The 922746-nt window shown below is 70.3% G+C and carries 781 protein-coding genes, 15 tRNA genes, 1 other RNA gene, 24 pseudogenes and 4 riboswitches (2 of these 825 only partly in view); of the genes and pseudogenes, 437 read left to right on the top strand and 384 right to left on the bottom strand.

Going from position 1 to position 922746, the window contains the following annotated elements; all coding sequences use genetic code 11:
- The 7 genes from LRD69_RS11345 to LRD69_RS11315 all read left to right on the top strand — a co-directional run.
- Nucleotides 1-251, top strand: partial view of a molybdopterin cofactor-binding domain-containing protein gene (locus tag LRD69_RS11345; RefSeq protein WP_277326452.1) — the final stretch only. 2089 nt of this gene lie to the left of the window's left edge; 251 of the gene's 2340 nt are visible here — the last part of the coding sequence; its start codon lies off the left edge, out of view; the stop codon is at nucleotides 249-251.
- Nucleotides 252-349: 98 nt separating this feature from the next.
- Nucleotides 350-895 carry a hypothetical protein gene (locus LRD69_RS11340; protein ID WP_277326451.1) on the top strand — a complete coding sequence of 182 codons (546 nt, stop codon included), beginning with the start codon at nucleotides 350-352 and terminating at the stop codon, nucleotides 893-895.
- 54 nt (nucleotides 896-949) lie between these two features.
- Complete coding sequence (locus LRD69_RS11335) at nucleotides 950-2395, top strand: hypothetical protein (protein WP_277326450.1); 1446 nt, start codon at nucleotides 950-952, stop codon at nucleotides 2393-2395.
- A 27-nt stretch (nucleotides 2396-2422) separates the two neighbouring features.
- Nucleotides 2423-3802: a type VII secretion-associated serine protease mycosin gene (mycP, locus tag LRD69_RS11330; RefSeq protein WP_277326449.1), complete on the top strand. Its 1380-nt coding sequence runs from the start codon at nucleotides 2423-2425 to the stop codon at nucleotides 3800-3802.
- 187 nt (nucleotides 3803-3989) lie between these two features.
- The gene (locus tag LRD69_RS11325; RefSeq protein WP_277326448.1) at nucleotides 3990-4424 is read left to right on the top strand and encodes a hypothetical protein; all 435 of its coding nucleotides are present in this window, start codon (nucleotides 3990-3992) and stop codon (nucleotides 4422-4424) included.
- 14 nt (nucleotides 4425-4438) lie between these two features.
- Entirely contained in the window at nucleotides 4439-6799 is a 2361-nt protein-coding gene (locus LRD69_RS11320; protein WP_277326447.1) for a hypothetical protein, read from the top strand.
- Between the two features lie 39 nt (nucleotides 6800-6838).
- The gene (locus LRD69_RS11315) at nucleotides 6839-7501 is read left to right on the top strand and encodes a hypothetical protein (protein ID WP_277326446.1); all 663 of its coding nucleotides are present in this window, start codon (nucleotides 6839-6841) and stop codon (nucleotides 7499-7501) included.
- Nucleotides 7502-7685: 184 nt separating this feature from the next.
- Here the strand turns inward: LRD69_RS11315 and LRD69_RS11310 are convergent.
- Nucleotides 7686-7757: transfer RNA gene (locus LRD69_RS11310), tRNA-Cys, on the bottom strand.
- 195 nt (nucleotides 7758-7952) lie between these two features.
- Here LRD69_RS11310 and LRD69_RS11305 point away from each other — a divergent pair.
- The 4 genes from LRD69_RS11305 (at nucleotide 7953) to LRD69_RS11290 (ending at nucleotide 13608) form a co-directional block, all read left to right on the top strand.
- Nucleotides 7953-9416, top strand: coding sequence for an MFS transporter (locus tag LRD69_RS11305; protein WP_277326445.1), 1464 nt, complete (start codon nucleotides 7953-7955; stop codon nucleotides 9414-9416).
- A gap of 296 nt (nucleotides 9417-9712) precedes the next feature.
- A complete protein-coding gene (locus LRD69_RS11300; protein WP_277326444.1) occupies nucleotides 9713-11494 on the top strand; it encodes a DEAD/DEAH box helicase in 1782 nt (593 codons plus the stop codon).
- Nucleotides 11495-12044: 550 nt separating this feature from the next.
- The gene (locus LRD69_RS11295; protein WP_277326443.1) at nucleotides 12045-12686 is read left to right on the top strand and encodes a helix-turn-helix domain-containing protein; all 642 of its coding nucleotides are present in this window, start codon (nucleotides 12045-12047) and stop codon (nucleotides 12684-12686) included.
- 133 nt (nucleotides 12687-12819) lie between these two features.
- Nucleotides 12820-13608, top strand: coding sequence for a S16 family serine protease (locus LRD69_RS11290; RefSeq protein WP_277326442.1), 789 nt, complete (start codon nucleotides 12820-12822; stop codon nucleotides 13606-13608).
- Between the two features lie 129 nt (nucleotides 13609-13737).
- Here the strand turns inward: LRD69_RS11290 and LRD69_RS11285 are convergent, their stop codons facing one another.
- Genes LRD69_RS11285 through LRD69_RS11265 form a run of 5 tightly spaced genes read right to left on the bottom strand, consistent with a single transcriptional unit; the run spans nucleotide 13738 to nucleotide 17993 of the window.
- Nucleotides 13738-14745 (bottom strand): glycine betaine ABC transporter substrate-binding protein, encoded by a 1008-nt coding sequence (locus tag LRD69_RS11285; protein WP_277326441.1) that lies wholly within the window; start codon nucleotides 14743-14745, stop codon nucleotides 13738-13740.
- Complete coding sequence (locus tag LRD69_RS11280) at nucleotides 14745-15611, bottom strand: ABC transporter permease (RefSeq protein WP_277326440.1); 867 nt, start codon at nucleotides 15609-15611, stop codon at nucleotides 14745-14747. Before LRD69_RS11280 ends, LRD69_RS11285 begins: the two co-directional genes overlap by 1 nt.
- On the bottom strand, nucleotides 15608-16864 hold the full coding sequence (locus LRD69_RS11275) for a betaine/proline/choline family ABC transporter ATP-binding protein (protein ID WP_277326439.1): 1257 nt from the start codon (nucleotides 16862-16864) through the stop codon (nucleotides 15608-15610). Before LRD69_RS11275 ends, LRD69_RS11280 begins: the two co-directional genes overlap by 4 nt.
- Nucleotides 16857-17504 carry an ABC transporter permease gene (locus LRD69_RS11270; RefSeq protein ID WP_277326438.1) on the bottom strand — a complete coding sequence of 216 codons (648 nt, stop codon included), beginning with the start codon at nucleotides 17502-17504 and terminating at the stop codon, nucleotides 16857-16859. The genes LRD69_RS11275 and LRD69_RS11270 overlap by 8 nt, the downstream gene beginning before the upstream one ends.
- A 15-nt stretch (nucleotides 17505-17519) precedes the next feature.
- Nucleotides 17520-17993, bottom strand: coding sequence for an Lrp/AsnC family transcriptional regulator (locus LRD69_RS11265; RefSeq protein WP_277326437.1), 474 nt, complete (start codon nucleotides 17991-17993; stop codon nucleotides 17520-17522).
- Nucleotides 17994-18114: 121 nt separating this feature from the next.
- On the opposite strand from LRD69_RS11265, the gene hppD reads away from it, so the two are divergent.
- Nucleotides 18115-19260 (top strand): 4-hydroxyphenylpyruvate dioxygenase, encoded by a 1146-nt coding sequence (gene hppD / locus LRD69_RS11260; RefSeq protein WP_277326436.1) that lies wholly within the window; start codon nucleotides 18115-18117, stop codon nucleotides 19258-19260.
- Nucleotides 19261-19330: 70 nt separating this feature from the next.
- On the opposite strand, the gene LRD69_RS11255 is transcribed toward hppD, so the two are convergent.
- Nucleotides 19331-20923, bottom strand: a complete 1593-nt coding sequence (locus LRD69_RS11255) for a tetratricopeptide repeat protein (RefSeq protein WP_277326435.1) — start codon at nucleotides 20921-20923, stop codon at nucleotides 19331-19333.
- Nucleotides 20924-21020: 97 nt separating this feature from the next.
- Here LRD69_RS11255 and LRD69_RS11250 point away from each other — a divergent pair, with 97 nt between their 5' ends.
- Nucleotides 21021-22388 (top strand): FAD-linked oxidase C-terminal domain-containing protein, encoded by a 1368-nt coding sequence (locus LRD69_RS11250; RefSeq protein ID WP_277326434.1) that lies wholly within the window; start codon nucleotides 21021-21023, stop codon nucleotides 22386-22388.
- 20 nt (nucleotides 22389-22408) lie between these two features.
- On the opposite strand, the gene LRD69_RS11245 is transcribed toward LRD69_RS11250, so the two are convergent.
- Nucleotides 22409-22885, bottom strand: coding sequence for an SsgA family sporulation/cell division regulator (locus LRD69_RS11245; RefSeq protein ID WP_277326433.1), 477 nt, complete (start codon nucleotides 22883-22885; stop codon nucleotides 22409-22411).
- A 212-nt stretch (nucleotides 22886-23097) separates the two neighbouring features.
- Between LRD69_RS11245 and LRD69_RS11240 the strand changes: the two genes are divergently transcribed.
- Both LRD69_RS11240 and LRD69_RS11235 read left to right on the top strand, forming a co-directional pair.
- On the top strand, nucleotides 23098-24594 hold the full coding sequence (locus tag LRD69_RS11240) for an RDD family protein (protein ID WP_277326432.1): 1497 nt from the start codon (nucleotides 23098-23100) through the stop codon (nucleotides 24592-24594).
- Nucleotides 24595-24727: 133 nt separating this feature from the next.
- Nucleotides 24728-25459, top strand: coding sequence for an RDD family protein (locus LRD69_RS11235; RefSeq protein ID WP_277326431.1), 732 nt, complete (start codon nucleotides 24728-24730; stop codon nucleotides 25457-25459).
- A gap of 10 nt (nucleotides 25460-25469) precedes the next feature.
- Here the strand turns inward: LRD69_RS11235 and LRD69_RS11230 are convergent, their stop codons facing one another.
- Entirely contained in the window at nucleotides 25470-25805 is a 336-nt protein-coding gene (locus LRD69_RS11230; protein ID WP_277326430.1) for a hypothetical protein, read from the bottom strand.
- 369 nt (nucleotides 25806-26174) lie between these two features.
- Here LRD69_RS11230 and LRD69_RS11225 point away from each other — a divergent pair, with 369 nt between their 5' ends.
- Complete coding sequence (locus LRD69_RS11225; protein WP_277326429.1) at nucleotides 26175-28574, top strand: immune inhibitor A domain-containing protein; 2400 nt, start codon at nucleotides 26175-26177, stop codon at nucleotides 28572-28574.
- Between the two features lie 148 nt (nucleotides 28575-28722).
- Entirely contained in the window at nucleotides 28723-29103 is a 381-nt protein-coding gene (locus tag LRD69_RS11220; protein WP_277329692.1) for a hypothetical protein, read from the top strand.
- Between the two features lie 143 nt (nucleotides 29104-29246).
- Here LRD69_RS11220 and LRD69_RS11215 read toward each other — a convergent pair whose 3' ends face one another.
- Nucleotides 29247-29831: an isochorismatase family protein gene (locus LRD69_RS11215; RefSeq protein ID WP_277326428.1), complete on the bottom strand. Its 585-nt coding sequence runs from the start codon at nucleotides 29829-29831 to the stop codon at nucleotides 29247-29249.
- A 167-nt stretch (nucleotides 29832-29998) separates the two neighbouring features.
- The gene (locus LRD69_RS11210; RefSeq protein ID WP_277326427.1) at nucleotides 29999-31327 is read right to left on the bottom strand and encodes a nicotinate phosphoribosyltransferase; all 1329 of its coding nucleotides are present in this window, start codon (nucleotides 31325-31327) and stop codon (nucleotides 29999-30001) included.
- 79 nt (nucleotides 31328-31406) lie between these two features.
- Here LRD69_RS11210 and clpS point away from each other — a divergent pair, with 79 nt between their 5' ends.
- Nucleotides 31407-31721: an ATP-dependent Clp protease adapter ClpS gene (gene clpS / locus LRD69_RS11205; protein ID WP_277326426.1), complete on the top strand. Its 315-nt coding sequence runs from the start codon at nucleotides 31407-31409 to the stop codon at nucleotides 31719-31721.
- Between the two features lie 71 nt (nucleotides 31722-31792).
- A complete protein-coding gene (locus LRD69_RS11200; RefSeq protein ID WP_277326425.1) occupies nucleotides 31793-32374 on the top strand; it encodes a DUF2017 domain-containing protein in 582 nt (193 codons plus the stop codon).
- A gap of 123 nt (nucleotides 32375-32497) precedes the next feature.
- On the opposite strand, the gene LRD69_RS11195 is transcribed toward LRD69_RS11200, so the two are convergent.
- The 3 genes from LRD69_RS11195 to LRD69_RS11185 form a co-directional block, all read right to left on the bottom strand.
- Nucleotides 32498-33247 (bottom strand): transposase, encoded by a 750-nt coding sequence (locus tag LRD69_RS11195; RefSeq protein ID WP_277326424.1) that lies wholly within the window; start codon nucleotides 33245-33247, stop codon nucleotides 32498-32500.
- Nucleotides 33248-33513: 266 nt separating this feature from the next.
- The gene (locus tag LRD69_RS11190) at nucleotides 33514-35718 is read right to left on the bottom strand and encodes a trypsin-like serine protease (RefSeq protein WP_277326423.1); all 2205 of its coding nucleotides are present in this window, start codon (nucleotides 35716-35718) and stop codon (nucleotides 33514-33516) included.
- A gap of 52 nt (nucleotides 35719-35770) precedes the next feature.
- Nucleotides 35771-36268, bottom strand: coding sequence for a hypothetical protein (locus LRD69_RS11185; protein ID WP_277326422.1), 498 nt, complete (start codon nucleotides 36266-36268; stop codon nucleotides 35771-35773).
- A gap of 722 nt (nucleotides 36269-36990) precedes the next feature.
- Between LRD69_RS11185 and LRD69_RS11180 the strand changes: the two genes are divergently transcribed.
- From LRD69_RS11180 to LRD69_RS11170, 3 genes are all read left to right on the top strand, one after another.
- The gene (locus LRD69_RS11180; protein ID WP_277326421.1) at nucleotides 36991-40548 is read left to right on the top strand and encodes an ALF repeat-containing protein; all 3558 of its coding nucleotides are present in this window, start codon (nucleotides 36991-36993) and stop codon (nucleotides 40546-40548) included.
- On the top strand, nucleotides 40548-40937 hold the full coding sequence (locus LRD69_RS11175; protein WP_277326420.1) for a hypothetical protein: 390 nt from the start codon (nucleotides 40548-40550) through the stop codon (nucleotides 40935-40937). Before LRD69_RS11180 ends, LRD69_RS11175 begins: the two co-directional genes overlap by 1 nt.
- Before the next feature lie 139 nt (nucleotides 40938-41076).
- Entirely contained in the window at nucleotides 41077-42540 is a 1464-nt protein-coding gene (locus tag LRD69_RS11170; RefSeq protein WP_277326419.1) for an NF041680 family putative transposase, read from the top strand.
- Nucleotides 42541-42772: 232 nt separating this feature from the next.
- Here LRD69_RS11170 and LRD69_RS11165 read toward each other — a convergent pair.
- Nucleotides 42773-43237, bottom strand: a pseudogene (locus tag LRD69_RS11165) (transposase family protein); the annotation flags it as partial.
- Here LRD69_RS11165 and LRD69_RS11160 point away from each other — a divergent pair.
- The 6 genes from LRD69_RS11160 (at nucleotide 43151) to LRD69_RS11135 (ending at nucleotide 48468) form a co-directional block, all read left to right on the top strand.
- Nucleotides 43151-43345 carry a hypothetical protein gene (locus tag LRD69_RS11160; protein ID WP_277329923.1) on the top strand — a complete coding sequence of 65 codons (195 nt, stop codon included), beginning with the start codon at nucleotides 43151-43153 and terminating at the stop codon, nucleotides 43343-43345. The pseudogene LRD69_RS11165 and the gene LRD69_RS11160 sit on opposite strands and share 87 nt — an antisense overlap.
- A gap of 1578 nt (nucleotides 43346-44923) precedes the next feature.
- The gene (locus LRD69_RS11155; protein ID WP_277326418.1) at nucleotides 44924-46357 is read left to right on the top strand and encodes an amino acid permease; all 1434 of its coding nucleotides are present in this window, start codon (nucleotides 44924-44926) and stop codon (nucleotides 46355-46357) included.
- Nucleotides 46358-46445: 88 nt separating this feature from the next.
- A complete protein-coding gene (locus tag LRD69_RS11150; RefSeq protein ID WP_277326417.1) occupies nucleotides 46446-46877 on the top strand; it encodes a M67 family metallopeptidase in 432 nt (143 codons plus the stop codon).
- Nucleotides 46878-47014: 137 nt separating this feature from the next.
- Nucleotides 47015-47140, top strand: coding sequence for a putative leader peptide (locus tag LRD69_RS11145; protein ID WP_277329922.1), 126 nt, complete (start codon nucleotides 47015-47017; stop codon nucleotides 47138-47140).
- A 99-nt stretch (nucleotides 47141-47239) separates the two neighbouring features.
- Nucleotides 47240-47518, top strand: a complete 279-nt coding sequence (locus LRD69_RS11140) for a MoaD/ThiS family protein (protein WP_277326415.1) — start codon at nucleotides 47240-47242, stop codon at nucleotides 47516-47518.
- Nucleotides 47518-48468, top strand: coding sequence for a cysteine synthase (locus LRD69_RS11135; RefSeq protein ID WP_277326414.1), 951 nt, complete (start codon nucleotides 47518-47520; stop codon nucleotides 48466-48468). The genes LRD69_RS11140 and LRD69_RS11135 overlap by 1 nt, the downstream gene beginning before the upstream one ends.
- A 124-nt stretch (nucleotides 48469-48592) precedes the next feature.
- Here the strand turns inward: LRD69_RS11135 and LRD69_RS11130 are convergent, their stop codons facing one another.
- On the bottom strand, nucleotides 48593-49072 hold the full coding sequence (locus LRD69_RS11130; protein WP_277326413.1) for a type II toxin-antitoxin system PemK/MazF family toxin: 480 nt from the start codon (nucleotides 49070-49072) through the stop codon (nucleotides 48593-48595).
- A 184-nt stretch (nucleotides 49073-49256) separates the two neighbouring features.
- On the opposite strand from LRD69_RS11130, the gene LRD69_RS11125 reads away from it, so the two are divergent.
- On the top strand, nucleotides 49257-50009 hold the full coding sequence (locus LRD69_RS11125; RefSeq protein WP_277326412.1) for an MBL fold metallo-hydrolase: 753 nt from the start codon (nucleotides 49257-49259) through the stop codon (nucleotides 50007-50009).
- A 71-nt stretch (nucleotides 50010-50080) separates the two neighbouring features.
- Here the strand turns inward: LRD69_RS11125 and LRD69_RS11120 are convergent, their stop codons facing one another.
- Together LRD69_RS11120 and LRD69_RS11115 are read right to left on the bottom strand one after the other, a co-directional pair.
- Entirely contained in the window at nucleotides 50081-51385 is a 1305-nt protein-coding gene (locus tag LRD69_RS11120; RefSeq protein WP_277326411.1) for a PTS transporter subunit EIIC, read from the bottom strand.
- A 261-nt stretch (nucleotides 51386-51646) separates the two neighbouring features.
- A complete protein-coding gene (locus LRD69_RS11115; RefSeq protein ID WP_277326410.1) occupies nucleotides 51647-52957 on the bottom strand; it encodes a PTS transporter subunit EIIC in 1311 nt (436 codons plus the stop codon).
- Between the two features lie 223 nt (nucleotides 52958-53180).
- Here LRD69_RS11115 and LRD69_RS11110 point away from each other — a divergent pair, with 223 nt between their 5' ends.
- From LRD69_RS11110 to rdgB, 4 genes are all read left to right on the top strand, one after another.
- Nucleotides 53181-53414: a PTS glucose/sucrose transporter subunit IIB gene (locus LRD69_RS11110; RefSeq protein ID WP_037692518.1), complete on the top strand. Its 234-nt coding sequence runs from the start codon at nucleotides 53181-53183 to the stop codon at nucleotides 53412-53414.
- Nucleotides 53415-53503: 89 nt separating this feature from the next.
- Nucleotides 53504-54241 carry a ribonuclease PH gene (rph, locus tag LRD69_RS11105; RefSeq protein ID WP_277326409.1) on the top strand — a complete coding sequence of 246 codons (738 nt, stop codon included), beginning with the start codon at nucleotides 53504-53506 and terminating at the stop codon, nucleotides 54239-54241.
- A gap of 102 nt (nucleotides 54242-54343) precedes the next feature.
- The gene (locus LRD69_RS11100; protein WP_277326408.1) at nucleotides 54344-54742 is read left to right on the top strand and encodes a hypothetical protein; all 399 of its coding nucleotides are present in this window, start codon (nucleotides 54344-54346) and stop codon (nucleotides 54740-54742) included.
- Between the two features lie 34 nt (nucleotides 54743-54776).
- On the top strand, nucleotides 54777-55379 hold the full coding sequence (gene rdgB, locus LRD69_RS11095) for an RdgB/HAM1 family non-canonical purine NTP pyrophosphatase (RefSeq protein WP_277326407.1): 603 nt from the start codon (nucleotides 54777-54779) through the stop codon (nucleotides 55377-55379).
- Between the two features lie 60 nt (nucleotides 55380-55439).
- Here the strand turns inward: rdgB and LRD69_RS11090 are convergent.
- A tRNA-Leu gene (locus LRD69_RS11090) sits at nucleotides 55440-55523 on the bottom strand.
- A 67-nt stretch (nucleotides 55524-55590) separates the two neighbouring features.
- Complete coding sequence (gene bcp / locus LRD69_RS11085) at nucleotides 55591-56058, bottom strand: thioredoxin-dependent thiol peroxidase (protein ID WP_277326406.1); 468 nt, start codon at nucleotides 56056-56058, stop codon at nucleotides 55591-55593.
- A 127-nt stretch (nucleotides 56059-56185) separates the two neighbouring features.
- Between bcp and LRD69_RS11080 the strand changes: the two genes are divergently transcribed.
- From LRD69_RS11080 to LRD69_RS11070, 3 genes are all read left to right on the top strand, one after another.
- Nucleotides 56186-56506 carry a DUF3618 domain-containing protein gene (locus LRD69_RS11080; protein ID WP_277326405.1) on the top strand — a complete coding sequence of 107 codons (321 nt, stop codon included), beginning with the start codon at nucleotides 56186-56188 and terminating at the stop codon, nucleotides 56504-56506.
- A gap of 55 nt (nucleotides 56507-56561) precedes the next feature.
- Nucleotides 56562-56900 carry a co-chaperone GroES gene (locus LRD69_RS11075; protein WP_030923137.1) on the top strand — a complete coding sequence of 113 codons (339 nt, stop codon included), beginning with the start codon at nucleotides 56562-56564 and terminating at the stop codon, nucleotides 56898-56900.
- 55 nt (nucleotides 56901-56955) lie between these two features.
- Nucleotides 56956-57022, top strand: a riboswitch (guanidine-III (ykkC-III) riboswitch).
- A 38-nt stretch (nucleotides 57023-57060) separates the two neighbouring features.
- The gene (locus tag LRD69_RS11070; RefSeq protein WP_277326404.1) at nucleotides 57061-57381 is read left to right on the top strand and encodes a multidrug efflux SMR transporter; all 321 of its coding nucleotides are present in this window, start codon (nucleotides 57061-57063) and stop codon (nucleotides 57379-57381) included.
- 26 nt (nucleotides 57382-57407) lie between these two features.
- On the opposite strand, the gene LRD69_RS11065 is transcribed toward LRD69_RS11070, so the two are convergent.
- Nucleotides 57408-59750 (bottom strand): transglycosylase domain-containing protein, encoded by a 2343-nt coding sequence (locus LRD69_RS11065; protein ID WP_277326403.1) that lies wholly within the window; start codon nucleotides 59748-59750, stop codon nucleotides 57408-57410.
- A 191-nt stretch (nucleotides 59751-59941) separates the two neighbouring features.
- On the opposite strand from LRD69_RS11065, the gene LRD69_RS11060 reads away from it, so the two are divergent.
- The 4 genes from LRD69_RS11060 (at nucleotide 59942) to LRD69_RS11045 (ending at nucleotide 63414) form a co-directional block, all read left to right on the top strand.
- Nucleotides 59942-60742: an ABC-2 family transporter protein gene (locus tag LRD69_RS11060; RefSeq protein ID WP_277329691.1), complete on the top strand. Its 801-nt coding sequence runs from the start codon at nucleotides 59942-59944 to the stop codon at nucleotides 60740-60742.
- Nucleotides 60735-61610: an ABC transporter permease gene (locus tag LRD69_RS11055; RefSeq protein ID WP_277326402.1), complete on the top strand. Its 876-nt coding sequence runs from the start codon at nucleotides 60735-60737 to the stop codon at nucleotides 61608-61610. Before LRD69_RS11060 ends, LRD69_RS11055 begins: the two co-directional genes overlap by 8 nt.
- Before the next feature lie 36 nt (nucleotides 61611-61646).
- Nucleotides 61647-62627, top strand: a complete 981-nt coding sequence (locus LRD69_RS11050) for an ATP-binding cassette domain-containing protein (protein WP_277326401.1) — start codon at nucleotides 61647-61649, stop codon at nucleotides 62625-62627.
- A 91-nt stretch (nucleotides 62628-62718) separates the two neighbouring features.
- The gene (locus LRD69_RS11045; RefSeq protein ID WP_277326400.1) at nucleotides 62719-63414 is read left to right on the top strand and encodes a DUF1707 domain-containing protein; all 696 of its coding nucleotides are present in this window, start codon (nucleotides 62719-62721) and stop codon (nucleotides 63412-63414) included.
- Nucleotides 63415-63538: 124 nt separating this feature from the next.
- Here the strand turns inward: LRD69_RS11045 and LRD69_RS11040 are convergent, their stop codons facing one another.
- A complete protein-coding gene (locus LRD69_RS11040; protein WP_277326399.1) occupies nucleotides 63539-64846 on the bottom strand; it encodes an SGNH/GDSL hydrolase family protein in 1308 nt (435 codons plus the stop codon).
- A gap of 151 nt (nucleotides 64847-64997) precedes the next feature.
- On the opposite strand from LRD69_RS11040, the gene LRD69_RS11035 reads away from it, so the two are divergent.
- Nucleotides 64998-66476: a DUF445 domain-containing protein gene (locus LRD69_RS11035; protein ID WP_277326398.1), complete on the top strand. Its 1479-nt coding sequence runs from the start codon at nucleotides 64998-65000 to the stop codon at nucleotides 66474-66476.
- Nucleotides 66477-66704: 228 nt separating this feature from the next.
- On the opposite strand, the gene LRD69_RS11030 is transcribed toward LRD69_RS11035, so the two are convergent.
- Nucleotides 66705-67007 (bottom strand): hypothetical protein, encoded by a 303-nt coding sequence (locus LRD69_RS11030; protein ID WP_277326397.1) that lies wholly within the window; start codon nucleotides 67005-67007, stop codon nucleotides 66705-66707.
- A gap of 188 nt (nucleotides 67008-67195) precedes the next feature.
- On the opposite strand from LRD69_RS11030, the gene LRD69_RS11025 reads away from it, so the two are divergent.
- Both LRD69_RS11025 and LRD69_RS11020 read left to right on the top strand, forming a co-directional pair.
- A complete protein-coding gene (locus LRD69_RS11025; protein ID WP_277326396.1) occupies nucleotides 67196-68698 on the top strand; it encodes an MFS transporter in 1503 nt (500 codons plus the stop codon).
- Nucleotides 68695-69282 carry a TetR/AcrR family transcriptional regulator gene (locus LRD69_RS11020; protein WP_277326395.1) on the top strand — a complete coding sequence of 196 codons (588 nt, stop codon included), beginning with the start codon at nucleotides 68695-68697 and terminating at the stop codon, nucleotides 69280-69282. The genes LRD69_RS11025 and LRD69_RS11020 overlap by 4 nt, the downstream gene beginning before the upstream one ends.
- Before the next feature lie 76 nt (nucleotides 69283-69358).
- Here LRD69_RS11020 and LRD69_RS11015 read toward each other — a convergent pair whose 3' ends face one another.
- Complete coding sequence (locus LRD69_RS11015) at nucleotides 69359-70090, bottom strand: NAD(P)H-binding protein (RefSeq protein ID WP_277326394.1); 732 nt, start codon at nucleotides 70088-70090, stop codon at nucleotides 69359-69361.
- 156 nt (nucleotides 70091-70246) lie between these two features.
- Nucleotides 70247-70684: a cupin domain-containing protein gene (locus tag LRD69_RS11010; protein ID WP_277326393.1), complete on the bottom strand. Its 438-nt coding sequence runs from the start codon at nucleotides 70682-70684 to the stop codon at nucleotides 70247-70249.
- 1346 nt (nucleotides 70685-72030) lie between these two features.
- On the opposite strand from LRD69_RS11010, the gene LRD69_RS11005 reads away from it, so the two are divergent.
- On the top strand, nucleotides 72031-72498 hold the full coding sequence (locus tag LRD69_RS11005; RefSeq protein WP_277329690.1) for a transglycosylase SLT domain-containing protein: 468 nt from the start codon (nucleotides 72031-72033) through the stop codon (nucleotides 72496-72498).
- A gap of 305 nt (nucleotides 72499-72803) precedes the next feature.
- On the opposite strand, the gene LRD69_RS11000 is transcribed toward LRD69_RS11005, so the two are convergent.
- Nucleotides 72804-73496: a VOC family protein gene (locus LRD69_RS11000; RefSeq protein ID WP_277326392.1), complete on the bottom strand. Its 693-nt coding sequence runs from the start codon at nucleotides 73494-73496 to the stop codon at nucleotides 72804-72806.
- A 160-nt stretch (nucleotides 73497-73656) separates the two neighbouring features.
- Here LRD69_RS11000 and LRD69_RS10995 point away from each other — a divergent pair, with 160 nt between their 5' ends.
- Complete coding sequence (locus tag LRD69_RS10995; RefSeq protein ID WP_277326391.1) at nucleotides 73657-74106, top strand: DUF2871 domain-containing protein; 450 nt, start codon at nucleotides 73657-73659, stop codon at nucleotides 74104-74106.
- A 115-nt stretch (nucleotides 74107-74221) separates the two neighbouring features.
- On the opposite strand, the gene LRD69_RS10990 is transcribed toward LRD69_RS10995, so the two are convergent.
- On the bottom strand, nucleotides 74222-75604 hold the full coding sequence (locus LRD69_RS10990) for an amidase family protein (protein WP_277326390.1): 1383 nt from the start codon (nucleotides 75602-75604) through the stop codon (nucleotides 74222-74224).
- A gap of 186 nt (nucleotides 75605-75790) precedes the next feature.
- Nucleotides 75791-79504, bottom strand: a complete 3714-nt coding sequence (locus LRD69_RS10985) for a S8 family serine peptidase (RefSeq protein WP_277326389.1) — start codon at nucleotides 79502-79504, stop codon at nucleotides 75791-75793.
- A 468-nt stretch (nucleotides 79505-79972) separates the two neighbouring features.
- Between LRD69_RS10985 and LRD69_RS10980 the strand changes: the two genes are divergently transcribed.
- Nucleotides 79973-80986: a hypothetical protein gene (locus LRD69_RS10980; RefSeq protein WP_277326387.1), complete on the top strand. Its 1014-nt coding sequence runs from the start codon at nucleotides 79973-79975 to the stop codon at nucleotides 80984-80986.
- A 67-nt stretch (nucleotides 80987-81053) separates the two neighbouring features.
- Here LRD69_RS10980 and LRD69_RS10975 read toward each other — a convergent pair whose 3' ends face one another.
- Both LRD69_RS10975 and LRD69_RS10970 read right to left on the bottom strand, forming a co-directional pair.
- On the bottom strand, nucleotides 81054-82292 hold the full coding sequence (locus tag LRD69_RS10975) for a hypothetical protein (protein ID WP_277326386.1): 1239 nt from the start codon (nucleotides 82290-82292) through the stop codon (nucleotides 81054-81056).
- A gap of 29 nt (nucleotides 82293-82321) precedes the next feature.
- A pseudogene (locus tag LRD69_RS10970) lies at nucleotides 82322-82438 on the bottom strand (LLM class F420-dependent oxidoreductase); the annotation flags it as partial.
- Nucleotides 82439-82651: 213 nt separating this feature from the next.
- On the opposite strand from LRD69_RS10970, the gene LRD69_RS10965 reads away from it, so the two are divergent.
- Nucleotides 82652-84322: a cellulase family glycosylhydrolase gene (locus tag LRD69_RS10965; protein WP_277326385.1), complete on the top strand. Its 1671-nt coding sequence runs from the start codon at nucleotides 82652-82654 to the stop codon at nucleotides 84320-84322.
- Between the two features lie 135 nt (nucleotides 84323-84457).
- On the opposite strand, the gene LRD69_RS10960 is transcribed toward LRD69_RS10965, so the two are convergent.
- From LRD69_RS10960 to LRD69_RS10950, 3 genes are all read right to left on the bottom strand, one after another.
- On the bottom strand, nucleotides 84458-87598 hold the full coding sequence (locus LRD69_RS10960; RefSeq protein WP_277326384.1) for a DUF3427 domain-containing protein: 3141 nt from the start codon (nucleotides 87596-87598) through the stop codon (nucleotides 84458-84460).
- A gap of 238 nt (nucleotides 87599-87836) precedes the next feature.
- Nucleotides 87837-89267 carry a selenium-binding protein SBP56-related protein gene (locus LRD69_RS10955; RefSeq protein ID WP_277326382.1) on the bottom strand — a complete coding sequence of 477 codons (1431 nt, stop codon included), beginning with the start codon at nucleotides 89265-89267 and terminating at the stop codon, nucleotides 87837-87839.
- A gap of 359 nt (nucleotides 89268-89626) precedes the next feature.
- Entirely contained in the window at nucleotides 89627-90625 is a 999-nt protein-coding gene (locus LRD69_RS10950) for an SEC-C domain-containing protein (RefSeq protein ID WP_277326381.1), read from the bottom strand.
- A 108-nt stretch (nucleotides 90626-90733) separates the two neighbouring features.
- Between LRD69_RS10950 and LRD69_RS10945 the strand changes: the two genes are divergently transcribed.
- From LRD69_RS10945 to LRD69_RS10920, 6 genes are all read left to right on the top strand, one after another.
- On the top strand, nucleotides 90734-91498 hold the full coding sequence (locus LRD69_RS10945) for a class E sortase (protein WP_277329689.1): 765 nt from the start codon (nucleotides 90734-90736) through the stop codon (nucleotides 91496-91498).
- A 55-nt stretch (nucleotides 91499-91553) separates the two neighbouring features.
- Nucleotides 91554-91712, top strand: a complete 159-nt coding sequence (locus tag LRD69_RS10940; RefSeq protein WP_078852680.1) for a DUF3311 domain-containing protein — start codon at nucleotides 91554-91556, stop codon at nucleotides 91710-91712.
- Nucleotides 91709-93289: a sodium:solute symporter family protein gene (locus LRD69_RS10935; RefSeq protein WP_277326379.1), complete on the top strand. Its 1581-nt coding sequence runs from the start codon at nucleotides 91709-91711 to the stop codon at nucleotides 93287-93289. The genes LRD69_RS10940 and LRD69_RS10935 overlap by 4 nt, the downstream gene beginning before the upstream one ends.
- 487 nt (nucleotides 93290-93776) lie before the next feature.
- Complete coding sequence (locus LRD69_RS10930; protein ID WP_277326378.1) at nucleotides 93777-94109, top strand: DUF6412 domain-containing protein; 333 nt, start codon at nucleotides 93777-93779, stop codon at nucleotides 94107-94109.
- A gap of 130 nt (nucleotides 94110-94239) precedes the next feature.
- The gene (locus LRD69_RS10925) at nucleotides 94240-95010 is read left to right on the top strand and encodes a YidC/Oxa1 family membrane protein insertase (RefSeq protein ID WP_277326377.1); all 771 of its coding nucleotides are present in this window, start codon (nucleotides 94240-94242) and stop codon (nucleotides 95008-95010) included.
- Nucleotides 95011-95169: 159 nt separating this feature from the next.
- Nucleotides 95170-96030: a fumarylacetoacetate hydrolase family protein gene (locus LRD69_RS10920; RefSeq protein WP_277326376.1), complete on the top strand. Its 861-nt coding sequence runs from the start codon at nucleotides 95170-95172 to the stop codon at nucleotides 96028-96030.
- A gap of 78 nt (nucleotides 96031-96108) precedes the next feature.
- On the opposite strand, the gene LRD69_RS10915 is transcribed toward LRD69_RS10920, so the two are convergent.
- Together LRD69_RS10915 and LRD69_RS10910 are read right to left on the bottom strand one after the other, a co-directional pair.
- Nucleotides 96109-96585 (bottom strand): heme-degrading domain-containing protein, encoded by a 477-nt coding sequence (locus tag LRD69_RS10915; RefSeq protein WP_277326375.1) that lies wholly within the window; start codon nucleotides 96583-96585, stop codon nucleotides 96109-96111.
- A complete protein-coding gene (locus LRD69_RS10910) occupies nucleotides 96582-97697 on the bottom strand; it encodes a Gfo/Idh/MocA family oxidoreductase (RefSeq protein ID WP_277326374.1) in 1116 nt (371 codons plus the stop codon). The genes LRD69_RS10915 and LRD69_RS10910 overlap by 4 nt, the downstream gene beginning before the upstream one ends.
- Nucleotides 97698-97753: 56 nt before the next feature.
- Here LRD69_RS10910 and LRD69_RS10905 point away from each other — a divergent pair, with 56 nt between their 5' ends.
- The 6 genes from LRD69_RS10905 to LRD69_RS10880 all read left to right on the top strand — a co-directional run bounded on the left by LRD69_RS10905 (nucleotide 97754) and on the right by LRD69_RS10880 (nucleotide 104161).
- Nucleotides 97754-98869, top strand: a complete 1116-nt coding sequence (locus tag LRD69_RS10905) for an ROK family transcriptional regulator (protein ID WP_277326373.1) — start codon at nucleotides 97754-97756, stop codon at nucleotides 98867-98869.
- Nucleotides 98870-99128: 259 nt separating this feature from the next.
- Nucleotides 99129-100274: an LPXTG cell wall anchor domain-containing protein gene (locus tag LRD69_RS10900; RefSeq protein WP_277326372.1), complete on the top strand. Its 1146-nt coding sequence runs from the start codon at nucleotides 99129-99131 to the stop codon at nucleotides 100272-100274.
- Nucleotides 100275-100539: 265 nt separating this feature from the next.
- A complete protein-coding gene (locus LRD69_RS10895; protein ID WP_277326371.1) occupies nucleotides 100540-101328 on the top strand; it encodes an HAD-IIA family hydrolase in 789 nt (262 codons plus the stop codon).
- Nucleotides 101329-101466: 138 nt separating this feature from the next.
- A complete protein-coding gene (locus LRD69_RS10890) occupies nucleotides 101467-102054 on the top strand; it encodes a hypothetical protein (protein ID WP_277326370.1) in 588 nt (195 codons plus the stop codon).
- 5 nt (nucleotides 102055-102059) lie between these two features.
- Nucleotides 102060-102830 carry a class F sortase gene (locus LRD69_RS10885; RefSeq protein WP_277326369.1) on the top strand — a complete coding sequence of 257 codons (771 nt, stop codon included), beginning with the start codon at nucleotides 102060-102062 and terminating at the stop codon, nucleotides 102828-102830.
- Between the two features lie 317 nt (nucleotides 102831-103147).
- The gene (locus LRD69_RS10880; protein ID WP_277326368.1) at nucleotides 103148-104161 is read left to right on the top strand and encodes a glycoside hydrolase family 6 protein; all 1014 of its coding nucleotides are present in this window, start codon (nucleotides 103148-103150) and stop codon (nucleotides 104159-104161) included.
- Nucleotides 104162-104236: 75 nt separating this feature from the next.
- Here LRD69_RS10880 and LRD69_RS10875 read toward each other — a convergent pair whose 3' ends face one another.
- The 3 genes from LRD69_RS10875 to LRD69_RS10865 form a co-directional block, all read right to left on the bottom strand.
- Nucleotides 104237-106171 (bottom strand): kelch motif-containing protein, encoded by a 1935-nt coding sequence (locus LRD69_RS10875; RefSeq protein ID WP_277326367.1) that lies wholly within the window; start codon nucleotides 106169-106171, stop codon nucleotides 104237-104239.
- Nucleotides 106168-108096 carry a glycosyltransferase family 2 protein gene (locus tag LRD69_RS10870; RefSeq protein ID WP_277326366.1) on the bottom strand — a complete coding sequence of 643 codons (1929 nt, stop codon included), beginning with the start codon at nucleotides 108094-108096 and terminating at the stop codon, nucleotides 106168-106170. Before LRD69_RS10870 ends, LRD69_RS10875 begins: the two co-directional genes overlap by 4 nt.
- Nucleotides 108097-108637: 541 nt before the next feature.
- Nucleotides 108638-108711, bottom strand: a tRNA-Lys gene (locus tag LRD69_RS10865).
- A gap of 184 nt (nucleotides 108712-108895) precedes the next feature.
- Between LRD69_RS10865 and LRD69_RS10860 the strand changes: the two genes are divergently transcribed.
- From LRD69_RS10860 to LRD69_RS10850, 3 genes are all read left to right on the top strand, one after another.
- On the top strand, nucleotides 108896-110368 hold the full coding sequence (locus tag LRD69_RS10860) for a peptidoglycan-binding protein (protein ID WP_277326365.1): 1473 nt from the start codon (nucleotides 108896-108898) through the stop codon (nucleotides 110366-110368).
- A gap of 85 nt (nucleotides 110369-110453) precedes the next feature.
- Nucleotides 110454-111974 carry an SPFH domain-containing protein gene (locus tag LRD69_RS10855; protein ID WP_277326364.1) on the top strand — a complete coding sequence of 507 codons (1521 nt, stop codon included), beginning with the start codon at nucleotides 110454-110456 and terminating at the stop codon, nucleotides 111972-111974.
- Between the two features lie 158 nt (nucleotides 111975-112132).
- Nucleotides 112133-112723 carry a lytic polysaccharide monooxygenase gene (locus tag LRD69_RS10850; RefSeq protein WP_277326363.1) on the top strand — a complete coding sequence of 197 codons (591 nt, stop codon included), beginning with the start codon at nucleotides 112133-112135 and terminating at the stop codon, nucleotides 112721-112723.
- Between the two features lie 85 nt (nucleotides 112724-112808).
- Here the strand turns inward: LRD69_RS10850 and LRD69_RS10845 are convergent, their stop codons facing one another.
- From LRD69_RS10845 to LRD69_RS10830, 4 genes are all read right to left on the bottom strand, one after another.
- Nucleotides 112809-114320, bottom strand: coding sequence for an MFS transporter (locus LRD69_RS10845; RefSeq protein WP_277326362.1), 1512 nt, complete (start codon nucleotides 114318-114320; stop codon nucleotides 112809-112811).
- Nucleotides 114321-114491: 171 nt separating this feature from the next.
- A tRNA-Lys gene (locus LRD69_RS10840) sits at nucleotides 114492-114565 on the bottom strand.
- A 62-nt stretch (nucleotides 114566-114627) separates the two neighbouring features.
- Nucleotides 114628-115386: an IclR family transcriptional regulator C-terminal domain-containing protein gene (locus LRD69_RS10835; RefSeq protein ID WP_277326361.1), complete on the bottom strand. Its 759-nt coding sequence runs from the start codon at nucleotides 115384-115386 to the stop codon at nucleotides 114628-114630.
- Nucleotides 115387-115699: 313 nt separating this feature from the next.
- Nucleotides 115700-116689, bottom strand: coding sequence for a D-2-hydroxyacid dehydrogenase (locus tag LRD69_RS10830; RefSeq protein ID WP_277326360.1), 990 nt, complete (start codon nucleotides 116687-116689; stop codon nucleotides 115700-115702).
- 164 nt (nucleotides 116690-116853) lie between these two features.
- Here LRD69_RS10830 and LRD69_RS10825 point away from each other — a divergent pair, with 164 nt between their 5' ends.
- The gene (locus LRD69_RS10825; protein WP_277326359.1) at nucleotides 116854-117597 is read left to right on the top strand and encodes a decarboxylase; all 744 of its coding nucleotides are present in this window, start codon (nucleotides 116854-116856) and stop codon (nucleotides 117595-117597) included.
- 102 nt (nucleotides 117598-117699) lie between these two features.
- Nucleotides 117700-118773 (top strand): LLM class flavin-dependent oxidoreductase, encoded by a 1074-nt coding sequence (locus LRD69_RS10820; protein ID WP_277326358.1) that lies wholly within the window; start codon nucleotides 117700-117702, stop codon nucleotides 118771-118773.
- Between the two features lie 125 nt (nucleotides 118774-118898).
- Here the strand turns inward: LRD69_RS10820 and LRD69_RS10815 are convergent, their stop codons facing one another.
- Complete coding sequence (locus LRD69_RS10815; RefSeq protein WP_277326357.1) at nucleotides 118899-120776, bottom strand: EAL domain-containing protein; 1878 nt, start codon at nucleotides 120774-120776, stop codon at nucleotides 118899-118901.
- 435 nt (nucleotides 120777-121211) lie between these two features.
- Here LRD69_RS10815 and LRD69_RS10810 point away from each other — a divergent pair, with 435 nt between their 5' ends.
- The gene (locus LRD69_RS10810) at nucleotides 121212-122426 is read left to right on the top strand and encodes a M6 family metalloprotease domain-containing protein (protein WP_277326356.1); all 1215 of its coding nucleotides are present in this window, start codon (nucleotides 121212-121214) and stop codon (nucleotides 122424-122426) included.
- 65 nt (nucleotides 122427-122491) lie between these two features.
- On the opposite strand, the gene LRD69_RS10805 is transcribed toward LRD69_RS10810, so the two are convergent.
- From LRD69_RS10805 to LRD69_RS10775, 7 genes are all read right to left on the bottom strand, one after another.
- Nucleotides 122492-122565, bottom strand: a tRNA-Lys gene (locus tag LRD69_RS10805).
- Nucleotides 122556-123320, bottom strand: coding sequence for a bifunctional DNA primase/polymerase (locus LRD69_RS10800; RefSeq protein WP_277326355.1), 765 nt, complete (start codon nucleotides 123318-123320; stop codon nucleotides 122556-122558). The genes LRD69_RS10805 and LRD69_RS10800 overlap by 10 nt, the downstream gene beginning before the upstream one ends.
- A gap of 149 nt (nucleotides 123321-123469) precedes the next feature.
- Nucleotides 123470-123811 carry a hypothetical protein gene (locus LRD69_RS10795; protein ID WP_277326354.1) on the bottom strand — a complete coding sequence of 114 codons (342 nt, stop codon included), beginning with the start codon at nucleotides 123809-123811 and terminating at the stop codon, nucleotides 123470-123472.
- 196 nt (nucleotides 123812-124007) lie between these two features.
- On the bottom strand, nucleotides 124008-125342 hold the full coding sequence (locus tag LRD69_RS10790; RefSeq protein ID WP_277326353.1) for an AAA domain-containing protein: 1335 nt from the start codon (nucleotides 125340-125342) through the stop codon (nucleotides 124008-124010).
- Nucleotides 125339-126952: a hypothetical protein gene (locus LRD69_RS10785; protein WP_277326352.1), complete on the bottom strand. Its 1614-nt coding sequence runs from the start codon at nucleotides 126950-126952 to the stop codon at nucleotides 125339-125341. The genes LRD69_RS10790 and LRD69_RS10785 overlap by 4 nt, the downstream gene beginning before the upstream one ends.
- Entirely contained in the window at nucleotides 126943-128004 is a 1062-nt protein-coding gene (locus LRD69_RS10780) for a hypothetical protein (RefSeq protein WP_346771934.1), read from the bottom strand. The genes LRD69_RS10785 and LRD69_RS10780 overlap by 10 nt, the downstream gene beginning before the upstream one ends.
- Nucleotides 128005-128110: 106 nt before the next feature.
- The gene (locus LRD69_RS10775; protein ID WP_277329688.1) at nucleotides 128111-129043 is read right to left on the bottom strand and encodes a phosphatase PAP2 family protein; all 933 of its coding nucleotides are present in this window, start codon (nucleotides 129041-129043) and stop codon (nucleotides 128111-128113) included.
- 271 nt (nucleotides 129044-129314) lie between these two features.
- Between LRD69_RS10775 and LRD69_RS10770 the strand changes: the two genes are divergently transcribed.
- Complete coding sequence (locus LRD69_RS10770) at nucleotides 129315-129911, top strand: histidine phosphatase family protein (RefSeq protein WP_277326350.1); 597 nt, start codon at nucleotides 129315-129317, stop codon at nucleotides 129909-129911.
- 104 nt (nucleotides 129912-130015) lie between these two features.
- On the opposite strand, the gene LRD69_RS10765 is transcribed toward LRD69_RS10770, so the two are convergent.
- Nucleotides 130016-131386, bottom strand: a complete 1371-nt coding sequence (locus LRD69_RS10765) for a tetratricopeptide repeat protein (protein ID WP_277326349.1) — start codon at nucleotides 131384-131386, stop codon at nucleotides 130016-130018.
- Nucleotides 131387-131843: 457 nt separating this feature from the next.
- Between LRD69_RS10765 and LRD69_RS10760 the strand changes: the two genes are divergently transcribed.
- Nucleotides 131844-132179 (top strand): hypothetical protein, encoded by a 336-nt coding sequence (locus LRD69_RS10760; protein ID WP_346771933.1) that lies wholly within the window; start codon nucleotides 131844-131846, stop codon nucleotides 132177-132179.
- Between the two features lie 88 nt (nucleotides 132180-132267).
- Nucleotides 132268-133194 (top strand): fused MFS/spermidine synthase, encoded by a 927-nt coding sequence (locus LRD69_RS10755; RefSeq protein ID WP_277326348.1) that lies wholly within the window; start codon nucleotides 132268-132270, stop codon nucleotides 133192-133194.
- Between the two features lie 11 nt (nucleotides 133195-133205).
- Here LRD69_RS10755 and LRD69_RS10750 read toward each other — a convergent pair whose 3' ends face one another.
- Entirely contained in the window at nucleotides 133206-133745 is a 540-nt protein-coding gene (locus tag LRD69_RS10750) for a hypothetical protein (protein WP_277326347.1), read from the bottom strand.
- A gap of 78 nt (nucleotides 133746-133823) precedes the next feature.
- Between LRD69_RS10750 and LRD69_RS10745 the strand changes: the two genes are divergently transcribed.
- The 10 genes from LRD69_RS10745 to LRD69_RS10700 all read left to right on the top strand — a co-directional run bounded on the left by LRD69_RS10745 (nucleotide 133824) and on the right by LRD69_RS10700 (nucleotide 145392).
- The gene (locus tag LRD69_RS10745) at nucleotides 133824-134528 is read left to right on the top strand and encodes a response regulator transcription factor (RefSeq protein ID WP_277326346.1); all 705 of its coding nucleotides are present in this window, start codon (nucleotides 133824-133826) and stop codon (nucleotides 134526-134528) included.
- Nucleotides 134525-135958, top strand: coding sequence for a HAMP domain-containing sensor histidine kinase (locus LRD69_RS10740; RefSeq protein ID WP_277326345.1), 1434 nt, complete (start codon nucleotides 134525-134527; stop codon nucleotides 135956-135958). Before LRD69_RS10745 ends, LRD69_RS10740 begins: the two co-directional genes overlap by 4 nt.
- A gap of 141 nt (nucleotides 135959-136099) precedes the next feature.
- Entirely contained in the window at nucleotides 136100-137581 is a 1482-nt protein-coding gene (locus tag LRD69_RS10735) for a cellulose binding domain-containing protein (protein WP_277326344.1), read from the top strand.
- Between the two features lie 145 nt (nucleotides 137582-137726).
- Entirely contained in the window at nucleotides 137727-137906 is a 180-nt protein-coding gene (locus LRD69_RS10730) for a hypothetical protein (RefSeq protein ID WP_277326343.1), read from the top strand.
- Nucleotides 137907-138288: 382 nt separating this feature from the next.
- Nucleotides 138289-138543, top strand: coding sequence for a hypothetical protein (locus LRD69_RS10725; protein WP_277326342.1), 255 nt, complete (start codon nucleotides 138289-138291; stop codon nucleotides 138541-138543).
- Nucleotides 138544-139133: 590 nt separating this feature from the next.
- On the top strand, nucleotides 139134-140462 hold the full coding sequence (locus LRD69_RS10720) for an ABC transporter substrate-binding protein (RefSeq protein ID WP_277326341.1): 1329 nt from the start codon (nucleotides 139134-139136) through the stop codon (nucleotides 140460-140462).
- A 113-nt stretch (nucleotides 140463-140575) separates the two neighbouring features.
- Nucleotides 140576-141574: a sugar ABC transporter permease gene (locus tag LRD69_RS10715; RefSeq protein WP_277326340.1), complete on the top strand. Its 999-nt coding sequence runs from the start codon at nucleotides 140576-140578 to the stop codon at nucleotides 141572-141574.
- A 15-nt stretch (nucleotides 141575-141589) separates the two neighbouring features.
- Nucleotides 141590-142507: a carbohydrate ABC transporter permease gene (locus tag LRD69_RS10710; protein ID WP_277326339.1), complete on the top strand. Its 918-nt coding sequence runs from the start codon at nucleotides 141590-141592 to the stop codon at nucleotides 142505-142507.
- Between the two features lie 135 nt (nucleotides 142508-142642).
- Nucleotides 142643-144118 (top strand): GH1 family beta-glucosidase, encoded by a 1476-nt coding sequence (locus tag LRD69_RS10705; protein WP_277326338.1) that lies wholly within the window; start codon nucleotides 142643-142645, stop codon nucleotides 144116-144118.
- Nucleotides 144119-144360: 242 nt separating this feature from the next.
- Complete coding sequence (locus LRD69_RS10700; RefSeq protein ID WP_277326337.1) at nucleotides 144361-145392, top strand: LacI family DNA-binding transcriptional regulator; 1032 nt, start codon at nucleotides 144361-144363, stop codon at nucleotides 145390-145392.
- A 130-nt stretch (nucleotides 145393-145522) separates the two neighbouring features.
- Here the strand turns inward: LRD69_RS10700 and LRD69_RS10695 are convergent.
- From LRD69_RS10695 to LRD69_RS10685, 3 genes are all read right to left on the bottom strand, one after another.
- A tRNA-His gene (locus LRD69_RS10695) sits at nucleotides 145523-145595 on the bottom strand.
- A gap of 125 nt (nucleotides 145596-145720) precedes the next feature.
- Nucleotides 145721-146323 (bottom strand): oligoribonuclease, encoded by a 603-nt coding sequence (gene orn, locus LRD69_RS10690; protein ID WP_277326336.1) that lies wholly within the window; start codon nucleotides 146321-146323, stop codon nucleotides 145721-145723.
- A 10-nt stretch (nucleotides 146324-146333) separates the two neighbouring features.
- Entirely contained in the window at nucleotides 146334-147569 is a 1236-nt protein-coding gene (locus tag LRD69_RS10685) for a helix-turn-helix domain-containing protein (protein WP_277326335.1), read from the bottom strand.
- 850 nt (nucleotides 147570-148419) lie between these two features.
- Between LRD69_RS10685 and LRD69_RS10680 the strand changes: the two genes are divergently transcribed.
- Together LRD69_RS10680 and LRD69_RS10675 are read left to right on the top strand one after the other, a co-directional pair.
- Complete coding sequence (locus LRD69_RS10680; RefSeq protein WP_277326334.1) at nucleotides 148420-148941, top strand: universal stress protein; 522 nt, start codon at nucleotides 148420-148422, stop codon at nucleotides 148939-148941.
- Nucleotides 148942-149131: 190 nt separating this feature from the next.
- Nucleotides 149132-149704 carry an acetate uptake transporter gene (locus tag LRD69_RS10675; RefSeq protein ID WP_277326333.1) on the top strand — a complete coding sequence of 191 codons (573 nt, stop codon included), beginning with the start codon at nucleotides 149132-149134 and terminating at the stop codon, nucleotides 149702-149704.
- A gap of 112 nt (nucleotides 149705-149816) precedes the next feature.
- Here LRD69_RS10675 and glmS read toward each other — a convergent pair whose 3' ends face one another.
- Nucleotides 149817-151646: a glutamine--fructose-6-phosphate transaminase (isomerizing) gene (gene glmS, locus LRD69_RS10670; RefSeq protein WP_277326332.1), complete on the bottom strand. Its 1830-nt coding sequence runs from the start codon at nucleotides 151644-151646 to the stop codon at nucleotides 149817-149819.
- A gap of 44 nt (nucleotides 151647-151690) precedes the next feature.
- On the bottom strand, nucleotides 151691-151966 hold the full coding sequence (locus LRD69_RS10665) for a hypothetical protein (RefSeq protein WP_277326331.1): 276 nt from the start codon (nucleotides 151964-151966) through the stop codon (nucleotides 151691-151693).
- Between the two features lie 319 nt (nucleotides 151967-152285).
- On the opposite strand from LRD69_RS10665, the gene LRD69_RS10660 reads away from it, so the two are divergent.
- Nucleotides 152286-153923, top strand: coding sequence for a beta-N-acetylhexosaminidase (locus LRD69_RS10660; RefSeq protein WP_277326330.1), 1638 nt, complete (start codon nucleotides 152286-152288; stop codon nucleotides 153921-153923).
- Nucleotides 153924-154005: 82 nt separating this feature from the next.
- Here LRD69_RS10660 and LRD69_RS10655 read toward each other — a convergent pair whose 3' ends face one another.
- The 12 genes from LRD69_RS10655 to LRD69_RS10600 all read right to left on the bottom strand — a co-directional run bounded on the left by LRD69_RS10655 (nucleotide 154006) and on the right by LRD69_RS10600 (nucleotide 168197).
- Nucleotides 154006-155781, bottom strand: a complete 1776-nt coding sequence (locus LRD69_RS10655) for an IucA/IucC family siderophore biosynthesis protein (protein ID WP_277326329.1) — start codon at nucleotides 155779-155781, stop codon at nucleotides 154006-154008.
- A complete protein-coding gene (locus LRD69_RS10650) occupies nucleotides 155778-156329 on the bottom strand; it encodes a GNAT family N-acetyltransferase (protein WP_277326328.1) in 552 nt (183 codons plus the stop codon). The genes LRD69_RS10655 and LRD69_RS10650 overlap by 4 nt, the downstream gene beginning before the upstream one ends.
- Complete coding sequence (locus tag LRD69_RS10645; protein ID WP_277326327.1) at nucleotides 156326-157603, bottom strand: lysine N(6)-hydroxylase/L-ornithine N(5)-oxygenase family protein; 1278 nt, start codon at nucleotides 157601-157603, stop codon at nucleotides 156326-156328. Before LRD69_RS10645 ends, LRD69_RS10650 begins: the two co-directional genes overlap by 4 nt.
- On the bottom strand, nucleotides 157587-159035 hold the full coding sequence (locus LRD69_RS10640; protein WP_277326326.1) for an aspartate aminotransferase family protein: 1449 nt from the start codon (nucleotides 159033-159035) through the stop codon (nucleotides 157587-157589). Before LRD69_RS10640 ends, LRD69_RS10645 begins: the two co-directional genes overlap by 17 nt.
- 157 nt (nucleotides 159036-159192) lie before the next feature.
- Nucleotides 159193-160044, bottom strand: coding sequence for a siderophore-interacting protein (locus tag LRD69_RS10635; RefSeq protein ID WP_277326325.1), 852 nt, complete (start codon nucleotides 160042-160044; stop codon nucleotides 159193-159195).
- A 136-nt stretch (nucleotides 160045-160180) separates the two neighbouring features.
- The gene (locus tag LRD69_RS10630; protein ID WP_277326324.1) at nucleotides 160181-161215 is read right to left on the bottom strand and encodes an ABC transporter substrate-binding protein; all 1035 of its coding nucleotides are present in this window, start codon (nucleotides 161213-161215) and stop codon (nucleotides 160181-160183) included.
- Between the two features lie 114 nt (nucleotides 161216-161329).
- Nucleotides 161330-161689, bottom strand: a complete 360-nt coding sequence (locus LRD69_RS10625; RefSeq protein ID WP_277326323.1) for a hypothetical protein — start codon at nucleotides 161687-161689, stop codon at nucleotides 161330-161332.
- On the bottom strand, nucleotides 161686-162327 hold the full coding sequence (locus LRD69_RS10620; protein ID WP_277326322.1) for a GNAT family N-acetyltransferase: 642 nt from the start codon (nucleotides 162325-162327) through the stop codon (nucleotides 161686-161688). Before LRD69_RS10620 ends, LRD69_RS10625 begins: the two co-directional genes overlap by 4 nt.
- 65 nt (nucleotides 162328-162392) lie before the next feature.
- Nucleotides 162393-163553: an acyl-CoA dehydrogenase family protein gene (locus LRD69_RS10615; RefSeq protein ID WP_277326321.1), complete on the bottom strand. Its 1161-nt coding sequence runs from the start codon at nucleotides 163551-163553 to the stop codon at nucleotides 162393-162395.
- A gap of 8 nt (nucleotides 163554-163561) precedes the next feature.
- Nucleotides 163562-164503, bottom strand: a complete 942-nt coding sequence (locus LRD69_RS10610) for a hydroxymethylglutaryl-CoA lyase (RefSeq protein ID WP_277326320.1) — start codon at nucleotides 164501-164503, stop codon at nucleotides 163562-163564.
- Nucleotides 164500-166566: an acetyl/propionyl/methylcrotonyl-CoA carboxylase subunit alpha gene (locus LRD69_RS10605; protein ID WP_277326319.1), complete on the bottom strand. Its 2067-nt coding sequence runs from the start codon at nucleotides 166564-166566 to the stop codon at nucleotides 164500-164502. Before LRD69_RS10605 ends, LRD69_RS10610 begins: the two co-directional genes overlap by 4 nt.
- 8 nt (nucleotides 166567-166574) lie before the next feature.
- Nucleotides 166575-168197 carry a carboxyl transferase domain-containing protein gene (locus tag LRD69_RS10600; RefSeq protein ID WP_277326318.1) on the bottom strand — a complete coding sequence of 541 codons (1623 nt, stop codon included), beginning with the start codon at nucleotides 168195-168197 and terminating at the stop codon, nucleotides 166575-166577.
- A gap of 108 nt (nucleotides 168198-168305) precedes the next feature.
- On the opposite strand from LRD69_RS10600, the gene LRD69_RS10595 reads away from it, so the two are divergent.
- The 5 genes from LRD69_RS10595 to LRD69_RS10575 all read left to right on the top strand — a co-directional run bounded on the left by LRD69_RS10595 (nucleotide 168306) and on the right by LRD69_RS10575 (nucleotide 176529).
- Complete coding sequence (locus LRD69_RS10595; RefSeq protein ID WP_277326317.1) at nucleotides 168306-168914, top strand: TetR/AcrR family transcriptional regulator; 609 nt, start codon at nucleotides 168306-168308, stop codon at nucleotides 168912-168914.
- 531 nt (nucleotides 168915-169445) lie between these two features.
- Entirely contained in the window at nucleotides 169446-170162 is a 717-nt protein-coding gene (locus tag LRD69_RS10590; RefSeq protein WP_277326316.1) for a hypothetical protein, read from the top strand.
- Nucleotides 170163-170609: 447 nt separating this feature from the next.
- Nucleotides 170610-174029 (top strand): hypothetical protein, encoded by a 3420-nt coding sequence (locus LRD69_RS10585; protein ID WP_277326315.1) that lies wholly within the window; start codon nucleotides 170610-170612, stop codon nucleotides 174027-174029.
- Nucleotides 174030-174172: 143 nt separating this feature from the next.
- On the top strand, nucleotides 174173-174952 hold the full coding sequence (locus LRD69_RS10580) for a phosphatase (RefSeq protein ID WP_277326313.1): 780 nt from the start codon (nucleotides 174173-174175) through the stop codon (nucleotides 174950-174952).
- A gap of 374 nt (nucleotides 174953-175326) precedes the next feature.
- Nucleotides 175327-176529, top strand: a complete 1203-nt coding sequence (locus tag LRD69_RS10575; RefSeq protein ID WP_277326312.1) for an IS110 family transposase — start codon at nucleotides 175327-175329, stop codon at nucleotides 176527-176529.
- Between the two features lie 253 nt (nucleotides 176530-176782).
- Here LRD69_RS10575 and LRD69_RS10570 read toward each other — a convergent pair whose 3' ends face one another.
- From LRD69_RS10570 to LRD69_RS10555, 4 genes are all read right to left on the bottom strand, one after another.
- The gene (locus LRD69_RS10570) at nucleotides 176783-177769 is read right to left on the bottom strand and encodes a cation diffusion facilitator family transporter (RefSeq protein ID WP_277326311.1); all 987 of its coding nucleotides are present in this window, start codon (nucleotides 177767-177769) and stop codon (nucleotides 176783-176785) included.
- A 38-nt stretch (nucleotides 177770-177807) separates the two neighbouring features.
- The gene (gene tesB / locus LRD69_RS10565) at nucleotides 177808-178686 is read right to left on the bottom strand and encodes an acyl-CoA thioesterase II (RefSeq protein ID WP_277326310.1); all 879 of its coding nucleotides are present in this window, start codon (nucleotides 178684-178686) and stop codon (nucleotides 177808-177810) included.
- A gap of 18 nt (nucleotides 178687-178704) precedes the next feature.
- Nucleotides 178705-179862 (bottom strand): acyl-CoA dehydrogenase family protein, encoded by a 1158-nt coding sequence (locus LRD69_RS10560; protein WP_277326309.1) that lies wholly within the window; start codon nucleotides 179860-179862, stop codon nucleotides 178705-178707.
- A gap of 283 nt (nucleotides 179863-180145) precedes the next feature.
- Nucleotides 180146-181627 carry a PucR family transcriptional regulator gene (locus LRD69_RS10555; RefSeq protein ID WP_277326308.1) on the bottom strand — a complete coding sequence of 494 codons (1482 nt, stop codon included), beginning with the start codon at nucleotides 181625-181627 and terminating at the stop codon, nucleotides 180146-180148.
- A gap of 133 nt (nucleotides 181628-181760) precedes the next feature.
- Here LRD69_RS10555 and LRD69_RS10550 point away from each other — a divergent pair, with 133 nt between their 5' ends.
- The 6 genes from LRD69_RS10550 (at nucleotide 181761) to LRD69_RS10525 (ending at nucleotide 191545) form a co-directional block, all read left to right on the top strand.
- Nucleotides 181761-183230, top strand: coding sequence for a sodium:solute symporter (locus tag LRD69_RS10550; RefSeq protein WP_277326307.1), 1470 nt, complete (start codon nucleotides 181761-181763; stop codon nucleotides 183228-183230).
- Between the two features lie 145 nt (nucleotides 183231-183375).
- Nucleotides 183376-184353 (top strand): agmatinase, encoded by a 978-nt coding sequence (gene speB / locus LRD69_RS10545; protein WP_277326306.1) that lies wholly within the window; start codon nucleotides 183376-183378, stop codon nucleotides 184351-184353.
- Nucleotides 184350-186035, top strand: coding sequence for a thiamine pyrophosphate-binding protein (locus tag LRD69_RS10540; RefSeq protein ID WP_277326305.1), 1686 nt, complete (start codon nucleotides 184350-184352; stop codon nucleotides 186033-186035). The genes speB and LRD69_RS10540 overlap by 4 nt, the downstream gene beginning before the upstream one ends.
- Before the next feature lie 30 nt (nucleotides 186036-186065).
- On the top strand, nucleotides 186066-186503 hold the full coding sequence (locus tag LRD69_RS10535) for a hypothetical protein (RefSeq protein WP_277326304.1): 438 nt from the start codon (nucleotides 186066-186068) through the stop codon (nucleotides 186501-186503).
- A gap of 142 nt (nucleotides 186504-186645) precedes the next feature.
- On the top strand, nucleotides 186646-187638 hold the full coding sequence (locus LRD69_RS10530) for a serine hydrolase (protein WP_277326303.1): 993 nt from the start codon (nucleotides 186646-186648) through the stop codon (nucleotides 187636-187638).
- Between the two features lie 160 nt (nucleotides 187639-187798).
- Nucleotides 187799-191545, top strand: a complete 3747-nt coding sequence (locus LRD69_RS10525; protein ID WP_277326302.1) for an ABC transporter ATP-binding protein — start codon at nucleotides 187799-187801, stop codon at nucleotides 191543-191545.
- An 18-nt stretch (nucleotides 191546-191563) separates the two neighbouring features.
- Here the strand turns inward: LRD69_RS10525 and LRD69_RS10520 are convergent, their stop codons facing one another.
- Nucleotides 191564-192052, bottom strand: coding sequence for a hypothetical protein (locus LRD69_RS10520; protein ID WP_277326301.1), 489 nt, complete (start codon nucleotides 192050-192052; stop codon nucleotides 191564-191566).
- A 188-nt stretch (nucleotides 192053-192240) separates the two neighbouring features.
- On the opposite strand from LRD69_RS10520, the gene LRD69_RS10515 reads away from it, so the two are divergent.
- Nucleotides 192241-192669 (top strand): hypothetical protein, encoded by a 429-nt coding sequence (locus LRD69_RS10515; RefSeq protein ID WP_277329686.1) that lies wholly within the window; start codon nucleotides 192241-192243, stop codon nucleotides 192667-192669.
- A 104-nt stretch (nucleotides 192670-192773) separates the two neighbouring features.
- Nucleotides 192774-194264 (top strand): S28 family serine protease, encoded by a 1491-nt coding sequence (locus LRD69_RS10510; RefSeq protein WP_277326300.1) that lies wholly within the window; start codon nucleotides 192774-192776, stop codon nucleotides 194262-194264.
- Nucleotides 194265-194375: 111 nt separating this feature from the next.
- On the opposite strand, the gene LRD69_RS10505 is transcribed toward LRD69_RS10510, so the two are convergent.
- Nucleotides 194376-196205 carry a glycoside hydrolase family 3 protein gene (locus tag LRD69_RS10505; RefSeq protein ID WP_277326299.1) on the bottom strand — a complete coding sequence of 610 codons (1830 nt, stop codon included), beginning with the start codon at nucleotides 196203-196205 and terminating at the stop codon, nucleotides 194376-194378.
- A gap of 152 nt (nucleotides 196206-196357) precedes the next feature.
- Nucleotides 196358-197272, bottom strand: a complete 915-nt coding sequence (locus LRD69_RS10500) for a LysR family transcriptional regulator (protein WP_277326298.1) — start codon at nucleotides 197270-197272, stop codon at nucleotides 196358-196360.
- Between the two features lie 100 nt (nucleotides 197273-197372).
- Between LRD69_RS10500 and LRD69_RS10495 the strand changes: the two genes are divergently transcribed.
- The gene (locus LRD69_RS10495) at nucleotides 197373-198281 is read left to right on the top strand and encodes an EamA family transporter (RefSeq protein WP_277326297.1); all 909 of its coding nucleotides are present in this window, start codon (nucleotides 197373-197375) and stop codon (nucleotides 198279-198281) included.
- Nucleotides 198282-198290: 9 nt separating this feature from the next.
- Here LRD69_RS10495 and LRD69_RS10490 read toward each other — a convergent pair whose 3' ends face one another.
- Both LRD69_RS10490 and LRD69_RS10485 read right to left on the bottom strand, forming a co-directional pair.
- Complete coding sequence (locus LRD69_RS10490; protein WP_277326296.1) at nucleotides 198291-199079, bottom strand: sugar phosphate isomerase/epimerase family protein; 789 nt, start codon at nucleotides 199077-199079, stop codon at nucleotides 198291-198293.
- A 279-nt stretch (nucleotides 199080-199358) separates the two neighbouring features.
- Nucleotides 199359-200423, bottom strand: coding sequence for a LacI family DNA-binding transcriptional regulator (locus LRD69_RS10485; protein WP_277326295.1), 1065 nt, complete (start codon nucleotides 200421-200423; stop codon nucleotides 199359-199361).
- Nucleotides 200424-200530: 107 nt separating this feature from the next.
- Between LRD69_RS10485 and LRD69_RS10480 the strand changes: the two genes are divergently transcribed.
- The 3 genes from LRD69_RS10480 to LRD69_RS10470 are packed head-to-tail and all read left to right on the top strand — an operon-like array spanning nucleotide 200531 to nucleotide 203651.
- Entirely contained in the window at nucleotides 200531-201682 is a 1152-nt protein-coding gene (locus LRD69_RS10480) for a Gfo/Idh/MocA family oxidoreductase (protein ID WP_277326294.1), read from the top strand.
- Nucleotides 201679-202824, top strand: coding sequence for a dihydrodipicolinate synthase family protein (locus LRD69_RS10475; protein ID WP_277326293.1), 1146 nt, complete (start codon nucleotides 201679-201681; stop codon nucleotides 202822-202824). The genes LRD69_RS10480 and LRD69_RS10475 overlap by 4 nt, the downstream gene beginning before the upstream one ends.
- Complete coding sequence (locus LRD69_RS10470; RefSeq protein WP_277326292.1) at nucleotides 202821-203651, top strand: sugar phosphate isomerase/epimerase family protein; 831 nt, start codon at nucleotides 202821-202823, stop codon at nucleotides 203649-203651. Before LRD69_RS10475 ends, LRD69_RS10470 begins: the two co-directional genes overlap by 4 nt.
- 188 nt (nucleotides 203652-203839) lie before the next feature.
- Here LRD69_RS10470 and LRD69_RS10465 read toward each other — a convergent pair whose 3' ends face one another.
- Together LRD69_RS10465 and LRD69_RS10460 are read right to left on the bottom strand one after the other, a co-directional pair.
- Nucleotides 203840-204643, bottom strand: coding sequence for a cache domain-containing protein (locus tag LRD69_RS10465; RefSeq protein ID WP_277326291.1), 804 nt, complete (start codon nucleotides 204641-204643; stop codon nucleotides 203840-203842).
- On the bottom strand, nucleotides 204597-205415 hold the full coding sequence (locus tag LRD69_RS10460) for a GntR family transcriptional regulator (RefSeq protein ID WP_277326290.1): 819 nt from the start codon (nucleotides 205413-205415) through the stop codon (nucleotides 204597-204599). The genes LRD69_RS10465 and LRD69_RS10460 overlap by 47 nt, the downstream gene beginning before the upstream one ends.
- A gap of 113 nt (nucleotides 205416-205528) precedes the next feature.
- Between LRD69_RS10460 and LRD69_RS10455 the strand changes: the two genes are divergently transcribed.
- From LRD69_RS10455 to LRD69_RS10435, 5 genes are all read left to right on the top strand, one after another.
- Nucleotides 205529-206566, top strand: coding sequence for an ABC transporter ATP-binding protein (locus LRD69_RS10455; RefSeq protein WP_277326289.1), 1038 nt, complete (start codon nucleotides 205529-205531; stop codon nucleotides 206564-206566).
- A gap of 101 nt (nucleotides 206567-206667) precedes the next feature.
- The gene (locus LRD69_RS10450) at nucleotides 206668-207867 is read left to right on the top strand and encodes an ABC transporter substrate-binding protein (RefSeq protein WP_277326288.1); all 1200 of its coding nucleotides are present in this window, start codon (nucleotides 206668-206670) and stop codon (nucleotides 207865-207867) included.
- Between the two features lie 13 nt (nucleotides 207868-207880).
- Nucleotides 207881-208765, top strand: a complete 885-nt coding sequence (locus LRD69_RS10445) for an ABC transporter permease (protein WP_277326287.1) — start codon at nucleotides 207881-207883, stop codon at nucleotides 208763-208765.
- A 39-nt stretch (nucleotides 208766-208804) separates the two neighbouring features.
- Nucleotides 208805-209620, top strand: a complete 816-nt coding sequence (locus LRD69_RS10440; protein ID WP_277326286.1) for an ABC transporter permease — start codon at nucleotides 208805-208807, stop codon at nucleotides 209618-209620.
- A 142-nt stretch (nucleotides 209621-209762) separates the two neighbouring features.
- Nucleotides 209763-210974, top strand: coding sequence for a cysteine desulfurase-like protein (locus tag LRD69_RS10435; protein WP_277326285.1), 1212 nt, complete (start codon nucleotides 209763-209765; stop codon nucleotides 210972-210974).
- Between the two features lie 38 nt (nucleotides 210975-211012).
- Here the strand turns inward: LRD69_RS10435 and LRD69_RS10430 are convergent, their stop codons facing one another.
- The 4 genes from LRD69_RS10430 to LRD69_RS10415 form a co-directional block, all read right to left on the bottom strand.
- Nucleotides 211013-211348 (bottom strand): hypothetical protein, encoded by a 336-nt coding sequence (locus LRD69_RS10430; protein ID WP_277326284.1) that lies wholly within the window; start codon nucleotides 211346-211348, stop codon nucleotides 211013-211015.
- A 361-nt stretch (nucleotides 211349-211709) separates the two neighbouring features.
- Entirely contained in the window at nucleotides 211710-212165 is a 456-nt protein-coding gene (locus LRD69_RS10425) for a transglycosylase SLT domain-containing protein (RefSeq protein ID WP_277329685.1), read from the bottom strand.
- Nucleotides 212166-212476: 311 nt separating this feature from the next.
- Nucleotides 212477-212773 carry a hypothetical protein gene (locus tag LRD69_RS10420; protein ID WP_277326283.1) on the bottom strand — a complete coding sequence of 99 codons (297 nt, stop codon included), beginning with the start codon at nucleotides 212771-212773 and terminating at the stop codon, nucleotides 212477-212479.
- Between the two features lie 228 nt (nucleotides 212774-213001).
- Nucleotides 213002-213175, bottom strand: a complete 174-nt coding sequence (locus LRD69_RS10415) for a hypothetical protein (RefSeq protein ID WP_277326282.1) — start codon at nucleotides 213173-213175, stop codon at nucleotides 213002-213004.
- A gap of 108 nt (nucleotides 213176-213283) precedes the next feature.
- Here LRD69_RS10415 and LRD69_RS10410 point away from each other — a divergent pair, with 108 nt between their 5' ends.
- Nucleotides 213284-215584: an ATP-dependent RecD-like DNA helicase gene (locus LRD69_RS10410; RefSeq protein WP_277326281.1), complete on the top strand. Its 2301-nt coding sequence runs from the start codon at nucleotides 213284-213286 to the stop codon at nucleotides 215582-215584.
- 129 nt (nucleotides 215585-215713) lie between these two features.
- Nucleotides 215714-217003, top strand: a complete 1290-nt coding sequence (locus LRD69_RS10405) for a citrate synthase (RefSeq protein ID WP_277326280.1) — start codon at nucleotides 215714-215716, stop codon at nucleotides 217001-217003.
- A gap of 558 nt (nucleotides 217004-217561) precedes the next feature.
- Here LRD69_RS10405 and LRD69_RS10400 read toward each other — a convergent pair.
- Both LRD69_RS10400 and LRD69_RS10395 read right to left on the bottom strand, forming a co-directional pair.
- A complete protein-coding gene (locus LRD69_RS10400) occupies nucleotides 217562-219976 on the bottom strand; it encodes a heavy metal translocating P-type ATPase (RefSeq protein WP_277326279.1) in 2415 nt (804 codons plus the stop codon).
- Nucleotides 219977-220121: 145 nt separating this feature from the next.
- On the bottom strand, nucleotides 220122-220430 hold the full coding sequence (locus tag LRD69_RS10395; protein ID WP_277326278.1) for a heavy-metal-associated domain-containing protein: 309 nt from the start codon (nucleotides 220428-220430) through the stop codon (nucleotides 220122-220124).
- Nucleotides 220431-220645: 215 nt separating this feature from the next.
- On the opposite strand from LRD69_RS10395, the gene LRD69_RS10390 reads away from it, so the two are divergent.
- Nucleotides 220646-221683, top strand: coding sequence for a zinc-dependent alcohol dehydrogenase family protein (locus LRD69_RS10390; protein ID WP_277326277.1), 1038 nt, complete (start codon nucleotides 220646-220648; stop codon nucleotides 221681-221683).
- 78 nt (nucleotides 221684-221761) lie between these two features.
- Here LRD69_RS10390 and LRD69_RS10385 read toward each other — a convergent pair whose 3' ends face one another.
- From LRD69_RS10385 to LRD69_RS10375, 3 genes are all read right to left on the bottom strand, one after another.
- Entirely contained in the window at nucleotides 221762-221959 is a 198-nt protein-coding gene (locus tag LRD69_RS10385; protein ID WP_277326276.1) for a MarR family transcriptional regulator, read from the bottom strand.
- 250 nt (nucleotides 221960-222209) lie between these two features.
- Entirely contained in the window at nucleotides 222210-222593 is a 384-nt protein-coding gene (locus LRD69_RS10380; protein ID WP_277326275.1) for a peptidoglycan-binding protein, read from the bottom strand.
- Nucleotides 222594-222679: 86 nt separating this feature from the next.
- The gene (locus LRD69_RS10375) at nucleotides 222680-223630 is read right to left on the bottom strand and encodes a sugar phosphate isomerase/epimerase (protein ID WP_277326274.1); all 951 of its coding nucleotides are present in this window, start codon (nucleotides 223628-223630) and stop codon (nucleotides 222680-222682) included.
- Nucleotides 223631-223764: 134 nt separating this feature from the next.
- Between LRD69_RS10375 and iolC the strand changes: the two genes are divergently transcribed.
- The 16 genes and pseudogenes from iolC to LRD69_RS10295 all read left to right on the top strand — a co-directional run bounded on the left by iolC (nucleotide 223765) and on the right by LRD69_RS10295 (nucleotide 245407).
- Entirely contained in the window at nucleotides 223765-224820 is a 1056-nt protein-coding gene (iolC, locus tag LRD69_RS10370; protein ID WP_277326273.1) for a 5-dehydro-2-deoxygluconokinase, read from the top strand.
- Nucleotides 224817-225704 carry a deoxyribose-phosphate aldolase gene (locus tag LRD69_RS10365; protein ID WP_277326272.1) on the top strand — a complete coding sequence of 296 codons (888 nt, stop codon included), beginning with the start codon at nucleotides 224817-224819 and terminating at the stop codon, nucleotides 225702-225704. The genes iolC and LRD69_RS10365 overlap by 4 nt, the downstream gene beginning before the upstream one ends.
- 30 nt (nucleotides 225705-225734) lie before the next feature.
- A complete protein-coding gene (gene iolB, locus LRD69_RS10360; protein ID WP_277326271.1) occupies nucleotides 225735-226661 on the top strand; it encodes a 5-deoxy-glucuronate isomerase in 927 nt (308 codons plus the stop codon).
- Nucleotides 226658-228538, top strand: a complete 1881-nt coding sequence (gene iolD / locus LRD69_RS10355; protein WP_277326270.1) for a 3D-(3,5/4)-trihydroxycyclohexane-1,2-dione acylhydrolase (decyclizing) — start codon at nucleotides 226658-226660, stop codon at nucleotides 228536-228538. Before iolB ends, iolD begins: the two co-directional genes overlap by 4 nt.
- Before the next feature lie 19 nt (nucleotides 228539-228557).
- Nucleotides 228558-230057, top strand: a complete 1500-nt coding sequence (gene mmsA / locus LRD69_RS10350; protein WP_277326269.1) for a CoA-acylating methylmalonate-semialdehyde dehydrogenase — start codon at nucleotides 228558-228560, stop codon at nucleotides 230055-230057.
- Between the two features lie 180 nt (nucleotides 230058-230237).
- Entirely contained in the window at nucleotides 230238-231074 is an 837-nt protein-coding gene (locus tag LRD69_RS10345) for a maleylpyruvate isomerase family mycothiol-dependent enzyme (protein WP_277326268.1), read from the top strand.
- A 51-nt stretch (nucleotides 231075-231125) separates the two neighbouring features.
- Nucleotides 231126-231272: pseudogene (locus LRD69_RS10340) on the top strand (DUF4291 family protein); the annotation flags it as partial.
- 141 nt (nucleotides 231273-231413) lie between these two features.
- Entirely contained in the window at nucleotides 231414-232307 is an 894-nt protein-coding gene (locus tag LRD69_RS10335) for a phosphotransferase (RefSeq protein WP_277326267.1), read from the top strand.
- Nucleotides 232308-232337: 30 nt separating this feature from the next.
- Nucleotides 232338-232559 (top strand): annotated as a pseudogene (locus LRD69_RS10330) (DUF4291 family protein); the annotation flags it as partial.
- 371 nt (nucleotides 232560-232930) lie between these two features.
- Nucleotides 232931-235351: a SpoIIE family protein phosphatase gene (locus LRD69_RS10325; protein ID WP_277326266.1), complete on the top strand. Its 2421-nt coding sequence runs from the start codon at nucleotides 232931-232933 to the stop codon at nucleotides 235349-235351.
- A gap of 167 nt (nucleotides 235352-235518) precedes the next feature.
- Complete coding sequence (locus LRD69_RS10320; RefSeq protein ID WP_277326265.1) at nucleotides 235519-235971, top strand: SRPBCC domain-containing protein; 453 nt, start codon at nucleotides 235519-235521, stop codon at nucleotides 235969-235971.
- A 224-nt stretch (nucleotides 235972-236195) separates the two neighbouring features.
- Nucleotides 236196-238958 (top strand): alpha/beta fold hydrolase, encoded by a 2763-nt coding sequence (locus tag LRD69_RS10315; protein ID WP_277326264.1) that lies wholly within the window; start codon nucleotides 236196-236198, stop codon nucleotides 238956-238958.
- Entirely contained in the window at nucleotides 238955-239830 is an 876-nt protein-coding gene (locus tag LRD69_RS10310) for an ABC transporter permease (protein WP_277326263.1), read from the top strand. The genes LRD69_RS10315 and LRD69_RS10310 overlap by 4 nt, the downstream gene beginning before the upstream one ends.
- Before the next feature lie 139 nt (nucleotides 239831-239969).
- Nucleotides 239970-241589 carry a von Willebrand factor type A domain-containing protein gene (locus LRD69_RS10305; RefSeq protein WP_277326262.1) on the top strand — a complete coding sequence of 540 codons (1620 nt, stop codon included), beginning with the start codon at nucleotides 239970-239972 and terminating at the stop codon, nucleotides 241587-241589.
- Between the two features lie 103 nt (nucleotides 241590-241692).
- Nucleotides 241693-242151, top strand: coding sequence for a DUF1772 domain-containing protein (locus LRD69_RS10300; protein WP_277326261.1), 459 nt, complete (start codon nucleotides 241693-241695; stop codon nucleotides 242149-242151).
- Nucleotides 242152-242368: 217 nt separating this feature from the next.
- Nucleotides 242369-245407 carry a SpoIIE family protein phosphatase gene (locus tag LRD69_RS10295; RefSeq protein ID WP_277326260.1) on the top strand — a complete coding sequence of 1013 codons (3039 nt, stop codon included), beginning with the start codon at nucleotides 242369-242371 and terminating at the stop codon, nucleotides 245405-245407.
- Nucleotides 245408-245590: 183 nt separating this feature from the next.
- On the opposite strand, the gene LRD69_RS10290 is transcribed toward LRD69_RS10295, so the two are convergent.
- The 4 genes from LRD69_RS10290 to modA all read right to left on the bottom strand — a co-directional run bounded on the left by LRD69_RS10290 (nucleotide 245591) and on the right by modA (nucleotide 248683).
- A complete protein-coding gene (locus LRD69_RS10290; RefSeq protein ID WP_277326259.1) occupies nucleotides 245591-245770 on the bottom strand; it encodes a hypothetical protein in 180 nt (59 codons plus the stop codon).
- 140 nt (nucleotides 245771-245910) lie between these two features.
- Nucleotides 245911-247002 carry an ABC transporter ATP-binding protein gene (locus LRD69_RS10285; protein ID WP_277326258.1) on the bottom strand — a complete coding sequence of 364 codons (1092 nt, stop codon included), beginning with the start codon at nucleotides 247000-247002 and terminating at the stop codon, nucleotides 245911-245913.
- Nucleotides 246999-247856 (bottom strand): molybdate ABC transporter permease subunit, encoded by an 858-nt coding sequence (gene modB / locus LRD69_RS10280; protein ID WP_277326257.1) that lies wholly within the window; start codon nucleotides 247854-247856, stop codon nucleotides 246999-247001. The genes LRD69_RS10285 and modB overlap by 4 nt, the downstream gene beginning before the upstream one ends.
- Nucleotides 247853-248683: a molybdate ABC transporter substrate-binding protein gene (gene modA, locus LRD69_RS10275; RefSeq protein WP_277329684.1), complete on the bottom strand. Its 831-nt coding sequence runs from the start codon at nucleotides 248681-248683 to the stop codon at nucleotides 247853-247855. The genes modB and modA overlap by 4 nt, the downstream gene beginning before the upstream one ends.
- A gap of 304 nt (nucleotides 248684-248987) precedes the next feature.
- Between modA and LRD69_RS10270 the strand changes: the two genes are divergently transcribed.
- Complete coding sequence (locus LRD69_RS10270) at nucleotides 248988-249464, top strand: molybdopterin-dependent oxidoreductase (protein WP_277326256.1); 477 nt, start codon at nucleotides 248988-248990, stop codon at nucleotides 249462-249464.
- 251 nt (nucleotides 249465-249715) lie between these two features.
- On the opposite strand, the gene LRD69_RS10265 is transcribed toward LRD69_RS10270, so the two are convergent.
- Nucleotides 249716-250111 (bottom strand): helix-turn-helix transcriptional regulator, encoded by a 396-nt coding sequence (locus LRD69_RS10265; protein ID WP_277326255.1) that lies wholly within the window; start codon nucleotides 250109-250111, stop codon nucleotides 249716-249718.
- A gap of 389 nt (nucleotides 250112-250500) precedes the next feature.
- On the opposite strand from LRD69_RS10265, the gene LRD69_RS10260 reads away from it, so the two are divergent.
- Complete coding sequence (locus LRD69_RS10260) at nucleotides 250501-250911, top strand: cupin domain-containing protein (RefSeq protein ID WP_277326254.1); 411 nt, start codon at nucleotides 250501-250503, stop codon at nucleotides 250909-250911.
- Nucleotides 250912-251140: 229 nt separating this feature from the next.
- Here the strand turns inward: LRD69_RS10260 and LRD69_RS10255 are convergent.
- Together LRD69_RS10255 and LRD69_RS10250 are read right to left on the bottom strand one after the other, a co-directional pair.
- Nucleotides 251141-251590 (bottom strand): annotated as a pseudogene (locus LRD69_RS10255) (GNAT family N-acetyltransferase); the annotation flags it as partial.
- Nucleotides 251591-252073: 483 nt separating this feature from the next.
- Nucleotides 252074-252146: transfer RNA gene (locus tag LRD69_RS10250), tRNA-Arg, on the bottom strand.
- A 318-nt stretch (nucleotides 252147-252464) separates the two neighbouring features.
- On the opposite strand from LRD69_RS10250, the gene LRD69_RS10245 reads away from it, so the two are divergent.
- The 7 genes from LRD69_RS10245 to LRD69_RS10215 all read left to right on the top strand — a co-directional run bounded on the left by LRD69_RS10245 (nucleotide 252465) and on the right by LRD69_RS10215 (nucleotide 261479).
- Entirely contained in the window at nucleotides 252465-254114 is a 1650-nt protein-coding gene (locus LRD69_RS10245; RefSeq protein WP_277326253.1) for a dynamin family protein, read from the top strand.
- Complete coding sequence (locus LRD69_RS10240) at nucleotides 254111-256132, top strand: GTPase (RefSeq protein ID WP_277326252.1); 2022 nt, start codon at nucleotides 254111-254113, stop codon at nucleotides 256130-256132. The genes LRD69_RS10245 and LRD69_RS10240 overlap by 4 nt, the downstream gene beginning before the upstream one ends.
- A gap of 93 nt (nucleotides 256133-256225) precedes the next feature.
- A complete protein-coding gene (locus LRD69_RS10235; RefSeq protein WP_277326251.1) occupies nucleotides 256226-256804 on the top strand; it encodes a single-stranded DNA-binding protein in 579 nt (192 codons plus the stop codon).
- A gap of 192 nt (nucleotides 256805-256996) precedes the next feature.
- Nucleotides 256997-258481, top strand: a complete 1485-nt coding sequence (locus LRD69_RS10230; protein ID WP_277326250.1) for a Cys-Gln thioester bond-forming surface protein — start codon at nucleotides 256997-256999, stop codon at nucleotides 258479-258481.
- Nucleotides 258482-258697: 216 nt separating this feature from the next.
- Complete coding sequence (gene ettA / locus LRD69_RS10225) at nucleotides 258698-260362, top strand: energy-dependent translational throttle protein EttA (protein WP_277326249.1); 1665 nt, start codon at nucleotides 258698-258700, stop codon at nucleotides 260360-260362.
- A 5-nt stretch (nucleotides 260363-260367) separates the two neighbouring features.
- Nucleotides 260368-260793, top strand: a complete 426-nt coding sequence (locus LRD69_RS10220) for a thioesterase family protein (RefSeq protein ID WP_277326248.1) — start codon at nucleotides 260368-260370, stop codon at nucleotides 260791-260793.
- Complete coding sequence (locus LRD69_RS10215) at nucleotides 260790-261479, top strand: hypothetical protein (RefSeq protein WP_277326247.1); 690 nt, start codon at nucleotides 260790-260792, stop codon at nucleotides 261477-261479. The genes LRD69_RS10220 and LRD69_RS10215 overlap by 4 nt, the downstream gene beginning before the upstream one ends.
- Before the next feature lie 169 nt (nucleotides 261480-261648).
- Here the strand turns inward: LRD69_RS10215 and LRD69_RS10210 are convergent, their stop codons facing one another.
- Nucleotides 261649-262053, bottom strand: coding sequence for a globin (locus LRD69_RS10210; protein ID WP_277326246.1), 405 nt, complete (start codon nucleotides 262051-262053; stop codon nucleotides 261649-261651).
- 109 nt (nucleotides 262054-262162) lie between these two features.
- On the opposite strand from LRD69_RS10210, the gene LRD69_RS10205 reads away from it, so the two are divergent.
- Nucleotides 262163-263149: a methyltransferase domain-containing protein gene (locus tag LRD69_RS10205; RefSeq protein ID WP_277326245.1), complete on the top strand. Its 987-nt coding sequence runs from the start codon at nucleotides 262163-262165 to the stop codon at nucleotides 263147-263149.
- Between the two features lie 9 nt (nucleotides 263150-263158).
- On the opposite strand, the gene LRD69_RS10200 is transcribed toward LRD69_RS10205, so the two are convergent.
- The 14 genes and pseudogenes from LRD69_RS10200 to LRD69_RS10135 form a co-directional block, all read right to left on the bottom strand.
- Nucleotides 263159-264286 (bottom strand): FHA domain-containing protein, encoded by a 1128-nt coding sequence (locus LRD69_RS10200; RefSeq protein ID WP_277326244.1) that lies wholly within the window; start codon nucleotides 264284-264286, stop codon nucleotides 263159-263161.
- A 97-nt stretch (nucleotides 264287-264383) separates the two neighbouring features.
- Nucleotides 264384-265745 carry a VWA domain-containing protein gene (locus LRD69_RS10195; protein ID WP_277326243.1) on the bottom strand — a complete coding sequence of 454 codons (1362 nt, stop codon included), beginning with the start codon at nucleotides 265743-265745 and terminating at the stop codon, nucleotides 264384-264386.
- A gap of 71 nt (nucleotides 265746-265816) precedes the next feature.
- The gene (locus LRD69_RS10190; RefSeq protein WP_277326242.1) at nucleotides 265817-267217 is read right to left on the bottom strand and encodes a protein phosphatase 2C domain-containing protein; all 1401 of its coding nucleotides are present in this window, start codon (nucleotides 267215-267217) and stop codon (nucleotides 265817-265819) included.
- A gap of 2 nt (nucleotides 267218-267219) precedes the next feature.
- Nucleotides 267220-270001: pseudogene (locus LRD69_RS10185) on the bottom strand (tetratricopeptide repeat protein).
- Nucleotides 270002-270068: 67 nt separating this feature from the next.
- Entirely contained in the window at nucleotides 270069-271394 is a 1326-nt protein-coding gene (locus LRD69_RS10180; RefSeq protein WP_277326241.1) for a hypothetical protein, read from the bottom strand.
- A 50-nt stretch (nucleotides 271395-271444) separates the two neighbouring features.
- Nucleotides 271445-272476, bottom strand: coding sequence for a glutamate ABC transporter substrate-binding protein (locus LRD69_RS10175; RefSeq protein ID WP_277326240.1), 1032 nt, complete (start codon nucleotides 272474-272476; stop codon nucleotides 271445-271447).
- 11 nt (nucleotides 272477-272487) lie between these two features.
- Nucleotides 272488-273876 (bottom strand): hypothetical protein, encoded by a 1389-nt coding sequence (locus LRD69_RS10170; RefSeq protein WP_277326239.1) that lies wholly within the window; start codon nucleotides 273874-273876, stop codon nucleotides 272488-272490.
- A gap of 321 nt (nucleotides 273877-274197) precedes the next feature.
- Nucleotides 274198-275181, bottom strand: coding sequence for a BadF/BadG/BcrA/BcrD ATPase family protein (locus tag LRD69_RS10165; RefSeq protein ID WP_277326238.1), 984 nt, complete (start codon nucleotides 275179-275181; stop codon nucleotides 274198-274200).
- On the bottom strand, nucleotides 275172-276437 hold the full coding sequence (locus LRD69_RS10160; protein WP_277326237.1) for a 6-phospho-beta-glucosidase: 1266 nt from the start codon (nucleotides 276435-276437) through the stop codon (nucleotides 275172-275174). Before LRD69_RS10160 ends, LRD69_RS10165 begins: the two co-directional genes overlap by 10 nt.
- A gap of 1 nt (nucleotide 276438) precedes the next feature.
- Entirely contained in the window at nucleotides 276439-277344 is a 906-nt protein-coding gene (locus LRD69_RS10155; protein ID WP_277326236.1) for a carbohydrate ABC transporter permease, read from the bottom strand.
- Nucleotide 277345: 1 nt separating this feature from the next.
- Nucleotides 277346-278287 (bottom strand): sugar ABC transporter permease, encoded by a 942-nt coding sequence (locus LRD69_RS10150; RefSeq protein WP_277326235.1) that lies wholly within the window; start codon nucleotides 278285-278287, stop codon nucleotides 277346-277348.
- A gap of 7 nt (nucleotides 278288-278294) precedes the next feature.
- The gene (locus tag LRD69_RS10145; RefSeq protein WP_277326234.1) at nucleotides 278295-279632 is read right to left on the bottom strand and encodes an ABC transporter substrate-binding protein; all 1338 of its coding nucleotides are present in this window, start codon (nucleotides 279630-279632) and stop codon (nucleotides 278295-278297) included.
- 67 nt (nucleotides 279633-279699) lie between these two features.
- Nucleotides 279700-280935, bottom strand: a complete 1236-nt coding sequence (locus LRD69_RS10140) for an ROK family transcriptional regulator (RefSeq protein ID WP_277326233.1) — start codon at nucleotides 280933-280935, stop codon at nucleotides 279700-279702.
- A 211-nt stretch (nucleotides 280936-281146) separates the two neighbouring features.
- The gene (locus LRD69_RS10135; protein ID WP_277326232.1) at nucleotides 281147-282214 is read right to left on the bottom strand and encodes a mechanosensitive ion channel family protein; all 1068 of its coding nucleotides are present in this window, start codon (nucleotides 282212-282214) and stop codon (nucleotides 281147-281149) included.
- Between the two features lie 366 nt (nucleotides 282215-282580).
- Here LRD69_RS10135 and LRD69_RS10130 point away from each other — a divergent pair, with 366 nt between their 5' ends.
- Complete coding sequence (locus tag LRD69_RS10130; protein ID WP_018552807.1) at nucleotides 282581-283117, top strand: HNH endonuclease; 537 nt, start codon at nucleotides 282581-282583, stop codon at nucleotides 283115-283117.
- 53 nt (nucleotides 283118-283170) lie between these two features.
- On the opposite strand, the gene LRD69_RS10125 is transcribed toward LRD69_RS10130, so the two are convergent.
- From LRD69_RS10125 to LRD69_RS10110, 4 genes are all read right to left on the bottom strand, one after another.
- Nucleotides 283171-284514, bottom strand: coding sequence for an FtsX-like permease family protein (locus LRD69_RS10125; RefSeq protein ID WP_277326231.1), 1344 nt, complete (start codon nucleotides 284512-284514; stop codon nucleotides 283171-283173).
- Nucleotides 284504-285244, bottom strand: a complete 741-nt coding sequence (locus LRD69_RS10120; protein WP_277326230.1) for an ABC transporter ATP-binding protein — start codon at nucleotides 285242-285244, stop codon at nucleotides 284504-284506. The genes LRD69_RS10125 and LRD69_RS10120 overlap by 11 nt, the downstream gene beginning before the upstream one ends.
- Complete coding sequence (locus LRD69_RS10115) at nucleotides 285241-285798, bottom strand: PadR family transcriptional regulator (RefSeq protein WP_277326229.1); 558 nt, start codon at nucleotides 285796-285798, stop codon at nucleotides 285241-285243. The genes LRD69_RS10120 and LRD69_RS10115 overlap by 4 nt, the downstream gene beginning before the upstream one ends.
- 152 nt (nucleotides 285799-285950) lie before the next feature.
- Nucleotides 285951-288947 (bottom strand): beta-N-acetylglucosaminidase domain-containing protein, encoded by a 2997-nt coding sequence (locus tag LRD69_RS10110; RefSeq protein WP_277326228.1) that lies wholly within the window; start codon nucleotides 288945-288947, stop codon nucleotides 285951-285953.
- 310 nt (nucleotides 288948-289257) lie between these two features.
- Here LRD69_RS10110 and LRD69_RS10105 point away from each other — a divergent pair, with 310 nt between their 5' ends.
- From LRD69_RS10105 to alc, 5 genes are all read left to right on the top strand, one after another.
- Nucleotides 289258-289488: a hypothetical protein gene (locus tag LRD69_RS10105; protein ID WP_277326227.1), complete on the top strand. Its 231-nt coding sequence runs from the start codon at nucleotides 289258-289260 to the stop codon at nucleotides 289486-289488.
- Nucleotides 289489-291765: a 4-alpha-glucanotransferase gene (gene malQ, locus LRD69_RS10100; protein WP_277326226.1), complete on the top strand. Its 2277-nt coding sequence runs from the start codon at nucleotides 289489-289491 to the stop codon at nucleotides 291763-291765.
- Between the two features lie 38 nt (nucleotides 291766-291803).
- A complete protein-coding gene (locus tag LRD69_RS10095) occupies nucleotides 291804-292016 on the top strand; it encodes a hypothetical protein (RefSeq protein WP_346771932.1) in 213 nt (70 codons plus the stop codon).
- Nucleotides 292017-292159: 143 nt separating this feature from the next.
- The gene (locus LRD69_RS10090) at nucleotides 292160-293080 is read left to right on the top strand and encodes a LysR family transcriptional regulator (protein WP_277326224.1); all 921 of its coding nucleotides are present in this window, start codon (nucleotides 292160-292162) and stop codon (nucleotides 293078-293080) included.
- Nucleotides 293081-293144: 64 nt separating this feature from the next.
- A complete protein-coding gene (gene alc, locus LRD69_RS10085) occupies nucleotides 293145-294290 on the top strand; it encodes an allantoicase (protein WP_277326223.1) in 1146 nt (381 codons plus the stop codon).
- Between the two features lie 104 nt (nucleotides 294291-294394).
- Here alc and pepN (LRD69_RS10080) read toward each other — a convergent pair whose 3' ends face one another.
- Nucleotides 294395-296971: an aminopeptidase N gene (gene pepN / locus LRD69_RS10080; protein ID WP_277326222.1), complete on the bottom strand. Its 2577-nt coding sequence runs from the start codon at nucleotides 296969-296971 to the stop codon at nucleotides 294395-294397.
- A 104-nt stretch (nucleotides 296972-297075) separates the two neighbouring features.
- Here pepN (LRD69_RS10080) and LRD69_RS10075 point away from each other — a divergent pair, with 104 nt between their 5' ends.
- Together LRD69_RS10075 and LRD69_RS10070 are read left to right on the top strand one after the other, a co-directional pair.
- Nucleotides 297076-297306, top strand: a complete 231-nt coding sequence (locus tag LRD69_RS10075; RefSeq protein ID WP_277326221.1) for a ribbon-helix-helix domain-containing protein — start codon at nucleotides 297076-297078, stop codon at nucleotides 297304-297306.
- A complete protein-coding gene (locus LRD69_RS10070; protein ID WP_277326220.1) occupies nucleotides 297293-297640 on the top strand; it encodes a type II toxin-antitoxin system PemK/MazF family toxin in 348 nt (115 codons plus the stop codon). The genes LRD69_RS10075 and LRD69_RS10070 overlap by 14 nt, the downstream gene beginning before the upstream one ends.
- A 60-nt stretch (nucleotides 297641-297700) precedes the next feature.
- Here LRD69_RS10070 and LRD69_RS10065 read toward each other — a convergent pair whose 3' ends face one another.
- The 4 genes from LRD69_RS10065 to pepN (LRD69_RS10050) all read right to left on the bottom strand — a co-directional run bounded on the left by LRD69_RS10065 (nucleotide 297701) and on the right by pepN (LRD69_RS10050) (nucleotide 306293).
- Nucleotides 297701-298729 carry an aspartate-semialdehyde dehydrogenase gene (locus LRD69_RS10065; RefSeq protein ID WP_277326219.1) on the bottom strand — a complete coding sequence of 343 codons (1029 nt, stop codon included), beginning with the start codon at nucleotides 298727-298729 and terminating at the stop codon, nucleotides 297701-297703.
- A gap of 183 nt (nucleotides 298730-298912) precedes the next feature.
- Nucleotides 298913-302212, bottom strand: a complete 3300-nt coding sequence (locus LRD69_RS10060) for a S8 family serine peptidase (protein WP_277326218.1) — start codon at nucleotides 302210-302212, stop codon at nucleotides 298913-298915.
- A gap of 168 nt (nucleotides 302213-302380) precedes the next feature.
- Nucleotides 302381-303454, bottom strand: a complete 1074-nt coding sequence (locus LRD69_RS10055; RefSeq protein WP_277326217.1) for a hypothetical protein — start codon at nucleotides 303452-303454, stop codon at nucleotides 302381-302383.
- A gap of 220 nt (nucleotides 303455-303674) precedes the next feature.
- Nucleotides 303675-306293, bottom strand: coding sequence for an aminopeptidase N (gene pepN, locus LRD69_RS10050; protein WP_277326216.1), 2619 nt, complete (start codon nucleotides 306291-306293; stop codon nucleotides 303675-303677).
- Between the two features lie 132 nt (nucleotides 306294-306425).
- On the opposite strand from pepN (LRD69_RS10050), the gene LRD69_RS10045 reads away from it, so the two are divergent.
- The 4 genes from LRD69_RS10045 to LRD69_RS10030 all read left to right on the top strand — a co-directional run bounded on the left by LRD69_RS10045 (nucleotide 306426) and on the right by LRD69_RS10030 (nucleotide 310526).
- A complete protein-coding gene (locus LRD69_RS10045; protein ID WP_277326215.1) occupies nucleotides 306426-307076 on the top strand; it encodes a DsbA family protein in 651 nt (216 codons plus the stop codon).
- 126 nt (nucleotides 307077-307202) lie between these two features.
- Nucleotides 307203-307661 (top strand): GNAT family N-acetyltransferase, encoded by a 459-nt coding sequence (locus LRD69_RS10040; protein WP_277326214.1) that lies wholly within the window; start codon nucleotides 307203-307205, stop codon nucleotides 307659-307661.
- A 41-nt stretch (nucleotides 307662-307702) separates the two neighbouring features.
- Nucleotides 307703-309061 carry an MFS transporter gene (locus LRD69_RS10035; protein ID WP_277326213.1) on the top strand — a complete coding sequence of 453 codons (1359 nt, stop codon included), beginning with the start codon at nucleotides 307703-307705 and terminating at the stop codon, nucleotides 309059-309061.
- Nucleotides 309051-310526, top strand: coding sequence for an aminotransferase class V-fold PLP-dependent enzyme (locus LRD69_RS10030; RefSeq protein ID WP_277326212.1), 1476 nt, complete (start codon nucleotides 309051-309053; stop codon nucleotides 310524-310526). The genes LRD69_RS10035 and LRD69_RS10030 overlap by 11 nt, the downstream gene beginning before the upstream one ends.
- Nucleotides 310527-310633: 107 nt before the next feature.
- Here LRD69_RS10030 and LRD69_RS10025 read toward each other — a convergent pair whose 3' ends face one another.
- Nucleotides 310634-311473 (bottom strand): MOSC N-terminal beta barrel domain-containing protein, encoded by an 840-nt coding sequence (locus tag LRD69_RS10025; RefSeq protein WP_277329683.1) that lies wholly within the window; start codon nucleotides 311471-311473, stop codon nucleotides 310634-310636.
- Nucleotides 311474-311765: 292 nt separating this feature from the next.
- Between LRD69_RS10025 and LRD69_RS10020 the strand changes: the two genes are divergently transcribed.
- Nucleotides 311766-312398 carry a histidine phosphatase family protein gene (locus tag LRD69_RS10020; RefSeq protein ID WP_277326211.1) on the top strand — a complete coding sequence of 211 codons (633 nt, stop codon included), beginning with the start codon at nucleotides 311766-311768 and terminating at the stop codon, nucleotides 312396-312398.
- Here the strand turns inward: LRD69_RS10020 and LRD69_RS10015 are convergent.
- Together LRD69_RS10015 and LRD69_RS10010 are read right to left on the bottom strand one after the other, a co-directional pair.
- Entirely contained in the window at nucleotides 312388-313830 is a 1443-nt protein-coding gene (locus LRD69_RS10015) for an amino acid permease (RefSeq protein ID WP_277326210.1), read from the bottom strand. The two genes, LRD69_RS10020 and LRD69_RS10015, sit on opposite strands and share 11 nt — an antisense overlap.
- A gap of 143 nt (nucleotides 313831-313973) precedes the next feature.
- A complete protein-coding gene (locus tag LRD69_RS10010; RefSeq protein ID WP_277326209.1) occupies nucleotides 313974-315377 on the bottom strand; it encodes an amino acid permease in 1404 nt (467 codons plus the stop codon).
- Between the two features lie 275 nt (nucleotides 315378-315652).
- On the opposite strand from LRD69_RS10010, the gene LRD69_RS10005 reads away from it, so the two are divergent.
- A complete protein-coding gene (locus LRD69_RS10005; protein ID WP_277326208.1) occupies nucleotides 315653-316249 on the top strand; it encodes a biotin transporter BioY in 597 nt (198 codons plus the stop codon).
- A 435-nt stretch (nucleotides 316250-316684) separates the two neighbouring features.
- Here LRD69_RS10005 and LRD69_RS10000 read toward each other — a convergent pair whose 3' ends face one another.
- The gene (locus tag LRD69_RS10000) at nucleotides 316685-318148 is read right to left on the bottom strand and encodes an amino acid permease (protein WP_277326207.1); all 1464 of its coding nucleotides are present in this window, start codon (nucleotides 318146-318148) and stop codon (nucleotides 316685-316687) included.
- 317 nt (nucleotides 318149-318465) lie between these two features.
- Here LRD69_RS10000 and LRD69_RS09995 point away from each other — a divergent pair, with 317 nt between their 5' ends.
- From LRD69_RS09995 to LRD69_RS09975, 5 genes are all read left to right on the top strand, one after another.
- Complete coding sequence (locus LRD69_RS09995) at nucleotides 318466-318954, top strand: ribose-5-phosphate isomerase (protein ID WP_277326206.1); 489 nt, start codon at nucleotides 318466-318468, stop codon at nucleotides 318952-318954.
- An 87-nt stretch (nucleotides 318955-319041) separates the two neighbouring features.
- Nucleotides 319042-319851 carry a DNA-formamidopyrimidine glycosylase family protein gene (locus tag LRD69_RS09990; RefSeq protein WP_277326205.1) on the top strand — a complete coding sequence of 270 codons (810 nt, stop codon included), beginning with the start codon at nucleotides 319042-319044 and terminating at the stop codon, nucleotides 319849-319851.
- A gap of 650 nt (nucleotides 319852-320501) precedes the next feature.
- The gene (locus tag LRD69_RS09985) at nucleotides 320502-323801 is read left to right on the top strand and encodes an ABC transporter permease (RefSeq protein ID WP_277326204.1); all 3300 of its coding nucleotides are present in this window, start codon (nucleotides 320502-320504) and stop codon (nucleotides 323799-323801) included.
- On the top strand, nucleotides 323801-326632 hold the full coding sequence (locus LRD69_RS09980; protein ID WP_277326203.1) for a hypothetical protein: 2832 nt from the start codon (nucleotides 323801-323803) through the stop codon (nucleotides 326630-326632). The genes LRD69_RS09985 and LRD69_RS09980 overlap by 1 nt, the downstream gene beginning before the upstream one ends.
- Nucleotides 326629-327549 (top strand): ABC transporter ATP-binding protein, encoded by a 921-nt coding sequence (locus LRD69_RS09975; RefSeq protein ID WP_277326202.1) that lies wholly within the window; start codon nucleotides 326629-326631, stop codon nucleotides 327547-327549. The genes LRD69_RS09980 and LRD69_RS09975 overlap by 4 nt, the downstream gene beginning before the upstream one ends.
- Before the next feature lie 389 nt (nucleotides 327550-327938).
- On the opposite strand, the gene LRD69_RS09970 is transcribed toward LRD69_RS09975, so the two are convergent.
- Complete coding sequence (locus LRD69_RS09970) at nucleotides 327939-329171, bottom strand: GNAT family N-acetyltransferase (RefSeq protein ID WP_277326201.1); 1233 nt, start codon at nucleotides 329169-329171, stop codon at nucleotides 327939-327941.
- Between the two features lie 105 nt (nucleotides 329172-329276).
- On the opposite strand from LRD69_RS09970, the gene LRD69_RS09965 reads away from it, so the two are divergent.
- Together LRD69_RS09965 and LRD69_RS09960 are read left to right on the top strand one after the other, a co-directional pair.
- A complete protein-coding gene (locus LRD69_RS09965; RefSeq protein ID WP_277326200.1) occupies nucleotides 329277-330422 on the top strand; it encodes a PP2C family protein-serine/threonine phosphatase in 1146 nt (381 codons plus the stop codon).
- 42 nt (nucleotides 330423-330464) lie between these two features.
- Nucleotides 330465-330971 carry an HD domain-containing protein gene (locus LRD69_RS09960; protein ID WP_277326199.1) on the top strand — a complete coding sequence of 169 codons (507 nt, stop codon included), beginning with the start codon at nucleotides 330465-330467 and terminating at the stop codon, nucleotides 330969-330971.
- A gap of 25 nt (nucleotides 330972-330996) precedes the next feature.
- Here LRD69_RS09960 and LRD69_RS09955 read toward each other — a convergent pair whose 3' ends face one another.
- Nucleotides 330997-332151, bottom strand: coding sequence for an acyltransferase family protein (locus LRD69_RS09955; protein WP_277326198.1), 1155 nt, complete (start codon nucleotides 332149-332151; stop codon nucleotides 330997-330999).
- A 492-nt stretch (nucleotides 332152-332643) separates the two neighbouring features.
- Between LRD69_RS09955 and LRD69_RS09950 the strand changes: the two genes are divergently transcribed.
- Complete coding sequence (locus LRD69_RS09950) at nucleotides 332644-332838, top strand: hypothetical protein (RefSeq protein WP_277326197.1); 195 nt, start codon at nucleotides 332644-332646, stop codon at nucleotides 332836-332838.
- 101 nt (nucleotides 332839-332939) lie between these two features.
- Here the strand turns inward: LRD69_RS09950 and LRD69_RS09945 are convergent.
- The 4 genes from LRD69_RS09945 to LRD69_RS09930 all read right to left on the bottom strand — a co-directional run bounded on the left by LRD69_RS09945 (nucleotide 332940) and on the right by LRD69_RS09930 (nucleotide 335103).
- Nucleotides 332940-333004, bottom strand: a tRNA-Gly gene (locus LRD69_RS09945).
- A gap of 114 nt (nucleotides 333005-333118) precedes the next feature.
- Nucleotides 333119-333625: a DUF2750 domain-containing protein gene (locus LRD69_RS09940; protein WP_277326196.1), complete on the bottom strand. Its 507-nt coding sequence runs from the start codon at nucleotides 333623-333625 to the stop codon at nucleotides 333119-333121.
- 252 nt (nucleotides 333626-333877) lie between these two features.
- The gene (locus LRD69_RS09935; protein ID WP_277326195.1) at nucleotides 333878-334276 is read right to left on the bottom strand and encodes a hypothetical protein; all 399 of its coding nucleotides are present in this window, start codon (nucleotides 334274-334276) and stop codon (nucleotides 333878-333880) included.
- Between the two features lie 335 nt (nucleotides 334277-334611).
- Nucleotides 334612-335103 (bottom strand): hypothetical protein, encoded by a 492-nt coding sequence (locus LRD69_RS09930; protein WP_277326194.1) that lies wholly within the window; start codon nucleotides 335101-335103, stop codon nucleotides 334612-334614.
- Nucleotides 335104-335641: 538 nt separating this feature from the next.
- Between LRD69_RS09930 and LRD69_RS09925 the strand changes: the two genes are divergently transcribed.
- Entirely contained in the window at nucleotides 335642-335935 is a 294-nt protein-coding gene (locus LRD69_RS09925) for a hypothetical protein (protein WP_277326193.1), read from the top strand.
- Nucleotides 335936-336006: 71 nt separating this feature from the next.
- Here the strand turns inward: LRD69_RS09925 and LRD69_RS09920 are convergent, their stop codons facing one another.
- Entirely contained in the window at nucleotides 336007-336339 is a 333-nt protein-coding gene (locus LRD69_RS09920) for a hypothetical protein (protein ID WP_277326192.1), read from the bottom strand.
- Between the two features lie 95 nt (nucleotides 336340-336434).
- Between LRD69_RS09920 and LRD69_RS09915 the strand changes: the two genes are divergently transcribed.
- Nucleotides 336435-336638, top strand: coding sequence for a hypothetical protein (locus LRD69_RS09915; protein ID WP_277326191.1), 204 nt, complete (start codon nucleotides 336435-336437; stop codon nucleotides 336636-336638).
- Nucleotides 336639-336642: 4 nt separating this feature from the next.
- On the opposite strand, the gene LRD69_RS09910 is transcribed toward LRD69_RS09915, so the two are convergent.
- Both LRD69_RS09910 and LRD69_RS09905 read right to left on the bottom strand, forming a co-directional pair.
- On the bottom strand, nucleotides 336643-337881 hold the full coding sequence (locus LRD69_RS09910; RefSeq protein ID WP_277326190.1) for a helix-turn-helix domain-containing protein: 1239 nt from the start codon (nucleotides 337879-337881) through the stop codon (nucleotides 336643-336645).
- Nucleotides 337874-338197 carry an antibiotic biosynthesis monooxygenase gene (locus tag LRD69_RS09905; protein ID WP_277326189.1) on the bottom strand — a complete coding sequence of 108 codons (324 nt, stop codon included), beginning with the start codon at nucleotides 338195-338197 and terminating at the stop codon, nucleotides 337874-337876. Before LRD69_RS09905 ends, LRD69_RS09910 begins: the two co-directional genes overlap by 8 nt.
- A 194-nt stretch (nucleotides 338198-338391) precedes the next feature.
- Between LRD69_RS09905 and LRD69_RS09900 the strand changes: the two genes are divergently transcribed.
- The 5 genes from LRD69_RS09900 to LRD69_RS09880 all read left to right on the top strand — a co-directional run bounded on the left by LRD69_RS09900 (nucleotide 338392) and on the right by LRD69_RS09880 (nucleotide 341819).
- A complete protein-coding gene (locus LRD69_RS09900) occupies nucleotides 338392-338643 on the top strand; it encodes a hypothetical protein (RefSeq protein WP_277326188.1) in 252 nt (83 codons plus the stop codon).
- 95 nt (nucleotides 338644-338738) lie between these two features.
- Nucleotides 338739-339050, top strand: coding sequence for an XRE family transcriptional regulator (locus LRD69_RS09895; protein WP_277326187.1), 312 nt, complete (start codon nucleotides 338739-338741; stop codon nucleotides 339048-339050).
- A gap of 26 nt (nucleotides 339051-339076) precedes the next feature.
- Nucleotides 339077-340477, top strand: coding sequence for a replication initiator protein RepSA (gene repSA / locus LRD69_RS09890; protein ID WP_277329682.1), 1401 nt, complete (start codon nucleotides 339077-339079; stop codon nucleotides 340475-340477).
- Nucleotides 340478-340479: 2 nt separating this feature from the next.
- Nucleotides 340480-340680: an excisionase family DNA-binding protein gene (locus tag LRD69_RS09885; protein WP_277326186.1), complete on the top strand. Its 201-nt coding sequence runs from the start codon at nucleotides 340480-340482 to the stop codon at nucleotides 340678-340680.
- On the top strand, nucleotides 340680-341819 hold the full coding sequence (locus LRD69_RS09880) for a site-specific integrase (RefSeq protein WP_277326185.1): 1140 nt from the start codon (nucleotides 340680-340682) through the stop codon (nucleotides 341817-341819). The genes LRD69_RS09885 and LRD69_RS09880 overlap by 1 nt, the downstream gene beginning before the upstream one ends.
- A gap of 70 nt (nucleotides 341820-341889) precedes the next feature.
- Here LRD69_RS09880 and LRD69_RS09875 read toward each other — a convergent pair.
- Nucleotides 341890-341963: transfer RNA gene (locus LRD69_RS09875), tRNA-Gly, on the bottom strand.
- Between the two features lie 166 nt (nucleotides 341964-342129).
- Between LRD69_RS09875 and LRD69_RS09870 the strand changes: the two genes are divergently transcribed.
- From LRD69_RS09870 to clpX, 5 genes are all read left to right on the top strand, one after another.
- Nucleotides 342130-342206: transfer RNA gene (locus LRD69_RS09870), tRNA-Pro, on the top strand.
- Nucleotides 342207-342356: 150 nt separating this feature from the next.
- On the top strand, nucleotides 342357-343745 hold the full coding sequence (gene tig / locus LRD69_RS09865; protein WP_277326184.1) for a trigger factor: 1389 nt from the start codon (nucleotides 342357-342359) through the stop codon (nucleotides 343743-343745).
- 264 nt (nucleotides 343746-344009) lie between these two features.
- Entirely contained in the window at nucleotides 344010-344615 is a 606-nt protein-coding gene (locus LRD69_RS09860; protein ID WP_018551584.1) for an ATP-dependent Clp protease proteolytic subunit, read from the top strand.
- 47 nt (nucleotides 344616-344662) lie between these two features.
- Nucleotides 344663-345346: an ATP-dependent Clp protease proteolytic subunit gene (locus tag LRD69_RS09855; RefSeq protein ID WP_277326183.1), complete on the top strand. Its 684-nt coding sequence runs from the start codon at nucleotides 344663-344665 to the stop codon at nucleotides 345344-345346.
- Nucleotides 345347-345503: 157 nt separating this feature from the next.
- Entirely contained in the window at nucleotides 345504-346802 is a 1299-nt protein-coding gene (gene clpX / locus LRD69_RS09850) for an ATP-dependent Clp protease ATP-binding subunit ClpX (protein WP_277326182.1), read from the top strand.
- A gap of 76 nt (nucleotides 346803-346878) precedes the next feature.
- Here the strand turns inward: clpX and LRD69_RS09845 are convergent, their stop codons facing one another.
- On the bottom strand, nucleotides 346879-347904 hold the full coding sequence (locus LRD69_RS09845; RefSeq protein ID WP_277326181.1) for a hypothetical protein: 1026 nt from the start codon (nucleotides 347902-347904) through the stop codon (nucleotides 346879-346881).
- A gap of 138 nt (nucleotides 347905-348042) precedes the next feature.
- Here LRD69_RS09845 and LRD69_RS09840 point away from each other — a divergent pair, with 138 nt between their 5' ends.
- The 20 genes from LRD69_RS09840 (at nucleotide 348043) to LRD69_RS09745 (ending at nucleotide 376613) form a co-directional block, all read left to right on the top strand.
- Complete coding sequence (locus LRD69_RS09840) at nucleotides 348043-350664, top strand: valine--tRNA ligase (RefSeq protein ID WP_277326180.1); 2622 nt, start codon at nucleotides 348043-348045, stop codon at nucleotides 350662-350664.
- A gap of 130 nt (nucleotides 350665-350794) precedes the next feature.
- Nucleotides 350795-352318, top strand: a complete 1524-nt coding sequence (locus LRD69_RS09835) for a folylpolyglutamate synthase/dihydrofolate synthase family protein (protein ID WP_277326179.1) — start codon at nucleotides 350795-350797, stop codon at nucleotides 352316-352318.
- Nucleotides 352319-352322: 4 nt separating this feature from the next.
- On the top strand, nucleotides 352323-352682 hold the full coding sequence (locus LRD69_RS09830) for a DUF4233 domain-containing protein (protein ID WP_277326178.1): 360 nt from the start codon (nucleotides 352323-352325) through the stop codon (nucleotides 352680-352682).
- Between the two features lie 97 nt (nucleotides 352683-352779).
- Nucleotides 352780-353193, top strand: coding sequence for a nucleoside-diphosphate kinase (ndk, locus tag LRD69_RS09825; RefSeq protein WP_277326177.1), 414 nt, complete (start codon nucleotides 352780-352782; stop codon nucleotides 353191-353193).
- 292 nt (nucleotides 353194-353485) lie between these two features.
- Nucleotides 353486-354505 carry a rod shape-determining protein gene (locus LRD69_RS09820; RefSeq protein ID WP_277326176.1) on the top strand — a complete coding sequence of 340 codons (1020 nt, stop codon included), beginning with the start codon at nucleotides 353486-353488 and terminating at the stop codon, nucleotides 354503-354505.
- Nucleotides 354506-354618: 113 nt separating this feature from the next.
- On the top strand, nucleotides 354619-355638 hold the full coding sequence (gene mreC / locus LRD69_RS09815; protein ID WP_277326175.1) for a rod shape-determining protein MreC: 1020 nt from the start codon (nucleotides 354619-354621) through the stop codon (nucleotides 355636-355638).
- A gap of 20 nt (nucleotides 355639-355658) precedes the next feature.
- Entirely contained in the window at nucleotides 355659-356321 is a 663-nt protein-coding gene (gene mreD, locus LRD69_RS09810; protein WP_277326174.1) for a rod shape-determining protein MreD, read from the top strand.
- A 61-nt stretch (nucleotides 356322-356382) separates the two neighbouring features.
- Nucleotides 356383-358545, top strand: a complete 2163-nt coding sequence (mrdA, locus tag LRD69_RS09805) for a penicillin-binding protein 2 (protein ID WP_277326173.1) — start codon at nucleotides 356383-356385, stop codon at nucleotides 358543-358545.
- Nucleotides 358545-359735 carry a rod shape-determining protein RodA gene (gene rodA, locus LRD69_RS09800; protein ID WP_277326172.1) on the top strand — a complete coding sequence of 397 codons (1191 nt, stop codon included), beginning with the start codon at nucleotides 358545-358547 and terminating at the stop codon, nucleotides 359733-359735. The genes mrdA and rodA overlap by 1 nt, the downstream gene beginning before the upstream one ends.
- A gap of 61 nt (nucleotides 359736-359796) precedes the next feature.
- Nucleotides 359797-361323 (top strand): CYTH and CHAD domain-containing protein, encoded by a 1527-nt coding sequence (locus LRD69_RS09795; RefSeq protein ID WP_277326171.1) that lies wholly within the window; start codon nucleotides 359797-359799, stop codon nucleotides 361321-361323.
- Nucleotides 361324-361373: 50 nt separating this feature from the next.
- On the top strand, nucleotides 361374-363299 hold the full coding sequence (locus LRD69_RS09790) for a TIGR03960 family B12-binding radical SAM protein (protein WP_277326170.1): 1926 nt from the start codon (nucleotides 361374-361376) through the stop codon (nucleotides 363297-363299).
- Between the two features lie 86 nt (nucleotides 363300-363385).
- Nucleotides 363386-364615 carry a hypothetical protein gene (locus LRD69_RS09785; RefSeq protein ID WP_277326169.1) on the top strand — a complete coding sequence of 410 codons (1230 nt, stop codon included), beginning with the start codon at nucleotides 363386-363388 and terminating at the stop codon, nucleotides 364613-364615.
- A gap of 123 nt (nucleotides 364616-364738) precedes the next feature.
- On the top strand, nucleotides 364739-365521 hold the full coding sequence (locus tag LRD69_RS09780) for a TIGR03936 family radical SAM-associated protein (protein WP_277326168.1): 783 nt from the start codon (nucleotides 364739-364741) through the stop codon (nucleotides 365519-365521).
- Between the two features lie 232 nt (nucleotides 365522-365753).
- Nucleotides 365754-369764, top strand: a complete 4011-nt coding sequence (locus tag LRD69_RS09775) for an Rne/Rng family ribonuclease (RefSeq protein WP_277326167.1) — start codon at nucleotides 365754-365756, stop codon at nucleotides 369762-369764.
- A gap of 299 nt (nucleotides 369765-370063) precedes the next feature.
- Nucleotides 370064-370816, top strand: coding sequence for a phosphocholine cytidylyltransferase family protein (locus LRD69_RS09770; RefSeq protein WP_277326166.1), 753 nt, complete (start codon nucleotides 370064-370066; stop codon nucleotides 370814-370816).
- Nucleotides 370804-371865 (top strand): iron-containing alcohol dehydrogenase family protein, encoded by a 1062-nt coding sequence (locus LRD69_RS09765; protein WP_277326165.1) that lies wholly within the window; start codon nucleotides 370804-370806, stop codon nucleotides 371863-371865. The genes LRD69_RS09770 and LRD69_RS09765 overlap by 13 nt, the downstream gene beginning before the upstream one ends.
- A 195-nt stretch (nucleotides 371866-372060) precedes the next feature.
- On the top strand, nucleotides 372061-372381 hold the full coding sequence (rplU, locus tag LRD69_RS09760; RefSeq protein WP_030921216.1) for a 50S ribosomal protein L21: 321 nt from the start codon (nucleotides 372061-372063) through the stop codon (nucleotides 372379-372381).
- A gap of 14 nt (nucleotides 372382-372395) precedes the next feature.
- A complete protein-coding gene (gene rpmA, locus LRD69_RS09755; RefSeq protein WP_028813462.1) occupies nucleotides 372396-372653 on the top strand; it encodes a 50S ribosomal protein L27 in 258 nt (85 codons plus the stop codon).
- Nucleotides 372654-372795: 142 nt separating this feature from the next.
- On the top strand, nucleotides 372796-374235 hold the full coding sequence (obgE, locus tag LRD69_RS09750; RefSeq protein WP_277326164.1) for a GTPase ObgE: 1440 nt from the start codon (nucleotides 372796-372798) through the stop codon (nucleotides 374233-374235).
- A 392-nt stretch (nucleotides 374236-374627) separates the two neighbouring features.
- Complete coding sequence (locus tag LRD69_RS09745; protein ID WP_277326163.1) at nucleotides 374628-376613, top strand: glycosyltransferase; 1986 nt, start codon at nucleotides 374628-374630, stop codon at nucleotides 376611-376613.
- A 90-nt stretch (nucleotides 376614-376703) separates the two neighbouring features.
- Here the strand turns inward: LRD69_RS09745 and LRD69_RS09740 are convergent, their stop codons facing one another.
- Complete coding sequence (locus LRD69_RS09740; RefSeq protein WP_277326162.1) at nucleotides 376704-380285, bottom strand: bifunctional glycosyltransferase/CDP-glycerol:glycerophosphate glycerophosphotransferase; 3582 nt, start codon at nucleotides 380283-380285, stop codon at nucleotides 376704-376706.
- 22 nt (nucleotides 380286-380307) lie between these two features.
- Nucleotides 380308-382539 (bottom strand): bifunctional glycosyltransferase/CDP-glycerol:glycerophosphate glycerophosphotransferase, encoded by a 2232-nt coding sequence (locus LRD69_RS09735; RefSeq protein WP_277326161.1) that lies wholly within the window; start codon nucleotides 382537-382539, stop codon nucleotides 380308-380310.
- A gap of 282 nt (nucleotides 382540-382821) precedes the next feature.
- On the opposite strand from LRD69_RS09735, the gene galE reads away from it, so the two are divergent.
- Complete coding sequence (gene galE, locus LRD69_RS09730) at nucleotides 382822-383793, top strand: UDP-glucose 4-epimerase GalE (protein WP_277326160.1); 972 nt, start codon at nucleotides 382822-382824, stop codon at nucleotides 383791-383793.
- A 118-nt stretch (nucleotides 383794-383911) separates the two neighbouring features.
- Here the strand turns inward: galE and LRD69_RS09725 are convergent, their stop codons facing one another.
- Nucleotides 383912-384226, bottom strand: coding sequence for a hypothetical protein (locus tag LRD69_RS09725; RefSeq protein WP_346771904.1), 315 nt, complete (start codon nucleotides 384224-384226; stop codon nucleotides 383912-383914).
- A 119-nt stretch (nucleotides 384227-384345) separates the two neighbouring features.
- On the opposite strand from LRD69_RS09725, the gene LRD69_RS09720 reads away from it, so the two are divergent.
- Genes LRD69_RS09720 through rfbD form a run of 3 tightly spaced genes read left to right on the top strand, consistent with a single transcriptional unit; the run spans nucleotide 384346 to nucleotide 387292 of the window.
- Nucleotides 384346-385416 carry a glucose-1-phosphate thymidylyltransferase gene (locus tag LRD69_RS09720; protein WP_277326159.1) on the top strand — a complete coding sequence of 357 codons (1071 nt, stop codon included), beginning with the start codon at nucleotides 384346-384348 and terminating at the stop codon, nucleotides 385414-385416.
- On the top strand, nucleotides 385413-386399 hold the full coding sequence (gene rfbB / locus LRD69_RS09715) for a dTDP-glucose 4,6-dehydratase (RefSeq protein WP_277326158.1): 987 nt from the start codon (nucleotides 385413-385415) through the stop codon (nucleotides 386397-386399). Before LRD69_RS09720 ends, rfbB begins: the two co-directional genes overlap by 4 nt.
- Entirely contained in the window at nucleotides 386396-387292 is an 897-nt protein-coding gene (gene rfbD / locus LRD69_RS09710) for a dTDP-4-dehydrorhamnose reductase (protein ID WP_277326157.1), read from the top strand. Before rfbB ends, rfbD begins: the two co-directional genes overlap by 4 nt.
- A 66-nt stretch (nucleotides 387293-387358) precedes the next feature.
- Here rfbD and rfbC read toward each other — a convergent pair whose 3' ends face one another.
- Nucleotides 387359-387958, bottom strand: coding sequence for a dTDP-4-dehydrorhamnose 3,5-epimerase (rfbC, locus tag LRD69_RS09705; RefSeq protein ID WP_277326156.1), 600 nt, complete (start codon nucleotides 387956-387958; stop codon nucleotides 387359-387361).
- A 347-nt stretch (nucleotides 387959-388305) separates the two neighbouring features.
- Here rfbC and proB point away from each other — a divergent pair, with 347 nt between their 5' ends.
- From proB to LRD69_RS09680, 5 genes are all read left to right on the top strand, one after another.
- Nucleotides 388306-389412: a glutamate 5-kinase gene (proB, locus tag LRD69_RS09700; protein ID WP_277326155.1), complete on the top strand. Its 1107-nt coding sequence runs from the start codon at nucleotides 388306-388308 to the stop codon at nucleotides 389410-389412.
- 142 nt (nucleotides 389413-389554) lie between these two features.
- Nucleotides 389555-390067 carry a hypothetical protein gene (locus LRD69_RS09695; protein ID WP_277326154.1) on the top strand — a complete coding sequence of 171 codons (513 nt, stop codon included), beginning with the start codon at nucleotides 389555-389557 and terminating at the stop codon, nucleotides 390065-390067.
- A 135-nt stretch (nucleotides 390068-390202) separates the two neighbouring features.
- Nucleotides 390203-391486, top strand: a complete 1284-nt coding sequence (locus tag LRD69_RS09690) for a glutamate-5-semialdehyde dehydrogenase (RefSeq protein ID WP_277326153.1) — start codon at nucleotides 390203-390205, stop codon at nucleotides 391484-391486.
- A gap of 66 nt (nucleotides 391487-391552) precedes the next feature.
- On the top strand, nucleotides 391553-392146 hold the full coding sequence (locus tag LRD69_RS09685) for a hypothetical protein (RefSeq protein ID WP_277326152.1): 594 nt from the start codon (nucleotides 391553-391555) through the stop codon (nucleotides 392144-392146).
- Nucleotides 392147-392373: 227 nt separating this feature from the next.
- Nucleotides 392374-393510, top strand: a complete 1137-nt coding sequence (locus LRD69_RS09680) for a hypothetical protein (RefSeq protein ID WP_277326151.1) — start codon at nucleotides 392374-392376, stop codon at nucleotides 393508-393510.
- On the opposite strand, the gene LRD69_RS09675 is transcribed toward LRD69_RS09680, so the two are convergent.
- Entirely contained in the window at nucleotides 393428-394576 is a 1149-nt protein-coding gene (locus LRD69_RS09675; protein WP_277326150.1) for a M48 family metallopeptidase, read from the bottom strand. The genes LRD69_RS09680 and LRD69_RS09675 overlap by 83 nt on opposite strands.
- 111 nt (nucleotides 394577-394687) lie before the next feature.
- On the opposite strand from LRD69_RS09675, the gene LRD69_RS09670 reads away from it, so the two are divergent.
- From LRD69_RS09670 to LRD69_RS09630, 9 genes are all read left to right on the top strand, one after another.
- Nucleotides 394688-394840, top strand: coding sequence for a hypothetical protein (locus LRD69_RS09670; protein WP_277326149.1), 153 nt, complete (start codon nucleotides 394688-394690; stop codon nucleotides 394838-394840).
- Between the two features lie 84 nt (nucleotides 394841-394924).
- Nucleotides 394925-395089: a hypothetical protein gene (locus LRD69_RS09665; protein ID WP_277326148.1), complete on the top strand. Its 165-nt coding sequence runs from the start codon at nucleotides 394925-394927 to the stop codon at nucleotides 395087-395089.
- Between the two features lie 38 nt (nucleotides 395090-395127).
- Nucleotides 395128-395745, top strand: coding sequence for a nicotinate-nucleotide adenylyltransferase (gene nadD, locus LRD69_RS09660; protein WP_277326147.1), 618 nt, complete (start codon nucleotides 395128-395130; stop codon nucleotides 395743-395745).
- 19 nt (nucleotides 395746-395764) lie between these two features.
- Nucleotides 395765-397441 carry an LCP family protein gene (locus LRD69_RS09655; protein ID WP_277326146.1) on the top strand — a complete coding sequence of 559 codons (1677 nt, stop codon included), beginning with the start codon at nucleotides 395765-395767 and terminating at the stop codon, nucleotides 397439-397441.
- A 116-nt stretch (nucleotides 397442-397557) separates the two neighbouring features.
- Nucleotides 397558-397989, top strand: a complete 432-nt coding sequence (gene rsfS / locus LRD69_RS09650; protein WP_277326145.1) for a ribosome silencing factor — start codon at nucleotides 397558-397560, stop codon at nucleotides 397987-397989.
- Entirely contained in the window at nucleotides 397986-398639 is a 654-nt protein-coding gene (locus LRD69_RS09645; protein ID WP_277329681.1) for a histidine phosphatase family protein, read from the top strand. The genes rsfS and LRD69_RS09645 overlap by 4 nt, the downstream gene beginning before the upstream one ends.
- A gap of 143 nt (nucleotides 398640-398782) precedes the next feature.
- Nucleotides 398783-398855, top strand: a tRNA-Ala gene (locus tag LRD69_RS09640).
- Between the two features lie 300 nt (nucleotides 398856-399155).
- Nucleotides 399156-399389 carry a hypothetical protein gene (locus LRD69_RS09635; RefSeq protein ID WP_015608461.1) on the top strand — a complete coding sequence of 78 codons (234 nt, stop codon included), beginning with the start codon at nucleotides 399156-399158 and terminating at the stop codon, nucleotides 399387-399389.
- 125 nt (nucleotides 399390-399514) lie between these two features.
- A tRNA-Ala gene (locus LRD69_RS09630) sits at nucleotides 399515-399587 on the top strand.
- Between the two features lie 73 nt (nucleotides 399588-399660).
- Here the strand turns inward: LRD69_RS09630 and LRD69_RS09625 are convergent.
- Together LRD69_RS09625 and LRD69_RS09620 are read right to left on the bottom strand one after the other, a co-directional pair.
- On the bottom strand, nucleotides 399661-401238 hold the full coding sequence (locus LRD69_RS09625; protein WP_277326144.1) for an NADH-quinone oxidoreductase subunit NuoF family protein: 1578 nt from the start codon (nucleotides 401236-401238) through the stop codon (nucleotides 399661-399663).
- A complete protein-coding gene (locus LRD69_RS09620) occupies nucleotides 401235-402560 on the bottom strand; it encodes a hypothetical protein (protein WP_277326143.1) in 1326 nt (441 codons plus the stop codon). The genes LRD69_RS09625 and LRD69_RS09620 overlap by 4 nt, the downstream gene beginning before the upstream one ends.
- Nucleotides 402561-402988: 428 nt before the next feature.
- Between LRD69_RS09620 and leuS the strand changes: the two genes are divergently transcribed.
- The 6 genes from leuS to LRD69_RS09590 all read left to right on the top strand — a co-directional run bounded on the left by leuS (nucleotide 402989) and on the right by LRD69_RS09590 (nucleotide 412774).
- Entirely contained in the window at nucleotides 402989-405862 is a 2874-nt protein-coding gene (leuS, locus tag LRD69_RS09615; RefSeq protein ID WP_277326142.1) for a leucine--tRNA ligase, read from the top strand.
- Nucleotides 405863-406012: 150 nt separating this feature from the next.
- Complete coding sequence (locus LRD69_RS09610) at nucleotides 406013-406729, top strand: hypothetical protein (protein WP_277326141.1); 717 nt, start codon at nucleotides 406013-406015, stop codon at nucleotides 406727-406729.
- A 194-nt stretch (nucleotides 406730-406923) separates the two neighbouring features.
- Nucleotides 406924-407769 carry a DegV family protein gene (locus tag LRD69_RS09605; protein WP_277326140.1) on the top strand — a complete coding sequence of 282 codons (846 nt, stop codon included), beginning with the start codon at nucleotides 406924-406926 and terminating at the stop codon, nucleotides 407767-407769.
- Between the two features lie 642 nt (nucleotides 407770-408411).
- Nucleotides 408412-409056, top strand: a complete 645-nt coding sequence (locus LRD69_RS31045) for a ComEA family DNA-binding protein (RefSeq protein ID WP_346771903.1) — start codon at nucleotides 408412-408414, stop codon at nucleotides 409054-409056.
- Nucleotides 409053-411626 (top strand): ComEC/Rec2 family competence protein, encoded by a 2574-nt coding sequence (locus LRD69_RS09595; protein ID WP_277326138.1) that lies wholly within the window; start codon nucleotides 409053-409055, stop codon nucleotides 411624-411626. Before LRD69_RS31045 ends, LRD69_RS09595 begins: the two co-directional genes overlap by 4 nt.
- 263 nt (nucleotides 411627-411889) lie before the next feature.
- Nucleotides 411890-412774, top strand: coding sequence for a YceI family protein (locus LRD69_RS09590; protein ID WP_277326137.1), 885 nt, complete (start codon nucleotides 411890-411892; stop codon nucleotides 412772-412774).
- A 59-nt stretch (nucleotides 412775-412833) separates the two neighbouring features.
- Here the strand turns inward: LRD69_RS09590 and LRD69_RS09585 are convergent, their stop codons facing one another.
- Entirely contained in the window at nucleotides 412834-413079 is a 246-nt protein-coding gene (locus LRD69_RS09585) for a hypothetical protein (protein WP_277326136.1), read from the bottom strand.
- 84 nt (nucleotides 413080-413163) lie between these two features.
- Here LRD69_RS09585 and holA point away from each other — a divergent pair, with 84 nt between their 5' ends.
- A complete protein-coding gene (gene holA / locus LRD69_RS09580) occupies nucleotides 413164-414156 on the top strand; it encodes a DNA polymerase III subunit delta (protein WP_277326135.1) in 993 nt (330 codons plus the stop codon).
- 304 nt (nucleotides 414157-414460) lie between these two features.
- Here the strand turns inward: holA and rpsT are convergent, their stop codons facing one another.
- Nucleotides 414461-414727: a 30S ribosomal protein S20 gene (gene rpsT, locus LRD69_RS09575; protein WP_277326134.1), complete on the bottom strand. Its 267-nt coding sequence runs from the start codon at nucleotides 414725-414727 to the stop codon at nucleotides 414461-414463.
- A 215-nt stretch (nucleotides 414728-414942) separates the two neighbouring features.
- Here rpsT and lepA point away from each other — a divergent pair, with 215 nt between their 5' ends.
- The 4 genes from lepA to hemW all read left to right on the top strand — a co-directional run bounded on the left by lepA (nucleotide 414943) and on the right by hemW (nucleotide 422437).
- Nucleotides 414943-416817 (top strand): translation elongation factor 4, encoded by a 1875-nt coding sequence (lepA, locus tag LRD69_RS09570; protein ID WP_277326133.1) that lies wholly within the window; start codon nucleotides 414943-414945, stop codon nucleotides 416815-416817.
- 305 nt (nucleotides 416818-417122) lie between these two features.
- Complete coding sequence (locus tag LRD69_RS09565) at nucleotides 417123-419012, top strand: AMP-dependent synthetase/ligase (protein WP_277326132.1); 1890 nt, start codon at nucleotides 417123-417125, stop codon at nucleotides 419010-419012.
- 200 nt (nucleotides 419013-419212) lie between these two features.
- Nucleotides 419213-421162 (top strand): ATP-binding SpoIIE family protein phosphatase, encoded by a 1950-nt coding sequence (locus LRD69_RS09560; RefSeq protein ID WP_277326131.1) that lies wholly within the window; start codon nucleotides 419213-419215, stop codon nucleotides 421160-421162.
- A gap of 42 nt (nucleotides 421163-421204) precedes the next feature.
- Nucleotides 421205-422437, top strand: a complete 1233-nt coding sequence (gene hemW, locus LRD69_RS09555; RefSeq protein WP_277326130.1) for a radical SAM family heme chaperone HemW — start codon at nucleotides 421205-421207, stop codon at nucleotides 422435-422437.
- A 201-nt stretch (nucleotides 422438-422638) separates the two neighbouring features.
- On the opposite strand, the gene LRD69_RS09550 is transcribed toward hemW, so the two are convergent.
- Together LRD69_RS09550 and LRD69_RS09545 are read right to left on the bottom strand one after the other, a co-directional pair.
- The gene (locus LRD69_RS09550) at nucleotides 422639-423460 is read right to left on the bottom strand and encodes a DUF3097 domain-containing protein (protein WP_277326129.1); all 822 of its coding nucleotides are present in this window, start codon (nucleotides 423458-423460) and stop codon (nucleotides 422639-422641) included.
- A gap of 25 nt (nucleotides 423461-423485) precedes the next feature.
- Entirely contained in the window at nucleotides 423486-424208 is a 723-nt protein-coding gene (locus tag LRD69_RS09545; protein ID WP_277326128.1) for an MBL fold metallo-hydrolase, read from the bottom strand.
- A 182-nt stretch (nucleotides 424209-424390) separates the two neighbouring features.
- On the opposite strand from LRD69_RS09545, the gene hrcA reads away from it, so the two are divergent.
- From hrcA to LRD69_RS09500, 9 genes and pseudogenes are all read left to right on the top strand, one after another.
- Nucleotides 424391-425407: a heat-inducible transcriptional repressor HrcA gene (hrcA, locus tag LRD69_RS09540; RefSeq protein ID WP_277326127.1), complete on the top strand. Its 1017-nt coding sequence runs from the start codon at nucleotides 424391-424393 to the stop codon at nucleotides 425405-425407.
- The gene (dnaJ, locus tag LRD69_RS09535; protein WP_277326126.1) at nucleotides 425408-426544 is read left to right on the top strand and encodes a molecular chaperone DnaJ; all 1137 of its coding nucleotides are present in this window, start codon (nucleotides 425408-425410) and stop codon (nucleotides 426542-426544) included. It begins immediately after the preceding gene.
- A 156-nt stretch (nucleotides 426545-426700) separates the two neighbouring features.
- The gene (locus LRD69_RS09530) at nucleotides 426701-427774 is read left to right on the top strand and encodes a nitronate monooxygenase (protein ID WP_277326125.1); all 1074 of its coding nucleotides are present in this window, start codon (nucleotides 426701-426703) and stop codon (nucleotides 427772-427774) included.
- Nucleotides 427771-428517 carry a 16S rRNA (uracil(1498)-N(3))-methyltransferase gene (locus LRD69_RS09525; RefSeq protein WP_277326124.1) on the top strand — a complete coding sequence of 249 codons (747 nt, stop codon included), beginning with the start codon at nucleotides 427771-427773 and terminating at the stop codon, nucleotides 428515-428517. Before LRD69_RS09530 ends, LRD69_RS09525 begins: the two co-directional genes overlap by 4 nt.
- Nucleotides 428518-428713: 196 nt before the next feature.
- Nucleotides 428714-429157: a hypothetical protein gene (locus tag LRD69_RS09520; RefSeq protein ID WP_277326123.1), complete on the top strand. Its 444-nt coding sequence runs from the start codon at nucleotides 428714-428716 to the stop codon at nucleotides 429155-429157.
- 80 nt (nucleotides 429158-429237) lie between these two features.
- A pseudogene (locus LRD69_RS09515) lies at nucleotides 429238-432490 on the top strand (S41 family peptidase).
- Nucleotides 432491-432609: 119 nt separating this feature from the next.
- Entirely contained in the window at nucleotides 432610-432969 is a 360-nt protein-coding gene (locus tag LRD69_RS09510; protein WP_277326122.1) for a histidine triad nucleotide-binding protein, read from the top strand.
- A 14-nt stretch (nucleotides 432970-432983) separates the two neighbouring features.
- Nucleotides 432984-433898, top strand: a complete 915-nt coding sequence (locus LRD69_RS09505) for a ribonuclease Z (protein WP_277326121.1) — start codon at nucleotides 432984-432986, stop codon at nucleotides 433896-433898.
- A 29-nt stretch (nucleotides 433899-433927) separates the two neighbouring features.
- On the top strand, nucleotides 433928-434920 hold the full coding sequence (locus LRD69_RS09500) for an adenosine deaminase (protein ID WP_277326120.1): 993 nt from the start codon (nucleotides 433928-433930) through the stop codon (nucleotides 434918-434920).
- Here LRD69_RS09500 and LRD69_RS09495 read toward each other — a convergent pair.
- A complete protein-coding gene (locus LRD69_RS09495; RefSeq protein WP_277326119.1) occupies nucleotides 434884-436242 on the bottom strand; it encodes an MFS transporter in 1359 nt (452 codons plus the stop codon). The genes LRD69_RS09500 and LRD69_RS09495 overlap by 37 nt on opposite strands.
- A 320-nt stretch (nucleotides 436243-436562) precedes the next feature.
- On the opposite strand from LRD69_RS09495, the gene LRD69_RS09490 reads away from it, so the two are divergent.
- The 7 genes from LRD69_RS09490 to era all read left to right on the top strand — a co-directional run bounded on the left by LRD69_RS09490 (nucleotide 436563) and on the right by era (nucleotide 442744).
- The gene (locus LRD69_RS09490; protein WP_277326118.1) at nucleotides 436563-437666 is read left to right on the top strand and encodes a PfkB family carbohydrate kinase; all 1104 of its coding nucleotides are present in this window, start codon (nucleotides 436563-436565) and stop codon (nucleotides 437664-437666) included.
- 199 nt (nucleotides 437667-437865) lie between these two features.
- Entirely contained in the window at nucleotides 437866-438882 is a 1017-nt protein-coding gene (locus LRD69_RS09485) for a PhoH family protein (protein ID WP_277326117.1), read from the top strand.
- Nucleotides 438883-438894: 12 nt separating this feature from the next.
- The gene (gene ybeY, locus LRD69_RS09480) at nucleotides 438895-439392 is read left to right on the top strand and encodes an rRNA maturation RNase YbeY (protein WP_277326116.1); all 498 of its coding nucleotides are present in this window, start codon (nucleotides 438895-438897) and stop codon (nucleotides 439390-439392) included.
- On the top strand, nucleotides 439389-440699 hold the full coding sequence (locus LRD69_RS09475) for a hemolysin family protein (protein WP_277326115.1): 1311 nt from the start codon (nucleotides 439389-439391) through the stop codon (nucleotides 440697-440699). Before ybeY ends, LRD69_RS09475 begins: the two co-directional genes overlap by 4 nt.
- Complete coding sequence (locus LRD69_RS09470; RefSeq protein ID WP_277326114.1) at nucleotides 440696-441049, top strand: MmcQ/YjbR family DNA-binding protein; 354 nt, start codon at nucleotides 440696-440698, stop codon at nucleotides 441047-441049. Before LRD69_RS09475 ends, LRD69_RS09470 begins: the two co-directional genes overlap by 4 nt.
- A gap of 220 nt (nucleotides 441050-441269) precedes the next feature.
- Complete coding sequence (locus tag LRD69_RS09465; RefSeq protein ID WP_277326113.1) at nucleotides 441270-441623, top strand: cytidine deaminase; 354 nt, start codon at nucleotides 441270-441272, stop codon at nucleotides 441621-441623.
- 146 nt (nucleotides 441624-441769) lie between these two features.
- The gene (gene era, locus LRD69_RS09460) at nucleotides 441770-442744 is read left to right on the top strand and encodes a GTPase Era (protein ID WP_277326112.1); all 975 of its coding nucleotides are present in this window, start codon (nucleotides 441770-441772) and stop codon (nucleotides 442742-442744) included.
- A 168-nt stretch (nucleotides 442745-442912) separates the two neighbouring features.
- Here the strand turns inward: era and LRD69_RS09455 are convergent, their stop codons facing one another.
- Complete coding sequence (locus LRD69_RS09455) at nucleotides 442913-443179, bottom strand: protealysin inhibitor emfourin (protein ID WP_277326111.1); 267 nt, start codon at nucleotides 443177-443179, stop codon at nucleotides 442913-442915.
- Nucleotides 443180-443230: 51 nt separating this feature from the next.
- A complete protein-coding gene (locus LRD69_RS09450; RefSeq protein WP_277326110.1) occupies nucleotides 443231-444304 on the bottom strand; it encodes a M4 family metallopeptidase in 1074 nt (357 codons plus the stop codon).
- 293 nt (nucleotides 444305-444597) lie between these two features.
- Here LRD69_RS09450 and leuA point away from each other — a divergent pair, with 293 nt between their 5' ends.
- The 4 genes from leuA (at nucleotide 444598) to LRD69_RS09430 (ending at nucleotide 449325) form a co-directional block, all read left to right on the top strand.
- Nucleotides 444598-446385, top strand: a complete 1788-nt coding sequence (leuA, locus tag LRD69_RS09445) for a 2-isopropylmalate synthase (protein WP_277326109.1) — start codon at nucleotides 444598-444600, stop codon at nucleotides 446383-446385.
- A gap of 181 nt (nucleotides 446386-446566) precedes the next feature.
- Nucleotides 446567-447271, top strand: coding sequence for a TerB family tellurite resistance protein (locus LRD69_RS09440; RefSeq protein ID WP_277326108.1), 705 nt, complete (start codon nucleotides 446567-446569; stop codon nucleotides 447269-447271).
- Nucleotides 447272-447671: 400 nt separating this feature from the next.
- The gene (gene recO / locus LRD69_RS09435; RefSeq protein ID WP_277326107.1) at nucleotides 447672-448418 is read left to right on the top strand and encodes a DNA repair protein RecO; all 747 of its coding nucleotides are present in this window, start codon (nucleotides 447672-447674) and stop codon (nucleotides 448416-448418) included.
- A gap of 79 nt (nucleotides 448419-448497) precedes the next feature.
- Entirely contained in the window at nucleotides 448498-449325 is an 828-nt protein-coding gene (locus LRD69_RS09430; protein WP_277326106.1) for an isoprenyl transferase, read from the top strand.
- Between the two features lie 85 nt (nucleotides 449326-449410).
- On the opposite strand, the gene LRD69_RS09425 is transcribed toward LRD69_RS09430, so the two are convergent.
- The 4 genes from LRD69_RS09425 to LRD69_RS09410 form a co-directional block, all read right to left on the bottom strand.
- Nucleotides 449411-449845 (bottom strand): transcriptional repressor, encoded by a 435-nt coding sequence (locus LRD69_RS09425; protein WP_277326105.1) that lies wholly within the window; start codon nucleotides 449843-449845, stop codon nucleotides 449411-449413.
- 65 nt (nucleotides 449846-449910) lie between these two features.
- Entirely contained in the window at nucleotides 449911-450840 is a 930-nt protein-coding gene (locus LRD69_RS09420) for a metal ABC transporter permease (RefSeq protein WP_277329680.1), read from the bottom strand.
- Complete coding sequence (locus LRD69_RS09415; protein ID WP_277326104.1) at nucleotides 450837-451619, bottom strand: metal ABC transporter ATP-binding protein; 783 nt, start codon at nucleotides 451617-451619, stop codon at nucleotides 450837-450839. The genes LRD69_RS09420 and LRD69_RS09415 overlap by 4 nt, the downstream gene beginning before the upstream one ends.
- A gap of 38 nt (nucleotides 451620-451657) precedes the next feature.
- Entirely contained in the window at nucleotides 451658-452611 is a 954-nt protein-coding gene (locus tag LRD69_RS09410) for a metal ABC transporter substrate-binding protein (RefSeq protein ID WP_277326103.1), read from the bottom strand.
- Nucleotides 452612-452766: 155 nt separating this feature from the next.
- Here LRD69_RS09410 and LRD69_RS09405 point away from each other — a divergent pair, with 155 nt between their 5' ends.
- Together LRD69_RS09405 and LRD69_RS09400 are read left to right on the top strand one after the other, a co-directional pair.
- A complete protein-coding gene (locus LRD69_RS09405) occupies nucleotides 452767-454149 on the top strand; it encodes a glycine--tRNA ligase (protein WP_277326102.1) in 1383 nt (460 codons plus the stop codon).
- A gap of 102 nt (nucleotides 454150-454251) precedes the next feature.
- Nucleotides 454252-454455: a hypothetical protein gene (locus tag LRD69_RS09400; RefSeq protein ID WP_030921017.1), complete on the top strand. Its 204-nt coding sequence runs from the start codon at nucleotides 454252-454254 to the stop codon at nucleotides 454453-454455.
- Nucleotides 454456-454531: 76 nt separating this feature from the next.
- Here LRD69_RS09400 and LRD69_RS09395 read toward each other — a convergent pair whose 3' ends face one another.
- Nucleotides 454532-455116 carry a TetR family transcriptional regulator gene (locus LRD69_RS09395; RefSeq protein WP_277326101.1) on the bottom strand — a complete coding sequence of 195 codons (585 nt, stop codon included), beginning with the start codon at nucleotides 455114-455116 and terminating at the stop codon, nucleotides 454532-454534.
- Between the two features lie 78 nt (nucleotides 455117-455194).
- The gene (locus LRD69_RS09390) at nucleotides 455195-456202 is read right to left on the bottom strand and encodes an aldo/keto reductase (RefSeq protein ID WP_277326100.1); all 1008 of its coding nucleotides are present in this window, start codon (nucleotides 456200-456202) and stop codon (nucleotides 455195-455197) included.
- Between the two features lie 302 nt (nucleotides 456203-456504).
- Here LRD69_RS09390 and LRD69_RS09385 point away from each other — a divergent pair, with 302 nt between their 5' ends.
- Together LRD69_RS09385 and LRD69_RS09380 are read left to right on the top strand one after the other, a co-directional pair.
- On the top strand, nucleotides 456505-456726 hold the full coding sequence (locus tag LRD69_RS09385; protein ID WP_277326099.1) for a DUF6243 family protein: 222 nt from the start codon (nucleotides 456505-456507) through the stop codon (nucleotides 456724-456726).
- A gap of 299 nt (nucleotides 456727-457025) precedes the next feature.
- Nucleotides 457026-457124: pseudogene (locus LRD69_RS09380) on the top strand (XRE family transcriptional regulator); the annotation flags it as partial.
- Between the two features lie 72 nt (nucleotides 457125-457196).
- On the opposite strand, the gene LRD69_RS09375 reads toward LRD69_RS09380, so the two are convergent.
- A complete protein-coding gene (locus tag LRD69_RS09375; protein ID WP_277326098.1) occupies nucleotides 457197-458699 on the bottom strand; it encodes an MFS transporter in 1503 nt (500 codons plus the stop codon).
- Between the two features lie 205 nt (nucleotides 458700-458904).
- Here LRD69_RS09375 and dusB point away from each other — a divergent pair, with 205 nt between their 5' ends.
- From dusB to LRD69_RS09360, 3 genes are all read left to right on the top strand, one after another.
- Complete coding sequence (dusB, locus tag LRD69_RS09370; protein ID WP_277326097.1) at nucleotides 458905-460053, top strand: tRNA dihydrouridine synthase DusB; 1149 nt, start codon at nucleotides 458905-458907, stop codon at nucleotides 460051-460053.
- A 530-nt stretch (nucleotides 460054-460583) separates the two neighbouring features.
- Nucleotides 460584-463415, top strand: coding sequence for a pyruvate, phosphate dikinase (gene ppdK / locus LRD69_RS09365; protein ID WP_277326096.1), 2832 nt, complete (start codon nucleotides 460584-460586; stop codon nucleotides 463413-463415).
- A 336-nt stretch (nucleotides 463416-463751) separates the two neighbouring features.
- Nucleotides 463752-464276 carry a DUF302 domain-containing protein gene (locus LRD69_RS09360; protein WP_277326095.1) on the top strand — a complete coding sequence of 175 codons (525 nt, stop codon included), beginning with the start codon at nucleotides 463752-463754 and terminating at the stop codon, nucleotides 464274-464276.
- A gap of 95 nt (nucleotides 464277-464371) precedes the next feature.
- On the opposite strand, the gene LRD69_RS09355 is transcribed toward LRD69_RS09360, so the two are convergent.
- Entirely contained in the window at nucleotides 464372-464887 is a 516-nt protein-coding gene (locus LRD69_RS09355) for a hypothetical protein (RefSeq protein WP_277326094.1), read from the bottom strand.
- 1175 nt (nucleotides 464888-466062) lie between these two features.
- Between LRD69_RS09355 and LRD69_RS09350 the strand changes: the two genes are divergently transcribed.
- Both LRD69_RS09350 and LRD69_RS09345 read left to right on the top strand, forming a co-directional pair.
- Entirely contained in the window at nucleotides 466063-467172 is a 1110-nt protein-coding gene (locus LRD69_RS09350) for a helix-turn-helix domain-containing protein (RefSeq protein WP_277326093.1), read from the top strand.
- Nucleotides 467173-467324: 152 nt separating this feature from the next.
- The gene (locus LRD69_RS09345; RefSeq protein ID WP_277326092.1) at nucleotides 467325-467735 is read left to right on the top strand and encodes a VOC family protein; all 411 of its coding nucleotides are present in this window, start codon (nucleotides 467325-467327) and stop codon (nucleotides 467733-467735) included.
- A gap of 21 nt (nucleotides 467736-467756) precedes the next feature.
- Here LRD69_RS09345 and LRD69_RS09340 read toward each other — a convergent pair whose 3' ends face one another.
- The 4 genes from LRD69_RS09340 to LRD69_RS09325 all read right to left on the bottom strand — a co-directional run bounded on the left by LRD69_RS09340 (nucleotide 467757) and on the right by LRD69_RS09325 (nucleotide 472949).
- On the bottom strand, nucleotides 467757-468692 hold the full coding sequence (locus tag LRD69_RS09340) for an oxidoreductase (RefSeq protein ID WP_277326091.1): 936 nt from the start codon (nucleotides 468690-468692) through the stop codon (nucleotides 467757-467759).
- An 87-nt stretch (nucleotides 468693-468779) separates the two neighbouring features.
- Nucleotides 468780-469136: a nitrite reductase small subunit NirD gene (gene nirD, locus LRD69_RS09335; RefSeq protein ID WP_277326090.1), complete on the bottom strand. Its 357-nt coding sequence runs from the start codon at nucleotides 469134-469136 to the stop codon at nucleotides 468780-468782.
- On the bottom strand, nucleotides 469133-471721 hold the full coding sequence (gene nirB / locus LRD69_RS09330) for a nitrite reductase large subunit NirB (RefSeq protein WP_277326089.1): 2589 nt from the start codon (nucleotides 471719-471721) through the stop codon (nucleotides 469133-469135). Before nirB ends, nirD begins: the two co-directional genes overlap by 4 nt.
- Nucleotide 471722: 1 nt before the next feature.
- Nucleotides 471723-472949 (bottom strand): FAD-dependent oxidoreductase, encoded by a 1227-nt coding sequence (locus tag LRD69_RS09325; protein WP_277326088.1) that lies wholly within the window; start codon nucleotides 472947-472949, stop codon nucleotides 471723-471725.
- Between the two features lie 193 nt (nucleotides 472950-473142).
- Here LRD69_RS09325 and LRD69_RS09320 point away from each other — a divergent pair, with 193 nt between their 5' ends.
- The gene (locus LRD69_RS09320; protein ID WP_277326087.1) at nucleotides 473143-473928 is read left to right on the top strand and encodes a TSUP family transporter; all 786 of its coding nucleotides are present in this window, start codon (nucleotides 473143-473145) and stop codon (nucleotides 473926-473928) included.
- A 15-nt stretch (nucleotides 473929-473943) separates the two neighbouring features.
- On the opposite strand, the gene LRD69_RS09315 is transcribed toward LRD69_RS09320, so the two are convergent.
- The 3 genes from LRD69_RS09315 to LRD69_RS09305 all read right to left on the bottom strand — a co-directional run bounded on the left by LRD69_RS09315 (nucleotide 473944) and on the right by LRD69_RS09305 (nucleotide 476821).
- Nucleotides 473944-474573, bottom strand: a complete 630-nt coding sequence (locus tag LRD69_RS09315; protein WP_277326086.1) for a class F sortase — start codon at nucleotides 474571-474573, stop codon at nucleotides 473944-473946.
- Nucleotides 474574-474670: 97 nt separating this feature from the next.
- Nucleotides 474671-475633 (bottom strand): hypothetical protein, encoded by a 963-nt coding sequence (locus tag LRD69_RS09310; protein ID WP_277329921.1) that lies wholly within the window; start codon nucleotides 475631-475633, stop codon nucleotides 474671-474673.
- Between the two features lie 387 nt (nucleotides 475634-476020).
- The gene (locus LRD69_RS09305) at nucleotides 476021-476821 is read right to left on the bottom strand and encodes an aminotransferase class IV family protein (protein ID WP_277326085.1); all 801 of its coding nucleotides are present in this window, start codon (nucleotides 476819-476821) and stop codon (nucleotides 476021-476023) included.
- A gap of 84 nt (nucleotides 476822-476905) precedes the next feature.
- Between LRD69_RS09305 and LRD69_RS09300 the strand changes: the two genes are divergently transcribed.
- The gene (locus LRD69_RS09300) at nucleotides 476906-477526 is read left to right on the top strand and encodes an NAD(P)H-dependent oxidoreductase (RefSeq protein WP_277326084.1); all 621 of its coding nucleotides are present in this window, start codon (nucleotides 476906-476908) and stop codon (nucleotides 477524-477526) included.
- A gap of 60 nt (nucleotides 477527-477586) precedes the next feature.
- Here LRD69_RS09300 and LRD69_RS09295 read toward each other — a convergent pair whose 3' ends face one another.
- Nucleotides 477587-479233, bottom strand: a complete 1647-nt coding sequence (locus LRD69_RS09295) for a M4 family metallopeptidase (RefSeq protein WP_277326083.1) — start codon at nucleotides 479231-479233, stop codon at nucleotides 477587-477589.
- Between the two features lie 240 nt (nucleotides 479234-479473).
- Between LRD69_RS09295 and cutA the strand changes: the two genes are divergently transcribed.
- The gene (gene cutA, locus LRD69_RS09290) at nucleotides 479474-479785 is read left to right on the top strand and encodes a divalent-cation tolerance protein CutA (RefSeq protein WP_277329679.1); all 312 of its coding nucleotides are present in this window, start codon (nucleotides 479474-479476) and stop codon (nucleotides 479783-479785) included.
- 2 nt (nucleotides 479786-479787) lie between these two features.
- Complete coding sequence (locus LRD69_RS09285) at nucleotides 479788-480258, top strand: gamma-glutamylcyclotransferase family protein (protein WP_277326082.1); 471 nt, start codon at nucleotides 479788-479790, stop codon at nucleotides 480256-480258.
- Here LRD69_RS09285 and LRD69_RS09280 read toward each other — a convergent pair.
- Nucleotides 480215-482308 (bottom strand): molybdopterin oxidoreductase family protein, encoded by a 2094-nt coding sequence (locus tag LRD69_RS09280; protein ID WP_277326081.1) that lies wholly within the window; start codon nucleotides 482306-482308, stop codon nucleotides 480215-480217. The genes LRD69_RS09285 and LRD69_RS09280 overlap by 44 nt on opposite strands.
- Before the next feature lie 145 nt (nucleotides 482309-482453).
- Complete coding sequence (locus LRD69_RS09275; protein ID WP_277329678.1) at nucleotides 482454-483143, bottom strand: ElyC/SanA/YdcF family protein; 690 nt, start codon at nucleotides 483141-483143, stop codon at nucleotides 482454-482456.
- 537 nt (nucleotides 483144-483680) lie between these two features.
- Between LRD69_RS09275 and LRD69_RS09265 the strand changes: the two genes are divergently transcribed.
- From LRD69_RS09265 to LRD69_RS09240, 6 genes and pseudogenes are all read left to right on the top strand, one after another.
- A complete protein-coding gene (locus tag LRD69_RS09265) occupies nucleotides 483681-484493 on the top strand; it encodes a Cof-type HAD-IIB family hydrolase (protein ID WP_277329677.1) in 813 nt (270 codons plus the stop codon).
- 66 nt (nucleotides 484494-484559) lie between these two features.
- The gene (locus LRD69_RS09260; protein WP_277326079.1) at nucleotides 484560-485492 is read left to right on the top strand and encodes a sirohydrochlorin chelatase; all 933 of its coding nucleotides are present in this window, start codon (nucleotides 484560-484562) and stop codon (nucleotides 485490-485492) included.
- Nucleotides 485493-485528: 36 nt separating this feature from the next.
- Complete coding sequence (locus tag LRD69_RS09255) at nucleotides 485529-486839, top strand: deoxyguanosinetriphosphate triphosphohydrolase (protein WP_277326078.1); 1311 nt, start codon at nucleotides 485529-485531, stop codon at nucleotides 486837-486839.
- Nucleotides 486840-487155: 316 nt separating this feature from the next.
- On the top strand, nucleotides 487156-488415 hold the full coding sequence (locus LRD69_RS09250; RefSeq protein WP_277326077.1) for an FAD-dependent oxidoreductase: 1260 nt from the start codon (nucleotides 487156-487158) through the stop codon (nucleotides 488413-488415).
- 125 nt (nucleotides 488416-488540) lie between these two features.
- Nucleotides 488541-490449, top strand: a pseudogene (dnaG, locus tag LRD69_RS09245) (DNA primase).
- Between the two features lie 106 nt (nucleotides 490450-490555).
- Nucleotides 490556-491791, top strand: a complete 1236-nt coding sequence (locus LRD69_RS09240; protein ID WP_277326076.1) for an RNA polymerase sigma factor — start codon at nucleotides 490556-490558, stop codon at nucleotides 491789-491791.
- Between the two features lie 16 nt (nucleotides 491792-491807).
- On the opposite strand, the gene LRD69_RS09235 is transcribed toward LRD69_RS09240, so the two are convergent.
- The 4 genes from LRD69_RS09235 to LRD69_RS09220 all read right to left on the bottom strand — a co-directional run bounded on the left by LRD69_RS09235 (nucleotide 491808) and on the right by LRD69_RS09220 (nucleotide 497421).
- On the bottom strand, nucleotides 491808-493733 hold the full coding sequence (locus tag LRD69_RS09235; RefSeq protein WP_277326075.1) for an ABC transporter ATP-binding protein: 1926 nt from the start codon (nucleotides 493731-493733) through the stop codon (nucleotides 491808-491810).
- Nucleotides 493733-495466: an ABC transporter ATP-binding protein gene (locus tag LRD69_RS09230; protein WP_277326074.1), complete on the bottom strand. Its 1734-nt coding sequence runs from the start codon at nucleotides 495464-495466 to the stop codon at nucleotides 493733-493735. Before LRD69_RS09230 ends, LRD69_RS09235 begins: the two co-directional genes overlap by 1 nt.
- Nucleotides 495467-495615: 149 nt before the next feature.
- A complete protein-coding gene (locus LRD69_RS09225) occupies nucleotides 495616-497061 on the bottom strand; it encodes an FGGY family carbohydrate kinase (RefSeq protein ID WP_277326073.1) in 1446 nt (481 codons plus the stop codon).
- A gap of 60 nt (nucleotides 497062-497121) precedes the next feature.
- On the bottom strand, nucleotides 497122-497421 hold the full coding sequence (locus LRD69_RS09220; RefSeq protein ID WP_277329676.1) for a YtxH domain-containing protein: 300 nt from the start codon (nucleotides 497419-497421) through the stop codon (nucleotides 497122-497124).
- A 204-nt stretch (nucleotides 497422-497625) separates the two neighbouring features.
- Between LRD69_RS09220 and LRD69_RS09215 the strand changes: the two genes are divergently transcribed.
- The 6 genes from LRD69_RS09215 (at nucleotide 497626) to LRD69_RS09190 (ending at nucleotide 502448) form a co-directional block, all read left to right on the top strand.
- A tRNA-Asn gene (locus tag LRD69_RS09215) sits at nucleotides 497626-497698 on the top strand.
- 5 nt (nucleotides 497699-497703) lie between these two features.
- A tRNA-Asn gene (locus tag LRD69_RS09210) sits at nucleotides 497704-497776 on the top strand.
- Nucleotides 497777-498000: 224 nt separating this feature from the next.
- Nucleotides 498001-498074: transfer RNA gene (locus LRD69_RS09205), tRNA-Ile, on the top strand.
- 710 nt (nucleotides 498075-498784) lie between these two features.
- Entirely contained in the window at nucleotides 498785-498979 is a 195-nt protein-coding gene (locus LRD69_RS09200) for a hypothetical protein (protein WP_277326072.1), read from the top strand.
- A 256-nt stretch (nucleotides 498980-499235) separates the two neighbouring features.
- The gene (locus LRD69_RS09195) at nucleotides 499236-501116 is read left to right on the top strand and encodes an ABC transporter ATP-binding protein (RefSeq protein ID WP_277326071.1); all 1881 of its coding nucleotides are present in this window, start codon (nucleotides 499236-499238) and stop codon (nucleotides 501114-501116) included.
- A gap of 42 nt (nucleotides 501117-501158) precedes the next feature.
- Nucleotides 501159-502448, top strand: a complete 1290-nt coding sequence (locus LRD69_RS09190; protein ID WP_277326070.1) for an MFS transporter — start codon at nucleotides 501159-501161, stop codon at nucleotides 502446-502448.
- Between the two features lie 57 nt (nucleotides 502449-502505).
- Here LRD69_RS09190 and LRD69_RS09185 read toward each other — a convergent pair whose 3' ends face one another.
- The 3 genes from LRD69_RS09185 to LRD69_RS09175 form a co-directional block, all read right to left on the bottom strand.
- On the bottom strand, nucleotides 502506-503306 hold the full coding sequence (locus tag LRD69_RS09185; protein WP_277326069.1) for a VOC family protein: 801 nt from the start codon (nucleotides 503304-503306) through the stop codon (nucleotides 502506-502508).
- Nucleotides 503307-503418: 112 nt separating this feature from the next.
- Nucleotides 503419-504888, bottom strand: coding sequence for an acyl-CoA synthetase (locus LRD69_RS09180; protein ID WP_277326068.1), 1470 nt, complete (start codon nucleotides 504886-504888; stop codon nucleotides 503419-503421).
- A gap of 227 nt (nucleotides 504889-505115) precedes the next feature.
- Nucleotides 505116-506357 carry an MFS transporter gene (locus LRD69_RS09175; RefSeq protein ID WP_277326067.1) on the bottom strand — a complete coding sequence of 414 codons (1242 nt, stop codon included), beginning with the start codon at nucleotides 506355-506357 and terminating at the stop codon, nucleotides 505116-505118.
- Between the two features lie 125 nt (nucleotides 506358-506482).
- On the opposite strand from LRD69_RS09175, the gene LRD69_RS09170 reads away from it, so the two are divergent.
- A complete protein-coding gene (locus LRD69_RS09170; RefSeq protein WP_277326066.1) occupies nucleotides 506483-506914 on the top strand; it encodes an Lrp/AsnC family transcriptional regulator in 432 nt (143 codons plus the stop codon).
- Here LRD69_RS09170 and LRD69_RS09165 read toward each other — a convergent pair.
- The 3 genes from LRD69_RS09165 to LRD69_RS09155 form a co-directional block, all read right to left on the bottom strand.
- Nucleotides 506892-508475, bottom strand: a complete 1584-nt coding sequence (locus LRD69_RS09165) for a GAF domain-containing protein (protein WP_277326065.1) — start codon at nucleotides 508473-508475, stop codon at nucleotides 506892-506894. The genes LRD69_RS09170 and LRD69_RS09165 overlap by 23 nt on opposite strands.
- Nucleotides 508476-508497: 22 nt before the next feature.
- The gene (locus tag LRD69_RS09160) at nucleotides 508498-509535 is read right to left on the bottom strand and encodes a rod shape-determining protein (protein WP_277326064.1); all 1038 of its coding nucleotides are present in this window, start codon (nucleotides 509533-509535) and stop codon (nucleotides 508498-508500) included.
- A gap of 133 nt (nucleotides 509536-509668) precedes the next feature.
- Nucleotides 509669-510232 carry a hypothetical protein gene (locus LRD69_RS09155; protein ID WP_277326063.1) on the bottom strand — a complete coding sequence of 188 codons (564 nt, stop codon included), beginning with the start codon at nucleotides 510230-510232 and terminating at the stop codon, nucleotides 509669-509671.
- 78 nt (nucleotides 510233-510310) lie between these two features.
- On the opposite strand from LRD69_RS09155, the gene LRD69_RS09150 reads away from it, so the two are divergent.
- Nucleotides 510311-511234, top strand: a complete 924-nt coding sequence (locus LRD69_RS09150; protein WP_277326062.1) for a hypothetical protein — start codon at nucleotides 510311-510313, stop codon at nucleotides 511232-511234.
- Between the two features lie 161 nt (nucleotides 511235-511395).
- On the opposite strand, the gene LRD69_RS09145 is transcribed toward LRD69_RS09150, so the two are convergent.
- Complete coding sequence (locus LRD69_RS09145; protein ID WP_277326061.1) at nucleotides 511396-511839, bottom strand: MarR family transcriptional regulator; 444 nt, start codon at nucleotides 511837-511839, stop codon at nucleotides 511396-511398.
- A gap of 169 nt (nucleotides 511840-512008) precedes the next feature.
- Here LRD69_RS09145 and LRD69_RS09140 point away from each other — a divergent pair, with 169 nt between their 5' ends.
- The 4 genes from LRD69_RS09140 (at nucleotide 512009) to LRD69_RS09125 (ending at nucleotide 515097) form a co-directional block, all read left to right on the top strand.
- Nucleotides 512009-513028 carry an NADP-dependent oxidoreductase gene (locus tag LRD69_RS09140; RefSeq protein WP_277326060.1) on the top strand — a complete coding sequence of 340 codons (1020 nt, stop codon included), beginning with the start codon at nucleotides 512009-512011 and terminating at the stop codon, nucleotides 513026-513028.
- Nucleotides 513029-513118: 90 nt separating this feature from the next.
- Nucleotides 513119-513547: an organic hydroperoxide resistance protein gene (locus LRD69_RS09135; RefSeq protein ID WP_277326059.1), complete on the top strand. Its 429-nt coding sequence runs from the start codon at nucleotides 513119-513121 to the stop codon at nucleotides 513545-513547.
- A 119-nt stretch (nucleotides 513548-513666) separates the two neighbouring features.
- Nucleotides 513667-514467: an EI24 domain-containing protein gene (locus LRD69_RS09130; protein WP_277326058.1), complete on the top strand. Its 801-nt coding sequence runs from the start codon at nucleotides 513667-513669 to the stop codon at nucleotides 514465-514467.
- Nucleotides 514468-514488: 21 nt separating this feature from the next.
- Nucleotides 514489-515097 carry a LysE family translocator gene (locus LRD69_RS09125; protein ID WP_277326057.1) on the top strand — a complete coding sequence of 203 codons (609 nt, stop codon included), beginning with the start codon at nucleotides 514489-514491 and terminating at the stop codon, nucleotides 515095-515097.
- 77 nt (nucleotides 515098-515174) lie between these two features.
- Here LRD69_RS09125 and LRD69_RS09120 read toward each other — a convergent pair whose 3' ends face one another.
- Both LRD69_RS09120 and LRD69_RS09115 read right to left on the bottom strand, forming a co-directional pair.
- Complete coding sequence (locus LRD69_RS09120; RefSeq protein ID WP_277326056.1) at nucleotides 515175-516173, bottom strand: aldose epimerase family protein; 999 nt, start codon at nucleotides 516171-516173, stop codon at nucleotides 515175-515177.
- Nucleotides 516174-516203: 30 nt separating this feature from the next.
- Nucleotides 516204-517121: an SGNH/GDSL hydrolase family protein gene (locus LRD69_RS09115; RefSeq protein WP_277326055.1), complete on the bottom strand. Its 918-nt coding sequence runs from the start codon at nucleotides 517119-517121 to the stop codon at nucleotides 516204-516206.
- Between the two features lie 351 nt (nucleotides 517122-517472).
- Here LRD69_RS09115 and LRD69_RS09110 point away from each other — a divergent pair, with 351 nt between their 5' ends.
- Nucleotides 517473-517967, top strand: coding sequence for a DUF3145 domain-containing protein (locus LRD69_RS09110; protein WP_277326054.1), 495 nt, complete (start codon nucleotides 517473-517475; stop codon nucleotides 517965-517967).
- A gap of 88 nt (nucleotides 517968-518055) precedes the next feature.
- Here the strand turns inward: LRD69_RS09110 and fabF are convergent, their stop codons facing one another.
- The 5 genes from fabF to LRD69_RS09085 all read right to left on the bottom strand — a co-directional run bounded on the left by fabF (nucleotide 518056) and on the right by LRD69_RS09085 (nucleotide 522925).
- On the bottom strand, nucleotides 518056-519318 hold the full coding sequence (gene fabF, locus LRD69_RS09105) for a beta-ketoacyl-ACP synthase II (RefSeq protein ID WP_277326053.1): 1263 nt from the start codon (nucleotides 519316-519318) through the stop codon (nucleotides 518056-518058).
- 77 nt (nucleotides 519319-519395) lie between these two features.
- Nucleotides 519396-519644, bottom strand: coding sequence for an acyl carrier protein (locus tag LRD69_RS09100; RefSeq protein ID WP_266986003.1), 249 nt, complete (start codon nucleotides 519642-519644; stop codon nucleotides 519396-519398).
- A 62-nt stretch (nucleotides 519645-519706) separates the two neighbouring features.
- Nucleotides 519707-520708, bottom strand: a complete 1002-nt coding sequence (locus LRD69_RS09095; RefSeq protein WP_277326052.1) for a ketoacyl-ACP synthase III — start codon at nucleotides 520706-520708, stop codon at nucleotides 519707-519709.
- A 13-nt stretch (nucleotides 520709-520721) separates the two neighbouring features.
- Nucleotides 520722-521636 (bottom strand): ACP S-malonyltransferase, encoded by a 915-nt coding sequence (locus LRD69_RS09090; RefSeq protein ID WP_277326051.1) that lies wholly within the window; start codon nucleotides 521634-521636, stop codon nucleotides 520722-520724.
- Between the two features lie 89 nt (nucleotides 521637-521725).
- Nucleotides 521726-522925, bottom strand: coding sequence for a helix-turn-helix domain-containing protein (locus LRD69_RS09085; protein ID WP_277326050.1), 1200 nt, complete (start codon nucleotides 522923-522925; stop codon nucleotides 521726-521728).
- A 127-nt stretch (nucleotides 522926-523052) separates the two neighbouring features.
- Between LRD69_RS09085 and LRD69_RS09080 the strand changes: the two genes are divergently transcribed.
- Nucleotides 523053-523709 (top strand): pirin family protein, encoded by a 657-nt coding sequence (locus LRD69_RS09080; RefSeq protein ID WP_277326049.1) that lies wholly within the window; start codon nucleotides 523053-523055, stop codon nucleotides 523707-523709.
- A gap of 51 nt (nucleotides 523710-523760) precedes the next feature.
- Here the strand turns inward: LRD69_RS09080 and LRD69_RS09075 are convergent, their stop codons facing one another.
- Nucleotides 523761-524585 (bottom strand): serine hydrolase domain-containing protein, encoded by an 825-nt coding sequence (locus LRD69_RS09075; protein ID WP_277326048.1) that lies wholly within the window; start codon nucleotides 524583-524585, stop codon nucleotides 523761-523763.
- 112 nt (nucleotides 524586-524697) lie between these two features.
- Between LRD69_RS09075 and LRD69_RS09070 the strand changes: the two genes are divergently transcribed.
- Both LRD69_RS09070 and LRD69_RS09065 read left to right on the top strand, forming a co-directional pair.
- Complete coding sequence (locus tag LRD69_RS09070; RefSeq protein ID WP_277326047.1) at nucleotides 524698-525159, top strand: MerR family transcriptional regulator; 462 nt, start codon at nucleotides 524698-524700, stop codon at nucleotides 525157-525159.
- Nucleotides 525159-526175, top strand: coding sequence for an aldo/keto reductase (locus LRD69_RS09065; protein WP_277326046.1), 1017 nt, complete (start codon nucleotides 525159-525161; stop codon nucleotides 526173-526175). The genes LRD69_RS09070 and LRD69_RS09065 overlap by 1 nt, the downstream gene beginning before the upstream one ends.
- A gap of 16 nt (nucleotides 526176-526191) precedes the next feature.
- Here the strand turns inward: LRD69_RS09065 and LRD69_RS09060 are convergent, their stop codons facing one another.
- The 3 genes from LRD69_RS09060 to LRD69_RS09050 all read right to left on the bottom strand — a co-directional run bounded on the left by LRD69_RS09060 (nucleotide 526192) and on the right by LRD69_RS09050 (nucleotide 529380).
- Complete coding sequence (locus LRD69_RS09060) at nucleotides 526192-527145, bottom strand: DUF4429 domain-containing protein (protein ID WP_277326045.1); 954 nt, start codon at nucleotides 527143-527145, stop codon at nucleotides 526192-526194.
- A 94-nt stretch (nucleotides 527146-527239) separates the two neighbouring features.
- Nucleotides 527240-528442 carry an alpha/beta hydrolase gene (locus LRD69_RS09055; protein WP_277326044.1) on the bottom strand — a complete coding sequence of 401 codons (1203 nt, stop codon included), beginning with the start codon at nucleotides 528440-528442 and terminating at the stop codon, nucleotides 527240-527242.
- A 236-nt stretch (nucleotides 528443-528678) separates the two neighbouring features.
- Nucleotides 528679-529380: a TetR family transcriptional regulator gene (locus tag LRD69_RS09050; protein ID WP_277326043.1), complete on the bottom strand. Its 702-nt coding sequence runs from the start codon at nucleotides 529378-529380 to the stop codon at nucleotides 528679-528681.
- Between the two features lie 135 nt (nucleotides 529381-529515).
- Here LRD69_RS09050 and LRD69_RS09045 point away from each other — a divergent pair, with 135 nt between their 5' ends.
- Together LRD69_RS09045 and LRD69_RS09040 are read left to right on the top strand one after the other, a co-directional pair.
- Nucleotides 529516-531126, top strand: a complete 1611-nt coding sequence (locus tag LRD69_RS09045) for an MFS transporter (protein WP_277326042.1) — start codon at nucleotides 529516-529518, stop codon at nucleotides 531124-531126.
- A gap of 187 nt (nucleotides 531127-531313) precedes the next feature.
- Nucleotides 531314-531712: a peptidase inhibitor family I36 protein gene (locus tag LRD69_RS09040; protein ID WP_277326041.1), complete on the top strand. Its 399-nt coding sequence runs from the start codon at nucleotides 531314-531316 to the stop codon at nucleotides 531710-531712.
- A gap of 107 nt (nucleotides 531713-531819) precedes the next feature.
- Here the strand turns inward: LRD69_RS09040 and aceE (LRD69_RS09035) are convergent, their stop codons facing one another.
- Nucleotides 531820-534552 carry a pyruvate dehydrogenase (acetyl-transferring), homodimeric type gene (gene aceE / locus LRD69_RS09035; protein WP_277326040.1) on the bottom strand — a complete coding sequence of 911 codons (2733 nt, stop codon included), beginning with the start codon at nucleotides 534550-534552 and terminating at the stop codon, nucleotides 531820-531822.
- Nucleotides 534553-535036: 484 nt separating this feature from the next.
- On the opposite strand from aceE (LRD69_RS09035), the gene LRD69_RS09030 reads away from it, so the two are divergent.
- The 6 genes from LRD69_RS09030 (at nucleotide 535037) to LRD69_RS09005 (ending at nucleotide 539767) form a co-directional block, all read left to right on the top strand.
- A complete protein-coding gene (locus LRD69_RS09030; protein ID WP_030925917.1) occupies nucleotides 535037-535474 on the top strand; it encodes a DUF3052 domain-containing protein in 438 nt (145 codons plus the stop codon).
- Between the two features lie 208 nt (nucleotides 535475-535682).
- Nucleotides 535683-536141: a peroxiredoxin gene (locus tag LRD69_RS09025; RefSeq protein WP_277326039.1), complete on the top strand. Its 459-nt coding sequence runs from the start codon at nucleotides 535683-535685 to the stop codon at nucleotides 536139-536141.
- Nucleotides 536142-536334: 193 nt separating this feature from the next.
- Nucleotides 536335-536910: a TerD family protein gene (locus LRD69_RS09020; protein WP_277326038.1), complete on the top strand. Its 576-nt coding sequence runs from the start codon at nucleotides 536335-536337 to the stop codon at nucleotides 536908-536910.
- Between the two features lie 191 nt (nucleotides 536911-537101).
- Nucleotides 537102-537677, top strand: a complete 576-nt coding sequence (locus LRD69_RS09015) for a TerD family protein (RefSeq protein WP_277326037.1) — start codon at nucleotides 537102-537104, stop codon at nucleotides 537675-537677.
- A gap of 71 nt (nucleotides 537678-537748) precedes the next feature.
- The gene (locus tag LRD69_RS09010) at nucleotides 537749-538891 is read left to right on the top strand and encodes a DUF475 domain-containing protein (RefSeq protein ID WP_277326036.1); all 1143 of its coding nucleotides are present in this window, start codon (nucleotides 537749-537751) and stop codon (nucleotides 538889-538891) included.
- Between the two features lie 141 nt (nucleotides 538892-539032).
- Complete coding sequence (locus tag LRD69_RS09005; RefSeq protein ID WP_277326035.1) at nucleotides 539033-539767, top strand: Tellurium resistance; 735 nt, start codon at nucleotides 539033-539035, stop codon at nucleotides 539765-539767.
- Between the two features lie 85 nt (nucleotides 539768-539852).
- Here LRD69_RS09005 and LRD69_RS09000 read toward each other — a convergent pair whose 3' ends face one another.
- Nucleotides 539853-540743, bottom strand: a complete 891-nt coding sequence (locus LRD69_RS09000) for a TerD family protein (protein WP_277326034.1) — start codon at nucleotides 540741-540743, stop codon at nucleotides 539853-539855.
- Between the two features lie 220 nt (nucleotides 540744-540963).
- Between LRD69_RS09000 and LRD69_RS08995 the strand changes: the two genes are divergently transcribed.
- From LRD69_RS08995 to LRD69_RS08980, 4 genes are all read left to right on the top strand, one after another.
- Nucleotides 540964-542127 carry an HpcH/HpaI aldolase/citrate lyase family protein gene (locus LRD69_RS08995; protein ID WP_277326033.1) on the top strand — a complete coding sequence of 388 codons (1164 nt, stop codon included), beginning with the start codon at nucleotides 540964-540966 and terminating at the stop codon, nucleotides 542125-542127.
- Between the two features lie 10 nt (nucleotides 542128-542137).
- Nucleotides 542138-544669, top strand: coding sequence for a phosphoribosyltransferase (locus tag LRD69_RS08990; protein ID WP_277326032.1), 2532 nt, complete (start codon nucleotides 542138-542140; stop codon nucleotides 544667-544669).
- Complete coding sequence (locus LRD69_RS08985; RefSeq protein WP_277326031.1) at nucleotides 544666-545502, top strand: HAD family hydrolase; 837 nt, start codon at nucleotides 544666-544668, stop codon at nucleotides 545500-545502. Before LRD69_RS08990 ends, LRD69_RS08985 begins: the two co-directional genes overlap by 4 nt.
- Before the next feature lie 61 nt (nucleotides 545503-545563).
- Nucleotides 545564-546223, top strand: a complete 660-nt coding sequence (locus LRD69_RS08980; protein ID WP_277326030.1) for a class I SAM-dependent methyltransferase — start codon at nucleotides 545564-545566, stop codon at nucleotides 546221-546223.
- Between the two features lie 43 nt (nucleotides 546224-546266).
- On the opposite strand, the gene LRD69_RS08975 is transcribed toward LRD69_RS08980, so the two are convergent.
- The 4 genes from LRD69_RS08975 to LRD69_RS08960 form a co-directional block, all read right to left on the bottom strand.
- Nucleotides 546267-546491: a zinc ribbon domain-containing protein gene (locus LRD69_RS08975; protein ID WP_277326029.1), complete on the bottom strand. Its 225-nt coding sequence runs from the start codon at nucleotides 546489-546491 to the stop codon at nucleotides 546267-546269.
- 39 nt (nucleotides 546492-546530) lie between these two features.
- On the bottom strand, nucleotides 546531-547121 hold the full coding sequence (locus LRD69_RS08970) for a DUF4383 domain-containing protein (RefSeq protein WP_277326028.1): 591 nt from the start codon (nucleotides 547119-547121) through the stop codon (nucleotides 546531-546533).
- Between the two features lie 59 nt (nucleotides 547122-547180).
- A complete protein-coding gene (locus LRD69_RS08965; RefSeq protein WP_277326027.1) occupies nucleotides 547181-548548 on the bottom strand; it encodes a hypothetical protein in 1368 nt (455 codons plus the stop codon).
- Between the two features lie 521 nt (nucleotides 548549-549069).
- Complete coding sequence (locus LRD69_RS08960; RefSeq protein WP_277326026.1) at nucleotides 549070-549864, bottom strand: DUF4097 family beta strand repeat-containing protein; 795 nt, start codon at nucleotides 549862-549864, stop codon at nucleotides 549070-549072.
- 303 nt (nucleotides 549865-550167) lie between these two features.
- Between LRD69_RS08960 and LRD69_RS08955 the strand changes: the two genes are divergently transcribed.
- Nucleotides 550168-550659, top strand: coding sequence for a DUF4265 domain-containing protein (locus LRD69_RS08955; protein WP_277326025.1), 492 nt, complete (start codon nucleotides 550168-550170; stop codon nucleotides 550657-550659).
- 254 nt (nucleotides 550660-550913) lie between these two features.
- Nucleotides 550914-551045, top strand: a complete 132-nt coding sequence (locus tag LRD69_RS08950; RefSeq protein WP_277326024.1) for a hypothetical protein — start codon at nucleotides 550914-550916, stop codon at nucleotides 551043-551045.
- A 690-nt stretch (nucleotides 551046-551735) separates the two neighbouring features.
- Here the strand turns inward: LRD69_RS08950 and LRD69_RS08945 are convergent.
- The 4 genes and pseudogenes from LRD69_RS08945 to LRD69_RS08930 form a co-directional block, all read right to left on the bottom strand.
- Complete coding sequence (locus LRD69_RS08945) at nucleotides 551736-551963, bottom strand: hypothetical protein (RefSeq protein WP_277326023.1); 228 nt, start codon at nucleotides 551961-551963, stop codon at nucleotides 551736-551738.
- A 900-nt stretch (nucleotides 551964-552863) separates the two neighbouring features.
- Nucleotides 552864-553223: pseudogene (locus LRD69_RS08940) on the bottom strand (tyrosine-type recombinase/integrase); the annotation flags it as partial.
- A gap of 375 nt (nucleotides 553224-553598) precedes the next feature.
- Entirely contained in the window at nucleotides 553599-554180 is a 582-nt protein-coding gene (locus LRD69_RS08935; protein WP_277326022.1) for a hypothetical protein, read from the bottom strand.
- 271 nt (nucleotides 554181-554451) lie between these two features.
- On the bottom strand, nucleotides 554452-555369 hold the full coding sequence (locus LRD69_RS08930) for a LysR family transcriptional regulator (protein WP_277326021.1): 918 nt from the start codon (nucleotides 555367-555369) through the stop codon (nucleotides 554452-554454).
- A 100-nt stretch (nucleotides 555370-555469) separates the two neighbouring features.
- On the opposite strand from LRD69_RS08930, the gene LRD69_RS08925 reads away from it, so the two are divergent.
- Both LRD69_RS08925 and LRD69_RS08920 read left to right on the top strand, forming a co-directional pair.
- Nucleotides 555470-556513, top strand: coding sequence for an NADP-dependent oxidoreductase (locus tag LRD69_RS08925; protein ID WP_277326020.1), 1044 nt, complete (start codon nucleotides 555470-555472; stop codon nucleotides 556511-556513).
- A gap of 1010 nt (nucleotides 556514-557523) precedes the next feature.
- On the top strand, nucleotides 557524-557742 hold the full coding sequence (locus tag LRD69_RS08920) for a PLD nuclease N-terminal domain-containing protein (protein WP_277326019.1): 219 nt from the start codon (nucleotides 557524-557526) through the stop codon (nucleotides 557740-557742).
- A 28-nt stretch (nucleotides 557743-557770) separates the two neighbouring features.
- Here LRD69_RS08920 and LRD69_RS08915 read toward each other — a convergent pair.
- Nucleotides 557771-557950, bottom strand: a pseudogene (locus tag LRD69_RS08915) (IS5/IS1182 family transposase); the annotation flags it as partial.
- A 138-nt stretch (nucleotides 557951-558088) separates the two neighbouring features.
- On the opposite strand from LRD69_RS08915, the gene LRD69_RS08910 reads away from it, so the two are divergent.
- The 3 genes from LRD69_RS08910 to LRD69_RS08900 all read left to right on the top strand — a co-directional run bounded on the left by LRD69_RS08910 (nucleotide 558089) and on the right by LRD69_RS08900 (nucleotide 559916).
- A complete protein-coding gene (locus tag LRD69_RS08910) occupies nucleotides 558089-558349 on the top strand; it encodes a hypothetical protein (protein WP_277326018.1) in 261 nt (86 codons plus the stop codon).
- Between the two features lie 153 nt (nucleotides 558350-558502).
- Nucleotides 558503-558709, top strand: a complete 207-nt coding sequence (locus LRD69_RS08905; RefSeq protein WP_277329675.1) for a transposase — start codon at nucleotides 558503-558505, stop codon at nucleotides 558707-558709.
- A gap of 253 nt (nucleotides 558710-558962) precedes the next feature.
- Nucleotides 558963-559916, top strand: a complete 954-nt coding sequence (locus LRD69_RS08900) for a DUF5996 family protein (protein ID WP_277326017.1) — start codon at nucleotides 558963-558965, stop codon at nucleotides 559914-559916.
- Nucleotides 559917-560011: 95 nt separating this feature from the next.
- On the opposite strand, the gene LRD69_RS08895 is transcribed toward LRD69_RS08900, so the two are convergent.
- Nucleotides 560012-560260 carry a hypothetical protein gene (locus LRD69_RS08895; RefSeq protein ID WP_277326016.1) on the bottom strand — a complete coding sequence of 83 codons (249 nt, stop codon included), beginning with the start codon at nucleotides 560258-560260 and terminating at the stop codon, nucleotides 560012-560014.
- Between the two features lie 335 nt (nucleotides 560261-560595).
- Between LRD69_RS08895 and LRD69_RS08890 the strand changes: the two genes are divergently transcribed.
- From LRD69_RS08890 to LRD69_RS08875, 4 genes are all read left to right on the top strand, one after another.
- Nucleotides 560596-560823 carry a ferredoxin gene (locus LRD69_RS08890; RefSeq protein ID WP_277326015.1) on the top strand — a complete coding sequence of 76 codons (228 nt, stop codon included), beginning with the start codon at nucleotides 560596-560598 and terminating at the stop codon, nucleotides 560821-560823.
- Nucleotides 560813-562207 carry an FAD-dependent oxidoreductase gene (locus LRD69_RS08885; protein WP_277326014.1) on the top strand — a complete coding sequence of 465 codons (1395 nt, stop codon included), beginning with the start codon at nucleotides 560813-560815 and terminating at the stop codon, nucleotides 562205-562207. The genes LRD69_RS08890 and LRD69_RS08885 overlap by 11 nt, the downstream gene beginning before the upstream one ends.
- 39 nt (nucleotides 562208-562246) lie before the next feature.
- Nucleotides 562247-563455: a cytochrome P450 gene (locus tag LRD69_RS08880; RefSeq protein WP_277326013.1), complete on the top strand. Its 1209-nt coding sequence runs from the start codon at nucleotides 562247-562249 to the stop codon at nucleotides 563453-563455.
- Nucleotides 563456-563633: 178 nt separating this feature from the next.
- Complete coding sequence (locus LRD69_RS08875; RefSeq protein WP_277326012.1) at nucleotides 563634-564116, top strand: cupin domain-containing protein; 483 nt, start codon at nucleotides 563634-563636, stop codon at nucleotides 564114-564116.
- Between the two features lie 132 nt (nucleotides 564117-564248).
- On the opposite strand, the gene LRD69_RS08870 is transcribed toward LRD69_RS08875, so the two are convergent.
- The 3 genes from LRD69_RS08870 to LRD69_RS08860 all read right to left on the bottom strand — a co-directional run bounded on the left by LRD69_RS08870 (nucleotide 564249) and on the right by LRD69_RS08860 (nucleotide 566714).
- Nucleotides 564249-564491 carry a hypothetical protein gene (locus tag LRD69_RS08870; protein WP_277326011.1) on the bottom strand — a complete coding sequence of 81 codons (243 nt, stop codon included), beginning with the start codon at nucleotides 564489-564491 and terminating at the stop codon, nucleotides 564249-564251.
- 96 nt (nucleotides 564492-564587) lie between these two features.
- A complete protein-coding gene (locus tag LRD69_RS08865) occupies nucleotides 564588-565838 on the bottom strand; it encodes a helix-turn-helix transcriptional regulator (RefSeq protein ID WP_277326010.1) in 1251 nt (416 codons plus the stop codon).
- A 615-nt stretch (nucleotides 565839-566453) separates the two neighbouring features.
- Nucleotides 566454-566714, bottom strand: coding sequence for a hypothetical protein (locus LRD69_RS08860; protein ID WP_277326009.1), 261 nt, complete (start codon nucleotides 566712-566714; stop codon nucleotides 566454-566456).
- Here LRD69_RS08860 and LRD69_RS08855 point away from each other — a divergent pair.
- Nucleotides 566713-567783: a zinc-dependent alcohol dehydrogenase family protein gene (locus tag LRD69_RS08855; protein ID WP_277326008.1), complete on the top strand. Its 1071-nt coding sequence runs from the start codon at nucleotides 566713-566715 to the stop codon at nucleotides 567781-567783. The genes LRD69_RS08860 and LRD69_RS08855 overlap by 2 nt on opposite strands.
- A 230-nt stretch (nucleotides 567784-568013) precedes the next feature.
- Here LRD69_RS08855 and LRD69_RS08850 read toward each other — a convergent pair whose 3' ends face one another.
- The gene (locus LRD69_RS08850; RefSeq protein ID WP_277326007.1) at nucleotides 568014-568610 is read right to left on the bottom strand and encodes a TetR/AcrR family transcriptional regulator; all 597 of its coding nucleotides are present in this window, start codon (nucleotides 568608-568610) and stop codon (nucleotides 568014-568016) included.
- Nucleotides 568611-568808: 198 nt separating this feature from the next.
- Here LRD69_RS08850 and LRD69_RS08845 point away from each other — a divergent pair, with 198 nt between their 5' ends.
- Nucleotides 568809-569462, top strand: coding sequence for an ATP-binding protein (locus LRD69_RS08845; protein WP_277326006.1), 654 nt, complete (start codon nucleotides 568809-568811; stop codon nucleotides 569460-569462).
- A gap of 282 nt (nucleotides 569463-569744) precedes the next feature.
- Here the strand turns inward: LRD69_RS08845 and LRD69_RS08840 are convergent, their stop codons facing one another.
- Entirely contained in the window at nucleotides 569745-570587 is an 843-nt protein-coding gene (locus tag LRD69_RS08840) for a YhjD/YihY/BrkB family envelope integrity protein (RefSeq protein ID WP_277326005.1), read from the bottom strand.
- Between the two features lie 272 nt (nucleotides 570588-570859).
- On the opposite strand from LRD69_RS08840, the pseudogene LRD69_RS08835 reads away from it, so the two are divergent.
- Nucleotides 570860-570990 (top strand): annotated as a pseudogene (locus LRD69_RS08835) (DUF4291 family protein); the annotation flags it as partial.
- A gap of 335 nt (nucleotides 570991-571325) precedes the next feature.
- Here the strand turns inward: LRD69_RS08835 and LRD69_RS08830 are convergent.
- Nucleotides 571326-571943 (bottom strand): hypothetical protein, encoded by a 618-nt coding sequence (locus tag LRD69_RS08830; RefSeq protein ID WP_277326004.1) that lies wholly within the window; start codon nucleotides 571941-571943, stop codon nucleotides 571326-571328.
- 1653 nt (nucleotides 571944-573596) lie between these two features.
- On the opposite strand from LRD69_RS08830, the gene LRD69_RS08825 reads away from it, so the two are divergent.
- From LRD69_RS08825 to LRD69_RS08815, 3 genes are all read left to right on the top strand, one after another.
- Nucleotides 573597-574265 (top strand): hypothetical protein, encoded by a 669-nt coding sequence (locus LRD69_RS08825; RefSeq protein WP_277326003.1) that lies wholly within the window; start codon nucleotides 573597-573599, stop codon nucleotides 574263-574265.
- Between the two features lie 463 nt (nucleotides 574266-574728).
- Nucleotides 574729-575259, top strand: coding sequence for an NUDIX hydrolase (locus tag LRD69_RS08820; RefSeq protein ID WP_277326002.1), 531 nt, complete (start codon nucleotides 574729-574731; stop codon nucleotides 575257-575259).
- Nucleotides 575260-575388: 129 nt separating this feature from the next.
- The gene (locus LRD69_RS08815) at nucleotides 575389-575802 is read left to right on the top strand and encodes a nuclear transport factor 2 family protein (protein ID WP_277326001.1); all 414 of its coding nucleotides are present in this window, start codon (nucleotides 575389-575391) and stop codon (nucleotides 575800-575802) included.
- An 86-nt stretch (nucleotides 575803-575888) separates the two neighbouring features.
- Here LRD69_RS08815 and LRD69_RS08810 read toward each other — a convergent pair whose 3' ends face one another.
- Nucleotides 575889-576257 (bottom strand): hypothetical protein, encoded by a 369-nt coding sequence (locus LRD69_RS08810; protein WP_277326000.1) that lies wholly within the window; start codon nucleotides 576255-576257, stop codon nucleotides 575889-575891.
- A 1148-nt stretch (nucleotides 576258-577405) separates the two neighbouring features.
- On the opposite strand from LRD69_RS08810, the gene LRD69_RS08805 reads away from it, so the two are divergent.
- The 4 genes from LRD69_RS08805 (at nucleotide 577406) to LRD69_RS08790 (ending at nucleotide 580812) form a co-directional block, all read left to right on the top strand.
- Complete coding sequence (locus LRD69_RS08805; RefSeq protein ID WP_277325999.1) at nucleotides 577406-577915, top strand: hypothetical protein; 510 nt, start codon at nucleotides 577406-577408, stop codon at nucleotides 577913-577915.
- A 722-nt stretch (nucleotides 577916-578637) separates the two neighbouring features.
- Nucleotides 578638-579093: a hypothetical protein gene (locus LRD69_RS08800; RefSeq protein WP_277325998.1), complete on the top strand. Its 456-nt coding sequence runs from the start codon at nucleotides 578638-578640 to the stop codon at nucleotides 579091-579093.
- Nucleotides 579094-579172: 79 nt separating this feature from the next.
- Entirely contained in the window at nucleotides 579173-580522 is a 1350-nt protein-coding gene (locus tag LRD69_RS08795) for a DUF1254 domain-containing protein (protein ID WP_277325997.1), read from the top strand.
- A gap of 62 nt (nucleotides 580523-580584) precedes the next feature.
- Nucleotides 580585-580812 carry a DUF2277 domain-containing protein gene (locus LRD69_RS08790; RefSeq protein WP_277325996.1) on the top strand — a complete coding sequence of 76 codons (228 nt, stop codon included), beginning with the start codon at nucleotides 580585-580587 and terminating at the stop codon, nucleotides 580810-580812.
- On the opposite strand, the gene LRD69_RS08785 is transcribed toward LRD69_RS08790, so the two are convergent.
- The 3 genes from LRD69_RS08785 to LRD69_RS08775 all read right to left on the bottom strand — a co-directional run bounded on the left by LRD69_RS08785 (nucleotide 580799) and on the right by LRD69_RS08775 (nucleotide 584352).
- Entirely contained in the window at nucleotides 580799-581491 is a 693-nt protein-coding gene (locus LRD69_RS08785) for a VTT domain-containing protein (protein WP_277325995.1), read from the bottom strand. The two genes, LRD69_RS08790 and LRD69_RS08785, sit on opposite strands and share 14 nt — an antisense overlap.
- A gap of 360 nt (nucleotides 581492-581851) precedes the next feature.
- On the bottom strand, nucleotides 581852-583582 hold the full coding sequence (locus LRD69_RS08780; RefSeq protein ID WP_277325994.1) for an alkaline phosphatase D family protein: 1731 nt from the start codon (nucleotides 583580-583582) through the stop codon (nucleotides 581852-581854).
- Between the two features lie 125 nt (nucleotides 583583-583707).
- A complete protein-coding gene (locus tag LRD69_RS08775) occupies nucleotides 583708-584352 on the bottom strand; it encodes an HNH endonuclease family protein (RefSeq protein WP_277325993.1) in 645 nt (214 codons plus the stop codon).
- 220 nt (nucleotides 584353-584572) lie between these two features.
- Between LRD69_RS08775 and LRD69_RS08770 the strand changes: the two genes are divergently transcribed.
- Nucleotides 584573-585307, top strand: coding sequence for an ABC transporter permease (locus LRD69_RS08770; RefSeq protein WP_277325992.1), 735 nt, complete (start codon nucleotides 584573-584575; stop codon nucleotides 585305-585307).
- A gap of 35 nt (nucleotides 585308-585342) precedes the next feature.
- Here the strand turns inward: LRD69_RS08770 and LRD69_RS08765 are convergent, their stop codons facing one another.
- Both LRD69_RS08765 and LRD69_RS08760 read right to left on the bottom strand, forming a co-directional pair.
- Nucleotides 585343-586005 (bottom strand): HAD-IA family hydrolase, encoded by a 663-nt coding sequence (locus tag LRD69_RS08765; RefSeq protein ID WP_277325991.1) that lies wholly within the window; start codon nucleotides 586003-586005, stop codon nucleotides 585343-585345.
- A gap of 151 nt (nucleotides 586006-586156) precedes the next feature.
- Nucleotides 586157-587167 carry a peptidoglycan-binding domain-containing protein gene (locus LRD69_RS08760; RefSeq protein ID WP_277325990.1) on the bottom strand — a complete coding sequence of 337 codons (1011 nt, stop codon included), beginning with the start codon at nucleotides 587165-587167 and terminating at the stop codon, nucleotides 586157-586159.
- A gap of 116 nt (nucleotides 587168-587283) precedes the next feature.
- On the opposite strand from LRD69_RS08760, the pseudogene LRD69_RS08755 reads away from it, so the two are divergent.
- Nucleotides 587284-589332 (top strand): annotated as a pseudogene (locus LRD69_RS08755) (DHA2 family efflux MFS transporter permease subunit); the annotation flags it as partial.
- 48 nt (nucleotides 589333-589380) lie between these two features.
- On the opposite strand, the gene LRD69_RS08750 reads toward LRD69_RS08755, so the two are convergent.
- Together LRD69_RS08750 and LRD69_RS08745 are read right to left on the bottom strand one after the other, a co-directional pair.
- Complete coding sequence (locus LRD69_RS08750) at nucleotides 589381-589857, bottom strand: GNAT family N-acetyltransferase (protein WP_277325989.1); 477 nt, start codon at nucleotides 589855-589857, stop codon at nucleotides 589381-589383.
- A 121-nt stretch (nucleotides 589858-589978) separates the two neighbouring features.
- Complete coding sequence (locus LRD69_RS08745) at nucleotides 589979-591109, bottom strand: DUF2330 domain-containing protein (RefSeq protein WP_277329674.1); 1131 nt, start codon at nucleotides 591107-591109, stop codon at nucleotides 589979-589981.
- A 399-nt stretch (nucleotides 591110-591508) separates the two neighbouring features.
- Here LRD69_RS08745 and LRD69_RS08740 point away from each other — a divergent pair, with 399 nt between their 5' ends.
- Nucleotides 591509-593488, top strand: coding sequence for a phosphatase PAP2 family protein (locus tag LRD69_RS08740; RefSeq protein ID WP_277329673.1), 1980 nt, complete (start codon nucleotides 591509-591511; stop codon nucleotides 593486-593488).
- Nucleotides 593489-593627: 139 nt separating this feature from the next.
- Here the strand turns inward: LRD69_RS08740 and LRD69_RS08735 are convergent, their stop codons facing one another.
- A complete protein-coding gene (locus LRD69_RS08735) occupies nucleotides 593628-594695 on the bottom strand; it encodes an AEC family transporter (RefSeq protein WP_277325988.1) in 1068 nt (355 codons plus the stop codon).
- Between the two features lie 39 nt (nucleotides 594696-594734).
- Nucleotides 594735-596003: a cytochrome P450 gene (locus LRD69_RS08730; RefSeq protein ID WP_277325987.1), complete on the bottom strand. Its 1269-nt coding sequence runs from the start codon at nucleotides 596001-596003 to the stop codon at nucleotides 594735-594737.
- Nucleotides 596004-596284: 281 nt separating this feature from the next.
- Between LRD69_RS08730 and LRD69_RS08725 the strand changes: the two genes are divergently transcribed.
- Nucleotides 596285-597463, top strand: a complete 1179-nt coding sequence (locus LRD69_RS08725; protein ID WP_277325986.1) for a steroid 3-ketoacyl-CoA thiolase — start codon at nucleotides 596285-596287, stop codon at nucleotides 597461-597463.
- Between the two features lie 83 nt (nucleotides 597464-597546).
- On the opposite strand, the gene LRD69_RS08720 is transcribed toward LRD69_RS08725, so the two are convergent.
- The 8 genes from LRD69_RS08720 to LRD69_RS08685 form a co-directional block, all read right to left on the bottom strand.
- Entirely contained in the window at nucleotides 597547-599193 is a 1647-nt protein-coding gene (locus tag LRD69_RS08720) for an IS1182 family transposase (RefSeq protein WP_277325985.1), read from the bottom strand.
- 137 nt (nucleotides 599194-599330) lie between these two features.
- Nucleotides 599331-599747, bottom strand: coding sequence for a transglycosylase SLT domain-containing protein (locus LRD69_RS08715; protein ID WP_277325984.1), 417 nt, complete (start codon nucleotides 599745-599747; stop codon nucleotides 599331-599333).
- 283 nt (nucleotides 599748-600030) lie between these two features.
- Complete coding sequence (locus LRD69_RS08710; RefSeq protein ID WP_277325983.1) at nucleotides 600031-600870, bottom strand: ECF transporter S component; 840 nt, start codon at nucleotides 600868-600870, stop codon at nucleotides 600031-600033.
- On the bottom strand, nucleotides 600867-602576 hold the full coding sequence (locus LRD69_RS08705; protein ID WP_277325982.1) for an ABC transporter ATP-binding protein: 1710 nt from the start codon (nucleotides 602574-602576) through the stop codon (nucleotides 600867-600869). Before LRD69_RS08705 ends, LRD69_RS08710 begins: the two co-directional genes overlap by 4 nt.
- Nucleotides 602573-603724 (bottom strand): energy-coupling factor transporter transmembrane protein EcfT, encoded by a 1152-nt coding sequence (locus tag LRD69_RS08700; RefSeq protein WP_277325981.1) that lies wholly within the window; start codon nucleotides 603722-603724, stop codon nucleotides 602573-602575. Before LRD69_RS08700 ends, LRD69_RS08705 begins: the two co-directional genes overlap by 4 nt.
- Nucleotides 603721-604392 carry an SCO2322 family protein gene (locus LRD69_RS08695; protein WP_277329672.1) on the bottom strand — a complete coding sequence of 224 codons (672 nt, stop codon included), beginning with the start codon at nucleotides 604390-604392 and terminating at the stop codon, nucleotides 603721-603723. Before LRD69_RS08695 ends, LRD69_RS08700 begins: the two co-directional genes overlap by 4 nt.
- Nucleotides 604393-604409: 17 nt before the next feature.
- Nucleotides 604410-605675 carry a prenyltransferase/squalene oxidase repeat-containing protein gene (locus LRD69_RS08690; protein WP_277325980.1) on the bottom strand — a complete coding sequence of 422 codons (1266 nt, stop codon included), beginning with the start codon at nucleotides 605673-605675 and terminating at the stop codon, nucleotides 604410-604412.
- Nucleotides 605676-605805: 130 nt separating this feature from the next.
- Nucleotides 605806-605879: riboswitch (cobalamin riboswitch) on the bottom strand.
- A gap of 164 nt (nucleotides 605880-606043) precedes the next feature.
- Nucleotides 606044-607081: an MBL fold metallo-hydrolase gene (locus LRD69_RS08685; protein WP_277325979.1), complete on the bottom strand. Its 1038-nt coding sequence runs from the start codon at nucleotides 607079-607081 to the stop codon at nucleotides 606044-606046.
- Nucleotides 607082-607312: 231 nt separating this feature from the next.
- Here LRD69_RS08685 and LRD69_RS08680 point away from each other — a divergent pair, with 231 nt between their 5' ends.
- Nucleotides 607313-608794 (top strand): aldehyde dehydrogenase, encoded by a 1482-nt coding sequence (locus LRD69_RS08680; RefSeq protein ID WP_277325978.1) that lies wholly within the window; start codon nucleotides 607313-607315, stop codon nucleotides 608792-608794.
- Complete coding sequence (locus LRD69_RS08675) at nucleotides 608794-609027, top strand: ferredoxin (protein WP_277325977.1); 234 nt, start codon at nucleotides 608794-608796, stop codon at nucleotides 609025-609027. The genes LRD69_RS08680 and LRD69_RS08675 overlap by 1 nt, the downstream gene beginning before the upstream one ends.
- Before the next feature lie 78 nt (nucleotides 609028-609105).
- On the opposite strand, the gene LRD69_RS08670 is transcribed toward LRD69_RS08675, so the two are convergent.
- A complete protein-coding gene (locus LRD69_RS08670) occupies nucleotides 609106-610581 on the bottom strand; it encodes a PHB depolymerase family esterase (RefSeq protein ID WP_277325976.1) in 1476 nt (491 codons plus the stop codon).
- A gap of 244 nt (nucleotides 610582-610825) precedes the next feature.
- Here LRD69_RS08670 and LRD69_RS08665 point away from each other — a divergent pair, with 244 nt between their 5' ends.
- From LRD69_RS08665 to LRD69_RS08655, 3 genes are all read left to right on the top strand, one after another.
- Nucleotides 610826-611812, top strand: a complete 987-nt coding sequence (locus LRD69_RS08665) for an aldo/keto reductase (RefSeq protein ID WP_277325975.1) — start codon at nucleotides 610826-610828, stop codon at nucleotides 611810-611812.
- A gap of 96 nt (nucleotides 611813-611908) precedes the next feature.
- A complete protein-coding gene (locus tag LRD69_RS08660; protein WP_277325974.1) occupies nucleotides 611909-612742 on the top strand; it encodes a 3-hydroxybutyrate dehydrogenase in 834 nt (277 codons plus the stop codon).
- A 45-nt stretch (nucleotides 612743-612787) separates the two neighbouring features.
- A complete protein-coding gene (locus tag LRD69_RS08655; RefSeq protein WP_277325973.1) occupies nucleotides 612788-614764 on the top strand; it encodes a GAF domain-containing protein in 1977 nt (658 codons plus the stop codon).
- Nucleotides 614765-614826: 62 nt separating this feature from the next.
- Here the strand turns inward: LRD69_RS08655 and LRD69_RS08650 are convergent, their stop codons facing one another.
- The 7 genes from LRD69_RS08650 to LRD69_RS08620 all read right to left on the bottom strand — a co-directional run bounded on the left by LRD69_RS08650 (nucleotide 614827) and on the right by LRD69_RS08620 (nucleotide 621324).
- Complete coding sequence (locus LRD69_RS08650) at nucleotides 614827-615732, bottom strand: alpha/beta hydrolase (protein WP_277325972.1); 906 nt, start codon at nucleotides 615730-615732, stop codon at nucleotides 614827-614829.
- Nucleotides 615729-616898, bottom strand: coding sequence for a branched-chain amino acid ABC transporter permease (locus LRD69_RS08645; protein WP_277325971.1), 1170 nt, complete (start codon nucleotides 616896-616898; stop codon nucleotides 615729-615731). The genes LRD69_RS08650 and LRD69_RS08645 overlap by 4 nt, the downstream gene beginning before the upstream one ends.
- Nucleotides 616895-617782, bottom strand: a complete 888-nt coding sequence (locus tag LRD69_RS08640; protein WP_277325970.1) for a branched-chain amino acid ABC transporter permease — start codon at nucleotides 617780-617782, stop codon at nucleotides 616895-616897. The genes LRD69_RS08645 and LRD69_RS08640 overlap by 4 nt, the downstream gene beginning before the upstream one ends.
- Nucleotides 617782-618528 carry an ABC transporter ATP-binding protein gene (locus LRD69_RS08635; RefSeq protein WP_277325969.1) on the bottom strand — a complete coding sequence of 249 codons (747 nt, stop codon included), beginning with the start codon at nucleotides 618526-618528 and terminating at the stop codon, nucleotides 617782-617784. The genes LRD69_RS08640 and LRD69_RS08635 overlap by 1 nt, the downstream gene beginning before the upstream one ends.
- Nucleotides 618525-619316, bottom strand: coding sequence for an ABC transporter ATP-binding protein (locus tag LRD69_RS08630; RefSeq protein ID WP_277325968.1), 792 nt, complete (start codon nucleotides 619314-619316; stop codon nucleotides 618525-618527). The genes LRD69_RS08635 and LRD69_RS08630 overlap by 4 nt, the downstream gene beginning before the upstream one ends.
- A 3-nt stretch (nucleotides 619317-619319) precedes the next feature.
- Nucleotides 619320-620567: a substrate-binding domain-containing protein gene (locus LRD69_RS08625; RefSeq protein ID WP_277325967.1), complete on the bottom strand. Its 1248-nt coding sequence runs from the start codon at nucleotides 620565-620567 to the stop codon at nucleotides 619320-619322.
- 145 nt (nucleotides 620568-620712) lie between these two features.
- Nucleotides 620713-621324 carry a TetR family transcriptional regulator gene (locus LRD69_RS08620; RefSeq protein ID WP_277325966.1) on the bottom strand — a complete coding sequence of 204 codons (612 nt, stop codon included), beginning with the start codon at nucleotides 621322-621324 and terminating at the stop codon, nucleotides 620713-620715.
- Nucleotides 621325-621576: 252 nt separating this feature from the next.
- Between LRD69_RS08620 and LRD69_RS08615 the strand changes: the two genes are divergently transcribed.
- The 3 genes from LRD69_RS08615 (at nucleotide 621577) to LRD69_RS08605 (ending at nucleotide 624818) form a co-directional block, all read left to right on the top strand.
- A complete protein-coding gene (locus tag LRD69_RS08615) occupies nucleotides 621577-622908 on the top strand; it encodes a glycosyltransferase family 4 protein (RefSeq protein ID WP_277325965.1) in 1332 nt (443 codons plus the stop codon).
- 72 nt (nucleotides 622909-622980) lie between these two features.
- Nucleotides 622981-623745, top strand: a complete 765-nt coding sequence (locus LRD69_RS08610) for a class I SAM-dependent methyltransferase (protein ID WP_277325964.1) — start codon at nucleotides 622981-622983, stop codon at nucleotides 623743-623745.
- Nucleotides 623742-624818: a prenyltransferase gene (locus tag LRD69_RS08605; protein WP_277325963.1), complete on the top strand. Its 1077-nt coding sequence runs from the start codon at nucleotides 623742-623744 to the stop codon at nucleotides 624816-624818. The genes LRD69_RS08610 and LRD69_RS08605 overlap by 4 nt, the downstream gene beginning before the upstream one ends.
- Before the next feature lie 25 nt (nucleotides 624819-624843).
- On the opposite strand, the gene LRD69_RS08600 is transcribed toward LRD69_RS08605, so the two are convergent.
- Nucleotides 624844-625137 (bottom strand): hypothetical protein, encoded by a 294-nt coding sequence (locus LRD69_RS08600; RefSeq protein ID WP_277325962.1) that lies wholly within the window; start codon nucleotides 625135-625137, stop codon nucleotides 624844-624846.
- A 153-nt stretch (nucleotides 625138-625290) separates the two neighbouring features.
- Between LRD69_RS08600 and LRD69_RS08595 the strand changes: the two genes are divergently transcribed.
- Both LRD69_RS08595 and LRD69_RS08590 read left to right on the top strand, forming a co-directional pair.
- Complete coding sequence (locus LRD69_RS08595) at nucleotides 625291-625842, top strand: hypothetical protein (RefSeq protein ID WP_277325961.1); 552 nt, start codon at nucleotides 625291-625293, stop codon at nucleotides 625840-625842.
- A 38-nt stretch (nucleotides 625843-625880) separates the two neighbouring features.
- Nucleotides 625881-626657, top strand: coding sequence for a maleylpyruvate isomerase family mycothiol-dependent enzyme (locus LRD69_RS08590; protein ID WP_277325960.1), 777 nt, complete (start codon nucleotides 625881-625883; stop codon nucleotides 626655-626657).
- 9 nt (nucleotides 626658-626666) lie between these two features.
- Here LRD69_RS08590 and LRD69_RS08585 read toward each other — a convergent pair whose 3' ends face one another.
- From LRD69_RS08585 to LRD69_RS08565, 5 genes are all read right to left on the bottom strand, one after another.
- Entirely contained in the window at nucleotides 626667-627680 is a 1014-nt protein-coding gene (locus LRD69_RS08585) for an LLM class F420-dependent oxidoreductase (RefSeq protein WP_277325959.1), read from the bottom strand.
- 111 nt (nucleotides 627681-627791) lie between these two features.
- Nucleotides 627792-628571, bottom strand: a complete 780-nt coding sequence (locus LRD69_RS08580; RefSeq protein ID WP_277325958.1) for a hypothetical protein — start codon at nucleotides 628569-628571, stop codon at nucleotides 627792-627794.
- Between the two features lie 229 nt (nucleotides 628572-628800).
- Complete coding sequence (locus LRD69_RS08575) at nucleotides 628801-629691, bottom strand: N-acetylmuramoyl-L-alanine amidase (RefSeq protein WP_277329671.1); 891 nt, start codon at nucleotides 629689-629691, stop codon at nucleotides 628801-628803.
- Nucleotides 629692-629776: 85 nt separating this feature from the next.
- Nucleotides 629777-630421 carry a class I SAM-dependent methyltransferase gene (locus LRD69_RS08570; RefSeq protein WP_277325957.1) on the bottom strand — a complete coding sequence of 215 codons (645 nt, stop codon included), beginning with the start codon at nucleotides 630419-630421 and terminating at the stop codon, nucleotides 629777-629779.
- Nucleotides 630422-630579: 158 nt separating this feature from the next.
- Nucleotides 630580-632379, bottom strand: a complete 1800-nt coding sequence (locus LRD69_RS08565; protein WP_277325956.1) for an MFS transporter — start codon at nucleotides 632377-632379, stop codon at nucleotides 630580-630582.
- A 248-nt stretch (nucleotides 632380-632627) separates the two neighbouring features.
- Here LRD69_RS08565 and LRD69_RS08560 point away from each other — a divergent pair, with 248 nt between their 5' ends.
- The 3 genes and pseudogenes from LRD69_RS08560 to LRD69_RS08550 all read left to right on the top strand — a co-directional run bounded on the left by LRD69_RS08560 (nucleotide 632628) and on the right by LRD69_RS08550 (nucleotide 636327).
- Entirely contained in the window at nucleotides 632628-634811 is a 2184-nt protein-coding gene (locus LRD69_RS08560) for an acyl-CoA dehydrogenase (protein WP_277325955.1), read from the top strand.
- A 37-nt stretch (nucleotides 634812-634848) separates the two neighbouring features.
- Nucleotides 634849-635052, top strand: a pseudogene (locus tag LRD69_RS08555) (acyl-CoA dehydrogenase); the annotation flags it as partial.
- 72 nt (nucleotides 635053-635124) lie between these two features.
- Complete coding sequence (locus tag LRD69_RS08550) at nucleotides 635125-636327, top strand: lipid-transfer protein (protein WP_277325954.1); 1203 nt, start codon at nucleotides 635125-635127, stop codon at nucleotides 636325-636327.
- A gap of 28 nt (nucleotides 636328-636355) precedes the next feature.
- Here the strand turns inward: LRD69_RS08550 and LRD69_RS08545 are convergent, their stop codons facing one another.
- Genes LRD69_RS08545 through LRD69_RS08530 form a run of 4 tightly spaced genes read right to left on the bottom strand, consistent with a single transcriptional unit; the run spans nucleotide 636356 to nucleotide 639904 of the window.
- The gene (locus LRD69_RS08545; protein ID WP_277329670.1) at nucleotides 636356-636988 is read right to left on the bottom strand and encodes a response regulator transcription factor; all 633 of its coding nucleotides are present in this window, start codon (nucleotides 636986-636988) and stop codon (nucleotides 636356-636358) included.
- Between the two features lie 5 nt (nucleotides 636989-636993).
- On the bottom strand, nucleotides 636994-638232 hold the full coding sequence (locus LRD69_RS08540; protein WP_277325953.1) for a sensor histidine kinase: 1239 nt from the start codon (nucleotides 638230-638232) through the stop codon (nucleotides 636994-636996).
- Between the two features lie 11 nt (nucleotides 638233-638243).
- Complete coding sequence (locus LRD69_RS08535) at nucleotides 638244-638969, bottom strand: ABC transporter permease (RefSeq protein ID WP_277325952.1); 726 nt, start codon at nucleotides 638967-638969, stop codon at nucleotides 638244-638246.
- Nucleotides 638969-639904, bottom strand: coding sequence for an ABC transporter ATP-binding protein (locus LRD69_RS08530; protein WP_277325951.1), 936 nt, complete (start codon nucleotides 639902-639904; stop codon nucleotides 638969-638971). Before LRD69_RS08530 ends, LRD69_RS08535 begins: the two co-directional genes overlap by 1 nt.
- A gap of 284 nt (nucleotides 639905-640188) precedes the next feature.
- Between LRD69_RS08530 and LRD69_RS08525 the strand changes: the two genes are divergently transcribed.
- Genes LRD69_RS08525 through LRD69_RS08515 form a run of 3 tightly spaced genes read left to right on the top strand, consistent with a single transcriptional unit; the run spans nucleotide 640189 to nucleotide 643141 of the window.
- Nucleotides 640189-641043 carry a MaoC/PaaZ C-terminal domain-containing protein gene (locus tag LRD69_RS08525; protein ID WP_277325950.1) on the top strand — a complete coding sequence of 285 codons (855 nt, stop codon included), beginning with the start codon at nucleotides 640189-640191 and terminating at the stop codon, nucleotides 641041-641043.
- Between the two features lie 30 nt (nucleotides 641044-641073).
- The gene (locus LRD69_RS08520; RefSeq protein WP_277325949.1) at nucleotides 641074-642150 is read left to right on the top strand and encodes a Zn-dependent alcohol dehydrogenase; all 1077 of its coding nucleotides are present in this window, start codon (nucleotides 641074-641076) and stop codon (nucleotides 642148-642150) included.
- Between the two features lie 43 nt (nucleotides 642151-642193).
- Nucleotides 642194-643141, top strand: coding sequence for a 3-oxoacyl-ACP reductase (locus LRD69_RS08515; protein ID WP_277325948.1), 948 nt, complete (start codon nucleotides 642194-642196; stop codon nucleotides 643139-643141).
- A gap of 80 nt (nucleotides 643142-643221) precedes the next feature.
- On the opposite strand, the gene LRD69_RS08510 is transcribed toward LRD69_RS08515, so the two are convergent.
- On the bottom strand, nucleotides 643222-643404 hold the full coding sequence (locus LRD69_RS08510; protein ID WP_277325947.1) for a hypothetical protein: 183 nt from the start codon (nucleotides 643402-643404) through the stop codon (nucleotides 643222-643224).
- Nucleotides 643405-643525: 121 nt separating this feature from the next.
- The gene (locus LRD69_RS08505) at nucleotides 643526-644971 is read right to left on the bottom strand and encodes a hypothetical protein (protein ID WP_277325946.1); all 1446 of its coding nucleotides are present in this window, start codon (nucleotides 644969-644971) and stop codon (nucleotides 643526-643528) included.
- 205 nt (nucleotides 644972-645176) lie between these two features.
- On the opposite strand from LRD69_RS08505, the gene LRD69_RS08500 reads away from it, so the two are divergent.
- The 4 genes from LRD69_RS08500 to LRD69_RS08485 all read left to right on the top strand — a co-directional run bounded on the left by LRD69_RS08500 (nucleotide 645177) and on the right by LRD69_RS08485 (nucleotide 649200).
- A complete protein-coding gene (locus tag LRD69_RS08500; RefSeq protein WP_277325945.1) occupies nucleotides 645177-646217 on the top strand; it encodes an iron-siderophore ABC transporter substrate-binding protein in 1041 nt (346 codons plus the stop codon).
- A gap of 147 nt (nucleotides 646218-646364) precedes the next feature.
- A complete protein-coding gene (locus LRD69_RS08495) occupies nucleotides 646365-647210 on the top strand; it encodes a Nif3-like dinuclear metal center hexameric protein (protein ID WP_277325944.1) in 846 nt (281 codons plus the stop codon).
- The gene (locus LRD69_RS08490) at nucleotides 647207-647950 is read left to right on the top strand and encodes a C4-type zinc ribbon domain-containing protein (RefSeq protein WP_277329669.1); all 744 of its coding nucleotides are present in this window, start codon (nucleotides 647207-647209) and stop codon (nucleotides 647948-647950) included. The genes LRD69_RS08495 and LRD69_RS08490 overlap by 4 nt, the downstream gene beginning before the upstream one ends.
- Nucleotides 647950-649200: a bifunctional RNase H/acid phosphatase gene (locus tag LRD69_RS08485; RefSeq protein WP_277325943.1), complete on the top strand. Its 1251-nt coding sequence runs from the start codon at nucleotides 647950-647952 to the stop codon at nucleotides 649198-649200. The genes LRD69_RS08490 and LRD69_RS08485 overlap by 1 nt, the downstream gene beginning before the upstream one ends.
- A gap of 101 nt (nucleotides 649201-649301) precedes the next feature.
- On the opposite strand, the gene eda is transcribed toward LRD69_RS08485, so the two are convergent.
- Nucleotides 649302-649925, bottom strand: a complete 624-nt coding sequence (gene eda / locus LRD69_RS08480; RefSeq protein ID WP_277325942.1) for a bifunctional 4-hydroxy-2-oxoglutarate aldolase/2-dehydro-3-deoxy-phosphogluconate aldolase — start codon at nucleotides 649923-649925, stop codon at nucleotides 649302-649304.
- 74 nt (nucleotides 649926-649999) lie between these two features.
- The gene (gene yaaA / locus LRD69_RS08475) at nucleotides 650000-650800 is read right to left on the bottom strand and encodes a peroxide stress protein YaaA (protein WP_277325941.1); all 801 of its coding nucleotides are present in this window, start codon (nucleotides 650798-650800) and stop codon (nucleotides 650000-650002) included.
- Nucleotides 650801-650991: 191 nt separating this feature from the next.
- Here yaaA and LRD69_RS08470 point away from each other — a divergent pair, with 191 nt between their 5' ends.
- From LRD69_RS08470 to metG, 4 genes are all read left to right on the top strand, one after another.
- Nucleotides 650992-652434 (top strand): RNB domain-containing ribonuclease, encoded by a 1443-nt coding sequence (locus LRD69_RS08470; RefSeq protein WP_277325940.1) that lies wholly within the window; start codon nucleotides 650992-650994, stop codon nucleotides 652432-652434.
- 151 nt (nucleotides 652435-652585) lie between these two features.
- Nucleotides 652586-653176, top strand: coding sequence for a TetR/AcrR family transcriptional regulator (locus LRD69_RS08465; protein ID WP_277325939.1), 591 nt, complete (start codon nucleotides 652586-652588; stop codon nucleotides 653174-653176).
- Nucleotides 653177-653194: 18 nt separating this feature from the next.
- An RNA gene (rnpB, locus tag LRD69_RS08460) (RNase P RNA component class A) lies at nucleotides 653195-653596 on the top strand.
- A 377-nt stretch (nucleotides 653597-653973) separates the two neighbouring features.
- The gene (gene metG, locus LRD69_RS08455) at nucleotides 653974-655698 is read left to right on the top strand and encodes a methionine--tRNA ligase (protein ID WP_277325938.1); all 1725 of its coding nucleotides are present in this window, start codon (nucleotides 653974-653976) and stop codon (nucleotides 655696-655698) included.
- 390 nt (nucleotides 655699-656088) lie between these two features.
- On the opposite strand, the gene LRD69_RS08450 is transcribed toward metG, so the two are convergent.
- From LRD69_RS08450 to LRD69_RS31040, 3 genes are read right to left on the bottom strand one after another with little or no spacing between them, the layout of a single operon-like run.
- Nucleotides 656089-656991, bottom strand: coding sequence for a MauE/DoxX family redox-associated membrane protein (locus LRD69_RS08450; RefSeq protein WP_277325937.1), 903 nt, complete (start codon nucleotides 656989-656991; stop codon nucleotides 656089-656091).
- A gap of 31 nt (nucleotides 656992-657022) precedes the next feature.
- Nucleotides 657023-657637, bottom strand: a complete 615-nt coding sequence (locus tag LRD69_RS08445; RefSeq protein ID WP_277325936.1) for a cell wall protein — start codon at nucleotides 657635-657637, stop codon at nucleotides 657023-657025.
- An 11-nt stretch (nucleotides 657638-657648) separates the two neighbouring features.
- Nucleotides 657649-657852 (bottom strand): RlpA-like double-psi beta-barrel domain-containing protein, encoded by a 204-nt coding sequence (locus LRD69_RS31040; RefSeq protein WP_328889294.1) that lies wholly within the window; start codon nucleotides 657850-657852, stop codon nucleotides 657649-657651.
- On the opposite strand from LRD69_RS31040, the gene LRD69_RS31035 reads away from it, so the two are divergent.
- Nucleotides 657845-658096: a hypothetical protein gene (locus LRD69_RS31035; protein WP_346771902.1), complete on the top strand. Its 252-nt coding sequence runs from the start codon at nucleotides 657845-657847 to the stop codon at nucleotides 658094-658096. The two genes, LRD69_RS31040 and LRD69_RS31035, sit on opposite strands and share 8 nt — an antisense overlap.
- 183 nt (nucleotides 658097-658279) lie before the next feature.
- Here LRD69_RS31035 and LRD69_RS08435 read toward each other — a convergent pair.
- From LRD69_RS08435 to LRD69_RS08415, 5 genes and pseudogenes are all read right to left on the bottom strand, one after another.
- Nucleotides 658280-658921: pseudogene (locus LRD69_RS08435) on the bottom strand (alpha/beta family hydrolase); the annotation flags it as partial.
- A 484-nt stretch (nucleotides 658922-659405) separates the two neighbouring features.
- Nucleotides 659406-660833, bottom strand: coding sequence for an RtcB family protein (locus tag LRD69_RS08430; RefSeq protein WP_346771901.1), 1428 nt, complete (start codon nucleotides 660831-660833; stop codon nucleotides 659406-659408).
- 5 nt (nucleotides 660834-660838) lie between these two features.
- Nucleotides 660839-661822: a CapA family protein gene (locus LRD69_RS08425; RefSeq protein WP_277325934.1), complete on the bottom strand. Its 984-nt coding sequence runs from the start codon at nucleotides 661820-661822 to the stop codon at nucleotides 660839-660841.
- Nucleotides 661823-661847: 25 nt separating this feature from the next.
- On the bottom strand, nucleotides 661848-662255 hold the full coding sequence (locus LRD69_RS08420) for an archease (RefSeq protein ID WP_277325933.1): 408 nt from the start codon (nucleotides 662253-662255) through the stop codon (nucleotides 661848-661850).
- Nucleotides 662256-662587: 332 nt separating this feature from the next.
- Complete coding sequence (locus LRD69_RS08415) at nucleotides 662588-663631, bottom strand: alpha/beta hydrolase (RefSeq protein WP_277325932.1); 1044 nt, start codon at nucleotides 663629-663631, stop codon at nucleotides 662588-662590.
- Nucleotides 663632-663849: 218 nt separating this feature from the next.
- On the opposite strand from LRD69_RS08415, the gene LRD69_RS08410 reads away from it, so the two are divergent.
- Nucleotides 663850-664779 (top strand): LLM class F420-dependent oxidoreductase, encoded by a 930-nt coding sequence (locus tag LRD69_RS08410; protein WP_277325931.1) that lies wholly within the window; start codon nucleotides 663850-663852, stop codon nucleotides 664777-664779.
- A gap of 190 nt (nucleotides 664780-664969) precedes the next feature.
- On the opposite strand, the gene LRD69_RS08405 is transcribed toward LRD69_RS08410, so the two are convergent.
- The gene (locus tag LRD69_RS08405; protein ID WP_277325930.1) at nucleotides 664970-665326 is read right to left on the bottom strand and encodes a hypothetical protein; all 357 of its coding nucleotides are present in this window, start codon (nucleotides 665324-665326) and stop codon (nucleotides 664970-664972) included.
- A 107-nt stretch (nucleotides 665327-665433) separates the two neighbouring features.
- A complete protein-coding gene (locus tag LRD69_RS08400; protein WP_277325929.1) occupies nucleotides 665434-665931 on the bottom strand; it encodes a hypothetical protein in 498 nt (165 codons plus the stop codon).
- Nucleotides 665932-666413: 482 nt separating this feature from the next.
- On the opposite strand from LRD69_RS08400, the gene LRD69_RS08395 reads away from it, so the two are divergent.
- The 5 genes and pseudogenes from LRD69_RS08395 (at nucleotide 666414) to LRD69_RS08375 (ending at nucleotide 674842) form a co-directional block, all read left to right on the top strand.
- Complete coding sequence (locus LRD69_RS08395) at nucleotides 666414-667943, top strand: endo-1,4-beta-xylanase (protein ID WP_277325928.1); 1530 nt, start codon at nucleotides 666414-666416, stop codon at nucleotides 667941-667943.
- Between the two features lie 104 nt (nucleotides 667944-668047).
- The gene (locus LRD69_RS08390) at nucleotides 668048-670792 is read left to right on the top strand and encodes a glycoside hydrolase family 48 protein (RefSeq protein ID WP_277329667.1); all 2745 of its coding nucleotides are present in this window, start codon (nucleotides 668048-668050) and stop codon (nucleotides 670790-670792) included.
- Nucleotides 670793-670887: 95 nt separating this feature from the next.
- Nucleotides 670888-671577: pseudogene (locus tag LRD69_RS08385) on the top strand (hypothetical protein); the annotation flags it as partial.
- 45 nt (nucleotides 671578-671622) lie between these two features.
- A pseudogene (locus LRD69_RS08380) lies at nucleotides 671623-672363 on the top strand (cellulose binding domain-containing protein); the annotation flags it as partial.
- A gap of 361 nt (nucleotides 672364-672724) precedes the next feature.
- Nucleotides 672725-674842 (top strand): glycoside hydrolase family 6 protein, encoded by a 2118-nt coding sequence (locus tag LRD69_RS08375; RefSeq protein WP_277325927.1) that lies wholly within the window; start codon nucleotides 672725-672727, stop codon nucleotides 674840-674842.
- A 157-nt stretch (nucleotides 674843-674999) separates the two neighbouring features.
- Here the strand turns inward: LRD69_RS08375 and LRD69_RS08370 are convergent, their stop codons facing one another.
- The 3 genes from LRD69_RS08370 to LRD69_RS08360 all read right to left on the bottom strand — a co-directional run bounded on the left by LRD69_RS08370 (nucleotide 675000) and on the right by LRD69_RS08360 (nucleotide 678022).
- Nucleotides 675000-675902, bottom strand: a complete 903-nt coding sequence (locus tag LRD69_RS08370; RefSeq protein ID WP_277325926.1) for a glycosyltransferase — start codon at nucleotides 675900-675902, stop codon at nucleotides 675000-675002.
- A 106-nt stretch (nucleotides 675903-676008) separates the two neighbouring features.
- Nucleotides 676009-677163, bottom strand: a complete 1155-nt coding sequence (locus LRD69_RS08365) for a serine hydrolase domain-containing protein (protein WP_277325925.1) — start codon at nucleotides 677161-677163, stop codon at nucleotides 676009-676011.
- 196 nt (nucleotides 677164-677359) lie between these two features.
- Nucleotides 677360-678022: a ScbR family autoregulator-binding transcription factor gene (locus LRD69_RS08360; RefSeq protein ID WP_277325924.1), complete on the bottom strand. Its 663-nt coding sequence runs from the start codon at nucleotides 678020-678022 to the stop codon at nucleotides 677360-677362.
- 128 nt (nucleotides 678023-678150) lie between these two features.
- Here LRD69_RS08360 and LRD69_RS08355 point away from each other — a divergent pair, with 128 nt between their 5' ends.
- Nucleotides 678151-679125: a ScbA/BarX family gamma-butyrolactone biosynthesis protein gene (locus LRD69_RS08355; RefSeq protein WP_277325923.1), complete on the top strand. Its 975-nt coding sequence runs from the start codon at nucleotides 678151-678153 to the stop codon at nucleotides 679123-679125.
- The gene (locus LRD69_RS08350) at nucleotides 679122-680078 is read left to right on the top strand and encodes an NAD-dependent epimerase/dehydratase family protein (protein WP_277325922.1); all 957 of its coding nucleotides are present in this window, start codon (nucleotides 679122-679124) and stop codon (nucleotides 680076-680078) included. Before LRD69_RS08355 ends, LRD69_RS08350 begins: the two co-directional genes overlap by 4 nt.
- Nucleotides 680079-680090: 12 nt before the next feature.
- Here LRD69_RS08350 and LRD69_RS08345 read toward each other — a convergent pair whose 3' ends face one another.
- Both LRD69_RS08345 and LRD69_RS08340 read right to left on the bottom strand, forming a co-directional pair.
- Nucleotides 680091-680969 carry a PhzF family phenazine biosynthesis isomerase gene (locus tag LRD69_RS08345; protein ID WP_277325921.1) on the bottom strand — a complete coding sequence of 293 codons (879 nt, stop codon included), beginning with the start codon at nucleotides 680967-680969 and terminating at the stop codon, nucleotides 680091-680093.
- Nucleotides 680970-681080: 111 nt separating this feature from the next.
- Nucleotides 681081-681854 carry an SDR family oxidoreductase gene (locus LRD69_RS08340; protein ID WP_277325920.1) on the bottom strand — a complete coding sequence of 258 codons (774 nt, stop codon included), beginning with the start codon at nucleotides 681852-681854 and terminating at the stop codon, nucleotides 681081-681083.
- 214 nt (nucleotides 681855-682068) lie between these two features.
- On the opposite strand from LRD69_RS08340, the gene LRD69_RS08335 reads away from it, so the two are divergent.
- Complete coding sequence (locus tag LRD69_RS08335) at nucleotides 682069-683697, top strand: alkaline phosphatase D family protein (protein WP_277325919.1); 1629 nt, start codon at nucleotides 682069-682071, stop codon at nucleotides 683695-683697.
- Nucleotides 683698-683715: 18 nt separating this feature from the next.
- Here the strand turns inward: LRD69_RS08335 and LRD69_RS08330 are convergent, their stop codons facing one another.
- On the bottom strand, nucleotides 683716-684717 hold the full coding sequence (locus tag LRD69_RS08330; RefSeq protein WP_277325918.1) for a Gfo/Idh/MocA family oxidoreductase: 1002 nt from the start codon (nucleotides 684715-684717) through the stop codon (nucleotides 683716-683718).
- A gap of 77 nt (nucleotides 684718-684794) precedes the next feature.
- Between LRD69_RS08330 and LRD69_RS08325 the strand changes: the two genes are divergently transcribed.
- Nucleotides 684795-686102: a multidrug effflux MFS transporter gene (locus LRD69_RS08325; protein ID WP_277329666.1), complete on the top strand. Its 1308-nt coding sequence runs from the start codon at nucleotides 684795-684797 to the stop codon at nucleotides 686100-686102.
- 69 nt (nucleotides 686103-686171) lie between these two features.
- Here the strand turns inward: LRD69_RS08325 and LRD69_RS08320 are convergent, their stop codons facing one another.
- A complete protein-coding gene (locus LRD69_RS08320; protein ID WP_277325917.1) occupies nucleotides 686172-687515 on the bottom strand; it encodes a hypothetical protein in 1344 nt (447 codons plus the stop codon).
- Nucleotides 687516-687708: 193 nt separating this feature from the next.
- On the opposite strand from LRD69_RS08320, the gene LRD69_RS08315 reads away from it, so the two are divergent.
- Nucleotides 687709-688704, top strand: a complete 996-nt coding sequence (locus tag LRD69_RS08315) for a small ribosomal subunit Rsm22 family protein (RefSeq protein WP_277325916.1) — start codon at nucleotides 687709-687711, stop codon at nucleotides 688702-688704.
- Nucleotides 688705-688714: 10 nt separating this feature from the next.
- Here the strand turns inward: LRD69_RS08315 and ddaH are convergent, their stop codons facing one another.
- Nucleotides 688715-689587 (bottom strand): dimethylargininase, encoded by an 873-nt coding sequence (gene ddaH, locus LRD69_RS08310; RefSeq protein WP_346771900.1) that lies wholly within the window; start codon nucleotides 689585-689587, stop codon nucleotides 688715-688717.
- A gap of 343 nt (nucleotides 689588-689930) precedes the next feature.
- Between ddaH and LRD69_RS08305 the strand changes: the two genes are divergently transcribed.
- Nucleotides 689931-690677 (top strand): bifunctional DNA primase/polymerase, encoded by a 747-nt coding sequence (locus tag LRD69_RS08305; RefSeq protein WP_277325915.1) that lies wholly within the window; start codon nucleotides 689931-689933, stop codon nucleotides 690675-690677.
- A 173-nt stretch (nucleotides 690678-690850) separates the two neighbouring features.
- On the opposite strand, the gene LRD69_RS08300 is transcribed toward LRD69_RS08305, so the two are convergent.
- The 4 genes from LRD69_RS08300 to efeO are packed head-to-tail and all read right to left on the bottom strand — an operon-like array spanning nucleotide 690851 to nucleotide 695191.
- The gene (locus tag LRD69_RS08300; RefSeq protein WP_277325914.1) at nucleotides 690851-691786 is read right to left on the bottom strand and encodes a hypothetical protein; all 936 of its coding nucleotides are present in this window, start codon (nucleotides 691784-691786) and stop codon (nucleotides 690851-690853) included.
- Nucleotides 691719-692687 (bottom strand): iron uptake transporter permease EfeU, encoded by a 969-nt coding sequence (gene efeU, locus LRD69_RS08295; RefSeq protein WP_277325913.1) that lies wholly within the window; start codon nucleotides 692685-692687, stop codon nucleotides 691719-691721. The genes LRD69_RS08300 and efeU overlap by 68 nt, the downstream gene beginning before the upstream one ends.
- 33 nt (nucleotides 692688-692720) lie before the next feature.
- The gene (efeB, locus tag LRD69_RS08290; RefSeq protein WP_277325912.1) at nucleotides 692721-694034 is read right to left on the bottom strand and encodes an iron uptake transporter deferrochelatase/peroxidase subunit; all 1314 of its coding nucleotides are present in this window, start codon (nucleotides 694032-694034) and stop codon (nucleotides 692721-692723) included.
- 20 nt (nucleotides 694035-694054) lie between these two features.
- On the bottom strand, nucleotides 694055-695191 hold the full coding sequence (gene efeO, locus LRD69_RS08285) for an iron uptake system protein EfeO (RefSeq protein ID WP_277325911.1): 1137 nt from the start codon (nucleotides 695189-695191) through the stop codon (nucleotides 694055-694057).
- Between the two features lie 262 nt (nucleotides 695192-695453).
- On the opposite strand from efeO, the gene LRD69_RS08280 reads away from it, so the two are divergent.
- On the top strand, nucleotides 695454-696140 hold the full coding sequence (locus LRD69_RS08280) for a PhzF family phenazine biosynthesis protein (RefSeq protein ID WP_277325910.1): 687 nt from the start codon (nucleotides 695454-695456) through the stop codon (nucleotides 696138-696140).
- Between the two features lie 122 nt (nucleotides 696141-696262).
- Here the strand turns inward: LRD69_RS08280 and LRD69_RS08275 are convergent, their stop codons facing one another.
- Together LRD69_RS08275 and map are read right to left on the bottom strand one after the other, a co-directional pair.
- Nucleotides 696263-696925, bottom strand: coding sequence for a biliverdin-producing heme oxygenase (locus tag LRD69_RS08275; RefSeq protein WP_277325909.1), 663 nt, complete (start codon nucleotides 696923-696925; stop codon nucleotides 696263-696265).
- Nucleotides 696926-697129: 204 nt separating this feature from the next.
- The gene (gene map / locus LRD69_RS08270; protein WP_277325908.1) at nucleotides 697130-697987 is read right to left on the bottom strand and encodes a type I methionyl aminopeptidase; all 858 of its coding nucleotides are present in this window, start codon (nucleotides 697985-697987) and stop codon (nucleotides 697130-697132) included.
- A 58-nt stretch (nucleotides 697988-698045) separates the two neighbouring features.
- Between map and LRD69_RS08265 the strand changes: the two genes are divergently transcribed.
- The gene (locus tag LRD69_RS08265; RefSeq protein WP_277325907.1) at nucleotides 698046-698276 is read left to right on the top strand and encodes a hypothetical protein; all 231 of its coding nucleotides are present in this window, start codon (nucleotides 698046-698048) and stop codon (nucleotides 698274-698276) included.
- A gap of 21 nt (nucleotides 698277-698297) precedes the next feature.
- On the opposite strand, the pseudogene LRD69_RS08260 reads toward LRD69_RS08265, so the two are convergent.
- Nucleotides 698298-698459: pseudogene (locus LRD69_RS08260) on the bottom strand (MFS transporter); the annotation flags it as partial.
- A gap of 66 nt (nucleotides 698460-698525) precedes the next feature.
- Nucleotides 698526-699128, bottom strand: a complete 603-nt coding sequence (locus tag LRD69_RS08255; protein ID WP_277325906.1) for a hypothetical protein — start codon at nucleotides 699126-699128, stop codon at nucleotides 698526-698528.
- Between the two features lie 139 nt (nucleotides 699129-699267).
- Here LRD69_RS08255 and npdG point away from each other — a divergent pair, with 139 nt between their 5' ends.
- Both npdG and LRD69_RS08245 read left to right on the top strand, forming a co-directional pair.
- Nucleotides 699268-699978 carry an NADPH-dependent F420 reductase gene (npdG, locus tag LRD69_RS08250; RefSeq protein ID WP_277325905.1) on the top strand — a complete coding sequence of 237 codons (711 nt, stop codon included), beginning with the start codon at nucleotides 699268-699270 and terminating at the stop codon, nucleotides 699976-699978.
- A 99-nt stretch (nucleotides 699979-700077) separates the two neighbouring features.
- Nucleotides 700078-700251: a hypothetical protein gene (locus tag LRD69_RS08245; RefSeq protein WP_277325904.1), complete on the top strand. Its 174-nt coding sequence runs from the start codon at nucleotides 700078-700080 to the stop codon at nucleotides 700249-700251.
- A gap of 120 nt (nucleotides 700252-700371) precedes the next feature.
- Here LRD69_RS08245 and LRD69_RS08240 read toward each other — a convergent pair whose 3' ends face one another.
- On the bottom strand, nucleotides 700372-701169 hold the full coding sequence (locus LRD69_RS08240; protein ID WP_277325903.1) for a site-2 protease family protein: 798 nt from the start codon (nucleotides 701167-701169) through the stop codon (nucleotides 700372-700374).
- Nucleotides 701170-701397: 228 nt separating this feature from the next.
- Between LRD69_RS08240 and LRD69_RS08235 the strand changes: the two genes are divergently transcribed.
- On the top strand, nucleotides 701398-704790 hold the full coding sequence (locus LRD69_RS08235; RefSeq protein ID WP_277325902.1) for a BTAD domain-containing putative transcriptional regulator: 3393 nt from the start codon (nucleotides 701398-701400) through the stop codon (nucleotides 704788-704790).
- Nucleotides 704791-704802: 12 nt separating this feature from the next.
- Here the strand turns inward: LRD69_RS08235 and LRD69_RS08230 are convergent, their stop codons facing one another.
- The 3 genes from LRD69_RS08230 to panB form a co-directional block, all read right to left on the bottom strand.
- Nucleotides 704803-705654: an ABC transporter permease gene (locus LRD69_RS08230; protein WP_093774743.1), complete on the bottom strand. Its 852-nt coding sequence runs from the start codon at nucleotides 705652-705654 to the stop codon at nucleotides 704803-704805.
- Entirely contained in the window at nucleotides 705651-706676 is a 1026-nt protein-coding gene (locus tag LRD69_RS08225; protein WP_277325901.1) for an ATP-binding cassette domain-containing protein, read from the bottom strand. The genes LRD69_RS08230 and LRD69_RS08225 overlap by 4 nt, the downstream gene beginning before the upstream one ends.
- A gap of 245 nt (nucleotides 706677-706921) precedes the next feature.
- Nucleotides 706922-707806 (bottom strand): 3-methyl-2-oxobutanoate hydroxymethyltransferase, encoded by an 885-nt coding sequence (panB, locus tag LRD69_RS08220; RefSeq protein WP_277325900.1) that lies wholly within the window; start codon nucleotides 707804-707806, stop codon nucleotides 706922-706924.
- 157 nt (nucleotides 707807-707963) lie between these two features.
- Between panB and LRD69_RS08215 the strand changes: the two genes are divergently transcribed.
- The 4 genes from LRD69_RS08215 (at nucleotide 707964) to LRD69_RS08200 (ending at nucleotide 712945) form a co-directional block, all read left to right on the top strand.
- Nucleotides 707964-709568 (top strand): DHA2 family efflux MFS transporter permease subunit, encoded by a 1605-nt coding sequence (locus LRD69_RS08215; protein WP_277325899.1) that lies wholly within the window; start codon nucleotides 707964-707966, stop codon nucleotides 709566-709568.
- 165 nt (nucleotides 709569-709733) lie between these two features.
- Entirely contained in the window at nucleotides 709734-710408 is a 675-nt protein-coding gene (locus tag LRD69_RS08210) for a TetR/AcrR family transcriptional regulator (protein ID WP_277325898.1), read from the top strand.
- Between the two features lie 190 nt (nucleotides 710409-710598).
- Nucleotides 710599-711621 carry an endonuclease/exonuclease/phosphatase family protein gene (locus LRD69_RS08205; RefSeq protein ID WP_277325897.1) on the top strand — a complete coding sequence of 341 codons (1023 nt, stop codon included), beginning with the start codon at nucleotides 710599-710601 and terminating at the stop codon, nucleotides 711619-711621.
- Between the two features lie 121 nt (nucleotides 711622-711742).
- Nucleotides 711743-712945: an MFS transporter gene (locus tag LRD69_RS08200; RefSeq protein ID WP_277325896.1), complete on the top strand. Its 1203-nt coding sequence runs from the start codon at nucleotides 711743-711745 to the stop codon at nucleotides 712943-712945.
- Nucleotides 712946-713126: 181 nt separating this feature from the next.
- Here LRD69_RS08200 and LRD69_RS08195 read toward each other — a convergent pair whose 3' ends face one another.
- The 6 genes from LRD69_RS08195 to LRD69_RS08170 form a co-directional block, all read right to left on the bottom strand.
- A complete protein-coding gene (locus LRD69_RS08195; protein WP_277325895.1) occupies nucleotides 713127-714881 on the bottom strand; it encodes an NAD+ synthase in 1755 nt (584 codons plus the stop codon).
- Nucleotides 714882-714980: 99 nt separating this feature from the next.
- The gene (locus tag LRD69_RS08190; protein WP_277325894.1) at nucleotides 714981-716645 is read right to left on the bottom strand and encodes a multicopper oxidase family protein; all 1665 of its coding nucleotides are present in this window, start codon (nucleotides 716643-716645) and stop codon (nucleotides 714981-714983) included.
- Nucleotides 716646-716707: 62 nt separating this feature from the next.
- Nucleotides 716708-717232 carry a hypothetical protein gene (locus tag LRD69_RS08185; protein ID WP_277325893.1) on the bottom strand — a complete coding sequence of 175 codons (525 nt, stop codon included), beginning with the start codon at nucleotides 717230-717232 and terminating at the stop codon, nucleotides 716708-716710.
- Nucleotides 717233-717308: 76 nt separating this feature from the next.
- The gene (locus tag LRD69_RS08180; protein WP_277325892.1) at nucleotides 717309-717734 is read right to left on the bottom strand and encodes a CBS domain-containing protein; all 426 of its coding nucleotides are present in this window, start codon (nucleotides 717732-717734) and stop codon (nucleotides 717309-717311) included.
- A gap of 140 nt (nucleotides 717735-717874) precedes the next feature.
- The gene (locus tag LRD69_RS08175) at nucleotides 717875-718624 is read right to left on the bottom strand and encodes a DUF305 domain-containing protein (RefSeq protein WP_277325891.1); all 750 of its coding nucleotides are present in this window, start codon (nucleotides 718622-718624) and stop codon (nucleotides 717875-717877) included.
- On the bottom strand, nucleotides 718621-719298 hold the full coding sequence (locus tag LRD69_RS08170) for a DUF3105 domain-containing protein (RefSeq protein ID WP_277325890.1): 678 nt from the start codon (nucleotides 719296-719298) through the stop codon (nucleotides 718621-718623). The genes LRD69_RS08175 and LRD69_RS08170 overlap by 4 nt, the downstream gene beginning before the upstream one ends.
- Before the next feature lie 244 nt (nucleotides 719299-719542).
- Between LRD69_RS08170 and glnA (LRD69_RS08165) the strand changes: the two genes are divergently transcribed.
- Nucleotides 719543-720904 (top strand): type I glutamate--ammonia ligase, encoded by a 1362-nt coding sequence (gene glnA / locus LRD69_RS08165; RefSeq protein ID WP_277325889.1) that lies wholly within the window; start codon nucleotides 719543-719545, stop codon nucleotides 720902-720904.
- Between the two features lie 78 nt (nucleotides 720905-720982).
- On the opposite strand, the gene LRD69_RS08160 is transcribed toward glnA (LRD69_RS08165), so the two are convergent.
- The 13 genes from LRD69_RS08160 to LRD69_RS08100 all read right to left on the bottom strand — a co-directional run bounded on the left by LRD69_RS08160 (nucleotide 720983) and on the right by LRD69_RS08100 (nucleotide 733000).
- Nucleotides 720983-722248: a site-specific integrase gene (locus tag LRD69_RS08160; protein WP_277325888.1), complete on the bottom strand. Its 1266-nt coding sequence runs from the start codon at nucleotides 722246-722248 to the stop codon at nucleotides 720983-720985.
- Nucleotides 722249-722320: 72 nt separating this feature from the next.
- Nucleotides 722321-722566 (bottom strand): helix-turn-helix domain-containing protein, encoded by a 246-nt coding sequence (locus LRD69_RS08155; protein ID WP_277325887.1) that lies wholly within the window; start codon nucleotides 722564-722566, stop codon nucleotides 722321-722323.
- A gap of 446 nt (nucleotides 722567-723012) precedes the next feature.
- Nucleotides 723013-724488, bottom strand: coding sequence for an ATP-binding protein (locus LRD69_RS08150; protein ID WP_277325886.1), 1476 nt, complete (start codon nucleotides 724486-724488; stop codon nucleotides 723013-723015).
- Complete coding sequence (locus tag LRD69_RS08145) at nucleotides 724481-725344, bottom strand: bifunctional DNA primase/polymerase (protein ID WP_277325885.1); 864 nt, start codon at nucleotides 725342-725344, stop codon at nucleotides 724481-724483. The genes LRD69_RS08150 and LRD69_RS08145 overlap by 8 nt, the downstream gene beginning before the upstream one ends.
- A gap of 83 nt (nucleotides 725345-725427) precedes the next feature.
- Nucleotides 725428-725601, bottom strand: coding sequence for a hypothetical protein (locus tag LRD69_RS08140; RefSeq protein WP_277325884.1), 174 nt, complete (start codon nucleotides 725599-725601; stop codon nucleotides 725428-725430).
- A 14-nt stretch (nucleotides 725602-725615) separates the two neighbouring features.
- Nucleotides 725616-726035 carry a hypothetical protein gene (locus LRD69_RS08135; RefSeq protein ID WP_277329664.1) on the bottom strand — a complete coding sequence of 140 codons (420 nt, stop codon included), beginning with the start codon at nucleotides 726033-726035 and terminating at the stop codon, nucleotides 725616-725618.
- A gap of 274 nt (nucleotides 726036-726309) precedes the next feature.
- Nucleotides 726310-728397: a hypothetical protein gene (locus LRD69_RS08130; RefSeq protein ID WP_277325883.1), complete on the bottom strand. Its 2088-nt coding sequence runs from the start codon at nucleotides 728395-728397 to the stop codon at nucleotides 726310-726312.
- 2 nt (nucleotides 728398-728399) lie between these two features.
- The gene (locus LRD69_RS08125) at nucleotides 728400-729935 is read right to left on the bottom strand and encodes a hypothetical protein (protein WP_277325882.1); all 1536 of its coding nucleotides are present in this window, start codon (nucleotides 729933-729935) and stop codon (nucleotides 728400-728402) included.
- Entirely contained in the window at nucleotides 729932-730270 is a 339-nt protein-coding gene (locus LRD69_RS08120; RefSeq protein ID WP_277325881.1) for an RRQRL motif-containing zinc-binding protein, read from the bottom strand. Before LRD69_RS08120 ends, LRD69_RS08125 begins: the two co-directional genes overlap by 4 nt.
- Complete coding sequence (locus tag LRD69_RS08115) at nucleotides 730270-731148, bottom strand: hypothetical protein (RefSeq protein ID WP_277325880.1); 879 nt, start codon at nucleotides 731146-731148, stop codon at nucleotides 730270-730272. The genes LRD69_RS08120 and LRD69_RS08115 overlap by 1 nt, the downstream gene beginning before the upstream one ends.
- Nucleotides 731138-731350, bottom strand: a complete 213-nt coding sequence (locus LRD69_RS08110) for a hypothetical protein (RefSeq protein WP_277325879.1) — start codon at nucleotides 731348-731350, stop codon at nucleotides 731138-731140. Before LRD69_RS08110 ends, LRD69_RS08115 begins: the two co-directional genes overlap by 11 nt.
- Nucleotides 731347-731655 carry a hypothetical protein gene (locus LRD69_RS08105; protein WP_277325878.1) on the bottom strand — a complete coding sequence of 103 codons (309 nt, stop codon included), beginning with the start codon at nucleotides 731653-731655 and terminating at the stop codon, nucleotides 731347-731349. Before LRD69_RS08105 ends, LRD69_RS08110 begins: the two co-directional genes overlap by 4 nt.
- A gap of 628 nt (nucleotides 731656-732283) precedes the next feature.
- Nucleotides 732284-733000 carry a GntR family transcriptional regulator gene (locus LRD69_RS08100; RefSeq protein ID WP_277325877.1) on the bottom strand — a complete coding sequence of 239 codons (717 nt, stop codon included), beginning with the start codon at nucleotides 732998-733000 and terminating at the stop codon, nucleotides 732284-732286.
- A 54-nt stretch (nucleotides 733001-733054) separates the two neighbouring features.
- Here LRD69_RS08100 and LRD69_RS08095 point away from each other — a divergent pair, with 54 nt between their 5' ends.
- Both LRD69_RS08095 and LRD69_RS08090 read left to right on the top strand, forming a co-directional pair.
- A complete protein-coding gene (locus LRD69_RS08095) occupies nucleotides 733055-733876 on the top strand; it encodes a class I SAM-dependent methyltransferase (protein ID WP_277325876.1) in 822 nt (273 codons plus the stop codon).
- Nucleotides 733877-734195: 319 nt separating this feature from the next.
- A complete protein-coding gene (locus LRD69_RS08090) occupies nucleotides 734196-735686 on the top strand; it encodes an AAA family ATPase (protein WP_277325875.1) in 1491 nt (496 codons plus the stop codon).
- 97 nt (nucleotides 735687-735783) lie between these two features.
- Here LRD69_RS08090 and LRD69_RS08085 read toward each other — a convergent pair whose 3' ends face one another.
- Entirely contained in the window at nucleotides 735784-736056 is a 273-nt protein-coding gene (locus tag LRD69_RS08085) for a YrhB domain-containing protein (protein WP_277325874.1), read from the bottom strand.
- A 58-nt stretch (nucleotides 736057-736114) separates the two neighbouring features.
- On the opposite strand from LRD69_RS08085, the pseudogene LRD69_RS08080 reads away from it, so the two are divergent.
- A pseudogene (locus LRD69_RS08080) lies at nucleotides 736115-736446 on the top strand (transposase family protein); the annotation flags it as partial.
- A gap of 344 nt (nucleotides 736447-736790) precedes the next feature.
- Nucleotides 736791-737312, top strand: a complete 522-nt coding sequence (locus tag LRD69_RS08075) for a hypothetical protein (protein ID WP_277325873.1) — start codon at nucleotides 736791-736793, stop codon at nucleotides 737310-737312.
- 874 nt (nucleotides 737313-738186) lie between these two features.
- Here the strand turns inward: LRD69_RS08075 and LRD69_RS08070 are convergent.
- From LRD69_RS08070 to LRD69_RS08060, 3 genes are all read right to left on the bottom strand, one after another.
- Entirely contained in the window at nucleotides 738187-739902 is a 1716-nt protein-coding gene (locus LRD69_RS08070; RefSeq protein WP_277325872.1) for a PIN-like domain-containing protein, read from the bottom strand.
- An 829-nt stretch (nucleotides 739903-740731) separates the two neighbouring features.
- Nucleotides 740732-741061: a DUF6233 domain-containing protein gene (locus LRD69_RS08065; RefSeq protein ID WP_277325871.1), complete on the bottom strand. Its 330-nt coding sequence runs from the start codon at nucleotides 741059-741061 to the stop codon at nucleotides 740732-740734.
- A 2-nt stretch (nucleotides 741062-741063) separates the two neighbouring features.
- Nucleotides 741064-741402: a hypothetical protein gene (locus LRD69_RS08060; protein ID WP_277329663.1), complete on the bottom strand. Its 339-nt coding sequence runs from the start codon at nucleotides 741400-741402 to the stop codon at nucleotides 741064-741066.
- Between the two features lie 289 nt (nucleotides 741403-741691).
- On the opposite strand from LRD69_RS08060, the gene LRD69_RS08055 reads away from it, so the two are divergent.
- Nucleotides 741692-742072, top strand: coding sequence for a DUF2750 domain-containing protein (locus LRD69_RS08055; RefSeq protein WP_277325870.1), 381 nt, complete (start codon nucleotides 741692-741694; stop codon nucleotides 742070-742072).
- A gap of 235 nt (nucleotides 742073-742307) precedes the next feature.
- Nucleotides 742308-742637, top strand: coding sequence for a hypothetical protein (locus tag LRD69_RS08050; protein WP_277325869.1), 330 nt, complete (start codon nucleotides 742308-742310; stop codon nucleotides 742635-742637).
- Nucleotides 742638-742681: 44 nt separating this feature from the next.
- Here LRD69_RS08050 and LRD69_RS08045 read toward each other — a convergent pair whose 3' ends face one another.
- A complete protein-coding gene (locus LRD69_RS08045; RefSeq protein WP_277325868.1) occupies nucleotides 742682-742948 on the bottom strand; it encodes a hypothetical protein in 267 nt (88 codons plus the stop codon).
- A 222-nt stretch (nucleotides 742949-743170) separates the two neighbouring features.
- On the bottom strand, nucleotides 743171-743956 hold the full coding sequence (locus tag LRD69_RS08040; RefSeq protein WP_277325867.1) for a hypothetical protein: 786 nt from the start codon (nucleotides 743954-743956) through the stop codon (nucleotides 743171-743173).
- 335 nt (nucleotides 743957-744291) lie between these two features.
- Here LRD69_RS08040 and LRD69_RS08035 point away from each other — a divergent pair, with 335 nt between their 5' ends.
- Complete coding sequence (locus LRD69_RS08035; protein WP_277325866.1) at nucleotides 744292-744573, top strand: hypothetical protein; 282 nt, start codon at nucleotides 744292-744294, stop codon at nucleotides 744571-744573.
- A 253-nt stretch (nucleotides 744574-744826) separates the two neighbouring features.
- Here the strand turns inward: LRD69_RS08035 and LRD69_RS08030 are convergent, their stop codons facing one another.
- Complete coding sequence (locus tag LRD69_RS08030; protein ID WP_277325865.1) at nucleotides 744827-745702, bottom strand: NAD(P)H-binding protein; 876 nt, start codon at nucleotides 745700-745702, stop codon at nucleotides 744827-744829.
- Between the two features lie 93 nt (nucleotides 745703-745795).
- Here LRD69_RS08030 and LRD69_RS08025 point away from each other — a divergent pair, with 93 nt between their 5' ends.
- Nucleotides 745796-746644: a LysR family transcriptional regulator gene (locus LRD69_RS08025; protein WP_277325864.1), complete on the top strand. Its 849-nt coding sequence runs from the start codon at nucleotides 745796-745798 to the stop codon at nucleotides 746642-746644.
- Nucleotides 746645-748599: 1955 nt separating this feature from the next.
- Here LRD69_RS08025 and LRD69_RS08020 read toward each other — a convergent pair.
- On the bottom strand, nucleotides 748600-748803 hold the full coding sequence (locus LRD69_RS08020) for a hypothetical protein (protein ID WP_277325863.1): 204 nt from the start codon (nucleotides 748801-748803) through the stop codon (nucleotides 748600-748602).
- Nucleotides 748804-748812: 9 nt separating this feature from the next.
- A complete protein-coding gene (locus tag LRD69_RS08015) occupies nucleotides 748813-749136 on the bottom strand; it encodes a hypothetical protein (RefSeq protein ID WP_277325862.1) in 324 nt (107 codons plus the stop codon).
- 159 nt (nucleotides 749137-749295) lie between these two features.
- On the opposite strand from LRD69_RS08015, the gene LRD69_RS08010 reads away from it, so the two are divergent.
- Both LRD69_RS08010 and LRD69_RS08005 read left to right on the top strand, forming a co-directional pair.
- On the top strand, nucleotides 749296-749571 hold the full coding sequence (locus tag LRD69_RS08010) for a DUF6233 domain-containing protein (RefSeq protein ID WP_346771931.1): 276 nt from the start codon (nucleotides 749296-749298) through the stop codon (nucleotides 749569-749571).
- Between the two features lie 18 nt (nucleotides 749572-749589).
- Entirely contained in the window at nucleotides 749590-750465 is an 876-nt protein-coding gene (locus LRD69_RS08005) for a hypothetical protein (protein WP_277325860.1), read from the top strand.
- Nucleotides 750466-750587: 122 nt separating this feature from the next.
- Here the strand turns inward: LRD69_RS08005 and LRD69_RS08000 are convergent, their stop codons facing one another.
- Together LRD69_RS08000 and LRD69_RS07995 are read right to left on the bottom strand one after the other, a co-directional pair.
- Nucleotides 750588-750725 carry a hypothetical protein gene (locus tag LRD69_RS08000; protein WP_277325859.1) on the bottom strand — a complete coding sequence of 46 codons (138 nt, stop codon included), beginning with the start codon at nucleotides 750723-750725 and terminating at the stop codon, nucleotides 750588-750590.
- Nucleotides 750726-750881: 156 nt separating this feature from the next.
- On the bottom strand, nucleotides 750882-751547 hold the full coding sequence (locus tag LRD69_RS07995) for a hypothetical protein (RefSeq protein ID WP_277325858.1): 666 nt from the start codon (nucleotides 751545-751547) through the stop codon (nucleotides 750882-750884).
- 229 nt (nucleotides 751548-751776) lie between these two features.
- Here LRD69_RS07995 and LRD69_RS07990 point away from each other — a divergent pair, with 229 nt between their 5' ends.
- Entirely contained in the window at nucleotides 751777-751986 is a 210-nt protein-coding gene (locus tag LRD69_RS07990) for a hypothetical protein (protein ID WP_277325857.1), read from the top strand.
- Nucleotides 751987-751997: 11 nt separating this feature from the next.
- On the opposite strand, the gene LRD69_RS07985 is transcribed toward LRD69_RS07990, so the two are convergent.
- On the bottom strand, nucleotides 751998-752120 hold the full coding sequence (locus LRD69_RS07985) for a hypothetical protein (RefSeq protein WP_277325856.1): 123 nt from the start codon (nucleotides 752118-752120) through the stop codon (nucleotides 751998-752000).
- A 212-nt stretch (nucleotides 752121-752332) separates the two neighbouring features.
- Between LRD69_RS07985 and LRD69_RS07980 the strand changes: the two genes are divergently transcribed.
- Entirely contained in the window at nucleotides 752333-753370 is a 1038-nt protein-coding gene (locus LRD69_RS07980) for a hypothetical protein (protein ID WP_277325855.1), read from the top strand.
- 411 nt (nucleotides 753371-753781) lie between these two features.
- The gene (locus LRD69_RS07975; RefSeq protein WP_277325854.1) at nucleotides 753782-753958 is read left to right on the top strand and encodes a glutamine synthetase; all 177 of its coding nucleotides are present in this window, start codon (nucleotides 753782-753784) and stop codon (nucleotides 753956-753958) included.
- 80 nt (nucleotides 753959-754038) lie between these two features.
- On the opposite strand, the pseudogene LRD69_RS07970 reads toward LRD69_RS07975, so the two are convergent.
- The 3 genes and pseudogenes from LRD69_RS07970 to LRD69_RS07960 form a co-directional block, all read right to left on the bottom strand.
- A pseudogene (locus LRD69_RS07970) lies at nucleotides 754039-754342 on the bottom strand (integrase); the annotation flags it as partial.
- 344 nt (nucleotides 754343-754686) lie between these two features.
- Nucleotides 754687-755022: a hypothetical protein gene (locus LRD69_RS07965; RefSeq protein WP_277325853.1), complete on the bottom strand. Its 336-nt coding sequence runs from the start codon at nucleotides 755020-755022 to the stop codon at nucleotides 754687-754689.
- Between the two features lie 15 nt (nucleotides 755023-755037).
- Nucleotides 755038-758214 (bottom strand): polymorphic toxin-type HINT domain-containing protein, encoded by a 3177-nt coding sequence (locus tag LRD69_RS07960; RefSeq protein WP_277325852.1) that lies wholly within the window; start codon nucleotides 758212-758214, stop codon nucleotides 755038-755040.
- Between LRD69_RS07960 and LRD69_RS07955 the strand changes: the two genes are divergently transcribed.
- The 4 genes from LRD69_RS07955 (at nucleotide 758215) to LRD69_RS07940 (ending at nucleotide 760649) form a co-directional block, all read left to right on the top strand.
- Nucleotides 758215-758388: a hypothetical protein gene (locus LRD69_RS07955; RefSeq protein WP_277325851.1), complete on the top strand. Its 174-nt coding sequence runs from the start codon at nucleotides 758215-758217 to the stop codon at nucleotides 758386-758388.
- Between the two features lie 408 nt (nucleotides 758389-758796).
- Nucleotides 758797-759048, top strand: coding sequence for a DUF6400 family protein (locus tag LRD69_RS07950; RefSeq protein WP_277325850.1), 252 nt, complete (start codon nucleotides 758797-758799; stop codon nucleotides 759046-759048).
- Nucleotides 759032-759277, top strand: coding sequence for a hypothetical protein (locus LRD69_RS07945; protein WP_277325849.1), 246 nt, complete (start codon nucleotides 759032-759034; stop codon nucleotides 759275-759277). Before LRD69_RS07950 ends, LRD69_RS07945 begins: the two co-directional genes overlap by 17 nt.
- 559 nt (nucleotides 759278-759836) lie before the next feature.
- Nucleotides 759837-760649, top strand: a complete 813-nt coding sequence (locus tag LRD69_RS07940) for a putative protein N(5)-glutamine methyltransferase (RefSeq protein WP_277325848.1) — start codon at nucleotides 759837-759839, stop codon at nucleotides 760647-760649.
- A 43-nt stretch (nucleotides 760650-760692) separates the two neighbouring features.
- Here the strand turns inward: LRD69_RS07940 and LRD69_RS07935 are convergent, their stop codons facing one another.
- Nucleotides 760693-761208 (bottom strand): pyridoxamine 5'-phosphate oxidase family protein, encoded by a 516-nt coding sequence (locus LRD69_RS07935; protein WP_277325847.1) that lies wholly within the window; start codon nucleotides 761206-761208, stop codon nucleotides 760693-760695.
- A 136-nt stretch (nucleotides 761209-761344) separates the two neighbouring features.
- On the opposite strand from LRD69_RS07935, the gene LRD69_RS07930 reads away from it, so the two are divergent.
- Nucleotides 761345-764335, top strand: coding sequence for a bifunctional [glutamine synthetase] adenylyltransferase/[glutamine synthetase]-adenylyl-L-tyrosine phosphorylase (locus LRD69_RS07930; RefSeq protein WP_277325846.1), 2991 nt, complete (start codon nucleotides 761345-761347; stop codon nucleotides 764333-764335).
- Nucleotides 764336-764419: 84 nt separating this feature from the next.
- On the opposite strand, the gene LRD69_RS07925 is transcribed toward LRD69_RS07930, so the two are convergent.
- On the bottom strand, nucleotides 764420-765355 hold the full coding sequence (locus LRD69_RS07925) for a phosphatase PAP2 family protein (RefSeq protein ID WP_277325845.1): 936 nt from the start codon (nucleotides 765353-765355) through the stop codon (nucleotides 764420-764422).
- Nucleotides 765356-765429: 74 nt separating this feature from the next.
- A complete protein-coding gene (locus LRD69_RS07920; protein ID WP_277325844.1) occupies nucleotides 765430-766497 on the bottom strand; it encodes a LacI family DNA-binding transcriptional regulator in 1068 nt (355 codons plus the stop codon).
- Nucleotides 766498-766891: 394 nt separating this feature from the next.
- Here LRD69_RS07920 and LRD69_RS07915 point away from each other — a divergent pair, with 394 nt between their 5' ends.
- From LRD69_RS07915 to LRD69_RS07875, 9 genes and pseudogenes are all read left to right on the top strand, one after another.
- Nucleotides 766892-768166 (top strand): extracellular solute-binding protein, encoded by a 1275-nt coding sequence (locus LRD69_RS07915; RefSeq protein WP_277325843.1) that lies wholly within the window; start codon nucleotides 766892-766894, stop codon nucleotides 768164-768166.
- Between the two features lie 20 nt (nucleotides 768167-768186).
- Nucleotides 768187-769200 carry a sugar ABC transporter permease gene (locus LRD69_RS07910; protein WP_277325842.1) on the top strand — a complete coding sequence of 338 codons (1014 nt, stop codon included), beginning with the start codon at nucleotides 768187-768189 and terminating at the stop codon, nucleotides 769198-769200.
- A gap of 71 nt (nucleotides 769201-769271) precedes the next feature.
- Complete coding sequence (locus tag LRD69_RS07905) at nucleotides 769272-770099, top strand: carbohydrate ABC transporter permease (protein ID WP_277329662.1); 828 nt, start codon at nucleotides 769272-769274, stop codon at nucleotides 770097-770099.
- A 103-nt stretch (nucleotides 770100-770202) separates the two neighbouring features.
- The gene (locus LRD69_RS07900) at nucleotides 770203-771879 is read left to right on the top strand and encodes a glycoside hydrolase family 13 protein (RefSeq protein WP_277325841.1); all 1677 of its coding nucleotides are present in this window, start codon (nucleotides 770203-770205) and stop codon (nucleotides 771877-771879) included.
- Nucleotides 771880-772010: 131 nt separating this feature from the next.
- Nucleotides 772011-773009 (top strand): LacI family DNA-binding transcriptional regulator, encoded by a 999-nt coding sequence (locus tag LRD69_RS07895; RefSeq protein WP_277329661.1) that lies wholly within the window; start codon nucleotides 772011-772013, stop codon nucleotides 773007-773009.
- Between the two features lie 413 nt (nucleotides 773010-773422).
- On the top strand, nucleotides 773423-775129 hold the full coding sequence (locus LRD69_RS07890) for a carbohydrate-binding module family 20 domain-containing protein (protein WP_277325840.1): 1707 nt from the start codon (nucleotides 773423-773425) through the stop codon (nucleotides 775127-775129).
- Nucleotides 775130-775532: 403 nt separating this feature from the next.
- Complete coding sequence (gene pulA, locus LRD69_RS07885) at nucleotides 775533-780845, top strand: pullulanase-type alpha-1,6-glucosidase (protein WP_277325839.1); 5313 nt, start codon at nucleotides 775533-775535, stop codon at nucleotides 780843-780845.
- Nucleotides 780846-781080: 235 nt separating this feature from the next.
- Nucleotides 781081-781551 (top strand): annotated as a pseudogene (locus LRD69_RS07880) (regulator); the annotation flags it as partial.
- Between the two features lie 82 nt (nucleotides 781552-781633).
- On the top strand, nucleotides 781634-781984 hold the full coding sequence (locus tag LRD69_RS07875; protein WP_277325838.1) for an isomerase: 351 nt from the start codon (nucleotides 781634-781636) through the stop codon (nucleotides 781982-781984).
- Nucleotides 781985-781996: 12 nt separating this feature from the next.
- Here the strand turns inward: LRD69_RS07875 and LRD69_RS07870 are convergent, their stop codons facing one another.
- The 5 genes from LRD69_RS07870 to LRD69_RS07850 form a co-directional block, all read right to left on the bottom strand.
- Nucleotides 781997-782719, bottom strand: a complete 723-nt coding sequence (locus tag LRD69_RS07870; RefSeq protein ID WP_277325837.1) for a TetR/AcrR family transcriptional regulator — start codon at nucleotides 782717-782719, stop codon at nucleotides 781997-781999.
- Nucleotides 782720-782854: 135 nt separating this feature from the next.
- On the bottom strand, nucleotides 782855-783934 hold the full coding sequence (locus LRD69_RS07865; protein ID WP_277325836.1) for a PDR/VanB family oxidoreductase: 1080 nt from the start codon (nucleotides 783932-783934) through the stop codon (nucleotides 782855-782857).
- A 3-nt stretch (nucleotides 783935-783937) separates the two neighbouring features.
- Nucleotides 783938-784846 carry a metal-dependent hydrolase gene (locus LRD69_RS07860; RefSeq protein WP_277325835.1) on the bottom strand — a complete coding sequence of 303 codons (909 nt, stop codon included), beginning with the start codon at nucleotides 784844-784846 and terminating at the stop codon, nucleotides 783938-783940.
- Between the two features lie 168 nt (nucleotides 784847-785014).
- The gene (locus LRD69_RS07855) at nucleotides 785015-785293 is read right to left on the bottom strand and encodes a hypothetical protein (RefSeq protein ID WP_277325834.1); all 279 of its coding nucleotides are present in this window, start codon (nucleotides 785291-785293) and stop codon (nucleotides 785015-785017) included.
- Between the two features lie 375 nt (nucleotides 785294-785668).
- Nucleotides 785669-787654 (bottom strand): hypothetical protein, encoded by a 1986-nt coding sequence (locus LRD69_RS07850; protein WP_277325833.1) that lies wholly within the window; start codon nucleotides 787652-787654, stop codon nucleotides 785669-785671.
- Nucleotides 787655-787828: 174 nt separating this feature from the next.
- Here LRD69_RS07850 and LRD69_RS07845 point away from each other — a divergent pair, with 174 nt between their 5' ends.
- Nucleotides 787829-788254: a hypothetical protein gene (locus tag LRD69_RS07845; RefSeq protein ID WP_277325832.1), complete on the top strand. Its 426-nt coding sequence runs from the start codon at nucleotides 787829-787831 to the stop codon at nucleotides 788252-788254.
- Between the two features lie 41 nt (nucleotides 788255-788295).
- Here the strand turns inward: LRD69_RS07845 and LRD69_RS07840 are convergent, their stop codons facing one another.
- Both LRD69_RS07840 and LRD69_RS07835 read right to left on the bottom strand, forming a co-directional pair.
- Nucleotides 788296-789804, bottom strand: a complete 1509-nt coding sequence (locus LRD69_RS07840; RefSeq protein ID WP_277329660.1) for a DUF1996 domain-containing protein — start codon at nucleotides 789802-789804, stop codon at nucleotides 788296-788298.
- Nucleotides 789805-789911: 107 nt separating this feature from the next.
- Nucleotides 789912-790217, bottom strand: a complete 306-nt coding sequence (locus tag LRD69_RS07835) for a hypothetical protein (RefSeq protein ID WP_277325831.1) — start codon at nucleotides 790215-790217, stop codon at nucleotides 789912-789914.
- A gap of 142 nt (nucleotides 790218-790359) precedes the next feature.
- Here LRD69_RS07835 and LRD69_RS07830 point away from each other — a divergent pair, with 142 nt between their 5' ends.
- The gene (locus LRD69_RS07830) at nucleotides 790360-792027 is read left to right on the top strand and encodes an alpha-L-fucosidase (RefSeq protein WP_277325830.1); all 1668 of its coding nucleotides are present in this window, start codon (nucleotides 790360-790362) and stop codon (nucleotides 792025-792027) included.
- 22 nt (nucleotides 792028-792049) lie between these two features.
- Here the strand turns inward: LRD69_RS07830 and LRD69_RS07825 are convergent, their stop codons facing one another.
- The gene (locus LRD69_RS07825; protein WP_030926226.1) at nucleotides 792050-792697 is read right to left on the bottom strand and encodes a response regulator transcription factor; all 648 of its coding nucleotides are present in this window, start codon (nucleotides 792695-792697) and stop codon (nucleotides 792050-792052) included.
- On the bottom strand, nucleotides 792682-793950 hold the full coding sequence (locus tag LRD69_RS07820) for a sensor histidine kinase (protein WP_277325829.1): 1269 nt from the start codon (nucleotides 793948-793950) through the stop codon (nucleotides 792682-792684). Before LRD69_RS07820 ends, LRD69_RS07825 begins: the two co-directional genes overlap by 16 nt.
- Nucleotides 793951-794190: 240 nt before the next feature.
- Between LRD69_RS07820 and LRD69_RS07815 the strand changes: the two genes are divergently transcribed.
- Complete coding sequence (locus LRD69_RS07815; protein WP_277325828.1) at nucleotides 794191-796338, top strand: MMPL family transporter; 2148 nt, start codon at nucleotides 794191-794193, stop codon at nucleotides 796336-796338.
- Nucleotides 796339-796408: 70 nt separating this feature from the next.
- On the opposite strand, the gene LRD69_RS07810 is transcribed toward LRD69_RS07815, so the two are convergent.
- Nucleotides 796409-797032, bottom strand: a complete 624-nt coding sequence (locus LRD69_RS07810) for a winged helix-turn-helix domain-containing protein (protein WP_277325827.1) — start codon at nucleotides 797030-797032, stop codon at nucleotides 796409-796411.
- Between the two features lie 402 nt (nucleotides 797033-797434).
- A complete protein-coding gene (gene glnII / locus LRD69_RS07805) occupies nucleotides 797435-798469 on the bottom strand; it encodes a glutamine synthetase (RefSeq protein WP_277325826.1) in 1035 nt (344 codons plus the stop codon).
- 389 nt (nucleotides 798470-798858) lie between these two features.
- Here glnII and LRD69_RS07800 point away from each other — a divergent pair, with 389 nt between their 5' ends.
- Entirely contained in the window at nucleotides 798859-799770 is a 912-nt protein-coding gene (locus LRD69_RS07800; RefSeq protein ID WP_277325825.1) for a Gfo/Idh/MocA family oxidoreductase, read from the top strand.
- A 63-nt stretch (nucleotides 799771-799833) separates the two neighbouring features.
- On the opposite strand, the gene LRD69_RS07795 is transcribed toward LRD69_RS07800, so the two are convergent.
- Together LRD69_RS07795 and LRD69_RS07790 are read right to left on the bottom strand one after the other, a co-directional pair.
- Entirely contained in the window at nucleotides 799834-800487 is a 654-nt protein-coding gene (locus tag LRD69_RS07795) for a hypothetical protein (RefSeq protein ID WP_277325824.1), read from the bottom strand.
- A 124-nt stretch (nucleotides 800488-800611) separates the two neighbouring features.
- Entirely contained in the window at nucleotides 800612-801076 is a 465-nt protein-coding gene (locus LRD69_RS07790) for a MarR family transcriptional regulator (protein WP_277329659.1), read from the bottom strand.
- A 91-nt stretch (nucleotides 801077-801167) separates the two neighbouring features.
- Here LRD69_RS07790 and LRD69_RS07785 point away from each other — a divergent pair, with 91 nt between their 5' ends.
- Entirely contained in the window at nucleotides 801168-802043 is an 876-nt protein-coding gene (locus LRD69_RS07785) for an alpha/beta hydrolase (protein ID WP_277325823.1), read from the top strand.
- Between the two features lie 21 nt (nucleotides 802044-802064).
- Here LRD69_RS07785 and LRD69_RS07780 read toward each other — a convergent pair whose 3' ends face one another.
- Nucleotides 802065-802424 (bottom strand): arsenate reductase family protein, encoded by a 360-nt coding sequence (locus LRD69_RS07780; protein WP_277325822.1) that lies wholly within the window; start codon nucleotides 802422-802424, stop codon nucleotides 802065-802067.
- A 120-nt stretch (nucleotides 802425-802544) separates the two neighbouring features.
- Between LRD69_RS07780 and LRD69_RS07775 the strand changes: the two genes are divergently transcribed.
- Both LRD69_RS07775 and LRD69_RS07770 read left to right on the top strand, forming a co-directional pair.
- Nucleotides 802545-802814, top strand: coding sequence for a hypothetical protein (locus tag LRD69_RS07775; RefSeq protein ID WP_277325821.1), 270 nt, complete (start codon nucleotides 802545-802547; stop codon nucleotides 802812-802814).
- Nucleotides 802815-803009: 195 nt separating this feature from the next.
- A complete protein-coding gene (locus tag LRD69_RS07770) occupies nucleotides 803010-803471 on the top strand; it encodes a hypothetical protein (protein WP_277325820.1) in 462 nt (153 codons plus the stop codon).
- A gap of 102 nt (nucleotides 803472-803573) precedes the next feature.
- Here LRD69_RS07770 and LRD69_RS07765 read toward each other — a convergent pair whose 3' ends face one another.
- The 8 genes and pseudogenes from LRD69_RS07765 to LRD69_RS07730 form a co-directional block, all read right to left on the bottom strand.
- Nucleotides 803574-807359, bottom strand: a complete 3786-nt coding sequence (locus LRD69_RS07765; RefSeq protein WP_277325819.1) for a S8 family serine peptidase — start codon at nucleotides 807357-807359, stop codon at nucleotides 803574-803576.
- 149 nt (nucleotides 807360-807508) lie between these two features.
- A complete protein-coding gene (locus LRD69_RS07760; protein WP_277329658.1) occupies nucleotides 807509-808588 on the bottom strand; it encodes a LuxR C-terminal-related transcriptional regulator in 1080 nt (359 codons plus the stop codon).
- An 85-nt stretch (nucleotides 808589-808673) separates the two neighbouring features.
- Nucleotides 808674-810152 (bottom strand): long-chain fatty acid--CoA ligase, encoded by a 1479-nt coding sequence (locus LRD69_RS07755; RefSeq protein WP_277325818.1) that lies wholly within the window; start codon nucleotides 810150-810152, stop codon nucleotides 808674-808676.
- Nucleotides 810153-810266: 114 nt separating this feature from the next.
- Nucleotides 810267-811976: an aldehyde dehydrogenase family protein gene (locus LRD69_RS07750; RefSeq protein WP_277325817.1), complete on the bottom strand. Its 1710-nt coding sequence runs from the start codon at nucleotides 811974-811976 to the stop codon at nucleotides 810267-810269.
- A 48-nt stretch (nucleotides 811977-812024) separates the two neighbouring features.
- Nucleotides 812025-813323 carry an MFS transporter gene (locus tag LRD69_RS07745; RefSeq protein WP_277325816.1) on the bottom strand — a complete coding sequence of 433 codons (1299 nt, stop codon included), beginning with the start codon at nucleotides 813321-813323 and terminating at the stop codon, nucleotides 812025-812027.
- A 104-nt stretch (nucleotides 813324-813427) separates the two neighbouring features.
- Entirely contained in the window at nucleotides 813428-814351 is a 924-nt protein-coding gene (locus tag LRD69_RS07740; protein ID WP_277325815.1) for a TauD/TfdA family dioxygenase, read from the bottom strand.
- Nucleotides 814352-814467: 116 nt separating this feature from the next.
- On the bottom strand, nucleotides 814468-815070 hold the full coding sequence (locus tag LRD69_RS07735) for a TetR/AcrR family transcriptional regulator (protein WP_277325814.1): 603 nt from the start codon (nucleotides 815068-815070) through the stop codon (nucleotides 814468-814470).
- Nucleotides 815071-815279: 209 nt separating this feature from the next.
- Nucleotides 815280-815576 (bottom strand): annotated as a pseudogene (locus LRD69_RS07730) (MFS transporter); the annotation flags it as partial.
- 3 nt (nucleotides 815577-815579) lie between these two features.
- On the opposite strand from LRD69_RS07730, the pseudogene LRD69_RS07725 reads away from it, so the two are divergent.
- A pseudogene (locus tag LRD69_RS07725) lies at nucleotides 815580-816206 on the top strand (substrate-binding domain-containing protein); the annotation flags it as partial.
- Nucleotides 816207-816400: 194 nt separating this feature from the next.
- Here the strand turns inward: LRD69_RS07725 and glnA (LRD69_RS07720) are convergent.
- Nucleotides 816401-817810 carry a type I glutamate--ammonia ligase gene (glnA, locus tag LRD69_RS07720; RefSeq protein ID WP_277325813.1) on the bottom strand — a complete coding sequence of 470 codons (1410 nt, stop codon included), beginning with the start codon at nucleotides 817808-817810 and terminating at the stop codon, nucleotides 816401-816403.
- 277 nt (nucleotides 817811-818087) lie between these two features.
- On the opposite strand from glnA (LRD69_RS07720), the gene LRD69_RS07715 reads away from it, so the two are divergent.
- On the top strand, nucleotides 818088-818555 hold the full coding sequence (locus tag LRD69_RS07715; RefSeq protein ID WP_277325812.1) for an RDD family protein: 468 nt from the start codon (nucleotides 818088-818090) through the stop codon (nucleotides 818553-818555).
- Between the two features lie 113 nt (nucleotides 818556-818668).
- Here the strand turns inward: LRD69_RS07715 and LRD69_RS07710 are convergent, their stop codons facing one another.
- The 4 genes from LRD69_RS07710 to lipB form a co-directional block, all read right to left on the bottom strand.
- Complete coding sequence (locus tag LRD69_RS07710; RefSeq protein ID WP_277325811.1) at nucleotides 818669-819379, bottom strand: DUF4191 domain-containing protein; 711 nt, start codon at nucleotides 819377-819379, stop codon at nucleotides 818669-818671.
- 19 nt (nucleotides 819380-819398) lie between these two features.
- Entirely contained in the window at nucleotides 819399-819599 is a 201-nt protein-coding gene (locus LRD69_RS07705) for a hypothetical protein (RefSeq protein WP_277325810.1), read from the bottom strand.
- Between the two features lie 303 nt (nucleotides 819600-819902).
- Nucleotides 819903-820868, bottom strand: coding sequence for a lipoyl synthase (gene lipA, locus LRD69_RS07700; RefSeq protein WP_277325809.1), 966 nt, complete (start codon nucleotides 820866-820868; stop codon nucleotides 819903-819905).
- A gap of 203 nt (nucleotides 820869-821071) precedes the next feature.
- Nucleotides 821072-821869, bottom strand: a complete 798-nt coding sequence (gene lipB, locus LRD69_RS07695; RefSeq protein WP_277325808.1) for a lipoyl(octanoyl) transferase LipB — start codon at nucleotides 821867-821869, stop codon at nucleotides 821072-821074.
- A gap of 268 nt (nucleotides 821870-822137) precedes the next feature.
- Between lipB and LRD69_RS07690 the strand changes: the two genes are divergently transcribed.
- The gene (locus LRD69_RS07690; RefSeq protein WP_277325807.1) at nucleotides 822138-823838 is read left to right on the top strand and encodes a regulator; all 1701 of its coding nucleotides are present in this window, start codon (nucleotides 822138-822140) and stop codon (nucleotides 823836-823838) included.
- Between the two features lie 89 nt (nucleotides 823839-823927).
- Here LRD69_RS07690 and LRD69_RS07685 read toward each other — a convergent pair whose 3' ends face one another.
- Together LRD69_RS07685 and LRD69_RS07680 are read right to left on the bottom strand one after the other, a co-directional pair.
- Nucleotides 823928-825253 (bottom strand): NAD(P)/FAD-dependent oxidoreductase, encoded by a 1326-nt coding sequence (locus tag LRD69_RS07685; protein WP_277325806.1) that lies wholly within the window; start codon nucleotides 825251-825253, stop codon nucleotides 823928-823930.
- A 170-nt stretch (nucleotides 825254-825423) separates the two neighbouring features.
- Nucleotides 825424-826323: a TIGR01777 family oxidoreductase gene (locus tag LRD69_RS07680; protein WP_277325805.1), complete on the bottom strand. Its 900-nt coding sequence runs from the start codon at nucleotides 826321-826323 to the stop codon at nucleotides 825424-825426.
- A 118-nt stretch (nucleotides 826324-826441) separates the two neighbouring features.
- Here LRD69_RS07680 and LRD69_RS07675 point away from each other — a divergent pair, with 118 nt between their 5' ends.
- Nucleotides 826442-826960 (top strand): GNAT family N-acetyltransferase, encoded by a 519-nt coding sequence (locus LRD69_RS07675; protein WP_277325804.1) that lies wholly within the window; start codon nucleotides 826442-826444, stop codon nucleotides 826958-826960.
- A 54-nt stretch (nucleotides 826961-827014) separates the two neighbouring features.
- On the opposite strand, the gene LRD69_RS07670 is transcribed toward LRD69_RS07675, so the two are convergent.
- The 8 genes from LRD69_RS07670 to LRD69_RS07635 all read right to left on the bottom strand — a co-directional run bounded on the left by LRD69_RS07670 (nucleotide 827015) and on the right by LRD69_RS07635 (nucleotide 838654).
- Nucleotides 827015-827536 (bottom strand): DUF4240 domain-containing protein, encoded by a 522-nt coding sequence (locus LRD69_RS07670; RefSeq protein ID WP_277329657.1) that lies wholly within the window; start codon nucleotides 827534-827536, stop codon nucleotides 827015-827017.
- Nucleotides 827537-827597: 61 nt separating this feature from the next.
- The gene (locus tag LRD69_RS07665; RefSeq protein ID WP_277325803.1) at nucleotides 827598-828569 is read right to left on the bottom strand and encodes a WYL domain-containing protein; all 972 of its coding nucleotides are present in this window, start codon (nucleotides 828567-828569) and stop codon (nucleotides 827598-827600) included.
- 147 nt (nucleotides 828570-828716) lie between these two features.
- On the bottom strand, nucleotides 828717-831386 hold the full coding sequence (gene aceE, locus LRD69_RS07660) for a pyruvate dehydrogenase (acetyl-transferring), homodimeric type (protein ID WP_277325802.1): 2670 nt from the start codon (nucleotides 831384-831386) through the stop codon (nucleotides 828717-828719).
- A 258-nt stretch (nucleotides 831387-831644) separates the two neighbouring features.
- Complete coding sequence (locus LRD69_RS07655; RefSeq protein WP_277325801.1) at nucleotides 831645-832268, bottom strand: GntR family transcriptional regulator; 624 nt, start codon at nucleotides 832266-832268, stop codon at nucleotides 831645-831647.
- Between the two features lie 153 nt (nucleotides 832269-832421).
- Nucleotides 832422-834203 carry a 2-oxoglutarate dehydrogenase, E2 component, dihydrolipoamide succinyltransferase gene (gene sucB / locus LRD69_RS07650; protein ID WP_277325800.1) on the bottom strand — a complete coding sequence of 594 codons (1782 nt, stop codon included), beginning with the start codon at nucleotides 834201-834203 and terminating at the stop codon, nucleotides 832422-832424.
- A 99-nt stretch (nucleotides 834204-834302) separates the two neighbouring features.
- Nucleotides 834303-835691, bottom strand: a complete 1389-nt coding sequence (gene lpdA, locus LRD69_RS07645; protein WP_267005538.1) for a dihydrolipoyl dehydrogenase — start codon at nucleotides 835689-835691, stop codon at nucleotides 834303-834305.
- Between the two features lie 325 nt (nucleotides 835692-836016).
- Nucleotides 836017-837561 (bottom strand): leucyl aminopeptidase, encoded by a 1545-nt coding sequence (locus tag LRD69_RS07640; RefSeq protein ID WP_277325799.1) that lies wholly within the window; start codon nucleotides 837559-837561, stop codon nucleotides 836017-836019.
- Between the two features lie 313 nt (nucleotides 837562-837874).
- Nucleotides 837875-838654, bottom strand: coding sequence for an adenosylcobinamide-GDP ribazoletransferase (locus LRD69_RS07635; protein ID WP_277325798.1), 780 nt, complete (start codon nucleotides 838652-838654; stop codon nucleotides 837875-837877).
- An 89-nt stretch (nucleotides 838655-838743) separates the two neighbouring features.
- Here LRD69_RS07635 and LRD69_RS07630 point away from each other — a divergent pair, with 89 nt between their 5' ends.
- Nucleotides 838744-839505, top strand: a complete 762-nt coding sequence (locus LRD69_RS07630; protein WP_277325797.1) for a hypothetical protein — start codon at nucleotides 838744-838746, stop codon at nucleotides 839503-839505.
- Here the strand turns inward: LRD69_RS07630 and LRD69_RS07625 are convergent.
- The 5 genes and pseudogenes from LRD69_RS07625 to LRD69_RS07605 all read right to left on the bottom strand — a co-directional run.
- Nucleotides 839451-840185: pseudogene (locus tag LRD69_RS07625) on the bottom strand (hypothetical protein); the annotation flags it as partial. The gene LRD69_RS07630 and the pseudogene LRD69_RS07625 overlap by 55 nt on opposite strands.
- Nucleotides 840182-841963 (bottom strand): phosphatidylglycerol lysyltransferase domain-containing protein, encoded by a 1782-nt coding sequence (locus tag LRD69_RS07620; RefSeq protein WP_277325796.1) that lies wholly within the window; start codon nucleotides 841961-841963, stop codon nucleotides 840182-840184. The pseudogene LRD69_RS07625 and the gene LRD69_RS07620, both read right to left, overlap by 4 nt.
- A gap of 89 nt (nucleotides 841964-842052) precedes the next feature.
- Nucleotides 842053-843207 (bottom strand): nicotinate-nucleotide--dimethylbenzimidazole phosphoribosyltransferase, encoded by a 1155-nt coding sequence (cobT, locus tag LRD69_RS07615; protein WP_277325795.1) that lies wholly within the window; start codon nucleotides 843205-843207, stop codon nucleotides 842053-842055.
- 112 nt (nucleotides 843208-843319) lie between these two features.
- A complete protein-coding gene (locus LRD69_RS07610) occupies nucleotides 843320-844147 on the bottom strand; it encodes a class I SAM-dependent methyltransferase (protein WP_277325794.1) in 828 nt (275 codons plus the stop codon).
- A 33-nt stretch (nucleotides 844148-844180) separates the two neighbouring features.
- Nucleotides 844181-845383 (bottom strand): bifunctional adenosylcobinamide kinase/adenosylcobinamide-phosphate guanylyltransferase, encoded by a 1203-nt coding sequence (locus LRD69_RS07605; protein WP_277325793.1) that lies wholly within the window; start codon nucleotides 845381-845383, stop codon nucleotides 844181-844183.
- Between the two features lie 96 nt (nucleotides 845384-845479).
- On the opposite strand from LRD69_RS07605, the gene LRD69_RS07600 reads away from it, so the two are divergent.
- Nucleotides 845480-845689, top strand: a complete 210-nt coding sequence (locus LRD69_RS07600; RefSeq protein ID WP_267005548.1) for a hypothetical protein — start codon at nucleotides 845480-845482, stop codon at nucleotides 845687-845689.
- Between the two features lie 70 nt (nucleotides 845690-845759).
- Here LRD69_RS07600 and LRD69_RS07595 read toward each other — a convergent pair whose 3' ends face one another.
- From LRD69_RS07595 to LRD69_RS07585, 3 genes are all read right to left on the bottom strand, one after another.
- Nucleotides 845760-846842, bottom strand: a complete 1083-nt coding sequence (locus LRD69_RS07595) for a trypsin-like peptidase domain-containing protein (protein WP_277325792.1) — start codon at nucleotides 846840-846842, stop codon at nucleotides 845760-845762.
- 93 nt (nucleotides 846843-846935) lie between these two features.
- On the bottom strand, nucleotides 846936-847694 hold the full coding sequence (locus tag LRD69_RS07590) for a methyltransferase domain-containing protein (protein ID WP_277329656.1): 759 nt from the start codon (nucleotides 847692-847694) through the stop codon (nucleotides 846936-846938).
- Between the two features lie 83 nt (nucleotides 847695-847777).
- Entirely contained in the window at nucleotides 847778-848377 is a 600-nt protein-coding gene (locus LRD69_RS07585) for a DUF3043 domain-containing protein (RefSeq protein ID WP_277325791.1), read from the bottom strand.
- Nucleotides 848378-848674: 297 nt separating this feature from the next.
- Here LRD69_RS07585 and LRD69_RS07580 point away from each other — a divergent pair, with 297 nt between their 5' ends.
- The 5 genes from LRD69_RS07580 to LRD69_RS07560 all read left to right on the top strand — a co-directional run bounded on the left by LRD69_RS07580 (nucleotide 848675) and on the right by LRD69_RS07560 (nucleotide 855268).
- The gene (locus tag LRD69_RS07580; protein WP_030933623.1) at nucleotides 848675-849457 is read left to right on the top strand and encodes a PspA/IM30 family protein; all 783 of its coding nucleotides are present in this window, start codon (nucleotides 848675-848677) and stop codon (nucleotides 849455-849457) included.
- Between the two features lie 10 nt (nucleotides 849458-849467).
- Complete coding sequence (locus tag LRD69_RS07575) at nucleotides 849468-849746, top strand: hypothetical protein (protein WP_277325790.1); 279 nt, start codon at nucleotides 849468-849470, stop codon at nucleotides 849744-849746.
- Between the two features lie 246 nt (nucleotides 849747-849992).
- Entirely contained in the window at nucleotides 849993-851258 is a 1266-nt protein-coding gene (locus LRD69_RS07570) for a histidine kinase (protein WP_277325789.1), read from the top strand.
- Complete coding sequence (locus LRD69_RS07565; RefSeq protein WP_277325788.1) at nucleotides 851255-851953, top strand: response regulator transcription factor; 699 nt, start codon at nucleotides 851255-851257, stop codon at nucleotides 851951-851953. Before LRD69_RS07570 ends, LRD69_RS07565 begins: the two co-directional genes overlap by 4 nt.
- Nucleotides 851954-852118: 165 nt before the next feature.
- Nucleotides 852119-855268, top strand: a complete 3150-nt coding sequence (locus LRD69_RS07560; protein WP_277325787.1) for an efflux RND transporter permease subunit — start codon at nucleotides 852119-852121, stop codon at nucleotides 855266-855268.
- 103 nt (nucleotides 855269-855371) lie between these two features.
- Here LRD69_RS07560 and nadA read toward each other — a convergent pair whose 3' ends face one another.
- A complete protein-coding gene (nadA, locus tag LRD69_RS07555) occupies nucleotides 855372-856559 on the bottom strand; it encodes a quinolinate synthase NadA (RefSeq protein ID WP_277325786.1) in 1188 nt (395 codons plus the stop codon).
- Between the two features lie 260 nt (nucleotides 856560-856819).
- Between nadA and LRD69_RS07550 the strand changes: the two genes are divergently transcribed.
- Nucleotides 856820-857176, top strand: a complete 357-nt coding sequence (locus LRD69_RS07550) for an iron-sulfur cluster assembly accessory protein (RefSeq protein WP_107018256.1) — start codon at nucleotides 856820-856822, stop codon at nucleotides 857174-857176.
- A gap of 109 nt (nucleotides 857177-857285) precedes the next feature.
- Here LRD69_RS07550 and LRD69_RS07545 read toward each other — a convergent pair whose 3' ends face one another.
- Both LRD69_RS07545 and LRD69_RS07540 read right to left on the bottom strand, forming a co-directional pair.
- A complete protein-coding gene (locus LRD69_RS07545; protein WP_277325785.1) occupies nucleotides 857286-858752 on the bottom strand; it encodes a hypothetical protein in 1467 nt (488 codons plus the stop codon).
- A 155-nt stretch (nucleotides 858753-858907) separates the two neighbouring features.
- On the bottom strand, nucleotides 858908-859105 hold the full coding sequence (locus LRD69_RS07540) for a hypothetical protein (RefSeq protein WP_277325784.1): 198 nt from the start codon (nucleotides 859103-859105) through the stop codon (nucleotides 858908-858910).
- A 158-nt stretch (nucleotides 859106-859263) separates the two neighbouring features.
- Between LRD69_RS07540 and LRD69_RS07535 the strand changes: the two genes are divergently transcribed.
- Nucleotides 859264-860238 carry a carbohydrate kinase family protein gene (locus LRD69_RS07535; RefSeq protein WP_277325783.1) on the top strand — a complete coding sequence of 325 codons (975 nt, stop codon included), beginning with the start codon at nucleotides 859264-859266 and terminating at the stop codon, nucleotides 860236-860238.
- On the opposite strand, the gene LRD69_RS07530 is transcribed toward LRD69_RS07535, so the two are convergent.
- Nucleotides 860239-861618 carry a cysteine desulfurase/sulfurtransferase TusA family protein gene (locus LRD69_RS07530; RefSeq protein WP_277325782.1) on the bottom strand — a complete coding sequence of 460 codons (1380 nt, stop codon included), beginning with the start codon at nucleotides 861616-861618 and terminating at the stop codon, nucleotides 860239-860241.
- Between the two features lie 269 nt (nucleotides 861619-861887).
- Between LRD69_RS07530 and coxB the strand changes: the two genes are divergently transcribed.
- The 4 genes from coxB (at nucleotide 861888) to LRD69_RS07510 (ending at nucleotide 866352) form a co-directional block, all read left to right on the top strand.
- The gene (coxB, locus tag LRD69_RS07525; protein ID WP_277325781.1) at nucleotides 861888-862850 is read left to right on the top strand and encodes a cytochrome c oxidase subunit II; all 963 of its coding nucleotides are present in this window, start codon (nucleotides 861888-861890) and stop codon (nucleotides 862848-862850) included.
- Nucleotides 862847-864583, top strand: a complete 1737-nt coding sequence (gene ctaD, locus LRD69_RS07520) for a cytochrome c oxidase subunit I (protein ID WP_277325780.1) — start codon at nucleotides 862847-862849, stop codon at nucleotides 864581-864583. The genes coxB and ctaD overlap by 4 nt, the downstream gene beginning before the upstream one ends.
- Nucleotides 864580-864978, top strand: a complete 399-nt coding sequence (locus LRD69_RS07515) for a cytochrome c oxidase subunit 4 (RefSeq protein ID WP_030973012.1) — start codon at nucleotides 864580-864582, stop codon at nucleotides 864976-864978. The genes ctaD and LRD69_RS07515 overlap by 4 nt, the downstream gene beginning before the upstream one ends.
- Before the next feature lie 123 nt (nucleotides 864979-865101).
- Complete coding sequence (locus tag LRD69_RS07510; RefSeq protein ID WP_277329655.1) at nucleotides 865102-866352, top strand: Ig-like domain-containing protein; 1251 nt, start codon at nucleotides 865102-865104, stop codon at nucleotides 866350-866352.
- Between the two features lie 84 nt (nucleotides 866353-866436).
- Here the strand turns inward: LRD69_RS07510 and LRD69_RS07505 are convergent, their stop codons facing one another.
- Nucleotides 866437-866838, bottom strand: coding sequence for a hypothetical protein (locus LRD69_RS07505; RefSeq protein ID WP_277325779.1), 402 nt, complete (start codon nucleotides 866836-866838; stop codon nucleotides 866437-866439).
- A 187-nt stretch (nucleotides 866839-867025) separates the two neighbouring features.
- Here LRD69_RS07505 and LRD69_RS07500 point away from each other — a divergent pair, with 187 nt between their 5' ends.
- From LRD69_RS07500 to LRD69_RS07475, 6 genes are all read left to right on the top strand, one after another.
- Complete coding sequence (locus LRD69_RS07500; protein ID WP_277325778.1) at nucleotides 867026-867646, top strand: heme-copper oxidase subunit III; 621 nt, start codon at nucleotides 867026-867028, stop codon at nucleotides 867644-867646.
- Between the two features lie 62 nt (nucleotides 867647-867708).
- Complete coding sequence (locus LRD69_RS07495) at nucleotides 867709-868518, top strand: c-type cytochrome (protein WP_277325777.1); 810 nt, start codon at nucleotides 867709-867711, stop codon at nucleotides 868516-868518.
- Entirely contained in the window at nucleotides 868515-869567 is a 1053-nt protein-coding gene (locus tag LRD69_RS07490; protein WP_277325776.1) for a Rieske 2Fe-2S domain-containing protein, read from the top strand. Before LRD69_RS07495 ends, LRD69_RS07490 begins: the two co-directional genes overlap by 4 nt.
- Nucleotides 869564-871189 (top strand): cytochrome bc complex cytochrome b subunit, encoded by a 1626-nt coding sequence (locus LRD69_RS07485; protein ID WP_277325775.1) that lies wholly within the window; start codon nucleotides 869564-869566, stop codon nucleotides 871187-871189. Before LRD69_RS07490 ends, LRD69_RS07485 begins: the two co-directional genes overlap by 4 nt.
- A 124-nt stretch (nucleotides 871190-871313) precedes the next feature.
- Nucleotides 871314-872378 (top strand): anthranilate phosphoribosyltransferase, encoded by a 1065-nt coding sequence (gene trpD, locus LRD69_RS07480; RefSeq protein ID WP_277325774.1) that lies wholly within the window; start codon nucleotides 871314-871316, stop codon nucleotides 872376-872378.
- Between the two features lie 86 nt (nucleotides 872379-872464).
- Nucleotides 872465-872582: riboswitch (SAM riboswitch) on the top strand.
- 177 nt (nucleotides 872583-872759) lie between these two features.
- Nucleotides 872760-874136, top strand: coding sequence for an aminotransferase class V-fold PLP-dependent enzyme (locus LRD69_RS07475; protein WP_277325773.1), 1377 nt, complete (start codon nucleotides 872760-872762; stop codon nucleotides 874134-874136).
- 90 nt (nucleotides 874137-874226) lie between these two features.
- On the opposite strand, the gene LRD69_RS07470 is transcribed toward LRD69_RS07475, so the two are convergent.
- Complete coding sequence (locus LRD69_RS07470) at nucleotides 874227-874508, bottom strand: Lrp/AsnC ligand binding domain-containing protein (protein ID WP_277325772.1); 282 nt, start codon at nucleotides 874506-874508, stop codon at nucleotides 874227-874229.
- Nucleotides 874505-875254, bottom strand: a complete 750-nt coding sequence (locus LRD69_RS07465; RefSeq protein ID WP_277325771.1) for a rhomboid family intramembrane serine protease — start codon at nucleotides 875252-875254, stop codon at nucleotides 874505-874507. The genes LRD69_RS07470 and LRD69_RS07465 overlap by 4 nt, the downstream gene beginning before the upstream one ends.
- A gap of 164 nt (nucleotides 875255-875418) precedes the next feature.
- Here LRD69_RS07465 and LRD69_RS07460 point away from each other — a divergent pair, with 164 nt between their 5' ends.
- The 5 genes from LRD69_RS07460 (at nucleotide 875419) to LRD69_RS07440 (ending at nucleotide 880923) form a co-directional block, all read left to right on the top strand.
- Complete coding sequence (locus tag LRD69_RS07460) at nucleotides 875419-875661, top strand: hypothetical protein (RefSeq protein WP_277325770.1); 243 nt, start codon at nucleotides 875419-875421, stop codon at nucleotides 875659-875661.
- A gap of 38 nt (nucleotides 875662-875699) precedes the next feature.
- Nucleotides 875700-877061 (top strand): NYN domain-containing protein, encoded by a 1362-nt coding sequence (locus tag LRD69_RS07455; RefSeq protein WP_277325769.1) that lies wholly within the window; start codon nucleotides 875700-875702, stop codon nucleotides 877059-877061.
- Between the two features lie 283 nt (nucleotides 877062-877344).
- Complete coding sequence (locus LRD69_RS07450) at nucleotides 877345-878370, top strand: C40 family peptidase (protein WP_277325768.1); 1026 nt, start codon at nucleotides 877345-877347, stop codon at nucleotides 878368-878370.
- Between the two features lie 241 nt (nucleotides 878371-878611).
- Entirely contained in the window at nucleotides 878612-879643 is a 1032-nt protein-coding gene (locus tag LRD69_RS07445) for a C40 family peptidase (protein WP_277325767.1), read from the top strand.
- Between the two features lie 17 nt (nucleotides 879644-879660).
- Complete coding sequence (locus tag LRD69_RS07440; protein ID WP_277325766.1) at nucleotides 879661-880923, top strand: hypothetical protein; 1263 nt, start codon at nucleotides 879661-879663, stop codon at nucleotides 880921-880923.
- On the opposite strand, the gene LRD69_RS07435 is transcribed toward LRD69_RS07440, so the two are convergent.
- Nucleotides 880880-882178, bottom strand: coding sequence for a glycosyltransferase family 87 protein (locus LRD69_RS07435; RefSeq protein WP_277325765.1), 1299 nt, complete (start codon nucleotides 882176-882178; stop codon nucleotides 880880-880882). The genes LRD69_RS07440 and LRD69_RS07435 overlap by 44 nt on opposite strands.
- A gap of 100 nt (nucleotides 882179-882278) precedes the next feature.
- Between LRD69_RS07435 and LRD69_RS07430 the strand changes: the two genes are divergently transcribed.
- On the top strand, nucleotides 882279-883421 hold the full coding sequence (locus LRD69_RS07430; RefSeq protein WP_277325764.1) for a glycosyltransferase family 4 protein: 1143 nt from the start codon (nucleotides 882279-882281) through the stop codon (nucleotides 883419-883421).
- 81 nt (nucleotides 883422-883502) lie between these two features.
- Here LRD69_RS07430 and LRD69_RS07425 read toward each other — a convergent pair whose 3' ends face one another.
- The gene (locus tag LRD69_RS07425; RefSeq protein ID WP_277325763.1) at nucleotides 883503-885299 is read right to left on the bottom strand and encodes an AMP-dependent synthetase/ligase; all 1797 of its coding nucleotides are present in this window, start codon (nucleotides 885297-885299) and stop codon (nucleotides 883503-883505) included.
- Between the two features lie 279 nt (nucleotides 885300-885578).
- Between LRD69_RS07425 and LRD69_RS07420 the strand changes: the two genes are divergently transcribed.
- From LRD69_RS07420 to LRD69_RS07395, 6 genes are all read left to right on the top strand, one after another.
- Nucleotides 885579-886385, top strand: a complete 807-nt coding sequence (locus LRD69_RS07420; RefSeq protein ID WP_277325762.1) for a metallophosphoesterase — start codon at nucleotides 885579-885581, stop codon at nucleotides 886383-886385.
- A 118-nt stretch (nucleotides 886386-886503) separates the two neighbouring features.
- On the top strand, nucleotides 886504-886953 hold the full coding sequence (locus tag LRD69_RS07415; RefSeq protein ID WP_277325761.1) for an SRPBCC family protein: 450 nt from the start codon (nucleotides 886504-886506) through the stop codon (nucleotides 886951-886953).
- A 4-nt stretch (nucleotides 886954-886957) separates the two neighbouring features.
- Entirely contained in the window at nucleotides 886958-888184 is a 1227-nt protein-coding gene (locus LRD69_RS07410) for an ArsA-related P-loop ATPase (RefSeq protein WP_277325760.1), read from the top strand.
- Nucleotides 888185-888276: 92 nt separating this feature from the next.
- Complete coding sequence (locus LRD69_RS07405; protein ID WP_277325759.1) at nucleotides 888277-888735, top strand: DUF5304 domain-containing protein; 459 nt, start codon at nucleotides 888277-888279, stop codon at nucleotides 888733-888735.
- 75 nt (nucleotides 888736-888810) lie between these two features.
- Nucleotides 888811-889752, top strand: a complete 942-nt coding sequence (locus LRD69_RS07400) for an ROK family glucokinase (protein WP_277325758.1) — start codon at nucleotides 888811-888813, stop codon at nucleotides 889750-889752.
- Nucleotides 889753-889833: 81 nt separating this feature from the next.
- Entirely contained in the window at nucleotides 889834-890607 is a 774-nt protein-coding gene (locus tag LRD69_RS07395; protein WP_277325757.1) for an endonuclease/exonuclease/phosphatase family protein, read from the top strand.
- Nucleotides 890608-890646: 39 nt separating this feature from the next.
- Here the strand turns inward: LRD69_RS07395 and LRD69_RS07390 are convergent, their stop codons facing one another.
- Both LRD69_RS07390 and LRD69_RS07385 read right to left on the bottom strand, forming a co-directional pair.
- Nucleotides 890647-891315: a hypothetical protein gene (locus LRD69_RS07390; protein ID WP_277325756.1), complete on the bottom strand. Its 669-nt coding sequence runs from the start codon at nucleotides 891313-891315 to the stop codon at nucleotides 890647-890649.
- On the bottom strand, nucleotides 891308-892087 hold the full coding sequence (locus LRD69_RS07385) for an alpha/beta fold hydrolase (RefSeq protein ID WP_277325755.1): 780 nt from the start codon (nucleotides 892085-892087) through the stop codon (nucleotides 891308-891310). The genes LRD69_RS07390 and LRD69_RS07385 overlap by 8 nt, the downstream gene beginning before the upstream one ends.
- A 195-nt stretch (nucleotides 892088-892282) precedes the next feature.
- On the opposite strand from LRD69_RS07385, the gene LRD69_RS07380 reads away from it, so the two are divergent.
- From LRD69_RS07380 to LRD69_RS07360, 5 genes are all read left to right on the top strand, one after another.
- Nucleotides 892283-893026: a lysophospholipid acyltransferase family protein gene (locus LRD69_RS07380; protein ID WP_277325754.1), complete on the top strand. Its 744-nt coding sequence runs from the start codon at nucleotides 892283-892285 to the stop codon at nucleotides 893024-893026.
- 52 nt (nucleotides 893027-893078) lie between these two features.
- Entirely contained in the window at nucleotides 893079-894326 is a 1248-nt protein-coding gene (locus LRD69_RS07375; protein WP_277325753.1) for a DUF5931 domain-containing protein, read from the top strand.
- Between the two features lie 20 nt (nucleotides 894327-894346).
- Nucleotides 894347-895051: a response regulator transcription factor gene (locus tag LRD69_RS07370; RefSeq protein WP_277329654.1), complete on the top strand. Its 705-nt coding sequence runs from the start codon at nucleotides 894347-894349 to the stop codon at nucleotides 895049-895051.
- Nucleotides 895052-895208: 157 nt separating this feature from the next.
- Nucleotides 895209-896237: a 6-phosphofructokinase gene (locus LRD69_RS07365; protein ID WP_277325752.1), complete on the top strand. Its 1029-nt coding sequence runs from the start codon at nucleotides 895209-895211 to the stop codon at nucleotides 896235-896237.
- A gap of 67 nt (nucleotides 896238-896304) precedes the next feature.
- Entirely contained in the window at nucleotides 896305-897306 is a 1002-nt protein-coding gene (locus tag LRD69_RS07360; RefSeq protein ID WP_277325751.1) for a 2-hydroxyacid dehydrogenase, read from the top strand.
- Nucleotides 897307-897343: 37 nt separating this feature from the next.
- Here the strand turns inward: LRD69_RS07360 and LRD69_RS07355 are convergent, their stop codons facing one another.
- Both LRD69_RS07355 and LRD69_RS07350 read right to left on the bottom strand, forming a co-directional pair.
- Entirely contained in the window at nucleotides 897344-899212 is a 1869-nt protein-coding gene (locus LRD69_RS07355) for an anthranilate synthase family protein (protein WP_277325750.1), read from the bottom strand.
- A gap of 244 nt (nucleotides 899213-899456) precedes the next feature.
- Nucleotides 899457-902243 (bottom strand): N-acetylmuramoyl-L-alanine amidase, encoded by a 2787-nt coding sequence (locus LRD69_RS07350; protein ID WP_277325749.1) that lies wholly within the window; start codon nucleotides 902241-902243, stop codon nucleotides 899457-899459.
- A 198-nt stretch (nucleotides 902244-902441) separates the two neighbouring features.
- Here LRD69_RS07350 and LRD69_RS07345 point away from each other — a divergent pair, with 198 nt between their 5' ends.
- Complete coding sequence (locus LRD69_RS07345; RefSeq protein WP_277325748.1) at nucleotides 902442-903788, top strand: 3-deoxy-7-phosphoheptulonate synthase class II; 1347 nt, start codon at nucleotides 902442-902444, stop codon at nucleotides 903786-903788.
- A gap of 170 nt (nucleotides 903789-903958) precedes the next feature.
- The gene (locus LRD69_RS07340; protein ID WP_277325747.1) at nucleotides 903959-904288 is read left to right on the top strand and encodes a (2Fe-2S)-binding protein; all 330 of its coding nucleotides are present in this window, start codon (nucleotides 903959-903961) and stop codon (nucleotides 904286-904288) included.
- A gap of 36 nt (nucleotides 904289-904324) precedes the next feature.
- On the opposite strand, the gene bfr is transcribed toward LRD69_RS07340, so the two are convergent.
- On the bottom strand, nucleotides 904325-904804 hold the full coding sequence (bfr, locus tag LRD69_RS07335) for a bacterioferritin (protein ID WP_277325746.1): 480 nt from the start codon (nucleotides 904802-904804) through the stop codon (nucleotides 904325-904327).
- 154 nt (nucleotides 904805-904958) lie between these two features.
- Here bfr and LRD69_RS07330 point away from each other — a divergent pair, with 154 nt between their 5' ends.
- Nucleotides 904959-905591 carry a sulfite oxidase-like oxidoreductase gene (locus LRD69_RS07330; protein WP_277325745.1) on the top strand — a complete coding sequence of 211 codons (633 nt, stop codon included), beginning with the start codon at nucleotides 904959-904961 and terminating at the stop codon, nucleotides 905589-905591.
- A gap of 41 nt (nucleotides 905592-905632) precedes the next feature.
- Here LRD69_RS07330 and LRD69_RS07325 read toward each other — a convergent pair whose 3' ends face one another.
- From LRD69_RS07325 to thiO, 6 genes are all read right to left on the bottom strand, one after another.
- Nucleotides 905633-906055, bottom strand: a complete 423-nt coding sequence (locus LRD69_RS07325; protein WP_277329653.1) for a DUF4396 domain-containing protein — start codon at nucleotides 906053-906055, stop codon at nucleotides 905633-905635.
- Nucleotides 906056-906299: 244 nt separating this feature from the next.
- Nucleotides 906300-907157, bottom strand: a complete 858-nt coding sequence (locus LRD69_RS07320; protein ID WP_277325744.1) for a deoxyribonuclease IV — start codon at nucleotides 907155-907157, stop codon at nucleotides 906300-906302.
- Between the two features lie 7 nt (nucleotides 907158-907164).
- Complete coding sequence (pknB, locus tag LRD69_RS07315; protein ID WP_277325743.1) at nucleotides 907165-909066, bottom strand: Stk1 family PASTA domain-containing Ser/Thr kinase; 1902 nt, start codon at nucleotides 909064-909066, stop codon at nucleotides 907165-907167.
- A gap of 110 nt (nucleotides 909067-909176) precedes the next feature.
- Nucleotides 909177-909971: a thiazole synthase gene (locus LRD69_RS07310; protein WP_277325742.1), complete on the bottom strand. Its 795-nt coding sequence runs from the start codon at nucleotides 909969-909971 to the stop codon at nucleotides 909177-909179.
- 2 nt (nucleotides 909972-909973) lie between these two features.
- Nucleotides 909974-910192 carry a sulfur carrier protein ThiS gene (gene thiS / locus LRD69_RS07305; protein WP_277325741.1) on the bottom strand — a complete coding sequence of 73 codons (219 nt, stop codon included), beginning with the start codon at nucleotides 910190-910192 and terminating at the stop codon, nucleotides 909974-909976.
- The gene (gene thiO, locus LRD69_RS07300; protein WP_277325740.1) at nucleotides 910189-911409 is read right to left on the bottom strand and encodes a glycine oxidase ThiO; all 1221 of its coding nucleotides are present in this window, start codon (nucleotides 911407-911409) and stop codon (nucleotides 910189-910191) included. The genes thiS and thiO overlap by 4 nt, the downstream gene beginning before the upstream one ends.
- Nucleotides 911407-911519: riboswitch (TPP riboswitch) on the bottom strand. (Overlaps the previous gene by 3 nt.)
- 51 nt (nucleotides 911520-911570) lie before the next feature.
- Here thiO and LRD69_RS07295 point away from each other — a divergent pair.
- The 6 genes from LRD69_RS07295 to LRD69_RS07270 all read left to right on the top strand — a co-directional run bounded on the left by LRD69_RS07295 (nucleotide 911571) and on the right by LRD69_RS07270 (nucleotide 916581).
- Entirely contained in the window at nucleotides 911571-911945 is a 375-nt protein-coding gene (locus LRD69_RS07295) for a hypothetical protein (RefSeq protein ID WP_277325739.1), read from the top strand.
- A gap of 28 nt (nucleotides 911946-911973) precedes the next feature.
- Nucleotides 911974-913230, top strand: coding sequence for an FAD-dependent oxidoreductase (locus tag LRD69_RS07290; RefSeq protein ID WP_277325738.1), 1257 nt, complete (start codon nucleotides 911974-911976; stop codon nucleotides 913228-913230).
- 105 nt (nucleotides 913231-913335) lie between these two features.
- Nucleotides 913336-913701, top strand: coding sequence for an Rv2175c family DNA-binding protein (locus tag LRD69_RS07285; RefSeq protein ID WP_093893586.1), 366 nt, complete (start codon nucleotides 913336-913338; stop codon nucleotides 913699-913701).
- 158 nt (nucleotides 913702-913859) lie between these two features.
- A complete protein-coding gene (gene thiE / locus LRD69_RS07280; protein WP_277325737.1) occupies nucleotides 913860-914513 on the top strand; it encodes a thiamine phosphate synthase in 654 nt (217 codons plus the stop codon).
- A gap of 135 nt (nucleotides 914514-914648) precedes the next feature.
- Nucleotides 914649-915566: a methylenetetrahydrofolate reductase [NAD(P)H] gene (metF, locus tag LRD69_RS07275; RefSeq protein WP_277329652.1), complete on the top strand. Its 918-nt coding sequence runs from the start codon at nucleotides 914649-914651 to the stop codon at nucleotides 915564-915566.
- A gap of 52 nt (nucleotides 915567-915618) precedes the next feature.
- Nucleotides 915619-916581, top strand: coding sequence for a hypothetical protein (locus LRD69_RS07270; RefSeq protein ID WP_277325736.1), 963 nt, complete (start codon nucleotides 915619-915621; stop codon nucleotides 916579-916581).
- A 105-nt stretch (nucleotides 916582-916686) separates the two neighbouring features.
- On the opposite strand, the gene LRD69_RS07265 is transcribed toward LRD69_RS07270, so the two are convergent.
- The 5 genes from LRD69_RS07265 to LRD69_RS07245 form a co-directional block, all read right to left on the bottom strand.
- On the bottom strand, nucleotides 916687-918207 hold the full coding sequence (locus LRD69_RS07265; RefSeq protein ID WP_277325735.1) for an NAD(P)/FAD-dependent oxidoreductase: 1521 nt from the start codon (nucleotides 918205-918207) through the stop codon (nucleotides 916687-916689).
- Nucleotides 918208-918238: 31 nt separating this feature from the next.
- Nucleotides 918239-918856, bottom strand: a complete 618-nt coding sequence (locus LRD69_RS07260; RefSeq protein WP_277325734.1) for a DUF4126 domain-containing protein — start codon at nucleotides 918854-918856, stop codon at nucleotides 918239-918241.
- A 364-nt stretch (nucleotides 918857-919220) separates the two neighbouring features.
- The gene (locus LRD69_RS07255) at nucleotides 919221-919832 is read right to left on the bottom strand and encodes a TetR/AcrR family transcriptional regulator (RefSeq protein ID WP_277325733.1); all 612 of its coding nucleotides are present in this window, start codon (nucleotides 919830-919832) and stop codon (nucleotides 919221-919223) included.
- A gap of 29 nt (nucleotides 919833-919861) precedes the next feature.
- Nucleotides 919862-921949 (bottom strand): YhgE/Pip domain-containing protein, encoded by a 2088-nt coding sequence (locus tag LRD69_RS07250; protein WP_277325732.1) that lies wholly within the window; start codon nucleotides 921947-921949, stop codon nucleotides 919862-919864.
- Nucleotides 921921-922746, bottom strand: partial view of an ATP-binding cassette domain-containing protein gene (locus LRD69_RS07245; RefSeq protein ID WP_277325731.1) — the 3' portion only. It continues 65 nt past the right edge of the window; the window shows 826 of its 891 coding nt (coding positions 66-891); the start codon falls outside the window, past its right edge — the gene reads right to left on this strand; the stop codon is at nucleotides 921921-921923. Before LRD69_RS07245 ends, LRD69_RS07250 begins: the two co-directional genes overlap by 29 nt.

Raw genomic sequence — 922746 nt, 5'->3', positions numbered from 1 at the left:
GCGTGATCCGCCACCCGGACCTCACCGGCTACGCCCTGCCGACGGCCCTGGACGCGCCGGAGATTCGCATCGTCAAACTGGTCGAGGAACGAGACGTGGTAGCCCCCTTCGGTGCCAAACCCGTCTCGGCGGTCCCGGTGGTGACGTCCCCCGCAGCGGTGGCCTCGGCCGTACGCGCAGCGACGGGCCGCCCGATAAACCGTCTCCCGATCCGGCCGCAGGCGGCGGTGGCAGCCCCGACCACTGGCTGATTCAACGTTGCACATGCAACCCGAAGATGCGCGCTGTCACCGCTGCTGACTAGAGTGATCCGCAAGGCTGTGGCCAGCTGCATACGGGGGAGGGCGCTGTGCTGCCGAGTGACACCGGGGGATCGACGGCGACGCCGGGACGGCCGTTCGCGTCGGCCGTCGACTTCGCGCAGGACGCGGTCGGTGACCTGGTCACCGAGCTCTCGTCGTTCACGAAGTTCCGCAACCGGATCGACGAACTCCTCGACGACCTCAAGGCATCACCGGCCGACTCCAGGAAGCTCGGTGAGGACCGGGTGACACGCCCTCAGTTCGGCGGCGGTACACAGGGCGAGTGGCACGAGGCCGACGAACTGCACGGTGCGTACGGCACGGTCATCAAGGAGCTGGAGCAACTCTCCAAACTGCTGTCCGACTCCATAGAGGGCATGGGTATCGCCGTACTCGCGTCGCACAAGGGCTACGAGAACCTCGACCTGGACATCCGCGAACGCATGCTCGCGATCAAGAACAACGCGCAGGAACACTACGGCGGCGCGTACGACCCGCTGAAGGCCGGGGCGGAGCAGGGCACCGGCCGGCCCGCGGAGTCGGGCACACCCGCGGATCCGCAGGCGGACACGTCCGGCGCGGACGGCCTCTGATGCCGAGGGCGACCTGCCCTGCACGCGAACGACGGGATAGGGAGGCGCAGCGGCGTGGGCACGAACTTCGATGACATGTCCCATGAGCGGATGCTGCAATGGCTGGACGCGGCCAGGAGCGGGGAGATCCAGGGGGCAGCCGATCGCCTCGCGAGTGCGGCGACGGAGATCCGCAAGATCGCCGAGGATCTGAAGGTCCGCCCCCAGTGGGTCGAGTGGAAGGGTGCGGGCGCCGACGCCTTCCGTACCTGGAGCGCAGATCTGGCCAACTCGACGCTGCGCCTGGGTGATTACAGTGAGGGGGCGTCGCAGTGGCTGGCGAGGGCCTCCGACGCGATCGCCTCGGCCCAGGCCTCGATCCCGCGTACGCACGCGGGCGCCCAGGCCGACCTGGACGCGGCCCTGGCTGCGCGCAACGACCCGGATGCGTCGGCGGTGGCGAAGAGGTCGGCGGAAACGCTGATCGCGACCAACCAGGCGAACCGCGACGAGGCGGCCAGGGAGATGCGGAAGCTGGCGCAGTCGTACGAGTTCTCGTCCTCGCAGATGAACGTGCTGGAGAAACCGGTGTTTCCGCCCCCGCCGGAGGCGATTGCACCACCGAGCCGCGGAAACCGGAACGAAGGAACGACACCTGAATTCGGGAATGGCGCTGCGGCTGCCGGCACCGCATACGGGGCTGGTACGGAGAGACAGGGCGTCGATCCAGGGAAAGACGTGACCGCCCTGCCGGGCAGTCCGGGCGTCTCCGCCCCTTCGGTAACACCTGGCGCGTCGCAGCCTGTCGGCATGGCGATCGATGGAGCCGGCGTACTGACTGATGCCCCGTCGGCACCGGCGACGATCCTGCCTCGCGCTTCGGGCGGGGGCAGCGCAGACGGTGGCTCGACTCCCGCCGTTCCGGTTCTGCCCGGGAGTGGCCCGGTGGCTTCACCCGGTGCCAACACCCTGGGCAGGCCGACAGGCATGGCCCGTCCGTCCGTCCGTCCACCGGTAGGGCGCAGCCCGGGAAGCGGGATCGTCGGCCGACCGTCGCCCGAAGGCGGGATCGTCGGCGGCCGCCCTGTTCCGCAGAGTCCCGGGCGTCCCACGGGAGGTTTGCCTCGGGGCACTGTGGCCGGGGGCGAGGGGATGCGGGGAGGTCGTGCACCGATGGGACATGGTGCGGGCGTGGGTGGTACCGGTGGCGGCCAGAACGGCATCATCGGTGGCCGCCGCCTGGCAGGGGAGCCTGGTGGTGTTGTCGGCGGTCGCGGCCGGCAGGCGGGGGGCACAAGCACTCGCCCATTCACGCCTGGCGGCTCCGGTCTGGTACGGGGCGCCGCGTCGGCAGAGGGGGCCCGCGTCGCCGGCCCGATGGGGCGTGGTGGGGTCTCTCCGGGATCGCGGCCCAGTGATTCCCGTGACGGCGAAGGCGGACAGCGACCGGACTACCTCACTGAGGACGAGGAAACCTGGCAGCAGGGAGCTCGACGCGTCGTTCCTCCAGTCGTTGACTGAACACCAAAGAATTCGGCGGAGAATCGGATGCGTATCAGCGGTCATGCGGGAGTCACTCGTTTTCGAACTGCGGTCTCGGCCGCGTTGGGAGTCCTGCTGCTCGGAGCCGCATCCGCGCCTGCCTATGCAGGTTCCGCACGCTCGGAGCAGTGGTATCTCGATGCGATGAAGGCCGAAGAGATGTGGAGGACGAGCACGGGTGACGGGATCACTGTCGCCATCATCGATACCGGGGTGGATGCGAAAAATCCGGACCTCGTGGGTCAAGTGCTCAAGGGATTGAATCTCGAACACAGGCTTCCAGGAGACGAGTTCGATGACTACAGCGGCCATGGCACGGGGATGGCCGGCCTGATTGCAGGAACAGGCAGGGCGGCTGGAGGGAACGGAGCCTTCGGGCTTGCGCCCAGGGCGAAGATACTTCCCATACGGCTACCGGACGGCGCCAAGGCCGCAAATCAGGCCGCCGCTGATCAAGCGTTCCATCAGGGCGCCTCCAGGGCTGTCCGATATGCCGTTGACCAGGGGGCGAAGGTCGTCAACATCTCCCAGGGTGTGACGACCGGATCGGATGAGCTGACAGCGGCCGTCGCGTACGCGTGGAAGAAGGGCGCGCTCATCTTCGCATCCGCCGGCAACAGCGGAGATGCGGCGAACCTGGTCGAGTACCCGGCCGGCACGCCCGGAGTGGTCGGGGTGGGAGCCATTGGCAAAAACCTGCACAAGACCGAAGAGTCCCAGTACGGACCGCAAGTGGATCTCTCCGCACCCGGTGACGAGATGATTCACGCTTGCGGTGGAGCGACGGGATTCTGTGAATCCCACGGCACCAGCGACGCCACCGCCCTCGCCTCCGCCTCCGCCGCCCTCATCTGGTCCAAGCACCCGGACTGGACGAACAACCAGGTCCTGCGGGTCATGCTCAACACGGCCGGTGGCCCGACCAGTGGAGCCAAGCGCAACGACTACATCGGTTACGGCGTCGTCCGTCCCCGCATCGCATTGAAGACCCCGGGCGACCCCGGCCCCGCCGACGTGTACCCGCTCCCGGATCTCGCGGAGGCCGCCTCGCCGCCTGCCGAGGCTTCCAAGGAGCCGACCGTATCCGCTGGTGCGGCCCGCGAGAAGAAGCCGGCCGCCACGACCCCGGCAGCCGCCGACGGGACCAACAGTGCCACCCTTTGGCTCGGCCTGGGCGTTGGCGCGGCGGCCGTCATCGGTGCGGTAATTGCTGCCCTGACCGTTCGCTCCCGCCGCCGCAAGGCCGGAGCGCCCGAGATGCAGCCCTATGGACCCTCGCACTCGTATCAGCAGCAGCCGTCATATCCGGCTTATGGTTCCCCGCCAGGCGCTCCCGGCCCCAGCTCTCCGTACGGAGGAACTCCCGGGCAGGGGCCGAACGTGTGAGTTCGCATGTGAGTGCCGTCAATGGACCCGCCCGGGTGCCCGACTGAGTTCGGCGAGGGGGGAGTTGCCGGGCCCCTGGGGGCACCTCTCGCCGCGTAGCGGATGAATCCGGCTGGATAGCGTGTGCGGACACGGAAAGCGGGGCCTGGGCCCACCAGTTGCCGGAAAATCGAGTACGGGGGAATGCGTGACGTTCGATGCAGAATGGGCGGCGCTTCGCGCGGAGTCCGCGCAACGGGTCGATATGCGACTCAATGGCGTCGGTGACGGCAAGACGGGGCAAAGCGGTCCGAGTGATCCGGATCTGAGCGTCAACCAAGACGACCTGGGTGCTGTCGGACACGATGCGTACGACTTGCACACCAGGGTGTCGAAGGAGGGGGACCACGCCCGGCCCGCCACTTTCGAGGCGGCCATCGGGCTCAGCAACGGCAATTTTGCCAGCGGATCGGCACTGCTCAAGGTCCACGACCGGTGGAACACGCACCTGAAGACCCTCCTCGATGCCTGCGCACAGATCTCGGATCACCTCAACTACACCAAGGCCGCGCACGCGAAGGACGACGTTCGGATCGGCGGCGATCTGATCTCTGTCTCCAAGCTGAACGAGTACCTGAAGTAACCGCGGGGGAACGCATGCTCACATTCGAGGACATAGTCGATGCACCCGTCGCCAAACTCAAGGCGGCGGCTGACGACTGGTCGGAGATGGTCACCAAGCTGGACCGGCTGGCCGAGGACGCTCATGACGGCATGAAGGCCAAGGCTGACAAGGCTGGATGGGAAGGCGTCAACGCGGGCGTCACCAAGGGGTTCATCAGCAAGACGGCCAAGGAGTTCAAGGACGCCGCAGCCGAGGCCAAGGGCGTCAGGCAGATCCTCGAAGACGCCCACACGGCCATCAAGAAGGCCAAGGACGACCTGATCGGCATCCGCGATGACGAGGGGCCCGCGGCCGGGATCCATGTCGACACCAAGGGGAAGGTCACAGCCCGGTACCCGTTGGAAGAATCCGGTATCTCACCGAACCAGGATCCCGACTACTTCGAACTTCTGGGCCGGCAGAAGAAGACGATCGAGGCATGGCAGAAGAAGATCGACCTCATCGTCGACAACTGCAACGACACCGACGTCGCGTTCAAGAACGCCCTTGAGGCCAACGTCACCGAGGGCCGTGACTTCAGTGCACCGAAGTACACGAACCTGGACCAGGAGGAGGCGGCCCGGGCTGCCGCACTCGCTGCCAAGGGCCGCGACATCACACACACCGAGCTTCAGGCGCTCAACGAACTGCTGCACGACAACAGCAAGTCCCGGGAGTTCTCGAAGGACTTCTACGAGAACCTCGGCCCGAAGAAGTCGCTCGCGTTCTTCGGCCAGTTGTCGACGGACACGTACAAGCACGGCGAGGTCGACAAGGAGCGCCTGAAGGACGTCCAGGACCTTCAGAAGAATCTCGGTCTCAACCTGGCCACTGCCTCGCAGGACAAGAACTTCACGGCTGAGTGGGGACCGGAGCTGCGCAAGCTCGGTACCGAGCGCATCCCCCTCGCCAAGCACGACTACGGTGGCCCGTTCGGCTACCAACTGCTCGGCGGGATCATGCGGTACGGGAACTACGACGCGAAGTTCCTCGACCCGATCGCCGAGCACGTGGCGCAGCTGCACCAGAAGGACCCGAACATGTTCGCCGGCAACAAGATGGTGAACAGCCCGTTCAAGAACCCGTTCAATCCGTCGGGTGTGAACGGCTCGGGCTACGACCCGACCACCTCCATGCTGGAGGCGCTCGGACACAGCCCGGACGCGGCGAAGCACTTCTTCACCGACCCGCCGACCGCGTACAACGAGGACGGCACGATCAACAAGGGCGCGACGGCCGATCTCGGGAAGAAGGACGGCCAGCTCATTGATGACTACCTCGACTTCTTCGGCAACGAGAAGTGGGAGTCCTTCGGCGATGTCGACACGCTCGAGCGGAAGGAGCAGGAGGGGTCACTCGGCTATATGCCGGACGCGCTCGGGCACGCACTGGAGGCGGCGACCCTCGGGTACCCGTACGACAGTCCGGACGCCGGCGTCGTGCGGGACGCGGACAACGCCACTGTCATGCGGGACGTCATGGAGAAGTACGGCTCGGACGCAGGTCTGCTCAAACGGCAGGAGGCGATGGCCGACAGCCTCGGGGTCATGGGCGCCGGGTATATCGACGACATCAACTGGTCCCTCGACAAGAACGACCCGGGCAGCATCTTCGCTCCGGGTAAGAACCCGGGAGGGCATCTCGACTTCTCCGCCGAGAACAGTGACGGCATCAGGGACAACGGAAGAGACGTCGCGCGTCAATTTCTCAGCACCGTGGGCCAGCACCCGGATGCGTACGCCACGGTCTCCAACGCCGAACAGATCTACACCTCCAGCATGCTGGAGCACCAAGTGGATGCGAACGGCGTGCCCAACACCGGTGGTTCGCGGGCGGTGGTGAGCACCGGTGCCGAGGTGCAGGGCATGCTCGACCAGTCCCGCGCGGACCAAGTCGTGGCATCGCACATGAAGATGCAAGAGGACTACGAGAAGGCCGTGGCCGCACGGTCCGGCTGGATCGAGTTCGGGGCCGGTGTGGGGGTCGCCGCAGGGGTCGCATTTCTGCCACCGGTCGCGGCCGCAGGGGCGGCGGCAACGCTCATCACGCTGGGCAGTGATACCGCCGGCGGAGCCGTGGAGCATGTCATCGGTCAGTTCATCGGGGATATCTCGGACCAGTCCGTGGATGAGCACAAGGAAAAGGTCGAGGAACTCACCCGTGAGGAGAAGACCAGGGTGTTCCGTTCCGGCGAGTCCATGGCTGAGGCGCCCATGGAAGGGTTCCTGGAGCGGCATACGACTGCTGCCGATGCCGCATTCCGTCAGGACTTGAAGGAGTCGATGAGGCTTGGATACGCGGTGGGCAACGATCGTGAGGACCAGCAGGGCAATGATCCAGAGACCGGGGACTGAGCGGGGAATGGTGCAGGACGAGGCCCGAAGGTGAGGCGTATGGGAGCGGGGCAGTTGAGGCGGGCACTGTGCATCACCGGCTTGGTGATGGCTGTCGGCGTCGGGGCGACTGGGTGCGGTGGCGAGGAGAAGACGCCGGATTACGTCAGTGCGGAGGAGGTGTGCGATGGCCTGTTCAAAGGCCCTCTGGCGAAGACGATCGAGTCCGTGACGGGGGCGACGTCGTTCGCCTGGACCAATCCGGATGGTATGGACCGGGTTGTCGATGCACTCAAGGCCGGGTACGAGTCCGGTCATCGCTGGGCCGGAGGTGACACGTTGTGCCGACTCTCCCCGGAGGGTGGTGGGAGAACGAGCCGGGCAGGAATTGCATTTTCCATGTATGCGCCGCAAGACGTGGGCGATCTGCGTCTCCCGGCGGGCGGGCGGCTCTACACCATGGGGAAGCAGTCCGAGGCGACTCCCATGTCTGCTTCTCTGTACTTCGAGTGCGTGAGTCCTCAGTTCAAGGGGTCGAAGGAGCGTCCGATGCGCATAATCGGAAACTTTGGCCGACCGAAGGACCGTGAGCAGAACATGCCTGATTCCCGTGAAGTAAATCTCACGGTTATCCATGCCGCGTCCGTTGCCGTGGCAAAGAAGCTGCAGTGCGAGAACAACGGCGGGCTGCCCGAGAAGCCCGTGCTGAAGCCCCGAACCTGACGCGGGCCGGACTGCCGGCAAAACGAACTTCTACCGGTGGCAGGGCCAGGGCACCGGCGAGGGAGTGGGGCGCACGGCACGGGTTCACGGCGGAGGACGCTGTCCGGGACGCCTTGGCCCGCGCCCCGGACAAGGAAAAGCCGCCCGCCCCGGAACTTTCCCGGGGCGGGCGGCTTCGTCTGCGAGGCCGTGACCGGATTCGAACCGGTGTAACTCGAGTTGCAGTCGAGCCCCTGAACCACTCGGGCACACGGCCGTGTGCTTCGTGCGCTTCTTGCCGATGTGACGACCGTAGGGGCGGCGGCGGGGGCGCTCAAGGGTGCGGGCCGCGGTGCAATGCGACTGCCATACCGCGTTCATGCTCGGCACCTCGGTCCTACGACCAAGGGACGAGCGCGCAACCGTCTCACGACAGGGGCCAAAGCGGATCTTGACCCTTACTCTTGGGCTCATGACCCCCCTCGAACCGCGTGACGCCGATGTCTCGCCCCACCCCGTGGACGCCCCCGTCGTCGCCGAGCCCGAAGGGGTGCTCGGGCGGACCTATCGGGCGCTCAGCATCGGCGTCGTCTCCGTCGTGTTCCTCATCGCCTTCGAGGCGACCGCCGTCGGGACCGCGATGCCGGTCGCCGCCCGTGAGCTGCACGGTATTCCGTTGTACGCCTTCGCTTTCTCCGCGTACTTCACGACGAGTCTCTTCGCCATGGTGCTCTCCGGGCAGTGGGCCGACCGGCGCGGGCCGCTGGCGCCGCTCGCCGCCGGGATCGGTGCTTTCGGAGCCGGGCTGCTGCTGTCGGGGACGGCGGGCAGCATGTGGATGTTCATTGCCGGGCGGGCGGTGCAGGGGCTCGGGGGCGGGCTGGTGATCGTGGCGTTGTACGTGGTGGTCAGCCGGGCCTATCCGGAGCGGATCCGGCCGGCGATCATGGCTGCTTTCGCCGCGAGCTGGGTCGTCCCGTCCGTCGTGGGGCCGCTCGCCTCCGGCAGCGTGACCGAGCATCTGGGGTGGCGCTGGGTCTTTGTCGGGATTCCGGTTCTGGTGGTCTTTCCGCTGGCCCTCGCGCTGCCCGCGATCCGGCGCATGGCGTCCGGGCCCGTCGATCCGTCGGCACCCGTCGAACCGTACGACCGCCGGCGCATCGGGCTGGCGCTCGGCATTTCGGTGGGGGCCGGACTGCTGCAGTACGCGGGGCAGGAGCGGAACTGGTGGGCGCTGGTTCCGGCCGCCGCGGGTGTCGCCCTCCTCGTTCCCGCCGTACGGGGGCTGCTGCCTGCGGGCACCGGGCGGGCGGCACGCGGGCTGCCGTCGGTGGTGCTGCTGCGCGGGGTCGCCGCCGGTTCGTTCATCGCCGCCGAGTCCTTCGTACCGCTGATGCTGGTGACGCAGCGCGGGCTGTCCCCGACCATGGCCGGGCTGTCGCTCGCCGCCGGGGGCGGGACCTGGGCGCTCGGTTCGTACGTCCAGGCCCGGCCGCGCCTCGAGCCCCACCGGGAGCGGCTCATGGTCGGCGGCATGGTGCTGGTCGCCGCGGCCATCGCGGGAGCGCCCTCGGTGCTGATCGCGGCGGTACCGGTGTGGACGGTGGCCGTCGCCTGGGCCGTCGGGTGCTTCGGCATGGGCATGGTGATCGCCTCGACGAGCGTGCTGCTGCTGAAGCTGTCGGCGCCGGAGGAGGCGGGGGCCAACTCCGCCGCGCTGCAGATTTCCGACGGGCTCTCGAATGTGCTGCTCCTCGCGGCGGGGGGTGCGGCGTTCGCCGCGCTCGGCGGCGGTGCGGTGGGGGCCGTGCACGAGGCCGTGGAGACCGGGGCGTCCGGGGCGCATCCGGGGGCGTTCGCCGTGGTGTTCCTGCCGATGGCCGGGGTGGCGCTGGTGGGGGCGTGGGTCGCGGGGCGCGTGCGGATCAAGCCCTAAGGGCTGGTCCGGGCATCCGCTGGACGCCGACTTCGATGCGGACGAAGCCGAGCGGTGCGTGCTGGACGCGCGCGCCAGGTGGGTACGGGACATCCCGAGATCGTGGAGCGGCCGCCCGGGTTCGCCGGGTGGACGTTCCCTGTGAAGACGGTCTCAGTGGTCCCGAACCACGGTTCGTTCATACGGGGTTCCAGCCGGGCCCCCGGTAGGGTGGCCCGGTTGTCGTATCGCGCACGAGTCCGTTCCGGCCCGTGCGGACAGCGCCCCACGTACCCGAGAGCCCCGAACCGGAGACCGTGACTACTACCGCCTCCCACCACCTCTCACCCGCCTTTCCCGGCCGCGCCCCCTGGGGCACGGCCGGGAAGCTGCGAGCTTGGCAGCAGGGCGCCATGGAGAAGTACATCCAGGAGCAGCCGCGTGACTTTCTCGCAGTCGCCACGCCCGGCGCAGGGAAGACCACCTTCGCGCTGACCCTCGCGTCATGGCTGCTGCACCACCATGTCGTGCAGCAGATCACCGTCGTCGCGCCGACCGAGCATCTGAAGAAGCAGTGGGCGGAGGCGGCCGCCCGGATAGGGATCAAGCTCGACCCCGAGTACAGCGCGGGGCCCGTGAGCAAGGAGTACCACGGGGTCGCGGTGACGTACGCCGGTGTCGGTGTCCGTCCGATGCTGCACCGCAACCGGTGCGAGCAGCGCAAGACCCTGGTGATCCTCGACGAGATCCACCACGCCGGTGACTCGAAGTCCTGGGGCGAGGCCTGCCAGGAGGCGTTCGACCCGGCGACCCGGCGGCTCGCGCTCACCGGTACGCCGTTCCGGTCCGACACGAACCCGATCCCGTTCGTCGTGTACGAGGAGGGGAACGACGGGATCCGGCGGTCCTCGGCCGACTATACGTACGGGTACGGGAACGCCCTCGCCGACGGCGTCGTCCGCCCCGTGATCTTCCTCAGCTACAGCGGCAACATGCGCTGGCGCACCAAGGCCGGTGACGAGATCGCCGCCCGGCTCGGCGAACCGATGACCAAGGACGCCATCGGGCAGGCCTGGCGGACCGCGCTGTCGCCCACCGGCGACTGGATCCCGAACGTCCTCGCGGCTGCCGACAAGCGGCTGACCGAAGTGCGCAAGGGCATTCCGGACGCGGGCGGGCTCGTCATCGCGACCGACCAGGAGTCGGCCCGCGAGTACGCCAAGATCCTCAAGAGGGTCACCGGCGAGAAGGCGACCGTGGTCCTCTCCGACGAGAAGGCCGCGTCGAAGAAGATCGACAAGTTCAGCGAGGACGACTCGCGCTGGATGGTCGCGGTCCGCATGGTGTCGGAGGGCGTCGACGTGCCGCGCCTCGCGGTCGGTGTGTACGCCACCACCATCTCGACCCCGCTCTTCTTCGCCCAGGCCGTCGGACGTTTCGTGCGGTCGCGCAGGCGCGGCGAGACCGCCTCCGTCTTCGTGCCGACCATCCCGATGCTCCTCGACTTCGCCCACGAGATGGAGGTCGAGCGGGACCACGTCCTCGACAAGCCCAAGAAGGGCAGCGACGAGGAGAACCCGTTCTCCGAGGAGGACAAGCTCCTCGCCGACGCGGAGCGGCTGGAGGACGAGGAGACCGAGGAGCAGCTGCCCTTCGAGGCGCTGGAGTCCGACGCGGTCTTCGACCGGGTGCTGTACGACGGCGCCGAGTTCGGTATGCAGGCACACCCGGGCAGCGAGGAGGAGCAGGACTACCTGGGCATCCCCGGGCTGCTCGAACCCGACCAGGTGCAGCTGCTGCTCCAGAAGCGGCAGACCCGGCAGATCGCGCACAGCAGGCAGAAGCCGGCCGGGGAGGCCGACCTGCTGGAGAAGCCGGCCGAGGCCCGGCCGGTGGTCACGCACAAGCAGCTGCTGGGGCTGCGCAAGCAGCTCAACACGATGGTGTCGGCGTACACGCACCAGAGCGGCAAGCCGCACGGCGTGATCCACACCGAGCTGCGGCGGGTCTGCGGCGGTCCGCCGAGCGCGGAGGCCACGGCCGGGCAGATCCAGCAGCGGATCAAGAAGGTGCAGGAGTGGGCCACGCGGATGGCGTGAGGCCGTGGGGCCCCGGGCCGTGAGGTCCTGAGGGCCGTGGAGTGACGGGTGCCGGCCCGGGACGGGAGTCTCCGTCCCGGGCCGGCGTCGTACGTGCCCGTGGGGATAGGGACCGGCGCCGGAGCGCCGTCCTCCGCGCGGAGACCCGACGATGGGTGCGATCCCGGGCGGTGCGGTGCCGGTGGGCGAAAAAAATTGTGCGACATGCGTTCACGGTGAGTTAACGATGGTTCACTTGCGTGCACGGAGCGTCGCGGAGGCGTCGGCCGACCTGGACGCGCGTAGATCGCCGGGATTCCAGCTGCGCCCCGCTGACCGGCGCTTATGTGCCCGCGGCCGCACCCCGTTTCCGCGAACGCCCGGATTCTGGACGAGGTCTTCCGCTGAGCGGACTGGCTCGCTACTGTCCCAAAAATGTGAACGCCCCGTGGCAGCGCCGCCGCGGAGCGCAGCCGGTGCCTTGGCCGCCGGCGGCCTCTCCGTGCGTCGCCGTGGGACCGGCGTCGCACACGGTGAGGGTGCCGCCACCCACCGAAGAGGAGAGGGCGTCGTGACCGCGGAGACCTCCCAGACGCTCGACAGGGGACTGCGCGTCCTCAAGCTGCTTGCCGATACCGATCACGGGCTGACCGTCACCGAGCTGTCCAACAAACTCGGCGTCAACCGCACGGTGGTCTACCGACTGCTCGCCACCTTGGAGCAACACGCCCTGGTACGACGCGACTTGGGCGGCCGAGCCAGGGTGGGTCTGGGCGTGCTGCGCCTGGGCCGCCAGGTGCATCCGCTCGTACGGGAGGCCGCGCTGCCCGCGCTGCGTTCCCTCGCCGAGGACATCGGGGCCACTGCCCACCTCACTCTGGTCGACGGCACCGACGCACTGGCGGTCGCGGTCGTCGAACCGAGCTGGACCGACTACCACGTGGCCTATCGGGCCGGCTTCCGCCATCCGCTCGACCGCGGCGCGGCGGGCCGGGCGATCCTCGCGGCCCGCGCGAAGCCGGTGGCCGAACCCGCCTTCACCCTCACCCACGGCGAACTCGAAGCGGGTGCGAGCGGCGCGGCGGCGGCGTTGATGGGTGTGACGGGGGTCGAGGGGAGCGTGGGTGTGGTGATGCTCGCGGACGCCGTACCGGAACGGGTCGGCCCGCGGGTCGTCGACGCGGCCCGCGAGGTGGCGGACGCGCTGCGGTAGTGACGGGGGCCGTTCCCGTCCGGTGACCCTTGCGTCCTCGGACGCCGGACGGTCCGGGTCCGGCGTCCACGTGCGCCGTGCGGGCCGGGGGCGGCCGCACCCGCCCTCCGCCCCCGGCGGTTAGATTGGGCGGGTGCTCACTCGCCTCTCGCGCCCCCGCGCCCTCGCCCTCTGCGCCCTGCCCGTCGTCGCGCTGTTCGGGGTCGCCGCCTTCGCACCGCTGCCGTTCACGCTGGCGCAGCCCGGCACGACCGCGAACGTGCTCGGGGACGTCCGCGGCACGCCCGTGATCAGCATCGAGGGCGCGCCGGCCCGGTCCACCAGCGGAGAGCTGCGGATGACGACGATCATCGCGACCGGGCCGACCGCCGATGTCGGGATGGGCGATGTGATCGACAGCTGGTTCCGGACGGACCGTGCGGTGCTGCCGCGCGATTCGGTCTACCCGACCGGCGGCTCCGAGAAGGAGATCGAGAAGCACAACCTCGAGGACATGCGGGAGTCGCAGAACTCCGCCGTCGACGCGGCCATGAAGTACCTCGGCAAGGCCCCCGGCTCGGTGGACGTGACCTTGCGTCTCGCCGATGTGGGCGGGCCCAGTGCCGGCCTGTTCTTCGCACTCGGCATCGTCGACAAGCTCGACGGCGACGGCTCCGGCGGAGATCTCACCGGCGGCCGCACCGTCGCCGGCACCGGCACGATCGAGGCGAACGGCAATGTCGGCGCGGTCGGCGGGGTCTCGCTGAAGACCCAGGCCGCCAAGCGTGACGGGGCGACCGTCTTCCTCGTCCCCAAGGCCGAGTGCAGGGAGGCGGGCGCCGAACTCCCCAAGGGGCTCAAGCTCATCCCCGTCACCACGCTGGCGAATGCGGTGTCCTCGCTGAAGGCACTGGAACAGGGCCACAAGGTCCCGAGCTGCTGACGCCGGAGGCACACGGCCGGACCGCCCGCACCGTCCGACGGCGACGGTGCCGGAGGTGCTCGGCCATGCCGGTGGAGCGTCCGTCTTCGCCCCGGCGGCCGGGCCGCCGCCCCGGACCCCCTGCCGGGCCTATCCGTTCTTGATGAAGCCCTCCCGGATCAGCCAGTCCTTCGCCACCTGGTGCGGGTCCTGGCCGTCCACGTCGACCTTGGCATTCAGCTCCTGCGCGACCCCCGTCGTCAGCCGCTTGCTGAGCGGGTCCAACAGGCCTGCGATCTGCGGGTACTTGTCGAAGGTCGCGGTGTGGACGATGGGCGCCGCGTTGTAGTTGGGGAAGAAGTGCTTGTCGTCCACGAGGACTTCGAGGTCCATCGCCTTGATCCGGCCGTCCGTGGTGAACACCTCGCCCAGCAGGCAGGAGTCGGACTTGGACACCTGCGTGTAGATGATCCCGGCGTCCATCTTCTTGATGTTGCGGGGCGGGATCGACATCCCGTACGCCTTCTCCATGCCGGGAAGCCCGTCGTCGCGCGAGGCGAACTCGTTCTCCACGCAGATCGTCACCGCCGCCGGGTCCATCTTCGACAGCGCCGCGACGTCGGAGAGCGTCCTCAGGTGGTACTGCGCGTTGTTCTTCCTGCTGATGGCCAGCGCGTAGGTGTTGTTGAGGGTGGACTGCGGCAGCCAGGTCACCCCGTTCTTCCGGTCCTCGTCCCGGACCGCCTCCCACTGCTTCAGCGGATCGGTGATCGGCTTCGCATGGCCGAGGTACGTGATCCAGGCGGTGCCCGTGTAGTCGTACATCGCGTCCGCGTCGCCCTTGATGATGGCTTCGCGCGCACTGATCGATCCGGGCAGGTTCGTCCGGTCCAGGACCTCGGCTCCGGCGGCCTTGAAGATCAGGCCGATCATCTGGCCGAGGATGATGTTCTCGCTGAAGTTCTTCGAGGTGACCGTCAACGAAGCGCCGTCCAGCGGCTGTCCCCGGCCGACGGATCCCGGCACGACGTCGTCGACCATCGGCGAACCGCTCTTGAGCCCGCAGCCGGCGAGGGCGGCGGCGAGGGCGGCGGCGAGCGCCAGAGCCGTGACCGAACGGGCCCCGGCCCTCCGTACCGCTGCCTTCCCCGTACGCATCACCGCACCTCCAGCCCGCGAGGCGTCAGCGCGACCTCGACGAGGGAGGCCAGCCAGTCCACCAGCAGCGCGAGCACCACCGTCAGCACGGAGCCGAGCACGAGCACCGGCATCCGCTGCGTCTGGATGCCCGAGGTGATCAGGTCCCCGAGCCCGCCGCCGCCGCCGAACGTCGCCAGGGTCGCCGTACCGACGTTGAGCACCAGCGCCGTCCGAACGCCCGCCAGGATCAGCGGGACGGCGAGCGGGAGTTCGACCTTCGTGAGCGTTCCGATCGCCGACATGCCGATGCCGCGCGAGGCCTCGACCAGGTTCGGTTCGATCGCCTTCAGGCCGGCCACCGTATTCGAGAGCACCGGCAGCACCGCGTAGATCACCATGCCGATGATCGCCGTGTTCGGGCCGATGCCCAGCCAGATCACCAGCAGCGCCAGCAGCCCGATCGCCGGAGTCGCCTGCCCGATGTTGGCGACCGCGGTGACCATCGGGGCCCCCTTGCGGAGCCTGCGCCGGGTGAGTGCGATCCCGAGCGGGATGGCGATGATCAGCACCCAGAAGGTGGAGATCGCGGTCAGTTTGACGTGCTGCCACCAGCGCAGCTGCACATTGCCGCCGGAGAGTGAGTTCTTCGCGATCGAGTCGAGGGGGACGTTGGTGATCCACAGATAGGTGAGGACGAGGATGATGGTCAGCGCGGCCGGCACCAGCACCAGCTTGCGCCAGGTGATCCGGCGCGGTGGTCCCGCGGGCGGCGGGGGTTCCTCCTCCTCGTGGTAGGCATGGCCCCTCACGTCCAGCTCGCCGGGCGGCCGGGTCGGCGGCCGCTGCTCATCGGGCTCGGGGGACAGCACCCGGTTGGGGCTCATGCGCCCGCACCGCCCCCCTGCTCCTGCTCGGTCTGGTGGGCGCGCAGCTCCTCCAGATCGTGCTGGTGCTCCATGGCGGCGAGCCGGTCGGCCTGCAGGAGTTCATGGACGGAGTTCATCAGGGTCTCCATGTCGACGACCCCGATGAACTCGCCGCGCCGCCCGGTCGCCGCGACCCGGCCGCCGCTGTCGGTCAGGACGGCCTCCAGCGCGTCGTGCAGCGTGGCGTCCAGGGTCACCGTGTCGTGGACCAGCTGTCCGGCGCGCGCCAGCGAGCCGCGGGCCCGCATCAGGTCGCCGCGCCGCAGCCACTTGTACGGACGATTCCTGCGGTCCAGCATCAACAGCTCGTTGTGCGGGCCGCTGCGCAGCTTGTTGAAGATCGACTGGAGCGGGTCGTCGACGGTCACCGTCGGAAAATCGGCGATCCCCACATCCCGTACGCGGGTGAGGTTCAGCCGCTTCAGCGCCGCGCCCGCCCCGACGAACCCGGAGACGAAATCGTCCGCCGGGTTGGTGAGGATCGCCTCAGGCGTGTCGAACTGCGCGATGTGCGAACGCTCCCGCAGGACGGCGATCCGGTCACCCAGCTTGATCGCCTCGTCGAAGTCGTGCGTGACGAAGACGATCGTCTTGTGCAGCTCGTGCTGGAGCCTGATCAGCTCGTCCTGGAGATGGTCGCGGGTGATCGGGTCGACGGCGCCGAACGGCTCGTCCATCAAGAGCACGGGCGGATCGGCGGCCAGCGCCCGCGCCACGCCCACCCGCTGCTGTTGCCCGCCGGACAGCTGGCGCGGATAGCGCCCGTGGAACTCCCGCGGATCCAGTCCGACCAGATCGAGCATCTCCTCGACCCGGTCCTTCACCTTCGACTTCGACCAGCCGACCATCCTCGGTACGAGGGCGATGTTCTCGGCGACCGTCATGTGCGGGAAGAGCCCGGACGACTGGATCGCGTATCCGACCTTGCGACGCAGTTTCACCGGGTCGATGTCGGTGACGTCCTCGTCGTTGATCCTGATCCGGCCGGACGTCGGCTCGATCAGCCGGTTGATCATCTTCAGGGTGGTGGACTTCCCGCAGCCGGACGGGCCGACGAAGATCACCGTCTCCCCGGCCCTGATGTCCATCGAGACGTTGTCCACGACCGGGTTCGGACTGCCCGGGTAGCGCTTGGTCAGCTCCTCCAGCTGGATGGTGGCCCCGGAGGTGGCGGCAGGTGTCCCGGCGGCTTCGGCGGCGGTCTCAGACACGGATCCCCCTGGGAATGGTCAGCCGCCCGAGCAGGACGTACGCGGCGTCGAAGAGCAGGGCGAGGATGATGATCCCGAGGGTGCCCGCGAGGACCTGGTTGATCGCGTTGGCGCTGCCCAGCGAGGCGATGCCGCGGAAGATCTCGTTGCCGAGGCCCGGCCCCGATGCGTACGCGGCGATGGCGGCGATGCCCATCAGCATCTGTGTCGACACGCGGATCCCGGTGAGGATCGGCGGCCAGGCGAGCGGCAGTTCCACTCTGCAGAGCCGGGCGATCGGTGACATCCCGATGCCCTTCGCCGCGTCGACGAGGGACGGATCGACGCCGCGCAGCCCGACGATGGAGTTGCGGACGACGGGCAGGAGCCCGTACAGCGTCAGGGTGATCACGGTGGGCGGAACGCCCAGCCCGACGAGCGGGATCAGCAGACCGATCGCGGCGAGGGACGGGATGGTGAGGATCGCCGCCGTCGACGTGATGGCCAGCGAGCCGCCCCAGCTGCTGCGGTAGGTGACGATCCCGATCAGGATGCCGAGAACGGTGGCGATGACCATGCACTGGAAGACGGCACTGACGTGCTGGTACGCGTCGGTGAGCAGCTGCTGGTGCCGGTTGACCAGATACTCCCAGAAGCTCACACGGCACTCCTCGGCTCAGTCGCTGTCCTCCGCGGCCTGCTCGACGAGCGGGATGAAGCGCAGAGGTACGGGGTTCTCCATGACGATCGCCGTGGAGGCGCGGACAATGCCATCAAAACCGACAACCCGGTCGATCACTCGTTGAAGGTCGGCGTTGGAACGGGCGACGAGCCGGCAGAGCATGTCCCCGTGCCCGGTGGTGGTGTGCAGCTCCAGCACTTCCGGAACGCCGCTCAAATGGGCCCGTACGTCGGCGCCTTGGCCCTGCTTGATCTCCAGTGTGGCGAAGGCGGTGACGGGGTAGCCGAGTGCCGCCGGATCGACGTCCGGGCCGAATCCGCGGATGACGCCATTCGACTGAAGCCGGTCGAGCCGTGCCTGTACGGTCCCGCGCGCCACCCCGAGCCGGCGGGACGCCTCCAGCACGCCGATCCGCGGCTCGCGGGCGAGCAGCACGATGAGCCGCCCGTCCAGATGATCGATCGCCACGCGAGTCCCCCTCTGGTCACCCTGTACACATAGCCCGCCCATTCCAGCAGTGCCATGGACAGATTGCCCAGCGAACGCGCGAACTGTTGCGCACCTTGCTGCGCGGAGGGAGCCTTCCTCCATGACTGAGACGCTGCACAGCACCCCCGACACAGCCCGGCAGGCCGATCCCTTCCCGGTCAAGGGAATGGACGCCGTAGTCTTCGCCGTGGGCAACGCCAAGCAGGCCGCGCACTACTACTCGACCGCCTTCGGCATGAAGCTCGTCGCCTATTCCGGGCCGGAGAACGGCAGCCGCGAGACCGCCAGTTATGTGCTGACCAATGGTTCGGCACGCTTTGTCTTCACCTCCGTCATCAAAGCATCCACCGACCACGGCCGCTTCCTCGCCGAACATGTCGCCGAGCACGGCGACGGCGTGGTCGACCTGGCCATCGAGGTCCCGGACGCGCGGGCGGCGTACGCGTACGCCGTCGAGCACGGCGCGCTGGGTCTCACCGAGCCGTACGAGGTCAAGGACGAGAACGGCACGGTCGTGCTGGCCGCGATCGCCACGTACGGCCAGACCCGCCACACCCTTGTCGACCGCACGGGTTACGACGGTCCCTACCTCCCCGGCTTCGACGCCGCCGCCCCGATCGTCGAACCCCCGGCCAAGCGCACCTTCCAGGCCGTCGACCACTGCGTCGGCAATGTGGAGCTCGGCCGGATGAACGAATGGGTCGGCTTCTACAACAAGGTCATGGGCTTCACCAACATGAAGGAGTTCGTGGGCGACGACATCGCCACCGAGTACTCCGCCCTCATGTCGAAGGTCGTCGCCGACGGCACCCTGAAGGTGAAGTTCCCGATCAACGAACCGGCGATCGCGAAGAAGAAGTCGCAGATCGACGAGTACCTGGAGTTCTACGGCGGCGCGGGCGTCCAGCACATCGCCCTCGCCACGAACGACATCGTCGCGTCGGTCCGCGCGATGCGCGCCGCAGGCGTCCAGTTCCTGGACACCCCCGACTCGTACTACGACACCCTCGGCGAGTGGGCCGGCGAGACCCGCGTCCCCGTGGAGACACTGCGCGAGCTGAAGATCCTGGTCGACCGCGACGAGGACGGTTACCTGCTGCAGATCTTCACGAAGCCGGTCCAGGACCGCCCGACGGTCTTCTTCGAAATGATCGAACGCCACGGCTCGATGGGCTTCGGCAAGGGCAACTTCAAGGCACTCTTCGAGGCGATCGAGCGCGAGCAGGAGAAGCGCGGCAACCTCTGAGCCCGAGCGGCTCGTACGCGAGGCGGAGTCTCCGGCCGATCCGGAGACCCCGCCTCGCGTGCTGCCCCCCTCAGCGGCCGCGCGGCGCCTGCGAGGCCGCGGCCGAGGACCCCTTCCGGGGGTTGCCTGCCGGGGACCGGCCCACGTCGTCCATGGCCTCCAGGGCCTGCAGAGCTTTCTGGGCCTTCGGGGCCGACAGCGGGTTGAAGTGGGGGTTGAGGCTCAGGGCCTCTTTCAGATGGCGGCCGGCCGGGCCGTACTTCTTCAGCCCCTGTTCGATCATGCCCAGGTGGTACGCGTACAGCGCCGTCCGGCCGCCCGTGGCCGTCGCCTGCTGTGCGTACCCCAGGGCGCTCCGCGAGTCGCCCGAGCGGTGCAGTGCCCAGGCCAGCGCGTCCGCCACCGCCGCGCTGTGGTGCTGCCGGTTCCACTCCGCCCGCAGCAGCTCCACCGCCGCCGACGCATCGCCGTGGTCGGCCTCGAAGCGGCCGAGGAGGAGCGTGTCGTCGACGCCGTAGCCGTTGTCGCGGGTCAGGGTCTTCTGGAGCCGCCGGTACTGGCCGCGGGAGCCTCCTTCCAGGCCCAGCGACTCGTACAACTCGCCCAGTTCCAGCATGTATTCGGGGCGCGGGAGTTTGGCGAGGGCCGCTTTGTAGTCGTGCTGCGCATCGTCCGTACGGCCCAGGGCCACCAGCGCCCGTGCCCGGCCGGCGAGCGACGGGTGATGGGTGCCGTCGGTCCGCAGGGCGGCGCTGTACTGGGCCACCGCCTCCTCCGGTCTGCCCTGTTCCCAGGCCAGTTCGCCCAGCCGGTACAGGCAGTCCGCCTTCTCGGCGGGTGCGGTGGCCTGGTTCGCCGCACCCTTCGCGGTGGCGAGCGCCTCCGCGCTCCGGCCCTGGTTCCGGTACATCTGCGCGGCCTGCGAGAGCGCAGGAACGCCCGAGCGCAGCGCGCGGAACCGCTCCACCGCCCGGCCTGCCGCGGTGTACTGGCCGAGCCCGTTGTACGCGTCGATCAGGACCGGGTACACCGTCCAGTCCTGCGGCTGCCGGGTCCGTACCGTCTCGCCCCACTTCCGTGCCTCGACGAAGTCGTGCCGCGCGTTGGCGAGCGCCGCCAGCCCCACCCAGGCCGCCGTGTTGCCGCTCTCGCCCGGCTGCACGTCCAGTGAGCGCTGCAGCGCCTGCTCGGCCCGCCGGTAGTACGCCGCGTCCGCGGAACGCCGCCCCCACTCCACGTAAGCCGCGCCGAGCACCGCCCACGAAGGTGCGTCGGACGGATGCGTGCCCACCCAGCCCTTCCGGTCCTCGATCAGCGCCGTCAGATCGGCGAGGGAGGAGGGGGAGCCGGCGGTCGTGGCCGACAGCGCGCGCGAGACCGCTCCGGGTGCGGGCGGCGGCGCGGCCTTCTTGTCGTCGTCCGGCACGGCCACGACCGCACCTGCCACCAGCACGGCGGCAGCGACCATGCCGAAGGCCGCCCTGCGCAGCGTCGTGGACAGCGAGGGCGGCGGCAGTTCCTCCAGCGGTGCCGGCTCCGGGGCGAGCAGGGGTTCGGGACCGGCGGGCGGGGGCGTCTGCGGGGGGTCGTCGCAGGGATCGGATGAGGGGAGCGCGTGATCCTTCTTGGGGGACTCCGGAGGCTGCTGCGGCATGACGTCCATGCCGATCACTCTGCGTCAGTACGAAGATCACACCGCGCCTTGGGAACGCTGCCGCAGACGGGTTCACACCATTGGCCCCGGGTGTCACGCTTGGATCATGGATGATCTTCTTGAACGACTGCGCGCGGGCCTTCCCGCCGAGGCACTGATCACCGATCCGGACGTCACCGCTTCGTACGCCCACGACATGGCGAGCTTCTGCGACGCGGGCGCTCCGGCCGTCGTGGTCCTGCCCCGCACCGTCGAACAGGTCCAGCACGTCATGCGCACGGCGACCGCGCTACGCGTCCCGGTCGTCCCGCAGGGCGCCCGTACCGGACTGTCGGGCGCGGCCAACGCCTCCGACGGCTGCATCGTGCTGTCCCTGGTGAAGATGGACCGGATCCTGGAGATCAACCCGGTCGACCGGATCGCCGTCGTGGAGCCCGGCGTCATCAATGCCGTGCTCTCCCGCGCGGTGAACGAGCACGGGCTGTACTACCCCCCGGACCCGTCCAGCTGGGAGATGTGCACCATCGGCGGCAACATCGGCACCGCGTCCGGCGGGCTGTGCTGCGTGAAGTACGGGGTCACCGCCGAGTACGTACTCGGCCTCAAAGTCGTCCTCGCCGACGGGCGGCTCCTGACGACCGGCCGCCGGACGGCCAAGGGAGTGGCCGGCTACGACCTCACCCGGCTCTTCGTCGGCTCCGAGGGCAGCCTCGGCATCGTCGTCCGTGCCGTGCTCGCCCTGAAGCCGCAGCCGCCGCAGCAGCTCGTCCTGGCCGCCGAATTCCCGTCCGCGGCAGCCGCCTGCGACGCGGTCTGCCGGATCATGGAGCGCGGTCACACCCCATCACTCCTCGAACTGATGGACCGTACGACCGTCCGCGCCGTCAACGCGATGGCCCACATGGGCCTCCCCGAGTCCACCGAGGCGCTGCTGCTCGCCGCCTTCGACACCCCGGACCCCACAGCCGATCTGGACGCCGTCGCCGCACTGTGCACGGCCGCGGGCGCCACCGAGGTGGTCCCCGCGGCCGACGCCGCCGAGTCCGAACTCCTCCTCCAGGCCCGCCGGATGTCGCTCACCGCCCTGGAAGCCGTCAAGTCCGCCACGATGATCGACGACGTGTGCGTACCGCGCTCCCGGCTCGGCGCCATGATCGAGGGAACGGCGGCCATCGCGGAGAAGTACGGCCTCACCATCGGTGTCTGTGCCCACGCCGGCGACGGCAACACCCACCCCGTCGTCTGCTTCGACCACACCGACGCCGACGAATCCCGGCGGGCCCGCGAGTCCTTCGACGAGATCATGGCGCTCGGCCTGGAACTCGGTGGCACCATCACCGGCGAGCACGGCGTCGGTATCCTGAAGAAGGACTGGCTGGCCCGCGAACTCGGCGAGGTGGGCGTCGAGATGCACCGCGGCATCAAGGCGGCGTTCGACCCGCTGGGCCTGCTCAACCCCGGCAAGGTCTTCTGACCTCCGCGGACGGCGAGGCATCAGGCCTCGCCGTCCGTCGGCTCGTCCGACGGCCACAGGTCGCTCATCCACAGGTCGTCGGCCGGCAGCGGCGCGAGCAGTTCGGCGAGACCGGCGTCGATGCCGAGCAGGGCGGACTCGGTTCCGGGCGGCACCAGGCGCAGCGTCCGCTCCGCCCACGCGGCCACGGCGGCGGACGGCACCTCCAGCAGCGCGTTGCCGTCGGGCGAGGTCAGCGCCATGCAGATGACGCTGCGCCGGTCGACCTTGGTCGGCCAGATCCGTACATCCCCGTACCCGCACGGCCGGAACACGCCCTCGACCAGCAGATCGCGGGCGAACGTCCAGTACACGGGGGACTCGGAACCGACGTGAAAGGCGATGTGCACGGCGTACGGATCCTCCGTGCGGTAGGTCAGCCGGGCCGGCACGGGGATGCTGCACTCGGGCGACAGGACCAGCTTCAGCTCCAGTTCGCGTTCCACCAGGGTGTCCATGGGATACGTCCTTTCGGTGCCGGTGAACCGGTCCCCTGACCGGCCCGCACATGGAGAGAGCGCCCTCCCCGCCACCTATTACGCGACTTCCGGAAAAAACTTCACGGCGACCGGAAGGTGCCCCAAACGCCGGGACTGGCCCGGGGGTACGCGGCTGTCTGGTAGATGTGGACCGTTGACCTGAAGCTTCGAAGAGATACGGGACCACGGTGATGAGCGCCCCAACCCCGGCACCCGGTGACGACAGGCCCCGCGAGGGGTATTACCCCGACCCGTCCATTCCCGGATATATCCGGTACTGGAACGGTGCTTCGTGGGTGCCCGGCACCAGCCGTCCTGCGCCACGGCAGGGCGAGTCGGCGCCCGAGGCGCCCGCCGGCGCGGACCCCGCCCCGCAGCCGCGGCCTCAGCCGCGGTCCGAGCAGCCTTCGGCGCCGGCACCGGAACCCGCGCAGGCGTCCGGTCCGACGTACGCACCGGTGGACGAGACCGGTCCGGTCTTCCTCGACGAGGAGCCGTACGACTCCGCCCGCCCCGAACCCTCGTCCGCCTGGCAGGCCGACGCCTCCCGGCAGACCGGCTTCGGCGGCGAACGCGACAGGCGGGTGTCCTGGGGCGGTACCGGGCAGCCCGGTGAGGACCGGGGCGCGGGCGAGCGGGGCGGCGCAGCGGTCCAGGATCCGCGTACGCCGGCGGGGCGTGCCCCCGCCGACCGCGCCCCGGGTGACGACACGCCGGCGGACCGGGTTCCGACGGATCCACGCCGGCCGGCCTCGCCGGACCCCACGGGCGGCGCACTGCCGGGTATGCGGGACGGCGGCGGCCATGCCCCCGAGAACACCGTCGCGATCCGCGCCATGGGCAAGGGCGGCCGGTCGTCCCGGCCCGGCACAGCAGGGCCGGAAGCCGGGGACGGGACGATGTCGGTCCGCGCGGTCGGCTCCGGCGCCACCCCGCAGGCACCCGCGCCTGCCCCGGCCTCCCAGGGGCCGATCGCTCCGGGTCCGGGCGGCGGCGCCTCCTCCTGGGCGCAGCAGGTCCATCAGCTCGCCGCCCCTCAGCAACAGCAGCCGCAGCAGGTCCCGCCCCAGCAGCAGCAACACCAGCCGCAGTTCGGCAGCCCGCAGATGGCTCAGCATGTCCGGCCCGCTCAGCCGGATCAGCCCGTCGTGCCCTGGAAGCCCCCGGTCAACGACCACTTCCAGCAGCTCGCCCAGGCCCAGGCGGCTGCCCGTCCCGCCGGGCTCGGCAAGCGGTTCGCCGCCCGGCTCGTCGACACGGTCGTGCTGGGCGCGCTCGTCGGCGCGGTCGCGTACCCGCTCGTCACCCGGGCGATGGACCACATCGAGCAGAAGATCGACGCGGCGAAGCTGTCCGGGCAGACGGTCACCGTCTGGCTGGTGGACTCCACGACGTCCGTCCTGTTCGGCGGGGTACTCGCCGCGTTCCTGGTGTTCGGCGTGCTGTTGGAGGCGCTGCCGACCGCGAAGTGGGGGCGCACGCTCGGCAAGAAGCTCTGCGGGCTGGAAGTGCGGGACATCGAGTCCCACGACGCACCCGGCTTCGGGGCGGCGCTGCGCCGTTGGCTGGTCTACGGTGTGCTCGGCATCCTGGTGATCGGCGTGTTCGACGTGATGTGGTGTCTGTTCGACCGCCCGTGGCGGCAGTGCTGGCACGACAAGGCCGCCCGCACGTTCGTGGCGGACTGACCGCCGGCCTCCGATGCCCGGCGGGCCCGCAGGACTGACGACCCGTCGGGTGCGGGGCGGCGGCGCCGTGCCCCGTTCCCCCGAACGCACCTGAGCCGTTGCGGGCGCCCTCGGGCCGGGGTGCACTGCCCCCATGAGCAACGATCAGCCGACGCCCGGTCAGCCACCCGAGGACGACCCGTTCCTCAAGAAGCCGCAGGACCCCTCGTCGGGGTCTGGGCAGGGTCCGGGGCAGGGTCCGGGGCACGGGCCGGGCGCAGGTTCGGGGCCGGGGTCGGGATCGCCCTACGACGGCGCTCCGCCGCCCCCGCCACCCCCTCCGCCGCCGTACGATCCCGGAGCCTACGGCGGCGGCCCGTACGGCGGCACGGACCCGCTGGCGGGCATGCCGCCGCTCGCCGAGCCCGGCAAGCGGATTCTGGCCCGGCTGATCGACTTCTTGATCATCTCGATCCCGCTGTATCTGATCTCGTTGCCGTTCGGCGGCGCGGTCGAGGTGTCGAACGGCAACGGCAATGACGACAACGTCGGCGATGTCTTCAACCAGACCTACAGCGGGCACCAGCTGCTCTGGTCGCTGATCGCGCTCGCCGCCTACGTCGTGTACGACACGTACTTCACGCACAAGGACGGCCGCACCATCGGCAAGCGGCTGTTCAAACTCCGGGTCGCGATGCTCAACGACGGCCGGGTGCCGGACACCAGCGCCTCGTTCCTGCGGGCCGTGGTGCTGTGGCTGCCGGCTCTGCTGTGCTGCCCGTGCCTGTGGTGGCTGATCAACATCGTGCTGATGTTCACGGACAAGCCGTACCGGCAGGGACTGCAGGACAAGGCGGCCAAGACGGTGGTGGTCACGGCCGTGTAGCCGGGGCCGGTCAGCGGCGCAGGGAGTGCTCGCCCACGCGCCCGGCCGGGATCCTGGTCCGGTGGACGTCGTCGACGACGACCTCCTCCGCAGATGCACCGGAAGTGGCGGTGGGGACGGCAGGGTTCGTACGAACCCCGGTTGCCGTCCTCGCCGCCTTCCGCGTTTTCGCCCGCAGCGGCGCGGGTACGGTGACGGCCACCAACAGGCCGAGCGCCATCGCCGCCGTGCCTATGACGGCGATGCCGATGCCCGCACTGGTACGGGACAGCAGCAGCATGGCGAGCGTCGAGAAGACGACGGTGACCGATCCATAGGAGAGCTGTGCAGCAGTGGGACGCGGCATGGCGGTATCCGTCCTCGGGGCGTCGGATGGGCAGTCTCTCAACGCGGTCGCACTGTCAGCGACTCTACGACGGTGAATGCCCGGCAGGAACCGCTAGTAAGCGTGACCTAACCCACGGTGCCGGTGCACGGGGGGCGCACTGAGTCATCCGCCGCTCCAAAGGGGGCCTGCGGCGCGCCGTGCGGCTGTCCGGTGGTCGTTCGGATACCGGAATGTGGCTTACACATAATGCACTTGGCCTGTTCAAGTCAAGGTCTGTCTTTTCTCCCGTAACTCCGGTCGAATGTCGTCACTTGTGATGCGTATCCGCGTGCGGCCCCTCCATACTCCCGAGGCTGCAGCCGCGGACGCCGGGGAGGACAGCATCAAGTGACCACTAAGAGACGGGCGTTTCGCGCCACAGCGGTTGTCGTGGCCATGGCCGCGACTGCCGCGACGGCGTCGGCCTTCGCCACCGCCCAGGCCGACGCGAAGTCGTCGGGCGCGGGAAGCTCCATCGTCGACCGCCGCGATCCGGGGTCGGGCAAGGGCAACGCGCACGACCTGGAAGGCCCCTACAGCAAGCAGCAGGACGCGCAGCGTCAGGCCGCCCTGGAGCAGGTCATCGCGGGCGACAAGAAGGTGACGACGCGCGACGGTTCCAAGGTCGTCAAGCTCGACGACAAGAAGTACGTCGAGCTCGGCCGTGAGAAGACGGACAAGATCTTCACGGTTCTGGTCGAGTTCGGCGACCAGGTCGACAACACCACCACGTTCGACCCCGACGGTGACGGCCCCAAGCCGCCCGTCAAGAAGTACGGCGGCACGCCGGGTCCCCTGCACAACACGATAGCCAAGCCGGACCCGGCCAAGGACAACAGCACCGCCTGGCAGGCCGACTACAACCAGGCCCACTTCCAGGACCTCTACTTCGGTGAGGGCGCCGGGAAGAACTCGCTGAAGACGTACTACGAGAAGACGTCCTCCGGGCGCTACTCGGTCGAGGGCGAGGTCTCGGACTGGGTCAAGGTCCCGTACAACGAGGCCCGTTACGGCTCCAACTACTGCGGTTCGTCCAACTGCGCCAACTCCTGGGACATGATCCGGGACGGCGTGAACGCCTGGGCCGCGGACCAGCAGGCCAAGGGTCGTACGCAGGAACAGATCAAGGCGGACCTGGCGCAGTACGACCAGTGGGACCGTTACGACTTCGACAACGACGGCAACTTCAACGAGCCCGACGGTTACATCGACCACTTCCAGATCGTCCACGCCGGTGAGGACGAGTCCGCCGGTGGCGGCTTCGAGGGCGCGAACGCGATCTGGGCGCACCGCTGGTACGCGTACGGCACCAACGCCGGCGCGACCGGCCCGGCCGACAACAAGGCCGGCGGTACCCAGATCGGTGACACCGGCATCTGGGTCGGTGACTACACCGCGCAGCCCGAGAACGGCGGTCTGGGCGTCTTCGCCCACGAGTACGGCCACGACCTCGGTCTGCCGGACCTCTACGACACCACCAACACTGCCGAGAACTCGGTCGGTTTCTGGTCCCTGATGTCGGCAGGCTCCTGGCTCGGCACCGGTAAGAACGCCATCGGTGACATGCCCGGCGACATGACCGCCTGGGACAAGCTGCAGCTTGGCTGGCTCAACTACGCCTCAGCCAAGGCCGCGACGAACTCGGTCCACAAGCTGGGTGTCTCGGAGTACAACACCGACGACAAGCAGGCGCTCGTCGTCACGCTGCCGGACAAGGCCGTCACCACCGCTGTCACGACGCCCGCCGAGGGCTCCAAGCAGTGGTGGAGCGACATGGGTGACAATCTCAACAACACCCTGTCCCGTTCGGTCGACCTGACCGGCAAGTCCACGGCGTCCCTGGACCTTTCGGGCTGGTGGGACATCGAGAAGGACTACGACTACCTCTACACCGAGGTGTCGGAGAACGGCGGCACGAGCTGGACCGCGATCGACGGCACGGCCGACGGCAAGGCGATCCCGCGCGACGCCAGTGACAAGCCGGCCCTGACCGACGTGTCCGGCAAGTACCAGAAGCTCTCGTACTCGCTGAACGCCTACGCGGGCAAGAAGATCGACATCCGGTTCCGCTACACCACCGACGGCGGCGCGGGCGGTGTGGGCTTCGCGGCCGACACCATCGCGGTCAACGCCGACGGCGCGGCGCTCTTCTCGGACAACGCCGAGGGTGACGACAACGGCTGGACGGTCAAGGGCTTCTCGCGGGTCGGCGCGTCGTTCACCAAGGAGTACCCGCAGTACTACCTCGCGGAGAACCGTCAGTACGTCTCGTACGACCAGACCCTCAAGGTCGGCCCGTACAACTTCGGCTTCTCCACGACCCGTCCGGACTGGGTCGAGCACTACCCGTACCAGAACGGTCTGCTGATCTGGCTCTGGGACACCTCCCAGAAGGACAACAACGTCTCCGCCCACCCGGGCAAGGGCCTGATCCTGCCGATCGACGCGCACGCCAAGCCGCTGAAGTGGGCGAACGGCACGGTGATCCGCAACAAGATCCAGCCGTTCGACGCTCCGTTCAGCTGGTGGCCGACCGATGGCTTCACGCTGCACAACGCGGACGTGGCGGTCAAGATCAAGCCGCAGCTGGGTGTCCCGGTCTTCGACGACCACAAGGGCACCTACTGGTACAAGGAGAACGAGACCGGAAGCGTGAAGGTCGCTGACACCAACACCCGGATCACGATCGTCAGCGAGCCGCTCAGCGGCTCGACGATCACGGTCAAGGTCGGCGCTTCGCACCGATAATCTCGCATCACCGCAGGTCAGAAGATGATCGGCCGTCGCCCTCTAGCGGGCGGCGGCCGATCGTGTTTAGGTGCCTCTTGTTCGCATTCTTATTGACACGATGTCTCATGGGGGAGCGCGGAGCATGGCAGGCGGAGGATTCAGCAAGCTGCCGAACGGCAGTGTGGTGGTCGCGATCACGCTGACCGGCCCGGCGGACGGGACGGGCCCGGGTACGCCGGTCCGCGTCCTGGTCCACGCGGCCAACCGGGCCCGTGCCCTGACGCGCCTGCGCAACCTGGGCCTGCGAGCGGTCTACCTCCGTGGCAACGCGGAACCCCCCACACCCGACGAGATCACCGCGGTCCTGCACCACCCGGACGGCCTCCTCTGGCGGGCCAGACCGGAACGGGCCCAGGAACTCTGGCACCCGATAAGAACGCTGCTGGCGCCGCCCCGAAGCGCCGCGCACATCCAGGCCCGCCCAACCCCTGCCCTCCCCGCACACCCAGGCGTCGCACCGGCGACGTCCGGACCGTCCGGCGCCTGAGGACCGGCGGGGGCGGTCACGGCCCGCACATGCGGGCGCCACGCCGGCGCATCCGGCCCGTCGAGGGGTCCGCACGGCCCCGGGGCCGTGGGCGAGCTCGAGGACACAGCTGCCGCCGGACGACCCCGGCGACCATCCCCCGCCTACACCACCGGCTTGCCGGAGAGCTTCACCCCGGCCTCGCGGAGCTCCTCCAGCGCCCGCCCCGTGGTCCCCGCGGCGACACCCGCTGTCAGGTCGAGCAGCACATGCGTCGTGAATCCCTCCCGCACCGCGTCCAGCGCCGTCGCCCGCACACAGTGGTCCGTGGCGATGCCGACCACGTCGACCTCCGTCACGCCGCGGTCCCGCAGCCACCGGGCCAGCCCCACCCCGTTCTCGTCGAGGCCCTGGAAGCCGCTGTACGCCCCCGAGTACGCCCCCTTGTCGAACACGGCGTCGATCGCCCCGGAGGCGACCGCCGGGGCGAAATTCGGGTGGAAGCCCACCCCCTCCGTACCGGCGACACAGTGCGGCGGCCAGGTGCGCTCGAAGTCCGGCTGCGCGGAGAAGTGGTCACCCGCGTCGACATGGTGGTCCCGGGTCGCCACCACATGGCGGTAACCGGCCTGGGCCTCGCCGATCAGGTCGGTGATGGCGGCGGCGACATCGGCGCCCCCCGCCACCGCGAGGCTGCCGCCCTCGCAGAAGTCGTTCTGAACGTCCACGACGATCAACGCGCGATGCATGGCGGGTGTCCTTCGATGGGGGAGCGACGGGGGAGCGGACGAGCGGGGAACGGAAGGAAGCGGAACAGTCACGGAGAGGCTGGAATCGAGCCTAGAGACTGCGCCCGCCTTGCGGGAGGGGGCGCATCGCTGCTATTGGCGTTCACGCCTTCCCTGCCACCCCGCGTTCACACGTACTCCGTGGGAATCACCGGCTCTCCCCTGGACAGTTGCATGGCCGACATCGGCAGCCCCCGGCGCGCGGCGATATGCCGTTCCCGGGCCACGTCCAGCGGCTCGCGGGCGACCACCTCGCCGTCTCTGACCAGCTCGACCAGAAGCTGCCGGTCGGCCAGCTCGTCCGGCACCGGGCCGGTGCCGATCACCTCGGCCTCGGCCACCCCGTCCTCGTCCAGCCGCCGCGCGGCCCACTTGCGGCCTCCCACCGAGGACTTCGCCCCCAGCGACTTCTTCGCCACCGGCTGCAGCGGTTCCGCAGGATCGGCGGAGGTCGCCCGGGCGACCAGCTTGTAGACCATCGAGCAGGTCGGCTGGCCGCTGCCGGTCACGAGCTGCGTGCCCACGCCGTAGGCGTCGACCGGTGCCGCGGCCAGCGACGCGATCGCGTACTCGTCGAGGTCCGACGTCACCACGATCTTGGTCCCCGCGGCCCCCAGCTCGTCGAGCTGCTGCCGCACCCGGTGGGCGACCAGCAGCAGGTCTCCGGAGTCGATCCGCACCGCCCCCAGCTCGGTCCCGGCGACCTCGACCGCCGTACGGACCGCCTCCGCGACGTCGAACGTGTCGACCAGCAGCGTCGTGCCCCGGCCCAGCGAGTCGACCTGTGCCCGGAACGCGTCGCGCTCGCAGTCGTGCAGCAGGGTGAACGCGTGTGCGCTCGTGCCGACCGTCGGGATGTTGTAGCGGAACCCCGCCGCCAGATCGGACGTCGTGTCGAAGCCGCCGATGTACGCGGCACGCGACGACGCCACCGCGGACAGTTCATGGGTGCGGCGTGCACCCATCTCGATCAGCCTGCGCCCGCCCGCGGCCGCCGACATCCGGGACGCCGCCGCGGCGATCGCCGAGTCGTGGTTGAGGATCGAGAGGACGACCGTCTCCAGCAGCACGCATTCGGCGAAGGAGCCCTCGACCCGCAGGATCGGCGAGCCGGGGAAGTACACCTCGCCCTCGGGGTAGCCCCAGATGTCGCCGCTGAAGCGGAAGTCGGCCAGCCAGTCGAGCGTCGGCCCGTCGACGATGTTCCGCTCGCGCAGGAAGGCGAGCATCTCGTCGTCGAAGTGGAAGTTCTCCACCGCGTCCAGTACGCGTCCGATGCCTGCGACGACGCCGTAGCGCCGTCCCTCGGGCAGTCGGCGGGTGAATGCCTCGAAGACCGAGTGCCGGTCGGCGGTTCCGGCCTTCAGCGCGGCCTGCACCATCGTGAGCTCGTACTGGTCGGTGAAGAGCGCGGTCGACGGCACACCGACCCGTCGCCCAAGGTCCGCAGAGTTCATGGCATGGATGCTACCCCTATTTCGTCAGAGTGACGAGATCTCGGGTCCGTTTGTGCGGTGCCCCCTCCCGGGTGGCAGCATGGGGTGCGTGAGCGTCGCCCCCGTAGAGATCGAGCGTCCGGAATCGGCCGAGGAGAACGTCGTCGTTCCCGAGCCCGACGTGCCCTGGGTGACGCTCGTCCACAACGACCCGGTCAACCTCATGAGCTACGTGACCTATGTCTTCCAGGCCTACTTCGGCTACTCGAAGGACAAGGCCCACAAGCTCATGCTCGACGTGCACCACAAGGGCCGCGCCGTCGTCTCCAGCGGCAGTCGTGAGGAGATGGAGCGCGACGTCCAGGCCATGCACGGCTACGGGCTCTGGGCCACCCTCACGCAGGACCGCAACTGACACGCACCCCTGAGCGGCCCGGCCCGCCCACCTGTCCACTGCCCCGCCCGACCCACCATCGGAGAAACCCCATGGCCGGCCACTTCGAGGCCACCCCCGGCGGCGGCGCGGCCGTCGCGCTCGACGAGGTGGAGATCGCGATCCTGCGCTCCCTCGCCGTCCAGTTGCTGGAACTGATCGGCCCGGGCGACGCACCGGCCGAGGGCGAGGACCCGCTCGCGGCCCTCTTCGCCGAAGGGCCCAGCGAACCGCCGACCGACCCGGCCCTGGCCCGGCTCTTCCCGGAGGCCTACGGCGACGACGACAGCGAACTGCGCGCCGCGTCCGCCGAGTTCCGCAGGTTCACCGAGAACGACCTGCGCACCCGCAAGCGCGACGACGCCCTCACCGTCGTACGCACCCTGGACGCGGTCCCGGCCGGCGAGGACGGCGGAACCCTCACGCTCACCGCCGACGAGTGCCGCAACTGGCTCGGCGCTCTCAACGACCTCCGGCTGACCATCGGCACCCGTCTGGAGGTCTCCGACGAGGACGAGGGCGGCGAGGGGTCGCTCTACCGGCTGCCCGACAGCGACCCGCGCAAGCCCATGGTCATGGCCTATCTCTGGCTGGGCGCGCTCCAGGAAACGCTCGTCGAGACCCTGATGCCGTAGTCGGTGCAGAGAGGGCTTGCAGAGAACCCCATCACCGCAGGTCAGAGCCCCGGCACCGAAGCCCCTGAAAACGCTTCCCCGGCTCCCGTAGGCCCCGCATTGCGGGGCCTACAGTGAGCTTCTTCAGCGTTGCCGCTCCAGTGTGAGGATGGCCTTGGCGATTGACGTCATGCGGTTGGGGCTGCAGCGGGACCTGCGGAAGATCCGCCAGGACTTCAGGCGGGCGACGCCGCGTTCGACGGGTGCGCGTGCTGCGGCCAGGGCACGGTTGCGGGTCTTGTCGGTGGGGGTCAGTTCCTGCAGGGGCTTGCGTTTGATGCCCGTGGTCAGCCACGGGCCGGCGCCCTGGTGGGCGAGATCGGCCACGATCGGAACGCCCTGGCGCTCGCAGATCCGGATGATCCGATGGGTGCGGGCAGCGGTCAGATCGTGGGTGCGGCCCGGCAGGGCGGGCGAGAGCCACAGCGGCCGGCCATCGGGATCGGTGACGACCGGCACATTCACGCCGTGGCGGCGGTGCTTGTGGGAGTAGTCGGCCCGGCCGTCGCCGACCCGGTCGCATTCGGCGAGAGTGCCGTCGAGCAGGACGAAGTCGGGTTCGTGATCGCGCAGCGTCTTGAGCAGGCCCGGTGCACGGGCGGCGAGAAGGTCGACGACCGCGCTGGTGCAGGCATGCGCGGTGGACTCGCTGATCCCGAACCCGGCAGCGATCTTCGCCGAAGTGGTGTGTTCGCGCAGGTGCACCAGTGCCACCATCGCGCGCTGTGACGGACGAAGCTTGCAGCGCCGGTCGCCCTCACGGGTGACGATCAACATCGTGACCCATTCCACGAGTGCATGCGGCAGGTCGAGTGCGGCAGGATGGATGACCAACGAGGCCCCCGAGCAACGTGATGGAGACGTCAGACATCTCGATCAACAGCTCGGGGGCCTCGCTCGTTGCGCTTCACGGACCGTCACCCGATCGGTGGCCACATCGAAGAAGCTCATTGATCGCGATGCCTGCGCTGATGGCCGCGAAAGGGGAATCGACCTTGCGTCCGTCGGCAGTTGTGCCGTTGCTGGCCCACGTCCTCGCGGGGCCGCTGGACAGCCGGTGTGACGCCTACCGGTTGGCTGTCCAGCGGCGGACGCCTACATCAGCGGGCTTGCGCGCCGAAGCGGGTGCCGACGTTGGGCAGGCCGCCGGTGCCCGGCTTGTACACGGTCACCGGTGCGACTGTTCCGCCGGTGATGGTGTTGGACATGGGCAGGGCGTACAGGGCGCCGAGGCCGGGTCCGTAGGGCATTCCGACGTAGAGCTTGGTGCCGGTGTAGTGGATGTTGCGGCCCAGGTACTGGTTGGCGCCCGGGGTGCCGGGGATGCCGTCGCCGTCTCCGGCCTCGATCCAGCGGTCGTTGGTGCCGGCCGCTGCGACCAGGGAGAAGGTGTGGATGGCGCCGGCGTTGGCGGTGGTGCCGAGGGCCTCACCGGGGGTGCCGACGGCGAGGCGCATGGTAGCGCTGGTGCTCACGGCACGGGGTGCGGTGTTGACGGCGGTCAGGCTCTCGCCCATGCGGTCGCCGGCTTCGGCGGTGCCGGAGACGTCGTCGTCGGCGGTGCCCTGCCACAGCTGACGCGTCTCGCTCCACGCGCCCGCGGCGGTCACGCGGCCGACCACGACGCGGCCCGCGTCGGCCTTCTGCGTGGCGCCGCCGTCCGTGGACATGGCCTCACCGGGCGAACCGATCGCGAGGATCGACTCGTTGGCGGTGGGCGAGCCCGAGGGGCGGTAGTCGGTCAGGGAGAGCGACCAGGCGAAGTCGTCGTTCGCCTCGGCGCCGCCGGAGACGGTGTCGAGGTCCTGGTCGAGGCCGAACAGCGGCTTGGGGTGACCGTCGGCGTTCAGGGTGTGGCTGAACACCGCGAGGTTGCCTGCGGCGGCGTCGCCACCGATGACCTCATTGGGTGCGCCGATCGCGATGTGGTTGGAGTCGGCGGCCAAAGACGCGCTGAAGCCGTCGTTCGCCTCGGCCGCACCGGGGACGTCGGTCTTGTCCTGGTGGATCGCGACGTTGACGGAGCCGCGCAGGTAGAAGGCCGCACCGGCCTTGGCGATCGTGCCCACCTTCTCGCCGGGCGCCGAGACCACGATGTAGGGCTCGCCCGCGGCGGTGGTGCCGGCCACGACGTTGTCGCCCATCCGGTCGCCCGCCTCGGGCGTGGCGGCCTTGATCTCTCCGTCACCCGCACCCTGCTCGAAGTGGGTGCTCTTCAGCGCGCCGGTGCCCATACCGCCCGGGGCGCCGTACAGGATGTCGAAGAAGCCCGCGTCGGCGGCGGTGCCCACGTCCTCGAGGGTGGTGCCGACGACGAGGTCGGTGTAGCCGTCCTCGTTCCAGTCGACGGTGTCCATGGAGTCGCCGAACGAGTCGCCGGGCTCGGCGCCGCCCGCCACCCAGTCGAGGTCCTGGTTGATCTCGGCGACACCCTTGCCCCCGCCGTACACGATCCGCACCAGACCCGCGGTGGTGTCGGTGCCGACCGTGCCGCTCGGGTCGGCGATCGCGATGTCCTCGAGACCGTCACCGTTGAAGTCCACGATCCGGGTGGCACCGACCTTGCCGTCGATCCAGGACTTGAGGTCGTCGACACGGGAGATGACACCGGCCGTGGAGGTCTGCGCGGGGTCGATGCCGTAGCAACCCCCCTGCGAGGACTGGCTGCTGAGGCCGACGAGCTGGCCGGCGCGTACGACGGGGCCACCTGCGTCGCCCATGCAGGCGGCCGCGCCGTCCTTGCCGGTGACGGTCGCGGAGGTGGCGGCCGCCGAGTCGACGGTGTAGGCGGCGGTGTGCAGCTTGAGCGGTGCCCACTCGGTCTTGTTACGGCCGTAACCGGCGAACTTCAGCTCTTCACCCGCTGCCGGTGCGGACGCGGCGAGCACCACCGGAGTGACGCCTGTGACCGGCCTGTTGAGGCGGGCCAGGACGACATCGCGGTCGGTACGCGGGACGAGTTCGACCACGCGCCGCTCGGCACCCTGGGTGCCGGACAGATCGGAGCGGCCGATGATCGCGGTGGTGCTCTTCTCCGGGGCTCCGGCCGGGACGGCGAGCGAAGCGGCCGGGTCGGCGGCGAAGCAACTCGCCGCGGTCAGCAGCCACTCGGCGTCCACGAGGACGGCGGAGCAGCCGCGGTCGTGCGGGCCGACGGTGATCTGGGCCGTGTAGGCGTAGGTGGTGTCGGAGTCGGCGACAGGCGTGCCGGTGACTGCGGAGGCGGGTGCGGCGCACAGCGCCAGCGGAGCCGCTATCAGGGCTGCGCCGAGCGTGGCCAGGCGGAGACCTCGGGAGTGCTGCATGAGTGGTTTCCTTGCTGCGGGATCCAAGGGGTGAACAGGCGGTCTGACGTTCCTACTTGGAGGTGCGGATCTCGACGAGCATGTGGTCGCGGCCCTCGGGGTCGGCACTCTCGCCGACCGCGGTCCAGGTGTTCTTGGCGACGTCGAAGGACTTCTCCTCCGTGCCGACCGTCATGTCGACCTGGGCGCTCTGGCCGACGCTGCCCTTGACGGCGTACACGGAGGGGATCTCAAGCGTCAGCCAGCCGCTGTTCCCGGTGACCTTGAAGCAGATCTTGTCCTTGCTGCGGGCCCAGACCTCGAGCAGTCCGGTCTCGCTGGCGCAGTCGGCCAGCACGATGTGCCCGTCGCCCCGCTTCAGGACGATGTTCTTCTCGGCGAGGATCTTGTCCGCGTTCGGGTAGTTGTAGTCCTCCACGGCATAGCCGGGTGCCGCGTCGGCCACGGAGTCCGTGTTCCCCGTCGGCTGGCCCGCCGACGAAGTCGTCCACAGCACGGCCGCCAGGCCGGCGGCACACGCCGTCGCAATGATGCGAGTGACGAGTTTCATGTGCACTTCCCTCTTATAGATCAGGTGCCTCATCCCCTTTTTCTATGCATAGCGACGCGTCCCGACCGGGTGCCTCTACGCCGTTTCAGGGAAATGCGAGCAAGTCCTGGATGCAGCCGGGATGACGGCTGCCGATATTTCCGTGCAGGCCATTTCAGCCCACCTGGCGAGGCGTGCGAATTCATCCAGGCGAGCTGAAGCGGCTTTCTGCGGCGCCTCATTCAAGAGCTCAATCCCTCCACATGTCCAACAGGACAAACCGGAAGCGGTCATGCAGGGTTGGCGAATTCGCCCGCCGAAACAGCCAGCCTCGCGAAGGTTGTAGGGATGATCGTGAAGGACCCGTGAAGAATCAGAGGTGTGATCTTCGCGAATGTGTGGGATTTGACGCGCGGATAGAAATTCCATCGAGAGATGTTTGGAGTCGAGACTTCCAATTTGCCGGACGGGTCACGCTTTGTGATCCGTCATGAATGATGGAGCCGATTCCCCGAGAAAACGGAACAATTACCACGGATCAAGCCGTAGACCTGCACCTCGCATTGCTATCCAATTGACGTTTAACTGAATGGGTGTTGGGATCATGCTGCCTCGATGCCCGAACAGCACCTGCGCGCTATTTGCGCATCTGTCTGGGCAACGCGGCGGGCGGGCGGCACCGTGCCGCGCCATCGGGGCGAGTACGGGTCGGATAGACACAGTGAGAGTGGAAGGGAGTCGTGATGTCACAGCAATCACGGCGGGGGTTGAGTAGGCGTCAGACGCTGGCCATTTTCACCGGGGTAGCGGCCGGCAGCGTGCTGTCCACCGGTATGTTCGGGACACGCCCGGCGTACGCGGCGAGCGGTTCGGGTGGCACGCCGGCGGTGCCCGAGGGATCTGGGCTTCCGGATACCGATCGCGGCAAGGTGGTCTGGGCGTACCGATCGGGCCGCCGGGCCGTCCGCACCGCGGCGTCCGCGGCGCTGGCGGGCTCCGCCGCGGACATAACGGAGTTCCTCGATCAGAAGGCACCTGTGGCCTGGGCCGAGGACAACAGGTTCGCCCTCGCGGAGTCCCTGGCCACAGCGGGCTTGGCGACGCGCAACGCCATCGGTGCGGCGTTGTCCAGCGGGGACGCAGCGGTCGAGACCCTCCTCCAGGGCGGTTTCCAGACTGCCGTGGACGAGGATCTCAGGGTGGCCGTGAGTACGGTCCAGGCCCACGGTGCCAAGGCTGTGAAGCGTGATGCATCTGCCGCGCTAGCGGCCGATTCCCCCTTCGCGTTGCGCGCCTTCCTCAGTGACGGGCGGTTCACCGCGCAGGAGGAGGACGATCGTGTGCAGGTGATGACCATCCTCGCCTCAGGGTCACCACAGGTGCGTGAGTACGCGAGTCGGGCCATGGACGACGGGTCGGCCAGGGCCATCCGGTGGTTCCTGGAGACGGGTCAGTACATCGCCCGGGCACGCGACGAGGAATCGGCCACGATCCAGCAGTTGGTCGACCTCGTGGAGAAGGAAGGACGCCGCGCCAGTCTGAAGACCGACGAGGCTGTCGAGCTGTCCGACCAGGCAGTCAGTGCTTCCGAGAAGGCGAAAGCCTCGGCATTGGAGGCCAAGGCTGAGGCCTTGGCCGCCGAGCAGGATGTCACACGCTCAGCCAAGGCGGCAGGGAAGGCCGCGCAGGCGGCCATGGGCGCGGCCGCGGCCGCGTCGACCGCGGTGTCGGCCTCACGGACGGCACAGTCCGCCGCACAGCGTTCGGTGGCTGCCGCCAATGCCGCTGCCGCGGCTGCGGCATCGGCGGGACGCGCTGCGGCGAATGCGTATCGTGCGGCGATCGCCGCTTCCAAGGACAGGGCGATGGCGGGCGCGGCCACCGCGGCGGCAGACGTCGCGCTGAAGCTGGTGAGCTTCGTGCGCACGGTGGCCGCCAAGGCAGACCTCGCGGCCTTGGCTTCCGACGCGGCGCTGCGGGCGGGCGACGCCGCCGCCAGCTCGGCGATCAACGCGGCCGACGCCGCTCGCGCGGCGGCCGACGCGGCCGTGGCCTCCGGAGCTGCCCAGTCCGAGTCCGCTGTTGCGAAGCGGGCCGCCGCCGAAGCGGAAGCCGCCGCGGCCAGGGCGACCCAGGCGGCGGGCAGGGCACGGAACCTGGCCGGGCAGGCGGCCGCCGCTGCCCGCGCGGCGCGTGATGCGGCCAACAGCGCCGCCGATCACGCCGAGAAGGCCGCGGCCGCGGCCAAGGAAGCGGCCGCCCACGCCGGTGAGGCGGTCGACTACGCCAACCGGTCCACGCTGGCTGCCAACGCCGCTGTCGAGGCGGCGAATGCCGCCGCCGCCGCGGTCGTCAAGGCGCGGGATGTCGAAGCGGCGGCCCGCCAGGCCGAGGCCGAGAGTCTGGCCGAGGAGACCAGCGAGGCGATCGAGCAGGCACGGCTCGCGGCGCACACGGAGTTGAACGAGCTCGAACGGTTCAACCGGGAGCGGACCCAGGAAGCACGCCTCTCCGAAGAGCTCCGGGCACTCATCACCTCTGCGGAATCAGCACTGCAGAACGGAACCGTCGAGCAGGCCGCGGCGGCCGGGCGCAAGGCGGCGGTCGGCCTCTTGGAGGGCTCGGGGACCTGGACCCGTCAGGCAGCGGAGTACGCGCTGGCCGGTTCGGATCAGGACGTCGTCAACTGGATCTCGACCGACCGGGTCCTCGCGCTGCAGCAGGACGACGTCGAGAACGTCGCGGCGCTCGCCGCAATGTCGACGGAGGCCGTGGCCACGGCGGCCGCGGCGGCTCTGCAGACCGAAGACCCGGCCAAGATCAAGACATTCCTGGAGACCGGATCGGTCGAGGCAGCCGCCGATGACAACCGGGTCGAGGTGGCCAGGATCCTGGCCAACCCCAGCAGCGGCACGAGGGAGCGAAGCGAGGCATCGGCCGCACTGGACGCGGGGACCGCCGAGGCCGTGCACACCTTCCTGTGGGTCGGCCGCGAGGCGGCCGTACGCGAGGACGACCGGGTGGCCGCGTCCGCGCTCCTCGCAACCGGAGGCCCTTACACCAAGGCGGCGGCGCAGATCGCGCTCGAGGGCGACACCTTCATGCTCCGCCAGTTCATCGCAACCACTCAGCACGACTTCGCGCGGATCGACCACGATCGCGCCACGCACATCAGCGCGGTCCGAGCGTCGATCGCACGCGCGGCCAAGACCGCGGCGAATGCGCAGGAGGACGCGGCCCGCGCCTCCGAGGCTGCCGCCCTCGCACGCCAGGCCGCTGACAAAGCGAAGGAGTGGTCCGACCTCGCCAAGGGTTATGCCGCGGATGCAGAGACGTCTGCACAGGAAGCACGTGACAATGCCGAGGCCGCCGAGACGTCCGCGGCCGAAGCGGCGAAGTCCGCCCAGACCGCGAGCAACGCAGCCGCCGCAGCAGTCAAGGCGAGCAGCGTGGCACGCCAGGCCGCGACGCGAGCAGTGCGGTCCGCAGAGATCGCCGCGCGCTACGCCACAGACGCCGCGATCTCGGCAACGGTAGCTCGCAAGCAGGCAATCGAAGCCGGCAAGGACGCCGTCGCCGCCGCGCAGGCCGCAACCCAGGCCTACATTCTTGTTGCCCAGGCCGCGGTGCGCGAGGCGATCCAGAAGGCGATCGACAATGCGACCGTTCCCATCGGCTCCGGCGGGAACAGCCTTCCGGTCGGAGCCGAGAGCTGTCTGACGCCGTTCGGCAAGCCCATCCCGTCCGGAAACGGCAATAACCCGTTTGAGCTGGGATGGAGCTGGCTTACGGGGGGCGGCGATCGGTCCCAGTGTTTCGGCCCGAACGACGGGTTCACCAGCACCTACCGCGATCATCCCTGGACAAAAGAGGTCATCGACTACTTTGCCGGGCGGGTGCAGTCCGGGAACTACGAGCTGGGCCACACGTACATGTACGACTACAGTCTCGCTGGTTTCCAGGGCCTGAAGTGGCTCAGAGACGCCGGGGCCACGCAACCAACAGACAGGTTCCTGACCGGGTACACCGGAAACTCCGCGTACGCGTTCCTGGGCTCACAGCAGATCCGGATGACCCCCATCCGGAAGAACGCGGACGGCAGCGTGGTGTGGCGGTACACGGCGTACAGCGAGCAGAGCATTGAGTCCGCAACCCGCCCGCCTGTCATCGGGTACCAAGACTGGTACAAGGAGACCGCCGGTAAGGCCATCAATGGTTTGATCGACTGGGTCAGCGGTGACTCAGGGCCAGGGTCGACCATGACCATGGTCATCGAGTTCAACGTGACGCTGGGGCCGTAGTGGGCAAGCTGACGAGTGGACGTTGGTTCGCCGCTGCCCTGGCCGCTTCTGCGGTACTCACCGCAGGCTGCACGGCTCAGGTCGACGCCGAAGATCTGCCCGGCCTGTACCGCAACAAGGAGACCGGCGGCGAGATCCGGCTTGATTCCGACGGCACATTCACCGCCACTGATCTGTCGACGGACGAGCACGCCGACCCCGCCGATTTCCACGGCCAATGGGAGTTCGTCGACAGCTCCGCCAGCGACTTCGTCTACCTGGACATCGATGAGCGTGGCATCGGTGAGGTCTCCGGTGTCCAGCTCTACGCGCGCGGCGGAGGGAAGGTGGCGTTCAGCACTCCGGATGGGTCGTGGTCCCTGGTGCTCACCAAGAGCACGGAGAATTAGCTTGTGTTTTTACCTCGCTCGCGTCGTGTTCGAGCGGTGGTGTGCTCGGCCGATGATCGGGTGAGTGGTGTGCCGTGACGTGAAGGCGGCCGTTCCGGTTCTCGGAGTGCTAACTCCCGGAACAAGAACGGCCGTTGACATGAGTATCGCCAGCTGTCTGTGTGATGTCGAACCCAAGGGCGCACTGGCTCGTTTCCGCCGCGGTTACCACGACTGCCTCTATCGGCGCGCGGACGCGCTCTTCGAGCTGACCGACGCCGTGCTGTGCTCCGGCACTCCGGTGCGCTCGCTGGTGGAACTGGCCCTGGAGCCGGAGTTCCAGCGGAGCCACGGGGCCCTGTACGACGCGGTCAACCAGGGGTGGATGGAGTTCTCCCGCCTGCGCTACCTTGTGGCCACCACGCCCGTGCCCAGGAGCGCCGAGGGGCGCGTCGTGCTGGCCGTGGACGTCACCCCATGGCTGCGGCCCGACGCGGATACCAGCCCGGAGCGCAGGTTCTGCCACGTCAGCGGTTATGGCACGGCCAGTGGCCAGAACATCCCAGGCTGGCCCTACTCCTTCCTGGCCGCTCTCGAGCCCGGCCGCTCCTCATGGACCGCGATCCTCGACGCGCAGCGGGTGGCCCCCGGCGACGATGTCACCGAGCTGACCGCCGACCAGATCCGCGAGGCCCTGGCCCGCCTGATCCGCACCGGCCATCGCCGCGAGGGCGACCCCGATGTACTCGTGGTTCTCGACGCCGGCTACGACGCCACCCGCCTGGCCTGGCTCCTGGCCGACCTGCCCATCGAACTCGTCGTGAGGGTCCGCCGTGACCGGGTGTACTACACCGACCTCGGCGAACCGGTCTACCGCCGCAAGGGCGGACGGCCCGCCCGCCACGGCCGCCGCCTCACCCTGAACGTCGCCCCTGACACCTGGCCCATCCCCGACCAGAACACCGTGAATGACACCCGACGCTACGGTCGAGCCGAAACCCACAGCTGGGACCGCATGCACCAACAACTCCAACGACGAGGACCCTGGGCCCACGACGTCCACCCCGACGAGGAACTCCCCACCCTGCACGGCACCTTGATCCGCCTCACGGTCGCCCGCCTGCCCTCCGGGCGCCGTCCGGACCCGGTATGGCTGTGGGCCTCACGCACCAGCGCTGACGCCACCCACATCGACCGCCTGTGGTCGGCCTACCTGCGACGCTTCGACCTCGAGCACACCTTCCGGCTGTTCAAGCAGACCCTGGGCTGGACCGCCCCTCGCCTCCGCGACCCGCACAGCGCCGATCTGTGGACGTGGCTCGTGATCGCCGCCTACACCCAGCTGAGGCTCGCCCGCCCTCTCGCCGAGGACCACCGCCGCCCCTGGGAACGACCCAAGCCACCACGGCAGTTGTCCCCCGCGCGAGTCCGCCGAGGGTTTCGCCACATCCACCCCCACCTGCCCAACCCCACCGGAGTGCAGAAACCCGGCACAGCAGGCCCCGGACGACCGCCAGGCCACCGGAACACCACCCGTGCAACCCGTCCCGCCGTAGGGGAAGGCCACCAGCACGGCGCGACACCGGAGAGGCATTCCGGCTCGAACACGACGCGAGCGAGGTAAAAACACAAGATTAGAAGCCGTGTCTCAACCGGTCATGGAACGTGTGGGTCGAACAGGGATCCTGGCCGGGTGATCTTCCGGTGATGCGCGCATGAAGGCAGGGCCTCTCGGTAGCTCAGTGGTTGTTGGAGCCAAGAGCTGTTCCAGGAGGCCCTGTTGTCACATGTGTACGCGGTCGCGCCCGTTGACTTCAGCCCGTCCGTCGTGTCGTGCGACTGAGCCTTTTCCAACCTCACGCTGATGCGTGGTGAAGGACGAGGACGGCCTTCACGATGCTGGTGGTGCGGTCGGGACAGCAGCGGAGTTTCCGCCGTAGACGCCAGTACTTGAGCGTGGCCATGGCCTGCTCGCCGACACAGCGGATCTTGGCGTGGGTAGTGTTGTGCCGACGCTGCCGTCGCTTGAATCGACGGCCCCGGAACGGGACGCGAACACACCGGCCTGCACCCTGACAGGCTTTGTCCGCCCAGCACTTGACGTCGGCATCAGCAAGGGCGTCGACGATGCCGTGCGTCCGGGCGGCGGTGAGGTCGTGGGTGGAGCCGGGCAGCGCGGGTGAGGCCCACAGCAGCCTGCCGTGCGGGTCGGTGAGGACCTGGACGTTCATGCCGTGATGCTTGTGCTTCCCGGAGTAGTACGGGCGGTCGGCGGCGACGCGGTCGATCGGCAGCAGCGTGCCGTCCAGGATCACGAACGCCAGAAGGTCTTCGTTCTCGGCTTCGTCCTCTCCCAGAACGCCACCAGCCGCCAGATCTTCCTCGAGAACCACGCCACCGCAGCCCTGGAACACCACATCAACGCATGACCACGCCCAGGCAGGCAGAACCATCGGGCCCACCCATCCGTCCTCACGGAACAAGGCGAACTCATCGTGGTGCGGGCATCCGGCTGTCGATCGTCACCACGACCGGCTCACCCTCCACCGGCAGCGTCCGGCTGAGCACTCCTGCCACCGCGCCGTAGACCTGCGAGGCCATGGCCCAGTCGGCATAGATCTCCAGTTCATCGGCGCCCTCTCCCCGAGACTGGTCTCCGTGACCCGGTAGAGAGACAACAGCACGGCCACCAGGGACCGGCCCGAGAGCACCGCGGCCACCAGACCGTCCTCGCGCTCCTCCAGAGCCGGCGTCCGGAAGTGCGGATGACTGCCGACCTGCGCCGCGACGAACTCCCCGGCGTCCCGGTGACAGACCAGCGTCGCCGACGCGACCCTGCCGGCCCTCATGACCGCCCGGATCCGGCCCGCCGAACTGAAGGGATACGGCTCCTCCACCCGCCCCCTTCCGCCCCGGCACCTCCGGCTCCGCTTCCCGAGCAACAGAGCCGGCCCCATCCGGCACCCCATCGGACAAGGTGCCGACCACGCCCTCCTGTGTCTGCCCGGCAGGTTCCACACCCGCCGGCCCCTCACCCTCCGCAGAAACGACACCGTCCGCCGAAGCCGACTCTCCCGTCGCCGCCTGCTGCGGTCCGGGCAACTGCTCCGAGCCGTCCCCGAGACCTTCGCCGCTCCCGGCAGTCGCCTCAGACGGCGCGTCGTGCAGTCGGTCGACGTCCCGCCGCAGATCGGTCACCGCGTTGACAGCCTCGCTCGCCCGCTTGCCCGCGTCATAGGCACTGGCCCGCGTCTCCAGCCGGGATGCCTCGAGGTCCGCGAGACCACCGTCCCGCAACTCACCGATCCCACTGGCAAGCGCCACCCGCAACTCCCGGTCCAACCCGGACACCCGGCACCAGAACGGACTTCCCTCCCCGCCCGCACACCACCGACACCGCACTCGCACCAGCCCCACCACACACCAGCCGCACCAGAACTCCCCAGGCCAGAGCCCCCATCCCCGGCACACGACGGCCTCCGGCGACAACAGGGGCGACCTCCCTGACCCCTATCCGCTCGGCTGTCAGCGGTCAGTCGGCCTCCACGGCACCTGCCAGGGAAAGTGTCCCCCGAGACACCTCCCAGGCATCAGCCCGAAAGCCCCTGACCAGGGCGTTTGTCACCACCGCCCGGCATCCCCCACTGGGGTTTCCGGCACGGTTTTCGGCAAGCCCCGGTGCAGAGGGGTCCGGCGAGCGCCACCGCCGCCGGGTGTTCGCTCAACGAACGCTCAAATCCGAATAACGATCCCGTCACCTGAACGGCCTTTTTTGCGGCAAACAGAAACCCCTTGTCCGCTTTTTCCTATGGCATGCGCCACATAATGTCCGATGGCTCACCCCTGGGCCCGTGATAAATCTTCACGACCACTCGGGGACGCCACCCCTGTTCCCGAGGGCGCTACAGCCGGCGGACCGCCGGTCGCACTCCATCCATATCCGGGGGGATCAGGACCTGATCCGCAGCCTGCGCGGCGCGGATCAGCGTGGAGAAAGGCGCATCACCATGACATCGGCGAAGGTCGACAAGGGACAAGACGGCCGTCCGGCCGCAACCGACGCGGTCACCTCGGGCGAGGGATACCAGCGGGCCCTCGGCGCCCGTCAGATCCAGATGATCGCGATCGGCGGGGCCATCGGCACCGGCCTCTTCCTCGGCGCGGGCAAGGCCATCGCCAAAGCGGGCCCCAGCCTGATCCTGGCCTATGCCATTGCGGGCCTGGTGATCTTCTTCATCATGCGGGCGCTGGGCGAACTCCTCATGTACCGCCCGGTCTCGGGCTCCTTCTCGGAGTACGCGCGCGAATTCGTCGGGCCCTTCGCGGGCTTTGTCACCGGCTGGACCTACTGGCTCTTCTGGGTCGTCACCGGAATCACCGAAGTCACCGCAGCGGCTCAGTACATGACGTACTGGTTCGACATCGCCCAATGGGTTTCCGCACTGATCTTCACGATCATTCTGTACGGCGTGAACCTGATCTCCGTGAAGCTCTTCGGTGAACTCGAGTTCTGGTTCTCGATGGTCAAGGTCACGGCCATCGTCGGCATGATCCTCATCTGCGCAGGAATTCTCACGCTGGGCTTCTCCGACGCCGGGGACACCGCCAGCGTGACCCACCTCTGGTCCGACGGCGGCTTTTTCCCGCACGGCATCAGCGGCACCCTCATGACCCTGCAGATCGTGATGTTCGCCTTCCTCGCCGTCGAGCTCGTCGGCGTCACCGCGGGCGAGTCCAAGGACCCGAAGACCGTCCTGCCCAAGGCCATCAACACCGTGCCGTGGCGCATCGCCGTCTTCTACGTCGGCGCGCTGATCATGATCCTCTCGGTCGTCCCGTGGACCGAGTTCGAGCCCGGCATCTCCCCGTTCGTCGCCGCCTTCCAGAAGATGGGCCTCGGCATCGGTGCGGGCATCGTCAACTTCGTGGTGCTGACCGCGGCCCTCTCCTCCTGCAACTCCGGCATGTACTCCACCGGACGCATGCTGCGCGACCTCGCGCTCAACGGCCAGGGCCCGCAGTTCTTCACCAAGCTGACCAAGAGCGGCACCCCGCTCGTCGGCACCACCTTCTCCGCCGCGCTCATGCTCGTCGGCGTGTGGATCAACTACCAGTGGCCCGGCGACGCCTTCACCTACGTGGTCTCCTTCGCCACCATCTCCGGCATGTGGGCCTGGATCATGATCCTCGTCTGCCAGATCCGCTACCGCTTCCTGGCCGACCGCGGCGCGCTTCCGCAGTCCGCCTTCCGGGCCCCCGGAGCCCCGTACACCAGCGTCTTCGCGCTCGCCTTCATCGGCATGGTCATCGTCATGATGGCCGTCGACAAGGACGCCAGGATCTCGCTGTACTGCGCCCCGCTCTGGGCCCTGATCCTCGGTGTCTCGTACCTGGTGCTCAAGGCCCGCAACCCCGAGAACAAGGCCTTCGCCAAGAGCTGAGCCGGCACCTCCGGCACCTCTGTCCAGCATGCGGGCCCCCGCGTACCATTCCTCGGAGTCGCGGGGGCCCTCTGCTTATCCTGGCGCCATGCTGACCCTCACCCAGGCGCTGTACGACCAGATCGTCGCTCACTCCCGCGCGGACCACCCCGACGAGGCGTGCGGTGTGGTCGCGGGCCCGGCCGGAACCGGCCGCGCCGAACGCTTCATCCCCATGCTCAACGCCGCCCGCTCGCCCACGTTCTACGAGTTCGACTCCGCGGACCTGCTGAAGCTGTACCGCGAGATGGACGACCGCGACGAGGAGCCGGTGATCGTCTATCACTCGCACACCGCGACCGAGGCCTATCCCTCGCGCACCGACATCACCTACGCCAATGAGCCCGGCGCCCACTACGTGCTCGTCTCCACCGCCGACACCGACGGTGCGGGCCCCTTCCAGTTCCGCTCGTTCCGCATCGTCGACGGCGTGATCACCGAGGAGGACGTCGAGGTCGTCGAGGCGTACGAACCCGCCTGACCGCCCGCCGGCACGGGGGAGGGGCCGCGCCTCCAGGCACCCCTCCCGCCCCGCCGATGTCCACCCGGCGGACGGTCGCCATCCACCAGGTGAGATCACATACCGGCTTCCGGGCCGGGAATCGATACGATGAGCTCATGGTTCCCCTTGACGTGAGCGACAAGACGCCGGGCACGCTGCTCGTGGCGCGGCTGCACGTCGACCTGTGCAGGTTGTCCAGCGCGATCTGTACGAGCCGTCGCCCCGCCGGCCGCACGGCCTGAGCCCGGCCGCGGCCCGCAGCGCCGTCCAGCACGAACCCCTGCGCGGGGCAGAGCCGCGCGCCCCACGCCACCTCTCCGCTTTCGACAGGAGCCCACGCCATGGCCATCGAGGTCCGCATCCCCACCATCCTCCGCACCTACACCGACGGCGCCAAGGCCGTCGAAGGCAACGGAGAGACCCTCGCCGACCTCTTCACGGACCTCGACGGCCGTTACGCCGGCATCCGTGAGCGCATCGTCGACGGCGACCAGCTCCGCCGCTTCGTGAACGTCTACCTCAACGACGAGGACGTCCGCTTCCTCGACGGCATCTCGACCAAGCTCAGCGACGGCGACAACGTCACCATCCTCCCGGCCGTCGCCGGCGGCATGAACTGATGCGGTACGACAGCCCGCTCGCCGCGGTTGGCAACACCCCGCTGGTCCGCCTGCCCCGGCTGTCGCCGTCGGACGACGTCCGCATCTGGGCCAAGCTGGAGGACCGCAACCCCACCGGCTCGATCAAGGACCGCCCCGCGCTCCACATGGTCGAACAGGCGGAGAAGGACGGCCGGTTGACCCCCGGCTGCACCATCCTGGAACCCACCAGCGGCAACACCGGCATCTCGCTCGCCATGGCGGCCAAGCTCAAGGGCTACCGCATCGTCTGCGTCATGCCGGAGAACACCTCACAGGAACGGCGCGACCTGCTGGCCATGTGGGGTGCCGAGATCATCTCCTCCCCGGCGGCCGGCGGCTCCAACACGGCCGTCCGCGTCGCCAAGGAACTGGCCGCCGAGCACCCCGACTGGGTGATGCTCTACCAGTACGGCAACCCGGACAACGCGGGTGCCCACTACGCCACCACCGGCCCGGAGATCCTCGCCGACCTGCCCTCCATCACCCACTTCGTGGCGGGCCTCGGCACCACCGGCACACTGATGGGCGTCGGCCGCTTCCTGCGCGAGCACAAGCCGGACGTCAAGATCGTCGCCGCCGAGCCGCGCTACGACGACCTGGTCTACGGGCTCCGCAACCTCGACGAGGGCTTCGTCCCCGAGCTCTACGACGCCTCGGTCCTCACCACCCGCTTCTCCGTCGGCTCCGCCGACGCCGTCACCCGCACCCGCGAACTCCTCCAGCAGGAGGGAATCTTCGCGGGCGTCTCCACCGGCGCGGCACTCCACGCGGCCATCGGCGTCGGCGCCAAGGCGGTCAAGGCCGGAGAGCCGGCCGACATCGTCTTCGTCGTCGCGGACGGCGGCTGGAAGTACCTGTCGACGGGCGTCTACACGGCCCCGACCACGGAAGCCGCCATCGAGACGCTGCACGGCCAGCTCTGGGCGTAGCCGCCCCGCTGCGTACCGTCCCCGGTCGCCGGGTGGCCCGGAAGTCCGGCCCACCCGGCGACCGGGGACTTTTTCCGTCCGGGGGCAGGAGGAGCCGGCAGCAGCCGGGCGGTACCGGACCCCGTCACCTGGTCCCTCGCACCCGCTCCCACACCGTCGCGTCCACCGCCCCCACACGCCGCCGGAACCCCCGCACCGACACCTCCCGCAGCTCCTCCGTCTCCAGGAAGCTCGCCCGTCCCCGCGCATCGCCCACCGCGCCCGGCGGCAGCGCGATCACTCCCGGCCGATCCTCGCGATGCCTGCTGGTGATCTTCGCGATGCGCGCCGCGTCACCCCGTACCGAGAGCACCAGGCAGGGCCGGTCCTTCGAACCGGGCCTGTCCTCGTACGGGACCTCGGCCCACCAGATCTCGCCCGGCCGCGGTGCCCGCTCCGGCCCGCCCCCAGGTCTCTCCGTCCTCCCCGGCGGGCGCGTGCGGCCACGCGGGCGGCCGCCCGGACGCCGGTTGCTGCCTCCGGCCCGGCCCCGTCCGTCGGCTATCGCCGCAAGGAGAGCAAGCAGTACGACCGCGCCGAACGCCGGCCACCAGGACATGTCCATGCACTCGACCGTACCGGCGCATCAGCCGTCCCGCCCTTCGCACCCGCTTCCATCGAACCGGTGACAGAGCAGGTGAGTTCGCCCACAACGGCAGGCCCTGGAGGAGCGACCGGGTAGGTAGCCCCTTACGCTCAACAAATTGCACGAACCCTCCCCGTTCCCACGTCTCGGAGGTTCACGCTCCATGAAGCTCACCGTCGTCGGCTGCTCCGGCTCGTTCCCGTCCGCGGGTTCGGCATGCTCGAGCTACCTCGTAGAGGCCGACGGCTTCCGGCTGCTCCTCGACATGGGCAACGGCGCCCTCGGCGAGCTGCAGCGCCACATCGGCCTCTACGACCTGGACGCCATCTTCCTCAGCCATCTCCATGCCGATCACTGCATCGACATGTGTGCGTACTTCGTCGTGCGCTACTACCGGCACGACGGCGGACGCCCGGCGCCCATTCCGGTCTACGGCCCCGACGGCACCGAGCAGCGGCTGACGGCCGCGCACGGCGACACCCCGTCCGAACGGGCGATGAGCGAGGTCTTCGACTTCCACACGCTGAAGTCCGGCTCGTTCGACATCGGCCCGTTCTCGGTCCGTACGGAGAAGGTCTGCCACCCCGTCGACACCTTCGGCATCCGCGTCGAGCACGACGGCCGCTCGCTGACGTACTCCAGCGACACCGGGACGTGCGATGCGCTGGACGAATTGGCCGAGGGCACCGATCTGTTGCTCTGCGAAGCGTCGTTCGTCCACGGCAAGGAGGACATTCCGGACCTCCACCTCAACGGCCGTGAAGCGGGTGAGCTCGCCGCGCGCGCGAAGGTGGGCCGGCTCGTCCTGACCCACATCCCACCGTGGACGGACGCGAACCGCAATCTGGCGGACGCCCGTGCGGTCTACGGCGGCCCGGCGGAGCTGGCGGTTCCGGGCGCGGTCTACGAGATCTAGGCCTCTCGCAGGTACGACGGAGCCCCCACCTTCCGCCCGGAAGGTGGGGGCTCCGTCGTCGGTACTCAGGCTTATGCCTTCGTCAGGTCCTCGAACTCCTCCTCGGGCTCACGGCCCGGGGTGGTGAGGTTGAACTTGGTGATCGCGAAGCGGAAGAGCACGTAGTAGATCGCGCCGAAGACCAGGCCGACCGGGATCATCAGCCACGGCTTCGTGGAGATACCCCAGTTGATGAGGACATCGGTGAGGCCCGCCGAGAAGCTGAACCCCATGTGTATGCCCAGCGCCCAGGTGACCGCCATCGATATGGCCGTGAGAACCGCATGGATCGCGTACAGCACCGGCGCGATGAACATGAACGAGAACTCGATCGGCTCGGTCACGCCGGTCACGAACGAGGTCAGCGCGAGCGACATCATCATGCCCATCACGGCCTTGCGGCGCTCGGGGCGAGCGGTGTGCGCGATGGCCAGGGCGGCAGCAGGCAGTCCGAACATCATGATCGGGAAGAAGCCCGTCATGAACATTCCGGCGTTCGGGTCACCGGCGAAGAAGCGCGGAAGATCGCCGTGGAAGACGTCACCTGCGGAGTTCGTGAAGTCGCCGATCTGGAACCAGGCCACCGAGTTCACGAACTGGTGCATGCCGATCGGGATCAGTCCGCGGTTGATCAGGCCGAACAGGCCGGCGCCGCCCGCACCGAGGCCGGTCATCCACTCGCCGAAGTTGGTGATGACGTCGCCGATGGGCTCCCAGCCGAGGACGACCAAGACGCCCAGGAGGGTGCCGACGGCGGCGGTGATGATCGGGACGAGTCGGCGGCCGTTGAAGAAGCCGAGCCAGTCGACCAGCTTGGTGCGGTGGAAACGCTGCCAGAGGACGGCAGTCAGGAGGCCGAGGATGATGCCGCCGAGGACGCCGGGGTTCTGGAAGGTCGCAGCAGATGCGGCCTCGGTGCCCTTCTGCCAGAAACCGCCTCCGAGACCGGTGCCTGTGTATGTGGCGCCCTCGTGACCCGCCTCGATCGGGAACTGGTGGATCACCGCGTAGTAGGTGAGGAAGCCCACAACAGCCGCGAGGGCGGTGGAGCCGTCAGCCTTCTTCGCGAAACCGATCGCTACGCCGATGCAGAAGAGCAGCGGCAACCCGAACGAGCTGTCCAGGATGGCGCCGCCGGCTCCCGCGAAGACCTTCGCGACATCTGCGGGCAGGTGCAGCTTCTCCTGGACGTCCGCCTGGCCGAGGCGGAGCAGGAGCCCCGCGGCCGGCAGTACGGCGATGGGCAGCTGGAGGCTGCGTCCCACCTTCTGCAGGCCCTGGAACAGGCCGGAGCCCCGCTTCTTTGCGGGGGCCGCCGAGGCGGTGGCCGTACTCATCAACTTCCTCCAGTAGGCAAGGCGCCGCCAGGAACAGGGATTTTTTTGGGGGGCGACGACTCTAGAGACGTGACGGGCGTCACGTGGTCTGGACCACTCAGTGGTGTAGACCAGTTTTAGCACGGTGTGGGTTGTATAAGGAACCTGCAAATGTCGACTATTTCGCAGTAGCTCATCGAAACTCGCCGTGACATGACGAAAGGCCCCCGGACCTTGAGGTCCGAGGGCCCTTGCCTGCCGGGCGCAATGCCTGCTCGGGGCCTACTTGACGAGGTCCTTCTCGATCTCCGCCTCCAGTTCGTCGGGCTCGCGCCCGGGTGTCTGCAGGTTGAACCTGGTGATCGCGAATCGGAACAGCACGTAATACACCACTGCGAAGCAGAGCCCGATCGGAATGATCAGCCACGGTTTCGTCGCCAGGCTCCAGTTGATGACGTAGTCGATCAGACCCGCCGAGAAACTGAAGCCGTCCTTCACGCCCAGCGCCCAGCTGACCGCCATCGAGACACCGGTGAGCACCGCGTGGATGGCATACAGAAGCGGGGCGACGAAGAGGAACGAGTACTCGATCGGCTCGGTGATACCCGTCACGAACGACGTCAGACCGACCGAGAGCATCATGCCGCCGACCGCCTTCCGGCGATGCGGCTTGGCGCAGTGGTAGATCGCCAGAGCTGCCGCCGGGAGCGCGAACATCATGATCGGGAAGAAGCCCGTGGTGAACTGCCCGGCCGTCGGGTCCCCGTTCAGGAACCGGTTGATGTCGCCGTGCACGACCGTCCCGTCCGGCTTGGTGAAGTCGCCGAACTGGAACCAGACGAAGGTGTTCAGGAACTGGTGCAGGCCGATGACCAGCAGCGCGCGGTTGGCGACACCGAAGATGCCGGAGCCCAGCCAGTCCAGATCGGTCAGCCACTTGGAGAAGCTGGTCAGGCCGTCGCCGATCGGTGCCCACAGCCAGGCGCACAGGGCCGCGAAGAGCAGTCCGACGAACGCCATGATGATCGGCACGAGCCGGCGGCCGTTGAAGAAGCCCAGCCAGTCGACCAGCTTGACCCGGTGGTACCGCTGCCACAACCAGGCGGACAGCAGGCCCATGACGATGCCCCCGAACACCCCCGGGTTCTGGTACTCGGCGGCCGTCACCTTCGCGTCGCCGGTGACACAGGTGCCGAACCAGGTGCCGCCGTCGGTGAAGGTGGAGCCCGGCGCGCAGTCCACCGGGAAGGCGTGCAGCACCGCGTAATAGACGAGGAAGCCGGTCACCGCCGCGAGCGCCGTCGAACCGTCCGCCTTCTTGGCCATGCCGATCGCGACGCCGACGCAGAACAGCAGGGGCAGGCCCAGACCGGAGTCGAGCAGTGCTCCACCGGCCGCGGCGAAGACCTTCGCGACGTCGTTCCAGCCGAGCCCCTTGTTGCCGAACACATCGTCCTGGCCGAGCCGGTTGAGGATGCCCGCAGCCGGCAGCACCGCGATCGGGAGCTGGAGGCTGCGCCCCATCTTCTGGAGGCCCTGGAAGAGGCCGTTCCACCACCGCTTCCGGGGCAGGGCGACGCTGTCCGAACTCATCGGCGTCCTCCCGGAACAGGCCACGTTTGGCGGTCGGCGCAAACTGGTGTAGACCAGTTGCGTTACGGTGCGGAGCCCGCCCGAAAGGACAGGGCGCCGATGATCGTCATCATTGGTGATGGGCCGACAGCTCGCCCGCGAAGTTGGGCCAACCGTGCGTTACCGTGACGAAACGGACCCACGGTGGGCCGGCACGCGGACGCGAACAGCAGGGAGAAACGACATGGCCAGCAAGGCTGAGAAGATCGTCGCCGGGCTCGGCGGTATCGACAACATCGAAGAAATCGAAGGCTGCATCACCCGCCTCCGCACCGAAGTCATCGACCCGAGCAAGGTCGACGAAGCCGCGCTCAAGGCCGCCGGGGCCCACGGCGTCGTCAAGATGGGCACCGCGATCCAGGTCGTCATCGGCACCGACGCCGACCCCATCGCCGCCGACATCGAAGACATGATGTGACCACCCACTGAGCCCGTCCGGCTCCGCACTCCACAGGCCCCGCTCCCACCCGGACCGGGGCCTGCGGCACAGCCGATAGGCTCGACGCCATGTCTCGTATCGACGGCCGCACCCCCGAACAGCTCCGCCCCGTCACCATCGAACGCGGATGGAGCAAGCACGCCGAGGGCTCAGTCCTCATCTCCTTCGGCGACACCAAGGTCTTCTGCACCGCCTCCGTCACCGAAGGCGTCCCGCGCTGGCGCAAAGGCAGCGGCGAAGGCTGGGTCACCGCCGAATACTCCATGCTGCCCCGCTCCACCAACACCCGCGGCGACCGCGAATCCGTACGCGGCAAGATCGGCGGCCGCACCCACGAGATCAGCCGGCTCATCGGCCGCTCCCTGCGCGCCGTGATCGACTACAAGGCCCTCGGCGAGAACACCATCGTCCTCGACTGCGACGTCCTCCAGGCCGACGGCGGCACCCGCACCGCCGCCATCACCGGCGCGTACGTCGCCCTCGCCGACGCCATTACCTGGGCCCAGGGCAAGAAGCTCATCCGGCACGGCCGCAAGCCGCTCACCGGCACCGTCTCCGCCGTCAGCGTCGGCATCGTCGACGGCACCCCGCTCCTCGACCTCTGCTACGAGGAGGACGTCCGCGCCGAGACCGACATGAACGTCGTCTGCACCGGCGACGGCCGCTTCGTCGAGGTCCAGGGCACCGCCGAGGCCGAACCGTTCGACCGCAAGGAACTGAACGCCCTCCTCGACCTCGCCACCGCCGGCTGCGTCGACCTCACCGCGCACCAGCACCTTGCGCTCGCCCGCACCCTCGGCGAGTAAAGAAGCAACCAAGTACGCAGCACAGCGCGTCGTTACACGTACGGGCGCACGGATCGAACCGTGCGCCCGTCCGTGTATCCGCACCCCGGGAGGAACCGCACCATGGCCGAGGCCACCCGCCACCGCCGCACCACCATCGCGCTGACCCTGACCACCCTCACCCTCGCCCTCACCGCGGCGACCGGCTGCGGCGCCGTCGACAAGGCCCTCGACTGCGTCCGCACCGCCGACGCCATAGCCACCAGCGTCAGCAACCTCCAGCAGGCCGTCTCCAACGCCTCGAACGACCCCACCCAGGCAACCGAAGCCCTCGACCAGATCGACAAGGAACTCGGCAACCTCGGCGACACGACCGACAACGCCGACCTCGGCAAGGCCGTCGACGACCTCCAGACCGGCGTCAAGAACGTCCGCACCGCCATCGACAACGGCGACGCCACCCCCGACATCACCCCGGTCACCGACGCCGCCAAGGAGATCGGCAACGTCTGCACCTCGTAGCACCGGGCCCGGCACGCCCCGCGATAATCGGCACATGACCCGCCTGATCCTCGCCACCCGCAACGCCGGGAAAATCACCGAACTCCACGCGATCCTCGCCGACGCCGGCCTCACCCATGAACTCGTCGGCGCGGACGCATACCCCGAGATCCCCGACGTCAAGGAAACCGGCGTCACCTTCGCCGAGAACGCCCTCCTCAAGGCCCACGCCCTCGCGCAGGCCACCGGCCACCCCGCGATCGCCGACGACTCCGGCCTCTGCGTCGACGTACTCGGCGGCGCCCCCGGCATCTTCTCGGCCCGCTGGTCCGGCACCCACGGCAACGACCGCGCCAACCTGGACCTGCTGCTGGCCCAGCTCTCCGACATCGACGACACCCACCGCGCCGCCCACTTCGCCTGCGCGGCGGCTCTCGCCCTCCCGGACGGCACGGAGCGCGTGGTCGAGGGCCGCCTCCTCGGCACCCTGCGCCACACCCCGTCCGGCACGAACGGCTTCGGCTACGACCCCATCCTCCAGCCGGAGGGCGAGACCCGGACGTGCGCGGAACTGACGCCGGCGGAGAAGAACGCGATCAGCCACCGGGGGAAGGCGTTCCGGGCGCTGGTGCCGGTCGTGCGGGAGCTGGTGGGTTGACGCCTACGGAAACGTAAAACGGCCTGTAAATCGACTCCTTCGATTCACAGGCCGTCTCGGTGCGGCGGAAGGGATTCGAACCCTCAAGCCGTTTCACGGGCCACAGATCCTAAGTCTGCTGTGTCGCCTTTGCACCACCGCCGCTGGCCGCCAACCATGCTACCGGGGCGTGGCCTCGCATCAGCAGGCTACCTGGTCGCGAACTTCCGTATCAGATGCCCAGATCCTTGATGATCTTGGCTACATGGCCGGTCGCCTTGACGTTGTACAGGGCCCGTTCGACCTTGCCCTCCTCGTCGACGACGACCGTGGAGCGGATGACACCCGTCACCGTCTTGCCGTACAGCTTCTTCTCGCCGAATGCCCCGTAGGCCTCGAGCGTCTCCTTGGACGGGTCGCCGACGAGTGTGACCTTGAGGTTCTCCTTCTCGCGGAACTTGGCGAGCTTCTCCGGCTTGTCGGGGGAGACCCCGATGACGTCGTATCCGGCGCCGGCCAGGAGCTCCAGGTTGTCGGTGAAGTCGCAGGCCTGCTTGGTGCAGCCGGGCGTGAGGGCGGCCGGGTAGAAGTAGACGATGACCTTGCGGCCCTTGCGGTCGGCGAGCGAGATGGTGTTGCCGTCGGCGTCGGGCAGGGCGAAGTCCGGGGCGGTGTCGCCGGGCTGGAGTCGCTCGCTCATGGTTCTCCTCAGGGGCGTGTGGCGTGTACGGCACCGAGAGTAATAGGGGTGCCGCCGGGTGCGCGGCCCGTCGAGCTGACAGACTGTCGACGAAGGTTTACCGGACGAGGACCACGGAGGCGGCGCAGTGTCGGATGCCAGGACCCCTGCGCAGATCGAGGCGGACATCATCAGCAGGCGTCAACAGCTTGCGGTGGTGCTCGACGAGATCGGGGTGCGGGTGCACCCGAAGACGATCATCGGTGACGCGAAGGCGAAGGCTGTCGAGGCTGTGGACCGGACCGCCGGGCGGGCGTACGTCGCGGTGAACAGGACGGTGTCCGATGTGAAGGCGCGGTTCGTGTCGGAGGACGGTGCGCCGCGTCTGGAGCGGGTGATTCCGACGGTGTTGCTGGCCGTCGGTGTGGTCGGGCTGGTCACGGTGTCGGTGCGGCGCAAGAAGCGCTGAGAAGGCTGACCCCGGAGGCGTGCGCGGCGGCGTCGGGCAGGTAGGTTTACGGGTCGTGAGCGAGAACACCGACGACAAACTGCCCATTCGCATGCTGCATGACCGCGTGCTGGTCCGGTCCGATACGCCCGAGGGCGAGCGGCGTTCGGGCGGCGGCATTCTGATTCCGGCGACGGCTGCGGTCGGTCGTCGGCTGGCCTGGGCCGTGGTGGTCGCGGTCGGCCAGAACGTGCGGACGGTGGAGCCGGGTGACCGGGTGCTGTACGACCCCGAGGACCGTGCGGAGGTCGAGGTGCGCGGGGTGGCGTACGTACTGATGCGGGAGCGGGATCTGCACGCGGTGGCGGCGGACCGGTTCGAGGGCTCGGTGGATTCGACCGGGTTGTATCTGTAGCTCCCGACACCTGCGATGCAAGGCCTGGTGACCGGCGTCACCAGGCCTTCTGCATGTATTTGCTACGTTGGTGGGACCCCGACGAGACGCGCCGTACCGGGCTTTCGCAAAGACGACGCACCCGTGATGTCCGTGTGTCTGTGGTGTCGGAGGTGCCGTCGTGGCGTGGGTTCTGCTGGTTGTGGCCGGTCTGCTGGAGGTGGGCTGGTCGATCGGGATGAAGTACACCGACGGGTTCACCCGGCTGTGGCCGAGTGTGTTCACGGGGTTCGGGATCGTGGCCAGCATGGTGCTGCTGTCGCAGGCGGCGAAGTCGCTGCCGATCGGTACGGCGTACGGCGTGTGGGTCGGTATCGGTGCGGCGGGGGCGGCGGTGCTCGGCATGGTGGTGCTGCACGAGCCGGTGACGGTCGCCCGGATTTTCTTTGTCTCGCTCCTGCTGGTGGCCGTGGTGGGGCTGAAGGCGACCTCGGGTCACTGAGCCGCGAGGCCGCCGCCGGGTGTTCTTCAGCCGCTGGGCGTCGGGAGCGTGCTGTCCGTACCCCGGGGGAGGAAGTCGTCGATGCCGCTGTTGTCCTCTGTGCCGTGGTCGCCGCGGACGTCGCCGTCTCCGCCGAACGGGGGACCGGTGGGCTCGGTCGCGGGTTCGCTGCCGGCGGGTGGCGTCGGGACGGTGGGCGGGGTGCCGGCCGGGCTGCTCGGCGGTGTGCTGGGCGGTGTCGCGGACGGCGTGCCGGTCTCGGTCGGACCGGTTTCCAGGTCGGTGGGCAGGCGCGGTTCTTCGGCGCCGCGTTGGAGTTCGAGGTCGAAGTCCTGGACGGTGGTGCCCTGCAGTGCGGCGCCGGTGTACTGGGCCCAGGTCTGGGCGGGTGCGCCACCGCCGTTGATGCGGGGCAGACCGAGTGCTCCGTAGAGCGGTGTCTGTACGCCGGTGTCCGGGTCCTGGCCCATGACGGCGATGACGGTGGCGAGGTCGGGGGTGTAGCCGGCGAACCAGGCGGCCTTGTCCTCCTCGGCGGTGCCGGTCTTGCCGGCGGCGGGGCGTCCGGCGCCCTGGGCTGCGGTTCCTGAGCCGTTGTCGACGACGCTCTGCAGGATCGAGGTGGTGGTGTCGGCGGCTTCGCGGCTGACCGCCCGTTCGGTGTTCCGGTGGGGCAGGGCGAGGTCCTCGCCGTTCTTGCTGATGCTGACGACGAGGGTGGACGCGCGGTGCCTGCCGTGGTTGGCGAGGGTGGCGTACGCCCCGGTCATGTCGAGGACGCTGGCGGTGGCGGTGCCGAGCGCGATGGACGGCGTTGCGCTGAGGTCGGGGGTGGTTGCGGGGATGCCGAGGGCGATGGCGGTCCGTTTGACGTTCTCGGGGCCGACGTCCTCGGCCATCTGCGCGTAGACGGCGTTGACGGACTTGTCGGTGGCGGCGCCGACCGTGATCCGCCCGTAGTCGATGTCGTCCTCGTTGGCGGGGGCGTATCCGGTGGGCCCGTCGGGGCCCTGGACCATGCGCTTGTTGGAGCCGTCGTAGATGGTGTACGGGGTGATGCGCCGGCCGTGCCGGGTGGTGGCGTCGTTGACCACGGCGGAGGTGAAGACGAACGGTTTGAAGGTGGAGCCGACCTGGTAGTCGCGGCGGGTGGCGTTGTTGACGTACTGCTTGGTGTAGTCGATGCCGCCGTACAGGGCGACGACCCGGCCGTTGGCGGGGTCGATGGAGGCGCCGCCGGCGCGGACGTTGCGGTCGGCCGTGCGCTCCTTGCTCGTCTGTGACATCACGTTGTCGTTGACGGCTTTGACGAGGGCGTTCTGTTTCTTCTTCTCCAGTGTGGTGGTGATCCGGTAGCCGCCGGTGGCCAGCGTCTTCTCGTCGATGACCTTGTGGGTGGTGAGGTAGTCCTTGACGGCCTGGACGATGTACCCGCGCTGCCCGGAGAGGCCGGTGGAGGTCTTCACCTTGCCGGGCACGGGGAACGTCATGGTGGCGCGCTCGGTCGGGCTGAGCCAGTTCTCCTTGACCATGCCGTCGAGCACGTAGTTCCACCGGGCGACGGCCGCGGCCTTGTTCTCGGGGTGGACGACGACGTCGTAGACGCTGGGGGCGTTGAGGAGGGAGGCGAGGTATGCGCCTTCGGCGGTGGTGATCTCGCCGATGTCCTTGCCGTAGTAGGCCTGGGCGGCGGCCTGGATGCCGTAGGCGTTGCGGCCGAAGTAGCTGGTGTTGAGGTAGCCCTCGAAGATCTGGCTCTTGCTCACTTCCCGGTTGAGCTTGATCGCGATGAAGAACTCCTTGATCTTGCGCAGGACGGTCTGTTCCTGGCCGAGGTAGTAGTTCTTCACGAACTGCTGGGTGATGGTCGAGCCGCCCTGTCTGCCCTTGCCGGTGAGGGTGTTCCAGCCGGCGCGGATCATGGCCTTGATGTCGACGGCGCGCTCGGAGTAGAAGTTGCGGTCCTCGGCGGCGAGGACGGCGTGCTGCACGTGGAGGGGCACCTGGGAGAGGCTGACGTTCTCCCGGTTGATGTCGCCGTCGCGGGCGATGACGGAGCCGTCCTCGTACAGGTAGACGTTGGACTGCGCGGTGGCTGTGGGGTTGGCGGGAGGGATGCCGACGAGTGAGTACCCGGCGATGAAGCCGCCGATCAGGACCAGGGCTACCACCAGGAGCGTGGCGAGTGTGACCCGCCAGGTTGGGACGGCCCGGCGCCAGCCGGTGCGTTTGGGACGGTTTCCGCGCCCCTTTTTCCCTCCGGGCGCGGCCGCGGGGCCTGCGGGGGCGCCGGGGCCGGCAGGCAGGTCTCTCGGGGCCCAGTTCCCGTCTCCGGAGGCTCCGCTCTGCTGCTGTGGCTCGTCGCTCATGTCGGTGAAGACTCCTCGGCCGCGGTCAATTCCCCCATAGTGCACTTTTCTATGGGATAGGCCCTGGATCGACCTCCGGATGGGGGGTCGAAAAGCGGTCGCGGCGGCTGCTCCCGCTGGACTAAGGTCGTGCGCTTTGGTGCCAGACGCCGTGGGGCGTCCGAGTGCGAACGATTGCGGGGGTGGTTGAGGTGCGGCTGTACGCGATGGTTGCGGCGGGCGGTTATCGGCGCTACGCCACCTACCGGATCGCCACGGCGGCCGGAGTGTTCACCAACACCGTCTTCGGCTTCATCCTGGCGTACACCTATACGGCGCTGTGGAACGAGCGGCCGCAGCTCGGCGGTTACGACATGTCCCAGGCGCTCACCTATGTGTGGCTGGGACAGGCGCTGCTCGCCACCTGCGCCATGATGGGCGGCGGTTTCGAGGACGAGCTGATGGAGCGGATCCGTACCGGCGATGTCGCGATCGATCTCTACCGGCCGGTCGATCTCCAAATGTGGTGGCTGGCCGGTGACTTGGGGCGGGCGACGTTTCAGCTGCTGGCGCGCGGCATCGTACCGATGGTGCTGGGCGCGCTGGCCTTCCCGCTGGCGCTGCCCGTGTCGCCGGGGATCTGGCTGGCGTTCCTGGTCTCGGTGACGCTCGGTGTCGTGGTCAGTTTCGCGGTGCGCTACCTGGTGGCGCTGTCCGCCTTCTGGCTGATGGACGGGGCGGGCGCAGCGCAGATCGCCTTCCTGGCAGGGATGTTCTTCTCCGGGATGCTGCTTCCGCTGACGCTGTTCCCGGGTGCGCTGGGCGAAGTGGCGCGGGCGTTGCCGTGGTCGGCGCTGCTGCAGGTGCCGGCCGACGTCTTCCTCGGCAAGCACACGGGGTGGGGGCTGGTGGAGGCGTTCGCGTTCCAGGGCGGGTGGGCGCTGGCGCTGCTGCTGACGGGGCGGCTGGTGCAGTCGGTGGCTACGCGAAGGGTGGTGGTTCAGGGTGGCTGACGTTGCCGAGGCGGCCGAGGCGGTCGACGCCCGGCCCGAGGCGGTGTTCACCGAACGGCCGAGGCTGGTCGAAGGGGTTCGTGCGTACGGGCTGATCGCCTCGATGTGGCTGCGCTCGACGATGACGTACCGCGCCTCGTTCGTCATGACGACGTTCGGGAACTTCGCGGCGACCTTCTTCGACTTCGTCGCGATCATGCTGATGTTCGCGCACGTCGACGAGTTGGGCGGTTACTCGCTGCCGGAGATCGCCCTGCTGTACGGGGCGTCGGGCACCGCGTTCGGGCTGGCCGATCTGGTGCTGGGGTCGATGGACCGGCTGGGCCGCCGGGTCCGGGACGGCACGCTGGACACGCTGCTGGTGCGTCCGGTGCCGGTGCTTGCCCAGGTGGCGGCGGACCGGTTCGCGCTGCGCAGGCTGGGGCGGATCACGCAGGGGCTGCTGGTGCTCGGCTACGCCCTGGTGACGCTGGACATCGCGTGGACACCGATGCGGGTGGCGGTGGTGCCGCTGATGCTGCTGAGCGGGGCGGCGATCTTCGGGGCGGTCTTCGTGGGCGGGGCGGCGTTCCAGTTCTTCGCGCAGGACGCCGCCGAGGTGCAGAGCTCCTTCACGTACGGCGGGAACACGCTCCTCCAGTACCCGCCGACGGTCTTCGCGAAGGATTTGGTGCGCGGGGTGACGTTCGTCGTGCCACTGGCCTTCGTGAACTGGCTGCCCGCGCTGTACGTGCTGGGCAGGCCGTACCCGCTGGGGCTGCCGGAGTGGGTGGCGTTCCTGCCGCCGGTGGTGGCGGGGGTGTGCTGGGTGCTTGCGGGGGCGGCGTGGCGGGCGGGCCTGCGCTCGTACCGGAGCACGGGCAACTGACCGGCGGGGCAAGCGGGACGAGGACGAGGGCGAGACATGGACACGGATACGGACTTCATCGAGCTCGACGGTGTCGAGAAGGTCTTCGACGTACGCCGCAGGACGGGCTTCCTTCGCAGTGAGCGCCGCGAGGTGCGCGCGGTCGACGGAATCAGCTTCCGCGTGGCGCGTGGCGAGATGGTCGGCTACATCGGCCCGAACGGCGCAGGCAAGTCGACCACCATCAAGATGCTGACCGGCATCCTGACCCCGAGCGGCGGCCGGCTGCGGGTCGCGGGCATCGACCCTTCGAGGGAGCGTACGAGGCTGGCCCACCGGATCGGTGTGGTCTTCGGTCAGCGCACCACCCTCTGGTGGGACCTGCCGCTGCGCGACTCGTACCGGCTGGTGCACCGGATGTACCGGATCCCGGACGCCCGCTACCGCCAGAACCTGGACCGGTGTGTCGAACTCCTCGATCTGGGCGATCTGTTGGATGTACCGGTACGGCAGCTCTCGCTGGGGCAGCGGATGCGCGGCGATATCGCGGCGGCGCTGCTGCACGACCCGGAGGTGCTGTATCTGGACGAGCCGACGATCGGCCTCGACGTGGTCTCCAAGGCCAAGGTCCGCGGTTTTCTGCGGGACTTGAACGCCGAGCGGGGTACGACGGTGCTGCTGACCACCCACGATCTGACAGACATCGAGCAGCTCTGCCGGCGGGTGATGGTGATCGATCACGGCCGTCTGATGTACGACGGGGCGCTCGCCGGTCTGCATGAGGTGGGCGAGAGCGAGCGCACCCTGGTCGTCGATCTGGAGCGCGAACTGCCGCCGATCCGGCTGGATTCGGCGCTGTCGGTGCGCACGGTGAAGGTGGAGGGGCCGAGGCAGTGGCTGGCCTTCCCGGCGTCCGGTTCGGCGGCTCCGCTGGTGGCGCGGATCGCCGCGGACTATCCGCTGGTGGACCTGTCCGTGCGCGAGCCGGACATTGAGGCCGTGATCGCGAAGATGTACGCCTCGGCCGACGGTGTGTGACGGCGTGGCGGGCGGCGCGGATCGGGGCTGACGGGGTGCGGGCGGCAGCGGATCGGTGACGTGAACGGGCGTGTTCAATAGGGTGTTTCGCATGACGAGCGAATCTCCGGACATGCGTGCTTCCGATGCCGAGCGTGAACGTATCGCCGAGACCCTGCGCGAGGCGGTGGCCGAGGGCCGGTTGCAGATGGAGGAGTTCGAACAGCGGCTCGAAGCCGCCTACAAGGCCCGTGTGCACAGCGAGTTGGAGCCGCTGGTCCGCGATCTTCCGGTGCCGGGCGCAGCGGTGGCGCCGGTGGGCTCGGGGAACGTGCCTGCGGCCCGGACGGGTTCGCCGGCCGTCGACTGGGCGCAACGTATCGGCGGTCCCGCCACGTCGAGGGGTGCGTTCGCCTTCTGGGGCGGTTTCGGGCGCAAGGGTACGTGGACGGTGGGCCGGACCTTCACCGCGTTCGCGATGTGGGGCGGCGGCGAGATCGATCTGCGCGAGGCCCGTTTCGAGGACCGCGAGGTGGTGATCCGCTGCTTCACGATCATGGGTGGGATGCAGGTGACGGTCCCGCCGGAGCTGGATGTCCAGGTCACCGGCATCGGCATCATGGGCGGCTTCGGTGACCGGGCGACGGGCGAGGGCATCCCCTCGCCGGGCTCGCCGCGGGTGCGGATCACCGGCTTCGCGCTGATGGGCGGGGTCGGTGTGGAGCGCAAGCGGACGAAGGCGCAGAAGCAGCAGCTGAAGGCGCAGGAGCGGTCCCGGCAGCTGAAGAAGGGCCCCGGGGAGGCATAGCCCTGCCCGGCCGCTCAGGCGCGCGGTGCGCCCGGCTGAGCCGCGCAGCGCTGCGCGGCTCAGGACGACGTCGTCGGTGCGGCCGGGCGTCTCCGTTCAGAGGGGCCGCGCCGGACGTCTCCGGTCAGAGCTGGTCGGACATCGCCCTCTCCCGGTACAGGGTCCGCAGATCCACCCGCTGTCCCAGCTGCCGATACCCGTGGTCGTTGAGATGCAGATGGTCGCCGCTGTCGAACCGCGGCAGGAGCCGGCTCGGCCGGTACGGGTCGCGTACCGCCTCGTCGAAGTCGACGACCTCGTCGAAGATGCCGCCCGCCCGGATCAGCGCGTTGACCCGCGTCCGTACGGCCTCCTGCGCGGGCGTCCAGTTGCGTGACCCCTCGTACGGCGTCAGCGTCGCCCCGACGACGTGCAGCCCGCGGGCGTGGGCGCGCTCGGTCAGGTCCGCCAGCGCGTCGGCGATCCGCTGTGGGTCCCGCTGCTGCGGGAACAGCTGCACGTCGTTGATGCCGAGCGCGATGACGACGGTCTTCACTCCGGCGACACCCAGCACATCACGGTCGAAACGCGCGCTCGCCCGCTGTCCGTGGCTCGCCCCGATGCCCCGCCCGTCGAGCAGGATGCGGTTGCCGGCGATGCCCTGGTTGACCACCCCGTACCGGCCGTGCAGCCGGTCGGAGAGCACGTCGGGCCAGCGGCCGTCGGCGTCGAGGGTGGAGCCGCTGCCCGCGCTCAGCGAGTCGCCGATGACGGCGATCGCCCCGGTGGCGGTGTCGTTGCGGACGGCCACGGCGGTGAGATAGCGCCACAGGGTGCTGCGCCAGGTGCCGTGCTCGTCCTCCACGTACGACGTCTGGTGGGTGTTCGGGTGGATGGTGACGGGCCCGGACGCGGTGGGCGCGCGCAGGGTGACGACGAGATCGGCGTCGGCCGCGACGGGAACGACGACGGGATCGCTGACGAACTCCCCGCCTGCCGGGATCGTGACGGACGGCGCGCCGCGGAAGGTGACGGGCCGGGTGTTCACGGTGGCTTTGTCGATGAGCAGCGGGCGTGTACCGAAGAGGTTGGAGAGGGTGATGCGGGCGGCGTCACCGCCGATGCTGGTGTGCACGACGTTACGGATGGTGCGCCGCGTCAGGTCATGGCCGGCGGGCGTGCCCGAGTCCGTGTTCGTGCTGGCGAACGCGTTCGCGTGCGTGTCCACGTCCGTGTCCGCCACGCCGACGGCGGGTGCCCCGGCCCAGGTGCCGATCCAGACACCGCTGGCGTGGGCAGGCGCGACGGGCGAACGGGCGGCCGACGCCGTGCCGACCCCTTTCGGTGCGGAACCGTAGAACAGCACGGCCGTGCCGTAGGCCACGAGCGCGGCGAGCGCGGCGGTTCCCGCCACGAGGGCGACGAGCAGCGCGGTTCCCTGGCTCCTGGGCATGGGCGGCGTGTCTCCTCGTGGTGAAGGGGGCTGATCTCATGATGAGGCAGGGCGCGGGGAACTCAAGATGCCGCCCGGGAGTAGGTCAGGTAAGGACAATGCGTACGGGCACCGGGGGCGATGCGTACGTGTACGCGGACGGGTGGAGCGGATGGAACGGATGGAACGGACCGGACCCGGGGAACACGGCGACGGGGAGCCGGGGCCCGGGGCGGACATGTCGCGTCCGGGCACGGGCCCGGACCCGCTCCTGGAACCGGGCGACGGCCCGCGCCCGGCCTCCGTCGCCGCCCGCACCACCCCCGGCGCATCCACCACATCTGCCGGAACACCCACTCCCGGCACCCGGCGTCCCGCCCCTCTGGCGTCCTTCGCGTACACGGCCGCGGACGAGGAGAAGCGGCGCGGCGTACGCCGTATGAAAACCACGGCCACTGGCCTCCTCCTGCTCGTCGCGCTCGTGTACGTCCTTGCCACCTGGGCGAAGAACGCGGGTGCGGTGGGCTGGCCGGGGTTCGTCGCCGCGGCCGCCGAGGCGGGGATGGTCGGTGCGCTGGCCGACTGGTTTGCCGTCACCGCACTGTTCAAGCGTCCGCTGGGTCTGCCGATCCCGCACACCGCGATCATCCCTACCAAAAAGGACCAGCTCGGAGCCTCATTGGGTTCCTTCGTCGGGGAGAACTTCCTCTCCGCCGATGTCGTACGCGGCCGGATCCACGCTCTGGCCGTCGGTGGCCGGCTCGGTGCCTGGCTGGCGGAGCCGGGTCACGCGGACCGGGTCACCGCCGAGCTGGCGACCGCGCTGCGCGGTGCGCTGACCGTGCTGCGCGACTCCGACGTCCAGGCGGTGGTCGCAGAGGCGATCACCCGGCGGGCGAACGCGGCGGAGGTCGGCCCGGGTCTCGGCAAGATGCTGGAGAAGATCGTCGCGGACGGCGGCCACCGCAGGGTCGTGGACCTGCTCTGCGTGCGGGCGCACGACTGGCTGGTCATGCACGGCGACTCGGTGATGGACGCGGTGCAGGGCGGGGCGCCCGGGTGGACGCCGCGGTTCGTCGACCGGCGCGTGGGGGAGCGGGTCTACAAGGAGCTGCTGCGTTTCGTGACGGAGATGCGGGACATGCCGGGGCATCCGGCGCGCGGTGCGATCGACACGTTCCTGACCGACTTCGCGGCCGACCTGCAGACCGACTCGGACACCCGGGCGCGGGTGGAGCGGCTGAAGACGGAGATCCTGGGGCGCCGCGAGGTCCAGGACGTCATCGCGTCGGCCTGGTCGTCCGTGCGCAGCATGGTCATTGCGGCGGCGGAGGACGAGCAGAGCGAGCTGCGGCTGCGGGCGCGCGCCTCGCTGATGTCGCTGGGGGCTCGGCTGGCGACGGACGGGCGGCTCCAGGCGAAGCTGGAGGGCTGGCTGGAGGACGCGGCGGTGTATGTCGTCACGACGTACCGCACGGAGATCACGTCGCTGATCAGCGACACGGTCGCGAGCTGGGACGCAGACCAGACGTCGAAGAAGATCGAGGCGCACATCGGCCGTGACCTGCAGTTCATCCGGATCAACGGCACGGTGGTGGGTGCGCTGGCCGGGCTGCTGATCTATACCGTGTCGCGGGCGTTCGGCGCGTAGTCACCGGGTGCGGCGGGCGTTCCGTTCTGCGCAAAGCAGGTCAGCCGCGGGCGGGTACAGACCTCGCTGATGCCGTCCGGCGCGTGTGCGCCGGCTCCGGTGAGGGTTCCGGGTGCGTACCCGTCCTGTCGTACGGGTACGCACCCGGCTTACGCGGGGGAGTGCACTTCCATACGGCCCCCGGCGCGGCCGCGTTCAGTGTTCTGCGGGCCTCGCGGGAAAAATTTCTCAGGCGGAGCGGCGGGTGACCGCCCACGACGCGGCGGCGACCGTGCCCGCGACGGTGAAGACGGCCGGCCAGGCGCCGAGCTTCTTCGCCAGCGGGTGCGATCCGGCGAACGCGGCGACGTACGCCGTGGTCAGAGCAGTGGCCGCGCGAGGTCCGGCCTGCCGGTGCCACTCGTACGCGGCGACGGACCCGGCGGCGGCGAGTGCGACTCCGCCCAGCGGCCGCTTCTTGGTCCACCGCGCCATCGCGTATCCGCCGACCAGTCCGCTCGCCGCCACCGCAGCCGCAGGAACCTTCGCCATTGTCGCCACCTTCGCTTTCTCGCTGTCCGGTTCTTCGTATCTTGCCGGACTTCCGAGGCTAACGCGGTGGGCGGACGCCGGATTGCCGGAGGGGGTGCACATGTGTTTACCCTGGGGTGAACGCATGTGCACCCCCTCATGGTTCACCACCCGCACCACCGCCGAACCGAGCACCGTACGGAGCATGCATGTCCGCGGACATATCCGCCCTCGACGGGGCAACCGGGCAGACCCGGACCCCGCACCACCCCCGCTTCGCCGTGGGCGTCCTGGCCTTCTGCGGCGTCGTCGTCGCGGTCATGCAGACGATCGTCGTCCCGCTCCTCCCGCACATCCCGGCCCTCACCGGCGCGACCCCCACCGCCGCGAGCTGGCTGGTCACGGTCACGCTCCTCACCGGGGCCGTCTTCACGCCCGTCCTGGGCCGGGTCGGCGACATGTACGGCAAGCGGCGGGTGCTCGTCGCCTCGCTCGCCGTGCTGGTGGTGGGCTCGGTGCTGTGTGCGGTCAGCTCCCACATCGGCGTACTGATCACCGGCCGGGCCCTCCAGGGTGCCGCGCTCGCCGTCGTACCGCTGGGCATCAGCATCCTGCGCGACGAACTCCCGCCCGAGCGGGTGCTCTCCGCGGTCGCCCTGATGAGTTCGACGCTCGGCATCGGTGCGGCCGTCGGCCTGCCGGTCGCGGCACTCGTCGTGGAGAACTTCGACTGGCACACCATGTTCTGGGTGTCGGGAGCGATCGGCCTCATCGACATCGTGCTGGTGCTCTGCTGCGTACCGGAGTCCCCGCTGCGCACCCGCGGCCGTTTCGACGCCGTCGGCGCGCTGGGGCTGTCCGCGGCCCTGGTCTGCCTGCTGCTCGCGGTGACGCAGGGCGCCGACTGGGGCTGGACGTCGACGCGTACGGTCGGACTGCTCGTCGCGGCCGTGGTGGTGGCGCTGCTCTGGGGTGCGTACGAGCTCCGCGTCACGACGCCCATGGTCGACCTGCGGGTCTCGGCCCGCCCGGCCGTCCTGCTCACCAATGTCGCCGCCCTGCTGATCGGCTTCGCCTTCTACGCGAACTCGCTGGTCACCGCGCAGATGGTGCAGGAGCCGAAGGCGACGGGCTACGGGCTCGGCGCCTCGCTCGTCGTCAGCGGGCTCTGCCTGCTGCCGGGCGGTGTGGCGATGGTGGCGCTCTCGCCGGTGTCGGCGCGGATCTCGGCGACGTACGGGCCGAAGGTCAGCCTGGCGCTGGCGGCGGGGATCATCGCCGTCGGCTATGTGGTGCGGTACTTCACCAGCCACAGCCTGTGGCTGATCATCGCCGGTGCGACGGTCGTCGCCTCGGGCACGGCCATCGCGTACTCGGCGCTGCCCGCGCTGGTGATGCGCGGGGTCCCGGTCGGCGAGACGGGTGCGGCCAACGGTCTCAACACGTTGATGAGGTCGATCGGACAGGCCTTCTGCAGTGCGACGGTGGCGGCGGTCCTCGCCAACATCACGTTCCGGGTGGGCGGCCGGACGGCCCCGACGCTCCACGCCTACCAGGTCGTCTTCCTGATCGCGGCGGGTGCGGCACTGCTGGCGCTGACGGTCACGCTGTTCCTGCCGGGCAGGCGTACGCCCGCTGAGGGTACGGTCGAGGAGAGCCGTGGCGACCGCAGAGGCGGTGCGCGGGCGGTCACGATCGAGGAGGGCGCATGACCGGCAGCCAGGCCACCGTTCCGGCTCCGGCACCCGCCGACCCCGGGACCGGCCGGGACGCGATCCTGCGGGCGGCCCGGCGGGCATTCACCCAGCGCCCGTACGCCGAGGTGACCATCCGGGGGATCGCCGCGGACGCGGGAGTCAGCCCCTCCCTGGTCGTGAAGCACTTCGGCCGCAAGGAAGAACTGTTCAACACCGTCGCCGACTTCGGCCCGGCGGCCGGGGAACTCTTCGACGCCCCCCTGGAGATGCTGGGCCGCCACATGGTGGTGACCCTGGTGCGCCGCCGTCGCGAACAGCAGCTGGACCCGCTCCTGCGCGTCGTGTACTCCCTGGGCAACCAGGACGAACGCTCACTGCTGCGCGATCGCTTCCACGAACAGGTCACCGAGGCACTGAGCGCCCGCCTTCCCGGCAGCGACCGCACCCTGCGCGCCGAGCTGATCGCCGGGCATCTGCTGGGCCTGGGCGCCACGTTGAGCCTGCACCGCGAGGGCGCGGCGTCGCTGGAGACCCCCGAACGCCTCGCCGATCTGTACGCGCCCGCGCTCCAGGCGCTGATCACCGGCGGCGCCGCGTAGGGCCGACCGGCGGGGATGTACGGTCCGTGGCCACTTCACGGAGCCCGGAGCCCTGCACCTGACGGAGCTGCGTCGCTCAGGCCAGATAGTCGGTGTAGTGCGTGGGGGCGATGCGGGCGTTGCCCTTGGCGATGAGGGCGTCGCCCTGGACGGCGGCGAACATGCCGGCGGTGTCGTCGGTGACGACGGTGCGGCCGTCGGGACGGGCGTTCAGGGTGATCCGGCCGAGTTCGTCGAGAGGGAAGACGTCGGGCCCGGCAACGTCGAGGGTGCCGTTCAGAGGGGTGCCGGCAGCGACTTCGGCGACAGTGTCGGAGACGTCCTGGGCAGCGATCGGCTGGATCGGGGTAGTGGGCAGGTGGACGGTGTCGCCCTCAGTGGTCCAGGCCAGGACCGAGTCCATGAAATCCATGAACTGGGTTGCGCGGACGATCGAGTAGGGGATCGGCCCGGCCTTGAGGATGTCTTCCTGGAGAACCTTGGCCCGGTAGTAGTCGAGGTCGGGCACCTGGTCCACGCCGACGATCGACAGGATGACGATGTGGCCCGCCCCGCCCTTCCGGCCGGCGGCCAGGAGATTGTCCATCGAGGTCCGGAAGAACGCCGGGGACGCGTCGTCGAACGTCGGGGAGTTCGTCAGATTGACGACGACGTCGACGCCGGCCACCGCCTCCTCCAGGCCCTGACCGGTGATGACATCGACACCTGTGGACAGCGAGTGCGGCACGGCCTCGTGCCCCGCCGCCCTGAGCTTCTTCACGACCTGCGACCCGATCCGTCCGGTGCCGCCGAGAACTGCGATCTTCATGGGTCACCTTTTCTTCGCTAGATTCTCCGGCAATGGGTCGGCGATTGGTTCTTCGCCGGGCGATTACTCGGTTCCCATGGGGCACTTCCGCGTGCCGGACGGCTCGTCCGTATGCGGGAACCGGCTTCCGGAAACGTGTGGACTGCACCGCCGCGGTCACGCGGGCCGCGGCGCCCGCCGGTCCTTGCGCTGTGCCGGCTCCTCGTCATCGACCAGCGTAAGCATGGGTTGGCCCGGCGCGCACATCATCGTCACGAGGGATCGGCTCCGGGAATCCGTTCGGTTGTTGCCGTCCTGATAGTGGATGACATCGCCGCCCGGCTCCCAAAAGGTTTCCCCGGCCTTGATCACACGTTTCGGCTCACCTTCGAGCTCGAACAGCATCTCGCCCTCCAGCATGGAGCCGAATGCCGGGCCGGAATGCCGGTGCGGAGGGGTTTCCGGGTCGCCCGGGGGGAATTCGACGAGGACGGTCATCACCTCGGCACCCTCCGGGACGTGCGGCGGCTTCGCTGTCTGCAGCACGGTCGGCGCGGTCTTCCACGCTTCGGAGCGTGGTGCCTGCTCCGTGTTCGCCGGCTCGTTGGTCGACATGGTGAAGCCTCCCGTGGTGCGTCGCGGTCGCAACGCGAACCGTTCCCAGGACCGCATGGGCGGACCTCCCACGAACGTGGCGGGGGCGGGCTTGTGACGGTCTCCAGTGTCGAGTGGGCTCGGACGAAGTGCATCTTCTCGGCACCACGGCCTCGCGGTGCGGAGCACGGTTGCGTCGGAGGAGCCGCTGCGCGGACTGCCGGACAGCAGGCGGATCACAGGGGACGTCAACGCGCCTCGTCACACCACCATGCTCGATCCCGGGGCCCGAGATCGCTGAACTTCCCTTTGTCTAAGGGAACATGAGCGCCCTGCGCTGCATCGGCGAAGCGCGCCGGACCTCAGGTTGCCCGGCGCCGACTGCCCCCGCGCGCAACGCCGCCCCGGTACGAGCGCGAGACGGCTCGTGCCGGGGAGGCTACCGGCGGCACAGGAATCAGCCGTTACGACCGGCCGGAGCTTCAGCCGCTCGGAGACGCGGCTGCCGAAGGGGCGGGGAGAAGAAGGAGTCGGCTTCGCAGCCGATGCCGGTGAAGACGGTGGCGGTCCGAAGACGCATGTAGGGCACTCCCTGAGGTGCGGAAGAGCTGGTTCCACCTCAATCGGTCCCGCTGACCTGTGGTTACTACGGAACGTGTTCATTCGTCACCAGGAGCGAACCGTCGAATCGGTTCTGTCGGCGGCCATGTGGGTCACGCCCCGCGGATCGCGCCATGCCGCCGGGTGCCCGGCGCACCCCCATATGCCGGCGCACCCCTATGTAGGGGTCCATGAAGCTGCTGTCGACGGGGGCCGAGGGCTGATCCCATCTCCACGCGTACGACGCGCCTCGCTCGGCCCCGCCGGCGGCCTCCTCCGTCTCGCGCTGGCATACGGCCACTCGCCGCCGAATCGACGCCGATCCGCCGGTGGTGGCACGCGCCGCGTGGTGCCGGCGTGGGCCGCGACCGGACCGTAGTAAATCTGCCGGTGGGCGCCGTCCAGGATTCCGATCGATTTCCCCCGCAATCCGCCCCCTTTCGTCAATACGGAACGCTTTCCCGTTATTACGGTGAGCGAATTGGGTGCCCTCGATATGGCGCAGGTCACATGACCTGCGTCACTCTTGTGCCGCTTTGAGGCATTTGCCGTGTGGGGTGAGCCATATGGCCCGCGTCACTATGAAGCCGAATAGTAGACCCGACAACGCTCGTTCCCCGCGTTGTTCGGCGTCCCCGGATCGTTTCAGGCGCCCGATACTAATCATCCTAGTAGAAGGGGGTCATTGACCCGGGATTCCTTCCTGATTAACAATTCTTGGCATCACCCCCCGACAGAACAGGAATTACCACGTGCAGATCACCGCGATGCCCGCGAAGTTCGCCCGCATGACCCGCACCAAGAAGATCTCGCTGGGCATGGTCGCCGCCGGCGCCGCGGTGATGGCCGGCACTGTCGTCAGCGCCCCGGCCGCCTCGGCCGCCACCCCCGCCCCCGCCCCCGCCCAGTCCAGCGGCGGCAACGTCGACAGCTGGATCAAGCAGTCGCTGGAGATCCTGCACAAGCAGGGCATCCCGGCCACCTACGAGGGCATCCACAAGAACCTGATGCGCGAGTCCTCCGGCAACCCCAACGCCATCAACAACTGGGACTCCAACGCCATGAAGGGCATCCCCTCCAAGGGCCTGATGCAGGTCATCGACCCCACCTTCAAGACCTACCACGTCGCCGGCACCTCGCAGAACATCTACGACCCGGTCGCCAACATCACCGCCTCCGCCAACTACGCGGCCCACCGCTACGGCTCGATCGACAACGTCAACTCGGCCTACTGATCAAGCCCCACGCACACCCCGGTCACCCAGCCGACAGGCACCAAGCCCACGCGTCGGGCCGACCGGACGAGAATCACCGCAGGCCGCGTCCCGCGCGACCGGCCTGCCCACGACAGCCACTCCCGCAGCCACCCACGGCACGCCCCCCGGGCGCACGCCGGACCACGGCTGCGGTCGAGACGGCACACCTGAGGGCCACCGGACGGTGGCCACAAGGGACGACAGGCTCGCCATCCGAGGCGAGCCACTGTCATGTCCGACGTCATCAACGAGCCGTCGTGACCGGCACGTTCACCACGCGTGCCTCAACCGTCCCGGCCCTGCCAGGTGGTCACACAGGCCTCGTTGCCCTCGCCGTCGGCCAACACCCAGAAGGCCGGCGCACGAATCGCGGACACCAGCCGACCTCCGGCAGCCAGCGCGGCCTCGACCCGCCGAGGCGCCTCGTCGTGCGGGACGCAGACATCGAAGTGGATGCGATTACGCTCCCGGCGTGCCTGGTCCATCTGCTGGAACCAGACCGCCGGGCCCTGTCCGACCGGGTCGACGAGCGGATCCTCGGGGCCGTCGGCTCCCGCCTCACCGGTGTAGCCCAACACCGCCTTCCAGAACGGCCGGATCGTCGCGACATCGAGTGCGTCGATCGCGATCTCCAGGAGCTGCACCGACCGCGGTGCGTCCGCGCTGATCTCCGGCTCCGTACGCAGCCCCGCTTCGTGCACAGCTCTGGAGATCCGATGTGCGAGATCGACATCGCAAGTCGTCACCGAAGCATGTTCGAGCGACTGAAGTGTGAGCACGACCCGTCCGGGCCGGATGTCGACGCGAAGATGCTGATCGGCATCGTCACCGCACACCGCCAGCGCGTTCGTCGCCACGTGGACCCCTTGCTTCAGCGACCCGACCGGCACTGATGTTCTGATCGCGCCCAGCAGATAGCGCCATCCCAGGTCGTCGATCGCTTCCGAAGCTTCCGGTCGACTCAGCGTCTGCTCCATGACGACATCCTGGCAGCCCCCTACCGTCGGCGTCGCGTCGGTCGAACGTGCGAAAGGGACTCGAGTATCTGTTCGGTCGAATACCCGTGTCGCACACAGGTGTGGAGTGCTTCAATGGCCCGCGACAGGACGGTATTCGTTCAGCAGGGGGCGAACGAGGATGCGGAAGTCGTACTACGCGGCACACGTCTACATGATCGTGGGTGTGATCTCCGGGCTGTACTACCGGGAGTTCACCAAGGCCAACCATTTCGAAGGCGACACCCAACTGTCCCTGATCCACACCCACTTACTGGCGCTGGGCATGCTGGGCTTTCTCATCGTTCTCGCCCTCGACAAGCAGTTCCAGCTGTCCGGGGCGAAACTCTTCACCTACTTCTTCTGGTTCTACAACGCGGGTATCGCGATCACCGTCGCCATGATGTTCGTTCACGGCACCGAGACGGTTCTCGGAAGCCATGTTCCCGAGGCCGTGCCGTGGATCGCCGGCCTGGGCCATACCCTTCTCACCGTCGGGCTCATCCTGCTGTTCGTTCTGCTCGGCAAACGCCTCAACGAGTCCGCTACGACGGAACCCGCGGAGTCGGAACCCGCGAAGACCTCGGCCTGAACCGGCCTGCGGAGAGAGCGGATCGGTCCCGTCGTCGCCGCCCGAAGCCGATCACCTCAATACCGGGAAGTCATGAGATGCCGCTGGAACGGCGCTGACGGCTGTCCCGTGATCCTTATGGCTTCCTGTTGCCGTCGCTGTGTGCGGCATACCGCGGGGCGTGCCGCGGCCAGGGCCTGACCGCCTCGATCTGCGCGGCCAGCTCCAGCAGCAGCTTCTCGCCGCCGGGTTTGGCCACGAGCTGCACCGCTACGGGCATCGCGTCAGCGTCCACACCCACGGGAACGGCGAGCGCCGGCCAGCCTGCGATGTTCCAGGAGCCGAAGAGCGAGGCCGTGCGGGTGCTGACGGCGGAGGTGCGCAGTCCACCGCGGTCGCCCCAGCGCTCGGCCCGCGGCGCGGGCTGGCTGAGAGCGGGGAGCAGCAGCACGTCGATCTGCCCGAAGAAGCGTTCCGCGGCGGCGCTGCGCCAGCGGTCCCGCCCGTGGGCCCCGTCCAGGTGCACGGCCGCCAATGCCCCGCCGATCGCGGTCAGTCGGCGCGTGCTCCGGTCGAGTCCGGCACGGTCGAGTCCCGCGGCGCTGGCCCGCGCCGACGCGTACCAGGAGCTCAGCGACGCGGGTCCCAGCCATGCCGGGTAGCGCCGCATGTGCCGGGTCACCGTGTGCCCGAGTCCTTGGAGCAGCGTCCCGGTCTCCAGCGCCGCACGGCGGTACCGGGCCGCGATCGGAAAGCCGGGCGAGACCGGCCGTACCGACACGCCGATGTGCAGCGCCCCCACCTCGCCGAGCTTCGCGAAGCCCGGCTCGTCGGCCATCACGGCCAGTCCGAGGGCCGCGTCCTGCACCGTGGTCGCGATGGGGCCGTTCTCGACCAGGTCGAACCAGGTCGGGTCGTCCGGCGCATGCGGTACGACACCGCGTCCCGGCTTGATCCCGATCGTTCCGCAGCAGGCGCAGGGGATCCGGATCGAGCCGAACCCATCGTTGCCGTGCGCCAGCGGTACCAGGCCGGCAGCCACCGCCGCCGCGCTGCCGCCCGAGGAGCCGCCGGGCGTGCGCTGCTCGTTCCAGGGGTTGCGGGCGATCCCGTAGACGCTGTCGGCCATCGGGACAAGACAGAGTTCCGGCACGTTGGTCAGACCGACCACCACGGCGCCCGCCGCCCGCAGCCGTTCGACGATCACGTGATCGCCGGCGCTGCGGTCCGGCGACGTGGCCGCGGATCCGCTACGGGCCTGTTCGCCCGCGACCGCAATGTTGTCCTTGACCGCGACCGGGACCCCCGCGAGCGGCAGGGAAGCACGGTCGGCCCGCCGGTCCACCGCTTCCGCCTCGGCCATCGCCTGTTCCGCCCGCACATGCCGGAACGCGGACAGGTCCGGATCCAGCCGGGCGATGCGGTCGAGGTGCTGGCGGGTGACGTCGGCCGCGGTGGCCCGTCCTCCACGTACGGCGGAAGCGATCTCGACGGCGGTGCGGCCGGTCCACTCAGTCATGGTTGATGAGTCAATCCCTCGCCGCGTGCGCCGCCAACCCCCGCGTAACCGTGTTACCGAACAGTAATCCCGGGTGGGCGTCGACTCCTGGTCGGTCGACAACGCTACAACCGGACGGTCGGCGAACGACGTCGACGGGCGGGACCGCCGGTTGCGGCCCCGCCCGTGCGTGGTGCTGAGGTGACGTCAGCGCAGGCCGAAGGCCCGGGTGATGGTCTGCGAGACGTCATTGCCGGCGCTGTCCCGGGCGGTGACCCGCAGCGTGGCGAAGCCGGCCGACTTGGGCGCGTGCAGGCCCGTCTGCCATCCGGCACCGGAGCGGGTCAGGTCGGCCCGCTGCCAGGTCTTGCCGTCGTCGTAGGAGACCTCGAGGGAGGGCTTGCCGATCGCGGCGGTCGTGCCGGGCAGGTGCGAGGCCGTCACCGTCAGCGTGGCGCGCCGGTCGGCCCGGCCGGCCTTGTCGGTGTCGACCCCGTAGTCGAGCTGGATCAGCGGCACGGCCTCGGCCGCCTCGGCTCCGCTGGCGGCGGAGGTGAAGTTCCACTCCGTCAGGGTGTGCCGGGAGTACGGGTTGGCCCAGGAGCCCCGGTCGTTGTCGAGCACCAGGCGGTAGGGCAGCCGCTCGGGGGCGAGCCCGGTGACCGGCAGCCACTCGTTGTTGCCCCAGTCGAGCTGCCGGTCTCCCTGGTAGAGCGACATCCAGTCCTTGACAGCGAAGTTGCCGCGCGCCTGGCCGACGTGGCCGGAGCCGGAGTCACCCCAGCTGGGCGCGGGGATGTACATCCCGTCGAGGTAGCGCACCGGCTGATAGCCCATCGGACCCATCCGGGGCCGCTGGATCGGTCCGAACCACTGGACCTCCGCGGTCTTCCCGGCCGGGTAGTGCAGGGTGTCGATCGAGTGCTGCATGGTCTCGGAAGCGATGATCGCGTCCTCGACCCAGTCCGCGTCGGCGGTGACCCAGTCGGTGCGCTCGCCCTGGGCGGGGGCCGTCACCGGGTTGGAGACCGCCCAGCCGCGCCAGACGTCGGTGCGGAACTCCATCGCCTTGCCCGGCCGGTAGTTGCGGAACGAGACGTTCACCCGTCCGAGGTCGCGCTGCTCCACCCGCCAGGTCGGGTCCGCGGGGACCGCGCCGGACCAGTGGTGCACCACGTCGTAGAGGTAGTCGGTGGTGGGGTGCGAGGTGACCTTCAGCTTGTCCTCGCCCCGCTGGATCGCGGCGATCAGGTCGGCGCCCTGGTCGGCGTTGAGGGTCGCCACCGTCAGCGGAGCCGGGCTCTCGGGGCTCCAGGTCGTCTCGTCCCAGGGCTGCATGCGACCGATGCCGTCGTTGACGACCAGCAGCACCTGCGCGCCCGCGGCCGCGGCGGCCTCCGCCTGCGCCTGGATCCCGCGCGGGTTGCTGCCCCGCACCACCACGGCCTTGCCCCGCACACTGCGCCGGGCCAGCTCCGCGGCGGAACCGTCACCGGCGTCGACCGCGGTCAGCGTCCGGGTGCCGGCCGGCAGCGGCTTGGCGGCGCGCTTGACGAGCGGGTCGGCGAAGTTCTCCGTCTTCGTGCCCACGGTCAGTGCCGGCTGCTCGAGGCGGAAGCGGGCGCCGAACTCGAACTCGCCGTCGGTGACCTTCTTGCCGGTCGGAAGCGCCCAGATGCTGTCGTAGGAGGGGTCGGGCAGCATGGAGGTCTCGAAGGAGCCGCCGCCGACCCACGTCCGGCGGACGTCCAGCCGCGGCGCGACAAGGGTGCCCTGCTTCGGCACGCGCGCCAGGATCTGACGGGCCTTCCGCCCGTCCAGAGTGACGGTCCGGTCCTGGTCCAGCGTCACGTTGCTGAAACCGAGCAGCGCCATACCCCGCGAGTGGGGCCCGTTGGCGCCCTGCACGTCGGCGATGAGCCATCCGCTGTAGTTTCCGGCGGGCAGCCGCGTGGTGCCGGTGCCGGACCCGTCGAGCTCGACCGCCGTAAGGGTGTGCTCCGCGATGAGGATGGCGTAGCCCGAGAGCGGCTGGCCCAGCCGGTCCTTCGCGACGATGGTCAGGTTCTGCCGCTGCCCCTCCTTGGCGACGCCGATCAGGGTGCGGGCACGGACCACGCCGCCGGCGTCCGTACCGGTGATCATGCCGCTGATCGCCTGGTCGGCCGGCAGCCGGTCCAGGTCCGCGGTCAGGGAGACCGTGGCGGTGTCGTGCGCGGGAATGGTCACCCGGCTGTCGGAGAGGGTGAACAGACCCGCCGGGGCGGCGGAGTCGATCGCCAGGTCCAGAGTGACCGGGGCGTCGCCGGTGTTGGTGTACGTCACCTTCCGGACGTCGGTCTCACCGGGCTTCTGGGGCCACGCGTGGAAGCCGGAGAAGGCGCTCGCGGTCGCGAAGACCGTGCTGTGCACCGCCGCCAGGGCGTCGACCCGGCCGCTGCCCGCCTCGTAGGGGGTGTACGACGGGGTGGCCTTGGCGCTGCTGACGAGCGCCTCCTTCAGCTGCTGGCCGGTCCAGTCGGGGTGGGCGGCGGCCAGCAGCGCGGCGGCGCCCGCGACGTGCGGCGTCGCCATGGACGTGCCGCTCATCGTCGTGTAGTACCCGGAGCCCTCCCCGTACTGGGAGCGGGCCGCCAGGATGTCGACGCCCGGTGCGGTGATCTCGGGCTTGAGCCCGGCGTCGCCGCCGCGGGGGCCGGTGCTGGAGAAGCTGGCGAGGTGGTCCGAGTAGTCCACGGCACCGACGGTCAGCGCGGAGTCGGCGGCACCGGGGCTGCCGATGGACTGCGGGCCTCCGTTGCCCGCCGCGATGACGAACAGCGCGCCGGTCTCACGGCTGAGCTCGTCGACCGCCTGGCTCATCGGATCGGTGGCGTCGCCGCCGCCGCCCAGGCTCATGCTGACGATCTTGGCCTGCTGGTCCCGGGCAGCCCATTCCATGCCCGCGATGATCCAGGACTCCTGGCCGCTGCCGCGGCCGTTGAGCACCTTGCCGATCTCCAGCCGCGCGCCGAAGGAGACGCCCCGCTCCTTTCCGTCGGAGGCGCTGCCGGTGCCGGCGATCGTCGAGGCGGTGTGGGTGCCGTGGCCGTGGTAGTCGGTGATCTCCGGCTCTTCCGGGATGAAGCTGGCGGTGGCGTCGACCTGCCCGGCGAGGTCGGGATGTTCGGTGTCCACACCGGTGTCGAGCACCGCGACCTTGACGTCCTTGCCGGTGTCGCCTTCCGCCCAGACCTTCTGCGCGCCGATCTGGGCGGTCGAGTCGGCCAAGTCGGCCTTCACCTTGCCGTCGAGCCAGACCTTGGCGACACCCCCCGCGAAGGCGGGGTGCGCCGACCGGGCGGCCGAGCCGGATCCGCCGGTGAGCGCGGACCAGAACGCCGGAGCCTGCTTGCGGTTCTGCGCGACGGCCGCGCCCTGGATGCTGTCCAGCCGGCGGACGATGGTCGAGCCAGCCACCTTCGGCTGGGTCCGGGACCTCGCGGCGGCGGCGGTGTAACGGACGATCAGCGGCAGCCGGGAGGTGTGCGCGTCGTCGTAGCCGTCGGCGATCAGCCGGGTCACGTTGAACAGTTGCTTGTCCAGCTTCCCGGTGGTGACGTACGGCAGGACGGCGTCGGGATAGACGTACGTCGAGCCGTCGATGACGGCGCGGTGGAAACCTGTGGTGGTTCCGTTGACGCCTTCGAAGGACCGCACGGCGGTGCCGTCGGCGGCGGTGCCGATCGTCACCTTGTCGCCGGTGATCAGGGTGACGGTGTGCGTGCTGATGCCCCCGGGTGCCTGGTGGGCGGCGGTGGGCTGCACGGGACTGGCCAGGTCCGCGGATATCGCGGCGGTGGCCGGCATGACCCCGAGTGCCAGGGCGGCCACCACGACGAGCGTGATGGGCCCGGACCGGGGGATGGGAACCTTGGGCAAGGCGAACTCCTCAAGCGCTGCCAACAAGACTGGAAGGCCCTGATCCTCTTGCCGACCTTCTGCCTCCTCAAGAGGCCGTTGCTGTCGTTCTTGTGACGTGGCGCACTTGTGTCATCGGAAACGGGACCCCTTCGGGAGCGATGCGGGAGCGCGCGCATCACGGAGTACGGAATCTGAACCGTCGTCCCTGCCTGCTCCGGCGTGGTTCGCTGCTGGCCGTCGTCGCCCTGGCCGCCGGCGGGTCGTCCCCGCCCACGCGGGGATGGTTGACCCACAGCTCGGTCCGGCTCGCCTGACCGGCACCGAGGGTGCGGCTTGAAGTCCCGTTCGCATGGTGGGAGATGGCTGCAGTGCGATACGGTGACGAAATCATCACGCTCTGTGTGTACACGCGCACACAGGGCGGCCCCCGGCGGTGCGCCAACACCAACCGAGGGCCTTCATCACCAGTGGAAGTAGCCACCGGAAATGCTGCGTCATGCTATCGCCCCGTCTCAGCGCTTCACGAAGGCATCGCACGATGTCGTGCGCCATCAGCGTCTGAGCAGTGACGCGAAGATCCTGCTCCTGTACGTCCAAGGCCTGCCTGAAGACACCTCCTGCAAGCCCCTGAGTGAACTCGCCAAGAAGCTGGGAATCAAGGGCCGCGCGTATCAGAAGGCCAAGGAACAGCTGGTCGCGCATGGGTACGTACACGAATGGCGAACTCAGGGCGGCCGAGGCCGCTGGATCACCGAGCAACTGGTCGCGAACACCCCTTTGACGAATGAGCAGGCAGAACACCTGCGAGGGGCGCCGCCCGCCACTCCGCCACCGAGTACGCAGATTCCGACGGTCGGTGAACCGGCAGCCCGGACGGTCGGTGGCTATGAACCGGTGGAAGACCACAGTGATAAGACCACTCCCCACCCACCCTCCGAAGCCGAGCCGACGGCGGGACCCGATCCCGAACCGACGGCGAGGTCAGCAGACGCCCTCCAACTGGCGCGCGCGGAAAGGGTCCTGCTCTCGCTGCGCCACACCCGTCGCGAACTGCACCTGGGACTGCGTGAGGCCCGCGCACTGGCTGTGGAGGCGGTCAAGTGGCTGGAGCGTGGCCTGAGCGAGTCCGACCTGCGACAGGCGCTGCTCGCCGAACGTCCGGAAGGCGGCGTGCGATCGGCGTTCGGCTTCTTGCGCTACCGCCTCATCCAGAAGCTCCCTGCGCACCCGGCCCCGCCATCGCCGCCTCAGCTCCCGGCGGTCGCCGACCTGGTCGTCTGCTCCTCACCCGGTGAGGAACACGTCTTCCGCCCCCTGGGCGACGAGACGGAATGCGCCCCGTGCCGCCAGTCCGCCGCGCACGCGACCTTCTACGGCGCCCGCGCACCGGAGCCCGATCACATCCCGTGGCGCGAACGGTTCGCGGAGATCGAAGTGAATCAGTCACATCCCGGCGGACAGTCAAGAACGAGGACGCCGGAACTGAAGAAGGTGCGCTGACAGTGCCCGTCCCCACGTAGAGCTCCGATATCGAGCGACTTGCGGCGCGGCCGACGTCGTCCCGGGGTTACTCGAGGAGAGAACGCTGGGGCGCGTCGAGCGTCAGACGGATGACGGCCGGCTGCGTCATGCTGTTGTGGCCGACAAGATCGGCTGCCGCGAGGATGGTGTGCGTCCCGGGGATGACGTCTGCCTCCTCCATCGTGAGCCATCGACGCTGCAGGGGTGGAAGGCCGGTCTCCTGCCAACCCTCTGTTTTCGGCGGCGCGTCGATGCGGAAGTACGTGCCCTCCGCGGTCCGGTACGCCCAGGCGCCGAGCAGCATGCCCCCGGTGCCGTCGGGGACGGCCTGGCCGTAGGTCTTGTCCCTGAAGGAGCGCGGCGGTTCGGGCACCGGTTGCCAGCGGGTGCCGCTCCAGTGCAGCAGGATGCGCTCGTCCACCTCCCGGGGCTCCTCGCGGCCCTCATCGCGCCCGTCAACGACCGAGTGCACGCCGAGGGCCCAGGCCTCGCCCGCGGAGTTCGCGCTGATACGCCAGAGGACCGACCCGTTGTCGACCACCTTGGCGTCGTACGGGGCCTGGTAGCGGCGCAGGCGGGTCAGCTGCCAGCCGCTGCCGTCCCAGTGGACCGCCGCGGGCTGCTTGGGCCGGTCGTCGAAGGTCTTGTCCCCGGCGACCCACACATCGTCCGCAGCTCGCGCCTCGATGTCGATGCCGCGGGCCGGCAGCGGTACGGTCCGCCACCGGGTGCCGTCCCACTGCCGAGCGGCGCCCGAGGCGTCGAGTGCCCAGGCGTCGTCCTGCGAGACCACATCGAGGTCCACCGGGGGGAAGTCCAGCGGGACCTGGTGCCAGCGGGCGCCGTCCCAGCGCAACGCCGAGCTGCGCTCCCACGAGCCGCTCGGCATATCGCCGGTCTTCTGCGGCGGCACACCGCCCCACGCGTCCGGGTAGAGCCACACGCTGCGTGGACCCGCAGCGGCAAGCCGCAACCACGGTTGTCCCCGCAGCTGCGCGGGGATCTGCACGGCCGACCACCGGCCGTCGCGCAGCCGCAGCAGGCCCGGCTTCCAACTGTCCGCCGCCCCCCGTTCCTCGGTGACCGCCCATGCCTCGGTGGCCGAGACCGCCGCGAGGTCCGCCATCTGCACGTGGCCGGGCGGGCCCATGTAGTCGATGCTCCAGGCCCCGGCTCGGGGCGGCGGGTGAACGTCGTCCGACATGCCGATCCTGCAGCCGCCGAGCAGCAGCAACAGGGCCGCCGCCGACAGCCACAGCGGACCGCCGGATCTCCTCCGCCGCATCGGCCCCTCCCCTCGCAGAGCCCGGGACCCTACAGGCACTCCACATGCGCGTCGAGTGCCTGCAGCGCCTCCGCCTTCCCCGCGACGGGCAGCTGGACCACGACCTCCCCGAGGCCGAGGCCCGCGTGGTGCACGAGCTTGCCGGGACGTGAGGCGTCCGCGGTGACCTGCAGTCCTTCGGGGCGCGACGGGTGCCCTCGTCGTCCATGTCGCCAGGCGGGGCTCGGACACGCACCGGCCGTTCATGCGCCGGAGCGTGCGCGATGTCTTGACGTGCCCCTGCCATAATGGCTTTATGGGAGCGCTCCCACGTTACTTCTGATGCTCAGGCTTATTGGCGCTCACTCTCTGGAGTCGCAGTGAGAACAACAAGAAGTACGACACGAAGAAGCCCCGCCACCGCCCTCCTGGCCGCACTGGCCACGCTCCTCGGGATCGTCGCTCTCGGCGCCCTCGGCCCGGCCACAGCCCACGCCCAGTCGGCCGGCGCCCTTGCCACCGGCCTCCACATCAGTGACGGCCGCTTACTCGAAGGCAACGGCAACGACTTCGTCATGCGCGGCGTCAACCACGCCCACACCTGGTACCCGGGCGAGACCCAGTCGCTGGCCGACATCAAGACGTTGGGCGCCAACACCGTCCGCGTCGTCCTCTCCGACGGCTACCGCTGGAGCAAGAACAGCCCCGCGGACGTGGCCGGCATCGTCACCCAGTGCAAGGCCAACCGGCTCATCTGCGTACTGGAGGTGCACGACACCACCGGCTACGGCGAGGACGCCGCGGCCGGGACGCTCGACCATGCCGCCGACTACTGGATCAGCCTGAAGGACGTACTCGCCGGCGAAGAGAACTACATCATCATCAACATCGGCAACGAGCCCTGGGGCAACACCAACCCCGAGGGCTGGACCGCGCCCACGATCTCCGCCGTCCAGAAGCTGCGCAGCGCCGGGTTCGAGCACACGATCATGGTGGATGCGCCCAACTGGGGCCAGGACTGGCAAGGGGTCATGCGCGCCAACGCCCAGTCCGTCTACGACGCCGACTCCACCGGCAACCTGATCTTCTCGATCCACATGTACAGCGTCTACAACACCGCCCAGAAGGTCACCGACTACCTGCATGCCTTCGTCGACGCCGGACTGCCCATCCTCATCGGCGAGTTCGGCGGTCCCGCCGACCAGTACGGCGACCCGGACGAGGACACCATGATGGCCACCGCCGAGCAGCTCCGGCTCGGCTACCTGGCATGGTCCTGGAGCGGCAACACCGACCCGATCCTCGACCTGGCGATCGACTTCGACCCCAGCCGGCTCAGCTCCTGGGGCCAGCGCATCTTCAACGGCGCCAACGGCATCGCCCAGACCTCCAGGGAAGCCACCGTCTACGCAGGCGGCAACCCCGGCGACACTCAGGCCCCGTCCACTGCCGGTACCCCGACCGCCTCCGCCGTGGCCGCCACCTCCGTCACCCTCACCTGGACCGCCGCCACCGACAACGTCGGCGTCACCGGCTACGACATCGTCCGGGTCAGAGGGGGCTCCGAGACCACGGTCGCCGCCTCCGCCACCAACACCGCCACCGTGACCGGCCTCACCGCCGACACGGCGTACACCTTCGCCGTCTACGCCCGCGACGCGGCCGGAAACCGTTCTGCCCGCTCGGCCACAGTGAGCGTCACCACCGACAAGGGCGGCAGCACGCCCGGCGTGGGCTGCTCCGTCGGCTACCGCGTTGTCGGCGAGTGGCCCGACGGCTTCCAGGGCGAGATCATCATCCGCAACACCGGCGCCACCACCATCAACGGCTGGACGCTCTCCTTCGCCTTCGCCAACGGCCAGACCGTCACCAACATGTGGGGAGGGGTCCCCACCCAGAACGGCGACACAGTGAGCGTCGCTCCCGCTTCCTACACCACCACCATCCCCGCCAGCGGCTCAGTCACCGTCGGCTTCACCGCCGCCAAGGGCGCTACCAACACCGCCCCGACCGCGTTCTCCCTGAGCGGCACCAACTGCACCACGGCCTGACCCGGCCGTCCCACTGACCGGCGGCGGGCACTCGCCCCCGCCGGTCAGCACGCCGTCCTCGCCGCGAGCACTCCCCACGCTCATCACGACAGCGGGGAGGCCGAGGTCGGACACGGCATGACTCTGCAAGGAGGGTCAGCCTGCGGCAATCGCTGAGTAGGTCCACACATCCGCAGGAATCTCATGTCGGAGCTTCCAGACGATGGCCATGGGCTTGCTGCCCTTGTGCTCCACGTACTCGGCGGGTCCCAGGAGCATCCACGGCTGCGGCCCGCCGATGTCCGTCTTCTTGAAACGGCGGACGAAGAGCAGGACGTGGGTGCCCTTCTCCTTGTGGGTCCGGTACCGAACGCCGGTGGGGGATGACTCCGAGGTCTGGTTCTGGGACTCCCAGTGGAACAGCGACTCGTTCAGCGCGTAGTCCTTGTAACGCGTCTCCGGGGAGAAGTCCTTCTCGTCTTTTTCGAGAGTGATGAGCAGGGCGTCGGTCTGGATGGTCTCGCACCACTTCACGCCTTCGCGGAAGTGCCCAGGCATGAAGCCACCCACGTCGGACTGCCCCAAGGCGGGGAGGATCTCTTCACGGCTGTATGAGGCGTGGACGGTCAGCGGCAGGCTCGCGTGGCTGCCGAGGAGCGCGACGGGCACGTGGTCGGCCTGGTCCAGGACGTGTGCGAGGACCTGGCTGAGCTCGTCACGGAACGCGTGCTGGGGGCGAAGGGTGTCGAAGCCGCCCTGGTAGTCGTTGAAGTCGCCGCCCAACGGCCACAGGGAGAAGAAGAACATCCGGGCGTAGGCCTGGTCCTGGACGCTCAGCTCTTCGTACGTGGGGGCGTCGTCGGCGAGGAGCTTGCTGTATGCGGCGACTCGGAGCGGGTCATCGACGTGGAGGAACGCTGACATGCGCTTGAGTAGCGCTTCTTCGCCCGCTGGCCCGGTCTCGGCGAGGAGCTTGGCGCGGCGGAGCAGCCCCGTCCATGAGTTCCCGTTGCCTCGGTAGAGCTCCTTGAGTTCGCGACCGCTTTCCTTGAGGTAATCGGCGAGCCGTGGCTCGGCGTACGCGGCGACCTCACGGGCGAGCTGAGTGACATTGACGCTGATCTGGCTGCGGATGTTGTCAATGATCAGCTCCTTGGCTTTGGTCTCAAGGATGATCTGGCAGCCAGATGGCAACTGCGGAAAGTCGTGCTCGATGTTGGTGAGCAGACGATTGCGGGTGAGGTTGGTCAGCGCGCGGAACTGTTCCTCGAAGCGGAACTCCTTACGGTGCTGACCGATGAAGTCCAAAACAGTGAGGACGGCCTTGTCCTCGGTCCGGCGCAATCCTCGTCCCAGTTGCTGGAGGAACACGGTGGCACTGGACGTGGGGCGCAAGAGGAGCAGAGTGTCGACATCGGGGATGTCGAGCCCCTCGTTGAACAGGTCGACGGAGAAGATGACTTGGAGCGTTCCGGCCTTGAGTTGTGCAAGGGCGTCTTTGCGCTCATGGCGTGGCGTCTCGCCGGACAACGCGACGGCGTTGAGGCCGGCCCGGCGAAAGAAGTCGGCCATGAAGACTGCGTGGGCCACCGACACGCAGAACCCCAAGGCGCGCATCGTGCCCGGATCGGCAACCTTGTCCCTTACGGCCTGCACGACGAGTCTGGCCCGTGCGTCGTTGCCGGTGAAGAGGTTGCTCAGGGCCGTGGAGTCGTACGATCCCCGCTTCCACGTAATGGCGCTCATGTCGGTGTTGTCGGTGACGCCGAAGTAATGGAACGGGCTGAGCAGGTCGTTTTCGAGAGCTTCCCAGAGGCGCATCTCCGCTGCGATCCGTCCCTCGAAGAACTCGTCCTGGATGTTGAGTCCATCCATGCGTTCCGGGGTGGCGGTGAGCCCCAGGAGTTCCTGCGGTTCGAAGTGATCCAGTATCCGGCGGTAGGTAGGAGACGTGCCGTGGTGGAACTCGTCGATCACGATGACATCAAAGTGTTCCGGTGAAAAGCGGTCCAGTGCACGTGAGTTGAGCGACTGGACGCTGGCAAAGACATGTGTCCATGTGTCGGGGATCTCTCCGCCGACGAAGAGTTCGCCGAAGTTCGCGTCAATCAGCACGTTCTGGTAGACGCGCAGGGACTGTTCCAGGATCTCCTGGCGGTGAGCTACGAAGAGCAAGCGCGGATCGCGTCCCCATGTCTGTCGCAGGCGCTTGTAGTCCAGTGCTGCCATCACGGTCTTGCCGGTGCCCGTCGCCGCTACCAGGAGATTACGGTTCCGGCCGTGGACGGTGCGTTCCACCTGGAGGCGTTCGAGCATGTCGCGCTGGTGCGGATAGGGACGGACCTCAAGTCCCGAGAGCGAGAGGGTTGGAGCACCGTTCCGGTTGGATCCGCCAGCGTGTGACAGGGCATCGTCGAGTCGCTGTGCGTCGATGTCCGGGTCGTACGACTCGAAGGAGCGCTCGCTCCAGTACGCGTCGAAGGTTGCCTCGAACTTGCGCAGGACGGACGGCGTGGCGACGGACGACAGTCGCACGTTCCACTCGAGCCCATCGAGCAGGGCAGCCTTGGAGAGGTTCGAGCTGCCTACGTATGCCGTGTCGAAACCACTGTCGCGGCGGAACAGCCATGCCTTGGCGTGGAGACGGGTTGAGCGGAGTTCGTAATTCACCTTCACCTCGGCACCGAACTCGCGGACCAGGCGATCCAGCGCGCGACGTTCCGTGGCGCCGATGTAGGTCGTCGTCAGTACGCGGATGGGGACACCGCGATCGCGTGCGGAGGCGAGTGACTGCTCAAGGACGCGGAGTCCGTGCCACTTCACGAAGGCGCAGAGCAGATCGACACGGTCCGCTGTGGCCAATTCGGCCCGCAGCTCAAAGCCCAGGCTCGGGTCGTCAGGTGAATTGGTGAGGAGCGCCGTCTCGGAGAGCGGCGTAGCGGGGCGAATCGCGTAGACGCCGGGAGCCTCTTGCTCCGCGACGGCAAGCAGCTGTCTGGGGCCCTCCATGACGAGATCGACCCACTCGGTTGCACCTTCGATGGTATTGAGGGACTCCAGGATGTGGTTGGCGGCGATCACCTGCTCCGCAGGTGAGAGGCCCTGGAGGACCTGCCGCACGACATTCCCGATGTGGCGCGACAGCACGTGGGGTGCAGATTCCGGGCCGACTGTTTCATCGATGGAGCGCCTGCCCGAGGTATCGAGATGTTTCATACGCTCTTCGAGGCGGCGGGTGATCAGTGTCTCGTAGAGCCCAGCGACCGGAGCTGTGTCGCCTGCAAGGTCGTTGGGCATGGCCGAGTCCCCCTCGAATCGTCAGCTGTGCATGCAGTTGTATCAAGCAGCACTGACTGACCAGGACTTCGTCGACCACTTCAGCGAGGTGCGTGATGTCTTGCGCGCATGTGGCTGGGCTTTCGATGCGCTGCACCTTCCGGGTGCGCGGTGCTCTGTCGTCGGGCGGCCGGTTCTTGGACGACGCTCTTCGGAACCGGGGCGGCAGCCGCCTCGGGCGCCGGCGGAGCATGAGCAGTCAGTGGCGGTAGCAGTACGAATCCGAGGAGGCGTCGCCGCCTTGCAAGCGCGTCTGGTGCACGCGCAAGCCGAGGAAGTCCGCGCCGTGCGGGAAGAAGCGGCTGTCGACGGAGAGCCCGCCGTGCGCGGGGTCGGCGTCCAGTTTGATCATCCAGGGGTCGATGCCCGCGGGATAGAGCTGCGCGTCCCAGGCGGAGTACAGGGAGTTCGTCAGGTACACGCGCCGCCCGTCACGGCTGAGTTCGACCATCTGGGCTCCGCCGGTCAGCGGAATGTCCGGCTCGGCGGGAAACGGCTGTCGGCCGACGACGCCGCCAAGACGCACGGACGAGGTCTGCCTCGGATGGAACGGGTCGCTCACGTCGTACTGGAGCAGCTCGCCGGTTCCCCATGCGGATACGTACAGCCACCGGTCGTCCACCGTCAGGTCGATGTCGGTGATGAGTGGGGGCACGGCGCCGAACGGCTGCAGCGCCGGGGGCAGGTCCTCCGTCTGCGCGGGCTCGGCAGGGATGGTGATCACCTTGCGGACCACGAAGTGCTCGCCCTCTCGATTCCACAGCCACACGGACGCCGACAGGTCCTCCACGTCGACCACGGTGTTGGTGAATCCCCACGTCGCCTCGGGGTCGTGCGCGGGACGCAGCTCCAGCACCATCTGGTTCTCATCCCCCAGATCGACGCGTTGCAGGTGCCGTCCGGAGTCCAGCTCCCAGAAGTGCAGTGAGTGGCCGTACTGGCGGCCCAGTAGCAGTTCGGGGACAAGACCGTCCTCGACCATCGAGGGGCTCCCCCACTCGCTGGTCACGGCGATGTTCTGGCGCAGATGCCACCAGACGTCGTAAGCCAACCGCTGCGGTCCGCGGTCGCTCTCCCAGGCGCGCAGCACTTCGAAGCTTTCGTGGTCCAGCAGAGCGACGCCGCCGGGCCCGTCCGCACCGTCCGCGCCGCCCAGGCAGGACAAGAACATTCCGTCGGGGCCGCAGTGGAGTGTGTGCGGACGCGAGTACCCGGCCTTGGCGGCCAACTCCTCGGCCTCGACCGTCCTGACCAGGCGGGGGCGGGCGGGATCGGGGCCGGTGTCGAAGACATGCAGCCGGGAGGAGCGCAGTCCCGGAACGATCAGGTAGCGCCGCGCAGCGTGATGATGACCGGCATGCGCCAGCGCGCTCGAGCAGGCGTTCCAGCCGAAGTGGTGCAGTTCGTTGCCCAGGCCGGGCAGCTCGACGTGGGAGGTCACGCGGCCGTACACGGGAGATTCGGGGTCGGTGCCGACCGTGAACAGCGCGTCCGCGCGCTGTGCGGTCGGGTCGAACCCGACCACATAGGCGAGCACTTCCGGGGGCGCGGCGACCGCGTCCGCCGGAGTGCGGTACAAGGTGGGGTCGCTGTGATCGTCGCGGTCGTGAGCGCGGTCGGTCGTCGTCATGGCTTTTCCGTTCTCCCGAACGGGAGCCTGGATCCGTGGGACTCCCGACAGGCAGCCGGGCTCAGCCGTTCGAGGTCGATGGGCAGACGCCGGACATCGATGCCATGAATTCAGCGTTTCACAGCCCCCGGAGCACTGCCATGGCGGCAGCACGGGCGCGTGGACCGGCCGCAGTGTGCGGCTCGTCTCCGGCACCCCCGTGAGCGGCGGCGCGGAGCGCGGCCGGACCTTCCGGCACGGCCTGCCCACAGCTTCTTGTTTCGTGTGCTGAAAGCCGGCTACAGACGCAGGAGAAGGGCCCCGATCCGGGTGGAGGATTCGGAGGGGCCCTTCAACGGTGTGGTGGCCTTCCCGGGTTGCTACGCGACCCCGTGACACTCCCGATAAGCCCGCCCCGACCCGCACCAGCAAGCCGCGTTGCGGGCCGGCGGCCACGGCACCGCGCGCCCGCGGGCGGCGAGCGTCGTGGCGTACTGGGGGAGGAGGTTCGGGTCGGACGGGGACGCGGCTTCCGAGGCGGCGAAGGCCTCGTACGAGGGGACCGTGCCCGTGACGATGCCCAGGTTCGGGGTGCCCGCGGAGTGCAGGTCGCGGAGGGCGGCTTCCAGGTCGGCGAGGTGGTCGGTGTGGGAGGGGTACTCCGCGCTCAGGGTGGGGTACGCGGCGGTGAGCTCGTTCAGTTCCGGTTCCGTCCAGTGCAGGACCGCCACCGGGAACGGGCGGGAGAGCGCGGTGCGGTAGGTGCCCAGTTCGGCGCGGAGGCGGGTGATCTCGGCCTGGAGCTCGCCCGGGTCGGAGGAGCCCAGTGACCACAGCCGCTTCGGGTCGTGGAGCTCGTCCAGCGGGACCGTGGAGGTGTGGAGCGTGTCGGTCAGTTCGTCCCAGACGTCGTGCTCGACACCCAGCAGGCGGCGTACGCGGTGGCGGCCGGTCAGCAGGGACTGGGTGGCGTACGGGACTTCCTCGCCGGGTGTCAGGAGCAGAGTCAGCGCGGTCGTGAAGTAGTCGTGGGCCGACTCCAGCTCGTCGTGCGATTCCAGGGTCTCGGCCGCGATCTGCCAGGGGCCCGCTTCGAGGGGGCCGGCCGTGCGGATGCCTTCGATGATGGCGCGGGCCTCGGCCTCGTGGCCGTACTCCCAGAGGTTCGAGGCCTTAAGGGCCTTGATCAGGTGCGGGTCGGCGGTGCTCGTGGCGAGGAGTTCGTCGTAGAGGGTGGCGGCGCGGGCGCGTTCGCCGGCGAGTTCCAGGTGGGCTGCGGCCCTCAGGTGCAGCGGTTCCCGGTCGTCGGGGTACTGCGCCGCCGTGCGCAGCAGGCGCTCGGCTTCGGCAATGTGGTCAGCAGGCGTGTCGGGGCGCATGAACCACACCGTACTGCTGTACGGCGGCTGCACGGAGGGTTGTTCCGACCCTGGAGAGTTACGGGTCATGCCCTTATCGTGCGGGCCGTGAGCGAGCGGATACCGGTCATGGTGCAGCGCCGCCGGCGCGGGCGGCGCGTCGCCGCGCGCGGGCTCTGGGCGGGCGCCGAGGCGGTGGTCACGCTCGGTGTGGTGCTGCTGCTCCTCGTCGTCCATCAGCTGTGGTGGACCAACCGGCAGGCCAGGGCCGATGCCCGGCACACCGTGCAGTCCCTGGAGCAGGAGTGGGGGCAGGAGTGGGGCGGGGACCCGGTTGTTCCGTCCGCCCCGGCGCAGGAGGACGCGGATGCGGACGAAGGGAAGGGGGGCGGGCGCTCGCGGGCGGGTGCGGCGCCCGCGACGGCGGCTGCCGCGCCCCGCTGGGACCAGGCCTATGCCGTCCTGCGCATCCCGCGTCTCGGGCTCATCGCCCCCGTCGCCCAGGGCATCAGCAAGAGCGGTGTCCTCGACAAGGGGTACGTCGGGCACTACCCGCGCACCGCGCAGCCCGGCGCCACCGGGAACTTCGCGCTCGCCGGGCATCGCAACACCCACGGCGAACCGTTCCGCTACATCAACCGGCTGCGGCGCGGTGACCGGATCACCGTCGAGACCCGGGAGCACGTCTACACGTACGTCGTCGACAAGACGCTGGCGCAGACCGCCGCCCGGGACAGCGGGGTCGTCGCCGCCGTGCCACGCAGCAATCTGAAGCCCGCCGTCGGGTACAGCGAGCCCGGTTCCTATGTGACGCTGACCACGTGCACGCCCGAATTCACCTCCCGGTACCGCCTGGTCGTCTGGGGGAGGCTGACGGGGGTGCGGGGTCGCTAGTGGCGGGTCACTAAGCTCTTCCGACGTGCTCAGTCGACGTCCGCAGTTGTTGTGGTTGCTGGTTCCCTACGTGCTGTACCTGGGGGCGCTGCCGTTCGTGAACCGGGTCCGTCCCGTCGTCCTCGGACTGCCGTTCCTCTTCGTGTGGCTGCTCGGGGCGACCCTGCTGACACCCGTCGCGGTGTGGCTGACCCGGCGAGGGGACCGCCGGTGAACGCCGCGGTCGCGACCTCCGTCTTCGGGGTCTTCATGGTGGCCACCGTCGTACTCGGGCTCCTGGCCGTGCGAGGCCGCGGGGGCAAGGGCCGTGGCGGGCTCGCCGAGTGGTCCGTCGGCGGGCGCAGTCTCGGGACCGTCTTCATCTGGGTGCTGATGGCCGGTGAGGGCTACACCAGCTTCAGCTATCTCGGGGCTGCCGGCTGGGGCTACAACTACGGGGCGCCCGTGCTCTATGTGGTGGCGTACATGTCCTGCGGCTACGCCGTCGGGTACGTGGTCGGGCCGATGCTCTGGGCGTACGCGCGCCGGCACGGGCTCGTCGGGATCACCGACATGGTCGCGCACCGCTTCGGGCGTCCCTGGCTCGGCGCCCTCGTCGCGGTCCTCGCGACCGTGTTCCTGCTGCCGTACATCCAGCTCCAGATCACCGGCATGGGCGTCGTCGTCTCCACCATCTCGTACGGCGCCATCAGCCTGAACTGGGCCTACTTCGTCGCCTTCGCCGTCACCACCGGATTCGTCGTGGTCAGCGGGCTGCGCGGCAGCGCCTGGGTGTCCGTGCTCAAGGACGTGCTGGTGATCGCCACGCTCGGGTTCCTCGCCTGCTACGTACCCCTGCACTACTTCGACGGGTACGGGCCCTTCCTCGACCGGCTCGTCACCGAGAAGGGCGAGTGGCTGACCTTCCCCGGGCACGGCGGCAGCGGGCTCGGGCAGGCCTGGTTCATCACCACCTCGTTCCTCAACTCCCTCACCGTGGTGATCTTCCCGACCACCGTCGCCGGATACCTCGGTGCGAAGAACGCCGACGTCCTGCGCCGCAACGCGATGTGGCTGCCGGCGTACAACGTGCTGCTCTTCGTCCCGATGCTGCTCGGCATGGCCGCCCTCTTCGTCGTGCCGGGGCTCGTCGGAGCCGAGTCCAACCTCGCGCTCTTCAGGCTCGTCGTGGACTCGCTGCCCGCCTGGGCCGTCGGCATCATCGGGGTGGCGGCCGCGCTGTCGTCGATCGTGCCCATGGCCGTCTTCATGCTCGTCATCGGCACCATGTGGGGACGGAGCGTGCTCTCGCTCGTGCCGCGCTGGCAGCAGCGGCAGAAGGGCGCCGCGCAGACCGTCGTCGTGGTCGCGGGTGCGATCGCGCTTGTGCTGACGTACACCGCGCCGAACACACTGGTGCGGCTCTCTCTCATCTCGTACGAGGGAATGGCGCAGCTGCTTCCCATGGTGCTTCTGGGGCTGATGTGGCGACGGCTGACGCTGCTCGGCGCGATGGCCGGGCTGGTCGTGGGCGTGGGGGTGGTCTGCGGGTTCGTGTTTACCGAGCACGATCCGGTGTGGGGCGTGAACGCGGGCATCGTCGCGCTCGGCGCCAACCTCGCCGTCGCGCTCGCGGTGACGTACGCCGGTCCGCGCGAGCACGACGACCGCCCGGACAGCGATGTGCTCGCGCGCGACGAAGCGGACGTGGTGTACGAAGCGGGGAGGGCCCGAGGCACGGAGGCGGCCGGGGATCCGGAGCTCGTCGGGGCGGGTGCCCGCGAGGCGGGCGGCGGTCCCGTGGAAGGGTGACGCCCACCGTCGCCACCAGGGCCGTCACGACCGGGAGCGGCACCGTTTCGCCGCGTCCGGGCCCGGTGCCGCCGACAACAGCCCCGGCCGTGTGACGAACGCCTCCTCGCCGACAGCGGCAGGGCCCTTCGGCGGGTCATCCGCCCCCTCGGCGTGCGGGGCAGCGAGCACCACCGCGACACGCGCCCGGTGCGGCTCTTCGCCATGCCGCGTGCGGTACGGCGCCGGGGGTACGGCAACGGCCCGGTCCGCGCCCGGGCCGTACCGCCCGGGAACATCGAGATCCGGCCGGGCGACGGGCCCGCCCCGGACCCCGGCCATCCGGTCGGCCGCGCCCTGCTCGCACCGCGCCGATCGGCGCTGGCCGCCGGAGGCCGGGCCGGTTCGACGCCGGGCCCCCTCCCGATGGCATCGTGTATAACGGCTGGAGGGCCGCATGCGCGCACCCGGAAGACCGAGCGACCGAGATGTGAGCGGGGGAGGGCCGATGAGCAGCAGCATGAACCGTCTGCGCGATGGCATCACCCAGCTGCCCCGCCCCGTCGGACTCCTGCTCTTCCTCCTCGTCGAAGTCCTCCTCGCCGAGGGCGGCAGCCTCTCCGCCGCGGTCGCGCTCGCCGCCACTGCTGCCGCCGGCTCCGCACTCGTCGCCTGCTCGGTCATCAGCGCCCGCTGCGCAGCCCCGGTGCCCCGCACCCGGGTCCGTACCGCCATGCGCGACCGCGAGAAACGCACCGCGTTCCTGCCGCAGCGCGACCCCGACGCCAAGGGACGCAGGCGGCCCCGAGCCCCCGGCCGTGCCCTCCTGACGGCCGCGTAGGGACTTCGCCCACCTTCTCCTGCCCGGGTACGCGCGCATTCGCGTACCCGGCGGACCCCGCCCACGCGGGCCGTCATGCCGAGCCAGAACTCTCTTCCCCGGCACGACGAGACCCCCGGAGGGCTCATCCATGTCCGTCTTCATGTCCGCTTTCGCCAGTCTGGTCGGCGCCTTCGCCGATCTGCTCCACCCGCTCTTCCAGGGCGCCGCCACCGCTGCCGCGATCGTCCTCTTCACGGCGCTGGTGCGGCTCGCCGTGCACCCGCTGTCGCGGGCCGCGGCGCGCGGGCAGAAGGCCCGCACCAGGCTCCAGCCGCAGATCGCCGAGTTGCGCAAGAAGCACGGCAAGAACCCCGAGCGCATGCAGAAGGCGCTCATGGAACTGCACAAGGAGGAGAAGGTCTCGCCGCTGTCGGGCTGCCTGCCCAGCCTTCTCCAGATGCCCGCCTTCTTCCTGCTCTACCACCTCTTCTCCAGCCAGAAGATCGGCGGCGACCCCAACGCGCTGCTCAGCCACGAGCTCTTCGGCGCCCCGCTCGGCGAGCGCTGGCACAACGCGCTCGCGCACGGCGGGCTGTTCGGTGCGCAGGGCGTCGTCTATCTCGGTCTCTTCGCGATCGTCGCCGCCGTCGCGACTTTCAACTACCGGCGTACGAAGCGTCAGCTCGCCGCCGCCCCCACCCCTTCCGCCACGGGGCCCGACGGGCAGCCGGTGCCGGGCATGGGCGCGATGACGAAACTGATGCCGCTGATGTCCTTCTTCACGCTGGTCTCGGTCGCGTACGTGCCGCTCGCCGCCGCGCTCTACATCGTCACGAGCACCACCTGGACCGCGGTCGAGCGGACCGTTCTCTACCGCGACATGCCGGCCGCGGGTGCCGCCATGGCCACCGCGGCGTAAGGGGCAGGGCCACCGCCGCGCAATCGGCACCGCGAGCGGGCCGGTCCAGTGTGTGAACAGGGTCTTGCGGAGTGATCCGATGTCTTGGAGGATCGGCCAAGCCTGCGATGGCCGCCACCCATCCGACGGGCCCGATCTCGACCAAGGGGAGACAGACCGTTGAAGCTGCTTCGCGTGGGTACGGCAGGTGCGGAACGACCGGCGCTGCTGGACCAGGACGGCACGCTGCGTGACCTGTCGGGCGTCGTCACCGACATCGACAGCGACCTGCTCGCCGAGGAGCCCGCGCTGGCCCGCGTACGGGCCGCCGCGGCCGCGCCCGGCGAGCTGCCCGTACTCGACGCCGCCGGGCTCCGGGTCGGGCCGCCGCTCGCCCGGATCGGCAAGATCGTGTGCATCGGGCTGAACTACCACGATCACGCCACCGAGACCGGCGCGGCGATACCGGACGAGCCGATCCTCTTCTTCAAGGCCCCGGACACCGTCGTCGGACCCGAGGACACCGTGCTGGTGCCGCGCGGCAGCCGTAAGACCGACTGGGAGGTCGAGCTCGCCGTCGTCATCGGCCGCACCGCCCGCTACCTGGACTCCGCCGAGGAGGCTCTCGGCCACGTCGCCGGGTACGCGGTCGCGCACGACGTCTCCGAGCGCGAGTTCCAGATCGAGCGCGGCGGCACCTGGGACAAGGGCAAGAACTGCGAGACGTTCAACCCGCTGGGGCCCTGGCTGGTGACGGCCGACGAGGTGCCCGACCCGCAGGCGCTGCCGCTGAGGCTCTGGGTCAACGGCGAGCTGAAGCAGGACGGCACGACCGCCGACCAGATCTTCTCGGTGGGCGAGGTCGTGCGCTACCTCAGCCACTTCATGACGCTGTACCCGGGCGATGTCATCAACACCGGCACGCCGGCCGGGGTGGCCCTGGGGCAGCCGGAGCCCAAGCCGTATCTGAAGGCGGGCGACGTCGTCGAGCTCGAGATCGAGGGGCTGGGGCGGCAGCGGCAGGAGCTCAAGGACGCGTAGCCGCCCGGCCACTCTTCTGCTCAAAGATCGGAGGGGTGGGGTGCTGCACCGGCAGCGCCCCACCCCTCCTGCATGCCATCAGACGATCGAGGTGGCGAACCGTTCCAGCGCCTCGACGACCAGTGCGTGGTCGTCCGCCTGCGGCAGACCCGAGACCGTGACCGAGCCGATCACGCCCGCGCCCTCGACCGCGATCGGGAACGAACCGCCGTGCGCGGCATACGTGTCCGGGTCCAGCCGCGAGGAGTCATCGAACGTCGTCCCCTTCGCCCGGAACCGCGTCCCGACCAGGTACGAGCTCTCGCCGTACCGCTCGACCACCTTGCGCTTGCGGTCGATCCACGCGTCGTTGTCCGCGCTGGAACCGGGCAGCGCGGCATGGAACAGCTGCTGGGCACCGCGCCGGATGTCGATCGCGACCGGTGCGTGCCGCTCCCGGGCCATGGAGACGAGCAGGCCGCCGAGCGCGTACGCGTCGTCGTAGCTGAAATGCGGCAGCGTCAGCCGGCGCTCCTGGGCGATGAGCTCGGAGATGGTCGGAGCGGTGGGGTTCATGCGGTCTGCTCCTCGGAAACGGTGGGCAGGGTTACGGTGACGCCTTCGCGGGCCGAGCGGCGGGCGGCCTCCAGGACGTCGAGGGCGGCGGCGGCCTGCAGGGCCGTCACCGGATTGTCACCCTTGCCGCGCACCGCGTCAGCGACCGCCGCGTAGTACGCGGGGTAGTCACCCGGCAGGGTACGGACCGGGGCGCCGCCACCCGTCAGCGGCGACTCGCCCGAACCGATGCGTCCCCACAGCTCCTCGGGCTCCTCGCCCCAGCCGCCGTCGGCGGACGGGCGGAGACCGTCGCGCAGGGCGGCCTCCTGCGGGTCCAGCCCGTGCTTCACATAACCGGCCTTCGAGCCGAGCACCCGGAATCGCGGGCCGAGCTGGGCGGTCGTGGCGCTGACGTACAGATGCGAGCGGACCCCGTTCGCATGGGTGAGCGCGAGGAAGGTGTCGTCGTCGGTGGCGGAGCCGGGCCGACGCGCGTCGGTCTCCGCGTACACCTGCACGGCCGGGCCGAAGAGCATGAGCGCCTGGTCGACGACATGGCTGCCCAGGTCGTACAGCAGCCCGCCGATCTCCTGCGGGTCGCCCGACTCGCGCCAGCCGCCCTTCAGCTGCGGGCGCCACCGCTCGAAACGGGACTCGAAGCGCTGCACGTCACCGAGCTCGCCGTCCGCGATCAGCCGGGCGAGGGTCAGGAAGTCGTTGTCCCAGCGGCGGTTCTGGAACACCGAGAGCAGCAGGCCGCGCTCCTCGGCCAACGCGGCGAGCTCGCGCGCCTCGGCGGCCGTGCCGGCGATCGGCTTGTCCACGACGACCGGCAGGCCGGCCTTGAGCGCGGCCGTCGCGATCGGGACGTGGGTCCTGTTGGGGGAGGCGATCACGATCAGGTCGAGCGCGTCGGGGCCGTCCGCACGGGCCCAGAGCTCGTCCGGCGATGCGGCGAAGGTGACGTCGGGGAACTCGGCGCGGGCCTGCGCCCGCCGCTCCTCGTTCGACGTGACGACCGTGTCGAGGACGAGCCCCTCGGTCGCGGCGATCAGCGGGGCGTGGAAGACGGAGCCCGCCAGGCCGTAGCCGACGAGTCCGACGCGGAGGGGAGTCGTGATGCCAGTCATGCAATCCACTTAAGCAACGCTGTTGCCAAAGTGCAAGCGAGAGGGACAATGGGGCCGTGAACAGGAGTATTGCCGGGGCGAATCTGCCGACACTGCGCAGCCACAACGCGGCGCTCGTGCTGGACCTGCTGCGTGTCGCGGGCGAGCGCGGCATCAGCCGGCTGGAACTGGCGGAACGGACGGGGCTCACGCCGCAGGCCGTCAGCAAGATCACCGCCCGGCTGCGGGCGGAGGGCCTGGCGGCGGAGGCCGGCCATCGCGCGTCCACGGGCGGCAAGCCGCGCACGGTGCTGCGCCTCGTCCCGGACGCGGGGCACGCGGTGGGGCTGCACCTGGACCGCGACGAGCTGACGGCGGTCCTGGTCGACCTGGCGGGAGCGGTCGTCGCGAGCCGCAGGGCGCCGCTGGACTTCGGTGCGCCGGCGGGGGACGTGGTCACGGTGGCGGCGGGCGAGATCGCGGCCCTGCTGGGGGCCGCGGACGGCGCCGGGCCCACGCGCACCGTGCTCGGGACCGGCGTCGCCGTGCCGGGGCCGCTGGATCACCGCGGGGGCGTGCTGCATCGTGTCACCGGGTTTCCGCAGTGGGACGGCTTCCCGCTCCGGGACGCCCTCGCCGCCCGCACCGGCCTGCCCGTCGTCGTCGACAAGGACACCAACGCCGCCGCCCTCGGGCTCGCCCTGCGGGCCGACGGCCCCGGCGACTTCGCGTATCTGCATCTCGGAACCGGGCTGGGCGCCGGGCTGTTCCTCGGCGGGGCGTTGCACCGCGGGCCCCGTACGGGTGCCGGTGAGTTCGGGCATCAGACCGTGGCGCTGGACGGCCCGCTGTGCACCTGCGGCGGGCGCGGCTGCATCGAGGCGCTCTGTCTCGCCGCCGTCGCCGACGGCGATGTCGCGGAGGCCGCGCGGGTGCTCGGGACCGGCGCCGCCAACCTGGTCGGGCTGCTCGACATCGACCGCGTCGTGCTGGGCGGCCGTACCGTCGGCGCCGATCCGGACGCGTACGTACGAGGGGTCCGCTCCGTGATCGAGGAACGCGTCCGGCGTGACGGCACCGGCGCGAGCGTGCCGCTCGTCACCACGGTCGGCGGCGGCAGACCGGTCGCCGAGGGGGCCGCGCAGCTGGTCCTCGCCCCGCTGTTCGGACGGGTCGGCAGCGGCGGCGCCTGAGGGCTGTCCGACGGATCATGGCCGGGGCCGTTGGAGCGATACGGACGTGGGCCGATCGGGGGGCCGGAGTCGGCCGACCGGGCGGTACCCCGGCATGTCGGTGCCGGCGGGTCGCGCGCGCGTGACAGCGTCGCCGCCGACAGCCGGTGACCTCCGGGCACGGGGCGATCCGACCGTTCGCAAGCAGCGAAGGGTGCCCCCTATGTCCGCCCAGCCGTCCCCGGACCTACCGTCCGCACCGCCACCGTCGTCCTCGCCCGTGGCTTCCACCCCACCGGCCCCCGCGCGGCCGCGCCACGGAATCGCCCTCGGGCTGGCCGTCGCGAGTGTGGTCCCCGCCGTCCTCGGCGGCCCGACCGCGGCCGCTGCCGCCACGGTCCCCGCGCTCTCCGTCACCGCCGACCAGCAGCCCGCCTGCGGTTCACCGGATTCGGACGACTTCCCGATCGTGACGCGGATCCACGGCGGCCCGCAGGAGTACACCCCGGGCGGCGGCTACGGCACCTGGCTGCTGGATCTGACCAACACGACCTCCGAGTCGTGCCGGTCCATCCACCCGGTCCTGGTCCTCGTCGACGAGGACCGGAGGCTGACCTCCGACCAGATCCAGCTGGAGTTCTCCGAGCAGGCCCAGCCCGACGTCCAGCACCGCGTCAGCTGGGAGACGACCGACCGCGACGAGCACATCGGAGTCTTCGGCGGCGGTGAGGGGGAGGACGCCTTCGAGGGCTTCACCGTCCCCGCGGGCCGCACGGTCACCGTCCGGGTCCGGATGGCGTTCACCTCCGACACCGGACCCAGCCGGATCACCGCCACGGCCGCGATCGTCCAGCGGCATCGCGCCGTGAGTGCCGACGGCAAGACGAAGCCCGAGGACGACGGGGACTGGGTCGGCGAGTCCGACGACTACGCCTTCAACGTCGTCGAGGACGACGGCGATACCGGGGATATCGGCGATACCGGTGACACGGGTGAGGTCGGTGACACCGGCGACACCTCCGGCACCGGCGAGAGCACCGATGTGGGCGGGGCCGGCGATGTGGCCGGGAGCGGCGACCGGGGGCGGGACACCGCTCCCGACGGAACCGGGGACAGCCCGACCGGAGCAGTCGGCGGCATCGACGGCACTCGTGACACCGATGGCACCGGAGCCATCGGCGGCACCGGTGACACCGATGCCATCGGCGGCGTGGACGGTCTCGGAAACGTCGGTGGCACGCAGAACCCCCCTGCCTCCGGACGGGTCCCGGGCGCCGACCCGGCCCCGCAGGACCTTCCCGAGCTCGCAGAGACCGGCCGGACCTCCACCAACCCCTGGCCCGCGCTGGCCACGGCCGCGGCCCTGCTGCTCGGCGGCGCCGCCCTCCTGGCGTGGTCCAGGCGACTGCGCCGTGCCGCCCGCTGACCCGCGGCGCCGGATCCTCTGCGCCCCACCGGGCCACGCTCCGAAAGCTCAGTCGAACTGGACTGCCTGCACCGGGAGTTGACTGTCGCCTCCCTCCTGCGCGTCACCCACGACCGGGTCGGGGCGCCGACCCTCGCCGGCCGGATCCCGCAATCCGGTACGGGCCACGGGCCCACCAGCGCTTCGGCCTAAAATCGGGGATGTCGGCGCTGCACAACGCGGTGCCGCCGGCGTCCCCGCACACGGCGTACGGCAGGAGTCCCACATGGCAGAGCGCAAGCCGATCACATCCTGGCTCACCGACATGGACGGAGTCCTCATCCACGAAGGCACGCCGATCCCCGGTGCAGACGCCTTCATCAAGCGGTTGCGGGAGTCCGGGCTGCCGTTCCTGGTGCTCACCAACAACTCGATCTACACGGCGCGCGACCTGCACGCGCGGCTGGCACGCATGGGCCTGGACGTGCCGGTGGAGAACATCTGGACCTCCGCCCTGGCCACCGCGAAGTTCCTCGACGACCAGCGGCCCGGCGGCACGGCGTACGTCATCGGCGAGGCCGGACTCACCACCGCGCTGCACGACATCGGGTACGTCCTCACCGACCACGACCCCGACTACGTGGTTCTCGGTGAGACCCGGACGTACTCCTTCGAGGCGCTCACCAAGGCGATCCGGCTGATCAACGGTGGCGCCCGCTTCATCTGCACCAACCCGGACGAGACCGGACCGTCCGCCGAGGGCCCGCTGCCCGCCACCGGTGCCGTTGCCGCGCTGATCACCAAGGCCACCGGCAAGGACCCGTACTTCGCGGGCAAGCCCAACCCGCTGATGATGCGCACCGGGCTGAACGCGATCGGCGCCCACTCCGAGACCAGCGCCATGATCGGTGACCGGATGGACACCGACGTGCTGGCCGGTCTGGAAGCGGGTATGCACACGTTCCTGGTGCTGACCGGTCTGACGGCCCCCGCAGACATAGACCGCTACCCCTTCCGGCCGTCCACGGTCGTCGACTCCATCGCCGATCTGGTCGGCCTCGTCGACGTGGGCTGAACCCGCCCGGCATCCGGCGTAAGGGGTACGGGGAACCGTTCCCGCACCCCTTCCCCGGCACCCCCGCTGACCAGCGCCGCCGTCCCTGCGGATGCGAAAACCCGCCGGACGCGTGAACCTTCCCTAAGGAGGTTCACGATGCGTTCCATACCCCTCACGTTCTGTGGAGCAGCGGTGGTCGCGGCGACCCTGCTGTCCGCCCCGGTCGCACTGGCCGACTCCGACTCCGGATCGGACTCCGGCCGCGACCAGGACTCCGCGTCCCGCGCGACCCTCTCGGTCGATCCCTCCTCCGTCGCCCCCGGGGGTGAAGTGGACCTGCAGTTCGACGGCTGCAAGAGCGACGAGGCCAAAGGGATCTCCGACGCCTTCGAATCCGACGCGAGCTTCTCGCCCGAAGGCAGCGACGGGCTCTTCGCCGAGGCCAAGGTCCGTTCCGATGCCTCCGCCGGCGACTACGACATCTGGGTGACCTGCAACGACGACAAGAGCACCCGGGCGTCCGGCACCGTCACCGTCGTCGACCGTGACGGGACCGCCCCCCTCACGCCGATCGCCCCGGTCGCCGCCGGAGGCGGCGGCACCGCAACCGTCCTCGCCGGCGAAACGGCCGAGCAGTCCGGCCCCGGCACCGTGCACACCGTGATCGGGCTGGTCCTGGCAGCCGTCGCGGCCGTCGCCGTCGCCCTGCGCAGTGCCCGCCGTCGCCGCCCGGTCACGGACTGAGTGAGATGTCCGCCTCGAACCGCCCGGAAGGTAACGGCCGGCTGCTCACCGGTGTGGCCTGGGCCATCCTGCTCCTGGGTCTGTGGCTCTGGGGCCGCGGCCTCGCCGACGGCTCCGGTGCCGGCCCGACCACCGGCGACATCGCCGCGGTCGGGCGCCCACTCGGCGTACCTCTGCCCGCCGCGCACGCCCCGATCAAGGGTGCGGCGCCGGAGCGGGTGGAGATCCCCTCCATCGGCATCAAGGCGCCCGTCGTCGCCCGCGGCCTGACCGCGGCGGGAGCGATCGACCCGCCGTCCTTCGCCTCGCCGAAGGCGGTCGGCTGGTACGACGGCGGCACCCGGCCCGGCGCGGCCGGCACCGCGCTCTTCGTCGGCCACGTCGACACCCAGACCAAACCGGCCGTCTTCTACGGGCTGAGCGCGGCCCGCCCCGGAGCGAAGGTCCGGGTGGTCCGCGCGGACGGGACGGTCGCCGAATTCACCATCGACGACGTCCAGGTCATCACCCGGAAGCGCTTCAACGCCCAGAAGGCGTACGGGCCCCGCAAGGACGGACGGGCCGAGCTGCGGCTGATCACCTGCGGCGGTGCGTTCGACCGTGCGTTGCGGGAGTACACCGCCAATGTGGTCGTCTCGGCCTATCTGACCGGGGAGAAGGCGGCGGACAAGCCCGCCGGGGCCGCAGTCGAGCAGGCCAGGGCCGTGCGCAAGCCGGCCGAGTCCGCCGACAAGGGCCGCGCCCAGGTCCATCAGGCCCGTGCAGGGGCGTCCTGAGCGGGAGCGGAGACGGATACCTGGCCCGGCCGGCCGCCCGTTTTCCCCCCGGGGCGCCGACCGGGCCGGTCCTCGACCGCGGTGCGCGGGCTGCGGGAGAAGCCCGGCGCCGACACGGGAGGCAAGGGGGCGTGTGGGCCACTGGTGACCACTGTAGGACGGTGAATGGTCGTGGCCCAGTCGTTTTTTGACGGTACGTCCAGAACAGGTCACGGGTCTGTCGTCCGCGAACGTCCTCGTACATACGGGCAAGTCGGACACGCGGGGTGTGCCAGGATGGACGCGCCCGGACCTGTCCGGCACTCAAGGGGGAGTGGATGTACGGCAATTGCACCGGCCGGCTGCGTGCGGGAGCGGCGGCCGCGATCGGCGCGACGGTGCTGCTCGCAGGGTGTTCCCCGGCCGGCGGCGACGGGGACGGGAATCGCGCCGAGGCCGGTCGCCGGCCCGCCGGCGGCGACCCGTACTGGGTCAACCCCGACGGGAATGCGGGCCGCCAGGTCGCCGCGTACCTCAAGGACGGCGACGACAGGAACGCCGAACTGATCAGGAGGATCGCCCGGCAGCCGGTCGGCGAGTGGATCGGCCCGGACGACCCCGAGGCCGAGGCCGAAGGCTTCACCGAGGCGGCCGCGAAGGCCGGCCGGGAGGCGCTGCTCGTCCTCTACAACATCCCGCACCGCGACTGCGGCCAGTTCTCGAAGGGCGGCGCCGCCGACGGCAGCGCCTACCGCGCCTGGCTGGAGAAGGTCGCCCGGGGTATCGGCAACCGGCGTGCCACGGTGGTCCTGGAGCCGGACGCGCTGCTGCACCTCGTCGACGGCTGTACCCCGCAGGAGTTCCACGAGGAGCGGTACGACCTCCTGCGGGGCGCCGTCCGGCGATTGAGGCAACTGCCGCACACGCGTGTCTACATGGACGCGGGCAACGCCGGCTGGCACACCCCCGACGCGCTCTTCCGGCCGCTCCGGCGGGCGGGCATCGCCGACGCGGACGGATTCGCCGTCAATGTCTCCAACTTCCAGACCACGGAGGCCAGTACGGACTTCGGCAAGCAGTTGTCGGCGAAGGTCGGCAACAAACCGTTCGTGATCGACACCAGCCGCAACGGCAACGGCCCCTATGGTGGCGGCGATCCGAAGGAGAACTGGTGCAACCCCCCGGGCCGTGCGCTCGGCGAACCGCCGACCACGCGCACGGGTGAGGATCTGGTCGACGCCTATCTCTGGGTCAAGCGGCCGGGAGAGTCGGACGGCGCCTGCAAGGGCGGTCCGAAGGCGGGGGCGTGGTGGCCGGAGTACGCGCTGGAACTGGCCCGCAACACGAAGTAGCGGACGTGCCGCGACGGAGCCCGCCCGGCGAGGGAGACCGAACTCGCCGAGCGGGCCGGATGTGGCTTCAGGGGACTACGGGACCTTCACCCATGTGCCCTCCGACGGCGTCCCCCTCACGTCCGTCACGAACAGCATGTACCAGCCCGACGGCACCAGCGCCCGGTTCCTCGGCACCGTCACCGAGATGCCCCCCGCCGCCTTCTTCAGCCCCAACGCCACCGAACGCTGGTCGGTGTCCGTCACATGTGTCACCGCGCTCGGCCGCATCAGTTTCGCCGACGTGATCGCCGCCCCCTGCGCGGTCGCGAACATCCCCGTACCGCCGCGCGCCAGGCTCTTCGGCCCCGCCGTCAGCTCCGGGCGCGCGTCGCGGTACAGGTACGGCGGCGTGTAGAGCTCGATGCGCTGCTCGAAGACGCCGGGGCGGGTGTCCGCCCGGTCGGCGAAGAGCGAGTCCGAGCCGAAGACCATGACGCGTCCGTCGGGGAGCAGTACGGACCCCGAGTGGTAGTTGCGGCCCACCGCGGGGTCGGCGACCCGCTTGTAGGTGTCCGTCTTCGCGTCATAGAGCCGCGCCTGCAGGATGTTCGAGCCGCCGCGCCCCCGGTAGTCGTCGGAGCCGCCGGTGACCAGCACCGAGTCGTCGGGCAGCAGCGAGGCGCTCGGGTAGCGGGTGCCCTCGGCGAGCGGGGCGCCGTCCCTGAACCTCGGGTCGGGCGCCGACAGGTCGACCAGCCGGGACTTCTCGCTGGACCGCGCCGACTCGCCGACCCCGCCCCCGCCGATGACCATGAACTTCTCGTCCTGGGCGGGAGGCAGCCGTACCGTCGCCGACGTCTCCATCTCGTCGGCGTCGCTCAGTCCGGGGATCTTCTTGAACCGGTTGGTCGCCAGGTCCCAGATGCCGGGGTCGCGGCCGACGTCGGCGGGGCCGTATCCGGCGTTCGAGCCGGAGTAGAAGAGTCTGCCGTCGGGGAGGAGAAAGACCGCGGGGTAGGTGGGAAACCGCCGGACGATGCCGGTGTACCGCCACTTCTTGGTCCTCGGGTCGTAGATCTCGTCCTTGCCGGGCACGATCTGCCCGATCTCGTCGAGCCCGGACAGGGCGAGAACCCTGCCGTCGGCGAGCGTGGTGAGTGTCGGGTACCAGCGTGCCTCGTTCATCGGGTCCACGGCGATGTACTTCTCGGCGACCGGGTCGAACTCGTAGGCCTCGCGGATGCCCTGGAAGTCCTTCTTGTCGAGGGCGAGCTTCTCGGCGATCCCGTACACGTTGCGGGTGTCGGAGCCGGAGAGGCCGGTGATCCGGTAGTTGTCCTGGGCGCCCGTCTCGGACGCCGTGCCGGACTTCTCGGCCTCGACGTAGATCCGGCCGAGCCCGGGGTCGTTGCGCAGGAATGCGCCGGTGCGCTTGTCGAAGACCTTGGTGGCCCGTTGAACCAGCACCGGATCCTTGGAGACGAACGTCCTGCCGTTCTCCCTGCCGGTGAACCGGGTGCCTGCCGGCAGGGTGACCGGCTTGTCCGGGTCCTCGTTGTGGACGATCATCAGGCCGCCGGCCCTGGTGACATCGCCCTCGAGCTTCTCGTACTGCTTCGTGCCGCCGGCTATCAGCAGCTTGCCGTCGGGCAGCTGGGTGTGGCCGGAGCAGAACATGTCCTTGGGCGTGGGGACGTTCGTGAACGTGCCGGCCTTCGGGTCCCAGAGCACGGACCGGAAGCTCTTGGCGTCGAAGTTCTTCTGGTTGTTGCCGGAGCCCGCGACGAGCAGCACCTTGCCGGTGTGCAGCAGCGCGGCATGGATCGTGTTGATCCTGAACTCGGACGGGACGTCCAGGAAATCCCAGTGGCCGTTGGCGGCCTTGTACTCCGGCTTGTCGATCGTGTAGGCGTGGTAGCGCTCGCTGCCGAACCGGTACAGCCACGGCCCGTTCGTTCCCGCGAGCGCCAGAACCACCGCCGTACTGATCGCCATGCGGCGGGCACGGCGGCTTGCACGGTACGTCATCGCTTACGTCCCCCCAGGGCGATCTGCATCGTCTGTTCGTCCAGGACCCGGTCGGGTCTCTCCTGCGGGGCGTGCGCCGGGCGCGGGGCGGGTGCGGCGCACTGCGGCGGCGGTGGTCCGGCGCGCTGCTTCCTCTTCCCCGCGTAAACGGTGTACCGCCAGCCGAGGATCGGCGCCGCAGTGATCAGCAGGGCCAGCGTGGCCCAGGTGAGCATCGCCGGGTGGCTGTGGCCGAGGACGAAGGAGGCGATGAGGGAACCGCCGAAGACCAGCATGAAGAAGAGATGGATGCGGAAGGTGCCGAGCAGCGTGTCCGGGCTGGACGAGTCGCCCTTGGGCGTCACCACGAACGAGCTCCTGCGGCGCAGCACGGCATCCATCAGGGAACGTGCGTAGACCGGGGCGGAGAGCGCGGACATCATCATGCCCGCCAGTCCGCCGGAGCCCTCGGGTTCGTGCGGCGAGACGTTGTGCCGCCGGTTCCAGATGTACAGACCGATCTGGAGCGCCGATGCGTTGCCGTACAGCATCATCCAGACGACGGGGTCGATCTGCACACCCGAGGCGCCCATGCCCAGGAAAAGTGCGCAACTGAAGGCCGCCAGAATCCAGTTCAGGGCGGATATCGGGTAGAAGATGATCATCATCGTGTAGTTGAAGAGCTTGCCGAAGGGCAGCGTCCCGATCCCCCGCCAGTACTGCTTGAGGATCGTCTCGTACGTCCCGCGCGACCAGCGCAGCTGCTGGGTGAAGAAGTCCGTCCACGCGGTCGGACCCTCGCCGACGGCCAGGACGTCCGGGGTGTACACGGAGCGCCAGGTGCGGCCGGTGCGCGGATTGCGGGCGCGGTGCATCTCGAAGCCGGTCGCCATGTCCTCGGTGATCGAGTCGTACAGGCCGCCGATCTGGCGGAGGGCCGATATTCGTACGGCGTTGCTGGTGCCGACGAACATCGGGGCGCCGTAGCGATTGCCCGCGCGCTGGATCAGCGCGTGGAAGAGGAACTGCTGGGATTCGGCGGCCTTCGTGATGAACGTGTCGTAGTTGCCGTAGACCTGCGGGCCGATGACGAAGCCGACGTCCGGGTCGCGGAAGTAGCCGAGCATCCGCTCCAGGTAGTTGGGCAGCGGTACGTGATCGGTGTCGACCGAGGCGAAGAATTCGTAGGCGCTGCCGTGCGCGTCGAGCCAGGCGTTGTAATTGCCGTGCTTGGTTCTCGCGCGGTGAGCGCCCTTGGCCTGGTTCCACTGCGGGACGCCCTTGCGGGAGAAGTGGTGCACCCCGAGCCGGGCACAGACCTCCTTCACCGCCGCGTCGTCGCCCTCGTCGAGCAGCCAGACGTCCATCGGCCCGCGGTGCCGGATGCGAACCGCGGCTTCGAGGGTCTTCGTCACCATCTCCAGGGGCTCCTTGCCCGGGACGAAGGAGGTGAGGAAGGCGACTCTGGTACCGGACTCCGGCACGACCGGGACCGGGTCGCGCGCGACCAGCGTCGCGTGCGCGTTCGACAGGACGTTCATCGTGCGGAAGAGCTCGATCAGGCCGATCGAGACGAGCATGACGATGTCGAGGATCAGCAGCGTGCCGTTCTTGAGGTTCGGGTCGCGCTGCGTCCAGTGCTCGGGCTGCATCAGCCACGCGAACAGGCCGAGCGAGACGAGCGGTGCGGCGCCGAGCAGGAGCGCCGCGCGGATTCTGTGCGGCTCCTGCGAGAGCAGCGAGCGGAACCGGACGGTGTAGGGCTTGTCGGGATCGGGCTGGGTCAGTGGCCCGGCGAGGCGGCTGTAGTGCTCGTAGTCGTAACGCGGCAGCGCCTTCTTCGGATGCCGCCGCCGGGTCCCGGTCCGGAGCCGATGCGGTGACCGCAGCTGTGCGGTCCGGAAAGAGGCGTTGTCCTGCCCGGCGCCAGTCGGCGTCGACGTCATGGGTCATCCCCCTGCACGCATGGTCAGTGCGTGATCGGTCGGTCGTCGCGCCCGCGGCCGATCCCCCTCGGTCGGCCACGGGCGGCATCGTGGCGGGCCACCGGCCCCTGAGGCATGGGACGGCGCCCTTTCCGGTTGCGGGATGCCGTCGTGACATCCGCCCATGAACGGGCCCCACCCCGCCGTACGGCAACCGGAACTCCCCCCGTACTGCCCCCCAACTGCTGGTGCCATCGGGTTGGTTGAAGCCGATGACCCCATGACAGGTTGTATGGCCCAGGTCGTCGCCGCAAGGGTGAAACGGGGCGTTTACCGGTTATATGTACGATTTTGGCGGCTCTTGTGAAGGGGGGCGCACGGAGGTGCGCGAGGGAGCCTTCGGGCTGCTGGGCGAGGGTGTGGAGACGGTCGGGCGGGGGTAGACGCCGGCCCGCCGCGGCCTGCCGATCATGGCCCGTCGGCGCGGTTCATCGACCGCGGGCCGGCTGAGCGCACACGAACAAGGCCCCCTCACGCTCGGTGAGGGGGCCTTGACTTCGCGTGCGCCGCCAGGGACTCGAACCCCGGACCCGCTGATTAAGAGTCAGCTGCTCTAACCAACTGAGCTAGCGGCGCCTGCTGACCTGGAGAACTCTACCGGACTGCCGGGTGTGCTCCTGACCATTTCCCGTCCGTCGCGGCCTGTCGGATGGTCGTTTTTTCACTTCTGTCCGTCAAAATGCACTATGTTAGGAGAGTTGAGACAGGAACACCCGTCCGGATACGCCCAAAGATCTCGACGAGTGAGGAGGGGATTCGCATGACTGTGCCGGTCTTCGAGGAGTACGTGCCCGCCGTCGACTGCGGTTGCGCAGGGTGCGCCGCACAGCGGCGTGCCGCTGCCCAGGCGCTGTCGACGCGGCACGGAGGACATCCCGCGGCCCATGGCGCGCGCCGCGCGCTGGTGGTGGTGACGGCGGCCGGAGTGGTCCTCGGCACCGGCGCCGCCGGAGCGGCGAGCGCGGCGACCGGGCACACCGCCGGGTCCGCCGGGTCCGCCTGGGCGGCCCGGGCGGACCCGGCGGACGAGACGCCGCCGGCCGATCCGGACCCCGGCGATTCGGACCCCGGTGACCCGGACTCTGGAGACCCGGACCCTGGAGACCCGGTCTCCGGCGACTCGGACCCCGGCAGCCCACAGGGTGCCCCCGGCCCGCTGGAGGGGAGCGGATCCCAGGGTCCGCCGTCGTCCACGAGCGGGACGCCGGAGACGCCCAAGACCACGCGGACGGACATCATCAACCGGGCCAAGAAGTGGGTCAGCGCGCAGGTGCCGTACAGCATGACGAAGTACTGGTCGGACGGTTACCGGCAGGACTGCTCCGGATATGTGTCGATGGCCTGGAGCCTGAAGAGCAACGAGTGGACCGGCAGCCTCGCCCAGTTCGGGAACAAGATCGCCCGGGAGGAACTGCAGCCCGGCGACATCCTGCTCTTCCACAACAAGGCCAACCCCACGAACGGCTCGCACGTCACGATCTTCGGCGGCTGGACGGACTACACCCACACCCATTACACGGCGTACGAGCAGACGCCGGCGCACGCACGCAAGCAGACGACGCCCATGGCGTACTGGACCAATTCGGGCAGTTATGTTCCGTACAGCTACAAGGGCCTGTCCGCCACGACCGGCGGCAAGGGCCCCGAGGCGACGCCGACGGCGTTCCCGGGCGCCGCGAAGTTCGGTCCCGGTGCCAGCAACGCGTACGTCACCCAGCTCGGCCGGATGCTCGTGGACCGGGGCGGCAAGCGGTTCTACAAGGTCGGCCCGGGACCGGACTGGGGCGACGCGGACCGGCGCGCGACCCAGGCGTTCCAGAAGGCCCAGGGCTGGTCCGGCGCGGAGGCGGACGGCATCCCCGGCCCGGACACCTGGAGTCTGCTGGTGAACGGAAAGGGAAACGACATCCCCGCAGACGCAAGCGCGAGCGCAAACGGAAGCGGGGGCGGGGGCGGTGAGCCGGGAGGGGGTGAGTCGGGAGGCGCCGGTGCTGCTCCGGTCTTCCCGGGGCGGAGCTATTTCCGGCCGGGTCAGTCCAACAGTCATGTCGCCGAGCTCGGTAGACAGTTGGTGAAGAAGGGATACGGCAAGTACTACGTGTCGGGCCCCGGCCCCCGGTGGACCGAGGCGGACCGGCGCAATGTCGAGGCCTTCCAGCGGGCCCAGGGCTGGCGGGGGGCCGAGGCCGACGGCTACCCCGGGCCGGAGACCTGGCGGCGACTCTTCGCGTGACGGAACGGACATGACGGAGGCGGGAATGCGATCCACGGTGTCGGGCAGCTCCGGAGGCCCGGAGAGCGGGACGGAAGGAGAGCCGGTGAACGACGGTGAGGGTTCGGGGTGCGGCGTGGGCCCGGGTGCGGGCTTGGTGCCGGGCCCGGGGCCGGAGCCGGGCGGCGGTGCGGGAGGGGACTTCCGGACCGGCAGCGAGCCGGGTGCCACCGGCTCGGAATCCGTCGTCGACCTGGTGCTCGACCTGGTCCCGGGTGAGGCGGACGACTCCGCGTTCGGCGCGGCCTCGGCCTCGGTATCCGTCCCGTCGGTCCCGGCTTCGTCCTCCGTCCCGGCGGTCGAGGGTTCGGCTTCTGCCGCATCGGTCCCGGCTTCGTCCTCCGCTCCGGCGGTCGAGGCCGGTCCCGCGCAGCCTTCGGGCCGCCTCCGGGCCGATCGGCCGAGCCCCGACGCCGCACCCTCCATCACGGCCTCCGTCCGGTCCGGGCCGGGGCGGCGGCAGGGCGTCATCGCCAACGAGCACACGACCGCCATCCCCGTACACCTCCTCTTCCGCGACGACCCCGAGGGCGCCGACGCAGCCGAGCTGCCCGCCGGTCTGGCGCAGCGGCCCGGGGGTGAGGAGCAGGTGCCGGGGGTGCGGCGGCCGCCCGGGGCACGCGGCGGGCAGGTGCAGGCGCCCACCCGGCCCGCACCCGCCGGGGATCCCTGTCTGGCCGAGCGACCGGGGCCCGTGCTGCCCGGGTGGCTTGCGCTGCTCGCCGGGCTGGCCGGGAGCGCCGCCGCCGGGGCCGTGTTGTGGTGGGCCGGCGCGCTGCCCCGCGGGGTGCTCGCGCGGGCCGGGATCGGTGCGCGGCCGTACGACGGGATCGGCCTCGGGACGTGGGCGGTGCTCGTGCTGCTGGCGGCCCTGGTGCTCTTCGCGCTCGGCGGTCTGGGCCGCGGGCGGGTCGGGTACGCCTGGGTGGTGACGCTCTTCGGCGACTACCGGGGGAGCGTGCGGCGGACCGGGCTCGTCTGGGTCAGCCCGCTGCTCCTGCGCCGCCGCGTCGACGTACGGCTGCGGCACTGGCGGAGCGAACCGCTGCCCGCGGTGGACGCGAACGGTACGGCGTTGCGCGTCGTCGTCCTCGTCGTGTGGCGGATCAGGGACACCGTGCGGGCGACGCTCGGGGTCGCGAACCACGAGGAGTATCTGCGCGAGCAGGTCGAGTCGGCGATGGCGCGCGTCCTCTCGCAGCTGCCCGCCGACGCCTTCCATGAGGACGCGCACACCCTGCGCAACGCGGAAGCGGTCGGCGACGCGCTGACCCGGATGCTGAAGGCGGACTGCGAGCCGGTGGGCATCGAGGTGTACTCCGCGCAGCCGACCGGTATCGAGTACGCGCCGGAGGTCGCCGCGGCCATGCAGCGCCGCCGGATCGCCGCCATTGACGCCAAACACCGCGACAGCGTGCTGACATCCGTGGTCGACGCGGTGGACGACACGGTCAACCGGCTGACCGCGCGCGGCCTCGTCGAGCTCGACGACTACGAACGGAAGGCACTGGTCAAGGACTTGACGGTGGCCTTCTACACAGGACGCAGTGGCGGCGAAGGCTCCTGACCGCACCGCCGCGCCGTCTTCGTGGGGCCGGAATCCCATTCCCATTGGTCTGGACATGTTCATGCCGTGTCAATAATCTGAGACTTGGTCTAGACCGCACCATTGCGCACGCAGCACAGCTCATGGAACTTCCCCCACGTCCCTGAGGAGCGACAGCAATGCGTAAACGGGCAAGCGCGGCCATAGTGGGCCTGGCGATAGCCGGCGTCTCGATGTTCGCGACGAGCAGCGCCGGCAGCCACGGCTACACCGACAACCCCATCAGCCGCCAGAAGCTCTGCGCCAACGGCACCGTCACCGACTGCGGCGCCATCCAGTGGGAGCCCCAGAGCGTCGAGGCTCCCAAGGGCTTCCCCGCGGCGGGTCCGGCCGACGGCAAGATCTGTTCCGGCGCCCACGACAACTTCGCCGCGCTCGACGACCCGCGCGGCGGAACCTGGCCCGCCACCAAGGTCACCGCGGGCCAGGGCTTCAGCTTCCGCTGGCGGTTCACCGCCCGGCACGCCACGACCGACTTCCGCTACTACATCACCAAGAACGGCTGGGACCCCACCAAGCCGCTCACCAGGGCGGCCCTTGAGTCGCAGCCCTTCATGACCGTGCCGTACGGCGGCCAGCAGCCCCCGGACACGCTGACCCAGCAGGGCACCATCCCCACTCAGAAGACGGGGCGGCACATCATCCTGAGCGTCTGGAACATCGCGGACACCGGGAACGCGTTCTACGCGTGCTCCGACGTCCAGTTCTGACGCCTGACAAGTCGATCGCCGGACAGGCCCGATGTCCGAGCCTGTCCGGCGATCGCGGGCAGGAGAGCGAGGCCGGCGAGCCCGCCTAGTGCGTCGGAGCCAGTTCGTTCCGGCCCTGGCCGCCGCGTCGCAGAAGCGCGATCGCCAGTACCGCCCCTGCCAGCAGAATCAGCGCCCCCGCCACCGACGCGTACTGCATGCTGTGCACGAACGCCTCCCGGCCCGCCGAGATCAGCGACGCGTCCCCGGTGGCCAGCGCCCCCGGCAGGGTCTTGCGGGCGGCCTCCGGTGCGGAGTCCGGCAGGTCCGCTCCGTACACCGCGGTGGCGACCGCCCCCAGCAGCGCCATGCCCATCGCGCCGCCGAACTCCTGGCCGGTCTCCAGCAGTGACGCGGCCGAACCCGCCTTCTCCGGCGGGGCGGTCGCCAGCGCCAGGTCCGAGACGAGCGCCATCACGGTGACGATGCCCGAGCTCATCACGGCCGAGCCGATGAGCAGCAGCCAGAGCGAGTCCGTCCCGGACAGGGCCAGCACGGCGAACCCGGCGGCGGCGATGACGAAGCCGGCGGAGATCACATGCGTGCGGTCGGTCCGCTGGGCGATCGCCGTGGCCGTCGGCGCCGCGGCCCCCACCGCCAGCGACGGGGCGAGGCTCCACAGCGCGGCCTCCGTCGTCGACATGCCGAGCACCGACTGCAGGTACTGCGTGGTGAAGAAGGCGGAGCCCATCATCGCGAAGGCGGCAAGGGAGTTCAGGCCGATCCCGGCGGCGAAGCCCGGTCCGCGGAAGAGCTCCCGGCTGATCATCGCGTCGCCACGGCTGCGCTGCCGGCGGACGAAGGCCCAGCCGATGCCCAGCCCGGCGGCGATCAGCAGGGCGTTGCGGATGTCGAGACCGTGCGCGGCGCTCTCCTTGACGCCGTAGACGACCGGCAGCACGGAGCCCATCGACAGCGGCACGCTCACCAGGTCGAACCGTCCGGGGTCCGGGTCCTTGAACTCCGGGACCAGCACCGGCACCAGGGCCAGCAGCAGCACCATCGCCGGCACATTGATCAGAAAGACCGAGCCCCACCAGAAGTGCTCCAGCATGACCCCGCTGAGGACCGAGCCGAGGGCGATTCCGCCCGCCATGGCGCCGGACCAGATGCCGACCGCGCGGCTGCGCTGCTGTTCGTCGCGGAACATGTTCCGCACGAGCCCCATCGTCGACGGCATCAGCGTCGCGCCGCCGATGCCGAGCAGCGCCCGCGCCGCGATGAGCATCTCGGGGCTGGTGGCGTACGCGGCGCCGACGGAAGCGGCGCCGAAGGCGGCCGCCCCTAGGAGCAGCAGCTTGCGGCGGCCGATCCGGTCGCCGAGCGAGCCCATCGTGATGAGCAGGCCGGCCAGGGCGAAGCCGTACACATCGAAGATCCAGAGCTGCTGGGTGGCGCTGGGGGCGAGGTCCCGGTCGATGGACGGGATGGCGAAGAAGAGGACGGAGACGTCCATCGACACCAGGAGAAGGGGGAGCAGGAGGACCACGAAGGCGGTCCATTCCTTGCGGCCGGCGAGGCCACTGCGGCCAGTGGTGGTGCTCGTCGCGTTCGTCATGACAGGGAATATACGAGCGTATAAAACAGCTGTCTAGTACGCCTGTGTAACACGTTTGTATGAAACCTTGGGCAACCGTGCACGCCGGTGTCGGGCGGGGTGGCGGGAAGGCATGCGGAAACGCACTGGGCGGTCCACGTGTGTACGTGGACCGCCCAGTGCGTTTGTCTGTGCGCCGCCAGGGACTCGAACCCCGGACCCGCTGATTAAGAGTCAGCTGCTCTAACCAACTGAGCTAGCGGCGCCTGCTGACTCGAAAATAATACCTGGTCCCGAGGGGTGCTGATGACGCGTGCCCGCGACGCCTCTAGAGGGCCAGCGAGAGCAGGACCGGAGCGGCCCGCCGGTTCAGGGTGTCCGCCGCCGAGCGCAGCCGGTGTGCGTCCTCGACCGGCAGGGACAGTGCCAGGCAGCCGGCCGAGGAGCCCGCCGTCAGCGGCACGGCAGCGCAGACCGTGCCCACCGCGTACTCCTGGAGGTCGAGCACCGGGACCGTCGCCGGCTGGTTGTCCAGCTTGGAGAAGAGGACCTTCTCGCTGGTGATGGTCCGCGAGGTGAGCCGGGCGATCTTGTGGCGCGAGAGGTGGTCGCGGCGGCCGTCGTGGTCGAGCTGGGTCAGCAGGCACTTGCCGATCGCGCTGGCGTGCGCGGCGGACCGGAAGTCCACCCATTCGTTGACTGCGGGGGTGTGCGGGCCGTCGGCGTACTGGGTGACCCGGATCTCCCCGTCCATGTACCGGCTGATGTACACCGCGGCGCCGACCGAATCGCGCAGCTGGCCCAGGGTGTGCTGGAGCTTCGTCTCCAGCGCCTGCCGGCGGGCGGCGCCGGAGCCGAGCAGGAGGAGCGACGAGCCGATCACGTAGGCGCCGTCGGTGACCTGCTCGACATAACCCTCGCGGCGCAGCATCAGCAGCAGCGGGGCGAGGTGCCCGCCCGGCAGCCCCGTCTCGCGGGAGATCTGGGCGTCCATCACGCCGTTGCCATGCTTGGAGATCGTCTCGAGAACACGAAGGGCGTACTGCACCGAGTGGAACGGCGCGGTCGGTTCGGGCTTCAGCGCCACGGTTTCCCCCTACCGGATTGCGACCGCAAGACCAGGTTGTCACCACAAGCTGTCGCACCACGATAGCTGCCAAAAGCCGTTTGAGGGGGGCCTGTTGGCGACTTGATGAGGCGATCCGGCGCTGTCAGCTGGGGTGCACCCGTGCGGCATATGCCAAAGTCATGAGTAAGCGTTGGAGGGCGAGGTCACAGCGCCGCAACGAGGATCTCGGGCGTACGTTCGAGTCAGGGATCCGGGAAGATTTTTTTCCGGCGGACCGGCCGCAGCCGCCCGCCGGTGCCGGGCGTCGGCTTCCGCAGATCCTTCTCCGGTCTCAACGCGGGGGTGCGCAAGGGGTGTTCGCGCCGTGGAGGACGTCCGGGGACGGCACGTGCCCGAGCCGCTTGTCGACCACGTTCGGCAACGGCTCCCCGGCCGCCCACCGTTCGTACATCTCCACGAACTGCTCGCCCAGCCGGTCGCGCCAGCCGACCGTGTCGCCGCTCATGTGCGGGGACACGATCAGCCCCGGTACGTCCCACAGTGCGCTGCCCGGATCCAGCGGTTCGTCCGTGAACACATCGAGCGCCGCACCCGCGAACCACCGCCTGCGCAGTGCCTCGGCCAGATCCTCCTCGACGACCAACGGCCCGCGCCCCACGTTGATGAAGCGGGCCGACGGCTGCATCAGCCCGAAGAACCGCGCGTCGAACATCCCGCGGGTCCGCTGCGTCAGCGGCGCCGCACAGATCACCCAGTCGGCCAGGGCGGCCAGCCGGTCCAGGTCCTCGGCCCCATGGATGGTGCGCCGCGCCGTGCGCCCCACGAGCGCGACCTCGACCCCCAGCGCGATCAGCAAACGGGTGATCTCCCGCCCGATCGGACCGGCCCCGACGACCACCGCGCGGGTGCCCGCGACCTGCTGCGACTCGCGGTGGTGCCACCGTCGCCGCTGCTGCAGCTCCAGCGTGCCGGGGACGTCCTTCGCGAACGCCAGAACCAGACCCAGCACATACTCGGCGATCGGCCGTTCGAAGACGCCCCGCGCGTTGGTCAGGACGGTGTCGGACCGGGCCAGTTCCGGGCAGAGCAGCCGGTCCACACCGGCGCTCGCCGTATGCACCCAGCGGGGCCGTGGTCCGTCGCCGGGCCAGGCGGCGCGTACCGCGTCAGAGGTGAAATCCCATACCAGCAGGGCGTCGGCGTACGGCAGTTGGCCGGCGAGACCGGCCTCGTCCGTGTACCGGATCCGGGCCCGTCCGGTCAGGGCGCCGAGGCGGGGCGACGGGTCGGCGTCCAGGACGAGCAGGGTGGGGTCGGGCATGAGAGGCGGTCGCTCCGCTGCGTCTGAGATGGGCGGATTGACCACGCTCGCACCCCGGCCCGGCTCCGTCAACGCGAAGGCCGGCGGCTGCTGCCGGGGGGAATACTGGGCAGGGAGGGACAGCAAGGAGCAGTACAGCGGTCCAGCAGTGCAGGAGGGCGAACATGACGACCGTCGGATTCCTCTACCCGGGTCACTTCGCGGAGGACGACTTCCCGCGGATGGAGGTCATCCTCGACACCACCATCAGGCTGGTCGTGAACCGCACCGACCCCGGCGAGGACGACCGTCGCCCGGACACCCTGCGACAGCTGGGCGAACCCGAACGCCTCGCCGCCGGGCTGGAGGAGCTGCGGCGGGCCGGCGTCGAGTCGGTGGTCTGGGCCAGTACCGGCGGGAGCTTCGTGTACGGCTGGGAGGGCGCCCACGGACAGACCACCACCCTGGCCCGGGCGGCAGGGCTGCCCGCCTCCAGCACGTCGCTCGGATTCGTCCAGGCGGTACGGGCGCTGGGCGCCGCCCGCGTCTGCGTCGCCGCGACCTACCCGGAGGAGATCGCCCGGCTCTTCAGCACCTTCCTGGCCACCGCGGGCATCGACGTCGTCGCCACGCACAGCGGCGATGTCACCTCCGCCGCCGAGGCCGCCGCGTGGGGCCCGGACCGGCTGAAGGAGCTCGTGGTCGCCGCGGACCGCCCGGACGCGGATGCGGTACTGCTGCCGGACACCGCCCTGCACACCGCCGCGCACATCCGTGACCTTGAGCAACTTCTCGGCAAACCGGTCCTCACCGCCAATCAGGTGACGGTGTTCGAGGCCCTGCGGCTGGCTCGCCGCCGTACCTGGGCGCCGCAGCTGGGCGCACTCTTCGCCACCCGGGAAGCACCGCCGGCTCCGGTGGAGCAGTGACCGGCCGGAACAGCCGCACGGTACGGCCGTCGGGGAATAAACGGAGACGACCTCCTGTTACGTCCCCCTGGACGTAAGCGCATCACCGGAGAGGCCTTTCACGTGGACAAGAACCGAGGCGACGACATTCGCGGCAAGGCCGAAGGAACCGCCCCCGTGCCGCTCTCGGTGCTCGACCTGGTGAGCGTGGGCCAGGGGCGCACCGCGACCCAGGCGCTCCGCACCAGTGTGGACATCGCGCAACTCGCCGAACGCCGCGGCTACCACCGTTTCTGGGTCGCCGAACACCACTCCATGCCGGGCGTCGCCTCGTCGTCCCCGGCCGTGATCCTGGCCCACCTCACCGCGCACACCGAGCGGATCCGGCTGGGCTCCGGGGGCGTGATGCTGCCCAACCACGCCCCCCTCGTCATCGCCGAACAGTTCGGCACGCTGGAGGCCATGGCCCCCGGCCGCATCGACCTGGGCCTCGGCCGTGCGCCCGGCACGGACGGCGCGACCGCCGCCGCGCTGCGCCGTACCGACCGGCTGAACGAGGGAGCCGACGACTTCCCGCAGCAGCTCGCCGAGCTGACCCGGTTCCTGGACGACGACTTCCCCGACGGCCACCCCTACTCCCGCATCCACGCCGTCCCGGGTCCGGTCCAGGGACCCGCGGGCCGACCGCCGATCTGGCTGCTCGGCTCCTCCGGCTTCAGCGCCCGGCTGGCGGGCGTCCTCGGCCTGCCGTTCGCCTTCGCCCACCACTTCTCCGCACAGAACACCATTCCGGCGCTCGACCTGTACCGGGAGTCGTTCAAGCCGTCCGCGGTGCTCGACGCCCCGTACGCGCTGATCGGCGTGTCGGCCCTGGCCGCGGACGAGGAGCGCGAGGCCCGCCGTCAGGTGCTGACCGGCGCCCTGTCGATGGTCCGTCTGCGCACCGGCCGGCCCGGTCTCATCCCGACGCCGGAGGAGGCGGAGGCGTACTCCTTCAGCCCGATGGAGCGCGAGTTCGTCGACAGCTGGCTCGGCAACGTCATCCACGGCACGGCGGACGAGGTCCGGTCCGGGCTGAACGATCTGGCCAAGCGGACGGGGGCGGACGAGCTGATGATCACGGCCAATGCGCACGGTGGCGGGGCGCGGGTGCGCAGTTACGAGCTGATCGCCGATGCGTACGGGCTGGATGGCTGAGGGCGGTGCGGGCCCGTCCGCGTGACGGGCTCGTCCCCAGGCGTCGGACGGACCGCAAGGCGCCTCGACCGCCGGGCGGGCTGAGGTGTGCCGGGCGTGGCCGGGGTGCGGCCGTAGGGTGCCGGTCAGCCGGCCAGGGGGCTGGTGCCGATCAGTTCCGCGATGCGCTCCGGGGCCACTGCCCGTGAGTACAGCCAGCCCTGCCCCGTGTCGCAGCCGATCCGGCGCAGGCGTTCCGCCTGGCCCGCCGTCTCGACGCACTCCGCGGTGACGGTCAGCCCCAGCCGGTGCGCCAGTTGCACCATCGCCTCGACGATCGTCTCGTCGGCGGGGCTGGGGTGCGCGCCGTCCTCGTAGCGGAACCCCTTGACGAACGAGCCGTCCAGCTTGAGTACGGACACCGGCAATCGGCTCAGGTACGCAAGGTTCGAGTAACCCGTCCCGAAGTCGTCGATGGCGATCCGGACACCCATGTCGCTGAGCTCCCGGAGTGCCTCCAGCGGGCGGCCGGCCGAACCCATCACCGCGGACTCGGTCAGTTCCAGCTGCAGCAGCCCCGGAGCGAGACCGGTCTCGGCGAGGATCTCCGCGACATCGGTCACCAGGTCGGAGTCCCAGACCTGCCGTACGGCCACATTGACGCTGATGAACAGCGGCGGCTCGGTCGGATGGTCCAGCTGCCAGCGCCGGGCCTGGCGGCAGGCCGACTGCAGCACCCACCGGCCGAGCTGGACGATCGAGCCGTCCTCCTCGGCGATCGCGACGAACCGGTTCGGCGAGAGCATGCCGAATTGCGGGTGGTTCCAGCGGACCAGGGCCTCCACCCCGCGGACGACCCCGTCGGCCATGCCGACCAGCGGCTGGTACTCGATGGTGAACTCGCCGCGCTCGACAGCGGGGCGGAGCGTGGACGAGAGCGCCTGCCGCGTCATCCGGTGCGCGTTGCGTTCGGGGTCGAAGAGCGTCCAGCGGGCCTTGCCGTCCGCCTTCGCCCAGTAGAGCGTGGTGTCGGCGGCCTGCATCAGACCGGTTGCCGAGGTGCCGGCCACGGCGCGCTCCACCACCCCGATCGACGCCGATACGGCGAGCCGCTGCCCGGCCAGGTCGAACGGCTTCTGCAGGGCGGTGAGCACCGCGCGGGCGAGATCGGTCAGTTGCTGCGCACCGGCGGATTCCTCGACGAGGATCGCGAACTCGTCTCCGCCGAGGCGCGCCACGAGCGAACCGCCGGTACGGTGCAGGCTCTCCTGCTCGGCGCAGTCGGTGAGCCGGGAAGCGACGGCGGCGAGCAGCCGGTCGCCGACCCGGTGGCCCATCGTGTCGTTGACGGCCTTGAAACCGTCCAGGTCGAGGTAGCAGAGCCCGATCCGGCTCTGCCGCGGCGGGTCTTCGTCCCGGTACGGCGGGGTCTGCAGGGCAGCCGAGAGCCGTTCGAAGAACAGCATCCGGTTGGGGAGCCGGGTCACCGGATCGTGCATCTGGAGATGGTGCAGCCGCTTCTGCAGCTCGCGCCGGTCGCTGACGTCGGCGACGGAGAGCAGCACGGGGGAGCGACCCGGCCCCGGGGCAGGGGCCGCGCCCGCTCCCGCGGCCTCCGGCATCGGGACGACGGTGATCTCGGCCCACAGCGAGCGCCCGTCCGGGTGCTTGAGCCTGCGCGTGCAGCGGAACCGGGAACGCCGCCCGCGCAGCACCTCGCGGTACGCATGCCAGGTGCGGCCGTCCGACGAGACGTCGAGCAGATCCGACGCGGACTGCGCGGCCAGCACGGCGGGGTCGGTGCCGAGCAGCGCGCCGAGGGCGTCGTTGGCGGTGAGGACGAGGCCTTCGTGGTCGACGACGGCCATCGGGAGGCCGGCGGTCAGGAAGACGGCCCGGTAGTCGGCCCGGTACCCGGCCGCACCCGCTGAGGCACGCTCCCTCTGACGCTCCGTGACCGTCGGCCGCACGGTAGGGGGCGCTGTGCCTGCCGCGGGCCTCGGCCCTTCGGAGGTTCCGCTCACCGCTCGCTCCCGCCGTGCAGTTCTGTCCTGAACAGATGTGGTCGGACTGGGCCCGCCGCGCGGAGTGCCGTCGTCGGACCGGAAACCACGCAGGAAAGCGTGGTGAAGCATAGAGGTTGTCATCCGGCCCGTTCCAGCTCCCTGCCCGCTCCTGGCCCCTGGATCGCCCCGCATGGACCATTCGCGTGCCGATCCGGTTTGCCCGCGATTGATTATTTCTGTGCAGCTCTGTTCTCTCCAGTCGATCTAGGGTCGCTCTTGCGTTGCCGCGGTGATCGATTGTGACTGTCCGTGAACAAGTCCCCGGGTTGCGGCTCGCTTACACGGGTGGTGCAGCACAACAGGGCGCATAACGCAAAACCGGCACAAAGTGGGTGATAACCAGCATTCCCGCACCCGGAGGTTGATGTGCCGCGCCAGCGCAGACTCGCCGGGTTGGAGAGGCCGAGTCCGCGTGCCGTCCTGGCCGGAGCGATCGCGCTCCTGTCGCTCGCCGCCATCTCCCTCGTCGCGGGTCCGTCCGTGGCCGCCACGGGTGCGGCCGGCCCGTGCGCCCTGCCCCGGACCGGGGCGCACCACTCGTTGGGTGTGGGCAACTGGAACGACGCCTACCCGCGTCCCGACCATCCTCTCGACGCGGTCATGATCTTCCTGTCCTTCCCGGACGCGCACCCGGTCACCACCCCCGCCGAGCTCGCCGCCGACTACTTCCCTGCCACCACCCGGTTCTTCCGGCGTGCCTCGTACGGGAAGTTCATCCTGCGCCCGCATCCGCAGCCGGACTGGATCCAGATGCCCCGGAGCTCCACCTCGTACGGCATAAAGCGTGACTGGGACGACGGGCGGCGCAGCGAGTACCTGCGCGACGCGATCTCCGTGGCCGACGACCAGGTCGACTTCTCGAAGTACGACATCGTCTATCTCGTCGCCGACCCGGACGCCCCCGGCGTCGACTCCGACGCGACCAAGGTCGTCAACTTCGACAGGCCGCTGCATGCCGACGGCACGGACATCCGGCGCGTCGTCACCGTCTTCGAACAGCACCCTCCGGACCGGAACGTGCTGGCCCACGAGACCGGGCACGTCATCGATCTGCCGGACCTCTACCACCGGCCGGCGGACGGCAAGGGCGACTGGGACACCTACGTCGGCGACTGGGATGTGATGGGCAGCCAGTTCGGTCTCGCGCCGGATCTGTTCGGCTGGCACAAGTGGAAACTGGGCTGGCTGGACCGCGGGCAGGTGGCGTGCATCCAGGAGAACGCGAACATCACCCTGGAGTCGATGGCCGCCGTGCCGGTGCCCGGCGCGTCGATCGGCACGCGGCTCGCGGTGATCAGGACCGGGGAGGACAGTGCGGTGGCGCTGGAGGCCCGCAGCGCCACCGGCAACGACCGGACGACCTGCAGCGAAGGCGTGCTGATCTACCGGGTGCGCAGCGAGACGTCGTCCGGCGACGGACCCGTGCAGGTCATCGACACGCACCCCGACACCGACGCCTGCTGGGACCTGTCGGTCTACCCGCCGCTCGCGGACGCGCCGCTGCGGGTCGGTGAGACGTACTCCATCCCCGGCGAGCACACGAGGATCGAAGTCGCGGACCGGACGCCGTCGGGCGCGTGGACGGTCAGGATCACCACGGGTACCTGAGCCGGGCCCGGGCGATGCCGGAAACGAAGAAGCCCCCCGCTTGCGCGAGGGGCTTCTTCCGTCGGTGCGCCGCCAGGGACTCGAACCCCGGACCCGCTGATTAAGAGTCAGCTGCTCTAACCAACTGAGCTAGCGGCGCCTGCTGACGTCGTAGACATTAGCATCCTGATCGGCGGGAGGAAAAATCGAAATCCGGGCCGACGACATGGGCGCCGAGCGGGCCACCCGCACACAGGCCCAGAGCAGTACGTCGGGGCCCGGCAGCCACGGGTCACGGGTGTCGGGGGCGACCACCCAGCGGGGCCCGGCCGCGGCGGAACCACAGGTCAGGGGTGGGACGGTCACCGCGTCGCCGGTGCCGTGACAGAGCAGTGGCGGGACCCTGTCCGCGGAGCGGTCCGGACCCCGGGACGGCAGGGGGGACCCGCCCACCCGCGGCCCGGGGCGGCTGCCCCACTCCTCCCAGTCGAGCAGGGACGGCAGCCGCTGGGCGGTACCGGGGGCGGCGAACAGCAGCATCCGTCCGCGGTGCGTGGCGACCGGCCCGGAACCGGGCCCGTCGGCCCACAGGTGCTCCAGCATCCGCCGGCCGAAGAGCACGGGGACATTGACCACGTCGAACGCCGTGCCGCACGGCAGTACGCCGGGGGAGCCGGGGTGGGCCGTCCACTGGGCGAGCGTGGAGCGTGGGTAGGCCGTGGCGCCGGCGAGCCAGGCGGCGCCTGCCGCGGTGACCTGTGCGACCCGGTCCCCGGCCTGGTTCTCGTCACGGTGCCCGGTCCGGTCCCGCACGGCGGCGAAGACGTCGACACCGTGGCGGGGGCCGGTGTCCGGTCCCGTGCGGGACCCGGTGCCGGGGTGCAGGGTCGTGTGGTCTGGCAGCCATGCGGTCATGTGCACTGGTCTACCGGGAGTGACGGTCCGGATTCCAGGAGTTGCCGGAAAACGGGACAGGACGGGGCGGAGGGGAGTATCTTGCGCGCGGGCATATGCCAGCGGCTGTCCCCGGAGTCAGCTCCGGGCGGGGACCGGACGCTCCGGCGTCACGGCCTCGCGCCACCCAGCAGGCTCCGGCCGAACTCGACCATCTTCTTCGCGTAGTCCTCGGTCCACTCCGCGCGCTCCGCGATGTCCGCCGTCGTCAGCCGGTCGAACCGGCGCGGATCGGCCAGCTGTGCGGCGGCGATCGCCTGGAACTCGACCGCACGGTCGGTCGCGGCACGAAATGCCAGCGTCAGCTCGGTGGCACGGGCCAGCATCTCCCTCGGGTCGTCCATCGACTCCAGGTCGAAGAAGTGCTCGGGGTCGGCGACCGCCGCCGTCGGCTCGAAGAGCAGGGGCGCGGGGCGCAGCCGCTGCCGCTCGTTCCGCTCGGGTTGTGCCATGTGGTTGTTCCTCCTTCGGTGGGCCCGACGGCCACCCTCCATTGTCCAACGCGCCGCAAGAGCGCTTCCGGGGCGGTGCGCGGGGCCCGTGCGCGGGGGGCGCGCACCGGGACACCCCCCGGCGCGACGCACGCCCCCTCCGGTGGCCTATCGCCCGCACCCCGTGGACGTTACGGACGTCAGGGAACCGGCGGAATCACGGTGCCCATCGCACCCGGTGTTCCGCGAGATGCGACAGCACGGCATGGTTCGCTTCCCAGCCGTCGGGGAATTTCACCGTGACGCCCAACTGGACCGGTTCCGTCGACGGGTGCTCGTCCAGCAGGTCGGCGACACCCTCGCGGCAGACCACGATGCAGGCGTGGCGGTGACGGGAGGCCAGTACGCACAGCCGGCCCGTCTCCAGATGGAACGCCGTGGCGTCCGGACGGCCGGACAGCGGGTGCAGGACCACCGTCACATCGAACTCGCGGCCCTGGAGCCGGTTCGCCGTGTCCACTGCGACGCCCGTCACGCCGAGCTCCGCGAGCGCCGCCCGTACCGCCGCGGCCTGGTCCCGGTGGGCGGTGCCGACCGCGACCCGGTCCGCCGTCACCGCAGCGGGCTCGGGGGAGCGCTCGCTCATGGCCGCGCCGCCCCGGTCCAGCAGCCTGCGGACCACCTGGGCCACCGCCCGCACCGCCTCCGGATCCGTGCGCGGGGTGTGCCGGGCGGGGAGCTCGAGCAGGCCCCAGCCGGACTCTGCGGCCCGGTCCAGCACCCGGTCCGGGGCGGAGCCGTCCGACGCGACGCCGAACGACAGCCGCCGGTCGCCGTGGTCGGTGCCGCTGCGGAACGGGGTGTATGGGTAGAAGGCGTCCGAGACCAGGGGGGCGGCCGAGGCGGGCAGCCGCCACGACACCGGCAGCCGGTGCTGCGGCAGGTGTGGGTTGTGCGCCAGCAGGGTCGAGACCGCGCTCGCCGACGGGTCGTACGACAGCCCCGCCCACTGGTCCGCGCCGACGATCGAGAACGGGTCGAGCTGGCCCGGATCGCCGACGAACAGGGCCCGTTCGAAGAGTCCGGCGACGGCCAGCAGCGCGTCGGAGCGCATCTGGTACGCCTCGTCGACGATCGCGTGCCCCCACGGCTCGACGTTCTTCACATGCGCCCACTTGGCGGCCGTGGAGATGACGACGTCGAGTCCCGCGAGGTCCGCCGCCTTCGCCGACTTCCGTACGTGGGGCAGGTCGTCGAGGGCCTTGTCGTACGGGTCCGCGTCGTTGCTGTGCAACCGGCCGACCGGAAGCCCCGGTTCCTTCTCGGCCAGCCGGACCACCAGGTCGTCGACCTGGGCGTTGGTCTGCGCGACCACCATCAGCGGACGTCCGGCAGCCGCCAGTTCGAGCGCGGCGCGCACCACGAGCGTCGACTTGCCCGCGCCCGGCGGGGAGTCCACCACGATGCCACGGGCCGTGCCGTGCAGAGTGTCGTCGAGGATCGCGGCGGTGGCTCGTCCCGCCGCCGCGCCCGGGTCGAATACGGCAGTCACAGAAGGTCCTCCGCGGTCACGGGGTCGGGCCTCTCGGCGTGCCCGGCGGCGCCCGGCGGGCCGCCGTGCGTCCAGGGCGTGTCCTCCGGGTCCGGCAGCTTCGGGCCGCTGCGCTGATCGTGCTCGAACAGCGTCCACGCGATCCGGTCACCCGGCTCGGGCAGCGAACCGGGGGCCGGCTCCTTGCTCCGGCCCATCCGGTCGGTGATCCGCAGCACGAGCAGGATCTCCTCGGCTGCGGCGGCATCCCCGCCCGCGTACGCCACGAACTCCGCGGTCTGCGGCTTGCCGTCCAGCGAGCGGTACACCTTCGTCCGCTCGCCGAGGTGCGGGCGCTCGGCCGTCCGTACCGTGACCAGCGGGCGCGGTGAGGGCCGCTTCGACTCGCTGTACGCCATCACCACCTCGGTCACCTCCCCGACGAACGCCTCGCCGGCCAGCCGCCGCCCGGCCAGGACCAGCGGATCGTCCAGCGCCTCCTGCGCCTCCAGCTGGGCCTGCGCCGTCTCCCGCGACGCGAGCTTCTGCGCCGCCGTCACCGCGTCGTCCCGGCGCGGCTGCGGCGGCTCCCCGGACCGGACGCGGTCCCGGTGGCCGGTGAACGACCAGCGGTCCCGGGTCCAGCGGTCCTCGGACCTGGCCCCGGGCGGCAACTGCTCCAACAGGTCCAGTCCCCGCCACACCGCGTCCCAGGTCGGCCGCATCACTCCGGCGAGAAGCGATCCGATCTCCCGCTCGGCCGCCGTCAGCGCGGCGAGCCGGGTATCGGCCGCGACTCCGTCCTCGGCGGCCGCGAGTGCTGTACGCGCCCGGTCGTACTTCTCGATCGCCGGGGCGAGCAGCCGGTTGTCGAACGCCGGGTCCGTCGCCGGACCGGCCGGCGGGCACACCAGCCTGCCCTCGCCGTCCCGCTCCAGCTCGGCCCGGAGCGCGGCCTGAGCCCCGGACTCGCTCTTCGGCGGATCGATCCAGGCGAGGAGCGCGCCGAGATGCTGGTCCTCGAGCGAGGACTGACCCGTCGCCCAGTGCCGGTTCAGCAGATCGGTCATGGCCAGGAGCAGCGAGGAACCCGGCACCCGGGCCCGCTCCCCGTAGTGGGTCAGCCAGCGGCCGAGCAGCGGGACACGGGCCGGGGCCGGGTACGGGGTGTCCGGATCGTCCTCGGCGGTGCGCCGGAACCGCATGGAGCGGCCGAGGAGTCGCACGAAGTCGATGCCGGCCCGGCTCGGCACGATCAACTGAGGGGCGTCCGCGCACAGTTCGACCTCGACCTTGACCTTCTTCCCGGTCTCGGGGTCGGTCTCGTTGCGCTCGGCCGGCTCGACCACGTCCGCGTACGACTCGATGTGCGGCAGGACCGCCTCGGCCAGGTCGGCGAGGAAGGCGAACCGCAGATCGCGGTCGCGCGGCTGGGCCACGGTCAGCAGGCGTGGCGCGTCCCGGTCGGTGCCCACGAGGGCGCCGAGCGGGGCGCCCGCCTCACCGGCGGTGGTCAGCGGGACGAGGACGAGCGGCCGGTCGGAGAGACGGCGGTGGCGAACAGTGGCGAGCGGCTGCGCCCGCCCGCTCTCCACGGCCTCGAGCCGGGCCAGGGTACTGATCAGCGACATACGGCGCCGCCCTCCGGAGCCATCGGGCCGGTCGCCCGCTGGTGAGGCAGGGGGCCGGTCGCCCGTGCCGGGGCCACTGAGCAGGCCGCCGGCTCCAGCGCCTCCGCGCGCAGGGCCGCCGCGCGGCGCAGGGCCGCGACCGTCGGGTCCGCCGGGTCGCCCTCCTTGCCCGCGGCCGCGGCCAGCACCGCGGAGACCGTGGTCAGACCGCCGAGCTCGCCCCGCACGCTCCGCCCCAGCGCCTCCACCGCACCGGCCGCGCGCGCCGTGGTCCGGCAGTGGAAGGCCAGTTCGCAGGCGGCCAGGCACTCGGGTGCATACGCCGCCGTCACCGATTCGACCGCGGCCGTCAGCTCCTGCGGCGAACACTGCGGGTCGAAGGTGGTGCCCTCGGGCAGGGCCGCCGCGATGTCCTCGATCCGGGTCAGCCGGGTCAGCTGCCGGCGGGTGACCGCCCGCTGCTTGCGCACGTCCACGACCGACGCCGTCGGCAGGTTGGAGAAGTCCTTCGGGCAGACCAGCAGCACCCGGTGGCCGACCTCCGCGCCGTCCGTGACCGCCGCGATCCGCTCCAGCGCCAGGACGTACACGGCCGCCTGCCGGGCGGCCGCGCCGACCTTCGCCGCGTCCGCCGAACTGTCGATCATGGGGAACGACTTGATCTCCACGACCGTCCACCGGCCGTCGGGGTGCACCACCACCGCGTCCGGCTCCAGATAGGCGGGTGAGCCCGCCACCTCCAGGGCCAGCATCGGATGGTCGAGCAGCGCCCAGCCGCCCGCCCCGGTCGCCTCCCGCAGGGCCAGCGCCGTACGCGCCGCGCGCCCCTCGGGGCCGGCCGCCGTCAGATCCGGCACCCGGACCTCGCGGGGCGTCTCGCTGCCGCCACCGAGCCGCTCGTGCAGCAGACGCATCAGCTCGGTACCGCCGTCGGCCTTGACCTTCGCCTCGAAGGCGTTCCCCCGCATGAACGCGAACTGCGACTGGCCGAACTGCGACTGGCCGAACGCGGCCGGCGAGCCGAGCGCCGTGGCCAGCACCGCCTTGTCCACCCCGGCGCCGTCCAGCAGGGCGCGCCGCCTGCAGCCGGGGTTGGCAGCGAGCGCGGCCAGCGCGCGGGCGTCGAGCGGATGCGGGGCGACGGCCGGACCGCGCAGCTCAGCGAGCCGCTGCCGGAGTGCCGTCGCCGGCTGCGTCGCCCGATGCTGCGGCATCGGCGGAGTCTGCGGAGGAGGTCCGCTGGCCGGGAATTCGCTCACCCGCGGAAGTCTTGCATCCGGCACTGACAATCGGGGACTTCGTGACGGTGGGAGCCGGTGCGAACCGGGCACGCACGCCGGCGACGGCCTGGTCGGCGAGCCGCATCACCGGCCTGGTCAGCAGCGCTCCGGCGCCCATCACGGCAGCGCCCGCGAGCGCGTCGAGGAAGTAGTGGTTGGCCGTGCCCATCACGACGAAGGTGGTGACTATCGGGTAGGCGACACCCGCGGCGCGCACGAGCGGATGCCGCCCGTGGCGCCAGAGGAGGATCCCGCACCACAGCGCCCAGCCGACGTGCAGGCTCGGCATCGCGGCGTACTGGTTGGTCATCCAGCCCATCCCGCGCGGCGCGCTCGCCTCGTTGCCCCACCAGCCGTACGAGCTGTACTGGGCCATCGTGTCCACGAAACCGTGTGTGGCGTGCAGCAGGCGCGGCGGGCACGTCGGCAGCAGTGCGAAGCCGATCAGGCCGAGCAGGGTGGAGGTCATCAGCCAGGTGCGGGCGGCGCGGTACACGGCCGCGCGACGCCGGTAGATCCAGATCAGGACGGCCGGGGTGACCATGTAATGCAGTGAGGCGTACGCGAAATCGGCGGGTATGCCGATGGACGGATGGGCGGTCATCAGCCGGTTGAGCGGATGCTCCGCGTTGAGGAAGAGCGTCTTCTCGAGGTGCAGTATGCGCAACCCGTGGTCGACGGCGGTGGCCACATCGCTGCGGACCAGCAGCCGGCCCGCCGAGTAGATCGCGTACACCACCGCGATCAGCGGCAGCTCGGCCCACCAGCGAGGCCGGTGGCTCGGCGCGGGCGCGGTGCTGGCAAGCGGCATCCGGAAGCTCTCCATCATGTGTTCATGCTGCCGAGGGCGGCCGTTCAACCGTACGGCGCGGATCGACCACGAATTCCCCGGGGGTCCTCTGTGGATGCCCCGGTTCGTGCGGAGATTTCTCCGCGGGTGGATGGACGCCCGTTCGGGCCCGGAGGTTGCCTCCAGGTGACGTGCGCGATGATGGAAGACGGATGACCGTCCCTGCTGTCGTTGTCTCCGGTTCACATCTCAAGACGCACATTTCAAGATCCAAGAATCAGGGAGAGCCGTCATGGCACCGCGAATCCTGCTCGCCCGGCACGGCCAGACGGAATGGTCCGTGAAGGGCAACCACACCGGCAGGACGGACATCCCGCTCCTCGACGCGGGACGCGAGGGCGCCAAGCTCCTGGGTGAGCGGCTGCACCGTAAACCGTGGGCGGACCTGCCGGGCCTGGAGGTCCGCACCAGCCCGCTCGTCCGTGCCAGGGAGACCTGCGACATCGCCGGCTTCGCGGACCGGGCGCAGCCGTGGGACGCGCTCATGGAGTGGGACTACGGGGCGTATGAGGGCATGACCCCGGCCCAGATACAGGCGATCCGGCCGGGCTGGTTCATCTGGCGCGACGGGGTGCCGGAGGGCGAGACACTGTCCGAACTCTCCGCCCGGGCGGACGAGATCGTCGACTGGGCGCGCTCGGCCGACCGTGACGTGCTGGTCTTCGCGCACGGCCACATCCTGCGGGCGCTGGGGGCGCGCTGGCTGGGCGAGGACGTGTCGTTCGCGTCGCGCATCCGGCTGGACCCGACATCGCTGTCGGTGCTGGGGTGGGCGTACGGGGCGCCGGCGCTCGAACGCTGGAACGACACGGGGCACCTGGACCGGTAGACCCGGCCCGTCCGGCGATCGGGGGCGGCCGGGTGCACGGGACCCGGGTGCGGATCGCGTGGGGGAGGCACCCGGAGGGGCGCCCCCACCACCCGCACCGTGGCTCACGCCTCCGCGCCCACCTCCTCGTACCGCTCCAGGAACTCCGCCACCTCCGGTGCCCCCCGCTGGGCCCGCAGCACCTGTGCCGCTCCCGCCAGCATCGCCCGGATCCGGGAGGACCGGACCTGGGACAGCAGGTCCAGTACCTGGTGCCCCGCCGTGGCCGCTTCCGCCGCCGCCCCCGCACGGGCCAGGTCCGTCGTCAGCTCGGCGCGGTACAGCGCCAGGTTCCGGGTGAAATGGGGGTCCTGGAGCCGGGTGGCCCGCCGCGCGTGCCGGGCCGCCCGCGGCCAGTCGCCCAGCGCGGACCAGCACTGTGCCTCCAGCATTTCCAGCTCCGCCTCGCGGAAGAACGTCATCCACTCCGGATCGGCGTCGGACGTCCCGCGGCCGAAGGCCTTGTGCGCCCGCCCCAGGGCCCGTTCGCACCCGCTGCGGTCGCCGAGCCCGGCCCTGCCCCCCGCCTCCCGCAGTGCGAGCAGCGCCAGCAGCCGCGGTGAGCCCAGTGACTCCGCGGCCCGCTGCCCGGCCTCCGCCGCACGCACCGACTCGCGGGGCCGCCCCGTGTCCCGCGCCAGAAACGACGCATTGCAGAAGGCGTGCGCCTCCAGCCCCGCGTCCCCGGCCACCCGCGCGGTGGCGAGCGCCTCCGCGTAGTGCGAGCGGGCGTCCTCGAAGCGCGCCGAGTCGTGGGCCAGCCACCCCACCGAGATGGCCAGCTCGCCGGCCCCGGCGTGCAGCCGGTCGGAGGTGGAGCGGCGGGTGGTGGTCCCCGAATCGAGCAGGGCGTACGCCGCCCGCAGCGGCTGGGCGGCCCGCCGGTAGAGGCCTCCGCCGCCGTGCCGGTCGTCCAGCAGCCGGATCTGCCGTACCGCCTTCTCGACGGCGGTCACCTCGGCCTCGCCCACCCGCCGTTGTACGGGCACGGCTGCGGCGGCGATGGCTGTGGTGCCCAGGCCGAGACCCAGGGATGCGGCCGCCATCGCGGTGGTGCCGCTCGTCATGAATACGCGACGCAGCACGTCGCTCTCCTCGTCGGTGTCGCTGTGGAGCGTGGGGGGTGGGGGGATGTCGGGACGGCCGGGGGTGTCGTCGGCGGCTCTCGCTCCCCGGCCGCGTACGGTCTCGCGCGCCGAGAAGCCCAGGTCCGCCAGGGTCGCCCCGGGGAACATGTGGAGGAAGACCCGTTCGTAGGCGTAGTTGGGGCAGCGGATCTCGCCGGATTCCACGCGTCCGATGTACCGGGCGTCGCAGGCGACCTGCTCGCCGATCTCGCGCGCGGACCTGCGTACCGCGGCAGCGAACTCCCCGGCGGAGCGCGGTCCGCGCAGCTGCCGGAAGGCGAGGTTGGGGACTGCCCCTGTCGACACCATGGCTGGGCCCTCTCTGGTGCAAGCCGGGCGCCTGTTTCCGGTGTCCCGGCGGAGCAAGAACGTACCTGCTGTGACAGGTCGCACACGCAGCGTTTGCCTACAAAACGGATATCTCACCCATGATCTGCCATGAACTGCCACCCTTTGCGGCGGTGCAGCACCGTAGCCCTTGACGTGGGCGGCGCGTTGGTCCATGTGGAGACGGAGTCTGGCTCCATCTGGCGATGAGAGGAGAGGTCCCTTGTTGCACCTCGGCACGGAGTCCGGCTCGCGGACGACTGCGACGACCTGTACGGCGACGACCGAATCCGGGACGACGGGGTCCGAACCCGCCGAGTCCACCGGCCCCGCGGAGCCCGCTGGCCCAGCCGGGCCCACCCCCCCGACCACGCCCGCGGGTCCCGGCGAGCGTGCCGGGGCAGGGCCCCGCACTCCTCTTGCCGAGGGCCCCTGCGACCTGGTGACCGTGCCGGCCCGCCAGGGCCTGGAGGCCGTGGACATCCTGCGCCGCGGCGCGGACCAGGAGGCTGTCGGCCCGGTTCTGCACGACGGCGCCTGCGCCACCCTCGGCTTCCTGGTGCCGCCGGGCACCGCCGAGGCCTGGGACGTGCCGGGCAGTGCCTGTACGCAGACGAACGGCCGCGGGCTGCGGATCCCCGCGGAACCGCCCGTCTCCGGCTCCGGCTGGCTGCTGCCGCCCGCCGACGACGCCCCGGTCACCGACCCGGCCGTGCTGCGCGCCGCACTCGACCAGGCGGCCCGGCTGATCGAGGCGGCCGACAACTGTTGCTGAGCCGATAATGGCCAGGTGGGCGGGTTTCCCCGCCGCTGCCGGTCCTGCACCGGCCCGGGCGATGATCAGTGAGTAGGGACGAGCGCACGTGGCACGTCGAGGTGGATCGAGCGGCGGCGCAGGCGGCCGGAAACGTGCGGAGCGCACGTCGGACCGCGGCTCCGGCCGCATATCCGACCGCAAGCCGGAGAACCTCGCCGAGGCCGTCGACGGCGGCCTCGCCGAGCTGATCCCCGACCGGGAGCGGGCGCACGCCTGGACGCTCACGCTCGACGGCGCCCCGCAGTCCCACGTCGACCTCGACGACCCCTCGTACCTCTCCTTCGCCTACCAGCGACGGATCGGTCACATCGCCGATCTCGCCGCCCCCGCCCAACAGCCCCTGCATGTCGTGCACCTGGGCGGTGGCGCCTTCACTCTCGCCCGTTACATCGCGGCGACCCGGCCCCGCTCCACCCAGCAGATCGTCGAGCTGGACGCGGCGCTCGTCCAACTCGTGCGCCGGGAGCTGCCGTTGGACCCGCAGGCCCGGATCCGGGTCCGCTCCACCGATGCCCGGGCCGGTCTCGCGAAGATCCCGGACGACTGGGCGGATCTCGTCATCGCCGACGTCTTCGGCGGAGCCCGCACGCCCGCCCATCTCACCAGCGCCGAGTTCCTCGCCGACGTACGCAGGGTCCTGAGGCCCACCGGGCAGTACGTGGCCAACCTCGCCGACGGTCCGCCGCTGGCCCATCTGCGCGGCCAGATCGCCACCGCCGCCACCGTCTTCCTGGAGCTGGCACTCGCCGCCGACCCGGCCGTGCTGCGCGGCCGGCGCTTCGGCAACGCCGTGCTGCTCGCCTCGGCGCTACCGCTCAAGGTCGCCGAACTGACCCGCCGGGTCGCCACCGACCCGCACCCCGGACGCGTCGAACACGGCAAGGAGCTCGTCGACTTCACCGGAGGCGCGGCGGCGGTGAGCGATGCGGACGCCCGACCGTCACCCGCGCCGCCGCCCTCCGCTTTCCAGTGACCGGCCGGTGATCAGGCGATCTCGACCATCGGCGGATGGTCGTTCCAGGTGCAGAAGACCGACACCGTCGTCCCGTCGTCGGTGGAGAAGTCCACCCGGATCCAGCTCGGGTTCGTCCAGACCTGCATCGACCAGCCCGGATCCGGGGTCGCCGAGACCAGCTTCGCCGAGTGGGCGTAGAGGTCGAACACGACCCGGCCGCCGTCCGTCGGGTAACTCTTCACCGTGCCGGAAGGCTTGGCCGGGCGCGCGGACGAAGGGCTGCTCACCGGGGTGCGGGAGGCACGCGGGGGCGCGGTCGCGGACGGCTTCGCAGTGGTGCGAGGGGTGCTGCTGGGAGTCGCGGTCGCCGACGGCTGCGGGCGCTTCGTCGAGGACGACAGCGCCTCCGACCCGTTGCGGCCGGAGCGGGCGTTCGCGGAGATGGGCACCGCGCGCGGCGGGTCGTACGCGGTTCCCGCCATCACCGTGTGCACGCCCCACCACGACAGCGTGACCGCCGCCCCGGTGGCGAGCGACCACGCAAGCGCGTGTACGAGTCCTCGTTGCATCCGGCACATCCTGCACCAACGAAGCCCGTGCTGTCCGGAGGAGGACCGAGGGCCGGTCCATGGCGTACGGTGCCGCCCATGCCAAGTGTGCTTGTGGTCGAGGACGACCAGTTCGTACGATCCGCCCTCATCCGGCACCTCACGGAGGCCTCCCATACGGTACGGAGTGTCGGCACCGCGCTCGAAGCACTGCGCGAAGTCGCCCATTTCCGTTTCGACGTGGTCATTCTCGATCTCGGCCTGCCCGATCTCGACGGCGCCGAGGCGCTGAAGATGCTCCGTGGCATCACCGACGTACCCGTGATCGTCGCGACCGCGCGGGACGACGAGAGCGAGATCGTCCGGCTGCTGAACGACGGCGCCGACGACTACCTGACCAAACCGTTCTCGGTGGAGCACCTGTCGGCACGGATGGCCGCCGTCCTGCGCCGCGCGCGCAGCGCAGGGGGCGAGGCGTCGTCGGCGAGCGTCATACAGGTCGGCGGGCTCTCCATAGATCCGCTGCGCCGCCAGGCCGAACTGGACGGCAGCGCGCTCGACCTGACCCGCCGGGAGTTCGATCTGCTGACGTTTCTGGCCGGGCGCCCCGGGGTCGTCGTCCCGCGCAAGGAGCTCCTGGCCGAGGTCTGGCAGCAGTCGTACGGTGACGACCAGACCATCGACGTCCATCTCTCCTGGCTGCGCCGGAAGCTCGGCGAGACGGCGGCCAGGCCGCGCTATCTGCACACCCTGCGCGGCGTCGGCGTGAAACTCCAGCCCCCGGCCCCGGAGCGGCCCGCATGAGATGGGCCCTGGTCAAGGTGTGTCTGGCCGTCACCGCGATGGTCGTCGTCGCCTTCGCCGTACCGCTCGGCCTCGTCGTCAAGGAGATGGCCCGCGACCGCGCCTTCTCCGACGCCGAACGGCAGGCCGCCACGATCGGTCCGACGCTCTCCATCACCACCGACCGCGCCGAACTGGAGACGGCCGTCCTCACCACCGAACCGGGGGCCGCGGGCCGGATGGCCGTCCACATCCCCGCCTCCGCGGAGCCGGACAGCCGGCCGGTCGAGATCGGCACCCGGCGCGCCACCCGCAAGGACCTGGAGACCGTACGCGCCTCGGGGCGTGCCTCGATCAGCGAGGTCGCCGGCGGCTCCGCGCTGCTCCAGCCGACCGCGCTGGGGTCCGGGGGCATCGCCGTCGTCGAGGTGTTCGTGCCCGAGGGCGATGAGTCCAACGGGGTCACCACCGCCTGGCTGACGCTGGCCGGCGTCGGCATCGGGCTGATCGTCGGCTCGGTCGCGGTCGCCGACCGGCTCGGCGTACGGATGGTGCAGCCCGCCCAGCGGCTCGCGAGCGCCGCCCATGACCTGGGGGAGGGGCGGCTGGGGACCAGGGTCCGGGAGGAGGGGCCGACCGAACTGCGCTCCGCCGCCGTCGCGTTCAACTCGATGGCCGACCAGGTCGTCCAGCTCCTCTCCAACGAACGGGAACTGGCCGCCGACCTCTCGCACCGGCTGCGCACCCCGCTCACCGTCCTCCGCCTCAACGCCGCCTCGCTCGGCGAGGGCCCGGCCGCCGAACAGACCCGGGCCGCCGTCGAGCAGCTGGAGCACGAGGTCGACACGATCATCCGTACCGCCCGCGAACAGCGCCCGCAGACCCAGGGGCTGAACGGCGGGCCGGGGGCCGGCTGCGACGCCTCCGAGGTGATCCGGGAGCGGATGGACTTCTGGTCGGCACTCGCCGAGGACGAGGGGCGCGAGGTGCGCCTCGCGGGGGTGGACCGCACGGTACGCATCCCGGTCGCCCGGCCCGAACTGGTCGCCGCGCTCGACGCGTTGCTCGGCAACATCTTCCGGCACACGCCGGAGGGCACCGCCTTCGCCGTCGACGTGCACCACAGCGGCGACGCCGTGATCGTGCTGGTCTCGGACGCGGGCGGCGGCATAGCCGACCCCAAGGCGGCCCTGGCGCGCGGCGGAAGCGGCGGGGGAGGGCCGCAGGGCTCGGTGGGCTCGACGGGACTCGGGCTCGACATCGTCCGCCGGGTCGCGGAGTCCACCGGCGGCGATGTGCGGATCGGGCGGTCGGTGCTCGGCGGCACGGAGGTCCGCGTCTGGATCTGGCTCGACGGCCGCCGGCCCGGGCAGGGCGGGAGAGGCCGGGGCGGGCGCGGCCACCGGGTGGGCCGGCAGCGTCGCCGCCTGCCGTTCACCGGTCGGGCTTAACCCGTACCGATGTGCCCCTTAAGCCAACCCTAAGAACATCAACCCGCGTCCGGATCAGGGCATTTGCCGGTTTCGGTGCCGCTAGCGTGCTGCCGCATCCCCACATCCGTAGGACTCCCGTAGGACAGAGGCAGGCACGCAATGGGCACCAGCACGCACCGGCGCACGGCGAGCACCAGGACCAAGGCGATAGGCGCCGTCGTCGCCGCGGCCGTGATCGGCTCCACGATCTTCGCCCTCACCGGTACCGCCCAGGCTGCCGCGGTCGGAGCTGCGTACACCAGGACCAGCGGCTGGACCGGCGGCTACACCGGGCAGTACGTCGTCACCAACGACACCGACACGGCCCAGTCGGACTGGACACTCGAATTCGACCTGCCCGCCGGCACGGCGATCAGCTCCCTCTGGAACGGCGACCACGCCGTCAGCGGCGGCCACGTCACGGTGAAGCCCGCAGAATGGAACAAGAAGCTGGCCCCCGGCGCGTCGGTCACTGTCGGCTTCGTCACCACCGCGGGCGGCACGGCGGCGGACCCGACCGGCTGTCTCATCAACGGCGCCAAGTGCTCCGTCGACACGGGTGCGACGCCGGAGCCCAGCGGCCGCCCGACGGGGAGCGCGACCCCGACCCCCACGGCCACCCCCACGACCGAGCCCTCACCGACCGCCACGTCGACGACCCCCACGCCCACCCCCACGGCGACCGACGGCGGCGGTGGCGGCACGACGGGCGGAGCGGGCTTCGCCCCGTACGTCGACACCTCGCTCTACCCGGCGTACGACCTGGTCGACACCGCGACCAGGACCGGGGTGAAGGAGTTCAATCTCGCCTTCATCACCTCCGGCGGCAGCTGCACCCCGCTCTGGGGCGGCATCACCGGCCTCGGCGACGACCACGTCGCCTCCCAGATCGGCGCGCTGCGGGCCAAGGGCGGCGACGTCCGGGTCTCCTTCGGCGGTGCGGCCGGCTCGGAACTGGCCCTCAAGTGCACCTCCGCCGCCGACCTCGCCACCGCGTACGGCAAGGTCATCGACGCGTACAAGCTCACCAAGGTCGACTTCGACATCGAGGGCGGCGCGCTGCCCGACACGGCGGCCAACTCCCGCCGCGCCCAGGCGATCGCTCAGCTCCAGAAGTCCCACCCGTCCCTGGACGTCTCCTTCACCCTGCCGGTCATGCCCGAGGGCCTCACCCAGCCGGGTGTGGACCTGATCGCCGACGCGAAGAAGAACGGCGTCAAGGTCGGCGCGGTCAACGTCATGGCGATGGACTACGGGGCCTCGTACAGCGGCGACATGGGCTCGTACGCGATCCAGGCGGCGACCGCGACGCAGGCCCAGATCAAGGGCGTGCTCGGACTGGCGGACGCGGCGGCGTGGAAGGCGGTGGCCGTCACCCCGATGATCGGTGTGAACGACGTCACCACGGAGATCTTCAAGGTCGAGGACGCCACGCAGCTGGTGAAGTTCGCCCAGGAGAAGGGCCTCGGCCGGCTGGCGATGTGGTCGGGCACCCGCGACAAGCAGTGCGCGGGCGGGGCGCAGCCGTACGCGGATGCCTCATGCAGCTCGATCGTCCAGGAGCCGCTCGCCTTCACGAAGGCGTTCGGCGCGTACAAGTAGTCGCTCAGGCCCCACAGACCGCCACCCCCCGCGCGCATCCCGGCCGGCCCCACACCCCCACATCCGGCCGGGGTGCGCCCCCCCATGTGTCGTGCGGGCCCCGCCGCCCCGCCCGGCTCACCGCCGCACGGCCAGGATCGATGCCGTGAGGGCCGAGGTGCCCTGGCTCGCCCCGGCACCGTCCTCCGACCGGCCCGGCCCGGGACTCGGCGCCATTGCCGGACTGCGCTGTCCCGTCGCCGTCGCGTGCCCGACGAAGTCGACGATCTCCGCCTCGATCCCCGCAGCCGCAGCCGCAGCCGCAGCCGCCAGCCGCCAGCCGTGACGGGGGGCCCGGCTCGCCGCGGCCGCCGCCCGGGCCGTCTCCCGCACGGTGAATTCGTCGAGGTAAACGAACCGCGCGGTCGAAGAACGACTGCACGCGCTCACGGCGCGCGAGCCGTACCAGCCCCTCACCCTCACCCGGGCGGGAAGCGTGCACGGCAGGCCCGCGCGAACCCGGCGGATGCGGGGCAGGATGAGCCGTGGGTGCCACGGGCGGGGGACCCGGATCGCCACGCCCGCCGAGCAGGAATGTGAGGAAGTCACGGCAGGCCGCGGCCACGACCCCCTAGTAATCCATCACCACATGTCACATCTTTGGTGGATGACCGGTCATAAGGGTGAAAGCTTCACCTGGGATCGCTACCCCCAAGGAGAACGACGTCGTGAACAAGCCAGTACTCGAGCCTGCGGCTCAGGAGCTCACGCGGGCGACGGTCAACCCGCCCTTCCCCTATGAGCTGGGCCCGCAGGGCCCCGGGAAGGTCCTCGGCGCTCTGCAGGCGACCCCCGTCGAGAAGCCCGGCGTGCGGGAGAAGTGGGTCACGGCGCCGGCCGCGGCCGGTTGGGTACCGGTACGGATCGTCACGACCGTCGATGCCGGGGAGCGCGCTACCGGTCGTCCTCCACGTCCAGGGTGAAGGCCTGCCCCTCGGCGACGCGGGCACCCGGCTGCCTGGTGCCCGCGCGGGCGACTGTCGCCGCCCGGCCACTCCGTGGCGGGCCTCGGCTTCGGAGAAAGAAGGCGGATGGGCCCTCCACCGCCCTCGCCGAGCAATGTCCCGTTCACCTTCCGGTGGGCGGCCGGGAGTGAACCGGGTAGGACCAGGACCGCTCCGTGGGGCGGGCGGAAATGTGGCCCGGTCGCGGCGGCTCGGCGTGGCCGGCCGACCGGGCCGTCCCCAACAAGCCCTTGGCCTGCGGTTTTACGAAGCGGCGCACGTTCCCGGCCGATGCCTGCGGGATATGGCAAGACCTGGGCGGGACACGATCTCGTGACCTGCAGGACACACTCGGGCAACGGAAGCGTCTTCAACTCTTGACACCCACCCCCTCAAGGCAGGAACCTTCCGACATCGATGCATGGGAGCGCTCCCACATCGGGCGGGGTTTTCCCGCTCGAAACGGCACTGCCCGTGTTCTCCCCCTGAACCATTCGGCACCCGCACTCACCAGTGCGTATGCCGCGCAGTCAGAACGCCAGTCACATCCTGGAACAAGGAGTAGTGGAATGCGTATCACCCGCACCGTCGCCGGTCGGAGCCGCAGAGCCGCGGTTCTGGTCACCACGGGCCTGACAGCCTCGGCCCTGTTGCTGACCGGCTGCAGCAGCGATTCGGACTCATCGGACAACACGGGCTCTGATGCGAACGGGAAGATAACGCTGACCGTCGCCGACTTCGGGCAGTTCGGCTACAAGGAAGCCGGCCTCTTCGCCAAGTACCACGAGCTGAACCCGAACATCACGGTCAAGGAAGACGCCACCGCCGACGAGAAGGTCTACTACCCCAAGCTGCTCCAGCAGCTGAACTCGGGCAGCGGCCTGTCGGACGTCCAGGGCCTTGAGGTCGGCCGGATCAAGGAGATCGTCGACACCAAGGCGTCCGCCTTCGTCGACCTCAGCAAGGTGATCAACGTCGACGACTGGGTGTCCTGGAAGGAGAAGCAGGCCACCACGGCAGACGGCGCGGTGATCGGCGCGGGCACCGACATCGGTCCGATGTCGCTCTGTTACAACACCGACCTCTTCAAGAAGGCCGGTCTGCCGACCGACCCCAAGGAGGTCGCCGCCAAGGTTGCCGGCGGCTGGGAGGACTACCTCAAGCTCGGTGAGGAGTACAAGAAGTCCGCCCCCAAGGGCACCTTCTTCATGGACTCCGCGAGCGCGATGTACAACGCCGTGGTGAGCTCCAGCCCGAAGCAGTACTACGACGAGAGCGGCAAGCCGATCTACAAGGAGAGCCCCAGCGTCAAGCAGGGCTGGGACCTTGCGGCCGAGGCGGCGTCGAAGAAGCTGACCCAGGGCCTCGCCCAGTTCAGCCCCCCGTGGAATGCCGCACTGCGCAAGAGCACCATGGCCACCGTGGCCTGCCCCGCGTGGATGGCCGGTCAGATCTCGGTCAACGCCGGTGAAGGCAACAAGGGCAAGTGGAACATCACCACCGCCCCCGGGGCGACCGCCGCCAACTGGGGTGGCTCGTTCCTCGCCGTGCCCAAGTCGGGCAAGCACGTCGACGAGGCCACCAAGCTCGTCAAGTGGCTGACCGCCCCCGAGCAGCAGGCCGCCGTCTTCAAGGCGATCGGCAGCTTCCCGTCCAACAAGCTCGCGTACGACCTGCCGGACGTGAAGACCGCGAAGCTGGCGTACTTCAACGACGCCCCGATCGGTGAGATCTACGCCGGCGAGGCCAAGTCGATCCCCGAGACCGTCCTCGGCCCGAAGGACGGCATCATCAAGGACACCATCTCCACCCAGATCAACAACATGGAGCAGCGCGGCACCAGCCCTGACGACGCGTGGAAGGCTGCGACCAGCTCGATCGACAAGGCGATCGGCTGACCGTCGCCGGTGCGGGCGGCCCCCAGGAGCCGCCCGCACCGGCACGCGTACAGCCCCGCACTCGGGCTCATCGAAGCACGGCAACTCAGCAACGCAGGGAAGGACTCCCGCCCGTGGCCACCTCGACTCCCACCCGGGACGCATACGCTCCGCCACCCGGCGGTTCCCAGCAGCCACCGCAGATCTCCCGTCGGCGGACATGGCGGAGCCGGCTGTGGCGGTTCGACGACAAGGCATCGCCGTACGCCTACATAGCCCCGTTCTTCCTCGTCTTCGGCGCCTTCGGGCTCTATCCGCTGCTGTACACCGGATGGATCGCCCTGCACCGGGTGGAGATGACCGGCCTGGACCAGATGGAGTGGGTCGGCTGGGGCAACTTCGACACGATCCTGCACGACTCCGAATTCTGGACAGCCGTCAGCAACACCTTCCTGATCGGGGTCATGTCGGCGGTTCCGCAGCTGCTGGTCGCGCTCGGCCTGGCCCACCTGCTGAATTACAAGCTGCGCGCCAGCACCTTCTGGCGGACGGTCATCCTCACCCCGTACGCCACCTCCGTGGCCTCCGCTGCCCTGGTCTTCGCCCTGGTCTTCCGGACCGACGGCGGTCTGCTGAACTGGGTGCTGGAGTTCGTCGGCCTCGGCCACACCAACTGGGCCAACGGCCACTGGACGTCCAAGATCGCCATCTCCATCATCGTGATCTGGCGCTGGACGGGCTACAACACGCTGATCTATCTCGCCGCCATGCAGTCCGTGCCGTCCGATCTGTACGAGGCGGCCTCGATCGACGGCGCCTCGCGCTGGCAGCAGTTCCGCAAGGTGACCATCCCCTCGTTGCGGCCCACGATCCTCTTCACGATCGTCATCTCGACCATCGGCTCCATGCAGCTGTTCGGTGAGCCCCTGCTGCTGGAAGGCGGCACTCTCGGAGCCACCGGCGGCAACGAGAATCAGTACGAGACGCTCAGCGTCTACCTCTACAACTACGGCTGGAATCTGGGGCACCTCGGTCCGGCCGCCGCAGTGGCCTGGGCGATGCTCGCCCTCCTGCTGCTCATCGCCGCGGTCAACTGGCTCATCGGCCGCTTCGTACGCAAATCCGCGGTCTGACCGGGAGCGATTTCCATGACCATGACCAGCCCCACCAAAGCCCCGGAACTGGGCATCCCGCAGCCGGTCCACCGGGCGCCGCGGCGCCAGGCCCGCTTCGCGCCGGGCGCGGGCAAGCAGTTGCAGGGCGGCCCGTTCGCCTATATCGCCCTGGCCGTCGTCGGTATCGGCTCGCTCCTGCCGCTCTACTGGACTCTGGTTGCCTCGTCCCACACCCAGGACGAGGTACTGGCCTCCACCCCGCCCTTCCTGCCGGGCGGACGGCTGTTTCACAATCTCGACGCCGCATGGAACCAGGCGCACCTCGGCAAGGCGATCGTCAACAGCATCGTCGTCTCCAGCTGCATCACGGTGGCGACGCTCTTCTTCTGCACCCTGGCCGGCTACGCCTTCGCCAAGATGCGCTTCAAGGGCCGCGGCGCACTGATGGCCGGAGTCATCGCCACGCTCACGATCCCGCCGCAGCTCAGTGTCGTCCCGCTGTTCATGATGATGTCCGACATCGGCTGGGGCGGAAAGCTGGAGTCGGTGATCTTCCCGACGCTGGTGAGCGCGTTCGGTGTCTTCTTCATGCGGCAGTACCTGCTCGAGGCTCTGCCGTACGAGCTCATCGAGGCGGCCAAGCTGGACGGCGCCAACAACTTCCGCATCGTGCGGAGCGTGGTGCTCCCGGTGGCCCGCCCGGCGATGATGGTGCTCGGGATGCTCACCTTCGTACAGGCGTGGAACGACTTCTTCTGGCCCTATCTCGCCCTGAACCAGCAGAAGCCGACGCTTCAGGTGGCCCTCGGCCTGCTGAGCGCCTCCTACACCCCCGACCAGAGCATCGTCATGGCCGGGGCACTGATCAGTACGCTGCCGCTGCTCGTGGTCTTCGTGATCTTCGGCAAGCAGATCGTCGGAGGGATCATGTCCGGCGCCGTCAAGGGCTGACCGACGCGCCCCGGCCTCCGGGTGACGCTCCGTCACCCGGAGGATGCCTCCTCGCGTCCCGGCCGTCCCGTACCACCCCTCCCCCCCTCTCCCTCCGCCTGCCTCTGTTCCGTCCACTCATGGGAGCGCTCCCGCATGACTGCCGTACGACCTGACATCACCCCGAAGCCGGCATCCGAGGCAACGAACTCGCCGACGCTCTTCCCCACGGGCTTCGTCTGGGGTGCGGCCACGGCCGCCTACCAGGTCGAAGGAGCCGCCGCAGAGGGCGGCCGCACCCCTTCCATCTGGGACACCTTCAGCCACACTCCGGGCAAGGTCCTGAACGGCGACACCGGCGATGTCGCCGCCGACCACTACCACCGCTACCGCGACGACGTGGCGCTGATGAAGGAGCTGGGGCTCAAGGCCTACCGCTTCTCCGTCTCCTGGTCGCGGGTGCAGCCCACCGGCCGCGGCCCCGCCGTGGAACGCGGCCTGGACTTCTACCGCAAGCTGGTCGACGAACTGCTCGAGGCGGGCATCACCCCCGTCGCGACCCTCTACCACTGGGACCTTCCCCAGGAACTGGAGGACGCGGGCGGCTGGCCCGAGCGGGCCACCGCCGAACGCTTCGCCGACTACACCGCCATCATGGCCGGCGCCCTCGGCGACCGTATCCCCATGTGGACCACCTTCAACGAGCCGTGGTGCTCGGCCTTCCTCGGTTACGGCTCCGGTGTGCACGCCCCGGGCCGCACCGAACCGTCGGCCACCCTGCGTGCGGCACACCATCTCAACCTCGCCCATGGCCGGGCGATCGAGGTACTGCGCAATCAACTCCCCGCTGGAGCGCAGACCTCGGTCACCCTCAATCTGCACCAGGTCCGTCCACTGACGGACAGCGCCGCCGACGCGGACGCCGCCCGCCGGATCGACGCCGTCGGCAACCGGATCTTCACCGGCCCGATCCTGCGCGGTGCGTACCCCGAGGACCTGATCGCCGACACGTCGCACGTGGTGGACTGGTCGAAGCTGGTGCACGACGGCGACCTGGCCGCGATCTCCCGCCCGATCGACGTACTGGGCGTCAACTACTACACGCCCACGATCGTCTCCACGCCCCAGGAGGGCCAGGGCGACTCCCGCGACGACGGCCACGGCAACAGCGACCACTCCCCGTGGACCGGCTCCGAGCAGGTCGCCTTCCACCTCGCCGAGGGCAAGAAGCGCACCGCGATGAACTGGGCGATCGACCCCAACGGGCTGTACGAGCTGCTCATGGACGTCACCCGCGACCACCCGGGTCTGCCCCTGATGGTCACCGAGAACGGTGCGGCCTTCGAGGACCGTGTCTCGCCCGAGGGCACGGTCGAGGACCCGGAGCGGATCGAGTACCTGCGCGGTCACCTCGGTGCCGTCCAGCGTGCCGTCGCCGACGGCGCGGATGTCCGGGGCTACTTCCTGTGGTCCCTGATGGACAACTTCGAGTGGGGATACGGGTACTCCAAGCGGTTCGGTGCCGTCTACGTCGACTACGAGTCCCAGCGCCGCATCCCCAAGGCGAGCGCCCACTGGTACTCCGATGTGATCCGCCGTCACGCCCTTCCGGCGGCTCCCGATCTCGCCTGAGCGGTAGCCGCAGGCGCACCCGACCGACGACGGAGACCCGGCCCCCGCCGGGTCTCCGTCGTTTCCGCACATCCGTTCCCCCTGGTCACCTGCACCCCTCGTTGTCATCACGTAGAGTGGGAGCGCTCCCATGAGTGGGGCCCGGCACATCCGGTGGGACCGGACGGATGCCGAGGGGTCCAACGGGTGGACTTGGTTTGGTCATCCGACTGTGAGAAGTTGACCGCGAACGGGAGGCAGCCATGGCGGCAGGGCGAGTACGGAGCGGCGGGCGGCCCACGCTCGAAGAGGTTGCGGCGCGGGCCGGAGTCGGGCGTGGCACGGCCTCGAGGGTCATCAACGGCTCGCCGCGGGTCAGTGAGCACACCCGCGAGGCGGTCGAAGCCGCGGTTGCCGAGCTGGGATACGTGCCCAACCGCGCGGCCCGCGCGCTCGCCGCCAACCGTACGGACGCCATCGCCCTCGTCGTGCCCGAGCCCGAGACCCGCTTCTTCGCCGAGCCGTACTTCTCGGACATCGTCCGCGGGGTCGGTGCGGCCCTCGCCGACACCGAGATGCAGTTGCTGCTGACCCTCGTCGGCAGCGACCGCGAACGCAAGCGGCTGGCCCAGTATCTGACCGCCCACCGCGTCGACGGCGTGCTGCTGGTCTCCGTGCACGCCGACGACCCGCTGCCGGACCTGCTGGAGCAGCTCGGCATGCCGGCCGTGATGAGCGGCCGCAGATCCGCCTCCGAAACGCTCGCCGCGGTCGACTCCGACAACTTCGAGGGCGCGCGCAGCGCCGTCGACCACCTGATCTCCCGAGGGCGCCGCACCATCGCCACGATCACCGGGCGCCTCGATGTGTACGGTGCGCAGCGCCGCGTCGACGGCTATCGCAAGGCGGTGGCGGCGGCCGGTCTCGGCCCGGTGGAGCAGCTGATCGTCCCCGGTGACTTCACCGAGGAGGGCGGGGCCCGGGCCATGCGGGAGCTGCTGGCCCGCCGCCCGGACGTGGACGCGGTCTTCGCCGCCTCCGACGTGATGGCCGCGGGCGCCCGTCAGGTGCTGCGGGAGGCCGGCCGGCGGATCCCGGACGATGTGGCGCTCGTCGGCTTCGACGACTCGGCCGTGGCCCGCCACATGGACCCCGCGCTCACCAGCGTGCGCCAGCCGATCGAGGAGATGGGCCGGGCGATGACGCGGCTGCTGCTGCAGGAGATAGCGGGCGAGAACGAGGAACGCCCGCAGATCGTGCTCCCCACCGAACTGATCGTCCGCGATTCGTCCTGACCGTCACCCGGCCCGTCACCTGGCGTCCTGGCCGGGTGACGACCGTCACATGCGGGACTGGTGAGGGAGGCTCAGCCGCGGGGGCATACGAGAAGGACCCCGGTCCGAAGACCGGGGCCCTTCTCTTCAGGGTGAGTAACGGGACTCGAACCCGCGACATCCTGGACCACAACCAGGTGCTCTACCATCTGAGCTATACCCACCGTGTCCGGTCTTTTCTGACCGGCCGAGAAAAAGTGTACAGGGTCCGAGAGGGTGCTCGCGCCCCCGTTGTTCAGCCGCTGATCCCGACCCGCGAAACGTACGTGACCAGCGGCTTCCCGAGGTCCTACGAAGGCGGCTGCGTCAGGCGTGTCGCAATGGCCTTCGCATGCTCCGAGTCGGGCCCGGGCTGCGGCACGAAGATCGCCTCCCGGTAGTACCGCAGTTCCGTGATGGAGTCACGGATGTCCGCGAGCGCCCGGTGGTTGCCGTTCTTCTCCGGGCTGTTGAAGTACGCCCTCGGGTACCAGCGGCGAGCCAGCTCCTTGATCGACGAGACATCGACGATCCGGTAGTGGAGGTAGCTCTCCAGGGCCCCCATGTCGCGGGCCAGGAATCCGCGGTCGGTACCGACCGAGTTTCCGCAGAGCGGGGCCTTGCCCGGCTCCTTCACGTGCTCGCGCACATAGGCCAGGACCTGCGCCTCGGCGTCGACCAGCGTGGTGCCGCCGGCCAGCTCCTCGAGGAGGCCCGAGGCGGTGTGCATCTGGCGCACCACCTCGGGCATCGTCTCCAGGGCCCTGTCCGGCGGGCGGATCACGATGTCGACCCCTTCGCCGAGCACGTTCAACTCCGAGTCGGTGACCAGTGCGGCCACCTCGATGAGTGCGTCTTCCGTCAACGAGAGCCCGGTCATCTCGCAGTCGATCCACACCATGCGATCGTTCATGTGTCCCACCCTACGGGGCGCTGCGCTGCCCCGGCAGGGTCGGGCGTCCTGTGGCGTACACGTCGGACGACGGCTTCCCGTGCTCCGGCTGCCCCGGCCCGACCCCCATGGCGGATGCGGCCGGAGGGCCCGACGGGGTCACCGCCGCACCGGCCCTCCGGCTCGCGGACATGCCCTGTGCGGGCACGGCCGTCTCGACCGCCGTCGCCACCGGATCCAGCCCCCCGGCCTGCGGACGGCGGGCCCGGTAGGCGGCCCGGTACGCGGCGGGGGAGGAGCCCAGCTGGCGCCGGAAGTGTCCGCGCAGCGCCACCGGCGAACGGAAGCCGCAGCGGCCCGCGACCTCGTCGACGGAGTAGTCGGACGTCTCCAGCAGCCGCTGCGCCTGCAGCACCCGCTGGGTGATCAGCCACTGGAGCGGTGCGCTGCCAGTGAGCGAACGGAACCTGCGGTCGAAGGTCCGCCTGCTCATATAGGCGCGCGCGGCCAGCGTCTCCACGTCGAACTGCTCGTGCAGATGCTCCAGCGCCCAGGCCACGACCTCGGCGAGCGGGTCGGAGCCGATTTCCTCTGGTAAAGACCTGTCGAGGTAGCGCTCCTGACCGCCACTGCGCCGCGGCGGCACGACGAGCCGGCGGGCCAGCGCCCCGGCAGCCTCGGTGCCGTGGTCGGTGCGGACTATGTGCAGGCAGAGGTCGATACCGGCCGCCGTCCCCGCGGAGGTGAGCACATCGCCGTCGTCGACGAACAGCTCACGCGGATCGACGTGGACCGACGGATAGCGCTTGGCCAGCGTCGGTGCGTACATCCAGTGCGTGGTCGCCGGGCGGCCGTCCAGCAGGCCGGCGGCGGCGAGCACGAACGCACCGGTGCACAGCCCGACGATGCGGGCCCCCTCCTCATGGGCGCGGCGCAGCGCGTCCAGCGCCTCGGCGGGCGGCGGAGACGTGATCGAACGCCAGGCGGGCACCACGACGGTGCCTGCGCGACTGATCGCCTCCAGCCCGTAGGGCGTGGTGAGTTCGAGCCCGCCCGTGGTCCGCAGCGGTCCGTCCTCCCCGCCGCAGACGAGGAGCCGGTAGCGCGGAACTCCCGCGTCCTGGCGGTCGATTCCGAACACGGAGAGCGGAATGGAGCTCTCGAAGATGGGGCCGCCGCTGAACAGCAGCACAGCGACGACTTCCCGACGTCGTCGTCCGCTGAGCTTCCGTACAGCCTCCGTTGCGGCGGCGGAGTCCTGGCTCATGACGCTAAGCCCCCCTCGGTGTTCGCGTCTTCCTGGTCCTTGCGGCCCTGTCGCTCCTGCACATTTCCCCTCGGTGTTGCACGAGTCCCCAGCCTTCGGCACCCAAGATCGAATCTACTGCGTCCCGCGGTGCCGTCGTGACAAGTTGACCAACCAGGACTATGTCGACAAGGCAACTTGGCGGGAAGCATTCGATCACGAAGGGTTTCACTGACAGGGCGTCCAGGGAAGTGCGCCTCGCGTTCGTGGCCCGTCCCTGTTGGTTGGAAGCGTACCGCCTGGTCTCTTCTTGCCTGCTGGCAAGGGGGTTGATCGGCCAATTCCCCAAGCAGGTGACAGGGGTCAGAAGTTGGCTGAAAACATGCGGTTGCGGATGCTTGAATCCGTCATTCGACCGCCGGACGACCCCGAGGCGGCGACTGTGTCGGCCTGTTCCCGCGGCCGAACCCGCGGGATGGGAGCCGGCGGGCGGCGGCGGGGGAGGGGCGGTGCGGACCCCCGGCGTGCCCGGTGCGTTCCGGTGACTCGGTGGCGCACGGGTGTCACCAACGGTGCCCGCCGTGCCCGCTCACCGAGCGTCGTCGTCCGGTTGCGCCCCCTCGATCCGTCGCGTCGTGGTCGCGGGCGGCTCGGTGTACCGCGCAACCGGCATTGCCATACGGGGCGGCCTCGGGCATGCTCCCTGGGACGTCGCAAGCGCTTTGCGGGGGTCTGGGCAGTGGAGGAGTGGCGCCGTACCCTTAGGGGTAAGGGGTTGGGAAGATGATTCCCGGACACCACGACACCGCCCGCCGAAACACCTTCCCCAAACCGCTCACTCCTCACGAGGACTCTCTTCGCCGAGACACCGATGGCCGGTCACGAAATCCCCGAACCCGCGGACCGCAAGCAGGTAGCCGACCCTCTGTCGGACCAGCAGGCGGCCGAAGAAACACGTCATTCCTGCGATCCCGCCTTCCGGCATGGGGTCGTGGTCGGATTCGACGGCTCCATGTCCAGCGAGCGAGCCCTCGCCTATGCGATCGGGATGGCCCGGAGATCGGGTTCCGGCCTGATCATCGTCCATGTCGCCAACCGGCTGCCGACCACGGTCTGGGCGGGCTGCGAGCCTCCCGTCTTCGTCGATGTGCCCGACCACCGCACCGAGGTCCTCGGACTGGAGCTCGCGTGCGCGGACTACCTCTCCGAGGTGCCGTGGGTGCTCGTCGAGCGCGGCGGTGACATCTGCCACGAGCTGGAGGACGTCGGCCGGGAGTACTCCGCCGACGCGATCGTCGTCGGCTCGACGCACGGCGTCGTCGGCCGGATCTTCGGCTCGGTCGCGGGGCGGCTGGCGAGGCGCGCGCAGCGCCCGGTCGTGGTCATTCCCTAGCGGATCCCCGGCGGGCGTCGTCGCGGGTGCTCGCCGGACCTGACGGTCTCTTTCCGGTGCTTTCCCGACGTGGCGTCAACTCGCCCATGAAAACAGGCAATCTACTCGCCCGTAGAGGTGGATTGTGCGCTTGTGAAGGGTACATAAGGGTCACTGGGAAACAGCACCACTGCCTTGAAGGGAGCCCGCCGTGGACAATGACGTCTCTGCGGGGAACAGCAGCACCTCCACCCTCGGCCATCTCGCCCTGGGACTCACCCTGTTGGCGTTCGGCGTCGGTCACACCGGAGTCATCGACGGTGTGACGGCGGCCGACGCCGTCTCGCTCGCGCTGTATGTCGGCGGTATAGCCCTGTTCGTCGCCGGACTGCTGGAGTTCCGCGCGGGCAGCAGCTTCACCGGCACGGCCTTCGTCGGCCTCGGCGCCTTCTGGTTCACCTGGGGCACCGGTGCCGATGCCCAAGTCTCCGCTCATGCGGCGGGGCTGTTCCTGCTGCTCTGGGCGCTGTTCGCACTGAGTCTGACCCTCGGGGCGGCCGGCGGCGGTCTGCTCACGCAGGGGATGTACGGGCTGCTGTTCCTGGGGCTTCTGCTCCTGGGCGTCGGACAGTTCGCCGGCAGTGACGGGCTCGGCAAGGTCGGCGGCTGGCTGGCCGCGCTCGCCGGTCTCGCCGCCTGGTACGGGGCGACGGCGGCGCTGGCCAAGTGGCCGACGGTGCTGCCGAAGCGTGCTGCCGGCCGAGGCGTGACGGCCACCGGCTGAGGCAGCGACCGGCCGGTGCGACCAGGTCGGCACCGGCCAACGAGAGAGAGCGGCCCCGCACCCATGGTGGCGCGGTGCGGGGCCGCTCTCTGCTGCGTACGGCGGGCGGTGCCTACTCGACCGTGACGGACTTCGCCAGGTTCCGCGGCTTGTCGATGTCGCGGCCCATGGCCAGCGCCGTGTGGTACGCGAAGAGCTGGAGCGGGATACCCATCAGGATCGGGTCCAGCTCGTCCTCGTTCTTCGGCACGACGATGGTGTGGTCGGCCTTCTCCTGCACCTGGTGCGCGACCGCGAGGATCCGGCCGCTGCGGGCCTTGATCTCCTCCATCGCGGCACGGTTCTTCTCCAGCAGGTCGTCGTCGGGCACGATCGCGACCGTCGGCATCGAGGGCTCGATCAGAGCCAGCGGGCCGTGCTTCAGCTCGGACGCCGGGTAGGCCTCGGCGTGGATGTACGAGACCTCCTTGAGCTTCAGCGAGGCCTCACGGGCGACGGGGTAGCCGCGCACCCGGCCGATGAACATCATCGACTTGGCGTCGGCGTACTCGGCGGCCAGCTTCTTGATCTCGTCCTCGTTCTCGAGGATCTCGGTGATCTGGGCGGGCAGCTTGCGCAGGCCCTCGATGATCCGCTTGCCGTCGGCGACCGACAGGTCGCGGATCCGGCCCAGGTGCAGTGCGAGCAGCGCGAATGCGACCACCGTGTTGGTGAAGCACTTGGTGGAGACGACGCAGACCTCGGGACCGGCGTGGACGTACGTACCGCCGTCGGCCTCGCGGGCGATCGCCGAGCCGACCACATTGACCACGCCGAGGACCCGGGCGCCCTTGCGCTTGAGCTCCTGGACAGCGGCCAGCACGTCGTACGTCTCGCCGGACTGGGAGACGGCGACGTACAGGGTGTCGGGGTCGACGACCGGGTTGCGGTAGCGGAACTCGGAGGCGGGTTCGGCGTCCGCGGGGATGCGGGCCAGCTCCTCGATCAGCTGGGCGCCGATCTGGCCCGCGTGGTATGAGGTGCCGCAGCCCAGGATCTTGATCCGGCGGACCCCGCGCGCCTCACGGGCGTCCAGGTTGAGGCCGCCCAGGTGGACGGTGGAGAACCGGTCGTCGATCCGGCCGCGCAGCACCCGGTCGACGGCGTCGGCCTGCTCGGAGATCTCCTTGTGCATGTACGTGTCGTGGCCGCCCATGTCGTACGACTCGGCCTCCCACTCCACGGTGGTCGGCGTGGCCGTCGTGCTGGAGCCCTCGGTGGTGTACGTACGGAAGTCGTCGGCCTTCAGGGTGGCCATCTCGCCGTCGTCGAGGGTGACGACCTGGCGGGTGTGGGCGACCAGCGCGGCGACGTCGGAGGCGACGAACATCTCCTTCTCGCCGATGCCGAGGACGACCGGGGAGCCGTTGCGGGCGACGACGATGCGGTCGCTGAAGTCGGCGTGCATGACGGCGATGCCGTACGTGCCCTCGACCGAGCGCAGGGCCTCGCGGACCTTCTCCTCCAGGGTGTCCGCCTGGGCGCGGGCGATCAGGTGGACCAGCACCTCGGTGTCGGTCTCGGAGAGGAAGACGACGCCGTCGGCGACGAGCTTCGCACGGAGCTCGGAGGCGTTGTCGACGATGCCGTTGTGGACGACGGCGACCTTGTGGTCGGCGTCCAGGTGCGGGTGCGCGTTCTCGTCGCTCGGGGCGCCGTGGGTGGCCCAGCGGGTGTGGGCGATACCGGTGGTGCCGTTGAAGCGCTTGGGGACGCGGGCCTCCAGCTCGCGCACCCGGCCCTTCGCCTTGACCATCTTCAGCGCGGCGGGCTTGCCGGCCGCGGCCTTGCCGGTGATGACGATGCCCGCGGAGTCGTAACCCCGGTACTCCAGCCGCTGCAGCCCTTCCAGCAGCAGCGGAGCCACGTCACGCTTTCCGATGTATCCGACGATTCCGCACATAGAGTCTCTGCCCCTCCATCGACGTACTTGTTGGTGCCCGTTGCTCAGCCGTAGACGATGCGGCGCAGCTGGCGGAGCGAGAGCTCCGGCGGCGCGACCGCACGATGCGGCAGCTCGGCCGCGATCCGCTCGAAGATCTCCGCGTTCACCAGGCCGCCGGACTGCAGCTCGCGGTGGCGGCGGCGGACGAAGTCGTCGGTCGTCTCGTCGAAGTACGCCAGCACGTCGAGGATCACCCGGGCTGCCTCACCACGCTGAAGCGTGGTGGAGCGCACCAGATGATCGATGAGGTCGTCATGCGACGGGCGGCGTTCGAGCACTCGTCGATACTGCGGTGGATGCGGGCTGTGTGCAACAATTCTGCCCGATATCGGGCAGGGATGACCGTGATTGCCTTCTCCGTGGGGAACGAAGCGGCATTGTTTGCTGTTTTTATTACTCGAAGTCACGAATGTGTCACTCAGGTGTAAAGCGCGGTGGACGCCCCCTCGGATGAATCCCCCCGTGCGGCAGATTCCTCGGCGGAGAAACGGGGAAGTGGTCTACACCTTGACCGTGCGGGGGGCGCGCGATACGCATGGCGATGCTCGGTTGCTCAGGAGATCCGCAGGTGTGAACCCGTCGAAAGGGACCCGGCTTGTGAGAGTGCACAAAACACAACGCACCGCCCTTCCCCGCCTTCTCGGCTCGTTGCTGCTCGTCACGGCGGCCGGTATCTCCAGCGCAGGAGCAGTTCCGCAGGGGGCGGCGGCGGCCACCAGTGGCCAGTCCGCCGGTTCACCCCGTCCGCTCGGGCAGATCGTGCCCGCACCCGCCCGGGTGAGGCCGGGCGGATCCCCGTACACCATCACCGCAGGGACGAAGATCCGCGTCGACGACGGCTCTCGCGAGGCCCGGAAGATCGGTGACTATCTGGCGGGCGTGCTGCGCCCCTCAACCGGCTATGCCCTGCCCGTCACCGACCACGACGGCGGTGACGGCATCCGGCTGCGGCTCGGCTCCCACGACGGCGAGCTGGGCGCCGAGGGCTACACGCTGAAGTCCGCTCCCGGGTCCGTCACCATCACCGCACGTGGTCCTGCAGGGCTCTTCCACGGCGTTCAGACGCTGCGTCAGCTGCTCCCGGACCAGGTGGAGATGAACAGCCGTCAGAAGGGCCCGTGGAAGGTCGCGGGCGGCACGGTCACCGACGCGCCGCGCTATGCGTACCGGGGGGCGATGCTCGATGTCTCCCGGCACTTCTTCTCCGTCGCCGAGGTCAAGCGTTACATCGACCAGATCGCGCTCTACAAGATGAACAAGCTCCATCTGCATCTCTCCGACGACCAGGGCTGGCGCATCGCCATAGATTCCTGGCCGCGGCTGGCCACGTACGGAGGGCAGACGGAGGTCGGCGGGGGTACCGGCGGCTACTACACGAAGAGCGACTACAAGGAGATCGTCCGGTACGCGGCCTCGCGCTATCTGGAGGTCGTACCCGAGATCGATCTGCCCGGCCACACGAACGCGGCACTCGCCTCCTACGCCGAGCTGAACTGCGACGGCGTCGCGCCGCCGCCCTACACCGGCACGGACGTCGGTTTCAGCTCGCTGTGCACGCCGAAGGCCGTCACATACGACTTCGTGAACGACGTGGTCCGTGAGCTGGCCGCGCTCACGCCCGGCAGGTACATCCACATCGGCGGCGACGAGGCGCACTCCACCGGCCACGACGACTATGTGGCGTTCATGGACAAGGCACAGGCCATCGTCGGCAAGCACGGCAAGACCGTGGTCGGCTGGCACCAGCTGACCGGGGCCAAGCCGGTCGCGGGCGCGGTCGCCCAGTACTGGGGGTACGACGCGACGGGCGCCGCCGAGCGCAAGCAGGTGGCGGACGCCGCGACGAACGGCACGAAGCTGGTGCTGTCCCCTGCGGACCGGGTCTACCTCGACATGAAGTACGACAGGGACACCGCGCTGGGGCTGGCCTGGGCCGGCTACGTCGAGGTGCAGCGCTCGTACGACTGGAACCCCGGCACCTACCTGGAGGGCGCCCCGGAGAGCTCGATCCTCGGTGTCGAGGCGCCGATCTGGTCGGAGACGCTGACCAACAGCGACGAGGTCGAGCAGATGGCGTTCCCGCGGCTGCCGGGGGTTGCGGAGCTGGGCTGGTCGCCGGCGTCCACGCACGACTGGGACGCGTACAAGGTGCGCCTCGCGGCGCAGGGGCTGAGGTTCTCGGCGCTGGGGATCGATTACTACCGCTCCCCGCAGGTGCCGTGGCCCACGCAGTGAGGTGACCGGGCGTCCGGCCGGCGCCCGCATGCCCGATCGCCGGCCGGGCCCGGATCCTCCGGGCCCGTCCGGCGATCGGAGCCTAGAACCCCGCGATCGGGTTCCTCAGGGTGCCGATCAGCTGCAGTGCTCCCGACGGGTCCGTCAGGTCGACCATCTGCCTGTTGTTGCGCAGCTGCAGCCGGTTCAGGCAGGAGAGTGCGAACTCCTCGGTGAACATGTCGTACTGCTTGAACTTCTCGGCCAGCTGCGGCACCGACTCCTGGTACCCGCAGACGCACGCGGCGACCGTCCGCCAGAAGGTGTCTTCGTCGAGGACCCCCTCGGTGGCGAGTCCGGCGGCCAGGAAGCGGAAGTAGCAGTCGAAGACGTCGGTGAAGACCGACAGCAGCTTCATTTCGTCGGGGACCTCGGCGCGGACCCGTTCGACCTGGGGCGGCAGCACCGCGTCCGGGTCCATGACCGCGATCTCCTCGGCGATGTCCTTGAAGACCGTGCGGGTGACGACTCCGTCCTCGATCACCAGGATGACGTTCTCGCCGTGCGGCATGTACACCAGGTCGTAGGCGTAGAAGCTGTGCAGTACCGGCACCAGATAGGCGTCCAGGTAGCGTCGCAGCCAGTCGGCGGGGGCCAGTCCCGACTCGGCGATCAGCGCGGCCGCGACGGAGCCGCCCTCGTGGTCGGTGTGGACGAGCGAGGCCATCGTCGCGACCCGCTCACCGGCCGCCAGGCCGGGCACGGGGCTCTCCCGCCAGAGCGCGGCGAGCATTTTGAGGTACGGGGAGCCCTTGGCGGTGGCCGCCTCGTACGCGCGGTGGTGGTAGCCGATGGCCGCCCGCTCCCGGATGATCGAGAACCGCGCGGCGCGCAGTACCTCGTCACGCTCGATCAGCCCGGACAGCCAGTCGTTGATCGCGGGCGTCGCCTCCATGTACGCGGCGGACAGCCCGCGCATGAAGCCCATGTTGAGGACGGACAGCGCCGTCTTGACGTAGTGCCGGTCCGGGTTGCTGGTGTTGAAGAACGTACGGATCGACTGCTGGGCGAGATATGTGTCCTCGCCCTCGCCGAGGCAGACCAGGTGGCGCCGGGCGAGCTCGCCGGCGAAGGTGACGGCGAGCTTGTTCCACCACTGCCAGGGGTGGACGGGTATCAGCAGGTAGTCGTCGAGGTCGAGCCCGAGGCCGGCCATCGTCGTCGCGAACCGGGCCCGGGTCTCCTCGCTCAGCTCGCCCTCGATCAGCGTGGAGTAGTCGAGTCCGGCGCCCGCGGTGAAGGTGGCGCGGTCACGGTGGGCGGCGACCCAGACCAGCCGGACCGCGCCCGCAGCCTCGGGGGCGTACGCGCGGTACTCGTCGACGCCGAAGCCGAGCCGTCCGTTGTTGGCGACGAAACAGGGGTGGCCCTCGGTCATGCCCGTCTCGATCGCCTGGAAGCCGGCGGCGACGAGCCCGGCGGAGGTCACCGGCTCCTTGGTCAGTTTGTACGCGGTGCCGGCCAGCGTGGAGGAGATCTCCTCCAGGTAGACCGGCAGGATCTCCGCCGAGAGGCCGAGCGCCTCGCGCAGCTCGATGAAGAACTCCAGTGCGTCCAGGGGGAGTTCGCTGCCGTGCCGGTGACGGGTGACGGAGGCCGCGTCGACCTGCCAGTGGTCGAGCGCGAAGCGCCGGGCGGTGAAGCGGTACTCGGTCGCGGAGTCGTCGCTGCGGACCGTGTAGCGGTCGTCGCCGAGCGGTTCGGGGGTCAGCAGCCGCTCATGGGCGAACTCCGCGAGCCCCTTGCGGATCAGCAGCCGGGTGGCGACGGCCCAGCGCTCGGGGGTGAGGTGCGCGACGGCGTCGGCGGTCGTGGTCATCGGGCGGCTCCTTCGCGACGCGCGGCCTCGAACTGTTCCCGGGTGCAGACGCTGATCAGGGCGTTCTTCTCCGGCTTGGCGATCTCCCGGAGGACCTCGAAGCCGACGGCCTTGTTGAGCGCGTGCACCGCGCTGTTGCGTGCGTCGGGCTCGACGACCACACGGCGTACCGACGGGTCGGCGAACAGCGTCTCCATCACGGTGGTGATGACGGCGCGCGTGAAGCCGTGCAGCGGGGTGTCGGACGGGGCGACCAGGAAGTGCATCCCGATGTCGCCGGGCTCGGCCTCGTACAGGCCCTTGAGCTCGACCTCGGTGGGGTCGTACCGCTCCATCAGGAAGGCGGGCTCCCCGTCGTGCAGGCCCAGGAACGCGTCGTGATGAGGGTGGGCGGCGATCGCCATGTACTCCCGCTCGACGTCCTGGAGTCTGGCGTCGCCCATCAGCCAGAAGGCGGCCTTGGGGTGGGTGACCCAGCTGTGCACGAGTTCGGCGTCGGCGAGCGGGTCGAGGGCGCGGACGGTGAACGTGCCGAGGTCGGTGGTCATACGGCGAACTCCTGGAAGGCGATGGACTTCTCGACCGGGTAGTACTCACGGCCGAGCAGCTCGCCGATGATGTATGCGTTGCGGTAGGCACCCATGCCCAGGTCGGGCGAGGTGATCGAGTGGGTGTGCGTGCCCGCGTTCTGCAGGAAGACGCCGCGCCCGGTGGTGTCGATGGAGTAGTTGCGGGCCACGTCGAAGCGGCCCCGGCTGTCGTGGCGCAGCCGGTCGGTGATCGGCTCCAGGAAGGCCGGCGGGGTGTAGCGGTAGCCGGTGGCGAGGATCAGGCCCTCGGTGCTGAGGGTGTAGTCCTTGCCCTGTTCCTCCTGGCGCAGGCCCAGGGTGTACGTGCCGCTGGACTCCTCGTAACGCACGCTGTTCAGCGCGGAGTTGCTGAGAAGGCGGGTGGGCACGGGGCCGGGCAGGTTCTTCTGGTAGAGCAGATCGAAGATCGCGTCGATAAGCTCCGAGTCGATGCCCTTGAAGAGACCCTTCTGGGTGGACTCCACCCGGTAGCGGGTCTGCTCGGGCAGCGCGTGGAAGTAGTCGATGTACTCCGGGGAGGTCATCTCCAGCGTCAGCTTGGTGTACTCCAGCGGGAAGAACCGCGGCGAGCGCGTCACCCAGTTCAGCCGGTAGCCGTGCCCGTCGATCTCGGAGAGCAGGTCGTAGTAGATCTCCGCCGCGCTCTGCCCGCTGCCGACGATGGTGATGGACTTCTTCGCCTGAAGCGCCGCCTTCCCCTCCAGGTAGCGGGAGTTGTGCAGGAAGTCGCCGCCCAGGCCCTGGCAGGCCTCCGGAATGTAGGGGGGAGTTCCCGTGCCCAGGACCAGGTGCGGGGCGCGGAACACGCCTCCGGCGCGGGTGGTCACGGTGTAGAGAGCGGCGCTCTCGTCGTACGTGACCGACTCGACGGTCTCGTTGAAGCGGATGCTGCCCAGTTTGGCGGCGGCCCAGCGGCAGTAGTCGTTGTACTCGGTCCGCAGCGGGTAGAAGTTCTCCCGGATGTAGAAGGAGTACAGCCGGCCGCGTTCCTTGAGGTAGTTGAGGAACGAGTACGGCGAGGTGGGGTCGGCCATCGTCACCAGGTCCGACATGAACGGCGTCTGGAGGTGGGCGCCTTCGAGGAACATCCCGGAGTGCCATTCGAAGTCCGGCTTGGACTCCAGGAACACACCGTCGAGTTCGTCGACGGGCTCGGCCAGGCAGGCGAGGCCGAGGTTGAACGGGCCGAGGCCGATCCCGATGAAGTCGTGGGGGTCAGGAAGCGCGGTCAAGGGAGTCTCCCAGGTACTGCTCGGCGTGGCCGGCGATCAGATCGAGTACCGCGGCGATGTCCCGCGCGGTCGTTTCAGGGTTGAGCAGGGTGAATTTCAGGTACTGGCGGCCACCGACCTTCGTCCCGGCGACCACCGCCTCACCGGAGGCGAAGAGCGCCTTGCGGGCGTGGAGATTCGCCCGGTCGATCTCGGCGGGCGAGGTGACGACGGCCGGGATGCAGCGGAACACCAGGGTGGACAGCTGCGGCTCGACGACGACGTCGAAGCGCGGGTCGGCGGTGAGCAGCCGCCAGCCCTCGGCGGCCAGGTCGCAGACCTCGTCGAAGAGCTCGCCGACGCCGTCCGCGCCCATGACACGCAGGGTCATCCACAGTTTCAGGGCGTCGAATCTGCGGGTGGTCTGCAGGGACTTGTCGACCTGGTTGGGGATGCGCTCCTCGGCCATCCGCTGCGGGTTGAGGTATTCCGCGTGGTAGGTCGCGTGCCGCAGCGTCGCCCGGTCGCGGACCAGAACGGCAGACGAACTCACCGGCTGGAAGAAGGACTTGTGGTAGTCCACGGTCACCGAGTCGGCGTGCTCGATGCCGTCGAGGAGGTGACGGCGCCCGCGGGAGGCCAGCAGTCCGCAGCCGTACGCGGCGTCGACGTGCATCCAGGTGGAGAACTGCTCGCAGAGCGCGGCGATTTCGGGCAGCGGGTCGATGGAGCCGAAGTCCGTGGTGCCCGCGGTGGCGACGACCGCCATCGGGACGGCGCCCTCGGCGACGCACTGCTCCAGGGCGCGGGCCAGGGCCACGGTCTGCATGCGCTTGTTCTGGTCGACCGGGACGGAGACGACGGAGCCCGGTCCGAGGCCGAGGAGTTTCGCCGACTTCTGGACGCTGAAGTGGCTGCACTCGGAGGTGAAGATGCGCAGCCGGTTGAAGTGCTCGGGGCGGGACTTGGCCTCTTCGCGGGCGAGCAGCAGGGCCTGCAGGTTGGACTGGGTGCCCCCGCTGGTGAAGATGCCGTCGGCCGCCGGTCCGAGTCCGATCCGGGCGGCGGTCCAGTCGATCAGCCGGCGCTCGATGAGCGTGCCGCCCGCGCTCTGGTCCCAGGTGTCCAGCGAGGAGTTGACGGCCGAGAGCACGGCCTCGCCGAGCACGGCGGGGATGACCACGGGGCAGTTGAGGTGGCCCAGGTAGCGGGGGTGGTGGAAGTAGACGGCGTCACGGAGATAGACGCGGTCGAGCTCGTCGAGTGCGGCGGTGGCGTCGCCCAGCGGCCGGTCCAGATCGACCGCGTCGACGACCGGGGACAGTTCGTCGACGGAGATTCCGGTGAACGGCCGCTCGGTGGCGGCGAGTTTGGCTGCGACCCGTTCGACTCCTGCGGTCACGGAGCGACGGTAGTGCTCCGCAGTCGTGTCGTTGAGCAGGTGCGAACGCATGAAGGGGTCCTCCCGGACGCGGGGATCTTCATCGGGCCCTCAGGACAGAAGGAGGGGGCGAGGGCGCGATGCCGAAGTAAGGTTAGCCTAACCTAACTTCGACTCGCGTTGTTCCCTCGCCCCCACGGGACGCAGAAGTTGTCCGGATCACATGCCCTTACGTGTCCTCGGTGGCCGCTTCCGAACGCAGCTGCTCCTCGCTCAGCCCGCGCCGCCAGTAACCGACGAACGTGACCCGCCTGCGGTCGAACTGACGCTCCTGCACCAGATGGCGACGCAGGTCCCTCACGCCCGACGACTCGCCCGCGATCCAGACGTACGGAGTCCCCTCGGGGAGCTCGGCCGCGCGCACCGCGTCGACGGCGGACGGTGCGCCCTCGTCGCGGACGAGCCAGCTGATCCGGGCGCGGGCCGCGGTGTTGAGCGCCTGGCGGTCCTGCGTGTGCGGAACCTCCAGCCAGACCCGGGCCTGCATCCCGGCCGGCAGCCATTCCAAGGCGGCCGATGCGGCGGGCAGCGCCGTCTCGTCGGCCCAGATCAGCACCCAGTCGGTGTCCTGCGGAGGCCGGAAACGGACGGCCGTGTTGTCCTCGACGGCCGGGCCGAGGGCCTTGAGGAGGTCGCCCGGGGCAGCGGCGGCGGCCCAGCGGCAGGCCGGGCCGCCGTCCTCGTGCAGCGCGAAGTCGATATCGATTTCGGTCGAACCGTCGGGGCCGCGACGCTGCGCGCGGACGGTGTACGAGCGCATGACGGCCCGGACGCCCTCGGGCAACGCCCGCCAGGCGGCGAACCATTCGCCGTCCTCATCGACCGGAACGACTGGTTCCCGCTGGCCGGGGTGCGGCAGGAACAGCGACAGGCTCTGATCCCTGCCTCCGGCGGCGAAGCCGTCGAGTCCCGGCCCGCCGAAGGTGATCCGGAGCATCGACGGCCCCAGTCGCCTGGTCCGGACGACCGTCAGGCCGAAGAACCGGAAGGGGGCGACGGGGGGAGCTGCGGCGGTCGTCATACGAGGGCTCCTTCCAGGAACCGGGAAGCGTGGGTGACGCGGCCCGGCCCGGCCGGGAAGATCCCGGCCGGGCCGGGCCGGTACCGGGTTGCTGCGATGTGTGCCGCCGGAGTGCTCCGGCGGCGCTTCCGGTGCGTCAGCCGGCCTTCTTGGCGCTCTCGATGGCCTTCGCGAGGTCCTCGAGGATCGGCGTGCACTTGTCGTACGAGTAGATCGGCTCGGTGGTGCGCGGGATCACCTGGCCGGCCTTCACGGCGGGCAGCTGCGCCCAGGTGGGCTTGGACGTCAGGGTGTCGGGCTGCAGGGCCGACGAGCGGTTGTCCATCATGATGATGTCGGCGTCGTACTTGTCGACGTTCTCCCAGCTCAGCTCCTCGAAGAAGCCTGCGGCGTTGACCTTCGGCTCGACGAACTTCACGCCCAGTTCCTGGAAGTACAGGGTGTCCGCGGACATCTTGGCGAGCGAGACGTAGAAGAGGTCCTGGCTGGCCGAGCCGATCATGACCTTGATGTTCGGCTTCGACTTGGCGGCTGCGCGCAACCGGGCCGCGGCCGTCTCGAAGCGGGCCTTGGCATCGATGACCTTGGCGGCCTTGACGTCGGCGCCGAGGGACGCGGCGAGGTCCTCGTGGCGCTGGATCGCCTTGGGGATCGTGGTCTCGGCGGCCCACAGGGCGACGCTCGGGGCCAGCTTGAGGATCTTGTCCTTGGACTCGTCCGGCACGTACCAGAGGGCGTCCTTCTCCCACATGGCGGTGACGAGCAGCTCCGGGCCGAGCGCGGCGTACTTCTCGACGTTGAACTCGCCCCAGACGTTGCCGAGTATCTCGACCTTGCTGATGTCGAGGTCGCCGGCCTGCACATCGGGCTTGCCGTCCGCGGTCTTCGTCGGGCCGAAGACGCCCTTGACCTCGATGCCGTAGTCGTGGAGCGCTGCGGCGACACCGGTGAAGGCGACGATGTTCTTCGGGGTCGACTTGGCCTCGGCGGTCACGCCGCGGTCGTCCTTGAACGTCCAGGTGCCGGCCTTCGCGGAGCTCGAAGCAGAGCCCGAGCCGGAGCCTTTCGAGTCGCTGTCGCCGCAGGCTGCGAGCACGGCGCCGAGACCGACGGCGCCGCCGGCGGCCAGCAGGCCGCGACGGGAGAGGGAGGTGGTCCGGACCTTGGGCATGGGTGTGTCTGCTTTCGTACGCGCCGGTAGGCGCCCGCTGACGAGTTCGAAGGTAGGTTAGCCTAACCTTCGCAACTGTCCAGAGGGCGCCCTGCCCAACGGCCCGCAGGCCGGCTACCAGACGAGAACTCCGCCGCCCACGTCCCGAGCCCGCCGGGCGGCCGCGGTGATGTTGGCCAGTCGCTCGGCGACATAGCCCTCGCGGTAGCCGCAGTGCGCGTCGAGTGCCGCCGTGTGCGGACGCAGCAGTTCGCACTCGGCGAGGAACTCCTCGATGTCCTCCGGTTCGACATACAGGTCGTAGGAGGCGAGTTCCGGCAGGAACCGGGCCCCGAGCGCCCGGACCCGCTCCGACCCCCACAGGTCGGTCCGGCAGCTCTCGAACCCCGCCATGTCGCCGCCGTCCGGGGGATCGTCGAGCAGGTGCGGGGTGCCGCTCTTCCCCCGCACGAAGGTGTGCACCAGGAGCGTCATCCGCCGAAGTCCTCACGGCACGCGTCGAGTCCCTCGATCCGCACGTCGACCGTGCGATGCGCCTCCCGGCGCTCACGGTCGAACCGCAGCCGCTGCAGGGTGACGGGGGCGCCCCGCAGGGCGGCCACCTGGAGTCCGTCCGGCAGACAGCCGAGCCGACGCGAGACGCCCGGCGAACGCGGGTTGTCGGTCATCGCCGACGACGCCGCGGTCCGGGCACCGAGCCCGGCGAACGCCGGATGCAGCACGGCGGCCCGCATCTCGGTGCCGATGCCCTGTCCTTGGTGCGCCGGCCCCAGCCGCGACCCGGTGTTGACCTCGCCGGTCACCGCGAAGTCCGCGGCCCCCAGGTCCTGCCGCTCGACCAACTTGCCCTCGTGCAGCACGGCGAGGCTGAGTACCCCGTCCCGTGCCGACCAGTTGGCGATGCTGCCCAGCACATGCTGGAACACGCCCCGGCCGCGCTCGTCCGGCGCGCTGTCGGTCCACGGGACGGTGAACGGCAGGCTGTCCGGCGCATGCACCCCGCCGACGGCGACCGATGCGAGATCGTCGAGCAACTCCAGTTCGGGAAGGCGCAGTTCCGGACGGGGTGTCCGGATGCGGAGCCCGTAGAGGGGCCAGTACCGGGGGTCCATGAACAGACTCTGCCGGGGCGGGCGGCACCTCGTCGAATCGATTACGGCCCGCCCGGCTCGAACCGTCAGGCCGGCAGCCCCAGCTCCCGTGCGATCAGTATCCGCTGCACCTCGCTCGTGCCCTCGCCGATCTCCAGGATCTTGGAGTCACGCCACATCCGCGCGACCGGGTACTCGTTCATGAAGCCGTAGCCGCCGTGGATCTGCGTCGCCTCGCGCGCGTTGTCCACGGCCACCGTCGACGAGTACAGCTTCGCGAGCGCCGCCTCCTTCTTGAACGGTTCGCCGTGCACGAGCCTCGATGCCGCGTCCCGCCAGCCGATCCGGGCCATGTGCGCCCGCATCTCCATGTCCGCGATCTTGAACTGGATGGCCTGGTTGGCGCCGATGGGCCGGCCGAACGCGTGCCGCTCCTTGGCGTACTTCACCGACTCGTCCACACAGCCCTGCGCCAGACCCGTGGACAGCGCGGAGATCGCGATCCGTCCCTCGTCCAGGATCCGCAGGAACTGCGCGTACCCGCGGCCCTCCTCGCCCAGCAGGTTCGCCGCCGGGACACGCACGTCGGCGAAGGACAGCTCGCGGGTGTCCGAGGCGTTCCAGCCGACCTTGGAGTACGGGGCGGCGACCGTGAAGCCGGGGGTGCCGGACGGCACGATGATCGACGAGATCAGCGGTGCGCCGTTCTCCTTGTGGCCGGTCACCGCCGTGACCGTGACCAGCGCGGTGATGTCCGTACCGGAGTTGGTGATGAAGCACTTGGACCCGTTGATCACCCACTCGTCGCCGTCGCGTACGGCCGTCGTCCGGGTGCCGCCCGCGTCGGACCCGCAGTCCGGCTCGGTCAGCCCGAACGCGCCGAGCGCCTCGCCCGAGCAGAGCCTGGGCAGCCACTGCCGCTTCTGCTCCTCCGTACCGAAGTGGTAGACCGGCATCGCGCCGAGCGAGACCCCGGCCTCCAGGGTGATCGCCACGGACGAGTCGACCCGGGCCAGCTCCTCCAGGGCGATCCCGAGGGCGAGATAGTCGCCGCCCATGCCCCCGTACTCCTCCGGGAACGGCAGCCCGAACAGGCCCATCCGCCCCATTTCGCGCACGATCTCGTACGGGAACTCATGGCGCTCGTAGAAGTCGCCGATCTTCGGGGCGACCACGTCGTGCGCGAACTCCTCGACGGTGCGGCGCAGTTCCTCGTGTTCGGCGGTCAGCCGATGGTCCAGGGACATGACGGGATTCACTCCTTGTGGGAGAGGGCGCGGACGGTACGGGACGGGCTCGGACGGCCCAGTTGCTCGGCGAGCCACACGCTGGTGGCGGTGAGCGCGTCGAGGTCGACCCCGGTTTCGATGCCGAGGCCGTGGAGCATCCACACGAGGTCTTCGGTGGCGAGATTTCCGGTGGCGCTCTTCGCGTACGGACAGCCGCCGAGGCCGCCCGCGGAGGCGTCCACGGTGGTCACTCCGTGCTGGAGCGCGGCGAGGGTGTTGGCGAGGGCCTGGCCGTACGTGTCGTGGAAGTGCACTCCGATGGTGTTGGTGCGCACGCCCTCCTCGTTCAGCTCGGAGAGCAGGTCCTGCACGTGGCCGGGGGTGGCGACGCCGATGGTGTCGCCGAGGGAGAGCTCGTCGCAGCCGAGGTCCATCAGCGCCTTGGCGACGCGGACGACCTGGTGCACCGGGACCGGACCCTCCCACGGGTCGCCGAAGCACATCGACAGATAGCCGCGGACATGCACCTTGTCGTCCTTGGCGCGGGCCACGACCGGCTCGAACATGGCGAGCGACTCGTCGACCGTGCGGTTGAGATTGCGGGCGGCGAACGTCTCGGTCGCCGACCCGAACACGGCGATCCGGCGGGCACCGAGCGCCAGGGCCCGGTCGAGCCCGCGCTCGTTCGGTACGAGTACGGGCAGCGCGACGCCCTCGAGGTCGGCGAGGCGGGGGAACAGGTCCTCCGCGTCGGCGAGCTGGGGCACCCACTTGGGGTGGACGAAGCTGGTCGCCTCGATGGTGGTCAGACCGGCCGCGGCGAGGCGATGGATGAACTCCGCCTTCACCTCGGTGGGTACGACGGCCTTCTCGTTCTGCAGCCCGTCGCGGGCGCCGACCTCGTGGATGCGTACCCGGGCGGGCAGGTCCGGTGCGGGCACGGTCATGGGCAGACTGCCGCCGGTCATGCTTCCTCCTCGTTCGGAACCACCACGGCCAGTACCTGGTCCATGGCGACCGTGGTGCCGGCCGTGACATCGAGCTCGGTGACGGTCCCGGCGTGCGGGGCGGAGATGACGTGTTCCATCTTCATCGCCTCGACGACGAGCAGACTCTGCCCGGCGACGACCTCGTCGCCGACGGCCACCTTCACGACCGTGACCGTGCCGGGCATGGGTGCGGCGAGGGTGTCGGCACCGGAGCGGCCGGCGCCGGTGAGGGACGCCTCGACGGGGTCGTGATCCTGGACGTGCCAGGTGTCCCCGTCACGGCCCAGCCAGTTCCCCTCCGGGGAGGAGGTGTGGGTGAACGTATGGGTGACACCGGCGAGTTCGAAGGTGAGGCGGTGCGCGGAGACGTCGACGACCCTGGCCGTCTCTCTACCACCGGGCAGGGGGGCCAGCGGACCGCAGGCCCCCGTCGCGGGCGTCGGCGGTGCGCACTCGCCGACATGGCCGAACGTCAGCTCGGTGCCCGCCGGGCAGGTGCGCACGGAGACCTGCACCGGGTCGTGGCCCGGCAGCCGGAAGTGACGGACCGTGCGGGCGGGGGTGCCGCCCAGCCGCCAGCCGTCGGCCGCCGAGAACGGGTCGGCCCAACCGGAGGAATCCCCGGCGGCGGGCTGCCGCAGCAGCGCCGCCGCCGCGTACACCTCCTCCGGCACCCCCTCCGGCACCAGCCCGTCCACCGCACGCTCCACCAGCCCGGTGTCCAGCTCGCCCGCCACCACCGCCGGGTGGGCGAGCAGCCGCCGCAGGAACCCGGCGTTCGTCGGCACGCCCAGGATCACCAGTTCCGACAGCGCGGCGCGCAGCCGCCGCAGCGCCGTGGCCCGGTCGGGTCCGTGGACGATGACCTTCGAGAGCATCGGGTCGTACAGACTGCCGACCTCGACCCCCTCGACGAGACCCGAGTCGGTGCGCACGCCGTGGCCGTTCGGCTCGCGGAGGGAGAGCACCGTGCCGCCGGACGGCAGAAAGCCGCGGGCCGCGTCCTCCGCGCAGATCCGGGCCTCGATCGCATGCCCGGTCAGCGTGACGTCCTGCTGTGCGTAAGGAAGTTGCTCGCCCGAGGCGACCCGCAGCTGCCACTCCACCAGATCGATCCCGGTGATCAGCTCGGTGACCGGGTGCTCGACCTGGAGGCGGGTGTTCATCTCCATGAAGTAGTACGAGGCCGGGTCGTTGCCCGGGACGATGAACTCCACCGTGCCCGCGCCCACATACCCGCAGGAGCGCGCCGCCTGGACGGCCGCCTCGCCCATCGCCGTCCGGGTCTTCTCGTCGAGCAGGACGGACGGCGCCTCCTCGATGATCTTCTGGTGGCGGCGCTGCAGCGAGCACTCGCGCTCACCGAGGTGCACCACGTTCCCGTGCGCATCGGCCAGGACCTGGATCTCGATGTGGCGCGGCCGGTCGACCCACCGCTCGACGAGCAAGGTGTCGTCCCCGAACGATCCCCGGGCCTCGCGACGGGCGGCCGCGATCTCGTCGGCGAGCAGCGCCTCGTCACGCACCAGCCGCATGCCCTTGCCGCCGCCGCCCGCCGAGGGCTTCAGCAGCACCGGCATCCCGATTCCGCGCGCCGCATCCGCCAGCTGCGCGTCGCTGAGCCCGCTGCCGGACGACCCGGGCACGACCGGAACCCCGGCCGCCGCCACGGTCTCCTTGGCCCGGATCTTGTCGCCCATCAACGAGATCGCCGACGCCGGCGGTCCGATGAAGACGAGCCCCGCGTCCGCGCAGGCCTGCGCGAACCCGGCGTTCTCGGCGAGGAACCCGTACCCCGGGTGGACGGCCTGCGCACCGGTGTGGCGGGCCGCGTCCAGCAGCGCGGGCACGTTCAGATAGCTCGCGGCGGCCGGTGCGGGACCGATCCGTACCGCGGTGTCTGCCTCCCGTACATGCCGGGCGTCGGCGTCCGCGTCGCTGAAGACGGCGACGGACCGCACACCCAGCTCGCGCAGCGTCCGGATGACCCGGACCGCGATCTCGCCGCGGTTGGCGACAAGAACGGTGTCGAACATCGTCATCTTTTCCCTCACATCCGGAAGACGCCGAAGCCGGGCGCCGCGTGGTCCTTCTGGGGAAGCGGGGCGTTGGCGCACGCGGTCAGAGCGAGCCCCAGCACCTGCCGGGTCTCCAGCGGGTCGATCACCCCGTCGTCCCAGAGCCGGGCGGTGGCGTAGTACGCGTTGCCCTGGGTCTCGTACTGCTCGCGGATCGGCGCCTTGAAGGCTTCCTCGTCCTCGGTGCTCCAGCCGTCGCCCAGCTGGTCGCGCTTGACCGTCGCCAGCACCGACGCGGCCTGCTCGCCGCCCATGACGGAGATCTTGGCGTTGGGCCACATCCACAGGAACCGCGGCGAATAGGCCCGCCCGCACATGGAGTAGTTGCCCGCCCCGTACGACCCGCCGACCACGACCGTCAGCTTCGGCACGCGGGTGCAGGCGACGGCCGTGACCATCTTGGCGCCGTGCTTGGCGATGCCGCCGGCCTCGTAGTCGCGCCCCACCATGAACCCGGAGATGTTCTGCAGGAAGACGAGCGGAATGCCGCGCTGGTCGCACAGCTCGATGAAGTGCGCACCCTTCTGCGCGGACTCGGAGAACAGGATCCCGTTGTTGGCGACGATGCCGACCGGATGCCCGTGGATCCGGGCGAAGCCCGTCACCAGCGTCGTCCCGTACTCCGCCTTGAACTCCGCGAACCGCGATCCGTCGACGACCCGGGCGATCACTTCCCGTACGTCGTAGGGCGTCCGGGAATCGACCGGCACGGCGCCGTACAGCCCGGCAGGGTCGACCTTCGGCTCCTCCACGGGCTCCACGGACCAGGGCAGCGCGCCGCGCGCGGGCAGCGTCGCCACGATGTTCCGGACGATCCGCAGCGCATGCGCGTCGTCCTCCGCGAGATGGTCGGTGACACCCGACGTGCGGGAGTGGACCTCGCCGCCGCCCAGCTCCTCCGCCGTCACCACCTCACCGGTCGCGGCTTTCACCAGCGGCGGACCACCGAGGAAGATCGTCCCCTGGTTCCGCACGATGACGGCCTCGTCGCTCATTGCGGGGACGTACGCCCCACCGGCCGTGCACGACCCCAGGACGGCCGCGACCTGCGGAATCCCGGCGCCCGACATCCGGGCCTGGTTGTAGAAGATCCGCCCGAAGTGCTCCCGGTCGGGAAAGACCTCGTCCTGCATCGGCAGGAACGCCCCGCCCGAGTCGACCAGATACAGGCACGGCAGCCGGTTCTCCAGCGCCACCTCCTGGGCCCGCAGGTGCTTCTTCACCGTCATGGGGTAGTAGGTGCCGCCCTTGACCGTGGCGTCATTGGCGACGATCACGCACTCGCGGCCACTGACCCGGCCGATCCCGGCGATCACTCCGGCCGCCGGAGCCGCACCCCCGTACAGCCCCTCGGCCGCCAGCGGCGCCAGCTCCAGGAAGGGCGAGCCCGGGTCGAGCAGCGCATCCACCCGGTCCCGGGGCAGGAGCTTGCCGCGCGCCACATGCCGGGCGCGGGCCTTCTCACCCCCGCCCAGCCGCGCCGCGGCCAGCCGCGCCCGCAGCTCGTCGCCGAGTGCGGTGTGCGCCGCCTCATTGGCCAGCCAGCCCTGAGATGCGGGATCCGCCGCACTCGCCAGCACCGGTGCCTGCTGCATCCGTCGAGCCCCCTTGCCCGCTCGGCCGGTCGGCCGAATCGGTTAATGAGCGTTAACACGTTTCCTTCAGGTTAACGCTCGCTAACCCGACTGTCTAGAATCGAATCCATGACCACCAGGACGGACGCCCCGACGCGCCGCGAGCAGATCCTCAAGGAGGCTGCCCGCCTCTTCGCCGAGCGCGGCTTCCACGGTGTGGGCGTCGACGAGATAGGCGCCGCCGTGGGGATCAGCGGCCCCGGGCTCTACCGCCACTTCCCCGGCAAGGACGCGATGCTCGCCGAACTGCTGGTCGGCATCAGTGAGCGCCTCCTGGCCGGCGGCCGACTGCGCGTCACCGAGGACGCGACCTCCGGCGACGGCTCACCGGAGACCCTGCTGGACGCGCTCATCGAGGGCCATATCGACTTCGCCCTCGACGACCGCCCTCTGATCACCCTGCACGACCGCGAGCTGGACCGCCTCCGGGACTCCGACCGCAAGCGGGTGCGCCAGCTGCAGCGCCAGTACGTGGAACTGTGGGTCGAGGTGGTCCGCGCCCTGTACCCCCTGCTCCCCGAGAGTGAGGCCCGCGCCGCCGTCCATGCGGTCTTCGGCCTGCTCAACTCGACCCCGCACCTCGGCCGCCCCGGCGCCCTCCCCGGCCGCACGACCACGGCCGCGCTGCTGCACCGGCTGGCGAGGGGAGCGTTCGAGGCGGCGGGCGAGCGGGTGTGAAGCCCCGGTGGATCCTCGGCTGAGGGCTGCCGGCGCGCGGGCTCGTTCGGGTGCGCGCTGGGTCGGCCGGAGCGGGTCGGGTCGGTCCGACGGCGCCCCGGCGCCGTGCCGGAGCCGGACGCAGCCGCCGTCATCGCCGCCGTGACCACCGCCCCGCCGTAGCCGCCGTTGCGGAGGCCGGCCGGTCCGCCATCGTGGCGGCGTGGGCGTGGGCGTGGGCGTCGGCGAAAGGGGGGAGCTCCCCTGCGTGACCATCCGCGTGCTCGAACCGGCAGATCGCCGCCGACGGGGTGAGCGGGCGTCAGGGAATCGCCCGGAAAGCGTAGCCGCATGGCGGAGGTGCTTGTGATCGTACTTTTTTGATGAGATATCAGATCGGGAAGCGGAGGACGGCGGGTGCCGTGCGTACACCCGGTCGGCCGTCTGGCGTCACACCTTAGCCATGCCCGATATGACAGCTAATAGGCTCATAAGTACGTTCATCCCAGATCGGCTGCCCGGCCGGCGCCTTCTGCACCTGGGAGAAACGATATGAGCACGCGCACCTTCGCCGTGACCGCCGCAGTGGTGGGCGCCGCGGCCCTCGCCGCCACCGGCATCACCTACGCCTCGAACTCGGGATCGGACACGTCCACCCACGCGGCCCGCCCCTCCGTCGAACGGGCCGCCCCGCACGCACCGAAAGCCGCCGCGCCCGCCAAACCGGCCGCCCCTGCCGCGGCTCCCCCCGCCGAAGACAGCGGAAGGGGAAACGACGGGGGCCAGGGCGGCAATGGCGGCGGTGACGACCGGGGCGATGGCGGCGGCTACGGCGGTGACGACGGCGGCTATGGCGGGGGTGGCGGCTACGGCGGCGATGACGGCGGCTATGGCGGGGGTGGCGGCTACGGCGGTGGCGGCGGCTATGGCGGTGGCGGCGGCCGGGGCGGCTATGGCGGGGGCGGTGACGGCGGCTATGGCAGGCGCGGAACCATCCAGTTCAATGACCGTACGTACTCCGCCTACGCGGAGGGCTGCATCACCGCGGCCAGTGGTCTGGGTTCCAGCAGCTTCAGCGTCAGCAACGACAGCTGGAAGACCGTCGAGGTCTTCCGCGGGGCCACCTGTGACAACGGGTCCCCCGTCGCCACCGTCGGTCCCTACAGCACGGGCCACGGCGTCGTGACCGGCTCCGGCAACAGCAGCCTGTTCAACAACGATGGCGTCGTGGGCAGCTTCCTGGTGATCGAAGGCCGCCCCGGGTGGTGACACCGCCTCATGGAGGCCCCGGCCCGTCGGAATCGGGCCGGGGTCTCCGGCATGAGGGACACCGCTCGGCGGCTGCCGGGTTCCCGGCGGCCGCACCTGCGTCCGGCCCGCGACCGTTGCCGCATGGTCCGTTCGTGCGGAGCGGTCAGGCGGAGCGCTCCAGGTGCTGGGTGCGAAGAATCAATTGTGACGTCGGGGCGGACCACGTCGCGGCCGGCCGGATCGTGGCGCACCGGGTCGCGACAGTCGCGATCCGGTGCGGCGCATGAAGCTCGATCCACGGGACGTGGTCCCGGCCGTCGGCATCGGTGGAGGCGACCCACTGCCTGAGCCTTTTCCCGATCTGGTCCGGTGTGATGCGGGTGACGGTTTCGGCTGTGGGTGGTGTGGGCGAGGCGTGCGAAAACCTGTACGAGCCGAGAGGGTGCCCGTACCAGAATGGCAGCCATGTCCATGGAGCCCGCAGATCCTCGCGCAGCCGTCGACCGCCTCTATGCCGGGCTCGACCCGCTCGCTCACCCCGCCCAAATGCGCGCGCTCGCGACGTGGACTCGGACCGCGGCCCAGAACGGCGGCGGCGAGGGGCGGTTTCGTTCGCTGCTCGACGAGTTGGACACACGCGGGGTGCACGGGCGCAGGCTTGCCGTTCGAGCGGCAGCCATCGGAGGGGACACAGAGTTCCTGGAGGCCCGGCTCGCGGACCCCGATGCCATGGTCCGCGGCCACGCGCTGAAGTCCTCCCTCCGGATGCCCATCAATGACACCGCCCTCGAAGCGGCGATGGACGGGGCCCCGCAAGCTGTGCGCCGACAGCTCGCCACCGTCGTCGTGGCCGGTGGGCGGACCGCCCTCGCGGAGCGACTGCTGCCGTCCGTACGGGAACTGTGGGGCGACGAAGAGGCCGCACGGCTGCTGCCGGGGTGCGGTCCCGATGCTGTGGAGCGGCTGCTGCCGGGACTCTTCCTGGCCGTGACCCGCTGGCGGGCCCTCGGCCGCCGCTACCCCGACCTGGTGCTCGACGAGGTCGCGCGCCAGCTCGCCGAACTGCCCGAGCAGTCGCGCGCGCCGTGGTGGTACCGCAACGCGGATGTCTTCGCGGCCACCGCCGAAGCCCGCCCGCTGCGTGTCCTGGACCTGCTGGAAGCGCACTGCCCGGGGCACCTGCCCGGACCCGTGCGCAACAGCCTGGGACATCTGCTGAAGGCCGCGCCGGGACGTACGATCCGTCTGCTCACGGCACCGGAGCGCGTTGTCGGGCCGCCGCGAAGCCCGGTGTCCGGCACGGCCCTGAAGCGTGTCGTCCTGCTCGACCCGCCGGAGCTGATCGACCTCGGCCGAGCCTGGAGTCACATTCCGGAGTCCCTCACGGCGCTGCTCCGCGCGCTGCCGCCGTCCCGGCGCAACGCCTTCTACGACTCCGTCACCACTGGCCAGGACCTCAGCCGCACCAGCCTCAGCGACAGCCTTCTCGACGCGCTGCCCCGCCTGCGCGCGCAGTCCGAGGCGCGGCGGATGACTGCACAGGCCGCCGAACGCGGTGCGCCCTGGGCCACCGTGCTGGCTGCCGTCGCGTATCTGCCCGTTGCCGAGGCCCGACCGCAGCTGCTTGCCGCCACCCGCCGTCCGGCAGCGGAGGACCGGGCACTTGCGTACCCGCTGCTGGTCCGCAACGCAGCCAGATCCCGCGAGGCGGCCGCCGTATCGGAACTGCTCGACGACCTCCAGCGGCTCCGCAACGAGCAGGAGCCTGTCCGGTCGCCTGCCCTCGCCGCACTCGCCGAGACCCCTCCCGGGCTCTTCACCGATGCGGACGCCACCCTGCTCGATCGCATCGCGACCGATGCCATCGAGGCACGTGACAGCTCCGGGCGGACCCGGCAGGCCCTGGGCACACTGGCGCTCGCGCTGCTTCGGGACCACGCGGTGAGCGGCGAACGGCTGCTGTTGGGCTGGGCGTTGTCCACCCTGCAGAAACTCTGCGGGAGCACCGGCGGTGCCGACCTGGGCCGCCTCGACGTCACCCTGCGCCGGGGACAGGAGTTCCAGGTCTTCGAGGCGCTCCGTCCGTGGCTCGAAGCAGGGGCGGACAAGGTCGACCACTCGCTGACCTTCGCCCTGGCCCGCGCCCTCCGGCGCCGCTCCCGCCACATGCCCGAACTCCAGGAACTCCTCTGGCAGGCGATCCAGTTCGGTGACAATGCGACCGTGTCCCGGGCCGTGGATCTCTGGCTCGACGAACCTTCGACCCGGGACGAACGGGCCGTTCAGGTGATGCAGATCGAACCGTCGGCTGCCGTGCTGGACCCCGTACTGCGCGTGCTGACGCGCCGTCGTACGGACCTGCTCGACACCGTCCTCGCCGACTCGCCACCGTACGGGCGCTTCCTGACACCGGGGGCTCGCTGGCTGCCGCCCATCGATGCTGTCCACAACTGGCTGCCCCACCAGCAGGCCGCTGCAGCCCGCCTGCTGAACAGGGCGGCGGGGGATGCCTCCCTGCCCAAGCACGTGAGAGCCGGACACATCCGCACCATGGTTGCCATACCCGAGCTCGGCTTCCGCGCCGTGCGCCGCTACCTCGACTCCCCGGACACCGTCCTCGCCGAGGCCGCCCTCGGGGCACTGGCGTGGGCCGACTGCCCGGCCGAAGCGCTGCCGCTGCTGGTCGCCCATGCTGCGGACGACCGGGCCAGGGTCGCGCTCTACGCGGCCACCCGGGTGACCAGGTTCGTCGCGCCGTCCGAGCTCGAGGCGGCTCTGCGTGCCGCGCTGCTCCGCACCGCCGGAGCAACCGCCCCGGCAGCCAAGGTCACGAGCCGCAAGGAACTCGTACGGCTGGCAGCCTCCCGGCTGCCCGTCGATACCGCCGTCGCGATACTCGCCGAGGTGTATGACCTTCCCGGGCAGCACCGCGACGTGCAGGCGGCTTGTGTGCCCATGGCCGCGGGACTGCTGCACTCGGTAGCGGCTTGGAGCCTGCTGGAACGGGCCGCCGAGGGCCCGCCGGTCACCCAGGCCGCAGTCCTGCGCACCCAGCCGTACCAGCTCCAGGCCGGGGACCGGCCCCGGTATGCGCAACTGGTGGGGCGGGTGTCGGGCAGCGGCGACGCGGAGACCGCCGATGCCGCGACGGCTCTGCTCGTGCGCTGGTCAGCGTGGTACCCCGAGGCCGAACGCCTGCTGTTGGCGGCCGCCGTCGACCTGGACAACCGGTCTTCCTGGCGCGCGGCGGCGGACGGGCTGGTGACGCTGACCGCGGCGGTCGACGGAGCGGGACCACTGCTGGAGGCACTGGCACAGCTCATCGCCGCGGAGACCGAGGCCCTGGCACGCCACATGGACGCAGAGGGAGAGCGGGACCGCCCTGCCCGGCAGCGGATCGGCTACCTGGTCGCGCGGCTCTCGACCGCGGTGGCGAGGGGCGACACAGCGGCGCCCCGCGCTGCGGCTCTGCGTGCATCCGAATTTCTCGGCGCAACAGCCGACTTCCTGCCGCAGAGCGTTCAGCTGTTCGCCGGCGCCCTCGACCTCGACGCGGAACCGGCGCAGTTGCTTGCCGCACTGGACCGCCTGGACGACCTTCATACCGGCCGCCCTCTTCTGGCCGCCCGTACCGCGGAGACCATCCGCAACCGGCTCGGCGCCGCCCGGTGCCCCGGCGACCCGCTCGTGCTGCTGTTCGCGGCCGAGCGGCTGACGGCGAACTCCGGCTGTGCAGGCGGTCTGTTCGCCGTCGCCGTCACCCGGGCGCTGGGCTCCCGCACCGGATGGGCGCCTGAATGGCGCGTCCGCCTCCGGGCCCTGCGGTGTCACCCCCACCCCGACGTGCGCGAGGCGGCGTTGGCGGTGGTCACGGCAGTGGAGTGACGCAGGGACAGCCGCCCCTGCGTCCTCGGTGACGAGGTGCGGCGTCCGCGGATCCCGGGTGTCGCTCCGCGCCGCACCGTCCCCGCCCGTCCGCCGTGCAAGACACTCGGCACACTGCGCACACCTGACGGCACAATGGGTTCATGCCGATACCCAGCCGTGCCGCCCTCGTCGACCACCTCGTCCGTACGCGTATCGCCGGAAATGTCGCCACCCCCCGCGACAACAACCTCTCCCACTACCGCAAGCTCGCCAACGGCGACCGCCACTACTGGCTGGGGCTGGAGCTCGGCGACCGGTGGGCCGACGAGCAGGATGTGCTCGCGGTGATGGCCGAGAGATGCGGGGTCAGTGACGATCCGGAGCACCGGCACGGGCAGGACACCATCGACCCCGAGCTGACGGTCGACGCGCTGGAGCGGATGGCGGCCCGGCTGCGCAAGGCGGCTGCGGGGTCGGAGCGGGTGCTGTTCGCGACCGGGCATCCGGGCGGTCTGCTGGACGTGCACCGGCAGACCGCGGACGCGTTGCGGGCCGCCGGGTGCGAGATCGTACGGATTCCGTCCGGGCTGATGGCGGACGAGGGCATGGTCTTCCAGTTCGCCGATGTGGCCGTGATGGAGCGCGGGGCGACGCTGTGGCACACGCATTCACCGGCGCCGATGGCGGCGATCCTGGACGGCCTGGAGCGTGCGGGGCGGCCGCTGCCGGATCTGGTCGTCGCCGATCACGGGTGGGCGGGATGTGCCGGGCAGCGGGGGCTCGACTCGGTCGGGTACGCGGACAGCAATGACCCGGCGCTCTTCCTCGGGGAGGCGGAGGGCACCCTGCAGGTGGTCGTGCCACTGGACGACCATGTGCTGGACCCGCGGTTCTACGACCCGATGACGGACTATCTGCTGGATGCCGCCGGGCTGGGCTGAGGCGTACGTCTGATCGGCGGCCTTCGCGCGCGGTCCCGGAGATGCGAGCAACCGCCGGGTGAGAGCCGGTCTCCTCCGTCCCGCACGGACCCCGTGACCACGGTCCGAGCGAGGGTGTACTGCCCGGACCACCCCCCCGTTACCTTTTTCGTGGCTCCGCAATGGGGCCTCCGGCCTTCGGGTCCGGCATGACTTCCCCCCCTTGTTGTTGATGATCCGGGGGGTGGTGTCACCGGGCCCGGAGGCATCGACGGACCGCTGATGAGGGGCTTGAGCACCGGCTTCACCCAGGCCGGAAGAGCTCTCCGTAACGTGGATGTGGCAGCTCGGTGCCGAGGCAAGGCCGGACGAAAGCGTGATGGAGGGGCCTGCACGTGATCGACACCAGCACCATCGACGTCTTCCTCGGCCTGGACGTCGGCAAGGGCGAACACCACGCCACCGCCGTCACCCCGACCGGGAAGAAAGCCTTCGACAAACGGCTGCCCAACACCGAGCCGAAACTCCGCGAGCTGTTCGCGAAGCTGCAGGCCAAGCACGGAACGGTGCTGGTCGTGGTCGATCAGCCGGCCTCGATCGGCGCCCTGCCACTGGCCGTTGCGAGGGACATGGGCTGCCCGGTCGCCTATCTTCCGGGCCTGACGATGCGGCGGATCGCCGACCTCTACCCGGGCGAGGCCAAGACGGACGCGAGGGACGCGTTCATCATCGCGGACGCGTCCCGGGCGATGCCTCACACGCTGCGGGCCATCAACGGCGAGGACGAGACGATCGCCGAGCTGGAGATGATCGTCGGGTTCGACGACGACCTGGCCGGCGAAGCGACCCGGGTCGCGAACCGGCTCCACGGCCTGCTGACCCAGATCCATCCGTCGCTGGAGCGGGTGCTGGGGCCGCGGTTGCAGCACCCGGCCGTCCTCACGCTGCTGGAACGGTTCGGGTCACCAGCTCAGATTCTCAAGGCGGGACGGCGACGTCTGGTCACCCTGTTGCGGCCGAAGGCCCCGAGGATGGCCGAGCGGCTGGTCGAGGACATCTTTGCCGCACTGGACGAGCAGACCGTCGTCGTTCCGGGCACCGAGGCGGCTGCGCTGATCGTTCCGAGCCTCGCTGGGTCTTTGGCCGCCGTCCTTGACCAGCGGAAACTGCTGGCCGGGCGGATCGATGAACTCTTGGAGGCCCACCCTCTTTCGAAGGTCCTGACGTCCATGCCGGGAGTTGGAGTCAGGACCGGAGCCCGCATCCTGATCGAGGTCGGCGACGGCAGGACCTTCCCGACCGCCGGCCACCTCGCCGCCTACGCGGGACTCGCCCCCGCGACCCGGAGCTCGGGGTCCTCGATCCGCGGCGAACAGCCCTCCCGCAGGGGAAACAAGCAGCTCAAACGGGCCTTCTTCCTCTCCGCGTTCGCTTCCCTGGCCGACCCGGCCTCCCGGGCCTACTACGACAAGAAGATCGCTCAAGGGAAGCACCACACCCAGGCACTGCTCTGCCTCGCCAGACGACGAGCCGACGTCCTCTTCGCCATGCTCCGAGACGGAACCTTCTACGAATCCCGGCCAGCCACAGCTGCCTGACCCTCACCAGCGTCGCCGCACACAGGGCAGTCCCATTCGTCGAGCGAGTCGATCACGACAGGGTGATTACAAAAGACGCACGGCCGCATACCCTCACCGACCTGCTCTTCCACACACGCTTCATCGCTCATGACAGGCAGAGTGCCACCCGACCACCTTGACCAAAGACATAGGGGCACCCCCCCACGTCCGGGACCACCTTGCGGCCCGGGCCGGACGCATGTCCGCCCGGGAGCCGAGGGCGCCGGCGCGGTCAGGCCGAGCCCGCCCCCGGACTGTCCGTCCGTCGCCGCTGTCCCAGCCCCGGCGTCGGGTCCAGGTACACCCGGCGGATCGACGGATAGCGTTCCCGCAACTGTTCCTCCGCCTCCTCGCAGGCCCACTCGATCTGTTCCGCGGTCGACGCGTCCCGGAAGTCGACCTTCGCGGCGACGAGGACCTCCGTCGGTCCCTGGATCAGGGTGGTCAGCTCCATGACCTCGATGATGTGCGGTACGGAGAGGATTTCCTCGCGGACCCCGGCCCGCATCTCCTCCGGCAGCGGTCGGCCGATCAGCAGTTGGGCGTTGGAGCGGCCGAGGACCCAGGCCACGTACACCAGCAGCACGCCGATCAGGATCGACGCGATGCCGTCCCAGACGCCGGAGCCGGACAGTTGGCCGCCGAGCAGGCCGCCCGCGGCGAGCAGCAGGCCGACCAGGGCGGCCGAGTCCTCCATCACGACCGCCTTGACCGCGGTGTCGGAGGTGTGGCGCAGATAGTGGGTGGTGGGTGCGCCCAGACGGGCGGCCTCGGCGCGGATCTGTCGCAGGCCCGTGCGCAGGGAGACGCTCTCGAGGAGGAAGGCGACGGCCAGCACGAGGTACGAGACCAGCGGGTCGCCGAGTTCCTCGCCCCGGACGAGGGTGTGGATGCCGTCGTAGAAGGCGAACACCGCGCCGCCGACGAACGTGGCGACCGAGGCGAGCAGCGCCCAGATGTAGCGCTCGGGGCCGTGACCCAGCGGATGTTCCTCGTCGGCGGGCTTCTCGCTGCGTTTGAGCGCGGTGAGCAGCAGGACCTCGGTGACGGTGTCGGCGACCGAGTGCGCCGCCTCGGACAGCATGGCGCTCGATCCGCTGATCAGCCCCGCGACCGCCTTCGCCACGGCGATGCCGAGGTTGGCGACCGCCGCGACGACGACCGTGAACGCGGACCCCCCATTGGTCGCGCTGCTGCTGGTGCTGCTCTCGGCGTTCATGGTGGGGAGTATGTCCGAACGGCCGGACCGTGGCCTGTTCAGTCCTTCCTCGGGACCCGGACCACGCCTTCCTGGATGACGGTGATCGCCAGCCGGCCGTCCTGCGTGTAGATGCGGGCCTGGCCGAGCCCGCGCCCGCCGGACGCGGACGGCGACTCCTGGTCGTACAGCAGCCATTCGTCGGCCCGGAACGGCCGGTGGAACCACATGGCGTGGTCCAGGCTCGCGCCCACCACGTCGCCGACCGCCCAGCCGCCGCGCCCGTGCGCGAGCAGCACCGAGTCGAGCAGCGTCATGTCGGAGACGTACGTCGCCATGCAGACGTGCAGCAGCGGGTCGTCCGCGAGCTTGCCGTTGGTGCGGAACCACACCTGGGAGCGAGGCTCCTGCGGCGTGCCGACGTGGGCGAACGGCGGGGCGTCGACATAGCGCAGGTCGACCGCGGCCCGCGCCTCCAGCAGCCGGTCCATGACACCCGGGTCGACGAACGCGTCCGCGTACCGCGGCAGCATCTGCTCCGCCGTGGGCAGGGTCTCCGGGTCCGGGGCGGGCGGCATGTCCGCCTGGTGCTCCAGGCCCTCCTCGTACGTCTGGAACGACGCCGAGAGATGGAAGATCGGCTGCCCGTGCTGGACGGCCACCACGCGGCGGGTGGTGAAGGAGCGGCCGTCGCGGATCCGGTCGACGCTGTAGACGATCGGTGCGCCCGGGTCGCCCATCCGCAGGAAGTAGGAATGCAGGGAATGGGCTGTGCGGTCCGCGGGGACGGTGCGGCCGGCGGCGACGAGCGCCTGGGCCGCGACCTGTCCGCCGAAGACCCGGGGCACGACCGCCGAACGGCTCGTACCCCGGAAGATGTCCTGCTCGATCTGCTCCAGGTCGAGCAGATCGAGCAGGGATTCAAGTGCTGCGCTCATGGAGAGAACGTAACCGCTCTACAGGCCCATGGACTTGGCGATGATCGACTTCATTACCTCGCTGGTGCCGCCGTAGATGCGGTTGACGCGGTTGTCCGCGTAGAGGCGGGCGATCGGGTACTCGTTCATGAAGCCGTAGCCGCCGTGCAGCTGGAGGCAGCGGTCGATCACCCGGTGCGCGACCTCGGTGCAGAACAGCTTCGCGGAGGCGGCCTCGGCGGCGGTCAGCTCGCCGGCGTCGAGGGCCTCCAGCGCGCGGTCGGCGACGGCCTGGGCCGCGTCCACCTCGGCCTGGCAGGCGGCCAGCTCGAACTTGGTGTTCTGGAACGAGGCGACGGTCTTGCCGAAGACCGTGCGGTCCTGCACGTAGCTCTTGGCGAACCGGACGGCGGCAGCGGCCTGTGCGTACGCGCCGAAGGCTATGCCCCAGCGCTCGGACGCCAGGTTGGTACCGAGGTAGCCGAAGCCCTTGTTCTCCTCGCCGAGCAGGTCGTCCACGGGGACCTGCACGTCGACGAAGGCCAGCTCGGCGGTGTCGGAGACCTTCAGGCCGAGCTTGTCCAGCTTGCGGCCGACGGAGTAGCCCGCCGACTTGGTGTCCACGGCGAACAGGGAGATGCCGAAGCGGCGGTCGTCCTCGCGGGGAGCGGACGTACGGGCGCACACGATCACGCGGTCGGCGTGCACACCACCGGTGATGAACGTCTTGGCGCCGTTGAGGACGTAGTGCGTGCCGTCCTCGGAGAGCTTGGCGGTGGTCTTCATGCCCGCGACGTCGGAGCCGGTGCCCGGCTCGGTCATCGCGAGGGCCCACATCTCCTCGCCGGAGGTGAACTTCGGCAGCCAGCGCTTCTTCTGCTCGTCGGTGGCGAGCATCTTGATGTACGGCAGGCCGAGCAGGGTGTGCACCCCCGAGCCGCCGAAGGAGACACCGGCGCGGGCGGTCTCCTCGTAGATGACGGCCTCGTACTTGTGCGAGTCGATGCCGGCGCCGCCGTACTCTTCGTCCACCTCGATGCCGAAGACGCCCAGCTCGCCGAGCTTGTGGTAGAACTCGCGCGGCGCCTGGCCGGCAGCGAACCACTCGTCGTAGACGGGGACGACCTCGGCCGCGATGAAGGCGCGGATGGTCTCCCGGAACGCCTCGTGGTCCTCGTTGAATACCGTACGGCGCACGGGGGTGCCTCCTCTGTCGGGCTGCGATCAGCTTCGGGCGAGCATCGGCCAGGCTGCTGGCTAAGCGCTTGCTCAGTTCTGGATCAAAAGTTACCCGGCGGTCACCAGGGCTGTCCAGAGTCGACGGCCCGTGGTCGCCGACATCACAGCCGGGCGGGCCCGCGCGCGCAGCGGCGCTCACGGTCCGTGCTCCCGCCGGTGCTTACGGCTCGCTCCCGGCGATGCTCAGGGCCGTGCTCACAGCCGTTCGCAGCCCGTGCTCACAGTCGTTCGCGGCCCGTGCTCACAGCCGCCGTAGCGCGAACCACAGCTCCGTCCGTACGTCCATGTCGTCCAGGTCCGCGTCCAGCAGCGTCGCGCAGCGGGCGATCCGCTGGCGGACCGTGTTGCGGTGCACCTGGAGGGCCGTCGCCGTGCGGTCCCAGCTGCCGTGCAGACTCAGCCAGCAGCGCAGGGTCTCGGCGAGCGTGGCGGTGAGAGGGGCGAGCAGCGCGCGGGCGTGCGCCTCCGCCTCGGCGGGCGGGATCAGTGCGGCCAGGCCGCTGCCGGTGCGGTGGTGGGCCAGCGGGGTGCGGGTGGCCACGGCGCGGCCGAGTGCGCGGGACGCCTGGTCGTCGGCGAGGTCCAGTGCGGTGATCGGGGCGGGGGCGGAGGTGCCGAGCGTCCAGCCGGGCTGCGGGGTGATCCGGTCGTCGCCCGGGACCAGGACCTTGACGGCGTCGCCGCCCCGGCCCGCGTCGACCAGCGCCGACCCGAGGGCGGCGCCCAGCGCCCCGGCGGTGAGCGGGTCGACCGGGCCGCCCCCGCCGCTGCGGCGCGCGTGCACCAGCGTCCAGTGCTCGGCGCCGCCGAGCAGCGGGGCGACGTCCGCCGGGCCCGCGCCGAGCAGCAGCCGGACCAGCGCCGCCGACCGGCCCGCGGCATCGGCGCCCTGGTGCGGGGCGGCCAGCAGGGAGAGGAGGACGACGGCGATCCCGGCGACCGTGTGGTCGCCCGCCTCGCGCCGCCCCGTCGTCAGGGTCAGGACGAGCCCTTGTCCGCCGCCGAGCGCGTATGCGAAGAGGTGCGTGTCGCCGAGGGTGTCGGTCGCCGACGTGGGGGCGGGGGAGGCGGCGGCGGTGGTGGGGGAGACGACGCGGGTCAGCCGGGCCAGGGCTGCCCGTACCTCGGGCGCCGGGCGGCGGCCTGCCGCGTGCAGCTCCTCGCCGGCCGCGGAGAGCAGCGCCGCCCGGCCCGTCAGCTGCACGGCCAGCTGATGCAGCACGGCCGGTACCGGATCCGGCCGGGCGGCCGCCGTGGCCAGGGCCTGCTGGGCGCGTGTCACCCGGCGCAGTTCCCGGTGCCGGGCCTCCGCCATCAGCCGCCACACCGCCCGTGCGATCGCTGTGAACGGGGTCGCCGGCGGCACCTCCACCAGGGGCAGTCCATGCCGCTCGCACGCCTCGATCAGCGCCTGCGGCACCGCGTCGTGCACCGGCGTGACCCCGAAACCGAGCGCGGCCGCGCCCGCCTCCACCAGCCGGGCGACATAGGTGTCCGGCTCCTTGAGCAGCACCCCGGCGCTCAGCAGCAGCTCACCGCCGAGGAGATACGGGTACGGGTCGGCCATCTCCGAGGTGTGCACCCACAGCAGATCGGCCTGGGCCGGACCCGCGAGCAGGCGCAGCCCGAGCTCCTCGCGGGCGAGCAGCTCGGTGAGCGGGATGGGCGGGGTGGGGGGAGTGGAGGGAGTGGGGGCGGAGGGCCCGGTGGGAGTGTCCGGCATGGACGATCCATCCATTGACTGCGGTAAGGATGGATAAAAAGTACACTTCAGCGCCGCCTGTGGGCCACCTACCGTCTTCACGAAACACACAACCCCGCAATGACCCGCAATGTGACTGAGACGGAGGAAGCCCATGGCTGTCGACTACGCGGTGATCGTCGTCTATCTGGCGGGCATGCTCGCCATGGGCTGGTGGGGCATGCGCCGCGCCAAGTCCAAGAGCGAATTCCTGGTGGCGGGCCGCCGCCTCGGCCCCTGGATGTACTCCGGGACCATGGCCGCGATCGTCCTCGGCGGCGCCTCCACCATCGGTGGCGTCGGCCTCGGCTACCAGTACGGACTCTCCGGCGCCTGGATGGTCTTCACCATCGGCCTCGGACTGCTCGCCCTGTCCATCTTCTTCTCGGCGCGCATCGCCCGGCTGAAGGTCTACACCGTCTCCGAGATGCTCGACCTGCGCTACGGCGGACGGGCCGGCCTCATCTCCGGCGTCGTCATGTGGGCGTACACGCTGATGCTCGCGGTCACCTCGACCATCGCGTACGCCACCATCTTCGACGTCCTCTTCGACATGAACCGGACCGTCGCGATCATCCTCGGCGGCGCCATCGTCGTCGCGTACTCGGCGCTTGGCGGCATGTGGTCGATCACGCTCACGGACATGGTGCAGTTCGTCGTCAAGACGATCGGTGTGCTGCTCCTGCTCCTGCCGATCGCGGTCATCAAGGCCGGCGGTTTCAGCGAGATGAAGGCGAAGCTGCCCACCGAGTACTTCGACCCGCTGGGCATCGGCGGCGAGACGATCTTCACCTACGTGCTGATCTACACCTTCGGCATGCTGATCGGCCAGGACATCTGGCAGCGCGTGTTCACCGCGCGCACCGACCGGACGGCGCGCTGGGGCGGCACCGTCGCCGGTACGTACTGCCTGGTCTACGCGCTCGCCGGGGCCGTCATCGGCACCGCGGCCAAGGTCATGTACCCGAAGCTGCCCAGCGCGGACTCCGCCTTCGCGACCATCGTCAAGGACGAACTGCCGGTGGGCGTACGAGGACTGGTGCTGGCCGCCGCGCTCGCCGCGGTGATGTCGACCTCGTCCGGTGCACTGATCGCCTGCGCCACCGTCGCCAACAACGACATCTGGTCGCGGCTGCGGGGCGTGGTGACCCGGAGCGGCGGCGAGGAGCACGACGAGGTGAAGGGCAACCGCATCTTCATCCTCATCATGGGCGTGGCCGTCATCGCCATCGCCATCGCGCTCAACAACGTCGTCGAGGCCCTGACCGTCGCGTACAACCTGCTCGTCGGCGGACTGCTCGTACCGATCCTCGGCGGTCTGCTGTGGCGCCGCGGCACGGCAGCCGGCGCACTGGCCGCCGTGTCGGTGGGCGGCGTTGCGGTCATCGGCCTGATGGCGACGTACGGAATCCTCGCCAACGAACCGGTCTACTACGGACTGCTGGCCTCGCTCGCGGTGTATGTGATCGTGTCCCTGGCGACGAAGCCGACCGACGCCGCGGTCCTGATCGCCTGGCGCGAGCGGCTCGCGGGCAAGGGCGCCGACGCGGACGGGACGCCGGCCGCGGAATCGGTCACCGTCTAGCAGCCACTCGTCCTCAATCGCCGGACGGGCACATCGAGCCCGTCCGGCGGTTGGGGACGGAACCCGTTGCGGGGGGCACCCCGCACACTTGAACAACGAATGAACGCCCACAAAGCGTGCACCACCTCCTCAGGAAGGCACCCACATGAGCAGCAACGAAACGCCGCGCGGCCCCGTCGACTCCTCCCGCGTCCCGCGGTACGCCGGTCCCGCGACGTTCGCGCGGCTGCCCCGCCTCGATGAGGTCGGCACCGCCGATGTCGCCGTCGTCGGCGTGCCCTTCGACACGGGGGTCTCGTACCGCCCCGGCGCCCGCTTCGGCGGCAACGCCATCCGTGAGGCGTCGCGCCTCCTGCGCCCGTACAACCCGGCGCAGGACGCCTCGCCGTTCGCCCTCGCGCAGGTCGCCGACGCCGGTGACATCGCCGCCAACCCGTTCAACATCAACGAGGCCGTCGAGACGATCGAGGCCGCGGCCGACGACCTCCTCGGCACCGGCGCCCGCATGATGACGCTCGGCGGCGACCACACCATCGCGCTGCCCCTGCTGCGCTCCGTCGCGAAGAAGCACGGCCCCGTCGCCCTGCTCCACTTCGACGCCCACCTCGACACGTGGGACACCTACTTCGGTGCCGAGTACACCCACGGCACGCCGTTCCGCCGCGCCGTCGAGGAGGGCATCCTCGACACGTCCGCGCTCTCCCACGTCGGTACCCGCGGCCCGCTGTACGGCAAGCAGGACCTCGACGACGACGCCAAGCTGGGCTTCGGCATCGTCACCTCCGCCGACGTCATGCGCCGCGGCGTCGACGAGGTCGCCGACCAGCTGCGCCAGCGCATCGGCGACCGCCCGCTGTACATCTCCATCGACATCGACGTCCTGGACCCGGCCCACGCGCCCGGCACCGGCACCCCCGAGGCCGGCGGCCTCACCTCCCGCGAGCTCCTCGAGATCGTCCGCGGGCTGTCCTCCTGCAACCTGGTCTCCGCCGACCTGGTCGAGGTCGCCCCCGCGTACGACCACGCGGAGATCACCTCCGTCGCGGCCTCCCACACCGCGTACGAGCTGACGACGATCATGTCCCGCCAGATCGCGGCGGCGAAGGGAACCCAGGGCAAGTGAGCCACGACCACCACGACGAGCGCCCGCAGCTCACCCCCGAGCAGATCGCGGCCGCCCTGAACCCGCCCGCCGGACGCAACGGCGGCGACCTCGTCGTCGAGACGCTCCAGGGCCTCGGCGCGACCACCGTCTTCGGCCTGCCCGGGCAGCACGCGCTCGGCATGTTCGACGCGCTGCGCCGCTCCTCCCTCTCGTACGTCGGCCTGCGCGTCGAGAACAACGCGGGCTTCGCCGCCGACGCCTACGGCCGGATCACCGGCGAAGTGGCGCCGCTGCTGCTCTCCACCGGCCCGGGGGCCCTCACCTCCCTCGCCGCGCTCCAGGAGGCGGCGGCCGCCTCGGCGCCCGTGCTCGCCATCTCCAGCCAGATCCCGACCGCGGGACTGGGCGGCGGCCGCCACGGCTACCTGCATGAACTCCGGGACCAGAAGGCGTCGTTCCGCGACGTCGTGAAGTCCGTCCACACCGTCCGTACGGCGTCGCAGATCCCCTCCGCGATCGCCGCCGCCTGGGAGTCCGCGCTGACGGCCCCGCACGGCCCGGTCTGGATCGAGATCCCGCAGGACGTGCTCCTCGCCGAGACCACCCTGCCGGTCGTCACCGCGATGGACGCCACGCCGAAGCCCCTGCAGGCCCGGCCCGAACTGACCGCCGTCGCAGCCCACCTGCTGGCGAACGCCGAGCGCCCGGCGATCATCGCGGGAGGCGGAGTCGTACGCTCCGACGCGTCCGGCAAGCTGCTCGCCCTCGCGGAGAAGATCGACGCCCCGGTCGTCACCACGTTCGGCGGCAAGGGGGCCTTCCCCTGGGAGCACCCGCTCTCGCTCCAGTCCTGGCTGGAGGACCGCCACACGACGGACTTCCTCGAAGCGGCGGACGTTCTGCTCGTCGTCGGCTCCGGACTGGGTGAACTCTCCTCGAATTACCACACGTTCAGCCCGCGCGGCCGGGTCGTCCAGATCGAGGCGGACGCCGGGAAGCTGGAGTCCAACCACCCCGCGCTCGGCATCCACGCCGACGCCCGCGAGGCCCTCTCCGACCTCCTCGAAGCGGTCGACCGCCGCGAGGACCCGTCGGCCCCGGACCGCGTCCGTACGGTGCTCGAAGCCGTCCGCGACCGGATCGACGGTCAGGACCTCACCCTGGAGCAGCAGCTCGTCGCCTCGGTGCGTGAGGCGCTGCCCGACACGTCCCCCAGCTTCTGGGACATGACGATCCTCTCCTACTGGGCCTGGTCCGCGTTCGACGCCCGCCACCCCAACACCATGCACTCGGCGCAGGGCGCGGGCGGCCTCGGCTACGGCTTCCCGGCGGCGCTCGGCGCGGCGGCGGCCGACCGCACGAAGCCGGTCCTGGCGGTCTCCGGCGACGGCGGCGCGATGTACTCGATCGCGGAGCTGGCCACCGCCCGCCAGTACGACCTGCCGGTCACCTGGCTGATCGTCGACGACGGCGGCTACGGCATCCTGCGCGAGTACATGACGGACGCGTTCGGCGAGGCCACGGCGACGGAACTGTCCCGCCCGGACTTCGTCGCCCTCGCCGAGTCGTTCGGCGTCCCGGCGGTCCGTACGACGCCCGAGAAGCTCGCCGACGACCTGGCGAAGTCGTTCGCGGAGCCCGGCCCTTCGGTGGTCGTGCTCCCGGCACTGCTGAGGATGTTTGCGCCGACACACCTGTAGTCGGACGGCCGGATGGTGCACCATGCTGCGGTGAGCAGCATGGTGCACTTCTTCGTCGCGGCCGACGACCGCATGGCCGCAACCGCCCTCGAACACGGGCCCGACGGTTCGTTTCCGTCGCTGACCTGCGGGAACTTCGATGCCGATCTGGCCCTGATCGAATGGGCGAGTCTCTTCACGGGGCGCAGCTTCGACGAGCTGCTGCAGTCCGGCGAACCCCGGGACGTCGCCGGTGACGACGACGGCTCGGGCTCTCTCGTGGTCGCGGCGCCGGACGGCCTCGTCACCGACCTGAGCGTTGCGACGGACACCCGTCTCGACCGGCTCGCCGGCCTCTGGACCCGGCAACGGGCGGCGGAGGGCGACGCGTTCGACCGGGAGCTCGCCCTCGACATCCTCACCGGCCTGGCCGCCCTGGCCCGCACGGCGGCGAGCGACGGGCAGGGGCTCTACTGCTGGGTGGCCTAGGGCCCTCCGGCTCTCCCGGGGCCTCGCGTCACAACTCGGCCGTCCGGGCTGCGCGCGTACAACTTTCCGGCCGGTCAGGAGTCTTCTGTGTGCCGGGTGTGCAGGGGGCGCACCGCGCAGACCACTCAGGGGGACACGTCTGATGACGGACCAGCCTCGAATATCCCGCCGCGCGCACACCGTTCTCGCCGTCACGCTCGCCGCAGGCGTACTCGCACCCGTGACGCTCGCCGCCACGCCGGCCGCGGCCGCGACGCCGACCGTGAGCTGTACCTCCGGCAAGGCGGGACTCGCCGCCAAGCTGTCGAAGGACATCACCGCCGTGCTCAAGGGGCGCAAGTCGACCACGGCGATCGCGCTCTACGACCGGACCACGAAGACGTCGTGCACGTTCCGGTCCACGAGCAGGTACGACTCCGCGAGCGTCGTGAAGGCGACCGTCCTCGCCACGCTGCTCTGGGACAACACGAAGCACAACCGCTATCTCACGCAGCGCGAGATCGATCTCAGCACCGCCATGATCACCAAGTCCGACAACAACGCGACCACCAGTCTGTGGAATCAGCTCGGCGTGGCCAAGGTGAACGCGTTCCTGAAGGCCGCGGGCATGACGCACACCGTGCCCGGCTCCGGTGGCTACTGGGGGCTGACCCAGATCACCGCGCAGGACGAACTCAGACTGCTGACCCTGCTGACCGCCAGGAACTCCGTGCTCAGCGACAGCGCGCGGGCGTACGAGCTCGGCCTGATGCACAAGGTCATCTCCTCGCAGCGCTGGGGGACACCCGCCGGTGCCCCGTCCGGGGTGACCGTGCAGGTGAAGAACGGCTGGCTGCCGCGCGCCACGCACGGCTGGCGGGTGCACAGCATCGGCGCGTTCACCGGAAAGGGGCACGACTACGGGATCACCGTGCTCACCCAGGACAACAACACGATGAACGACGGCGTCAACACCATCCAGGCCGTCGCCCGGGCCATCCACAAGGACCTGAACGCGGCCGTCCCGCCGAACAGGAGCATCACTGCGCCGCCGATCAGGCGCATCACTGCGCCGCCCCTGCCGCAGGAAGCGGTCCCGGCGGTTCCGGAGGCGCCCGCCGTGCCGATGGTGACGGCGACGCCCGGGTCCTCCTAGACCGCCGGGGCCGCGACCCGCCCGTCGGCCCTCCGCCCGAAGACGTACGCCGGACCTCCACGGTCCTACGCCGAAGGGCGGGTCTTTGTGACGGCGGGATGAAAATCGCAGCTGATCGCGTTGGTTCCTTCCGGTAGAGCAGGTCCAACGGGAGGTATCGGTGACGGACGGCGACACGGGCACGGACGTGGAGCAGCGGGGCTGGGCCCGGCGGCTGGCCGGCTACGCATGGCGCTACCGGCGCAATGTGCTGCTGGCTCTCGGCTCGTCGCTCGCCGGCATGGCCGTGATGGCGGTCGTCCCGCTGATCACCAAGGTGATCATCGACGATGTCGTCGTCGACCACACCCGGTCCCTCGGCGTCTGGACGGGGCTGCTGATGGTGGCCGCCGTGCTCGTGTACGCATCGACGTACATCCGCCGCTACTACGGCGGCCGGCTGGCACTCGACGTACAGCACGATCTGCGGACCGGGATGTACGGGACGATCTCCCGGCTCGACGGGAAGCGGCAGGACGAGCTGTCCACCGGTCAGGTCGTCGGGCGCGCCACCAGCGACCTGCAGCTGATCCAGGGGCTTCTGTTCATGCTCCCGATGACCATCGGGAACATCCTGCTCTTCCTCATGTCCCTGGCGATCATGGCGTGGCTCTCGCCGCTGCTGACCCTGGTCGCGCTCGCCGTCGCCCCCGCTCTCTGGTTCATCGCCCGCCGCTCCCGCACCCGGCTCTTCCCCGCCACCTGGTACGCCCAGGGGCAGGCCGCCGCAGTCGCGACGGTCGTCGACGGGGCCGTCTCCGGTGTCCGGGTCGTCAAGGGGTTCGGGCAGGAGGAGCAGGAGACCGGCAAGCTGCGCGAGGTCGGCCGGAAGCTGTTCGCCGGGCGGCTGCGCACGATCCGGCTGAACTCCAGGTACACCCCCGCCCTCCAGTCGGTCCCCGCGCTCGGCCAGGTGGCGATGCTGGCCCTCGGCGGCTGGCTGGCCACCCGCGGCGAGATCACCCTCGGTACGTTCGTCGCGTTCTCCACCTATCTCGCCCAGCTCGTCGGACCGGTCCGGATGCTGGCCATGGTCCTCACCATCGGGCAGCAGGCCCGTGCCGGTGTGGAGCGCGTACTCGAACTGATCGACACCGAGCCGACCATGCGGGACGGCACGGTGGAGCTCCCGGCCGACGCCCCCGCCAGCGTCGAGTTCGACGACGTACGGTTCGGGTACGACCCCGAGCGGCCGGTCCTCGACGGGTTCTCGCTGACCATCGAGCCCGGCGAGACCGTCGCCGTCGTCGGCGCGTCCGGCAGCGGGAAGTCCACCGTCTCGCTCCTCCTGCCCCGCTTCTACGACGTGTCGCACGGCGCCGTCCTGGTCGGCGGCCACGACGTCCGTGAGCTCACCCACGACTCGCTGCGGGCCGCCATCGGCCTCGTGCCGGAGGACAGCTTCCTCTTCTCCGACACGGTCCGCGCCAACATCGCGTACGGACACCCGGACGCCACCCAGGAGGAGATCGAGCAGGCCGCCCGCGCCGCCCAGGCCGACGGGTTCATCGCCGATCTGCCGCTCGGCTACGACACCAAGGTCGGCGAGCACGGACTCACCCTCTCCGGTGGTCAGCGCCAGCGCGTCGCGCTCGCCCGCGCCATCCTCACCGACCCCCGGCTGCTCCTCCTCGACGACGCCACCTCCGCCGTCGACGCCCGCGTCGAGCACGAGATCCACGAGGCGCTGGCGCAGGTCATGGCGGGCCGCACCACCCTGCTGATCGCCCACCGCCGGTCCACCCTCGGCCTCGCCGACCGGATCGCCGTCCTGGAGAAGGGCCGGCTCGCCGACATCGGTACGCACGAGGAGCTGGAGGCCCGCTCCCCGCTGTACCGGCGTCTGCTGACCGACCCCGACGAGCTGGGCGGTACCTCTCCGGGCCACCAGCCGGCCGGGGCCGGCATGTCACCCGAGGACGACCGCGCGTTCCAGGAGGAGCTGGAAGCCGATTTCGACGCCGAGCAGGGCATCAGCCCCGGGCTCTGGGTCCGCAAGGAGAAATCCCGCGACACCGGCGCGGCCGACATGCCGGCCACCCCCGAGCTGCTCGCCCAGGTCGAGGCGCTGCCCCCGGCCACGGACACCCCGGACATCGACGAGGCGCGCGCCGTGCGCTCCGAGGAGTCGTACGGGCTGCGCGGGCTGCTACGCGGCTTCGGGCTCCCGCTGCTGGTGAGTCTGGCGCTCGTCGCCGTCGACGCGGGCATGAGCCTGCTCCTGCCGGTACTGATCAGGCACGGCATCGACCAGGGCGTCACCCGGATGGCACTCGGCGCGGTCTGGACGGCCTCCGTCCTCGCGCTGCTGATCGTGCTGGTGCAGTGGGCGGCACAGATCGGCGAGACCCGGATGACGGGCCGCACCGGCGAGCGGGTGCTCTACTCACTGCGGCTGAAGATCTTCGCGCAGCTCCAGCGGCTCGGCCTCGACTACTACGAGCGCGAGCTGACCGGCCGCATCATGACCCGGATGACGACGGACGTGGACGCGCTGTCCACGTTCCTGCAGACCGGCCTCGTCACGGCGTTCGTCTCCGTCGTCACGTTCTTCGGCATCATGGCCGCGCTGCTCGTCCTCGACGTGGAGCTGGCGCTGGTCGTCTTCGCGACGCTTCCGGTGCTGGTCGTCGGCACGTTCTTCTTCCGCCGCAGGAGCGTCAAGGCGTACGAGCTGGCCCGTGAGCGGATCAGCGTCGTCAACGCCGACCTGCAGGAGTCCGTCTCCGGCCTCCGTATCGTGCAGGCGTTCCGCCGCGAGCGGGACGGCGCCGAGCGGTTCGCCGGCCGCAGCGACCACTACCGCGAGGCCCGGGTCCGCGGTCAGTGGCTGATCTCGGTCTACTTCCCGTTCGTGCAGCTGCTCTCGTCGGTGGCCGCGGCCGCGGTCCTCATCGTCGGCGCGGGCCGGGTCGACGACGGCACGCTCACCACGGGTGCCCTTGTCGCGTATCTGCTCTACATCGACCTGTTCTTCGCGCCGGTGCAGCAGCTCTCCCAGGTCTTCGACGGCTACCAGCAGGCGACGGTCTCGCTGGGCCGCATCCAGGAACTCCTCCGGGAGCCGACCTCCACCGCCGACGCCGAGAAGCCGCTGGACGTGCTGTCGCTGCGCGGCGAGATCGCGTTCGAGGACGTGTCGTTCGCGTACGGCTCCGGCGACGACGAGGAAGAGGCCCTCACTGGCATCGACCTGCGGATCCCCGCCGGTCAGACCGTCGCGTTCGTCGGCGAGACCGGCGCCGGGAAGTCCACCCTCGTCAAGCTCGTCGCCCGGTTCTACGACCCGACGGGCGGCCGGGTCACGGCGGACGGCACCGACCTGCGCCACCTCGACCGCACCGCGTACCGGCACCGGCTCGGAGTCGTCCCGCAGGAGGCGTATCTCTTCGCGGGTACGGTCCGTGACGCCATCGCCTACGGGAGGCCGGACGCCACCGACGCACAGGTGGAGGCCGCGGCCCGGGCGGTCGGCGCCCACGACATGATCGCCACACTGGACGGCGGCTATCTGCACGAGGTCGCCGAGCGGGGCCGCAACCTCTCGGCGGGCCAGCGCCAGCTGATCGCGCTCGCCCGCGCCGAACTCGTCGACCCGGACATCCTGTTGCTCGACGAGGCGACCGCCTCCCTGGACCTCGCCAGCGAGGCCCAGGTCAACCAGGCGACCGACCGGCTCACCGGCCGCCGCACCACCCTCGTCGTCGCCCACCGGCTGACCACGGCTGCCCGCGCCGACCGGGTCGTGGTGATGGACCACGGCCGGGTCGTCGAGGACGGCACGCATGACGAACTCCTCGCCGAGGACGGGCGCTACGCCGTGCTGTGGCGGACCTTCATCGGGGAGGACGAGCCCGCGGGGGTGTGAGCGGCCGGGCGTACGCGATCAGCGGATGCCGGAGATCTTTCCGGTCTGCAGGTCCGACTGCACGGTCAGATGGCTGTACAGGGGGTGCTTGCCGCCGCTCCAGGTCAGCCGCACCTTCGACCAGGTGTGACCGCCGCCGCTGTCGCCCCGGGTGACCTTGAAGGCGATCGGTGTGTTCTGGGCGCGCAGGACGCCGTCCGCATGGTTGCGCGTCTCCCAGGAGCGCAGCTGCGAGCGGAGCGCTGGCGTGAGATAGAAGGACCTCAGGGCGGTGGCGAGCTTGCCGCCGCCCTCGGCTGTGACGGCGTCGATGTAGGCGCCGTAGAAGTGGGCCACCTGCTGGTAGGCGGGGGTGGACGCGGCGCGCACCGCCGCCGGGGCTGCCGGGGCCTGCGGGGCGGCTGCGGCCGGGGCCACGGAGGCGGCGGCGAGCAGAGCGGCCGCGATCAGGGTGCGGCCGGCGGTGCGGCGACGGCGGAGGCCGGGTGCATGGCGGAGCGGGATCACGACAGGTCCTGTCTTTTCGTAGGGGTATGTCCTGCTTGATCAATGGTGTGGCGGTTCGTTTGCGCCGGATGCATAGCGCGCCGGGTGCAACCTCCGGATGGCCTCTCGCGTCGTACGCATGTGCGCATCTGCGTCGGGTAGGAGCGCGAGTGTTCGATGGGGTGGATGGGGTGAGGGGTCTGCTGGGGATCAGGGGAACCGGAAGTGCGGCAAGGGGAAGCGTCGGCGGAGGGCGCCGGGCATGCGCGCGGCTGCTTGTCCCGGCGCTGGTGGGCGCCGTCGGGCTGGTGCTCGGCGGTACCGGAGCGAACAGCGCCGAGGCGGCATCGGTGTGCAGCGGACGGCCCGCGGAGACGGTGAAGTTCGCGACCGGCGAGCTGCGTGTGTACAAGAGCCGCGGCTATGCCTGTGCGGTGGCGGTCACGACGAAGCCGGGCAAGCGCCGCGCGATGTCCGTCCTGATCCAGGCGCGCGGTGGCGGGCCGGTCGTCGACAGCGGCCGGTTCACCACGCTGGCCGGCCCGGTGACGGTGCATGCGCTGCACCGGTGCGTACGGGCCTCGGGCTCGGTCGCGGGCGCCTCGGCCTCCACGGGATGGATCCTCTGCTCACGTTGACGGACACGCGATGTTCACGCTGACGCTGTGACAACAGGGTCTGGCGGGCCGGGTGTTGCCACCGCTAGGTTCACGCTGAATGCTGTGAATCAAGGGGAGGGTGTATGCGCAAGACGCTCAGAGGTTTCCTGTCGCTGGCGGTGCTCATAGGCACAGTGGGCGCGACGGGTGCCTCGGCCGGTGCGGCCACCGCCGCTGAACCGGCCGCGTTGGAGTCCGCCCAGGCCGCCGCGGGCAGTGACAGCGATACGAACGCGGACATCAAGGACCGCATCCTGGCCATCCCAGGAATGAGCCTGATCGAGGAGAAGCCGTACGCGGGCTACCGCTACTTCGTCCTCAACTACACCCAGCCGATCGATCACCGGCACCCGTCCAAGGGCACGTTCCAGCAGCGGATCACCCTGCTGCACAAGGACACGTCCCGTCCGACGGTCTTCTACACCAGCGGTTACAACGTCTCCACGAACCCCAGCCGCTCCGAGCCGACCCGGATCGTCGACGGCAACCAGGTCTCGCTGGAGTACCGCTTCTTCACCCCGTCCCGCCCGGCGCCCGCCGACTGGTCGAAGCTCGACATCTGGCAGGCCGCCAGCGACCAGCACCGTGTCTTCACCGCGCTGAAGCAGATCTACTCCAAGAACTGGCTGGCCACCGGCGGCTCCAAGGGCGGCATGACCGCCACGTACTTCGAGCGCTTCTACCCCGAGGACATGGACGGCGTCGTCGCGTACGTCGCGCCGAACGACGTGGTCAACAAGGAGGACTCGGCGTACGACCGGTTCTTCGAGAAGGTCGGCACCAAGGAGTGCCGCGACCGGCTGAACGGGGTGCAGCGCGAGGCGCTGATCCGCCGCGAGCCGCTGGAGAAGAAGTACAAGGAGTACGCCGCCGCGAACGGCTACACCTTCAACACCGTCGGCTCGCTCGACAAGGCGTACGAAGCCGTCGTCATGGACTACGTCTGGGCGTTCTGGCAGTACAGCCTGCTCGCCGACTGCGAGTCCATTCCGGCCGACGCCGCGACCGCCCCCGACCAGGCGATCTGGGACTCGGTCGACAGCATCTCCGGCTTCTCCGCCTACGCGGACCAGGGCCTGAACACGTACACACCGTACTACTACCAGGCGGGCACCCAGCTCGGCTCCCCGGACATCGAGCAGCCGTGGCTCGGCAACCTCAGCCGGTACGGGTACCAGCCGCCGCGCAACTTCGTGCCGCGTGACATCCCGATGAAGTTCCAGCCGTCCGTGATGCGTGACGTCGACAGCTGGATCAAGCACCACGCCCACCACATGCTGTACGTGTACGGGGAGAACGACCCGTGGGGCGCGGAGCGCTTCCGCCTCGGTGCGGGCGCCCGCGACAGCTACGTCTACACGGTGGCCGGCGGCAACCACGGCTCCAATGTGGCCGGTCTCGCCGCCGACGAGAACGCGAAGGCCACCGCGGCCGTGCTGCGCTGGGCGGGTGTCGCCCCGGCGGCCGTGCAGTCGGACCCGGCGAAGGCGAAGCCGCTCGCGCCGTACGACGCGCGGCTCGACAAGCGGGACGTGACGAGCGAGCGCAGGCAGGGCCCCGCGCTGCGGCCGTAACAGCCCTGAAGGCCGGAACGGCGTGACGTGTGCCGGGACGCGGTGTCCCGGCACACGCACGCACGCCCGGTCCGCCTGACGTACACGACAGGCGGACCGGGCGTCCGGCGGTCAGTACGTCAGGCCGTAGCCGATCGGGTACAGCACCTGCGTCGCATCGTCGGCCCGCTGCACCGCTACCGGCAGCCTGCCCCCCGGTTCGGCGTGGCCTGCGATCACCCGTGCGGCCGCCCGCAGTTCGACGTCCGTCCAGGAATACGTGGCCAGGCTCGCCGCGTGGGCGGGCAGTTGGGCGATGTCGTACGGGTTGCGGATCGCCACCGTGATCACCGGCACACCGGTCGCCACGAGCGCACTGACCAGGGTGCGCTGCGAGTTGGTCGCCGACACGTTGTACGTCCCCACGACCACCGCGTCCTTGCCCTGCGCGGCCGCCACCGCCTCGGCGATCTTCGCCTGGGTGGGCGCGGTGCCGGTGGACAGTGCGGTCGCCGTGTGACCCAGTTCGCCGAAGGCGGTGGCGAGCGTGGTGGTCGGCGGCCCGGTGGTGCCGGACGGAGAGGCCGGATCGGCGCCGACCACCAGCAGGTTCTTGTGGGAGCGGCGGGACAGCGGCAGCACCGCACCATCGTTGGTGAGCAGCGTCGTGGTGTTCTCTGCGATCCGGTCGGCGGCGGCGAGGTGCGACCGGGTGCCGACGACACGGTCCACACCCCGGTGGGTGACGAACGGGTCGTCGAACAACCCCAGCTTCGTCTTCAGCCGCAGGACGCGCAGGATCGATTCCTCGAGCCGGGCCTCGCTGATCTCACCGCTCTTCACGGCATCCAGGAGCCCGTTCCAGGAAACGTCGAGGTCCGGCGGGTTCAGCAGCTGGTCCACGCCTGCCTGCAGGGCGAGGACGGGCACGCGCGCGTCGCCGTACTTCGTCCGCACGCCCTCCATGCCGAGCGAGTCCGTGATCACGACACCGTCGTAACCGAGCTCCTCGCGCAGGATGCCGGTGAGGATCGGCCGGGACAGCGTGGCCGGGTCCTCGGCCGGGTCGAGCGCGGGGACGACGATGTGCGCGGTCATGATCGCGTCGATGCCGGCGGCGATCGCGGCCCGGAACGGCGGCGAGTCCAGCTCGGCCCACTGCTCGCGGGTGTGGTGGATGTACGGCAGGCCGGTGTGGCTGTCGGTGTTCGTGTCACCGTGGCCGGGGAAGTGCTTGGCCGTCGAGGCGATCCCGGCGCTCTGGTACCCCTTGACCTGGGCGGCGACCATCGCGGCCACGGCCTGCGGATCGGCACCGAAGGAACGTACGCCGATGACCGGGTTGGCCGGGTTGACGTTGACGTCGGCGTCCGGGGCGTAGTTCTGGTTGATGCCGATCGCGGCCAGCTCGGCGCCCGCGATCTGCCCGGCCTGCCGGGCGTCGGAGCGCGAACCGCCCGCGCCCAGCGCCATGGCGCCCGGCATCAGCGTGGCGGGCTCGCCGACGCGGCAGACGATGCCGTGCTCCTGGTCGGTGGAGATGAGCAGCGGCAGGGGAGTGGGGCCGGCGAGACCGGCGCGCTGGATGCCGTTGGAGAGATCGGCGATCTGGTGCGGGTCGCGGGTGTTGTGCGCCCAGGCGAAGTAGATGATGCCGCCGACGTGGTACTTCGCGATCAGCTCCGCGGCGGTACGGACCCCGATCTCGGCCAGGTTGGCGTCGATGTCGGCCTGGTCGGGCTCGGTGGCGGAGTGCCCGTACACCCGCATCACGAAGAGCTGGCCGACCTTCTCCTCCAGGCTCATCCGGGAGATGAGCTGCTTGAGGCGCTTGGTGGTGGAGGCGGAGTGGGAAGCGGAGGCTGCGGCGGCTCCCGGGGCGGAGACCGCGCCGGTCGCGGCCGCTGCGACGGTCGCGGCGGTGACGGTGAGAAGCGTGCGTCTGGAGGTGCGGTGTTGCACGTGAGCTCCTTCGGCCGTACTCGGTGACGAGGGGGTGGTGAAAGAAACTTCCAAGGGTCACGGATATCCAGAAAGTAACTTCCGGTCAAGAGGGCGGTCCGACAAACGGATCGGACATCGCTCGTGCGCAGCTCGCGCGGCCCCACCGCCCCTTACCCCGGCACCAGTCCCACCGCGGCTCCCCGCTCCTGCAGCGCCGCCACCGCCGCCGTGATCGCGGGCCGCCGAGCCGCCTCCGTACGCCACAACGCGTAAAGCCTGCGCACCGGTACGGGATCGAGCTGCACCGCCACCACCCCGGCCGGCAGCGGCCCCCGGCCCAGCCGCGGGATCATCGCGACCCCGAGACCGGCGGCGAGCAGCGCCAGCTGGGTGTGGTTCTCCTCCGCCTGGTGCCGGATGTCCGGCTCGTAACCCGCCGCCCGCAGCGTCCGTACGAGCCAGTCGTGGCAGACCGTCCCCGGCGGCTGGCAGATCCACCGCTCCTTCGCCAGCTCCTCGCGCCGCACCGCGTCCCGCCCGGCGAGCCGGTGGCCCTCGGGCACCAGAAGATCGCACCGGTCGTCGCCGATCACGGCCTGCGCCACGCCCTCCGGGGCGGGCAGCGGGGCGATGTCCCAGTCGTGCGCGACCGCCAGGTCGATCACGCCCTTGGCGACGAGATCGACCGACAGATGGGGATCGACCTCGGTCAGCCGGATGTCCAGGGCCGGATGGTCCCGGTCCAGCCCGGCCAGCACGCCGGGCAGCAGACCGCGCGCGGCGGAGGCGAAGGCGCCGATGGACAGCTGTCCCGTGGGCAGTCCCCTGCGCTCCTCCAGCGTCGTCTCCGCGCGCTCCACGATCGCCAGCAACTGCTGGGCGGTGGCTGCAAGATGGAGGGCGTCCTCGGTGAGCGCGACCCCGCGACCGCGCCGCTCCAGCAGCGTCGTGCGGGTCTCCCGCTCCAGCTTGGTGATCTGCTGGGAGACCGCCGACGGGGTGTAGCCGAGCGCGGCGGCGGCGCCCGCGACAGAACCGTGGACGGAGACCGCGTGCAGGGCGCGCAGCCGGGACAGATCGAGCACCGGAACCTCCCGGGTCCACCGGAATCGTTAGCGATGCTCAATTCCATCATGAAGAAATCCGCGCTGGTGCTACATGGTCCGGGCGGGCGAACCTCGGTCCATGCGTCCCCTTCACATCGCCCTGGCCGCCCTGGTGGCTGCCGTCTGGGGTGTCAATTTCGTTGTCATCGAGGTCGGCCTCGGCCACTTCCCGCCGCTGCTCTTCTCCGCCCTGCGCTTCCTGGTGGCCGCACTGCCCGCGGTGTTCTTCGTCGGGCGCCCCAAAGTGGCCTGGAAGTGGATCGTGAGCGTGGGGCTGGTTCTGGGCGTGGCGAAGTTCGGTCTGCTGTTCATCGGCATGGACCGGGGAATGCCCGCCGGACTCTCCTCCCTGGTGCTTCAGGTCCAGGCGGTCTTCACCGCCCTGTTCGCAGCGGTCGCGCTCGGCGAACGGCCGGGCAGAGTCCGGGTGTCGGGCATGGCCGTGGCCGTTGCGGGCATCGGGGTGGCGGCGATCGACGAGGGGGCGAGCGGCCCGGTGCTCGCCTTCGTGCTGGTGATCGCGGCGGCGGCCTGCTGGGGCGTGTCGAACGTCCTGACCCGCAAGGCCGCCCCGCCGGACTCCCTCAACTTCATGGTCTGGGTCTCGACCGTGCCCGTACTGCCGCTGCTCGGCCTCTCCCTGCTCTTCGAGGGCGGGCGCCGCGACGCCGACGCGCTGGCCGCGCTGGACTGGAGCGGCGTCGGCATCATCGTGTACGTCGCCTGGATCACCACCGTCTTCGGCTTCGGGGCATGGGGTTTCCTGCTGCGTCATCACCCGGCGTCGTCCGTGGCCCCGTTCACCCTGCTCGTCCCGGTCTTCGGAATGTCCTCGGCCGCGCTGTTCCTGGGCGAGTCGGTGAGTCCGCTGCAGTGGTGTGCGGCCGCCCTGCTGGTGGGCGGGGTGGCGCTGACGTCACTGGCGGGCACGCGCCGACCGCGCCCCGCGGCGACGGAGACCGCGGAACCACAGCCGGCGCGTGCCTGAACCGGGCGTCTACTCCTTCGGCGCGCCCAGCCGCGCAAGATGGTCGCGTCCCGCGTCCAGCAGTGTGGGCAGCTCGGCCGCGGCCGGGTGCCAGCGCTTCTCGTACTCCCAGCAGACCCAGCTGCCGGGGTCCAGGGTGTCCAGGCACGCCCGGAGCGGCAGCACCCCGGCGCCGAGGGGCAGCGGCCGGGTGTCCTCCGCCGACGCGATGTCCTTCACCTGCACGTATCCCAGGTGCGGGGCGAGCACCGCATGGCTCGCGGCCGGTTCCTCGCCGGCCAGCCAGGTGTGCATGATGTCCCACAGCGCACCGACCTGCCGGTGCCCGACCATCCCCACGACGCGGGCCACGTCGGCGCCGGCCCGGTGCGAGTCATGGGTCTCCAGGAGGATCCGCACGCCCAGGTCGGCGGCGTGCGGAGCGGCGGCACCCAGCCGGCGGGCGGCGTTCGCGTCGGCCACGTCCGGGTCCAGCGCGCCACCGCCCGGGAAGACCCGGACGTTCGCCGCGCCGAGATCCCGCGCCAGCTCCACCAGGGCGGCGATCTCGTCCAGCACCGGCTGGTCGTCCCCTTCGGCGGCGACCCGGGCGTACCCGGCGAGGGTCAGGATCTCCACCCCGCCCCGCTTGAACTCATCCGCCACGTCGGCGCGTTCGGCCGGGGAGAGCCCCGGGTGCACCGGCTCCTCGGGGTGGGCGCGCAGCTCCACCCCCTGATAGCCGTGCTCGACGGCGAGCCGGATGACGTCGGCGACCGGCATCCCCGGCACACCGAGGGTCGAGAAAGCGAGCTTCACGATTGCGTGTTCCTTCCGTCGGTACGTGCCCCTGCGCCTGGCGGACCGGATGTTCCTGCCGGACCGGACAGCGGCCCGCACATCATCGGCCCACGGCACGCGGTACGGGTACCCGCGACCCGGCGGCGCAATCAGCGGGCGCCGTCGGCGACGGACAGGGCGTCGGTCCTGACCGCGGTCTCCCGACGCCGTCCGGCGCATCCCGGGCGCCGGCGGTCTGCATGGGTGCGACTGTCGTGCGGACCCCCGAACGCCGGTTGCTCCACGATTTCGCGGAGGTCACTTCCGCGGCGGCGCCGTCGACCCCCGCACCATCAGCTCCGCCGTGATCGTCGCGATGCCCCCCGGCGGCGGTGTCTCCTTGCCCATGGCCAGCCGGCCCGCCCGTGCCCCCGCCTCGAACAGCGGCAGCCGTACGGTCGTCAGCGCCGGGACCGCGTCCACCGAGAACGGCAGGTCGTCGAAGCCGGCTACGGAGATGTCCTCGGGGATGCGGAGCCCGCGGTCCCGGACGGCGGCGCACGCGCCCAGTGCGACGGTGTCGTTGGCGGCGACGATCGCCGTCACCTCCGGTTCGCGGCGCAGGAGTTCGAGCGTCGCGTCGTAACCGGACCGGCGGTCGTACGGGCCGTGCACGGTGAGGCGTTCCTCGCCGCCGCCCAGCCCGGCGGCCCGCAGCGCGTCGTGGTGGCCCTCCAGCCGGTGGCGGGTGGTGGTCCGCTCCACCGGCCCGGCGACGTAGCCGATCCGCCGGTGGCCGAGCGAGACCAGATGGTCGGTGAGACGCCGGCCGCCGCCCCGGTTGTCGAAGGCGAGCGCCGCCACGACCGCCTCGCTCTCCGGCAGCGGGGGCCGCCCGCACAGCACGATCCGGGTTCCCGCGTCCGCGAGCTTCGCCAGTTTCGCGGCCATCGCGGCCTGGTGGGCCGGGTCCTCCACGGCGCCGCCGGTCAGGACGACGGCGGCGGCGCGCTGGCGCTGGAGGAGGGTGAGGTAGGTGAGTTCGCGTTCGGGGGAGCCGCCGGTGTTGCAGACGACGGCGAGCTTCTCGCCGCCGGCCCGCCCGGATCCGTCGCCCGGGCCGCCGATCTCGGTCTGCGCCGCTCCCGCCATGATCCCGAAGAACGGGTCGGCGATGTCGTTGACCAGAATGCCGACCAGATCGGATGTGGCGGCCGCGAGTGAGCTGGCCGGTCCGTTCAGTACGTAGTCCAGGTCGTCCACCGCGCGCAGCACCCGCTCCCGGGTGGACGCCGCGACCGGGTAGTTGCCGTTGAGCACGCGCGAAACGGTCGCGGGCGACACCCGGGCGCGAGCCGCCACGTCCGCCAGGGTGACTGTCATCGCATCCTCCGAAGGTTTTGGGCCGGGCCCTTGTCCGGGCCGCTGTCGGCAGGCTAGCGTCATACCGTATAGAAAGCGCTTGCTAAGGCTGTATGGAGGGGAACTTCGTGACACGCAGGACAGTGCGCATCGCCATGAACGGCGTCACGGGTCGCATGGGATACCGGCAGCACCTGGTGCGTTCGATCCTCGCGATCCGCGAGCAGGGCGGCCTCGACCTCGGCGGCGGCGAGGTGCTGTGGCCCGAGCCCGTCCTCGTCGGCCGCCGCGCCCACGCGCTGGAGGAACTCGCCGCCCGGCACGGTCTGACCGAGTGGTCGACCGATCTCGACGCGGTCCTCGCGGACGAGCGCGTCGACATCTACTTCGACGCGCAGGTCACCTCGGCCCGCGTCGAAGCGATCAAGAAGGCGATCGCCGCGGGCAAGCACATCTACACCGAGAAGCCCACCGCCACGGACGTCGAAGGGGCCCTGGAGCTGGCCCGCCTCGCCCGCGATGCCGGCATCAAGCACGGCGTGGTCCAGGACAAGATCTTCCTGCCGGGCCTGCTGAAGCTGAAGCGCCTGATCGACGGCGGCTTCTTCGGCGAGATCCTCTCCGTCCGGGGCGAGTTCGGCTACTGGGTCTTCGAGGGCGACTGGCAGGAGGCCCAGCGCCCGTCCTGGAACTACCGGGCCGAGGACGGCGGCGGCATCGTCGTCGACATGTTCCCGCACTGGGAGTACGTACTCCACGAGCTGTTCGGCCCGGTCACGACCGTTCAGGCGCACGTCCAGACGCACATCCCGCAGCGCTGGGACGAGCAGGGCAAGCCGTACGCCGCCACCGCGGACGATGCCGCGTACGGCATCTTCCAGCTGGCGAGCGGCGCCGTCGCGCAGATCAACTCCTCCTGGGCCGTCCGCGTCAACCGCGACGAGCTCGTCGAGTTCCAGGTCGACGGAACGCACGGCTCCGCGGTCGCCGGACTGCGCAACTGCCGCGTCCAGCACCGCTCGGCCACCCCCAAGCCGGTCTGGAACCCGGACCTCCCGGTCACCGAGCCGTTCCGCGACCAGTGGCAGGAAGTCCCGGACAACGCCGTGTTCGAGAACGGCTTCAAGGCCCAGTGGGAGCTCTTCCTGCGCCACATCGTGCTCGACGAGCCGTACACCTGGGACCTTATGGCGGGCGCCCGCGGTGTGCAGCTCGCCGAGCTCGGCCTCACGTCGTCCGCCGAGGGGCGCCGCCTGGACGTACCGGAGCTGACCCTGTGACCATCCGTCTCCCGCAGGGCCCGTACGAACCCCGCACCACGCCGCTCGACCTGGCCCCGGGCGGGGCGCCGCTCACCTCCCGTACGGTCTTCTCGGCGGCCCATGTCGTCGCCGACCCGTACGCCGATATCAGCCCCGACGGCCCCGCGGCCGTCGACTGGGACGCCACCCTCGCCTTCCGGCGCCACCTCTGGTCGCACGGCCTCGGTGTCGCCGAAGCCATGGACACCGCCCAGCGGGGCATGGGCCTGGACTGGGCCGGCGCCGCCGAACTCATCCGCCGCTCCGCCGCCGAAGCGAAGACGGTCGGCGGCCGGATCGCCTGCGGCGTCGGCACCGACCAGCTCCCCGCCGGCCCGGCCACGCTCGCCGGGGTGAAGGCCGCGTACGAGGAGCAGCTCTCCCTCGTCGAGGAGAGCGGCGCCCAGGCCATCCTGATGGCGTCCCGTGCGCTGGCCGCCGCGGCACGCGGCCCCGAGGACTACCTGGAGACGTACGCGCACCTGCTGCGCCAGGCCTCGGAACCGGTCGTCCTGCACTGGCTCGGCCCGATGTTCGACCCGGCGCTGGAGGGCTACTGGGGGTCGACGGACCTCGACGCCGCCACCGACACCTTCCTGAAGGTCATCGCCGACCACCCGGACAAGGTCGACGGCATCAAGATCTCGCTCCTCGACGCCGAGCGCGAGATCGACGTACGCCGCCGCCTTCCCGACGGGGTCCGCTGCTACACCGGCGACGACTTCAACTACCCCGAGCTGATCGCGGGCGACGACCGGGGCTTCAGCCACGCGCTGCTCGGCATCTTCGACCCGCTCGGCCCGCTGGCCGCGCACGCGGTGCGCGTCCTGGACACCGGGGACGTCAAGGGTTTCCGTGAACTCCTCGACCCGACGGTCGAGCTGTCCCGGCACCTCTTCCAGGCCCCGACCCGCTTCTACAAGACGGGCGTGGTCTTCCTGGCCTGGCTGGCCGGCCACCAGGACCACTTCACGATGGTCGGCGGCCTGCAGTCCGCACGGTCGCTGCCGCACCTTGCCAAGGCGTACGAACTGGCCGACCGGCTGGGCCTGTTCCCCGACCCGGAGCTGGCCGCATCGCGGATGCGCGCCCTGCTCACGGTCAACGGAGGTGTCCGGTGACGGACCTGTCGCGTCTGAGCATCAACCAGGAGACCATCAAGCAGTGGTCGCTTCCCGAACTCGTCGAGGGCTGTGGCAAGGCGGGCATCGACAAGGTCGGCCTGTGGCGGGCCCCCGTCCAGGAGTACGGAGTCGAGCGCACCGCCCGGCTCCTCGCCGACGCGGGGATCTCCGTCACCAGCCTCTGCCGGGGCGGCTTCTTCACCGCACTCGACCCGGCCGAGAGGGCCCGCGCCCTGGACGACAACCGCACCGCGATCGACGAGGCGGCGGCCCTGTCGACCGACACCCTGGTCCTGGTCTCCGGCGGTCTCCCGGCGGGCAGCCGCGACCTGCACGGCGCGAGGGAGCGCATCGCGGACGCGCTGGCCGAGCTGGGCCCGTACGCGCAGGAGCGCGGCGTACGGCTGGCGATCGAACCGCTGCACCCGATGTTCGCCTCGGACCGCTGCGTCGTCTCCACCCTGGCCCAGGCCCTGGACATCGCCGAGCGCTTCCCGGCGGAGCAGGTCGGCGTGGTCGTCGACACGTACCACATCTGGTGGGACGACCAGGCGCCCGCGCAGATCGTCCGGGCGGGCGAGGGCGGCCGCATCCACTCCTTCCAGCTGGCGGACTGGATCACCCCGCTTCCCGCGGGCGTTCTCGTCGGACGGGGCCAACTCGGCGACGGCAGCGTGGACTTCCGTGCATTCCGCGAGGCGGTCGAGGCCACCGGCTTCACCGGCCCCATCGAGGTGGAGATCTTCAACGAGGACCTGTGGGCGCGTGACGGCGCCGAAGTTCTCGCGGAGGTCGCGGCCAGGTATCTGGAACACGCCTGCTGAGAGCGGGGGCCTCACACCGGGCAAAGAGATCGCAAAGGTGTGCAACCCTTTGCCGCCCTGCCGGGTCGTATGTTGCGTCGGGCGCTTCCGGGGAGGGATCCGGGGGGATCGGGAAGCCCTGACGCTGGGGGAAAACGAGAGGGGCCCGGTCTTCGGACCGGGCCTCGTTTCGCTTCCCGGGGTGCGGCTCACTCACGACGTGGCGCGGTGGGAGCCGCTGTCACCAGGACGAGCGGAACGCCGTCGCAGGGCCGCAGCCGGAGTCCGCCGTGTTCGACGTCGGTGGTCCGGCCGTCCAGTGCCGTCGCGAAGACCGGGTCCTTGGTGAGTGAGCCGACCAGGTGGTGGGGGTCGGTGGAGGCGGCGACCCGGCCGCGTGCGTTGACCAGACGGGCGGGCTCCGGCAGGCGTTGGAGCAGAGGCGTGACGACCGCTTCGAAGCGCCGCAGGTAGACGTCGGCTGCCGTCACTCCCAAGAAGCGTCCTCCGGCCGTCACCGGTGCGGAGAGAGTGAGGCTGTACTCGTCGGAGCAGAGGTAGTCGACGTACGGCCCGGCGACGGCGCGTTGCCCGGTGTCGCGGGGCAGGGTGTACCACTCCCAGTGGGTGTAGTCGGAGTACGGCGAACGCTCCGGGTCCAGGTCGAGCAACAGCGGATGCACGGACCCGTCGACGGCGGTCTGCCACCACTCGAGCCATGCCGGCACGTCGTCGAGGAGTCCTGGCGCCGCGACGAAGCCGAGCCCGGAGACCAGTTCGCACTCGGCGAGGCGGGCGTGCAGGCCCGGGCGGAGCGCGGCCAGTTCGGCGGAGACCGGACGGCGGCCGGCCGCGACGACCGGGGCGAGCAGCGCCTCGGTGTCCACAGCGGTCCTGGCCACGGCCTCGAAGACGCCTTCGAGCGCGTCGCCGATGCGGCCGGCCGCATCGGCGGCAGCGATCTCGTCAGGTGCGACCGCTCCGGCGCTTGCGGGACGGGGACTGCTGCCCATCGGGGGCCTCCTTCGGACGGGGACCGCGCGCACCGTCGGCAGAGCCGAGGCGGAGTTCGATCAGACGCGCCATGAAGGCCTGCACGCATTGCTCGGCCAGGGCTCTGGCACGGTCATCCGCCCCATCATGCACGGCCGAGATTACGGCGCGGTGACGATCCACGGAGTCCTTCAGATGCTCGTCCTCACCCAGCGGGAGGCGCAGCAGCGCCCCCAGTTCGGTCTGGAGAGTGACCTCTTCCCTGGTCAGTCGGGCGGATTGGGCGGCCGCGGCCAGCTCGACATGGAAGCGCCCGAAGATGCGACTGCGCGCCCCGGAGTCCTTGGCGTCCACCAACTCTCCCAGAGACCTGTGCAGGTGCTGCAGATCATCGGGCTCGGTGCGCTGGGCCGCGAGCCGGGCGGCGGCCCCGGACACGGCCGCCCAGTGGTCGGCGAGATCGCGGAGTTCCTCGGTGCTCCACTCGGAGAGACGGGCCAGCAGCCGGTCCTCGGCAGGGCCTTCGGGCACGGTGACGAAGCTGCCTCCGCCGCGTCCTCTGCGGGTGGTGACCAGCCCCTGCTGCCGCAACGCCATCAGGGCTTCCCGCAGGGTCACGGTGGAGACGCCGAGCTGGGCCGCGAGGTCGGTCTCGCCGGGAAGTTGCTCGCCGTCGGCGAGCAGCCCGAGATCGATGGCGTCACCGAGACGCCGCACGACGGCGTCCACGCGGGCCAGGGTGTCGACGGGTGTGAAGACGACTCTGCGGGCGCCGGGTTTGTCTCGTTTCACGATCACCACCTTGCCAGTTGGCACAGCCTTTACCTTAGCGGGGCCTTGAAATTAGAACTATGACTTCATATGTTTGCGGCCAACTTCCGACAGCACCAGAAAGGTTCCCGCCCATGGAGGGAATGGCCATTCGGTTGCAGAACCTGCGCAAGACGTTCGGCAGGACGGAGGCCGTGGCCGGAGTCGACCTGGAGATCGCGGACGGCGAGTTCTTCTCGATGCTGGGACCGTCCGGCTCCGGCAAGACCACGGTGCTCCGGATGATCGCCGGCTTCGAGGCCCCCACCGGCGGAACCATCGAGCTCGCGGGCTCCGACGTCACCCGCCTGGCGCCCTTCGAACGCGACGTGCACACCGTCTTCCAGGACTACGCGCTCTTCCCGCACATGACCGTGGAACAGAACGTCGCCTACAGCCTCAAGGTCCGCAGGGTGCCCAGGCCCGAGCGTCTGAAGAAGGCCCGGGAGGCTCTGGCGAGCGTACGTCTCGCGGACTTCGGCGACCGTCGCCCGTCGCAGCTCTCCGGGGGGCAGCGCCAGCGCGTGGCGCTGGCCCGCGCACTGGTCGGCCGGCCGAAGGTGCTGCTGCTCGACGAGCCACTTGGCGCCCTCGACCTCAAGCTCCGTGAGCGGATGCAGGTCGAGCTCAAGGCGATCCAGCGCGAGGTCGGCATCACCTTCGTCTTCGTCACCCACGACCAGGAGGAGGCGCTGACGATGAGCGACCGGATCGCGGTCTTCAACCAGGGGCGCGTCGAGCAGGTCGGTACGCCGGCGGAGATATACGAACGTCCCGCCACTCCCTTCGTCGCCGGCTTCGTCGGTACGTCGAACCTGCTGACCGACGACGTCGCGGAGCAGGTCGTGGGCGACCGGGCGACGTACAGCATCCGGCCGGAGAAGATCCGCGTACTCAAGGAATCGGCCGTCGCCGACGAGCCGCGGCACTCCCGCGCCACCGGCACCGTCGCGGAGGTCGTCTACCTGGGGGACGCCACCCGCTTCCTGGTGGACCTCGACGCGGGAGGCCGGCTCACCGCCCTCCACCAGAATCTGGACACCTCGTCCGAGGACGTCGCCGCCTTCCGTGGCTCCCGGGTCACGCTCCAGTGGCACCAACGGCACAACTTCCGGGTCCCGGAGACCCGTTGACCGCGCGCACCCGCGCAGCACAACCTCCGGGCCCCCGAGGCCCGGTGACCTCGCACACCCGCACAACCCTTCCCCGCCCGTCCCCTTCCGTGGAGATCCCTGTGCGTCTGAACCGACCGACCCGAGCCGCAGCCGCGCTCGGTGCCCTGCTGCTCGCCACCGCCTGCGGCGCCTCGGACCCCGCGACGTCGCCCGGCGGCCGCGCCTTCACCCCGCCCGAGCTCACCGCGCAGAAGTCCCTCGGCAAGGCGGAGGGACAGGTGAACCTGATCGCCTGGGCCGGATACGCCGAGGACGGCTCGAACGACCCGAAGGTCGACTGGGTCACCGACTTCGAGAAGCAGACCAGCTGTCAGGTCAACACCAAGACCGCGGGCACCTCCGACGAGATGGTCAGTCTGATGAAGACCGGCCAGTACGACGCCGTCTCGGCCTCCGGTGACGCGTCGCTGCGCCTCATCGCCTCCGGCGACGCCGCCCCCGTCAACACCGGGCTGGTACCCCACTACAAAGACATCTTCTCCGGGCTCAAGGACCAGCAGTGGAACTCGGTCAAGGGTGTCGCCTACGGCATCCCGCACGGCCGCGGCGCCAATCTGCTGATGTACAACACGAAGACCGTCTCCCCGGCGCCCGACTCCTGGTCCGCGGTCTTCGACGCGTCCTCGGCGCACAAGGGGAAGGTCACGGCGTACGACTCGCCCATCTACATCGCGGACGCCGCCCTGTACTTGATGAAGACCAAGCCGTCCCTCGCCATCAAGGACCCGTACGCCCTGGACCAGAAGCAGTTCGACGCCGCGGTCGCCCTCCTCAAGGAGCAGAACGCGAACGTCGGCGAGTACTGGAGCGACTACCTGAAGGAGGTCTCCGCCTTCAAGAGCGGTGACTCCGTGGTCGGCACCAGCTGGCAGGTCATCCTGAACACCGCCCAGGCCGAGAAGGTCCCGGTCAAGGCCGTCCTGCCCAAGGAGGGCGCCACCGGCTGGTCCGACACCTGGATGCTCTCCGCCAAGGCCAAGCACCCCAACTGCGCCTACAGGTGGATGGACTGGATCGTCTCGCCGAAGGTGAACGCCCAGGTCGCCGAGTACTTCGGAGAGGCACCCTCGAACGCCAAGGCTTGCGCGGAGACCACCGACAAGAACCACTGCGCCACGTATCACGCGGCCGACGAGTCGTACTGGAAGAACGTCCACTTCTGGACCACGCCCATCCCGCAGTGCGTGGACGGACGCACGGACACCCAGTGCGTGCCGTACGCCAAGTGGGTCCAGGCCTGGACCGAGATCAAGGGCTGAGGGTTACGCACCGATGACCGACACCGCGCCTGCCGCCGGATCCGTCCGGCGGCTCGCCGGGATCCTGCACCGGCGACCCCGGCTGCAGCTGTCCCTGCTGCTCTCCGCGCCGCTTGCCTGGCTCGTCCTGGCCTACCTCGGTTCGCTCGCCGTGCTGTTCCTGTCCGCGTTCTGGACCACGGACGCCTTCACCTCCAGCGTGGTGAAGGCCTGGAACACGGACAACCTCACCGCGCTGTTCACCACCGACGTGTACCGGCAGGTCGCCCTGCGCAGCGTCGGCGTCGCCCTCATGGTCACCGTGCTGTGTGTACTGATCGCCTTTCCCCTCGCCTTCTACACGGCCCGCATCGCGCAACCCCGATGGCGGCCGCTCCTCGTCGTGGCGATCCTCACTCCGCTGTGGGCCAGCTACCTCGTCAAGGCGTATGCCTGGCGACTCATCCTGGCCCAGGGCGGTCTGCTCGACTGGGTGCTGGGGCCGCTCGGCATCAAAGGACCGGGTTACGGGCTGACCGCGACCGTCCTGGTGCTGACATACCTGTGGCTGCCGTACATGATCCTGCCGATCCACGCCGGACTCGAGCAGCTCCCGGACAACCTCCTGGACGCCTCCGCCGACCTCGGGGCCCGCACCGGCAGGACCTTCCGTGCCGTGGTGCTGCCGATGATCCTTCCGTCCGTCGCGGCCGGCTCGGTCTTCACCTTCTCGCTCAGCCTCGGTGACTACATCGCCGTGCAGATCGTCGGCGGCAAGACCCAGCTCATCGGCAATCTCATCTACTCCAACATCACGCTGGACCTGCCGCTGGCCGCCGCGCTCGGCACCGCACCCGTGGTGATCATCGTGCTCTATCTGCTTGCGGTGCGCCGCACCGGAGCCCTCGGCAGCCTCTGACGGTCCGCATCGCATCACGCACAGCGAAGGCCCCCTACGATGAATCTCTCCCGCACCGCACGCATCACCATGCGCATCGCCGCCGGGCTCGGCTTCGCGGTGATCTACGTACCGCTGTTCCTGGTCCTCATCAACTCCCTCAACCCGGACCGCAGTTCCGGCTGGCCGCCGTCCGGACTCACCTTCCACTGGTGGGCCGACGCCTGGCACAGCTCCGGCGCCCGCGCCGCGCTGCGGACCTCGCTCAAGGCCGGGCTCGGCGCGACGGCGATCGCCCTGGTCCTCGGCACGCTCATCGCCTTTGCCTGCCAGCGCCACAAGTTCTTCGGACGCGAGGCCATCTCCTTCGTGGTCGTCCTGCCGATCGCGCTGCCCGGCATCGTCACCGGTGTCGCGCTCAACACCGCCTTCCGTACGATCCTCGAACCGCTCGGTGTGGGCCTCGGCCTGTTCACGGTCATCGTCGGACACGCCACCTTCTGCATCGTGGTCGTCTTCAACAACGTGATCGCCCGGCTGCGCCGGATGCCGGGATCGTACGAGGAAGCCGCCATGGACCTCGGGGCGCACACCTTCCGTACGTTCGTCGACGTCACCTTCCCGCTCGTGCGTTCCGCGCTCGTCGCGGGCGGGCTCCTCGCCTTCGCGCTCTCCTTCGACGAGGTCGTGGTGACGACCTTCACCGCAGGGCCCGGCGTTCAGACCCTCCCCGTCTGGATCTTCTCCAACATGGCCCGCCCCCAACAGGCCCCCGTCGTCAACGTCGTCGCCGCCGTCCTGGTCCTGCTCTCCGTCATCCCGATCTATCTCGCCCAACGGCTGTCGTCGGACACCGCCTCCGGCAGCCGCATCTGAGAGGAGCCACTCCCGCGTCTCGAGAAGTCGCCGGCGAGAGCGCCGGTGTGCGCACCACGAGCCGGACCCGCCGGGGAGTCCCGGCCCGGCCCCTCGCCTGCGAGGCCTTGATTCTTCCGCCCGTGTGAGCGACGGTGCGGGTGTGCCCCTCGACATCACCGCCATCCGCGCCCAGTTCCCCGCACTCAAGGAAGGCATCGCCTTCTTCGACGGACCGGGCGGTTCACAGACACCCGCACCGGTCATCGAGGCGATCGCCGGCGCGCTCGCCAACCCGCTGTCCAACCATGGGCGCGTGACGCGCAGCGAGCGCAACGCCGACGACATCGTCACCGCCGCCCGACAGGCCCTGGCGGACCTGCTGGGCGCCCGGCCCGACGGCATCGTCTTCGGCCGCAGCGCCACCCAGCTCACCTACGACATGGCCCGCACGCTGGCCAAGGGCTGGGCGCCCGGCGACGAGGTCGTCGTGTCCCGGCTCGACCACGACGCCAACATCCGCCCCTGGGTCCAGATGGCGCAGCAGGCCGGAGCCACCGTGCGCTGGGCGGACTTCGACCCGGCGACAGGCGAGCTGACCACGGACGACATCACGGCGGTGCTGACGCCGCGCACGCGACTGGTCGCGGTCACCGCGGCCTCGAACCTCATCGGTACGCGCCCGCCGGTGGCGGACATCGCCCGCGCGGTGCACGCGGCAGGGGCGCTCCTGTGGGTCGACGGCGTCCACTACACCGCCCACTGTCTCCCCGGCCTGGACGATCTGGGCGCGGACTTCTTCACCTGCTCGCCGTACAAGTTCCTTGGCCCCCACCTCGGTGTTCTGGCCGCCCGGCCCGAACTCCTCGCCACCCTCGTGCCGGACAAGCTGCTCCCGTCCTCGGACGCGGTCCCGGCACGGTTCGAGTACGGCACCCTGCCGTACGAACTGCTGGCCGGCGCCACCGCGGCCGTCGACTTCCTCGCCGCGCTCGACGGACCCGCCGGGGCCGGCCGAAGGCAGCGGCTGGCTGCCTCGTACGCGGCGCTGGAGAAGCACGAGGAAGCACTGCGGCGGCGCATCGAGGAGGAACTCTCCGCGGACGCGCGGGTGACATGCCACTCCCGTGCTGCCCGCCGTACCCCCACCCTCCTGCTGACCTTCGGCGCGAGGGACCCCCTCGATGCGTACCGGTACCTCGCCGGGCGCGGTGTCAACGCCCCGTCGAGCGCCTTCTACGCGCTGGAGGCATCCCGCAGACTCGGCCTGGGGGACGCCGGAGGGCTGCGGGTGGGCCTGGCCCCGTACACGAGCGAGGACGACGTCGCCCGGCTGCTGGACGGCCTCAGGGACTTCCTGGACCAAGAGCGCTGAGCGGACCGGGGCGTTGCCCCGGAACCGGTCTCAGCCGGTCACCACTTGTCGCCGACGCGCACCTTGTCCCATCGGCTCTTCGCTATGCACAGCTCGTGTGCGTCGTCGTCCAGCTCGATCTGCCAGCACGCCGGATGCCGGTGCGAGACACGGTGGGTACCGGTCCGCACCGTGTGGCACGACTTCTTGGACTTGCCGTTGCTCCGGGACGTGGTGCACTGCTTCTTCGTGACCGGCTCGTTCGTCCACGTCGTGCGGGCCGGCTTGTACTCCTTCTCGGTTATGGTGCCGTGCACGTCGCTGCTGCCACAGGCGGCCAGCAGCAGTGCGGTCACGGGTACAGCGGCCAGGGCGGCGATCCGGCGGAAAGGCATGGGCAGGTCCTCTGCGACAAGGGGGCGATGCCGGGCCGGGTCGGGAAGGTGGCGACGGCGCTGGTCAGCGCAGCATCATAGGGACGACTGCCTGCGCGCCGCCAGACCACGGCCGCTCCTCGGTGAGCGGCCGTGCGGTCCCGCGAGGACCTGCCGCCCGGGGGCGGCAGGTCCTCGCCCCCGGACGCTTCGCGGCTCCCCTGCACGAGGGAGCGCCTGACGCAGCACACGCCGTTCCCCCGTGCAGATCGCGAGGCTTCTGCGCCCGAGATCTGAGGTGCCGGGGGAACGGCGTGCGGTTCAGCGTGCGGAAGAGGTGTCCGAGGCCGGTGGCCGTCGGGATCGGTCTGCCGCCGACCGATCAGTAGGCCGAGTTGACGTTGTCTATCGAGCCGTAGCGGTGCGCCGCGTAGTTGCAGGCGGCGGTGATGTTGGCGACCGGGTCGTAGATGTTCCACGAGGTGCCGTCGACGTGGTACGCCTTGAAGGTCGGGTCGATGACCTGGAGCAGGCCCTTGGACGGGATGCCCTTGGCGGCGTTGGAGTCCCAGTTGTTGATGGCGTTGGGGTTGCCGGAGGACTCGCGCATCAGGTTGCGGTAGATGCCGTTGTAGGTACCCGGGATGCCCTTGGCGTGCATGATCTCCAGCGACTGGTTGATCCAGCTGCTGACGTTGCCGCTGCCGGACTGGGCGGGGGTGGCGGCCGAGGCGGCCGGAGCACCGACGAGAGAACCGGCGACGACGGCGGCGCCGGCTGCGGCCATGCCCAGCGAGATCTTCTTGGTCTGGGTCATGCGGGCGAACTTCTTGGACATCGTGGAGATCTGCATCGGAATTACCTCTTCCGTGGGGATTCCACGAATTGTTGAGCGGGGTCCAACTCCGGGTCAATGACCCTCATTACTATCGAATTAAGTAGAGGGGACCAGTAATCATGTCCGAAATCGCCGCAAACGAGCCATGAGGCGAGTGCTTTGTCCTACTAAATCGCATAATGGTGACGCGCGTCATATCGTCCACATCACACGACAGAAGTGTCAAAAACGCCCAAAGTGGACATGGGTATATTGGCTGTTCCGAGCGCAGAACCCGCTATTCGCCCCGCGTAATGGATGAAAACGCGGTGTCATGAAAGCGCGATGTCATGAAAGTGCGGTCGGCTCACTCGAAGCGGCGGGGATGCCGTCTCTGTGGGGGTGACGGTGAAAGCCTCGTCACGCGGACGGCCGTCGTCGACCCGGCGCCGGACGATGCCGTGCGGACCCTCGTGGGCGGGGCGGCCGTCGCCGATCTTCGCGTCGTAGGTGATCTCGCACGTCTTCCTGAGGGAAGCCGGGGTGAGTCCGCGCAGCACCTCGCCCGGTTCGGCTGTGGCATCGGGCGGCGTCCGGGTCTCGGGGGCGACGACCTCTGTGGCATCCAAGAACGGTCGCCCCTCCTCGGCGCCGCACGCCTGGGTCCGCAGAGGCGTGCGCGCGGGCAGTCACGCATGAGGAGCCCGACGCCGGCGAGTCCGCCCCGCTCGATGGCGCGGAGCCGATCGCGCGTTGCGGGCGAACGTCCGCCCTCACGTCAGGCGCTCATTCCCCGTCCTTGCGCCAATTCTTCGTGGAGCGGCCAGCCATGTCCCGCTGACGGCCCATCAGCATCGTCAACCCGTCTTCGGCAAACACCTGTTCAGCGGCGAGCGTGCCGTCCGGAAATCGGCACCTGACTCGTCCAGCTGCTTCATGTTGTCGAAGATCTTCGTGACGACTTTCTTCGGGTTCTGGATCTCCTTGAACTGATAGCCGTGGACGTTGCCGTCTGCATCTCGGGCTGTCACGTCCAGGTCGGTGGCTCCGCCGGTCCTGACCCCGGGCTTGATATCGACTTCGCCCTATGGCCGGGACTCCGCCGTCGGACTGTCAGAGGTGGCCGGTACCGTCGGTCCATGTCCAACATGGCCGTCCTCGAGGGTGTGCTCGAGCGCATCACGTATGCCAACGAGGAGAACGGGTACACGGTCGCCCGCGTCGACACGGGCCGGGGCGCGGGGGATCTGCTGACCGTCGTCGGCTCGCTGCTCGGCGCGCAGGTCGGTGAGTCGCTGCGGATGGAGGGGCGCTGGGGCTCGCACTCCCAGTACGGCAAGCAGTTCACGGTGGAGAACTACACGACCGTGCTGCCCGCCACCATCCAGGGCATACGCCGCTATCTCGGTTCGGGGCTGATCAAGGGCATCGGCCCGGTGATGGCCGACCGGATCACCACACACTTCGGCGTCGACACCCTGGACATCATCGAGCAGGAGCCGAAGCGCCTGGTCGAGGTTCCCGGGCTCGGGCCGAAGCGGACGAAGATGATCGCCGCCGCGTGGGAGGAGCAGAAGGCGATCAAGGAGGTGATGGTCTTCCTCCAGGGGGTCGGGGTCTCCACCTCCATCGCCGTCCGCATCTACAAGAAGTACGAGGACGCGTCGATCTCCGTCGTGAAGAACCAGCCCTACCGGCTGGCCGCCGACGTCTGGGGCATCGGCTTTCTCACCGCCGACAAGATCGCGCAGGCGGTCGGCATCCCGCACGACAGTCCGGAGCGGGTCAAGGCCGGTCTGCAGTACGCGCTGTCGCAGTCCACGGACCAGGGGCACTGCTTCCTCCCGGAGGAGCGGCTGATCGCGGACGGGGTGAAGTTGCTCCAGGTCGATACGGGGCTGGTCATCGAGTGCCTCGCCGAACTGGCGGAGGATCCGGAGGGCGTCGTACGGGAGAGGGTGCCGTCGCCCGAGGGAGGCGAGCCGGTCACGGCCGTGTACCTCGTGCCGTTCCACCGTGCCGAGGTGGCCCTCGCCGCCCAGGTGCAGCGGCTGCTGCGGACTCCCGAGGACCGGATGCCGGCCTTCCAGGACGTGGACTGGGACAAGGCGCTGACGTGGCTCGCGGGCCGTACCGGGGCGACGCTGGCGCCCGAGCAGGAGGCCGCCGTCCGGCTCGCGCTCAGCCGGAAGGTTGCCGTGCTGACCGGTGGACCAGGCTGCGGCAAGTCGTTCACCGTGCGCTCCATCGTGGAACTGGCCCGCGCCAAACACGCAAAGGTCGTTCTGGCCGCGCCCACCGGGCGGGCGGCGAAACGGCTGTCCGAGCTGACCGGGGCCGAGGCGTCCACCGTGCACCGGCTGCTGGAGCTCAAGCCGGGCGGGGACGCGGCATACGACCGGGACCGTCCGCTGGACGCCGACCTGGTCGTCGTCGACGAGGCGTCGATGCTGGATCTGCTGCTCGCCAACAAGCTGCTGAAGGCCGTGGCACCCGGTGCCCATCTGCTGCTCGTCGGGGATGTCGACCAGCTTCCGTCGGTCGGCGCGGGTGAGGTGCTGCGCGACCTGCTCGCCGAGGGCGGCCCCGTCCCGGCGGTCCGGCTGACGACGGTCTTCCGCCAGGCCCAGCAGTCCGGCGTCGTCACCAACGCCCACCGGATCAACTCCGGGACACCGCCCCTCACCCAGGGCCTCAGCGACTTCTTCCTCTTCGTCGAGGACGAGACGGAAGCGGCCGGCGTGCTCGCGGTCGACGTCGCGGCCCGCCGCATTCCGGCGAAGTTCGGTCTCGATCCGAGGCGTGACGTGCAGGTCCTGGCCCCGATGCACCGCGGTCCGGCCGGTGCGGGAGCACTCAACGGACTGCTCCAGCAGGCCATCACGCCGGCCCGCCCCAACCTGCCCGAGAAGCGGATGGGCGGAAGAGTCTTCCGAATCGGTGACAAGGTCACCCAGATCCGCAACAACTACGACAAGGGGGAGAACGGCGTCTTCAACGGCACGGTCGGCGTCGTCACCGCCCTCGACCTGGACGAGCAGAAACTGACCGTGCTGACGGACGAGGACGAGGAGATCCCGTACGACTTCGACGAGCTGGACGAGCTGGCCCACGCGTACGCCATGACGATCCACCGTTCCCAGGGCAGTGAGTACCCGGCCGTCGTCATCCCGGTCACCAAGAGCGCCTGGATGATGCTCCAGCGCAACCTGCTGTACACGGCCGTGACGAGGGCCAAGAAGCTTGTCGTGCTCGTCGGCTCACGGCAGGCGATCGGTCAAGCGGTCCGGACAGTTTCCGCTGGTAGGCGCTGTACGGCGCTGGATTACCGGTTGCGCGGCGGGCCGGGCGGAGGATCCCCGAAAAAAATGATCGATCAAATCGGTGGGAAACATCACGGAGCCCTTCCGGAACCGGAGTCAAGGGGGCAGGATGAGTAAGTTGGCGGCACTCAGTGCCGCCGGTAGGTCCAATGGACGACCCCGAGTGCACTCTCCTGAGCCAAATGGGGGAGGGTGGAGACAGTCAGGGAACCTCGAAGAAGAGGCACTACGTCGGTGAGGGATGACGTGAGCGACAACTCTGTAGTACTGCGGTACGGCGATGACGAGTACACCTACCCGGTGATCAACAGCACCGTCGGCGACAAGGGCTTCGACATCGGGAAGCTCCGGGCACATACCGGCCTGGTGACGCTGGACAGCGGGTACGGCAACACCGCCGCATATAAATCCGCCATCACCTACCTCGACGGCGAGCAGGGCATCCTGCGGTACCGCGGCTATCCCATCGAGCAGCTCGCCGAGCGCTCGACGTTCCTCGAGGTCGCGTACACGCTCATCAACGGTGAGCTTCCGAAGGTCGACGAGCTGTCGGCCTTCAAGAACGAGATCACCCAGCACACGCTGCTGCACGAGGACGTCAAGCGGTTCTTCGACGGCTTCCCGCGCGACGCCCACCCGATGGCCATGCTGTCCTCGGTCGTCAGCGCGCTGTCCACGTTCTACCAGGACAGCCACAACCCGTTCGACGAGGAGCAGCGTCACCTCTCGACGATCCGTCTGCTGGCCAAGCTGCCGACGATCGCCGCGTACGCGTACAAGAAGTCGATCGGCCACCCCTTCGTCTACCCGCGCAACGACCTCGGGTACGTCGAGAACTTCCTGCGCATGACCTTCTCGGTCCCCGCCCAGGAGTACGAGCTGGACCCGGTCGTCGTCTCCGCGCTCGACAAGCTGCTCATCCTGCACGCGGACCACGAGCAGAACTGCTCGACCTCCACGGTGCGTCTGGTCGGCTCCTCGCAGGCGAACATGTTCGCCTCGATCTCCGCCGGCATCTCGGCGCTGTGGGGCCCGCTGCACGGTGGCGCCAACCAGTCGGTGCTGGAGATGCTCGAGGGTATCCAGGCCAACGGCGGCGACGTCGACTCCTTCATCCGCAAGGTGAAGAACAAGGAAGACGGCGTCCGGCTGATGGGCTTCGGCCACCGCGTCTACAAGTCCTTCGACCCGCGCGCCAAGATCATCAAGGCTGCGGCCCACGACGTGCTGTCCGCGCTCGGCAAGTCCGACGAGCTGCTCGACATCGCGCTCAAGCTGGAGGAGCACGCGCTCTCCGACGAGTACTTCGTCTCGCGCAACCTCTACCCCAACGTGGACTTCTACACGGGCCTGATCTACCGGGCCATGGGCTTCCCGACCGAGATGTTCACCGTGCTCTTCGCGCTCGGCCGGCTTCCCGGCTGGATCGCCCAGTGGCACGAGATGATCAAGGAGCCGGGATCCCGCATCGGCCGCCCGCGCCAGATCTACACCGGCGAGGTCCTGCGTGACTTCGTCCCGGTCGAGGGTCGCTGACCCTCGCACCACCCCGGCCCCGTCGGCCGGCTGCCTTCGCCCCGCGTACCGCGCTTCGCACAGAGCGCGGTGTCCGGGGCGATTTGCTTGCCCGGGAGTCCGGGGAGTCCGCGGAGTCCGTCCGAGGGGCCCTGTGCCGCCGTTGCGCCGGACGGTGTGCCCCGTAGGGCGCGAGGCGCCCCACGGCGTGCCCTGGTGGCGAGAAGCGCCCCGCCATCGATCCCCCCACGGGCCGACAGCGAGGCGCTTCCCATATCCCGGAGCGGATTCCCCCCACGGGATCCGGCCGGGCGTCTGAGGGAGCCGAAGCTCCTGTGCCTTCCTCGTACTGCTGCGCTGATCCGCCGCTCCGCACGGCGGTCTGCCGGGGTACGTACGCACGGGAGGGCCGCTCAAAGCTCCCCGGTGCACGTGCCCCGGCCAACGCTTGCCTGAAGCGTCCCCCAAGACACTTCATTCGGACGTCCCCCAAGACGTCCTTGGCATCGCACTCTAAGACTCGCGAGCCCGCTGAATGGTTACCCTCAAATCGATGTGATCTAAATCTCTTTGTGGAAATCATGTGAAGGAGCGCAACCGCAGGCTGTTCGTCACGACGAAGACCGAGGAGAACGCCATCGCCGCTCCGGCAATCATAGGGTTGAGCAGGCCAAATGCCGCAAGGGGCAGGGCGGCGACGTTGTAGCCGAACGCCCAGAAGAGGTTGCCCTTGATGGTGGCCAGAGTGCGCCGTGAGAGACGGATGGCGTCGGCAGCCACCTTGAGATCTCCACGAACGAGCGTGAGGTCGCTCGCCTCGATCGCGGCGTCCGTGCCGGTGCCCATCGCCAGCCCGAGATCGGCCGTCGCGAGCGCGGCCGCGTCATTGACACCGTCACCGACCATCGCGACCGACCGCCCCTCGGCGCGCAGCCGCTTTACGACGTTCACCTTGTCCTCGGGCAGTACCTCGGCGTAGACCTCGTCGATGGAGACGGCACGGGCCACGGCGTCCGCCACCGCCCGGTTGTCACCGGTCAGCAGGACCGGGTGGAGGCCGAGAGCGCGCAGATCGGCCACGGCCGCCGCGCTGGAGTCCTTGACCGCGTCGGCGACTGCGAGGGCGCCGCGTGCCTCACCGTCCCAGGCGACCGCGATCGCGGTACGGCCCCGGGCCGCCGCGTCCGTCAGGGCGGCCGACAGCGCCTCGGGGAGGCCGATCCCCGCATCGGTCAGCAGCCGCGGGCGTCCCACCAGCACCCGGTGTCCGTCGACGATGCCGTGCACGCCGAGCCCCGGAACGTTCGCGAAGTCCTCGACGGCGGGCAGTGCCGCTCCGGTCCGCCCGCGGGCACCGGCGGCGACGGCCTGGACGACGGGGTGCTCGGAGGCGTGTTCCAGGGCTCCGGCCAGCCGCAGCAGCTGCGACGCGTCGGTGCCGGGTGCCGGGTGGACGTCCTGCAGCGTCATCCGTCCGGTGGTGACCGTACCGGTCTTGTCCAGGATGATCGTGTCGACGCGGCGCGTGGTCTCCAGGACCTCGGGGCCCTTGATCAGGATGCCGAGCTGGGCACCGCGCCCCGTACCGACCATGAGGGCCGTGGGTGTGGCGAGGCCCAGGGCGCAGGGGCAGGCGATGATCAGTACGGCGACGGCGGCGGTGAACGAGGCCGTCACGTCGCCCGTGAGCAGCAGCCGGACGGCCAGGGTGACCAGCGCGATCACCAGGACGACCGGGACGAAGACCGCGGAGATCCGGTCGGCGAGACGCTGCACCTCGGCCTTCCCGCTCTGGGCGTTCTCGACGAGCCGGGCCATCCGGGACAGCTGGGTGTCGGCGCCGACCCGGGTGGCCCGTACGACGAGGCGGCCCGAGACGTTCACGGTGGCGCCGGTGACGGTGTCCCCGGCGCTCACGTCGGCCGGGACGGACTCGCCGGTGAGCATGGCCACGTTCACGGCGGAGGTGCCTTCGGTGACGGTGCCGTCGGTGGCGATCTTCTCGCCGGGGCGGACGACGAAGCGGTCGCCGACCGTGAGGAGGCCGACGGGGATGAGAACCTCCGTGCCGTTCCGGAGGACGGTGACGTCCTTGGCGCCCAGATGCATCAGCGCGCGGAGTGCGGAACCCGCCTTCCGCTTGGACTTCGCCTCCAGCCAGCGGCCCAGCAGGATGAAGGCGATGACCCCGGCGGCGACCTCCAGGTAGAGGGTGGAGGAGCCGTCGGTGTGCACGACGGTGAAGTCGAAGCCGTGCCGCATACCGGCCGTTCCGGCAGTCCCGAAGAAGAGCGCCCAGAGCGACCAGCCGAAGGCGGCGAGTGTGCCGACCGAGACCAGGGTGTCCATGGTGGCCGCGCCATGGCGGAGGTTGGCCCAGGTGGCGCGGTGGAAGGGCAGACCGCCCCAGACGACCACCGGGGCGGCGAGGGTGAGCGAGAGCCACTGCCAGTTGTCGAACTGGAAGGCGGGAACCATGGAGAGAAGGACGACGGGGGCGGCGAGTACGGCCGAGACGACGAGGCGCTGACGCAGGGCGGAGAGGGTGCGGGCCGCGTCGGCTTCCGTGGTGTCCGGAACCTCGACGTCCGTGCCGGGTCCGGCGCCGGCGCCGGTGTCGGCACTGGACCCTGGGCCGGCGCCGAGGCCGGTGCCGAAGTCGGCGAGGGGCCCCGCCGCGTCGGCCGGCTGCGCGGGCGCAGGCCTGGCCGGTCGCACGGGCGCGGCCGGCGGCGCCGGAGCGGGCCGCGGCACCGACTGCGCCGTATAGCCGGTCCTCTCGACCGTGGCGATCAGGTCCGCAAGCCGGGTCCCGGCACCGAACTCGACGCGGGCCTTCTCGGTCGCGTAGTTGACGGTGGCCGTGACGCCGTCCATCCGGTTGAGCTTCTTCTCGACGCGGGCCGCGCACGAGGCGCAGGTCATCCCGCCGATCGTGAGCTCGGCCCGCGAACTCGCGGCTGCCGGTGCTTCGGCCTCTGTTGCGCTGTGCATGTCCGAACTCCTGAAATGCCGACCGGGCCGTGCCTCCCAGTATTCGCTGGTCGGTCCGGCCCGGCGGCGACGGGTGGTGCGGGTGGTGCGAAAGACGCGGGTGACGTGGGTTCGCTCCGGGGTGTCCAGGTGGGCCGGACGGAATTCAGGCCTGACCGACGAGCACGTAACCCGCCTCGTCGACCGCTGCGCGCACGGCGTCCTCGGCCAGCGGCACCATGGAGACCACGGTCACCCGGCCGGTGGAGGCCACGGCCTTCACCGACGTGACACCCTCGATGCCGGAGACCTCCTCGGAGACGGCGCCCTCGCAGTGCCCGCAGGTCATGCCGGTCACCTGGTAGACGGTGGTGACCCCGCCCGTGGTGGCCTCACCGCTCGTACTGTCGTGGCAGGAGCCGCTGGGCGAGCAGCAGGAGCCGGTTGCCTGGGGCAGTTGGGTCTCGGTGGTCATGGTGGTTCTCCTCTTCGACGCGGACATCTCCGTGTGGCGCCAGGGGGCACGGGGAACGACGGTGCACCCCAACACTCATCACTTTATACCCCTAGGGGGTATAAATGCGAGGCGGGAGGCTGCTCCGGCCGGGTGGTGCCGGTCATTCGGGGTCATACGGAGGGCGGCATCATGGGTGGCCATGACCGACGGGCGGAAGCGGGAGGCGGAGCAGGATGCGGGCAGTGGTGTTCGAGGAATTCGGGCGGGACGCCAAGGTGCAGGACGTGCCGGATCCCGTCCCCTCCGGACAGGGCGTCGTGGTCCGTGTCGAGGCGACCGGGCTGTGCCGCAGCGACTGGCACGGCTGGATGGGCCACGACCCGGACATCACCCTGCCGCATGTGCCGGGCCATGAACTCGCCGGTGTGGTCGAGGCAGTGGGAAGCGCAGTCGTCAACTGGCGCCCCGGCGACCGGGTCACCGTTCCGTTCATCTGCGCCTGCGGCCGCTGTCCCGCCTGTGCGGCCGGGGCTCAGCAGGTCTGTGAGCGGCAGACCCAGCCGGGGTTCACCCACTGGGGGTCGTTCGCCTCGTACGTGGCGCTGGAACAGGCCGACGTCAATCTGGTCGCCGTGCCCGAGGGGCTGTCGTTCGCGGCGGCGGCAGGTCTCGGGTGCCGGTTCGCCACGGCGTTCCGGGCCGTCGTCGGCCAGGGGCGGGTGGCGCCGGGCGAGTGGGTCGCGGTGCACGGCTGCGGTGGGGTCGGACTGTCGGCCGTCATGATCGCGGCGGCCTGTGGAGCCCAGGTGGTCGCGGTCGACGTCTCGGCTCGCGCGCTCGAACTGGCGCGGTCGTTCGGGGCGGTGGAGTGCGTGGACGCGTCCGCGTATCCGGGCGGCGCGGACGAGGCGGTGCGCGAACTGACCGGTGGCGGGGCCCATCTGTCACTCGACGCGCTGGGCTCGCCGGTCACCTGCGCCGCCTCGGTCCGCAGCCTGCGGTGGCGGGGCCGCCATGTGCAGGTGGGCCTGCTGCCCACGGCCCCCGTCGTGCCCATGGCGCGCGTGATCGGGCTGGAGCTGGAGATCCTCGGCAGCCACGGAATGGCCGCGCACGACTACCCGCCGATGATGGACATGGTGCGCAGCGGTGCCCTGCGCCCGGAACTGCTGGTGACCTCCACCATCGCGCTGGACGCGGCCCCGGCGGCGCTCGCCGCGATGGGAACGGCGCTCGGGGCAGGGGTCACGATCATCGAACCGGCGAAGTAGCCCGCCCCCGGCCCTCCCTGCGCCTGACGCCCGGGGTCTGCGACGGGCAGGGAGGGAAAGGGGACGGTCGAGGAGATGTCACTCCCTGCGGCCCCGGTTGCCCGGGCGGGAAGCGACCCAGGCGCGGACCGTGTCCGCGTACCAGTAGGGCTTGCCGCCCTCCACATGGTCCGGTGCGGGGAGCAGACCGTGCTTGCGGTACGAGCGGACGGTGTCCGGCTGCACCCGGATGTGCGCGGCAATGTCCTTGTAGGACCAGAGCCTTCTGTCCGTCATGAGTGGCACCTCTCTGCTCTGTTCTGCACCGCAGCGGCAGCCGGGAGCCGTCGGGGGAGCCACGGCGCGCACGCTGACGATCACTCGGCCTGTGTTCGGTGAACGACGCGGAGTGACGAGCAGGGAGGGGCTGTCGAGCGTCTGTGACGGAAGACCCGCGTAACGAAGACATGCGTGACGCGGGAGTGATCTCCGTGACAGAACGCGCGCATGAGGTGAAAGGGGGGCCCGCCCCGGTACGGGACAGCCCTCAGGCGTGCCAGAGCGCCGACCAGGTCTGCTCGTCGACCTGGCCGTCGGGGACGAGCGGCGGGTGGTCCGCCTGGAAGCGCTGGACGGCGATGAGCGTCATCGGGCCGAAGGTGCCGTCGACCGCGCTCCACGGCAGATACCGGCGGTTGGCCAGCAGGCACTGCACCTCGGACACCCGGTCGCCCTGCTCGCCGTAGAGGGTCGGCCGGTTGCCGTCGTAGAACACGCACGCCGCGCCCGCGCCGGGCGGTGCGAACGGCGGTACCGGGTCGGGCTCCGCCGCTGCGGCGACGGGGCTTGCGGCGAGGGCGGCGACCAGGGCGATTACGGCCAGGGCCGAGGCGCCGGCCGTCCTGGGGGAGAAGGGCGTCTTTCGGGTCACGGCGAGCAGCTCCTTGTTCGGTCGAGGGGCGCGGCGGCAGCCGCACCCTCATCTCGCCGAGAACAACACCGCGCGGTGTCCCGACGTCACATACCCGGACGGCTCGGCGTGTCGGGTGCGCGCTCCGGGGTGCCGCACGAGCGGAGGAAGTCGCGGGTGCGGCGGGCGATCGGGAGGGGCTTGTCGGGAGGGCACGGATACATGTCCTGCTCGACGATCGCGAACAGATCGACGTCCAGCCGGCGGGCGGCGTCCAGCACCGGGGCCAGGGCCGGCACGCCGTTCGGCGGTTCGCACATCACCCCGCGCGCCACGGCCGGGCCGAACGGCACCTCGTCCGCCACGACTTGGGCCAGGATCTCCGGGTCCACCTGCTTGAGGTGCAGATAGCCGATCCGCTCGCCGTAGGTCTCGATGAGCTTGACGCTGTCGCCGCCGCAGTAGGCGTAGTGGCCGGTGTCCAGGCAGAGCGAGACCAGATCGGGGTCCGTGGCGTCGAGGAACCGGCTGACGTTCTCGGCACTGTCGATATGGGTGTCCGCATGCGGGTGGACGACGATGCGCAGCCCGTAGCGGTCCTGCACCTCGCGGCCCAGCCGCTCCGTCTGGGTGGTGAGGTCGCGCCACTGCTCCACGGTGAGCGTCCGCTCCTCCCGTACCTCGCCGGTCTTGTCGTCGCGCCAGAACGACGGGATGACGACCAGATGTTCGGCGCCCATCGCCCGGGTGAGCGCAGCGATGCCGGCGACATGCGCCCAGGTCCGGTCCCAGACGCCGGGGCCATGGTGCAATCCGGTGAAAACGGTGCCCGCGGAGACGGTCAGGCCGCGGCGCCGGGTCTCGTCGGCGAGGCGTGCCGGGTCGGTCGGGAGGTAGCCGTACGGGCCCAGCTCGATCCACTCGTAACCGGCCTCGGAGACCTCGTCGAGGAAGCGCTGCCACGGCACCTGCTGAGGATCGTCGGGGAACCAGACCCCCCAGGAGTCGGGTGCCGAGCCGATGCGGATGCGGGCCGGAGCGGATGCGGAGGAGGTCATATCGCCCAGCCTTCCGGCCCCGGAAGACGGGTGTCAAGCCTTAGTCCGTATGTCCGGACAAAATGTTGACAGGGTTCCGGGGAGAGGGCTAGACCTGGGGGCAGCCGCTCCGGTCGCCGGTCGAAGGGATGCGTATGCCTGGGACGTACGACGTGATCACCATGGGGCGGATCGGGGTGGATCTCTACCCACTCCAAACGGGTCTGCCGCTGGCTCAGGTCGACACCTTCGGAAAGTTTCTCGGCGGCTCACCGGCCAATGTGGCCGTCGCTGCGGCCCGGCTCGGCCGGCGGACGGCGGTGGTGACGCGCACCGGCCGGGACGCGTTCGGGAACTATCTCCACCAGCAGCTCAGGGAGTTCGGGGTGGACGACCGGTGGGTGACACCCGTCGACGCGTATCCGACGCCGGTGACCTTCTGCGAGATCTTCCCGCCGGACGACTTCCCGCTCTACTTCTACCGGCAGCCCAAGGCGCCCGACCTGGAGATCCACGAGGCGGAGCTCGATCTCGACGCGATCCGGGCGGCCCGCGTCTTCTGGATGACGGGCACCGGCCTCTGCGCGGAACCGAGCCGCACCGCGACGCTGCGGGCGCTGCGCGCCCGGAGCGAGGCCCGGGAGCGGTCACGCGGCGAGCGGAGCCGCGGTCCCGGAGCCCCCCTCACGGTCTTCGACCTGGACTGGCGCCCGATGTTCTGGGCCGACGCCCCCGGTCGCCCGAGCGCGGACCACCCCGCCCACCCGACCGCATCCGCGCGTTACCGCGAGGCCCTCGCGCACGCCACCGTCGCCGTCGGCAATCTCGACGAGTGCGAGATCGCCACCGGGGAGCGCGAGCCGTACGCCGCCGCCCGCGCCCTGCTCGCCGCCGGGGTCGAGCTCGCCGTCGTCAAGCAGGGCCCCAAGGGCGTCCTCGCCGTCCACCGCGACGGCACCGTCGCCGACGTCCCGCCCCTGCCCGTCGAGGTCGTCAACGGTCTCGGCGCCGGAGACGCGTTCGGCGGTGCGCTCTGCCACGGGCTGCTCGCCGGCTGGGAGACCGAGCGCATCATGCGGTACGCCAACGCCGCCGGTGCCATCGTCGCGTCCCGGCTCGCCTGTTCGCCCGCCATGCCGTTCCCGCACGAAGTCGAGGAAGCGCTCGCTCGCGGCGCCGTCCCCGCCGGTGGACCAGGGGCGGTCTCATGAGGCCCGCGGCCTCCTCCGTCTCCGACCTCGTCCGGCTGCGCGTGCGCCATCCCGAGGCCGTCGGCGAGGCGGCCGCCCGGCGCCGGAGGCGGCCCCTCGTCGGCGACAGCGGCCGCCTGATGATCATCGCCGCGGACCACCCGGCCCGCGGATCCTTCGCCGTCGGCGAGCGCGAACTGGCCATGGCCAACCGGTTCGAGCTCCTGGAGCGGCTCTGCCTCGCCCTCTCCCGACCCGGCGTCGACGGCGTCCTCGCCACCGCCGACATCCTCGACGACCTGCTGCTTCTCGGCGCGTTGGAGAACAAGGTCGCCGTCGGCTCGATGAACCGCGGCGGACTCGCGGGCGCCTCCTTCGAACTCGACGACCGCTTCACCGGCCACCGCCCCGACGACCTCGCCCGGCTCGGCTTCGACGCGGGCAAGCTGCTGCTCCGGATCGACTACGACGACCCCGGTTCCCTCGACACGATGCATGCCACCGCCCGCGCGATCGACGCCATGGCCGCGCACCGGCTGCCGGTCTTCGTCGAGCCGTTCCTCTGCCGCCGTGTCGACGGCAAGGTCCGCAACGACCTCGGTGCGGCGGCGGTGACCACGTCGATCGCCATCGCCTCGGGGCTGGCCGGCACCTCCGCGTACACCTGGCTCAAGGTCCCCGTCACCGACAACCCCGACGACATGGCGCGCGTGATGGAGACCTCGACGCTGCCCGCCGTGCTGCTGGGCGGCGAGGTGGGCGACGACCAGGAGGGTGCGTACGAGAAATGGCGTGGCGCGCTCCGACTGCCCACCGTCCAGGGGCTGGTGGCCGGGCGGTCGTTGCTCTATCCGGTCGACGGCGATGTGGCCGGGGCCGTCGACACGGCCGTGGCACTGCTGTAGCGAATGAGCGGGGACGGGTAAGGAGAGGGCATGACGACGGACAACGACGCACGGGTACGGGAACGGCCGTGGCGGCAGCGGCATCTGCCTGCCGGCAGCGCGGCCGACGGACCGTACGCCCTGGACATCGACCCGAAGCGGGCCGGCTGGGACCGGTCGAGCCTGCGCGTGGTGGAGCTGCCGCCGGGCGGTGTTCACACACTCGTCACCGGGGAGAGCGAATGGATCGTCCTGCCGTTGACCGGCGGCTGTACGGTGCTCGCCTCAGGTGAGATCTTTGAACTGCTGGGACGTGAAAGCGTGTTCAGCGGGGTGTCCGACTTCGCGTACGTACCGCGTGACACCCATGCGCAGATCTCCTCCGGCGCGGGAGGCCGCTTCGCCCTGGCAGGAGCGAAGTGCGGGCGACGACTCCCCGCCCGCTACGGGCCCGCGCCGGAGGTTCCCGTCGAGCTGCGCGGCTCCGGGACCTGTTCGCGCCAGGTCAACAACTTCGCCGCCGCCGACACCTTCGACTGCGACCGGCTGATCGCCGTCGAGGTCCTCACCCCCGGCGGCAACTGGTCCTCCTACCCGCCGCACAAACACGACGAGTACCGCCCCGGGGCCGAGTCCGTCCTCGAAGAGATCTACTACTTCGAGATCGAGGAGAACCACGGCAGGCCCGGCCTCGGCTACCACCGGGTGTCCCCGTCCCGGCCCGGCGGCACGGACGTCCTCGCCGAAGTCCGCAGCGGCGACGCCGTCCTGATCCCCGACGGCTGGCACGGCCCGTCCATCGCCGCCCCCGGCCACACCATGTACTACCTCAATGTGATGGCGGGACCGGGGGAGCAGCGGGAGTGGCTGATCAGCGACCACCCCGACCACGGCTGGATCCGCGACACCTGGCCCGCCCAGCCGGTCGACCCCCGGCTTCCGCTCCACGGACTCTCCGGTCAGGAGGTACCCCAGTGAGTACCCGCAGGCTCACCACCGCCCAGGCCCTGGTGGCCTTCCTCGCCCGCCAGTACACCGAACGCGACGGCCGGCGGCAGCGTCTGATCAGTGCCACCTGGGGCATCTTCGGCCACGGCAACGTCGCCGGGATCGGCCAGGCCCTCCTGGAGACCGGGCCCGCCATGCCCTACCTGCAGGGCCGCAACGAGCAGTCCATGGTGCACGCCGCCGTCGGATACGCCCGCCAGTCGGGCCGGCTCTCCGCACATGCCGTCACCACCTCCATCGGCCCCGGCGCCACCAACCTCGTCACCGGCGCCGCCCTCGCCACCGTCAACCACCTCCCCGTCCTCCTGCTGCCCGGTGACGTCTTCGCGACCCGCCCCGCCGACCCCGTACTCCAGCAGCTCGAAGTCCCGTCCGCGGGCGACGTCTCGGTCAACGACTGTCTGCGCCCCGTCTCCCGCTACTTCGACCGGATCACCCGCCCCGAAGCGCTCGTCCCGGCCGCCCTCCAGGCCATGCGGACCCTCGCGGACCCGGCGGAGACCGGCGCCGTCACGCTCGCACTCCCGCAGGACGTACAGGCGGAGGCGTACGACTGGCCGGAGGAGTTCTTCGCCGAGCGCGTCTGGTACGTACGTCGCCCCGGGCCCGACGAGCACGAACTGGAGCAGGCGGTACGGGCCGTGCGCAGTGCCCGTCGCCCGCTGATCATCGCGGGCGGCGGGGTGCATCACAGCGCGGCCGAGGAGACCCTCGCCGCCTTCGCGGCCGCCACCCGCATCCCTGTCGCCTCCACCCAGTCCGGCAAGGGGTCGCTGCACCACGACCACCCCGCCGACGTCGGCGGCATCGGCCACACCGGCACCGCGACCGCCGACGAACTGGCCCGTACCGCCGACCTGGTCATCGGCATCGGCACCCGCTGCACCGACTTCACCACCGCCTCCGCCACCCTCTTCGCGAACCCGGCCGTCCGCTTCCTCGGCGTCAACATCACCGGCTTCGACGCCCACAAGCTCGCCGCGTTCCCGCTCGTCGCCGACGCCCGTGCGGCTCTCGAAGCCCTGACCAAAGCGCTGAACGAGCGCAACTACCGCGTCGACCCGGACTACGAGACCGAGTACACCGATGCCAAGCGGCACTGGGAACAGCGCGTCGACGCGGCATACGCCGCCGACGCCCCGGAGGCGCGGCCCACCCAGGTCCAGGTCCTCGGCCTGCTCGACAGCCTGGTCACCGACGACGACATCCTGATCAACGCGGCGGGCTCGCTCCCCGGCGATCTGCACCAGCTGTGGCGGACCCGCTCCCGCCGCCAGTACCACGTCGAGTACGGCTACTCCTGCATGGGATACGAGATCCCGGCCGCGATCGGCGTGCAGCTGGCCGCCCCCGGCCGGCCCGTCTGGGCGCTCGTCGGCGACGGCACGTACCTCATGAACCCCACCGAGATCGTCACCGCCGTGCAGGAGAACCTGCCGGTCAAGGTCGTCGTCCTGCAGAACCACGGCTATGCCTCGATCGGCGGACTGTCCGAAGCCGTCGGCAGTGAGCGCTTCGGTACGGCCTACCGGCAGCGGGCCGCCGACGGCACCTTCACCGGCCCCCCGCTGCCCGTCGATCTCGCGGCCAACGCCGCCTCCCTCGGCATGCGGGTGCTGCGCGCCAGGACCGTGCGTGACCTGCGTGAAGCACTCGCCGACGCGCGTGCGTCGGACCGTCCCACTTGTGTCTACGTCGAGACCAAAACGGCAGACACAGTGTCGGGCCCCCCTCCGGCCCAGGCGTGGTGGGATGTTCCTGTAGCCGAAACGGCAGCCCGCCCGTCGGCGGTCAAGGCCCGGGAAGACTACGACCGGCAAGTCGCAGCCCGACGCCGCCACCTCTGAAGGCCTGAAGGAGTACGCAATGAAGACCGTCAACCACTGGATCGGTGGCAAGACCGTCGAGGGCACGTCGGGCAACTACGGCCCGGTCACCGACCCGGCCACCGGCGCCGTCACCACCCAGGTAGCCCTCGCCTCCCTCGAAGAGGTCGACGCCGCGGTCGCCGCAGCGAAGGACGCGTACGCGACGTGGGGCACGTCGTCGCTGGCCACCCGCACCGCCGTCCTCTTCCGCTACCGCGCGCTGCTCGACGCCCGCCGCGACGACATCGCCGCGCTGATCACCGCAGAGCACGGCAAGGTGCACTCCGACGCGCTCGGCGAGGTCGCCCGCGGTCTGGAGATCGTCGAGCTGGCCTGCGGCATCACCACCCAGCTCAAGGGCGAGCTGTCCACCCAGGTCTCCAGCCGGGTCGATGTCTCCTCGATCCGCCAGTCGCTCGGTGTCGTCGCGGGCATCACGCCGTTCAACTTCCCGGCGATGGTGCCGATGTGGATGTTCCCGCTGGCCATCGCCTGCGGCAACACGTTCGTGCTGAAGCCGAGCGAGAAGGACCCGTCGGCCGCCAACCTGCTGGCCGAGCTGGCCGCCGAGGCCGGACTGCCGGACGGCGTGCTGAACGTGCTGCACGGCGACAAGGTCGCCGTCGACGGACTGCTGAACCACCCGGACGTCGCCGCGGTGTCCTTCGTCGGCTCCACCCCGATCGCCCGCTACATCCACACCACCGCCTCCGCCAACGGCAAGCGCGTCCAGGCGCTCGGCGGCGCGAAGAACCACATGCTCGTCCTGCCGGACGCGGACCTCGACGCCGCCGCCGACGCCGCGGTCTCCGCCGCGTACGGCTCCGCCGGTGAGCGCTGCATGGCGATCTCCGCGGTCGTCGCGGTGGGCGCCATCGGCGACGAGCTCGTCGCCAGGATCAAGGAGCGCGCCGAGAAGATCAAGATCGGCCCCGGCAACGACCCGACGTCCGAGATGGGCCCGCTGATCACCGCCGCCCACCGCGACAAGGTCGCCTCGTACGTCACCGGCGCTGCGGCCCAGGGAGCCGAGGTCGTCCTCGACGGCACCGGCTACACCGTCGATGGGTTCGAGGACGGCCACTGGATCGGCCTCTCCCTCCTCGACCACGTCTCCACCGACTCGGACGCGTACAGGGACGAGATCTTCGGCCCGGTGCTGTGCGTCCTGCGCACCGAGACGTACGAGGAAGGCGTCGCCCTCATGAACGCCTCGCCGTTCGGCAACGGCACCGCGATCTTCACCCGCGACGGCGGCGCCGCCCGCCGCTTCCAGCTGGAGATCGAGGCCGGCATGGTCGGCGTCAACGTGCCGATCCCGGTGCCGGTGGGCTACCACTCCTTCGGTGGCTGGAAGGACTCGCTCTTCGGCGACCACCACATCTACGGCAACGACGGCGTGCACTTCTACACCCGCGGCAAGGTCGTCACCACCCGCTGGCCGGACCCGGCCGACGCCCCGGCCGGTGTGGACCTCGGCTTCCCCCGCAACCACTGATCCGTACGCACCGGGCCGAGGCCCCGGCCGCCGCCACCGCGTTCCAGGGAGGCGGCGGCCGGGGCCTCGGCCCGTGCGACGGCCCGGACTCCCGGTGCCCGCACCCGTCCCTCGATCTTCATGTCCGGCGCCGAGCGTGGCATTCTGCACGGACCCGCCGGACCCCGAGGAGCGACCGCTGTGGAACTCACGCCTGCCCAGGAGCGGGGAGCCGCGCTCCCCGAAGGACTTGCCGAGGCGATACGCGACACCGCCGAGGAGATCGCGGCGCTGCTGCGCGGCCGCACGGACACGGATGTCCCGGTCCCCGGATCCGAGTGGACCCTCGGCGAGGCGGCGGCCCACCTGGCGCAGGCCAATGAGCTGATGGCCGAGGTCGCGGCCGGCCAGGAACGCGCATGGGGGGACGGCACTCCGCAGAGCCTGGCGGAGGCCAACGCGCGTGCCCTCGCAGGGTTCGACGAGCGCCGGGCCGCCCCGCTGGCCGACATGATCGTGGCGCAGGCGGCCGCCTATCTCGCGACGCTGGACGGACGTCCGGCCGAAGAGACGGCGAAACCGCAGCAGCCGGTGCAGACCCCGCTGGGCCCGATGGACGTGGCCACCCTCGGCTCGTACCTCCTCACGCACATGCTCGGCCACGGCTACGATCTCGCCCGCGCGGTGGGCCGTCCGCACATGCTCGACCGTGCGCGGGTCGAGCTGTCGATGCCCTTCATGATCACGGCCATGCCGCGGGTCGTCGCCGCTGCCGCCGCAGGCCTGACCGCCCGCTACACGATCCGGCTGCGCGGCGGCTCCAGCTTCGGGGTGACCGTCACCGACGGTGCGGTGGCCGTCAGCCGCGAGCCGCTCCGCCGCCCCGACTGCACCATTTCCATCGAGCCGGTCACTTTCCTGCTGATCGCCCTCGGCCGGTGCGATCCCTGGGGGGCGATGGCCCGGGGACGGGTGCTGACATGGGGCCGCAAGCCCTGGCTCGCACCCCGCTTCCCGGCCCTGTTCACGGCGCCCTGAGCCGCGGAAACCCGCTCGCCGAACGGGACCGGCCGATGCTGTGATGACGCCATGACAGCATCGGCTGTCCCGCAGCGCCAGATCCGTGCCCAGTACACGGACACCACCGTCACCGTCCACCAGGCCTACTCACGCTCCATCGGCCTCCTCGCTGCCCGTGACGGACGCTTCCCCACCGCCTGGAAGCGCGACCGCATGATGTGAGTCATCAAGGCGCGTTCACAGCCCCTTTCGGTGCCTGAAGAGAGGCGATCCGCGCCGTTGCGGGCCTGGTCGGCGACCGCGCGGCCACTCGATGACCACCGCTGACGTCGTGTGGTCGATTGATATCGTCCGCGAATGACCAGTCCCAGCCGCGACCGCGTCGCAGACGTCCGCAGCGTCGTGATGACGCACATGCCCGACTACCAGGTCGACTCCGTCGTGCAGCTCGGCGAGGGCCTGGACAATCTGGCGTACGAGGTGAACGGTGAGCTGATCGTGCGCTTCAGCAAGGAGCCCGACCTGGCACGGCGGGCCGCCCTGCTGAACCACGAGGCCCGCGTGCTTGCTGCCGTCGCCGACGTTTCGCCGCTGCCCGTGCCCCAGCCGACGTTCACGGTCGCGGAGCAGGGGTGTCTGGCCTACTTCAAGCTCCCCGGCGTGCCACTGGTGGATATGCCGCGGCACCAGCGATCGGCCCACGGCACGTCGATCGGCGCCACGCTTGGCGAGCTACTCACTGCGCTGCATGCTGTTGCGATCGATCGGATGGCCGTGGAAACGGACCACCAGCCGGTGGCCGAGTGGCGACATGAGGCCACCGAGAACTATGTGACGGTGGCCGGGCAGGTACCGGCGGCGCAGCGCCGATCCGTCGAGGCGTTCCTGGACGCCGCACCACCGCACGATGGCTGCACCCCAACGTTCTCCCACAACGATCTGGGGATCGAACACGTTCTCGTCGATCCGGTCGCATGGACGGTGACCGGCATCATCGACTGGAGCGATGCCGCCGTCGTCGATCCAGCCTGCGACTTCGGGCTGCTCTACCGCGATCTCGGCCCCGCGGCCACCCGCGCCGCCATCAGCACCTATCGAACCGACGTCAACGACGTCGCGGCTCTCAGCGAGCGTGCCGTGTTCTATGCCAGGTGCAGTGTGTTCGAGGATCTGGCATACGGCATCGAGACGGAACAAGGCAAATACGTCGACAAGAGCCTTGCCGCGATGGAATGGCTGTTTCCGTCATAGCCGACTCATCTCGACCGAGCCGCCGGGGACATCAACCCGCCGGGAGAGAACCAGCACCTCCAATGGTGCAAGGAACTGGGCTATGAGCGCGGCTTGACATGGATCAAGCCGAGCTTCCTGTGGATGATGTACGGCTGCGGCTGGGCCACGAAGGAGGGCCAGGAGACCGTCCTGGCCGTCGAGATCGGCCGCGAAGGCTTCGACTGGGCGCTGGACCACGCCGAACTCTCCCACTACGTCAGGGGAGTCCACACACCGAACGGCCGGGCCGCCTACGGACCACATGACAGCACAGGCTCGCCGGGACGGGGCTCGAGCGGAGTACCCCGTTCGGAACCAACTGGCCTGCCGAGAACCGCGTCGGTGCCGGAGGTATCGGAGTAGTAGCCGAGCCGGCCCGGGTCCGGCCCGACCGGCCGTGGCACCGATCGTCACTGACGCGGTGCCACGGCCGGGTCGTCCTGCTGGGGCAGCAGACGTTGCCTCATTCGTTGCACATGCTGCGCGTCGTCCTCCACTCCTGCCGGACCGCCTGGCCGGGAGGAACGGGAGGTAGCGAACGGAGACAGCGGGGAGGAGCATCGGAGTCACTAGGCAAGGTGGTGGTTATGGGGACGCCGTCGATGCGTTTCAGCGAGAATGCCGAGGATCCGTTCGCCCTCGGGCGTGGCGCCTCGGCTGTGCTCGACGATCAAGGAACCGTGGTCGGCTGGAGCGCACGTGCACAGGAGCTGCTGGGCTATCCGGCCAAGGACGTGCTTGGACGGGCGTGGCAGGACCTCCTGGTCGACGCCCGTGACCTGCCTGTCGCGCGGGCCGTCGTCGTGGACGCCGTGAGGACGGGGGGCTGGTTCGGGGTCCTGCCCGTCCGGCACCGCGACGGACGGCGTGTGGAGATGGGTTTCCGGGCCCGCGCGGTCACTCGGGACGGGGACAGCCGGGAGTGGGTCCTGGTCGGAGCCCCGGCCGCGGAGGTCGGTGCCTGGGAGCGGGACCGTGCGCTGCTGGACGGCCTGTACCGCCGGTCCCCGATCGGTCTGGTCACCTACGGCCCGGACAGGAGAGTGATTCGGGTCAACCGCGCGGTCGAAAAGGCAAGCGGCGTCCCGGCCGAGGCGCCGGTGGGCCGTCGCCCCCGCGAATTCATGGTCGACGAGGACGCGGGTTCGGCCGATGAGCGGGTACGGCACGTCCTGGAGACCGGCGAGCCGTTGATCTTCACGGAGCAGTCCGCCCGGGCACGCCACGATCCAGGCCGGGAACGGATCGTGTCCGTCTCGGCGTTCCGCATGGAAGACCCCTCGGGCCGGATTCTCGGCGTGGCCGAGACGATCGAGGACGTGACCGACCGCCACCGGGCCCAACGCAGGCTCGCCCTGCTGAACGAGGCAAGCGTCCGGATCGGAACCTCACTGGACGTGACACAGACCGCTCGGGAACTGGCCGAGGCGGCCGTCCACGGCCTGGCCGACTACTGCTCGGTGGAGCTCCTCAAGCCGGTGACACTGGGTGATGAACCAGTTTCCGGTGCGTCAGGTCCGCTGCTCCGAGTCGCCCTCTCCCCCCCAGAGCACCGCGTCCCGTTCCAGGAAGGCGATGTGGTCCCGCTGCTTCCGGAATCTCCGCAGGCGCGGTGCCTGTCCGAGCGTCGCCCGATTCTCGAAGGACTGCTGCCGCTGCGCCCCGAGTGGTACGCCACGGACCGGCGGCGGATCGAGATGGCCTTGAGTCTCGGAGTTCATTCGCTGATCGCGGCGCCTCTGGTTGCGCGCGGTCTGGTACTGGGCGTAGTGAGCCTATGGCGATCGCGCCATTCGGAGCATTTCGAGGACGGCGATGTCGCCGTGGCCCAGGAGCTTTCCTCGCGTGCGGCCGTCTGCATCGACAATGCGCGCCGCTTCACCCAGCAGCAGAGCGCCGCCCTGACTCTGCAGCGCAGTCTGCTGCCGAGGGCGGCATCCGACCTGCCGGCCGTCGAGGTGGCCTGCCGATACCTCCCGGCGAGCGGTGAACCGGGCATCGGCGGTGACTGGTTCGACGTGATCCCGTTGTCAGGGGCCCGGGTCGCTCTCGTTGTGGGAGACGTGGTCGGCCACGGGATCCATGCTGCGGCCTCAATGGGCCGCCTGCGCGCCGCCGTGCGCACCCTGGCCAGCCTCGACCTGGAACCGGACGAGGTGGTGGCGCGGCTGGACGATCTGGTCAGTCTGCTGGCCACCGAGCTGGAGGCGAACACCGACGGCAATGGGCCGTCGATCGAGCAGATGATCGGGGCCACCTGCGTCTACGCCGTCTACGATCCGGTCTCCCGGCACTGCTCCCTGGCACGCGCCGGCCACCCGGCACCGGTGATGACCACGCCGGACGGCCATGTGACCGTGCTCGACCTGCCCGCAGGCCCACCGCTCGGACTGGGCGGACTGCCGTTCGAGACGTGCGACCTCGACCTCCCGGAGGGGAGCCTGCTCACGCTCTACACCAACGGCCTTCTGGAGGCGCGCAACGGCGACATCGACGTCGCGCTGGATCATCTGCACGAATGTCTCACCAACTCCACCGACCCCCTGGACGGCACCTGCCGTGCCGTGATCGAAGCGCTGCTGCCCAGGGAGCACCTACCCGCCGACGACATTGCGCTGCTCATCGCCCGTACGCGGGTGCTGCCCCCACAGAATGTCGCCACGTGGCAGCTGCCCCTGGAAGCGACCGCCGCTGCCCGTGCCAGGCAGCTGACCACGGCGAAACTGGCCGAATGGGGGCTGACGGAACTGGCCTTCACCACCGAGCTGGTCGCCAGCGAGCTCGTCACCAACGCCTACCGGTACGCGGCCGGTCCCGTCACCCTGCGCCTCATCCGTACACACTGCCTGATCTGTGAGGTGTCCGACACCAGCCACACTTCCCCTCACCTCCGACGGGCCCTCAGCACGGACGAGGGCGGCCGCGGGCTCTTCCTGGTCGCGCAGCTCACGGAGCGTTGGGGCACCCGCTACACCCACGATGGCAAGACCGTTTGGACGGAGCAGCCTCTCCCGCACGCATGACCCGCGACGAGGGCGTGCCACCCGTAGGGACGGGCTCATTCCAACCGCTCCCCACCCGCATCCTCGCCCAAGGGGGAGAAACCCCGGCAAGACCGATGAGTCTCCGCGTCCACGTGCGTCTACCAGTGCGACAGTCCCGACCAGGCACGAAAACGAGGAGACGAAGCATGAGCACCGAGCAGACCACCCCGGCCAACGGCTTCTCCTACAAGCTGACCCGAAAGCTCGACGCCTCCGCGGTGAAGGTGTGGCGGGCGTGGACCACTCCCGACCAGTACGCCCGGTGGGCCTACGCCGTTGCCGGCTCCGTCGAGATGGACGTACGGCCGGGCGGGGCGTGGAAGGCCACGATCGTCACGCCCGACGGCGGACAGTTCCCGCTGACCGGCTCCTATCTCGAGGTCGCCGAGAACCGCCTTCTGGTGGTCGGCATGGACGTACCCGGCAAGCCCGCGCCCGCAGCCATGACCGTGGAACTCGGCGAGCAGAACGACCACCACACGCAGATCGTGCTCCACCAGACCTGCGACACCGCCGAGGAACGCGACATGGCCGAGCAGGGCAGCACCATGCTCCTCGACAGCCTGAGCGCCTTCCTGGCCGATGAGGCGAGGAACTGACCCCGCTCCGAACCACCAACGCCCGTGGATCACGGGGGCAGGCCGGAACACGCCCGGTTCTGCCCAGTGGCTGACGGGCGGCGACCGGCCGGACCGGGTGGCGCACGGCGCGAGGCGTACCGCGTCCGGAGTACGGCAGGGGAGCGCCGTACGCCTCAAGGAGGCCCGGCACTTCCCCCGTTGCGGCGACCCGGGCACACGGGGCGGGCGCTTAGGGTCGAGAGATGCAGACCCCTGACTCCCGATGGCGCCGGTGGACCCGTGGACGCGCCCGATGGGCGGCGGCCCTGGCCGCGCTCGTCGTGCTGGCGGGCGCCGGTACCTGGACCGCGGCGGCCGACGACGGTGCGCCCGCGGTGCACCGTGAGGACCGCATGATGCGGATGGACGGGGTGCCGATCGACACCTCGTACTTCACGTCCGGAGGTTCGGGGCGCCGGCCCGCCGTGCTGATAGGGCACGGCTTCGGCGGCTCCAAGGACGATGTGCGGGCGCAGGCCGAGAAGCTGGCCGGAGCCGGGTACGCGGTGATGACCTGGTCGGCCCGTGGGTTCGGGAAGTCCGGCGGGGAGATCTCGCTCAACGCGCCCGACCGCGAGGTCAAGGACGTGTCCGCACTGATCGACTGGCTGGCCCGCCGGCCCGAGGTGCAGCTGGACGCCGCGGGCGACCCGCGCGTCGGCGTCACCGGAGCCTCGTACGGGGGTGCGGTCTCGCTCCTCGCCGCCGGGTATGACAAGCGCGTCGACGCCATCGCGCCGGTGATCACCTACTGGAACCTCGCCGACGCGCTCTTCCCCGACGGAGTCTTCAAGAAGCTCTGGGCCGGGATCTTCATCACCTCGAGCGGCGGCTGCGAGAAGTTCGAGAAGCAGCTGTGCACCATGTACGAACGGGTCGCCGTCTCCGGGAAGCCGGACGCCGCCGCCCGGAACCTGCTGACCGAGCGCTCTCCGTCCGTCGTCGGCGACCGCATCAAGGTGCCCGCGCTCATCGTGCAGGGGCAGACCGACTCCCTCTTCCCGCTCGGCCAGGCCGACGCCATGGCACACGCCATCAGCCGTAACGGCGCACCCGTCTCGGTCGACTGGATCGCGGGCGGACACGACGGCGGGAACCTGGAGAGCGGGCGGGTCGAGAGCCGGATCGGGTCATGGTTCGACCGGTATCTGAAGGAGGACAAGGGCGCCGACACCGGACCCGCCTTCCGCGTCACCCGCACCGGAGGCGTCGACTCCACCGATGGCGCCGCACTCCAGCGCGGCGCGACCAGCGACCACTACCCGGGGCTGTCGAGCGGCGAGCGGCAGATCGCGCTCACGGGCTCGGGCAGCGGCGGTCAGGCCGTCATGGGCCTGGGCGCATCCGCGTACGGCGGGCAGAACGACGGGAAGAAGGGCGGGCAGGACCGTACGGCCGGCGCGCCCGCGGGCCGGCGGACGCAGACCTTCCGCAATCCAGCCGGTGCCAACCCGCCCGCCATCTCCGCCGTCCCCGGCATCGGCGGCGGCCTCGCCCAGCTCTCCACCCTCGGCGTCGGTCTCTCGCTCGACTTCCCCGGCCAGTACGCCCGCTTCGACTCCGCACCGCTCGACACCTCGATGCGCATCACCGGCTCGCCCACCGTCCGTGTGAAGGTGACGGCCGGGCGCGGCGACGCGGTGCTGTTCGGCAAGGTGTACGACGTGGCGCCGGACGGGCGTCAGCAGGTGCTGCCCGCCCAGCTCGTCGCCCCGTACCGGATCACACCCGCGCAGCAGAACAGCCCCGTCGAGCTGACCCTGCCCGCCGTCGACCACGCGCTCGACGCCGGACACCGGCTCCGCCTCGTCCTCTCGTCCACCGACCTCGCCTACGCCTCACCGGCCGAGCCGACCACCTACACCGTCTCCCTCGACGGACCGATGTCCGTCCCCACCGCACCCGCGGTGAAGACCGCCTCGGCCGGGCTGCCGTGGTGGACCTGGGGACTTCCGGCCGCGGCCGCCGTCATCGCACTCGCGCTGCTGCTCACCGCGCGCCGCCGCTCCGCGACCCCGGCCCCGGACCCGGCGCTCGCCGACGTCCCGCTCCAGATCACCGGCCTGTCGAAGAAGTACGCCGGGTCCGCGGATCGGTACGCGGTCGAGGACCTGTCCTTCCGGGTCGAGAAGGGACAGGTCCTCGGGCTCCTCGGTCCGAACGGAGCGGGCAAGACCACCACGCTGCGGATGCTGATGGGGCTCATCGGCCCCGACGGCGGCGAGATCCGCGTCTTCGGGCACGCCATCCGGCCGGGCGCACCCGTGCTGTCCCGGGTCGGGGCGTTCGTCGAAGGGGCGGGTTTCCTGCCGCATCTGTCCGGGCGCGCCAACCTGGAGCTGTACTGGCAGGCCACCGGCCGCCCCGCCGAGGACTCGCACATCGAGGAGGCCCTGGAGATCGCCGGACTCGGTGACGCTCTGGCCCGCGCCGTGCGGACGTACTCGCAGGGCATGCGGCAGCGGCTCGCCATCGCCCAGGCCATGCTCGGCATGCCGGACCTCCTCATCCTCGACGAACCGACCAACGGCCTCGACCCGCCCCAGATCCGCGAGATGCGGGACGTGATGATCCGGTACGCGGCCGGGGGCCGGACCGTCATCGTCTCCAGCCATCTCCTCTCCGAGGTCGAACAGTCCTGCACCCACCTGGTGGTCATGGACCGCGGCCGGCTCGTCCAGGCGGGCCCGGTCGCCGAGATCACCGGCTCCGGCGACACGCTGCTGATCAGCACCGCCGCGGAGGTCGCCGAACCGCTGGTGGACAAGGTCGCCGCGCTGCCGGGGATCGGTTCCGCGGTCCGTACCGACGACGGGCGAGGGCTGCTCGTACGGCTGGACGGCGACACCTCGTCCTCCGCACTGATCGCCGAACTCGTCCGGCTCGACGTGCCGTTGACCGGCGTCGGACCGCACCGCCGCCTGGAGGACGCGTTCCTCACCCTGATCTCCGGAGGCTCCGCATGAGTGCCGCAGTCGATGTCACCGGCGCCGCCGAGGCGCGCGGATACCGGGCGCGGCACACCCTGCCGCTGCGCGTCGAGGCCGTACGGCAGCTGCGCAGGCGCCGCACCCTGGTGATGGGCGGGGTGCTGGCGGCCCTCCCGTTCGTCCTGATCATCGCGTTCGCGATCGGCGGCACCCCTGGCTCCCGGGGTGGCGGCGACCGGATCACGCTGATGGACACGGCGACCGCATCCGCCGCGAACTTCGCCGCGACCTGCCTGTTCGTCTCCGCCGGGTTCCTGCTCGTCGTACCGGTGGCGCTGTTCTGCGGGGACACCGTCGCGTCCGAGGCGAGCTGGTCGTCGCTGCGCTATCTGCTGGCGGCGCCCGTGCCGCGGGCCCGGCTGCTGTGGAGCAAGCTCGTCGTGGCGCTCGGCTTCAGCCTGGGCGCGATGGTGCTGCTGCCGGTCGTCGCACTGGCCGCCGGAGCCGCCGCGTACGGCTGGGGGCCGCTCGAACTCCCCACCGGCGGCGCGCTCGCGGCCGGCGACACCGTGCCGCGGCTCGCACTCGTCGTCGCGTTCGTCTTCGTCTCCCAACTGGTCACCGCCGGGCTGGCGTTCTGGCTCTCGACCAAGACCGACGCCCCGCTGGGCGCGGTCGGCGGCGCGGTCGGACTGACCATCGTCGGCAATGTGCTCGACGCCGTCACCGCACTGGGCACCTGGCGCGAATTCCTGCCCGCGCACTGGCAGTTCGCGTGGGCGGACGCGCTCCAGCCCGACCTGGAGTGGGGCGGCATGGCCAAGGGGGCGGCGATCTCGGTGACGTACGCCCTGATCCTGTTCGCCCTCGCGTTCCGAGGGTTCAGTCGTAAGGACATCGTGTCCTGACGTTGATGTTCCGCGGCGATTCACGGTCTTCGTGCCCACCGTTGCCGCATCGAGATCCATCCGCAACGTCTTCGTCTGCTCCCCGGCGCTGCCCCGGACGTCACATTCACAAGTGCTGAAGCGACGTTGGGGGTAGGGGATGGAACGCCGTACGTACGCAAGGGAGTACGCCGGGGCAGGCGCCAGGATGCTGGGTCTGCTGCTGGCGGGCGGGATGCTGCTCACCGCATGCGGGGGCGGAGGCAGCGTGCACAAGTCGTCGGCCGACGGCGCGAGCGGCAGGCAGGGGACGAGCGGGGGCGGCCAGGTCGCCCCCGCGCCCGCTACTGCCGGTGCGTCGGACGAAGGAGCGCAGCAGGCGGAGGGCGGGCGGCAGAAGTCCGTGGCGCCGGACTATCTCTCCACGTTCGCCCTGGACGTGGACACCGCCAGTTACGGGTACGCGCGCCGCAGGCTCGCCGACGGCTACCTGCCGGAAGCGGAGACCGTACGGCCCGAGGAGTTCGTCAACAGTTTCCGCCAGGACTACCGGCGGCCGGCCGGCAACGGCTTCTCGGTGACGGTCGACGGGGCCCGGGCGGACACCGGCGGCGCGGGGGCCGGCGACTGGTCGCTCGTGCGCGTCGGCCTGGCCACCCGCGTCGCGGACGAGCACGGTGAACGCCCGGCAGCGGCGCTCACCTTCGTGGTCGACATCTCCGGCTCGATGGCCGAACCCGGCCGCCTCGACCTGGTGAAGAAGTCCCTCTCGATCCTCACCGACGAACTCCGCGACGACGACTCCGTCTCCCTGGTCACCTTCAGCGACGAGGCGAAGACCCTGCTGCCGACGACCCGGCTGAGGGACCACCGCGGCAAGATCCGCGACGCCGTCGACTCCATGGAACCCACCGACTCCACCAATGTGGAAGCGGGCATCCGGCGCGGTTACGAAGAGGCGGTCGACGGACACCGCCAAGGCGCCAACAACCGGGTCGTCCTGCTCTCCGACGCCCTCGCCAACACCGGCGAGACCGACGCCGACGCCATCCTCGAACGGATCGACGCCGCCCGCCACGACTACGGCATCACCCTCTTCGGCGTCGGCGTCGGCAGCGACTACGGCGACGCGCTGATGGAACGCCTCACCAACAAGGGCGACGGCCACACCACGTACGTCGCCGACGAGACCCAGGCGCGCAAGGTCTTCGTCGACCAGCTCCCCGCCCACATCGAACTGCGGGCGCGTGACGCCAAGGCCCAGGTCGCCTTCGACCCGAAGACCGTCCAGCAGTTCAAGCTGATCGGTTACGAGGACCGGAAGGTCGCCGACGAGGACTTCCGCAACGACAGCGTGGACGGCGGCGAGATCGGTCCCGGCCACACGGTGACGGCGCTCTACGCCGTGCGGCTGCGCGACGGCGCCGCCGGGCACGTGGCGACCGCGACGGTGCGCTGGCTGGATCCGAGGACGCGGGCGCCGCACGAGGAGTCGGGATCGGTCGAGACCGGCGCGATCGACGGCGGCCTGTGGGGCGGCGGCAGTGGCAAGCGGCTTCAGGTGGCGGCAGTGGCGGCGTACTTCGCGCAGGAACTGCGCGGCGACAGGCTGCCCGGTCAGCCGGGACTCGGCGAACTCGCCACACGTGCCTCGTCGTTGGCCGCGGCCACGGAGGACAGCTCGGTGCGGAAACTGGCGGACGCGATCGCCCGCGCCGACCGGCTGAAGGGCGGCAGCGGATCGGACGGCGGAGTGCAGCAGGAGGGCGAGATGGACTGACCCGGGAGCGGGAGGCCCTTCGGGGGAGGGGCGGTGGGCGGCTGTGCGGCGGCCGTACGGAAAGGGCTGCACAGCCCGCTCCCGCCACGCGATGATGTGCGCCATGACCTCCCTGATGCTCGCGCTCGCCGTCCTCGCCACCGGCCTGTACGCCGGCTTCATGCTGAGCTTCCTGACCGGGGTCATGCCCGGCCTCAAGGCGCTGCCGGACGACAGGTTCGCCGACGCGATGCGCCGCTTCAACGAGAAGGTGCCGGGACCGGTCTTCCTGGTCCTGTTTCTCGGTGCGGTCGCCTTCCCGGTCGCCGCCCTCGTCGTACCGGTCGACGGCCGGACCGCCGCCGAGCAGGGTCTCGTCGCGGGCGGGCTGGCCTGCGCGGTGCTCAGCCATCTGGTCACCGCAGCCGGCAACATCCCGCTCAATTCCGCGCTCGCGGCAGCCGAGGGCGGCGACGACAGCGCGGCCCGCCGGGCGTTCGAGTCCCGCTGGAACACCCTCCACCGGATCCGCACGGCGCTCTCGGCCGGTGCCTTCGCGCTGCTGGTCGCCGCCGCCGCGTAGGGCGGGACCCTCAGCTCGCCGTCGTGCCCGGATCCCGGCGGCCGTACGACGCCGGACGAGAGGCGGCACGCCTCACCGGCAGGCGGCCGCCTCCCCCGGTGCTTCGGCAGGGCTGTTCCAGCGGTACGCGTGGGCGACGCGTCAGTACACTGAGAAAGTACAAAACACTCATTCCGGGTGCCCTGCCCTACGCGGGATCGCGGAGGGAAAGTGAGCGATGGCTGAGCAGCTCCTCATGGACGAGGCCGGCGCGGCTCGACTTCGGATGATCATCGAAGCAGGCAGTGAACTGGGGGGTGCCGATCTCCTGGGTTTTGCGCTGGAACATGCCGTGACGGAGGCCGACGGCCTGGGCGGGATGGTGCATGTACGGGGCCCCGGGGGCCAGGGGCTGCTGCTGATGGCGTCCAGCGGGCTGGTCCGCACGGTGGCCAAGGACTGGGAGGAGATCGACGAGCACGGCGCGACCGCGCCCGCTCGCGCGGTGACCGACGGTGTGACGGTGTGGCTGCCCGCCACCGACGGCTGGGAGCGTGATGCGCCGCTCCTCCCGTTCGAGCCGGATGCGGCGGGGTCCGCACCGGGCCCCGCATCAGGCAGCACACCCGCTCCGGGCGCCGGCGGTGCCCCGTGCCATCAGCCCCGCGCCTCCGCCCCCTGGTCACCCACCTCCGCGCTCCCGGACGGCAGCGGGGTGCTGGCCGTTCCGCTGATCACCCCGAGCGGGGCGGTCGGCGCGCTGTCCGTGCTCACCGTCGGCAAGGGGCAGCCCACGCAGCGGCAGCGGGGGGCCGTCGAGGTGCTGGCGGCGTGGGCCGCACTGAGGCTGCGGGAGCAGAGGACGGATGCGGATCGGGAAGGCGCCGGCCGGACGCGTGACGATACGCCGGTCACCCGGCTGCCCAGGGAACCGCACGGCACCCAGCTCCGGCAGGCACTGGAAGCGATCAAGGTGGGGTCCTGGGAATGGGACCTCGACACGGGGGAACAGCTGTGGGACGAGTCGGCCCTCGCCGTTCTCGGCATGGCGGGACAGTCCCAGAGACAGCGCTTCGAGACCTGGACCGGGCTGGTCCACCCCGATGACCTGCCGTGGCTTCTCGTCGAGATCGGCCAGGCGATCCGCAACCACCGGGTGTCCGATGTGGAGTACCGGATCCGCCGCCCGGACGGGAGCTCGGGCTGGGTCACCTCGCGCGGCCGGGTCCTGGCGGGGGAGGACGGCCAGCCCGACCGCATGATCGGCACGGTGTGGGACACCACCGAGAGCCGTACCGCCCGGGACTTGGTGCGACGCGCGCTGCGGAACCTGAGCGAGGCGTTCTTCGCGGTCGACAGCGCATGGCGTATCACCTTCGTCAATCCGGAGGCGGAACGTCTGCTGGGCACCTCGTACGCTCTGCTCGGCCGGATCCTGTGGGACGCGCTCGCCGACATCGGCGTCGACGCTGTGGAACTCGGCCTGCAGGCGGCCTACCGGCGGGCCGTCGACAGCGGCACACCGGGCGGGTTCGACGTGCGGTGGCCCACCAACCGGCGCTGGTACCACATGCGGCTGGTCCCGATGACGGACGGCCTGACGGTGTACCTCGCCGATGTCACCGAGAACCGTTCGCAGGAGGCGGAGTCCGCCACCGCGGAACGCGTCACGGCCGATCGCAACGCCCGGATCAGCGAGCTGACCGGCGCGCTCGCCGAGGCCCTGACGATGCAGGACGTGGTGACCGCCACCGCCGAGCGGGTCATGGCGCCGTTCGGCGCCTCCGGCCTCGTCTTCCATCTCATCGAGGACGCGATGGTCCGGGTCGCGGGGGCGGTCGGATATCCGCAGTCGTTCCTCGAGACGGTCAACGGGGTGCCGGTCTCCGGCATCGCCCCGATCGAGGAGGTGCACCGCACCAGGGAACCGATATTCGTCGACTCGGCGGAGGAGTACATCGAGCGCTATCCCGAGAGGGCCGTCTCCCCCGCATCGGTGAACAAGGCCGCCTGGGCCTTCCTGCCGCTGATCGTCTCCGGCCGCCTCGTCGGGTGCTGTGTCATCTCGTTCACCGAACCGCGCCACCTCGGCGGGGAGGAGCGGGGCCTGCTCATCACACTCAGCGGACTGATGGCGCAGGCCATCGAACGCGCCCGGCTGTTCGACGCCGAGCACACCCGGGCCCAGGAGCTCCAGCGGGGACTGCTGCCGGACATCCTGCCCGCACTGCCCGCCGTGGCCTCCGCCGCCCGCTATCTGCCGGCCAACGAGGGCGTCGAGGTCGGCGGCGACTGGTACGACGTGATCCCGCTGTCCGGCGCCCGGGTGGCGCTGGTCATCGGCGACGTGATGGGACACGGCCTGGCCCAGGCGGCCACCATGGGCCGGCTGCGCACCGCCGTACACACGCTCGCCGACCTCGACTTCCCGCCGGACGAGCTCCTCAACCGCCTCAACGATGTCGTGAACGACCTCGGCGACGACTTCTACGCCACCTGCCTGTACGCCGTGTACGACCCCGTCACCTGTACGTGCACCTTCGGCTCCGCCGGACACCCCCCACCGGCGGTCGTGTACCCGGACGGCACCACCGAATTCCTCACGCGCCCGCCGGACCCGCCGCTGGGCGCCGCTCTTCCGCCGTTCGAGACCACCGAGGCGGTCCTCCCGGAGGGAAGCCTGCTGGTGCTCTACACGGACGGGCTGATCGAATCCGCCACCCGGGACATCGACCGGGGCATGGTCCACCTGGCGAAGGCGCTGGCCGCCGGGGGCCCTGTACCGGACGAGGACGAGGCCGCATCACTGGAGCGGCTCTGCGACGACGTCCTCGCCGAGCTGCTGCCGGGCCAGCAGCTCACGGACGACGCGGCGCTGCTCGTGGCCCGCACCCGGGCGATCCCGGCCGACTCCATCGCCGGCTGGGTCCTCTCCGACGGCCCGATCGCCGCGCAGGAGGCCCGCCACCACGTACGGGACCAGCTGGCCGACTGGCAGCTCGACGAACTCGCCATGACCGCGGAACTCCTGGTCAGCGAGCTGGTCGGCAATGCCGTCCGGTACGGCAGAAGCCCGATCGGCCTGCGCCTGCTCCGGGCGGAGGGCCTGATCTGCGAAGTCTCCGACGGCAGCCTGACCACACCCCGGATCCGCCATGCGGCCGAGACCGACGAGGGCGGCCGCGGCCTGCAGCTCGTCGCCGCCCTGGCCCAGCGCTGGGGTGCGCGCTACACCGCCACCGGCAAGTGCATCTGGACGGAGCAGACAGTGCCCTGACCGCTGCGGGGCGTTTCCGGCAGGCGCCTGCCCCTTCGGCGGGTGTGCCGGTCGCGGGCGCGTGCGCCCGATCGCGTACGGCAAGAAGGCCGCGCACGGCAGACGCCCCCGAGCGGGCCCTTTGGCGGCCCTCTCAGGGGTGCCCTGACACTGCTGTCCCGATGGCGGTCGACCCGCCAGGGATCAGTTGTGACCGAACTTCCGCTGCTTCCTGTGGGCGACCGGCTCCTGGATCGAGCGCACTGTGTCGGGAGCGGCCGTCGTGTGCGGCTGCTGCTCCTTCGTCTCCACAGCAGCGCTGCGTTCATGGCCGCCAGTGCGGGCACCGCGGTTCTGCCGACTCTGCTTCTTGCTCACGATCATGCCTCCTGTACCGGCTCTCGGACATTGGGCCCTTTCAGATTCGCATGTGAGTACGAAGGCTGCATATCGGGCGGGTGTCCGGGGCCGCAGTACGTGCATCCGATGCCTGCACGCCGTCACCACGGCGCCAGGTGCCGGGATCAGGCGGGGTACGCGTGCGTCTGGGTCGCTTTGACCGTCGCCCAGACCGTGGCGCCCGGGTGCAGGTCGAGCTCGGCCGCGGCGACCGTGGTCAGGTCGGCGGCGAGGGGGAGTTCGCCGGTGAGGCCCGCGCGGATCCGGTCGCCGTGGGTCTCCAGGCCGGCCACCTCGCAGCGCCACAGGTTGCGCGCACTGGACCCTGTGGGGCGGTCGCGGTACAGGGTCACGGCGCTCGGCGGGAAGGCGACGAAGACGGGGCCGGTGAGGTCCTCGGTGGTGGTGGCGGCGGGTCCCGCGTCGAGTCGTACCGTGTGGCCCTCGGCCCGCCCCCGGTAGAGGTTCAGGCCGACCAGCTGGGCGATGTAGTCCGTACGCGGGTGACGGGCGATGTCGGAAGGGGCGCCCTCCTGGACGATACGGCCGTGCTCGATGACGACGAGGCGGTCGGCGAGCACCATGGCGTCCAGCGGATCGTGCGTGACCAGCACCGCGACCGCTTCGAACTCCGCCAGACGGCGGCGCAGTTGAGCGCGCACGTCCAGACGGGTGCGGGCGTCGAGGGCGGCGAGCGGTTCGTCGAGGAGCAGCAGCCGGGGACGGGTCGCCAGGGCGCGGGCCAGGGCGACGCGTTGGGCCTGGCCGCCGGAGAGCCGGCGGGGCCTGTCACCGGCATGGTCGGCGAGACCCATGTGGTCCAGCCACTCCGCGGCCTGGGCCCGGGCCTCGGCCCTGGACGCGCCCTGGCACCGGGGGCCGAAGGCGACGTTGTCGAGGGCGGTCAGATGCGGGAAGAGCAGATAGTCCTGGAAGACGACTCCGACCGGCCGGGACTCGGGCGGCGTACGGTCCAACGAGGCGCCGTCGAGGCGCAGATGGCCGCCGGTGAGCGGGGTGAGCCCGGCCAGCGCGCGCAGCGCGGTGGTCTTCCCGGCGCCGTTGGGGCCGAGCAGCGCGACGACGTCACCGGGGGCGGCGGTCAGCGCGACGTCGAGCCGGAAGGAACCGCGGTCCACGACGAGACGGGCATCGAGGCCCTCGCCGCGTACGACGCCGGAGGCGGGGCCCGTGGCCGCGTGGTCTCGGGGCTTCATGACGCGGTCATCCAACGGTCCCGAAGGCCGGCCAGGACGGCGATCGACACGGCCAGCAGCACCAGACTCAGCGCGATCGCCGCGGCCGGGTCGCTCTGCAGCGCCAGGTACACGGCCAGCGGCATCGTCTGCGTACGGCCCGGGAAGTTGCCCGCGAAGGTGATCGTCGCGCCGAACTCGCCCAGCGCGCGTGCCCATGCCAGCACGGATCCGGCCGCGATGCCGGGGGCGATCAGCGGGAGGGTGACCCGGCGGAACGCGGTGAAGCGGGAGGCACCCAGGGTCGCGGCGGCCTCCTCGTAGCGCGGGTCCGCGGCCCGCAACGTGCCCTCCACGCTGATGACGAGGAACGGCATCGCGACGAACGCCTCCGCGACCACGACCCCCGCCGTGGTGAACGGCAGCGTGATCCCGAACCAGGAGTCCAGCCACTGCCCCACGACGCCGTTGCGGCCGAGAGCCATCAGGAGTGCCACACCGCCGACCACCGGGGGAAGGACCAGCGGCAGGGTCACCAGGGCGCGTACGAGGCGGCGTCCGCGGAACTCCGTACGGGCCAGCAGCCAGGCCAGCGGCACGCCGATGACCAGGCTCACCGCAGTGGCCGCGGTGGCGCAGAGCAGGGACAGCTGCAGGGCCTGCCAGACCTCCGGACTGGTCAGCTGGTCGGGCAGGCTGCGCCACGGTGCCCGTACGAGCAGGGCGACCAGCGGCAGCAGCAGGAACGCCAGGCCGATCAGCGCGGGCACCAGCAGCGGCAGCGGAACCCCCGGGCGGCGGCCCCGGACGCGTCCGCGCCGCGGTTCGCCCGCGAGGGGATCGGCCGCGGCGCCGGACTTGTGAAGCGAGGTCATGGCTGGAGGAACCCGGCCTCGGTCAGGACCTTCTGGCCTTCGGCGGACTGGACCAGTTCGATGAACGCCTTTGCCGCGTCCGCGTTGGGCGCGTCCTTGAGCAGGGCGATCGGGTAGTCGTTGATGGCGTTGGCCGACTCGGGGAACTCCACGCCCTCGACCTTGTCACCCGCCGCCTTCACGTCGGTCTTGTAGACGACCGCGGCGTCGGCCTCCTTGAGCTCGACCTTGGTCAGGGCGCTCTTGACGTCCTGCTCGTAGGAGACCGGGGTGAGCTCGAGTTTGCCGGCGTCCAGGGCCTTCTGCGCGGCGGCGCCGCACGGCACGGTCTTGTCGCACAGGACGACCTTGAGGCCGGACTTGGTGAGGTCCTTCAGGGAGGAGACCTTGTGGGGGTTGCCCGGCAGGGTGGCGATCTCCAGCTGGTTGCGCACAAAGGTGGCCGGGGTGCCGGACGCGTCCTTCGCGTCGGTGACGATCGCCATGGTCTTGGGGCTGGCGGCGGCGAAGACGTCGGCCGGGGCGCCACCGGTGATGCCGGCGGCAAGGCTGTCGCTGCCACCGAAGTTGAAGGTGACCTTCGTGCCGGGGTGTTCCTTCTCGAACTCCTTGCCCAGGGTCGTGAAGCTCTCCTTGAGCGAGGCGGCGGCGAACACGGTCACCGTGCCGGAGAGCTCCTTCGACGCGTCCGCGGACGCCGAGGCGGACGAGTCCGACGTGGACGACGAGTCGTCGGACGAGGAGCAGGCGCTCAGTGCCAGCAGCGCAGCGGCGCCTGCACCGGCCACCTGCAGGGTTCGGCGGGTCCGGCGTGCGGAACGGGATATCACGGGTCCACTCCCTCTGAGTTCATCGGTGTCCGGCCCGGGGATGATCCGGCGGCCCGGCTCGTCGCGCTCGGCGTGCAGTCGGCCGCCGTCGATCCAGCGCCCGGGCGTGTCGGCACTGACGCCCGTCAAGGCGGCCCCCTCTCCGGTCCGGTGGATCTGCACGTGGGGATGATACTGCCGCAGATGCAAGGAGGAAGTCTTCTGTTGCATTGCATGAGCTGGACCTTTGGCGGGCAGGGTGCGCATGTGCGTTTGTACGGGGCCGGGGTGCGGGTACCGTCACCCGGGGAGGTGGTGGCCAGTGAGCCAGCCCTTGACGCGACGGGCTGCCGATCCGGTGGCGGAGCTCGCCCTGACCGGGGACCTTGCGCGCCCGGCCCGGCTGACCGTGTCGGACCTGCTCGCCTGGCCCCAGCATCGCGCGCGGGTCAGCTTCGAGTGCGCGACCAGCGGCGTCCAGCACCACGGCTTCACGGGACCACTGCTGCACGACGTCCTGTCCGCCGCCGGCCCCGCCTTCGACCCCGCCCGGCGCAAGGACCGCCTGCGCTTCCTGATCGCCGTGACGGGCGCGGACGGCCACCACGCGCTCCTCTCCTGGGCGGAGATCGACCCGGACTTCGGCCGTGCCGCGGTCCTGCTCGCCGTCAGCATCGACGACAACCCGCTCGACCGCGCCGGACCCCAGCTCGTGCTGCCCCAGGACCGCTGCGGAGCCCGGCACATCAGCGGCATCAACGCGGTACGCGTGGACGGTGGTTACACCTCGTGGACGTGACGCCGACGGGTACCGCGGAAGGTGTCGTACCGTTCCTAACCAGTGCGCATGAGTGAGTCTTGGACCCACTGCTGCGTACTGGGCGCATCCCGAACGGTTTTGGATGCGTTGGGTTCCCGCTTTCGCGTCCCGCTCGGCGACGGTCGAACCGGCAGCAGCTCACACCCCTGGCGCACGATGCCTCATATCCCGGCGCGCACCCCTGCTCCGTGGTGACGTGATCCAGGGGCCCGCCACCCGTGGGTGCCGCGTCAGGTGCGGTCGATGTGCACGTTCGTCGACTTCACGCGGGCGGTGGCCTCCATGCCGACCTCCAGGCCCAGTTCCTCCACGGCCTCCCGGGTCAGCAACGAGACCAGCCGGTGCGGACCGGCCTGGATCTCCACCTGCGCCGCTACGTCGCCGAGCTTCACGGCCGTGACGATGCCGGGGAAGGCGTTGCGGACGGAGGTGTACGAGGCGTCCTCCTCGCCGCTGCCGGTCCCGGCGAGTTCCACGGAGAAGGCGGCCAGATCCTTGCCGTCGATGAGCCGTCGCCCACCTTCGTCACGGTGGGTCGCCATCCGGCCGGCATCCGCCCACCGCCGCGCGGTGTCCGGGCTCACTCCCAGCAGCCTGGCTGCCTGGCCGATCGTGTAGGACTGCATGTGCGCCAAGATAGGCGCACTCACCTGCGGGACCAAAAGGACCCTCCACCAGGGGAACACCCGCAGCGGCACGCCGGCGTCGTCACTGCTCGTCATCTTGTTGCCGGGGACGACGACGGCTCCACATCCGCCGCGGTGCCGTCCGGAAGCAGTCACGTGAGTCGCGTCATGGCCTCAGGGCTCGGGGCGGCCCCACAGGGTCTCAACGGCCACTGCCGGCGAGGTGGTTGCCCAAGCCGGCGCTCGCCGCGGACGATGGGCGAACCGGGCGTCCCCACCCCGCCGGCCGGATCTTCGGCGCGACCCCGGGAAAGTTCGCCGCGCAGGGCTGTCACAAACGGGGAGGCCGTCTTGTCTGCACTCTGGACAACCCTTGTTCGGAGGAAAACATGAGCACTGAGCACACGCACCTGCCCCCAGGCGTTGAGGTGATCACGACCCTGCCGGAGGCGGCGGCCCGGATCCCGGCCGGCGCCTCGGCCAGTACCATCCGGGTCACCCTGCCGCCCGGTGACCCCGGCGCGCCGCCGCACCGGCACCCCGGGCCGCTCTTCGGCTACGTGACCCAGGGCGAGATCCTCTTCGAGCTGGAGGGGCAGCCGCCCCGGGTGCTCAAGGCCGGTGACGCCCTGTTCGAGCCCGGCGGCGACGTGATCCATTACCAGGGGGCCAACAACCTTCCGGACGCGCAGTCGCAGCTGGTGGTGACCATGTTCGCGCCACCGGGTTCCCCGGTTCTGACCGTGGTCGGCGCGGAGGAGCTGGCCGAACGACGACACCTGCGGTTCGCCCGGCCATGATGACCACCGGCCCCGGCCGGGCGGCGCCACCGGTGCGCCCGGCCGGCCGGTGATCCGCACCCGGTTTCTGCTTCGCACGTCGGCACGTCCTTGTCCATCGACGAGCGGCCGCGGGTGTTGCGGACCGGGCCTCCGCGGAAAGCCGGTCGCAGGCGGGGCCGTCGGCAGCGGAGCGGGAGCTCTGGCCGCCCGTTCGCTCACGAACGTGTTCGCACCAAGGACGCTCTGCTCACCTCTTCAGGACGAAGCGGTAGACCTTGGAATCCCTTGCCTCGAAACCGAGGCGCTCATACAGCCGGTTCGCCGCCTGCCTCGACGGACGCGATGTGAGGTCCACGGTCCGGGCACCCGCCGCGTCCGCCAGGCGCAGCGCCTCCTCGGTCAGGGCACCCCCGATGCCGAGCCCCCGCGCGGCCTCGTCGACGACCACGTCCTCGATGCGGGCCCGCACACCCGAAGGCAACGGAAACATGACCAACGTCAGCATCCCGACCGCTTCGCCTTCGACCCGCGCCACCAACACCGTGTTCGCGTCGGAGGCGAGCAGGCGCCCCACCGCCTCGCGGTCCAACGGGGCGGCCGTGCTCGAAAGCTGAGGCAGCAACCGGGCAAATGCCTCGACCAGTTCGTCGTTCGCTTCACGGACAACCGCAACCTCAACGCTCATGATCCCGACCCTACAGAGCGAGTCCCGTCGCGGGGCGGTTCATCACAGCCCGATCCCCGCGCAGGGGAGAACGGCGGTCTGCTCTCGGGGCCGGCCCTCCGGCGGGCCCGGCGGACCGCGCGCGGGGAAGTCCTCGCCCCGGAGGAGTTCGCCCCGCGGCTCGGCAAGCGGGTCTACGGCCTTCGGCGCACTCGCCCGACGAACCGGGATCCATGCCCGGTGCGTCGTCGGACACCTGACGGATCTCACGAAGCACATCGAGGCCGGAGGGGTCGTACCGGATCAGTCGGAGCGTTGAGCGCGGCTCCGGAAGCGCCACCGCGTATCCACCATGGCCACGCGGAAGCCCGGTGACATCCGGACAGCGCCGGACCCTCCCCACTGTGACCTGGGAAGGGTCCGGCGCTTATGCGTTCGCTACGCGGCCCTCGCTACGGTGCTGTGGCCTGCAAGAAAGGCCCTCCCGAAGGAGGGCCTGACGTCGTGCGGGTAAAGCGCCCCCGGCAGGACTCGAACCTGCGGCCAAGCGCTTAGAAGGCGCCTGCTCTATCCACTGAGCTACGGGGGCCGGCTGGTGGCCTCAGCGGCCTGGAGCCCTGGGACCGGGCCGGTCCGTGACCTTGCCGGGACAAGGATAGGGCTCCGATCGACTGGACCCGGTTGCTTCACCTGCGTGGCACGATGTGGAGGTTCAGTGAAGCGAACCGATAATCGCAGGTAGGTGCCATTCGTGCACCGCTTTTGACGTCCAGCGCCCCGGGTGTTGTGCACTCGTTATGCCTGCGCCCCACTCGTCCCCTCTGTCCCGACGGCGTAACCGGCGCGCAGAGACGGCTATACGCTTCAAAAAGCCGCCAAAATTGGGCATTCTTCGCATGTGGTAACCATGGACGTACGGCCTCAGCTCATCGACGCACTTTCCGCCCTGCGCGACCGTGTCGCTGCCGTGCGTCTGCCGCTCCCGCTTCCCGGGGCGGCACGGGCCCGCCAGACCAGGGTCGAGCTGCTCGCCCAGCTCGACAACTACCTGCTTCCCCGGCTGAAGGATCCCGAAGCGCCGCTGCTCGCGGTCATCGGCGGATCCACCGGGGCCGGGAAATCGACGCTCGTCAACTCGCTCGTGGGGCGGCGGGTCAGTGAGGCCGGGGTGTTGCGGCCGACCACCCGGACCCCTGTTCTCGTCTGTCATCCGGATGACCATCACTGGTTCTCCGGGCTCCGCGTGCTGCCGCAGCTGACCCGGGTCTGGCTGCCGTCGGGGGAGTCCGCGGATCCCGGCCTCGACGACCGTGACGGGCTCGAAGAGGGCGAGGACGAGGACGGGACCGCGTTGCGGATCGAGACCGCCGCGAGTCTGCCGCGTGGCCTCGCGCTGCTCGATGCTCCGGACTTCGATTCGCTCGTCGTGCAGAACCGGGTACTGGCCGCCGAACTGATCTGCGCCGCCGACGTCTGGGTCATGGTCACCACCGCCTCCCGGTACGCCGACGCGGTGCCGTGGCATCTGCTGCGTACCGCAAAGGAGTACGACGCCGCCCTCGTCACCGTGCTCGACCGGGTGCCGCACCAGGTGATCGCCGAAGTGTCGCGGCAGTACGGGGCGCTGCTCGCCAGGGCGGGTCTCGGCGAGGTGCCGCGCTTCACCATCCCCGAGTTGCCCGAGTCGGCGGGCGGCGGTACCGGGCTGCTGCCCACCACCGCCGTCGCACCGTTGCGTGCCTGGCTGGGGCACCGCGTGCACGATCCGGCGGCCCGTCAGCAGGCCGTGGGGCGCACGGCGTCCGGGGTGATGAATTCGCTGGACGTACGACTGCCGGAGCTGGCCGGGGCCGTCGCGGCGCAGCACGCGGCGGCCGTGCGGCTCACCGGCGTGGTCGAGGACGCCTTCCAGAAGGAGGGTGCCCGGGTGCGGAGGCGGCTGCAGAACGGTGGGGTGCTCGCCGGGGACGCCCGCACCAGGTGGCGTGGATACCCGCACTACAGCTCCTCCGAGGAGCTTCTCGACGCGCTGGTGGAGAGCCTGGTCGCGCTACTGCACTGCGCGGTGACCGCTGCCGACGAGCAGATCAGGACGACCTGGCGGCATGAGCCCGCAGCGGGTGTGTTCGGGCTCGAGACCGCCGGCCGGGAGGCCGGGGGATGGGGACCCGCCGAGGACATCCGGGGCCGGATCGCCATGGCCGTACGGCGGTGGCGGCGGGTCCTGGAGGAGCTGGCCGAGGAAGAGGTGCGCCAGCTGGAGCGCAACTCCGCCCCGGACGCCGAGACGGTGGCGGCGTTGCTGGCCGCGGCCCTGCTCGGCGGGCGCCGGGCCCGCAGCGCCGGGGAACAGCTCGCCGAACGCATCGGCGCGCACGGGGCACTGCGGCTGCGCGACAAGGGCGGAGAGCTGCTCACCACCTCTATCGACCGGGTGCTGCACGGCGAACGCGACCGGCGGCTCGCGCCGCTCGACGCGCTCGACGTGGCCCCGGAGCCGCAGGCCGAATTGATTGCCGCGCTTTCCGTACTGCAGAAGGAGAGGGGGCAGCGTTGACTGCCGTCACTGACCAGGACCACGGCCAGGAGCAGGACCAGGAGCACGGCCGGGGGCGGGCGACGACCCGGGACACGGCCCGGGAGGCGGTCCGGAAGCGGGACCAGGGCCGAGGCGCGCGGTCCGCGCCCCGCGTCGTCCCCGAGCCCGTCGGGCGCTGGGACGACGGGCTGATCGCCCGGCGTGCCGCTGCCGCGGCCGACGAGCCCCAGGGCGGACCCGAACCCGAGGCCGCATCCGACGACGACGTACGGCCCCAGGTCGAGGCCTACGTACCGTCCGGCAGCCCCCTGCGGGCGCGGCTCGACGCGCTGCGTGAGCTCGTCGGGCTGTCCAGGGCCCGGCTCGACCGGACCACCCTCGCCGAGGCGGGGCGCGTACTCGACGAGGCCGCCGCCCGTCAGCGGCTCTCCTCGCGGCACACCGTCGTCGCCATCGCCGGGGCGTCCGGCAGTGGCAAGTCGACCCTCTTCAACGCTCTCGCGGGCGCGCAGATCTCCGACACCGGACTGCGCCGGCCGACCACCGCCGCACCCATCGCCTGCTCCTGGACCGACGGCGCTGCCGGGCTGCTGGACCGGCTCGCCATTCCCGGGCGGCTCAGGCGCAGGCCGCAGCAGGGCGGTACGGAGTCGGACGAGGCGCTTCAGGGGCTCGTCCTCGTCGATCTGCCCGATCACGACTCGGCGGCCACGGGGCACCGCGAGCAGGTGGACCGGGTGCTCGCGCTGGTCGACGCGGTGATCTGGGTCGCCGATCCGGAGAAGTACGCGGACGCCGCCCTGCACGAGCGCTATCTGCGGCCGCTGGCCGGGCACGCGGAGGTCACCTTCGTCGTCCTGAACCAGGTGGACAGGCTGCCCGGCGACGCCGCCGACCAGGTCCTCGACGATCTGCGCAGGCTGCTCGACGAGGACGGCATGGCCCTGGGCGAACACGGCGAACCGGGCGCCACGGTCCTGTCCCTGTCGGCGCTCACCGGCGACGGCGTGGGCGAACTGCGCGAGCTGCTCGGCCGGTTCGTCCAGGAGCGTACGGCCGCGGCGCGCCGGCTCTCCGCCGATGTGGACGCCGCGGCGGCGAAACTGCGGCCGGTGTACGTCGCCGAGGGGCGGCCCGGACTCGGGGAAGGCGCCCGCGAGGAGTTCGCCGACCGGCTCGCCGAAGCCGTCGGCGCGGCCGCGGCCGGGCAGGCCGCCGAACGCGAGTGGCGCAAGAACGCCGGGCGGGCCTGTGGGACGCCCTGGCTGCGGTTGTGGCGCTGGTACGAGTCCACCCGGCGGCCGGGAACCCCGGACCGGGCGGCCGTGCTGCCCGCGCCGCCCGAGGAGCAGCTCACCTCACGGCAACGTGTCGAGCAGGCGGTACGCACGGTGGCGGACGCCGCCGCCGACGGCCTGCCCGGCCCCTGGGCGCAGGCGGTCCGCGAGGCCGCGGTACAGGGGGCGGAGGGGCTGCCGGAGGCGCTGGACGAGCTGGCGGAGAAGGCCGGAGCGGAAGCGGAGGGCCGTGGCAGGGCCGCGGGTGAGGAGACCGGCTGTGGGGCGGGGAGCGGGGCGCCGGACGCCGTCGGTGCGGGCGCCGGGGGTGTGGTGGCCACCGTGGTGGCCGGTGCATCCGGTGTCGTGCACAGCGGGCGGGCGGCCGGCAGACCACCGCGGCCCGCCTGGTGGCCCGCCGCCGTACTGGCGCAGGTGTCCATGACGTTGCTGCAGATCTTCGGCGGCCTCTGGCTGATCGGCCAGATCGTCGGCGTGGTCGACCCGGGGCTGTTCACGGCCACGTCGGTGATGGTGGCCGGGGTCATCGGCGGGCCACTGGTCGAGTGGTCGTGTGCGGCCGCCGCGCGCGGTCCTGCGCGGCGGTACGGGCAGGAGGCCGAGCGGCGGCTGCGCGAGGCCGCTGCGGCCTGCGGCCGGGCGCGGGTGCTCGATCCGGTGGCGGCCGAGCTGGTGCGCTACCGCGAGGTGCGGGAGCGGTTCGTGGCGGTGACGGAGTTTTCCACAACCAGCCGGTAGTCCACAGTCCGCAGCAGGATCCCCGCCTCCCCTTCAGCATGAGATCAGTGACCGCACGGCAGCGGTCGCCGAGGCCGAAGGGGAGGCGGAGACATGAACGAGACCGTGGTGACACTGGTGGGCAATGCGGCGACCGGGGTGGAGTTCCGCGAGACGGCGACCGGTGGAATGGCGCGATTCCGGTTCGCCGTGACCGCCCGCCGCTGGGACCGTGAGAGGCAGTTCTGGACGGACGGGCACACCAGCTTCTACACGGTGTGGGCCTGGCGCACACTGGCGGCGAATCTGGCGGGCTCGGTCGCTGTCGGAGAACCCCTGGTCGTGCACGGCCGGTTGAAGGTGCGCGAGGAGGAACGGGACGGGCAGCGGCGGACGTTCGTGGACATCGAGGCGGTGGCGGTCGGCCACGATCTGACGCGGGGGACGGCGGCGTTCCGGCGGGTGATGCGGGCGGATCCGGCATTGACCGCCCGGCCGGGCAGGAGGCGGGGCGGACCGGAGGCGGAAGGGGCGGGAAGGGGTGGCGCCGGCGAGGGCGGGGTGGCTGTTCGGCGAGGGGATGCGGCTGCACCGCCGGCGAAGGGCCGGCCGCCGGTAAGGGGCGAACGGCGTGCGGGAGGCGGACCGACGGTACGTCAGGAACCCATTCCCGAGCTGGCGTCGACACCGTGACTGGGGCCGAGGGGGCGGAAGTTACCGGCGATAACGATTCTGAGTCGGAATGGTTGTACGACGGTATGACGGGGGATTATTCATCGTCCGCCTCCTTAGGATTCCCCCGTACTCACGGGGCACTTGAGTCGACTGGCGGGGCACTCCCCACACGCGCACCGAGCGCGAGGGTCCCGCCCGGAGGGGACATCTGTGTTTTCTGCTTCTTCAGCGACCGCTTTTTCAGCGACCGTTCCGTCATCCACGGCGGGGACGACTCCGCCGCGGGGGCGGGGCATATCCCGGTTCGCCGCATCGGTGGTGGCGTCCGGTCTCGTCATAGCCGGCGCACTCGTCGGCGCGGGCAGTGCGGCCGCCGACGACACACCTCAGCACCAGGGCGGCGCGACCGCCGTCCTGGACGGGCTGAAGACCTACGACCGGGCCGTGCTCCACACGGACGGCAAGAAGCAGGTGCTGCCTGCCGGGCTCTTTGAGATGACCGTCGACGGCGGCGGCAAGCTCAAGACGTACTGCATCGACATTCACAACCCCACCCAGGACCAGGCGAAGTACCTGGAGACCCCCTGGAACCAGACATCGCTCGGCACCAACAAGAACGCCGGCAAGATCCGCTGGATCCTGGAGCACTCCTACCCGCAGGTCGATGACCTCGCGGCGCTCGCCGAGCAGGCCGGCACCGGGCCGCTCACCGAGCAGACCGCGGCGGCGGGCACCCAGGTCGCCATCTGGCGCTACTCGGACAACGCCGATGTCGATGCCTCCGACAAGCAGGCGGAGAAGCTCGCCGACTGGCTGGGGAAGCACGCCGAGGACGTGGCCGAGCCCAAGGCGTCCCTCGCCCTGGACCCGGCGGCGGTCTCCGGTCTGTCCGGTGAGCGGCTCGGTCCGGTCACCGTCCACACCAACGCTGGCCAGGTCTCGGTGACGCCGCCCGCCGACTCCGCCAGTGGCGTCAAGGTCACTGACAAGAGCGGCAAGCCCGTCACCGTCGCCGCCAACGGCGCCCAGCTGTACTTCGACATCCCGGCGGGCGCCGCCGACGGCACCGCCGCGCTGACCGTCCAGGCCACCACCTCGGTGCCGGTCGGCCGGGCCTTCGCCGGCGTGACCAAGAGCCAGACGCAGATCCTGGCCGGCTCCAGCGAGTCCACGGTCTCCGCGAACGCCACCGCGACCTGGGCCAAGAAGGGCGCGATCCCCGCGGTCACCGCGAAGAAGAACTGCGCCAAGGGCGGCGTGGACGTCACCGCGACCAACGAGGGCGACGAGGCGTTCACCTTCGAGCTGGCCGGCGCCGAGCACACCGTCGCGCCGGGTGCGACCGAGACGGTGACCGTCCCGGTCGCCGAGGACCAGGCGTACGACTTCACGATCACCGGTCCCGGCGGGTTCACCAAGACCTTCAAGGGCGTCCTGGACTGCAAGACCGCAGGCACCACGGGCGGCGGCCTCGACACCCAGACCGCCGAGCAGCCCTCCACGGCCACGGCGGGCGGCAGCTCGGCCGGGACCGGGGGCGACCTCGCCGAGACCGGCAGCTCCAGCGCCACGCCGGTCATCGCGGGCATCGCCATCGGCCTCGTCGTCATCGGCGGCGGTGCGGTCTTCCTCCTCCGCAAGCGGAAGGCGTCGCCCGCCGGCCCGTCCGCGGGCAGCGCAGGCTCCTCCGAGTGACATGCCGACGTTCGGCGAGCGGAACGTGACATAAAGGCGGCACATCGTCACGATGTGCTGATGGCAGCCCCGGTACGCCCACGCGTACCGGGGCTGTCGCGTACCGGGAGTCCCTCCGGGTGCGTACCGCCGGACGGACGGGTTTCCGTCCTGGGACGGACGTCAGGCAAGATGGGTGTATCTGCCTACACCCCTACTGCTGCCGGACGGTTTCTCTTGGCTGAGTTCATCTACACCATGCGCAAGACGCGCAAGGCGCACGGCGACAAGGTGATCCTCGATGACGTCACCCTGAACTTCCTGCCCGGCGCGAAGATCGGTGTCGTGGGCCCCAACGGCGCCGGTAAGTCCACGGTGCTGAAGATCATGGCGGGCCTGGAGCAGCCGTCCAACGGTGACGCGTTCCTGTCGCCCGGGTTCAGCGTCGGCATCCTCATGCAGGAGCCGCTGCTCGACGAGTCGAAGACCGTGCTGGAGAACGTCCAGGACGGCGCCGCCGAGATCATGGGCAAGCTCACGCGCTTCAACGAGGTCGCCGAGCTCATGGCGACCGACTACTCCGACGCGCTGATGGAGGAGATGGGCAAGCTCCAGGAGGACCTGGACCACGCCAACGCGTGGGACCTGGACGCCCAGCTGGAGCAGGCCATGGACGCCCTGGGCTGCCCGCCCGGCGACTGGCCGGTCGTCAACCTCTCCGGTGGCGAGAAGCGCCGCGTCGCGCTCTGCAAGCTGCTGATCGAGGCCCCGGACCTGCTCCTCCTCGACGAGCCCACCAACCACCTCGACGCCGAGTCGGTGAACTGGCTGGAGCAGCACCTCTCGAAGTACTCGGGCGCCGTAGTCGCCGTCACGCACGACCGGTACTTCCTGAACAACGTCGCCGAGTGGATCCTCGAGCTGGACCGCGGCCGCGCACTCCCGTACGAGGGCAACTACTCCACGTACCTCGACAAGAAGGCCACCCGGCTCAAGGTCGAGGGCCGCAAGGACGAGAAGCGCGCCAAGCGGCTCAAGGAAGAACTGGAGTGGGTCCGCTCCAACGCCAAGGGCCGGCAGACCAAGTCCAAGGCACGTCTCGCCCGGTACGAGGAGATGGCGGCCGAGGCGGACAAGATGCGGAAGCTGGACTTCGAGGAGATCCAGATTCCGCCGGGCCCGCGGCTCGGTTCCATCGTCGTCGAGGTCAACAACCTCTCGAAGGCCTTCGGCGACAAGGTCCTCATCGACGACCTGTCGTTCACGCTGCCCCGCAACGGCATCGTCGGCGTCATCGGTCCGAACGGTGCGGGCAAGACCACGCTGTTCAAGATGATCCAGGGCCTGGAGACGCCGGACTCCGGCGCCATCAAGGTCGGCGAGACCGTCAAGATCTCCTACGTCGACCAGAGCCGCGCCAACATCGACCCCAAGAAGACCCTCTGGGCGGTCGTGTCGGACGAGCTCGACTACATCAACGTCGGCCAGGTCGAGATGCCGTCGCGGGCGTACGTCTCCGCGTTCGGCTTCAAGGGCCCGGACCAGCAGAAGCCTGCCGGTGTCCTCTCCGGTGGTGAGCGCAACCGTCTCAACCTGGCGCTGACGCTCAAGGAGGGCGGCAACCTGCTGCTCCTCGACGAGCCCACCAACGACCTCGACGTCGAGACCCTGTCCTCGCTGGAGAACGCCCTCCTGGAGTTCCCGGGCGCCGCTGTGGTCATCTCCCACGACCGTTGGTTCCTGGACCGCGTCGCCACGCACATCCTGGCGTACGAGGGCGACTCCCGGTGGTACTGGTTCGAGGGCAACTTCGAGTCGTACGAGAAGAACAAGGTCGAGCGTCTCGGCGCGGACGCGGTCCGCCCGCACCGTGCGACGTACAAGAAGCTCACGCGAGGCTGATCGTCTTGGCTCGTCACATCTACAACTGCCCGCTGCGCTGGTCGGACATGGATGCCTTCGGCCACGTCAACAACGTGGTCTTCCTCCGCTACCTGGAGGAGGCGCGCGTCGACTTCATGTTCCGGCTGGCGCCGGGGGACGGCTCGCCGTCCTTCGCGGGCGGGTCCGTGGTGGCCCGGCACGAGATCGACTACGTGCGCCCGCTGGTCCACCGGCACGAGCCGGTGACCGTCGAGTCCTGGGTCACGAAGATAGGTGCCGCGTCGCTGACGATCTCGTACGAGGTCAAGGACCCGGACCAGGTGTACGTACGGGCCTCGACCGTCGTCGTGCCGTACAACCTGGCCGAGGAGCGGCCCCGGCGGATCTCCGCCGAGGAGAAGCTCTTCCTGCAGGAGTACCTGGTGACCGAGGAGTCCGCCGCCGTATGACGGTGCCCGTGCAGTCGCTGCAGTTCGTCGACGCGAGGGAGGCGGCGGATCTCGCCGCCTTCCTCGGCCGGCTCCTCCACTACGACCGGGCGGCCGCCGTCCGGCTGCAGGCGGGCGGCAGCGCGCTGGCGGTGTTCGGCCGTCCGGCGTCGTTCGAGGTCCTCGCGATCCGGACGGCGCGGCTGGAGGGCACGCACGACTTCGACGTCACCGTGTCCGCCGGTGAACTCCTCGAATCCCTCGATGTCGAGGGCACAGCCGACGGCGGGGGCGCCCTGCCCGCTCCCGTCACCGGTCCGCCGTGGACGGGGATCCTCCCGCCGCGCGGCGGCTGGCAGGAGCAGCCGGGACTGCCCGGTCCCGTCGCCCTGCGCGCGGCGCTGAACGCCGCGGTGGCGGAGTTCCGTTCCCGCGACACGGCGCTGCCCGCGGAGCGCCGTACCCGGGCGGAGCGGGACCTCATCGGCCATGAGATCTGGTCGCGCACGATCGGCGACACGGGACTGCCGTTGCGTGCGGTCCATGCCGCCCAGTCCCTCGGCTTCCTCCGCCCGGACCCGGACTTCCCGGTCGCCCTGCTCGCCTCCGGCCCCTGGCTGCGGCTGCGCACCCCGTTCGGCTCGATCGCCCTGCGGCGTGCGGGCGGCGGCCTCGGGAACCTCGGAGTGACGTTCGGCCCGCGCTGACCCCCGCGGCTGCCGGCAACCGCACCGGCACGGGCGGCACTGCCGGTACCGGTCACCTTGATGGGACCGCGACCGCTGTGCGGTGGTGGCGCACCGCACACCGCACACCGCACACCGCACGGTGGCCACAGGAAGAGTGCCCTCCGGAACGGTGCGCGGGGCGGAGCCGTCAGCCCTCGGTGTTGATCATCGACGCCGCGGCGTACGTGAGGTAGTCCCACAGCCGGCGCTCGTGCTCCGGGGCCAGCCCGAGCTCGTCGAGGGCCACCCGCATCCGGCTCAGCCAGGCGTCGTGCGCGGCCCGGTCCACCCGGAACGGAACATGCCGCATCCGCAGCCGCGGGTGACCGCGCTGCTCGCTGTACGTCCGGGGACCGCCCCAGTACTGGATCAGGAACAGCGTGAACCGCTCCTCGGCCGGCCCCAGATCCTCCTCCGGATACATCGGCCGCAGCAGCGGGTCCTCGGCAACCCCCTCGTAGAAGCGGTGGACCAGGCGCCGGAAGGTCTCCTCGCCGCCGACCTGCTCGTAGAAGGTCTGCTCCTGCAGCGTGTCGTGCGGATTCTCTGTCACCCGTCCATGGTCGCAGACGCACCGGCCGAGGACTCGGGTCCTAGGACCCGGGTACGGACGGCCATCGTGCCTCGTCGCTTCCGGCGGTCGCGAGCGGGAGAGTGGAGGCATGGGGCCAGACCTGGATCGGTTCGCGGCGGCCGGCGCCGAAGCCCGGTGGGCGATGGTGCGGGGGATCGTCGCGGGCGGCGCGCTCAAGGACCCCGCCTGGCGTGCCGCGTTCGAGGAGGTGCCGCGCCATCTCTTCGTGCCGTACTACTTCGTGACCGGGCCCCGTGGGCCCGAGCGGCTCTGGTGCGAGGACCCCGACCCGGCCCGGCGGGACCAGTGGCTGCACGGGGCGTACACGGACGGGGCGCTGGCCACCCGGATCCAGGACGGTGAGCTCGTCTCGTCGAGCAGCCAGCCGTCGCTGATGGCCCGGATGCTGGAGGAGCTGGAGATGCGGGCCGGGCAGACCGTCCTGGAGATCGGCGCCGGTACCGGCTACAACGCCGCGCTGCTCGCCCACCGCCTGGGCGACGAAGCGGTGACCACCATCGACCTCGACCCGGAGATCACGGAGTCGGCCCGCAGGCATCTGGCGGGGGCCGGCCGCCATCCGGCGGTGATCACCGGGGACGGCGCCCGGGGCTGCCCCGAGCGGGGCCCGTACGACCGGATCATCGTGACCTGCACCCTGCCGTCCGTACCGCAGGCGTGGCTGGCGCAGTGCCGCCCCGGGGCGCGGATCCTGGCGCCGTTCGCGACCGGTCTGATCATGCTGCGGGTGCAGGAGGCGCCGCACGGGACGTATGCCGAGGGGCGGTTCCTGCACACGCCCGCCTACTTCGTCCCGCTGCGCGGGGCCGTGCCGCCTCGGGTACGCCACCCGCACACCGGCGGACTGCCGCGGCGGGTGGCCGAGAACGAGCTGTTCCGCTTCCTGCTGACACTGACGCAGTCCACCCTCGACCCGCGCGAGGCCCTCGCCCTCTGGCAGCGCGAGAAGTGCCCCGAGCGGGAGAGGTTCGGCGTCACGGTCCGCGACGGGCGGCAGTGGGCCTGGCTGGACGACCCGGAGGGGCCGTACGCCTGGCCACTGCCCGCCGACTGAGTACGCCGGTCAGCCGCGCCGGATGGTGATCGTCGTCCACGCCCCGACATGCACCTGGTCGCCGTCCTGGAGCGGAACGGGGACGTAGGGCTGGATCGGGTCCTCGGCACCGTTCAGCGTGGTGCCGTTCGTGGAGTTCTGGTCGACCACGGCCCAGCTGCCGTCGGGCTGCTGCACCAGCACCGCGTGCTGGTGCGAGACGCCCGGGTCCTCCGGCGGCACGGACAGATCGACATCGGGGGACTCGCCGGTGCTGTGCCGGCGACGGCCGATGGTGACCTGGTTGCCGGTGAGCTGGAGGCGCTGCTCCGGGGAGTACGCGGGCAGGTTGAGCCCGGTCGCCTCGGGGCCGCTGCGCTGCATCATCGCCAGGAAGTAGTCACGGTCCGGAGCGATGACCGCCGTCCAGCTCGCGGGCGCCTGGTTCGGGATCTGGTTCTGGAACGGAGGCTGCTGCACCTGCATCGGGGGCTGGGGGCCCTGCGGAGGCTGAGGTACCTGTGCCCGCGAGGGCGGCGGCAGCATCCAGTCGTCACCGGTGGGCTGCTGGACCTGCGGCTGCGGGGGCGCGGTCTGCTGCTGGAAGGACGGCGGAGGCGGCGGGCCCTGCCGCTGGAACGGGTTCGGCGGCAGCTGCGGACCGGGTCCCGGCGGACCGGGGTGGCTGTCGGGACCGGACAGCGGCTCGGCCGGGCGGTTCACCTGGGAGGGCCGCGAGCTCTGGTACTCGTACGGGTCACGCTGCTGAGGGGGCGGGGGCGGCGGCCCCTGCTGCGCCTGGAAGCCGGGCGGCAGGTTCAGGCCGGGCACCGGGCCGCCGGGACCGGGGCCACCGGGACCTCCGGGCTGCGGGGCCAACGGGGTGTAGGACGTCGCCGTGTTCGTGAGGAAGTTCCAGCGGCACTCCTCGCAGAACGGCGCCATCGCCTCACGCGGGGTGCGGCACTGCGGGCAGAGCTCGGCCTGCTGGGTCGCCTCGGGGCCGGGGCGCTGGGGGTAGCCGTAACCGGGCGCTGGCGGCGGGGGCGGCGGCGGGGGGACTGCGCCCGCAGGCGCGCCCGCCCCGGCCATGCGATGGCCGCAGACCTCGCACCAGTCCTCGGAACCCGACTGGTGTCCGTTCGGGCAGGTCGGCATGTCGGCGCTTCCCCCTCTCCTCGTCCGGCCCCGGAGGCCGTCATTCCTGTTGCTCTGCCAGGTCGCCGGGCCAGCTGGATGCCGGTCGGCCCTCAGGTCATTTCTTTACGCGAACGGTCTTGGTGGAGCGCGTTTCGAGGGTCATCTCGTCGGCCTCCGCGACCTTCGCCTTCAGTCGCACAGTACCTGTCGCCGCATCGACGACGTCCACCACCTTCGAAAGCAGTTTCGCAGTATCCGCGTTCCCGGAGGCCGACGCCAGTTGCACCGCGCGGCCCAGTTTCGCCGTCGCGCCGTCGAAGTCTCCCGACTTGCGTGCATCGAGCCCCTGCTGGATGACTTGTGCCAGTTCGGCCTGGCCCGTGTAGTGCGCGACCTGCGGATTGATCGACGTGGACGCCACCATGTCGTCCGTCCACACCGCCCGTACCAGCCCCTGCGAAAGCGTTTGCGGAGCCGCCGTCCCCGACGGGTCGGGGAGGATCAGCGAGACGCGGGCCGCCAGCATCTCCTGCCCGATCCCGGCTTCCGGCACCTGCACACACACGTGGTAGTCGCGGGACTCGTCGCCCCAGGACCCGGTCGGATAGTCCCCGGCGCGCGGGCCCGCTTCCGTACGCCGGTCGGTCAGTTCGGCGACCGTCGGCGCCACCTGTTTCACGAACTTGATCTCGACCCCGACCGGCGTCCAGAGCCGCAGTGCCACGTCCGCGACCTCCTTGCCCATCGCGTTCTCCATCATCTGCGTGAAGTCCACGGCGAGGCCCGCCGGGTCGGCGACTATGTCGGCCGTGCCGAGCAGCGCGGAGGCGATGGCTGTGACTTCTTTCACCTCCCAGTCGGTGCCGACCCCGCGGGCGTCACAGGTGAAGCGGCCCGCGCACGCGTCGAGTGCGGCCCGCAGGTCCTGCGGCGACTCGTGCTCGTTGCGCCCGTCGGTGAGGAGGATGCCGTGCCGGATGTCCACGTCGGCGGCGCCGAGCAGCCGGTCGGCCAGCCGCAGCCAGGTCCCGATCGCCGTGCCGCCGCCCGCGCTGAGCCGCCGCAGCGCCTCCTTCGCCTGGGCCCTGGTCTGGGCGTCGGCGGTGGCGAGGCGGCCGTTGCCCGGGTAGACCTCCTTGGCGAGGTGCGTACCGCCGACCACGGCGAACGACGTGCCGTCGCGCAGGGTGTCGATGGCCGCGGCCGTGGCATCGCGGGCGTTGCGCATCTTCGTCGGCGGATAGTCCATCGAACCGGAACAGTCCACCATGATCACCACGGCGGCGTTCGGCCCCTGCGCCGGCACGGCGGTGGGCGAGGCGTGCGCACCGGCCAGCAGGGTGCCGCCGGTGGTGCCGCCGCCGGTCGAGGTGACCGTGACGATCGCGTTGACCTCGCGTCCGCCCTCCGGCAGATACTCGTTCTGGTACACCTCGACGGAGAACTGCGGCACGTGGGACTTGGAGAAATTGGCCATCTGATCGGCTCCTGGCAAAGGTGGCAGAGCTGGGAAGGTCGCAGTCGGCGAACGGACGGACGGAACGGGACTCAAGCGGTGCTGTAGGCCGATCCTGCCCCTTGCGACGGTACGGCGAACGGCAGCAGAGCCACTGTTACGTTGTCGTGGCCCCCACCGTCGAGCGCGTGACCCACCAGCACCTGGGCGCCGTGCAGCGGTCGTTCCTGTGCATCCGGGGGGACGGCGGCGGCCATGTCGGCGGCCGACTCCGCGTAGTTCCACAGCCCGTCGGTGCACACCACCACCAGACCCGGCCGGTCCGGTTTGAACGACGCGGTGTGCGGCTCCAGTTCGTACGCATCGGCGCCGAGCCAGCCCGTGATGGCGTGGGCGCGCTCGTCCGCGTACGCCTCCGCCTCGTTCATCAGGCCGGCCGCCACCATCTGCGCGGCCCAGGAGTCGTCCTCGGTGAGCCGGGCGGGTGGGGTGGTCCGGTCGTCCGGCACCCAGTAGACGCGGCTGTCGCCGACCCAGCCGACGACCAGCAGGCCGCCCGCCACGACCGCGCCGACCAGGGTGCACGCCGGAGCGTTCTGGTGGCGGTGCGCATCGCGCTCCGAGGCTCTGCTGTCGTCGTGGGCCAGCGAGTTGACCGACTCGGCGGCGGCGACGATCGCCTCGTGCATCGCCTGCTGCGGGTGGACTCCGCGCGGCAGCGACTCCAGCAGCGACTCGTTGGCGGCGGTCGCGGCGGCGGCAGAGGCCTCGTCGGGGCGGCTCGCGGAGGAGACGCCGTCGCAGACGATCGCGACGACGGCCGGTGAGCCGTCCGGCAGGGCGGTGGTCGACACGGCGAACGAGTCCTCGTTGCGGTGGTGGCGCAGGCCCCGGTCACTGACGGCGGCCACCGAACCGAGCTCCTGCTCCATGTGGTCGCGCTCGCGGGGCTGGGCATGACCGCAGTTCTCGCAGTAGCCGTCGGGGTCGACATGACCGGCGCGGCAGGCGACGCACAGCTTGGTGCCCGCCGGAGGCGTGAGGGCCGCCTCGGAGACGGCGGCGCCCGCGGCGGTACGGGGGTCGGGGGCGGCCGGCGCAGCAGGCGCGGCCAGCTCGAAGTCGCCCGAGCCGGAGGGGCCGGGCCGGTCGAAGCGAACCGCCGCGGGGGCGGTTTCGGGGCCACCGGCCGGGACACCGGCTGAGGCAGCCGCCGAGCCGGGCGGCTCGGACCGGTCGGCCGCGGGGGCAGCCGACCATTCGGCGGAACCAGAAGCCGCCGCGGTGCGCGCGGCCGATTCGGGAGCGGCGCCGGGCGTTCCGGCGCCCGGGGCCGCAGGCACGGCCATGGCGATGGTCGGGTGGTCCTCCGGCGGTGCGGGTACGACCGACAGGTCGTAGCCGCACGCGCCGCAGAACAGGTCGCCCGTTTCCAGCGGCTCCTCGCAGCTGGGACACCTCGACAAGGCCGTCTCCTGGTGCATCTGCGACATTTTCACACCCACGTCCGGGGGCGGAAGCGGTTGGCCCGCTCCACCAGGTCGATCCTCTCGTCGCCGCGCTGCGCAAGCCGGGCGAGTATCCGGTACGAACGCTCCAGGCCGAGACGCAGGCCGCGTTCGTCCACCTCACTGCCGAGCAGGGTCCTGGGTCCGGCGGCGCCGGCAGGGCCGACGGACGCCTGGGACTGCGGGGTGTCCGGCCGGGCGGTGGGGCTTCCGGAGAGTACCCAGTCCAGCGCCGTCCCCAGTACCTCGGTCGACAACTGCTCGCGGCGCACCGCGTCCAGCCCGAAACTCTGCAGCCCGGACACCTGCTCGGCGGCGGCCGTCAGATCGGCGATCAGCGGCTCGTACGGGGCACGTTCACGCAGCCGGGATCGCACGGCGGCGACCCGGGCCGCCGTGTAGTGGATCGACGCCTCGGGCACGGACTCCAGCGTCCGCACCGCCCCGGCCCGGTCCCCGGCTGCGATCTGCACCCGGGCCAGGCCGAACGCGGCGCTGACGAAGCTCGGGTCGGTCGTCCACACCAGGCGGTAGTACTCGGCGGCGTTGTCCAGCTGGCCGAGGACCTCCGCACAGATGCCGAGCGCCAGCTTGGGCGCCGGCTCACCGGGGAATGCGTCGTAGACCGCGTCGAACGACAGCGCCGCGTTCTCGTTGTCACCCGTCACCAGCGAGGCGACCCCGCGGTACCAGACGACCCGCCAGTCGTCCGGATGCTGCGCCTCCAGACCTGCCAGGGTCTGGCCGGCCGCGCCCAGTTCGTTCATCTCCAGCCGGGCACGCAACTCCCGCAGCCTCGTCTCCAGCGAAGCGGCGGGTACGGCCTGGAGCGCGGAAATCAGTTCGGCGGGTGCCGACGCCATCAGTCCGGCCAGAAAGCCCGCGTTGGCGTCGTTCGCGTCGACCCGGGGGACGGGCAGTGCGAGCGAGGTCGCCCGTGCGTCGAGCCCGGCCAGCCGGGGCACGCCCAAGGCGTGCGGGCCCGGCAGAGGAGCAGGGGCGAGAGGCGTGATCTCGGCCCGGGGCGCCGGAATGGCCGCCTGCGTCTGCGCGTACGGACCGGTGGCGGCGCCGCCCCGGACGTGGGTGGCGGACGCCGACAGCGGTGCAGCGCCGGCCGCCGGCTGCCCGGCACCGACGGGCAGCGCGCCCGGCACGGCGTGGCCGGCCGCCCCCGGCGCACCGGCCGGTACCCCCGTGGGTCCCGCGACCGGGGCCCTGCCGTTGCCTGCGCTCTTCCCGCCGCGCCGCCCCGGCGGCTGTGTCCGTACCCCCAGCCGTGACACGTCGTCCGTCAGCTCGGCGAACAACTGCGTGTCCGTGACGCGCAGTTCCGTACCGAACAGCGTCGACAGCGCCGGTCGCGGCCGCCCCGTCTGCAGTGCCACGACCTCCCGCAGCACGCCCGTCAGCTGCTCCGCCATCTCCGACGCGGAGGCGAACCGTCGCGCCGGGTCCGGGTCCGTGGCCCGCACCAGCAGCCGGTAGAACGACTCGTACGTCCGGAACACCTCGATGTTGTCCGGGTCCGGCAGCGAGTCCACGAAGACGTTCGTGTACCCCTGGAAGTCGAAGGTGAGCACGGCGAGCGTCCGCGCGACCGTGTACAGATCGGAGGCGACCGACGGGCCGACCTCCGCCACCTCCGGCGCCTGGTACCCCACCGTGCCGTAGATGGCCGACTCCTCGTCGTCCATCCGGCGCACCGCACCCATGTCGATCAGCTTGAGCTGGTCCTCGGTCTGGATCGCGTTGTCGACCTTGAAGTCGCAGTACAGGAGATTGCGGCTGTGCAGATGGCCGAGCGCCTCCAGGGCCTCGATGCCGTACGCGCAGGCCTGCTCGACCGGCAGCGGATCCCGCTTGCCGGCCGGGGTGCGGCGCTCGTTCGCGATCTCCTTGAGCGCCTTGCCGCCCACGTACTCCATGACGATGTAGCCGTCGAGCGAGCCGGTCCGCTGGTCGAGGTGTTCGACGAAGTTGTAGATCCGCACGATGTTGGAGTGCTCGATCTCGGCGAGGAAGCGCCGCTCCGAGATCGCGGCCGCCATCGCGTCCTGGTCCCCGGTGTCCAGCAGGCCCTTGAGGACCACCCACCGGTCGGAGACCGCGCGGTCCACCGCGAGATAGACCCAGCCGAGCCCGCCGTGCGCAAGACAGCCCGCCACCTCGTACTGGCCGTGCACGATGTCGCCGCCGTGCAGTTTCGGTACGAAGGAGTACGGGTGGCCGCACTTGGTGCAGAACCCCTCCGTGCGGCCCGGCCGGTCGCCGCGGGAACGGCCCACGGGGGCCCCCGCAGTCGGAGCGCGAGCAGAACCGCTTCCGCTCCGGCACCTCCGGGTTCTCCATGACCGCGGAGCGCGGGTCGGGGCGCGGCACGCCCGGTACCTGCACGAGCCCCGCACCCAGCCGGTTGCGGCCGGACGCGCCCGTCGAGGAACCGGAGGAGCGCACCGACACCGAGCGGGACGTGCCCCTGCCCGACAGGGAGCGCGACAGCCGTCCCGACACCGAACGCCGCGAGGTCGACGAGCGGGACGAGGAGCGCGAGGAGGCCCGGGACGACGCCGGCGAACCGCTCCGCGCCGAACTGCTGTTGCTGCCCTTGCCGCTCGCACCGCCGGCCGCGATGCCGGTGGGCGGCGAACTCACCATGCCGTTCGGCGAGACGACCGGAGCCAGACCGCAGGTGTCGCAGTACAGCTCACCGCCGCCCATGTCCTCGTAGTCGCCCTCGCACGCGGGGCGCTGGCACTGCGTACTCATGGTCCGTCCCCCTGTTCGCCCCGCCGCCGCAGCGGCCCGTTCGCCCTGCCCGTACCCCTACGCCTGCTCATCGCCGGTCCTCCGGTGCGGACGGCCGGCGGGGGTTCAGCAGCTCCGCCACCGCCTCCTGGTAGCGCAGCACCGTCTGCGCGGCGACCCGCAGATCGCACGGGGCGCTCCACAGCATGCGGCGCGCCGCGTCGTACCGCTCGATCAGCATCGGGTCCTCCGCCAGGCCGTGCCGGGCGACCTTCGCTTTGTACGCGTCCAGCCGGCCGCGCAGCTCGGCCCGGACCGCCAGCGGTGCGGTGACCGCTGTCAACGATTCACGGGCACGCAGCAGTTCGTCCTCGGCCTCCCGCTCCAGGGAATCCAGCAGCGGTGAGAGCCGGTGCCACTGGGCGTGCCTGCGGTACTCCGACGCGGCGGCCAGCCGCTCCTGCAGAGCGGTCGGGGGACCGCTGACGGCGGGCACCTCGGAGGCGGCGATCTTCGCCAGCACCTCGCCGCGCGCCGCCCGGGCCTCGGCCAGCGTGCGCTCCGCGCGGGAGAGGATGTCGCGCAGCTGGACGAGGCGCTGCTCGGCGTCCTGCCGGACGGCGAGGACCGCCTCGATCTCCCGCCGTACGTCGTCCAGGGCGCGGGCCGCCCGGTCGTAGCGCACGGTGTCCGGACGTCCGCCGCCGGGCGCCGCGCTGCCGGGGCCCGGCAGCCAGAACGCCAGCGGATCGGAGATCACCTGTGCCCGCAGCGTGGTCAGCTCATGGGTGATCGCCTCCAGGTCGTCGCCCGCCGGGTGTTCCCCGGGCCGCACGCCGACGGAGTGCGCCAGCGACCGGGTCCGGCGCAGCTCGGCGGCGAGCAGATCTATCCGGGCGGGCAGTGCGGACCACACGGAGTCGGAGGTGACGACCATGTCCAGCGCGCGTGCGTACAGGTCGTTCATCCGGGCGACCAGCTCCTCCAGCGTGAACCGCTCGGACAGCTTCGCCGGGCCGGTGATCGACGGATCGGGCCGGGTGGCGTTGGACGCCACCGTGACGCCCTGGCCGCGGAGCAGTTCGGTCAGCGCCAGCAGGTCGTCGCGGTTGGGGGAGCGCCGTCTGGCCCGGATCTCACGGGCCTCGTCGATCGCTCCGGCGTAGGCGTCGAAATACCCCCACAGCAGCGTGATCGACTGCTCGGTGGCGGCCCAGCGCTCCTTGGTGACACCGGTCAGATCGGCGCCCTCCAGGAGCCGGCGGCCGGCATGGTCCTGCAGGGCGAGGAGCGAGGTCTCGATCGCCTCGTGTTCCGCGCCGAGCCGGGCCAGCGCACGGTCCGCCCCGTCCCGGTCCAGGACCGGGACGGGGGGCTTCCCCGCATAGCCGGGGAAAGGGCCCGCGACGCCCATCGATCACCTCTCCGCTCTCCCCGCCGGGACGAACCCGGTGGGATCAAGGACTAGTTGTTCCGGTACTTGGGGGCCGGCGGCGCCGATATTCCGGGCAGCCCGCTCGCCAGCCACTTCCGGTACGACACCATCCAGGGGCTGGCGGCGCCACCCCTTCGGTAGTCGACCAGCACCTGGTTGACCCGGGCCACCAGGTCGTTCGCGCCGTGCTTCGTGGCCACGCCGTAGTACTCGGTGGTGAACGGCTTGTCGCCCTTGAGGACGACCGCCGGGTCCTGGGCGGCCTGACCCGCCGCCAGCGCGTTGTCGGTGACCACCGCGTCGACCTCGCCCAACTGCAGCCGGACCAGGCAGTCCAGCTGGTTGGGCACGGTGAGCTGGTCCTCGTCGGCCTCGGTGCCGTCGTGCCGGTCCTTGAACACCGCGCCGAACGACTGCTTCTCCAGGGCCTCGTACGCGGTGGAACCCTCGGCGGTGCAGACGCGCTTGCCGGAGAGGGACTTGTCGTACCCGGTGATCGGCGAGTCCTTCGGTGCGAGGACCTGCTGCCCGGCCTGGAAGTAGGCGGTGGAGAACGAGACCTGGTCGAGCCGGGCGCAGTTGATCGTCATCGTCCGCACCACGACATCGACCTTGTCGTTCTCCAGCGCGGCGATGCGCTGGTTGGTGGGGATCGCCCGGAAGATCACCTTGTCGGGGTCGCCCAGGACGTCCCGTGCGATGGCCCGCACCAGGTCGATGTCGAACCCTTCGAGCTTTCCGGTCGCCGGGTCGCGGTAACCCCAGCGGAAGCTGTTCTGGTCGACACCGGCGATCAGCTTCCCGCGCTCCTTGATCTTCTCGATGCTCGGCCCGTCGGCGCCCGACGGCGGCAGGCTCGCCTCCGGATCGGTGCAGTCGTCGGCGCTGGCCGGCACCGCCGTGGCCGGACCCGGCCCGGCGAGCCCGACGCCGAAGGGCCCGGAGCCGCCGTGCGAGAGCGGCAGCAGGGTGAGTGACGCCGTCACCGCGCAGGCCGCGGCCATCCCCGTCACCCCGCCCCAGCCGCGCAGCCTTACCCGGGTGGAACCGGTCCTGGTCATCGTTCCCCCTCTCACCGGTACTCCGACAGTCTGCGGTTGATCCCGACGATCGCTGCGACCGCCGCCAGCACGGCAAGAGCGGCCGCCCCGACCGGTAGCCCGCCCAGCGCCCCGCGTCCGTCCCTCGCGGCCCGGGTGAACTCGCCCTGCTCGTGAGCGAGCGCCTTCTCCAGCGCCCCGTCCACCCGGCCGAAGGATTCCCCCGTGGAGTCCTTCGCCCCGATGATCTGCTTCAGAGCGCCCTCGTAGTCGCCGTTGTCGTCGGTGCTGCGGGCGGTGCGGTGACGGGTCTGCCACTCGGAGACACCGCTGACGGCCTGTGCCACCGGTCCGCTTCCCTGGGCGTCGTCGGCGAGCTTCCTGGCCGCTGCCAGCTCGCCGCCGAGCGCCTTCATGCCCGTGCTGTAGTCGGTCTCGTACTTGTCGTTCTTGCCGTCCGCGGTGAGCACCGCACCGCGGGCGACCACGGTCAGGAGCTCATTGGCACGTGCCTTCAGCGAGTTGATCCGCGCCTGGTTGAGCACATCGAGGGACTGCTGGCCGTGCACGTCGGCGTCCCGCAGCTCGGCGCGCGCCACCGTGTGCCCCACCGCCAGCCACAACAGCAGCACGGTGGACGCCGCGGTCGCGGCGAGCAGCCCGTGGTTGAAGACCCGGTTCGTCCTTCGGTAGTTGCGCCGCTGCGCCCAGAACAGCGCGCCCAGCGTCACGGCACCGAGCCCCAGCGAGAGGAACGGCCACGCTCTCGCGGAGTCGCCGTCCTGGTCGAGCCGGCCGGTCTCCGCCGTGTACAACCGCTCGGCGGCCGGCAGCAGCTCGGCGGACATCTTCTGGTTCGCGTAACGGAGATAGGCGCCGCCCAGCGGCAGCCCCTGACGGTTGTTGGCGCGGGCCCGCTCGATCAGGCCGGTGTACCGGGGGAGTTCCTGATTGAGCTTGGTGATCTCCTGGCCCGACGGCGACGAAGCGTCCGTGGTGGACGCCGCCTTCACCAGCAGCCGGGACGCGTCCTGGATGTCCTTCTCGTACCGCTCGTGGACCTCGCGGGGCTCCTGCGCCCCCGCGAGGAATCCGCTGGCCGCCGCCGTGTCGGCATCGGCCAGGGAGCGGTAGATGTTCGCCGCCTCGGCGCTCAGCGGCTGGCTGCGGCTCACCACCTCGTCGGCGGCCGCCGCCCGGTCGGAGATCTCGAACGCCGTCACGGCCCCGAACGCGAGGACGAGCGCCGCCAGCGCGGCCCCGATGATCTGGAGCCTGCCGGGTTCGGTCGTCGCCGCGGCCCGCAGCCGCGCCGTCGATTCGGACCAGGCACTGCGACGCGGCGCGGGTAGGGAGACGGGCGCAGGCGGCTGGGCCGGTGCGTGCTCCGGCGCCGTGCGCACATTCGGCGGGTATGTCACGTGACCTCCCCCTCGGTCGCTGACGGTGGCCCGGCCCCCGGCCGATCGGAGGACTGGTACCCGGCCAGAAGTATGGCCGCAGGGACGGACATCCACACCAGGAACGCCTGGATCCTGCACCGGTCCACGGACGCACCGGGCATGCGACTGCCCCCATGTATTCGATCAAGGCCGGAGCCGTCGATCAAGGCGATCGGCGGCCCGGTCCCCGAACCGGACCGATCTCCCCATCCATGAACACGTCCGGGAGAAGTGATCGGTTCCCGTACGCAAGGGGCGTCCCGCAACACCGGTGGGACGCCCCCGCGTTGTCGGCACGTGTCAGCTGTACTGTGCGCGCAGCCTGTCGTGCACCTCGGGCGCCGCCCCGGTGCAGTCCAGGCCCAGCAGCCCGGCGCCCAGCACCGGCGGCTGCGTCACCATCCGGATCTCCGCCTTCGGGGCGCGATCCGCCAGGAGCGCGGCGACGGCGTCGTCCAGCTGCGGATGACGGGCCGCCAGTACGCTGCCGCCCAGCACCACCGGCGCCTCCTCGTCCAGCAACCCGAGCCGGCCCAGTGCGACCGACGCCAGCACGACGACCTCTTCCGCGAGGCGGTGCACCAGAGCCTGCGCCACCGGATCCCCGGCCGCACCGGTCGCGAACAGCACGGGCGTCAGCTCGTGCCGGCGCTCGGAGTCGATCTGCCCCCGGTGCAGCGCCTCGATCAGCGCGTACATCGAGTCGAGCCCGAAGTGGGCGGGGAGTGTGCGGGCCAGTTCCGTCGGCTCACCGCGCCCGTCCTCGGCACGCGAGGCGAACCACAGGGCCTCCTCGGCGAGCCCCGAACCGCCGCCCCAGTCACCGGAGATCCGGCCGATGGCGGGGAAGCGCGCGGTCCGCCCGTCCGGCACCATGCCGACACAGTTGATCCCCGCGCCGCAGACGACGGCCACGCCCCTGGGTTCGTCCACGCCCGCCCGCAGGATCGCGAAGGTGTCGTTGCGGACCTCGACGGTGCCGCCCCAGCCGCGTGCCCGCAGCGCCTCGGTCAACTCCCGTTCTTCGACCGGCAGATCGGCGTTGGCGAGACAGGCCGACACATGGGCGACGGAGTCCACCTCGGTGCCGAGCCCCCGCGCCTTCGCCAGTGCTTCGTCGAGCGCCGCGCCGAGGACGTCCACCGCCGCCCCGATGGAGACGGCCGCCGGCTGGAAGCCGCCCCCGCGGGCCGTGCTCAGCACCGCTCCGTCCGGTCCGATCAGTGCGACGTCGGTTTTGCTGTTCCCCGCGTCGATGGCGAGGACGGCGGCGTTCACGCCCACGCGAGGTGCTCCCGGTTGTGTGCGATCAGCTTGTCGGTGAGTGCCTCGGCGTACTCGAACTGGCCGATCAGGGGGTGGGCGAGGAGTGCCTTGAACACCCGGTCCCGGCCGCCGCGCAGGGCGGCTTCCAGGGCGAGGTCCTCGTACGCCGTCACGTGGGAGATCAGGCCCGCGTACAGGGGGTCCAGCTCGGGTACGGCGAGTGGTGTGGCGCCGGTGTCGTCGACGCGGGCCTGTACCTCGATCACCGCGTCGTCGGGCAGGAACGGCAGGGTGCCCTTGTTGGAGGTGTTGACGACCTGGACGGGGGAGCCGCCGGAGCCCAGCAGTGAGGAAGCCAGGTCCACGGCCGCCTCGGAGTAGAACGCGCCGCCGCGCTTGGCGAGCAGCGCGGGCTTCTCGTCGAGTGCGGGGTCGCCGTACAGGGCGAGGAGTTCCTTCTCCATCGCGGCGACCTCGGCCGCCCGGGACGGCTTGGTGCCGAGCTCGCGGACGACCGCGTCGTGCGCGTAGAAGTACCGCAGGTAGTAGGAGGGGACGACGCCGAGCCGGTCGACGATCGCCCGGGGCATGTGCAGGTCGTCGGCGATCGTGTCGCCGTGTTCGGCCAGCAGTTTCGGCAGCACGTTCTCGCCGCCGGGGCCGCCGAGCCTGACCCCGAGCTCCCACGTCAGGTGGTTGAGCCCGACGTGGTCGAGGTGCACCTCGCCGGGGGTGACGTCGAGCAGCGCGGCGAACTTGCGCTGGAAGCCGATCGCCACGTTGCACAGACCGACGGCCTTGTGCCCGGCCTGGAGCAGTGCCCGGGTCACGATGCCGACCGGGTTGGTGAAGTCGATGATCCAGGCGTCGGGGTTGGTGCGGCGGACCCGTTCGGCGATGTCGAGGACGACCGGGACGGTGCGCAGTGCTTTGGCGAGGCCGCCGGCTCCGGTGGTCTCCTGCCCGATGCAGCCGCATTCCAGCGGCCAGGTCTCGTCCTGGTTGCGGGCGGCCTGGCCGCCGACGCGCAGCTGGAGCAGGACGGCGTCGGCGTCGGCGACGCCCGCGTCGATGTCGGAGGTGGTGACGATCCGGCCGGGGTGGCCCTGCTTGGCGAAGATCCGGCGGGCGAGGCCGCCGACGAGGTCGAGGCGGTCGGCCGCCGGGTCGACGAGCACGAGCTCCTCGACGGGCAGCGTGTCCCGCAGCCGGGCGAACCCGTCGATCAGTTCAGGTGTGTAGGTGGACCCGCCACCCACTACTGCGAGCTTCATGTCAGCCCTTCACTCCGGTCAGTGTGACGCCCTCGACAAACGCCTTCTGGGCGAAGAAGAAGACGAGGATCACGGGGGCCATGACCAGTGCGGTCGCGGCCATGGTCAGGTTCCAGTCGGTGTGGTGTGCCCCCTTGAACGACTCCAGGCCGTAACTGAGCGTCCAGGCGGCCGGGTTCTCGGAGGCGTAGATCTGCGGCCCGAAGTAGTCGTTCCAGGCGTAGAAGAACTGGAACAGCGCGACGGCGGCGATGCCCGGCCGGGCCATCGGCAGCACGACCTTCAGCAGGGTGCGCAACTCGCCGCAGCCGTCGACCTTCGCCGCGTCGAGGTACTCGTCCGGGATGGTCAGCAGGAACTGCCGCAGCAGGAAGATGGAGAACGCGTCACCGAAGGCCATCGGGATGATCAGCGGCCAGAGCGTGCCGGACAGGTCCAGCTGCTTCGCCCAGAACAGATACATCGGGATGACGACGACCTGCGGCGGCAGCATCATCATCGAGATGACGAGCAGCAGCGACAGCCGTCGGCCGCGGAAGCGGAACTTGGCGAGCGCGTACGCCACGGGCAGCGACGACACGACGGTGAGGACGGTGCCGAGCCCCGCGTACAGCAGGGTGTTCCTCCACCAGGTCAGGAAGCCCGGGGTGTCGAACACTCTGCGGTAGTTGCTCCACTCGAAGGGGTGCGGCCACAGATCCCGGGTCAGCGCCTGCTGGTCGCTCATCAGCGAGGTGAGGAACAGGAAGACGAACGGCAGGACGAAGAAGAGCGCGGCCGCGATGCCGAGCGTGTGCACGGCGATCCAGTCCAGCAACGCCTTGCGGCGGGCGGTCCGCTCGGCCGGGGTGACCGGCCGTCCGGCCGACGGGTCGGCGGCCTTGAGGGTGTCGAGAGCCTGCGCCACGTCACTCACCTGCCTGGATCAGCCCGCTGCGGCGCCGCATCAGCAGTGCGGTGAACGCCATCGCGAGGACGAAGAGAACAAGCGCGACCACACAGGCGGAGCCGTAGTCGAATCGCTGGAAGCCGAGGTTGTAGACGAGCTGCGGAAGTGTCAGTGTCGACTTGTCGGGATAGCCCGGTTCGAACTGCTGCCCGGAGCCGCCCATCACGCCCGAGGCGACCTTCCCCGCCACGAGGGGCTGGGTGTAGTACTGCATCGTCTGGATGATCCCGGTGACCACGGCGAACATGATGATCGGCGAGATGTTCGGCAGCGTGACGAAGCGGAACCGCTGGAATGCGCTCGCCCCGTCGAGCTCCGCCGCCTCGTACTGCTCCTTCGGTACGTCGAGCAGCGCGGCCATGAAGATCACCATGAGGTCGCCCACCCCCCACACGGCGAGCGCGGTCAGAGCCGGCTTGGACCAGGTGGCGTCGGTGAACCAGCCCGGTGTGGGCAGCCCCAGATCGCCGAGGATCGAATTGACCGGCCCCGTACCCGGGTTGAGCAGAAAGACGAAGCCGAGGGTGGCCGCGACCGGTGGGGCGAGATAGGGCAGGTAGAACAGGGTGCGGAAGACTCCGGCACCCGTCTTGATCCTGGTGATCAGCAGGCCGACGCCGAGACCGAAGACGACCCGGCAGCTCACCATCACCACGACCAGCCACAGCGTGTTCCGCAGGGCGGGCCAGAACAGCGGATAGTCGTGGAAGACGTACGACCAGTTCTTCAGCCCGTTGAACTCCGGAGCCGCGAAACCGTCGTAGTGGGTGAAGGAGAAATAGAGCGTGGAGATCAGCGGATAGGCGAAGAAGACGCCGAACCCGATCAGCCACGGCGACATGAAGGCAGCCGTCCGCAGGGCCGACCGGCGCCGCTTCGACCGGAGTGTGTACGTGCTCATCGCCGTGCTACTTCGCCTGGGCGATCGCCGCGTCGATTTCCCGGGCGGTCTTCTCCAGACCCGCCTTGATGTCCGTCTGCTTGCCCTTCTCGACGTCGAATCCGAGGTTCTGCAGGGACACCAGGTAGGCGCCGCCGTTCACGGACGGCGGGGTGGTGGTGCTCTTCGGGTTCGCGGCGATGTCCAGGAAGGTCTTGAACCGCGGGTCGTACTTCAGCTTCGGCGACTTCAGCGCCGCCAGTGTGGACGGCACGTTGTGAATGGCATTGGCGAAGTCGACCACCGCGTCGGTGTCGGTCGTCATGAACTTCACCAGCTCCCACGCCGCGTTCTGCTTGGCGGAGGTGGACGCGATACCGGCGATGGTGCCGGTGAGATAGCCCTTGCCGTACGTGTCGGCCTCGTCGTCGGCGACGGGCATCGGGGCGACGCCGATCTCGAAGTCCGGCTTGGCGTCCTCGGCCATGCCGAGCCGCCACTCGCCGTCCAGCTGCATGGCCACCTGGCCGGTGTGGAACGGGTGCTTGGCGCCCCACTCGTCACCGAACGAGGTGCGGTACTTCTCCAGCTTCGTGTAACCGCCCAGCTCGTCGACCAGCTTCTTCTGCGCGGTGAGCATGGACGCGAAGGCCGGGTCCTTGGCGATGTTCGACTTGCCGTCGGCGTCGAAGTACGTCGGGTTCCAGCCGCCGAGGTAGTGCTCGGTCGTCGACTCGTATCCGTGGTAGTTCGGCATGAAGCCGAGCTGCTCGTACGAGTCGCCCTTGGTCTTCGTCAGCTTCTTGGCGTCCGCGGCAAATTCCGACCAGGTCTTCGGCGGGGAGGTGATGCCGGCGGCCTTGAACGCGTCCTTGTTGTAGTACAGCCCGTACGCGTCACCGAGCAGCGGCACCGTGCACCGCACCCCGTTGTACTGGGTGTACTCGTTCATCGCCTTCGGGAAGGTCTTGTCCGGGTCGATCCCGTCCTTCTTGAGGAAGGAGTTCAGATCGACGAAGGCCTTGGACGAGCAGAACTTGCCCACATTGTTCGTGGTGAACGAGGAGACGACGTCGGGAGCCTTGGAACCGCCCGCCCGCAGCGCCTGGTTGATCTTGTCGTCGGTCATGTTGCCGACGACCTTCACATGGATGTTGGGGTGCGCCTTCTCGAAGGCGGCGATGGTCGCCTCGATCCCCTTGACCTCGGTCGGAGCACTCCAGCCGTGCCAGAAGGTGAGGGTCGTCTCCTTGGATGCGTCGTCGCCGGCGCCGTTGCTGCTCTGACCGGTACAGGCAGAGGCGAAGAGGGATATCGCGGCGGTCGCGGCGAGCGCGGCGGCCGACTTCCGACGGTTTCCGGACATGGCAGTGTCTCCCAGTGAAGGTTGGGACGGGACAGGGTCGGCTGTGCGAGGGGAGGGACGGCAGGGGTCAGCGTGAGGTGTCGAAGACTTCGTCGCGGGTCGAGGCGAGGGCGCTCTCCAACGCCCCGCGCAGTACGGGCCGATGGGTCACCTCGCCGACGATCAGCCGCGGCCTGGAAGCCGCCAGCTCGGCGAGCTCCGCCTGCACCCGCGCGCGCAGCGGTTCACCGCCGATGGAGATCAACTCGCCGGACAGTACGACGAGTTCGGGGTCGAGCACGGCGACCAGTGAGGCCAGGCCGGTCGCGAGCCCGGTGGCGTACAGATCGAGGAGCCGGGCGTACGGGCCGTCCTCGCCCCGCCCCGTGGCCGCGGCGGCCCGGCGGATCAGACCGGCGGCGACCTCGTGGTGGGTGCCGGCGGCCCGGCTCGGCCCGTCCTCGATGCCGAGCTGCCTGGCCAGCCGGGACAGCACCTGCGCGCCCGCCAGTTCCTGGAAGCCGCCCGCGTTCGCCTTGGTGACCTGGCGGACCAGCGGGGCGCCGGGCACCGGCAGGAAACCGACCTCACCGGCGCCGCCGGTGAAGCCGCGGTGCAGGCGTCCGTTGATGACGAGGGCGGCGCCGAGGCCCTCCTCGTTCCACAGCAGCACGAAGTCGTCGTGCCCACGGGCCGCACCGAGCCGCTGCTCGGCCACGGCGACGAGGTTCACGTCGTTCTCGTACTCGACGGGCATCGGCAGGATCGCGGCCAGCTCGTCGAGGAGCGTGGGGGAGTGCCAGCCGGGCAGATGGGAGGCGTACCGCAGCCGTCCGGTGCCGGGGTCGAAGGCGCCGGGCGTGCCGATGACCACGCGGTGCACCTCGGCGCGGGTGAGCCCGGCGGCCTTGACCGCGCCGTCCAGTGCCTCGGTCACCTGCCGCACCACGCTGTCGGCGCGCCGCCCGGGGGCGTGCCGGCCGGTGCGCAGCTCGAACTCGCCGACCGTCTCGCCGGTCACATCGGCGACCGCGGCGACGATCCGCTGGGCGTTCACATCGAGCCCGGCGACGTGGGCGGCCCGGGCGTTCACCGCGTACAGCTGGGCGTTGGGTCCCGGCCGTCCCGCGACGGTGCCGGTGGCGACGACCAGACCGGCCGCCTCCAGCCGGGCCAGCAACTGGGAGGCGGTGGGCTTGGAGAGCCCCGTCAGCTTTCCGATCCTCGTCCGGGACAGCGGCCCGTGCTCCAGCAGCAGATCCAGAGCGGCCCGGTCGTTCATGGCCCGCAGGACGCGGGGGGTACCCGGTGTTGTTCCGGCCATGAGCACGAACCGCCCTCTGTTAGGAAAGTTTCCTGTTCGATGGGAGGACCGTAGGGCGCGGGTGGGCGGGCGTCAATGACCGGGGTTGCGGTGGCAACCAAAGCGTTACCTGGAGGGCGGACGAGCCGCTTGCGGCCCCGGCCGTCTCACACCGAAGGGCGTCCTGCCCGGCCCCTGAGGACCGGGCAGGACGCCCTTCGGACATGCGGTGCTACTTGTTCAGATTCGCCGGCGGGGTGATCGGCGTCGCGGCCAGTGACTGCGGGGACGTCGCCGACGAGTAGGCCGACGGGGCGGCCATCCCGGCCGTCGGGTCCGCGGCCGGGCCCTCGTCCGCCTGGGCCGGGACACCGCCGACCATCCGGATGCCCGCCTCGTCGAAGGCCCGCTTGATCCTCCAGCGCAGCTCGCGCTCCACGCCCAGGGACTTGCCCGGCATCGTCTTGGCGGTCACCCGGACCGTCATCGAGTCGAGGAGCACGGAGTCCAGGCCGAGGATCTCCACCGGACCCCACAGGCGCTCGTTCCACGGGTCCTCCTTGGCCATCATCGAGGCGGCCTCGGTGATCACCGTGCGTACCCGGTCGAGGTCCTCCGTAGGGCGCACCTGCACATCGACCCCGGCGGTCGACCAGCCCTGGCTGAGGTTGCCGATCCGCTTCACCTCGCCGTTGCGGACGTACCAGATCTCACCGTTGTCCCCGCGCAGCTTGGTGACCCGCAGCCCCACCTCGACGACCTCGCCGGAAGCGACGCCCGCGTCGATGGTGTCGCCGACCCCGTACTGGTCCTCCAGGATCATGAAGACACCGGAGAGGAAGTCGGTGACGAGGTTGCGTGCGCCGAAGCCGAGCGCCACACCGGCGACACCGGCGGAGGCGAGCAGCGGAGCCAGATCGATCCGGAACGCGCCCAGGATCATCAGGGCGGCCGTACCGAGGATCAGGAACGAGGCGACCGAACGGAGGACGGAACCGATGGCCTCGGAGCGCTGCCGGCGCCGTTCCGCATTGACCAGCAGCCCGCCGAGGGCGGTGCCCTCGACGGCCTGGGCGCTGCGGTTCATCCGCTCGATGAGCTTGGTGAGAGCACGGCGGATCGCGATGCGCAACACGATCGCGATCGCGGCGATGAGAAGGATGCGCAGACCGGTGTTCAGCCAGGTGGACCAGTTCTCCTCCACCCAGCCCGCAGCATTGCCGGCCTGCTTGGCGGCTTCGTCCAGCGAGCCGCCGGGCTCGGGTGACGGGGCAGCGGCCAACAGGGCGGACAGATACACGGCGGAACCTCCAAATGGGCGAGCGCTGACCAACCACACTAACGGGGTATCGGACATGCACCGTTGCCGTCACGGAGGGGAGAGACGCCTCTCGCCCGGGGATAGACAAGGAGGGAGGGGCCGGAGCCGGGACCAGGGCGCCGGGCCGGGTGTGGCCGATCGCACACCGGGCCGGGGCCTGTGCGGCGGCGGCCCCGAAGCGCCTGATCCGGGGCTCTTCGGGTGGTGCGTGCGCAGCGGGCCGGAGAAAATCCTTTCGGCCCGTTACTCGCACGTGGTGGCGCTTTCACCAGGCAGGAGGAGAGACTGAGATCGGATCGTCCCGGCGCGAGCCACGCGCCGCCGGCGTACAAGGAGGCATCAACCGTGCCGCATGTCCTGGTTCTCAATGCGTCGTACGAGCCGCTCGGCGTCGTACCGCTCCGCCGCGCGCTCGTCCTCGTCCTCGAGAACAAGGCCATCTGCCTCGAGGAGTCCGGCGCCTTCATGCACAGTGCCACCCGTGCTGTACCGGCACCTAGCGTCGTCCGCCTGAAGCGGTTCGTACGGGTCCCCTACCGGGGGCCCGTTCCACTCACCCGTCGCGCGCTCTTCGCCAGGGACGGCGGCCGCTGCATGTACTGCGGCGCCGCCGCGACCAGCGTCGACCATGTCATTCCGCGCAGCCGCGGCGGTCAGCACGCCTGGGACAACGTGGTGGCGGCCTGCCGCCGCTGCAACCACGTCAAGGCCGACCGCCATCTGCCGGAGCTCGGCTGGCGGCTGCACCAGCAACCCGCCCCGCCGACCGGCCTGGCCTGGCGGATCATCGGGACGGGGCACCGCGACCCGCGCTGGCTGCCCTACCTGCAACCGTTCGGCGCGGACGACGCCATGGCCCGGATCGACGGCATCTCAGCCTGACGATCCGGGCTTTCGCGTATCCGGGGAGATGCGGTTTCGCGCAGCGCCGCGCGCTACGTGAACCGCAGCTCCGCGGGGTGCACCGCCCGCCGCAGCAGCGGCAGCGAGGCCGACGCGGCCAGCAGGCAGGCGGCGTACACCACCACGGGTACGAGCAGCGGAAGCATCGACGGGACGGCCTCGGGAGCCACCAGCAAGGAGTACGCGAGGTGCAGCGCCATGCCTCCGATGCCGGCGAGCAGGACGGCGGGGGCCAGCGGAAGCGCCGTCTCCAGAAGGAGGGTCCGGGCCAGAACCGTCCGCGGTACGCCGGCCGCGGTCTGGGCGGCGAGCCCCCTGCGGCGGGTGGCGACGGATTCGGCCGTGCCCACCGCGAGGCTGAAGAGGCTGATGACCAGAGCCACCAGGACGGCGGTCCCGGCGAGGTCGATCCCCGTGGTGTAGAAGCCGAGGTCCTCCGTCGTGTAGCCGCTCCGCCGGTGCAACTCGTCGAGCAGCACCTGCCGTACGCCGACGAATCCCACCCCGACGACGGTCACCAGCAGCAACGCGGCATGGGTGCGCGCGGCGGCCCAGGGGTCGTCCTTGAGCCGGCCCGCGGCAATCAGCACTGCGGGGCTCTTCGCACGGAGCGTCAGCCGCCGGCCCATGAAGGAAGCCGTCGCTCCGGCCAGCCACACCGCACCCGCTCCGGTGAGAAGCACCACGGCGAGCACCACGAACGGGACGGTCACCTCGCCGGGACGGCTGTTGCGGTCGGCAAGGAGGAAGAGCGCCACGGCGATCAGCGCCGTCGGGACCAGAAGCGCGAGCAGCGCCCGGTGTCCGCCGTCCGGCCGGACACGGCGCACCCAGCCGAGCGGCGAGGCGATCACCCGCCGAAGGGCGAGCGCGCTCACCAGCGCGCCCACGACCGGCACGGCGAGGACAGCCAGTACGAAGGCCACCCATGCCGCCGGCGGCGGCATGTGACCGATGTCGGCGAGGACCGCGGCGACGACGGCCAGTGCCACGGCCGATCCCGCCAGGCACGCGAACCCGGACTCCAGCGCCGCGATGCGCCGCACCTGCGCGGGCGACGCCCCCGCGAGCCGCAGCCCGGCCATCCGCCGGTCGCGGTGCACGGCGCCGATGCGGGCGCACTGGCCGAGGAAGCCGAGGACGGGGACGAGCAGGAGCAGCAGCGTGACCACCACACCGGCGCGCTGGCCCGGCTGGTTCAGCAAGCCGTGCGCGTAGGGGATCGACACCTGCCCGGGAACGGCGGCGACCGTGATCGCCGCGAGGGCGAAGCCCGTGGCGAGCAGCGCGCCCACCGCGGTGAGCGAGATCCGCCACCACTCGCGGCGGTGCGAGCCGCGCGTCAGGATCCATGCGATGCGGGCGTCAGCCTTCATGGCGGGCCGCCTCCCGGACGGTGACCGGGGCGGCGCCGGTGTGGACGGCCCCGTCCCGCAGCCACACTTCGCGGTCCGCGTACGCGGCGACCTGCGCGTCATGGGTGATCAGCAGCACCGCGGTGCCGGTCTCGCGGGTGGCGTGCACCAGAGCCGTCATCACCTGCTCCCCGGCGAGTGAGTCGAGAGCCCCGGTCGGCTCGTCCGCGAAGACCGCCTTCGGACCGGTCACCAACGCACGGGCCAGTGCCACGCGTTGGCTCTGGCCACCACTCAGCTCGCCGGGCCGCAGACCGGCGTGGCCGCGCACCCCGAAGCGTTCCAGCCACTCGCCGGCCCGCGCCTGTGCCACGGCGCGGGCCGTCCCCGCGAGCAACAGGGGCAGCGCCACGTTGTCGAGCGCGGTGAGTTCGGGGATCAGCTGCCCGAACTGGAACACCACGCCGAAGTCGGTGCGCCGCAGTTCGCCGAGCCGGGCCTCGGAAAGCCGGTCGAGCCGCTCCTGTCCGTACGAGACCGAACCCTCATCGGGGCGGACGATCCCCGCCAGGCAGTGCAGCAGCGTGGATTTCCCGCTGCCGCTGGCACCGGTGACGGCGACGATCTCGCCCGCGTGGAGATCGATCGAAGCGCCGCGCAGCGCCTCCGACCTGCCATAGGACTTCCGCAGCCCCGTGGCGGTCAGCAAAGGCGCTGCTCCCGTGGTGCGCTGCTCGGTAGGTGTGCTCATGCTGCGTCGACCTCCGCGGTCAGGGTGGCGAGCCGGCTCGCCGTCGTGGTCATCCACCGGACGTCGGCGTCCAGATGGGCGAGGGCGTAATCGGCGGAGAGCACCGTGCTGAGATCGGCGCCCGGTGTCGTCTTGAGTGCGGTGAGTTCGCGCATACGCTCCATGTGGGCGGCACGCTGGGCCTGCAGATAGGCGGCCGCGCCGGTGGTGCGGTCGTCGTCGGCGGCGGCCGCGACGAGGATCGAGACCACGACCTTGGCGAAGATCTCGTTCGCGACGAAGGGGGCGGGCGGGGCGATCTCCTCGGCCCACCCGGCCAGTTCGCGTGACCCTTCGTCGGTGGAGCGGTACAGGGTGCGTTCGGGGCCACTGTCGGAATCGGTGCCTTCGACGGCGGCGAGGCCGTCACGCACCAGACGTTGCAGGGTCGTGTAGACCTGCCCGTAGGCGAGTGGCCGTGCTTGCGGGAAGCGTTCGTCGTACCGCCGTTTGAGGTCGTAGCCGTGGCTCGGACCTCCGGCGAGCAGTCCCAGAAGGACATGGCGGATGCTCATGCGGCCGACTATATACTCAGTACATGTACTGAGTGAATAGTTGGACGGACGGTGACCGGAGATCACCTGCCGAGAGGGCGACCGGTGAGGCGGCGATTGCCGGTGGGGTGGTCAACTGCCCCTGGTCCGCAGGGCTGCGCGCCCGCGTGCGGCTACGGGGCGACGGCGTACGCCTCCACCGACCAGAGCGAATAGCCGAACTCGGTGGCCCGGCCGTCACCCTGGATCCTGACGAAGCGGGTGCCCGGCGCGTCCATCCGCACGGACTCCAGGCCGCCCTTGCCGTCCCGGACGGTGGCCGCCGTACGCCAACTGCGGCCGTCAGCGGAGACCTGGATGCGGTAGCGGGAGGCGTACGCGTCCTGCCACCGCAGCACCACCTGCCCGATCCTGGCGGGTTCCGCCAGCTCCGTCTGCCACCAGGCGCCGTCCTCCGCCGGGGAGGACCAGCGGGTGGTGGGATCGCCGTCCGAGGCGGCCGGGGCCGGGAAGTCCGGGGTCTCGTCGCCGGACGAGGAAGCGGTGGCCGAACGGGCCAGATCGGGGCCGGCGGTGCGCGGGTAGGCCCGGACGGTGAGGGTGCTCTCCTCGCCGGCGAAGTGGAACGGCACCTCGTACTCGCCCGCCGGGGTGTCCGCCGGGACGGTGATCTCCACGGGGACGTCGGTACGGGTCCCGCGCGGCACCGTCGTCTGCTTGGGGACGGACACCTTGATGCCCTTGGGCGCCTTCGCGATGAGTGCGCCCCGCACCTCGGCGGGGCGGCGGGCGGCGAGCCGTGCCTGGACCTGCTGCGGGCCGCCGCCGATCTCGGCATCGGTCTCACCGCGTACGAGATCGAGCCGGGCGGCGGGTTCGTCACCGAACCACGGCACGAGGGCACGCACTTGGAGGGGTTCGGCGGTGGTTCCGGAGACGATCGGCGGCAGCATGCCCGTGCTCGCGCCCGGGGCCGCCGCCAGGGCGGCAGCGGGCCGGATCGCCCGGATCGCATCGGCTCGCAGTCCCTTGGCCGAGGTCTGGGTCCAGCCGGTCGCCGAGACCGGGCCGAGGCTGCGCCAGCCCTCGCCCGGCACATGCGCCTGCAGCGTCGCGTCCGCCTCGGTGCCGGGCACCGTCATCGCGGTCACCGCCTCCAGCGGGCGGGCCCGGTCCAGCCGGACCGTGTAGCTGCCCGGAGCCTCGGTCACCGTCCCGGTGTCCCGGTCCGCGCCGGTCCAGGCGTCGGCCTCCTCGCGCACCCGGTCCAGGAACGGGCCGAGGACACCCTTGCCGACCGTCGCACCGCTCGCCCCGGCGGCCTTCCGCAGCGGCTCCAGGGCCAGCGACGCCTTCCACGCGGCCGCACCGTCGCCGCGCGCCTGGGCCTGCAGCAGATCGACGGCGAGCTCGCCCGCCCGGCCGTACCGGGCCAACTGTTCGGTCCACGGCCGCACTTCGTCGTCCAGTCGCCCGCCAGCCGGGCCTTTGAGCCGTTGCGGGGCCTGCCGCATGACGGTGAACGCGGCCCGCAGTTCGCGCGCCGCGGCGTCCTGTGCCGTGGCGTCCGGTGTCGTACGGGACTTCCAGAACGCGGCGAACAGCGGCTGCAGATACGCCGACTCGTCGCCGCCCAGCACGGAGGCCGCACTGTTCCCGGCCAGCGCACGCAGCGCTTCCCGGGTGCCCGCGTCGTCGCCCGCCAGATCGTCGATCGCCGCCCGCCAGGACTCCTGCGGCCGATAATCCTTCGGGTTCCAGGCGAAGTCGGCGGCGGTGAAGAGCGGGATCCGGGACGCGGACGGCTGCTCCATCGCATTGGCGAGCAGGGCCGCCGAGCCGATCGCGACCGCCGGGTCCCGGCCGGTGTACGGGCCGAGGAAGATGCGGTCCTGGGCGTAGTCGTTCACCGGATAGTTGTCCATCGTGACCAGCGGATGGCGGAATGCGGCGCGCGCACCGGCCAGTTCCCGCCCCGTGATGGTCTTCGGTACGACCCCGACCCCGGTCCAGGCGATCTGGACCCGGTCGTCCAGTTCCCTGGCGAGCGCGGTCCGGTAGTCGGTGGCCCCGTCCTGGTAGAACTCCGTCGGCAGCACGGACAGCGGCTCCGAGCCGGGATACCGCTCCGCGAGATGCCGGGCCACCTCGCTCGCGACCCGTGCCTGCGCCCCGGCCGCCGCCTCCGGGCCGCGGCCGAAGGCGCCGGCGTCGTCGTCGCAGTGCCATTCGCTGTAACTGACGTCCTGGAACTGGAGCTGGAAGACCCGCACGCCCAGCGCCCACATGGCGTCGATCTTCCGTGTCAGCGCCTTCAGATCGCTGACGGAGGACATGCACATGGCCTGGCCGGGCGAGACCGCCCAGCCGAGCGTCACATGCCGGGCGCGGGCCCGTTCGGCCAGCGCCCGGAAGTCGGCGCGCCGGTCGGCAGGGTACGGATCGCGCCAACGGGCCTGCCGGTACGGGTCGTCCCCCGCCGCGTAGAGATACCTGTTCTGCTTCGTGCGGCCCATGAAGTCGATCTGGGCGAGCCGCTCCTCGCGGGTCCACGGCTGCCCGTAGAACCCCTCGGTCATTCCGCGGACGGCGGTGCCCGGCCAGTCCCGCACGCTGACCCCGGCGACGGTGCCGTTCCGGATCAGCTGACGCAGTGTCTGCACGGCGTGGTAGAGGCCGTCGTCGCCGACACCGTCCAGGGCGACGGTGGAGCGGCCCCCGACCGTGCCGACGGCGATCCGGTAGCCCCCGGACGGCAGATCGGCGCGCTCGGCAGCGCGCAGCGTACGCAGGGCGTCCTGCGCGCCGTCGCCGCCGAGGCGGATCACCGGCCCGCGGCCGGGCAGCGCCTCGTGCACGGTCCGCACGCCCGCGTCGCGCAGCACCTGCCTGGCGGCCTCGACGGCGTACGGATCGGCGTCCGCGCCGGCGGCGAGGGTCACCTCGGTGGACAGCGGTACGGCCGTCCCGGACGCGTCGATGGCCTGCGGCCGCGGCCACACGGTGGGCAGCGCGCCGTCATCCGTACGGTCGGGGGTGTCGGGTGTGGTGACGGCGGGGGAGCCGGACGCCGACGGCACGGCGAAGGCGGCCGGAGTGCCGGTGGTGAGCAGTCCGCCCAGCACGGCGACGGCGACGGCCGTCGCGTGCTTTCCGCGCCTGAACTGCATGCCGTACTCCTTCGCTCCCACCGATGGGCTCCGACCCCACCACCCGGGCGCGAGGGTGTCAATCCGTGTGGCTGATGCGCTGTATTCGCCCGATGCGGCGGGTGGGGCGGGGTTCCGGGAGCAGCCGGTGTGTCGCAGCAGAGATGACGCCGAATGGCCGAAAACGGCGGACAACTTGCGGGTAACTGGCCCGCGGGGAACGGAATGTGACTCGAAGCACGTTGAACTCGTTGTCGTAACGCCGACGTCTGCGGGCGCTCCCAGTGGGTAGGCCTGCTGTGTCCAGTTTCTCCACGGCCAGGAGGCCGCCATGCCCGCTGCTGCGCAGCTTCTGCTCTCCGCCCTGTCCCCGCAGGTGCCGGGCCCCGGGCCGTCGGCCGGTGAGCCCGCCTTCGCCGACGCCATACCCCTGACGAGCGAGCCGCCGCTCGCCGACGCCACACCCCTGACCAGCGAGCCGCCGCTCGCCGTCATCGCCCCACTGACCAGCGAGCCGACCGCCCCCGGCACCGCGGGGGGCACGGAGTCCCCAGGAGTCTGAATGGGCCTGTCCCGGCTCGCCGCACTGCACGGTGTCGCCACCTCCTATGCACCGTCCGCGGATGTCACGGTGTCCGTCCCCGACGACACGGTCGTCGCTGTGCTCGCCGCGCTCGGCGTGGACGCCTCCACCCCTGCAGCGGTGGAGGAATCGCTCGCCGCCGCCGAGTCGGCGGCCGCCGCCCGGCTGCTCCCGCCCACGCTGGTGGTGTGGAGCGGGGAGCCGCTGCCGGCTGCCCTGATCGCACTGCGGCCCGGCACGACGCTGGAGATCGAGCCCGAGGGGCCGGACGGTTCGCCGCCGCCACGGATGCGGGTGCCGGGCGGACCGTCGGATCCAGCCGTCCCGGCGACGGTCGGTACGGGCCCGGGGACCGACTCCGGGGCCGCCCCGGCCGCCTCCCGCACGGTTTTCGGGACCGGCACCACCGGCACCGGTTCCGGCGGAACCGGAACCACCGGTCCCGTCTCCTCCGTGCCCGCCCCGGCCCCCTCCTGGTGGTCCGAACCCCCGCTCGGGGTGCACCGGTTGACCGTGCGCACCCAGGGCGGCCGATCCGCGACCACCACCCTGATCGTCGCCCCGCCCCGGGTGCCCCAGCCGCCGCAGCGCACCCACGGCTTCCTCGTCCAGCTCTACTCCCTGCTCTCCGGCCGCTCCTGGGGCATGGGCGATCTCGGCGACCTCGCCGACCTCGCCGCCTGGTCGGGACGGACCCTCGGTGCGGGGTTCGTCCAGGTCAACCCGTTGCACGCGGCCGTACTGGGCGCACCCACCGACCCCTCCCCGTACCGCCCCTCCTCGCGGCGCTTCCCCGACCCCGTCCATCTGCACATCGAATCCATCCCGGAGTACGGACACGTACCGGACCGGGCCGCCCTCGACGACCTGCGGCAGAGTGCCGAGGCGCTGAGCGACACCGTCCTCAACAAGGGCGCCCTGATCGACCGGGACGCCGTCTGGGAGCTCAAGCGCCAGGCTCTCGAACTCGTGGGGGAGGTCACGCTGACCCCCGGCCGCCGCGCCGCGTACTGCGACTTCCTCGCTGCCCAGGGGCAGGCGCTGGAGGACCACGCCCTGTGGTGCGCCCTCGCCGAGCTGCACGGTTCCGACTGGCACGCCTGGCCGTCCGCGCTGCGCGACCCCCGCTCCCCGCAGACCGCCCGCGCCCGCGCCGAACTGCTGGACAGGGTCGACTTCCACTCCCGGCTCGCCTGGCTGACCGACCAGCAGCTCGCCGCGGCCCAGAGCGCCGCACGGGACGCAGGAATGGCCGTCGGCATCGTCCACGACCTCGCCGTCGGCGTGCACCCCGGCGGCGCCGACGCCTGGGCCCAGCAGGACGCCTTCGCGCGCGGCATGTCGGTCGGCGCACCCCCGGACGCCTTCAACGCACGCGGTCAGGACTGGGGGCTGCCCCCGTGGCGCCCCGACGTCCTCGCCGCGTCCGGCTACGCCCCGTACCGCGGGCTGCTGCGCGGCCTCCTCGCCCACGCGGGTGCGCTGCGCATCGACCACGTCATGGGCCTGTTCCGGCTCTGGTGGGTACCCGAGGGAAGTCCGCCCACGGAGGGCACGTACGTCAGCCATGACGCCGAGGCGATGCTCGCCGTCCTCGTCCTCGAGGCGCACCGGGCCGGCGCGGTCGTCATAGGGGAGGACCTCGGCACGGTCGAACCGGGCGTCCGGGAGGCGCTCGCCCGGCGCGGCGTGCTCGGCACCTCCGTGCTCTGGTTCGAGCGCGACTGGGCGGGCACCGGCCGCCCGCTGCCCCCGGAGCACTGGCGGGAGGGCTGCCTCGCCACGGCCACCACCCACGATCTGCCGTCCACCGCCGCCCGGCTGACCGGCGACCATGTGACACTCCGCCACCGCCTGGGCCTGCTCACCCGCACCCTGGAACAGGAGCAGGCGGAGGACGCCACCGACACCGCCGGGTGGCTCTCACTGCTCGCCCGGCTCGGCCTGCTGCCGGAGGGCGAAGGCGACGAGGAGGGGGCTGTCCGGGCCGTCCACCGCTTCCTGCTGCGCACCCCGGCCCGCATGGTCGGCGTCTGGCTCCCGGACGCCGTCGGCGACCGCCGGCCGCAGAATCTGCCGGGCACCTGGGACCAGTACCCCAACTGGCGGCTGCCCATCGCGGACGCGGAGGGCCGGCCGGTCACCCTGGAGGAACTCGCCGCCTCCGCCCGCCTGCACGGCCTGATGGAGGTCCTCGACCCCGGAAAGAGACGCCCGCGTCCCCGTACGGCACCCCCGGGCGCGCGCAGCTCCTAGGCGTTCGCTACGTTTGCACCGTGGACAAGAAGAACGCAATGCGCGCCGGCGCCGTGGCGGCCGGTACGACGCTGATGATGCTGCTCATGTCGTCCCCCGCGCTTGCGCTGATCCGTGACGACGGTGACGACCCGGGTACCGGCCTGAGCGTGATCGACACGATCGGGCTCTACGTGGTCGCGCCCATCGCCCTGTTCGTGATCATCGCGGGCCTGGTCATGCTCCTGGACAAGTCCAAGAAGCAGGCCTGACCCTCCGGCTGCGCGGACTCGGGTCCGCGTGGCTCCACCAGCGCTTCATCAGGGCGCCCCGACGTGCGTGAGCACGTCGGGGCGCCCTGCTTCGCGTTCCGGGGCCGGCGGGTCGGCTCCACATCGGCGGCTAATGTGCGGACATGACCGAGTGGGACATCAGGAAGCTGCGGATCCTGCGGGTGCTGAGCGAGCACGGGACCGTCACGGCGACGGCCGAGGCGCTGCTGATGACTCCCTCCGCAGTGTCCCAGCAGCTCTCCAACCTGGCCAAGCAGCTGGGCGTACCCCTGCTGGAAGCGCAGGGAAGGCGGGTCAGGCTCACCGACGCCGCGCATCTCGTACTCCGCCACGCCGAGGCGGTCTTCGCGCAACTGGAGCGCGCCGACGCCGAGTTGACCGGCTATCTGCGCGGTGATGCGGGGGAGGTGCGGGTCGGGGCGTTCTCGACGGCCGTACCCGCGCTCGTCGTACCGGCGGTCCGGCTGCTGCGCGCCGGTGACCGGCCGGGGCCGTTCGTACGGGTGCGGGAGGCGGAGGCCGCGGAGGCGTACGAACTCCTGTCGGCCGGCGACGTCGACCTCGCTCTCTCGCTCGCCGCGCACGCGCCGACCCCCCGCGACCCCCGGTTCACACTGCGCCCGCTGCTCGCCGACCCCCTCGACGTGGCGCTGCCCGCCGGGCACCGGCTGGCCGGGACCCCCGGGCTGTGCCTGGCGGACCTCTCCGGTGAGCCCTGGATCTTCGGCGGCTCCGGGCCCTGGTCGGAGATCACGACGGCCGCCTGCGAGGCGGCCGGCTTCGTGCCCGAACAGGCTCACAGCGCGGCGGGCTGGGCGGCGATCCTGGCCATGGTCCAGGCCGGTATGGGCATCGCGCTGATCCCGAGGATGGCGTCGGGCGAGCGTTCCGAAGGCGTGGTGATGCGGGTCCTGGAGGCCGACCGGCCGCGCCGCCATGTGGTGGCTGCGGTACGGCAGGGGGCGGAGGCGGGGCCCGCCGTGGCCCGGGTCCTGGAGGCGTTCACGGAGGTGGCCGCCTCCCGCTCTCCACTGTTCAGCTGAGCTGAACGAACCGTACGAAAACTTTCGATGGACCTGACGGATCGGTCGCCGTGAGGGTAGGGACATGACCTTCGACGCGAGCGAGACCGTATTCCAGGAGACCGACCCCCACGCCCATGACGCGGCTCCGTACGGCGGGGGCGACCCGTACGCCGACTACCGCACCACCGACTTCCCCTTCGCCGGCCTCGTCGACCTCGCGGACCGCCGTCTCGGCGCCGGGGTGATCGCGGCCAACGACGAATTCTTCGCCGAGCGCGAGAACCTCCTCGTCCGCGAACGAGCCGTGTTCGACCCCGAGCGCTTCGGGCACAAGGGCAAGATCATGGACGGCTGGGAGACCCGCCGGCGCCGCGGCGCCGACGCCGGCCACCCCTTCCCGGCCCGCGACGACCACGACTGGGCCCTGATCCGCCTCGGCGCCCCCGGCGTCATCCGCCACATCGTCGTCGACACGGCCCACTTCCGGGGCAACCACCCGCAGCGCGTGAGCATCCAGGCGGCCTCGGTGGAGGGCTTCCCGAGCCCGGAGCAGCTGCTCGCCGACGACGTGAAGTGGGAGGAGATCGTCCCGCCGACCCCCGTGCGCGGTCACGCCGCCAACGGCTTCGAGATCACCGGCGGCCGCCGCTGCACCCACCTGCGCCTCTGCCAGCACCCCGACGGTGGCATCGCGCGCCTGCGCGTCCACGGCGAGGTGCTCCCCGACCCCGCATGGCTCGCCGCGCTCGGCACGGTCGACCTGATCGCGGTCCTCAACGGCGGTGCGTACGAGGACGCCTCGGACCGCTTCTACTCCTCACCGACGCAGATCATCCTGCCCGGCACCTCCCGCAGGATGGACGACGGCTGGGAGAACCGCCGTCGCCGCGTCCGCGACACGAACGACTGGGTGCGCTTCCGCCTGGTCGCCCAGGGCGCGATCCGCGCGGTCGAGATCGACACGGCCTGTCTCAAGGGCAACGCGGCCGGCTGGGTCGCCCTCCGCGGCCGCAACGGCGAGGCGGGCGAGTGGTTCGACATCATCCCCCGCACCAGGCTCCAGCCCGACACGCTCCATCGCTTCCCCCTCCGCGACCGGGCCGTGGTCACCCACGTCCGGCTGGACGCGTTCCCGGACGGCGGGGTGGCCCGCATGCGGCTGCACGGCACGCTGACGGAGACGGGCGCGGCGGACCTGGCCGCCCGCTACGAGGCCGCGGGCGCGTAACCCGTCCGGGGCGCCGGTGAGGACGAATTCCGCGGCCCCGGACGGGAACGGAGAGGGGCGGGTGGCGGGTGCTCTTCGTCACCCGCCACCCGCCCCGGCCGTCCTTACGCGGTGGCCGCCGCCGCGTCCGCAGCCTGCGCCTTCAGGGCGCGTTCCACGCCCGCACGCGACTCCGACATCAGCCGGCGCAGACCCGCGCTCGCCTCCGTCGAGGCCAGCCAGGCGTCCGTGGCGTCCAGGGTCTTCTGCGAGACCTGGAGCGACGGGTAGAGGCCGATGGCGATCTGCTGGGCCATCTCGTGGCTGCGCGAGTCCCACACGCCCTTGACCGACGCGAAGTACTTCTCCGTGTACGGCGCCAGCAGTTCGCGCTGGTCGGTCTGGACGAAGCCGCCGATGACCGCCTCCTGGACGGCGTTCGGGAGCTTGTCGGACTCGACGACCGAGGCCCACGCCTCCGCCTTCGCCTCGGCCGACGGGCGTGCCGCGCGGGCCGTCGCCGCGTGGCGCTCACCCGCGGCCGTCTTGTCGCGCTCGTACTCGGCGGCGATCTCGTCCTCGTCCAGCACGCCGACCGCGGCGAGCCGCTCCACGAACGCCCAGCGCAGCTCGGTGTCGACGGCGAGGCCCTCCACCGTCTCCGTGCCGTCCAGGAGCGCCCGCAGCAGGTCCAGCTGGTGCGGGTTGCGGGCCGTTGCTGCGAAGGCGCGGGCCCAGGCCAGCTGGTGGTCGCCGGCGGGCTCCGCGGCGCGCAGATGCGCGAGCGTCGCCTCCGTCCACTGGGTCAGGCCCGCCTCGCGCCACTCCGGCGCCGCGTACAGGTCCAGGGCCAGCTTCACCTGGCGGTGCAGCGACTGGACGACGCCGATGTCCGACTCCTTGCCGATGCCGGACAGCACGAGCGAGAGGTAGTCGCGCGTCGCCAGCTCGCCGTCGCGGGTCATGTCCCAGGCGGAGGCCCAGCACAGGGCGCGCGGCAGCGACTCGGAGAAGTCGCCGAGGTGCTCGGTGACGACCCGCAGCGACTCCTCGTCGAGCCGGACCTTGGCGTACGACAGGTCGTCGTCGTTGAGCAGGATGACCGCCGGGCGTGCGGTGCCCGCCGGGAACGGGACCTCGGTGCGCTCGCCGTCGACGTCCAGCTCGATCCGGTTCGTGCGGACCAGCTTTCCGGCCTCGTCGAGGTCGTAGCAGCCGATCGCGATCCGGTGCGGGCGCAGCGTGGGCTCGCCCTTGGCGCCTGCGGGCAGCGCCGGGGCCTCCTGGAGGACGGCGAACGAGGCGACGTGACCGTTCTCGTCCGTGGCGATCTCCGGACGCAGGATGTTGATGCCGGCCGTCTCCAGCCACGCCTTCGACCAGGCCTTCAGGTCACGGCCGGAGGTCTCCTCCAGCGCGCCCAGCAGGTCGGACAGACGGGTGTTGCCGAACGCGTGCGCCTTGAAGTACGCCTGGACGCCCTTGAAGAACGCGTCCATGCCGACGTACGCCACCAGCTGCTTCAGGACCGAGGCGCCCTTGGCGTACGTGATGCCGTCGAAGTTGACCAGGACATCGTCCAGGTCACGGATGTCCGCCATGATCGGGTGCGTCGACGGCAGCTGGTCCTGGCGGTACGCCCAGGTCTTCATGGAGTTGGCGAACGTCGTCCAGGAGTGCGGCCACTTCGAGCCCTCCGCGTACGCCTGGCAGGCGATCGACGTGTACGTGGCGAACGACTCGTTCAGCCACAGGTCGTTCCACCACTCCATGGTGACGAGGTCGCCGAACCACATGTGGGCCAGCTCGTGCAGGATCGTCTCGGCCCGCGTCTCGTACGCCGCGTCCGTCACCTTCGAGCGGAACACGTACTGGTCGCGGATGGTGACCGCGCCCGCGTTCTCCATCGCGCCCGCGTTGAACTCCGGCACGAACAGCTGGTCGTACTTGGCGAACGGGTACGCGTAGTCGAACTTCTCCTGGAACCAGTCGAAGCCCTGCCGCGTGACGTCGAAGATCGCGTCCGCGTCGAGGAACTCGGCGAGCGACGGGCGGCAGTAGATGCCGAGCGGAACGGACCGGCCGTCCTTCTCGTAGCTGCTGTGCACCGCGTGGTACGGGCCGACGATCAGGGCCGTGATGTACGTCGAGATGCGCGGCGTCGGCTCGAAGACCCAGACGTCGTCCTTGGGCTCCGGGGTGGGGGAGTTCGAGATGACCGTCCAGTCCGCCGGCGCCTTCACGGTGAACTGGAAGGTCGCCTTGAGGTCGGGCTGCTCGAAGCTCGCGAAGACCCGGCGCGCGTCCGGGACCTCGAACTGCGTGTAGAGGTATGCCTGCTGGTCGACCGGGTCGACGAAGCGGTGCAGGCCCTCACCGGTGTTGGTGTAGGCGCAGTCCGCGACGACCCGCAGCACGTTGGAGCCTGCGTGCAGGTGCGGCAGCGCGATCCGCGAGTCGCGGAAGACGGCCGCCACGTCCAGGGCCTTGCCGTTCAGCTCGACCTCGTGCACGGCCGGGGCGACCAGGTCGATGAAGGTCTCCGCACCGGCTTCGGCGGAGTCGAAGCGCACGGTGGTGACGGACCGGTAGGTGCCGCCCTCCTGCGCTCCGGAGAGGTCGAGATCGATCTCGTACGCGTCCACGGTCAGCAGGCGCGCCCGCTCGTGTGCCTCTTCGCGGGTCAGATTCGTGCCAGGCACGCGGTCATCTCCTTCGATGGTGACGTTTCGGGTCATCCTTCCACGCCAGACGCCCCGTGGAGCGGAGTGGCCACGATGTTCCTACCTTCGGTAGCATGAGTGGTATGAAGATTAGTGTGAGCTTGCCCCAGGAGGATGTCGCTTTCGTCGACGAGTACGCCACGAAGACCGATGCGGATTCCCGGTCCGCCGTGATCCACGCCGCCATCGAGCTGTTGCGCGCCTCCAATCTGGAGGCCGACTACGAGGCGGCCTTCGCGGAATGGGACGCGAGCGAGGATGCCGCGCTCTGGGACCGGCTCTCGGGAGACGGGCTGATCGATGAGGCGCGGTGACGTCTACCTGGTCGACTTCGAGCCCGTGCGGGGCAGCGAGGTGAACAAGGCGCGCCCGTCGGTGATCGTCTCGAACGACGGGGCGAACGCCGTGGTGGCGCGGACCGGGCGGGGCGTGATCACCGTGGTGCCCCTGACGTCGAACACCTCCCGGGTCTATCCGTTCCAGGTGCTGCTCCGGGCGGAGGAGTCCGGTCTGCCCAGGGACTCCAAGGCGCAGTGCGAGCAGGTGCGCGCGATGGCCCAGGAGCGATTCCGGCGACGCGTCGGCGTCGTCCCCCGCCCCCGCATGGCCGAGATCGACGCCGCCCTGCGACGCCACCTCGCCCTCTGACGTACGTGAAAGGGCGGCCACCGCACACCGGTGGCCGCCCTTTTCACCTGCGTACAGGCGTCAGCCGTTCAACTCGGCCGCGACCAGCTCCGCGATCTGCACGGCGTTCAGCGCCGCGCCCTTGCGCAGGTTGTCGCCGGAGACGAAGAGCGCCAGACCGTTCTCCACGGTCTCGTCGGCCCGGATGCGGCCCACGTAGGACACGTCCTGGCCGGCCGCCTGGAGCGGAGTGGGGATCTCCGAGAGCTCGACGCCCTCGGCGTCCTTGAGCAGCTCGTGGGCGCGCTCCACGCTGAGCGGGCGGGTGAAGCGGGCGTTGATCTGGAGCGAGTGGCCGGTGAAGACCGGGACCCGGACACAGGTGCCGGACACCTTGAGCTCCGGGATCTCCAGGATCTTGCGGGACTCGTTGCGGAGCTTCTGCTCCTCGTCGGTCTCGAAGGAGCCGTCGTCGACGATGGAGCCGGCCAGCGGCAGCACGTTGAAGGCGATGGGGCGCTTGTAGACGGCCGGCTCGGGGAAGTCGACGGCGCCGCCGTCATGGGTGAGCTTGTCGGCGTCCGCGATCACCTTGGACGCCTGACCGTGCAGCTCGGCGACGCCCGCCAGACCCGAGCCGGAGACCGCCTGGTAGCTGGTGACGACCAGCGCGTCGAGACCCGCCTCGTCGTGCAGCGGGCGCAGCACGGGCATCGCGGCCATCGTGGTGCAGTTCGGGTTCGCGATGATGCCCTTGGGGCGGTTCTTGATCGCGTGCGCATTGACCTCGGAGACGACGAGCGGAACCTCGGGGTCCTTGCGCCACGCGGAGGAGTTGTCGATCACCACGGCGCCCTGGGCGGCGACCTTCTCGGCGAGCGCCTTCGAGGTGGCGCCACCGGCGGAGAACAGCACGATGTCGAGACCCGTGTAGTCCGCGGTGGAGGCGTCCTCGACGGTGATCTCCTGACCCTGCCACTCGACCGTGGAGCCCGCGGAGCGCGCGGAGGCGAAGAGCCGCAGCTGGTCGGTCGGGAATTTCCGCTCGGCCAGGATCCTGCGCATGACTGTACCGACCTGACCGGTGGCGCCGACGATTCCGACCTTCACGGGGACTCCTTCACACGTACGAACTGGCGCGGTTGCCGTTCCATGATGCGGGTGTCCACGGCTTCCTTGTCCAATCCATTGTCCGGCAGACGGACAGAAACCGGCGGCGGCCGGGCAGAGCAGTGGGGCGGGAGCTCCGCGAGCGCCCGCCCCACCGGTGTCACAGATGCAGCATCCGGACCGTTACGGCGTGACCTTCTCGATCACGACGCTGCCGGTGCCCGCCGCGGTGCCGCGGCTGTTCACCAGCTGCACCTCGCCGAAGAACTGGCGTCCCTCGGGAGCCGCACCGGCGACCACGACATCGGCGCCGACCTGCGCCGAAGCGCCGCTGGCCAGGTTCACGGCCTTCGACTCGTCGACCTTGAGCGTGCCGAGCGACGCTGCGTAGTACACGTCGCGGTAGTCGTACGTGGTCGTCCCTGCCGGAACCGAGTAGCCGTCCACGAGGATCGTGTACGTACCGGCCGCGGGGTTCGCCAGGCTGACGGACTCCTCCGCACCCGCGCTCGTGGAGGCGCCGAGCTCGTTGCCGGCCTCGTCGAGCACGTACAGGTCGATGTCGGCGTTGGCGTCCGACGTGCCGCCGATGGCGACGTCCAGCTTCTCGACGCCCTCACCGATGGTGACCGTGGTGACCTGCTGGTCGCCCGTGCTGATCGACGGGGTGGCAACCTTGGCCGAACCCAGCGAGCCGCCCTTGAGCGCGCCCACGAGGTCGCCCGCGGTGTTGGTGACGGTCCAGTTCACCGTGGCCGGGGTACCGATCTTCGCCTCGGGCAGCGTCTGCACGGCCGGGTCGAAGGACGCGCCGAGCAGGCCGATGTCCAGCTTGAACGGGTTGTCCAGCAGCGGCGACGTGCGCCGTGCCTCGACCTCGATCTCCCAGACACCGGCCTGCGGGTCGGCGTACGAGCGCACGTCCGGGCGGCAGGTGTTGGCCGGGTTGTCGTAGTTCGGGTAGCAGAACGGCGTCCCGCTGTCCTCCATGGCCACGCCGTACGGGTGGATGGAGATGAAGCGGGTCTGGCTGCCCGAGCGCAGCGCGCTCATCGCGACCTCAAGGGTCTTGGCGCCCTCCGGCACGTTCACGAAGTACGACGTGGTGCCGTTGCGCTGCACCGAGCCGGAGGCCTTGAACGCGTAGGCGGGCTTCACCAGGTCGTTCGCGACGACCACCGTGGACATGATCTGCTGGTCCACTCCGGAGGTCTTCGCGTCGTCCACCTGCAGGATCGCGCTGTGCACGCCCGCGGTACGCGGCTTCGCCTGGACCTTGACGGTCACCGGCGTGCCCAGCGGCAGCGAGACGGTGCTGCTGCCGACCAGCTTGAAGGTGCCGTCGTCGTTCTTCCAGGACAGCTTGTGCGCGACGGCCTTGTCCGGGCCCGTGGTGCGGGTGACCGTGACGTCGTACGACTTCGTCTGGCCGGCCTTCAGGCCGCCCTCGCGGTCGTACAGGCCGGTGCCGAAGCCGGGGGTCAGCAGCGCGAAGTCGATCGCGGTGTCGACCGGGGCCTTGACGGAGTACTCGTGCGCCGGAGCGCCCTGCTTCTCGATCTGCTTCCAGGCACCGACGATGTTGATCAGACCGGAGCCCTGGGCGTGCGCGGGCACGCCGTCGATGTGCGTGGCGGTGCTGGTCAGCGCGGTCCGCAGATCGGCCGGGGGCAGCTCGATGTGCTTCTGCTTCGCGGCGGACAGCAGCAGCGCGGTCGCACCGGCGGCCTGCGGCGAGGCCATCGAGGTGCCCTGCAGCATGGAGTAACCGGCCGGAAGCGAGTAGCCCGCCTCCTTGACCGGGGCGCCGGGCAGCCAGGTCTGGGTGGAGTTGATGGCAGCGCCGGGCGCGGACAGGATCGGCGCGAAGCCGCCGTCCTCACGCGGGCCACGGGACGAGAACGGCAGCATGTCGTACTTCTTGGTGACGCTGGAGCCGTAGTTGGCGGCCCAGGTCTCCTTGGAGATGGACGCGCCGACGGAGATGACGTGGTCGGCGAGGCCGGGGTCACCGATGGTGTTCACACCCGGGCCGTCGTTGCCGGCCGAGATGACCAGCTGGACGCCGTAGGTGTCGATGAGCCGCTTGTACAGCGCCGCGCGGGCGTTGTTGCCGTCGTTGAGCGGCGGCAGGCCACCGATCGACATGTTGACGACATCGACACCGCGGTTCACGACCAGGTCGATCATGCCCTCGGTGAGCGCGATGTTCGTGCAGCCGCCGGACCAGGTGCAGGCACGCGAGGAGACGATCTTCGCACCGGGCGCCGCGCCGTTCATCTTGCCGCCGAAGAGCCCGTTGGCGGAGGTGATGCCGGCGACGTGGGTGCCGTGCTCGCTCTCGATGACACCGATGTTGACGTAGTCGGCCTTGTCGCCGGCTGCGTTGTACTGCACGCTCTTGCGGGTCTCGACGACGAACGGGATGCGCTCGACGACCTCGGTCGCCGGGTTGTCCGTGCCGAAGTAGCCGACCTGGTAGCCGTCCTTGTACGGCTTCATGACGGCGTCGTTGGAGAAGTTGGCGTCGTTGTTCAGGTCGACGCGGACGGTGCCGGCGACCGGGTCGTAGAGCACGGCCCAGACGTCGGTGGTGTCACCGTCCCGGTTCAGGTCCCCTGCCATGTCGCCGCCCTTGGTGGCAGCCTCGGAGAAGAGCTGGATCTTGTACGAACCGGCCGGCGCCGAGTAGGTGCGGCCGCCGATGGTGAAGGTCGGGCCGGCCACCGAGGCCGTCATCCGCAGCCAGGTGCCGTCGCCGTCGCTGACCGGGTCGGTGGCCGTCACCCAGTCGACGATCTTGCGCTCGCCGGTGGTGGTCTTCTGCAGCGCCGGGTGACCGAGGTCGACACCCGAGTCCAGAATGCCGATGGTCACGCCGCGGCCGTCGGCCTTCGGGTGCTGCTGGACGAAGTCGACCGCGCCCGTCTCGAAGGACGGGTTGTACGGGTTCTTCGCCGGCGTGTTCTTGCCGGGTGCCGGGTAGGTGCCCGTGGACTGGGTCTTCGCCCCGGTGGCCCGGTCGGCCGCGGGCGTCGGGTCGTCCAGCATGATCTCCTGCTTGAGATCGATGCCGTAGACGGACGTCAGCTTCGAGGCCGCCTTGATGGTGGCCTCGGCGGTCGCGGTCGGTACGGTCGCGCGTACGTAGCCGAGCTTGTCGTACGTACGCCCCAGCACGGACCCCTTGACGGCGTCCAGCTGTTCGGCGACCTGCTCGGTCGCACCCGGCGCGGTGGCGACCATCATGGTGATGTTCTTCTCGCCCTTGGCCTGCGCCTTGGTCAGAACATCGGCGTCGGCCGCACCGAGCTTGTCACTCGTGGCGGCCGCCTTCACGGGGGTGTCGGCCGGGTCGTCGGCGGCGAAGACCGGGGCCGCGCCGGAGGCGGCCAGTGCGGCCACCAGACCGGCGGCGGCCGCGACTCGGGCCACGCGTCTCGCCCCGGATATGGGGCTTGGGGATTCGGAGGTCATCAGCATCCCTGTGAGTGAAAGAGAAAGTCCGGAATTCGGTACCGGATGACCGCTCAGCCTTTCGTAACCGACAGGGGTTTGTGGAGGGTTGAGGGAGGCGAGATGCGTCCGTGGCGTACTTCCGCCATCGGAGCCAAAGCGTCACGAGGGATGAAAGGGGCGATAACTCCCCTGTTATCGGGGCAGGATGACCACATGCGCGGCAGGCTCACGGTCCGCCGCCGCCATCAGTGCGGTGCGCACCACGGCCGCCTGATGCTCCTGGGCGTCGCGCAGCCTCCTCGGGGAGAGGCGGACGACGGTGATTCCGAGCCGCTCCAGATGCTCGCGTTCGGCGGTGTCCGCGGACCACTCGGCGTCGTGCACGCGCCCGTCCTCGCCGTCGTCCCGGCGCCGGCCGTCGTCGAGCGTGCCGTGCCGGGGTGTGCGGGTCTCGAGTGCGACGGCGACGGCCTCGCCGGGCCAGTAGGCGTCCACACCGCCGAGGTGCGGGCCGCCGGGCAGCCGCAGGTCCACGTTCCACAGCGGCTCCGGCAGGTCGTGGCTCCGCACCATCTCGTACAGCCGGCTCTCCGCCCGTGCCCGCCCCTCGGCGAGCAGCGAGTCGACGGCGTTCACCACATGGGGGCGGCCCAGCAGCTTGGCGCGGTTCAACTCGCGTACCACCGCCGCAGGTTCGCAGTGGCCGACGCGGACCGCCTCGGTGAGCAGCCGGCGTACGTCCCGAGCGTCCCCGAGCCCGGCGGCCGCGTCCGTGAGCGCCCGCGCCACGGGGGCCACCGGCAGGCCGGCGAGCTGCTCGGGGCAGGGCAGTTCGGACGTCCGCATCACGTGCACGTACCGCGCCGACCGCAGCCGCCGGGTGCGCGGCACGAGCACATCGATCCGGTCCAGCGAACCGACCGGGGGTGCGGCGGAGAACCCGTACAGGGCGAGCGCCGCCAGCCCGGTGACCATGGCCTCGCCGTACCCCGTCGCCCGCGCGGCGCCTGCCTGGGCGGGCACGCCGCGCCGCCGCCCGACGTACAGCAGGGCGGACCGCAGGCGCTCCTCGCCGGTGGGCGGTCCCGGGTGCAGCACGTAGACGCCGGGCAGCGGCTGCTGCCACGGACCGCCGGCCCGGCACTGCGCGGCCGCCCGCGCAGGGGACACGCCGTGCGCCTTCAACTGCTCGGCGGACAGGACGCGTTGCCGTACGCCGGAGGGGAGGCGGAAGTGGCAGGGGGAGGCAGGGGTGTTCTGGGTCATGTTCCGGGGTATGCCGCCGGCCGCGGTGCCGCTAACCCCTGTTACACGTCCGTCGACAATTCAGGACAACGCCGTCCTAAAGTACGGACGTTCGACAACCGAAAAGGGCGATCCCGCCGGGGATTGTGCACCCCCGCCGGTCTCACGCCGGACGGGCCCAACCATCGAGCCCGCCCGGCGGTCGAGGACAACGCCCCCGGCGCCCGGATCACGCGCAGACTCAGACCCGGCCCTGCGCCCCCGTGTCGCACGCCTGAGCCCGCAGCGCCCGGGCCAGATCGTCCCGGGCCTCCAGCACCAGGCGCCGCAACGCGGGCGCCGCATCCGCATGCGCCTCGAGCCACGCGTCCGTGGCGGCCAGCGTCGCCGGGTCGTCCTGCAGCGCCGGGAACAGCCCCCGCACCACGGCCATCCCGATCTGGATCGTCCGCTCGGCCCACACCCGCTCGATCGCGTCGAAGTACGTGGCCGCATACTGCGCCAGCAGCTCCCGTTGGGACGGCTGCCCGAACCCCGCGATCGTCGCCTCCACCAGCGCGTTGGACAGCGCGTCCGACTCCACCACGGCGGCCCATGCCTGCGCCTTGACCGCCGCCGAGGGCCGCGCTGCCAGGCAACGCACCTGGTGCCGCTTGCCGGACGCCGTGTCGTCCCGGGCCAGTTCGGCATTGATCACCGACTCGTCGGCGACCCCGTGCGCGGCCAGCGAGGACACGAACGCCCACCGCAGCTCCTGGTCGACCTCAAGACCGTCGATCCGTGCGGATTCCCCCAGCAGCGCGAACAGCAGCTGGAAGTCCGCGTCCGAGTCCGCGACCGACGCGAAGAACCGCGCCCACGCCAGCTGGTGCTCGCTCCCCGCCTCGGCGATCCGCAGCTCCCGCAGCGCACCCGAGGCCAGCGCCCGGCCGCCCTCCTCGCGCCAGCCGGGCGCGGCGTAGTGGACGAGTGCGGTCCGGGTCCAGGCATGCAGCATCTGCAGGACGCCGATGTCGGACTCACGCCCGGAGTAGGCGAGCACCAGCGAGATGAAGTCGCGGGCCGGCATCAGCCCGTCCCGCGTCAGGTTCCACAGCGCCGACCAGCACAGCGCCCTCGCGAGCGGGTCGGAGATGTCGCCGAGGTGCGCGCGCAGCGTGTCGAGGGACGCCTCGTCGAAGCGGGCCTTGCAGTACGTGAGGTCGTCGTCGTTGACGAGGACCAGCTCGGGCCGCTCGGCCCCGGCCAGCGCCTCGACCACCGTGCGCGGCCCCGCCACGTCCACCTCGGCGCGCGCGTACCGCACCAGGTCCCCGCCGGTCGTGCGCCGGTACAGGCCGACCGCGACCCGGTGCGGCCGCAGCTCGGGATACGCCTCGGCCGCCTCCTGGAGGACCGCCAGCTCGGTGATCCGGTCCGCCGCGTCGTACGTCACCACCGGGGTCAGCGAGTTGACGCCCGCCGTCTGGAGCCACGACCGCGACCAGCCGGCCATGTCGCGCCCGGACGTCTCGGCGAGCACCGACAGCAGGTCGCCCAGCTGCGTATTGCCGTAGGCGTGCTTCTTGAAGTAGCGCCGCGCGCCCTCCAGGAACGCGTCCCGCCCGACGTACGCCACCAGTTGCTTCAGCACCGACGCACCCTTGGCGTACGTGATGCCGTCGAAGTTCAGCTTGGCGTCCTCCAGGTCACGGATGTCGGCCGTGATCGGGTGGGTGGACGGCAGCTGGTCGGCCCGGTAGGCCCAGGACTTGCGGTTGTTGGCGAAGGTGATCCAGCCGTCCTTGAAGCGGGTCGACTCCACCATGGCGAAGGCGCCCATGAAGTCGGCGAACGACTCCTTCAGCCACAGGTCGTCCCACCACTGCATGGTGACGAGGTCGCCGAACCACATGTGCGCCATCTCGTGCAGGATGACGTTGGCCCGGCTCTCGTAGGAGGCCTGTGTCACCTTGCCGCGGAAGATGTACTCCTCGCGGAACGTGACACAGCCCGGGTTCTCCATCGCGCCGAGGTTGTACTCGGGCACGAACGCCTGGTCGTACTTGCCGAACGGGTACGGGTAGTCGAAGTTGTCGTGGAAGAAGTCCAGGCCCTGCTTGGTGATCAGGAAGATGTCGTCCGCGTCGAAGTGCCGGGCGAGCCCCTTGCGGCAGAGCGCGCCGAGCGGGATGTCCAGCGTCGTGCCGTCGTCGAACGTGCGGCTGTACGAGTCGGTCACATGGTGGTACGGGCCGGCGACGACCGCCGTGATGTACGTCGAGATCGGCTTCGTCTCGGCGAACCGCCAGACCCCGCCGTCCCGGGACTCCTCGGTCCCGTTGCTCCAGACCGTCCACCCGTCGGGCGCCGTCACCTCGAAGCGGAAGGGAGCCTTCAGGTCGGGCTGCTCGAAGTTCGCGAAGACGCGTCGTGCGTCGGCCGGCTCGTACTGCGTGTAGAGGTAGACCTCGCCGTCCTCCGGGTCGACGAACCGGTGCATGCCCTCGCCGGTCCGGCTGTACGCGCACTGCGCGTCGACCACCAGGACGTTCTCGCCCTCCGGCAGACCGTCCAGCGCCACCCGCGTGCCGTCGAAGACGACGGCGGGGTCGAGCGCCTGCCCGTTCAGGGTCACCGACGTCACGCTCGGCGCCAGCAGGTCCGCGAAGGTGGACGCCCCGGCCCGCGCGGAGCGGAACCGGATCGTCGTCACCGAGCGGAAGGTCCGCGGACCGGCCGGGCGGTCCCCACCGTCTCCGGCGTCCTCCTCGGGCTCGCCGACTGCGGACCGCACGTCGAGCAGGACCTCGTATCCGTCGACGGTCAGCAGCTCCGCCCGTTCACGGGCTTCTTCGCGCGACAGGTTTTGACCGGGCACAGCTGCACTCCTTTGTGTCACCTTCGAATGGTTTTGATCCTCCCATGCGGCTCCCGGCCCGAGCGTGCGGGAATGGCGGGGCCGTCCGGCGGTGTTCCCGAGCACAGGTGCGACCGCCTCTTGAGGAGAGACATGTCTGAGAACGCCACGGCGAACGGCAAGACGCCCGCCGATTTCTGGTTCGACCCGCTCTGCCCCTGGGCGTGGATGACCTCCCGCTGGATGCTGGAGGTGGAGAAGGTCCGCGACGTCGAGGTCCGCTGGCATGTGATGAGCCTCGCCGTGCTCAACGAGGACAGGCTCGACGAGTTGCCCGAGGAGTACCGCGAGATGCTGGAGACCAAGGCCTGGGGCCCGGTACGCGTCGTCGTCGCCGCCCAGCAGAAGCACGGCGACGACATCGTCGGCCCGCTGTACACGGCGCTCGGCACCCGCTTCCACAACCAGGGCGAGGGCCCGACCCGCGAGGCGATCGTGGGCGCGCTCGAAGACGTCGGCCTGCCGGCCGAGCTCGCGGACTTCGCCGACTCGGACGCGTACGACACGGAGCTGCGCGCCTCCCACAAGGAGGGCATCGACAAGGTCGGCCAGGACGTCGGCACGCCGGTCATCGCCGTGCCGGGCTCCGACGGCGAGCAGATCGCCTTCTTCGGCCCGGTCGTCACCCCCGCCCCGAAGGGTGAGGAGGCGGCGAAGCTGTGGGACGGCACACTGCTGGTGGCGTCGATCCCCGGCTTCTACGAGATCAAGCGGACCCGGACGCAGGGTCCGATCTTCGACTGACGCATGCGCCCGGAGCGGGTTCCGGACGGCGTCCGGAACCCGCTCCGCACCGCGTCACATGTCCGGCCGCATGGTGCAGCATGCCGGAGGGGGACGACAACCGGCCCCGAAGGGAAGCGATTCGCCATGCGCATACGAGAAGCGCGCCCCGCGGAAGCCGCGGAGCTGACCGCACTCGCCCTGCGGTCGAAGGGCTACTGGGGTTACGACGAAGCGTTCCTGGCCGCCTGCCGGGACGAACTCACCATGCACCCGGCGGACCTCGACCGCCGCCGGACCGCCGTTGCCGAGGAGGACGGCCGCGTCCTCGGCTTCACCACCCTGGAGGGGCTGCCGGCCGTGGGCACCCTCGGCATGATGTTCGTCGAACCGGACACGGTGGGCCGGGGCGTGGGCCGGCTGCTGTTCGAGCACGTCGTGTCCGAGGCCCGCCGCCTCGGTTTCGTGCGCTTCACCATCGACGCCGACCCGCATGCCGAACCGTTCTATCTCGCTATGGGGGCGGTACGGATCGGAGCGACGCCCTCGGGGTCGATCCCGGGCCGCGAACTACCGCTGCTGGAGTTCACACTCCCGTCACGCTGAACCCTTGCCGCAGGCTCGAACTCTCGTTCATGATCTGCGGCATGTCAGCCGACGTCCGCACGGACCGGGATCCGGCCCCGCAGCTGCCGCGACGCGTCCGCATCGGATACGGGCTCGGTTCCCTGTGCACCGGCACATTCGCCACCGTTCCGGGGCTGATCCTCCTCTACTACCTGACCAATGTGCTGGCCGTGCCCGCCGCCGTCGCGGGCGCCGCGGTCTTCCTTCCCAAGGCGTGGGACGTCCTGATCAACCCGCTGGTCGGAGCTCTCTCCGACCGCAGCCGGCTGCGCGGCGGGCCGCGCCGCCCGTTCCTGCTGATCGGCGCCTGCGCCCTGCCGCCGTTCTTCGCGCTGCTCTTCGCCGCGCCCCCGCTGCGGGGTGCGGCGGCGGCCGGATACGTGGCCGTGCTGTTCCTGCTGGCCGCGACCGCGTACGCGGTGTTCCAGGTTCCGTACGTGACGATGCCCGCCGAGATGACGGAGGACCCGGCCGAACGCGGCCGGGTCCTGGCCTGGCGGGTGGCGTTCCTCGGCGTCGCCATTCTGCTGTCCGGCGCACTCGCCCCCGCGATCGCCCACGCCGACGGTGACACCCCGGCGAGCTACCGGCTGATGGGGATCGCCGTCGCCGTCCTGCTCGCCCTCGGGATGTTCGGGGCCTGGTTCACCACCCGTTGGGCTCCGGCGGTCGCCCGCAGCAAGGCCGAACCGTCCCTGCGCGCGCAGCTCGCCGCCGCCCGCTCGAACCGCCCGTTCCTTTTCCTGGCCGGCATGTGGTCCCTGCAGGCCCTGGCCATCGGGGTCATGCTCGCCGGCGTCCAGTACTTCGCCACGTACACCCTCGGCTCGGCGAACGCCGTCACCCCGCTCTTCGCGTGCATGATCGGCCCGCTGGTGCTCTTCATGCCGCTCTGGAACCGGCTGGCCAGGCTCCGCGGTACGACCTGCGCCCAGTGGTGCGCCTCGCTGCTCTATCTCGCGGGGGCGGTGGGGCTGGTGTTCACCCGGCAGGGCGGTCCGGTGCTCGGCTACACGGCCGTCGCCGCGGTCGGAATCGCCTATGCGGGACTCCAGTTGCTGCCCCTGACGATGCTCGCCGACACGCTGGCCGCCGATGTCGCCCGTACCGGCAGGCGGCGGGCCGCGACGTTCACCGGGCTGTGGACGGCGGCCGAGACCCTCGCCTTCGCGCTGGGCGCCGGGGCGTTCGCCCTGGTGCTCGCCGTGACGGGTTTCCGCTCCTCGGACGCCGACCACCGGGTGGACCAGCCGGACACGGCGCTGGCCGGCATCACGGCCGGTATGAGCGTGCTGCCCGCCGTCCTCGCGGTGGCGAGTCTGTGGCTGTTGCACCGGTACTCCGACTCCCTCAAGGAAGAGCCCGCCCATGCCGACTGACCCCACACCCCCGGGCCTGCCCCAGGGGCGGCCCGCCGCCGACGTCCTCGCCGAGCTGCGGTCGCTGCGCGGCGCCGACGCACCGACGCGGGGCGGCCGCACCTTCGCGTACGTCTACGACGCGGGCCTGGACGGCCTCGACGAGCTGGCCGCTGCCGCCTACACGGCGTACGCAACCGTCAACGGCCTCGACATGACGGTCTTCCCGAGCGTCGCGCGGCTGGAGAACGACCTGGTGGGTGCGGCGGCGGCGCTGCTGGGCGGCGGGCCGGACGTCCAGGGCTCGTTCACCAGCGGCGGTACGGAGTCCATCCTGCTCGCGGTGAAGACGGCCCGCGACCAGGCCAGGTCGGAACGGGGCGTCACCGAACCCCAGTTGCTCCTTCCGTCCACCGCTCATGCGGCTTTCCACAAGGCGGCGGCGTACCTGGGCATGGAGCCGGTGGTCGTCCCGGTGGACCCTGTCACGTACCGGGCTGACGCCGCCGCGACGGCGGCCGCGATCACGCCCCGCACGGCCCTCGTGGTGGCCTCCGCACCCTCGTACGCGCACGGGGTGATCGATCCGGTGGCGGAGATCGCCGCGGCGGCCGCGGACCGTGGTGTGCTCTGCCATGTCGATGCCTGCATCGGCGGCTGGATCCTGCCCTATCTGCGCCGCGCCGGCCGCGACATCCCGCCGTTCGACCTGTCGGTCCCCGGCGTCACCTCGCTCTCCGTCGACCTGCACAAGTACGGCTACGCGGACAAGGGCGCGTCGGTGGTGCTCTACCGGGACGCCGGACTCCGCCGCCACCAGTACTTCGCCCACGCGGGCTGGCCCGGCTACCCGGTGGTCAACCCGACTGTCCAGGGCACCAAGTCGGCGGGGCTGCTGGCACAGGCGTGGGCGGTGCTGCGGCATGTCGGCGAAGACGGTTACACGGGTCTCGCGGCCCGGGTGGCGGAGGCCACCGACCGGCTGCTCGCAGGGCTGCGCAAGACGGACGACGTGCACGTCCTCGGTGACCCGTCGGCCGGCCTGGTCGCCTTCACGGTCCACACGTCCGGTGTTCCCGACCTGAGCCTGCTGCTGCACCTCGCGGACGAGATGCGCGAACGCGGCTGGTACCTCCAGCCGCAGCTCTCCTTCGACGGCCTGCCACCCAACCTCCACCTCACACTGACCCCGGCCACAGTCGGTCAGGTGGACGCCCTGCTCACCGACCTCACCGGGGCACTGTCGGCGGCCCGCGCGCTGCCTCCGGTCACGGTCGACCCGGGCCTGGCCGAACTGGCCGCCGGACTCGACCCGTCGGCCCTGGGCCCGGAAGAGGTCGCGGCGGTCCTGGCCTTCGCGGGACTCGGCGGCGACGCGGGCCTGCCCGCCCGGACGGCTCCGGTACTGGTGCTGCTGGACGCGTTGCCGGGGCCGCTGAAGGAGCGGCTGCTCACGGAGTTCGTGGGGTCGATCTTCCGGATCTGAACATGGCGCGACGGCAGGAGGCCGGCGTTCGGATGCTCCCGGCCGCGCAAGGGCAGGCCGCGCACAGGGCGTCGCGGTGCACCGTCCTCACGTTCGGTGCGGCCCCTTCACGCGTCGAGCCGGCTCGTGATCCCGACGACGTCGCCGACGGCCACCACACCGTCGCGGACCACTGCGTTCTTCGCGCCGAAGCTGACCTTGTTCCCGTAGTCGGGTTCGCGGCGGTAGGTCGCCAGGGTCCGGACCGGCTCCGGGCCCGCCCGGAGGCCGGTCGACTGGTCCACCAAGGGGACGTTGCACCGCATCGCCCGCACGGCGTAGGCGAGTTCGGCCGAACCGATCGTCATCCGGCGTACCCGGTCCTCGAAGTGCGGCTCGTCGGAGCCGGACAGCACGATGTTCGGGCGGAAGCGGTCCATCGGTACGCCGGGCGCGTCGCCCCGGGCCTCGATACGGGCGTTGAGGCCGGCCAGGGACGCGGTGGAGGCGACCAGCACCGCATGGGCGTCGGCGAAGTTGACCTTGCCGGGGGTCTCGCCCCAGCCGTCGCGGTCGAAGCCGGGCGCCACCCGGACCAGCCGGGACCTCGTCCCGAGTGCCTCCGAGAACCACTCGGCGGCCGCGTCCCCCTGGTCGCACGCCTCACCGAGCGGGCGGTCGAACATGCTGACCGCGCGGCGCGGACCGTCCCGGTCGACGTCCAGCTTCAGGGGCTCCAGGTCCTGCGCGGAGAGGAGCAGCACATGGCCGCCGTCCAGGACTTCAGCCCTGATCGCGGCCATCGCGGGGAGCGTCCGCTGGCTGCGGAACGCGCCGTTCTCCGCGTCCACCACCATGAACGTACGGTCGTGCACCAGACCGGTCCCGGTGAGCTCGGCGCGGTCGGCGCGGACCCCGGCGCAGCCCTTGACCGGGTAGTACGCCAGTTCCTGAACGGTGATGGTCATGATGCCCCTGTCCTCGGCAGCCGCTTCGGGCGCGTCGATGCTGCCGGACATGATCGTGCCGGGTGTGTTGAGTTCGACTGGCCAGTCCCACCAGGCGACGGGGTCCATCATCGCACCCGCCTCGTACGAGTGACTTCCGCGCGGGGCATGGGGGAGCCAGGACGTGATCAGCCCTTCGGTCCTGGACCGAAGGGCTGATGTGGTGTCGGGATCCGGCAGGTACCGCGTCCCGCCCCGGCGCGCATCGCCCGGCCGTGCCCCAAGCTGGTGGGCGAACCGGAAGGGAGAGTCGATGACCGCCACCCCCACGACCCTGCTGCTCGCCCGCCACGGAGAGACCATCTGGCACGGAGAGGACCGTTACGCCGGGATCAGCGACATTCCGCTCAGTGAAGAGGGGCGCCGACAGGCCGAGCAGTTGGCGCGGTGGACGGTCCGGCATCGGGTGGACGCGATCTGGACGTCGACGGTCTCGCGCGCCATCGAGACCGCCGAACCCGCCTGCCGGGCGCTCGGCCTCGTACCCCTGCCCGAACACGATCTGCGCGAGTGCGACTTCGGGGCGATGGAGGGGTGCACGCTCGCCGAGTTCGCCGCCGAGGACCCTGCATGGGCCGAGGCGTACCGCGCCGATCCGGTGATCCACGCCTTCCCCGGGGCCGAGGATCCGCGCACGGCGGCGGCCCGGGGGACGGCTGCGCTGCGCCGGATCGCGTACTGCCATCCGGGACAGCGCGTACTGGTCGTCTCCCACGGCACCGTGCTGCGACTCGTCCTGTGCGAACTGCTGTCGATCCCGCTCGGCGCCTACCGCCGGGCGCTTCCGCAGCTGCGGAACGCGGCGGTGAGTGAGGTGCAGCTCGGAGAGGAGGGCGGCGCGCTGCTCTCCCTCAACGTGCCGTGCGCACCGGACGTCAGTTCTTGACGGCCCCGGCCCGGCGCTGGCGCACGCCACCGATGACGCTGAGGACCACGGTCAGCGCACCGGTCGCCAGCAGCTGGTCACGCGTGTCGGGCTGGCGCAGCATCAGTGCGAAGATGCCGGCCATGGCCGCCAGCGCCAGCAGCGTTCCCACCGGGAACAGCCACATGCGCACGACCAGCTTCTCGGGCGACTCGCGCTCCAGCCGGCGGCGCAGCAGCAGCTGCGACACCGCGATGAAGATCCAGACGACCAGGATCACCGCGCCGATCATGTTGAGCAGCCAGGGGAAGACGTCGTCCGGCCGCCAGTAGCTGAGCAGCACGCACAGGAAGCCGAAGGCGGACGAGACGAGCACCGCGGTACGCGGCACGCCGGAGGTGACCCGGCCGAGCCGCTTCGGACCCTGGCCGCGGGCGACCAGCGAGCAGGCCATGCGCGAGGCGCCGTAGATGTTGGCGTTCATCGCGGAGAGCAGGGCGATCAGGATGACCACGTTCATGATCTCCGCTGCGCCGCTGATGCCGAGGTGGTCGAGTGTCGCGTAGAACGGGCCGACCGTCGCGACCTTCGGGTCGTCCCACGGGACGAGGGTGACGACGACCGCCATGGAACCGACGTAGAACAGCGCGATCCGCCACATCGCCGTCCGGACCGCCTTCGCGACGCCCCGTACCGGGTTCTCGGACTCGGCCGCGGCGATGGTGACCGTCTCCAGACCGCCGTACGCGAAGACGGAGGCGAGCAGTCCGATGATGAAGCCGTTGGCGCCGTGCGGCAGGAACCCGCCGTCACCGCGGAGGTTGGCGTCGCCCGGGGCGGTCGTGCCGGGCAGCACACCGAGGATCGCCAGCACGCCCAGCACCAGGAACAGCGTGATCGCGGCGACCTTGAGCGCGGCGAACCAGAACTCGAACTCGCCGAAGTTCTTCACTGCGGTCAGGTTCGTGGTGAGGAAGAGCACCATGAACAGCCCCACCCAGGCCCACTCGGGGGTGCCGGGCAGCCAGCCGGTGACGATGTGCGCGGCGCCGATCCCTTCCAGGCCGACGGCGACGCAGAGCAGCACCCAGAACGCCCACCCGGCGGTGAATCCGGCCCACGGCCCGATGGCCCGTTCCGCGTGGACGGAGAAGGAGCCGGAGACCGGATTGGCGGCGGACATCTCGCCGAGCATGCGCATCACGAACATGACCAGCAGCCCGGAGATGGCGTAGGCGAGGACGATCGAGGGCCCGGCGGAGGCGATACCGGCACCGGAACCGACGAACAGCCCGGCACCGATGACACCGCCGAGGGCGATCATCGACAGATGGCGCTGCTTGAGTCCATGGGCGAGCGCGGAGTCGGCCGTGACCGCGGGGGCCTCGGCGCCGGCCGGGGTGGCGGGGACGTCGGAATCGGCGGTGGGGGGAGACGAGGTGGTCCGAGGCATGGACGAACTCTGTTCGGTAGCTGAGACGGGGACGTTGCCACAGTCTCTGCCCGATACTCGCTCGCAGGGGATCGGCGTCCGCTATCCGGGCGCTGGCGTCACGCAAGGTGAACGTGTGCGTACGTGCCCGGGACGGCCACGCCTCAGCGCGTGCTCGTGGATCCGCGCCGGTCCCTCAGCTCCCGCGCCCCCGCCACCAGCAGCACGAGACCGGTCGCCCCGGCCGACCACAGCACCTGCGGGCGCGCGGCGTCGTCGGTCAGCATCAGCACGAGTACGGCCAACAGCGCGGCCAGGGTCACCCAGGTCAGCCACGGGAAGCACCACATCCGCAGGCCCAGGGCCTGGGGTGCCTCGCGTTCCAGACGGCGGCGCAGCCGCAGCTGCGACGCCGCGATCAGACCCCAGACGAAGAGGAGCACCGCGCCGACCGAGTTGAGGAGATAGAGGAAGACGGTGTCGGGCCACTTCAGATTGAGCAGGACGGAGACGAAGCCGAAGGCGACCGAGGCCAGCACCGCCCGCCGCGGCACCCCGCCCCCGCCCCCGCTTCCCGACACCTTGAGCAGCCCGCGCGGTCCCTCGCCGCGTTCGGCCAGCGAGAACACCATCCGGGACGCGCCGTAGAGATTGGCGTTCAGCGCGGAGAGCAGTGCCACGAACACCACGATGTTCATGATCTGCCCGGCGGACGGCACCCCGATCGCGTCCAGGACCTTGACGTACGGGCTCAGTCCGGACTGCTGCGCGGTCCACGGCAGCACCGTCACGATCACCAGCATCGACCCGACGTAGAAGAACAGGATCCGTACGACGGCACTGCGTACCGCACGTCCCACCGCGCGGGCCGGGTTCTCGGTCTCGGCCGCCGCGATCGTGACGACCTCCAGCCCCCCGAACGCGAAGACGACGGTCAGCACACCGGAGACGACACCGTCCCAGCCGTTCGGCAGGAAACCGCCCTGCCCGGTGAGGTTGGTCAGCCCGACCGGATCGGTGTCCGGCAGCAGACCGAAGACGGCGAGCAGCCCGAGCACCAGAAAGATCACGATCGCGGTGACCTTGAGCGCGGCGAACCAGAACTCGAACTCGCCGAAGTTCTTCACCGCCGTCAGATTGGCCACGGTGAAGACGACCATGAAGACCAGTACCCACGCCCATTGGTCCACGCCCGGCAGCCAGCCGTGGGCGATCTTCGCGGCGGCGGTCGCCTCCACGGCGAGGACCACCACCAGCAGGAACCAGTAGAGCCAGCCCACGCTGAACCCGGCCCAGCGGCCGAGCGCCCGCTCCGCATGGACGGAGAACGCGCCCGAGGCGGGCATCGCGGCCGACATCTCGCCGAGCATCCGCATCACCAGCATCGCGAGCGCGCCCGCGATCAGGTACGACACGACGATGCCCGGTCCGGCGACCGCGATCCCGGCGCCCGAACCGACGAAGAGCCCGGCGCCGATCACCCCGCCCGGGCCGAGCATGGTCAGATGACGCTGCTTCAGTCCGTGCGAGAGGGGTTCCTGCTGCGTGGGGGGAGGGGAGTCGTGCATGGGGTGCGGGTCACTCTCGGATCATCTGGTGGGTCCCTCTTATGGGGAACCTACAGTCTCACGTGGCGAGGCCACATCCCTTGGCCGGGCCCCTCTCGGCCCTCACCTCAGTGACCAGCATCACGCTGCCGCGTGATTGCGCACCAGCCTTTGTGGGAACCCCACCAATCCGTCAACCGCCGCTTTGTGGGTGGCTGATGGTGATCGAGCGTTAACCCGTGGGCTAACGTCAGGCTCAGTCTGTCCCCACCTGCCCTCACCACCGCGGAGTCCCGATGAGTACTGCTGCCGCCGCCCCCGTCCGTACCGGAGCGGTCCTCGCCGATCTGCTGCCCGCCGCCAGGCACCGCTACGCCGTCGACACGGCCCTGGTCGTCGGCGGCGCCGCGCTCACCGGTATTGCCGCCCAGATAGCCGTCCCGGTCCCGGGCTCCCCGGTCCCCGTCACCGGCCAGACCTTCGCCGCGCTTCTCGTCGGCACCGCGCTCGGCGCGCGCCGCGGCTTCCTCTCCCTCGCCGTGTACGCGCTCGTCGGCATGGCGGGCATGCCGTGGTTCGCGGGCGGCAGCTCCGGTGCGGGCGGCGCCTCGTTCGGTTACGTCCTCGGCATGCTGCTCGCCGCGACCGTGGTCGGCGACATCGCCCGACGCGGCGGAGACCGCTCCGTGCTGCGCACCGCGGGCACGATGGTGCTCGGCTCCGCGATCATCTACGCGGTCGGTGTCCCGTACCTGGCTCTGTCCACCGGGATGTCGGCGAGCGCCGCGATCGCGGCCGGCCTGGTGCCGTTCCTGCTCGGTGACGCCCTGAAGGCGGCGCTGGCGATGGGCGCGCTCCCCGCCGCCTGGAAGCTCATCGGCCGCCGCGGCTGACGCATGCTCACGCGCCTCGGGCGCGTTCATGAACCCCCTCCAAGAGGCTCGCCGGGTCGCACTGCGACACCAGAACGGCGGGCCTCTTGCATGTCCGCTCACCGTGGAGGGCCTCGGCACGGTGCCCGCTGCCGAAGCGGAAGGCCGGCGAGGCCAGGGCACGGTGCGGCACGGGGCGCGGTCCGGCACGGGGCACGGTGCGGCACGGCGCATGGCGGGCTCCGTGTCCGTCGCGCGGTCCGGGCGGATGACCTGCGCCGTGGTCGGCCCGCGCCCGGCGGCACAGGCGACCGCGGTCCCGGGGCGCCGGCGCGGAAGGCCGACCGGGGGCAGCGGGTCGTGCAAAAGGGAGGCTCTCCCGTCGCGCGGTGAAGTCCGCGACGGGAGAGCCTCCCCTTACACCTGACATCGGCCGTCAGGCAGGCACAGGATCGATCAGGCGTCGGCGGACGCGTCGGCGGGGATCGCACCGCTCTTGCGCTGCCGGGCCTCGCGTACCAGTGAGACGACCACGACGACCGCTGCGACAAGGAGCGAGAGCAGGACCTGCTCGCGGCCGCTGTCGTCGGTCAGCATGTAGACCAGCACGAACGAGATCATCGCGATCGTCGCCCAGGTCAGGTACGGGAAGAGCCACATCCGTACGACCAGCTTCTCCGGCGACTCGCGCAGGATGATCCCGCGCATCCGCAGCTGGGTGAAGCAGATGACCAGCCAGACGAACAGGGCGACCGCACCGGACGAGTTCAGCAGGAACTGGAAGACGGTGTCCGGCCACTGGTAGTTGAAGAACACGGCGACGAAGCCGAAGACCACCGAGGACAGGATGGCCGCCTGCGGCACGCCCCGCTTGTTGGTCCGGGCGAACGCCTTCGGCGCGTCACCGCGGCCGCCGAGCGAGAACGCCATCCGCGAGGCCGTGTACAGGCCGGAGTTGAGGCAGGACAGGACGGCCGTCAGCACGATGACGTCCATGACCTGGCCGGCGTGCGGAATGCCGATCGAGTTCAGCGCGGCGACGTAGCTGCCGTCCTTGAGGATCGACGCGTCGTTCCACGGCAGCAGCGTCAGCACGATGAAGATCGAGCCCAGGTAGAAGACGGCTATCCGCCAGATCACGCTGTTGGTGGCCTTCTGGACGGCGCGCTGCGGGTTCTCGGACTCGCCGGCCGCCAGCGTGACGATCTCGCTGCCCATGAAAGAGAAGACGACCATCAGTACACCGGTGAGGATGGCGCCCGGCCCGTGGGGGAAGAAGCCGCCGCTGTCCGTGAGGTGTGCGAGCCCCGCGCCCGGGTTGTCCGAACCGGGCAGCAGCCCGAAGACGGCGAGCAGACCGACGACGACGAACGCGCCGATCGCCACGACCTTGATCCCGGCGAACCAGAACTCGAACTCGCCGTACGAGCCGACCGAGACCAGGTTCGTCGCGGTGAGCACCACCATCACGATCAGCGCCCACGCCCACTGCGGAACGCCCGGCACCCAGCCCTCCAGGATCTTGGCACCCGCCGTGGCTTCGACGGCGAGCACCACGACCCAGAAGAACCAGTACAGCCAGCCGATCGAGAAACCGGCCCAGCGGCCGAGGGCCTGGTCGGCGTAGGCGGAGAAGGAGCCCGAGCTGGGCCTGGCCGAGGCCATCTCGCCGAGCATCCGCATGACGAAGACGACCATGAGGCCGACGAGCGCGTACGAGAGCAGGATGGCCGGTCCTGCGGCGGCGATGCCGGCGCCGGAGCCCACGAAGAGGCCCGCGCCGATCACTCCGCCGATGGCGATCATGGAGAGGTGGCGGTTCTTGAGACCTGCCTGGAGCCCGTCGCCGGACTCCTGCTTGTCCGCCCGGCCCGGCTCGCCGGGCTTCTGGCCCGGTCCTGCCAGAGTCGTCTGCGTCATGGATCGAATCCTTACGTTCTGGATCACTCTGTCCCGTAGCTGTGCCGCTGCACTGTGGTGTGGCGGCGAGGCACTGGCATTGAAGCTCGCCCGACCCTGGAAGCGGAACCCTTTATTCCGAATAGGTGTCCGGATCGTTGCCCGAGTGGGATTGCACACATGAGCGCTGTGCAACGGCTTTGAGCGCCGGCCGAGCGTGTGCTCGACGACAGGTCCAACGGGGGCCGGGAGCGTGATCCGGCAGCAGGTCCTGCCGCGTCCGGAGGGTCCCGACCCCGATGACGGCTACCCCGCGATCCACATGCCACACTCGTCACATGCGCGTGTACCTCGGTTCCGACCATGCCGGCTTCGAACTCAAGAACCACCTCGTCGAGTGGCTCAAGGCCCAAGGCCACGAAGCCGTCGACTGTGGTCCCCACATCTACGACGCCCAGGACGACTACCCGCCGTTCTGCCTGCGCGCCGCCGAGAAGACGGCCGCGGACGCGGGCAGTCTCGGCATCGTGATCGGCGGCTCCGGCAACGGCGAGCAGATGGCCGCCAACAAGGTGAAGGGCGTGCGCGCCGCACTCGCCTGGAGCGAGCAGACCGCCGCGCTCGGCCGCGAGCACAACGACGCCAATGTGGTGGCCATCGGCGGCCGGATGCACACGGTCGAGGAGTCGACGAAGTTCGTCGAGATCTTCCTCGCGACGCCGTACTCGGGTGAGGAGCGTCACACCCGTCGTATCGAGATGCTGACGGCGTACGAGACCACGGGCGAACTGCCCCCGATCCCGGCCCACCACCCGCAGCAGGGCTGACCCGTCCCGCCCCGTGCCGCCGGTCCGTCCGGCGGCACAGTCATATCCTCGTAGTCATATCCCGCCCCGCCGAGGAGAGCCGCCGCCGTGCCCGAGGGACACACGATCCACCGCCTGGCCGCGGACCACCGTGACCGGTTCGAGGGTGGGCTGGTGCGGGTCAGCAGCCCGCAGGGCAGGTTCGCGGAGAGCGCGGCCCTCCTGGACGGCCGCGGGTTCACCGGCGTCGACGCGCACGGCAAGCACCTGTTCCTCGGCTTCGAGGACGCCGGGTGGGTCCACATCCACCTGGGCCTGTTCGGCAAGCTCCACTTCGGCACGGCACCGGTGCCGCCGCCCACGGACACCGTCCGCCTGCGCCTGGCCAACGACGGTCACCACGCGGACCTGCGCGGCCCGACCACCTGCGCGCTCATCACGGAACCCGAGAAGCGCGCGATACACGACCGGCTGGGCCCGGACCCGCTGCGGACCGACGAGGACGGCGAGCGCGCCTGGCAGCGGATCTCGCGCAGCCGCATCACGGTGGCCGCGCTGCTGATGGACCAGAAGGTCATCGCGGGCGTGGGCAACGTGTACCGGGCGGAGGTCCTGTTCCGGCACGGCATCGACCCGTACCGCCAGGGCAGGGACCTCATGCGTGCGGAGTGGGACGCGATATGGGCCGACCTGGTGGTGCTGATGCGCGAAGGCGTGCGGAACAACCGGATCGACACGGTGCGGCCGGAGCACATGCCCGACGCGATGGGGCGGGCGCCGCGGGTGGACGACCACGGGGGCGAGGTGTACGTGTACCGGCGGGCGCGGCAGGGGTGCCACATCTGCGGCACGGAGATCCGTACGGCGGATCTGGCGGCCCGCAACCTCTTCTGGTGCCCCACCTGCCAGCCGGGCTAAGGGCTGTCCCGTCATCCCTGGCGGGCGCACGACGACAGCTGCGGCACCTCGCTGCGTGGTCGAGCGCCCGAATACGACCGGTATGAGGACGCTCCTCCGCCTTGCGATGCGCCACATCTGACGCCGCGCGCTGATCCACCAGGGATTACGGGACAGCCCTTGGCCGGCATTCCTCTTCCGTCGCCGGACGGGCCCGATGTGCTGCCCCGCCGGAACTCCGGCCCCGCTCCGGGGGCGACGGGGCGAGGTCACCGGCAAGGTCACCCCTTCCCGCTCCGGCACACGCCGGGCCGATGATGCCGGCCGTCCGCATGCGCAGCGCACCAGCGGTGGGGAAACCCGGTCCTGGACAGCGCCCCGCCGGTCGCCCCACGTATCCGAGCCCGGCCCGAGCGGCCACCTCGGCGGTGTCACCCGCATAACGAATGGACCAAGCGGCCGGACGCTCCCTGTCGCAGGGGGAGTCAACTCCCCTATGCTCCCGTGGGATTGGAGGTCTACACCATTCCACGCGCCGAGCACCGGGCTGTGCGCAGCGGCTCCGAACAGGGGGAGAACGCGCTGTGACAGGAACGGCTGTGACGGAGCGGAGCAGGACGCCTTCCGGGCGAGATCGCCGGCCGAGCGTGCCGCGGATCGTCCGCAGGTGCATGCATCACGGACCCGTCCTCGTGGCCGCCGCCCTGACCGTGCTGCTCGCCGGCACCGTGCTCGCCGCCCTCGCGGCGCTCGCCGGCACGGCCGTGGAGAGCGGCGCGCAGGCACGGATCGCCGCCGACCCGCAGGGGATGGTGCGGATCACGGCGCACTACGACGCAAACGGTGTCCCGCTCGCCGACAAGGAGGTGCGGGCGGCGCTGCACGAGGCCTTTGGACCCGTCCCGGTCACCATCCGCACCGCGCTGCGCGCCCCCGCCGCCCGGTCGTTCGACCTGCCCGTGCTCGATGCGGCCGGGAAGCCGCGGCCGGGCGGCGGCGTCGGGGTCATCGCCCTCGACTCGGTGCGTGAGCATGCCCGGCTGAGTGCGGGCGCATGGCCCGAGGAGACGGCGGCAGGGGCACCGGACACGCTGCAGGCAGCCCTGCACGAGGGGCTGGCGCGCCGGCTGCACGCCGAGGTCGGCGACACGGTGGTGCTGTCCGCCGCCAAGGGCCGTGTCCGGCTCGAGGTGACCGGTCTGTGGCACGCCGACGGCCGTGACTCCACACTGTTCCGCGGACTGACCAGCAGCTTCGGCGGCCTCGACAGTCTGACCGTGGTCTCCGTGCCGGCCTTCGAGGCCAACTCCGCGCTCTCCGGCGACGCCCTCGCCGGCTGGGTCGCGCTCCCCGTCGCCGACGGAATGGCCGCCGAGGAGCTCGGCTCGCTGCGCGACCGTCTCGCCGCGCTGGAGGCCGGCGACCCCGCGCGTACCGTCTTCCGCGGCCGGCCCGCCGCCGTGCAAGGGGTTGTCGCCGAGGCGCCGCTGGTGTCCGCCATCGACCGGATCGATACACCGATGGTGGTCGCCCGCTCCGGCATGTACATCCCGGCGGCGCTGCTGGCCGCGCTGGCCGCCGCCGCGCTCGTTCTCACCGCCCGCCAGCTCACCGAGCACCGCCGTGCGGATACGGCACTGCTCGGCGCGCGGGGCGCGGGCACCCCGCGGCTGCTCGCAGCGGCGGGCGCCGAGTGGGCGCCGGTCGCCGTCCCCGCCGCGGTGGCCGCTCCGTTTCTGGCCGGTCCGCTGCTCGCCGTGCTGGACGATGCGGGGCTGCTGCCCGGTGAGGTGCCGCATTCGGCGCTCTCATATCCCGGGTGGACGGCGGCGCTGCTCGCGCTGCTGCTGCACGGAGTGTCGGCGCTGCTGCCGGTGGTGCGCGCGGCGCGCGACGGTCGGGCGGTGGCGAAGCTGCGCCGGCGTGGCGCGAAGGCGGCGGCGTTCCAGAAGGCAGGCACGGATGTGGTGCTCGCCGCCGTCGCGGTGCTGGGGTGGCTGCAGCTGAAGCGGTACCGGTCGCCGGTGGCGGGCGGTGACGGCGGGGCGTCGGTGGACCCGGTGCTGGTGCTGGTGCCGGTCGTCGTCACCATCGCGGCGACGCTGTTCACACTGCGGCTGCTGCCGCTCGCTGAGCGCGGCGCGGTGTGGCTGGCGCGGCGGTCCGCGGGGCTGGTTCTGCCGCTGGGCGGCTGGCAGGTGAGCCGCCGGGCGGCCCGGCACGCGGGTCCTGCGCTGCTGATGGTCCTCGCCCTCGCGGTGGGCGCCCTGACCATCTCCGCCCTCACCATGATCGACCGCAGCAATGGCGACCGGGCCCGGCACACCGTGGGCGCCGACCTGCGGCTCACCCCGGACGAGTTCGGCGAGAAGGCGCTGCCGGGTGCGGCGCGGCACAGCGCCTACACCGCGCTGCCCGGTATCGAGGCGGCGACGCCGGTCACCGACCTCCCGGTGAGGATCGACGACGACGAGGCGGGCATCACCGCCATCGACACGGCCGAGGCCGCCCCCACGCTCCGCCCGGGTGCGACCTCAGGTCCCATGCCCGCTCTGCGCGGGGACCTCGCGGACAGGCGGCTGCCGCAGCAGCTCTCCGCCCTGGGGGAGCACGTCCCGCGCGCCGGTGTCCGACTGCCGGGTGAGCCACGGGCGATCGCCGCCGCGGTGACCCTGCGGGCGGACGCCGGCGGCACCCCGGACGTCCCCCGCATCGTCCTCACCCTCCAGGACGCCTCCGGCCTCACCGACACCGTCGCGGCGCGGCTGCCGCAAGCGGACGGCAAGCGGCACGAGATCGCCTTCCCCCTCGACGTACCGGGCGGCGGCAACCTCGCCCGGCACTATCCGCTCACCATCACCCGCATAGCCGTGGACTTCCGGCGCGAACCCACCCGGCGCCACTACGACCTGACGATTCACCACTTCGGCTCCGACTCGGCCGCCGCCGCCGCCCCGGGCCCCGAGTCCGTCGGCTGGGAGGACGTGAACCCCGAGCCGCCCAGCGCGCGCGACCTGGGCTGCGGGGACCCCGACGGCCGGTCGGGCCTCAGCACCGCCGGCGTCTGCGACATGGCGAAGCTGCAGCCGCCGAACGGTCTCCGGGCGTCGCTGCTCGGCCCGGACGGGTCCAACGCGCAGTCCAACACGCTGGTCGAGTTCGGTCCGATCCGGCACGGCCGAATCCCCGCTGTCCCCGCCCTCGCCGACGACGCTCTGCTGGACTCCGGCCGGGCCGCGATCGGCAAGCAGATCGCGGTGGAGACCCATGACGGCACGACGTTCACCCTCGAGGTGACCGGCCGCATCGGCGGCGTCCCCGGCTTCCCGCACGACGGGGGCCGGCTGCTCGTCGACAGCCGGGCACTGGCCGCCTCCCTGGCGCAGCGCGGGGTGCTGCCCCCGGAGGAGAACTCATGGTGGCTGTCGGCCCGCGGCGCGGACGCCGCCCCGGCGGCGGCCGCGATACGCAAGGCCGAGGGCATCGGCACCGTCCTCGATGTGCCGCAGGCCGAGGACGCCCTGCGCGGCGATCCACTGCAGCACGGCACCCGCGGTGTGCTGGTGCTCTGCCTGATCCTCGCTCCGGCCTTCGCGGTGATCGGCTTCACCCTGCACGCCATGCTCTCCACCCGTGAACGCCGCCGGGAGTTCGCGCTGCTGCGTGCCATGGGCGTGCGCAAACGGCAGCTCACCGGGCTGCTGTGGACGGAGCAGCTGCTGATCGCGGTGGTCTCGGTGGTGCTCGGCGCCGCTCTCGGCACCACGCTGGCCGGGCTGATCGTGCCGCTCGTGACCGTCGACGACCACGGCAGCCCGGTCTTTCCCGGGGTGATCGCCACCGTGCCCTGGGAGCGGGTGGCGCTGACGACCGCCGCCACCGCCGTGCTGATCACCGTGATGGTGACGGTCATGTCCCGGACGCTCGCCCGGGTGGATCTCGCCCGGGTGATGAGAGCGGGGGAGCAGTGATGATCAACGGACGCTGGGTGGCCCGTGAGGCCAGGGGCCAGGCGCCGCTTCTGGCCTGTCTGTTCGTTCTGGCGGCCGTGCTGAGCTCGATCGCGCTGGCCGGGCCCGTGCTGCTCGACCGGCTGTCGGGCCACGCGCTCGGCAACCGGGTGGCAGCGGCACAGCGGCAGGGCGAGCTTCTGGTGACCTCGGCGACGATGGTGGCGTATCAGAGCGACCCGGGCTCGGAGGAGGCCGTCGAGCCGCCCGAGACCGGTGAGCTGGCGGCCGCCCTGAAGCAGTCCGGGCAGGAGATCCGGGATGCGGCCCGCCCGCCGCTGCACGGGCTGCTGAAGCCCGGCTCGGTACGCACCGACCCGGTCCTGACCGACATCAGCGGCGGCGTCCCCGGCAGCCCGCGGGCGCAGCTGTCGCTGCTGTACGCCGACGACGCGCCGGCCGCCTCCGCCTATGCCGAGGGGGGTCCCCCGTCCGCGCTGCCCGACGCAGCACTGAAGGACAGCCGCCCGATCCCGGTGGCGGTCTCCACCCAGGTGCGCGACGCGTACGGGCTGAAGCTCGGAGAGCGGCTGGACCTGGGGGGCGACTTCACCGACCGTGTGGTCCTCTCCGGCTTCTTCGAGGCGCCCCAACGGCTCGGCGACGTGGCCCTGTTCCGTCAGCAGCCCGGGCTGGCCGCCCCGCTGACGGAGACCCGGGGAAGTGGGGGGCTCACGGTGCGGCGGGCGCTCGCCGTGGTCGACGGTACCGGTCTCGAGGTCCTGCAGGGGCGCCACGACCTCGACGTCCAGCTGGTGTGGCGCACCCGGATGGCGCTCGGTGACGAGCGGGCGAAGGCGATTGCCGCGGCCGACGGCGGCGCCGCACTGCAGCGTGCTCTCGGCCGCTTCCGGCGCGACGCCTCGGAAGGGCTGTGCCCGGGTGCCGCGGCCGGCGCCGAGTGCCAACTCGCCGGCCGCCGGATCTTCCAGCCCGCCACCACCAACGAACTGACGACCGTCGTCGACGACTTCCGGCGCGACCGCGCGCAGGCCGGCGCGCTGTCCGCGTTCGCCGTCGCCGGTCTGCTGGCCGTCGCCTTCGCCACTGTCGTCGTCACCGCGCAATTGGCCGTACGCCGTGGCGAGTTCACCGACCGGCTGCAGCGTGCCCGCGGTGCCACCGCGCTGGAAGTGGCTCAGGCCCGGCTGGCGCAGACCGGTCCCGCAGTGCTGCTGGGCGCCGCCGCCGGATACGCCGCCGTGCGGGCGACGGTCGAGGAGGAGATCGACAGCGGGCTGACGGCCGTCGTCGTCGTCGCACTCGCCGCTCTCACCCTGCCCGCCCTCACCTGGTTCTCGGTGCGGGAGCGGAAGGCCGAGCAGGGCCGGCGCGGCGGTGCACGCAGGGCCGTCTCCGGGCGGCGGCTGATGGCGGAGACCGCCGTGCTCCTGCTGGCAGTGGGGCTGGTCGCGGCGATCCGGGTGCGCGGCGACGGGGCGAGCGGCGGGGCGTCGGGCGTCGATCCCCAACTCGCCGCCACCCCGGTGCTGCTGGGGCTGGCCACCGTCCTTGTCCTGATGCGCCTGTATCCGCTGCCGGTGCGCTTCCTCGCCCGCCGGGCCCGCGCCCGCCGCGGCGCCGTCGCCTTCGTCGCCCTGGCCCGTGTGGGGCGTACCGCGGCAGGGCGGGAGCTGGCCCTGCTGGTGCTCGTACTGACCCTGGCCACCGCGGTGTTCGGCGGGCTGATCTCCTCCACCGCCGCCGAGGGCCGCGAACGCGCCGCCGCCTGGAACGCGGGCGGGCAGGCCGCCGTCGTCACCCCCGAGGCCGACGCGGGGGCGGCGGGCGCATGGTCCGCCGTACCGGGCGTCGAACACACCCTCGCCGTCCGGCGCGCCGACGTGGGGCTGGAGAGTGCCACCGACGGACGGGTGCGTGGCACGACGAGCCTCATCGGTCTCGATCCCGAGCAGTTGCGCGCCGCCGTTCCCGGCTCACCCGCGGCCGCCGCCCTGCTCGGCGCGGAGCTCGAACTCCCGCAGACGCAGGGCGCATCGACGGTGCTGCCCGCCCTCGCCGCCGGCCCACCGGCCGCCTACGAGGGGCGGACCCTGACACTGGACGGCACGCACGGCACGTCCCTGTCGGTACGGATCATCGGCACCCTCGACGACGCCGCGGCCGGCGATCCGGCCCTCGGCCCGGTCAGCGGGCCGAGCGCGCCGAGCAGCCTGCTGCTGGTCGACGCGGCCGCGATGGCGCAGGTCGACCGGTCCGACATCGAGGCTGCTGCCGTGCTTCTCTACGGTGCGAAGCTCGACCCGGTGGCGGTGCGCACCACGGCACTCACCTCCGCCGGCCCCGGGGCGCAGGTCCGGATGCTCGACGAGGAGCTCGACGCGCTCCGTGAGGACGGGCTGCTCCGCTCCGTCCTGCTGATCTACACCGCGAGCAGCGCCACCGCCGTACTCCTCGCCCTGCTCGCCGTGGTGCTCGAGCTGCTGCTGTCCGCCCCGGAACGGGGCCGCACCGCCTCGTATCTGCGCACCCTGGGCCTCGGCTCGCGACCCACGGCCCTGGTGCACTTCCTGGAGCTCCTGCCGATGGTGGTCGCGGCCACCGTGGGCGGTGTCGCACTGGGGCTGCTGCTGCCCGACATCCTCGGACCGGCGCTCGCACTGCGCGATTTCACGGGTGGCCCGGGCGCCCGGCTGGTCACCGACTATGGCCTCACCGCGGCCCTCGCGGGCGGGCTGGTCGCGCTTGTCGTCATCGCCGTCGCCGTGGAGACCGCCCGGGGCAGACGGCGGGCCCTGGGCTCCGTACTGAGAGTGGGAGAGACCAAGTGATCGAGGTAATCGAAGAGAGCGAGGCAGCCCCCACGGCACGCGGCGCCGAGCCGCTCATCGTCTGCGAGAACCTGGTCCGGATCTTCTGGGCGGACAAGGTCGAGGTGCAGGCGCTGCAGGGCCTGGACCTGACGGTGCTGGACGGTGAACTGGTGGCCGTCGTGGGCGCCTCGGGGTCGGGCAAGTCCACCCTGCTCGGCATCCTGTCCGGGCTCGACGTGCCGACCGCCGGCACCGCCCATGTCGACGGGCTGAATCTGCTCACGATGAAGGGCAGGGACCGCATCGCCTTCCGCCGGCACACGGTGGGCTTCGTCTGGCAGCAGACGGCGCGCAATCTCTTCCCGTATCTCAGCGCCCTCGAGAACGTGATGCTGCCGATGACCTACACGGGCTTGAGGGCGCGCGCCCGGAAGGCGCGAGCGGCCGAGCTGCTGGAGCTCTTCGGGATCGCCTACGCCCGCGACCGCCGCCCGGACATGATGTCCGGCGGCGAGCAGCAGCGCGTCGCGATCGCGACCGCCGTCGCCAACAGTCCGCGGGTGCTCTTCGCGGACGAGCCGACCGGCGAACTCGACACCGAGACCGGCACCGAGGTCTTCGCCGCCCTGCAGCGGGCCAACGCGGAGCTCGGCACCACGGTCGTCGTGGTCACCCACGACTCGAAGGTCTCCGAGCACGTCCGCCGCACCGTCGGCATCCGCAACGGCCGCACCTCCTCCGAGGTGCTGCGCGACCACGAGGCCCAGTCGGCCGAGGAGTACGCCGTCCTGGACAGATTCGGCCGGCTGCAGCTGCCGCGCGCCTTCACCGACGCGCTGCGGATGAAGGACCGGGTGCGGCTGGCCCTGGAGGACGACCACATCGGAGTGTGGCCGCAACAGGCCCCGGGGAAGCCGCAGGGAGGACGGGAATGACGAACCGGTGACGGCGGCGGCCGGTGGCCTGCGCAGCGGCCGCCCGACGGCCGCGGTGGAGTACGTGCCCCCCCGTGCGGCTGCGGCGTCACCGCGGTACACGCCCTGCGCGGGGCGCCGTTCACGGTGCGGCACGGTGAACCGGAGGCTCACCGTCCCTCACCCGTCACGCTCTCTGCCGCCAGGCCTCGACCAGGACGGATCCCAAGAGTTCCGACGGAGAGCTAGTGCCGTGTCAGCCAAGGTTCGCCCCGTCGCGACGCCCGGCACGCACTGTCGCCGCACCGGCCGAAAGCCCGAGGACGTCCAGTACGAGGACTTCCGGCCGTCACGCCGACAGCACGCACCGGACGCCACTCCTTGGCGGGCAAACCTTGGCTGACGCGGCACTAGAACCCCCGCGGCAGCCACGGCGACACGGTCCCCGAGAACGCCAGTGCCGCCTCCTCCACCGCGCCGGGCCGCAGCTCCCGCACCCGCCCCGCCCGGGACAGCGAGACCAGTGACTCGCCGCCCAGGTACACGGTTCCCAACTCCCTGACGGAGAGCGCCAGATCCGCCGGGTCGTCCGTCCGCCTGCACGACGCGCCGCCCTTCGCGTCGGCCGTGAGCCGCCAGCGCCCCGCGTTCCACGGGCAGAACACGTCGTCGACCTCGAACACCACGTCCACCGCGGCCCGGTACGCCCGTGCCTCCAACGCCGCGCCCACCTCCACCAGCCGTACGAACAGTGAGTCACGCAGCGTGATGTTGCACCGGCGCACGTCCGAGACCAGGTGCAGAACCGCATCGTCGACCGGCCGGTTCCGCGCCTCGACCGTCGACGTCAGGTCGATCTCGAACAGGAACCGCCACAGCGCCGCGTACGCCGCAGGGTCCACAGCCAGCAGATCGTCCACGACGATCCGGCCCATGGGGACCGCCGCCTCCCAGTGCGGCTTGTTGCGAAACGTCGTGTACCCGACGACCCGGCCCGCGCGCTCCGCCAGCACGCACTGCAGCGCCGACGCCCCCTGCCGCATGCCCGCCGGGTCGAGCAGCGCCCTCCGCTCCCAGCCGGGACCGTGCGTCGGCGTCCCCGGCCGCTCCGCCACCAGCTGCTCGTACACGCCCTCGCACGCGGCTATCGCCTCGTCCGGCTTCGCGTAACGCAGAGCGACCTCGTCCGTGCCGTCCGGCACCGCCAGCCGCACCCGGTCCGTGTCCATCTCCAGGGACATCTGCTTCGTGGCGGCCCCGTACCCGAACCGGCCGTAGATCGCGGGCTCCGAGGCCGTCAGCACGGCGAGCGGTTCACCCAGCGCCCGGACGTCGTCGAGCTGACGCCGCATCATCGAGGTGAGCAGTCCGCGCCGGCGATGCGTGGCCGCGACACTGACCATCGTCACCCCGGCCGCTGGCACCAGCGCCCCGCCCGGCACGGCCAGCCGGAAGCTGAACGCCCCTGCCGTACCGACGACGTCGGGGCCGTCCCAGACGGCGATCGACCGCTTGTGCTCGGTCAGCGCTTCCCAGAGCTCGCGCTCCTCAGGCGCGTCGGCGACGCCGCCGAACGCGAGCTCCAGACGCCCGAACCATTCGTTCCATTCGGAGGGACGCAACACCCGTAGTTCTGTCGTCATGAGCCATGACTACCAGGGGTACGGCAGACAGGCGACCCGATTTCGAACGCATTGTCACAGGGGTCCCCCTGCACCGATGCCGCCCGGGTGGATAGGGTCCCCGCAATGGCCCGTCGCGCAGCAACAGACTCGTACCCGGCCCGATTGCAGAGATCGGTGCGTCGGGCACGCATCGCGCTGCGCAAATCAGGCGTCGACTACTTCCGCGGCGACGGCTCCGACTGGATCGCCCTGGCCGGTCTGCTGGTCACCATCCCGGCCATCACCTGCGGCACGCTGCTGAACGCGGTGTGGTGCTCACCGGCCGCGCTCGTCCTGCCGATCGTCGCAGGCGGTCTGCTGCTGCGGCCCGCCAGCCTGCTGGGGCTGTACGCGACCGCCGCCGCGGCCCTGATAGTGGAGTCGATCGCCCTCGGCCCGTACTCGGAGGGCCCGGCCCGGGTGACCCCGGGCACTGTCCTCGTCGTCGCGGCCTGCGGCTTCTTCGGCCTGGTCCTCGCCCAGTTCCGGGCCAGGGTCGGCGTACCGTGGCGGCGGGGCGGCACGATGCTCTTCGACCTGCGTGAACGCATCCGGGTGCAGAGCGCCCTGCCCCGGCTGCCGCAGGGCTGGCACCGTGAGATGGCGCTGCGCCCGGCGGGCGGTCAGTCGTTCTCCGGCGACTTCGTCGTCGCGGCCTGCACCAACGGCGGCCGCACGCTGGAGGTCGTCCTCACCGATGTCTCCGGCAAGGGCATGGACGCGGGCTCCCGCGCCCTGCTGCTGTCCGGCGCCTTCGGCGGCCTCCTCGGCTCGCTGCCCCCGCACGGCTTCCTGCCCGCGGCCAACGCCTATCTGCTGCGCCAGGACTGGGACGAGGGCTTCGCCACCTCCATCCATCTGGTGCTCGACCTCGAATCGGGCGACTACGAGCTGCTCTCCGCGGGTCACCCGCCGGCCCTGCAACTGCACGCGGGCAGCGGCCGGTGGGAGGAGAAGGCCGCGGAGGGCCCGCTGCTCGGGGTGTACGACGGGGCGCAATTCGACGCGGTGAAGGGCTCGCTGGCCGCCGGTGACGTGCTGATGCTGTTCACGGACGGCCTGGTGGAGGCGTCCGACCGGGACATCGCGGACGGCATGGACCGGCTGACCGGAGAGGCCGACCGCTATGTCACCCTCGGCTTCGAGGGCGCGGCCTGGCATCTGATCGAGGCCTGCGCGAAGGACGTCAACGACGACCGGGCGCTGCTGCTGCTGTCCCGCCGGCCCTGATCCGGGCGCCGGGCTCCGCCGGCGCTCCGTAGAGTCGCCCGCATGACCGCTTCGCGAACACCCCTGACCCTGGCCGAAGTCGAGACGATCGCCCGCACGGCGCACGCCGGCCGGACGGACAAGGCAGGCCGCCCCTACGCCGAACACCTCGCAGCCGTCGCGCACGGCGTGCGGGTCAGGGGCGGCACCGACGAACAGATCGCCGCGGCCTGGCTGCACGACGCGGTCGAGGACGATGCGCTGTCGGCCGCGTGGCTGGCGGCCGCCGCGCTGCCGCAGCAGGTCAAGGACATGGTCCTCGCCGTCACCAGACGGGACGGCGAGGACCTCTCCGCGTACACCCGGCGCATCCTCGCCACCCCGGGCGCCCTGCTGATCAAGCAGTCCGACCTTGCGCACAACGCCGACCCGGCCCGCCTCGCGGTGCTGGAACCGGCGACGCGTACCCGGCTGACCGCGAAATATGCGCAGGTACGGGCGCTGCTCGGGCTCACTGCCGGAGAACCGCCCGTCGAACAGCCGGATCCGGCCAACACCGCCGAGGACTGAGCCACCGGGACCCGCTCGGATCCGCTCAGATCCCGTTGGCGTTCCGCCGGAACGCCCAGTTCATGTCCGGCTCGGTCGCGAAACGCAGCAGCCGTCGCACCGGTGGTGTGCACAGGAGCGTCACCGCGGAGGCCGCGACCAGCGAGACCAGAACCAGCCCGCCGGGCTCGGAGAGCCACGCGTACCGGCTGTGCAGCCCGGCGAAACCGGCGCCCTTGATCAGGAATCCGTGCAGCAGATAGCCGCAGATCGTTCCGGCGCCCAGCACCGTGAACCACATGTGCCGACGCGGCACCCAGGCCAGGAACCCGACGGTGAGCAGCAGCGCGCAGCCGAACATCGCCAGCGTCATCACGGCACCCGACCACCACGGCGCGCCCAACTCCGGCGCGCTGCTGTTGCGGTAGAACCAGCCCAGCTGCATCCGCGGGGCCACCCAGTACGCGACCAGCGCGGCACCGGCGAACAGCGGCAGTGCCAGCAGTCGCACCTCGCGTCGACGCACCAGCTGGAAGTGCTCGGGCTTCAGTTGGAGTCCGAGCACGAAGAACGGCAGGAACTGCAGAACCCGCTGGAGATCGAGATCGTCGCCGATCGTGGGGGAGAACGACGCGAGTGCGGCGATGGCGAGCGCGACCGGCAGCGGATGACGCAGCGACTGCCAGAGGGGCGTGCTGATCCGCCAGATGAACAGGGCGGCCAGGAACCAGGTGAGGTACCAGGGGTCGATCAGGCTGATCGGATGGTCCGGTGAGTCGTCGGCGTACCGCTTGAAGAGCGAGTACGCCGTCTCGAACACCACATAGGGCACGGCGACACCGGTGACCAGGCGCTTCACCTTTCTGGCGCTCATGTCGAACGAGCGGGAGAAATAGCCGGAGACGATGATGAAGGCCGGCATGTGAAAGGTGTACGCAACCATGTAGAGCGCACGGGCGGCGCGGCTGTCGTCCAGGAGCAGCCCCCATGAGTGCGCCATGGCGACCAGCACGATCGCCAGGTATTTGACGTTGTCGAAGTAGGCGTCACGGCGCTTCGTCGGCGCAGCCGCCGAAGGCCGGTTCCCCGCTGTTGCGGGAGGCGTCGCGGTGAGGACCGCGTCTGCCCGGCGTCTGGGCTCCGACTCCCGGGTCGCTGGGGGGAGCGGGGCCCTCTGAAATACGTTCGGAGCGTGGAACATCTGATGCACCTTAGACGCCTCGATTGCAATTCGTAAAACCACCCTCTGGATATCGCGGATGCCCGCCCAAAGGAAAACGAAACTACCGAAAACCGCCCGCTATGACCCGATTGATCCTACTTAAATGGTGCATACCGGCAGGTGGCTGAAGGAGGTGAATTTCCTCGCGTCCGACACGGCAAAATTCGTGTGAATGATGTGTGTGGATGCGGGAACGTTCATAGTCACAGGCCATTTCATTTACGTGCGCCGGGCGCTTCCCGCGTTGTCGCGGACCCCCTGGGGGAGCCTGTGGAGCCGCCCCGACGGGCCGGTCGGCAGATCCGTCCGCACCCGCGCGCGAGGGGTGTGAGGATGGCGCGATCTGGGCAGTTCGATTCGTCACCTGGCAGCAACCACAGGGAAGTTGGTGGCACGATGGACGCAACGGAGGTGTGCCCGGCTGCATGCTTCCGGGCCGGCAAGGCGGACCGACCAAGGGTGTGATCAGTCGTGGCCATTTCACTGTCTGTGGTGCTTCTGTTGGCGATCATCCTGGTGGTCCTGATCCGGGGCGGCTCCATCAAGACCGGACCCGCGATCGTCGCGGTCCTCTTCGGCTTCTTCCTGGCGTCGACCGGCATGGCGCCGTCGATCAACAGGTTCATGGACTCGATAGCGGAGACCATCAACCAGATCAGCTTCTGATCGCTCCGCGGGACACGCGGTCGGAGAGCCGCGGTTCGAAAACACCCCGTACGCAAAAAGACCCGGTCCGACGAGACAACTCGCCGAACCGGGCCCATGCATGGAGCGGGCGACGGGAATCGAACCCGCGTAGCTAGTTTGGAAGACCACGTACGTGGACGCCCGCTGAGCTGTGAGGTCGCTGACCTGGTGGGTAGCGGCTACGCCGCCGTGGTTCCCCGTTGTTCCCCGCTCATCTCCAACCGATCGGGCACGGATGGGGCACGCACGGGTCGCTCGCCTAACCGGAGGCCGGTGCTGGCCCGGGGGAAGATTCGCCGAGCGCGTGGGTAAGGCGATTGATCACCTCGGGGACGGTGAAGCTCCATCCGACCAACCGCGGGCCCGACCAGTTGATCCCGACGAGCAACTGTTCGTCGGCCAGGTCAGGAAGGTCGACATTGCGCCAGTAATCCAACGTCAGAGACTCGACTCGAAGGTTTCCACCCCAGAGCTCAGCTGCTCGTTTCGCGCGCGCGGCTGTGGACCAGAACGGAGCTGATCGCCGTCCGCTGGAGTCCATCGGGGCAGGGCTGCCGGCATCATCGCGTACGAACCAAACCGTCCGCTCGCGCGCGACGTCTCGGAAGAATGCAGCTGCTTGGGCACCGCTCTGGCTCACGGCTCCAGAGAGTAGCAAGCGCACGAGAGGGCGCGTGATCAGTACTTCTGGGTCTTGATACCGAATCTCGCGGCCTGGGTTTTCGCTGGTCCCTGCGGGATGCCGCTGCCGCCGAGTGGTCGTCATTGGTCATTCGCGGCCACTGTTGAGCGCCCTCGGACGGCCCAGAGACGGCCCCCGTCCGGGGCGCGAGCACCGCTTTAGGGGCGTGGTGGGGCGAGTTGGGGTCTGACCCGCGGGATGCCGACTTCGACGTCTGCTGGCTGTGACCTCCGTCAGCAGCCGCTGTTGACCGTGAGTCCCCGTCCGTTCTGGCGCGGTTGTGGCACGGGGAACTTCAAGGGGTCACCCGTACCTGAGGCTTCGTTCAACGTGCGGTCAGACCACCAGCGCCGAGTGCAGCGCATAGAACATCTCACGAAGTTCCCACGTGGCGATTGGATCGATCTCCATCTGCAAGTGACACACGTCGTCGTCGCCGTTCGGGGTCAGGCGCACGAAGAAGGCGAAACCGTCCCCGGCGGGCTCCGCGTTCAACGTCAGCGGATTGTTGCGGCCGGGAGTCACCGCCGCCGAAAAGCGCCCACCCGACGGCGCGCGCAGGTGAGAGAGCATCCGCGCTGCGAAGTCCGCAGCCTCCGCAGCGCTGAGATCCGCGGTGAAGTCAGCTGTCAGGCAGGAGGACCAATCTGCGGTGACCTGCCAGCTGTCCTCACCGGTCCGAGTCAGTTCCAGCCACACGTTATTGCTGCCGAGATGTATCCGCGGCTGCTCCATCGTCGCCCTCCGGCATCCGTGCCTGAGCTCAAGATCCTATGGGGTCGATCTCCGCCATCGGAAGCCGTCGCAGCTCATCCACCCTCCCAGCAACCCGGCGAACCTTCATGGTCAGAGCACTAGGGACACCCTTACGGGCCGGTCCGCAGGATTTGAACCTGTGGCCTCATCCTTATCAGGTCGATCGAGGCGCCCTCTCGACCATGATGAGCGCCCGCTGAGCCCTGGTCCGGCTGCCGCTGAGGTTCGGCGTTGATCGGCGCCGTACGCCCTTGTTGGTGTCGGCCGCTGGTGTCAGACGACTCAGGCGCCCTTGACATGACGGGCAGTTTGGGTCATCCCCGGGACACCAGCTCGATGGCCAGTGGGGCCGCTGAGTCCAGGTCGATCGTGTCTCCGTCTTCCTCGGACAGGGCCTCGTCGGGGTAGTCGGCAGGCACTACGACCAGCATCGTGTGTGGGCGGGGAAGCCAGCCCACATCCTGTGGAGGGTCGTAGCGGCCGATATCAATGATCCGCACCAGCGTCTCAGGTATGCCGACGAGGCAGCGGTCACCAACTTGCAGGTTCCACGGCTCAGGGGTGGTCTTGAACAGACTCATGGTCCACTCCGAGGAGTCGGCCGACACCGGGAAGGCTCTCTGGCCATTCCACCTGACCTGAGACTGCGGGTCGATCTCGGCCCATGGCCACTCGACCGAGACATCGAAACGGGACACGTCGGCCACTTGCCCCTGCGCCTGCGGGCAGCTCACACGCAGGACGTCGCCGACCCGGAAGTCTTGATGCGGTGCGTTGCTGCCCATGTTGCCCCTGTCGTCGTCCACTCCGAGAGCTGCACGGTACCGACAGCCTCACCCACCACTCGCCCCAGCTCCCATCCCGTCCGCCGTCGACCCACACATCGTGGAGCGGGCGTGGTTCATGGCGTCCAGGTGGAGCGCGCCACTGTACGAACGACCTGGACGCCATGGGCCGCGTCTGCTCGGCTCTGCCTGGGTCGACGGTGGACGGGATGGGAGCCCCCACGCTCGCCACGATGTTCCCGCGGTCGGGAACGGCGCCTCCTCCCACCCGGTGCCGGCCGATCCCCCGCCGGAGGCATCGTCCTTGACCGTGGCCGGGGTTGGACGGGTGATCGCCGAATGGCCTTGGCCCTATCCACGTGTGGGCGGGCGTCGGCGCAGCCGGGGCAGCGCGGGCCGAAGGCATGAGCGCAGCCCCGAGCGGAGCCGGGAAGCCCGCCCGGCGGAGCGGAGCGCAGCCGGGGGCTTGATGAGGTAGAGAAACCTGTAACAGGCCCTGCGGACTAGCGGGTCAAGGTTAGGGTCTGTCCGGCGGATCATGAGGTCATAGGGTCTGACCGTGATTAATCTCCAGGTCCGAAGTGGGAACGGCAGCATCGAGGCCCGCGCAAAGCACGGTGTGGTCTGGGGCCCTGAGCTGGCTGGTCTCGATCAGTCGGCGTTTCCGATGCTGGGACACCTGTTGCCATACGCGGACACCGTTTTCAACCACCAGCAGGTGGCCACCCTGTTGGAGGAGGTACCGCGGCTGCCTGCAGGCGTGCTGACTGATCAGTTCACGCGCGAGTTGATCGAGCTGGGTCAGACAGTGCTCGACGGACAGCACCTGTACCTGTGGTTCCTCGGCGACTGAGACTGCAGGCTGGTTCAGCCCCGGAGCCATAGCCGGAGGGCCGCGGTGGTGACGGTGCCGTGGAAGACGTACTAGTCGCCCATGAACCACAAATAGCTACCTGCCGTTGCCGCACACGCTTCAAGAAGCTCAGCGAGGTCGAGGAGAGCTGCCCTCTGCTGCTCGTCGTCGCACCCCTTCGCCAGGACAGCGACCTCCTGACGGGCAACTTGAGCTTCTTGCTCGTTGAACAGCGTGTCGCCATACGGATCTACCCAGCCGAGCTTGCCTGAGCCATGCCGGTCAAGCCTGCTCAGCACCCGCGCCAACGCTTCACCGTGCTGGTAAGACCCCCGCAGCAACGTGGCTCGGGACGACCCTTTCCGTGTGGGCCGCCCCGAGTGAAGTTCAAGTTCGATCCCCATGACCCCTCCGTCAGCCTCGGACAACGCAGCTTCGCAGAGATCAATTGTCAGACACGCCCTAGGCAGGAGGGCGACTGGACCGTGACAATTCGCAGGTGACTGATCGAATCGGCTTGGCGATATCGGCGTTGGGCGTTCTGGCCTGCCTCATGCTCGTCACCGCTGCGGTGCAGGCGTATCTGACCGGAGACGAGTCGGGGTGGTTCGTCGCGTTTGCAGGGCTGCTGCAGGTCACCACCGTCTGGCAACTCGTACGTGACGTCCAGCGACGCCGCAGGAGGCGAAGCGAGGCCTGCTGACTTCTCAGCTGATGGCCATGCGTTCGGCAAGCTCCGCCAACGGCTTGGGGGTCCGGTTCCCTGAAAGCTGGACCAGATCACGGACCACGGCACGTGCGGAGTGATGGCTGTGAACCTGTTCAGGTGCCAGCCTCTCGGCTTCCAGGAGTGCGGCTACAGCCTCGCCGACGTGTCGCCGCTGCGCGTGAGCCCGCGCCACATCAAGCAGGAAACGCGACTGTCGCTCCGAGGACAACCCACTCGCGTCGACCCCTGCGGCAACGTCCAAGGCAAGCCCGGCATCGCCAAGATCCACGGCTGTCGCGACTGCGTGAAGCTCGACATTCGTCGGCCCGAACTCGGTGTCGAAGTCGTTGCGATCTTCGCCAAGGCGGGCCGCGATCTCCCGGGCCCGGCTGATGTGCTGGTGAGTCTCGGCGCGGCGCCCCTCCCTCGCGTTGATCACGGCGAGCACCAAGTTCATGGCGCCCAGGAGAGACAACTCCTCTGGCGGGCAGCTCGGGGACTCGGCGCGCGGAGCCAAAACCGAGACCGCAGATGACGCAGCGCGCTCGGCCTGCTCGGTTCGCTGCTGTCGGATGAAGGCATGAGCCATCCGAAAGAGGCTGGCCACGACTTCCAACGGTTTGCCCGCCAGCTCGGCAGCCTGAAGGGCACGGTCCGCCGCGATCCATGCGGCATCAGCCTCGTCCTGCCGCACGAAGGCGGCCGCCGCCACCTGGTAGGCGCGCGCCCTGAGCTCGTGGAGCTCTAGACGGTCGCTGGCCGGTGCGTGACGAACGGTTGCCTCGATGCTCGGAAGCAGTGAGGACAGTCGCTCGCTGAGAGCCGCGTGCTTGGACGCGTGCGCGAGATCCCAGACCTCTTCAATCTGCACCCGCAGTTCGTCTACGGATGCCGTTGCCCCATCACTGGGCTCATCGAAAAGGCTGCCGAGAGCGGGGTGTCCTGTTAGCGCGACGCGCAGGGCGTCCAGGTCGTTGCTCACCGGCTGCTGCGCTTCCGGCGCCTCTTCGGCCGGCGTTCCCGCGTCCGGACGCACGTCCCGCACCGACACTCCGAGCGCATCCGCCAGGGTCTGGAGAACGGACAGCCGCTCGACCGGTTGCACGCCCCGCTCGACCTGGGAGACCCAGCTCTCCGAGCGCTCCATGGCGACAGCCAAGTCACTCTGGGACATGCCAGCGGCGCGGCGAAGCTCCTTGATCCGTGCTCCTGTCGCGCGGGGGTCTGACTCAGGCACTGGTGACCTCGGTGGGGTGCTTCCCGGCGTAGGGAGCCATGCGATCGACGTCGATCTTCGCGACGTACTTGTCTCGCTCGGAGAGGAAACGGCGGGTGTGCTCTTGGCGCTCGTGTTCCTCAAACGCTGCATGATCCACGTACAGCTCGTAGAAGGTCCGCTGGTTGGGCTCGCCCTCGACCGTGTGGCAGGCGTAGACGAGCGTGCCGGGCTCCTTGGCCTTGATCTCTGCGGTCGTCTCGAGAACGAGTGCGTCGAAGTCTTCGGCGGCACCGTCCTTGAGCGTGAAGCGGACAAAGAGTCCGAAGTTACTCATCGTTCCTCCTCCGAGTCGCATCACAGCATCGCAGAGTCAAAGATTTACTGCTAGTCGCAGAGAATCTGTTGACTCGCAGTTTTACTGCGACTAGCTTCGGATTACTGCTCCACTACACAAGAGCGCCCCGGGCGGTGTGCTCTCTGCCAGGATCACGACACCGCCCGGGGCTTCCCTCTAGGGGAGGTCTCATCATGCCCGTGACACTCGTCGTCTTGCACCCAGCGCCGTTAACCGCTCCGCTGTCCGGCACCGAGGATGCTCAGGTCGTCCCGTCGCCGTGCCAGGCGTGCGGTGTTGCCGGTGGTGCGGACTGGATCAAGGTGGACGGCATCGGGGTCCTGGTCCACAACGCCCGTGGCCGGGAGCGCTGCCCGGTGGCCGCGCCGTTCGACTGGGAAACCGGTAAGTCGCTTCCCGTGCCGGTCGGGGCGGTGGCTGCATGACTGCCTCGGTTCTTCCCCTCGTCGCTGGTTCGGTTCCGGTTCAGCCGTCCGGGCGTCCGAGTCAGCCGCCTGTGCTGCGGGCTCCGGATACGCCGTTGGGCCGTGCCCGGCTGGCTCGGGGCTGGTTGCAGGTCAAGGTGGTGCGGGCGCTGATGCTCCTGGCCGATCACTGGGGCTGGGACATCGCGGCCGAGAACTCGCTCAAGGTCTTCGTCTCCCGCTGGGAGAACGACACCCACCGCCCCGGACAGACGTATCAGGTCCTCCTCTGCGCGATCTTCCGTGCCACCCCGGCCGAGCTGGGCTTCACCCGCCCCGCCGCCGCGTCCACGCTCAATGAGCGGCTGATCGCTCTGGAATCGGTGATCGAGAACCTCACCGAGCGACTCGGGCAGGTGGCTGCGTGACCCTGCCCGCGCTGTCCTCGGCGGCCGTGGCCGACACCGCGGCTGCCGTGGGCGTTGATCCCCTGACCTTGGTCGACATGCTGCGCGTCGCCAACTCCCCGCGCTTCGAACGCTGGAAAGAACAGGTGCGCCGCACCGGCGGCTGCGCCCAGCCCATCCATCTGAGTGGCCACTGTCAGACCGTGGACACGCGTACGGGTGAGTTCTTCGAGTACTCGACCAGCAGCGAACCGGGCGGGCGGCTGCGGATCGCCTGCGGTAACCGCCGTGCCTCGCGCTGCCCGTCGTGCGCCTGGACCTACGCGGGGGACACCTACCACTTGATCATGGCCGGGCTGTTCGGCGGCAAGGGCATCCCCGACACCGTGGCCGAACGCCCCCGCGTCTTCGCCACCCTGACCGCCCCGTCCTTCGGCCCGGTCCACAACCGGCCCGACTCCGGCCGCTGCCGCTGCGGCGCCGCCCACCGCGAGGACGATCCCGCCCTCGGTACCGCCATCCATCTGGAGCGTTACGAGTACGCCGGGGCGGTGCTGTGGAACAACCACGCGGGAGCTCTGTGGCAGCGCTTCACCATCTACCTGCGCCGTGAGGTCGCCGCGCGCGCCGGACTGACGCAGGCGGCCTGCAAGGAACAGGCGCGGGTCTCGTTCGGGAAGGTCGCCGAGTTCCAAAAGCGCGGCGCGGTCCACTTTCACGCGGTCATCCGCATCGACGGACCGGACGGGCCCGACACCCCGGCCCCGGCCTGGGCCACCGTCGAACTCCTCGACGACGCGATCCGGGCAGCCGCAGCACGCGCCACGGTTCCTGTCCCTTCTGCCGGCCGATTCCCCGCCCGGACTTTGCGCTGGGGCACACAGATCGACGTGCAGCCCATCGGCGCCCTTGAAGGCCAGACCGACGTCAGTGAACAGGCCGTGGGCGCCTACGTCGCCAAATACGCCACCAAGGCAGCAGAGACCACCGGCACCCTCGACCGCCGCATCGGCGAACTCCGCGAACTCGACCTCCACCCCCACCTGCCCGACCACACCCGGCGCCTCATCGAAGCCTGCTGGGACCTGGACACCGCCTACCCGGAACGACTGCTCGCTCACTGGTCCCACATGCTCGGCTTCCGCGGCCACTTCTCCACCAAGACGCCCCGCTACTCGACCACCCTCGGAGCCCTGCGCGGCGCACGGGCCGACTGGCGGGCCCAGCAAGAACGCCGGGAACGCGGCCTCGAGCCCCTCGACCAGGACGACGACCAGACAGAGGACACCACGCTGGTGATCGCGCACTGGGAGTACGCCGGACAGGGCCACACCCCCGGCGAATCCTGGCTCGCCCAATCCATCGCCAACGAGATCAGGCAAAACCGCGAACTTGCGCGAGAGAACCGCATCGAACTGGAAGCGTCCGACAGCGAGGGGGAGTGGTGACCATGGAACGGCTGCTCACTGTTGACCAGGTCGCCGAACTCCTCGGCACCACCGTCCGGTTCCCCCGGCGGCTCATCGAGGAGCATCGGATCGAGTACGTCAAGGTAGGTAGACACGTCCGCATCTCCGAACGCGCAGTCTCTGCCTTCATCGAGGCCAACACCGTTGTGCCTTCCGCGCGTCGGCTGAGGAGTGTGGCCTGATGGCGGCCAAGAAGCGGTCGTTCGGCCGTGTTCGCAAGCTGCCTTCAGGGCGCTACCAGGCTCGCTATCCGGGACTGGATGGCATTGACCGCCCAGCACCACACACCTTCCGCACGAAGCGTGAAGCGGATGTCTGGCTGGCGGAACGGCAAGCTGAGTTGCGTGCGGGGGATTGGACTGACCCGGATGCCGCTCGGGTCGCCTTCGGCTCGTACGCCTCGACCTGGATCACGGAGCGGGGCATCAGTGCGTCTACCGCCGACCTGTATCGGTCGCTGCTCCGCAACCACCTCGCGCCGACTTTCGAGTGCGTCGCCCTCGGAGACATCACTCCCGCCATGGTCCGAGCCTGGCGTGTCGCTCGACTGGACGCGGGCGCCGGCGCTTCCTCAGTGGCCAAGTCGTACGCGCTCTTGCGGGCCGTGCTCATGACTGCCGTGGAAGACCGACTCATCCGACGCAATCCCTGCCGCGTCAAGAGGGCGAGCGTCGCCCCCACCCCTGAGCGGCCCACAGCGACCGTTCAGGAGGTCTATGACCTCGCGGGGGCGATCCAGCCTCGCTACCGCGCCCTCGTCCTCCTGGCGGCCTTCACGGGGCTTCGCTGGGGTGAGCTGATTGGATTGTCCCGCCGTGACATGGACCTCGACGCGGGAACCCTGCGGGTCCGGCGGAACGTGGCTGAACTCCACAGTGGCCAAAGGCTGGTGAAGGAACCCAAGAGCGCTGCCGGAAAGCGGACTGTGGCGATCCCGGCTGTGATCGCTAAGGATCTCGCTACGCATCTCACGGTCTACGCCGAGTCGGGCCCGGACGGTCGAGTCTTCATCGGAGCCAAGAAGGCGACCCCTCGCCGGAACCACTTCAACAAGGTGTGGCGCAAGGCGTGTGACCAGGCTGGGATCAAGGGTCTGCACTTTCATGATCTCCGCCACACGGGAAACACCCTCGCCGCAGCGACCGGTGCAAGCACCCGTGAGTTGATGACCAGGATGGGCCACAGCACCGCCCGTGCCGCGTTGATCTACCAGCACGCCACGGCCGAGCGGGAACGGCTGATCGGTCAGGCAGTGAGTGCGGTCGTCGAGCAGGCTCGAAAGGAAGATCCCAAGCCGAACGGGCACGCAGCGGGCACATAGGTGGGAACGAAGATCGGAAACGCATCAGGGCCAGGCTGGAGGGTGAACCTCTGACCTGGCCCTGAGCCGTTGGAGCGGGCGACGGGAATCGAACCCGCGTAGCTAGTTTGGAAGACTAGGGCTCTACCATTGAGCTACGCCCGCAAGCACCGCACCGCAGGTCACGAATGGCCGCGGCACGAGGAGCATCGTAGCGGGTCACGGGCGGTGCCCGCACACCTGATTGCAGCACCGCGTGCCGCATTCGGCGCCGCCCGTGCAAAGCGGCCTGTGCACCGCCTGTCTGCATGTACCCTACGTGTCGCACCGACGGGGTGTGGCGCAGCTTGGTAGCGCGTCCGCTTTGGGAGCGGAAGGTCGTCGGTTCGAATCCGGCCACCCCGACCACCGGCAAGATCGCATTGTGGGAGTCATCCACCTTGCCGTTACTATGCAAAATGCGTGCCCGTGTGTCTGATGTACCGGGCTCGATCCGCGGAGCCGCTGTCCGGTGGCCGAGCAGAACCCCAAGAAGTCAGCCACCAAGGAGACCGAACCGTGAAGAGCGCCGTGGAGACCCTGAACCCGACTCGGGTTCGGCTCAGCATCGAGGTGCCCTTCGAGGAGCTCAAGGACAGCCTCGACGCGGCGTACAAGAAGATCAACCAGCAGGTCACGGTGAAGGGCTTCCGCAAGGGCAAGATCCCCAACCGCGTCATCGACCAGCGGTTCGGCCGTGGTGCTGTGCTGGAGGAGGCCGTCAACGACGCCCTCCCGAAGTTCTACACCGAGGCTGTCAACGAGGGTGAGCTCAACGTCCTGGGCCAGCCCGAGGTCGACATCACCGAGCTGAAGGACGGCGAGCTGCTGGCCTTCACCGCCGAGGTCGACGTGCGGCCCACGATCGAGATCCCGGACTACTCCGGCATCGAGGTCACCGTGGACGCCCTCGAGGTCACCGAGGAGGAGGTCGAGAAGGCCGTGGAGCAGCTCCGTGGCCGCTTCGCCTCCACCAACCCGGTCGAGCGCGCCGCCGCAGAGGGCGACGTCGTCACGATCGACCTGCAGGCCAAGGTCGACGGCGAGGTCCTGGAGGACGGCGTGGCCGAGGGTGTCTCGTACACCATCGGTTCCGGCGAGCTCCTCGACGGCATCGACGCGGCCGTCACCGGCCTGGAGGCGGGTGGCGAGGCCACCTTCACCTCCGAGCTGAAGGGTGGCTCGGCCGAGGGCAAGGAGGCCGAGGTCACCGTCAAGGTCACCGCCGTCGCCGCCCGTGAGCTTCCCGAGCTGGACGACGAGTTCGCGCAGATGGCGAGCGAGTTCGACACCCTCGACGAGCTGAAGGCCGACAGCCGCAAGCGCCTCGAGAACACCAAGCAGTACGACCAGGCCACCCAGGCCCAGGAGCGCGTCCTCGACGAGCTGCTGAAGCTGGCCGAGGTCCCGATCCCCGAGAAGCTGCTCGCGGACGAGGTCCAGACCCGCAAGCACAACCTCGAGCACCACCAGCTCGGTCAGATGGGTCTGACCCTCGAGAAGTACCTGGAGATCCAGGGCAAGACGCTCGAGGAGTTCGAGGCCGAGACCTCCGAGCAGGCGATCAAGGGCATCAAGACCCAGTTCATCCTTGACGAGCTCGTCAACAAGGAGAAGCTGAACGTCAACCAGGAGGAGCTCACCGAGCACCTCATGCGTCGCGCCGCTTCCTCCGGCATGAGCCCCGACCAGTTCGCCCAGGCCGTCGTCGAGGGCGGCCAGGTGCCGATGCTCGTCGGCGAGGTCGCCCGCGGCAAGGCGCTGGCCGTGGTCGTCGAGGCCGCCAAGGTCGTCGACACCAACGGTGAGGTCGTCGAGCTCGAGGACGAAGAGGAAGAGGCCATCGAGACGGTCGAGGCCGCCGAGGGCCACACCGAGGCCCCCGCCGAGGAGAAGACCGAGGCCTGAGCCTCGCGCTGAACCCGAACGACGGGCTCCGGACGCCAAGCGTCCGGAGCCCGTCGTCGTATCGGCACCCGACCGCCACAACCCTTGTGCGCACTGCTCAGCTTGCGCTCCCAGCGAACAGTTGCGGAAGCGGGATGGCGTTGTCCCACCTGCGCGTTAGGGTCCATGAATAGGAAGGGTGGGGGAGTCCCCGCCCGCCCGGTACGAAGACGCTGAGACGGCCGGAGCCGTCAGAGACGAGCAGGTGGATACGTGACGAATCTGATGCCTTACGCCGCCGGAGAGCCGTCCCTCGGTGGTGGCCTCGGCGACCAGGTCTACAGCCGACTGCTCGGCGAGCGCATCATCTTCCTCGGTCAGCAGGTCGACGATGACATCGCCAACAAGATCACGGCGCAGCTGCTTCTCCTTGCCGCCGAGCCGGACAAGGACATCTACCTCTACATCAACAGCCCCGGTGGCTCGGTGACGGCCGGCATGGCGGTCTACGACACCATGCAGTACATCCCGAACGACGTGGTCACCATCGGTATGGGCATGGCGGCCTCGATGGGCCAGTTCCTGCTGACCGGCGGTACCGCGGGCAAGCGCTTCGCGCTCCCGAACACCGACATCCTCATGCACCAGGGTTCGGCCGGCATCGGCGGTACGGCATCCGACATCAAGATCCAGGCCCAGTACCTGCTGCGCACGAAGCAGCGGATGGCGGAGATCACCGCCCGCCACTCCGGCCAGACCGTGGAGACGATCATTCGCGACGGTGACCGCGACCGTTGGTACACCGCGGAGGAGGCCAAGGACTACGGCCTCATCGACGAGATCATCACGATCGCCTCGGGCGTTCCGGGCGGCGGCGGCACCGGGGCCTGAGCCCTGCCCGCCCAGCCCGCAGCCCCAGCCCCCAGAACGCCACCAGGATGGTGAACACCCACATGAACAACTTCCCCGGCGCCTCCGCGAGCGGTCTCTACACCGGCCCGCAGGTGGACAACCGTTACATCGTGCCGCGCTTCGTGGAGCGCACCTCGCAGGGTGTGCGTGAGTACGACCCGTACGCGAAGCTCTTCGAGGAGCGCGTGATCTTCCTCGGGGTGCAGATCGACGACGCCTCCGCCAACGACGTCATGGCGCAGCTGCTGTGCCTGGAGTCGATGGACCCGGACCGCGACATCTCGATCTACATCAACAGCCCCGGTGGCTCGTTCACCGCGCTCACCGCGATCTACGACACGATGCAGTTCGTGAAGCCGGACATCCAGACGGTCTGCATGGGCCAGGCGGCCTCCGCCGCTGCCGTCCTGCTCGCCGCCGGTACGCCGGGCAAGCGCATGGCACTGCCGAACGCCCGTGTGCTGATCCACCAGCCGTCCTCGCAGACCGGCCGTGAGCAGCTCTCCGACCTGGAGATCGCGGCCAACGAGATCCTGCGGATGCGCACCCAGCTGGAGGAGATGCTGGCCAAGCACTCCACCACACCGCTGGAGAAGATCCGCGACGACATCGAGCGCGACAAGATCCTGACCGCCGAGGACGCCCTCGCCTACGGTCTCGTCGACCAGATCGTCTCCACCCGCAAGAGCGCGGCCGGAGCGGCCGCCTGACGTCGGTCTTTACCCTTGGGCACGGTCGGTTCACACGGTCGCGGCCGTGTGAACCGTGCCAAGGGGGGCCCGAACGGGGGGCCAGGCAAGGTACCGTCGGATAGAGGCACCAGGAGCCGCTGCACCAAGCTGCTCCCAGGCGAAGGGGAAGCACCTCGTGGCACGCATCGGTGATGGCGGCGACCTGCTCAAGTGCTCGTTCTGCGGAAAGAGCCAGAAGCAGGTGAAGAAGCTCATCGCGGGACCCGGTGTGTACATCTGCGACGAGTGCATCGATCTCTGCAACGAGATCATCGAGGAGGAGCTCGCGGAGACCTCCGAGGTGCGGTGGGAGGAACTCCCCAAGCCGCGCGAGATCTACGAGTTCCTCGAGGGGTACGTCGTCGGTCAGGAACCCGCGAAGAAGGCCCTCTCGGTCGCTGTGTACAACCACTACAAGCGGGTCCAGGCGGGCGAGAACGGCGGCGCGCAGGGCCGCGACGACGCCATCGAGCTGGCCAAGTCCAACATTCTGCTGCTGGGCCCGACGGGCTCCGGCAAGACGCTCCTCGCGCAGACGCTGGCCCGCATGCTCAACGTTCCGTTCGCCATCGCCGACGCGACGGCGCTGACGGAGGCCGGCTATGTCGGCGAGGACGTCGAGAACATTCTGCTGAAGCTGATCCAGGCCGCGGACTACGACGTCAAGAAGGCCGAGACCGGGATCATCTACATCGACGAGATCGACAAGGTCGCCCGCAAGAGTGAGAACCCGTCGATCACCCGTGATGTCTCCGGCGAGGGCGTCCAGCAGGCGCTGCTGAAGATCCTGGAGGGCACCACCGCCTCCGTGCCGCCGCAGGGCGGCCGCAAGCACCCGCACCAGGAGTTCATCCAGATCGACACGACGAACGTGCTGTTCATCGTGGGCGGTGCCTTCGCGGGACTGGAGAGGATCATCGAGTCGCGGGCGGGAGCCAAGGGCATCGGCTTCGGCGCGACGATCCGCTCCAAGCGCGAGATCGAGGCGAGCGACCAGTTCCAGGAGGTCATGCCGGAGGACCTGGTGAAGTTCGGGATGATCCCCGAATTCATCGGCCGCCTCCCCGTGCTGACCTCGGTGCACAACCTGGACCGCGAGGCGCTGCTGCAGATCCTCATCGAACCGCGAAACGCGCTGGTGAAGCAGTACCAGCGGCTGTTCGAACTCGACGGCGTGGAGCTGGACTTCGACCGCCCGGCCCTGGAGGCCATCGCCGACCAGGCGATCCTGCGCGGCACCGGGGCGCGTGGCCTGCGGGCCATCATGGAAGAGGTGCTCCAGTCCGTGATGTACGAGGTACCGTCCCGCAAGGACGTCGCCCGTGTGGTCATCACGGCGGACGTGGTCCGCAACAACGTCAACCCGACGCTGGTCCCGCGTGAGCCGCGCACGATCGGCAAGAACGACGGCGGCCGCCACGAGAAGTCTGCGTAGCGGCTGCGGCAGGGACAGACGCGTGAAGGGGCGCCCGGCCGGTCGGCCGGGCGCCCCTTTCCCTGTCGCCGCGTGATCAGATCTTGGTGCGGGACGTGTTGTAGAGCTTGGCGGTCAGGGTGGCCACGTCGTCCTGGGACATGCCCTTGCCGGCCATGGAGAGTGCCACGTCGACACCGAGGACGGTGCCGACCGTGCTGTAGTCGGCCCAGACGCAGACCGGGACCTCGAACTCCTTGGGGCCCTTGGCGGCGGTGCCGTCCCCTTCCTTGTTGGTCACCTTCATGTTCTGGCACTTCATCAGCGCGCCGTCGAATCCGGCAGGAGTGACGGCCGTGGCGCTGCCGACGAGCTTGACCTCCGTCTCCTTGTCGCCCTTCGTGAGGTCCGACTCCGCGTTGTTGAAGGCGTTGTCGATGACCTTCGCCGGGTCGGTGACATCGCCCCAGATACCGGAAAGGGTCACGGTCTTGAGGGCGAGGGGATTCTCGGTGGAACCGGCCTGGTAGGTGGCGCCGGTCTCCTGGGGGTTCTTGATCCCCATGTTCTCGGCCTTGGTCTTGTTGGCACCGGTCAGCGGCCCCGACGGCGCAGACTCGCCGGGGGACTTCTTGTAACCGTCCAGCGTGGCAGCCGGCGTCAGCTTGTAGCCCTTCGTGCTGTCCGCGACATCACTGTTGCTGGCGCCGCCCGACGTCAGGAAGTACGCCCCGCCCGCGATGACCGCGAGTGCGACCACGACGACACCGATGATCAGGCCGGTCTTCTTCTTCCGGGGTTCGGGAGGCATCGGCACCTGGCCGCCGTAGGGAGCCTGCCCGTACTGCTGCTGGCCCTGCTGCTGGCCGTACGGGGGCTGCTGGCCGTACGGACCCGGCTGCTGGCCCTGCGGGTAGCCGTAGCCCGGCTGCTGCGGAACGCCCTGGGGGGTCTGCTGCGGGTATCCGTAACCCGGCTGGCCGCCCTGCGGCGGGGGACCGCCGTACGGGCCCGGTTGCTGGCCGTACGGTCCGGGCTGACCCTGCGGCGGCTGGCTGCCGTACGGTCCGGGCTGACCCTGCGGAGGCTGACCCCCGTACGGGCCCGGCTGGTTGTAGCTCATCTGCGCTGTCCCCTCCAGAATGTTTATGCGTTCCGAACATCCTGTCGGAAGCCCCGCCGGCATGGGGCACCGGGAGCGGCACCGTTACTGAACAAACCGGTTTCAGTGCACGACTGTGACGGCCCTAAACTGTCCCTCGTGACCGAGAACACTCAGCAGCAGCCAGCCAGCAACCCCGAACTGCCGACCCAGTACGCGCCGGCCGATGTAGAGGGGAAGCTGTACGAGCGCTGGGTAGAACGCGGGTACTTCGAAGCGGACGAGCACAGCGACAAGCCGCCGTACAGCATCGTCATCCCGCCGCCGAACGTCACCGGGTCCCTCCACCTGGGCCACGCCTTCGAGCACACGCTGATCGACGCCCTGGTCCGCCGCAAGCGCATGCAGGGCTATGAGGCGCTGTACCAGCCCGGCATGGACCACGCCGGTATCGCCACCCAGAACGTCGTCGAGCGCGAGCTCGGCAAGGAGGGCAAGTCCCGCCACGACCTGGGCCGTGAGGCCTTCGTCGAGCGCGTCTGGCAGTGGAAGGAAGAGTCGGGCGGCCAGATCTCCGGGCAGATGCGCCGCCTCGGCGAGGGCGTCGCCTGGTCGCGTGAGCGGTTCACCATGGACGAGGGCCTGTCCACCGCCGTCCAGACCGTCTTCAAGCAGATGTACGACGACGGGCTGATCTACCGCGCCGAGCGCATCATCAACTGGTGCCCGCGCTGTCTCACCGCGATCTCCGACATCGAGGTCGAGTACCAGGACGACGACGGCGAGCTCGTCTCCATGACGTACGGCGAGGGTGACGCGACCATCGTCGTCGCCACCACCCGCGCCGAGACGATGCTCGGTGACACCGCGGTCGCCGTCCACCCCGACGACGAGCGCTACAAGCACCTGGTCGGCACCCGGATCAAGCTGCCGCTCACCGACCGCGAGATCCCGGTCGTCGCCGACCACCACGTCGACCCCGCGTTCGGCACCGGCGCCGTCAAGGTCACGCCCGCGCACGACCCGAACGACTTCGAGATCGGCAAGCGTCACGACCTGCCGTTCCTCACGGTCATGGACGAGCGCGCCGTCATCACCGTCCCCGGCCCCTTCGAGGGACTGGACCGCCTGGAGGCCCGCTCCGCCATCGTCGGCGCGCTGCGCGCCGAGGGCCGCATCGTCGCCGAGAAGCGTCCGTACCTCCACTCCGTCGGCCACTGCTCGCGCTGCAAGACCACCATCGAGCCCCGGCTGTCCCTCCAGTGGTGGGTCAAGGTCGCCCCGCTCGCCAAGGCGGCCGGTGACGCCGTCCGCGACGGCAAGGTCAAGATCCACCCGCAGGAGATGGAGAAGCGGTACTTCGACTGGGTCGACAACCTCCACGACTGGACGATCTCGCGCCAGCTCTGGTGGGGCCACCGGATCCCCGTCTGGTACGGCCCGAACGGTGAGGTCGTGTGTGTCGGACCGGACGACGAGGTCCCCACGGGCGAGGGCTGGACGCAGGACAGCGACGTCCTGGACACCTGGTTCTCCTCCGGGCTGTGGCCGTTCTCCACGCTCGGATGGCCGGAACAGACCGACAGCCTCGCGAAGTTCTACCCGAACTCCGTTCTCGTCACCGGCTACGACATCCTCTTCTTCTGGGTCGCCCGGATGATGATGTTCGGCCTCTACGTCAACGACGGCACCCCGCCCTTCGAGACCATCGTTCTGCACGGCATGGTCCGTGACGAGTTCGGCAAGAAGATGTCGAAATCCTTCGGCAACGTCGTCAACCCGCTGGACTGGATGGACAAGTACGGCTCCGACGCCCTGCGCTTCACCCTGGCGCGCGGCGCCAACCCGGGCGTCGACGTCCCGATCGGCGAGGACTGGGTCCAGGGCTCCCGCAACTTCGCCAACAAGATCTGGAACGCCACGCGCTTCGCGCTGATGAACGGCGCCACGATCGAGGGCGAACTGCCCGACCCGTCGCAGATGTCCGCGACGGACCGCTGGATCCTGTCGAAGCTCAACAAGACGGTCGCCGAAGTCGACGCGTTCTACGACGACTTCCAGTTCTCCAAGCTCAGCGAGGCGCTCTTCCACTTCGCCTGGGACGAGGTCTTCGACTGGTACGTCGAGCTCTCGAAGACCACGTTCTTCGCGGGCGGCGAGCAGGCCAAGGTCTCCGGCCGGGTCCTCGGCGAGGTCCTCGACGTGATGCTGCGGCTTCTGCACCCGGTCGTCCCGTTCGTCACCGAGACGCTCTGGACCTCGCTGACCGGCCGCGAGTCCGTCGTCATCGCCGACTGGCCGAAGGACTCCGGCTTCCGCGACGAGGCCGCCGAGCAGGAGATCGCGCTGGTCCAGCAGGTCGTCACCGAGGTCCGCCGGTTCCGCTCCGACCAGGGCCTGCAGCCCGGCCAGAAGGTCCCGGCCGAGCTCACCCTGACCGGCACCGCGCTCGCCCCGCACGAGGCGGCCATCCGCCAGCTGCTGCGCCTGCAGCCCGCCGGCGACGGCTTCCACGCCACCGCGTCCCTGCCGGTCGCCGGAGCCACCGTCGCCCTCGACCTGTCCGGCACGATCGACGTCGAGGCCGAACGCAAGCGCCTGACGAAGGACCTGGGCGCCGCCGAGAAGGAGAAGGCCCAGGCCAACGCGAAGCTCGGCAACGAGGCGTTCCTGGCCAAGGCACCGGACAACGTGGTCGACAAGATCCGTACCCGGCTCGCCAAGGCCGACGCGGACATCGCGCGCATCACCGCTCAGCTGGCGAACCTGCCGCAGAGCTGATGACCTGAGGGCGGAGTCCCCGTACCCCTGACCGACCAGGGGTGCGGGGGCTTCGCCGTTCAGGTGCCCATTCGTGACCCTTGCCCGGGCCCTGCACCGGATGTCCGACCCGGTCCGTAGACTGGGCCCCGTGAGTGAGCCCCGCCCTTCCGACCGGCACGACGCGTCCGATTCCGACGACACCTTCGCGGAGATCGTCGGCGAAGAGACCCAACGCGACCCCGACCTGGCGGTGATCGAGGCCGGGAGCCGCACCCTGCGCACCACCTCGGGACCCGTTCCCGGTGACGAGGTCCCCGCCCGCCCCGCCAATCCGGAGGTGGACAAGGCGCTGCGCGCGGTGGAGCAGGAGCTCGCCGGCCGCTGGGGCGAGACCAAGCTCGAACCCTCGGTGTCGCGCATCGCCGCCCTGATGGACGTGCTCGGTGAGCCGCAGCGCGCGTATCCCTCGATCCACATCACCGGTACCAACGGCAAGACCAGCACGGCCCGCATGATCGAGTCGCTGCTCGGCGCCTTCGACCTGCGCACCGGCCGCTACACCTCGCCGCACGTCCAGTCGATCACCGAGCGGATCAGCCTGGACGGCTCGCCGATGGATCCCGAGCGGTTCATCGAGACGTACCAGGACATCAAGCCGTACGTCGAGATGGTCGACGCCCAGCAGCCCTACCGGCTCTCCTTCTTCGAGGTGCTGACCGGCATGGCGTACGCGGCCTTCGCCGACGCCCCGGTCGATGTCGCCGTCGTCGAGGTCGGCATGGGCGGCAGCTGGGACGCGACGAACGTGATCGACGGCTCCGTCGCCGTCGTCACCCCCATCTCCCTGGACCACACCGACCGGCTCGGCGCCACGCCGGGCGAGATCGCGGGTGAGAAGTCCGGAATCATCAAGCAGGGCGCCACGGTGATCCTGGCGCAGCAGCCGGTCGACGCCGCGCAGGTCATGCTGAAGAAGGCCGTGGAGGTGGACGCCACGGTCGCCCGCGAGGGCATGGAATTCGGTGTCGTCTCCCGCGAGATCGCGGTCGGCGGCCAGCTCCTGACGCTGCGCGGCCTCGGCGGCGAGTACGAGGAGATCTTCCTCCCGCTGTACGGCGCCCACCAGGCGCACAACGCGGCGGTGGCGCTCGCCGCGGTCGAGGCGTTCTTCGGTATCGGCGCCGAGCGGCCCGGTGGGCTCGACATCGACACGATCCGCCGGGCCTTCGCCTCGGTGCGCTCGCCCGGCCGCCTCGAAGTCGTACGGAGCAGCCCGACCGTCGTCCTGGACGCGGCCCACAACCCGTCGGGTGCCCGCGCCACGGCCGACGGGCTGTCCGAGGCGTTCGGCTTCTCCCGGCTGATCGGCGTGGTCGGTGCCAGCGGCGACAAGGACGTCCGGGGGCTCCTCGAAGCCTTCGAGCCGATCTTCGCCGAGGTCGTCGTCACGCAGAACTCCAGTGGGCGTGCGATGGACGCCGACGAACTGGCCGCGGTCGCGGTCGAGGTCTTCGGCGGTGACCGCGTCCAGGTCGAGCCCCGCCTCGACGACGCGCTGGAGGCGGCGATCACACTCGCCGAGGAGGAGGACGAGTATGCGGGCGCCGGAGTGCTCGTGACCGGCTCCGTGATCACGGTCGGCGAGGCCCGGCTGCTTCTGGGAAGGCACTGACCCTGTGCGTACGCTCTGTGCATCGACGCTGATCGGCGAGTTCTTCGTGATCGGCTTCGCCGGACTCGTCGCGATGAAGTCCGGCGACCTGTCGACCGCCACCGTCTGGACGGTCTGCGGCATCGGCATGCTGCTGTCCGTGCTGCTCTGCGGCGTGATCACCCGTCCCGGCGGTGTACAGCTCGGCTGGGCGCTGCAGGTGGCGCTGGTCGCCAGTGGGTTCTTCGTTCCGATGATGTTCATCCTCGGTGTGGTCTTCGGCGCCCTGTGGTGGGCGTCCGTGCACTACGGGCGCAAGATCGACGAGGCGAAGGCCCGCTGGGCGGCGCAGCAGGCGGCCACCGAGGCCCCGGCCGCCGGCTGAAGCAGGACGGGCCCGCCGGGCAAACCCGGCGGCCGGTCCGTTTGCGCACCCCTGTAATCTCGCCTCACCGCACCCGTATGCCTTCAAGGAGCCGCACATGACGCAGCGCACCCTCGTCCTTCTCAAGCCCGACGCCGTCCGGCGCGGGCTGATCGGCGAGATCGTCGGCCGGATCGAGCGCAAGGCCGGCTGGCAGGTCACCGCGCTGGAGCTGCGCACGCTCGACCGTGCGACCCTGGAGCAGCACTACGCCGAGCACGTCGGCCGCCCGTTCTACGAGCCGCTCGTCGAGTTCATGCAGTCCGGCCCGGTCGTCGCCCTGGTCGCCGAGGGCGAGCGGGTCATCGAGGGCGTCCGCGCCCTGACCGGCCCGACCGACCCGATCGCCGCCGCGCCCGGCTCGATCCGTGGCGACTTCGGCACGATCACCCGCGAGAACCTCATCCACGCCTCGGACTCCGAGGAGTCCGCGGAGCGAGAACTGAAGCTGTTCTTTCCGGGACATTTCTGACCTCGGATCAGCCGAACAGAGCTGATGACCTGGGGCGACCGAATTAATTCGGTCGCCCTTCGGCATATGCTGCCCGATCGCGGGAACGCATCCCTCCGACGCAGCGTCACCATGAGTGGAACGGCCACCCGTTCCGCCCACACTGGCGAAGGCCCCTCGCGCGGTGTCCGTGCACACGGCACTACGATGGAATCTTCCACGCCCGCAGCGCTCACCTCGCCTACCACAAACAAGCCGCAACAGCTTTCTTGGGAAGGCCCGACGCATCCTCATGGGGAACAAGGGGAACTCAATGTCGTTCATCGGCCGTGACATGGCTATCGACCTCGGGACTGCCAACACGCTGGTGTACGTCAGGGGGCGCGGCATCGTTCTGAACGAGCCGTCCGTCGTGGCCATCAACACCAACACCGGCGGCATCCTGGCGGTCGGTTCCGAAGCCAAGAAGATGATCGGGCGTACACCGGGCAACATCGTTGCCGTACGGCCCCTGAAGGACGGCGTGATCGCCGACTTCGAGATCACCGAGCGGATGCTCCGCTACTTCATCCTGAAGATCCACAAGCGCCGCTACCTGGCCCGCCCGCGCGTCGTCGTCTGCGTTCCCTCCGGCATCACCGGGGTGGAGCGGCGCGCCGTCATCGAGGCGTCGACGCAGGCCGGCGCGCGCCAGGTGCACATCATCGAGGAGCCCATGGCCGCGGCCATCGGTTCGGGTCTGCCGGTCCACGAGGCCACCGGCAACATGGTCGTCGACATCGGTGGCGGCACCACCGAGGTGGCCGTCATCTCGCTCGGCGGAATCGTCACTGCTCAGTCGATCCGGACCGCCGGCGACGAGCTGGACAACGCGATCATCCAGCACATCAAGAAGGAGTACTCGCTCCTCCTCGGTGAGCGGACCGCCGAGCAGATCAAGATCACGATCGGCTCGGCGTACGACATGGACAAGGACGAGCACACCGAGATCCGGGGCCGCGACCTGGTCTCCGGACTGCCCAAGACCGTGGTCGTCTCCGCCGCCGAGGTCCGCAAGGCCATCGAGGAGCCGGTCAACGCGATCGTCGACGCCGTGAAGACGACGCTCGACAAGTGCCCGCCGGAGCTCTCCGGTGACGTCATGGACCGCGGCATCGTCCTCACCGGCGGTGGCGCGTTGCTGCGCGGACTGGACGAGCGGCTGCGCCGTGAGACCGGTATGCCGATCCACATCGCCGAGGACCCGCTGGACTCGGTGGCGCTCGGATCCGGCAAGTGTGTCGAGGAGTTCGAGGCGCTCCAGCAGGTGCTGGATGCCCAGCCCCGCAGGTAGTCACCTCAGGGGATGCAACACAGCGTTCCGCCGTACGGGCGTTGCCGCCCCGTACGGCGCATCGTTGATATACAGGCACGAAAATTCCGACGAGGAAGGCACGGCCGCCGCACGTGAGGGACACACGAGAGAGCCGGCTGCTCCTGGTTCTGCTGATCGCCATCGCATTCGCTCTGATCACGGTGGACATCCGCGGCGGCGAGGGGTCACCGGTGGACGGCGCCCGGCGGGCCGCCGCAACGGCCTTCGGGCCGGTCGAGAACGGCGTCGCGGCAGCCGTGGATCCGGTGGGCAACGCCATAGGGGCGATCCGGGCGTCCGGCAGACGGCATGACCGGATCGCCGCCCTGGAGCAGCAGAACGCCGCGCTGAAGACGAAGCTCGGCAGCGACGACCGCAACCGGAACCGGGTCCGCGCACTCGACAAGATGCTGAAGACGTCGGCCGCCGGGCAGTACGGCATCAAGGCTGCCGAGGTCGTCGCGATAGGAGCGGCCCAGGGTTTCTCCTGGACCGTCACCATCGACGCCGGTTCCCACGACGGAATCAAGCGCGACATGACCGTCATCAACGGCGACGGGCTCGTCGGCCGGGTCACCACCGTCGGCCCGGACACCGCGACGGTGCTCCTCGCCAACGACCCCGACTTCACCGTCGGCACCCGCATGGAGAAGACCGACGAACTGGGCTTCGCCACCGGTCAGGGCGACCGCCCGCTGTCCGTCCAGTTCCTCAACGGCAAGGCCAAGGTGAAGAAGGGCGACCGGTTGGTCACCTTCGGGTCCAGCAAGGGCAAGCCGTTCGTGCCGGGCGTCCCGGTCGGCGAGGTCGTCCGCGTCGACCCGTCGGGCGGTGCCCTCACGCGTACCGTCTACGTCCGCCCGTTCGTCGGCTTCACCAAGCTCGACATCGTCGGCATCGTCGTCCAGGCACCGCGCGAGGACCCCCGCGACCTGGTCCTGCCGAAGAAGCCGAAGAAGCCGGAGAAGCCGAAGCCCACTCCGACGGTCACGGTCACGATCTCGCCCAACGGCGACATCGTCGACACCAGCGGAAGGGTGGTCGGGAACATCAAGGGGACCCCCAGCGGCAGCCCGAACCCCTCCGGATCCACCGGCAACACGGTCAACTAGCAGAGGCAGAGCTGATACCCATGCGCTTCAACCGGACTCTGCTCTCCACCGCTCTGGTCGTGATCGCCCTCGTCGTCCAGGTCTCCGTACTCGCCCGCCTCCAGCTCCCCGGCGCCGTACCCGACCTGCTGCTCCTCGTCGTCCTCGGCCTGGCCTTCGTCTACGGACATGTCGCCGGCGCGCTGATCGGCTTCGGCGCGGGACTCCTCGCCGACCTGGCACCGCCCGCCGACCACGCCGCCGGACGGTATGCCCTGGTCCTCTGCGTCATCGGCTACGTCGCCGGACTCATCCGGCCGGAGAACGGCCGGCTCAAGTCCGCGTTCGTCCCGATGGTCGCGGTCGTGGCCGCCGCGATCGGTTCGACGCTGCTGTACGCCCTCGTCGGCGCCCTCGTCGGGGACACCGCCGCCCGCCATGTCGGCCTCGGCAGCCTGCTGTTCACCGCCGCGGTCTACGATCTGCTCCTCGCGCCGTTCATCGTTCCACTGATCATGGCGCTCGCCAGACGCACCGAGAACGACCCGCTCTCCGAATCCTCCAGCGGCGGCGACCTGGCGGCAGGCTGGCTCTCCTCCGGCACCGGACTCAGCGTCGGCGGCCAGCGCGGCGGACTGCGCGTGAGGGCCGCCCGCAGCCGCGCGGCACGGGCGGGACGGATCAAGGGAGTCAAGCGACTGTGAGGCTGCACCTTCCGGGGGACGTCCCCCGGACCGCCGGACCGACCACCACCGGGGGCACCGCGTGAGCAACATTCCGGAGACGGGCCGGACCCAGCGGGTCCAGATCCGCCTCATCATCATCCAGGTCCTCGTCTTCTCCCTGCTGCTGACGCTCGGCGGCCGCCTCTGGTACCTCCAGATCCGCAACGGCCAGGAGTACACCGACGAGGCGAGGAACAACCACGTCCAGCAGGTCGTCCAGCCCGCAGTCCGCGGCTCCATCCTCGACGCGCGCGGGGTGCCCCTCGCCGACAACGAGACCCGGCTCGTCGTCTCCGCCAGCCGCACCGAACTGCTGAAGATGGACGACGACGGCAAGGGCGTCCTGACCCGGCTCGCCGATGTGCTCGACATGAAGCCGAAGGACGTCTTCGACAAGGTCCGGCTCTGCGACGCGAAGACCCCGCAGCCCTGTTGGAACGGTTCGCCCTACCAGCCGATCCCCGTCACCGACGAGGCCACCACCCAGCAGGCCCTGCAGATCCGCGAGCGCGCCGAGGACTTCCCCGGCATCACCGCCGAACCCACCGCCGTACGCCGCTATCCCGCACCCGGCAAGTCCAACACCGCCCAGGTCCTCGGGTATCTCTCACCCGTCACCGACGAAGAGATCACCAAGGCCCAGGACACCGACTCGCCGTACCTCCGCTCCGACCAGGTCGGCCGCTCCGGCCTGGAGCGCACCTACGACAAGGAGCTGCGCGGCAAGGCCGGCGTCACCCGCTACGAGGTCGACAACCTCGGCCGCGTCATCGGCCAGGCCAAGAACGACCAGGCGGAACCCGGATCGACCGTCGTCACTTCCATCGACGCGCGCGTGCAGGCCCTCGCCGAGTACGAGCTGAACGACGCGATGAAGGTCGCCCGTACGCAGTTCGACAAGAACACCAACGAGAACTACAAGGCCGACTCCGGCGCCGTCGTCGTCATGGAGGCCAAGACCGGCCGCGTCGTCGCGATGGCCTCGCTGCCGAACTACGACCCCAACGCCTGGGTCGGCGGCATCTCCGGCAAGGACTACGCCAGGCTCACCGGGAAGAAGTCCAACTTCCCGCTGCTCAACCGCGCAATCCAGGGGCTGTCGGCACCCGGCTCCACGTTCAAGGTCGTCTCCACGGCCGCTGCGGTCCAGGCGGGTTACGACTTCGACGGGCACTACCCGTGCACCAGCTCGTACTCCGTGGGCGGCCAGGTCTTCAAGAACTTCGAGTCCGAGAACTTCGGCCCCATCAGCCTCGGCCGGGCCCTGGAGGTCTCCTGCGACACCGTCTTCTACGGGCTCGCCGACGCCCAGTGGAAGAAGGACGGCGGCATCCACCCCAAGAAGCCGAAGGACTGGTTCTACCGGACCGCCCACGAGTTCGGTCTCGGCAAGGAGACCGGCATCGACCTGCCCAACGAGGTCAGCGGCCGCATCCCCGACCGCCAGTGGAAGAAGGACTACTACAAGGTCAACAAGGACGCCTGGTGCAAGCAGGGCAAGAAGGACGGCACCTACGTCGAGAAGATCGCATACGAGAACTGCCTCGAAGGCAACATCATGCGCGAGGGTGACTCCATCAACTACTCCATCGGCCAGGGCGACACCCTCGTCACGCCGATCCAGATGGCCGCGATCTACTCGGCGGTCTCCAACGGCGGCACCCTGTACACCCCCACCGTCGGTAAGGCGATCATCAGCCCCGACGGCAAGCACGTCCAGGAGATCAAGCCGAAGGCGCACGGCAAGCTGCCGATCTCGCGGAAGACGCGCGACAAGATGGACGAGGCGTTCGCGGGAGTCGCGACGCGCGGTACGGCCGCCTGGCGATTCGGCGGCTGGCCGCAGGACAAGATCCCGATGCACGCCAAGACGGGTACGGCCGAGGTCTACGGCAAGCAGACGACCTCGTGGTTCACCACCTACACCAAGGACTACTCGATCGTCATGACGATCTCCCAGGGTGGTACGGGCTCCGGCGCCTCCGGGCCCGCCGTCCGCAAGATCTACAACGCGCTCTACGGCCTCGACGACTCCGGCAAGCAGGACCTCAAGAAGGCGCTGCTGCCCACCCCGCAGAAGTCACTGCCCAAGATCCAGCACGACGGCTCGATCTACGCCCCGGAGATCAGGCCGTACGACCCGGAGTCGCAGAAGACCCCGGAGGCGCAGACACTCGCCGCGGTACTCGGGAGGCGTGACTGATGTCCGGCTTCTCCGTCTCGCGATACGCTCCCGAGCGCTCCGTCTGGAGCAAGCTCACCGCCCGTGACTCCGTCGTACGGCGGCTCGACTGGCCGCTGCTCGGCTCCGCCATCGCGCTCTCGCTCATCGGCACCGCCCTGGTCTACTCGGCGACCCGCGGCCGGGACGCGCTCACCCACGGTGACCCGTACTACTTCCTCCTGCGGCACGCCCTCAACACCGGCATCGGCTTCGCCCTGATGGTCGGCACGATCTGGCTCGGCCACCGCACCCTGCGCGGAGCCGTGCCGATCCTCTACGGCCTCTCGGTGCTGCTGGTCCTCGCGGTGCTCACCCCGCTCGGCGCCACCGTCAACGGCGCCCATGCCTGGATCATCATCGGCGGCGGCTTCTCCCTGCAGCCGTCCGAATTCACCAAGATCACCATCATCCTCGGCATGGCGATGATCCTCGCCGCCCGCGTCGACGCGGGCGACCAGCTGCACCCCGACCACCGGACCGTCGCCAAGGCCCTGGGCCTCGCGCTCCTCCCGATGCTCATCGTCATGGGAATGCCGGACCTCGGCTCCGTCATGGTCATGGCCGTGATCGTCCTCGGCGTACTCCTCGCCTCCGGAGCGTCGAACCGCTGGGTCTTCGGCCTCCTCGGGGCCGGCGCGGCCGGCGCCGTCGCGGTCTGGCAGCTCGGCCTGCTCGACGAGTATCAGATCGCCCGCTTCGCCGCCTTCGCCAACCCGGCACTCGACCCGGCAGGCGTCGGCTACAACACCAACCAGGCCCGCATCGCCATCGGTTCCGGCGGACTCACCGGCACCGGCCTCTTCCAGGGCACCCAGACCACCGGCCAGTTCGTCCCCGAGCAGCAGACCGACTTCGTCTTCACCGTCGCCGGTGAGGAACTCGGCTTCCTCGGCGCCGGGCTCATCCTCGTCCTGCTCGGCGTCGTCCTGTGGCGCGCCTGCCGGATCGCCCGCGAGACCACCGAGCTGTACGGCACGATCGTCGCCGCCGGAATCATTGCCTGGTTCGCCTTCCAGTCCTTCGAGAACATCGGCATGACCCTGGGCATCATGCCGGTCGCCGGACTCCCGCTGCCGTTCGTGTCGTACGGAGGGTCCTCGATGTTCGCCGTCTGGGTGGCCATCGGACTGCTCCAGTCGATCAGAGTGCAGCGGCCGATGTCGGCCTGAGCGGCCGGTGTATCCGCAGGGCCCTCTGCCCGAGGCCGCCGAACACGACTAAATTCGGTGTATGGCGGACTCGAAGCGCGAGATCGAGCGAAAGTACGAAGCCACCGTCGACACCCGGCTCCCCGACCTCACCCGGGTGGCCGGGGTCGCGGCCGTGGACCACCGCGGCGTCATGGAACTCGACGCCGTCTACTACGACACCGAGGACCAGCGGCTCGCCGCCGACTCCCTCACCCTGCGCCGCCGCACCGGCGGCGACGACGCGGGCTGGCATCTCAAGTTCCCCGTCGCCACCGGCATCCGCGACGAGATCCAGGCCCCCCTCTCCGACACCCTGCCGCCCGGCCTCGCCGCGCTCCTGCGCTCCCGGGTCCGCGAGACGGAGCTCGTCCCCGTCGTCCGGCTGCGCTCCGCCCGGGACGTCCACCACCTGCTCGACTCCCACGGCGCCCTGCTGGCCGAACTCAGCGTCGACGACGTCCGGGCCGAACGGCTCACCGGCGGCAGCTCCACGGCCGCCTGGACCGAGATCGAGGTCGAGCTCGCCGACGACGGCGACCCCGCCTTCCTCGACTCCGTCGAACGACGACTGCGCAAAGCAGGCGTACGCCCGTCCGCATCCGCGTCCAAACTGGCCCGTGCCCTTGCCGAGACCGCCCCGAAGGAAGAACGCTCCAGGAAGAAGGGGGCCACACCCCCGCCCCGGACGGCCGGCGACCACGTCATGGCCTACGCACGCGACCAGATCACCGCCATCGTCGCCCTCGACCCCGCCGTGCGCCGCGGCCTCCCCGACTCCGTACACCAGATGCGGGTCGCCACCCGCAGACTGCGCAGCGCCTTCAGGACGTACCGCAAGATCCTCGACCGGACCGTCACCGACCCGCTCGGCGACGAGCTGAAATGGCTGGCGGCCGAGCTCGGCATCGACCGCGACCAGGAGGTCCTCGACGAGCGCCTGCGCGGCCGGATCGCCGACCTGTCCCGCACCCTGGTCCTCGGCCCGGTCCGCGCCCGGCTCCGGATCTGGTCCGCGGCCCACCGGTCCGGCTCCCGGCATCGGACCGTCGGCGTACTCGACGGGAAGCGCTACCTGGCGCTGCTGGAGAGCCTCGACATACTCATGGCTGCCCCGCCGCTGCTGCCCGCCGCGGCCAGGACCCCCCACGACGCGCTGCCCCGCGCCGTGCTCAAGGACTACGCGCGCCTCGCCACCCGCATCGGTCACGCCCTGGAACTGCGGCCCGGTCACGAGCGCGACCTCGCCCTGCACGAGGCCCGCAAGGCGGCCAAGCGCGCCCGGTACGCGGGGGAGGCGGCCACCCCCGCGCTGGGCGGCGCCGCCAAGAAGTTCGCCCGCCGGATGAAGGCCGTACAGTCCGTCCTCGGCGACCACCAGGACAGCGTCGTCGCCCGTGAGACCCTGCGCACCCTGGCCGCCCAGGCGCACGCCGCAGGGGAGTCCGCGTTCACCTGGGGACTGCTGTACGGGCACGAGGAAGCCGCCGCGGCGGCTCGCGAACAGGAGCTGCCCGCGGTGTGGGCGCGGGCGTCCCGGCCGAAATTGCGAGCGGCGCTGGAAGGCTGAGCGCCGGGGTACGCTGGATGGTCACCCCTGTCGGCTCTCGAAAGTTCGCGATGTCTGTCGAATCGGTCTTCCCACAGCTCGAAGCTCTGCTCCCGCATGTGCAGAAGCCCATCCAGTACGTCGGCGGTGAACTGAACTCCACCGTCAAGCCGTGGGACGAGTGCGACGTCCGCTGGGCGCTGATGTACCCGGACGCGTACGAGGTCGGACTGCCCAACCAGGGCGTCATGATCCTCTACGAGGTACTCAACGAGCGCGACGGCGTCATGGCCGAGCGCACCTACAGCGTCTGGCCGGACCTCGAGGAGCTGATGCGCGAGCACCGGGTCCCGCAGTTCACCGTGGACAGCCACCGCCCGGTGAAGGCGTTCGACGTCTTCGGGCTGAGCTTCTCCACCGAGCTCGGCTACACGAACATGCTCACCGCCCTGGACCTCGCGGGCATCCCGCTCGACGCGCGGGACCGCGGCCTCGACGACCCGATCGTCCTCGCCGGCGGGCACGCCGCGTTCAACCCCGAGCCGATCGCGGAGTTCATCGACTGCGCGGTCATCGGCGACGGCGAGCAGGCGGTCCTGGAGATCACCGAGATCATCCGCGCCTGGAAGGCCGAGGGCCGCCCCGGCGGGCGCGAGGAGGTGCTCTTCCGCCTCGCGAAGACCGGTGGCGTCTACGTACCGCGGTTCTACGACGTCGAGTACCTCCCCGACGGCCGCATCAGCCGCGTCGTACCCAACAAGTCGGGCGTGCCGTGGCGGGTCTCCAAGCACACCGTCATGGACCTCGACGAGTGGCCGTACCCGAAGCAGCCCCTCGTCCCCCTCGCGGAGACCGTCCACGAGCGGATGTCCGTCGAGATCTTCCGCGGCTGCACCCGCGGCTGCCGTTTCTGCCAGGCCGGCATGATCACGCGCCCCGTGCGGGAGCGAAGCATCACCGGCATCGGCGACATGGTCGAGAAGGGTCTCAAGGCGACGGGCTTCGAGGAGGTCGGCCTGCTGTCCCTGTCCTCCGCGGACCACACCGAGATCGGCGAGATCGCCAAGGGCCTCGCCGACCGGTACACCGAGGACAAGATCGGCCTCTCTCTGCCCTCGACCCGCGTCGACGCGTTCAACGTCGACCTGGCCAACGAGCTGACCCGCAACGGCCGCCGTTCGGGCCTCACCTTCGCCCCCGAGGGCGGCTCCGAGCGCATGCGCAAGGTCATCAACAAGATGGTCTCGGAAGAGGACCTCATCCGGACCGTCGCCACCGCGTACGGCAACGGCTGGCGCCAGGTGAAGCTCTACTTCATGTGCGGCCTGCCCACCGAGACCGACGAGGACGTCCTCCAGATCGGTGACATGGCGGTCAACGTGATCGCCAAGGGCCGCGAGGTCTCCGGGCAGAACGACATCCGCTGCACCGTCTCCATCGGCGGCTTCGTACCCAAGCCGCACACGCCGTTCCAGTGGGCCCCGCAGCTCAGCGCCGAGGAGACCGACGCGCGCCTGGAGAAGCTGCGCGACAAGATCCGCGGCGACAAGAAGTACGGCCGCTCGATCGGCTTCCGCTACCACGACGGCAAGCCCGGCATCGTCGAGGGCCTGCTCTCGCGCGGCGACCGCCGTGTCGGCTCCGTCATCCGTGCCGTCTACGAGGCCGGCGGCCGCTTCGACGGCTGGCGCGAGCACTTCTCGTACGACCGCTGGATGGCCTGCGCCGAGAAGACGCTCCCCGGGTTCGGCGTGGACGTCGACTGGTACACCACCCGTGAGCGCACGTACGAGGAGGTCCTGCCCTGGGACCACCTGGACTCCGGTCTCGACAAGGACTGGCTCTGGGAGGACTGGCAGGACTCGCTCGACGAGACCGAGGTCGAGGACTGCCGCTGGACCCCGTGCTTCGACTGCGGTGTGTGTCCTCAGATGGACACGAGCATCCAGATCGGCCCGACCGGAAAGAAGCTGCTTCCGCTGTCGGTCGTGAAGTAACGCCGGACGTCACCGTTCGGGTGACAGCTCGATGACGAAGACCCGGCCCGGGAAACCCTGGGCCGGGTCTTCGCGTCCTGTCCGGCATGGACCAGGAGAAGCAGCCCCGCCCGTACGGCAACCAGCAGGCGCCCGTGCCCTACGGGTCCGGCGAAGGCTGTCTGACCACGCTCGTCAGGATTCCGGTACGGATCGTGGTGCTCGTGATCGTCCTGCCCGTACGGATGGTCTGGGACGCCCTCGTCGCCACCGCCCGCGCGGCCGACCGGGTGCTGCTGCGCCCCCTGGGGCGGGCCCTGTCCTGGCTGGGCCGCGTGCTCGTCGTGATCCCGCTGGTCCGCCTGTACGCGTCAGTGCTCACCCCGTTCGGCCACGCACTGCGATGGGTGGCCGCCGTGGCCGGCCGGGGGCTGCTGTGGCTGGGGGCGGCCCTCTTCGTGCGGCCGTGGGTGGCGCTGTGGCGGTATGTGGTCGTGCCCGTGGTCCGCCACGGGATCGTGGCGCCGATGGCCTGGCTGTACGTGTCGGTGCTCACCCCGATCGGGCATGGGCTGCGGTGGGTGTACCGCGAGCTGCTCGCACCGGCCGGGCGGGGCCTCGCCGCCGCGATCGGCCGGGTGCTCACCGCTCTCCTCGTGTGGCCGGTGGTCGGCGTATGGCGTTACGTCCTGGTGCCGCTCGCGCTCGCCCTCGCCTGGCTCGCGAAGAACCTGATCGTCGCGCCGCTGGCCTGGACGTACCGGGCACTGCTCACCCCGTTCGGCCACGGCATCGCATGGCTGGCCGGCGTGGTGGCGAACGGTGTCGTCGCGGTGGCCCGGGGGCTGGGCGCAGCCGTCGCGCGGGTGGTCATGACGGTGCTCGTCATCCCTGCGGGGTGGATCCGGCGGCGGGTCCTCGTCCCGGCCGGCCGGGAGATCGCCGCCGCGATCGTTGTCGCCTGGCGCATCGCCGGATTCGTCTCGCGGGCGGTCGGCCGCGCCCTCGCCCGGCTAGCGTGGTATCTCGTCGGTGCTCCGGCGGCCTGGACCTATCGCACGGTGTGCACACCCGTCGGACATTTCGTACGCGATGCGGTCTGGGCCCCCGCCAGGCGCGCCGCCGCCGAGGCGGGACGCGCGGCCCGCGGCGCCCTGCGCACCGCCCGCGAGACCGTGCGCCAGGCCCGCCGCGACGCATGGCGGGCACTGGTCGGCGGGGGTCCGCTCCCCGAGCCCCGGGAACCGGTCGGCTCCCTTGCGCGTACTCTGGGTAGTACAACGACTGTGCCCAGCGCGGCGCCCGAACCAGAGATCTCCCTGCGAAAGCAGGGGTGAGCCGGACCGGACACCCCCGGGACACCCGCATTTCGAGGGCGGCGCGCCACCGCGTCCGCCCCGCACCGAGGAGAAGAACCACTGGGCAAGCGACAGCCCGAAGGCCCGCCGCCCGCACCGGCAGTGCAGCGCATCCGACTGCGCTACACGAAGCGCGGCCGCCTCCGGTTCACCAGTCACCGCGACTTCCAGCGTGCGTTCGAGCGGGCGCTGCGGCGCGCCGAGGTGCCCATGGCCTACTCGGCGGGCTTCACCCCGCACCCCAAGGTGTCGTACGCCAATGCCGCACCCACCGGCACCGGCAGCGAGGCCGAGTTCCTGGAGATCGCGCTCACCGAGCGGCGGGACCCCGGCACACTCCGGGTGCTGCTCGACGAGTCGCTCCCGGCCGGCCTGGACATCACCGACGCCGTGGAGGCCCGCACCTCGGGTCTCGCCGAGCGGCTGACCGCCTCCGTCTGGGAGTTGAGGCTCGACGGGGTCCCGTTCGAGGACGCTGAGAAGGCCGTCGCCGCGTTCCTGGGCGCCGAGACCGTCGAGGTTCAGCGCCGTACGAAGAACGGCATGCGGACGTTCGACGCCCGCGCCGCGGTGGCCGGTCTGGAAGCTGTGGATCCTCAGGCTGATAGGCCCGGGGACAAGCCCTGTGCGATACTGCGGCTGGTTGTTCGGCACGTGACACCTGCCGTGCGACCTGACGACGTCCTGTCCGGTCTCCGCGTTGTGGCCGACCTGGCGCCGCCGGTCCCCGCAGCGGTGACCAGGCTGGCGCAGGGGCTCTTCGACGAGGAGTCCGGCACGGTGACCGACCCGCTCGCGCCCGACCGCGAGGCAGCCCCTGCCGTGTCACCCACGGCCACCGGGACCGCCGTCGCGACGGCGCCGGAAGGTGCAGGTTCCGCGTAAGGCGGTCGTTGTAGCGCAGTCCTCGGACTCGGGAGCCACCTGGGCCGGGCAGCGCGCTGACCCATAAGACTTTCGCCAGGCCGTACGTACATCGCGTAGGGAACCGGCGAGCCAGACATTCAGCTCCCGTGCGGCGCCCGCGCCCCGGACGGCGGTACCGCGTTTCGCATGCGGACCGTGCCGGACCGGAATCAGGTGTGGCGCCCGGGAGCGTGACGGGAGAACCGCCCGCATGCTCGAACCGACCGAGCCCGGCACGACCGGGAACGCCGAAGACAACAACACACCTGGCGACAAGCTGCCGCCGCGCCGCAGGCGCCGCGCGGCGTCCCGCCCCGCCGGACCGCCGTCGGGCGCCGCCGGCGCGGAGGCTGCCGCGCCGGCCATACCGGCCGTTGACGCCGGAGTGTCCGACACCACCACCGAAGAGGCGGAGGCCGCGCCGCCGGCGCGTACCCGCCGCCGCGCGGTCCGCAAGGCGACCGCCCCCGCAGGTGAGCCGCAGGCCGCCGAGACCGCTGTGAGCGCTGCGCCCGCAGAGCCCGCCCCGGCCGCCGAGTCCGTCGAGACCGCTGAGGCGGAAGTCGCCGAGGCGCCGCGCGGGCGTCGCCGGGCGACCCGTAAGGCGACCGCTCCGGCAGCTGCACCGAAGGCCGAGGAGGCGGCTGAGACCGCCGAGGCCGCTGAGACCGCCGAGGTCGTCGAGGCCGCTGAGACCACTGAGGCCGCTGAGGCGCCGCGTGGGCGTCGCCGGGCGTCCCGCAAGGCGACCGCTCCGGCGGGTGCTCCGCCGGCCGCCGAGATCGTCGAGGTCGTGGAGGCCACGCCGGTCGTCGAGACCGAGGCACCCGCGCCGGCCGCCGTCGCCGAGCCCGTCGTGGCCGAGGCCCCCCGTGCCCGTACCCGCCGCCGCGCATCCGCCCCGGCCGGTGCGCCGCAGGCCGCGTCGGCCGGCACGGAGACCCCCGAGACCGAAGAGACCGTGGAGACCGCCCCGGTGGCCGAGGCCGCCGAGCCGGTCGAGGCCCCGCGCGGCCGTCGCCGTGCGGTCCGCAAGGCGACCGCTCCGGCGGGTGCTCCGCCGGCCGCTGAGGTTGCCCCCGCCGAGACCGTGGTCGAGACTCCGGCCGCTGTCGCCGAGGAGCCGGCTGCCGAGCCGGAGGAGGCGGCCGAGACCGCCGAGACCGCCGCGCCGCGTGGCCGTCAGCGCCGCCGGGCCACCGCCGCCGCAGGCCGGCCGGAGTTCACCGGAAAGGTCGAGGAGCCCGCCCGCAAGGGCCGTCGCGCGACGCGCCCCGCTGTGGCCGTCTTCCAGGCGCCGGTCTTCGCCGAGCCGATGTTCCAGACTCCGGAGACCGCCGCAGCCGCCGCCGCGGCCGCCGGCCCCGCCTCGCGTCACGCCGAGGCCGAGGCCGAGGAGGAGATCGAGACGGTCGAGGAGACCGCCGCTGCCGAGGAGGCGGCGCCCGTCGCCGAGGCCGCGCCGCAGACGGGTACCCGCCGTCGTCGCCGCCGTCGCGGCGAGGCCGCCGAGACCGAGCCGGCCGCCGAGCGGACGGCCGCGCCCGCCGCTCCGGCGGAGGAGCCCGTCGAGGAGGAGTACGAGGCGGAGAGCGAAGCCGAGCACGAGGGCGAGGAGACGGACGAGTACGGGGACCGGCCGTCGCGTCGTCGCCGTCGTGGTGGCCGTCGCCGTCGCCGCGGTGATGCCGCCGAGGCGGACGAAACCGCGGAGCAGCACGCCGACGAGCACGCCGCCGACACCTCCGAGGACGAGCGCGAGCGCCTTCAGGAAGCCGAGGAGGAGGAAGAGGAGGACCACGAGGCCTCCGTCTCCGGCTCCAGCAGCAGCCGTCGCCGTCGCCGTCGCCGCCGTCGCAGCGGTGACGCCGCGATCGAGGCCGAAGCCGGTACGGACGACCCGGAGCGTACGGTCGTCAAGGTCCGCGAGCCCCGCAAGAAGGAGGCCGAGCGCGAGCCCGGCACCGGCTTCGACGAGGTCCAGTCCATCAAGGGCTCGACCCGTATGGAGGCGAAGAAGCAGCGCCGCCGCGAAGGCCGTGAGCAGGGCCGCCGGCGCGTCCCGATCATCACCGAGGCGGAGTTCCTGGCCCGCCGCGAGGCCGTCGAGCGGGTGATGATCGTCCGCCAGAACGGCGACCGCACCCAGATCGGCGTCCTCGAGGACAACGTGCTCGTCGAGCACTACGTCAACAAGGAGCAGGCCACCAGCTACGTCGGCAACGTCTACCTGGGCAAGGTGCAGAACGTACTGCCGTCCATGGAGGCCGCCTTCGTCGACATCGGCAAGGGCCGCAACGCCGTCCTGTACGCCGGTGAGGTCAACTTCGAGGCGCTCGGCATGGCCCACGGGCCGCGCCGGATCGAGACCGCGCTGAAGTCCGGTCAGTCCGTCCTCGTCCAGGTGACGAAGGACCCGATCGGTCACAAGGGCGCCCGCCTGACCAGCCAGGTCTCGCTGCCTGGCCGCTACCTGGTCTATGTGCCCGAGGGCTCGATGACCGGCATCAGCCGCAAGCTGCCCGACACCGAGCGCGCCCGGCTGAAGACCATCCTCAAGAAGATCGTTCCCGAGGACGCGGGCGTCATCGTGCGCACCGCCGCCGAGGGCGCGAGCGAGGACGAGCTGCGCCGTGATGTCGAGCGTCTGCAGCAGCAGTGGGAGGACATCCAGAAGAAGTCGAAGAGCAGCGGCAGCTCCAACGCGCCGACCCTGCTCTACGGCGAGCCGGACATGACCGTCCGGGTCGTCCGCGACATCTTCAACGAGGACTTCTCGAAGGTCATCGTCAGCGGTGACGACGCGTGGGAGACCATCCACGGCTACGTCGCGCATGTCGCGCCCGACCTGACGGACCGGCTGTCGCGGTGGACCTCCGAGGTCGACGTCTTCGCCACGTACCGGATCGACGAGCAGCTGATGAAGGCGCTGGACCGGAAGGTCTGGCTGCCCAGCGGCGGCTCGCTGGTGATCGACAAGACCGAGGCGATGGTCGTCGTCGACGTCAACACCGGCAAGTTCACGGGTCAGGGCGGCAACCTCGAGGAGACCGTCACCAGGAACAACCTGGAGGCGGCCGAGGAGATCGTGCGTCAGCTGCGGCTGCGCGACCTCGGCGGCATCGTCGTCATCGACTTCATCGACATGGTCCTGGAGTCCAACCGGGACCTGGTGCTGCGGCGCCTGCTGGAGTGCCTGGGACGCGACCGTACGAAGCACCAGGTTGCCGAGGTCACCTCGCTGGGCCTGGTCCAGATGACCCGTAAGCGGGTGGGCCAGGGTCTGCTGGAGTCCTTCTCCGAGACCTGTGTCCACTGCAACGGGCGCGGCGTGATCGTGCACATGGAGCAGCCGACCGCGGTCGGTGGCGGCGGCAACGGCAAGCGTGCCAAGAAGCGCGGCCGCGGTGGCGTCGGCGAGCAGCCCGAGCACCTCGTCGAGCACGAGCACGAGACCGTCGAGGCCGAGGTGGAGACCGAGGCCGAGGTGGCTGCGGAGGTCGCCGCTCCGGTGGCGCTGCCCGAGCCCGAGTTCGTACCGGACGAGGAGCTGTACAGCAGCCCGGCGGAGGCCGAGGCGGCCGCCACGCGTGGTCGTGGCCGTCGGCGTGCGACCCGCAAGGTCTCGGCTCCGGCCGGTGCCCCGAAGGCCGCACCCGCCGAGGAGCCGGTGGCCGAGCCGGTCGTCGAGCCCGAGCCGGTCGAGGCCCCCGTGGCCGAGGCTCCGCAGGGCCGTACGCGCCGTCGGGCGACCCGTAAGGCGACCGCTCCGGCGGGCTCGCCGGCCCCGGCCGAGCAGGCCGAGCCGGTCGCGGCGCCTGTCGTCGAGACCCCGGTCGTCGAGGCCCCCGTGGCCGAGGCCCCGGTCGTCGAGGCGCCGCAGGCCGAGCCCGCACCCGAGGAGGTGGCCGCTCCGGCCGCCCCGCCGCGTGCCCGGCGCCGGGTGACCCGCAAGGTGACCGCCCCCGCGGGTCCCCCCGCAGGTACGGACGGTGCGGAGATCGTCGTGGTGACGGGCTCCGCCGACACCACCGCCGTCGCCGCGGAGGCTCCGGAATCCGCAGAGGCCGAGGCCCCGGCGAAGAAGGCGGCCCGCAAGACCGCCAAGAAGGCCACCGCCAAGAAGGCGGCCACCAAGAAGACGGCTGCCAAGAAGACCGTCGCGAAGAAGACGACGGCCAAGAAGGCGGCGGCCAAGAAGACGGCAGCGGCGGAGCAGTAGGCGCCCGCGGGTGTTCCGGGCCTCCGCCCGGAACACCCCGCCCGGTCTCCCGCTGCCGTGCAGCAGCCCACGCATGCGGACCGGCCCCGTATCAAGGGGGCCGGTCGGCTGCGTTCGGTGCACCTGCTGCGGCAGACCCGATTCCCGGAGTCCGCGGGAGCGGGACCGGGACCGGCCGGGGCGGCCGGGGCGGCCGCGGCCAGGGTGACCGGGACAACTGTCCGGGGGCCTGGTCCCACGCGCCTGCGACCGGACAATGAACGCGTAGCAAAGAGAACCAAACAGCAAGGAGAACCCTCATGATCGGCCTGATACTCGCAGCCGGTGCCGGACGGCGTCTGCGCCCGTACACCGACACCCTTCCGAAGGCCCTGGTGCCGGTCGGCCCCGAGGGTGACGAGGAGAGCCTCACCGTCGTCGACCTGACGCTGGGCAACTTCGCCGAGGTGGGGCTGACCGAGGTCGCGATCATCGTGGGCTACCGCAAGGAGGCCGTGTACGCCCGCAAGGAGGCCCTCGAGGCGAAGTACGGCGTCTCGATCACGCTGATCGACAACGACAAGGCCGAGGAGTGGAACAACGCGTACTCCCTCTGGTGCGGCCGCGACTCGATCAAGCACAGCGTGATCCTCGCCAACGGTGACACCGTCCACCCGGTCTCCGTCGAGAAGACGCTGCTGGCCGCCCGTGGCGACGGCAAGAAGATCATCCTCGCCCTGGACACGGTGAAGCAGCTCGCCGACGAGGAGATGAAGGTCGTCGTGGACCCCGAGAAGGGCGTCCAGCGGATCACCAAGCTGATGGACCCGGCCGAGGCGACGGGCGAGTACATCGGCGTCACGCTCATCGAGGGCGATGCGGCCGACGAGCTCGCGGACGCGCTGCGGACGACCTTCGAGCGTGATCCGGACCTGTACTACGAGGACGGCTACCAGGAGCTCGTCAACCGCGGCTTCAAGGTCGACGTGGCTCCGATCGGCGATGTCCAGTGGGTCGAGATCGACAACCACGAGGACCTCGCCAAGGGCAGGAAGATCGCGTGCCAGTACTGACCCGCCTCATACCGGCGCCGATCGTCGTCGATATCCGTGCGGGAGCCCTGGCCGACCTCGCGACCGTCCTCGCGGACCAGCGGATCTCCAGCTCGGGCAAGCTGGCGGTCGCAATCAGCGGAGGGTCCGGTCAGGCGCTGCGCGAGCGGCTGTCGCCGAGCCTGCCGAGCGCTTCCTGGTTCGAGGTCGGCGGCGGCACCCTCGAGGATGCGGTCAAGCTCGCCGAGGCCATGAAGTCCGGGCGTTACGACGCCGTGGTCGGCCTCGGCGGCGGCAAGATCATCGACTGTGCGAAGTTCGCCGCGGCGCGTATCGGGCTGCCGCTGGTCGCGGTGGCGACGAACCTCTCCCACGACGGTCTGTGCTCGCCGGTCGCCACGCTGGACAACGACGCGGGCCGAGGCTCGTACGGTGTCCCGAACCCGATCGCGGTCCTGATCGACCTGGACGTCATCCGCGAGGCCCCGGTGCGTTTCGTCCGCTCCGGGATCGGCGACGCGCTGTCCAACATCTCCGCGGTCGCGGACTGGGAGCTGGCCCATCAGGTGAAGGGCGAGGACATCGACGGCCTTGCCGCCGCGATGGCCCGCCAGGCCGGTGAGGCCGTGCTGCGCCATCCCGGCGGGATCGGGGACGACAGCTTCCTGCAGGTGCTGGCCGAGGGGCTGGTGACCACGGGTATCGCGATGTCGGTCGCGGGCGACAGCCGTCCCGCCTCCGGCGCCTGCCACGAGATCAACCACGCCTTCGATCTCCTCCACCCCGAGCGCGCTGCCAGCCACGGCGAGCAGTGCGGTCTGGGCGCGGCGTTCGCGATGCATCTGCGCGGCGCCCACGAGGAGTCCGTGCAGATGGCCCGGACGCTGCGGAGCCACGGTCTGCCCGTGCTGGCCGAGGAGATGGGCTTCAGCGCGGACGAGTTCGTCGAGGTGGTCGAGTTCGCCCCCCGGACCAGACCCGGGCGCTACACGATCCTGGAGCACCTGAACCTGTCCGCCGACGGGATCCGGGACGCCTACAGTGAGTACGTGAAGGCTGTCGAGGCCTGAATCCGTGGCCCGGTTTGACCGGCTGTCCGCGGCCCCGTAGCCTTGACCGTCGGCGTTTGTTCGCCACACCTCTGAGCACTGACCTCCCGCTCGTACGGGAGAGGCCGCTCGTCCAATCCGGATCGTCACGGGTCTCCGGACCCGTGTGAGCGGCTGGCATCAGGGGTTTCCGTTCCGAGCGAGAGTGAGATCCGCGTGTACGCCATCGTGCGCAGCGGTGGCCGCCAGCACAAGGTTGCTGTCGGTGACATCGTTGAGGTTGACAAGATTTCCACTGCCCAGGTTGGCGACACGGTCGAGCTCTCGACCCTGCTCGTGGTCGACGGCGACGCCGTGACCAGCGACCCGTGGGTGCTGGCCGGGATCAAGGTCCAGGCCGAGGTCGTGGACCACCACAAGGGCGCGAAGATCGACATCCTTCGCTACAAGAACAAGACCGGCTACCGCCGTCGCCAGGGTCACCGCCAGCAGTACACGGCGATCAAGGTCACCGGCATTCCCGCGGCTGCGAAGTAAGGGACTGAGAAGACATGGCACACAAGAAGGGCGCATCGTCCACCCGGAACGGGCGCGATTCCAACGCTCAGCGGCTCGGCGTCAAGCGCTTCGGCGGCCAGGCCGTCAACGCCGGTGAGATCCTGGTCCGCCAGCGCGGCACCCACTTCCACCCGGGCACGGGCGTCGGCCGTGGCGGCGACGACACGCTGTTCGCGCTCGCCGCTGGTGCGGTCGAGTTCGGTACCCACCGTGGTCGCAAGGTCGTGAACATCGTTCCGATCGCCGAGTAATTTCGGCGCTCGTCGAGCGGTTTCTGCGGAGGCGGACCTCACTTCCCGTATGGGAAGCGGGTCCGCCTTTCGCGCGTTTCTCCTAGGAGAGACAGCATGAGCTTGAAACATTTCTGCATGTATGTAACTGGAGGTTTCCACCATGACCACCTTCGTGGACCGCGTCGAGCTGCATGTCGCCGCGGGTAACGGAGGCCACGGCTGTGCCTCCGTTCACCGTGAGAAGTTCAAGCCGCTCGGCGGCCCCGACGGCGGCAACGGCGGCCGTGGCGGCGATGTGACCCTGGTCGTCGACCAGGACATCACCACGCTCCTCGACTATCACCACCATCCTCACCGCAAGGCCACCAACGGTCAGCCCGGCGCGGGCGACCACCGCACCGGCAAGGAGGGCCAGGACCTCGTCCTGCCGGTCCCCGACGGCACGGTCGTGCTCGACAGGAACGGCAACGTGCTGGCCGACCTGGTCGGCCAGGGCACCACGTTCGTGGCCGGCCAGGGCGGCCGCGGCGGCCTCGGCAACGCGGCGCTCGCCTCCGCCCGCCGCAAGGCGCCCGGCTTTGCGCTGCTCGGCGAGCCGGGCGAGTTCCGGGACATCGTCCTCGAGCTGAAGACCGTCGCCGACGTCGCCCTGGTGGGGTACCCGAGCGCGGGCAAGTCCTCGCTGATCTCGGTCCTGTCCGCGGCCAAGCCGAAGATCGCCGACTACCCGTTCACCACGCTCGTCCCGAACCTGGGCGTGGTCACCGCGGGCAGCACCGTCTACACCATCGCCGACGTCCCGGGCCTGATCCCGGGCGCCAGCCAGGGCAAGGGCCTCGGCCTGGAGTTCCTGCGGCACGTCGAGCGCTGCTCCGTGCTCGTGCACGTGCTGGACACGGCGACGCTGGAGTCCGACCGTGACCCGGTCTCCGACCTCGACATGATCGAGGAGGAGCTGAAGCAGTACGGCGGTCTGGACGACCGGCCCCGCATCGTCGTTCTCAACAAGATCGACATCCCGGACGGCCAGGACCTCGCCGACATGATCCGCCCGGAGCTCGAGGGGCGCGGCTACCGCGTCTTCGAGGTCTCCGCCGTCGCTCACATCGGCCTCAAGGATCTCTCCTACGCGCTCGCCGGTGTGATCGCCGAGGCGCGCGCGGCCAAGCCGGTGGAGGAGGCGACCCGCATCGTCATCCGCCCGAAGGCCGTGGACGACGCGGGCTTCACCGTCACGTTGGAGGACGACGGCATCTACCGGGTGCGCGGCGAGAAGCCGGAACGCTGGGTGCGCCAGACCGACTTCAACAACGACGAGGCCGTCGGCTATCTCGCGGACCGGCTCAACCGCCTCGGCGTCGAGGACGAGCTGATGAAGGCCGGTGCCCGTGCCGGTGACGGCGTGGCCATCGGCGCCGAGGACAACGCGGTCGTCTTCGACTGGGAGCCGACCATGGCGGCGGGCGCGGAGATGCTCGGCCGGCGTGGCGAGGACCACCGTCTCGAAGCCCCGCGTCCGGCCGCTCAGCGCCGTCGCGACCGCGAGGCGGAGCGCGACGAGGCGGGCAAGGCCTACGAGGATTTCGACCCGTTCGCGTAAGGAGGGGGCCGGCCGAGCCCGGCGCCCCGTCCCGCTTCTTCTTGTCGCCCGGTCCCGGCCTCTGATCCAGGAGGCCGGGACCGGGCTTTCCCGTTGCTCCCGCGGGGCTCGGCCTCCGGGCGATTTATGCGGCTAACAGGAAAGCTGTGACTGTATGATCGGCAGGCTTTGCAGAAATACTCAAAAAAGATTCGCAGTGCGTACAACCCTCTGACGCCTCAGTGGGTCATGCCAGGCGAGGGGCACATGGGTGCGTCCTCAGCCAGGGGCGAGGGGAGCGCGGTCACGCGCGCACGAGGCTGCCCGGGGATCGCCGCGAGTCGCGGCCCTGCCGAAAGACGCTAGTGAAGATTTCTTTTCTGGTACGAGACCTGTGCCACATGGGCGGAGTCGTGAGCGCCACGCAGAACCTCGCGGGCGCACTCGCTGCACGACACCAAGTCGAGATCGTCGCCCTGCGCAAGGTGCGCGACGAGTCCTACTTCCCGCTCGACCCCAGGGTCTCCGTACGCGTGCTCACCGATCTGCGTCCGCACTCCCCGGTCTCCGATCTGGACAACCCGCTGATCGAGGTGTTCCCGAAGGTCTATCCGGTCGACCCGGCGGAGAAGAAGCCCGTGGTCAGCCGGCTCGCCGAGCTGCGGCTCCAGGAATTCCTGGCCACCACCGACGCGGATGTCGTGGTGAGCTCCAGCCCGCGGAACACGATCATGCTGTCGTACGCCAAGGGTGACTATCTGCGGGTCACGCAGGAGCACTCGATGCCCTCGATCTACGCGAAGTACTACCAGGGCCGGCTGTTCGAGGCGTATCACTCGCTGGATGCGCTCACCGCTCTCACGCCCGAAGAGGTCGAGAGCATCGGCAAGCAGGTGCCCGGCGTGCGCAACCGGCTCGCGGTCATGCCGAACTGCGTGCCCGCCGCCCCCGTGCAGTCCAAGAGCACCAACAAGGTCATCATCGCGGCCGGTCTCCTCAAGGAGAACAAGAACTTCGCGGCGGTCGTGGACGCCTTCGCGACCGTCGTCCGCAAGCGCCCCGACTGGCGACTGCGCATCTACGGCGGCGGTACGGAGAAGGCCAATCTGCGCCGGCAGATCGAGACGCTCGGCCTCCACAACACCGTGACGCTGATGGGCCCCGCAGCCCCGGTCTCCCCGGAGTTCAGCAAGGGCTCGATCTTCGTGCTCCCGTCCAAGCGGGAGGCGTTCGGCAACGTGATCGTCGAGGCGATGGCCGCGGGGCTGCCCGTGGTCAGCTTCGACGCCCACCACGGGCCGCGCAACATCATCACGAACGGCGAGGACGGCATCGTCGTTCCGCGCGGCGACACCGACGCGATGGCCGAGGCCATCCTCGAACTCGTCGAGGACGACGAGCGCCGCAAGCGGATGGGCGAGGCCGCCGTACGCGGAGCGGTGCGCTTCCACGAGCCCGCGAGCTGCGAGCGCTTCGAGGCGATCCTGCACGAGGCGTTCGCCCGCCGGGCGCTGCCCACGCAGGCCACCGCGCGGGTGGACGCCGAGGGGTCGGTCCACATCGAGGTCGGTGCGCTGCCCGAGGGCGTGCACCAGGCCGACGTGGTCTGCAGCCGGGTCGGGAAGCTGGACCAGGAGGAACGTTTTGCTCTGACGTCCGGGGGCGCCGCGGTGATTCCGTGGCGCGGCGGACTTCCGGCCGGGACCTGGGAGCTGTCCGTCCGCACGGCCGCGGGCCAGGAGGTACCGCTCCGTGTGGACGGTTACGGCGTGGACGCAAGAGATCTGCTGAACGTCGCGCTGCCGCGTGAGAACGGCGCTCCCGCCATGGAGCTGCTCCTGCCGTACCAGGGCGACAAGGACCGCCTCCGGATCCGCAGTGTGGTGCGCGACTCCCACGTGGAGGTCGACACGCTGATGGTCTCCACCGAGAGCGCCGAGATCGAGGCGAGCTACTGGGGTGGTGAGCTCGGCCGCGGCGCCGCGCTGGAAGCCGTGCACCGCAAGGACAAGAACCGGGTGCTGACCTTCCCCGTGTCTGCCGTGGAGGGCCGGCGGATCACCGCCCGGGTCGACTGCGGCCTGCTGGCCAAGGAGCACGAGGGGCCCGAGCAGATCTGGGACGTGTGGCTGCGGCCCGCCGAGGGCGCCGCCCGCGTCCAGCTGGGCAAGCTGGCCACCGATGTGCTGGAGCCCATCGGCGTGTTCACCTTCCCGCGGCCTCAGGTGCGTGTCCTGCCGGACCCCAAGCGCACCCTGCCCGCAAAGGTCGGCTCCCGGGTGAACCGCGCGCTGAACGGCGGCAAGCCCGCACCGCGCCCCGTCACCAAGGTCGAGATCAGGCCGTACTACACGGCTCTGTCGCAGCTCGCCTTCAAGACCGTGGACGTGGCGCCGTAACCTCCCGCGGTACACGGCAACAAAGGGTGCGGGCCCCGGAGGAAATCCTCCGGGGCCCGCACCCTTTGTTCTGTGCTCTCTCCTGTGCCGCTACTCGCTGTCCCTGAGCTCGTTCGCCTGCTCCAGCATGCGGTCGACGACCCGCTTCGACGCTGCGCCGTCGTCCAGGTCGCAGAACAGGTGGTGGAAGCGGTCGAAGCGCTCGCTGTACCGGGGCCAGACGGTGTCGATGTCCCGGATCGAGTCGATCAGCCCGGTCGACGTGCGGACCAGCGGACCGGGCGAGTCCTTCTCGAAGTCGAAGTAGAAACCGCGCAGGGTGTCGCGGTAGTGCTCCAGGTCGTACGTGAAGAACAGCATCGGCCGCTTGAGGTGCGCGTAGTCGAACATCACGGACGAGTAGTCGGTGATCATGATGTCCGAGGCCAGATACAGGTCGGCGATGTCCGGGTACTCGGAGACGTCCCAGACGAACCCGTTGCCGGCGCCCGGCACCTGGTCGACCACGTTGGAGTGGCGCCGGATCAGCAGGACGTGGTCGTCGCCCAGCCGGCGGCGGGCGTCCTCCAGGTCGAGACGGAGGTCGAAGGAGTACTGGCCGGCCCGGTGCGACTGGTCGTCACGCCAGGTCGGTGCGTACAGCACGACCTTCTTGCCCTCGGGCAGACCGATGCGCTCCCTGATCTCCTTGGCCAGCATCTCCCGCTCGGGGGAGTAGAGGTAGTCGTTGCGGGGATAGCCGGCTTCCAGGATCTCCCCGTCGTACGAGAAGGCGCGCTTGAGGATCGGCGTGCTGAAGCGGTTCGAGGAGACGAGCATGGACCAGTTCTTCGCCTCCAGTTCGAGGCGCTTCTGGTACTCCTTGTCGAAGTGGAGCGTGTCGATGTCGTGACCGATCTTCTTCAGCATCGTGCCGTGCCAGGTCTGGACGATGACCTGTCCGGGACGGCGGATCACCCACTCGGGGAGGTGGGCGTTGGTCACGATGTACTTGCTGGAGGCCAGCGCGTCGAACCACTCGGTGCCCCACATGCGGACCTTCTCGGCCGTCTCGGGGAGCTCGACCTGACCGTCGCGGACGGCCCACAAGTGCCTCAGGTCGTCGCCGCGGCGCACCAGTTCCTCGTGCATGGCGCGAGGGCTGTCCGAGTACTGCTTGCCGTTGTAGCTCAGGTAGAAGACCTGGTCGCGCAGCGGCTCACGGCACTTGGCCTCGTACACATCGCGGCGCAGCTGGGCCTGGCGGAACGGGCCGCGCTCCACATCGGCCAGCTCCGAACGGCAGTTGAGCTGCGGGAAGTCGTGCCAGCGCGCTTCCAGCCAGTACCGCCGGCCGCTCAGCAGCGTGTGCAGCGGGAACTGGTCCGTGGCGAGCCGGTCGATCACGAACTCGACGTCGGAGCCGTCGGTGGGACGCAGGAGGAAGTTCCAGCGGCCTGCCTTCAGCGGGATGGTGCCCTGGGCACCGCCACCGAGGGTCGACGGGTCGAAGGCGGCCTCGTACGTTCCGTCGGCCTGCCAGTCGATCGGGACGAAGCGCTCGTCGAAGCGCTCCTTGGCCTTCAGCACCAGCTCGGAACCGACCAGGTGGACGGGGGCCCGGCCGGAGATGACGATCCGGCCGTCCCGCTCGCCGACCTGGTGCATCACGGCACGCTCGGTCTGACCGCGGAACTTGAGGTAGCCGTTGTGACCGGCGATCACGGTCAGCTCGTGGCGTGAGGCCTGCGACCCCATGGACTCGGGGAGCTGGAACCGGGCGTCCTCGAGACCTTCCTGCACCACGGCGGTCAGACGGCGCGGATCGGACCCGTCCGTACCCGTGATCAGCAGGGCCGTGCCCCAGTTGCGCACGCGGGGCTGGGCGTGGTCCTCGGTGGCCTCGGAGGTCACGAGGGCGATGTCGGCGACCGGGACCGTCACCCGGAAGGCGGCTGTGCCGTCCGCGGACGGCTCGACGGTGACGGCGTACTGCCGGACCTCACCGCTTCCCTGGTTGGAGACCTCGAGCGTGACGGAGTCGGTGTCCCGTACCGGGGTACGGATCTCGCCGGTGACGACGATCTGATCGCCGTCCAGCTCACGCCCGGTGACCAGGGCCTTGACCCGCTCGATGCGCAGCTTGAGCGCGGCGCCCTCGACGCTCGGCAGCATCCGGAAGTTCTTGTCGAGCCAGGTGTACGGCGGGAAGTTGGCCGCGCTGCCGCCGTTCGACTGGATGCCCCTGCGGCGCAGCAGCCCGGAGGTCATCACCACCACACCGATGTGCCAGAGTCCCTCCTCCCACTGCCCGTTGTGGCGGAGCTTGGCCGGGTCGAGCGTGAACTCCCAGCCGGACCAGTCGTAGTTGTAGCGCTTCTGCCAGGTGTCGGACGTGCGGCCGGGCCGGTAGACGTTCTTCGCGGGGAAGATCAGCCGGCGGCGCGAACCGTCCTTCTTGAACTGGATGAACTTCGCGGTGCTGCGCCGGTTGGGGATGTCGATCTTGTCTATCCACGCGTCACCGGTGAGGACGAGCTTGTCGTCGTGCCATGTGACACCGACCAGGGGAGTCCTGAGGGCCAGGTCCTTGTCGATGCGCAGGGTCTTCTTGGAGAGAGTGACCCCGCTCCGCTCCAGGGCCTTGAAACCGGCGTACTTGCGTATGAAGCCGCTCACCTCGACCGGCTCACGCCGCCGCTGGTCGGCCAGCAGGTCGATCAGCTCGGGTATCGCACCCCGGCGCACCAGCGCGTACTGCACGCGCAGCTCGGCGGGCAGTTCGTCGAGGACCTGGGGGGCGACCTGTGCGAGGTACCGGTTCGCGGAGGCGAGGAAGGCCTCGCGGTACTCCTCGTCACCGTCCGGCACGACGTTGAGGAAGATCCGCAGATCGTCCCGGAGCACACGGGCGTCGTACTCGCGCTTGAACCTGGCCCACTTGGCACCGGGGTGTTCGGCGAGGAAGTTCGTCACCGACTCGCAGGCGGCGACACGGTCGCGGACGCCCTGCGGGTCGGTACGGCGCTGGGTGATCGAGGGCGCGGACTCGCCCTCGCGCAGCCGCCAGTAGTAGACGGGCTCGCCGATGAGGTCGATGGCCTCGGCCAGATAGTGGGCGCGCAGCACGACGGCGCTGTCCTCGTAGAGCACGCCTTCGGGGAAGGCGAAGCCGTGCTTGTTCCAGAAGGTGCGGCGGAACACCTTGTTGCACGAGATGCGGTCGGCGACGAGCTTGGGGTTCTCGGAGATGTGGGTGCGCTTGCGGGCCTCGCCGGCCAGCATCTTCATCAGCGGCACCTGCCAGGACCGTTCGCCCTTGAGGTGGAAGACATTCCCGGTGGCGAAGTCCGAACCGGTCTCGTCCAGGCTGGTGACCATCAGCCGGTAGGCGTCCGGCGGAATGACGTCGTCGCTGTCGAGGAACGCGAAGTACTCGCTCTCCTCGGACATGTGCGCCAGTCCTGCGTTACGGGCCGAGCCGAGGCCGCCGTTCTCCTTCGTCACCAGGCGGAAACGGGCGTCGCGCTCGGCGTACCGGGTGGCGATGGCCGCGGAGCCGTCGGTCGAACCGTCGTCGACCATGAGGACTTCCAGGTCGGTGAGCGTCTGCGTCGCCACGGAGTCGAGGCAGGCTTCGAGATACGCCTCGACGTTGTATATGGGCACGATGACACTGAGCCGGGGGGTCATGTCTTTCAGGATTCCTTTCGGGTCAGACCCGCTCGACCGGTTCGAGCGCCTGGGCTGGGGTGGGTGCCGGCTTGCGGTCGGCAAGCGGCACGACGGGAAGGAGGTTCTCCTCGCCCAGGAAGACTTTGCGGACGACGCGCTCCGCCGCGTGTCCGTCGTCGTAGTCGCAGAAGCGTTCACGGAACGCGCTGCGGAGAGCGGCGGCGCTCTCGCTGTGCCACTCGCCGGACCGGAGCGTCTCGGTGAGCTGCGCCTGGCTGGTCGCAACGGCGCCGGGGGGCTCGGCCATCAGATCGAAGTACGTACCGCGGACCACCTTGTAGGTGTCCCAGTCGTCGGCGAAGATCACGATCGGCCGGTCGAGATTCGCGTAGTCGAACATCGCCGACGAGTAGTCGGTGATCAGGGCGTCCGAGGCCAGGTAGAGGTCCTCGACGCGCTGGTGTGCCGACACATCGATGATGCGGCCGCTGGTCTGGAGCTCGGCCAGCCGGCCGTCCGGCTTGTAGAAGTAGTGACCGCGCACCAGGAGGGTGACGTCCTCACCCAGCTCTTCGGCGAGCCGTGACAGGTCGAGCCGCGGGGTGAACTCCTTCTGGTACTCGCGGTGGGTCGGCATGTAGAGGAAGACCCTGGCGCCGTCCTTGAGACCGAGCTCACGGCGGACCCGCGCCACATCCGCGGCAGTCGAGTTGATCAGGACGTCGTTGCGCGGATAGCCGGTCTCCAGGGAGGTGTACCGGCAGGGGTACACCCGCTCCCACACGGTGGTCGAGAAGCGGTTGGCCGAGAGGCTGTAGTCCCAGCGGTCACATCGCGTGAGCAGGTCCTCGAAGTCCATGTTCGTGGAGGCCGGGAAGTTCATCTGGTCGAGCCCCATGATCTTCAACGGGGTGCCGTGATGCGTCTGCAGATGGATCTGGCCCTCGCGCTTGACCACCGCATTGGCGAAGTTCACGTTGTTGACCAGGTACTTGGCGCGCGCCACCGCCGTCCAGTACGCACGGGAGCCCAGGACCGCCACCTCGACGCCCTTGGGCACCTGGCTCACCTGGTCGGCCCTCACCGCCCAGACCCGGCGCATGTGCGGGGCCAGTCGGGCCAGTTCGGCGTCGATGGCCGCGGGGTTGCAGGAGTAACCGCGGCTCCAGTAGGCGGAGAACACCGCCAGGTTCTCGTCGATCCCCAGCCTCAGCTGGGACTGGTAGAACATCCCCATGGCGGCGCGCTTGGCACGGCCGACGCGCTCGCGGTTGCGCAGGGCGGACCGGTTGCGCAGTCGGCGGGCCCGGGTGGCGGTGGCCAGCGCCGGGTAGGAGCCCATGCCCAGCAGCGCGTACTTGTGGCCGCGGCCGCCCGGGGGGCGTACGAAGCCCTCCGGCAGCCTGCGCTTGTAGTCCGTGGACGCGCGGTGGAAGAACTCGGACCGTGCGTCGCGCGGCAGCCGGCCCGGCTTCTCCATGATGGTCAGATAGTGGTCGGCCATTTTCCGGAAGAGCGCCGGGCGCCACTGGTCGAGCTCGGGGCGTGCGTCCAGATAGGCAAAAACACGGTCGTACTGGTCGAACACATCGAAGTGCTTGCGACTGACGGTACGGAGGATGTTGCCGCCCTCACGCCGCTGTCGATACAGGACGCAGGTGCGGTCGAGCACCGCCAGACGGTCCGCGGCTATCAGCGTCGAGTACGTCCAGGGGGCGTCCTCGTAATAACCGGGCGGGAACTGGAAGCCGTGCTGTGTGACGAAGTCGCGCCGGTAGGCCTTGTTCCACACGATCTGCAGCAGATCCAGCAGCTCCGGCCGGTCCGCCAGCGAGAAGACCGCGGGGCCGGTCTCGGCGAGCAGGCTGGCGCGCTGGTTCGGCAGGCGCCGGCCGTCCCAGTAGGCGCGCGTGTAGTCGAAGATCAGGACGTCGGGATCGTCCGTCGTCTCGAGCCGCCGTGCGATGGCGCTCAGAGAGCCGGGTTCAAGGGTGTCGTCGCTGTCGAGGAACAGCAGATAGTCACCGGTCGCCTGCTCGATGCCGACGTTGCGGGCGCGGCCCAGCCCCACGTTCTCGCTCAGATGCAGGACACGCACACGACTGTCTCGACTGGCGAACTCGTCCATGATGTCGCCGGAACCGTCCGGCGAGCAGTCGTCCACGGCGACGATCTCGAAGTCGGTGAAGTCCTGCTGCAGTACGGAGTCGAGGCACTCCCGAATGTACCCCTGCACGTTGTAGGCAGGCACGATGAGTGTCAGTCGAGGCATCCTTCACCAGTCCTGAAAGCTGTCGAGGGTTCGTGTGCCGGCGCCGATTCCGCACCGCTGAACGACGGGGCGGCGCCCGAGCACCTCGACAGCGTAGTTGATCGCCGTCGGCTCACCGTGGCCCTGAGTTCGCCCGGGCTTCACCTTTGGGCGTTCGTCCCGGCATCCCCTCGATGAACGGGTTCATGGAATTATAGTACAAAAGGTCCTATTTGCTCGGCCCTATTTCTCCTGCACGTAGAGTGAAGGCGACGGTATGACCTCGTACAGGGAGACGCGTAAATGGCCTGGATGGTTACAGGTGGGGCGGGATACATCGGCGCACACGTCGTGCGCGCCATGCTCGCGGGCGGTCAGCAGGTCGTCGTGTACGACGACCTGTCGACGGGAAGCGCCGAGAAGGTGCCCGCAGGGGTGCCCCTGGTGACCGGCAGCGTGCTCGACCGGCAGGCGCTCGACGCCGCGATCCGCGACCACGGAGTGACAGGTGTGGTGCACGTCGCGGCAAAGAAGCAGGTGGGCGAGTCCGTCGAGCGGCCGCTCCACTACTACCGGGAGAACGTGACGGGGCTGCAGACGCTGCTGGAGAGCATGGTCGCTGCGGGCGTCGACCGGCTGGTGTTCTCCTCGTCCGCCGCCGTCTACGGCATGCCCGATGTGGACCTCGTCACAGAGGACACCCCCTGTATGCCGATGAGCCCGTACGGCGAGACGAAGCTCGTCGGTGAATGGCTGATCCACGCAGCCGCCCGGGCCCACGGCCTGCGCTGCGCCTCGCTGCGCTACTTCAATGTCGCGGGCGCCGCCTCCCCGGAACTCGCCGACACCGGGGTGTTCAATCTCATCCCGATGGTCTTCGAGCGGCTGGAAGCCGGTGAGGGCCCGAGGATCTTCGGCGACGACTACGAGACCCCCGACGGCACCTGCATCCGTGACTACATCCACGTGGAGGACATCGCCTCCGCGCACCTGGCGGCCGCACGCCGGCTCGACGGGGCCGAGAGCGGCACCGACCTCACGCTCAACATCGGCCGCGGTGAGGGCAGCTCCGTGAAGGAGATGGTCGACCGGATCCTCAAGGTGACCGGCCGAGGCGACCTCACCCCCGAGGTGACGCCCCGCCGTCCCGGCGACCCGGCACGTGTGGTCGCCGGAGCCGACCGGATCCGGGCGGAGCTGGGCTGGTCGGCGACGTACGGAGTGGACGAGATGATCGACTCGGCGTGGCAGGGCTGGCTCCACCACCATGCATAGGTTCCATCACCCCGCGTAGCCTCCGACGCCGCGCGTGACCAGGAGCAACGACGAAGGGGCCCGCAGGCATGCAGGCCCCTTCGTCGTTCGTCGTCCTGCCGGTGCGCCGGGCAGGCGGTTACGCCTGGTGCAGCGACGTCGAGGACTCTCCCGCCACGGCCGCCCCCGCCTTCTCTTCCTCGGCCCCGCGTTGCGTCGGGATCAGCGACAGCAGCCGCTGCTCCATGCGCGCGCGATGATCGTCCGCCGCCGCGCACAGACTGCGTGCCGCCTCGCTGAAGCGCACCGCCGACGGCGGATCCGAGGGGCCGAGCAGACGTAGCTTCAGCTCCGCACGGGCCCGGACGTACGGGGCCTGCGCGGACGGTCGTTTCGCAAGCGTCTGCCACTGTGGAAGAAATGTGCGAGTCCGGGAAACGATGCCGGACGTCAACCGGGCGCATCTCGATTCCGAGAGCCTATTTTGCTGCAGAACGGACAATGATTCTCAGTAAAATCACCTCGAAGGTCGCGACCGCGACATGACCGGCATCTCGCCATTGGGCAGGAAAAATGAAAGCTCTCGTACTTTCCGGTGGGGCCGGCACCCGCCTCCGTCCCATTACGCACACCTCGGCCAAACAACTGGTCCCCGTGGCGAACAAGCCGGTCCTGTTCTACGGCCTGGAAGCCATCGCGGAGGCCGGTATCACCGAGGTCGGCATCATCGTGGGAGACACGGCCGAGGAGATCCGGGAGGCGGTCGACGACGGATCCCGGTTCGGCATCGATGTCACCTACATCCCGCAGGCCGAGCCGCTCGGACTGGCGCACGCCGTGCTGATCGCCCGTGACTTCCTGGGCGGCGACGACTTCGTCATGTACCTCGGTGACAACTTCATCGTCGGCGGGATCACCGGCCTGGTCGACGCGTTCCGTGCGGACCGGCCCGAGGCGCAGATCCTGTTGACCCAGGTGCCCGACCCGGCCTCCTTCGGCGTCGCCGAACTCGACGCCGAAGGCAGGGTGGTGGCCCTGGAGGAGAAGCCGAGGAAGCCCAAGAGTGATCTGGCGCTCGTCGGCGTCTACCTCTTCACCCCCGCGATCCACGAGGCGGTGCGCGCCATCGCACCGTCCTGGCGGGGTGAGCTGGAGATCACCCACGCCATCCAGTGGCTGATCGACCAGAAGCGCGACGTGCGCTCCACCACGATCCGCGGGTACTGGAAGGACACCGGCAACGTCACCGACATGCTGGAGGTCAACCGGACGGTGCTCGAGACCGTCGAGCCGTCCGTCGAGGGCGCCGACGTCGATGACGAGAGCGAGATCATCGGCCGCGTCCGGATCGAGGCCGGCGCCAAGGTCAGCGGCAGCAGGATCGTCGGCCCCGCGATCATCGGCGCCCGCTCGGTGATCAGTGACGCGTACGTCGGTCCGTTCACCTCTGTCTCGGAGGACTGCCGGATCGAGGACAGCGAGATCGAGTACTCGATCGTCCTGCGGGGCGCCTCGATCGACGGTGTCCGCCGTGTCGAGGCCTCGCTCATCGGCCATGACGTCGAAGTGACTCCGGCGCCCCGCTCCCCGTCCGCCCACCGACTCGTGCTCGGCGACCACAGCAAGGTGCAGATCTCCTCATGACCACCCGCATCCTGGTGACCGGCGGGGCCGGATTCATCGGCTCGCACTACGTCCGTACGGTGCTCGGCCCGCAGGGACCCGCCGACGTCGCCGTCACCGTCCTCGACAAGCTCACCTACGCGGGCAACCCGGCCAACCTCGACGAGGTCCGCGACCACCCCGGCTTCGCCTTCGTGCAGGGCGACATCTGCGATCCGGAACCGGTCGCCGAACTGATGGCCGGCCACGACCAGGTGGTGCACTTTGCCGCGGAGTCCCATGTGGACCGCTCCATCGACGGCGGTGCCGAGTTCGTCCGCACGAACGTCGTGGGCACCCACACCCTGGTCCACGCCGCGCATCTGGCGGGCATCGAGACCTTCGTGCACATCTCCACCGACGAGGTATACGGCTCGATCGACGAGGGCTCCTGGCCCGAGACCGACCCGCTGGCGCCCAACTCCCCCTACTCGGCGTCCAAGGCGTCCAGCGACCTGATCGCCCTCTCGTACCACCGCACGCACGGCCTCGACGTACGCGTGACCCGCTGCTCCAACAACTACGGGCACCATCACTTCCCCGAGAAGGTCATCCCGCTCTTCGTCACGAACCTGCTGGACGGCAAGCCGGTCCCGCTGTACGGCGACGGCGCCAACGTCCGTGACTGGCTGCACATCGACGACCATGTGCAGGGCATCGAACTGGTCCGCACGAAGGGCCGCGCCGGCGAGGTCTACAACATCGGCGGCGGCACCGAACTGTCCAACAAGGAACTCACCGGACTGCTGCTGGACGCCTGTGGCGCCGACTGGGACACCGGTGTCACGTACGTCGAGGACCGCAAGGGTCACGATCTGCGGTACTCCGTCGACTGCACGAAGATCCGCGAGGAGCTCGGCTACGAGCCCCGCAAGGACTTCCGTACCGGCCTCGCCGAGACCGTGCAGTGGTACCGCGACCACCGTGCCTGGTGGGAGCCGCTGAAGGAACGGGCCGCCCTGTGAGCGGCGTCTGGCTGGTCACCGGAGCCGCCGGGATGCTCGGCCGGGACGTCCTGGCCCGGCTCGCCGATGAGCCCGTCACCGCGGTCGCCGCGGACCGCGCGGCCCTCGACATCGCCGACCCCGCCGCGGTGCGGGCCGCCTTCGCGCACCACCGCCCTGCTGTGGTGGTGAACTGCGCCGCCTGGACCGCCGTCGACGACGCCGAGTCCCGGGAGCCGGCGGCGCTGCGGGTCAACGGCACGGGCCCCGGGGTCCTCGCCGCGGCCTGCCGTGCGCACGGCGCCGTGCTCCTCCACGTCTCCACCGACTACGTCTTCGCGGGGGACGCCGGGAAGCCGTACCCGGAGGACGCCGCCACCGGGCCGCGCAGCGCCTACGGCCGGACCAAACTGGCCGGCGAACGCGCGGTGCTCGACACCCTTCCGGACACCGGCTACGTCGTCCGCACCGCCTGGCTGTACGGCGCGGGCGGCCCCAACTTCGTCCGTACGATGATCAAGCTGGAGGCCGTCAAGGACACCCTCGACGTGGTCGACGACCAGCGCGGGCAGCCCACCTGGACCGCTGATCTGGCCGACCGTCTCGTCCGGCTCGGACGGGCCGCCCTCGCAGGCACCGCGCCCGCCGGCATCTACCACGGCACCAGTGGCGGCGAGACGACCTGGTTCGGCTTCACCCGGGAGATCTTCCGGCTGCTGGGGGCCGAACCGGCGCGTGTACGGGCCACCACCAGTGACGCCTTCGTCCGGCCCGCTCCGCGGCCCGCGTTCAGCGTGCTCGGACACGACCGCTGGGCGGCGGCCGGGATGGCGCCGGTCCGCGACTGGCGGGAGGCGCTGGAAGAGGCGTTCCCGGCCCTGTGCGCAGCGGAACGGCGCGGCACGTCCCGATGATTCCGGCCCTTGAACCTGGCTGAATTCCATGGCGGGTTCACCCCTGCCGCACCGTCCCGGGGAGGGTCAGCCCCTGGCGCGCAGCTCCGCGTAGTACGCCTGGCAGGCCTCGTACGACGGCAGCAGCCCCTGCGCCTCGGCCTCGGCCAGCGAGGGTGCGTGGGCGTCCTTGTCGGAGAGCAGTGGTGTGATGCCCTCGGGCCATTCGATGCCCAGCGCGGGGTCGAGCGGATGGATGCCGTGTTCACGGCCGGGTGCGTAGCCCTCGGAGCACAGGTAGACGACTGCGGCGTCATCGGTCAGCGCCATGAAGGAATGACCGAGCCCCTCGGCGAGGTAGACGGCGTGATGCACCACGTCATCGAGACGTACGGCCTCCCACTGCTTGTACGTGGGGGAGCCGACCCGGATGTCCACGATGACGTCGAGCACCACGCCGCGTACGCAGGTGACGTACTTGGCCTGGCTCGGCGGCACATCGGCGAAGTGGATGCCGCGCAGGGTGCCCCGGCTGGAGATCGAGAAATTGGCCTGTGCCAGCTGCAGACCGTGCCCCGTGGCGTCGTCGAGATCGGACTTCCTGAACCACTCGTGGAAACTTCCACGACTGTCCGGAAAGAGCTTGGGCTCATGCACCCAGGCCCCGGGGAAGGAGAGCTGCCGCATGCGATCACATCCTTGTTCGGGTGCGTGAGACGGACCGGAATGGCGGCAGTCAATTTATCGGGAATTGCCACGGTTCACGGCTCCCGTGAATGCGTTGTGGGCAGTCATCTGGAATGTGTAAATCATTTGATTCGGCTGTCCCGATCGCGCCACCCGTCGGCGCATCGGCCATGGCTCCGGAGCCGGAAAGGGAAAACGGGGGTCCGATTACCGGGAACAGCTGTCCGGTCCGGGGGCCCGCCCCGCTCACGTACCCTGACGGCCAGGCAGGCGCTGCCGAGGACGATCAAGACGGCGACGAAGACGACGAGGACGCAGACGTGCACGTGGCAGGGGCAAGGCAGGGCGTGACCGAAGCGCGCAGGATCGTGATCAAGGTCGGTTCCTCGTCACTGACCACCGCCGCCGGCGGCCTCGACGCGGACCGCGTCGACGCGCTCGTCGACGTGCTCGCCAAGGTCAGGAGCGGCGGCGAGAAGGAGATCGTCCTGGTCTCCAGCGGCGCCATCGCCGCCGGGCTCGCCCCGCTCGGCCTGCACCGCAGGCCCCGGGACCTGGCCAGGCAGCAGGCCGCCGCCAGCGTCGGCCAGGGGCTGCTCGTCGCCCGCTACACCGCCTCCTTCGCGCGTTACGGCGTACGCGTCGGCCAGGTGCTGCTCACCAGCAACGACACCAGCCGCCGTGCCCACTACCGCAACGCCTACCGCACCCTCGACCAGCTCCTGGAGATGGGCGCGCTCCCGATCGTCAACGAGAACGACACCGTCGCCACCGACGAGATCCGGTTCGGCGACAACGACCGGCTCGCCGCGCTCGTCGCCCATCTCGTCCGCGCCGATCTGCTCGTCCTCCTCTCCGATGTGGACGGCCTCTACGACGGCGACCCCAGCACCCCCGGCACCTCGCGCATCGCCGAAGTGGCCGGCCCGGCCGACCTGGCCGGTGTCACGATCGGCAGCGCAGGGAAGGCGGGCGTCGGCACCGGCGGCATGGTCACCAAGGTCGAAGCGGCCAGGATCGCCACGGCCGCAGGGGTGCCCGTCGTCCTCACCTCCGCGAGCCGCGCCGCCGACGCCCTCGCGGGACGCGACACCGGTACGTACTTCCACCGCACCGGGCGCCGCTCGGCGGACCGACTGCTCTGGCTGGCCCACGCGTCCACCCCGCAGGGTTCCCTGACCCTCGACGACGGGGCCGTGAAGGCCGTCGTCGAACGCCACAGCTCCCTGCTGCCGGCCGGGATCGCCGCCGTGGAGGGCGACTTCGCCGCAGGAGACCCGGTGGAGCTGCGCGATCTCCAAGGCCGCCCCGTGGCCCGAGGGCTCGTCAACTTCGACGCCAAGGAGATCCCGCAGCTGCTCGGCCGGTCCACCCGTGAGCTGGCGCGCGAGCTCGGGCCGGAGTACGAACGCGAGGTCGTACACAGGGACGATCTCGTTCTCCTGCACCGCTGACCGGCCCCTGAAACGGCTGAAAGTCCGGACTTCGGGCAGAGAGCTTCATGAAAACCGCCCCACGCCCGGCCCCGGGCTGGTCAACTTTGTAACGGGGACACAGCGGGGTACAGCACAGCAACGCATTCACAGGAGGCCGCCGGTGAGACGAGCGCGCCCGGGGGCGTCGCCCCGAGGAACGGGTGGCCGCGCCCTGACCAGCGTCGGAGCAGGTGTCGGCTTCGACGAGGAGCGGTCCGCGGACCGCACCGTCGACCGGACCACCGACGACGCCACCGGCCCCGAGCAGGTGGCGGCGAAGGAGGAACGCACCCGGTCGAAGCTGTGGCACATCACGCTCAGCGTCTCGGGTACCGAGACGCCGCTGAAGGAGGTCAGACGCGGACTCGAACAGCTCGCGAACGACCACCCCTTTCTCCTGACCAGCCGGTACGCCAACGACCACGCGGAAATCCGCTACTGGGAAGAGGCACGGGATCTGCACGACGCGGCGGCGGTCGCCCTGCGGCTGTGGGGCGAGCACCGCTCCAGCGCGAAGCTGCCGCCCTGGGAGATCGTCGGCCTCGAGGTCATCGACCGGGAGACGTACCACCTGCGCATCGCCGAGGGGCACGGGCCGCCACCGGCGGCACCGGTCGGCGTGCACCCGTACTGACCGGCCGGACCGGTCGCCCGGTTCAACCCACGGCTCCGTGCCGCCGCTTCCACCGGTCCGGCGCGGCCTGGGACGGCCGTCTCGCATCACGGGATACGTGAGGGATGCCCGCTGTGTGCGCACTACCCTGCGGGCATGACCACGCTTTCGCCGTACGACAACATGTCCCCGATCGCCCAGGCCGCCTACCGGGCACGCTCCGCCGCCACCGACATCGCGCCACTGCCGCGCGCGGCGAAGGACGACGCGCTGCTGGCGATCGCGGACGCGCTCGAGGTGCGGACGGCCGAGATCGTCACGGCCAACGCCGAGGACGTCGCGCGCGCCCGGGAGGCCGGGACCAGCGAGTCGATCATCGACCGGCTCACCCTCACCCCCGAGCGGGTCCGGGCCATCGCCGCCGATGTCCGGGACGTGGCGGCGCTGCCCGACCCGGTCGGCGAAGTGGTGCGCGGTTCGACCCTCCCCAACGGCATCGACCTGCGCCAGGTCCGGGTGCCGCTCGGCGTGGTCGGGATCATCTACGAGGCCCGTCCCAATGTGACGGTGGATGCCGCGGCGCTCTGCCTGAAGTCGGGCAACGCCGTTCTGCTGCGCGGATCGTCCTCCGCGTACGCCTCCAACACCGCACTCGTGCGGGTGCTGCGTGACGCGGTCGGCGGCGCCGGGCTGCCGGCCGACGCGGTGCAGCTGGTGCCGGGCGAGAACCGCGACTCGGTACGGGAACTGATGCGGGCCCGCGGCCTCGTCGACGTACTGATCCCGCGCGGCGGCGCCTCCCTGATCCGCACCGTCGTCGAGGAGTCGACCGTCCCGGTCATCGAGACCGGCACCGGCAACTGCCATGTCTACGTGGACGCGCAGACCGACCTCGCCATGGCCGTCGACATCCTGATCAACTCCAAGGCCCAGCGGCCGAGCGTCTGCAATTCCGCCGAGACGCTGCTGGTCCACAAGGACATCGCCGCGGAGTTCCTGCCCCGGGCCCTGGACGCGCTGGCCGAGGCCGGGGTGACGGTCCACGGCGACGAGCGGGTGCTGGAGTACGCCGAGGGGTCCAAGGCCACCGTCGTGCCCGCGACGCCGGACGACTGGGAGACCGAGTACCTCTCGTACGACATCGCGGCCGCCGTCGTCGAATCGCTGGACGCGGCCGTCGCCCACATCCGCCTCTGGTCGTCCGGTCACACCGAGGCGATCGTCACCACCTCGCAGGCCGCCGCCCGCCGGTTCACCCAGCTGGTCGATTCCACGACGGTCGCCGTAAATGCATCCACCCGGTTCACCGACGGCGGGCAGTTCGGATTCGGCGCGGAGATCGGGATCTCCACCCAGAAGCTGCACGCCAGGGGCCCGATGGGGCTGCCGGAGCTGACGTCGACGAAGTACATCGTGACCGGAGACGGTCACGTACGGTGATCTTCGGTACCCGGCGAGTTTGCGGTCTCCCTGCCCAAAACGACCCGCCGGGGCTACGCTGAGGTTGTGCCGGACGACGTGGGGGGCAGGCCGTTCCCGGACGGCTGGGAGCCCGACGACGACCGCGGGGGCGCGGACAAGGACTTCGCCTCCGTGGTGTTCGACGAGGACTTCGTACGGGCCGCAGAGTTCCATGAACCCACCGCGGTCGAGCGGCTGTTGGCGGCTGCGCAGGCGCGCGCCGAGGCCGAGGCGGCCCGGGCCCGTGCGGGTGGCGGGCCTGCCGACGACGAGCTGTACGACGACACGTTCGGCCCGGGCGGCGGGTGCGGCCGCGGGAGCCCCTACGGCGACCCGCTGGACCCCGACGAGCTCGACGACTACGACAACGGCCCCTACGGGCGCCACGGCGGCGCCCTGCGCCCCTACCGCGGTGCCGCCCGGTGGCACCGCCCGGTGGCCTGGCTGCTCGCGCTGCTGATGGGCATCGGCATGGTCGCGCTGGCCTTCAGCGCCGTCTACCGGGGCGCCTCGGCCAATCGCCAGGACCAGGTCCCCCCGCCGGCCACCACCGGCGTGGACAGCGCACCGGGCGCCGTCGCGCCCTCCTCCACCCAGTACTCCCGGCCGGCGGTCTCCGCGGTCCCGCGTACGCCCTGATGCGCAGTAGCCCTGGCGTGTGAGAACTCGGACGAGTTCTCACACGCCAGCGCGTTTACCATCGCGGCAATCGACCTACCCTGAAAGTGTGACCCCTCGCCCCAGAGGGGGCTTCTCACTCGTCCGCGCATGCGAACTCGTGACGGACAGGCTCTGCCCGAGGCCTTACGGCTGAAGCAGGGCGTAGCGCGTCGGCTTCGGCCGGTGACGTGGAGTCGGGAGAAGTCATGACAGGCCGTGGAGAGCCTCCAGAAGGCGTACCCGAGAACGCAGCCGGCGGCGGTGAGGACGAATACCGGTCCGTCGTCTTCGACGAGTCGTTCGTCCGTGCTGCCCGGCTCCAGGAATTCTCTGCCCAGGAGCGGATGGGTGAGCACGCCCGTGCCGTACGCAGCCTCCCGGCCCATCATTTCCGTACCGGGTCACGGGCTGTCATCGCCCTGGTCGTCCTGATATCCCTCGCCTTCGCCGCAGCGGTCTACATGGGCTTCCGCAACCCGTACCAGGCACCCGTCGCCCGGCGCGTCGAGCCGCTCCGGTCCACCGTCGTCCCCCTGGCGCCCCGCGGCACCGTGCCCGGCGGCACGGCCGCCGACCTCTATGCCACCGGCCCCGCCGCGCACTTCCGGACAGGCGCCGCAGGCATCAACCTCCCGATGACCAGGCGGACCGACAACTTCTCGGACAGCCAGGTGACCACAGCGCTGATCACGGTCAAGGACTACCTGGTGGCGTCCTCCCTCGACCCCGATGTCCTCACCGGCGGCACGGTGCGGCCGGTGGAGCTGCTGCTCGACCCTGACCAGACAGGCCAGTTCGAGCGGAGCATGACCCGATCGGCCGACGACGGGCAGCACGCCGCAGCGGGCTGGCTGGTCCGGTTCGACCCGGCGAAGGTGGCGCTGGCCGACCCGGACATCCGGGTCCAGGGCACCCTGACCTACTCAGAGGCGGGGTCGGACACCCTGGAGGTGGTGTCGGACCACACCTTCACGTACGCCCTGCGCCCGGCCGTCTCCGGTCCCCAAGCGGCTGGCGGCATCTCGCTCTTCACCGTACGGCGCGAGCTGCACTTCCGCTTCGACCGGGAGGACCTGCGGCTGCACCGGCTGGAGCTGAGGACCAGCTATGTCCAGGCGGGGCCTCAGGCCTGCTCGCCCGACGTGAGCGGCGCCCTGCACCCGCTGCTCGCCGGTGAGCGCGCGGTCTCCCGCGGGCCGGCGGGCACCGACCCGTACGCCACGGGCCGGCCCGCGGCGGCGCTCTGCGGGACGCTGGACGTCAGCTCCCGGCAGTCCCGGGCCCCTGAGAGCTCCCCGGGTCCTCCGTCCCCGAGCGCCGGGTCCCTCCGGAGCCATCCGTAGCGCCGCCGTCCTTGCCTGCCGCACCACCGCCGTGGCCGCCGCCGGTGAACTTGTCGCGGAGCCTGCCGCCCAGGTCGCCCGCGCCGCCCGCGATGTCGCCCACGAGCTTCATCAACGGATCCTTGCTGGTGCGCACCGCATCGGCGTAGTGCGCAGCGGACTCCCGGAACGAGTCCGTCACCGACGTGTCCTTGTCCTCGTCGCGCCGCGGGTAGTGACCGTCCATGATCCGCTGGTAGTCGCGGCTCTCGGACCACTTCTTCAGTTCGGCCGCGCGCACCGTGGTGAACGGGTGGGAGCGGGGCAGCACATTGAGGATCTTGAGCACGGAATCGCGCAGGTCACCGGCCTTCTCGTATTCGTCCGCCTGGGCGAGGAAGGCGTCCACGTTCATCTCGTGGAGATGATTGCCGCCGGCGATCTTCATCAGACCGCGCATGGAAGCCTGCAGATCCTGGCCGACCAGCAGCCCCGCCCGGTCCGCGGACAGCTCCGACTTGCGGAACCACTCGCGCAGCGCCATCACGATCGTCATGATCGCCACATTGCCGAGCGGGATCCACGCGACCTTCAGTGCGAGATTGGTGAGGAACAGCAGGATCGTGCGGTAGACGGCATGACCGGAAAGGGCATGCCCCACCTCGTGACCGACGACCGCGCGCATCTCCTCCTCGTCGAGCAGCTCCACCAGGCCGGTCGTCACCACGATGATCGGCTCGTCGAGACCGATGCACATGGCATTCGGCTGCGGGTCCTGGTTCACATACATGGGAGGGACCTGTTCCAGGTCCAGGATGTAACAGGCGTCGCGCAACATGTCGTTGAGATGGGCGAACTGCGCGTCGCTCACCCGTACGGAGTCGGAAAGGAAGAGCAACCGCAGACTGCGCTCGGGCAGCAGGCCGCTGAGCGCCTTGAACACCGTGTCGAAACCGCTCAGCTTGCGCAGGGCCACCAGTGCCGACCGGTCCGCCGGGTGTTCGTACGCCCGGGACGAGATGCTCGAGAAGCGCCTGCGCTGCCTGCTCGGCACGTGCTCGTGACTCGATTGGCTGTTGTCGGTCATGAATTGGGCCCCCTGTTCGTACGAGTCATCGCTCGCCCCCTGACAAAACCCAGCGTAGGCGCTGGGGCTACGGTGTGCGGGGGGCTGTGGACAACTGAGGAGACGCCCAACATGCCGCACACCGTTGCTCTGCTCGCCGCCGCGTCCGAGGACCAGGGCCCGGGCAACACCCTTCGGATCGTGCTGCTCGCCTCGCTCGTCGGCGTGGCGTTGCTCGCCTGGTTCCTGCTGCGCGGATACCGCAACGACGACAACAACGACTGAGTCGGCGTGAGCGTGCCCGGGGCCCCCGCATACGATGTCCGCGACGTCTTCCTTCCGACTCCCGATCGATAGGTCCTGCCGAAGATGAGCCTCACGAGCACCGCGCACCAGCTGGTCACTCTCGCCTCCGAGGGCGGCGAGCACGGTGGTAACCACGAAAGCCTCAGCCCCTACCTCACCGGGGGTGGTGCGTTCATCACGCTGCTGCTCCTGCTGTGGATCACCACCCGCTTCAACCGCGACCGCTGAGGCGGAGGCGTACAGCTGTGCCAGTAGGCTCTGCACGCATGGGAGAGCAGGAAGTGCCTACCGGCCGCGGCAAACGCCGACTCGGCGTGATGGGCGGGACGTTTGACCCGATTCATCATGGACACCTGGTGGCGGCCAGCGAAGTGGCCGCCCAGTTCCACCTCGACGAGGTGATCTTCGTTCCGACCGGGCAGCCGTGGCAGAAGAGCCACAAGCAGGTGTCCCCGGCCGAGGACCGCTATCTGATGACGGTCATCGCGACGGCGTCCAACCCGCAGTTCTCGGTGAGCCGCAGTGACATCGACCGCGGCGGACCGACATACACGATCGATACGCTGCGGGACCTGCGTACGCTCCACGGCGACGCGGATCTCTTCTTCATCACCGGCGCCGACGCGCTCTCGCAGATTCTCACCTGGCGGGACGCCGAGGAGCTGTTCGCGCTCTCCCACTTCATCGGTGTGACACGACCGGGACATGTGCTGACGGACGACGGACTGCCGGAGGGCGGTGTCTCCCTCGTGGAGGTCCCGGCGCTCGCGATCTCGTCCACGGACTGTCGTGCGAGAGTCGCGCAGGGGGATCCGGTCTGGTACTTGGTGCCGGACGGCGTGGTCCGCTACATCGACAAGCGCCAGCTGTACCGCGGCGAATGAGCCACGGAAAGGGGCACCGGTGAACGACCGACAGAACCCGCACGACCCGTACTACCAGCAGCCGCAGATCGTCGGCTACGACGAATACGGGCAGCCGGTCTATCAGCAGCCCGGGCAGCAGGAGCAGCAACACCAGCAGCCCCAGGGGCAGTACGACCCGTATGCGCAGCAGCAGGGCTACGGGTACGACCCGTACGCCCAGCATCAGCAGGCCCAGCAGGCCCAGCAGCCTCAGCAGTACGACCCGTACGCCGCCCAACAGCCCCAGCCCCAGCCGCAGACCTACGGCTATGACGGATACGGCTACGACACCGGTCAGCAGCCGGCCGCGGTCGACACGACCGCGCAGTGGAACATCCCGCAGCAGGCCCCCGCGCCGGCCCCCGCTCCGCCCCAGCGGGAGCCGGAGCCGGTCGTTCCCGAGCAGCGCCGTGCGGACCGTGACTACGGCACCGAGCAGTTCTCCTTCATCGAGGAGCCCGACGAGGACTCCGAAGACGTCATCGACTGGCTGAAGTTCACCGAGAGCCGTAGCGAGCGGCGCGAGGAGGCCCGGCGCCGCGGCCGCAACCGGATGGTCGCGCTGATCGTCGTGGCGGCCCTGGTCGTGGTCGGCGGTGTCGGCTACCTCTGGTCCGCGGGGAAGATCCCGGGCCTCGGCGGCTCGGAGAAGCAGACCGCCGCGACGACGGGGCCGCAGCAGCGCGACGTCATCGTGGTCCATCTGCACAACACCAAGAAGGGCGGCACCTCGACGGCGCTGCTCGTCGACAACGTCACGACCAAGCAGGGCACCACGGTCCTGCTCCCCAACTCGCTCGCCGTCGCCGACGACGAAGGCAACACGACCACCCTCGGCAAGTCCGTCGACGACGACGGTTCCGACGGCACCCGCGAGTCGATCGACACCCTGCTCGGCACCAGGATCAGCGGTACGTGGCGGCTCGACACGCCGTATCTGGAGAACCTTGTCGAGCTGGTCGGCGGCATCGAGGTCGACACGGACACCGATGTACCCGACACCAAGAAGGGCGCGTCGCCGCTGGTGAAGAAGGGGCAGGCGCAGACCCTGGGCGGCCAGATGGCCGTTGCGTACGCCACCTATCGGGGTCCCGGTGAGGCCGAGACGAAGCAGCTCATGCGGTTCGGGCAGGTCATGCGCGGAGTGCTGCGGAAGATTTCGGACGATCCGAAGGCCGCCACGATCACCGTGCAGACCCTGGCGCAGATCCTCGACCCGTCGCTGCCCGAGAAGGACCTCGGCGCGTCCCTGGCGAAGCTCGCCGAACACGCCAAGATCGGCGACTACAAGACGGCACTGCTGCCGGTCCAGCCCGACGGCACCCTCACCGACGCGGCCACCGAGAGCGTCGTCAAGGACATCCTGGGCGGCACGGTGAAGGCCCCGGACAAGGACGCGGCCGTGCGGGTCGGCGTCAAGAACGGCACCGGGAACGAGGACGGTACGGAGTCCGCCCGGATCAAGCTGGTCAACGGCGGCTACGCCTTCGTCTCCGGCGGCAGCACCGGCACCGAGGCGTCGTCCGAGGTCGTCTACAAGGCCGCGGCCGACAAGGAGAAGGCGACCCAGGTCGCCAAGACCCTGGGCCTGCCGGCCACTGCGGTGAAGCAGGGCAAGCCCGCGGCGAACGCCGATGTGTCCGTCGTCCTCGGCCAGGACTACAAGATCAAATAGTCGGGGTTCCGCGCCCGGAGCGATCTTCGGGCGGGATCCCCGGAAGATCGCTGCGTGGGCTGTCGGCGGTCCGTGAGACCCTAGAGGTTGATCTGACCGCCGACGAAAGCCTGCTTGTGACCGCCACGGACCGCTCCATCGAGCTCATCAACGCCGCCGCTCAGGCGGCCGCCGACCGGCTCGCGCACGACATCATTGCGTACGACGTCAGCGACGTGCTGTCCATCACGGACGCCTTCCTGCTGGCCTCGGCCCCCAACGACCGCCAGGTCAAGTCGATCGTCGACGAGATCGAGGAGCGGCTGCAGAAGGAGCTCGGCGCCAAGCCGGTGCGCCGGGAGGGCGACCGCGACGCCCGCTGGATCCTCCTCGACTACGTCGACATCGTGATCCACGTCCAGCACAGCGAGGAGCGCGTCTTCTACGCGCTCGAGCGCCTGTGGAAGGACTGCCCCGAGATCGCGCTCCCCGAGGACGCCGTCAAGACCCGCGGCAAGGCCGAGGAGCACGCCCAGCTCACCGGCAGCACGGAAGGTGACCAGAGCTGAACGGCAGCAGCAGCGGCAGGGGCCGCAGGATCGTCCTCTGGCGACACGGCCAGACGGCGTGGAACCTCGAGCGCCGATTCCAGGGCTCCACGGACATCGACCTCACCGAGACCGGCGTCGGGCAGGCCCACCGGGCCGCCCGGCTGCTCGCCTCGCTGAAGCCGGATGCGATCGTCGCCTCCGACCTGCGACGGGTAGCGGCCACGGCCGCCGAGCTCGCCGCGATCACCGGGCTGGAGGTCGCCCATGACGCGGCGCTGCGCGAGACCTATGCGGGTGCCTGGCAGGGCCTCACCCACGACGAGATCGTCGAGCGGTACGGCGAGCAGTACGCCGCGTGGAAGCGCGGCGAGCCCGTGCGGCGCGGCGGTGGCGAGCTGGAGACCGAGGTCGCCGACCGGGCGGCCCCCGTCGTGCTCGATCACGCCGACAAGCTGCCCGACGGCGGCACGCTCGTCGTGGTCAGCCACGGCGGCACGATCCGCACCACCATCGGGCGGCTGCTCGGCCTGGAGGCGCACCACTGGGAAGGACTGGGCGGGCTCTCCAACTGCTGCTGGTCGGTGCTGGGCGAGGGCGCGCGCGGCTGGCGCCTGCTGGAGCACAACGCCGGCACGCTGCCCGAACCCGTGCTCGGTGACGACACGTAGCGCTCCTGCGCGGGAGGGCACGCCGGGGCTGTGCCCGGAAGCCGTCTCCGGGCGGCGTCGGCCGGATTTCACTTTCTGGCTGGTCGCAGGCTAGAGTTCTTCTTGTTCGCGGCGCGGAAACGCAGGGAAACAGAGCGAACAGCGGGGCTATAGCTCAGTTGGTAGAGCGCCTGCATGGCATGCAGGAGGTCAGGAGTTCAATTCTCCTTAGCTCCACAATCAAGATCCCGTCCCCATCAGGGGGCGGGATCTTTGCGTTGCCCCTCGCCCTTTGCGCCGCGTGTTGTGCGCCTCACACATCCGTATCCCGGAGGCCGATTTTCCACAGGGCTGACCCCCTTGCGGGGCCATGGCAGAATCGGGATCGCCGGAGGGGGAGACGGACCGAACGGGAGGGAGCGCGCGATGCCTGCGAGCCGCCACGAGGTCCCGGACCTGCCCCTCGTTCCCGAAGTTCCCGCGGTTCCTGAAGCCCTCGCGGCCTCCGAGTTCCCCGAAGGCGGCGTCGGCTGACTCATGGGTGCACACAGGCGGAAGTGCGACTGGTGCGGCAGCGGTACGCCCATCGTCAGGGACATGGACCCGATCAATCCCGAGTACCAGTACTGGTGCGAGGAGTGCGCGCGGGCGCTGATCATAAAAGGCGACCCGATCGAGACGTACCGCGAGCTGGAAGGGGAGCCGATCTATGGGCGGCTCCTGGAGGAGCACTGCACCCTCAAACGTTTCTACTCCTTCGCCACGGCCTGAGCCCCCGTCAGGGAAAGCGCCCAAATCGGCCCATACGGGCGCTTGGGGGAATCGATTTGGTGGTGGGCCGGGGTGACCGTGTAATGTTCTCGATGTCGCCAGGGAGACCGGGCGGAAAACAGCAAGGGGCTATAGCTCAGTTGGTAGAGCGCCTGCATGGCATGCAGGAGGTCAGGAGTTCAATTCTCCTTAGCTCCACAGTGAAGCAACGACAAGCGGGCCATCCGGATCGGATGGCCCGTTTGTCGTTTACGGGGTGTGTTCCCGCAGCTCAACTGCGGCCGCTGCCAAGAGCCTTCCGGCCGGTGCCCGGTGGCAGCGCGGGGCGTTCCGCCGGTGGCTGCTCGATGCGGAGCGCCAGCGCGGGGCACCGGCGCACAGCGCGCTGGGCGCGCCCTCGCAGATGCATCGGAACCGCGGCGTCCGCGAGCGCGGGATACCCGTCGGGGCCCAGCCTGATCAGCTCGGGGACGATGTCCGCGCAGAGGCCGTGGCCCTTGCAGAGCGTCCAGTCCACCGCCAGCTTCTCGCCGCTCGGAATGGACTCCTCCAGGTCCTGGTAGCCGGGCGCGGGCAGGGGCAGGACGCCGACCGTCTCCCGGCCGCAGCCGCCGTCCAGGACATGGGCGGCCAGGTCGTCCGTGAACGCGGACAGGGTCGAGGTCAGGAAGCGTGCGGAGCCGTCCGGGTGCTTGCAGGCGCCTCGGCCCTTCACCGCCTGCGTCACCTCGCGCAGCGCCTCCAGCGCCGCGGGGCCGCCGCCGTTCAGTACGTCGGAAAGTCCGCCGGCCGCGGCCGGCAGGCCCAGCTTGCACGGCCCGCACTGGCCGGCGGTCTCGGCGGCCAGCCAGTTCGCGATCCGCAGCGACTCGCCGAGCGGGCACGTCTCGGGCCCGATCGGCAGGATCGCTCCCGCGCCCAGCGCACCACCGGCGGCGGCCAGGGAGGCGCGGGAGACCACCGCGTCGTGCGTGGCCATCGCATCGATCCAGTTGCCGTGGTAACCGCCGGTCAACACGCCCTGGGGCAGCGGCGGCGCACCGGCCAGCTGGAGTACGTACCGCAGAGGCACGCCGGTGGGCACCTCGATGACCATCGGGCGTGCGACGGCGCCCGAGAGGGTGAGCAGCACCGTGCCGGGCTCGTCCGGCAGTCCGGTGTGCCCGTAGCGGCGGGCGCCGATCCTGGCGGCGACGGCGAGCTGCGCATACGTCTCCGCGTTCGAGAGCAGAGTGGGGGCGCCGCCGACGCCCGACTCCGCCGCCCGCTCGCGACGGCCCGGCGGCAGGGCGGGGCCGCCGCCCGCGGCCCTGATGACCGCCGAGGCCTCGCCGGAGACCATCCGCTCGGGGGTCCGCACCACCCGGGCGCGCAGCTGCTGTCCGCGCCGGTCGGAGAGGCCCCGCTCGGCGAGGGCGGCGCGTATGGAGATCTCCGTGGAGTTACGGGTGACGGCGACGATCAGCGTGCGGGCGCCGAGCGCCTCGGCCGCCAGCAACGCGCCGTCCAGGATGAGGTGGGGTGCGCGGTTCAGCAGGACGGTGTCCTTGCGGCAGGCCGGCTCGCCCTCGCTGCCGTTGATCACGACGACGGGACGCACCCCGCGCCGGATGGACGCCTTGGCGACCGCCCGCAGCTTCTTCCCGAAGGGGAAGCCCGCTCCGCCGCGGCCGCGCAGCGAGATGGCCTCGGCCAGCTCGGCCAGCCGCTCTCCGGTCATCGGTTCGAGCGGTCCGTGCACCTTCAGATGCATGGCGAGGTCGAGCCGCTCCACCAGGTCGAAGCCGGTGGTCAGCTGAGGGAGGCCGACGACGCGGACTTCGGGCACGTCGGGGAGTGGGAGGTTCACGGTCGGTCTCCTGCGGGTGCCTGCCAGGGTTCTCCGGCAGGAGGCGGATAGAGCGGTCCCGGCAGCGGTGCGGTGTCGTCGACGGCGCGCAGCGGCCCGGACGGCGTCTCTGCCGCGTACGGGTCGTACGGGTGCTCCTGGGCGGGCTCGTACGGAGGACGGAACGCCTGGGTCTGCGCCCGGGCCGGTGGTGCGGGTGACGGGGCGGGCCAGCGGCCCGACGGCTGCTGTGGGCCCGGCGCGGGGACCGGGACCGCGTTCTCGGCGGCCCGTGAGAGGGCGCGGTAGGCGGCGGATATGCCCGGGCCGGGGCCCGTGCGCCCGGGTTCCGTGCCTGCGACGGGCCCGGAGGCCGGGCCCGTGCCGAGGTCCATGTCCAGGCGGTCGGAGCTGCGCGGCGGAGCCTCGTACGCAGTCCCGTACAGCTGCGGGGCGGGTGCGGCCAGGGGGGTGCGCGGACGCTCGAAGGACGACGGCAGCGGAGTCCCGCGCAGGTCCCGGCCGAGTTCGTCGCGGGAGGGCCCGCGGTATCCGGGCCCGTCCTCCCGCCCCAGCGGGAGTACACCCTCGGCGCCGGGCAGCGGGGTCTCGCGGAGCACCGGATCCGGTTCGGAGGGGAGGGCGTCCGGCCTGATCAGAGCGGTGATCAGAAGGGTGATGCGGCGCCGCGTCGGCGGCGGCAGCAGCCGCAGGCACAGGGCGGCTGCCACCGCGACCAGGCAGAGGCTGTACATCACGACGACCCAGACGGCCGGCGCGCGGCCCGCGTACAGACCGTGGATCAGCGCCGCGCACCAGGCCGGATAGGACAGTGCGTGCAGGGCACGCCAGCGGCCCGCAACCCGGCCCGGGGTGGCGAAGGCACTGCGCAGCGCACCGGTTGCGGCGGCGACCACCATCAGCAGCCCGGCCAGCGAACCGAAGCCGATCAGCCCGGACGTGCCGCGCACGCCGAGGCCGAAGGGTATGAGGGCGCCGAGCAGTGCCACATGCCCGAGCGCGACCTTCACCGTGACATGCAGGAGCAGGAAGCCGAGCGAGGCGGCGGCGGCGGCACGGTGGATGCCCTGGCCGAGCAGCCGTTGCCGTGAGGTCAGGAACAGCCGGTCGGTGGCGATCAGGCCCCAGGCCACCGCGGCGGTGAGCGAGACCAGTGACAGGACACCGGTCGTGAAATCGAGTGCAGCGCGCAAGCTGTCGCTCCCTGCGACGGCGAGCAGAGGGATGAGAACCAGCACGGCGACGGTGAGCCCGCCTTGTACCGAGCGGTTCGGTCCGGCGCTCAAGGTGGGGGATGAGCGGATCTTGCGATGAGGGTTCATGGGGGCAACTCCGAATGGTTCGGCAAAGCGGTCCCGTTGCCGCATGCTAAGTCGCTCCATACCGGCCAGTACGGGGTTTGAACGGTTGCCCCGATAGAGGGCGGTACGCGGAGTAACCCCTGCTTCCCGGACGTTCCGCCACCGCCCTCGCGGGCGGTGCGGCCGCGGCCTTCCGGCACTGCGCCGTCATCTCCACGGTGCCGGTCCGCCCGCCGTTGTTCATGGAGCGGCTGCCCCGGCCGGGTTCCTGGCCCGTGCGGTACCCTGACGCCATGCGTGCCGTACGCCTTCTGCTTAGCGAGCCGCGCTGATCAGTCCCGACCGGTGTGAATGCCTGGTCGGAATCGGCGCGGCGTCCCCTCCTGTGCGAGGGGCTTTTTCGTTTCCGTAAGCGCTGGCAGATGACGATCGATGGAGCTTTGAGGATCATGAGCGAGACGAATTCCGCAGCCGAGACGGCTGCGCCGCACCGCTATACGGCGGCCATGGCTGCCGACATCGAGGCACGCTGGCAGGACTTCTGGGACGCCCACGGCACCTACGAGGCGCCGAACCCGACCGGCGATCTGAGCGGCGATCCGGAACTGGCCGCCAAGCCGAAGAAGTTCATCATGGACATGTTCCCGTACCCCTCGGGTGCGGGCCTGCACGTCGGTCACCCGCTGGGATACATCGCCACCGATGTCTTCGCGCGTCACCAGCGCATGACCGGGCACAACGTGCTGCACACCCTGGGCTTCGACGCCTTCGGCCTGCCGGCGGAGCAGTACGCGGTACAGACGGGTACGCACCCGCGCGCCTCCACCGAGGCCAACATGGAGAACATGAAGTCCCAGCTGCGCCGGCTGGGCCTGGGCCACGACAAGCGCCGCTCGTTCGCGACGATCGAGGCGGACTACTACAAGTGGACCCAGTGGATCTTCCTGCAGATCTTCAACTCCTGGTACGACACCGAGGCGGACCGCGCCCGGCCGATCGCCGACCTGGTCGCGCAGTTCGAGAACGGTGAGCGTACGACCCCGGACGGCCGCGACTGGAGCGCGCTGAGCGCCGTCGAGCGCGCCGATGTCCTGAGCCAGTACCGCCTGGCGTACGCCTCCGACGCGCCCGTCAACTGGTCGCCGGGGCTGGGCACCGTACTGGCCAACGAAGAGGTGACGGCCGACGGCCGCTCCGAGCGCGGCAACTTCCCCGTCTTCAAGGCCAAGCTGCGCCAGTGGAACATGCGCATCACCGCCTACGCCGACCGGCTGCTGAACGACCTGGACGGGCTGGACTGGCCCGAGGCGATCAAGCTGCAGCAGCGCAACTGGATCGGGCGCTCCGAAGGCGCACGCGTCGACTTCCCGGTCGACGGAGCCGGAGACATCACCGTCTTCACCACCCGCCAGGACACCCTGTTCGGCGCCACCTACATGGTGCTGGCGCCCGAGCACGACCTGGTGGAGCGGATCATTCCGGCCGCCTGGCCCGAAGGCACCCACCCGGTGTGGACCGGTGGACACGCGTCCCCGGCCGAGGCCGTCACGGCGTACCGCAAGCAGGCCGCCGCCAAGTCCGACGTGGAGCGCCAGGCCGAGGCGAAGGACAAGACCGGCGTCTTCACCGGCGCGTACGCGACCAACCCGGTCAGCGGCGAAAAGGTGCCCGTCTTCATCGCCGACTACGTCCTGATGGGCTACGGCACCGGCGCGATCATGGCCGTCCCGGCGCACGACGCACGTGACTTCGCCTTCGCGCGCGCCTTCGAGCTGCCGATGCGCTGTGTCGTCGAGCCGTCGGACGACCGTGGAACGGACCCCTCCACCTGGGACGACGCGTTCGCCTCGTACGAAGCGAAGCTGGTCAACTCCGCGAGCGACGAGATCTCGCTGGACGGCCTGGGAGTCGTCGACGCCAAGGCGAAGATCACCGCATGGCTGCAGGCGAAGGGCCTGGGCGAGGGCACCGTCAACTTCCGGCTGCGCGACTGGCTGTTCAGCCGTCAGCGCTACTGGGGCGAGCCCTTCCCGATCGTGTACGACGAGGAGGGCATCGCCCACTCGCTGCCCGAGTCGATGCTGCCGCTGGAGCTGCCGGAGGTCGACGACTACTCGCCGCGCACCTTCGACCCGGACGACGCCGACACCCAGCCCGAGACTCCGCTGTCGCGGAACGCCGACTGGGTCGACGTCACGCTGGACCTGGGCGACGGCAACGGCCCGAAGAAGTACCGCCGCGAGACCAACACCATGCCCAACTGGGCAGGTTCCTGCTGGTACGAGCTGCGCTACCTGGACCCGAACAACGACCGGCAGCTGGTCGACCCGGCGATCGAGCAGTACTGGATGGGCCCGCGGGAGGGCCGGCCGACCGGTGGTGTCGACCTGTACGTGGGCGGCGCCGAGCACGCCGTACTGCACCTGCTGTACGCGCGGTTCTGGTCCAAGGTCCTGCACGACCTGGGGTACATCTCCTCGGCCGAGCCGTTCCACAAGCTGTACAACCAGGGCATGATCCAGGCGTTCGTCTACCGGGACAGCCGCGGCATCGCGGTTCCGGCGGCCGAGGTCGAGGAGCGCGACGGGGCGTTCTACCACGGGGGCGAGAAGGTCAGCCGCGTCCTGGGCAAGATGGGCAAGTCCCTGAAGAACGCCGTCACGCCCGACGAGATCTGCGCCGAGTACGGGGCGGACACGCTGCGTCTGTACGAGATGGCGATGGGTCCGCTGGACGTGTCGCGGCCGTGGGACACCCGCGCCGTCGTCGGTCAGTACCGGCTGCTGCAGCGGCTGTGGCGCAACATCGTCGACGAGGAGACCGGTGAGGTCACCGTCGTGGACACCGAGCCCGGCGAGGACACGCTGCGCGCGCTGCACAAGGCCATCGACGGCGCCGGTCAGGACATGGCCGGGATGCGCTTCAACACCGCCATCGCCAAGGTCACCGAGCTGAACAACCACCTGACCAAGGTGGGCGGCCCGCTGTCGCGGTCCGTCGCCGAGCGGCTGGTGCTGCTGGTGGCGCCGCTGGCGCCGCACATCGCCGAGGAGCTGTGGCGCCGGCTGGGCCACACCGATTCGGTCGTGCACCAGGACTTCCCCGTCGCCGACCCGGCGTACGTCGTGGACGAGACCGTGACCTGCGTGGTGCAGATCAAGGGCAAGGTCAAGGCGCGGCTGGAGATCTCCCCGTCGATCACGGACGAGGAGCTGGAGGCGCTGGCCCTGGCCGACCCGGCAGTGGTCGCGGCGCTGGACGGAGCCGGGATCCGCAAGGTGATCGTCCGCGCACCCAAGCTGGTCAACATCGTCCCCGCCTGACGATCAGCGGCTGACCACTGATCGCCGCAGGGCGGTGTGAGGGCTTTCCCTTACGGGCAGGTTGGGGGTTTCGAAGGAACCCTCGGCCTGCCCGTTCCGTTTACCGTGGAGGGGCCGGTATTCGGAGCCGAATCGACACCAAGGGGCGTCATGGAAGCCGTGATCCTGATCCTGGGGCTGCTCTTTCTCGCGTTCATGGCCCTGGGCGTGTACGTGACCGTCAAGGTCGTCGGTGCGGCGAAGCGCGGCGTGGACCGCACGATCACGCAGGCGCGGCGCACGGTCGAGGAGACCGCGCTGCGGGCGAAGAGCTTCGGCCAGGCGGGCGTGGCCGGGGAGCTGGCGCAGCTGCGGCTCGCGCTGCGCACGTCCATGCGGGCCACGCAGGAGGCGCTGCAGACGGGTGCGGCCCAGGACGCCTCGCTGTCGGAGTCGCTGGGGCTGTTCCAGCGGCTGAGCGTGCACGGGCAGGAGCTCGACGAGGAGCTGAAGAGGCTGGAGCGCGAGCCCGACCGGACGACGGTCGCCTCGCTGCTGCCGGGCCTGAAGCAGCGCACGCAGCGGATCACGCACTCGGCGGACTCGCTGCGATGGGCCGCGCGCGACCGGGCACAGCGGTTCGCCGACGACGACCTGGAGGCGCTGAACGTGCAGATCGATGTCGAGGCGGGGGCGCTGCGGCACTGGACGGTGGAGGAGCCTTCGGGTGGTGCCGGGGCCAGTGCCGGGGCCGGGGGTGCGGGACCTGCGGGTGCGGCGGGTTCGGGTGTCGGCGCGGAGGGGCCGGACGCGCTCACGGCTCGGGACCCACGCGCACAGACCGGCTACCCGTGGCAGAAGACCGTCCGGCCCGAGACGACCAACTGAGCGGGCGAGGCGGGGCGGAGCGAGCGGAGCGCTTGGGTTCTGTGCCGGGCCGCCGTCGGGCGGCTGCCGAAGCGAAGCCCAGGCTCGAACCGATGTGATCGGTGATGGCAGGATGCGGCTTGAAGCGATCGGAAGTGATCATTCGGTCGGGGTCGGACTGCCGAGCCGACGCCCAGGCAGGTAACCTCCCGCTCATGTCCCGCCATGTCGCGATCGTCACCGATTCCACGGCCTACCTGCCGCCCCAGGCGATGGAGCGGCATGGCATCACCGCGGTGCCGCTGACCGTCGTCCTCGGTGATCAGGCGCTGGAGGAGGGCACCGAGATCTCGGCCCGCTCCCTCGCGCTGGCGCTCCAGAAGCGCCGTCCCGTGACGACGTCCCGGCCCAGCCCCGAGGTTTTCGCCGGCACGTACCGGGCGGTGGCCGAAGCGGGCGCGGCCGCCATCGTCTCGCTTCACCTCTCGGCCGAGTTCTCGGGCACCTATGACGCGGCGCTGCTCGCCGCGAAGGACGCCCCGGTGCCGGTACGGGTGGTGGACACCGGGATGGTAGCCATGGCCTTGGGATTCTGCGCCCTGGCGGCGGCCGAGACCGCGGAGACGGGCGGCAGTCTGGAGGAGGCGGTCGTGGCCGCGGAGAAGCGGGCCGCGGGCACCGCCGCGTACTTCTACGTCGACACACTGGACTATCTGCGCCGCGGCGGACGCATCGGTGCGGCCCAGGCCCTGCTGGGTTCGGCACTCGCGGTGAAGCCGCTGCTGCAGCTGGACGGTGGCCGGATCGAGCTGCTGGAGAAGGTGCGGACGGCCTCGAAGGCGATCGCGCGTCTGGAGGAGATCGTCGCCGAGCGGGCGGGCAACGGCCGGGTGGACATCGCCGTGCATCACCTGGCGGCGCCCGAGCGGGCCGAGCGGCTGGCGGAGCGACTGCGCGAGCGCGTTCCGGGGCTGGTGAATCTGCATGTCAGCGAGGTGGGCGCGGTGATCGGCGCGCACACCGGTCCCGGTCTGCTCGGAGCGGTGGTTTCGCCTCGCTGACCTCACTCGTGGGAGTGAGGGAGTTGTCCACAACTGCCTGGTTGTCCACCGGAATCGGGGCCGCTCAGCGGATTCGGACCGATGTGCCTAGCGTCGTGAGGCATGGCTTCCCGATCAGACCGTGCACCTCGTGAGCGTCGTGCGACCAGCGTAAGTGGACCCGGCCGCGCTGCGGCCTCGGGCGTGCGCGCCCGGCGTGGGCCCGGAAGCGGCCCGCGGCCCGGCTCCGGACCCGGGCGGCGACGGGCGTTGCGTGGCCGCGCCGCCGTTGTCGCGGCGGCTTCGCGGCGGCGCGCGGACGCGCTCATGGCGGGTGCGTACGGGGGGCGCGTCGCCCGGCCGGTGGTCGGCCCGGCACCGCTTCCGGTGCCGGCCGCGCCCCCGGCATTCGCCGAGCCGGAGCCTGTCGATCCGGCCGAGGAGAGCGTGCGGAGGGCGGTCACGGATGCGGCGGCGACCTTTCCCGCGGGGGCCGTTCCGGCGGCATCGGTTCCGGTGGCGCCGTCTCCGGTCGCGCCGTCTCCAGTCGAGACAGGGCGCTGGGAGCGGTTGGTTCCGGCGGTGCGGGAGCGGCTGCCGATGTGGTTGCAGCTCAGATGCGGTCTCGAACCGAGAACGCTCGCTGCTCTTGCCGTCCTTCTGGTGGCTGCCGCGGTGTTCGCCGCTGTCCACTTCTGGTCCGCGCGCCCGCAGTCCGTCCGCGCTCCCGATCCGGTCAGCGAGGGCGTGCACGCCCCGGCATCGGAATCGGCCGCGGACCCGACCATGGATCCGGGCGTGGGCCGGGCCCGCACACCCGATCCGTCGCCCGGTCCGCCGCCCGCCGGCGGGCCGGGTGGGCAGATCGTCGTCGATGTGAGCGGCAAGGTGCGGCGGCCCGGCATCTACCCCTTGCCCACGGGCGCGCGGGTCGCCGATGCACTGCGGGCGGCCGGCGGGGTGCGGACCGGTGTGGATCTCACCGGGCTCAACCGGGCGCGGGTGCTCATGGACGGGGAACAGGTCGTGGTCGGCGCGCTGCCCGGGTCACCCGTCTCCGGCGTCCCGGGAGGAGCCGCCACGGGCGGCGCGTCCACCGGCGGCGGTTCAGCGGCCGGACCGGTCAGCCTCAACAGCGCGACGGTGGAACAGCTGGACACCTTGCCCGGTGTCGGCCCGGTTCTCGCCCAGCACATCGTCGACTACCGCACGCAGCACGGCGGCTTCCGGTCCGTCGGTGAACTCCGCGAGGTCAATGGGATCGGCGACCGCCGCTTCGCGGATCTCCAGCCGTTGGTGCGGCCATGAGCAGCCCGGAGGACGTGCGGCGGGACGTTCATGCGGTGCCGGGCCGGGGGCCGGGCGGCCGCGACCCGCACCAGGAGGGTCCGGTCGATCTGCGGCTCGTCCCGCCGGCCCTGGCGGCCTGGGCCGCCGCGGCCCTCGCTGCGGGGGCGCCGGGCCGTGGGACGGCCGTGGGGGCGGCGTTCTGCCTCGTCGCCGGCCTGGTGCTCCTGGGCCTGGCACGGTCACCGGCGGCCCGGACCGGGCCCGCTCGGCCGGCCGACGACGGGAACGGGTCCGGTGGCGGGGACGCCCGGGACGGCGGGGGGAGCGACGCACGGAACCGGCGGCGACTTCACGCCACTGCTGCGGCCGCCGCACTGCTCTGCGCGGCCGCCGGGGCGACGGCCGCCGGGCTTCACACCGCCTACGTACACCAGGAGCCGGTCCACGGCCTTGCGCAGCGCTTCGCGAAGGTCGAGGCGGAGGTGACCGTCACCTCCGACGCGCGGCAGACCCGGCCCCAGGTCCGCGGGGACCACAGCACCCGGGCCGCCCTTCTCCTCGACGCCGAGATCACCCGGTTGACGGCGCCCGACGGTGCGGTCACCAGGCTGCACACGCCGGTACTGGTGATCGTGTCGCCCGGCCGTTCAGTGGCCCGGTGGCAGCAGCTGCTGCCGTCCACCCGGCTGCACCTGCACGGCCGCCTCGCGCCGCCCCTGCACAGCGGGGAGCGCAACGCCGCCGTTCTGCGACCGGACGGAAAGGGCCCGCCCCGCGTCACCGGGCCTCCCACCCTCCTCCAGCGCACGGCGGGCGGTCTGCGCGCCGGGCTGCGCAGGGCGACCGAGGGGCTGGACCCCGATGCGCGGGCGCTGCTGCCGGGGCTCGTCGTCGGTGACACCTCACAGGTCACCCCGGAACTGCACGATGCCTTCCGAGCAGCCGACCTGACGCATCTGATGGCCGTATCCGGTGCCAACCTGGCGATCCTGCTCGTGCTGCTCATCGGGCCGGCCGGCACTGCGCTCCGGGCCGAACGCCGCGGTCTCGCACCCCGGTTGGGCATCTCGCTGCGGATGACAGCGCTGCTCGGCGGCGGGCTCACCCTCGCGTTCGTTCTTGTCTGCCGGCCGGAGCCGAGCGTGCTGCGCGCCGCGGCCTGCGGGCTGATCACGTTGCTGGCCATCGGCACGGGGCGCAGGCGGTCCCTGATTCCCGCACTGGCAGCCGCTGTTCTGCTGCTGGTGCTGTACGACCCGTGGCTGTCGCGCAGTTATGGCTTCGTGCTCTCCGTCCTGGCCACCGGGGCGCTGCTCACCGTCGCGCCGCGCTGGAGTGCCGCGCTGCAGCGGCGCCGGGTGCCGCCCCGGCTGGCGGAGGCGCTGGGTGCGGCCGCGGCGGCGCAGGCGGTGTGCGCGCCGGTGGTCGTGATGCTTGCCTCCCGGGTCAGCCTGGTGGCGATCCCGTGCAACCTGCTGGCCGAGTTCGCGGTGGCACCCGCCACGGTCCTCGGGTTCGCCACGCTCGCCCTGGCGCCGGTGGCCATGCCGGCGGCCGAGCTGCTCGCCCGTATCGCGGGATGGCCGGCCGGGTGGATCGCCTCCGTGGCCCGCGCCGGAGCGGCGCTGCCCGGCGCGGAGGCCGACTGGCCCGGCGGCGGGCGGGGAGCGTTGCTGCTTGCCGCCCTCACGGTACTCGTGGCGCTGTCCGCCCGCCGCGTCGCGCGCCACCCCTGGATCTGTTCGGCCGTGGCTCTGCTGCTGATCCTCGCGGTGCTGAGACCGGTGCCGCTGACCCGCATACTGACCCGATGGCCGCCGCCGGACTGGGCGTTCGTGATGTGCGACGTGGGTCAGGGCGACGCCATGGTGCTCGCGGCCGGGGACGGCGAAGGCGTGGTCATCGACACCGGGCCCGACCCGCGGCTCGCCGACCGGTGCCTGCGCGACCTGGGCATCACCCGGGTTCCCCTGCTGCTCCTCACCCACTTCCACGCGGATCATGTCCGAGGGCTGCCTGGCGTGTTGCGAGGCAGAGCCGTGGGCGCGATCCAGACGACGGGTCTGGACGAACCGCCGGAACAGGCCGCGTTCGTCCGCAGAACGGCCTTCGCGGCTCGGGTCCCCGTGGTGCGGGCGGTCGGCGGGGAGCGGCGCCGTATCGGTCCGCTCGACTGGCGGGTCCTGTGGCCGACGGGCGGTGCGCCCGCCGCGCCCGTACCTCAGGAGCCGAACGATGCAAGCGTCACGCTGTTCGTACGGACCGGCGGACTGACCCTGCTGCTCCTGGGGGACCTCGAACCACCGGCCCAGCAGGGGTTGTTGCGGCAGTACCCGGCGCTGCCACGGGTGGATGTCCTCAAGGTCGCCCATCATGGCTCCGCCCACCAGGACCCCGCGTTGCTGCGCAGCGCCCGTCAGCGGCTCGCGCTGGTGAGCGTGGGTAGGGACAACCCGTACGGGCACCCGGCGGCCGGTACCGTCGAGGCGCTCAGATCCGGGGGAGCGGCGGTGCTGCGCACGGACCGGGACGGCGCGATCGCGGTGACCGGCGCCGGGCCGGGGCTGCGGGCGGTGGCGCGCTCATGATGGTGGCCGGCAGGAGCGTCGGCCGGGACCATACGAACCCGCGGTCCGCAAGGCGGACAAGTCCGGCCCGAATGGCTGGCGCACACAAGCGGAACGTTCAATTCGGACCTTCGGTAACACCTCTACCCAAGCCACATCCAGACCCTCCGTTTGCCTCGAACGCCCCAAGGGTGATCGAATGCATGCTCGTCGGCGGGCCGCTGCTCCGACAACGACGTCCAGCCGTCAGGCCCCAAGGTGAATCTCCCCCGGGGGTACTGAAGATGTTCGGCCGTTGGCTCGGAAGCAAGAACGCGACCCGCACGGCGGGCGCCAACCCGCTCACCGGGCTCGCGGTGCCGCGTACTGCGGGAGTGCTGAGCTGTCGTGTGCTCGACCCCGTCAACGTGGCTGTGCAGCAGGCCGAGTTCGTGGTCACGGACAGTGCGGGCCGTAAGGTCGTCGGCGGTGAGACGGACCCCTTCGGGAACGTCCTCGCCACGGTCCCGGCGGGTGACTACCGGCTGGCGGTCACGGCGGACGGCTTCACCCCGTTCCACGGTGCGGCCACGGTTGACGAGGGCGGCCACGCGGGCCTCGGGGACGTGATGCTCCAGGTCTCGCCGCCCCCGCAACTGCCCGCCCCCGGGGACTGGGAGATCGAGCCGAACCACTCCCAGATCGGTTTCACAGCCCGTCACATCGGGCTGGCCCGCATCCACGGCCGGTTCAACACGTTCGCCGGTGCAGTACGGATCGCCGACCGCATGGAGGACTCCGCCATGCACGTCATCATCGATGCCGCGTCGATCGACACGAACGTGCAGATGCGCGACGACCATCTGCGCTCCGGTGACTTCCTCGACGTCGGGCGCTACCCGACGCTGGAGTTCTACAGCGACCGCTTCATCCACCGGGGCGGCAGCCGCTGGGGTGTGAACGGCGCACTCACCCTGCACGGCGTCAGTCGTACCGTGACGCTGGACACCCAGTACCTCGGCCTCGGCAACGGGCTCGAGGGCGAGACCCGGGCCGCCTGCCGGGCCACCACCGAACTGCACCGCGAGGACTTCACCCTCACCTGGCAGACGATGCTGGCCCGCGGTATCGCGGTCGTCGGGCCCAGCATCGAGATCGACATGGACATTCAGATCGTCCCCAAGAGCTGAGTCCGGGGGCTGCGCATCCGGGGGCGGTGCATCCAGCGGGGAGCGGGGCGGCCCAAGGGCTACGGCGCCTCCAGCCAGCCCTCGTACTCCGCCGCGAACGCATCGAGCGCCGCGGAGTCCAGCCGGCCGGCCGGGTCCTCGACGACCACCAGCCACTGGGCGTCCTCGGCGTCGTCCTCGCCGGCCAGTGCGTCACGTACGAGCTGGGGTTCCTCGGCGACCCCGAAACGGTCGCCGAGCTCTCCGGCCACCTCCTCCGCCGTATCGCGGTCGGGCAGCACCAGCACATGTCTCACGTCGCTCACCTGCCCATTCTCCGGTACGGGGACGGGTGCGGGGGCAAGCCGGGGAAACCGGGCTGTCGGTGGGGCGTGGGATGCTGGACGGCGATGGCCACCAGAAGGAATTCCACCGACGATCCGCTCGCCCCCCTCACGCTGGCCGTGGGGCAGGAGGACCTGCTCCTCGACCGCGCCGTGCAGCAGGTGGTGGCGGCGGCCCGCGCGTCCGACGCCGATACGGACGTCCGCGACCTCACCCCCGATCAGCTCCAGCCGGGCACTCTTGCCGAGCTGACGAGCCCGTCGCTCTTCGCCGAGCGCAAAGTGGTGATCGTGCGCAATGCGCAGGATCTCTCCGCCGACACGGTGAAGGACGTCAAGGCGTACCTGGGTGCGCCGGTCGAGGAGATCACGCTGGTGCTGCTCCATGCGGGCGGCGCCAAGGGCAAGGCGCTGCTGGACGCGGCGCGCAAGGCGGGTGCGCGGGAGGTCGCCTGCCCGAAGACGACCAAGCCCGCGGAGCGGCTCTCGTTCGTACGGTCGGAGTTCCGGGCACTGGGGCGCTCCGCGAGCCCCGAGGCCTGCCAGGCGCTCGTCGACTCCATCGGCAGCGATCTGCGCGAGCTGGCGAGTGCGGTGTCGCAGCTGGTCGCGGACGTCGAGGGAACGATCGACGAGGCGGTGGTCGGGCGCTACTACACCGGCCGTGCGGAGGCGTCCAGTTTCACGGTCGCCGACCGGGCGGTGGAAGGGCGGGCGGCGGAGGCGCTGGAGGCGTTGCGCTGGTCGCTGTCGACCGGAGTGGCGCCCGTGCTGATCACCAGTGCGCTTGCGCAGGGCGTCCGGGCGATCGGCAAGCTGTCCTCGGCGCACGGGGGCCGGCCGGCGGATCTTGCGCGTGAGCTGGGGATGCCCCCGTGGAAGATCGACCGGGTGCGGCAGCAGATGCGGGGGTGGACGCCGGACGGCGTCGCAACGGCGCTGCGGGCGGTCGCGGAAGCGGACGCGGGGGTGAAGGGGGGCGGGGACGACCCCGAGTACGCCCTCGAGAAGGCCGTCGTCGCTGTTGCGCGGGCTGCACGGGCAGGGCGCGTGCGGTGACCGGGGGCGGGGCGGGGACGAGCACCCGGGGCGGCCCGGCACCGCTTCGTCCTCGCTCTCTCCCATGGCGTCGAGGCAGCGGGGGACCCCCTCGACGCGCTTGAAGGTGCCGGGTGGACCTCGAACTGGCGCGGCATGCCGAAGGCCCCGGTCGTGGCTCTGGGGAGAGCGACGACCGGGGCCTCGGTTCATGCTGTGTGCGCCGCACCCGCGTGGCGAACGCAGGTTCGGTGTGCGGCACGGGGGCCGGGCAGGGGCAGGAGAGAGGGCCCGCTGGTCCGTTCCGGCAGTTACATCAGAAAGCTCAGCCCTGGAGGGCGGCAACCTTGGAGGACAGCGCCGACTTCTTGTTGGCGGCGGCGTTCTTGTGGATGACGCCCTTCGAGACAGCCTTGTCGAGTGCGCGCGAAGCGTCGCGAACGGCCACAGTGGCCTTCTCGACGTCGCCCGCCACGACGGCCTCGCGGGCCTTGCGGATCGCGGTCTTGAGCGAGGACTTGACGGCCTTGTTGCGCAGGCGCGCCTTCTCGTTCGTCTTGTTCCGCTTGATCTGGGACTTGATGTTCGCCACGAAAGAGCCTTTTCAGGTTCGTTGGATCTTCGATGTGCGCCCCGCCGCCCGTAAGAGCCACGAGGCACAGCTGTCAACGGTACCAGCCGCGCTCGGACCGGCCCAAACCGGTCTCTGCCCCGCAGCCGTGGGACGATGGAAGCTACGTATCGATCCGACCGACCCGACATCGACCCGAGACACGGCGTTCGGCGTCTCAAGAATCAGGACCCTGCGTGCCCGCGACTCCTACCAACGTGCCCGAGCCGAGCCGTACCGACCCGGCGCTGATCCGCAACTTCTGCATCATCGCTCACATCGACCACGGCAAGTCGACCCTTGCCGACCGGATGCTTCAGCTGACGGGCGTGGTCGACCAGCGGCAGATGCGCGCTCAGTACCTCGACCGGATGGACATCGAGCGCGAGCGCGGCATCACCATCAAGTCCCAGGCGGTCCGTCTGCCGTGGGCGCCCACCACGGGCGAGGGCGAGGGCCGCACCCACGTCCTCAACATGATCGACACCCCGGGCCACGTGGACTTCACCTACGAGGTCTCCCGCTCGCTCGCCGCCTGCGAAGGCACGGTCCTGCTGGTCGACGCCGCGCAGGGCATCGAGGCCCAGACGCTGGCCAACCTCTACCTGGCGATGGAGAACGACCTCACCATCGTTCCGGTGCTCAACAAGATCGACCTGCCGGCCGCGCAGCCGGAGAAGTTCTCCGAGGAGCTGGCCAACCTCATCGGCTGCCAGCCCGAGGACGTGCTCAAGGTCTCCGCGAAGACCGGCATCGGCGTGGACGCCCTGCTGGACCGGGTGGTCAGGGACGTTCCGCCGCCGGTCGGCAAGGCCGACGCCCCCGCCCGCGCGATGATCTTCGACTCGGTCTACGACTCGTACCGTGGCGTCGTCACGTACGTCCGTGTCGTCGACGGTCAGCTCAACAAGCGCGAGCGCATCAAGATGATGTCCACCGGTGCCACCCACGAGCTGCTGGAGATCGGTGTCTCCTCCCCGGAGATGACCCCGGCGGACGGCCTCGGTGTGGGCGAAGTGGGCTACATCATCACCGGTGTGAAGGACGTCCGGCAGTCCAAGGTCGGTGACACGATCACCTCCCTGAGCAAGGGCGCGACCGAGGCGCTGGGGGGCTACAAGGACCCCAAGCCGATGGTGTTCTCGGGTCTGTACCCGTTGGACGGCTCGGACTACCCGGACCTGCGCGAGGCCCTCGACAAGCTCCAGCTCAACGACGCCGCCCTGGTGTACGAGCCGGAGACCTCCGCGGCCCTCGGCTTCGGCTTCCGGGTCGGCTTCCTCGGCCTGCTGCACCTCGACGTGATCCGCGAGCGGCTGGAGCGCGAGTTCGGCCTGGAGCTCATCGCCACCGCCCCCAACGTGGTCTACCGCGTCGAGATGGAGGACGGCAGCGAGCACACCGTCACCAACCCGAGCGAGTTCCCCGAGGGCAAGATCGACAAGGTGCACGAGCCGGTCGTGCGTGCCACCGTCCTCGCCCCCAGCGAGTTCATCGGCGCGATCATGGAGCTCTGCCAGAACCGGCGCGGCACGCTGCTCGGCATGGACTACCTCTCCGAGGACCGGGTCGAGATCCGGTACACCCTGCCTCTCGCCGAGATCGTCTTCGACTTCTTCGACCAGCTGAAGTCCAAGACCCGTGGCTACGCCTCGCTCGACTACGAGCCCACCGGCGAGCAGTCCGCCCAGCTCGTCAAGGTCGACATCCTGCTGCACGGCGACAAGGTCGACGCGTTCTCCGCGGTCACGCACAAGGACAAGGCGTACGCGTACGGCGTGCGGCTCGTCGCCAAGCTGCGTGAGCTCATCCCGCGGCAGAACTTCGAGGTGCCGATCCAGGCGGCCATCGGCTCCCGGGTCATCGCGCGTGAGACCGTCCGCGCCATCCGCAAGGACGTCCTCGCCAAGTGCTACGGCGGTGACATCTCCCGTAAGCGGAAGCTGCTGGAGAAGCAGAAGGAAGGCAAGAAGCGGATGAAGATGGTCGGCAATGTAGAGGTGCCGCAGGAGGCCTTCATCGCCGTGCTGTCGACGGACGAGTCGGGCGGCGAAAGCAAGGGCAAGAAGTAGCTCCCGGCGGATCCTCGTTCCGGACCCGGCTCTGCCCGCGGCTTCCCGTCCGCCGCTCCACCAGCCGGTAGTACGGCCGACCCCTGCGTCGCAGCAACCCTGCGGCGTGGGGGTCCGTTCGTTATGAAGCGGCGTCCGATTCCCTCTTACGCGGTGGACGCGGGCGCTCTACCCTGATCACGGCTTCGTAGTTACTCGCCAGTTAAACAAGCGGGATCAAGCACGCAGACGTACGCAGGAACAAGCAGCAGCACGCAGCAACCAACAACCGGTCGTGAAGCACTGCCGCAGGCCCGGAGGATGTCGTGAGCGACACACAGACCTTGATCGAGAACCGACCGCCCTCCGTGGCGACCCTCTTCATCGACCGCGTTGCGGCCACCCCCGACGGGGAGGCCTACCGCTACCCGGTCCCCCCGGCCACCGGCCAGGGCCCCGACGAGTGGAAGTCGCTGAGCTGGGCGCAGGCCGCTGAGCGCGTGTACGCGATCGCCGCCGGCCTCATCGGTCTGGGTGTGGAGCCGGAGGAGCGGGTGGCGCTCGCCTCCGCCACTCGTGTCGACTGGATCATCGCCGACCTCGGCGTGATGTGTGCGGGCGCCGCGACCACCACGATCTACCCGTCGACCAACGCCGAGGAATCGTCGTTCATCCTCGCCGACTCCGAGAGCCGTGTGCTGATCGCCGAGGACGCCGGCCAGCTGGCCAAGGCCCGCGAGCGCCGCGCCGACCTGCCGAACCTCGCCCACGTCGTCGTCATCGACGCGGACGGCGTCGAGCCCGACGAGAGCGATCCCGCGGGCTGGGTCGTCACGCTGGCCGATCTGGAGGCCCGCGGCGCCGAGCTCCTGGCCAAGAACCCGGCCGCGGTGCAGGAGCGGGTCGACGCGATCACCGCCGAGCAGCTGGCCACGCTGATCTACACCTCGGGCACCACCGGCCGCCCCAAGGGCGTACGGCTGCCGCACGACAACTGGTCGTACATGGCCAAGGCCATCGTGGCGACCGGCCTGGTCGACGGGGAGGACGTCCAGTACCTCTGGCTGCCGCTCGCGCACGTCTTCGGCAAGGTCCTCATCTCGGGCCAGATCGAGGTCGGCCACGTCACCGCGGTCGACGGCCGTATCGACAAGATCATCGAGAATCTTCCGGTGGTCCAGCCGACGTACATGGCCGCCGTGCCCCGCATCTTCGAGAAGGTCTACAACGGGGTCGCCTCCAAGGCGCGGGCCGGTGGCGGCGCCAAGTACAAGATCTTCCAGTGGGCGGCCGGGGTCGCCCGCGAGCACGCGAAGGTCTCCCAGGACAACTTCCGGCGCACCGGCACGGCCTCCGTGCCGTTCGCGCTCGGCGCCAAGCACAAGGTCGCCGACACCCTCGTCTTCGCCAAGATCCGCGAGGCCTTCGGCGGCCGGCTGCGCGCCTGCGTCTCCGGTTCCGCGGCGCTCGCCCCCGACATCGGCTACTTCTTCGCCGGCGCCGGCATCCACATCCTGGAGGGCTACGGACTCACCGAGTCCAGCGCGGCATCCTTCGTCAACCCGGGCGAGGCATACCGCACGGGCACGGTCGGCAAGCCGCTCCCCGGCACCGAGGTGCGGATCGCCGACGACGGCGAGATCCTGCTGCGCGGCCCCGGCATCATGCAGGGCTACCACCGGCAGCCGGAGAAGACGGCCGAGGTGCTGGAGGCCGACGGCTGGCTGCACAGCGGTGACATCGGCGAGCTGTCCGTGGACGGCTACCTGCGGATCACCGACCGCAAGAAGGACCTGATCAAGACGTCGGGCGGCAAGTACGTCGCCCCGGCGGAGGTCGAGGGGCAGTTCAAGGCGGTGTGCCCGTTCGTGTCCAACATCCTGGTGCACGGCGCGGACCGCAATTTCTGTTCCGCCCTGATCGCCCTCGACGAGCCGACCATCCTCGGCTGGGCCGCCGAGAACGGACTCGCGGGCAAGCCGTATGCCGAGGTGGTCGCGTCCCCGCAGGCCGTGGAGCTCATCAACGGCTATGTGAAGCGGCTCAACGAGGGTCTGCAGCGCTGGCAGACCATCAAGCAGTTCCGGCTGCTGCCGCGCGACCTCGACGTCGAGCACGGCGAACTCACGCCGAGCCTCAAGCTCAAGCGGCCGGTCGTCGAGCGCGCGTACAAGAGCCTGATCGACGAGATGTACGCAGGCGCGCGCGAGGCGTAGGTACGGCCCATGGTGCGGACGGGGCGGGCCGCCCCGTCCGCACCGCTGTTCCTTGCCCGTTCCTGCGCGTCGTTCCTGTGTCTTCTCCTCCCACTTCGGTAACTCGGTGCTTCTGGGGAGGGCCGGTCTGTCACTCTGTCCGTGTCGTCAGCGGCACACGGCGCAAACAGGCCGTGCGAGAACAGGTCAGGAGCGGCGCCATGGGGCCCATTCCCTTGCAGCGGGACACCGTTCAGCATCCCGGTAACCACGTCGGGCGGACAGACGCGCAGCCGGTCGCCCGGACGAGCCTGCCGGGGAATCTCCTCGCCCCGGCCGCCGCGCGCCGGTTCGTCCGGGTCGCCCTCGCCGAGTGGACTGGGCTCGGGCTGCCCGCGGCGGTGGGCTTCAGCGACCGGCTGGCCGACGACGCGGTGACCGTCGCCGACGAGCTCGTCACCAACGCCGTCGTGCACGCCGGAACCACCGTCGAGCTGCTCTTCCGGCTGGAGGAGGCGGCCGGGGACGACGCCGCGGCCCTGGTGCTGGAGGTCGCCGACCACCACCCCGCCCGGTCCGTACGCAACGAACGCCCCGACCTTGTGCCGGCTGACCCGGACGACCCGGCCGAGGTCGGGCGCGGGCTGCAGGTCGTCGCCGCACTCGCCGAGCGCTGGGGCATCACCTACCGCACCGGCCTCAAGACCGTCTGGGCCCGGCTGCCCGTCGACGACTGGACCGCGCTGCCCGAGGCGGCCGCGGAGCCGGAACTCCGGAGCGGCCTGCGCACCGCCGAGCTGCTCGCCCCCACCGCCCGGCGCGCTCTGCGTGACGACGCGGACTGGGCGGGCCGCGGTGCGCTCTCGTTCCTCGCCGAGGCATCCGACCTCCTCGCCGGCCAGCTCGACGAGGACATCGTGGCGGCGCTCGCCGGGCAGTTACTCGTGCCCAGACTCGCCGACTGGTGTGCGATCTGGCTGGAGCCGGAGAACGGCGGGCCCGCAGCCGTCCCCCGGCTCGCGAGCGTCTGGCACCGTGACGAGACCGAGACCGGGCAGCTGCGCACGGTGCTGGAGCAGGACCCGATCCGGCTGCCGGAGCGGGTGGGTACCGGACCCGTCTCCATGCCGTGGCCCGGGGCCGACGAGGATGGGGCAGGACCGGGCGCCGACGGGCGCTCCAGCGGCCGTGCGGGGGCCGCGCTCGCCTATCGGATAACCGCCGGCGGCCGCACGCTCGGAGCCGTACTTCTGGGACGGGAGGGCATCGCCCGCGTCCCGCACGAGGTGACCGCCCTGGTCGAGGACTTCGTACGCCGGGTGGGACTCGCCGTCGGCGCCGCCCGCGCATACACCCGGCAGGCCACCATCAGCCGCGTCCTGCAGCGCGGACTGCTTCCCAGCAAGGTCGCCGACATACCCGGAGTCACCAGCTCACTGGTGTACGAGCCCAGCGACGACGGGGTCGTCGGCGGTGACTTCTACGACATTTTCTCGTGCCCCGGCGATCGCTGGTGCTTCATTCTCGGCGACGTCCAGGGCAGCGGCCCCGAGGCCGCCGTCGTCACCGGCCTCGCCCGGCCGTGGCTGCGGCTGCTGGCCCGGGAGGGCTTCCGCGTCGGCGAGGTGCTCGACCGGCTGAACCGGCTGCTCCTCGACGACGCGATGGAGACCGCCGAGGCCGCCGCCCTGATGGTCGCGGCGGCGGGCGGCCAGCCCCTGGCGGACGGCGGCCAGCAGCTGACGGACGGCGGGCAGCCCCGGTTCCTCTCCCTGCTGTACGGGGAGATGGTGCCGCTCCCCGGCGGCGGCGTGCGCTGCACGCTGGCCAGCGCGGGCCACCCGCTGCCGCTGCTGCTGCGCCCGGACGGCACCGTGCGTGCAGCCGCCGAGTCGCAGGTGCTGCTCGGGGTCGTCGAGGACGTCGCCTACGAGAGCCAGAGCTTCGACCTGGCACCGGGCGACAGCCTGCTCTGCGTCACGGACGGGGTGACGGAACGGCGCTCCGGGCCGCTGATGTTCGACGACGGGGACGGCCTGGCCCTCGCGCTGGCCGGCTGCGCCGGGCTGACCGCGGAAGGGATCGCGGACCGGATCAAGCGGGCCGTCCACGAGTTCGCGGAGCGGCCGCCGGACGACGATCTGGCGCTGGTCGTGCTGCAGGCCCAGTGAGCGTGGGCCGGGAACATCCGGCGGCGAGTGACAATGGACGGTATGCCTTCCGTACTGCCCGATGGTGAACCCGTGCCCGACGACGGGGCGCTGCCCCGCCATGCCCTGGAAGGCGCCGCCGACCGGCCGCTCGGCTTCTACCTGCATGTGCCGTACTGCGCGACCCGCTGCGGCTACTGCGACTTCAACACGTACACCGCGACCGAGCTGCGCGGCTCCGGCGGCGCGCTGGCCTCCCGTGACAACTACGCCGCCCATCTGATCGGCGAGGTCCGGCAGGCCCGCAAGGTGCTCGGCGACGACCCGCGGCCGGTCCGCACGGTGTTCGTCGGCGGCGGCACGCCCACGTTGCTGGCCGCGGGGGATCTCGTACGGATGCTGGCGGCGATCCGTGACGAGTTCGGTCTCGCCGACGACGCGGAGATCACGACCGAGGCCAATCCGGAGTCCGTCGGCCCGGCGTATCTGTCGGAGCTGCGGGAAGGCGGCTTCAACCGCATCTCGTTCGGGATGCAGAGTGCACGGCAGCACGTGCTGAAGATCCTCGACCGTACGCATACGCCGGGGCGGCCCGAGGCGTGTGTCGCGGAGGCGCGGGCGGCGGGCTTCGAGCACGTCAACCTCGACCTGATCTACGGCACCCCCGGCGAGTCCGACGACGACTGGCGTGCCTCGCTGGACGCGGCCATCGGGGCGGGTCCGGACCATGTGTCCGCGTACGCGCTGATCGTCGAGGAGGGGACGCAGCTGGCGCGGCGGATCCGGCGCGGCGAGGTTCCCATGACGGACGACGACGTCCATGCGGACCGTTATCTGATCGCCGACGAGGCGATGGCTGCGGCGGGCTTCTCCTGGTACGAGGTGTCGAACTGGGCCCGGACGCCAAAGGGCCGCTGCCTGCACAACGAGCTGTACTGGCGCGGAGCCGACTGGTGGGGCGCCGGGCCGGGTGCGCACAGCCATGTGGGCGGTGTGCGGTGGTGGAACGTGAAGCATCCCGGTGCGTATGCGCAGGCGCTGGCGGAAGGACGGTCTCCGGGGGCGGGCCGGGAGATCCTGTCGGCGGAGGACCGGCGGGTCGAGCGGATTCTGCTGGAGCTGCGGCTGGTGGACGGGTGTCCGTTGTCGTTGCTCGCTCCTGCGGGGCTGGCGGCGGCAGGGCGCGCGGTGCAGGACGGGTTGCTGGAGGCGGCGCCCTATGCGCAGGGGCGGGCTGTGCTGACTCTGCGGGGGCGGCTGCTCGCGGATGCGGTGGTCAGGGACCTGGTGGACTGAGGGGGCGGGGTGCGGGTGCGCCGGCGGCGTGCCTGTTCCCCTGCCCGCCCTTTCCCGGACCGGGGGCTCCGGGACCCCGGTCCTCGAATCGTGGGACGCGCCGGCGGGCGCCCGGTGCCGGCGGGAAGGCCGAGCACCCTTGATGAGTGCGGGGCGGAGTCCGGTGCGGCGCCCCCGGGACGAGCCGCCGTACAGCCCCGCCTATCCCCTCGGTGCTGTGACGAAGTCGATCAGCTCCTCCACCCGGCCCAGCAGCGCCGGTTCCAGGTCCCGGTAGGAGCGGACTGTGGACAGGATGCGCTGCCACGCCGCCCCTGTGTTCGCCGGCCAGCCCAGTGACCGGCACACGCCCGTCTTCCAGTCCTGGCCGCGTGGCACCACCGGCCAGCCCGCGATGCCCACCGACGACGGCTTCACCGCCTCCCATACGTCGATGTACGGGTGGCCGACCACCAGCACGTTCGCGTCCGTGACCTCGCTCGCGATTCTCGACTCCTTGGAGCCGGGGACCAGGTGGTCGACCAGGACGCCCAGCCGTGCGTCAGGACCGGGGGAGAAGTCGCGGACGACGGCCGGGAGGTCGTCGATGCCCTCCAGATACTCGACGACCACGCCCTCGATGCGCAGATCGTCGCCCCAGACCCGTTCGACCAGTTCCGCGTCGTGCCGGCCCTCCACATAGATGCGGCCCGCCCGTGCCACCCGTGCCCGCGCCCCGGGGACCGCCACCGAGCCGGAGGCCGTGCGGGTGGGGCGGACCGGGCCGGGCGCCGACGGGCGTACGAGGGTGACCACCCGGCCCTCCAGCAGGAAGCCGCGCGGTGCCATCGGGAACACACGGTGCTTGCCGAAACGGTCCTCCAGGGTCACGGTCGGCCCCTGGGACGTCTTCTCGCAGCGGATCACCGCACCGCAGAAGCCGGTGGAGACCTCCTCCACGACCAGATCGGGTTCGGCGGGGACCTCGGGGACGGGGGCGGACTTCTTCCACGGTGGGGTCAGGTCCGGGTGGTAGCTGCGCATCGCACGACGATAGGACGGGAACGCGTCACGACACGCCGAAGGCGCCGGACAGTTGATCGCGCTGCGCACGTACGAACGCGGCGTCCACGACCGCGCCGTGCCCCGGTACGTACGCCGCGGACTCACCGCCCAGCGCCAGCAGCCGGTCCAGCGCGGCCGGCCAGCGCGACGGGATCGCGTCCGGGCCCGCCTGGGGCTCGCCGGACTCCTCGACCAGGTCGCCGCAGAGCACGACGGCGGGGGAGCCGGGCACCAGGACCGCGAGATCGTGGCCGGTGTGGCCGGGTCCCACGTTCGCCAGCAGCACCTGGCGGCCGCCGCCCAGGTCGAGCGTCCACTCACCGCACACCTCGTGGTGCGGCGCCACCAGTACGTCGACGGCCTGCGCCGCGTCCTCCCTGCACATTCCGTGGCGCACCGCGTCGGCGCGCAGCTCCTCCGCCCCGCGGGTGAAGAGATCCGCCATCCCGACCGCGCCGTACACCTCCGCCCCGGCGAAGGCCGCGGTGCCGAGCACATGGTCGAAGTGCGGGTGACTGAGTGCGATATGCGTCACCCTGCGGCCGATCAAGGACTGCACCTGGGCCCTTGTCTCCGCGCCTTCGCGCAGCGTCGATCCGGTGTCGAAGAGCAGCGCCCCGTCCGCTCCGACCACCAGTGCGACCGTCGCGTCCCAGCGGGGAAGGCGTCGCCGGCCCACACCGTTGCCGAGTCGCTCCCAGCCGAACTCTTCCCAAGAGGCGTCCATACAGCGACGCTATCGGCAACGACCTGCGCAGTCTCGCGGTAGCGTGGCCGGTCGCCCTTGCTTGGGCCCCACCCGGCCGCCGTACACTTGCGGGGGATCGCTGGCACTCGTGCGCATCGAGTGCCAGGGCCCTTCGAGGGACGACCGGAATCCGCCGAGGAACACAGCTGGAGGTGTGCGCCATGCTCAGCGAACGCAGACTCGAAGTGCTGCGCGCCATCGTCCAGGACTATGTCGGCACCGAGGAACCCGTCGGTTCCAAGGCGCTCACCGAGCGGCACAAGCTGGGGGTCTCCCCGGCCACCGTCCGCAACGACATGGCGGTGCTGGAGGACGAGGGCTTCATCGCCCAGCCCCACACCAGTGCCGGACGCATCCCGACGGACAAGGGCTACCGGCTCTTCGTCGACAAGCTGGCAGGGGTCAAGCCCCTGTCGTCGCCGGAGCGCAGGGCCATTCAGAACTTCCTCGACGGCGCGGTCGACCTCGACGACGTCGTGGGCCGCACCGTACGGCTGCTCGCGCAGCTGACCCGGCAGGTCGCCATCGTGCAGTACCCCTCGCTGACCCGGTCGACGGTGCGGCATGTGGAGCTGCTGTCGCTGGCGCCCGCCCGGCTGATGCTCGTGCTGATCACGGACACCGGCAGGGTCGAGCAGCGCATGATCGACTGTCCCGCGCCGTTCGGTGAGACCTCTCTCGCCGATCTGCGGGCCCGGCTCAACAGCCGGGTCGTCGGACGCCGTTTCTCGGACGTCCCGCAGCTGGTGCAGGACCTGCCGGATTCCTTCGAGAGCGAGGACCGGGGAACCGTGTCCACCGTGCTCTCCACCCTGCTCGAAACCCTCGTCGAGGAGACGGAGGAGCGGCTGATGATCGGCGGCACCTCCAACCTCACCCGCTTCGGGCACGACTTCCCTGTGATGATCCGGCCGGTGCTGGAGGCATTGGAGGAGCACGTCGTGCTGCTGAAGCTGCTCGGCGAGGCCAAGGACTCGGGCATGACCGTACGTATCGGGCACGAGAACGCCCACGAGGGGCTCAACTCCACGTCCGTCGTCGCGGTCGGCTACGGTTCGGGCGACGAGGCAGTCGCCAAACTCGGCGTGGTCGGACCGACCCGCATGGACTACCCCGGAACGATGGGAGCGGTACGCGCAGTGGCACGTTACGTCGGACAGATCCTGGCGGAGTCGTAAGTGGCCACGGACTACTACGCCGTACTCGGCGTGCGCCGCGACGCATCTCAGGACGAGATCAAGAAGGCCTTCCGGCGGCTCGCACGCGAGCTGCATCCGGATGTCAACCCCGATCCGAAGACCCAGGAGCGGTTCAAGGAGATCAACGCCGCTTACGAGGTGTTGTCGGATCCGCAGAAGAAGCAGGTCTACGACCTCGGCGGCGACCCGCTGTCCGCCTCCGGCGGCGGTGGCGCGGGCGGATTCGGACAGGGTGGCTTCGGCAACTTCTCCGACATCATGGACGCGTTCTTCGGTACGGCGTCGCAGCGCGGACCCCGTTCGCGCACCCGGCGCGGCCAGGACGCGATGATCCGGCTGGAGATCGATCTCGCCGAGGCGGCGTTCGGTACCACCAAGGACATCCAGGTGGACACGGCCGTCGTCTGTACGACCTGCAGCGGCGAGGGCGCCGCGCCCGGCACCTCGGCCCAGACCTGTGACATGTGCCGCGGCCGCGGTGAGGTCTCGCAGGTCACCCGGTCGTTCCTCGGCCAGGTCATGACGTCGCGGCCCTGCCCGCAGTGCCAGGGCTTCGGCACGGTCGTGCCGACCCCCTGCCCGGAGTGCGCCGGCGACGGCCGCATCCGTTCGCGGCGCACGCTGACCGTGAAGATCCCCGCCGGTGTCGACAACGGCACCCGCATCCAGCTCGCGGGCGAGGGTGAGGTCGGCCCCGGCGGCGGACCGGCCGGCGACCTGTACGTCGAGATCCATGAGCTGCAGCACGCGGTGTTCCAGCGCCGCGGCGACGATCTGCACTGCACGGTCACGATCCCCATGACGGCGGGTGCGCTCGGTACCAAGGTGCCGCTGGAGACGCTCGACGGCCTGGAGGAGGTCGACATCCGGCCGGGCACCCAGTCCGGCCAGTCGGTCCCGCTGCACGGCCGCGGCATCACCCACCTGCGCGGTGGCGGGCGCGGCGACCTGATCGTGCACGTCGAGGTGATGACCCCGTCGAAGCTGGACCCGGAGCAGGAGCGACTGCTGCGGGAGCTGGCGAAGCTGCGCGGCGAGGAGCGGCCCACCGGTCAGTTCCAGCCGGGGCAGCAAGGGCTGTTCTCCCGGCTGAAGGACGCGTTCAACGGCCGCTGAGGCCGACCCGTCCCGTCAGCACCCTCTGCACCGCCCCGCCCGCCGGTCCCGGACCGGCGGGCGGTCGGAGAGGTACTCCTCCGGTTCCCCGCGGACGGCTTTTCGGTCACGCCCGGCTGATTCGGAACGGTGCACGGGACGTGACACGATGCGGTCATGTCATCCGCGTTGACCGATCTCTGCCGGTATCCGATCGTGCAGGCCCCGATGGCGGGCGGTGTGTCCTGTCCGCAACTCGTTGCGGCCGTCGCCGAAGCGGGCGGGCTCGGCTTCCTGGCGGCCGGGTACAAGACGGCGGACGGCATGTACAACGAGATCAAACAGCTGCGCCGGCTGACCGGTCAGCCGTTCGGCGTCAACCTCTTCATGCCGCAGCCCGACCTTGCCGACCCGAGCGCCGTCGAGGTGTACCGGCACCAGCTCGCCGGTGAGGCCGCCTGGTACGAAACCCCGCTCGGCGACCCGGACTCCCACGGCGACGACGGCTACGAGGCCAAGCTCGCCATCCTTCTGGAGGACCCGGTTCCGGTGGTCTCCTTCACGTTCGGCTGCCCCACCCGGGACACCCTCGACGCGCTCGCCGGCGTCGGTACGTACACCGTCGTCACGGTCACCACGCCCGAGGACGCGCAGGCCGCGCAGTGGGCGGGCGCCGACGCGGTCTGCGTTCAGGGCATCGAGGCGGGCGGCCACCAGTCCGCCTTTCGCGACGACCCGCAGACCGACGGCAGCGGCACAGGTCTGCTCTCCCTGGTGACCCAGGTCCGCGAGACCGTCCAGGTGCCGGTCATCGCGGCGGGCGGCATCATGCGCGGCTCCCAGATCGCGGCGGTGCTCGCGGCGGGCGCGGAGGCGGCGCAGCTCGGCACGGCGTTCCTGATCTGCCCCGAGTCCGGCGCCCATCTGCTGCACAAACAGGCCCTGACGAACCCCTTGTTCGCACGGACGGCACTGACGCGGGCGTTCTCCGGGCGCCCGGCCCGCGGCCTCGTCAACCGCTTCATGCGCGAGCACGGCCCGTACGCCCCCGCCGCCTACCCGCAGGTGCACCATGTCACCAGCGGACTGCGCAAGGCCGCCGCCAAGGCCGGCGACGCCCAGGGCATGGCCCTGTGGGCGGGCCAGGGCCACCGGATGGCCCGCGAGCTGCCGGCCGGCCGGCTGACCGTGCTGCTCGCCGAAGAGCTGGATGCCGCGCGCGCGGCAGTGAGCACAAGGAGCAAGCAGTGACCGCACCGGTCTTCGTCGTCGAACAGGTCCCCAGCGGCCCCGGGTTCGTGCTGGAGGGACCCGAGGGGCGGCACGCCGTATCGGTGAAGCGGCTGCACGCCGGTGAGGACGTCGTCCTGACGGACGGGCACGGCCGCTGGGTGGAAGGCGTCGTGCAGACCACCGAGGGCAAGGACCGGCTCGTCCTGGCGGACCTCGGCACGGTCCACGAGGAACCCCGGCCCGCGCCCCGTATCACCGTGGTCCAGGCGCTGCCCAAGGGCGACCGGGGCGAAGTGGCCGTCGAGACGCTGACGGAGACCGGCGTCGACACGATCGTGCCGTGGCAGGCCTCGCGCTGCATCACCCAGTGGAAGGGCGACCGCGGTCTCAAGTCCCTGGCGAAATGGCGGAACACGGCCCGCGAGGCGGGCAAGCAGTCGCGCCGGGTGCTGTTCCCGGAGGTGACGGACGCCATGACGACCAAACAGGTTGCCGCGCTTTTGGCCACAGCGGACTTCGCGGCCGTCCTGCACGAGGAACGGGAGTACGACAGCGAGCCGCTGGCCACCGTCGGACTCCCCGCCGTGGGCGAGATCATGCTGGTCGTGGGCCCCGAGGGCGGTGTCTCGCCGGACGAGCTGGCTGCCTTCGCGGACGCAGGCGCCCGGACCTGCCGGCTCGGCCGGAGCGTCCTGCGCACCTCCACGGCGGGCACCGCGGCAACGGCGCTGCTGCTGGGACGCACCGGCCGCTGGGCGTGACCACCGCGTACCGCAGGCCGGGCGTGACCGTAGGCGGTCTACCGCACCGCAGGGGTGTGGTGGGACGCTGTCACGTATGGGGACATTGAGGGCATCAAGTCCAGGGGGTCGCGGCCGGACCCGTCGTATTCCGGCCGTACTCTGCCTCGTCGGTGCGGCGGTCGCGGGCGCAGTCGCCTGTGAGCCGGTCGACGGGATGAACTCCGCGTCCGTCGCTCTGACCACCGATCAGACCGGCACCCGGGCGCTGGAGCGCGCAGGTGTCGACGTGCAGTGGCTCAACTGCGCGGCCGATGTCGAAGGTGGCGCCACGACGCCGTACCCGGCCTCGCCCGCGCCCTCCGCGTCCGTGCCGCAGGTGGCACGGGTCGACTGCCGTGGCCGGACCGCGGGCGGCAAGGAGATCACGCTCGCCGGCAAGGTCACGAAGGAGGTCAACGGGCAGTGTGTCCGGGGAGATCTGACCGGGAAGGCCGGAGACAAGGTCGTCCTGCGGACCGATGTGCTCGGCGACTGCACCGCCGCCCCCACAACCCGTGGCGTGACACCGCCGACGGACGGGAACAACGGCGGCGGTGGCGGTGTCCGGCCGACCGTCACCGTGACCGTCACGGTGACCGGCTATCCCCGGGGCAAGTGAGTTCATTCGCCAACCGGTTGTGCGGCGGACTCCGGCCAACCCCGTTCCCCGAAGTGTGACCTGGGCCTAGGGTGATCGATGTGACACAGCCTGCCTATCTCCGGTACCCCCATGTCCAGGGCGAGTTGATCGCCTTCACCGCCGAGGACGATGTCTGGCTGGCGCCGCTCGACGGCGGCCGCGCCTGGCGGGTCAGCGCCGACAACCGACCCGTCAGCCAGCCACGCATATCGCCCGACGGCACCCACGTCGCCTGGACGTCCACCCGGGACGGCGCCCCCGAGGTGCACCTCGCACCCGTCGACGGCGGGCCTGCGAAGCGGCTGACGTACTGGGGGGGACGCCCGGACCTCCGTACGCGGCTGGACCCCCGACGGCGACGTCCTGGTCATCAGCACCCAGGGACAGGTGTCGCTGCGCCGCAGCTGGGCCAGGGCCCTCCCGGTCGACGGCGGGCCCGCGCGGACCCTGCCGTACGGACCGGTCGGCTCCCTCGCGTACGGACCCGGCGGACGGATCCTGCTGCTCTCGGCCACCATGGGGCGCGAGGCCGCCACCTGGAAGCGCTACCGCGGTGGCACGGCGGGCAAGCTGTGGCTCGCGCACGCACCCGGGGAAGGCCAGGGACCGGACGGCGCCGCGGAGTTCGTACGGATCCACGAGGACCTCGACGGCAACATCGAATGCCCGATGTGGGTCGGCGACCGGCTCGCCTTCCTCTCCGACCACGAAGGCGTCGGCGCGCTCTACTCCTCGCTCCCCGACGGCTCCGACCTGCGCCGGCACACCGCGGTCGACGGTTTCTACGCCCGCCACGCCACGACCGACGGCACCCGCGTCAGCTACGCCTCGGCCGGTGAGCTGTGGCTGCTCGACGACCTCGAAGGAGCCGCACCGCGCCGCCTCGACATCCGCCTCGGCGGCCAGCGCGCCGACCTCCAGCCGCACTCCGTCCACGCCGGGAGCCACCTCGACTCGGCGTCCCCGGACCGTACCGGCCGCGGGAGCGCCGTCGGGACGCGCGGCGCCGTCCACTGGGTCACCCACCGCGAGGGCCCGGCCCGCGCGCTGGCCGTCGAACCCGGTGTGCGGGCCAGGCTGCCCCGTACCTTCCAGGCCGACGGTGAGCAGCACGTCGTCTGGGTCACCGACGCGGAGGGCGACGACGCCCTGGAGTGCGCGCCCGCCACCGGGACCGCACCCGGCGCCGTACCACGCCGGCTCGCCGCCGGCCGGCTCGGCAGGGTGCTCGACCTGGCGGCGGCCCCCGACGGCAGCCGCTTCGCCGTCGCCTCGCACGACGGCCGGATCATGATCGTCGAGCAGGAGAGCGGCGAGGTCCACGAGGTCGACCGCAGCGACCACGGCGACGCCTCCGGGCTCGTCTTCTCGCCCGACTCGGCCTGGCTCGCCTGGTCGCACCCCGGGCCCGACCCGCTGCGCCAGCTCAAGCTCGCACACCTCGCCGATCTGTCGGTCGCCGAAGCCACGCCGCTCCGTTTCCGCGACTACGCCCCGGCGTTCACCGTCGACGGCAAGCACCTCGCCTTCCTCTCCGAGCGGGCCTTCGACCCGGTCTACGACGCGCACGTCTTCGACCTGGCCTTCGTCGGTGCCTGCCGCCCGCACCTGCTGACGCTCGCGGCCACCACACCGTCCCCGTTCGGGCCGCAGCGCCACGGCCGCCCGGCCGAGAAGGAGAAGGGCTCCGGCGACGGCGACCAGGACAACCCGACCGCGCTGCCCGTCACCCGTATCGACCTCGAGGGGCTCGCCGACCGGATCGTGCCGCTGCCCGTCGAGGCCGCCCGCTACTCCATGCTGCGCGCGGCGAAGGACGGACTGCTGTGGCTGCGGCACCCGGTGACCGGGGTGCTCGGTACCTCAGCGGCGACGCCGGACGACCGGGGGCCGGAGACCGTCCTGGAGCGGTACGACCTGGAGAAGCTGCGCGGCGAGGAACTCGCCTCCGACGTCAGCCGGTTCGCCGTCAGCGGCGACGGCAGGAGGCTGGTCCTGCACACCCGGGGCAAGCTGCGCGTCGTGCCCGCGGACAGCCGCGTTCCGGCGGGCTCCGACGACGACCACGACGGAGGCAGCGACACCAACGTCACCGTCGACCTCTCCCGGATCCGCCGGACCGTCGTACCTGCCGCCGAATGGCGCCAGATGTACGACGAGGCCGGCCGCATCATGCGCGACAACTTCTGGCGGCCCGACATGGGCGGCGTCGACTGGGACGCGGTCCTCGACCGCTACCGGCCGGTGCTGGCGCGCGTAGCCACCCATGACGACCTCGTCGACCTGCTCTGGGAGGTGCAGGGTGAGCTCGGCACCTCGCACGCGTATGTGACGCCGCCGGGCGGCCGGCACGACGACGCGACCCGGCAGGGGCTGCTCGGGGCCGACATCTCCCGTACGGACGAAGGCGATTGGTGCATCGACCGGATCCTGCCGTCCGAGACTTCCGACCCGGCAGCCCGTTCGCCGCTCGCCGCGCCCGGCGTGGCGGTCCGCGTCGGGGACGCGATCCTCGCCGTCGACGGCCAGGAGATCGACCCCCTGACCGGGCCCGGACCGCTGCTCACCGGCTCGGCCGGGAAGCCGGTCGAGCTGACCGTCGCACCGGCGGACGGCGGCAACCTGCGTCATGTCGTCGTCGTGCCGACCGCGGACGAGGAGGCGCTGCGCTACCACGCGTGGGTGGCGGACCGGCGGGCGTACGTGCACGAGCAGTCCGGTGGCCGTCTCGGCTACCTCCACGTCCCCGACATGGTCGGCTACGGCTGGGCGCAGCTCCACCGGGACCTGCGGGTCGAAGTGGCCCGTGAGGGGCTGGTGGTGGACGTGCGGGAGAACCGCGGCGGCCACACCTCGCAGCTGGTGGTGGAGAAGCTGGCCCGCCGCATCGTCGGCTGGGACCTGCCGCGCGGCATGCAGCCGTACAGCTACCCCGGAGACGCGCCGCGCGGACCGGTGGTGGCCGTGGCGAACGAGTTCTCCGGCTCGGACGGCGACATCGTGAACGCGGCGATCAAGGCGCTCGGGATCGGGCCGGTGGTCGGTACGCGGACCTGGGGCGGTGTGGTCGGCATCGACAGCCGGTACCGCCTGGTTGACGGCACGTCGGTCACGCAGCCCAAGTACGCGTTCTGGCTGGAGGGGTACGGCTGGGGTGTGGAGAACCACGGGGTGGATCCGGACGTGGAGGTCGTGACGGCGCCGCAGGACCATGCGGCGGGGCGTGATCCGCAGCTGGACGCGGCGATCCGGATCGCGCTGGAGGGGCTGGCCCGGACCCCGGCGAAGACGGCACCGGGACTGCCGGAGTAGGCGGGCGGGGCGGGGCGCCGAAGGCGCGCCCGCCCCGCTCCCACAGCCTCGCCGACCGCGCACCCCCGCCGGATAGCATGCCGGTGTAGAGATCAACCACGCGACCGAGGAGCCCGGCCATGGCGGGAGAACCGCAGTCCGACTGCCTGTTCTGCAAGATCGTCTCGGGAGACATCCCGGCAACCATCGTCCGCGAGACCGAGACGACCGTCGCCTTCCGCGACATCAACCCCCAGGCCCCCACCCACATTCTCATCATCCCTCGCGTCCACCACCGGGACGCCGCCACCCTTGCCGCCGCCGAACCGCAGATCGCCGCCGACATACTGCGTGAGGCCGGGCACGTGGCCGCCGACGAGAAGATCACCGACACCGGATACCGGGTCGTCTTCAACACCGGCAGCGGCGCCGGACAGACCGTCTTCCACGCGCACGCCCACGTCCTGGGCGGCCGCGGGATGCAGTGGCCCCCCGGATAACGGGCCACCGCACCATGTCCGTACGCGAACTCGTCGTCCTCGGCACCGCCAGTCAGGTGCCCACCCGGCACCGCAACCACAACGGCTATCTGCTGCGCTGGGACGGCGAGGGCATCCTCTTCGACCCGGGCGAGGGCACCCAGCGCCAGATGCTGCGGGCCGGCGTCGCCGCGCACGACATCAACCGGATCTGCGTCACGCACTTCCACGGCGACCACTCCCTCGGCCTGGCGGGCGTGATCCAGCGGATCAACCTCGACCAGGTCCCGCACCCCGTCACCGCGCACTACCCGGCGAGCGGCCGGCACTTCTTCGAGCGGCTGCGGTACGCGACCGCCTACCGCGAGTCCGTCGAGCTGGCCGAGGCCCCGGTCGCCGCCGACGGGATCGTCGACGAGACGGACGCGTACACCCTGTACGCCCACAAGCTCTCGCACCCCGTCGAGTCGTACGGCTACCGCCTCGTCGAGCCCGACCGGCAGCGCATGCTTCCCGCCAGGCTCGCCGAGCACGGCATCAGCGGGCCGGACGTCGGACGGATCCAGCGCGAGGGGTCGCTGCGAGGGGTCGGTCTCGACGAGGTCTCCGAGCGCAGGCGCGGACAGCGGTTCGCGTTCATCATGGACACGAGACTCTGCGACGGCGTGTACACGCTGGCCGAGGGGTGCGACATGCTGGTCATCGAGTCGACCTTCCTCGACGAGGACGAACGGCTCGCCACCGACCACGGTCATCTCACCGCGGGCCAGGCCGCCCGGGTGGCCCGGGACGCGGGCGTACGGCATCTGGTACTGACGCACTTCTCGCAGCGGTACGCGGAACCGGACGACTTCGCGGACCAGGCGCGCGCCGCCGGGTTCGAGGGCGAACTGACCATCGCCCAGGACCTGATAAGCGTTCCCGTCCCCACCCGCCATCAACAGCAGTGACCGCACCGCCATCCGTGAGTGAGAAAACCGTGCACATCCCCAAGGCCGAACTCCACCTCCACATCGAAGGAACCCTCGAACCCGAGCTGGCCTTCGCCCTCGCCGCACGCAACGGCGTGCAGCTGCCGTACGCGAACACCGAAGAGCTGCGCACCGCCTACCTCTTCGACGATCTGCAGACCTTCCTCGACCTGTACTACGCGCTGATGGCCGTCCTGCGCACCGAGGACGACTTCGAGCAGCTCGCCGACGCCTACCTCACCCGCGCGGCCGCTCAGGGCGTCCGTCACGCGGAGATCTTCTTCGACCCGCAGGCGCACACCGCCCGCGGCGTCCCGATCGGCACCGTCGTCGAGGGACTCGGCCGGGCGCTCGACCGCAGCGAGGAGGAGCACGGCATCTCCACCCAGCTGATCATGTGTTTTCTGCGCGACCAGTCCGCCGCATCGGCCCTGGAGACCCTCGACGCCGCCACGCCGTACCTGCACCGGATCAGCGCCGTGGGCCTCGACTCGGCGGAGGTCGGGCACCCGCCCGCGAAGTTCCGCGAGGTGTACGAGGCGGCCGCGGCACTCGGGTTGCGGAAGGTCGCCCACGCCGGCGAGGAGGGTCCGCCCGAGTACATCCGGGAGGCACTCGACGTGCTCGGCGTCGAACGCATCGACCACGGGCTGCGCTGCATGGAGGATCCGCAGCTGGTGAAGCGGCTCGTCGCCGAGCGGGTGCCGCTCACCCTCTGCCCGCTGTCCAACGTACGGCTGCGCGCCGTCGACACCCTGGAGCAGCATCCGCTGCGGGCCATGCTCGACGCCGGACTGCACTGCACGGTGAACTCCGACGACCCCGCCTACTTCGGCGGATACGTCGGAGACACCTTCCACGCCGTCCACGAGGCGCTCGGCCTGGAGCGCGAACAGCTGCGCACGCTGGCCAGGAACTCCTTCGAGGCGGCCTTCCTCGACCACGACGAGGAGCGCAGGGCGCGCTATCTGTCCGAGGTCGAGGCGTACGCGTTCGACTGACCGCCCGCACCCGAAGGACCGGCCGTCCGGAACGCGTTCCTGCCCAGGCGCCTGCGGCGCAGCGCGGGCATGCTGATCTCCGCGACGGCCTGTTCGGGCGCACCCAGCTTCGGCACCGCACCGGGCAGCGTGCCGGTGGTGGCGGCGAGCAGGGCCGCGGGTGCGCCACCGCGGCGGCGTACCGAACCGGGCACCAGCGGACGGCCACCGGTGTGCAGCGCGACGGCCGTGACCGGGGCGGCGACCAGCAGCGTCACGGCGCCCAGGACCAGCCCCATCGCCGGATAGCCGGCCAGCTCGGACAGCACACTGCCGAGGACCGGGCCGCAGGCCACGCCGACGGACGACGCGGAGCCCGCAAGGACCGCCCAGCGTCCGCGTACGTCCAGGGCCGCGGCCAGACCGATCAGATACGACAGGACCACCGGGTAGACGGTGTTCCACGTGATCTCGCCGGTGGCGAACGAACCGAGCCCGTCCGCCGACGAGCTGACCACGATGCTGGCCGCGATGACCACCGTGCCGAGACCGATCGGAACGGCCCGGCCGAGCCGTGCGCCGAGCACCCCGGCGCCCATCACACCGAGCAGCGCGGCGCCGAGCGCGGCCGCGAACACCGCGCCGACGGTGACCTCGGAGAGCCCGGCCTGGACCACCCCGATCCGGCTGCTGACCCCCCACAGCGCGTTCTGCGCCATGGACCAGACGAGCATGCCGCCCGCCAGCACCAGACCGGAGCGGCGGTGCGGCAGCCGGCCGGAGGCGGGCGCGCCGGCACCGGTGTGCGCCGAGCCGTCGAGCCGCGCGGTGGCGGGCCAGACGAGCAGGGCGACCAGTGCGATCGAGGCGAACGGCAGCCGGTGACCGCCGCCCAGGTGCGGCATCGTCAGATAGAGGGCGCCCGCGGTCGCGGAGACGCTGAGCAGACCCAGGGACGAGGTGCGGTGCGGATCGCGCTGCGCGGCGATACCGGCCGCGGCCACCGCCGTCGCCGTACCGGAGCCCAGGCCGCCGATCATCGCGCCCAGGACGACCAGCGGCACGGAGCCCGCCAGTGCGGCGCAGCCGTACCCCAGGACGGCCAGGGCCAGCCCGATCCGTGCCGGTCCCCGCAGCCCGTACACCTCGACCCGGCCCGCCAGCGAGAACCCGGCCGTGGCCGAACTCAGCAACAGCGCACTGCCGATCAGCCCGGCCTGGGCCGGGCTGAGCCCCAGATGGGTGGAGAGACGGCCGACAAGGGTGGGGAGCAGATAGGCAGCGAGGTAACCGGCGGTGAACACGGCGACCAGGGGCCATGCGGCGCGAGGGCGCGAGGACATGGGCGTTCCTGAAGACATGCCGAAGAAGGCAGGGGAGGGCAATGAGGGAAAATACGGGGGGAGGCGGCGCACACGTCGATGGCGGCGCTCGCGCGCCAATTTGTATCAAGTGCGCACGGCTGACCGAAAGGCGCCTCTGTGTGATCTACGTCACTTATGTGTTTACGGTCTTACGCGCCGGGTATCGGCGAATGTTTACGCAGGTCAGCGCCCTTGCATACAGAACCGGCGCACGCCCTCCGGCACGGCGGCGCGAACCCTCCGGATGCGTACGCACATCGGGCACACTGACCGGATCTGCCACGACCGGGGAGTGCAAGGTGAGCACAGATATTCCAGACATCGACCCACTGGACGGGCTGCGCGCCCCGCAGGATCCCGACTGCGATGTGTTCCTCACCGGCACGGTCTTCCTCGACATCGTCTTCACCGGACTGGACAGCGCCCCGGTGCGCGGCACCGAGTCCTGGGCGCGCGGCATGGGTTCCAGCCCCGGCGGCGTTGCCAACATGGCCACTGCACTGGCCCGGCTCGGACTGCACACCTCGCTCGCCGCGGCATTCGGCGACGACCACTACGGGGAGTACTGCTGGGACGCCCTCGAACAGGGTGAGGGCATCGACCTCTCCATGTCGCACACCGTCCGCGGCTGGCACTCGCCGGTGACCGTCTCGATGGCGTACGAGGGCGAACGGACGATGGTCTCGCACGGGCACGAGGCCCCGCCGCCCGCCGCCCCCGCGAACCGGACCTTCCCGCACTGTCCGCCGCGCGCCCGCGCAGCCGTCGCCTCCCTCGTCCCCGGCCGCAGCGAACCGTGGGTGGCCACCGCCGCCCGGCATGGCGCCCGGATCTTCGCCGACGTCGGCTGGGACGAGACCGGCCGCTGGGACCTGGACGCGCTTCCCGACCTGGAGCACTGCCAGGCCTTCCTGCCCAACGCGCAGGAGGCGATGCGCTACACCCGCACCGACTGCCCGCGCGCCGCCGCCCACGCCCTGGCCGAACGGGTACCGCTCGCTGTCGTCACGCTGGGCGCGGAGGGCGCGTACGCGGTGGACGCCGCCACCGGCGTCACCGCCGAGGTGCCCGCGATCGAGGTCGAGGCACTCGATCCGACCGGAGCGGGTGACGTCTTCGTCGCCGGATTCGTCACCGGCACCCTGGCGGACTGGCCGCTGGCCGACCGGCTGGCCTTCGCCGGACTGACGGCGGCGCTCTCCGTCCAGGAGTTCGGCGGGTCCCTTTCGGCGCCGGGCTGGGCGGAGATCGCCGCCTGGTGGCAGCAGGTCCGCACCTGCGACAGCCAGGAACCGGCGGCGCTGCAGCGGTACGCGTTCCTGGAGAGCCTGCTGCCCGCGGCCGCCCGGCCCTGGCCGCTGCGCCGGGCCGTACCGACGATCGGCTTCCGCCGCCCGGCGTGACGGCCGGACGGGTGGGCGTCGGGCGGGGCGGGCGTACGCAGCGGTGTACGCGCGCAACGGTGTACGCGCGCAGCGGTGTACGTGCGTGCGAAAAAGCTCTCGGTGTTGTCGGTGCGGAGTCGTACGCTTGGTAATCCAGAGGTTGTCGAGCAGCGAGAACCCTGCAACGGGAGGTATGTGCAGGCCTGAGGGCCGGCCCATGACTCAGACACCCACACAGCCGCAGGCCAGTGCCCAGATCAGGATCCCTGCCGCGCACCCCATGGTGATGCTCCTGGGATCGGGCGACTCGCTACTGCGCGTGATCGAAACGGCGTTCCCGGCGGCCGATATCCATGTCCGGGGCAACGAGATCAGGGCTACGGGCGCCGCAGCCGATGTCGCCCTGATCCAGCGTTTGTTCGACGAGATGATGCTCGTGCTCCGCACCGGGCAGCCGATGACGGAGGACGCAGTGGAACGCTCGATCGCCATGCTCCGGGCGAGCGGCAATGGTCAGGGGGAGCCCCAGGGCGAGACACCCGCCGAGGTGCTCACCCAGAACATCCTCTCCAGCCGCGGCCGCACGATCCGCCCCAAGACGCTCAACCAGAAGCGGTACGTCGACGCCATCGACAAGCACACGATCGTCTTCGGCATCGGACCCGCGGGCACCGGCAAGACGTATCTCGCCATGGCGAAGGCGGTCCAGGCCCTGCAGTCCAAGCAGGTCAACCGCATCATCCTGACCAGGCCCGCCGTCGAGGCCGGCGAGCGACTCGGCTTCCTGCCCGGCACGCTCTTCGACAAGATCGACCCGTACCTGCGGCCGCTCTACGACGCGCTGCACGACATGCTCGACCCCGACTCGATCCCGCGGCTGATGGCGGCGGGCACGATCGAGGTGGCGCCGCTGGCCTATATGCGTGGCCGCACGCTCAATGACGCGTTCATCATCCTCGACGAGGCGCAGAACACCAGCGCCGAGCAGATGAAGATGTTCCTGACCCGCCTCGGCTTCGACTCGAAGATCGTCGTCACCGGTGACGTCACCCAGGTCGACCTGCCGAACGGGACGCGGAGCGGTCTGCGTCAGGTCCAGGACATCCTCGAGGGCGTCCAGGACGTGCACTTCTCCCGGCTCACCTCCCAGGATGTCGTCCGGCACAAGCTGGTCGGCCGTATCGTCGACGCATACGAGAAGTACGACAACCGAGACAGCCACAACGGGAAGTAGTCGCAGCGCACCATGTCGATCGACGTCAACAACGAGTCCGGAACCGAGGTCGACGAGCAGGCGATCCTCGACATCGCCCGCTATGCGCTCGCGCGGATGCGGATCCACCCGCTCTCCGAACTCTCGGTGATCGTGGTGGACGCCGACGCCATGGAGCAGCTCCACGTCCAGTGGATGGACCTGCCGGGTCCCACGGACGTCATGTCCTTCCCGATGGACGAGCTGCGTCCGCCGGCCAAGGACGACGAGGAGCCCCCGCAGGGGCTCCTCGGCGACATCGTGCTCTGCCCGGAGGTGGCGAAGAAGCAGGGCGAGGACGCGCCGACGCAGCACTCCATGGACGAGGAGCTCCAGCTCCTCGCCGTCCACGGCGTGCTGCACCTGCTGGGGTACGACCACGAGGAGCCGGACGAGAAGGCCGAGATGTTCGGCCTCCAGGCGGCGATCGTCGACGGCTGGCGCGCCGAACACGGCCTGACCGGTCCGTCGCCCGCCCCGACCGTGTCGTGAGCGTCCCCCTCATCACCGGAGCCGGCCTGCTGATCGTCGTCGGCTGGCTCGCGGCGTGCGCCGAGGCGGGCATCGCCCGGACGTCGAGCTTCCGGGCCGCCGAGGCGGTCCGGTCCGGGCGCCGTGGCAGCGACAAGCTGGAGCAGGTCGCGGCGGACCCGACCCGCTATCTCAACGTCGCGCTGCTGGTGCGGGTCGCCTGCGAGATGGCGGCGGGGGTGCTCGTCACGTACGCCTGCCTGCAGGAGTTCCGGGAGACCTGGGAGGCGCTGGCCGTCGCGATGGGCGTGATGGTCCTCGTCTCGTACGTCGCCATCGGGGTCTCGCCGAGGACCATCGGCCGGCAGCACCCGCTGAACACGGCGACGGCGGCGGCGTACGTGCTCCTGCCGCTGGCCAGGATCATGGGCCCGATCCCGCAGCTGCTGATCCTGCTGGGCAACGCGCTCACACCCGGCAAGGGGTTCCGCAAGGGCCCGTTCGCGAGCGAGGCCGAACTGCGGGCGATGGTCGACCTCGCCGAGCAGGAGTCGCTGATCGAGGACGATGAACGGCGCATGGTGCACTCCGTCTTCGAGCTCGGCGACACGCTCGTACGCGAGGTGATGGTGCCGCGGACGGACCTGGTCTGCATCGAGCGGTACAAGACGATCCGGCAGGCGCTGACCCTGGCTCTGCGCTCGGGGTTCTCGCGGATCCCGGTCACCGGGGAGAACGAGGACGACATCGTGGGGATCGTCTACCTCAAGGACCTCGTCCGCAAGACGCACATCAACCGGGAGTCGGAAGCGGATCTGGTGTCCACGGCGATGCGTCCGGCGGCGTTCGTGCCGGACACGAAGAACGCCGGGGATCTGCTGCGCGAGATGCAGCAGGACCGAAGCCATGTCGCCGTCGTCATCGACGAGTACGGCGGTACGGCGGGGATCGTCACGATCGAGGACATCCTGGAGGAGATCGTCGGTGAGATCACCGACGAGTACGACCGTGAACTCCCGCCCGTCCAGGAGCTGGAGAACGGCTGCTTCCGGGTGACCGCCCGACTCGACATCGGCGACCTCGGGGAGCTGTTCGGCCTCGACGAGTACGACGACGAGGACGTGGAAACGGTCGGCGGGCTGCTCGCGAAGGCGCTGGGCCGGGTACCGATCGCCGGGGCGTCATCGGTCGTGGACCTTCCCGACGGGCGCCGGCTGAGGCTGACCGCGGAGTCTCCGGCGGGACGTCGGAACAAGATCGTCACGGTGCTGGTGGAGCCGGAGGAACCGCAGGAGCCCCAGGGGCCGGAAGGGGCGAGGACGGAGTGACTCCCCAGGAGCTGAGGGCGTTCTGTCTGGACTTCAACGCGAGCGTCGAGGAGTTTCCGTTCGGACCGGAGACCTCGGTGTTCAAGGTGCTCGGCAAGATGTTCGCCCTGAGCACGCTGGACGCGCGGCCGCTGACGGTCAATCTGAAGTGCGATCCGGATGACGCGGTGCGGTTGCGGGAGGAGTACGCGGCGATCGTGCCGGGCTGGCACATGAACAAGCGGCACTGGAACACGGTGACGGTGTCCGGGGTGCCGGGGCGGGTGCTGCGGGAGCTGATCGAGGACTCGTACGACCTGGTGGTGGCGGGGTTGCCGCGGGCCGAGCGGCTGCGGCTGGACCGGGGGTAGTTCCCCTGCCCGCACCCTCCGGCACCGGGGCCGGGCCCCGTGCCCGTGGTCCTCACACGCCGGGCGGGCCGGATTCTCGTGGACTCCTCCCCGGACCCCGGGGCTCGAACGCCGGGCGGGCCGGGACAGGGCCCCGGTCGGCGGGTGCCGGGCCGGCTGCGTCAGGATCGGGGGGCCGCCCGCGTGCCTTTCCCGTCCGGCCGGTTCGTATGCTCGGCACATGACTGAGAGCACCGACCTCGGCCCCGAGGACCGCAAGATCGTCACTCTGGCGCGCAGCGCCCGCGCCCGCAACGGTGTACCGGAGGGTGCGGCCGTGCGGGACGAGACCGGACGTACGTATGTCGCGGGCACCGTTCAGCTGGAGTCGCTGAAGCTCAGCGCCCTGCAGACCGCCGTTGCGATGGCGGTGGCCAGCGGTGCCACGTCTCTGGAAGCGGCGGCGATCGTCTCCGAGGCCGAGGCCCCGTCGGATGCGGACCGGGCGGCGGTACGGGACCTGGGCGGCCCGGCCACCCCGGTGCTGCTGGCCGGGCCGGACGGTGTGCTGCGGGTCAGCGTGACGGCCGGCTGACATCGGGCGGGAGGGCGAAGCCCCTCCCGCGCAGCGTCCACATCCGTGGACCGGTGCCCGCCGAGCCGTGTCCGTACGGCCCGGGACGACGCCCGGCGAGCGGTCAGGCGGCCCACTGTGCGGCGGGACCCCCGGGATCGGGGACAATGGGCGCCATGAGCGCTCGACCGAACCCAGAAGCTGCTGCGCAGCAGGCTGAGAACAACGCCCCCCACCGGGCCGGCTTCGCCTGCTTCGTGGGCCGCCCCAACGCGGGCAAGTCCACCCTTACGAACGCTCTGGTCGGTCAGAAGGTGGCAATCACCTCCAACCGGCCCCAGACCACCCGGCACACGGTGCGTGGCATCGTGCACCGCGAAGACGCGCAGCTGATCCTGGTCGACACCCCAGGTCTCCACAAGCCGCGCACCCTGCTGGGCGAGCGGCTCAACGACGTGGTCCGCACCACCTGGGCCGAGGTCGACGTCATCGGCTTCTGCCTGCCCGCCGACCAGAAGCTCGGTCCCGGCGACAAGTTCATCGCCAAGGAACTCGCGGGCATCAAGAAGACCCCGAAGATCGCGATCATCACCAAGACCGACCTGGTCGACTCGAAGCAGCTCGCCGAACAGCTGCTCGCCGTCTCCCGCCTCGGCGAGGAGCTCGGCCTCGTGTGGGCCGAGATCATTCCGGTCTCCGCCGTGAAGGACAAGCAGGTCGATCTGCTGGCCGATCTGATCGCCCCGCTGCTGCCCGAGAGCCCGCCGCTCTACCCGGAGGGCGACCTCACCGACGAGCCCGAGATGGTCATGGTCGCGGAGCTGATCCGTGAGGCCGCGCTCGAGGGCGTACGCGACGAGCTGCCGCACTCCATCGCGGTCGTCGTCGAGGAGATGCTGCCGCGCGAGGACCGGCCCGCGGACAAGCCGCTGCTCGACATCCACGCGAACGTCTACATCGAGCGGCCCAGCCAGAAGGGCATCATCATCGGCCCGAAGGGCCAGCGGCTGAAGGAGGTCGGCACGAAGTCGCGCAAGCACATCGAGGCGCTGCTCGGTACGCCGGTCTTCCTGGACCTGCATGTGAAGGTCGCCAAGGACTGGCAGCGCGACCCCAAGCAGCTGCGCAAGCTCGGGTTCTGAGAGCCGCCCCGTCCGGTGACCGGAGGCCGGCGCAGCTGCCCGAAGCCGCTGAGGCCTCCTGGGGCCGAAGGGCGTGAGGGCGGCCGTGGGGATGGGTCCGGAGCAGCTGCGCACGCTCGGGACCCGGTCGGTCCGGACGCCGCCGGCCCGTTCAGCCGCGCACCCGTCTCACGCGCCCTCCTTGAGGACGCGTGAGATCAGGGCGCGCTGGGCGTCGGTCAGGTGCGGATCCGCGCAGTGGACCGTGCGGTCACCGACCGTGATCCGGTACTGGAAGCCGTCAGGCACCCCGGTCGGCGCGCCGGCCCGGCCGTCCGCGAGCGCCGCCTGGGCCAGGGCCTCCCACTCGGCCGCGTCGGCCCGGCCCGCGGTGTCGACCTCGCAGTGGCGTGCGATGCCGGCGAATCCGCCGGTGCGACGTACCTGGATCCGCATGGTTCCTCCTCCGCCGGGGGTACGCAGCCTATGGCCGGGGCCGCAAGAGGCCTACGCGGACGGCACGCCGACCTCCGACCATGCCTTCCGGACCGCTTCCCGTTCGTCGCCCTCGCCGTAGCGGTCCCGGGCCGCCTCGACCGTCAGGCGGGCGAAGTCCGAGAAGTCCGCGTCCGCGGCCAGCCTGCCGCCCGTGAGTACGTCGAACCAGAGCTGGCCCGCCCGCTCCCACGCGTTGCCGCCGAGCGCCGTGGCCAGCAGGCAGAAGGCGCGGTTCGGGATGCCGGAGTTGAGGTGTACACCGCCGTTGTCCTCGGTGGTGTGGATGTAGTCCTCCATCGACGCGGGCTGCGGGTCCTTGCCGAGCACATCGTCGTCGTACGCCGTTCCCGGTGCCCTCATCGAGCGCAGCGCCTCGCCCTGTACCCGGGGGGCCAGCAGTCCGGCGCCGATCAGCCAGTCGGCCTGGTCGGCGGTCTGGCCCAGCGAATACTGCTTGACCAGGGAGCCGAAGACGTCCGACATGGACTCGTTGAGCGCGCCGGACTGGCCGAAGTAGCTCAGGTTGGCCGTGTACTGGGTCAGTCCGTGTGTCAGTTCGTGGGCGATCACGTCGATGGCGACGGTGAAGTCGAGAAAGATCTCGCCGTCCCCGTCGCCGAAGACCATCTGCTGGCCGTCGAAGAAGGCGTTGTTGTACTTCTCGTCGTAGTGCACGGAGCCGATGAGCGGCAGTCCGTTGCCGTCGATCGAACGGCGGTCGTATGCCTTGAGCAGCAGTTCGAAGGTGGCACCGAGCCCCGCGTACGCGCGGTTGACGCTGGCGTCCTGCGTCGGCTGCTCTCCCTCGGAGCGGACCTTGAAGCCCGGCAGCTGCGTGCCGTGCCGGCAGTCGTACAGCGTGCGCTCGGGCTTGTCGGACTCCGCCCCCACGGGCACGGTGCGCACGGACGGGACGAGGGTGGTCATCTGGCGGCGCGTGCGCCGCGCGGCGTCGCCCTCCAGTGTGCGGCGGGCCGGACCGGCGAGATCGGGGTCGTCGGACTGCGCCAGCTTGTCGAGAACATGGGGCGGCACGATCGTGCAGAAGACGGGACGGAACCCGTGCTGAGGTCGAGGCTGCATGGGTTCGACTGTGGCATTGCGTCACCGTCGTGTCACTGGCTGACAGCAGGATTGATGAAATGGAGTGATTGATCACTCTTTACCCGTTACCGGTCTTCGGTCCCGCATACTGATACGGACCGACGTCCCAGGCGCCTCTCGGTTAGTCTCGGCGCATCATGCGTTTCGGGCTGCTTCTTCTTAGCTGCCGCGGCGAGGGCCTGTAGTCGTAGGCCGACCCCCTCCCCGCGGAGTCTGGCGTTGCAGCGACACAGTCGGCCGTCCCGTTGCTGGACCCCGAGGAGCCCTACGTCATGACCGCCGTGAATCCCGCTCGGATCGCCGCTGAGAACTCCGTCGGCCGCCCCACGCCGATCACCAACGCCACTGCGATGCAGAAGCCGTCCGGGATGCCGATCCACAAGTACGGCCGCTACGAGGCCGTCGAGATCCCCGACCGCACCTGGCCGGACAACCGGATCACCGTGGCGCCGCGCTGGCTGTCCACCGATCTGCGCGACGGCAACCAGGCACTGATCGACCCGATGTCGCCGGCCCGCAAGCGCGAGATGTTCGACCTGCTGGTACGCATGGGCTACAAGGAGATCGAGGTCGGTTTCCCGTCCTCCGGCGAGACCGACTTCGCGTTCGTCCGCTCCATCATCGAAGAGGGCGCGATCCCCGAGGACGTGACGATCTCCGTCCTCACCCAGGCCCGCGAGGAACTGATCGAGCGGACCGTCGAGTCGCTGCGCGGCGCACACCGCGCCACCGTGCACCTGTACAACGCCACCGCCCCCACCTTCCGCCGCGTGGTCTTCCGCGGTTCGCGGGAGGAGGTCAAGCAGATCGCGGTGGACGGCACCCGCCTGGTGATGGAGTACGCGGAGAAGATCCTGGGCGACGAGACGATCTTCGGCTACCAGTACAGCCCGGAGATCTTCACCGACACGGAGCTGGACTTCGCCCTGGAGGTCTGCGAGGCCGTCTGTGACGTCTGGCAGCCCGAGGAGGGCCGCGAGATCATCCTCAACCTGCCCGCCACCGTGGAGCGTTCGACGCCGTCCACGCACGCGGACCGGTTCGAGTGGATGTCGCGCAACCTGTCGCGCCGCGAGTACGTCTGCCTGTCGGTCCACCCGCACAACGACCGTGGCACCGCCGTCGCCGCCGCGGAACTGGCCATCATGGCCGGCGCGGACCGGATCGAGGGCTGCCTGTTCGGCCAGGGCGAGCGCACCGGCAACGTCGACCTGGTGACGCTGGGCATGAACCTGTTCTCGCAGGGCGTCGACCCGCAGATCGACTTCTCGCAGATCGACGAGATCCGTCGCACCAGCGAGTACTGCAACCAGATGGAGGTCCACCCGCGCCACCCCTACGCGGGCGACCTGGTCTACACCGCCTTCTCCGGCTCCCACCAGGACGCCATCAAGAAGGGCTTCGACGCCATGGAGGCCGACGCGGCCGCCCAGGGCAAGACCGTCGACGAGATCGAGTGGGCGGTGCCGTACCTGCCGATCGACCCGAAGGACGTCGGCCGCTCGTACGAGGCCGTCATCCGGGTCAACTCGCAGTCCGGCAAGGGCGGAATCGCCTACGTCCTGAAGAACGACCACAAGCTGGACCTGCCGCGCCGGATGCAGATCGAGTTCTCCCGGATCATTCAGGCCAAGACCGATGCCGAGGGCGGCGAGGTCACGCCGACGCAGATCTGGTCCACGTTCCAGGACGAGTACCTGCCCAACCCGGAGAACGCCTGGGGCCGCGTGCAGATCCGCTCCGGTCAGACGACGACCGGTTCCGACGGCCGGGACACGATCACCGTCGACGCGACCGTGGACGGCGCGGACACCGTGCTGACCGGTTCCGGCAACGGCCCGATCTCCGCGTTCTTCGAAGCGCTGCAGGCCATCGGCATCGACGTCCGTCTGCTGGACTACACCGAGCACACGATGAGCGAGGGTGCCAGCGCCCAGGCCGCCTCGTACATCGAGTGCGCGATCGACGGAAAGGTCCTGTGGGGCATCGGCATCGACGCCAACACCACCCGGGCCTCGCTGAAGGCGGTCGTCTCCGCGGTCAACCGCGCGACCCGCTGACCGGACGCCCGTCAGGGCGCAGTGTCACATGATCGACGAACCCCGTCCCCCGGCTCATGGGGGGCGGGGTTCGGCCATCTCCGGGCGGTTGTGACGATCGAGGTGCTGACGTGACATCACGACTGTGGTTAACATCACGTCAACACGGCAATGTTGCCGGAGCGTTACGGAGGTGTACGACGTGCGGTCAGCCCTGGGACAACGCGCCACAAAGCTGCGTATCTGCGGCATCCGCACTGTCTGGGACACCGTCGCCGACGGCGAGTTCTTCTGCCCCGGCTGCGGCGGCGACCGCAATTACCGCCGTCTCACCGGCCGTCGCCGCTTCGCCGTGCTCGGCGTGCCGGTGCTGCGCCGCGGCACCGTGGGGCCCGTCGTCGAATGTGCCGCCTGCCGGACCCACTTCGACACCGACGCGCTCGACCACCCCACCACCACCCGCTTCTCGGCGATGCTCCGGGACGCCGTCCACACCGTCACCCTCGGCGTCCTCGCCGCGGGCGGCGCCACCTCGCGCACGGTGCTGGAGACCGCGGTGGCCACCGTGCGCGGCGCCGGGTTCGACGACTGCACGGAGGACCAGCTCTCCACCGTCGTCGAGGTCCTCGCTGCCGACATCGGGCACGGCTCCGCCTTCGACGCCGCGGCCGAGGCGTGCGGTGCCGCGCTCGCCATCGAACTCCACGAGGCGCTGGAACCCCTCGCCCCGCATCTGGCGCCTACCGGACGCGAGTCGATCCTGCTGCAGGGCGCCAGGATCGCGCTCGCCGACGGGCCGTACAGCCAGGCGGAGCGCGAGGTGCTGACCACGGTCGGTGCGGCGCTCCAGCTCTGCGCGGACGACACGGCCCGGCTGCTCGCCGAGGCGGCGCGCATGCCGTCCTGAGCGACTGTTCGCGGACGCCCGGCGTGCCGGTGTGAGCGGCTGCTCCCCGTGACCCCGGCGCCCGCGATGAGGGCCGTGACGCACAGCGTCGGCACACAGCCGTGACCGGGCGGTCCCAGGCGCGTGCTGCCCCCGGGCGGCCGGACAGGAGGGCTGCACGGCCCCGCCGGCAGCCATAGCCCGCTCCCGGGTCCGGGAGACGGTCCGGACCGCCCTGCGCCGCCCCGCAGCGGCGTCACGGGCCGGCGCGGGATCAGGGGCGAGCCGGGTGCCCGGGACCGGGTGCGGCCGGTCATCGTGGCGTACGGGCCGGGGCTCGCGGTACCGGCGGGCGGAAGCCGAACCGGACGGTCTTCGGGGGCGGGCCCGCCGCGGTGGCTGCGTACAGGAGAATGGACGCATGAGCTTGTTCCGGGACGACGGCGTGGTGCTGCGCACGCAGAAACTGGGCGAGGCCGACAGGATCATCACGATCCTGACCCGCGGCCACGGCCGGGTGCGGGCCGTCGCACGCGGTGTGCGGCGCACGAAGTCGAAGTTCGGCGCCCGCCTCGAACCGTTCTCCCATGTGGACGTGCAGTTCTTCGCCCGCGGCAGCGAGCTGATCGGCCGCGGTCTGCCGCTCTGCACCCAGAGCGAGACGATCGCGCCGTACGGCGGCGGCATCGTCGCCGACTACGCCCGGTACACCGCGGGCACCGCGATGCTGGAGACCGCCGAGCGCTTCACCGACCATGAGGGCGAGCCCGCGGTCCAGCAGTATCTGCTGCTCGTCGGCGGGCTGCGCACCCTGGCCCGCGGGGAGCACGCGCCGCACCTGATCCTCGACGCCTTTCTGCTGCGTTCCCTCGCCGTCAACGGCTACGCACCCAGTTTCAAGGACTGCGCGAAGTGCGGAATGCCCGGACCGAACCGTTTCTTCTCCATGGCGGCGGGCGGCGTCATATGCGGCGACTGCCGGGTGCCCGGCAGCGTCGTACCCTCGGCTGAGGCCGTCGGCCTGCTGAGCGCGCTGCTCACCGGTGACTGGGAGACGGCGGACGCGTGCGAGGCACGGCATGTCAGGGAGGCGAGCGGGCTGGTGTCCGCCTATCTGCACTGGCATCTGGAGCGCGGACTGCGCTCGCTGCGATACGTGGAGAAGTGACAACGGCACGGCGCAGGCTCGCTCAGCACACAGGCACCACACGCACAGGCACAGCACGCACAGGGAGACGAGACAGCTCATGGCAGTACGCGGGATCCTCGGTGGCCGTAACCGGCGCGACTACAAGACCCCCGAGCCGCACCCGTCCGGTGCCACGCCGCCGAAGATCCCCGGCGAGCTGGTGCCCAAGCACGTCGCCGTCGTGATGGACGGCAACGGCCGCTGGGCCAAGGAGCGCGGCCTCCCGCGCACCGAGGGCCACAAGGTCGGCGAGGGCGTCGTCATGGACGTGCTCAAGGGCTGCATCGAAATGGGAGTCAAGAACCTCTCGCTGTACGCCTTCTCGACCGAGAACTGGAAGCGCTCGCCGGAAGAAGTGAAGTTCCTGATGAACTTCAACCGGGACGTCATCCGCCGCCGCCGTGACGAGATGGACGAACTGGGCATCCGCATCCGCTGGGTGGGCCGGATGCCGAAGCTGTGGAAGTCCGTCGTGCAGGAGCTCCAGGTCGCCCAGGAGCAGACGAAGGACAACGACAAGATGACGCTGTACTTCTGCGTCAACTACGGCGGCCGGGCCGAGATCGCCGACGCGGCGCAGCGCATCGCCGAGGACGTCGCGGCCGGAAAGCTGGACCCCGCGAAGGTCAACGAGAAGACCTTCGCGAAGTACATCTACTACCCGGACATGCCCGACGTCGACCTCTTCGTCCGCCCCAGCGGCGAACAGCGCACGTCCAACTACCTGATCTGGCAGAGCGCGTACGCGGAGATGGTCTTCCAGGACGTGCTGTGGCCGGACTTCGACCGCCGCGATCTGTGGCGGGCCTGCCTGGAGTACGCCCAGCGCGACCGGCGGTTCGGCGGCGCGGTGGAAGCGACGGGAAACACGGAACCGACGGCCTGATCCGCCGGTGACCTCACGGCTTCTCGATGCCGGTTCCGGGCCACCGGCGTCGAGGAGCGGGGCCGGCGGCGGAGCCCGCGGAGGGTCAGCCCGTCGCCGTCGCGCACTCCGCGCACGTACCGAAGATCTCGACCGTGTGCGCCACATTCACGAAGCCGTGCTGGGAGGCGATCGTCGTCGCCCACTGCTCCACGGCCGGGCCCTCGACCTCGACGGCCTTGCCGCACACCCGGCACACCAGATGGTGGTGGTGCTCGCCGGTCGAGCAGCGCCGGTACACGGACTCCCCGTCGGTGGTGCGCAGGACGTCGACCTCGCCCGCGTCGGCGAGTGACTGCAGGGTGCGGTAGACGGTCGTCAGCCCGACCGAGTCACCGCGGTGCTTGAGTACGTCGTGCAGCTCCTGGGCGCTCCGGAACTCGTCCACCTCGTCGAGCGCCGCCGCCACCGCAGCGCGCTGCCGGGTCGACCGGCCGCGTACCGGGGATGCGTTCGTTCCATTGATCGGCGCCGTCGCCACAGGTGCCTCCTCATGTCGCCCGTCCATGTGTCGCGCCATTGTGCCAGCCCGCCCCGGTGCCGGGGTCAAACCCGGACCTCATCGGTGGCCGGGTGGGCAGCGGGTGCCTCCGGCGTCGTCGCTTCCGGGACCGCCCCTTCCAGGGTGCACTGCGCCGATCCCGATGCGCCCCGGCGTGCGCGGCGTGCGGCCAGCGGTGTGGCGAGCAGGGTCAGGGCCACGAAGACGCCGATGGCCAGCAGCACGATCGTCGCGCCGGGCGGCACGTCCTGGTAGTACGAGGTGACGGTGCCGGCCAGGGTCACCGCCGTACCGATGACGACGGACAGCACGAACGTCACCTTGAAGGACTTCGAGATCTGCTGCGCGGCCGCGACCGGCACCACCATCAATGCGCTGACCAGCAGCAGACCGACGACGCGCATGGCGACGGTGACGGTGACCGCCGCCGTGACCGCGATCAGCAGGTTCAGTGCGCGCACCGGCAGTCCGGTGACCCGGGCGAACTCCTCGTCCTGGCTGACCGCGAACAGCTGCCGCCGCAGCCCCAGGGTCACCAGCAGCACGAAGGCGGCCAGCACGCAGATCGCGGTGATGTCCTCGGACGAGACCGTGGACAGCGAGCCGAAGAGGTACGAGGTGAGGTTGGCGTTGGAGCCGGTGTCGGAGAGGTTGATCAGCAGCACACCGCCCGCCATACCGCCGTAGAACAGCATGGCCAGCGCGATGTCGCCGCGGGTGCGCCCGTACCAGCGGACCAGTTCCATGATCACCGAACCCACGACGGCGACGGCCGTGGCCATCCAGACGGGGCTGGTGGACAGCAGGAAGCCGAGGCCGACACCGGTCATCGCGATATGGCCGATTCCGTCACCCATCAGGGCCTGGCGGCGCTGCACGAGGTAGATGCCGACGGCGGGGGCGATGACGCCGACGAGTACGGCGGCGAGCAGGGCCCGCTGCATGAAGGGGGGCTCGAGGAATTCCGTCATCAGGTCAGCAGTCCCGTCCGTGCGGGCTCGGAAGCCGCGTGGGGGTGTACGTGGTCGTGGCCGGGCAGCGCGTGCTGGCCCAGGGCCTTCGGGGGAGGTCCGTCATGCATCACGCAGCCGTCACGGAGCACGATCGCACGGTCGATGAGGGGCTCCAGGGGGCCCAGCTCGTGCAGCACGAGCAGCACGGTGGTGCCGGAGGCGACCTGCTCGCGCAGCGTCTCGGCGAGGATCTCCTGGCTGGCCAGGTCGACGCCCGCCATGGGCTCGTCCATGATCAGCAGCTCGGGTTCGGCGGCGAGTGCCCGGGCGATGAGCACGCGCTGGTGCTGGCCGCCGGAGAGGGCGCTCACCGAGTCCTTGGCCCGGTCGGTGAGGCCGACGAGCGCGATGGCCCGGTCGACGGCGTCCCGGTCCGCCCTGCGCAGCAGACCCAGCCTCGTACGGGACAGCCGCCCGGCGGAGACGACCTCGCGGATCGTGGCGGGCACTCCGCTCGCCGCCGTGGTGCGCTGCGGTACGTAGCCGATCCGCGCCCATTGGCGGAAGCGGCGCAGCGGGGTGCCGAACAGCTCGACCGAGCCGTCGGTGAGCGGGACCTGGCCGATGACGGACCGGACGGCGGTCGACTTGCCGGAGCCGTTGGCGCCGAGCAGCGCGACGACCTCACCGCTGTGCACGGTGAGGTCTATGCCGCGCAGTACGGGGCGCGCGCCGAGCGTGGCCGTGGCTCCGCGCAGGGTGATCACGGGGTCGGGCTTGGTGCTCCGGGGCTCGGGCATGAGCGCCTCCGATGCTGCTGTGGCGAGTGTTGCGTGGGTCACTTCGCGCCGAGCGCCTTCTGGAGCGCGGCGAGGTTGGACTGCATGACCTCGATGTAGTCAGCGCCCTTGGACTTGGCGGTGATTCCCTCGAGGGGGTCGAGGACGTCGGTCCTCAGCCCGGTGTCCGCGGCGACGGTCTTCGCGGTCTTGTCGCTCGCGAGCGTCTCGAAGAAGACGGTGGTGGCGTGGTTCTTCTCCGCGATGGTGTGGATCTCGTTGATCCGGGCGGGGCTGGGCTCGGCCTCGGGGTCGATGCCGGCGATGCCCTCCTGGATGAGCCCGTAGCGCTCGGCGAGGTATCCGAAGGCGGAGTGGGTGGTGAGGAACGTCTTGGTGGCGGTGTCGCTCAGGCCCTTGCGGTACGACGTGTTCAGCGCGTCGAGCTTCTTGACCAGGGCGTCCGTGTTGTTGCGGTAGTCCGCGGCGTGGTTCGGGTCGGCCTTCTCCAGGGACTTTCCGACGCCCTTGGCGACCTCGGCGTACTTCACCGGGTCCAGCCAGATGTGCGGGTCGGCCCCGGCCCCCTCGCCCTTGTGCACATGACCGTGCTCGTCGCCGCCGGTTTCGGTGCCGTGGTCCTCCAGCGTGGTGAGCGTCGCCGCGTCGACGGTGTTCCTGACACCGGACTGCGCGATCGCGTCGTCGACGGCGGGCTGGATACCCTTGAGATAGAGGACGTAGTCCGCGTCGCTGAGGCCGCCGATCTGCCGCGGGCTGAGTTCCAGATCGTGCGGCTCGACACCCGGCTTGGTCAGCGTGGTGACCGAGACATGGGCCCCGCCGATCTCCTCGGCAAGGAACTGCATGGGATAGAACGACGCCACCACATCCAGTTTGTCGCCGTTCTTGCCGTCGGCGGCGTTGGAGGCAGAGCAGGCGGACAGCGCGGTGAGACCGAGGGCGACTGCTCCGGCGACTGCGGCGGTGGGTATGAGACGGCGTACGTTCATGACAGTCATTTTCAACAAAAATGGAAACGATTGTCAACAAGCCTGATGGGATGCCCCGCGGACCAACTGTCCGCCCACCGATTTGATCCAAGGGGCGTGCCCGCCGGTAATCTGAAGCATTCGCCGTTCGTCGTCGTCGTAATGAAGAGAGCACCGTGGCCGCCGACAAGATCGACTCCATCGTCAGCCTCAGCAAGCGCCGTGGCTTCGTATTCCCCTGCAGCGAGATCTACGGTGGCCAGAAGGCCGCCTGGGACTATGGGCCGCTGGGCGTGGAGATGAAGGAGAACCTCAAGCGCCAGTGGTGGCGCTACATGGTCACCGCGCGCGAGGACGTGGTCGGTCTCGACTCGTCGGTCATCCTGGCCCCCGAGGTGTGGGTCGCCTCCGGCCACGTCGCCACGTTCACCGATCCGCTGACCGAGTGCACCTCCTGCCACAAGCGCTTCCGCGCGGACCACCTGGAGGAGGCGTACGAGGAGAAGCACGGCAAGCCGCCGGTCAACGGCCTCGCCGACCTCAACTGCCCCAACTGCGGCAACAAGGGCACCTTCACCGAGCCCAAGCAGTTCTCGGGTCTGCTCTCCACGCACCTCGGCCCGACCCAGGACTCCGGCTCGGTCGCCTACCTGCGCCCCGAGACCGCGCAGGGCATCTTCACCAACTTCGGTCAGGTCCAGCAGACCTCGCGCAAGAAGCCGCCGTTCGGCATCGCGCAGATGGGCAAGTCCTTCCGGAACGAGATCACTCCGGGCAACTTCATCTTCCGCACCCGCGAGTTCGAGCAGATGGAGATGGAGTTCTTCGTCAAGCCGGGCGAGGACGAGCAGTGGCACGAGTACTGGATGGAGCAGCGCTGGAACTGGTACACGGACCTGGGCATGCGCGAGGAGAACATGCGGTGGTACGAGCACCCGAAGGAGAAGCTCTCCCACTACGCCAAGCGCACCGCTGACATCGAGTACCGCTTCCGCTTCGGCGGCAGCGAGTGGGGCGAGCTGGAGGGCGTCGCCAACCGCACGGACTACGACCTCAAGGCCCACTCCGCCGCTTCCGGCACGGACCTGTCGTTCTTCGACCAGGAGGCCGGCGAGCGCTGGACTCCGTACGTCATCGAGCCCGCGGCCGGTGTCGGCCGCTCGATGCTCGCCTTCCTCCTCGACGCCTACATCGAGGACGAGGCGCCCAACGCCAAGGGCGTCATGGAGAAGCGCACCGTGATGCGCCTCGACCCGCGCCTCGCGCCGGTCAAGGTCGCGGTGCTGCCGCTCTCCCGCAACCCGCAGCTGTCGCCGAAGGCCAAGGGCCTCGCCACCGACCTGCGGAAGAACTGGAACATCGAGTTCGACGACGCGGGCGCCATCGGCCGCCGCTACCGTCGTCAGGACGAGATCGGTACGCCGTTCTGCGTCACCGTCGACTTCGACACCCTCGACGACAACGCGGTGACGGTGCGCGAGCGCGACTCCATGAAGCAGGAGCGCGTCTCGCTGGACCAGATCCAGGCGTATCTCGGCGCCCGGCTGCTGGGCTGCTGACGCATCACGGTTCCACGGCGAAGCCCCCGGTTCCTTGCACGGAACCGGGGGCTTCGTTGCACACTGGGCGCACACGCGACCATGCGTCTACAGGAGGCCCGGATGCCGTCCATGACCACCAGCAAGGTCAGCAGATGGGATCAGCACGGCCGTGAACACGTCGTCCACGTACGGAAGTCGGGCATTCAGCGGCAACTGAGCTGCGACACCTGCGACTGGCGCAAGGGTGTGCAGTTCCTGCCCTGGCTCAAGGCCGAGGAACACCTCGCCGAGGCCCACCAGGCCACGGTCGACCCGACCGCCTGACGGGCCGACTGGCCGGCGGCTGCCCGCCCGCGCGAAGGGTGCCCGGACACCCCCAAGGCGGTCTGCGCGCCGGGTGCTACGCGCGCAGGCCGCGCAGCAGCAGGTCCGAGACGGCGGTGAACTCGGCGCCGATGGTGGCGTTCTGCCACTCTGCGGCGTACGCCGGGTCGTGGAAACGTGCCGTCGCGTCGAAGACCGCCTGCGCGGTGACCGCCGGATCGTCCACCGCGAACTGCCCGCTGCGCACGCCTTCCTCGACGATCTCCCGCAGCTGGCCGACCAGTTCACGGACGTGCGCCTCGACGACCGTGCTCTCACCCATCAGCACGATGTAGGTGGCGAACAGCTCGGGGTCGTCGCCGGCCTTGTGGCGCTTGGCCTCGAACAGCGCCTCCAGCCAGTGCTGCAGCTTGGTCGGGGCGGGGTCCTCCGAAGCGTTGATGATCTCCGTGAGGGCCACCTCGGTCCGGGTCAGCCAGCGGCCGGTCACCGCCTCGCGCAGCGCCGCCTTCGTGCGGAAGTGGCGGTAGACGCTGCCGTGGCTGACGCCGAGCGCGCGGGCCACGTCGACCACCGTCGCCTTGGCGGGGCCGTAGCGGCGCAGCACGTCCTCGGTGGCTTCGAGGATGCGCTCGGGGGTCAGCGGGTCGGCTGGCGTCATGGTGTCTCTGCTGCCTTTCGGGGGGCGCCGTTCGGGGCGCTGCCCGGCAAGGGGCGCCCCGACGACCGTACCCGGAGCTCAGCGCTCGCTGTCGAGGTGGGCCATCTGGTTCTCCGGGTAGCGCGGACCGGCGGCCGCACCTGCCGGGACCGCCTCCTCGATCGCGGCGAGATCGGCGGCGTCCAGCGTGACGTCCAGGGCGCCGAGCGCCTCGGCGAGCCGGTCACGACGGCGCGCGCCCACCAGCGGCACGATGTCCGCCCCCCGGCTGAGCACCCAGGCGATGGCGATCTGGGCGACCGACGCGCCCTTCTGCTCGGCGATCTTGCGCAGGGCGTCGACCAGGTCGAGGTTGTGCCGGAGGTTCTCGCCCTGGAAGCGGGGACTCATGGCGCGGAAGTCGCCCGGACCCAGCTCACGGTCACGGGTGAAGTGTCCGCTGATCAGGCCGCGCGAGAGCACCCCGTACGCCGTGATGCCCACGCCCAGTTCGCGGCAGACCGGCAGGATCGTGTCCTCGATGGACCGGGAGATCAGCGAGTACTCGATCTGCAGATCGGAGATCGGGGCCACGGCGGCCGCCCGCCGGATCGTTTCGGGGCCGACCTCGGACAGGCCGATGTGGCGGACGTGGCCGGCCTCGACCAGCTCGGCGATGGCGCCGACGGTCTCCTCTATCGGGACATCGGGATCGAGGCGGGCGATCCGGTAGATGTCGATGTGATCGGTGCCGAGCCGCTGGAGGGAGTAGGCGGCGAAATTCTTCACGGCGGCCGGGCGGCCGTCGTACCCCGTGAAGGCGCCTTCGACCGTACGCAGCGCGCCGAACTTCACGCTGGTCAGCGCCTGTTCGCGAGCGGCGGCGGGGGCGGTGCGCAGCGCCTCGTTGATCAGCAGTTCGTTGTGGCCCATGCCGTAGAAATCGCCGGTGTCCAGCAGCGTGATGCCGGCGTCGAGCGCCGCGTGGATGGTGGCGATCGACTCCGTGCGGTCGCTCTCGCCGTACAGCGCGGACATGCCCATGCAGCCGAGGCCGAGTGCAGAGACCTGCGGGCCGGTGGAGCCGAGGGTGCGGATGGCGGTCATTGAAGAACTCCCGTGGTGGTGGGGGAAACGGCCCTGGTGCAGCCATGGCAGAACTATGGCATGAGAGATGACAGATTTCAATATCTGTCAGTCCACTGGTGTGAGGCTTCACCCGGACGGGCCGAAATTCGCGTGCCGCGTCGGGTCCGGCCGGGTACGGTTCCCGCATGTCTTCGTTCTTCCAGATCTACGAGTGAGAGCGCGGCGGGTCCGGACCGTTGCCGCCCGCCGCCCATCGGATCGAACTCAGGTCGCTCGCACACCTCGCGACCTTCACGACTCACCACGAATGGGAGACCCCCGTGGCCAAGAGCCGCAACAACCTTCTCGGTGTCGGTGGACAGCGCAAGAAGCTGTCCCGCGCCGATCGGCAGGGCGAAGGTCCTGCGCGTGACGCCGACCGCAAGACCGCGGCCGACCAGAAGCAGGAGCTGCTGCGCAAGATGCGGGAGCGCGCTGGTTCGGCCCAGCCCGCTCGGTCCGAGCAGCCGGCCGCCGAGAGCGACACCGCCCCGCAGGGCTGACGCAGCCTCGCGCGCCGAAGCACCCGGGAGGACTCGACGACCCGGGAGCATCTGTACGACCGTGGGCCCGGATCACCGGTCGGTGATCCGGGCCCACGCCCGTTCCCGTCCGTCCTTTCCCGCTCACGCCACGCGTCCGGCGATCAGAGGGATCTGCCCGCACGCGCCGGCCCGCCGCCCGACTCGGTGGAACGCGAGCGTGGCGAACGGGAACGGCCCGGCGAGACCCACGTCCCCACCGGCCGCTCCGCGGTCCACCCCTCGGCCGGCAGCGTCATCAGGGACACCGCGAACGGCAGCGTGCCCGATCCGAGCGCATCACCCCGAGCGGGGTCGGACTCCCGCGCGGCCGCCGCAGGCGCACCCCCGGGCTGCGCCACGAGGAGGTCGCCCGGCTTCGCCGTCGGCGTCACCCGCATACGCCTCCGCTGTCCCCTCCGGCGAGGAGCCCCGGGAACGGCTCGTACCCCTCACGCCTTGGCACTCGCCGAAGCCTGGCCCCCGGCTCCGGTCCGGCCGCGGTCAGCTGTACCACTCGGTGCCTCCAGCCGTGCGGCGGTCCGGCGCGCCGTCTCGCGGGCCCAGTGTCCGCTGGTCAGCGCCCCCATCAGAAGAACCGCCAGACCGCAGCCGGTCATGATCCACCACGCGGGTTTGCTCGCGTCGACGAAGGCGGTGGCATACCCGGTGCCGTGCGGGGAACCGGTACCGGCCACGCCTGCCGCCAGCACCGCACCGATCACCGCGACGCCCAGCGTTCCGCCGATCTGCCGGCTGGTCGAGGCGACCGCCGCCGCCACGCCCGCCTGCGAGCGCGGCATCCCGGAGACGGCGGTGTTGGTGATCGGCGCGTTCACCATGCCGAAGCCGACACCGAACAGCACATAGCCGGTGAAGAGCAGCACATTCTGTGTCTCTGCTTCGAAAGCGGCGAACAGCAGCCCGCACGCCGTCATGGTCGCGCCTGCCACGAGCAGTGAGAGCCGCGGTCCCCGGCTGCCGACGAGCCGCCCCGACAGCGGGGCGCAGGCAAAGGTCATCGCTGCCATCGGCAGCATGTACAGACCGGCGTGCAGCGCGCTCAGACCACGCACGTTCTGCAGATACAGGGTGTTGAGGAAGAGGAAGCCGCTCAGTGCGGCGAAGGCGCAGACCGCGATGGCGGTGGCGCCGCTGAACGGGGCGCTGCGGAAGAACCGCAGGTCGATGAGGGGTTCGGTGCGCCGGGGCTCGTACAGCAGCAGTCCGGTCAAGGAACAGGCGGCGAGCGCCGCGAAGGCCAGGATCTGCGGCGAGGTCCAGCCCGCCGAGGGGGCCTCGATGATCGCGTACGTCAGTGAACCGAGGAGCGCGATCACCAGGAGCTGTCCCACCGGATCGGGTCGGCGGGGCCTGGGGGCGCGGGACTCGGGGACGTACCGCCAGGTGAGCAGCAGCGCGGCGAGGCCGACCGGCAGATTGATCCAGAAGATCGACCGCCAGCCGACCGAGTCCACGAGCAGACCGCCGACCACCGGTCCCGCCGCCATGGAGATGCCGACGACACCGCCCCACACGCCGATGGCGCGGGCGCGCTCGCGAGGGTCGGTGAATGTGTTGGTGATGATCGACATCGCGACGGGGTTGAGCATCGAGCCGCCCACCGCCTGCACCATCCGGAACGCGACCAGCGACTCCAGATTCGGCGCCAGGGAGCAGAGCACCGAGCCGAGAGTGAACAGGACGAGACCGATCTTGAAGATCTTCGCCCGTCCTATCCGGTCGGCGGTGGAGCCCGACAGCATCAGCAGCGAGGCGAGGACGAGGGTGTAGGCATCGATGGTCCACTGCATGCCGGCGACGGTGGCGTGCAACTCCCGCTGCACGGCGGGCAGGGCGACATTGAGGACCGTGTTGTCGAGACTGACGATCAGCAGACTCATGCAGCAGATCGCCAGGACCAACTGCCGACGGCGGTGGCTGAGCTCGGGCATACATAGATAGTACGGTTAACTAATGACTCGCGCTCCGGGAACGGCCGGCCCGTGCCGCGGAAGGTCCGGCCCGTGCCGCGGGAGGGTCCCGGACGCCGCCCGAAGCGATACCGCCCAGGGTCTTTCGTCCGGATCCGGGCCGCGCGCGCCCCATGTGATCCGAACGGGGACCTAAGCCGCTTCCGGCGTACGCGACAATGGAGCAATGACCACGCTCGCCCCCTCGCTCCCGCTGCTCCGGATCGGCCCGCACACCGTGCAGCCTCCCGTGGTGCTCGCACCCATGGCCGGTATCACCAACGCGCCGTTCCGCACCCTGTGCCGGGAGTTCTCCGGCGGCAAGGGGCTGTTCGTCAGCGAGATGATCACGACGCGGGCGCTGGTCGAGCGCAACGAGAAGACCATGCAGCTCGTCCACTTCGACGCGAGCGAGACCCCGCGCTCGATCCAGCTGTACGGAGTGGACCCGGTCACGGTCGGCAAGGCCGTCCGCATGATCGTCGACGAGAACCTCGCCGACCACATCGACCTCAACTTCGGCTGCCCGGTACCCAAGGTGACGCGCAAGGGCGGCGGCTCGGCGCTTCCGTTCAAGCGGCCGCTGCTGCGCGCGATCCTCAACCAGGCGGTCTCCAACGCCGGCGACCTGCCGGTCACCATCAAGATGCGCAAGGGCATCAACGACGACCACCTCACCTACCTCGACGCGGGGCGGATAGCGGTGGAGGAGGGCGTCACGGCCGTCGCCCTGCACGGCAGGACCGCCGCCCAGCACTACGGCGGCACCGCCGACTGGGACGCCATCGCCCGTCTCAAGGAGCACGTCCCGGAGATCCCCGTCCTCGGCAACGGCGACATCTGGTGCGCGGACGACGCCCGCCGGATGATGCGCGAGACGGGATGTGACGGCGTGGTCGTGGGCCGCGGCTGCCTGGGACGGCCCTGGCTCTTCGGTGACCTCGTGAGCGCCTTCGAGGGTACGGAGAAGAGGCAGGCGCCGTCGCTCCGGGAGGTCGCCACTGTCATGCTGCGGCACGCGACGCTGCTGGGGGAGTGGATCGGCGACGAGACCCGTGGCGTGATCGACTTCCGCAAGCACGTGGCGTGGTACCTCAAGGGCTTCTCCGTCGGCTCCGAGATGCGCAAGAAGCTCGCGGTCACCTCGTCGCTCGACGAGCTGGGCGCGCAGCTGCACGAGCTCGATCTGGACCAGGCGTGGCCCGACGGCGCGGACGGGCCGCGGGGACGCACCTCGGGCAACAACCGTGTCGTGCTGCCGGACGGCTGGCTGAAGGACCCCTACGACTGCTCGGGCGTGAGCGCGGAGGCGGAGCTCGACACATCGGGCGGCTGAGGCGACGACTCCGGTTCGGAAAGGGCCCTGCGGAGGGTGGCACTCCACCCCCGCGGGGCCCTTTCGCGTATCCGGCCTCGGGCACCGGGTGCCCCCATTTCTGTGCCGCTCATCTGAGCGCCTGTGAGGCGTGGATTCAAGGCGAACCGGTCGGCCGAGGACGCCTCGGCGGGCGACTGTCGCATCTCGGTGGCAATTCTTTCGCCCCTCGCGGTCGTCGCGTAACCGTACGTAGCTCTCGGGGCGTCCGGATGGTGACATCTGAGCGCCCGCTGCGGCGTGATTCTCGCCACTCTGAGGTGCAGTCTGCTCACATGAGCGGGATTTCGGGGGATGCATTTCTCAAATGGTGGCACTGGGTGCCACGGGGCTCCACTTTGATCGATCGATACATCTGTCACCCAGCGTGTGGAAACAGTGGCGATACCGGCACGTTGTGTAGTAATGAGTTCATAAGATGAACGGACGCGCTCGGGGGATGGACTCGTACGCAACTTTCGATCTGCTGGCGGACGAGTGGTTAAGGCCGCATGACGCGCAAGTGGACGTACCCAGGCACCTTCGATCTGGGTATGTTCCTGGCCGTCAGGGCAGCCACCCGCGTCCTCGAGGAGTCGAGACCCGTGTCGGAAAACAAAGATCTCCACGTATCCACCCCGGAGCTCCAGGGTCAGAAGTTCGTTTATGACTTCACCGAGGGCAACAAGGATCTGAAGGACCTGCTCGGCGGGAAGGGTGCCAACCTCGCCGAGATGACCAACCTCGGGCTGCCCGTCCCTCCGGGCTTCACGATCACCACCGAGGCGTGCAAGGTCTACCTCGACAGCGGCAACGAGCCGACGGAGCTGCGCGACGAGGTCAGTGCACACCTCGACGCCCTCGAGAAGCAGATGGGCAAGAAGCTCGGCCAGTCCGACGACCCGCTGCTGGTCTCCGTCCGCTCCGGCGCGAAGTTCTCGATGCCCGGCATGATGGACACGGTTCTCAACATCGGCCTCTCCGACGAGTCCGTCGCCGGACTCGCTGCCCAGGCCGGCGACGAGCGGTTCGCCTGGGACTCGTACCGCCGCCTCATCCAGATGTTCGGCAAGACGGTCCTCGGCGTCGACGGCGACCTCTTCGAGGAGGCGCTGGAGGCCGCGAAGGAGGCCAAGGGCGTCACCGTCGACGTGGATCTCGACGCGGCCGACCTGAAGAAGATTGTCAAGCAGTTCAAGAAGATCGTCACGCGCGACGCCGGACGTGACTTCCCGCAGGACCCGCGCGAGCAGATGGACCTGGCCATAAAGGCCGTCTTCGACTCGTGGAACACCGACCGGGCCAAGCTCTACCGCCGCCAGGAGCGCATCCCTGGCGACCTCGGCACGGCCGTCAACGTCTGTTCGATGGTCTTCGGCAACCTCGGACCGGACTCCGGTACGGGTGTCGCGTTCACCCGCGACCCGGCCAGCGGCCACGCCGGTGTGTACGGCGACTACCTGCAGAACGCGCAGGGCGAGGACGTCGTCGCCGGTATCCGCAACACCGTTCCGCTCGCCGAACTGGAGTCGATCGACAAGAAGTCGTACGACCAGCTGATCCAGATCATGCAGACCCTCGAAACGCACTACAAGGACCTGTGCGACATCGAGTTCACCATCGAGCGCGGCCAGCTGTGGATGCTCCAGACCCGGGTCGGCAAGCGCACCGCCGGTGCCGCGTTCCGGATCGCCACGCAGCTGGTCGACCAGGGGCTCATCGACGAGGCAGAAGCGCTGCAGCGCGTCAGCGGGGCGCAGCTGGCGCAGCTGATGTTCCCGCGCTTCGACGAGCACGCCAAGACGCAGCTGCTCGGCCGTGGCATCGCCGCGTCGCCCGGTGCCGCGGTCGGCAAGGCGGTCTTCGACTCGTACACCGCCGTCAAGTGGTCCCGTTCCGGCGAGAAGGTCATTCTGATCCGCCGGGAGACCAACCCCGACGACCTCGACGGCATGATCGCTGCCGAGGGCATCCTGACCTCGCGCGGCGGCAAGACCTCGCACGCCGCCGTCGTCGCCCGCGGCATGGGCAAGACCTGTGTCTGCGGCGCCGAGGAGATCGAGGTCGACACCAAGCGGCGCCGGCTCACCGTCGGCGGGACCGTCGTCGAGGAGGGCGACATCGTCTCCGTGGACGGCTCGACCGGCAAGGTGTACCTCGGTGAGGTCCCCGTCGTCCCGTCCCCGGTCGTCGAGTACTTCGAGGGCCGGATGCACGCGGGTGCCGACGACGCCGACGAACTGGTCGCCGCCGTGCACCGGATCATGGCGTACGCGGACCGGGTCCGCCGGCTGCGGGTGCGGGCCAACGCCGACAACGCCGAGGACGCGCTGCGGGCCCGCCGCTTCGGCGCCCAGGGCATCGGTCTGTGCCGCACCGAGCACATGTTCCTCGGTGAGCGCCGCGAGATGGTCGAGAAGCTGATCCTCGCGGACACGGACGACGAGCGCGAGAGCGCGCTGGCCGCGCTGCTGCCGCTGCAGAAGGCCGACTTCATCGAGCTCTTCGAGTCGATGGACGGGCTACCCGTCACCGTGCGGCTGCTCGACCCGCCGCTGCACGAGTTCCTGCCGGACATCACCGAGCTGTCGGTGCGGGTCGCGCTCGCCGAGTCCCGCAAGGACGCCAACGAGAACGACCTGCGCCTCCTGCAGGCCGTGCACAAGCTGCACGAGCAGAACCCGATGCTCGGCCTGCGCGGGGTACGGCTCGGTCTGGTCATTCCCGGCCTGTTCGCGATGCAGGTCCGGGCGATCGCCGAGGCGGCCGCGCACCGTAAGAACGCCAAGGGCGACCCGCGCGCCGAGATCATGATTCCGCTGGTCGGCACGGTCCAGGAGCTGGAGATCGTCCGCGAGGAGGCCGACCAGGTCATCGCCGAGGTCGAGGCGGCCACCGGCACCGAGCTGAAGCTGTCCATCGGCACGATGATCGAGCTGCCGCGCGCAGCGCTGACCGCCGGTCAGATCGCCGAGGCCGCGCAGTTCTTCTCCTTCGGTACGAACGACCTGACCCAGACGGTCTGGGGCTTCTCCCGTGACGACGTGGAGGCCTCGTTCTTCACCGCGTACCTGGAGAAGGGCATCTTCGGGGTGTCGCCGTTCGAGACGATCGACAAGGACGGCGTCGGCTCCCTGGTCCGCAGCGCCGTCGCGGCCGGCCGGGCGACCCGCCCGGACCTCAAGCTCGGCGTGTGCGGCGAGCACGGCGGCGACCCGGAGTCGGTGCACTTCTTCCACGAGGTGGGACTGGACTACGTCTCCTGCTCGCCGTTCCGGATCCCGGTCGCGCGCCTGGAGGCGGGCCGGGCCGCCGCGGAGTCGAAGGGCAGCGACAGCCGCTGACCTGAACCCACCCCGGTCCTCCGGGGCCGTCGCCGGCCATTCGACCCTCATCGACGCGGCGACGGCTCCGGACCACCAGGAAGCGGCGGCACCCTGTGCGGGGGTGCCGCCGCTTCGTGCATCATCTGCGGAGACTGTCGAGCTCAGCCATGTCGGTAGGCAATTGGCACGGACCGTACGGCCCTTTGATTTGCCCCGGCGGCCAGCCGGTCATATCGTCGCTTTTGGCCAGGGGGGATCGGTAGCCGGGCAGCCCCGTGTCATTCCCGCAGGATCTGCCAGTTGGTTGCGTCGGGCCGCCTCGAAGCATTGATCCCAGAGTCAGGGAGCTATCGCATGGCCAGTCAACGCAGCCACACGGTGACCCGGGTAGACGTTTCCACGGGAATTGCCTACGACGACTTCGTGAACGCATTCGAGGAAGCGGCACCCGCGTTCAATCCGGGATCGATGGAACGCATTGCCGAAACCGGGGGCAGTTGGGACGACGTTCGCGCCGTGATGGCCGTGAACGCACCCAATGACCTGGTCCGCTTCGCTCGAATCAACGGCACCTCGCTGTTCAGTATCGCAGGACACACCACCAGGTCGACGGAGTACCTGACCGGCAATCACGTCATCGCTGAGACCATGTACGGCCATGATCCGAGGGTGCTCCTGTATGCGCCTTTGCGGATGCTGATCTACAGCGACGGCGACGGCAATGCGGTGTTCAGCATGCATCGGCCGAGCGACGAGTTCGGCAGTCTCGGCATTCCGGAGGTCACGAAAGTCGGGGAGGATCTGGATCGCATCGTGGTCAATCTGCTGCACGTCTGCGGTGTCGATGCTTCGCAGGACTTCATCCGGCACTCGGAGTAGGTTCAGAGAGCGGGCCACCGCCGGAGGGCCCGGAGTGCTGTACGACGGCCCGCCGAATATGGCTTGGACCAGGCCCGGCATTCGACCGCATCAAGCTACGAGGCGCGCCACGTCGCTGCTGTGTGGCGCCCGGGCCCGTAAATCTGGGCCAGTGCCTCATCGGCTTTTTCCGGGCTGCCAGCACGCAGGAGGGCCCGGAAACCCTCCCAGTCGGGAACGCGGCCATCCTGTCCCCACTGATCGTTCGGGATGGTGTAGATGTGCACCCACGGCCCGTGCGCCGGCAGCGGACCAGAACCGAACACCGATCGCACGGCATCGGCGGACTTGATCAGCATGGCGCGGGCGTCTTCGGGCGTGGGGAGAAGTTTCTGAGGCGCAATTACGTCGAGTTGAACTCGGGAGTTGGGATCGGCACCGGCGACATTGGCCGGTGCATACCAGTTCTCGGGCTCAAACTCGTAGAACTGCACCCAAGAGGTCTCTTGGTGGGTCTGGTTGTTGACCAGGCACTCGACGTCAGCTACGGCTTGAATGAGTTGTGCGCCGAGCTTCTCCTTCTGCTCGGCGCTCAGATGGCCCTTCATCGCGTGCACGCGAACGAAAACCATGTGCGTAGGTCCTTCCAGTTGCTGATCGACGGCCAACCCTGAGCCGGAAAGGCGGCCGATCTCAACAGGCCCGCGGACCCGTGGTGATCCATCACCTGATCAGGCGAGGCGGTGTCGGTTCAAGCAGGCTGGTCGATCGCGACGCCGAGCCGGGACAAGCCGATCGATCAGCAAATCGGACCAAGGCGTGGACCCGTGTAAGCGGAGCAGGTCAGGTGAGCCGCCGCCGGCCATCTCCGAGCCCCTCCAGGTCCTGTCCGCCGGCCGACAGAGCGGTGCTACGACCGGCGACATCCGCAAGGCCGTCATCAAGCGCAACCACTTCCACGGCTGACGGTTCAGCCGCTCGCCGCGCCGGCCCGCCGACGGTCCCGGCGGTACTGGATGTACGGCTCGCTCACCGCGAATCCGACCGCAGCCAGCATCCCGCCGAGCCAGGCAACTCGCCGACGTGGATGCGGGCTTGGTCTGACAAAGGCTTGGTCACACCAAGCCATCGATCACGCTCAACGTCTACACCGACTTGTGGGAGGCGGAAGAGGATCGGACAACCGACATGATGGAGGCGGCTTTGAGCGATGCGCCCTGAGAGTGCCCTCCAGGTATGAGGGACGGCTGACTTCCCCGCTCAGGACGTCAGCCGTACGCCCTGTGCGGGGGGTGCCGCCGCTTCGTCGTGTCCGGAAGTCGTGGGCGCGCCGGGTGCGGTGTGCCCGGCGCCGGATGCTGTGCGGAAACGGTTGGTCATGGGCGGCCATGAGCGGCCGCGGACGTACGGGTCACCCGGCACATACAAAGAATTGGGACGCGTAAGCGCTTTCGGGGTTCACCGTCCGTTCGCCGGCCCATTGCTTCGTTCAATACGCAAAGATATAGGCGGTGAACGGACCGGGGTGCGGCCCAGGGATCCCCATCCATGGGCCGCACCCGGCTTACCCCCGTCGGGCGCGGAGCCGCACCGTCCGCCGACCGCCGCCGAACGAGCAAAACCCCCCACGGCCTTCACTCGTTCATCCGGTCGGCGTCGGTTTCGTGCCCGACGCCGTACAGTTTTTCGGTTGCCCAGGGGGTGCGGCGAGACGTTTCACCTCTGGCCGAAACCCCGTGGTGACGTCCTGTGACGGTGCGCATACTCTTGAGCGGGGGAAATTGCGGATGCAACAGGTGGGGGTTCGGTGCTGCGTATCCATGTGTCCGGAATGGACCTTTCCCAGGTGCGGATGGCCACCCGGCCGGATGCATTGTGGGAAACCATTCTGAGTTTTCACCGGCTGAGGGACCGGCGTGCTTCCACGGTGTTCGGGAAATGGCGTACGGAAACCCGGCCCCGGCTGAGTGGGGAGACCCGTCTGCTGGCTGCGCTGGTGCCGCCCCGCGGCTATTTCCCGGACTTTCTGACGCCCTCCCGGGCCGGCAGCGAGCCCTATGGTTTCGACGCCGGAATGGAGGCGCTGCGCGACACCCCGCCCGAGCGGCTCCACGCCGATCTCGGCCTGCTGCGCGGCGACCGCCGCGAGCCCGGCCGGCCGTTGTCGCTGGGCGGGCGGCACGGTGGCGGGCATGCGGGCGGGCGCGCGGGGCGGACCGGTGGCGTACGGCCCGGGGGTGGCCGGCCGGGGGACGCGCGGCCGGTGCCGCTCGTCCGGCTGGAGGCGCTCGGCGAAGGGCGCGCCGAACCTCTCGGGCGGCTCATCTCCGCCCTGCGCGGCTACCACCGTGCTGCTGTCGAACCGTACTGGCCGCACATCCGGGCCAGCGTCGAGGCCGACCGCGCCGTCCGTGGCCGCGCACTCCTCGACGGCGGCGCCGAGGAACTCCTCGCCTCCCTCCCGCCCATGATCCGCTGGCGGGCCCCGGTGCTGGAGGCGGACTACCCCGTCGACCGCGAACTGCATCTGGACGGGCGGGGGTTGCTGCTCCAGCCGTCGTTCTTCTGCCGCTCCACCCCGGTCGTCTACCGCGACCCGAAGCTCCAGCCCGTCCTCGTTTACCCGGTCACCCACTCCGCAGCCCCGGTCTTCGCCGAGCCGGGCCCGGGCCCCTGGCTCGGCCGTCTCCTCGGCAACACCCGGTCGACGGTCCTCCAGGCCATCGGTGCGGGCTGCACGACCAGCGAGCTCGCCCGCAGGGCCGGAGTGTCCCTGGCCTCCGCCAGCCAGCACGCCTGTGTGCTGCGCGAGGCGGGGCTCGTGCGCACCCTGCGGCACGGCAGTTCGGTCCTGCACACGCTCACCCCGCTGGGCGGTTCGCTCCTCAGGGGAGGCGCGCCGCTCGCGCTCTCCTGAGGGACCGTGGCACTCTCCTGACGGGCCGGACGGGCCGGACGGGCCGCTCCGGAAGATTGCGCCGGCGGCTGCGATGAGTTCCGGACCGCCTCACCGTCTACCCCTCGAAGGCGCCCGGACCGGGCGCCACCGAAGAGAAGAGAGAGACGCACATGCCTCAGATGATCTTTGTGAATCTGCCGGTCAAGGACCTCGAGACGACCAAGGGCTTCTTCGGCAAGCTCGGCTTCTCGTTCAACGCGCAGTTCTCCGACGAGACCACCGCGTGCCTGGTCATCAGTGACACGATCTTCGCCATGCTCATCACCGAGCCGCGCTTCAAGGAGTTCACCAAGAAGGAGATCGCCGACGCCTCGAAGACCACCGAGGTGCTCATCGCGCTCAGCGCCGAGAGCCGCGAGGAGGTCGACGTGCTGGCCGACACGGCGCTCGCCTCCGGGGGATCGCCCGCCGGCGAGCCCATGGACCAAGGGTTCATGTACGGGCGGTCCTTCCAGGACCCCGACCACCACATCTGGGAGGTCGTGTGGATGGACCCGGCTGCCGTCCAGGCCCAGGGCTGAGCGCCCGCTGCGCCCGGGGCCTCACCCGGCGGTGAGGCTGCCCGGCCAGGTCACGCCCGTGAGCTGCTCGGACGCCACCCACAGTCGTTCGCCCGCCACATCGCTGCGCGTCCAGCCCGCCCGCCAGGACGGGGCGGGCGCACCTCGCCAGCCCAGCAGCTTCGGGCCGGTGAACGAGTCGGGGCGTACGCCGGGGGCGGTGGCCGCGTACAGCGTCGGCAGCGCTCCGGAGGACGCGGGCTGGGCGACGATCCGGTTGCCGATGTCGAAGATCCGCTCCGCGGCCCTGCGGTTCTCCATCCGGGCTGCCGCGGTCTGCAGATTGGTCGCCGCGTAGCCGGGGTGTGCGGCGGCGGCCACGAGACCGGATCCGGAGGCGGTGACCCGGCGCGCCAGCTCATGGATGAAGAGCAGGTTCGCGGTCTTCGAGCGGCCGTACGCGATCCAGCGGCGGTAGTTGTGCTCGCTGTTGAGATCACCGATGTCGATGTTGGACGCGGCGTGCATCGCGCTGGACACACTCACCACACGGGCCCCGGGGGTGTCGAGGAGCTTCGGCAGCAGCAGGTTGGTGAGGGCGAAGTGTCCGAGGTGGTTGACGCCGAACTGGGTCTCGAAGCCGTCGGCCGTCCGCCCGTACGGTAGGGCCATCACCCCTGCGTTGTTGATCAGCAGATCCAGCCGGTCGTACGGGTATGCCGCGGCGAACTCCCGTACGGACGACAGATCGGCCAGGTCCAGGGGCGCGCACTCCACCTCCGCGTCCGGCGCGGCCGCCCGGATGTGCGCCTCGGCTTCCTTGCCGCGGCTCGCGTCGCGACAGGCGAGCAGCACCCGCGCGCCGCTGCGCGCCAACTCCTGTGCCGTGACCAGCCCGATGCCGCTGTTGGCTCCGGTGACCACCGCCGTACGGCCGCTCTGGTCGGGGATGTCGCTCGCGTTCCAGCCCTTGGTCATGGATCAAGCGTACGGCCGGAACGGGTTGGCCGGATCGGCTGGGAGGCGGTTCCGTCACCCCGTGGGGGCGACGGTCCTGCCACGCCGTCAGACGGTGCGCACCGCAAAGACCTGGACCGACACCTCGTCGTCGTCCAGGCAGACGCCTGTCGCCAGGTCGAAGCGCTGCTTCAGCAGCGGCGAGGCGACGAACGGCCGCCCGCCGTCCGATCCGACCAGGCCGCGTGAGAGGACGTACGCCCCCGTGAACGGGTCGCGGTTGTCGATCGCGTACACCTGCCGCGCCCGGTCGGCGAAGAGCGCCACCTGCCTGCCGTCCGGGAGCAGGGCGGCCACACCGCGCCCCGGTGTCAGGAGTGACAGCTCGCAGACCGTGAACCACACTTCCCCGCAAGCGAGTTGCAGAGAGGGATGCTGCGCTGTCGCCACTGTTGTCGCGGTCATCGGGAAACGCTCCCTTCGAGCGTGCGGACGGCGAGCACCGGTCCGGCGAGGATCTCCAGGTCGGGCCTGACCTGGTCGCGCTCCGGAACGAACCGCACCGACGGGTCCGGTGCGTCCGGTGCGTTGACGAACGTGACGAACCGGCGCAGCCGATCCGGGTCGTTGAGGGTCTCGGCCCATTCGTCGCGGTAGCCGGCGACGTGGTCGGCCATCAGCCGCTCCAGCTCGTCGCAGAGCCCGAGCGAGTCGTGGACGACGACGTCCCGTACGTGGTCGAGGCCGCCCTCGATGCGGTCCAGCCAGGTCGACGTGCGTTCCAGACGGTCCGCGGTACGGATGTAGAACATCAGGAACCGGTCGATGAGCCGCACGAGTTCGGCATCGGACAGATCCTGGGCGAGCAGGTCCGCGTGGCGCGGTGTGGCGCCGCCGTTGCCGCCCACGTACAGGTTCCAGCCGCTCGCCGTGGCGATGATCCCGAAGTCCTTGCCGCGCGCCTCCGCGCACTCGCGGGCGCAGCCCGACACCGCCGACTTCAGCTTGTGCGGCGAGCGCAGCCCGCGGTAGCGCAGCTCCAGGTCGATCGCCATCTTCACCGAGTCCTGCACGCCGTACCGGCACCAGGTCTGCCCCACGCAGGACTTGACCGTGCGCAGCGACTTTCCGTACGCGTGCCCGGACTCGAACCCGGCGTCCACGAGGCGCGTCCAGATCAGCGGCAGCTGGTCGACGCGGGCGCCGAACATGTCGATCCGCTGACCCCCGGTGATCTTCGTGTACAGGCCGAAGTCGCGGGCGACCTCGCCGATCACGATCAGCTTCTCCGGAGTGATCTCCCCGCCGGGGATGCGCGGCACGATCGAATAGGAGCCGTTGCGCTGGAGGTTGGCCAGGAAGTGGTCGTTGGTGTCCTGCAGGGCCGCCTGTTCGCCGTCCAGTACATAGCCGCTCGCGCCGAGCGTCGGGGCCAGCGAGGCGATGATGGAGCCGACCGCCGGCTTGCAGATCTCACAGCCGTCTCCGCCGCGCGCCGCCTCCCGGCCGTGCGAGTCGAGCAGTTGCGCGTACGAGGTGACGCCGAGGGTGCGGACGATCTCGTACAGCTCGCTGCGGGAGTAAGGGAAGCAGCCGCACACGCCCTTGTCGGTGCTCTGCGGCAGCAACTGCCCGATCACCTTCACGCAACTTCCGCAGCCGGTACCGGCCTTGGTGCACTTCTTCACCTCGGGCAGCGTGGTGTGCGCGCAGATCGCGCCCTTGGTGACGTTGTGGCAGGAGCAGATCACCGCCTCGTCGGGAAGCGTGGAGGGGCCGAGTGCGACCGGGCCACCCGCACCGGCCGGCAGCACCAGCTGCTCGGGGGCCACCGGCAGGACCGTCCCCGTCATGGGCCGCAGCGTGCCGTACTGCTCGGCGTCCCCGACCAGCACCCCGCCCAGCAGGGTGCCGTCCTGCCCGATCACCAGCTTCTTGTACACGCCGGAGCGGGAGTCCGCGTACACCACGTCGAGGCAGCCCTCGGCCGTACCGTGCGCGTCACCGAACGACGCCACGTCCACCCCGAGCAGTTTCAGCTTCGTCGACAGATCGGCGCCGGTGAATGCCGCGTCCTTGCCGGCGATCACCTCGGCGGCCGTCTGCGCCATCTCGTAGCCGGGCGCGACGAGCCCGTACACCCGGCCGTCCGAGGCCAGCGCGCATTCGCCGATCGCGAAGACCGACGGGTCGGAGGTGCGGCACTCCTCGTCGACGATGACGCCGCCGCGCGGGCCGACCGCCAGACCGCAGTCGCGGGCCAGCTGGTCGCGGGGGCGTACGCCCGCCGAGAAGACCACCAGATCGGTGGCGAGCGAGGAACCGTCGGACAGCGACATGCCGTTCACCGCGCCGTCCTCGCCCGTGGTGACCTCCTGCGTTCCGACGCCCGTGTGCACGGTGAGGCCCATCGACTCGATGGTGCGCAGCAGCGCCGCGCCCCCGCCGTCGTCGACCTGCACCGGCATCAGCCGGGGCGCGAACTCCACGACGTGCGTGTCGAGTCCGAGCCCCTTCAACGCGCCCGCCGCCTCCAGCCCGAGCAGCCCTCCGCCGACCACCGCACCGGTCCGTGCCGTCCTTGCGTACTCCTCGATCGCGAGCAGGTCCTCGATGGTGCGGTAGACGAAGCACCCCTCGGCGTCCTTGCCGGGGACCGGCGGGACGAACGGGTAGGAGCCGGTGGCCAGCACCAGCGTGTCGTACGCGTAGGTCTCCCCGGAGCGCGCGGTGACCGTACGGGCCTCGCGGTCGAGGGACTCGGCGGGGTCACCGAGGTGCAGCTCGAAGCCGTGCCGCTGCATGAAGCCGGGCTCGACGAGCGAGAGATCGTCCGGGGACCTCCCGGCGAAGTACGAGGTCAGCTGGACCCGGTCGTAGGCGGCGCGCGGCTCCTCACAGAGCACGACGACCCTGGCCGTACCCGCGGTCGCGGTCAGGCCGCGGTCGGCGAGCGCCTCCAGGAATCGCTGGCCGACCATGCCGTGTCCGACGACCACAATCGTCGGGAGGGCGGAGGTACGGTCGGTCGGGAGAGTGGACACCGGCATCTCAGAAGCCTCCGTCGTGGGTGAGGAGATGGAGCAGGGACGTTTCGGCGGGGAGCGGTTCGTCGTCCTCCCAGGTCCGGGCGAGCGTGCCGACCGCGGCGAGATCGCCGAGCAGCACACCGCCCGCCAGCCGGTCGCCACGCACGACGACCGAGCGGTACGCGCCACGGGTGGCGTCGGCCAGCCGGACGACGTCGTCGCCGGGCAGCGGGCGGGAGTCCCCGAAGGCGGCCAGGTCGAACGGGCCCGTGGGCCCGGCCGCCGGACCGTGCAGCGTGAGACGGGTCAGGGCGCGGGTCCCCTCGTAGCGGGCGGGCCGTCCTGCCAGCACATCGACGAGCACATCGGCCTGCTCCAGCGCCGGGCCCGCCAGCCCGTACACGGCGCCGCGGTGCTCGGCGCAGTCGCCCACCGCGTGGATGTACGGATCGGAGGTACGCAGCTCGTCGTCGACGACGATCCCGTTGCGCACCTCCAGGCCGGCGGCCCGCGCGAGCCCGGTCCTGGGACGTACCCCGCAGGCCAGCACCGTGATCTCGGCCGCCAGCTCATAGCCGTCGGCGAGCTCCACCGCCCGCACCGCGCCATCGGCGCAGCGCAGCCCGCGGACCCGGCACTCGGTGTGCACCTCCACGCCGAGACTCTCCAGATGACGCCGGAGCAGCCCGGCCGATTCGCCGTCCAGCTGCCGCTCCATGAGGTGCTCGCCCTGCTGGGCCAGCACCACCTGGGCGCCGGACGCGGCGAGCGCGCGGGCTGCGGACACACCGAGCAGGCCGCCGCCGATGACGACGGCGCGCACGCCCGCACCGGTGTGCTGCCGCACGGCCGCCCGCAGAGCGAGGCAGTCGTCGAGCGTGCGGAACGCATGCACCCCGTCCGGCATCGCGTCGCCGAGCCCGCGCAGCGGCGGCAGCACCGGGTTGGACCCGGTGGCCAGCACCAGCCGCTCGTACCGCACGACGCCTCCGTCGTCGCAGTGCACCAGCCGGTCCGCCCGGTCGATCCGCACCACCCGCACCCCGCGCCGCACCTCGGCCGGGGGCAGCGCGATGACCTCGGCCGCGTACCGCCCGGCCAGCACCTCGGCCAGCAGCACCCGGTTGTAGGGGGCGTGCGTCTCCTCGCCGACGACGGTGACGCCGGGGACCCGTGCGGCGAGCCGTGCGCCCGCCATCCCGGCGCCGATCACCACCACACGCGCCGCGTTCTCCGTCTTCGTCCTCATGGTGAGCAGCTTGTGCGGCGGGTGTTACCCGACCGGATCCCCGCTGTTTCCCGGGCGGAACCTTGCGCTCAGCGCCCGCGGACGCGGTCTGTGAGGGCGCTGCACCACGGGAACCTCAGAGTTGGCTCAACTTTCCCGCGATCCGGACGAGACAGTTGGACGGGACACGTATCTCGTCCATACAGTCGCGACCATGCCCGACATCACGCTCACCACCCTGGTCGTCCTCTGCCTCGCCGCTGCCGCCGCGGGCTGGATCGACGCGGTGGTCGGCGGCGGCGGGCTGCTCCTGCTGCCCGCACTGCTGCTCGGCCTGCCGCACGTCCCGGCCGCGCACGTCCTCGGCACCAACAAGGCGGTCGCGATCGTCGGCACGTCGGGCGCCGCCGTGACGTACGCACGCCAGGCGCCGGTGAAGGTCGCGACGGCCGTCCGGATCGGACTCGTCGCGCTGGCCGGATCGATGACCGGGGCCTTCTTCGCCGCCGGGATCAGCAGTGACGTACTGCGCCCGGTGATCATGGTGGTGCTGGTGGCGGTCGCGGCGTTCGTGATGCTGCGTCCCCAGTTCGGCAGGGAGGCCGCCGGGGACACGGACCGCAAGGTCACCCGGGCCTGCGCGGCCACCGCGATCGTGCTGGTCGGCGGCGGCATCGGCTTCTACGACGGGCTGTTCGGGCCGGGCACCGGCACGTTCCTGGTACTCGCCCTGACGGCCGTGCTCCACCTCGACCTGGTGACGGCGTCCGCCACCGCCAAGATCGTCAACGTCTGCACCAACGGTGGCGCCCTCGCGATGTTCGCCTACCAGGGCAGCGTGATGTGGCAGCTGGCGGCTCTGATGGCGGTGTTCAACCTGGCGGGCGGGCTGCTCGGCGCGCGGATGGCGCTGCGCAAGGGCAGCGAGTTCGTCCGGGGCGTGCTGCTGGTCGTGGTGTTCTCGCTGGTCGCGAAGCTGGGCTTCGACCAGTGGTCGTGAGGGTGCGGGCGCAGGTCACCGCACGCCGGTGAGGTGTGCGTAGGCCACCACATTGCCCTGGTAGCCGGTGGTCGGCGAGAAACCTCCGCCGCAGGTGATCAGCCGCAGCGAGGCATGCGGCGAGGCGCCGTACACCCGCTGGTCGGGGAAGTCCTTGTTCTCGTACACCTCGATGCCGTCGAGCGAGAAGACGGCGGTGTGCCCGTCCTGGCGGTCGACCTCGATGGTGCTGCCCTTCTGGAGGGACCCCAGGTCGTAGAAGACGGACCGCCCCTGCGCGTTGTCGACATGACCGGCGACGAGCGCGGTGCCCTTGGCGCCGGGCGGGGTGCCGTCCTTGTACCAGCCGACCACGTTACGGTTCTCGGCCGGCGGCACATCGAGACTGCCGTCGGAGCCGAGTCCGAGCCGGATCATCGGGGCGTCCACCCGGATGCTGGGGATGCGGAGCCGGACGGGCGCCGAGGGACGCAGCGGTTCGGCGACCGGCGAACCGGGCTGCGGCTCGGGCCCGGCGGCGAAGGCCTGGGCCGCGGTCGGCTGCGGTGGCACCAGCTGGGTGCCGGCGCCGTTCTGGATCATCCAGATGCCGGTCAGTGCGGCGACGGCGACCAGCCAGCCCTTGGCCTTCTGGGACACGGTCATCCTCCGGTGAGGGGAAGGTGGGGGTGGGTCCCGTCCCGGTGGCACGAGGCCACCGGAACGGGATCCTGGCGGTGACGGGGACGTGGAAACGTCCCCGTCAGTTGCCGGCCTGCGTGCCGCTCGCCCGACGACGCAGGAGCCAGGCTCCGCCGACGGCGGACACGGCGAGAACGCCGGCGCCCGCCGCGATCTGGGTGGTGTCAGGGCGGACGCTGCCGCCTACACCAGTTTTGACGTGCCCGGAGGGCTCGAGGGGGGAGCCGAGGCCGTCGCCTCCGTCGTCACGGCCGCCTTCGTCCAGCCCGGTGTCGCGGCCGCCGTCAGCGCGTCCGCCGTCGTCGCGGCCGGACTCGTTTCCGTTGTCGCGTCCGGAGCCGCTGCCGTTGTCGCGCCCGGACTCGTTTCCGTTCTCGCGTCCGGAGCCGCTGCCGTTCTCCCGCCCGGACCCGCTCCCGTTGTCGCGCCCCGTGGGGGAGTCGTCTTCGGGGGAGGACTGACGACCGAGGATCGTCTCGTCCGTGGAGAGTGAGTCCAGCCCGCTGAGTGGGTTCTCGTTCCCGAAGGGGTTCCCGTTCCCGGTGAGCAGCGAGTCGAGGGAAGGAATCTTGCCCCCGCCGCCCTGGTCGTCGCCGGGGGCGTCGTCCTGTCCGCCCACCTTCTCGGTGACCTGTCCTCCGGCCTGCCCGGTGTCCGCGGCCCGCACCGCGAGAGCTCCTGCGGCCTCCTTTCCGTTGTCACAGGACACACCGATGCTGTACGGCCCCGCATCGGCTGCCTCGGGCACCCTGAACGTGCCCACGAGCGCCTGCCTGCCGGTGGCCGGTGCCAGCGTGAACTGACCTGCCTCCAGGGAGTTCGCATGCCCGACGGCCTTGGCGCCACTTCCACAGGCAGTCGTGTTCACCACGACCGTGGTGCCCGGAGCCGCGGTCGCCGGGGATATCTCCAGCGCGCCGAGGTCGCCTGCATACGCCGGCGATGCGGCGGTGGAGAGGCCGAGCGCGGCAACGGCGAGAGCCGCAGCGGCGGTGCCGTTCACGAGGCGGGCAGGACTGCGCATGGGGGATTCCTTTGAGCGACGGCGCTGGCTGGTGTGTCCTGACTCCGAGCTAACGGTCGGCCTGCCGCCCATGCCTGCTGACGTCGAGTCAGCTTTCACTCGATCAGTCCGGCCCCGCCTCCTTGCGGACCGGCGTTTTCGCAGGTCAACAACCCATTGAAGGGGATTCGGTCCGCCTTGCGACACGCCGTGCCGATTGGGTGACGAGTTCTGGGGCGCGAGTGGTGTACGTCACACGCATGACTTCGCCGGCCCCGGGCACACGACATCACACCCCCCACGGGTCGGCTCTCCCCCCTGCCGCCCGGCCGCTGCCCTCGCCGGGCCTCGGGGCCCGGCGAGGACAGCTACCCCTGCACCCCGGGGCGGTGGTGGGTGTGAGCGGCCTCAGACGGTGTCCCAGGGCGCGCCCTCGTACGCCAGCCCCACTCGCTTCATCAGCTCCTCGTCGACGGCGAACTCCGTGTCGTCGATCCGCCGGACCGGAGCGATGCCCTGGGAGTTGGTGAGGAACGCCGACCGGAAGGCGCCGATCCCGTCCAGCGTCACCGGCCGCCGCACCGACGTCAGTCCGGCCCCCGGCAGTTCCTGCTCCAGCAGGGCCATGGTGATGCCGAGGAGTGATGGCGCGGCGGGCCAGACCACCGAAGTGCCGTCCCAGAAGGCGATGTTGGTGATCGCGCCCTCGGTCACGGCCCCGTCCGGAGCCGTCAGCAGCGCCTCGTCGAAGCCCGAGCGCTCGGCGAGCCGGCCGTAGTAGGTCTGGCCGAATTCGCCCGGACGCTTGATGTGCGGCACGGTGCGGACGTACGGGACGGACATCAGACTGTGGGGCGCGGGGGACTTTCGGGCCGGTTTGCGCACGGTGACCATGACCGTCGTCTCCGTGTCGCCCGGCGGCAGGAAGGCGTACACCCGGGTCGAGGCGTCCTGCGTCTTTGCACCGGCCAGTGCGTGCCGGATCAGTTCGCGGACCCGGTCCCCGCCCAGGTCGTGGCCGAACAGCTCCCGGTTCGCGGCGGCCAGCCGGTTCAGGTGCAGGGCGAAGCCCCGTACCCTCCCGTCCCTGACCTGCATGGCCGTGAAATGGCCGAAGCCGGAGAAGGCGGGGATCCGGAGATCCGCTTCCGTGGCTGCGTGTCCGTTGAACTCGACGTACGGCTGCGGCTGCGGTGCGGGGGTCGTCATGGACTCCACCGTATGCCGGAGGGTGCGCGGAAAGGGAGGCGGAGAGCTTGACCTCAACCTTGGTCGAGATACGAATCTCGGTGCATGGACCTCATCACGTCTCCCGTATCCGACGCATCCGTCACCACTGCGCCCCTGAAGGTCGCGGTCATCGTTGCCAGCAATCGCGAGGGCCGCTTCGCCCCTGTGGTCACCGACTGGTTCCTCTCCCGTACGGCGGACCATCCGGACGTCGAGACCGACCTCGTCGACGTCGCCGCACTCGATCTCCCGACGGCTCTCGGCCACCGCCCCGGTCCCGACACACAGGCGCAACTGGCCGAGGTGTCACTTCGGTTGGCCGCCGCCGACGCCTTCGTCGTCGTCACTCCCGAGTACAACCACTCCTACCCGGCCCCGCTGAAGAACCTCATCGACCGGCATCGCGCCGAATGGCAGGCCAAGCCCGTCGCCTTCGTCTCGTACGGGGGAGTGTCCGGCGGTCTGCGGGCCGTCGAGCACCTTCGTCAGGTCTTCGCCGAACTGCATGCCGTCTCCATCCGGGACACCGTGTCGTTCCACAACGCGGGCGCCCTGTTCGACGACGAGGGAAGGCACCGGGACCCGGCGAACGTCGATGCGGCGGCGAAGACGCTGCTCGACCAGCTCGTCTGGTGGGGGCGGACGTTGCGGGACGCCAAGGCGGTACGCCCGTACGGTGGCTGACGGGCCGCCCTGCGCCCTGCAGGTCCCGGAGCGGTCACCCGCTCCGGGACCTGCCTCAGGTCAGGCGACCGAAACGGCCGACCAGGCCGCGGCCACCGCATTCTGCTCGGCGCTGCCCGCGCCGTACAGGTCCTTCGCCGCGTTGAGCGTCGCCGTGCGGGCGCCCGCGTACTTCGTCGAGGACGTCATGTAGACGGTCAGCGCCCGGTACCAGATCTTGCCGAGCTTGTCCTTTCCGATGCCGCTCAGCGATGCGCCGTTGCACGTGGTGCCGTTGTGCTGGACGCCGCCGATGACCTTCGAGCCGCTGCCCTCGGCGAGCAGATACGCGAAGTGGTTGGCGACACCGGACGAGTAGTGCACATCGAGATTGCCGACCGAGGAGCTCCAGCAGTCCGCCGAGTTGCCGTCCTTGGAGGGCTGGTCCATGAACCGCAGCGCGGCCTTCCCGAACCCGGGCTTCACGATCTTCTCGCCGATGAGGTAATCGCCCGGATCCTGCGGGTTGTTCGCGTGGAACTCCACCAGCGTGCCGAAGATGTCGGAGGTGGCCTCGTTGAGACCGCCCGACTCACCGGAGTAGGTGAGGCCCGCCGTCGTGGACGTCACGCCGTGCGACATCTCGTGCCCGGCCACGTCCAGCGCGACCAGTGGACCGAAGGTCGAGCCGTCGCCGTCGCCGTACGTCATGCAGAAGCACGTGTCGTCCCAGAAGGCGTTGTTGTAGTTCTTCCCGTAGTGCACGCGGTTGTACGAGCCCTTGCCGTCCCCGGCTATGCCGTTCCGGCCGTGCACGTTCTTGTAGTAGTCCCAGGTGCTGTCCGTGCCGTACTGGGCGTCGACCGCCGCCGATGCGCGGTCGGCGGTGGTGCCGGTGCCCCAGTGGTTGTCGGCGTCGGTGAACAGCACCGCGGGCGCCCGGCTCCAGCAGATGGTGAGGATGCAGCCGTCGGTCTTGTTCTGCGCGTCCCCGGAGTAGGTGTTGCCGCGGGTCGCGTCCTTGAGCTGGTACGTCGACCCGGACAGGGTCGTCTCCAGCGCGACCGTGCCGCTGTACAGCGAACGGCCGTCGCCGGACGCCGTCTCCACGCTGTCCCAGGCGTCGATCTGGCGGCCCGTCCGCGCGTCGGTGAGCACGACGCGGGCGACCGGGTTGCCCAGCGAGTCCTTGCCCGCCACCTCGGTGCGCCAGGCCAGCTTGGGTGCGCCGTGCAGGGCGTCCACGACGAGCTGCGGCCGGGCGGCGACCTTGGTGAGCTCGCCGCGGTGGGCTGTGCGCAGGGCGGCCGCGCCCAGGTCGGCGGCGCCCGAGGCGGACAGCGACGGAGTCGCGGTGGGCACGGCGAGATCGCCGCCGACGGCCCGGTCGGCGCTGCGGTACGCCCCGTCGGGTGCGAGATGGACGATGAAGTCGCCGCCGAGGACGGGGAGATGGCGATAGGTGCGGTCATAACGCACATGCTGGCTGCCGTCCCTGTCGACGACCACATCGCGCACCGCGGTGTCCTGGGAGCCGGTGAGGCCCAGGGCGGTGGCGTGCCCGATGAGCGCGGCCGCGGCGTGATAGATGGCGGTGTCGCGGCTCGGGGCGGGACGCCCGGCCGCGGCTGCGCCCGCGGTGGCGGTGAGGGTGGAGGCCAGCAGAGTGGCAGCGGCCGCGGCTGCGCCGAGCAGGGTGAGGCGCGATGCATGCCGAATCGATCTCATCGGACTCCTCGGAGTGCGTGGGGGGACGAAGGCTGGTCCGGGCCGTGGTTCTGAGCCCGCCTCAGATTTAAAGGTCCATGACATGTCATGTCCATACCGGGACGACGGTGGAGGGCGACACGGCACCGAACCGCCCCGACAATCGACGAGAAGGACACGCCACAGGCACAAGATCCGAAGAAACAAGAGCCGAAGAGCTGAGGAGATCCGACGGTGACGACGCCGGCATGGCTGACAGTGATGACCACCACGGACAGCGAGGAGAAGGCCCACGACCTCGCGCAGAGCGCGGTGGAGGCGCGGCTCGCGGCATGCGCGCAGATCTCCGCGCCCGTCACCTCCGTCTACCGGTGGCGGAACGCCATCGAGACCACGGAGGAGTGGCAGGTGCTGTTCAAGACGGTGGCCGAGCGCTACGACGAGCTGGAGGAACACCTCCTGGCGGTGCACGACTACGAGACCCCGGAGATCATCGCGACGCCGGTGGTGCGGGGAAGCGAGCGCTATCTCGCCTGGGTGACCGCGGAGACGGTCCCGGTCACGGCCCTCTGACCATGCCGTCGCCCGACCCCGAACTGCCCTTCTTCGTCTACGGCACACTGCTCCCCGGCGAACCCAACCACGACCTGCTCCTCCGGGGCCGCGCGGTCGCCGAGCAGCCGGCGGTGCTGCCGGGCGCCCTGCTGTACGACGGTCCCGGCTACCCGTACGCGATCGACGGCCACGGCGCCGTGCGCGGCACGCTCGTCACGGCCGCGCCCGCCGTGTACGCGGAGCTGCTCGTCCTCCTCGACCGGCTGGAGGAGTACGCCGGACCGGGGCACCCGCGCAATCTCTACGAGCGGGTCGCCCGCGAGGTCCGCCTCCCGGGCGCGGTCCCGCCCGCCCCCGCAACCGCCCGCGCCTGGGTCTACCTCGCCGCCCCGCCCGTCACCCGCTCCCTGCGCACCGGCGGCACCCTCATCCCCGGCGGGAGCTGGATCACCCGGCGGCGGCCGCCTCCACCCGCACCGCACACACCTTGAACTCGGGCATCCGCGACACCGGGTCCAGGGCCGGATTCGTCAGTGTGTTGGCCCGGCCCTCACCCGCCCAGTGGAACGGCATGAAGACGGTGTCCTGCCGGATCGCCCCGGTGATCCGGGCCGGCGCCACCGCCCGCCCCCGCCGCGAGGTCACCGCCACCGGATCGCCCTCGGCCACCCCGATCCGCTCGGCGAGCCGCGGATGCAGCTCGACGAACGGCCCGGGGGCCGCGGCGTTCAGCTCGTCGACCCGGCGGGTCTGCGCCCCCGACTGGTACTGGGCGACCACCCGTCCGGTCGTCAGCACCACCGGATACTCCCTGTCCGTCTCCTCGGCCGCCGGACGGTGCGTCACGGGTACGAACCTCGCCCGCCCGTCGTCCGTCGCGAACCGGTCCAGGAACAGCCGCGGCGTACCGCCGTGTCCCTCGTCCGGGCACGGCCAGAACACCCCGTCCTCCGCCGCGATCCGCTCGTACGTGATCCCCGCGTAGTCGGCGGGACCGCCCGCCGAGGCACGCCGCAGCTCGTCGAAGACCTCCTCCGGGTCGGTGGGGAACCCCTTGCCGTGCCCGAGGAGCGCGGCCAGCCCGTGCAGGACCGCCAGGTCGCTGCGGACGCCGTCCGGAGCGGTGACCGCCCGCTGCCGCAGCAACACCCGGCCCTCCAGATTGGTGGTCGTCCCGGTCTCCTCCGCCCACTGCGTCACCGGCAGCACCACATCGGCCAGCGCCGCCGTCTCCGACAGCACCACATCCGCGACCGCGAGGAAGTCCAGCGACCGCAGCCGCCCTTCCACATGCGCGGCGCGCGGCGCCGACACCACCGGATTGGACCCCATCACCAGCAGTGCCCGCACGTCCGTCCCCAGCGCGTCGAGGAGTTCGTACGCACTGCGCCCCGGCCCCGGCAGTGAGTCCGGGTCGACCCCCCACACCCCGGCCACATGGCGGCGCGCGGCCGGGTCGGTGAGCTTGCGGTAACCGGGCAACTGGTCGGCCTTCTGGCCGTGTTCGCGGCCGCCCTGGCCGTTGCCCTGCCCGGTCAGGCAGCCGTATCCGGACAGCGGTCTGCCCGCCCGGCCGGTCGCCAGACAGAGGTTGATCCAGGCGCCCACCGTGTCCGTGCCCTTGGACTGCTGCTCCGGTCCGCGCGCGGTCAGCACCATCGCGTTTCGCGTACCGCAGAACATCTCGACGGCTTCCCGCAGCTGTGGCACCGGCACCCCGGTCAGTCGCTCCACGAGCTCCGGCCAGTGCGCCATCACGGCGGTCCTGGCCTCGTCCCAGCCACGCGTCCGGTCGCGTACGAACTCCTCGTCCACCCGCCCTGTCGCGACCACCAGATGCAGCATCCCGAGCGCCAGCGCCAGGTCGGTGCCGGGCCGGGGCGCCAGATGCAGATCGGCCTGCTCGGCGGTCCGGGTCCGTCGCGGGTCGATGACGATCAGCCGGCCGCCGTTCTCCCGCAGTTCGGTCACATAGCGCAGTGCGGGAGGCATCGTCTCGGCGAGGTTCGACCCGACGAGAATCACGCAGCCGGTGCGCGCGATGTCCTCCAGGGGGAACGGCAGCCCGCGGTCGAGGCCGAAGGACCGCTGGTGCGCGGCGGCCGCCGACGACATGCAGAAGCGCCCGTTGTAGTCGATCTGCGAGGTACCGAGCACCACCCGGGCGAACTTCCCGAGCGCGTACGCCTTCTCGTTGGTGAGGCCGCCGCCGCCGAACACCCCCACGGCGTCGGGCCCGTGCACGGACCGGGTGCGGCCGAGTCCGGCGGCGATCCGCTCCAGCGCCTCGTCCCAGCCGGCCGGCTCCAGCTCGCCACTGGCCGGATCGCGTACCAGCGGTCCGGTCAGCCGTACGTGTGAGGACAGCACGGCGGACGCGGTCCGGCCCTTGCCGCACAGGGCGCCGCGGTTGACGGGGAAGTCGGGGCGCTCCAGGACCTCGGCCACCGCACCGCCGTCGGCCGGTCGCAGATTCATCCCGCACTGCAGCGAGCAGTAGGGGCAGTGGGTGGCGGTGGGAGCAGTCTCGGTGCGGGCCATGGGATCCAGCGTGCGGGCCGGGTGTTACGGAGGCGCCCGCGACCGGTTACGCCACCGGAACGTGCACCTCAGCCCGTGTGCACGGGCCCGGTGAGGTCGACGCCCACCGGCCGGTGGGGCCGGTCCCCGCCGGTCGCCCGGTGTCTCATCGTCCGCCCGTCGCCAGCGCCTCCCCGACCCCGGGCTCCCGGGGCCCCAGGAAGTGCGGATCCGGCTTGAACACCGCGTCCAGCGCCGCCTTTCCCGCCGCGAACACCTCCCGCGTCCCGCCGTAGTACCAGGTCGCATCGTGCTTGGCGTCGACCCCGACCCCGTACGCATCGATCCCCGCGGCCCGGCACAGCGCGATCGCCCGCCGGATATGGAATCCCTGGCTCACCAGCACGGCCCGGTCCACCCCGAAGATCTTCTTGGCCCGCACACAGGAGTCCCAGGTGTCGAACCCGGCGAAGTCGCTGACGATCCGCTTGTCCGGTACCCCGCGCGCCACGAGATACGTCCGCATGGCATCCGGCTCGTCGTACTCCTTCCGGCTGTTGTCACCGGTCACCAGCACGACCCTCACCCTGCCGTCGCGGTACAGCCCGGCGGCCGCGTTCAGCCGGTTCGCGAGATACGGCGACGGCTTCCCTTCCCACAACCCGGCCCCGAACACCACGGCGACCTGCTGCGCGGGCGCGTCGGCGGCCGTCCGGACCCGGGCGCCGGCCACGCAGTACATCCACGTGGCGGGTGCCAGCCCCAGCACACATGCGGCCATCACCCCCTGCACGAGGCGGCGTTGCCCACGCCGCGTGCGCGGCAGCCGAGGCCGCAGCCGTCCGGGCCAGCCCATCCATCGCGGCCGCTTCCCTCGCATCGGAGCCCCTTGGTCGGTGTCGTTGCGTCAACTGGTCGGACGAGTGCCGGGGCAGAAGGGTTTCTCCGCCCCGCGACTTTCCTTGCCGGCGCCGTCTGCCGTACGTACGGGCATCATGGGCCCATGAACCGTCCGAGCTCCCCTGCAGACACCGGCACCGGCACCGACGGCTGGGTGACCGTCGCCGCGTACGAGAACGCGAAGGGCTGCCCGCGCCCGGCGGCGGCCGTCCGCGCCTGACTGCGTGACCAGGGCATCGACTGGATGCCGTTCCCCCTCGACGACGTGTGCTGCGACCTGGCCTGCGGCCCCGGGCCCGACGGGATTTGGCGCGGCTGGATCACGGTGCGCGTCCGGGCAACCGCCCTGCGACCGCTGGGGCTCCACCCGGACCAGCCCGGGTCGCAGCCGAGGGCGCCGTCGCCGCCGCGCCGGTGGCATGCGGCGGAGCGCGTCGTACGCCCACCGGGCGCGGTCCGCGCCCGGTAGCATCGGCCGATGCTGCTGCCCCGGCTGATCGCCTCCGATCTCGACGGCACTCTTCTGCGCCGCGACGGCTCCCTCTCGCCCCGCACCCTCCGCGCCCTGCGCTCGGCCGAGAGCGCCGGTGCGGAGGTCATCCTCGTCACCGCCAGGCCGCCCAGGTTCGTCGACCGGATCGCCGACGCGACCGGACTGACGGGGACGGCGGTGTGCAGCAACGGCGCCCTCGTCTACGACATCGGGACGCGTACGGTCGTCTCCTCGCGCGCCCTGGCCGTCGGCGTCGCCCAGCGCGTGGCCACCGCACTCGCCGTCGTTCTGCCCGAGGTGGGTTTCGCGCTGGAGACCGGAAACCACATCCTGTACGAACCGGCGTACCGGCTGCGCATGTCCGAGGACATCGATGCCGAACGGCCCGTGCCGTCCCTGGCGGACCTGTGGCTGACCGACGTACCCGTGACCAAGCTCCTCGCCTGGTCCGCCCGGCTCGACGCGGACACCCTGCTGGCCACGGCGCGGCAGGGGTCCGGCCCGGCGGGCAGTGAAGTGCATTTCACCCACTCCGGCGGGGGCGGGCTCCTGGAGATCAGCGCATCCGGTGTCACCAAGGCGGGCACCCTCGCCGAGCTCTGCGCCGGACGCGGCATCGACGCCACGGAGGTCATCGCCTTCGGGGACATGCCCAACGACCTGACGGTCCTCGACTGGGCGGGCACCGGCTACGCCATGGGCAACGCCCACCCGGACGTGCTCGCCGCCGTACCGTCGCACACGGTGTCCAACGAGGAGGACGGCGTCGCCCACGTCCTGGAGCGGCTCTTCGGTTCGCCGACCATGCCGTGAGCGCACAGCAAACACCCGTCACCCCTGCGCAACGACCCGGCAACCTGCGCCCGTCACCATCGGTCCATGACGGAGTCGGCATCGGCACAGCCCCGTGAATCCCTGCCTCTCGACAGCACAGCGCAACTGTTGACCCGCATCACCGCACAGCTCGGCACCCAGCTCAGCCATGTCTCCCTGAACGGAACGCGCAGACCCATGCACCACCCCACCGGCCGGCCCGCACCGAGCACCACCCCGCCCCCTGCACCCGCGCTCGTCGCCGTGGCCCACGGCAGCCGGGACCCGCAGGCGCTGCGCACGGTGACGGAACTGCTGGAACGGGTCCGGGAACTGCGCCCCGGCCTGGACGTCCGGCTCGGCCACATCGAGCTGAACGAACCGCTCCTGACGTCGGCCCTGGCCGGCCTCGGCTCCCGTGACGCCGTCCTCGTGCCGCTGCTGCTCGGCCGCGGCCACCACGTCAAGCGCGACATACCCGCGGCGGCCGCCGCCGCACCCGCTCTGCGGGCCACGATCGCCGCGCCGCTCGGCCCGCACCCCCTGCTCGTCGAGGCGCTGTACGGGCGGCTCGTCGAAGCGGGCTGGCCGGCCGAGGAGACCGGCGGCCGCAGCTCCGCCGTGGTCCTCGCCGCCGCCGGATCGCGCGATCCCGAATCGGCCGCCGACACCCGCCGTACCGCGCGGATGCTCAGCGAACGGCTCGGCGGGGTGCCCGTCGTCCCGGCGTACGCCTCCGCCGCCACACCCACCGTCCCCGTCGCGGTGCGCGCGCTCGCCGCCCGCGGCCGCAGCCAGGTCGCCGTCGCCTCGTACTTCACCGGGCCCGGCCGCTTCGCGACGGCCGCCGCCGCTGCCGCCCCCGGTGCCGCCGCGGCCCCGCTCGGCGCGCATCCGGCGATGGCACGGCTGCTCCTGCGCCGGTACGACCAGGCGCTGGCCGGTGTGCTTCCGGCATCTGAAGCAGGGAGGAACAACCATCTCCTGGCGTCCGCCTGAGCCGTCCTGTCGGTCCGGCCGTTTACTGTCGGGACCATGGACGGTACGCGGGGCACACAGGAAGACGGCACCGCGCCCTATGGCGCGGCCGACACCGAGCGCTGGGACACCGAGCCCGACAAACGGCCGGGCCGCACCGCGTTCCAGCGGGACCGCGCCCGCGTGCTGCACTCCGCCGCGTTGCGCCGGCTCGCCGGGAAGACGCAGGTCGTCACGCCGGGCACCCGCAGCCTCGCCTGGGACGCCAGCCCCCGGACCAGGCTCACCCACTCCCTGGAATGCGCCCAGGTCGGCCGGGAGCTCGGCGCCGCGCTGGGCTGCGACCCCGACCTGGTCGAGACGGCCTGTCTGGCGCACGACATGGGCCACCCGCCGTTCGGGCACAACGGCGAGCAGGCGCTCAACGACTTCGCCTCGGACTGCGGCGGCTTCGAGGGCAACGCGCAGTCGCTGCGGCTGCTGACCCGGCTGGAGCCGAAGCGGTTCGTGCGCGACGTGGGGACCGGTGATCTGGTCAGCGTCGGGCTCAACCTGACGCGGGCGGCGCTCGACGCCGCCACCAAGTACCCGTGGCCGCGCGGTGGCCACCCCAACGGCCCCGGCTCCCCGAAATTCGGGGTGTACGAGGACGACCTGCCGGTCTTCGATTGGGCCCGCACGGGCGCCCCACGGCACGGCAAGTGCTTCGAGGCCCAGGTGATGGACTGGTCCGACGACGTCGCGTACTCGGTGCACGATTTCGAGGACGGGCTGCACGCCGGCCACATCGATCCCAACTGCCTCTTCGCCGAGCCGGAGCGCCGCGACATCTGGGAGGTGGCGATCGGGCGGTACGTGCCGCCCGACACCGACCCGCAGGAGCTGGCCGACGCCCTCGACCGGCTCATCGGCCAGGAGTGGTGGCCGCACGGCTACGACGGGTCCGCCGTCGCCCAGGCCCGGCTGAAGGACGCCACGAGCCAGCTGATCGGCCGGTTCTGTCTCGCCGCCGAAACCGCGACCCGGGAGGCGTACGGCCACGGCCGCCTCGGGAGGTACACGGCGGAACTCGTCGTCCCGCGCGAGGCACGCAACGAATGCGCGGTCCTGAAGGCGGTCGCCGACCGTTACGTGATGCAGCGCGCCGAACAGGAAGCGATCCGCGCCGATCAGCGGATCGTCATCGCGGAACTGGCCGCCGCGCTGACCGCGCGGGCCCCGGAAGGGCTGGAACCGCAGTTCCGCGCGCTGTACGACCACGCCCGCGACGACCGGGCACGCAAGCGCGTCCTGGTCGACCAGATCGCCGCCCTCACGGACGCCTCGGCCCGCTCACTGCACGCCTCTCTCACGTCGCGGGGCCGGTGAGGGGCGCTCCACCGACCGCCGCGGACCACGGCCGGGCGAGCCCCGCCGTCGCGTCCCCGGTCCGGCCGCCGGACAAGTCCTGCCGCCGTGGGGCGCGGCGGGGGCGGCCCCGCAAGGACACAGGTGATGTGCTGGGAGCACATGCCGCGCCGGGCGGGCCCGCGGCCCTGCTCATCGCGGTGCCGGCCCCGGCCGGCACCCCGGTCTCCGGCCACCCCGGGTGACCTGATCGGGGTACACCCTCTTTCGCCATCACGCTGCGTGCGGGACGCTCGCAGTTGGCGGCGCCGCGCAGCAAGCACCGAGGAGGCATCAAGTGGTCGACGCACATCGGACGTTCGTCATTGTCGGCGGGGGACTGGCAGGAGCCAAGGCGGCCGAAACACTCCGTTCGGAGGGTTTCAGCGGCCGGGTGATCCTGGTCGGCGATGAGCGTGACCATCCGTACGAACGGCCTCCCCTCTCCAAGGGCTACCTGGCCGGAAAGGAGGCCCGGGACAGCGTCTTCGTCCACGAGACGGCCTGGTACGCGGGCGCGGACGTGGAGCTCCACCTCGGCCAGCCCGTCGTCGGCATCGACCGGGGCGCCCGCTCCGTGGAGCTCGGCGACGGCACCGTCATCCACTACGACAAGCTGCTGCTCACCACCGGCGCCGAACCGCGGCGCCTGGACATCCCCGGCACGGACCTGGCAGGTGTCCACCATCTGCGCCGCCTCGCCCACGCCGACCGCCTGAAGAACGTGCTGTCCGCGCTCGGCCGCGACAACGGCCATCTGGTGATCGCCGGAGCCGGCTGGATCGGCCTGGAGGTCGCGGCGGCGGCCCGTGGATACGGTGCCGAGGTCACCGTCGTCGAACCCGAGGCGACCCCGCTGCTCCGGGTTCTGGGCCCCGAGCTCGGACAGATCTTCACCGAGCTGCACAGCGACCACGGCGTCCGCTTCCGCTTCGGTGTCAGGCTCACCGAGATCGTCGGCCAGGACGGCATGGTCCTCGCCGCCCGCACCGACGACGGCGAGGAGCACCCCGCCCACGACGTCCTCGCAGCGATCGGTGCCGCCCCGCGCGCCGCCCTCGCCGAAGCCGCCGGCCTCACGCTCGCAGCCCGCACCGACGGCGGCGGCATCGCCGTCGACGCCTCGCTGCGCACCTCCGACCCCGACATCTACGCCGCCGGGGACGTGGCCAATATGCAGCACCCCCTGTTCGGTACCCGGCTGCGGGTCGAGCACTGGGCGAACGCGCTGAACAGCGGCCCGGCCGCGGCCCGCGCCATGCTCGGCCAGGACGTCGGCTACGACCGTGTGCCGTACTTCTTCTCCGACCAGTACGACCTGGGGCTGGAGTACTCGGGCTGGGCGCCGCCGGGCTCGTACGACCAGGTCGTCATCCGCGGCGACGCGGGCAAGCGGGAGTTCATCGCGTTCTGGCTGAAGGACCGCAGGGTGCTGGCCGGGATGAACGTCAATGTGTGGGACGTCACCGAGACCGTGCAGGAACTGATCCGGACCGGCGGACAGGTCGACCCCGACGCGCTCGCGGATCCGTCGGTACCGCTGGAGTCCCTGATCTGAGCCGCCCGCCGGACGGCGTCCGCACCGCGTCCCCGCCGCCGGACGGTCGTGATCATGGTCCCGTCCGGCGCCCGCGACGCCGACCGCGCCCCCGCGCCGCCCCTCCTCCCCCGTAGACTTCACCCGTGGCAGGCAGGATCAATGACGACGATGTGAAGGCGGTACGGGACGCGGTCCCGATCGACGCCGTCGTTTCCGAGTACCTCCAGCTGCGGAACGCGGGCGGAGGCAACCTCAAGGGTCTCTGCCCGTTCCACGACGAGAAGTCGCCCTCCTTCCAGGTCAGCCCGAGCAAGGGACTCTTCCACTGCTTCGGCTGCCAGGAGGGCGGCGACACCATCGCGTTCGTGATGAAGATCGACCACCTCTCCTTCTCCGAGACGGTCGAGCGGCTCGCCGCCAAGGCGGGCATCACCCTGCGCTATGAGGAGGGCGGCTACAACCCCTCCCACCAGCGCGGCGAACGCATCCGGCTGGTCGAGGCACACAAGATCGCGGCTCAGTTCTACGTCGAGCAGCTGGACGGCCCCGAGGCGGAGATCGGCCGGAAGTTCCTCGCCGAGCGCGGCTTCGACCAAGCGGCCGCCGCCCACTTCGGCGTCGGCTACAGCCCGGCCGGCTGGGACCACCTCACCCGCTACCTCCGCGGCAAGGGGTTCAGCGACCGGGAACTCATCACCTCCGGACTCTCCCAGGACGGCCGCCGCGGCCCCATCGACCGGTTCCGCGGCCGGCTGATGTGGCCGATCAGCGACACGTCCGGCGAGGTCGTCGGCTTCGGCGCCCGCAAGCTCCGCGACGACGACAACGGACCGAAGTACCTCAACACCCCCGAGACCGCGATCTACAAGAAGTCGCAGGTGCTCTACGGCATCGACCTCGCGAAGAAGGACATCGCTAAGGCCAGCCGCGCCGTCGTCGTCGAGGGCTACACCGACGTCATGGCCTGCCACCTCGCCGGCATCACCACCGCCATCGCCACCTGCGGCACGGCCTTCGGCGGCGACCACATCAAGATCCTGCGCCGGCTTCTGATGGACAACGGCAGCGCCCGCGTGATCTTCACTTTCGACGGTGACGCGGCCGGCCAGAAGGCCGCCCTGCGCGCCTTCGAGGACGACCAGAAGTTCGCCGCGGAGACGTACATCGCGATCGCCCCGGACAACATGGACCCGTGCGATCTGCGGCTGGTCAAGGGTGACGAAGCCGTCCGCGACCTGGTCGAACCCCGCACGCCGCTCTTCGAGTTCGCGCTCCGCCAGATCGTCGGGCGGTACGACCTGGAGACCCCCGCGGGCCGCGGCGCCGCGCTCGACGAGGCCGCCCCCGTCGTCGCGCGGATCAAGAACAGCTCCTCGCAGCACGAGGTCGCCGTCCAGCTGGCCGGGATGCTCGGCATCCTCGACACCCAGTTCGTCGTCAAGCGGGTCGCCCAGCTCGCCCGCTGGGCCCGCGACCGCGGCGACCGGGGCCCCGCACCGGCCCCCTCCCGCACCGGCCCCCCCGCAGCACCAGCAGGTCCGGCCCACCGCCGGCCCCTCGGGCCCCGCGCTCAATCTCCGCAGCCCGGCCCACCGCACCGAGCGCGAGCTGCTCAAGCTCGCCCTGCAGCGGCCCGCCCTGGTCTCCCCGGCCTTCGACGCCTACGGGGCCGACGAGTTCACCGCCCCGCCGTACGCGGCGGTGCGCCAGTGCATCGCGGAGGCGGGCGGCGCCGAGCAGGGCCTCGCCGACACCCGCGAGTATCTGGTCGGCATCCTCGACGCCGCCCCCAACGACACGGTGCGCAAGCTGGTCACCGAGCTCGCCGTCGAGGTCTTCCACGGCAAGTCCATCGACGAGGCGTACGCGGGCGAGCATCTGGTCAAGGTGCGGCTTCGCGCCGTCGACCGCCGCATCAACGACGTCCAGGGCAGCCTCACCCGCCTCGGCAGCAATGTGGCCCCCGACCATCTGGCGGCCGCGCAGAACGAGGTCTGGGTCCTCCAGCAGTACGCCCAGTCCCTGCGGAACAACGGCGCCGACGCGCTCTGACGCGCCCGACCCTGTCACGGACCCCGCCCCGGGCCCCCGGGGGAGGCCGTAACCGACCGGTCACGGAACGGACTCAGAAAGTCCGCGCACGCCCCTCGTAGCGGCGATGTGTCTTCCCCCACACTGGATGGCGGTGCCTGAGTCATCGGAGCGCGGTCGGCCCCACCGGACGGTGGAGCTCCCATCCCCGCGATCCGGCAGCGATCACCTGGAGGTCGCCCCCGTGCAGACCCGGACCGTGACCACAACCGAGCGTGTCTCGGCCGTCCCCGCGCAGAACCGGGCCACGCGTCATCCGGAGGCGGCGGTGGACCCACCGACACCCCAAGAGCCCGAACCGCCCGAGACGGTCGTCCCGGAAGACGCCCTCATGGAGGAGCAGACGGAGGTGCCCGAGCTTCCGGAGCCCCGCGGCCGCCCCGACACCGGCGGCCCGTCCTCCGACCTCTTCCGCCAGTACCTGCGGGAGATCGGACGCGTCCCGCTGCTCACCGCCGCCGACGAGGTGGAGCTCGCCCGCCGCGTCGAAGCCGGCCTGTTCGCCGAGGAGCGGCTCGCGTCCACCCCCGACCCCGACTCCCAACTCGCCGTCGATCTCGACCGGTTGGTGGTCATGGGTCGGATGGCGAAGCGCCGCCTGATCGAGGCGAACCTGCGGCTCGTCGTCTCCGTCGCCAAACGCTACGTCGGCCGCGGCCTGACCATGCTCGATCTGGTCCAGGAGGGAAACCTCGGACTGATCAGAGCCGTCGAGAAGTTCGACTACGCCCGGGGCTACAAGTTCTCGACGTACGCGACCTGGTGGATCCGGCAGGCCATGTCCCGCGCCCTCGCCGACCAGGCACGCACCATAAGGGTCCCGGTCCATGTCGTCGAGCTGATCAACCGCGTCGTGCGGGTCCAGCGCCGGATGCTCCAGGAACGCGGCTACGAGCCGACGCCCGAAGAGGTCGCCGTCCAGCTCGATCTGACGCCGGAACGGGTCGGCGAAGTACTGCGGCTCGCCCAGGAACCCGTCTCGCTGCACGCGCCGGTCGGTGAGGAGGACGACGTCGCGCTCGGCGACCTGATCGAGGACGGGGACGCGGCGTCCCCCGTGGAGTCCGCCGCGTTCCTGCTGTTGCGCGAGCACCTCGAAGCGGTGCTCTCCACTCTGAACGAGCGCGAGCGGAAGGTGGTCCAGCTGCGCTACGGGCTGGCCGACGGGCGGCCCCGCACACTCGAAGAGATAGGCCGGATCTTCGGCGTGACACGCGAACGCATCCGCCAGATCGAATCCAAGACCCTCAACAAGCTGCGGGACCACGCCTTCGCCGACCAGCTCCGCGGCTACCTGGACTGAGTCCGCACCGAAGAGATCAGTCCACCTCGGCGACCGCCTGCGCGAACTGCGCCGCGTACAGCCGGGCGTACGCCCCCCGCGCGTCCAACAGCTCGTCGTGCGTGCCCTGTTCGACGATCGCCCCGTTCTCCATCACCAGGATGATGTCGGCATCCCGGATGGTGGAGAGCCGGTGCGCGATCACGAAGCTCGTGCGGCCGTGCGCGAGACGGGCCATCGCCTTCTGGATCAGCACCTCGGTACGGGTGTCGACGGAGCTCGTCGCCTCGTCGAGGACCAGGATCACCGGGTCCGACAGGAACGCCCGCGCAATGGTGATCAGCTGCTTCTCGCCCGCGCTGACCCCGGTGCCCTCGTCGTCGATCACGGTGTCGTAACCGTCCGGCAGGGTACGGATGAAGCGGTCGGCGTGGGCTGCCCGGGCCGCCTCCTCGATCTCCTCCCGGGTGACCTCGCGCGCGGCGCCGTACGCGATGTTGTCCGCGATCGACCCGCCGAACAGCCAGGTGTCCTGCAGGACCATGCCGATCCCCGACCGCAGCTCGTCGCGCGACATCTTCGCCACGTCGACCCCGTCGAGAGCGATCCGGCCGCCCGTCACCTCGTAGAACCGCATCAGCAGGTTGACCAGCGTCGTCTTGCCGGCGCCGGTCGGGCCGACGATCGCGACCGTGTGGCCCGGCTCGACGTTCAGCGACAGGTTCTCGATGAGCGGCTTGTCCGGGTCGTAGCGGAACGACACCTTCTCCAGCGAGACGCTGCCGAGCAGCTCCGCCGGGCGCGTACCCGTCTCGGGGTCGGGATCCTGCTCCTCGGCGTCCAGCAGCTGGAAGATCCGCTCGGCCGAGGCGATACCCGACTGCACCAGGTTCGCCATCGAGGCGACCTGCGTCAGCGGCATCGAGAACTGCCGCGAGTACTGGATGAACGCCTGGACGTCACCGATCGACAGCACACCCGACGCCACCCGCAGCCCACCGACGACGGCGATCAGCACATAGTTCAGGTTCGACACGAACATCATCAGCGGCTGCATGATCCCGCTGTTGAACTGCGCCCGGAAGCTCGCCTCGTACAGTGCGTCGTTCTGCTCGGCGAAGTCCTTCGCGGACTCCTCCTGCCGCCCGAAGACCTTCACCAGGGTGTGCCCGGTGTACATCTCCTCGATGTGGGCGTTGAGCTTGCCCGTCACCTTCCACTGCTGCACGAACTGCGGCTGCGACCGCTTGCCGACCTTCGTCGCCACGACCACCGACAGCGGCACCGTCACCAGCGCGACCAGCGCCAGCAGCGGCGAGATCCAGAACATCACGATCAGCACGCCGACGATGGTCAGCGCCGAGTTGACGAGCTGCCCCATCGTCTGCTGCAGCGTCTGCGAGATGTTGTCGATGTCGTTCGTCGCCCGGCTGAGCACCTCGCCACGCTTGGCCCGGTCGAAGTAGGACAGCGGCAGCCGCGAAAGCTTCGCCTGGATGTCCTCGCGCAGCTGGAACACGATCCGGTTGATCACCCGGATCGACAGCCGCGTCGACACCAGCATCAGCAGACCGGCACCGACATAGACCGCCAGCGCCGTCAGCAGGACGTTGCCCACCGCATCGAAGTCGATGCCCTGGCCGGGGGTGAAGTCGACCCCGGAGAGCAGGTCGGCCAGGCCGCCGTTGGTCTTGCGCAGGCCCTCGACGGCCTGCTCCTTCGTCGTCCCCTCCGGCAGCCGCCGGCCGATGACCCCGGCGAACACCAGGTCGGTGGCCTTGCCGAGGATCTTCGGCCCCACGACCGAGAGCGCGACGCTCAGCACACCGGCCGTCAGCATCATGTACAGCGTGGTCTTCTCCGCTGCGAAGCGCCGCAACAGCCGCTTCGAGGACCCCTTGAAGTCCATGGACCGGTCGGTCGGCGCCCCGCCCGCCATCATGCGTCCGCCAGGCCCGGCCATTACGCGGCCTCCGCTTCCGTCAGCTGGGAGAGCACGATCTCCCGGTATGTTTCGTTGCCGTCCATCAGCTCGTGATGGGTGCCGGATCCGACGACCCGCCCCTCGTCGAGCACCAGGATCCGGTCCGCGTCACGGATGGTGGACACCCGCTGCGCCACTATCACCACGGTCGACTCGGCCGTCTCCTGCGCCAGCGCCCCGCGCAGCGCGGCATCCGTCGCATAGTCGAGCGCGGAGAACGAGTCGTCGAAGAGATAGATCTCCGGCCGCTGCACCAGCGTCCTCGCGATCGCGAGGCGCTGCCGCTGTCCGCCGGAGACATTGGTGCCGCCCTGCGCGATCGGTGCGTGCAGGCCGTGCTCCAGCTCCTCGACGAACTCCTTGGCCTGCGCGACCTCCAGCGCGTGCCACAGCTCCTCGTCGGTCGCGTCCGGGTTCCCGTACCGCAGGTTCGTCGCGACCGTCCCGGAGAACAGATAGGGCTTCTGCGGAACCAGGCTCACCGTCTTCGCCAGCAGCGCCGGCTCCAGCGTCCGCACGTCCGTGCCGTCGACCAGTACCTGGCCGTCGGTCACATCGAAGAGCCGCGGTACGAGCCCGAGCAGCGTCGACTTCCCGCTGCCCGTCGACCCGATGATCGCCGTCGTCTCGCCGGGCCGCGCCACCAGATCCACCGACCGCAGCACCGGCTCCTCGGCGCCCGGGTAGCGGAAGTCCGCACCCCGCACCTCCAGATGACCGTGGGCGCGCAGCTCACGCACCGGCGCGACCGGCGGCACCACGCTCGAATCGGTCTCCAGGACCTCCTGGATGCGTTCGGCGCACACCTCGGCGCGCGGCACCATCATGAACATGAAGGTGGCCATCATCACCGACATGACGATCTGCATCAGATAGGAGAGGAACGCGGTCAGCGCGCCGATCTGCATCCCGCCGCTGTCGATCCGGTGCGCCCCGAACCAGACCACGGCGATCGACGACACGTTCACGACCGTCATCACGGTCGGGAACATCAGCGCCATCAGGCGCCCGGTGGAGAGTGCCACATCGGTCAACTCGGTGTTGGCGCCGCGGAACCGCTTCTCCTCGTACCCGTCGCGGACGAAGGCGCGGATGACCCGGTTGCCGGTGATCTGCTCGCGCAGCACCCGGTTCACCGTGTCGAGCCGCTCCTGCATCGTGCGGAACAGCGGCCGCATCCTCCTCACGATGAGGCTCACCGCGATGCCGAGCACCGGCACCACCGCGAGCAGCACCGCCGACAGCGGAACGTCCTGGCCGAGCGCCAGGATGATGCCGCCGACACACATGATCGGCGCCGAGACCATCATGGTGAACGTCATCAGGACCAGCATCTGGATCTGCTGGACGTCATTGGTCGTACGGGTGATCAGCGACGGTGCGCCGAAGCGCCCGACCTCGCGTGCCGAGAACGACTGCACCCGGTCGAAGACCGACGCCCGGACGTCGCGGCCCAGCGCGGCGGCGGTGCGTGCGCCGTAGAAGACGGCCCCCATGTTGCAGACGACCTGGGCGACGGAGACGGCGATCATGATGCCGCCGTACTCCAGGATGTAGCCCGTGTCCCCCTCGATGACACCGTTGTCAATGATGTCGGCGTTGAGGGAGGGGAGATAGAGGGTGGCGCAGGTCTGCAGCAGCTGGAGCGCCACCAGCAGCACGATCGGTTTCTTGTACGGACCGAGATAGGCCCGCAGGAGTTTTATGAGCACGCGTGTCTCTCGGAGTCGGCAGGTAGGTCGGGAACCGACTTATTTTCCGGCATGGCACACCGCGGTCGCGAACGATTTTCCTCAAGCCCAGGTCAAAATCGTGACCCGGTCACCTACGGCCGCGCCCCATGTCACCGAGAGCGCCGGACTCAGAGCGCGGAGTCGAACGCCCCAGGATGAATCTGGTCCCGCGTCGCCCTGTACTGCTGCCGCACCGCCTGACCGACCGGCAGATCCTCGCCGGGCTCCAGCACCTGTGCCGCCGCACCCTGCCAGGCCGGCGGAGTGCGCGGGTCGAGCCGCCCCTGCGAGACCCCGAGCGCCCAGGCCGCCTGCCGGGCCGCACCCAGCGCCGCGTACTCGGCCGGCTGCGGCACGACGACCTGCGCACCGAACAGTGCGGGCGCGATCGCCTGCACCGCCGGCAGCTCGGCGGCCGCCCCCAGCAGGAACATCCGCCGGACCTCGACCCCTCGGCCGCGCAGCACGTCGAGCGCGTCGGCCAGTGAGCACAGCATCCCCTCGAACGCCGCCCGCCCCAGGTGTTCCGGCTTCATCGACTCGCGACGCAGCCCGCTCAGCGTGCCCGCCGTATGCGGCAGCTGCGGGGTGCGCTCGCCCTCCAGATACGGCAGGAGCACGAGTCCGGACGCGCCCGGCGTCGACTTCAGCGCCAGCGCGGACAGCTCCTCCAGATTCTCCAGACCCAGCATCTCGGCGGTGCCCCGCAGCGCCCGTACCGCATTGAGCGTGTGCACGACCGGCAGATGCATCCCGGTGGCATCCGCGAACGAGGTGATCGTCCCGGACGGATCGGCCAGCGCCTCGTGGTGCACGGCCATCACCGACCCCGAGGCCCCCAGCGACACCACGGCGTCGCCCGCCCCGACGCCGAGCCCGAACGCCGCGGCCATCGTCTCGCCGGTCCCGGCCGAGATCAGCAGGCCCTCGGGCGTCGTCCCGGCGGCCTCGGCGGGACCCAGCACCTCCGGCAGCACGGCCTGCTGTCCGAGAGCGAGCTCCACCAGATCGGGCCGGTACGCACCGGTCCCCGCCGACCAGTACCCCGTCCCGGACGCGGCGCCCCGGTCGGTGGTCCGCCGGTTCGGCCGGCCCAGCAGCTGCCACACCAGCCAGTCGTGCGGCTGCAGCACCGAAGCGACCCGCTGGGCCGCCTCCGGCTCGGTCCGCGCCAGCCACCGCAGCTTCGCCACCGGCTGGGCGGCCTGCGGTACGGACCCGACCGCCTCGGCCCAGGCCTGCCGCCCGCCGAGCCCGTCGATCAGGTCGGCCGCGGCGACCTGCGCCCGCTTGTCGTTGCCGAGCAGCGCCGGACGTACGAGGTTGCCCTGCCGGTCCAGCGGCACCAGACCGTGCTGCTGCGCGGACACCCCGATGGCCTGCACACCTTCGAGCAGCCCGCCGGTGGCCGCCTCACCGAGTGAGAGCAGCCACACCTGCGGGTCGGCCTCGGCGGCCTTCGCCTCGACGGGATGCGCCGCGTACCCCTGCCGGAGTACGGCACCCGTGTCCGCATCGCAGACGACGATGTGTGTGAAGGCCGAGGAACTGTCCAAGCCGGCGACTATGCCCATGATGAAGATTCTGCCGCACTGCCGGAGCTTTCCCGTACGGACGGCGGGGCGTCGCCCCTGTCACGTGTTGCTGGTGCCCCAGTCGTCCTCGAGGCCCTGACCCCGTTCCCGCACCGACCGCACCCGCGCGGCCACCGACGCGGGCACCTTGTCACCGACCTTCTCGCTCACCGCGTGGTACGCCTTGCCGGCGAACTCGCGGCTGTTCTGCGCCGCGGACTCGGCGGTATTGCGCACAGCCGGGTTCTGGGCGAACTGGCGTGCGGACTTCTTCAGCTGCTCGTAGCGCTCGCGTCCGGCCCGTGTGCCGAGTACGTAACCGAGGGCCAGTCCGGCGATGAACGTGAGCCGGTACCGCATGGCTGCCACCCTTCTCCTGCTCCCGTGCTTGCTGCGGAATGCTGCGTGCGACGTGTGCTGCCCGCCTACCCGTCGGCACCCGAGATCACCCGGGGAGATACCGATTGGCGGAGCACCCCCCTGCTTGCGCTAATGTATGTGTCGCAGCGAACGCGCGCCGCCCGGCAGCAGCCAGGCAGGTAGGGTTCGGTGCAAACGCAGCAATCCCCTGTAGCTCAATTGGCAGAGCAGCCGGCTGTTAACCGGCAGGTTACTGGTTCGAGTCCAGTCGGGGGAGCGCGATCCCCTGTAGCTCAATTGGCAGAGCATTCGGCTGTTAACCGGAGGGTTACTGGTTCGAGTCCAGTCGGGGGAGCAGAGCGGAAGAGGACCCTTCGGGGTCCTTTTTCGTGTGCCGGGCCGGAGGCCGGTTCGCAGGCCGTTCCGGACTCTTCCGCCTCTTCTTCGCGCTGTCCGGAACCGGGCGGCGAGCAGCGAAGTCCTCATGGTCAGGCGAAGCCGACCATCCGGAGCGGGAGATCGTATGACCGGCTATGCTGCGGCAGAAGGCGCGCACACATGTACGCGCCACGCCGAAAAGGGGCGGTAGCTCAGCCGGTTAGAGCAGCGGACTCATAATCCGTCGGCCGTGGGTTCGAGTCCCACCCGCCCCACCGCGACGGCCGCAGTGCAGGATCGTTCCAGCTTCCTGGGACAAGGATGCACGCGCGGCGGCGTCGAACGTGCAAGACACGCTGAAGGCCATATACAGGCCCCCTGTCGGCCCAGAGGCCGACCATCAGGGCCAGAGCCCCGACCGCGCATGCGGCCGGGGCTCCGTGCGAGGCCTGCCTTGCGGAGCCCCAACTCCGTACACACCAACCGGTTTCGTCCGGGTGCGCGTCAAGTGGGCCGACCGGCTTTGGTGTTGAGAGGGCGTGCGGGAGCTGTGGCGTCCCGCGTCTGCGCCCTGACGCTCAGTACGGGCAATTTTCTTGCGTGAGCAAGGCATTCCGCGCACCGTGGCTTCGGGGTGGGGCTTCGAGCCGGCAGTGGCGCGCCGTCACGCTCCGCGGCTGCTCTGTCGCACCCTGCCTCCTTTGGGTGCCCGCCGGGTGTCGACCCGGATCCGCGGCGCGTGCGGCTGCTCCGGCCCCTTCTGTCAGGGGGGTGTGGGCGGGCTCGGTTGTGCCGATGACAAGCCCTGCGAGGCGCCTTGGCCTGCCGGTCGCGCAGGTCGATACCCCGAATATTTGCCTGGAACTACGGCTTTTGCCCGAATTCGTACGCGTACGACTTGTTGGTCCCGTGGAGGCGTCGTAGTGTCGATAGTGCCGCGGCAGAAACAGGGAGCGGCATACCAAACTTCCCAAAGGAGGCGAAGATGAACGTTCGTGACATCTTCCGCCATGGGGGTGGCAGGGATCGCTGGGGCGGCTGGGGCGGCTACGGCGGTTACGGCTACGGCTACGGACGCGGCTTCGGACGCGGCTTCGGACGCGGCTTCGGACGCGGCTACGGACGCGGCTACGGACGCGGCTTCGGACGCGGCTTCGGCCGCGGCGGCTACGGCTACTGACCCGCCCACCCAGAATCCCGAAAATCCCAAAACCCCTACACGAGGCTGGCCCGCGCGATCGCGCGGGTCCGCTTCGTGGTTTTGGGGCCCGCGCCCCGGAGGCCTCCCGGTCGGACCATGTCGGCTGCGGCCTCTGGCGGGCGCTCCTCAAGGCTTGAATCACGACGGCATCACAGTTCGCGCCGCGATCCGGCCCGATCCGGGAAGAGGCTCTGGCGGCGGTCCGCATTCCGCACTCCTTAGTGATGTGAGGCCCATGCGTCTTCTCGGCCCCCTTGCGCGCACCGACGAGCCGCCCCCGGAATCGGTGACGGACGTTCCGATCCGTACCGACCCCATCAGCGTGGTGCGGTCGTTCCGGCGGTTCTGGCCGCTTACCTACGGCGACCGACGCTGGCTGCTGCTCATCTGCGTCCTGGCCATGGTCTCCGCGGTCGCGGAGACCATCACCATCCTTCTCTTCGCCGAACTGACCGACAATGCTCTGCAGCAGGGATCCGTCAGTGCCTTCTGGAAACCTGCTGGTCAGTGGCTCACCGTGGCCATCATCGGTGGGATCATGGGGTATCTCTGCAGCTCGCTCGCGGTCTGGACCGCCGAACGCTTCGTGATGCGGCTGCGGGCCAAGGTCTTCGGTCATCTGCAGACGCTGCCGCCCCACTTCTACCAGCGCAATCGCCGCGGTGACCTGGTCGAGCGGCTCACCGGCGATGTGGAAGCCATCGAAGCCCTCGTGGTCTCCGGCATCGTCGGGGCTGCGACCGCTCTCTTCAACGCCCTCTTCTACGCTGCCGCAGCTGTGTGGCTGAGCTGGAGGCTGGCCCTCGCCACCTTTGCCATGGTCCCCCTCTTCTACCTCACCACCCGTGTGTTCACGGGGCCGCTGCGCGCGGTGTCCCGGCGCGGACGTGCGGCGGACGGTGCCATCACCGCCGTGGTCGAGGAGACGTTGGTCAACGTCGTCATGACCCAGGCGTACAACAGGCAGCAGGACGAGGAAGAGCGGCTCCTCGGCAAGGCGCGTGCCCGGTTCAAGGCGGCGGTGACCGGTACCCGGATCGCCGAGCTCTACGAGCAACTCGTAGAGGTCCTCGAAACCGTGTGCGTCCTGGCGATCATCGGTCTGGGTGCGTGGCAGATCTCCACGGGACGGATGACGATCGGGCAGCTCCTCGCCTTCGCCGCCTTCGTCGGTTCCCTCTACCCGCCGATCCGCTCGCTGGGCCAGCTCGGTCTGACGGCCACCGCCGCGACCGCCGGAGCCGAACGACTGCTGGAGATCCTCGACACCCGGCCCACCGTCACCGACCCGGGCACGTCCGTCGCAACACCGGCCCGGCCGCGCGCGATCGGTCAGGTCGAGGCGCGGCAGGTCGACTTCCGCTACCCCGGCAACCATGAGCCCGTTCTCCGGGAACTCTCGTTCACCACAGTCCCCGGCGAACTGCTGGTCATCACCGGTCCCAGCGGGGCCGGCAAGTCGACGCTGGCCGCTCTGCTGCTCAGGTTCTACGACCCGGACTCCGGCAGCATCCGGCTGGACGGCGTGTCCGTGGATCAGCTGCCGCTGACGTATCTGCGCCAGAACATCACGCTGCTGCCGCAGGACACCCTCGTCCTGCACGACACCATCGAGGAGAACATCGCGTGCGGGCGCACCGATGCGACCCACCGCGACGTCGTGGAAGCCGCTCGCGCGGCCGACGCGCACACCTTCATCCGTGCCCTCCCCGACGGCTACGACACCGTGGTCTCCCCGGGCACATCCCGGCTCTCCGGAGGCCAGCTGCAGCGCATCGCCATCGCCCGTGCCATGCTCCGCGACGCGCCCGTGCTCCTTCTCGACGAGCCCACCACGGGCCTCGACGCCCTGGCGGCGCAGCGCATCCTCGGCCCGCTGCGACGCCTCGCCGAAGGGCGCACCACCATCGTCATCACGCACGACCTGGCGCTCGCCGCCGATGCCGACCGCATCCTGGTGCTGGACGAGGGCCGTCTGGTGGAGTCGGGTACGCACGCCCAACTGCTCGGCCGAAGCGGTCTGTACGCCACGCTGTTCGACGCCAAGCCCAGCCGGAACGGCACCGTCAATACCAAAGCCCGGCATGCCCGCCCGTCCGGAATCCATTGGCGGTAGGTGCGGCAGCAGCTGCTCACGCGCGGGCCGTTACCATCCGTTGTGACCGAAACGACCGAAGAACCTGTACACCGCACACGCATACTCGTCGACCTGACCCCGCTGCGGACCTCGCCCGACTACCGGCGGCTCTGGTTCGGGAACATGGTCTCCTGGATCGGGCAGGGGATGACGGCCCTCGCCGTCTCGCTCCAGGTGTACGACATCACGGGGTCCGCCTTCTCGGTCGGACTCATCGGGTTCTGTTCGCTCCTGCCGCTGGTCGTCTTCGGGCTGTACGGCGGGGCCGTCGCGGACACGTTCGACCGGCGCAAACTGGGGCTGGCCAGCTCCTTCGGTTCGTTCGTGCTCTCTGTCGCGCTGGTCGTCGCCACCGTCGCCGGGGTGGAGCAGGTGGGGCTGCTGTACGCGGTCGTCGCCCTGCAGGCCGTCTGCTTCGCGCTCAACTCACCGGCCCGCAGTTCGATGATCGCCCGGCTGCTGCCGGCCGATCAGCTGGCCGCCGCCAACGCGCTCAACTCCATGACCAGCACCACCGGTGCGCTGGTGGGGCCGATGCTCGGCGGACTCATGGTCGGCTGGTGGGGGTACCGGTCCGCGTACACCGTCGATGTCATCACCTTTACCGCCTCGCTGTACGCGATGTGGCGGCTGCCCGCGATGCTTCCCGACCGCGGCGACGACGCGAAGAGCGAGGAGGACGACGCGAAGCGCGAGAAGCGGGCGTCCGTGGTGGACGGGCTGCGGTTCCTGGCGGGGCGGCCCAATCTCCGGATGACCTTCTTCACCGACATGTGCGCCATGGTCCTGGCCCAGCCGCGGGCGCTCTTCCCGGTCGTCGCCGTGGTCTGGTACGGCGGGGACGCGAAGACCGCCGGGCTGCTGGTCGCCGCTCCGGGGCTGGGAGCTCTGCTGGGCAGTGTGTTCTCCGGCTGGCTGGGCCGGGTCAGACGGCACGGGCTCGCGGTGATCGTCGCCGTCAGCTGCTGGGGCGGTGCCATCGCCGTCTTCGGGCTGACCCGTCAGCTCTGGCTCGGGCTGACCTTTCTGGCGCTGGCCGGGTGCGCGGACACCGTCTCGATGGTGTTCCGGAACACCATGCTCCAGACGGCGGTGCCGGACGCGATGCGCGGGCGGCTGCAAGGCGTGTTCATCGTGGTGGTGGCCGGCGGGCCGCGGCTCGGGGACTTCCTGGCGGGCTCCGTCGCCGATCTGGCCTCCCCGTCCGTCGCGGCCACCGGCGGCGGCATCGCGTGCGTGGTCGCGGTGTCGCTGCTCGCGCTGCGATGGCGGGGGTTCGCCCGGTACGACGCACAGAACCCGCAGCCCTGACCGAGGAGCAGGGCCGGGGCCGACCGCCTGCGGGCGAGTGACTCCGGCCCCCGCAACTCAGGCGGACGGGTCCGAGAACTCCGGCATGTCGCCCCCGGTCGTCTTGACGTCGATCACCGAGAACGCCGCGCCCTGCGGGTCGCTCAGCGCCGCGAACCGGCCGAACGGGCTGGTCATCGGCCCGAACCGGAGGATCGCCCCGCGCTCCGTCGCCTTCGCCACCGCCGCGTCGCAGTCCTCGACGGTGAAGTACACGTTGAGGTACGACGGCACCTCGGGCGGGAAGTCGTCCGTCATCTTCATCCGCCCCAGCACCGGGTCGGCGCCCAGGTCGTAGAGCGCGAAGTCGATCGCGTCGTCCTGCATCTGCTTCACGCGGTACGGGAAGACGGCGGGGAAGAAGGTGTCCGACTTCGCCGGGTCCCGGGTGAACACCTCGGCCCAGCAGTACGCGCCCGGCGTGGCCCTGGCCTCGAAACCTTCGTGCTGCCCCGCCTGCCACACGCCGAAGACCACCCCGGCCGGATCGCGCGCCAGCGCCATCGAGCCGAAGTCGCCGACCTGCATCGGCTCCATCAGCACCTCACCGCCGTTGTCACGGATCTTCGCGGCGGTGGCGGCGGCGTCCGGCGACGCGAGGTACAGGCACCAGGCCGACTGGCCTTCCTGGCCGGGCATCGGAGGTACCACGGCGGCCACCGCCCTGCCGTTCGCGTACGCCTGCGTGTAGTTGCCGAACTCCGACGACGCCTCGCCGAACGTCCACCCCAGCACGTCACCGTAGAAGCTCTTCGCCCCCTCGAAGTCGGTGAACATCGCATCCGCCCAGCACGGCGTGCCCTCTGGTTCCACAGCCATGACTCTGCGCTCCCGGTTCGGTGATCGGTCCGCTTCCTCACGCTAACCAGCCCTCTCGCACCCCGCGCGCCGGATCGCACGTCGTCGTGAACCCCGCCTCGCCCCGGAGCGGCTACCGTCCGAGCGACCGCTTCATGATCTTGCCCATGTCGTTGCGGGGCAGCTCCGCCAGGTGACGGACCGCGCGGGGGCGTTTGTGCGGGGCCAGCTGGGCGGCCACATGGTCCGCGAGCTCGGCCTCCGTGGGGGGTGCCGCCGGGTCGGCCGGCACCACCCACGCGACGATCCGCTCGCCCAGGTCCGGGTCCGGCTCCCCGGTGACGGCGGCCTCGCGGACACCCGGGTGGTCCAGCAGCGCGTTCTCGATCTCACCCGCGCCGATCTTGTGGCCACCGCTCTTGATCAGATCGGTGGCCTTGCGTCCGACGATCCGTACATAGCCGTCGGTGTCGAGCGTGGCCATGTCGCCCGTACGGAACCAGCCGTCCTCGGTGAAAGCGGCCGCCGTCGCGTCGGGGCGGTTCAGATAGCCGGTGAAGAGGTTCGGGCCGCGCACCTGGATCTCACCCACCGCGCCCTCGGCCGCCGGATCGGCGAGCGGCGTGCCGTCCTCCTCGACGAGCCGGAGTCCGACGCCCCGCAGCGGTGCGCCGACCGTCCCCGGACGGGGGTCGCCGTCCGCCCGGACGCCCGTGTTCATCAGGGTCTCCGTCATGCCGTACCGCTCGATGACCCGGCGGCCGGTCGCCGCCGCGATGCGCTCGTGGTCGTGGACCGGAAGGGCGGCCGACCCCGACACCAGCAACCGGGCGCCGGCGAGCGCCTTCGCCAGGTCGGCCGCGTCCGGTGAATCCGTACCCAGCGCCTCCGCCAGCCGGTGGTACATCGTCGGTACGCCGAACAGCATCGTGGAGCCCGACGACAGCTCCCGGGCCACCCCCTCGGTGGAGAACCGCCCCAGATGCCGCACCGAGCCGCCCCGGCGCAGCGGCCCGAGGACGCCCAGGATCAGGCCATGCACATGGAACAGCGGCAGGGCGTGCACGAGGACGTCGTCCCCGGTCCACTGCCAGGCGTCGGCCAGCGCGTCCAGTGAGGCGGCGATCGCCCGGCGGGGCAGGACGGCGCCCTTGGGCGGGCCGGTGGTGCCGGAGGTGTAGACGATCAGCGCGGGTGACTCGGGGGAGGGTTCGGGGAGGACGGTGCTGTTCGCGGCCGCCGAGGTGCCGACATCCGTACGGTCCAGCGCGGCGAGCTCCGGCGGGAGCACGTCGCCCGCTGCCGCCAGCACCGCGGACGGGGCGCTGTCGGCCACGATGTGTGCCAGTTCGCGCGTGCCCGTCCTCGGGTTGAGAGGGACGGCGGGCACCCCGGCCCGCAGTGCTGCCACCACCGCGACCACCGTCTCCGCGGTCGGCGTGGCCCAGACGGCGACCCTTCCCGCGCCCGCGAGCCGCGCGGCGAGCGCGCCCGAGGCCGCGGCCAACTGTGCGTACGTCAGGGTGTGTTCACCGAACCGGACGGCTTCACGGGCGGCCATGGGGCCGGATCCGTCATGCAGCGCAGGCAGAAGAGAGGTCACCCTCCGACCATAAGGGCTGCCCCGTGGTCCCTGGCGGGCCCACGACAACGGCTGGGACATCCCGCCGCGTTGTCGGAACGCCCGAACACGCCCTCGAGGACGTCCCTCCGCCCTGCGATGCACCGCATCCGGTACCGCGCGCCGATCCGTCAGGGATCACGGGACAGGCCTTGGACGAGCGAGTCCGATGTCCCGCCTTCCCGCGACGTCCGGCAGGACTTCCGGGCCTACCGGACCGGTGCTGCCGGCTCGGCCTCGCCCGTGGCCCCCCGAATGTTCCGCATCCGGCCGTACGCGTACACGCATCCGGCCAGCGCGAGGTCCGACAGCAGCATGAAGCCGATTGAGTACGAGCCCTTCGCGCTGTAGATCGCGCCCATGATCAGGGGCGGTACGAAGCCGCCGAGTCCGCCCATCGCGCCGACGATTCCGGTGACGCTTCCCACCTTCGGCTGCGGTGTCACCTGCGAGACGAGGGCGAAGACGCTGCCGCTCGACGTGCCGAGACCGGCCGCCATGCACAGCAGCGCGATCGTGCCGCCCGGTGACAGCTGTGGGTCGAAGGCCTGGACGATCGCCATCAGCGCGGCCAGCCCCAGTGCCGCCGAGGTGACCAGTGCCGGGTGCATGTGGTCCGAGAGCCAGCCGCCGATCGGCCGGAAGACGACGGTGACCAGCGCGAACCCGGCGGCCTTCGTGCCGGCGTCGGTCGGCGAGAGGTCGTACCAGGTCTTCAGATACGTGGGCAGATAGACACCGAACGCCACGATGCCGCCGAAGCCGATCGCGTACAGCGCGGACAGCTCCCAGGTGACCCGCAGCCGGCCGGCCTCGCCCAGCCGGTGTGCGAGTGATGCGGTCGGCACTTTCCGGTCCGGGTGGTCTCTGATCAGCACCGCGGCCAGGGCCGCGTACACCACCAGTGCGGCCGCGACGACGAGGAACGGGAGGTTGTCACCATGCTTGGCGATCCGTGGCGTGAAGTATCCGGAGAGCGCGACACCGCCCATGCCCATGCCGAACACACCGAGTGCGAGCCCTCGGTCGGAGGGCGGGAACCACGAGTTGACCAGCGGGATGCCGATCGCGAACGTGGTGCCGCCCAGCCCCAGCAGGAAGCCCACGACGAGCATCGCACCGTACGAGTTCCGCGCCGGGATCAGCAGCAGGACCGGAAGGACGGTCAGCGCCGAGACCAGCGGGAACATCAGCCGGGCGCCGTACTTGTCGGTGAGCGCCCCCGCCGCGATCCGGCCCAGCGAACCGACCAGCACCGGCACGGCGACCAGCAGCGACTGCTCGAACGAACTCAGCCCGAGCCGTTCCTTGTAGTCCCCGGACAGCGGCGAGATCAGATTCCATGCCCAGAAGGTCAGCCCGAAACCGATCGTGGCCACCACGAGGTTGCGGTATGCGGCCCCCGACGGCCGCTCCGCCGGTGCGGGGGACTGCTTGACGGCTGTTTCCACCCTGTAAGTCAAGGCCGGGCGGTCCCCACGGGCCTGTCGGGTTACGCCATGCGGGGTACGGGCTGCGGGCCGGGCCGACGCGGTCTTCGCAGTCATCATCCGGCACAAGCTGCGACAATCGCAGTATGGACCGTCTGGACAGGGAAATCCTCAGCGTCCTTCAGGAGGACGCGCGGATCTCGTACCGAGATCTGGGCGTACGGGTCGGCCTCAGTGCCAACGCCGCGGCCGACCGGGTGCGCAGGCTGCGCCGCGACGGCGTCATCCGCGGCTTCACCGTGATCATCGACCCGGCCGCCGACACCCGAACGGGTCTGGTGGTCTTCATCGATGTGACGTTGCGTATCGACACCACCAACGAGGTGTTCGAACGGGCGGTGCTCTCGCTGCCCGGCATCACCGAAGTGGTGCATGTGACCGGCGGACACGACTATCTGGTACGGGCCACGGTCGCGGACACCGCCGCCCTGGACGGACTGCTGCGCCGGCTCAAGCGGGAGGCGGGCGTCGCCCACTCCAGCACCAGGGTCGCGCTCAGAGCGGCGCCTGCCAGGTGAACGTCGTGGAACGCGAGCCGTCGTCGTTCCTCCCGTCGTCGGCGACCGCCAGCCGGACCGATGCCCGCCCGTCCGGCAGCCGCGCCGTCGCGTCCACCTCCACCTCGATGGCCGACACCCCCGCCCGCCGGTGTGCCGCCGCGAGGGCGCCGCGCAGCGCCGCAAGGAGCTGAGCGTCCGCGGGCTGCCGCACGAGCGACTCGACCGCCCCGGTGAACTGCACCGACGGCTGGAACCCCAGCACGGCGGCCGCGCCCCGGGTCTCCCGGAGCACCCGGCCCCGGAAGGTGGCGGGTGCCTCGGCGGGCGGCTGCTGGAGCGCGAAGATCGCGGTCCGTACTTCCTGAATGGTCGAGTCCAGTTCGTCGACGGCCCGGGTGAGCAGCTCGTCGGTGTCCGGGGCGGCGGCCCGGCGGCGGGTCGACTCCAGCATCATCTCGGTCGCGAAGAGCCGCTGGACGACGAGATCGTGCAGGTCGCGGGCGATCCGGTCACGGTCCTCGTACACCGCGAGCTGTTCCCTGTTGTACTGGGCGTCCGCCATCACCAGGGCGAGCGCGGCCTGCGAGGCGAACTGGGAGGCCAGCAGCCGTTCCACGGCCGTGTACGGGCGGCCGCCGCGCCGACGGGGCAGAGCGAGCGTGCCGATGAGCCTGCCGCCGCTCTGCAACGGCAGCATCATGCTGGGGCCGAACCGGGTCCGTACATGCGTTGTCATCCGCGGGTCGGTCGCCGAGTCGTCGAGGAAGACCGGCTCACCCCCCAGCAGCTGCGCCAGCACGGGGGCACCCGCCTCGATGACGGTGCCGACAAGGCCGGCCGGGTCGTCCAGGGTGGACGCGGTGACGATCTCCATGCCGCCGTCCTCGGTCGGCTGGAGGATCACCCCGGCCGCGGCGTCGGCGAGCTTGCGGGCCTGCTCGGCGACGGTCATCAGCGCGTCCGTCGCGCCCGTCCCGCTCAGCAGGGCCGTGGTGACGGCCGCCGCACCCTCGATCCAGCGTTCCCGCTGCCGGGCCGTCTCGTACAGCCGGGCGTTGCCGATCGCGGCCCCGGCCTGCGAGGCGAGGACCCGCAGCAGCGCCATGTCCGTGTCGGTGAAGTGACCGGTGTGCTTCTCGGCGAGATAGATGTTGCCGAACACCTCGCGGTGCACCCGGATCGGCGCCCCGAGGAAGGAGCGCATCTGCGGATGGCCGGGCGGCACGCCACTGGAGCGCGGATGGGCGGTCAGGTCGTCGCAGCGCAGTGGTTCCGGCTCCTCGATGAGCACGCCGAGCAGCCCCGAGTGCCCGTCGGGGAAGTCGCCGATGCGCTGCCGCTCGGTGTCGGTCAGGCCGGAGGTGAACAGCTCGGTGATGGTGTTGCGCCCGGGGTCGAGCACGCCGAGTGCCCCGTACCGGGCCCCGGCGAGTGCGGTGGCGGTGTCCACGATCTGCTGGAGGGTGGCCCGCAGCCCGAGATCGGTACCGACGCTGAGCACCGCCTCCAGCAGCATCGGCAGTCTGGGGGGTTTGCTGCTCGGCGGGCCGTCCGCGGCGCCCGGGCCCTCCTCCGTCATCCCGCCGTCCCCCCCGTGGTCGTCAGGCGGCCAGCGGGTTGAGGACCATCGGCTGGACCTTTCCGTCCAGCATGGCGCCGAGCCCCAGGACAGAGCAGACATCGGGGCGCTCCGCGATCTGGACGGGCATGCCCGTCGCATCGCGCAGCATCTGGTCGAGGCCGGGCAGCAGCGCGCTGCCGCCGACCATCATGATCCCGCTGTCCACGAGGTCGGCGACCAGATCGGGCGGGCAGTTGCGCAGCACCTTGCCGAGACCGTCGAGGACCGCGGTCAGCGGGGTGTGGATGGCGCGCCGTACGGCGGCGGTGTCGACCTGCACGGAGCGGGCCAGTCCGGTCGCCACGTCACGGCCGTGGATCTCCGTCACCGCGGGCCCGTGCGGGGTCAGGCCGTTGCCGCTGAGCGCCACCTGCAAGGGGCGTACGGACTGGCTCCGCATCATCAGCTCGTGGTGCTGGCGAAGATGCTGGATCACCGCGTGGTCGATTGCTTCGCCGCCGATCGGGATGCGGGTGGCGGTCACGATCGAACCGAGCGAGAGCACCGCGATCTGCGTGGTGGCGGCTCCGCACACCATGATCATGCTCCCGATCGGCTGCTCGACCGGGAGTCCGCAGCCGACGGCCGCCGCGAGCAGGGTGTCGACCAGCTCGACCCGCCGGGCGCCGAGCCCGACCAGGGTTTCGACGGCGGCACGCTGGGCGAGCGGATCGCTGTCGTGCGGGGTGCAGGCGGCCGCGCGCAGCCGCGGCTTGCGGCGCAGCTGGCGGCGGAGCTTCTCGCCGAGCAGATGGCGGAGCATCCGCTGGGCCATCTCGATGTCGATGACGGTGCCGCCGGATACCGGACGGGTCACCCGGATGTAGTCGGGGGTGCGGCCCGTCATCTGCTCGGCCAGCTCGCCGACGGCGATGAGCGAGCCGGTACGGGTGTTGATGGCGGCGACACTCGGCTCGTCGACGACGAGCCCGAGTCCCTTGACGTACACGCGGGTCCGGGCGGCCCCGAGGTCGACGGCGACGTGGCAGCGGCGCAACTGCTCAAGACTGACGGTCACGGCAGGTTCTCCCGGGAGCGCTGATGTGGGGGTGCCGGCGGGAGCCGGTCCTCCTCTGCATCGTGCGGCGCGCGGGGGCCCGCCGCGCGCTGGGTTGGGCCGTAGGAGGGTATGGGGCTGACGAGCTGCCAGGTCAGGGCGCCAGCAGTCGCTGGAACAGTCCCCAGGTGAATTCGGCGACGTACGGCGCTCCCGTTCCGGGGTCGGTGATCGCCAGTGCCCACCGGGTCGGGGCGGTGCCCTCCATCGGGCGGGCGGGTGCGAAGGCCCGGGCGACCTCGTCGACGGTGCACGACCAGGGGACCAGATCACCGATCGCGCGCAACTCGGGGCCGGCTGCTCCCGGGGCCCTGACCAGCCACTCGTTCCATACGGCACCGCCCGGCGCGACCATCACCTCGAACCGCAGATCTGGCCAGAGCGGCACCGGCCAGAGCAGTGCGTCGCACTCCAGGTCGCCGATCCGGCGGTGCACGGAGGACTCGGGCTCGCCCAGCACCGACCGGTAGCGGCGCAGCGACCCCCGTCCGCGTGGTGCCCGCACCATCGCCTGCCATCGCCGGTTGGCCTCCCGCATCTCGGCGAGCGAGGCGCTGAGTTCGTGACGGGCGTCCTCCACGAGGCCGGGCTGATGGTCGGCCATCCGGCGCAGCAGGACAAGTTGAAATTCGAGTGGGCCGAAAGGGGCGACGGTCATGGAATCAACGTTTCCACACAAGATCCTCACCTGAGCGGGTTTCTCTGTTGTCCTACCGGCGCATAATCTGCGGGCGCCATGGACTACTGCCACCCGTGTCAGCGGCACCTCAACGGCGCGCTCGCCTGTGCCGGGTGCGGAACCCCCGCAGAGGCGCTGAGCCACTACGCAACGCCCGCCTTCTCCGGCCACGAACCGGACGCGGAGCGCGAGAAGACAGTGCCGCCCCCGCCGGGCGGACGCCGCCGCAAGTCCCGCGGCGCCGACGAGCCGGCCCGGGGCGGGCGCGGTGCGCGCGGATCCGGGAGCAGGCGCGGGGCCGCGGATGCGCGCGCCTCGGGCGGCTCACGACGGGCGCGCCGGGACGATCGGGGCGGCATGGACGAGCGTGCCGCCGTGGACGACCTTGTCGCCTGGGACGAGCCCGGCGGCCGGGAAGAACGCGGTGCCAGGGTGCAGCGGGGCGGCCGGGGAGGGCGGGGCCGCCGTTCGCGGCGCCGCCGCGGCCGTACCACCCTGCTCGCCATCCTCGGTGTCGTGCTCGCCGCCGGTGCGCTGAGCCTTGCCGAGCTGGCCATCGAGCCGGACGGCGACGACGGCGCCTCGGACTACGTACGCGAGGCCACCGACGTCACGACCGCGCCGGTGCCGGAGCCCTCGTCGAGTCATGACATCAACCGCCCCGGACCGGTGGACGGCGCCTCCGCCGTCCCCGTCACGGATGGGCACGCCTCCGGCACCGGCCGTCCGGGTACCTCGACCGGCACCGGCGGCGGTGCCCCCGCAGGTACGGGTTCCGCTCCGCCGGGGGCCACCACCACGCCCTCCACCGGCGCCACGTCGTCCACGGATCCGTCGTCCGGACCGAGTCCGTCCGGATCGCCCGGCGACCCGTCGGGCACGCCGACCGGCAGCCCGTCACAGCCCTCGAACCCGGTGCCACCCACGCCTACGCCCAGCCCGACCAAGACGGAGACCTGCTGGCTCGTCTTCTGCTGGTGAGGCCTGTCCCGTCATCCCCGGTGGAGCAGGGCGCGGCGTCGGACGTGGTGCCTCGCACGGCGGAGGGACGTCCCCGTACGGGGCGTATGCGGGTGTTCCGGCGGCACATCGAGGTGCCGTGGCTGTCGTCGTGCGTCCGCACGGGATGAGCGGGACGGCCCTCAGGACTCCGCGCCGACGTGCATGCCCAGCATCCGTCGCAGCAGATCCCGCAGCATCGCACGGTCCGCGTGCGACAGCTCCGCCAGCGGCTCCCGGGCGAAATTGAGCGACTCGCGCAGCTGGCGCGCGGTCCGGGCACCCTTCTCCGTGGGTGCGGCCAGCTTCACCCGCCGGTCGGCCGGGTCGGGCCGGCGCTCCACCAGGCCGCGCGTCTCCAGCCGGTCGACGATCCCCGTCACGTTCGACGGCTCGCACTTCAGCTTCTGGGCGATCTTGCGCATCGGCATCGGCTCCAGGGAGAGCAGCCCGAGCACCCGGGCCTGTGCGCCGGTGAGCGAGTGCGCGGCCGCGGCCTGGTCGTACTCCTCGTAGTAGCGCGCCACGACCGTGCCGATGAGCTCGACGACTTCGAGGGACAGAGGGTCTGTTCGCGGGGTGGCCATGACACCCAGGATAGCCGGTTACTTGACAACATGAAATATTCAGGCGCATGGTTGTTTCACGTCGTGAAGCTTTTTTCGGCGGGGCCGGGCGGAACCCGATGGGGCCGACCCGGTGGAACCCGGCGACATGCTTCCTCCATCCGTAGGACATCGAGGAGACCCCGAGCCCATGTCTGCAGCACTTCCCACGTCCGGCCGCGAATGGCACCTGGTCGCCCGCCCCCACGGCTGGCCGAAGGCCGAGGATTTCGCTCTGCGTGAGGCCCCGGTCGCCGCTCCGGCCGAGGGCCGTGTCCTCGTCCGCAACCTGCACTTCTCGGTCGACCCGTACATGCGGGGCCGGATGAACGACGTGAAGTCGTACACCCCGCCCTTCAAGCTGGACCACCCCATGGAGGGCGGCGCGGTCGGCGAGGTGATCGCCTCGAACGCCGAGGGGATCGCGGTCGGTGACCACGTCCTGCACGGTCTGGGCTGGCGCGAGTACGCCGACGTCCCGGCCCAGCACGCGGTGAAGGTCGACCCGGATCTGGCCCCGCTCTCCGCCTACCTCGGCGTGCTCGGCATGACCGGGCTCACCGCCTACGCGGGTCTGTTCGAGGTGGCGTCCTTCAAGGAGGGCGACGCCGTCTTCGTCTCCGGCGCCGCCGGCGCCGTCGGCAGCCAGGTCGGCCAGATGGCCAAGCTCAAGGGTGCCTCGCGGGTCATCGGCTCGGCCGGATCCGACGAGAAGGTCAAGCTCCTCGTCGAGGAGTACGGCTTCGACGCGGCCTTCAACTACAAGAACGGCCCGGTCGCCGAGCAGTTGCGTGCGGCCGCCCCCGACGGCATCGACGTCTACTTCGACAACGTCGGCGGCGAGCACCTCGAAGCGGCGATCTCCTCACTGCACGTGCACGGCCGCGCCACCATCTGCGGAATGATCGCCCAGTACAACGCGACCGAGCCGACCCCCGCCCCGCGCAACCTCGCGCTCGTCATCGGCAAGCGGCTGCGCCTGCAGGGCATGCTCGTCGGCGATCACGCCGCTCTGCAGCCGCAGTTCGTCCAGGAGGTCGCCGGCTGGCTGGCCTCCGGCGAGCTGAAGTACCGCGAGACCGTCGTCGAGGGCATCGAGAACGGCTTCGACGCCTTCCTCGGTCTGATGCGCGGCGAGAACACCGGAAAGATGATCGTCTCCCTCGTCTGACAGCTGTTCGGTCACACCCGTCAGTCCCACTCACAGCCCGTCGCGACCGTGGACGCGCATCGCGGCGCAACAGCAGGAGGAATCCTCAGCATGGCTATTTCCGACATCACCGTCGCCTACACCGCCGTCGCCACCGCGGAAAACGGCCGTGACGGCCGCGTCGCCTCCGACGACGGCAACCTCGACGTCGTCGTCAACCCGCCGAAGTCGCTGGGCGGCAGCGGTGCGGGCACCAACCCGGAGCAGCTCTTCGCGGCCGGCTACAGCGCCTGCTTCCAGAGCGCCCTCGGCGTGGTGGCCCGTCAGGAGAAGGCGGACATCTCCGGCTCCACCGTGACCGCCGCGGTCTCCATCGGCAAGACCGCCGAGGGCGGCTTCGGCCTGGAGGTCGCGATCAGCGCGACCATCCCGACCGTCGACACCGCCACCGCGCAGTCGCTCGTCGAGAAGGCCCACCAGGTGTGCCCGTACTCGAACGCGACGCGCGGCAACATCAAGGTCGAGCTGTCGGTCGTCTGACCGTCCGCACTGCCTGCACAACCGGCCCGTCCGGCGTTTGAGGACAAAACGTCCTGCCGGACGGGCCCGGCCCAACTCCCCCCGGATGCTGCGCATGCCGCCCCCGTTACGCTGACGCCATGCGCGATCTAGGGGCGGGTTTCAGCTATCTGATCAAGGGGCAGCGCTGGGTCGCCCAGCACGGACGCTGGTTCGGCTTCGGCCTTGTCCCCGGCCTCATCACGCTCGTCGTGTACGCCGGAGCGCTCACCGGTCTGGGCTACGGCGCCGACGACCTGGTGACCTGGGCGACCCCGTTCGCCGACGACTGGTCCTCTCCCTGGCTCGGCCTGCTCCGGGGCACGCTCATAGTGCTGGTCTTCGCACTCGGGCTGTTCCTCGCCGTGATCACCTTCACGGCGGTGACCCTGCTGGTCGGCCAGCCGTTCTACGAATCGCTCTCCGAGCAGGTGGACCGTACCGAGGGCGGGGACGTACCCGAGTCCGGGCTGCCGCTCTGGCGCGAACTGTGGATATCCGCCCGCGACAGCCTCCGCATCCTGGTGCGTGTCACGCTCTACGCGGTCCTGCTCTTCGCCCTCGGATTCATCCCGGTCGTCGGCCAGACGGTGATCCCCGCGATCGGCTTCTGCGTCACCGGCTACTTCCTCGCCGAGGAGCTCACCGCGGTCGCACTCCAGCGCCGGGGTCTGGTCCTGGCGGACCGGCTCACCCTGCTGCGCGGCCGCCGCATGCTGACCCTCGGCTTCGGTGTGCCGCTGGGTCTCGCCTTCCTCGTCCCGTTCGTCGCGGTGTTCCTGATGCCGGGCGCCGTCGCCGGGGCCACCCTGCTCGCGCGGGATCTGGTGGCGCCGTCCACCGAGGACGAGGACACGGCCCCGGCGCCCTCCCCGGCCCCGTACAGCTTCGACAAGCACTGAGGGCCGAGGAGACCCCGAGCCATGACCGAGATCATCGCCGTCGCCGTCATCACCGTCCTCGCCGTCATCAGCCCGGGCGCCGACTTCGCGATGGTCGTGCGCAACAGCTACCTCTACGGCCGGACGACCGGGCTCCTCGCGGCCGCCGGTGTCGCCGCGGGCGTCCTCGTCCACGTCACGTACACGATGCTCGGCGTCGGGCTGCTGATCGCGTCCTCGACCGCCCTGTTCACCGCGATCAAGCTGGCGGGTGCGGCGTATCTCGTCTACATCGGTATACGGACGTTCTTCGCCCGCAACGACCTCACCGTCGATCTGGAGTCGAAGCCGGCCCTGACCCGGTTCGGGGCCCTGCGCACCGGCTTCTTCACCAATGCGCTGAACCCCAAGACCACGCTCTTCGTCGTGTCGACCTTCACCCAGGTCGTCGGGCCCTGCACCGGACTGTGGCGGCAGGCCGGCTACGGACTCTTCATGTCCGCCGCCCACCTCGGCTGGTTCGCCCTGGTCGCGCTGTTCTTCTCGCACGCACAGCTGCGCACGGCGATGCTGCGATGGCAGAAGGTCCTCAACCGGTCCATCGGTTCGGTGCTCGTCGGACTGGGCGTCACCCTGGGCCTCGCCCGCTGAGCGACACCCGGCCCGCTCGCGTCGGCCGCCGTGCCCTCCCGGTGCCGTGCGGACGGCCGTGCATCCAGGGCGCCGCGTCAGCGCACCGAGAACCCGTACACCGTCGCCGACACGTACTCCTCGCCCGGCCGCAGCACCGTGCTCGGGAACTGCGGCCGGTTCGGCGAGTCGGGGAAGTGCTGGGTCTCCAGCGCGATGCCGGCGCAGGGCCCGTACGGCCGACCGTCGAAGTGGTCGGCGGTGTACAGCTGCAGCCCCGGCTCGGTCGTGGTGATCGTCAGGACGCGACCCGACACGGGATCGCACAACTCGGCCGCGGGGCCGTCGGCGGCCGCATCCAGAACGAAGTTGTGGTCGTACCGGGTGCCGATGGTTCTCGGCTCCCGGAAGTCGAACCGGGTCCCGTCCACGGACAGGAACTCACCCGTCGGCAGCGACTCGTCGTCCGCCGGGGTGATCCGCCCGGCCGCGATCCGCAGCGTGTGCCCGCTCGCGCTGCCGCTGCCGGCGCCGGCCAGGTTCCAGTACGTGTGATTGGTCGGATTCAGCACGGTCGGCGCGTCCGTCGTCGCCCGGTACGTGATGCGCAGCGCCCCGTCCCCGTCCAGGGTGTACGCCGCCGAGAGGGCCAGCCGTCCCGGGAAGCCCTCCTCGCCGTCCTCGGCGACCAGGGAGAGTTCCACACCGTCGGAGACCTCCCGCGCCTCCCACACGCGCTTGTCGAACCCACGGGCTCCACCGTGCACATGGTTGCGCCCTTCGTTCCGGGTCACCCGGTGCGTCTGCCCGTCGAGTACGAAGGAACCGCGCGCGATCCGGTTCGCGTACCGCCCGACCAGCGCCCCGAAGTAGGGTCCGGAGTACGTCGTGTACGCCGCGAGATCCGGCAGTCCGAGCGCCACATCGGCCCGTACGCCGTCCCGGCCCGGCACCTCGACCGACTGCACGACGCCGCCGTAGGTCAGGACGCGTACCCGGGTACCGGCCCGCTCCAGCGTCCAGCGGTGGACGGCAGTGCCGTCCACGAGGGTGCCGAAGAGTTCCGTGCCTATCGCCGTGCTCAAACCCGTGTCCATGATCACGGACCTTAGACCACGGGACTGCGGCTACGCGGGGGGCTTGCGTGCCGTCACATTGCGGTACGCGATCTCCGCCAGCCGCGCCTGTCCGTTCCGCCCCGGATGGAACCAGTCCCACGGGCTGAGCTGTTCACCGGTGAACCGGTAGTCGAAGACGGCCCCTCCGTCGTACCGGCAGCGCCGATCCTTCGCGCAGACATCCCGCAGGACCTCGTTGTAGGCCACGACCCGCTCCTGCACGGCGGTACGGCGCGCCACGGCCTCGGCACTCATGTCGTCGGCCCGGCCCAGCATCGACTTGCAGATCCCCAGCTTCCAGATCTGCTTGCCCAGCGGGTTGTCGCGCCCCGTCGACCAGAGGCGCTTGAGGTCCGGCACGCTCGACACGTACACCTGCGTCTTCGGGGCCCTGCTGCGCAGCTGACGCATCGAAACCTGGAACGACGCCCGGAAGTCCGCCACCGGTGTCATCAGCTTCGCCGAGTCCCGGCAGGCGTCGTTGGCGCCGATCATCACCGTCACCAGATCGGGTTTCTGCTCCGCCGCGAGGGTCATCTGCTCCGGCAGCCGGTCGATCCGGGCGCCCGTCTCGGCGTGGTTCCAGCTGTGCGAGGCCGCACCCGAGGCGCCGAGCAGCCGCATCGCGAGGCTCCGGACCGCGCTGTCCGTACCGGTCGCCCAGGACACCTCGGGGCAGTCGGTCAGAACCGAACAGGCATCGAACCCACGTGTGATGGAGTCCCCCACGGCGGCGACCGATGCGGGACTGCGGTCCCAGATGCGGGCGGGCGTGGCGGGGCGGCGCTGCTGTTCGGCGGCCGGGCCGTTCGTCGTCGCATCCCGCCCGGCATCACAGCCGGTCAGCGCGGCCGCGGCGATGACCGGAAGCACCGTCAGCACGGCGGCAGCGGTGCGCGAGCGATGGCTTGCGGAACGATTCTGCATCCGTGGTTCCCTCCCGTTTATGCCCCCGGCAAAACCCCGAAGCCCCAGTCGGCAGGCCTGGGCGCTCCGCCGGGTGAAAGCTGAGCGAATCATGGGTCCAGGACCGACCGTACGTCACACCTCGGGCTCCGCCGCACGGTAGCTTTTCCCCGTCGAACCAGTGCCGCGTTGCGCCTCCCGGCTCCACTCGGGTGGAATCGGAAAATCACATCACGTCACATACTGTCCCTTTTCAGGAGATTCACTCCCGATGCTGTTTACTGACGACAACCTCGGGAACCGGCCGAGAAGAGACGGTACGGGCGCGAGGCCGCTGGGGAAGGCGAAGCTCGTCCCACACTGGAGGTCCCGGTGACGACACGTGGAGTCCTGTACGTTCACTCCGCACCGCGCGCGCTCTGCCCACATGTCGAGTGGGCGGTGGCGGACGTCCTCGGCGTGCGGGTCCAGCTCGACTGGATCAGGCAGCCGGCTGCGCCCGGCACCTGGCGGTCCGAATTCTCCTGGAAGGGCGTCCCGGGCACCGCGTCGAAACTCGCCTCCGCGCTGCGGGGCTGGGATCTGCTGCGCTTCGAGGTGACCGCGGAGCCGTGTGCCACGGCGGAGGGCGAGCGCTACAGCTCCACGCCCGGGCTGGGCATCTTCCACGCCGTCACCGGCATGCACGGCGACATCCTGGTGCCGGAGGACCGGCTGCGGGCTGCGCTGGCGCGGTCGGTCCGGGGGGAGACGGAGCTGGAGGCGGAGATCGCGAAGCTGCTCGGCAAGCCGTGGGACGACGAGTTGGAGTCGTTCCGGCACGCGGGGGAAGGGGCCCCCGTGCGGTGGCTCCACCAGGTGGTGTGACGGGGCGGGACGTTTTTCCCCTGTTCGGCCCCGCGCAGCGATGAAGCCCGCCACCCCCGAGGGGTGGCGGGCTTCATCGCGGTGGGGGTCAGACGCTGCGGAACGCCAGCACCACGTTGTGCCCCCCGAACCCGAACGAGTTGTTGATCGCAGCGATCGAACCCTCCGGCAGCGGCCGTGGCTCGTCACGCACGATGTCCGCCTCCACCGCCTCGTCGAGGTTCTCCACGTTGATCGTCGGCGGAGCCATCCGGTGGTGCAGCGCCAGAACCGTCGCGACGGTCTCGATGCCGCCCGCGCCACCGAGCAGGTGACCGGTCATCGACTTCGTCGCCGAGATCGCGACGTGGTCGAGGTCGTCGCCCAGGACCTTGCGCAGAGCCTTCAGCTCCGCGACATCGCCCTGCGGCGTCGACGTGGCGTGCGCGTTGAGGTGCACGACCTCCGACGGCTTGAGATCCGTCTGGTCCAGCAGGTTCTGCATCGCGGCGGCGATGCCGCGCCCGGTCGGCTCGGGCTGCGCGATGTGGTGGGCGTCCGCGGACAGCCCCTGCCCCAGCACCTCGCAGTAGACCTTGGCGCCTCGCGCGGCGGCGTGCTCCGCGGACTCGAGGACGACGACACCGGCGCCCTCGCCGAGCACGAAACCGTCACGGCCCGTGTCGTACGGACGCGAGGCCTTCTCGGGCTCGTCGTTGTTCTTGGACATCGCCATCATGTTGGCGAACGCCGCGATGGGCAGCGGGTGGATGGCCGCCTCGGTGCCGCCGGCGAGAACCACATCGGCACGGCCGGTGCGGATCATCTCGACGGCGTACCCGATGGCCTCGGCACCCGACGCACAGGCGGAGACCGGCGTGTGGACACCGGCCTGCGCGTTGACCTCCAGGCCGACGTTGGCGGCCGGGCCGTTGGGCATGAGCATGGGCACGGTGTGCGGGGAGACGCGGCGTACGCCCTTCTCCTTCAGCACGTCGTACTGGTCGAGCAGGGTGATCACGCCACCGATACCGGAGGCGATGACCGAACCGAGCCGCTCGGGCTGGATCTTGTCGTCCTCACCGGCCTTGCCGGTGAAGCCCGCGTCCGCCCACGCCTCGCGGGCCGCGATCAGCGCGAACTGCGCCGAGCGGTCCAGCTTGCGGGCGAGCGGGCGGGGCAGGACGTCGCCCGGGTCGACGGCCGCGAGGGCGGCGATCCGGACGGGCAGTTCGGCGAAACGTTCGCCCTCGAGAGGCCTGACACCGGAGCGACCGGCCATCAGTCCTTCCCAGGTCGACGCGGAGTCGCCACCCAGCGGAGTGGTTGCGCCGATACCGGTGACGACCACGGTGCGATTGGTCGAGTTCACTGGAAAATCTTCTCCACGTGTAGAGGGTCGTGAATCAGCGGCGCCACCGCCGGGTGGCGACACACGAGCCGGCTGGATCAGGCCTGGTGCTTCAGGATGTAGTCGGCAGCGTCGCCGACCGTCTTGAGGTTCTTGACGTCCTCGTCGGGGATCTTGACGTCGAAGCGCTCCTCGGCGGCGACGACGACCTCGACCATGGACAGCGAGTCGACGTCCAGGTCATCGGTGAAGGACTTGTCCAGCTGGACGTCCTCGACCGGGATACCGGCGATCTCGTTGACGATCTCGGCGAGACCGCTGACGATCTCTTCCTGGGTGGCGGCCATGTGGCGCTCCTTCGATGTGTTTCTGCAGGGTTCGGACGTCCGGACCGGAAGGTCCGGTGTGCCTAGGGGAGAGTAACGACCGTCGCGGCGTAGACGAGACCCGCCCCGAAGCCGATGACGAGCGCGGTGTCGCCGCTCTTCGCCTGACCGGTCGCCAGGAGCCGCTCCATAGCGAGCGGAATCGAGGCGGCGGACGTGTTGCCGGTGGTCTCCACGTCACGAGCGACCGTGACGTGCTCCGGCAGCTTCAGGGTCTTCACCATCGAGTCGATGATCCGCATGTTGGCCTGGTGCGGGATGAAGACGTCCAGGTCTTCCGGGGCGATCCCGGCCGCGTCCAGCGCCTGCTGGGCGACCTTCGCCATCTCGAAGACGGCCCAGCGGAAGACCGCCTGGCCTTCCTGCGTGATGGCCGGGAACTTCTCCGGACGCTCGGCGTGGAACTCGTCCCACGCCACGGTCTGCTTGATCGTGTCGGACTTGTCGCCCTCGGAGCCCCAGACCGTCGGGCCTATGGCAGGCACGTTGGAGGGGCCGACGATGACCGCGCCGGCGCCGTCACCGAAGAGGAAGGCCGTTGCCCGGTCCTCCAGGTCGGTCAGGTCGCTGAGCCGCTCCACGCCGATGACCAGCACGTACTCGGCCGAGCCCTCGACGATCATGCCCTTGGCGAGGGTCAGGCCGTAGCCGAACCCGGCGCAGCCGGCGGAGATGTCGAAGGCGGCGGGCTTGCCCGCGCCGACCTTGTGGGCGATCTCGGTCGCGACGGCCGGGGTCTGCTTGAAGTGCGAGACGGTGGAGACGACGACCGCGCCGATCTGCTCGGGCCCGATTCCGGCGTCGGCGATGGCCTTGCCGGCCGCCTCGACGGACATCGCGGCCACGGTCTCCTCCTCGGAGGCCCAGTGGCGACTGGCGATGCCGGACCGGGAGCGGATCCACTCGTCGGACGAGTCGATCGTCTCGAGAATCACCTCGTTGGGCACGACACGGGTCGGGCGGTAGCCGCCGACACCCATGATCCGTGCGTACGGGGCGCCCTGGCTGGGCTTGATCTTCGACATGCTCTCGGGCTCCTTAGGCGGCAGCGTGCTCGGAGATGAGCGCGCGAGCGGCATCGAGGTCGTCGGGGGTCTTCAGCGCGAGGGTCTGCACACCGGGCAGCGCGCGCTTGGCGAGCCCGGTGAGAGTCCCGCCCGGGCAGGCCTCGATGAGCGCCGTGACGCCCAGCGCCTTGAAGGTCTCCATGCACAGGTCCCAGCGGACCGGGTTGGCGACCTGGCCGACGAGCCGGGAGACGACCTCGTCGCCGGTGGCGACCGTCTTACCGTCGGCGTTCGAAACATACGTCACGGTCGGGTCGGAGACCGCGAGCGCCGAAGCGGCCTCGCGGAGCCGGTCGACCGCGGGAGCCATGTGATGTGTGTGGAAGGCGCCGGCGACCTTGAGCGGTACGACGCGGCGGACGCCCTCGGGCATGTCCTTGGTCAGCGCGGCGATCTGCGCGGCGGTGCCGGCGGCGACGATCTGGCCGCCCCCGTTGACGTTCGCCGGGGTCAGCCCGAGCATCTCCAGGTGCGGGACCGTCACCTCGGGGTCGCCGCCGAGCAGCGCCGCCATACCGGTCTCGGTGACCGCTGCGGCGTCGGCCATGGCGAGCCCACGGGTGCGGACGAGGCGGAGTGCGGCCTCGTCGTCGATCACCCCTGCGAGAGCGGCAGCAGTGATCTCACCAACGCTGTGACCTGCGACGACAGCGGGCGACGCGGCAAGCGCGGAGGCGGACAGCAGACCCGCGGCGACCAGCAGCGGCTGCGCCACCGCGGTGTCGCGGATCTCGTCCGCATCGGCCTTCGTGCCGTAGTGGGCAAGGTCGAGCCCGATGGCGTCGGACCAGGCCGCGATGCGGTCGGTGGCACCGGGGAGGTCGAGCCAGGGAGTCAGGAAGCCGGGCGTCTGAGCGCCTTGGCCGGGAGCGACGAGTACGAGCACCCTCACACTCTCTCTTGTGAACGGTCCTGAACGCCCGTGGGGACAGGGACGAAGAACCGTAGGGGGAATTGTTGATGTCCGACAAAAGTCTAGGACTGGGTATCTCTGTCGGCCAGACGCCCCAGAATCAGGGCGATCCGCAGCGTGAACGCGGAGCGGACATCGGAAGGCGACCATCCGGTGACGTCCGTCACACGTCGGAGCCGGTAGCGCACGGTGTTGGGGTGGACGAACAACATCCGGGCGGCGCCTTCCAGACTGCTCGCCTGCTCCAGATACACGCTCAGCGTTTCCAGCAGCGCGGAGCCCGCCTCTTCGAGCGGTCTGTAGATCTCCTCCACCAACTGGTCCCGTGCGGCGGGGTCGCCCGCGATGGCGCGCTCCGGCAGCAGATCGTCCGCCAGGACCGGCCGCGGGGCGTCCTGCCAGGCGCTGCACGCCTTGAGCCCGGCGGCCGCGGCCTGCGCGGACCGGGTGGCCGCCAGCAGGTCGGGCACCACCGGCCCGGCGACCACGGGACCGGCCGCATACGGGCCGATCAGGGCCTTTGCAACGTGCAGCGGGTTGTCGCTGCCGCCCGCGATGACGACCAGACGGTTGCCGAGCACCCCGGTGAGCACCTGGAGCTTGGCGTGCCGGGCGGCCCGCCGGATCGCCTCGACGGTCAGTTCGCTGTCGCCGTCCGGGGCCGTACCGAGCACCACACAGACATGTTCGGGCGAGTTCCAGCCGAGCGCGGCGGCCCGTGACACGGCGCCCTCGTCGGCCTCGCCGGACAGCACCGCGTTCACCACGAGCGATTCGAGCCGGGCGTCCCAGGCGCCGCGCGCCTCGGCGGCCTGCGCGTAGACCTGGGCGGTCGCGAAGGCGATCTCCCGCGCATAGACGAGCAGCGCCTCGCGCAGCACGGACTCGTCGCCGGGGGCGGCGACCTCCTCGATCGCGGCCTCCATCACCTCGATCGTCGTACGCACCATCTCGACGGTCTGGCGCAGCGTGATGGCCCGGGTCAGCTCGCGCGGAGCCGTACCGAACACATCGGTGGAGATGGCCTGCGGCGTCTCCGGGTGCCGGAACCACTCGGTGAAGGCGGCGATCCCGGCCTGGGCCACCAGACCGATCCAGGACCGGTTCTCCGGGGGCATCGCCCGGTACCACGGCAGCGACTCGTCCATGCGGGCGATCGCGTTCGCGGCCAGCCGGCCGGAGGACTGCTCCAGTCGCTTCAGGGTCGCGGTATGCAGGTGGGCGTCATTCGCAGCGGGCTGCTCAGGATCGGGTCGGGGCACGGAGACAAGACTGCCTTATCGGGGCACGAGCACGGAGGGCCGGGGCGGCCGCGGGTCGTACTGCCCGGTAGCGGGCGGACATCTCCTGCCCCGCCGCGCGTGCGCCGCGCCGGGATACCGTGGAGCGGTGATTTCCGTACAGCGCGCGGACGACCGGTATCCGGGCGGGGACGAGGCCGCGGGCATCGTGTCCCGGCACGCCTTCTCCTTCGGCTCCTTCTACGACCCGGACAATCTGCGCTTCGGCGCGATCCTGGCCTGCAACGAGGAACGGCTGGCGCCCGGTGCGGGCTTCGACGAGCATCCGCACAGTCACACGGAGATCGTGACCTGGGTCGTCGAGGGCGAGCTGACCCACCGGGACTCGGCCGGTCATGCCACACGCGTACGGGCCGGGGGCGTCCAGCACCTCAGCGCGGCGGCCGGTGTGCGGCACGTCGAACGCAACGAGGGGGACGTACCGCTGACGTTCCTTCAGATGTGGCTGGCGCCGCTCGAACCGGGCGGCGAACCCTCGTACACGACCGTCGCCGGCATCGCCGACTCCACCCCGTACGCCCTCCCGGAAGCCGCCGCGATGCTGCACGTACGCAGGCTGACCGCGGGGGAGCGCACGGCGGTGCCGGACGCGGCGCGGGCGTATGTGCATGTGGTGGCCGGAGAGGTGCGCCTGGACGGCGAGACGCTCGGCCCGGGGGACGCGGCACGGATCACAGGGGCGGTGGGGCTGGAACTGGCGGCGGAGATACCGGCACAGGTGCTGGTGTGGGAGCTGGCCGGCTGACCGGGGCCGCGCGTCGCCCCGGACCGCACCACCGCCGGCGCCCGGCGGGCACTACCCCGCTGAACGGCCCAGCTCCGCGAGCACCGCGTCCGTGAACGGCGGCCAGACCTCGACCGCCCACGGGCCGAAGGCCCGGTCGGTCAGGGCGATGCAGCCCGCACCCGCGGCGGGGTCGATCCACAGGAACGTGCCGGACTGGCCGAAGTGCCCGAAGGTCGCCGGGGACGAGGAAGCGCCCGTCCAGTGCGGCGACTTGTGGTCGCGGATCTCGAAACCGAGCCCCCAGTCGTTGGGGTTCTGGTGACCGTAGCCCGGCAGGACGCCCTTCAGGCCGGGGTGCACGACGGTCTGCGCGGCCAGCACCGTCCGCGGGTCGAGCAGCCGCGGTGCCTGCACCTCCGCCGCGAACCGCACCAGGTCGTCGACGGTCGAGACGCCGTCCCGGGCGGGCGAGCCGTCCAGCGTGGTCGCCACCATGCCGAGCGGCTCCAGGACCGCCTGGCGCACATAATCGGGGAACGGGATGTCGGTGGCCTTGGCGATGTGGTCGCCGAGCACCTCGAAGCCCGCGTTGGAGTACAGGCGCCGGGTGCCGGGAGCGGCCGTCACCCGGTGCTCGTCGAAGGCCAGCCCGCTGGTGTGCGCGAGCAGGTGCCGGACGGTGGAACCCTCCGGTCCGGCCGGTTCGTCGAGCTCGACCGCACCTTCCTCGTACGCCACGAGCGCGGCATAGGCGGCGATCGGCTTGGTCACGGAGGCGAGCGGGAAGCGGTGCGCGGTCGGCCCGTGGGTGCCGACGACGGTGCCGTCCGCTCGCAGTACGGCGGCCGCCGCGGTGGGGACGGGCCAGTTCTCGATCATCGCCAGGCTCTGCATGACTACGAGACTAAGACCTGCCGCCGAAGCCCCGGCATCCGGCCGGTGGCCGGAAAGCCTGCCACCGATTGCGCTTGCTTCGAGTGCACTCCAAGGTTCTAGCGTGGAGGTCATGACGGTGATGGAGAGCACTTCCGCAGCGACGGACGCCTGTGCATCGGCCCCGCGGGCGCATCCGCGCCCCGAGGGCCAGGACCGCTACACCATCAGCGAGGTCGTCGCCTTCACCGGGCTCACCGCGCACACCCTGCGCTGGTACGAGCGGATCGGGCTGATGCCGCACGTCGACCGGTCGCACACCGGACAGCGCCGCTTCACCAACCGGGATCTGGACTGGCTGGCCTTCGTCGGCAAGCTGCGGCTGACCGGGATGCCGGTCGCCGACATGGTCAGGTACGCGGAACTGCTGCGTGAGGGCGAGCACACCTTCGAGGAGCGGCAGGAGCTGCTGGAGGCGACCCGCCGCGATGTGATGACGCGGATCGCGGAGCTCCAGGACACCCTCGCCGTTCTCGACTACAAGATCGACTTCTATGCGAGCGCCCGCCGGGCGCCGGAAAGGCCTTGCGGCTGATGACTGACAACAAGATCGCCACCGTGGAGCTCGGCGACGGCGGCCCGCGGGTGGGCGTGCAGGGACTCGGCTGCATGGGCATGAGCGAGTTCTACGGAGACACCGACGAAGCCGCCGCCCGGGACACCCTGGAGGCCGCGCTGGAGGCGGGCGTCACGCTCTTCGACACCGCGGACATCTACGGGAGCGGTGCCAACGAGACGTTCCTCGCCCCGTTCGTCGCGGCGCACCGGGACGAGATCACCCTCGCCACGAAGTTCGCCATAGAGCGGAAGGCGGACGACCCGCGGTACCGGGCCGTGCGCAACGACCCCGCGTACATCCGGCAGGCCGTCGAGGACAGCCTGCGCCGGCTCGGCACCGACGTCATCGACCTGTACTACATGCACCGCCGCGACCCCGCCGTCCCGCTGGCCGAGTCCGTCGGCGCGATGGCCGAACTGGTGCAGCAGGGCAAGGTCAAGCAGCTCGGGCTGAGCGAGGTGACCGGGGCGGAGCTGCGCGAGGCGTACGCCGTGCACCCGATCGCCGCCCTGCAGTCCGAGTGGTCCCTCTTCAGCCGGGACGTCGAGCGCAGCGCCGTACCTGCGGCGGTCGAACTCGGGGTGACCTTCGTGCCCTACTCGCCGCTCGGCCGCGGCTTCCTGACCGGGGCGTTCGCCGACGCCGCCAAGGACCTGTCGAAGGGCGACTTCCGCCAGTACCAGCCCCGCTTCACCGGCGACAACGCAAAGACGAACGCCGCCCTGCTGGAACCCGTCCACAAGATCGCGGCGGCGCACGGGGCGACGGCCGCGCAGGTGGCGCTCGCCTGGGTGCAGCAGCGCGCCGAGGTGCACGGCCTGACCGTGGTCCCGATCCCCGGCACCCGCAAGCGCAGCCGGCTGCTGGAGAACGTCGGGGCGACCCGGCTCACCCTCACGCCGGAGGAGTTGGCCGTGCTGGAGCCGATCGCGGGCCAGGTGGCGGGCGACCGCTACCCGGACATGAGCTCGACGTCCGCAGCGCGCGAATAGGGCCTGCGCACGCCGCCTACAGTTCCGCGAGGAGCTCGGCCTTCTTCGCGCTGAACTCGTCGTCCGTCACCAGACCGGCCTGGTGCAGTTCCCCGAGGTGCCGGATCCGCTCCGCGATGTCCGCCGGATCGCGCCGCCCCGCAAGCGCCAGTGCGGTGGCCGGCGCGCCGGCCGCGGAGTGTTTCCGGCGTACGGACTCCAGTACGGCGGCGGCGAACGGCAGCGACTCGTGCACCGGGCCGTAGCCGAGACCGAAGATCACCGCGGCCGGGTCCTGATCGGCCTGGGTGGGCCGGGGGGCCACCGCCTGCGGACCGGGCGGCATGGCGTCGGTGCGGAGTGCCGCACCCGGCGCCGTGACCCCGCCCGCTCCCGTGCCCACGCCCTCCGCGCCCCGCGGCACCAGCCGCAGATAGCCGTCGAAGGCCTCCGGCGAGCGCCACTCGATCCCGCTCAGCTCACTGACCGGAAACGTCTGGTCGCCCGCTTTCCACTTCGCCGTCGAGGCGCCCGTCCAGAACCACCGGAACGAGATCCGGTCCCCGTCGAAGCTGGCCCTGCCGTCGTACGCCTTGAACTGCATCGGTGCCTCGGGTGCCGCGACCAGGAAGCGTTCGGCGGGCTCCGCCGCATCCGGCCCGAGCAGGGCGCGCAGCTCGTCCGCGTAGTACTCGGCGAGCGTCTCGCGTTCGGCCGGCAGGACCAGCCGGTACGGATCGCAGCCGTCCTTCAGCTGCCCGGCCGCCGCGTCCAGCAGCGGATCGGCACCGGGTCTCGGCACCGCGTGCAGCACCACCGTGCCGCGCTTGCCCGGGGTCAGCGTCACCGACGACAGCGCCGCGTGCGGAATGCGGCGTTCACGCAGACTGTGGAAGAGCTTCGGCGTGCGGATCCCCCGTTCGAAGCGGATGAGCACGGAGTCGGTGTCGAACTCCCAGGTGGCATGAATTCCGGCCAGCACATCACCCATGTGCCTCATCGTATGCGGCACTTGCCCGCACGTCCCCCCTCGGCGTACGCCGCAGTTCATGGTCCGTTGCGGCTCTCTACGCGCGTCAGACGTCTCAGGCGCCGGAAATTCCCTCGCGACAGGCGCTGTCGGCGCTCGCACAGGTCACCGCACCGTATGCGCCGACGCCGATGGCCGCGAAGTTGCTGAGGCTCTCGGTGCCCGGCTCGAAATAGCCGCTGTGCCCACTCGCGTCGCCCGCCGAGGCGACGCGCGCGCCGAACCCCCGGTCCACCGGATCGGCCCCGTGGCCGAGCCCGCCGACCTCCATGTTCGGCACGTCCTCGATCCAGTCGTCGCGGTCCCGCATCGCCCAGACATCGGCTGTGGTGTGCAGCTGCGCGGCGTTCTGCACCCGCATGCCGGGGCTGCCCGCGACCGCGATGTCGGTGACCCGGGAGGGCAGTTCGTGCGCGGCGACACCGCACAGCACGGAGCCGTAGCTGTGGCAGAACAGCGAGACCTTCGAGGTACCGGGCAGCGCGCCGACGAGCGCGCGCAGCCGGACCGCACCGCGCTCGGCGAGGTTTCCGAGGACGGCGTCCATCCCGATACCGGCGGGCGCGGTGTAGTCGGCCCAGGCGATGACCGCGGTCCGGGTGGCGGGACTCGCGGCGCGCTCCGCCGCGTACAGCGATTTCGCCATGCCGACGGGGGCGGCGTTGGTCTTCGCCCCCGACCGCTCCAGCGTCATCAGGTTCGTGTCGACGCCGGGCACGACCAACGAGACCCGCTGGGCCCGGTCGAGATCGCCGAAGACCTCGGCGGCGTGGCCTCTCCCTGACGGGTCGAAGGCCAGGAAGTGCCGGCCGTGGGCGAGCATCGACTCGAAGCGCTGCATCCGCTGGAACGCGTCGTCGCGGCCCTCGGGGGAGAGCCGGGCGTCGTGCATGCGGTCCCGTTCGGCCGTCCGTGCCTGCTTCAGGGCCAGCCGGTTGGCGTGGTAGCGCAGGGTGACCGGGGCGCCGTTCAGATTGCCGACGACCAAGGGGTAGGTGTCGGCGAGCGCGGTGCGCTGCGCTGCGGTGAGCGAGGTGAAGAACGTGGCCAGCCGGTGCGGCGGCGCATCGACGTCCGGCAGGGCGTGACCCGCTATCCGGCCCCGCGCCCAGGAGGTGAGCGCGATGTCGCGTGGCTCGTCGGAGCGTTGGTGACGCACGGCGGTCCAGCCCGTGGTCGCCAGCATCACGAACACGACCGCGACGGCGAGGAGTGCGCGCCATGCGGTCAGCGTGGGGGAGGAGTCGAAGGAAGTCACTGCCGCCCACCCTAGGAGACGCACGACGACTGCTGTGAAGCAGGTGACACACGTCACCCGACAATCGGGAATTGAGGGGGAGTTTGCTTACGCTCCGTGCGCGCGATCCGCACGCTCCGCCGCACTCCCACGCCTCGCGGGTGCTCCATGTGGCGGTCGTGGCACGGGTGTTGTGAAGTCCGTCATGCTCGCTTGTGAGGCATTCGGCACACGGGTGTACGGAATTGGGTTAATTCTCAGGTTTGTTCGTCACGGGTCGCCGGCTTCTCGGCGGTCCGTTCGACCGGCGTGCGCCAGTTCCCCGCAAGTGCCGGTCCGAGATGGTCCAGATAGACCTCGGTCAGTGCGCGCAGCGACTCGATACCGGTGTCCTGCCCCTGTCCCCACAGCTGCCCGGTCACCCGCATGACCGCGGAGAACGCGGCGACGGCGACCCGCGGCCGCGGATCCGTCGCGACGTCGAGGCCCTCGCGTGCGGCCACCACCTCGGCGATCTGGTTCTCCAGGTCGATGCTGCGTCGCAGGTGGGCGGCGAGCAGCGAGGGCGTCGACTCGATCATCCGGTACGTGCGCATGTGGAGTTCGACCGTGACGAGCTCCTCGATCGCCTCTCCGATGCTGTTCCAGGCGCACAGCACTGCGCTGCGCATGGCGGTGAACGGGTTCTCCGCGGCGGGTCGTCGGCGCAGTTCCGCCAGGAAGCGCGACTCCACCATCTCCTGGACGGCGAAGGTGACCTCCTCCTTGCTGGCGAAGTAGCGGAAGAAGGTGCGCTGCGAAACACCCACGGCGTCGACGATCTCGTCGACGGTGGTCTCTTCGTACCCCTGGGTGGTGAAGAGTTCCAGGGCGGCGTGCAACAGGGCGTCCCGGGTGTGCCGCTTCTTGCGCTCGCGCAGTCCGGTGGGGTGCACCACGGCTCGCTGCCCCTCGGTCACTGAACCGGTCCTCTTTTCTGCTATTTCGTCTTTTCTGCTATTTCGTCCGGCTCAGCGTACCTGTGCGCTACATGTGGGTTACCGACTCGTGAAATGGTTTGTCAACTGTCAGCGGCTGACACTAATCTCCCCCGCATGACTAGTCAGACCACCGTAGAAAAGGCGTCGCGGGAGCCGCAGGACACCCTCGCTCCCGCCCCGGCCAAGGGGCTGCGCGGCCACCCCTGGCTGACGCTCTTCTCCGTGGCCATCGGCGTGATGATGGTCGCGCTCGACGGCACGATCGTCGCGATCGCCAACCCCGCCATCCAGCAGGATCTGGGCGCCTCGCTCGCCGAAGTCCAGTGGATCACCAACGGCTACATGCTCGCACTCGCGGTCTCCCTGATCACGGCGGGCAAGCTCGGCGACCGGTTCGGTCACCGCCAGACCTTCCTGATCGGTGTCGTCGGCTTCGCCGCGGCATCGGGGGCCATCGGCCTCTGCGACAGCGTGGCCCTGGTCATCACCTTCCGGGTGCTGCAGGGCCTCTTCGGCGCCCTGTTGATGCCCGCCGCGCTCGGTCTGCTGCGCGCCACCTTCCCGGCCGAGAAGCTGAACATGGCGATCGGCATCTGGGGCATGGTCATCGGCGCCTCGACCGCGGGCGGCCCGATCCTCGGCGGTGTGCTCGTCGAGCACGTCAGCTGGCAGTCCGTCTTCTTCATCAACGTGCCGGTCGGTGTGGTCGCGCTCCTGCTCGGCGTGGTGATCCTCAAGGACCACCGGGCGGACAACGCGCCGCGCTCCTTCGACATCGGCGGCATCGTGCTGCTGTCGCAGGCGATGTTCTGCCTGATCTGGGCGCTCATCAAGGGCGCTGAGTGGGGCTGGGGCGACTTCAAGACGGTCGGCTTCCTGGCGGCCGCCGTCGGCCTGTTCGTGGTGTTCGCGTTCTCGCAGAAGAACGTCAGGGAGCCACTGATCCCGCTGGCGATGTTCCGCTCGGTGCCGCTGTCCGCGGGTGTGATCCTGATGGTGCTGATGGCGTTCGCCTTCCTGGGCGGACTGTTCTTCGTCACCTTCTACCTGCAGAACGTGCACGGCATGAAGGCCGTCGACGCCGGTCTGCACCTGCTGCCCCTGACCGGCATGATGATCGTCGGATCGCCGCTCGCGGGTGTGCTGATCACCAAGCTCGGCCCCCGCGTCCCGCTCGTCGGCGGCATGGTGTGCACGGCGGTCGCCATGTTCGGCATGTCCCAGCTGAACACCGGCACCGGCACCCTGGCCATGTCCATCTGGTTCGGCCTGCTCGGCCTCGGCCTCGCGCCGGTGATGGTCGGCGCCACCGAGGTCATCGTGGGCAACGCCCCGATGGAGCTCTCCGGCGTCGCGGGCGGTCTGCAGCAGGCCGCCATGCAGGTCGGTGGCAGCCTCGGTACGGCGGTGCTGGGCGCGGTGATGGCTTCGCAGGTCGACTCCCACCTGGCCGACAACTGGGCGGCCGCCAAGCTTCCGCCGCTCTCGCCCCAGCAGCTGGACCAGGCGTCGTCGGCCGTCGAGGTCGGCATCCCGCCGGTGGGATCCGACGTGCCTGCGCCGGTCGTGGAGAAGATCACGGGCGTCGCGCATGACACGTTCGTGTCCGGCATGAGCACCGCGTTCATGGTCGCCGGCATCGTCGCGGTGATCGCGGCACTGGTCGCCACGCTCACCAAGCGTGGTGCGAACGCCGAGGCAGGCGCGGGCGCGGGCCACATCTGACCCCGTCACCGGCCTCGCGCGCCGACGGCGCCCGAGCGTCAACATCGTGCATACGACAGCCCCGCCGGACCTCTCCGGCGGGGCTGTCGCCTATCCGGGTGGTCTCGCCCGGGACCTCTTCCGGTGGTGCTGCGTCGCAGGTCAAGGTCGGTGCAACTGATCCACATCACCACGGGGGTTGATTGACATGCGTACGATCGTCCTTGCCGCAGCACTGGCCGCCACCGCCCTGATCCCGCCGGCCGCGTCCGGCGCCGCCGTACGGACCGCGCCGGCACCGGGCGCGCACGCCGTGCCCGTCCGTCTCGGCACCTGCGAGAGCGGTCAGCTCTGCCTCTGGGAGAAGCCGGATTTCACCGGCGCCCGGCAGATCCACGAACTGTCCGGCACCGACATCGACAGCTGCGTCCCGCTGCCGCCGGGCAGGAAGGTGCAGGCGCTCGCCAACCGCACCGGCCGCCCCGTCACCACCTACCAGTCGGCGGAGTGCGCCGAGACCGGAGAGTTCGAGACGTATCCGGGCGGTGGAACCTGGGTGCCGCAGTCCCCGTACCAGGTCAGGGCGTTCAAGATCTGGGAGAACTGACCGGAGGGGCGGCCGCAGGACCGGCCGGAGACCGGCGAAGGGCGGCGGACCAGGAGGTCCGCCGCCCTTCGGCTCACCCGTCGGTCGTTCGTACGGGTCGGTCGTGGTTACGCGTCGCCGCCGGCCGCGCCGGGATCGGCCGCGGCCACATCCAGCAGCTCGTACCGGTCGATCGCCGTCTTCAGCACCGAACGGTCGATCCTGCCCGCCTTGGCGAGCTCGGTGAGCACCGCGAGGACGATCGACTGCGCGTCGATGTGGAAGAACCGGCGGGCCGCTCCGCGCGTGTCGGCGAAGCCGAAGCCGTCCGCACCCAGCGACTGGTACGGGCCGGGCACCCAGCGTGCGATCTGGTCCGGTACGGAACGCATCCAGTCCGAGACCGCCACGAACGGGCCCTCGGAACCGGAGAGCTTCTGCGTGACGTACGGGACGCGCTGCTCCTCCTCCGGGTGCAGGAGGTTGTACCGCTCCGTCTCCACCGCATCGCGGCGCAGCTCGTTCCAGGAGGTCGCCGACCAGACGTCCGCCCTGACGTTCCACTCGTCGGCGAGGATCTGCTGCGCCTCGACCGCCCACGGGACCGCCACACCGGACGCCATGATCTGCGCCGGGATCGCGCCCTTCTCGCCGCTCCGGAAGCAGTGGACGCCCTTGAGGATGCCCTCGACGTCCACGTTCTCCGGCTCGGCCGGGTGCTGGATCGGCTCGTTGTAGACGGTGAGGTAGTAGAAGACGTCCTCGCTGTTCTCGCCGTACATCCGGCGCAGACCGTCCTTGACGATGTGCGCGATCTCGTACCCGAAGGCCGGGTCGTACGCGACACAGGCAGGGTTCGTCGAGGCGAGCAGCTGAGAGTGGCCGTCCGCGTGCTGGAGCCCCTCACCGGTCAGCGTCGTCCGGCCGGCGGTCGCACCCAGCACGAAGCCGCGTGCCAGCTGGTCGGCCATCTGCCAGAACTGGTCACCGGTGCGCTGGAAACCGAACATCGAGTAGAAGACGTACACCGGGATCAGCGGCTCGCCGTGCGTGGCGTACGCGGAACCGGCGGCGATCAGCGACGCCGTGCAGCCGGCCTCGGAGATGCCGTCGTGCAGCATCTGACCGGTCGGCGACTCCTTGTACGCAAGCAGCAGATCGCGGTCCACCGCCTCGTACTGCTGGCCCAGCGGGTTGTAGATCTTCGCACTCGGGAAGAACGCGTCCATGCCGAAGGTGCGGTACTCGTCGGGCGCGATCAGCACGAAACGCTTGCCGATCTCCTTGTCCCGCATGAGGTCCTTCAGGATGCGGACGAACGCCATGGTCGTGGCGATCGACTGCTGGCCCGAACCCTTCTTCGCGGTCGCGTACGTCTTGTCCTCGGGGAGGACCAGCGGCTTCGCGCGCACCACACGGGTCGGGACATAGCCCCCCAGACCCTTGCGGCGGTCATGCATGTACTGGATCTCTTCCGAGTTGCGGCCCGGGTGGTAGTACGGCGGGTAGCCCTCGTCGAGCTGCTTGTCCGTGATCGGGATGTGCAGCCGGTCGCGGAACCGCTTGAGGTCCTCGACCGTGAGCTTCTTCATCTGGTGGGTCGCGTTGCGGCCCTCGAAGTTCGGGCCGAGCGTCCAGCCCTTGACCGTCTGGGCGAGGATCACCGTCGGCTGGCCCTTGTGGGCCTTGGCCGCCGAATACGCCGCGTAGACCTTCCTGTGGTCGTGACCGCCGCGGCCCAGGTGCAGGATCTGATGGTCGGACATGTCCTTGACCATCTCGCGCAGCCGCGGGTCGTCGCCGAAGAAGTGCTCACGGATGTACGCGCCCGTCTCGGTGGCGTACGTCTGGAACTGGCCGTCCGGCGTGGTGTTCAGCTTGTTGACCAGGATGCCCGTGCGGTCCTGCGCGAGCAGCGGGTCCCAGGTGCGGTCCCAGACCAGTTTGATGACATTCCAGCCGGCGCCGCGGAACTGCGACTCCAGCTCCTGGATGATCTTGCCGTTGCCGCGCACCGGGCCGTCGAGGCGCTGCAGGTTGCAGTTGACCACGAAAGTCAGGTTGTCCAGGCCCTCACGGGCGGCGATGGAGAGCTGGCCGAGCGACTCGGGCTCGTCCATCTCGCCGTCGCCGAGGTACGCCCAGACGTGCGACTGGGAGGTGTCGGCGATGCCGCGGGCCTCCATGTACCGGTTCATCCGCGCCTGGTAGATCGCGCCCAGCGGGCCGAGGCCCATCGAGACGGTCGGGAACTCCCAGAAGTCCGGCATCAGCCGCGGGTGCGGATAGCTGGACAGGCCGTTCGGGGCCTTCGACTTCTCCTGGCGGAAGGCGTCGAGCTGCGCCTCGCTCAGCCGGTCAAGGAGGAACGCGCGGGCGTAGATGCCGGGGGAGGCGTGCCCCTGGAAGAAGATCTGGTCGCCGCCGCGGCCGTCGTCCTTGCCGCGGAAGAAGTGGTTGAAGCCCACGTCGTACAGCGAGGCGGAGGAGGCGAACGTGGCGATGTGGCCGCCGACGCCGATCCCCGGACGCTGCGCGCGGGACACCATCACGGCCGCGTTCCAGCGCGTCGCGTTGAGGATCCTGCGCTCGATCTCCTCGTCGCCGGGGAAGAACGGCTCGTCCTTCGTGGCGATCGTGTTCACGTAGTCCGTGCTGCGCATCTCCGGCACGGCGACACGCTTCTCACGTGCGCGTTCGATGAGTCGGAGCATCAGATAGCGGGCCCGCTCACGGCCGCGCTCGTCGACGGCGGCGTCGAGGGAGTCGAGCCATTCCTGGGTCTCTTCAGGATCGAAGTCCGGGACCTGGCTGGGAAGGCCGCCAATGATGATCGGGTTGCGATCGGATCCGGAAGCCACGCTGTTCCTTCGCTGTTCGGTGGTGCTCTACGGGGCCTGGTAACGGGAGGCATGCCCCCGGGACGTATGCACGTACGCCCTCACCATCGTGTACCGCGAGGACGCAAACGTCACCTCTACCGAGGGGTAACCCTCGGGTCGTGAGCCATCACGTCCGGTGCACGAGGACGGTCCGGCAGACGAGGCGGGACCAAACGGCAACCATACGCCCAAGCCGTCCAAGCGTTCCCAAAGGCTGTTCGACTCCGATTGGCGGACCGAAACGGCATAAGCTGTTCAAGGACGTAAAGGGTGTGGACGGCCGGCGCCGATGCCCGCAGCGAGACATGCCGATCGTGCGGCGACGTGGCAGGGAACGTCACCGTTTAGGCGGTCTCGCACGCTGGGTACTTGCGCGATCCGCCGCTCCCGTGTGGACTACGGCCAACGCCCCGCGCACGCGCGTGGCTGAAGCATTTTCCGAAACATGATCAGGAGGCAACCCGTGAGCGCGACCGCGGACCACGCGGAGGAACGGACCAACTCGGCTGCACGGCTGGGGTTCGAGCCCGGACAGGTGGTCCAGGAGATCGGCTACGACGACGACGTCGAGCAGGAGCTCCGTGAGGGCATTGAGGCCACTACCGGCCAGGAACTCGTCGATGAGGACTACGACGACGTCGCTGACGTCGTTCTGCTGTGGTTCCGCGACGAGGACGGCGACCTTACGGACGCGCTGGTGGATGCCATTGGTCTGATCGAGGACGGCGGTGCGGTCTGGCTGATGACGCCGAAGACCGGCCGCGAGGGATACGTCGAACCGAGCGACATCAACGAGGCTGCTCAGACAGCCGGTCTTTCCCAGACCAAGAGCATCAATGCGGGCAAGGACTGGACGGGCAGCCGTCTGGTCACCCCGAAGTCGGCCAAAGCCAAGCGCTGAACCGCACTCATCACGAGGCCCCCGCCGGTCGTGCACCAGCGGGGGTCTTCGTATGCCTTCGTGTCCCTGTGCCGGGCCCCCTCGAGCCGTCTTCGTGCGCTCCCCGGGTGCCGTGCGGGCCGCCGACGGCCCCGCACCAGGGCTCTGCGTAGGGTGGGAGTCCACCCGGACAGCCCAGCCCGGTGAAGCAGCGAAGGGACGCGTTTCCATGGCGATCGAGGTCGGTACCAAGGCCCCGGATTTCGAGCTCAAGGACAACCACGGCCGGACCGTGAAGCTCTCCGACTTCCGCGGCGAGAAGAATGTCGTACTGCTCTTCTACCCGTTCGCCTTCACCGGCGTGTGCACGGGTGAGCTCTGCGCGCTCCGCGACGAGCTGCCGAAGTTCGAGAACGACGACACGCAGCTGCTCGCCGTCTCCAACGACTCCATCCACACCCTGCGCGTCTTCGCCGAGCAGGAGGGCCTCGAGTACCCGCTGGTCTCGGACTTCTGGCCGCACGGCGAGACCTCGCGGGCGTACGGCGTCTTCGACGAGGAGAAGGGCTGCGCGGTGCGCGGCACCTTCATCATCGACAAGGAGGGCGTGGTGCGCTGGACCGTCGTCAACGGCCTGCCCGACGCGCGGGACCTGAACGACTACATCAAGGCCCTCGACGCGATCTGATCCGGCCGAGGCGGGTACTCCGGCGACGGCCGGGAACGTTCCCCGGCGACGATTCGGGCGATCTCCCGGCGCCCCGGCCAAAAGCCTGTTTTGGCCGGGAACCGGTCACTAGGATCCACTCGTTGATCCGATGCCAACGCACGATGCAGGCGCCGGCACCTGTCGGCCTCTAATGAAACCAATGGGAGGACTCGTGGGAGTCAGCCTCAGCAAGGGCGGCAACGTCTCGCTGACCAAGGCCGCGCCCAACCTGACCGCGGTCATCGTCGGTCTGGGCTGGGATGCTCGTACCACCACCGGCGGAGACTTCGACCTCGACGCCAGTGCCCTGCTGACGAATGCGGCGGGCAAGGTCGGCAGCGACGGGAATTTCGTCTTCTTCAACAACCTCAAGAGCCCCGACGGCTCCGTCGAGCACACCGGTGACAACCTCACCGGTGAGGGCGAGGGCGACGACGAGGTCATCAAGGTGAACCTGGCCGGTGTTCCGGCCGATGTCGACAAGATCGTCTTCCCGGTCTCGATCTACGAGGCCGAGTCCCGCCAGCAGAGCTTCGGCCAGGTGCGCAACGCGTACATCCGCGTGGTCAACCAGGCCGACAACAGCGAGCTGGCGCGGTACGACCTGAGCGAGGACGCCTCGACGGAGACCGCGATGGTCTTCGGCGAGCTGTACCGCAACGGCGCGGAGTGGAAGTTCCGTGCCATCGGCCAGGGCTACGCCTCGGGTCTGCGCGGCATCGCGCAGGACTTCGGCGTCAACGTCTGACCACAGCCCACAGGGCGTGCCCGCGCCGTGCCTGTGAAGGCATCACGGCACGGGCCGCGCCCCGCACGTCCTTGTCCGGCGCCGCACCCAGTGCGGCGCCGGACGCGCACCGCAGACGGTTCACCGGCAGGCCGTTCACCGGCGGACCGTTCATCGACACACGGTTCATCGACTCGGGGAGGACACACACCATGGGCGTCACGCTCGCCAAGGGAGGCAATGTCTCCCTCTCCAAGGCCGCACCCAACCTCACCCAGGTGCTCGTCGGCCTCGGCTGGGACGCACGATCCACCACGGGGGCCGACTTCGACCTCGACGCCAGCGCACTGCTGTGCCAGTCGGGCCGGGTGCTCGGGGACGAATGGTTCATCTTCTACAACAACCTCACGAGCCCCGACGGCTCCGTGGAACACACGGGCGACAATCTCACCGGTGAGGGCGAGGGCGACGACGAGTCGGTCATCGTGAACCTCGTACAGGTGCCCGCCCACTGCGACAAGATCGTTTTTCCGGTCTCGATCCATGAGGCCGATGCCCGCGGTCAGACGTTCGGTCAGGTCAGCAATGCGTTCATTCGCGTGGTGAACCAGGCGGACGGCCAGGAACTCGCCCGCTACGACCTGAGCGAGGACGCCTCGACGGAGACCGCGATGATCTTCGGCGAGCTCTACCGGTACAACGGCGAGTGGAAGTTCCGTGCAGTGGGACAGGGGTACGCGTCGGGTCTTCGCGGCATCGCTCTAGACTTCGGGGTCAACGTTTCGTAAAGCCGCGCACGGCGCGGGGGAGCCCCGCACACACCCGGGGGAGACCCGTTACATACACGATGGGGTAGCCAGTGCTTCTGAAAACCTTCGGCTGGTCGTTCGCGATTACCGCGCTCGGCCTGGTCGCAGCGGTGTTCTACGGGGGGTGGGAAGCCTTCGGTGTCGTCGCGATCCTTTCCGTCCTGGAGATCTCGCTGTCCTTCGACAATGCGGTGGTCAACGCCGGAATCCTGAAGAAGATGAATGCCTTCTGGCAGAAGATCTTCCTCACGGTCGGCGTGCTCATCGCGGTCTTCGGTATGCGGCTGGTCTTCCCCGTCGTGATCGTGGCCATCACCGCCAAGATCGGGCCCATCGAGGCAGTCGATCTCTCCTTCAACCAGCCCGACCGCTACCAGGAACTGGTCACGGACGCCCACCCGGCGATCGCCGCCTTCGGTGGCATGTTCCTGCTGATGATCTTCCTCGACTTCATCTTCGAGGACCGGGACATCCAGTGGCTGCGCTGGATCGAGCGTCCGCTCGCCAAGCTCGGCAAGGTCGACATGCTGTCGGTCTGCATCGCGCTCATCGTCCTGCTGATCTCGGCCATGACCTTCGCGACCCAGGCGCACCAGCACGGCGGCGCGCACGCGGACAAGGCGGAGACCGTCCTGCTCGCGGGTGTCGCGGGTCTGATCACGTACCTCATCGTCGGCGGTCTCTCCGGCTACTTCGAGAACAAGCTCGAGGAAGACGAGGAGCGCGAGCACGAGGCCGAGGAGGAGGCCAGGAAGACCGGCAAGAACGTCTCCGCGATGGTGCTCTCCGGCAAGGCCGCGTTCTTCATGTTCCTCTACCTCGAGGTGCTCGACGCGTCCTTCTCGTTCGACGGTGTCATCGGCGCCTTCGCCATCACCAACGAGATCGTGCTGATGGCCCTCGGCCTCGGCATCGGAGCGATGTACGTCCGTTCGCTCACGGTCTACCTGGTCCGCCAGGGCACCCTGGACGACTACGTCTACCTGGAGCACGGCGCTCACTACGCCATCGGCGCGCTGGCCGTCATCCTGCTCGTCACCATCCAGTACCAGATCAACGAGATCATCACCGGTCTCGTCGGCGTCGTGCTGATCGGCTGGTCCTTCTGGTCGTCGGTCCGGCGCAACAAGGCGCTGGAGGCCGGCGGCGACGACAGTTCGGGTTCCAAGGCGGAAGTCCCGTCCGGGGTGTGACCCGGTAGGGATTGAGGAACGCTCTCAGCGGGGCGGTCCGTACGGCGACGGTTGTCCGGGAACACCCGGATCCGGCCCGGCGGCCGCCCCGCTGCGATGTGTGCGGGGCCCGGACAGTACCGAGACGTGTGGGGGTTGGGGATGGCGTTCTGGGACGGCCTGTGGCCGAGGCGGGAAGCGCAGTTCGAGGCGGGCAACGCGGCGACCAACTCCATCGTGCTCTCCAAGCGGCACGCCACGGTCTCCCTGACCAAGCAGGGCGCGCTGACCGGCAATCTCCGGGTCAACCTCTCCTGGCGGATGCGTACGTCCGACATCGAGGGCAGGTCGCGGCAGAGCGGGCGGCTGCTGCGGCCCTTCAAGCTCTTCCAGCCCGATGTGGTCCAGGCGCACACCCAGGGCGTGGTCAACGTCGACCTGGACCTGGGCTGCATGTACGAGCTGAAGGACGGCACCAAGGGGGTGGTGCAGCCGCTGGGCAACCTGATCGGCGACCTGAACGGGCCGCCGTACGTCAGGCTCAGCGGGGACGACCGCTTCGGGGCGCCGTCGGGGGAGACCGTGTACGTCAACCTCGATCAGCGGGACCAGATCAAGCGGCTGCTGTTCTTCGTGTACATCTACGACCAGACGCCGGCTTTCGACCGTACGCACGCCAAGGTGACGCTCTACCCGGGCAACGGGCCGCGGATCGAGATCGAACTCGACGAGAGGGCCCCCCAGGCCCGCTCGTGCGCCGTGTTCACGGTGGAGAACGTCAAGGACGAGCTGATCGTGCGGCGCGAGGTGAAGTTCGTCTACGGCTTCCAGTCGGAGCTGGACCGGCTGTTCGGCTGGGGGATGCAGTGGGGGCGCGGCTACAAGTCCCGGGCCTGAGCGCCTGCCTCCGGCTCCGGGCCGGGCGCGCGGTGCCTGAGCGCCTGCCCTCGCCCCGCGGACCGGGCCTGCGGCGCCGGTGCGGTCAGGAACGGACGAACTGCGGGCCCTGCGGCGGCAGGACGAAATTCGGGTCGGGGGCGGGCGCCGCGGCGGCCGCGGGCTGCGGATAGCCGTACGCGGGCTGCACGGAGGCCCGCTGCGGGTAGCCGTATGCGGGCTGCGGAGCCTGGGCGGGTCCGGCGGCCGTCGCGGCCTGCGGGTAGCCGTACGCGGGCTGCTGGTGCTGGACCGTGGCCTGTATGTCGGGGGCGGGCGCCGGTGCGGGAGGGAACGCGGGGGCGGGTGCCGTGGCAGCCGGCCCGGTGACGGAAGGCGCGGAGGACGCCGACGGGGCGGGGGCCGGGGCCGGATCGGGCTCGGCCGCGGCTTCCGCCTCGTCCACCGAGATGCCGAACGCGGTCGCGAGGCCGACCAGACCGGTCGGGTAGCCCTGGCCGACCGCCCTGAATTTCCAGCCATCGCCGCGCCGGTAGAGCTCACCGCAGATGATCGCGGTCTCCTCGCCGGTCTCCGGCCGCACATCGAACACCGCGAGCGGATCCCCGCCCGCCGACGCCGCGTCGTACAGCAGGATGCGCAGATCACGGACCTGTTCGAAGGCGGCCCCGTCCGACGACGCGGCGATGACCACCTGTTCGACCGAGGGGTCGAGTGCGCCCAGGTCGGCCTCGATGGTGTCGGTCAGGCCCTCGGCGATGCTGCGCTTCGGTAGCCGTCGTACCAGGCCGGAGGGGTGCCGGGGCTGGTTGTAGAAGACGAAGTCCTCGTCGGAGCGCACCCGGCCACCGGTGCCGAGAAGCAGGGCCGAGGCGTCCACATCGGGGATCCCGGCGCCCGGGGTCCAGCGCAGCACGGCCCGTACGGCCGTGGCATCGAGGGGGACGTTCGAGCCCTTCAGCATCGCGTGCGTCATGGCGGTCATCCTGCCTGCTGGCTGCCCGCGCAGACAACGTGGGGGGTGCATCCCATGTCTCCGACGTGCGTCGGAACCGTGGCCTCCGGGCCTCGGTGAACCATCGGGAAATGGACGAGTTACCCGAAATTCACGCACGCGGGGAACTGTCGACACCGGTCCGTACGTACTATTACCGGCCACACGTTGTCCGGCCTGTCAGGCAGTACGGGGGAATCACATGCGTCATTTCGGGCACATCTCGCCCGCTGCGCGGAAGGGCCTGTTCCACCGGGAGCCGATCGAATTCGACGCCGGCTCACCCGCCCGCACACTTTCGGCCGCTCTGGGAGCCACCCTGTACTCCCCGGCCACCCGGCCGCGGCTCGCGGACGACATCATCAAACAGGCCGGTCGAGGCGTGGTCTCGATGGTGCTGTGCCTGGAGGATTCGATCAACGACTCCGAGGTGGCGGCGGCCGAGGAGAACCTGGTCAGGCAGTTCGCCGACCTCGCGGCGTGCGACGTCGAGCTGCCACTGCTCTTCATCCGGGTCCGTGAACCGGAGCAGATCACGGACCTGGTGAACCGGCTCGGCAGCTCCGCCTCATTGTTGTCCGGTTTTGTACTTCCCAAGTTCACCGAAGAGCGTGGCGTGCCGTTCATGGAGGCACTCACCAAGGCCGAGACGGCCAAGGGGCTGCGGCTTTTCGCCATGCCCGTCCTCGAATCCCCGGAGCTCCTTCACCTCGAGTCCCGCCGCGAAACGCTGCAGGGAATCGCCCGCACCGTCGACACATACCGGCACCAGGTGCTGGCACTGCGCCTCGGGGTCACCGACTTCTGCTCGGCGTACGGGCTGCGCAGGGCGCCCGACATGACGGCGTACGACGTCCAGCTCGTCGCCGCGGTCATTGCGGACGTGGTGAACATGCTCGGCCGGGCGGACGGCACGGGCTTCACCATCACCGGACCCGTGTGGGAGTACTTCCGCCTCCAGGAGCGCATGTTCAAGCCGCAGCTGCGCCGCAGCCCCTTCATGGAGGGCCGGGCCGAGGAACTGCGCACCGAACTGATCGAGCACGACCTGGACGGGCTGCTGCGGGAGATCGAGCTCGACCGGGCCAACGGTCTGCTCGGCAAGACATGCATCCACCCCTCGCACGTCGCGCCCGTGCACGCCCTGTCCGTGGTCAGTCACGAGGAGTACAGCGATGCGCAGGACATCCTGCGGCCGGAGCGGGGCGGCGGCGGTGTCATGCGCTCCGCATATACGAACAAAATGAATGAAGTGAAACCGCACCGCGCGTGGGCCGAGCGCACGCTGCTGCGGGCCGAGGTCTTCGGTGTGACGAAGGAAGACGTCGGGTTCGTGGAGCTGCTGACCGCGGGCGTCGCGGAATGAGCGCGTCTCGATGAGCGAGCGCGCAGCGAGGAAAGAGACGGCGAACGTGGTGTGGTCGGGTAGCTGGGTGTCGGAGCGACTGGGCGTCGAGCTCGTCGGCAACGGGGAGCCCGGAGGCGACGGCGAGCTCCGGGAGCTGCTGGGCCTCGCACTGCGCCGCAACCCCAAGCGGGCCCATCTGCTGGTCTCGAATGTGCTGGGCAAGCATGTGCCGCAGCGCCCCTCCGTGGTGTACGGCACGGGGTTCGAGCTCGGCCGGCGGGTGCGCGAGCTTCTCGGGGACGACGCGGCGCGCCGGGCGGTGGTCCTCGGGTACGCGGAGACGGCCACCGGTCTCGGCCATGCGGTCGCCGACGGGCTGGGCGTGACCCCCTACCTCCACTCGACGCGGCGCCCGGTCGAGGGCGTGGCCCGGGCGGGCGGCTTCGAGGAGTCGCACTCGCACGCGACCTCGCATCTGCTCCTGCCGGAGGACCCGACGCTGCTGGCCGGCGACGGTGACGGCGGGTGGGCAGGGGATCCGCTCGTGCTGGTGGACGACGAGTTCTCCACGGGCAACACTGTGCTCAACACGATCCGCGCGCTGCACGAGCTGTACCCGCGCGACCGGTACGTCATCGTGGCCCTGGTGGACATGCGGTCGGCCGCCGACCGCGGACGCCTGGCCGAGCTCGCCGAGGAGATCGGCGCACGCGTCGACCTGGTGGCGCGGGGAACGGGCACGATCCGCCTCCCGGACGGCGTCCTGGAGAAGGGGCAGGCGTTGGTCGAAGCCCATGAGCCGACGCAGGCCGCCGCCGAGGCCGGTCCCGCCGGTGCGCCGGTGCCGGAACGGTCGGCCGACGGCCCCTGCACCCGGGTCGAGCTGGAGTGGCCCGCCGATGTGCCCGACGGCGGGCGGCACGGCTTCACCCCCGCACACCGCGCGGCCCTGGAATCGGCCCTTCCCGCCATGGCCACCCGCATGGCCGAGGCTCTGGGAGCCGGTACCCGTCGCGTACTGATCCTCGGCTTCGAGGAGCTGATGTACGCACCGCTCCGGCTGGGCACGGCCCTGGAGGAGCGCACCGACGCCGAGGTGCGGTACTCGACCACCACGCGTTCCCCCGTCCTCGCCGTCGACGACCCCGGGTACGCGATACGCAGCCGCCTCGTCTTCCCGGCCCACGACAACCCGGCCGACGGCCCCGGTGACCGCTTCGCCTACAACGTCGCGGGCGCCGGCTTCGACGCCGTGGTGGTGGTCGTCGACTCCGTGGCCGACACCCCGGAGCTGCACGCCCCCGGCGGACTGCTGGCGGAGCTCGCCGCGCACACCTCCCACGTCCTGCTGGCCGTCGTCCCCTCGTACGTCCCGTCGTACGCCCCCACGCCCGCCCCCGAACGGCAGGAACCCTCCATGCTGCCCGAGCCCCTTCGCGGCCCCGCCTTCTCCTCCTACGCGCCGGACGAGGTCGGCTGGCTGCTCCAGGACCTCTCGGACACCGAGCTGGAGGCGCCCACCGAAGAGCGCGAGGAAGCGATACAGAGCGGTGGCGCGCACTACGCCGAATCGCTGCCCGTCGAATACCAGCCGTCCGCCCAGTACCAGGAGCTGTTCAAGGCGGCCCTGGACCTGTCGGCCGCCCGCATCGCGCGGGCCGTCGGCGTCGTCACCGAGACGGTCCTCGCCGAGCGCACCCCCCGCCCCGTACTCGTCTCCCTCGCCCGCGCCGGAACGCCGGTCGGCGTGCTGATGCGCCGCTGGGCCCAGCACCGGCACCGACTCGATCTGCCGCACTATGCGGTCTCCATCGTGCGCGGACGCGGCATCGACGCCAACGCCCTGCGCTGGCTGGCCGCCCAACACGACCCGGCGGACGTCGTCTTCGTCGACGGCTGGACCGGAAAGGGGGCGATCACCCGCGAACTGTCCGCGGCGCTCGCCGAGTTCGACGGGTTCGACCCCGAGATCGCGGTCCTGGCCGATCCGGGCGGCTGCGTCCGGACCTACGGCACCCGCGAGGACTTCCTCATACCGTCCGCCTGTCTCAACTCGACGGTCTCCGGACTGATTTCGCGTACCGTCCTGCGTTCCGACCTGGTCGGCCCGGACGACTACCACGGCGCGAAGTTCTACCGGGAACTCGCGGACTCCGATGTGTCCGGCCACTTCCTCGACACCGTCGCCGCGTACTTCGACGAGGTCGTCGACGCGGTGGACGCGGAGGTCAAGGAGCTGCTCACCGCCGACCGCGCCCCCACCTGGGACGGCTGGGCGGCCGTCGAGCGCATCAGCGAGGAGTACGGCATCCACGATGTGAACCTGGTCAAGCCGGGCGTCGGCGAGACGACACGCGTACTGCTGCGGCGCGTCCCATGGAAGATCCTCGCCAAACGGGGTGCGGGCGCCGACCTCGAACACATCCGGCTGCTGGCCGAACAGCGCGGCGTGCCGGTCGAGGAGGTCGACGGACTCCCGTACACCTGCGTCGGACTGATCCACCCGAAGTACACCCGGGGAGCGACGGGCGCGGACGGCAAGTCGGTGGCGTCGCAGTGACCGCTTCGAGGCCCACGACGACGCTGGTCGCCAGCGACCTCGACCGCACCCTCATCTACTCGAGGGCGGCGCTCCAGCTCCTCATGCCGGACGCCGAATCCCCCCGGCTGCTCTGCGTCGAGACGTACGAGCGCAAGCCGCTCTCCTATCTCACGGAGACGGCCGCCGCGCTCCTCGAGGAGCTGGCCCGCACCACGGTCTTCGTGCCCACGACCACACGCAGCCGTGAGCAGTACGAGCGCATCCATCTCCCGGGCCCCGCGCCGAAGTTCGCTATCTGTGCCAATGGAGGGCACCTCCTGGTCGACGGCGTCTCGGACCCCGACTGGCAGACACAGGTGGCCCGCCGGCTCGCCGACGAGTGCGCCTCGCTCGCGGAGGTCCGCACCCACCTGGTGGCCGCCGCGGACCCCGCCTGGCTGCTCAAGGAGCGGGTCGCCGAGGACCTCTTCGCGTATCTCGTCGTCGAACGCTCGCTGCTGCCCGCGGACTGGGTGAAGGAGCTGGCCTCGTGGGCGGAGCCCCGCGGCTGGACGGTGTCCCTCCAGGGCCGCAAGATCTATGCCGTTCCCATGCCGCTCACCAAGAGCGCTGCGATGAAGGAAGTCGCCCGCCGCGCCGGTGCCACGCTCACTCTCGCCGCGGGTGACTCGCTCCTCGACGCCGATCTGCTGCTCGCCGCCGACCGAGGCTGGCGCCCCGGCCACGGCGAACTCGCCGACACCGGCTGGAGCGCCCCGCACATCGACGTACTGACCCAACGGGGTGTCGTGGCGGGCGAGGAGATCCTCCGGCGTTTCCTCCGGGCAGCCGCCCCGCAACCGGTCCGCTGACGGGAGAGAGTGGAACCCGACGACGCGACGGGTCTGCCCGGCAGGCCGGAGAGAGTGGGCCATGAGCAAGGGAAACGAAACCAAGATCACGGACGAGCTGTACGCATACATGCTGGCGCACAACCCGCCGCTCGACGCGGTACAGCGTGACCTGGTCGAGGCCACGTACACACGCCTTCCCGGGCAGGCCGGGATGCAGTCCGCCGAGGAGCAGGGCCCGCTGCTCGCCTTCCTGGTACGGCTCACGGGGGCCCGGCACATCGTCGAGGTCGGGACGTTCACCGGGTTCTCGGCGCTGGCCATGGCGCAGGCACTGCCCGCCGACGGACGGCTGATCGCCTGCGACATCTCGGAGGAGTGGACCGCCTACGGCCGCGAGGCGTGGGAGAAAGCAGGCGTCGCCGACCGGATCGAGCTGCGCATCGCCCCCGCACTCGACACCCTGCGGGCGATGCCGTCCGGGCCGCACATCGACCTGGCCTATCTGGACGCGGACAAGGGCAACTACATCCCGTACTGGGAGGAGCTGGTGCCCCGGATGCGGCAGGGCGGGCTGATCGTCACCGACAACGTGCTGTTCCACGGCGGTGTGACCGATCCGCTGGCGACCGGGGGAGCGGCGGCGATCAAGGAGTTCAACGACCATGTGGCCGCCGATCCGCGGATGGAGAGCGTGATGCTCACGGTGGCGGACGGGCTGACCCTGTCCCGCAAGCGGTGACGATCGGGCGGCCTTGTGCCGGGCACCGGCCGCCCGGCCCGGGTCAGCCGCAGCAGCCCCCACCGCAACAGCCGCCGCCCCCGCCGCCACCCGAGGGTGCGGCGGGCGCGGACGGGGCCGACACCCCGCCCACGGCCACGGTGGAGAGGAGCTTCACGGTGTCCTCGTGCCCGGCGGGGCAGGAGGCAGGGGCCGAGGACTCGGCCATCGGACGGCTGAGTTCGAACGTGTCTCCGCAGGAGCGGCAGCGGTATTCGTAACGAGGCATGCGCCCAGGCTATCCGGCAGCCGTGCCGGCCACCGCGCACTACGGCTCCTGCCGGGCGACCGGCATCGACGAACTCCGGTCGCGGCGCAGTTCCCTCGCGGCCTCTTCGGGATGGCGGGCGCGCCAGTACGGATTGTCGTGCGGGAGCCCGCCGCTGACCCTTCCGTACATCCCGAACATCATCAGCATCAGCCCGACGACAAAGCTGAACAGGACGTTCTGCATACGGAACGCAAGGAAGTTGAAGGTGGTGTCGAGCAGCGCGAGATTGACGAAGCCGCTGAGGATGAACGCGATGCCCAGAACCATGTTGAGCGTCGAGGCGAAGTTGCCGCCGATCACCATCCCGACGAACAGGAGCAGGCCGACGCAGATGGAGAGGATGCTGAGCGACCCGTTGGTGTTCAGGCCCGCCACGGTGGCGTCGCCCGTGCTGAAGAAGCCGATCTTGTTGATCAGCCCCAGGATGCCGAAGGCCAGCAGCAACAGCCCCATCAGCCCCGCCCCTACGCGGTAGACGCTGCTGAGCCGGTGATCGACCGGGAGATGATCGTCGAGCCGGGCGGCTCTGCTGCGCTGTGCGGGCTTCTGTACACGTCGCCGCGGGGGATGCACTGCATGGGTGGCCATGGTGTTCTCCTTCGGGATACCACCAGGATCCGCCCCGCGCACGGCGGCGACAACTCGGCTCAGCCGCCCGCGCCCCGCTCCTCCCGGATCTCGGAGACCACCCGCGCCGCCGTCCGCCGCACGGCTTCGGTCTCGGTCAGAAAGTGCCAGTAGTCGGGGTGGCGCCCCTCCAGCCCGGCGATCGCACGCTCCAGCCGGGCCACGGCGTCGTCCAGCGGCCGGGCATGGCGCGGCTCGGGCGTATTGCGCCCCGCCATGGCCAGGCGCTGGGCGTCCCGGATGGCGAACCGGGTCCGCTGGATCTCCTGCTGGGGGTCCTTGGCCACGTCGTCGAGACGGCGCAGCCGGTCACCGGCCGCGGACACGGCCTCGTCCGTCGTGTTCAGCAGGGCCCGTACGGTGGACAGCCGCGACGTCGCATCGGCCCAGCGCTGCTCGTCCCGCGCCCTCGCCGCCTCCTTGAGCTTCTCCTCGGCCTGCCGCACATTGACCGCGGCCTGCTCCGGCACGCGCTGGAGGTCCTGCCAGCACGCGGCCGTGAAGCGCCGCCGCAGCTCGCTCAGCACCGGCTCCACCGAGCCCGCGCGGGTCGTCAGCGCCTCGGCCCGGGTACGCAGCGACACCAGCCGGTGGTCGATCTCGGCGGCACGCCCAGGAAGCTGCGCCGCCTCGGCCCGCAGGGCTTCGGCGGCGCGCAGCACCTGGTCGGCGCGTTGCAGCGTCTCCGGTACGCCGTGCTGTCCGGCGCCCTGGTTGAGCTTGGTCAGTTCGGGGGCGAGCGCCGCCAGACGCGCGGCGAGATCGTCCGCCCGCAGTCCGGATGCGCGCACCTCATCGAGAGCATTGCTCGCGCCGAGGAGCGCCTGCCGGGCCCGCTCGACGGCGGGCGCGAGCCGGGCCAGCTGCGTCTCGGCGTTCCCCAGCAGCGGGCCGAGCCCCTGCGCGAACCGGTCCAGCTCGGCCTTGACCCGCACGAGCTCGTCCTTGGCGCCGGTCAGCTCCGTGCGGGCACGTGAGGCGACCGCCGGCTCAAGATCGTCCCGGTCGAGGTCATGGGCGTCGACCGCCGTGATGTACGCATGGCTGGCCTCGTCGATCCGGCGCCCCAGCGCGGCGAAATCGTCCGCGGCCTTCCGCGCGGCGGGCGAACTGTCCACCGCGGTGATCGTCTCGATGGAGATCCGCAGATCGCGCTGAGCCGAGTCCAGCTCGTAGAAGGCCTCCGCGGCCGCGTCCTTCGCCGCCTGCGCATCGGCGCGCTGGCCCTCCCCGCGCCCGCCGAACCAGCGCCGTGTACCACCACCGGCGACGGCGGCCGGCAGCGCGGCCGCGAGCAGCGACAGCGGAAGCAGCATCAATCCGAGGACATCCCTGACGGCGGTTCTGCCACCCGCTCCTGCCTGCGGCCGCGCGTGTGTCGCCGTCACATCCCTCTCCCGTGCCGTATCGCCGTGCCCGGTTCATTCTCCCACCAGGTAAGGACGAACACACGGGCCGGTTAGTTCACACTTCGCGCCGTGATTTCCCCGTTGTCGCGGTGCGTCCGCGGCACCGGGCGGGACGGGGACGGACCGCACGGCGCCGGGGCAGGGAGTCACCCCCCCCGTACGCCCGCCGGTTCCACCGCCCGGTGGCGCAGAGCGAACAGACGGGAACGGCGGACGGGGACCACGGCGAGCACCGCTCAGGCGCCGACGACCCCGCCGACGACCCTGCCGATGGCCGCCCGGGACAACTCGACGGTCGCACGCAGCGACAGCAGACCCGGCGCGCTCCCATGCCCGCAAGGTGGAGCCCGGCGATCGCGCGTCCGAGCAGTGCGCCGACCGGGACCACCATCAGCGCCTCCGCGCGCCCACCACCCACAGCGCCTGCCCCCGGGTTCGCAGGCCACTCCGGGGAACGGCCCGACGTGCCCTGTGCCCGCTTCGTCGCGCACACGGGCCGGTCAGCGCGCGCTGCGCACCGTGATACGACCGTTGTCGCTGCGCGCCTTCACCACATGAGGGCTGCTGTCGCTGCGCGGCACCTGTACCGAAACGTCCCCGTTCCCGGACCCGGCAGTCACCGCGTATGCCACCGAACCCTTCGGCAGCTCGACCGTCACCTCGCCGTTGTCGGTGATGCTGTCCACCAGATCCGGCACAACGGCGAACCCGAGCCGGATCGCTCCGTTGTCCGACTGCGCGGAGACGGACCTGCTGGAGATCCGCTCCGTGACGACGGCCCCGTTGTCGGTCTCCAGCGTCAGCGGCCCGCTCGAGTCACGTACGGTCACCTGCCCGTTGTCGGACTGGACGGTCAGAGGAGCGTCGAACCCGGAGGCGACGACCTTGCCGTTGTCACCGTCCACCGTCACCGAGACCCCACGCGGCACCTTCACCTGATGCCGGGCGGCGCAGTCGCTGATCACCGCTGAGCACTTCACCCGGAGCGTGAGCGTGCCGTTCTGCATCGTCCACCGGGCATCGGGCCCGCTCCCGAGGACCACCCACCCGTCGACGCGGCGGGTCACCTCGATGCTGTGCACATCGGCCGCTACGAGCTCCACGTCCGTATCACCGGCATCGATCCTCAGGGACTTCCCCCCGAACGCGAACGCCTTGTGCTCGACCGGGGCGCTGTCCACGTCCGTACCACCGCAACCGGAGAGACAGAGGCCGACGACCACAGCCCCGACGGACGCGACGAGCGCGCGTGCGGGCTTGCGGGCGGCAGTGCGGGTGCTGGTGTGGAGTGCCACGGCGATCGATCCCCCGTCCGGTCCGGGGGGCTCTCCCACCGGTGTGCGTCCACCGTAGGGAAAGCGGCGCCGGGGGTGAATCCGGGCGGCCACCGGATGCGGGGTGGGGATATCCCCCGGTGTCTCGCAGGCCCGGGGAACCGTTTGTGAGCATGGGCCATGGGCCATGTAGGCTGTTCCTTCATCCACGGGTGCGTAGCTCAGGGGTAGAGCGCTGCTCTTACAAAGCAGCCATCCAGCCTCCCAAGCTGGGAGCCCAGGGGCGGCGGCCGGCGGGGCGGTCGTGTCGTGCACTCTGTGGCCATGACGACGATTGAACCGGATCACGTGAAGGTCAGCTTTCGCCTTGAGGTTGATGAGGATGGGTGGCCCCCGGTTGGCGCGGAGAACGTATGGGCCATCGACGTGGGTGATGGGACTGCGCGTCTGGCCAACACCCCGTGGTTCGTTCGTGGGATCGCGAATGGCGATGTGGTTCGCACCCATGCCGACGCTGACGGCTGGCTCTGGGCCGGAGAAGTGGTCCGGAGCTCTGAGAACTGCACGATCCGATTGATCGTGATCCGGGACGGCGGCTCCGCGGCTGCCCGGCAGAGCGTGCTCAACGCCTTCTGGGAACTCCGGGTGGGTGGCGAGGGAGTGGATCAGTTCAACATGATCGCTCTGGACGTGCCTCCGGAAGCTGATCTCCGTAAGGTGCAACAACTCCTGGACCACGGTGAGCGCATGGGCTGGTGGCACGTTGAGGAGGGATGCGTAACCCCCGCGTGGCGGATTACACGGGGGTCGGCCTGACATCCACAACTGACATCAACGACCGTGGACAGCAACGGCACGGAACGACCGTCAGCACCGTAATCTCCCTTGGCCCGGACCCGTTGGGCGGCCGTCCGGTCGAACCTACAAGGCGGCGCTCACCAAGGCCTCAGAGCCGATGTGCCAAGTAGGGTCCCAGGGATGACCAGTTCTCCTGAGCACGTCGACAGCAGAGAAGCCCTGGCCGCCTTCGTTCGTTCACTGCATCGCAGCCACGCCGAGGATGGAAGCTCATGGGAGAACGCGGACCGGCATGGATCGACGACGCGGACGGCTGGTACAGCAACACCGGCCGCGAGATGCCGGCCAGCGGTGACTGGAGGTTCTTCGCACGAGCGCTGCGCGCAGCGACGATCTACGAGTGATCTGGGCCGTGTCGACTGCGTGTCGAAGTCGAGTGGCAGCCCGTCCCCGGCGCGTGATTGCCCAGGCCAGGGGCCGATTCCAGGTGAACGCGCCAAGCGCCTTCTAAGCGCTCGGTCGCAGGGGCGCACGAGCGCTGGCGCAGATCTGCGCAGCAGCCAGCGAAGTGGACTTCGGGGGGCAGGCTGTGCAGATGTTCCACGACCGAGGTACGCAGACGCAGGAGGAAGCGCTCGGCGACCCAGGTGGCCAGGTACTCGCCCGCAAAGGTCAGCAGCGCCGCGACCAGCCACGGCGGCCATGAGCCCGGCCAGCGGCGGGAACGCTGTGAACCGGTGGGGGATGAGGACTTGGTCGACCAGGTTCTTGAAGAGCCACACCGAAGCGACTTCACCGGCGGACCCCGCGATGAGAAGGATGGCACTCGCGGCGAGCCGGTACCGGTCGAGGCGTGCCCATGGCCAGAAGCGGCGGAACGCGTCGGCCGAGGACACGGTGCCGCGAGGGGCACTGGACTGTCCTCGACTGCCGGGGACACGGGCTTGGTGTCAGCCGGGTCGGCGTGTGTCGCGTACGCCAAGCGGGGTCGCCTTCTCGGGGGAGGGAGCAGGGCGGGATCATGCTGCTGATGGGGGGCCGACGGACGAGCCATCGACCCCCACGATGAGGATCCTCAGGCGAAGCGGCGGTGCTTAGTAGCGGCCGCCGAAGCCGCCACCGCCACCACGGCCGCCGAAGCCGCCGCCTCCGCCGAAGCCGCCGAAGCCGCCGCCTCCGCCGAAGCCGCCACGGCCACCGCGGCCGCCGCGTCCGCCGAAGCCGCCACGGCCACCGCGGCCGCCGCGTCCGCCGAAGCCGCCGCGTCCGCCGAAGCCGCCACGGCCACCGCGGCCGCCGTTGAAGATCGAGAAAGCGCTCATGACGTACTCCCTGTGTGACTTGATGTGCCGGAAGGGCATTGCAGCCCATCGATTGCCTGAGATCGGACCCAACGGCACCGAAGACATTCATGCAGCTGGGGTGGGACCTCTTAGGCAATCCGGCGTGGATTGGGTTGATTGATCAGAACCCCTTGCGCTGTGTGAATCTACCTAGATCGGCCTAAGAGTGCGCGTTCAAGCACAAATGAGACGGCCCTCGCGTGGGTGTGTGGCACCTCGGCAGATGCCCCCACGGCAGTAGAGAAGCGACCCAGTTCACTGCGCCGCCACACGGCTGCCGAACTTACCTTTGAGGCTATGAGGTCAATGCCTGACTCAAACTCAGTTGTCCCTCACCAAGAACAGACTGACGTTACATCGCGTGCCATCGGACAGGATGCGCCGTTGACCGCCGCCCACTATGGGACCGCGCTGGGGCAGCAGCGGAGCGGGGCACCACAACTCTCGAACGCGTGATCGAAATGGGCGGGAATCGTGGCAGCCATTCGGGGGATGTGACCACCCTGAAGAACCCTGTCGCCGGAGAGCGCCGAGACTGACCATGACTGTCAGCCACTGCGAGGGACCGTGCGGCGACCTCTATGACCCCCGCTGACATCTCTGTAGAGCTACGGATCAGAAGGCTTCTGACATCCACGGCTGACATCAACGACGCCGAACGAGGGCGTACATCAGCGTCTCTGTCCGGCCGTCGCACCAGCCGACGGCAGCAGCTAGAGCGGAGTCGGATCGACCTTACAAAGCAGATGCCGGCGGTTCGAAACCGTCCGCGCTCACCAGTAGGAAGCACGACAAAGGCCCAGGTCACCGGTATCGAACCGGGAGCCTGGGTCTTGATCGTTTCTCCGCGATTTCGGCGGGGGAGTGGCGTCGTGCCACTCACGTGCCAGATGCCTCCTCGGGACCCTCCCCGGAGGGCTCGGCCGGGCGGACCTTTTTGATCTGCTCATCGACGTGGGCGGCGATTCCATGGTCCCGCCCGTTCATCAGGTGCTGATAGATCAGCGCAGCCCGCACCGACGAGTGCCCCATGCGCTGCATCAGCTCGCGCGTCGTCGCACCGCCGATCGCGGCGAGGGTGTTGCCCGTGTGCCGGAGGTCGTGAAAGTGCACGTCCCCGAGTCCGGCCTCCTCCGCAGCCCGCAGCCAGATGCGGCGGAAATTGTTCCGACGAAGCTGGCCGCCTCCTGCTCCGGTGAACACCAGACCCGTACGGCTCGCCTCGGCATGCTTGTCAAGTGCCCGCGCGAGCGCGGGCTGGCCCCTGGGGCCGCAGCGAGCTACGGCCCATGAGTAGAGACCTGGACACGGAGCACCCCGGTCAGAACGAGCCTCCGGCGGGGGCGCTCAGGCTCCGAGATGGCGGGGGCGCCGTTCGCGAGTGCCGGCCGAGTGTGGCGTGCGCGGAGGTGCTTCCATCCCGTCTGCTATCAACCCAGGCAGAGCCGAGCAGACGCGCCCCAGGGTGTCAAGGTTGTTCGTACAGTGGCGCGCTCCACCTTGACGCCCTGAACCACGCCCGCTCCACGGTGTGTGGGCCGACGGCAGACGGGATGGAAGCTGGGGTGAACGGTGGGTTGAGGCAGGGCGGAAGGCCCGTGCGAGCGCTCCGGTTCAGCGCCAGCCGCCGAGACGAGGCTCCGAGTACTCGCCGAATGGGGAACCGTATGCTTGCCCGTCCTCGTCGACCACCACGTAGTCGGGTTCGGTCCTTGAAGCGGCTTCCTGCAGTCGGATGACGAGGTCGGCGACAGAGACAACCCGCAGGGACAGGGCCGCAGCCACAGCGGCACGTTCCTCAGCGATCTCCGGATTGTCCCTGGCCAAGGACCGTTCGAGGTGCTGAGCAGAGACTTGCATGACCTTTACGTTGCCCCCGCCCGAGAAGCCGAGGCAGTCCTGCCAAGCCAGCCCGATGATGATCTCCAGCGCGCCCGCGAGGTCATCGGCGATCAGCCCGCCCTTCCCTTCGGAACTCGCGAACACTACCGGCTGGCGGCCGTTCTCCTCAGTACACAGGAGGTAAGCACCACCGGCGAACTCTCCGGCAATCGGCTCCAGTGACCGACCCGAGGCAAGCCTCAAGCCGTCGCCGCACCGCTTCCGCTCGATGTCGAAGCTGAAGGATGACCGCAGCAGTTCCTGGATGTCCGGCCTGCTCTGGATCAGATCGAGCAGGTGATCACTTGAGGTCATGGCAGGACGATAGCGAGTGTCACTGACTCATCGAGGGGGCGGCCAGAAAGAGGAAGCCGTGCCCCAGGCGTGCCCGATCCAACGGGGAACCCCGGGGAACAGCGGCCGCTCACGGGCGGCAGCCAATGTGACGGCCCCTGACCGAGTTACCTGGTCAGGGGCCGTTCACCTGCGGTGGGTGTGGGATTTGAACCCACGGTGACTCGCGCCACGACGGTTTTCAAGATCGTCCGCCGGTAGCAGTCAGCGGCTCAGGCCGTGCTTGACCTGATCAAGCCTCGCTGCTGAGAAAGCTCACACCCTGCTGAGCCGTCGCCCGCAGCTCCCTCACCACGGCGCGCACGACAGCAGATCCGGCCAGTTCGGAGGTGGTGACATAGCCGACCTGGCGGGTCGGGCGCTCGGGGCCGAGATCGGTGATCCCCACCGAGTTCGGTGCTCCGACCAAGGAGAGCGCGGGCATGATCGCCATTCCGTGGCCTCCGCTCACCAAGGAGAGCACCGCTCCGTCGTCCTCGGCCTCGATGGTCGCCTTCGGGATCCAGTCCTGTGCAGCCCACCAGTCGCGGGTGTACGAGCCACAGTTTTCGGCCCAGTCGACCAGCGGCAGCGAGCGCGGGGCGGCGTGACCCGTCGCGTGCACCAGGGCATACGGCTCTTCAAGGAGTCCGCTCGCGACCAGACCCGGTGGAAGCGGTTCCGAGCCGCCCAGTGTGGCGATGGCTATGTCGGCTTTCCCGTCGGCCACTTCGCCCGCAGTGCCGCGCCCCACCTCGCGTACGATCCGCACCCGAGGCTCGATCCTCGGGTGTCGGGCGCGTAGCCGCTGCAGGACGGGCGGCAGCAGGTGTAGAGCCGCGCTGCGAAAAGCCGCGATCCGCAGCGGCCCCTCCACAGCATCGGACCGGGCCGCGCCGCGCGCCTCGGCGGTCAGGACGTCCAGCAGGCGAAGGATGCGGCGGGCGTGCACGATGGCCTTCTCTCCGGCAGGGGTGGGGCGGGCACCGGTGCGGCCACGTTCGAAGAGGACGGCACCGATCTTGCGCTCGCTGCCCCGAACCGAGTGGGAGACCGCGGACTGGGTCAGACCGAGTGCGTCGGCCGCGGCCGAGAAGCCACCGGTGTCCGCGACCGCCACCAGGACGCGCAGTTCCTGCGGAGCGAGATCGGAGTCGGTCGTGCGGGCCACGGGGCGCTCACCTCAACGTATGAGAACTGCTCATGGAACGGTGTGTCGCATGAGCCCAACCGGCTGCCCAGGTGGCGCATTCCCGCCTTACGGTCCGGGCATGAACGAGACCGCGCTCACCGTGCACCAGACCGCCCGCCCTCACGGCTTTCCCACCGCCGAGCACTTCGCCTTCGTTGAGTCCACGCTTTCCGACCCCGCAGCCGGTAGCGCGCTCGTGGAAAACCTCTACTGGTCCGTCGATCCCTACCACCGCGAGATGATGGACGACGTGCCCGGCGGCTTCGCGCTCAACGCACCGCTGGAGGGCCGCACCATCGGGCGGGTGATCGCCTCGCGCACGCCTCGGCTGGCCGAAGGCGAGATCGTGCTCCACCGGCAAGGCTGGCGCACACACGCGGTGGTCGCACCCGAGGAGATCCGGCAGCTGCCCCGCTTCGATGGGGTGCCCCTGACCGCATACTTGAGCACCCTCGGCGGCACCGGCCTGACCGCCTATGTGGGCCTGACCCGGATCGCCCGGCTCCAGGAGGGCGAGGACCTGTTCGTGTCGGCCGCCGCAGGCGGGGTCGGCACGGCCACCGGGCGGTTCGCCAGACTGCTCGGCGCCGGTCGGCTCGTGGGCAGCGCAGGCTCGGCGGCGAAGGCCGGCCACCTCACGCGGGAGGTGGGCTACGACGCCGTCTTCGACTACCACGACGGGCCCGCCGCCGACCTGCTCGGCAAGGCCGCGCCGGGCGGCATCGACGTGTTCGTCGACAACGTCGGCGGCGAGCAGCTGGCCGCGGCGGTGGGTGCGCTGCGCGAGTTCGGGCGCATCGTCCGCATCGGCACGATCAGCCAGTACAACGCCCCCGACGCGCCATCGCCGCGCTTCAACTACGCGGACATCGTGGAGAAGAGCATCCGCATGGAGGGCTTCTTGGTCAGCAACTACCGTGACGCACAGGAGGAGTTGTACGAGTTCGCGGTGCCGCATCTGCAGAGCGGCCGGCTCGCTCTGGACGAGACAGTGGTTGACGGTTTCGAGCGCATCGTGGACGCATTTCTGGGAATGTTGCACGGCGAGAACACCGGCAAGATCATCGTGCGAGACCCCAGGCAAGCCCGTCCCCAAACTGACACTCCAACTCCGGTGTCATGAGGGGAATCCGTGCCCCTCGAGCGCTGCATCAATCGCCTTAAGCAATCGCGCGGTCTGGCCTACCCGCTACGAGAAGACCGCGACCGTCGCAGAAGCGCGAACCACGACAGTGGGGCCGACCGTTTCCCGGAGTCGAAGCCCTGCGAACCGCGATGCGGCGGCACCTCAAGACCACACTTAGTCCTGACATCACCAGGTGACATCAACGACAGCGGACATGGGCAGCCCGAGACAGTCATGCACGAGGCGTGGACGCAAGAACGAGGGCCCCAGGCGTCCCGTCCGCGCGAACTTACAAAGCAGATGTCGGCGGTTCGAAACCGTCCGCGCCCACCACGTTGAACAGCAAGTTTCACAAGGAAAGCCCAGGTCAGAGCACATCTGACCTGGGCTTTCCTTGCGTTTTCAGGCACTCTCGCTACCCGTTCAGGCACTCTGACTACACCCTCACGACCGCACCCCTTCTCCTGAATATCCCCTAACCGATCTTGAGGGGACCGCAGATCAGAGCCAGGCTTCGGCACATACAGAAGCGGCCCGTCCCCTAAGGGACGGGCCGCTTCTGCGTTCGCGCTACGCGCCGGCAGCGGCTGGTGGCTCGTCGTCCAGCAGCTCCTGAAGGTGTGGCTGTGTCCGCGGCCATGCCTCCGGGGCCTCCTGGATCTCCGATGGGTTTCCGCGGGCCTCTCCTTTCACCACCACTACGGCTTGTCCTCCTCCAGGCAGCCGGATTACGGCTGTGTCCAGGGGGGCGCCCTCGTCGGTGAGATCGGCCACGATCCGCAGCGGCACGGGCTTTAGGGACTGTTGCGAAAGGATCTCGGCTGCGGGTGGTCACGCTGCTGCGGTCGTTGTGAGACGGCCGTGCGTTCCCTGCCCCTTTTCCTGGCCGTAGGGGTGCAAAAGGGGCTTGTTACCTCGCTGTGTGACGCCGTTACTATGGGTGGGCAGTGGGGCCAGGCTGTGCCGCACACAAGTGGGCAGGCGCCCCTGGCACACGAGGTGACCCGATGACGTCAGCGTTGGTCTACGCGATTTACCTCATAGTCGCGGTGTTGTACGTCTATGCCCTGGTCGACTGCATCAGGACGCCTGTGCAGCGTATTCGCATGTTGCCCAAGGCCGGCTGGCTGATCATCATGGTCCTGTTCCCGATTTTGGGCGCCATCGCCTGGCGCAACCTGGGCAGGCGCTCCGCTTCCGCGGGGGACCGAGTGTCTGCCGCCTGAGCTCTCACTCACCGCTCTCCTGCGTCGTTCAGAGCCATTCGTTGATCGCTGCGACCAGTGCGGTCGCTTCGTAGCGGACGGCGAGTTCGTCGTACCGGGTGGCGACAGATCGGTGGCGCTTGAGGCGGTTGATGCCGCACTCGACAGCATGCCGCTGCTTGTAGTCGTCCCCGTCGAACTTCGGCGGCCTGCCACCGCGCGAACCGCGCTCTGCCGGTTGCGGACCCGGTCCGCCGGCACCGGAATGGCCGGATCGGAGGGTTTCGGGCACCTCGTGGTCGACGACGGCCGGGGCGAGAGCCTGATCGCAGTGAACGTTCAGCGGTGGAATCCCCAACACCCCAACATGGCAAAGCTGTTCCGCAAGGCCGACACCCTCCCCGACGGCACTCGCGTCAGCGTCAGCAAGGCCGCCGCCGACGGTGGCGGGAAGGGGACGGTCGAATGGTCCGTCGACACGTTGCGCCCGGACGGCCTGCGCGTCGTGATCTCCGCTCTCAACGCCCCTGCTTATCCGCTTGCCGCCATCCGCAAGGAGCCTGCCCTCGACACAGGGCAGCTCCAGCAGATCGCTCTCGACCCGGCCTGGCAACGGGCCAGTCGCTGACAAGGCATATGCCTCTGCTGGGCGACTCGGATTTCCCCGGGAGCGGAGTGAGTTGACAGAGGGTCAGATGGTGCTCATGAGAGGAACATGGACCATGGCCGCCCCCAGGAAATACCGCTGGAGTTGTGTGAGCGTGCGGTGCGGATGTAGCGCATCTCCGACCCGAGGCCCCAGATCAAAACGCTCGCCGCCGAGCTCGGCGTGCACCCGGAGGCCATGCGCGGCTGGATCCGGCAGGCCGAGGCGGACGCCGGCGAGCGCGACGACCGCCTCACCACCGATGAACGCGCGGAACTCACGGTCCTGCGCAAGGAGAACGTCCAGCTCAGGCGGGCGAACGAGGTGCTGCGGAGACAGTAGGCCTGCTCAGCAGACTGTGAGCTGTTGACAACGGTTGTCGCGCCGTCGTCACCGAGGTGACCGATGCGTGACTGCTGGCCCGGCACGTCGGACGCCCGGCGCCACCGAGCGGGCAGGACCCTGACCTGCGTGTGAGAATTGGTTACTGGATCGCAGTTCGGTGTCCGAGGCCCGCCCGTCGCTGCATGGGGGAGCGGGCGCGGTATGTGACGTCCCCTCCCGCTGATCCGATCGACACGTTGGGAGGCTCCCTGTGAGCGAACGTCTCAATGCGTGGCCGACGCTGGATTATGAGGACCTGGCACCCATGCTTGACTACGTGAACCGGGTGGTACAGGTCGCAGGCAAGTACACCCTTGACGAGCCCTTCGAAGTCGGCTGGGGAAACATCGTCCTCGATGTCACCCCCCGGGGGCTCAGTACGCCAACCCTCCGGCAGCGAGGCGTGACCTTCACGGTGCACTACAACTTGCTCGACGGTGGCGTGGTCATCGAGGCCGACAACGGCTCGCGGACGGTGCCATTGTCCAAGGGATCAGTCGCCACGTTCTATGCGTCCTTCTGCGATGCGGCAGACGAGCTCGGCATACACCGACCACGCACCTCGTTGATTTGCGAGATTCCGGATGCCCCGCCGCGCTTCGAGGACGATAACGTCGAACGCACCTGGGACGGCCACGCGGCCCGACTGATCTGGACAGCGTTCAACCTCGCCGCTGACGGGCTCGAGGCGTGGCAGGCCCCCTTTCTGGGACACCACCCCCGGGTCGGTGTGATGTGGGGCGGTTTCGACCTGTCCGCCACGCGTTACCGGGCGCAGCCCACCGTACCGCCGCCCGACCAGCCGCCGTTCATGCAGAACGCCCAGCTCGACGCGTACGTGTCGGTGGGATTCTCCTTCGGGGATGCCACGGCGCCGAACGTCGGCATGTACGCGTACATCTGGCCCCAGCCGGACGGTCTCGGAGGCCGGTCCTGGGGTGTTGAGGGCGCCGCTTGGCATCCCGACGCTGGTCTGGTTCGTCTGCCGTGGGCCAAGCTCAGGGAGACAGCGGACCCGCACCAGGCCATTGTGGCGTTCGGTGACGCCGTCTATGACGCCGCCGTCGAGACGGCCGGCTGGCCGTCCGACCTCGTCGGACCCCGCGTCGAGGGTTGGTACATGAGCAGGACACCGCCCGCGCTCGTCCAGCACCAGCACGGCTGAATCAGGTCGGGATTGGTCCTCAAGGCCGACTACCTGCGGGCTCCATTTCGTCGGCCCGCCGCCCTCACGGGCGGCGGGCCGTCACGTGGCCGCGATCACTGGTCCACCTGCCCCCTGCCAGCCGTTCGAGTTCTCCAGTAGGCCATGGCTTCCGCGCCGAAGCCGGCCACTACGAACATGATGCCCGCCAGCCAGAAGAGCGGCGTGTGCTGCCATTCCATGCCACCAAGCATCGCGGCCACACCGAGGGAAGGCAGAAAATGCGCGGCAGCGGTCCACCACTGGCCCTTGCTGGCCTGGAAAATCGCAGAGACCGACGCGAGCACGAAGAGCACTGTCGTCACTGCCACTGGTATCCACATAGCGGCAGTCTGACGTGCCCCTGCCCGTCGCATGCCCACGCCCACCAACGAGGCCGTCGTGTACCCCTCCCGTGCCCGTTCAGTCGGGAAACAGCGGGGAACAGCGGTCGCTGGCGGACGACGCTCACGGAACAGGGGGAGGCCCCGACAGCGGTAGACACGCGGTTGGTCAGATGAGGCTCGCCCTGAACCCCTCGCCTTGCAAGCCAGCCCTGGAGGGGGCGACCCTGGACATGAGGCATGTCCGCCAATCGTGAACCGAGCGCAAGGACTGCGGAGCCGACGGCGACCGCGGCCCTGCAGAGAGCGTGTTCCTGATGAGGCTTGTCGTCGATCTCAACCGGTGCCAGGGGTACGCGCAGTGCGTCTTTCTCGCCCCGGATGTCTTCTCCCTGCACGGGGACGAAGCGCTGCTGTTCTCCCCTCGCTTCGACGAGGCACAAAGTGACCGGGTGGAAAAGGCTGCTGCCGCTTGCCCGGTCCAAGCCATCCTTGTCGACTACTCCGACGAGCCGACGAAGGGTGTGGAGCCCCATGTCGGCTGACACGGACGTCGAGGTCCTGCGCCGGCAGGGCCGCATTGTTGTCGTCGGCGCCTCGCTGGCGGGTCTGCGCGCGGCGGAGACCTTGCGCGAGAAGGGCTTCGCCGGATCGCTGACCATGATCGGCGACGAGCCGTACGAACCGTACGACCGGCCGCCGCTGTCCAAGCAGGCACTGCTCGGACGGGCACGGCCCGAGGACACCGCACTGCCACGGCGGCGCGACATCGACGCCGAATGGCGCCTGGGCGTTGCCGCCGAAAGCCTTGACCGCGACGCCAAGCAGGTATGCCTGGCGAACGGCGACACCGTCCCCTACGACCGTCTGCTGATCACGACCGGGACCAGAGCGCGGCCCTGGTTCCACCCGGAAGAGGCCGCGCTGGACGGGGTGTTCGTGCTGCGTACCCGCGACGACTCCGCACGCCTGCACCGGAAGCTGACAAGTGGCGTGTCCCGGGTACTGGTGATCGGCGCCGGATTCACCGGCTCCGAGGTCGCCTCCGCCTGCCGCGAGCTGGGCCTCGAGGTCACAGTCGCCGAACGCGGCCCGGCACCGCTGGTGGGCGCACTCGGCGGAGTGATCGGCGCGGTCGCTGACGGGCTGCAGCGCAAGCACGGAGTCGACCTGCGCTGCGGCATCAGCGTCACTGCCCTCGAGGGCGACGATGTGGGACGACTCAGGCGCGCCCATCTGTCCGACGGTTCGGCGATCGACGTGGAGGTGGCGGTCGTCTCGCTCGGTGCGATGCGGAACACCGAATGGCTCGCCGGCTCCGGAGTGGCCGCCGGCCCCAGGGGGATCGCCTGCGACGCCGGATGCCGGGTGTTCGACGTCAACGGCATCGTCACCGACGACATCTACGCCGCCGGCGACGTCGCCCGCAGCCCCCACCCGCTGTTCGACTACCAGTTCCTGTCGCTGGAGCACTGGGGCAACGCGGTCGAACAGGCCGAGATCGCCGCCCACAACATGATCTGTGCAGGTCCGGAACGCCGTCCCCATCTGTGGCTGCCGACCTTCTGGTCCTCCCAGTTCGGTGTCAACATCAAGTCGGTGGGTGTGCCCCCGCTGGGCGACCAGCTGGTCGTCGCCCAGGGGGCGCTCGACGAGGGGCGGTTCGTCGCGGTGTACGGGTACCGCGGTCGTGTCATCGCCGCGGCCTCCTTCGACGGAGCGAAGTGGCTGGGGTTCTATGAGCAGCAGATCGCGGCCGGCGCACCGTTCCCGCCGCAATACTGCACGGTCGACCGTCGGACCGAAACGCTGCAGCCGATCGACCCGGCCTTCCCCGACCCCCACCTGCCCACCCACGGGGCCACGGTCACGCTGACGGGTCACTCACCGAGCGAGCGGCGTGTCGAGTTCGTTCCATCGCATGCCTGATCACCGGCCCTGTGCCGCCCGGAGCTCGTAGGAGACACCATGACGCCCGGCACCATCTCCGCGCAGATCACCGACTACGCCAATCGGGCCGATCCGTACCCGCTCTACGCGGAACTGCGCAAGACACCCGTCAGGCGGGAGGACGACGGCACCTACCTGGTCAGCACCTACTACGAGGTGCGGAACCTGGCCAACGACCCGCGGCTGAGCAACGACACACGCCACCGCCCACCGGGCCACGTCCGTCCCGGGCAGCCGTCGGAGGAGACCGGTCTGCCGCCCAGCTTCATCTTCACCGACCCGCCCGAGCACGACCGGCTGCGCGACACCATCAACCGGCCGTTCGGTCCTCCGCACAGCCCCGGATTCCTCGACGGTCTGCGCGGAGAGCTGGCCAAGGTCGTCACCGAGCTGCTCGACGCCTTGGAAGGCAAGGACCAGGTCGACATCGTCGAGGACTTTGCCTACCCCCTCCCCGTCACCGCCATCTGCAAGGTCCTCGGCGTGCCGCGCGAGGACGAACCACTCTTCCACGGCTGGGCCGACGCCCTGGCGTCCGGAATCGATCCCCAAGCCGCCGACGGGAGCGGCCAGGAAAAGGCACAGCGGGCGCGCCAGGACATCGGCGCCTACCTGTCCGACCTGATCGAGACCAAACGCCGCCACCCCGGCCCCGGGATGCTCAGCGCGCTCGTCCCCGACATGACACCGGCAGACCTGGAGGCCACCGCGGTGCTGCTCCTCGTCGCCGGCCACGAGACCACCGTCAACGCGATCACCAACACGACCCTCACACTGCTGCGCCACCCCGACGTCCTTGACCGGTTCCAGAAGGACCCGGACCTGGCCGTCCCGCTCATCGAGGAAGTACTGCGATACGAGCCCCCGGTCCAGTTCGTCCCGTGGACCACCGCCCTGGCGGACATCGACGTCGCCGGTACCACCATTCCCAAGGGCTCACCGGTCTGGCTCATGCTGGCCGCGGCCAACCGCGACCCCAAACGTTTCAAGGACCCCGACCGGTTCGATCCCGACCGCAAGGACAACGAGCACCTGGGCTTCTACACCGGCATCCACTACTGCTTCGGCGCCCCGCTCGCCCGTATAGAACTACATCTGGCCGTGCCCGAACTCTTTCGCCGGGTCAAGTTCTCCGGCCTGCTCGAGGACCCGCCGCCGTACCGCGCCAACGCGGTTCTGCGGGGCCCCCGCCATCTTCCCGTCGCCATCGAAGGCCTCAGAGCCTGAGCATCGCCGCCCGATGCCGACCTCGGCACTCGTCAGTGGCAGTTTGGCCGCAGGCGGTCCGGCTCCGCAGTCCGGTGCGTGGTCGATTCGATCAGGGCCAGCTCAGTGCGGTGCTGCATGACGCCTCCCTGGGCCCCTCCTGTGCGGTGCCATACCGCCGACCCGAAGGGAAGTCGCCATGTCCTATCCAGAGCCCCGCTATCTCGGCGAAAGAGGCCAGGTCAGCGCATGGTTCCGACCTGCGTCCCCGGAGCCCGACACCGGTTTCATCAGCTACGTGGCCAGCCAGGAGAACACCAACGGCGAGTTCGGCCTGTACAAGATCGACATGGGACCGAAGGTCAAGGGCGCCGCGGAACACTTCCACCGTACGATCTCCGAGTCCTTCTACGTCCTCTCCGGCGAAATCCGGCTCTACAACGGTGAGCGCTGGGTCACAGGAGGCGAGGGTGACTTCCTCTACGTACCGCCCGGCGGGCTCCACGCCTTCCAGAACGACAGCGACGACCCGGTATCGCTGTTGCTGCTCTTCACACCGGGAGCTCCCAGGGAGGAGTACTTCGAGAAGTTGGCGGAGTACTCACAGCGCAGCAGCGAAGAGCTGAAAGCCTTCAGGATCAGGCACGACCAGTACAACACCACCGACATGCTCGACGACTAGGGCCTCCACGCCCACGGGTGATCTTCGTACGCATGCCCGAAACCGTGATCCATGTACGCGCTCGCCGACCTCGTCCGGACATAGGCCTGCCCGCACCACGGCCACCGTCGGCCTGGTCACATCGGGCGCACCTCACGCCCGCCCCTGGTGCAGCGGGTCCGTGGCCTGCTTTTCGGTCCGCTCCGTGCACGCCTCGGTGTCGGCGCAGGCGCGGGGGAACCATGAGTACGCGGCCCCGTCGGTCGGCCGGGCGCGCCGCTCTCCGAGGTCGATGTCGTCGCCCACCGTGAGGGGGTGCCGGCACCAGACGCAATGCCACCCGCGGCGCTGTTGCTCGGTGAGCTCGTTGACTGGCGGTAGATCCCTCACGGCCATGGCGTCCCCAGATCGTCTCGTCGGCAGTCTCCTGACGGTACGAGCGGGCACAGCGAACAAGGGGCAGGATCCCTGCCCCTCGTTCATGGGTTCGAGCTACGCGGCGAGGAGCCCGAGTTGCTCGGCGAGCACAGCAGCGCGCTGTCGTCGGGCCGGGACTCGAGACTCCGTCTCCTCCAGCACGATGCGCCTCGCGTAGCCGTTGTAGCGGATCGTCTCGGGCGCGGCCCGATGCGCTTTCTCCAGGGTGGCGAGCGCGGTCTCTGCCTGCCCATCGAGCTGGTACGCGCGGGCCTCCTCGATCCGGTGCCGGGCGAGCCGCGGCCGGGACGGAATCGAGGTCGCGTCCGCTGCGACGGCCTGCCGCACCGACTCCCCGCCGGCCCGCAGCTCCACTGCCACCGTCACGGCATGGGCGCCCATGATGGCCTGCGAAAACGATGTGATCGGGTGGTAGTAGCCGGGGGCCAGGCGGCGGGCGGTGGCCTGCGCCTTGTCCCACCACGCCCACGCGGAGCCGTTCTCTCCTCGGCGGGCAGCGGTGTATCCGGCCTCGAACTGCAACGCGCCCGCGATGGCGACGGTGCGGTCGTCGGCGTCGGGCAGGAATCGGTCGAGGTAGCCGAGGGCCTCCATCGTCATGGCGTCGGCGGCGTCGAAATGTGAGGGCCCTGAATCGCGGTGTGCCTGCGCTGCCAGCCATGCGGCGACGCCGATCGCGTGCGGGTCCTCGGACTCCTGCGCAGCGACCATGCCGCGCTCGGCCACCCGCCACAGCAGGGCGCTGTCGGGCTGGTAAGCCACGAAGAACTGCGACAGCGAGTAGACCTCGGACAGCACGGCCTGCGCCGCGCGTCGGTCCGTTGCCGAATCAGCCTGCCGCACGGTGAGTTGGGCGTCGCGGATCAGGCCGGGCAGCAGGCCGCCGATGACCTCGCGGTGGTTGGGTGCCTGGTGCCGCGCTGCCCACGCCTTCGCGAGCCGGGCCCCCAGGTGCTCAGCAGATGGAGCCTTGTGGTCCCCGTCCAGCGACAGGGCGTTGACAGCATCCCGGACTGCGGGCAGCCGGGAGTGGCCGGGTCCGATGAACAGGTCTACTGCCTGGCTCTGATCGCCGGTCAGATCGGAGAGGTCCCGCACGCGCAGCAGCTCGGCGATACGCAGGATCACGGGAAGCCTGGGCATCCGGATCTGTCCCGCCTCAACTTGCTTCACCCACGACGGGGACATGCCGAGCAGGCCGGCCACCACGGGGCGGCTCATGCCGCGCCTTGTGCGGAGGATCTGCATGCGCTGACCGAATGCCATGGGGTCGGCGTATGGGTCCGGGGTAGCATCGCGCGGCATGGCCTTGCCCCTCTCTGTCCAGCTCGTCACTGTCAGAGTAGGGGGCGGGGCCCTTTTCACGTGTGGCGTCGTGTGATCCAGGACGCACGAAAGCTGCGCCGTGCTCCCGGTGCTTGTCAGCGGCTGGTCGTACGATCCAGCCTGTGCGCGGGCGGTGTCGGCGTGCAGCCCGCAGGCCATGGCGACATCGTGCAGGTGGGCGTAGGACGGCCAGAACGCGATGCCGGTGATACCGGTGATGACGGCGGCGCCGATGGCAAGGCGCGCAGGGCCACACGCACCCGCTCTATCGCGTCAGCAGTTCCGATACGTTGTCAAGCAGCTACCGGCCAAAGGCGATACGCCGACCTCGCTCCTTCGCCTGCGGCAATACGGACTGGCGACCAGGTGGAGCCGTCGGAGGCTGGATTGCAGAGGCTGTCAGTGGCGCTTAGCGTGAGGTCGGGGACTCCAGGGGCTTTCGGGTGCGGTGCGCGCGGCGGGCTTGGCAGGGCGTGCGACCGGGGTCCAGTGCAGCGAGGTGATCAATGATGACTGACAGCGCACAGACGCTCGTCAAGAATCTCGCCGACACCTTCAGGCATTCGATCCGTTCGCCGATTCTCCACCCTGACCTCAGATCAGTTCGCTGCGGCGACCGGTCCTGATCACGGACCTCAGCAGGCCGCACGAACCCGGCTCGCTCCCATGATCATGCTGGGCGAGTCGGCACAGGGCCCGGTGGGGACCTGACGCCGATGACGCTCTGCGTACGGGCTGCTCCGTCGAGAAACAACGGTCCAGAACCTGGTCGCCGACGAGGGTGCCGCCGCCGGCGATGTTCTTGTCCAGAATCCCCGCCGAGTTGGCCGGGCACTGAGAGAGGAGGTCACTCATGCCAGAATCCATGCGCGCGCTCGTAGCCGGAAAGGTTGGCGAGCCGGCCGATGTCCTGCGGTTGGAATCCCGGCCTGTTCCCACGCCAGCAGCCGGTCAGGCGTTGATCCGCGTGAAGGCGACTCCGATTCACGCGAGTGATCTGCACGTGCTGCGTGGCCGCTATGGTTTCGCCCCTGAGTTTCCCACCGTCGGGGGTCACATGGAATGCGTGGGCCGCATTGAGGCCCTGGGTCCGGATACGGCGGGACTGAAGGTCGGCGAGCGTGTGGTGGCCGTTGCTGTCCCGGCGGTACCCGGGCCGCATGTGGACGGTACTTGGCAGGAATACCTTGTTGCCGATACACGAAGGCTCCTACCGGTCTCCGACCAGCTGAGCGACTCCAGCGCCTGTCAACTCGCCGTCAACCCGTTGACCGCGCTGCTCCTGGTCACTCGCGAACTCGACGTACAGCCGGGCGAATGGTTGTTGCAGACGGCCGCGGGCTCCACCGTCGGCCGGCTCGTCATCCAGCTGGCCAGGCACTTGGGTATGCGCACGATCAATGTCGTACGGCGGCGCGATGCCGTCGAGGAGATCAAAGCGCTGGGTGGTGACGCGGTCATTTGCACTGAGGACGAGGACCTGTTGCAGCGTGTGGCCGAGATTGCAGGACCGGCCGGCGTGCGCAAGGCCACCGACTGTGTCGCGGGCCATGTGGGTGCCCAGGTATCCCAGGCATTGGCTCCGGGAGGAGAGGTCGTGGTCTACGGCGCGCTCTCCACCCATCGGCAGACCGACCCGGCGGCGCTGACGATCCCGCTGCAGGCACGCTCGGTCATCTACGAGACCAAAACAGTCCGTGGCTTCTGGCTGAACCGCTGGTTCGGCACTGCCTCACCTGCGGATGCGCTGCGCGCGCTGTCCGAGGTTCGCAGTCTCGTCGCTGATGACGTGCTGAGCATCCCCCAAGGCGAGCCGTTCCCGCTCGAACGCTTCACTGAAGCCATCTCGTTCGCCGAAGCACCCGCACATGGCGCCAAGCCGCTCTTCGTCTTCGAAGATGGCCAGGACGAAGACGACAGGTAGGACGCGGCCCGGCCGGTGCCGGCGGCGGTGCGGCCGCGGCGGGGCAAGGCCGCCGACGCCCGCGGCGCCGCCCGGCCGAGGCAATCCGCACCGCTCGGCCGACCGGAACTTCTTGATCTGCAGATCCCCGGGGCGTTGACAGCACTCTCCGGGATATCGAGGGGGCTGAAGCTCCATCTCGTGAGATTTGCATGACATGTTTTTCCCGGGGCATCGCGGCGAACCAGCCGTCAGGTTGTGTGCCAGCCGGGTTCCAGGCGGTCGAGGAGGGTGCGGAAGGCCGCGTCGGCCCGGTGCCAGTCGCCATCGGCCAGGGACGCAATGACCAGACCAAACGACGCGTTGACCAGAAGGGCGGCCTCCGTTCGCGCGCGCGCCTCCGGCATGCCCATGTCGCGGAAGACGGAGCCGAGCAGACCCGTCCACTCGCTGACGATGTCGTGCATGAGGGGCCCGTACCGCTCGGGATGGAGCAGGCTGGCGGTCACGATCTCCAGGTAGAGGGGGAGGGCGGCGCGCAGGTCGGAGTCGCTGAGCCGCTGCCAGATCTCCTCCATGAAGCGGCGCAGCCACGCCGGGTCCTTGGGGGGACCGGTGGTGTCGAGCAGGGTCCGGGCGCGCAGGAGCGGTCGCCGCTCGTCCAGGGCGAGCGCCTCGGCGACCATGCGTTCCTTGCTGCCGAAGTAGTACAGGAGCATGCGGTCGCTCGTGCCCAGGGACCGGGCCAGCGGGCGGAGGGACAGGTCGGCCAGGCCGTTGCGGATCAGGTACTGACGGACCCGGTCCAGCAGAGCGCGTCGTTTGGCCGGGTCGGGCGGGCGCGGCATGAAGGCTCCCAGCGGTGGTGACGGCGCATATGCGATCGCTTGATGTGTGAGTGGACCGGCTTCCACGTCGCGCTCCCTATATACGCTATTGGTCCGTTTTTATGAAGGTATTTACTGTAGCGCCCGCTACGTGTATGTTTTAAGTGTAGCGAGTGCTACGTGAATCCATCGGCCAACGACTCCGAGGGACTGATTTCCATGGCTTCCCAGGCCATCGGCCCCACCGTGACCTCTCGCGGGGGCCGTCCCGACCGGCCTCACCGGCGCCGCCTGGGAGACCTGTTGCGGAAGTCCGTCTCGGAACGCACCGAGGGGGAGGAGTGGTCTCCCAAGGCCACCCCCATGTCGCGGCTCGCCCGGTTCGGGACCCTGTGGTCTCGCACCCTGGAGCCCGTGCGACCGCTCGACGCCCCCCGCGCCAGCGCCACCGCCTGGGACGCCTCCTGGCCCCTGCGGCGGGATCCCGCTTCGGTCCCCCGGGCCCGGCGACTGGTGACCGCCCAGCTGGTCCACTGGAATCTGGCGGAGCCGGCCGACATCGCCGAGCTCCTGGTGAGTGAAGCGGTGACCAATGCCCTGCGCCACACGCGTGGGTCGCTGCGGCTCAACCTGCAGGTGCGCGGCTCCCGTTTGCGGTGCGAGGTCGAGGACACCGAACAGGCCGGTCCCGTACGCCGCTTCGTCGACGTCGACTCGGAGGGCGGGCGCGGGATCGAACTGCTCGATCAGCTCAGCGAGGCCTGGGGCAGCACCAGTACGGCCACCGGCAAGACCATGTGGTTCGAGCTGCCGGCGCACGCGGAGGCGGCGACGAAGACGCCCTCGCCGGAGGAGCCGACAGCCTCCGCTTGAGCCGGCCCAACCGCGGCAATCACCGGACGGGAGAAGTCACAGCAGGCTGGAAGCCAATTGCGGCAGGGGGGTTGGAGCCGGCAGGCAAGCCGCAAGCGCGTATCGAAGTGCGTGGCCGTTGTCTCGTCGGGCGGCGCCACTTCCGACGGTGCTCTGCCAGCCGAAATGCGCTGAACGTGACTGCTGGCCGGGACGCAACCCACCGGCCGAAGCCGTTCCACCGCCGTTTCTGTAGGAGCGAGCGGTCCTTCGGCCGTGCCGGGCGGTCGCCGGCCGTGCCCATCAGTGGTTCGCGTCCTTGATCCGACGATGAGAGACCTGCTCCCGCGCCGTGCGCCACCGTGACCGAGTCTGCTCGACCACGCTGTCCCACTGCCGGCGGACCTCATGGTCGGAAGGGCGGTGGCCCTGGCGGATCCGGATGAGCTCGTCTCGTACTTCTCGTCCCAGTGCCGCCGATGCAACCAGGACGAGCATGGCTGCGAAGAGGGCGGAGATCAGCGCGAAGACAGCACCGACCACCCCGTAGCGTGCTGCGGAGGAGTTGAAGAGATGCGGCATGTAGATGGTTGCGCCCACTGAGTAGACCGTCGTCAGGACGGCTCCGGTGACGCCGAAGGGAAGCAGGTCCGGCCAGCTGATCCGCTTCGCCGACAGGATCCGGCCGCTCCAGACAAGGAACGCAGTGGTCAGCAGTACCCGGCACACCGAGGCCGCCAGCCCCAGCGCGCCCCCGCTGAGGGGCGCGGAGAGCAACGCATTGACCACTACGTAGCCACCGAGAGTGATGATCCACCACAAGCCGTTGCGTGTGTTGCGCATGCTGAGGGGCTTGAGTTCCCATGCCTGCTCGAAGAGCCGCTGTGCGGCTCGCGCGAAACTCAGCACCGAGATCGTCATGAACACGAGCCCGAAGATGCCCACGCTCGCGCTGGTCGCTTCGGTGGGAGAGAACAGCGAACTGACTGCAGTGGCGCCTGCTCCGGTGAGGTTGTAGCGCTTGATGATCCGCTCTGCGGCGTCGTAGTGCACGAAGTTGCTCGAGGCAGCGCCAAGGAGGACGGAGAGCGGGATCAATGCCGTCAGGGCGCTGGACGCCAGGGCCATCGAGCGGTCGAAGCCCACGATCTTCTGAAACCGGTTGATGACCCGCAATGCGAAGGCAGGCCGCAGCCAGAACGTCAGCGTCCTGACGAGGCGCTCTCGATTGATCCCCGTCGCCCTGCCCTCCGAGAAGATCGGGACCTTTGTGGCGACGCGAGCCTAACGGGCGGTCGCCTGACCGATGACGGGCGACACGAGAAGCAGCATGCCGGCCGCATGAAATCCCGATGCCTCGCATCATGATGTAGTCCGCTGCACTTCGGGATTGGGGCTGAAACGGCGGTGAACGCGCCGTGACCTGGATCAAGCCGTCGTACCTGTTGAGATGTACCGCTGAGGGTGGGGCGCCGAGGAGAACCAGGAGACCGTCCTCGCCGTTGAGGTCTCCCGTGAAGGCTTCGGCTCGGCGCCCGCATACGCCTGCTGACGGCGCCGCGGATCCGCTGATGACCAACCGCCCATGCGGACCACAGCACCGGCGCCACGGGTCGGACATCACATCCAGAGCCGACACCGATGTCGGCGTACCGCGACGGCACTGAGCAGTCCTTGACGGCCTCGGCATCCAGGACAGGCCCAGTCACAGCGGTTGTCAGGTCGAACGTGCACAGCAGAGGCCGGCGGTTCGAGACCGTCCGCACCCACCAGCCGGAACGCCCCGCAGCGAGTCGCTGCGGGGCGTTGACGGTAGATGCCGGCGATCAGCCACGGGCGCAGGGCCTCGGCTGAGGGCTCACCCCTGCATCACTGAGCGGGCTGCTAGCTCCCCGACGCATTCTCACCGCCGGGATTCATGGTGGTGGTGCCCGGGTTCGTGGTCATGCCGAGAGGCGTGGTGGGGCCGCCGGGGGTCATGGCGGTGCCCGGGTTCGTGGTGGGGCCGCCGGGGGTCATGGTGCCGCCGGAGGTCGTGGGGCCGCCGGGGGTCATGGGGCCGCCGGGGGTCGTGGGGCCGCCGGGGGTCATGGTGCCCCCCGGGGTCGTCGTGGTGCCGCCGGGGGTCGTGGTTGTGCCGCCGGGGGTCGTGGTCGTGCCGCCCGGGGTCGTCGTGGTGCCGCCGGGGGTCGTGGTCGTGCCGCCCGGGGTCGTGGTTGTGCCGCCGGGGGTCGTGGTCGTGCCGCCCGGGGTCGTCGTGGTGCCGCCGGGGGTCGTGGTTGTGCCGCCGGGGGTCGTGGTTGTGCCGCCCGGAGTCGTGGTTGTGCCACCCGGGGTCGTGGTTGTGCCGCCGGGGGTTGTGGTGCCGCCCGGAGTCGTGGTGTTGGTGGTTGTCGTGTTGCCGGTGCCCGTGATGACGGAGCCGCCGATGGTGGAACCAATAATCTGGTTCAGGTTGTTGGTTGTCTGATTGACGACTTGGGTGATCAGCGTTGGCGACAAGCCAAGGGTCCTCCCCGCGGCCTGTGCCGCTGCTACGCCCTCCGCCTTCGCCGCTTGCGGGGAGGCGCCCCTCATCGTCGCCGCTTGTGCTGCTCTCGTTCCCGCAGCTGTGGCAGCGGCTGCGCCGGTTCCGCTCCCTGCCGATGTCGCCGGCGCACCGGTGCAGAGCACAGGACCTATGGAGAAGTTGCCCGCGCCCGTAACGACGGTCGGTCCGATGCGACCGTCAGAGGAAGAGCGCACCATCATCCCGGCAGGCGAGACTGCGAACGTCCCATTGGGAGCGAACCCCTCTCCAGTCAGGCTATTTGCTACCACCTGACACTTCTGGCCGGGGGCAGCGGAAGCTGGCTCGGCAGTGAGCGCAGCCATCCCTCCGACAAGCGCAACCGTCGCTGCGGCGCTCAGGGCGATCTTTCCTCTCATGGTTTTCTCCTTTTCGGCACTGTGCTTGCGATCCCAGTCACGTACCGACGTGAGCGGTGGGCCATAACCATCGCGGCTTGAGCGTGACGCTGACGTAGTGGCGGGACCGGCAGAAGCAAGTCCGTGCAACTCGAGGTGAACCCCCGTCCATACACCTTGCGCGTTCTCTTTGAGGATGTCGCGCGGAAGGATTTCCCGGATTCAACCAGTAATGGCTGAGGAGTTGCCTCCAGCGACCACTCACCGGACACCGATACACGGGTGTCCGGTGGGAAACAAGTGAGGAGCAGTCGAAGCATGAGAAAATACACGCGAAGGCGCTGCGGGAGTTGGGGCGGGTGCTGTACCAGCTGATGGTTGCCAACGCCCGGTACTCCTTCGTGATTCGCCCCCGTCGAGCCATGGCGTGCGTGGGGCCTCTGAAGCATCGAAGCGCCGATGACAGGACAGTTCAGTTCGCTCCCTAGCCTTTGGGCTGATGAACATGAAGAAGACAACCATGCAGAGCATCAGTGCCGCTGCGGCAGCCTTCTTCTGCTTGGAGGTCGGCATATTGGGCGCATCAGCGAGCGACTCCGTTGCCTCGCCGCAGAATTCTCAGGTCGCACCGTCCGTGCTTAAGTGCTACACGACCATGGGTGACCCACACACGATGGTGTGCTATCGGGTTTCGAAGCGACTCCTGAACAGCGGCGGTAAGCTGACCTTCGTCCCCTTCCTCATTCAGGTGCCCACGCCTTCGAATCCCCCGTCTCCGGTCGGCGTGAATGGTTTGCCCCCATCCCCGCCCCCGCTCGATCCGACAGGGGAACTTCGGCCCGAATCCTCCAGTGGCAGCGAACTCTCACCACAGCCATCAGCCGGCTGAGATCGCCCTCACCGGGTACCGACGGGGCTCCCCGCGGGCCCGAAAGGACGAGCCAGGACGCTGGGTACGGTTTGCGCATGCCCTCTGATTCCTCGCCCAGATGCCCCGAGTGCGACGCGCTGATGCGGTCCGGTGGGTTCGTCATGTTCCAGAGGGAGGCGACAGCAAGCGAGTCTGCCGTGAGGCACGTCCCCACCACGAAGAAGAAGACCATCCTCCGCGATCATCGTGCAGTGAATGAGGGTTGGCTGAACTCATCGAGGCTGAAGGTCCGTTGACCTGATGGTTTCAAGGCGCCCAAGGTGCGTGCCGTGCCAGGGTCGGGCGGACTGGCCATCCGGGTCCGGCTCCGGGGCGAGATGGTCATCTGGTCCGACCTGATGTACCCGGGTCTCGACGGCAGGGTCATCGAGGAGGTTCGCTTCCACCTGGAGCAGTACTTGGGCGAGATCGAGCGAGCATACGCGGCGTTGAATTCCACAGGAGCGGAAAACGGGGCGGTGAGAGACCTGGACGGCATAGACGACGCAGGCGTTCCCGGCGTGCGGCAGCAGAAGGCGGCCGCGGGTGGCCTGGGGCCGTGGGCGTCCACGCTGGTGCCGCTCGGGCTCGCGCTGTCACTGGCTGCACTGTCGCTGCTGGTGATGGTTCCGGCGGCCCGGCATCTGCGCTCCTTCCAGGACGGCGAACGAGCTTCCGCGACGCTGCATACGAGCGGCTCGTGCATGTTGGGCCAATGCAAGGTCGAAATCGAGGCCGCCGGACGGACCGTGGTGGCGGATCTGCCTGCGGGCAGCGGTGGCGGCAAGAACTCTGTCGGGACCCGGATGACCGTCCGGTACCACGCTGACAAACCGCAGGTGGCCGTCAGAGAAGACGACGTCGGGGGCGGCGGGGCAGCCTTGCTGGCAGTGATGTCGGGCGGGGCGGCGCTGCTCTTCCTGGTGCTGTCGGTCGTGGCACAGGTCGTCGTGGTGCGGCAGCGGCGCGCCCGCCCTATGGCCGGCAGGACTCCGCAGGACGCGTAGCGGCATAGCGGTACCTGGGAATCACCGCGTCGTGCTCGAGCCAGTGGGCGTGGACTGTCTGAGGACAGATCGCCGCCAAACCGCGGTGCGCACCGCCGCAACCTGCGCTGTCGCGAAAGACCGACTCACACGCGGGTCCCCGGTCCGGGGGTCGGCGAAGGCGGAGAACGCCACAACGGCAGGTAAAGGGCGATTACGCGGCCGTCGGACCCGGTGATGCCCAAGCTGTGCCCCGGGCGCAGCACGGCCGCACGTATGGGGCGTTGGGGCGTTGCTCCCCACGTTCTCCGGCACGCTCGGGACGACGGTGGCTGAGCGGCACCGGCACGGCAAGCAGGCGCGGTCCGAGCACAGATTTCCAGCGGTGCCGACGAGGCTTCCACCTTTCTCCGGCGTCGCTCTTCGATCGTGAAGCAGGGGCCGAAGACGGGGGGATGTCAGACCCTCGGCGTATCGTGCCCGCGTGATTCGAGACGTGTACGAGCAACGAGCTCTTGAAGCAGCCGCTGCTGATGCCGGATCGGCTGTGGTCGAGTACGACGACGCCCGTGCCTGGCTGTCCCAGGCCTCCGCGATGGAGATGGAACCACTGGCGGCAGAAGTGTGGGTCTTCGACGAGGACCTCGCACGGGTGCTGCTGGTGAAGCACCGATGGAGGGCATGGGTTCCGCCGGGCGGGAAGGTCGAGGCTGGTGAGACTCCCCGTGAGGCCGCAGGACGTGAGCTCTTCGAGGAGACCGGCATCAGGGCGGAACTGTTCCTGGAGCCGGCGGCTGTGGCGGTTCGGTCGTTCAGCCCTGACTGGCCGGTGACGCTCGGTCTGTCGTATGCGGCGGTTGTCGACGCGTCGATTCCGCTCACGCCGGAGGACGGCCAGCCGGCAGCTTGGATGCGTCTGGATCAAGAATGGGAGAGTTACTTTCCCGATGACCAGCCCCGGATGCGGCAGCACGTCGAGTGGCTCGTCCGCCGTGGTCACCGCCCCAGTCGGTAAGGAGCCACCGACTCTCGGGCCGGCGACTCCTGGTGATCGGGGAGGAGCCGACCGGCTTTCCTCTGCTCAAGCGGTCGGTCGTGGAAGATGTGGCTCCCGTAACCAGATCCCCGTGGGAGGCGTAGTGCCATGACCGCCATCCGTGACGACCGCGTCGCTCTGTTCGGCCGACTGCAGGACCCGGCCACCCAGCCGGAATTCTGGGCCCGCGTGGCCGACGACGTCGACTGGACCGTGGAGGGCACTCACCCACTGGCCGGCCGCTATCACAGCAAAAAGGAATTCGTGGCCGCTACATTCACACGGCTCGCGGGGGTGCTCCAGGGCGGAGTCAAGCTGAAGGTGGAGCATCTTTACGTCGATGGCGACACGACGATCGCCGAGCTGCAGTCCACGTCGACCAGCAAGGAAGGAGCCCCCTTCGCGAACCGCTACTGCTGGGTCTGCCGCTTTGACGGTGACACCATCGTGGAGGTGCGCGCCTATCTGGACTCCGCGATGGTCGACTACACCGTCCTGCGCAACGAGATTTCCTGGGAATGACCGGAAGGTACGCGCCATTCCGCTTTCGGTGTGCCGGTGGCTCGACTCGCAGAACGGGCGTCCTTCGCATCAAGGGGTGGTGACGCTCATCTCGGTGGTTCTGTGGGCGACCACGGGACCCAAGGAAGAGCTTCACGCCAGCGGGGTCGCCCGTAGGCCCAGTCCTGAAGTACCTCCGCCACGGGTTCCACGGCGAACACCTCGTGCCTGCGGGGGACCGTGGCCTGGAAGTGCTTGTCCGGTCCTCCCTCGCGGTATTCCACCTGATAGCTCAGGTCGTCGTTGAGGTAGACCTGCATGTAGTGCTGGCCGGCAGGTTCCAGATCAAGCCGCTTCACGATGACAAACCGCCAGGTAAGGCTCATATCGGCCAGCAGATCGTGCAGCCGTTCCTCGGACGGGTCGTCCCAGGACGTGCCGTCCCACTCAATCGCCCGCAGTGTCGGTGTCGCCATGCAGGCGACTGTACTGGCCGGTCACACTCGCGACGTCGACGGGTGATCAGCTGCGTCGTCCGAAGTGCCGTGGCCTGACAGGCGGCCATGAGCACCGCCGTTCTCAAGGGCGTTGAGGGAATCGGGGCGCAGTTTCTGGCGGTGGTCGGCAGGGAGTGCGGCGGTCCCGCGCTCGACGGACGCGAGGTGCTGCTGGATCCCGGTGTCGTCACTGGTCTGTATGCGCGCTCTCCTCCATGCGCGTGTCGCGTGAGTTCGCGGTGTCGACCATGCGTGCCATGAACCCTGTGTCGCAGCTGTGTGCATGTGCGGCTTTTTTGGGACGCCCATTCGTTGTTCCGCCGGCCCCTGACGGATGCGGCAGATACCTCCTCAGGGCCTCAATGCCCATAATGGCTTGGGGTCCAGTCAAGTTGGACATTGACTTCCGGACCGGCGCATAGTGCTCGCAGTGTTCGCCATCCATAATTCCGCATTCCTTGGCTTCGCGGATAAAGTCGGCGCATTGGATCGCAGCTGTGATGAACTGCGTGCAGACATCTTGCCCGACGGTACGGGCTTGCGTTCTTCGGCGGTCGGCAGGGGGCGCGGCAGTCGATTCACGCTGCGCCGTAACCTCGTCGCCGCCACTTCGCGGAGCCGGCCAGGAGATGGGGGCGGGGTGGAGGTGGCTGATGCTGTCCCACGGCCGCGCTGTGGAAGCCGGGCCCGTCCCCCGGTCGGGCCCACTGGGGGGTCGAACGGTCCTGATCTGCGGATCGTGAGGGTACCCGGGTCTCATGCCGCCTTGTTCCGGCGTGGCGTGGTGGGTGATCGATCGGTTTTCGGTCACGCCCCGTCGCGAGTGGCGTCGCACGGCAGGGAGTATGGAATGTCGGATACTTCCCTGCTGTTCGCCTTCTGAGTGTTTCGAATGCGGTACCGATGGGTGAAGTATTGGCTGCCTCTATCGGGATGCCGTATCGGTGTTGGTCTTCATTCCATGCGGGATCAAGCCATTCGAGAGCCGTAACCCCGTAACTCCCTGATGTCGAACGCTCATGCGGCTAGGGTGTCTGGCGATCCGCAGCACGGTCCAAATCGCCGCTCCTCTGCGTTCGGTGAGGCTGCGGCACGGGCAATTTCGCACGTAATCAGAGGGGGAATCCATGGCTACGAAACTCCGATTTGCCATTGCTGCAGCCGTAATCGGTGCGGCGCTCGCCGCTCCGCAGGCCGCAGTGGCACAGGAGCCGATACCAGGCATCGCGAAGACGGCAGACGCTGGGACCCGGTCCTTCGCGCAGGCCAACTCGGAGGCCGTCGCGGCGGCCGCCACCGCGTGCGGCGCCGGCTACGACACGGTGGCCCGGGCCATCCCGCTGCCCGAGGGAACCGATCCCCAATTGCGTCTGGCGACCCTGTTCACCTACATCAACGCCAGTGGGAAGGGGTGCGCGATCCTGGACAACAACGTAGGCGCTTCGCGGTACATGTACCTCAAAATCTGCAAGCTGGACGGCACCGGCTGCGACACGGACTCGGGCAACTTCAGCGAGTACGCGGGCCCGGTCTACGTCTCCAGCGTGGCCTGTGCGAAGACGACCGCCAAGATGGGCACGTCGTCGAGCAGCCTTTTCATCAACTACAACAGCGAGTACGCGTTCCCCTGCAACTGAGGCGGCATCCGTGGCTGTCATGGGCGCGCCATGACATGCCCGCAACGCCCTGCCCGTGACGCCTGCCGCGCTGTCCGGTGCATCCATTGACCGACATCTCGTCCGTCGCAGTCCCCGCCGCAGCTCCTGTGCCTCCGTGCAGAGCTGCGGCGGTTTGCTGCCACGTTCGACTTGTCTTGCAGGAGCGGTGGTTGAGAGTGCTCACGTATGCCCGGACGGGGGCCGCCGGCCTTGCGGACACCGCGGTCCTGACCGGGCTGATTCAGACCGTCGGCGTCGCCGACGCCCCTGGTCCCGGGCCCGTGTCCCCGTCGTCGGCCGGCGAGCAGGAAACCGCACGTACCTTCAGCGGTTCCTGACGAGCAGCGCTCCGGTCTGCTCGGCAAGGACCGGATCGCGGAGCCGGATCCCTGCCCCGGCGGCGGCCTCCCTGCACGTGCCCGAGCAGACCACCGTCGTCCGCTTCCGTCGGCACGGAACGGTGTTCGAACTCAGCTTGTCGCCGAGTGAGTGCTGCCATGTCACGGACTCCGGAGCAGTCGGCCCGTGACGGCCTTCCGCCGGTGGCCGACCCGGTGGTGCCATCGGGTGGGGACCGCTCGTCCGTCACGCCGGCGACCGGTGGGCCGTCACTCGAACGGAGGCGTACCGGTGGTCGGCCGGGAGCGTGCCACGCAGGGTCGGTTCTGTCCGGCTCGACTCACTCCGGTCCAGGAGTTCCCATGGCACAGACAGCTCCCACGCCCGGCACGTCCCCTTCCCCCGGCCGGAGGGCCGGCCCCCCGGCCGGGGGCGGCGGGAATCCCTGGGCGGCCGGTGGAGTCATGTTCGCCGGTGTGCTGCTGATGGTCGACGGCGTCATGGCGGTGATCAAGGGCATTGCCGGCATCGCGTCCGACGATGTCTATGCGCGCATCAGGAACTACACGTTCAAGTTCGACGTGACGGCCTGGGGTTGGATCCATCTCGTCCTCGGCGTCGTGCTCCTGTTGATCGGCTGGGGCATTCTCAAGGGCGCCGGCTGGGCACGGGGGCTGGGTATCGGGCTCGCGGCGCTCAGCATGATCGTCAACTTCATGTGGCTGCCGTACGAGCCGATCTGGGCGGTCATTTCCATCGCCATCGACGCGTTCGTCATCTGGGCCCTGTGCACGGACCGTTCCCAGGCCGTCATCTGAACCGTCGCCGCGCCGGTCCGGCCCCGTGCCGGACCCCGCTTTTCCGGTGGACCGAAGCGAGCATGGAGGGCGTGCACTCATGGCTGCTGGATCCGAGCCGTCGGACGAGCTCGTCGCTCTTGCGGCCGAGGCGTATGTCTACGGGTATCCGCTGGTCCGCGGCCTGTCGACGGTCGAGGACTTCATGCAGGAGGGCGTCGGCTCCCTGGCGCCCGCCCCGTTCAACCACTTCGCGCACGACGGCGGACTCGCTTCCCCCGGTACCCACTTGGGCGACGTCAGCAACGACACGGTCCTCTCGGTCGCCCAGCTCGACCTCTCCGGCGGGCCGATCCGGCTGCACGTGCCCGACACCGACGGGGCGTACTACGTGCTGCAGTTCGTGGACGCCTGGACCAACAACTTCGCGTATCTGGGCCGCCGTGCCACCGGTACCGGTGAGGGCGACTGGATCGTCGCACCACCGGGCTGGTCGGGCAGTGAACCCGCCGGGGTGCGCGGGGTGATCGACGCGCCGACCTCTGTCGTCTCCCTCGTCGGGCGCATCGCCTGCGACGGTCCGGACGACATGGCGCGGGTCCGGGCGCTTCAGGAGCAGTTCACTCTCACCCACCTCGAACCCGGGACGCACCGCACGGGGCTGCCCGCGCCCGACAACGGCGTACCGGAGCAGGTGCGGTTCTTCGAGCGGTTGCGGGTGTGGATGGCCGACTTCCCGCCGGCCGTCGCCGACTGTGCGTACCAGGACCGGTTCCAGCCGCTGGAACTGCTGGAGGAGGGCCCCTCACCGTACGTCCGCGCCGATCCAGCCCTGGTACGCGCACTCGTCGAGGGGATGGCGCAGGGCAGGGCGCGCGTGGAGGAGGCCGGACGGGCCGACGGGGCGAGCGGTGGGGGATGGCGGACGGATACGCATCTCTTCGACTACAACCTCGACCGGTTCGGGGTCGGGACGATCGACTCACCGGAGTGGAAGATCGCCGACCGGGAGGCGTCCTACCTGGTCAGGGCGGTGGCCGCGAGCGGTGCGCTGTGGGGGAGCCATGGATACGAGGCGGTGCACGCGCACACGTTCCGCGACGCGGACGGCCATCGGCTCAACGGTGCCCACGCCTATGTGCTGCGCTTCGAGCAGCCGCCGCCGGTCGGCGCGTTCTGGTCCGTGACCATGTACGACGTCCCGGACCACCGACTGGTCGAGAACGCGGCGGACCGGTACACGATCGGTGACCGTACGCCGGGGCTGGTGCGCGCGGACGACGGGTCGCTGACCCTTCACCTCAGCAGGGAACGGCCCGCGGACCGCGCGGCGTCGGCGAACTGGCTGCCCACGCCCGAGGGGGACTTCCGGCCCGTGCTCAGGCTCTACCTGCCGGGGCGCGCGGTGCTCGACGGCAGCTATGAGATCCCCGCGGTCGAACGCGGCTGACGACGGGGCGGTCGCCGGGCGGGAGATCGGGCGTTGTCAGTGGGGCGGTCCACACTGGAGACATGTGCCGCAGCATCAAGACCCTTCGCCCGCCCGTACTCCCCGAAGAGGCCACCGAGGAGGACGTCCGGGCCGCCGCCCTGCAGTTCGTTCGCAAGGTGTCCGGCTTCCGGGCCCCGGCCGCGCACAATCGCGAGGTGTTCGACCGGGCCGTCGACGAGATCGCAGAAGCGACCGCCAGGTTGCTGGACGGTCTGGAGGTGCGGGGGACTGCCGTCAGGACGTCGTAGCCGCCGAGGCCGTCGGGGGCACGGAGGCGGTGGCCGTCGTGGCCGCGGCGGTGGCTGCTGCCGCGGCGGGGCGGCGCATCAGGTACGCGGCCAGCGCGCCGGCCACGAACAGGGCCAGGACGGAGACCGCCGTGCCCAGCCACGTCGTGCCGAGCCACTGGCCGCCGAAGTAGCCGAGTCCCACGCTGTAGCCCGCCCAGGCCACGCCCGCCAGGGCCGACCAGGGCAGGAACTCCTTCACCTTGCGGTGCGCCGCGCCCGCGCCCAGGGAGACGACGGAGCGACCTGCCGGGGCGAAGCGGGCGATGACGACGAGGATGCCGCCGCCGCGGCTCAGGGCAGCGCCGAGACGTTCCTGCGCGGTGGTGAGCCGGCGGGAGCGGGCGATGGCGCGGTCCAGCCGATCGCCGCCGCGCCAGGCCAGCCGGTACGCGACGAGGTCGCCGAGGACCGAGGCGGTGGCCGCGCTGAGGACCAGCGCGAGGAGCGACGGAACCTGGGGCACCTCGCCGGCGGAACCGCCCGCGACCGAGGTCGTGCCGGCGGCGGCCGCCGTGGCCGCCGTGATCACCAGGACCCCGCTGGGCAGCACGGGCAGGAAGACGTCCAGGAGCACCGAGAGGGCGACCACCGCATAGATCCATGGGCTGCCGGTCAGCGCACCGACACTCTCCAGCACCTTCTCGTACTCCCCGGTTCGTCGTCACGCCGCGACGTCGCAGGGGAGCGGCAGGGGCGGCAGGGTCAGCTGTACAGCGTACGCCTGCCGTTTACCTGCAGATCATTCTGAACAGGGGATGTTGTGTACCTCACGTGTCTCGTGCGACACGCCTGTCCCACAGCCTCGGGGCCGGTGGGGCAGGCGCGGCACACGGGAGACGCTGGGGTTCAGGCGGCGACCGCCTGCGCCTGCTCGCGGGTGCGGTCCTCGCTCCGCTCCGCGTCGCCACCGCGGGTGAACAGCCGGTCCAGGGCCAGGGCGCCCGGACCGGTGAAGACCAGCAGCAGGAAGACCCAACCCTCACTAGTGCTTGCAAGTTCAACATTCTGTCGACTGGCTGAAAGTTTCCTGGTCGTCGACGGTCAGGTGCTGCTCCAGAACCGTCTCCAGCTGCACCCCCGCGGCCCTTTCCTTGGCCTGAACCAATGTCAGCGCAGCTTTCCGGCCATGCAGCGTCAGTGTCATCAGCTGGTTGCCGAACCATGGCCCGCCGGTCTTCCGCCACCGGATCGGTGCCGGGCCCGTCCGCCCGTGCCGCGCCAGCAGCCGCCCGAGCAGGCGCCCCGCCCCGCTCCAGCCGAAACGGAATCCCGCTCTGAGCGGTCCGGGGACCGCGTTGTGGACCGGAGAGCAGGTCAGCTGCAGGATCCGCGCCCCCGGGGCGTCGTCCGGCGCGTCGGCGGGCCAGGCGGGCTCCGCGACGTACGCATGGTGCACATCGCCCGACAGCACGCAAACCGTCGCCGGGGCGTCCGGACCGCTCCCCGCCGTCCGGATCAGCTCCGTCAGCCGGCGGAAGGAGCCGGGGAAAGCGGCCCAATGCTCCAGGTCGGAGCGGCGCCGCAGATTCTCGCCGAACCGCGCCCACCGCCCGTCGGGGCCGCCGCGCCCGCCCCGGCACAGCGCGGCGTTCCACGCCTCCGCGTCATGGACGAGCGGTGGCAGCAGCCACGGCAGCGAGGTGCCGATCAGGAGGTGGTCGTACGAACCCGGGTCGGCGAGGGCCTCCTCGCGCATCCAGCGCTCCCCTTCCGCGTCGAGCATCGAGCGGCGCTGCTCGTCGAGTACGCGGGCTGCCCGGGTGTCCACCATCAGCAGCCGTACTCGGCCGAAAACACGTCGGTAGCTCCACCGGGCGCGCGTGGGGTCGGCGTCCGCCTCGGCGGCGAAACGCCGCAGCGTCTCCGTACCGTCCGGGTCGGCGCGTACGGCCGCGTACAGCGGGTCGGCGGCCAGGGCGGCCGGGGAGAGGTTGCCGAGGTGTTGATAGACCCAGTACGACGCCAGCGCGCTGACGATCCGCTCGTGCCACCAGGGGGTGGCCCGGACGGCGGCGAGCCAGGCCGCGCTGGTGTTCCAGTCGTCCACGACGTCGTGGTCGTCGAAGATCATGCAGCTGGGCACGGTGGAGAGCAGCCAGCGCACCTCGGGGTCGCGCCAGGACTCGTCGTAGAGGCAGGTGTACTCCTCGTAGTCCGCGACCTCGGCGCCGGGCGGCTCGCTCAGGTCCCGGCGCACGGCGAGGCGGCGGCGGGTCGCCTTCGATATCTCGTCCGCGTACACCTGGTCGCCGAGGAGAAGCAGTACGTCGGGGCGCACGGCGCCGGGGTCGGCGGCGAGCCGGGCGGCCAGGGTGTCGAGGGCGTCGGGGCCGGCGGCGTCCCGCTCACCGGGCGGTGGAGCGGCCCATCGGCAGGAGCCGAAGGCGATCCGGACGGGTGCGGGCCCCGCGTCCTCCCCGGCCCCGCCGTGGGCCGTCGAGGGTGTGGTGATCGTGCTCGCGGGGAACGGGGAGTCCTCGAGCGGCCAGACCCGTCGGCCGCCGAGCAGCACCTCGTACGCCGTGGTAGAGCCCGGCGTCAGTCCGGTGACCACCACCAGCGCATAGTGGTGACCGGCGATCGCGAAGGTCGGGGACGAGCCCGACGCGCCGTCCGCGCAACGGACTTCGGCCGTGGTCGGCCGGTCGGCCTCCACCCAGACGGTCGCGGTGGAACCCGTCTCCCAGTCGACGTACCGCAGCAGTGGTCCCAGGCGCAGCCCGGCCATGAGGTGCCCTCCTCGCGTCGTTCCGTACGGATGGAGTCCCCGTCCGCGCGGGGGAGAACCCCCGTTCCGTACAGGCAGGGGCTCCGTACCGTACGGAACGGCGGGGGAGGGCCCGGCGGTTCCGGTCAGCAGCCGTTCAGGACCGACTGGAGGGCACTCTTCTCCGCGGAGTCCACGGTCAGGCCGTAGTAGTGCTTCACATGCACCCAGGCGCGCGCGTAGGTGCAGCGGTACGCGGTGCGCGACGGCAGCCACGTCGCGGGGTCCTGGTCGCCCTTGGACTGGTTGACGTTGTCCGTGACGGCTATGAGCTGAGGACGCGTCAGGTCGTTGGCGAACGACTGGCGCTTGGCGGTGGTCCAGCCGCTCGCGCCCGACCGCCAGGCCTCGGCGAGCGGAACCATGTGGTCGATGTCCAGATCCGAGGCGGCGGTCCAGGTGGCGCCGTCGTACTGCGAGTACCAACTGCCGCTGACGGCCGAGCAGCTGGAGTTCTGCGTCACGTTCGTACCGTCCCGCTTCAGGACGACCTCACGGGTGTCGCAGGCACCCGACTGGGTGATCCAGTGCGGGAACAGGTCCCGGCTGTAGCCGGACGACGAGCCTTCCGCCGAGACGGTCAGCTCACTCAGGTAGGTGCGCGCGGTGGACGCGGCGACGGGGGTGGGCATGGCTGCCTGGGCGGCGGGCGCGGTGAGCAGTCCACTGGTTGCCGCAAGTGCGGCGGATGCGACGGCAATGCCGATGCGACGCGCGTAGATACCTGACATGCGAACTCCCTTGATGTGGGGGGACTTGGACGGGGGACGGTGAGGCCCGGCCATCGTGGCGGCGCAGGGTTTCCGGGGGGTGGGTGCCAGGTAACAGAGTGGCGACATGCGCACGTCACATCAAGGGGTACGACCGACAGGGCTGATGCTTCGGCAACTCGGCGGTCCGTAAGCCCTGTTCGCCCGGGATGTCGGGGCAGGACCGGATTATGGTGGCCGCGTGCTGCTACCGGTCACCATCACGCTCGGGGTCGTCCTCGCGCTGCTGCTCGCGGCGGCTGCCGCCGTCGCCGCCCTGGCCTCGCTCGGCCGGTCACGCGAGATCGTCCTGGCCGGGCTGCGGGCCGCGGTCCAACTCGCCGCCGTCTCCCTGCTCATCGGCTGGGTGGTCCACTCGCTGCCTGCACTGCTCGGATTCGTGGCGCTGATGTATGCGGTCGCGGTCCGGACCGCGGGGCGCCGGATCACCAGGAATCGCACGTGGCGGTGGGCGGCCCTGCCGATCGCGGCGGGGGTCGCACCGGTGGTCGCCGTCCTCCTGCTCACCGGACTCCTGCCGTTCCGTGGCATCGCGTTGATCCCGGTGGCGGGCATTCTCATCGGAGGTGCGCTCACCGCGACCGTGCTCGGCGGACGGCGCGCGCTGGACGAACTCACCATGCGGCACGGGGAGGTGGAGGCGGGCATGGCGCTCGGGCTGCTCGACCGCGACGCGCGGCTGGAGATCGCGCGGCCCGCGGCGGCGGACGCGCTGCTGCCAGGCCTGGACCAGACACGCACGGTGGGGCTCGTCACGCTGCCGGGGGCGTACGTGGGCATGCTGCTGGGCGGCGCCTCACCGGTTCAGGCGGGCGCCGTGCAACTGTTCGTGCTGGTCGCGCTGATGGCCGTACAGGCGGTGGCTGTCGCGACGGTCCTCGAACTCGTGGCGCGAGGAAGGATGTACCGGGACTGAGTCCCGGGAGCGGACGGGAGCGTGGCAGGCGATCCTCAGAGCGCGCTGATGTGCAGGTGGATCGAGCCGTCGGCCGATGCCTCCACCCGGATCTGCGTCAGATCCTCGACGTGCGCATCCGGCGCCAGCGCGGCGGCGCGCGGGCCGACACCCACGACGCGCATCCCGGCCGCCCTGCCCGCCGTGATGCCCGCCTCCGAGTCCTCGAACACGATGCAGTCGGCCGGCGCGAAGCCCAGCTCGGCCGCTCCCTTGAGGAAGCCCTCGGGGTCGGGCTTGCTGGCGCCGACGGACTCCGCCGTGACGCGGACGTCCGGCATCCGCAGGCCGGCTGCCGTCATCCGGGCCCCGGCCAGCGCCGTGTCCGCCGAGGTCACCAGGGCATGCGGGAGGGCGGCGATCGCGTCCATGAAGGCAGGGGCGCCGCCGATCGGGACCACGCCGTCGGTGTCGGCGGTCTCCTCGGCGAGCATCACCCGGTTGTCCGCGTAGTTCTGCTCCATCGGGCGGTGGGGGAGGAGCACGGCCATCGTGGCGTACCCCTGGCGCCCGTGGACCACCTTGAGTGCGGCCTCGGGGTCCAGGCCCTCCCGCAGGGCCCACCGGCGCCAGCAGCGTTCGACCACGGCGTCGGAGTTCACGAGGGTGCCGTCCATGTCGAGCAGGAGGGCACGGGCAGTGAGGACGGTGGCCGGCATCGGCGGGCTCCAGGGCGCGGGGGGAAGAGAACAAGTAGCCCCGCCCGCCGGTCAGGGAGTACGGGCGGGGGCTACTTTGTTCCATCACGATACAAAAACCTGTCCGGGAAAGCCAATCGTCACAAGTCGCCCTTGCCGGCAGGCCGTGTCGTCAGGAGCGGCCGCGGCCCGTTGTCTCCGCCTCCAGAGCCAGCCGGGTGTTCGGGCCGTAGACGCCGCTCGGATCGCCCTCGACCGGCTTGCGCGACTGGTAGGAGCTCACGGCGCGCTCGACCTGGTCCGAGTAGATGCCGTCGTCCGGCCCCCAGTACTGCCACACCTCCCGCAGCCGCCGCTGCAGCTCGGCCACCGCGGGGCCGTGATCGCCGAGCTGCAGCGTGCGGCCGTGCGCCTTCGGGGTGGATGTGGCCGACGGCGTCCCGGCGGACTCCCCGGCGGAGGCGGTGGCCGACGGAGCGGCCGGGCTCGACGAGGTGGCGGAAGCGGTTGCGGATGCGGAGGGAGAGGACGAGGCGCCCGTCGACGGCGAGGCGGAGGCCGACGATGAGGCGGAGGCCGATGCCGACGCGGACCGGGATGCGGACGCCGACGCCGACGCGTCGGGCCCGGCGGGTGCATCGGTGGCGGTCGGCACCACGGTGCCCGGGAGAGTCTGCTCGCGGTCGGTGTCCGCGTCCCCGTTGAACAGCCCGCCGGCGAACGCCGCTGTGCCCACCACCGCGACCACGGCCGCGGCCACGGCGAGCGCCGCGAACGGGCGACGACGGCGTGGCTGCACCGGATCGACGGCGCCCACGGCGTCCAGGGGGTTCGTGGCGCTCATGGCATCCATGGCCTCCGTACGGGGCTCGCTCGCCCCGGTTCCCTCCGTCGGCGCAGGCGGTGGGCCCGCCATCGCCGCCCGGTCGAGGAACAGCGGCATCGTCATGGCCGCGTCGCTCCCCGCCGGTGTGCCGGCCGCCGCCTCGTCGTCCCCCAGTGTCACGTACGGCCGGATCCGCAGCGGATCGAAATCCTCCGCCGCCGCTGTCTCCGCCCGCTCCGCGGCCCGTCGTGCCGCCCGCTGCGCGCACCCGCATCCGGGCCCTGCGGCGAGTCCTGCGTCCGGTCTCTTCGCCGATCCGCTGTCCGTACCGCACTCCGGGCAGATGTGTCCGGTCATCGTGGGTCCCCTCCCCTTGAACTGCCTGCGATTATGCAGCCCGCCGACGTGACGCCCCAACAGGCCATAACCGTCCACTACGTCCAGGATGGGGATGTAGCGGACCCGAGGAGAGTTTTATGGCCAACCAGCTGAGCAGCGCCCCGGCCCTGGCCCCCGGCGAAGGCCGCTCCCAGCGGACGATCCTGGTCGCCATCGGCGCCCTGCTCCTCGGCATGCTGCTCGCCGCACTCGATCAGACCATCGTCTCGACCGCCCTGCCGACCATCGTCAGCGAACTCGGCGGCCTGGAGCATCTGTCCTGGGTGGTCACCGCGTATCTGCTCGCGTCGACCGCCGCGACCCCGCTCTGGGGCAAGCTCGGTGACCAGTACGGGCGCAAGAAGCTCTTCCAGGTCGCGATCGTCATCTTCCTCATCGGCTCCGCGCTCTGCGGCGTCGCCCAGAACATGCCGCAGCTGATCGGATTCCGAGCCCTCCAGGGCCTCGGCGGCGGCGGTCTGATCGTGCTGTCGATGGCGATCGTCGGCGATATCGTCGCACCCCGTGAACGCGGCAAGTACCAGGGTCTGTTCGGCGCGGTCTTCGGGATGACGAGCGTCCTGGGACCGCTGCTCGGCGGATTCTTCACCGAGCAGCTCAGCTGGCGCTGGGTCTTCTACATCAACCTGCCGATCGGCGTCGTCGCGCTGCTCGTCATCGCCTCCGTGCTGCACATCCCGGTCCGCCGGACCAAGCACACCATCGACTACCTGGGCACCTTCCTCATCGCCGCCGTCGCCACCTGTCTGGTTCTCGTCGCCTCCCTGGGCGGCACCACCTGGGCGTGGGGTTCGGCGCAGATCATCGGGCTCGCCGTCCTCAGCGTGCTGCTGCTGATCGCCTTCGTGCTCGCCGAGCGGCGCGCCCCCGAGCCCGTACTGCCGCTGAAGCTGTTCCGGATCCGGACGTTCAGCCTCGTCGCCGTCATCAGCTTCGTCATCGGGTTCGCGATGTTCGGCGCGATGACCTATCTGCCGACGTTCCTGCAGGTCGTGCACAACATCACGCCGACGCTGTCCGGTGTGCACATGCTGCCCATGGTCGTCGGCCTGCTCCTCACTTCGACCGTGTCCGGCCAGATCGTCAGCCGCACCGGCCGCTGGAAGGTCTTCCCGATCCTGGGAACCGGCATCACCGCGATCGGTCTGATGCTCCTGCACCGGCTCACGGAGTTCAGCGGCACCTGGCAGATGAGCGCCGACTTCTTCGTCTTCGGTGCCGGGCTCGGTCTGGTGATGCAGGTTCTCGTGCTGGTCGTGCAGAATGCCGTCACGTACGAGGACCTCGGCGTCGCCACCTCGGGTGCCACGTTCTTCCGCTCCATCGGCGCCTCGTTCGGTGTCGCCGTCTTCGGCACGATCTTCACCAGCCGGCTCACGGACAAACTCGCCGCGGCGCTCTCCGGCGTCGCCCTGCCCCCCGGCGTGGACGCCGGCCGGCTGGCCGCCGATCCGCGCGCACTCTCCCAACTGCCGCCCGCGCTGCGGGCGCCGGTGCTCCATGCGTTCTCGACGTCGATCACCGATGTCTTCCTGTACGCCGCCCCCGTCGTCCTGATCGCCTTCGTCTTCGCCTGGTTCCTCAAGGAGGACAAGCTGCGCGGCTCGGTCACGGCCCCCGACAGCACCGAGACCCTGGCGTCGAACCCGGTCGAGCGTTCCTCGTACGACGAATGCGCACGGGCGCTGTCGGTGCTCGCCACCCGCGAGGGGCGACGCGATGTCTACGTGAAGATCACCGAGCGTGCGGGGTACGACCTGCTGCCCGCGGCGAGCTGGATGCTGCTGCGCATCAAACGGCACGGCGCCGTCGAACCCGGGTTGCTCGCCGACACCGTCCCGGTGCCGCTGCGGGTGATCAGCGATGCGGCGCGGCAGCTGGAGGAGCGGGGTCTGGCCCGGCGCGAAGGGGTCCAGCTGGTGCTCACCGACAAGGGCTCGGAGGCCGTCGTGAAGCTCTCGGAGGCCCGCGAGGCGTCGCTGGCCGAGCTGTTGGGCGACTGGTGGGGGCCGGAGCGCCCGAGCGACCTGGTCAAACTGGTGGCGGAGCTGACTGCCGAGACGTGCGGATCGCGTGAGGAGCAGCCGCACGGTCCGGGGCCGAAACGGGACCACGCGGCCTGATCCGCGCGGGCCTCACGGGGCATCGCGACCGGGGTGTCCGGGGCCGGCTCACAGCTCCTTGGCGAACCAGTGTTCCGCGTACTGCCGCCGGTGGAACGCGGGTACCTCCCGGTAGCCGTGCTTGGCGTACAGCCCACGCGCCTCGACCAGGTCGTTGCGGGTGTCGAGCCGGATCCGCCGTATGCCGAAGGCGCGTGCCGCGCTCTCGATGGCCGTCAGCAGCAGCCCGCCGCCACCCGTACCGCGGTACTCCGGGCGTACGAACACCCGGGTCAGCTCGGCCACGTCCGCGTCGACCAGCAGCAGCCCGGCGCAGGCCGCCGGCTTTCCGCCGAACCTGCCGACGACGAATGCGCCGGTCGGCGGGGTCAGCCGGTCGGCGCCGTCGTCGGCGAGCCCCTCGTCGATCTCCTCGGAGGTCGCGGGCCGCTTCCAGTAACGGCTGGCGACCTCGTCGTAGTAGTCGCGGCGCAGCGCGGTCGAGTCGGGGGAATCGAAGTGCTCAGGGGTCACGGTCCAGGCCATGCGGTCATTGTGGCTTGTGCATGCTCGGAAGCCGAATGGATTGACCGGCGGTGGATCCCCGTACCGCGCATCACCCTGCGTGCGACTGTTCGAGATCTCTTTCTTTACCGGTTCTCATGTCTCACCGGATCTCACGCAACGGCGGCGGGACGGTGACCGGCGGCGGGGGCACCACCGGTCGTCGGCGCCGCGCAAGAGCCACCAGGAGCGCCACCGCGGCCGCCGACAGTGGGGCGCCGAGGACGGTCAGCAGCCAGGCGGGGATGCCGGCCACGGTCAGCAGTTCGTTCCGGTACGTCATCGTCCGGTACGGCGTGTCGGCGGCGGTCGCGCGCAGTTCGTGATCGCCGTTGATCAGCTCCGGGCGCGGGAACGACTGCTCGATCGCGGTGATGAACACCGGTTCGCCGCCCGTCAGCTTCCCGATCGCCCTCGTCGGTGTGGCGGACGCCGGGGACGCGGAAGACGTGGAGCCCGGTGGGGCGAACCTCTGCGCGTACGTCACCCGGGGCGCCTCCCCGCCGATCGGGCTGCTCGGTTCCATCCGGTGGGCGGCCAGCACGTACAGACCCAGCGACTGCGGCGTCGAGGCGAGCTTCGACAGCCGCATCGGATAGACGAGCCGGTCGCTGGCGAAACTCAGCCGCAGCGGGTCGAGCCGGCCCCTCAGCAGCGCGTCCTCGTCGCGGGGCGCGAGGCGCACCGCCACGTACTCCCACTTCCGGTCGACGTACGGCTGCAGCGCGGTCGCCAGCCGGTCGGGCAGCTCGAAACCGTTCTGCCGCAGCCAGTTCTGCAGCGCCTCGGGGTCGGTCGCCGTCAGGCGTGCCACATCGAACGGGCCGAGCCGCTCCCGGCCGACGAGCTCCACCGGCGGCGCACCGGCAGCGGACGGCGCGGCGCCGCTGCTCGCGCCGTCGCCCGGACCGGCGAACGGCCAGTCCCCGGAGCGTGGCCAGAAGTAGTGCCGGGTGGCCAGGACGGGCGCGGTGAGGGTCTCGAGCTCGGAGAAGAGCGCCGGGTCGCCGAGCTCGACGGAAGCGCGGTGCGGCACGGGCATGATCCAGGCCGCGTCGGGCGCGTTCCCGCGGACGGTCAGGCGCATGACGATCTGTTCGGTGCGGCCGTCCCAGTCGACCACCGAGGTCTCCCGGTCGACCGAGACGTGCGTCTGCCGGCCCGGCACCATCGCCCCGCAGCCGCAGGCGTACGCCGGGCTGATCAGTGATCCCAGCTGGAGCGACACCAGCATCAGCAGCACGGACAGCGCACGGACTCCCCACGCACGGCGGGTCCCCCACGCATCCCGTTGCCTCCACGCGTACCGCATGACTGCGTTCCTCCCCCGAGACCGTCGTGACCCTGCGCCCGCGATCACGGGGACAGACGTGCGGGCGAAGAATCCGGTTCCGCTCGCTGTGTCGGGGCGGTCGGCGGCCGGTCATTCTTTCGGACAAAAGCAGCAGAATGGCGGTCAGGCGGCGAAGGGGTTGATTGTGTCTATCTCATAGCGCAATGCGAAGGTTTCACAGCGCGTCCTGGGACGAGGACAGCGGATGAACAGTGGGAGGTTCGGCGCAGCGTGGCGAACGCGGAGCACAGAGTGCACGGAAACGCGGCAACGGGGGCGAGGACCGGGGCTGCCCGGGCAGTGCTCTGGCTGGTGGTCGCCCTGCTGGCAGGACGGCAGATGGCGGTGGTGCTGCAGCAGCCGCCCGGGGAACGGCTCACCGATCTGGAGACCTGGATCGGTGAGCACGGCGTCCTGCACGTGACGGGGTCGCTCTACGACAGCGACCGCTTCACCGGCACCCCCTTCGCCGGACTCGTGCTGAAGCCACTGACCCGTACGGCCGAGCAGAGCCTCGGCGTCGCCTGGACCTTCGGTTCGCTGCTGCTCGTCGCCGCGCTCGGCCTCGTCGCGGCCCGCGCCCTGCCGGGGCCCGTCTCCCGGCGTACCGCCCTGCTGGCCGCCCCTGTCGCGATCAGCCTGCTGATGCTGTCCCTGCCGGTCCGCAACGCCCTCCAGCTCGGTCAGACCAGCATTCTGCCGGTCCTGCTGGTGCTCCTCGCCTGTTTCGCGACCCGTGGGGAACGCGCGTCCGGCGTCCTGATCGGGATCGCGGCCGCGCTCCAGCCGACCGTGCTGCTCTTCGCCGTCCTGCTCCGCCTGACCGGCCGCCGCCGGGCAGCGGCGACCGGTGCTGGCGCCTTCGCCGCCTGCACCGCGCTGGCCTGGGCCGCGATGCCGCAGGACTCGTGGACGTACTGGGTGCACCATGTCGCGGGCGCCGGGCTCGGCGACGGGACGGACGGCCTCGCCAACCAGTCCCTGCACGGCGCGCTCCTGCGTCTCGGTCTGGCGGGTCCGGCCGAGATCGTGGTGTTCCTGCTGCTGGCGGCCGCGGTCTGCTGCGTCGGGCTGCGGCGCGCTGTGCGGTACGCGAACGACGGCCAGCTGCTCCTCGCCGTCGCCGTGACCGGCTGTGTCGCCGTCGCCGTCTCTCCGACGGCCTGGCAGCACCAGCTGCTGTGGGTGCTCCTCGCGGTGGTCGGCCGGGCCGGCGAGCGGGCCTGCGACCGACTGGTGTGGCCGGCCATCGTTGTGCTCGTGATCACGCTGCCGGGGAAAATACTTCTGCCGAACACCGCGGCCGCCTTGCCGCTACGGGACAACGTGCTGCTCATCGCGGCGCTCGGCGCGGCCTGTGCCGCCCCGTTCCTGCCGCGCACCTCCCCGTACTGGCAGCGGCCGATCCCCACGGACTACGCCACCCCGGTCCCGGCCCGCTGGGGTCGCGTACCGCTGCTGCCGTTCTGGCAGCGTGTGCTCAGCCGCCCCAACCTGCTGCTCGAACTCCTGCTGATCCGGGTCGTCTACTCCGCCTACGCGCAGGTCAGACTGGCGGCAACGGCCGGACGTCCCGCCGCGGAGAAGCACGGCAGGCAGATCCACTCGCTCGAACGGTGGCTGCACATCGACATCGAGCAGTGGGCCAACCACGCGGTCGTCCACATCGGCTGGCTGAAGGCCTTCTTCGACTACTACTACGCGACGTTCCACTTCATCGTGCCGCTGGCGATCCTCGGTGTGCTGTACGTGCGACGCCCCGCGGACTACCGCTGGGCCCGCTCCACCCTCGGCTTCGCCACCCTGGCCGCGCTGCTCGGCTTCTGGCTCTACCCGCTGGCCCCGCCGCGGCTGATGCCGGGTCTCGGCTTCATCGACACGGTCCACGGTGTGCAGGACTTCGCGAAGCCGGACTACGGCGCGCTCACCTCGATGACCAACCAGTACGCCGCGATGCCCTCGCTGCACTTCGGCTGGTCGCTCTGGTGCGGCGTCATGATCGTGCTGATGGCACCGAAGCCGTGGATGAAGGCGCTGGGGCTGCTGCACCCGCTGTTCACGGTCTCCGCGATCGTGGCCACGGCCAACCACTGGGTGCTCGACGCGGTGGGCGGGGCGCTGGTCATCGGGCTCGGCTTCGCGCTCACGTACGTCCTGGCGGGGCCGCGCACGCTGCGACCGATGGTGGCGGCGGGGGCGACGGCAGAGGGAGGACGAGGCGTGCCTGCGGCGGGAACGGCCAGGGAGAGGACCGGCGAGACGGTGAGCAGTACCGGCTGATTCCTGTGCGGCCGGCCGCACGCGTGCCGAAGGGGTGCCGGACGACACGTTTCGTCCTGGCACCCCTTCGGCGTGGATCGCCGCTTACCCAGCATCCGCCTCTCCCCGGCGGTCCGCCACTCGAACAGCTCAGAGACGGTCAGTGGGACGGTCCGAGCGCCCAGGTGGCGAACGTGAGCGTGCCCATGGACACGAACGTCGAGGCGACGACGGAGTTGCGGGCGAGTCCGGCGTCCAGGCCGTACTGACGGGCGTAGATGAACGCGTTCTGGGCCGTCGGCAACGCGGAGCACAGCACCACGGCCAGCAGCTGATGATCCGGCAGGTGCAGCAGCGGGCCACCGACGAGGAAGGCGATCAGGGGCTGGACCAGCGTCTTCAGTACGACGGTGACCCCGACCTCCGCCCGTTCCCCGGACGGTGTCCGTTCCGTCGCCGCTTCGTCCGCCGCCTCTGATGACGGCTCCGCCGCCGCCGGGCGGCCGTTCAGCGACAGACCGAGGGTGATCAGGGCGGTGGGCACGGCGGCCGCACCGAGCAGGTCGCAGGAGTGCGCGAGGGCGGCCGGCAGACGCAGCCCGAGCGCGGAGACGGCGACGCCGAGCATCGAGGCCATGATGATCGGGTTGCGGACCGGCATGGTCAGCATGCGTCGGAGCGTGACGCCCTTTCCGGATCCGGCCCGCGTTCCCGTGTCGAGGAGCGTCAGGATCACAGGGGAGACCAGAAGTACCTGGAACAGGATGATCTCGGCGACGAACGATGCGTCGCCGAGCACCTGAACCGCCACCGGGATACCGAGATTGGCGGAGTTGACGTAGCCGGACGCCATGCTGCTGATCGCCTGGTCGGCCGTCCTGCGGCCGAAGAGGCGCCGGGCCAGCACGAAGCCGAGGGTGCTGACGAGCGCCGTGCCCGCCCCGAAGGCCACCATCGAGACGTTGGCGAACGCGTCCAGCCGCGCCACCGAGACCATGGTGAACAGGGCGGCGGGCATGGCCACATGGAAGACGAACCGGCCGAGCACGGCCTCCGCCTGCGCGCCCAGGAGACGGCTGCGGCCGACCACGTAACCGATGGCGGTGAGCGTCCAGATGGGGGCGAAGCCGGAGAGCAGGGCGTGCATGGACGCCATGATCCCGGTACGGCGGCGTGCCTCGGCGGTCGGGGTGCCGGGTGCGCGGACGGGCGGCGGGGGCCGGGGCATGGGAGGGACGTCCCCCGCCGCCCATGGATCCGCGGGCGGTCAGCCGTCGGCTGTACGAGCCTTCCCGGCCGTGCTGACCTGGAGTTGTTTGATCCCGTTAAGCCAGGCGGAGCGCAGCCGCCGCGGGTCGCCGACCAGCCGCAGATCGGGCAGCACGTCGGCGATCGCGTCGAAGATGAGGTTGATCTCCATGACCGCGAGGGACTTGCCGAGGCAGAAGTGCGGCCCGCCGCCACCGAAGCCGAGATGGGGATTGGGGTCGCGCGAGATGGTGAAGGCCTCCGGGTTCTCGAAGACCTCGGGGTCGTTGTTCGCGGAGGAGTAGAACAGCCCGACCCGGTCCCCCTTGCGGATCCGCTGCCCGCCCAGCTCGACGTCCTGGATGGCGGTCCGCTGGAAGGAGACCACGGGGGTGGACCAGCGCACGATCTCCTCGGCGGTCGTCTCCGGGCGCTCGCGCTTGTACAGCTCCCATTCGTCGGGGTGGGTGAGGAAGGCGTGCATGCCGTGGCTGATGGCGTTACGGGTGGTCTCGTTGCCGGCGACGGCGAGGAGGATCACGAAGAAGCCGAACTCGTCGGAGGAGAGGTTGCCTTCGCCCTCCGCGGCGACCAGCTGGGAGACGATGTCCTTGGCCGGGCACTCCTTGCGCGCCGCCGCCAGGTTCATCGCGTACGAGACGATTTCCATCGCCGCCTCGGTGCCGACATCCTCGGTGATCGCGTACTCGGGATCGTCGTACGCGGCCATCTTGTTGGACCAGTCGAAGATCTTGGAGCGGTCCTCCTGCGGGACGCCGATGAGCTCGGCGATGGCCTGGAGCGGCAGTTCGACGGCGATGTTGGTGACGAAGTCGAAGGATCCGTCGTCGCCGGCGGAGGCGAGCGCCGTCTCGACGATCGAGCGGGCGCGGCTGCGCAGCGCCTCCTCCAGTGACCGGACGGCGCGGGGTGTGAAGCCGCGCTGGACGATCTGGCGGACCCGGGTGTGCTCGGGCGGGTCCATGTTGAGCATGATCAGCTTCTGGACGTCGATCTGGTCGCGGCTGATCGACTCGTTGAAGCGGATGACGGCCGTGTTGGTGTGGGACGAGAACAGTTCGGGGTGTGTGGAGACGTACCTGACGTCCGCGTGCCGGGTGACCACCCAGTAGCCCTCGTCGTCGAATCCGGAGATACCGGCCGGCTGGGTGCACCACCAGACCGGGGCGGTTTCCCGCATCCGGGCGAACTCCGGGTGGGGGACGCGGGATTGGAGCAGGTCGGGGTCGGTGAAGTCGAACCCTTCGGGCAGATGAGGGCAGGGCATCGGCAACTCCAGGTCTAACCGAGGGCCGCCGAAGCCATGTCTGACGACCCATCAGAAGGTGCCCGAAAGGTAGTAACGAGTTCTACAACTGGCAAGAGCCATGGTCGGATCCATTGTGTGAAGAGTCGGTGCGCTCGGCCGAAAGCGGGCGCAAGGTGCGTGCACGGCTCTTGCGTACCGGGGGTAAGTCTCACCAGACTGCTGGCAGAACTAGAACGCGTACTAGTTCCTTCCGTGGGCCCCGGGACGCCCCTGCGGAAGTGCGAGGAGAGGACGAGCTCATGGCCGCGGAACCCGTCATCGTCGAAGCCGTACGCACCCCCATCGGCAAGCGCGGAGGCGCGCTCGCCAATCTCCACCCCGCCTATCTGCTGGGCGAGACCTACCGTGAACTCCTCGGCCGCACCGGCATCCATGCCGACTGTGTCGAACAGATCGTCGGCGGCACGGTCACCCACGCCGGTGAGCAGTCCATGAACCCGGCACGCAACGCCTGGCTCACCGTGGGACTCCCGTACGAGACCGCCGCCACCACCGTGGACTGTCAGTGCGGCTCTTCGCAGCAGGCCTCCCACATGGTCGCCAACATGGTCGCGGCCGGCGTCATCGACGTCGGTATCAGCTGCGGTGTCGAGGCCATGTCGCGCGTACCGCTCGGCAGCGGCTCCAAGCACGGCCCCGGCAAGCCCTGGCCGGACGAGTGGAACGTCGATCTGCCCAACCAGTTCGAGGCCGCCGAGCGCATCGCCCGCAAGCGCGGCCTCACCCGCGAGAACGTCGACTCGCTCGGCCTGATCTCGCAGGAGCGGGCGGCCGTCGCCTGGGCCGAGGAGCGGTTCAAACGGGAGACGTACGCGGTCCAGGTGCCGACCACAGAGGAGGAGCAGGCGGCCGGGCAGGGCATGTGGCGTCTCGTCGACCGGGACGAAGGGCTGCGGGACACCACCATGGAGGGGCTCGCCCGGCTCAAGCCGGTCATGCCCACCGCGGTCCACACCGCGGGGAACTCCTCGCAGATATCGGACGGCGCCTGCGCGATCATGTGGGCCTCCAAGCGCATGGCGCGGGCACTCAAGCTCAGGCCGCGCGCCCGGATCGTCGCCCAGGCGCTGGTCGGATCCGACCCGCACTTCCACCTCGACGGGCCGATCGACGCCACCCGTGCGGTGCTCGGCAAGGCAGGCATGTCGCTCCGCGACATCGACCTCGTGGAGGTCAACGAGGCGTTCGCCTCCGTGGTGCTGAGCTGGGCGCAGGTCTTCGAGCGGGACATCGACGGACTCGAGAAGGTCAACGTGAACGGCGGGGCCATCGCGCTCGGTCACCCGGTGGGCGCCACCGGGGCCCGGCTGATCACCACGGCGCTGCATGAACTGGAGCGCCGGGACAAGGAGTTCGCGCTCATCACCATGTGTGCGGGTGGGGCGCTGGCCACCGGCACGATCATCCAGCGGCTGTAGGGCGGCACCTCGGCCGGGTTCCGGGCAGGGCGAAGGCCCCGACCGGAACCCGGACGCTGTTGGTAAATCCGCCCCGCTGGATCTCATCCAGTGGGGCGGAGTGCTGCGAAGGGTGAGACGCGGGTGCGGGCGAGGGGTCTGCCGGTGAGCCAGGCGTCGAGGCGGGCGAGGTTGATGGCGGCGCCGGTGAGGTGGTGCTGGAGCCGGGTTTTCGCGAGGCCGCGGTAGCGGGATCTGCGCATGCCGAAGGCCTGGACGCCTTGGGAGATGGTGCCCTCGACGCCAGCGCGGTGTCCGTAGCGGCGGCGCCAGTGGTCGGTGTCCTGCTCGATGCGGGTTTGCTGGAGGATGTCGTGTTCAGTGCGGGGCCGCAGGGTGAGGTTGCGTCCGGTCTTGGCGCTGGTGCACGAGGCCCGCAGTTCGCACGGTCCGCAGTCGCGGACGGCAAAGCGGATCCGGGTCACCGGGGTGCCGCGATGACTTTGGGCAGCACGCCACTCGACGCTGGTCCTGCCGCCGGGGCAGGTGGCGGTGTGCTCGTCCCAGTCGATGGTGAAGCGGGTGTTGTCGAAGAAGTTGCCGCTCACCTGTTCCCGGTTGGTGATCTTCCCGACCGGTCCGACGAGGCCGATGCCGTGGTCGCGGCGGGCGTGGTGGATCTGCTCGGCATCGACGTATCCGGCGTCCACCAGGTGTTCGTCCGGCAGCAGGTCGCGTTCGGCCAGGGCAGTGTGGATGTCCTCCAGGACGGCGTCGTCATTGACCGGTGCCGGGGTGGTGTGGATGTGAGTGATCAGGTGCGGGGCGTCGGGCTCGCAGGTCTCGCTGAGGTGGACCTTGTAGCCGGACCAGCCCAGATCCCGTTTCGCTCCGGTCCTGGCATCGGGCTCGTGCGGGGTGCGTAAACGGATCAGGCCGGGCGGGAGGTTCTTCGGCTCACGCCAGCGCACGGCACCATCAACGTGCTGGAACTGCTGGACCCAGGTCTTGCGCAGGAACTCCGCCGCGGGCAACACCCGCAGTCCGGGCGGCGCCGAAGCCGACCAGAGTGCTTGAAGCAGGATCATGCCATCTGCCCCGCACTGGTCGCCGTGCTCGACGCGGGCCGCCCACCGGGAGGGGAAACGGCTGTCCTCCGGCCGGGCCGAGTAGCGGTCGAACCACTCCGGTGCCGCCAGTGCCACCAGCCACTCCCCGGCCGTCTCGGCGATCTGGTTCAGCGCCGTGCGCAGTGTCTCGACCACGAACTCCAGCCGGTTCAAATCCCTGGTCGCCGCCAGCACGTGGGTGGCATCCGTGCGCTGCCGCTTGCCCGCCTTGACCAGCCCGGCCTCCCTGGTCGCCGTCAGCACCGCGTCGAACACCGACCGGCCCGCATCGTCGTCGGCCAGCCGGGCCCGGAACTCACTGAGCACGGAGAAGTCGAAGCCGGTATCGGTCAGCTCCAGTGAGAGGGCGTACTTCCAGTCCAGACGCGAGCGGACCGCGTGTGCGGCCTGCCGGTCGGTCAGACCCTCCGCGAACTGCAACACCGACACCAGCGCCAGTCGCGCCGGCGATACCGCCGGCCGCCCCCGCGCCGGAAACAGCTCCTCGAACTGGGCATCCTCGAAGACCGGCCCGAGCACGTCCCGCATCCGCATCGCCAGGCACCCCTTGGGAAACACCGCTTGCGCCACCCGCGCGGTGTCCTCCGGGATCTCCGCCAACTCCGACCCACGCAACGACACGAACCCACCCCTGAACACGACGACGGCCTGCACAACCCCAACGGGATCGTGCAGGCCGTCGTCACGCAGCCCCCGGATTTACCAACAGCGTCCGGAACCCGGTCGGGGCCTTCGCGCGAAGCCGCTCTGCTGCCGGCTTAGTACCAGTGGTTGGCCTGCCAGAACGACCAGGCGGCACACGGGCTGCCGTAGCGGGAGTTCATGTAGTCCAGGCCCCACTTGATCTGGGTCTTGGGGTTGGTCTTCCAGTCGGCGCCGGCCGAGGCCATCTTCGAGCCGGGCAGCGCCTGGACCAGGCCGTAGGCGCCCGAGGACGCGTTGGTCGCGGTGTGGTTCCAGCCGCTCTCGTGCGACACGATGTTGCTGAAGCACTGGAACTGCGCCTCGTTGCCGATCATCGACTTCGCCATGCCCTGAGCACTGGAGGGCGCAGCCATGGCCGGGGACACGCCGAGGGCCAGGCCGGTGGCGCCGAGGAGCACGGCGGCGCCGGCGACGGCGGTCTTGCGGCGGGGGGTGCGGGGCTGGGCGAGGAAGGTGCGGGCGAACGACACAGATGAGCCTCACTGTCGGGTACAGGGGAGTCGCGGACCGGTCCCAAAGGTGCGGGGACCAGTGCTCGTTGTCCACGAGACGTTCCGGAGAACGCTGCGGTGCTCGGCGACGTGACCAGTGTTAGCCGTGGGGTTCAACCAAGGCAATGACCCCCAAAACGGCCTCGCCTAGCATTCAGGGTCAAAAGTCCCGAACCCGCATAAAAGACTCCATAGCAGGTCGGAGGGGGTGAAGTGGGCTCCAGGTGCGGGGAAAACATCTACTATCCCCGTTGGTGGAGGACTAAGGTCCTGTGGGACCCTTCACGCCCTCGGGACCCTCGAATGTGACCTGGGCCTCGAAGGATGCGCGGCGCGTGGCCCGGCGCAGCGCTTTCAGCAGGGTCGGGCCGATGGCCAGGGTCAGGACCGTCGTGAGCACCGCCCGGCCCAGGTCCCAGCCCAGCGATGTGGCCAGGCAGTAGGCGAGGAAACGGACCAGGTTCTCGGACAGCGGGTCACCGGGATGGAACGAGACGCCCGAGCTGGGTCCCGGCACGATCGTCCAGCCGGCCAGGTTCATCACCGTGCCGTACGCGAACGCCGCGACGCCCCCGTACGCACCGAGCATCAGCAGCTCGGCCCGCCCGCGAAGCCGGTCCGGGCCCGGCAGCAGCCCGGCGCCCATCGTGAACCAGCCCATCGACAGCATCTGGAACGGCATCCACGGGCCCACCCCGCCGGTGAGCAGGGCCGACGCGAACATCGTCACCGAGCCGAGCACGAAGCCGAAGCCGGGACCGAGCACCCGGCCGCTCAGCACCATCAGGAAGAACATCGGCTCCAGCCCTGCGGTGCCCGCACCCAGCGGGCGCAGCGCCGCGCCGACCGCGGCGAGGACCCCCAGCATCGCCACGGCCTTCGCGTCCATGCCGGAGTCCGCGATCGTGGCGACGACCACACCGACCAGGAGCGGAAGCAGCGCGGCGAACAGCCAGGGGGCGCCCTGGGACTGGGTGAGACCGGAGTCCGGGCCGGCGAGCAGCGGCCAGCCGATGGCGACGACACCGATCGCGCCGACGACGAGGAGCGCGGCGATCGCCCGGGGGCCCAGCCGCACGGGACGGCTCCGGCGGCCGCTCATACGGCGGCCTCCAGCGCGCCGCGCACCTGCGCCACGGTCAGCCACTCCTGCGGCGCGAGGATCTTCGCGGTCTGCGGCGAGAACGCCGGCGACGAGACCACCACCTGCCCGGTCGGCCCGTCGGCGACGATCTCCCCGTCGGCGAGGATCACCACCCGGTGGGCCAGCTCGGCGGCGAGCTCCACGTCGTGCGTGGCCAGGACGATCGCATGGCCCCCGGCCGCCAGGGCGCGCAGCACACCGACCAGCCGGGCCTTCGCCGCATAGTCCAGACCGCGGGTCGGCTCGTCGAGGAGCAGGAGCGGGGGCCGCGCGGTCAGCACGATCGCCAGGGCCAGGGCGAGCCGCTGCCCCTCGGAGAGATCGCGCGGGTGGGTGGCGTCCGGTACGTCCGGCAGCAGCTCGGAGACCAGGGCCCGGCAGCTGCCCGGCGCCGCGCCCGCATCGGCGTCGGCCGCCGCGCACTCGGCGGCGACCGTGTCCGCGTACAGCAGATCGCGCGGTTCCTGCGGTACGAGCCCGACCCGGCGCACCATGTCGCGCGGATGCGTACGGTGCGGGGCCAGGCCGCCGACGCGGACCGTGCCGGTGGTGGGCTCGATCATCCCGACGAGGGCGGCGAGCAGGGTGGACTTGCCCGCGCCGTTGCGGCCCATCAGGGCGACGGTCTCGCCGGGCGCGACGCAGAGCGTCACCCGGCGCAGCGCCTCGACGCGCCCGCGCCGCACCCCCAGGCCCTCGACCCGGGTGGTCGCTTCCGCCACAGCGTCGGGAGCGGACCGGGGAGCGGGCGTGCGCAGGCGCCCGAACAGACCACGGCGTACGGGAGCGGCCGCGGGCAGCGGCGCCGGGGCGGCGGGCACCGACGGAGCGGACGGCGGCGGTCCGGCCGAGGCCAGCCGCTCCCGCAGAGCCGCCGCCCGGCGCCGTGCGTCGCGCACCGACAGCGGCAGCGGATCCCAGCCCTCCAGCCGCCCCAGGGCGACCACCGGCGGATGGACCGGGGACACGGCCATGACGTCGGTGGGCGCACCCATCACCGGCGCCGCGCCCGGGGAGGGCAGCAGGACGACCTGGTCCGCGTACTGGACCACGCGCTCCAGCCGGTGCTCCGCCATCAGGACCGTCGTGCCCAGGTCGTGCACCAGCCGCTGGAGCACCGCGAGGACCTCCTCGGCCGCCGCCGGGTCCAGTGCGGACGTCGGCTCGTCGAGGACCAGGACCTTGGGGTGCGGGGTCAGCACCGAACCGATCGCGACCCGTTGCTGCTGGCCGCCGGAGAGCGTGGCGATCGGCCGGTCGCGCAGCCCGGCGAGACCCAGCAGATCGAGGGTCTCCTCGACGCGCCGCCGCATCACGTCCGGGGCGAGCCCCAGCGACTCCATGCCGTACGCCAGCTCGTCCTCGACGGTGTCGGTGACGAAGTGGGAGAGCGGGTCCTGCCCCACCGTGCCGACCAGATCGGCGAGTTCGCGTGGTTTGTGGGTACGGGTGTCGCGGCCGTCGACCGTCACCCGGCCGCGCAGCGTGCCGCCGGTGAAGTGCGGTACGAGACCGGAGACGGCGCCCAGCAGCGTCGACTTGCCGACCCCCGACGGGCCGACGAGCAGCACCAACTCGCCCTCGGGGATGGTCAGATCGACTCCGGACAGGGTCGGCCGCGCCGCGCCCTCGTACTGCACCGAGACCTGCTCGAACCGGATCACTGGTCCTCCTCCGAGTCCGCGGCGGCCACCACGGACGGCGCGGGCGCCACCGCCGCGGGCAGCAGCCCGATCAGTACCGCCGCCGCGGGCCACAGCGGGAAGACCGGCGCCGTCGGCGGTACGACACCGGGGTGCAGCGCCGCCGTATCGGCACTGCCCGCCCAGATCATCGCTGCCGCGACCACCGCACCCGACCCCGCCACCAGCCACGCCCTCGCTCCCCACCGGTCGGGCCGGTAGCGGGTACGGACCGAGCGGGCACCGCCCAGCCGCAGCCCGGTCATCGCGGCGACGAGCCCGGCGAGCAGCAGCGGCAGTCCGTACACCGCACCCTGCGTGGCCAGCAGGCCGTACGTGCCGGCGCAGACCCCCAGCAGCCCGCCGAGCGTAAGGATGTTCGTGGTGCGCCGGACGGCGGGCGGGACCTGGGCCGTACGCCCGTATCCGCGCGCGTCCATCGACGCCGCCACTGCCACCGAGCGTTCCAACGCGCCCTCCAGCACCGGCAGTCCGATCTGCAGGACGGCCTTGATGCCACCGGTCGGGCGGCCCCGCAGTCTGCGTGCGGTGCGCAGCCGCACCACATCGGCGACCATGTTCGGCGCGAACGTCATGGCGACGACCACGGCGACCCCCGCCTCGTACAGCGCACCCGGCAGCGACTTGAGCAGCCGGGCCGGATTGGCCAGAGAGTTCGCCGCGCCGATGCAGATGAGCAGGGTGGCCAGCTTCGCCCCGTCGTACAGCGCGAACAGCATCTGTTCGGCGGTGACCCGGCCGCCGATCCTGACACCCTGCGCCCAGTCGGGCAGCGGGACTTCGGGGAGGGTGAACACCGTGTGCGTACCGGGGATCGGCGAGCCGAGGAAGACGGAGAACAGCAGCCGCACGCCGACGACGAACAGCCCGATCCTGATGAACGCCCCGTACGAACGGGCCCATGGCGCATCCGTCCTGCGGACCGCCACCACATAACCGGCCACCCCCACCAGCAGCCCGAGCAGCAGCGGATTGCTGGTCCGGGACGCGGCGGTGGCCAGCCCCAGCGCCCACAGCCACCACGCCCCGGCGGGCAGGGCGTTGCTACGGGTCGCCAGGGGGGCGCGCAGGGCACGGCCCGACCGGGCCGTGCGGGGGGAGGCGTTCATCCGCGGCGGCGGCGGGCCTGCACGACGGCGGCGATGCCGAGAAGAAGGACGGCGGCGACCCCGGCGAGCACCCCGGCGGACGGACCGCCGCCGTTGCTTCCCCGGTGGGCCGGGGCGGACGGGCTCGCAGGCGGCTGCGACGCACGGCCGGCGTGCCCGCTGCCGGATATCTGCTCGCCGCAGCCCGACGCCGGATAGCCGGAGATCGCGCAGAGCAGTGCGTTGCTGTCGTAGCGCAGCGGCTTGGCCACCGAGGCGAGGGCCTCCGCGGTGCTCGCGTCCTCGGCGACCCGGGCGCATGCGGTGCGCAGCGCGGGCGGTGTCTCCCCGTCCGGGGCGTCCGTCGCGGTGCCCGGGTCGATGACGAGCGCGACCCGCTTGGTGCCGTCCTCGGCGGGGGTGTCCGCGCAGATCTCCCCGAAGCCGGGGGCACGGCGCGGCTTCGCCGAGTCCTGGGAGTCCTCGCTGACCGAGAAGCGGAAGCCCTGCACCGCGCCGTCGTCGGGCCGGATCAGCGAGGGGCCCTGGGTGGCGTACGCCCAGTCCGTCCCCCGGCCCTCCCAGAACGACCAGTAGCGGTAGCCGGCCGCGTGGGCGGTGCCCGCGCCGAGCACGGTCAGGGCGACGCCGAGGACGAGCAGCAGGGCCGCGGCCCCCCGCCCGCCGATCGGACTTCCCACTCGGCTCACAGCTGCGGGTTCTTCCGGCGGCTGCTGATGAGGAAACCGATGCCGGCACCGGCGGCGAGACCGATACCGACGAGCCACCACACCCCGAGACCGGCGTCGTCGCTGGTGCCGTCCTGCGCCGCGTAGTCGCTCGCGGCGGGCGAGGGCGTGTGGACGGCGGCCGGCTCGGGCCCGGTCGCGTTCAGCCGTGCGACCAGGTCGACACCGCCGAAGTCGCGGGCGTCGGCGCCCGTCGCGTGCGCGGCCACGATCAACTGGGCGTAGGCGGCGGGGCCGTTCTCCGCGGCCCAGGGCGCGGCGTGCTTCTTCAGCCAGTCGAGCGCGCCGGACGCCGCGTCCTTGTGGCCCGCGGAGGCCAGGGCGACGACCGCGTCCGCGGTGTTGCCGAGGTCGGGCTGCGCGGTGGTGTCGGTGGCGCCCGGCATCGGCGGCTGGTTCAGATGGCCGGTCTCGGCGAGGGCGCCCGCGAGGTAGTGGGCGCCGTTCTGGGCGGCCTGCTCGGGCTTCTCGACGGCACCCGCGCGGCAGGTGGTCGGCTTGGTCGCGGCCGCGGAATTGTCCCAGGCGGACAGCCCCTTGCCCATCGAACCGAGCACGGCGGCCGCGGTGGCGTCCGCGTTGGCGACGAGCTTCCCGGCCTTGTCGGGCTGGTACGCGAACGCGCCCCCGTCCTTGCCGCCGCACGGGATCGCCAGCTTGAGCAGCGCGTCGTACGGCGTCCGGCCGCCCGCGGTCGTCATGTCGGCGAGCCGCTGCTTCCGCCTGGCCAGGGCGCCGATCACGATCGAGGTGGAGTTGGCGTCGCTGGGCGAGCCCGCGTTGTAGCCCCAGCCGCCGTCCTCGTTCTGGACGGACTTCAGCCAGGCGATCGCCTTGTCGGCGGCGTCGCCGTGCCCGCCGATCTCGGCCAGCGCCTGGACCGCGGCTGCGGTGGCATTGGTGTCCGTCATCGTCTTCGCGTCGCACGGCTTGCCCGTATCGGCGCGGTACGAGGCGTACGCGCCGCTGTCGCACTGCTGGGCGACCAGCCAGTCCACGGACTCGGCCGCGGGCGTGACTCCTTCGAGCTCCTGGGCGATGAAGGCCAGCGACTGCCGCCAGACCCCGTCGTACGTCGGGTCCTTGGTGCCGTACAACCCGGCCGGCAGCGCGGCGGACGGGGTGGGGGAGGGCGACGGCGCCGCGACCGCGGCCGGGGCAGCGGCCGCACAGAGCACGGTGGCGGTGGCGGCGAGCAGTGCTGCGCTGCGGCGAACGGTCATGGCTGGCTGGGCCTCTCCTGCGGTGGGAACCGGGCACAGGCACACGGAGGCACCAGGCTCCGGCCCCGTATGCCTCGACGGTGCCGGCCACCGGGGTTCCGATGGCACGAGCCGGTCACGACCACGGACAGGGCATTCCGGCTCGCCACCGGGGACGGCGGCTCACGGCTGCGGGATCAGCGCCGGATTCGCACCGGCTTCCCCCCGAACGGGCATGATGACGACCCGCACACTGTACCGGGCCGTATCCCGCCGATTCCGGGCGGAGGGGCGCCTTCCGCAGCGATCTGCGTCACCGTGCCCTGGGGCACGTGGCGTCTTTCTCCTCGAGGTCCTGTGCCGCCCGTGCCTGCTGCGTACCGTGCCCGTCACACCGCGATGTACGTCACGGGCTCGCTCCCCGGTACCGCCTCCGCGCGTCCCAGCTTCACCAGGCGGCGCAGATGCGCCTCCGCCTCGGAGACGGCGATGTTCCGGGAGCCGTACGGGATCCGGTCCCACGGCCGGTTCCACTCCATCCGCTCGGCCAGTTGCCACGGTGTCAGCGGGGTGGCGAGCAGGGCGAGCAGGCCGGTGAGGCGGTCCTCGTGGTGGGTGAGGAGTTCGCGTACGCGTCCCGCGGCGTCCGGGAACGCGTGCTGGTGGGCGGGGAGCACCTCGGCGACGCCGAGTCGGCCGATGCGTTCCAGGGAGTCGAGGTAGTCGCCCAGGGGATCGGTGACCGTGCTGTCGTCCGGGTCCTCGTACAGGCCGATGTGCGGGCTGATCCCGGGCAGCAGGTGGTCGCCGGAGAAGAGGCGCCCGTGGCCGGGGAGCCCGGCCGGGTGGTTCTCCTCCAGGTGGAGGCAGACGTGGCCGGGGGTGTGGCCGGGGGTCCAGATCGCCCGGAGCCGGCGGCCCGCCAGGGGGAGCAGTTCGCCGGGGACGATGTCACGGTCCGGGAGGGCGGCGCGCAGGCCCGGCAGGGTGCGCATCCGTCCGCCGGTGCGGGCGGCGCGCAGCGGGGCGAGGTGTTCCTCGGGGGCGCCGACCGCGGTGAGTTTCGACGTCAGGTACGTCAGCCAGGTGCCCGGTTCGGCCTCGCGGGTGCGGCGCACGATCGCGGTGTCCGCCGCGTGCATCGCGATCCATGCCCCGGAGGCCTCGCGGACCTGGCCGGAGAGGCCGTGGTGGTCGGGGTGGTGGTGGGTGACGACCACGCCGTGGATGCCGGAGAGGGCGACGCCGATGGCCGTGAGGCCGGCGACCAGGGTGTCCCGGGCCTCCGGGTCGTCCCAGCCGGTGTCGATCAGGACCGGGCCGCGGTCGGTGTCGACGACGTGCACCAGGGTGTGGCCGAGCGGGTTGTCGGGGATGGGGACCTTGATGGACCACACGCCGCCGCCATGCTCGGTCACCTGTGTCATGGAGTCCCCAACTCTCTTTCGGCATGCGGCTGTACAGCACCGGACCCACTGTAACGAGAACTCGTTCCAGTAGTAGCCCCGGTCGACTATTTGCCGACGGTCGATCGGTGTCGGATCCGTGGACTCCTGGAACTGGAACTGGTATCAGTTCTGACACATAGTCAGGTGTGAAGTCAGGTATGGAGTCAGTGCGGAGCCGGCGCATGCCGGAGGTCGCGGGAGGCAGCAGCCATGACCGAGCTTGTCGAACACGGAAAACTGTTCATCGGCGGGGAGTTGGTCGATCCGCTGGGCCGGGACGTCATCGAGGTGATATCGCCCCACACCGAACAGGTCATCGGCCGGGTGCCGCACGCCGCCGAGGCGGATGTGGACCGGGCCGTCGCCGCCGCCCGCCGGGCCTTCGACGAAGGGCCCTGGCCACGGGCCTCCCTCGACGAGCGGATCGAGGTGGTCTCGCGGATCAAGGACGCGTTCGCCGTGCGGTACGAGGAGATCGCCCGCGTCATCAGCTCCGAGAACGGAACGCCGTACAGCTCCAGCGTGATGGTGCAGGCGCTCGCCGCGATGATGGTGTGGGACGCGGCGATCACCGTCGCCCGCACGTTCCCGTACGAGGAGCGGCGTGACGGCGTCCTCGGGCCGCTGCTGGTGCGCCGGGAGCCGGTCGGGGTCGTCGCGGCCGTCGTGCCGTGGAACGTCCCGCAGTTCACCGCCGCCGCCAAGCTCGCGCCCGCGCTGCTTGCGGGCTGCACCGCCGTGCTCAAGGTCTCGCCCGAATCGCCTCTGGACGCCTACATCCTGGCCGAGATCGTCGCCGAGGCCGGGCTCCCCGAAGGGGTGCTGTCGATTCTTCCGGCGGACCGCGAGGTCAGCGAGTACCTGGTCGGGCATCCGGGCGTCGACAAGGTGTCGTTCACCGGCTCCGTGGCGGCCGGCCGCAGGGTCATGGAGGTCGCCTCGCGCAACCTCACCCGCGTCACCCTGGAGCTGGGCGGCAAGTCCGCCGCCGTCATCCTCCCCGACGCCGACCTCGACGCGGCCGTCGCGGGCATCGTCCCGTTCGCCTGGATGATCAACGGCCAGGCGTGCGTCGCCCAGACCCGCATTCTCGTCCCGCACTCCCGGTACGACGAGATCGCCGAGGCGTTCGCCGCCGCGGCGGGCGCGCTCAGGGTCGGCGACCCGCTCGACCCCGCCACCGAACTCGGCCCGCTGGTCGCGCGGCGCCAGCAGCAGCGCTCCCTCGACTACATCAGGATCGGCCAGGAGGAGGGCGCCAAGATCCTTACGGGTGGCGGCCGTCCGGCCTCGCAGGAGCGCGGCTGGTACGTCGAGCCGACCCTCTTCGGCTCCGTCGACAACTCCATGCGCATCGCCCGCGAGGAGATCTTCGGGCCGGTCATCTGCCTGCTGCCGTACGGCGACGAGGCGGAGGCGGTGAGGATCGCCAACGACTCGGAGTACGGGCTCAGCGGCAGCGTCTGGACCGCCGACACCGAGCGCGGGATCGACATCGCCCGCCGGGTCAGAACCGGCACGTACAGCGTCAACACGTTCAGTCTCGACATGCTCGGCCCGTTCGGCGGCTACAAGAACTCCGGCCTGGGGCGGGAGTTCGGCCCCGAGGGGTACGGCGAGTACTTCGAGCACAAGATGATCCATCTGCCCGCCGGGTACCGGCCCGCGCAGCCCGGACCGCAGGAGGCGTGATGGGGGACCGCTGGCATGTGGAGGTCGACCGGAGCGTCTGCATCGGCTCCGGGATGTGCGTGAACCACGCTCCGGACGGCTTCCGGCTGGACACGGCCAGGCAGTCCCACCCGGCCGCCGCGGAGACCGACGCCAACGAGGAGGTGCTCGCGGCGGCGGAAGGGTGTCCGGTCGAGGCGATCACGCTGACGCTGCCCGACTCGGGCGAGGTGGTCTTCCCGCCGGAGGAGTAGGGCCGTGTCCTCGGTGCGCCGCCGAGGAATCGGGCCGGCGGGCGGGCCGGGACACCGGGCCCGTCCGCCGGTCCTCCGCTACGCCGTGCAGCCCGTGTCGGCGATCACGAAGTAGCCCGCCGGCGACTCCTTCAGCGTGTGGGTCACGAACACGTTGTACAGACCCATGTTCTGGTTCGACCCGTTGGCATAGACGTAACCGCCCGTGGTGTGCGCCCTGCCCGCCGCGACGTGCGCGTAGTTGGTCGCCGTGTAGCAGGCGCCGCCGCCCGGTCCTCCGGTCGTCGTCGCCGTCACCGCCGCGGAGACCGTACCGGCCGCGCCCGATCCGTCGACCGCCGCCACCGTGTAGCGGTAGGAGCCGCCTGCGGACAGGCCCGTGTCGGTGAACGACGTGGACGTGGGCTGGCCGACCTTGGCGCCGTCGCGGTAGACGGCGTACGAGGAGGCTCCCGCCACGGCGCCCCAGGAGAGCGAGGCGCTGGTGTCCGTCACGCCGGTGACCGCGAGGCCGGACGGCGCCGGGAGCGGGTTCTCGCCACCGCCGGGTGCGCCCTGGTCCAGTCCCCAGAAGACGCCGGTGTAGTACGACGAGCAGATCGAGTTCAGGAAGTACGCGGCCGTGGACCCGCACTGCGTGGTGCCCGAGCCGGGCGAGACGGCCAGGCCATGACCCATGCCGGAGATGGAGTACGTCTCCACCGCGGGCTTCCCGGAGGCGTCGTTGTAGATGCTGCGGGTGGTGTTGCCCGGCAGGGTGTCGGTGCTCGACGGGGTCTGGCCGATGCCCCAGACGTTGGTCCACTGGTCGCGCAGGGCCGTGGCGTTCGCGGGGTACACCGTGAAGTCGGAGGTGCCCTGCCAGATGGCGACCCGCGGCCACGGGCCGGTGTAACCGGGGAAGCCGCCGCGGACCTTGTCACCCCACTGGGCGGGGGTCAGCTTCTGCGGGCCCGTCTGGCAGCCGGAGGCGGCGGCCTGGCTGGTGGCGCACTGCGCGGGCAGACCGGACGCCACGGAACCGCCCGCGAACACGTCCGGGTAGGCGGCCAGCAGGTCGGCCGTCATCCCGCCGCCCGCCGAGAGCCCGGTGACGTACACCCGGCGCCCGTCGGAGCCGTACTGCTGCTTCGCGTGCTCCACCATCTGCACGATGGAGGCGGCCTCGCCCTTGCCCCGGGTGTCCTCGGCCGGATCGAACCAGCCGAAGCAGGAGAGCGCGTTGTTGGCGGACGTGGTCTGCGGGAAGACCACGGCGAACTTCCACAGGTCGGCGAATTTCGGCCAGCCCGAGTTGGTGTAGTAGTCGTTGGCCGTCTGCGTGCAGCCGTGCAGGGCGATCACCAGGGGTGCGCCCGCGGGCAGATCGGCGGGGGCGTACTCGTACATCTGAAGGTTGCCGGGGTTGGTGCCGAAGCCGGTGACCTGTTGCAGGCCACCGGCGGCAGCGGCCGGCTGCGCGGCGCCCACGGTGCTCAGCGTCGCCGCGACGACGCCGAGTACGGCCGTGGACGCGACGCGCCGGAACAGGCGTCGCAGGATCGATGGGCGCACGGGGGGCCTCCCTGTTCGGAACGTGCGGGCGTACGGACATGCGAACTGCTGCCGGAACCTACGAGCATGGGCCGCCCCGGCCCATGGGGCGGGCTGACATCCCTCGGGCCCCGCTGTGTGCGGCACCGCCCTTGCGCCGCGAGCGCCGGCGAGGATCGGGCGTTGACATCGAGTGCGCTCGAAGATGCAGACTCCCGGTCAGCAACGCCCGTACACGCAATGGGCTGTTGGGAGGGAGACCGAAATGCGCTACCGCACGATCGGCACGGATCCGAAGACCCGTCGCGAGGTGAGTGTGCTCAGCCTCGGCGCCATGCTGATGGGCACGCTCACCGACGAAGCGACCTCGTTCGCCGTCCTCGACCGGTACGCCGAGGCCGGCGGCACTTTCATCGACACCTCGAACAACTACGCGTTCTGGGTCGACGGCAGTCAGGGCGGGGAGAGCGAGCAGTTGCTCGGCCGCTGGCGCCGGAGCCGTGGCATCGGCGACGAGATCGTCATCGCCACCAAACTCGGCGCCCGGCCGAACACTCCCGCCAGCGGCTTCACCCGCGACATCGAGGGACTCTCGCCGAAGGTGATCCGGGAGTCCGCCGAGCGGAGCCGGGAACACCTCGGCGTCGAGAGGCTGGACCTGCTGTACGCGCACGTCCAGGACCACGGCGTGCCGATGTGCGACACCGTCGAGGCGTTCGGAGAGCTGGTGACCACAGGGGCCGTCGGACTGCTGGGCGTGAGCAACCACTGGGCGTGGCAGGTGGAGCGGGCCCGGGCCCTTGCCGAGGCCGCCGGGCTGCCGGGGTACGAGATCCTCCAGTACCACCACAGCTATCTGCGGCAGCGTACGGACCTGCCGAGCCTGCGCTCACCGGACGGCCAGGAGGGTGTGGCCGCCGGGGACCTCCTCAGCTACCTCCGGGCCGAACCCGCCCTCGTACCGGTCGCCTACTCGCCACTGCTGGCCGGGGCCTACGTCCGGGCGGACAAGCCGCTCGGCCCGGAGTTCGACCACCCGGGCACCCGGGCACGGCAGGCGGCACTGCGGACAGTGGCCGAGGAGACCGGGGCGACCGTCAACCAGGTGGTCCTGGCCTGGCTCATCGGCGGCGAGGTCCCGGTCGTCCCGCTGGTCGGCGCCTCCTCGGTGGCGCAGCTGGAGGAGAGCCTCGCGGCAGTGGACCTGGAGCTTACGACGGAGCAGCGGGCGACGCTGGACGCCGCCCACTGACCGACCGCACCATGTACGCCACCACCATGGCGGCGTGCGGCGGTGTGTGCACCGACCCCGTGTGACGTGGGCTTCCGTCTCCTTACGGTGACGACCATGCAGACTCCCCAGAGCCCGGAGCCCGGGCCCGCGCCGCTCACCGTTCCCCCGCCCCGCGCCGCCGCTGCTCCGCTTGCGCCCGCGGACCCGTTCCTGGCCGGGCGCACCGCCCTGGTGACCGGTGCGGCCAGCGGTATCGGGCAGGCCTGCGCCGAGGCGCTCGCCGCCGCGGGCGCCCATGTGTACGTGGTGGACAAGGCCGCCGACGCGGCCAAGAGCCTGGCCGAGCGGATCGGCGGAACGGCCTGGGTGGTCGACCTGTCCGTGCCCGAGGCGGTGGACACGCTGCCGGACGACGCCGACCTGGTGGTCAACAACGCAGGCCTGCAGCACGTCGCCCCCGTGCACGAGTTTCCGCCGGACCGCTTCGCCCTGATCCAGCGCGTCATGGTGGAAGCGCCGTTCCGCATCTTGCGCCGCACCCTGCCCGGCATGTACGAACGCGGCTGGGGGCGCGTCGTCAACATCTCGTCCGTCCACGGGCTGCGCGCCAGCCCGTACAAATCGGCCTACGTAACGGCCAAGCACGCACTGGAGGGGCTCAGCAAGGTGGTCGCTCTCGAAGCAGCGCCCCACGGGGTGACCAGCAACTGCGTCAACCCCGGCTACGTACGCACGCCGCTGGTCGAGAACCAGATCGCCGACCAGGCCCGTACGCACGGCATCTCGGAGGAGGAGGTGGTGAGCAAGGTGATGCTGGAACGCAGCGCCATCAAGCGCCTCATCGAACCCCGGGAGGTGGCCGAGGCGGTGCTCTGGCTGTGCGGGCCGCACACCGGGCACATCACCGGTACGTCGATCGCGATGGACGGCGGCTGGACCTCTCACTGACACTCTCCAGGTACACCCCGACGTCCCGACGAACGATGGCCGCACATGTCTGCACCGACCCCCTCCGCCGTGCCCCACCTGCGCCGGCTCCTCGACCTGCTGTCCGAGGACGCCCCCGCCGAGGCGCTGGGAGCCGTCTCCTCCCAGGCGCGGGCCTCCGGTGTGCCCGCGGGCGACCTGGCCGAGGTGGAGCGGGCCACCGCCACCGCGCTGCGGATCCGGGGCGCCCTGCGCCAGCACCGGCGCCGTGAGCTCCAGCTCACCGCGCTCTTCGACACCGCGGGCGACCTGGCCGCCTCCCGCGACCTGGACGACGTGCTGAAGGCGATCGTCCGGCGGGCCAGGATGCTGCTCGGCACGGACACGGCGTACCTCACGCTCCCCGACGAGGAGGCGGGGGACACCTATATGCGGGTCACCGACGGCTCGGTGTCGGTGCTCTTCCAGCGGCTGCGGCTGGAGCTCGGCGAAGGGCTCGGCGGCCTGGTCGCGCAGACCGCGAGCCCGTACGCCACCCCTGACTACCGCACCGACGACCGCTTCCGCCACACCCACAACATCAACGCCGGCGTCCTGGACGAGGGGCTCGTCGCCATTCTCGGCGTGCCCCTGCTCCTCGGTTCCAGCCGCGGCGGTACGGGGAAGGTCATCGGCGTCCTCTTCGCCGCCGACCGCGCACCCCGCGTCTTCAGCCCCGACGAGGTCGCCCTGCTCTGCTCGCTCGCCGCGCACGCCGCGATCGCGATCGACACCGCCCGCGCCCTCGCCGACACGCGCACGGCCCTCGCCGAACTCGCCGGCGCGAACGCCGAGCTGGCCGAGGCCAACGCGGCGGTACGGGAGCACTCGTCCGCCATGCAGCGTGCCGAGGAGGCGCACGACCGGCTGACCGACCTGGTGCTGCGCGGCGGTGACGTCAAGGACGTCGCGGCGGCCGTGGCGGGGCTGCTGGATGCGCCGCTCACCATTCACGACCCGGGCGGACGCCCGCTGGCGGCCGTCCGGCCCGACGGCGCGGTCCTCGCCGCCGACAGCATGGACGCCGCATGGCTGGCCGGGACCGCCGAGGAGTCCCGCACCGGAGCGCGCGCCGTGCACCGCGACGGCCGGTGGATCTGCGCGGTGCTCGCCGGGCAGGAACTCCTGGCCAGTCTCGTCCTGCACCAGCGGCAGCGCCTCGACGACTCCGACCGGAGGCTCTTCGAACGCGCCGCCGTGGTCACCGGTCTCCTCCTGCTGCTGCGGCGCAGGGTCGCCGAGACCGAGAACCGGATACGCGGCGAGCTGATCACCGATCTGCTGACCGACGCGGAACGCGACCCGTCCGGACTCGCCGAGCGCGGCCGCCGCCTCGGCGTCGACCTGGACGCCCCGCATCTGCTGCTGGTGGCCGAAGCCGGCGCCCGGGAGAAGCTGGGCGCCGCTGTCCTGCGCTACCTGTTCGGCGGGGACATCCACGGGGTGAGCGCCGAACACGCGGGCACGGTGGTGCTGTTGATCGCGTGGGGCGACGGGGACGCGGGCGCCGGTGACGCGGCGCGGGCGGCCGCCGCGCAGCTCGGACAGCTCGTCCAGGCGCCCGTCACCGTGGCCGCCACCGGGCCGGCCCGGGGCCCGCGCGAGCTGGCTGCCGCCCACCGGGAGGCCGCGCGGTGCCTGCGCGCCATGCGTGTCCTGGGGCGTACGGGCGAAGGCGCCTGCGTCGATGAACTCGGCTTCCTCGGCGTGGTCCTGGGCAACGCGCAGGACGTCGACGGCTTCGTCGACGCGACGCTGGGGCCTCTGCTGCGGTACGACGCCCGGCGCGGCACGCATCTGGTGCGCACGCTGAGCGCGTACTTCGGCTGCGGCGGCAGCCTCATCCGTGCCAAGGACGAGCTGCACGTGCACGTCAACACGGTGGTGCAGCGCCTGGACCGGATCCAGGTGCTGCTGGGGCGGGACTGGAACGAGCCGGACCGGGCGCTGGAGCTCCAACTGGCGTTGCGGTTGAACCTGCTGGCGGGTGGGCGGGAGCGGTAGCGACCGGGGCCGCCCGTTGTCACCGGTCCGCCCCCGGCCGCCGGATCAGGCGCAGGACACCCTCAACGGCCCGACGCAACAGGGGGGTCGGCGAGCGTCGCCAGGCGTGCGGCGATCTCCTGCGCGCCCTCGTGGCCCGTGAGCACCGTGTAGTGGTTGACGTCCCGCATCGCCACCGGCTCCACCCGGGTGCTCTCCAGGCCGGCCGCCGCCAGGCGCTTCTCGTCGTAAAGGCCCTGCTCCTCGTCCATCAGGCCGCGCGCCGCCCACAGCAGCGTCGTCGGCGCCGGCAACTTCCGTATCGCCGACAGCACTTCCTCGTCGAACAGCCCGATCCCGTCCGTGCGCACCGCCTCGATCCGGCAGGTGGAATACATCTCCGGCTCGTCACCCGTCAGATCGCGCTGGATGTACGCGTCCACCTCCGGCGACCACGCATCCCCGGCGAACGCGGGGTGCGCCTGCCAGAAGGAGCGATAGGCCGCCCGGTCCGGGAACGTCATCGACAGCCGGTCCATGGCCGGGCCGATCACCGCTGTCATGAGTTCGTCCGCGGACAGATGCGTGGGGGCCGGGAAGCCCACCCCGCCGTCGACGAGCAGCAGCGGACCGAACCGGTCCGGGTGCCGTACGGCGGCCAGGGCCGCCACGAACGCACCCATCGAGTGGCCCGTCAGCACCACCCGGTCCAGGCCGAGCGCGCCCGCCAGCGCGGCGATGTCATCGGCGTGCGTCGCGATCCCGTACGGACCGGGCAGCCCGGCGCTCGCCGCGCGGCCGCGCAGGTCAGGGGCGATCAGGGTGACGCGCCCGGCCAGCTCCCGGGCCACCACGCCCCAGGAGAGCGCGTTGGCCGTGATGCCGTGCAGGGCCACGACCACCGGCGCACCGGGGTCCCGGGCCGGCCAGCGCAGCGCCGCAAGTTCGCCGCCCGGGACCGGGACGCGGATCTCTTCGTACGGGGTCATGAGTGCCGGTTCTCCTTCTGGGCGGCTGCGCCCGCTCTGCTTGCACCTCTGTCTGCGCCTCTGGCCGCACGGAACGCGGAACCCACCCGGGACGGCAGCCGTGCCAGCCCGCCCGGCAGCAGATGCACCACGGCCACGAACAGCACGCCGAGCAGGAACAGCGGCTGGGACAGCGGCACCCGCAGCACCGCGGGCAGTCCGGCGACCGCACCCGACCCGGCGAGATCGCCGAGCCGGTGATCGGCCCAGGTGTAGAGGATGCCACCGACCATCGGCCCCCAGCGGGTGCCCGATCCGCCCAGCACCACCATCACCAGCAGCGACAGCGTGAAGTCCGAGGTCGTCGTCTGGGGTGTGGAGCCGCCGGTGAGCAGCAGATGGACGAGCCCGCCGAGCGCGGCCAGCGCCCCGGCCAGGACGAAGGCCGTCAGCTTGAACCCGTACGGCTTCAGCCCCAGCACCTCCACCCGGCGCTCGTTCTCCTTGATGCCCTCCCAGACCCGGCCGGTCGGGGAGCGCACCGCCCAGTGGACGACGGCCAGGGTGAGGACCAGATAGCCCAGCGCGACCCAGTACAGATTCGCCGTGTTCTCGATGCCCACGAGCCCGGACGGCAGCAGCTCGGCGGGCGCCGCCCGGCCCTCCTCGCCGCCGGTGAGGCCGCCGGGGTTGCGGGAGACCAGGATCGAGCCCGCCTGCGCGAACGCCAGCGTCACCATGGAGAAGCCGATGCCGGTGACCCGCAGGCTCACCGATCCCAGTACCAGGGCGAGCGCGATCCCGAAGCAGACGCCGACCAGCGCCGAGACGGCGAACGGCAGACCGGCCTCCAGCATGATCGTGTTGGTGGCGTAGCTGCCCGCCGCGAAGTACAGCGCATGCCCGAAGGAGAGCAGTCCGGTGCGGCCGAGCAGCAGGTCGTACCCGGTCGCCAGGGCGCCGAACAGCAGGCAGGTGGCGAGGAGTTGGAGACTTCCCGCGCTGCCCACCGGGCCGTCGAGCAGCCCGGGCAGCGGCAGTGCGCTGTACGGCGCGACGACCAGCGCCACGAGCACGGCGGCGGGCCACCAGCGCAGCAGCCGGGCGGTGCGCGCGCCGCGGACCGGTGCGGATGCCGTCATGGGTGCTCCACCGGTGCGGTCGGGTGTCTCGGTTGCGGTGCTCACGCGAGCCTCCCGGTCAGTCCGCGCGGCCGTACGAGCAGCAGCGCGGCGAGCAGGACGACGACGGCCAGGTCGCCGAGGCCCGCTGCGGTGTAGTAGTTGGCGAACTGCTGGACCAGGCCGATCACGACGGATGCCACGGCGGCGCCGGTCACCGAGCCCATCCCGCCGGTGACCACCACGACGAACGCGAAGATCAGCAGCGAGGTGCCCTGCCGGGGGTCGACCGAGCCGAAGTACAGCCCGCCGAGCGCCCCGCCCAGTGCGGCGGCAGCGCCGCCGATCGCGAAGACGAGGGTGAACGCCTTCCGTACGTCGATGCCGAGCGCGGTCACCATCGCCCGGTCCTCGACGCCCGCCCGCACGACCAGCCCGTGCCGGGTCCGGCCGAGGAAGAGCCGCAGCGCCACCAGCACCACGACCGCGGCCGCGACCAGCACCAGCCGGTTGACCGGAACCTCCGCGCCCAGCAGCGAGAACGTGCCGGACAGCGATTGCGGCCCGGGGAACCGCAGGGCGTCCGAACCCCAGATGCCCGACAGCAGCGCCGGGACGGCGAGCCCCACCCCGACGGTGGCGAGCACCTGTTCGCGCGGCCGGGTGTACAGCGGGCGGACGACGGCGAGCTCCAGCAGTACGGCGGCGACGGTGCCCACCGCCGTACCGAAGAGCACCGCGAGGACGAAGCCGGCGCCGCCGGAGCCCGCGCCCGGCAGATGGCCGGACGCCGCCCACCAGGTGCCGTACGCGCCGATGGAGAGCAGCGCGCCGTGCGCGAAGTTGAGCACGTCCATCAGACCGAAGATCAGCGAGAGCCCGGAGGCGATCAGGAAGTAGAGCGCTCCCAGACCGAGTCCGGTCATGGTGAGCAGAACGACGGTGGACATCAGGAATCCGCCTCCACGGAAGGGACTTCGGTGGCCGGGCCGTGCCCCACGCCCAGCAGCCGGCGCGCCGCCTCCGCGTCGCCGAGCAGCTCACCGGCCGGGCCCTGGTGGGCGGTCCGTCCGTCGGCGAGCACGGTGCAGTGGGCGGCCAGGCGCCGTACGACGGCGAGGTTCTGTTCCACGAGCAGCACCGGCACCGCCTCGGCCGCCCGCTCCAGCACCTCGGCGACCTCGGTGACCACCTTCGGCGCCAGGCCCTTGGTGGGCTCGTCGGCGATGATCAGGCGGTTGCCGTTGAGCAGGGTGCGGCCGATGGCCACCATCTGCTGCTGGCCGCCGGACAACGTCCCCGCCAACTGCCGCTCCCGGCGCTTGAGTTCGGGAAAGAGTTCATGGACGAGCGGGTACGCCGGCTCGCCGGCCCCGCGCCGCTCGGCCAGCCGCAGGTTCTCCGCCACGGTCAGCCCGGCGAAGACACCGCGGTCCTCGGGGGCGTAGCCGATGCCACGCCGGACCAGTGTGTGCGTGGGCAGACCCACGGTCTCGTCGCCGTCGAGCCGGACGCTGCCGGTGCGCGGGACGAGGCCGAGGATGCCGCGTACGGTCGTGGTCTTCCCGGCTCCGTTGCGGCCGAGGAGCGCGGTCACCCCGTGGCGGGCGACGTCCAGGTCCACCCCGTGCAGGATGTGCCGGCCGCCGATGAGCACCCGCAGGTCCCGTACGGCGAGCAGGGTTCCGGTGGTCACAGCCCCTCCCCGAGGTAGGCCTGCTGCACGGTCGGGTCGGCCGTCACGGCCTCGGGGGTGTCCAGTGCCAGCAGCCGGCCGTGGTGCATCACGGCCAGCCGGTCGGCCAGTCCCAGCAGGACGTCCATGTGGTGTTCGACCATGAGAACGGTGCGGCCCTCGTCGCGGTGCAGGGTGCGGATCAGTTCGGTGAGCGCAGGGACCTCCTCCGCGCTCACCCCTGCCATCGGCTCGTCGAGCAGCATCAGCCGCGGCTCGCCCACCAGCAGCACCGCCAGCTCCAGCTTCCGCTTCTCGCCGTGCGACAGCTCGGACGCCAGGGCCCCGGCGCGGTGGCCGAGCCCGGTGCGCTCCAGTACGCCGTGCACGTCGCCGGTGTACGGGGAAGCGCGCCGCCAGATGCGGTACGAGCCGCCCCGGGCGGCCTGCGCGGCCAGCCGGACGTGGTCCGCGACGCTCATGCCCGGCCAGAGGCTGGACGTCTGGAACGTCCGGCCGATCCCGCGCCGGGCCCGGGCGTGCGCGGGCCGTCCCGTCATGTCCGTACCGTCCAGCTCGATGGTGCCCGAGGTGGCTGTGGTCAACCCGCTGATCAGGTTGAACAGGGAGGTCTTGCCCGCCCCGTTGGGGCCGATGAAGGCGAGGAACTCGCCCTCGCGGACGTCCAGCGTGATGTCCTCGACGATGGTCGCCCCGCCGACGCCCCAGCCGAGGCCGGTCAGCCGGAGCACGGGCGCGGTGGCGTGCGCCCCGCTCCCGTGCTCCGCGGTGATGCCCGGTGCGGCCATCGGTCAGCCCGCCGAGGGCTTCGCGGGCGGCGCCACCTTGTCCATCGGCTCGGTGGTCACCAACTCCGGCTTCGCGGCGGCGCCCTTGCCGGTCAGCTTCGCCACGAACATCGGCTGCACCAGCGCGTGGTCCTCGGCCCGGACCTGCTCCTGGCCCTTCACCCCGTCGAAGCTCCAGCCCTCCAGTGCCTTCACCATGGCGGCGGGATCGGTGGCACTGCCCTCCTCCACCGCGTGCACGATCATCTGCGCGGCGGTGAAGCCGTCCGGCGTGAACAGGTCGGGGGTGCCGCCCGCCTTCGTCACCGAGTCCAGCATCGACTTCTCCACGGCGTTGCCGCCGCCCGCACCGGGGAAGTAGTGCGCGAGGAACGAGACCTTGGAACCCGCGGCGCCGAAGATCGGGTACGAGGCCGTGCCGGCCAGCCCGGTGACGACCTTGGACGCGCCCAGCACTCCCTGCTGGTCCAGCGCGGTCCACAGCGCGGGGGCGGTGGAACCGGCCCAGGCGACGAAGACCAGATCGGGACCGCCGGCCTTGACCTGCCGGGCGAACGGGGTCAGGTCCGTGGCGCTCGGCGGAGCCAGTACGGAGCCCACCTTCGCGCCCTTGCCGCCGAGGACGGCCTTCACGGCGGCGACGTTGGCCTGGCCGAAGGTGGAGTCCTGCGCCAGCACGGTGACCTTCTTGCCCCTGGCCTCGCCGAGCATCGTCCCGGCGGTGAGGATGTCCTGGTAGGACTGCCGGCCGGAGCGGAACGTGTAGTCGTTGATCCCGGTCACGGCGTCGGTCGCGGCGGGGCCGCTGACGTACAGGACCTTGTTCTGCGCGGCGAGCGGCGCCATCTGCAGGGCGACCCCGGAGTCCGTGGTCCCGGCCAGCACCTTGTACCCCTTGCCGATCAGGTTCTTCGCCGCGGAGACCGCCTTGCCCGGGTCGCCCGCGTCGTCCTGCTCGGTGACCTCGATACGGTGCCCGGCGACCTTGCCGGTGCCGTGCGTCGCGTAGTCCAGGCCCGCCATGAAACCGTCGCGGTACTGCTTGCCGTAGTCCGCGAGCAGACCGGTCCGGGAGTAGACCAGACCCACCTTGACGGTCTGGTCCTTCGCGCCCTTGCCGGACGCGGAGTCCGCCTCGCCCGCCTTCCCGGCGGCGGTGCAGCCGACCAGCAGCAGACCTGCGGCGGCGAGGGTGACGACGGCGGAGAGAGATCTGTGGTGCTGGGCGGTGTCTGTGGCTCTGCGACGCATGACCGGCTCCTCGGCGGGATTCCTGTGATGTCGCCGAACCGTATGAACACCGCGCCGCCGTCGACATGGTGCAGGGCACCCCACCTGAGGAGGTCCGCATGTGGCGGCCGCACATGGGGCGCGGAGGCCCGCGTGCGATCAGGACTCAGGAGGCGTCCCGGGGTGTCGTCACGTCGATCAGCCGGCACACCGTCTCGATGTCTATCTTCACCTGGGCGATCGACGCCCGCCCCGACAGCCAGGTGATCAGCGCCGAGTGCCAGGTGTGCTCGATGACCCGGACCGCGGAGAGCTGCTCGGGCGTCGGGTGCTCCAGCCCCATCGAGTCCAGGATGATCGCCGTGGTGAGCCGCGAGACGGTGTCCACCTCGGGGCTGACACTCCGGTCCGCGAACGTCAGCGCCCGCACCATCGCATCCGCAAGATGCGGTTCGCGCTGCAGCGCGCGGAACGCCCGCATCAGCGTGTCCGCGACCCGCTGCGCCGCGTCGTCCCCGGCCGGGGGACGCTTGCGCAGTGTGCCGTGCATGTGCTGGAGCTGGTCCTGCATGGTGGCGACCAGCAGATGGATCTTGGAGGGGAAGTAGCGGTACAGCGTGCCGAGGGCGACCCCGGCGGCCTCCGCCACCTCGCGCATCTGCACCGCCTCGAATCCGCCCCTGCTGGCGAGCTGGGCGCTGGCGTGCAGGATGCGGCCGCGACGGGCCTCCTGCCGTTCCGTCAGGGGTGGCGATGCCGGCTTGGCTTCCGCTGTCATGTGTCCCCCTCCATGGCTTCTGTCCGGCTTGGGTCCGGCTTCGGTCCGCGACCGGAGGGAGGCGCGTGGGCTCCCGGCGGCGCACAGCATGCCAGGGTGCCCGGTCGTGGCGCGAATCACCTGATCCGGCCGTCACACCGACGCTACCTGCCGGTAGATTCGTAGCTCGTTGAACGATCCGGTCTGAAACTTGTTCTAGATTAGCGCCAGCGGTTACGCTCCGGCGCAAACGCAGTGAGAAGGGGGCCGAGTGTGACCGCTGAGGCCATAGAGACGGGCCCCCGCACGGGCAGCGACACATCGGACGCCGCCGGCGGCCGACCGTTGCGCATCGCACTCCTCACCTACAAGGGCAACCCGTTCTGCGGCGGCCAGGGCGTGTACGTGCGCCACCTCGGCCGCGAACTCGCCCGCCTCGGCCACAGTGTCGAAGTGATCGGCGCCCAGCCCTATCCCGTGCTCGACGAGGGCGTCCCGCTCACCGAGCTGCCGAGTCTGGACCTCTACCGCCAGCCCGACCCGTTCCGCACCCCGAAGCGCGGCGAGTACCGGGACTGGATCGACCTCGCCGAGGTCGCCACCATGTGGACCGGCGGCTTCCCGGAACCCCTCACCTTCAGCCTCCGTGCCCGTCGTCATCTCGCCGCCCGCCGCGGCGAGTTCGACGTCATCCACGACAACCAGACCCTCGGGTACGGGCTGTTGGCGGACCTCGGCGCCCCGCTCGTCACCACCATCCACCACCCCATCACCGTCGACCGGCAGCTGGAGCTGGACGCCGCCGACAGCCGTCGCCGCCGCGCCTCCGTACGCCGCTGGTACGCCTTCACCCGCATGCAGAAGCGCGTCGCGCGCCGGCTGCCTTCGGTGCTCACCGTCTCCGGCTCCTCCAAGCAGGAGATCGTCGACCATCTCGGGGTGCGGCAGGACCGGATCCATGTGGTGCACATCGGTGCGGACACCGATCTGTGGTCGCCCGACCCGTCGGTCGCCGAGGTGCCCGGCCGGATCGTCACCACCTCCAGCGCCGACGTCCCGCTGAAGGGCCTCGTGCACCTTGTCGAGGCGCTCGCCAAGCTCCGTACCGAGAACCCGCGGGCGCACCTCGTGGTCGTCGGCAAGCGGGCCGAGGACGGACCCGTTGCACAGGCCATCGAGCGGTACGGACTCCACGACGCCGTCCGGTTCGTCAAGGGGATCAGCGACGCCGAACTCGTCGACCTGGTGCGCAGCGCCGAGGTCGCCTGCGTCCCCTCGCTGTACGAAGGGTTCTCGCTGCCCGCCGCTGAGGCGATGGCCACCGGCACCCCGCTCGTCGCCACCACCGGCGGTGCGATCCCCGAGGTCGCGGGCCGGGACGGCGAAACCTGTCTGGCCGTGGAACCCGCCGACGCCGGCGCCCTGGCCGCCGCGCTCGCCCGGCTGCTCGGCGACCCGCAGCTGCGGGCCCGGCTCGGCGCCGCGGGCCGGGCCAGGGTGCTGGCCCGGTTCACCTGGAAGCAGGCCGCCATCGGCACCGCGGAGCTCTACCGGCAGGCGATCGCCGCCCGCGCCGCCACCCTGCAACCCGGCGGCCGGCGGTGACCCCGCAGCCCGCCCGCGCAGTCCCCGCCGTCCTCGCCCCCTGAACCCCCTCGACCGCGAAAGCAGGCACTTGTGCTGACCGTGGACTTCACCCGCTTCCCGCTCGCCGCAGGCGACCGAGTGCTCGACCTGGGCTGCGGCGCCGGCCGCCACGCCTTCGAGTGTTACCGGCGAGGCGCCCAGGTCGTGGCGCTCGACCGGAACGGTGAGGAGATCCGCGAGGTCGCGAAGTGGTTCGCCGCGATGAAGGAGGCCGGAGAGGCCCCCGCGGGCGCCACCGCCACCGCGATGGAGGGCGACGCGCTCAACCTGCCGTTCCCCGACGAGTCCTTCGACGTCGTCATCATCTCCGAGGTGATGGAGCACATCCCCGACGACAAGGGGGTGCTCGCCGAGATGGTCCGGGTGCTCAAGCCGGGCGGCCGGATCGCCGTCACCGTGCCGCGGTACGGCCCCGAGAAGGTCTGCTGGACCCTGTCCGACGCGTACCACGAGGTCGAGGGCGGCCACATCCGCATCTACAAGGCCGACGAACTCCTCGGCAGGATGCGCGGCGCCGGCCTCAAGCCGTACGGCACCCACCACGCGCACGCGCTGCACTCGCCGTACTGGTGGCTCAAGTGCGCGTTCGGCGTCGACAACGACAAGGCGCTGCCCGTCCGCGCGTACCACAAGCTGCTGGTCTGGGACATCATGAAGAAGCCCGCCGTCACCCGGGTCGCCGAGCAGTTGCTCAACCCGGTCGTCGGCAAGAGCTTCGTCGCGTACGCCACCAAGCCGCACCTGCCCAGGGCCGCTGCCGCTGCCACGCACGACCCTTCGAAGGCCGAGGCGTGACCACTCCCGAGCAGACCGAACACCTCGTGCTGCCCGGGGTGCTCACCGCCGAGCAGGCCACGGAGACCGTTGCCGCGCTGCTCGCCGTCCAGCGCGAGGACGGCGCGCTGCCCTGGTTCCGCGGCCACCACCTCGACCCGTGGGACCACACCGAGGCCGCCATGGCCCTCGACGCCGCGGGCGAGCACGCCGCCGCGGAACGCGCGTACGACTGGCTGGCCCGGCACCAGAACGCGGACGGCTCCTGGTATGCCGCCTACCACGACGGCGACCCGGACCGGCCGACCGATCGGGGCCTGGAGTCCAACTTCTGCGCGTACGTCGCCGTCGGCGTCTGGCACCACTACCTCGCCACCGGCGACGACGGGTTCGTCGACCGGATGTGGCCGACCGTCTACGCGGCCGTCGAATTCGTCCTGCGGCTCCAGCAGCCCGGCGGCCAGATCGGCTGGAAGCGCGAACCCGACGGCACGCTCGTCCACGACGCCCTGCTGACCGGCTGTTCCTCCATCCACCAGGCGCTGCGCTGCGCACTCGCCATCGCCGAGCAGCGCGAGGAGCCGCAGCCCGACTGGGAACTGGCGACGGGCGCGCTCGCACACGCCATCCGCAACCACCCCGAGCGCTTCCTCGACAAGAGCCACTACTCGATGGACTGGTACTACCCGGTCCTCGGCGGCGCGCTCACCGGAGCGGCCGCCAAGGAACGGATAGAAGAGGCCTGGGACCGCTTCGTCGTTCCCGGCCTCGGGGTGCGCTGTGTGCTGCCCAACCCCTGGGTGACCGGCGGGGAGAGCTGCGAACTCGCCCTGGCGCTCTGGGTGATGGGGGAGTCGGACCGGGCCCTGGAAATCCTCCAGTCCATTCAGCATCTGCGCGCCGAGGGCGGGATGTACTGGACGGGGTACGTCTTCGAGGGCAACCGGGCGTTCTGGCCGGAGGAGCACACCACCTGGACCGCCGGATCGCTGCTGCTCGCCGTGGCCGCGCTGGGGGGCGACGAGGCGACCACCGCGGTCTTCGGCGGCGAACGGCTGCCGGCGGGCCTGGAACCCGACTGCTGCGCCGCCTAGGGGGCGCAGCAGCCGGGCCGGCAGGTCACAGACGGCGGATCCGGCCCGCCACCGCATGTCCGACGAAGAGATAGACGGCGGCGGCGAGGCCGTATCCGGAGACGACCCGTGCCCACTCGTCGTCGAACGTGAACAGGTCGTAGGACCAGCCGGCCAGCCAGCGGGCGGCGTCCTTGACGAAGCCCACGAGGTCGTTGGCCCGGTTGGCTTCCAGCAGGTACATCAGGATCCACAGGCCGATGATGACGGCCATGACGTCGGCCACCACGGCTATGACACGTGCGGCTGTGCTGCTTCTCGTTCCTGTTCCAGGAGACATGGATATCAGGTTGCCGTTTTCCGCGGTCCGAAACCCGGCCGGCGCCTCTTGAGTGGCGTGGCACCGGGTGCGAGGTGAGCCTGGCAGCAGGTGTCGCACCGCGTCACCCGTCGTCGAACCCGCTACTGATGCGCCCCGTCAGGGAGGCTCGCTGTGCCCAGTTCCGTACCGCTCCGCCGTCTGTTCGTGGCGCTGCTGTTGTCCTGCACCGTGCTGGTGACCGCCACGGCGTGCGGCAACGACTCAGGCACCGGCGCGAGCGCGTCCGCGTCACCGAGCGGTACGGCGTCGGCAGAGAAACAGAAGCTGGCCAAGACGCGGTTCGTCGCCAATGCGGGGCTCGCGGCGGGTGCGACGTATCAGTGGATCATCAAGCCGTACCGCGCGGGCAAGTTCAAGAAGGGTGCGGACGGACGCACGTTCGCCCTCGTCAAGGCAGGTCTTGCGGGAGGCTTCGCCTACAACCGGCTCAAGGCCGCGACGGTCAACGCCAAGGGCGACCCGCTGCTGTCGAAGGCGATCGCGCCACTGACGGCAGGCATCGAGTCGCTCAAGGGGCTCGGCACGAAGCTCCGCAGCGGCGAGGCGGGCGCGGGGGACGTCGGTGCCTTCGAGTCCGTCATCAACAGCGTCAAGGATGCGGGCAAGAGTGCGGGCGCCGAGGTGAAGGACAAGGTGCCGACCGCCTCCCAGCTCGGCGGATGACCTGCGGGGCGCCGTCACCGGCGCACTAGGGTGCTGCCATGACGCTTCTGGCGCACGACCACTACTGCGAAGAGATCCTCCGTCAGACCGACGGGTTGAGGGCGCTGATCAGCGGCAGGGGCCTCGACGCGAAGGTTCCGACCTGCCCCGGATGGACGCTGCGCGACCTCGCCGTGCATGTCGGCGGCGCCCAGCGCTGGGCCGGTGAGATCGTCCGTACCCGGGCGACCGAGGCGCTCCCGGACGAGCGGGTGCCGCAGTTCACGCCGGACGGCGACGACGCCGCGGTGCTCGACGCCTGGCTGGCCGACGGGGCCGCGCGGACCGTCGCCGCCCTGCGCGAGGCCGGCGCCGGGCAGCCGGTCTGGACCTGGTCGTGGGACCGGAGCAGCGGATTCTGGGCGCGGCGCATGGCCCACGAGACGGTCGTCCACCGCGCCGACGCGGCCGTCGCGGTGGACGCCGGCTACGAGGTGGCGCCCGAACTGGCGGCCGACACGATCGACGAATGGCTGGAGATCGTCGCCTTCGCCCAGTCCGAGGGGGACCCGGAGGCCGCGGAACTCCGCGGAGCCGGACGGTCCCTCCATCTGCATGCCACGGATGTGCCCGGGGCGGAGTGGCTGATCGAGTTCGGCGCGGACGGGTTCACCTGGCGGCGGGCGCATGAGAAGGCGACGGTCGCGGTGCGCGGGCCGCTGACGGATCTGATGCTGGTGTTCAACCGGCGGCAGGGCGTGGACGGCGGCCGGGTGGAGGTGCTGGGGGAGCGGGAGCTGCTGGACTTCTGGCTGGAGCGTGCGACGTTCCGCTGAGGCGGGCGCTCAGGTGTTGACGAGGTCGGCCAGAACGCGCAGGGTGTGCAGGTCCGGTGCTGTGACCAGCAGGTCGGTCACCGGGCCCTTGCGCCACAACTCCAGCCGCTGCGCGATCCGTTCACGCGGACCGACGAGCGAGATCTCGTCGGCGAACGCGTCCGGCACGGCCAGCACCGCCTCCTCCTTGCGGCCCTCCAGGAACAGCCGCTGGATCCGCCGCGCCTCCTCCTCGAACCCCATCCGCGCCATCAGGTCGGCATGGAAGTTACGGGCGGCGTGCCCCATTCCCCCGATGTAGAAGCCGAGCATCACCTTCACCGGCAGCAGCCCCTCCGCGACATCGTCACAGACGTGCGCGCGGGCCATCGGCGCGATCATGAAGCCGTCGGGGAGATCGGCCAGCGACGCCTCGTACACGTCGGTGCGCAGCGGCGACCAGTACAGCGGCAGCCAGCCGTCCGCGATCCGCGTCGTCTGTGCGATGTTCTTCGGCCCCTCCGCGCCCAGGAGCACGGGAAGCCCGGCGCGCAGCGGATGGGTGATCGGTTTGAGGGGTTTGCCGAGGCCGGTGGCGTCCGGCCCGGTGTACGGGAGCGGGTGGAAGCGCCCGGCCAGTTCAACAGGGGCCTCGCGCCTGAGTACTTGACGCACGATCTCGACGTATTCACGCGTGGCGGTCAGCGGGCTCTTCGGGAACGGGCGCCCGTACCAGCCTTCCACCACCTGTGGTCCGGACAGCCCCAGCCCGAGCATCATCCGGCCGCCGGAGAGATGGTCGAGGGTCAGGGCGTGCGTGGCGGTCGCGGTCGGGGTGCGCGCCGCCATCTGCGCGATGCCCGTACCGAGCCGGATACGGGAGGTGTGGGCGCCGATCCAGGTCAGCGGGGTGAAGGCGTCGGATCCCCAGGCCTCCGCCGTCCACACCGAGTCGTAGCCCAGCCGCTCGGCCTCGCGGGCGAGCTCCAGATGGGCGGGGTTGGGGCCGCGGCCCCAGTAGCCGAGAGCGAGTCCGAGCCGCATACCGGTCCTCCCACCATGCCTGACGGGCTGTCAGTTCCATCCGTACCGACGGAGGGTACGACAGCGGCCCCCCGCCCGGAAGGGCGAGGGGCCGGCCGGAACGGGCTGCGGTCAGCCGCGCTGGATGCCCGTGGTGTCCTGCAGCACACCGCGACGGCCGTCCTGGGTCTGAGCGACGAGACCCGGACCGCGCTGCTCCACCGCGAGATACCAGGTGCCCGGCGCCAGTTCGGCGATCGGGCTCGGCGAACCGTCCTCGCCGTACAGCGGACGGGCCACCGGCACCGCGAACCAGAACGGCGTGAAGTCACCGGCCGGCGCGGCGCCGCCCTGGGAGGCCTGCTGTGCGTGCGGGGCGGGGTCGGGCTGACCGGGCTGCGGCTGCGCACCGTACGGCTGGCCCGGCTGGGCGCCGTACGGCTGCTGCTGCTGGGCGCCCGGGTAGCCGTACCCCTGGCCGGGCTGCGGCTGGGCGCCGTACGGCGACTGCACGGCCTGCGGGCGCGGGGCGCTCACCAGCGGGGCCTTGAGGGCCGGGACGAGCGGGGTGGCGATCGCGCCACCGGCCAGTACCAGCGCGGCGATCAGGCCGAGGACAAGGCCTGCTCCGGCGTCGACCTGGCCGAGGTCGATGATCGTCCAGAGGATGTTCCACGCGGTGAAGACCGTGGCCGCGACACCGAACGGGCCGAGTTCCAGACCCGCGATCTTGCGGGGCTGCGGCTGCGAACGGGAGAACACGATCAGAGCCGCACCGGCCACCCCGACCATGTAGACGCCGATCGCATTGCCCAGCGAATCCCAGGCGTTCGGCGCTCCGCTGAGACCGTTGTAGGAGATGTAATCGAGGAAAGAGGCGATGAACAGCACCACCGCTGCGCCGATCACCACGCCATCGCCTCGAGTGAGGGAGCGGATATTCACGTGAAGGTCCTTAGTCGGTCGTCTCGTCGGGGCGGTCGTCGATGCCGCCGGTACGGCGGGTACGGCGCGAAGCTCAGGGCGGCTCCCCATCGTACGGATGAATCTATCGTCTGACCGGACAGCTTGTGTCCCGGCCCGGCCCATGGGTGGTCATCCCCCGGAATCCACCGCACAACTCCCGCACAACTTCCTCTGCTTACCCGTTGAGGTAGGAGCTGATGCCGTCCGCAATGCCTTGTGCGGCCTTCTGACGCCAGCCCGCGCTGGTGAGCAGAGCGGCGTCCTTCGGATCACGCATATTGCCGCATTCGATGAACACTTTGGGCACGGTCGACAGATTTAGTCCGCCCAGATCGCTCCGGGTGTCCAACCCCGTATGACCGCCGACGTAGTTGGAAGGCGCGCTTCCGGTGGCGCGGACGAAGAGCCCCGCGATCCGGGTGCCGAGATCGCGCGACGGATCCACGATCTTCGACGTGTCCGCGGCCCCACCGCGCACCCGTGCGGGGAGGATCACATGGAACCCCCGGTTGCCGGCCGCGGACCCGTCCGCATGCACCGAAACGACCGCATCGGCCTTGGCGTTGTTGCCGATCCGCGCCCGCTCGTCGACACACGGCCCGAACGGGCGGTCGTCGTCGTACGTCAGGATCACCTTCGCGCCCTGTGCCTGGAGCAGCGCACGCAGCCGGTGCGACACATCGAGCGTGAACCGGGCCTCCGCATAACCGGAGTCGGTGGACGTACCGGTGGTGTCGCACTCCTTGTGCGTCGTGCCGATGTCCACCTGGCGGCCGATCTCGCGGGTGTGCTCATGGTTACGGGGGTTGTGCCCGGGGTCGATGACGACGGTCCTGCCCGCGAGCGGCCCGGACCGCGTGCCGTTCGCGGACTTCGCCGGGGCGGGTGCGGACGCGTCGGCCGCCGGGCCGCTCTTCGAGGGCGAAGCCGAAGCCGTGGGCGACGGCGACGACGCGGCACCGCTGCTGCCCGCGCGCGGCCGAGCCGGCCCGCTCCCTCCGCCGTCGCCGGCACCGCCGCAGCCCGCGGTGAGGCATACGGAGGCGAGTGCGGCGGCGGTGAGCAGGCGGCGGACGCGATGCTGGGCGGCATGTGGGGCGGCGGGGGGAACGCTGTCGTCGTACGGCACGCCGCGATGCTATCCGGGCCGCTCAGATCCCCGTTCCCGTACGGCGCAGGACGCGCAGCGAGTCCGTGACCGACACCTCGGTGAACGCTCCGGACTCCAGGGCCCGCAGATACACCCGGTACGGGGCCTGGCCACCGTGCGCGGGATCGGGGAACACGTCGTGGATCACGAGCAGGCCGCCCTCGGCGACATGCGGCGCCCAGCCCTCGTAGTCGCCGTTCGCATGCTCGTCGGTGTGGCCGCCGTCGATGAACACGAAGCCGAGATTCCCGCCCCAGACCGCCGCGACCTGCGGGGACCGGCCGACGAGCGCCACCACGTGGTCCTCGAGCCCGGCCGCGTGCAGGGTGCGGCGGAACGTCGGCAGCGTGTCCATCCGTCCGACCTCCGGGTCCACGACGGTCGGGTCGTGGTACTCCCAGCCCGGCTGCTGCTCCTCGCTGCCCCGGTGGTGGTCGACGGTGAGCGCGCTCACACCCGCCGCCCGGGCGGCATCGGCGAGCAGGATCGTGGACCGCCCGCAGTACGTTCCGACCTCCAGCAGCGGCAGACCGAGCGTGGCGGCGTCGGTGGCGGCCGCATGCAGGGCGAGCCCCTCGACCACCGGCATGAACCCCTTGGCGGCCTGGAAGGCGGCGAGAATCTCGGGCTTGGGCTCGGCGGCCACGGGGTTCCTCCTGGCGGTACGGGGATCGAACGGCGCCCCATGGTGCCGTACGGCCTGGTCGGCGGTGTCGGCGGGGGTCGCAGGCGGGACGGTCCTCCGGGCGGGACCGCCCTCTCGGCCGCTCACGGCGCACCGCCCTCCGGCGCTCTCTCAGCCGCTCACGACGGCACCGCCGCCCGGCGCACCGATGCGTCGGCCGTCAGTACGAGGTCGACCTCGACCGGAGCGCCGGTCGCCGGGTACGCCGTCGGCACGGCACGTGGCGCGTACCCGGTGGCGGAGCCGGCCAGGACGAAGGTCCCGGCGGACGGGGCGGCCAGGGCGTACCGGCCGGCGTCGTCCGTGACGGTGAGCCCGGCCTGCCGTCCCGTCCGGTCGATCAGCGTGACGTTGGCGCGGGCCACAGGTGTGCCGTCCGCCTCCAGCACCCTGCCCCGGAAGCCGGCCGGACCGGCGTCCGGACGCGAGGCCTCCTGGGCGGGCGCCGCCTCGTCCGTGCTGCTCGCCAGCAGTACCGGCCGCATCGCCTCGCGCTGCGACGGCAGGAACGCGGCCAGCACCAGGCCGATCACCACCGCACCCGTAGCGATCATGAAGGAGGTCCGGAAACCCTCCATCGAGGGAACCGGCACCGGCCCCGTCCGCACCGAGGTGTTGGCGAGCACCATGCCGATCACGGCGCTCGACACCGATGTCCCGATCGACCGCATCAGTGTGTTCAGACCGTTGGCGGCGCCCGTCTCCGACGGGTCGACGGCCCCGATGATCAGCGCGGGCAGCGAGGAGTACGCGAGTCCGATACCGGCCCCGAGCACCACCGCGATCACCACGGTCTGCCAGGCGGCGCTCAGCAGACCGAGCCCAGCGCCGTAACCGATCGCGATGACCAGCAGGCCGAGCATCAGAGACACCTTGGGCCCGCGGCGGGCGGACAGCCGTGCGTACAGCGGGGCGACGAACATCATCGTCAGACCCAGCGGCGCCACGCACAGCCCCGCCACGACCATCGACTGCCCGAGGCCGTACCCGGTCGACACCGGAAGCTGCAGCAGCTGCGGCAGGACGAGCGAGACCGCGTAGAACGCGACGCCGACCATCACCGAGGCGAGGTTGGTCAGCAGCACCTCGCGCCGGGCCGAGGTCCGCAGATCGACCAGCGGAGCCGGGCTGCGCAGCTCGAAGAGCCCCCACAGCACCAGGATCACCAGGGACGCGGCGATCAGCCCGAGCGTGCCGGCCGAGGTCCAGCCCCAGTCGCTGCCCTTGGTGATCGGCAGCAGCAGGCAGACCAGCCCGAGCGAGAGCCCGAGTGCACCGGGCAGATCGAAGCGGCCGGGCGCGCGCAGCGAGGTCTCCGGTACGGCGAGGACGGTCAGCGCCATCGACAGCACCCCGAGCCCGGCCGCGCCGAAGAACAGCGTGTGCCAGTCGGCGTGCTGGGCGACGAGCGCGGCGGCGGGCAGTGCGAGTCCGCCGCCCACCCCGATCGAGGAGCTCATCAGCGCCATCGCCGAGCCGAGCTTCTCGCGCGGCAGCTCGTCGCGCATGATGCCGATGCCCAGCGGGATGGCGCCCATGGCGAAGCCCTGGAGCGCCCGCCCCACGATCATGACCATGAGTTCATCGGTGAAGGCGCAGATCAACGAGCCGATCACCATGACGGCGAGGCTGGCGAGCAGCATCTTCCGCTTGCCGTAGAGGTCGCCGAGCCTGCCCATGATCGGCGTGGCGACGGCACCCGCGAGCAGCGTCGCGGTCAGGACCCAGGTGGCGTTGGACGGATCGGTGTGGAGAAGGGCGGGCAGGTCCTTGATGACGGGGACGAGCAGGGTCTGCATCACCGCGACGGTGATACCCGCGAAGGCGAGAACGGGGACGACACCGCCACCCGCCCGGTCCTTGCGCGGATCGGGGAGCGGCTGCTCCCCGGCGGGCTGATCGTTCGGCGTCTGCGGCATACGTGCGGCCTCCGGGCAGCGGAAGAGGAAAGAGGGAGGTGGAGTGCGGTCCTGCGGCGGGCAGCAGCGACCGCCAAGTGTGTGCACTCTGAACGCTTCCGGATGTCCGTCGTATTCCGGTGAACGCGGCGCGAACAGGACATGGCGCGATACGTGGCCGGAAGCCCGCGGCCGTCTGACCTTCCGTCAGAATGAAACGTGTTCTACTCTTGCGCCGTTCCAGTGGCCGCGACCGGCGAGGATCCGCAATGGGCATCGCAATCACCCGAGAACAGAGGGAGTTGGCGCAGTCCGTACGGGGGTGGCTGGCGCGCGCCGTACCGCCCGAGGAGGTCCGCGGACTCCTCGACGCGAGCGCCCCCGGCGTGCGCCCCGGCTGCTGGGACGGGCTCGCGGAACAGGGCCTGCTCGCCCTCCACCTGCCCGAGGAGTACGGGGGAGGGGGCGGCACACTCCTCGACCTCGCCGTCGTCCTGGAGGAGGCGGGACGGGCCGCACTCCCCGGCCCCTACCTGGTGACCGTGCTCGCCTCGGCGGTGCTCGGTACGGCGGTGCCCGGTGCGGCAGAGGTGAACGCTCTCGTACGCGCCCTCGCGGCCGGTACCCGCATCGCTGCCGTCGCCCTCGGCCCCGGCAACCTCACCGCCGTGGAGAGCGAGGACGGCCACCGCCTCGACGGCGTCGCCCCGTCCGTGCTCTCCGCAGCCGAAGCCGACCTGCTCCTGCTCCCCGCGGAGTCGGCCACCGGCATCCTCTGGTTCGCCGTCGACTCCACCACCGAAGGCCTGACCGTGCGCCCGCATCCCGGCGCCGACCCCACCCGCCCCACCGCCGAGGTCCGGGCCGACGGCGTCCACGTCCCCGCCGGCCGGGCCGTCCGCACCGATTCCGGGACCGTACGCGATCTCGCCGCCGTCCTGTTCGCCGCCGAAGCCTGCGGCACCGCCGCCTGGGCGCTGGACACCGCCGTCGCGCACGCCAAGGTCCGGGAACAGTTCGGTCGCCCCATCGGCCAGTTCCAGGGCGTCAAGCATCTCTGCGCCGACATGCTCGTGCGCGTCGAGCAGGCCCGCGCGCTCGTATGGGATGCCGCCCGCGCGGCGGACGAGACCCCGCAGATACGCGGACTGGTCGCCGCCCTCGCTGCGGGCACCGCGCTCGACTCCGCGTACGGCTGCGCCAAGGACTGCATCCAGATCCTGGGCGGCATCGGCTTCACCTGGGAGCACGACGCCCACCTCCATCTGCGCCGGGCCCTGGTGGCACGGCAGCTGCTGGGGACCGGGGACGCCCACCGGCTGCGGGCCGCCCGGCTGGCCGAGCGCGGCGCGCGGCGCGAACTCGCGCTGGAGCTTCCCGCCGAGGCCGTACGCCATCGCGCCGAGGCGCGCCCGGTCGTCGCCGCCGCCCGGGGACTCGACCCGAAGGCGGCCCGCCGCGCCCTCGCCCCGACCGGCTACGCCGCCCCGCACCTGCCCGCCCCGTACGGCCTGGGTGCCGGCCCCGTCCAGCAGCTCGCCGTACAGGAGGAGCTGAAGGAGCACGGTGTGAAGGTGAGCGATCTCGGCATCGCCACCTGGGTGGTGCCGTCCCTCCTCGCGTACGGGACACCGGAGCAGCAGGACCGCTACCTCCTGCCCACCCTGCGTGGCGAACTCCTCTGGTGCCAGCTGTTCTCCGAACCCGGCGCCGGTTCCGACCTCGCCTCGCTCCGTACGAGGGCCGAACGGACCGCCGAGGGCTGGCGAATCAACGGCCAGAAGGTGTGGACGAGCGCCGCCCAGTGGGCCGACCACGGCATCCTGCTCGCCAGGACCGACCCGGACGCGCCCAAGCACCAGGGGATCGGCTACTTCCTCGTCGACGTGAAGAACACCGAGGGCATCGACATCCGTCCGCTGAAGGAGATCACCGGCGACTCCCTCTTCAACGAGGTGTACTTCGACGACGTCCTGCTCCCCGCGGACGCCGTCGTCGGCGGGATCGGCGACGGCTGGCGGGTCGCCCGCAACACGCTGGGCAACGAACGTGTCCACATGGCCGACCAGATGACCTTCGACACCGGGCTGGAGGCGCTGATCGCCCGTTCCGGTGAGCTCGACGACAGCTGCCGGGCCAGGATCGGCGCCCTGGCCGCCGAGGCGCACGCACTCGCCTGCATCGGACTGCGGACCACCCTGCAGCAGGTCTCCGGACTGGAGCCGGGCGCCGGGGCGTCCGTACGCAAACTCGTCCAGACCACCCACCAGCAGAAGGTCGCCGAACTCGCCCTGGAACTCCTCGGCCCGGCCGGTGCGACCGCCGAGGGGGCCGCGGCACGGGCCCTGCACGGCTTTCTGATGTCCCGCTGTCTGACCATCGCGGGCGGCACCACCCAGGTCCAGCTCAATGTCGTCGCCGAGCGCATCCTCGGCCTGCCCCGGGACCCGTGACCGCGGGCCCGGCCGGGTCCGCCGGCGCCGGGCCGGCTTCGGCAAGCTCAACAACGTCCGCGAGACCACCGGGATCTGCCGCACCGCGCGCACGATCGTCGGCGCGAACGGCATCTCGCTGGAGTACGCGGTGATCCGGCACATGAACAACCTGGAGTCCGTCCTCACCTACGAGGACACCACGGAGATGCACACCGTCGCTCTCGGCCAGGCGCTCACCGGTCACGCGGCCTTCCGCTGACCGGGCACCGCTGCCATCATCTGACGCATCGTCAGATGAGTCGGACAGTGGCAGCGGCCCGGGAGGAAGACCATGAAGGCGTACATCGTCGGTGTCGGGATGACGAGGTTCGAGAAGCCCGAGACACGCGACTGGCAGTACTGGGACATGGCGAAGGAGGCCGGGACGGCAGCGCTCGCCGACGCCGGGATCCGCTACGAGCAGGTGCAGCAGGTCGCCGTCGGCCACTGCTTCCAGGCCTCCACGGCCGCCCAGCGTGCCGCGTACGAACTCGGACTGACCGGCGTACCCGTCTACAACGTGAACAACAACTGTGCGACCGGCTCCACCGCACTGATGATGGCCCGCCAGTTCGTCGAGGGCGGCAGCAGTGACTGCGTCCTCGCCCTCGGCTTCGAGAAGATGGCGCGCGGGGCGCTGGGGGGCGGATCCACCGGCGGCGACTTCGCGACGTCCCCCGTGGCCCGCCACTACGGGATCATGGCGGCCGCGCACGGCTTCGAGAGGACCCCGCCCACCGCCCAGATCTTCGGCAACGCGGCCCGGGAGCACATGGAGCGGTACGGGACGACCGAGGCGCAGCTCGCCGCGGTCGGCGCCAAGAATCACCGGCACTCGGTGAACAACCCGTACGCCCAGTTCCAGGACGCGTACACGGTCGACGAGGTCCTCGCCGCCAGGACCGTCCACCGCCCGCTGACCAAGCTCCAGTGCTCGCCCACGTCGGACGGGGCGGCCGCCGCCGTCGTCGTGTCGGAACGGTTCGCCGAGCACCACGGGCTGGGGGACCGGGCGGTCGAGATCGTCGCTCAGGCCATGACGACCGACACCGCCGACTCGTTCGCCTCCGGCACCTGCATCGACGCCGTCGGGCAGCCCATGTCGCGGGCCGCCGCCCAGCAGGTGTACGAGAAAGCCGGCCTGGGCGCCGCCGACCTCGACGTCATCGAGCTGCACGACTGTTTCTCGATCAACGAACTCCTCACCTACGAGGCGCTCGGCCTGTGCGGCGAGGGCGAGTCCGGCAAACTCGTCGAGTCCGGAGCCACGACGTACGGCGGCCGCTGGGTCGTCAACCCGTCCGGCGGGCTGATCTCCAAGGGCCACCCGCTCGGCGCCACCGGTATCGCCCAGGCCGCCGAACTCACCTGGCAGCTGCGCGGCGAGGCGGGCGCCCGGCAGGTGCCGTCCGCGCGGGTCGGACTCGCCCACAACATCGGGCTCGGCGGGGCGGCGGTGGTGACGCTGCTCGCGTCGGGCGTGGTCGGCGGGTGAGGAGGGGCGGGTCCTCGGAGCCGGCCCTCTACAACCACCCCTGCTGCCGCGCCGCCCGCACCGCCTCCATGCGATTGCGCGTCCCCGTCTTGCCGATCGCCGACGACAGATAGTTGCGTACCGTCGACTCCGACAGATGCAGCTTCGCAGCGATGTCCGCGACCGTCGCTCCGTCCGCCGACGCGTTCAGCGCGTCCCGCTCCCGCACGGTCAGCGGGCTCGGTCCCGCACTGAGGGCGGCCGCGGCAAGAGCGGGATCGATGACCGTCTCGCCGGTCAGCACCCGGCGGATGGCCGCCGCGAGTTCCTCGACGGGGCCGTCCTTGACCAGGAAGCCCGCCGCCCCGGCCTCCATCGCCCGGCGCAGATAGCCGGGCCTGCCGAAGGTGGTGAGGATCAGCACCCGGCAGTCCGGCACCTCCTCGCGCAGATCGGCGGCGGCGTCCAGCCCGCTGCGGCCCGGGAGTTCGATGTCGAGGAGTGCCACATCGGGGCGCGACACCAGCGCGGCGTCCACGATCTTGTCACCGGCGGCCACCTGGGCCACCACCTCGATGTCCGGTTCCAGGCCGAGCAGCAGGGCGAGCGCGCCGCGCATCATGCCCTGGTCCTCGGCGAGCAGCACGCGCACGGACCTGGCCGGCCGGTGGTCCTGGGGCATCTCGTTCACCGGCCCAGCGTAGGGGGTGGGGCGGGGCACTCCGCGGCATCCGCCGCGTCCACGGCGTCCGTCGTGTCCACGGCGTCCGTCGTGTCCACCGGCAGTTCCGCGGCGACCACGAAGCCGCCGTCCGGACCGGGGCCCGCCGTCAGCGAGCCGCCGGCCGCGGCAAGGCGTTCGGTGAGGCCCTTGAGGCCGGTGCCGCCGATGCCCGGAGCGGGCGGTTCGGCGGCCTGCCCGCGGCCGTCGTCGGTGACGGTCAGCCGGACCCGTTCGACCGTGCCGTCGACCACGAACGAGCAGGTGGTCGCATTGCTGTGGCGTACGACGTTGGTCACCGCCTCCCGCACCACCCAGCCCAGCAGCGCCTCCGTCTGCGGGGCGAGCGGCGGTCCCGAGCGGCGGACCACCGGTTCGACCCCGGCGGCCGTCAGTGCGGACCTGGCCCGGTCGAGCTCGGTGGCCAGACTCCCCTCGCGGTAGCCGGTGACCGCCTCCCGGATCTCGGTGAGGGCCTGGCGGCCGACGGACTCGATGTCGGCGACCTGGAGCAGCGCCGCGTCGATGTCGCGCGGGGCCAGCCGGCGCGCGGCCTCCGACTTGACGACGATCACGGAGAGCGTGTGCCCCAGCAGATCGTGCAGATCCCTGGAGAAGCGGAGCCGCTCCTTCTCCACGGCGGTCCGGGCCAGTTCCTGCCGGGTGGCGCGCAGTTCCGTCACGGTCTCCGACAGGGTGAGGATCGCGGCGGTCACGGCGCCCGAGATGAAGGTGCCGTATCCGATGGTCCACGGGTCCGAATCGCCGCCCGCGCGCCAGACGGCGATGAGGCTGGCGGCGATCGCGAGGCCGAGCAGACCGAGCGCCAGCTGCCGGTGGCGCAGGATCGTGCCGCAGGCGAGCGAGAGCAGCGGGAAGAACAGCAGCCAGCTGCCGCCGTAGCCGATCGCCAGACCGAACGTGACCACGGCCATCACAGCGAGCAGCACGTACGACGCCGGGCTTTCACGCTTCTCCCTGACGAACCCGCGGAACACCACGGAGATGTACAGGGAGTTGAATGCGAGCAGTCCGAGACCGCCGATCCAGGGGTTCGGGGTCTCACCCTGGAAGAGGTTGGAGAAGGAGCCCAGCCCTATCAGCAGCCAGGGCAGCAGGGCATACGGGCCGGGCGGCCCGAGGCGCCCTTCCTCCCGGTGGCGTCTGTGCCGTTCTCTGCGCGATTCGGATCCGTTCCGGGTCATGCTCGCTCCGCTCATGCCGTCCTCGCGGACCGACGGTACGAGACGACGGCGTACACACCGAACAGCAGGAGCCACCCGGCGAGCACGGCGATCGTCCCCGCGGACGGTGCGTGGCCGCCGGTGGCCGCCCAGCCCAGGTCGGCGAACCGGTGGGCGGGGGTGTACGAGCCGATGCTGCGCACCCACGAGGGGAACTCGGAGAGCGGGAACCACAGCCCGCCGACGATCGCGAAGCCCATCAGAGCGGCCATGTTGACCACTCCGGTCGCCTGTGGGGTGAGCCGGTAGCCGTTGCCGATGCCGAGCAGGGTGAACGGCAGGGCGCCGATCCACAGCAGCAGCGTCAGGGCGATCCACTGTCCGGCTTCCAGCCGTACGCCGTTGACCAGCGCCCCGGCGAGCAGCACCGCCAGGACGGTGGGCAGCACGGTCACCGAACCGCTGATCGCGCGGCCCGCGACCACCCGGGACGGGTCGAGCGGCGTGATCCGCAGTTGCTGGAGCCAGCCGAGGGACTTGTCGGACGCGACGCCCGTACCGATGGACATGGCGGCGCCCAGTGCCCCGTACGCCGCCATGCCGACCATGGACATGACCTTCCACTCGGCCGCGTCGTCGCCGCCCCCGCCGAGGTTGGTGAAGAGCAGATACATCAGCACCGGCATCCCGATCCCGAAGATCACGAAGAATCCGTCGCGCAGGGTACGGCGGATCTCGAGCACGATGTAGGGAAACATCAGACGGTCTCCTTCTCCGAGAGGGGGGCGGGGGTGGTCAGTGAGAGGAACGCGTCCTCGAGCGTGGGCCGGGTGACCTGGAGGTCGCGGATCCGGCCGAGGCGGGCCAGCTCGATCACCGTGGCGTCCGAGTCGTCCGTACGCAGCAGGGCACGGTCCCCGCGGACCTCGACGGCGTTGACGCCGGGCAGCAGTTCCAGGCCCTCGGTCGGTCCGCCCGCCAGGTCGAAGGAGACGTGGCTGCCGCCGACCGACTCCTTGATCCCGTCCCCGCTGCCGTCGGCGACGATCCGGCCGTGGTCGATGACGACGATCCGGTCCGCGTTCTCGTCGGCCTCCTCCAGATAGTGCGTGGAGAAGAGGACCGTGTTGCCGCGCCGTGCGTAGCCCCGCATGGAGTCCCAGAACGCGCGCCGGGCCTCGACGTCCAGGGCGGCGGTCGGCTCGTCCAGGACGATCAGCTCCGGGTTGCCGGCCAGCGCGACGGCGAACCGGACGCGCTGGACCTGCCCGCCGGACAGCTTGTCGACGCGCCGGTCGGCGTACGCGGCGACCCCCGCCAGGGCCAGTGACTCGGGGACCGGCATGGGGTTCGGGTAGGTGGAGGCGACGAAAGCGATCAGTTCGCGGACCGTCACCCGGGGGATGGGACGCCCGTCCTGGAGCATGGCGCCGACCCGGCCGGCCCGTACCGCCTGCTCGGGGGTCCGGCCGAGCAGCTGCACACTGCCGGAGTCCGGCTCGTCGAGTCCGAGCAGAAGGCTGATGGTGGTGGACTTGCCCGCGCCGTTGCGGCCGAGCAGGGCGACGGTCTCGCCGCGTTCGACGGTCAGGTCGATCCCGTCGACGGCCCGCACGGTCCGTTCCGCCCGGCCGAAGGTCTTGACTGCCCCGGTGAAGATCACCGCGGGCCCGTTCCCCGTTGTCTTTTCCATGCCCATGACGCTACGGACCCGGGGGCTGTCCCGGCAGAGGCGCATGTACGGACTCCGTGATGACAAATGTCATGGCCGGTACCGGCCGTCGCGCCTTGCAGGACAACGGATCTGACGAGTGGTCAGCAGGCTTCACAACTGTGGGGAGCTGCGTTATACATAGGGCCAACCGGCTAGAACGCGTTCTAGAACGAGTGCGCCGGCCGGCCCCGTACGACCTCGGTGCGGCCGACGGTGCGGACGGCCGCACCGAGGTCTTCCCACCATCAAGGAGCAGCTTCCCCATGCCCATTGATGCCGCAAGGGCGGTAGCCGCCGAACCCCGGACCGCCGAGATCTCCTGGGACCACAAGGACGTCCAGCTCTACCACCTGGGACTCGGCGCAGGCGTTCCCGCCACCGACCCCGGCGAACTGCGCTACACCCTCGAGTCGAGGCTCCATGTTCTGCCCAGCTTCGCCACCGTCGCGGGCGGCGGCATGGGCGGCTTCGGCGGACTGTCCTCGCCCGGGATCGACATCGATCTGGCCGCCGTGCTCCACGGCGGCCAGACCGTACGGGTGCACCGGCCTGTGCCGGTGACGGGCAGGGCCGTGCAGACGTCGAGGGTCGCGGCGGTGTACGACAAGGGCAAGGCGGCCGTCGTCGTCCTGCGTACCGAGGCCGCCGACGACGACGGCCCGCTGTGGACCAACGACTCCGAGATCTACGTGCGCGGTGAAGGCGGCTTCGGCGGCGAACGCGGCCCGTCCGGACGGCAGGGCGTCATAGCCGTGGTCCCGGACCGTACGGTCGAGCGGCGCATCCGCGAGGACCAGGCGCTGCTCTACCGGCTTTCCGGTGACTGGAACCCGCTGCACGCCGACCCCGAGTTCGCCGTGAAGGCGGGCTTCGACCGGCCGATCCTGCACGGGCTGTGCACCTATGGCATGACGCTCAAGGCCGTGGCCGACACGCTGCTCGACGGTGATGTGACCCGCATCCGCTCGTACCGCACCCGGTTCGCCGGGGTGGTCTTCCCCGGCGAGACCCTCCGCATCCGGATGTGGGCCGGGGAAGGCCATGTCGGCGTCGCCGTGACCGTCGTCGAGCGCGACGACGCACCGGTCCTGGCCGACACGTTCGTCGAACACTCCTGAATCACGCCACGATCCGAGGGGAGCCGCACCATGCGCGCAGCCGTACTGCACGAGATAGGGCAGGACAAACTGGAGGTCCTCGACGACGTCGAGGCGGTGGGCTTCGGCCCCGGCAAGGTCAGGCTCCGCATCCGGGCCACCGGACTGTGCCACTCCGACGTCTCGGCGATGAACGGTGTGCTGCCGCAGCCCGCCCCCTTCATCCCGGGCCACGAGGGTGCGGGCGAGGTCATCGACATCGGTGACGGTGTCTCCGGACTGAGCACGGGGGACCGGGTGGTGGTCTGCTGGCTGCCCGCCTGCGGGGCGTGTCCCGCCTGCAAACGCGGCCAGACGCAGCTCTGCCTGGCCGGCTTCATGAACGCGGGCACCCCCAACTTCAAGCGCCCCGGCGGCGAAGTGTTCGGCTTCGCCGGCACCGGCACCTTCACCGAGGAGGTGGTCGTCGACGCGGGCTGCGCGGTGCCGATCCCCGACGACGTGCCGTTCGAGATCGCCGCGCTGATCGGCTGCGGGGTCACCACCGGGCTCGGCGCCGCTATCAACACCGCGCAGGTGGAGGCCGGTTCGTCGGTCGCCGTGATCGGCTGCGGCGGGGTGGGCATCGCCGCGATCCAGGGCGCCAGGGTCCAGGGCGCAGCCCAGATCGTCGCCGTCGACCCGGTCGCGTCCCGGCGCGAGGCGGCTCTGCGGTTCGGTGCGACCGAGGCGGTCGCGCCGGACGGACTCGGCGACGCCAGGCAGCGGATCACCGGCGGCGAGGGCTTCGACTACGTCTTCGAGGTCGTCGGCAAGTCGGCCACGGCCCGCACGGCGTACGAGAACACCCGGCGCGGCGGAACGCTCTGCATCGTCGGCGCGGGTGCCATGGACGACAACTTCCAGGTCAACATGTTCGAGCTGTTCTTCGACGAGAAGCGGATCCTGCCGTCCATGTACGGGGGAGGGGACGTGCTGCGGTCGTACGAACGGGCCATCGCGCTGTGGCGGGCCGGCCGGATCGACCTCGAATCGATGATCACCCACCGGGTGCCGCTCGCCGGGATCAACGACGCCCTCGACCAGATGAGGACCGGCGAGTCGCTCCGCACCTGCATCGAACTCTGACGGACCGCCCCTCACCGTGCCCCGAAAGGACTTCGAGGTTCCGATGTCACAACCCCTTCCGCTGGACGGGCTGTCCGCGATCGTCACGGGCGCGGGCCGCGGCCTCGGGCGCGCCGAAGCGCTGGAACTGGCGAGGCTCGGCGCGGCCGTCGTCGTCAACGACTACGGACAGCCGGGCCGCGACGGCTCCGGCGAGGCGTCCGCGGCCCCCGCCGAGGAGGTCGCCGAGGAGATCCGTGCGGCGGGCGGCCGGGCGGTCGCCCACCTCGGCGACGTCTCCGACCATGCGCAGGCCCGCGCCCTGGTCGAGCTGGCCGTCAGCACGTACGGCAAGCTCGACATCCTGGTCAACAACGCGGGGATCCTCCGCGACCGGATGATCTTCTCCATGACCGAGGACGAGTGGGACTCGGTCGTCCGGGTCCACCTCAAGGGCCACTTCAACACCACCCACTTCGCCGCGTCCCACTGGCGCGCCCGCTCCAAGGAATCCGGCGGACCGGTCTACGGCCGGATCGTCAACACCTCGTCCGAGGCGTTCCTCGCAGGCTCGGCGGGCCAGCCGAACTATGCGGCGGCCAAGGGCGGCATCGTCGGCCTCACCACGTCCACGGCTCTCGCCCTCGCCAAGTACGGCGTCACGGCCAACGCGATCTGCCCGCGGGCCCGCACGCGGATGACGGAGGACGTCTTCGCGGGCTTCGAGGAACCGGCCGACGGCCGGCTCGACCCGCTGGCCCCCGAGCACGTCTCGCCGCTGGTCGGTTATCTGGCGTCGCCGTCGGCGGCCCGGGTCAACGGCCAGCTGCTCGTGGTGCACGGCGGAATGGTCGCGGTCGTCGAACGCCCCAGGGTGGCGGTGAAGTTCGACTCGTCGAAGGAGACGTTCTCGTTCGACGAGCTGGACGAGCTGATCTCTGCGTACTACGAGGACCGCCCGGCGAACGAGACGTTCGCGGCGGCGGAGGTGCTCGGTCTGAAGCGGGGGTGAGCCCCACGGAAGGCGCGGGACAGGAAAGGGCCTCCGCGGCGCAGTCATGTGCCGCGGAGGCCCTTCCCTCCCTCGTCGAGTTATTGCGGCCGGGCCGCCCTGCTGCGCTCCCCGGCGGGGCGCCGGTGGCGACCGTGCGGCTGTACGTCCGTGCTCTCCATCGACACACCCCCTCGGTGCTTTCCGGAGCCGCCGGCGTCGGCCCGATCGGCGTCCGCCCCCGGCGGACGCATCTGGGTCGTGTCGGTTCGGGCTTCAGACATGTGGGAAGTCACCCCGTTGTGATCGCTTGCGTGTATGTCACCGGGACCAGCACGCCGCCGCCCGACGCGGTCACCGTCGGCAACCGCCCCGATTGGCTGCGTAGCCCCCAGGCCCGGAATCCTAGACGGGAGCCGTACGCCCCACGAGAGGCGCCTGCCCCAGGGGAACCGGCTTACACACTGCAGGAGGCGTGGCAGCCGCGGACGGTTGCATACCGCTTTCCGCGGCCGCCACCCACGCCGGCCCGACGCCGGGTTTCTCGTCCACCGGCGCCGCCACCAGGGCCACCCCGCACGGCACGTCCCCGTTCGCGTACGGCAGCTTGAGCACACCGTCCCTGGTCCACAGCCCCGACCCGGCCAGCCACCCCTCGGGAACCGGGAGTTGATGCAGCCGACGCCCCGCCGGGCGCCACACCCCGACCCAGCTGCCGGCCGCCCCGTCGATCCGCAGCGCCACCGCACAGCTCTCCGGCATCAGCACCTGCCCCGGCTGCACGGCGAACGGCGTCACCGCCACATCCGCGGGCCGCAGACACTCCGGGAAGCGCACCGGCAGGGAGCTGCCGAGCACGCCCCACCCGAGCCGGTCGTGTCCCGGCGCGTCGGAGCGGATCAGCAGCAGCCCGCTGTCCGGTTCGGCGAGCAGCAGCCGGTCGTTGCTGTCCGGCGCGATCTGCAGCAGCGGCGTCACCTCGCCGCCCCGCCCCAGGTCCACGGCGACCGCCTTCACGGGCCCGCCGCCCACCGGCTCCCGGTCCAGGGCCAGCATGTGCCCCGTCCGGTCCAGCCACGCCCCGCCGGAGCACCGCCCCGGAATATCGGCGACGCGCTCCGGCCCGAACACCCCGCCGGCCACCAGCCAGACGGCGGTCGACTGTTCCCCGACCGAAAGCGCGTACGCATGCGAGCCGTCCGGAGAGGGCGGCAGCAGGGTCAGGGGCGCGTCGTTCACGCATTCGACGGCACCGAGCGGCAGTTCGCCCGTCCCGGGGCCGGTCGGATAGAGCAGCGAGAAGGTGTGACGGTCCGCCACCCGCCGCCGGATCAGTACGCGGCCGTCGGAGAGCGGCAGTACCTCGGAGTCCGGTTCCTCCGGCTGTCCGAGGGGGAGCGGCACGGCGTACGGCTCGTACCCGTCGAGTGTCCAGCGCTCGGGGAACCAGGAGGCGGCGCCGGCCGCTCCGGAGCGTGTGAGCCGTGCGGCGTACGAACCGTCGGCGGCGATGGTGAACGTGCCGGCCCGTGCGGCGACTCCACCGGCAGCACTGGCCGTAGCCAGGGCGCCCGGCCCGCCAGGGGCACCCGGCTCAGCCGTCTCGCCCGGCCCGCCGTCTCCCGCGGGCGCCTTCGCCCCTGCGGACGCGTCCGCCCGTGCGGGCGCACCCACCCCCTCGGGCCTCTCCGCCCCCGATGACCCCCGTGGCCCCCCGGCCTTCTCCCGCCCTGCGGATGCCTCCGCCGTCTCCCGCCTCTCGGGTTCTTCCACTTCTCCCGCCTCTTCCGACGTGAGGCTCACCGTCGTGGCGGCCCCGGTGGTCTCGCCCTCGATGGCACAGGCAGTCATGTGCTCGTCACCTCCGGCAACCGAAGCTAGTTTTCGCACTTCCTGCCGGACAACACGGGCACTGCCACTTCACACATAAGGGTGGCGATGCCCGCATTCACCTGAGAGTGAGGGGGCGGTTGTGCTCCCGACCTGGCGGATAGCTAAGGTTAGGCATTCCTAAGCATTCCCTGTGAGTCCTTCAACTGGAGCAAGTGAGTACGTGATGTCGATACGACGCCGCAGCACCGCAGCAGTCGGCCTGGCAGTTGCCGCCGCCCTCGCCCTCTCGGCATGCGGCAGCGACGACAGCGGGAAGACGGACGACTCGGCCAAGTCCGGCGGCGACCAGAAGGCGGCCGTCGCGACGGGCGGCAAGGACTTCGGCGACGCGGCGAAGAAGACGGCCGGGTACGGGACGGACGCCGCGGCGGGCCAGTTCCCGCGGACCCTCACCCACGCCATGGGCAAGACCGAGCTCAAGTCCGCGCCGAAGCGGGTCGTCGTGCTGGACGTCGGCGAGTTCGACAACGTCGTCTCACTCGGTGTGAAGCCGGTCGGTTACGCCCCCTCCGAGGGTGACGCGGCCATTCCCTCGTACCTGAAGAAGGACGCGGGCGACCCGAAGAACGTCGGCACGATCAACAACCTCAACCTCGAGGCGATCGCGGGGCTGAAGCCGGACCTGATCCTCGGCAGCCAGCTGCGTGCCGCCGACAAGTACGACCAGCTCTCCAAGATCGCGCCGACCGTGTTCTCCATCCGTCCTGGCTTCACCTGGAAGGAGAACTACCTCCTCAACGCGGCGGCGCTGGACAAGACCGCCAAGGCGAAGAGCGAGCTGGCCGCGTACGAGAAGAACGCCGCGAAGCTCGGCGAGGACATCGGCCCCGACAAGCCGACCATCTCCATGGTCCGCTACCTGCCGGACCGGATCCGTCTCTACGCCAAGGCGTCGTTCATCGGCACGATTCTCGAGGACGCCGGTCTGCCGCGGCCCAAGAACCAGCAGATCAACGACCTGGCCGCGGAGATCAGCCCGGAGAAGATCGACGAGGCGGACGCCGACTGGATCTTCACCGGTGTCTACGGCGACCCGAAGGCCACCAAGCGCGACACCACCCAGTCCAACCCGCTGTGGAAGAACCTGAAGGCGGTCAAGGAGGGCCGGGCGAAGGACGTCCCGGACGAGACCTGGTACCTCGGCCTCGGTGTCACGGCGGCGAACATGGTCCTCGACGACCTGCGCGCGGACCTGGTCAAGTAGCGACCGCGCACAGCGGTGACCGCCACCGGAACGGTACGTGACGGCACGTGACCGAATGCGGCCGGCCGGTCGCGGGTCACCCACAGGTATCCACAGGCCATCGCAGTCATGGGCAGCGGGGCACGGACGGAAGGTAGCCTTTCCTCCGTGCCCCGTCTGTCTGAAGTCCTCGCCGCGCTCGACGCCCTGTGGCCCCCCGCGCGGGCCGAGGGGTGGGACGCGGTCGGCACGGTCTGCGGAGACATCGACAATCCGGCCGCCGAGGTCGACCGCGTGCTCTTCGCCGTCGACCCCGTCCAGGAGGTCGCCGACGAGGCGATCAAGCTCGGCGCCCAACTGATCGTCACCCATCACCCGCTCTATCTGCGGGGGACGACGACCGTCGCCGCCGACACCTTCAAGGGCCGGGTCGTGCACACCCTCATCAAGCACGACATCGCCCTGCACGTCGCGCACACCAACGCCGACACCGCCGAGCCCGGAGTCTCCGACGCCCTCGCCGGCGCCCTGGACCTGCGCGTCACCGGCCCCCTCGTCCCGGACCCGACCGACCCCAAGGGCCTTCGCGGCCTCGGCCGGATCTGCGAACTGGACCACCCCGAGACCCTGCGCGAGTTCGCCGCCCGCGCCGCGGCCCGGCTGCCCGCCACCGCGCAGGGCATCCGCATGGCCGGCGACCCGGAAGCCGTCGTGCGTACCGTCGCGGTCAGCGGCGGCTCCGGCGACAGCCTTTTCGACGCGGTGCGCGCCGCGGGCGTCGACGCCTTCCTCACCGCTGATCTGCGCCACCACCCGGCCTCCGAGGCCGTTCAGCAGTCCCCGATCGGCCTGATCGACGCCGCGCACTGGGCCACCGAATGGCCCTGGTGCGAACAGGCCGCCGCGCAGCTCGACGCGATTTCCGACCGCCACGGATGGGGCCTGCGGGTCCATGTCTCGAAGCAGGTCACCGACCCCTGGACCACCCACCACTCTTCTGGAGCCCCCAACTGAACGCCGCGCCCGCCGACCAGATCCGACTTCTCGACGTCCAGGCCCTCGACGTACGGCTGTCGCAGCTCGCCCACAAGCGAAAGTCGCTGCCCGAGCACACCGAGATCGAGTCGCTCACGGCCGACCTCGCCCAACTCCGAGACCTGCTGGTCGCCTCGCAGACCGAGGAGAGCGACACCGCCCGCGAGCAGACCAAGGCGGAGCAGGACGTCGACCAGGTGCGCCAGCGCGCCGTCCGCGACCAGCAGCGGCTGGACTCCGGCGCGATCACCTCGCCGAAGGACCTGGAGAGCCTGCAGCGCGAGATCGCCTCGCTGGCCAAGCGCCAGGGCGACCTGGAGGACGTCGTCCTCGAAGTCATGGAGCGCCGCGAGTCCGCGCAGGAGCGCGTCACCGAGCTGACCGCACGCGTCTCCGCCGTCCAGGCCAAGGTCGACGACGCGACCGAGCGCCGGGACGTCGCGACGCGTGCGCTCGACGAGGAGACCGCGAGCGTCACGAAGGAGCGCGAGATCGTCGCCGGCTCCGTACCGGCGGACCTGCTCAAGCTGTACGACCGGCTCCGCGCCCAGTCGGGCGGGGTGGGCGCCGCGCGCCTGTACCAGCGCCGCTGCGAGGGCTGCCGGCTGGAGCTGAACATCACCGAGGTCAACGACGTGAAGGCGGCGTCCCCGGACACGGTGCTGCGCTGCGAGAACTGCCACCGCATTCTGGTCCGTACGGCGGAGTCGGGCCTGTAATGACGCAGTCCCGCCAGTTCGTCATCGAGGCCGACGGCGGCTCCCGGGGCAACCCGGGGCCCGCCGGTTACGGCGCGGTCGTGATCGACCAGGTGACGGGGGAGACCCTCGCCGAGGCCGCCGAGTACATCGGCGTCGCGACGAACAACGTGGCCGAGTACAAGGGCCTCATCGCCGGCCTGAAGGCCGCGAAGGCGCTGGTGCCGGACGCGTCGGCGGACGGTGCGCTGCAGGTGCGCGTCCGGATGGACTCCAAACTGGTCGTGGAACAGATGTCGGGCCGCTGGAAGATCAAGCACCCCGACATGAAGCCGCTCGCGGCGGAGGCGGCGCGGATTCTTCCGGCGTCCGCGGTCACCTACGAGTGGATCCCACGCGAGAAGAACAAGCACGCGGACCGGCTCGCCAACGAGGCGATGGACGCGGGCAAGCGGGGCAAGCAGTGGGAGCCGTCGGCGTCGACGGCCGCCCTCGACACGCCCCGTGCGCCCGCCCTCGACCTGCCGCCGGTCGAGGGTCCGCCCGGTGACGCGGCGGCGGGCGCGGCGAAGGCACGGGCGGCGATGTCCACCCGCCGCGAGCCCGCGGCCACCCCGCAGGTCGGCTGGAGCGCCACCGCGGACCTCGGCGCACCGGCCACGTTCGTCCTGCTCCGGCACGGCGAGACGGCCCTCACGCCGGAGAAGCGGTTCTCGGGCAGTGGCGGCAGCGACCCGGAGCTCTCGGCAGCCGGCCGCCACCAGGCCGAACGTGTGGCGGAGTCCCTCGCCGCCCGCGGCACCATCCAGGAGATCATCAGTTCCCCGCTGCGGCGCTGCCGCGAAACAGCGGCGACGGTGGGGGCCCGACTGGGCCTGCCCGTCCAGATCGAGGACGGCCTGCGCGAGACGGACTTCGGGGCGTGGGAGGGCCTGACGTTCGCCGAGGTCCGTGAACGTCACGGCGCCGACCTGGACGCCTGGCTCGCCTCCACGCGAACGCCCCCCACGGGCGGCGGCGAGAGCTTCGCCGAGGTTGCCCGCCGGGTCTCGGCCACCCGGGACCGCCTGACCACCCGCTGCGCAGGCCGCACGGTGCTCCTGGTCACCCACGTGACCCCGATCAAGACCCTGGTCCGCCTGGCCCTGGGAGCCCCGCCGGAATCCCTGTTCCGGATGGAGCTCTCGGCGGCGTCGCTGTCGGCGGTGGCGTACTACGCGGACGGCAACGCCTCCCTGCGTCTGCTGAACGACACGTCGCACCTGCGGTAGGGACCGGGGCTTCCCGGGTGGGGGCGTGAGGCGCTCCGGCTTCCGCCTCGCCGGGGGCACCCCGAGTCCAGGTGAAGCCGGTACCCCCGACGGGGGAGGGATCAGCCCCGCAAGGCCGCCGCCTCGCCCGCCAACCGCTCCACCCGCGCCCAGTCCTTGGCCGCCAGCGCATCCCCCGGCACCATCCAACTGCCGCCCACGCAGTCGACGTTCGGCAGTGCCAGGTAGGTCGGCGCCGAGGCGGGCGTGATGCCGCCCGTCGGGCAGAACCGGGCCTGGGGGAGCGGTGCGGACAGCGCCTTCAGGTACGCCGTACCGCCCGCCGCCTCCGCCGGGAAGAACTTCATCTCGGTGACGCCGCGCTCCAGCAGCGCGACGACCTCGGACGTCGTCGAGACCCCCGGCAGGAACGGCACTTCGGCCGCCTTCATCGCGTCCAGCAGGGAGTCCGTCCAGCCGGGGCTGACCAGGAACCGTGCCCCGGCCGCCACCGTGTCGGCGACGTTCCGTGCGGAGATCACCGTGCCCGCGCCCACGACCGCGTCCGGCACCTCGGCCGCGATCGCCTCGATCGCGTCCAGCGCCGCAGCGGTCCGCAACGTCACCTCGATGGCCGGGAGCCCGCCCGCGACCAGGGCCCGGGCGAGCGGCACCGCGTCGGCGGCGTCCTCCAGGACGACGACGGGGACAACAGGGGCAAGGTTCAGCACCGAGGGGGAGGTCATGGGTTCATCTTGCCGCGTCCACCGCACCCTACGCAACGAGCGTTGCGCATGTTGCAACGCCCTTCATCTGTGCGTCAGTGAATCTCCGTCACGACCACATCGAGCGACCACGCCCGCCCCGCCCGCCCGGGAGCCTCCGCCTCCACGACGTATCCCAGCTCCCGCAACACGTCCACCAGTTGCGCGGGCCCCTTCGGCTGCGCCCCCGACTGCAGCAGGTCGCGGACCATCCGCCCCTTGGTGGCCTTGTTGAAGTGGCTGACCACGGAACGCTTCTCCACCCCGTCCACCACCTGGGAGTGCAGCACCCGCACACTCGCCGTGCGCTCCGCCACCGCCCCCTTCGGCTTCCACGCCGCCGTGTACGCGGACGACCGCAGGTCCAGTACGAGCCCGTCCCCGGCCACCTCCGGCATGACCTCGGCCATCGACGCACGCCAGTGCGCACCCAGCGCACCGAGCCCCGGCAGCTTCACCCCCATCGAGCAGCGGTACGACGGGATCCGGTCGCCCACCCGCACGGCGCCCCACAGCCCGGAGAGGACCAGCAGCGACTTCCCGGCCCGCCGCCGGGCCGCGGTGTCCAGGGAGGCCAGGTCCAGTGCGTCGTACAGCACCCCGGTGTAGATCTCCCCGGCCGGCCGGGTCCCCGCCGTCCGCAGCACGACGTTCTTCGCGATCTCGCCGCGCAGCCCGTCGCTCAGCCCGAGCACCTCCCGGGCCTTCTCCTCGTCCGCCGTACACAGCTCGACCAGCTCGTCCAGGACCGCCGCCCGCGCCGCCGCGAGCCCCGGCAGGGACAGCGACTCCGGCTTCAGGGGTGCTCCGCGCCCCGAGGCGGCCTTTCCTTCGGAGGGCGGCAACAGCACGAGCACGGCGGTTCTCCTTCGTACGAACGGGGAAGGGCCCAGAACTGCACAGGCCGTCACGCCAGCGTACGGGGACGGGCACCCCGCACGCCCCGGCCCCCGGCCCCGCACCGGTCGGCACCCGACCACCCCCGCGGCCCAAGGCATCGGCCCCCATCCGGGATGCCGCCCACCCCGCCCCGCCATACGCTCGGTCCATGCCCCGCCGCCATCTCCACATGACCGGCGCAGCCGACACCCCGCTGAGGGCGGCCCTGCGCGAACTGCGCACCGAGCTCGGACTGCCCGCCGACTTCGCACCCGAGGTTCTCGCGGAGGCGGAGCAGGCGGCGAAGTCCCTCGTCCTGACCGGACACCAGGACGTGACGGACGTCCCCTTCTTCACCATCGACCCGCCCACGTCCACCGACCTCGACCAGGCGATGTACCTCGAACGCCGACCGCACGGCTTCCGCGTGCACTACGCCATCGCCGACGTCGCCGCCTTCGTACGCCCCGGCGGTGCCCTCGACACCGAGGCCCACCGCCGCGTGACGACGCTCTACTTCCCCGACGGAAAGGTGCCACTGCACCCCACCCTCCTCTCCGAAGGCGCCGCCAGCCTCCTCGCCGGGCAGACCCGCCCCGTGCTGCTCTGGCGGATCGACCTCGACGCGGAGGGCGGTGCGGTCGCCACCGACGTACGGCGGGCCATGATCCGGAGCAGGGCCAAGCTGAACTACGCGGACGTCCAGCGGCAGATCGACGCGGGCACCGCCGAAGAACCCCTCGCACTGCTGGAGGTCGTCGGCCGGCTCCGCGAGGAGCAGGAGATCGCCCGCGGCGGCATCTCGCTCGACGTGCCCGAGCAGGAGATCGTCCAGCGTGACGGTACGTACGGGCTGGAGTACCGCGCCCCGCTGCCCGCCGACGGCTGGAACGCCCAGATCTCTCTCCTCACGGGCATGGCCGCGGCCCGGCTGATGGCCGAGTCGGGCACCGGCATCCTGCGCACGCTCCCGGTGGCCCCGGACGGCGCCGTCGCCCGTCTGCGCCGCTCGGCCGAAGCGCTCCACATCGACTGGCCGCACCACGTGCCGTACGCCCAGCTGGTCCGCGCACTCGACCCGAAGAAGGCCGGGCACGCCGCGTTCCTCCAGGAGTGCACCACGCTGCTGCGCGGCGCCGGCTACACGGTGTTCGACCACGGCGACCTCCCCACCCCCGCCGTCCACGCCGCCGTCGCCGACCTCTACACGCACTGCACGGCGCCGCTGCGCCGCCTCGTCGACCGGTACGCGGCCGAGCTGTGCGTCGCGGCGGTCGCCGACCAGCCCCCACCCGAGTGGGTGATGGCCGCCCTTCCCGGGCTTCCGAAGGAAATGGGCGAAGGCACCCAGCGCGCCAACTCGGTGGAGCGCGAGTGCGTCGACCTGGTCGAGGCGGCACTCCTCAGCGACCAGGTGGGCGCGGTCTTCGACGGGTACGTGGTCGACGTACAGGACGAGGAACCCACGATCGGCACGGTCCACATCGAGCAGCCCGCCGTCGTGGCCCGCATCAACGGCGGCACAACCGAACTCCCCCTGGGCGAACGCCTCAGGGTCCGCCTCACCCAGGCGGACCCGGGCACGGCGAAGGTCCTGTTCGCCCCCGCATGAGCGCGGCGACGGCGCGGACGGTCGGGGGCGGGGTGCCGTGCGGCTGCCGCGCCCGCCATCTCGTACGATCACGCCTTCGGCAACGGGCTCCGACAGGCTCCACGGACTCCGGGGTACTCCGGCGGACTCCGTACGAAGGAAGGCTTCCCGCGTGACTGAACATGTCACGGCCCCCACGGCGGGCCGCGTCCTGGGCCATGCGACGGACCGGTGCCGTCAGATCATCGCCGCCGCGCGCACGCTCCTGGAGGCGGAAGGCCCGGAAGCCCTCACGATGCGCCGGCTCGCCGACAGCATCGGGATCACGGCTCCGTCCCTCTACAAGCACTTTCCGGACAAGTCCTCCGTCCTGACGGCCCTGGCCGGCGAGGTGCTGCGGGAGACGGCCGAGACGCTGGAAGCGGCCGAGTCCGTCGACCCCGGGTCGTTCCCGGCCCTCGCCACCGCGTACCGCGCCTACGCCCTGGCCCACCCCCACCTCTACCTCCTCACCACCGCACGCCCCGTGGACGCGACGGCGCTCCCTCCCGGTCTGCAGGAACGCGCCGCGGCCCCGCTCTCCCGCGCGGTCGACGGCGACCAGGAGCGGGCACGGGCGGCCTGGGCGTTCGCGCACGGCATGGTGGTCCTGGAACTCAACGGCCGGTTTCCCCCGGGCGCCGACCTGACGGCGGCCTGGTCCGCAGGCATCGCAGCGTTCGTCCGATCAGCTCCGTCCGAGGCGTCCCGCGCATCCGGGTAGCATGGTCGACACGGCAGACGAGCCGGCCGGACGGCCGCGTGAGGATCTTCGGAACCTCCCGAGGAACGTCCGGGCTCCACAGGGCAGGGTGGTGGCTAACGGCCACCCGGGGTGACCCGCGGGACAGTGCCACAGAAAACAGACCGCCGGAGATTTCGGTCTCCGGTAAGGGTGAAACGGTGGTGTAAGAGACCACCAGCGCCTGAGGCGACTCAGGCGGCTAGGTAAACCCCACCCGGAGCAAGGTCAAGAGGGGCCGTCGTACGACGGCTCTGCGCGAACGACCGAGGGCTGCCCGCCCGAGTTCGCGGGTAGACCGCACGAGACCGGCAGCAATGCCGGTCCTAGATGGATGGCCGTCTCCCCGGCCGCCGCGAGGCGACCGGGCGACAGAACCCGGCGTACAGGCCGACTCGTCTGCCGCCCTGACCTTCCCAGGTCAGGGCATTTTTTTTATGCCTGCTCTCCGCTCGGTGACCATGGTGACGCCGTACCTCGCAATCTCGTCGACCGGATCTGACGACGGCTCACAGTTCCGCCCGGTTTGGGACGAGGACCGCCTCGACCGTCTGGGACTCGCTCGGCCCAGTGCCGTGCCGGTGCCGTGCGGGGCCGCGAAATCCAGGGGAACGGCAGCAGGCCCGTTCGATACGATGGCGGAGGCCTGTAACGCCCTTTACGTCATGCTCTGTGATGCTTTGCAGCGACCTCGGTGGTCGCGTGGGCGGCAGTCCTCCGACCTGGGTACGCCGTGGCCGCGCCACCGGCGCCGTACGTACGAATGGGAGCATCCGAGGATGGCTCGACACCTGATCACCAGCGCGCTGCCGTACATCAACGGGATCAAGCACCTGGGCAACATGGTCGGGTCCATGCTTCCTGCGGATGTGTACTCCCGGTACCTCCGCCAGCGCGGTCACGACGTCCTCTACATCTGCGCGACGGACGAGCACGGCACCCCCGCGGAGCTGGCGGCCAAGGAGGCCGGGCTGCCGGTCGCCGAGTTCTGCGCGCGGGCGCACGACACGCAGAAGGCCGTGTACGACGGCTTCGCACTGTCCTTCGACCACTTCGGCCGCAGCTCCTCGCCGCAGAACGCCGAGATCACCCAGCACTTCGCGCGCAGGCTCCACCAGAACGGCTTCATCGAGGAGCGTGCGATCCGGCAGGTCTACTCGCCGGCCGACGGGCGCTTCCTGCCCGACCGCTACGTCGAGGGCACGTGCCCGCACTGCGGCTACGACAAGGCCCGCGGCGACCAGTGCGAGAACTGCACACGCGTGCTCGACCCCACCGACCTGCTCGACCCGCGCTCGGCGATCAGCGGTTCCACGGAACTGGAGGTCCGAGAGACCAAGCACCTCTTCCTCCTGCAGTCCAAGCTGCAGAAGGAAGTGGAGGAGTGGATCGCCTCCGTCAGCGGGCAGTGGCCGCACCTGTCCACCTCGATCGCCCGCAAGTGGCTGACCGAGGGCCTTCACGACCGTGCCATCACGCGTGACCTGGACTGGGGTATCCCGGTCCCGGCGGACACATGGCCGGACCTGGCGGCCGAGGGCAAGGTCTTCTACGTCTGGTTCGACGCCCCGATCGAGTACATCGCCGCAACGAAGGAGTGGGCCGACGCCGCGGAGGACGGCGGAACCCGCGACTGGAAGTCGTGGTGGTACGAGGCCGACGACACGGTCCGGTACACCGAGTTCATGGCGAAGGACAACGTCCCCTTCCACACGGTGATGTTCCCGGCCACCGAGCTGGGTGTGCGCGAGCCGTGGAAGAAGGTCGACGTCGTCAAGGGCTTCAACTGGCTGACGTACTACGGCGGAAAGTTCTCCACCTCGCAGAAGCGCGGCATCTTCACCGACGCGGCTCTGGAGATCCTCCCCGCCGACTACTGGCGCTACTTCCTGATCGCCAACGCCCCCGAGTCCGACGACTCGTCGTTCACCTGGGAGCACTTCGCCGCGACGGTCAACAAGGACCTGGCCGACACGCTCGGCAACTTCGTCAACCGCGTGCTGTCCTTCTCCCGCAAGCGGTTCGGCGACGAGGTCCCGGCTGGGCACGCGGCCGGCGAGGCAGAGGCGAAGCTCGGTGAGGAGATCGCGCGGCTGCTCGCCGAGTACGAGGAGCAGACGGAGGCCCTCCAGCTCCGCAAGGCCGCGAGCAGCCTGCGCGCCCTGTGGTCGGCGGGCAATGCCTACCTCGACGAGAAGGCCCCCTGGCTGGAGATCAAGACCGACCCCGAAGCGGCGGCCCTGACCCTGCGTACGGCGATGAACCTGATCCACCTGTACGCGGTCGTCTCCGAGCCGTTCATCCCGGCGGCCGCCGCCGCGATGCGCGACTCCTTCGCCCTCGCGGACGACACGGCGGCATGGGTGACGCCGGAGCGGGCCCGCTCCCTCGACGCCGTCCCCGCGGGTACGGCGTTCACGGTGCCGCCGGTCCTGTTCGCCAAGATCACCGAAGAGGACCTGGACGCCTACCGTAACCGCTTCGGCGGAGCCGGGACGGCCTGACCCGGCGCCGCGGGCCGTACCGCCGCTGCACGACGGTACGGTGATCAGGTCGCGACGGCCGCCCATGGCACGGGAGACGGCGACGACGTCGCGGAGCGCGGCCCCGGATCCGAGCCGCGCGTGCCCGGCCATGCGTACGCGCCAAGGACGCAGAGATCGACACCGGTGACTGCGGTGTTCATGCCCCAGCTCCCGTCGCAACGGCGGGCGGTCGCAGTCTCGATCGCGGACGGTGGCACGGCGTACGCGCTCACGTGCAGCCAGAAGGAAAGAGCCGGTCACGGCGGACTTTCCCACCGCTTCCGAGCAGGGCCGGATCCGCGGTTGTCGTGGGTCCGGCCCTTGTGCGCTCCTCGGACCCGTGGCGGGCCGAGGTGTCCGTCAGCGGTGTCAGCCCGCCATCGGCAGTATCTTCCGCGACGGCACCGCGCCCAGTTCGTCCACGGCCACCGCCTCCCCGCTGTCGGCGTCGACATAGCTGACACGGACGACCGCGTCGGCGCCGGTGTCGCGGACGGCCGTGGCGTCGAGTGCGAAGACCACCGCGACCGGGCGCGCGTGCTCCTTGTCCCCGTAGACACCCGAGTACTGGAGAATGCGCCAGCCGCCGTCCTCCCAGTGGTCCAGCAGGGCGGACCGGACCACTGGTGCGGCGGCCTGCCAGGCAAGGGAGTTCTCCAGGAGCTCGACGCTCGCCGCGACCGGCACCTGGTTCTTGGCGGCGGTGCCGAGGAGCGGGTGCCCGAAGACACGCAGCCTCGTCCGGCGCAGTGGCAGCAGCCACCACCGGTCGAGGTCGGCCGAGAGGGCGACCAGAACCGCCGCCGCCCCGGCCAGGAAGGCGAGGGCACCGGCGGGCCGCTCGGAGACCGTCGGCCACCAGGTGTCCTGTGCCACCGCCACCGTGGCTCCGCCGACGAGTACGACCGCCGCCCGCGCGAACGTCCGCCAGGTGACGGGGGTGTCCTCACGTGCCGAGCAGCCGCAGGAGGACTCCGGTGCCGCGGCCCGGCCGTAGCCGAGGTAGGCGACGAAGCCCGCGCCGAGAACCGCTGCGGCGGCTCCCGGAACCGGGTTCGCCGGGACCACCAGCAGACCTGCGGCGATCAGGAGTTCACCTGCGCCGGTCGCGCGCAGCACCAACGTGGCCCGCTCACTGCTGCGCAGTATGCGGGCCAGCACCGTCTTCGGTGCCTGCTGTGCGGTGCCCCGGCTGAACGCCTTGACCGCTCCGGTCCACCCGAGCAGGCCCGCAAGGACCAGCGGGGCGAGGCCCGTTGTCAGTGACAGCATCTCTTCCTCTCTCTGCGTCCCTGGGCCTGTGTCAGTGCCCGACGGAGATGCGGACGACGTCCACGGAGTCGTCGGACGGCCGCCAGGCGCCGAGCACCTGGGCGCTCTGCCCGATGCGCAGCCGGGACAGGTCGGACGTCAGTGCGCGGCCTGCGTAGGAGGCCGTGGCGTCCGGGGCGACATGGCCGACCAGTTCGTGCTGCCCGTGGGCGAGGTGCAACCGGTTCTTCGCGATGCCGCGGATCTGCGTGTCGAGGTTCACGATGTTCACCCACACCGCGTCGGCGGCCACGGTGCCGTCGGGCATCGGGACGCCACGTGCGTAGAGCCCGTCGCCGACCTCGATCACCTCGGCCGTGGTGGCGCGTACCTTCCACACGCTGGTGACGTTGGTCATCTGCACCCGGGAGTGGCCGCCGTCGGAGCCCGCGACCTCGAGGATGCTGCCGGTGATTCCCGTGATGCGGCCCTCCACGAAAGTGGACTTGGTGATCGCGGGATCGAGCGAGGGTTCCGCCGCGAAGGCCGCCTCGGCGTCGAGGCCGCCGAGCGCGGTCGCGCCGATGATGGTCGCGCCGCCGAGGGCGGCATTGGTGAGGAAGCGCCGGCGGCGCATCCCGTCGGCCCGGTCGTTTCGTACGGTCATGTCGGTCCTCCTCACTCGTAGATGTAGACCGGGAGCTTGCCGGAGCTGAGGTTGCCGATCGCCGAGAAGGCGGCCGGGGTCAGGTCGAGGACGCGGTTGGTGCGACAGGTGCCGTTGCAGCAGGTCGCCTCGCCGCACCAGTCCTTGGTGCGCGGGCCGCAGTCGGTGATCGTGATGCACACCGTCGCGCCCGAGCACTGGTGCTTGATGTTCATCACCGCGCCGCAGCCGCGTCTGGGGATGTTCTCGCCGCAGAGGTCGGGCCGGGTGATGTTCCAGCAGGCCTGTGAGGCGTTGGGCCACGCGCCGTGGTTCGCGCTGGAGCGGCAGTTGCCGCAGGCGCCGCCGCCGGCGCTGGCGCATGGGCCCCAGGCGTTGCCGCAGCAGAACCAACTGGTTTCACCGGCCCAGAGGCTGGTTGATCCGCAAGCCATCGTGTTGTCCCTCCCAAGGAGCTGACAAGTGCATGACAAGTGCAGGCTCGGCCGTGACAGGCACAGAGATGAGGCGGGGACGCCCGTGGTGCGGCCGGGGATGGTTGTGCGAGCGAAGCAACTCAATGATGCGCGTAGACAAGCGGGTTGCATAGATGGCCTCGTTCCGCATCGCCGAGGCCCCTCGTCGGCCGTGCGACGCGCGTGTTCAGCCCTGTGCTCCTTCGGCATGCTCCAGGTGGTCCGTGAACCATTCTCTGGCCAGCTCCGCCACCTTCTCGAGAGCGCCCGGCTCCTCGAACAGGTGAGTGGCGCCGCGGACCACCTCCAGCCGGCTCTCGCAGCGCAACTGCTCCCGCGCCTGGCGGTTGAGATCCAGCACCACGTCATCCTCGCCCCCCACGATGAGCAGGGTGGGCGCGGTCACCTCCGGCAGGCGGGGCCCGGCCAGGTCGGGACGGCCGCCGCGGGAGACGACCGCCACGGCCGGCGAGTCCGGCTCGGCCGCCGCCCCCAGAGCGGCTGCCGCTCCGGTGCTGGCGCCGAAGTAGCCCACCGCGAGGCCCTGGGCCTCGGGCCGGTCGAGCAGCCAGCGGGTGGCGTCGGTCAGGCGGCCCGCCAGCAGGGCGGTGTCGAAGACGTGGGTGCGGTCCAGTTCCTCCGCCGCTGTGAGGAGGTCGAACAGCAGCGTGGCCAGGCCGGCCTCGTTCAGCGAGGCCGCGACGAAGCGATTGCGGGGGCTGTGCCGGCTGCTGCCGCTGCCGTGGGCGAACAGTACGACGCACATGGCCCCTTCGGGGACGGCCAGCTGCCCGCCGAGCCGGACCGGTCCGGCGTGCACGACCACGTCCTCGCCCGGGGGATGCGTCAGCCGCTGCCCCGTGCCGGGGCGGTCAACGAAGTGCATGGTCCACCTCCTCGATGCGGCAGGAGCCGGCCGCGGTCAACCCGTGCGGACACCGGCGCCGGGTGCTCCCAGGGCGAGACGCGTGCCGCTCGCGGTCGCTCCTCGCCGACGGTGCGGCTCGCCCGCGTCGCTCGCTGCTGTTCGAGGCCCCCGTGAGGGCGGCCTCCGCCCGACGTCGTCCGATGGGCCGGCACGTCGCGCTGTCTTCACGGCTCTCGGCTCCCGACCGGACCGTCTCGCCGATCCTGCACCCACGCTCCACGCTACTCGCGTTCCGCCGGGCACGAGCCTGGCAGGACGCGCACCGGAGCCCGCCGTGACGGCCTGTGCCGACCGGTCGACACGTCGTGCCGGCCCGGCAGCCGCTCCACCGGACACCGGCTGTGTGCACCGCACGCACGGGGCGGCCGCGTCCCTCGGACCGGTTTCACCCCTTGACGACGCCCAGCGGCACCAGGCGGGCGACCAGCCGGGCGAGCCCGGCGGCCTCGGTGACGGCGGCAACCGCGTCGACGTCCTTGTACGCCTCCGGCGCCTCCTCGGCGAGACCACGCCACGAGGAGGGGCGCACGGCGATGCCCTTGGCCTCCAGGTCGTCGCGAAGCCGTTCCCCGCGGACCATGCGCAGCGCGTGGTGGCGGCTCCAGACCCGGCCGGCGCCGTGGCAGGCGGAGTGGAAGGCGTCGTTGCCGGGCAGGCCGACCATCACGTACGAGGCGGTACCCATCGTTCCGGGGACCAGTACCGGCTGGCCCGCCCCGACGAGGTCATCGGGCAGGCTCGGGTCGCCGGGCGGCAGCGCCCGCGTCGCCCCCTTGCGGTGGATGCACAGCCGACGTGCCACACCGTCCACCTCGTGGGTCTCGAGTTTGGCGGTGTTGTGCGAGATGTCGTAGACCAGTTCCAGACCGACACCCGCAGCCGTCCCGAAGGCATGGCGGGCGGCCTCGGACAGCAGCTGACGGTTGGCCCGGCCGTAGTTGGCGGCCGCCGCCATCGCCCCCAGATAGGCCTGGCCCCGCGGCGAGTCGACCGGCGTGCAGGCCAGCTGCCGGTCCGGAACCTGGATGCCGTAGCGGTGCAGTTCCTGGTCCATCACGCGGACGTGGTCGGTGCACACCTGGTGCCCCAGGCCCCGCGAGCCGCAGTGGATCATGACGCACACCTGGCCCACCCGCAGCCCGAATGCCGCCGCGGTGGCCGGATCGAGGATCTGGTCGACCGCCTGGACCTCCAGGAAATGGTTGCCCGAGCCGAGGCTCCCCACCTGGTGGAGACCCCGCTCGACGGCGCGCTTGCTCACTTGCCCCGGGGCCGCACCGTCCAGGACGCCGTAGTCCTCGCAGCGCGCGAGGTCGCGCGGCACACCGTGGCCGTGCTCGACCGCGTACCGCGCGCCGCCGACCAGCAGCTCGTCGATCTCCCCGGCCCCCGACAGCTTCCACAGGCCGCCGCGCCCCATGCCGCGCGGGATGGTGCTGTCGAGGATGTTCATCAGCCGCTGCAGCCGGTCGCGGCCGAGCGCGTCGTGATCGATGCCGGCGGCCAGCAGCCGTACACCGCAGGAGATGTCGAACCCGACGCCACCGGGCGAGATGACCCCGCCCCGGGAGATGTCGGTGGCGGCCACCCCGCCGATCGGGAACCCGTAGCCCCAGTGGACGTCGGGCATGGCGAAGGAGGCGCGGACGATGCCGGGCAGCGTCGCCACGTTCGCCACCTGCTCCAGCGCCTTGTCCCCCGCCGCCTGCGGCAGAAGCGCCTGCGAGGCGAACACCACCCCGGGTACGCGCATCGGCTCCCGCTGCTCGATACGGAAGCGGTACGGGCTCTTCTCCACGAGCGCGATGTCCACGTCCCTCACCTCCAGTCGACCGTCAGCCGTCCGGTCCGGTCGGCGACGGCGGTGCCGAACTCGGCGCAGGCGGTGGTGAACCGCTCGCGGATCCACTCCAGGTCCTCTCCGCTCGCCAGGCGGGTGTGACAGAAGTCCAGGGCCAGTGGCACGGCCTCCACCCGGGCGGGAACCAGGTGCGCGGCATCCGGGCCGTCCAGGGTCACCAGGAAGAGGAGCCCGAGGTCGTTGCGGAGGACCGGGTCGACGGCGTAGTCGTCCACGAAGTCACCCAGGTCGTAGAGGATGCGGTCGGCGATCCCGTGGAAGACATGGGCGGAGTGTCCGGCGACCAGCGTCGCGCCCGCCGCCAGAAGCTCCGGGGCCGCTGCCGCCACATGGTGCGGTGGCCGGGAGGTCATGTTGGGACCCCAGTGCGGAGTGACCAGCACGACGTCCGCCGCCGCAGCGGCCCGGGCCACCAGCTCCGTCAGCCAGCCGGGCACCCCCGAGGGGAGATCGGCCCAGGCCGCACCGGGACGGTCCGCCCCGGCTGCGTACTCCTCCGGGTGGTCCGTGACGCCCACCACCGCCAACCGCACACCACCCGCCTCCAGCACCGCGAACTCCCGGGCCGCGCGGACGTCCGCCCCGGCGCCGACCGCGCGGACGCCCGCCCCGGCCAGCAGGGTGAGGGTGTCGGCCATGGCGTCGAACCCGTAGTCCAGAGCGTGGTTGTTGGCGAGCGTCACACAGTCCACCTCCAGTTCGGCCAGCACCCTTGCGGCGGCGGACGGAGCGCGGAAGAAGAAGGCCTTCCGCGGGTCGGGCCAGCGGTGCCCGCGGTCGGAGACGCAGCACTCCAGGTTGAGCACGAACAGGTCCGCCTCCGCGAGCGCCTCCCTGACCCCGGTGGAGAACAGCGTTCCCGGCACCGGCGAGCGGCGCAGTGCCTCGGCGACGCCGCGCCCGAGCATGGTGTCGCCGGCCAGGGCCACCGTGAGCGCCATGATCCTGTCCCTTCCCGTCCCGCACTCAGACGTCGAGGGTCACCCGGCAGGTCCAGCCGCCGGGGCCGCCCCGCAACAGCAGGCCGTGCAGCGCAACGGCCTTCGGTACCGCACCGACCGGCACGGCTGTGCCCGCATCGGCCATCCGGAAGCGGACGGCCAGGCTCCGGCCGTCCCCCGCGGACCGGATCGGTCCCACCTCCACGTCGAAGGGGATCTCACCGTCGGCATCCATCCGGTAGACGACCTCCTCCAGGACGGAGACCAGCAGGTCCTCGTCGGACTCCCCAGTGACCGCGTACGCGCGTTCCCCGACGACCGCGGCCCCGGACATGTCGGCGAAACTCTCCACCACCGCGCGCACCGCCTCACCGATGCAGCCCTCGGCCGTCGGCGACCACGTCTCCACCTGCATGTCCGCGGTGTGCGGCACAGCCCGGTGGCCACTCGCGCCGGGCTGCTTCCCCGCAGACTCCCGACCGTCCACGGCCGACGCCTCTCCGTCGTCCCGGATGCACAGCCTGCCGCCATGTCTCGGAGCCGCAGGCCGTGCCTCCTCCAGAGTCGTCCCGGACACCGCCCCGGGGCAACCTCCACGCGGCGTCGCACGCCGTCACCGTGCGCAGGGGACGAAGCACCTGGTCAGGACGCGATCGCCGGCAGGGCCGACCTGAACCCGGCGCACGCCGCCGGACGGTGCCGGCACCCCGGCCCATGCGGAATCCCGCTCAACCGCGTCACTGCGGCCATGCGCCGGCCTTCCGGTCACAGAGCGTCGACGTCGACGACGGCCTCGGCAAAGGCTTCGGGGGCTTCCTGTGGCACGTTGTGACCGATGCCCTTCAGCGTCCGGTGGGCGTATTTTCCCGTGAATCGGTCGCGATAGCCGGCGCTGTCGCCGGGAGGAGTGAAGGGGTCCCGCTCACCGTCCAGGGTGATCGTGGGCAGGGAGATGACGGGACTTTGGGCAAGTTTCTTTTCGATACCGTCGAATCGTGGCTCGCCCTCGGCCAGGCCGAGTCGCCAGCGGTAGTTGTGGATCACGATGGGAACCCAATTCGGATTGTCGAAGGCTGTCGCGGTGCGCTGGAACGTCGCGTCATCGAAACTCCACGTCGGGGAGACGTTCTTCCAGATCAGCTTCGCAAAATCGTGCCTGTACCGGTCGAGGCCGAGTTGGCCCCTTTCCGTCGCGAAGTAGTACTGATACCACCACGCCCACTCGGCCCGCGGCGCCAGCGGCTTCTTGTTGCGCTCACGGTTGGTGATCAGATATCCGGACACCGAGACCAGCGCCTTGCAGCGTTCCGGCCAGAGTGCCGCGACGATGTCAGCCGTCCGCGATCCCCAGTCGAAGCCGGCGAGAATCGCCTTCTTGATCTTCAGTGCATCCATCAGCGCGATGAGGTCGAGAGCGAACACCGCCTGCTGAGCATTGAGGAACGTCTTGCTCGAAAGGAAACGCGTCGTGCCGTAGCCGCGCAGATACGGGACGATCACCCGGTAACCGTGCCTGGCCAGCAAAGGTGCCACGTCGACGTAGCTGTGAATGTCGTAGGGCCAGCCGTGCAGCAGGACGACCGCGGGACCGTCGGCGGGGCCGGCCTCGGCGTATCCGACGTTCAGGACGCCGGCGTCGATCTGCTTCAGCGTGCCGAAGGATGTGTTCCCCGGCTTTCCGGTGGCGCTCACCGCGGTCTTTTTCCGGTCGGGGGCCGAGGCCGATGTCACCGAAAGCGCCGACAGTGAGGCCCCGGCTGCCCCCACGGCGAGAATCCTGGAAACCGTTCGCCTGTCGATGACATTCACCTGTCTGTGAAGGTTTCATGCGCTGACACATGCTGAACGAGCGGCCGAAAGAGACGTGGCGGGTGATTTTTATTGAGCGTGCGCGCAGTGGTCGGGGACGATGCGCGCGTTTCTTCCCGGCCGGCATATTCACCCTCCTGTGTCCGCGTCGGCGCCCGCGGACAATCGGCAAGTGGCATACGGTAGTTGGGTCGCCGTCCCCGTAAAGGAGTGCACGCATGCCGGTCTCGCTCGGTCTCGGCCTTCCGCAGATGAAGCAGTACGACATCGGCCGCGATGTGGCCGCGGTGGCACGTGCGGCGGAAGAAGCCGGGTACGAGAGTCTGTGGGTCTTCGAGCGCGTGCTCTTTCCCGATCCCGCCACCCAGGGGCTGTACGGCGTACCGGGGCTGCCGTGGCCGGATCAGTACCGCAGCGTCGCAGACCCGCTCGTCACGCTCACACTGGCCGCCGCGGCCACCGAACGGGCCAGGCTCGGCACCAGCGTCCTGATCGCCCCGCTGCACGTACCGCTCCAGCTGGCCCGTTCACTCGCCTCGCTCGACGTCGCGAGCGGCGGCCGGGTGATCGCCGGATTCGGAACCGGCTGGTCCCTCGACGAGTACGCGGCCGCCTCGGTCGCCCCGTTCGAGAAGCGCGGTGCGGTCCTGGACGAACTGCTGGACGTCTGCGCGGCCGTCTGGGGCCCGGACCCGGTCTCGTACCAGGGGGAGTTGACCACCATCGCGCCGGCCGAGGTCGGCCCCAAGCCCGTTCGCCCCATCCCTGTCTATCTGCCGGCCAACAGCCCGCGCGCCACCCGGCGACTGGTGGACAGGGCGGACGGCTGGATGCCCGTCGCCATGGGCGCCACGGCGCTGGCCGGACAGTGGCAGCAGGTACAGGACGTGGCCGCCGAGCGCGGCAGGGCCCAGCAGATCGGCGTCTGCGCCCGCGCCAACGCGACGTACAGCGCCAAGCCGTTCGAAGGCGCGGACCGGCAGCCGTTCCAGGGCAGCGTGGCCCAGATCGTCGAGGACCTGGTGGAGCATGCGGCAACGGGCGTACCGGAGATCCTCCTGGACCTCCAGGCCACGACGCGGGATGCCACCGAACTGATCGACCTGGCGGCCGAGGTGTACGAGGCGGCGCGAGAGGCGGGCGTCTGAGGACTGTGCTCCAGAAGCCCCGGTCCGTCGGGGGCTTTTCCAGTGGCGGAGGACGGACATGCAGGCCGCGTAGGTGCCTCGCCACCGCAGGTCGGCCGGCGGTGGCGATGACTTTCCGGGCGCTGGTCCAGCACGCATCGGGGTGTGCTGAGGGGCCGTGAGGCGCGAGCGGCTTTCTGTCAGTGTTTGGTCAGCGACCGGGCTTCAGACGGTCGATCCAGCGGCCGGGTCCTCGCCGCCGGCGGCGAGGACGACCCTGAAGAGGCCGTCGTTCTCCCGTGGCCGGTCGGCCGACTCTGTCGTTTCCGGGGCTGCCACGGTAGTTGTCGGGCGACTCGATCGGCGTCTTGCGGTCTGCTTGCGCCTGGATCTCGTAGTGGGCCTCGTGAGCAGTCACGCGGAACGCTTCGTCGTGGGAGGCCAGGGCTGCCGTGATGGCCGCGCCGGCGACACCGCGGCGACGAACGACGGATGCCAGCCACGCAAAGAGGCCCATGACCGCGGCAAGGGCGGCGGTGACCAGCAGCAGCGGCAGGAAGTCATCCACGGAGCCGAGCCTACCCAGTCACCGGGGGCGGTTCATGGAGCTTGGACGTCCGTCGGACGGCGGCCCCATGCGTCGGTGCCGTGCCGGCGGACGCTTCTGGAGCCGGCTCACCCATGGGGCGACTCGGGTGATGCCGGGGCGCCGTCCTGCCGGTCGGCGACGTCCTCGTACTTTCCCTTCGGGCGCTGGTGTGCGCCGGGAACTTCGTTGCCACTGGTGTCGGTGACCGTGGCGAAGAACGACGTGGCCCAGACCGTGATGCGATCCGGTTCGTGGATCGTCTCGAACGGATAGCTGTCCCAGTGCCCGTACGACGTGACCATGACTGCCTCCCCGGGGCGCAGCCAGTAGTCCTGTCCGAAGGGCTCCAGCCACAACTCCAGCAGTGTGTCGCCGTTGTTCTGCACGAGCATCGGCATCGGGCTTCCGAGTCGCCGGACGGCCTCGTGGCTGAAGTCTCCGGCTTTTGGCATGTTCTTCGTCAGAGGCCCGATGAGGCGTTCGGCCGGCGAGCGATCGGGCTCGTCGTGTCTCCCTTTTCTCCACATGGCGATGATTCTGGAGCCGGCCACGGACGGGCCCTCGGGCAGGGGCCGTTCAGCCATTCGGGCGTCCTGGCCCGCGAGGTCTCCGCGGGGCGGTTTTCGGCCAGTACGTTGCCGTGACTGTCACATGGGCGGCTGTTCTCGGATGAGCGCGTTCCGCTACGGGCTTCCGGGTGTGGAGCACGGGGCCGGACGCGTCGTCACCGGAGAGGGGAATCGCCCGGTCGCTATGCGGTGCGGGCTGCCGTCGTGGCGTGCAGGGCGGGGCCGCATGTGATTCCGGATCGTCCCGCCGCCCGGACCTGCGGTTGTGTGGCGCGGCGGGGTTCTTCGAGTGCGTTCAAGTTAACGAATACGTAAGGCAGTTGTGATTCAACACTTGACAGGTGCGCATCACCACGCCACCTTGGGAGCGCTCCCACCGTCAAGACTTGCACGCTTCCCCACCCTCTGCACCCCACACCTTCGAGACGTGAACCGGAGGCATGGGCGCTGTCGCGCACCCATGTGCCGGTCGTTCTCGGCTGAGGAAAGCGAATGTCATGATTCTGGTAAAGCGCTCCATGCCCGGCTGCCCGGGCGGGCTGCCGGGCCTGTTGCTCACGGCGTGCGCCGTCGTCGCATCGCTGGCGGGCACGCCGGCCGTGGCGGCCGAGCAGGGCAGCCTGCACGATCTGGCCGTCGCGCACGGCAAGTACTTCGGCTCGGCCACCGACAACCCCGAGCTGCCCGACGCCGCGTACGCCGCCACCCTGGGGTCCGAGTTCGGCCAGATCACCCCGGGCAATTCCATGAAGTGGGACACCACCGAGCCCCAGCAGGGGCAGTTCAGCTTCGCCAAGGGCGATGTGATCACCGACTTCGCGCGGGATCACGGCCAGACCGTGCGGGGTCACACGCTCGTCTGGCACAGCCAGCTGCCCGGCTGGGTCGGCTCCCTGCCGGCCGCGCAGGTGGAGGCGGCCATGACGCAGCACATCACCGAAGTGGCCGGTCACTACCGGGGTGAGGTAGCCGCCTGGGACGTCGTGAACGAGCCGTTCAACGACGACGGGACCTTCCGTACGAGCCCGTTCTACAACGCCATGGGCAGTGACTACGTGGCCACCGCGCTGCGCGCCGCGCACGCCGCCGATCCGGACGCCAAGCTCTACATCAACGACTACAACACCGAGGGTCCGGGCGCGAAGAGCGACGCCATGTACGACCTGGTGAGCGAACTGGTCGCCGAGGGTGTGCCGATCGACGGCGTCGGGTTCCAGGGGCATCTGGCCGTCCAGTACGGCTTCCCCGGCGGCATGCAGCAGAACCTGCAGCGCTTCGCCGATCTCGGGCTCGACGTGGCCGTCACCGAGCTCGACGTACGCATGCAGCTGCCCGCCGACGCGACCAAACTGGCCACGCAGGCCACCTATTACCGCAACGTCGTCGAGGCCTGCCTGGCCGTGGCGCGGTGTGTCGGCATCACGGTCTGGGACTACACCGACAAGTACTCCTGGGTTCCCGGCGCGTTCCCGGGGCAGGGCGCGGCCAACCTCTACGACGAGAACCTCCGGCCGAAGCCCTCGTACGCTGCCGTGCGCACCGCACTGGGCGGCGACGACGAAGGCGGCGGTGAACCGGGAGCGCTGAAGGCCCAGTACCGCAACAGCGACTCGGCCCCCGGTGACAACCAGATCAAGCCCGCCCTCCAACTGGTGAACACCGGCGGTACCGCCGTCGACCTGTCCACGGTGAAGGTGCGCTACTGGTTCACCGGCGACAACGGGGCGGCCACGTACGGCACATGGTGCGACTGGTCCCCCCTCGGCTGCTCGACCATCACCCACCGGGTGAGCGTCGCGAGCTCCCCGAAGGCCGGCGCCGACCACTACCTGGAAGTCGGCTTCGGCAGCGGCAGCCTGGCCGCGGGCGCATCCACCGGCGAGATCCAGCTGCGGCTCAGCAAGACCGACTGGTCGAACTTCGACGAGACCGACGACTACAGCCGCTCCACCGGCACCTCCTACGCCGACGCCCCGAAGGTCGCCGTCTACGTGGGCGGCGTACTCGCCTGGGGCATCGAACCCTGACGATCCGCATCACCTGTACAGCCCTCCTTCCCCCTACGACACCCGCCAACGGAGGATTTGTGTCGATATCACGTAGAACGTTCAGTGCCGCCTTGAGCGGCAGCCTGATCGCGATGGGGCTCACCCAGGGCACCGCCGTCGCCAAGCCCGCCGCTCCGGCGGGCGGGGCGGCCCGGGCCGCGGCGGCAGATGATCCGTACACCCAGGCGTTCCTCGCCCAGTACGGCAAGATCAAGGACGCGGCCAACGGCTACTTCAGCCCGGACGGCCTTCCCTACCACTCCGCCGAGACGCTGATGGTCGAGGCACCGGACCATGGTCACGAGACCACCTCCGAGGCCGTCAGTTTCTGGATGTGGCTGGAGGCGGCGTACGGCAGGGTGACCGGCGACTGGGCTCCCTTCAACCAGGCCTGGGCGATCGCCGAGCGCACGATCATTCCGCAGCACGCCGATCAGTCCACCGCCGGCTCGTACAACCCGAGTTCCCCCGCGACCTACGCTCCCGAGTGGCCACTGCCCGACAACTACCCGTCCGCCCTGGACGGTTCGGTACCGGTCGGCTCGGACCCCATTGCCACGGAACTGGCCTCGTCCTACGGCACGATGGATGTCTACGGCATGCACTGGCTGATGGACCTGGACAACACCTACGGCTACGGGAACAAGCCGGGTACCGGGGGCGAGTCGGGACCGGGCGCCGGCCCCTCGTTCATCAATACCTACCAGCGCGGTGCGCAGGAGTCGGTCTGGGAGACCATTCCGCAGCCGACCACCGATCTCTTCAACTACGGCGGCCCCAACGGCTTTCTCGATCTGTTCGTCGACGACGCGAGCTATGCCAAGCAGTGGAAGTACACCAACGCCCCGGACGCCGACGCCCGCGCGGTGCAGGCCGCCTACTGGGCGTACCGCTGGGCCTCCGCCCAGGGCAAGGAGGGCGAGATCGCGGCGTCGGTGGCCAAGGCCGCCAAGATGGGCGACTACCTCCGTTACGCCATGTTCGACAAGTACTTCAAGCGGATCGGCAGTTGCACGGATCCCCACTCCTGCCCGGCCGCGTCCGGACGCGACTCCCAGCACTATCTGCTCTCGTGGTACTACGCCTGGGGCGGCGCGGCCGCGGGCAGTGGCGGCGGCTGGGCCTGGCGCATCGGTGACGGCGCCTCCCACCAGGGGTACCAGAACCCGCTTGCCGCATGGGCCCTGTCCAACGTCCCGGCGCTGACCCCCAAGTCGGCGACGGCGCGCACCGACTGGGCGAAGAGCCTGACCAGGCAACTGGAGTTCCTGCAGTGGCTGCAGTCCGCCGAAGGCGCCTTCGCCGGCGGCTGCACCAACAGCTGGGACGGAAAGTACGGGGCGCCGCCGTCCGGTACGCCGACGTTCTACGGCATGGCGTACGACTGGCAGCCGGTCTACCACGACCCGCCGAGCAACAACTGGTTCGGCTTCCAGGTGTGGGGCATGGAGCGCGTAGCCGCGTACTACTACGTCACCGGCAACGCGACCGCCAGGGCCGTGCTGTCCAAGTGGGTCGCCTGGGCCTCCGGCCAGACCACCGTCGGCGCCGACGGCAGCTACCGCTTCCCCTCCACCCTCAACTGGACGGGTAAGCCGGACACCTGGAACCCGGCGTCCCCCGGGAGCAACGCGGGACTGCATGTCTCGGTCGTGGACTACTCCAACGACGTCGGGGTGGGCGCGGCCTACGTCAAGACGCTGACGTACTACGCCGCCAAGTCGGGCGACGCGGCCGCCGGCGCGCTGGCCAAGGCCCTGCTCGACGCGATGGCGCTGAACGCTGACGACAAGGGAATCGCGGTGCCGGAAACCCGGGCCGACTACAACCGGTTCGACGACGAGGTGTTCGTACCCGACGGCTGGTCGGGCGAGATGCCGGGCGGCGACACGGTCGAGCCGGGCGTCACCTTCATCGGCATGCGGTCCTGGTACCGGGACGACCCGGACTGGCCCAAGGTCCAGGCCTACCTGGACGGCGGTCCTGCGCCCACCTTTACCTATCACCGGTTCTGGGCCCAGGCGGCCCTCGCGCTGGCCTTCTCGATCTACGCCGAACTGCTGGTGGAGGGCGACGTCGGCGGTGACACCGAACCACCGACGGTGCCCGGCGGGCTGACGGTCACCGCGACGACGAACAACAGCGTGTCGCTGGCCTGGTCCGCCTCGACCGACAACGTCGCCGTCACCGGCTACGACGTGTACCGCAACGGGGTACTGGCCGGCAACGCGACGGCACGGACGTTCACGGACCAGGGCCTCGCCGCAGCAACCGAGTACAGCTACGCGGTGGCGGCGCGCGACGCGGGCGGCAACACCTCCGCGCTCTCCACCGCCGTGACCGCCACCACGAAGCCGGGCGGCACCGGCACCGGCGCGGTGAAGGTCCAGTACAAGAACACGGACTCCTCGGCCACCGACAACCAGATCCGCCTCGGACTGCAGATCGTCAACACGGGCAGCGCCCCGGTCGATCTGTCCACGGTCAAGGTCCGGTACTGGTTCAGCTCCGAGACCGGTGCGAGCACCTTCTCCACGTACTGCGACTACGCGGCCCTCGGGTCGTCGAACATCAACCACACCGTGGTGACGGTCGGCAGCCCGAAGACCGGGGCCGACCACTACCTGGAGGTCGGTTTCACCGGCGGCGCGGGCAGTCTGGCCGCCGGCGCCTCGACCGGCGAGGTCCAGCTGCGGCTGAACAAGTCGGACTGGTCGAACTTCAACGAGGCCGACGACTACAGCCGCGCCACCAACACCGCCTACGCGGACGCCCCCCGGCTCGCCGCCTATGTGGGCTCGGCCCTCGCGTGGGGAGTGGAGCCGTGAGCGGACCCGGTACGGCCGAGGCGGCCCGGTACCGCGACCGGTGGCTCCCGTCCCTCGCCGCCACCGCAGCGGCCCTGCTGCTCGCCGCGGCATCCATGCTCAGCGGCGCCTCGCCGGCCGCGGCCGATCCGGTGACCGACTGCACCGCGTGGGGCACCACCGAGCTGCAGGGCGGCCAGTACATCTACCAGCAGAACGAGTGGAACTCCGCGGCCCGGCAGTGTGTGGGCGTCGACCCGGAGACCGGTGCCTGGAGCGTCACCGAATCGTCCTTCGCCCTGCCGACCAACGGCGCCCCGGCCACGTACCCGTCCAGCTACAAGGGCTGTCACTGGGGCGCGTGCACCACGGACAGCGGGCTGCCGCTGCGTGTCGATGCGCTCGGCAGCGCACGCACCTCGTGGTCCACCACCCAGGTTGCCTCCGGTGCGTACAACGTCTCGATGGACCTCTGGTTCAACTCGACGCCCGTCACGGACGACCAGCCGGACGGCACCGAGGTGATGATCTGGATGAACCACCGCGGCGGAGTCCAGCCGATCGGTTCCCGCACCGGCACGGTGCAGCTCGACGGCAGGGCGTGGGATGTCTGGACGGGGCCCGGCGCCTCGGGCTGGAAGGTCATCTCGTACGTACTGCAGCAGGGCGCCACCGAGTTCGCCGATCTCGATGTGAAGGGCCTGATCGACGACGCCGTCACCCGCGGCCAGATCAATCCCGCGCACTATCTGATCGACGCCGAGGCCGGGTTCGAGATCTGGCAGGGCGGCCAGGGGCTCGGCACGAGGAGCTTCTCCTTCGAGGCGGGCACGGAGAGCGACGGCGGGGGCGACACCGCGGTCCCGTCGGCGCCGGCGGAGGTCCGGGTCACCGGGACGACCAGCAACACCGCCGCCCTGTCCTGGGCGGCGTCGAGGGACGACACCGGCGTCACGGCGTACGACATCTACCGGGACGGGGCGCGGGTGGGTTCCACGGCCGGTACGTCGTTCACCGACACGGGGCTCTCCGCGTCGACGGCGTACAGCTACACGGTCAGGGCCCGGGATGCGGCGGGGAATGTGTCGGCGGCTTCTGCCGCGGTCTCGGCGACCACGTCCGAGGGTGGTGGAACGGGTACCGGGACGCTCAAGGTCCAGTACAAGAACACTGATTCGTCGGTGACGGACAACCAGATCCGGATGGGTCTGCAGTTGGTCAACACCGGGAGCGCGGCGGTGAACCTGTCCACGGTGAAGGTGCGTTACTGGTTCACCCCGGAGGCGGGTGCGAGCACGTTCGGTACGGCTTGCGACTACGCGGTGCTGGGCTGCGGGACCGTGACGCATGGCGTGACGTCCTCGGGGAGTTCGACCGCGGGGGCCAGTCACTATCTGGAGGTCGGCTTCGGCAGCGGCACTCTGGCGGCGGGTGCCTCGACCGGTGAGATCCAGCTGCGGCTGAACAAGTCGGACTGGTCGAACTTCAACGAGGCCGACGACTACAGCCGCACCACCAACACCGCCTACGCCGACGCGTCGAAGGTCGGCGTGTACGTGAACGGCACCCTCACCTGGGGCACCGCCCCCTGACGCCCCACCGGTCAGGCACCGCACCACCGCACACTCCCGATGGCGGGGCTGTTCACCCCGCTCGTCCCGCCATCGGGGCACCACTCCACCCCTTCACCGGCGGCGCGCTCGCGCCCGGCGCCGAGACCGGTGACATCCAGCTGCGCCTCGACACGACCGACTGGTCGGACTTCAACGAGGCCGACGACTACAGCCGCACCACCGGCACCACGTACACCGACGCCCCACACATCGGGATCCACGTCGGCGGCGACCTGGTGCGGGGCACCGCACCGTGAGTACCGCGGAGCCCGGCAACAACTCTGAACCCGCCCCCGGGGAGTGCCCGGAGGCGTACGCAGGAAAGGAATACGGAGCCGCAATGAGATCACGAAGTTCCACCCGGCACGGGATACGCAGGAAGTTCGCCGCACTCTCCGCCCTGGCGATCGGGGCGGCCCTGGCCGTGGCCGTCCCCACCCCGGCCTCCGCCGCGGCCCGCGTCGACAACCCGTACGCCGGCGCCAAGGCCTATGTGAACCCGCAGTGGTCCGCCAAGGCCGCCGCCGAGCCGGGCGGCAGTGCCATCGCCGACGAACCCTCGTTCGTCTGGATGGACCGCATTGCGGCCATCGAGGGCGCAGGCGACGCGATGAGCCTGCGCGAGCACCTCGACGAGGCGCTCGACCAGGGCGCGAACCTCTTCCAGGTCGTCATCTACGACCTTCCGGGACGCGACTGCGCCGCCCTGGCCTCCAACGGTGAACTCGGTCCCACCGAACTCGACCGGTACAAGACCGAGTACATCAACCCCATTGCCGACATCCTCGACGACCCGGCATACGCGAACCTGCGCATCGTCACCATCATCGAACCGGACTCGCTGCCCAACCTCGTCACCAACGCGGGCGGCACTGCCGGGTCCACCACCCAGTGCGCGACCATGAAGGCGAACGGCAACTACGAGAAGGGCGTGGGCTACGCGCTCCACACCCTGGGGGCCATTCCCAACGTCTACAACTACGTCGACGCCGGTCACCACGGCTGGCTGGGCTGGGACACCAACTTCGTCCCGGCGGCCCAGGAGTTCAAGAAGGCCGCGACCACCGAGGGCGCCACGGTCGCGGACGTCCAGGGGTTCATCGTCAACACGGCCAACTACTCGGCTCTGAAGGAGCCGTACTTCAAGGTCACCGACTCGGTGAACGGTACGACGGTGCGCCAGTCCAAGTGGGTGGACTGGAACTTCTACGTCGACGAACTCTCCTTCGCGCAGGCTCTGCGCACGGAGCTGGTCAACCAGGGCTTCGCCTCGAACATCGGCATGCTCATCGACACCGCCCGCAACGGCTGGGGCGGCTCCGCCCGGCCCACCGCCGCCGGCCCGTCGACGAACGTCGACACCTATGTCAACGGCGGCCGGATCGACCGCCGTATCCACCCTGGGAACTGGTGCAACCAGTCGGGCGCCGGCATCGGTGAGCGGCCCACCAGCGCCCCGGAATCCGGCATCGACGCCTACGTCTGGGCCAAGCCCCCGGGCGAGTCTGACGGCAACAGCGCGCCCGTCGAGAACGACGAGGGCAAGGGCTTCGACCAGATGTGCGACCCGACGTACGGAGGCAACGGGCGCAACGGCAACAACCCGACCGGTGCACTGCCCAACTCGCCGCTGGCCGGCCACTGGTTCTCCGCCCAGTTCCAGGAGCTGGTGCGCAACGCGTACCCGCCCCTCGACGGCAGCAGCGGCGGTGACGACGACACCCAGGCGCCCACCGCGCCGACCGGCCTGACGGTCACGGCCAAGACGAGCGGCAGCGTCTCGCTGTCCTGGACGGCATCCACCGACGACACCGGCGTGACCGCGTACGACGTGTTCCGCGCAGGCGCCCAGGTGGGTTCCACGGCCGGTACGTCGTTCACCGACACGGGGCTCTCTGCGTCGACGGCGTACAGCTACACCGTCAAGGCCCGGGATGCGGCCGGGAATGTTTCGGCGGCTTCCGCGGCGGTCTCGGCGACCACGTCCGAGGATGGTGGAACGGGTACCGGGACGCTCAAGGTCCAGTACAAGAACACGGATTCCTCGGCCACGGACAACCAGATCCGGATGGGTCTGCAGTTGGTCAACACCGGGAGCGGTGCGGTGAACCTGTCCACGGTGAAGGTGCGTTACTGGTTCACTCCGGAGGCCGGTGCGAGCACTTTCACCACGTACTGCGACTACGCGGCGCTGGGTAGCGGCAATGTGACCCACGGGGTGTCGTCCTCGGGGAGTTCGGCTGCCGGGGCCAGTCACTATCTGGAGGTCGGCTTCGGCAGCGGCACCCTGGCGGCGGGTGCCTCGACCGGGGAGATCCAGCTGCGGCTGAACAAGTCGGACTGGTCGAACTTCAACGAGGCCGACGACTACAGCCGCGCCACCAACACCGCCTACGCCGACGCGTCGAAGGTCGGCGTGTACGTCAACGGCACCCTCACCTGGGGCACCGCCCCCTGACCCGGTCCGACCCGCCCGGGCTCACGGTCCTGATGTGACCCGGTCCGCGACCTGAACCGTCGCCCCCGTCGCCGCATGCGTCTCGCGGTGGCGGGGGCGACGGCCGTCGTGGTGCGGCCATGCGGGGAACCTCCGTACTCCGGGAGGCTTCCGACTCTCAGATGACCGGCGGCCGCCCCAGCATCGTCATCCGCCACACCGTGCGCCACCGCATCGGCTGCCGCCGGCCGCAAGGGGTCCGGACCCCTTCGGCGAAGCCGCCGGCCCAGGCGCGCAGACCCGCGGCCGAGCGGGTGCGGGCCACGGTGAGGAGGGCCCAGGTGCCCAGATAGGCCGGGATCAGCGGGAAAGGCAGATTGCGACGGGCCAGCCAGACGCGGTTGCGGGCCGTCATCCGGTAGTAGACCGAGTGCCTGGCCGGGGACGTCTTGGGGTGCTGGAGCAGCAGGTCGGGTTCGTACAGGATCTTCCATCCCGCGTCGAGCGCCCGCCAGGACAGGTCCGTCTCCTCGTGCGTGAAGAAGAACTCCGCAGGCCAGGGGCCGGTTTCGGCGAGCATGTCCATGGAGAACGCGTGCCCGCCGCCGAGGAACGCCGTGACCGGGCCGCGCCGCATCGGGTCGGTGGCGCGCAGCCGGGGGACATGGCGGCGCTGTGTCTCGCCGTGCTCGTCGGCGATCCGGAACCCGACGATGCCGAGCTGCGGATCGGCGGCGTACATCTCCTGGACCTTGCGCAGCACACCGGTGTCGACGAGGAGACCGTCGTCGTCCAGCTCGACGACGACGTCCACGTCACCGAGTTCCGCGAGCCTGCGGATGGCGACGTTACGTCCTCCGGGGCAGCCGAGGTTCTCGTCGAGCTCGATGGTGGTCACCCCACCGGCCAGCGCGGACATGCCGGGGAGGTCGGTGAAGTCCGGCAGCGGCGTGCCGTTGCCCACGACGACGAGACGGGTCGGCAGCACGTCCTGCATGGCCACCGAGGCCAACAGGGCCTCGACCTGCTGCGGGCGGTCGCCCATGGTCACGATGGATACGCCGATGCGCGGTTCGGACAAGGTCAGCTCCTGAGCTCGCTGCGGTGCCCGTGATCGTAGTCGCTTGCTGTTCAGGTTCCGGTTGCCGCCCTGTCGTGGCGGGGACACGGGTGTTCGGTAGGCGACATCAGTTCGATGCTTCCGCCGCGTACCGCCAGAAGTCCCGCATCGGCGCAGGTGGTGTCGGGCCGGTCATTTCCAGCTGGCTCAGCATGATCGCGACCGTGCCGGTGGACGGGACGAAGTGCGCAGTCGTTCCCGTGCCGCCGATCCAGCCGTAGCGGCCCGGCACGTTCCACGGATCGACGGCCTCGACATCGACGGAGCCGCCGAAGCCCCAGCCCTGGCCCTCGAGGAACAGCCGGCTCGCCTCGCGCTGGCCCGCGGTCAGATGGTCGGTGGTCATCCGGCGCACCGATGCGGGGGACAGCAGCGGACGTCCGCCGGCCGTGCCGTCCGCGAGCATCATGCGGGCGAAGGCCAGCCAGTCGTCGACGGTCGAGACCAGCCCGCCCCCGCCGGACGGGAACGCGGGCATGCCGGTCCACTGGCCGTCGGGGGAGTCCACCAGCCGGATACCGCCGTTCGGGTCGATGCGGTAGAGGCTCGTGAAGCGGCCCAGAGCGGCGGTCGGCACCATGAATCCGGTGTCCTTCATGCCCAGCGGCTCGAACAGCCGCTCGGCCAGGAACTCGGGCAGCGAGCGGCCCGAGACCCGCGCGATCAGTACACCCTGGATGTCCGAGCACGTGTTGTACAGCCAGGCCTCGCCCGGCTGGTTCAGCAGGGGGATGCGGGACAGCTTCGCCATCCACTCGTCGGGCGGCGGAACGTCCGCCGGTTCCGGACCCTGTTTCAGCTCGCTGAACAGCGGTGCGACGCCCGGCAGCGTGAAGTCGGACGGAAAGCCGTACCCGGCACGGAAGGTCAGCAGATCGAACACGGTGAGGGGGCGGGCGGCCGGAACCACGTCGTCGAGCGGAGCGGACGGCGTACGGAGCACCTTCGGCGACGCCAGCTCCGGCAGCCACCGGTCGATCCGGTCGTCCAGAGCGATCCGGCCGTCCTCGACCAGCATCATGACCGCCGCGGCGACCATCGGTTTGGTCATCGAAGCGATACGGAAGATCGAGTCCCGCGCCATTGGGACGGTGCCCTCGGCATCGGCCGAGCCGGTTGCCTGCACCTCCACCCGGTCGCCGCGGGCCACCAGGCCCACTGCTCCCGGCACTGGCCCTTTGCCGATGTGTGCGTGCAGGATCTCGTGCAGGTCGGTCGTCATCGGTCCACCCTCTCGATCGGTGCGGTCAGAAGGAGGACTTCCGCCGCCCCACGGAATCATCGGGCCGAAGCCGCCGATTCCGGCCGTCGGCCCGCCGGAGGATGCCGCCGGGTCCGTACCCGCGGAGGGTGCAGCCGGGCGTGATGTGAAGACCATCCGGTACGGTCCCGGTCTCGGACGGACCGGTTCCGGGTGGTCAGCGGGTGGCGCCGGCCTCGCTCGGTATGTTTTCGAGGGAGTCGAGCAGCCGCTCGCCCCGGTCTTCGGCCATGTCGAGAGTGGCCAGCACGGCGGGCGTCGAGATGCTCGGCAGGAGATAGTGCAGCAGTACGGAGATCCGGCGCCCCAGGTCCTCGCGCCTGCACAGAACCTGGGACATCACCTGAATCCCGGAGAACGAACCCGCCAGCAGCTCGGCGGTCTCGCGGGGTTGGACGTGCGGCAACAGCTCGCCCTGACCCTTCGCGGCGGTCAGCAGATGCTCGAGCCGGTCTATCCAGGCCCGGAACGGGGTGCCCCGGTCGAGACCCTCGACGGCCTGGTCCATCGCCAGACCCACACTGGCCCTGACCAGGGGCTCGTGACGGAGCCGGTAGGCGAGCAACATGCCCTGGTCCACCAGTTCCTGAAGCTTCGTCAGCTGCGGTGGCAACGGAACGCTGTCCAGCTGGACGTCCATCACGCCGAGCGCCAGCTCCTCCTTCGAGTTGAAGTGGAAGTACAGCGCACCCTTGGTCACCCCGGCCCTCGCGAGTATCTCGCTGATCGTCGCGCTGCTGTAGCCGCGTTCGTCGAATACGGCGGCGGCCGCCACCAGGATCGAGTACCGAGTCGCGATCGCGCGCGCCTGCTGTGCCATCAGCTATGTATCTCTCTGGTCATGGCGTGGTCAGCACCACAGGGGTCGGACTGGAAAGGAAAACCGGGCTGTCAGTATCTTACTGCGGGGGTGGTAGGCCTCCCACATGGCTCCTTGGGGGGAACTTCATGGTTCGACTCGCCTCGCGCTCGGCTTCCCTGTCACAGGAAGACATACAGGCCGAACTCGTCCAGCAATTGGTGCACCGGACGGATCCGGAGGATGTCTTTCCGACGGGCTGGACCAGGCAGACCGACACCCAGTTCTCGGTCTCGGCCCGCTGGCCGCGCACGCACCGCTTCTTCGCGCCCGTCCGGGGAGGTCACCAGGATCCGCTGCTGATCGCGGAGACCATGCGGCAGACGACGATGCTGCTGGCCCACGCGGAGTTCGGCGTTCCGGTCGGGGACCAGTTCGTGATGTGGGAGCTGGGGTACGTGGCCTCGCCCGAACGCCTCTGGATGGGGGAGGCGTTCGAGGAGCGCGCGGAACCCTGGGACATCACCGTCGATGTCTCCTGCTCCCGGATCAGGCGCCGCGGCCGGGGGCTCGGCTCCATGGAGCTCGAGCTGCTGGTGCATCGCGGCGGCAGCCGGATCTCGGCCGGCGGAGGACGGATCAGCTGTATGCCCGCCAGGGTGTACCAACGGCTGCGAGGGGACCGGCAGTCCGTGATCGGCGTCCCCGTTCCGCTCCTTCCGGCCGTCGCGCCGCGCACGGCTGGCCGGACCGCGGAGTGTGACGTCGTGCTGTCGCCGACGACCCGCGAGGGCATGTGGGAGCTGCGGCTCGACACCGGGCATCCGACCCTGTTCGGCCGGCCCAACGACCATGTGCCGGGAATCCTGTTGCTGGAGGCGGCCCGGCAGGCCGCCAATGTCATCGATCCCGGTCACGCCTTCCTCCCGACGTCGCTGGAGACCGCCTTCCTCCGATACGTCGAAGTCGACCGCCCGTGCTGGATCGAGGCGCGGACCGTCCGGTCGGACGATCCGTCGATGACCAGGGTGGAGGTCCGGGCCGTCCAGGACGGCGAGCAGGCCTTCATCAGCACGCTCGAATCCCCGGTCCGCGCCGAAGAGAACCAGGGTGGACGGCCGTGACGGCGCCGCGCATCCTCATCACCGGTGCGACCGGCTTCATCGGCAGCCATGTCGTTGCCGTAGCGCGTCACGTCCCCGGGGTCCGCCTGCGCCTGATGACCCACAGGACCGCGCTCAGCGACGCTCCGGGCACCGGTACCGGGATCGGGATCGGTGCCGACGCCGAGACCGTGTCCGGAGACCTGGCCGATCCCGCTTCCCTGCACGGCAGTTGCGACGGAATCGACGCCGTCGTCCACTGTGCCTCGTACATCGGCGGCGACGCGCAGACCGCCACGGCCGTCAACGATCACGGCACCCGCGCTCTGGTCGAGGAGGCCGCCCGCAGCGGGGTGGCCCGGATCGTCTACGTGAGCACGGCGTCCGTCTACGGCCGCGGCCCGTTCACCGGGTTGCGGCCGGGCGGCGCGGAGCTCGCCCCCGTGTCGGCCACCAGCCTGACCCGCGCCGCCGCCGAGCGGCACGTCCTCGCGGCGGGCGGAACCGTACTGCGCCCGCATCTCGTGCACGGCCCGGGGGACCGGTGGGCGGTGCCCGGACTCGTCGCCCTGCTCGGGAAGTTGAGGGCCGGACTGGCCGGGTGCGAGTCGCGGCACTCGCTCATCGACGTGGAGACGCTGGGGAGGGCGCTGCTCGGCGCGGCGCTCTCCCCGAAGGAGCCGACCGGCGTCTACCACGTCAACCACCCGCAGCCGGTGACGGGTTCGGAGCTGCTGACGACCGTCATCGGCGCACTCGGGCTGCCCTGGACGGATACCGGCATCGGGATCGGCGCCGCCCGTGCCCGGCTGGCAGAGGTTCCGTACGCCCTGCACCACCTCGACATGCTCGCGGTGGACCACTGGTTCGCCGACGAGCGGGTCTGGCAGGACGCCGACTGCGAGCCCGGCGCGGATTTCGCCACCACCTTCACCCGGCACGCCTCCTGGTATCGGCAGTTCCTGGGGCAGTAGGCGTCCGCCCGGTCACTCGGCCGTCGGGATCCGCGTCCCCGTCCCGCTCACCCGCACGCGCGCGTCGCCCGGGCGCAGCTCGACCGTGAGCGTGCCGGGGCGGCCCATGTCCTCGCCCTGTCGGAGCGTGACGACCGCGGCGTCCGGGACCAGGGACCGTTCGCGCAGGTACGCCCCGAAGGCGGCGGCTGCCGCGCCCGTCGCCGGGTCCTCGACCACCCCGCCGACCGGGAACGGGTCGCGGACATGGAAGACGGCCTGCGACTCGCGCCACACCAGCTGGACCGTGGTCAGGTCGAGCCGGTGCATCAGCGCTTCGAGCCGTGCGAAGTCGTAGTCGAGGTCGGCCAGCCGCTCCCGGCTTCCGGCGGCCAGCACCAGATGGCGATTGCCCGCATAGGCGATACGGGGCGGCAGAGCCGGGTCCAGGTCGGCGGCCGGCCAGTCCAGGGCGGCCAGCGCCTCGGCCAGGTCGTCCGGGGCGATGTCCGTGACGTGCGGTTCGACGCTCGTCAGAGTGGCACGGAGTTCGGTGCCGTCCCGGGTGACGGTGACAGGCACCGTACCCGCCCGCGTGGTGAGGACCAGCTCGCCCGGGCCGTTGCGTTCGGCGAAGGCGATGGCCGTCGCGACGGTCGCATGCCCGCAGAACGGAACCTCGGCCTTCGGGCTGAAGTAGCGGATCGTGTAGCCACGACCGGCCGATCCGTCCGTCGCGCCCGGCCCGGTCAGGAACGCCGACTCGCTGTAGCCGAGCTCGGCCGCGATGGCGAGCATCGCCGCGTCGTCGAGACCGGAGGCGTCGAGGACGACACCTGCCGGATTGCCGCCCTCGGGGTCGCCGGAGAACGCGGTGTAGCGCAGGACCTCGGCCTCTGAAATCCGGTTCATGTCGCAGCACAACCGGTCCGTGGTCCGGGGCATTCCCGCTCGCGGGACCGGCATCCCGAATCACGGCAACCGGCCCCGGACCAGGGGTGGTTCGATGGGTTCTGCGGGTCGTCAGCCGCGACCCACGTACGGCATCGTCGTCGCCAGGACCGTCGCGAACTGCACGTTCGCCTCCAGCGGCAGCTCCGCCATGTGCAGCACCGTCCGGGCCACGTCCGCCGCCGCCATCACCGGCTCCGCCGCCAGTTCACCGTTGGCCTGGAGGATGCCGGTCTGCATCCGCTCGGTCATCTCCGTCGCCGCGTTGCCGATGTCGATCTGACCGCAGGCGATCCGGTACGGACGGCCGTCCAGCGACAGCGACTTCGTCAGCCCCGTCATGGCGTGCTTTGTCGCCGTGTACGCCACCGAGTGGGGGCGCGGCGCATGGGCGGAGATCGAACCGTTGTTGATGATCCGGCCGCCCTGCGGGTCCTGCCCCTTCATCTGCCGGTACGCGGCCTGCGCACACAGGAACGCCCCTGTGAGGTTCACGTCCACCACGGTCCGCCAGTCGTCGTACGACAGGTCCTCGACCGGGACGGAGCGGGGCCCGAACGTGCCCGCGTTGTTGAACAGCAGGTCGACCCGGCCGGTCCACTCCCTCACGGAGGAGAAGAGCGCGGTCACCTCCTCGGGGCGGGAGACATCGGCGGGGACGGTGATCACCGGGGCGTGCCCGCCGGCCAGTTCCGCGGTCTCGGCGAGCGGTTCGGTGCGGCGGCCCGTGAGCGCCACCGACCAGCCGGCGCCGGTCAGGGCGAGAGCCACCGCGCGGCCGATCCCGGAACCCGCGCCCGTGACGACGGCGGTCCTCGCGTCGGAGTTCAACGGCTTGTTGCTCATGACGCCGCAGCGTATACGCCTCTGCGGCATCAAGGCCCTGGCAGGCCGGCCGGTGATGATCACGACGGCTGCGCCTGCGCGCATTTCGTCCCCCGAGGGTCATTACCGCCGCACTCATCATCCGAGCGACGCCTTGGCGATGCGAACGCGACAGCCGTTCGACGTGCCGGGCCGGTGGACTCTCCCCGTACACCACCAGTCAGGGGAGGGACAGATGACGCACTCATCTCACCACCAGGAGATGCGCGCCGCCGCACAGCACGTCGGCCGCCGCCGCTTTCTCACCGTCACCGGCGCCGCCGCCGCGCTAGCCTTCTCGGTCAACCTGCCAGCCGCGGGCGCCGCGAGCGCCGCCGAGCTGGATGCCGGGACGATCGGCGAGGACCCGTTCACCCTCGGCGTCGCCTCCGGCGACCCGCTGCCCGACTCCGTCCTGCTGTGGACGAGGCTCGCCCCCCGTCCGTACGAGCCGGACAGCGGGCTGCCGAACGCCCGCTTCCAGGTTCGCTGGGAGCTCGCCCGCGACGAGCACTTCTCCCGGATCGTCCGGCGCGGAACGGCCACGGCCCACCCGGAGTTCGACCACAGCGTCCACGTCGAGGTCAAGGGCCTCGACTCCGACCGCGTCCTCTACTACCGGTTCCGTGCCGGGAAGTGGGTCAGCGGGACCGGCCGGACCCGCACCGCCCCCGCCCGTCACGCCGGCAACAGCGCGCTGAGTCTCGCCGCCGTCTCCTGCCAGGCCTACCACGACGGGTACTTCACGGCGTACAAGCACCTCGCCCAGGAGGACGTCGACGTCGTCTTCCACCTCGGGGACTACCTCTACGAGTACGCCGTGACCGCGACCGGCGGCGCCCGCAACTACACCGACCGCACGCTCCCCGCCCACTTCAACCGGGAGACGGTCACGCTGGAGGACTACCGGCTGCGGTACGCCCTCTACAAGTCCGACCCCGACCTGCGCGCCGCGCACGCCGCGCACCCCTTCGTCGTCACCTGGGACGACCACGAGACCGAGAACAACTACGCGGGGGACACCCCGGAGAACGACGTCCCGCCGGAGGAGTTCCTCCTGCGGCGCGCCGCAGCGTACCGCGCGTACTGGGAGAACCAGCCGCTGCGCACCCCGCAGCGGCCGACCGGACCGGACATGAAGCTCTACCGGCGCCTGCAGTTCGGCCGGCTCGCCCAGTTCGACATCCTCGACACCCGCCAGTACCGCAGCGACCAGGCGTACGGGGACGGCTGGCAGAAGCCGGGACCCGAGTCCGAGGACCCGGCGCGCACCCTGACCGGTGCCGCCCAGGAGCGCTGGCTGCTCGACGGCTGGAAGGCCTCACGGGCCACCTGGAACGTCGTGCCGCAACAGGTCACCTTCGCCCAGCGGCGCGATGTGCCGACCGACGCCTTCAAGCTGTCCATGGACGCCTGGGACGGCTACCCGGCCTCCCGCGACCGGATCCTGAAGGGCGCGGAGGCCGCCGGGATCGACAACCTGATGGTGCTGACCGGCGACGTCCACGTCGCCTACGGCTTCGACCTGAAGAAGGACTTCAACGACCCGTCGTCCCGCACGCTCGGCACGGAGATCGTCGCCACGTCGATCTCGAGCGGCAAGGACGGATCCGACAAGCCGGCCAGCTGGAACAACCAGATGCAGGCCAACCCGCACATGAAGTTCTACAACGGCCGGCGTGGATACACCGTCGTCACGCTGGGCCGGAAGGAGGCGCGCGCGGACTACCGCACGGTGCCGGCCGTCACCACGCCCGGCGCGCCCGTCGTGACGGCCGGATCGTTCGTCACCGAGGTGGGCAACCAGGGCCTCACGCCTGCGTAACGGCGGACCGGAGCCCGGTCAGCCGATGTCATCGGCCGGGTAGCGGACGCCGATGCGGTCCCGTACCGCATCGAGCGTCCGCATCACCGCCAGCGAACCGTCCAGCGGCACCAGCGGGGACTCCGTCTCGCCCGCCAGCAGCGCCCGCACCACCTCGGCCTGTTCGAACTGCATCCCGCGCAGCCCGTCGCCGGCGCCCCCTGCGGTGAACTCCTCCGGGTCGTGTCCCTCCCGGTGCAGCACGAACCGCTCCGGGTGGAAGAAGCCGCGCGGGAAGTCGATCCGCCCGCGGGTGCCGGTGACCGAGGCGGTCTGCGGGGTGTCCGCGACGACAGAGCAGCTGAGCAGGGCCGTGGCGCCCGACTCCCAGCCCAGCAGCATGCCGGTGTTCAGATCGACGCCCTCCGGGGAGAGCAGCGCGTCGGCCTGGATGCGGTCCGGCTCACCGAGCAGCAGCTGTGCGAACGAGACCGGGTACACCCCCAGGTCCAGCAGCGCACCGCCGCCCAGCGCCGGGTTCCGCAGCCGGTGGTCCGGGCCGAACGAGCCCGCGAACCCGAAGTCGGCCTGCACGATGCGGATGTCGCCGATGGCGCCGTCGGCGACCAGCGAGGTCATCCGCCGGACGACCGGGTTGCAGTACGTCCACATCGCCTCCATCAGGAAGAGGCCCCGGTCCCGGGCGAGCGCCACGAGTTCCCCGGCCTCGCGGGAATTCAGCGTGAACGCCTTCTCGCACAGCACGTGTTTTCCCGCCTCCAGGCAGAGCGCGGCGGCCTCCCGGTGCGCGGAGTGCGGCGTGGCCACGTACACGACGTCGACCTCGTCGTCGGCGGCGAGCTCGGCCCAGCTGCCGTACGCCTTCGGAATCCCGAACCGTTCGGCGAACGCCTTGGCCGACGTGTCCGTGCGCGAGGCCACGGCCACCACTTCCGCACCGGGCACCGCCTGCAGATCGGCGGTGAAGGTCGCGGCGATGCCACCCGTAGCCAGCACGCCCCAACGCACGGTCCTGCTCATGCCTGCTCCCAAAAAGGTCTCGACCACTCCCGCTGAGCTGAGAGCATAGAGTCAGTTTCAACTATTTGGAGATGAGAATGCCGGAGAGCGGCGTGAGCCGAGCCCTGCACGCACCCCCATCGACCGACAGGACCGGGCTCGGGACCGGAACAGGGCCCGCGACCCGTCCGGCCGTCACCGACGCGGCCCGGCGCACCGGACTCCTCGTCACCCTCGTCCTCGGCGGACTCACCGCGCTCCCGCCGCTCTCCATGGACATGTACCTCCCGGCGCTCCCCGCGGTCACCGACGCCCTGCACGCCCCCGCCGCGACCGTCCAGCTCACCCTCACCGCCTGCCTCGGCGGAATGGCGCTCGGCCAGGTCGTCGTCGGGCCGATGAGCGACCGCTGGGGCAGGCGCCGCCCGCTCCTGCTCGGCATGGTCGTCTACGTACTCGCCACCGCGCTCTGCGTCCTCGCGCCCAGCACGGAACTCCTCATCGGCTTCCGCCTCCTGCAGGGGCTGGCCGGCGCGGCCGGAATCGTCATCGCCCGGGCCGTGGTCCGTGACCTGTACGACGGTGTGGAGATGGCCAGGTTCTTCTCCACCCTGATGCTGATCTCCGGAGTCGCACCGGTCGTCGCGCCGCTGATCGGCGGACAGGTGCTGCGGTTCACGGACTGGCGCGGCATCTTCGCCGTCCTCACCGTCGTCGGCATCCTGCTCACCCTGGTCGTCTGGAAGTGGCTGCACGAGACGCTGGAGCCGGAGGACCGCCACACCGGCGGGGTCGGCGACGCGCTGCGCACCATGCGCGGACTGCTCGGCGACCGGGTCTTCACCGGCTACATGATCGCGGGAAGCCTCGCCTTCGCCGCGCTCTTCGCCTACGTCAGTGCCTCGCCGTTCGTCGTCCAGGAGATCTACGGCGCCTCACCGCAGACCTTCGGCCTGCTCTTCGGCCTCAACTCGATCGGCCTGATCACCGTCGGTCAGATCAACGGCAAGGTGCTGGTCGGCCGGATCAGTCTGGACAAGGCGCTCGGCTGCGGGCTCGGGATCATCGTGCTGGCCGCGACCGCGCTGCTGCTGATGACGTCCGGGGTGTTCGGCGATGTCGGTCTGGTGCCGGTGGCCGCCGGCCTCTTCGTCCTGATGTCGGCGATGGGGCTCGCGATGCCCAATACCAACGCCCAGGCCCTGATGCGTACCAAGCATGCGGCGGGCTCGGCCTCGGCGCTGCTCGGTACGTCGTCGTTCCTGATCGGCGCCGTCGCCTCACCGCTCGTCGGGATCGCGGGGGAGGCGACCGCGGTACCGATGGCGGTCGTCCAGCTGGTGTGCTCGGTGGGCGCGATGGCGTGCTTCCTGGGCTTGTGCCGGCCCTGGCAGCGGGTGTCGTAAGCCTGCGAGCACCGCTCACAGGCAAGGGCGTCGCTCACGCGCGGCACCGCTCAGCGGCGGGAGCACTGCTCACGGACGGGCGCGCGGGTAGCCGAGCAGGTGCAGCCGGTCCAGCTCGTCCGTCCACCGGAACACGCCGACGCCCGCCGCGGCCTCCGAGGCGGGCAGGCGCACATTCGGGGGCAGCGCCTCCGGCAGCCCGCTGGTGACCTCAACCTGGGCCGGCCGGCCGTGGCCGGCCAGGACGTCCGCCGCGTTGCGCGCGGGCGTCGCCCCGTACGCGATGCCCTCGTCCGTCACGGAGACCAGGGTCAGCGGCTTCGAGCCGTCCGTCGCCTCCAGACAGAACCCCTTCTTCGTCTCCAGGTCGAAGGCGAGGTTCCCGGCCACCAGAAACGTCCCCGAGGGCGACATGACCGCCTGCGGGTACTGGCCCGGCTTGATCGCCACCTTGTGGCACTCCACCGTCGCCACCGGCTTTCCCGTCTCCGCGTCGTGCACCGCCCACAGGTCATGGGTCGCTGCCTGCTTCTGGCCCTTCGCGAGCTGCCACTTCGCCAGCACCCAGCCGGGTGCCACGGACGTCGGGATCCCGCTGAAGCGGTCGGTGCCCTTCGGGGCGACGTTCCGGCTGAACCAGCCGCCCTGTACCCAGAACTCCCGTGCCCCGCTGACCAGCAGGCCCTTCCCGGTCAGCCCGAACACCTCGGTGAGCTGCCGGCAGGACGGGCAGCCCTTCGGGTACGTGAGCGCCGACGGGGCGATCTTCGAGATGCGGCCGCTCTCCGGGTCGACCAGCACGCTGTTGGTACGGCCGTCGCTGATCAGAATCGCCGGGCCGGTGGTGTCGACGGTCGGCGCGGAGTTCCACGGCACCTCGATGCGCTGCCGGGAGCCGTCCGTCGCGTTGTACACATCGAGGGAGACGATCGTGTCGGCCGGGGTCAGCGCGTTCACACCGACCTTTCCGTACGCCCACGTGACGAAGTACTCCACGTCGTCCTTGGTGGCCAGAAGCAGTTTCGGGAAGTGTGTCGAGGCCGGTGGCCGCCAGGCCGCGCCCTTCCAGCCGGCCTTCCCGGTCTCCGAGTCGATGGTCTCCAGCCGGTACTGGTTGTCGGAGACCCGCAGCAGGTAGGCGAGGCGCCCCGTCGTCCGGGAGATCGCGTAGTCGGGCGAGGTGTTGATGAGCTCCCAGCCGCGCGTGGTCGTGTACGCGGGGGGAACGGTGAGCTGCGTGGCCGGACCGGTGCCCGTCGCCGCCGGCTTCTTCGGCGTGGTGTCGCCCTTGCCCGCGTCACCCTTGTCCCCGTCGCCCCCGTCGCCCCCGGCGCCGCAGGTGGCCAGCAGGAGCAGCAGGGCGAGCACCAGCACACCCGCGACCAGAGTCAGGCGCACGATCTTCTGTCGCATGGTCCCCTCGATGAGCATTCCCGACCTCACGTGAGCCTCCCCCGACCTCGCGCGGTCAGCGTAGCAACTGGCCAGCGGCGCCGGTCAGTTCGGATCTTCGTCCGTCCGGCGGTGATCCCGGGGCGGGGAACGGGGCGCCGGACGGGCGGCAGCGGGCGGGGAACGGCCACTCGTATCCGCCTACAATTTGTCGGTGAACGTCACCCTCTCCACCGCGGAAGCACTGCGCGCGGCGCTGGCCGGACTCCTCGACGGACTGCCGCCCAAGCAGGCCGCGCAGGCCGTCGACCGGCTCATCGCCAATTACCGGGGGACCACCCCGACCGATGCCCCGGTGCTCCGCGACCGCTCGGACGTCGCCGCGTACGCCGCGTACCGGATGCCCGCGACCTTCGAAGCGGTACGGTCCGCCCTCGCCGCCCTGCGCGAGGCCGCTCCGGAGTGGGTACCCGCCACCCACACCGACATCGGGGGTGGCACCGGCGCGGCGAGCTGGGCCGTCGCCGGGGCCTGGGAGGGGCACCGGACGACCGTCCTGGACTGGGCCGAGCCCGCCCTCGTCCTCGGCCGGGAACTGGCCGGGGCCTCCGGTGTCGAGGCCCTGCGCACCGCCGACTGGCGGCGGGCCAGGATCGGCGCCGGGCTGGAGCTCGCCCCCGCGGACCTGGTGACCGTCAGCTATGTCCTGGGGGAGCTCACGGCGGACGCCCGCACCGGCCTCGTCGACACGGCCGCGGCCGCCGCGCAGGCCGTCGTGATCGTCGAGCCCGGTACCCCGGACGGGTACGCCCGCATCATCGAGGCCCGCGACCGGCTGATCGCCGCCGGGCTCTCGGTCGCCGCACCGTGCCCGCACAGCGAGGCGTGCCCCATCGAGCCGGGTACCGACTGGTGCCACTTCTCGGCCCGAGTCAGCCGCTCCTCGCTGCACCGGCAGGTGAAGGGCGGATCGCTGCCGTACGAAGACGAGAAGTTCAGCTATGTCGTGGCGACCCGCTTCGCCACCGAGCCGGTGACCGCGCGGGTCATCCGCAAGCCGCAGATCCGCAAGGGACAGGTGCTGCTGGACCTGTGCACCCGCGAGGAGGCGCTGCAGCGCACCACGGTCACCAAGCGGCACGGCGAGCTGTACCGGGCCGCCCGGGACATCGCATGGGGCGACGCATGGCCGCCCCCGGGTGACGACTGACGCCAGGGTCCTAGCAGCGCAGCTCCTGGGTGCAGCACTTCACGCTGCCGCCGCCCTTGAGCAGCTCGCTCAGGTCCATCGGGACCGGTTCAAAGCCGCGCGCCCGCAGCGGGTCGAAGAGGCCCGTGGCGCCCTGCGGCACCAGCACATGGAGCCCGTCACTGACCGCGTTCAGCCCGAACGCCGCCGCGTCCGCCCTCTCGGCCGTCAGCGCGTCGGGAAAGAGCCGCCGCAGCACGGAGCGGCTGCCCGGCGAGAAGGCGCCCGGGTAGTACATGATCTCGTCGCCCGCCTCGTCCAGCACACACAGCGCCGTGTCCAGGTGGTAGTAGCGCGGGTCCACCAGATCGAGCCCGATCACCGGCCGCCCGAAGAACTCCTGCGCCTCGTCGTGCGAGAGCGGACTGGACCGGAAACCGCGCCCGGCGAGGAGATACGACGAGGTGACCGCGAAATCGCCCTCACCCTCGTTGATGTGGGCCGGCTCATGGATCTCGGTGAAGCCGTGGTCCCGGAACCAGTCCCGGTGCGCCTCGGCCTCGGCGTACCGCTCCTGGTACGCGAACCGGGCGCCGAGCACCCGGCCGTCGATGACGGTCGCGCCATTGGCGGCGAAGACCATGTCGGGCAGGTCGGGACGGGGGGTGAGCAGCTCGACGGTGTGGCCGAGCGCGCGGTAGCGGTCGCGCAGGTCCTCCCACTGGGCCTGGGCCAGCGGCAGATCGACCGGCTTCGTCGGGTCCATCCACGGGTTGATGGAGTAGGTGACCTTGAAGTGGACCGGTGCGCACATCAGGTAGCGGCGCGGGGTCGCCCTGCGGGGCGATGCGGATGCGGGGGTGGTCGCTTCACGAAGCGATGAGGGTGTGGCTTCACGAGGCAATGGGGGCTCCTCACGGACGGCAGGGGTGGCCTGCGAACAGTCGGGGCTCGCACGGGTGTGTGCGTGAGCTCATGGTGCGCCGTGCGGGGCAACCGCGCAGTGAACCGATCGGGTGGTTCCGCGGGCTGCTCCGTGACGGCTACGGAGAGGCGCCGGGACGGTACGTACCGCCTCGCGCCGCTACCGGCCCCCGCTCACATGCCGCACCTACCATTTACGGACAAATGTCGGCCCTGCGCCCAGTTCAGTGCACCGGTGCCGGCACCCCGCTTCGGAACTCTGGCCACCCGGGGCGCAGGATGGTGGGACCATGGGCAGGGGCAACGCTGAGGTAAGGGGATTGATGGGCGCCGATTTCGGCCGTTCTCGCGGCACAGAGAGCAAGTTTTCCCAATGGCTTCGCCGACGACCCAAATCGCAGCACAGTGAGGTCGACGACACCGCCCGGGAGGCGCTGCTCCTGGCTGTCGCCGAAGCCGGAATGCCCATCGCGCCCGCCGCTCACCCGATCGGTTACCGATGTTCGTGCGAGCGCATCGGCTGTCCCACCCCCGCCCGGCACCCCATTTCGTTCGCCTGGCAGACGCAGTCCACCACCGACCGCGCCCAGATCGAGCGCTGGGCCCGCAGCCAGTCGCAGGCCAACTTCATCACCGCCACCGGCATGATCCACGACGTCCTCGACGTACCGCTGGCCGCGGGCCACCAGGCCCTGGAGCGGCTCCTCGCCGCGGACATCGACGTCGGCCCGGTGGCCGTGTCCGGGGACGACCGGATGCTCTTCTTCACCGCCACCCGGGGCACCCCCGAGGACGAGGACGAGTGGTGGCCCTGCGAGCTGGACTGCCATCCCGAGACCATGGACGAGCATCCGGGACTGCGCTGGCACTGCCGCGGGAGCTACGTACTCCTGCCGCCCGCCATGCTCCCCGGTGAGCTGGACGTGCACTGGGTCCGCGGCCCGGAGAACCCGCTCCCGGACCCGCTGACCCTGCTGGAGACGCTTACCGACGCCTGCGCGCAGTATGCCGACACCGTGGGGCGGAGCGACCTCGACCACGACTCGGTGAGCTGGCCGCTCAGCCGCTGAAGCCCGGGCGGCCCAAGGTTGTCCCGTCGTCCCCGGCGGATCGGCGCGCGGCGCCGGATGCGGGGCATCGCACGGCGCAGGAGCGTCCTCGTACGGGGCGTATTCGGGCGCTCCGCAACGCGGCGTGGTGCCGCACCCGTCGTCGCGCGCCCGCCGGGGACGGCGGGAGAACCTCAGGAACCCTTCGCCGCCGTGAGCCCCGGCAGCCGGTTCAGCATGATCACCTTGCCGTCGTTCCCGGCGCCCTTCTTCGGGACGTACACCAGCTGGCTGGAGACCCGCTCCTTGGTGAGGGTGCTCTTCACCTCGCCGGTCAGCAGCGCCTGCACATCCGCGTTGACCGACGGGCGCAGCCCCTTCGCCGCGGTCTGCTGCTCGAAGTGCTTGCTGCTGAAGAAGACCAGCGCCCCGCCGTCCTCCGTCTCCAGGCCGAGCGGAGCGAACGTACCGCCGCCCAGCGGCTGGTCGATGAACTGGAACGAGAAGCCGGCCCGCCGGGTGTTGCTGCGCTGGTACCGCCAGGCCGAGGTGGCGACGCCGGGAGCGAACACGTCCGGCGTGCCCTTCTGCAGGTACTGGGTGTACTGCGTGCTCAAGTCCTCGGGCGCCACGGCCAGTTCCGCACTGTCCGCGGAGACCGGCCGGGTCCGCCCGTCGCCGTCCTTCGCGAACGCGGGCAGCTGGGCCGGGGCCACGACCGCGAGATACGACGCCTTCCAGACCGCGTCGGGACCGGTCCGGACGAAGGCGATCAGCCAGCTGGTGTCCTGCTTCCCGCTGTCCTGATCGCGGTTGGAGTCGGTTTCCGCGAGGAACCAGCGCGGCCAGCCGGCCTTCTTCGGGATGAGGTACGAGGCGTCGGTCAGCTCCAGCGGCAGGTGGTTCGCGTTGCCGTCGGGGTGGTTCTTCTGCCGTGCCCGCAACCCGGCCTGGTTGATGGCACCGAGCGAACCGGTGACCCGGTCCGCGTCCAGCGCCGGATCGTAGGCCTTGTCCGCCGCGTTGTACGCGGTGGTGAAGTCCGCAAGGGCCTTCGCGGCCTCAGACTTCGTCGCTGCCGGAACGACTTCCAGCTCGCCGTGCACCGTCACGCACCCGCTCGCCGTCATGCTCAGCACTGTCGCTGCCGCGAGCCCCGTCGCCAGCCGAATCGGCCTCAGGCTTCTCATCCGCTTTCTGCGCCTTCTGATCCGTCGCCCCCACTGACCGTCCGAACCCTACCGGGGCGAGGAACAGCGCGAGCGTGGGGATCAGATACAGCGCCCACACCGTGACCTGAAGAACGGTCGGATCGGGCTGGAAGTTGAAGGTGCCCTTCAGCAGCGTGCCGTACCAGCTGTCCGGCGGGATCGTGGCGCTGATGTCGAACGCCCGGTTCTGCAGACCTCCGAGGAACTCGGCCTCCTGCAGGTCGTGCACGCCGTACGCGAGCACACCCGCCGCGACGACCACCAGCATGCCGCCGGTCCAGGTGAAGAACTTCGCCAGGTTGATCTTCAGCGCGCCGCGGTAGAACAGCCAGCCCAGTACCACGGCCGTGACGATGCCGAGCAGCGCACCGATCATCGGATGCCAGCCGTCGTCCGCGGCGTGCACCGCACGCCAGACGAACAGCGAGGTCTCCAGTCCTTCCCGGCCGACGGCGAGGAGCGCCGTCGCGACCAGCGCGCCGGTGCCCATCGCGAGCGCCGCGTCGAGCTTGCCGTGCAGCTCCTTCTTCAGATGCCGCGCGGTGCGCCGCATCCAGAACACCATCCAGGTGACCAGGCCGACGGAGACGATCGACAGCGAACCGCCGAGCGCCTCCTGCGCCTTGAACGTCATCTCCTGCGAGCCGAATTCGAGACCGGCGCCGAAGGCCAGGCTGACGACGACCGCGACGGAGACGCCGACCCAGATGGGCAGCAGCCTGTTCCGGTTGCCGGTCTTCACCAGATAGGCGATCAGGATGCAGACGACCAGGCTGGCTTCGAGGCCTTCGCGCAGGCCGATCAGGAAGTTGCTGAACACGTTTCGGTTCTCCTTTTTCCGCTTCGAGTCCCGTTACGAGAACAGCGCCCGGCCCCACCAGTCGTCCTTGGAGCGGACGCCCGGCGGGACGGCGAAGTGCGCCGAACCCACGTGCTGGATGTACTCGTTGAGTGCGTCGTGTGCCGCGAGCCGGCGCTGCAGCGGAATGAACGCCTTCCGGACATCGCGCTGGTACGCGAGGAAGAACAGCCCCGCGTCGAGCCGGCCCAGGCCGTCGGTGCCGTCGGTGAAGGAGTAGCCGCGGCGCAGGATCGTCGCACCGTCGTTGCTGTCCGGATGGGCGAGGCGCACATGGGCGGTGGGCAGCATGGCCTTCAGGAACGGCTCGTCGCGCTCCTTCGACTTGCCGACCGGGGCGCCCTCGCCCTTGTCCCGGCCGAAGACGTCCTCCTGCTCCTGGAGCCCGGTGCGGTCCCAGGTCTCGATGTGCATGCGGATGCGCCGGGCGACCAGGTACGAACCCCCGGTCATCCAGCCCGCGTCGTCCTTCTCGCCGACCCACACGTGCTTGTCGAGGGCCGCGGTGTCGGTGCCGGCGATGTTCCGGGTGCCGTCCTTGAAGCCCATCATGTTCCGCGGGGTCTGGGCGTCCGGCGTCGTCGACGACGTCTTGCCGAAGCCCAGCTGCGACCAGCGGATCGCCGTGCGGCCCATGCCGATCCTGGCGAGGTTGCGGATGGCGTGCACCGCGACCTGCGGGTCGTCGGCACACGCCTGGATGCACAGGTCGCCGCCGCTGCGGGCCGCGTCGAGATTGTCACCGGGGAACTTCGGCAGATCGACGAGCGCCTCCGGGCGCCGGTTCTCGAGACCGAACCGGCCCTTGGCGAACAGCGAGGGGCCGAAGCCGATGGTGAGGGTGAGCCGGGACGGCTTGAGCCCCAGCGCCTCGCCCGTGTCGTCCGGCGGCGCTTCGGCGAGACCGCCGTACGCCCCGTCTCCGACCGCATGACCGGCCGTCATCCGCTCGGCCGCCCGCGTCCACTCCTTGAGCAGCGCGATCAGTTCGGACCGGTCCTTCGTCGTCACGTCGAAGGCGGCGAAGTGCAGCCTGTCCTGGACGGCGGTGGCGATCCCGGCCTGGTGCACGCCGTGGAACGGCACCGCGGCGCCGCTGTCCGCGGCCGGTACCGCGTCGCTCCCCGTACGCACCGCGGCGACCGCGCCGCCGGCCGCGACCGCGCCGAGCGCCAGCCCGGCACCGCCCCAGCCGAGCAGCGCACGGCGCGACGGGACACGGTCTGCGGCTCCGGCGGCAGCGGGCCCGGCGGTTCCGCCTGCCCCGGCGACGTCCGCCCCGGTGGTGTTCTGGGCTTCCCCGGACATGACCGGCACCTCCCCGTCCATTACTTCGTCACCGCGGCGGCGAGCTGCGACAGCGGCTCGGCCAGCGCGTTGACGGCGTCCGACAGTTCCTTGCGGTCCGCCTTGCCGACCTTGTCGTACGAGGTGAACTCGTACGAGCTCTTGTCCTCGCGGTACTTGTCCAGCAGCGTGTTGAGCGCAGCGAACTGCTTGTCCAGGGTGGCGGTCAGGGCCGCGTCGTTCTTCGAGGCGATCGGCTTCAGCAGCTCGTACGACTGCTGCGCGCCTTCGACATTGGCCTTGAAGTCGATCAGGTCGGTGTGGCTGTAGCGCTCTTCCTCACCGGTGACCTTGCCGGTGGCGACCTCGTCGAGGAGCTCCTTGGCACCGTTGGCCATCGAGGTCGGAGTGATCTCCGCCTTGCCGACCCGCTTCTGCCAGTCGACGAGGTCCTTGTACAGGACCGGGGCGAGGGCCTTCTCCTCGGCGCCGAGCTTCTTGTCCTGCCACAGCGCCTTCTCGAGGCGGTGCCAGCCGGTCCACTTCTGGCCGTCCTCCAGGCCGTCCGCGCGGACGTCGACCTTCGGGTCGATGTCACCGAAGGACTCGGCGACCGGTTCGGTGCGCTCCCAGCCGATGCGGGATTCGGCGTATGCCTTCTTCGCGGCCTCGATGTCACCCGCCGCGACGGCGTCCGTGAAGGCCTTGACCTTCGGCAGCGTCTCGTCGGCCTGCGCCTGCACGTAGGTGCGGTAGCCGGCGACGGCCTTGTCCATCTCGGGGCTGCGCTTGGCCACGGCGCCGCCGGTGACCTCGATGTTCTGCCGGAAGCCGGCGCCCTTCATGCCGGGCTTGCAGACGACGTCGTAGGAACCGGCCTTGACCTCGGCGGTGATGGTGGCCTTGGTGCCGGGGCCGATGTTCTCGCGCTCGGCGACGATGCGGTCGTCCGGGAAGAGGACGTAGACCTCGGTGACCTTGGAGCCCTCGTTCGCCACGGCCAGTTCGATGTGGCCGGCCGGGAGCTTCTTCTTCGACACCGCGCAGGAGTCGTCCTTCGCGCTGACCGTCACCGCGCCGTCGCCTTTGCCGTCGCTCTTCTCGGCGCAGCCCGTGACGGCGGTCAGAGCTGCCACGGTGGCGACAGCGGTGGCGACGGAGAAACGAATGGCTCGCATGCGGGCTCCACAAAGGCTGAAGAGAGAGGAAACAGAGGCCGGACAAGTACAGGTGAGGCGGACCTAACTTAACCGAGGCTTACCTCACTGGTACCCACCGGTGCAGTGATTCAGCTCTCACTCGATGTGGCGGAGAACGGGGCAGTCACGGACGACCCATGGGTAACCCATGAGAAGGTCAAGCACGTGTCAAGTGCTTCGTTCCGGTTCGGCGAGGGGCGCCCCGGCGCCGGCGGTGCGAGGGCGGTGCTTGAATGCGTGTGTGAGTGACTACGAGGTACCCGCAGGCGTCGATGTGCTGCGCGTGTTCTGTGGACCGGACGGACGGCACGGCAACGCACTCGGGGTCGTACGCGACGGGCGTACGTACCCCGACCAGGCGTCCCGGCAGACGCTGGCCGGGCAACTCGGCTTCAGCGAGACCGTGTTCGTCGACGATCCCGAGCGCGGGCACGTCGACATCTACACGCCGGGTCTCCGGCTTCCGTTCGCCGGGCACCCGCTCGTGGGGGCCGCCTGGCTGCTCGACGTGGAGATCCTGGAACTGCCGGTCGGCGAGATCTTCGCCCGCCAGGACGGTGAGTTCAGCTGGATCACCGCCCGCCCCGAGTGGGTGCCGCCGCGCACGCTGGAGCGGTACGCATCCGTCGCCGAGGTGGAGGCGCTGACCGGACCACCGCCCGGCGAGGGCTGGTTGTACGTATGGGCGTGGGAGGACGAGGCGGCGGGCCGCGTCAGGGCGCGGGCGTTCCCGCGACGCGACGACGGCATCGTCGAGGACGAGGCGACGGGGGCGGCGGCCCTGCTGCTCAGCGCGCAACTGGGCCGCGCCCTCAACATCACGCAGGGCCGTGGGTCCCAGATCCTCACCGCACCCGCACCGGACGGCTCGGTGGAGATCGGGGGCCGCGTCCTGCTGGCGCAATCAAGCCTGTCACCGGCGCTGTGACGTCGGCGTCGTGACGTCGGACGGGCGAATTCAAGCCCGTCCGACGATTGAGGACAACGCGGCAGGGGTGACCGGGGCCACCGTCGGAATCCGGTCATCGCGTCCTCCGCACCCCGTGGGGCCTACGCGCTGCGCCGGAACGCCTCACCCAGCTCCCGGAACACCGCGGTGTTCAGTGCAAACGCGCGCTTGCACTCCTCCACGATCCGCTTCTTCTCCAGCTCGTCCGCGTCCACCGCGTCGAGCAGCTCGCGGTAGCCCCGCTTGAACGAGGCGGGGTTGGCGATCTCCTCGAAGACGTAGAACCGCACCCCGTCGCCCTTGCGCGCGAAGCCCCAGGTCTTCTCCGCCCGGTCGCGGATGATCTGGCCGCCGGAGAGGTCCCCGAGATAGCGCGTGTAGTGGTGCGCGATGTATCCGGCGGGCCAGCTGCGCGCGCACTCGGTCACCCGGTCGGCGTACACGGCCGTCGCGGGCAGCGGCCTCAGGCCCTCGTGCCAGCCCGCACCCCGCAGATGTGCCAGATCGCGCTCCAGCTCCGCCGTGCGCATCAGTTCCGGCCGGATGAACGGACCGGCGACCGGGTCGCTGCGCAGTTCCTCCGCGCCCTCCTCCAGTGCCCGGTAGACGAACCACAGCTGCTCGGTGTAGCGCGTGTACGCGTCCACTCCGAGCCGCCCTCCCAGCAGGTCGCTCATGAAGACCGAGGTCTCCGCCTCGGTGTGCTGCTCGTGCGATGCCGTGCGGATCAGTGTCGAGAAGGGGGTGGCGGCGGTTGCGTCCAAGGCGGGCCTCCGGTGACCGGGGGAGGGACGGGAAGGCGGAACGAGACAGAAAAGCCGACAGCAACTGCGCTCGGCAGCCACTGTCGACATCTCCGATCGTCCTGCTTAGGCTTACCTAAGCCAACACCTTCCCGACGCTCTGTCGGTAAAAACGATACGCCCGGTTCCGTCCGCGTGCCGGGGGCGCGTATCGCCTGCGGAGGGTTACGGCAGCGTCAGGATCTCGACGCCCGTCTCCGTCACCACCAGCGTGTGCTCGAACTGGGCGGTGCGCTTGCGGTCCTTCGTCACCACGGTCCAGCCGTCGTCCCACATGTCGTACTGGTGCGTCCCGAGCGTCAGCATCGGCTCGATGGTGAACGTCATGCCGGGCTGCATCACGGTCGTCGCGTGCGGACTGTCGTAGTGCGGAATGATCAGGCCGGAGTGGAACGACGCATTGATCCCGTGCCCGGTGAAGTCCCGGACCACGCCGTACCCGAAACGCTTCGCGTACGACTCGATGACCCGTCCGATCACATTGATCTGACGGCCGGGGCGGACCGCCTTGATCGCCCGGTTCAGCGACTCCTCCGTGCGCTCCACGAGCAGGCGGGACTCCTCGTCCACCTCGCCGCAGAGATACGTGGCGTTGTTGTCGCCGTGCACGCCGTTGATGTACGCGGTCACGTCGAGGTTCACGATGTCGCCGTCGCGCAGCACCGTCGAGTCCGGGATGCCGTGGCAGATGACTTCGTTGAGCGACGAGCAGAGCGACTTGGGGAAGCCGCGGTAGCCGAGCGTCGAGGGATAGGCGCCGTGATCGCACATGAACTCGTGGGCGACCCGGTCGAGTTCGTCCGTCGTCACACCCGGAGCGATGTGCTTCGCGGCCTCGGCCATCGCCTGCGCGGCGATCCGGCCGGCGATGCGCATGCGCTCGACGGTGTCGGCGTCCTGGATCTCCGGACCCGTGTACGGCGTCGGAGCCGGCTTACCCACGTACTCGGGGCGCCGGATGTTTCCGGGTACGGAACGAATGGGAGTGATCTCCCCTGGTACGAGCAGCGACTGGCCAGACATGTCAGCGAGTCTAACCAGCGTGCTTGGGGCAGCATGGCTCAGAGGAAAGGAGCCGATGATGGCCCTGTTCAAGAAGCGCACGGTCGGCAAGCCGGGCGAGTGGTACTACTGCCTGGTGCACCAGAAGGTCGAGGAAGGCCCGGAGTGCCCGGCGAAGGACCGGTTCGGCCCCTACACCTCCCGCGAGGAGGCGCAGCACGCGATGAACACCGCGCAGGAGCGGAATCTGGAGTGGGAGAACGACCCCAGGTGGCACGACCGGGACACGCCACCGGAGGCCGACGCGTAGTTCCGCCCCCGGAGCCCCGCCTCATCGGGCGCGGTCCGGACCGGGCTGCTCGGCCGGCGCGGTGGCCGATTCCTTCGGCGACCTGCGCCGCACAGCGTCCTCGTCCGTCGCGGAGTCGTACGTGAGCAGCTTCGGCGGCGCCGCAGCCGGCAGCGCCACCGAGGCCACGCACGCCATCCGGCCCGCCATCGCACCCGCCCGTACCTGCCGCAGCTGTGGCCGGTCGGTTCCGCCGGGGACCGTGAGACCTCACCAGCGCGCGGGAGGCGGCGCCGTCAGCTGATCGGCGAGCCGGGACAGCCTGTCCCGGAAGCGGTGGCGACCGCGGGGCGCGGGGGCGCTGTTCTCGCCGGCCGCCGCGCTCACCAAGTGCTGCACGGTGTCCAGGTCCACATCGTCGGTGCGGCTCACCGTGAGTGCTTCATGGGCAAGCCCGTGCACCTCCGGATCGCCGTCGTCCAGCGACAGCACCGTCGCCCCGGCCCGGCGTGCGTCGTGCACCCGCTCCAGCAGGCCGTCGCCGGGCCGCTCCGGGGCCACCAGCAGCAGCGTCTCGCCCCGCCCGGCCGCCTCGATCCGGCCAGGACCGACGGACAGATGCGCCGGATCTCCCGGCTCCACCCGGTGCCGTACGAGCGTGGGCACCAGCTCCGGCAGCCCGGCCCAGGTGGACTCGTCGACCAGATGGGCCGCCAGGTGCCACGGCTCGTACCCCTCCGTGCCCACCAGCAGCAGCCCGCCGCCGTGCGGAACGACGGACGACCGGAGGGTCCCCGCGAACCGGCGGGCCGCCGCCGGCCACTCGGTCCCGGCGAGCACTTCACGGAGCAGGGCGACGCGTACGGCATCCATGGCCCGGCATCATGCCGCAGGACCAGCCCCCCGTACCGGCGAACGGTACCGAACCAGCCGAACGGGGCAGGTGCGGTGACGGATGTCGCACGGGTGCGACGCTGCGTCGCCCTCCATGGCGCGCAGTAGTGTCGGGCGCATGACTACGAATGACAGCGGTACCGCGCCCAAGCCCCCCGCCAAGGACCCCTGGGACCTTCCCGACGTGTCCGGGCTGACCATCGGCGTGCTCGGCGGCACCGGCCCGCAGGGCCGCGGGCTCGCGTACCGGCTCGCCCGCGCCGGGCAGAAGGTGATCATCGGCTCGCGTGCCGCGGACCGTGCCCGGACCGCCGCCGACGAGCTGGGCCTTGGCGTCGAGGGCTGGGACAACGCCGAATGCGCCCGGCGCAGCGACGTCGTGATCGTCGCCGTGCCGTGGGAAGGACACGCCAAGACCCTGGAGTCGCTGCGCGACGAACTCGCCGGGAAGCTCGTCATCGACTGCGTCAACCCGCTCGGCTTCGACAAGCAGGGCGCGTACGCCCTGAAGCCCGAGGAGGGCAGCGCCGCCGAGCAGGCCGCCGCCCTGCTGCCCGACTCCCGGGTCACCGCCGCCTTCCACCACCTCTCGGCGGTGCTGCTCCAGGACGAGGCGATCGAGGAGATCGACACCGATGTGCTGGTGCTGGGCGACGCCCGCGCCGACACCGACCTCGTGCAGGCGCTCGCCGGCCGCATCCCCGGCATGCGGGGCATCTTCGCGGGCCGCCTGCGCAATGCCCACCAGGTCGAGTCGCTGGTCGCCAACCTGATCTCGGTCAACCGCCGCTACAAGGCGCACGCCGGGCTGCGTACCACCGACGTCTGAGCCGACGGGCACCCACGGCCGCACCCCGCGGAGAGCGGAACGGGACATGGGGGACACTGGACGGGACCGCGCACCACCCCCGGACAGGAGCTGCCTCCCATGCCCCGCCTCGCTCTCTATGCCCTCGCCGCCTGCGTCCTGACCGTCGGTGCGGCCGTGATCTCGTTCGCCCAGGGCAGCTGGCTCGGGGTCATCTGGGTGCTGCTGGCGGGCCTCTCCTCCAACATGGCGTGGTACTACCTGCGCAAGCACCGCGCGGAGACCGCGGCCTGAGGGCCGTCCCACGAACTCCCTCCGCGGGGGACCGGCCGGGTCGAGTCCCGGCCGGCGCAACTGCTCCGAGGCGGTCGCTCCCCGGTCCGACGTGATCCGGCCTGATCCGGAAGCAAGGTCCTAACCGACGCTGCAGGCCGGATTCGGCTTCTGCCAGAACTGGTAGGCGTCGAAGCCGCAGTACGTGTGGAACTCGCTGACGTCCAGCGCCTGCAGCAGGCTGTGGATCGCGTCGAAGAAGACGGTGTTGACCTCGGGGATCCACAGCAGCCCGAACACCGCGAGCAGGCCGAAGGGCGCGAACGGCTCCACCTGGCGCCGGATGCGGTACGAGAGCCAGGGCTCGATCACCCCGTATCCGTCCAGCCCCGGGACCGGTACGAAGTTCAGGATCGCCGCGGTGACCTGAAGCAGCGCCAGGAACGCCAGGGCGTACTGGAACCCGCTCGGGACACCGTCCAGCGCGTGCAGCCAGAACGGCGCCGTGCAGACGACCGCGAACAGGACGTTCGTCAGGGGGCCCGCCGCCGAGATCAGGCTGTGCTTCCAGCGGCCGCTGATCCGGCCGCGCTCGATGAAGACCGCGCCACCGGGCAGCCCGATCCCGCCCAGGATCACGAACAGCACCGGCAGCACGATGCTCAGCAGTGCATGGGTGTACGCGAGAGGGTTCAGAGTCAGATACCCCTTCGCCCCGATCGAGACGTCCCCGCTGTGCAGCGCGGTGCGGGCGTGCGCGTACTCGTGCAGACAGAGCGACACGACCCAGGCCGCGGTCACGAAGAGGAAGATCGCGAACCCGGGCTGCTCCGCGAAGTCCGTCCACACCGCCCAGCCCGAGACGGCCATGACGGCGACGATCCCGAGGAAGACGGGACTGATCCGCCGGTCGCTGCGGGCTGCTGCTGCGGTGGTCATCGGCGGGACTCCAGGTGGCTCGGCGGCAGGGGCGGGCATCGGGGGGATGCGCGCCCCGACCGTACAGTCGACACGGCGGAAACGTCTCGCGTCGCGGTGGTGGTTCCGGACAAGGTAGGGGCATGACAAGTAACGCCGGTGGACCTTCGGACAACGCTGGGGACCAGGTGGAAGTGCCGCTGACGGACGCGAGTCCGCCCACCGGTCCCGGTCGCGGAGAATAGGCGCGTGCGCTACAGCATCCTCGGCACCACGCAGGCACTCCACGACGACGGCACGGCCGTCGCCATCGGTGGGGCGCGGCTGCGCGCCCTGCTGACCGTTCTCGCACTGCGTCCCGGCCGCGCGGTCCCGGCCGCGGTGCTGGTCGACGAGGTGTGGGACGGCGAGCCGCCCGCCGACGCGGTGGGCGCCCTGCAGGCGCTCGTCGGCCGGCTCCGGCGGGTTCTCGGGCATGCGGCGATCGCCTCCGCCGAGAGCGGCTACCGGCTCGCCGTCGAGCCCGACGCGGTCGACCTGCACCGCTTCGAGCGGCTCACGGGGGAGGGGATGCGCGCCCTGGACGCGGGCGATCCGGCGAAGGCCGCCACCGTCCTCGACGACGCACTCGCCCTGTGGCGGGGTCCGGCCCTCGCCGATCTGCCCGACCGCGCCGCCGTCACGGCCCGCTGGACGGCCCGCCGGCTCGACGCCCGCCGCGCCAGGTTCGCCGCCGCGCTCGCGCTGGGCCGCGCCGACGAGGTCCTGCCGGAACTGGTCGCGCTCTGCGCCGAGCACCCGATGGACGAACCGCTCCAGGCGCTGCGCCTGCGGGCACTGCGGGACGCCGGACGTACGGCGCAGGCGCTGGCGGCGTACGAGGAGGTACGCACCGGGCTCGCCGACCGCCTCGGCGCGGACCCGGGCCCGGAACTGCGGTCCCTTCACGCCGAGTTGCTCCATCAGGAGCCGGGGCCGCCGCCATCCGGGCCGGCGCAGGCCCCGGCGGCCGCGCCCGGCCGGGTGGCCGGGTCGCCCACGGTTGCCGCACCGGGCCGCACCCCCGCGCCGGAACCCGCTCCCGGGCCGATCCCCGTCGCCCTGGGCAACCTGCGCGCCAGGCTCACCAGTTTCGTCGGGCGGGAGGCCGATATCGAGGTGCTGCGGGGCGACCTCGCGCAAGCCCGCCTCGTCACCCTTCTCGGACCCGGGGGCGCGGGCAAGACCCGGCTCTCCCAGGAGGCCGCCGAGTCCGTCGCACCCGCCTGGCCGGACGGCGTCTGGCTGGCCGAGCTCGCCCCCGTCGACGACCCGGAGACCGTGCCCGAAGCCGTACTGACCGCCCTCGGCGCCCGCGAGACCGTGCTGCGCGGCGCAGGCGCCGAGGAGCTCCGGGCCGCCGAGCGCAGTGCGGGCGATCCGCTCGTCCGGCTGACCGAGCACTGCTCCCGGCGCCGCATGCTGCTGCTCCTCGACAACTGCGAGCACGTCATCGAGGCCGCCGCCGCGCTCGCCGACCATCTGCTCGTCCACTGCCCGGACCTCACCGTCCTGGCCACCAGCCGTGAACCCCTCGGTGTACCGGGCGAGTTCGTCCGCCCCGTCGACCCGCTGCCCGACCCGATGGCGCTGCGCCTGCTCGCCGACCGCGGCGCCGCCGCGAAGCCGGGCTTCCGGATCGACGCGGACGAGGAGACCGCGGCGGCCGCCGCCGAGATCTGCCGCCGGCTCGACGGACTGCCGCTCGCCATCGAACTCGCCGCCGCCCGGCTGCGGATGCTCAGCCCGCGCCAGATCGCCGACCGGCTCGACGACCGGTTCCGCCTGCTGACCAGTGGGGCCCGTACCGTGCTGCCGCGCCAGCAGACACTGCGCGCCGTCGTCGACTGGTCCTGGGACCTCCTCGACGCATCCGAACGCGCCGTACTGCGCAGGCTGTCCGTCTTCGCCGGCGGCTGCACGCTGACCGCGGCCGAAGAGGTCTGCGCGGACCGGCCGCAGGACGCGCGGGAGGTCGCAGGGGTGCTCGGTTCGCTCGTCGACAAGTCCCTCGTCGTCGCCGCACCCGCCGACGACGGGGAAATGCGCTACCGGCTGCTGGAGACCGTCGGCGAGTACGCCGCCGAGCGGCTCGACGAGGCTGGGGAGCGGGCCGCCGTCGAGCGGCGCCACCTGGTGCACTTCCGGGAGCTGGCCCGGACCACCGACCCCCTGCTGCGCGGCGCCGGGCAGCGGGCAGCCATCGCCCGCCTCCAGCGGGAGTACGAGAATCTGCGCACCGCCCTGCGCCACGCCGTCGCCGCCGGCGACGAGCAGGAGGCGGTCTGCCTGGTGCTCTCGCTCTCCTGGTACTGGCAGATGCGCGATCTGCGCGCCGACGCCCTGCACTGGGCCGACGCGGCCGCCGCGCTGGGCCCGGATCCCTTCGCCCCGCCTGCCCGGCCCGCCCCGTCCATCCGGGAACGGTGCACCGACGCGCCGCCGCCGATGGGCCCGGAGCTGCTCCAGGAGGCGCGGCGCGGTGTCGGCCTGATCCAACTGGTCAGCATGGATCATGCGTTGGACGAGTGGACCAACGAGAAGAGCATGGAGCGGCTACGCGTCATCGCCGCCACCTACCGGGTGGGTCAGCCGCAGACCTGCCGTGCCCCTGCGTCGCTCTGGTTCTTCGCGGTCATGCTCACCGGGGGCGTCGCGGACCTGCGCGAACTGGTGGACGAAACGGTCCGTGCCGCCCGCGAGTTCGGCTACGAGTGGGAGCTGGCAGCAGCGCTCCAGATGCGCGCCAATGTGCTGGCCAACCGCCCCGACTGGTCGGGCGAGGCCCGCGTGGACGCCGACGAGAGCCTGGAGATCTTCAGCCGGCTCGGTGACGACTGGGGCGCCGCCGAGTCGCTCTCCTCCCGCGGGGAGGCCAACGAGCGGCGGGGCGATTACACCCGCGCGGCCGACGACTACCAGGCCGCCATCGGCTACGCCGAGCGGCTCGGTGCCCAGTCCCAGGTGGCGGTGCTGCGTACCCGGTACGCCTCCGCGCTCGCCGAACTGGGCCGCAGCGCGGAGGGCGAGGCGATCCTGCGCGAGGTGCTCGCCGAGGGGCGGGCGGCGGGACACGAGGCAATGCCGTTCGCGCGGCTCTTCCTCGCCATGCTGCTGGGCAGCACCGGCCGCATCGCCGAAGCCCGTGAACAGTACGCCGAGCTGGGCGAGGAGTTCAGATCCGAGACCCTGGCGATCTTCGAAGGGTTCGTGCTGGGCGGGCAGGCCTGGCTGGACAACCAGGAGGGGCTGTACGCGGACGCCCTGGCCCGGGGCCGGCAGGCGCTGAAGCGGTCCGGGGATCCGCTGGCGCAGATGGTGGCGCCCCAGATGTCCGTCATCAACCTCGTCACCCTCGCGCGGGCCCTGGGCGGACTCGGCGGCGAGCGCCGGGCGGCCCTCGCCGCCCGGCTGCTGGGCGCGGGCAGCGGTCTGCTGCCGAACGGCCATGTGCCGACGGCGATAGAGCGGAGGAACTACGTCGAGGCGGAGGCGGCGGCCCGCGCCGTTCTCGGCGAGGCGGGCTACGCGGCCATGTACGCCGAAGGCGATGGCCTCGCTCTGGAGGAGGCCATCGCTCTGGTCGACGCGTACCGGGAGTGAACCGGGGCCGCGTCAGGTCTTCTTGCGGAACTTGGCGACCGCGAGGGGCGCCGTCACCGCGGTGATGACGGCGGCCCAGCCGAGCGTCAGCCACACCGAGTGCGCGACCGGACCGCCGAGCATCAGCCCGCGTGCCGCGTCCGCGAGATTGGACAGCGGGTTGTAGTCGGTGAAGGCCTGGAGCCAGCCCGGCATCGTGGCCGGCGGGGCGAAGATCGACGAACCGAACTGCAGGGGCATCAGCACGAGGAATCCCATCGCCTGAACCGACTGGGACGTCTTCAGGGACAGCCCGAGCAGGATGAAGATCCACATGATGGCGGCGCCGAACACCGCCGACAGCGCGACCGCTTCCAGCAGGCCGAGCACCGAGGTCTTGATCTCCAGGCCGAGGGCGAAGCCCATGGCCAGCAGGATCACCGTGGCGACCATCATCCGGCCGAGCTCGACCACGATCTTCGCGATCAGGACGGAGGAACGGGCGATCGGCATCGTCCGGAACCGGTCCATGACGCCCTTGCGGAAGTCGTCGTTGACGCCGGTGCCGACCGCGGAGGCGATGTTCATGCCCATCATCGCCATCAGGCCGGGGATCAGATAGTTGATGTACTCTTGCCGGCCGCCGCCCAGACTTCCGCCGACGGAGCCGCCGAAGACGTACACGAACAGCAGCGTGAAGATGACCGGCATCAGGAGCGCGTCGAACATCGACTCCGGGTCCTGCTTGATCTGGAGCAGATTGCGCCGCACCAGCGCGCCGATGTGCCGCAGATTACCGCGCAGGCCGATCCGGCCCTCGTCGTGGAGAGCCTTCGCCGGTGCGGTGCCGGTCGGGGCGTCGGGCGTCAGAGTCGCCGTGCTCATGCCGCGACCTCCTCGGGGATCGTGTCGGTCACGGACGGCGCGGTCTTCTCGCCGGTGATGGCCAGGAAGACCTCGTCGAGGCTGGGCAGCGCGGTGGCGATGTGCGCGATGGACAGACCGCGTCCGGCGAACAGGCCGATGACAGCGGTCAGTTGGTCGTCGCTGAGGATCGGGACGTACAGCATTCCCTCGTCCGGGACGGCCTGCGAACCGGCGACCCCGTCGAGGCCGGCCTCCGCGAGCGCCCGGGCCATGGCGGGCAGCTGGGCCGGGTCCGTGGGCCGGATCTGCAGGGTGCGACCGCCGACCTTCGCCTTGAGCTCGTCGACCCGGCCGTTGGCGATGATTTTGCCCTTGTCGATGACCGTGAGCTCGTTGGCGAGCTGCTCGGCCTCTTCCATGTACTGGGTGGTGAGCAGCACGGTCGCCCCCTCCGCGACCATGCGCTGCACCTCGTCCCAGACCTCGTTACGGGTTCGGGGGTCGAGCCCCGTCGTCGGCTCGTCGAGGTAGAGCACGGCCGGGCTGCCGATCATCGAGGCGGCCAGGTCGAGACGGCGCCGCATGCCGCCGGAGTAGTTCATCGCGGGCCGCTTGGCGGCGTCGGTGAGCGAGAACCGCTCCAGCAGTTCGTCGGCACGGGCCCGCGCGGTCCTGCGGGGCAGGTCGAGGAGGCGCCCGATCATGTAGAGGTTCTCCCAGCCGGAGAGCTTCTCGTCGACCGAGGCGTACTGGCCGGTCAGGCCGATGATCCGGCGCAGCTGCCGGGGCTGCTTCACCACGTCGTAGCCCGCGACGGTGGCGTGTCCGGCGTCCGGCACGATGAGGGTGGAGAGGCAGCGCACGAGCGTGGTCTTGCCGGCGCCGTTGGGGCCGAGCACGCCGAGGACGGTGCCCTCGCGCACGTCGAGGTCCACGCCGTCCAGAGCCTTGGTCTCGCCGTAGTGCTTGACCAGCCCCCGTACCTCGACGGCGTGGCCGCCGGTCCTGGGGTTCTTGTCGATTCGCGTCATGCCCACCATGGGACCATCCGCCACTGACACTCCGCCGACACTCCGCCGACAGTCCGCCGACACTCCGCCGACAGTCCGCCGACATGCCGTCGACGGACGCGCCCCGCACCTGCCGGCGGCGCGAACACACCGACAGCCCGCCGATGGGGGAAGTCGGCGGGCTGTCGTGGTGCGGGCAGTGGCCAGTGGTCCTGTCGGAGGGGACCGGTCCGTTCCTGGGGTCTTCGGCCGGACCGGGATCCGGACGCGGGGCCCTAGTGGAAGGTGTGCTCCGGGGCCGGGAACGTGCCGCCGACGACCTCGTTCGCGAACTCCTTCGCCGCGTCGCCGAGCACCTTGCGCATGTTCGCGTACTGCTTGGTGAAGCGCGGCACCTTGCCCCCGGTCAGCCCGACCATGTCGGTGTAGACCAGGACCTGGGCGTCGGTGTCCGGGCCCGCGCCGATGCCGACGGTCGGGATGTGCAGGCTGCGGGTGATCTCGGCGGCGACCTCGGCCGGAACGAGCTCCAGCACGACGGCGAACGCGCCCGCTTCCTGGGCGGCCTTGGCGTCCCGGATCAGCCGGTGTGCGGCCTCGTCGTTGCGGCCCTGCACCCGGTAGCCCATGGTGTTGACGGACTGCGGGGTCAGGCCGAGGTGCGACATGACCGGGATGCCGGACGACACGAGCAGCTCGGTCTGGGCGAGCGACCGCTCACCGCCCTCCAGCTTCACCGCACCCACGCCGGCCTCCTTGACCAGCCGGGTGGCGTTGCGCAGGGCCTGGACGGGCCCTTCCTGGTACGCCCCGAAGGGGAGGTCGCCGACGATGAGGGCGCGCTTGGTTCCCCGTACGACAGCGGCGGAGAGGATGGCGATCTCGTCCATCGTGACGGGCACGGTGGTCTCGTAGCCGAGGTGGCAGTTGCCCATCGAGTCGCCGACGAGCATGACCGGGATGCCGGCCTCGTCGAAGACGGACGCGGTCATCGCGTCGTAGGCGGTGAGCATGGGCCACTTCTCGCCGCGCTCGGTGGCGGCGGCGATGTCGTGGACGGTGATGCGGCGGGTGCTCTTGCCTCCGTACAGCGCCTTGCTGCTGTCGGTGGGGGCTCCTGCCGGTGTTGCGGGCTGGTTCTGCGCAGCCTGAAGCGACATGGCCAACGGCTCCTTCGTCATCTCGAGGCGCCCTGACGGCGTCCCCGGACCGGTTCCATGGTGGCATCCCCCGGCCGTTCCCGGGAAGTGGGCCCACTCGGCAAAGACTTTCCAATACGAGACGGTCTCGTATCGAAAGAGGGATAGGCTCCGTGCCATGTCGATACCGTCCGGCCCTCCTGCGGCCGCGTCCCGTGTTCCCGAAGCGATCCACCGTCGCCGTTGGGCGATCCTCGTCGTCCTGATGTTCAGCCTGCTCATCGTGGTGCTGGACAACTCGATCCTGAACGTCGCGGTCAAGACCATCGCCTCCCCGGCGCCCACCGGCCTCGGAGCCACCCAGAGCGAGCTGGAGTGGGCGATCAACTCCTACACGCTCGTCTTCGCCGGACTGCTCTTCACCGCCGGACTGCTCGGCGACCGCATCGGGCGCAAGAAGATCCTGCTCTTCGGCATTCTGCTGTTCGGTATCGGCTCGGCCCTCGCCGCCATGTCCGGATCGCCCGGCGAACTCATCACCTGGCGCGCCGTGATGGGCTTCGGCGCCGCGTTCGTGATGCCCGCCACGCTCGCCATCCTGATGAACGTCTTCGAGCGCGATGAGCAGCCCAAGGCGATCGGCATCTGGGCCGGCAGCGTCGGCCTGGCCATCGCCATCGGCCCGATCACCGGCGGACTGCTGCTCGAACACTTCTGGTGGGGCTCGATCTTCCTGGTCAACGTGCCCGTGGTGATCATTGCGCTGATCGCCATGGTGGTGCTGGTGCCGGACTCCCGGGACCCGAAGCCGGGCCGGATCGACCCGCTCGGAGTCGTCCTCTCCATCGTCGGCCTGGTCCTGCTCGTGTTCGGCATCATCCGCGGCGGCGAACTCGCCGACTTCGGCGACCCCGTCGTCCTCCTGTCGATCATCGGCGGCCTGCTCGTCCTGACCGGGTTCGTCTGGCACGAGAAGCGCAGCAGCCACCCGGCCATCGACATCGCGTACTTCAGGAACGGCGCGTTCTCCGCCGCCGTCGCCGCCGTCGCGCTGGTCTTCTTCGCGCTGATGGGGGTGACCTTCTTCTCCGCCTTCTACCTGCAGAGCGTGCGCGGCTACAGCGCCCTGCAGTCCGGCCTGCTGATCCTGCCGCTGGCCGCCGCGCAGATGATCTTCGCGCCGCGCGCCCGGCTGGTCGTGGCGAGGTTCGGCGCCCGCGCCGTGTGCACGGCCGGCATGCTGCTTGTCGCGGCCGGACTGGCGGCGTTCACGCTGTTCGACGCCACCACTCCGGTCTGGGTGATGTGCGTGGTCTTCTTCGTCCAGGGAACCGGCATGGCGCACGTCATGCCGCCCGTCACCGTCGCCGTGATGCAGGCGCTGCCGCGCGAGAAGGCAGGCTCAGGCTCGGCCATCAACAACACGTTCCGCCAGGTCGGCGGGGCGCTCGGGATCGCCGTCCTGGGCTCGGTGCTCTCCACCGTCTACCGCGGTGACATCGAGGGCCACCTCGGTACGGTCCCGGCCGCGGCCAGGGACGCGGCGGGGGAGTCGATCGAGGCGACGCTCGGCGTCGCGGAGAAGCTCGGCCCGGCCGGCCGGCCGCTGGTCGCCGCGGCGAACGACGCCTTCCTCGGCGCCATGCACGTCACCGCCGTCGGCTCGGCGGCCGTCGCCCTGATCGGCGCGCTCGTGGTTGGCCTGTTCCTGCCGGGCAAGGCGCCCGCCGTGCAGCCGGCCGGCGAGGACGACCGGGCCGTGCCGGCGGGCGCGGGCCGGTGACACCCGGGGCCGCGCGGCCGGTGGCACCCACGGCCCCGCGCAACTGAACAGGGCCGCCCCGGGCGCCCCGGGACACTCCGGGGCGCCCGGGGCGGAGGCACGGCACCGTCCGTGTCGGCGAGAATCGGGGCCGGGCCGGACAGGTGCGGCGAAAGGTGGAACCAGGTGCACGTACAGGTACAGGGGCAGGACGAGGAGCCGCGGCGTGGCCGACCCCGCAGCGTGGCTGCCGAACGGGCCATCCTGGACGCGGTCGTCGCACTGCTGGAAGGCGGCGAGCCCCTGGCCGGCCTGTCCATCGAGCGCATCGCCCGGACCGCGGGGGTCGGCAAGGCCACCATCTACCGGCGCTGGTGCGGCAAGGAAGAGCTCTTCGTCGACGTACTGCGCGACATCGAACCCGAGGAACCGGTCGTCTCCGGCACCGCAGGGCTCGCCGATCTGCGCCTGATGCTGGAGTCGCTGCGCAGGCGCGGCCTCGCCCAGCGCTCGTCGGTCTTCCTCCACAACGTCTTCGCGCAGATGAAGAGTCACCCCAAGCTCTGGGCCGAGTACCACTCCACCGTGATCGAACCCCGCCGCCGTGCGATGCGGGCGGCCGTGCAGCGGGCGGTCGACGCGGGGGAGCTCCGGGCGGACCTGGACGTGGAACTGATGGACGACCTGTTCGTCGGCCCCATGCTCGTACGGACCATTCACAGGACCGATGCGGAACTGCCCGAGGACCTGGCCGACCGCATCATCCAGACCCTGGTCGAGGGCCTGGCCCCACGCCCGGCCGCCCCTGCGCCCCCCGTTCCTGCCGCCCAGGCGACCGGCAAAGGCGCAGGTCGCAGCTGACGCGCCCGGGCCCGGGCGCATGTGAGCGTTCTGTCACAAGGTCACGCAGAGCCCTCACGGCCGGAACCTGCCGGACCGCGCCCCACGTCCTCGTGGCAGTACGGCCGTCGTCGACGGCAGGAAATGCATGGCTCATCCCCTAGGGTCGGGGACGCGGCGATGTGCACGGCAAGGCAGTGAGGACAGCGCGATGGTTCAGGCGTACAGGGCGGACACCGAGAACGGCAGCGCGGGACCGCAGCGCACCGGATCGCGGTTCCGGGACCTGCGCGACAGATGGACCGGCGGCAAGGGCATGTGGCGGCGCGGCATCGTGCTCGCCGTCTGCGCCGTGCTGGTCACCTTCGTGATGATCTTCCACGCGGAGATCCCGAACACCATCGGCAACCTCGGCAGCCTCTCCGAGACCTTCCTGCCGTGGTTCGGCCTATTCGTGCCGCTGTGTCTCGTCCTGGGCCTGGTGCGCCGCTCGGCGACCGCACTGATCGCCCTGCTGCTGCCGGCCGTCGTCTGGCTCAACGTCTTCGGCGGACTGCTCACCGACAAGTCCGGCAGCGGCGGCGACCTCACCGTCGCCACCCACAACGTCAACGCGGACAACCCCGACCCCGCGGGCACCGCCCGGCAGGTCGCGGCTTCGGGCGCGGACGTCATCGCTCTGCAGGAGCTGCCGGCCGACCGGGTCCCGGCGTACGAGTCGGCGCTCGCCGCACGCTATCCGTACCACGCGGTCGAGGGGACCGTCGGTATGTGGAGCAAGTACCCGATGGGCAACACCCGGCCCGTGGACATCAGGATGGGCTGGATCCGGGCGATGCGTTCCACGGTGTCGACGCCGAACGGCGAGGTCGCGGTCTACGTGGCCCACATGCCGTCCGTACGGGTCAAACTGAACGCCGGATTCACCGCGAACCAGCGCGATGCGAGCGCGGACGCGCTCGGCGAGGCCATCGCCGACGAACGCCTCGACCGGGTGATCCTGCTGGGCGACCTCAACGGCACGATGAACGACCGTTCGCTGAACGCGGTCACGTCCCAGATGCGATCCACCCAGGGCGCGGCCGGAGACGGCTTCGGCTTCAGCTGGCCGGCGTCGTTCCCGATGGCCCGGATCGACCAGATCATGGTCAGGGGCGTCGAACCGATGTCGTCGTGGACGCTCCCGGCGACGGACAGCGACCATCTCCCGATCGCCGCCCGCGTCGAACTCTGACGAAACGGTCCGTTCACCTCATGGCGCAGAGCGTCTGAGAGTATTTGTTCCAATCGGGAACAAGGACCGGCCGGCGAGGGAGCCGGCGGACCGGGATCCCCTGCGGAAAGGTCTCCCCCTCATGCCCTTGGCTCTCCTCGCGCTGGCCATCAGTGCCTTCGGCATCGGGACCACCGAGTTCGTGATGATGGGCCTGCTGCCCAACGTCGCGGACGATCTGGGTACGTCCGTCCCCACCGCCGGCTATCTCGTATCGGCGTACGCGCTCGGCGTCGTCCTCGGCGCCCCGCTGCTCACCGCGGTCGGCTCCCGGATTCCGCGCAAGCGGATGCTCCTGCTGCTGATGGCCCTGTTCACGCTCGGCAACTTCGCCTCCGCGTTCGCCCCCGGCTTCGGCTGGCTGGTCGCCGGCCGCTTCCTGGCCGGACTGCCGCACGGCGCCTTCTTCGGCGTCGGCGCCGTCGTCGCCGCACGGCTGGTCGACGAGGGGCGGCAGGCGAGGGGCGTGGCGACGATGTTCCTCGGCCTCACCGTCGCCAACATCGTCGGCGTACCGGCGGCCACCCTGCTCGGACAGCACCTCGGCTGGCGCGCGACCTTCCTGGTCGTCGCCGTGATCGGCCTGGGCTCGATGACCGCGCTCGCCCGGCTCGTCCCGCACATACCGGTCGACGCGCACCAGGGCCTCGGCCGCGAAGTGCGGGCCCTCGGCAACCGGCAGGTACTGCTCGGCCTGCTGACCGCCGTCCTCGGGTTCGCCGGGGTCTTCGCCGTCTACTCGTACCTGTCGGCCATGACGACCGAGGTGATGGGCTTCGGCGAATCCTCGGTGACGCTGGTGCTGGCGCTGTTCGGTATCGGCATGACGCTCGGCGCACTCGCCGCCGGACCACTGACGGACCGCGCCCTGCGGCCCACGCTGTACGGCTCGCTGACCGCCCTGGTGGCGGTCCTGGTGGTCTTCCCGTTCGCGGTACAGGTGAAGTGGGCGGCGCTGGTGATGGTCGTCCTGCTCGGCGGGGTCGGGTTCATGACCACGACACCGCTGCAGATGCTCGTCATGAAAAAGGCGAAGGACGCCCCGACGCTGGCCTCCGCCTCCAACCACTCGGCCTTCAACCTCGCCAACGCCGGCGGAGCCTGGCTGGGCGGCGCGGCGATCGCCGCGGGCTGGGGCTGGACGTCTCCGGCCCTGGTGGGCGCGGCCCTGACCGTGGCGGGCCTGGCCGTGGCGGCGACGGCGGGAGCACTGGACCACGGGGTGCGGGGCGCGTCGCGCGTGGTGACGGGCGCGCGGGACGGGAGCCACGCGGACGTGTGCTGAGCGGCGTCGCGCGCCCTGGGGCGCGCGACCGTGAGCACCGGACGGGCTTGAACCTGCCCCCTGGCGGCCCTGGAGACACGTCGCCCTCGGGCATGGACTCGGGAGGTTCGGCCCGATCGAGCGATACGGAACGGCTGCCGGGGTGGGCCGGGTCCTCCCGGACCCGGCCCACCCTCACGGCTCACCCGGACTCGCGCCACCGGTTCGTGATCGGCAGCCGGCGGTCCTTGCCGAACCCCTTCGCGGAGATCTTCGTGCCCGGCGGGTACTGCCGCCGCTTGTACTCAGCCGTGTCGACCATCCGCAGCGTCTTCGTCACCAGCGCCTCGTCGAACCCGGCCGCCACGATCGTGTCCAGCCCCAGGTCCCGGTCGACATACATCTCCAGGATCCGGTCCAGAACCTCGTAGTCGGGCAGCGAGTCCGTGTCGACCTGGTCCGGCCGCAGCTCGGCGCTGGGCGGCTTGGTGATCGAGGCCTCCGGGATCGGCGGCGTCTGACCGCGTTCCTCCGCGGCCCGGTTGCGCCACTTCGCCAGCCGGAAGATCGACGTCTTGTAGACGTCCTTGATCGGTCCGTACGCGCCGACGGAGTCGCCGTACAGCGTCGAGTAGCCGACCGCCAGCTCCGACTTGTTGCCCGGCGCGAGCACGATCTGGCCCTCCTGGTTGGAGACGGCCATCAGCATCGTGCCGCGCAGCCGCGACTGCAGGTTCTCCTCGGCGAGACCGGTGAGCCCCAGCGACTCCATGTACGCGTCGAACATCGGCTCGATCGGTACGGTGCGGAAGTTCAGCCCGGTACGCCGCGCCAGCTCCGCCGCGTCCCCCTTGGAGTGGTCCGAGGAGTACTTCGACGGCATCGAGATGCCGTACACGTTCTGCGCCCCCAGCGCATCGCACGCGATGGCCGCGACGAGCGCCGAGTCGATCCCGCCGGAGAGCCCGATCAGCACACTGCTGAAACCATTCTTCGCGGCGTACGCGCGCAACCCCACGACCAGTGCCGAGTACAGCTCCTCGTCGTCGTCGAGCCGCTCCGCATAGCCGCCGGCCAGCTCCGCCTCGTACGCCGGGACGGGCTTGTCGGAGAGGACCACATGGTCGATCCGCAGACCGTCGTTGACCACCCCGGACGGCGCCTCGGGTGCGGCGGCCGGCAGATCGAGGTCGAGGACCACGCTGCCCTCGGCGAACTGCGGGGCCCGGGCGATCACCTCGCCGTCCTTGTCGACGACGATCGAGTCGCCGTCGAAGACGAGCTCGTCCTGGCCGCCGATCATCGCCAGATAGGCGGTGGTGCAGCCGGCCTCCTGGGCCCGCTTGCGGACCAGAGCCAGCCGGGTGTCGTCCTTGTCCCGCTCGTACGGCGAGGCGTTGATCGACAGCAGCAGCCCGGCCCCGGCGGCCCGGGCGGCCGGCACGCGGCCGCCGTCCTGCCAGAGGTCCTCGCAGATCGCGAGGGCGACATCGACCCCATGGACCCGCACGACCGGCATCGAGTCGCCCGGCACGAAGTACCGGAACTCGTCGAAGACGCCGTAGTTGGGCAGGTGGTGCTTGGCGAAGGTCAGCGCGACCTGCCCGCGGTGCAGCACCGCGGCGGCGTTCTGCGGCGACCCGGCGGGCTGGCCGTAGCGGGGCTGGGCCTTCTCGGAACGGTCGAGGTAACCGACGACGACCGGCAGCTCCCCGAAGCCCTCCGCGTCGAGACGGACGGCCAGCGCACGCAGCGCGTCCCGCGACGCCTCGACGAAGGACGACCGCAGGGCCAGGTCCTCGACGGGATAACCGGTCAGGACCATCTCGGGGAACGCCACCAGGTGGGCGCCCTGTTCGGCGGAGTGCCGGGTCCAGTGGACGATCGCCTCGGCGTTGCCGGCGAGGTCACCGACGGTCGAGTCGATCTGATTCAGAGCGAGGCGTAGTTGAGGCACGCGGCACAGTGTAATCGTCTTTCTGACGCGATGTCCTGGCGGGCCGCCGGTGCGCTGCCGCGGCGTGCACACCCCCTGCCGCGGCCCGCCAGGACCCGGTCAGCGGCGGTAGCCGATGACCGTCATCATGTTCACGTTCGAGTGGTAGACGTTGTGGCAGTGGAGCATCCACAGCCCCGGGTTGTCCGCGTCGAACTCCACGGCCACCGAGCTGTTGGGCAGGACGACCGCGGTGTCCTTGCGCGCCCCGGGAGCCCGGTCCAGCACCGAACGCGGTCCCGCGCCGCCGGCGAGCGCGAACGTGTGCCCGTGCAGGTGGATCGGGTGCCACATCTCCGTGATGTTGTAGAACTCCAGCCGCACCCGCTCGCCCGCCTCGACCGGATGGCGATGAGCGGGGTCGTACATCGTGTGGTCGAAGGCCCAGTCGAACAACCTCATGCCGCCGGTCAGCTTGATCCGGATCGTCCGGTCGGGCGCGCGGGCGGCCAGCGCCACGGCCTTGTCCGCCTTCAGCTCGGAGGCCGACACCAGCTGCCCGTCCAGCTCCTTCGGCCGTACGGAGGCCGCCGGTGCCGCGCCACCGCCGGTGCGGAGCAGGGCCAGCGCCGACATGTTCCTCCCCTCCGCGAGTGCGGTCAGCGGGAACACCCCGTTCCCCGCGGTGACCAGCACGTCGTACCGCTCACCCATGCCCAGCAGCAGTGAGTCCGTCGTGGTGTGCTCGACCGGGAAGCCGTCCGCGTGCGTGATGGTCATCCGGTGGCCGCCGAGCGCGACGCGGAAGGGGGTGTCGCCGCCCGCGTTGACGATGCGCAACCGGATCCGGTCGCCGGGCTTCGCCGTGAACGTGGTCGGGGCCGTCGGGATGCGGCCGTTGATCAGGTAGTACGGGTAGGCGACGTCGCTCGCGGCCCCGCCGAGCAGCCTGCTCTGGGCGTCCATCAGCACCCGCGAGGGACCGGACCCGGACTTGTTGTCGGACCCGTGATCCATGTCCTCCGTGTCGTGGTCCATGGCGCCCATGCCCTTGGTGAGCTCGTTGAGCACCCCGTCCGGCGTGGAACCCTCCACCCCGTCGAGCCAGTCGTCGAGGAGGACGACCCACTCCTTGTCGTACGACAGCGGCTCCTTCGGGTCCTCGATGATCAGTGGCGCATACAGGCCACGGTCCTGCTGGACACCCAGGTGCGGGTGGAACCAGTACGTCCCCGACTGCTTCACCGCGAAGCGGTACGCGAACTCCGCGCCCGGTTTGATGCCCGGCTGGGTCAGGCCGGGAACGCCGTCCATGTTGTTCCGCACATGCAGGCCGTGCCAGTGCAGGGTGGTCGGCTGCGGCAGGTGGTTGGCGAGCGTGACCGCCAGGGTGTCGCCCGCGGTGATCCGGACCTCCTTGCCGGGCAGCCGGTCCCCGTACGCCCAGGAGGGCACGGTGAGACCGCCGCCCAGATCGAGGCGGGCCGGGGTGGCGGTGAGGCGGACCTTCCGTTCGGGACCCGAGCCCCGCTTGGCCTCGACCGCCGCGACCTCCTCGCCGTCGGGCGAGACGTACTCTCCGTGACTCTTCGCCGGGGACGACGGCTTCCGGGTCACGCCGTCGCGGGCCGTACCGTTGTGGGCCGTGTCGTCATGGTTCATCGCGCCTTGGTTCCCGGCGGACCCGGCCTCGTCCGTCCTGCTGGAGCAGGCGGTCAGAACTCCCGTTCCGGCCAAGGCGATTCCGGCGCCGAGCACGGCGCGTCGAGTGTGCTGAGTGCGCATGACTGGCTACACCTCATGGTGTCGTCGGTGTGCTGAGGGAGGGATGCGGAGCGAGCCGCTCCCTATATCCGCAGCACCGACGACCTGGCGAGCACAGTCCTTCCGGACAGGTGAGAGGGCCACAGGGCCCGCGACAGCGGTGCGCAGGCCGCTTGCCGGAGACGATCCGTCGGCCGGAGTGCCATCAGACAGGCGGCGAGGACGGCACCCCAGGTCCCCAGCACGGCGAGGCAGGCCGCCATGGAGTCCATGCCGCCGCCCATCGCCGCAGGCAGGACGGAGGCGAGCTCGGATGCGGCCTCCATCGGGACCGCCGACAGCTCCGTCGCCCCGGGCGCCTCGGGCCCCGCACTCGTCACGCGCGCCGCATCGGGCCCGTGCGCCGTCACGCGAGCACCATCGGGCGCAGGGACCATGCGTGTTCCGCCGGCCGCATCCGCCCCATGGGCCGACTGGCCCACCGTCACCACGGCGTCATGGCTGTGGTGTTCCGCCGGATGCCCCACGGTGTGCATGGTGGAGATTCCGAACAGCAGCGCGGCGAACAGCATCAGCTGTCCGTATGTCGCACTGCTCTTCGGGCCCATGCGCAGCACACTACCCCCGCCGGGTATACCCCGCACGGCGGCGGCCCGGCACCCGTCGTCCCGGGCCGCCGGTCGGTCAGCTGGTGGCGTAGACCTTCTCGACCCAGAGCGCGATCTGGTCCTCGGAGAGGTGCTGTGCCAGATCCGCCTCGCTGATCATCCCGATCAGCTTCTTGTTCTCGATCACCGGGAGCCGACGGATTCGATGGCTCTGCATTTCCTCCAGAACCTGGTCCAGCCCTGCGCCGGCGTCGATCCAGCGGGGTGTGCCCTGGGCGAGATCACCCGCGGTCACCCTCGACGGATCGTGGCCCAACGCCACGCAGCCGAGCACGATGTCGCGGTCCGTGAGGATGCCGATCATCCGGTCCTGTTCGCCGCTGGCCGAGATGGGCAGGGCGCCGACGTTGTGTTCGCGCATCAGCTGGGCGGCCCGGTCGAGCGTTTCGTGCGCCGGGATCCACTGGGCCCCGGTGTGCATGATGTCCTTGGCGGTGGTCATGGGGATTCCTCCTGGTGCCTATGGGCATGCCGTGACAACCCCTAGAGAATCCATCGTCATGGGGCCGTTCGGGTTACGCGACCGCAATCACCCATTCGGGTGCATCCCCCGGTGTTACGTGTGCCGGGGGACACCGGTGACTACCTGGGCCCGGCCCCGCGTGTCGCCAGCATCTGCGCCATCGCGTCCAGCTCAGACTGCTGGGCGTCGACCATGCCCTGGGCCAGCCGCCGCTCCACGTCCACCGTGCAGAGCTGGGCGCAGCCGCGCGCCATGGCGACACCGCCCTTGTGGTGGTCGGTCATCAGCTGGAGGTAGAGGATCTCCGCCTGCTTGCCGTCGGCCTTCCTCAGCCGGTCGAGCTCGGTCCGGGTGGCCATGCCGGGCATCAGGGCCCCGTCATGCGCGGTGAAGCCGCCGCCCGGCCCTGCCGTCGTGTCATCCATGCCGGCCATGTCGTCCATACCGGCCATGTCGTCCATGCCGGCCATGTCGTGACCGCCGTGGGCCGTCATCCACGCCATCGGCTCCTGGCCGGGGACCACCTTCGGCAGCTCCCACAGGTCCAGCCAGCCGAGCAGCATGCCCCGCTGGTTGGCCTGCGTATTGGCGATGTCGTACGCGAAACGCCGTACCTCCTCGTTCTGCGTGCGGTCACGCACGAGGAAGGACATCTCCACGGCCTGCTGATGGTGGACCGCCATGTCACGCGCGAACCCGGCGTCGGCCGAATCCGCGGTGGGCGACCGGACCACCGCCGGCGCTGCTCCGGACTGCTTCCCGTCCGCCGTGTCGTCCCGGGCCGCGGCGACCGTCGCCGCCCCCGCGAAGAGCAGCGCGAGCGCGACGATGGAACCCGCTGCCCACTGGGTGCGGCGCACAGCGGTCACTGGGCCCCCTGCCCGCCCGTGCACGAGGCACCCGGTTCGGGCGTCTGCGCGCCCTGCACGAACTTGGCGAAGAACTGGTCCACCCGCCGGTCGTCCGCGCTGTCCACAGTGACCTGGTTGCCCCAGGCGCTCAGCGTGATGGTGCCGGTCTGGTCCTGGTACGGGCTCATCAGCGAGTACGGCGTCCTGCCGACGCGCTCCGCGAGCTTGGCCACATCGGCGTCCGAGGCCTTGTCCGTGTACGTCACCCAGACCGACCCGTGCTCCAGCGAGTGCACGGCGCTCATGTCGGGGATCGCCTTTTTGTACACCTCGCCGTCGCAGTTCATCCAGACGGGGTTGTGGTCACCGCCGACCGGGGGCTTCATCGGGTACGTCACGGTCGTGGTGACGTGGTTGCGGGTCAGCTTCTTCGCGTCCCACGTCTTCAGCCCCTTGATCGGCTCGGCGGCCAGCTTCTCCTTGTCCGCAGCGGCCGCCTTCGCATCCTGTGCCGCGGCGGTCTCCTTCTTCTCCGCGGCCTCGGACTTCTCCAGCAGCATGTAGGTACCGAACCCGACCAGACCTGCGACGACGGCGACGCTCAGGCCTATGGCCAGGACGACGTTGCGGCGGTCCCGGGCACGATCGGCCTTGCGCATCTGCTCTATGCGGGTCCTGCGGTCGAGGCTCATGTCGTCGGGTCCTTCTGCGAAGAGGCGGAAAGGGGCAGGAACACGTCAGTAAACCGGCACACACCGGGCAGTCGCGAGGCCGCTCGGCCCGATGGGCACCATGGGCGCAGATCGTAGTGGGTGGCCGAGTGCTCCATGTCACGTCGAGTGCGTAATCTGGGTGAAATCCCGGGTCGTGATACTGGTGTCTGTCCCCTCCCCCGGGCGGTGGTGCACAGACCGTCTGAACTGCAAGGATGTGGCTATGGACAAGCAGCAGGAATTCGTCCTCAGGACACTCGAGGAGCGCGACATCCGCTTCGTGCGCCTGTGGTTCACCGATGTGCTCGGCTTCCTCAAGTCGGTTGCCGTGGCCCCCGCCGAGCTGGAGCAGGCGTTTGACGAAGGCATCGGCTTCGACGGCTCGGCCATCGAGGGCTTCGCCCGGGTGTACGAGTCCGACATGATCGCGAAGCCGGACCCGAGCACCTTCCAGATCCTGCCCTGGCGCGCGGAGGCCCCCGGCACCGCGCGCATGTTCTGCGACATCCTGATGCCCGACGGCTCGCCGTCCTTCGCCGACCCGCGCTATGTCCTCAAGCGCATCCTCGCCAAGACCTCCGACCTGGGTTTCACCTTCTACACCCACCCGGAGATCGAGTTCTTCCTGCTGAAGGACAAGCCGGTCGACGGCAGCCGCCCCACCCCCGCCGACAGCTCCGGCTACTTCGACCACACCCCGCAGAACGTCGGTATGGACTTCCGCCGCCAGGCGATCACCATGCTCGAATCCATGGGCATCTCGGTCGAGTTCAGCCACCACGAGGGCGCCCCCGGCCAGCAGGAGATCGACCTGCGGTACGCCGACGCGCTCTCCACCGCCGACAACATCATGACCTTCCGTCTCGTCATGAAGCAGGTCGCGCTGGAGCAGGGTGTGCAGGCGACGTTCATGCCGAAGCCGTTCTCGAACTACCCCGGCTCCGGCATGCACACCCACCTCTCGCTCTTCGAGGGCGACCGCAACGCGTTCTACGAGTCGGGTGCCGAGTACCAGCTCTCCAAGGTCGGCCGCTCCTTCATCGCGGGCCTGCTCAAGCACGCCGCGGAGATCTCCGCCGTGACGAACCAGTGGGTCAACTCGTACAAGCGCATCTGGGGCGGCTCCGCCCGCGCCGCGGGCGCCGGCGGCGAGGCCCCTTCGTACATCTGCTGGGGCCACAACAACCGCTCCGCCCTGATCCGCGTCCCGATGTACAAGCCCGGCAAGACCGGCTCGGCCCGCGTCGAGGTCCGCTCCATCGACTCCGGCGCCAACCCCTACCTCACGTACGCGGTCCTGCTCGCCGCGGGCCTCAAGGGCATCGAGGAGGGGTACGAACTCCCGGCCGGCGCCGACGACGACGTCTGGGCGCTGTCCGACGCCGAGCGCCGCGCGATGGGCATCGAGCCGCTGCCGCAGAACCTCGGCGAGGCGATCGCGCTGATGGAGAAGAGCGAACTGGTCGCCGAGACGCTCGGCGAGCATGTCTTCGACTTCTTCCTGCGCAACAAGAAGCAGGAGTGGGAGGAGTACCGCAGCGAGGTCACGGCCTTCGAGCTGAAGGCTCTGCTGCCGGTGCTGTAGGACCAGGTCAGAGCTGTCTCTGCAGTCTTCTGCGAGAGGGCCCACGGTCGACGAACGTGGGCCCTCTCGGCCGTGCGGCTACGGCTGGGCCGTCTGTGGGCCGTCGGACGCTGAACCGCCGCGGCGGAACACGGAATCCACTGCCTTGCGGCTGCGGCCCTCGCTGCTCGGCAGCAGATGCGTATACACCCGGAGCGTGAATCCGGGATCTGTGTGCCCCAGGTACGTGCTCAGCGCCTTGATGTTCTCGCCGGCGTCCAAGAGCACCGACGCGTAGAAGTGCCTCAGGGCGTGCATACCGTGCTCACGGGCAGATTGGTGACGTTCGCCCTGCCTGGGCTTAGGGATGACTCCAGCCGCCACGAGTGCGGGCTTCCAGAAGTGCGTGTTGAAGTCCGTACGGCGCAGAGCGCCACGGCCGTCGGGCCGGACGAACAGGAGGTGCTTCGTGACCGGGCGGCCGTCAGGGCGCTGCCACGGCAACGTCACCGCTACGGGAGGGTGAGCAGCCATGTGCTCCTTAAGGGTGCGCGCGACAGAGTCGGCGAGAGGCACGTCCCGTTCCTTTTCGCGCTTCGGAGGAGCGAACACGAGCTTTCCGCCGGACACCTTCACTTGGTAGGCGACGTGCAGCCAGCCAGCGTCGAACCTGATCTCATCGGCTGGAAGACCGAAGATCTCGCCCTGTCGCAGACCGCAGCCGGCCCCTAGGTCGACGATGGCACGGTGCTGCGATGGGAGAGCGGCGCGCACGGCGAACGTGCGCTGGGCAGTCCACGGCACTACACGGCGATTGCTCGGGCCGGGGGCGCGGACCGTGCTGGACTTGCACGGGTTCCGGTGCAGGTGGTCGTCCTCCACGGCCGCGGCGAAGATCCCAGAGACGCTCGCAAAGATCACGCGCCGGTAGCTGGACGCGGGAATCGCCCGCTCCAGCGCCGCGAGCCAATCGCGGATGTGTTCCGGCTTGAACGTGCCGAGAGGACGAGACCCCAGGTAAGGGATGGCGTGGCGCCGGATCTGGACACCGACCGGTTCCCTCGTCGTGGGGTCCGTTGTCTGCGACTGAAGCCACTTCTCCGCATACTGACGGAAAGTGATTCGCCCGGCCTTGGGGTCGATATAGCGGCCGCCGTCCATGTCGGCCTTGGTCTTCGTCAGCCACTGCTCAGCCTTGCGCTTCTGCCCATCGGGGAAACTCTGCGACTTTTCGGTGCCATCGGGGCCGATGTAGCGGGCCCGATAGCGGAGACCGGTGCCGTGGCGGTCGGACTTCGTACGGATCGTCTTGCCGTCGGCATCGTTCTCGGTCTTGAACCAGCGGTCTTGGATGTGGCCGGCCATGTGGTGTCTGTGTCTCCTCATGCAGAGGGAGGGCCACCGAAGTGGCCCTCCCGGGGAACAGCGATAGCGGGTCTAAGCCGCGTCAACCTCGGCGCGCTGCTGCTGTACGACGAAGGCCTGAACGTCTGCGGGGTCGTAGCGCAGGTGCTTGCCGATGCGGAAGCCGGCCGGTCCGGTCCGCTTCTTGCGCCACTGGTAGACGGTCTCGAGGGGGACCCCGAAGATCTCGGCGATGTCGCCGGGAGTGAGGTATCGATCGGGCAAGCCGCCGCGAAGGGTGGCGCGGGGGTCGGGTTGAGCGGAACGGGCTCGGCTCATGGGGTGTCCTCAGAAGTTGAGTCACGTTGGCTTCGGGGGCCTCGGACTCTGTGTGTGTCCGAGGTTCGGATTTCTGCGTCACCGCGTCATCAGCGTCACCTAAGGTCCTGACCTGCTGCTTTGGGTGACGTGGCGGATCGGGGCTGCGTCACCGGTGCGTCATCACCTGCGTCACCGGGTGACGCAGGTGACGCAGGATGACGCAGAGTCAGTCGCCTGCGTCATCGCTGTTGTCGCAGGTCATCGGCCATTTTCTGGCCTGGGTGACGCAGATGACGCAGCGTCTCCCCTCTTAGGAAAAAGAAGGGGCTGCCTGTAGTACTTCGGTGCGCCTCACAGCGTGAAGAAGGAGCCGCTGCGCGGCGCGACCTTGGGGCGGCGTTCCGCCGAACAGCAAGAGGAGCACGTGCTCTTCTTGCTGTTCGCGTGAGCGTGCGGAGCACGGGTCAGAACGCCCGCGATTGGTCGTGTGGGGGCAGGGTGTCCGTGCGGGTCATTTCGAGGTAGCGGCCCGCCTTGGTGCGGCCCGAGTCGATGAGGACGCCCCGGGCGGCGAGCGTCGGTTGGAGGCGCTTGAGCCGGTCGGAGAGGACCTTGCCGGTGGTGGGCCAGCCCTTTGGCAGGGGGCGCAGTTCGTCGCCGCTGTAGAGGCGGCTGAGGCAGGACAGCCACTCGGTGGACGTCATCTGCTGCGCGGCGCCCGGCTCGATGGTGTCGGCGTGCCGGAGGACGGTCTGCGCGAGGAGATCACCCTCGATCACGTCGTCGTTCAGGTCGTCCAGACTCGCCCGGTATGCGGGCAGCGCCCCGAGGCCGGTTGCCACATCGAGCTGCGCGCACAGGTGCGCGAAGTCCGCCATCCGCAGATCGGTAGGAGTCTCTGCCTCGGCCGCACGGACCTTGACCGTGAGGTCCAGAAGCGAGCCCAGCACGACCGGCAGAACCTCCGCGTACTCCGCCCACAGCTCCGCCTCGGTACGCCGGACGCGGGGCCGCTCCAACCGCAGCGGCAGGAGGCGTTCGGCGAGGTCGGGCCGGATGACGCCCACGTCGATGCCGGTGAGGAGCAGGGGGCGGCGGTAGCCGACGCGGAACACGTCCCCGTCGGTGAACAGGGCGCGTTTGACGCTCTCGGCTCCGGTCACGATGCAGCACATGGCGTCGGACAGGTCCGGCGTCATGTGGGAGAGGTTGTCCAGGGCGGTGACCCATCCGGCCGCAACCGCCGCGATCAGGTTCTCCTCATCCTTCGGCGCTCGGCGCAGGTCACCGCTCATGCCCTCGACAATCCGCACGAGCATCCGCCCACCCGTGGACTTCCCCGCTCCCTGCGGCCCCGTGAGGAACGGCGCCGGGACCGGCACGGACGGCCCCAGGCAGCCGATCAGCCAGGCGATGGCCAGGCACTCGGTCTCGGCGTTGGCGAAGTTGCACAGCCGCATCAACAGGTCGATTCCCTTGCCGTCGGTGTCCTTGGCCGGCAGGGGCAGTTCCCCGGTGAGCTGGGTCCGCCGCCAGCACACCTCACGAGGGTCGGGGGTGAGGATGTCCCAGCCGGTGGGGTGGATGCGGACGGACTGCCCGTCATCGCGTCCCAGGTCCAGCCACGTCGCCCCGTCGAATCCAGGGGCGACGCGGATATGGACCGGCTGGACGTCCTCGGTGAGTGCGAGCGCTTCAATCAAGTCCAACGCCTCCTTGAGCGCGGACCCGTTGAACACGCCGCGCCCGTCCTTGAACAGGCCGACCATGAGTTCCTGGCGGTGGCTGCCCGTCGTGCCCTGGGAGCGGATCGGACGGGCCACGGGGTGCCCCTTCTTCTGCGCGTACACGGTCCCGTCGGCAGTGCGGAAGTACCGGAAGTGCTCTTGCGCGTAGTCCGCGATGACCTCGCGGGCGGGAGTCTTGTCGTCCTCAGCCATGGCTCAGTCCCAACTTCGTCAGGGCGTTGGTCCACGCGTCGGTGCAGTGCCGGGCCGATTCGCCCTTGGCCTGCGCGGCCGTGAACAGCCGCGCAATGTGGGCCTCGGTGAGGCAGCCGCACCGACCGTGCGTGGACAGCACGGCGAGGAACGCCCGATAGACGGTGGCGTGCACCGCGCAAGAGGCTTCGGTGATGTGCTGCTCCGCCATGGCAATGCCACGGTCCAGATACGTGGGTGTGCGGTGCGGGCACGCCCCGCCCCCGACCAGTGCGGGCACCGTGACGGCCACGGGTCGGGCCGGGGCCGACTCCCTCACGGTCAGCGCGCGCACGACGTCCGGGAGTGCCGTCATGGCGCCGGTGCCGGGCCCGAGCCACCGCGCGTAGGCCATGGTGGACTTGATGTCGACACCGGGCCGTACGGCGTTGGTGGACTGCATGGCGCCCTGGTAGAGCCAGTGCTCGCCCCGGGTGGTGCGCACGGTCCGTGTGGCGGGCAGGCTCGCTCGGGCCCACGTGATGGCGGCGGGGTTGTCGAGGTCGACGACGGTGAGGTCGGCGCCCCCGGGGTGGTAGGCCACCGCCGCCGCTTCGCGCCACGCCCGTTCCCACGTCGGCGAGTTGATGACGTGGGGGTCGGTGGTGGCGGCGGCCCAGCCGTGGCACGGGTGCGGGCAGGTGCAGGGGCCGGGGGTCTTCATGTTCGGCCGGCCGCCGCACGCGTTTTTGGCGCAGCGGCGGCAGTTGCCGAACGGCACCTTCCCAGCTCGTAACGGCAGCACCGGCACGCCGGAGGCTGCCAGGGAGCGAGCGGTATGCAGGCGCTCTCCCCGAATGTCAGTCGGTTGGGTCATGCTGGATGTCTCCAGGTCTGTGAGAGGCACTGGCAGACGAGGGCGGCCCCAGATCATTGGCGTGAGACAGGGGCTGCCCTCGGTCAGTTGTGGAAGCGGTTGGAGCGAGGGTTCTGGTCGCACCAGTCCTCGGCGCACACCTTGTGGACCGGTTCGCGGTCATGGGAGCGCATCGGGGTGGGTTTGCCGCAGAGCACGCACGGCAGGTTCCGGGCGGCGTCGAAGTGGCGGGCGTCCCGCCAGTCCAGGAGCGGCACGACTGCACCCTGGGTTAGTGGTGGTTGATGGTGCCGTGGGCCTTGCCGAACATCCCGCTCGCGGTGATGTTCTGCGTGATGTGCGTCGTGCCGGTGCCGGTCGCGGCGCGTCCGAGGCGAAGAAGGACAGGAACACCGATGGCCGCGGCGGCGATGAGGGCAACGGCAGACCAGAGAGCTTGACTCATGGCGATCAGTCCCGGGGCTGCGTAGGAGAGTCCGATCCCGGCGGCGGCGATGCCTCCGCCGATCGTCGGCGTCAGCAGGGCGGTGGTCTTGGCCCATGTCGGGATCGGCTGCACGACCGGCACCGGCGGTGCGGCCGGGGCGGGCGGTTGGGTGTAGGCGAGGGTGCGTATGCCGCCGGGCAGGGTGACCACCTGGACGCCGGGCGGGATCTCCGAGGGCAGCATCACCAGACCCGCGGTCTCCATGAGATAGGTCGTGGTGCCGTCGGAGCGGCGGCCTGTGGAGGTGATCTCGTACGCGGTGTCATGCACGACGGGGCTCCTTCAGCAGCGGGGGCGGCACCCCGTGATGTGAAGGGGCACCGCCCGCGCTGACTTGTCGTGTCGCTTGTCGTCTGGCTTGTCGTGTGCCTTGTCGCTTGTCGCTTGTCGCTTGTCGCCTTGCAGGTCACAAGCCGTTTTCGGTCCGCACAGAGGGCCCAGGGCCCTTCTCGTGCCGGTGGCGACAAGCGACAGGCGCTCAGCCCTCGGACGGGTAGTCGGGGGCGTGGTGGCAGTGGACGTAGCGGGCTTTGGTGCCGGTGCCGACGCGGACGGCGGTGCCGTCCTCGGTCCACGTCTTGAGCCAGCCGACGACGGTTTGCCGCGTGGTGCCGTGTTCGTCGGCGAGCGCCCGGGCGATGGCTGAGGCGCCGGTTCCGTCCGGTCCGGCGGCGAGCAGTAGGGAGAGGGCGGCCTGCCGTGCTGCGTTGTCCTCGTTCTGGAGCGCGGACAGGTTCAGCCCGCCCGACGTCGGCTGCTCGGTGGTCGTTCCGGGCTCGGCGAAGGTCGCGAACTCGGCGTCGATCTGCTCGCGGAACTTCCGGGCGAGCGCTTCCTCAGCGGACTCCCGATCGCCCCGGAGCGCGGACAGGTTCAGCCCGCCGGTGCTCCCGGCCGTCTGCGCCGGGGCGTCGGTGGCCGGGGTGTGGGTGGTGTCCCGCATCCATGCCGTGCGTTCCGGATCCCACCGCGAGGCGTAGGCGTCGCCCGCGGCCTTGCGGGAGACGTCATCGAGCTGCGGGTGCATGTCGGAGGTGGCGATCACGATGTCGCGGATCTGGTTGGGCAGGATCCGCCAGTTCTTGAACAGGGCCGCCGCAGACTCCGGTGTCCCCATGAACCCAGCACCCTTATACGGAGCCTGATCCACGCGCAGCCCGCGAGAACCAGGGAAGACCTTGCTCAGGTCCATCCCCTCGACCTCGCCCCCGGTGAGGCAGACCCGGGCTTTGGCCTCGCGGCGGATCATCAGGTTGCCGAGGACGGAGCCGGTGGCGCCCAATGCAGTGAGCACGGTCCGCGCACCCATGGCCCGCAGCATCCGGATCACTTCGAGGATCTTCTTCGCGAGTTCCTTCATGCGCCGGTCGGTGCTGGTCAGGATCTCCGCACCCTCGTCGACGACCAGCATGATCTGCGGAATCTTCGCGCTGATCGGCAACTGATCAGTGTTCCGCTCCGCCATCAAATCCTGATAGGCGACCTTCCGGCGAAGCCCGACCGCCAAGGCCGCGTCGAGCATCAGCACTGCTTCCTCATAGGTCGAGGCGAGCCAGTCGATACCCGGCCGGACCCCGTCGACCGGCGCCCCGTTGGCGTCCAGCGCCGGGCGGACCCAAGGCAGGCCGGCCGATCCGGCGTTCAGGTCGATCACCCAGGTCAACACATCGGTGGTGCGGGCGAACCCGGCGAGGATGACGTGCACCATGTTCGTCTTCCCCGACCCGGTCGGGCCCACGACCAGCGCGCACTGCTCGCGCAGGAACACGCAGATCTCCTCCGCGTTGGTGCGGTAGCCCCACGGGATACCGGTGTAGATCGACAACGGGGTGTAGTCGGACGGGTAGGTGCGCTCCTCGGACAGGACGTTGACCGTGGTCACGTCGATCAGGACCCGACCCTGGTGAATGCCCTGCGAGGCAACCGCGGTGCAGCCGTGCGGCAGACGGGCATCGGCGGACAGCGCGGCGGAGTGCTGAGCGATCCGGTCGTAGGTGGTGCCACCCGGGGGGAGTTCGGCGTCGATGGTGAAGCCGGTGCCGGTGGGCCAGATTTCCACCGCGAGGATCCGCAGGGTGATGTTGCAGACCCGCTGTACCCGGTCCACCCACTCCGCGGCGATCGCCCGGCGTTCGGCGGACAGTTCGCGGGCTACCTGTCGCTCAGCCTGCGCAATGGCCTCCAACTCCCGGGCCTCCTCATACAGGAGGGTGGAGCGGGCGGCCGCGCCCATGCCGACGCCGATGGTGGCGAGCGATCCGAGGGCGGCCCAGGTCAGGGGCCCGGTGGTCATGGCCCAGGTGGTCCACCCGGCGCCGATGAGCCAGGAGGCGGACCTCATGGCGATGGTGCGGCCGGAGAGGCGTTCGCGCAGGCTGGAGATGGTGTGGCCGAGGGCGCCGGCGGCGCCGACGGCGAGGGCCCAGCCGGGGGGCATGCCGGTGGCTGCTCCGGTGGTGGCGACGGCGAGGCATCCGGTGGTGGCGGACATGGCGCCGGTCACGGGTCCGTGACCGGCAGCCCAGTCCCACACCGGCCCGGTGCTGGCCTGTGTGTTGGTGGCCATGATCAGACGTTCCATCCCTTCTCGGCCTCGGGCCCGTTGCGCGGGTCCTCGTGGCGGGCGATGTCCTGCTCGTGGGACTGGCGGAACAGCGGGCCCATGTCCTCGGCGACCGCCACGGCCGACATGACGGCGCCGAAGATGTCGTTGAAACCGTCGGCGACGTCCTTCTCCAGCGGAAACTCCGAATCGGCCCGCTCCGCGAGGACCTTCATCACGTTCGCCACGCTGGTGAGCGCGGCCGGGAGCCCTTCGACCATGGCCAGGATCTCCATGGCGTTCTCGGGGTCGTACTGCCCAGCTGCGGATTCCATCTCCGCCGCGTACTCCTCGAACCGGAAACCAGACACGCTCTCTCCCTCACTCGCACTAGTGGTGGGTGCCGCCGGCGTCAGCCCGGCCGGGCGCTCCGCCGTGTCGCCGACCTGGTCGGCACCGTTGTCGGCCGCTTCCGTGTCGGCGGCGGCTTCGTCGTCCTGCAGGACGACGCGTATCGCGCCGTCCCGCTGGTGGCGCTGTTCCTCGGCGGTGCGGGTCATGCGGGCGTAGAGACGACGCCCCGGGTACATCAGCCAGGCCCAGCCGAGCTTCCGACCGAGCGGGGTGGTGAACATGCCGACCAGCCCCAGAACCCCGGCGAGCAGGGCGGCGCGCAGTCGACGGCCCTGGAACCGGGCAGCCGACCGCCACAGCGCCTTACGGGCCTTCTTCCGGGCCGGTGCCTTGCGAACGGTGCCCCGCTGCCCGGCGACCTGGTCGGCCGCCCGCCTGTCCCGCGCGGCCCGGGTGCGGTCGATCACCGCACCCTTTGCCGCACCGACCCGGCCCGCGGCCTTGCCCACGGACAGGCCGATCGGCCCCTTCCGGGCCAGCGACGCCGTCCGCGCTGCCGTCTTGGTACCCCGGCGGGCATCCGCCACGGCACGCCGCGCTCCGGCCGTCTCGGCCCTCCGTGCCGCCCTGGACGGGGTCGCCTGCCGGGCCGACGCCCGCAGCGCCTTCACCTCTCCAGCACGCCCCGGGCCGTGCTGTCGGGCGGGCTTCCCGGAGGCGTGACCGGCGGCCTTTCCGGCCCGATTGCTGGCGATCTTGCGCTGGTGCGGCACGCCCGGGGTGGAACTGGTGCGCGAGCTGCTGCGACCTGCGTGCTTCGCGGATCCTCCGCTCGTTCCGCGGGAGGCCGCGCCATGCACGCCGCCCGTTCCGCGGCCCGTCCGGCCGCCATAGGAGGTCGCGGCACGATTGGTGCGGCCGGTGGCGTGCTTGCGGTGGGCCCGGTGGTTGCGGGTTGCGGCAGCGACACCGAGAACACATGCGCCGGTCGCGGCGACCGCGGCGGCGATCGGCCCGCCGGCCAGAGCAGCCGCGGCCAGCGCCGTCACGGTGGAGTTGGCGCCAGTCATCGCGATCGGGACCACGGGCCAACCGCCCGCCGTGTGCTCCACAGTGGCCTCGGCCGGCGCCGGAGCGGGGCCGTCCTGGGGCGGTGTGGCCGGTGCGGGCGGGGTTTCGGCGATCGGTTCGGTGCTGAGTTCCGTCATGCTGAACGCTCCCTTCGGATGTCATCGCAGGTGACGCACATGCCGAGCGACCGCGGGATGCAGTACCCGGCGTCCGCACGGCAGTTGGGGCAGGTCCGGCGAGCCCGCATCGCCGTCGCGAGAGCAGCAGTACGGGCCGGAGTCATCGGGCGAACGGGCTTGGCCCGGTCGATGCGGTAGAGGTAAGCGACCAGCGGGCCACGGCGCCGACGGGGCCGCTGCAGTTCCGCGGCAACGTCCTGTCCGCCGGGCCGCAGCCCCAACTCGCGCAGCTGCCGGCGAGTCGCCAGACCCTCCGGAGCCATGCGCCACCGGTAGTCCGGAACCGTGGCCATCAGAGCGCCACCCCCGTGCTCTCCGGCACCGGAACGAGGTGCGGGCGGCGGGTCACGCCGTCCTCTTCGAGCTGCTTGTAGACCTTGTGGACGTAGGAGGTGGAACGGGTGGAACGGACCGCCGCGGCAGGGATGGTGACGCCTTCCACCCAACACTCCCGGATGATCCGGGCAGCCTCATCGGCAGGCAGTTTCACCGCCTCCCGGCCGTTCCCACCGCCCTGGGTGGAAGCAGGGGGAACGGCGAGGGGGAACACCCGGTGTCCACCGCAGATGACCAGCGGCGACGCCTTCCGACCGACCACCGCCGGCGCAGCCGGGGCGGTGACGGCGGGTGGGGTGGATGCCGGGGTGGAAGCGGGGTGGACGGGCGGGGCTTCCACCCGTTCCACCACGGCATCCACCTGATCGCGCAGGACGGCGATTCGATCAAGGATCGCGCGCCGGTAGAACGTGATCGCCTCAGCGAGAACGATCAACAGGACCGGTGGAATCGAGTGGAGGACGAGACCGGCCGGGTCCACTTCCCGCGGGACACCAAAGGCAGTGGCCGCGGGCCAGAGGGATGCCCAGCAGTTCATCAGCCACGTGCCCAGCCCCGCGAACCAGCGCAGCCCGGTGGCCCATCCGGACGGGTGCACCCCGTGTTCGGACAGTCGGCCGTCCACAATCAGGACCGCCCCGAGAGCGACGGCGACCATGGGGTCGAGCAGCCAGGCGATCCAGACGCTGATGTGGTGGTCGATCGCGAACAGCGTCACGTTCGTCGCGGTGAACGCCAGCGCGACCACCGCAACCGCCACAAGCACCTTGGTCAGGCCCGATTGCAGACCCTGTAGCGCGGCGATCTGCTCGGCAGCACTCGTCTTACGCCTCATCACGATCCCCGTCCCCACCGCGGAATCGGTGCGACTGGTGCAGGGCCATCAGGTGGAAGCAGCCGACGGCGACGAGCAGGTTCCACAGAAACCGGGCCCACGGCGGCAACGGCACCAGCCACGACACGACGCACGCCGCGACCAGCAAGGCCCCGCCGTATCGCAGCCACCACGCCCACAGGCCGGACAGCGGGGCGCTCATGCGGCGACCGCCGTACGAGCGGTGCAGCCCTTCACCGGACGGCGCACCGCACGGCGGGGACGCCGGCCGGACGGGCGCGGCTGCTTCAGCGGGAGCGTCCGCAGCAGACTCTCCGCGTACGCCGCGGTCTCCGGGTCGCTCTCACGGAGCTCTGCGAGCACCTCGTGCGCCACGTCCAGCCGCGCCGCCCGCTCCACCGCGGACTCCGTGGCAGAACCGGTGAACAGCTCCAGATCGATCCCTAGAGCCAGCTCGATGAACTCAGTGGGGGTAACAGGCTCGCGACCAGCAACGATGGTCTTCATGGGTCGTGTACTCCTTCAGCGGTGGGACGGCCCAAACAGCGGCCCCGGTGTTCGAGCACCGGGGCCGCACGCCGTCTATGGGTGAAGCGGGAAGAGTGATCTCCGGCTCCCCTCGACCCCGCCCGTACGACCCCAGGGGCCGGACGGGCGGGGGAGGCAACCGGCCACTGAAAGCCAGGTCAAGCGATGACGCGAGGGGCGGGCCGTTCCTACCGGTCCAGCACGAACGGCGCCCATCTTCTTCGGCGACTCATCAGGACCCCTTCCGGGTGTCGGACAACGTGGTCAAGCACTGCACGGGGGATCGCGTCCCCACTCTCCGGCCGTTGCTCGCGGTCGCCGGGCCACCTCGCCAGTCGGGCCGAAGCCCATTGCGTCCTACCTGGCCTTTAGCGGGATTGCAGCGTCCCCGCCTTGTGCGTTCGTGCAGGTCAAACAGGCTGAACAACACCTCTCCGCCCCCTGAGGGGTGGTGGCGCATCTACAGATTGGACCGGTGGACCGGTCCAGTCAAGCGCCGAAATTGGAGTTGGAGGACGGCGAGTCGATTACGCGCAGGTCAGGCGACATGACAGGGCATCAAAAAAGCTGGACCGGCGGACCGGTCCAGCTCCGTTTGCCAGCTTGCCTACATCGCGTAGGTGTCCATCTGCTCGAAAAGCGATGAGGGAGTGACCCCTTCCTCGCAGACCAATGGGCGACCTTCTTGGTCATGCGCGGTGTGAAGGAGCACGGCGACCGGAGAAGCCGGTGGCAGGTCCAAGCGGTCGGCCTCCGTGTCCGTAGCGAGGCGCACGGTGGTGACGTCTACTCCTTCGGTCGGAAATCGTCCGGTCTGTCGGCGGACGTAGCGCGTCGTGCCTTCGGCGATGGGGGCGGTGTCAGCAAGGCGGGGTGCCGCCTCCGCGATCTCCGGAGGGAACCATGCCTCCACACAGCTATGCGGAGCCCCATCCGGGAGCTGGAGGACGCGGATGCGTCGGAGCGCCAGCACTCCGGGAGAGATGCCGAGCGCAACGGCGACGCGGGCGGGAGGCTCTGCCCAGTCGGGCGTACCGATGCGCAGGAATGGCATCCCACCCAAGATGCGCGCTGACCCTGCTCGGCGGGTGCCGGCAGGACGCGCCACGGGTGTTTCCGTGACCACGAAACCGGTGCCCTGCTTGGCGACGACCACGCCGTCGTTGCGCAGCACGTCCACGGCCTTGATGGCAGTGGCCCGTGACACGTCCCACTGCTCGGCCAGGTCGCGGCCGGACGGGATGGTGGCGCCGGGGGCGAACTCACCAGCAGCGATGCGGGCGCGCAGAGACTCGGCGATCTCTTCGTACTTCAGAACGGCCATGGGTTCCCCTATTCCGCACTGGACTGGTCCACCGGTACACAGGATACTGCGACTATGTCGAATCTCGAATTGGCTCCCTCCGTCATGCGGTTCTACGGCGAGACAGTGAACGAGGACGGCCGCCTGCGTCGCTCGGCAGACGGGCGTATGGAGTTGGCCAGGACTCAGGAGCTCCTCCGACGCTTCTTGCCCCCCGCGCCGGCACGCGTGCTCGACGTCGGAGGAGGGACGGGGATCCATGCTGAATGGCTTGTGAAGGACGGCTACGAAGTCACTCTCGTGGACCCCGTGCCCCGTCACGTCGAGAGCGCGTCGGTCGTGTGCCCAGCGATCGTGGGGGACGCCCGCGATCTGCGTGAGCCGGACGACAGTTTCGATGTTGTGCAGCTCCTTGGGCCGCTATACCACCTTCCCGACCCCCACGACCGGCGTAGGGCTCTGGCGGAAGCGCACCGCGTGGTGAAGCCGGGTGGGCTGATCGCTGCGGCTGCAATCAACCGTTACGCGTCACTCTTTGAGCACGTCACCTATGCCCACCTTCACACCGAGCGGATTCATGACTCCGTCTCCAAGATCCTTGAAACTGCCGTCTACGACGGGGCACGAGGGTTCGCCCTGTCCTACTTCCACCGCGCCGAAGAGCTTGTGGCTGAGCTGACTGCCTCCGGTCTGACGGATGTTCAGGTTTTCGGTATCGAAGGGCCCGCATGGTCTCTTGTGAAGGCAGCCGAGCAACAGCCGGGCGAGGGGCCGACAGATGGCCTGATCGCCTCTGCCATGGCGGCAGCACGGATGGCAGAGGCGTACCCGGAACTCCTCGCTGCAAGTTCACACCTACTCGCCGTAGGGAAATCTCCCACCGCCGTCGCTGGCTGACATCTGCGCTGGACAACAAGCCCGAGACGCCCGGAAGCCCCAGGATGCCCCTGAGGGGCTTGGAGTTTGTCGCTTCAATACCCGAGGTGGTCCGCTCGCCTCCGAGCACTCCAAGTGATCATCCGGATCGGCCCCGCGCTCGAGGTCCACGTGCGGCAAGCCTGCCCAACTCGCCAAACCAACGTGGGCGCCTGATTGTCCTTGACCTTCGACCAGGCGGGCCCACCAGCCATACCCACCCTGCCGACCTTGCGCTTAAAGCCAGCAAGCTGCGAACACATCTGGGAAACTGAGCCCCGGGAAGTGGGGAGGGCCACTCATGTCTGATGTGCCGCACGCCTCTGCGCGGCTGTGGAAATCAATGGAGAACTTCCAGCCAGAAGTCTTTGTGAAGCATGTGCGCTTCGGTGAAGCATCTCCCTACGAAGGGCAGAGCGTAATCTTTGCTCCGGTCACCTTGGTCGCTGGTGCTCATGGTGCCGGAAAGACCACCCTTCTATCGCTGGTGGCCGAAAGCCTGCATGCTGGCGCTAGATACTATGAAGCACCGCCTATCATCCGCCCTCAGGGAAATGGAGAGGCCTTCCTAGGGGGGCATTGCTTGCTTACCGTTCAACACAATGGACGGGAAGTAAAAGTCAATGCAGATTTGAGTGTGAGCGGAAAAGCCTGGAGAGATAGAGCTGACACTGAAGACGACTTCTACGCGATGGTAAAAGGCGCCTACGACGTTTCATCTGACATTCAAATCTTCTTTCAGAACGTTGGCCCCCGTAACATCGAACGGAGCAGGTCTGGCGAACCGTGGGTACAAAAGAGAAGGGATTTGGACGCCCTCCGAGGAATTCTTGGAGTCTCGTACGATGAGGTTACGTACTACCCTGTGGATTCGGATTTAGGTCTCATTTTTCCCTATACCAAAGCCAGGCGAGGGGATCGGTGGGTCGACTCATTCCAGATGAGCTACGGCGAATTGACCGTTCATAAGCTGCGATGGGAGCTCGCTCACGCACCCACAGACTCTGTACTATTCCTCGACGAGCCAGAAGCCAATATCGCGCCACGAGGACGTGCGCCACTCATTGATGAGATCGCTACGCTGGCCCGCGCGTCGCGTCGACAGGTAGTGATCGCCACTCATTCCGCAGAATTCCTGAGGCGGGTCCCACTTTCCGTAATCCGCATGTGCGTCCGAACGGGTAACTCCAGCGTAATCCTGACGCCATCACGGGCTGCCGACCTTCGCGATTCCCTCGGGATAGATCATCCTCTTAGCTTCTTCTTGGTCGTCGAAGATGAGGCTGCAGCGTCAGTGTTGAGCCTTATCCTCACGGCATATCATTTTCAACATCTCAGCGAGGCGGAAATCGTCACGGCGGGATCATGGAGTGACGTGATTGTTACGCATACATCCTTGTCGTCTTCCAGGCGTGTGCGTTCAGTTGCCGTCATTGATGGTGATCAGCGAAATAAAGTTCCAACAAGCAAGAAATCCAATAGTGTACTCTTTCTTCCTGGAAATGAGCCACCCGAAAAGGTACTAATTCAGTTTGCGGCGCGTCATCCAGGGGAACTAGCGCGCCGGCTTAGCTGCTCAATTGAATCGATCAGTGTCTACATCGCCGAAATGCTAGGGGTCGATCACCATGGGTGGTTGCAACTGTTGGCTAAGCGCACTGGTCACGATTGGCGTTATTGTCTGCGAGTAGCCTTTGAGATCTGGCACGAGGACCCGGAAAGCAAGGTGCAGGCGAGTGCGCTAGTAGAGGGCGTGCTGCATGCACTGCAGGCGGACACCGAAGAACGCTGACGCGGATCCGAGACTACGGATCGATGAGTCCACGTACAGGGGTCGTAGAGGGCTAAGGGCTGTCCCGTAAGTGTCGTCACGAGCAGCCACAGCGCCGTCAGGTACGCGGGTTTTTCCACAGATGCCGCTCGTCCAGAGTCCCGAACCGCACGCCTCCGCTTTCTAGATCGACGAGAATGGGCCAGCAGTCCAACAGCTGCTGTCTCACATCGCGCGAGGCGAGGTACTGCAGGGAGTTGTAGGGCACGATCAGGAGCCCGTTGCTCTCGCGGACGCGCTCGGCGTCGATCGCAAGGGGCGGCTCGTCGTCGCGCTGGCTTTGTGCGAGGAACGCCACCGCGAGTTTCAGGGCTTCGTCCTGCTCCATCATCCGTCTCCCGTCCGTCGACACGACGAAGGCACCCTAACCCTCCTGGAATGATCTTCACGTGGCTGGTGTGATCACGGCGTCGGAGCCGTCCTGGATAGCCCTGTTCACCGGGCTGAGCCCCCGCCTGTTCGGGAAGCTGTGACGGTTTTGCGGCGCGAGGGGGCGGACGCGGTCCGCAGGGGCCTGCCGTGGGGCTTGCCGCTGGAAGACCGGGCACTGCTGGTCGCGGCGTACTGGCGCACGAACCTGACCATGCGCCAACTGGCCCCGCTGTTCGGGGTTTCCAAGTCGGCGGCGGACCGGATCATCGATCACCTCGGGCCGATGCTCGCCCTCCAGCCCCGCAAGCGGTTTGCGAAGGACACCGTGCTGATTGTTGACGGCACCCTGGCCGGCAACTTGTAATGCGTGCACCACCAGCAGTCCGTGTAGCGGCGGTGTCACTGGCGGACGGTCGACGGGGCCAACCGGGGGCCAACGACAGCAGCCTTCCCCGTACTCCCGTGAACGACTACGGGCAGAAACTTTCGCGTCGTCCCAGGCCAAATGGCAGACACACAAGGACACTTGCGCACGCGATCGCGTTCGGGACGAAGAGGTCGTGGGTTCAAATCCCGCCACCCGACACAGGTCAGAGACCCATTCGCATGATCGCGAATGGGCCTTTGTGGCGCTCGGGGCCAGAGCAGGCTGATCTAGTTCCATGAGCAGATGCAGTGAGCTTTACTACTGCCATGGATCAGGGCATAGCAGGCTTAGTGGGAGCGGCGGTCGGGGGACTGATCGGCGTCGCGGGCACCTTGGGGGCCGCTCGACTGACCGGGAAAGACCAGAGACGGAACCAACATGAGTACTGGCGTCGCCAGCAGCGGCGAGACGCCTACAGTCAGCTTGTGATGCAAGCTTCTGAAGCTCTCAGGCTAGGCACCAACGCGCAGGATGCTTTCGAAGCCCGTGACCCGTCCTCTGCTGCTCTCTCTGAACAGTTCAGTGAGGTAGTGCACAGGCTGGGCGAAGCCGAGAGCCTGGTTGCTCTTGAAGGCCCGGAAGAAGCGTCCAACGAAGCTGGTGAGCTCATTACAGAGCTATACACATGGGCGAACAGTCTCAACTTCGCCGTAGCCACAAGGGAAGGACAAGTCTCGCTTCCCTCAGAGTGGTCGGTCTCCCTAAGCGAGCTAGTTGATCACAGAGATCGTAGCCACGAAGCCGTGGCTACCTTCACCGTGCACTGCCGACGCCTGTTGGACAGCTGAATCCGATCGCCCAAGGATTGGTTCAACCGCGTGTCAGTGGCGCGTGTGCCATCACGGCCGCGACTGCAGCGGACTTCCCGCGGCTCTGGGAGCGATGGAACCGGGATTGGACCTGGTCAGGGAGGCCTACCCCCAAGGCGTGGATGACCGGTTGATCGACGAGTTGGCCGTTTTGCATCGCCCTTGATGCGGGGCGGGCGTGGGGTAGCCCGCTGGATTGCAGCGACCGTTCGCGGTCAGAGCCGTGCGTGCCGCGAACTGTAAATCTGCCGGCCTCAGCGAATCGATGTCGCCTGCGTGTGTGCGTCCTCCCGCTCGCCCGTCACGCGGGCCATCTATGAGCTCGGGATACTCGGGTAGTCAGGCGCTGCGCGACTTCGCTGATCCGGCGGGTGCTACGCCGCCGCGAAGCGCCAGCACGCCATCACCCGCGAGCAGGCCATTGCCGCTCTCGCCGATGGAATCCGGGGCCTGCATCCAATGCCGGCCTGACACCGAGTTGGGGGTGTTGTGAACAACTCGCCCACAGCGGCTCGCCATCGGCGTCAGCGAGCGCGGTAGAACTTTCTCTACTTCATCACGGCGCCCGCCGCGCACGGCGTGGCACGTGCGGCCCGTCGTCCGGGCCACCGCTCCGGTCTTCGCCCCGCTCCGGCCCGGCCGCACGCCTGACGCCTCGGATTGATGGGCGGGTGAACCACGGGGCGCTCGGGGCGTGTGCGTGAGGCGCGGCTCAGGGGCATGCCTCCGGCGGGGGCGCTCAAGCTCCGGGATGGAGGGGGCCCGTGGGCGTCTGCGGGCAGCGTCGTGGTGGATGGGAGCCGGGGGAAGTGGTGGACGTGGGGCATGAGTTGCAGCCCTCCCAGAACGCTCATCACTCTGATTCGGAAGGGCCCGCCTTACGCATAGCCCTTCCAAGAGCCCGCATCAGCAGTGGGTCATCTTCTGAACCATTCCACTGAACGATCTCCAGGCGGCGCCCATCGATCCCTGATGATGAGTCAATTGTCGAATTAAATTCCCGAGCTCGGTTGCTCAAATCTGCATTCGTCACGACGATTACCGATGCGACGTCAGCGGATGCCGAGGCTAGCAACCCAACCTGCTCACGCAGGCGCCTCGCGGAAAACTCTCCGTCCGAAAGATACTTAACTTGAACATATACATAAGAGTCAGAGTTCTCCCCTTCCCGAACCGCGATGTCGAATTCACGGCCACCTCCGGTGGGAATTGCAGCGTCGAACCCCATCCCTCGGATCGCCTCGAGGACGGCCTGCTCAAATCGCACGGCCTGGAAACCGGGTGCGCCAGCCAAAGCCAAGGCGTCGACGATTCCCTTAGCCCTTTCCAGGAAGGTGCGAATACCCTCCTCAGTGAACTCAAAACCGCTTGCGTGCACGAGGTTGTTTCTAATCTCCTGAAGTTCTCGAATTGCCCTCACGACATCTGACGAAACACCCGAATAATTACCCAAGTGCCGCACTCGCCTGAATGGAGAGAACCGTGGGCCACCTTTTACGTAGTCCGGAAAGGCCCTCTCTACGGCGCCTTCGACCTCACGCCATGCACCCAAGGCGGCGCCGGATGGGTCGACCTCCATTAGGTCGACGAGGTCGCGGAATACCGAATCCCGCGTAGATTGAGCGTCGACCATCTCCACGTTCTGCAGAGAGTCTTCTGTGACTTCGACCTCAAGGAAGTCCCGAGCATAGGAAAGGAGCCCTTCGGGCCGCAACATGTACAATCGAACACCCGCCTCGCGGAGAAGCTCCTCCGCAAGTTCATTTCGCGGGCCAAGCGGAATCTTATTTCGCGTCCGCCACCAGTCCTCCTTTATATCACCGGTTACGAGGAGGACATCCGTACCTCTTTTCTTGGCCTCCAAGATGAGCTGCAGCCAAACGAGATAATCGCCGGCTTCGGAATCATCGCCTCGGGTCGTCTTGGATTTATCCATATATCCGGGCGGGATCTTCTCGTGCACCCGACGCTTACCTTCAGCTACAGCCTCAGCGAGGATCTTGGCCTCTAGTGCAGCTCCAATCTTTCCGTCGAGCAAGGTCGCAAGCGAGGCGACCACCTTATCTTTTGATGTATCTTTCGCCATCTCCTGCTCGCCGATGTCAACTACACCGACCATCTTCGCGAGGACCTCATCGCAGGCAGTCGTAAGTTTCGTTTCAAGCTGCATGACTTGCGATCGATCCAATGAGACACGGTTGGCCCACCGCCTCAGACCCTCCAGGGAGCTCTGCAATCCCTTCTTGAGGGCGATCTCGGAATCCTCGAGCTGTTTCCGCGGATCATCGATGGCACCTTCGCGGCCGCTCCAGAACTCACTCATGACCTGATGCGGAACCCACAAACAGGACCCAAGGTTCTGCAGAGCAGCCAGAAGCGACGCTCGCGCATCCTGGTTGTAACGGTAGAGATTTAGCAGGACGTTGGTATCAACGACCACGAGCCCACTACGTAGAACCGTCTTCCAGTCCTCAACCGTGGGAGTGACGAAGCCGGAAAAACCGTCGAAGATCCCTCGGTGCCCCGCACCATCTGTGTCACTAGTCTGAGGTGTCTCATCATGCTCCACGGCCGCAGCCTAGCGCCGTCGGCTACACACTGAGGGCTGGTGCCCCCCTCGGCGCTGAAGCGGAGCACGCCGGTGCGAGGAGGACTTCTTCTTCCATCATGCGAACATGCCCGATCTGCGCGTTTTGCCTCAACACAGGTAGCCCACTTGGTAGCTACACCCGTCCACCGGGAGGAAGCGGAGAGCGCCGACCGTGCGTGGATAGCGCGTGAGCCCAATGGCCTTGGTCCAGCCCTGGGTATCTGTGCAGATCAGAGATACCCCGACGTCGAAGTCGACACGGCTTCAGGAGCTGTGTGCCGTCCGTGCTTCCGTCCTCGTTGGTTGCGCCTTCCCGGGTGCGGCCGGTGGGCGGATCATTCCAGCGTCCGATCGTTGTCGATGCCGGACGCGGGAGGGGTAGATGACTCAGTCGAAGTGCGGGGCTCCCACTCAAAGCGGGAGGCGCTGCCAGAACAAGGCCGTCGTGGGCACCTCGCGCTGCGCCAAGCATCAGGGGCCGTGGTCTGCGTACGGGGTGGCGCAGCGAAAGAAGAAGGAGGCCGACGCGAAGATGCGGAAGCTCCGGAAGAAGCGCTAGCGGTGACCCCGACCTGCAGGGCTGACATCCACGCCTGACATCAACGGGGGCGGACACATGCAGCTCCGGGCGGTCCTGCTCGACTGACGAAGCGGGGGTGAGCGCGGCAAGGGTGGCACGCTGGGCGAACTCCTGAAGCGGGTGTCGACCAGGTAGCAATGGACGGGCCGCGCGACCTCGATTAGCAACTCCCCGCACCCAGCGTGCGACCTGTGTTGGACGCAGGCATCCGGAGCGGTCTGTACGGCCCTACCCCAGGCCCGTCTGCGGAGTGCAGACCGGGCACGGCTCGATGTCCGGCTCGTTCATCGCGATGATCGCCTCTTCGCGGTTGATGAACCCCATCTGCGCGGTGTACGCCGCGCAGCCACCGCGGTGCAGCAGCGCAGGACCGCCGGACTGCTGGGGCTGGAGTTTCCACGACAGCTCGGCCCTCGCCCGCTCCCGGCGCTGCTGCTCCTGCCGCTCCTGGACCTCGAGCTCGCGGACCCGGTTCCGGGTCTGGCGCAGCTGCCAGTCCAGCCACTCCTCAAGAGCCCGGAGCTTGTCCAGTCGGGATATCGACCCCGGATCGGGCACGGCTACACCGCCTCGCCAGCGGTCTCATGGGCGCGCTTGAGCACCATCCGGGCGTCCACCACACCCTGGTCGAGCGTCGCCCAGTACGCGTGGGTGGCCACCTGGGTGCTCAGCCGGAGCAGCTCCGCCTGATAGCGGGCCACGTCCGCGGCCTGCTCCGCCGTGTACCCGGGGCTGTCCGCCTTGCCGGAGCGGAAGCTGGTGTACGGCTGCTTCTCGCCCTCCCAGCCCGGCATCGGCTCGGCCGACCACGGCAGGCCGGCGGCGTACTGCTCGTATGCGGCGCGGGTCCGGTGCAGCGCGAGCTGGGCGTCGCGCAGGTCCTCGGGGAAGTCGTACATGGGCACACGCGAATGGTACGCGTGTTCGATTTTGAGATGCGAGCGGCGCGCCTGGTGTCCCACAGGAACTGCCGCGCCCGACCGTGGCACAGGTACTGCTTGGCCTTCTTCCGGGCCGTCTGTGGGCCGTCCGAGGGGAGCCGGCGCTGACCGCCAACGACCAATGACGCCCACAACCGCGCAGCTCACCGGCATGTTGCTGAGCGATGCTGCACTCCGCCGGAGGGGCGGTTCAATACCAGAAGTACTGATCACGCGCCCTCTCGTGCGCTTGCTACTCTCTGGAGCCGTGAGCCAGAGCGGTGCCCAAGCAGCTGCATTCTTCCGGGACGTCGCGCGCGAGCGGACGGTTTGGTTCGTACGCGACGATGCCGGCAGCCCTGCCCCGATGGACTCCAGCGGACGGCGATCAGCTCCGTTCTGGTCCACAGCCGCACGCGCGAAACGAGCAGCCGAGCTCTGGGGTGGAAACCTTCGAGTCGAGTCTCTGACGTTGGATTACTGGCGCAATGTCGACCTTCCTGACCTGGCCGACGAACAGTTGCTCGTCGGGATCAACTGGTCGGGCCCGCGGTTGGTCGGATGGAGCTTCACCGTCCCCGAGGTGATCAATCGCCTTACCCACGCGCTCGGCGAATGTTCCCCCGGGCCAGCACCGACCTCCGGTTAGGCGAGCGACCCGTGCGTGCCCCATTCGTGCCCGATCGGTTGGAGATGAGCGGGGAACAACGGGGAACCACGGCGGCGTAGCCGCTACCCGCCAGGTCAGCGACCTCACAGCTCAGCGGGCGTCCACGTACGTGGTCTTCCAAACTAGGGCTACCGGAGCGCCGCCACTCGTTCCCCAAGCCGCTTCGGCCCCTGCCGAAAACGCTTGTGTGCGCCGATACTCAACCATCATGGACATGCGTCTGAAGACCTTCGCTGACGAGGCAAGCGCGAGGCTGAACTTCCTACGTGAGGACCTTGGATGCGTCGGTCCGACGGTTGAGCATTCCGGCGATGCCTACCCGGCGGTGGTCAGAGTCCAATACCGACGCAACGATCTGGCTGTGGAGGTCTTCCTGGTACTCACCTACTCAGGCGAGGAGTACGTAGCCACGAGGCTGTCACTCGGTGGATCAGCTCCCGAGGAGCAGGAAATTGGCTCACACACTGCGCACACGGGCTACGCGATGCGTCGGGCACTCGATCTCCAAGCTGACGCGCTGCGTGACGTCCTCCGCGACGTGTAGCAGCGTGCCCGTTGCATGCTCGCACCAGAGGCCTCGTCGCGAAGTCAGTACGGCCGAGGGATCTCGTGCGCTTCCAGCGCAGCGGTGTAGCGCGCGAGCAGCGCGTCGAGGCCGTCCAGGAGAAGGCAGGCGGTCTCGCGGGCTCCAGCCACGTCACCCTGGTCGAAGGCCTCCACCACTTCAGCGACGTCGGCCCGGAGGATGGAAAGGGAGTCACCCTGGATCAGTACACCAGGGGAGCGACGGCCGGGCAGGCGCACCACTGCGTTGTTGCCACCGTCCGTGAACAGCTCAGCCTCGACACGCTCCATACGGCCATCCAACCTGACATCACCAGTCGGTCGGCGACCTGACCGCAGGTCGGGAACCAAGTCTGTCACGCTCCCCCGTCGACACGCGTGCCGTGCCCATGCGTGCTCTTGCCCGGCCGGGACCACGTGCCCGCTGCGTGCCCGTGCCGGCGGGACGCAGCGGGGACTCACGGGGAACAGCAGCGCTGATCACGCTCCGGCCCAGGTCAGTGCCTTGCCAGGTCAGCCGCGGTCCGCATACTGCGTCTTCCAAGCTGGGTGCGTATCCCCCGAACACAGGGATGAAAGCGTCGGCGGGAGGTTGGCGGCTGCGTACTCATCCGCTATGCGAAACACGCTGGCACAGCGTGGGCACTCCGCGCGGCCGAATAGGTACGTCACCCCCTCGGCCAGCCGGTCTTGGCCGTCCCGGACCGCGAGGTCGTACATCCACCGCCCCATGCCGTCGAGCTCCGCAACGGACGCCGGCCGCAGGTCGCGCTTATCGACATCGCCCGCGTCCCAGTCCCGGTAGGCCGAGTAGCACCCGTATCCGCTGATGGCGATGGTCACGGTCAGGGAGCAGTGCGGACAGGCCACCCTGTAGAAGTCGTCGCTGAAGTCACCAAGGGCGGCACTCCAGTGGAACTGCCCCTCAATCGCGAGAAGGGTACGGAAGCCCCAGACATAGTCGGCCGGACACGTCCGGAGACGCCGGTCCACCAGTTCCCGAAGCTCCGCGATGACGTCGGGGCTTTCCATAAACATGCGCTCGCCCTGGTCGTCCGTCATCGCGCTGCGCACGATCGCCCCGGCCATCTCCAGCGCTTGTGTTTCAGCCCTGGCGAGCGCGACCAGACGTGGCAGTGCGGCGAGACTCCCTGGGACGAGGGTCTCGCCCTCGATGCACAGCATGGTCCATAGCTCGCGCCACACGCCCTCGCTACCGGCCCCTGCCTCCACCTGATCCAGGAGCACGGGTACGAGCTCGTCGGTCCGGGGTACGTATGGGCGGCCCCACTTCGTCACCCTCACATTCAAGCGTGCCGAGAGCCACCCCGAAGGCGCGGGTCTCGACACCGCCAGATCGGCTGGGGCGTGTCCCTGGCCTCGCCCGTCGACACGCGTGCCGTGCCCATGCGTGCTCTTGCCCGGCCGGGACCATGTGCCCGATCCGTGCCCGACAGGGCGGGGAACCACGGTCAACCACGGGTGCTAAGACGAGCTCCTGGTGTTCCCCTTGGTATCCGTTCCCGCCGGTCAGCTCTCCGATGGGGGCCCAAGGCCCGGTGATTCCCAAGCTCAGGTCCTACAGTGCTGCCAGCCGTGAGAAGGGACGGGCTGTGAGTCGATCATGGTGGTTGATGCAGGGGGACGTGCACGTTGGCACCCTTGTGCTCGACCAGGTAGCCCAGCCGTGGTTTGAATGTCGCTTCAGGCCGACTTCCGCTTGGGAGCCTTTGCGACCCACCGTGGAAGCATGGACCAGAGCCGTTGAGAGCGACGATAGCGACGAGGACGAGATCATCAGGACCCTGGAAGCTGTCGATGCTCTCAAGCTGGCCCTGATCGCAGTCCCCGGCTCTGAGACGATCGAAGACTTCCTCATCCACGTCGAAGGCGACACCGCGCGCTTCCGCCACTGATGGCCCCGGATCCTCCCCCACGGCTGACATCACCAGATGACATCAACGTCGGCAGACGACAGCGGCGCGAGGCGGTCAAGTACCGATCCTAAGCCGCCTAGTTGAACCACATCCCGCAGGCCGTGCGGAGCGCGGCTCGAACTCCTGAAGTGGCCGTCGGTCTCGGCGGTGGCGGCGGTCGCCTCGACAGCGAAGTGGATCCGGTTGGCGACCGAGCCGCCGCTGCCACACCGAGACCGACGTCCGCTGCGGCTCAGGCCAGAACAGCCGGCCTGAGCACCTTTTCGCACCACTCGCGGAAACCGGTGGGGGAGGGCTGCGCGGAGTGGTGCTCGGCGTCATACGCGCCGTCGATCTGGGCTGCGGCCATGTCGACCAGGCCCCGTGCCCAGGCTTCGCTCGCCCCACGGCTCAGAGCCGTCTCCTTGTACGCGTCGAGGGGGACCTGCTGGCAGCGGACCGGCCGCTCGAGCACCTCGGACATGATCCGAGCCATGCCGTTGGGGGAGATACGGTCGGGGCTGACCAGCGGGACGCCGTCCTGCCCGCTCCAGGAGTCGTCGAGCAGCAGCCGCGCGGCCGTCGCGGCGATGTCGCGGGTGGCGATCGTCGCGAGCACCCGGTCCGCCACGGCCGGGAGGAAGAACGTGCCCTGGTTCCTGATTGCCTCGACCTGCATGAGTAGGTTCTCCATGAAGGCCGCCGCCCGCAGCGCCCGGAAACTCACCCCCGTCGACCTGATGAGCTCGTCCTTGGCCACGGACGCCGTCAGGTGCCCGGCGTTCTTCTCGATCCCGGTGCCCATGGTCGATACGGCGACGACACGGTTGACGCCGTGACGGGTGATCGCCTCGCACGCGGGGCGGGTCCAGTTCAGGTAGTGGCCTTCGATGCTGTTTGTCCGGGAGTTCGGAGGCACCACCCAGAACACGCTGTCGGCGCCCGCGAACGCTTCCATGACGACATCGAGGTCGCCGTGCGAGCCGGGGACGACCTCGACCCGCTTGCGCGCCCGGGCGGGAAGCCAGGAAGGGTCACGGGCTATCACGCGGACCGGCTGTTCGCCGTCGAGCAGGGCGTCGAGGACCTGTCGGCCGATCTGGCCGGTGGGAGTGGTGATGACAATCATGGAAGAAGCATCTGATCCGGCCCGGCAGAACGGAAGGATCGCAGGGATCCCGCTTGTTACCCTCAGGGACATACCAAACGGAGGTGCCAGGCCGTGGAGTCCCGCCCGCTGCGCTATTTCGTCGCCGTCGCCGAAGAACTCAACTTCGCCCGCGCAGCAGAGCGCCTCGGCATCTCCGCCCCTCCGCTGTCGCGCGCCATCCGCAACCTCGAGGCGGAGCTGGGCATCACCCTCTTTGAACGCACCACGCACAGCGTCACGCTGACCCCGGCCGGCACCGTACTGCTCGCGGAGGCGCGGACCGCGCTGGACGCCCTTCAAGCAGCCGGGCGCCGGGCACAACGCGCGGCCGAGCCGAAGCTGGTGCTCGCCGTGAAGGCCGACGGCGACGGGGGCCTGCTGGAGTCCATCCTCGCCCGGTACGCCGCCGAACCCTCGGCCGAGCCGGTCACCATCCGACTCTCCGGCTGGCGCGACCAGCCCAGCCTGCTGCGCCGGGGCGAAGCCGACGCGGCCCTGATCTACGAACCGTTCGACCGCACCGGCCTCGACACGGAGCCGGTGACTGTCGAACGCCGCCTGGCCGCCCTCCCGGCCAACCACCCGCTGGCCGCCAGGGACCGCATCACTCTCGCCGACCTCGGTCTCCCGCCCACCGAGCAGGACACTCAGGGATGTCTGGCCCGCTACCTCGACACGATCGTCGACCGGTACGCGATCCAGGACCTCGCCCAACTGCTCAAGCTCGTCGAACTCGGAGACGTGGTCACCGTGCTCCCGGAATCCGTGTGCCGCCGATACCCGCGCCCGGGCATCAGGTACCGCGAGGTCCCGGACGCGCCCCCGGCCACCTTGTCGATCGCCTGGCCCCAACAGTCCCGCTCCAGGGCAACTGCGGCGCTGGTCCGCACAGCGACATCGGTGGGCGCAGCGCACGGATAGCGGTGCTCTCACCCGCCGCTAACCGCCGACCGGCCTGGAGCCGGATCCCCTCACGAAATGCCCGACGCTCAGCGGTAAGGCCCCCGCCCTCCGGATAACGCACACCAAGGGCATATCGCAGGGATCATCAACCGTCACTACCCGACGACAACACGAAATCCTCAGTAACTGCGTGACGACGCCAGCGAACAACAGCGGACGAGCGCGGACGGCTGCGGACCATCAGCGCAGGTGACAGGTACACCGGTCGAGCAGAAGGCCACCGGCTTCCTAGGCGGTGGCCTTCTGCTCGATCTCGCCGCGAATGGGGTGGACGGCGTCGAAGTCTTGGCCGGCAAGGTCGTCAGGGCGCGCCAGTTGCAGTCCACCGGCGCCATCTGCCGCCTTGACTCGGCCATTGAGTCCTCACCGCCCTTCAGCGAGGCTGCTGCACGAGTGGTTCACTACTTCGAGGCGTTGGGGATTGCGAGACAGCAGGTACCCCGTCCTGAGGCCTGGATGTCTCGTCTCCAGAGCCCCCTCGCGCGCCAAGTAGCCAAGCCAGAGCGGTTACGACGATGCCAGCGGCAGCAATCGCAGCTCCTAGGTCGCCTCGTATAGGCGCCCCATGCGCATCTCGCGACGAATGCCGAAACACCAGGTAGGCAACAAAGCACGCCACTATGAAGATCGCCATGGGTACCGCGCCAACGGTCACTGTCACTTACGGGCCTCCAGGTCCCTGGGCTCGCCCGTCGCGACTCCACATCCGCGGGCGGGCCCCTTGCTCCAAGCCCTCCCGAACATAGAGAGGGCCACTACTCCTTCAGCGAGGAGCAGCGGCCCAGACAGCAAAATGGCCCAGCTCTCCATTGAAGGAGTTTGGGCGCAGGAACGACAAAAAGATGATGGCTCCCCGCTGTCTGCCGACCAAGTTGACGCCATGGTTTCGTCCGAGGCAAAAAGTCGTGGCTGTTCAAGACGCCTACAGGCCCGTGTCACCGGGCCGGGGATCATCCCAGCGGTCTCGTAGAGTCTCGATGAGCTGAATCAGTTCAGCCTTGCCAGCAAGATCATGGGCTTGATCCAGCAGGTCCAGTAGCGCCAGAACGGTTGCTCGGACCTCTTGCGTGTGACGGCGTGTCAGGTGAATGTTGCCCATTATGTGGGCGTGGGTCAGCTTGCCTGCAGCTTCTCCGGTTCGTATGAACTGTCGAACAAGAGGATCGATCTGCCTGCCGTTGGCCGTGCCCCACGCCTTTCGGCATCGATCCGAGCAGAAATGCCGCAAACGCCCAGATGTAGGCTGCTTGATCGCCACGGAGCACTGAGCACAAGACGACGGCGCGGTGCCTCGAACGCCGTAGTACTCCTTTGCCGCAGCCCGCTGGCATTTACGCGAGCAGTACAGCTTAGGGCGACCGATCCGGTTGCCAGGAAAGGTAGTTCCGCACCTCTCGCAGTGTCTCTCGACCTCCGGCTTGAAGTTCACGCCACCACGCTAAGCGCGGCCAGGGCATGCGGTACAGCAACGAAGTACAGCAACCCCGTCCACCGCCCTTGGACCGCCAGAGCTCCCGATGGCACGGGCGAGGCTGCTCCAGACGTCGCTGACCGATTTGCGTAGAGCTAGGCTAGGCCGCGTGGCGCGAGGTCGCCGAACGGTTCCAGGCCGCACTGACCGCGCACGCCGAGGCGGCGGGAGTATCCCGGTACGAGCTAGAGATGGCCGTGAAGAAGGCGGTCCTGCACCCGGAGCCCGAGGACGGCTGAGGCAGCTCCGCCCCACCCGGGCGCTGTTCCGGGCGGGGCGGGAAGCATTCCCCCTGTTCGCGGGCCCAGCGGCCCTGGGGATTGATGTATCGAGTCTAGGAGGCCGGTATAACAGTCGGCCCGGACGGCAGGTGGCCCCGCCGACGGGGGACGCGGCACGGCCCTGGCCAGTGTCGCAGGCGCCGCCGACAGTGCGGGCGGTATCACCGGCCTTCGTCTGGCCAGAACTTCAGCACCCGCCCGCCGTCCGCCTCGTCGGTGAGCGTGATCCGGGTGCCTTCGACGCTGCCGCGCTCGCCGACCCAGGCCGCGAACTTACGCTCGGCGAACTTCAGTTCGGGCCACCAGCCGTGCATGATGGGCCGCCCGCCGATCGTCAGGGTCAGGTGGTAGCGCTGGTTGTCCACGACGGCAGGCTACGACTCGTCGGTCACGATGGTCAGGCTGACCCCGGCCTCGCGGGCTGCCTCTCGCGGCACGGCCACGGTGTCCGCCAGCGGCGCACGGGGGCCACCGCGTGGGGTGGTGGCGATGAGGCAGGGCGTGCAGCGGTCCAGCCAGCGGCGGCCATGTTCGAGCGTGTCGACGACGCCGGCCACGGTCGAGGGCTTGCCGCAGCGCACGCACGGATGACGGCCGGCGAGCCGTTCGGCCCCCGCGCTCCTCCATGGCGACGGTGGGGCCGGGTCCAGCTTCAGGGGGTCCACGCCGAGGGTCCGCAGCAGGTCGGCGTCGGTCATGTGGCCGCGGCTCCTCTCGTCGGTTGTCGGATGGTGCGCACCATGCTGGCACGGTGATGCCCCGATAGTGCACACACGTCCGGACGTAGACTCGAACACGTGTCCGATCTCCTGCCCCCTGATCTGTCTCGCCTCCGCACGCTGCGGACCTGGTACGCAATGTGGTTGGCCCGAATCGACGAAGCCATCGCGGCAGCCGAGCAGCGGGAGCGGGAGAAGCGGCAGGGCGAGGAGCGGCGGCCGCCCACCCCGGACTGGATTGTCGAGCTCGGCATCGGCGTCGGCCGCCCACCCATCGAGGTGCACGTCGGCGGATGCCGGATGGCCGGGAAGCGGCAGCGCACCATCAGCCGCGAGCAGGCTCTCGCGGCCCTCACCGAGGGGATCCGGGCCTGCGTCTACTGTCGGCCGGACACCGCGCTCGGAGTGCTGTGATCAGGCGCTGGTCGCAGCATGAAGGTGGACCTCCCGATCAAGGTGGCACTGGCCTACCCCGTCTCGACCGTGCCGCACGGGCCCGGGTGGTGGTACGAGCCCAAGTTCGACGGGCACCGGACCGTCATGGTGCGCACCGAGGACACCGTCACCCTGTACGCCCGGTCCGGTCGGGTCGTCACCACGCACTGGATGGACCTGGCCACCGCCGGGATGACCGCCCTGCCGCGGGGGACGGTCCTGGACGGGGAGGCGGTCGTGTGGCGGGACGGCCGAATCGACTTCGGGGCCGCACAGGCGAGAGCGGCATCATCCCTGATGCGGGCCCGCCAGCTGGCCGCCCAGTACCCGGCTTCGTATGTGGTCTGGGATGTCCTGCAGCACCCCGTGCACGGCGCCGTCGCCGGACGCCCGTACACGGAGCGGCGCGCGCTGCTCCTGGACCTGCTCGCCGACGCCGGCCCGCCGATTCAGGCCGCGCCGGCCACGGACGACTACGAGACGGCAGAGCACTGGTACCGGGCGCTGCAAGCGCAAGGCATTGAGGGGATCGTCGCGAAGCGGGCCGAGGGCGGCTACCCGTTCGGGCGCCGCGGATGGGTGAAGGTCAGGCACGCAGACACCATCAACGCCCAGGTCGTCGGGTACACCGGGCCCCGGGCGCGGCCGCGGAACCTGGCGGTAGTAGCCGCAGGGGAGAACCGGGTGCGGGTGACCGCCAGGCTCACGGCTGGCCTCGCCGCCCACATCGGCCAGGTACTCGCCGACGCCCCCGAGACCGGCTCCGGGAGAGCCGACCAGGAGATCTACACCCGGCTCGACACCGACCTGGTGGTCGAGGTGCTGGCCGGGTCGGGCCGACACGGGACGCTGACCGTGACGCGGATGCGGTGATGGGCAAGTGGCTACGTTCATGAGGAGCAGTAGCGCGTGCCCGGCACGCGCGGGTCCGGGGATTTCACGAGGTGCCCGCCTCCCCTGTACGGAGAGGCGGGCACTGGTGCGTCTGGTGGGTGTCAGCGGCGCAGGAGGTTGACGAGCTTTTCCGGGTCCAGGATTGGCGCACCGTCCGGGCCCTTGATGTGCTGGTCGATCCAGGTGGGCCGGTTGGCCTTGCGCGAGGAGTAGTAGTGGTTGCGCCAGTGCCCGCGCACGATCCACCGATGTCGGCATGTACGGCCGCCGCTCTCGCCCTACTCCTGTGCCAGGAGAGTGCGGTGCCTCAACTGCACGTACCGCGCGTGCCAGTTCCGCTCGTTCCAGGTCGTGGAAGTGGAGGTCACGGAGGAGCAGGTCAAGGTGGTGGAGACCTACTGATCCGTCGGCGCGGTCACCTTGAAGTGCTGCTTGCTGGTGTTGGTGGCGCCGGGGCTGTTGATGTTGGTGTTCGTGCTGATGTTGTTGAACATCGGGATCACGCCGCTGAGGCTGATGGGGAGCAGCGACCCGCCTCCGCCGCCTCCGCCGTTGCAGTTGGGGCCGGGGATGTTGGTCGGGTCGCTGGCCGAGTCGCTGATGCCACCGGTGAGGCCGACGACAGTGGCGATGTTGGTGATGGTGCAGGGAGCGTCGGCGTCGACGTCGGTGACGAGTTCCAGCGTGTAGTTGTCACCGGGCTGCAGCACGCCGGTGTCGCAGACCAACCGGTCCCCGCCGGGGCTTGTGCAGGAAACCGGGGCCGAGTTGTTGCTGAAGAACCGCACCCTCGGGGAAGTGAGCCCGGTGGGGAGGACGTCCGTCATCCGAGTCCCGGACGGGGTCGCCTCGGTGCCGCTGTTGATGACGGTGACGCGGTAGATCCCCTCCCCACCGCGGGAGAAGTCCCCGACATGGGTCTTGGTGATGTCCAGCTGGGCCTGCGCCTGAGCGGGGGTGACCCCGAGGGTGAACGGCAGCGCGACGCCCAGCCCCAGGACGGTGCCAAGCGCGGCGATACGCCGCTTCAACGTGTGGATGCGCATGGTGGCCTTCCCCATCAGGTGAAAATCCGTCGCGACGGATATGTGCACACCCGGGAACAAGCCGGGGTGCCGCCGGATCACGGGTGCGGTCGCCGCATCACCTGATTGCCGCGCTCACGTCACACGTGTGCCGCAGCTGTGCTGCCGCCTCCAGTTCGACGAAGGTGCTTGCCGGATGAGGCCGGCACGGGACGCTCACCGTGACGCGCATGCCGTGACCTGCCACCAGTCGCACCCTGGAGGCATGAGCGCGCCGATAGTCGTCCATGGCCTTTCCGCCACCGGTGGGCGAAGGGCCACCATCAACGGGCAGATCGTCGGGCTTGCCCGCGACGATCGCGACCTGGTCGAATTCCTGCGGCGGGCCGGCCTCGACGACGCCTGGGACATCCTCGACGACCCGCACTGGATCGAATGGCGCGGCGGACGAGCCCACCGGTACGAAGCGGCGTAGCCGAACCTCAGCTATTCGCTCGCTGCCGAGTCGTCGAGGACGAGCCCCACGTACTGCTCGGCTGCCGCAGCCTGTACGAGCCGCAGCGGCACGCCCAGGCCGGCGGCGATGGCGCCGAGTATCTCGGGCGTCACGGTTGCCGTGTGGGTGGCGACACGGCCACCGGCCGCGGAGGCTGTTCCGGGAGTGTCCGCCCAGGCAAACCCGTCGGTGCGCCACAGAACCGTCACCCGCCCGGTTCACCACGGCGCATCAGGGGCACCACCCGGAAGGGCGGCTTCCCCCCTCTGCGTACGATGCGGGCGGTCAGCTTTCGCACGTATGGATGGAAAGGCTCCGCGCCACCATGTCCGGCCCCCAGAGCCACGAGTCCTCGCCTCCCCCTTCCTCCGCACCCGGCCCCTGGTGGCAGACGGGCGCGGCACGCATGGGAGCCATCGCCGCCGTCCCCCTGCTGGGGCTGGTTAGCGACCAGCTCGGCGGGGTGGCGCTCCTCGTCGCTCTGATCCTCTTGTGGTGGCGCAACCCCTGGCCCAGGTCGGGCAGGGTCGTCGCCTCGGTCGCGGCGATGGCCCTCTTGGGGGCGGTGCTCCCCGGGCAGCCCGCCGACACCCCGGCCCGGGCGGCGAACACCGACGCCGCGAAGCCGTCCACGCGCCCGAGTCGCTTCCCCACCGCCTCGCGGGCGACGCCCGAGGCCACGATGCCCACGGTGCCCGACTTCACGGGCGACTCGCTGGACGTGGCCTTCCCGAAGTCGCTGAGGAGGGGCTTCACGGTCATCTACCACGACGCCTCGGACCAGAAGCGGGAGGTGACGGCGCGTTCGCTGTGGAAGGTCTGCTTCCAGGTGACCGGCGGATCGTCCGAGGAGCCGATCGTGGACTTCGGTGTCGTGCGCCGCGGGGAACCGTGCCCCGAGGCCGAGGGCAAGACGGTGCCGTGGAAGAAGATGCCCGACGTCCTGGGGCTGACCTGGCGCGCCGCCGTCCCGAAGGTGACGGCCGCGGGCGTACCCGAGGACGATGTGCACGCCGAGGCCGCGTACCTCAACGACACGCTCCCCCGTGAGGGCGAGTACGACGACTGGCGCGTGTGCCGGCAGGACCCGGCGAGCGGCGGTCCCCTCACCGACGAGGTGTACGTCGTGAGCCTCGCGCTCTCCTCGCCCAACCACGGCTGCCCCGCCCCAGACCGGGGCAGGGACGCCTACCTGCCGGACCGCGACGACGACGGTGACCCGGACTACCTCGACCCGTACCCCCGCGACCGGAACCGCACGAGGCTGTACCCGAACGGAATCCCCGGCGGTACGGGCGGCTCCGGAGGTTCGGGCGGCTCCGGCGACGGCTGGCACATCTGCCGCCACACGCGCTGGTGCTGACGGTGCCTTGACGCGGCGGAGAACAGCCCGGGCTTCGCCGATTCCCGCCCTCTGACCTTCGCCTCCGCGATGGGTTCACCTGATCGTTCGCGCCTTGGCGGATCGCAAGGTGGTCCGGAGCCTAGGCGACTTTAGGTATGCGCATCTGGTGCTCAACTCGTCAGGCTATCCGTTCGCCACATGGGAGCTTCCAGCCTGAGTAGCGGATAGCCTCGATAAGAGGGGACAATTGCATGTGTGGTCGTGGGGTTGTACCCGTTATCGCGGGAACGGCACCCAGTTCATAGCCGCTTCAATAGATCAGCCCTAAGAGGCCAAGCTCATCCGCATCCAGTGCAACAGGCCGGCTGGAGTTGCTGGCGGCTCACGCTTGGACCGGGCCGTCTGTGGGCCGTCGGAGTGTGGCCCACAGTGACCGACAACGACCGTGGACGACCGCTCGATCGCAGGTCACTGGCGCCGTGGCATGGATCGTCCGAGGGTCGCCCCGCGCCGCATAAGTTCCTGCGCAACAAGAAGCAGGAGTGGGAGGAGTACCGCAGCGAGGTCACGGCCTTCGAGCTGAAGGCGCTGCTGCCGGTGCTGTAACCACTGTTCAGTGCCGTTTGCGTGAACGGCAAGGGTTCTTCTCAGGGCCGACGGCTTCGTGCCGTCGGCCCTGAGCCGTTTCACCCACCCTGGGCCGCCTGCGGGCCGTCCGGTGCTGCACCGGAGGCTTCGTACATGCTGTCCACGGCCTTCCGGGTGCGGCCCTCGCTGCTCGGCATGAGGTGCGTGCAGATCCGCAGCGTGAATCCCGGATCGCTGTGCCCGAGGTGCCGGCTCAGCGCCTCGATGTTCTCGCCCGCGTCCAGCAGGACCGAGGCGTGGAAGTGGCGCAGCGCGTGCATCCCGTGCTCGCGGGCGGCCTGGTGGCGTTCGCCCGGGCTGTGGCGCGGGAATGACGTCGGCCTCGACGAGAGCGGGCTTCCACACGCAGGTGATGAAGCTGCTGTCACTCGCGCGGATGAAGGCGGCGCGGTCCGCCGCACAGACGACAGTGTCGACAGGTCCGGCGAGGGTGCAGGGCGGGAGAGAGTCCCGGTAGGGGTTGGCTATGCAGACCGGCATGCTTTCCCGCTCTTGCTTGCGGCACTCCACTGCCGCGCGAGGCGCTTCGGCTTCCTTGGCTTTGCGCTTCAACGTGTCGGATACGTACGGCAGTCCGCCCAGCTGGGCACACTTCGGGATGGGAAAGGGCCGGTCTGCACCGTTGCGGTGCAGACCGGCCCTTTCCCATGGCATGGGCTACTTGCCGTCGCCCATGGAGGTGTTCGCTAGTCGCCCACGAGGTGGAGTTCCAGCGTTGTACCTTCTGCGCAGAGCTCGGCTAGTCGGAGCACTGCATTCAGGATGTCCCGTTCCCGTTCCCGTTCGCCTGCGACCAGATCCCGGGTTGCGTTGAGCTCGGAAATGAACTGTGCCATGTCCGCCGAAGTCAGGATCTGGCTGCGGTATCGGTCCACCCGGTTCAGCATCGGTAGAGCACTGTTGTCACAGAGGTCAGCGAACACATCGTCCGCGTCCTGAACGAAATCTACGTTGTCCAGCCGACGCTTCTTACGGCTCGTGCCCCGCTGATTTACCCGTTTCAGTACTACGTCAACACCCATCCCTCGTACTCCTTTTCATGGGCCGTCTGACGGGAACGCCGTAATGAGCTTTCCGTCGCGTACCACTACGCGAATGTGGTACTGGGGTATTTCTTTGCCGTCCTTCGCGATCTTTCCGATCGCTTCAGGGAATTTGTAGAAATAGACGCCGTCGCCTGTCTCGCCACCGAGAGCTCGGTTGATCATGCTCTCGATCTTTGCCTTGCTCGTGGTGGTGAACTTGCTTTTGCCCGGGTCTAGCTTCCGGTTTACATGGCCCTTCCAAATGTGGTGCCATCGGCCCTTTGAGATCGGCACCGAGCAGGTGGCGTTGTGAACAAGTACCGGGGTCTCGCCGGCGAGCACGTAGTACGTGTGCATGCCGGCAACGGTCAGGTTGTAGGTGCGAGCGTAGTCGTCATAAGGGCGATTGCTCTGGACTACGGCGGTGCTGCCGTCGGTGGTCCGCAGTGTTGCGCCGGGACGGAGATCACCTGCCTCGACCCACTTCCTGTCCTCCGGGGACCAGAACGGATGCTCGTGAGTAGCGGTGATCCGTCCCGTTTTCCCGTGGGCAGCCACCGTGAGCTCATTGAAATGCTTGTCATGCTGGGTGACGATGACATTCGTGACGGTACGACGCCCCGTTATTCCGTTGACGGGGTCGGTGGCTACGACTGATTCGCCCACGGTCACGGACTCGATGTTCTTCACCGAGTCATCGGCCATCAGGACCTGGGTGCCGACGGCGAAGCACAGCGTGCACTTGGCAGCTGCCTTTGCGACGCGGGAACTTGCGACCGCATCCGATACCCCCTCGATACCCTTCTTGAGGAGCTTGAGCTTTCCAACTGGAAGGAAAGACAAGGCGGCCATGGCGCACTTACCGAGTGCAGGGTCCTTGGCGCATTCTTTGGCGTCGTTGAGTCCCATGACCTCCCAGACGACTTCCTTCATGAGCGGGTCGATCTCGGGGAACACGAGTTCGCCGCCGGCCATGGCGCAGGGTGGGAGGCTGTCCCGGTTCATCGGGATGTAGCACTTCGGCTTCTGGCTCTCCGCCTCGCGTTGCCTCTCCCGCTCTTCGGCGGCGACTCGGCGCGCTTCGGCCTCTTCGGCCTCGCGCTTCTCGACGACGTCCGTCCAGGCGGCCTTGGCGAGGCCATCGGCTTCTTCGGCGCTCTTCCCCGCATCCTGCGCGTCAGCGCGCGCCTCATCGGCGGCCACCTGGGCTTGGAAGGACGATTCGCGCGCATAGGAAGCCGAGAATTCGGCCTGGGCGGCGGATTCTTCGGCGGCCACTGCGTCGTTTGCCGCGCGGTTGGCGGCGGAGCGTGCGGTGGTCGCGGACTGCTTGGCCTGCTCGGCGCTGGTCTCGGCCCGATCGGCCGCGCCGTCGGCGTCGGCCGCGTACCCCTCGGCCTGTTCGGCGCTGTGATGCGCCTCCGCGGCGGCCTCCTCGGCCTTGTCTGCGGCGTTGTTCGCGTCGAAGGCGGCCTTTGCGGCGTCCCAGGAGTTCTTTCGGGCGGTGGCCGCGATGACCTGGCCTTCGGCGATGAGGCGTTCGACTTGGGCGATGTGGGTGTAGGCCAGCTGGTCCTTGCGGTCGGCCATGTACTGGTCAGTCTCGACGAAACTGTGGACTTCGTCGGCGGGACCGGCCAGGGCGATCTTGGCCGCGGACTTGACCTCGGGGCCGCCGTCGTTGAAGAGCTGCGTGGTGGTAACTCGCTCGTCGGTCTGCTGGGCCGCGTACTGGCCGCTGTTGAGGAAGCCGAGCAGGGCCTGGATGCTGCCGTCTTCCAGTGCCTTCTTGGCGCCTTCCTTGACACCGGGGCCGCCGTCGTTGGCGAGCTTGGTGACCTCGACGCGGTAGTCGGCATTGGCAGCCTGGTGCTGACCGGTGAGGTAGAAGTCACGGATTTGCTCATCCGTGCCGTTGAGCGCCTCGGTGGCAGCGGTCCGAACCGCCTCGTAGGGGCTGTCCGAGGCGAGGTCAGTGACCTGCTGGCGCATCTCGTCCTTGACAGCCTGATCCCAGCCGGTCTTGAGGTACTCGATGACTTCGGCGTCGGTGCCGGACAGTGCCAGGGCGGCTGCGTCCTGACGCCAGGCGCCGAAGTACTTCATCGCCCGCAGGACAACCGGGCGCGCCTTGGCCGCGATCACAGCCTCGTCGGCGCCGGCCTGCTCGGCTTCGGAGGCCAGGGCCTTGGTGTCGTCCACGATCGCTTGGCCGTCGACCACCGTCTCGGAGATTTCAACGGTGAACGTGTCCGCCATGGCCTTCTGGGACATGGCCGCCTCGACAGCCGCGTTGGTGCGGGTGGTGAGCTCCTCGGCCTCCGTCTCGCGAGCGATGTCGAAGGTCTTCTGCGCGGTCGCGACCGCGTTGGTGGCGGTGTCGGCGGCCGCCTTGGCGGCGGCGGCCCGTTTGGTGGCCTCGGCTGCCTGGTCGGCTGCCTGGTCGGCTGCCTCGCCGGCGTGTTTGCCCGCGTCTTCGGCGGCGTCGGCGGCGTTGTCGGCGTGCGTGGCGGCCGAGTTGGCGGCGTCCCGCGCCTCGTTGGCGGCGGTCGCCGACTTGCGGGCCAGTGCCTCGGCGGCGTCGGCGGCGCGGTTGGCCTCGTTGGCGTGGCGGCGGGTCTCCGCGGCCGCGGCCCGGGCTTCGGCGGAGGAACCCCCGGCGGCAGCTGCGTAGTCGGCGGCCTGGTCGGCGGCGGCGGCGGCCTTGTTGGCGTTGCCGGTCGCGCTGCGGGAGGCGGCGGCGGCGTCTGCGGCGGCCAGCGAGGCCTTGCCGGCCTGCTCGGCGGCCTTGGCCGACTTCCTGGCGAGCTCGCCCGCCTCGCGGGCTTCGGCGGCCCGGTCCAGGGCGTCTTGGGCCTTGTTCTTGTCCTGGCCGGCGGCGTATGCCGCGTTCGAGGCACGTCCTGCGGCCTCGGCCGCAGCGGCGGCCGCGTTCGCGGTCTGCGCCGCGGCCAGCGCCGCGCGACGGGCCGAGCGGTTGAGGTGAACGCCGGCATTCGGGCGAACGGTGAGGACATCGCCTCCGAGGGCGCACAGGCGCTGCTGGAGCGCGTCCGCGCGACCCTTGTCGAGCAGCAGTCCGCCCTTCCGCCGGTTCGGGGTGACCGGGTCGTCTTCATGCCGCAGACGGGGTGGGCTCTGAGCCTCGACGACTTCCTGGTGACGCGCATGACGGAGCTCGCCGTTCACATGGACGACCTGGCCGTCAGCGTGGGAATCGTGGCGCCGGAGCTCTCGGCCGGCGCCTTCGATCCCGTACTCACGTTGCTGGCGGGACTCGCAGCCCGACGGCACGGCCAAGCGGCATTGCTGCGTGCCCTGGCCCGAATCGAGCGCGCGCCGTCTGCGATCAACGCGCTCTGAACCACTCAGGCGCGGTTGGAGCGCTGGAGAGGTGCCGGGGATGGGCCGCGCGGACGCCGGCCCGCTGTCCTCAGCCCCTCCGTAGCCGTGGGCACCGCCGTCCCCGGGCTGTCCCGTGAACAACGTCGGACGGCGTGGGCGCAGGCGGCGGCCCGTACCGGGCGATGCCCGTGAGGGGGTGTCCCCTGCGGGGCAGGCAGTGAAGTGCGTCACGGTGCCGTGAGTGGGCCGTGTCTGCCGTTCGGGGCTCGGTGCCGGCAACGGCCCGCCCCCGTCGGCCGATCCGCGGGTGCCCCCTCGATGAGTCGGCGGGGGTGTCGTCCCGGGGCGACTTAGGTCACCCTTCCCCGCTGCTGTGGGTGCCTGGTAGAGATGGTGGGGTTCTGTCCGCACATCGGAAGTCTCGCCATGAACCAGGACAACACTCCCGGCCTCATACCCTTCACGATCGACCTGACCTTCGAGGAAGCCCGGCGACGGGCCGAGGTCGTGGCCGCGCTCGGGCCCGACTGGGACCCGGTGGCCGCCCTCCGGGGCGAGGACGAGGCGTACGCGCTCCTCTACTCGGGCCTGGACGCCGAGCAGCAGCGCACCTACGACCTGCTGGTGGCGGCCGGTGTCCTGTCAGGGGAGGAGCCGGGCCGTGCGGCTGCCCATTGATCCGCAGGCGGACGTCGCCCGACGCGCCTGGGTGGCCTGCCCCGTCTGCGACGACGCCCGCCATTGTGCGACCTGCGCCGACCGCCGCAACTGCGGTGAGCACTGGCGCTATCTGATCTCCAACAAGGGGCCGGTCATCCACCTTCAGTGCCCGCAGTGCACGCACATGTGGTCGGTGAACACCCGCCCCGGCGCCACCCGCCGCGGCGACGACGCTCCCTGCTCCTGACGGGCCGGGCCGCCCACCCCGCACGGCCTGCTCCACCCCATGGCAGGACACCGTGCAGCTGCTCCTGCCTCCTCGGACCGATGCGACGGAGGCCGGACCGACTGACACGAGACGGGCGGCCGGGGGAGGGGGCGCGGGACACTGTCGTCCTGTCGTGTCCAACACCATGGGGCGGATCCGGGGCATTCTGCCCGGCCGATGGCCGACCGTGCCCGGACGCGCACGACCTGGACCTGCGTATCGCCTGTGAGGCCGGCCCTCCGGCGCCCTGGCACCGGTTCGGACGTTCAGTCCGCCGCAGTGCGGCGCCGAGTGGCGGTCTCTCGTCGTCACATGAAGCCGAAGGTGCGGCAACGGGCCCCGCACATGCCCCCTGTCGACGCATGGCAGGCGCCCAGGTGCGCTTCGGGTAGTGTTGCCGACCCCAGCACGGGGACGTACCGAGGAGGTGAGACCCATTACCGCTGTGTCAGTCTGGGTGCTCGCATCTCACGATCGCGTGGTCGAACCGGTATAGGTGACCGCGGAGCGCCCATCGGCATTCCGAAAGGCCCGCTCCATGCCGGATTTCCCGTCACCGCTTCCTTTTTCCGTCATCGTCACCACGCTTCGTGCCGCCGGCTGTGTATTCGCCGAGGACGAGGCCGAGTTGATCCTCTCCACGGCCGGTACGCCGGCCGAGCTCGCGGCCATGGTCGACCGCCGGGCGGCCGGACTGCCCCTTGAACACGTCCTCGGCTGGGCCGAGTTCCGCGGCCTGCGGATAGCGATGGACCCCGGCGTCTTCGTGCCCCGCCGCCGCACCGAGTTCCTCGTCGACCAGGCCGTCGGCCTCGTGTCCCGTGCGGACGGGCCTGCTGTGGTCGTCGATCTGTGCTGCGGTTCCGGTGCGTTGGGCGCCGCGCTGGCCGCGGCCCTGGGCCGGGTCGAACTGCACGCCTGCGACGTCGAACCCGCCGCGGTGCGGTGCGCGCGCCGCAATGTCGCCGGTGCGGGGGAGGTGTACGAGGGCGATCTCTTCGAACCGCTGCCCGCCTCGCTGCGCGGCCGCGTCGGGATTCTGCTCGCCAATGTGCCGTACGTACCCAGCGGGGACGTCGAACTCCTGCCCGCGGAGGCGCGGATCCATGAGCCCCGGGTCGCGCTCGACGGCGGCGGGGACGGACTCGACGTGCTGCGCCGGGTGACCGCCGAAGCGCCGCGATGGCTGGCACCGGGCGGGCATCTGCTGGTCGAGACGAGTGAACGCCAGGCGGCCCGGGCCGAGGAGACCGTCGCCCGCAGCGGGCTGACCGCACGGGTGGTCACCTCCGACGAGCTGTACGCGACCGTCGTCATCGGCACGCAACCCGGTACCGCGACCGGCAGGTGAACCGCCCGGCGGCCGGGCGGTTCACCTGCCCGGCCGCCGGCGGTCAGGTGAAGCGCCAGCGGGTCTGGCTGTACGGTTCGCCCTTGCCGAAGCCGAACGCCGTGCGCGGCGCCACCCGGAACACGTCGGCGCGGCCGCCCGCACCGTTGGCGAACGCACCGGCGTGGACCTCGAAGTGCCAGTCCGCCCCGTACTTCGCCTCCCAGAGCTCGGCCAGCCGCGTCAGCCGGGTCTCGTCCGTCACGCGGTGCGCCCGGCCCTCGACCACCACGTCGAACCCGTGGGTCAGCGTGTTGTCACCGGTGGTCACCACGACCTCCGGGTTCTTCGCCAGGTTGCGCGCCTTGCGCTCGGACGGGCCCGTGCAGAAGTGCAGCGCACCGTCCGACCAGAGCCCGATCAGCGGCGTGACATGCGGGCGGCCGTCCGGGCGGACCGTGGACAGCCAGAACAGTTCCGCCCGGGTGAGCACGGCGACCGCCTCCGACCACGGACGGGCGGTCGCGGCCCTGTCGCTGTAGTCGGGGTGCAGCTCGGCGACGGGTGCGTCTGCGGACATGGTGACGCCCTCCTGTGCGGGTCCTGAAAACGATCGTGCCTGCGAAGTGCGGACCGTGCACCCGCTCCGAATTCATCGGTGCGGGGCTAGGCTCGAAGGGCTGGACAGTGATCGGGCGGCGAGCAGGAGAGCACGGATGACGACGGTGCCGGGGCGCAGGAGCAGTACGTTCACCCGACTGCTACGGCACGGTTTCACCGATCCCTCCGCCGCGGAACGGCTGCTCGACCTGCCGGCTCTGTCGTCCGTGCGCACCGATCCGGTCCTGCTCGACGCGCTCGGCGCGACCGCGGACCCCGATCTTGCGCTGCAGGGGCTGGTCCGTCTGGTGGAGGCCGAGGACGCCGCCGAGCGGCAGACCCTCCTGGACACGCTCATCACCGCCAAGCCGCTGCGCGACCGGCTGCTCGGGGTGCTCGGGGCGTCCGAGGCGCTCGGCGACCACCTGGCACGGCACCCCCGCGACTGGCATGCGCTCGTCACGTACGAGGCCACCGATCTGCATCCCGGGGTGGCCGAGTTCGAGCACGAACTCGCCGAGGCCGACGACCCCGACTCGCTGCGCGTCGCCTACCGCCGGTGCCTGCTGGCCATAGCGGCCCGCGATGTGTGCGGTACGACGGACGTCGCCGAGACGGCCGCCGAGCTCGCCGATCTGGCGACCGCGACGCTGCGGGCCGCGCTCGCCATCGCGCGCACGGCCGCACCCGAGGACGCCGCTGTGTGCCGGCTCGCGGTCATCGCGATGGGCAAGTGCGGCGGCCACGAACTGAACTACGTCTCCGACGTCGACGTCATCTTCGTGGCGGAACCGTTGGACGGCGCCGAGGAGAGCAAGGGCGTGCAGGGTGCCACCCGGCTGGCCGCGCACATGATGCGGATCTGTTCGGACACGACCGTCGAGGGCACCATCTGGCCGGTCGACGCCAACCTCCGCCCGGAGGGCCGCAACGGGCCCCTCGTGCGCACGCTGTCCTCGCATCTGGCGTACTACCAGCGCTGGGCCAAGACCTGGGAGTTCCAGGCACTGCTCAAGGCCCGGCCGGTGGCCGGCGACCCCGAGCTGGGCGCCGAGTACGTCGACGCCGTCTCACCGCTGGTGTGGCAGGCCGCGGACCGGGAGAACTTCGTCGGCGACGTACAGAAGATGCGCCGCCGCGTCATCGACAACATCCCCGCGGACCGGGTCGACCGGGAGATCAAGCTGGGACCCGGCGGACTGCGGGACGTCGAGTTCGCCGTACAGCTGCTCCAGCTCGTGCACGGCCGCAGCGACGTCTCCCTGCACAGCGGCTCGACCCTGGAGGCCCTGCGGGCGCTCGCCGAAGGCGGTTACGTCGGGCGGGTGGACGCCGCGCAGCTCGACGACGCGTACCGCTTCCTGCGCGCCATGGAGCACCGCATCCAGCTGTACCGGCTGCGCCGCACCCACCTCGTACCCCAGGACGAACCGGGCCTGCGCCGGCTCGGGCGTTCCCTGGGGATGCGCGCGGACCCGATCACCGAGCTCAACCAGGCGTGGCGGCGGCACGCGTCCGTGGTGCGGCGGCTGCACGAGAAGCTGTTCTACCGGCCGCTGCTGGACGCGGTCGCCCAGCTCGCGCCCGGCGAGACGCGGCTCAGCCCGAAGGCCGCCGGGGTCCGCCTCGAAGCGCTCGGGTACGCCGATCCGGCCGCCGCGCTCCGGCACCTGGAGGCGCTGTCGTCCGGGGTGTCCCGCAAGGCCGCCATCCAGCGCACCCTGCTGCCGGTGCTGCTCGGCTGGTTCGCGGACTCCGCCGACCCGGACGCCGGGCTCCTCGGTTTCCGCAAGGTGTCCGACGCGCTCGGCAAGACCCCCTGGTACCTGCGGCTGCTGCGCGACGAGGGCGCGGCCGCGGAGAACCTCGCCCGCGTCCTGTCGGCCGGCCGGCTCGCCCCCGACCTGCTGCTGAGGGCCCCCGAAGCGGTGGCGATCCTCGGCGACCCGCAGGGGCTCACTCCGCGCAGCCACAGCCATCTGGAGCAGGAGGTGCTGGCCGCGGTGGGGCGGGCGGACGACGCCGAGTCCGCGGTCGCGGTGGTCCGCGGGGTGCGCCGGCGCGAACTGTTCCGCACGACGGCCGCGGACCTCATCGGCTCGTACGGCACCGAGGAGAGTCCCGCCGAGACCGACCACGGCGCGCTCGTCGACCAGGTCGGCAACGCGGTCACCGACCTGAACGCCGTCACGATCGCCGGCGCCCTGCGCGCCGCCGTACGCGAACAGTGGGGCGACACCCTCCCCACCCGGTTCGCGGTCATCGGCATGGGCCGCTTCGGCGGTCATGAACTCGGTTACGGTTCCGACGCCGACGTCCTGTTCGTGCACGCACCGCGCGAGGGCGTCGACGAACAGGAGGCCGCCCGGGCCGCCAACACCCTCGTCGCCGAGATGCGCAGGCTGCTGCAGCTGCCCACCGCCGATCCGCCGCTGATCATCGACGCGGATCTGCGGCCCGAGGGCAAGAGCGGACCGCTGGTGCGCACCTTGAAGTCGTACGAGGCGTACTACCGCCGGTGGTCGCTGGTCTGGGAGAGCCAGGCCCTGCTGCGTGCCGAACCGATGGCCGGCGACGAGGACCTCGGCCGCGACTTCGTCGCACTGATCGACCCGCTGCGCTACCCCATGGAAGGACTCGGCGAGGACGCGGTCCGCGAGATCCGCCGCCTCAAGGCCCGCATGGAGTCCGAACGGATGCCGCGCGGCGCCGACCCGACGCTCCACACCAAGCTGGGGCGCGGCGGGCTCAGCGACGTCGAGTGGACGGTCCAGCTGATGCAGATGCAGCACGGCTGGGCGGAGCCGGGCCTGCGCACGACCCGCACCAGGGAGGCACTGGCCGCGGCGTGCGCGGCGGAACTGATCCCGACCGAGGACGCGCAGACCCTGGACGAGGCGTGGGTGCTGGCGACCCGGGTCCGCAACGCGGTGATGCTGGTACGCGGCCGCCCCGGCGACACGTTCCCGTCGGGCCCGCGCGAGCTGACGGCCGTGGGCCGCTACCTAGGGTACGAACCTGGGCACGTGGGCGACATGCTCGACGACTACCGGCGGATCACCCGACGGGCGCGGGCGGTGGTGGAGGAGCGGTTCTACGGGGCGTGACGGCGTGGATCCTCCGCGCGGCGGCCCCGCACGGGCAACGCAGTCCGGTCCGGGGTCTTCGGCGCCCGGCCCCCAGCGGGGCGCTCACCGACGCGCGGGTGCCTCGGTGGCCGTGGCCGGCCGGCGGACCTGGACCGGCCCGCCCGGGCCGAGAGCCGAGAGTCTGGCCCGCGCGGGCGGTGCGACCCGCTTCTGGAGGTGGTGCGGCAGCGCCCCGTACCAGGCGTACGACACCGCGTACCCGAACGCCAGGCAGGCCATGCCGCCCACCGCGTCCAGCCAGAAGTGGTTCGCGGTCGACACGATCACGACCAGGGTGACCGTCGGGTAGAGCAGTCCGGCGATACGGGCCCAGGGCGCCGAAGCCAGTGCGAAGACGGTCAGGCCGCACCACAGCGACCAGCCGATATGCATCGACGGCATCGCCGCGTACTGGTTCGACATGTTCTTGAAGTTGCCCGAGGCCATCGAACCCCAGGTGTGGTGCACCAGCACGGTGTCGATGAAGTGCCCGCCGTTCATCAGACGCGGCGGCGCCAGCGGATACAGGTAGTACCCGAGCAGCGCGACGCCGGTGGTCGCGAACAGCACCAGACGCGCAGCGGCGTAACGGCCGGGATGGAAACGGAACAGCCACACCAGCACACCGATGGTGACGATGAAGTGCAGTGTCGCGTAGTAGTAGTTCATCGAGACGATCAGCCATGTCACGGAGTTCACGGCGTGGTTGACCGACTGCTCGACGGCGATGCCCAGAATCCTCTCCGCCGACCAGAGCCGGTCGGCGTTGCTGAGGGCGGCGGCCTTCTGCTCGGGGACCGCATTGCGCACCAGCGAGTAGAGCCAGTAACTGACCGCGATCAGCAGGACTTCGAACCACACGCGTGGCCGACGGGGCGACCGCAGCGAACGCAACGTCGCCAGCCTGTCCCGCTTCGCCGCGGGGTCCGCCTCGTCCTGGATGGGTGACGGGGTGGCCGCCGTTCGGCCTTCCTGTGACTTCACGCTCAACTCACCCATAGGCGTAGATCCTGCCAGATACGTGCCTTTGCCCGATCATCCTCCGATCGGGTGCCGGCTGCACATCATGCACCCTACGGGCGGGCGTGCGACCCTGATTCCGTAGGGATTGCGGCGGCCGGGTCGGGCCCGGGGCCCGCGGCCGTGGAGCCGCGGACCACCAGTTCCGGCATGAAGACGAACTCGCTGTGCGGGGCCGGTGTGCCACCGATCTCCTCGAGGAGGGTACGCACCGCGGCCTGGCCCATCGCCGTCACCGGCTGGCGGATCGTGGTGAGCGGCGGATCGGTGAACGCTATGAGCGGCGAATCGTCGTAGCCGACGACCGACAGATCGCGCGGCACCTCCATCGACAGCCGTCGCGCCGCCCGGATCGCACCGAGCGCCATCATGTCGCTCGCGCACACCACCGCCGTGCACCCGCGCTCTATCAGCGCCGAGGCGGCCGCCTGGCCGCCCTCCAGGGTGAACAGCGAGTGCTGGATCAGCACCTCCACCTCGTCCGAGGTGAGGTTCAACTGCTCCTGCACGGTGGAGCGGAAGCCCTCGATCTTGCGGAGCACGGGGACGAAGCGCTTGGGCCCGACCGCGAGACCGATCCGCTGATGGCCGAGCGAGACCAGGTGTGTCACCGCGAGCCGCATCGCCGCCCGGTCGTCGGGGGAGATGAAGGGCGCCTGCACCTTCGGGGAGAAACCGTTGACCAGGACGAAGGGCACGCCCTGGGCGCGCAGTTGCTCGTACCGCTGCATGTCGGCCGAGGTGTCGGCATGCAGGCCTGAGACGAAGATGATGCCGGAGACGCCACGGTCGACGAGCATCTCGGTGAGTTCGTCCTCGGTGGAACCACCGGGGGTCTGCGTCGCCAGCACCGGCGTGTAGCCCTGCCGCGTCAGCGCCTGGCCGATGACCTGGGCGAGCGCCGGGAAGATGGGGTTCTCCAGCTCGGGCGTGATCAGCCCGACCAGCCCCGCGCTGCGCCTGCGCAGCCGTACCGGCCGTTCGTAGCCGAGAACGTCGAGCGCGGCGAGGACGGATTCGCGGGTGGCTGCAGCAACACCTGGCTTGCCGTTCAGTACGCGGCTGACCGTAGCTTCGCTGACCCCCGCCTGAATTGCGATATCGGCAAGCCGTGCGGTCATGGGAGTGGACTGTACCGGGCGTATGTCGGATTGCCCACCATGCACGGGAATCGGGCGACTGCTGTGCTCTCCGGGGGGTGGCGGTGACCGGCGGCAGGGACGGGCGCCGGTTTCCCCGGCAGCGCCGCCGCAACATCTTGCAAGCCCTTGCGGAGTCCGATGTGCGCACCGCGATCGGATCGTCGCACCGTGAAATCATGGCCTGCGCCCTCTCCTGCCAGGGGCGGGGCGGTTCCGTCAAGAGGCTTGACGGCTACCGTGAGGACACGCAAATGTAACGATCGGCGAAGCTTGCAGAAATCTTCCGCAAAGTCTTTCGGTCGTCTTTCATCCTTGTTACGTTCTCGTCGACCCGGCGCCGCGACGGAGCGGTACGGCAGTTGAAGGAGTTCAGATGCGACGTGGCATAACGGCCACCGCCCTGGTCGCGGCCCTGGCGCTCGCGGCGACCGCCTGCGGCAGCGATGACAAGTCCGACGGCTCGAGCAAGAGCTCCGGCGAGCTCTCCGGGACCGTTACGTGGTGGGACACGTCCACCGCGGGCAGCGAGGACAAGGTCTTCAAGAAGATTGCCGAAGGCTTCGAGAAGGAGCACCCGAAGGTCGACGTCAAGTACGTCAACGTGCCCTTCGGCGAGGCGCAGAACAAGTTCAAGAACGCTGCGCAGTCCGGCTCCGGCGCCCCCGACGTGATCCGCTCCGAGGTCGCCTGGACCCCCGAGTTCGCGGACCTCGGCTACCTCGCGCCGCTGGACGGCACCCCCGCCCTGCAGAAGGCCGACGACTTCCTGAAGCAGGCCGCCGCCTCCACCAAGTACAACGGCAAGACATACGCGGTGCCGCAGGTCATCGACTCCATGGGCATCTTCTACAACAAGAAGATCTTCAAGGAGGCCGGCGTGGAGGTTCCCACCACCGTCGCCGAGCTGAAGACCGTCTCCAAGAAGATCAAGGACAAGACCGGCAAGACCGGCCTGTACCTGCGCGGCGACGACGCGTACTGGTTCCTGTCCTTCCTGTACGGCGAGGGCGGCGACCTCGTCGACGCGTCCACCAAGTCCGTCACCGTCGACAGCCCCGAGGGCGTCAAGGCGATGAAGGTCGTCAAGGACCTCGTCGACTCCGGTGCGGCCAAGACTGACGCGACCGACGGCTGGGAGAACATGCAGTCGTCCTTCAAGGACGGCAAGGTCGCCATGATGATCAACGGCCCGTGGGCCGTCGCCGACACCTACGCCGGCAAGGAGTTCCAGGACAAGGCCAACCTGGGCGTCGCCCCGGTCCCGGCCGGCTCCACCGCGCAGGGCGCCCCGCAGGGCGGTCACAACCTGGCCGTCTACGCGGGCTCCAAGAACCTCGACGCCTCCTACGCCTTCGTCGACTACATGACGTCCACGAAGACCCAGGCCCAGGTCACCAAGGAGCTGAACCTCCTGCCGACCCGTACCTCCGCCTACTCGGAGGAAGCGGTCGTCGACAACGAGATCGTCAGCTTCTTCCAGCCGGTCGTCGAGACCGCCGTCGAGCGTCCCTGGATTCCCGAGACCGGCAGCCTCTTCGCCCCGCTCATCACCGAGTACACCAAGGTCCTGACCGGCCAGACCACGCCGGAGAAGGCCGCCAAGGCCACCGGTGACTCCTACCGCAAGCTCCTCAAGGGCTGGAAGTAACCAGAAAGGCAGGCCGACTGATGGCTGTCCACACCAGCCAGTCGGTGGCAACGGCCGCGGGCGACGATGTCGCCCGCGGCCGGAGCCGCGGTACTGGTACCCCACCACGAAGCAGGCTCCGGCGCGCTCTGTCGACCCACTGGTACGCGTGGACGATGGTCGCCCCGGTCGTCGCCGTGATCGGCGTCATCATCGGCTACCCGCTGGTCCGCGGCGTCTACCTGTCGCTGACCGACGCCAATGAGCGCAATGTCGAACGGTCCATCGGCGTCAACCACCTGCCCGCGACGTACAAGTTCGTCGGCCTGGACAACTACGCCGACGCGCTCACGGGGAACCAGTTCCTCGGCACGCTCGGGTGGACCCTGGTGTGGACGGTCGCCTGCGTGAGCATCACGTTCGCCCTGGGCATGGCCCTCGCCAACATCCTCAACCGGCGGATCGCCGGCCGCTCCGCCTATCGGATGGCGCTGATCCTGCCCTGGGCCATCCCCGGCTTCGTCTCCGTCTTCGCCTGGCGCTTCCTCTACAACGAGGACCGCGGGCTGCTCAACAAGATCCTTTCCGGTGCGGGCATCGACTCCATACCGTGGCTCAACGACCCCACCTGGGCGAAGTTCTCAGTCATCGCCGTCAACGTGTGGCTCGGCGTGCCGTTCATGATGGTCGCCCTGCTGGGCGGCCTGCAGTCCATCCCCAGCGAGCAGTACGAGGCCGCCGAGATGGACGGCGCCACCGCCTGGCAGCGGTTCCGCCACATCACGCTGCCCGGGCTGCGGCCGGTCTCCACCACGGTGATCCTGCTGTCGACCATCTGGACGTTCAACATGTTCCCGGTGATCTTCCTGCTGACCCGCGGCGGACCCGGTGAGGCCACCCAGATCCTGGTGACCCAGGCGTACAAGTTCTCCTTCGAGATCAGCCCGCGCGACTTCGCGCAGTCCTCCACCTGGGGCGTGCTGATCCTCGTACTCCTGATGCTCTTCGCCGCGGTCTACCGGCGAGTCCTCCGCACACAGGGAGATACCTGGTGACCACCGCCCCCGCCCGCGCCGCACGCCGCTCCGCCGCCCCCGCAGCGCGCCACTCGGCCCGCAAGGTCCGGCTGCGCGGCGAGCGCTCGCCGCTCGCCTCCGCCGGACTGCACCTCACGCTGATCGTCGCGTCCGTGATCGCCGTGTTCCCCGTGCTCTGGGTCCTGCTGACCTCGCTGAAGCCCGCCGCGTACGCGACGACGACGGACTTCTTCAAGGACACGACCTTCGAGAACTACACGAACCTGATCAAGGACACCGAGTTCCTGACCTGGTTCGGCAACTCCGTGGTCGTCGCCGGCCTCACCACCGTCCTCGGCGTCTTCGTCTCCGCCACCACCGGCTACGCCGTCAGCCGCTTCCGGTTCCCCGGCAAGCGCGGGCTGATGTGGACGCTGCTGATCACCCAGATGTTCCCGGTCGCCGTCCTCATCGTGCCGATCTACAACATCATGTCGGGCCTGGGTCTGCTCAACCAGCCCGCCGGCCTCGTCATCACCTACCTCACCATCGCGGTGCCGTTCTGCGCCTGGATGATGAAGGGCTTCTTCGACACCATCCCGCGCGAGATCGACGAGTCGGGGCAGGTCGACGGCCTCACCCCGTTCGGCACGTTCTGGCGGCTGATCCTGCCGCTCGCCAAGCCCGGCCTCGCCGTCACCGCGTTCTACTCCTTCATCACCGCCTGGGGCGAGGTGGCGTACGCCTCCGCCTTCATGGTCGGCGACGAGAACCTCACCCTCGCCGGCGGGCTGCAGAAGTTCGTCAACCAGTACGGAGCCCAGTGGGGGCCGATGACCGCCGCGTCCGTGCTCATCGCGATACCCGCGGCGCTGGTCTTCCTCTTCGCCCAGCGCCACCTGGTCACCGGCATGTCCGCCGGAGCCGTCAAGGGCTGACGCACCCCCCACCCCGCACGACCCGCACGCACCAAGGCTCGGCGGCGCCGGATCCCCGACCCGGTCCCGGCGCCGCTCCCCACCCAGACACCTCAGGGACGACATGACCCAGCACCTCGCTGCCCCCTCCACCGGCACGTCCGGCGACGCCGTGGGCCACCGCACCGGCTGGTGGCAGGACGCGGTGATCTACCAGGTCTATCCACGGAGCTTCGCCGACGGCAACGGCGACGGCATGGGCGATCTCGCAGGCGTACGCGGCAGACTTCCCTACCTCAAGGACCTCGGTGTCGACGCGGTCTGGCTCAGCCCGTTCTACGCCTCGCCGCAGGCCGACGCGGGCTACGACGTCTCGGACTACCGCGCCATCGACCCGATGTTCGGCACCCTGCTGGACGCCGACGCGCTGATCCGGGACGCCCACGACCTGGGCCTGCGGATCATCGTCGACCTGGTGCCCAACCACTCCTCCGACCAGCACGAGTGGTTCAAGCGCGCCCTCGCCGAGGGCCCCGGCTCCGCACTGCGCGAGCGCTACCACTTCCGCCCCGGCAAGGGCACGGACGGCGAGCTGCCGCCCAACGACTGGGAGTCCATCTTCGGCGGTCCCGCCTGGACCCGGACCACCGACCCGGACGGCACCCCCGGCGACTGGTACCTCCACCTGTTCGCGCCCGAGCAGCCCGACTTCAACTGGGAACACCCGGCCGTCGCCGACGAGTTCCGCTCGATCCTGCGGTTCTGGCTCGACATGGGCGTCGACGGGTTCCGTGTCGACGTCGCCCACGGGCTCGTCAAGGCCGAGGGCCTGCCCGACCTCGGCACCCACGACCAGCTCAAGCTGCTCGGAAACGATGTCATGCCGTTCTTCGACCAGGACGGGGTGCACGAGATCTACCGCTCCTGGCGCACCATCCTCGACGAGTACCCCGGCGACCGCATCGCCGTCGCCGAGGCATGGACCCCGACCGTCGAGCGCACCGCGAACTATGTGCGCCACGACGAGATGCACCAGGCGTTCAACTTCCAGTACCTCTCCACCGACTGGGACGCAGCCGAGCTGCGCAAGGTCATCGACGTCTCGCTCGACGCGATGCGCCCGGTCGGCGCCCCCACCACCTGGGTGCTCTCCAACCACGACGTCACCCGGCACGCCACCCGGTTCGCCAACCCGCCCGGCCTCGGCACCCAGATCCGCACCGCCGGCGACCGCGCGATGGGCCTGCGCCGGGCCCGCGCCGCCAGCCTGCTGATGCTGGCGCTGCCCGGCTCCGCCTACGTCTACCAGGGTGAGGAGCTCGGCCTGCCCGACGTCACGGACCTGCCCGACGAGGCCCGCCAGGACCCGTCGTTCTTCCGCGCCGAAGGCCAGGACGGTTACCGCGACGGCTGCCGCGTGCCCATCCCGTGGACCCGCGACGGCAGCTCGTACGGCTTCGGCACCGGAGGAAGCTGGCTGCCCCAGCCCGACAGCTGGGGCGAGCTGAGCGTCGAGGCCCAGACCGGCACGGCCGGCTCCACCCTGGAGCTGTACCGGTCCGCGCTCACCGCACGGCGGGTGCACCCGGGGCTCGGCGCCGGGACCGACGTGGAGTGGCTGGACGCCCCCGAGGGGCTGCTGGCCTTCGCCCGCCCCGGCTTCGTGTGCACCGTCAACACGACCGGCCGGCCGGTCCGTATCCCGGTCCCCGGTCAGGTGATGCTCTCCAGCAGCCCCGTCGTCACCGACGGGGCCGAGGCCGAGCTGCCGGCGGACACCACGGTGTGGTGGACGGTGTGACCGTCCCCCTGCCCAGGGGCTCTCGTTCGGATCAGGCCGGATCAGGGAGCGGGGACCGCGCCAGTACCCGCGAGCCCGGCAAGACCCGAACGAGAGGCCCGGGGAGCGGCGGTGCGCCGAGGCTCTCGGACATCGCCGGTCAGGCCTCGGTCAGCGAGGCGACCGTCAGCCGGGTTCTCAACGGCAAACCGGGCGTCGCGGACACCACGCGTCAGCGGGTGCTCGCGGCGCTCGACATCCTGGGCTACGAGCGCCCGGTACGGCTGCGGCAGCGCAGCGCCGGGCTGATCGGACTGGTGACCCCCGAGCTCACCAACCCGATCTTCCCGGCGTTCGCCCAGTCCGTCGAGCAGGTCCTGGCCGGGCACGGCTACACCCCGGTGCTCTGCACCCAGCTGCCCGGCGGTGCCACCGAGGACGAGCTCGTCGAGCAGCTCGTCGAACGCGGGGTCGGCGGGATCGTCTTCCTCTCCGGACTGCACGCGGACCTGTCGGCCGACCCCGCCCGGTACGCCGCGCTGTCCGACCGCGGCGTGCCGTTTGTCCTGATCAACGGCTACAACGAACGGATCAGCGCCCCCTTCGTCTCGCCCGACGACTTTGCCGCCGTCCGGATGGCCGTCGGGCATCTCGCCGAACTCGGCCACCGCAAGGTCGGCCTGGCCATCGGGCCGCAGCGCTATGTGCCGTCCCGCCGCAAACGGGACGGCTTCGTCGATGCTGCCGTGAAGCTGCTCGGCATGACCCGCGCCGAGGCCGAACTCCTCGTCTGCTCCACGCTGTTCAGCGTCGAGGGCGGCCAGGTCGCGGCCGGGACGCTGCTCGACCAGGGGTGCACGGGCATCGTCTGCGGCAGCGACCTGATGGCCCTCGGCGTGGTGCGCGCCGCCCGGGACCGCGGGCTCGACGTGCCGCGCGACGTGTCGGTGGTCGGCTTCGACGACTCGCAGCTGATCGCGTTCACGGATCCGCCCCTGACGACCGTGCGGCAGCCCGTGCAGGCGATGGCGGCCGCCGCGGTCGGGGCGCTGCTGGAGGAGATCGGCGGCAGCCCCGTGCAGCGTACGGAGTACGTGTTCCAGCCGGAGCTGGTGGTACGGGGGTCCACCGCGGCGGTCCGCGCCGTCTGACACGGCGAACGCACAGGAGAGGCACCGGGAGTCGGCCCTGAATGGACCGGCGGGGAGTGAGTGACTCCGGGTGCCTCTCTTGCCGTGACCGGCCCGGCCGGCCGGGCGCGTGGGGCCCCTGAGGTACCGGAACCCCCGGCCGACCGGGCCGGAGTCGGGATGAACTTAACAGCACCGCAATATCTTGCGTAAGCCCTTGCAAGAAGAAAAATGCAAGATTTCAGGGATGTGTGCGGGATGTAAGCGGGTCATGTCCAGGGGGTTGACCCGGATGGGGTGGGCTCGTACGGTCAGCTCCGCGGCAAGCTTTGCATTCTTGCAGCAAGAACCTTCAGAAGCCTTGAGGGCAGGACGCGTTGCCACGTGAGGCTGCACCGTCATCCCCGCATTTCCCCCACCGCAGGAGGAAAGACATGGCACGCAGACCGCTGTCTGCAGCGCTCGCCCTGATAGCCGGCGCCGCCGCCCTCGTCCCCACCGCCGCCCCCGCCCAGGCGTCCGCACCCGGCACCAAGGACGTCACCGCCGTGATGTTCGAGTGGAAATTCGACTCCGTCGCCAAGGCCTGCACGGACACGCTCGCCCCGGCCGGCTACGGCTACGTCCAGGTCTCGCCGCCCCAGGAGCACATCCAGGGAAGCCAGTGGTGGACCTCGTACCAGCCGGTCAGCTACAAGATCGCCGGTCGGCTCGGCGACCGCGCGGCCTTCGCCGCCATGGTCGGCACGTGCCACAGCGCGGGCGTCAAGGTCGTCGCCGACTCCGTCATCAACCACATGTCGTCCGGGTCGGGCACCGGCACCGGCGGCTCCTCGTACACGAAGTACAACTACCCCGGCCTGTACTCCTCGTCCGACATGGACGACTGCACCGCACAGATCAGCAACTACCAGGACCGGGCCAACGTCCAGAACTGCGAACTCGTCGGGCTCGCCGACCTCGACACCGGTGAGGACTACGTCCGCGGCAGGATCGCCGGATACCTCGACGACCTGCGCTCGCTCGGCGTCGACGGCTTCCGCATCGACGCCGCCAAGCACATGCCCGCGAGCGATCTCGCCAACATCAAGTCGCGGCTGACCGACCCCGGCGTCTACTGGAAGCAGGAGGCGATCTACGGGGCCGGCGAAGCCGTCTCGCCCGACGAGTACACCGGCACCGGGGACGTCCAGGAGTTCCGCTACGCCCGCAGCCTCAAGCAGGTCTTCAACAACGAGAACCTCGCCGAACTGAAGAACTTCGGCGAGGGCTGGGGATTCATGCCCTCCTCGAAGGCCGGGGTCTTCGTCGACAACCACGACACCGAGCGCGGCGGCGACACCCTGAACTACAAGGACGGGGCCAACTACACCCTCGCCAATGTCTTCATGCTGGCCTGGCCGTACGGCTCGCCCGACGTCCACTCCGGCTACGAGTGGTCCGACAAGGACGCGGGGCCGCCCAACGGCGGTACGGTGAACGCCTGTTACAGCGACGGCTGGAAGTGTCAGCACGCCTGGCCGCAGATCTCCTCCATGGTCGGCTTCCGCAACACCGCGCGCGGCGAGGCCGTCACGAACTGGTGGGACAACGGCGCTGACCAGATCGCGTTCGGCCGCGGGTCGAAGGCGTACGTCGCCATCAACCACGAGGGCTCGTCGCTGACCCGTACGTTCCAGACCTCGCTGCCCGCCGGTGACTACTGCGACATCCAGTCCGGCAACGGGGTGACCGTCAACGGCTCCGGCCAGTTCACGGCGACGCTCGGTGCGAACACGGCTGTCGCCCTGCAGGTGGGTGCCCGCACCTGCTCCGGCGGTGGCACCACCGACCCCGGTACGGGTGTCTCCGGCGCCTCCTTCGGTGTCAACGCCACCACCCAGCTCGGCCAGAACATCTACGTCACCGGCAACCAGTCCGCGCTCGGCAACTGGAACACGGACAGCGCACTCAAGCTCGACCCAGCCACGTACCCGGTCTGGAAACTCGATGTGAGCATGCCCGCCGGGACGTCGTTCGAGTACAAGTACATCCGCAAGGACGCGAGCGGCGCCGTCACCTGGGAGAGCGGGGCCAACCGCACGGCGACGGTGCCGTCGTCGGGCAAGGTGCCGCTGACGAGCGACGTCTGGCGAAGCTGAGGTCCTCCGGACCGGGGCGGCGGACCACGTTGTCCCGGTGCGGAGGCTGAACCGGGGGCCGGTGCCGCATCGGGGCGTCTCCTCGAGTGCCGCAGACTCCCCGACATCGTGCGCGAACCGACCACTTACTGCGTCACCCTGCGGGGATCGCCCCGATACGTCCCCCCGGCGCACCGCCGCCGACCGGTGGGCGTCCAGCACCGGAGGCCCCCGGGCGCCCCGGGGCGGGGGTGTGCCAGGGCGATCCCCGCAGGACGACGCAGTAAGGGCACGGCTTCCCTGCGGTGTGGGGGAGTCTGCGGCGTCCGAGGAGACGCCCTGGTGGACCCCCGCCCCCCCGGCCCACCCGACTTGTCCGTCCAGTCCGAGAACCCCTGCAAGACCGATCAAGGAGACCGCACCCGTGTCCCGTACCACCCTCAGACGGGGAGCCGTCGCCGCTCTGTGCGCGGCGCTCATACCCGTCGTCCCGGCGGCAGCCACCACCGCCGCGCCGCGGCCCCCGGGCCCGCCGTCGGACGCGCGGCTCGCCGCCGAACCCGCCCGGCACGATCTGACCCGCGAGCAGTTCTACTTCGTCATGCCCGACCGGTTCGCCGACGGAGACTCCTCCAACGACCGCGGCGGGCTCACCGGTTCGCGGCTGGAGACCGGCTACGACCCCACGGACAAGGGGTTCTACCAGGGCGGCGACCTCAAGGGCCTGACGGACAGGCTCGACTACATCAAGGGCCTCGGCACCACCGCCATCTGGCTCGCCCCGATCTTCAAGAACCGCCCCATCCAGGGCACGGGCAAGGACGCATCAGCCGGCTACCACGGCTACTGGATCACCGACTTCACGCAGGTCGACCCGCACTTCGGCACCAACGCCGACCTGGCGAAGCTGATCGACAAGGCCCACGGCAAGGGCATGAAGGTCTTCTTCGACGTCATCACCAACCACACCGCGGACACCGTCGACTACGCCGAGAAGAAGTACGGCTACCGGCCCAAGGGCGCCTACCCCTACCTCGACCGGGACGGCCGCCCGTTCGACGACAGCAAGGGCCTCGCGAAGGTCGACGCGGACTCCTTCCCGTACACGCCGAAGAACACCGGCCAGAAGGTCCCGGCCTGGCTCAACGACCCCACGATGTACCACAACCGCGGTGACTCGACGTACGCCGGCGAGTCCACCACGTACGGCGACTTCTCCGGTCTCGACGACCTGTGGACCGAACGGCCCGAGGTCGTCTCCGGCATGGAGGAGATCTACGAGAAGTGGGTCCGCGACTTCGATATCGACGGGTTCCGGATCGACACGGTCAAACACGTCGACCTGGACTTCTGGACCCAGTGGGCGACCGCTCTCGACACCTACGCCGCCACGCACGGCCGCGACGACTTCTTCATGTTCGGCGAGGTCTACTCCGCCGACACCGCGATCACCTCGCCGTACGTCACCCAGGGCCGGCTCGACGCGACGCTCGACTTCCCGTTCCAGGAAGCGGCCCGGCAGTACGCCTCGCAGGGCGCCCCGGCCTCGAAGCTCGCCGCCGTCTTCGGCGACGACTACCGGTACACCACCGACAAGGCCAACGCCTATGAGCAGGTGACGTTCCTCGGCAACCACGACATGGGCCGCATCGGCACGTTCCTGAAGCAGGACAACCCGAAGGCCGACGACGCAGAGCTCGTCGACCGGGCCCGCCTCGCCAACGAGGTGATGTTCCTCAGCCGTGGCAACCCCGTCGTCTACTACGGCGACGAGCAGGGCTTCACCGGCGCGGGCGGCGACAAGGACGCCCGGCAGACCATGTTCGCCTCGAAGACCGCCGACTACCTCGACGACGACGAACTGGGCACCGACCGCACGCACGCCTCCGACGCCTACGACACCGGCCACCCGCTGTACCGGAACATCGCCGAGCTCTCCGAGCTGACCAAGGAGAACCCGGCGCTGCGTGACGGCGTCCAGACCGAGAGGTACGCCGAAGGCTCCGTCTACGCGTTCTCCCGTACGGACCCCAAGCGCCCCAACGAGTACGTCGTCGCCACCAACAACGGCACCGAGGCGAAGTCCGTCGAGCTGTCCACCGAGTCGGCCGCGATGAACTTCCGGACGCTGTACGGCGGTTCCGGTACGGTCCGCAGCGGCGCCGACAAGAAGATCACCGTCACCGTGCCCGCCCTCTCCAGCATCGTGCTGCGCGCAGAGAAGCCCCTGGGTGCCCCGGCCGCCAAGCCCTCGATCACGCTGAAGGCGCCCGCCGCCGGAGCCACCGGCACCGTCGAGATCTCCGCGGACGTCGACGGCGGATCCCTCTCCCGGGTCGTCTTCGCCGCCCAGACCGGCAACGGCGCGTGGGTCACCCTCGGCTCCGCCGACCACGCCCCGTACAAGGTCACCCAGCACCTGGACAGCGAGGTCGCGGCAGGAACGCCCCTGCGGTACAAGGCCGTTGTGGTCGACCGCGCCGGACGCACCGCGAGCACGCTCGCCTCGACGACCGCGGGCCAGGCGCCGGCCGACGGAAAGCCCGTCGCCGTCCAGCGGGACTACGCCGTCGTCCACTACAAGCGCACGGACGGCGACTACGACGGCTGGCAGCTCACCTCGGGTGACGCATCGGCCGGGTTCACCGGGCGCGACGCCTACGGTGCGTTCGCCTGGATCAAGCTCGGCGAGGGCGCTTCCTCGGTCCCGTACACCGTCGAGAAGGACGGCGTGGCCGACGGGCCGCAGCGCACCGTCGATCTCGCGAGGACCGGACAGGTCTGGATCGAGCAGGGCAAGGACGGCCAGGCCGACACCGCCCCCGACGGCGCCTACCCGGCGCCGGACACGGCCAAGGCCGTCCTGCACTACCACCGGGCCGACGGCAACTACGACGGCTGGGGACTGCACACCTGGACCGGCGCGAAGGACCCCACCGACTGGGCCAAGCCGCTCCAGCCGGTGAAGGAGGACGCGTACGGCGTCACCTTCGAGGTCCCGCTCACCGACGGGGCGACGTCCCTCAGCTACATCCTGCACAAGGGTGACGAGAAGGACCTCCCCAGCGACCAGTCGCTCGATCTCGCCACCTATGGCCACGAGGTGTGGCTGCTCGCCGGGCAGACCGGCTACCTGCTGCCGCAGACCGGAGGCGTCCCCACCCCGGACCTCACGAAGGCCGAGGCGCAGTGGATCGACTCCGACACCGTCGTGTGGAAGGTGAAGGCCACCGAGGCCACCAGCCAGCAGCTCGTCCACGCGAAGGACGGCGGGATCTCCGTCGTCGACGGGGCACTCTCCGACGAGGGGCAGTGGCTGCGGCTCATCCCGTCCGCACTGACCGACGCCCAGAAGGCGAAGTACCCGCATCTCAAGGACTACCCGGCGTTCACCATCGACGCGCGCGACCGGGACAGGATCCGCGGCGCGCTGCGCGGCCAGCTGATCGCCACCCAGCGCGCCGCCAACGGCGCCCTGCTCGCCGCCACCGGCGTACAGAGTGCCGGTGTCCTCGACGACCTGTACGGGAAGAACGCGACCACGGCGGCGCTCGGCCCGGTCTTCGACCACGGCCGTCCCACCCTGTCGGTCTGGGCCCCCACCGCCCGCACCGTCGCACTCGAACTCGACGGGAAGAGCGTCCCGATGCGGCGCGACGACCGCACCGGAGTCTGGTCGGTCACCGGCACCGCGAGCTGGACCGGCAAGCCGTACCGCTACGTGGTGGACGTATGGGCGCCCACCGTCCAGAAGATGGTCACCAACAAGGTCACCGACCCCTACTCCACCGCCCTGACCACCGACTCCGCCCGCAGCCTCGTCGTCGACCTCGACGACCCGCGCCTCGCGCCCAAGGGCTGGTCCGGACTGAAGAAGCCCGCCGCCGTCCCGCTGCGCGACGCCCAGATCCAGGAGCTGCAGATCCGCGACTTCTCGATCGCGGACCCCACCTCCGAGCACCCCGGTGAGTACCTCGCCTTCACCGACACCCGCTCGGACGGGATGAAGCACCTCAAGGAGCTCGCCGACTCCGGCACCAGCTACGTCCACCTGCTGCCCGCCTTCGACATCGGCACCATCCCCGAGAAGAAGTCGGCCCAGCAGAAGCCTGCCTGCGACCTGTCGGTCTACGCCCCCGACTCCGAGGAGCAGCAGGCGTGCGTGGCGAAGGCCGCCGCGAAGGACGGGTTCAACTGGGGCTACGACCCGCTGCACTACACCGTCCCCGAGGGCTCCTACGCCTCCGACCCGGAAGGCACCAGGCGCACCGTCGAGTTCCGGCAGATGGTGCAGGGGCTGAACGGCGCCGGACTGCGGACCGTCATGGACGTCGTCTACGACCACACCGTCGCCTCCGGCCAGGACGACAAGTCCGTACTCGACCGGATCGTGCCCGGCTACTACCAGCGGCTCCTGGACGACGGCACCGTCGCCACGTCCACCTGCTGTGCCAACACCGCGCCCGAGAACACCATGATGGGCAAGCTCGTCGTGGACTCGATCGTCACCTGGGCCAAGGAGTACAAGGTCGACGGCTTCCGCTTCGACCTGATGGGCCACCACCCGAAGGCCAACATCCTCGCCGTGCGCAAGGCGCTCGACGCGCTGACCGTGGCCAAGGACGGCGTGGACGGCAAGAAGATCATCCTGTACGGGGAGGGCTGGAACTTCGGCGAGATCGCCGACGACGCCCGTTTCGTCCAGGCCACCCAGAAGAACATGGCCGGCACCGGCGTCGCCACCTTCTCCGACCGGGCCCGCGACGCCGTCCGCGGCGGCGGCCCGTTCGACGAGGACCCGGGCGTCCAGGGTTTCGCCAGCGGCCTCTACACCGACCCCAACACCTCGACCGCCAACGGCACCCCGGCCGAACAGAAGGCCCGGCTGCTCCACTACCAGGACCTGATCAAGGTCGGCCTGACCGGCAACCTCGCCGACTTCACCTTCACCGACTCCGCGGGCCGTACGGTCAAGGGCTCGGGTGTCGACTACAACGGGGCCCCCGCCGGATACGCCGCGGTCCCCGGTGACGCCCTCGCCTACGCCGACGCCCACGACAACGAGTCGCTGTACGACGCCCTCGCCTTCAAACTCCCGGCGGGCACCTCGGCGGCCGACCGGGCCAGGATGCAGGTCCTGGCGATGGCGACCGCCACCCTCTCGCAGGGCCCCTCGCTCTCCCAGGCGGGCACGGACCTGCTGCGCTCCAAGTCGCTGGACCGCAACTCGTTCGACAGCGGGGACTGGTTCAACGCACTGCACTGGGACTGCCGGGACGGCAACGGCTTCGGCCGCGGACTGCCGCCCGCGGCCGACAACCAGTCCAAGTGGGCCTACGCCAAGCCCCTGCTGACCGCCCCCGCGCTCAGCCCCGGCTGCGCGCAGATCGACGGCGCGTCCGCCGCGTACCAGGACCTGCTCACCATCCGCGCCACGGAGAAGGAGTTCTCGCTGGCCACCTCCGAGCAGGTGCAGTCCGCCCTGTCCTTCCCGCTCTCCGGGACGGACGAGACACCCGGGGTCATCACCATGCAGCTGGGAAAGCTGGTGATCGTCCTCAACGCGACCCCCGGGACCCAGCGCCAGCAGATCGCCGGTCTGACCGGGAAGAACTACGCCCTGCACCCCGTCCAGGCCGCGGGCGCGGATCTTACTGTCAAGAAGGCCTCGTACGAGAGGAGTTCGGGAAGCTTCACCGTCCCGGGACGCACGGTGGCCGTGTTCTCGCTGCGGTGACACCGCACAGGACTACGTTGAGGGCAGCCGCCGGGGAATGAGCCGCAGCGCACACTCCCGGGCGCGCCCTCCCCACGTACGGCCTCGTTCCCGCCTCCTTCCCGTGCGCGTACACCGCACGGGAAGGAGGCCGGTTCAGCCCACCCCGGACGTCCGGGCGAAGGAACAGGGCGCCCGGCACTGCGCCGGTGGAACAGTGCTCGATCGTGCCGCGTGCCGGACAGTGACGGTGACCATGGTGGGAAACATTCCCGAGGAGACAACGGGCCTTGTCGGACGCACGGCGGAACTCGCCCGGCTCGCACACGCACTGGGCGCCGGCCGGCTGACCACACTCATCGGCCCCGGCGGCGCCGGCAAGACCCGGCTCGCGGTCCGCGCCGCCCGGCAGTCGGCACCCGCCCACCGCGACGGAGCCCGATGGGCGGACCTGTCCCCGCTCCAGGACGACGGACCGCTGGTCGCGACCGTCTCCGACGCGGTCGGGCTCGGCGTCCACACCCCGGGCATGCCCGTCGACGCCCTGTGCGAATGGCTCACCGGCAAGCAGCTGCTGCTCGTCCTCGACTCCTGCGAACGCCTGCGCCCCTCCTGCGGGCATCTGCTCGGCGAGATCCTCACCACGTCCCCCGGCCTCACCGTTCTCGCCACCAGCAGGCAGCCCCTCGACATCAAGGGTGAGCAGCTCATCGAGGTGGCACCGCTGCAGGATGCTCTTGTGCGGTCGTGCTGATCACCGTAAGGCTGGGGTCCGACAACCGGCCCGACCCGCATCCCTGGAGCATCTGATGCCGCAGATCACCGTCGACTACTCCGCCGAGCTCGACGACACCTTCGACCGCCGCGGCTTCGCACTCGCCCTGCACCCGCTGGTCGCCGAGACCGTCACCACGAAGATCGCCGCCTGCAAGACCCGCTTCCGGCGGGTCGACGAGTCCGTGGTGGCCGACGCCGCCACCGGCGACGCGATCCTGCACATCTGCATCGGCCTGCTGCCCGGCCGCACCGACGGGATCAAGGCGCAGCTCACCGAGTCCGTACTGGAACTGCTGGCCGCGCACCTCAAGCCCGCCGACGGCCTCACGGTGCACGCTTCGGCCGAAACCCGCGATCTGGACCCGTCCTACCGCAAGCGCTGACCCGTACGACCGTCACGGCATCCGCTGCGCGGGCACGGCCGGTACGGCGGGCGCCAGCGCGGAGAGCCGCGTCAGCAGCTCCCCGAACGGCCCGTCGGCCGGCTCCTGCGCGAGGACCCGCAGCACGATGCCGGCCATCTCCGTGTCGTACGCGGCGCTCACGGCGGCCAGCGCCGCGAAGTCGTGCACCAGCTGCATCTCCAGCTCCTGGCGCGGAATCCGCCGCCCGTCGAGCCAGATCAGGGCCGTCGACTCGGCGAGCGACACCCACGACCGCACGACCAACTCCAGCCGGGCCGGGGGGTCTTGCACTCCCAGGTGCGTGAGAATCTGCTCGTAGGCCGCCTGCCGCACCCCGTCGATCATCGCGTTCGCCGTCGACGACCCGACGGCGGGCCCGCCCCGCATCAGTGCGGAGAACCCCGGCCCGTGCTCGTCCACAAAGTCGAAGAACCGCCCCATGACCCGCCGCAGCCGCGCCCCGAGGGGCCCTTCGCGCGGTTCGACGAAGCGCGCCGCCAACTCGTCGGCGGCCCGCCGCAGCGCCGCCTCGTAGAGGCTCTGCTTCCCCGGGAAGTAGTGGTAGACGAGCGGCCGGGAGATCCCGGCGGCGGCAGCGATCTCGTCGATGGAGACCTCTTCGGGGGAGCGTCGACTGAACAACTCCAGCGCGACGCCGATCAACTGCTGCCTGCGCTCATCGACGCCCATCCTGCGCCGCACCCCGGTCGTCATGCGAACAGCGTACCGACCGGGCGGGGACGGGAGCTTGGTGGTGTCCGGGCGGACGCGGCGAGGTGCTCCCGGGGACACCGCGATCCATGTCCGAGGGCTGTCCCTCGGGAGCCCGGCCTGCAGTCCGGACAGGCCCTAGAGGTCCAGCACCAGCCGCTCGCCCCGGCACCGCGAGACACAGATCAGCATCGTGTCGTCGCGTTCCGAGTCCGTCAGGAGTTCGTCGCGGTGGTCGATCTCGCCCTCCAGCACGCGCTGTTGACACGTTCCGCAGAAGCCCTGCTCGCAGGAGTACGAGACATACGGGAGTTGCTCGCGGACCGCGGCCAGGACCGACTGGCCCGCCGCGACCTGGACCGTGCGGCCGGTGCGGTGCAGGTCCACCTCGAAGGCGCCGGAGTCGGCCGGCGAGGCGGCCGCTGCCGTGAAGCGCTCCAGGTGCAGGGTGCAGTCGGTGGGGAGGGCGGCCGTCACCGCGTCCATCAAGGGTTCCGGGCCGCAGCAGTAGACCGCCGTGCCGGGCGCGAGGCTCATGAGGGCTGCCGGCGCGTCCGGGTGGCCCGACTCGTCCTCCGGTACGACCGTGACGCGGTTGCCGTCCGCGCCGAGCTTCTCGATTTCGTCCAGGAACGGCATCGAGGCGCGCGTACGGCCTCCGTAGAGCAGCCGCCAGTCGGCGCCGGAGGCGGCAACCGCTCGCAGCATCGGAAGGATCGGGGTGATACCGATGCCACCCGCGACGAAAACGTACGCGGAGGCGCCGGTGACGAGCGGGAAGCGGTTGCGGGGGCCGCGGATCTCGATCTCCTCGCCCTCGTGGAGCTGTGCGTGGACCTCGTGCGAGCCGCCCCGGCCGTGCTCCACCAGCCGGGTCGCGACCGTGTACGTGCCGGGCTCGGCCGGGTCGCCGCAGAGCGAGTACTGACGCACCAGGCCCGAGGGGAGGACGAGGTCCAGGTGGGCACCGGGCTGCCAGGCGGGGAGGTCCGGGCCCTCCAGCCGGAGTTGGACCACACCGTCCGCAGGCGTGGTCCGCTCGGTGATCAGCAGGCGGCGGGCGGTGGTCGAACGCCTGCCGGAGTGGCCGGAGACCGGTTCCTCCAGGGCCGGCATCGGCCACAGCGGGGACCGTTCGATGCGGCGGTGCAGCGCGCGCTTGGCGAGCAGCGCGGCGCCGGTGACGAGCAGGAAGGTGCGCAGGCGGGGCAGAGCCATGGGTCAGGGGGTTCCCGTCATACGGGCCTCGGCGGCAAGGGCCGCGGGCGAGTGGGCGAGATAGTCGACGGCCTGCGCCGTACTGCCCTCCTGGGAGGGGTGGTAGGTGCGGCTCAGATAGCGCGGGATGGAGCGCAGCAGGGCGGGCGTCGAGGGCAGGGTGCCGCGCTTTCCGCTGTCGTAGAACTCCTTGAACGACGCCTTGCCGTCCAGCAGGCTGGGGTCGTTCTCCATGAAGAAGCGGACGCCGCGCTGCCACAGGAAGACAAGGGCGGAGAAGGCCAGTCCCCAGGTGCGCACCCGGCGCCGGTAGCCGCCGTCGACGTGCATGAAGACCTCGAAGGCCACGGAGCGGTGTTCCACCTCCTCCGCGCCGTGCCAGCGCAGCAGGTCCAGCATGGTGGGGTCGGCGCCCTTGCGGTCCAGGGCCTCGGAGTTGAGGATCCAGTCGCCGAGGAATGCCGTGTAGTGCTCGATCGCCGCGATGATCGCGACCCGCTCCATCAGCCACCAGGTGCGCGCCCTGCCCGGCGGCAGCGTCCGGTCGCCGAGCAGCTTCTCGAAGAACCAGTCGACCTGTGCGGTGTACGGGGTCGGGTCGAGGCCGAGCTTCTTGAGGTGGGGGAGCACGTCGTCGTGAGCCTGGGAGTGCACCGCCTCCTGGCCGATGAACCCGATCACGTCGCGTCGCAGCTGCTCGTCATGGATGTACGGCAGCACCTGCCGGTACACATGGATGAACCAGCGCTCCCCGGCCGGGAGCAGCAGATGGAGCACATTCATCGTGTGCGTGCTGAAGGGGTCGCCCGGCACCCAGTGGAGAGGGGTCTTCTCCCAGGCGAAGGAGACCTTGCGGGCCTTCAGCTCGGTCCGCTCCGACGCGACCGCCGCTGGCTGCTGCGTGTTAGACATGGTGTCAATGTACTGACGGGTACGCGAGGGGAACAGAGCCGTGCAGCGAATTCCTGCGGCCGCATGCGTCGGGCCTGTGGCGTTCCTCCTCGGTGGAGGGACGCCACAGGCCCAGGTCATCCTGCGATATGGATCGGAACAGCGGGAAAGGTGATCCCCGTGCCGGTCCTAGTAGCGGCTCCAGCGGCCGTGGTCGTGGTTGCGGTGGTGGTGGTGGCCCCAGCGGTGGTGCTTGCGGTGCTTGTGGCCCCAGCGGCCGTGGTCGCGGTCCTTGTGGCCCCAGCGGCCGTAGTCCCGGTAGTCGTCATCCCCGTACCGGCCGTTGTCGGCCTTCACGGAGTGGACAGCGGGCGCAGCGCAGGGTGCGGCGGCCTGGGCCGCGCCGGCGCCGCCCAGCACGACGACGGCAGCCACGCAGGCCGCGGCAGCCAATCGGGAAACTTGCATAACTATCTCCTGTCACAGCAGGCATCGGAGCGCCTGCTCGGATCGGTCATGGCAACCGTCGTCCCCCGACAGCCCCCGATGACCGCGCCACGCGCACCAGGACACCCGATCTGCTGCAATGCCGCCGAGTGTGGAACCGGGCCCTGTAGGCAATCCGTGGACCTCCCTCCCCGGGCCCCTCCTGTGACGCCATTCGTCCCTCGGCGGCCTGCCCACCTGCCGGTTTCCCACCGAGGCGCCCCGGGCACGTACGTCCGGCAGCGACTCCGCGTCCCGATCGGCGGCACGCGCACGGGAGATCCGCGGATCGGCGCCATGCACCGCCTGAGCAGGGGACCTCGGCGTGGGAGTACGGGAAACGGCACGAAAACATGGTCAGCGCAGAGCGCCGACACGGATGCCGTTCGTCAGTACGCCGTTCAGCCGAGCCCGGTCGCCCGCCCGCGCCCGAATCGCGAGCAGATGCCCACGCGCCCGGCCCCGCACCCCGCCCGATGTGGTCAGCGAGGCGAACTGTTTGCTGCCTGCCGCAAGTACGTACCAGCGGCCGCCGCGCGACTTCCACAGCACGCCCGCCAGCACCCGTGGATCGCGCCCACCGCACGCCGTCGAGTTCTCGGCACGCGCCGCGACGGCGCCCGGTGCGCTCGACGGTGACGACGGCGCCTGGAACTGGGCGAGGACCCGGCTCCCGGTGCCCCGCCAGGTCTCCGCCCGGGTGCACAGCCACTGCGCGTACCCATTGCCCTCGGGCAGCCACTGCCGGGCGTACGGCCAGGAGTTCACCGACCGCACGCCGTTGGCCCGCACCGCGGGCAGCAAGCAGGCGGTACGCGCCCAGCTCTCCCGCTCCGCCCGTCCCGACACGTCGTGCGGCGCCGACGGCGACCCCGACGTCAGCCGGGCCGGGGCCAGTTCGCCGAGGTCCGTCAGCAGTCGGGTCGCCGTACCGTCACGCATCTCGACGGCGGACCAGGAGCGGCAGTTGCGGGCCGTCGCCGGGCTGGACAGTGCGTCGGTCACACCGTCCCGGTCGCGGTGCAGCCGCCGCGCGGCCCGGCCGGGGGCGAGCAGATCCCGTACGGACACCGCCCGCACCCAGGGCGCCGTCAGATAACGGACCCTGCCCTCCCCACGGCCCACCACCAGGGCGTTCGCCGACGTCGCGTCCGCACCGTCGACCCGTGCGAAGTCGAGCGCCGCACCCTGCGCCGGATCGGCGTCGCGGGCCTCCGCGTACCGAACGATGCGCAGGCCGTCGTAGAACAGCACCACCGCGGTCCTGCCCACCTCACCCGCGTACAGCAGTTGCGGCGCACCCATCGGTGGCCCGACCGGGGTGGACGGAGTCGTCGACGACCGCACCCCGCGGCCCGGGCGCGCCCAGACGGCGAGCGCGCGCCGCAGCAGCCGGGTGTCGTCGGTGCGGTCGCCGCGCGTGGGCCAGGCGCTGAAGTCGGTACGGGGCGAACTCCGCCAGTACGTCCGGGGAACACGCAGCAATGCGGCCGGATCCAGGGCCTGTTCGGCCGCCGGGTTGCGGGCGTACAACGGTGCGGCCAGAGGGTCGCGCCCCCAGCCGCCACCCGGCAGCCCCAGCAGGGCCCCGCACACCAGCAGCGCGAGGACCGCGGCCAGCGCTGCCTTCGCGTGTTGGCGGCGGCGCAGCAGATCCGGCGGCCGGGCCTGAAGGGAACAGGGATCGAACTCCGTGGAGCGCAGGAGCGCATACGGCGCCGTCACCGCGTCCGCCTCCCGCAGCGCCGCACGCGGGTCCGCGACCCCGGCGGCGGTGAGCACCCGCCGCACCTCCGCGTCCGCGAGCCCCTCCAGGCCGCGCAGGACGTGCGCCGCGCGCGCCGGCCCGGACAGCGCCGACAGCACCTGGTCCAGGGCGAGTTCGTCCGCGCCACCGGAGTGCGGGAACAGCCGCAGTCCCCATACCTGGGGCAGCAGCGGTGGCAGCTGGGCCCGGCGCGGCCATGCGATCCGGCGCAGGGGACGACCCGCCTGCAGTGCGGAGCGCAGCACCCGCTGCCGGACGTGCGCGTAACCGGGGTCGACCGCCGGCGCACCGGCGGGCCGTCGGGGGAGCGGGATGCCGTGCCCGTCCGCGAACGCCGTCCGGTTTCCCGGCGGCAGGGACCGCTGCGCGAGCGAGTGGGCCGTCAGTACCCTGCGGTTGGGGCCGAGCGAGGGCGGCAGTACGAGGTAGCCGAGCCTGACCAGCCGCGGATAGTGCTCGACGAGCGCCGCCTCGGCCCGCTCCAGGCCGACGTGGTCCACAGCGGCCTGTTCGGCGTCGGCCTGGGCCGCGTCGGCCGGGGCGGCGGAGGGCGGTACTTCTGGCAGTGGGCGCACATTCAGCTGAACGAGCGAATCGTGCGATGGTCACTCCGGCCTCCCACCGGTTCGCGCCGATCCGGGAGTTCGGCCGCGCCGACGGGGGTGAAGGGGCACGATGGCCGGATGGTGAAGCAGTTGGAGACGCGACGAGGGCCTGGTTCCGGGGCCGGTGGGGCCAGGGCGGGGGCAGTGGCGGTTGTCCTTGCCGGGCTGGCCCTGCTCACGGCGTGCAGCGGGAGTGGCGACGACAAGCCGGACGTCCCGCCCGCCGCGACGGGCAGCCTGGAGCAACTGGCCGCCAAGGCGCACTGCAAGCCGAACATCCAGACCGACGCACAGGAGTTGCGGCAGGCCAACTGCACGACAGACGAAGGGCGTTATGTGCTGGCCACCTTCGCGACCGACCGCGGGCAGCGTGAGTGGATCAACGAGGCCAACGACTACGGCGGCTCGTATCTGGTCGGCCGCAAATGGGTCGCCGTCGGCGATGCCCACGTGGTCGCAGCACTGCGCGGCCGGCTCGGAGGGACGGTGGAGACCGCCTCGCCGCACCACTCGGGGGGTAGTGGCAGTGGGGGGAGCGAGGCAGGGCACTCCGGTCACCATGGGAGCTGACCGCGCAGGCAGATGGGGCGGGGTGCTGCGAGGGGAAGGGATCAGCGGCACTTGCGCCCGTTGTTGATGCAGCTCACCACCTTCTTCATCAGGTTGTCGTCGAACACATTGATGAAGTCACCGTGATCGGTGACGGGCTTGTGCAGCTGCTCCGGGAACGAGTCGACGGCGAAGCCGGGGCCCGGCGGCACGTCGTACACAATGCGCTGGACCAGCTGCGGAATGGCGCGGAAGCCGCTCGGGCACCGGCCGCTCTCCTGGGCGAAGGCGACATGGGTGCGGTGATTGGCGGAGTCGGTGTTCTGCCCGTCCCAGCAGCTCTGGAATGCGAACGAGCGGACCACCTGGCTGCCTTCCGGGCAGATCGGGTATTTGTCCTTGAGCTGGCGGTCCTCGAATCCGGTACAACTCCATGAGGCATTGGCATTGGCGTCGCCATTGGTGAGTGCCTTGGCGTCACCGGTGATGATGCGCAGGAAGCGCGGCATCGCTGTGACCTTGCCCGTGGGGCTGCCGACGAACTTGAGCGTGACCTGGGACGGAGTCTGGATCTCTCCGACGTTCTGGTCCTTTCCACCGCCGTCCGCATTCGCGTCGTTCTCGGCCGTCCCGTTCTGCAGCCGCAGCACGGGCCAGTAATACGTGGACTTGTCGCCCTGGTTCCGGCACGTCGTCCGGCCGTTGGCCAGATCGTCGTCGCTGGCGAACGCGTCGTTGGCCTGATTGCCGACGTAATCGTGCATATGGTGGGCGCCGTTGCTCACGCCGGGCGCGACGATGACATTGTCCGGGTTGAATTTGCCGTTCTGGTTACGTCCGCAGTCGGTCGTGAAGGTACCGCGCGAGGCGCCGCGGCGTTGGCGCGGCCTGTCGACATTGGGCTCCACGGACTGGATGTCCACGAAGTCGGAGGCCTCGGGACCGTTGCCCTGCTGCCCCTGGTTCTGGTCCTGTCCCTGGTCCTGGCCGCCGTCGCCGCCCTGGTCCTGGCCGTCGTCCATGCCGTCGTCCATGCCACTGCCCATGCCGTCGTCCTGGCCTTGGCCCTGATCGGCGCCCTGACCCGCATGGTTGTCGCTGTCGTCGGCGCGCAGACTGCACGGTGCCAGGCCGTCCAGACTCTTCGGACGGTCCGCCGTGCGATCGATGGCCGTGGAAATCCGGTCGAGACTCGCCGTCCGCTTGTCCTTCAGCGGGCCGAGCACGGCATTTTCCGCAAGGGCGGGATCGCGGGAGATCTCGTCCTTCCGTTCGGCGAACTGCTGATATGCGTCGGTGATCTGGGTATCCATGGCCGCCAGTTCGCGGTCCACTTCCCCACGCGCCTCGCCGGGCACATCGGGAAGTTCGTTTCCCACGTCGGGACAGTCGATGGTGGACATCTGGGTGCCCGCATTCCATGTCCGGTCCGGAGGCGATCCGGACGAACCCTCTCCCGCCGAAGCGTAGACGTTGACCGCGATCAAGCCACCTCCGCCCAGAATCAATGCGGCCGAGGCGACAATCGCCCGGTTGGCCAGCGTCGAACGTTTGCGTGATGTGCGTCCCATGGAACTCCTCATGCTTCGAGGGAGAAGCGTGACGTTCCATACGGGTGTGGTTCGGGGTGCGTTCAGTGAATGGAGAAGTTTGTAGAAATCTCCATTCGCAAAACGGGTCACATGGGTGCGGGAGCGAACTCGGTCACCTGGTGATCCATGGGTGCATTGACCATCCGGTTCGCCGGCCTCGACATCGTGTCGGCGCCGATACGAGGGCGTTCTGCGGGGGTGTATCCGTGCGCCGGGAAGTCCTGCAGTGCGTCGTCGTCTGCCGTGCCCGCCGTCGCCATGTCGGCGGGGGTGAACTGTCGTACTGCCTTGCACCGTTCGGCCGGGAGCGGCAGCGGTCGCTCCTCGCGCAGCGCGGCGACCGGGGCGGCGCCCGCCGACGCGTTCCGGCTCGACGCGGCGGCGTGGTTCAACGGCTGTGGTGCTCCCCGTTATGCCTGGTGATAGATGGGACGTATTTCGTAGGCGCCCTTCCCGTAGGCCTCGTTGTGCGGCAGCATGCGCACGTCGGCACCCAATAGATCCGACCAATGAGGTCGAGAATGAGAGGGAACCATGGCACGACGCACCCGTGTGCTCAGTGCGTCCGCGCTGGCGGCAGCGGTCGCGCTCATTCCCGTGCAGGCCATCGCTCAGCAGCCCGGACACCAGGCCGCCAGGTCACCGGGCGCCTCGTGCGCCGCGCCTGTGAAGCCTGCATCGCAGATGACCGTCGAGTCCTGCGACAGCCCCGAGCGGATCATCGAGAAGGCCGCGAACATCGTTCCCACCCCCGGCCAACTCGCCTGGCAGCAGCGGGAGGTCACCGCCTTCACCCACTTCGGCATGAACACCTTCACCGGCCGTGAATGGGGCTCCGGCACCGAGGACGAGAAGCTCTTCGCCCCGAAGAGCATCGACGCCGACCAGTGGATGCGTGCCTACAAGGCGGCCGGTGCCGAGCAGGTGATGCTCACCGCCAAGCACCATGACGGGTTCGTGCTCTACCCGTCCCGCTACACCGACCACTCCGTCGAACTCAGCCCCGGCAGTCCGGATGTCGTCGGCGCCTATGTGAAGGCCGCCCGCAAGGCCGGACTGAAGGTCGGGCTGTACCTCTCGCCCTCCGACGGCGCCGAACTCCCGCATGCCTGGCATGCCCAGTGGGTCGAGTCGATCCGCAAGAAGCAGGCGGACGGCAAACCGCTCAGCCTGCCCGAGAGGATGGCGCTGGAGGACGGCGACCGGGCGCCCGCGGGCGAGGGCAGGTTCGGCAACGGCAGCGCCGTCACCGAGCGCACCATCCCCACACTCGTCCCCGGCGACGACCGCGCCGCCGCCGTCAAGCGCCATGAGCTCCGCACCTTCACGGTGATGGCCGACGACTACGACGCGTACTACCTCAACCAGCTCTACGAGATCTTCACCCAGTACGGGCCGATCGAAGAGCTCTGGCTGGACGGCGCCAACCCCTGGTCCGGCTCCGGGGTCACCCAGAAGTACAACGTCAAGCAGTGGTTCGACATGGTCAAGGCGCTGTCGCCGAACACCGTCGTCTTCCAGGGCCCGCAGGGCGTGCGCTGGGTCGGCAACGAGGGCGGCACCGCCCGCGAGACCGAGTGGAGCGTCACCCCGCACGCCACCGACCCGTGGACCGGACTCGGCAGCCTGCCCAACGACTCGACCGATGCGGACATCGGCTCCCGCGCCAGGCTCCTCGACCCGACGACCGAGTACCTGCAGTGGTACCCGGCCGAGGCCGACGTCTCCATCCGGCCCGGCTGGTTCTACCACCCGGACCAACAGCCCAAGACCTCCGCGCAGTTGATGAACCTGTACGAGAAGAGCGTCGGCCGGAACGCCTCACTGCTGCTCAACGTGCCGCCCGGCCAGGACGGCCGGATCGCCGACGCGGACGTCGCGTCACTGACGGCCTTCGGGAAGGCGGTACGCAGCACCTACGGCACCGATGTGCGGCGTACGAAGGGTCCGGGACCGTACACCTTCGACCGGGTCGCCGTCCGGGAGGACATCCGGCACGGGCAGCGGGTCGAGAAGTTCGCCGTGGAGGCCAGGATCGATGGCAGCTGGCAGCGGATCGCCGAGGGCACCACCATCGGCAACCGGCGCATCCTGACACTGGCCTCGCCCGTCACCGCGACGGCGGTACGGGTCAAGGTCCTGGAATCCCGGGCCGCACCGTACCTGGGGGCGACCACCCTGCACCTGAGTTCGACCGGGTGAGCCATCGGCCGGGGGTGCGGGGTCACCCCCGGTCGAGATAGGCCAGCACCGCAAGAACGCGGCGGTTGTCGTCGTCGGACGGCGGCAGGCCGAGCTTCCCGAAGATATTCGAGGTGTGCTTTGCCACCGCCCGCTCCGTGATCACCATCTTCGAGGCGATCGCCACGTTCGAGCGGCCCTGAGCCATCAGCTCCATGACCTCCAGCTCGCGCGGTGTCAGCCCGCCCATCGGCTTGTCCTGCGCCCGTCGCGACAACAGCTGCGAAATCACCTGCGGGTCCATCGCCGTGCCGCCGGCCGCGACCCTGCGGACCGCGTCGATGAACTGGTCGGCGTCGAAGACCCGGTCCTTGAGCAGATAGCCGATGGCCCCGTTGCCGTCGGCCAGCAGCTCGCGGGCGTACAACTGCTCCACATGCTGGGAGAGCACGAGCACCGGCAGTCCCGGCCGGGCCTTCCTGGCGGCCAGTGCGCACTGCAGGCCCTCGTCCGTGTGGGACGGCGGGAGCCGGACGTCGACGACGGCGACGTCCGGCTCCAACTCAGCCAGCGCCCTGGTCAGTTCGGGACCGGTCTCGACGGCTGCCGCGATCTCGAAGTCGTACGCCTGCAGCATCCGGACCAGACCGTCGCGCAGCAGGAAGAGATCTTCGGCTAGGACAACTCGCAAGGGATCTCCATGGTCACCATGGTGGGACCGCCCGCGGGGCTGCTGACGGCCATGATGCCGTCGAATGTACCGAGTCGGCGTTCGATACCGCTCAGCCCCGAGCCCGGTCCGATCGTCGCGCCGCCCTTCCCGTTGTCCGTGACGGAGATCCGCAGCATCGAGTCGGTGTGGTGGATGTCCACCCAGAGCCGGTCCGCCCCCGAGTGCTTGGCGGCGTTCGTCAGGGTCTCGCTGACCGCGAAGTAGGCGGCCGACTCGACCGGTGCCTCGGCCCGGCCGGCCAGCTCCACCTCGACCTCGGCCGCGATGGGCAGCCGCAGCGCCAACGCTTTGACGGCGTCCCCGAGTCCGCGTTCGGCCAGCACCGGCGGGTGGATGCCCCGTACGAGGTCGCGCAGCTCGGTGAGGGCCTCCGCGGAGGACGCGCGGGCCATCGCGAGGAGCTGCTTGGCCTGCGCCGGGTCCTTCTCGATGAGCGTTTCGATCGTGCCGAGGTTCATGCCCATGGCGACCAGCCGGGCCTGCGCGCCGTCGTGCAGATCGCGCTCGATACGGCGCAGTTCGGACGCGGCGGTATCCACGGCCTCGTGCCGGGTCTCGGTGAGCCGGTCGATCCGCCGGGCCAGCTCCTGCTCCTGGGTGGGAGCCAGCACCGAGCGGGCGATCACGAAGTGCAGCCGCAGCAAGGGTTTGCTGACCTTCAGGCCGATCAGGAAGAACACCACACCGAGCGCCGCGGCCGCCAGCGCCGTCGCCTGGCTGTCGACCGGCACGAACGCGTACCAGTACCGGTCGTCGGTGAAGACCCGCCACAGGCCCGCAGCCAGGACGAACCCCTCCACCGGATAGAGCAGCAGCGCCGAGGCGAGGACCGACACGCAGTAGCCGGCCGTCATGTCGACCAGCAGCCACCGCAGATCCCGCCAGGTCGCCGGATCCTTCAGCATCAGCGTCGTCCGCTCCACCTGCCCCGTGAACCCGCCGCGCAGATCCTTCGGAAAGGGCCGATAGGGCACCGGGATACGGACGTCCGACCAGGTCGCCGCCAGCAGCCGGCGCTGGTTGGCGTGCCCGCGGACCGCACCCAGCACCAGTGGGGTGGTGAACAGGCCCAGACCCAGCGGAATGAAGGCGATCGACAGCACCGCCAGGATGAACAGGGCCATCGACCCGGCGAGACCGGCGATCGACAGTACGAGCCCGCGCCCGGCGGCCAGCAGCGCGGACCGTATCCGGCTCTGCATCGCATTCATGATGGTCCCTCTCCTCTTGCCGGGCCCCTCGTGGCAGGCCGCGGTCCGAGGACAGTCTCACCCGGCGGTCGGGCGTGACATCAGCCGTTTCGCCACCCGGGAGGGGTGTACCCAGCACCACCATCGAACCCTCGCCCTACGCCTCCGGGAGAGGGGGTTCCGGCGGCTGGGGCGGCGGACGTCCCGTTCCTAGGTTCATGAGCGAGCCATTCGACGTCAACTTCTGGGGGCGAAAACGCCATGAGGCGCAATCTCGCGGCACGCATCGGCGTGTGGAGCGCACACCATCGCAGGACGGCCATCCTCGGCTGGCTGCTCTTCGTCGTGCTCGCCACGGGCATCGGCGGGGCATCCGGCATGGTCGAGATGACCGACGCCGAGAACGCCACGGGCGACTCGGCGCGGGCCGAGCAGATCCTCGACGACGCCGGCCTCGCGCATCCCGCGGGTGAGCTGGTCATGGTGTCCGCCGCGAAGGCGGGCGACTGGCGGGACGCGGCCCGTGAGGTCTCCGCCGCCGTGGAGCGGACCGGCGAGGTCCAGAACCTCACGGCGCCCCTCCCCTCCAAGGACGGCAAGGACGCCCTGATCACCTTTGACATGAAGGGAGACGCGGCGACGTCCGCCGACCGGGTGCAGCCGGTGCTCGACGCCGTGTCCGGGGTCCGGGAGAAGCGGCCGGACATCACGATCCATCAATTCGGCGAGGCCAGCGCCGGGAAGTGGCTCGGCGACCTGCTCTCCGAGGACTTCAAGAAGGCCGAGTTCACCGCCGTACCCCTGGCCCTGGGCATCCTGCTGGTCGCCTTCGGCGCCGTGGTCGCGGCCCTGCTGCCGGTCGGGCTCGCACTCACCGCCTGCATGGCCGCCTTCGGTCTGCTGTCGCTGGCCAGCCACCAACTGCATCTCTTCCAGACCACGTACTCCGTGATGTTCCTGATGGGCTTCGCCGTCGGCGTCGACTACTGCCTCTTCTACCTGCGGCGCGAGCGCGACGAGCGGGCCGCGGGGCGCGACGCCGAAACGGCGCTGCGGATCGCGGCGGCGACCAGCGGCCGGGCCGTGCTCGTCTCCGGGCTCACCGTCATGGTCGCGATGGCCGGCATGTTCCTGTCCGGACTGATGCTGTTCAAGGGCTTCGCCCTGGCCACGATCACCGTCGTCCTCATCGCCGTGCTCGGCTCGGTGACCGTGCTTCCCGCGCTGCTGTCCTGGCTCGGGGACCGGATCGACGCGGGGCGGGTGCCGCTGCTGACCCGGCGCTCCCGGCGGGGCGCGCGGGCCAGTGGCTCCTTTGCAGGCACGATCCTCGGTCCTGTCCTGGCCCGGCCCAAGGTCTTCGCCGTCTCCTCGGTCGTCGTCCTGCTGGCCCTGGCCGCGCCCGCCCTCGGCATGAAGACCGAATCGCTCGGCCTGGAGAAGCAGTTCGGCTCGGACTCGGAGCTCTCCGTGGCGTACCGGAACATCGAGGAGGTGTTCCCGGGCGGCCCGGCCCCCGCCCTCCTCGTGATCGAGGCGGACGACATCGACTCGCCCGGACTGCGCAAGGCACTGGCCGAGTTCGGTCCCGACAAGGTGACCGTGCACCGGGCGCGGAACGTCGCGGAGATCGAGGTGCCGCTGCCGGACGGCACGTCCGACCTGGCCGAGCTGCGCGACGAGCGGGTGCCCGCCGCCTTCGACGGGACGGGTGCGCAGGCGTACGTCACCGGGGAGCTGGCCGGGTCCGTCGACTTCAACGATCAGCTGAAGCGCGGCATCGTCCCCGTCTTCGCGTTCATCACGGCGGTGACCTTCCTGCTGATGCTGTTCTGCTTCCGCTCGTACGTCATCGCGGTGACGTCGATCCTCCTCAACCTGCTCTCCGTGGGCGCCGCGTACGGAGTGATGGTCGCCGTCTTCCAGCACGGCTGGGGCGCTTCGCTGATCGGCTCGGAGGGGGTCGGGGCGATCGAGGCATGGATGCCGCTCTTCGTCCTGGTGGTGCTCTTCGGCCTCTCGATGGACTACCACGTGTTCGTGGTCTCGCGGATCCGCGAGGCCCGGCAGAGCGGTCTGGACACCCGGGCGGCCATCGACACGGGCATCCGGCGGACGGCGGGCGCGGTGACCGGCGCGGCCGTGATCATGGTGGCGGTGTTCGCGGTCTTCGCGACGCTGTCCATGCAGGACATGCAGCAGATGGGCGTCGGCCTCGCCGTCGCGGTGCTGCTGGACGCCACGATCGTACGGATGGTCCTGTTGCCCTCCGTCATGGCGCTGCTCGGCGAGCGGAACTGGCGGACCCCGCGTGGACTCTCCAGGCTGCCGGCTCCGGACCACGGCGAGGCGGAGGCGGCGGCCGCGGCGGCCGAGCCGGTTCCGGCCGGACCGGGGCTCCACGGCTGACGCCCGTACGAAGAAGCCCTGGCCCACCGGGTACGACCGGTCGGCCAGGGCTCGTCACGTGCGGCCCCCGTCAGGGGGCGTACTTGTAGCCGACGCGTCGCACCGTCTGGATCGACCGGCGGTGCTCGGCGCCCAGCTTGCGGCGCAGCCGGGCGATGTGGACGTCGACGGTGCGCCCGTCGCCCACATGCCCGTAGCCCCAGACGGTCGTCACCAACTGGTCGCGGGTGTGCACCCGGTGCGGGTGCGCCACGAGATGGGCGAGCAGCTCGAATTCCAGGAATGTGAGATCGAGGGTGTGTCCGTCCACCGAGGCGGTGCGCTGCACCGTGTCGATGCGCACCGGACCGGCCGGGGCCGGGGTGTCCACCGGCTGCGGCATGATCCGCTGGGCGGCGGCCGCGGCCGCCGCTGCAACGGCGGGCTGCTGATCGGCCGGTACGAGCACCAGGTAGCCGATCATCGGCGGCCGGCCCGGCAGCGCCGGAAGGGTGTGCTGGGGTGCGGGCAGCCAGGTGGCGCCCGGCGGCAGGAAGTCCGCCACGTCGGCCAGATGGACGACCTCGTCGGGGTCGACGGCGCGCAGCCGGTGACGGTTCGGGGAGACGGGGCGGGCGGTAGGTGGGGCCGCAGCGGTCGCCGGCGACGCCGTGGTGACGGCGGTGGCGGCGGAGAAGGTACGGGTGTTCGCCATGAGGGTCAGCTCTTTCGCGCGAAGGAGTCGTCGAGGACGGACTTGCGTCGTGCGCGCGGACCGAAGACCGGGGTGAGCGGCTTTAGAGGGCCTGCGCGTTCCTCGCGCGACAACACACCCGGTCGAAGTCGTGATGCTGACGGGAAGGCCAGAACGGCTCGAGGTCGCTGCGACCCGGCGCGGTGTACTGGAAGCTGGCCATGCCCCCATTAGACCAGAGAACGCGGCGCCGCAGCAGGCCTCTCCCACCCGTCGATACGGCCCCTTTGCGTTGCGTTTCTCACCTCGCCGATGCGCCGTGCCCGGCCGCCCACTTCGGGCGCCGGACATGCCGAAGGGACACCCACCGCTTCCGGCGGGCGCCCCTTCGTGCGGTATCCGGGCTGCGGACCCGGACGCGGATCAGACCTGGTCGGCCTTGTCCAGCGCCGTGCAGCAGGTGTCGACGATCAGCCGCGTGACGACGTACGGGTCGACGTTGGCGTTCGGCCGGCGGTCCTCGATGTAGCCCTTCTGGTCCTGCTCGACCTGCCACGGGATACGGACCGAGGCGCCGCGGTTGGAGACGCCGTAGCTGTACTCGTTCCACGGGGCGGTCTCGTGCAGACCGGTGAGGCGGTCGTCGATGCCCGCGCCGTAGTTCTTGACGTGGTCCATCGGCTTCGAGCCCTCGCCCAGCGACTCGCAGGCAGTGATGATGGCGTCGTAGCCCTCGCGCATCGCCTTGGTGGAGAAGTTGGTGTGCGCGCCCGCGCCGTTCCAGTCGCCCTTGACCGGCTTGGGGTCGAGGGTGGCGGAGACGTTGAAGTCCTCGGCGGTGCGGTAGAGCAGCCAGCGGGCGATCCACAGCTGGTCGGAAACCTCCAGCGGGGAGAGCGGGCCCACCTGGAACTCCCACTGGCCGGGCATGACCTCGGCGTTGATGCCGGAGATGCCCAGGCCCGCCTTCAGGCAGTTGTCCAGGTGCTTCTCGACGATGTCGCGGCCGAAGATCTCGTCGGCACCGACACCGCAGTAGTAGCCGCCCTGCGCGGCCGGGAAACCGCCCACGGGGAAGCCGAGCGGCCGGTGGCCGTCGAAGAAGGTGTACTCCTGCTCGATACCGAAGATCGGCTCCTGGCCGGCGAACTGCTCGGCGATCGGGCGGAGCGCGGCACGCGTGTTGGACTCGTGCGGCGTCATGTCGATGTGCAGGACCTCGCACAGCACGAGGACGTCGTTGCCGCCGCGGATCGGGTCCGGGCAGGAGAAGACCGGCTTCAGCACGCGGTCGGAGGCGTGACCCTCGGCCTGGTTCGTGCTGGATCCGTCGAAGCCCCAGATGGGCAGCTCCGCGACGCCTCCGGAGGCATCCCCTGCCATGATCTTCGTCTTCGAACGAAGCTTGGCGGTCGGCTCGGTGCCATCGATCCAGATGTACTCAGCCTTGAACGTCACGGATGCCATCCTTTGCGGGTGCTGCGGTGCTGCGGTCCGGTCTCTGCAGCGCAGCTTCGCAAGGCGCGATTTCCCGTCCGTTGCCCCATTGTGAACCCCGTGTTACCGAGGCTTCCTGCGTTATGCATTGGGCCGCCGCACCTCGAAACCACCCTCTTCGTATACGGGGTTCGGCGCAGCACCGCCGTGTGCCGGTCAGGACCGGTCCTCGTCCGCCACATCCGCAACACTGTTCCCGCGGGCCCGGGAGCGCGCCGCCCCAGCCGTCCGGGACGGCGACCGGCCGTCAGGTCCGCGACATCCAGGATCCGGGCGCCGCGCAGGGCGGGGTCCCCTCCGTGGACCGTCGCACGCCGCCACCCGGGGGCCGGACCGGGCAGACTGGCCCCATGACGACACCACCCGCAGCTCCCCTGCGTATCGGCCTTCTCGGCACGGGCCCCTGGGCCCGGATGACCCAGGCCCCCGCCCTCGCCGCCCACCCCGGAGTCGTACTCAGCGGTGTGTGGGGCCGCCGGCCCGAGGCGGCTGACGCCCTCGCCGCCGTCCACGGCACCAAGGCGTACACCGATGACGCGGGCGTTGACGAACTCTTCGCCGCGAGCGACGCCGTCGCGTTCGCCCTGCCGCCGGACGTCCAGGCGCCGCTCGCCGCCCGCGCCGCGGCCGCCGGATGCCACCTGCTGATGGACAAGCCGGTTGCGACGACGGTGGCCGCGGCCCGCGAGGTCGCCGAGGCGGCCGACCGGGCGCAGGTCGCGTCCGTCGTCTTCTGCACGATGCGATTCGCCGAGCCGACCGCGGCGTGGATCGCCGGGCAGGCCGCCCGGGGCGGCTGGTTCACCGCCCGCGCCCAGTGGATCGGCGCGCTGTACGCCCCCGGGGCGGAGAGCGAGTTCGCGAACTCGCCGTGGCGCCGGGAGAAGGGCGGCCTGTGGGACGTCGGCCCGCATGCGCTGTCGGTGCTGCTCCCGGTGCTCGGCGATGTGACGGAACTGACCGCCGTCCGCGGACCCGCCGACACCACCCACCTGATTCTCCGCCACGCCTCCGGCGCGTCCAGCACGGTGACGCTCGCGCTGGACGCACCGCTCGGAGCGGCGGGCACGGAGGTCGAGTTCAGGGGCGAATCAGGGGTCGCCACGCTGCCGGTCGGGGGTGACGCGGTGGGTTCGTTCCGCGCGGCGGTGGACGCGCTGCTCGAAGCGGTGCGTACAGGGGTGCCGCACCCCTGCGACGCACGGTTCGGGCTGCGGCTGACCGAGCTGCTGGCCCAGGCGGAGGCCGCCGTGCGTCCCTGAACCCCGAAGGGTGCCGGGCGTTGCCGTGTCTCGTACTGCACGGCACCGCCCGGCCCGGGCTCGTCAACCCACGCGCTCGATGCGGGCGCGGCGGATCAGGAACTTGCCCGGTTCGCGCACCTGCTCGAACGCGGCGTTGTTCAGCAGGGCGCAGCTTCCGGAGGGTGCAGTGACCTGCACCGTGGTGGACTTGTTGTTGTCGAGATTGGTCACCTTGAGCCGGGTTCCGACGGGGAACTGATTGCTGGAGGCGGCGGGCGCCCCGCCCTCACCGGAGAGCGTGACGGTGGACCCGGCGCAGACGACATCACCGGTGGCCTGCGCCCCTTCGCCGGGCGAGGCCGGGGCTGCGGTCCCGGGCGCGGATGCGGATGCCGGTGCGGAGGGGGCGGGATTCACGGCCGCCCCCTCCGATGCCTCCCCGCCACATCCCGAAGCGGCCTGCTGGCGCCGGATCTGCGCGATCACCGCTTCCCGGTTGGCGATCCGCGCAGCGGACTGGGCATCCGGTGCGGCCCGCTGACCGGCGATGAACCGCTCGTTGTTGCCGAGCGCCGTGGCGAGTCCGGTGCAGACGACCGACGAGGCCCGGTCCGCCGGCGACTGCGCGGCCTGGCTGGTCCCGGCGAGCACGGCCGCCGTCCCACCGGCGAGTGCGGCGGCCCCGACCAGCAGGGCGAGCTTCTTCTTGCGGCTGAGGGTTTTCTTGCGTGACACGTAGGGCTCCTGTCCCCGGCCGGAACACCTGGTGCGCTCGGGCCGGATGCGGTGCGTGTGTCCCTACGTACGAGTAGCAGGCGCGTTCGTTTCAGCCGCGGCGCCGAGGGAATCCGCGATCGCGTCAGCCGGGTGACGCGGCGCCTCCGGCTCCCTGGCGCTCAGGACCGGTGGTGACCGCCTGGTGCGCGGCGGACAGGAAGCGCCGCACGGCGGCCGTCTCGCTCTCGTCGAAGCCGCGCAGTACGGCCACCGTGTTCTCGATCAGGGGCCCGAAGAAGGACCGTCCCAGCTCCACCGCCCGCGGGTCCACCGCCAGCAGCACCCGCCGCCGGTCGCGCGGGTCGCGGGTACGGGTGAGATGGCCGAGCCGTTCCAGTCGGTCGATGACGGCGGTGGTGCCCGCGGAGTTGAGCCCGAGCTGCGTGCCGAGCCAGCCGGCGGTGGCGTCCGTACCGGCCCGCTCGGCGTCCAGCAGGCAGATCAGGGCGCGGACGTCGGTGGGGTGCATGCCATGCAGATGCGCGAACTCGGCCTGGCGCAGGCTGAATTCGACGGTCACCCTGCGCAGGAGATGAACGATCTCCATTTCGGGGCTCTGCTCGCTCACGGGCCCTCCTCCCGGTATTGTCTCGCTGAGCGAGATAATATCCGAGGGCACCCACCCGGGAGGCACCCCCATGGCAGCCACGTCGTCCGAAGCGGCCGTCAGCGCATCGTTCCTCGCCGCGTACGACGAGGTTCTGACGGCCAAATGGCCCGCCGGAACGACCCACTCCGAGGCCCTCACCCCGTACGGAACCACCCGTATCAACAGTTACGGCCCCGAGGGCGCCCCGCCCCTGGTGCTGCTGGCCGGAGGCGGCTCCACCTCCACCGTCTGGTTCGCCCAGGCGGCCCATCTGGGCCGCACCTGCCGTGTCCACGCCGTCGACCTCATCGGCGACCCGGGCCGCAGCGCGCCGGGGGAGCGCCCGCTGCGGACGGTCAGGGACCTGACGGCCTGGCTGGACGGCGTACTCGACGCACTCGGCGCCGAGGCCACCGCCCTGTGCGGCCATTCCTACGGAGCCTGGATCGCGCTCCACTACGCCCTGCACGCACCCCACCGCGTCCGGAAGCTGATCCTCCTGGATCCGACCCAGTGCTTCGCCGGCTACCGCCCCGGCTATCTGCTGCGCGCGCTGCCGATGCTGCTCCGGCCCACCGCGCACCGCACGCGCGCCTTCATGAACTGGGAGACGGGCGGGGCGGCGCTCGACCCGGCCTGGCTGCACCTGCGCGACGAGGCCGCCGGCTTCCCGTCCGCCCGGCCGGTCACCGGCCCCCGCCCCGGCCCCGAGGCGCTGGGGGCCCTGGACGTACCGACCCTGATCCTGCTGGCCGGGGACAGCCGGGCGCACCGCATCGCAGCGGTCGCCGCCACCGCGGCCCGGCTGCTCCCGCACGCGCGGACGGAGACGATCCCCGGCGCCACACACCACACGCTTCCGCTGCACGCCCCGGATGCGGCCGAACTCAACCGCAGGATCGACGACTTCCTGCTGAGCGGGTAGCTTCCGGCCACGGGACGGCCCTCAGCGCCCCAACGCGTCCCGCACGGCCTCCTCCGTACGCCCCACGACGGCCGTGCCGTCCTCCGCCGTGATGATCGGCCGCTGGATCAGCTTCGGATGCTCGGCGAGCGCCGTGATCCACCGCTCCCGCGAACCGGCCTCGCGGGGCCACTCCTTGAGCCCGAGCTCCTTCGCGTCCGCCTCCTGCGTCCGCGTGATGTCCCACGGCTCCAGCCCGAGCCGGTCGAGCACGGCCCTGATCTCGTCCGGCGACGGGACGTCCTCCAGATAGCGGCGGACGGTGTACTGCGCTCCTTCCGCGTCGAGCAGCTGCACCGCGCTGCGGCACTTGGAACACGCGGGATTGATCCAGATCTCCATGAGGTCAACGGTACGGGACAGAGCCCGTGAAAGCCCCGCTGGCCAGGGGAGATTGTCAGTGGCGGGACGTAAAATAGAGGGAGTTCGTGAGGGTTTCACGACCGCGCCAGGAGGTTGCCCATGGCCGTTGCCGCAGTCACGACCGAGCCGCTCCACCAGCCCCTGCAGAAGAGGCCGCTGCCCGCGGGCCGGCCCCGCGAGTGGTACATCTCGCACAACCGCCGTCTGAAGGCCATGCGCCTGGCGATCGCCCTGCTCGACACAGGCGTCTACTACCCGTCGAGCGCGGACAACGACACGATACGTACGACTGCCGAGTGCATCGGCATCCACCCGCCGTCCGACACGACCTGCCGCATGGTCCGCGCCCTGATCCGCTACGGGCGCTGACGGCCCACGGCTGACGGACCAAGCCTGTGCCCCCGGCCCCTGCCCGGGGGCACAGACGTGTCCGCACCCCACGACGGCGGCGCTGACCCCGTCCCGGCCCGCGGGCTCCCGCCGTCACCCGATCGACGTGCGCGGCATGCGGACCACCATGCCTCCGCCTTGACTGGGACGGATCCGTGAGTGCTGGGAGGCGCGATGACGAGACGATCCGTACGGGGCGCACGGGCCGTACTGCTGACGGCGGTCGTGGTATCGGCTGCTGCGGCCTGCACGGACGACGGCGGCAGCCCGTCCGGCGCGGTGTCCGAGGCCGCATCCGCCGTCGCGTCCGTGGCGGCCTCGGCGTCGGCTGCCGCACAGGAGAAGCTCGAAGGTTTCAAGAACGGAGTGAACGCGGGCAAGGACGTCAAGGCGGGCGCGGTGACCGAGCAGGGCGGCCGCGCCACCACGAAGATCACCGTGACGAACAGTGCCGACTCGGCCAAGTCGTACATCGTCCAGATCAACTTCCGCGACCCCGGCGGCAATCTGCTGGACACGGCCGTGGTGACGGTCGACGACGTACAGCCGGGCACCCCCAAGGACGCCACGGTCCGAAGCAACCGCACGCTCGTCGGCGACGTCACCGCCGAGGTGGGCAGGGCCCTGCGCCACTGACGACGGCGGGAGCGGCGGCACCTGAGTGCCGCCGCTCCCGTTGTTCGTCCCACGTCGCCGTGGCAGCCGCGACGGGCGGCCGCGGCTGCCACGGACCGGGTGCTACTTCACGCCGTAGGCGCGGATCACGGTCTGGCTGACCGTGTTGCCCGCGTCGTCCCGGGCGGTGGCGCGGAGCGACACGTGCTCGGCCGACTTCGGCGCCCTGACGTCCACGGTCCACTTGCCGCCGGCCGTCCTGCGCAGGGCAGCCGCGGTCCAGTGCGCGCCTTCGTCGTACGACACCTGCAGCGTCGCCCCGTCGACCGTCCCGGCTCCGGTGACCCCGGGCATGTGGGAGGCGGTCAGGGTGAGCGTGGTGCGGCGTGCCGCCGCACCGGTGATGTCGGTGTCCACGCCGTAGTCGAGCTGGATCAGCGGGACGTTCGCCCAGCCGTACTCGGAGGTGAAGCCCCACTCGGTACGCGTGGCCGTCGAGGTCGGGAAGACCGTCGTCTGGCTGGTCTCGGTGACCAGGCGGTAGGGCAGCCGGTCCGGGCCGAGGGTGCCGACGAAGCCGTTCAGCTGCTGGTGGTCGGTGGACTTGATCAGTGTGTCGCCCTGGTACAGGGCCACTGTCTGGTGCAGCTGGTTGGGGGTGGGCTGCCAGTCGCCGTAGTCGTAGCCGGTGTGGCGGTTGCCTCCGTCGCCCCAGGCGGGGATGTTGAGGGAGAAGGCGCTGCCCTGCCGGTTCGGCAGGATGCTGTCGCCCAGCCGGGGGTGGATCACCGGCGAGAACCACTGGTCGGCCGTCCGGGAGCCCGGCTTCGGGTCGGCGATCGGCGCGCGCTCCTCAACCACGTTGATGATGCCGGACTTCTCGTACCACCGGAACTTCCCCTTGCCCGCGGTGACCCAGTCGGTGCGGGTGGTGCCGGTCTGCTGGTAGGTGTCGAACCCGACGGCGTACGTGTCGAAGTCCTGCACGTCGTACCGGCCGCTGTAGCCGTTCGGGTCGGGCTTGCCGGCGTACCGGGAGTCGAAACGGGCCAGCTCGCTCAGCTGGGGACGGTAGATCATGTCGGTCGCAGGGACGTTGCCGTCGTGGCGGTAGACCAGGTCGTAGACGTACGGCGAGGTGCCGGTGGCGGCGGAGGTGACGTTCAGCTCGAAGCCGCGGCGCCCGGCCGCCTCGATCAGCGCCGCGCCCTCGTCGGTCCGGAGGGTTGCGACCGGGATCGGGCCGGTGGTCACGGCGTCGGCGGCGCCGTACCAGGTGCTCAGCCGGCCGGGGCCGTCGTTGACGACCAGCAGCTGCTCGGCGCCCGCGGCGGCGGCTGCGGCGGCCTGGGCCGCATTGGCCTTGACCTGTTCCTGGAACGAGGCCTTGCGGTCGTACGTCACCACGACGGCCTTGCCCTTGACGTCCAGCCCGGCGTAGTCGGCCTCCGTGCCCTTGCCGGCGTGGACGACGCCGAGCCGGCCGGTGCCCGCAGGGAGCTTCGGCGCACCGTTCTGGATCAGGGGGTCGATATCGCCCCGGTCGGAGAGCGGCCGCTGCGTGGCCTTGAGCGAGAGCTGCGGCCGGGCCTTGCGCCAGCGGGTGACGAAGTTGAAGCTGCCGGTGGTCACCTCGGCCGTGGTCTGCGCCCAGACGCTGGTGTAGGCGGCCGGAAGCATGTAGCTCTCGTTGCGGCTGTAGCCGTCGGTGACCCGGTTCCACTCGACCCTGGTCGTCAGGTCCTCGGTGTGCTGCGGTGCCACCGAGGTGACGCGGTGCGCCTTGCGTGCGTCGAGGTTCGCCTCGCGGTCGCCGTCCAGGTTGATCTGCGGGACGGACAGTACGCCGAAGCCGAGGTCGTCCGACCCGGCCGCGCCGGGCAGGTCCGCGAACATGATCACCGAGTACTCGCCCTTGGGCAGGCGCAGCGTGAGCCGGCCGCTGTCCGGGATCTCGACCGGTGAGGGCCACTCGTCGCCGGTCCGGTAGATCGCTGCCCGGCCCGCGATCGGGGCGCCGGTGCGGTCGGTGGCCTTGATCGTGAGGTTGTAGCGCTCGGCCTCGCGGTTGATGCCGATCAGGGTGTGCGCGACCGCCTTGCCGTCGGCGCCGGTGGCCTCGACCAGGCCGTCGGTGACACCGTACGGGGCGGCGCCCGGGTCGCCGGTGACGGTCACCGAGGCGGTGCCGTGGGCCGGGACGGTGACGGTGGACGCGGAGAGGCTGAAGACGTCGGCGGTCACGGCGGCGCCGTCGACATCGGTGGCCTTGGTGGCCAGGTTCAGCGTGACCTCGGTGTCACCGGTGTTGGTGTAGGTGACGGTCTTCGCCGACGGCTGATCCGTGGTGTGCGGCCAGGCGTAGAAACCGGACCAGGCTGTGGCCGAGGCGTGGACGGTGCCGAGGACGGCGGCCTTGGCGTCGACGCGGCCGCTGCCGCCGCGGGACAGCGGAATGGCCGGGGTCGCCTTGGAGGTGCTGACCAGCGCGTCCTTGATCTGCCGGCCGGTCCAGTCCGGGTGCTGCTGGGCGACGAGCGCTGCGGCGCCGGCGACATGCGGAGTCGCCATCGAGGTACCGCTCATGGTCATGTACGAGCCGGTGCCCGGGGCGTACTGCGAGCGGGCGGCGAGGATGTTCACACCGGGTGCGGTGATCTCCGGCTTGAGTCCACCGTCGAGGGAGCGCGGGCCCCAGCTGGAGAAGTACGCCAGGCCGTCGCCCGAGTCCACCGCGCCCACGGTCAGTGCGGAGGTGGCCGCGCCCGGCGAACCGATACCGCCCGCACCGGAGTTGCCGGCGGCGATGACGAACAGCGCGCCGGTGGAGTCGCTCAGGTCGTTGACGGCCTGAGCCATCGGGTCGGTGCCGTCACTGGGCTCCGAGGAGCCCAGGCTCATGCTGATGACCTTGGCGTGCTTGGTCTCGGCGGCCCACTGCATCCCCGCGATGATCCAGGACTCGGCGCCGAAGCCATCGTTGCTGAGCACCTTGCCGACCAGCAGGCGCGCGCCGGGGGCGACGCCCTTCTCCTTGCCGTCGGAGGCCGCGCCGGTGCCCGCGATGGTGGAGGCGGTGTGGGTGCCGTGTGCGTGGCGGTCGGTCACGTCCTGGTCGGGCACGAAGCTCTGCGAGTCGGCGATCTGCCCGGCGAAGTCGGGGTGGCCCGCGTCGATGCCGGTGTCCAGGACGGCGACATCCACGCCCTTGCCGTCGGTACCGGTGTTCCACAGATCCGGGGCGCCGATCTGCGCGGTGCTGTCGGCGAGGGTGGCCTTGACCTTGCCGTCCAGCCAGATGCGGCTGATGCCGCTGTCGAAGACCGCGGGGGCGGACGCCGCCCGGCTGCGGGCCTGCGGCTTGTCGGCGTTCAGGGCCGCGGAGCGGGCCTTGGCGCGGGACAGCGAACCGGCCGGGGTGAGGTCCCGCCACATCTCGGCGGCCTTGGACCGGCCGACGGTGGCGGCCTCACCGTGGATCGCCGTGAGGCCGCGCTTGGCGGTCAGCCCGGCCGGGCGGTCGACGGACCGGCTCGAGGGGGCGTCGCCGTCGTACTGGACGATCAGCGGCAGTCCGGTGGTGTGCTGGTCGTCGTAGCCGTCGGCGATCAGCCGGGTGACGTCGAAGAGCCGCCGGTCCAGTACGCCCGCGGCGACGTAGGGCAGTGCCTCGGCCGGGTAGACGTACAGGTCCTTGCCGACCGTCTGCGTCTGCACGCCGCCGGTGAGGCTCTCGGGCCGGTCGACGGTGGCTGCACTGCGGCCGTCGGCAAGGGTCCTGACGGTGACCTTGTCACCGGTGATCAGGGTGACGACATGGGTGTCCGTGGTGGCCGAGGCTTGCTTCGCGGGGGTCGCGGCGGCGACGGCAGGTCCGCCGGCGAAGGCGCTCGACGGGGTCACCGTCACGGCTGCCAAGGCCGTGCAGAGGGCTATCAGCCCGCGACGGCGTGAGGATGGTGATGGCAAGAGTGTGCCCTCCGGGTTCTGCGTGTGAGCAAGGGGTGGAGCCATTCTTGGCGGTTGCTCAGGGAATCCGGCGTCTTCTGCGTGACGGCCTACCGCCTTGACGGAAGACCGCCACCGGATGCCTGGACGGTGACGTCCGCGGCCCCGTCCTCGTCCGCGGGCAGCCAGCCGTGCCGTGCTGCGTACAAGCCCAGCTGGAACCGGGACTGCGCACCCGCGAGCTCCATCAGGGAGCGCAGGCGGCGTTCCACCGTCCGCAGCGAGATGTCGAGTTGAGCCGCGATCTTGCGGTCCGAGAGCCCCAGCGCCAGCAGGGAGAGGATGAGCCGGTCCTCGCCGGTCGGACCGGCTGCGCGCGGCTCCTCGGCATCGCCGGGTTCGGCGTCGAGCGGCAACGGGTGGGCGCGCCGCCAGTACTGCTCGAACAACAGGGCGAGGGCCTGTACGAGCGCGGTGCCGTGGATCACGAGCGAGTCCGCCTTGTTGCTGCCGTTCTCCGGTGAGAGCGACATCAGGGCATGGGCCCGGTCGCACACCAGCATGCGCACGGGAACGTCCTCCGCCACGCGCACGTGCACGCCCGCGTCCGAGGACTGCCGTGCGGCCGCCATCATCCCGTCGGCCTGCAGATGGTGACGTGAGATCACGGTGCGGACCGCGCCCCCGCGCCGCAGTACGTCCTCCACCATCGGATCGGCGGACGACTGGTCCACGGCGACCGCCACCTCGGTCGGGAAGACCAGGACCTCCTGCTGTGCCCCGCCGAGCAGTTGGGTGAAACGCTGCCGGGTGGCCCCGGCCCCGTACACCACTTCGACGACTCCGCCCGCTGCCGGTGAGGCCGCATGGCGGTACTGCTCGGCAAGGGAGAGGACTGCCGCCTCGGCACGGTCGAGCATGGTGCGCCGGCGCAGCAGCAGCGGGGTAAGGGCCACGGTCGGCGATGCCGCACGGAATGTGGGGGCCGGATTCCTGGCAGCCGGATCGCCCTTCTCGGCCACCACCATTCCGCTCGCGGCCAGTTCGTCGAGTTGCACCGCGACGGTGCGCAGGGGAGCGCCCGAGGCGTCCGTGAGTTCGGCGAGTTCGGCGAGTTCGGTGAGTGAGCTGTCGGGGTGGGCGAGGAGCGTGACGTACAGCCGTTCCTGCTCCGGCGGAATTCCGAGCATTCCCAGCAAGGTGTCTCCTTACGAACTGCACGCCGGCCCGCGGTGGCAGCGGGCCGGCGTGGACGAGCAGGGTGGGAAATGGTCCTCAGGAACTCGGGGCTGCGATCTCGCGCTTGAGGATCTTGCCGGTCGCTCCCTTGGGGAGCGCGTCGAGCAGCCAGACCTCGCGGGGGTACTTGTAGGGGGCGACCCGCGCCCGCACGAACTCCCGCAGCTCGTCGGGGGTGGCCCCGACGCCGGGGAGCAGGGCCACGGCGGCGGCGACCTCCTCGCCGAGGGTGGGGTGCAGGACGCCGATCACCGCGGCCTCGGCGACTGCGGGGTGTTCGTAGAGGACTTCCTCGATCTCGCGGGGGTAGACGTTGTAGCCCCCGCGGATGATCAGGTCCTTCTTGCGGTTGACGATGTAGTAGAAGCCGTCCTCGTCGACGCGCGCGAGGTCGCCGGTGCGCAGCCAGCCGTTCTGGATGGTCTCGGCGGTGGCCTCGGGACGGCCCCAGTAGCCCTTCATGACGTTGTGGCCGCGTACGCACAGTTCGCCGATGCCGTCCTGCTCGTCGAGCAGGCGCATCTCGACGCCCTCGATCGGAGTGCCGACGGACCCCGGCTTACGGGGACGGTCCGGGTGGTTGAAGGAGGCGACCGGGGAGGTCTCGGACATGCCGAAGCCCTCCAGGACGGGACAGTCGAAGGCGCTCTCGAAGCCGTGCAGGACCTCGACCGGAAGCGAGGCGCCTCCGGACACGGCCAGCCGCAGGGTGGTGGTGTCGTGGGCGCCGGGCTGCTGTGTGTGTACGGCGAGCATGGCCGCGTACATGGTGGGCACGCCCTCGAAGACCGTCACCTGCCGCTGCTGGACGGTCTGCAGCGCCAGGACGGGGTCGAAGCGGGGCAGCAGGGTCAGCCGGGCGCCGACGCCGACCGCGGTGTTCATGGCGCAGGTCTGGCCGAAGGCGTGGAAGAGCGGCAGACAACCCAGCACGGTGTCATCGGGACCGAGCCGGATCAGCGACCGTGCGGTGATATCGGCGTTGCGCGCGAGGCCGGCGTGGGTGAGCTCCGCCCCCTTGGGGACTCCCGTGGTCCCGGAGGTGTAGAGGATGACCGCGGTGTCGTGGCCGCCGCGGAGCGCTCCGGCGACGGGTTCCGGGTGGGCGGCGAGCAGGCCGGCGAGCGAGCCCGGCGCGACCGGGACCACCTCGGCTGCGGTGCCCTCCGCACCCATGGTCACCTCGGCCGTGGACGACTCGTGGGCGAACAGCAGTACCGCACCCGAGTCGCGCAGGTAGTGGGCGATCTCGCGTGCCTTGAGGAGCGGGTTCATCGGCACGACGACGGCGCCGGCGCGCAGCATGCCGTAGTAGAGGACCGGGAACTCCAGCAGGTTGGGCACCATCAGGGCGACCCGGTCGCCCGGGACGACACCGCGTGCGGTGAGCAGCGCCGCCACACGGCCGGCGAGGGTGTCGAGTTCGGTGTACGTCAGCGACCGGTCGCCGAGTTCGACTGCGGTGCGGGGGCCATGTGCGGCGGCGCTGCGGCTGAGGAGGTCGGCGAGGTTCACCTGGGGCCTTTCGTTTCTGGTGCCGTGCGTGACCCGGCTGCCCGCCGCGGACGGTGGGCGTCTCGTGGCCGGGTGCCGGGCCGTGCTCGGTTCGGATGCGGGAATGCGGGGTCGTCAGCCGCGCAGCGCGGAGGCGAAGATGGCCGGCAGCTTGGCGATGCCGGGCGCGGCGGTGAAGCGGGTGACGCGTTCGATCGTCGTACGGGACGTCTGGTTGGTGACGAAGTACGGCGGCCGCGGTGACAGCGACGGGGAGCCGCTGAACAGACCGCGCGGCGTGGGGGCGAAGGGCGCACGCAGTACGGTCTTCTCGATGTCCTCGAGCATGAAGGCGTTGTGGACGAAGCCGATGCCGCTGCCGATGTCCTGGCTGGTGTGGCCGGGGTAGGCGCCCCAGGGGGTGTAGCCGAGCAGGAAACCGATCGCGGACCAGCAGTTGACGCCGAGGGTCCCGTAGCGCAGTCCGGCGACGGCCGTCTCCACGGCGGTGCGGTGGGTCTTCTCGGTCCTGGGGTGGACGATGAGGGTCGCGCCGAGGGTGCCGGGGAGTCTGTCGTTGGCGAAGTCGACGGCGTGGCAAAGGAATTCGGCCGGAGTGTCGCCCGGGAGCCGTACCACTCCGAGTGCGCTGCCGAAGACCTCGCCGGTGATCAGCATGTCGTCGTGGTCGGTGATGTCGGGGACCACGATGCGGCAGTCACCGTCGCCGTGGGTCTCGGCCTGCGGATGTGCCTCGAGCACGGAGGCGAGGCGCTGGCCGGCGCCGGGGTAGTAGTCGGTGCGGGGCGGCAGTTCGTGCAGCACCTTCCGGATCTCCTCCAGCAGCCGCTCGGTGCCGTCCCAGGCCCGGGGCAGCACCAGGATCTGGCTGGCGATGCAGTTGTGGCCGGAGTTGTTCATCTTGCTGGTGACGATGTGCTCGGCCTGGAAGCGGAAGTCGGCCGCGCTCCAGGGGCCGGGGGTCACGATGCAGGGACTGACCCCGCCCAGCTCGCTGCTGAACGGCTTGCCGATCAGCGGCTTGTCGTCGCGGCGGCGCTCGTCCGCCTGCTCGTCGGTGCCCCACACGATGGCGTCGTGGGTGCGGTCGCTGCCGGTGACGTGGATGGCGTCGACGCCCTCGTGTGCGGAGAGGTAGCCGCCCTCGGCCGCACCGCCGTCGACGAAGTGCACCCAGCCGCGCTCGACGAACTCGGCGAAGACGTGCTCGAAGTGCGGGCGGAGATAGGAGTTGACCGGGTTCATCTTCGCGATGACGACCTGGCCCTCGACGTAGAGCTTGTGGAGGATGTCGAGCGCGGTGATGGCCGCGACGTTGCCCGCACCCAGGACCAGGGCGACGGCCGGGCGGCCGGGCCGGCCGCGGTACTCGCCGGCGGCCCGCTCCCGTACCTGCTGTGCGGTGGTGCCGGCACGCATCCACACCTGGGCGGTGAATCCGTTGAGCAGCAGGGTGTCCCATCCGGTGGCGGGGAAGACGTCGACCAGGGTGCGGCCGTCGCGCATGTGCACGGCCCCGGCCTCGACCGGATCCTTGCCCGCCGCGATCCGGCGCAGCACGTGCAAGCAGGCGCTGACGTTCTGGGCGAGCGCCCACGGGGCGCCGATCCAGTCCTCGGCCGCCCACGGGGAGTCGGGTCCGTATCCCTTGGCGCGGGCGCCGGCCGCGGCCATGTCCGCGGCGCCGTCGACGATCCGCGGCATCAACCGCTCCAGCAGCGCGATCCGTTCGGCGATCGGGGTGGCGGTCCACGACGCGGCGCCTTCGCGCAGCTCGGCGAGGGCCTGGTCCAGCAGTTCGGTGTCGACAGCGGTGGAGGGCACGGGTTCGCTCCAGGGCAGGGGTGGGCGGGCGGTGGTGGGGCCGGTGTGTCAGGCACTCGGCCGGGGAGCGTCGCGGGCCGGGTCGATCAGGGCGAATGCGGCGAGCGCACCCAGCAGCAGCAAGCCGCCCGTGAGTACGACGGCGGTCTGATATCCCGCCGCGCCGTGGCTGTCGACCAGGGATCCGACGACGGCGGGGGCGATGAGACCCGCAGTGGTCACGGTGGCGTTCATCGTGCCGAGGGCGCCGCCGCGCCGTGCGGGCGGGGCCAGTTCGGAGACGGTGGTGACCGCGACGGTGGCGAAGGATCCGCCCATACCGAAGCCGACGGCCAGCAGCGCGGTCTTGGCCGCCGCACCGTCCACGAGGGGTACGGCCAGGCAGGCGGCCGCGCCGAGCAGCAGCAGGCTGCCGCCCACCCGGCCGCGCGCCCAGCGGCTGCCGACTCCGCGGCGCATGAGCCACCCGGTGAGCGCCGCCTGACCGAGCAGCGCGAGGGCGCCGACCGCCCAGGGGAGGACGATGAGTCTGCCGGCGGCGTCGGAGGAGTGGCCGAGGCCGTTGCGCAGGTAGGAGGGCAGCCATACGAGCATCAGTGCCACGGCCCAGTAACTGGTGAAGTAGGCGGCGGTGGTGCCGATCCAGGTGCGGGTGCCGAATATGCGGCGGTAGGCGGGCTTCACCGCAGACTCGGAGGACAGGGTCTGCACGGTGTCGGTCCGGTACGTCCCGTCGGCGCCGAACACGGCCCACAGCAGGGCCCACAGCGCACCGGCAGCCGCGACCACCCAGAGGGCGGCGCGCCAGCCGTGGTGGTGGATGACCCAGGTCAGGCCGGGGGCGGCGATGATCACGCCGAGGGTGACGCCGAAGGTGATCAGCGCTCCGGGCAGGTTGCGCCGGTGGTTGGGGAACCAGGACAGCGCGGCCTGCTGGGCGACGGGGAAGGCGGGGCCCTCCGCGGCGCCCAGCAGGACCCGTGAGCCGATCAGTACGGCCAGGCCCCCGCCCAGGGCTGCCGGAGCCTGTGCGACCGACCAGAGCAGCGCCATGGCCAGGAGCAGCCACGTGGGCCGCACGCGGTCGGCGAGGAGACCGACCGCGCCGGCGGCGACCGAGAACAGAAGGAAGAAGGCGCTGTTGGCGAGCCCGAACTCGGTGGCGGACAGGCCCATGTCCGCACGGATCTCGTCGGCTGCGAGGCCGAACACGGACTTGTCCGCGAAGTTGACCATCATGAAGACCACGAGCAGGCCGGTGACGACCCAGGCGCGGGTGCCGGAGCCGGAGCTGCGGCCTGTCGTCGGGGGCTCGGTCTGTCTGGGGGCGGTGTCGGCGGCGGTCACGGGGTCCTCCGGGATGAGGGGCGCTGACGAGGAGCAGGTGAGGAGGCAGGGTGGTGCCGCGGCCGTGCGCGGGCCCGCCGGGGAGGGCCCACGGGGCAGAGACCTCAGGAGAGCGGGACTCCCGCGACCGCGATGCGCTCCATGACGCGCCGCTGCGGGTAGTAGTCGTTGATCGCGTAGTGCTGGACCGCGATGTTGTCCCAGATCGCGACGGAGTCCGGCTGCCAGCGGAAACGCACCTGGAACTCGGGGATTCGGGCCTGGAGGACGAGTTCGTCGAGCAGTTCACGGCTCTCGGCGTCGGACAGGCCGACGATCCGCGTGGTGAAGGGCTCGTTGACGTAGAGCACCTTGCGTCCGGACTGCGGGTGCCGGACGACGACCGGGTGCTCCACGGGCGGCAGGGTCTCCCGGAACCGGGTGACCTGCTCCTCGGTCATCAGCGACCCCCAGCTGGGCACCCAGTCGTGGACTGCCGTGAGTCCGTCGATCCGGGCCTTCATCGACTCGGAGAGGTTGTCGTAGGCGACCGCCATGTCCGCCCACATCGTGTCGCCGCCGGCCGGTGGCACCTCGACGGCGCGCAGCACGGAACCCAGGGCGGGCGCGGCCATGAAGGAGTGGTCGCTGTGCCAGATGTTCTCGTTGCCGATGGCCATGGCGTCCTTGGCCAGCCGGGAGACGCCGACGGTGTCGCCCTTGGGGAAGAACGGGTTCACCTCCGGCTCCCCCCACACCGCTGCGAGCGCGACGTGGTGCTCGGAAGCGAAGCGGTGCTGGTCACGGAGGAAGATCACCTTCCACTCCAGCAGTGCTTGCCGCAGCTCCTCGGCGAGTTCGTCACCGATCGGCTGCGCGAGGTCGACTCCGCTGATCTCGGCGCCGATGTGGGGGGTGAGCGGGTGGACGCCCAGAATCCGGTACTCCGCTGCGGGGCTGCCCGGGGCGGTGCGGTCCAGGACACGGTGCCCGTAGCGCATCAGTGGCTTGTCGAGGACGGGCTGGGGGGTGGCGACGACTGAGGCCATGGGTGCTTCCTCCGCGGTGAGGATTAATTCGTTACGGGGAGTATCGATATTCGGGCATGCCATGGCAAGAGCCTGCGTCTCTCAATTTCATGACCGCGGAGAGAATCGGCTCGCGGTCAGTGCTGCACCCCCACGGCGCGCCCGATCAGCTCGATCACCGCGTCCACCAGGTGACTGTCCGGCAGCTCCTGTTCCGCCACCAGGCGGAACACCAACGGCGCGGCCACCATGGTGGCCGCGGCCCGGACGTCGGTGTCCGGCCGCACATCCCCGCGGGCGATGCCGCGCTCCAGGATGCGCCCGGTCTGGCCCATGACCCGGGCGATGTACGCCCCGTACGCGCTGCGCCCGGCTCCCGCCTCGGACGCGGCGCCGAAGACTCCTGCGATCAGGCGGTCCATCCCGGGCGTCCGGTACACCTCGACACGTGCGGCGAGCACGGCCCGCAGCTCGGCGCGGAAGTCCCCCAGATCGGGAATGTGCAGAGCGCCGACGCGCGACTCGGCGGCCGCGATGATCAGGTCCTGCTTGGTGGGCCAGCGCCGGTAGATGGCCGGCTTGCTCACCTCCGCCCGCACGGCCACGGCGTCCATCGTGAGCGCGCTCATCCCCTGCTCCGCGACCAGCGCGAGCACCGCGTCGAGCACCGCGCGGGTGACCCGCTCCTCCCGGGGACGCCCCGGCCCCCGTGCTGCGCCCCGAGTCTGCTTTTCGACCATGCCCCGACCCTACGAGTTCGTCCTGCACGCCAACCAGGTCGCTCCCCCTCCGCGCTCCCGGAACCGGCACGGAGAACGCCCCGCGCGCCGCGCCGGCCACCGGACAGCCGGGCTTCGCAGCCCCACCGCCGGGCAGAAGGGCGAGCACCGCGGGCTGATGGTCCATGACGGTCAGGGCGGTGTGCGCGGTGTCGAGCGCGGAGGAGTGCTTACGCGAGCGTTCTCCGTTCCCGCGGTGCCTGGTCGACGCTTTCCTGCGGTGACGTGTGGTCCTGGCGCGGAAGGAGCAGCGGGGTGGCGAGGAGGAGGACGCCGGCGATCGCGATCGCGGTGCGGGGGCCGGTGACGGCGGCCAGCAGACCCCACACGGCGGTCAGGGCCGCGATGGCGGCGCTGCTGCTGACCGACCATGCGGACAGGGTGCGGGCGACCCGGTCGGGGTCGGTCCGGTCGAGCCGGTAGGTGGCCAGTACCGGGTTGAACAGGTCGCAGCAGGTCACCAGGCCGAGGCCGCTCTGCTGCGCGACTTCCATCGCGCGCACCCCGAGGTCGAGCTCGATGTCGTGACCCTCTTCGACGCCGACGCGGCCATCGACGCCATCCGGTCCGGCACGATCGACGCGTCCTTCCGCGCCGTCCCCATGCCCGGCCGGCAGCTTCCCGACGGCATCGTGGCCGCCCGGGCCTTCGACGAGCCCGTCCAGCTTCTGACCGGACCGGCCCACGCGTTCGCCGGCGCCCGCGCGGTTGCGCCCGCCGAGCTCGTCGGGCACCGGATCTGGATGCCCGGCATCGTTCCCGGAACCGAGTGGGCCGCGTACTACGGCGACCTCGCCGCGGCGTTCGGACTCACCATCGAGGTCACCGGCCCCGACTTCGGCACCGAGCCCCTGCTGGACACCATCACCGACTCCCGCTCGCTGGCGACCTTCGTCGGCGAGCGGACACGCCTCGTCTGGCCCGCCGACCACGGGCTGCTGCGGATTGCCGTGCGCAATCCGACACCGGTCTACCCGCACTCACTGGTATGGCACCGCGACAACCTGCACCCGGCGCTTGCCGCGCTCCGCGACCACTTCTGCCCCGGGCGGTTCGACCACGGCGACGCCGGGACCTGGACACCGGCCTGGGCATGACGGCCAGGACCGTGCACGGGGGCATCGACGCCGCCTGCGGCACGGACGACGGCGATCGCGGGGCGCTGTCCGCCGCAGCCCGATCGGCACCCACGGAAAAGGCCGTCGGCCGCGCCTTCCGGTGAGGGAAGGGCACGACCGACGGCCCACAGCCGGCCCAGGCGAGCAGAAACCCGCTCTGACCTGCGGCGTTCTTAGATGTCGAAGTACAGCTCGAACTCGTGCGGGTGCGGGCGCAGCTGGATCGGGGCGATCTCGTTCGTCCGCTTGTAGTCGATCCACGTCTCGATCAGGTCGGACGTGAAGACGCCACCGGCGAGCAGGTACTCGTGGTCGGCCTCCAGCGCGTCCAGAACGGCCGGGAGCGAGGTCGGGACCTGCTGGACGTTCGCGTGCTCCTCGGGAGCCAGCTCGTAGAGGTCCTTGTCGATCGGCTCGGCCGGCTCGATCTTGTTCTTCACACCGTCGAGGCCGGCCATCAGCAGCGCCGAGAAGGCCAGGTACGGGTTGGACGACGGGTCCGGGGCGCGGAACTCGACGCGCTTGGCCTTCGGGTTCGAGCCCGTGATCGGGATGCGCATCGCGGCCGAGCGGTTGCGCTGCGAGTAGACCATGTTGACCGGGGCCTCGAAGCCGGGGACCAGGCGGTGGTACGAGTTCACCGTCGGGTTCGTGAAGGCGAGGAGCGACGGGGCGTGCTTGAGGATGCCGCCGATGTAGTAGCGGGCCATGTCCGAGAGGCCCGCGTAACCCTGCTCGTCGTAGAACAGCGGGTCGCCGCCGGCCCACAGGGACTGGTGGACGTGCATGCCCGAGCCGTTGTCACCGAAGATCGGCTTCGGCATGAAGGTCGCGGTCTTGCCGTTGCGCCAGGCGACGTTCTTCACGATGTACTTGAAGAGCATCAGGTCGTCGGCCGCGGCGAGCAGCGTGTTGAACTTGTAGTTGATCTCGGCCTGGCCGGCGGTGCCGACCTCGTGGTGCTGGCGCTCGACCTGGAGGCCGTTCTTGTCCAGCTCCAGGGAGATCTCGGCACGCAGGTCGGCGAAGTGGTCGACCGGCGGGACCGGGAAGTAGCCGCCCTTGTAGCGGACCTTGTAACCACGGTTGTTCTCTTCGGAACCGGTGTTCCAGGCGCCGGCCTCGGAGTCGATGTGGTAGAAGCTCTCGTTCGCCGACGTCTGGAAGCGGACGTTGTCGAAGACGTAGAACTCGGCCTCGGGACCGAAGTACGCGGTGTCGGCGATACCGGTGGAGGCGAGGTACGCCTCGGCCTTCTTGGCCACGTTGCGCGGGTCACGGCTGTACTGCTCGCCGGTGATCGGGTCGTGGATGAAGAAGTTGATGTTGACGGTCTTGTCGCGGCGGAAGGGGTCGACACGGGCGGTCGACAGGTCCGCGCGGAGCGCCATGTCGGACTCGTGGATGGCCTGGAAGCCGCGGATCGACGAGCCGTCGAAGGCCAGTTCCTCGGTCGGGTCGAAGGCCGCTGCCGGGATGGTGAAGTGCTGCATCACACCAGGCAGGTCACAGAACCGGACATCGATGAACTTGACGTCTTCGTCGGCGATGTACTTCTTCGCGTCGTCGGCGTTCTGGAACATCCAACTCCTCCTACTCCCGACCCGGGAAGGGCGGGGTTGCAGCTCGTGGTGCGGCCAGTGCGGTGGCACACGCTGGACCCGACCATAGGCAGACCGGATTTCTCAAGCATGACCCATTTGTTTCGCCGAAGTTAACCGGGCCGGGTGCGGGTGACATCCGGGAACCGCGTCCAGGTCACGGGAGCGTGCCGGTCCGGGCCGTGGCGGGGGCCGTGACGCGTAGTGGCCATGGGCCCCACCCCGCAAGCCGTACGGGCGGGCGCAGTACCGTGGTCGGGTGGACAACAGGCAAGCAATCGGATCGTGGCTCTCCGGGCCGCGCGCGGCAGCCGAGGACATGGGCATCGACTTCGGGTACCGGGGCAAGCGGCTCGGTCTGCCCGAGGAGGGCCCGGGTTCCATCGCCCCGCTCGGCCGGCGCTTCGGCGCCCTCTTCATCGACTGGGCCCTCTGCATGCTGATCGCATACGGACTGTTCGCTCGCGGTGACCAGCAGGCGGCAGGGAACTGGGCGCTCGGCGTCTTCCTCGTGCTGAGTGTGCTCACCGTCGGCACCATCGGCTGCACGCCGGGCAAGCGGATCCTGGGCATCCGGGTGGTCGCCGAGGGCGGCGGCCGGCTCGGTACCGTGCGGGTGGTCGTCCGGAGCGTGCTGCTCTGCCTGGCGGTCCCGGCCCTGGTCTGGGACCGCGACGGCCGCGGGCTGCACGACCGGCTGGCCCGCGCCGTTCAGGTGCGGATCTGATCCGGGTGTGACGTAGCGGAGAACAACGAGAAGACGAAGAGGGCGGGTCCCCGAACCTGAGTGGTTCGGGGACCCGCCCTCTTCGTCTGGTTGCGTCCGTGCGGTGAAGGGTGTCAGCGCATCTTGCCGCGCGGCATCCGCATGCCCTTCGGCATCGGGCCCTTCGGCAGCGGCATGTTGCTCATCAGGTCGCCCATGGCCCGGAGCCGGTCGTTGGCCGCCGTCACCTGCGGGCCGGCAAGGACCCGCGGCAGCTTCAGCATCTTGGTGCGGACCTTCTTCAGCGGCACCTGGCCCTGGCTCTCGTCGTTGCCGACGATGATGTCGTGCACCGGTACGTCCACGACGATGCGGGCCATCCGCTTCTTCTCGGCCGCCAGCAGGGTCTTCACCCGGTTCGGGTTGCCCTCGCCGACCAGCACGATGCCGGCCTTGCCGACGGCGCGGTGGACGACGTCCTGGTTGCGGTTCATCGCGACCGCGGGCGTCGTGGTCCAGCCACGGCCCACCCGGTCCAGCACCGCCGCCGCAGCGCCGGGCTGTCCCTCCATCTGCCCGAAGGCCGCCCGCTCGGCACGTCGCCCGAAGACGATCGCCATCGCGAGGAGGGCCAGCACGAAGCCCAGGATGCCCAGGTAGATCGGGTGCTTGATCAAGAAGCCGATGGCGAGGAGGACACCGAAGGTGACGATTCCCACACCCGCGACGACAAGACCGATCTTCGGGTCGGTCCGCCGGGTCATCTTGTAGGTCAGGGCGATCTGCTTGAGCCGCCCCGCGTTCTCGGCGCTGTCCGCGCCGTCAGTGTTTGCCTGCCTCGCCATGTACTGAAGTTTACGTGGCCTACGACCGGTGGTCGGCCACGGCCTCCAGTACGTAGGCGGTCTCCACCCGGTCCTTGGCCCGGCGGCGGTCCTCCAGGACCGCCGTCCAGGCGTTACGGCGGGCGGTGCGCTGGCCACTGCTCAGCAGCAGCGACTCGACGGCGCGAAGAGCATTGGTGACTGACGGAATGGCGTTGGCGCGTACGGGCACGGCCTGCATCGTGGAAGTCCCCTCGGAACGGATGCGCGAAGTGGATCTGTTGCGGAAACGAATTGCGCGGCTGGACACGGGGAGCAGCGACGGCGGCAGGTATGCGAACCACTGCGCTGCGTGAATCCAGGGTCACTGCTCGGTGTTACCAGCGCATGACCGGTCGGTCAAACACCAATGAAACCTTGATACGGGCGTCGCGCACGTTGAGACGGCCCATACGCGTCCCCGACCTGCGGGGAGCGTATGGGCCGCGTCGATTCAGCCACTACCGCTCGGTAGCTTCTTGTGCTCGGTTTCACACGGTCAGGATCACACCGCGGGCGTCGGGGCGGCGGCGCCGCGACGCTCGATCGCCTGCTGGAAGAGGCGTCCGGCGCGGTACGAGGAACGGACCAGCGGTCCGGACATCACACCGGAGTAGCCGATCTCGTCGGCCTCCTCCTTGAGCTCCACGAACTCGTGCGGCTTCACCCAGCGCTCGACCGGGTGGTGGCGCACGGAAGGCCGCAGGTACTGGGTGATCGTGATGAGCTCGCACCCCGCGTCGTACAGGTCCTGGAGCGCCTCGCTCACCTCCTCGCGGGTCTCGCCCATGCCGAGGATGAGGTTGGACTTGGTCACCAGACCGGCCTCGCGGGCCCGCGTGATGACCTCGAGGGAGCGCTCGTAACGGAAGCCGGGGCGGATCCGCTTGAAGATCCGGGGCACCGTCTCGACGTTGTGCGCCAGCACCTCGGGGCGCGAGGAGAAGACCTCGGCGAGCTGTGCGGGCTCCGCGTTGAAGTCGGGGATCAGCAGCTCCACCTTGGTGGCGCCGGCCTCGCGTCCCGCCGTCAGCGCGTGGATCTGGCGCACGGTCTCCGCGTACAGCCAGGCGCCGCCGTCCTCGAGGTCGTCGCGGGCGACGCCGGTGATGGTGGCGTAGTTCAGGTCCATCGAGACGACGGACTCGCCGACGCGGCGGGGTTCGTCCCGGTCCAGCGCCTGCGGCTTGCCCGTGTCGATCTGACAGAAGTCACAGCGGCGGGTGCACTGGTCGCCACCGATGAGGAAGGTGGCCTCCCGGTCCTCCCAGCATTCGAAGATGTTGGGGCAGCCGGCCTCCTGGCACACCGTGTGCAGACCCTCGCTCTTCACGAGCTTCTGCAGCTGGTTGTACTCGGGGCCCATCTTCGCCCGGGTTTTGATCCACTCGGGCTTGCGCTCGATGGGGGTCTGGCTGTTCCGGACCTCCAGGCGCAACATCTTGCGCCCGTCGGGTGCGACAGCGGACACGTCCGGCTCCCTACGACTTCGATTCTTCGGCGAACACCAGGGTACGCCCGCTATTTGTACGGCCGGGGTGTGGCCCTCACCCCTGGGCAACCAGGGAGCGGACCGGGCCATTCCCGGGACGGCCGGGTCCGTGGGCAACGGTCGGGGGCTCAGCCCCCGGGCCCCCGCTCCTCACCTGCCGAAGGAGCCGGAGGCGGGCCGGGTCAGGCCGAGGCGCGGTCGATCTCGCGAGGGGCGAGCCGCGCGTTCTCCAGGACGTCCCGGAGGTGCTTCTCGGCGACCGGGAGCACTTCGGCGATGGTGATCTCGCGCCCCAGCTCGTACGAGAGGGACGTCACACCGGCGTCGCGGATGCCGCACGGCACGATCCGGTCGAACCAGGTGTTGTCCGGGTTCACATTCAGGGCGAAGCCGTGCATGGTCACGCCCTTGGCGACCCGGATGCCGATCGCCGCCAGCTTGCGGTCCTCGCGGCGCTGGCCGGCGTTGGACGGGGCGTACTCGGGGCCGTTCAGCCGCGGGTCGAACTCCTCGTCGTGCAGCCGCGGGTCGAAGTCGAGCGACAGGCCGCCGATGGCCGGACGCTCCTCGATCGGGTCGCCCAGGACCCAGACCCCGCTGCGGCCCTCGACCCGGCTGGTCTCCAGGCCGAACTCGGCAGCGGTGCGGATCAGCGCGTCCTCCAGGCGGCGGACATGTGCCACGACGTCCACCGGTCGCGGCAGCTTCTGGATCGGGTAGCCGACGAGCTGCCCGGGACCGTGCCAGGTGATCTTGCCGCCGCGGTCCACATCGATGACCGGAGTGCCGTCCAGCGGGCGCTCGCTGTCGATCGTGCGGCGTCCGGCCGTGTACACCGGCGGGTGCTCCAGCAGCAGGCAGGTGTCGGGAACCGTGTCCTCGAACCGGGCCGCGTGCACCTCGCGCTGCTTCTGCCAGGCTTCCTGGTAGTCGACGGCTTCCTCGCCGAATCCCAGCCGGACGAACCGAAGCTCACTCACGACAGATGCCTTCCTACTTACGGTGCCGGGAAGCCGGGGGGTGTCCCCGACGCCTGGTCACCATGCAGTGATTCGCGCCCCGTGCCACTGTACGACCGCCCCGGAAGCGAAGGGCCGGCAGGTTGTTCCCGTCAGCGCCGCCCTCAATCCTCACACGATCGGATGAATGTGAAGCCAACGAGGCTGCGACCGCCGTAGGTGCCGCTAAATTCGCGCCGTTCCATAAGGGCCGCCCGCGCGGCCCCGAAGGCAGGAGACCGTACAGCTGATGTCGGAACGACCTCCGCAGCGCACCCCCAACCGCCAGCTCGCCTCGCTCATCACCGAAGCGGGATTCTCGAACGCCGGTCTCGCACGGCGGGTCGACCAGCTCGGCCTGGAGCACGGCCTCGATCTGCGGTACGACAAAACCTCCGTGACCCGCTGGCTGAGGGGCCAGCAGCCGCGCGGGACCACCCCCGCCCTGATCGCCGAGGTCTTCACCCGGCGGCTCGGCCGCAGGCTCTCTGCGCAGGATCTGGGCCTCGACGCCTGCGCGCCCGTCTACGCCGGTCTGGAGTTCGCCGCGACGCCCGGCGAGGCGGTGGACATCGTCAGCGGGCTGTGGCGGAAGGACTCGGGCAGCCAGGCGGAGCTGCGGAAGATCGCCTTCACCCCGGCGGGGCTCGTGGTGCCCAGCCGGGACTGGCTGATCGGACGGGCCGACGAGTGGGTGGCCCGGGGAAACGGCGAGGCGGCTGCGCCCGGCGGTGGAGCCGGTGAGCACGGTGGGGGCGCGGGCGCCCGCGGGACGCAGGGGGCGCCCGTGGTCGGCGGGCCCCGCGGGCCGGCCGGGCTCAACGGAGCCCGCGGCGCCAAGGGTGCGCACGGATGGCACGGGGCGAACGGGCAGAACGGGGCCGTGACGTCCGGCGGCAGGCCCGGGACCCGCGGGCCCGCACCGGTCAGGCCCGCCGGGCCGCTCTCCTCGCCCGGGCCGTACCCCCCGCCCCTGGTCCACCTCGTGCCGCCGGCGCCCGGCGCCCCGAGCGTCCCCCGGCAGCGCCAGGCGGACCGCGGCTCCGGCCAGAAGGTCGGCAGCGGCGATGTCGCCGCCCTGCGCTCCGTCGGTGAACTCTTCCGCACCCTCGACCACACCTACGGTGGCGGCCACGCCCGTCAGGCACTCGTCCGCTATCTGGAGCACGAGGCCGAGCCGATGCTCCGCGGGACCTATGGGGAGGCCATCGGGCGGCAGCTCTTCTCGGCGGCCGCCGATCTGACCCGGCTGGCGGGCTGGACCTCGTACGACATCGCGGCGCACGGCCTCGCCCAGCGCTACTTCGTCCAGGCGCTGCGGCTCGCACAGGCCGCGGGGGACCGGGCGTACGGCAGTTATGTCCTGATCACCATGAGCCGGCAGGCGGTGTATCTCGGCCACGGCAGAGAGGCCGTGCAGCTGGCGCGCGTAGCCCAGCAGGGCATCGGCTCCTCGGCGCCGCCCGTCGTCATGGCCCTGCTGCACGCCGTCGAGGCGCGCGGGCACGGGGTGCTCGGAGAGGCCAGGACGTGCGCGGCCTCGCTGGCGCGGGCCGAGCACGCGCTGGAGACCGCCCGGCCCGGCGACGACGTGCCCTCGTGGGCGCGCTACTTCGACGAGGCGCAGCTCGCCGACGAGTTCGGGCACTGCCACCGCGATCTGCAGCAGTACCGGGCCGCCGCGCAGCACGCGGAGCGCTCGCTCCAGCTGCGCGCCCCCGTGTACGCCCGGAGCAGGCTGTTCTGCCGGGTGGTGCTGGCGTCCGCCCGGCTCGGGCTCGGTGAGCTCGACCAGGCGTGTCTGCTCGGCGCGGAGGCGGCCCACCAGGCGGCCGAGATGCGGTCGGTGAGGGCGACGGAGTACGTGAGGGAGTTCGAGCGCCGGCTCGAGCCGTACAAGGACGCGGCTGCGGTACGTGGGTACCGCGAGCGGGTCGCGGCCCTCGGGTGACCGCTTCGGGGTGACCGGGCAGCGCCGCCGGTACGGGCTGGTGCGGGAGCGGCGCAAGCCGCTCCCGCACCAGCCCGTACCGTGCGTTCTCAGGCCGCCTCGCGCAACCCGGCCACCGCATCGGTCGCGCGCCGGATGCCCAGGTCGTTCAGAACGGCGTGCGCGGCGCGGCGGCCCGAGAACAGGGCGCCCTGCACCGTGCTCGTGTCCCGGTGGTCGCCGCACACGTACAGCCCGGCGAGCAGCCGCACCGGGCGGCGCAGATCGTGCGGGGGCGGCATGGCGGGGACCGCCTCCGGATCGTGGTGGGCGTCCAGGAGCTCCCAGTCGTCCGTGGGCGTGCCGTAGAGCGTGGCGAGGTGGGTGCGGACCGACCGGTCGAGGTCCTGCGGCGGGGTGCCGAGCACGGTCGATGTGATCAGCGTGCGCCCGTCCGGCGCGCGGGACGGGTCGACCTCGCTCATCACGCAGGTGTGGGCGACCGGGCCCGACCGGTCGGCGTCCAGCAGCAGGGAGGCGCCGGCCGGCGGGGGAGCGGGGGCGGTGTGGTGCAGGACCGTCACCGGGTGGAAGGACGGCACCCGCAGGCCGGGCAGCAGCTCGGCGGCGGCGCCCGCACCGGTGGCCAGCAGCAGGGAACGGCAGCCCAGTTCGCCGTGCTCCTTGGTGCGGACCGACGTGATGTCGGCGCCGGTGACATGCACCCCGGTCCGTACGGTGCCGGGCGGCAGGGCCGCCGCCAGCAGTTCGGGCAGCGTGGCCGAACCGCCGGACGGTACGCACAGCCGGCCGCGCGCATAGCTGCGCAGGGCGAGATCCGCGCACCGGCTCGATGTGGTGAGTGCGGGGTCGCTCAGCAGCGAGGTGAGCAGCGGGCGCAGAAAGCCGTGGACGGTGCGGGACGGCAGACCGCGGGTGGACAGCGAGGCGTGCGCGGTCCGTTCCGGCCGGGCCAGGATGCGGGCGGCCGGGGTGGCGGCGAGCCGTGCCAGGGCCGCCCCGAGCCGGGCCTGGTCGATCGGCCCGCCCATCGGCGGACGGGGGGCGCTCGCAAGGGCGCGCGCCGCCTTGAGTGCGCCCCGCGCGCGCCGTGTGTTCCGTCCGCGCCGGACATCGCCCGTCCGGTACTGGCGGCCCTCGCTGTGGACGAGCACCCCCGGAGCGAAGTTCCGCAGCACGAGCCCTTCGAGACCGGGCGTCGTACCCAGTTCCGGATACGAGGTACTGAGAAGCGGGCCGATGTGGTCGAGCCGGAACCCGTCCACGTCCGCAGTGGTCATCCGGCCGCCGACCCGTGGGCCGGCCTCCAGGACACTGACGCTCACCCCCGCACTGATGAGTTGATGGGCGGCTGACAGGCCGGCGATCCCGGCCCCGATGATGACGACGTCCGCGTGGTGTGCCGTGCTGAGCACGTGCCCCTCCCCGAGTCGGCGCGACTGCTGGGAGGCTCTTGCCCCCAACAGGCCCCCGGAATGCCCGAGTTCGCCATGAGGCTAGGAGCGGTACGGTGCGGGCGCAGACGCGCGCGGCCCGGGGCACCGGTGCACGGGGTCGCACATCCGTGTGATTCGCCCGGATGGATTCAGCGCAGCGCCGCGCGAATGGCGGCGTCGATCCCGGGGAAGGCGAACGTGAACCCCGACTCCAGCAGCCGCTTGGGCAGCACCCGCTGACTGCCCAGCACATCCTCCGCGAAGTCCCCCAGGGCGATCCGGAGCGCGGGCGACGGGACCGTGAACAGCGTCGGGCGGCGCAGCACCCGCCCCATCGCGGCCGTCACCTCACCATTGGTCACGGGGTCGGGCCCCGTCAGATTCACCGGTCCCGACATCGACTGCGTGTCGAGGATGTGCCGCATGGCGGCGATGTGGTCGTGCAGCGCGATGAAGCTCCAGTACTGGTGCCCGTTGCCGAGCCGACCGCCGAGCCCCGCCCGGAACAACGGGAACAGCCGCCCCCAGGCACCGCCCGACCCGGCGACCACCAGCCCGGTGCGCGCGAACACCGTCCGTACGCCCGCCTCCTGCGCCGGGGCCGCGGCCGCCTCCCACTCCACGCAGACGGACGGCAGGAACCCCGTGCCGTGCGGCGCGCTCTCGTCGACCGAGCGGTCCCCGGTGTCGCCGTAGTAGCCGATCGCCGACCCGGCCAGCAGAACCTTCGGCGGCACGTCGAGAGAGACCACCGCCTCGGCGATCGCAGCCGTCCCCAGCACCCGGCTGTCCCGGATCTCCTTCTTGTACTTCTCCGTCCACCGGTGGTCGCCGACCCCGGCACCGGCGAGATGGACGACGGCGTCGCAGCCGACCAGGCCCGCCACGTCGACGTAACCCCGCTTCGGGTCCCATTCGACCTCGTCCCCGACACGCGCCGGGCGCCGGACCAGGCGTACGACCTCGTGTCCGTCGGCCCGCAGCGAGCGCACCAGCGCCGCTCCGATGAGCCCGGTGGATCCGGTGACAGCAATTCGGGAGTGCACCATGGCCCCATCCTGCCGCAGGGGCGGGTGAGGCGCCTCGCCTCCGACGGCTCCGGTCCTCGGCCCGGGCGCGGCGGATATGCAGTGACGGCACCGGAGGGGCCATGGCACAGTGACGCGCATGGCCGAACACCGCACCCACCCCGTCCGCCCCGCGCTTCTCAGCGACGACACCGCACTCGGCGAACTCGACCGGGCCACCTGGTCGACCCTGCACTCGGTTCAGTCGCGGCCGCAGCCGCCGTACGAGCCGTTCTTCAGCGACCGCAGCCGGCCCGAACACCTGCTCGTCGCCGAGGCGCAGGACGCGGCGGGCGAGGTGCGCATCGCCGGGTACATCAGGGTCGTCCTGCCGACTCCGCTGGCCTGCCACACCCATGTGCGCCAGATACAGGGCCTGGCGGTGGCCGACTGGGCACGTGGCCGCGGTGTCGCCAGGGGACTGCTGCGCGCCGCGCTCGCGGCGGCACGCGGCGAGGGCGCGAGCCGGATGACGCTGCGGGTGCTCGGGCACAATGCGCCCGCGCGTGCGCTGTACGAGTCGGAGGGGTTCGTCGTCGAGGGTGTACTGCCCGGTGAGTTCCTCCTCGCGGGACGGTACGTCGACGACGTGCTGATGGGCCGTTCGCTCACCTCGTGAGCAGGGATCCCGGGCGGCCCGGCACCGGACGGTGCGCAGCGCGGGCGGGGCGGGTCACGCGGTGCCGAACCGCTCCCAGAGCAGCGGGAACCGCTGCGCCAGAGCCGTGTCGTCCTCGAAGGCGAACGGGGTGCCCTCCGGCTCGGTGGGCTGCGGCGGAAGGCCGAGGTCGGGCGTGACGATGCCGGTGAGCTGCTCGTACGCCTCGTCGGCGGAGTAGCCGAGCTCCTCGGCGTCCCCGTCGACCTCCTCGTCGAAGTCGTCGAGGAGGTCGGCGAGGCTGTCCGGATCGTGCACCGCCCCCTCGAAGACCTCCCGGCCCTGGCCGATCAGCCAGCAGCGGAAGAAGTCGAAGGCGTCGTCGCTCGCGCCGCCGAGCAGCACGGCGGCGGCGCCCCACACGTCCCAGCGGTACGCGCGGTTGTAGCGCGCCTCGAAGTGCCGGGCGAAGTCCAGCACGGATTCGGGATCGAGCTGCACCAGCCGTTCGACGAGCAGGTCGGCATGGTCCTCGGGGTCGCCCTCGGCGGCCTCGCGGGTGTTGTCGATGATCTCCCAGAACTCCGTCTCGTCCATCACGGGACAAGCATCGGCCTTGACGGCAGGCGACGCACGCTCAGACACCGAAAAGAAGCCCTCAGCGATAAAGGTCGCTCAGCCGTTCGGCGGTAGCGCCGAACCGGCTCCGCAGAGCGGCCGGTTCGAGCACCTCCAACTCCGGCCCCAGGGCCAGCAGCTGGCTGTACGCGACATCCAGCGACTCGACCGGCAGGACGACCGTGCGCCATCCGTCGCCGTCGGGCGGGCCGGCGGCGTCCAGCGCCTCGAGGGCGGCCGCGCGGTCCACCACATGCGGCAACCGGCCCGCGCCCGCCTCCGACACCCTTGCCGTCACCTCGGTCCGCAGGATCGACCGGGCGAACTGCGCGGCCCGCTCGTCCCAGAACCCCGGCAGGTCGAAGTCCTCGTCCCGGACGAACCGTTCACCGGACACGGCCACCGCCGTGAACCGGTCGATCCGGTACACCCGGACGTCGGTTCCGGCGCGGGCGCAGAGGTACCAGACCCCGGCCTTGAGAACGAGCCCATACGGCTCCAGTACCCGCTCCGCCTCGCTGCCGGTCCCACCGCGCCGGTAGCGGGCCCGGACGATCCGGTCGTCCCAGACGGCCTCCGCGACGGCGGGCAGCAGATCGGGCGTCACGGGCTCCTGGTACCAGCCGGGGGCGTCCAGATGGAACCGCTGAGCCGCCGTGGCGGAGGCGTTCCGCAGCGAGGGGAGCAGCGCGGCGGACACCTTGAGCCGGGCAGCCGACGCGGCGTCCTCCAGCCCCATCTCGCGCAGCGCGGACGGCAGTCCGGAGAGGAAGAGCGCTTCGGCCTCGTTGCGGGCGAGCCCGGTGAGCCCGGTCCGGTACCCGCCCACCAGCCGGTACCCGCCGACCCGCCCCCGTTCCGCGTACACCGGAACGCCCGCCTCGGAGAGCGCCTGGGCGTCCCGGGCGACGGTCCGCTCGGACACCTCCAGCTCCTGGGCGAGCTCGGCGGCGGTCATGGCGGGCCGGGACTGGAGGAGCAGCACCATCTTGATGAGCCGGGCAGCACGCATGGGGCAAGTGTGCCGTGCCCCTCATCCCCCAACGCCTGCCCCAGCGGGCCTGCAAGGACGCCCCCGACCGCCGGGCCCGCTTGAAGACCAAGCCTGCCCGGCGATCGAGGGCGCAACGGCGGCCGGGCTCACCCGGCCGCCCTCACCTCACAGCCCGTACCGGTCCCGTGCCTCCTTGACCGCCGACGCGGGCACCTCGCCGCGCCGCGCCAGCTGGGCCAGCGCCGCGACCGCGACCGACTGGGCGTCGACACCGAAGTGACGGCGGGCCGCGTCACGGGTGTCGGACAGGCCGAACCCGTCCGTGCCGAGCGAGGACCAGTCCTGCTCCACCCACTGGCTGATCTGGTCCGGGACCTGACGCATCCAGTCGCTGACGGCGAGGACCGGGCCCGGCGCACCGGACAGGGCCTGCGTCACGTACGGCACCCGCTGCTCACCGCGGAGCAGCGCCTCGTCGCATTCCAGCGCCTCGCGGCGCAGCTCGCCCCAGGACGTGGCGGACCAGACGTCGGCCGTGACACCCCAGTCCGCGGCGAGCAGCTCCTGGGCCTCCAGGGCCCAGTGGATCGCCGTACCGGAGGCCAGCAGCTGCAGGCGAGGCGCGTCCGCCGAGGCGGGCGTGCCCTCCTTGAAGCGGTAGAGACCCTTGACGATGCCGTCCTCGACGCCCTCCGGCATCGCGGGCTGCGGCTTCGGCTCGTTGTAGACCGTCAGGTAGTAGAAGACGTTCTCGGCCTCGGGGCCGTACATCCTGCGCAGACCGTCCTTGACGATCACCGCGATCTCGTACGCGAACGCCGGGTCGTAGTTGAGCGACGCCGGGTTCGTGGCCGCGATCAGGTGCGAGTGGCCGTCCGCGTGCTGGAGGCCCTCACCCGTCAGCGTCGTACGGCCCGCCGTGGCGCCGACGATGAAGCCCTTGCCGAGCTGGTCGGCGAGCTGCCACATCTGGTCGCCGGTCCGCTGCCAGCCGAACATCGAGTAGAAGATGTAGAAGGGGATCATCGTCTCGCCGTGCGTCGCGTACGACGTCGACGCGGCGATGAAGTCGGCCATGGCCCCGGCCTCGGTGATCCCCTCGTTGAGGATCTGGCCGTCCTTGGCCTCCTTGTAGTACATCAGCTGGTCGCGGTCGACCGGCTCGTACGTCTGGCCCAGCGGCGAGTAGATGCCGGCCGACGGGAACAGCGACTCCATACCGAAGGTGCGGGCCTCGTCCGGGACGATCGGAACCCAGCGCCTGCCGGTCTCCTTGTCCCGCATCAGGTCCTTGACCAGGCGCACGAAGGCCATGGTGGTGGCCATCTCCTGCTTGCCGGACCCCTTCTTCAGCGCGGCGAACGCCCGCTCCTCGGGCTGCGGCAGCGCCACCGCGTGCACCCGGCGGGCCGGGGCGGGGCCGCCGAGGGCGGCGCGGCGCTCCTGGAGGTAGCGGACCTCGGGGGAGTCCGCGCCCGGGTGGCCGTAGGGCACCTGGCCGTCGGCGAAGGCGCTGTCCGGGATCGGGAGTCCGAGCAGCTCGCGCATGCCCTTGAACTCGTCGATCGACAGCTTCTTCATCTGGTGGTTGGCGTTCTTGGACTCGAAGCCCTTGCCGAGCGTGTAGCCCTTCACCGTCTGCGCGAGGATCACGGTCGGCGCGCCCTTGTGCTCGACGGCCGCCCGGTACGCCGCGTACACCTTGCGGGCCTCGTGGCCGCCGCGGGAGGTGTAGAAGCACTCGGCGATCTTCGCGTCGGTGAGCAGCTTCGCCATCTCGGCGAGCGCGGGCTCGGCGCCGAAGAAGTGCTCACGGATGTACGCGACGTCGCGGGTGGCGTACGTCTGGAACTGGGCGTCCGGTACCTGCCGCAGCCGGCGGACCAGCGCACCGGTGGTGTCCAGCTGGAACAGCTCGTCCCAGGCGCTGCCCCAGAGCGTCTTGATGACGTTCCAGCCGGCTCCGCGGAACGCGCCCTCCAGCTCCTGGACCACCCGGAAGTTGGCGCGGACCGGACCGTCGAGGCGCTGCAGGTTGCAGTTGATGACGAAGGTCAGGTTGTCGAGCTTCTCGCGCGCCGCGAGGGCGAGGGCCGCGGTCGACTCGGGCTCGTCCATCTCGCCGTCGCCCAGGAACGCCCAGACGTGCGAGTTCGACGTGTCCTTGATGCTGCGGTTGGCCAGATAGCGGTTGAAGCGCGCCTGGTAGATGGCCGAGAGCGGGCCGAGACCCATCGACACGGTGGGGAACTCCCACAGCCAGGGCAGCCGCCGCGGGTGCGGGTAGGACGGCAGACCGTCACCGCCCGCCTCCTGGCGGAAGTTGTCGAGCTGCTGCTCGCTGAGCCGGCCGTCGAGGAAGGCGCGGGCGTAGATGCCGGGGGAGGCGTGGCCCTGGATGTAGAGCTGGTCGCCGGAGCCGTCCCCCTCCTTGCCGCGGAAGAAGTGGTTGAAGCCGGTCTCGTACAGCCAGGCCGCCGAGGCGAAGGTCGCTATGTGGCCGCCCACGCCGAGCTTGGCGCCACGGGTGACCATCGCGGCCGCGTTCCAGCGGTTCCAGGCGGTGATCTTGGATTCCATCTCCAGGTCGCCGTCGAACGCGGGCTCGGCGGCGGTCGGGATGGAGTTGACGTAATCGGTCTCCAGCAGCTTGGGCAGCGCGAGACCGGCACCCTCGGCGTGCTGGAGCGAGCGGCGCATCAGGTACGCAGCGCGGTGCGGGCCCGCGGCCCTGGTGACGGCATCGAGGGAGGCCGCCCATTCAGCGGTCTCCTCCGGGTCACGGTCCGGGAGCTGATCGAGCTCGCTCGGAAGCTTTCCTACGGGGTCGGTCATGATCGCCGCCTTCCGGAGAGGAGGGGGGTGGAGAAAGGCCCTATCTGGCAGGACAGAGCGATGGGGCCGGTGGGCCCGCGAAGTGAACTGTAAATCGCTGATCGATGATCGATCAAAGGCTGGAGGGCAAAACTTCTCGATATGAAGAAATTGGCATCCGGTGCCCCGATTGGCGGCACGGAGTGACGCCGAAAATATGATCAAAACGGGCGGTCGGCTGCCCGGTCGAGCGCCTGTCCGCCCATCTGTGCGCCGGCCTCAGGCGCGCGGCGCACACCCCAGGACGTGCGCCTTCACCAGCACACCGATGTCCGGGTCCTTCCGCAGAAACGCGTCGATGAGCGCCTCGTGCTCCTCCGCGTACGACTTCTGCACCGTCCCCAGCCAGCGGATCGAGAGTGCCGTGAACACCTCGATGCCCAGCCCCTCCCAGGTGTGCAGCAGTACGGCGTTCCCGGCGGCCCGTACCAGCTCCCGGTGGAACGCCACCGTGTGCCGCACCTGTGCCTCGCCGTCGGCCAGCCGGTCGGCCTCGTACAGCGCCGCCACGTGCGGCGACAGTCGCGAGCAGTCCTCACCGAGCACCGGGGCCGCCAGCTCCGCCGCGATCTGCTCCAGGCCGGCCCGTACGGGGTACGACTCCTCCAGATCGGCCGCCGTCAGATTCCGTACCCGTACGCCCTTGTTGGGCGCCGACTCGATCAGCCGGAGGGTCTCCAGCTCACGCAGTGCCTCGCGCACGGGTGTCTGACTGACCTCCAGCTCGGTGGCGATCCGCCGCTCCACGATCCGCTCGCCCGGCTTCCAGCGCCCGCTGACGATCCCGTCCACGATGTGCTCGCGGATCTGTTCGCGCAGCGAGTGGACGACGGGCGGGGTCATGAGGGGCTCCTTCGGGGAAACCGACGCTGCCTGTCCGGTCGGCGTCGCAGCGGCGACCGGTGGTGTCTAGACAATACGGCGGCGCCCCCGACCGGAAGTGTTCCGGACGGGGGCGCCGCTGGTGAGGCTGGTTACAACGAGCCACGCTCCGCCTTACAGGCCGAGCTCCATCTCGAACTCGCCGGCCTCGAGGATCGCCTTGACCGCGGTCAGGTAGCGGGCGGCGTCCGCGCCGTCCACCAGCCGGTGGTCGTAGGAGAGCGAGAGGTACGTCATGTCGCGCACCGCGATCGTCTCGCCGAGGTCCGGGTGGTCGATGACCACCGGGCGGCGGACCGTGGCACCGATGCCCAGGATGGCGGCCTGGTTCGGAGGCACGATGACGGTGTCGAACAGCGCACCGCGCGAACCGGTGTTGCTGATGGTGAAGGTGGCACCGGACATGTCGTCCGGGGTCAGGCCGCCACCGCGGGCCTTGCCGGCCAGCTCGGCGGTCTTCTTCGCGATACCGGCGATGTTCAGGTCGCCCGCACCCTTGATGACCGGCGTCATCAGACCCTTCTCGGCGTCCACGGCGATGCCGATGTTCTCCGAGTCGAAGTACGTGATGGTGCCCTCGTCCTCGTTGATCCGGGCGTTGATGACCGGGTGGGCCTTCAGCGCCTGGGCCGCCGCCTTCACGAAGAACGGCATCGGGGACAGCTTGACGCCCTCACGGGCGGCGAAGCCGGCCTTCGCCTGGTTGCGCAGCTTCATCAGCTTGGTGATGTCGACCTCGAGGACCGAGGTCAGCTGGGCCTGCGAGTGCAGCGCCTTCATCATGTTGTCGCCGATGACCTTGCGCATGCGGGTCATCTTGACCGTCTGACCGCGCAGCGGGGACGCCTCCAGCTTCGGCGCCTTCGCGCCCGCCGGGGCAGCCGCGACGGGGGCCGGAGCAGCTGCGGCGGCCTTGGCGGCCTCGGCAGCGGCGACGACGTCCTGCTTGCGGATACGGCCACCGACGCCGGTGCCCTTGACCGCAGCGAGGTCGACACCGTTCTCGGCGGCGAGCTTGCGGACCAGCGGCGTGACGTACGCGCCGTCGTCACCGGCGGGCGCGGCCGGGGCGACCGGGGTGACCGGAGCCGGAGCTGCGACCGGAGCAGCGGCCACGGGCGCCGGAGCGGCGACCGGGGCGGCGGGCGCCACCGGGGCCGGAGCCGGAGCGGGGGCGGCCGGAGCGACCGGGGCGGGGGCGACCGGGGCCGGAGCGGCCACGGGGGCCGGGGCGGCCGGAGCCGGGGCGGCCACGGGGGCCGGAGCGGCCGGAGCCGGGGCAGCGCCCGCGGCACCGATGACGGCGAGCTTGGCGCCGACCTCGGCGGTCTCGTCCTCGGCGACCACGATCTCCAGCAGCACGCCGGAGACCGGGGCCGGGATCTCGGTGTCGACCTTGTCCGTGGAGACCTCGAGCAGCGGCTCGTCCTCCGTGACCTCCTCGCCGACCTCCTTCAGCCAGCGGGTGACGGTGCCCTCGGTGACGCTCTCGCCGAGCGCCGGAAGGGTGACGTCGGTACCGGCGGCGCCACCGGCCGGGGCGGCGGCCGCGGGGGCCGGGGCAGCGGCAGGGGCCTCGGCGACGGGGGCCGGAGCGGCAGCGGCAGGCGCGGCCACGGGCTCCGCGGCCGGGGCGGCGGCCGGGGCGGCTGCGCCCGTGCCGTCGTCGATGATGGCCAGCTCGGCGCCGACCTCGACGGTCTCGTCCTCGGCGACCTTGATGGACGCGAGGATGCCGGCCGCGGGGGCCGGGATCTCGGTGTCGACCTTGTCGGTCGAGACCTCGAGCAGCGGCTCGTCGGCCTCGACGCGCTCGCCCTCGGCCTTCAGCCAGCGGGTGACAGTTCCCTCGGTGACGCTCTCGCCGAGCGCCGGAAGGGTTACGGAAACCGACATGGTTTCAGTTGCTCCTAAGGATGTGGTCTCCCCGGGCTCGCGATCGGGCTTGTGAGCCCGGGGAAGTGCGGAAGTGTCGGTCGTCGCGCCCTGACCGGATCAGTCGTGGGAGTGCAGGGGCTTGCCGGCCAGAGCCAGGTGGGCCTCGCCGAGCGCCTCGTTCTGCGTCGGGTGCGCGTGGACGAGCTGCGCGACCTCGGCCGGCAGCGCCTCCCAGTTGTAGATCAGCTGGGCTTCGCCGACCTGCTCGCCCATACGGTCACCGACCATGTGGACGCCGACCACGGCACCGTCCTTGACCTGGACGAGCTTGATCTCGCCCGCGGTCTTGAGGATCTTGCTCTTGCCGTTGCCCGCGAGGTTGTACTTCAGAGCGACGACCTTGTCCGCGCCGTAGAGCTCCTTGGCCTTGGCCTCGGTGATGCCCACGGAGGCGACCTCGGGGTGGCAGTACGTCACCCGCGGGACACCGTCGTAGTCGATCGGAACGACCTTCTGGCCGGCCAGCCGCTCCGCCACCAGCATGCCCTCGGCGAAGCCGACGTGCGCGAGCTGGAGAGTCGGGGCCAGGTCGCCCACGGCCGAGATGGTCGGGACGTTGGTCTGCATGTACTCGTCGACGAGGACATAGCCGCGGTCCATCGCGACGCCGGCCTCCTCGTAGCCCAGACCCTGCGAGACCGGGCCGCGGCCGATAGCGACGAGCAGCACCTCCGCCTCGAAGGTCTTGCCGTCGGCGAGGGTGACCCGCACACCGTTCTCGGTGTACTCGGCCTTCTGGAAGAAGGTGCCGAGGTTGAACTTGATGCCGCGCTTGCGGAAAGCGCGCTCAAGAAGCTTCGAGCTGTTCTCGTCCTCGACCGGGACGAGGTGCTTCAGGCCCTCGACGATGGTGACGTCGGTGCCGAAGGACTTCCACGCCGAGGCGAACTCGACGCCGATGACGCCGCCGCCGAGCACGATCGCGGACTGCGGGACGCGGTCCAGCTTCAGCGCGTGGTCCGAGGAGATGATGCGGTTGCCGTCGATCTCCAGGCCCGGCAGCGACTTCGGCACGGAGCCGGTCGCCAGGAGCACGTGGCGGCCCTGGATGCGCTGGCCGTTCACGTCCACGGAGGTGGGGGAGGAGAGCCGTCCCTCGCCCTCGATGTACGTCACCTTGCGCGAGGCGATCAGACCCTGCAGGCCCTTGTACAGGCCGGTGATCACTTCGTCCTTGTACTTGTGGACGGCCTCGATGTCGATGCCCTCGAAGGTGGCCTTGACACCGAACTGGCCGGCCTCGCGTGCCTGGTCGGCGATCTCGCCGGCGTGCAGCAGCGCCTTCGTCGGGATGCAGCCGTTGTGCAGGCAGGTGCCGCCGACCTTGCCCTTCTCGATCAGAGCGACGTCCAGGCCCAGCTGCGCTCCGCGCAGGGCCGCGGCATAACCGCCGCTACCACCGCCGAGGATCACTAGGTCGAAAACGGTGCTGGCGTCGTTCGCCACGTCACGTCCTCCATGCATGTGCGCCGTACGCCGGGCCCCGTCGCTGGGGTGTGACCGGCCGGTCGGCTGGTGTTCGGCCGCTTTTGTTGTTCGGCCCTGTGGTGGGGGCCCTGTCCTGCCGAGAACCCATCTTCGCACTTGTTGACGGCGGGCGGGACGCGGGGCCCGGGTCCGGGACGGACGATCGTCCGTCCCGGCTGGTTACCAGTGCGTAGAGACATCCTGATTTCGTCCAGAGCGAAACCCGGGTGAGTCGGCGCAACGGTGCCGGCAGAAGAACACGTGCGGCCCCGGACATATGCCCGGGGCCGCACGCCGAACAGACTCAGCCGAGGTCTCCGGAGGCGGTGCGCTCCGCCAGCTTCACCAGCGTGCGGATCGCGGAGCCGGTGCCGCCCTTCGGCGTGTAGCCGAACGGGGCACCCTCGTGGAAGGCCGGGCCCGCGATGTCCAGGTGCGCCCAGGCGATGCCCTCGCCCACGAACTCCTTCAGGAACAGACCGGCCACAAGGCCGCCGCCCATCCGCTCGCCCATGTTGGCGATGTCGGCGGTCGGGGAGTCCATGCCCTTGCGCAGGTCGGCCGGGAGCGGCATCGGCCAGGAGGCCTCGCCGACCTCCTCGGCGATCTCGTGGATGGAGGTACGGAAGGAGTCGTCGTTCGCCATGATGCCGAACGTGCGGTGGCCCAGTGCCAGGACCATCGCGCCGGTCAGGGTCGCCACGTCGACGATCGCGTCCGGGTTCTCCTCGGAGGCCCGGGTGAGCGCGTCGGCGAGGACGAGCCGGCCCTCGGCGTCCGTGTTGAGGACCTCGACGGTCTTGCCGCTGTACATGTGCAGCACGTCGCCCGGACGGGTCGCGCTGCCGGACGGCATGTTCTCGGCGAGCGCCAGCCAGCCGGTGACGTTGACCTGGAGGCCCAGACGGGCGGCCGCGACGACGGCGGCGAACACGGCGGCGGCGCCGCTCATGTCGCACTTCATCGTCTCGTTGTGACCGGCCGGCTTCAGCGAGATGCCGCCCGAGTCGTAGGTGATGCCCTTGCCGACCAGGGCCAGGGTCTTCTCCGCCTTCGGGTGCGTGTAGGCGAGCTTCACCAGGCGGGGGCCGTGGGTGGAGCCCTGGCCGACGCCCAGCAGACCGCCGTAGCCGCCCTTGACGAGCGCCTTCTCGTCGAGGACCTGCACCTTGATGCCGTGCTCCTTGCCGGCGGCCGTGGCCACGGCGGCGAAGGACTCGGGGTACAGGTCGTTCGGCGGGGTGTTGATCAGGTCGCGGGCGCGGTTGATCTCCTCGACGAGCGCGACGGCGCGCTCGGCGGACGCCTTGAAGGCCTTGTCGCGCGGCTTGGTGCCGAGCAGGGCGACCTCGGCGAGCGGCAGCTTCGCGCCGTTGCCGTTCTGCTTGTTCTTCGGGGCGAGCTTGTTCTCGCCGCCCTGGTACGCGGTGAAGGCGTACGCGCCCAGGAGCGCGCCCTCGGCGACGGCCTCGGCGTCCTCGACCGAGACGATGGGCAGCGCGAAGCCGGCCTTCTTCGCACCGGTCAGCGCACGCGCGGCGGAGCCGGCGGCACGGCGCAGCGCCTCGCCGTCGAATGCCACGTCCTTCTCCGGGACCGGACCGAGTCCGACCGCGACGACGACCGGGACCTTGAGGCCGGCCGGCGCGGGCAGCTTGGTCACTTCGCCCTCGGCACCGGAGGCGCCCAGGGTCTCCAGGACGGTGGCGAGCTTTCCGTCGAACGCCTTGTCCACGGCCTCGGCACCCGGTGCGACGACCGGGCCCTTGGCTCCCTTGGCGACGCCGACGACGAGTGCGTCGGCGCGCAGCGTCGCCGCACCGGCAGTGCTGAGAGTGAGAGCAGTCACGGTGGTGAAATCTCGCTTCCGTTGAGTTCGTTGTCGGTCGAGGGGTGGGCCGACCGTGCCCGGCGCATCGTAGACGCGGCCGCAATGTGCCGGGAACGAGCCTACGCGCGCCTGCGCCGTCCGATCACGGCGGCGGGCCGTCTGCGGTCTGTTCGTGCGCACGGCCGCGTCTCCGGCCGGTCCGGACCGGGGGTGCGGTGCCGGAACCTGCCTTGTCCGCAGGGGCGGTTGGAGATGCACGGACGAGCAGGGCGCCCGGCGCGCGTATCGAGCCCGTCCGGTGGCGGAGGACGCAACGGCCGACGGCGGCCCCTCACCCCACGGCCAGCACTACCAGCGCCCCCGTCGCCGCCACTTCCGCGACCGCCCCGAACACATCCCCCGTCACCCCGCCGAACCTGCGCACGCAGTGCCGCAGCACCACCTGCGCGCCCACCAGCCCGCCCATCACCGCAAGCCCGTGGTGCAGGGCCCCGTACCCCCCGAACACCGCCCCCGCCCCCGCGCACGCGGCCACCACCAGCACGGCCGCACCCGCCGCCCACGGCACCGGAACCGTGCCCGCCACGGCAGCGCCCAGCCCCTCCGGCCGGGCCGGCGGCACGCCCTGACGGGACGCCAGCGTGAGCCCCAGCCGGGCGGTGACCCCGGCGACGACCGCGGCCACCGCGCCGTGCGTCCAGCCCTGCGCGTACAGCTGCTGGAGGACGGCGACCTGGGCCAGCAGCACGAACAGCAGGGTGATCACACCGAACGGCCCAATGTCCGACTGCTTCATGATGCGCAGCGCGTCCTCGGCCGGTCTGCCGCTGCCGAGGCCGTCCGCCGTGTCCGCGAGGCCGTCGAGATGCAGCCCCCGGGTGAGGACCGCGGGTACCGCGGCCGAGGCCACCGCGGCGAGCAGCGGCCCCGAGCCGGACAGCAGCAACAGCCCGCCGGCCACCGCCGCCGGCACCCCCGCCACCAGACCGGCGAGCGGGGCGCACAGCATCCCGGCGCGTGCCGCTTCGCGGTCCCAGCGGGTGACGCGGACGGGGAGCACGGTCAGGGTGCCGATGGCGAAACGTATGCCGTGGCTGTTCGGGGAGGTCACGGCGCGCAGGCTAATCGCTGCGCCCGGTCGATAGATTGGCCGAAACACTGCAGAACGCCACGAAAGCGGATTCATCGGGAGTGAGTGGCATGGGTCACTGGTTCGATCAGAACTTTGTCGAGCCGGGCAAGCTGCCCCTGCTCCTTGCGCTGGCCGCGTTCGTGCTGACCTTCGCCGTCACCCGCCTCATCACCCGGCTGATCCGTGCAGGGAAGGGGCCGTTCCGCAACATCACACCGGGCGGCCTGCACGTCCACCATGTGGTGCCGGGTGTGGTGCTGACCGTGATCGGCGGCTTCGGCGCGGTCTCCAGCGGGCGGCAGGGCTTTGCGGCGGGCCTCTGCGCGGTGATCTTCGGGGCGGGTGCGGGGCTGGTACTGGACGAGTTCGCCCTGATCCTCCATCTCGACGACGTGTACTGGACCGAGGAGGGCCGCCAGAGCGTCGAGGTCGTCGTCCTCACCGCGGCGCTGGTCCTGCTGATCCTCGCCGGCTTCTCGCCGCTCGGGGTCAACGAGCTGAGCAGCGATCAGCAGCAGGGCCGACTGGGCATCGTCCTGACGCTGGTGGTCAACTTCTGCTTCGTGCTGATCGCGCTGTTCAAGGGCAAGGCGCGGATGGCGGTGATCGGCGCCCTGGTGCCCTTCGTGGCCCTGTTCGGCGCGGTGCGGCTGGCCCGGCCGACGTCGATGTGGGCGAAGCGGTTCTACCGCAACCGGCACCGTGCCCGGTCCAGGGCCGTGCTGCGGGCGTACCACCACGACCGCCGCTGGGCCGGCCCGCGCCGCAGATTCCAGGACCTGATCGGCGGCGCACCGGACCGGACCCCGGTCCCGGTGCGCAAACCCTGATCGCGGCGGGCGTGCAGCCGGCGGCGCCGGTCGCACCGGACCGTGAAGCAGCACAGGGCCAGCACCGCGGCGATCGCGGCGAGATGTTCCTTTCCCGCCAGGTTGTTCTTGAAGAGCACCTCGACCGCCATCGCCACGATCACCAACGCCCCGGTCAGCCAGGCCCGGTAGGCATGGCACACGTAGACCGCGAGCCCGACCACCGCCGCCGACGGGCCGGTGTCGACGACCTGCGCGTCCGACACGGGCAGCCCCAACAGCCCGTCGGGGCCGATCGCGACGCCGATCCGTGCGTACAGCGTCCCGGCCAGCGTCGCGACGTACGCGATGAGCAGGGTGCGCCACCGGCCCAGACAGATCTCGGCGATCCCGAACACCACCAGCACCTGGGCCAGCGCACCCCACACGGGCAGATCCAGCGCGGGTACGAAAAGCGACAGCGGGGTACGCAGCAGGGCGGTCCACAGCGGATCCTCGGCCTGCACCGATCCGAGGTTCTGTACCGGCCCGAAACCCCACGGCTCGTTCTGCACGAGCTGGAGCAGCGCCGTCAGGCAGACCGCTCCCAGTGTCATCGGGACGGCCCGCAGCCGGGAGGCGGCGAGCGTGCCGCGTACGGCCGACAGCGGCGGCCCCCACTCGCGGCGGGCTGCCGTGCGCAGGGCGGTCACCGGTCTCATCTTCGGGTCCCCAGATGGGAGCGGTGCATCCACTTGGGCAGGCCGGGAGCCTCCAGGAACCCTTCGGCGCGGGCGGCGGCGATGCCGATGCGCAGCAGGTCGGAGCTCTTCTCGAAGAGCATGAAGCGCGGCTCCCAGATCGGCCGGTACTTGGCGTTGGCGCGGTAGAGCGACTCGATCTGCCACCAGCGCGAGAAGAAGCTGAGCAGCGAGCGCCACATCCTCAGCACCGGTCCGGCGCCGAGCCGCGATCCCCTCTCGAAGACCGACCGGAACATCGCGAAGTTCAGCGACACCTGAGTGATCCCGATTGCGTGGGCGCGCTGCAGGAGTTCGATGACCATGAACTCCATCAGGCCGTTCTCGGAGTTCCGGTCACGGCGCATCAGGTCCAGCGACAGACCGTTCGGACCCCAGGGCACGAAGCTCAGTACGGCGCGCAACTCGCCCTGGCCCGGGGCCTCGCCGCTGTCCCGGCACTCCAGCATCACGCACTGCCCGTCCGCCGGGTCGCCGAGCCGTCCGAGCGCCATCGAGAAGCCGCGCTCGGTCTCCCCGTCGCGCCAGTCGTCGGCACGACGCAGCAGTTCGGCCATCTCGCCGTCGGGGATGTCCGCGTGGCGGCGGACGGTCACCTCGTACCCGGCGCGCTTGACCCGGTTGTACGCCTGGCGGACGGTCCGCATCGCCCGCCCGTCGAGGGTGAACTCGGCCGTCTCCACGATCGCTTCGTCGCCGATCTCCAGGGCGTCGAGACCGTGCCGGGCGTAGACGGTGCCGCCCTCCTCGCTCACCCCCATCACCGCGGGGATCCAGCCGTGTTCGCGGGCCTCGGCCAGCCATGGCTCGATCGCGCCGGGCCAGGCCTCCGGGTCGCCGATCGGGTCACCGGAGGCGAGCGAGACCCCGCCGACCACCCGGTAGGCGACGGCGGCCTTCCCGGTCGGCGACCAGATGACGCTTTTCTCCCGGCGCAGCGCGAAGTAGCCGAGCGAGTCGCGGTCGCCGTTCTTGTCGAGCAGGGCGCGGAGCCGGTCCTCGTCCTCGGGGGTGATCGGGTCGACGGCCCGGCGGGAGCGGAAGGCCGCGTACACGACGGCGATGAGCAGCAGGGTGGAGAGGATGTTGATGACGACATTGACCCGGCCGGGCACGGTGATGCCGGGGAAGCGGGAGTTGTCGGCGGCGACCGAGACCAGCCGCAGCGCGCCATAGCGCCAGCGGTCGAGGAAGGTCGAGCGGTACGCGTCGTGCGCGGTGTTGGTGACGGTGACGAGCGCGGTGGCGATCAGCGAGGTGATCAGCAGCCCGCCGACCGCGACCGCGGCCGCCAGCTTCGGATTGGACCGGTCTCCCTTGGCGTAGAACTCCCGCCGGCCCAGGATCAGGGCCAGCACGAACATCGCGGTGAGGACCAGGGAGATCCAGTTCTGCGGATACTGCCGGACCTCGGGGAAGGCGATCACGAAGGCGAAGAGCAGGAGCAGCAGGCCGCTCAGCACCATGTTCACGATCCAGGCGGCCCGCTTGCGTCGGCGCATGGTGACGGCCAGGAAGAGGGCGACCACCCCGGAGGAGAAGCCCGCGGTGAGCAGATAGGGCGTGAAGTAGTTCTCGGTGTTGTGCCGGCGGAGGTCCTGGCCGAGCGTGACCCAGACGGCGCTCAGGAAATTGATGAACGACACGACGCGCAGGTACCAGATGGCGAATGCCGCGCCGCGTCGTGAGCGGACGGTGCTCCGCCGGGCACCCCCACCGGCCAATCGGACCTCTCCCATGAAACGCGATCATATGGGGCATCACGCGTCATGGCGGGTCGCGCTGCGGCCGGTGTCCGATGCCGGCGGCCGCAGCGCGACCGGGGTCGTCAGTCGCCGTCCGGGCCGCCGTCCGCTCCGGTCGTCCGCGCACCGGAACCGGCACCCTCGCCGTCCTGTCCGTCGCCGTCCTCCCCGTCCTTCTCCGCGCCCTCATCGGCGTCGGCCGGTGCGCGCTCGGGCAGTTCCGCGGCCAGCGCGGCCGCGGCCTGCACCAGCGGAAGGGCCAGCAGCGCCCCGCTTCCCTCGCCCACCACGACGCCCTGGTCGAGCAGCGGGTTGAGCGCCATCCGGTCCAGCGCCTTCGTCTGCGCCGGCTCGCCGCTCACCTGGCCCGCCAGCCACCAGTCCGGGGCGCGGAAAGCGGCCCGCTGCGCGACCAGCGCACACGCCGAGGAGACCACGCCGTCCAGGATCACCGGCAGCCTGCGCACCGCGCACTGCAGCAGGAACCCGGTCATCGCCGCCAGGTCCGCACCGCCGGCCGTCGCCAGCAGCTGCAGCTGGTCACCGAGGACCGGCCGGGCGCGCCGCAGCGCGTCCCGGATCGCCGCGCACTTGCGCATCCAGGCGAGGTCGTCGATGCCCGCGCCGCCGCGCCCGGTGACCACCGAGGCGTCCGTGCCGCACAGCGCCGCGATCAGCGCGGACGCCGCCGTGGTACCGCCGACGCTCAGATCGCCGAGCACGACCAGATCGGTGCCCGAGTCGGCCTCCTCGTCGGCGATCGCGATCCCGAGACGTACCGCCTGCTCGGCCTCCTCGGCCGTCGTCGCGTCCTCGATGTCGATCCGGCCGCTGCCGCGGCGCACCCGGTGGCGTACGACCGGCTCGGGCAGCAGCTCCGGCTCGCAGTCCAGGGAGACGTCGATGACCCGGACCGGTACGGAGAAGCGGCGGGCCAGCACGGCGAGCGGGCTCGCGCCGTCCAGCGTCGCCCGCACCAGCTCGTGCGCGGTCCCCGCGGCACGGCCCGAGACATCCAGCCCGGCCACCCCGTGATCACCGGCGAAGAGCACCACGCGCGGCCGCTCGATCGGCTTGACCGGTACGGACTGCTGAGCGGCCGAGAGCCATTCGCCGAGCTCGTCGAGGCGGCCGAGGGCGCCCGGAGGCACGCTCAGCCGCTCCCGGCGTTCCTCGGCGTCACGCCGTACGCCGCCGTCGGGGCGTTCGATCAGGTCGGAGAAGTCGTCCAGATTCACGGGGGTCTGCCTCGCGGGTCGATACGTGGAGTGGGCCGGTGAGCCCGGCGGCGGGCTCACTGCGGAACAGTACCCGCCACATTTCTGACACCTCGTCAGCCGATGGCGGAGGTCAGGCCCCGAACCGCAACAGCGTCATCGCGGGCGTCAGCGTCCGCAGGCCCGGCGTCAGATGCTGGAGCCGGATCAGCTCGCCCATCGCACCGCGCCCCCGCGGCAGTCCCAGCGCGTGCACCTCGGTGATGTTCGGGTGCGCGCTGCGCAGTTTCCTGCGCTCGCCCGGGTTCATCGCCCAGCGCATCGGCGGAATCGTCATGGAGCCGACCTTCGACGTGCCGGCCACCGTCCCCCTCGCCAGCCAGCGCGCCATCGAGTCCAGGACGAGCATTCCGCCCGGCAGCCGTTCGGCGCAGGCCGCCAGGATCCTCCGTACGTCGGCGGGGTCCAGGTACATCAGCAGCCCCTGCGTCGTGACGGCCACACCCCGGCCGGCCGGGTCCTCGATCTCGTCCAGCCAGGACAGGTCGGTCACCGAACGGGACAGCGTCCGCAGCCGGTCCGAAGCCGGCAGCAGCGTCCGCCGCAACGCGGCGACCTGCGGCAGCTCCACACTCAGCCAGTCGAGCCGGCCGTTGTCGACCCGCCAGAAGCCGGTCTCCAGACCGTCCCCGAGCGCGACCACGGTGGCTCGCGGGTGGCCGCGCAGATAGCCCTGCACCGCCAGGTCGAAACAGCGCGAGCGCAGCGCCTGAGCCTGCGAGTGGAACGCGTTCGGCCGCCCGAACCGCTCCTCGAAGGGGTAGTCCAGGTCCGCCATCAGCTGCAGCGCCATCGGATCGTCGATGACGGGATAGGGCTGCCCCGCCTCGTACGCCCTGTTGTAGAGCGTCCACAACAGGGTCTCCGGAACACCTTCCAGCATCGGTCGTACGCGCGCCATGTCCGGTCCTTCCCGCTCCGTCGTCCTGTCCGCTCAGCCGCGCAGCGTCACGGTCTGCCCGGCCACCACCAGCAGGACGTGCTCGCACTCGTCGGCGAACGCCGCGTTCAGCCGTCCCAGCTCGTCCCGGAAGCGCCGCCCGGAGGCCGTCGCGGGCACCACGCCCGAACCGACCTCATTGGTCACGGCGACGACGGTACGGCGCGTGCCGCGCACCGCGCCGACCAGCTCGGCGACCCGCTTGCGCAGCGCCGTCTCACCGCCGTTCGCCCATGCCTCGTCGGACCAGGCGTCCACCCGGTCCATCGCGTCCGTCAGCCACAGGGACAGGCAGTCGATCAGCAGCGGCGGCCCGTCCGACTCCAGCAGCTCCGCCAGCTCGCACGTCTCCTCGGTGCGCCAGGCGGCCGGCCTGCGCTCCCGGTGCAGCCCGATCCGGGCCGCCCACTCCGCGTCGCCGTCTTGGCCGCCGCCGGTCGCCACGTACACCACCTCCGGGAACGTCTCGAGACGCCGCTCGGCCTCCACCGACTTCCCGGACCGAGCACCGCCCGTCACCAGTGTGCGCCGCGGGACGTCCGGTACGGCGTGGTACTCGCCGACCACCAGCGTCGTCCCGTCCGGCACGGTCCGGGCGCCGGACGCGGCGAGCCGCCGGTCCAGCTCGGGGCCGGGCGGTGCGTCGTGGTCGACATGGACGGCGATCACCTCGGTGGCGGGCCCGATCGCCTCGACGGCCCGCAGCCGGGCCACCGCGTCCGGTCGCCCCGTCACATCGCCGACCACCATGTCGTACGGGACGGCCATCCGGTCCGCGAGACCGGCGGGAGCGGCGCCCGGCGGCATGTACAGCAACCGCTCGCCCTCCGGGGCCGTCACCTCGTACCCCGTTCCCGGGGCGTCCATCGGCACCGCCCGGATCCGGTGCCCGCTGATCAGCGTCAGCTCCTGTCCGTCCGGCACCCGTCCGGCCGCGGGCAGCCCGGCGGGCAGCTCCACGGCCGGCCCGTCGTGCGGATGGGTGAGCAGGACCTGCCGTACGCCGGTCAGCGAATGCCCCGCACGGGCGGCGGCGAACACGGCCCCCGGAGTGAGATCGAGCAGCAGCGCATCGTCGACCAGCAACGAGGTCGCGGCCCGCGCCCGCGCCCCGCGGGCGGCGGCGCAGGCGGCGCACGGACAATCGGGACGAGGCAGCCCGTCGGGGGCTCCGGTGCCGAGCAGAGTCAGTTCCACGCTCCTGATACTCCCGCGTCCCCGCGCCGACTGCGCGACCAACCCTGCCCTTTCAGCTACTAGGCTGCGGGCAGCAACGGGACTCAGGAGGCGGACATGGCGTGGACGTGGCGGTTCGAGAAGTCCGACGGTACGGAGACGGAGCCGGCCCTGCAGCCGGAGGAATTCACGACCCAGGGCGATGCGGAGTCGTGGATCGGTGAGTTCTGGAAGGAGCTCCTCGACGGTGGTGCGGACCAGGTGACGCTGTTCGAGGACACGACGAAGATCTACGGTCCGATGAGCCTCCAGGCCGACCAGGGCTGACCCGTCACATGCCGGGACCCCGGGTGCCGTTGTCCGGCACCCGGGGTCCCGTGCGTAAGCGTCCGGACGGTCAGATCTCGCCGAGGGTGACCTGCGCCTTCTTCTGCGCGCCGTCGCGCAGGAACGTCAGCGTGACCTTCTGGCCCGGCTTGTCGACGGCCAGTGCCTCCGACAGCGAGGTGATCGTCGTGACCTTCGTGTCGTCGATCTTCGTGATGATGTCGCCGGCCCGCAGCCCCGCGTCGTCCGCGGCGCCGTCCTTGGTGACGGTGACCAGGGCGACCCCGGCCGGCTGGTAGTTGTCGTCGACGACCGTGCGGCCGGTGATGTTCAGGGCCGCCCGGCCCGAGTCGGTGACCTTGCCGTTCTTGACGATCTGGTCGGCCACCGTGGTCACCATCGAGGCGGGGATCGCGAAGCCGATGCCCGGTGCCGCCGTGTCCCCCATCTGCGGGTCCACCGCACCCAGTGTCGGGATGCCGATCACCTCACTGTTCAGGTTGACCAGCGCGCCGCCGCTGTTGCCCGGGTTGATCGCCGCCGAGGTCTGCACCATGTTGGCGATGGTCGCCCCGGTGCCGCCGCCCGCACGGCTCTCGCTCACGGTCCTGCCGACCGCCGACACGATGCCCTGGGTGACGCTGCTGGAGAGCCCGAGCGGCGAGCCCATCGCCAGCACGATCTGGCCGACCTCGACCTTCTCCGAGTCACCGAACTTGGCCGGCTCCAGCCCGCTCGGCACCTCGTCGAGCTTGATGACGGCCAGGTCCTGCTGCGGATAGGCGGCGACCAGCGAGGCGTTCAGTACCTTCTCGCCGGTGGCGACAGTGACCTTGAAGGTGCTCTCGTCGCCGATCACATGGGCATTGGTGACGATATGGCCCTTGTCGTCGTAGACGATGCCCGAGCCGAGACTGTTGGAGGCGTCGATCTGCACGACCGACGGCAGCACGTCCCTGATGACGGCCTGGTACTCGGCCTGAAGATCCCCGGCGGCCCGGGTGTTCGCCCTCTGCTGCGTGCTCGACTTCGTGGCCGGCGACGACTTCGATGTCGAGCCGGAGCAGCCGCTCATGAGCACGGTTGCGCAGAGACCTGCGGTCAGAGGCAGCAGCAATCGGTACGCACGACGGCGGGAGTGAGATGCATCCATGTCCGGATTGTTGCTTTTAATCCTATTGGGGACCTGTTGGGCGCGGCCGATCGGGTGGACTGTCCTGCGGCCTGCAGCCTCCGGCGCTGCAGCCTAGCCGCGCACCCCGCACAGATGGAGCAGTGCAGCCACCCGGCGGTACGGATCCGTCCGGCCGGCCCGGTCCTCCGCCGCCAGCACCCGGTCGAGCTCCGCCGCGGCCGGCAGTTCCACGTCGTTGCTCACCTGGTCGGTGAAGATCCGCACGCCGTACCAGGCGTGCAGCGGCGCGGCGATCCCCGCGAGCGTCGCGGTGAGGGCGTCCAGCCGGTCGGCCCGGACGGTCAGCCCCAGCCGGTTGGTGTACGCGTCCGTGTCGAACGCGGCCAGCGCCGCGTCCCAGTCCCCGGCGACACCGGCCCGCATGGCCAGCGCGTCCCCGTTCCGTACGAGCAGGGACAGCAGGCCGCCGGGCGCCAGCATCCGGGCCAGGCCCGCCAGCATCGCGTCCGGCTCCGCGACGTACATCAGCACGCCGTGGCAGAGCACCACATCGAAGCTGCCCGGCAGGAAGTGCACCCCGGTCTCCAGGCCTTCGCCCTCGACCAGCCGGACCCGCTCGCGGATGCCCGCGGGCTCACGGGCGAGCGCCTCGCGGGCCACGCGCAGCATCTCGGGGTCGGACTCCAGACCGGTCACCGTATGACCGGCCCGGGCCAGCCGCAGCGCCTGGGTGCCCTGCCCCATGCCCACGTCGAGCACCCGCAGTCGCTGCCCGACCGGGAAGCGTCCGGCTATCTGCTCGTCGAGCTGCCGTGCGACCAGCTCCTGGCGGACGACGTTGCGCAGTCCGCCGAGTCCCCTGAGCCACACGGGAGCGGCCCCGGAGAATCCTGTGCCGCCCCGGCCCGACGGACCGCCGGAGGGGATGCCGGTCAAGCCGGAGACTTCCGTGCTCAGGGCCGCTCTCCGCGCTTGACCTGCGGCTTCGGCAGGCGGAGGCGACGCATCTGAAGGGTGCGCATCAGGCCGTAGGCGACCGCGCCGCGCTTCGGCGTATCGGGGAAGCGCTCGTTCAGCTGCTTCCTCAGCCGGAACGTGAGACCGATCGAGTCGATGACGATCAGCACGATCACGCCGAGCCAGAGCAGCAGCGAGATGTTCTGGATGTTCTGCACCTGGATCACGCTGAGGATCAGAATGATCACCGCGAGCGGCAGGAAGAACTCCGCGATGCAGAAGCGTGAGTCCACGAAATCCCGGACGAAGCGCCGCACCGGGCCCTTGTCACGGGCCGGCAGATAGCGCTCGTCGCCACTGGCGAGCGCCTCGCGCTGCTTGGCCATGTCCACGCGGCGCGCTTCGCGCTGGCGCTTCATGGCCTCCTTGCGGTCGAGCGGCGCGCCACTGGAGGCACGACGGCGCTGCGACTGGGCGTCGCTGCGCTTGGGGGTGGGGCGACCTTTGGGGGCCTGCGGGTCGCGGGGCTGCGTGGAGAGGTCGGCCGTCACCTTGGAGGTGGACGCCTTCTCTTCCTTCGAACGGCTACGGAACACAAAACCCAAGGGTACGGGGTCCGCCGCGAGGACCCCAGGCCGGTCGGGAACGATCCGGCAACGGCCTGCGTCCTCACACGTGTACCGACAGGGGCAGAACGGACGTTGCCACCGGTTTCCCCGACGGCCACCTACTCCCTGGGCCGGAGCTGTGACCGGCAGCAGTCGTCCTTGGGGAGGACCCCATCCTTGCTCGAACAGTGCGGTAATGGAGACAGGGCCCGTACTGTGGGTTCTGTTGGAGTGCTGGAGCCCAGTTCCGTCAGAAGGGGGCGCGCGAAGCCCATGAGCGGTGTCATGAAGCGTATGGGGATGATCTTCCGCGCGAAGGCAAACAAGGCCCTTGACCGGGCCGAGGATCCGCGCGAGACCCTCGATTACTCGTACCAGAAGCAGCTGGAGCTGCTTCAGAAGGTGCGCCGCGGTGTTGCCGACGTGGCGACCTCGCGCAAGCGCCTGGAGCTGCAGCTGAACCAGCTGCAGGGCCAGACGTCCAAGCTGGAGGACCAGGGCCGCAAGGCACTCGCGCTCGGCCGCGAGGACCTGGCCCGCGAGGCGCTGTCCCGGCGGGCCGCCCTCCAGCAGCAGGTCACCGATCTGGAGACGCAGCACTCGACGCTGCAGGGCGAGGAGGAGAAGCTCACTCTCGCGGCCCAGCGGCTGCAGGCCAAGGTCGACGCCTTCCGCACCAAGAAGGAGACCATCAAGGCCACCTACACCGCCGCCCAGGCGCAGACCCGGATCGGCGAGGCGTTCTCCGGGATCTCCGAGGAGATGGGTGACGTCGGCCTGGCGATCCAGCGGGCCGAGGACAAGACCCAGCAGCTGCAGGCGCGCGCCGGTGCGATCGACGAGCTGCTCGCCTCCGGCGCACTCGACGACCCGACCGGCACGGCCAAGGACGACATCGCCGCAGAGCTGGACCGGATCTCCGGTGGTACGGATGTGGAGCTGGAGCTGCAGCGCATGAAGGCCGAACTGGCCGGTGGCTCCGCCCCGCAGCAGGCCATCGAGGGCGGTTCGCAGGACGCCGCCCAGCAGCAGTCGTCGCAGTCCCCGCACAAGTTCGACAAGCAGTGAGGCGGACGTCATGATCGTTCGGATCATGGGGGAGGGCCAGCTCGCGCTGGCCGACAGTCATCTTGCCGAGCTGAACAAGCTCGACAACGAGCTGCTCGCCGAGATGGAGAGCGGTGACGGCGCAGGTTTCCGCACCACCTTCCACGCGCTCCTCGCCAGGGTGCGCGAGCTCGGCACGCCCTTGCCGGACGACTCCCTGGAGCCGTCCGAACTGATCCTGCCGTCGCCCGACGCCACCCTCGAAGAGGTACGCGACATGCTCCGCGACGACGGTCTGATCCCCGGCTGACGCCCACCGCTCCAGCATCCGCACCCCCGTGCCCCGTGTCCGGTCCGCCGGCCGCGGGGCACCGTGCTGTCCGGGCCGGCACGCCGCATGCGGTACACGGCGTCCGGAACCACGGACACGGAAGCGGGCCCGGAACCCTGGGAGCCGGAACGTCCGGATCGGAACGTCCGGATCGGTGCGTTATGCGTAGGGCCCGTGGGACGGCGGGACCGTTCGCGTACGCGACACGCCGTACCGTTGCTTGACGTGACCACCCTCGGAACCGGGCTCCTGCGCGTGCGGCGCTGGCTGCGCGACCATCCCCTCGCGTTCGACGGCGCGCTCGCCGTGGCCGTACTCGCGGCGATGATCACCGCGTCGTTCACCGACCCGAAGGCGCCGGACGGGCCCAGCTTCGGCACCCGCACGCCCGAGGTGAGCAGTGTGGTCCTGATGGTGCTGGGCGCTGCCGTGCTCGTCGTGCGGCGGCGCAACCCCATGGCGGTGCTGGCGGCCACGGGCGCGCTCTCCGTCCTCGAGTTCGTGCTGGTCGACCCGCCCGCCCCGGTGGTCATGAGCGTGGTCATCGCGCTGTACACGGTCGCTGCCAGCACCGACCGGCCCACCACCTGGCGGGTCGGCCTGCTGACCATGGGTGCGCTGACGGCCTCCGCGATGTTCTTCGGAGAGTCCCCCTGGTACCGCCAGGAGAACCTGGGGGTCTTCGCCTGGACCGGCATGGCGGGCGCGGCCGGGGACGCCGTCCGCTCCCGGCGGGCGTTCATCGACGCCATCAGGGAACGGGCCGAACGGGCCGAGCGCACCCGCGAGGAGGAGGCCCGGCGCCGGGTCGCCGAGGAGCGGCTGCGGATCGCCCGCGATCTGCACGATGTCGTCGCCCACCACATCGCCCTGGTCAATGTGCAGGCCGGGGTCGCCGCCCATGTCATGGACAAGCGCCCCGACCAGGCCAAGGAGGCGCTCGCCCATGTCCGGGAGGCCAGCCGCTCCGCACTGAACGAACTCCGCGCCACCGTGGGGCTGCTGCGCCAGTCCGGCGACCCGGAGGCGCCGACCGAACCGGCCCCCGGACTCGCGGTCCTCGGCGAGCTGGTGGACAAGGTCCGGCGTGCGGGTCTTCCGGTCGAGGTGGCCTGCGCCGACCATCTGGCCCCGCTGCCCGCGGCTGTCGACCTGGCCGCGTACCGGGTGATCCAGGAGGCGCTGACCAATGTGCAGAAGCACGCCGGCCCCGGGGCCAAGGCCGAGGTGAGCGTCATAAGGGTCGGGGCGACCGCCGAGGTCACGGTTCTCGACAACGGCACGGGCCGGACCGAGGGCGCGGGCGCCGACGACGGCGGGGGCCACGGACTGCTCGGGATGCGTGAACGCGTCACCGCCCTCGGCGGCACCCTCACCGCAGGGCCCCGGTACGGCGGCGGATTCAGGGTCCATGCCATCCTGCCGGTCAAGGCCCGCCCGGGAGATCCGGAGACGCCGGATGCGGCGGGCCGGACGGGGGAACGCCCATGACACCACCGCCCATCAGGGTCCTGCTCGCCGACGACCAGGCGCTGTTGCGCAGCGCATTCCGGGTGCTGGTCGACTCGGAGCCGGACATGCAGGTGGTCGGCGAGGCCGCGGACGGCGCCGAAGCCGTGGCCCTGGCCCGCTCGGCGCGCGCCGATGTGGTGCTGATGGACATCCGGATGCCGGGCACGGACGGGCTCGCCGCCACCCGGATGATCAGCGCCGACCCCGGGCTGGCGCTCGTACGCGTGGTCATGCTCACGACCTTCGAGGTCGACGAGTATGTGGTGCAGGCGCTGCGGGCCGGTGCGTCCGGCTTCCTCGGCAAGGGTGCTGAACCGGACGAACTGCTCAATGCCATCCGTATCGCCGCGGGTGGCGAGGCGCTGCTCTCGCCGGCCGCGACCAAGGGCCTGATCGCCACCTTCCTTGCGCAGGGCGGAAGTTCGGACCCCGAAGGGCCGAGAGCCGCCGAGTACTCCGCGCGGCTGGGTGCGCTCACCGTCCGCGAACGCGAAGTGCTGGTCCTGGTCGCGGGCGGTCACTCCAACGACGAGATCGCCGAACGCCTCGTGGTGAGTCCGCTCACTGTCAAGACCCATGTGAACCGGGCGATGGCGAAACTGGGTGCCCGTGACCGGGCGCAATTGGTGGTCATTGCGTACGAATCGGGCCTGGTGCGTCCCCGGGTGGAGTAACGGGTGGAGACGCGGCGTACTCCAGCCGCGGTACGCGCGGCACAAGAATGCAACCCTGGGACGGACGCTTTCGCCCCGGCGGATGAGCGATCGTATATCTGGGCCGGGTCTGTCCCCGAGTCACCCGCCCACCTGCCGCGTAAGCCACAGAAGAGAGACCCACCCATGTCCTGGCTGTCCAGATTCAGCCTCGCGCAAAGGGCCCTGATCGGGCTGATCTCGATCGTTGCGCTCGTCTTCGGAGCGATCGCGATCCCGCAGCTCAAGCAGCAGTTGCTGCCCACCATCGAGCTCCCGATGGTCTCGGTGCTCGCGCCCTACCAGGGTGCGTCGCCCGACGTGGTCGAGAAGCAGGTCGTCGAACCGCTCGAGAACACCATCAAGTCCGTCGACGGCGTCACCGGAGTCACCTCGACCGCCAGTGAGGGCAACGCCGTCATCATGGCGTCCTTCGACTTCGGCGACGAGGGCACGAAGCAGCTGGTCGCCGACATCCAGCAGGCGGTCAACCGCGCCCGCATCCAGCTGCCCGACGATGTCGACCCGCAGGTCATCGCCGGTTCGACGGACGACATCCCGACCGTCGTCCTCGCCGTCACCTCCGACAAGGACCAGCAGGCGCTCGCCGACCAGCTGGACCGCACCGTGGTGCCCGCTCTCGAGGACATCGACGGCGTCGGCCAGGTCAACATCAACGGTGTCCAGGACCTCCAGGTCTCCATCACCCCGGACGACAAGAAGCTCGCGGCCGCCGGTCTGAACGCCGGATCCCTTGCCCAGGCCCTGCAGGCGGGCGGCGCCACGGTCCCGGCCGGTTCCTTCTCCGAGCAGGGCAAGAGCCGTACCGTCCAGGTCGGCGGAGCCTTCACCTCGCTGCAGCAGATCGAGGACCTGCGGGTCGCCGGTCAGAACCAGGCCACCGGCAAGCCCGGCAAGCCGGTCCGCGTCGGTGACATCGCCACGGTGAAGCAGGAGCCCGCCACGGCGGTCTCCATCACCCGGACGAACGGCAAGCCGAGCCTCGCCGTGATGGCCACGATGGACAAGGACGGCAGCGCCGTCGCCATCTCGAACGCGGTCAAGGACAAGCTCCCGGACCTCCGCAAGGACCTCGGCGCCGGTGCTGAACTGACCGTCGTCTCCGACCAGGGCCCCGCCGTCTCCAAGGCGATCTCCGGTCTGACCACCGAGGGCGCACTCGGGCTGCTCTTCGCGGTCATCGTGATCCTGGTCTTCCTCGCGTCGCTGCGCTCGACGCTGGTCACCGCGGTCTCCATCCCGCTCTCCGTGGTTCTCGCGCTGATCGTGCTCTGGACCCGCGACCTGTCGCTCAACATGCTCACGCTCGGCGCGCTGACCATCGCGATCGGCCGCGTCGTCGACGACTCGATCGTCGTGCTGGAGAACATCAAGCGTCACCTCGGCTACGGCGAGGAGCGCCAGTCCGCGATCATCACCGCGGTGAAGGAAGTGGCCGGCGCGGTCACCTCCTCGACCCTCACCACGGTCGCCGTCTTCCTGCCGATCGGTCTGGTCGGCGGCGTGGTCGGCGAGCTGTTCGGTTCGTTCTCCCTCACCGTCACCGCAGCCCTGCTGGCCTCGCTGCTGGTCTCGCTGACCGTGGTCCCCGTCCTGTCGTTCTGGTTCCTGCGCGCGCCCAAGGGCAGCACGGAGAACCCGGAGGAGGCCCGTCGCAAGGCCGAGGAGAAGGAAGCCGCCAGCCGGCTCCAGCGGCTGTACGTCCCGGTGCTGCGCTTCGCGACCCGGCGTCGTGTCACCAGCATCGTCATCGCCGTCGCGGTGCTCTTCGGCACCTTCGGCATGGCTCCGCTGCTGAAGACCAACTTCTTCGACCAGGGCGAGCAGGAAGTCCTCTCCATCAAGCAGGAGCTGGCCCCCGGCACCAGCCTGGTGGCCGCGGACGAGGCGGCCCGCAAGGTCGAGAAGCTCCTCGACGGCGACCAGGGCGTCAAGGACTACCAGGTCACCGTCGGCTCCTCCGGCTTCATGGCGGCCTTCGGCGGCGGTACGGGTGCCAACCAGGCCTCCTACCAGGTCACCCTGAAGGACTCGGCCGACTTCGACGCCACCCAGAAGCGCATCGACGAGGGCCTCGGCAAGCTCGACGGCATCGGTGAGACCACCATTGCCGCGGGCGACGGTTTCGGCAGCCAGGACCTCAGCGTCGTGGTCAAGGCCGCGGACGCCGCGACTCTGAAGAAGGCCTCCGAAGAGGTACGGGCCGAGGTGGCGAAGCTCAAGGACGTCACCGACGTCCAGAGCGACCTGGCGCAGTCGGTCCCGCGCATCTCGGTCAAGGCCAACTCCAAGGCCGCGGCCGCGGGATTCAACGAGGCCACGCTCGGCGCCGCCGTCGCCGGAGCGGTGCGCGGCACCCCGTCCGGCAAGGCGATGATGGACGACACCGAGCGCGACGTCGTCATCAAGTCCGCCCACCCGGCCACCACGATGGACGAGCTGAAGAACCTCTCGCTCGGCCCGGTCAAGCTGGGGCAGATCGCCGATGTGAAGCTGGTCCCCGGCCCGGTCTCGATGACGCGGATCGACGGCCAGCGGGCCGCCACGATCACCGCCAGGCCCACCGGTGACAACACCGGTGCGGTGAGCGCCTCGCTCCAGTCGAAGATCGACGCCCTGGACCTGCCGGACGGCGCCACGGCCACCATCGGCGGTGTCTCCCAGGACCAGAACGACGCGTTCATGAAGCTCGGCCTGGCGATGCTGGCCGCGATCGCGATCGTCTTCATGCTGCTGGTCGCGACCTTCCGGTCCCTGGTCCAGCCGCTGATCCTGCTGGTCTCCATCCCGTTCGCGGCAACGGGCGCCATCGGCCTCCTGGTCGTCACCGGCACCCCGATGGGCGTCCCGGCGATGATCGGCATGCTGATGCTGATCGGTATCGTCGTGACCAACGCGATCGTGCTGATCGACCTGATCAACCAGTACCGGGCACAGGGCCTGGGCATCGTCGAAGCAGTCATCGAGGGCGGCCGCCACCGGCTCCGTCCGATCCTGATGACCGCACTCGCGACCATCTTCGCCCTGCTCCCGATGGCACTCGGCGTCACCGGCGAGGGCGGGTTCATCTCGCAGCCGCTTGCGGTCGTGGTGATCGGCGGCCTGGTCACGTCCACGCTGCTGACGCTGCTGCTGGTGCCGACGCTCTACGCGCTGGTGGAGCTCCGCAAGGAGCGCCGCGCGAAGAAGAAGGCGGTCAAGCGAGCGAAGAAGGCGGGCCTGTCCGCCCCGGCGGAGGAGACCATCTCCGAGGAGCCGGAGCCCGCGAAGGCGTAACGCGGCACATGCGAAGGCCCCGGCACCGTCCAACGGTGCCGGGGCCTTCGTGCGTCGCCGGCCGGTCCGGGCAGGGCAGAACGCCTGCCCGAGGCGCAGACCGCTACGGCAGCGCCAGCATCCGCTCCAGCGCCAGCTTCGCGTACTTCTCCGTCTCCGGGTCGACCTCGATCCGGTTGACCAGGTTCCCCTCGGCCAGGGACTCCAGCGTCCACACCAGATGCGGCAGATCGATCCGGTTCATCGTGGAGCAGAAGCACACCGTCTTGTCGAGGAAGACGATCTCCTTGTCCTCCGACGCGTACCGGTCGGCCAGCCGCCGCACCAGGTTCAGCTCGGTGCCGATCGCCCACTTCGAGCCGGCCGGGGCCGCCTCCAGGGCCTTGATGATGTACTCCGTCGAGCCGACGTAGTCCGCCGCCGCCACGACCTCGTGCTTGCACTCCGGGTGCACCAGCACGTTGACGCCCGGGATGCGCTCGCGCACATCGTTGACGGACTCGACCGAGAAGCGCCCGTGCACCGAGCAGTGCCCGCGCCACAGGATCATCTTCGCGTTCCGCAGCTCCTCGGCGGTGAGGCCGCCGTTGGGCTTGTGCGGGTTGTAGAGGACGCAGTCCTCCAGCGTCATCCCCATGTCCCGGACCGCGGTGTTGCGGCCCAGGTGCTGATCGGGGAGGAAGAGCACCTTCTCGCCCTGCTCGAAGGCCCACTCCAGGGCCCGCTTCGCATTGGACGAGGTGCAGATCGTGCCGCCGTGCCGGCCGGTGAAGGCCTTGATGTCGGCGGAGGAGTTCATGTACGAGACGGGCACGACCTGCTCGGCGACTCCGGCCTCGGTCAGCACGTCCCAGCACTCGGCGACCTGCTCGGCGGTGGCCATGTCGGCCATCGAGCAGCCCGCGGCCAGGTCCGGCAGCACGACCTTCTGGTCGTCGGTGGTCAGGATGTCCGCGGATTCGGCCATGAAGTGCACACCGCAGAAGACGATGTACTCGGCCTCCGGCCGGGCGGCCGCATCGCGGGCGAGCTTGAACGAGTCACCGGTCACATCCGCGAACTGGATGACCTCGTCGCGCTGGTAGTGGTGGCCGAGCACGAAGACCTTGTCCCCGAGCTTCTTCTTGGCCGCGCGGGCGCGCTCCACCAGGTCCGGGTCGGACGGGGAGGGCAGATCGCCAGGACACTCGACGCCGCGCTCGCTCTTCGGGTCGGCCTCACGGCCGAGGAGCAGCAGGGCGAGGGGTGTCGGCTGGACGTCCAGCGGTTGGGCGGTGGTCACGTCACGCACCCTTTCTGTTCTGCGGTCAGCGCGGTCCGCTCCAGTGGAGCAGGGGCTTGCGCCGGGGAGCCTTTTCGTCTATTTGACGCTATCTATCATATCTGCTTTACGTCACTTTGACGACGCCGATAGCGTCGATGTGACGCATCCCCTCGCCGGTGCGATGTGCGAGCATGAAAGGAACAGACGAGCGCCTGGTCCGGAATGAATCCGTGGCCCGGACGGTTGCAACGTCGGCAAGCAGTCCGTACAACCCGGGAGAGAAGCAGATGTCCGTATCGGACGAGACCACCACCGTGAGCGACGGCATCCTCCTGTCCGACGCCGCCGCAGCCAAGGTCAAGGGCCTGCTGGAGCAGGAAGGCCGTGACGACCTGGCGCTGCGCGTCGCCGTCCAGCCCGGCGGTTGCTCGGGCCTGCGCTACCAGCTCTTCTTCGACGAGCGTTCGCTCGACGGTGATGTCGTGAAGGACTTCGGCGGTGTGAAGGTCGTCACCGACCGGATGAGCGCTCCGTACCTGGGCGGCGCCTCCATCGACTTCGTCGACACCATCGAGAAGCAGGGCTTCACGATCGACAACCCGAACGCCACGGGCTCCTGCGCCTGCGGTGACTCCTTCAGCTGAGCCGCGAAGGCTGTTTCGGGCAGCAGTGCCTGAAGAAGGCGGCGGCCCCCGGGATTCCCGGGGGCCGCCGCCTTTCGTCGTGCGCCCGCCAGGGATGACGGGACAGCCCTCAGCCGCGCGGTACCACGCCGCCGGCCGAGTCGAGCACCTTGCGGTCGCCCAGGGGTGCGTCCAGCGTCACCGTCCGCGTCAGCTTCTTGGCGATCATGATGCAGACCTTCTTCGGCTCGGGGAGCGACTCGGTGATCGTCACCCGCACCGCGTCCGCGCTCTCGGTCGCGCTCGCCGCGTATGTGCTGCACACCCCGCCCCAGAACGTGACGTCCAGCGTCCGGCCGTCGGCGCTGTACGACAGGAGCGGCCGTTGGGACCGTGCGGCGTCGCCCGGGCCCGGCGTCCTCTCCGGATCCGGGGTCCTCGACGGGGTCGCCAGCGAGTCCGGGTCCACCGCGACCTGCGCGACCGTGCTGCCGGTCCCGCCCGCGGCCGGATGCACCGAGAACAGCCACGACGGTACGAGCGTCTGCTCGCCGTCCACGTACCGCATCGCGAGGCCGAACACCGCCTTGTCGACCATCACGGTCGTCGTCACGGGCTCCGCCCCGGTCCGCGCACCGCAGCTGTTGCCCGGCGACTTCAGCTCGCCCTCCTCCAGCGGTACGGGCGTGGCGCATCCGCCGACATTGCTCCGAGCGGCTGCCGCCCGGGCGGCCCCGTTCAGCCGGTTCAGCGCGTCACCCGCGCTGACCACCGGATACTCCGCGCCCTTCGTCAGCCCCTTCAACTGCCCGCTGCCGCCGATCACTTCACCGTCGGCCCCCACCTGGATCCCGGTCGCCCAGCCGTATGTGGGCAGCCCGTCGACCACCGGGTCCGCGTTCACTACCCGTACCGGGCCCATCAGTTGGCGGGCGTCGAGAGCCGCGTCGTCCTGGCCGACCGCCTTCAGCACGGGCGCCGCGGCGGCTTTCGCCGCCTTCTCGCCGACCGGCGACCGCGTGCCGCCCGGCGGCATGTCCTTGCTCGAACACACCGTCGTGCTCTCGCATTTGTCCGTCCCGCCGGAGCCGTACCGGGCGAAGGTCCAGGTGCCCGGCGCCTGCTTGTTCACCCGCAGGAACGGACCCGTGCCGTCCCCGTCGGACCCCACCTTCCAGGTCGTGCCCTCGGCCCGTGGCGTGCCTGCCAAGCCCAGTGCCTTCGCCAGCCGGGCCACCTCCGCCGCCGAGACGGTGCCGTGCGCGCGGTGGACAGCGGCCTCGGCCGGCCCGTCGGGCAGCTTGCCGGCCGCGCGGTAGAAGACGCTGCCACCGCTGGGATCGGGCTCGCCCACGGCGATGCCTTCGGGGGGTGTCGTCCGGCCGTCCGGGCCGCCGGGTGTCTCGTCGAGTACGAGCAGCGGAGGGGCGTCGCCCCTGCCGCCCGCCGGGCCGCCCTCACCGTCCGCCGCGGTGGCCGCCCAGTAAGCGCCGCCGCCCCCGGCCAGCAGCACGGCCGCCGCCACCGAGGCCACGGCCAGCGGCGACCGCCGACGCCGGGGGCGGGTCACGTCGTTGTCGGGTCGCTCGGTGTCCACCGGATCGCTCCTTCGACTGCGTAGCCGTCACCGTGACCGTCGCACGGTCATCGCCTCTCCCGCGAGCGGGGGCGACGGTGGTGGGACGGGGTGCGGTAGCAGTCGGTTCCCCCATGGGGCATCCGGGGGACATCCGGGGCGAGCGGCCGCCCGTCTCAGTCGCCGTAATCCGCCATGGCGTCGATCAGCCGTGCGGACGCGGCCGGCACGGTCACGCCGTGAATCAGGGACGGCGCCACGGGGATGGAAGCGTCCGTGGCGGGTACCACCCAGTGCGGAGCCATCCGTGCGCAGTCGCCGCGCAGCTCGGCCAGGCTGATCTCGGACTCACGGGGAGCGATGTTGTTCGACATACGGCACCGTAGGCACCGCAAGCCTCAGGAGAAAAGCCCTACTATCGGGTAGTTTTTACCCTTCAGGGCGAGTGCGGCGAACGGGTAGCGTGGAATGTCACGCCGTCCCGGGAGCGCAGCCATCCGTTCCCCTCGACTTCCGCAGGAGCAGTCTCCCCGTGCGCATCGCAGTCACCGGCTCCATCGCCACCGATCACCTCATGACCTTCCCGGGCCGTTTCGCCGACCAGCTGGTCGCCGATCAGCTGCACACGGTCTCGCTCTCCTTCCTGGTCGACAACCTCGATGTGCGCCGGGGCGGTGTCGCCGCCAACATCTGCTTCGGCATGGGCATGCTCGGCACCGGTCCGATCCTGGTCGGCGCCGCCGGCGCCGACTTCGACGAGTACCGCGCGTGGCTCGACCGCCACGGCGTCGACACCGCCTCGGTCCGGATCTCCGAGGTCCTGCACACCGCCCGCTTCGTCTGCACGACGGACGCCGACCACAACCAGATCGGCTCCTTCTACACGGGCGCGATGAGTGAGGCCCGGCTGATCGAGCTGAAGGCCGTCGCCGACCGTGTGGGCGGGCTCGACCTCGTCTCGATCGGCGCCGACGACCCCGAGGCGATGCTCCGCCACACCGAGGAGTGCCGCTCCCGGGGCATCGCGTTCGCCGCCGACTTCTCGCAGCAGATCGCCCGGATGGACGGCGACGAGATCCGGATCCTCCTCGACGGTGCCACGTACCTCTTCTCCAACGAGTACGAGAAGGGGCTCATCGAGTCCAAGACCGGCTGGACCGACGAGGAGATCCTCGCCAGGGTCGGCCACCGCGTCACCACCCTCGGTGCCCGCGGAGTGCGGATCGAGCGGGCCGGCCAGGAGTCGATCGAGGTCGGCTGCCCGGAGGAGGAGCTGAAGGCCGATCCGACCGGCGTGGGCGACGCCTTCCGGGCCGGATTCCTCTCCGGCCTCGCCTGGGGCGTCGGCCTGGAGCGGGCCGCCCAGGTCGGCTGCATGCTCGCCACGCTGGTCATCGAGACGGTCGGCACCCAGGAGTACACCCTGCGCCGCGCCCACTTCATGGACCGCTTCACCAAGGCGTACGGCCACGACGCCGCCGCCGAGGTCCGCGCGCACCTGTCGTAGTCAGGACAGCCGGCGGACCACATAGGCCGAGCCCCGGTCCGCCGGCTCCTCACCCACGTACTCCTGCCCGCGCATCGTGCACCACGCGGGGATGTCCAGCCGTGCCGCTTCGTCGTCGGAGAGCACGGTCACCGTCCCGCCCACCGGTACCGTTCCGATCACCTTGGCGAGTTCGATCACCGGGATCGGGCACCGCCTGCCCAGTGAGTCGACCACCAGCGAGGCGGCGGCGCGGGTGGGGGAGGCGGCGACGGGAGCGCCCAGCTTCTCCCGTACCCCTGCCACCGAGCCCGGCAGCACCCGGAGGAAACGTTCGACGTCCTCCTGCGTGGTGCCTGCCGGCAGGGACACCCGGACGTTCCCCTCCGACAGCACCCCCATCGCCTTGAGCACATGGCTCGGCGTCAGCGTGCTGCTTGTGCAGGACGAACCGGACGATACGGCGAATCCCTCGCGGTCCAGTTCGTGGAGCAGGGTCTCCCCGTCCACATAGAGACAGGAGAAGGTCACCAGATGCGGCAGCCGCCGCACCGGATCACCGACCACCTCCACCTCGGGCACCAGCGCCGCAACCCGGGTCCGGATCAGCTCCACCAGCGCCCGCAGCCGTGCGGATTCGGCCTCCGCCTCCGCCCGGACCACCCGCAGCGACGCCGCCGCGGCCACGACCGCGGGGATGTTCTCGAACCCGGCCGCCCGCCCCGACTCCCTTTCGTCCGCGGGGCCTTGGGGTGCGAAACGGACCCCCTTGCGCACGGCGAGCAGCCCCACCCCCGACGGCCCGCCCCACTTGTGGGCGCTCGCCGCCAGCAGCGACCAGCCGCTCGGCACCGGGCCCCAGCCCAGCGACTGCGCGGCGTCCACCAGCAGCGGGACGCCCGCCGCCCGGCAGAGCTCCGCGACCTCGGGAACCGGCTGCACCGTACCGACCTCGTGGTTGGCGGACTGGAGGCAGGCCAGCGCGGTGTCCGCGCGCAGGGCCTCGCCGTACGCCGCCGGGCTCACCGCCCCCGCCCGGTCCACCGGCACCTCCGTGAACGTGCCGCCCTGCTTCTCGTGGGCGGCGGCCGAATGGAGCACCGAGGAGTGTTCGACCGCGGAGACCACCAGATGGCGGCCGACACGCCGACGCCCGGCGAGCGCCCCGGAGATCGCCGAATGCACCGCCGCGGTCCCCGAAGGAGTGAAAGTGAGCTCGTCGGGGCGGCACCCCACGGCCTCCGCGGCGGCCTCCCGGGCCGCGTCCAGCAGCAGCCGGGCCCGCCGCCCCTCGCGATACAGCCGGGCCGGGTCGGCCCAGCCCTCGTCCAGCGCGGCAAGCAGCGCCTGACGGGCCACGGGGTGCAGGGGTGCGGAGGAAGCGGCGTCGAAGTAGGGCACACCGCCACGCTAACGCGCGCCCGGCGCCGCCCCGTGACCGGCGGTCCGCCCACCCAGGCGAGGGCCCGTCAGATGGCGGCCGGAGGCCCGGATTCCACCCCTTCGGGGAGTCGGGCGGCGCGTTGGGCACCCTCCCCGCGCGACCCCAAATAGCGTCCAGTAGGGTTTGGTCCGCATAAACATCCAAACCCCTGCCCGCGTCAGGGCGGCGACCGACCAGCGAGACGGCCGCGCCGACCGCGCGGGCGAGACTCTCGGGAAGGCGCTACGTGAGTCCCAACGGCTCCGACCGCTCGTCGCGGCGCCCGATGCGGCGGAAGCTGCCGCAGGTGCTGACTGCGGGCCTGATCCTGGCGACCGCCACCGGTTGCACATACAAGGACTTTCCCCGCCTTGGTATGCCCACACCGGTAACGGAAGAGGCACCACGGATCCTTTCCCTCTGGCAGGGCTCGTGGGCGGCAGCGCTCGCCACGGGTGTGCTGGTCTGGGGCCTGATCCTGTGGAGCATCATCTTCCACCGGCGCAGCCGCACCAAGGTGGAGGTTCCTCCGCAGACCCGGTACAACATGCCCATCGAGGCGCTGTACACCGTGGTCCCCCTCATCATCGTCTCGGTGTTGTTCTACTTCACCGCGCGCGATGAATCGAAGCTCCTCTCGCTCTCGGCGAAGCCCGCCCACACCGTCAACGTGGTCGGCTACCAGTGGAGCTGGGGCTTCAACTACATCGAGAACGTGGACGGCTCGACCGCCACGGGCAACGAGATCCCCAAGGAGCTCGACGCCATCCCCGACCGGTTCCGTAAGGAGTTCCCCAAGGGTGCGGACGGCGTCTACGACGTCGGCATCCCGGGCACCAGGAACCCGCAGACCGGCAACCCGGGCCCCACCTTGTGGCTGCCCAAGGGCGAGAAGGTCCGCTTCATCCTGACTTCGCGTGACGTCATCCACTCCTTCTGGGTGGTGCCGTTCCTCATGAAGCAGGACGTCATTCCGGGCCACACCAACTCCTTCGAGGTGACTCCCAACCAGGAGGGCACCTTCCTGGGCAAGTGCGCCGAGCTCTGCGGCGTCGACCACTCCCGGATGCTCTTCAACGTCAAGGTCGTCTCCCCGGAGCGCTACCAGGCGCACCTCAAGGAGCTGGCCAAGAAGGGCCAGACGGGCTACGTGCCGGCCGGTATCGAGCAGACGAACCCGGCCAGGAATGCGGAGACGAACAAACTGTGAGCATCCTCAACGAACCTCAGGGTGCCGCGGCAGCAGACGACTCGTACGAGGACGAGCTGCCGGTCCGGCGCAATCAGCCGGGAAACGTCGTCATCAAGTGGCTGACCACCACTGACCACAAGACGATCGGCACGATGTACCTGGTCACGTCGTTCGCGTTCTTCTGCATCGGCGGTCTGCTGGCGCTCTTCATGCGCGCCGAGCTGGCCCGTCCCGGCACGCAGATCATGTCGAACGAGCAGTTCAACCAGGCGTTCACGATGCACGGCACGATCATGCTGCTGATGTTCGCGACGCCGCTGTTCGCCGGATTCGCGAACTGGATCATGCCGCTGCAGATCGGCGCGCCCGATGTGGCGTTCCCGCGGCTGAACATGTTCGCGTACTGGCTGTACCTCTTCGGCTCGATCATCGCGGTGGCCGGCTTCCTCACCCCGCAGGGTGCGGCCGACTTCGGCTGGTTCGCCTACTCCCCGCTCTCGGACGCGGTCCGTTCGCCGGGTGTCGGCGCCGACATGTGGATCATGGGTCTGGCCTTCTCCGGCTTCGGCACGATCCTCGGTTCGGTCAACTTCATCACCACGATCATCTGCATGCGCGCACCCGGCATGACGATGTTCCGGATGCCGATCTTCGTGTGGAACGTCCTGCTGACCGGTGTGCTGGTCCTGCTGGCCTTCCCGGTGCTCGCCGCCGCGCTCTTCGCGCTGGAGGCGGACCGCAAGTTCGGGGCGCATGTCTTCGACGCGGCCAACGGCGGCGCACTGCTCTGGCAACACCTCTTCTGGTTCTTCGGCCATCCAGAGGTGTACATCATCGCGTTGCCATTCTTCGGAATCATCTCCGAGGTGATCCCCGTGTTCAGCCGGAAGCCGATGTTCGGCTACATCGGTCTGATCAGCGCGACGATCGCCATCGCTGGCCTCTCGGTGACCGTGTGGGCGCACCACATGTACGTCACCGGCGGTGTGCTGCTGCCGTTCTTCTCGTTCATGACGTTCCTCATCGCGGTACCGACCGGTGTGAAGTTCTTCAACTGGATCGGCACCATGTGGAAGGGATCGCTGTCCTTCGAGACACCGATGCTGTGGACGATCGGCTTCCTGGTCACCTTCACCTTCGGTGGTCTGACCGGCGTCATCCTGGCCTCGCCCCCGATGGACTTCCACGTCTCCGACTCGTACTTCGTCGTCGCGCACTTCCACTACGTCGTCTTCGGCACCGTGGTCTTCGCGATGTTCGCCGGATTCCACTTCTGGTGGCCGAAGTTCACGGGCAAGATGCTGGACGAGCGCCTCGGCAAGATCACCTTCTGGACGCTGTTCATCGGCTTCCACGGCACGTTCCTCGTCCAGCACTGGCTGGGTGCGGAGGGCATGCCGCGTCGTTACGCGGACTACCTCGCCGCCGACGGTTTCACCGCGCTGAACACGATCTCGACGATCTCCTCGTTCCTGCTCGGCCTGTCGATCCTGCCGTTCCTCTACAACGTGTGGAAGACGGCCAAGTACGGCAAGAAGATCGAGGTCGACGACCCGTGGGGCTACGGCCGTTCACTGGAGTGGGCGACCTCCTGCCCGCCGCCGCGGCACAACTTCCTCACCCTGCCGCGGATCCGTTCCGAATCCCCGGCGTTCGACCTGCACCACCCGGAGATCGCGGCGCTCGAGCAGCTGGAGCAGCACTCCGAGGCTGACAAGGCCCTCGCGGGTGGCAAGGAGGCCGGCAAGTGAAGATCCAGGGCAAGATGTTCCTCTGGCTGAGCGTCTTCATCCTCGCCATGGCGGTGACCTATGGCGTGTGGTCGAAGGAGCCGGCCGGTACCACCGCGCTCGTCCTGGCCTTCGGCCTGAGCGTCATGATCGGCTTCTACCTGGCCTTCACGGCACAGCGGGTCGACGCGATGGCTCAGGACAACAAGGAAGCCGATGTCGCGGACGAGGCCGGCGAGGTGGGGTTCTTCTCCCCGCACAGCTGGCAGCCGCTCTCGCTGGCCGTCGGCGGCGCCCTCGCCTTCATGGGCGTCATCTTCGGATGGTGGCTGCTCTACTTCTCGGCCCCGGTCATCCTGATCGGTCTGTTCGGCTGGGTCTTCGAGTACTACCGCGGTGAGAACCGCACCCAGTGACACCGCTCCACACGTAGCACCGCTCCACCTGACGGGGGGCCCGCACTTCTCAACCGGGAAGTGGGGGTCCCCCGTTTGGCGTCATCCCGCGCGCTGAAACTGATGAATCTTCTTAGCGTTGGGATCATGAACACGCCGCGCATCCACCCCGTAGTGAGCTGCACGCTGCTGGCCATGACCCTGGTTGCAGGGGCAGCCGCCTGTGGCGGTCCAGATGGTCATCCGCTCGCCGAGCAGCCGTACGACGCGGCGGACGAGATCTCCTCCAACGTCCCCAAGGGCGACACGAAGGCCGACCCGGACAAGCCCCTCGAAGTCACCGCAACGGGTGACGACGGCAGGATCACCGACGTGACCGCGGTGGACACCGCCGGGCACCATCTCCAGGGCGAGCTCGCGGCCGACGGCCTGCGTTGGCACTCCACCGTCCCGCTCGCGGCCGGTACCCGCTACAACGTGAAGGTCAGCGTCGAGGACGACGACGGCGCCCCAGGCAGCCGTACGCTCTCCTTCGAGACGGCCCCGGCAAGGAAGCTCCTGACGGTCACCTTCGGCCCGCACGCGGGCACCTACGGCGTCGGACAGCCCATTACGGCCGAACTCAGCGCCCCGGTCAAGGACAAGGCGGCCCGGGCCACCGTGGAACGCTCCCTGCGGGTCCGGTCCACGCCCGCCGTGACCGGCTCCTGGTACTGGGTCGACGACAAGATCCTGCACTACCGCCCGAAGGAGTACTGGCCCGCCAGGGCCAGCATCGAGGTCAGCAGCAACATGGCGGGCATAAGGGTCGCCAAGGGGCTGTACGGAGGCCCCGCGAAAGCGTTGAAGATCACCACCGGGGACCGCGTCGAGGCCATCACCGACGCCGCCACGCACACCATGACGGTCAAGCGCAACGGGAAAGTGATCAACACCATTCCGGTGACCACCGGAAAGCCCGGCTTCGACACCCGCAACGGCGTCAAGGTCGTGCTGAGCAAGGAGTACTCCGTACGCATGCGCGGGGAGACCATCGGTATCTCGAGCAACTCCAGCGACGGGTACGACCTGCTGGTCTACTACGCGACCCGCGTCACCTGGAGCGGTGAGTACGTGCACGCGGCCCCCTGGTCCGTCGGCTCACAGGGGTACGAGAACGTCAGCCACGGCTGTACGGGCATGAGCAACACCCAGGCCCAGTGGTTCTTCAACACCGTGCGTGAGGGCGACATCGTCGACGTGGTGGGCAGTCATGGCCCGACGATGACGCCGTTCGACAACGGCTACGGCGACTGGAACCTGTCCTGGGCGAAATGGCAGCAGGGCAGCGCCCTCAACGCCACCGCGGACCCCACGGACACCGTCCAGGCGGCGCGGCTGCGCCCCGAGGTCTGACCGGCCGGGGGAGTGCGCCGCCCCTCGGAGGGACATGACGCGGCCCGGTCCGCGGCGCAGCCGCGGACCGGGCCGCAGCAGGACTCAGGACTGCACGCAGAGCCTGGTGCGCAGCAGGGCGGCCAGGGCGTCCGCGAACTCGACCGGCTCGACCGGCAGGGTCACCGCGGCGTCCGCGCGGCTCCAGGTGGCGAGCCAGGCGTCCTGCGGGCGCCCGATGAGCAGCAGCACCGGCGGGCAGTGGAAGATCTCGTCCTTGATCTGCCGGCAGACGCCCATGCCGCCCGCCGGGGCCGTCTCGCCGTCCAGCACGCAGACGTCGATGCCGCCGTTGTCCAGCGCCGTCAGGACGGCCGGCAGCGTGGCGCACTCCACGAACTCCACCGGCGGCACGTCCGCCGCAGGCCTGCGACCGGCGGCCAGCCTCACCTGCTCACGCGTGTTGGCGTCGTCGCTGTAGACCAGGACCGTGGCGGTCGGCTGCATTGTTCCTCCGTGACATCTGTGTCTTCGGGGCTCTCGGGGCATGAACCGATGCGCGGATCGTACTCCGACCGACAGCCTGTCAGCACCGGTAATGACAGCGATTCGATGGGCCGTTCGGGCAGGACACACCCTGCTGACACACCGAACGGCACCCCCGGGAGTGAGGGCGGGATAAGCGACCGACATAATGTCGGTCGTGGCGACAGCAACGACAGTAGAAACCGGGCACGCGCACCCGTCGGTCAATCGACCGAACCTCACCAGCGTCGGAACCATCATCTGGTTGAGTTCCGAGCTGATGTTCTTCGCGGCCCTCTTCGCGATGTACTTCACCCTGCGATCGGTGATGGGACCCGACCACTGGAAGGAAATGGCTTCGGCCCTGAACTTCCCGTTCTCGGCGACGAACACCACGATCCTGGTGCTCTCCTCCCTCACCTGCCAGCTCGGCGTCTTCGCCGCGGAGCGGGGCGATGTGAAGAAGCTCCGTGCCTGGTTCATGATCACTTTCGTGATGGGTGCGATCTTCATCGGAGGCCAGGTCTTCGAGTACACCGAGCTGGTGAAGAAGGACGGCCTCTCGCTGTCCTCCGACCCGTACGGCTCGGTGTTCTACCTGACCACCGGCTTCCACGGTCTGCACGTGACAGGCGGTCTCATCGCCTTCCTGCTCGTACTGGGCAGGACATACGCGGCCAAGAGGTTCACCCACGAACAGGCGACCGCCGCCATCGTCGTGTCCTATTACTGGCACTTCGTCGATGTCGTGTGGATCGGCCTCTTCGCCACGATCTACATGATCAAGTAACCGGGCTCGAACCCGAACCACATCCAGCATCGACGCAGAAGATCCTGACACCGGGGTAATCCGTGAAAAAGCTCTCCGCACGACGACGCCATCCGTTGGCGGCGGTCGTCGTACTACTCCTCGCGCTGGCGGCCACCGGGGGGCTGTACGCCGCGTTTGCGCCCGCGAGCAAGGCGCAGGCCGACGACACCGCCCAGTCCCTCGCCATCGATGAGGGCAAGAAGCTGTACTCCGTCGGTTGCGCCAGCTGCCACGGAACCGGCGGTCAGGGCACGTCCGACGGGCCGAGCCTGGTCGGCGTGGGCTCCGCCGCCGTCGACTTCCAGGTCGGCACGGGCCGTATGCCCGCCCAGCAGCCGGGTGCCCAGGTACCCAAGAAGAAGGTCATCTACACCCAGGCCGAGATCGACCAGCTCGCGGCCTACGTCGCGTCGCTCGGCGCCGGCCCGGTCGTGCCGACCGAGGCCCAGGTCAACCCCGAGGGCGCGGACATCGCCAGGGGTGGCGACCTGTTCCGTACCAACTGCGCGCAGTGCCACAACTTCACGGGTGAGGGCGGTGCCCTGACGAAGGGCAAGTACGCCCCCAGCCTTGAGGGCGTGGACCCGAAGCACATCTACGAGGCCATGCAGACCGGCCCGCAGAGCATGCCGTCCTTCCCCGACTCGACGATGCCCGAGCAGCAGAAGCGCGACATCATCGCGTACGTCAAGACCGTCAACAGCGCCGAGACCGAGACCCCTGGTGGCCTCAAGCTGGGCGGGCTCGGTCCGGTCAGCGAGGGTCTGTTTGCCTGGATCTTCGGTCTGGGCGCACTCATCGCAGTTGCCGTCTGGGTCGCGGCCCACACCGCTAAGGCCAAGAAGTCATGAGTAGCCAAGAGATTCCAGAAGAGAACCTGCCCGCAGAGCAGGCCGCCGCGCACGGCGCGGTGAAGGTTGCGGACGACCCGTTCGCCGACCCGGGGCTGCCGGCCCACCGGCCGCGCATCCAGGACATCGACGAACGGGCCGCGAAGCGGTCCGAGCGCACGGTCGCGCTCCTGTTCGTGCTGTCCATGCTGGCGACGATCGGCTTCATCGCCTCGTACGTCATCTTCCCGGTGGACAAGATCGTGTTCATCTGGCCGTTCGGCCACGTGAGTGCGCTCAACTTCTCCCTCGGGCTGACCCTGGGCGTGGCCCTCTTCACGATCGGCGCGGGCGCCGTCCACTGGGCGCGCACCCTGATGTCCGACGTGGAGGTCGCCGACGACCGGCACGCCATCGAGGCGACGCCCGAGGTCAAGGCGAAGGTTCTCGCCGACTTCGCGGCCGGTGCGGAGGAGTCCGCCTTCGGCCGGCGCAAGCTGATCCGCAACACCCTGTTCGGCGCGCTGGCCCTGGTGCCGCTCTCCGGCGTGATGCTGCTGCGTGACCTGGGTCCGCTGCCGGAGAAGAAGCTCCGTCAGACCCTGTGGGCCAAGGGCAAGCAGCTCATCAACATGAACACGATGGAGCCGCTGCGTCCCGAGGACGTCGTCGTTGGTTCGCTCACCTTCGCCATGCCCGAGGGCCTGAAGGAGGAGGACCACGACTTCCAGACGCAGATCGCCAAGGCCGCGCTGATGATCATCCGTATCCAGCCGGAGAACATCAAGGACAAGCGCGAGCGTGAGTGGGCCCACGAGGGCATCGTGGCGTTCTCGAAGATCTGCACCCACGTCGGCTGCCCGATCAGCCTGTACGAGCAGCAGACGCACCACGTGCTCTGCCCGTGCCACCAGTCCACCTTCGACCTCTCCGACGGCGCCCGCGTCATCTTCGGTCCGGCCGGTCACTCCCTCCCGCAGCTGCGGATCGGCGTGAACAGCGAGGGCAACCTCGAGGCGCTCGGTGACTTCGAAGAGCCCGTCGGTCCTGCATTCTGGGAGCGCGGATGAGTACTGCGACCGACACGAACCGCAAGGCGCCCGCCGGTGAGCGGGTGGCCGACTGGGCGGACGGCCGGCTCGGGATCTACTCCCTGGCCAAGGCCAACATGCGCAAGATCTTCCCGGACCACTGGTCCTTCATGCTCGGTGAAGTCGCGCTGTACAGCTTCATCATCATCATCCTCACGGGTGTGTATCTGACGCTGTTCTTCCACCCGAGCATGAACGAGGTCGTGTACCACGGCCCGTACGAGCCGATGCAGGGCATCCGGATGTCCGAGGCCTACGCCTCGACGCTGAACATCAGCTTCGACGTCCGCGGCGGTCTGCTGGTCCGTCAGATCCACCACTGGGCCGCGCTGATCTTCCTGGCCGCCATGTTCGTGCACATGATGCGCGTGTTCTTCACGGGTGCCTTCCGCAAGCCGCGCGAGATCAACTGGGTGTTCGGCTTCCTGCTGTTCGTGCTGGGCATGTTCACCGGCTTCACGGGCTACTCGCTCCCGGACGACCTGCTCTCGGGTACGGGTGTCCGCTTCACCCAGGGCGCGATCCTGGCCACGCCGATCGTCGGCACGTACATCTCGATGTTCCTGTTCGGCGGAGAGTTCCCCGGCGGCGACTTCGTCGCCCGGTTCTACTCGATCCACATCCTGCTGCTGCCGGGCATCATGCTCGGCCTGGTGGTCGGCCACCTGATCCTGGTCTTCTACCACAAGCACACGCAGTTCGCGGGTCCCGGCCGCACCAACAAGAACGTCGTCGGCATGCCGCTGCTGCCGATCTACATGGCGAAGGCCGGAGGCTTCTTCTTCCTGGTCTTCGGCGTCATCGCGGTCATCGCGGCGATCGCCTCGATCAACCCGATCTGGGCCATCGGCCCGTACCGGCCGGACCAGGTGTCCACCGGCGCCCAGCCCGACTGGTACATGGGCTTCGCCGAGGGTCTGATCCGTGTGATGCCGGGCTGGGAGATCAACCTGTGGGGTCACACGCTCGTCCTGGGTGTGTTCATCCCGCTGATGGCCTTCGGCCTGGTGCTCGCCGTGATCGCGGTCTACCCGTTCATCGAGTCCTGGGTCACCGGGGACAAGCGTGAGCACCACATCCTGGACCGCCCGCGCAACGCCCCGACCCGGACGGCCTTCGGCGTCGCCTGGATCACGGAGTACATCATCGTCTTCATCGGCGGTGGCAACGACCTCTGGGCCACGCACTTCCATCTCTCGCTGAACTCCATCTCGTGGTTCGTCCGGATCTTCATCTTCGTGGGCCCGGTCCTGGCGTTCCTCGTCACGAAGCGGATCTGCCTCGGCCTTCAGCGCCGCGACAAGGAGAAGGTGCTGCACGGACGCGAGTCCGGCATCATCAAGCGCCTGCCGCACGGTGAGTTCGTCGAGATCCACGAGCCGCTCGGTCCGGAGCAGCTGCACACGCTCACCGCGCACGAGCAGTACAAGCCGGTCGAGATCGGCCCGACGGTCGACGAGAACGGTGTCGAGCGCAAGGTGCCCGCGATGCAGAAGCTGCGTGCCAAGCTCAGCAAGGGCTACTACGGCGAGTACAACCAGATCGCCAAGCCCACTGTCGAGGAGTACAAGGAGATCACCAGCGGCCACGGCCACCACTGATCGTCCTGACTGATCGCCACAGCAGGAGCCCCGTCCATTCGATGGACGGGGCTCTTTGCTGTCCCGGGCGCTCGATAGGGTGGGGTCCGTACCCTTATCGGCTGTGGACCCCCAGGAGCGGACCATGAACGTTGTGACCCCGGTCGGCGGCGACAGCGTGGCGGCTCGTTCCTGGCCCGGCGTGCTGAACCCCCTGCTGCGCGGCGAGGACCTGACCGCCGACGACACCGCGTGGGCGATGGACCACATCATGAGCGGCGAGGCGACCGACGCGCAGATCGCCGGTTTCGCGGTGGCGCTGCGGGCCAAGGGCGAGACGGTCGACGAGGTGTCCGGCCTGGTGCGGGCGATGTACGCGCACGCGAACATCATCGAGGTGCCGGGCCGCACGGTCGACATCGTCGGCACCGGCGGCGATCTGGCCAAGACGGTCAACATCTCCACGATGGCGGCGATCGTCATCGCCGGTACGGGGGCCCGGGTCGTCAAGCACGGCAACCGCGCCGCCTCGTCCGCCAGTGGCTCCTCCGACGTGCTGGAGAAGCTCGGCGTCAATCTGGAGCTCACCCCGCGCCGGGTCGTCGAGGTCGCCGAGGAGGCGGGCATCACCTTCTGCTTCGCCGTGAAGTTCCACCCCGCCCTGCGGTACGCGGCCAAGGCCCGCAAGGAACTCGGCGCGCAGACCACGTTCAACATCCTCGGCCCGCTCACCAACCCGGCGCAGGTGCGCTCCCAGGCGATCGGCGTGGCCGACCTGCGGATGGCGCCCATCGTCGCGGGCGTCCTCGCCGAGCGGGGCAACTCGGCGCTCGTCTTCCGCGGTGACGACGGATTGGACGAGCTGACCACCACCGCGACGTCCCGGGTCTGGGTGGTCCGCGACGGTGCGGTACGCGAGGAGACGTTCGACCCGCGCGACGTCGGCCTGGAGATCGTGCCGGTCGAGGCGCTGCGCGGCGCCGACGCCTCGTACAACGCGGACGTGGCCCGGCGGGTGCTGGCCGGCGAGACCGGCCCGGTGCGCGACGCGGTACTGCTCAACGCGGCGGCGGCGCTGGTCGCGCTCGACCCGGCCGAGGGCACGCTCAACGAGCAGTTGGCCGCCGGGATCGCGAAGGCCGCCGAGTCCGTCGACTCGGGGGCGGCCCGGGCGGCGCTGGAGCGCTGGGTGACGGCCAGCAACGCCTGAACCAACGGTGATACGGCCCGCAAGGCGCAGTCCAGATCTTGGACCGCGCCTTGCGGGCCGACGCACGTATGGCAAGATGCTGGGCAGGTCATGAGTGACAGCGACTACGGCCCCGGCCCGCTGTCCGGCAACCCTCCGTCCGTGGCGGGGTGCCCCGGGTGAAGACCAGGCCGCAGGCAGAGAGGTCTGCGGCAAGCGCGGACCCCGTGACATCTGTGTATGTCGCATCCCTGGGGTCCTGGTCCTCAAGGAGCCTCTTGTGAGCAAGCGAATGCGATAGGGCCCGTTCCGGCCCTCCTCCGCACACCCCCTTTTTCTTCTCCTGCGCTGCCGCGTACCCGCCGGCGCAGTGAATTCGCCTGCCTGTTACGGGAGTTCGCCATGTCTGTCGTCACCGCTGCCGCCGACCAGTCCGTTTGTACCCCGCTGCCCGTTCTGGGCAAGGATGTGACCGTTCCGCTCGTGACCGGCGGAGAGGTCACGTACGCCGCCCTGGACTACGCGGCCAGCGCCCCGGCGCTGCAGCGGGTGTGGGACGACGTCGCCGCGTACGCCCCGTACTACGGCAGTGTCCACCGCGGCGCCGGCTACCTCTCGCAGCTCTCCACGGACCTCTTCGAGAGCAGCCGGAAGACCGTCGCCGAGTTCCTCGGCTGCCGCGCCGACGACCAGGTGATCTTCACCCGCTCGACCACCGACTCACTGAACCTGCTGGCCGCGGTGGTCCCCGCCGACTGTCAGGTCTTCGTGTACGAGACCGAGCACCACGCCTCGCTGCTGCCCTGGCGTGACGCCCGCGTGACCTACCTCAACGCCCCGCGCACCCCGGCCCAGGCCGTCGAGACGCTGGAGCGCGCGCTCGCCGACCGCGACCCCTACGGCCCCGCGCTGGTCTGCGTCACCGGCGCCTCGAACGTCACCGGTGAGCTGTGGCCGGTGAAGGAGCTGGCGGCCGCCGCGCATGCGCACGGTGCCCGGATCGTGCTGGACGCCGCGCAGCTCGCGCCGCACCACCCGGTCGACATCGACGACCTCGACGTCGACTGGGTCGCCTTCTCCGGGCACAAGCTGTACGCGCCGTTCGGGTCCGGTGTGCTCGCCGGCCGCGCGGACTGGCTGCAGGACGCCGAGCCCTACCTGGCCGGTGGCGGCGCCTCGCGGAAGGTGGCCCGGCGCACCGACGGGGGCGTGGACGTGGAGTGGCACTCCACCGCCGCCCGCCACGAGGCCGGTTCCCCCAACGTCATCGGCGTCTACTCCATCGCCTCCGCCTGCAAGGCCCTCACCGAGGCCGGCTTCGACCGCCTGGTCGCCCGTGAGCAGCAGCTCGTCACCCGGGTGCGCGCAGGCCTCGCCGAGGTCCCCGAGGTCAAGGTGCTGTCGCTGTTCGGTGATGACGCCCCGCGGGTCGGCGTCATCTCCTTCGTCGTGGAGGGCTGGAACAGCTCGCACTTCGCCGCGGCGCTCTCCGCCGAGTACGGCATCGGGGTGCGGGACGGACTGTTCTGCGCCCACCCGCTGGTGCGCACCCTGCTCGGCAGCGACCCGCAGGACCCGGGCGAGTGCGGTGCGCCGGAGGCCGAGCCGGGCGAACGCTCGCTGAACGCGATCCGGGTCAGTTTCGGCGCCGGTACGCCGGACGAGCACATCGAGCGCTTCGTCCGCGCGGTCAAGGAACTGGTGAACAAGGGCGCGCAGTGGAAGTACCGCACCGAGGACGGCCGTTGCGTTCCGGACCGTGGCGCGGCCCAGGTCTGACCGGGTCCGGAAACGGGACCGCCGTGACGTGGGCCGGGGACGGGCAGCTGCCCGTCCCCGGCCCACGTCACGGCGTCGTCGTTGCCTGTCCTACGCGTCCAGACCGATGGCGAAGGCCGCCTCCAGGTCGTGCTGCGAGTACGTACGGAACGCGACATGCGTGTCGGTGGCCTCGACGCCCTGGATCTTGCTGATACGGCCGGGAATGACGTCGGCGAGATCGTCGTGCTTGGCCACCCGGACCATGGCGATCAGGTCGTACGTACCGGTGACCGAGAAGACCTCGCTGACGCTGTCCAGCGCCGCGATGGACTCGGCGATCTCGGGAATCCGGTCCACGCTGGTTTTGATGAGCACGATCGCGGTGATCACGGCTGGCTTTCTCCCTCGGTGGCCGTGGCTGGAGTCTTCACTCTAGCCCCACGGCGGTAACGCCCCCAGGCGTAGAGGAAGCCGGTGGCGAAGCCGACCACATGGGCGAGATAGGCCACCCCCGGACCGCTGCCCGCACCCTGCGCCGCCATCCACTGCAGGGCGAACCAGAAGATCAGCACGATCCAGGCGGGAAAGCGCAGCGGCAGGAAGAACAGGAACGGGAAGAGGCTGGTCACCCGGGCCCGGGGGAACAGGTACAGGAACGCTCCGAGCACCGCGGAGATCGCCCCCGACGCTCCGACGAGGGTCTGGTCGGATTCGGCGTGCGCCGCCGCGTACGCCAGCAGCGCGAGGTAACCGCAGCCGAGATAGAAGAAGACGAACTCGGTGTGGCCCATCCGCTCCTCCGCCATGGCCCCGAAGACGTACAGAAAGAGCATGTTGCCGAGCAGATGCAGCCAGCTGCCGTGCACGAAGAGCGCGGTGAGCGGGGTGAGCAGGGCATGTGCGGAGCCGTTCCACAGCTCGGTGGGGATCACCCCCCAGCGTTCGAAATATCCGGCCTGGGCGGCGAGCAGGGTGTCTGCGGTGCCGTGCGTCGGATTGAACCCCGAGAGCGGACTGATCACGAAGATGGCGCAGCACAGACCGATGAGGGCATACGTCGCCTGGGCTCCGCCCGTGGTGGCGGCGCGCACCAGTCTGCCGGTCAGTCCGCCCACCACAGCACGCCGTTCGATCATGAACAGAGCATGACGCAAGGGGAGGGAACGGGGCAGACCGCCTCGCCGTGTCGATGGGTATGCGCAAGGCCGTAGGGTTGCAGCAGGGCATCCGCAGTTCGACGGCGCACCGCGAGATCCTTGGCAGGCTGCAGCACGACGCTCGACGGAAAGAGGACGCAACGATGACGACGGTTCCCCAGCCGACCGATGAGACCCGCTGGCGCTGCACGCTCTGCGGGAATCTCACGCGCTTCGATGTGACGCGCTCCTCCAAGGTCGTCGAGTACGTGCATCTGGACCTGGCCGGGGAGGCGACCGTCGAGGAACGCGAGGTGGTCAGTGAGACCATCGAGTCGGTCCGCTGCCGCTGGTGCAATGCGGTGGACCAGATCGAACTCGTCGACAGGCCGGGTGCCGACTCCTGACGGGGCCGTGCGGACAGACAATTTTGGGGTGACGGATCGTGGAGCAGCCCGCTAGCGGCGCCGAGCCGGCCGATGGGGCCGGTGACGCCGTCGAGGCGCTCGACCGCCCGCTGCCCGAAGGCGTACGGCGAAGGGTCGTCGCGCTGGTCTCGGACGCGTTCGGTGGCCTCACGGTCACCGAACTCCCCGCCCAGCTGAGGCAGTACGCGCGCTTCACTCCGACCCGGCGCGCCAAGTTCGCCGGGAATGCGATGGCGGCCGCCCTGGAGGGCGACACCCTGTTCCGCCAGCGTATCGGCGAGCGGCTCCGGGAGTCGCAGCCCGAGCTGACCGCCGCCGTGGAGGCGGGATCGCCGCCCGCCGCCGCCGACCCCGTCGATGTGGCCGCAGCGGCCTATGTGCTGCGGCCGGTCGGCTGGGTGAAGCTGGTCGCCGCGGCCGGCGAGGAGGTCCAGCGGGCCGACGCCGAGCGTGCCGACGAGGAGAGCCGGCGCGAACTGGAACGGCTGCGCGAGGAGCTCGCCCAGGCCCGGACCCTGACGAAGAGCGAGACCGAACGGCTCCGCGCCGAGCTGGACGCGGCCCGCAAGGAGGCCGACGCGCTGCAGCGCAAACTGCGCTCCGCGCTCAACGAGGTCAAGCGCGGTGAGGCCGCGGTCCGCCGGGGCAAGGCCGAGACCGAGACCGTGCGGACCGAGGCGGCCGCCCGGATCTCCGCGGCGGAGAGCGAGACCCGGCGGCTGCGGGCCCGGCTCGGGGAGGCCGAGGCGTCCGTCGAGGCGGGCCGCCGGGCCGCCCGGGAGGGCCGCTCGGTCGAGGACATGCGGCTGCGGCTGCTGCTCGACACGGTGCTCGACGCGGCCCGCGGGCTGCGCCGCGAACTGGCTCTGCCGCCCTCCTCGATCCGTCCCGCGGACAGCGTCGACGCGGTCGAGCCCGGTGCGATGACACCCAAGGACATTGCGACCAGGGCGCTTTCGGAGACCGATCCGGCCCTGCTCGACCAGTTGCTGGCACTGCCGCAGGCGCATCTGATCGTGGACGGCTACAACGTCACGAAGACCGGCTATCCGCAGCTGCCGCTGGAGAAGCAGCGGCTTCGGCTGCTGGGCGGTCTCGCGGTGCTCGCGGCACAGTCCGGTGCCGAGATGACGTGTGTCTTCGACGGGGCCGAACTGGCGGCTCCGGTACTGCTCGCACCGCCGCGCGGGGTGCGGGTGTTGTTCAGCAAGCCGGGCGTGACCGCCGACGAGCTCATCCGTCAACTGGCCCGTGCCGAACCGCCGGGCAGGCCCGTCGTGGTGGTCTCCACCGACCGCGAAGTGGCGGACGGTGTGGCGAAGGTGGGAGCCAGGCCCGTTGCGTCCGTCTTGCTCCTGAAGCGGCTTTCACGCGTCTAGTGAACCTTGTGGTGTCTTGCCGGAATTTATGGAACGGTCCGTCAAGTCATCGCTACACGCCGTGTGATGTGAGCAAAGAAGTCACTTCTGGGGCGAGATTTTTCTTGTGAGGATTTGAACTGATCACAAGATGGTCACTAGGGTCGGCCTTCGAACCTTCGCACGGTTGATCACCCACCCGGGGTGGCAGCGAAGGAACCGCCGAGTCCGTGACGTGCACGGAGCCGGGGAGCTCGTTCCCCACAGCCCGGTAGGCGGCTCGAGGAAGAAGGAGCTCGCCTTCGTGGCGTCCCACCGTCGTCCCAAGCAGCCGAGCCGCACCCGCGTGACCGTGCTCACCGCGACCGCCGCCGCGGCCGTGGCCCTGACCTCCCAGGCCGCCCACGCCGACCCCAAGCCGACCAAGAGCGAGGTCAAGGCGAAGGTCGACAAGCTCTACCACGAGGCGGAGACGGCCACCGAGAAGTACAACGGGGCCAAGGAGCAGCAGGAGAAGCTCGAGAAGCAGGTCGACGCGCTGCAGGACAAGGTGGCCCGCGGCCAGCAGGAGCTCAACACGCTCCGTAGCGGCATCGGTTCGCTCGCCGCCGCCCAGTACCGCTCCGGTGGCATCGACCCGTCCGTGCAGCTCTTCCTCGCCTCCGACCCCGACAGCTTCCTCGACGAGGCCTCGGCCCTCGACCAGTTGACGGCCAAGCAGACCGAGTCCCTGGAGAAGATCCAGGAGAAGCAGCGCTCCCTCGCGCAGCAGCGCAAGGAGGCCCAGGACAAGCTGGCCGACCTCGCGGACGTCCGCAAGACGCTCGGTGCGAACAAGAAGAAGTTCCAGGGCAAGCTCGCCGAGGCGCAGCGCCTGCTCAACACCCTGACCGCCGCCGAGCGCGAGAAGATGCGCCAGGACGACCTGCGCGCCAGCCGCGCCGCGGGCAGCCGGGTCGACCTGGGCAACGAGGTCCCCGCCTCGGCCCGTGGTGCCGCCGCACTCAACGCCGCTGCCACGCAGCTGGGCAAGCCGTACGTCTCCGGCGGCACCGGCCCCAACTCCTACGACTGCTCGGGTCTGACCCAGTGGGCGTACGCCCAGGCCGGCGTCTCCATCACCCGCACCACGTACACCCAGATCAACGACGGCGTGCAGATAGGCCGCAGCGCCCTCAAGCCGGGCGACCTGGTCTTCTTCAACAGCACGTCGCACGTGGCCCTTTACGCGGGCAACAACACGGTCCTGCACGCCCCGAAGCCGGGCGCCGTGGTCCGCTACGAGTCGATGGACACCATCGGCAGCTTCCAGGTCGGCGTACGCATCTGACGGCGCCCGAACGGGCGAATTCCCGCGCCCCGCACTGACAGTCCGCCCCGCCGGAGACCACAGGTCACCGGCGGGGCGTTCGGTTTCTGTACCCCTCGGCAGACCGGCGCGGTCGGTCGTACGCCCTGTTGTCGCCCGACTACTGTCTGCCTGCTGTGCAGCTCCCGACCGTCGGTCCGCCCGCCCCGGGTGGCAGGGAGCTGCACACATCTGCGTACAGCGGAAGGGAGTGCGGCGTTCTGTGGTGTCCCATCGCCGTTCCACACAGCCCGGCACCGGCCGGAGCGTCCGGGTCACAGTCCTGTCGGCGGCAGCCGCCACCGCTGCCGCCGCACTCGGCGCGGCCACCGCGAACGCCGACCCGCAGGACACACCCCGGAGCACGAAGGCCGAGGTCGACCGGTTGTACAGCGAGGCCGAGCGGGCCACCGAGCTGTTCAACAGGGCGGGGGAGAACGCCGACCGGCTGCGCGCCGAGGTGAACCGGAGCCAGGAACTGGCGGCCCGCAGCCAGGATCAGATCAACCGGCTGCGCACGGCGGTCGGTTCGGCCGCCGCCGCGCAGTACCGCTCGGGCACCGTCGACCCCACGCTCGCCCTGCTGCTCTCCTCCGACCCGGACAGCTACCTCGACCGGGCGGCCACCCTCGACCGGCTGAACGCCCGCGGGGTGAGCACCCTGTTCAAACTCCGGCAGGCCCAGCGCGGGCTCGCCCAGATCCGTGCGCAGGCGACCCGCTCGCTGGCCGGTCTGGAGCGCAACCGGACCTCGGCCACCCGCCACAAACAGACCGTCGAGCAGAAGCTCCAGCAGGCCCGGCTGCTGCTGAACTCGCTGCCGGCCGCCGAGCGGGCTGCCTTCGGCCGGGCCTCGCGCTCCGTCCACGGTGACGTGTTCCCCGGCCTGACCGATCTGGCGCCGGCCTCGTCCCGGGCGGCGGCCGCCGTGATGGCGGCCCGCGCGGCTGTCGGACGCCCGTACATCTGGGGCGCCAACGGACCTGCCGGATTCGACTGCTCCGGACTGATGCAGTGGTCGTACGCCCAGGCCGGCGTCAGCCTGCCGCGGACCTCGCAGGCCCAGCGGTACGCCGGACGCATGGTGCCGCTCTCCGAGGCCCGCCCCGGCGATCTGGTCGCCTACCGGTCGGACGCCAGCCACATCGGCATGTACGTCGGCGACGGGCAGGTGATCCACGCCCCCTACCCGGGCGCTCCGGTCCGCTACGACCCGGTCGGCATGATGCCCGTCTCCTCGGTCACCCGCATCTGACCCGTACCCTCGGTCGGGTGGCTGACCAGGGACGTACCGCAGGCCGGGGACGTGACGGACGACGACGGCGCGCGGTGGGCGCGGCGCTCGCCGGGCTGCTGCTCGCCTCCGGCTGCACGACGGCCCCTGCCGGCACCGCCCCCGCCGCCCCGGGCACCGCCGTCCGTGCCATCGGCGCCACTCTGGACCGGCGCGCCGCCGCCGTCCTGGACCATGACGCGGACGGCTATCTGGCCGTGATCGCCCCCGGGGCCACCGGACTGCGGACGGCCCAGCGCCGCGAACTGGCCAACCTCGCCGACGTCCCGCTGAGCTCGTGGACGTACCGAGTGATCCGGGTACGGGAGCACGGCGCGGACCGGGCCACCGCCGACGTCGAACTGCGCTACCGGATCGCGGGCTACGACAGCGCCCCGGCCACCGCGGACCGGGTCATCGACCTGGAGCGGCACGGGGCGGACGGCCGCTGGTACATCGCGGCCGACCGGGCCGGGAAGGACAGCGCCCCCCAGCTCTGGCAGCAGGGGGACGTGCGGGTCGTGCGGGGCAGCCACAGCCTCGTCCTCGGCGTCGGCCGCACCCGGCAGGAGCTGCGCCGGATCGCGGACGCGGAGGACCGCGCGGTGCCCGCGGTCTCCGCGGCCTGGCCGGACCGCTGGGCCGGCCGCGTGGTGGTGCTGGTGCCGGCGACCGTCGAGGCGATGGCGGGGCTGCTGGGGACGCCTGTGGCGAACTACCGGGACATCGCGGCCGTCACCACCGCGCAGACCGGCGGCCGGGCGCCGGCGGACCGGGTGATCGTCAACCCGCAGGCGTACGCGGTGCTCGGCGCGTTCGGGCAGCAGGTCGTCCTCACCCACGAGACCACCCATGTCGCCACCCGCGCCCACACCTCCGCCGCCACGCCGACCTGGCTCTCCGAGGGCTTCGCCGACTGGGCGGCCTACCGCGGAGAGGACCGGACCGCCGTGCAGCTGGCGCCGGAACTGGCCGAGACCGTCCGGGCCGGCGACCTGCCCGCCGCGCTCCCCACGGACGAGGAGTTCGCCTTCGGCGGCGACCCCGCGCGGCTGGCGAGGGCGTACGAGGGCGGCTGGCTGGCCTGCGCACTGATCGCCGACCACTGGGGCGAGAAGAAGCTGTTCGCTTTCTACCGGGCCGTCGGAGGGCACTCAGGGCGGGACGGAGCGGTGGAGCAGGCCCTGCAGGAGGTGCTCGGCACCACCCCGCAGGACTTCACGGCGCGCTGGCAGGAGTATCTGCGGTCCCGTCTCGGCTGACGTCCCGGAGCGGCGCGGGCTCCCGGGCGGCGGCCGGGAGGACCGGCGCCCGCCGCTCGCGCCCGGGGGGTTCGGTCACCGTCTGCCGCCACAGCCGCGCCGCCGCGACGAGGGTCGCCGCGACCAGCAGGCCATTGCGTACGAACATCAGCGTCACGCCCGTCGCGTCGCTGGTCACCACATGGACGAACCCGAGCGGGAACTCCAGCTGGGTGACCCCCGTCGCGGCCAGCACCAGCCCGGCCGGCAACCCCATCCGGCCGGACCGGAAGACCAGGCAGACCGCCGCCAGGCCGACCAGCCACAGCATGTACTGCGGGCTGATCACCCGGCTGGTGGTCGTGAACAGCAGCACCGCGGTGAACGCCGCGTCGGCCGTGGTGCCCGGCCCGAACGCGCGGGCCCGCAGCCGCCACACCAGTAGCCAGCCGAAGGCCACCAGACTCAGGCCGAGCGCCACCGTGCTCACCAGCGGCACGTGCGGACCGAGGAACTCCAGCGACCCGTAGTGCAACTCCACCCGGCCCTGCCAGCCGAACTGCCGCGCCACATGGAAGACCAGCGCGCCCAGCGACTCGACCTCGGTGCCCCGGTCGCGCTGGAAGCCGAGGAAGGCCAGCGCACCCGGCATCGCCGCCGCACACCCCACCAGCAGCCCGGCCGCCGTCACCGCGGCCGTCGTCCACGAGCGGCGGGTGCGGGCCCCGGGCGCGGTGCCGGCGAGCAGCAGCACCGGCCACACCTTCAGCAGCGCACCGAACGCGGCCAGTGCCCCCAGGAGCCGCGGATGCCGTACCCCCGCGAGCAGCGCCGCCACCGCCACCGCCGTCACCATCAGGTCGTAGCGGGCGTACGCCGTCGTGCCGAGCAGCGGCACCCCCGCCACCCACACCCAGGCGCCCGAGGCCGGCCGGCCGGTACGGCTTCCCGCGTACAGCAGCAGACCCAGCACCAGTGCGTCGCACAGGCACACGAGAACGAAGAAGGCCGCGGTGTAGTCCAGGAACGGCAGCAGGGCGGGGGAGAGGACGGCGAGCGCCGCGACGGGCGGGTACTGCCAGGTGACGTCGGACTGCGGGTACGTGCCGCTCTTCAGCACCTCGGACCAGCCGTGATAGATCACCGAGACGTCGCTCGTCACGTCCGGGCCCGGCACGGTGACGACCTTGAAGACGCAGAGCAGCAACACGGCCCTGGTCAGGGCCCACATCGCCATGGGTGCGAGAAATCTGCCGGTGCCGCCTGCTGCCGTCATGGCCGCGCTCATCCCCTTTGCCGGTGGCTCGATGAGCCATGATGCACGGAGTGCCTGTGGGGGAACCATCGGGGCGGGCGGTTCGGTACTGTCGGCGGCGATGGACAAGACCCTGATCGTGACCAACGACTTTCCGCCCCGACCCGGCGGTATCCAGGCATTCCTGCACAATATGGCGCTGCGCCTGGACCCCGGACAACTCGTCGTCTACGCCTCCACCTGGAAGCGGAGCCCCGAGGGCGTGGCGGCCACCGCCGCGTTCGACGCCGAGCAGCCGTTCACCGTCGTCCGTGACCGCACGACCATGCTGCTGCCGACGCCGCGGGTGACCCGGCGCGCGGTCGAGCTGCTGCGCGCGCACGACTGCACGTCCGTCTGGTTCGGTGCCGCCGCCCCGCTCGGGCTGATGGCTCCGGCGCTGCGGCGGGCCGGCGCCCGCCGGCTGGTCGCCACCACCCACGGGCACGAGGCGGGCTGGGCCCAACTACCCGCGTCACGCCAGCTGTTGCGCCGGATCGGCGAGGGCACGGACACCCTCACCCACCTCGGCGAGTACACCCGTACCCGGATCGCGGCCGCGCTCACCCCGGAGGCCGCGGCCCGCATGGTCCAACTGACGCCCGGCGTCGACGAGAAGATCTTCCACGCGGACTCGGGCGGGGACCGGATCCGGGCCCGGCTCGGACTCACGGACCGGCCCGTCGTCGTCTGTGTGTCGCGGCTGGTGCCCCGCAAGGGCCAGGACACCCTGATCCTCGCGATGCCCGCGATCCTCGCGCGGGAACCGGACGCCGTCCTGCTGATCGTCGGCGGCGGACCGTACGCCAGGGAACTGAAGAAGCTGGCCGCGCAGACCGGCGTCACCGACTCCGTACGGTTCACCGGACCGGTGCCGTGGGACGAGCTGCCCGCCCACTACGGCGCGGGCGACGTCTTCGCGATGCCGTGCCGCACCCGCCGGGGCGGCCTGGACGTCGAGGGTCTCGGCATCGTCTATCTGGAGGCGTCCGCGACCGGACTGCCGGTGGTGGCGGGCGACTCGGGCGGCGCCCCCGACGCCGTACTGGACGGCGAGACCGGCTGGGTGGTGCGGGGCGGCTCCGTGGAGGAGACCGCCGACCGGATCGTGACCCTGCTCGGCGACCCGGAACTGCGGCAGCGGATGGGGGAGCGGGGCCGGGCCTGGGTCGAGCAGACGTGGCGCTGGGACCTGCTGGCGGAGCGGCTCAGAGCGCTGCTGTGAGACGCGCCGGCACGGCATACGGGGAGGGGCCCGCACGACTGGATCGTGCGGGCCCCTCCCCGTATGCGTACGGCCGTGGGATCAGCGCTGGTAGAGCGACTCGATCTCGTCCGCGAAGTCCTTCGCGACCACGTTCCGCTTCAGCTTCAGCGACGGCGTGATGTGGCCCGCCTCCTCGGTGAACTGCGAGGCCAGGATGCGGAATTTCCGTACGGACTCCGCCTTGGACACCGCCGCGTTGCCCTCGTCCACGGCCCGCTGCACCTCGGCCAGCAGCTCCGGGTCCTCACGCAGCGACTGAGCCGTCGAGCCGGCCGGTTTGCCGTGGTCCCCGGCCCAGTGCGCCAGGAACTCCTCGTCCAGGGTGACCAGCGCACCCACGAACGGCCGTCCGTCGCCGACCACCATGCACTCGGCGACCAGCGCGTGGCCGCGGATCCGGTCCTCGATCACCGCGGGAGCGACGTTCTTGCCGCCCGCGGTGACGATGATCTCCTTCTTGCGGCCGGTGATCGCGAGGTAGCCGTCCTCGTCGAGGGTGCCGATGTCGCCCGTGTGGAACCAGCCGTCGGCCAGCGCCTCGGTCGTCGCCGCCTCGTTGTTCCAGTAGCCCTGGAACAGGTGCTCGCCGTGCAGCAGCACCTCGCCGTCGTCGGCGATCCGCACGACCGAGCCGGGCAGCGGCTGGCCGACCGTACCGATCTTCTGCCGGTCCCACGGGTTGAACGCCGTGGCCGCACACGTCTCCGTGAGGCCGTAGCCCTCCAGCACCGTGAAGCCGATACCGCGGTAGAAGTGCCCGAGGCGCTCGCCCAGCGGTGCGCCGCCGGAGATCGCGTACTCGCCGCGGCCACCGAGCACCGCCCGCAGCTTGCTGAAGACCAGCCGGTCGAACACCTTGTGCTTGAACTTCAGGCCGATGGACGGGCCCTCGGCGGTGCCCAGCGCGCGGCTGTACGCGATCGCCGTGCTCGCGGCCTTGTCGAAGATCTTTCCCTTGCCGTCGGCCTGCGCCTTGGCACGCGCCGAGTTGTAGACCTTCTCGAAGACCCGCGGTACACCGAGGATCAGCGTCGGCCGGAACGCGGCCAGTTCATCGGTGAGGTTCTTGATGTCCGGTACGCAGCCGAGTTTGATCGGCGCCATCACCGAAGCAACCTCGACCAGCCGCCCGAAGACATGGGCCGCGGGCAGGAAGAGCAGCACGGAGCACTCGCCGGTACGGAAGAGGGGCCGCAGCCGCTCGACCACATTGCCGCACTCCGCGAAGAAGCTGCGGTGCGTGAGGACACAGCCCTTGGGGCGGCCGGTGGTGCCCGAGGTGTAGACGATGGTCGCCGGGTCGTCGGCCCGGGCGCTCGCGCTGCGCAGGTCGACGGTCTCCTCCGAGACGCCCGAGCCCGCCGCGGTCAGCTCGCCGACCGCGCCCTTGTCGATCTGCCAGACACTGCGCAGCCCGGGCAGCCGGTCACGCACGGAGGCGACGGCCTCGGCGTGCGCATCGCTCTCGACGAGGGCCGCGACCGCACCCGAGTCGCCCAGGATCCACTGGACCTGCTCGGCGGAACTGGTCTCGTACACCGGGACGGTGACCGCTCCGGCGCTCCAGATCGCGAAGTCGAGGAGTACCCATTCGAAACGGGTACGGGACATCAGCGCGACGCGGTCGCCGGGCTCGATGCCCGCCGCGATCAGGCCCTTGGCGGCGGCTCTGACCTCGGCAAGGAACTGGGTGGCGGTCACATCGGTCCAGACGCCTGCCACTTTGCGGCTCATCACCGCGACGTCGGGATGCTGTGCGGCGTTGCGGCGGATGAGATCGGTCAGGTTGCCGTCCGAGGGGACCTCGTACAGGGCCGGAAGGCTGAACTCGCGCAAAACTGCTGCTCCTCATCGGGCTCCGGTGCCACGGCTCTGTGCGACGCACCGGCTGCGGTCCAAGGTGGGAGGGTGCTCCGTGGGGTGAGCACAACTGGACTGCCCGGACGTTACCCACCGGTACGGGGTTCCCGATAGGGGTTTCCGGCCAGATGTTTTATGCGTCACACATATCGGTGGTCCTTGCGCGCACAGTAGTGCACGTGGCTGACGACCAGGAAGTAACCGCAGGTCCGGCGGCTCTACCCACACCGTCGGCAGGGTCCTAGGGTGATCGTCATGCGAGCCGGACCGAACAGCCGAGAGGGCGCAACCGCCCGCCGCAACCGTATCCATGTGGTCAGTGACGTGCACGGGAACACCGAGGCGCTGGCCCGCGCAGGGGACGGGGCGGACGCGCTCATCTGCCTGGGTGACCTGGTGCTCTTCCTCGACTACGCCGACCACTCGCGCGGCATCTTCCCCGAGCTCTTCGGCGTCGAGAACGCCGACCGGATCGTCGCGCTGCGCACGGCCCGCCGCTACGAGGAGGCCCGCGCATTCGGCCGCGGACTCTGGGCGGGCATGGACCGCAACGCCGCCATCGTCGGTGCGGTGCGCAAGCAGTACGCCGAGATGTTCGCGGCCTTCCCCACCCCTACGTACGCGACCTACGGCAATGTCGACATCCCCGGTCTCTGGCCCGAGTACGCCCGCCCCGGCACCACCGTCCTGGACGGTGAACGCGCCGAGATCGGCGGCCGTGTCTTCGGGTTCGTCGGCGGCGGACTGCAGACCCCGATGCGCACGCCGTACGAGATCAGCGACGAGGAGTACGCCGCCAAGGTCGAGGCGATCGGCGATGTGGACGTCCTGTGCACGCACATCCCGCCCGACGTCCCGGAATTGACGTACGACACGGTCGCGCGGCGCTTCGAACGCGGCAGCCGGGCCCTCCTCGACGTCATCCACCGGACCCGCCCCCGGTACGCCGTATTCGGCCATGTCCACCAGCCGCTCGTCAGCCGGATGCGGATCGGCGCCACCGAATGCGTGAATGTCGGGCACTTCGCGTCGACCGGCCGGCCATGGGCGCTCGAGTGGTGACCGGCCCTTCCGCCACGGTCCGCGGGGGCCTGGGAGGATGCGCTCCGCGCACGCGATAGCCTTCTGGCGGCAGGCCTCTGCCGACCGACCGGTACCCCGCACTGGAGGAGCCACAGCGATGGCTGAACACACCAGCTCGAGCATCACGATCGAGGCGGCACCGGCCGACGTCATGGGCGTGATCGCCGACTTCGACCGCTACCCGGAGTGGACCGGCGAGGTCAAGGAGGCCGAGATCCTCGCCAAGGACGACCAGGGCCGCGCCGAGAAGGTCCGCCTGGTCCTCGACGCGGGCGCGATCAAGGACGACCACACCCTCGCGTATACCTGGACCGGCGACCACGAGGTCAGCTGGACCCTGGTCAAGTCCCAGATGCTGCGCGCCATCGACGGCTCCTACGTGCTGGCCCCGCTCGGCGACGGAAGCCGCACCGAGGTCACCTACCGGCTGACCGTCGACGTCAAGATCCCGATGCTCGGCATGATCAAGCGCAAGGCCGAGAAGGTCATCATCGACCGCGCCCTGGCCGGCCTGAAGAAGCGCGTCGAGTCCGTCCCGCAGGGCTGACCCGGTGCGTACGGTCCTCGTCACCGGACCCGGCGGAGCCGGCCGTACCACCGTCGCGGCGGCGACCGCCCTGGCCGCCGCCCGGCGCGGCTGCCGCACCCTGCTGCTCTCCGCCGACGTCATACCCGGATTCCCCGACGCCACGGAACCCACCGAGGTCACCGAGGGGCTCCGGTTCGCCCGCATCGACTCCGGCGAGCACTTCCGCAGCGAGCTCCTCGACCTCCAGGACCGGGCGTCCACCGTGCTGGACCTGCTCGGCGGGAACCGGCTCGACAGCGACGAGCTGACCGAACTCCCCGGCAGCGACCGGCTCGCCCTGCTGCACACCCTGCGTCGCGCGGTCGACGGCGACTGGTCGCGGGACGGCCACGAGCTCCTCGTCGTCGACCTGCCGCCGCTGCGTGACGCCCTCGCTGTCCTGGCCCTGCCCGAACAGCTGCGCCGCTATCTGCGCCGCCTGCTGCCCCCGGAACGCCAGGCCGCCCGGGCCCTGCGCCCGATGCTCGCCCAGCTGGCCGGCGTCCCCATGCCCGCCCAGTGGCTGTACGACGCCGCAGCCCGCCGGGACGCCGAGCTCGCCGCCGTCCAGGCCCTGATCGAGGACCGCACCACCACGGTCCGGCTCGTCGTCGAACCCGGCCCTGCTGCCGAGGACGCGCTGCGCGCCGCCCGCACCGGACTCGCCCTGTACGGGCTGCGTGTCGACACCCTCGCCGTCAACCGGGTGTTGCCCCGTCACTCGCCGGACCCCTGGTTCGCGGCGCTCGCCGCCCAACAGGAGAAGTGCATCGACCGCTGGTACGAGGAGTGGGCGCCGGCCGTGCCCCTGCGCGAGGTGCGCCACCTCGGCCGGGAGCCGCAGGGGCTCGGCGACCTCGGCGAGATCAGCGGCCTCGACGGCCTCCTGGCGGACGACGGACCGGACGCTGGACCGGCCGCCCGGCCGGCCGGGCGGGCCGAGGACCCCTGGTGGATCGAGAGACCCGGCCCCGCGGACAGCCACGACGGGGTCCTGACCTGGTGCCTGCCGCTGCCCGGAGCCGTCAAGGAGAGTCTCCAGCTGGTGCGGCGCGGCGACGAACTGTTCCTGACCGTCGGCCCGTTCCGCCGGATCGTGCAGCTGGAGTCCGGCCTGCGCCGCTGCACCGTCTCCGGCGCGGCACTCACCGACGGTGTGCTGCGGGTCCGGTTCACCCCGGACCCCGGGCTGTGGCCGCGGACCTCCTGAACGGCCTTCCACCGTTCGGGTAACGTCGGTAGTACATGTCCCGTATGCGCCGCCGTACGTGACCGTCCGCAACCACGTCGCAGGAGTCCGCCATGAGCGAAGCCACCGATCGTCCCGTCGACGACGACGCGTGGGCGAAGGCCTGCGCCGAGGATCTCGAGGAGGAGAAGGCCCGCCGCCGCGCCCAGTACGGTCCGCAGACCGGGTCCGCCGCCGAGGAACTGCGCAAACTGGTCGACGCCGTGGCCGACAAGGTCGCCTCCCTCCAGTCGCCGCTGTTCGGTGTGGCCGCCCAGGGCGCCGTGCAGCAGGTGATCAAGCAGGCGAAGTCCGTCGTCGAGCCCGTCATCGAACGCAACCCCGACGTCTTCGACCACATCGCCGCGGCCGGCAACGAGCTCCTCGCCGCGTACCGCTCCGCCGTGGAGGGCCAGGAACGCCGCTGGACCCAGGGCGCCACCGACCCCGGCGGCGCCACGAAGAAGGCCGGTGACCCCACCGACCCGCGCGACGACGGCACCGGTGCGGGCGAACAGATCGACCTGGACTGACCGGCACCGATAGGGCCGGGACCGGCGCTCGGGTACGGTTGGCCCTAGCGGGGCTCGACCGAAACTGAGGGATTCATGGGACTCACCATCGGCGTCGATATCGGCGGCACGAAGATCGCGGCTGGAGTGGTCGACGAAGAGGGCCGGATCCTCTCGATGTTCAACGTGCCCACCCCGCCGACGGCTGAAGGCATCGTGGACGCGATCGCGGCGGCGGTGGCCGGCGCGAGCGAGGGACACGAGGTCGAAGCGGTCGGCATCGGCGCTGCCGGATACGTCGACGACAAGCGCGCGACGGTGCTGTTCGCGCCGAACATCAACTGGCGGCACGAGCCGCTCAAGGACAAGGTCGAGCAGCGCGTCGGCCTCCCGGTCGTCGTCGAGAACGACGCCAACGCCGCGGCCTGGGGCGAATACCGCTTCGGCGCGGGCCAGGGCCACGACGACGTCATCTGCATCACGCTCGGCACCGGTCTGGGCGGCGGCATCATCATCGGCAACAAGCTGCGTCGCGGACGCTTCGGGGTCGCGGCCGAATTCGGGCACATCCGGGTCGTTCCGGACGGGCTGCTCTGCGGCTGCGGAAGCCAGGGCTGCTGGGAGCAGTACGCATCCGGCCGGGCGCTCGTCCGGTACGCGAAGCAGCGTGCCAACGCCACCCCGGAGCACGCCGAGGTCCTCCTCGGCCTCGGCGACGGCACGGTGGACGGCATCGAGGGCAAGCACATCAGCGCGGCCGCCCGGCAGGGCGACCCGGTGGCGGTCGACTCGTTCCGCGAGCTGGCCCGCTGGGCCGGCGCCGGACTCGCCGACCTCGCCTCGCTCTTCGACCCGTCCGCGTTCATCGTCGGCGGCGGCGTCTCGGACGAGGGCGAGCTCGTTCTCGACCCGATCCGCAAATCGTTCCGGCGCTGGCTGATCGGCGGCGAGTGGCGTCCGCACGCACAGGTGCTCGCGGCCCAACTGGGCGGCAAGGCCGGTCTGGTGGGCGCGGCGGACCTGGCCCGGCAGGGCTGAGCCACCGTCCGGTCACGGACATCGACGGACGCCCGTCGCGCCCCTGCGGGAGCGGCGGGCGTCCGTCGTATCGTGACCCGTATGGTTCTGACGCCGCTGCCCGACTCCCGTACCGAGCCGGATGGTTCGGCCGTCATCAGAGTGCTCAGCTACAACATCAGGTCGATGCGCGACGACCGCGAGGCACTGGCCCGCGTCATCCGGGCCTGCGCACCCGATCTGGTCTTCATCCAGGAGGCCCCGCGCTTCTTCCGCTGGCGCAAGCGCGCCGCCTGGCTGGCGGCCCACACCGACCTGGTGATCCTCTGCGGCGGCGCCACCGCGGCCGGACCCCTGCTGCTGTGCTCACTGCGCGCCACCATGGAACGGACGGAGGACGTGCTGCTGCCACGCACCCCCGGACTGCACCGCAGAGGGTTCGCCACGGCGGTGGTACGGATCGCGGGCACCCGGATCGGTCTGCTGAGCTGCCATCTGAGCCTGCGCCACGACGAGCGGCTGGCCCAGGCGGACCTGCTGCTCGACCGGCTGGCCGCCATGCAGGTCGAGCACGCCATCGCGGCCGGCGACCTCAACGACGGGCCGGAGGGGAAGGCCTTCCGCCTGCTGTCCGGGCGGCTCCAGGACTGCCGGTCGGTCCGGCCCTGGGGCGGAGAGGAGACCTTCCCGGCGCACGATCCGCGCCTGCGCATCGACGCGATCTTCGCGACCGGCGGGATCGAGGTCCTCGGCTGCGGGGTCCCGTCGGGGCTCGACGGGATCACCGAGCCGGACCTGCGCGCGGCCACGGACCATCTGCCGGTGCTGGCCGCACTCCGGGTCCCCGCCCTGGCCTCCCGCGCCGAACGGGCCTGACCCGGGGGAGCGGCGCGGACCACTGCCCCGGGATCCGTCTCAGACGACCGCGCCTCGCCCCGGATCGTCCTCGTCCTCGTCGTCGTCACGCATCCGTGCGACCAGCGTGACGAAGCCGCCCAGGAAACCGCCGATGCAGAGCGTGGTGAGCCACCACGTCATCTCCCACTGCAGCAGCACCGCGATCAGCAGCAGCACCGGCCCGCCGACGACCGCGAGCCAGGCGAACTTCGCCGTGACATCGGCCTCCGGCAGCGGCGGCGGCTCCGGCGGGACGAAATGCCCCTCCCCGCCGTCGTCCGCGTCGTCCTCGCCGGCCGCCGGCTCGGTCACCTCGTAGTCGCGCGGACCGGTGACGCCGGGCGCGAAGACGACCGAGCTGCCGAGCGGCTTCTCCGGCGGCTTCGGGGGCCCCTGCTTGCCCGCTCCCTTGTCCGGATCCAGGACGTTGCGCTGACCGTCCTCCAGCCGCGCAAGATCATCGATCGACTTGAACGGCTTCGCACCCGGCGGGTCCGGCGGCTCGTCGCCGTAGCCGGCGACGATCGCCTGCCAGGCGGCCTCCTCGTCGAGCGGGACGCCCTCGCCCGCGGGCCGGGCGGGGACATCCTGCGCACCCGCGCCCCCGTCGGGCACGGCCGCTCCCTCGGTGGGGCGCGGTTCGCGCTCCTCCTCGCTGCCCGCGCGCTCCGCGTCGTGCTCAGCCACCGGACGTGCTCCCCTTCTTTCCGACGCTCGGAGCGAGGCGGCCGATGAACGAGAGGCTCTCGTCGAAGATCCGCTCCGCATCATGGTCCAACGTCGCCACGTGGTAGCTCTGTTCCAGCAGGATCTCCTCGACGTCCGTCGACGACACCCGGCTGAGGATCCGCGCCGAGTCGGCCGGCGGCACCACATGGTCCTGCGGGCTGTGCAGCAGCAGGATCGGCTGGGTGACCTGGGGCAGGTCGGCGTCGACCAGCCGGAAGAAATTCCGCAGCGCATGCGCCGCGTGCAACGGCACCCGGTCGTAGCCGATCTCCTCGGACCCCTCGAGCGCGATGTCGTTCGCCACGCCCTTCGTGGACGGCAGCAGATGCCGGACGACCGGCAGCGCGTACGCCGCGAGGCCGTGCACCTTGTTCCCCGGATTGACGAGCACCAGACCGGTGATCGCATCCCCGTGCTTCGCCGCCAGCCGCAGCGCCAGTGCGCCGCCCATGGACAGCCCGAAGACGAAGACCTGACGGCACCGCTCCGACAGGGCCCGCAGCTCCCGGTCCACCTCCGCGTACCAGTCCTGCCAGCCTGTGACCTGCATGTCCTGCCAGCGGGTGCCGTGCCCGGGCAGCAGTGGCAGCGAGACCGTGAGCCCGTGCTCCGCCAGATGTTCGGCCCAGGGGCGCAGCGACTGCGGGGAACCGGTGAATCCGTGACAGAGGAGGACGCCGACCTCTCCGCCCTCGTGGCGGAACGGCTCGGCTCCGGGGAGGACCGGCACCTGGGTCTCCTGTTCGTGAGGCTCGAAGGGGAGCGTAAGGGGGGAGTGCAAGAAGGATTACTTCACCGTACGCGACCGGACTGACACCGACCAGGGTCGTCACCTGTCCCAGCCGTCTTCGTCCTTGTGCCGGGCAGGAGCGGCGGCGCTGCCACGGGTTAAGGTCTGTCCGACAGCACACAGGAGGCACCAGAGTTGATCTACGGCGCAATGAAGTTCTCCATCGGCGGGTCCCTGAAGCTCGCCTTCAGGCCGTGGGTGGAGGGCCTGGAGAACGTCCCCGCGCAGGGGCCGGCGATCCTCGCGAGCAACCATCTGTCGTTCTCCGACTCGTTCTTCCTGCCGGCTGTCCTGGACCGCAAGGTCACCTTCATCGCCAAGTCCGAGTACTTCACCGCGCCCGGAGTGAAGGGCAGGCTCACGGCCGCCTTCTTCAAGGGCGTCGGGCAGGTTCCGGTGGACCGCTCCGGTGCCCGGGGCGCCGGTGAGGCGGCCATCAAGGCGGGTATCGAGGTCATCGAGAGCGGCGGGCTCTTCGGCATCTACCCGGAGGGCACCCGGTCGCCCGACGGCCGGCTCTACCGCGGCAAGCCCGGCGGGCTGGCACGGGTGGCCCTCGCCACCGGAGCGCCCGTGATCCCCGTCGCGATGATCGACACCGAGAAGATCCAGCCGCCCGGTCAGGTGATCCCCAGGCTGATGCGCCCGGGCATCAGGATCGGCAAGCCGCTCGACTTCAGCCGCTACCACGGCATGGAGGGCGATCGGTTCATCCTGCGTTCGGTCACCGACGAGGTGATGTACGAGATCATGAAGCTCTCGGGGCAGGAGTACGTCGACATCTACGCGACCGCCGCCAAGCGGCAGATCGCGGACGAGGCGAAGCGCCGCGCCGAGGAGACGAAGCACGCGGGCAGAAAGCCCGGCACGCAGGGATGACGGAACGGCGGCGCGTCACCGCGCCGCCGTTCCGTCCGGGGGGTGGGGGGACATGGCCAAGCGCGAGCGGGTCGTGCGGATGTCGGTCGAGCAGCCGCTGTGGCGTGCACTGACCGCGTACCGGATTCTGACGATGCTGTACGCGAGCCTGCTCGCCGTCATCGGCCGGGACGCCTACGAGCGCCCCTGGGTGGCGCTCGCCTTCCTGGTCGTCATGGCCGCATGGACCCTCGCCACGCTCCCGAAGGTCGCGGGAGCCGCGAGCTGCACCAAACGCTTCCTCGGCGCCGACCTCACGCTCGCGCTCACCGGCATTCTGCTGACCCCGCTCGCCGACTTCGACGCCCAGCACATCGACGGCACGACCCTGCCGTCCATCTGGACCGCGGGTTCCGTCCTGGCGTTCGCGATCAAGGGCGGCTGGCGCTGGGCGGCCTTCGCCTCCTCGTTCGTCGCCGCCGCCAACATCGTCGAGCGCGGCGAACCCAACCGGGACACCCTCCACAACGTCCTGCTGGTCTGGGTCGCCTCCATCGCCATCGGCTACGTCGTCGAGGTCGCCCGGGCCAGTGAGCGCACCCTCGCCCGTGCCCTGGAGATCGAGGCGGCCACCCGGGAGCGGGAGCGGCTGGCCCGCGACATCCACGACAGCGTGCTGCAGGTGCTCGCGATGGTGCAGCGCCGCGGCACGCAGCTGGGCGGCGAGGCGGCCGAGCTGGGCCGGATGGCGGGGGAGCAGGAGATCGCCCTGCGCACCCTGGTCTCCAGCGGACTGGTGCCCACCACCCGGGTCTCCGAGGACGCGGCCGAGGGCGCGGTGGTCCGTACCGTCGAGGTCGACGACGAGGACGGACCGTCCGGCGCGGCCGACTGCGATCTGCGCTCGCTGCTCGCCCCGCACGCCGGTTCCCGGGTCAGCTTCGCGGAGCCGGGCGCTCCGGTACTGCTCGCACCGGTGGCGGCGAAGGAACTCGCGGCCGCCGTCAGTGCCGCCCTGGACAATGTGCGGGTGCACGCAGGTCAGGACGCCCAGGCGTGGATCCTTGTCGAGGACTGGCCGGACGAGGTGATCGTGACGGTCCGGGACGACGGCCCGGGTATCCCGGAGGGGCGGCTTGCGCAGGCGGAGGGGGAGGGCCGGATGGGGGTGGCCCTGTCGATCCGGGGGCGGCTGCGCGATCTGGGCGGCACGGCAGAGCTGATCTCGGTACCCGGCCAGGGCACCGAGGTCGAGCTGAAGGTTCCCAAGGTTTTCAGGAATCCGGACGATTCACGGGGGAAGGCAGGTTCCGGCCGATGAGCGAAGAGAACACGGCGAGCATGGCGAACACAGCGGGCACGTCAGGGGCGCAGGACGCCGGGCAGCGGGCGATCAGGGTGATGGTGGTCGACGACCACCCGATGTGGCGTGATGCCGTCGCCCGCGATCTCGCCGAGTCGGGGTTCGACGTGGTGGCGACCGCCGGTGACGGCCCGCAGGCCGTGCGCCGGGCGAGGGCCGCGACCCCCGACGTCCTGGTGCTCGACCTCAATCTGCCGGGGATGCCCGGCGTCCAGGTCTGCAAGGAACTCGTCGGTTCCCACCCCGGCCTGCGGGTCCTGGTGCTCTCCGCGAGCGGCGAGCACGCCGACGTACTGGAGGCGGTGAAGTCCGGCGCCACCGGCTATCTCCTCAAGTCGGCCAGTACGCAGGAGCTGACCGAGGCCGTGCGGTCCACCGCGGCCGGGGACCCCGTCTTCACCCCCGGGCTCGCCGGGCTGGTGCTCGGTGAATACCGCAGGCTGGCCTCCGAACCGGTCCCCGTGGCGTCCGACGAGCCGAAGGCCCCGCAGCTGACCGACCGGGAGACCGAGGTGCTGCGGCTGGTCGCCAAGGGACTCTCGTACAAGCAGATCGCCGAGCGGCTCGTCATTTCGCACCGCACCGTGCAGAACCACGTCCAGAACACCCTGGGCAAGCTCCAGTTGCACAACCGGGTGGAGCTCGTGCGGTACGCGATCGAACGCGGCCTCGACGACGCCTGAGATCCCTGAGGCCTGGGCCGACGACGCCCGGGACGCCTGAGAAAGCGATCAACCGCACCTTGTTTCACGGGAATTGACCTTCCGACCCATCCCCGAGTGACCTGGATCACCCTTAGCGTGGTCGTCAGCGGGCTCACTTCGGCGAAGGGATGCTTCCATGCGGGTCGGAGTACTGACCGGGGGCGGCGACTGCCCCGGGCTCAATGCGGTCATCCGCGCCATCGTCCGCAAGGGCGTTCAGGAGTACGGCTACGACTTCATCGGCTTCCGGGACGGCTGGCGCGGCGCACTGGAGGGGGAGCCCGTTCCGCTCTCCATCCCGGCGGTGCGCGGCATCCTGCCGCGCGGCGGCACCATCATCGGATCCTCGCGCACCAACCCCCTCAACGTCGAGCACGGCGTCCGCCGGATCAGGGACAACCTCGCCAAGTACGAGGTCGACGCACTCGTCACCATCGGCGGCGAGGACACGCTCGGCGTGGCCGCGACCCTGTCCGACGAGTACGGCATCCCGTGCGTCGGCGTTCCCAAGACCATCGACAACGACCTCTCCGCCACCGACTACACCTTCGGTTTCGACACGGCGGTCAACATCGCCACCGAGGCCATCGACCGTCTGCACACCACGGCCGAGTCCCATATGCGGGTCCTCGTGGTCGAGGTGATGGGCCGGCACGCGGGCTGGATCGCGCTCCACTCCGGACTGGCGGGTGGCGCGAACGTCATCCTCATCCCCGAGCAGCGCTTCGACATCGACCAGGTCTGCGCGTGGGTCACCTCCCGCTTCCGGGCGAGCTACGCCCCGATCGTCGTCGTCGCCGAAGGCGCCATGCCTGCCGAGGGGGAGATGATCCTCAAGGACGAATCCCACGACTCCTTCGGCCATGTCCGGCTCTCCGGCGTCGGCGAATGGCTGGCCAAGGAGATCGAGCGGCGCACCGGCAAGGAGGCCAGGACCACGGTCCTCGGCCATGTCCAGCGCGGCGGTACCCCCAGCGCCTTCGACCGCTGGCTGGCCACCCGTTTCGGACTGCATGCCATCGAGGCCGTCCGCGACGGCGACTTCGGTGTGATGGTCGCCCTGCGCGGCACGGACATCGTGCGGGTGCCGATCGCCGAGGCGACCGCCCGGCTCAAGACGGTCGATCCGGCGCTCTATGCGGAGGTCGGCGTCTTCTTCGGCTGAGCACGTCAGGGATGCGGGCCGTATATTCGCCGCTATCCGGCCCGTACCCTGCCTCTCAGGAGAAAACGTGGAAATCCTGGCATTCGGCGTGCAGTCCGACGAGAAGCCGCTGATCGAGAAGGCCTTCGCCGGACGGCACGACGTCCGGTGCCTGGACGTCTTCCTCAACACGGACACCGCACCCATCGCGGCCGGCTACGAGATCGTCTCGACCAGTGTCAACGCCGATCTGGGCAGCGGCGTGCTGCAGACCCTCGCCGCGGGCGGCACGCAGATGATCGCCCAGCGCTCCACCGGCTTCAACAACATCGACCTGGACGTCGCCGAACGCCTCGCCCTGCGGGTGGCCCGGGTCTCCTCCTACTCCCCGTACTCGGTCGCGGAGTTCGCCTGGACGCTCGCCATGGCGGTCAACCGGCGGATCATCCGCGCCGCGAGCCGCACCCGTGACTTCGACTTCCGTCTCGACGGCCTGCTCGGCCGGGACATGCACGGCCGGACGGTCGGAGTGCTCGGCACGGGAAAGATCGGCGAGGCCTTCACCCGTATCGCCCACGGCTACGGGATGAAGCTGCTCGGCTGGGACGTGGCCGAGAATCCGGCCTGCACCGGGCTCGGCATGACCTACGTCGAGAAGGAACAGCTGTTCGCCGAGGCCGACCTGATCAGTCTCCATGTCCCGCTGCTGCCCGCGACCCACCACATCATCGGCAAGGCCGCCCTCGCCCACATGAAGGACGACGCGATCCTGGTCAACTCCAGCCGCGGCGGCCTCATCGACACCACCGCCCTGGTCGACGAGCTGCGGGCGGGCCGCTTCACCGGCGTCGGACTCGATGTGTACGAGGCGGAGGCCGGGCTCTTCTTCCTCGACAAATCCCTGGAGGGCATCGACGACGACACCCTGGCCCGCCTCGTCACCTTCCCCAACGTCGTCGTCACCTCGCACCAGGCGTACTACACCGAGGACGCCGTGGCACAGATCATCGAGGCCACCGTGCAGAACGTCGCCGACTACCTGGACCGCCGCCACAGCGAGAACGTCCTCGTCCCCGTGCTCGGGGACTGAGCCCCGGATCTCCTCCGGGGCCCCGCCGCGTCCGCCGTCAACTGCGCACGGGCAGCCCCGCCAGCAGTTCGGCGACGATCGACGCCCCGTGCAGCGTCAGCACCGACTCCGGGTGGAACTGCACCGACGCGAACCCGTCTCCGCGCAGCGCGTGCAGTTCCCCGGTGGCCGCGTCCCGGCTCACCTCGATGGAGTGTGCGGCCAGCTCACCGACCGCCTCGTCGTCGCAGCGGGCGGTGAAGCTGTTGTAGAAGCCGACCGTCTCCGGACGCCCGAACAGGTCGATCCGGGTCTGCGCGCCCTGGTACGGCACGGTCTTGCGGACGATCTCCAGACCCAGCTCCGCCGCGATCAGCTCATGGCCGAGGCAGACCCCGAGCAGCCCGTGCCGGTGGCCGCGGACCAGCTCAGCGGCGATCCCGCGCAGCAACCGCATCTTCGGATCGGCGGCGTCGCCCGGATTCCCGGGCCCCGGGCCCAGCACGACCGGACCCAGGTGTGCCCGTACCACCTCGCGCAACCCCGGCTCGTCGTAGCGTCGCACCGACACCTCCAGGCCCGAGGCGCGCAGCAGATGCGCCAGCATCGCGGTGAAGGTGTCCTCGCCGTCGATCACCAGCGCATGGCCGGACAGCTCCTGCGTGCGCTCCTGCATCCGCATCCAGAACGGCGCGAGCCCGTCCCGCCGGGCGTCCAGCGCGGCCCGCACCCGCGGATCGCCGGCCAGCCGCGGACGCGTCCTCTCGGCCCGTGGCCGCCCGGGACGTACCCCCAGCGCGGTCAGCACCCCGGCCGCCTTGGCATGGGTCTCGGCGACCTCGCTCGCCGGATCGGAGTGGCGTACCAGGGTCGCCCCGACCGGCACCCGCAGCCGCCCGTCGGCCGCGATGTCGGCGGTACGGATCAGGATCGGCGAGTCGAGGGTCTGCGCCCCGCCCGGCTCCCGCCGCAGCAGGGCCAGCGCGCCCGCGTAGTATCCCCGCCCGCCGGGCTCGTACCGCTCGATGACCCGGCAGGCGTTCTGCACGGGCGAGCCGGTGACCGTCGCCGCGAACATGGTCTCCTTCAGCACCTCCCGCACGTCCAGCGAGGAGCGTCCGCGCAGCTCGTACTCGGTGTGCGCGAGATGGGCCATCTCCTTGAGCCGTGGCCCGATCACCACCCCGCCCATGTCGCCGACGGTGCACATCATCTTCAGTTCCTCGTCGACGACCATGGAGAGCTCCTCGGTCTCCTTGCGGTCACCGAGGAAGGCCAGCAGACTCTCGGCGGTCGGCCCTTCGGCGGGGTAGCGGTACGTCCCGCTGATCGGGTTCATCACGACCGTTCCGCCGGACATCCGCACATGCACCTCCGGGCTGGCGCCGACCAGCGTTCTGTCGCCGGTGTGCACGACGAACGTCCAGTACGCGCCCCGCTCACCGGCCAGCAGCCGCCGGAAGAGCGCCAGCGCGTCGGCCCGTCCGAACCCGGGGATCTCCCCCTGGAACGTCCGCCGGATGACGAAGTTCGCCCCTTCGCCCTGCCCGATCTCGTCCTCGATGACCCGCCGGACGATCCCGGCGTACTCCTCGTCGCCGACATCGAAGGCACCGCCCTCGACCTGTACGTCATGGGTGGGCAGGTGCGCGAGGGCCTCGGCGAGGGGCAGTTCGTACGTCTCCTGCGCGACCAGTACCGACAGGGGCGTCCCGTCATCGCGGACGTCGAAGCCGCGTTCGGCGATCTGCCGGAACGGCACCAGAGCCAGCGTGGGCATCGCGCCCACCGGGAGGTCCGCGAGCCGTTCCGCCTCGTGCACCGCGCCGATCAGGACCTCGACGCTGTCGTGGTCACGGCCCGGTGTCCGGCGGCGGAGGAGCGCGAAGGGCGGGCAGTCGTCGGCGAGGAGCTTCTCGATGAGCATGGGTGGTGTTCCTTCCCCTGGGTTCAGCTGGGAGGAACGGCCCCGGACACGAAAAAGGCCGCCCCTCGGGCGGCCTCTGCGATGGTGTGTACGCGCAGTCAGCGGGCCGCCGGATGAGCGGTCCACCACCAGTTCTGGATCGAATGCGCGAGCATGCTCCGAACCCTAACCCACGACACGACGGAAACGGGGCCCGTTCCACCCGGCAGGTGGAACGGGCCCCGGCGGATCCGTGACGAACCGGTCAGACCAGCTGGTTGTAGATGCTCCAGCCGCTGCCGACCTTCACGCGGGCGCCGAACGGGGCGGTGGCGCTGCCGGTGCCCTTGTAGAACCACAGGACCCCGGAGGTGTCCCGGGCGACCAGGTCCCCAATGCCGTCGCGGTCGAGGTCGCTCGGGCCGAGGAGGTTGTTGTAGACCCCCCAGCCCTTGCCGACCTGGGTGCGCGCGGCGTACGGGGCGGTGGCGCTGCCGGTGCCCTTGTACAGCCACAGCACACCCGCGGAGTCCCGGGCGACCAGGTCCGGCTTGCCGTCACCGGTCAGATCACCGGTGGAGACCAGCGAGTTGTAGATCGACCATCCGCCGCCGACGCGCGCCTTCGTCGCGAACGGCGTCGCCGGGGTACCGGTGCCCTTGTAGAACCAGAGGACGCCGGAGGAGTCCCGGGCGATCAGGTCCGCCTTGCCGTCCGCGTCGAGGTCGCGGGCGCCCCAGAGGCCGTTGTAGACCCCCCAGCCGCCGCCCACCTTGAGCCGGCTCAGGAAGGGCTTGCTCGGGTTGGAGCCGCCCCGGTAGTACCAGAGCGTGCCGCTCTTGTCCCGGGCCACCATGTCGCCCGTGCCGTCGGCGCGCAGCGCGGTCATCGCGGTGACCGAGTTGTAGTCCTGCCAGCCCGGTCCGACGCGGTAGCGGCCGTAGAAGGGCGCGGTGGCGCTGCCGGTGCCCTGGTACTGCCAGAGCACACCGGCGGAGTCACGGCCGAGGATGTTGTAGCGGTTGGTGCCCGCGTCCGGAACCGTGCTGCTCGCCTGCTGGACGTCGCTCGCCTTCACCCAGGCCATGCGGTGGTTGTAGCGGATCGGGTAGAAGAGGTTGGTGCTCCCCTTCACCAGGGTGCGGTCGCCCGCGGCCGTCCCTGCGAACGTCCCCGCGAACCAGTAGTCGCCGACCTGCGCCGGACCGGCCTGGGGATAGGCCTGGCCGGCCGGGATGCTGTACTTCGACAGCGACTCGTTGTTCTTCGCCTGAATGTCCACACCGGTGCCCGCGTACGCCGCGTCCTCCGGGTAGGCACGCCCGTACACCGGGATGGACGTGGCGCCCGCCTTGGGCTTCAGCACCGGCTGGGCGGTCTTGCCGACCGGGGCGGTGAACTGGCCGCTCGGGTTCTGGAACCAGGCCTTCTTGCCGCCGTACCAGATGGCGGTCCAGTTGGTCTGGGCCTCGGCGACGACGTAAGTGCCGCCGGCCACGACCTTGTTGCCCCAGTTCGGGCCGTCCGTGGACGTCACATTGGGGATGTACGGGTCGGTGATCTTCGTCGCGGTCGTCGAGGGCGACGTGTACAGGTAGCCGAAGTTGGCCGGCTGCTTGGCGACCGCGGCGCCGCCGTACGTCAGCGCCGGCTGGTTGGCCGTGGTGAACGGAGGCACCACCCGGACGACCTGACCGGCCTTGAGCGGCCCGCCGGCCCCTTCGGCACCGGTGGGGGCGCCGATCAGGGTCATGTAGTGGTTCCAGTCCCAGAACGGGCCCGGGTCCCAGTGCTGGCTCGCCACGTTGCCATCGAGCACGCCCGGTACCTCGTCGTGCCCGATGATGTGCTCACGGTCGAGCGGGATGCCGAACCGGTTCGCCAGATACTTCACGAGCGTCGCCGAGGACTCGTACTGCGGCTCGGTGTACCAGCTGCCCGACTTGATGGCGTAGCCCTCGTGCTCGATCCCGATCGAGTGCATGTTCGCGGTCTTGTTGGCCGCGTGCCATGCCTCGTTCTTGGTCTCGACCATCTGGGTGACCAGGCCGTCGTTCGCCCGGATCATGTAGTGCGCACTGGCGTAGGACGCCGGGTTCTGGAACGTGGCCAGGGAGCCGGCGTAGCCGCCCTCGGTGTCATGGATGACGATCGAGCGGATGTCCTCACCACTGGCGGGACGGTTGGCGACGTTGTAGTTGCCGAAGTCGTCCGGGGTGGTGCTGTTCTGCTTGTACCCGGCGGGCTTGAAGTCGCAGTTCAGACCGGTGGGGCACTCCGGCGCCGGAGTCGCGGTGGTGGCGATGTTCGTCGCCGCCAGCGGCATCTTCGACGGCTTGACCGGGGTCACCGACGGGTCGGCGGGCAGCGACAGCTGCTGGCCGTCCGCCGTCAGCCGGGACTCACCGCTCTTGACCGACGCGAAGACACGGTTCGCGAACAGCGTGGCGCCCTTGGTGTCCGGCGACTGGCTGTAGCGGGCGACGGCCGGGTACCACTGACCGGCGTCGTCCGGCAGCGAGTCCGTGGCCTCGCGCTGGTACTGCGCGAGCAGGGCCGCGCCCGCGCGGATGCTCTGCGCGGTGTCGTCCTGCACCGCGTCGACCGGCTTGTCGATGAGCTTCGCGGCCTCGTCGAGCGTGTGCAGCTCGGGGGCGCTGGTGTCCACGCTGTCCGGCATGCCCTTCAGGGCCCGTGCGGCGTCGAAGTGCTTCATCACGGCGGGGTCGCCGCTCATGTTCAGATGTGCGAGCTGCTCCGCCTTCGTGGGCTTCTCGACATCGTCCTCGGTGACGCGGGTGAGCCCCATGACGTTGTACGCGCCGCTGGTGCTCGGCTCCCCGTCGTGGCTCTCCCACCGCGTCTGCCGGTACGAGACGGCCATGAGGACGCTCTGCGGAACATCGAACTCACGCGCCGCGTCCTCGAACTGCCCCTGCAGCACCGCGGTGGGTGACGCCGGCTTGCTGTCCGTCGTCACGGCGTCCTGGGAGGCCATGGCGATCGTGCCGACCGTAGCCGTCACGAGGACTGCTGTTCCGACGCCGTACATCACACGTTTCTTGTTGAGATCCCTGCGGTGATTCCGCTTCAACGTCCCACCCCTGCGGTCCCCTTGTTCGAATCGGAAAGACGTGAGGCTAGCAGGGCTCGACGTGGCGTCCGTCACCGCCCGCCACGAAACGCTGTCTCAGCCACTGAGCACGGGGAATAACACGGGACACGACCCCGTAATGTTGTGGTTGTGACCGTGAACGCCAATACCTCCGTCGCCGGTGGCCACACCTGGCGAGACCTTCCCGCGGCGCAGCAGCCCGAGTACCCCGATGCCGAGGCTCTGCGCGATGTACTCGCGGACCTCGCGTCGTATCCGCCGCTCGTCTTTGCGGGCGAGTGCGACCAGCTGCGTGCCCGTATGGGAGCCGTCGCCAAGGGCGAGGCGTTCCTGCTGCAGGGCGGCGACTGCGCCGAGGCCTTCGACGCCGTGTCCGCCGACCACATCCGGGCCAAGCTGAAGACGCTGCTCCAGATGAGCGCCGTCCTGACCTACGCGGCCTCGGTGCCCGTCGTCAAGGTGGGCCGGATCGCCGGCCAGTACTCCAAGCCGCGCTCCAAGTCGACCGAGACCCGCGACGGCGTCACTCTGCCGACGTACCGCGGCGACTCCGTCAACGGCTTCGCCTTCACCGAGAAGGCCCGGGTCCCGGACCCGGAGCGGCTGAAGCAGATGTACCACGCATCCGCTTCTACGCTGAACCTCGTCCGCGCCTTCACCACCGGCGGTTACGCCGACCTGCGCCAGGTCCACGCCTGGAACCAGGACTTCGTGAAGTCGTCCCCGTCCGGTCAGCGTTACGAGGCGCTGGCCCGGGAGATCGACAACGCGCTGAACTTCATGAAGGCGTGCGGTACGGACCCGGCCGAGTTCAAGGCGGTCGAGTTCTACTCCTCGCACGAGGGGCTCCTGCTGGACTACGAGTCGGCGCTGACCCGCACCGACTCGCGCACCGGTGAGCTGTACGACACCTCCGGCCACATGGTCTGGATCGGCGAGCGCACCCGTCAGATGGACGGCGCGCACATCGAGTTCGCCTCGAAGATCCGCAACCCCATCGGCATCAAGCTCGGCCCGACGACCACCGTCGACGAGGCGCTCGGCTACGTCGACCGCCTCGACCCGGACCGCGAGCCGGGCCGGCTGACCTTCATCGTCCGGATGGGCGCCGACAAGGTCCGCGACAAGCTCCCCGCGCTGGTCGAGAAGGTCACCGCCTCCGGTGCGGTCGTCGCCTGGGTCACCGACCCGATGCACGGAAACACCTTCGAGGCGGCCTCCGGCCACAAGACCCGCCGCTTCGACGACGTCCTGGACGAGGTCAAGGGCTTCTTCGAGGTGCACAAGGGCCTCGGTACGCACCCGGGCGGCATCCACGTCGAGCTCACCGGTGACGATGTCACCGAGTGCGTCGGCGGCGGCCACGAGATCTTCGTGGACGACCTGCACCAGCGCTACGAGACGGCCTGCGACCCGCGCCTCAACCGCAGCCAGTCCCTCGACCTGGCGTTCCTGGTCGCCGAGATGTACCGGGACCAGTAGGACCGTCACCGCCGGTGGCGTATGCACGACTGTGGGGCACGGATCGATGTGATCCGTGCCCCACAGTCATGCTGGGGCTTTACGGGACTGGAGCGCCGGGTAAGGTTAGGTTAGCCTCACCGATTAATCGGGACGGCGCCAACGATCAATCCCGCCGGGAGGTGAACCGCATGTACGTCTGCTCGTGCTTCGGCATTACGGAGCAGCAGGTCAAGGAACATGCGGCAGCCGGGGCGTGCACTCCCCGCCAGATAGCCTCCGCCTGCAAGGCGGGCACGGACTGCGGCGGCTGCGTCCGCAGGATCCAGGCGATGCTCGGCCGCGGCGCCTGCGCGCCTCGCGAGCTGCTCGCCCAGCGGCTCGCGGAGCCCGGCGGCACCCCCGAGCAGCCTCTCTCGCCCGGCGCGGCTCCCGCTGCCGACCCGGGCATCGCTCCCGGTAGGGCCCCGGGCATTGCCCCCGGCAGGGTCCCGGGCATCCGGCTTCCCGACGCGGCCTGAGCTCAGGGGTCGGCCCCTCCCCGGCCTTCGGGAAACTCAGCTGTCCGGCTGCTCGATCTGCTGCGAGATGTAGAGCGGTTCACCGAGCTTCTCGATCAGCTCCAGCTGGGTGTCGAGGTAGTCGATGTGATGCTCCTCGTCTTCGAGGATCGACTCAAAGATATTTGCGGATGTGATGTCGCCCTTGTTGCGCATCAAGTCGATGCCGCGCTTCAGCCGGTCGATCGCCTCCACCTCGACCTGGCGGTCGGCCTGGAACATCTCGGTGACGGTCTGGCCCACCCGTACATGGAACAGTCGCTGGTAGTTGGGGAGTCCGTCGAGAAAGAGAATGCGGTCCGTCAGGGTCTCGGCGTGCTTCATCTCGTCGAACGACTCGGAGCGCGTGTACTTCGCCAGCTTCGTCCAGCCGAAGTTCTCCTGCATCTTTGCATGCAGGAAATACTGGTTGATGGCAGTCAATTCGGCGGTCAGCTGTTCGTTCAGGAACTCGAGGACCTCGGGGTCGCCCTGCATCGCAGAGGCTCCTTCCAACCGGTGAACTGGTCAAGTTGGGCGCATCCTCGCACCGCACCCCCTGGTCGTCCAGTAAGTACACGCTTAGTGCGGGCTGTCCGAATTGCCTCTGCCCTGGTCATGACCACCCCTGCCTGTCTGTCACCATGGAGTCATGGGTCAGCCGGAAAGCCGGGAATACCGCGAATCAGAGCAGTCCGAGCTTCCGCCGGGACAGCGACTGCAGCGCGGTTGGCCAGTCACCCACTACGGGCCTGTTCCCAAGTTCAAGCCCGACCGCTGGGAGTTCCGGGTCTTCGGGGCCACCGCGGACGGTGAGAAGCACTGCTGGAACCATCAGGAGTTCTCGGCCCTGCCGTTCTCGTCGGTCGTCGCCGACCTGCACTGCGTCACCAAATTCAGCATGGTCGGCGCCGAATGGGGCGGGGTTCTCGCCCGCACGATCGTCGAACTCGCGCCTCCCTCGCCCCAGGCCACCCATGTCATGGTCTGGGCCGAGTACGGTTTCAGCTCCAACCTGCGGCTTTCCGACTTCACCTCGGACCGAACACTTTTCGCCACCCATCAGGGTGGTGAGCTGCTCACCGCTGAGCACGGCTTTCCGCTGCGCCTCGTCGTGCCGCATCTGTACGCCTGGAAGGGGCCCAAGTGGGTCCGGGGCGTCGAGTACATGACGGCCGACCGCCGGGGCTTCTGGGAGGAGCGGGGGTATCACAACATCGGTGACCCCTGGCGTGAGCAGCGGTACTCCTACCAGGAGGAGCCCGGGGAGGGCCCCGAGCTCTGACCTGCCGGCCGGTTCCGCCCTGCGGTGCGGCGGGCCCGCCCTCAGTGGTGGTATCGGTGCGCCACCGCGTGGCCGCTGCCGCGGCCGATCATCCACTTGTTGACCGGTGTGGTGACGACGAAGGCGATGGCCAGGGACATCGCGAGGGCTCCCCAGAACAGTGCGTCGGCGAGCTGGGCGTCCATGGCTCCGGGCCAGAGCGCGATCACGCCGTTGTCGATCAGTTCCATCACGGCGATGGAGAGGGTATCGGCGGCGAGGGCGACCCGGAACGCCGTTCGGAAGTCCACGCCGGCCGTGAGGACGGAGCGCAGGGTCAGCGCGTAGCCGAAGGCGAAGGCCAGGATGATCGCGAGGATCATCGTCTGCGCGTTGCCCCAGTCGAGCGCCGTTCCGACGACCATGCCGAGGATCTCGCCGATGGCGCATCCGGTGAGGCAGTGCAGGGTGGCGCGTGCGGCCATGGGCCAGTCGGCCGCGCCGGGCGTGTGCGCCGCCCGGCCGGTGTGAACCGCGTGGTCGGCATGGCTCGCGTGGTCCGCGTGCCGACCGTCGTGGTTCCGGTGCTCGTGGTGCTCGTGCCGGCCCTGCTGCTCGTGCTGTTCGTCGCGTGCGTCGTGCTGCATGGCGATCCCCCGACTCCGGTAGCGGTTCCCGTCGACATAGGAACCACATACCCCCTGGGGGTATTCCCCGTGCGGTGCGGATTCAGCTCCGGTCGCGGAGTTCCTTCAGCCGCGCCACGTCCGCCGCATGGCCTTCCTTGCCGCCCGGTGTCTCGATGACCAGCGGTACCCCGGCCGTCGCCGGATGGGCGAACAGCTCCCGGAACGGCTCCCGGCCGATGTGACCGGCGCCGATGTTCTCGTGCCGGTCCTTGTGGGCCCCCACCACGTCCTTGGAGTCATTGGCGTGGATCAGTTTCAGCCGGCCCTCGCCGACCGTGTCCACCAGCAGATCCAGCGTCTGCTTCATGCCCCCGGGGCCCGCCAGATCGTGGCCCGCCGCGTAGATGTGGCAGGTGTCGAGGCACACGCCGAGCCTGGGGTGGGCGTCCAGCGCCTCGAAGTACGGGCCGAAGTCCCAGGTCCGCGAGCAGAGAGAGAACCCCTGTCCGGCCGTCGACTCCAGCAGCAGGTACGGGTCGTCGTCGTGCGTCAGCTCGTCCAGGAGCGGTCGCATGTGGGTGCGTACCTGGGCCAGTGCCTCCGCGCGCGGCCGGCCACCGGTCGCGGAGCCGGTGTGCACCACGACGCCCAGGGCGCCGATCTCACGGGCCCGGCGCAGGGAGTGGCGCAGCGAGCCCACGGACCTCTCGACGGTGGCCTCGGTGTGCGAACCGAAGTTGATCAGATACGGGGCGTGGACGTACGCCGGTATCGACTCGGCGGCGCACTCGGCGCGGAACCGTTCGTCCTGCGCCGGGTTCCCGGCCGGTGTCGCCCAGCCGCGTGGATTGGCGACGAAGACCTGGACGGCCTCCGCCCCCATCTCGCGGGCGTAGGGCAGGCCGACCTTGGCGAGGCCGCCGGCCACGGGGACATGGCCGCCGACCGGGTTGCGCATACGGATCTCAGAGTCCCTTGGTCTTGATGGTGATGGTGCTGCCTTCGGGGGCCTGGTCGCCGCCGTCGACGGACTGGCTCGCGATCGTGTCGCTGAAGGAGAGGAACGGGCGGTCGACCTTGACCTCGAAGCCCGCGGCCTTCAGCAGGTTCGTGGCCTCGTCGACGTCCTTGCCGGTGACGTCCGGGACATCGAGCATCCGCGGGCCCTTGGAGACCGTGAGCGTGATGGTGTCGCCCTCGGCGGCCTGGGCGCCCCCGCCCGGCGACTGGCGGGCGATCTCGCCCGCGGCCTCGGGCGAATTGACCCGGTCCGGCAGCACCTTGGCCTTCAGGCCCTCCTCCTCCAGCGCCGCGGTGGCCTCGTCGACCGACATCCCCGTCACATGGGGGACGTCGACCGGGCTGCCCTTGCTGACGACCAGAGCGATCGCGGAGTCCGGGTGGCGCTCGGTGCCCGCCGTGGGATCCGTACGGATCACCTCGCCCTGCCCGACCTCCTCGCTGAACTCCTTGGTGACCATGCCGGCCACCAGGCCCGCGTCCTTCAGGGCGCGCCTGGCCTCGGCCGGCGAGGTGCCCGCGACGTCGGGGACCTTCACGATCTCCGGACCGCGCGAGACGATGATCTTCACCGCGCCGTTGCCCCGGATACGGGCGCCCGACTTCGGGTCGCTGCCGATGACCTTGCCGCGGTCGACGTCGTCGCTGTAGGCCCGCTCGACGTTCTTCAGCTCGAGACCGGCGTCCGAGAGCCGCTCCCGGGCGGCCTTCTCGGTCTGGCCGAGCAGCGAGGGGACCCGGGTGAACTGTCCCGAGTTGATGTACCAGACACCGGCGCCGAGCCCCAGCACGAGCAGCACGGCGACGATCGCGGCGAGCAGTCCGCGCCGCGGCCCGGGACGGGCCGGCTCGGGCGGCAGCGCAGGCGGCATCTCCAGCCGGCTGGTGTGGTGGGCGGTGCCCTGGCCGACCGGGAGGACCCGGGGGATCACGCTCGTACGGTCCTCGGCGCCGTCGTGCGTCTCGGCGAGGGCCTGTGGAGGTACGGCGTCCAGCTGGGCGTCGGTGAGCCCGGCGCGCGCGGTACGGGACTCGGCGAGCAGGGCCACCGCGTCGAACGGGCGGACCTCGGGGTCGCGCGCGGTGGCGCTCGCGACCAGCTCGTCCAGCTCCACCGCGAGCCCCGGGACGACGGCCGACGGGGCCGGTACGTCCTCGTTGAGGTGCTGGTAGATCACCTGGGCGGGGGAGTCGCCGGTGTGCGGCTTGGTGCCCGTCAGCATCTCGTACAGCACGACGCCGCAGGCGTACACATCGGTGCGGGTGTCCGCCGTGCCGTGCTCGATCTGCTCGGGGGCGAGATACGAGACGGTGCCCAGGACGGTCCCGGTGGTGTTCGTGACGGCGCCCACGGCGCGCACCAGACCGAAGTCCGCGACCTTCACGCGGCCGTCGTCCCCTATGAGGACGTTCTCCGGCTTCATGTCCCGGTGAACGAACCCCGCCCGGTGCGCGGCGCCCAGCGCGGCGAGGACCGGCTCCAGGATGTCCAGCGCCGCCCGCGGCTGCAGGGCGCCGCGGTCGCGCAGGACGTCGCGCAGCGTGCAGCCCGCGACGTACTCCATCGCCAGGTAGACGTACGCCCCCTGGGCGCCCTGGTCGAAGACCGCGACCACATTGGGGTGCGCCAGCCGGGCCACGGACTTGGCCTCGCGGATGAAGCGCTCGACGAACGAGGCGTCGGCCGCGAGCGCCGGGTGCATCACCTTGAGGGCGAGCACCCGGTCCAGACGGGTGTCCAGGGCCCGGTAGACCGTGGCCATCCCGCCCACGGCGATGCGGGCATCGACGCGATAGCGGCCGTCGAGCAGTTGCCCGACAAGCGGGTCCTGAAGGGTCGTATCCACGCAAGCGAGTCTACGAGCCACCGCGGACATGGCCGACGGGCCGGAGCGATCCCGCGGCCGTACTGCAGCCGAGCCGTGACAGGGACATGCACGTGCGGCCCGTACCGGGGTCAGAACGCGGGCCGCTCCGGGTCCAGCACCGCCCGCCCCTCCACCGGCGACGACGCCTCGGCGAAGTGGCGCCGCGGGATCCGGCCCGCGCGGTACGCCAGCCGCCCGCCGTCCACCGCATGCCGCATCGCCGCCGCCATCAGCTCGGGCTCCTGCGCCCGGGTCACCGCGGAGGCCAGCATCACGGCCGAGCACCCCAGCTCCATCGCGAGCGCCGCGTCCGACGCCGTCCCGGCGCCGGCGTCGAGGATCACCGGCACCCGGGCGTGCTCGACGATCAGCTGGAAGTTGTGCGGGTTGCGGATGCCGAGGCCGGAGCCGATGGGGGAGCCGAGCGGCATGATCGCCGCGCACCCCACATCCTCCAGCCTCCGGGCCAGCACCGGGTCGTCATTGGTGTACGGAAGGACGGTGAAGCCGTCGTCGGCCAGGGTCTCCGCCGCGTCCAGCAGCTCGATCGGGTCGGGCAGCAGGGTCCGCTCGTCGGCCACGACCTCCAGCTTGATCCAGTCGGTGCCCAGCGCCTCGCGGGCCAGCCGCGCGGTCAGCACGGCCTCGCCCGCGGTGAAGCAGCCCGCCGTGTTCGGCAGGACACGGATCGCGAGCCGTTCCAGCACGGAGAGCACCGAACCCTGCACGGTCGGATCGAGACGGCGCATCGCGACGGTGGTCAGCTCGGTGCCGGAGGCGGTCAGCGAGCGCTCCAGTACGTCGAGGCTGGGCGCCCCGCCCGTGCCCATGATCAGCCGGGAACCGAACGTCGTGTCGCCGAGCGTGAAGAGATCGTCGGACATGGTCAGCCTCCCTGGACCGCGGTGAGGACTTCGATCCGGTCGCCGTCGGCGAGCGCGGCGGTGGCCCACCGGCTGCGCGGAACCACGGTCTCGTTGAGGGCGGCCGCGATGCCGGAGTGCGCCGTGGTGAGGGTCGCGACGAGGGTCTCCAGGGTGGTGCCCGCCGCGATCGAGCGGGGCTGGCCGTTGACGGACACGCAGAGCGCGACGGACTCGGTCATGCGGGCTGCTCCTGACGTGCGGAGGCGGTGGCGGACGGCGCGGAGGGCGACGGTACGGGGGCGGGCGCGAACCGCCCGGGAGCGAAGGGCCGGGCCACGGCGGGCAGTTCGCCGGTGGTCAGCAGCTCGGCCATGGCGTCGCCGGTGACGGGGGTGAGCAGCACCCCGTTGCGGTGGTGGCCGGTGGCGAGATGCAGACCGGGCAGGGCGGTGGGGCCGAGCAGCGGAGCGTTGTCGGGGGAGGCGGGGCGCAGGCCGGCCCGGGTCTCGGTGAGCGGCAGTTCGGTGATCCCGGGCACCAGCTCATGGGCGTCGCGCAGCAGCTCGTACACACCGCCCGCCGTGACGGTGGTGTCCCAGCCCATCTCCTCACTGGTGGCGCCGACGACCAGCTCGCCGTTCTCGCGCGGTACGAGGTAGACGTGGCTGCCGCGGACCACGGCCCGCACGGTCCGGGTGAGGAACGGTGCGTACGCGGCGGGCACGGTCAGCCGCAGCACCTGCCCCTTCACCGGCCGGACGGGCGGCGTGACCTCGTCCGGCAGCCCCGCGAGCCGCCCGCTGAGGCTGCCCGCGGCGAGTACGACCTGGTCGGCGGCGAGCTCCGTACCGCCTGCCAGCACGGCTCCGGTGGCCCGGTCCCGTTCCACTGCGAGGCGTTCCGCCCGGTCGCGGTGGACGACCACCCCGGCCCGCTCACAGGCCGTCAGCAGGGCGGCGGCCAGCCGACGGGGGTCGACCTGGTGGTCGCCGTCGACCCGCAGACCGCCGCGTACCCCCGGTGCCAGCATCGGTTCCAGCCGGCGGCACTCACGGCCGGTGAGCCACTGCGACTCCAGCCCCGAACGGAGGTGCAGCGCATGCAGTTCCCGCAGATGGGCGCGGTCGTCGGAGTCCAGGGCGACCGCGAGGGTGCCGCAGGTCCGGAAGCCGATGTCCTGGCCGCTCGCCGCCTCCAGCTCGGCGGCGAAGGCCGGATAGCGTGCGGCGGAGGCGACATTGAGGCCGAGCAGCATCTGCTCGCCGTAGTGGAGTTCGGTGACGGCGGCGAGCATTCCGGCCGCCACCCGGGCGGCCCCGCCGCCCGGGTCGGGGTCGATGACCGTGGTGCGCAGGCCGCGCTGCGCCGCCCGCCAGGCGGTCACCAGACCGATGATCCCGCCCCCGATGACGAGGACGTCGGATCCTGTTGCTGGGGTGTTCCCGGGGGAATGCATGGGCGTCCAGCCCCTCCCTTCGCCGGCATGACCCGGATCAGGTTCGTACGGTCGGAGGCCGCCCAGCCTCCCTCTCAGCCCGGTGCGTCCGGACTCCCGCGAGTGTCTTACGGTGGCCACCCTAAACCCCGTTCCCCACGCCCGGTAAGGGAGCAGTCACCGTGGCCCGTTCGCTCGACGGGCTCGTCCTCTCACGTGTCGCCGACCAGGCGCCGGGTCAGGTCGGCACCCGTACCCGCTTCACGTACCACGAGGAGAACGGCCGGTTCTGTGCCCAGTACGCGGGCGGCGACGTGGTCCGGGGACATCTCGTCGGCACGCGCTCCGGCGACCGGCTCGACTTTCTCCCCCATGGCCTCAAAGGCATGGGAGGTGCTCCCTCCGTCCAGTTGAAGCAGGACGGCACGACGTCCTCCGGGCACTGTCTCTCCACCGTCGTCGATCTCGCGGACGGCCGGGTGCGGCTGGACGAGCGCTGGGAATGGGAGTCGCAGGAGGGCAGGGGTACGAGCGTGGTCGAGGAGCTGCCTGCCTGACGAATCGTCAGGTGCATAAGCTGGGCGGGTGAGCGAGCAGCAGACAGAGCAGCCGGGCCGGCGGACAGAGCGCCGCGTCGTCATCGTCGGCGCGGGCATGGCCGGCGTGCAGACCGCGGTCGCCCTGCGGGAGCAGGGCTTCACCGGCCCGGTCACCCTCATCGGCGCCGAACCCCACCAGCCGTACGACCGGCCACCGCTGTCCAAAGCCGTCCTGCTCGGCAACGCCGAGGGCTCCGCCTTCGACATCGATTTCGAAGCGCTGGACATCCACCTGCAACTGGGCCGCGACGTGACCGGCCTGCGGCCCGGCGCGCACGAACTGGACACCTTGGCCGGATCCGTTCCGTACGACGTCCTGGTCGTCGCCTGCGGCGCCGAACCGGTGGTACTGCCCGGCTCCGAGGGGGTGCCGGGCGTCCATCTGCTGCGCACCCTCGACGACGCCGCGCGGCTGCGGCCGGTCCTCGACGAGCAGCACACCGTCGTGGTCGTCGGCGCGGGCTGGATCGGCGCGGAGTTCGCCACCGCGGCGCGCGCCGCGGGCTGCGAGGTCACCGTCGTCGAGGCTGCCGACAGGCCGCTGGCAGGCGTTCTGCCCGCCGAGGTCGCCGTCCCGATGGCCCGCTGGTACGCGCAGAGCGGTGCCGAACTCCTCACGGGCACGCCGGTGGCCCGGATCGAGCAGGGCAGCGTGGTCCTCGCCGACGGGCGCGCGCTCGCCGCCGGAGCGGTGGTCGTCGGGATCGGCGCCCGGCCCGCCACCGGCTGGCTGGCCGGCTCCGGCATTGCGCTGGGCCCGGACGGGTCGGTGACCGCCGACGACGCACTGCGCACCTCGCTGCCGGATGTGTACGCGGTCGGCGACTGCGCGTCCTTCCCCTCCGCGCGGTACGGCACGCGGCTTCTCGTCCACCACTGGGACAACGCTCTCCAGGGGCCGCGGACCGCCGCGGCCAACATCATCGGCGCCGGTACCGGCGGGGTGCAGCCCCTGACGTACGACCCCGTGCCGTACTTCTGGTCCGAGCAGTTCGACCGGTTCGTGCAGTACGCGGGTCATCACGGGGACGCGGACACCCTGCTGTGGCGCGGCGACCCGGCAGACCCGGCCTGGACCGTGTGCTGGCTGCGGGACGGCGCGCTGGTTGCCGTCCTCGCCGTCGGGCGGCCGCGTGATCTGGCCCAGGGGCGCAGACTCATCGAGGCGGGGGCGCGGCTCGATCAGGTGCGGGCGGCCGACCCCGCCGTACCGCTGAAGTCGGCCAGGGCGGATGCCTCGTGACGGCGCTTCCCCAGGGGCTGCCGGGGGCCTTGAGGGCGCTGGGGCGACCCCCGTCCGGTCGGGTCCGGGTACCGACTGTCGGTCCGGGATGGCACGCTTGTCCCCGTGACCGAGATTGACGCAAAGATCGATGCTCTCGTCCCCGCCTGGCTCCACCTCCCCGACATCGCGGAAATGCTCGATGTCGAGGTGACGCGCGTGCGGCAGCTGGTCAAGGAGGGCCAGCTCATCGCCGTACGCCGTGGTGAGAACCGGGCACTCCAGGTGCCTGCTGCCTTCATCGACGGCAACAAGGTGGTCAAGGGCCTCTCCGGCACCCTGACGCTCCTGAGGGACGACGGCTACACCGACGAAGAGATGCTGGAGTGGCTCTTCACCCCCGACCCCACCCTCCCCGGCACCCCCGCGCAGGCGCTGAGCGAGAATCGCGGCACGGAGGTGAAGCGCCGCGCCCAGGCGCTCGCCGTCTGACCGGGACAACCGCACGCGGGGTACGGGCCCGGGCCGTTCCGAGCGGCCCGGCCCGTACCGCCGCATGACGACGTAGCGCTGCACTCGTGCGGGGGCTCCGGACACACCGGGCCGCACCGCCGTATGCCGTATCGCCGCATCCAAGGGGGAACCTCACCATGTCCACGCCTCGCGCGCTGCTGTCCGAAGCCCGGCTCTATCTGTGCACGGACGCCCGCAGGCGCCAGGGCGACCTCCCGGCGTTCCTCGACGCCGTGCTCTCCTCCGGGGTGGACATCGTCCAGCTGCGCGACAAGGGCATGGAAGCGGCCGAGGAACTCGAGCACCTGGCGGTCCTCGCCGACGCCTGCCGGCGCCACGGCAAGCTCCTCGCGGTGAACGACCGGGCCGATGTCGCCCATGCCATCGGTTCCGATGTGCTCCACCTCGGCCAGGGAGACCTGCCGGTGCCGGCCGCCCGCGCCATCATCGGCCAGGACGTGGTGATCGGCCGCTCCACGCACGCCGAGTCCGAGGTCGACGCGGCCGTCGCCGAACCCGGCGTGGACTACTTCTGCACCGGGCCCTGCTGGCCCACCCCGACCAAGCCCGGCCGGCACGCCCCCGGCCTCGGCCTCGTGCGGTACGCCGCCTCGCTCGCGCAGCCGCGCCCGTGGTTCGCCATCGGAGGGATCGACGCGGGCAACCTCGACGAGGTGCTGGACGCGGGAGCACGCCGGGTCGTCGTCGTACGTGCGATCACCGAGGCCGACGATCCGGTGGCGGCCACCGCCGAGCTCGCGAAGCGGCTCAGGACGCGTGCCGACGGGTGACGGACGCGTCGGGAAAATCGCGGCTCATCCGACGAACATCGTGAGACTGTCCGAAGGATGGACAGACGGCCAGTCAATTCGGGCAATTGCCGCTGCTCTGGTTGGGGGAGCGGCGAGCCCTGGTTAACCTGCAGTATGGCTCTTGGCACTCCCTCTACCAGGACGGATCACGCACGCACGGTGCGTGAGCTGCTCGCGACCGGCAAAACTTCGTATTCGTTCGAGTTCTGGGCTCCCAAGACCGAGAAGGGCGAGCGCAATCTCTGGAATGCGCTGCGCCGTGTCGAGGCGGTGCGTCCGAGCTTCGTCTCCGTGACGTACGGAGCCGGTGGCTCGACGCGGGCCGGAACGGTGCGAGCCACCGAGCAGATCGCCGCCGATTCCACCCTCACCCCGGTCGCGCACCTCACGGCCGTCAATCACTCCGTCGCCGAGCTGCGCAACATGATCGGGCAGTACGCCGACGTCGGAATCAGGAACATCCTCGCCGTGCGGGGCGACCCGCCGGGCGACCCGATGGGCGAGTGGGTCAAGCACCCGCAGGGCGTGCGGTACGCCGCCGATCTCGTCCGGCTCATCAAGGAATCCGGCGATTTCTGTGTCGGCGTCGCGGCATTTCCCGAGATGCATCCGCGCTCGACCGACTGGGACACCGACGTCCGGCATTTCGTGGACAAGTGCCGCGCCGGCGCCGACTATGCGATCACGCAGATGTTCTTCGATCCTGAGGACTATCTGCGTATGCGTGACCGAGTGGTTGCGGCGGGTTGCGAAACGCCTGTCATCCCCGAGGTCATGCCGCTCACCAGCGTCAAGCAGTTGGAACGGTTTCCGCAGCTCAGCAACGCGACTTTGCCGTCGGCCCTGAAAGAACGCATCCTCGCCGTCAAGGACGACGCAGCCGCTGTACGCTCCATTGGCATCGAGTTCGCGACGGAGTTCTGCGCGAGGCTGCGCTCCGAGGGTGTGCCCGGACTGCACTTCATCACGCTGAACAACTCGACGGCAACGCTCGAGATCTACGAGAATCTCGGACTGCACAAGCAGTCGTGACCGGCCGTACCCGCCGACATCCCGGGCGGTGGCCGTAGAAAAGGGGGCGGGCATGGGCTGGACGGTCCTCTACATCGCGTTCGGCATCGTGGCGCTGTGGCTGCTCGGCGAGGTGCTCCTGCAGTACAAGGCGCGACTGCGCTGGCGCCTGCTCGCCTTCACCGGCTTCGCGGTTGTGGTCGTCGGTGTGCTGATGCCGTCCGTGCCGGTCATCGCCGTCGGAACGGTCGCGTTCGCCGTCGGCCAGACGTACGTGACCCTCTCCTTCCGGCGCGGCTTCTCGACCGGCTGGGCGATAGGGGGCAGTCCGGGCGAGAGCCGTCGCCGACGGAGCGCTGCCCCGGACACCCGCCGGGAGCCCACGCTCGAGGTGTCGGACCTCGAGGTGGAGTACGACCGGGCGGGCGAGGACGAGGCGAACAGCGCCACGCCCGCGGCCGCCGTCTACGAACCGGAGCCGCTGCCGGACGACACCGGGCAGTACGGCATCTACACGGATCCCCAGCCGCAGCAGCAGACCCGGCACGCCCCGGGGCAGCCCCCGTACGACGCCTACGACCCGTACACCGACTACTCCACGTACAGCGCACCCGGCCAGAGCAGCTACGACAGCCAGGGCACCTACGCAAGCCAGGACGCGTACGCGGGCCAGGGCACGTACGCCGGCCAGGAGGCGTACGCCACTCAGGACGGCTACGCGGGGCAGTACGACTACGGCACGGGCCAGCAGCAGTACGCCGCGTACTCCGACCCGTACATCGGGACCGGCACCACGGGCGGCTCCCCGCAGTACGGCACACAGGGCACGTATGCGAGCTACGACAGCTACGGCGGCCAGCAGCAGTACGCGGCGGACCCCTACGCCCAGCAGTACTCCGCAGAGACCCCGCCGGGCGGCGTCTGGGTGCCGCAGCAGCGCGAGGGCGAGCAGTACCCGCCGGAGCAGCCCGCACAGCCGGCCCCGTACCCGAACGGCTACGACACCGGCTACAACGAACAGCAGTACCGCTACTGACAGCTGTACTCATCGGAGTCGGAGTTCACCGGCAGCTGCCCCTGCATGTGAACGGGCCGGCCGGCAGCCGCACGCACCGGCGACCGCGCTCGCGCGCGGCCGCGTTCACTGGGAGCCGCGGAAGCCGTCGCCCTCCACGATGAGCCCGGCGACGAGTGCCCCCGACATTCCGGCGTGTGCAAGCCCGCCGCCCGGGTGCGACCAGCCACCCGCGAGGTAGAGCCCCGGCAGCCGTGTGCGGTTCCCGGGATGCAGATACGCGCCCGCGGCCCCGGCCAGCGCGGGCGCGGGCACCGAGCCGCCCTCGGCTCCGGTGTCGGCGGCGGCCTCCGCGGGTGTCCGGACCTCGGCGTGGAGCAGCCGCTCACGGATACCCGGGACGGCCGCGCCGGCCGCCTCGATCACCGTGTCGGCATACCGCTTGCGCAGCGCCGCGTCCGTCCAGTCCACGGTGGTGTGCGGGGCGACAGTCGCGGTCACGGTCACGGCCTCGTGCGCGTCGTCGGGGCGGGTCGACGGATCGTCCGGGCGGAACACCGTCACCGTGGGATGTTCGGCGAGCCGGCCGCCGAACACCGCCTCCCGCTCCGCCGCGCCGTCCGGGGCGTGCACCACGGTCCGGTGCACGGTGTCCGCGGGCCGGGCACCGCGCAGCGACAGCAGGACCTGGAACCGGCCCGGCACCGTCACCCCGCCCCCCGGCCGGGGCTGAGCCGCCACCTCGCCGTCCCGCCAGAGCTCCTGACCCGGCACCAGCCCCGGGTGCGGCCACGCCCCGAGCACCACATGGTCGGCCTCGGCCACCGTGCCCGCCGCGAGCTCGACGCCCGCCGCCCGGCCGTCCTTCTCCACGATCCGGGCCACTTCGGCGCCGAACTCGAACTCCACTCTCCGGGCCAGGCAGCGCTCGTACACCGCCTGCGCCAGCGCCCGCATCCCCCCGGCCGCGTACCAGCTGCCGAACGTCTCCTCCATGTACGGCAGCAGGGCCGCGCTCGCCGGGGCGCGCAGCGGATCGAGGCCGTACGACAGCGCGTAGCCGTCGAGGAGGGCGACCAGCCGGGGGTCCGCCAGCTCCCAGGCGCCGACCTCCGCCACCGTGCCCGCCTGCCGGGCGGCCCGCAGCAGCCGGCGCTGCCGCAGCGCCGGATACGGATCGCGGCCCAGCACCTGCCAGTCGGCGCGCAACGGCTCCTCCAGCAGCGGCCGCCGGGACCGGTCCCAGGCATCCCGCGCCCGGTCGAGGAACTCGCCCCAGCTGCCGCCCGCACCGGACCCCAGTGCGCGGTCCAGGGCGGCGACGACCCCGGCCCGCGAGGCGTTCGGCAGCGAGACCGCCGTGCCGTCGGCGAAGAGATGGCGGCTCGCCGGATCGACCTGCGTCATCGTGACGCACTGCTCCAGCGGTTCCTTGCCGGTCTTCACGAACAGATCGCGGTAGACCGCGGGCAGATGCAGCAGCGAGGGACCCGTGTCGAACGTGAAGCCGTCCCGGGAATACCGGCCGACCGAGCCGCCGTACGTCCCGGACCGCTCGTACACCGTCACCCGGTGGCCTGCCACGGCCAGCCGGGCGGCCGCCGCCATTGCGCCCATCCCGGCGCCGATCACCGCAATACGTGCCATGCCAAGGACCTTAACGGCCACCACCGACGACTCAGCCGGGAGGCCAGTGCGTACGGGTCCCGGCCAGACGTTTCTCCTCGCGCCGCTGGGCCCTGCGGCGCAGGAACCGGCGGATCCGGGAGGCGAGGAAGACCAGTATCACGAGACCGAGCAACAGGAGCACCGCGGCGACGACCGCGGCGGCCAGCGGATGGAATATCGCGAACGTGATGATTCCGGCGACGCCCAGATCCTCGGCCGTGCTGACGGCGATATTGCTGAACGGCTCGGGGGACGTGTTCACCGCCATCCTGGTACCCGCCTTCACCAGATGGCTCATCAGCGCGGTGGAACCGCCGACGGCCCCGGCCGCGAGCTCCGGCAGCGAACCGCTCTCACCGGCCAGAAGTGCCGCCACGACAGCCCCGGCGACCGGCCTGATGACCGTGTGCACCGAGTCCCAGAGCGAGTCCACGTACGGGATCTTGTCCGCGACCGCTTCGCACAGGAAGAGCACGGCGGCGGCCACGAGCACATCGGTGCGTTGCAGCGATGCGGGCACCTCGTCGGTGACACCGGTCGCGCCGAAGACGCCGAGCAGGAGGACCACCGCGTACGCGTTGATCCCGCTCGCCCAGCCACTCGTGAACACCAGGGGGAGTACGGACACGGACGCGATCGTAACCAGTGCCGCGGCGCTGCGGGTGGGGCCGGACGCGTAGCCCTGAGTATCCGTACCTAGTGCACGAGTTGAGTAGGTGCGCGGATGGGCTGCCACCTGCGCAGACGGAAGAGTGGAGACCACGGAGGGGCGCAGCGCCGGTACCGCCGGCACGGGGCGGCGGAACGGACGCCGCACTCCTCCGCAACGGGGGTGCACCACGGAGAGCACGGGGACCACGGGGGAACGACGGGGTCACGGGGAAAGGCTCTCCGGAAACACAGGAAGCGCCGGTCGGGCGAGGCTCGGGGGGATCGAGCCTCGCAGGACCGGCGCTTTCGTGCGTGCGTAACTCCCGGGCCGCGAGGGGGCGTCAGTGTCCGCTGACCCGGCCGTGCAGCAGCAGGGACAGTGCCGAGTGCACGTCGTCCAGGGACCGCTCGGGCTGGAACGCCTGCCAGTCCAGGGCAGCCACCAGCACCATGCCGACCAGCGCGGCCGCTGTCAGCGGGATGTCGATCTCCTCGCTGAGCTCCCCGTTCCCGACGCCCTCGCGGAGCACGTCCTCGACCACGGCGACGGCCTCCTGACGCACCACCAGGAGCGTTGCCTGCCAGGCGCGGTTGGTGCGCCACAGCTCGGCGACGTACAGCTGGGTGAAGGCCGGGTAGCGGTCGATGAAGACCAGACCGGCCCTGATCATCGCGTCAAGGGCCTCGACCCGGGTGCCGCCGCGCGCCCCGGTCTCGTCGGCCGCGGAGCGCAGCGACGCGGTCAGCAGGCCGACGCCGTGCCGCAGCAGCTCTTCGAAGAGTTCGGTCTTGCTCTTGAAGTTGTAGTAGACCGTGCCCTTGGCGACCCCGGCGCGTTCGGCGATCTCGTCGACCGTGGTCGCCGAGAAGCCCTTCTCCGCGATGAGGGTGACGGCCGCCTCGTAGAGCTTCTGCCGGGTGGCCTGACGACGCGTGGTGCCACTGCTTTCCATGCGGTCGATTCTCACAGGTCCCGGCGCGGTCACAGACTCAGCTCCGGATGCAGCCGGTCCAGCGTCCACACCTGCTTGCGGCGCGCGGCCACCGCGGTCAGGGCCAGCGCCCCCGCCGTGAAAGCCAGGAGCACCGCGCAGCCCTGCCAGACCGGTCCGAGCCCGCCGCCCGTGATCAGCCTGCGCAGCCCGTCGACGACGTAACTCATCGGCAGATAGGGGTGGATCGCGCCGAAGAAGCCGGGGCTGGTCTGCACGGGGTAGGTGCCCCCGGCCGAGGTCAGCTGGAGCATCAGCACGGCAAGGACGAGGATGCGTCCCGCCGCCCCGAACCGGGCGTTCAGCCACTGCACGATCGCACCGAAGCAGCAGGTCACAAGGGCGAGGAAGCCGATGGTCCCGGCGGCGTGGGTCATCTGCAGCCCGAGTCCCCAGTGCAGTACGGACATGAGGGCGGCGACCTGAACCAGACCGATGGCGGCCATCGGCAGCCAGCCCGCGAAGGCGATCCGCCAGGCGGACGCCCCGGCGGCGAGCGCCCGTCGGTTGAGCGGCTGGATCAGCATGTACGCCACCATCGCGCCGACCCAGAGGGAGAGCGGGATGAAGTACGGGGCGAACCCCGTGCCGTAGTTGGGCGCCTTGTGCAGCGACTGGGAGGCGAGCTTCACCGGGTCGGCCATCACATCGGTGCGCCGGTCGCGGTCCTGCTCGTCGTAGTCGGGGATCTCGCCGACGCCGTCGTTCAGCCCCTGGGCGAGCGTGGCTGAGCCGTTGCCCAGCCGGATCAGTCCGCCGTCCAGGCTCGTCGCGCCCTCCTTCAGCTCGCCGACACCGGCGTTCAGGTCGACGGATCCGGTTCTGGCGGACGTCAGACCGGTGTGCAGCTCGTCCGCGCCCTTGGCGACCCGGTGGGCACCCGTATTGAGCGCATTGATCTTCGCGACGGCGGACTTCAGGTCCTCGTCGAGGTGCGGGGAGCGCGCGGCGAGGGCGTCGGCCTGCTTCTGCAGGGTGGTGAGCTGTGCGCGCAGCTTCTTCAGATCCCCGTTCTGGTTCGTGACCAGTACGTTCACATCGTCGGCGACCTGGGCGACATCGGCGGCGGCGGTCGTGGCGCGTTTCAGCGGAGGGCAGACGGTGGGGTCGGGGAGCAGCTGGTCGTCGCACCGGGTGCGGTAGACGTCGGCCAGGTCGTCGGAGGCCTGGTGCGCGGTGGGCGCCGCGGTGGGCGCCGTCTTCACCAGCAGGTCGAGGTTGTCCCGTACGGTCTGCGAGGAATCGGCGACCAGCCGGGCGGTGTCGCCGATCGACTTGCCGTTGTCCTTCAGGAACGGGCGGACGTCGGCCGCCACGCCGTTGACCTTGTCGGCGAGCAGCTGTGTGCCGTCGGCGACCTGCCGGGCCCCCGTTTCGAGATCGCCCGCGCCCTTGTTCAGCCTGACGATCCCGCTCTCCAGCCGGCCGCTGCCGGCCTTGGCGTCCTTGAGCCCGTCCGCGAGGTCCTTCGAGCCCTTCTTCGCCTTGCCGATCCCGCCCTTCAGGTCGTCGGCGCCCTTCGCGGCCTTCGCCGTCGCGTCGTGGAGATCGGAGAAGGAGATGAAGATCCGGTCGAGGAAGCCGCGCGAGGCGTTGGTGGACGCGGCGGTGCGGACCTCGGAGAACACGGTCCGGGAGATCTGCCCGACTATGTAGTTGTTGGCGTCGTTCGTGCGCACCTGGAGTGCGCCGGTCTCCGGGGAGTCACCCGAACTGGAGGCGATCCGCTCGCTGAAGTCCGACGGCATGGTCAGCGAGAGGTAGAATGTTCCGTCCTCGACGCCCCGGGCGGCCTGGGCGGAGCTCACCTCGTGCCAGTCGAAGACCTTGGAGTCGAGCAGCTTGCGGGTGATCTCGTCACCGGCCTCGATGTGCTTCCCGGCGGCGGTGGCGCCCTTGTCGTCATTGACGAGTGCGACGGGGATCCGGTCGAGGCGGCTGTACGGGTCCCAGAAGGAGCACAGGTACAGGGCGCCGTAGAGCAGGGGCAGGAGCAGCAGCGCGACGAGTGCGGCACGGGGCAGCCTCCCTCTGCCGAAACGCTTCAGCTCAAGCGCGGCCAGTTTCGGCGATCGCATCGGCCGTCCCCTTCTCGGTCGTCGACTTCTGGGTCGTGGTTCCGGTCGTCTTCCGGGCCGCGGTCGCCTCGGCGGCCTCCGCGGTGGCGGTGTGTGCTGCCTCTGCGGTGCCCAGGGTGCTTTCCGCGCGCGTGCTGCCCGTGCCGCCCGCGCCCGCCTTGCTCTCTGTGCCGTCCATGCGCACGGTGATCGCGTGGTCGGGTGCCTGGCTGCAGACGGCGAGCACGGTCGTCCCGCCGGCGGCCACGGAGCGCAGCAGTTCCCAGGCCTCGGCGCGCTCGGTGTCGGAGAGCTTGAGGTCGGCGTCGTCCACGGCGAGCAGCCATGGCCGGCCGACCAGGGCGAGGGCCACGGACAGCCGCAGCGCCTCCAGCCGCTCCAGATCGCGTACGGAGGTCCGCCCGGCCTTGGGCAGGTCCGCAAGGCCGAGCCCGGCGGCGTCCAGCGCGGCGTCGATGCGGGCCCGGGAGGTGGCTGCGCGCTCGGCGCGGGGGCGGAGCAGCGTGCGCAGCGAACCGTCGAAGCGGCGCTGCAGAAGGGCGCGTTCGTGCAGGTGCTCGGCGACGGTGAAGGCCGGGTCGAGCTCACTGACCCCCGGCACCGGGCCGAGGGAGCTGATCCTGCGTACGGCGGCCATCTGGCGCGGAAGGCGCAGACCACCCACCTCGGCGCGGCCCTCGGCGGGGCGCATCCGACCGGTCAGGGCGAGCAGCAGGCAGGTGCGGCCGGAACCGGACGGGCCCTCGATCGCGACCAGGGCGCCGGGCGGGGCGTCGAGCCGTACGCCCCGGAAGGCC

This window comes from Streptomyces sp. JH14 (assembly GCF_029428675.1).
In the GTDB taxonomy this organism is placed as follows: Bacteria; Actinomycetota; Actinomycetes; order Streptomycetales; family Streptomycetaceae; genus Streptomyces.
This window is presented reverse-complemented; position numbering and strand designations above follow the sequence as displayed.

Excerpts from the sequence above, each read along its gene's own strand:
- LRD69_RS08745 (WP_277329674.1), bottom strand. The coding sequence starts at position 591,109 with ATGCTGGTGTCGCTCCAGCTGGGATCACTGATCAGCCCGGCGTACGCC.
- LRD69_RS09260 (WP_277326079.1), top strand. The coding sequence starts at position 484,560 with ATGACGGAGTCGGCATCGGCACAGCCCCGTGAATCCCTGCCTCTCGAC.
- LRD69_RS10105 (WP_277326227.1), top strand. The coding sequence starts at position 289,258 with ATGCCCGCTGCTGCGCAGCTTCTGCTCTCCGCCCTGTCCCCGCAGGTG.
- LRD69_RS11230 (WP_277326430.1), bottom strand. The coding sequence starts at position 25,805 with ATGCCGCGTCCCACTGCTGCACAGCTCTCCTATGGATCGGTCACCGTC.
- LRD69_RS10870 (WP_277326366.1), bottom strand. The coding sequence starts at position 108,096 with ATGACGTCGACGCCGACTGGCGCCGGGCAGGACAACGCCTCTTTCCGG.
- LRD69_RS08185 (WP_277325893.1), bottom strand. The coding sequence starts at position 717,232 with ATGGGCCCGAAGAGCAGTGCGACATACGGACAGCTGATGCTGTTCGCC.
- LRD69_RS08410 (WP_277325931.1), top strand. The coding sequence starts at position 663,850 with ATGCCGGTCTCGCTCGGTCTCGGCCTTCCGCAGATGAAGCAGTACGAC.
- LRD69_RS09455 (WP_277326111.1), bottom strand. The coding sequence starts at position 443,179 with ATGCGGATCCAGGTACGTCGCACCGGCGGATTCGCCGGCATCGCACGC.
- LRD69_RS08875 (WP_277326012.1), top strand. The coding sequence starts at position 563,634 with ATGTCCTATCCAGAGCCCCGCTATCTCGGCGAAAGAGGCCAGGTCAGC.
- LRD69_RS11215 (WP_277326428.1), bottom strand. The coding sequence starts at position 29,831 with ATGCATCGCGCGTTGATCGTCGTGGACGTTCAGAACGACTTCTGCGAG.
- LRD69_RS08810 (WP_277326000.1), bottom strand. The coding sequence starts at position 576,257 with ATGGCGACACCGACACTGCGGGCGATTGAGTGGGACGGCACGTCCTGG.
- LRD69_RS07630 (WP_277325797.1), top strand. The coding sequence starts at position 838,744 with ATGGGTCACTGGTTCGATCAGAACTTTGTCGAGCCGGGCAAGCTGCCC.
- LRD69_RS10980 (WP_277326387.1), top strand. The coding sequence starts at position 79,973 with ATGCTGCGTCATGCTATCGCCCCGTCTCAGCGCTTCACGAAGGCATCG.
- LRD69_RS08120 (WP_277325881.1), bottom strand. The coding sequence starts at position 730,270 with ATGGCCACGGTTCCGGACTACCGGTGGCGCATGGCTCCGGAGGGTCTG.
- LRD69_RS10960 (WP_277326384.1), bottom strand. The coding sequence starts at position 87,598 with ATGCCCAACGACCTTGCAGGCGACACAGCTCCGGTCGCTGGGCTCTAC.
- LRD69_RS08640 (WP_277325970.1), bottom strand. The coding sequence starts at position 617,782 with ATGTCCACCGTCGTTCTGCTCACCATGACCGGACTCGGTCTGGGAGCG.
- LRD69_RS07705 (WP_277325810.1), bottom strand. The coding sequence starts at position 819,599 with ATGCAGGCCGTGCCCGTACGCGCCAACGCCATTCCGTCAGTCACCAAT.
- LRD69_RS09505 (WP_277326121.1), top strand. The coding sequence starts at position 432,984 with ATGTCCGTACGCGAACTCGTCGTCCTCGGCACCGCCAGTCAGGTGCCC.
- LRD69_RS09185 (WP_277326069.1), bottom strand. The coding sequence starts at position 503,306 with ATGGCTGTGGAACCAGAGGGCACGCCGTGCTGGGCGGATGCGATGTTC.
- LRD69_RS07760 (WP_277329658.1), bottom strand. The coding sequence starts at position 808,588 with ATGCTCGGAATTCCGCCGGAGCAGGAACGGCTGTACGTCACGCTCCTC.
- LRD69_RS07540 (WP_277325784.1), bottom strand. The coding sequence starts at position 859,105 with ATGTCGAACAACATCGCTCCCCGTGAGTCCGAGATCAGCCTGGCCGAG.
- LRD69_RS09855 (WP_277326183.1), top strand. The coding sequence starts at position 344,663 with ATGGTGAACACCCACATGAACAACTTCCCCGGCGCCTCCGCGAGCGGT.
- LRD69_RS09170 (WP_277326066.1), top strand. The coding sequence starts at position 506,483 with ATGGACCGTCTGGACAGGGAAATCCTCAGCGTCCTTCAGGAGGACGCG.
- LRD69_RS07980 (WP_277325855.1), top strand. The coding sequence starts at position 752,333 with ATGTCCGGCCCCCAGAGCCACGAGTCCTCGCCTCCCCCTTCCTCCGCA.
- LRD69_RS07435 (WP_277325765.1), bottom strand. The coding sequence starts at position 882,178 with ATGACGGCAGCAGGCGGCACCGGCAGATTTCTCGCACCCATGGCGATG.
- LRD69_RS11005 (WP_277329690.1), top strand. The coding sequence starts at position 72,031 with ATGCCCGCGAAGTTCGCCCGCATGACCCGCACCAAGAAGATCTCGCTG.
- LRD69_RS11065 (WP_277326403.1), bottom strand. The coding sequence starts at position 59,750 with ATGAGCGACGAGCCACAGCAGCAGAGCGGAGCCTCCGGAGACGGGAAC.
- LRD69_RS09795 (WP_277326171.1), top strand. The coding sequence starts at position 359,797 with ATGGCGGACTCGAAGCGCGAGATCGAGCGAAAGTACGAAGCCACCGTC.
- LRD69_RS11130 (WP_277326413.1), bottom strand. The coding sequence starts at position 49,072 with ATGGACATGTCCTGGTGGCCGGCGTTCGGCGCGGTCGTACTGCTTGCT.
- LRD69_RS08690 (WP_277325980.1), bottom strand. The coding sequence starts at position 605,675 with ATGACCGTTCGCCGCAGCGCAGCACTGCTCGCCGCCACCGCCACCGTG.
- LRD69_RS07355 (WP_277325750.1), bottom strand. The coding sequence starts at position 899,212 with ATGCTCATCGAGAAGCTCCTCGCCGACGACTGCCCGCCCTTCGCGCTC.
- LRD69_RS09970 (WP_277326201.1), bottom strand. The coding sequence starts at position 329,171 with ATGACGACAGAACTACGGGTGTTGCGTCCCTCCGAATGGAACGAATGG.
- LRD69_RS09920 (WP_277326192.1), bottom strand. The coding sequence starts at position 336,339 with ATGGGGATCGAACTTGAACTTCACTCGGGGCGGCCCACACGGAAAGGG.
- LRD69_RS11285 (WP_277326441.1), bottom strand. The coding sequence starts at position 14,745 with ATGCGTACGGGGAAGGCAGCGGTACGGAGGGCCGGGGCCCGTTCGGTC.
- LRD69_RS09560 (WP_277326131.1), top strand. The coding sequence starts at position 419,213 with ATGGGGCCCATTCCCTTGCAGCGGGACACCGTTCAGCATCCCGGTAAC.
- LRD69_RS10925 (WP_277326377.1), top strand. The coding sequence starts at position 94,240 with ATGTCCGTCTTCATGTCCGCTTTCGCCAGTCTGGTCGGCGCCTTCGCC.
- LRD69_RS10320 (WP_277326265.1), top strand. The coding sequence starts at position 235,519 with ATGAGCACCGAGCAGACCACCCCGGCCAACGGCTTCTCCTACAAGCTG.
- LRD69_RS10915 (WP_277326375.1), bottom strand. The coding sequence starts at position 96,585 with ATGAACCCCACCGCTCCGACCATCTCCGAGCTCATCGCCCAGGAGCGC.
- LRD69_RS07485 (WP_277325775.1), top strand. The coding sequence starts at position 869,564 with ATGAGTACTGCGACCGACACGAACCGCAAGGCGCCCGCCGGTGAGCGG.
- LRD69_RS08990 (WP_277326032.1), top strand. The coding sequence starts at position 542,138 with ATGAGCGAGCGCGCAGCGAGGAAAGAGACGGCGAACGTGGTGTGGTCG.
- LRD69_RS10215 (WP_277326247.1), top strand. The coding sequence starts at position 260,790 with ATGACGGTGCCCGTGCAGTCGCTGCAGTTCGTCGACGCGAGGGAGGCG.
- LRD69_RS10000 (WP_277326207.1), bottom strand. The coding sequence starts at position 318,148 with ATGACGCAGACGACTCTGGCAGGACCGGGCCAGAAGCCCGGCGAGCCG.
- LRD69_RS10845 (WP_277326362.1), bottom strand. The coding sequence starts at position 114,320 with ATGACGAACGCGACGAGCACCACCACTGGCCGCAGTGGCCTCGCCGGC.
- LRD69_RS09155 (WP_277326063.1), bottom strand. The coding sequence starts at position 510,232 with ATGACCGTCGCCCCTTTCGGCCCACTCGAATTTCAACTTGTCCTGCTG.
- LRD69_RS10425 (WP_277329685.1), bottom strand. The coding sequence starts at position 212,165 with ATGTCCAAGAAGTTCGCCCGCATGACCCAGACCAAGAAGATCTCGCTG.
- LRD69_RS10550 (WP_277326307.1), top strand. The coding sequence starts at position 181,761 with ATGGCTGTCGACTACGCGGTGATCGTCGTCTATCTGGCGGGCATGCTC.
- LRD69_RS08425 (WP_277325934.1), bottom strand. The coding sequence starts at position 661,822 with ATGGCGCTCACGGTGGCCCTGGCCGGCGACACCATGCTCGGGCGCGGC.
- LRD69_RS10910 (WP_277326374.1), bottom strand. The coding sequence starts at position 97,697 with ATGACTGGCATCACGACTCCCCTCCGCGTCGGACTCGTCGGCTACGGC.
- LRD69_RS08355 (WP_277325923.1), top strand. The coding sequence starts at position 678,151 with ATGGTTCGACTCGCCTCGCGCTCGGCTTCCCTGTCACAGGAAGACATA.
- LRD69_RS07610 (WP_277325794.1), bottom strand. The coding sequence starts at position 844,147 with ATGGCGCGCGTACGACCGATGCTGGAAGGTGTTCCGGAGACCCTGTTG.
- LRD69_RS11255 (WP_277326435.1), bottom strand. The coding sequence starts at position 20,923 with ATGGACGTCATGCCGCAGCAGCCTCCGGAGTCCCCCAAGAAGGATCAC.
- LRD69_RS09410 (WP_277326103.1), bottom strand. The coding sequence starts at position 452,611 with ATGAACGTACGCCGTCTCATACCCACCGCCGCAGTCGCCGGAGCAGTC.
- LRD69_RS10895 (WP_277326371.1), top strand. The coding sequence starts at position 100,540 with ATGGCAGAGCGCAAGCCGATCACATCCTGGCTCACCGACATGGACGGA.
- LRD69_RS09430 (WP_277326106.1), top strand. The coding sequence starts at position 448,498 with ATGGCAGTACGCGGGATCCTCGGTGGCCGTAACCGGCGCGACTACAAG.
- LRD69_RS10785 (WP_277326352.1), bottom strand. The coding sequence starts at position 126,952 with ATGTCGCTGATCAGTACCCTGGCCCGGCTCGAGGCCGTGGAGAGCGGG.
- LRD69_RS09935 (WP_277326195.1), bottom strand. The coding sequence starts at position 334,276 with ATGGAGCAGCCGCGGATACATCTCGGCAGCAATAACGTGTGGCTGGAA.
- LRD69_RS10090 (WP_277326224.1), top strand. The coding sequence starts at position 292,160 with ATGACCGAGTGGGACATCAGGAAGCTGCGGATCCTGCGGGTGCTGAGC.
- trpD (WP_277325774.1), top strand. The coding sequence starts at position 871,314 with ATGAACGTTGTGACCCCGGTCGGCGGCGACAGCGTGGCGGCTCGTTCC.
- recO (WP_277326107.1), top strand. The coding sequence starts at position 447,672 with ATGAGCTTGTTCCGGGACGACGGCGTGGTGCTGCGCACGCAGAAACTG.
- LRD69_RS07815 (WP_277325828.1), top strand. The coding sequence starts at position 794,191 with ATGAGGCGCAATCTCGCGGCACGCATCGGCGTGTGGAGCGCACACCAT.
- LRD69_RS09075 (WP_277326048.1), bottom strand. The coding sequence starts at position 524,585 with ATGCAGAGCCTGGCGATGATCGAGAACTGGCCCGTCCCCACCGCGGCG.
- LRD69_RS10190 (WP_277326242.1), bottom strand. The coding sequence starts at position 267,217 with ATGTCGCAGATGCACCAGGAGACGGCCTTGTCGAGGTGTCCCAGCTGC.
- LRD69_RS10990 (WP_277326390.1), bottom strand. The coding sequence starts at position 75,604 with ATGACTGAGTGGACCGGCCGCACCGCCGTCGAGATCGCTTCCGCCGTA.
- LRD69_RS08660 (WP_277325974.1), top strand. The coding sequence starts at position 611,909 with ATGCAGACTCCCCAGAGCCCGGAGCCCGGGCCCGCGCCGCTCACCGTT.
- mmsA (WP_277326269.1), top strand. The coding sequence starts at position 228,558 with ATGAAGACCGTCAACCACTGGATCGGTGGCAAGACCGTCGAGGGCACG.
- LRD69_RS10860 (WP_277326365.1), top strand. The coding sequence starts at position 108,896 with ATGACTGTGCCGGTCTTCGAGGAGTACGTGCCCGCCGTCGACTGCGGT.
- LRD69_RS09620 (WP_277326143.1), bottom strand. The coding sequence starts at position 402,560 with ATGAACCCTCATCGCAAGATCCGCTCATCCCCCACCTTGAGCGCCGGA.
- LRD69_RS10305 (WP_277326262.1), top strand. The coding sequence starts at position 239,970 with ATGGAACGCCGTACGTACGCAAGGGAGTACGCCGGGGCAGGCGCCAGG.
- LRD69_RS09140 (WP_277326060.1), top strand. The coding sequence starts at position 512,009 with ATGTCTGCAGCACTTCCCACGTCCGGCCGCGAATGGCACCTGGTCGCC.
- orn (WP_277326336.1), bottom strand. The coding sequence starts at position 146,323 with ATGAACGATCGCATGGTGTGGATCGACTGCGAGATGACCGGGCTCTCG.
- LRD69_RS08190 (WP_277325894.1), bottom strand. The coding sequence starts at position 716,645 with ATGCGCACTCAGCACACTCGACGCGCCGTGCTCGGCGCCGGAATCGCC.
- LRD69_RS10795 (WP_277326354.1), bottom strand. The coding sequence starts at position 123,811 with ATGGCACAACCCGAGCGGAACGAGCGGCAGCGGCTGCGCCCCGCGCCC.
- LRD69_RS10700 (WP_277326337.1), top strand. The coding sequence starts at position 144,361 with ATGGCGGCAGGGCGAGTACGGAGCGGCGGGCGGCCCACGCTCGAAGAG.
- LRD69_RS07900 (WP_277325841.1), top strand. The coding sequence starts at position 770,203 with ATGACCCAGCACCTCGCTGCCCCCTCCACCGGCACGTCCGGCGACGCC.
- LRD69_RS09360 (WP_277326095.1), top strand. The coding sequence starts at position 463,752 with ATGGCCAGTCAACGCAGCCACACGGTGACCCGGGTAGACGTTTCCACG.
- LRD69_RS10150 (WP_277326235.1), bottom strand. The coding sequence starts at position 278,287 with ATGAGCACGTACACACTCCGGTCGAAGCGGCGCCGGTCGGCCCTGCGG.
- LRD69_RS08505 (WP_277325946.1), bottom strand. The coding sequence starts at position 644,971 with ATGACTGCCTGTGCCATCGAGGGCGAGACCACCGGGGCCGCCACGACG.
- LRD69_RS08685 (WP_277325979.1), bottom strand. The coding sequence starts at position 607,081 with ATGACACAGGTGACCGAGCATGGCGGCGGCGTGTGGTCCATCAAGGTC.
- LRD69_RS08760 (WP_277325990.1), bottom strand. The coding sequence starts at position 587,167 with ATGACCGGACACATCTGCCCGGAGTGCGGTACGGACAGCGGATCGGCG.
- LRD69_RS09165 (WP_277326065.1), bottom strand. The coding sequence starts at position 508,475 with ATGACGGAGGAGGGCCCGGGCGCCGCGGACGGCCCGCCGAGCAGCAAA.
- LRD69_RS08675 (WP_277325977.1), top strand. The coding sequence starts at position 608,794 with ATGGGGGACCGCTGGCATGTGGAGGTCGACCGGAGCGTCTGCATCGGC.
- LRD69_RS10590 (WP_277326316.1), top strand. The coding sequence starts at position 169,446 with ATGAGCACGCGCACCTTCGCCGTGACCGCCGCAGTGGTGGGCGCCGCG.
- LRD69_RS10335 (WP_277326267.1), top strand. The coding sequence starts at position 231,414 with ATGACCAGTCCCAGCCGCGACCGCGTCGCAGACGTCCGCAGCGTCGTG.
- LRD69_RS07490 (WP_277325776.1), top strand. The coding sequence starts at position 868,515 with ATGAGTAGCCAAGAGATTCCAGAAGAGAACCTGCCCGCAGAGCAGGCC.
- LRD69_RS09145 (WP_277326061.1), bottom strand. The coding sequence starts at position 511,839 with ATGGCCACCCCGCGAACAGACCCTCTGTCCCTCGAAGTCGTCGAGCTC.
- LRD69_RS10200 (WP_277326244.1), bottom strand. The coding sequence starts at position 264,286 with ATGCCGACCTGCCCGAACGGACACCAGTCGGGTTCCGAGGACTGGTGC.
- LRD69_RS11180 (WP_277326421.1), top strand. The coding sequence starts at position 36,991 with ATGTCACAGCAATCACGGCGGGGGTTGAGTAGGCGTCAGACGCTGGCC.
- LRD69_RS10265 (WP_277326255.1), bottom strand. The coding sequence starts at position 250,111 with ATGCAGTCCTACACGATCGGCCAGGCAGCCAGGCTGCTGGGAGTGAGC.
- LRD69_RS11200 (WP_277326425.1), top strand. The coding sequence starts at position 31,793 with ATGGCCGGCCACTTCGAGGCCACCCCCGGCGGCGGCGCGGCCGTCGCG.
- LRD69_RS10040 (WP_277326214.1), top strand. The coding sequence starts at position 307,203 with ATGCGCATACGAGAAGCGCGCCCCGCGGAAGCCGCGGAGCTGACCGCA.
- malQ (WP_277326226.1), top strand. The coding sequence starts at position 289,489 with ATGGGCCTGTCCCGGCTCGCCGCACTGCACGGTGTCGCCACCTCCTAT.
- LRD69_RS07655 (WP_277325801.1), bottom strand. The coding sequence starts at position 832,268 with ATGACCCCGCCCGTCGTCCACTCGCTGCGCGAACAGATCCGCGAGCAC.
- LRD69_RS08090 (WP_277325875.1), top strand. The coding sequence starts at position 734,196 with ATGTCTGATGTGCCGCACGCCTCTGCGCGGCTGTGGAAATCAATGGAG.
- LRD69_RS10365 (WP_277326272.1), top strand. The coding sequence starts at position 224,817 with ATGAGGCCCGCGGCCTCCTCCGTCTCCGACCTCGTCCGGCTGCGCGTG.
- LRD69_RS07325 (WP_277329653.1), bottom strand. The coding sequence starts at position 906,055 with ATGGCCGCACGCGCCACCCTGCACTGCCTCACCGGATGCGCCATCGGC.
- LRD69_RS07920 (WP_277325844.1), bottom strand. The coding sequence starts at position 766,497 with ATGACCGCACGGCTTGCCGATATCGCAATTCAGGCGGGGGTCAGCGAA.
- LRD69_RS09150 (WP_277326062.1), top strand. The coding sequence starts at position 510,311 with ATGGACTACTGCCACCCGTGTCAGCGGCACCTCAACGGCGCGCTCGCC.
- LRD69_RS10825 (WP_277326359.1), top strand. The coding sequence starts at position 116,854 with ATGACGACCGTCGGATTCCTCTACCCGGGTCACTTCGCGGAGGACGAC.
- LRD69_RS08170 (WP_277325890.1), bottom strand. The coding sequence starts at position 719,298 with ATGAGCCTCGACCGCAGGACCCGCATAGAGCAGATGCGCAAGGCCGAT.
- LRD69_RS09225 (WP_277326073.1), bottom strand. The coding sequence starts at position 497,061 with ATGGGCATAGTCGCCGGCTTGGACAGTTCCTCGGCCTTCACACACATC.
- LRD69_RS08775 (WP_277325993.1), bottom strand. The coding sequence starts at position 584,352 with ATGTCAGGTATCTACGCGCGTCGCATCGGCATTGCCGTCGCATCCGCC.
- LRD69_RS08445 (WP_277325936.1), bottom strand. The coding sequence starts at position 657,637 with ATGACCGTACGAAACGACCGGGCCGACGGGATGCGCCGCCGGCGCTTC.
- LRD69_RS10890 (WP_277326370.1), top strand. The coding sequence starts at position 101,467 with ATGCGTTCCATACCCCTCACGTTCTGTGGAGCAGCGGTGGTCGCGGCG.
- LRD69_RS09115 (WP_277326055.1), bottom strand. The coding sequence starts at position 517,121 with ATGCAGAATCGTTCCGCAAGCCATCGCTCGCGCACCGCTGCCGCCGTG.
- LRD69_RS07925 (WP_277325845.1), bottom strand. The coding sequence starts at position 765,355 with ATGGGTGAGTTGAGCGTGAAGTCACAGGAAGGCCGAACGGCGGCCACC.
- LRD69_RS09965 (WP_277326200.1), top strand. The coding sequence starts at position 329,277 with ATGGCCCGTCGCGCAGCAACAGACTCGTACCCGGCCCGATTGCAGAGA.
- LRD69_RS08330 (WP_277325918.1), bottom strand. The coding sequence starts at position 684,717 with ATGAGCAGGACCGTGCGTTGGGGCGTGCTGGCTACGGGTGGCATCGCC.
- LRD69_RS09200 (WP_277326072.1), top strand. The coding sequence starts at position 498,785 with ATGAACGTTCGTGACATCTTCCGCCATGGGGGTGGCAGGGATCGCTGG.
- LRD69_RS10180 (WP_277326241.1), bottom strand. The coding sequence starts at position 271,394 with ATGGGCGTCGCGGGCCCTTTCCCCGGCTATGCGGGGAAGCCCCCCGTC.
- LRD69_RS08305 (WP_277325915.1), top strand. The coding sequence starts at position 689,931 with ATGGGCGCCGATTTCGGCCGTTCTCGCGGCACAGAGAGCAAGTTTTCC.
- LRD69_RS09670 (WP_277326149.1), top strand. The coding sequence starts at position 394,688 with ATGCCGCACACCGTTGCTCTGCTCGCCGCCGCGTCCGAGGACCAGGGC.
- LRD69_RS09680 (WP_277326151.1), top strand. The coding sequence starts at position 392,374 with ATGACAGGCCGTGGAGAGCCTCCAGAAGGCGTACCCGAGAACGCAGCC.
- LRD69_RS11110 (WP_037692518.1), top strand. The coding sequence starts at position 53,181 with ATGGCCAGCAAGGCTGAGAAGATCGTCGCCGGGCTCGGCGGTATCGAC.
- LRD69_RS07790 (WP_277329659.1), bottom strand. The coding sequence starts at position 801,076 with ATGGAGATCGTTCATCTCCTGCGCAGGGTGACCGTCGAATTCAGCCTG.
- rfbC (WP_277326156.1), bottom strand. The coding sequence starts at position 387,958 with ATGCGGCAGCTCTCCTTCCCCGGGGCCTGGGTGCATGAGCCCAAGCTC.
- LRD69_RS09860 (WP_018551584.1), top strand. The coding sequence starts at position 344,010 with ATGCCTTACGCCGCCGGAGAGCCGTCCCTCGGTGGTGGCCTCGGCGAC.
- LRD69_RS09295 (WP_277326083.1), bottom strand. The coding sequence starts at position 479,233 with ATGAGATCGATTCGGCATGCATCGCGCCTCACCCTGCTCGGCGCAGCC.
- LRD69_RS08795 (WP_277325997.1), top strand. The coding sequence starts at position 579,173 with ATGGCTGCTGGATCCGAGCCGTCGGACGAGCTCGTCGCTCTTGCGGCC.
- LRD69_RS07560 (WP_277325787.1), top strand. The coding sequence starts at position 852,119 with ATGTCCTGGCTGTCCAGATTCAGCCTCGCGCAAAGGGCCCTGATCGGG.
- LRD69_RS09900 (WP_277326188.1), top strand. The coding sequence starts at position 338,392 with ATGCCCGTGACACTCGTCGTCTTGCACCCAGCGCCGTTAACCGCTCCG.
- LRD69_RS07670 (WP_277329657.1), bottom strand. The coding sequence starts at position 827,536 with ATGGACGAGACGGAGTTCTGGGAGATCATCGACAACACCCGCGAGGCC.
- efeO (WP_277325911.1), bottom strand. The coding sequence starts at position 695,191 with ATGCGAGCCATTCGTTTCTCCGTCGCCACCGCTGTCGCCACCGTGGCA.
- LRD69_RS08980 (WP_277326030.1), top strand. The coding sequence starts at position 545,564 with ATGAGCAAGGGAAACGAAACCAAGATCACGGACGAGCTGTACGCATAC.
- LRD69_RS09220 (WP_277329676.1), bottom strand. The coding sequence starts at position 497,421 with ATGCGGTACCGGCTCACGTTCATCGCCGGACTGGCCCTCGGTTACGTA.
- LRD69_RS09885 (WP_277326186.1), top strand. The coding sequence starts at position 340,480 with ATGGAACGGCTGCTCACTGTTGACCAGGTCGCCGAACTCCTCGGCACC.
- LRD69_RS09300 (WP_277326084.1), top strand. The coding sequence starts at position 476,906 with ATGGACCTCATCACGTCTCCCGTATCCGACGCATCCGTCACCACTGCG.
- LRD69_RS09775 (WP_277326167.1), top strand. The coding sequence starts at position 365,754 with ATGCTCGAACCGACCGAGCCCGGCACGACCGGGAACGCCGAAGACAAC.
- LRD69_RS08880 (WP_277326013.1), top strand. The coding sequence starts at position 562,247 with ATGACGCCCGGCACCATCTCCGCGCAGATCACCGACTACGCCAATCGG.
- LRD69_RS09940 (WP_277326196.1), bottom strand. The coding sequence starts at position 333,625 with ATGACGACCACTCGGCGGCAGCGGCATCCCGCAGGGACCAGCGAAAAC.
- LRD69_RS08620 (WP_277325966.1), bottom strand. The coding sequence starts at position 621,324 with ATGACAGCGGAAGCCAAGCCGGCATCGCCACCCCTGACGGAACGGCAG.
- LRD69_RS08550 (WP_277325954.1), top strand. The coding sequence starts at position 635,125 with ATGAAGGCGTACATCGTCGGTGTCGGGATGACGAGGTTCGAGAAGCCC.
- LRD69_RS08625 (WP_277325967.1), bottom strand. The coding sequence starts at position 620,567 with ATGCGTCGCAGAGCCACAGACACCGCCCAGCACCACAGATCTCTCTCC.
- LRD69_RS10310 (WP_277326263.1), top strand. The coding sequence starts at position 238,955 with ATGAGTGCCGCAGTCGATGTCACCGGCGCCGCCGAGGCGCGCGGATAC.
- LRD69_RS09390 (WP_277326100.1), bottom strand. The coding sequence starts at position 456,202 with ATGACCGCCATCCGCACCCTCGGCTCCACCGGCCCGCAGGTCTCTGCA.
- LRD69_RS11125 (WP_277326412.1), top strand. The coding sequence starts at position 49,257 with ATGAAGCTCACCGTCGTCGGCTGCTCCGGCTCGTTCCCGTCCGCGGGT.
- rodA (WP_277326172.1), top strand. The coding sequence starts at position 358,545 with ATGTCCGGCTTCTCCGTCTCGCGATACGCTCCCGAGCGCTCCGTCTGG.
- LRD69_RS10595 (WP_277326317.1), top strand. The coding sequence starts at position 168,306 with ATGACCACCAGGACGGACGCCCCGACGCGCCGCGAGCAGATCCTCAAG.
- LRD69_RS10390 (WP_277326277.1), top strand. The coding sequence starts at position 220,646 with ATGCGGGCAGTGGTGTTCGAGGAATTCGGGCGGGACGCCAAGGTGCAG.
- LRD69_RS09040 (WP_277326041.1), top strand. The coding sequence starts at position 531,314 with ATGCGTACGATCGTCCTTGCCGCAGCACTGGCCGCCACCGCCCTGATC.
- LRD69_RS07820 (WP_277325829.1), bottom strand. The coding sequence starts at position 793,950 with ATGAATGCGATGCAGAGCCGGATACGGTCCGCGCTGCTGGCCGCCGGG.
- LRD69_RS08050 (WP_277325869.1), top strand. The coding sequence starts at position 742,308 with ATGCGTCTGAAGACCTTCGCTGACGAGGCAAGCGCGAGGCTGAACTTC.
- LRD69_RS07460 (WP_277325770.1), top strand. The coding sequence starts at position 875,419 with ATGACGACGGTTCCCCAGCCGACCGATGAGACCCGCTGGCGCTGCACG.
- LRD69_RS09690 (WP_277326153.1), top strand. The coding sequence starts at position 390,203 with ATGACCACGCTTTCGCCGTACGACAACATGTCCCCGATCGCCCAGGCC.
- LRD69_RS09310 (WP_277329921.1), bottom strand. The coding sequence starts at position 475,633 with ATGCGCAGTCCTGCCCGCCTCGTGAACGGCACCGCCGCTGCGGCTCTC.
- efeB (WP_277325912.1), bottom strand. The coding sequence starts at position 694,034 with ATGTCCGGGGAAGCCCAGAACACCACCGGGGCGGACGTCGCCGGGGCA.
- LRD69_RS11235 (WP_277326431.1), top strand. The coding sequence starts at position 24,728 with ATGAGCAACGATCAGCCGACGCCCGGTCAGCCACCCGAGGACGACCCG.
- LRD69_RS09345 (WP_277326092.1), top strand. The coding sequence starts at position 467,325 with ATGCCTCAGATGATCTTTGTGAATCTGCCGGTCAAGGACCTCGAGACG.
- LRD69_RS09740 (WP_277326162.1), bottom strand. The coding sequence starts at position 380,285 with ATGACCCCCCGGCTCAGTGTCATCGTGCCCATATACAACGTCGAGGCG.
- LRD69_RS10930 (WP_277326378.1), top strand. The coding sequence starts at position 93,777 with ATGAGCAGCAGCATGAACCGTCTGCGCGATGGCATCACCCAGCTGCCC.
- LRD69_RS07890 (WP_277325840.1), top strand. The coding sequence starts at position 773,423 with ATGGCACGCAGACCGCTGTCTGCAGCGCTCGCCCTGATAGCCGGCGCC.
- LRD69_RS09770 (WP_277326166.1), top strand. The coding sequence starts at position 370,064 with ATGATCGGCCTGATACTCGCAGCCGGTGCCGGACGGCGTCTGCGCCCG.
- glmS (WP_277326332.1), bottom strand. The coding sequence starts at position 151,646 with ATGTGCGGAATCGTCGGATACATCGGAAAGCGTGACGTGGCTCCGCTG.
- LRD69_RS10570 (WP_277326311.1), bottom strand. The coding sequence starts at position 177,769 with ATGAACGCCGAGAGCAGCACCAGCAGCAGCGCGACCAATGGGGGGTCC.
- LRD69_RS09520 (WP_277326123.1), top strand. The coding sequence starts at position 428,714 with ATGAACTCCGCGTCCGTCGCTCTGACCACCGATCAGACCGGCACCCGG.
- LRD69_RS31035 (WP_346771902.1), top strand. The coding sequence starts at position 657,845 with ATGTTCATCACCGCGCCGCAGCCGCGTCTGGGGATGTTCTCGCCGCAG.
- LRD69_RS09595 (WP_277326138.1), top strand. The coding sequence starts at position 409,053 with ATGAGCAGCCCGGAGGACGTGCGGCGGGACGTTCATGCGGTGCCGGGC.
- LRD69_RS10705 (WP_277326338.1), top strand. The coding sequence starts at position 142,643 with ATGACTGCCGTACGACCTGACATCACCCCGAAGCCGGCATCCGAGGCA.
- LRD69_RS07340 (WP_277325747.1), top strand. The coding sequence starts at position 903,959 with ATGTACGTCTGCTCGTGCTTCGGCATTACGGAGCAGCAGGTCAAGGAA.
- LRD69_RS08345 (WP_277325921.1), bottom strand. The coding sequence starts at position 680,969 with ATGAACCGGATTTCAGAGGCCGAGGTCCTGCGCTACACCGCGTTCTCC.
- mreD (WP_277326174.1), top strand. The coding sequence starts at position 355,659 with ATGCGCTTCAACCGGACTCTGCTCTCCACCGCTCTGGTCGTGATCGCC.
- LRD69_RS08780 (WP_277325994.1), bottom strand. The coding sequence starts at position 583,582 with ATGGCCGGGCTGCGCCTGGGACCACTGCTGCGGTACGTCGACTGGGAG.
- LRD69_RS11010 (WP_277326393.1), bottom strand. The coding sequence starts at position 70,684 with ATGTCGACCAACGAGCCGGCGAACACGGAGCAGGCACCACGCTCCGAA.
- LRD69_RS07600 (WP_267005548.1), top strand. The coding sequence starts at position 845,480 with ATGGCGTGGACGTGGCGGTTCGAGAAGTCCGACGGTACGGAGACGGAG.
- panB (WP_277325900.1), bottom strand. The coding sequence starts at position 707,806 with ATGTCGCTTCAGGCTGCGCAGAACCAGCCCGCAACACCGGCAGGAGCC.
- LRD69_RS08955 (WP_277326025.1), top strand. The coding sequence starts at position 550,168 with ATGACGACGATTGAACCGGATCACGTGAAGGTCAGCTTTCGCCTTGAG.
- LRD69_RS08995 (WP_277326033.1), top strand. The coding sequence starts at position 540,964 with ATGCGTCATTTCGGGCACATCTCGCCCGCTGCGCGGAAGGGCCTGTTC.
- LRD69_RS10385 (WP_277326276.1), bottom strand. The coding sequence starts at position 221,959 with ATGACGGACAGAAGGCTCTGGTCCTACAAGGACATTGCCGCGCACATC.
- LRD69_RS07915 (WP_277325843.1), top strand. The coding sequence starts at position 766,892 with ATGCGACGTGGCATAACGGCCACCGCCCTGGTCGCGGCCCTGGCGCTC.
- LRD69_RS07420 (WP_277325762.1), top strand. The coding sequence starts at position 885,579 with ATGCGAGCCGGACCGAACAGCCGAGAGGGCGCAACCGCCCGCCGCAAC.
- LRD69_RS07370 (WP_277329654.1), top strand. The coding sequence starts at position 894,347 with ATGGCGAACACAGCGGGCACGTCAGGGGCGCAGGACGCCGGGCAGCGG.
- LRD69_RS09785 (WP_277326169.1), top strand. The coding sequence starts at position 363,386 with ATGGACCAGGAGAAGCAGCCCCGCCCGTACGGCAACCAGCAGGCGCCC.
- LRD69_RS09955 (WP_277326198.1), bottom strand. The coding sequence starts at position 332,151 with ATGTTCCACGCTCCGAACGTATTTCAGAGGGCCCCGCTCCCCCCAGCG.
- LRD69_RS10720 (WP_277326341.1), top strand. The coding sequence starts at position 139,134 with ATGCGTATCACCCGCACCGTCGCCGGTCGGAGCCGCAGAGCCGCGGTT.
- LRD69_RS08545 (WP_277329670.1), bottom strand. The coding sequence starts at position 636,988 with ATGCCCCAGGACCACCGGCCGGCCAGGTCCGTGCGCGTGCTGCTCGCC.
- tesB (WP_277326310.1), bottom strand. The coding sequence starts at position 178,686 with ATGAGCGCAGCACTTGAATCCCTGCTCGATCTGCTCGACCTGGAGCAG.
- LRD69_RS07330 (WP_277325745.1), top strand. The coding sequence starts at position 904,959 with ATGGGTCAGCCGGAAAGCCGGGAATACCGCGAATCAGAGCAGTCCGAG.
- LRD69_RS07620 (WP_277325796.1), bottom strand. The coding sequence starts at position 841,963 with ATGGGAGAGGTCCGATTGGCCGGTGGGGGTGCCCGGCGGAGCACCGTC.
- LRD69_RS08320 (WP_277325917.1), bottom strand. The coding sequence starts at position 687,515 with ATGCGACAGAAGATCGTGCGCCTGACTCTGGTCGCGGGTGTGCTGGTG.
- nadD (WP_277326147.1), top strand. The coding sequence starts at position 395,128 with ATGGGAGAGCAGGAAGTGCCTACCGGCCGCGGCAAACGCCGACTCGGC.
- LRD69_RS08150 (WP_277325886.1), bottom strand. The coding sequence starts at position 724,488 with ATGGCTGAGGACGACAAGACTCCCGCCCGCGAGGTCATCGCGGACTAC.
- nirD (WP_277326090.1), bottom strand. The coding sequence starts at position 469,136 with ATGACCGCGACAACAGTGGCGACAGCGCAGCATCCCTCTCTGCAACTC.
- LRD69_RS08180 (WP_277325892.1), bottom strand. The coding sequence starts at position 717,734 with ATGACCACCGCCAAGGACATCATGCACACCGGGGCCCAGTGGATCCCG.
- LRD69_RS08230 (WP_093774743.1), bottom strand. The coding sequence starts at position 705,654 with ATGAGCACGGCGACTCTGACGCCCGACGCCCCGACCGGCACCGCACCG.
- LRD69_RS08395 (WP_277325928.1), top strand. The coding sequence starts at position 666,414 with ATGATTCTGGTAAAGCGCTCCATGCCCGGCTGCCCGGGCGGGCTGCCG.
- LRD69_RS10160 (WP_277326237.1), bottom strand. The coding sequence starts at position 276,437 with ATGAAGCTCGCAGTAGTGGGTGGCGGGTCCACCTACACACCTGAACTG.
- LRD69_RS08145 (WP_277325885.1), bottom strand. The coding sequence starts at position 725,344 with ATGACCCAACCGACTGACATTCGGGGAGAGCGCCTGCATACCGCTCGC.
- LRD69_RS07465 (WP_277325771.1), bottom strand. The coding sequence starts at position 875,254 with ATGATCGAACGGCGTGCTGTGGTGGGCGGACTGACCGGCAGACTGGTG.
- LRD69_RS07965 (WP_277325853.1), bottom strand. The coding sequence starts at position 755,022 with ATGGGTGTTGACGTAGTACTGAAACGGGTAAATCAGCGGGGCACGAGC.
- LRD69_RS10555 (WP_277326308.1), bottom strand. The coding sequence starts at position 181,627 with ATGCCGGACACTCCCACCGGGCCCTCCGCCCCCACTCCCTCCACTCCC.
- LRD69_RS08730 (WP_277325987.1), bottom strand. The coding sequence starts at position 596,003 with ATGCCCTGCCCTCATCTGCCCGAAGGGTTCGACTTCACCGACCCCGAC.
- glnA (WP_277325813.1), bottom strand. The coding sequence starts at position 817,810 with ATGTTCCAGAACGCCGACGACGCGAAGAAGTACATCGCCGACGAAGAC.
- LRD69_RS10300 (WP_277326261.1), top strand. The coding sequence starts at position 241,693 with ATGACCTCCCTGATGCTCGCGCTCGCCGTCCTCGCCACCGGCCTGTAC.
- LRD69_RS07265 (WP_277325735.1), bottom strand. The coding sequence starts at position 918,207 with ATGGCACGTATTGCGGTGATCGGCGCCGGGATGGGCGCAATGGCGGCG.
- LRD69_RS10410 (WP_277326281.1), top strand. The coding sequence starts at position 213,284 with ATGTCCAACATGGCCGTCCTCGAGGGTGTGCTCGAGCGCATCACGTAT.
- LRD69_RS10765 (WP_277326349.1), bottom strand. The coding sequence starts at position 131,386 with ATGGTGTCGACAGGGGCAGTCCCCAACCTCGCCTTCCGGCAGCTGCGC.
- LRD69_RS09320 (WP_277326087.1), top strand. The coding sequence starts at position 473,143 with ATGCCCGACATCACGCTCACCACCCTGGTCGTCCTCTGCCTCGCCGCT.
- LRD69_RS11150 (WP_277326417.1), top strand. The coding sequence starts at position 46,446 with ATGCTGACCCTCACCCAGGCGCTGTACGACCAGATCGTCGCTCACTCC.
- LRD69_RS10620 (WP_277326322.1), bottom strand. The coding sequence starts at position 162,327 with ATGGACCCCCGGTACTGGCCCCTCTACGGGCTCCGCATCCGGACACCC.
- LRD69_RS09255 (WP_277326078.1), top strand. The coding sequence starts at position 485,529 with ATGGACGGTACGCGGGGCACACAGGAAGACGGCACCGCGCCCTATGGC.
- era (WP_277326112.1), top strand. The coding sequence starts at position 441,770 with ATGGGCGCCATGAGCGCTCGACCGAACCCAGAAGCTGCTGCGCAGCAG.
- LRD69_RS08850 (WP_277326007.1), bottom strand. The coding sequence starts at position 568,610 with ATGCCGCGCCCGCCCGACCCGGCCAAACGACGCGCTCTGCTGGACCGG.
- LRD69_RS10640 (WP_277326326.1), bottom strand. The coding sequence starts at position 159,035 with ATGCGTTCGCACCTGCTCAACGACACGACTGCGGAGCACTACCGTCGC.
- LRD69_RS10635 (WP_277326325.1), bottom strand. The coding sequence starts at position 160,044 with ATGACGACCGCCGCAGCTCCCCCCGTCGCCCCCTTCCGGTTCTTCGGC.
- LRD69_RS09995 (WP_277326206.1), top strand. The coding sequence starts at position 318,466 with ATGCGCGTGTACCTCGGTTCCGACCATGCCGGCTTCGAACTCAAGAAC.
- LRD69_RS10615 (WP_277326321.1), bottom strand. The coding sequence starts at position 163,553 with ATGTCCCTGGACCATCGGCTGACCGCCGAACACGAGGAACTGCGCCGC.
- LRD69_RS08015 (WP_277325862.1), bottom strand. The coding sequence starts at position 749,136 with ATGACCGACGCCGACCTGCTGCGGACCCTCGGCGTGGACCCCCTGAAG.
- LRD69_RS08530 (WP_277325951.1), bottom strand. The coding sequence starts at position 639,904 with ATGGAAAAGACAACGGGGAACGGGCCCGCGGTGATCTTCACCGGGGCA.
- LRD69_RS09845 (WP_277326181.1), bottom strand. The coding sequence starts at position 347,904 with ATGAGCTACAACCAGCCGGGCCCGTACGGGGGTCAGCCTCCGCAGGGT.
- ndk (WP_277326177.1), top strand. The coding sequence starts at position 352,780 with ATGACGCAGCGCACCCTCGTCCTTCTCAAGCCCGACGCCGTCCGGCGC.
- LRD69_RS11020 (WP_277326395.1), top strand. The coding sequence starts at position 68,695 with ATGACCGGCAGCCAGGCCACCGTTCCGGCTCCGGCACCCGCCGACCCC.
- LRD69_RS11250 (WP_277326434.1), top strand. The coding sequence starts at position 21,021 with ATGGATGATCTTCTTGAACGACTGCGCGCGGGCCTTCCCGCCGAGGCA.
- metG (WP_277325938.1), top strand. The coding sequence starts at position 653,974 with ATGGCTCGACACCTGATCACCAGCGCGCTGCCGTACATCAACGGGATC.
- LRD69_RS09465 (WP_277326113.1), top strand. The coding sequence starts at position 441,270 with ATGACTGAGAGCACCGACCTCGGCCCCGAGGACCGCAAGATCGTCACT.
- LRD69_RS10710 (WP_277326339.1), top strand. The coding sequence starts at position 141,590 with ATGACCATGACCAGCCCCACCAAAGCCCCGGAACTGGGCATCCCGCAG.
- LRD69_RS08375 (WP_277325927.1), top strand. The coding sequence starts at position 672,725 with ATGAGATCACGAAGTTCCACCCGGCACGGGATACGCAGGAAGTTCGCC.
- LRD69_RS07475 (WP_277325773.1), top strand. The coding sequence starts at position 872,760 with ATGTCTGTCGTCACCGCTGCCGCCGACCAGTCCGTTTGTACCCCGCTG.
- LRD69_RS09415 (WP_277326104.1), bottom strand. The coding sequence starts at position 451,619 with ATGCCCGAGCCCCGGAGCACCAAGCCCGACCCCGTGATCACCCTGCGC.
- LRD69_RS07270 (WP_277325736.1), top strand. The coding sequence starts at position 915,619 with ATGGGCTGGACGGTCCTCTACATCGCGTTCGGCATCGTGGCGCTGTGG.
- bcp (WP_277326406.1), bottom strand. The coding sequence starts at position 56,058 with ATGAGCGAGCGACTCCAGCCCGGCGACACCGCCCCGGACTTCGCCCTG.
- LRD69_RS08600 (WP_277325962.1), bottom strand. The coding sequence starts at position 625,137 with ATGTCTCCTGGAACAGGAACGAGAAGCAGCACAGCCGCACGTGTCATA.
- LRD69_RS08885 (WP_277326014.1), top strand. The coding sequence starts at position 560,813 with ATGTCGGCTGACACGGACGTCGAGGTCCTGCGCCGGCAGGGCCGCATT.
- modB (WP_277326257.1), bottom strand. The coding sequence starts at position 247,856 with ATGACCTCGCTTCACAAGTCCGGCGCCGCGGCCGATCCCCTCGCGGGC.
- LRD69_RS07930 (WP_277325846.1), top strand. The coding sequence starts at position 761,345 with ATGACGACGGTGCCGGGGCGCAGGAGCAGTACGTTCACCCGACTGCTA.
- LRD69_RS07865 (WP_277325836.1), bottom strand. The coding sequence starts at position 783,934 with ATGGCTCTGCCCCGCCTGCGCACCTTCCTGCTCGTCACCGGCGCCGCG.
- LRD69_RS08870 (WP_277326011.1), bottom strand. The coding sequence starts at position 564,491 with ATGGCCGTGAGGGATCTACCGCCAGTCAACGAGCTCACCGAGCAACAG.
- LRD69_RS07785 (WP_277325823.1), top strand. The coding sequence starts at position 801,168 with ATGGCAGCCACGTCGTCCGAAGCGGCCGTCAGCGCATCGTTCCTCGCC.
- aceE (WP_277325802.1), bottom strand. The coding sequence starts at position 831,386 with ATGACCGACCCCGTAGGAAAGCTTCCGAGCGAGCTCGATCAGCTCCCG.
- holA (WP_277326135.1), top strand. The coding sequence starts at position 413,164 with ATGGCCACCAGAAGGAATTCCACCGACGATCCGCTCGCCCCCCTCACG.
- LRD69_RS09610 (WP_277326141.1), top strand. The coding sequence starts at position 406,013 with ATGGAAGCCGTGATCCTGATCCTGGGGCTGCTCTTTCTCGCGTTCATG.
- LRD69_RS09905 (WP_277326189.1), bottom strand. The coding sequence starts at position 338,197 with ATGAGTAACTTCGGACTCTTTGTCCGCTTCACGCTCAAGGACGGTGCC.
- LRD69_RS08485 (WP_277325943.1), top strand. The coding sequence starts at position 647,950 with ATGACGCAGTCCCGCCAGTTCGTCATCGAGGCCGACGGCGGCTCCCGG.
- LRD69_RS07935 (WP_277325847.1), bottom strand. The coding sequence starts at position 761,208 with ATGTCCGCAGACGCACCCGTCGCCGAGCTGCACCCCGACTACAGCGAC.
- LRD69_RS11170 (WP_277326419.1), top strand. The coding sequence starts at position 41,077 with ATGAGTATCGCCAGCTGTCTGTGTGATGTCGAACCCAAGGGCGCACTG.
- LRD69_RS08100 (WP_277325877.1), bottom strand. The coding sequence starts at position 733,000 with ATGGCCGTTCTGAAGTACGAAGAGATCGCCGAGTCTCTGCGCGCCCGC.
- LRD69_RS10325 (WP_277326266.1), top strand. The coding sequence starts at position 232,931 with ATGCGTTTCAGCGAGAATGCCGAGGATCCGTTCGCCCTCGGGCGTGGC.
- LRD69_RS10530 (WP_277326303.1), top strand. The coding sequence starts at position 186,646 with ATGACGGACCAGCCTCGAATATCCCGCCGCGCGCACACCGTTCTCGCC.
- LRD69_RS09820 (WP_277326176.1), top strand. The coding sequence starts at position 353,486 with ATGTCGTTCATCGGCCGTGACATGGCTATCGACCTCGGGACTGCCAAC.
- LRD69_RS08920 (WP_277326019.1), top strand. The coding sequence starts at position 557,524 with ATGACGTCAGCGTTGGTCTACGCGATTTACCTCATAGTCGCGGTGTTG.
- bfr (WP_277325746.1), bottom strand. The coding sequence starts at position 904,804 with ATGCAGGGCGACCCCGAGGTCCTCGAGTTCCTGAACGAACAGCTGACC.
- map (WP_277325908.1), bottom strand. The coding sequence starts at position 697,987 with ATGTCTGGCCAGTCGCTGCTCGTACCAGGGGAGATCACTCCCATTCGT.
- LRD69_RS10400 (WP_277326279.1), bottom strand. The coding sequence starts at position 219,976 with ATGCACAGCGCAACAGAGGCCGAAGCACCGGCAGCCGCGAGTTCGCGG.
- LRD69_RS10830 (WP_277326360.1), bottom strand. The coding sequence starts at position 116,689 with ATGCCCGACCCCACCCTGCTCGTCCTGGACGCCGACCCGTCGCCCCGC.
- LRD69_RS10580 (WP_277326313.1), top strand. The coding sequence starts at position 174,173 with ATGCCGATACCCAGCCGTGCCGCCCTCGTCGACCACCTCGTCCGTACG.
- LRD69_RS10585 (WP_277326315.1), top strand. The coding sequence starts at position 170,610 with ATGTCCATGGAGCCCGCAGATCCTCGCGCAGCCGTCGACCGCCTCTAT.
- LRD69_RS08240 (WP_277325903.1), bottom strand. The coding sequence starts at position 701,169 with ATGACCACCGCAGCAGCAGCCCGCAGCGACCGGCGGATCAGTCCCGTC.
- LRD69_RS09675 (WP_277326150.1), bottom strand. The coding sequence starts at position 394,576 with ATGACCGACAACAGCCAATCGAGTCACGAGCACGTGCCGAGCAGGCAG.
- ybeY (WP_277326116.1), top strand. The coding sequence starts at position 438,895 with ATGTCGATCGACGTCAACAACGAGTCCGGAACCGAGGTCGACGAGCAG.
- LRD69_RS11015 (WP_277326394.1), bottom strand. The coding sequence starts at position 70,090 with ATGAAGATCGCAGTTCTCGGCGGCACCGGACGGATCGGGTCGCAGGTC.
- LRD69_RS09355 (WP_277326094.1), bottom strand. The coding sequence starts at position 464,887 with ATGGTTTTCGTTCGCGTGCACGCGATGAAGGGCCATCTGAGCGCCGAG.
- LRD69_RS09635 (WP_015608461.1), top strand. The coding sequence starts at position 399,156 with ATGGGTGCACACAGGCGGAAGTGCGACTGGTGCGGCAGCGGTACGCCC.
- LRD69_RS08130 (WP_277325883.1), bottom strand. The coding sequence starts at position 728,397 with ATGGCCACCAACACACAGGCCAGCACCGGGCCGGTGTGGGACTGGGCT.
- LRD69_RS09530 (WP_277326125.1), top strand. The coding sequence starts at position 426,701 with ATGTCATCCGCGTTGACCGATCTCTGCCGGTATCCGATCGTGCAGGCC.
- LRD69_RS09125 (WP_277326057.1), top strand. The coding sequence starts at position 514,489 with ATGACCGAGATCATCGCCGTCGCCGTCATCACCGTCCTCGCCGTCATC.
- LRD69_RS07310 (WP_277325742.1), bottom strand. The coding sequence starts at position 909,971 with ATGTCCGACGATCTCTTCACGCTCGGCGACACGACGTTCGGTTCCCGG.
- LRD69_RS09980 (WP_277326203.1), top strand. The coding sequence starts at position 323,801 with ATGATCAACGGACGCTGGGTGGCCCGTGAGGCCAGGGGCCAGGCGCCG.
- LRD69_RS07580 (WP_030933623.1), top strand. The coding sequence starts at position 848,675 with ATGAAGCGTATGGGGATGATCTTCCGCGCGAAGGCAAACAAGGCCCTT.
- LRD69_RS08765 (WP_277325991.1), bottom strand. The coding sequence starts at position 586,005 with ATGCCGGCCACCGTCCTCACTGCCCGTGCCCTCCTGCTCGACATGGAC.
- LRD69_RS08535 (WP_277325952.1), bottom strand. The coding sequence starts at position 638,969 with ATGTTTCCCTACATCGTGCTCGAGATCCGCCGTACCCTGCGCGACGGA.
- LRD69_RS08300 (WP_277325914.1), bottom strand. The coding sequence starts at position 691,786 with ATGACGGCGAGCGGGTGCGTGACGGTGCACGGCGAGCTGGAAGTCGTT.
- LRD69_RS10605 (WP_277326319.1), bottom strand. The coding sequence starts at position 166,566 with ATGACGATGTTCGACACCGTTCTTGTCGCCAACCGCGGCGAGATCGCG.
- LRD69_RS11210 (WP_277326427.1), bottom strand. The coding sequence starts at position 31,327 with ATGAACTCTGCGGACCTTGGGCGACGGGTCGGTGTGCCGTCGACCGCG.
- LRD69_RS10075 (WP_277326221.1), top strand. The coding sequence starts at position 297,076 with ATGAAGATTAGTGTGAGCTTGCCCCAGGAGGATGTCGCTTTCGTCGAC.
- LRD69_RS08950 (WP_277326024.1), top strand. The coding sequence starts at position 550,914 with ATGGGAGAACGCGGACCGGCATGGATCGACGACGCGGACGGCTGGTAC.
- LRD69_RS09960 (WP_277326199.1), top strand. The coding sequence starts at position 330,465 with ATGACCGCTTCGCGAACACCCCTGACCCTGGCCGAAGTCGAGACGATC.
- LRD69_RS07550 (WP_107018256.1), top strand. The coding sequence starts at position 856,820 with ATGTCCGTATCGGACGAGACCACCACCGTGAGCGACGGCATCCTCCTG.
- LRD69_RS07910 (WP_277325842.1), top strand. The coding sequence starts at position 768,187 with ATGGCTGTCCACACCAGCCAGTCGGTGGCAACGGCCGCGGGCGACGAT.
- LRD69_RS07770 (WP_277325820.1), top strand. The coding sequence starts at position 803,010 with ATGACGAGACGATCCGTACGGGGCGCACGGGCCGTACTGCTGACGGCG.
- LRD69_RS11320 (WP_277326447.1), top strand. The coding sequence starts at position 4,439 with ATGCTCACATTCGAGGACATAGTCGATGCACCCGTCGCCAAACTCAAG.
- LRD69_RS10945 (WP_277329689.1), top strand. The coding sequence starts at position 90,734 with ATGGTGCAGCGCCGCCGGCGCGGGCGGCGCGTCGCCGCGCGCGGGCTC.
- LRD69_RS07250 (WP_277325732.1), bottom strand. The coding sequence starts at position 921,949 with ATGCGATCGCCGAAACTGGCCGCGCTTGAGCTGAAGCGTTTCGGCAGA.
- alc (WP_277326223.1), top strand. The coding sequence starts at position 293,145 with ATGACCTTCGACGCGAGCGAGACCGTATTCCAGGAGACCGACCCCCAC.
- LRD69_RS09340 (WP_277326091.1), bottom strand. The coding sequence starts at position 468,692 with ATGACCAAGGGCTGGAACGCGAGCGACATCCCCGACCAGAGCGGCCGT.
- LRD69_RS08510 (WP_277325947.1), bottom strand. The coding sequence starts at position 643,404 with ATGTCTGAAGCCCGAACCGACACGACCCAGATGCGTCCGCCGGGGGCG.
- LRD69_RS11115 (WP_277326410.1), bottom strand. The coding sequence starts at position 52,957 with ATGAGTTCGGACAGCGTCGCCCTGCCCCGGAAGCGGTGGTGGAACGGC.
- LRD69_RS09135 (WP_277326059.1), top strand. The coding sequence starts at position 513,119 with ATGGCTATTTCCGACATCACCGTCGCCTACACCGCCGTCGCCACCGCG.
- LRD69_RS08590 (WP_277325960.1), top strand. The coding sequence starts at position 625,881 with ATGACGCTTCTGGCGCACGACCACTACTGCGAAGAGATCCTCCGTCAG.
- LRD69_RS07740 (WP_277325815.1), bottom strand. The coding sequence starts at position 814,351 with ATGGCCTCAGTCGTCGCCACCCCCCAGCCCGTCCTCGACAAGCCACTG.
- LRD69_RS09545 (WP_277326128.1), bottom strand. The coding sequence starts at position 424,208 with ATGGACGCCTCTTGGGAAGAGTTCGGCTGGGAGCGACTCGGCAACGGT.
- LRD69_RS10235 (WP_277326251.1), top strand. The coding sequence starts at position 256,226 with ATGAACGAGACCGTGGTGACACTGGTGGGCAATGCGGCGACCGGGGTG.
- LRD69_RS10995 (WP_277326391.1), top strand. The coding sequence starts at position 73,657 with ATGCGGAAGTCGTACTACGCGGCACACGTCTACATGATCGTGGGTGTG.
- LRD69_RS08335 (WP_277325919.1), top strand. The coding sequence starts at position 682,069 with ATGACGCACTCATCTCACCACCAGGAGATGCGCGCCGCCGCACAGCAC.
- LRD69_RS07735 (WP_277325814.1), bottom strand. The coding sequence starts at position 815,070 with ATGGTCGAAAAGCAGACTCGGGGCGCAGCACGGGGGCCGGGGCGTCCC.
- LRD69_RS11100 (WP_277326408.1), top strand. The coding sequence starts at position 54,344 with ATGGCCGAGGCCACCCGCCACCGCCGCACCACCATCGCGCTGACCCTG.
- LRD69_RS31040 (WP_328889294.1), bottom strand. The coding sequence starts at position 657,852 with ATGAACATCAAGCACCAGTGCTCGGGCGCGACGGTGTGCATCACGATC.
- rpmA (WP_028813462.1), top strand. The coding sequence starts at position 372,396 with ATGGCACACAAGAAGGGCGCATCGTCCACCCGGAACGGGCGCGATTCC.
- LRD69_RS08160 (WP_277325888.1), bottom strand. The coding sequence starts at position 722,248 with ATGGCCGGCCACATCCAAGACCGCTGGTTCAAGACCGAGAACGATGCC.
- LRD69_RS07690 (WP_277325807.1), top strand. The coding sequence starts at position 822,138 with ATGTCGGAACGACCTCCGCAGCGCACCCCCAACCGCCAGCTCGCCTCG.
- LRD69_RS07400 (WP_277325758.1), top strand. The coding sequence starts at position 888,811 with ATGGGACTCACCATCGGCGTCGATATCGGCGGCACGAAGATCGCGGCT.
- cutA (WP_277329679.1), top strand. The coding sequence starts at position 479,474 with ATGACCACCACGGACAGCGAGGAGAAGGCCCACGACCTCGCGCAGAGC.
- LRD69_RS09510 (WP_277326122.1), top strand. The coding sequence starts at position 432,610 with ATGGCGGGAGAACCGCAGTCCGACTGCCTGTTCTGCAAGATCGTCTCG.
- LRD69_RS09130 (WP_277326058.1), top strand. The coding sequence starts at position 513,667 with ATGCGCGATCTAGGGGCGGGTTTCAGCTATCTGATCAAGGGGCAGCGC.
- LRD69_RS07255 (WP_277325733.1), bottom strand. The coding sequence starts at position 919,832 with ATGGAAAGCAGTGGCACCACGCGTCGTCAGGCCACCCGGCAGAAGCTC.
- LRD69_RS08110 (WP_277325879.1), bottom strand. The coding sequence starts at position 731,350 with ATGAGCGCCCCGCTGTCCGGCCTGTGGGCGTGGTGGCTGCGATACGGC.
- LRD69_RS07800 (WP_277325825.1), top strand. The coding sequence starts at position 798,859 with ATGACGACACCACCCGCAGCTCCCCTGCGTATCGGCCTTCTCGGCACG.
- LRD69_RS10140 (WP_277326233.1), bottom strand. The coding sequence starts at position 280,935 with ATGGCCGGAACAACACCGGGTACCCCCCGCGTCCTGCGGGCCATGAAC.
- LRD69_RS10245 (WP_277326253.1), top strand. The coding sequence starts at position 252,465 with ATGGACGTACGGCCTCAGCTCATCGACGCACTTTCCGCCCTGCGCGAC.
- LRD69_RS10020 (WP_277326211.1), top strand. The coding sequence starts at position 311,766 with ATGACCGCCACCCCCACGACCCTGCTGCTCGCCCGCCACGGAGAGACC.
- LRD69_RS10110 (WP_277326228.1), bottom strand. The coding sequence starts at position 288,947 with ATGCAGTTCAGGCGCGGAAAGCACGCGACGGCCGTCGCCGTCGCCGTG.
- LRD69_RS09375 (WP_277326098.1), bottom strand. The coding sequence starts at position 458,699 with ATGCCCGAGCTCAGCCACCGCCGTCGGCAGTTGGTCCTGGCGATCTGC.
- rfbB (WP_277326158.1), top strand. The coding sequence starts at position 385,413 with ATGACCACCCGCATCCTGGTGACCGGCGGGGCCGGATTCATCGGCTCG.
- LRD69_RS08200 (WP_277325896.1), top strand. The coding sequence starts at position 711,743 with ATGCCCTTGGCTCTCCTCGCGCTGGCCATCAGTGCCTTCGGCATCGGG.
- LRD69_RS08925 (WP_277326020.1), top strand. The coding sequence starts at position 555,470 with ATGAACGAGACCGCGCTCACCGTGCACCAGACCGCCCGCCCTCACGGC.
- LRD69_RS08800 (WP_277325998.1), top strand. The coding sequence starts at position 578,638 with ATGGCACAGACAGCTCCCACGCCCGGCACGTCCCCTTCCCCCGGCCGG.
- LRD69_RS07350 (WP_277325749.1), bottom strand. The coding sequence starts at position 902,243 with ATGTACGGCGTCGGAACAGCAGTCCTCGTGACGGCTACGGTCGGCACG.
- LRD69_RS08515 (WP_277325948.1), top strand. The coding sequence starts at position 642,194 with ATGTCACAACCCCTTCCGCTGGACGGGCTGTCCGCGATCGTCACGGGC.
- LRD69_RS09550 (WP_277326129.1), bottom strand. The coding sequence starts at position 423,460 with ATGCGCAGCTACCACCCGGACCTGACCCCACCGTGGAAGAAGTCCGCC.
- LRD69_RS10510 (WP_277326300.1), top strand. The coding sequence starts at position 192,774 with ATGCGCAAGACGCTCAGAGGTTTCCTGTCGCTGGCGGTGCTCATAGGC.
- LRD69_RS11050 (WP_277326401.1), top strand. The coding sequence starts at position 61,647 with ATGGACACGGATACGGACTTCATCGAGCTCGACGGTGTCGAGAAGGTC.
- LRD69_RS08725 (WP_277325986.1), top strand. The coding sequence starts at position 596,285 with ATGGCCGCGGAACCCGTCATCGTCGAAGCCGTACGCACCCCCATCGGC.
- LRD69_RS11240 (WP_277326432.1), top strand. The coding sequence starts at position 23,098 with ATGAGCGCCCCAACCCCGGCACCCGGTGACGACAGGCCCCGCGAGGGG.
- LRD69_RS08750 (WP_277325989.1), bottom strand. The coding sequence starts at position 589,857 with ATGGCCTGGACCGTGACCCCTGAGCACTTCGATTCCCCCGACTCGACC.
- LRD69_RS10125 (WP_277326231.1), bottom strand. The coding sequence starts at position 284,514 with ATGAAGGCTGACGCCCGCATCGCATGGATCCTGACGCGCGGCTCGCAC.
- LRD69_RS07950 (WP_277325850.1), top strand. The coding sequence starts at position 758,797 with ATGAACCAGGACAACACTCCCGGCCTCATACCCTTCACGATCGACCTG.
- LRD69_RS09005 (WP_277326035.1), top strand. The coding sequence starts at position 539,033 with ATGGCGTTCTGGGACGGCCTGTGGCCGAGGCGGGAAGCGCAGTTCGAG.
- glnA (WP_277325889.1), top strand. The coding sequence starts at position 719,543 with ATGGACAAGCAGCAGGAATTCGTCCTCAGGACACTCGAGGAGCGCGAC.
- LRD69_RS08450 (WP_277325937.1), bottom strand. The coding sequence starts at position 656,991 with ATGCTGTCACTGACAACGGGCCTCGCCCCGCTGGTCCTTGCGGGCCTG.
- LRD69_RS10610 (WP_277326320.1), bottom strand. The coding sequence starts at position 164,503 with ATGACCGGCGGCAGTCTGCCCATGACCGTGCCCGCACCGGACCTGCCC.
- LRD69_RS08265 (WP_277325907.1), top strand. The coding sequence starts at position 698,046 with ATGGCCCTGTTCAAGAAGCGCACGGTCGGCAAGCCGGGCGAGTGGTAC.
- npdG (WP_277325905.1), top strand. The coding sequence starts at position 699,268 with ATGACTACGAATGACAGCGGTACCGCGCCCAAGCCCCCCGCCAAGGAC.
- LRD69_RS08525 (WP_277325950.1), top strand. The coding sequence starts at position 640,189 with ATGCCCATTGATGCCGCAAGGGCGGTAGCCGCCGAACCCCGGACCGCC.
- hrcA (WP_277326127.1), top strand. The coding sequence starts at position 424,391 with ATGCTCAGCGAACGCAGACTCGAAGTGCTGCGCGCCATCGTCCAGGAC.
- LRD69_RS09880 (WP_277326185.1), top strand. The coding sequence starts at position 340,680 with ATGGCGGCCAAGAAGCGGTCGTTCGGCCGTGTTCGCAAGCTGCCTTCA.
- LRD69_RS07565 (WP_277325788.1), top strand. The coding sequence starts at position 851,255 with ATGACACCACCGCCCATCAGGGTCCTGCTCGCCGACGACCAGGCGCTG.
- LRD69_RS07830 (WP_277325830.1), top strand. The coding sequence starts at position 790,360 with ATGGCACGACGCACCCGTGTGCTCAGTGCGTCCGCGCTGGCGGCAGCG.
- LRD69_RS10955 (WP_277326382.1), bottom strand. The coding sequence starts at position 89,267 with ATGACGACGACCGACCGCGCTCACGACCGCGACGATCACAGCGACCCC.
- LRD69_RS07775 (WP_277325821.1), top strand. The coding sequence starts at position 802,545 with ATGGCCGTTGCCGCAGTCACGACCGAGCCGCTCCACCAGCCCCTGCAG.
- LRD69_RS09025 (WP_277326039.1), top strand. The coding sequence starts at position 535,683 with ATGGCGATCGAGGTCGGTACCAAGGCCCCGGATTTCGAGCTCAAGGAC.
- rph (WP_277326409.1), top strand. The coding sequence starts at position 53,504 with ATGTCTCGTATCGACGGCCGCACCCCCGAACAGCTCCGCCCCGTCACC.
- LRD69_RS09450 (WP_277326110.1), bottom strand. The coding sequence starts at position 444,304 with ATGCAGCCTCGACCTCAGCACGGGTTCCGTCCCGTCTTCTGCACGATC.
- LRD69_RS10115 (WP_277326229.1), bottom strand. The coding sequence starts at position 285,798 with ATGAGCATCCGCCATGTCCTTCTGGGACTGCTCGCCGGAGGTCCGAGC.
- LRD69_RS09985 (WP_277326204.1), top strand. The coding sequence starts at position 320,502 with ATGCATCACGGACCCGTCCTCGTGGCCGCCGCCCTGACCGTGCTGCTC.
- LRD69_RS11035 (WP_277326398.1), top strand. The coding sequence starts at position 64,998 with ATGGAACGGATGGAACGGACCGGACCCGGGGAACACGGCGACGGGGAG.
- LRD69_RS11145 (WP_277329922.1), top strand. The coding sequence starts at position 47,015 with ATGGTTCCCCTTGACGTGAGCGACAAGACGCCGGGCACGCTGCTCGTG.
- speB (WP_277326306.1), top strand. The coding sequence starts at position 183,376 with ATGAGCAGCAACGAAACGCCGCGCGGCCCCGTCGACTCCTCCCGCGTC.
- LRD69_RS08010 (WP_346771931.1), top strand. The coding sequence starts at position 749,296 with ATGTGGTTGGCCCGAATCGACGAAGCCATCGCGGCAGCCGAGCAGCGG.
- LRD69_RS09325 (WP_277326088.1), bottom strand. The coding sequence starts at position 472,949 with ATGAGGACGAAGACGGAGAACGCGGCGCGTGTGGTGGTGATCGGCGCC.
- LRD69_RS10030 (WP_277326212.1), top strand. The coding sequence starts at position 309,051 with ATGCCGACTGACCCCACACCCCCGGGCCTGCCCCAGGGGCGGCCCGCC.
- LRD69_RS11155 (WP_277326418.1), top strand. The coding sequence starts at position 44,924 with ATGACATCGGCGAAGGTCGACAAGGGACAAGACGGCCGTCCGGCCGCA.
- LRD69_RS08365 (WP_277325925.1), bottom strand. The coding sequence starts at position 677,163 with ATGACGACCGACCTGCACGAGATCCTGCACGCACACATCGGCAAAGGG.
- LRD69_RS10145 (WP_277326234.1), bottom strand. The coding sequence starts at position 279,632 with ATGTCCGGAAACCGTCGGAAGTCGGCCGCCGCGCTCGCCGCGACCGCC.
- LRD69_RS07855 (WP_277325834.1), bottom strand. The coding sequence starts at position 785,293 with ATGCAAGTTTCCCGATTGGCTGCCGCGGCCTGCGTGGCTGCCGTCGTC.
- LRD69_RS10655 (WP_277326329.1), bottom strand. The coding sequence starts at position 155,781 with ATGACCACGACCGCCGACGCCGTCGCGCACCTCACCCCCGAGCGCTGG.
- LRD69_RS10290 (WP_277326259.1), bottom strand. The coding sequence starts at position 245,770 with ATGATCGTGAGCAAGAAGCAGAGTCGGCAGAACCGCGGTGCCCGCACT.
- LRD69_RS08560 (WP_277325955.1), top strand. The coding sequence starts at position 632,628 with ATGGGCATCGCAATCACCCGAGAACAGAGGGAGTTGGCGCAGTCCGTA.
- LRD69_RS08650 (WP_277325972.1), bottom strand. The coding sequence starts at position 615,732 with ATGACCCCGTACGAAGAGATCCGCGTCCCGGTCCCGGGCGGCGAACTT.
- LRD69_RS09070 (WP_277326047.1), top strand. The coding sequence starts at position 524,698 with ATGACGGTGATGGAGAGCACTTCCGCAGCGACGGACGCCTGTGCATCG.
- LRD69_RS08665 (WP_277325975.1), top strand. The coding sequence starts at position 610,826 with ATGCGCTACCGCACGATCGGCACGGATCCGAAGACCCGTCGCGAGGTG.
- LRD69_RS08855 (WP_277326008.1), top strand. The coding sequence starts at position 566,713 with ATGCCAGAATCCATGCGCGCGCTCGTAGCCGGAAAGGTTGGCGAGCCG.
- LRD69_RS07665 (WP_277325803.1), bottom strand. The coding sequence starts at position 828,569 with ATGCGTGCTGCCCGGCTCATCAAGATGGTGCTGCTCCTCCAGTCCCGG.
- LRD69_RS07680 (WP_277325805.1), bottom strand. The coding sequence starts at position 826,323 with ATGGTGCACTCCCGAATTGCTGTCACCGGATCCACCGGGCTCATCGGA.
- LRD69_RS07415 (WP_277325761.1), top strand. The coding sequence starts at position 886,504 with ATGGCTGAACACACCAGCTCGAGCATCACGATCGAGGCGGCACCGGCC.
- LRD69_RS08045 (WP_277325868.1), bottom strand. The coding sequence starts at position 742,948 with ATGGAGCGTGTCGAGGCTGAGCTGTTCACGGACGGTGGCAACAACGCA.
- LRD69_RS10395 (WP_277326278.1), bottom strand. The coding sequence starts at position 220,430 with ATGACCACCGAGACCCAACTGCCCCAGGCAACCGGCTCCTGCTGCTCG.
- LRD69_RS10295 (WP_277326260.1), top strand. The coding sequence starts at position 242,369 with ATGGCTGAGCAGCTCCTCATGGACGAGGCCGGCGCGGCTCGACTTCGG.
- LRD69_RS10025 (WP_277329683.1), bottom strand. The coding sequence starts at position 311,473 with ATGACCATCACCGTTCAGGAACTGGCGTACTACCCGGTCAAGGGCTGC.
- LRD69_RS10495 (WP_277326297.1), top strand. The coding sequence starts at position 197,373 with ATGCGTCCCCTTCACATCGCCCTGGCCGCCCTGGTGGCTGCCGTCTGG.
- LRD69_RS10015 (WP_277326210.1), bottom strand. The coding sequence starts at position 313,830 with ATGCCTCGGACCACCTCGTCTCCCCCCACCGCCGATTCCGACGTCCCC.
- LRD69_RS09275 (WP_277329678.1), bottom strand. The coding sequence starts at position 483,143 with ATGGGCTGGCCCGGACGGCTGCGGCCTCGGCTGCCGCGCACGCGGCGT.
- LRD69_RS07995 (WP_277325858.1), bottom strand. The coding sequence starts at position 751,547 with ATGGGGAAGGCCACCATGCGCATCCACACGTTGAAGCGGCGTATCGCC.
- LRD69_RS09315 (WP_277326086.1), bottom strand. The coding sequence starts at position 474,573 with ATGACCGTGTCCCAGAAGGCCAAGGGCTGGCTGGTCGCCGTCGCCGCA.
- LRD69_RS08470 (WP_277325940.1), top strand. The coding sequence starts at position 650,992 with ATGCCCCGCCGCCATCTCCACATGACCGGCGCAGCCGACACCCCGCTG.
- metF (WP_277329652.1), top strand. The coding sequence starts at position 914,649 with ATGGCTCTTGGCACTCCCTCTACCAGGACGGATCACGCACGCACGGTG.
- LRD69_RS08815 (WP_277326001.1), top strand. The coding sequence starts at position 575,389 with ATGACCGCCATCCGTGACGACCGCGTCGCTCTGTTCGGCCGACTGCAG.
- LRD69_RS10630 (WP_277326324.1), bottom strand. The coding sequence starts at position 161,215 with ATGCCCAAGGTCCGGACCACCTCCCTCTCCCGTCGCGGCCTGCTGGCC.
- ppdK (WP_277326096.1), top strand. The coding sequence starts at position 460,584 with ATGACGCGCAAGTGGACGTACCCAGGCACCTTCGATCTGGGTATGTTC.
- LRD69_RS07875 (WP_277325838.1), top strand. The coding sequence starts at position 781,634 with ATGCCGCAGATCACCGTCGACTACTCCGCCGAGCTCGACGACACCTTC.
- LRD69_RS07710 (WP_277325811.1), bottom strand. The coding sequence starts at position 819,379 with ATGGCGAGGCAGGCAAACACTGACGGCGCGGACAGCGCCGAGAACGCG.
- LRD69_RS08085 (WP_277325874.1), bottom strand. The coding sequence starts at position 736,056 with ATGATGGAGCAGGACGAAGCCCTGAAACTCGCGGTGGCGTTCCTCGCA.
- LRD69_RS09495 (WP_277326119.1), bottom strand. The coding sequence starts at position 436,242 with ATGTCCTCGCGCCCTCGCGCCGCATGGCCCCTGGTCGCCGTGTTCACC.
- clpS (WP_277326426.1), top strand. The coding sequence starts at position 31,407 with ATGGGGTGCGTGAGCGTCGCCCCCGTAGAGATCGAGCGTCCGGAATCG.
- LRD69_RS11315 (WP_277326446.1), top strand. The coding sequence starts at position 6,839 with ATGGGAGCGGGGCAGTTGAGGCGGGCACTGTGCATCACCGGCTTGGTG.
- LRD69_RS08060 (WP_277329663.1), bottom strand. The coding sequence starts at position 741,402 with ATGTACGACTTCCCCGAGGACCTGCGCGACGCCCAGCTCGCGCTGCAC.
- hemW (WP_277326130.1), top strand. The coding sequence starts at position 421,205 with ATGCCTTCCGTACTGCCCGATGGTGAACCCGTGCCCGACGACGGGGCG.
- LRD69_RS09000 (WP_277326034.1), bottom strand. The coding sequence starts at position 540,743 with ATGACGCACGCGATGCTGAAGGGCTCGAACGTCCCCCTCGATGCCACG.
- hppD (WP_277326436.1), top strand. The coding sequence starts at position 18,115 with ATGACTGAGACGCTGCACAGCACCCCCGACACAGCCCGGCAGGCCGAT.
- LRD69_RS11280 (WP_277326440.1), bottom strand. The coding sequence starts at position 15,611 with ATGAGCCCCAACCGGGTGCTGTCCCCCGAGCCCGATGAGCAGCGGCCG.
- LRD69_RS10005 (WP_277326208.1), top strand. The coding sequence starts at position 315,653 with ATGAGTACTGCTGCCGCCGCCCCCGTCCGTACCGGAGCGGTCCTCGCC.
- LRD69_RS11245 (WP_277326433.1), bottom strand. The coding sequence starts at position 22,885 with ATGGACACCCTGGTGGAACGCGAACTGGAGCTGAAGCTGGTCCTGTCG.
- LRD69_RS08735 (WP_277325988.1), bottom strand. The coding sequence starts at position 594,695 with ATGCCCCGGCCCCCGCCGCCCGTCCGCGCACCCGGCACCCCGACCGCC.
- LRD69_RS08340 (WP_277325920.1), bottom strand. The coding sequence starts at position 681,854 with ATGAGCAACAAGCCGTTGAACTCCGACGCGAGGACCGCCGTCGTCACG.
- LRD69_RS10800 (WP_277326355.1), bottom strand. The coding sequence starts at position 123,320 with ATGACCGCATGGCTGCCAGACCACACGACCCTGCACCCCGGCACCGGG.
- LRD69_RS11040 (WP_277326399.1), bottom strand. The coding sequence starts at position 64,846 with ATGCCCAGGAGCCAGGGAACCGCGCTGCTCGTCGCCCTCGTGGCGGGA.
- LRD69_RS07810 (WP_277325827.1), bottom strand. The coding sequence starts at position 797,032 with ATGGCGAACACCCGTACCTTCTCCGCCGCCACCGCCGTCACCACGGCG.
- LRD69_RS10485 (WP_277326295.1), bottom strand. The coding sequence starts at position 200,423 with ATGACAGTCACCCTGGCGGACGTGGCGGCTCGCGCCCGGGTGTCGCCC.
- LRD69_RS10070 (WP_277326220.1), top strand. The coding sequence starts at position 297,293 with ATGAGGCGCGGTGACGTCTACCTGGTCGACTTCGAGCCCGTGCGGGGC.
- LRD69_RS10260 (WP_277326254.1), top strand. The coding sequence starts at position 250,501 with ATGAGCACTGAGCACACGCACCTGCCCCCAGGCGTTGAGGTGATCACG.
- thiO (WP_277325740.1), bottom strand. The coding sequence starts at position 911,409 with ATGCATTCCCCCGGGAACACCCCAGCAACAGGATCCGACGTCCTCGTC.
- LRD69_RS08540 (WP_277325953.1), bottom strand. The coding sequence starts at position 638,232 with ATGACCCGGAACGGATCCGAATCGCGCAGAGAACGGCACAGACGCCAC.
- LRD69_RS09120 (WP_277326056.1), bottom strand. The coding sequence starts at position 516,173 with ATGGACACGGGTTTGAGCACGGCGATAGGCACGGAACTCTTCGGCACC.
- LRD69_RS08035 (WP_277325866.1), top strand. The coding sequence starts at position 744,292 with ATGCAGGGGGACGTGCACGTTGGCACCCTTGTGCTCGACCAGGTAGCC.
- LRD69_RS10880 (WP_277326368.1), top strand. The coding sequence starts at position 103,148 with ATGTACGGCAATTGCACCGGCCGGCTGCGTGCGGGAGCGGCGGCCGCG.
- LRD69_RS10770 (WP_277326350.1), top strand. The coding sequence starts at position 129,315 with ATGGCACCGCGAATCCTGCTCGCCCGGCACGGCCAGACGGAATGGTCC.
- LRD69_RS08910 (WP_277326018.1), top strand. The coding sequence starts at position 558,089 with ATGGCAAAGCTGTTCCGCAAGGCCGACACCCTCCCCGACGGCACTCGC.
- sucB (WP_277325800.1), bottom strand. The coding sequence starts at position 834,203 with ATGTCGGTTTCCGTAACCCTTCCGGCGCTCGGCGAGAGCGTCACCGAG.
- LRD69_RS11025 (WP_277326396.1), top strand. The coding sequence starts at position 67,196 with ATGTCCGCGGACATATCCGCCCTCGACGGGGCAACCGGGCAGACCCGG.
- LRD69_RS08005 (WP_277325860.1), top strand. The coding sequence starts at position 749,590 with ATGAAGGTGGACCTCCCGATCAAGGTGGCACTGGCCTACCCCGTCTCG.
- LRD69_RS10045 (WP_277326215.1), top strand. The coding sequence starts at position 306,426 with ATGTCTGAGAACGCCACGGCGAACGGCAAGACGCCCGCCGATTTCTGG.
- leuS (WP_277326142.1), top strand. The coding sequence starts at position 402,989 with ATGAGCGAGACGAATTCCGCAGCCGAGACGGCTGCGCCGCACCGCTAT.
- LRD69_RS08135 (WP_277329664.1), bottom strand. The coding sequence starts at position 726,035 with ATGGAGACCGCGGGTCTGGTGATGCTGCCCTCGGAGATCCCGCCCGGC.
- LRD69_RS10685 (WP_277326335.1), bottom strand. The coding sequence starts at position 147,569 with ATGAGCCAGGACTCCGCCGCCGCAACGGAGGCTGTACGGAAGCTCAGC.
- LRD69_RS09665 (WP_277326148.1), top strand. The coding sequence starts at position 394,925 with ATGAGCCTCACGAGCACCGCGCACCAGCTGGTCACTCTCGCCTCCGAG.
- obgE (WP_277326164.1), top strand. The coding sequence starts at position 372,796 with ATGACCACCTTCGTGGACCGCGTCGAGCTGCATGTCGCCGCGGGTAAC.
- LRD69_RS09305 (WP_277326085.1), bottom strand. The coding sequence starts at position 476,821 with ATGACGACCCCCGCACCGCAGCCGCAGCCGTACGTCGAGTTCAACGGA.
- LRD69_RS10650 (WP_277326328.1), bottom strand. The coding sequence starts at position 156,329 with ATGACCACCGACCTCGGCACGTTCACCGTCCGCGCCCTCGACCCGCTC.
- thiS (WP_277325741.1), bottom strand. The coding sequence starts at position 910,192 with ATGACCGAGTCCGTCGCGCTCTGCGTGTCCGTCAACGGCCAGCCCCGC.
- LRD69_RS08790 (WP_277325996.1), top strand. The coding sequence starts at position 580,585 with ATGTGCCGCAGCATCAAGACCCTTCGCCCGCCCGTACTCCCCGAAGAG.
- LRD69_RS08710 (WP_277325983.1), bottom strand. The coding sequence starts at position 600,870 with ATGAGCGGCCGCCGGAGCCGTCCCGTGCGGCTGGGCCCCCGGGCGATC.
- LRD69_RS07780 (WP_277325822.1), bottom strand. The coding sequence starts at position 802,424 with ATGGAGATCTGGATCAATCCCGCGTGTTCCAAGTGCCGCAGCGCGGTG.
- LRD69_RS08845 (WP_277326006.1), top strand. The coding sequence starts at position 568,809 with ATGGCTTCCCAGGCCATCGGCCCCACCGTGACCTCTCGCGGGGGCCGT.
- iolB (WP_277326271.1), top strand. The coding sequence starts at position 225,735 with ATGACGACGGACAACGACGCACGGGTACGGGAACGGCCGTGGCGGCAG.
- LRD69_RS09590 (WP_277326137.1), top strand. The coding sequence starts at position 411,890 with ATGTTCGGCCGTTGGCTCGGAAGCAAGAACGCGACCCGCACGGCGGGC.
- LRD69_RS11030 (WP_277326397.1), bottom strand. The coding sequence starts at position 67,007 with ATGGCGAAGGTTCCTGCGGCTGCGGTGGCGGCGAGCGGACTGGTCGGC.
- LRD69_RS10440 (WP_277326286.1), top strand. The coding sequence starts at position 208,805 with ATGAATCTCTCCCGCACCGCACGCATCACCATGCGCATCGCCGCCGGG.
- LRD69_RS07500 (WP_277325778.1), top strand. The coding sequence starts at position 867,026 with ATGTCGGTCGTGGCGACAGCAACGACAGTAGAAACCGGGCACGCGCAC.
- LRD69_RS08700 (WP_277325981.1), bottom strand. The coding sequence starts at position 603,724 with ATGAACGCCTCCCCCCGCACGGCCCGGTCGGGCCGTGCCCTGCGCGCC.
- LRD69_RS11185 (WP_277326422.1), bottom strand. The coding sequence starts at position 36,268 with ATGAAACTCGTCACTCGCATCATTGCGACGGCGTGTGCCGCCGGCCTG.
- LRD69_RS07940 (WP_277325848.1), top strand. The coding sequence starts at position 759,837 with ATGCCGGATTTCCCGTCACCGCTTCCTTTTTCCGTCATCGTCACCACG.
- LRD69_RS10055 (WP_277326217.1), bottom strand. The coding sequence starts at position 303,454 with ATGACCCAGAACACCCCTGCCTCCCCCTGCCACTTCCGCCTCCCCTCC.
- LRD69_RS10195 (WP_277326243.1), bottom strand. The coding sequence starts at position 265,745 with ATGGCCAATTTCTCCAAGTCCCACGTGCCGCAGTTCTCCGTCGAGGTG.
- LRD69_RS10775 (WP_277329688.1), bottom strand. The coding sequence starts at position 129,043 with ATGCCGCTTGCCAGCACCGCGCCCGCGCCGAGCCACCGGCCTCGCTGG.
- LRD69_RS10205 (WP_277326245.1), top strand. The coding sequence starts at position 262,163 with ATGGGGCCAGACCTGGATCGGTTCGCGGCGGCCGGCGCCGAAGCCCGG.
- LRD69_RS10175 (WP_277326240.1), bottom strand. The coding sequence starts at position 272,476 with ATGACCAGGACCGGTTCCACCCGGGTAAGGCTGCGCGGCTGGGGCGGG.
- LRD69_RS08205 (WP_277325897.1), top strand. The coding sequence starts at position 710,599 with ATGGTTCAGGCGTACAGGGCGGACACCGAGAACGGCAGCGCGGGACCG.
- LRD69_RS11305 (WP_277326445.1), top strand. The coding sequence starts at position 7,953 with ATGACCCCCCTCGAACCGCGTGACGCCGATGTCTCGCCCCACCCCGTG.
- LRD69_RS09240 (WP_277326076.1), top strand. The coding sequence starts at position 490,556 with ATGTGTCTTCCCCCACACTGGATGGCGGTGCCTGAGTCATCGGAGCGC.
- LRD69_RS07870 (WP_277325837.1), bottom strand. The coding sequence starts at position 782,719 with ATGACGACCGGGGTGCGGCGCAGGATGGGCGTCGATGAGCGCAGGCAG.
- rdgB (WP_277326407.1), top strand. The coding sequence starts at position 54,777 with ATGACCCGCCTGATCCTCGCCACCCGCAACGCCGGGAAAATCACCGAA.
- LRD69_RS10745 (WP_277326346.1), top strand. The coding sequence starts at position 133,824 with ATGCCAAGTGTGCTTGTGGTCGAGGACGACCAGTTCGTACGATCCGCC.
- LRD69_RS10445 (WP_277326287.1), top strand. The coding sequence starts at position 207,881 with ATGACCGACACCGCGCCTGCCGCCGGATCCGTCCGGCGGCTCGCCGGG.
- galE (WP_277326160.1), top strand. The coding sequence starts at position 382,822 with ATGGCCTGGATGGTTACAGGTGGGGCGGGATACATCGGCGCACACGTC.
- LRD69_RS09605 (WP_277326140.1), top strand. The coding sequence starts at position 406,924 with ATGTCCCGCCATGTCGCGATCGTCACCGATTCCACGGCCTACCTGCCG.
- LRD69_RS09195 (WP_277326071.1), top strand. The coding sequence starts at position 499,236 with ATGCGTCTTCTCGGCCCCCTTGCGCGCACCGACGAGCCGCCCCCGGAA.
- LRD69_RS09280 (WP_277326081.1), bottom strand. The coding sequence starts at position 482,308 with ATGGCCCGCACCGAGACTGCTCCCACCGCCACCCACTGCCCCTACTGC.
- LRD69_RS10465 (WP_277326291.1), bottom strand. The coding sequence starts at position 204,643 with ATGGGCAGCAGTCCCCGTCCCGCAAGCGCCGGAGCGGTCGCACCTGAC.
- LRD69_RS08255 (WP_277325906.1), bottom strand. The coding sequence starts at position 699,128 with ATGGATGCCGTACGCGTCGCCCTGCTCCGTGAAGTGCTCGCCGGGACC.
- LRD69_RS08805 (WP_277325999.1), top strand. The coding sequence starts at position 577,406 with ATGGCTACGAAACTCCGATTTGCCATTGCTGCAGCCGTAATCGGTGCG.
- LRD69_RS10950 (WP_277326381.1), bottom strand. The coding sequence starts at position 90,625 with ATGCGCCCCGACACGCCTGCTGACCACATTGCCGAAGCCGAGCGCCTG.
- dusB (WP_277326097.1), top strand. The coding sequence starts at position 458,905 with ATGACCACGCTCGCCCCCTCGCTCCCGCTGCTCCGGATCGGCCCGCAC.
- LRD69_RS08325 (WP_277329666.1), top strand. The coding sequence starts at position 684,795 with ATGCCGGAGAGCGGCGTGAGCCGAGCCCTGCACGCACCCCCATCGACC.
- LRD69_RS10975 (WP_277326386.1), bottom strand. The coding sequence starts at position 82,292 with ATGCGGCGGAGGAGATCCGGCGGTCCGCTGTGGCTGTCGGCGGCGGCC.
- LRD69_RS07405 (WP_277325759.1), top strand. The coding sequence starts at position 888,277 with ATGAGCGAAGCCACCGATCGTCCCGTCGACGACGACGCGTGGGCGAAG.
- LRD69_RS08890 (WP_277326015.1), top strand. The coding sequence starts at position 560,596 with ATGAGGCTTGTCGTCGATCTCAACCGGTGCCAGGGGTACGCGCAGTGC.
- LRD69_RS10035 (WP_277326213.1), top strand. The coding sequence starts at position 307,703 with ATGTCAGCCGACGTCCGCACGGACCGGGATCCGGCCCCGCAGCTGCCG.
- LRD69_RS10875 (WP_277326367.1), bottom strand. The coding sequence starts at position 106,171 with ATGACGTACCGTGCAAGCCGCCGTGCCCGCCGCATGGCGATCAGTACG.
- LRD69_RS08585 (WP_277325959.1), bottom strand. The coding sequence starts at position 627,680 with ATGCGGCTCGGACTCGCTCTCGGCTACTGGGGCCGCGGCCCCAACCCC.
- LRD69_RS09235 (WP_277326075.1), bottom strand. The coding sequence starts at position 493,733 with ATGGCCGGGCCTGGCGGACGCATGATGGCGGGCGGGGCGCCGACCGAC.
- LRD69_RS09735 (WP_277326161.1), bottom strand. The coding sequence starts at position 382,539 with ATGCCTCGACTGACACTCATCGTGCCTGCCTACAACGTGCAGGGGTAC.
- LRD69_RS10740 (WP_277326345.1), top strand. The coding sequence starts at position 134,525 with ATGAGATGGGCCCTGGTCAAGGTGTGTCTGGCCGTCACCGCGATGGTC.
- thiE (WP_277325737.1), top strand. The coding sequence starts at position 913,860 with ATGTCCACGCCTCGCGCGCTGCTGTCCGAAGCCCGGCTCTATCTGTGC.
- LRD69_RS10375 (WP_277326274.1), bottom strand. The coding sequence starts at position 223,630 with ATGACCTCCTCCGCATCCGCTCCGGCCCGCATCCGCATCGGCTCGGCA.
- LRD69_RS09095 (WP_277326052.1), bottom strand. The coding sequence starts at position 520,708 with ATGTCGAAGATCAAGCCCAGCCAGGGCGCCCCGTACGCACGGATCATG.
- LRD69_RS08520 (WP_277325949.1), top strand. The coding sequence starts at position 641,074 with ATGCGCGCAGCCGTACTGCACGAGATAGGGCAGGACAAACTGGAGGTC.
- LRD69_RS09045 (WP_277326042.1), top strand. The coding sequence starts at position 529,516 with ATGACTAGTCAGACCACCGTAGAAAAGGCGTCGCGGGAGCCGCAGGAC.
- LRD69_RS07395 (WP_277325757.1), top strand. The coding sequence starts at position 889,834 with ATGGTTCTGACGCCGCTGCCCGACTCCCGTACCGAGCCGGATGGTTCG.
- nirB (WP_277326089.1), bottom strand. The coding sequence starts at position 471,721 with ATGCCGGTGTCCACTCTCCCGACCGACCGTACCTCCGCCCTCCCGACG.
- LRD69_RS10680 (WP_277326334.1), top strand. The coding sequence starts at position 148,420 with ATGGCCGGTCACGAAATCCCCGAACCCGCGGACCGCAAGCAGGTAGCC.
- LRD69_RS11000 (WP_277326392.1), bottom strand. The coding sequence starts at position 73,496 with ATGGAGCAGACGCTGAGTCGACCGGAAGCTTCGGAAGCGATCGACGAC.
- LRD69_RS10850 (WP_277326363.1), top strand. The coding sequence starts at position 112,133 with ATGCGTAAACGGGCAAGCGCGGCCATAGTGGGCCTGGCGATAGCCGGC.
- LRD69_RS07955 (WP_277325851.1), top strand. The coding sequence starts at position 758,215 with ATGGACGACCTGGCCGTCAGCGTGGGAATCGTGGCGCCGGAGCTCTCG.
- LRD69_RS08935 (WP_277326022.1), bottom strand. The coding sequence starts at position 554,180 with ATGACCTCAAGTGATCACCTGCTCGATCTGATCCAGAGCAGGCCGGAC.
- LRD69_RS08115 (WP_277325880.1), bottom strand. The coding sequence starts at position 731,148 with ATGAGGCGTAAGACGAGTGCTGCCGAGCAGATCGCCGCGCTACAGGGT.
- LRD69_RS08155 (WP_277325887.1), bottom strand. The coding sequence starts at position 722,566 with ATGAGCCGAGCCCGTTCCGCTCAACCCGACCCCCGCGCCACCCTTCGC.
- LRD69_RS08945 (WP_277326023.1), bottom strand. The coding sequence starts at position 551,963 with ATGAGCGCTTTCTCGATCTTCAACGGCGGCCGCGGTGGCCGTGGCGGC.
- LRD69_RS07575 (WP_277325790.1), top strand. The coding sequence starts at position 849,468 with ATGATCGTTCGGATCATGGGGGAGGGCCAGCTCGCGCTGGCCGACAGT.
- LRD69_RS08680 (WP_277325978.1), top strand. The coding sequence starts at position 607,313 with ATGACCGAGCTTGTCGAACACGGAAAACTGTTCATCGGCGGGGAGTTG.
- LRD69_RS09060 (WP_277326045.1), bottom strand. The coding sequence starts at position 527,145 with ATGGGTGATGTGCTGGCCGGAATTCATGCCACCTGGGAGTTCGACACC.
- LRD69_RS10095 (WP_346771932.1), top strand. The coding sequence starts at position 291,804 with ATGCGCGCCGGCGCCGTGGCGGCCGGTACGACGCTGATGATGCTGCTC.
- LRD69_RS08655 (WP_277325973.1), top strand. The coding sequence starts at position 612,788 with ATGTCTGCACCGACCCCCTCCGCCGTGCCCCACCTGCGCCGGCTCCTC.
- LRD69_RS08630 (WP_277325968.1), bottom strand. The coding sequence starts at position 619,316 with ATGGCCGCACCGGGCATCACCGCGGAGCACGGGAGCGGGGCGCACGCC.
- LRD69_RS08095 (WP_277325876.1), top strand. The coding sequence starts at position 733,055 with ATGTCGAATCTCGAATTGGCTCCCTCCGTCATGCGGTTCTACGGCGAG.
- LRD69_RS08400 (WP_277325929.1), bottom strand. The coding sequence starts at position 665,931 with ATGGCTGAACGGCCCCTGCCCGAGGGCCCGTCCGTGGCCGGCTCCAGA.
- LRD69_RS10750 (WP_277326347.1), bottom strand. The coding sequence starts at position 133,745 with ATGCAACGAGGACTCGTACACGCGCTTGCGTGGTCGCTCGCCACCGGG.
- LRD69_RS07365 (WP_277325752.1), top strand. The coding sequence starts at position 895,209 with ATGCGGGTCGGAGTACTGACCGGGGGCGGCGACTGCCCCGGGCTCAAT.
- LRD69_RS07840 (WP_277329660.1), bottom strand. The coding sequence starts at position 789,804 with ATGGGACGCACATCACGCAAACGTTCGACGCTGGCCAACCGGGCGATT.
- LRD69_RS07595 (WP_277325792.1), bottom strand. The coding sequence starts at position 846,842 with ATGGATGCATCTCACTCCCGCCGTCGTGCGTACCGATTGCTGCTGCCT.
- leuA (WP_277326109.1), top strand. The coding sequence starts at position 444,598 with ATGACCGCCGTGAATCCCGCTCGGATCGCCGCTGAGAACTCCGTCGGC.
- LRD69_RS08215 (WP_277325899.1), top strand. The coding sequence starts at position 707,964 with ATGTCGATACCGTCCGGCCCTCCTGCGGCCGCGTCCCGTGTTCCCGAA.
- LRD69_RS09400 (WP_030921017.1), top strand. The coding sequence starts at position 454,252 with ATGCCGTCCATGACCACCAGCAAGGTCAGCAGATGGGATCAGCACGGC.
- LRD69_RS10625 (WP_277326323.1), bottom strand. The coding sequence starts at position 161,689 with ATGACGCTCCTGGTGCACACCTTCGTGCGGGGGAAGAGCGGCACCCCG.
- LRD69_RS11120 (WP_277326411.1), bottom strand. The coding sequence starts at position 51,385 with ATGAGTACGGCCACCGCCTCGGCGGCCCCCGCAAAGAAGCGGGGCTCC.
- LRD69_RS08565 (WP_277325956.1), bottom strand. The coding sequence starts at position 632,379 with ATGCCGCAGACGCCGAACGATCAGCCCGCCGGGGAGCAGCCGCTCCCC.
- LRD69_RS10600 (WP_277326318.1), bottom strand. The coding sequence starts at position 168,197 with ATGCAGCAGGCACCGGTGCTGGCGAGTGCGGCGGATCCCGCATCTCAG.
- LRD69_RS08125 (WP_277325882.1), bottom strand. The coding sequence starts at position 729,935 with ATGACGGAACTCAGCACCGAACCGATCGCCGAAACCCCGCCCGCACCG.
- LRD69_RS09720 (WP_277326159.1), top strand. The coding sequence starts at position 384,346 with ATGAAAGCTCTCGTACTTTCCGGTGGGGCCGGCACCCGCCTCCGTCCC.
- LRD69_RS08105 (WP_277325878.1), bottom strand. The coding sequence starts at position 731,655 with ATGAAGACCATCGTTGCTGGTCGCGAGCCTGTTACCCCCACTGAGTTC.
- LRD69_RS09485 (WP_277326117.1), top strand. The coding sequence starts at position 437,866 with ATGACTCAGACACCCACACAGCCGCAGGCCAGTGCCCAGATCAGGATC.
- LRD69_RS09015 (WP_277326037.1), top strand. The coding sequence starts at position 537,102 with ATGGGCGTCACGCTCGCCAAGGGAGGCAATGTCTCCCTCTCCAAGGCC.
- LRD69_RS09065 (WP_277326046.1), top strand. The coding sequence starts at position 525,159 with ATGACTGACAACAAGATCGCCACCGTGGAGCTCGGCGACGGCGGCCCG.
- LRD69_RS07375 (WP_277325753.1), top strand. The coding sequence starts at position 893,079 with ATGGCCAAGCGCGAGCGGGTCGTGCGGATGTCGGTCGAGCAGCCGCTG.
- LRD69_RS08825 (WP_277326003.1), top strand. The coding sequence starts at position 573,597 with ATGGTCATCTGGTCCGACCTGATGTACCCGGGTCTCGACGGCAGGGTC.
- mycP (WP_277326449.1), top strand. The coding sequence starts at position 2,423 with ATGCGTATCAGCGGTCATGCGGGAGTCACTCGTTTTCGAACTGCGGTC.
- LRD69_RS10120 (WP_277326230.1), bottom strand. The coding sequence starts at position 285,244 with ATGAGCACACCTACCGAGCAGCGCACCACGGGAGCAGCGCCTTTGCTG.
- LRD69_RS07990 (WP_277325857.1), top strand. The coding sequence starts at position 751,777 with ATGAGCGCGCCGATAGTCGTCCATGGCCTTTCCGCCACCGGTGGGCGA.
- LRD69_RS08865 (WP_277326010.1), bottom strand. The coding sequence starts at position 565,838 with ATGCCGCGCGATGCTACCCCGGACCCATACGCCGACCCCATGGCATTC.
- LRD69_RS11135 (WP_277326414.1), top strand. The coding sequence starts at position 47,518 with ATGCGGTACGACAGCCCGCTCGCCGCGGTTGGCAACACCCCGCTGGTC.
- LRD69_RS08500 (WP_277325945.1), top strand. The coding sequence starts at position 645,177 with ATGTCGATACGACGCCGCAGCACCGCAGCAGTCGGCCTGGCAGTTGCC.
- LRD69_RS11045 (WP_277326400.1), top strand. The coding sequence starts at position 62,719 with ATGACGAGCGAATCTCCGGACATGCGTGCTTCCGATGCCGAGCGTGAA.
- LRD69_RS10315 (WP_277326264.1), top strand. The coding sequence starts at position 236,196 with ATGCAGACCCCTGACTCCCGATGGCGCCGGTGGACCCGTGGACGCGCC.
- LRD69_RS11190 (WP_277326423.1), bottom strand. The coding sequence starts at position 35,718 with ATGCAGCACTCCCGAGGTCTCCGCCTGGCCACGCTCGGCGCAGCCCTG.
- LRD69_RS07505 (WP_277325779.1), bottom strand. The coding sequence starts at position 866,838 with ATGCAGCCGACCGCCACGGTCCTGGTCTACAGCGACGACGCCAACACG.
- LRD69_RS10735 (WP_277326344.1), top strand. The coding sequence starts at position 136,100 with ATGGGCACCAGCACGCACCGGCGCACGGCGAGCACCAGGACCAAGGCG.
- LRD69_RS08975 (WP_277326029.1), bottom strand. The coding sequence starts at position 546,491 with ATGCCTCGTTACGAATACCGCTGCCGCTCCTGCGGAGACACGTTCGAA.
- LRD69_RS07675 (WP_277325804.1), top strand. The coding sequence starts at position 826,442 with ATGGCCGAACACCGCACCCACCCCGTCCGCCCCGCGCTTCTCAGCGAC.
- LRD69_RS09100 (WP_266986003.1), bottom strand. The coding sequence starts at position 519,644 with ATGGCCGCCACCCAGGAAGAGATCGTCAGCGGTCTCGCCGAGATCGTC.
- LRD69_RS10060 (WP_277326218.1), bottom strand. The coding sequence starts at position 302,212 with ATGCTGATGACCTCCGAATCCCCAAGCCCCATATCCGGGGCGAGACGC.
- LRD69_RS08225 (WP_277325901.1), bottom strand. The coding sequence starts at position 706,676 with ATGGTGGGCATGACGCGAATCGACAAGAACCCCAGGACCGGCGGCCAC.
- LRD69_RS08360 (WP_277325924.1), bottom strand. The coding sequence starts at position 678,022 with ATGGCACAGCAGGCGCGCGCGATCGCGACTCGGTACTCGATCCTGGTG.
- LRD69_RS07430 (WP_277325764.1), top strand. The coding sequence starts at position 882,279 with ATGGACAAGACCCTGATCGTGACCAACGACTTTCCGCCCCGACCCGGC.
- LRD69_RS09790 (WP_277326170.1), top strand. The coding sequence starts at position 361,374 with ATGTCTGTCGAATCGGTCTTCCCACAGCTCGAAGCTCTGCTCCCGCAT.
- LRD69_RS07320 (WP_277325744.1), bottom strand. The coding sequence starts at position 907,157 with ATGCGCAACCCGGTCGGCGGCCATGTCCCCGTGGCCGGCGGCCTCGCC.
- LRD69_RS11140 (WP_277326415.1), top strand. The coding sequence starts at position 47,240 with ATGGCCATCGAGGTCCGCATCCCCACCATCCTCCGCACCTACACCGAC.
- iolC (WP_277326273.1), top strand. The coding sequence starts at position 223,765 with ATGCCTGGGACGTACGACGTGATCACCATGGGGCGGATCGGGGTGGAT.
- LRD69_RS09395 (WP_277326101.1), bottom strand. The coding sequence starts at position 455,116 with ATGACGCCAGCCGACCCGCTGACCCCCGAGCGCATCCTCGAAGCCACC.
- LRD69_RS07860 (WP_277325835.1), bottom strand. The coding sequence starts at position 784,846 with ATGTCTAACACGCAGCAGCCAGCGGCGGTCGCGTCGGAGCGGACCGAG.
- eda (WP_277325942.1), bottom strand. The coding sequence starts at position 649,925 with ATGACCTCCCCCTCGGTGCTGAACCTTGCCCCTGTTGTCCCCGTCGTC.
- LRD69_RS08075 (WP_277325873.1), top strand. The coding sequence starts at position 736,791 with ATGGATCAGGGCATAGCAGGCTTAGTGGGAGCGGCGGTCGGGGGACTG.
- LRD69_RS08860 (WP_277326009.1), bottom strand. The coding sequence starts at position 566,714 with ATGAGTGACCTCCTCTCTCAGTGCCCGGCCAACTCGGCGGGGATTCTG.
- LRD69_RS10430 (WP_277326284.1), bottom strand. The coding sequence starts at position 211,348 with ATGCCTTTCCGCCGGATCGCCGCCCTGGCCGCTGTACCCGTGACCGCA.
- LRD69_RS08030 (WP_277325865.1), bottom strand. The coding sequence starts at position 745,702 with ATGATTGTCATCACCACTCCCACCGGCCAGATCGGCCGACAGGTCCTC.
- LRD69_RS08970 (WP_277326028.1), bottom strand. The coding sequence starts at position 547,121 with ATGGCCACCCATGCAGTGCATCCCCCGCGGCGACGTGTACAGAAGCCC.
- LRD69_RS10455 (WP_277326289.1), top strand. The coding sequence starts at position 205,529 with ATGGAGGGAATGGCCATTCGGTTGCAGAACCTGCGCAAGACGTTCGGC.
- LRD69_RS09285 (WP_277326082.1), top strand. The coding sequence starts at position 479,788 with ATGCCGTCGCCCGACCCCGAACTGCCCTTCTTCGTCTACGGCACACTG.
- LRD69_RS10885 (WP_277326369.1), top strand. The coding sequence starts at position 102,060 with ATGTCCGCCTCGAACCGCCCGGAAGGTAACGGCCGGCTGCTCACCGGT.
- LRD69_RS10285 (WP_277326258.1), bottom strand. The coding sequence starts at position 247,002 with ATGAAGCCCCGAGACCACGCGGCCACGGGCCCCGCCTCCGGCGTCGTA.
- LRD69_RS10010 (WP_277326209.1), bottom strand. The coding sequence starts at position 315,377 with ATGCACGACTCCCCTCCCCCCACGCAGCAGGAACCCCTCTCGCACGGA.
- LRD69_RS08245 (WP_277325904.1), top strand. The coding sequence starts at position 700,078 with ATGCCCCGCCTCGCTCTCTATGCCCTCGCCGCCTGCGTCCTGACCGTC.